General features: G+C 65.6%; 831 protein-coding genes, 12 tRNA genes, 1 other RNA gene, 4 pseudogenes and 2 riboswitches (2 of these 850 cut by a window edge). Of the genes and pseudogenes, 326 read left to right on the forward strand and 522 right to left on the reverse strand.

The window, feature by feature from the left end; all coding sequences use genetic code 11:
- Positions 1-4609 carry the 3' portion of a DUF4082 domain-containing protein gene (locus RW112_RS01140; RefSeq protein ID WP_317780058.1) on the forward strand. The gene continues 161 nt to the left of window position 1, outside the view, so the window shows 4609 of its 4770 coding nt (coding positions 162-4770); its start codon lies off the left edge, out of view; the stop codon is at positions 4607-4609.
- A 61-nt stretch (positions 4610-4670) separates the two neighbouring features.
- Here the strand turns inward: RW112_RS01140 and RW112_RS01145 are convergent, their stop codons facing one another.
- The 8 genes from RW112_RS01145 to coaD form a co-directional block, all read right to left on the reverse strand.
- A complete protein-coding gene (locus RW112_RS01145; RefSeq protein WP_317780059.1) occupies positions 4671-5699 on the reverse strand; it encodes a hypothetical protein in 1029 nt (342 codons plus the stop codon).
- Positions 5696-6985 carry an MFS transporter gene (locus tag RW112_RS01150; protein WP_317780060.1) on the reverse strand — a complete coding sequence of 430 codons (1290 nt, stop codon included), beginning with the start codon at positions 6983-6985 and terminating at the stop codon, positions 5696-5698. Before RW112_RS01150 ends, RW112_RS01145 begins: the two co-directional genes overlap by 4 nt.
- Before the next feature lie 5 nt (positions 6986-6990).
- On the reverse strand, positions 6991-7701 hold the full coding sequence (locus tag RW112_RS01155; RefSeq protein ID WP_317780061.1) for a hypothetical protein: 711 nt from the start codon (positions 7699-7701) through the stop codon (positions 6991-6993).
- A gap of 129 nt (positions 7702-7830) precedes the next feature.
- Positions 7831-8826, reverse strand: coding sequence for a bifunctional DNA-formamidopyrimidine glycosylase/DNA-(apurinic or apyrimidinic site) lyase (mutM, locus tag RW112_RS01160; protein WP_317780062.1), 996 nt, complete (start codon positions 8824-8826; stop codon positions 7831-7833).
- Between the two features lie 7 nt (positions 8827-8833).
- Complete coding sequence (gene rnc, locus RW112_RS01165) at positions 8834-9556, reverse strand: ribonuclease III (RefSeq protein WP_305941383.1); 723 nt, start codon at positions 9554-9556, stop codon at positions 8834-8836.
- A gap of 18 nt (positions 9557-9574) precedes the next feature.
- Positions 9575-9778 carry a 50S ribosomal protein L32 gene (rpmF, locus tag RW112_RS01170; protein WP_009356569.1) on the reverse strand — a complete coding sequence of 68 codons (204 nt, stop codon included), beginning with the start codon at positions 9776-9778 and terminating at the stop codon, positions 9575-9577.
- A gap of 36 nt (positions 9779-9814) precedes the next feature.
- Positions 9815-10339, reverse strand: coding sequence for a DUF177 domain-containing protein (locus tag RW112_RS01175; RefSeq protein ID WP_317780063.1), 525 nt, complete (start codon positions 10337-10339; stop codon positions 9815-9817).
- A gap of 189 nt (positions 10340-10528) precedes the next feature.
- Positions 10529-11014 (reverse strand): pantetheine-phosphate adenylyltransferase, encoded by a 486-nt coding sequence (gene coaD / locus RW112_RS01180; RefSeq protein ID WP_305941385.1) that lies wholly within the window; start codon positions 11012-11014, stop codon positions 10529-10531.
- A gap of 43 nt (positions 11015-11057) precedes the next feature.
- On the opposite strand from coaD, the gene RW112_RS01185 reads away from it, so the two are divergent.
- The 3 genes from RW112_RS01185 to RW112_RS01195 are packed head-to-tail and all read left to right on the forward strand — an operon-like array spanning position 11058 to position 13926.
- Positions 11058-11933, forward strand: coding sequence for an SDR family NAD(P)-dependent oxidoreductase (locus RW112_RS01185; protein ID WP_317780064.1), 876 nt, complete (start codon positions 11058-11060; stop codon positions 11931-11933).
- Positions 11930-13138: an aminotransferase class I/II-fold pyridoxal phosphate-dependent enzyme gene (locus RW112_RS01190; protein ID WP_317780065.1), complete on the forward strand. Its 1209-nt coding sequence runs from the start codon at positions 11930-11932 to the stop codon at positions 13136-13138. The genes RW112_RS01185 and RW112_RS01190 overlap by 4 nt, the downstream gene beginning before the upstream one ends.
- A gap of 2 nt (positions 13139-13140) precedes the next feature.
- Positions 13141-13926 carry a fused MFS/spermidine synthase gene (locus RW112_RS01195; RefSeq protein WP_317780066.1) on the forward strand — a complete coding sequence of 262 codons (786 nt, stop codon included), beginning with the start codon at positions 13141-13143 and terminating at the stop codon, positions 13924-13926.
- On the opposite strand, the gene rsmD is transcribed toward RW112_RS01195, so the two are convergent.
- Genes rsmD through thiL form a run of 4 tightly spaced genes read right to left on the reverse strand, consistent with a single transcriptional unit; the run spans position 13927 to position 18788 of the window.
- The gene (gene rsmD / locus RW112_RS01200; protein WP_317780067.1) at positions 13927-14505 is read right to left on the reverse strand and encodes a 16S rRNA (guanine(966)-N(2))-methyltransferase RsmD; all 579 of its coding nucleotides are present in this window, start codon (positions 14503-14505) and stop codon (positions 13927-13929) included. It lies immediately after the preceding gene.
- Between the two features lie 39 nt (positions 14506-14544).
- Positions 14545-16758, reverse strand: a complete 2214-nt coding sequence (locus RW112_RS01205; RefSeq protein WP_317780068.1) for an ATP-dependent DNA helicase RecG — start codon at positions 16756-16758, stop codon at positions 14545-14547.
- Complete coding sequence (locus RW112_RS01210) at positions 16748-17740, reverse strand: DAK2 domain-containing protein (RefSeq protein WP_317780803.1); 993 nt, start codon at positions 17738-17740, stop codon at positions 16748-16750. Before RW112_RS01210 ends, RW112_RS01205 begins: the two co-directional genes overlap by 11 nt.
- A 22-nt stretch (positions 17741-17762) precedes the next feature.
- Positions 17763-18788 carry a thiamine-phosphate kinase gene (gene thiL, locus RW112_RS01215; RefSeq protein WP_317780069.1) on the reverse strand — a complete coding sequence of 342 codons (1026 nt, stop codon included), beginning with the start codon at positions 18786-18788 and terminating at the stop codon, positions 17763-17765.
- Between the two features lie 51 nt (positions 18789-18839).
- Between thiL and RW112_RS01220 the strand changes: the two genes are divergently transcribed.
- Complete coding sequence (locus tag RW112_RS01220) at positions 18840-19346, forward strand: DUF3515 domain-containing protein (protein WP_317780070.1); 507 nt, start codon at positions 18840-18842, stop codon at positions 19344-19346.
- Between the two features lie 124 nt (positions 19347-19470).
- Here RW112_RS01220 and RW112_RS01225 read toward each other — a convergent pair whose 3' ends face one another.
- The 6 genes from RW112_RS01225 to leuC all read right to left on the reverse strand — a co-directional run bounded on the left by RW112_RS01225 (position 19471) and on the right by leuC (position 26007).
- Positions 19471-20619 carry a D-alanine--D-alanine ligase family protein gene (locus RW112_RS01225; RefSeq protein WP_317780071.1) on the reverse strand — a complete coding sequence of 383 codons (1149 nt, stop codon included), beginning with the start codon at positions 20617-20619 and terminating at the stop codon, positions 19471-19473.
- A 2-nt stretch (positions 20620-20621) separates the two neighbouring features.
- Entirely contained in the window at positions 20622-21674 is a 1053-nt protein-coding gene (locus RW112_RS01230; protein WP_305941394.1) for an NAD(P)H-dependent glycerol-3-phosphate dehydrogenase, read from the reverse strand.
- The gene (locus tag RW112_RS01235; RefSeq protein WP_317780072.1) at positions 21671-22417 is read right to left on the reverse strand and encodes a lysophospholipid acyltransferase family protein; all 747 of its coding nucleotides are present in this window, start codon (positions 22415-22417) and stop codon (positions 21671-21673) included. Before RW112_RS01235 ends, RW112_RS01230 begins: the two co-directional genes overlap by 4 nt.
- A 10-nt stretch (positions 22418-22427) precedes the next feature.
- The gene (murA, locus tag RW112_RS01240) at positions 22428-23753 is read right to left on the reverse strand and encodes a UDP-N-acetylglucosamine 1-carboxyvinyltransferase (RefSeq protein ID WP_028271630.1); all 1326 of its coding nucleotides are present in this window, start codon (positions 23751-23753) and stop codon (positions 22428-22430) included.
- Positions 23754-23940: 187 nt separating this feature from the next.
- Positions 23941-24543: a 3-isopropylmalate dehydratase small subunit gene (leuD, locus tag RW112_RS01245; protein ID WP_317780073.1), complete on the reverse strand. Its 603-nt coding sequence runs from the start codon at positions 24541-24543 to the stop codon at positions 23941-23943.
- Positions 24544-24552: 9 nt separating this feature from the next.
- On the reverse strand, positions 24553-26007 hold the full coding sequence (gene leuC / locus RW112_RS01250; RefSeq protein WP_317780074.1) for a 3-isopropylmalate dehydratase large subunit: 1455 nt from the start codon (positions 26005-26007) through the stop codon (positions 24553-24555).
- 112 nt (positions 26008-26119) lie between these two features.
- Here leuC and RW112_RS01255 point away from each other — a divergent pair, with 112 nt between their 5' ends.
- Entirely contained in the window at positions 26120-26839 is a 720-nt protein-coding gene (locus tag RW112_RS01255; protein WP_011692361.1) for an IclR family transcriptional regulator, read from the forward strand.
- Positions 26840-26917: 78 nt separating this feature from the next.
- Positions 26918-27463 carry a DUF1697 domain-containing protein gene (locus tag RW112_RS01260; protein WP_317780075.1) on the forward strand — a complete coding sequence of 182 codons (546 nt, stop codon included), beginning with the start codon at positions 26918-26920 and terminating at the stop codon, positions 27461-27463.
- On the opposite strand, the gene RW112_RS01265 is transcribed toward RW112_RS01260, so the two are convergent.
- The 4 genes from RW112_RS01265 to RW112_RS01280 all read right to left on the reverse strand — a co-directional run bounded on the left by RW112_RS01265 (position 27460) and on the right by RW112_RS01280 (position 31310).
- Entirely contained in the window at positions 27460-29079 is a 1620-nt protein-coding gene (locus RW112_RS01265; RefSeq protein WP_317780076.1) for a GTPase, read from the reverse strand. The two genes, RW112_RS01260 and RW112_RS01265, sit on opposite strands and share 4 nt — an antisense overlap.
- Positions 29076-30857 carry a dynamin family protein gene (locus tag RW112_RS01270; protein ID WP_317780077.1) on the reverse strand — a complete coding sequence of 594 codons (1782 nt, stop codon included), beginning with the start codon at positions 30855-30857 and terminating at the stop codon, positions 29076-29078. The genes RW112_RS01265 and RW112_RS01270 overlap by 4 nt, the downstream gene beginning before the upstream one ends.
- 177 nt (positions 30858-31034) lie before the next feature.
- Positions 31035-31110, reverse strand: a tRNA-Glu gene (locus RW112_RS01275).
- A 128-nt stretch (positions 31111-31238) separates the two neighbouring features.
- Positions 31239-31310 (reverse strand) — tRNA-Gln (locus RW112_RS01280).
- 345 nt (positions 31311-31655) lie between these two features.
- Here RW112_RS01280 and RW112_RS01285 point away from each other — a divergent pair.
- Entirely contained in the window at positions 31656-33059 is a 1404-nt protein-coding gene (locus tag RW112_RS01285) for a hypothetical protein (protein ID WP_317780078.1), read from the forward strand.
- Between the two features lie 18 nt (positions 33060-33077).
- Here RW112_RS01285 and RW112_RS01290 read toward each other — a convergent pair whose 3' ends face one another.
- From RW112_RS01290 to RW112_RS01370, 17 genes are all read right to left on the reverse strand, one after another.
- Entirely contained in the window at positions 33078-33815 is a 738-nt protein-coding gene (locus RW112_RS01290; RefSeq protein ID WP_317780079.1) for an HAD family hydrolase, read from the reverse strand.
- Positions 33815-35329, reverse strand: coding sequence for a glutamate--tRNA ligase (gltX, locus tag RW112_RS01295; RefSeq protein WP_317780080.1), 1515 nt, complete (start codon positions 35327-35329; stop codon positions 33815-33817). The genes RW112_RS01290 and gltX overlap by 1 nt, the downstream gene beginning before the upstream one ends.
- Before the next feature lie 45 nt (positions 35330-35374).
- Positions 35375-36151: a fumarylacetoacetate hydrolase family protein gene (locus RW112_RS01300; protein WP_317780081.1), complete on the reverse strand. Its 777-nt coding sequence runs from the start codon at positions 36149-36151 to the stop codon at positions 35375-35377.
- 94 nt (positions 36152-36245) lie between these two features.
- The gene (locus tag RW112_RS01305; RefSeq protein WP_317780804.1) at positions 36246-37034 is read right to left on the reverse strand and encodes an MBL fold metallo-hydrolase; all 789 of its coding nucleotides are present in this window, start codon (positions 37032-37034) and stop codon (positions 36246-36248) included.
- Positions 37035-37380: 346 nt separating this feature from the next.
- Complete coding sequence (locus RW112_RS01310) at positions 37381-38493, reverse strand: branched-chain amino acid aminotransferase (protein WP_317780082.1); 1113 nt, start codon at positions 38491-38493, stop codon at positions 37381-37383.
- Between the two features lie 101 nt (positions 38494-38594).
- The gene (locus RW112_RS01315) at positions 38595-39647 is read right to left on the reverse strand and encodes a 3-isopropylmalate dehydrogenase (RefSeq protein ID WP_305941408.1); all 1053 of its coding nucleotides are present in this window, start codon (positions 39645-39647) and stop codon (positions 38595-38597) included.
- A gap of 86 nt (positions 39648-39733) precedes the next feature.
- Positions 39734-40498 carry a class F sortase gene (locus RW112_RS01320; protein ID WP_317780083.1) on the reverse strand — a complete coding sequence of 255 codons (765 nt, stop codon included), beginning with the start codon at positions 40496-40498 and terminating at the stop codon, positions 39734-39736.
- 99 nt (positions 40499-40597) lie between these two features.
- Entirely contained in the window at positions 40598-41374 is a 777-nt protein-coding gene (locus RW112_RS01325) for a hypothetical protein (protein ID WP_317780084.1), read from the reverse strand.
- Between the two features lie 451 nt (positions 41375-41825).
- Positions 41826-43385, reverse strand: a complete 1560-nt coding sequence (gene metG / locus RW112_RS01330; protein ID WP_317780085.1) for a methionine--tRNA ligase — start codon at positions 43383-43385, stop codon at positions 41826-41828.
- A gap of 65 nt (positions 43386-43450) precedes the next feature.
- Positions 43451-44206, reverse strand: a complete 756-nt coding sequence (locus RW112_RS01335; RefSeq protein WP_028271615.1) for an ABC transporter ATP-binding protein — start codon at positions 44204-44206, stop codon at positions 43451-43453.
- Entirely contained in the window at positions 44203-46998 is a 2796-nt protein-coding gene (locus tag RW112_RS01340; RefSeq protein ID WP_317780086.1) for an ABC transporter permease, read from the reverse strand. The genes RW112_RS01335 and RW112_RS01340 overlap by 4 nt, the downstream gene beginning before the upstream one ends.
- 206 nt (positions 46999-47204) lie before the next feature.
- Positions 47205-48794, reverse strand: coding sequence for a phosphoglycerate dehydrogenase (gene serA, locus RW112_RS01345; RefSeq protein WP_305941413.1), 1590 nt, complete (start codon positions 48792-48794; stop codon positions 47205-47207).
- Positions 48795-48947: 153 nt separating this feature from the next.
- On the reverse strand, positions 48948-49973 hold the full coding sequence (gene ilvC, locus RW112_RS01350; RefSeq protein ID WP_411709843.1) for a ketol-acid reductoisomerase: 1026 nt from the start codon (positions 49971-49973) through the stop codon (positions 48948-48950).
- Positions 49974-50040: 67 nt separating this feature from the next.
- Positions 50041-50553 carry an acetolactate synthase small subunit gene (ilvN, locus tag RW112_RS01355; RefSeq protein ID WP_305941415.1) on the reverse strand — a complete coding sequence of 171 codons (513 nt, stop codon included), beginning with the start codon at positions 50551-50553 and terminating at the stop codon, positions 50041-50043.
- A gap of 2 nt (positions 50554-50555) precedes the next feature.
- Positions 50556-52457: an acetolactate synthase large subunit gene (locus RW112_RS01360; RefSeq protein ID WP_317780087.1), complete on the reverse strand. Its 1902-nt coding sequence runs from the start codon at positions 52455-52457 to the stop codon at positions 50556-50558.
- Between the two features lie 383 nt (positions 52458-52840).
- Positions 52841-54562: a dihydroxy-acid dehydratase gene (ilvD, locus tag RW112_RS01365; protein WP_317780088.1), complete on the reverse strand. Its 1722-nt coding sequence runs from the start codon at positions 54560-54562 to the stop codon at positions 52841-52843.
- A gap of 139 nt (positions 54563-54701) precedes the next feature.
- A complete protein-coding gene (locus tag RW112_RS01370; protein WP_317780089.1) occupies positions 54702-55625 on the reverse strand; it encodes a LysR family transcriptional regulator in 924 nt (307 codons plus the stop codon).
- 115 nt (positions 55626-55740) lie between these two features.
- Here RW112_RS01370 and RW112_RS01375 point away from each other — a divergent pair, with 115 nt between their 5' ends.
- From RW112_RS01375 to RW112_RS01385, 3 genes are all read left to right on the forward strand, one after another.
- Positions 55741-56856 carry a hypothetical protein gene (locus tag RW112_RS01375; RefSeq protein ID WP_317780090.1) on the forward strand — a complete coding sequence of 372 codons (1116 nt, stop codon included), beginning with the start codon at positions 55741-55743 and terminating at the stop codon, positions 56854-56856.
- A gap of 28 nt (positions 56857-56884) precedes the next feature.
- Positions 56885-58006 carry a PQQ-dependent sugar dehydrogenase gene (locus tag RW112_RS01380; RefSeq protein WP_411709844.1) on the forward strand — a complete coding sequence of 374 codons (1122 nt, stop codon included), beginning with the start codon at positions 56885-56887 and terminating at the stop codon, positions 58004-58006.
- Between the two features lie 118 nt (positions 58007-58124).
- Positions 58125-58200: transfer RNA gene (locus RW112_RS01385), tRNA-Lys, on the forward strand.
- A 191-nt stretch (positions 58201-58391) separates the two neighbouring features.
- On the opposite strand, the gene RW112_RS01390 is transcribed toward RW112_RS01385, so the two are convergent.
- A complete protein-coding gene (locus tag RW112_RS01390; RefSeq protein ID WP_317780805.1) occupies positions 58392-58874 on the reverse strand; it encodes a MarR family winged helix-turn-helix transcriptional regulator in 483 nt (160 codons plus the stop codon).
- Between the two features lie 96 nt (positions 58875-58970).
- On the opposite strand from RW112_RS01390, the gene bcp reads away from it, so the two are divergent.
- From bcp to RW112_RS01430, 8 genes are all read left to right on the forward strand, one after another.
- Positions 58971-59441 carry a thioredoxin-dependent thiol peroxidase gene (gene bcp, locus RW112_RS01395; RefSeq protein WP_317780092.1) on the forward strand — a complete coding sequence of 157 codons (471 nt, stop codon included), beginning with the start codon at positions 58971-58973 and terminating at the stop codon, positions 59439-59441.
- A 146-nt stretch (positions 59442-59587) separates the two neighbouring features.
- Positions 59588-59672: transfer RNA gene (locus RW112_RS01400), tRNA-Leu, on the forward strand.
- A gap of 246 nt (positions 59673-59918) precedes the next feature.
- Positions 59919-60593, forward strand: coding sequence for a fasciclin domain-containing protein (locus RW112_RS01405; RefSeq protein WP_317780093.1), 675 nt, complete (start codon positions 59919-59921; stop codon positions 60591-60593).
- A gap of 211 nt (positions 60594-60804) precedes the next feature.
- Positions 60805-62475, forward strand: a complete 1671-nt coding sequence (locus RW112_RS01410) for an ABC transporter substrate-binding protein (RefSeq protein ID WP_317780094.1) — start codon at positions 60805-60807, stop codon at positions 62473-62475.
- 79 nt (positions 62476-62554) lie between these two features.
- The gene (locus RW112_RS01415; RefSeq protein WP_317780095.1) at positions 62555-64060 is read left to right on the forward strand and encodes a malate:quinone oxidoreductase; all 1506 of its coding nucleotides are present in this window, start codon (positions 62555-62557) and stop codon (positions 64058-64060) included.
- A 68-nt stretch (positions 64061-64128) separates the two neighbouring features.
- Positions 64129-67362, forward strand: coding sequence for an efflux RND transporter permease subunit (locus RW112_RS01420; protein WP_317780096.1), 3234 nt, complete (start codon positions 64129-64131; stop codon positions 67360-67362).
- Positions 67363-67552: 190 nt separating this feature from the next.
- Positions 67553-68677: an LLM class flavin-dependent oxidoreductase gene (locus RW112_RS01425; RefSeq protein WP_317780097.1), complete on the forward strand. Its 1125-nt coding sequence runs from the start codon at positions 67553-67555 to the stop codon at positions 68675-68677.
- On the forward strand, positions 68677-69138 hold the full coding sequence (locus RW112_RS01430) for a MarR family winged helix-turn-helix transcriptional regulator (RefSeq protein ID WP_305941427.1): 462 nt from the start codon (positions 68677-68679) through the stop codon (positions 69136-69138). Before RW112_RS01425 ends, RW112_RS01430 begins: the two co-directional genes overlap by 1 nt.
- Before the next feature lie 10 nt (positions 69139-69148).
- Here the strand turns inward: RW112_RS01430 and RW112_RS01435 are convergent, their stop codons facing one another.
- Both RW112_RS01435 and RW112_RS01440 read right to left on the reverse strand, forming a co-directional pair.
- Positions 69149-69955, reverse strand: a complete 807-nt coding sequence (locus RW112_RS01435) for a transglutaminase family protein (RefSeq protein ID WP_317780098.1) — start codon at positions 69953-69955, stop codon at positions 69149-69151.
- A gap of 75 nt (positions 69956-70030) precedes the next feature.
- Complete coding sequence (locus RW112_RS01440; RefSeq protein WP_317780099.1) at positions 70031-70855, reverse strand: hypothetical protein; 825 nt, start codon at positions 70853-70855, stop codon at positions 70031-70033.
- A 98-nt stretch (positions 70856-70953) separates the two neighbouring features.
- Between RW112_RS01440 and RW112_RS01445 the strand changes: the two genes are divergently transcribed.
- The 3 genes from RW112_RS01445 (at position 70954) to RW112_RS01455 (ending at position 73088) form a co-directional block, all read left to right on the forward strand.
- A complete protein-coding gene (locus RW112_RS01445; protein ID WP_317780100.1) occupies positions 70954-71616 on the forward strand; it encodes a DUF1684 domain-containing protein in 663 nt (220 codons plus the stop codon).
- A 72-nt stretch (positions 71617-71688) separates the two neighbouring features.
- Complete coding sequence (locus tag RW112_RS01450) at positions 71689-72519, forward strand: fumarylacetoacetate hydrolase family protein (protein ID WP_317780806.1); 831 nt, start codon at positions 71689-71691, stop codon at positions 72517-72519.
- Positions 72520-72554: 35 nt separating this feature from the next.
- A complete protein-coding gene (locus RW112_RS01455; protein ID WP_317780101.1) occupies positions 72555-73088 on the forward strand; it encodes a GtrA family protein in 534 nt (177 codons plus the stop codon).
- Positions 73089-73156: 68 nt separating this feature from the next.
- Here RW112_RS01455 and RW112_RS01460 read toward each other — a convergent pair whose 3' ends face one another.
- From RW112_RS01460 to RW112_RS01485, 6 genes are all read right to left on the reverse strand, one after another.
- Complete coding sequence (locus RW112_RS01460; RefSeq protein ID WP_317780102.1) at positions 73157-74302, reverse strand: cysteine desulfurase family protein; 1146 nt, start codon at positions 74300-74302, stop codon at positions 73157-73159.
- A 7-nt stretch (positions 74303-74309) separates the two neighbouring features.
- Complete coding sequence (nadC, locus tag RW112_RS01465) at positions 74310-75254, reverse strand: carboxylating nicotinate-nucleotide diphosphorylase (protein WP_317780103.1); 945 nt, start codon at positions 75252-75254, stop codon at positions 74310-74312.
- Positions 75251-76990, reverse strand: a complete 1740-nt coding sequence (locus RW112_RS01470; RefSeq protein WP_317780104.1) for an L-aspartate oxidase — start codon at positions 76988-76990, stop codon at positions 75251-75253. The genes nadC and RW112_RS01470 overlap by 4 nt, the downstream gene beginning before the upstream one ends.
- Entirely contained in the window at positions 76987-78300 is a 1314-nt protein-coding gene (gene nadA, locus RW112_RS01475) for a quinolinate synthase NadA (RefSeq protein WP_317780105.1), read from the reverse strand. The genes RW112_RS01470 and nadA overlap by 4 nt, the downstream gene beginning before the upstream one ends.
- Complete coding sequence (locus RW112_RS01480) at positions 78297-79007, reverse strand: NUDIX hydrolase (protein ID WP_317780106.1); 711 nt, start codon at positions 79005-79007, stop codon at positions 78297-78299. The genes nadA and RW112_RS01480 overlap by 4 nt, the downstream gene beginning before the upstream one ends.
- Before the next feature lie 144 nt (positions 79008-79151).
- Positions 79152-79622 (reverse strand): Lrp/AsnC family transcriptional regulator, encoded by a 471-nt coding sequence (locus RW112_RS01485; protein ID WP_317780107.1) that lies wholly within the window; start codon positions 79620-79622, stop codon positions 79152-79154.
- A 171-nt stretch (positions 79623-79793) separates the two neighbouring features.
- Here RW112_RS01485 and RW112_RS01490 point away from each other — a divergent pair, with 171 nt between their 5' ends.
- From RW112_RS01490 to RW112_RS01510, 5 genes are all read left to right on the forward strand, one after another.
- Positions 79794-81179, forward strand: coding sequence for an amino acid permease (locus RW112_RS01490; protein WP_317780108.1), 1386 nt, complete (start codon positions 79794-79796; stop codon positions 81177-81179).
- 223 nt (positions 81180-81402) lie between these two features.
- Positions 81403-82359: a thiamine pyrophosphate-dependent enzyme gene (locus RW112_RS01495; protein ID WP_317780807.1), complete on the forward strand. Its 957-nt coding sequence runs from the start codon at positions 81403-81405 to the stop codon at positions 82357-82359.
- The gene (locus RW112_RS01500) at positions 82352-83404 is read left to right on the forward strand and encodes an alpha-ketoacid dehydrogenase subunit beta (protein WP_317780109.1); all 1053 of its coding nucleotides are present in this window, start codon (positions 82352-82354) and stop codon (positions 83402-83404) included. The genes RW112_RS01495 and RW112_RS01500 overlap by 8 nt, the downstream gene beginning before the upstream one ends.
- Positions 83397-83726, forward strand: coding sequence for a biotin/lipoyl-containing protein (locus tag RW112_RS01505; RefSeq protein ID WP_043482513.1), 330 nt, complete (start codon positions 83397-83399; stop codon positions 83724-83726). The genes RW112_RS01500 and RW112_RS01505 overlap by 8 nt, the downstream gene beginning before the upstream one ends.
- 4 nt (positions 83727-83730) lie before the next feature.
- Positions 83731-84558 (forward strand): alpha/beta fold hydrolase, encoded by an 828-nt coding sequence (locus RW112_RS01510; RefSeq protein ID WP_317780110.1) that lies wholly within the window; start codon positions 83731-83733, stop codon positions 84556-84558.
- Between the two features lie 27 nt (positions 84559-84585).
- Here the strand turns inward: RW112_RS01510 and RW112_RS01515 are convergent, their stop codons facing one another.
- A complete protein-coding gene (locus RW112_RS01515) occupies positions 84586-85302 on the reverse strand; it encodes a TetR/AcrR family transcriptional regulator C-terminal domain-containing protein (protein ID WP_317780111.1) in 717 nt (238 codons plus the stop codon).
- Positions 85303-85482: 180 nt separating this feature from the next.
- Between RW112_RS01515 and RW112_RS01520 the strand changes: the two genes are divergently transcribed.
- A complete protein-coding gene (locus RW112_RS01520; protein WP_317780112.1) occupies positions 85483-86625 on the forward strand; it encodes a glycosyltransferase in 1143 nt (380 codons plus the stop codon).
- A gap of 82 nt (positions 86626-86707) precedes the next feature.
- Positions 86708-88051, forward strand: a complete 1344-nt coding sequence (locus tag RW112_RS01525; protein ID WP_317780113.1) for an MFS transporter — start codon at positions 86708-86710, stop codon at positions 88049-88051.
- A 142-nt stretch (positions 88052-88193) separates the two neighbouring features.
- On the opposite strand, the gene RW112_RS01530 is transcribed toward RW112_RS01525, so the two are convergent.
- The 3 genes from RW112_RS01530 to RW112_RS01540 form a co-directional block, all read right to left on the reverse strand.
- On the reverse strand, positions 88194-89528 hold the full coding sequence (locus RW112_RS01530; protein WP_317780114.1) for an MFS transporter: 1335 nt from the start codon (positions 89526-89528) through the stop codon (positions 88194-88196).
- 186 nt (positions 89529-89714) lie between these two features.
- Positions 89715-91169, reverse strand: coding sequence for a 4-hydroxyphenylacetate 3-monooxygenase, oxygenase component (hpaB, locus tag RW112_RS01535; RefSeq protein WP_317780115.1), 1455 nt, complete (start codon positions 91167-91169; stop codon positions 89715-89717).
- A gap of 55 nt (positions 91170-91224) precedes the next feature.
- Positions 91225-91761, reverse strand: a complete 537-nt coding sequence (locus RW112_RS01540; RefSeq protein ID WP_317780116.1) for a flavin reductase family protein — start codon at positions 91759-91761, stop codon at positions 91225-91227.
- A gap of 165 nt (positions 91762-91926) precedes the next feature.
- On the opposite strand from RW112_RS01540, the gene RW112_RS01545 reads away from it, so the two are divergent.
- Positions 91927-92661 carry an IclR family transcriptional regulator gene (locus RW112_RS01545; protein ID WP_317780117.1) on the forward strand — a complete coding sequence of 245 codons (735 nt, stop codon included), beginning with the start codon at positions 91927-91929 and terminating at the stop codon, positions 92659-92661.
- Between the two features lie 8 nt (positions 92662-92669).
- On the opposite strand, the gene RW112_RS01550 is transcribed toward RW112_RS01545, so the two are convergent.
- The 4 genes from RW112_RS01550 to RW112_RS01565 form a co-directional block, all read right to left on the reverse strand.
- Entirely contained in the window at positions 92670-94046 is a 1377-nt protein-coding gene (locus tag RW112_RS01550) for an MFS transporter (RefSeq protein WP_317780118.1), read from the reverse strand.
- 112 nt (positions 94047-94158) lie between these two features.
- A complete protein-coding gene (locus tag RW112_RS01555; protein ID WP_317780119.1) occupies positions 94159-97245 on the reverse strand; it encodes an SMC family ATPase in 3087 nt (1028 codons plus the stop codon).
- Positions 97242-98414, reverse strand: a complete 1173-nt coding sequence (locus RW112_RS01560; protein WP_317780120.1) for an exonuclease SbcCD subunit D — start codon at positions 98412-98414, stop codon at positions 97242-97244. The genes RW112_RS01555 and RW112_RS01560 overlap by 4 nt, the downstream gene beginning before the upstream one ends.
- A 59-nt stretch (positions 98415-98473) precedes the next feature.
- Positions 98474-99403, reverse strand: coding sequence for an MIP/aquaporin family protein (locus RW112_RS01565; protein WP_317780121.1), 930 nt, complete (start codon positions 99401-99403; stop codon positions 98474-98476).
- Between the two features lie 219 nt (positions 99404-99622).
- On the opposite strand from RW112_RS01565, the gene RW112_RS01570 reads away from it, so the two are divergent.
- On the forward strand, positions 99623-100735 hold the full coding sequence (locus RW112_RS01570; protein ID WP_317780122.1) for an ADP-ribosylglycohydrolase family protein: 1113 nt from the start codon (positions 99623-99625) through the stop codon (positions 100733-100735).
- Here the strand turns inward: RW112_RS01570 and RW112_RS01575 are convergent.
- The gene (locus tag RW112_RS01575) at positions 100722-101306 is read right to left on the reverse strand and encodes a DUF4395 domain-containing protein (RefSeq protein ID WP_317780123.1); all 585 of its coding nucleotides are present in this window, start codon (positions 101304-101306) and stop codon (positions 100722-100724) included. The two genes, RW112_RS01570 and RW112_RS01575, sit on opposite strands and share 14 nt — an antisense overlap.
- 347 nt (positions 101307-101653) lie before the next feature.
- Between RW112_RS01575 and RW112_RS01580 the strand changes: the two are divergent.
- A pseudogene (locus tag RW112_RS01580) lies at positions 101654-102356 on the forward strand (alpha/beta fold hydrolase).
- A 22-nt stretch (positions 102357-102378) separates the two neighbouring features.
- Here RW112_RS01580 and RW112_RS01585 read toward each other — a convergent pair.
- Together RW112_RS01585 and RW112_RS01590 are read right to left on the reverse strand one after the other, a co-directional pair.
- Positions 102379-102741 carry a hypothetical protein gene (locus RW112_RS01585; protein ID WP_317780124.1) on the reverse strand — a complete coding sequence of 121 codons (363 nt, stop codon included), beginning with the start codon at positions 102739-102741 and terminating at the stop codon, positions 102379-102381.
- Between the two features lie 31 nt (positions 102742-102772).
- Entirely contained in the window at positions 102773-103789 is a 1017-nt protein-coding gene (locus RW112_RS01590; protein ID WP_317780125.1) for an exonuclease domain-containing protein, read from the reverse strand.
- A 140-nt stretch (positions 103790-103929) separates the two neighbouring features.
- Between RW112_RS01590 and RW112_RS01595 the strand changes: the two genes are divergently transcribed.
- Entirely contained in the window at positions 103930-104700 is a 771-nt protein-coding gene (locus RW112_RS01595; RefSeq protein ID WP_305941454.1) for a VTT domain-containing protein, read from the forward strand.
- A 56-nt stretch (positions 104701-104756) separates the two neighbouring features.
- Here the strand turns inward: RW112_RS01595 and rdgB are convergent, their stop codons facing one another.
- The 6 genes from rdgB to clpS all read right to left on the reverse strand — a co-directional run bounded on the left by rdgB (position 104757) and on the right by clpS (position 109158).
- Positions 104757-105431 carry an RdgB/HAM1 family non-canonical purine NTP pyrophosphatase gene (gene rdgB / locus RW112_RS01600; RefSeq protein WP_317780126.1) on the reverse strand — a complete coding sequence of 225 codons (675 nt, stop codon included), beginning with the start codon at positions 105429-105431 and terminating at the stop codon, positions 104757-104759.
- Positions 105428-106186, reverse strand: coding sequence for a ribonuclease PH (gene rph / locus RW112_RS01605; RefSeq protein ID WP_104172370.1), 759 nt, complete (start codon positions 106184-106186; stop codon positions 105428-105430). Before rph ends, rdgB begins: the two co-directional genes overlap by 4 nt.
- A 100-nt stretch (positions 106187-106286) precedes the next feature.
- On the reverse strand, positions 106287-107084 hold the full coding sequence (locus RW112_RS01610; protein WP_305941456.1) for an MBL fold metallo-hydrolase: 798 nt from the start codon (positions 107082-107084) through the stop codon (positions 106287-106289).
- Positions 107081-108136: a glutamate racemase gene (murI, locus tag RW112_RS01615; protein WP_317780127.1), complete on the reverse strand. Its 1056-nt coding sequence runs from the start codon at positions 108134-108136 to the stop codon at positions 107081-107083. The genes RW112_RS01610 and murI overlap by 4 nt, the downstream gene beginning before the upstream one ends.
- 94 nt (positions 108137-108230) lie before the next feature.
- Positions 108231-108797, reverse strand: a complete 567-nt coding sequence (locus tag RW112_RS01620) for a DUF2017 domain-containing protein (protein ID WP_317780128.1) — start codon at positions 108795-108797, stop codon at positions 108231-108233.
- Positions 108790-109158 carry an ATP-dependent Clp protease adapter ClpS gene (clpS, locus tag RW112_RS01625; protein WP_028270073.1) on the reverse strand — a complete coding sequence of 123 codons (369 nt, stop codon included), beginning with the start codon at positions 109156-109158 and terminating at the stop codon, positions 108790-108792. The genes RW112_RS01620 and clpS overlap by 8 nt, the downstream gene beginning before the upstream one ends.
- A gap of 37 nt (positions 109159-109195) precedes the next feature.
- Between clpS and RW112_RS01630 the strand changes: the two genes are divergently transcribed.
- On the forward strand, positions 109196-110524 hold the full coding sequence (locus tag RW112_RS01630) for a nicotinate phosphoribosyltransferase (RefSeq protein WP_317780129.1): 1329 nt from the start codon (positions 109196-109198) through the stop codon (positions 110522-110524).
- Positions 110524-111174, forward strand: coding sequence for an isochorismatase family protein (locus RW112_RS01635; protein ID WP_317780130.1), 651 nt, complete (start codon positions 110524-110526; stop codon positions 111172-111174). Before RW112_RS01630 ends, RW112_RS01635 begins: the two co-directional genes overlap by 1 nt.
- A gap of 57 nt (positions 111175-111231) precedes the next feature.
- Here RW112_RS01635 and RW112_RS01640 read toward each other — a convergent pair whose 3' ends face one another.
- From RW112_RS01640 to RW112_RS01675, 8 genes are all read right to left on the reverse strand, one after another.
- Positions 111232-113007 carry a DEAD/DEAH box helicase gene (locus tag RW112_RS01640; RefSeq protein ID WP_317780131.1) on the reverse strand — a complete coding sequence of 592 codons (1776 nt, stop codon included), beginning with the start codon at positions 113005-113007 and terminating at the stop codon, positions 111232-111234.
- 215 nt (positions 113008-113222) lie between these two features.
- Complete coding sequence (locus RW112_RS01645) at positions 113223-113558, reverse strand: DUF3039 domain-containing protein (protein ID WP_305941462.1); 336 nt, start codon at positions 113556-113558, stop codon at positions 113223-113225.
- A 38-nt stretch (positions 113559-113596) separates the two neighbouring features.
- Positions 113597-114379, reverse strand: a complete 783-nt coding sequence (nagB, locus tag RW112_RS01650; protein WP_317780132.1) for a glucosamine-6-phosphate deaminase — start codon at positions 114377-114379, stop codon at positions 113597-113599.
- A 61-nt stretch (positions 114380-114440) separates the two neighbouring features.
- The gene (locus RW112_RS01655; RefSeq protein ID WP_317780133.1) at positions 114441-116012 is read right to left on the reverse strand and encodes a transporter; all 1572 of its coding nucleotides are present in this window, start codon (positions 116010-116012) and stop codon (positions 114441-114443) included.
- A complete protein-coding gene (locus tag RW112_RS01660) occupies positions 115994-116800 on the reverse strand; it encodes an ABC transporter ATP-binding protein (protein WP_317780134.1) in 807 nt (268 codons plus the stop codon). The genes RW112_RS01655 and RW112_RS01660 overlap by 19 nt, the downstream gene beginning before the upstream one ends.
- A 74-nt stretch (positions 116801-116874) precedes the next feature.
- A complete protein-coding gene (locus tag RW112_RS01665; protein ID WP_317780135.1) occupies positions 116875-117975 on the reverse strand; it encodes an NADH:flavin oxidoreductase/NADH oxidase in 1101 nt (366 codons plus the stop codon).
- Positions 117975-119006: a tetratricopeptide repeat protein gene (locus RW112_RS01670; protein ID WP_317780136.1), complete on the reverse strand. Its 1032-nt coding sequence runs from the start codon at positions 119004-119006 to the stop codon at positions 117975-117977. Before RW112_RS01670 ends, RW112_RS01665 begins: the two co-directional genes overlap by 1 nt.
- Before the next feature lie 49 nt (positions 119007-119055).
- Positions 119056-120846 carry a hypothetical protein gene (locus RW112_RS01675; RefSeq protein ID WP_317780137.1) on the reverse strand — a complete coding sequence of 597 codons (1791 nt, stop codon included), beginning with the start codon at positions 120844-120846 and terminating at the stop codon, positions 119056-119058.
- Between the two features lie 235 nt (positions 120847-121081).
- Here RW112_RS01675 and RW112_RS01680 point away from each other — a divergent pair, with 235 nt between their 5' ends.
- Positions 121082-122338, forward strand: a complete 1257-nt coding sequence (locus RW112_RS01680; RefSeq protein ID WP_411709859.1) for an AI-2E family transporter — start codon at positions 121082-121084, stop codon at positions 122336-122338.
- Positions 122339-122386: 48 nt separating this feature from the next.
- Here the strand turns inward: RW112_RS01680 and RW112_RS01685 are convergent, their stop codons facing one another.
- Together RW112_RS01685 and RW112_RS01690 are read right to left on the reverse strand one after the other, a co-directional pair.
- Positions 122387-123187 carry an alpha/beta hydrolase gene (locus tag RW112_RS01685; protein ID WP_317780139.1) on the reverse strand — a complete coding sequence of 267 codons (801 nt, stop codon included), beginning with the start codon at positions 123185-123187 and terminating at the stop codon, positions 122387-122389.
- A 10-nt stretch (positions 123188-123197) separates the two neighbouring features.
- Positions 123198-123542: an ATP/GTP-binding protein gene (locus RW112_RS01690; RefSeq protein ID WP_317780140.1), complete on the reverse strand. Its 345-nt coding sequence runs from the start codon at positions 123540-123542 to the stop codon at positions 123198-123200.
- A 70-nt stretch (positions 123543-123612) separates the two neighbouring features.
- Here RW112_RS01690 and nucS point away from each other — a divergent pair, with 70 nt between their 5' ends.
- Together nucS and RW112_RS01700 are read left to right on the forward strand one after the other, a co-directional pair.
- On the forward strand, positions 123613-124308 hold the full coding sequence (nucS, locus tag RW112_RS01695) for an endonuclease NucS (RefSeq protein ID WP_011692440.1): 696 nt from the start codon (positions 123613-123615) through the stop codon (positions 124306-124308).
- Between the two features lie 294 nt (positions 124309-124602).
- Positions 124603-124806, forward strand: a complete 204-nt coding sequence (locus RW112_RS01700) for a cold-shock protein (protein ID WP_011692441.1) — start codon at positions 124603-124605, stop codon at positions 124804-124806.
- A 178-nt stretch (positions 124807-124984) separates the two neighbouring features.
- Here the strand turns inward: RW112_RS01700 and RW112_RS01705 are convergent, their stop codons facing one another.
- The 14 genes from RW112_RS01705 to RW112_RS01770 form a co-directional block, all read right to left on the reverse strand.
- Complete coding sequence (locus RW112_RS01705) at positions 124985-127495, reverse strand: DUF2156 domain-containing protein (protein WP_317780808.1); 2511 nt, start codon at positions 127493-127495, stop codon at positions 124985-124987.
- A gap of 77 nt (positions 127496-127572) precedes the next feature.
- Positions 127573-128946 carry an alpha/beta hydrolase gene (locus RW112_RS01710; RefSeq protein WP_317780141.1) on the reverse strand — a complete coding sequence of 458 codons (1374 nt, stop codon included), beginning with the start codon at positions 128944-128946 and terminating at the stop codon, positions 127573-127575.
- 5 nt (positions 128947-128951) lie between these two features.
- Positions 128952-129383 carry a DUF2550 domain-containing protein gene (locus RW112_RS01715; protein ID WP_305941474.1) on the reverse strand — a complete coding sequence of 144 codons (432 nt, stop codon included), beginning with the start codon at positions 129381-129383 and terminating at the stop codon, positions 128952-128954.
- 10 nt (positions 129384-129393) lie between these two features.
- Complete coding sequence (locus tag RW112_RS01720; protein ID WP_011692445.1) at positions 129394-129678, reverse strand: F0F1 ATP synthase subunit epsilon; 285 nt, start codon at positions 129676-129678, stop codon at positions 129394-129396.
- A gap of 1 nt (position 129679) precedes the next feature.
- A complete protein-coding gene (gene atpD / locus RW112_RS01725) occupies positions 129680-131134 on the reverse strand; it encodes a F0F1 ATP synthase subunit beta (protein ID WP_305941475.1) in 1455 nt (484 codons plus the stop codon).
- A gap of 82 nt (positions 131135-131216) precedes the next feature.
- Positions 131217-132110: a F0F1 ATP synthase subunit gamma gene (locus RW112_RS01730; RefSeq protein WP_317780143.1), complete on the reverse strand. Its 894-nt coding sequence runs from the start codon at positions 132108-132110 to the stop codon at positions 131217-131219.
- A gap of 76 nt (positions 132111-132186) precedes the next feature.
- Positions 132187-133824, reverse strand: a complete 1638-nt coding sequence (gene atpA / locus RW112_RS01735; RefSeq protein ID WP_305943656.1) for a F0F1 ATP synthase subunit alpha — start codon at positions 133822-133824, stop codon at positions 132187-132189.
- An 82-nt stretch (positions 133825-133906) separates the two neighbouring features.
- Entirely contained in the window at positions 133907-134734 is an 828-nt protein-coding gene (locus tag RW112_RS01740; protein WP_317780144.1) for a F0F1 ATP synthase subunit delta, read from the reverse strand.
- Positions 134734-135282 carry a F0F1 ATP synthase subunit B gene (locus RW112_RS01745; RefSeq protein WP_305941478.1) on the reverse strand — a complete coding sequence of 183 codons (549 nt, stop codon included), beginning with the start codon at positions 135280-135282 and terminating at the stop codon, positions 134734-134736. Before RW112_RS01745 ends, RW112_RS01740 begins: the two co-directional genes overlap by 1 nt.
- A gap of 53 nt (positions 135283-135335) precedes the next feature.
- Positions 135336-135554, reverse strand: coding sequence for an ATP synthase F0 subunit C (gene atpE, locus RW112_RS01750; RefSeq protein WP_011692451.1), 219 nt, complete (start codon positions 135552-135554; stop codon positions 135336-135338).
- An 80-nt stretch (positions 135555-135634) separates the two neighbouring features.
- Complete coding sequence (gene atpB / locus RW112_RS01755) at positions 135635-136435, reverse strand: F0F1 ATP synthase subunit A (protein WP_028270094.1); 801 nt, start codon at positions 136433-136435, stop codon at positions 135635-135637.
- 91 nt (positions 136436-136526) lie between these two features.
- Entirely contained in the window at positions 136527-136826 is a 300-nt protein-coding gene (locus RW112_RS01760) for a hypothetical protein (RefSeq protein WP_317780809.1), read from the reverse strand.
- 16 nt (positions 136827-136842) lie between these two features.
- Positions 136843-137334, reverse strand: coding sequence for a hypothetical protein (locus RW112_RS01765; protein WP_317780145.1), 492 nt, complete (start codon positions 137332-137334; stop codon positions 136843-136845).
- A 107-nt stretch (positions 137335-137441) separates the two neighbouring features.
- Positions 137442-138602 (reverse strand): MraY family glycosyltransferase, encoded by a 1161-nt coding sequence (locus RW112_RS01770; RefSeq protein ID WP_317780146.1) that lies wholly within the window; start codon positions 138600-138602, stop codon positions 137442-137444.
- Positions 138603-138898: 296 nt separating this feature from the next.
- On the opposite strand from RW112_RS01770, the gene RW112_RS01775 reads away from it, so the two are divergent.
- Complete coding sequence (locus RW112_RS01775; protein ID WP_317780147.1) at positions 138899-139795, forward strand: glycosyltransferase; 897 nt, start codon at positions 138899-138901, stop codon at positions 139793-139795.
- A 31-nt stretch (positions 139796-139826) separates the two neighbouring features.
- Here RW112_RS01775 and RW112_RS01780 read toward each other — a convergent pair whose 3' ends face one another.
- From RW112_RS01780 to argS (RW112_RS01825), 10 genes are all read right to left on the reverse strand, one after another.
- The gene (locus tag RW112_RS01780) at positions 139827-140585 is read right to left on the reverse strand and encodes a WecB/TagA/CpsF family glycosyltransferase (protein ID WP_317780148.1); all 759 of its coding nucleotides are present in this window, start codon (positions 140583-140585) and stop codon (positions 139827-139829) included.
- Positions 140582-141265, reverse strand: a complete 684-nt coding sequence (locus RW112_RS01785) for an L-threonylcarbamoyladenylate synthase (RefSeq protein WP_317780149.1) — start codon at positions 141263-141265, stop codon at positions 140582-140584. Before RW112_RS01785 ends, RW112_RS01780 begins: the two co-directional genes overlap by 4 nt.
- 18 nt (positions 141266-141283) lie before the next feature.
- Entirely contained in the window at positions 141284-142171 is an 888-nt protein-coding gene (gene prmC, locus RW112_RS01790; RefSeq protein ID WP_317780150.1) for a peptide chain release factor N(5)-glutamine methyltransferase, read from the reverse strand.
- Between the two features lie 18 nt (positions 142172-142189).
- Positions 142190-143263 (reverse strand): peptide chain release factor 1, encoded by a 1074-nt coding sequence (gene prfA, locus RW112_RS01795; protein ID WP_317780151.1) that lies wholly within the window; start codon positions 143261-143263, stop codon positions 142190-142192.
- Between the two features lie 105 nt (positions 143264-143368).
- The gene (gene rho / locus RW112_RS01800; protein ID WP_317780152.1) at positions 143369-145534 is read right to left on the reverse strand and encodes a transcription termination factor Rho; all 2166 of its coding nucleotides are present in this window, start codon (positions 145532-145534) and stop codon (positions 143369-143371) included.
- A gap of 364 nt (positions 145535-145898) precedes the next feature.
- Entirely contained in the window at positions 145899-146885 is a 987-nt protein-coding gene (gene thrB / locus RW112_RS01805; protein WP_317780153.1) for a homoserine kinase, read from the reverse strand.
- Between the two features lie 2 nt (positions 146886-146887).
- Positions 146888-147994, reverse strand: a complete 1107-nt coding sequence (gene thrC / locus RW112_RS01810; protein WP_317780154.1) for a threonine synthase — start codon at positions 147992-147994, stop codon at positions 146888-146890.
- Positions 147995-149311: a homoserine dehydrogenase gene (locus RW112_RS01815; protein ID WP_317780155.1), complete on the reverse strand. Its 1317-nt coding sequence runs from the start codon at positions 149309-149311 to the stop codon at positions 147995-147997.
- Positions 149312-150814, reverse strand: coding sequence for a diaminopimelate decarboxylase (lysA, locus tag RW112_RS01820; protein WP_317780156.1), 1503 nt, complete (start codon positions 150812-150814; stop codon positions 149312-149314).
- 5 nt (positions 150815-150819) lie between these two features.
- A complete protein-coding gene (gene argS, locus RW112_RS01825) occupies positions 150820-152484 on the reverse strand; it encodes an arginine--tRNA ligase (RefSeq protein ID WP_317780157.1) in 1665 nt (554 codons plus the stop codon).
- Positions 152485-152681: 197 nt separating this feature from the next.
- On the opposite strand from argS (RW112_RS01825), the gene RW112_RS01830 reads away from it, so the two are divergent.
- The 6 genes from RW112_RS01830 (at position 152682) to RW112_RS01855 (ending at position 157313) form a co-directional block, all read left to right on the forward strand.
- Positions 152682-153161 (forward strand): FMN-binding protein, encoded by a 480-nt coding sequence (locus RW112_RS01830; protein WP_317780158.1) that lies wholly within the window; start codon positions 152682-152684, stop codon positions 153159-153161.
- Between the two features lie 71 nt (positions 153162-153232).
- Positions 153233-154105 (forward strand): FAD:protein FMN transferase, encoded by an 873-nt coding sequence (locus RW112_RS01835; protein ID WP_317780159.1) that lies wholly within the window; start codon positions 153233-153235, stop codon positions 154103-154105.
- Between the two features lie 5 nt (positions 154106-154110).
- Positions 154111-155622 (forward strand): oxidoreductase, encoded by a 1512-nt coding sequence (locus tag RW112_RS01840; protein WP_317780810.1) that lies wholly within the window; start codon positions 154111-154113, stop codon positions 155620-155622.
- 86 nt (positions 155623-155708) lie between these two features.
- Positions 155709-155781, forward strand: a tRNA-Arg gene (locus tag RW112_RS01845).
- A 113-nt stretch (positions 155782-155894) separates the two neighbouring features.
- Complete coding sequence (locus RW112_RS01850; protein ID WP_317780160.1) at positions 155895-156938, forward strand: M4 family metallopeptidase; 1044 nt, start codon at positions 155895-155897, stop codon at positions 156936-156938.
- A gap of 63 nt (positions 156939-157001) precedes the next feature.
- Positions 157002-157313: a protealysin inhibitor emfourin gene (locus tag RW112_RS01855; RefSeq protein WP_317780162.1), complete on the forward strand. Its 312-nt coding sequence runs from the start codon at positions 157002-157004 to the stop codon at positions 157311-157313.
- 23 nt (positions 157314-157336) lie between these two features.
- Here RW112_RS01855 and RW112_RS01860 read toward each other — a convergent pair whose 3' ends face one another.
- Complete coding sequence (locus tag RW112_RS01860; RefSeq protein ID WP_317780163.1) at positions 157337-158305, reverse strand: GlxA family transcriptional regulator; 969 nt, start codon at positions 158303-158305, stop codon at positions 157337-157339.
- Positions 158306-158386: 81 nt separating this feature from the next.
- Here RW112_RS01860 and RW112_RS01865 point away from each other — a divergent pair, with 81 nt between their 5' ends.
- Positions 158387-158554: a hypothetical protein gene (locus tag RW112_RS01865; RefSeq protein WP_317780164.1), complete on the forward strand. Its 168-nt coding sequence runs from the start codon at positions 158387-158389 to the stop codon at positions 158552-158554.
- Positions 158555-158610: 56 nt separating this feature from the next.
- Here RW112_RS01865 and catC read toward each other — a convergent pair whose 3' ends face one another.
- From catC to RW112_RS01880, 3 genes are all read right to left on the reverse strand, one after another.
- Positions 158611-158895, reverse strand: a complete 285-nt coding sequence (gene catC, locus RW112_RS01870; RefSeq protein WP_317780165.1) for a muconolactone Delta-isomerase — start codon at positions 158893-158895, stop codon at positions 158611-158613.
- 57 nt (positions 158896-158952) lie between these two features.
- Complete coding sequence (gene catA, locus RW112_RS01875) at positions 158953-159816, reverse strand: catechol 1,2-dioxygenase (protein ID WP_317780811.1); 864 nt, start codon at positions 159814-159816, stop codon at positions 158953-158955.
- Positions 159817-159883: 67 nt separating this feature from the next.
- Entirely contained in the window at positions 159884-160993 is a 1110-nt protein-coding gene (locus tag RW112_RS01880) for a mandelate racemase/muconate lactonizing enzyme family protein (RefSeq protein ID WP_317780166.1), read from the reverse strand.
- Positions 160994-161257: 264 nt separating this feature from the next.
- Here RW112_RS01880 and benA point away from each other — a divergent pair, with 264 nt between their 5' ends.
- From benA to hrpA, 7 genes are all read left to right on the forward strand, one after another.
- Positions 161258-162631 (forward strand): benzoate 1,2-dioxygenase large subunit, encoded by a 1374-nt coding sequence (benA, locus tag RW112_RS01885; protein WP_317780167.1) that lies wholly within the window; start codon positions 161258-161260, stop codon positions 162629-162631.
- A 27-nt stretch (positions 162632-162658) separates the two neighbouring features.
- The gene (gene benB / locus RW112_RS01890; protein WP_317780168.1) at positions 162659-163219 is read left to right on the forward strand and encodes a benzoate 1,2-dioxygenase small subunit; all 561 of its coding nucleotides are present in this window, start codon (positions 162659-162661) and stop codon (positions 163217-163219) included.
- A gap of 31 nt (positions 163220-163250) precedes the next feature.
- Positions 163251-164303, forward strand: coding sequence for a benzoate 1,2-dioxygenase electron transfer component BenC (benC, locus tag RW112_RS01895; RefSeq protein ID WP_317780169.1), 1053 nt, complete (start codon positions 163251-163253; stop codon positions 164301-164303).
- The gene (locus RW112_RS01900; protein WP_317780170.1) at positions 164300-165121 is read left to right on the forward strand and encodes a 1,6-dihydroxycyclohexa-2,4-diene-1-carboxylate dehydrogenase; all 822 of its coding nucleotides are present in this window, start codon (positions 164300-164302) and stop codon (positions 165119-165121) included. The genes benC and RW112_RS01900 overlap by 4 nt, the downstream gene beginning before the upstream one ends.
- A gap of 123 nt (positions 165122-165244) precedes the next feature.
- The gene (locus RW112_RS01905) at positions 165245-166690 is read left to right on the forward strand and encodes an aromatic acid/H+ symport family MFS transporter (protein WP_317780171.1); all 1446 of its coding nucleotides are present in this window, start codon (positions 165245-165247) and stop codon (positions 166688-166690) included.
- Positions 166691-166714: 24 nt separating this feature from the next.
- Complete coding sequence (locus RW112_RS01910; protein ID WP_317780172.1) at positions 166715-169540, forward strand: helix-turn-helix transcriptional regulator; 2826 nt, start codon at positions 166715-166717, stop codon at positions 169538-169540.
- A 49-nt stretch (positions 169541-169589) separates the two neighbouring features.
- Positions 169590-173558 (forward strand): ATP-dependent RNA helicase HrpA, encoded by a 3969-nt coding sequence (gene hrpA / locus RW112_RS01915; protein ID WP_317780173.1) that lies wholly within the window; start codon positions 169590-169592, stop codon positions 173556-173558.
- A gap of 64 nt (positions 173559-173622) precedes the next feature.
- Here hrpA and RW112_RS01920 read toward each other — a convergent pair whose 3' ends face one another.
- The 3 genes from RW112_RS01920 to RW112_RS01930 form a co-directional block, all read right to left on the reverse strand.
- A complete protein-coding gene (locus RW112_RS01920) occupies positions 173623-174051 on the reverse strand; it encodes an HIT family protein (protein WP_305941508.1) in 429 nt (142 codons plus the stop codon).
- Positions 174048-175214: an NAD(P)-dependent alcohol dehydrogenase gene (locus tag RW112_RS01925; protein WP_317780174.1), complete on the reverse strand. Its 1167-nt coding sequence runs from the start codon at positions 175212-175214 to the stop codon at positions 174048-174050. The genes RW112_RS01920 and RW112_RS01925 overlap by 4 nt, the downstream gene beginning before the upstream one ends.
- A gap of 63 nt (positions 175215-175277) precedes the next feature.
- Positions 175278-176114: a sulfurtransferase gene (locus tag RW112_RS01930; protein ID WP_317780175.1), complete on the reverse strand. Its 837-nt coding sequence runs from the start codon at positions 176112-176114 to the stop codon at positions 175278-175280.
- A gap of 110 nt (positions 176115-176224) precedes the next feature.
- Between RW112_RS01930 and RW112_RS01935 the strand changes: the two genes are divergently transcribed.
- A complete protein-coding gene (locus RW112_RS01935; RefSeq protein ID WP_317780176.1) occupies positions 176225-177319 on the forward strand; it encodes a PLP-dependent cysteine synthase family protein in 1095 nt (364 codons plus the stop codon).
- Here RW112_RS01935 and RW112_RS01940 read toward each other — a convergent pair.
- On the reverse strand, positions 177316-177972 hold the full coding sequence (locus RW112_RS01940; RefSeq protein WP_317780177.1) for an MBL fold metallo-hydrolase: 657 nt from the start codon (positions 177970-177972) through the stop codon (positions 177316-177318). The genes RW112_RS01935 and RW112_RS01940 overlap by 4 nt on opposite strands.
- 108 nt (positions 177973-178080) lie before the next feature.
- Here RW112_RS01940 and RW112_RS01945 point away from each other — a divergent pair, with 108 nt between their 5' ends.
- On the forward strand, positions 178081-178545 hold the full coding sequence (locus tag RW112_RS01945; RefSeq protein ID WP_317780812.1) for a Fur family transcriptional regulator: 465 nt from the start codon (positions 178081-178083) through the stop codon (positions 178543-178545).
- Between the two features lie 4 nt (positions 178546-178549).
- Here RW112_RS01945 and RW112_RS01950 read toward each other — a convergent pair whose 3' ends face one another.
- The 6 genes from RW112_RS01950 to RW112_RS01975 all read right to left on the reverse strand — a co-directional run bounded on the left by RW112_RS01950 (position 178550) and on the right by RW112_RS01975 (position 185642).
- On the reverse strand, positions 178550-179431 hold the full coding sequence (locus RW112_RS01950) for a metal ABC transporter permease (protein ID WP_317780178.1): 882 nt from the start codon (positions 179429-179431) through the stop codon (positions 178550-178552).
- Positions 179432-180247, reverse strand: coding sequence for a metal ABC transporter ATP-binding protein (locus RW112_RS01955; protein ID WP_317780179.1), 816 nt, complete (start codon positions 180245-180247; stop codon positions 179432-179434). It abuts the gene before it with no gap.
- A gap of 58 nt (positions 180248-180305) precedes the next feature.
- Positions 180306-181271: a metal ABC transporter solute-binding protein, Zn/Mn family gene (locus RW112_RS01960; RefSeq protein WP_317780180.1), complete on the reverse strand. Its 966-nt coding sequence runs from the start codon at positions 181269-181271 to the stop codon at positions 180306-180308.
- Positions 181272-181383: 112 nt separating this feature from the next.
- Complete coding sequence (locus RW112_RS01965; RefSeq protein WP_317780181.1) at positions 181384-182454, reverse strand: hemolysin family protein; 1071 nt, start codon at positions 182452-182454, stop codon at positions 181384-181386.
- On the reverse strand, positions 182451-183788 hold the full coding sequence (locus RW112_RS01970) for a hemolysin family protein (RefSeq protein ID WP_317780182.1): 1338 nt from the start codon (positions 183786-183788) through the stop codon (positions 182451-182453). The genes RW112_RS01965 and RW112_RS01970 overlap by 4 nt, the downstream gene beginning before the upstream one ends.
- A 372-nt stretch (positions 183789-184160) precedes the next feature.
- Entirely contained in the window at positions 184161-185642 is a 1482-nt protein-coding gene (locus RW112_RS01975; protein ID WP_317780183.1) for a GuaB1 family IMP dehydrogenase-related protein, read from the reverse strand.
- 273 nt (positions 185643-185915) lie between these two features.
- Here RW112_RS01975 and RW112_RS01980 point away from each other — a divergent pair, with 273 nt between their 5' ends.
- The 6 genes from RW112_RS01980 (at position 185916) to RW112_RS20840 (ending at position 193558) form a co-directional block, all read left to right on the forward strand.
- Complete coding sequence (locus RW112_RS01980) at positions 185916-189734, forward strand: multifunctional oxoglutarate decarboxylase/oxoglutarate dehydrogenase thiamine pyrophosphate-binding subunit/dihydrolipoyllysine-residue succinyltransferase subunit (protein ID WP_317780184.1); 3819 nt, start codon at positions 185916-185918, stop codon at positions 189732-189734.
- A 154-nt stretch (positions 189735-189888) separates the two neighbouring features.
- Positions 189889-190488, forward strand: coding sequence for a GDSL-type esterase/lipase family protein (locus RW112_RS01985; RefSeq protein ID WP_317780813.1), 600 nt, complete (start codon positions 189889-189891; stop codon positions 190486-190488).
- A 104-nt stretch (positions 190489-190592) separates the two neighbouring features.
- Entirely contained in the window at positions 190593-191852 is a 1260-nt protein-coding gene (locus tag RW112_RS01990; RefSeq protein ID WP_317780185.1) for a serine hydrolase domain-containing protein, read from the forward strand.
- Positions 191853-191933: 81 nt separating this feature from the next.
- On the forward strand, positions 191934-192761 hold the full coding sequence (locus RW112_RS01995; protein ID WP_317780186.1) for a DUF4097 family beta strand repeat-containing protein: 828 nt from the start codon (positions 191934-191936) through the stop codon (positions 192759-192761).
- Positions 192762-193385 carry a PadR family transcriptional regulator gene (locus RW112_RS02000; protein ID WP_317780187.1) on the forward strand — a complete coding sequence of 208 codons (624 nt, stop codon included), beginning with the start codon at positions 192762-192764 and terminating at the stop codon, positions 193383-193385.
- 98 nt (positions 193386-193483) lie between these two features.
- The gene (locus tag RW112_RS20840; protein ID WP_369299106.1) at positions 193484-193558 is read left to right on the forward strand and encodes a 50S ribosomal protein bL37; all 75 of its coding nucleotides are present in this window, start codon (positions 193484-193486) and stop codon (positions 193556-193558) included.
- A 75-nt stretch (positions 193559-193633) separates the two neighbouring features.
- On the opposite strand, the gene rsrA is transcribed toward RW112_RS20840, so the two are convergent.
- Complete coding sequence (rsrA, locus tag RW112_RS02005) at positions 193634-193894, reverse strand: mycothiol system anti-sigma-R factor (RefSeq protein WP_305941526.1); 261 nt, start codon at positions 193892-193894, stop codon at positions 193634-193636.
- The gene (locus tag RW112_RS02010) at positions 193891-194697 is read right to left on the reverse strand and encodes a sigma-70 family RNA polymerase sigma factor (protein ID WP_317780814.1); all 807 of its coding nucleotides are present in this window, start codon (positions 194695-194697) and stop codon (positions 193891-193893) included. Before RW112_RS02010 ends, rsrA begins: the two co-directional genes overlap by 4 nt.
- A gap of 307 nt (positions 194698-195004) precedes the next feature.
- Here RW112_RS02010 and RW112_RS02015 point away from each other — a divergent pair, with 307 nt between their 5' ends.
- The 11 genes from RW112_RS02015 to RW112_RS02065 all read left to right on the forward strand — a co-directional run bounded on the left by RW112_RS02015 (position 195005) and on the right by RW112_RS02065 (position 203888).
- Positions 195005-195553, forward strand: coding sequence for a DoxX family protein (locus tag RW112_RS02015; protein WP_317780188.1), 549 nt, complete (start codon positions 195005-195007; stop codon positions 195551-195553).
- Between the two features lie 6 nt (positions 195554-195559).
- On the forward strand, positions 195560-196939 hold the full coding sequence (gene aroA, locus RW112_RS02020) for a 3-phosphoshikimate 1-carboxyvinyltransferase (protein ID WP_317780189.1): 1380 nt from the start codon (positions 195560-195562) through the stop codon (positions 196937-196939).
- Entirely contained in the window at positions 196929-198044 is a 1116-nt protein-coding gene (locus RW112_RS02025; protein WP_317780190.1) for a ribosome small subunit-dependent GTPase A, read from the forward strand. Before aroA ends, RW112_RS02025 begins: the two co-directional genes overlap by 11 nt.
- 64 nt (positions 198045-198108) lie before the next feature.
- Positions 198109-198921 (forward strand): histidinol-phosphatase, encoded by an 813-nt coding sequence (hisN, locus tag RW112_RS02030; protein ID WP_305941530.1) that lies wholly within the window; start codon positions 198109-198111, stop codon positions 198919-198921.
- Positions 198922-199091: 170 nt separating this feature from the next.
- A riboswitch (SAM riboswitch) is annotated at positions 199092-199205 on the forward strand.
- A 35-nt stretch (positions 199206-199240) separates the two neighbouring features.
- A complete protein-coding gene (locus tag RW112_RS02035; protein ID WP_317780191.1) occupies positions 199241-200662 on the forward strand; it encodes an aminotransferase class V-fold PLP-dependent enzyme in 1422 nt (473 codons plus the stop codon).
- A 77-nt stretch (positions 200663-200739) separates the two neighbouring features.
- The gene (locus tag RW112_RS02040; protein WP_317780192.1) at positions 200740-201513 is read left to right on the forward strand and encodes a class I SAM-dependent methyltransferase; all 774 of its coding nucleotides are present in this window, start codon (positions 200740-200742) and stop codon (positions 201511-201513) included.
- Between the two features lie 45 nt (positions 201514-201558).
- Complete coding sequence (locus tag RW112_RS02045) at positions 201559-202272, forward strand: metal-dependent transcriptional regulator (protein WP_317780193.1); 714 nt, start codon at positions 201559-201561, stop codon at positions 202270-202272.
- Between the two features lie 15 nt (positions 202273-202287).
- A complete protein-coding gene (locus tag RW112_RS02050; protein ID WP_317780194.1) occupies positions 202288-202722 on the forward strand; it encodes a CrcB family protein in 435 nt (144 codons plus the stop codon).
- Complete coding sequence (locus RW112_RS02055) at positions 202719-203087, forward strand: CrcB family protein (RefSeq protein ID WP_317780195.1); 369 nt, start codon at positions 202719-202721, stop codon at positions 203085-203087. The genes RW112_RS02050 and RW112_RS02055 overlap by 4 nt, the downstream gene beginning before the upstream one ends.
- A gap of 102 nt (positions 203088-203189) precedes the next feature.
- The gene (locus RW112_RS02060; RefSeq protein ID WP_317780196.1) at positions 203190-203561 is read left to right on the forward strand and encodes a hypothetical protein; all 372 of its coding nucleotides are present in this window, start codon (positions 203190-203192) and stop codon (positions 203559-203561) included.
- A gap of 192 nt (positions 203562-203753) precedes the next feature.
- Positions 203754-203888, forward strand: a complete 135-nt coding sequence (locus tag RW112_RS02065; RefSeq protein ID WP_268760395.1) for a hypothetical protein — start codon at positions 203754-203756, stop codon at positions 203886-203888.
- A gap of 116 nt (positions 203889-204004) precedes the next feature.
- Here RW112_RS02065 and ssrA read toward each other — a convergent pair.
- From ssrA to galE (RW112_RS02135), 14 genes are all read right to left on the reverse strand, one after another.
- Positions 204005-204373: a transfer-messenger RNA gene (gene ssrA, locus RW112_RS02070) on the reverse strand.
- A gap of 182 nt (positions 204374-204555) precedes the next feature.
- Positions 204556-205026 carry an SsrA-binding protein SmpB gene (gene smpB / locus RW112_RS02075; protein WP_043482605.1) on the reverse strand — a complete coding sequence of 157 codons (471 nt, stop codon included), beginning with the start codon at positions 205024-205026 and terminating at the stop codon, positions 204556-204558.
- A gap of 134 nt (positions 205027-205160) precedes the next feature.
- The gene (locus RW112_RS02080; protein ID WP_317780197.1) at positions 205161-206549 is read right to left on the reverse strand and encodes a peptidoglycan DD-metalloendopeptidase family protein; all 1389 of its coding nucleotides are present in this window, start codon (positions 206547-206549) and stop codon (positions 205161-205163) included.
- 27 nt (positions 206550-206576) lie between these two features.
- Positions 206577-207491, reverse strand: coding sequence for a permease-like cell division protein FtsX (gene ftsX, locus RW112_RS02085; protein WP_305941538.1), 915 nt, complete (start codon positions 207489-207491; stop codon positions 206577-206579).
- A complete protein-coding gene (gene ftsE, locus RW112_RS02090) occupies positions 207488-208282 on the reverse strand; it encodes a cell division ATP-binding protein FtsE (protein WP_317780198.1) in 795 nt (264 codons plus the stop codon). The genes ftsX and ftsE overlap by 4 nt, the downstream gene beginning before the upstream one ends.
- Positions 208283-208470: 188 nt before the next feature.
- Positions 208471-209586, reverse strand: a complete 1116-nt coding sequence (gene prfB, locus RW112_RS02095; protein ID WP_317780199.1) for a peptide chain release factor 2 — start codon at positions 209584-209586, stop codon at positions 208471-208473.
- A gap of 77 nt (positions 209587-209663) precedes the next feature.
- A complete protein-coding gene (locus tag RW112_RS02100) occupies positions 209664-210077 on the reverse strand; it encodes a pilus assembly protein TadG-related protein (protein ID WP_317780200.1) in 414 nt (137 codons plus the stop codon).
- 44 nt (positions 210078-210121) lie between these two features.
- Positions 210122-210595, reverse strand: coding sequence for a hypothetical protein (locus tag RW112_RS02105; protein ID WP_317780201.1), 474 nt, complete (start codon positions 210593-210595; stop codon positions 210122-210124).
- Positions 210576-211022: a pilus assembly protein gene (locus tag RW112_RS02110; RefSeq protein WP_317780202.1), complete on the reverse strand. Its 447-nt coding sequence runs from the start codon at positions 211020-211022 to the stop codon at positions 210576-210578. The genes RW112_RS02105 and RW112_RS02110 overlap by 20 nt, the downstream gene beginning before the upstream one ends.
- A gap of 3 nt (positions 211023-211025) precedes the next feature.
- Positions 211026-211277: a hypothetical protein gene (locus RW112_RS02115; RefSeq protein WP_317780203.1), complete on the reverse strand. Its 252-nt coding sequence runs from the start codon at positions 211275-211277 to the stop codon at positions 211026-211028.
- A gap of 62 nt (positions 211278-211339) precedes the next feature.
- Entirely contained in the window at positions 211340-212281 is a 942-nt protein-coding gene (locus tag RW112_RS02120) for a type II secretion system F family protein (protein ID WP_317780204.1), read from the reverse strand.
- On the reverse strand, positions 212278-213132 hold the full coding sequence (locus tag RW112_RS02125; protein ID WP_317780205.1) for a type II secretion system F family protein: 855 nt from the start codon (positions 213130-213132) through the stop codon (positions 212278-212280). Before RW112_RS02125 ends, RW112_RS02120 begins: the two co-directional genes overlap by 4 nt.
- Entirely contained in the window at positions 213132-214355 is a 1224-nt protein-coding gene (locus RW112_RS02130) for a CpaF family protein (RefSeq protein ID WP_317780206.1), read from the reverse strand. The genes RW112_RS02125 and RW112_RS02130 overlap by 1 nt, the downstream gene beginning before the upstream one ends.
- A 140-nt stretch (positions 214356-214495) precedes the next feature.
- Positions 214496-215515, reverse strand: a complete 1020-nt coding sequence (gene galE, locus RW112_RS02135; RefSeq protein ID WP_317780207.1) for a UDP-glucose 4-epimerase GalE — start codon at positions 215513-215515, stop codon at positions 214496-214498.
- 148 nt (positions 215516-215663) lie between these two features.
- On the opposite strand from galE (RW112_RS02135), the gene RW112_RS02140 reads away from it, so the two are divergent.
- The 4 genes from RW112_RS02140 (at position 215664) to RW112_RS02155 (ending at position 221817) form a co-directional block, all read left to right on the forward strand.
- Complete coding sequence (locus RW112_RS02140; protein WP_317780208.1) at positions 215664-216815, forward strand: glycosyltransferase family 1 protein; 1152 nt, start codon at positions 215664-215666, stop codon at positions 216813-216815.
- An 87-nt stretch (positions 216816-216902) separates the two neighbouring features.
- On the forward strand, positions 216903-217886 hold the full coding sequence (locus RW112_RS02145; protein WP_317780209.1) for a GDP-mannose 4,6-dehydratase: 984 nt from the start codon (positions 216903-216905) through the stop codon (positions 217884-217886).
- Positions 217883-218893: a GDP-mannose 4,6-dehydratase gene (locus RW112_RS02150; RefSeq protein ID WP_317780210.1), complete on the forward strand. Its 1011-nt coding sequence runs from the start codon at positions 217883-217885 to the stop codon at positions 218891-218893. Before RW112_RS02145 ends, RW112_RS02150 begins: the two co-directional genes overlap by 4 nt.
- A gap of 188 nt (positions 218894-219081) precedes the next feature.
- Complete coding sequence (locus RW112_RS02155) at positions 219082-221817, forward strand: GH25 family lysozyme (RefSeq protein WP_317780211.1); 2736 nt, start codon at positions 219082-219084, stop codon at positions 221815-221817.
- A 46-nt stretch (positions 221818-221863) separates the two neighbouring features.
- Here RW112_RS02155 and RW112_RS02160 read toward each other — a convergent pair whose 3' ends face one another.
- Positions 221864-223150 (reverse strand): hypothetical protein, encoded by a 1287-nt coding sequence (locus tag RW112_RS02160; RefSeq protein ID WP_317780212.1) that lies wholly within the window; start codon positions 223148-223150, stop codon positions 221864-221866.
- A gap of 158 nt (positions 223151-223308) precedes the next feature.
- Here RW112_RS02160 and RW112_RS02165 point away from each other — a divergent pair, with 158 nt between their 5' ends.
- Positions 223309-224196: a glycosyltransferase family 2 protein gene (locus RW112_RS02165; RefSeq protein ID WP_317780213.1), complete on the forward strand. Its 888-nt coding sequence runs from the start codon at positions 223309-223311 to the stop codon at positions 224194-224196.
- Positions 224197-224257: 61 nt separating this feature from the next.
- Positions 224258-225367 (forward strand): NAD-dependent epimerase/dehydratase family protein, encoded by a 1110-nt coding sequence (locus RW112_RS02170; protein ID WP_317780214.1) that lies wholly within the window; start codon positions 224258-224260, stop codon positions 225365-225367.
- 149 nt (positions 225368-225516) lie between these two features.
- On the opposite strand, the gene RW112_RS02175 is transcribed toward RW112_RS02170, so the two are convergent.
- From RW112_RS02175 to rfbB (RW112_RS02195), 5 genes are all read right to left on the reverse strand, one after another.
- Entirely contained in the window at positions 225517-226635 is a 1119-nt protein-coding gene (locus RW112_RS02175) for an acyltransferase (RefSeq protein WP_317780215.1), read from the reverse strand.
- Positions 226636-226763: 128 nt separating this feature from the next.
- The gene (locus RW112_RS02180) at positions 226764-227111 is read right to left on the reverse strand and encodes a DUF2304 domain-containing protein (RefSeq protein WP_214953084.1); all 348 of its coding nucleotides are present in this window, start codon (positions 227109-227111) and stop codon (positions 226764-226766) included.
- Between the two features lie 31 nt (positions 227112-227142).
- Positions 227143-227808, reverse strand: coding sequence for a glycosyltransferase family 2 protein (locus tag RW112_RS02185; protein ID WP_305941557.1), 666 nt, complete (start codon positions 227806-227808; stop codon positions 227143-227145).
- Positions 227809-227928: 120 nt separating this feature from the next.
- Positions 227929-229335, reverse strand: a complete 1407-nt coding sequence (locus RW112_RS02190; RefSeq protein ID WP_317780216.1) for a bifunctional dTDP-4-dehydrorhamnose 3,5-epimerase family protein/NAD(P)-dependent oxidoreductase — start codon at positions 229333-229335, stop codon at positions 227929-227931.
- A 3-nt stretch (positions 229336-229338) separates the two neighbouring features.
- Complete coding sequence (gene rfbB / locus RW112_RS02195; protein WP_317780217.1) at positions 229339-230337, reverse strand: dTDP-glucose 4,6-dehydratase; 999 nt, start codon at positions 230335-230337, stop codon at positions 229339-229341.
- Between the two features lie 98 nt (positions 230338-230435).
- Between rfbB (RW112_RS02195) and rfbA (RW112_RS02200) the strand changes: the two genes are divergently transcribed.
- Together rfbA (RW112_RS02200) and RW112_RS02205 are read left to right on the forward strand one after the other, a co-directional pair.
- Positions 230436-231308, forward strand: a complete 873-nt coding sequence (rfbA, locus tag RW112_RS02200) for a glucose-1-phosphate thymidylyltransferase RfbA (protein ID WP_305941560.1) — start codon at positions 230436-230438, stop codon at positions 231306-231308.
- Positions 231309-231326: 18 nt separating this feature from the next.
- The gene (locus tag RW112_RS02205) at positions 231327-233306 is read left to right on the forward strand and encodes a DUF6541 family protein (RefSeq protein ID WP_317780218.1); all 1980 of its coding nucleotides are present in this window, start codon (positions 231327-231329) and stop codon (positions 233304-233306) included.
- Between the two features lie 14 nt (positions 233307-233320).
- On the opposite strand, the gene RW112_RS02210 is transcribed toward RW112_RS02205, so the two are convergent.
- The gene (locus RW112_RS02210; protein WP_317780219.1) at positions 233321-235438 is read right to left on the reverse strand and encodes an acyltransferase family protein; all 2118 of its coding nucleotides are present in this window, start codon (positions 235436-235438) and stop codon (positions 233321-233323) included.
- Between the two features lie 183 nt (positions 235439-235621).
- Here RW112_RS02210 and RW112_RS02215 point away from each other — a divergent pair, with 183 nt between their 5' ends.
- Positions 235622-236755: a polysaccharide pyruvyl transferase family protein gene (locus tag RW112_RS02215; RefSeq protein ID WP_317780220.1), complete on the forward strand. Its 1134-nt coding sequence runs from the start codon at positions 235622-235624 to the stop codon at positions 236753-236755.
- Between the two features lie 73 nt (positions 236756-236828).
- Here the strand turns inward: RW112_RS02215 and RW112_RS02220 are convergent, their stop codons facing one another.
- From RW112_RS02220 to glf, 5 genes are read right to left on the reverse strand one after another with little or no spacing between them, the layout of a single operon-like run.
- Positions 236829-237731 (reverse strand): glycosyltransferase family 2 protein, encoded by a 903-nt coding sequence (locus RW112_RS02220; RefSeq protein ID WP_305941564.1) that lies wholly within the window; start codon positions 237729-237731, stop codon positions 236829-236831.
- Positions 237728-239353: a glycosyltransferase gene (locus RW112_RS02225; protein ID WP_317780221.1), complete on the reverse strand. Its 1626-nt coding sequence runs from the start codon at positions 239351-239353 to the stop codon at positions 237728-237730. Before RW112_RS02225 ends, RW112_RS02220 begins: the two co-directional genes overlap by 4 nt.
- Positions 239354-239397: 44 nt before the next feature.
- Entirely contained in the window at positions 239398-240129 is a 732-nt protein-coding gene (locus RW112_RS02230) for an ABC transporter ATP-binding protein (RefSeq protein ID WP_305941566.1), read from the reverse strand.
- On the reverse strand, positions 240129-240995 hold the full coding sequence (locus tag RW112_RS02235) for an ABC transporter permease (protein ID WP_305941567.1): 867 nt from the start codon (positions 240993-240995) through the stop codon (positions 240129-240131). The genes RW112_RS02230 and RW112_RS02235 overlap by 1 nt, the downstream gene beginning before the upstream one ends.
- Positions 240992-242179 carry a UDP-galactopyranose mutase gene (gene glf / locus RW112_RS02240; protein WP_317780222.1) on the reverse strand — a complete coding sequence of 396 codons (1188 nt, stop codon included), beginning with the start codon at positions 242177-242179 and terminating at the stop codon, positions 240992-240994. The genes RW112_RS02235 and glf overlap by 4 nt, the downstream gene beginning before the upstream one ends.
- Positions 242180-242377: 198 nt before the next feature.
- Between glf and RW112_RS02245 the strand changes: the two genes are divergently transcribed.
- From RW112_RS02245 to RW112_RS02260, 3 genes are all read left to right on the forward strand, one after another.
- On the forward strand, positions 242378-245968 hold the full coding sequence (locus RW112_RS02245) for an FtsK/SpoIIIE domain-containing protein (protein WP_317780224.1): 3591 nt from the start codon (positions 242378-242380) through the stop codon (positions 245966-245968).
- Between the two features lie 61 nt (positions 245969-246029).
- Positions 246030-246431, forward strand: a complete 402-nt coding sequence (locus RW112_RS02250; protein ID WP_317780225.1) for a hypothetical protein — start codon at positions 246030-246032, stop codon at positions 246429-246431.
- Between the two features lie 702 nt (positions 246432-247133).
- Positions 247134-247382 (forward strand): WhiB family transcriptional regulator, encoded by a 249-nt coding sequence (locus RW112_RS02260; RefSeq protein WP_003804966.1) that lies wholly within the window; start codon positions 247134-247136, stop codon positions 247380-247382.
- Positions 247383-247496: 114 nt separating this feature from the next.
- Here RW112_RS02260 and RW112_RS02265 read toward each other — a convergent pair whose 3' ends face one another.
- Genes RW112_RS02265 through RW112_RS02280 form a run of 4 tightly spaced genes read right to left on the reverse strand, consistent with a single transcriptional unit; the run spans position 247497 to position 255868 of the window.
- On the reverse strand, positions 247497-248966 hold the full coding sequence (locus tag RW112_RS02265) for a sensor histidine kinase (RefSeq protein WP_305941570.1): 1470 nt from the start codon (positions 248964-248966) through the stop codon (positions 247497-247499).
- Between the two features lie 33 nt (positions 248967-248999).
- Positions 249000-253853, reverse strand: coding sequence for an NAD-glutamate dehydrogenase (locus tag RW112_RS02270; RefSeq protein ID WP_317780233.1), 4854 nt, complete (start codon positions 253851-253853; stop codon positions 249000-249002).
- Between the two features lie 57 nt (positions 253854-253910).
- Complete coding sequence (locus RW112_RS02275; protein ID WP_317780235.1) at positions 253911-255227, reverse strand: chromosome partitioning protein; 1317 nt, start codon at positions 255225-255227, stop codon at positions 253911-253913.
- On the reverse strand, positions 255224-255868 hold the full coding sequence (locus RW112_RS02280) for an SAF domain-containing protein (protein WP_317780237.1): 645 nt from the start codon (positions 255866-255868) through the stop codon (positions 255224-255226). Before RW112_RS02280 ends, RW112_RS02275 begins: the two co-directional genes overlap by 4 nt.
- 153 nt (positions 255869-256021) lie before the next feature.
- On the opposite strand from RW112_RS02280, the gene RW112_RS02285 reads away from it, so the two are divergent.
- Positions 256022-256237: a helix-turn-helix domain-containing protein gene (locus RW112_RS02285; RefSeq protein ID WP_317780238.1), complete on the forward strand. Its 216-nt coding sequence runs from the start codon at positions 256022-256024 to the stop codon at positions 256235-256237.
- Positions 256238-256310: 73 nt separating this feature from the next.
- Here RW112_RS02285 and RW112_RS02290 read toward each other — a convergent pair whose 3' ends face one another.
- Positions 256311-256883 (reverse strand): hypothetical protein, encoded by a 573-nt coding sequence (locus tag RW112_RS02290; protein WP_317780239.1) that lies wholly within the window; start codon positions 256881-256883, stop codon positions 256311-256313.
- 174 nt (positions 256884-257057) lie between these two features.
- On the opposite strand from RW112_RS02290, the gene RW112_RS02295 reads away from it, so the two are divergent.
- Both RW112_RS02295 and RW112_RS02300 read left to right on the forward strand, forming a co-directional pair.
- Positions 257058-257822, forward strand: a complete 765-nt coding sequence (locus RW112_RS02295) for a LysM peptidoglycan-binding domain-containing protein (protein WP_317780241.1) — start codon at positions 257058-257060, stop codon at positions 257820-257822.
- 58 nt (positions 257823-257880) lie between these two features.
- Positions 257881-258429 (forward strand): Rv3235 family protein, encoded by a 549-nt coding sequence (locus RW112_RS02300; protein ID WP_317780243.1) that lies wholly within the window; start codon positions 257881-257883, stop codon positions 258427-258429.
- Between the two features lie 149 nt (positions 258430-258578).
- Here the strand turns inward: RW112_RS02300 and secA are convergent, their stop codons facing one another.
- From secA to mtrA, 7 genes are all read right to left on the reverse strand, one after another.
- Complete coding sequence (gene secA, locus RW112_RS02305) at positions 258579-261320, reverse strand: preprotein translocase subunit SecA (protein WP_317780244.1); 2742 nt, start codon at positions 261318-261320, stop codon at positions 258579-258581.
- 70 nt (positions 261321-261390) lie between these two features.
- Entirely contained in the window at positions 261391-262638 is a 1248-nt protein-coding gene (locus tag RW112_RS02310; protein ID WP_317780245.1) for a winged helix-turn-helix domain-containing protein, read from the reverse strand.
- Between the two features lie 49 nt (positions 262639-262687).
- Complete coding sequence (hpf, locus tag RW112_RS02315) at positions 262688-263413, reverse strand: ribosome hibernation-promoting factor, HPF/YfiA family (RefSeq protein WP_305941580.1); 726 nt, start codon at positions 263411-263413, stop codon at positions 262688-262690.
- Positions 263414-263590: 177 nt separating this feature from the next.
- Positions 263591-264508 carry a ComF family protein gene (locus RW112_RS02320; RefSeq protein ID WP_317780816.1) on the reverse strand — a complete coding sequence of 306 codons (918 nt, stop codon included), beginning with the start codon at positions 264506-264508 and terminating at the stop codon, positions 263591-263593.
- 160 nt (positions 264509-264668) lie between these two features.
- Positions 264669-266390 (reverse strand): LpqB family beta-propeller domain-containing protein, encoded by a 1722-nt coding sequence (locus tag RW112_RS02325; protein ID WP_317780246.1) that lies wholly within the window; start codon positions 266388-266390, stop codon positions 264669-264671.
- On the reverse strand, positions 266387-268234 hold the full coding sequence (gene mtrB, locus RW112_RS02330; protein ID WP_317780817.1) for an MtrAB system histidine kinase MtrB: 1848 nt from the start codon (positions 268232-268234) through the stop codon (positions 266387-266389). The genes RW112_RS02325 and mtrB overlap by 4 nt, the downstream gene beginning before the upstream one ends.
- A gap of 97 nt (positions 268235-268331) precedes the next feature.
- Positions 268332-269006, reverse strand: a complete 675-nt coding sequence (mtrA, locus tag RW112_RS02335) for an MtrAB system response regulator MtrA (protein ID WP_043482640.1) — start codon at positions 269004-269006, stop codon at positions 268332-268334.
- Between the two features lie 259 nt (positions 269007-269265).
- Here mtrA and RW112_RS02340 point away from each other — a divergent pair, with 259 nt between their 5' ends.
- The 6 genes from RW112_RS02340 to RW112_RS02365 are packed head-to-tail and all read left to right on the forward strand — an operon-like array spanning position 269266 to position 275636.
- Entirely contained in the window at positions 269266-270639 is a 1374-nt protein-coding gene (locus RW112_RS02340; RefSeq protein ID WP_317780247.1) for a glycerophosphoryl diester phosphodiesterase membrane domain-containing protein, read from the forward strand.
- Positions 270636-271358: a DUF4129 domain-containing protein gene (locus RW112_RS02345; protein ID WP_317780248.1), complete on the forward strand. Its 723-nt coding sequence runs from the start codon at positions 270636-270638 to the stop codon at positions 271356-271358. The genes RW112_RS02340 and RW112_RS02345 overlap by 4 nt, the downstream gene beginning before the upstream one ends.
- Complete coding sequence (locus tag RW112_RS02350) at positions 271355-272572, forward strand: DUF4350 domain-containing protein (RefSeq protein WP_317780249.1); 1218 nt, start codon at positions 271355-271357, stop codon at positions 272570-272572. Before RW112_RS02345 ends, RW112_RS02350 begins: the two co-directional genes overlap by 4 nt.
- A complete protein-coding gene (locus RW112_RS02355) occupies positions 272569-273597 on the forward strand; it encodes a MoxR family ATPase (RefSeq protein ID WP_317780250.1) in 1029 nt (342 codons plus the stop codon). The genes RW112_RS02350 and RW112_RS02355 overlap by 4 nt, the downstream gene beginning before the upstream one ends.
- A 4-nt stretch (positions 273598-273601) precedes the next feature.
- The gene (locus RW112_RS02360) at positions 273602-274894 is read left to right on the forward strand and encodes a DUF58 domain-containing protein (RefSeq protein WP_317780251.1); all 1293 of its coding nucleotides are present in this window, start codon (positions 273602-273604) and stop codon (positions 274892-274894) included.
- 28 nt (positions 274895-274922) lie between these two features.
- Complete coding sequence (locus RW112_RS02365) at positions 274923-275636, forward strand: DUF4166 domain-containing protein (protein WP_317780252.1); 714 nt, start codon at positions 274923-274925, stop codon at positions 275634-275636.
- Here the strand turns inward: RW112_RS02365 and RW112_RS02370 are convergent.
- The 6 genes from RW112_RS02370 to RW112_RS02395 all read right to left on the reverse strand — a co-directional run bounded on the left by RW112_RS02370 (position 275633) and on the right by RW112_RS02395 (position 282785).
- Positions 275633-276658, reverse strand: a complete 1026-nt coding sequence (locus RW112_RS02370) for a hypothetical protein (protein WP_317780253.1) — start codon at positions 276656-276658, stop codon at positions 275633-275635. The genes RW112_RS02365 and RW112_RS02370 overlap by 4 nt on opposite strands.
- Positions 276659-276661: 3 nt before the next feature.
- Complete coding sequence (locus RW112_RS02375) at positions 276662-277105, reverse strand: chorismate mutase (protein WP_317780254.1); 444 nt, start codon at positions 277103-277105, stop codon at positions 276662-276664.
- 107 nt (positions 277106-277212) lie between these two features.
- Positions 277213-278907, reverse strand: a complete 1695-nt coding sequence (locus tag RW112_RS02380) for an ABC transporter ATP-binding protein (RefSeq protein WP_317780255.1) — start codon at positions 278905-278907, stop codon at positions 277213-277215.
- On the reverse strand, positions 278904-279929 hold the full coding sequence (locus tag RW112_RS02385; RefSeq protein WP_317780256.1) for an ABC transporter permease: 1026 nt from the start codon (positions 279927-279929) through the stop codon (positions 278904-278906). The genes RW112_RS02380 and RW112_RS02385 overlap by 4 nt, the downstream gene beginning before the upstream one ends.
- A gap of 1 nt (position 279930) precedes the next feature.
- On the reverse strand, positions 279931-281022 hold the full coding sequence (locus RW112_RS02390) for an ABC transporter permease (RefSeq protein ID WP_317780257.1): 1092 nt from the start codon (positions 281020-281022) through the stop codon (positions 279931-279933).
- Positions 281023-281150: 128 nt separating this feature from the next.
- Positions 281151-282785 carry an ABC transporter substrate-binding protein gene (locus RW112_RS02395; protein ID WP_317780258.1) on the reverse strand — a complete coding sequence of 545 codons (1635 nt, stop codon included), beginning with the start codon at positions 282783-282785 and terminating at the stop codon, positions 281151-281153.
- A gap of 293 nt (positions 282786-283078) precedes the next feature.
- On the opposite strand from RW112_RS02395, the gene RW112_RS02400 reads away from it, so the two are divergent.
- Positions 283079-283906, forward strand: a complete 828-nt coding sequence (locus RW112_RS02400; protein WP_317780259.1) for a caspase domain-containing protein — start codon at positions 283079-283081, stop codon at positions 283904-283906.
- A gap of 20 nt (positions 283907-283926) precedes the next feature.
- Here RW112_RS02400 and RW112_RS02405 read toward each other — a convergent pair whose 3' ends face one another.
- Positions 283927-285567 (reverse strand): hypothetical protein, encoded by a 1641-nt coding sequence (locus RW112_RS02405; protein WP_317780260.1) that lies wholly within the window; start codon positions 285565-285567, stop codon positions 283927-283929.
- Positions 285568-285699: 132 nt separating this feature from the next.
- Entirely contained in the window at positions 285700-286839 is a 1140-nt protein-coding gene (mnmA, locus tag RW112_RS02410; RefSeq protein ID WP_411709846.1) for a tRNA 2-thiouridine(34) synthase MnmA, read from the reverse strand.
- A 235-nt stretch (positions 286840-287074) separates the two neighbouring features.
- Between mnmA and RW112_RS02415 the strand changes: the two genes are divergently transcribed.
- The gene (locus tag RW112_RS02415) at positions 287075-288325 is read left to right on the forward strand and encodes an NAD(P)/FAD-dependent oxidoreductase (protein WP_317780261.1); all 1251 of its coding nucleotides are present in this window, start codon (positions 287075-287077) and stop codon (positions 288323-288325) included.
- On the opposite strand, the gene RW112_RS02420 is transcribed toward RW112_RS02415, so the two are convergent.
- Positions 288304-289533 (reverse strand): cysteine desulfurase family protein, encoded by a 1230-nt coding sequence (locus RW112_RS02420; RefSeq protein ID WP_317780262.1) that lies wholly within the window; start codon positions 289531-289533, stop codon positions 288304-288306. The two genes, RW112_RS02415 and RW112_RS02420, sit on opposite strands and share 22 nt — an antisense overlap.
- A 57-nt stretch (positions 289534-289590) precedes the next feature.
- Between RW112_RS02420 and RW112_RS02425 the strand changes: the two genes are divergently transcribed.
- Complete coding sequence (locus tag RW112_RS02425; protein WP_317780263.1) at positions 289591-290469, forward strand: DMT family transporter; 879 nt, start codon at positions 289591-289593, stop codon at positions 290467-290469.
- Here the strand turns inward: RW112_RS02425 and RW112_RS02430 are convergent.
- Complete coding sequence (locus RW112_RS02430; RefSeq protein WP_317780264.1) at positions 290456-291118, reverse strand: helix-turn-helix transcriptional regulator; 663 nt, start codon at positions 291116-291118, stop codon at positions 290456-290458. The genes RW112_RS02425 and RW112_RS02430 overlap by 14 nt on opposite strands.
- A gap of 88 nt (positions 291119-291206) precedes the next feature.
- Here RW112_RS02430 and RW112_RS02435 point away from each other — a divergent pair, with 88 nt between their 5' ends.
- On the forward strand, positions 291207-291626 hold the full coding sequence (locus tag RW112_RS02435; RefSeq protein ID WP_317780265.1) for a hypothetical protein: 420 nt from the start codon (positions 291207-291209) through the stop codon (positions 291624-291626).
- 4 nt (positions 291627-291630) lie between these two features.
- Here RW112_RS02435 and RW112_RS02440 read toward each other — a convergent pair whose 3' ends face one another.
- Both RW112_RS02440 and RW112_RS02445 read right to left on the reverse strand, forming a co-directional pair.
- The gene (locus tag RW112_RS02440; RefSeq protein WP_317780266.1) at positions 291631-292284 is read right to left on the reverse strand and encodes a hypothetical protein; all 654 of its coding nucleotides are present in this window, start codon (positions 292282-292284) and stop codon (positions 291631-291633) included.
- 167 nt (positions 292285-292451) lie between these two features.
- Positions 292452-293360 (reverse strand): diacylglycerol/lipid kinase family protein, encoded by a 909-nt coding sequence (locus RW112_RS02445; protein ID WP_317780267.1) that lies wholly within the window; start codon positions 293358-293360, stop codon positions 292452-292454.
- A 124-nt stretch (positions 293361-293484) separates the two neighbouring features.
- Between RW112_RS02445 and RW112_RS02450 the strand changes: the two genes are divergently transcribed.
- From RW112_RS02450 to RW112_RS02470, 5 genes are all read left to right on the forward strand, one after another.
- Positions 293485-294432, forward strand: coding sequence for a J domain-containing protein (locus tag RW112_RS02450; protein ID WP_317780268.1), 948 nt, complete (start codon positions 293485-293487; stop codon positions 294430-294432).
- A gap of 25 nt (positions 294433-294457) precedes the next feature.
- Complete coding sequence (locus RW112_RS02455) at positions 294458-294925, forward strand: tRNA (cytidine(34)-2'-O)-methyltransferase (RefSeq protein WP_317780269.1); 468 nt, start codon at positions 294458-294460, stop codon at positions 294923-294925.
- A gap of 216 nt (positions 294926-295141) precedes the next feature.
- A complete protein-coding gene (gene sigK / locus RW112_RS02460) occupies positions 295142-295747 on the forward strand; it encodes an ECF RNA polymerase sigma factor SigK (RefSeq protein WP_305941605.1) in 606 nt (201 codons plus the stop codon).
- Between the two features lies 1 nt (position 295748).
- Positions 295749-296609 (forward strand): anti-sigma factor, encoded by an 861-nt coding sequence (locus RW112_RS02465; RefSeq protein ID WP_317780270.1) that lies wholly within the window; start codon positions 295749-295751, stop codon positions 296607-296609.
- Between the two features lie 45 nt (positions 296610-296654).
- The gene (locus RW112_RS02470; protein ID WP_317780271.1) at positions 296655-297416 is read left to right on the forward strand and encodes a MerR family transcriptional regulator; all 762 of its coding nucleotides are present in this window, start codon (positions 296655-296657) and stop codon (positions 297414-297416) included.
- Positions 297417-297434: 18 nt separating this feature from the next.
- On the opposite strand, the gene RW112_RS02475 is transcribed toward RW112_RS02470, so the two are convergent.
- From RW112_RS02475 to RW112_RS02490, 4 genes are all read right to left on the reverse strand, one after another.
- The gene (locus RW112_RS02475; RefSeq protein WP_317780272.1) at positions 297435-298211 is read right to left on the reverse strand and encodes a PIG-L deacetylase family protein; all 777 of its coding nucleotides are present in this window, start codon (positions 298209-298211) and stop codon (positions 297435-297437) included.
- 4 nt (positions 298212-298215) lie between these two features.
- A complete protein-coding gene (locus RW112_RS02480; protein ID WP_317780273.1) occupies positions 298216-299169 on the reverse strand; it encodes an electron transfer flavoprotein subunit alpha/FixB family protein in 954 nt (317 codons plus the stop codon).
- Positions 299170-299182: 13 nt separating this feature from the next.
- Entirely contained in the window at positions 299183-299983 is an 801-nt protein-coding gene (locus RW112_RS02485; RefSeq protein ID WP_305941610.1) for an electron transfer flavoprotein subunit beta/FixA family protein, read from the reverse strand.
- 262 nt (positions 299984-300245) lie between these two features.
- Positions 300246-301907, reverse strand: coding sequence for a S1C family serine protease (locus RW112_RS02490; RefSeq protein ID WP_317780274.1), 1662 nt, complete (start codon positions 301905-301907; stop codon positions 300246-300248).
- A gap of 299 nt (positions 301908-302206) precedes the next feature.
- On the opposite strand from RW112_RS02490, the gene RW112_RS02495 reads away from it, so the two are divergent.
- Both RW112_RS02495 and RW112_RS02500 read left to right on the forward strand, forming a co-directional pair.
- Positions 302207-304246, forward strand: coding sequence for a TPM domain-containing protein (locus RW112_RS02495; protein ID WP_317780275.1), 2040 nt, complete (start codon positions 302207-302209; stop codon positions 304244-304246).
- 111 nt (positions 304247-304357) lie between these two features.
- Positions 304358-305149, forward strand: coding sequence for a PspA/IM30 family protein (locus RW112_RS02500; RefSeq protein WP_317780276.1), 792 nt, complete (start codon positions 304358-304360; stop codon positions 305147-305149).
- Positions 305150-305238: 89 nt separating this feature from the next.
- Here the strand turns inward: RW112_RS02500 and RW112_RS02505 are convergent, their stop codons facing one another.
- A complete protein-coding gene (locus RW112_RS02505; protein WP_317780277.1) occupies positions 305239-306231 on the reverse strand; it encodes an IS481 family transposase in 993 nt (330 codons plus the stop codon).
- Between the two features lie 149 nt (positions 306232-306380).
- Entirely contained in the window at positions 306381-307622 is a 1242-nt protein-coding gene (locus tag RW112_RS02510; protein WP_317780278.1) for a hypothetical protein, read from the reverse strand.
- Between the two features lie 209 nt (positions 307623-307831).
- Between RW112_RS02510 and RW112_RS02515 the strand changes: the two genes are divergently transcribed.
- The gene (locus RW112_RS02515) at positions 307832-309256 is read left to right on the forward strand and encodes a deoxyribodipyrimidine photo-lyase (protein WP_317780279.1); all 1425 of its coding nucleotides are present in this window, start codon (positions 307832-307834) and stop codon (positions 309254-309256) included.
- A 48-nt stretch (positions 309257-309304) separates the two neighbouring features.
- Here the strand turns inward: RW112_RS02515 and RW112_RS02520 are convergent, their stop codons facing one another.
- The 5 genes from RW112_RS02520 to RW112_RS02540 form a co-directional block, all read right to left on the reverse strand.
- Entirely contained in the window at positions 309305-310243 is a 939-nt protein-coding gene (locus RW112_RS02520; protein ID WP_317780280.1) for a cytochrome b/b6 domain-containing protein, read from the reverse strand.
- 345 nt (positions 310244-310588) lie between these two features.
- Positions 310589-310665: transfer RNA gene (locus tag RW112_RS02525), tRNA-Met, on the reverse strand.
- Between the two features lie 124 nt (positions 310666-310789).
- Positions 310790-310863, reverse strand: a tRNA-Met gene (locus RW112_RS02530).
- 217 nt (positions 310864-311080) lie between these two features.
- A complete protein-coding gene (locus tag RW112_RS02535; RefSeq protein ID WP_317780281.1) occupies positions 311081-314098 on the reverse strand; it encodes a UPF0182 family protein in 3018 nt (1005 codons plus the stop codon).
- Positions 314099-314255: 157 nt separating this feature from the next.
- Positions 314256-315419, reverse strand: a complete 1164-nt coding sequence (locus tag RW112_RS02540) for a PDZ domain-containing protein (RefSeq protein ID WP_317780282.1) — start codon at positions 315417-315419, stop codon at positions 314256-314258.
- Between the two features lie 220 nt (positions 315420-315639).
- Between RW112_RS02540 and RW112_RS02545 the strand changes: the two genes are divergently transcribed.
- Positions 315640-317070, forward strand: coding sequence for a zinc-dependent metalloprotease (locus RW112_RS02545; protein WP_317780283.1), 1431 nt, complete (start codon positions 315640-315642; stop codon positions 317068-317070).
- 20 nt (positions 317071-317090) lie between these two features.
- Here RW112_RS02545 and RW112_RS02550 read toward each other — a convergent pair whose 3' ends face one another.
- The 3 genes from RW112_RS02550 to nudC form a co-directional block, all read right to left on the reverse strand.
- A complete protein-coding gene (locus RW112_RS02550; RefSeq protein ID WP_317780284.1) occupies positions 317091-317726 on the reverse strand; it encodes a M48 family metallopeptidase in 636 nt (211 codons plus the stop codon).
- On the reverse strand, positions 317726-319903 hold the full coding sequence (locus RW112_RS02555; protein WP_411709847.1) for an ATP-dependent DNA helicase UvrD2: 2178 nt from the start codon (positions 319901-319903) through the stop codon (positions 317726-317728). The genes RW112_RS02550 and RW112_RS02555 overlap by 1 nt, the downstream gene beginning before the upstream one ends.
- Before the next feature lie 79 nt (positions 319904-319982).
- A complete protein-coding gene (nudC, locus tag RW112_RS02560; protein ID WP_317780285.1) occupies positions 319983-321059 on the reverse strand; it encodes an NAD(+) diphosphatase in 1077 nt (358 codons plus the stop codon).
- Between the two features lie 211 nt (positions 321060-321270).
- Here nudC and RW112_RS02565 point away from each other — a divergent pair, with 211 nt between their 5' ends.
- Complete coding sequence (locus tag RW112_RS02565; protein WP_317780286.1) at positions 321271-322482, forward strand: macrolide 2'-phosphotransferase; 1212 nt, start codon at positions 321271-321273, stop codon at positions 322480-322482.
- On the opposite strand, the gene RW112_RS02570 is transcribed toward RW112_RS02565, so the two are convergent.
- The 3 genes from RW112_RS02570 to RW112_RS02580 form a co-directional block, all read right to left on the reverse strand.
- Entirely contained in the window at positions 322454-326014 is a 3561-nt protein-coding gene (locus RW112_RS02570) for an ATP-dependent DNA helicase (protein WP_317780287.1), read from the reverse strand. The two genes, RW112_RS02565 and RW112_RS02570, sit on opposite strands and share 29 nt — an antisense overlap.
- Positions 326011-329400 carry an ATP-dependent DNA helicase gene (locus RW112_RS02575; RefSeq protein ID WP_317780820.1) on the reverse strand — a complete coding sequence of 1130 codons (3390 nt, stop codon included), beginning with the start codon at positions 329398-329400 and terminating at the stop codon, positions 326011-326013. The genes RW112_RS02570 and RW112_RS02575 overlap by 4 nt, the downstream gene beginning before the upstream one ends.
- 86 nt (positions 329401-329486) lie before the next feature.
- Positions 329487-329903, reverse strand: coding sequence for an MGMT family protein (locus RW112_RS02580; RefSeq protein WP_317780288.1), 417 nt, complete (start codon positions 329901-329903; stop codon positions 329487-329489).
- Between the two features lie 114 nt (positions 329904-330017).
- Here RW112_RS02580 and RW112_RS02585 point away from each other — a divergent pair, with 114 nt between their 5' ends.
- The 4 genes from RW112_RS02585 to RW112_RS02600 all read left to right on the forward strand — a co-directional run bounded on the left by RW112_RS02585 (position 330018) and on the right by RW112_RS02600 (position 333872).
- Positions 330018-330770: a 3'-5' exonuclease gene (locus RW112_RS02585; protein ID WP_317780289.1), complete on the forward strand. Its 753-nt coding sequence runs from the start codon at positions 330018-330020 to the stop codon at positions 330768-330770.
- Between the two features lie 337 nt (positions 330771-331107).
- Positions 331108-332187, forward strand: coding sequence for a methionine ABC transporter ATP-binding protein (locus RW112_RS02590; protein WP_317780290.1), 1080 nt, complete (start codon positions 331108-331110; stop codon positions 332185-332187).
- Positions 332184-332855 (forward strand): methionine ABC transporter permease, encoded by a 672-nt coding sequence (locus RW112_RS02595; RefSeq protein WP_317780291.1) that lies wholly within the window; start codon positions 332184-332186, stop codon positions 332853-332855. Before RW112_RS02590 ends, RW112_RS02595 begins: the two co-directional genes overlap by 4 nt.
- A gap of 174 nt (positions 332856-333029) precedes the next feature.
- Entirely contained in the window at positions 333030-333872 is an 843-nt protein-coding gene (locus RW112_RS02600; protein WP_317780292.1) for a MetQ/NlpA family ABC transporter substrate-binding protein, read from the forward strand.
- A 108-nt stretch (positions 333873-333980) separates the two neighbouring features.
- Here the strand turns inward: RW112_RS02600 and hemL are convergent, their stop codons facing one another.
- The 10 genes from hemL to hemE form a co-directional block, all read right to left on the reverse strand.
- On the reverse strand, positions 333981-335324 hold the full coding sequence (gene hemL / locus RW112_RS02605; RefSeq protein WP_317780293.1) for a glutamate-1-semialdehyde 2,1-aminomutase: 1344 nt from the start codon (positions 335322-335324) through the stop codon (positions 333981-333983).
- Between the two features lie 12 nt (positions 335325-335336).
- Positions 335337-336431: an LLM class flavin-dependent oxidoreductase gene (locus tag RW112_RS02610; protein ID WP_317780294.1), complete on the reverse strand. Its 1095-nt coding sequence runs from the start codon at positions 336429-336431 to the stop codon at positions 335337-335339.
- Positions 336428-337411, reverse strand: coding sequence for a porphobilinogen synthase (hemB, locus tag RW112_RS02615; protein ID WP_317780295.1), 984 nt, complete (start codon positions 337409-337411; stop codon positions 336428-336430). The genes RW112_RS02610 and hemB overlap by 4 nt, the downstream gene beginning before the upstream one ends.
- Positions 337408-338331: a uroporphyrinogen-III synthase gene (locus tag RW112_RS02620; protein WP_317780296.1), complete on the reverse strand. Its 924-nt coding sequence runs from the start codon at positions 338329-338331 to the stop codon at positions 337408-337410. Before RW112_RS02620 ends, hemB begins: the two co-directional genes overlap by 4 nt.
- A 63-nt stretch (positions 338332-338394) precedes the next feature.
- Positions 338395-339393 carry a hydroxymethylbilane synthase gene (gene hemC, locus RW112_RS02625; RefSeq protein ID WP_317780297.1) on the reverse strand — a complete coding sequence of 333 codons (999 nt, stop codon included), beginning with the start codon at positions 339391-339393 and terminating at the stop codon, positions 338395-338397.
- Entirely contained in the window at positions 339390-340670 is a 1281-nt protein-coding gene (locus RW112_RS02630; RefSeq protein WP_317780298.1) for a ferrochelatase, read from the reverse strand. Before RW112_RS02630 ends, hemC begins: the two co-directional genes overlap by 4 nt.
- Positions 340667-341392, reverse strand: coding sequence for a hydrogen peroxide-dependent heme synthase (hemQ, locus tag RW112_RS02635; protein ID WP_317780299.1), 726 nt, complete (start codon positions 341390-341392; stop codon positions 340667-340669). Before hemQ ends, RW112_RS02630 begins: the two co-directional genes overlap by 4 nt.
- A 146-nt stretch (positions 341393-341538) precedes the next feature.
- Positions 341539-342351: a hypothetical protein gene (locus RW112_RS02640; protein ID WP_317780300.1), complete on the reverse strand. Its 813-nt coding sequence runs from the start codon at positions 342349-342351 to the stop codon at positions 341539-341541.
- A 201-nt stretch (positions 342352-342552) separates the two neighbouring features.
- A complete protein-coding gene (hemG, locus tag RW112_RS02645; protein ID WP_317780301.1) occupies positions 342553-344013 on the reverse strand; it encodes a protoporphyrinogen oxidase in 1461 nt (486 codons plus the stop codon).
- Positions 344014-344017: 4 nt separating this feature from the next.
- Positions 344018-345139: a uroporphyrinogen decarboxylase gene (gene hemE / locus RW112_RS02650; RefSeq protein WP_317780302.1), complete on the reverse strand. Its 1122-nt coding sequence runs from the start codon at positions 345137-345139 to the stop codon at positions 344018-344020.
- A 158-nt stretch (positions 345140-345297) separates the two neighbouring features.
- Here hemE and RW112_RS02655 point away from each other — a divergent pair, with 158 nt between their 5' ends.
- Complete coding sequence (locus RW112_RS02655; RefSeq protein ID WP_317780303.1) at positions 345298-346638, forward strand: glutamyl-tRNA reductase; 1341 nt, start codon at positions 345298-345300, stop codon at positions 346636-346638.
- A 50-nt stretch (positions 346639-346688) separates the two neighbouring features.
- On the opposite strand, the gene moeB is transcribed toward RW112_RS02655, so the two are convergent.
- Positions 346689-347888: a molybdopterin-synthase adenylyltransferase MoeB gene (moeB, locus tag RW112_RS02660; RefSeq protein WP_317780304.1), complete on the reverse strand. Its 1200-nt coding sequence runs from the start codon at positions 347886-347888 to the stop codon at positions 346689-346691.
- 66 nt (positions 347889-347954) lie between these two features.
- Between moeB and RW112_RS02665 the strand changes: the two genes are divergently transcribed.
- From RW112_RS02665 to RW112_RS02675, 3 genes are all read left to right on the forward strand, one after another.
- A complete protein-coding gene (locus RW112_RS02665; RefSeq protein WP_411709848.1) occupies positions 347955-348641 on the forward strand; it encodes a TetR/AcrR family transcriptional regulator in 687 nt (228 codons plus the stop codon).
- Positions 348642-348692: 51 nt separating this feature from the next.
- Positions 348693-348917 (forward strand): DUF3107 domain-containing protein, encoded by a 225-nt coding sequence (locus tag RW112_RS02670; RefSeq protein WP_305941641.1) that lies wholly within the window; start codon positions 348693-348695, stop codon positions 348915-348917.
- A gap of 62 nt (positions 348918-348979) precedes the next feature.
- Positions 348980-349282 (forward strand): hypothetical protein, encoded by a 303-nt coding sequence (locus tag RW112_RS02675; RefSeq protein WP_305941642.1) that lies wholly within the window; start codon positions 348980-348982, stop codon positions 349280-349282.
- A 44-nt stretch (positions 349283-349326) separates the two neighbouring features.
- Here the strand turns inward: RW112_RS02675 and RW112_RS02680 are convergent, their stop codons facing one another.
- The 4 genes from RW112_RS02680 to thiO all read right to left on the reverse strand — a co-directional run bounded on the left by RW112_RS02680 (position 349327) and on the right by thiO (position 352101).
- Positions 349327-349695, reverse strand: coding sequence for a 4a-hydroxytetrahydrobiopterin dehydratase (locus tag RW112_RS02680; RefSeq protein ID WP_317780306.1), 369 nt, complete (start codon positions 349693-349695; stop codon positions 349327-349329).
- 38 nt (positions 349696-349733) lie between these two features.
- Positions 349734-350555 (reverse strand): thiazole synthase, encoded by an 822-nt coding sequence (locus RW112_RS02685; RefSeq protein ID WP_317780307.1) that lies wholly within the window; start codon positions 350553-350555, stop codon positions 349734-349736.
- 5 nt (positions 350556-350560) lie between these two features.
- The gene (thiS, locus tag RW112_RS02690; RefSeq protein ID WP_055796656.1) at positions 350561-350797 is read right to left on the reverse strand and encodes a sulfur carrier protein ThiS; all 237 of its coding nucleotides are present in this window, start codon (positions 350795-350797) and stop codon (positions 350561-350563) included.
- Entirely contained in the window at positions 350794-352101 is a 1308-nt protein-coding gene (gene thiO / locus RW112_RS02695) for a glycine oxidase ThiO (RefSeq protein ID WP_317780308.1), read from the reverse strand. Before thiO ends, thiS begins: the two co-directional genes overlap by 4 nt.
- Positions 352088-352207: riboswitch (TPP riboswitch) on the reverse strand. It overlaps the preceding gene by 14 nt.
- A gap of 26 nt (positions 352208-352233) precedes the next feature.
- On the opposite strand from thiO, the gene thiE reads away from it, so the two are divergent.
- Positions 352234-352908, forward strand: coding sequence for a thiamine phosphate synthase (thiE, locus tag RW112_RS02700; RefSeq protein ID WP_317780309.1), 675 nt, complete (start codon positions 352234-352236; stop codon positions 352906-352908).
- Here thiE and RW112_RS02705 read toward each other — a convergent pair whose 3' ends face one another.
- Positions 352909-353595 carry a ferritin-like fold-containing protein gene (locus RW112_RS02705; protein WP_317780310.1) on the reverse strand — a complete coding sequence of 229 codons (687 nt, stop codon included), beginning with the start codon at positions 353593-353595 and terminating at the stop codon, positions 352909-352911.
- A 41-nt stretch (positions 353596-353636) separates the two neighbouring features.
- Between RW112_RS02705 and RW112_RS02710 the strand changes: the two genes are divergently transcribed.
- The 3 genes from RW112_RS02710 to RW112_RS02720 all read left to right on the forward strand — a co-directional run bounded on the left by RW112_RS02710 (position 353637) and on the right by RW112_RS02720 (position 358035).
- Positions 353637-355109: an RNB domain-containing ribonuclease gene (locus RW112_RS02710; protein WP_317780311.1), complete on the forward strand. Its 1473-nt coding sequence runs from the start codon at positions 353637-353639 to the stop codon at positions 355107-355109.
- Positions 355110-355408: 299 nt separating this feature from the next.
- Positions 355409-357154: a DEAD/DEAH box helicase gene (locus RW112_RS02715; protein ID WP_317780312.1), complete on the forward strand. Its 1746-nt coding sequence runs from the start codon at positions 355409-355411 to the stop codon at positions 357152-357154.
- Positions 357155-357162: 8 nt separating this feature from the next.
- A complete protein-coding gene (locus RW112_RS02720; RefSeq protein ID WP_317780313.1) occupies positions 357163-358035 on the forward strand; it encodes a site-specific DNA-methyltransferase in 873 nt (290 codons plus the stop codon).
- Positions 358036-358100: 65 nt separating this feature from the next.
- On the opposite strand, the gene RW112_RS02725 is transcribed toward RW112_RS02720, so the two are convergent.
- The gene (locus RW112_RS02725; RefSeq protein ID WP_317780314.1) at positions 358101-358949 is read right to left on the reverse strand and encodes a PHP domain-containing protein; all 849 of its coding nucleotides are present in this window, start codon (positions 358947-358949) and stop codon (positions 358101-358103) included.
- 96 nt (positions 358950-359045) lie between these two features.
- Here RW112_RS02725 and RW112_RS02730 point away from each other — a divergent pair, with 96 nt between their 5' ends.
- A complete protein-coding gene (locus RW112_RS02730) occupies positions 359046-360638 on the forward strand; it encodes an aminopeptidase P family protein (protein ID WP_317780315.1) in 1593 nt (530 codons plus the stop codon).
- Positions 360639-360702: 64 nt separating this feature from the next.
- On the opposite strand, the gene RW112_RS02735 is transcribed toward RW112_RS02730, so the two are convergent.
- Positions 360703-361590 carry a general stress protein gene (locus RW112_RS02735; RefSeq protein ID WP_317780316.1) on the reverse strand — a complete coding sequence of 296 codons (888 nt, stop codon included), beginning with the start codon at positions 361588-361590 and terminating at the stop codon, positions 360703-360705.
- 76 nt (positions 361591-361666) lie between these two features.
- On the opposite strand from RW112_RS02735, the gene RW112_RS02740 reads away from it, so the two are divergent.
- The 3 genes from RW112_RS02740 to RW112_RS02750 are packed head-to-tail and all read left to right on the forward strand — an operon-like array spanning position 361667 to position 364786.
- Positions 361667-362950 carry a magnesium transporter MgtE N-terminal domain-containing protein gene (locus tag RW112_RS02740; RefSeq protein ID WP_305941653.1) on the forward strand — a complete coding sequence of 428 codons (1284 nt, stop codon included), beginning with the start codon at positions 361667-361669 and terminating at the stop codon, positions 362948-362950.
- On the forward strand, positions 362931-363647 hold the full coding sequence (locus RW112_RS02745) for a DUF1003 domain-containing protein (protein ID WP_317780317.1): 717 nt from the start codon (positions 362931-362933) through the stop codon (positions 363645-363647). The genes RW112_RS02740 and RW112_RS02745 overlap by 20 nt, the downstream gene beginning before the upstream one ends.
- An 11-nt stretch (positions 363648-363658) precedes the next feature.
- Entirely contained in the window at positions 363659-364786 is a 1128-nt protein-coding gene (locus RW112_RS02750) for an Mrp/NBP35 family ATP-binding protein (protein ID WP_317780318.1), read from the forward strand.
- Positions 364787-364848: 62 nt separating this feature from the next.
- Here RW112_RS02750 and RW112_RS02755 read toward each other — a convergent pair whose 3' ends face one another.
- The 3 genes from RW112_RS02755 to sigE all read right to left on the reverse strand — a co-directional run bounded on the left by RW112_RS02755 (position 364849) and on the right by sigE (position 367022).
- Positions 364849-365250: a Sec-independent protein translocase TatB gene (locus tag RW112_RS02755; RefSeq protein WP_317780319.1), complete on the reverse strand. Its 402-nt coding sequence runs from the start codon at positions 365248-365250 to the stop codon at positions 364849-364851.
- An 81-nt stretch (positions 365251-365331) separates the two neighbouring features.
- A complete protein-coding gene (locus RW112_RS02760) occupies positions 365332-366384 on the reverse strand; it encodes an anti-sigma factor (protein WP_317780320.1) in 1053 nt (350 codons plus the stop codon).
- Positions 366385-366392: 8 nt separating this feature from the next.
- Positions 366393-367022: an RNA polymerase sigma factor SigE gene (sigE, locus tag RW112_RS02765; protein WP_305941658.1), complete on the reverse strand. Its 630-nt coding sequence runs from the start codon at positions 367020-367022 to the stop codon at positions 366393-366395.
- 296 nt (positions 367023-367318) lie between these two features.
- Between sigE and RW112_RS02770 the strand changes: the two genes are divergently transcribed.
- Positions 367319-367951, forward strand: coding sequence for an O-methyltransferase (locus tag RW112_RS02770; protein ID WP_305941659.1), 633 nt, complete (start codon positions 367319-367321; stop codon positions 367949-367951).
- 45 nt (positions 367952-367996) lie between these two features.
- Here RW112_RS02770 and RW112_RS02775 read toward each other — a convergent pair whose 3' ends face one another.
- The 4 genes from RW112_RS02775 to RW112_RS02790 form a co-directional block, all read right to left on the reverse strand.
- Positions 367997-368164 (reverse strand): DUF3117 domain-containing protein, encoded by a 168-nt coding sequence (locus tag RW112_RS02775; protein WP_009357720.1) that lies wholly within the window; start codon positions 368162-368164, stop codon positions 367997-367999.
- Positions 368165-368408: 244 nt separating this feature from the next.
- Positions 368409-369674 (reverse strand): hypothetical protein, encoded by a 1266-nt coding sequence (locus RW112_RS02780; RefSeq protein ID WP_317780321.1) that lies wholly within the window; start codon positions 369672-369674, stop codon positions 368409-368411.
- Positions 369675-369736: 62 nt separating this feature from the next.
- Complete coding sequence (locus RW112_RS02785) at positions 369737-370096, reverse strand: DivIVA domain-containing protein (RefSeq protein ID WP_317780322.1); 360 nt, start codon at positions 370094-370096, stop codon at positions 369737-369739.
- A gap of 23 nt (positions 370097-370119) precedes the next feature.
- Positions 370120-370944, reverse strand: coding sequence for a TIGR00730 family Rossman fold protein (locus tag RW112_RS02790; protein ID WP_317780323.1), 825 nt, complete (start codon positions 370942-370944; stop codon positions 370120-370122).
- Between the two features lie 165 nt (positions 370945-371109).
- Between RW112_RS02790 and RW112_RS02795 the strand changes: the two genes are divergently transcribed.
- The 4 genes from RW112_RS02795 to RW112_RS02810 all read left to right on the forward strand — a co-directional run bounded on the left by RW112_RS02795 (position 371110) and on the right by RW112_RS02810 (position 374401).
- On the forward strand, positions 371110-371865 hold the full coding sequence (locus RW112_RS02795; RefSeq protein WP_305941662.1) for an amino acid ABC transporter ATP-binding protein: 756 nt from the start codon (positions 371110-371112) through the stop codon (positions 371863-371865).
- A gap of 68 nt (positions 371866-371933) precedes the next feature.
- A complete protein-coding gene (locus RW112_RS02800) occupies positions 371934-372818 on the forward strand; it encodes a glutamate ABC transporter substrate-binding protein (protein ID WP_305941663.1) in 885 nt (294 codons plus the stop codon).
- Positions 372819-372914: 96 nt separating this feature from the next.
- Entirely contained in the window at positions 372915-373565 is a 651-nt protein-coding gene (locus RW112_RS02805) for an amino acid ABC transporter permease (protein ID WP_305941664.1), read from the forward strand.
- The gene (locus tag RW112_RS02810) at positions 373562-374401 is read left to right on the forward strand and encodes an ABC transporter permease subunit (RefSeq protein WP_317780324.1); all 840 of its coding nucleotides are present in this window, start codon (positions 373562-373564) and stop codon (positions 374399-374401) included. Before RW112_RS02805 ends, RW112_RS02810 begins: the two co-directional genes overlap by 4 nt.
- A 76-nt stretch (positions 374402-374477) precedes the next feature.
- On the opposite strand, the gene dapE is transcribed toward RW112_RS02810, so the two are convergent.
- Positions 374478-375602, reverse strand: a complete 1125-nt coding sequence (dapE, locus tag RW112_RS02815) for a succinyl-diaminopimelate desuccinylase (protein WP_317780325.1) — start codon at positions 375600-375602, stop codon at positions 374478-374480.
- A 50-nt stretch (positions 375603-375652) separates the two neighbouring features.
- Here dapE and dapD point away from each other — a divergent pair, with 50 nt between their 5' ends.
- The gene (gene dapD / locus RW112_RS02820) at positions 375653-376684 is read left to right on the forward strand and encodes a 2,3,4,5-tetrahydropyridine-2,6-dicarboxylate N-succinyltransferase (RefSeq protein WP_317780326.1); all 1032 of its coding nucleotides are present in this window, start codon (positions 375653-375655) and stop codon (positions 376682-376684) included.
- A gap of 55 nt (positions 376685-376739) precedes the next feature.
- Positions 376740-377591 carry a hypothetical protein gene (locus RW112_RS02825; protein WP_317780327.1) on the forward strand — a complete coding sequence of 284 codons (852 nt, stop codon included), beginning with the start codon at positions 376740-376742 and terminating at the stop codon, positions 377589-377591.
- A gap of 10 nt (positions 377592-377601) precedes the next feature.
- On the opposite strand, the gene RW112_RS02830 is transcribed toward RW112_RS02825, so the two are convergent.
- Both RW112_RS02830 and RW112_RS02835 read right to left on the reverse strand, forming a co-directional pair.
- Positions 377602-378213 carry a hypothetical protein gene (locus RW112_RS02830; RefSeq protein WP_317780328.1) on the reverse strand — a complete coding sequence of 204 codons (612 nt, stop codon included), beginning with the start codon at positions 378211-378213 and terminating at the stop codon, positions 377602-377604.
- Between the two features lie 71 nt (positions 378214-378284).
- A complete protein-coding gene (locus tag RW112_RS02835; protein ID WP_317780329.1) occupies positions 378285-378923 on the reverse strand; it encodes a TetR/AcrR family transcriptional regulator in 639 nt (212 codons plus the stop codon).
- 81 nt (positions 378924-379004) lie between these two features.
- Here RW112_RS02835 and galE (RW112_RS02840) point away from each other — a divergent pair, with 81 nt between their 5' ends.
- Positions 379005-380018 carry a UDP-glucose 4-epimerase GalE gene (gene galE, locus RW112_RS02840; RefSeq protein WP_317780330.1) on the forward strand — a complete coding sequence of 338 codons (1014 nt, stop codon included), beginning with the start codon at positions 379005-379007 and terminating at the stop codon, positions 380016-380018.
- A 177-nt stretch (positions 380019-380195) separates the two neighbouring features.
- On the opposite strand, the gene RW112_RS02845 is transcribed toward galE (RW112_RS02840), so the two are convergent.
- From RW112_RS02845 to fdxA, 3 genes are all read right to left on the reverse strand, one after another.
- Positions 380196-381479: a citrate synthase gene (locus tag RW112_RS02845; protein ID WP_043482784.1), complete on the reverse strand. Its 1284-nt coding sequence runs from the start codon at positions 381477-381479 to the stop codon at positions 380196-380198.
- A gap of 259 nt (positions 381480-381738) precedes the next feature.
- Positions 381739-382887 carry a succinyldiaminopimelate transaminase gene (gene dapC, locus RW112_RS02850; protein ID WP_317780331.1) on the reverse strand — a complete coding sequence of 383 codons (1149 nt, stop codon included), beginning with the start codon at positions 382885-382887 and terminating at the stop codon, positions 381739-381741.
- Between the two features lie 10 nt (positions 382888-382897).
- Positions 382898-383224, reverse strand: a complete 327-nt coding sequence (gene fdxA, locus RW112_RS02855) for a ferredoxin (RefSeq protein ID WP_055796733.1) — start codon at positions 383222-383224, stop codon at positions 382898-382900.
- A 201-nt stretch (positions 383225-383425) separates the two neighbouring features.
- Between fdxA and RW112_RS02860 the strand changes: the two genes are divergently transcribed.
- A complete protein-coding gene (locus tag RW112_RS02860; protein WP_317780332.1) occupies positions 383426-383671 on the forward strand; it encodes a hypothetical protein in 246 nt (81 codons plus the stop codon).
- Between the two features lie 18 nt (positions 383672-383689).
- On the opposite strand, the gene RW112_RS02865 is transcribed toward RW112_RS02860, so the two are convergent.
- On the reverse strand, positions 383690-384052 hold the full coding sequence (locus RW112_RS02865; RefSeq protein ID WP_317780333.1) for a hypothetical protein: 363 nt from the start codon (positions 384050-384052) through the stop codon (positions 383690-383692).
- A gap of 49 nt (positions 384053-384101) precedes the next feature.
- Positions 384102-386030 carry a translational GTPase TypA gene (gene typA / locus RW112_RS02870; protein ID WP_317780334.1) on the reverse strand — a complete coding sequence of 643 codons (1929 nt, stop codon included), beginning with the start codon at positions 386028-386030 and terminating at the stop codon, positions 384102-384104.
- Between the two features lie 272 nt (positions 386031-386302).
- Between typA and RW112_RS02875 the strand changes: the two genes are divergently transcribed.
- Positions 386303-387244, forward strand: coding sequence for an SGNH/GDSL hydrolase family protein (locus RW112_RS02875; RefSeq protein WP_317780335.1), 942 nt, complete (start codon positions 386303-386305; stop codon positions 387242-387244).
- Between the two features lie 81 nt (positions 387245-387325).
- On the opposite strand, the gene RW112_RS02880 is transcribed toward RW112_RS02875, so the two are convergent.
- From RW112_RS02880 to RW112_RS02900, 5 genes are all read right to left on the reverse strand, one after another.
- Positions 387326-389053, reverse strand: coding sequence for an ABC transporter ATP-binding protein (locus RW112_RS02880; RefSeq protein ID WP_317780336.1), 1728 nt, complete (start codon positions 389051-389053; stop codon positions 387326-387328).
- A gap of 11 nt (positions 389054-389064) precedes the next feature.
- Positions 389065-390015: an ABC transporter permease gene (locus tag RW112_RS02885; RefSeq protein WP_317780337.1), complete on the reverse strand. Its 951-nt coding sequence runs from the start codon at positions 390013-390015 to the stop codon at positions 389065-389067.
- On the reverse strand, positions 390005-390934 hold the full coding sequence (locus RW112_RS02890) for an ABC transporter permease (RefSeq protein ID WP_305941679.1): 930 nt from the start codon (positions 390932-390934) through the stop codon (positions 390005-390007). Before RW112_RS02890 ends, RW112_RS02885 begins: the two co-directional genes overlap by 11 nt.
- Positions 390935-391067: 133 nt before the next feature.
- Positions 391068-392753: an ABC transporter substrate-binding protein gene (locus tag RW112_RS02895; RefSeq protein ID WP_317780338.1), complete on the reverse strand. Its 1686-nt coding sequence runs from the start codon at positions 392751-392753 to the stop codon at positions 391068-391070.
- A 239-nt stretch (positions 392754-392992) separates the two neighbouring features.
- Positions 392993-394831, reverse strand: coding sequence for an ABC transporter ATP-binding protein (locus RW112_RS02900; RefSeq protein ID WP_317780339.1), 1839 nt, complete (start codon positions 394829-394831; stop codon positions 392993-392995).
- A gap of 77 nt (positions 394832-394908) precedes the next feature.
- Here RW112_RS02900 and RW112_RS02905 point away from each other — a divergent pair, with 77 nt between their 5' ends.
- Entirely contained in the window at positions 394909-395538 is a 630-nt protein-coding gene (locus tag RW112_RS02905) for a PH domain-containing protein (RefSeq protein ID WP_317780340.1), read from the forward strand.
- Between the two features lie 24 nt (positions 395539-395562).
- Here RW112_RS02905 and RW112_RS02910 read toward each other — a convergent pair whose 3' ends face one another.
- From RW112_RS02910 to ychF, 4 genes are all read right to left on the reverse strand, one after another.
- Complete coding sequence (locus RW112_RS02910) at positions 395563-396663, reverse strand: ABC transporter permease (protein ID WP_317780341.1); 1101 nt, start codon at positions 396661-396663, stop codon at positions 395563-395565.
- Positions 396660-398201 carry an ABC transporter permease gene (locus tag RW112_RS02915; RefSeq protein WP_317780342.1) on the reverse strand — a complete coding sequence of 514 codons (1542 nt, stop codon included), beginning with the start codon at positions 398199-398201 and terminating at the stop codon, positions 396660-396662. The genes RW112_RS02910 and RW112_RS02915 overlap by 4 nt, the downstream gene beginning before the upstream one ends.
- A 178-nt stretch (positions 398202-398379) precedes the next feature.
- The gene (locus RW112_RS02920) at positions 398380-400158 is read right to left on the reverse strand and encodes an ABC transporter family substrate-binding protein (RefSeq protein WP_317780343.1); all 1779 of its coding nucleotides are present in this window, start codon (positions 400156-400158) and stop codon (positions 398380-398382) included.
- A gap of 330 nt (positions 400159-400488) precedes the next feature.
- The gene (ychF, locus tag RW112_RS02925) at positions 400489-401574 is read right to left on the reverse strand and encodes a redox-regulated ATPase YchF (protein ID WP_305941686.1); all 1086 of its coding nucleotides are present in this window, start codon (positions 401572-401574) and stop codon (positions 400489-400491) included.
- 101 nt (positions 401575-401675) lie between these two features.
- Here ychF and RW112_RS02930 point away from each other — a divergent pair, with 101 nt between their 5' ends.
- Positions 401676-402887, forward strand: a complete 1212-nt coding sequence (locus tag RW112_RS02930; RefSeq protein ID WP_317780344.1) for a DNA recombination protein RmuC — start codon at positions 401676-401678, stop codon at positions 402885-402887.
- Positions 402888-402904: 17 nt separating this feature from the next.
- Here RW112_RS02930 and RW112_RS02935 read toward each other — a convergent pair whose 3' ends face one another.
- Positions 402905-403984: a 4-hydroxy-3-methylbut-2-enyl diphosphate reductase gene (locus RW112_RS02935; RefSeq protein ID WP_317780345.1), complete on the reverse strand. Its 1080-nt coding sequence runs from the start codon at positions 403982-403984 to the stop codon at positions 402905-402907.
- Positions 403985-403993: 9 nt separating this feature from the next.
- Positions 403994-404866, reverse strand: coding sequence for a hypothetical protein (locus RW112_RS02940; RefSeq protein WP_317780346.1), 873 nt, complete (start codon positions 404864-404866; stop codon positions 403994-403996).
- A 229-nt stretch (positions 404867-405095) separates the two neighbouring features.
- On the opposite strand from RW112_RS02940, the gene xseA reads away from it, so the two are divergent.
- Together xseA and RW112_RS02950 are read left to right on the forward strand one after the other, a co-directional pair.
- Entirely contained in the window at positions 405096-406370 is a 1275-nt protein-coding gene (xseA, locus tag RW112_RS02945; RefSeq protein ID WP_411709860.1) for an exodeoxyribonuclease VII large subunit, read from the forward strand.
- A gap of 65 nt (positions 406371-406435) precedes the next feature.
- Positions 406436-406666, forward strand: coding sequence for an exodeoxyribonuclease VII small subunit (locus RW112_RS02950; RefSeq protein WP_317780348.1), 231 nt, complete (start codon positions 406436-406438; stop codon positions 406664-406666).
- A 46-nt stretch (positions 406667-406712) separates the two neighbouring features.
- Here the strand turns inward: RW112_RS02950 and RW112_RS02955 are convergent, their stop codons facing one another.
- From RW112_RS02955 to rsgA, 7 genes are all read right to left on the reverse strand, one after another.
- Positions 406713-407567, reverse strand: coding sequence for a polyphosphate kinase 2 family protein (locus RW112_RS02955; RefSeq protein WP_317780349.1), 855 nt, complete (start codon positions 407565-407567; stop codon positions 406713-406715).
- Between the two features lie 105 nt (positions 407568-407672).
- On the reverse strand, positions 407673-408893 hold the full coding sequence (locus RW112_RS02960; protein ID WP_305941693.1) for a pyridoxal phosphate-dependent aminotransferase: 1221 nt from the start codon (positions 408891-408893) through the stop codon (positions 407673-407675).
- Positions 408894-409016: 123 nt separating this feature from the next.
- Positions 409017-409973, reverse strand: coding sequence for an ABC transporter substrate-binding protein (locus RW112_RS02965; protein WP_317780350.1), 957 nt, complete (start codon positions 409971-409973; stop codon positions 409017-409019).
- Entirely contained in the window at positions 409970-410716 is a 747-nt protein-coding gene (locus RW112_RS02970) for an ABC transporter permease (protein WP_317780351.1), read from the reverse strand. Before RW112_RS02970 ends, RW112_RS02965 begins: the two co-directional genes overlap by 4 nt.
- Positions 410713-411423 carry an ABC transporter permease gene (locus RW112_RS02975; protein WP_305941696.1) on the reverse strand — a complete coding sequence of 237 codons (711 nt, stop codon included), beginning with the start codon at positions 411421-411423 and terminating at the stop codon, positions 410713-410715. The genes RW112_RS02970 and RW112_RS02975 overlap by 4 nt, the downstream gene beginning before the upstream one ends.
- The gene (locus RW112_RS02980) at positions 411423-412523 is read right to left on the reverse strand and encodes an ABC transporter ATP-binding protein (RefSeq protein ID WP_317780352.1); all 1101 of its coding nucleotides are present in this window, start codon (positions 412521-412523) and stop codon (positions 411423-411425) included. The genes RW112_RS02975 and RW112_RS02980 overlap by 1 nt, the downstream gene beginning before the upstream one ends.
- A gap of 236 nt (positions 412524-412759) precedes the next feature.
- Positions 412760-413944, reverse strand: a complete 1185-nt coding sequence (rsgA, locus tag RW112_RS02985; RefSeq protein WP_317780353.1) for a ribosome small subunit-dependent GTPase A — start codon at positions 413942-413944, stop codon at positions 412760-412762.
- A gap of 334 nt (positions 413945-414278) precedes the next feature.
- Between rsgA and RW112_RS02990 the strand changes: the two genes are divergently transcribed.
- On the forward strand, positions 414279-415340 hold the full coding sequence (locus RW112_RS02990) for a pirin family protein (RefSeq protein WP_317780354.1): 1062 nt from the start codon (positions 414279-414281) through the stop codon (positions 415338-415340).
- Positions 415341-415373: 33 nt separating this feature from the next.
- Here RW112_RS02990 and RW112_RS02995 read toward each other — a convergent pair whose 3' ends face one another.
- Complete coding sequence (locus tag RW112_RS02995) at positions 415374-416348, reverse strand: N-acetylglucosamine kinase (RefSeq protein WP_411709849.1); 975 nt, start codon at positions 416346-416348, stop codon at positions 415374-415376.
- A gap of 36 nt (positions 416349-416384) precedes the next feature.
- Here RW112_RS02995 and RW112_RS03000 point away from each other — a divergent pair, with 36 nt between their 5' ends.
- Complete coding sequence (locus tag RW112_RS03000) at positions 416385-417434, forward strand: nitronate monooxygenase (protein ID WP_317780355.1); 1050 nt, start codon at positions 416385-416387, stop codon at positions 417432-417434.
- A gap of 34 nt (positions 417435-417468) precedes the next feature.
- On the opposite strand, the gene RW112_RS03005 is transcribed toward RW112_RS03000, so the two are convergent.
- A complete protein-coding gene (locus tag RW112_RS03005; RefSeq protein WP_317780822.1) occupies positions 417469-418452 on the reverse strand; it encodes a LysR family transcriptional regulator in 984 nt (327 codons plus the stop codon).
- A gap of 98 nt (positions 418453-418550) precedes the next feature.
- Here RW112_RS03005 and RW112_RS03010 point away from each other — a divergent pair, with 98 nt between their 5' ends.
- On the forward strand, positions 418551-419873 hold the full coding sequence (locus RW112_RS03010) for an MFS transporter (RefSeq protein WP_317780823.1): 1323 nt from the start codon (positions 418551-418553) through the stop codon (positions 419871-419873).
- Here the strand turns inward: RW112_RS03010 and RW112_RS03015 are convergent.
- Positions 419870-421033: a PLP-dependent aspartate aminotransferase family protein gene (locus RW112_RS03015; RefSeq protein WP_317780356.1), complete on the reverse strand. Its 1164-nt coding sequence runs from the start codon at positions 421031-421033 to the stop codon at positions 419870-419872. The two genes, RW112_RS03010 and RW112_RS03015, sit on opposite strands and share 4 nt — an antisense overlap.
- Positions 421034-421165: 132 nt before the next feature.
- On the opposite strand from RW112_RS03015, the gene RW112_RS03020 reads away from it, so the two are divergent.
- Entirely contained in the window at positions 421166-421669 is a 504-nt protein-coding gene (locus RW112_RS03020) for an Lrp/AsnC family transcriptional regulator (RefSeq protein WP_043483179.1), read from the forward strand.
- Between the two features lie 44 nt (positions 421670-421713).
- Here RW112_RS03020 and RW112_RS03025 read toward each other — a convergent pair whose 3' ends face one another.
- The 3 genes from RW112_RS03025 to RW112_RS03035 all read right to left on the reverse strand — a co-directional run bounded on the left by RW112_RS03025 (position 421714) and on the right by RW112_RS03035 (position 424024).
- A complete protein-coding gene (locus tag RW112_RS03025) occupies positions 421714-421953 on the reverse strand; it encodes a 2-nitropropane dioxygenase (RefSeq protein WP_317780357.1) in 240 nt (79 codons plus the stop codon).
- Entirely contained in the window at positions 421950-422699 is a 750-nt protein-coding gene (locus tag RW112_RS03030; protein WP_317780358.1) for an ArsR/SmtB family transcription factor, read from the reverse strand. Before RW112_RS03030 ends, RW112_RS03025 begins: the two co-directional genes overlap by 4 nt.
- An 83-nt stretch (positions 422700-422782) precedes the next feature.
- Positions 422783-424024 carry an MFS transporter gene (locus RW112_RS03035; protein WP_317780359.1) on the reverse strand — a complete coding sequence of 414 codons (1242 nt, stop codon included), beginning with the start codon at positions 424022-424024 and terminating at the stop codon, positions 422783-422785.
- A 159-nt stretch (positions 424025-424183) separates the two neighbouring features.
- Between RW112_RS03035 and RW112_RS03040 the strand changes: the two genes are divergently transcribed.
- From RW112_RS03040 to RW112_RS03050, 3 genes are read left to right on the forward strand one after another with little or no spacing between them, the layout of a single operon-like run.
- The gene (locus RW112_RS03040) at positions 424184-424705 is read left to right on the forward strand and encodes an Lrp/AsnC family transcriptional regulator (RefSeq protein ID WP_317780360.1); all 522 of its coding nucleotides are present in this window, start codon (positions 424184-424186) and stop codon (positions 424703-424705) included.
- Positions 424706-424711: 6 nt separating this feature from the next.
- A complete protein-coding gene (gene corA, locus RW112_RS03045; protein ID WP_317780361.1) occupies positions 424712-425707 on the forward strand; it encodes a magnesium/cobalt transporter CorA in 996 nt (331 codons plus the stop codon).
- Between the two features lie 11 nt (positions 425708-425718).
- Positions 425719-426240, forward strand: a complete 522-nt coding sequence (locus tag RW112_RS03050) for a hypothetical protein (RefSeq protein ID WP_317780362.1) — start codon at positions 425719-425721, stop codon at positions 426238-426240.
- On the opposite strand, the gene RW112_RS03055 is transcribed toward RW112_RS03050, so the two are convergent.
- On the reverse strand, positions 426237-428921 hold the full coding sequence (locus RW112_RS03055) for a PEP/pyruvate-binding domain-containing protein (protein ID WP_317780363.1): 2685 nt from the start codon (positions 428919-428921) through the stop codon (positions 426237-426239). The two genes, RW112_RS03050 and RW112_RS03055, sit on opposite strands and share 4 nt — an antisense overlap.
- A gap of 153 nt (positions 428922-429074) precedes the next feature.
- On the opposite strand from RW112_RS03055, the gene RW112_RS03060 reads away from it, so the two are divergent.
- Complete coding sequence (locus RW112_RS03060; protein ID WP_317780364.1) at positions 429075-429425, forward strand: hypothetical protein; 351 nt, start codon at positions 429075-429077, stop codon at positions 429423-429425.
- Here RW112_RS03060 and RW112_RS03065 read toward each other — a convergent pair.
- The 6 genes from RW112_RS03065 to galU (RW112_RS03090) all read right to left on the reverse strand — a co-directional run bounded on the left by RW112_RS03065 (position 429406) and on the right by galU (RW112_RS03090) (position 434871).
- Positions 429406-430167, reverse strand: coding sequence for a S1 family peptidase (locus tag RW112_RS03065; RefSeq protein ID WP_317780365.1), 762 nt, complete (start codon positions 430165-430167; stop codon positions 429406-429408). The two genes, RW112_RS03060 and RW112_RS03065, sit on opposite strands and share 20 nt — an antisense overlap.
- 174 nt (positions 430168-430341) lie before the next feature.
- Entirely contained in the window at positions 430342-431934 is a 1593-nt protein-coding gene (locus tag RW112_RS03070) for an ABC-F family ATP-binding cassette domain-containing protein (RefSeq protein ID WP_317780366.1), read from the reverse strand.
- 104 nt (positions 431935-432038) lie between these two features.
- A tRNA-Ala gene (locus RW112_RS03075) sits at positions 432039-432111 on the reverse strand.
- Between the two features lie 125 nt (positions 432112-432236).
- Positions 432237-433001: a hypothetical protein gene (locus RW112_RS03080; RefSeq protein WP_317780367.1), complete on the reverse strand. Its 765-nt coding sequence runs from the start codon at positions 432999-433001 to the stop codon at positions 432237-432239.
- A gap of 340 nt (positions 433002-433341) precedes the next feature.
- A complete protein-coding gene (locus RW112_RS03085; protein WP_317780368.1) occupies positions 433342-433959 on the reverse strand; it encodes a GNAT family protein in 618 nt (205 codons plus the stop codon).
- A gap of 6 nt (positions 433960-433965) precedes the next feature.
- The gene (gene galU / locus RW112_RS03090) at positions 433966-434871 is read right to left on the reverse strand and encodes a UTP--glucose-1-phosphate uridylyltransferase GalU (protein ID WP_317780369.1); all 906 of its coding nucleotides are present in this window, start codon (positions 434869-434871) and stop codon (positions 433966-433968) included.
- Between the two features lie 110 nt (positions 434872-434981).
- On the opposite strand from galU (RW112_RS03090), the gene RW112_RS03095 reads away from it, so the two are divergent.
- The 3 genes from RW112_RS03095 (at position 434982) to RW112_RS03105 (ending at position 436800) form a co-directional block, all read left to right on the forward strand.
- The gene (locus RW112_RS03095; protein WP_317780370.1) at positions 434982-435578 is read left to right on the forward strand and encodes a 5-formyltetrahydrofolate cyclo-ligase; all 597 of its coding nucleotides are present in this window, start codon (positions 434982-434984) and stop codon (positions 435576-435578) included.
- Between the two features lie 137 nt (positions 435579-435715).
- Positions 435716-435961: an FmdB family zinc ribbon protein gene (locus RW112_RS03100; RefSeq protein ID WP_317780371.1), complete on the forward strand. Its 246-nt coding sequence runs from the start codon at positions 435716-435718 to the stop codon at positions 435959-435961.
- Between the two features lie 110 nt (positions 435962-436071).
- On the forward strand, positions 436072-436800 hold the full coding sequence (locus RW112_RS03105) for a Flp pilus assembly protein CpaB (RefSeq protein WP_317780372.1): 729 nt from the start codon (positions 436072-436074) through the stop codon (positions 436798-436800).
- 75 nt (positions 436801-436875) lie between these two features.
- On the opposite strand, the gene RW112_RS03110 is transcribed toward RW112_RS03105, so the two are convergent.
- From RW112_RS03110 to RW112_RS03140, 7 genes are all read right to left on the reverse strand, one after another.
- Positions 436876-440997, reverse strand: a complete 4122-nt coding sequence (locus tag RW112_RS03110; RefSeq protein WP_317780373.1) for an AAA family ATPase — start codon at positions 440995-440997, stop codon at positions 436876-436878.
- A 129-nt stretch (positions 440998-441126) separates the two neighbouring features.
- On the reverse strand, positions 441127-442716 hold the full coding sequence (guaA, locus tag RW112_RS03115; protein ID WP_317780374.1) for a glutamine-hydrolyzing GMP synthase: 1590 nt from the start codon (positions 442714-442716) through the stop codon (positions 441127-441129).
- 110 nt (positions 442717-442826) lie between these two features.
- Positions 442827-443360: a DUF3817 domain-containing protein gene (locus RW112_RS03120; protein ID WP_317780375.1), complete on the reverse strand. Its 534-nt coding sequence runs from the start codon at positions 443358-443360 to the stop codon at positions 442827-442829.
- The gene (locus tag RW112_RS03125; RefSeq protein ID WP_317780376.1) at positions 443357-444214 is read right to left on the reverse strand and encodes an SURF1 family protein; all 858 of its coding nucleotides are present in this window, start codon (positions 444212-444214) and stop codon (positions 443357-443359) included. Before RW112_RS03125 ends, RW112_RS03120 begins: the two co-directional genes overlap by 4 nt.
- Positions 444215-444339: 125 nt before the next feature.
- A complete protein-coding gene (locus RW112_RS03130; protein WP_305941722.1) occupies positions 444340-444828 on the reverse strand; it encodes a PTS sugar transporter subunit IIA in 489 nt (162 codons plus the stop codon).
- A 49-nt stretch (positions 444829-444877) separates the two neighbouring features.
- Positions 444878-446629 carry a glycerol-3-phosphate dehydrogenase/oxidase gene (locus RW112_RS03135; protein ID WP_317780377.1) on the reverse strand — a complete coding sequence of 584 codons (1752 nt, stop codon included), beginning with the start codon at positions 446627-446629 and terminating at the stop codon, positions 444878-444880.
- Between the two features lie 143 nt (positions 446630-446772).
- Positions 446773-447909: a GuaB3 family IMP dehydrogenase-related protein gene (locus tag RW112_RS03140; RefSeq protein ID WP_043482875.1), complete on the reverse strand. Its 1137-nt coding sequence runs from the start codon at positions 447907-447909 to the stop codon at positions 446773-446775.
- 245 nt (positions 447910-448154) lie between these two features.
- On the opposite strand from RW112_RS03140, the gene RW112_RS03145 reads away from it, so the two are divergent.
- From RW112_RS03145 to RW112_RS03160, 4 genes are all read left to right on the forward strand, one after another.
- The gene (locus RW112_RS03145; RefSeq protein ID WP_317780378.1) at positions 448155-450056 is read left to right on the forward strand and encodes a S8 family serine peptidase; all 1902 of its coding nucleotides are present in this window, start codon (positions 448155-448157) and stop codon (positions 450054-450056) included.
- A gap of 221 nt (positions 450057-450277) precedes the next feature.
- A complete protein-coding gene (locus RW112_RS03150) occupies positions 450278-451183 on the forward strand; it encodes a WXG100 family type VII secretion target (RefSeq protein ID WP_317780379.1) in 906 nt (301 codons plus the stop codon).
- Between the two features lie 49 nt (positions 451184-451232).
- Positions 451233-451883: a hypothetical protein gene (locus RW112_RS03155; protein ID WP_317780380.1), complete on the forward strand. Its 651-nt coding sequence runs from the start codon at positions 451233-451235 to the stop codon at positions 451881-451883.
- A complete protein-coding gene (locus RW112_RS03160) occupies positions 451880-452380 on the forward strand; it encodes a hypothetical protein (RefSeq protein ID WP_317780381.1) in 501 nt (166 codons plus the stop codon). The genes RW112_RS03155 and RW112_RS03160 overlap by 4 nt, the downstream gene beginning before the upstream one ends.
- 18 nt (positions 452381-452398) lie before the next feature.
- On the opposite strand, the gene RW112_RS03165 is transcribed toward RW112_RS03160, so the two are convergent.
- The 4 genes from RW112_RS03165 to RW112_RS03180 all read right to left on the reverse strand — a co-directional run bounded on the left by RW112_RS03165 (position 452399) and on the right by RW112_RS03180 (position 460180).
- Positions 452399-454258 carry an ABC transporter ATP-binding protein gene (locus tag RW112_RS03165; protein ID WP_317780382.1) on the reverse strand — a complete coding sequence of 620 codons (1860 nt, stop codon included), beginning with the start codon at positions 454256-454258 and terminating at the stop codon, positions 452399-452401.
- Between the two features lie 74 nt (positions 454259-454332).
- Positions 454333-455844: an IMP dehydrogenase gene (guaB, locus tag RW112_RS03170; RefSeq protein ID WP_305941729.1), complete on the reverse strand. Its 1512-nt coding sequence runs from the start codon at positions 455842-455844 to the stop codon at positions 454333-454335.
- A gap of 209 nt (positions 455845-456053) precedes the next feature.
- Positions 456054-458108, reverse strand: a complete 2055-nt coding sequence (locus RW112_RS03175) for an acyltransferase family protein (protein WP_317780383.1) — start codon at positions 458106-458108, stop codon at positions 456054-456056.
- Positions 458105-460180, reverse strand: a complete 2076-nt coding sequence (locus RW112_RS03180; protein WP_317780384.1) for an acyltransferase family protein — start codon at positions 460178-460180, stop codon at positions 458105-458107. The genes RW112_RS03175 and RW112_RS03180 overlap by 4 nt, the downstream gene beginning before the upstream one ends.
- A gap of 216 nt (positions 460181-460396) precedes the next feature.
- On the opposite strand from RW112_RS03180, the gene RW112_RS03185 reads away from it, so the two are divergent.
- Complete coding sequence (locus RW112_RS03185; protein WP_317780385.1) at positions 460397-461365, forward strand: DUF389 domain-containing protein; 969 nt, start codon at positions 460397-460399, stop codon at positions 461363-461365.
- On the opposite strand, the gene RW112_RS03190 is transcribed toward RW112_RS03185, so the two are convergent.
- The 6 genes from RW112_RS03190 to RW112_RS03215 all read right to left on the reverse strand — a co-directional run bounded on the left by RW112_RS03190 (position 461362) and on the right by RW112_RS03215 (position 467308).
- Complete coding sequence (locus RW112_RS03190) at positions 461362-462453, reverse strand: flavin-containing monooxygenase (protein ID WP_317780386.1); 1092 nt, start codon at positions 462451-462453, stop codon at positions 461362-461364. The two genes, RW112_RS03185 and RW112_RS03190, sit on opposite strands and share 4 nt — an antisense overlap.
- Entirely contained in the window at positions 462450-462797 is a 348-nt protein-coding gene (locus RW112_RS03195) for a hypothetical protein (RefSeq protein ID WP_317780387.1), read from the reverse strand. The genes RW112_RS03190 and RW112_RS03195 overlap by 4 nt, the downstream gene beginning before the upstream one ends.
- 95 nt (positions 462798-462892) lie before the next feature.
- Complete coding sequence (locus tag RW112_RS03200; protein WP_317780388.1) at positions 462893-464533, reverse strand: response regulator transcription factor; 1641 nt, start codon at positions 464531-464533, stop codon at positions 462893-462895.
- Positions 464534-464714: 181 nt separating this feature from the next.
- Positions 464715-466325 carry a chaperonin GroEL gene (gene groL, locus RW112_RS03205; protein ID WP_317780389.1) on the reverse strand — a complete coding sequence of 537 codons (1611 nt, stop codon included), beginning with the start codon at positions 466323-466325 and terminating at the stop codon, positions 464715-464717.
- An 84-nt stretch (positions 466326-466409) separates the two neighbouring features.
- Complete coding sequence (gene groES / locus RW112_RS03210) at positions 466410-466703, reverse strand: co-chaperone GroES (protein WP_003805290.1); 294 nt, start codon at positions 466701-466703, stop codon at positions 466410-466412.
- A 206-nt stretch (positions 466704-466909) separates the two neighbouring features.
- Positions 466910-467308, reverse strand: coding sequence for a hypothetical protein (locus tag RW112_RS03215; protein ID WP_317780391.1), 399 nt, complete (start codon positions 467306-467308; stop codon positions 466910-466912).
- A 68-nt stretch (positions 467309-467376) separates the two neighbouring features.
- Between RW112_RS03215 and RW112_RS03220 the strand changes: the two genes are divergently transcribed.
- Positions 467377-468621 carry a class I SAM-dependent methyltransferase gene (locus RW112_RS03220; RefSeq protein WP_317780392.1) on the forward strand — a complete coding sequence of 415 codons (1245 nt, stop codon included), beginning with the start codon at positions 467377-467379 and terminating at the stop codon, positions 468619-468621.
- 16 nt (positions 468622-468637) lie between these two features.
- Here the strand turns inward: RW112_RS03220 and RW112_RS03225 are convergent, their stop codons facing one another.
- Together RW112_RS03225 and RW112_RS03230 are read right to left on the reverse strand one after the other, a co-directional pair.
- A complete protein-coding gene (locus tag RW112_RS03225) occupies positions 468638-469468 on the reverse strand; it encodes a shikimate 5-dehydrogenase (protein ID WP_317780393.1) in 831 nt (276 codons plus the stop codon).
- Positions 469469-469526: 58 nt separating this feature from the next.
- The gene (locus RW112_RS03230; protein ID WP_411709861.1) at positions 469527-470957 is read right to left on the reverse strand and encodes a glycoside hydrolase family 3 protein; all 1431 of its coding nucleotides are present in this window, start codon (positions 470955-470957) and stop codon (positions 469527-469529) included.
- Between the two features lie 433 nt (positions 470958-471390).
- Here RW112_RS03230 and RW112_RS03235 point away from each other — a divergent pair, with 433 nt between their 5' ends.
- On the forward strand, positions 471391-472542 hold the full coding sequence (locus RW112_RS03235; RefSeq protein ID WP_317780395.1) for a glutamate--cysteine ligase: 1152 nt from the start codon (positions 471391-471393) through the stop codon (positions 472540-472542).
- A gap of 78 nt (positions 472543-472620) precedes the next feature.
- Here RW112_RS03235 and tsaD read toward each other — a convergent pair whose 3' ends face one another.
- The 6 genes from tsaD to RW112_RS03265 are packed head-to-tail and all read right to left on the reverse strand — an operon-like array spanning position 472621 to position 477857.
- Positions 472621-473727: a tRNA (adenosine(37)-N6)-threonylcarbamoyltransferase complex transferase subunit TsaD gene (tsaD, locus tag RW112_RS03240; RefSeq protein ID WP_317780396.1), complete on the reverse strand. Its 1107-nt coding sequence runs from the start codon at positions 473725-473727 to the stop codon at positions 472621-472623.
- A complete protein-coding gene (gene rimI, locus RW112_RS03245) occupies positions 473724-474287 on the reverse strand; it encodes a ribosomal protein S18-alanine N-acetyltransferase (RefSeq protein ID WP_317780397.1) in 564 nt (187 codons plus the stop codon). Before rimI ends, tsaD begins: the two co-directional genes overlap by 4 nt.
- Entirely contained in the window at positions 474284-474955 is a 672-nt protein-coding gene (tsaB, locus tag RW112_RS03250) for a tRNA (adenosine(37)-N6)-threonylcarbamoyltransferase complex dimerization subunit type 1 TsaB (RefSeq protein ID WP_317780398.1), read from the reverse strand. Before tsaB ends, rimI begins: the two co-directional genes overlap by 4 nt.
- Entirely contained in the window at positions 474955-475518 is a 564-nt protein-coding gene (gene tsaE, locus RW112_RS03255) for a tRNA (adenosine(37)-N6)-threonylcarbamoyltransferase complex ATPase subunit type 1 TsaE (RefSeq protein ID WP_317780399.1), read from the reverse strand. Before tsaE ends, tsaB begins: the two co-directional genes overlap by 1 nt.
- Positions 475515-476723 (reverse strand): alanine racemase, encoded by a 1209-nt coding sequence (alr, locus tag RW112_RS03260; RefSeq protein WP_317780400.1) that lies wholly within the window; start codon positions 476721-476723, stop codon positions 475515-475517. Before alr ends, tsaE begins: the two co-directional genes overlap by 4 nt.
- A gap of 42 nt (positions 476724-476765) precedes the next feature.
- A complete protein-coding gene (locus RW112_RS03265; RefSeq protein WP_317780401.1) occupies positions 476766-477857 on the reverse strand; it encodes a PfkB family carbohydrate kinase in 1092 nt (363 codons plus the stop codon).
- Between the two features lie 117 nt (positions 477858-477974).
- Here RW112_RS03265 and RW112_RS03270 point away from each other — a divergent pair, with 117 nt between their 5' ends.
- Entirely contained in the window at positions 477975-479390 is a 1416-nt protein-coding gene (locus tag RW112_RS03270; RefSeq protein ID WP_317780402.1) for a 6-phospho-beta-glucosidase, read from the forward strand.
- A 9-nt stretch (positions 479391-479399) separates the two neighbouring features.
- Here RW112_RS03270 and RW112_RS03275 read toward each other — a convergent pair whose 3' ends face one another.
- A complete protein-coding gene (locus RW112_RS03275; RefSeq protein WP_317780403.1) occupies positions 479400-479936 on the reverse strand; it encodes a GNAT family N-acetyltransferase in 537 nt (178 codons plus the stop codon).
- Positions 479937-480041: 105 nt separating this feature from the next.
- On the opposite strand from RW112_RS03275, the gene mshA reads away from it, so the two are divergent.
- The 3 genes from mshA to RW112_RS03290 all read left to right on the forward strand — a co-directional run bounded on the left by mshA (position 480042) and on the right by RW112_RS03290 (position 484303).
- Positions 480042-481307, forward strand: coding sequence for a D-inositol-3-phosphate glycosyltransferase (mshA, locus tag RW112_RS03280; RefSeq protein WP_317780404.1), 1266 nt, complete (start codon positions 480042-480044; stop codon positions 481305-481307).
- A 64-nt stretch (positions 481308-481371) separates the two neighbouring features.
- Positions 481372-483069, forward strand: coding sequence for a formate--tetrahydrofolate ligase (locus RW112_RS03285; RefSeq protein WP_317780405.1), 1698 nt, complete (start codon positions 481372-481374; stop codon positions 483067-483069).
- A gap of 274 nt (positions 483070-483343) precedes the next feature.
- Positions 483344-484303: a DUF559 domain-containing protein gene (locus tag RW112_RS03290; RefSeq protein WP_317780406.1), complete on the forward strand. Its 960-nt coding sequence runs from the start codon at positions 483344-483346 to the stop codon at positions 484301-484303.
- A 45-nt stretch (positions 484304-484348) separates the two neighbouring features.
- Here the strand turns inward: RW112_RS03290 and RW112_RS03295 are convergent, their stop codons facing one another.
- The gene (locus tag RW112_RS03295; RefSeq protein WP_317780407.1) at positions 484349-484882 is read right to left on the reverse strand and encodes a DUF2306 domain-containing protein; all 534 of its coding nucleotides are present in this window, start codon (positions 484880-484882) and stop codon (positions 484349-484351) included.
- Positions 484883-484983: 101 nt separating this feature from the next.
- Between RW112_RS03295 and RW112_RS03300 the strand changes: the two genes are divergently transcribed.
- The gene (locus tag RW112_RS03300) at positions 484984-485607 is read left to right on the forward strand and encodes a MerR family transcriptional regulator (RefSeq protein WP_317780408.1); all 624 of its coding nucleotides are present in this window, start codon (positions 484984-484986) and stop codon (positions 485605-485607) included.
- A gap of 51 nt (positions 485608-485658) precedes the next feature.
- On the opposite strand, the gene RW112_RS03305 is transcribed toward RW112_RS03300, so the two are convergent.
- The 8 genes from RW112_RS03305 to glmS all read right to left on the reverse strand — a co-directional run bounded on the left by RW112_RS03305 (position 485659) and on the right by glmS (position 498326).
- Complete coding sequence (locus RW112_RS03305; protein ID WP_305941753.1) at positions 485659-486744, reverse strand: inositol-3-phosphate synthase; 1086 nt, start codon at positions 486742-486744, stop codon at positions 485659-485661.
- A 185-nt stretch (positions 486745-486929) separates the two neighbouring features.
- Positions 486930-487967: an L-glyceraldehyde 3-phosphate reductase gene (gene mgrA / locus RW112_RS03310; protein WP_317780409.1), complete on the reverse strand. Its 1038-nt coding sequence runs from the start codon at positions 487965-487967 to the stop codon at positions 486930-486932.
- Between the two features lie 102 nt (positions 487968-488069).
- The gene (treZ, locus tag RW112_RS03315) at positions 488070-489824 is read right to left on the reverse strand and encodes a malto-oligosyltrehalose trehalohydrolase (RefSeq protein WP_317780410.1); all 1755 of its coding nucleotides are present in this window, start codon (positions 489822-489824) and stop codon (positions 488070-488072) included.
- On the reverse strand, positions 489821-492169 hold the full coding sequence (gene treY / locus RW112_RS03320) for a malto-oligosyltrehalose synthase (RefSeq protein ID WP_317780411.1): 2349 nt from the start codon (positions 492167-492169) through the stop codon (positions 489821-489823). The genes treZ and treY overlap by 4 nt, the downstream gene beginning before the upstream one ends.
- The gene (gene glgX, locus RW112_RS03325) at positions 492166-494421 is read right to left on the reverse strand and encodes a glycogen debranching protein GlgX (RefSeq protein WP_317780412.1); all 2256 of its coding nucleotides are present in this window, start codon (positions 494419-494421) and stop codon (positions 492166-492168) included. Before glgX ends, treY begins: the two co-directional genes overlap by 4 nt.
- A 90-nt stretch (positions 494422-494511) precedes the next feature.
- Positions 494512-496026 (reverse strand): NAD(P)H-hydrate dehydratase, encoded by a 1515-nt coding sequence (locus RW112_RS03330; protein WP_317780413.1) that lies wholly within the window; start codon positions 496024-496026, stop codon positions 494512-494514.
- Positions 496027-496080: 54 nt separating this feature from the next.
- Positions 496081-496428: a holo-ACP synthase gene (locus tag RW112_RS03335; protein WP_317780414.1), complete on the reverse strand. Its 348-nt coding sequence runs from the start codon at positions 496426-496428 to the stop codon at positions 496081-496083.
- Between the two features lie 5 nt (positions 496429-496433).
- A complete protein-coding gene (glmS, locus tag RW112_RS03340; RefSeq protein WP_317780415.1) occupies positions 496434-498326 on the reverse strand; it encodes a glutamine--fructose-6-phosphate transaminase (isomerizing) in 1893 nt (630 codons plus the stop codon).
- 125 nt (positions 498327-498451) lie between these two features.
- Here glmS and coaA point away from each other — a divergent pair, with 125 nt between their 5' ends.
- The 3 genes from coaA to mscL all read left to right on the forward strand — a co-directional run bounded on the left by coaA (position 498452) and on the right by mscL (position 500833).
- Complete coding sequence (gene coaA, locus RW112_RS03345) at positions 498452-499426, forward strand: type I pantothenate kinase (RefSeq protein WP_200891038.1); 975 nt, start codon at positions 498452-498454, stop codon at positions 499424-499426.
- A gap of 5 nt (positions 499427-499431) precedes the next feature.
- Positions 499432-500346: a M15 family metallopeptidase gene (locus RW112_RS03350; RefSeq protein ID WP_317780416.1), complete on the forward strand. Its 915-nt coding sequence runs from the start codon at positions 499432-499434 to the stop codon at positions 500344-500346.
- A 91-nt stretch (positions 500347-500437) separates the two neighbouring features.
- Positions 500438-500833, forward strand: coding sequence for a large conductance mechanosensitive channel protein MscL (gene mscL / locus RW112_RS03355; protein ID WP_317780417.1), 396 nt, complete (start codon positions 500438-500440; stop codon positions 500831-500833).
- A gap of 79 nt (positions 500834-500912) precedes the next feature.
- Here mscL and glmM read toward each other — a convergent pair whose 3' ends face one another.
- The 3 genes from glmM to rplM all read right to left on the reverse strand — a co-directional run bounded on the left by glmM (position 500913) and on the right by rplM (position 503426).
- On the reverse strand, positions 500913-502271 hold the full coding sequence (glmM, locus tag RW112_RS03360) for a phosphoglucosamine mutase (RefSeq protein ID WP_317780418.1): 1359 nt from the start codon (positions 502269-502271) through the stop codon (positions 500913-500915).
- A gap of 166 nt (positions 502272-502437) precedes the next feature.
- The gene (gene rpsI / locus RW112_RS03365) at positions 502438-502944 is read right to left on the reverse strand and encodes a 30S ribosomal protein S9 (RefSeq protein ID WP_205652756.1); all 507 of its coding nucleotides are present in this window, start codon (positions 502942-502944) and stop codon (positions 502438-502440) included.
- 38 nt (positions 502945-502982) lie between these two features.
- Positions 502983-503426 carry a 50S ribosomal protein L13 gene (gene rplM, locus RW112_RS03370; RefSeq protein WP_011692756.1) on the reverse strand — a complete coding sequence of 148 codons (444 nt, stop codon included), beginning with the start codon at positions 503424-503426 and terminating at the stop codon, positions 502983-502985.
- A gap of 324 nt (positions 503427-503750) precedes the next feature.
- Here rplM and RW112_RS03375 point away from each other — a divergent pair, with 324 nt between their 5' ends.
- The 18 genes from RW112_RS03375 to RW112_RS03460 all read left to right on the forward strand — a co-directional run bounded on the left by RW112_RS03375 (position 503751) and on the right by RW112_RS03460 (position 519968).
- Entirely contained in the window at positions 503751-504443 is a 693-nt protein-coding gene (locus tag RW112_RS03375) for an A24 family peptidase (RefSeq protein ID WP_317780419.1), read from the forward strand.
- A 225-nt stretch (positions 504444-504668) separates the two neighbouring features.
- Positions 504669-504863 carry a Flp family type IVb pilin gene (locus tag RW112_RS03380; protein ID WP_305941765.1) on the forward strand — a complete coding sequence of 65 codons (195 nt, stop codon included), beginning with the start codon at positions 504669-504671 and terminating at the stop codon, positions 504861-504863.
- Between the two features lie 111 nt (positions 504864-504974).
- The gene (locus tag RW112_RS03385) at positions 504975-505382 is read left to right on the forward strand and encodes a TadE/TadG family type IV pilus assembly protein (protein WP_305941766.1); all 408 of its coding nucleotides are present in this window, start codon (positions 504975-504977) and stop codon (positions 505380-505382) included.
- The gene (locus RW112_RS03390) at positions 505370-506428 is read left to right on the forward strand and encodes a Tad domain-containing protein (RefSeq protein ID WP_317780420.1); all 1059 of its coding nucleotides are present in this window, start codon (positions 505370-505372) and stop codon (positions 506426-506428) included. Before RW112_RS03385 ends, RW112_RS03390 begins: the two co-directional genes overlap by 13 nt.
- 72 nt (positions 506429-506500) lie before the next feature.
- On the forward strand, positions 506501-507271 hold the full coding sequence (locus RW112_RS03395; RefSeq protein WP_317780421.1) for a Flp pilus assembly protein CpaB: 771 nt from the start codon (positions 506501-506503) through the stop codon (positions 507269-507271).
- Positions 507271-508470, forward strand: coding sequence for a CpaE family protein (locus RW112_RS03400; RefSeq protein WP_317780422.1), 1200 nt, complete (start codon positions 507271-507273; stop codon positions 508468-508470). Before RW112_RS03395 ends, RW112_RS03400 begins: the two co-directional genes overlap by 1 nt.
- Positions 508467-509936, forward strand: a complete 1470-nt coding sequence (locus RW112_RS03405) for a CpaF family protein (RefSeq protein ID WP_317780423.1) — start codon at positions 508467-508469, stop codon at positions 509934-509936. Before RW112_RS03400 ends, RW112_RS03405 begins: the two co-directional genes overlap by 4 nt.
- A 2-nt stretch (positions 509937-509938) precedes the next feature.
- Complete coding sequence (locus tag RW112_RS03410; RefSeq protein WP_317780424.1) at positions 509939-510883, forward strand: type II secretion system F family protein; 945 nt, start codon at positions 509939-509941, stop codon at positions 510881-510883.
- Between the two features lie 11 nt (positions 510884-510894).
- Entirely contained in the window at positions 510895-511773 is an 879-nt protein-coding gene (locus tag RW112_RS03415) for a type II secretion system F family protein (protein ID WP_317780425.1), read from the forward strand.
- Between the two features lie 395 nt (positions 511774-512168).
- Positions 512169-512396 (forward strand): Flp family type IVb pilin, encoded by a 228-nt coding sequence (locus RW112_RS03420; protein ID WP_317780426.1) that lies wholly within the window; start codon positions 512169-512171, stop codon positions 512394-512396.
- A 116-nt stretch (positions 512397-512512) separates the two neighbouring features.
- On the forward strand, positions 512513-512902 hold the full coding sequence (locus RW112_RS03425) for a TadE/TadG family type IV pilus assembly protein (protein ID WP_317780427.1): 390 nt from the start codon (positions 512513-512515) through the stop codon (positions 512900-512902).
- Positions 512903-512907: 5 nt separating this feature from the next.
- Positions 512908-513933, forward strand: a complete 1026-nt coding sequence (locus tag RW112_RS03430) for a pilus assembly protein TadG-related protein (RefSeq protein ID WP_317780428.1) — start codon at positions 512908-512910, stop codon at positions 513931-513933.
- Between the two features lie 41 nt (positions 513934-513974).
- Entirely contained in the window at positions 513975-514751 is a 777-nt protein-coding gene (locus RW112_RS03435; protein ID WP_317780429.1) for a Flp pilus assembly protein CpaB, read from the forward strand.
- Positions 514748-515944, forward strand: coding sequence for a CpaE family protein (locus RW112_RS03440; protein WP_317780430.1), 1197 nt, complete (start codon positions 514748-514750; stop codon positions 515942-515944). Before RW112_RS03435 ends, RW112_RS03440 begins: the two co-directional genes overlap by 4 nt.
- Positions 515945-517561, forward strand: coding sequence for a CpaF family protein (locus RW112_RS03445; RefSeq protein WP_317780431.1), 1617 nt, complete (start codon positions 515945-515947; stop codon positions 517559-517561).
- Positions 517562-517571: 10 nt separating this feature from the next.
- The gene (locus tag RW112_RS03450; protein WP_317780432.1) at positions 517572-518504 is read left to right on the forward strand and encodes a type II secretion system F family protein; all 933 of its coding nucleotides are present in this window, start codon (positions 517572-517574) and stop codon (positions 518502-518504) included.
- Positions 518505-518511: 7 nt separating this feature from the next.
- Complete coding sequence (locus RW112_RS03455; RefSeq protein WP_317780433.1) at positions 518512-519396, forward strand: type II secretion system F family protein; 885 nt, start codon at positions 518512-518514, stop codon at positions 519394-519396.
- Positions 519397-519503: 107 nt separating this feature from the next.
- A complete protein-coding gene (locus RW112_RS03460; protein ID WP_317780434.1) occupies positions 519504-519968 on the forward strand; it encodes an Hpt domain-containing protein in 465 nt (154 codons plus the stop codon).
- Positions 519969-519997: 29 nt separating this feature from the next.
- On the opposite strand, the gene RW112_RS03465 is transcribed toward RW112_RS03460, so the two are convergent.
- Positions 519998-520816 (reverse strand): response regulator transcription factor, encoded by an 819-nt coding sequence (locus RW112_RS03465; RefSeq protein ID WP_317780435.1) that lies wholly within the window; start codon positions 520814-520816, stop codon positions 519998-520000.
- A gap of 187 nt (positions 520817-521003) precedes the next feature.
- Here RW112_RS03465 and RW112_RS03470 point away from each other — a divergent pair, with 187 nt between their 5' ends.
- Entirely contained in the window at positions 521004-522689 is a 1686-nt protein-coding gene (locus tag RW112_RS03470) for a HAMP domain-containing sensor histidine kinase (protein WP_317780436.1), read from the forward strand.
- Positions 522690-522698: 9 nt separating this feature from the next.
- On the opposite strand, the gene RW112_RS03475 is transcribed toward RW112_RS03470, so the two are convergent.
- From RW112_RS03475 to RW112_RS03510, 8 genes are all read right to left on the reverse strand, one after another.
- Positions 522699-523589, reverse strand: coding sequence for a tRNA pseudouridine synthase A (locus RW112_RS03475; RefSeq protein WP_317780437.1), 891 nt, complete (start codon positions 523587-523589; stop codon positions 522699-522701).
- A 31-nt stretch (positions 523590-523620) separates the two neighbouring features.
- Positions 523621-524205 (reverse strand): 50S ribosomal protein L17, encoded by a 585-nt coding sequence (gene rplQ / locus RW112_RS03480; RefSeq protein ID WP_305941786.1) that lies wholly within the window; start codon positions 524203-524205, stop codon positions 523621-523623.
- Positions 524206-524282: 77 nt separating this feature from the next.
- A complete protein-coding gene (locus tag RW112_RS03485) occupies positions 524283-525293 on the reverse strand; it encodes a DNA-directed RNA polymerase subunit alpha (protein ID WP_011692778.1) in 1011 nt (336 codons plus the stop codon).
- Positions 525294-525425: 132 nt separating this feature from the next.
- A complete protein-coding gene (gene rpsK / locus RW112_RS03490) occupies positions 525426-525827 on the reverse strand; it encodes a 30S ribosomal protein S11 (protein WP_011692779.1) in 402 nt (133 codons plus the stop codon).
- A 45-nt stretch (positions 525828-525872) separates the two neighbouring features.
- Positions 525873-526250: a 30S ribosomal protein S13 gene (gene rpsM, locus RW112_RS03495; RefSeq protein ID WP_011692780.1), complete on the reverse strand. Its 378-nt coding sequence runs from the start codon at positions 526248-526250 to the stop codon at positions 525873-525875.
- A gap of 182 nt (positions 526251-526432) precedes the next feature.
- Positions 526433-526546, reverse strand: a complete 114-nt coding sequence (gene rpmJ, locus RW112_RS03500) for a 50S ribosomal protein L36 (protein WP_009358722.1) — start codon at positions 526544-526546, stop codon at positions 526433-526435.
- Between the two features lie 69 nt (positions 526547-526615).
- Positions 526616-526837, reverse strand: coding sequence for a translation initiation factor IF-1 (infA, locus tag RW112_RS03505; RefSeq protein WP_009358723.1), 222 nt, complete (start codon positions 526835-526837; stop codon positions 526616-526618).
- A 153-nt stretch (positions 526838-526990) separates the two neighbouring features.
- Complete coding sequence (locus RW112_RS03510; RefSeq protein ID WP_317780439.1) at positions 526991-527986, reverse strand: P1 family peptidase; 996 nt, start codon at positions 527984-527986, stop codon at positions 526991-526993.
- Positions 527987-528244: 258 nt separating this feature from the next.
- Between RW112_RS03510 and RW112_RS03515 the strand changes: the two genes are divergently transcribed.
- The 3 genes from RW112_RS03515 to RW112_RS03525 all read left to right on the forward strand — a co-directional run bounded on the left by RW112_RS03515 (position 528245) and on the right by RW112_RS03525 (position 531497).
- Positions 528245-529195 (forward strand): sugar ABC transporter permease, encoded by a 951-nt coding sequence (locus RW112_RS03515; RefSeq protein ID WP_317780440.1) that lies wholly within the window; start codon positions 528245-528247, stop codon positions 529193-529195.
- Complete coding sequence (locus tag RW112_RS03520; RefSeq protein ID WP_317780441.1) at positions 529192-530046, forward strand: carbohydrate ABC transporter permease; 855 nt, start codon at positions 529192-529194, stop codon at positions 530044-530046. Before RW112_RS03515 ends, RW112_RS03520 begins: the two co-directional genes overlap by 4 nt.
- A gap of 104 nt (positions 530047-530150) precedes the next feature.
- A complete protein-coding gene (locus tag RW112_RS03525) occupies positions 530151-531497 on the forward strand; it encodes an ABC transporter substrate-binding protein (RefSeq protein WP_317780442.1) in 1347 nt (448 codons plus the stop codon).
- Between the two features lie 139 nt (positions 531498-531636).
- On the opposite strand, the gene map is transcribed toward RW112_RS03525, so the two are convergent.
- The 23 genes from map to rpsJ all read right to left on the reverse strand — a co-directional run bounded on the left by map (position 531637) and on the right by rpsJ (position 544689).
- Positions 531637-532464: a type I methionyl aminopeptidase gene (gene map, locus RW112_RS03530; RefSeq protein ID WP_317780443.1), complete on the reverse strand. Its 828-nt coding sequence runs from the start codon at positions 532462-532464 to the stop codon at positions 531637-531639.
- A gap of 233 nt (positions 532465-532697) precedes the next feature.
- Positions 532698-533267 carry an adenylate kinase gene (locus tag RW112_RS03535; RefSeq protein ID WP_305943452.1) on the reverse strand — a complete coding sequence of 190 codons (570 nt, stop codon included), beginning with the start codon at positions 533265-533267 and terminating at the stop codon, positions 532698-532700.
- A gap of 5 nt (positions 533268-533272) precedes the next feature.
- A complete protein-coding gene (secY, locus tag RW112_RS03540) occupies positions 533273-534583 on the reverse strand; it encodes a preprotein translocase subunit SecY (RefSeq protein ID WP_305941797.1) in 1311 nt (436 codons plus the stop codon).
- A gap of 188 nt (positions 534584-534771) precedes the next feature.
- Positions 534772-535266, reverse strand: coding sequence for a 50S ribosomal protein L15 (gene rplO, locus RW112_RS03545; protein WP_051628706.1), 495 nt, complete (start codon positions 535264-535266; stop codon positions 534772-534774).
- Positions 535267-535473, reverse strand: a complete 207-nt coding sequence (gene rpmD, locus RW112_RS03550) for a 50S ribosomal protein L30 (RefSeq protein ID WP_056626615.1) — start codon at positions 535471-535473, stop codon at positions 535267-535269. It abuts the gene before it with no gap.
- Between the two features lie 3 nt (positions 535474-535476).
- Positions 535477-536154, reverse strand: coding sequence for a 30S ribosomal protein S5 (rpsE, locus tag RW112_RS03555; RefSeq protein WP_317780444.1), 678 nt, complete (start codon positions 536152-536154; stop codon positions 535477-535479).
- A 26-nt stretch (positions 536155-536180) separates the two neighbouring features.
- A complete protein-coding gene (gene rplR, locus RW112_RS03560; protein WP_011692796.1) occupies positions 536181-536564 on the reverse strand; it encodes a 50S ribosomal protein L18 in 384 nt (127 codons plus the stop codon).
- Positions 536565-536566: 2 nt separating this feature from the next.
- A complete protein-coding gene (rplF, locus tag RW112_RS03565) occupies positions 536567-537103 on the reverse strand; it encodes a 50S ribosomal protein L6 (protein ID WP_028269576.1) in 537 nt (178 codons plus the stop codon).
- 18 nt (positions 537104-537121) lie between these two features.
- Complete coding sequence (gene rpsH, locus RW112_RS03570; RefSeq protein ID WP_305941799.1) at positions 537122-537520, reverse strand: 30S ribosomal protein S8; 399 nt, start codon at positions 537518-537520, stop codon at positions 537122-537124.
- An 86-nt stretch (positions 537521-537606) separates the two neighbouring features.
- A complete protein-coding gene (rplE, locus tag RW112_RS03575; protein ID WP_011692799.1) occupies positions 537607-538188 on the reverse strand; it encodes a 50S ribosomal protein L5 in 582 nt (193 codons plus the stop codon).
- Positions 538188-538547 carry a 50S ribosomal protein L24 gene (gene rplX / locus RW112_RS03580; protein WP_305941800.1) on the reverse strand — a complete coding sequence of 120 codons (360 nt, stop codon included), beginning with the start codon at positions 538545-538547 and terminating at the stop codon, positions 538188-538190. Before rplX ends, rplE begins: the two co-directional genes overlap by 1 nt.
- Before the next feature lie 3 nt (positions 538548-538550).
- On the reverse strand, positions 538551-538919 hold the full coding sequence (gene rplN, locus RW112_RS03585) for a 50S ribosomal protein L14 (RefSeq protein WP_003803789.1): 369 nt from the start codon (positions 538917-538919) through the stop codon (positions 538551-538553).
- 402 nt (positions 538920-539321) lie between these two features.
- Positions 539322-539630 (reverse strand): 30S ribosomal protein S17, encoded by a 309-nt coding sequence (gene rpsQ, locus RW112_RS03590; RefSeq protein ID WP_011692801.1) that lies wholly within the window; start codon positions 539628-539630, stop codon positions 539322-539324.
- Complete coding sequence (rpmC, locus tag RW112_RS03595) at positions 539627-539956, reverse strand: 50S ribosomal protein L29 (RefSeq protein WP_317780447.1); 330 nt, start codon at positions 539954-539956, stop codon at positions 539627-539629. The genes rpsQ and rpmC overlap by 4 nt, the downstream gene beginning before the upstream one ends.
- A gap of 2 nt (positions 539957-539958) precedes the next feature.
- A complete protein-coding gene (rplP, locus tag RW112_RS03600; protein ID WP_011692803.1) occupies positions 539959-540375 on the reverse strand; it encodes a 50S ribosomal protein L16 in 417 nt (138 codons plus the stop codon).
- Positions 540376-541221, reverse strand: a complete 846-nt coding sequence (rpsC, locus tag RW112_RS03605) for a 30S ribosomal protein S3 (protein WP_305941801.1) — start codon at positions 541219-541221, stop codon at positions 540376-540378.
- A complete protein-coding gene (gene rplV / locus RW112_RS03610; protein WP_003803798.1) occupies positions 541222-541587 on the reverse strand; it encodes a 50S ribosomal protein L22 in 366 nt (121 codons plus the stop codon).
- A 38-nt stretch (positions 541588-541625) separates the two neighbouring features.
- Positions 541626-541907, reverse strand: coding sequence for a 30S ribosomal protein S19 (rpsS, locus tag RW112_RS03615; RefSeq protein ID WP_011692805.1), 282 nt, complete (start codon positions 541905-541907; stop codon positions 541626-541628).
- 12 nt (positions 541908-541919) lie between these two features.
- Entirely contained in the window at positions 541920-542759 is an 840-nt protein-coding gene (rplB, locus tag RW112_RS03620) for a 50S ribosomal protein L2 (protein WP_317780448.1), read from the reverse strand.
- Between the two features lie 29 nt (positions 542760-542788).
- Complete coding sequence (gene rplW / locus RW112_RS03625) at positions 542789-543094, reverse strand: 50S ribosomal protein L23 (protein ID WP_066293292.1); 306 nt, start codon at positions 543092-543094, stop codon at positions 542789-542791.
- Positions 543091-543708: a 50S ribosomal protein L4 gene (gene rplD / locus RW112_RS03630; protein ID WP_011692808.1), complete on the reverse strand. Its 618-nt coding sequence runs from the start codon at positions 543706-543708 to the stop codon at positions 543091-543093. Before rplD ends, rplW begins: the two co-directional genes overlap by 4 nt.
- Before the next feature lie 4 nt (positions 543709-543712).
- Entirely contained in the window at positions 543713-544363 is a 651-nt protein-coding gene (gene rplC, locus RW112_RS03635) for a 50S ribosomal protein L3 (RefSeq protein WP_011692809.1), read from the reverse strand.
- 17 nt (positions 544364-544380) lie between these two features.
- Positions 544381-544689 (reverse strand): 30S ribosomal protein S10, encoded by a 309-nt coding sequence (gene rpsJ, locus RW112_RS03640; protein ID WP_003803825.1) that lies wholly within the window; start codon positions 544687-544689, stop codon positions 544381-544383.
- A 410-nt stretch (positions 544690-545099) separates the two neighbouring features.
- Here rpsJ and RW112_RS03645 point away from each other — a divergent pair, with 410 nt between their 5' ends.
- Positions 545100-546527, forward strand: a complete 1428-nt coding sequence (locus RW112_RS03645; protein WP_317780449.1) for a GH1 family beta-glucosidase — start codon at positions 545100-545102, stop codon at positions 546525-546527.
- 8 nt (positions 546528-546535) lie between these two features.
- Here RW112_RS03645 and RW112_RS03650 read toward each other — a convergent pair whose 3' ends face one another.
- The 9 genes from RW112_RS03650 to RW112_RS03690 form a co-directional block, all read right to left on the reverse strand.
- The gene (locus tag RW112_RS03650) at positions 546536-546661 is read right to left on the reverse strand and encodes a hypothetical protein (RefSeq protein ID WP_305941804.1); all 126 of its coding nucleotides are present in this window, start codon (positions 546659-546661) and stop codon (positions 546536-546538) included.
- A 38-nt stretch (positions 546662-546699) separates the two neighbouring features.
- Positions 546700-550797 carry a hypothetical protein gene (locus tag RW112_RS03655; RefSeq protein ID WP_317780450.1) on the reverse strand — a complete coding sequence of 1366 codons (4098 nt, stop codon included), beginning with the start codon at positions 550795-550797 and terminating at the stop codon, positions 546700-546702.
- A 169-nt stretch (positions 550798-550966) separates the two neighbouring features.
- On the reverse strand, positions 550967-552157 hold the full coding sequence (tuf, locus tag RW112_RS03660; RefSeq protein WP_305941806.1) for an elongation factor Tu: 1191 nt from the start codon (positions 552155-552157) through the stop codon (positions 550967-550969).
- A gap of 262 nt (positions 552158-552419) precedes the next feature.
- Positions 552420-554534, reverse strand: a complete 2115-nt coding sequence (gene fusA / locus RW112_RS03665; RefSeq protein ID WP_305941807.1) for an elongation factor G — start codon at positions 554532-554534, stop codon at positions 552420-552422.
- A gap of 69 nt (positions 554535-554603) precedes the next feature.
- The gene (rpsG, locus tag RW112_RS03670) at positions 554604-555074 is read right to left on the reverse strand and encodes a 30S ribosomal protein S7 (RefSeq protein ID WP_026531948.1); all 471 of its coding nucleotides are present in this window, start codon (positions 555072-555074) and stop codon (positions 554604-554606) included.
- Position 555075: 1 nt separating this feature from the next.
- Positions 555076-555450, reverse strand: a complete 375-nt coding sequence (gene rpsL / locus RW112_RS03675) for a 30S ribosomal protein S12 (RefSeq protein WP_009358312.1) — start codon at positions 555448-555450, stop codon at positions 555076-555078.
- Positions 555451-555867: 417 nt separating this feature from the next.
- The gene (locus RW112_RS03680) at positions 555868-559767 is read right to left on the reverse strand and encodes a DNA-directed RNA polymerase subunit beta' (protein WP_305941808.1); all 3900 of its coding nucleotides are present in this window, start codon (positions 559765-559767) and stop codon (positions 555868-555870) included.
- Between the two features lie 119 nt (positions 559768-559886).
- The gene (gene rpoB / locus RW112_RS03685) at positions 559887-563402 is read right to left on the reverse strand and encodes a DNA-directed RNA polymerase subunit beta (protein ID WP_209743095.1); all 3516 of its coding nucleotides are present in this window, start codon (positions 563400-563402) and stop codon (positions 559887-559889) included.
- Positions 563403-563727: 325 nt separating this feature from the next.
- Positions 563728-564198 carry a hypothetical protein gene (locus RW112_RS03690; protein WP_317780451.1) on the reverse strand — a complete coding sequence of 157 codons (471 nt, stop codon included), beginning with the start codon at positions 564196-564198 and terminating at the stop codon, positions 563728-563730.
- A gap of 206 nt (positions 564199-564404) precedes the next feature.
- Between RW112_RS03690 and RW112_RS03695 the strand changes: the two genes are divergently transcribed.
- Positions 564405-565604, forward strand: a complete 1200-nt coding sequence (locus RW112_RS03695) for an acetyl-CoA C-acetyltransferase (protein WP_317780452.1) — start codon at positions 564405-564407, stop codon at positions 565602-565604.
- A gap of 5 nt (positions 565605-565609) precedes the next feature.
- The gene (locus RW112_RS03700) at positions 565610-566104 is read left to right on the forward strand and encodes a YbaK/EbsC family protein (protein WP_317780453.1); all 495 of its coding nucleotides are present in this window, start codon (positions 565610-565612) and stop codon (positions 566102-566104) included.
- A 166-nt stretch (positions 566105-566270) separates the two neighbouring features.
- On the opposite strand, the gene rplL is transcribed toward RW112_RS03700, so the two are convergent.
- From rplL to RW112_RS03750, 10 genes are all read right to left on the reverse strand, one after another.
- Complete coding sequence (gene rplL, locus RW112_RS03705; protein WP_043483052.1) at positions 566271-566645, reverse strand: 50S ribosomal protein L7/L12; 375 nt, start codon at positions 566643-566645, stop codon at positions 566271-566273.
- A gap of 77 nt (positions 566646-566722) precedes the next feature.
- The gene (gene rplJ, locus RW112_RS03710; RefSeq protein ID WP_305941812.1) at positions 566723-567313 is read right to left on the reverse strand and encodes a 50S ribosomal protein L10; all 591 of its coding nucleotides are present in this window, start codon (positions 567311-567313) and stop codon (positions 566723-566725) included.
- A gap of 295 nt (positions 567314-567608) precedes the next feature.
- On the reverse strand, positions 567609-568724 hold the full coding sequence (locus RW112_RS03715; RefSeq protein ID WP_305941813.1) for a GNAT family N-acetyltransferase: 1116 nt from the start codon (positions 568722-568724) through the stop codon (positions 567609-567611).
- A gap of 8 nt (positions 568725-568732) precedes the next feature.
- The gene (locus RW112_RS03720) at positions 568733-569839 is read right to left on the reverse strand and encodes a GNAT family N-acetyltransferase (RefSeq protein ID WP_317780454.1); all 1107 of its coding nucleotides are present in this window, start codon (positions 569837-569839) and stop codon (positions 568733-568735) included.
- A complete protein-coding gene (locus RW112_RS03725; protein WP_317780455.1) occupies positions 569836-570924 on the reverse strand; it encodes a GNAT family N-acetyltransferase in 1089 nt (362 codons plus the stop codon). Before RW112_RS03725 ends, RW112_RS03720 begins: the two co-directional genes overlap by 4 nt.
- A 121-nt stretch (positions 570925-571045) precedes the next feature.
- Positions 571046-571753: a 50S ribosomal protein L1 gene (gene rplA / locus RW112_RS03730; protein ID WP_011692825.1), complete on the reverse strand. Its 708-nt coding sequence runs from the start codon at positions 571751-571753 to the stop codon at positions 571046-571048.
- Between the two features lie 189 nt (positions 571754-571942).
- Positions 571943-572374 carry a 50S ribosomal protein L11 gene (gene rplK, locus RW112_RS03735; protein ID WP_003803853.1) on the reverse strand — a complete coding sequence of 144 codons (432 nt, stop codon included), beginning with the start codon at positions 572372-572374 and terminating at the stop codon, positions 571943-571945.
- A gap of 131 nt (positions 572375-572505) precedes the next feature.
- Complete coding sequence (gene nusG / locus RW112_RS03740) at positions 572506-573327, reverse strand: transcription termination/antitermination protein NusG (RefSeq protein ID WP_317780456.1); 822 nt, start codon at positions 573325-573327, stop codon at positions 572506-572508.
- A gap of 116 nt (positions 573328-573443) precedes the next feature.
- On the reverse strand, positions 573444-573728 hold the full coding sequence (secE, locus tag RW112_RS03745; RefSeq protein ID WP_317780457.1) for a preprotein translocase subunit SecE: 285 nt from the start codon (positions 573726-573728) through the stop codon (positions 573444-573446).
- 81 nt (positions 573729-573809) lie between these two features.
- Positions 573810-573882 (reverse strand) — tRNA-Trp (locus tag RW112_RS03750).
- Positions 573883-574157: 275 nt separating this feature from the next.
- Between RW112_RS03750 and RW112_RS03755 the strand changes: the two genes are divergently transcribed.
- Positions 574158-575375, forward strand: coding sequence for a pyridoxal phosphate-dependent aminotransferase (locus tag RW112_RS03755; protein ID WP_317780458.1), 1218 nt, complete (start codon positions 574158-574160; stop codon positions 575373-575375).
- Positions 575376-575522: 147 nt separating this feature from the next.
- On the opposite strand, the gene RW112_RS03760 is transcribed toward RW112_RS03755, so the two are convergent.
- Both RW112_RS03760 and RW112_RS03765 read right to left on the reverse strand, forming a co-directional pair.
- A complete protein-coding gene (locus RW112_RS03760; protein WP_317780459.1) occupies positions 575523-576209 on the reverse strand; it encodes a response regulator transcription factor in 687 nt (228 codons plus the stop codon).
- Positions 576206-577642, reverse strand: coding sequence for a PspC domain-containing protein (locus tag RW112_RS03765; RefSeq protein ID WP_317780460.1), 1437 nt, complete (start codon positions 577640-577642; stop codon positions 576206-576208). Before RW112_RS03765 ends, RW112_RS03760 begins: the two co-directional genes overlap by 4 nt.
- 124 nt (positions 577643-577766) lie before the next feature.
- On the opposite strand from RW112_RS03765, the gene RW112_RS03770 reads away from it, so the two are divergent.
- From RW112_RS03770 to RW112_RS03790, 5 genes are all read left to right on the forward strand, one after another.
- Positions 577767-579422 carry a PspC domain-containing protein gene (locus RW112_RS03770; protein ID WP_317780461.1) on the forward strand — a complete coding sequence of 552 codons (1656 nt, stop codon included), beginning with the start codon at positions 577767-577769 and terminating at the stop codon, positions 579420-579422.
- Position 579423: 1 nt separating this feature from the next.
- On the forward strand, positions 579424-579741 hold the full coding sequence (locus tag RW112_RS03775; RefSeq protein ID WP_317780462.1) for a hypothetical protein: 318 nt from the start codon (positions 579424-579426) through the stop codon (positions 579739-579741).
- Between the two features lie 3 nt (positions 579742-579744).
- Entirely contained in the window at positions 579745-580002 is a 258-nt protein-coding gene (locus RW112_RS03780) for a PspC domain-containing protein (RefSeq protein ID WP_209743076.1), read from the forward strand.
- Between the two features lie 174 nt (positions 580003-580176).
- Positions 580177-581202 (forward strand): 6-phosphofructokinase, encoded by a 1026-nt coding sequence (locus RW112_RS03785; protein ID WP_317780463.1) that lies wholly within the window; start codon positions 580177-580179, stop codon positions 581200-581202.
- A 121-nt stretch (positions 581203-581323) separates the two neighbouring features.
- Positions 581324-582079 carry a GNAT family N-acetyltransferase gene (locus tag RW112_RS03790; protein WP_317780464.1) on the forward strand — a complete coding sequence of 252 codons (756 nt, stop codon included), beginning with the start codon at positions 581324-581326 and terminating at the stop codon, positions 582077-582079.
- On the opposite strand, the gene RW112_RS03795 is transcribed toward RW112_RS03790, so the two are convergent.
- From RW112_RS03795 to RW112_RS03825, 7 genes are all read right to left on the reverse strand, one after another.
- On the reverse strand, positions 582041-583558 hold the full coding sequence (locus RW112_RS03795; protein WP_317780465.1) for a DHA2 family efflux MFS transporter permease subunit: 1518 nt from the start codon (positions 583556-583558) through the stop codon (positions 582041-582043). The genes RW112_RS03790 and RW112_RS03795 overlap by 39 nt on opposite strands.
- A 33-nt stretch (positions 583559-583591) precedes the next feature.
- A complete protein-coding gene (locus RW112_RS03800; protein ID WP_317780466.1) occupies positions 583592-584155 on the reverse strand; it encodes a PadR family transcriptional regulator in 564 nt (187 codons plus the stop codon).
- Between the two features lie 137 nt (positions 584156-584292).
- A complete protein-coding gene (locus RW112_RS03805; RefSeq protein ID WP_317780467.1) occupies positions 584293-584709 on the reverse strand; it encodes an ankyrin repeat domain-containing protein in 417 nt (138 codons plus the stop codon).
- Positions 584706-585791, reverse strand: coding sequence for a YgfZ/GcvT domain-containing protein (locus tag RW112_RS03810; protein ID WP_317780468.1), 1086 nt, complete (start codon positions 585789-585791; stop codon positions 584706-584708). Before RW112_RS03810 ends, RW112_RS03805 begins: the two co-directional genes overlap by 4 nt.
- Before the next feature lie 22 nt (positions 585792-585813).
- Positions 585814-586563, reverse strand: a complete 750-nt coding sequence (locus RW112_RS03815) for a flavodoxin family protein (RefSeq protein WP_317780469.1) — start codon at positions 586561-586563, stop codon at positions 585814-585816.
- A gap of 94 nt (positions 586564-586657) precedes the next feature.
- Positions 586658-587272: an FABP family protein gene (locus RW112_RS03820; protein WP_317780470.1), complete on the reverse strand. Its 615-nt coding sequence runs from the start codon at positions 587270-587272 to the stop codon at positions 586658-586660.
- A 169-nt stretch (positions 587273-587441) separates the two neighbouring features.
- Entirely contained in the window at positions 587442-588176 is a 735-nt protein-coding gene (locus tag RW112_RS03825) for a permease (RefSeq protein ID WP_317780471.1), read from the reverse strand.
- A 309-nt stretch (positions 588177-588485) separates the two neighbouring features.
- On the opposite strand from RW112_RS03825, the gene RW112_RS03830 reads away from it, so the two are divergent.
- The 11 genes from RW112_RS03830 to asd all read left to right on the forward strand — a co-directional run bounded on the left by RW112_RS03830 (position 588486) and on the right by asd (position 599337).
- Positions 588486-589184 carry a winged-helix domain-containing protein gene (locus tag RW112_RS03830; protein WP_305941833.1) on the forward strand — a complete coding sequence of 233 codons (699 nt, stop codon included), beginning with the start codon at positions 588486-588488 and terminating at the stop codon, positions 589182-589184.
- Positions 589185-589485: 301 nt separating this feature from the next.
- Positions 589486-590457: a mycothiol synthase gene (mshD, locus tag RW112_RS03835; RefSeq protein ID WP_317780472.1), complete on the forward strand. Its 972-nt coding sequence runs from the start codon at positions 589486-589488 to the stop codon at positions 590455-590457.
- 103 nt (positions 590458-590560) lie between these two features.
- Complete coding sequence (locus RW112_RS03840; RefSeq protein WP_305941835.1) at positions 590561-592810, forward strand: RNA degradosome polyphosphate kinase; 2250 nt, start codon at positions 590561-590563, stop codon at positions 592808-592810.
- 76 nt (positions 592811-592886) lie between these two features.
- The gene (locus RW112_RS03845) at positions 592887-593837 is read left to right on the forward strand and encodes an NUDIX hydrolase (protein ID WP_317780824.1); all 951 of its coding nucleotides are present in this window, start codon (positions 592887-592889) and stop codon (positions 593835-593837) included.
- 96 nt (positions 593838-593933) lie between these two features.
- Positions 593934-595589, forward strand: a complete 1656-nt coding sequence (locus RW112_RS03850; protein WP_317780473.1) for a hypothetical protein — start codon at positions 593934-593936, stop codon at positions 595587-595589.
- On the forward strand, positions 595586-595984 hold the full coding sequence (locus RW112_RS03855) for a GntR family transcriptional regulator (RefSeq protein WP_317780474.1): 399 nt from the start codon (positions 595586-595588) through the stop codon (positions 595982-595984). Before RW112_RS03850 ends, RW112_RS03855 begins: the two co-directional genes overlap by 4 nt.
- A complete protein-coding gene (locus RW112_RS03860) occupies positions 595981-596784 on the forward strand; it encodes a thymidylate synthase (RefSeq protein ID WP_305941838.1) in 804 nt (267 codons plus the stop codon). Before RW112_RS03855 ends, RW112_RS03860 begins: the two co-directional genes overlap by 4 nt.
- Positions 596781-597365 (forward strand): dihydrofolate reductase, encoded by a 585-nt coding sequence (locus RW112_RS03865; RefSeq protein WP_317780475.1) that lies wholly within the window; start codon positions 596781-596783, stop codon positions 597363-597365. The genes RW112_RS03860 and RW112_RS03865 overlap by 4 nt, the downstream gene beginning before the upstream one ends.
- A gap of 4 nt (positions 597366-597369) precedes the next feature.
- Complete coding sequence (locus RW112_RS03870; RefSeq protein WP_028269619.1) at positions 597370-597588, forward strand: NF038396 family protein; 219 nt, start codon at positions 597370-597372, stop codon at positions 597586-597588.
- Positions 597589-597719: 131 nt separating this feature from the next.
- Positions 597720-598133 carry a hypothetical protein gene (locus RW112_RS03875; RefSeq protein WP_411709850.1) on the forward strand — a complete coding sequence of 138 codons (414 nt, stop codon included), beginning with the start codon at positions 597720-597722 and terminating at the stop codon, positions 598131-598133.
- 61 nt (positions 598134-598194) lie between these two features.
- Entirely contained in the window at positions 598195-599337 is a 1143-nt protein-coding gene (asd, locus tag RW112_RS03880) for an aspartate-semialdehyde dehydrogenase (RefSeq protein WP_317780476.1), read from the forward strand.
- Here asd and RW112_RS03885 read toward each other — a convergent pair.
- The gene (locus tag RW112_RS03885) at positions 599334-600485 is read right to left on the reverse strand and encodes a winged helix DNA-binding domain-containing protein (RefSeq protein ID WP_317780477.1); all 1152 of its coding nucleotides are present in this window, start codon (positions 600483-600485) and stop codon (positions 599334-599336) included. The two genes, asd and RW112_RS03885, sit on opposite strands and share 4 nt — an antisense overlap.
- Positions 600486-600588: 103 nt before the next feature.
- Between RW112_RS03885 and RW112_RS03890 the strand changes: the two genes are divergently transcribed.
- Positions 600589-601080 carry a hypothetical protein gene (locus RW112_RS03890; RefSeq protein ID WP_317780478.1) on the forward strand — a complete coding sequence of 164 codons (492 nt, stop codon included), beginning with the start codon at positions 600589-600591 and terminating at the stop codon, positions 601078-601080.
- Positions 601081-601092: 12 nt separating this feature from the next.
- On the opposite strand, the gene RW112_RS03895 is transcribed toward RW112_RS03890, so the two are convergent.
- From RW112_RS03895 to RW112_RS03910, 4 genes are read right to left on the reverse strand one after another with little or no spacing between them, the layout of a single operon-like run.
- Complete coding sequence (locus RW112_RS03895; protein ID WP_317780479.1) at positions 601093-602160, reverse strand: UDP-N-acetylmuramate dehydrogenase; 1068 nt, start codon at positions 602158-602160, stop codon at positions 601093-601095.
- A gap of 37 nt (positions 602161-602197) precedes the next feature.
- Positions 602198-603478, reverse strand: coding sequence for an MFS transporter (locus RW112_RS03900; protein ID WP_317780480.1), 1281 nt, complete (start codon positions 603476-603478; stop codon positions 602198-602200).
- Positions 603479-603505: 27 nt separating this feature from the next.
- Positions 603506-603958, reverse strand: a complete 453-nt coding sequence (locus RW112_RS03905; protein WP_371745911.1) for a MaoC family dehydratase — start codon at positions 603956-603958, stop codon at positions 603506-603508.
- Positions 603959-603960: 2 nt separating this feature from the next.
- On the reverse strand, positions 603961-604440 hold the full coding sequence (locus RW112_RS03910) for a MaoC family dehydratase N-terminal domain-containing protein (protein WP_305941846.1): 480 nt from the start codon (positions 604438-604440) through the stop codon (positions 603961-603963).
- A gap of 207 nt (positions 604441-604647) precedes the next feature.
- Here RW112_RS03910 and RW112_RS03915 point away from each other — a divergent pair, with 207 nt between their 5' ends.
- Positions 604648-605025, forward strand: coding sequence for a metalloregulator ArsR/SmtB family transcription factor (locus RW112_RS03915; RefSeq protein ID WP_317780481.1), 378 nt, complete (start codon positions 604648-604650; stop codon positions 605023-605025).
- Positions 605026-605030: 5 nt separating this feature from the next.
- Positions 605031-606680: a SulP family inorganic anion transporter gene (locus RW112_RS03920; protein WP_317780482.1), complete on the forward strand. Its 1650-nt coding sequence runs from the start codon at positions 605031-605033 to the stop codon at positions 606678-606680.
- Here RW112_RS03920 and RW112_RS03925 read toward each other — a convergent pair.
- From RW112_RS03925 to RW112_RS03935, 3 genes are read right to left on the reverse strand one after another with little or no spacing between them, the layout of a single operon-like run.
- Positions 606670-606894 (reverse strand): DUF3188 domain-containing protein, encoded by a 225-nt coding sequence (locus RW112_RS03925; RefSeq protein ID WP_317780483.1) that lies wholly within the window; start codon positions 606892-606894, stop codon positions 606670-606672. The genes RW112_RS03920 and RW112_RS03925 overlap by 11 nt on opposite strands.
- A gap of 31 nt (positions 606895-606925) precedes the next feature.
- Positions 606926-607900 carry a DUF2797 domain-containing protein gene (locus tag RW112_RS03930; protein WP_317780484.1) on the reverse strand — a complete coding sequence of 325 codons (975 nt, stop codon included), beginning with the start codon at positions 607898-607900 and terminating at the stop codon, positions 606926-606928.
- A 36-nt stretch (positions 607901-607936) separates the two neighbouring features.
- Positions 607937-608806, reverse strand: coding sequence for a CoA ester lyase (locus RW112_RS03935; protein ID WP_317780485.1), 870 nt, complete (start codon positions 608804-608806; stop codon positions 607937-607939).
- A 314-nt stretch (positions 608807-609120) separates the two neighbouring features.
- Between RW112_RS03935 and RW112_RS03940 the strand changes: the two genes are divergently transcribed.
- Genes RW112_RS03940 through RW112_RS03955 form a run of 4 tightly spaced genes read left to right on the forward strand, consistent with a single transcriptional unit; the run spans position 609121 to position 612946 of the window.
- Positions 609121-610146: an ABC transporter substrate-binding protein gene (locus RW112_RS03940; protein ID WP_317780486.1), complete on the forward strand. Its 1026-nt coding sequence runs from the start codon at positions 609121-609123 to the stop codon at positions 610144-610146.
- 55 nt (positions 610147-610201) lie between these two features.
- Positions 610202-611092 (forward strand): ABC transporter ATP-binding protein, encoded by an 891-nt coding sequence (locus RW112_RS03945; RefSeq protein ID WP_317780487.1) that lies wholly within the window; start codon positions 610202-610204, stop codon positions 611090-611092.
- Complete coding sequence (locus RW112_RS03950) at positions 611092-611988, forward strand: ABC transporter permease (RefSeq protein WP_317780488.1); 897 nt, start codon at positions 611092-611094, stop codon at positions 611986-611988. The genes RW112_RS03945 and RW112_RS03950 overlap by 1 nt, the downstream gene beginning before the upstream one ends.
- 37 nt (positions 611989-612025) lie before the next feature.
- The gene (locus tag RW112_RS03955) at positions 612026-612946 is read left to right on the forward strand and encodes a TauD/TfdA family dioxygenase (RefSeq protein ID WP_317780489.1); all 921 of its coding nucleotides are present in this window, start codon (positions 612026-612028) and stop codon (positions 612944-612946) included.
- Positions 612947-613045: 99 nt separating this feature from the next.
- On the opposite strand, the gene RW112_RS03960 is transcribed toward RW112_RS03955, so the two are convergent.
- The 5 genes from RW112_RS03960 to RW112_RS03980 all read right to left on the reverse strand — a co-directional run bounded on the left by RW112_RS03960 (position 613046) and on the right by RW112_RS03980 (position 619046).
- Positions 613046-614011, reverse strand: coding sequence for an aldo/keto reductase family oxidoreductase (locus RW112_RS03960; protein WP_317780826.1), 966 nt, complete (start codon positions 614009-614011; stop codon positions 613046-613048).
- Between the two features lie 56 nt (positions 614012-614067).
- Complete coding sequence (locus tag RW112_RS03965) at positions 614068-615774, reverse strand: alpha-amylase family glycosyl hydrolase (RefSeq protein ID WP_317780490.1); 1707 nt, start codon at positions 615772-615774, stop codon at positions 614068-614070.
- Positions 615775-615868: 94 nt separating this feature from the next.
- Positions 615869-616783, reverse strand: a complete 915-nt coding sequence (locus tag RW112_RS03970) for a carbohydrate ABC transporter permease (protein ID WP_317780491.1) — start codon at positions 616781-616783, stop codon at positions 615869-615871.
- Positions 616783-617730, reverse strand: a complete 948-nt coding sequence (locus RW112_RS03975) for a sugar ABC transporter permease (RefSeq protein WP_317780492.1) — start codon at positions 617728-617730, stop codon at positions 616783-616785. Before RW112_RS03975 ends, RW112_RS03970 begins: the two co-directional genes overlap by 1 nt.
- Before the next feature lie 26 nt (positions 617731-617756).
- The gene (locus RW112_RS03980; RefSeq protein ID WP_317780493.1) at positions 617757-619046 is read right to left on the reverse strand and encodes an ABC transporter substrate-binding protein; all 1290 of its coding nucleotides are present in this window, start codon (positions 619044-619046) and stop codon (positions 617757-617759) included.
- A gap of 267 nt (positions 619047-619313) precedes the next feature.
- On the opposite strand from RW112_RS03980, the gene RW112_RS03985 reads away from it, so the two are divergent.
- A complete protein-coding gene (locus RW112_RS03985) occupies positions 619314-620516 on the forward strand; it encodes an ROK family transcriptional regulator (RefSeq protein WP_317780494.1) in 1203 nt (400 codons plus the stop codon).
- A 91-nt stretch (positions 620517-620607) separates the two neighbouring features.
- Here RW112_RS03985 and RW112_RS03990 read toward each other — a convergent pair whose 3' ends face one another.
- From RW112_RS03990 to RW112_RS04035, 10 genes and pseudogenes are all read right to left on the reverse strand, one after another.
- Positions 620608-621267 carry an SDR family oxidoreductase gene (locus RW112_RS03990; protein ID WP_317780495.1) on the reverse strand — a complete coding sequence of 220 codons (660 nt, stop codon included), beginning with the start codon at positions 621265-621267 and terminating at the stop codon, positions 620608-620610.
- Positions 621268-621276: 9 nt separating this feature from the next.
- Entirely contained in the window at positions 621277-622224 is a 948-nt protein-coding gene (locus RW112_RS03995; RefSeq protein ID WP_317780496.1) for a hypothetical protein, read from the reverse strand.
- Position 622225: 1 nt separating this feature from the next.
- Positions 622226-622735 carry a sigma-70 family RNA polymerase sigma factor gene (locus RW112_RS04000; RefSeq protein WP_317780497.1) on the reverse strand — a complete coding sequence of 170 codons (510 nt, stop codon included), beginning with the start codon at positions 622733-622735 and terminating at the stop codon, positions 622226-622228.
- A 140-nt stretch (positions 622736-622875) separates the two neighbouring features.
- Positions 622876-623661: pseudogene (yidC, locus tag RW112_RS04005) on the reverse strand (membrane protein insertase YidC); the annotation flags it as partial.
- Positions 623662-623807: 146 nt separating this feature from the next.
- Positions 623808-623881: transfer RNA gene (locus RW112_RS04010), tRNA-Met, on the reverse strand.
- 61 nt (positions 623882-623942) lie between these two features.
- Positions 623943-624014: transfer RNA gene (locus RW112_RS04015), tRNA-Thr, on the reverse strand.
- Between the two features lie 269 nt (positions 624015-624283).
- Positions 624284-626473 (reverse strand): DEAD/DEAH box helicase, encoded by a 2190-nt coding sequence (locus tag RW112_RS04020; RefSeq protein WP_317780498.1) that lies wholly within the window; start codon positions 626471-626473, stop codon positions 624284-624286.
- A gap of 402 nt (positions 626474-626875) precedes the next feature.
- Positions 626876-627529, reverse strand: coding sequence for an MOSC domain-containing protein (locus tag RW112_RS04025; protein WP_317780499.1), 654 nt, complete (start codon positions 627527-627529; stop codon positions 626876-626878).
- 52 nt (positions 627530-627581) lie between these two features.
- A complete protein-coding gene (locus tag RW112_RS04030) occupies positions 627582-628256 on the reverse strand; it encodes a response regulator (protein ID WP_317780500.1) in 675 nt (224 codons plus the stop codon).
- The gene (locus tag RW112_RS04035; RefSeq protein ID WP_317780501.1) at positions 628253-629917 is read right to left on the reverse strand and encodes a sensor histidine kinase; all 1665 of its coding nucleotides are present in this window, start codon (positions 629915-629917) and stop codon (positions 628253-628255) included. The genes RW112_RS04030 and RW112_RS04035 overlap by 4 nt, the downstream gene beginning before the upstream one ends.
- Before the next feature lie 187 nt (positions 629918-630104).
- Between RW112_RS04035 and RW112_RS04040 the strand changes: the two genes are divergently transcribed.
- Genes RW112_RS04040 through RW112_RS04055 form a run of 4 tightly spaced genes read left to right on the forward strand, consistent with a single transcriptional unit; the run spans position 630105 to position 634788 of the window.
- On the forward strand, positions 630105-630836 hold the full coding sequence (locus tag RW112_RS04040; protein ID WP_411709851.1) for a Tat pathway signal protein: 732 nt from the start codon (positions 630105-630107) through the stop codon (positions 630834-630836).
- A 2-nt stretch (positions 630837-630838) separates the two neighbouring features.
- A complete protein-coding gene (locus RW112_RS04045; RefSeq protein WP_317780502.1) occupies positions 630839-632059 on the forward strand; it encodes a glutathionylspermidine synthase family protein in 1221 nt (406 codons plus the stop codon).
- On the forward strand, positions 632056-633540 hold the full coding sequence (locus RW112_RS04050) for an APC family permease (protein WP_317780503.1): 1485 nt from the start codon (positions 632056-632058) through the stop codon (positions 633538-633540). The genes RW112_RS04045 and RW112_RS04050 overlap by 4 nt, the downstream gene beginning before the upstream one ends.
- Positions 633541-633588: 48 nt before the next feature.
- A complete protein-coding gene (locus tag RW112_RS04055) occupies positions 633589-634788 on the forward strand; it encodes an acyl-CoA dehydrogenase family protein (protein ID WP_317780504.1) in 1200 nt (399 codons plus the stop codon).
- A 100-nt stretch (positions 634789-634888) separates the two neighbouring features.
- On the opposite strand, the gene RW112_RS04060 is transcribed toward RW112_RS04055, so the two are convergent.
- From RW112_RS04060 to RW112_RS04095, 8 genes are all read right to left on the reverse strand, one after another.
- Positions 634889-635635 (reverse strand): SDR family oxidoreductase, encoded by a 747-nt coding sequence (locus RW112_RS04060; protein ID WP_305941869.1) that lies wholly within the window; start codon positions 635633-635635, stop codon positions 634889-634891.
- Positions 635632-637008, reverse strand: a complete 1377-nt coding sequence (locus RW112_RS04065; protein WP_317780505.1) for a glycosyltransferase 87 family protein — start codon at positions 637006-637008, stop codon at positions 635632-635634. Before RW112_RS04065 ends, RW112_RS04060 begins: the two co-directional genes overlap by 4 nt.
- Before the next feature lie 222 nt (positions 637009-637230).
- The gene (locus RW112_RS04070; RefSeq protein ID WP_317780506.1) at positions 637231-638601 is read right to left on the reverse strand and encodes an MFS transporter; all 1371 of its coding nucleotides are present in this window, start codon (positions 638599-638601) and stop codon (positions 637231-637233) included.
- Positions 638598-639107, reverse strand: coding sequence for a helix-turn-helix domain-containing protein (locus tag RW112_RS04075; RefSeq protein ID WP_317780507.1), 510 nt, complete (start codon positions 639105-639107; stop codon positions 638598-638600). Before RW112_RS04075 ends, RW112_RS04070 begins: the two co-directional genes overlap by 4 nt.
- A 55-nt stretch (positions 639108-639162) precedes the next feature.
- Complete coding sequence (locus tag RW112_RS04080) at positions 639163-640431, reverse strand: glycosyltransferase 87 family protein (RefSeq protein ID WP_317780508.1); 1269 nt, start codon at positions 640429-640431, stop codon at positions 639163-639165.
- 6 nt (positions 640432-640437) lie between these two features.
- The gene (locus tag RW112_RS04085; RefSeq protein WP_317780509.1) at positions 640438-641607 is read right to left on the reverse strand and encodes a cystathionine gamma-synthase; all 1170 of its coding nucleotides are present in this window, start codon (positions 641605-641607) and stop codon (positions 640438-640440) included.
- Positions 641608-641658: 51 nt separating this feature from the next.
- Complete coding sequence (locus tag RW112_RS04090) at positions 641659-643044, reverse strand: cystathionine beta-synthase (RefSeq protein ID WP_317780510.1); 1386 nt, start codon at positions 643042-643044, stop codon at positions 641659-641661.
- A gap of 86 nt (positions 643045-643130) precedes the next feature.
- The gene (locus tag RW112_RS04095; RefSeq protein ID WP_317780511.1) at positions 643131-643562 is read right to left on the reverse strand and encodes a VOC family protein; all 432 of its coding nucleotides are present in this window, start codon (positions 643560-643562) and stop codon (positions 643131-643133) included.
- Positions 643563-643714: 152 nt separating this feature from the next.
- Between RW112_RS04095 and RW112_RS04100 the strand changes: the two genes are divergently transcribed.
- From RW112_RS04100 to RW112_RS04110, 3 genes are all read left to right on the forward strand, one after another.
- Positions 643715-644695: a 3-methyladenine DNA glycosylase gene (locus RW112_RS04100; RefSeq protein WP_317780512.1), complete on the forward strand. Its 981-nt coding sequence runs from the start codon at positions 643715-643717 to the stop codon at positions 644693-644695.
- A gap of 152 nt (positions 644696-644847) precedes the next feature.
- Positions 644848-645840 carry an ABC transporter ATP-binding protein gene (locus tag RW112_RS04105; RefSeq protein ID WP_317780513.1) on the forward strand — a complete coding sequence of 331 codons (993 nt, stop codon included), beginning with the start codon at positions 644848-644850 and terminating at the stop codon, positions 645838-645840.
- Complete coding sequence (locus RW112_RS04110) at positions 645840-646646, forward strand: ABC transporter permease (protein ID WP_317780514.1); 807 nt, start codon at positions 645840-645842, stop codon at positions 646644-646646. Before RW112_RS04105 ends, RW112_RS04110 begins: the two co-directional genes overlap by 1 nt.
- A 78-nt stretch (positions 646647-646724) precedes the next feature.
- On the opposite strand, the gene RW112_RS04115 is transcribed toward RW112_RS04110, so the two are convergent.
- Entirely contained in the window at positions 646725-648401 is a 1677-nt protein-coding gene (locus RW112_RS04115) for an AMP-binding protein (RefSeq protein WP_317780515.1), read from the reverse strand.
- Between the two features lie 102 nt (positions 648402-648503).
- Here RW112_RS04115 and RW112_RS04120 point away from each other — a divergent pair, with 102 nt between their 5' ends.
- A complete protein-coding gene (locus tag RW112_RS04120) occupies positions 648504-648782 on the forward strand; it encodes a putative quinol monooxygenase (protein WP_317780516.1) in 279 nt (92 codons plus the stop codon).
- 114 nt (positions 648783-648896) lie between these two features.
- Here RW112_RS04120 and trxA read toward each other — a convergent pair whose 3' ends face one another.
- Both trxA and RW112_RS04130 read right to left on the reverse strand, forming a co-directional pair.
- On the reverse strand, positions 648897-649310 hold the full coding sequence (gene trxA, locus RW112_RS04125; protein ID WP_305941881.1) for a thioredoxin: 414 nt from the start codon (positions 649308-649310) through the stop codon (positions 648897-648899).
- Between the two features lie 112 nt (positions 649311-649422).
- Entirely contained in the window at positions 649423-649968 is a 546-nt protein-coding gene (locus tag RW112_RS04130) for an acyl-CoA thioesterase (RefSeq protein ID WP_317780518.1), read from the reverse strand.
- Between the two features lie 60 nt (positions 649969-650028).
- Between RW112_RS04130 and RW112_RS04135 the strand changes: the two genes are divergently transcribed.
- Positions 650029-650763, forward strand: coding sequence for a potassium channel family protein (locus RW112_RS04135; protein ID WP_317780519.1), 735 nt, complete (start codon positions 650029-650031; stop codon positions 650761-650763).
- Between the two features lie 583 nt (positions 650764-651346).
- A complete protein-coding gene (locus RW112_RS04140) occupies positions 651347-652294 on the forward strand; it encodes a LysM domain-containing protein (RefSeq protein WP_317780520.1) in 948 nt (315 codons plus the stop codon).
- Between the two features lie 135 nt (positions 652295-652429).
- Here RW112_RS04140 and RW112_RS04145 read toward each other — a convergent pair.
- A tRNA-Tyr gene (locus RW112_RS04145) sits at positions 652430-652511 on the reverse strand.
- A 161-nt stretch (positions 652512-652672) separates the two neighbouring features.
- Positions 652673-652927: a hypothetical protein gene (locus RW112_RS04150; RefSeq protein WP_305941885.1), complete on the reverse strand. Its 255-nt coding sequence runs from the start codon at positions 652925-652927 to the stop codon at positions 652673-652675.
- A gap of 223 nt (positions 652928-653150) precedes the next feature.
- Here RW112_RS04150 and RW112_RS04155 point away from each other — a divergent pair, with 223 nt between their 5' ends.
- Positions 653151-653642, forward strand: a complete 492-nt coding sequence (locus RW112_RS04155) for a YajQ family cyclic di-GMP-binding protein (protein ID WP_003804256.1) — start codon at positions 653151-653153, stop codon at positions 653640-653642.
- 117 nt (positions 653643-653759) lie between these two features.
- Here RW112_RS04155 and htpX read toward each other — a convergent pair whose 3' ends face one another.
- Together htpX and RW112_RS04165 are read right to left on the reverse strand one after the other, a co-directional pair.
- A complete protein-coding gene (gene htpX, locus RW112_RS04160) occupies positions 653760-654629 on the reverse strand; it encodes a zinc metalloprotease HtpX (RefSeq protein ID WP_317780521.1) in 870 nt (289 codons plus the stop codon).
- A 60-nt stretch (positions 654630-654689) separates the two neighbouring features.
- Positions 654690-655961 (reverse strand): MFS transporter, encoded by a 1272-nt coding sequence (locus RW112_RS04165; protein ID WP_317780522.1) that lies wholly within the window; start codon positions 655959-655961, stop codon positions 654690-654692.
- An 88-nt stretch (positions 655962-656049) separates the two neighbouring features.
- On the opposite strand from RW112_RS04165, the gene RW112_RS04170 reads away from it, so the two are divergent.
- The 4 genes from RW112_RS04170 (at position 656050) to RW112_RS04185 (ending at position 659654) form a co-directional block, all read left to right on the forward strand.
- Positions 656050-656823 carry a hypothetical protein gene (locus RW112_RS04170; protein WP_317780523.1) on the forward strand — a complete coding sequence of 258 codons (774 nt, stop codon included), beginning with the start codon at positions 656050-656052 and terminating at the stop codon, positions 656821-656823.
- A 30-nt stretch (positions 656824-656853) separates the two neighbouring features.
- On the forward strand, positions 656854-657321 hold the full coding sequence (locus tag RW112_RS04175) for a Fur family transcriptional regulator (RefSeq protein WP_305941889.1): 468 nt from the start codon (positions 656854-656856) through the stop codon (positions 657319-657321).
- Between the two features lie 26 nt (positions 657322-657347).
- Positions 657348-658847, forward strand: a complete 1500-nt coding sequence (locus tag RW112_RS04180; protein ID WP_317780524.1) for a catalase — start codon at positions 657348-657350, stop codon at positions 658845-658847.
- Positions 658848-659018: 171 nt separating this feature from the next.
- Entirely contained in the window at positions 659019-659654 is a 636-nt protein-coding gene (locus tag RW112_RS04185) for a DUF2461 domain-containing protein (RefSeq protein WP_317780525.1), read from the forward strand.
- A 100-nt stretch (positions 659655-659754) separates the two neighbouring features.
- On the opposite strand, the gene RW112_RS04190 is transcribed toward RW112_RS04185, so the two are convergent.
- The 12 genes from RW112_RS04190 to RW112_RS04245 form a co-directional block, all read right to left on the reverse strand.
- On the reverse strand, positions 659755-660621 hold the full coding sequence (locus tag RW112_RS04190; protein ID WP_317780526.1) for an ABC transporter ATP-binding protein: 867 nt from the start codon (positions 660619-660621) through the stop codon (positions 659755-659757).
- Positions 660611-661384, reverse strand: coding sequence for an ABC transporter permease (locus RW112_RS04195; RefSeq protein WP_317780527.1), 774 nt, complete (start codon positions 661382-661384; stop codon positions 660611-660613). The genes RW112_RS04190 and RW112_RS04195 overlap by 11 nt, the downstream gene beginning before the upstream one ends.
- Positions 661381-662223: an ABC transporter permease gene (locus tag RW112_RS04200; protein ID WP_317780528.1), complete on the reverse strand. Its 843-nt coding sequence runs from the start codon at positions 662221-662223 to the stop codon at positions 661381-661383. The genes RW112_RS04195 and RW112_RS04200 overlap by 4 nt, the downstream gene beginning before the upstream one ends.
- Positions 662220-663206: an ABC transporter substrate-binding protein gene (locus RW112_RS04205; protein WP_317780529.1), complete on the reverse strand. Its 987-nt coding sequence runs from the start codon at positions 663204-663206 to the stop codon at positions 662220-662222. Before RW112_RS04205 ends, RW112_RS04200 begins: the two co-directional genes overlap by 4 nt.
- 193 nt (positions 663207-663399) lie before the next feature.
- Positions 663400-664005: a TetR/AcrR family transcriptional regulator gene (locus RW112_RS04210; RefSeq protein ID WP_305941896.1), complete on the reverse strand. Its 606-nt coding sequence runs from the start codon at positions 664003-664005 to the stop codon at positions 663400-663402.
- Between the two features lie 61 nt (positions 664006-664066).
- Positions 664067-665626 carry an amino acid permease gene (locus RW112_RS04215; RefSeq protein WP_317780530.1) on the reverse strand — a complete coding sequence of 520 codons (1560 nt, stop codon included), beginning with the start codon at positions 665624-665626 and terminating at the stop codon, positions 664067-664069.
- A gap of 194 nt (positions 665627-665820) precedes the next feature.
- Positions 665821-666228 (reverse strand): DUF779 domain-containing protein, encoded by a 408-nt coding sequence (locus RW112_RS04220; protein ID WP_317780531.1) that lies wholly within the window; start codon positions 666226-666228, stop codon positions 665821-665823.
- Positions 666228-667250, reverse strand: a complete 1023-nt coding sequence (gene adhP, locus RW112_RS04225) for an alcohol dehydrogenase AdhP (RefSeq protein ID WP_317780532.1) — start codon at positions 667248-667250, stop codon at positions 666228-666230. Before adhP ends, RW112_RS04220 begins: the two co-directional genes overlap by 1 nt.
- A gap of 91 nt (positions 667251-667341) precedes the next feature.
- Complete coding sequence (locus tag RW112_RS04230) at positions 667342-668865, reverse strand: aldehyde dehydrogenase family protein (RefSeq protein ID WP_317780533.1); 1524 nt, start codon at positions 668863-668865, stop codon at positions 667342-667344.
- Between the two features lie 126 nt (positions 668866-668991).
- Positions 668992-670359 carry a helix-turn-helix domain-containing protein gene (locus RW112_RS04235; RefSeq protein WP_317780534.1) on the reverse strand — a complete coding sequence of 456 codons (1368 nt, stop codon included), beginning with the start codon at positions 670357-670359 and terminating at the stop codon, positions 668992-668994.
- A 110-nt stretch (positions 670360-670469) separates the two neighbouring features.
- Positions 670470-671936, reverse strand: coding sequence for an FAD-dependent oxidoreductase (locus RW112_RS04240; protein WP_317780535.1), 1467 nt, complete (start codon positions 671934-671936; stop codon positions 670470-670472).
- A gap of 67 nt (positions 671937-672003) precedes the next feature.
- Positions 672004-673014: a DNA topoisomerase IB gene (locus tag RW112_RS04245; protein WP_317780536.1), complete on the reverse strand. Its 1011-nt coding sequence runs from the start codon at positions 673012-673014 to the stop codon at positions 672004-672006.
- 130 nt (positions 673015-673144) lie between these two features.
- On the opposite strand from RW112_RS04245, the gene rarD reads away from it, so the two are divergent.
- Positions 673145-674143, forward strand: coding sequence for an EamA family transporter RarD (rarD, locus tag RW112_RS04250; protein WP_411709852.1), 999 nt, complete (start codon positions 673145-673147; stop codon positions 674141-674143).
- Between the two features lie 100 nt (positions 674144-674243).
- On the opposite strand, the gene RW112_RS04255 is transcribed toward rarD, so the two are convergent.
- The 3 genes from RW112_RS04255 to RW112_RS04265 form a co-directional block, all read right to left on the reverse strand.
- Complete coding sequence (locus RW112_RS04255; RefSeq protein ID WP_317780537.1) at positions 674244-675113, reverse strand: universal stress protein; 870 nt, start codon at positions 675111-675113, stop codon at positions 674244-674246.
- 196 nt (positions 675114-675309) lie between these two features.
- Positions 675310-676680 carry a 4-aminobutyrate--2-oxoglutarate transaminase gene (gabT, locus tag RW112_RS04260; RefSeq protein ID WP_317780538.1) on the reverse strand — a complete coding sequence of 457 codons (1371 nt, stop codon included), beginning with the start codon at positions 676678-676680 and terminating at the stop codon, positions 675310-675312.
- A gap of 45 nt (positions 676681-676725) precedes the next feature.
- Entirely contained in the window at positions 676726-678156 is a 1431-nt protein-coding gene (locus tag RW112_RS04265; protein WP_317780539.1) for a gamma-aminobutyraldehyde dehydrogenase, read from the reverse strand.
- Positions 678157-678324: 168 nt separating this feature from the next.
- Between RW112_RS04265 and RW112_RS04270 the strand changes: the two genes are divergently transcribed.
- The 7 genes from RW112_RS04270 (at position 678325) to RW112_RS04300 (ending at position 684677) form a co-directional block, all read left to right on the forward strand.
- Positions 678325-679767, forward strand: a complete 1443-nt coding sequence (locus tag RW112_RS04270) for a PucR family transcriptional regulator (protein WP_317780540.1) — start codon at positions 678325-678327, stop codon at positions 679765-679767.
- Between the two features lie 68 nt (positions 679768-679835).
- Positions 679836-681065 (forward strand): MFS transporter, encoded by a 1230-nt coding sequence (locus RW112_RS04275; protein ID WP_317780541.1) that lies wholly within the window; start codon positions 679836-679838, stop codon positions 681063-681065.
- The gene (locus RW112_RS04280) at positions 681062-681742 is read left to right on the forward strand and encodes a FadR/GntR family transcriptional regulator (RefSeq protein WP_317780542.1); all 681 of its coding nucleotides are present in this window, start codon (positions 681062-681064) and stop codon (positions 681740-681742) included. The genes RW112_RS04275 and RW112_RS04280 overlap by 4 nt, the downstream gene beginning before the upstream one ends.
- A 100-nt stretch (positions 681743-681842) precedes the next feature.
- The gene (locus RW112_RS04285) at positions 681843-682967 is read left to right on the forward strand and encodes an AI-2E family transporter (RefSeq protein WP_317780543.1); all 1125 of its coding nucleotides are present in this window, start codon (positions 681843-681845) and stop codon (positions 682965-682967) included.
- A 92-nt stretch (positions 682968-683059) separates the two neighbouring features.
- Positions 683060-683350, forward strand: a complete 291-nt coding sequence (locus RW112_RS04290; protein ID WP_317780544.1) for a hypothetical protein — start codon at positions 683060-683062, stop codon at positions 683348-683350.
- 2 nt (positions 683351-683352) lie between these two features.
- Complete coding sequence (locus RW112_RS04295) at positions 683353-684180, forward strand: DUF1206 domain-containing protein (protein WP_317780545.1); 828 nt, start codon at positions 683353-683355, stop codon at positions 684178-684180.
- Between the two features lie 44 nt (positions 684181-684224).
- Positions 684225-684677 carry an SRPBCC family protein gene (locus RW112_RS04300; protein WP_317780546.1) on the forward strand — a complete coding sequence of 151 codons (453 nt, stop codon included), beginning with the start codon at positions 684225-684227 and terminating at the stop codon, positions 684675-684677.
- Positions 684678-684793: 116 nt separating this feature from the next.
- Here RW112_RS04300 and RW112_RS04305 read toward each other — a convergent pair whose 3' ends face one another.
- The 5 genes from RW112_RS04305 to RW112_RS04325 form a co-directional block, all read right to left on the reverse strand.
- Complete coding sequence (locus RW112_RS04305) at positions 684794-686257, reverse strand: FAD-dependent oxidoreductase (RefSeq protein WP_317780547.1); 1464 nt, start codon at positions 686255-686257, stop codon at positions 684794-684796.
- A 106-nt stretch (positions 686258-686363) separates the two neighbouring features.
- A complete protein-coding gene (cobA, locus tag RW112_RS04310; RefSeq protein ID WP_317780548.1) occupies positions 686364-687620 on the reverse strand; it encodes a uroporphyrinogen-III C-methyltransferase in 1257 nt (418 codons plus the stop codon).
- Between the two features lie 211 nt (positions 687621-687831).
- Positions 687832-688797, reverse strand: coding sequence for an ABC transporter permease (locus RW112_RS04315; protein ID WP_305941915.1), 966 nt, complete (start codon positions 688795-688797; stop codon positions 687832-687834).
- Complete coding sequence (locus tag RW112_RS04320) at positions 688787-689512, reverse strand: ABC transporter ATP-binding protein (protein WP_305941916.1); 726 nt, start codon at positions 689510-689512, stop codon at positions 688787-688789. Before RW112_RS04320 ends, RW112_RS04315 begins: the two co-directional genes overlap by 11 nt.
- Before the next feature lie 46 nt (positions 689513-689558).
- A complete protein-coding gene (locus RW112_RS04325; protein WP_317780549.1) occupies positions 689559-690722 on the reverse strand; it encodes an ABC transporter substrate-binding protein in 1164 nt (387 codons plus the stop codon).
- Positions 690723-690935: 213 nt separating this feature from the next.
- On the opposite strand from RW112_RS04325, the gene RW112_RS04330 reads away from it, so the two are divergent.
- A complete protein-coding gene (locus tag RW112_RS04330; RefSeq protein ID WP_317780550.1) occupies positions 690936-691262 on the forward strand; it encodes a GYD domain-containing protein in 327 nt (108 codons plus the stop codon).
- A 45-nt stretch (positions 691263-691307) separates the two neighbouring features.
- On the opposite strand, the gene RW112_RS04335 is transcribed toward RW112_RS04330, so the two are convergent.
- From RW112_RS04335 to RW112_RS04365, 7 genes are all read right to left on the reverse strand, one after another.
- A complete protein-coding gene (locus RW112_RS04335; protein WP_317780551.1) occupies positions 691308-692315 on the reverse strand; it encodes a hypothetical protein in 1008 nt (335 codons plus the stop codon).
- A gap of 99 nt (positions 692316-692414) precedes the next feature.
- Entirely contained in the window at positions 692415-693581 is a 1167-nt protein-coding gene (locus RW112_RS04340) for an RtcB family protein (RefSeq protein ID WP_317780552.1), read from the reverse strand.
- A gap of 79 nt (positions 693582-693660) precedes the next feature.
- Entirely contained in the window at positions 693661-695082 is a 1422-nt protein-coding gene (locus RW112_RS04345; RefSeq protein WP_317780553.1) for a sulfate adenylyltransferase subunit 1, read from the reverse strand.
- Entirely contained in the window at positions 695082-696029 is a 948-nt protein-coding gene (gene cysD, locus RW112_RS04350) for a sulfate adenylyltransferase subunit CysD (RefSeq protein ID WP_214953562.1), read from the reverse strand. The genes RW112_RS04345 and cysD overlap by 1 nt, the downstream gene beginning before the upstream one ends.
- Positions 696026-696754: a phosphoadenylyl-sulfate reductase gene (locus RW112_RS04355; RefSeq protein WP_317780554.1), complete on the reverse strand. Its 729-nt coding sequence runs from the start codon at positions 696752-696754 to the stop codon at positions 696026-696028. Before RW112_RS04355 ends, cysD begins: the two co-directional genes overlap by 4 nt.
- Positions 696754-698499, reverse strand: a complete 1746-nt coding sequence (locus RW112_RS04360; RefSeq protein ID WP_317780555.1) for a nitrite/sulfite reductase — start codon at positions 698497-698499, stop codon at positions 696754-696756. The genes RW112_RS04355 and RW112_RS04360 overlap by 1 nt, the downstream gene beginning before the upstream one ends.
- A 54-nt stretch (positions 698500-698553) precedes the next feature.
- Positions 698554-699438 (reverse strand): sirohydrochlorin chelatase, encoded by an 885-nt coding sequence (locus tag RW112_RS04365; protein ID WP_317780556.1) that lies wholly within the window; start codon positions 699436-699438, stop codon positions 698554-698556.
- 60 nt (positions 699439-699498) lie between these two features.
- Between RW112_RS04365 and RW112_RS04370 the strand changes: the two genes are divergently transcribed.
- Positions 699499-700170, forward strand: coding sequence for a trimeric intracellular cation channel family protein (locus RW112_RS04370; RefSeq protein WP_317780557.1), 672 nt, complete (start codon positions 699499-699501; stop codon positions 700168-700170).
- 14 nt (positions 700171-700184) lie between these two features.
- Positions 700185-700610, forward strand: coding sequence for a hypothetical protein (locus tag RW112_RS04375; RefSeq protein ID WP_055802665.1), 426 nt, complete (start codon positions 700185-700187; stop codon positions 700608-700610).
- A gap of 131 nt (positions 700611-700741) precedes the next feature.
- Here RW112_RS04375 and RW112_RS04380 read toward each other — a convergent pair whose 3' ends face one another.
- The 4 genes from RW112_RS04380 to RW112_RS04395 form a co-directional block, all read right to left on the reverse strand.
- A complete protein-coding gene (locus RW112_RS04380) occupies positions 700742-701524 on the reverse strand; it encodes an endonuclease domain-containing protein (RefSeq protein WP_317780558.1) in 783 nt (260 codons plus the stop codon).
- Positions 701525-701971: 447 nt separating this feature from the next.
- Complete coding sequence (locus RW112_RS04385) at positions 701972-703075, reverse strand: polyprenyl synthetase family protein (protein WP_305941930.1); 1104 nt, start codon at positions 703073-703075, stop codon at positions 701972-701974.
- 9 nt (positions 703076-703084) lie between these two features.
- Entirely contained in the window at positions 703085-704419 is a 1335-nt protein-coding gene (locus RW112_RS04390; RefSeq protein ID WP_317780559.1) for a geranylgeranyl reductase family protein, read from the reverse strand.
- A gap of 11 nt (positions 704420-704430) precedes the next feature.
- Positions 704431-705204 carry a demethylmenaquinone methyltransferase gene (locus RW112_RS04395; RefSeq protein ID WP_317780829.1) on the reverse strand — a complete coding sequence of 258 codons (774 nt, stop codon included), beginning with the start codon at positions 705202-705204 and terminating at the stop codon, positions 704431-704433.
- Positions 705205-705290: 86 nt separating this feature from the next.
- Here RW112_RS04395 and RW112_RS04400 point away from each other — a divergent pair, with 86 nt between their 5' ends.
- The 4 genes from RW112_RS04400 (at position 705291) to RW112_RS04415 (ending at position 709420) form a co-directional block, all read left to right on the forward strand.
- Positions 705291-706703, forward strand: a complete 1413-nt coding sequence (locus RW112_RS04400; RefSeq protein WP_317780560.1) for an isochorismate synthase — start codon at positions 705291-705293, stop codon at positions 706701-706703.
- A gap of 203 nt (positions 706704-706906) precedes the next feature.
- On the forward strand, positions 706907-707710 hold the full coding sequence (locus tag RW112_RS04405) for an ABC transporter substrate-binding protein (protein ID WP_317780561.1): 804 nt from the start codon (positions 706907-706909) through the stop codon (positions 707708-707710).
- A gap of 94 nt (positions 707711-707804) precedes the next feature.
- Complete coding sequence (locus RW112_RS04410; protein ID WP_305941934.1) at positions 707805-708596, forward strand: amino acid ABC transporter permease; 792 nt, start codon at positions 707805-707807, stop codon at positions 708594-708596.
- 11 nt (positions 708597-708607) lie between these two features.
- On the forward strand, positions 708608-709420 hold the full coding sequence (locus RW112_RS04415; RefSeq protein WP_317780562.1) for an amino acid ABC transporter ATP-binding protein: 813 nt from the start codon (positions 708608-708610) through the stop codon (positions 709418-709420).
- A gap of 5 nt (positions 709421-709425) precedes the next feature.
- Here the strand turns inward: RW112_RS04415 and RW112_RS04420 are convergent, their stop codons facing one another.
- A complete protein-coding gene (locus RW112_RS04420; protein ID WP_317780563.1) occupies positions 709426-710445 on the reverse strand; it encodes a type IV toxin-antitoxin system AbiEi family antitoxin domain-containing protein in 1020 nt (339 codons plus the stop codon).
- 169 nt (positions 710446-710614) lie between these two features.
- A complete protein-coding gene (gene menD, locus RW112_RS04425) occupies positions 710615-712432 on the reverse strand; it encodes a 2-succinyl-5-enolpyruvyl-6-hydroxy-3-cyclohexene-1-carboxylic-acid synthase (RefSeq protein ID WP_317780564.1) in 1818 nt (605 codons plus the stop codon).
- Positions 712433-712799: 367 nt separating this feature from the next.
- On the opposite strand from menD, the gene RW112_RS04430 reads away from it, so the two are divergent.
- Positions 712800-713912, forward strand: a complete 1113-nt coding sequence (locus tag RW112_RS04430; RefSeq protein ID WP_317780565.1) for a LacI family DNA-binding transcriptional regulator — start codon at positions 712800-712802, stop codon at positions 713910-713912.
- Between the two features lie 27 nt (positions 713913-713939).
- Here RW112_RS04430 and RW112_RS04435 read toward each other — a convergent pair whose 3' ends face one another.
- From RW112_RS04435 to RW112_RS04470, 8 genes are all read right to left on the reverse strand, one after another.
- Positions 713940-715349, reverse strand: a complete 1410-nt coding sequence (locus RW112_RS04435; protein ID WP_317780566.1) for a glycoside hydrolase family 32 protein — start codon at positions 715347-715349, stop codon at positions 713940-713942.
- Positions 715350-715371: 22 nt separating this feature from the next.
- On the reverse strand, positions 715372-716274 hold the full coding sequence (locus tag RW112_RS04440; RefSeq protein WP_317780567.1) for a carbohydrate ABC transporter permease: 903 nt from the start codon (positions 716272-716274) through the stop codon (positions 715372-715374).
- An 8-nt stretch (positions 716275-716282) separates the two neighbouring features.
- Entirely contained in the window at positions 716283-717272 is a 990-nt protein-coding gene (locus RW112_RS04445; RefSeq protein ID WP_317780568.1) for a sugar ABC transporter permease, read from the reverse strand.
- A complete protein-coding gene (locus tag RW112_RS04450; protein ID WP_317780569.1) occupies positions 717269-718690 on the reverse strand; it encodes an extracellular solute-binding protein in 1422 nt (473 codons plus the stop codon). The genes RW112_RS04445 and RW112_RS04450 overlap by 4 nt, the downstream gene beginning before the upstream one ends.
- A gap of 390 nt (positions 718691-719080) precedes the next feature.
- On the reverse strand, positions 719081-720856 hold the full coding sequence (argS, locus tag RW112_RS04455) for an arginine--tRNA ligase (protein WP_317780570.1): 1776 nt from the start codon (positions 720854-720856) through the stop codon (positions 719081-719083).
- A gap of 272 nt (positions 720857-721128) precedes the next feature.
- Positions 721129-723213, reverse strand: coding sequence for a PhoX family phosphatase (locus RW112_RS04460; RefSeq protein ID WP_317780571.1), 2085 nt, complete (start codon positions 723211-723213; stop codon positions 721129-721131).
- A 139-nt stretch (positions 723214-723352) separates the two neighbouring features.
- Entirely contained in the window at positions 723353-724378 is a 1026-nt protein-coding gene (locus RW112_RS04465) for an o-succinylbenzoate synthase (RefSeq protein WP_317780572.1), read from the reverse strand.
- 325 nt (positions 724379-724703) lie between these two features.
- Complete coding sequence (locus RW112_RS04470; protein ID WP_317780573.1) at positions 724704-725348, reverse strand: hypothetical protein; 645 nt, start codon at positions 725346-725348, stop codon at positions 724704-724706.
- Between the two features lie 441 nt (positions 725349-725789).
- Here RW112_RS04470 and RW112_RS04475 point away from each other — a divergent pair, with 441 nt between their 5' ends.
- Positions 725790-726710, forward strand: coding sequence for a phosphatase PAP2 family protein (locus tag RW112_RS04475; protein WP_317780574.1), 921 nt, complete (start codon positions 725790-725792; stop codon positions 726708-726710).
- Between the two features lie 20 nt (positions 726711-726730).
- Here the strand turns inward: RW112_RS04475 and RW112_RS04480 are convergent, their stop codons facing one another.
- Complete coding sequence (locus RW112_RS04480) at positions 726731-727525, reverse strand: hypothetical protein (RefSeq protein ID WP_317780575.1); 795 nt, start codon at positions 727523-727525, stop codon at positions 726731-726733.
- Positions 727526-727858: 333 nt separating this feature from the next.
- On the opposite strand from RW112_RS04480, the gene RW112_RS04485 reads away from it, so the two are divergent.
- Positions 727859-729076 carry an aminotransferase class I/II-fold pyridoxal phosphate-dependent enzyme gene (locus tag RW112_RS04485; protein WP_317780576.1) on the forward strand — a complete coding sequence of 406 codons (1218 nt, stop codon included), beginning with the start codon at positions 727859-727861 and terminating at the stop codon, positions 729074-729076.
- A gap of 125 nt (positions 729077-729201) precedes the next feature.
- Entirely contained in the window at positions 729202-729804 is a 603-nt protein-coding gene (locus RW112_RS04490) for a carboxymuconolactone decarboxylase family protein (protein ID WP_317780577.1), read from the forward strand.
- Positions 729805-730015: 211 nt separating this feature from the next.
- On the opposite strand, the gene RW112_RS04495 is transcribed toward RW112_RS04490, so the two are convergent.
- From RW112_RS04495 to RW112_RS04515, 5 genes are all read right to left on the reverse strand, one after another.
- On the reverse strand, positions 730016-731041 hold the full coding sequence (locus tag RW112_RS04495; protein ID WP_317780578.1) for a LacI family DNA-binding transcriptional regulator: 1026 nt from the start codon (positions 731039-731041) through the stop codon (positions 730016-730018).
- A 1-nt stretch (position 731042) separates the two neighbouring features.
- Positions 731043-732656 (reverse strand): alpha-amylase family glycosyl hydrolase, encoded by a 1614-nt coding sequence (locus RW112_RS04500; protein ID WP_317780579.1) that lies wholly within the window; start codon positions 732654-732656, stop codon positions 731043-731045.
- Between the two features lie 264 nt (positions 732657-732920).
- A complete protein-coding gene (locus RW112_RS04505; protein ID WP_317780580.1) occupies positions 732921-733655 on the reverse strand; it encodes a hypothetical protein in 735 nt (244 codons plus the stop codon).
- Between the two features lie 9 nt (positions 733656-733664).
- Positions 733665-734228, reverse strand: coding sequence for a DUF1579 family protein (locus RW112_RS04510; RefSeq protein ID WP_317780581.1), 564 nt, complete (start codon positions 734226-734228; stop codon positions 733665-733667).
- Between the two features lie 32 nt (positions 734229-734260).
- The gene (locus RW112_RS04515) at positions 734261-735478 is read right to left on the reverse strand and encodes an MFS transporter (protein ID WP_317780582.1); all 1218 of its coding nucleotides are present in this window, start codon (positions 735476-735478) and stop codon (positions 734261-734263) included.
- 101 nt (positions 735479-735579) lie between these two features.
- Here RW112_RS04515 and RW112_RS04520 point away from each other — a divergent pair, with 101 nt between their 5' ends.
- The 5 genes from RW112_RS04520 (at position 735580) to RW112_RS04540 (ending at position 740125) form a co-directional block, all read left to right on the forward strand.
- Positions 735580-735915: a hypothetical protein gene (locus RW112_RS04520; protein ID WP_305941959.1), complete on the forward strand. Its 336-nt coding sequence runs from the start codon at positions 735580-735582 to the stop codon at positions 735913-735915.
- On the forward strand, positions 735912-736667 hold the full coding sequence (locus RW112_RS04525) for a GAF and ANTAR domain-containing protein (protein ID WP_317780583.1): 756 nt from the start codon (positions 735912-735914) through the stop codon (positions 736665-736667). Before RW112_RS04520 ends, RW112_RS04525 begins: the two co-directional genes overlap by 4 nt.
- 16 nt (positions 736668-736683) lie before the next feature.
- On the forward strand, positions 736684-737439 hold the full coding sequence (locus RW112_RS04530; RefSeq protein WP_317780584.1) for an SDR family oxidoreductase: 756 nt from the start codon (positions 736684-736686) through the stop codon (positions 737437-737439).
- 204 nt (positions 737440-737643) lie between these two features.
- Complete coding sequence (locus tag RW112_RS04535; RefSeq protein WP_317780585.1) at positions 737644-739341, forward strand: multicopper oxidase family protein; 1698 nt, start codon at positions 737644-737646, stop codon at positions 739339-739341.
- 1 nt (position 739342) lies between these two features.
- Positions 739343-740125, forward strand: a complete 783-nt coding sequence (locus RW112_RS04540; protein WP_317780586.1) for a hypothetical protein — start codon at positions 739343-739345, stop codon at positions 740123-740125.
- Between the two features lie 243 nt (positions 740126-740368).
- Here the strand turns inward: RW112_RS04540 and RW112_RS04545 are convergent, their stop codons facing one another.
- A complete protein-coding gene (locus tag RW112_RS04545; RefSeq protein WP_317780587.1) occupies positions 740369-745507 on the reverse strand; it encodes a peroxidase family protein in 5139 nt (1712 codons plus the stop codon).
- A 509-nt stretch (positions 745508-746016) separates the two neighbouring features.
- Here RW112_RS04545 and RW112_RS04550 point away from each other — a divergent pair.
- Together RW112_RS04550 and RW112_RS04555 are read left to right on the forward strand one after the other, a co-directional pair.
- Positions 746017-747171, forward strand: a complete 1155-nt coding sequence (locus RW112_RS04550; RefSeq protein WP_317780588.1) for a BTAD domain-containing putative transcriptional regulator — start codon at positions 746017-746019, stop codon at positions 747169-747171.
- Positions 747161-748510 (forward strand): sensor histidine kinase, encoded by a 1350-nt coding sequence (locus tag RW112_RS04555; protein WP_317780589.1) that lies wholly within the window; start codon positions 747161-747163, stop codon positions 748508-748510. Before RW112_RS04550 ends, RW112_RS04555 begins: the two co-directional genes overlap by 11 nt.
- A gap of 106 nt (positions 748511-748616) precedes the next feature.
- On the opposite strand, the gene RW112_RS04560 is transcribed toward RW112_RS04555, so the two are convergent.
- On the reverse strand, positions 748617-750035 hold the full coding sequence (locus tag RW112_RS04560) for a MinD/ParA family protein (protein WP_317780590.1): 1419 nt from the start codon (positions 750033-750035) through the stop codon (positions 748617-748619).
- A 170-nt stretch (positions 750036-750205) separates the two neighbouring features.
- On the opposite strand from RW112_RS04560, the gene RW112_RS04565 reads away from it, so the two are divergent.
- Positions 750206-750940: a GAF and ANTAR domain-containing protein gene (locus RW112_RS04565; protein ID WP_317780591.1), complete on the forward strand. Its 735-nt coding sequence runs from the start codon at positions 750206-750208 to the stop codon at positions 750938-750940.
- Between the two features lie 35 nt (positions 750941-750975).
- On the opposite strand, the gene RW112_RS04570 is transcribed toward RW112_RS04565, so the two are convergent.
- Positions 750976-751677 (reverse strand): metalloregulator ArsR/SmtB family transcription factor, encoded by a 702-nt coding sequence (locus tag RW112_RS04570; RefSeq protein WP_317780592.1) that lies wholly within the window; start codon positions 751675-751677, stop codon positions 750976-750978.
- A gap of 116 nt (positions 751678-751793) precedes the next feature.
- On the opposite strand from RW112_RS04570, the gene RW112_RS04575 reads away from it, so the two are divergent.
- The gene (locus RW112_RS04575) at positions 751794-752567 is read left to right on the forward strand and encodes a methyltransferase domain-containing protein (protein WP_317780593.1); all 774 of its coding nucleotides are present in this window, start codon (positions 751794-751796) and stop codon (positions 752565-752567) included.
- Between the two features lie 41 nt (positions 752568-752608).
- On the opposite strand, the gene RW112_RS04580 is transcribed toward RW112_RS04575, so the two are convergent.
- Positions 752609-753304, reverse strand: a complete 696-nt coding sequence (locus tag RW112_RS04580; protein WP_317780594.1) for a TetR/AcrR family transcriptional regulator C-terminal domain-containing protein — start codon at positions 753302-753304, stop codon at positions 752609-752611.
- Positions 753305-753549: 245 nt separating this feature from the next.
- Here RW112_RS04580 and RW112_RS04585 point away from each other — a divergent pair, with 245 nt between their 5' ends.
- Complete coding sequence (locus RW112_RS04585) at positions 753550-753807, forward strand: hypothetical protein (protein WP_305941967.1); 258 nt, start codon at positions 753550-753552, stop codon at positions 753805-753807.
- Between the two features lie 180 nt (positions 753808-753987).
- On the opposite strand, the gene RW112_RS04590 is transcribed toward RW112_RS04585, so the two are convergent.
- Positions 753988-754221 carry a zinc-ribbon domain-containing protein gene (locus RW112_RS04590; RefSeq protein ID WP_317780595.1) on the reverse strand — a complete coding sequence of 78 codons (234 nt, stop codon included), beginning with the start codon at positions 754219-754221 and terminating at the stop codon, positions 753988-753990.
- A gap of 163 nt (positions 754222-754384) precedes the next feature.
- Here RW112_RS04590 and RW112_RS04595 point away from each other — a divergent pair, with 163 nt between their 5' ends.
- The 3 genes from RW112_RS04595 to RW112_RS04605 all read left to right on the forward strand — a co-directional run bounded on the left by RW112_RS04595 (position 754385) and on the right by RW112_RS04605 (position 757001).
- Positions 754385-754882 carry a MarR family winged helix-turn-helix transcriptional regulator gene (locus tag RW112_RS04595; RefSeq protein ID WP_317780596.1) on the forward strand — a complete coding sequence of 166 codons (498 nt, stop codon included), beginning with the start codon at positions 754385-754387 and terminating at the stop codon, positions 754880-754882.
- A 131-nt stretch (positions 754883-755013) separates the two neighbouring features.
- Entirely contained in the window at positions 755014-755484 is a 471-nt protein-coding gene (locus tag RW112_RS04600) for a hypothetical protein (protein WP_317780597.1), read from the forward strand.
- Positions 755485-755582: 98 nt separating this feature from the next.
- A complete protein-coding gene (locus tag RW112_RS04605; protein ID WP_317780598.1) occupies positions 755583-757001 on the forward strand; it encodes a hypothetical protein in 1419 nt (472 codons plus the stop codon).
- A 115-nt stretch (positions 757002-757116) separates the two neighbouring features.
- Here RW112_RS04605 and RW112_RS04610 read toward each other — a convergent pair whose 3' ends face one another.
- Both RW112_RS04610 and RW112_RS04615 read right to left on the reverse strand, forming a co-directional pair.
- Entirely contained in the window at positions 757117-757254 is a 138-nt protein-coding gene (locus RW112_RS04610) for a hypothetical protein (protein WP_317780599.1), read from the reverse strand.
- Positions 757255-757663: 409 nt separating this feature from the next.
- Positions 757664-757828, reverse strand: coding sequence for a hypothetical protein (locus RW112_RS04615; protein WP_317780600.1), 165 nt, complete (start codon positions 757826-757828; stop codon positions 757664-757666).
- Positions 757829-758214: 386 nt separating this feature from the next.
- Here RW112_RS04615 and RW112_RS04620 point away from each other — a divergent pair, with 386 nt between their 5' ends.
- Positions 758215-758763 carry a hypothetical protein gene (locus RW112_RS04620; protein ID WP_317780601.1) on the forward strand — a complete coding sequence of 183 codons (549 nt, stop codon included), beginning with the start codon at positions 758215-758217 and terminating at the stop codon, positions 758761-758763.
- A 57-nt stretch (positions 758764-758820) separates the two neighbouring features.
- On the opposite strand, the gene RW112_RS04625 is transcribed toward RW112_RS04620, so the two are convergent.
- The 3 genes from RW112_RS04625 to RW112_RS04635 all read right to left on the reverse strand — a co-directional run bounded on the left by RW112_RS04625 (position 758821) and on the right by RW112_RS04635 (position 764941).
- A complete protein-coding gene (locus RW112_RS04625) occupies positions 758821-759390 on the reverse strand; it encodes a DUF6919 domain-containing protein (protein WP_317780602.1) in 570 nt (189 codons plus the stop codon).
- A gap of 128 nt (positions 759391-759518) precedes the next feature.
- Positions 759519-762035: a S8 family serine peptidase gene (locus RW112_RS04630; protein ID WP_317780603.1), complete on the reverse strand. Its 2517-nt coding sequence runs from the start codon at positions 762033-762035 to the stop codon at positions 759519-759521.
- Between the two features lie 179 nt (positions 762036-762214).
- Positions 762215-764941 (reverse strand): S8 family serine peptidase, encoded by a 2727-nt coding sequence (locus tag RW112_RS04635; RefSeq protein WP_317780604.1) that lies wholly within the window; start codon positions 764939-764941, stop codon positions 762215-762217.
- A gap of 780 nt (positions 764942-765721) precedes the next feature.
- Here RW112_RS04635 and RW112_RS04640 point away from each other — a divergent pair.
- Complete coding sequence (locus RW112_RS04640) at positions 765722-766033, forward strand: hypothetical protein (RefSeq protein ID WP_317780605.1); 312 nt, start codon at positions 765722-765724, stop codon at positions 766031-766033.
- Between the two features lie 56 nt (positions 766034-766089).
- Positions 766090-766476, forward strand: coding sequence for a hypothetical protein (locus RW112_RS04645; RefSeq protein ID WP_317780606.1), 387 nt, complete (start codon positions 766090-766092; stop codon positions 766474-766476).
- On the opposite strand, the gene RW112_RS04650 is transcribed toward RW112_RS04645, so the two are convergent.
- Positions 766454-767659, reverse strand: coding sequence for an acyltransferase (locus RW112_RS04650; protein WP_317780607.1), 1206 nt, complete (start codon positions 767657-767659; stop codon positions 766454-766456). The two genes, RW112_RS04645 and RW112_RS04650, sit on opposite strands and share 23 nt — an antisense overlap.
- A gap of 514 nt (positions 767660-768173) precedes the next feature.
- Between RW112_RS04650 and RW112_RS20845 the strand changes: the two are divergent.
- Positions 768174-768353: pseudogene (locus tag RW112_RS20845) on the forward strand (hypothetical protein); the annotation flags it as partial.
- Positions 768354-768464: 111 nt separating this feature from the next.
- Here the strand turns inward: RW112_RS20845 and RW112_RS04655 are convergent.
- The 3 genes and pseudogenes from RW112_RS04655 to rfbA (RW112_RS04665) all read right to left on the reverse strand — a co-directional run bounded on the left by RW112_RS04655 (position 768465) and on the right by rfbA (RW112_RS04665) (position 771926).
- Positions 768465-769280: an MBL fold metallo-hydrolase gene (locus RW112_RS04655; protein WP_317780608.1), complete on the reverse strand. Its 816-nt coding sequence runs from the start codon at positions 769278-769280 to the stop codon at positions 768465-768467.
- Positions 769281-769979: 699 nt separating this feature from the next.
- A pseudogene (locus RW112_RS04660) lies at positions 769980-770918 on the reverse strand (IS481 family transposase).
- A gap of 111 nt (positions 770919-771029) precedes the next feature.
- Entirely contained in the window at positions 771030-771926 is an 897-nt protein-coding gene (gene rfbA, locus RW112_RS04665; protein WP_317780609.1) for a glucose-1-phosphate thymidylyltransferase RfbA, read from the reverse strand.
- Positions 771927-771981: 55 nt separating this feature from the next.
- Between rfbA (RW112_RS04665) and rfbB (RW112_RS04670) the strand changes: the two genes are divergently transcribed.
- Positions 771982-772980, forward strand: a complete 999-nt coding sequence (rfbB, locus tag RW112_RS04670) for a dTDP-glucose 4,6-dehydratase (protein WP_317780610.1) — start codon at positions 771982-771984, stop codon at positions 772978-772980.
- A 131-nt stretch (positions 772981-773111) separates the two neighbouring features.
- On the opposite strand, the gene RW112_RS04675 is transcribed toward rfbB (RW112_RS04670), so the two are convergent.
- The 4 genes from RW112_RS04675 to pdhA form a co-directional block, all read right to left on the reverse strand.
- Positions 773112-773954: a glycosyltransferase gene (locus tag RW112_RS04675; RefSeq protein ID WP_317780611.1), complete on the reverse strand. Its 843-nt coding sequence runs from the start codon at positions 773952-773954 to the stop codon at positions 773112-773114.
- Positions 773955-774787: 833 nt separating this feature from the next.
- Positions 774788-776290, reverse strand: coding sequence for a dihydrolipoamide acetyltransferase family protein (locus tag RW112_RS04680; RefSeq protein ID WP_317780612.1), 1503 nt, complete (start codon positions 776288-776290; stop codon positions 774788-774790).
- Positions 776291-776294: 4 nt separating this feature from the next.
- Positions 776295-777407, reverse strand: coding sequence for an alpha-ketoacid dehydrogenase subunit beta (locus RW112_RS04685; RefSeq protein ID WP_317780613.1), 1113 nt, complete (start codon positions 777405-777407; stop codon positions 776295-776297).
- The gene (gene pdhA / locus RW112_RS04690; protein ID WP_317780614.1) at positions 777404-778627 is read right to left on the reverse strand and encodes a pyruvate dehydrogenase (acetyl-transferring) E1 component subunit alpha; all 1224 of its coding nucleotides are present in this window, start codon (positions 778625-778627) and stop codon (positions 777404-777406) included. The genes RW112_RS04685 and pdhA overlap by 4 nt, the downstream gene beginning before the upstream one ends.
- Positions 778628-778786: 159 nt before the next feature.
- On the opposite strand from pdhA, the gene RW112_RS04695 reads away from it, so the two are divergent.
- From RW112_RS04695 to RW112_RS04765, 15 genes are all read left to right on the forward strand, one after another.
- Positions 778787-779251, forward strand: coding sequence for an Lrp/AsnC family transcriptional regulator (locus RW112_RS04695; RefSeq protein WP_011693023.1), 465 nt, complete (start codon positions 778787-778789; stop codon positions 779249-779251).
- 261 nt (positions 779252-779512) lie between these two features.
- Positions 779513-780997: a polysaccharide biosynthesis tyrosine autokinase gene (locus RW112_RS04700; RefSeq protein ID WP_317780615.1), complete on the forward strand. Its 1485-nt coding sequence runs from the start codon at positions 779513-779515 to the stop codon at positions 780995-780997.
- Positions 780998-781275: 278 nt separating this feature from the next.
- Positions 781276-782433: a glycosyltransferase gene (locus tag RW112_RS04705; protein ID WP_317780616.1), complete on the forward strand. Its 1158-nt coding sequence runs from the start codon at positions 781276-781278 to the stop codon at positions 782431-782433.
- Between the two features lie 7 nt (positions 782434-782440).
- Positions 782441-783598, forward strand: coding sequence for a glycosyltransferase (locus RW112_RS04710; protein ID WP_317780617.1), 1158 nt, complete (start codon positions 782441-782443; stop codon positions 783596-783598).
- Positions 783599-783638: 40 nt separating this feature from the next.
- On the forward strand, positions 783639-784184 hold the full coding sequence (locus tag RW112_RS04715) for an acyltransferase (protein ID WP_317780618.1): 546 nt from the start codon (positions 783639-783641) through the stop codon (positions 784182-784184).
- 417 nt (positions 784185-784601) lie between these two features.
- Complete coding sequence (locus RW112_RS04720; protein ID WP_317780619.1) at positions 784602-785645, forward strand: hypothetical protein; 1044 nt, start codon at positions 784602-784604, stop codon at positions 785643-785645.
- Entirely contained in the window at positions 785642-786916 is a 1275-nt protein-coding gene (locus RW112_RS04725) for an oligosaccharide flippase family protein (RefSeq protein WP_317780620.1), read from the forward strand. Before RW112_RS04720 ends, RW112_RS04725 begins: the two co-directional genes overlap by 4 nt.
- Positions 786913-787731: a glycosyltransferase family 2 protein gene (locus tag RW112_RS04730; protein ID WP_317780621.1), complete on the forward strand. Its 819-nt coding sequence runs from the start codon at positions 786913-786915 to the stop codon at positions 787729-787731. The genes RW112_RS04725 and RW112_RS04730 overlap by 4 nt, the downstream gene beginning before the upstream one ends.
- 403 nt (positions 787732-788134) lie before the next feature.
- The gene (locus tag RW112_RS04735; RefSeq protein WP_317780830.1) at positions 788135-788743 is read left to right on the forward strand and encodes a glycosyltransferase; all 609 of its coding nucleotides are present in this window, start codon (positions 788135-788137) and stop codon (positions 788741-788743) included.
- On the forward strand, positions 788740-789594 hold the full coding sequence (locus RW112_RS04740) for a glycosyltransferase (protein WP_317780622.1): 855 nt from the start codon (positions 788740-788742) through the stop codon (positions 789592-789594). The genes RW112_RS04735 and RW112_RS04740 overlap by 4 nt, the downstream gene beginning before the upstream one ends.
- Before the next feature lie 291 nt (positions 789595-789885).
- Positions 789886-791364 (forward strand): sugar transferase, encoded by a 1479-nt coding sequence (locus tag RW112_RS04745; protein WP_317780623.1) that lies wholly within the window; start codon positions 789886-789888, stop codon positions 791362-791364.
- Positions 791365-791427: 63 nt separating this feature from the next.
- Positions 791428-792741, forward strand: a complete 1314-nt coding sequence (locus RW112_RS04750) for a UDP-glucose/GDP-mannose dehydrogenase family protein (RefSeq protein WP_317780624.1) — start codon at positions 791428-791430, stop codon at positions 792739-792741.
- Between the two features lie 689 nt (positions 792742-793430).
- On the forward strand, positions 793431-794624 hold the full coding sequence (locus tag RW112_RS04755) for a DUF4012 domain-containing protein (protein WP_317780831.1): 1194 nt from the start codon (positions 793431-793433) through the stop codon (positions 794622-794624).
- A 172-nt stretch (positions 794625-794796) separates the two neighbouring features.
- Positions 794797-795396 (forward strand): LPXTG cell wall anchor domain-containing protein, encoded by a 600-nt coding sequence (locus RW112_RS04760; protein WP_317780625.1) that lies wholly within the window; start codon positions 794797-794799, stop codon positions 795394-795396.
- A 326-nt stretch (positions 795397-795722) separates the two neighbouring features.
- Positions 795723-796145, forward strand: coding sequence for a VanZ family protein (locus RW112_RS04765; protein ID WP_317780832.1), 423 nt, complete (start codon positions 795723-795725; stop codon positions 796143-796145).
- A 6-nt stretch (positions 796146-796151) separates the two neighbouring features.
- Here the strand turns inward: RW112_RS04765 and galU (RW112_RS04770) are convergent, their stop codons facing one another.
- Complete coding sequence (gene galU / locus RW112_RS04770; RefSeq protein ID WP_317780626.1) at positions 796152-797045, reverse strand: UTP--glucose-1-phosphate uridylyltransferase GalU; 894 nt, start codon at positions 797043-797045, stop codon at positions 796152-796154.
- Between the two features lie 177 nt (positions 797046-797222).
- Here galU (RW112_RS04770) and RW112_RS04775 point away from each other — a divergent pair, with 177 nt between their 5' ends.
- Complete coding sequence (locus tag RW112_RS04775) at positions 797223-798143, forward strand: hypothetical protein (RefSeq protein ID WP_317780627.1); 921 nt, start codon at positions 797223-797225, stop codon at positions 798141-798143.
- Between the two features lie 44 nt (positions 798144-798187).
- Here the strand turns inward: RW112_RS04775 and RW112_RS04780 are convergent, their stop codons facing one another.
- Genes RW112_RS04780 through paaA form a run of 6 tightly spaced genes read right to left on the reverse strand, consistent with a single transcriptional unit; the run spans position 798188 to position 803106 of the window.
- Positions 798188-798970: an enoyl-CoA hydratase/isomerase family protein gene (locus RW112_RS04780; protein WP_317780628.1), complete on the reverse strand. Its 783-nt coding sequence runs from the start codon at positions 798968-798970 to the stop codon at positions 798188-798190.
- A 41-nt stretch (positions 798971-799011) separates the two neighbouring features.
- Positions 799012-800238 (reverse strand): 1,2-phenylacetyl-CoA epoxidase subunit PaaE, encoded by a 1227-nt coding sequence (gene paaE / locus RW112_RS04785; protein ID WP_317780629.1) that lies wholly within the window; start codon positions 800236-800238, stop codon positions 799012-799014.
- A 15-nt stretch (positions 800239-800253) separates the two neighbouring features.
- Positions 800254-800805 (reverse strand): 1,2-phenylacetyl-CoA epoxidase subunit PaaD, encoded by a 552-nt coding sequence (paaD, locus tag RW112_RS04790; RefSeq protein WP_317780630.1) that lies wholly within the window; start codon positions 800803-800805, stop codon positions 800254-800256.
- Positions 800806-800807: 2 nt separating this feature from the next.
- Positions 800808-801740: a 1,2-phenylacetyl-CoA epoxidase subunit PaaC gene (paaC, locus tag RW112_RS04795; RefSeq protein WP_317780631.1), complete on the reverse strand. Its 933-nt coding sequence runs from the start codon at positions 801738-801740 to the stop codon at positions 800808-800810.
- Complete coding sequence (gene paaB / locus RW112_RS04800; protein WP_317780632.1) at positions 801737-802090, reverse strand: 1,2-phenylacetyl-CoA epoxidase subunit PaaB; 354 nt, start codon at positions 802088-802090, stop codon at positions 801737-801739. The genes paaC and paaB overlap by 4 nt, the downstream gene beginning before the upstream one ends.
- Positions 802087-803106, reverse strand: a complete 1020-nt coding sequence (gene paaA, locus RW112_RS04805; RefSeq protein ID WP_317780633.1) for a 1,2-phenylacetyl-CoA epoxidase subunit PaaA — start codon at positions 803104-803106, stop codon at positions 802087-802089. Before paaA ends, paaB begins: the two co-directional genes overlap by 4 nt.
- A gap of 110 nt (positions 803107-803216) precedes the next feature.
- On the opposite strand from paaA, the gene lepB reads away from it, so the two are divergent.
- Positions 803217-803963 (forward strand): signal peptidase I, encoded by a 747-nt coding sequence (gene lepB / locus RW112_RS04810; RefSeq protein ID WP_317780634.1) that lies wholly within the window; start codon positions 803217-803219, stop codon positions 803961-803963.
- Here the strand turns inward: lepB and RW112_RS04815 are convergent.
- The 5 genes from RW112_RS04815 to RW112_RS04835 form a co-directional block, all read right to left on the reverse strand.
- A complete protein-coding gene (locus RW112_RS04815) occupies positions 803905-804843 on the reverse strand; it encodes a nucleotidyltransferase family protein (protein ID WP_317780635.1) in 939 nt (312 codons plus the stop codon). The genes lepB and RW112_RS04815 overlap by 59 nt on opposite strands.
- Positions 804844-804850: 7 nt before the next feature.
- Positions 804851-806428: a polysaccharide biosynthesis tyrosine autokinase gene (locus RW112_RS04820; protein ID WP_317780636.1), complete on the reverse strand. Its 1578-nt coding sequence runs from the start codon at positions 806426-806428 to the stop codon at positions 804851-804853.
- Positions 806425-807672 carry an ATP-binding protein gene (locus tag RW112_RS04825; RefSeq protein ID WP_317780637.1) on the reverse strand — a complete coding sequence of 416 codons (1248 nt, stop codon included), beginning with the start codon at positions 807670-807672 and terminating at the stop codon, positions 806425-806427. Before RW112_RS04825 ends, RW112_RS04820 begins: the two co-directional genes overlap by 4 nt.
- A gap of 76 nt (positions 807673-807748) precedes the next feature.
- The gene (locus RW112_RS04830; RefSeq protein WP_317780638.1) at positions 807749-808036 is read right to left on the reverse strand and encodes a PqqD family protein; all 288 of its coding nucleotides are present in this window, start codon (positions 808034-808036) and stop codon (positions 807749-807751) included.
- Positions 808037-808043: 7 nt separating this feature from the next.
- Positions 808044-808631, reverse strand: a complete 588-nt coding sequence (locus RW112_RS04835; RefSeq protein WP_317780639.1) for a hypothetical protein — start codon at positions 808629-808631, stop codon at positions 808044-808046.
- A 195-nt stretch (positions 808632-808826) separates the two neighbouring features.
- Between RW112_RS04835 and RW112_RS04840 the strand changes: the two genes are divergently transcribed.
- Positions 808827-810605: an HNH endonuclease signature motif containing protein gene (locus RW112_RS04840; protein ID WP_317780640.1), complete on the forward strand. Its 1779-nt coding sequence runs from the start codon at positions 808827-808829 to the stop codon at positions 810603-810605.
- Here the strand turns inward: RW112_RS04840 and RW112_RS04845 are convergent.
- Positions 810596-810913 (reverse strand): hypothetical protein, encoded by a 318-nt coding sequence (locus RW112_RS04845; RefSeq protein ID WP_317780641.1) that lies wholly within the window; start codon positions 810911-810913, stop codon positions 810596-810598. The genes RW112_RS04840 and RW112_RS04845 overlap by 10 nt on opposite strands.
- Positions 810914-811441: 528 nt before the next feature.
- Between RW112_RS04845 and RW112_RS04850 the strand changes: the two genes are divergently transcribed.
- Together RW112_RS04850 and RW112_RS04855 are read left to right on the forward strand one after the other, a co-directional pair.
- Positions 811442-812110: a low molecular weight phosphatase family protein gene (locus RW112_RS04850; RefSeq protein WP_317780642.1), complete on the forward strand. Its 669-nt coding sequence runs from the start codon at positions 811442-811444 to the stop codon at positions 812108-812110.
- A gap of 52 nt (positions 812111-812162) precedes the next feature.
- Complete coding sequence (locus tag RW112_RS04855) at positions 812163-813302, forward strand: LCP family protein (protein ID WP_317780644.1); 1140 nt, start codon at positions 812163-812165, stop codon at positions 813300-813302.
- Positions 813303-813476: 174 nt separating this feature from the next.
- Here the strand turns inward: RW112_RS04855 and RW112_RS04860 are convergent, their stop codons facing one another.
- Positions 813477-813821 carry a hypothetical protein gene (locus RW112_RS04860; protein WP_317780645.1) on the reverse strand — a complete coding sequence of 115 codons (345 nt, stop codon included), beginning with the start codon at positions 813819-813821 and terminating at the stop codon, positions 813477-813479.
- A 163-nt stretch (positions 813822-813984) separates the two neighbouring features.
- On the opposite strand from RW112_RS04860, the gene RW112_RS04865 reads away from it, so the two are divergent.
- Both RW112_RS04865 and RW112_RS04870 read left to right on the forward strand, forming a co-directional pair.
- On the forward strand, positions 813985-815058 hold the full coding sequence (locus RW112_RS04865) for an arsenic resistance protein (RefSeq protein ID WP_317780646.1): 1074 nt from the start codon (positions 813985-813987) through the stop codon (positions 815056-815058).
- A gap of 343 nt (positions 815059-815401) precedes the next feature.
- Positions 815402-817636: a S9 family peptidase gene (locus tag RW112_RS04870; protein ID WP_317780647.1), complete on the forward strand. Its 2235-nt coding sequence runs from the start codon at positions 815402-815404 to the stop codon at positions 817634-817636.
- Positions 817637-817710: 74 nt separating this feature from the next.
- Here the strand turns inward: RW112_RS04870 and RW112_RS04875 are convergent, their stop codons facing one another.
- The 3 genes from RW112_RS04875 to RW112_RS04885 form a co-directional block, all read right to left on the reverse strand.
- Positions 817711-818895: a metallophosphoesterase family protein gene (locus tag RW112_RS04875; protein ID WP_317780648.1), complete on the reverse strand. Its 1185-nt coding sequence runs from the start codon at positions 818893-818895 to the stop codon at positions 817711-817713.
- Between the two features lie 125 nt (positions 818896-819020).
- The gene (locus tag RW112_RS04880) at positions 819021-819596 is read right to left on the reverse strand and encodes a GNAT family protein (protein WP_317780649.1); all 576 of its coding nucleotides are present in this window, start codon (positions 819594-819596) and stop codon (positions 819021-819023) included.
- A 39-nt stretch (positions 819597-819635) separates the two neighbouring features.
- Positions 819636-820016, reverse strand: coding sequence for a cytoplasmic protein (locus tag RW112_RS04885; protein ID WP_317780650.1), 381 nt, complete (start codon positions 820014-820016; stop codon positions 819636-819638).
- 143 nt (positions 820017-820159) lie between these two features.
- Between RW112_RS04885 and RW112_RS04890 the strand changes: the two genes are divergently transcribed.
- Together RW112_RS04890 and RW112_RS04895 are read left to right on the forward strand one after the other, a co-directional pair.
- A complete protein-coding gene (locus RW112_RS04890; protein ID WP_305942042.1) occupies positions 820160-820366 on the forward strand; it encodes a DUF2945 domain-containing protein in 207 nt (68 codons plus the stop codon).
- Positions 820367-820370: 4 nt separating this feature from the next.
- Positions 820371-821567, forward strand: a complete 1197-nt coding sequence (locus RW112_RS04895; RefSeq protein WP_317780651.1) for an FAD/NAD(P)-binding oxidoreductase — start codon at positions 820371-820373, stop codon at positions 821565-821567.
- Between the two features lie 84 nt (positions 821568-821651).
- Here the strand turns inward: RW112_RS04895 and RW112_RS04900 are convergent, their stop codons facing one another.
- A complete protein-coding gene (locus tag RW112_RS04900) occupies positions 821652-822812 on the reverse strand; it encodes an acetate kinase (protein WP_317780652.1) in 1161 nt (386 codons plus the stop codon).
- A gap of 123 nt (positions 822813-822935) precedes the next feature.
- On the opposite strand from RW112_RS04900, the gene RW112_RS04905 reads away from it, so the two are divergent.
- Positions 822936-823139: a hypothetical protein gene (locus tag RW112_RS04905; RefSeq protein WP_317780653.1), complete on the forward strand. Its 204-nt coding sequence runs from the start codon at positions 822936-822938 to the stop codon at positions 823137-823139.
- Between the two features lie 50 nt (positions 823140-823189).
- Here RW112_RS04905 and pta read toward each other — a convergent pair whose 3' ends face one another.
- Complete coding sequence (gene pta, locus RW112_RS04910) at positions 823190-825301, reverse strand: phosphate acetyltransferase (protein WP_317780654.1); 2112 nt, start codon at positions 825299-825301, stop codon at positions 823190-823192.
- 48 nt (positions 825302-825349) lie between these two features.
- Positions 825350-826258 carry a helix-turn-helix transcriptional regulator gene (locus RW112_RS04915; RefSeq protein WP_317780655.1) on the reverse strand — a complete coding sequence of 303 codons (909 nt, stop codon included), beginning with the start codon at positions 826256-826258 and terminating at the stop codon, positions 825350-825352.
- Positions 826259-826394: 136 nt separating this feature from the next.
- Here RW112_RS04915 and RW112_RS04920 point away from each other — a divergent pair, with 136 nt between their 5' ends.
- A complete protein-coding gene (locus RW112_RS04920) occupies positions 826395-827708 on the forward strand; it encodes a multidrug effflux MFS transporter (protein WP_317780656.1) in 1314 nt (437 codons plus the stop codon).
- On the opposite strand, the gene RW112_RS04925 is transcribed toward RW112_RS04920, so the two are convergent.
- Together RW112_RS04925 and RW112_RS04930 are read right to left on the reverse strand one after the other, a co-directional pair.
- Complete coding sequence (locus RW112_RS04925) at positions 827641-828261, reverse strand: PAS and ANTAR domain-containing protein (RefSeq protein WP_317780657.1); 621 nt, start codon at positions 828259-828261, stop codon at positions 827641-827643. The two genes, RW112_RS04920 and RW112_RS04925, sit on opposite strands and share 68 nt — an antisense overlap.
- A gap of 181 nt (positions 828262-828442) precedes the next feature.
- Positions 828443-828973, reverse strand: a complete 531-nt coding sequence (locus tag RW112_RS04930) for a flavodoxin domain-containing protein (RefSeq protein ID WP_317780658.1) — start codon at positions 828971-828973, stop codon at positions 828443-828445.
- A 222-nt stretch (positions 828974-829195) separates the two neighbouring features.
- Here RW112_RS04930 and RW112_RS04935 point away from each other — a divergent pair, with 222 nt between their 5' ends.
- From RW112_RS04935 to RW112_RS04955, 5 genes are all read left to right on the forward strand, one after another.
- Entirely contained in the window at positions 829196-829714 is a 519-nt protein-coding gene (locus RW112_RS04935) for a hotdog fold thioesterase (protein WP_317780659.1), read from the forward strand.
- Positions 829715-829729: 15 nt separating this feature from the next.
- Entirely contained in the window at positions 829730-831064 is a 1335-nt protein-coding gene (paaK, locus tag RW112_RS04940) for a phenylacetate--CoA ligase PaaK (RefSeq protein ID WP_317780660.1), read from the forward strand.
- A 269-nt stretch (positions 831065-831333) separates the two neighbouring features.
- Positions 831334-832686 (forward strand): MFS transporter, encoded by a 1353-nt coding sequence (locus RW112_RS04945; protein ID WP_317780661.1) that lies wholly within the window; start codon positions 831334-831336, stop codon positions 832684-832686.
- A gap of 362 nt (positions 832687-833048) precedes the next feature.
- Positions 833049-833654: a TetR/AcrR family transcriptional regulator gene (locus tag RW112_RS04950; protein WP_317780662.1), complete on the forward strand. Its 606-nt coding sequence runs from the start codon at positions 833049-833051 to the stop codon at positions 833652-833654.
- Between the two features lie 79 nt (positions 833655-833733).
- Entirely contained in the window at positions 833734-834579 is an 846-nt protein-coding gene (locus tag RW112_RS04955) for a DUF427 domain-containing protein (RefSeq protein ID WP_317780663.1), read from the forward strand.
- A gap of 92 nt (positions 834580-834671) precedes the next feature.
- Here the strand turns inward: RW112_RS04955 and RW112_RS04960 are convergent, their stop codons facing one another.
- Positions 834672-835079 carry a VOC family protein gene (locus tag RW112_RS04960; protein WP_317780664.1) on the reverse strand — a complete coding sequence of 136 codons (408 nt, stop codon included), beginning with the start codon at positions 835077-835079 and terminating at the stop codon, positions 834672-834674.
- 215 nt (positions 835080-835294) lie between these two features.
- On the opposite strand from RW112_RS04960, the gene RW112_RS04965 reads away from it, so the two are divergent.
- Positions 835295-836425, forward strand: a complete 1131-nt coding sequence (locus tag RW112_RS04965; protein WP_317780666.1) for a GTP-binding protein — start codon at positions 835295-835297, stop codon at positions 836423-836425.
- Entirely contained in the window at positions 836422-836544 is a 123-nt protein-coding gene (gene ykgO, locus RW112_RS04970; RefSeq protein WP_011693081.1) for a type B 50S ribosomal protein L36, read from the forward strand. Before RW112_RS04965 ends, ykgO begins: the two co-directional genes overlap by 4 nt.
- Before the next feature lie 30 nt (positions 836545-836574).
- Here the strand turns inward: ykgO and RW112_RS04975 are convergent, their stop codons facing one another.
- The 4 genes from RW112_RS04975 to paaZ all read right to left on the reverse strand — a co-directional run bounded on the left by RW112_RS04975 (position 836575) and on the right by paaZ (position 842074).
- Complete coding sequence (locus RW112_RS04975; protein WP_317780667.1) at positions 836575-837825, reverse strand: hypothetical protein; 1251 nt, start codon at positions 837823-837825, stop codon at positions 836575-836577.
- Positions 837815-838612 (reverse strand): TIGR03943 family putative permease subunit, encoded by a 798-nt coding sequence (locus tag RW112_RS04980; RefSeq protein WP_317780668.1) that lies wholly within the window; start codon positions 838610-838612, stop codon positions 837815-837817. The genes RW112_RS04975 and RW112_RS04980 overlap by 11 nt, the downstream gene beginning before the upstream one ends.
- Complete coding sequence (locus tag RW112_RS04985; RefSeq protein ID WP_317780669.1) at positions 838602-839567, reverse strand: permease; 966 nt, start codon at positions 839565-839567, stop codon at positions 838602-838604. The genes RW112_RS04980 and RW112_RS04985 overlap by 11 nt, the downstream gene beginning before the upstream one ends.
- Positions 839568-839962: 395 nt before the next feature.
- Entirely contained in the window at positions 839963-842074 is a 2112-nt protein-coding gene (gene paaZ / locus RW112_RS04990; protein WP_317780670.1) for a phenylacetic acid degradation bifunctional protein PaaZ, read from the reverse strand.
- A 153-nt stretch (positions 842075-842227) separates the two neighbouring features.
- On the opposite strand from paaZ, the gene RW112_RS04995 reads away from it, so the two are divergent.
- Together RW112_RS04995 and RW112_RS05000 are read left to right on the forward strand one after the other, a co-directional pair.
- Complete coding sequence (locus RW112_RS04995) at positions 842228-842641, forward strand: PaaI family thioesterase (RefSeq protein WP_317780833.1); 414 nt, start codon at positions 842228-842230, stop codon at positions 842639-842641.
- 109 nt (positions 842642-842750) lie between these two features.
- Positions 842751-843461, forward strand: coding sequence for a DUF4397 domain-containing protein (locus tag RW112_RS05000; RefSeq protein ID WP_317780671.1), 711 nt, complete (start codon positions 842751-842753; stop codon positions 843459-843461).
- 134 nt (positions 843462-843595) lie between these two features.
- Here the strand turns inward: RW112_RS05000 and RW112_RS05005 are convergent, their stop codons facing one another.
- Complete coding sequence (locus tag RW112_RS05005) at positions 843596-844180, reverse strand: ferritin (RefSeq protein WP_305942067.1); 585 nt, start codon at positions 844178-844180, stop codon at positions 843596-843598.
- A gap of 207 nt (positions 844181-844387) precedes the next feature.
- Here RW112_RS05005 and RW112_RS05010 point away from each other — a divergent pair, with 207 nt between their 5' ends.
- From RW112_RS05010 to RW112_RS05020, 3 genes are all read left to right on the forward strand, one after another.
- A complete protein-coding gene (locus RW112_RS05010; protein ID WP_317780672.1) occupies positions 844388-844963 on the forward strand; it encodes an RNA polymerase sigma factor in 576 nt (191 codons plus the stop codon).
- Positions 844950-845834, forward strand: coding sequence for an anti-sigma factor domain-containing protein (locus RW112_RS05015; protein ID WP_317780673.1), 885 nt, complete (start codon positions 844950-844952; stop codon positions 845832-845834). The genes RW112_RS05010 and RW112_RS05015 overlap by 14 nt, the downstream gene beginning before the upstream one ends.
- A 145-nt stretch (positions 845835-845979) precedes the next feature.
- Positions 845980-847239: a globin domain-containing protein gene (locus tag RW112_RS05020; RefSeq protein ID WP_317780674.1), complete on the forward strand. Its 1260-nt coding sequence runs from the start codon at positions 845980-845982 to the stop codon at positions 847237-847239.
- A 107-nt stretch (positions 847240-847346) separates the two neighbouring features.
- Here the strand turns inward: RW112_RS05020 and RW112_RS05025 are convergent, their stop codons facing one another.
- Both RW112_RS05025 and RW112_RS05030 read right to left on the reverse strand, forming a co-directional pair.
- On the reverse strand, positions 847347-849839 hold the full coding sequence (locus RW112_RS05025; RefSeq protein ID WP_317780675.1) for a trypsin-like serine protease: 2493 nt from the start codon (positions 849837-849839) through the stop codon (positions 847347-847349).
- A gap of 19 nt (positions 849840-849858) precedes the next feature.
- The gene (locus tag RW112_RS05030; protein WP_317780676.1) at positions 849859-850572 is read right to left on the reverse strand and encodes a tyrosine-protein phosphatase; all 714 of its coding nucleotides are present in this window, start codon (positions 850570-850572) and stop codon (positions 849859-849861) included.
- A 195-nt stretch (positions 850573-850767) separates the two neighbouring features.
- Between RW112_RS05030 and RW112_RS05035 the strand changes: the two genes are divergently transcribed.
- Positions 850768-851664, forward strand: coding sequence for an SGNH/GDSL hydrolase family protein (locus RW112_RS05035; protein WP_317780678.1), 897 nt, complete (start codon positions 850768-850770; stop codon positions 851662-851664).
- A gap of 23 nt (positions 851665-851687) precedes the next feature.
- Here RW112_RS05035 and RW112_RS05040 read toward each other — a convergent pair whose 3' ends face one another.
- Positions 851688-852296, reverse strand: coding sequence for a GNAT family protein (locus RW112_RS05040; RefSeq protein ID WP_317780679.1), 609 nt, complete (start codon positions 852294-852296; stop codon positions 851688-851690).
- 36 nt (positions 852297-852332) lie between these two features.
- Here RW112_RS05040 and RW112_RS05045 point away from each other — a divergent pair, with 36 nt between their 5' ends.
- Complete coding sequence (locus RW112_RS05045) at positions 852333-852773, forward strand: SRPBCC family protein (protein ID WP_317780680.1); 441 nt, start codon at positions 852333-852335, stop codon at positions 852771-852773.
- A gap of 22 nt (positions 852774-852795) precedes the next feature.
- Here the strand turns inward: RW112_RS05045 and RW112_RS05050 are convergent, their stop codons facing one another.
- The 5 genes from RW112_RS05050 to RW112_RS05070 form a co-directional block, all read right to left on the reverse strand.
- Positions 852796-853668 (reverse strand): 3-hydroxyacyl-CoA dehydrogenase family protein, encoded by an 873-nt coding sequence (locus RW112_RS05050; protein WP_317780681.1) that lies wholly within the window; start codon positions 853666-853668, stop codon positions 852796-852798.
- Positions 853669-853670: 2 nt separating this feature from the next.
- Positions 853671-854510, reverse strand: coding sequence for an enoyl-CoA hydratase/isomerase family protein (locus tag RW112_RS05055; RefSeq protein ID WP_411709853.1), 840 nt, complete (start codon positions 854508-854510; stop codon positions 853671-853673).
- Positions 854510-855739, reverse strand: coding sequence for a thiolase family protein (locus tag RW112_RS05060; protein WP_317780683.1), 1230 nt, complete (start codon positions 855737-855739; stop codon positions 854510-854512). Before RW112_RS05060 ends, RW112_RS05055 begins: the two co-directional genes overlap by 1 nt.
- 216 nt (positions 855740-855955) lie before the next feature.
- Positions 855956-856648 (reverse strand): pentapeptide repeat-containing protein, encoded by a 693-nt coding sequence (locus RW112_RS05065; protein WP_317780684.1) that lies wholly within the window; start codon positions 856646-856648, stop codon positions 855956-855958.
- On the reverse strand, positions 856648-857121 hold the full coding sequence (locus RW112_RS05070) for an SRPBCC family protein (protein WP_317780685.1): 474 nt from the start codon (positions 857119-857121) through the stop codon (positions 856648-856650). Before RW112_RS05070 ends, RW112_RS05065 begins: the two co-directional genes overlap by 1 nt.
- Positions 857122-857318: 197 nt before the next feature.
- On the opposite strand from RW112_RS05070, the gene RW112_RS05075 reads away from it, so the two are divergent.
- Positions 857319-857495, forward strand: coding sequence for a CsbD family protein (locus RW112_RS05075; RefSeq protein WP_011693098.1), 177 nt, complete (start codon positions 857319-857321; stop codon positions 857493-857495).
- 124 nt (positions 857496-857619) lie between these two features.
- Positions 857620-858342 carry a dienelactone hydrolase family protein gene (locus RW112_RS05080; protein WP_317780686.1) on the forward strand — a complete coding sequence of 241 codons (723 nt, stop codon included), beginning with the start codon at positions 857620-857622 and terminating at the stop codon, positions 858340-858342.
- 144 nt (positions 858343-858486) lie between these two features.
- On the opposite strand, the gene RW112_RS05085 is transcribed toward RW112_RS05080, so the two are convergent.
- The 8 genes from RW112_RS05085 to RW112_RS05120 all read right to left on the reverse strand — a co-directional run bounded on the left by RW112_RS05085 (position 858487) and on the right by RW112_RS05120 (position 868027).
- Positions 858487-859947, reverse strand: a complete 1461-nt coding sequence (locus tag RW112_RS05085) for an amino acid permease (RefSeq protein WP_317780687.1) — start codon at positions 859945-859947, stop codon at positions 858487-858489.
- A gap of 207 nt (positions 859948-860154) precedes the next feature.
- Entirely contained in the window at positions 860155-860472 is a 318-nt protein-coding gene (locus RW112_RS05090; protein ID WP_317780688.1) for a Rieske (2Fe-2S) protein, read from the reverse strand.
- A complete protein-coding gene (gene nirB / locus RW112_RS05095) occupies positions 860469-862925 on the reverse strand; it encodes a nitrite reductase large subunit NirB (protein WP_317780834.1) in 2457 nt (818 codons plus the stop codon). Before nirB ends, RW112_RS05090 begins: the two co-directional genes overlap by 4 nt.
- 119 nt (positions 862926-863044) lie before the next feature.
- Entirely contained in the window at positions 863045-863392 is a 348-nt protein-coding gene (locus RW112_RS05100; RefSeq protein WP_317780689.1) for a molybdopterin oxidoreductase, read from the reverse strand.
- Positions 863393-863577: 185 nt separating this feature from the next.
- On the reverse strand, positions 863578-865266 hold the full coding sequence (locus RW112_RS05105) for an ABC-F family ATP-binding cassette domain-containing protein (protein ID WP_317780690.1): 1689 nt from the start codon (positions 865264-865266) through the stop codon (positions 863578-863580).
- Positions 865267-865337: 71 nt separating this feature from the next.
- Entirely contained in the window at positions 865338-866213 is an 876-nt protein-coding gene (locus RW112_RS05110; RefSeq protein WP_305942086.1) for a metal ABC transporter permease, read from the reverse strand.
- Between the two features lie 3 nt (positions 866214-866216).
- The gene (locus tag RW112_RS05115; protein ID WP_317780691.1) at positions 866217-867050 is read right to left on the reverse strand and encodes a metal ABC transporter ATP-binding protein; all 834 of its coding nucleotides are present in this window, start codon (positions 867048-867050) and stop codon (positions 866217-866219) included.
- Positions 867047-868027 (reverse strand): metal ABC transporter substrate-binding protein, encoded by a 981-nt coding sequence (locus RW112_RS05120; protein WP_317780692.1) that lies wholly within the window; start codon positions 868025-868027, stop codon positions 867047-867049. The genes RW112_RS05115 and RW112_RS05120 overlap by 4 nt, the downstream gene beginning before the upstream one ends.
- A 70-nt stretch (positions 868028-868097) precedes the next feature.
- Here RW112_RS05120 and RW112_RS05125 point away from each other — a divergent pair, with 70 nt between their 5' ends.
- The 5 genes from RW112_RS05125 (at position 868098) to RW112_RS05145 (ending at position 872553) form a co-directional block, all read left to right on the forward strand.
- Complete coding sequence (locus tag RW112_RS05125; protein WP_317780693.1) at positions 868098-868859, forward strand: lysostaphin resistance A-like protein; 762 nt, start codon at positions 868098-868100, stop codon at positions 868857-868859.
- Between the two features lie 141 nt (positions 868860-869000).
- Positions 869001-869441 (forward strand): VOC family protein, encoded by a 441-nt coding sequence (locus RW112_RS05130; RefSeq protein WP_305942090.1) that lies wholly within the window; start codon positions 869001-869003, stop codon positions 869439-869441.
- Positions 869442-869462: 21 nt separating this feature from the next.
- Complete coding sequence (locus RW112_RS05135) at positions 869463-870416, forward strand: 1,4-dihydroxy-2-naphthoyl-CoA synthase (protein WP_317780694.1); 954 nt, start codon at positions 869463-869465, stop codon at positions 870414-870416.
- 26 nt (positions 870417-870442) lie between these two features.
- The gene (locus RW112_RS05140) at positions 870443-871609 is read left to right on the forward strand and encodes an AMP-binding protein (protein ID WP_317780695.1); all 1167 of its coding nucleotides are present in this window, start codon (positions 870443-870445) and stop codon (positions 871607-871609) included.
- Between the two features lie 62 nt (positions 871610-871671).
- Positions 871672-872553, forward strand: coding sequence for a 1,4-dihydroxy-2-naphthoate polyprenyltransferase (locus RW112_RS05145; RefSeq protein WP_317780696.1), 882 nt, complete (start codon positions 871672-871674; stop codon positions 872551-872553).
- A gap of 17 nt (positions 872554-872570) precedes the next feature.
- Here the strand turns inward: RW112_RS05145 and RW112_RS05150 are convergent, their stop codons facing one another.
- Entirely contained in the window at positions 872571-872900 is a 330-nt protein-coding gene (locus RW112_RS05150; protein ID WP_317780835.1) for a DUF4229 domain-containing protein, read from the reverse strand.
- A gap of 73 nt (positions 872901-872973) precedes the next feature.
- Between RW112_RS05150 and RW112_RS05155 the strand changes: the two genes are divergently transcribed.
- Both RW112_RS05155 and RW112_RS05160 read left to right on the forward strand, forming a co-directional pair.
- On the forward strand, positions 872974-873438 hold the full coding sequence (locus RW112_RS05155; protein ID WP_317780697.1) for a PLDc N-terminal domain-containing protein: 465 nt from the start codon (positions 872974-872976) through the stop codon (positions 873436-873438).
- A 259-nt stretch (positions 873439-873697) separates the two neighbouring features.
- The gene (locus RW112_RS05160; RefSeq protein ID WP_317780698.1) at positions 873698-874636 is read left to right on the forward strand and encodes a hypothetical protein; all 939 of its coding nucleotides are present in this window, start codon (positions 873698-873700) and stop codon (positions 874634-874636) included.
- A gap of 130 nt (positions 874637-874766) precedes the next feature.
- Here RW112_RS05160 and ccsB read toward each other — a convergent pair whose 3' ends face one another.
- The 5 genes from ccsB to RW112_RS05185 form a co-directional block, all read right to left on the reverse strand.
- On the reverse strand, positions 874767-875891 hold the full coding sequence (gene ccsB / locus RW112_RS05165; protein ID WP_317780699.1) for a c-type cytochrome biogenesis protein CcsB: 1125 nt from the start codon (positions 875889-875891) through the stop codon (positions 874767-874769).
- A complete protein-coding gene (locus RW112_RS05170) occupies positions 875891-877681 on the reverse strand; it encodes a cytochrome c biogenesis protein ResB (RefSeq protein ID WP_317780700.1) in 1791 nt (596 codons plus the stop codon). The genes ccsB and RW112_RS05170 overlap by 1 nt, the downstream gene beginning before the upstream one ends.
- Entirely contained in the window at positions 877681-878436 is a 756-nt protein-coding gene (locus tag RW112_RS05175) for a cytochrome c biogenesis CcdA family protein (protein WP_305942098.1), read from the reverse strand. The genes RW112_RS05170 and RW112_RS05175 overlap by 1 nt, the downstream gene beginning before the upstream one ends.
- A gap of 16 nt (positions 878437-878452) precedes the next feature.
- Positions 878453-879028 (reverse strand): TlpA disulfide reductase family protein, encoded by a 576-nt coding sequence (locus RW112_RS05180; protein ID WP_317780836.1) that lies wholly within the window; start codon positions 879026-879028, stop codon positions 878453-878455.
- 77 nt (positions 879029-879105) lie between these two features.
- Positions 879106-879771 carry a histidine phosphatase family protein gene (locus RW112_RS05185; protein WP_317780701.1) on the reverse strand — a complete coding sequence of 222 codons (666 nt, stop codon included), beginning with the start codon at positions 879769-879771 and terminating at the stop codon, positions 879106-879108.
- 220 nt (positions 879772-879991) lie between these two features.
- Here RW112_RS05185 and RW112_RS05190 point away from each other — a divergent pair, with 220 nt between their 5' ends.
- The 3 genes from RW112_RS05190 (at position 879992) to RW112_RS05200 (ending at position 882733) form a co-directional block, all read left to right on the forward strand.
- Positions 879992-880540, forward strand: a complete 549-nt coding sequence (locus RW112_RS05190) for a YceI family protein (RefSeq protein ID WP_317780702.1) — start codon at positions 879992-879994, stop codon at positions 880538-880540.
- A gap of 287 nt (positions 880541-880827) precedes the next feature.
- The gene (locus tag RW112_RS05195; RefSeq protein WP_317780703.1) at positions 880828-881703 is read left to right on the forward strand and encodes a hypothetical protein; all 876 of its coding nucleotides are present in this window, start codon (positions 880828-880830) and stop codon (positions 881701-881703) included.
- Between the two features lie 274 nt (positions 881704-881977).
- Positions 881978-882733: a hypothetical protein gene (locus RW112_RS05200; protein ID WP_317780704.1), complete on the forward strand. Its 756-nt coding sequence runs from the start codon at positions 881978-881980 to the stop codon at positions 882731-882733.
- Between the two features lie 82 nt (positions 882734-882815).
- Here RW112_RS05200 and RW112_RS05205 read toward each other — a convergent pair whose 3' ends face one another.
- Together RW112_RS05205 and RW112_RS05210 are read right to left on the reverse strand one after the other, a co-directional pair.
- The gene (locus RW112_RS05205; protein WP_317780705.1) at positions 882816-883511 is read right to left on the reverse strand and encodes a redox-sensing transcriptional repressor Rex; all 696 of its coding nucleotides are present in this window, start codon (positions 883509-883511) and stop codon (positions 882816-882818) included.
- Positions 883512-883589: 78 nt separating this feature from the next.
- Positions 883590-883844, reverse strand: coding sequence for a glutaredoxin family protein (locus RW112_RS05210; RefSeq protein WP_317780706.1), 255 nt, complete (start codon positions 883842-883844; stop codon positions 883590-883592).
- Positions 883845-883960: 116 nt separating this feature from the next.
- Here RW112_RS05210 and RW112_RS05215 point away from each other — a divergent pair, with 116 nt between their 5' ends.
- A complete protein-coding gene (locus RW112_RS05215) occupies positions 883961-884779 on the forward strand; it encodes an HAD family hydrolase (protein WP_305942105.1) in 819 nt (272 codons plus the stop codon).
- A 198-nt stretch (positions 884780-884977) separates the two neighbouring features.
- Here the strand turns inward: RW112_RS05215 and RW112_RS05220 are convergent, their stop codons facing one another.
- The 8 genes from RW112_RS05220 to RW112_RS05255 form a co-directional block, all read right to left on the reverse strand.
- Positions 884978-885076 carry a 30S ribosomal protein bS22 gene (locus RW112_RS05220; protein ID WP_003792170.1) on the reverse strand — a complete coding sequence of 33 codons (99 nt, stop codon included), beginning with the start codon at positions 885074-885076 and terminating at the stop codon, positions 884978-884980.
- Between the two features lie 196 nt (positions 885077-885272).
- Positions 885273-885485, reverse strand: a complete 213-nt coding sequence (locus RW112_RS05225) for a helix-turn-helix domain-containing protein (RefSeq protein WP_305942106.1) — start codon at positions 885483-885485, stop codon at positions 885273-885275.
- A 168-nt stretch (positions 885486-885653) separates the two neighbouring features.
- Positions 885654-886772 (reverse strand): 3-deoxy-7-phosphoheptulonate synthase, encoded by a 1119-nt coding sequence (locus RW112_RS05230; protein ID WP_317780707.1) that lies wholly within the window; start codon positions 886770-886772, stop codon positions 885654-885656.
- Positions 886773-887121: 349 nt separating this feature from the next.
- Entirely contained in the window at positions 887122-888132 is a 1011-nt protein-coding gene (locus tag RW112_RS05235) for an acetylxylan esterase (protein WP_317780708.1), read from the reverse strand.
- Positions 888133-888180: 48 nt separating this feature from the next.
- Positions 888181-889704 (reverse strand): rhamnulokinase family protein, encoded by a 1524-nt coding sequence (locus RW112_RS05240; RefSeq protein WP_317780709.1) that lies wholly within the window; start codon positions 889702-889704, stop codon positions 888181-888183.
- Positions 889701-891752 carry a bifunctional aldolase/short-chain dehydrogenase gene (locus tag RW112_RS05245; RefSeq protein ID WP_411709854.1) on the reverse strand — a complete coding sequence of 684 codons (2052 nt, stop codon included), beginning with the start codon at positions 891750-891752 and terminating at the stop codon, positions 889701-889703. The genes RW112_RS05240 and RW112_RS05245 overlap by 4 nt, the downstream gene beginning before the upstream one ends.
- Positions 891753-891754: 2 nt before the next feature.
- On the reverse strand, positions 891755-892921 hold the full coding sequence (gene rhaI / locus RW112_RS05250; RefSeq protein ID WP_317780711.1) for an L-rhamnose isomerase: 1167 nt from the start codon (positions 892919-892921) through the stop codon (positions 891755-891757).
- 77 nt (positions 892922-892998) lie between these two features.
- A complete protein-coding gene (locus tag RW112_RS05255) occupies positions 892999-893346 on the reverse strand; it encodes an L-rhamnose mutarotase (RefSeq protein WP_305942112.1) in 348 nt (115 codons plus the stop codon).
- Between the two features lie 228 nt (positions 893347-893574).
- Between RW112_RS05255 and RW112_RS05260 the strand changes: the two genes are divergently transcribed.
- The 3 genes from RW112_RS05260 to RW112_RS05270 all read left to right on the forward strand — a co-directional run bounded on the left by RW112_RS05260 (position 893575) and on the right by RW112_RS05270 (position 896510).
- Positions 893575-894606, forward strand: a complete 1032-nt coding sequence (locus RW112_RS05260) for a LacI family DNA-binding transcriptional regulator (protein WP_317780712.1) — start codon at positions 893575-893577, stop codon at positions 894604-894606.
- A gap of 101 nt (positions 894607-894707) precedes the next feature.
- Positions 894708-895538 carry an oxidoreductase gene (locus tag RW112_RS05265; RefSeq protein WP_317780713.1) on the forward strand — a complete coding sequence of 277 codons (831 nt, stop codon included), beginning with the start codon at positions 894708-894710 and terminating at the stop codon, positions 895536-895538.
- Between the two features lie 3 nt (positions 895539-895541).
- A complete protein-coding gene (locus RW112_RS05270) occupies positions 895542-896510 on the forward strand; it encodes an aldo/keto reductase (RefSeq protein WP_317780715.1) in 969 nt (322 codons plus the stop codon).
- Positions 896511-896549: 39 nt separating this feature from the next.
- On the opposite strand, the gene RW112_RS05275 is transcribed toward RW112_RS05270, so the two are convergent.
- From RW112_RS05275 to RW112_RS05300, 6 genes are all read right to left on the reverse strand, one after another.
- Positions 896550-897221 carry a DUF1961 family protein gene (locus RW112_RS05275; protein WP_317780716.1) on the reverse strand — a complete coding sequence of 224 codons (672 nt, stop codon included), beginning with the start codon at positions 897219-897221 and terminating at the stop codon, positions 896550-896552.
- A gap of 1 nt (position 897222) precedes the next feature.
- Positions 897223-897960, reverse strand: a complete 738-nt coding sequence (locus RW112_RS05280) for a rhamnogalacturonan acetylesterase (RefSeq protein ID WP_317780717.1) — start codon at positions 897958-897960, stop codon at positions 897223-897225.
- A gap of 56 nt (positions 897961-898016) precedes the next feature.
- On the reverse strand, positions 898017-898889 hold the full coding sequence (locus RW112_RS05285) for a carbohydrate ABC transporter permease (RefSeq protein WP_317780718.1): 873 nt from the start codon (positions 898887-898889) through the stop codon (positions 898017-898019).
- On the reverse strand, positions 898889-899863 hold the full coding sequence (locus RW112_RS05290) for an ABC transporter permease (RefSeq protein ID WP_317780719.1): 975 nt from the start codon (positions 899861-899863) through the stop codon (positions 898889-898891). Before RW112_RS05290 ends, RW112_RS05285 begins: the two co-directional genes overlap by 1 nt.
- Complete coding sequence (locus RW112_RS05295; protein ID WP_317780720.1) at positions 899860-901392, reverse strand: extracellular solute-binding protein; 1533 nt, start codon at positions 901390-901392, stop codon at positions 899860-899862. Before RW112_RS05295 ends, RW112_RS05290 begins: the two co-directional genes overlap by 4 nt.
- Positions 901393-901473: 81 nt before the next feature.
- Entirely contained in the window at positions 901474-902199 is a 726-nt protein-coding gene (locus RW112_RS05300; protein WP_317780721.1) for a YesL family protein, read from the reverse strand.
- A gap of 349 nt (positions 902200-902548) precedes the next feature.
- Between RW112_RS05300 and RW112_RS05305 the strand changes: the two genes are divergently transcribed.
- The gene (locus RW112_RS05305) at positions 902549-904681 is read left to right on the forward strand and encodes a DUF6807 family protein (protein WP_317780722.1); all 2133 of its coding nucleotides are present in this window, start codon (positions 902549-902551) and stop codon (positions 904679-904681) included.
- Positions 904678-907986, forward strand: coding sequence for a family 78 glycoside hydrolase catalytic domain (locus RW112_RS05310; RefSeq protein WP_317780723.1), 3309 nt, complete (start codon positions 904678-904680; stop codon positions 907984-907986). Before RW112_RS05305 ends, RW112_RS05310 begins: the two co-directional genes overlap by 4 nt.
- 112 nt (positions 907987-908098) lie before the next feature.
- Here RW112_RS05310 and RW112_RS05315 read toward each other — a convergent pair whose 3' ends face one another.
- The 6 genes from RW112_RS05315 to RW112_RS05340 all read right to left on the reverse strand — a co-directional run bounded on the left by RW112_RS05315 (position 908099) and on the right by RW112_RS05340 (position 914865).
- Entirely contained in the window at positions 908099-909388 is a 1290-nt protein-coding gene (locus tag RW112_RS05315; RefSeq protein WP_317780725.1) for an ABC transporter substrate-binding protein, read from the reverse strand.
- A 188-nt stretch (positions 909389-909576) separates the two neighbouring features.
- Positions 909577-910878, reverse strand: a complete 1302-nt coding sequence (locus tag RW112_RS05320) for an MFS transporter (RefSeq protein WP_411709855.1) — start codon at positions 910876-910878, stop codon at positions 909577-909579.
- 98 nt (positions 910879-910976) lie between these two features.
- Complete coding sequence (locus RW112_RS05325; RefSeq protein WP_317780726.1) at positions 910977-911651, reverse strand: Poxvirus protein I5; 675 nt, start codon at positions 911649-911651, stop codon at positions 910977-910979.
- Positions 911652-911676: 25 nt separating this feature from the next.
- Entirely contained in the window at positions 911677-912606 is a 930-nt protein-coding gene (locus RW112_RS05330) for a carbohydrate ABC transporter permease (protein WP_317780727.1), read from the reverse strand.
- Positions 912603-913550 carry a sugar ABC transporter permease gene (locus tag RW112_RS05335; protein WP_317780728.1) on the reverse strand — a complete coding sequence of 316 codons (948 nt, stop codon included), beginning with the start codon at positions 913548-913550 and terminating at the stop codon, positions 912603-912605. Before RW112_RS05335 ends, RW112_RS05330 begins: the two co-directional genes overlap by 4 nt.
- Positions 913551-913581: 31 nt before the next feature.
- Positions 913582-914865, reverse strand: coding sequence for an ABC transporter substrate-binding protein (locus tag RW112_RS05340; RefSeq protein ID WP_317780729.1), 1284 nt, complete (start codon positions 914863-914865; stop codon positions 913582-913584).
- A gap of 182 nt (positions 914866-915047) precedes the next feature.
- Between RW112_RS05340 and RW112_RS05345 the strand changes: the two genes are divergently transcribed.
- Positions 915048-917063, forward strand: coding sequence for a beta-galactosidase (locus tag RW112_RS05345; protein WP_317780730.1), 2016 nt, complete (start codon positions 915048-915050; stop codon positions 917061-917063).
- A gap of 79 nt (positions 917064-917142) precedes the next feature.
- On the opposite strand, the gene RW112_RS05350 is transcribed toward RW112_RS05345, so the two are convergent.
- The 3 genes from RW112_RS05350 to RW112_RS05360 all read right to left on the reverse strand — a co-directional run bounded on the left by RW112_RS05350 (position 917143) and on the right by RW112_RS05360 (position 920613).
- Entirely contained in the window at positions 917143-918501 is a 1359-nt protein-coding gene (locus RW112_RS05350; protein WP_317780731.1) for an ABC transporter substrate-binding protein, read from the reverse strand.
- A gap of 221 nt (positions 918502-918722) precedes the next feature.
- A complete protein-coding gene (locus RW112_RS05355) occupies positions 918723-919676 on the reverse strand; it encodes a carbohydrate ABC transporter permease (protein ID WP_317780732.1) in 954 nt (317 codons plus the stop codon).
- Positions 919669-920613, reverse strand: coding sequence for a carbohydrate ABC transporter permease (locus RW112_RS05360; protein ID WP_305942130.1), 945 nt, complete (start codon positions 920611-920613; stop codon positions 919669-919671). Before RW112_RS05360 ends, RW112_RS05355 begins: the two co-directional genes overlap by 8 nt.
- A gap of 334 nt (positions 920614-920947) precedes the next feature.
- Between RW112_RS05360 and RW112_RS05365 the strand changes: the two genes are divergently transcribed.
- The gene (locus RW112_RS05365; RefSeq protein WP_317780733.1) at positions 920948-922183 is read left to right on the forward strand and encodes an acetylesterase; all 1236 of its coding nucleotides are present in this window, start codon (positions 920948-920950) and stop codon (positions 922181-922183) included.
- Positions 922180-922746, forward strand: the 5' portion of a protein-coding gene (locus tag RW112_RS05370) for a DUF6807 family protein (RefSeq protein WP_317780734.1). The gene runs 1575 nt beyond the window's last position; only the first 567 of its 2142 coding nucleotides appear in the window; its start codon is at positions 922180-922182; the stop codon falls past the right edge of the window. Before RW112_RS05365 ends, RW112_RS05370 begins: the two co-directional genes overlap by 4 nt.

The following is a 922746-nucleotide window of genomic DNA, read 5'->3' on the forward strand; positions in this document are numbered from 1 at the left end:
CGCTTGTGAAAACTCCAAGCCCGGAAGCCCGCCGTCAGAATGGGACATCACCGGCGCCGGGGACTCGAGCATCCAGGGATATGCCACAGAGATCAGCGTCAATGCCGGCCAGGCCATCAATTTCAAGGTGGACACCAACGCGTCCAGTTACACGATCGCTGTCTACCGGACCGGCTGGTACCAGGGGCTGGGTGCCCGCAAGGTCGCCGACGTCGCGCCAGTCGCCGGACGGCAGTCACAGCCCCAGTGCCTCAATGATGTCGCAACCGGCCTGTACGACTGCGGGACGTGGGCCGTGTCCGCCACGTGGCAGGTCCCGGCCACTGCGGTGTCGGGTGTGTACATCGCCCTCCTGACGCGTCCGGACAACGGGGCCCAGAGCCACATCACTTTCATCGTCCGCTCAGACGGCAGCCGCTCGGATGTGGTTTTCCAGACTTCAGACACGACGTGGCAGGCCTACAACGACTATGGCGGTTCAAATTTCTACTATGGAACCAACGGCAGGGCCTACAAGGTCAGCTACAACCGGCCGGTGGCCACACGCGGCGGACCTTCGGGCCGCGACTTCTACTTCAGCAACGAGTACCCGCTGGTTCGTTTCCTGGAGAAGAACGGCTATGACGTGAGCTACATCAGCGGCCTGGACACCCACCGGAACGGCGCGCAGCTCCTCAACCACAAGGTGTTCCTCTCGGTGGGACACGATGAGTACTGGTCCGGGCCCCAACGGGCCAATGTGGAAGCCGCCCGCGACGCAGGCGTGAACTTGCAGTTCCTGTCCGGTAATGAAATGTACTGGCGCACGCGGATCGAGCCGTCTCCGGTGGACAGCGCTGCGGGGCGAACAATCACGTCCTACAAAGAGACGTGGGCCAACGAAAAAATCGACCCTAGTACCCAATGGACGGGCACATGGCGTGATCCCCGGTACGCCTCCCAGGCCAACGGCGGAGGACTGCCTGAAAACAGTGTGACCGGAACCCTGTACATGTCCAACTACACGGATCTTCCCATCACTGTCAGTGCTGCAGAAGGCAAGTCACGTCTCTGGCGGAACACGCCCCTTGCGTCCCTGGCCACGGGGGCCTCTGCCCAACTGGCACCCCACACCGTGGGCTATGAGTCCAACGAGGACCTTGACAACGGGTTCAGGCCCGCAGGTTTGATCAGGTTGTCGACGACCACCGGCCCGACGCCGGAGTATCTCCAGGATTTCGGGAATACGGTGAAGCCCGGCACTTCCACCCACAACACCACCATGTATCGCGCGCCGGGCGGAGCGCTGGTTTTTTCGGCCGGTACAGTCCAGTGGACATGGGGCCTGGACGAGGTGCACGACGGCGACGGTGCACCTGCGGATCCAAGGATGCAGCAGGCCCAGATCAATCTGCTGGCCGACATGGGCGCCCAGCCAGGGACACGTGATGCTGCGTTGGCCGCGGCAACTCCGAGCAGCGACGCGGCTGGTCCCACCACCACCATCACAGCCCCCGCCGATGGTGCCACCATTGCCCACGGCAGCAGCGTCACCGTCTCCGGTAACGCCAGCGATGCCGGCGGCATCGTGGCCGGCGTCGAGGTCTCCACTGATGGGGGTGCCACATGGCATCCTGCCCAGGGGAAACAGAACTGGACATACACGTACATCCAGAAGGGACTCGGCACAGCCGGCATCTCGGTGCGCGCAGTGGATGACAGCGCCAACATCGGCACCGCCGCGACAAAAACCCTGCAGCTTGCCGGCCCGTACACGGTGTTCGGGCAGCAGGTTCCCGCCACAGCGGATTCCCAGGACGGCGGCGCCTACGAGCTCGGAATGAAGGTCACGCCTAGCGTGGACGGCTTCATCACCGGAGTCCGCTTTTACAAGAGCACAGCCAACACAGGGACCCACACCGGATCCCTGTGGAACGCATCCGGACAGCGCCTTGCCACCGCCACATTCACTTCGGAGACCGCTTCGGGGTGGCAGAAAGTCCAGTTCAACCAGCCGGTGGCAGTCACGGCAGGACAAAAATACACGGTGTCCTACACCGCACCCAAAGGCCACTACGCCACGAAGGAATACCAGTGGTCCAGCTTCGGGTTCACCGAGCCGCCGCTGACGGTTGCGGGAGGATTCGGCAGCGAACCGGCAGGCGTTTATGGCAGTCCTGATGCTTTCCCGCAGAACAGCTTTGGCAACGGCAACTATTTCGTCGATGCTGTGTTCGACACGGTGGACAGCACCCCGCTGACCGCTTCGGGACAGTGGCCTCTGGGCGGATCCTCCAGCGTCCCGCAGGCCACAACCGTCGGAGCCGTCTTTTCCAAGCCGGTGACGGCGTCGAGCGTGCAGTTGACGCTGAAGGCGGCCGACGGCACTGCTGTTGCAGGCACAACCGGTTACGACGCAACCACACGCAAGGTGACGTTCACGCCGGGGACTGCCCTCGCGCTGGCAACCACGTACACCGCGACGCTCAGCGGCACAGCCTCAAGCGGCGGCACCCTGACGGCAGGGGGGACATGGTCGTTCACTACGGTGGTCGCGCCGCCATCTCCGGGAAGCTGCCCGTGCAGCTTCTACGATGATTCGGTCCTCCCCGGAATACAGGAGATCAGGGACGGCGTGCCGCTGACCCTGGGCATCCGTTTCTCCAGCACGGCCGACGGCACCGTCACGGGCATCCGTTTCTATAAGTCAGCCGGCAACGCAGGCACTCATACCGGCACACTGTTCACGGCCGCAGGGCAACAACTGGCAACGGTCACGTTCGCCAATGAGAGCAGCGCGGGCTGGCAGACAGCGTACTTCAACCAGCCCGTGGGGATGTCCGCGAACACTGAATACATCATGGCGTACAAGACTTCGACGGGAGCCTACTCCGCGACGGTAAACGGCTTCGGTCCGGGACTGACCGTGGGCAACCTCCGGGCGAACACCGACGCCGGCGCCTATTCGTACAGCGCTGACTTCCCGAATGTCCGATCCACGGCGAGCTACCTGGTGGATGTCGTGGTCCAATATCCGGAACCTGCCTTTGCGGCGGGCGCCCAAACACCGCTGCCCGGTTCGTCCAGCGTGGCACTGGACGCTGCGGTTACGGCGACGTTCTCCAAGCCGGCCACGGCAGGGAGTGTCCTGTTCAGCCTGGCGGGCCCCGGGGGCACGAACATCCCCGGCACCACGAACTACGACCCGGCGACCGGCAAGGTGACCTTCACGCCGTCGGCACAACTGGCGGCCGCCACGAGCTACACGGCCACGCTGACGGCAACCTCCACAACGAACCAGCCTCTCAGCGCCGGCGGCACCTGGACTTTCACCACCGTGCCCCTCCCCCGGACTGAGGGGGCCTGCCCCTGCACCCTTTACCAGGACACGACGACCCCGTCCGTCCTGCAAATCAACGATGGAGCCCCGCTGGCCCTGGGCGTGCGGTTCGCGAGCTCCACGAGCGGACAGGTCACGGGCATCCGCTTCTACAAATCCGCCGGGAACAGCGGAACCCACACCGGCAGCCTGTTCAGCATCACGGGCCAGCAGCTCGCCACCGTTACGTTCACGGCCGAGTCCACTGCCGGCTGGCAAACGGCAACGTTCAGCCAGCCTGTAGCCATTGCCGCTGACACCGAATACGTGGCAGCCTACAAGTCGCCGACCGGCATCTATTCCGCCACTCCGGGCGGCTTTACCACCGGCTTTACCAGCGGACCGTTGCGGACGGCAGCGGACTCCGGCGGGTTCTCCTACAGCGGCGACTTCCCAGGGTCGTCATCGAGCGCCAGCTATCTTGTGGACCTGGTCTTCCAGACGTCGGGAGCGGTGCCCCCGCCTCCGCCGGAGCCAGTGACCGTGACGGCGCAGTCGCCGGCCGCGAACGCCACTGCGGTGCCGCTCGACGTCCGGCCCAGCCTGACGCTGTCCTCCGCCGTACAGCCTGGAGCCGCGCTCACCCTGGCTGCCGGCGGAACGAACATTGCGGGCGCTTCGGCGCTGTCCGCCGACGGCCGCACCGTAACTTTCACGCCGTCACAACAGCTGCCGGGCAATACGGTGCTCACGGCGAGCGCGGCCAATGTCGTTTCGACGGCCGGCGCAGCGCTTGCCCCGACGTCGTGGCAGTTCACGACCCTCACTCCCGCGCCCCCCGTCCAGTCACTCTTTGCGTCGTTACTGCCGCAGATTGCAGCGTCAACGGACGTCCGGGCGGTGGAGCTCGGCGTGGCGTTCAGGTCTTCCGTTGCCGGGTCCGTCACGGCCATCCGCTTCTATAAAGGCACAGCCAACACGGGCACGCACACAGGGTCGCTTTGGACGGCATCGGGAGTGCGGCTCGCCAAGGTGACGTTTACCAACGAAACGGCCAGCGGCTGGCAGACCGCATCCCTTCCAACTCCCATAGCCCTGACGGTGAACACCAACTACATCGTGTCCTACAACGCCCCGGCGGGACGGTACTCCTACACTCCGAACTTCTTCTCGAAGGCGTGGACCAGCGGCTCGCTGACTGCCAGGGCAAACAACAACGGGCTGTACCGTTTTGGTTCGGGAACGGCAGTTCCCAACCAGTCCAGCAACTCCACGAACTATTTCGTGGACGTTGTCTTCGCCCCCCGCTAGCCTGGACGCCCCGCGCGACCAGGCAACGGGCCGGGCCATTCCGGCCCCGCCCGGCCCGGCGTTAGCGCACCACTGACGGCGACCAGGCGTGCTCGATGTAGATTGTCGCGCGGGCGGCGGGATCCGCCTTGATCTGCCAGATGTCGCTATCGCCCTCGGCGCCTTCACGCGGCAGACCGTAGAGCAGCGTTGCGTCATCCAGCCATTCGATCTGGTCATCAACGCTGCGTGGCTCGGAAAGAACTGTTTCGCTTCCGCTGGCCAGGTCAAGGACAGCGACCTTCCAATGGGCGGCCAGGGGTGTCCCGGTGTTCTTCTTGTATGCGACGCGGGTTCCGTCGGGCGAGAGCGACGGGCACTCGACGCCGTCATGGACGGCCGTCAGCGTCCGGGCGGAAATGCTGCCCTTCACGAGCCAGATCCGTCCCGATGACGCCGCAGTGGCGTAGAACGCGTCAGCATCACCGCGAACGAAAGTGATGCCCCAGATGTTCCGGTCCGCGGCCGTCACCTGCGTTCCGTTGACCATGAGGGCGAAACCTTCCAGGCTGCCTGTTCCGGCGCTGCCGTCGGTCCGGCTGATGGTGGTCTCGGTGGAAAAGCCTGCGGCGCTGTAGGAGTGGCCGGAGACAAACACTGTTGTGCCCACCAGCGAGCCATCAGCGCTCATACGGGTCCGGCTGGGGATCCCGGGCAGTGCCCAGCGACCGGTCGGGTGCCATTCCCGGTCCAGTAGCACTGCCTCGAAGTTGGTCACCAGCCCGCGGTTTGTCTTCAGGCAGACAAGGGTCCGGGCATTGCCATAAACCCTGTCGCAGGGCTCGCCCGCCAGGGACCGCCGGCCCGACGGTGTGTCCAGGGGCACGGTGCCGGCCATGCCGTAACCCTGTCCGGCCGCAGTATTGCGGAACAGGACAAACGCCACGGTGGGAAGGGCGACGCCGGTAGCCACGCTGACGGCGGAGGCGGCCGCGCGGCTGTCCTGGTAGCGCTGGAAGGCAACAGCAGCATAGGCACCGGCACCGGCAAGGACCACCGCGGTGATGACCAGCAGGATAAGCCAGCGCTTCCTGCCGCCCGCGGAACTCAAGCTGCCTGCCTTTCGTGTGTGCCCGCCCGCAGGATCAGAAGGGAGACCGGTACGGCGACGACGAGGCAGCCGCCCACCACCAGCATTGCCGTTGCTGGCCCGAGCGCGAACCACAGAACGCCGAAGCCGGCCGACGCGGCCATGCGGCTCAGCGCAACGACGGTCTGGGCGGCGCCGATCCCGGTGGCAAGTTTCTCCGGCGGACTAAGTTGGCTGGCCAGTGCGGCCAGCACACCGTCAGTTGCGGCATAGAAGGCGCCGAGCAGGACCAGGCAGGCCAGCGTGGGCCCGAATCCGCCGAGCGGTGCGGCCGCCAGGAAGTAGCACAGCAGGAGTGCCGCATGACCGGCCACGAAGACTTTGGCTTTCCCCCACCGGTCCGCCAGTCTTCCCAGCGGGATCGCAAGAATGAGGAAGATGACGTTCGTGCCAACGTAGAGCAGCGGAAACCACTGCACGGCAAAGGAGTCACGCGCCTGTAGAACGAGGTATATGAATCCATCCCCTACGGTGAGCAGTCCAAGAAGCCCCGACGTAATGAGCAGCCGGCCCAGCCCGGGTTCCCGCAGCAGGCTCCAGCGAAAGACGAAGACCGGGCCGGGCCGCCGTTCTGTCGCGGTCCCCTCCGGGTTGCCCGTCTTCAGGTTGGGCACCAGCAGGGCGAGGGCGGCGACACCGATCACCGCAAAGGCAAGGGAGACCACGAAAAGGGTCCCGTACCCGTTGGGGATGAGCATGAGGATGAAAAACGCCAACAGCGGTCCTGTCGCCGCGCCGATGTTGTCCAGCATGCGGTGGACTCCGAAGTGGCGCGCAAGATACTCGGGCTGGGCTGAAACGGTAATAAGGGCGTCCCGCGGTGCCGTGCGGATGCCCTTGCCTATCCGGTCACCGGTAACGATGGCCGTCAGCGCCCAGAAGCCTCCGGCGAAGAGAAAGCCGATCCTGGCGACCATGGAGAGGCCATAACCGGCGAGGGCTATGTGTTTTGGATGCCCGCTGCGGTCCGCCGCCCACCCTGCGGCGATTCGGACAACGGCGCTGGCACCCTGGTTGATTCCATCAAGGATCCCGAAGGCAATGGCGGACAGGCCGAGGAATCCGGTGATGTACAGGGGAAGGACGGCGGACACCGATTCGGACGAGACATCGGTGAACATGCTGACGACGCCGAGCCAGAGGATAACGGGCGACAGGCGGAATGCCGGTCGAGGCACCGCGGGATCGTCCGCTGCCGGCAGTTCATCCTTCTTGCCGCCGTTCCGATCCGAGACCGAAATGTACATGGCCGCTACCCCTCAGCCGTGTGAAGGTTGCCGAGCAACATGAAACGGGTGCTGCCCGTGCCCGTCGTCGAGGTGGTCAGGGTCACTGAATCAGCGCCCCTGACGAAGCGGACCGACCGCTGTCCCTCCGCGGCGGGGGCTTCCTCGGACCAGAAGCTGAGCGGTGCGAGCTGCTGCTGGAAATGACCCATCACCGAGTCCTGGCTGGCCCCCGAGATAGCATCAGCCGTCACCTGGAGGACGCTATCAGCCGCGGATACGGCCGTGGAGACCACAACGGTCCCGTCCGGGAACGGCAAGGAAGCCTCGGGGAAGCCCGCTACGATCTTGCCCTGGGCAGAGGCTGTGGGCGGCAAAGGCCTGCTGACCAGGGCCACCGGCGGGGACTGCTTCGGAAGCCCGGAGGGGGCCGCTGCCACAGGGGGAAGAACTTCCCGTACGCCGGAACCCGGCGCCTTACTTCCCGGTGATTCCCCGGAGCCAGGGACAGTCCCGTCCCCGCCGCCCGCCGCCGTTCCTGGAGTAGCCAGTGTCGCCGCGGGGGGAACTCCCGGCGGTTCGGAACCGCCGGCGCCGGCCGGACCCGGGGCGGCGGTGCTGGATGAAGTACCCGGACTGACGTCCGGCGCCCCTGCCATCTGGTCAAGCACCACAGCGGCACCGCCCAGCACCGCCGCAACACTCACCCCCGCGATGACAAGCTTCTTCGCAATCATGGGCCCCAGCCTCCCGTTCAGGCGTTGAAGACCAACGCGCCTGCTATTCGGCAGCCGAGGCTGCCCTGGGCACAGTCTGGCACCGGGAAAGTCGGTTTCGGTAGAGTGGCGGTACTTGGATTTCCCCGCTCACCACCGGCCGTTGCGGGGACGCGGCTGGCAGACGGGGCAGGTGTACGAGGACCGGTTCATGAACTGTTCGCGCTTCATAAGGCTCACTATCCCTGCAGCAGCGCACCGCTTGCACTCCTGCTTTTCCCGGCCATAGGCGTTGAGGGACCGGTCAAAGTACCCGGAGGCGCCGTTGACGTTGACGTAGAGGGAATCGAAGCTGGTTCCGCCGGCGGCAAGGGCGTCCAGCATGACCTCACGCGCTGCGTCCAGAACCCTGAGCGCTTCGGCGCGGCGGAGCGTGTCGGTAGGCCGTGCGTAGTGCAGGCGTGCCCGCCACAGGGCCTCGTCGGCGTATATGTTGCCGATGCCGGAGACCAGCCCCTGGTCCAGGAGCGCACGTTTGAGCCCCGTGCGCCGGAGCCGGAGCCGGCGGTAGAAAGTGTCAAAGGAAAAATTCGGGTCCAGGGGATCCCGCGCGATGTGGGCGGCCTCTTCGGCGATGACCGGTGAAGGAAGCTCCCCGAGGCCGCCGGGTCCGCCATCGGAAGTCGGCACCAGCGACGTGACGAACAGCCCGCCGAAGATGCGCTGGTCCACGAACCTGAGCTGTTCCGGCATGCCGTCAGCCGGGCTGAGCCGCAGCCGGATCTTCAGGTGCTTTTCGTCCGGAACGCCGGAATCCTGCATCAGGAGCTGGCCGCTCATGCCCAGGTGTGCCATGAGGGCAACCGCCGGCCGCCCGGACCCGCCTGTCCCGGCGCTGACTGTCCCGTCGACGTCACGGCCCGTTCCTTCTGCTGCGGCCTCCTCGAGCGGAAGCCAGAGGAACTTCCCGCGGCGCACCACGTCCAGGACCAGGGCGCCTTCGAGGTTCCCGGCAAAGTCTTCGGCGCCGAGCGCGTGCCGGCGGATGGAGCGCGGATCCAGGACGTCAACGGAGGTGATTGTCCTGCCGCGGACCCAGCTCACCAGGCCGCGGCGGACAACTTCGACTTCCGGCAGTTCAGGCACGGAAGACCTAGAGGCCGGCTTCGGATTCCGCCGGAAGGCTCGCCGTAACGGCAGCCGATAGCTTCCGCCAGGCGTCAGCGGCAGCTTCCTGCTCGGCTTCCTTCTTGGAGCGTCCGGCACCCTGCCCGTAGTCGGTTCCGCCGATGCGGAGCACGGCCACGAAGGTGCGCGCGTGGTCCGGGCCTGAACCCTCCACGGCGTAGTAGATACTGCCCAGCTGGCGGCTGGCCGCCAGCTCCTGGATGCTGGTTTTCCAGTCGGTGCCTGCACCCAGGGCGGCAGCGTCCTGAAGCAGCGGACCGATCAGCCGCATGACGAGCTGACGTGCAGTCTCGATGTCGTTGGACACGTAGGTGGCACCAATGAGCGCCTCCATGGTGTCGGCGAGGATTGATGCCTTGTTTTTACCGTCGGTGAGCTTTTCGCCCTGCCCCAGGTAAATGTAGTCACCAATGCCCAGGCTGCGGCCGATTCCGGCAAGTGCCCTGGTACTCACCACGGCTGAACGCCGCTTCGCGAGGTCACCCTCAGGCAGGGCGGGGTTGTCACGGTACAGGGCATCTGTCACGGAGAAGCCCAGGATGGAATCCCCCAGGAACTCAAGGCGCTCGTTGGTGGGTATGCCGCCGTTTTCGTAGGCATACGAACGATGTGTCAGAGCAAGACGAAGCGTCCCGGCGTCAATTGAGACACCGAGACGCTTCAAAAGCTCTTCAGTTGAAGACGTCATGTTCAGCCAGTGGGCCGATTAGACGTCCGCGACCTTGCGGCCCTTGTACTCAAGGAACAGCGCAGTGCCAGCCGAGTCGGTAACGACCTTTGCCTGGTGCGGCAGGCTGTAGGTGACCTGGCCGTTCTCAACGGTCTTCACCAGGTGGGGGGCAGTTGCCTTCCACTGGGAGCGGCGGGCGCGGGTATTCGAGCGAGACATTTTCCGCTTCGGGACAGCCACGGCTAACTCATTTCTCTCTAGAAAAACACTTACAAATCAATTTTGCCGGTCAGGCTTAGCCAAGTCAGCTAGGGCGGCCCAGCGAGGATCTACGACCTCGTGGTGATGCCCCGGCTCGTCTTCCAGGCGTATTCCGCATTCGGAACAAAGGCCCTGGCAGTCTTCCCGGCACACCGGCTGGAACGGCAGCATGGTTACAACTGCGTCCCGCAACACCGGCTCAAGATCGATTAAATCGTGCTCGATTCGATATTGCTCTTCTTCGTCTTCTCCGGCGGAGAACTGGGAGTCCTCGTAGAAGAAAAGTTCTTGCACATTGACCTCAAGGTCATACGCAAGGGGATCCAGGCATCGCCCGCACTCGCCGGTTACTTCGACGTGGGCGGTTCCTGATACCAGAATTCCTTCGTGTACGGCCTCCAGCCGCAGATCCAGCTCGACATCCGAGCCTTCCTGCACGCCAATGAGTGCCACACCAAGGTCACTTGGTGCGGGTACATGTTCCGTCAGCGTCCGCATGCTCCCCGGACTGCGTCCGAGGTCCTTGACGTCGAACGCCAAGGGCGAACTAGCATCTCGTTTAATGAGAACTCCTGTTGAACATATGACCGACGTACTATCTTAGCCTGATCTTCCGGATGGACTCAAACCGGCTGCAAGGCGCACGGTTCAGCACCGCGGGACAAACAGGGAATGGGCCGCAAAACCGGCAGGGCCGTCGCGTACCGGTCAAGCCTACCCTCTGCCGGGCTAATCCGACGACGACTCGCCCGCCAGCAGGCGTTTCAGTACCGACCGGGGCACATAATCCGACACGTTGCCGCCCAGGGTAAAGACTTCCTTGATAAGCGTTGACGACAGGTGGAGGTAGTGGCCCTCGGTGGGAAGGAAGACCGTTTCCACACCGCTGAGCTGCCGGTTCATGGTTGCCATCGGCAGCTCATAGTCGAAGTCCGACGAGGAGCGCAGGCCCTTCACGATGGCGGATACGCCCCGCTGCCTGCAGTATTCGGCCAGCAGTCCCTCCCCCACCGGCTCCACCACGATTCCGCGCAGCGACGCCAGGGTCTCACGCGCCATGTCTATGCGCTCTTCCAACGTGAAGCGGTATTTCTTGTTGTAGTTGGTGGACACCGCCACAATGACCTCGTCAAACAGCCCGGCAGCCCTGGCGATGACTTCCAGGTGGCCGTTGTGGATGGGGTCGAAGGAGCCTGGGCATACGGCACGTCTCATGTTCCGAACCTACCGCATACGCGGAGCGGGATAACATGACTGGATGCCCGAGTCGAACATTCCCTTCACCGTTGCAGGGGGCGTGGTTCTTGTCACCGGCGCCGCCATGGGCATGGGCCGGCTGCACGCCCTCCGCGCCGCCCGCGACGGCGCCGCAGTGGTGATCCTGTGGGATGTGGACGGCGGCGGACTGGAAGGCGTTGCGCGCGAAGTTACTGCGCTCGGCGCCCGTGCCGTTGCCCGCCGGGTGGATCTAGCGGACCGGGCAGCCATCGCCGAGGCCGCGCGGGAGTGCAGGGCGGAAGGCGCACTCGCGCTCCTTATTAACAATGCAGGAATCGTGCGCGGCGCCCTGTTTTGGGACCACCGGCCAGGACCTGACATCGCATTGACCATGGACGTCAACGCGTTGGCGCCGATGTACGTCACCCTGGCGTTCCTTCCGGACATGATGGCCGACGGCGGGCGTCCCCGCCGCATCCTGAACATCGCCTCTGCGGCCGGCACAGTGTCAAACCCGAGGATGAGTGTTTACGCGGCATCCAAATGGGCCGTGCTGGGCTGGAGCGACTCCCTGCGGATCGAACTGGAGCAGGAGGGCTACCGGCATCTCCGGGTCACAACGTTCTGCCCGGGCTACATTTCCACCGGGATGTTCGCCGGTGCCCGCGGCCCGTTGCTCACTCCCCTCATGACTCCCGATGACGCCGTCCGGCGGGCCTGGCGGGCGATGGCGGCGGGCCGCCCGCTGCTGATCGCTCCGGCGACGGCCAACCTTGGCAAAGTCCTGCGGGGAATCCTCCCGGTGCGGGCATGGGATTTCATCGGCGGACGGGTCTTCCGGATCTACGCGGGCATGGAAAAATTCACCGGTCGGGCTGAAAACCCCGTAACCAAGCGACAGGCAGGCAAACAGTGAGCACAACAGTTCCGGCACCGTGGCAGCGGGCAGCGTCGGGAGCCAACCTGCTGGCACCCAACGGCACCCTGGGCGTCACCATCTTCGAGGAGATGACCACCCTCGCGGCCCGAACCGGCGCCATCAACCTTGGCCAGGGCTTCCCCGACGAGGACGGCCCCGCGGAGATCAAAGCGGCGGCACAGGCCGCAATCGCCGCCGGCGCCAACCAGTACGCCCCGGGCAAGGGCATCCTTCCCCTCAGGGAGGCCATCTCGGCACACCAGCAGCGGTTCTACGGACTGGCGCCGGACCCGGAGACAGAGATCATCGTGACCACCGGCGCCACCGAAGCCATCGCGGCGTCGTTGCTGGCCTTGGTGGAGCACGGTGACGAGGTGCTCACCTTCGAACCGTTCTACGACTCCTACGGCGCCATGATCGGGCTGGCCGGCGGCACGCATGTGACTGCTCCGCTGCTCGCCCCGGATTTCATGCCGGACATGGCTGCCCTGGAGGCGGCCTTCAGCAGCCGCACCAAAGTGGTGCTCATCAACAACCCGCACAACCCCACCGGCGCGGTTTTTCCGCGTGAGGTGCTTCAGCGCGTCGTCGAACTCGCCGCGAAGCACGACGCCGTGATCATCACCGATGAGGTGTACGAGCACCTGACGTTCGGGGAACGGCACATCCCCGTGGCCAGCCTCCCGGGGGCTGCCGGGCGGACCGTCACCATATCCTCCGCAGGCAAGACGTTCTCCTTCACCGGGTGGAAGATCGGCTGGCTCAGCGGGCCGGAACACCTCGTGTCCGCCATCAGGACGGTCAAGCAGTTCCTGAGCTACAGCTCCGGCACGCCGTTCCAGGGCGCCATCGCCGTCGGGCTCGCCCTGCCCGACGACTTCTACACGGGAATCTCCGAAACCCTGCGGCGCAAGCGGGACATCCTCAGCGAGGGGCTCAAGGCCGCCGGCCTGGACGTCTTCACACCGCAGGGAACCTATTTTGTGAATGTGGACACTGCGCCCCTGGGGATCTCCGATTCAGTGGACCTGGCACGGCGGCTTCCGGAGCTGGTGGGAGTCGCCGCCATTCCGGTGCCCGTCTTCTGCCACCCTGAGGGGGCCGAGCGGACCCGCAGCCTGCTCCGCTTCGCCTTCTGCAAGAAGACATCGGTCCTCGAAGAGGCGGCATCGCGGCTCGCGACGCTCCGGGACAGGCTGTGACGGTGCCTGCACGGCCAGCGGCAGGGTCCCGGTTCCTCCGGACCACCGGCCAGCACGCAACGATTGAAGCGGATGCCTTCACCGAGGGGGCGTACGTACTGAGCATCGGCGGGGCTGAGCAGTCCCATGTGAACCTCGCCGAACCGGGCGAAATATTTTACGAGTACCTCCGCCGGATCGGCCATGTGGTGGATCTGGCCGCCCCCGCCGGAGAGCCCGTCAGCGCACTTCATCTTGGCGCCGGAGCCCTAACGCTCGCCCGTTACATCCAGGCGACCCGGCCAGGGTCCGTACAGTACGCCGTCGAGCTCGAGCGCGAACTGCTGGACTTCGTCCTGCAGCAGCTGCCGATGCCCGAAGGAACGGTGCTGCACACGCTGATCGGCGACGCCCGCGACGCTTTGGCGGAACTGCCGGCGGACCTGCGTTTCGACGTCGTGATCCTGGATATCTTCTCCGGGCCGGAGGCGCCGGAGCACATCGCCTGCACCGGGTTCTACGAGGAGGCAGCGGCAAAGCTGACATCGCGCGGAGTCCTGGTGGTCAACGTGGGCGATGAGCCGGGTCTCACACTGGTCAGGAGCCAGGTGGCAGCGCTGCGGCAAGCCATGCACGGCGTTGCCGCGTTCGCGGAGTCCGGCATGTTCGCCGGCCGGTATCCCGGCAACATCATCCTCACCGGCACCCAGGGTCCGTGGCCTGCGGAATGGACCACAGCACTGACCGCCCGTGGCCCGCACCCCGCCACGGTACTGGCGGGCGTGGACCTCGACGCGCTCTCAGGCTAGTCAGCTGCCCCCGCCCACGGGTTCGGCGAACCATAGCTTGGTTTCGCCGTATTTCTTCTCGGCGAACCGTTCCAGCGACGCCGGCCACGACGGCTCCGGGCTGCGGGATGACCGCTCCACGACCACGACCGCGCCCTCGGCCAGATAGGGCGACAGCTCTTCCAGCACCCCGCCCATGGCGGGCTCGTCCAGCGGATACGGCGGGTCCAGGAACGCGAGGTCCCACACGGTGCCCGGCACGGTTCTTTCGAGGAAGGACTCCACCCGTGAACGGTGGACAGACACCACTTTGCGGCCGACTGCCCCGTTCACGAGGTCCGCATTGCGCTGGCAGACCTCACTGGCTTTGCCGTCGAACTCCACGAGGTCAACGGTCTCCGCCCCGCGGCTGGCACTTTCCACGCCCAGCGCACCGGAGCCCGCGTAGAGGTCAAGGACACGGGCGCCCGCCACCACATTGAACGCCTCAAGCCGTGAAAAGAGTGCTTCCTTGACGCGGTCAGTGGTGGGGCGGGTCATGGAACCTGGCACGCTGGCCAGCGGCATGCCGCCGCCTGCACCCGCGATAATGCGAGTCATCGGAGCGCCTTCCTGCCGCTTACAGCCCTGCGCCAACTACTAGCCACGCTCAAGGAATGCCTCCTTTTCGGGGTTCAAATACTCTTCAATTGCTTCCGCGAGCGCGGAGTGCTCCGCCAGGTCCGGATCCCGGGCCACAATCTGCTGGGCATCCTGGCGGGCCTTCGCAATGACGGCTTCATGTTCCAGGACGCGCAACAGCTTCAGCGCTGACCGCCCGCCGGACTGCGAGGCACCGAGGATGTCGCCCTCGCGCCGCAGTTTCAGGTCCTCCTGCGACAGCTCGAAGCCGTCGGTGGTGGCCGCCACGGCGTCGAGCCGGCGCCGGCTGGGGTGGCCGGGTTCCAGGGTGGTCACCAGGAGGCAGGTGCCGGGCAGCCCGCCCCGGCCCACCCGTCCGCGAAGCTGGTGAAGCTGGGATATTCCGAACCTGTCGGCGTCGAGGATGACCATCAGCGTGGCGTTGTGGACATCGACGCCCACCTCGATCACGGTGGTGGACACCAGCAGCTTCGTCTCATTCGCCGTAAACGATGCCATGGTTGCGGACTTCAGGACGGGATCCTGCCTGCCATGCAGCGGTGCCAGGGCAACGCCGGCCAGGGCCGGTTCGTCCTGGAGATGTTCGACGACGGCTGTGACGGACGCCAGCTCCCGGGCCGGTCCGTCGCCTTCCAGGTCCGCGGCTGACGGCTCCGCTTCCCCGGGGCTGAAGTCGCCGTCGTCGTCCTCTCCGATTTTGGGGCACACCACGTAAACCTGGTGGCCGGCATCGATCTCTTCCCGGGACCTGGACCAGATGCGGCCTGCCCAGCCCGGATTTTCGGCGAGTCCCACCACGTGGGTGGAGATCGGGGCCCGGCCGGCGGGGAGTTCGTCCAGCACCGATGTTTCGAGGTCGCCGAACACAGTCATGGCCACCGTCCGCGGAATGGGCGTGGCAGTCATGACCAGCAGGTGCGGCGGTTTGCTGGCCTTCGCCCGGAGTGCGTCGCGCTGCTCCACTCCGAAGCGGTGCTGTTCATCAACAACGATCAGCCCGAGGTCGTAAAAGGACACATTGTCGCTTAGCAGCGCGTGCGTGCCGATCACGATCCCGGCGGTGCCTGACGCCGCGTCCAGCATGGCCTGCCTGCGGGCAGCGGTGGGCATGGAACCGGTGAGCAGCGTGACCTGGACGGCGTCGGGACCTGATCCGCCCAGGAGTCCGTCGCGCGACAGCGGACCGAGCGTCCGGCGGATGGATTCGTAGTGCTGCGCAGCCAGAACCTCCGTGGGAGCCAGCAGGGCGGCCTGTCCGCCGGCGTCAACCACCTGAAGCATGGCGCGCAGGGCAACGATGGTTTTGCCGGACCCCACCTCGCCCTGGAGGAGCCGGTTCATGGGGCTGTCCTGTGAAAGTTCCTCCGCGAGGGTCTTTCCGACGGCGCCCTGCCCGGCGGTGAGGGTAAAGGGCAGCTGGCGGTCGAACGCCGTCAGCAGTCCGCCGGTGACCGGCCGGCGGGCAGTGGCTTCCTCGGCCGCCAGCTGGGCCCGGCGCCGCGCGAGCGCAGACTGCAGGACGAGGGCCTCCTGGTACCTGAAGCGGTCCCGGGCCCGCTGCCAGTCGCCGGGCACCTGCGGGGCGTGGATGAGGCGGTAGGCCTCGGCGGCCGGCAGGAACTTCTCCCGCGCCGAGACCTCGGCCGGCAGGGGGTCGTCCAGTTGTTCGAGGTCAACGGTGTCCAGCAGGGTGGAGATGACTTTCTGGATGGACCAGCTGGTGAGCTTGGCCGTGGCCGGGTAGACCGGGATGGGCATGGCGGCCAGCTGCTCCGGATCCATCCCCGGAATGTCCGGGTCCTCGTCCAGAAGCTGGAAATCAGGATTGGTGAGGCTCAGGCTGCCGGCGTACCGCGTGACCTTGCCTGAGAAAATGGCCCGGCGCCCCGGGAGCAGCTCCGCCTTGGCACGGAATCCGTTGAAAAAGCTGACTTTCAGGGTGCCGGCGTCGTCGGTGATGACGACGTCGGTCAGGGTGCCGCGGCGCGCACGCATGGCCCGGGTGCTGCTGGACACGACACGCGCAATCAGGGTGACGTCCTCATCCAGCGGAACCTCGCTGATGGGCGTCAGCTCACCGCGGTTGAGGTACCGGCGCGGAAAGTAGTTGAGGAGGCCGCCGACGGTGGTGATGCCCAGGTGTTTTTCAATGACGGCCGCGGACCTTTTGCCGATGCGGCGTTCCAGGCCCAGATCCAGCTCAGCGTTCATGTCCGCCGGGGTCCCGGGGCAGGGCAAGCTGGCTGACCGAAATTTCGGTGGGCTCTCCGAGGGAACCGATCAATTCGACGGCCGGTTCAGGTGCCGGGACATGGACGTGCACGCGCCAGCGGTACTTTCCGTCGGCGTCCGTTGCACCACCCACCTGGCTCATGATCACCGAATCGCCCATCTCGTCCAGCCGCTGGCGCAGCGTGGCCGCATCCAGGGGCGAGAGGCTGATGGTGCACATGACCTCCACGCCGTCGTCGTCGGGCATGTCCGTGTGGATGTGGGGATCCTGGACGTCGTAGCCGTGCAGGCCGTCCAGCATCTCGCTTTGAAGTTCTTCGCCGAGCACCGCAGAACGCAGGCAGTCCAGGATGAGGAGCATCCCCACCCCGCCGGCATCAACGACGTGGGCCTCGTGCAGGGCTGCCAGTTGGTCCTCCGTCCGGACCACGGCGTCGAGGGCAGCCTCGACCGCTGCATCCAGGGCAAGCCCCAACACATGGTTGCTGTCGTCGCCGTTCTGGTCTGCGTCCACTCCTGCAGCGGCCCGCGCTGCCGCCTCCATGACCGAGAGCATGGTCCCCGGAACGGGATCGCTCAGGGCGGACCAGGCCCGGATCTGGGCACGGTTGAGGGCTGCCGCCAGCAATGGTGAGCTGAGGCGGGTGTGCCCGGCCAAGGGCTCCGCGGCGGCGCACAGGAACACTGAGAACAACGTTCCCGAGTTGCCGCGGGCCTGCTCCATTGCGGCCTGCCCGGCCAGGGCGAGCACGGCGCCGACGTCCTGCTGGCCGGGCATCCCCCCGGACTGCCGCGCGGAGGCGGCGTCGGATGGACTATTGAGGGCCTGTGCCGCGGCGCGGACCGTCAGGTAGAGGTTGGTGCCGGTATCGCCGTCAGCCACCGGAAAAATGTTGATGGCGTTGAGGCGGTCGCTGTGGTTCCCGAGCGCTGTTTCGGCCTTGCCCAACCACCGCTTCATCGCTTGCGCGTTGGCGGCAATCTTAGTCTGCAAAGTGATCCCATCCCACAGTGTCCGCGGGCCGGCCCGCTATCTTCACGCCCGTGCCTTCCGTTGCTGCAGGGGCTTCTACTGAGCCTATCGCAGCGAAACCCCGGGGCAGCTGAACGTCCGCCGGGAATGTGGCCAGGAGTCCATGGTCTTCCCCGCCGCCGAGCACCCAGTCCATGGGGTCCCCGCCCACTGCGTCGGCGGCCGCGGCCAGCGGCTCTGTGAGTTGCTTCAACGCAGCGGGATCGAGGTCCAGGACGACGCCGCTGGCGGCGGCCAGGCGCCCGCCGTCTCGGACCAGTCCATCCGATATGTCCAGCATCGACGAGGCCCCGGCGGCGAGTGCTGCCGGCCCGGCAGCCAGCGGCGGCAGCGGCCTGCATTGCCTGTCCATGATGGTTCGCAGCTCCGGCGTCAACAGTTCAACGCCGACCTCGGACTCAAGCAGGGCAAGACCTGCTGCGGCGAGCCCCGCCGTCCCGGCCAGGGCAACGGTGTGTCCAGGGCGGGCACCCGAGCGCAGCACGGGCTCCCGGCCGTCCAAGGTGCCCAGAATGGCCACCGTCACGGCCAATTCGCGGCCCCGGCCCAGGTCCCCGCCGGCCACGGAACACCCGGCGGCGCCAAGGTCGCGGATGGCATGCGAGAGTCCGTCCGCGAAATCCTCCACCCAGGAAACCGGCGTGTCCGGCGGCAGGGTCAGGCTCACCACCATGGAGGTGGACCGCGCACCCATGGCGTTGATGTCGCTGAGGTTCTGCGCCGCGGCCTTCCAGCCGACGTCGAATCCTGTGGTCCGGTATCCGTTGCGCCACAGCAGCCGGAAGTCCTGGTCCACCACCTGGGTGTCAATGCTGATCAGCGTCCGGCCGTCCGGGGCTGCCACGATGGCGGCGTCGTCCCCGGGCCCAAGCAGAAGCGCCGCACCCTCCGCGGGTCCGTTGTTCAGGCGGGGGAAAATCCTGGCCAGGAGTTGGGATTCGGAAAGTCCGGCGACGGTGAGGTGAGATTCAGGCACACCACTACGCTACAGTCCGGGACAGACATCCAGCCGGGATAGGCTTAAACAATGCACCAGCTCCGCACTCCGCTTTCCCTCCGTTCGCTTCTCCTGCCGGCAGCGGCGGCGGCGGTAGCGGTGCTGGCCCTCAGCGGATGCGCCCCGGTGGTGGATGTGGCACCGGCCAAGGATGCGGCCAACCCTGCCTGCGCCCCCATGATGGTGGCCCTTCCGGACACCATGGGTGATGCGGGGCTGCGGAAGACCAACAGCCAGGCAACCGCTGCCTGGGGCGATCCGTCCAAGGTGATCCTGCGCTGCGGCGTCAATGTTCCCGGTCCCACCACCGACCGTTGCGTGAGCGTCAACGGCATCGACTGGGTCATCAAGGAAGGCGACCCGGTATGGACGCTGACCACCTTCGGCCGCGAACCGGCCACTGAGATCCTGATGGACCCGGACCAGATCAGTTCCGCCACCGTTCTGGCTGAACTCTCGGCGGCGGCCGGGAAGATCAAGGCCACCAGGAACTGCGTGGGCCAGGAAGAGCTGCAGAACCTGCCCACCGGGCAATAGCCAGTAACACGACGGCGGCGGCTGGCCGCGACGCCGGCCGCTAGCGGTGGCCGCCGGCCGCGACGGCGGCCGCTAGCGGCGGCCGGCCGCGACGGCGGCTAGCGGCGGCGGGCCGCGACGGCGGCTAGCGGAGCCCGGTCTTCCGGTTCAGCGCCAGGTAGATCAGTTCATCGATGAGTTCCGCGTAGCCCAGCCCGGAGGCGGCCCACATCTGCGGGTACATGCTTTTCGGCGTGAAGCCGGGCATGGTGTTGATCTCGTTGATGATCAGTTCGCCGTCCGGAGTGTAGAAGAAGTCCACCCGGCTCAGGCCCTCGGCCCCGACAGCGTCGAACGCGGCGGCGGCCAGCTCCCGGACCCGGGCAATTGCCTCATCGGGGATGTCGGCCGGGCAGCTCAGCGAGGCGGCGTCGTCCTCCACGTACTTTGCATTGAAGTCATAGAACTCGTGCTCCCCCGGCGCCACCGCGATCTCTCCCGGCATGGAGGTCCGCGGCGGCTCCGTGCCGCGGCCTTCGAGCACGGCGCACTCAATTTCGCGGCCGACTATTCCGGCTTCGATCACCAGTTTGAGATCATGCTCGCGGGCGGCTTCAATGGCCGGGTCCAGGCCTTCCAGTGAGTCCACCTTGGAGATGCCCATGGAGGATCCGGCCCGGGCGGGCTTGACGAAGACGGGATACCCCAGCAGGTCAACCCGTTTGCGGACCGATTCAGGGTCCGTGACCCACTGGCGGTCCGTCACTGCGATGTAGGGCCCCACCTGCAGGCCGGCGGCTTCGAAGACGACCTTCATGTAATGCTTGTCCATACCCACGGCGGAGGCCAGGACACCGGCGCCGACGTAGCGGGTGTCCGACAGTTCAAGCAAACCCTGGATGGTGCCGTCCTCCCCGAACGGGCCGTGGAGCAGCGGGAAGACAACGTCCACGGTGCCGAGTTCCTGCGGAACCTCGTTCGGTGAAGCCACGATCAGCTGGTGTTCTCCGCCGATTTCGGCGAGCGTTACCGTACGGTCCGACGGCGCCACCTCAGGAAGCGAGGAGGCCGAAAGTGACCATTGCCGGGTGTCCCCCGACGCCAGCACCCACTGGCCGGTCCTGGCGATACCGATGGGGATCACGTCGTACTTGTCGTAGTCGATCGCGCCGAGGACGCCCGCGGCCGTCACGCAGCTGACGGCATGTTCGCTGGAACGGCCCCCGAACAATACGGCGACGCGGGGTTTGGCGTGGCCGGACCCGGCGACTTTGTTCACTTGTTCTTCCAACACAGTCAGTAATCGCCTTCGGATTTCAGGTCCCGGGCCAGCAGCAGCGGTCCCAGTTCGTCAACGGACAATTTTCCGGCCAGCACCGCGACCACCGCCGCCGTGATAGGCATTTCGACGCCTAGCTTTCCGGCGAGTTCATGCACGGCCTGGCCGGATTTGATACCTTCGGCCGTCTGGGTCATTTCCGCGGTCACCTGTTCCAGGGTCAGCCCCTTGCCGAGCAGGCGTCCGGCGGTGTGGTTCCGGGACAGCGGCGAGGAGCAGGTGGCCACGAGGTCCCCCAGGCCGGCCAGTCCGGCCATAGTCTGCGCTTCCCCGCCGAGGGCCAGGGCGAGCCTGGATGTTTCCGCGAGGCCCCGGGTAATGACAGAAGCCTTCGTGTTGTCGCCCATGCTCTTGCCTTCGCAGATACCCACAGCGAGGGCGATGATGTTCTTCACGATGCCGCCGATTTCCACGCCGACGACGTCAGTGGTGGTGTACGGGCGGAAATACGGTGCAGTGCAGGTGCGGGCGATCCATGCCGACACTTCAGCGTCCGAACAGGCCACCACCGACGCGGTGGGTTCCTCACGGGCAATTTCCATGGCAAGGTTCGGTCCGGACACCACGGCAATCCGGTCCGCTTTGATGCCCAGTTCCTCGCAGATGACTTCGCTCATGCGGGCATCCGAACTAAGTTCCAGGCCCTTCATGAGGGAGACCACAAAGGCGTCCGGCGATATCAGGGGCCGCCACTCCCGCAGCTGCAGCCGCAGGGACTGCGCCGGAACTGCCAGCACCACCAGCTCGGCCCCCGCGAGCACTTCCGCCACGTCAGTGGAAGCCGTGATGCTGTGGGGCAGGTCGATGTCCTTGAGGTACTGCGGGTTCCTGTGGGCGGTGTTGATCTGCTCGACAACCTCACTGCGCCGTCCCCAGAGCCGGATGCTCCGCTGGACACCGGATGCCGTGGCCGCGTCCGCGAGGATCTTGGCAAAGGTGGTGCCCCAGGAGCCGGCGCCGAGGACGGCGACGGACGTCGCTGAGCCCGCTGCGGTCTGTTCAGGGGTCATGTGCCGGGCCGATCGATGTTGCGTCCGTGTGTGCTCTGGTTGTGGGCGGCCGGGTCCCACCGCTCCGCGGGAGGTTGTTCCGAACGCAGGGTGGCCAGCAGCACGGTGATGGCATCCATGATGACGGCGGTGGCAGCCGTCAGCGTGGCCTTGTCCAGCGGCCGGCCTTCAAAAGCACTGAGGTCCACGGGATCGCCCACCAGGACCCTGGAAGTCCTTCGGGGCAAAATATGGAAGCGCTCCGCATAGCGCGGGAAAACATGGTGGGCTCCCCAGTGGGCCATGGGGACAACCGGGATGCCGCTTTCCAGGGCCATCCTGGCAGCGCCCGTGTGCCCCTTCATGGGCCACAGCCCGGGGTCCCGGGTCAGCGTGCCCTCAGGGTAGATGATGATGGCACCGCCTTCGTCCACCACTTCCCTGGCGACGTTCAGCGAACGGTTGGCACCCGCCGTCGAGCGTTCCACCGGAATCTGCTTGGTAGCGCGCAGCACGAAGCCGAGGACCGGAACTTTGAAGAGTCCGCCCTTGGCAAGGAAATGCGGCATCCGCTTCTGGTTGTACAGCATGTGCCCGATGACCAGCGGGTCGATCTCCGTGCAGTGGTTGGGGGCGGCGATGAAGCCGCCCGCCGGAAGCTTTTCCAGACCTTCCCACTTCTTGTTCATGAGCACGTTCATCACGGGCCTGACGATCCCGGCGACGATGACAAAGGTGATGCGGCTCTTGGCCGTTTCCTTCACTGGAACCCCGTTACTTGGCTGAGGTGATGTCGAAATCGGCGCCCAGGCCGGCGAGCTTCTCGGTGAAGCGCTCATAGCCGCGGTTGATGATGTCGATTCCGGTCACCCGGGACGTGCCGGTGGCGGCAAGTGCGGCTATGAGGTGGCTGAAACCGCCCCGGAGGTCCGGAACGTCGATGTCAGTGCCTTTGAGCTGCGTGGGCCCGGAGATGACGGCCGAGTGCAGGAAGTTGCGCTGTCCGAAGCGGCACGGCACGCTGCCGAGGCATTCCCGGTGCACCTGGATGTTGGCGCCCATCCGGATGAGCGCGTCCGTGAAGCCGAAACGGTTCTCGTAGACGGTCTCGTGGACGATGGACACACCCTCGGCCTGGGTCAGGGCCACGACAAGGGGTTGCTGCCAGTCCGTCATGAACCCCGGGTGCACGTCGGTTTCCAGGACGAGCGGGTTCAGTTTGCCGCCGCGGTGGTAGAAACGGATGCCGTCCTCACCGATGTCCATTCCGCCGCCCACTTTGCGGTAGGTGTTCAGGAAGGTCATCATGTCGCGCTGGGAAGCGCCCTCGACGAAGATGTCTCCCCGGGTCACGAGCGCGGCGGATGCCCAGGAGGCGGATTCGTTGCGGTCCGAGAGGGCACGGTGGTTGTAGCCGCCGAGGTCCTTCACGCCTTCAATCCGGATGGTGCGGTCCGTCTGGACGCTGATGATCGCGCCCATCTTCTGCAGCACGGCAATGAGGTCGATGATTTCCGGTTCCGTGGCGGCACCGGAAAGCTCCGTAATGCCTTCGGCGCGTGTGGCGCTGAGGAGTACCTGCTCGGTGGCTCCCACTGACGGGTACGGCAGGGAGATCTTCGCGCCCTGGAGTCCCTTGGGCGCGGAAATGTGGATGCCGCCCGGACGCTTCTCGACGACGGCCCCGAACTGGCGAAGGACGTTCAAGTGGTAGTCGATGGGGCGGTCACCGATCTTGCAGCCGCCCAGGTCGGGAATGAACGCCTCGCCGATGGCGTGGATCAGGGGCCCGCACAGCAGGATGGGAATCCTGGAGTCGCCGGCGTGGGCGTCGATCGCGGTGCTGGATGCGGTCTTGGCGCCCTTCGGATCCAGGGTCAGGTCCCCCGTAACCGGGTCCTTTTCGACGGTGACGCCGTGGAGCTGGAGCAGGCTGGTGACAACCTCGACGTCCTTGATTTCAGGGACGTTGCGCAGCACGGACGGCTCATTGCCCAGCAGGGCGGCCACCATGGCCTTGGGGACAAGGTTCTTGGCCCCGCGAACGGTGACACGTCCAGTCAGCGGGACGCCTCCGCGGATTGTCAAAACACTACTCATATACCGGTTTCCTCACGACTTCTCGCCCCCAAATCCTTACAAAGGCTCCAGCTAAGCATAGGAGCTTGCGTTACCGATCTGAAATACGGCACGCCTGTCGAAGGGGCCGGCACGACCCGGACCGGGCCCACGGCGGGCCAGGAACGGCGCTGCGCGGACCCGGATTGCGGCGGCGGGCGCGTCCTGCCTAGGACAGCCGTGCAGGCAGCGTCTTCGGCTTGAAGGCGGGCCTGGTGGCCTCGTAGGCCGTGATGTCTTCCTCGTGCTGGAGCGTCAGCCCGATGTCGTCCAGGCCTTCCAGGAGGCGCCACCGTGTGTAATCGTCGATCTCGAACGGCGCCACCACGTTGCCGCACGTCACGGTCTTCGAGACGAGGTCCACGGTCACTTCGGTGCCGGGCGCGTTCTCCAGGACCTTCCAGATGAGTTCAATGTCATCCTGGGCCACTTCAGCGGCCAGGAGGCCCTGCTTGCCGGAGTTGCCGCGGAAGATATCGGCGAACCGGGAGGACAGGACGGTCTTGAAGCCGTAATCCTTCAGGGCCCACACAGCGTGCTCCCGGGACGACCCGGTGCCGAAGTCCGGCCCGGCCACGAGGACGGAGCCGGCGTTGAACGGTTCCTGGTTCAGGATGAACGCCGGGTCCTTGCGCCATGCCGCGAACAGTGCGTCTTCGAAGCCTGTGCGGGTGATGCGCTTGAGGTAGACGGCGGGGATGATCTGGTCGGTGTCCACGTTGCTTTGGCGCAGCGGTACGCCGATCCCGGTGTGGGTGCTGAACTTTTCCATGGCGGACTCCTAGGCTGCGTCGATGCGGATGGCGGCGGTTTCGGGAGCCGGATCAAGGTCCGACGGCGAACTGAGCGTCCCGCGGACGGCCGTGGCTGCTGCCACCACCGGCGAGACGAGGTGCGTGCGGCCGCCCTTGCCCTGGCGCCCCTCGAAGTTGCGGTTGGATGTGGAGGCACAGCGTTCGCCCGGCTCCAGCTGGTCCGGGTTCATGCCCAGGCACATGGAGCAGCCGGCAAAACGCCATTCGGCGCCGAAGTCCTTGAAGACCTTGTCCAGGCCCTCGGCTTCCGCTTCGAGCCGGACGCGGGCCGAGCCCGGAACCACGAGCATGCGGATGTTCGGGTCCTTGGTGCGTCCGCGGATGATGTCCGCCGCAGCACGCAGGTCCTCCATCCGCGAGTTGGTGCAGGAGCCCAGGAAGACAGTGTCCACCCGGATGTCCTTCATCGGGGTGCCGGCTTCCAGGCCCATGTACTGCAGCGCCCGTTCCGCCGCGGCCTTGGCGTTTTCATCGCCGAAGTCCTCGGGTGAGGGCACCTTGGCGGACAGGGACACGCCCTGGCCGGGGTTGGTCCCCCAGGTCACGAACGGCTCCAGCGTATCGGCGTCGAGGTCCACCTCGACGTCGAATGTCGCGTCGTCCTCGGAGCGCAGTGTGTTCCAGTATTCGACGGCGGCGTCCCACTCGGCGCCCTGCGGTGCGTGCGGACGTCCGAACATGTAGTCGTAGGTGGTCTGGTCCGGCGCCACCAGGCCGGCGCGGGCCCCGGCCTCAATGGACATGTTGCAGATGGTCATCCGGGCTTCCATGGACAGCGCGCGGATCGCGGAGCCGCGGTACTCAAGGACGTAGCCCTGCCCGCCGCCGGTGCCGATCTTTGCGATGACCGCGAGGATGATGTCCTTCGCCGACACGCCGGGACGCAGCGTCCCCTCGACATTGATCGCCATGGTCTTGAACGGCTTCAGGGACAGCGTCTGGGTGGCCATGACATGCTCCACCTCGGACGTGCCGATTCCCATGGCCAGTGCGCCGAAGGCTCCGTGCGTGGAGGTGTGCGAGTCGCCGCACACCACCGTCATGCCGGGCTGGGTGAGCCCGAGCTGCGGGCCCACCACGTGGACGATTCCCTGCTCTGCGTCGCCCAGGGAATGCAGGCGGACGCCGAATTCCGCACAGTTGTTGCGGAGGGTCTGGATCTGGGTCCGGCTGGTGAGATCGGCGATAGGCTTGTCGATGTCCAGCGTGGGGGTGTTGTGGTCCTCGGTGGCGATGGTGAGGTCCGGGCGGCGCAGCGGGCGGCCTGCCAGGCGGAGACCTTCGAAGGCCTGCGGTGACGTGACTTCGTGCACCAGGTGAAGGTCGATGTAGAGGAGGTCCGGCTGGGCGTTGGCACCTTCGCCGTCGCCTTTGCGCACCACGTGCGCGTCCCAGACCTTCTCGGCCAATGTCTTTGCCATGGCCATCTCCCTTCACTGCTGTTGGCTGTTTACATCCACTGAACCAGCACGCCCGCGTAATACGCCAGCCAAATGATTTGCATCTCAGATATTGAGACGGCAATATCATTACATGGACAATTCTAGTGGCGTCGGCGTCATCGATAAAGCGGCCCATGTGCTTGACGCACTCGAGGCCGGGCCCACCACCCTGGCGCAGCTGGTGGCGGCCACCGGACTGGCGCGGCCGACTGTGCACAGGCTTGCCCTGGCCCTGGTTCACCACCGGCTTGTCAGCCGCGACATCCAGGGCCGCTTCGTGCTGGGCAGCCGCTTGGTGGAGCTCGCCTCCGCCGCCGGCGAGGACAGGCTGATCGCCTCCGCGGGACCGGTCCTGATGCAGCTGCGCGACGCAACCGGGGAGAGCGCCCAGATCTTCCGGCGGCAGGGTGACTGGCGCGTATGCGTTGCGTCGGCCGAACGCCCCATCGGGCTCCGCGACACCATCCCCGTTGGTACGCAGCTTTCCATGAAGGCCGGCTCCGCCGCCCAGGTGCTGCTGGCCTGGGAGGACCACGACCGGCTGCTCGAAGGACTGCAGGCGGCGCGCTTCACGCCCACCGTCCTGGCAGGAGTACGACGCCGGGGCTGGGGCCAGAGCCTCGGCGAACGCGAGCCGGGGGTCGCCTCCGTTTCGGCCCCTGTGCGGGGCCCGTCCGGCCGGGTTATTGCCGCTGTTTCCATTTCAGGTCCGATAGAGCGGCTGACCCGCCAGCCGGGCCGGCTGCATGCCGAAGTCGTCTGCAATGCCGCCCGGGTGCTGACTGAAGCGCTCCGCAAGAACAACGACTAATTCTCCCCGCCGGCCGGGACCCCTCTCCGGCGGCCGTGTTCGGCGGCCTGTACCGGCGGCGGGCACTAGGCTGTGCCCATGAAGAGCTATGCGGTGTTCCTGCGCGGCATCAACGTGGGCGGAATCAACATCAAGATGGCGGACCTCAAGACCGCCTTGGCGGCACACGGCTTTGAAGGCGTAAAGACGCTCCTTGCCAGCGGCAACGTCGTAGTGTCCAGCAGCCTCGGAGCGGCCGCCGTCAAGAAGGACGTCGAAGCATGCCTGCGGGAGGCCTTTGGCTACGACGCCTGGGTGGTGGTGCTGACCGCTGCCAGGGTGGCCGCGTTGATCGAGGCCTGCCCGTACCCGGCCGAGGACAAGACGACCCACACCTACGTCACCCTCAGTTCGGACACTTCAGTGCTGGACGAGCTGTTCGAGGCCGGTTCCCGGCTGGACGGAACGCAGCAGCAGCGGCTGGGTCCGGAGGCCATGGCCTGGCTGGCACCGGCCGGCGGCACGCTTGACAGCCCGTTCAGCAAGCTGTCGGCAAAGGCCCGCTACAAATCCACCACCACCACGCGCAACCTCCGCACCATGATCAAGGTGCGCGACGCCGCGGCATCACTGGAAAACGGCTAGTCGCGGCGGGCGGATTTCAAGGCCGCATTAAAGGACTTCAGCCTGCTGACTTCCACTTCCACCGGCTCAACCACCAGCCGGTCCGCCACTGCAGCCACGGCGGCCCTCAGCTTCTTTCCTGCTGCGGCGGCCCGCAGCCGCGCGGCTGCAGCGGCGAGGAATTTCCCGGCCACGGCCAGCACCATGCCAAGCAACACTCCCCCGGCGATCATCAGGGTGGGTACGGGCCAACCCTCCACCCGGGGCACCTCCGGAACCGGCAGCTGAAGATACCCAAGGCCGGCGAGGACCCCGAGCCAGCCCAGGCCGCCCAGCGCCGTCACGAGTGCCAGCCACTGGATAACGTTGAACACTCCCCACCACCACGACCTCCGTCCGGCAAGCAGCTCGGTCCCGGCGATGGCCTGGTCCAGTGCGTCCGGCAACTGGTCCCGGCCTTCGCGCGCCGCACCGCGGATGGCCGCGCGCCATGGCCCCGGAGCTCCGGCACTTGCTGCATCCGCGAATTCCCGCACGGCGGCGTCCGTCCTGGCGCGTTCCGGAGCCCCCGCCGGCGGCAGCGACGTCCTGTTGACTTCGGATTTTGCGCCCTCGCGGCGCAGGTTCAGCCGCCGCAGCGGGTCCGGACGGAAGCGGACCAGCCAGCGGGTCAGGGGCCATCCGGTGCGCCGGGTGGCTTCATGCCGGTAGGACCGGGACACGGCGTCCACCACCACCGGGACGTTGGCGGCAACCGCAAGTTCGTCCGCCAGCTGGGAGCGGGTGCCTGCCCTGACTCCTGCTGCCTCCCCTGTGCCGGATGCCTCGGCGAGTTCCGCCGAGGCTTTGGAAACATCCGCGGCCAGCCGCTGGGACAGCGCCTGGCGCTGCACCACCACGTGGCGGATGGCCGCCCGGACTCTGTCCACGCCGGCCCCGGTCAAGGCAGAGGCGCCGAGGACCTGGACCTTGCCCAGGCCGTCCCGGGCGAGGATGGCTTTCAGGGATTCCAGCACCGGCGCGACGTCCGGTTCCGGAAGACGGTCGATCTGGTTGAGGACCACGAGCGTGACAGCCCCATGCGTAGCAAGCGGCGCAAGAAAGTCGTTGTGCACCGCCGCGTCGGCATATTTCTGCGGGTCCAGCACCCAGACCAGGACGTCGACCAGCCCGACCATCCGCTGGACAATCTCGCGGTTGGCCGCCTTCGTTGAGTCAAAGTCGGGCAGGTCCAGCAGGATCAATCCGGTGGCATCATCGGCGAATCCCGGCACGGCCGCGGAGCCGTGACGCTTGCTGACCCCAAGCCAGTCCAGCAGCGGTTCACTGCCCTCCGCGCCCCAGACACCCGCCAACGGTTCCGACGTCGTGGGACGGCGGGCCGCCGCCGTCGCGATTTCGGCGCCGCTGACGGCATTGAAAAGCGAGGACTTGCCGCTGCCCGTCGCCCCGAAAAACCCCACCACGGTGTGGTCCGAAGAGAGCGAACGGCGGGAGCTGGCGCGCTCAAGGACCGCGAGCACTTGGTCCAGCGCGTCGTCGGGCAGCACGCCCCCCGCGAGCTCCCGCGCCTCATTGAGGGCTTCCAGTCGGGCGCCAAGCCGCGACGCTTCACGGGTCCCGCTGTGCCGGCTCATGCCGACTCCGCCAGACGCAGAAGCGCTCGGGCGTGACCCGAGAGGGCCTCGGGCGTCACCCGTGCATCGAAGTCAAGTAGGTCAAGGAAACGCTGCTGTTCGGCCTCCAGCAGCTTGTGGCACCGCGTGTTCAGGTCCTCGCGGGCGGTTTGCGCAAGCCGCCGCACCGCGTCCTCGCCGAAGACGGCCTCCAGGAGCCTTTGGCCGACGACGGCGGTACCGCCCGCCACGCCGATCTCCAGTCCGGTGAGCCCGGCAGTCATCGAGAAAACCACAATCATGAGGGCGGCCCCGAGCCCGTTGACCCCGAAGGACAGCCACCGGGCCTGCGTGCGCTTGCCCTGGCCCTCAGTGCGGATGAGCTCCAACAGGGCGCCCTGCCAGGCGCGGATCTCTGCCGCCACCCGGTCCGGGAAACCTGCGCTGGTGCCTGAAAGGTCGTCCGTGCCCAACAGCTGCCGGCCGGCAGGGTCCGAGCGCCAGCGCCGGTCTGTATCCTCAGCCGCGTTGGCGGCTTCGTCCATGATCACCGCCTGCAGCCCCGTTTCAATGGCTGTTTCCACCTTGACCGCCGGAGCCGGCTCCCCGCGGAAAAACGCACCCATCCGGTCCCGCATACGCCCGATGTTCTGCTCCAGGACGCGGAAGAACTCCCCGGTACCTACGAAGTCCTGCCACCGCGCAAGCACTTCGCCGCGCAACAGTGCCCCGTCCCGCGTAGCGTCCAGAATCCGGGCGGCGGCGTCCCGGTAGGCCGCACGGGCATCCCCGGCCAGGACGTCACGCGATTGCTGCTGCTCCAGGGAAGCCTGAGCGAGGGCGGCCACGCGGCCGCCCAAGGCCCGCACAGTGCCGTTCAGTGTCCGTCGGGCAATGTCGGCCCTCCCTGCGGCGTCGGCCGCCAGCTCGCGCACCCAGCGCCCGAGGGGCTCCACAGCCCCGGAGGGCAGCATGCCAAGGCCGTCCAGGGTGACCTCCGGAATAATGAACAGGCGTGCTCCGCCGAGGCCCTCCTGCTGGAGCATCGTCCGGAGGTCCGCGCTGACCTCCGCTTCGGCGGCCGGCGGCACCCGGTCCAGGACCACCGCCACCATGATGTCCCTGGACGCCGCGTCAAGGAGCAGCTTCCACGGCACGGCGTCGGCATAGCGGTTGGCCGTTGTCACGAAGACCCAGAGGTCGGCTGCGGCGAGTAATTGACCCGCGAGCCTCCTGTTGTCATCCGAGACGGAGTCCACGTCAGGAGCGTCCAAAAGAGCGATTCCTTGCGGCACCGCCGGGTGCCCCACAAGCACCAGGGAGGAAATCGACGCGGCGTCCGGTGCGGCTCCGGCCCGGTTTGCAGGCAACGGCGTGTCCACCACCGTGCCCCTGATGCGGCTCAGGTTCGGCAGGACGCGCTGGTCTTCGAACCAGCCGGAGTCCGCCGGGTTGTGAAGCAGGATCGGCTGCCGGGTGGTGGGCCGGATCGCTCCCGCCCTGGTGACCGGGTGGCCCACAAGGGCGTTGACCAGGGTTGATTTTCCGGCACCGGTTGATCCGCCGACCACTGCCAGCAGCGGAGCATCCAGGCTGCGGAAGCGCGGAAGGATGTAGTCGTCAAGCTGCGCAAGCGCATTCCTGACATCGAGGCGGGCCGCGTCCGCGCCGGGCAGTGCGAGCGGAAGAACCGCCGCACCAAGGTCGCGGCGGACAGCTTCGAGCAGTTCCACGGCCGCGGCCGCCCGCACATTCTGCGCGGCAGTGCCCGGGGGTGAACTCTCAGATGGGGACGTCACAGCTTCATCATGCCAGTTCGGCTCGGGTCCGGCTCAGGCATCGCCCCGGGAAATCCCCGCCAGGCGGTCATATCCCCCTCGCGGCTCCAGGGGAAAAGACCATTGGGCGGGGAATTTGCGCGGAAAGTATCCGGGCATATAAAAACGGTCCCGGGCTGTTGCCCGGGACCGTTTCAGTGGTGACCCCAGCGGGATTCGAACCCGCGTTACCGCCGTGAGAGGGCAGCGTACTAGGCCGCTATACGATGGGGCCGCGTACTTTCCAGATGGTATTTCGACCATCAAGCTCAGTGATTGTTTCATACACAGAGCCAGTGTTTCAAATCGGACAAGCCGCCTGAAACTCCCGATCCGCCGCATCGAAATGCGGTTTTCTCAGAGCTGGGATACCAGGACTCGAACCTAGAATGACGGTACCAGAAACCGTAGTGTTGCCAATTACACCATATCCCAAAGTAACTTTCGGGCTGGAGATTCAGGCCTAAACCTTTGCTCCCAGCGCCTCAGCACGAGTAATTACTTTACCCGAGAGTTTTGGCTGGCACAAATCGGGGCCCGCGGCCCCCCTTCGCGCACGGCCGACGGCCTGCGCCAGGCCTCCGCCGCCGTCGACATACGTGAAAACCCTTGCAATCCCGGGCCCAATAAGTTTACGCTCGGTAAGTTACCGTCGAGTAACCACATCCCCCGAACGCCCATGACCGGCAGCTCCACGCTCAAGTCCGGATGTTAGCTGCATCACGGCAGGAGCATCGGGGCCCGCCCGCGTTCACCAGGACCCGTCGAGAGGAACCACCCGTGCCACAGAGTCGTGCCACTGCTCCCCTAAAAGCCCGAACCCGCGGCCAGCAGATCGCCATTGCCGTCCTCGCCCTGCTGTTGATCGCCTTGCTGGGTTTCTACACGCTGGTCACCGGCCGCATCACGGACGGCTCGGCCCGGCTCAAGGACGGAGCTGGACAGGCGTCCGCCGGGGCAGACCAGCTCAAGGACGGCACCGGGAAGCTGTCCACAGGCGCCACCCTGGCAGACGCCGGGGCAGGCAGGCTCTCCGACGGGGCGCGGAAGATACATGCCGGTATCGCCAACAAGCTCGCTCCCGGCGCAGACAAACTGCAGGCCGGCGCGGACAAACTCGCGGCGGGCGCGGCGAAAATTGAGGCGGACGTCGCCAACAAGCTCGCCCCCGGGGTATATGAAGTCGACGAGGGCGCCAGCAAACTGGCTGCCGGTGCGGTGCAGCTCTCCGCGGCACTGACTCCCTCGGAGACCGGCAACGCGGAGAACAACCTGGCCGACGGCGCCGCACAGCTCAGCGGCGGGGCCTCGCGGCTGGAGGCCGGCGCCGGCCAGCTTGCGGCCGGAACAACCCGGCTCAAGGGCTACCGCGGACCCAACGGCAGCCCGGAGTCGGGCACAGGCACTGCAGCGTTGGCGCAAGCCCTGGATCTGCTGCAGGCTGCCGCCGATGACCCCGTCCAGGGGCTCGCGCCGCTCGCGGTCGTCAGGGACAAAATTGCAAAAATTGCGGCGGGGGCCCACAAGCTCGACGACGGCGCAGCCCAGCTCCAGTCCGGTGCCACCCGGCTCCATGCAGGCACCGGGGAACTGCAGGCCGGGGCGGGCAGGCTGACCGCCGGCTTCACCACCCTGGGCGGGAAACTCAACAGCCAGGATCCGGCAAATCCCGGGGTTGTCCTCGGCACCAGGCTGCTTGCCGACGGCACCGCCAAAATCAGGGTCGGGATGGACGGCGTACCCGGGAACCCGGACCGACCGGGCCTGCTGCGGGCCACCGCGGGCATGGCTGAGGGCTCCGCCCGGGTTGCCACCGGAACCGCCGCATTAAACTCCGGCATCAAGGGCGATCCGGCCGATCCCGCGAACCCCGGGCTGCTGAGCGGTTCCGAGGCCCTGGCCGCCGGAGCCTCGGAACTCTCGGCGGGGAACACCAAGCTGGCTTCCGGTTCCGAGGCCTTGGCCGCCGGGGCGGCCAGGCTTGCGGAAGGCAACGCAAAAATTGCTGCCGGAACAGAAACCCTGCACTCCAGTGCATCCGCGGTGTCGCCGTCGAACGTCATTGAACAGCCCGACGCCGGAACCGCGGTCGGTCTGGTCGGAGCACTGAGTCTGGGCTCAGTGGGCGCCTTTGTGGCGCTGCGCCACCGGCGGAAAGCTGCTGTGCCACAGGCGGAAGGTTAATCACACCGCCCGGCGCTGCTACCCCAGCAACTCGGCGAGCGATCCAACCTGGTGACCTGAAAAGGCGGATTCGGTTTCGCCGCTCCGGTTCAGCCACACACCCAGCAGACCCGCCGCCGTCGAACCTTCCGCGTCCAGCAGGCGGTTGTCGCCCACATAGAGTGTCTCCGCGGCGCTGCTGCCGAGGAGGCGGACGCCCTCGAGGTAGATGGCCGGGTCCGGCTTGGGCACGCCCACCGTATCCGTCCCCACCAGCACCGTGATCCGTTGCAGGCCGGCAGTATCCAGCTTCACCCGCTGGTAGTCGTGCACGTTGTTGCTCACCGCACCGTACGGGATTCCGGCGTCGTCAAGGGCGTCGAGGACCGGTGCTACGTCATCGAAGGCACGGACATAGCCGTGTTGCAGGGCCGCGTAGGAAGTAACCCAGGCATGGGATTCCTCCCCCTCTTCCAGTTCCACTCCGAAGTGCCCCAGGGCTGCCCGGCCGCGGAGGAGGCGCTGCTCGTTGAAGGTCAGCTCACCGGCCAGGTAGCGGTCGTAGAAGTGCGTGGTCTCGTGCGTAAAGATCCGCCCGAATTTCTCCCACCCGGCCTGGTCCAGGCCGGGCAGGAGATGTTCACTGACATCACGCAGCGCCGTGGTCATGGCGTATTCGAGGTCAACCAGGGTGTCATCAATATCGAACAGGACACCCCGGACCACGCCGAAGCCCGTGTGCAGGACACGGCCGCCGTCGCCGCGCATGGCCGTCATCAGCCGCGGAAAGCGTGCAGGCGGGCCAGTGAGGATGCCTTGCCCAGGATGACCATGGATTCAAACAGCGGCGGGGAAATCCGGCGTCCGGAAATGGCTGTCCGGACGGGACCGAAGGCCAGTCTCGGCTTGATGCCAAGACCCTCCACAAGTGCCTGCTTCAGGGCGGCCTGGATGTTCTCGGCAGTCCAGTCGGCGACGGCGCCCAGGGCTGCGATCGCGGCGTCAAGCACCTCGGTGAGGTTTTCCGGAAGTCCTTTGCGGGCGTCATCCGCGACGTCGATGGCGTCGTCGTTCTTGAACAGGAAGGAAATCATCTCCGGTGCCTCGCCCAGCAAAGCGATGCGCTCCTGGATCAGCGGTGCCGCCTCAGCGAGGATCTCTTCTTCGCGCGCGGTCACGGTGTCCCCCACCAGGTTGGCTGCGCGGAGGTACGGGACGAGGCGGCCCCTGAAGTCATCCGCTTCCAGCATCCGGATATGGGTGCCGTTGATCGCTTCGGCCTTCTTGATGTCGAAGCGTGCCGGGTTGGCCAGGACGTCGTGGACGTCGAAGTGCTCGATGAGCTGCTCCACCGTGAAAATGTCTTCGTCAGCGGACAGGCTCCAGCCCAGCAGGGAAAGGTAGTTGAGCAGGCCCTCCGGAATAAATCCGCGGTCCCGGAGGAGGAACAGGTTGGACTGCGGATCACGCTTGGACAGCTTCTTGTTGCCCTCCCCCATGACGTAGGGAAGGTGGCCGAACACCGGCATGTAGCTTGCGACGCCGATCTCCATCAGGGCGCGGATCAGCACCACCTGGCGGGGGGTGGAGGAGAGCAGGTCCTCACCGCGCAGGACGTGGGTGATCCCCATGAGGGCGTCGTCCACGGGGTTCACCAGGGTGTACAGCGGCGAGCCGTCCGCGCGGACAATCACGTAGTCCGGGATGCTTCCGGCCTTGAAAGTGATTTCGCCGCGGACCATGTCGGTGAAGGTGACGTCCTCATCGGGCATCCGCACACGGAGCACCGGTTCGCGGCCTTCCGCCTTGAACGCGGCAACCTGCTCGGCACTCAGGTTGCGGTCAAAGTTGTCGTAGCCCAGCTTCGGGTCGCGGCCGGCAGCCCGGTGGCGTGCTTCCACTTCCTCCGGCGATGAGTAGCACTCGTAGGCGTAGCCGGCTTCCAGCAGTTTGGCCACTACGTCCTTGTAGAGGTCGAGGCGCTGTGACTGGCGGTACGGTTCGTGCGGTCCGCCCGTTTCCACGCCTTCTTCCCACGAAATGCCCAGCCACTTCAGGGCCTCAAGCAGCTGCTCGTAGCTCTCTTCCGAGTCCCGGGCCGCGTCCGTGTCCTCAATGCGGAAGACAAACGTGCCCTGGGTGTGCCGGGCGTAGGCCCAGTTGAACAGCGCCGTGCGGATCAGGCCCACGTGCGGGGTGCCGGTGGGTGACGGGCAGAACCGCACCCGGACCGGGGTTTCGGTGGTGGCGGCAGGACTGGAGACGGCGTGGGACACAGAAGGAGTAGTCATAGTGACTCCAACTTTACCGCCTGCCCGGAGGGCCTGACCTCGCTGCTAGCGCCGGACCACCGGGTTGGACAGGCGCCCGATGCCTTCGATCTCGACGTCGAAACGGTCACCGGCCGCCACCACTCCCACACCAGCGGGCGTGCCGGTCATGATCACGTCGCCGGGAAGCAGCGTGAAGGCCTGCGACACCACCGAGACGAGCTCACGGACGCCGCGGATCATCTGGCTCGTGCTGCCGTCCTGGCGAAGTTCACCGTTGAGCCAGCCCTGGATCCGGAGGTCTTCGGTGTCCAGTTCAGTCTCGATCCACGGGCCGAGCGGCGCCGAAGTGTCGAAGCCTTTGGCACGGGCCCACTGAAGGTCGGTCTTCTGGACATCGCGGGCCGTCAGGTCGTTTCCGCAGGTGTAGCCGAAGATGACGTCGTCGACCCGGTCCTCGGGAACATCCTTGCAGATCCGGCCGATCACTACGCACAGCTCGGCCTCGAAGGAGACCTCGTCCGAGAATTCCGGCAGCACGATGGGATCGTTGGGGCCCACCACCGAGGTATTCGGCTTCAGGAACAGCAGCGGGTGCTGCGGCACGTCATTGCCGAGCTCCCTGGCGTGCTCAACGAAGTTGCGTCCGACGCCCACCACTTTGCTGCGCGGAATGATGGGGGCAAGGAGCCGGACGTCCTCGAGCTTGTACTTAACGGTGCTGCGTTCAACGCCGTTGAAGAAGGGGTCGCCCTTGATGACAGTGACTTCCTCACTGCCGGACTCGCCTTCGACAACGCCGTAAAGGGGATCAGAATCAGCTACAAAACGGGCGATACGCATGGTTCCAAGCGTACCGTCTCGGGTGGGTGCCCCGGACTCCCGGCCGGATCTGGCGTCGTGTGCCCGCGCCGGCGGCGCGGCACAGCCTGTGCCGTTATCCCGGCGGTTCCTGGAGCGTGCTGCTGCCCAGGCGCAGGTAATGCAGCTGCGCGGCCACGGACAGTTCCGCCGCGGGCCGGACGGAAGGATCGACGGCGGCATACACGGCGTCGGCCACCTCGGCCACCTCGGCGCCGGGCCCCAGGTTCACGAGGGCGGAGCGGATTTGCCCGAGGCGGTCCTCGCGGTGGTCCCGGTAGGCACGGACGATCGTATCCAGGGCGGGCAGCATCGGTCCGTGGGCCGGGAGGACGGTGGCAGGGCCCAGCCGCTCCAGCCTGTCCAGTGAAGCAAGGTAGTCACCCAGGGTGCCGTCGGGATAGTCAAGGACCGTGGTTCCCATGCCCAGGATCGTGTCGCCGGTGAGGACCGAACCTCGCGGACCGTCCTGCGGGAGATGGAAGCAGACCGAATCCGACGTATGGCCGGGGGTCGCCAGCACCCGGATCTCCGTGCCGGCGGCGTGGATCACTTCACCGTCCACCAGCGGGCTTCCTCCGTGGCAGTGCGCGGGATCCTTCGCCCGCACGGGCGCCCCGGTCATTTCGGCGAAGCGGGCGGCCGCGGCTGTGTGGTCCGCGTGGCGGTGCGTGACCAGGATAAGTTCGACGGCGCCGGCCCGGGCAAGTTCCTGCAGGTGCGGCTCATCCAGCGGTCCCGGATCCACCACAACCGTGCCCGCCGCCCCGGGAGCCGCGATGACATAGGAATTGGTCCCGTGCAGGCTCATCGGCCCGGGGTTGGGGGCCAGCCTGAAGCGGGCCAGTTCTGTGCTGCGTACCATGGCGCGGGGGTCGTCCGGGATCACAGTTCCATCTTCCCACCGAAGCAGCAACCGCACGAGCGGGGCCTCACGCGAGCAGGAGTACCGCAATGACCGCCGGCAGGTCATGTTGTAAAACCCCAGATTGAACGTCCACATGCGGACGGCGTCCATGTCGTCCGGATTGATAAGGAAGAGCCGGTAAAAGCGCTGGTCCCGGAAGAAGAAGGACTCCAGGATTCCCACGAGGATCAGCAGAACTCCGAAGACGACACCCGGAACCTGAAGAAGCCCAGTCACGCACGACGGCGGCCCCACCCGAAGGTGGGGCCGCCGTCGAACTCTGCGGGAGACTGGGCGTTACCGCCTAGACGAGCCGGGTCAGCCAGCCGTGGGTGTCCTCGACGGTTCCGGTCTGGATGCCGAGGAGCTGCTCGCGGATGGCCATGGTGGTCTCCCCCGCCTTCGCATCCTCGGAGCCGATGAACTCGGTGTCGTCCTTGAGCACCCCGATGGGGGTGATCACGGCTGCGGTGCCACAGGCGAACACCTCGGTGATCTCACCGGAGGCGACGCCGTCGCGCCATTCGTCCAGGGTGATCTTGCGCTCGGTGACGGTGCGGCCCATGTCCTTGGCCACCTGCATGACAGACATCCGGGTGACGCCTTCCAGGATGGTTCCCGTCAGGGCGGGCGTCACCAGCGAACCGTCCTTCATCACGAAGAACACGTTCATGCCACCGAGTTCCTCAACGGCGTTGTCATTGAACTGGTCGAGGAAGAGGACCTGCTTGCAGCCGTGGGCCTCGGCCTCCTGCTGGGCGATGAGGGATGCGGCATAGTTGCCGCCGCACTTGGCTGCGCCGGTTCCGCCGCGGCCTGCACGCGCGTACTCCCGGGAGATCCAGATGGACACGGGCTTGAGTTCGCCGCCGAAGTAGTTGCCTGCCGGTGAGGCGATGACGCGGAAGGAGACTTCCCTGGCCGCGCGGACGCCGAGGAACGCCTCGGTGGCGATCATGAACGGGCGGAGGTAGAGCGCTTCGCCGTCCCCTGCCGGAACCCACTCGCGGTCGGCCTGCACGAGTTCGCGGATGGCGCCGAGGAAGTACTCCTCCGGAAGCTCCGGCAGCGCCAGCCTGCGGGCTGACTTGTTGAGGCGGGCGGCGTTGGCTTCCGGGCGGAAGGTCCAGACCGAACCGTCTGCATGGCGGTAGGCCTTGAGTCCCTCAAAGATTTCCTGGCCGTAGTGCAGCACGGCTGCCGACGGGTCAAGCGAGATGGGACCGTATGCCTCAATTCGCGCGTCATGCCAGCCGCCCTTGCCGTTCTCGTCGACGCTGTAGTCGACGATCGCAGTGTGGTCGGTGAAATGGTTGCCGAAACCTGGGTTCGCCAGGATGGCTGCACGCTCTTCAGCAGACTTCGGGGTTACCGAGGGCTGATGGGTGAATTCGACGCCATGGGCAGTCTGAGTCATGGTTCCTCCACGGTCGGCTGCCTGGTGTGTGAACGTGGTTCAGCGTCGGACCACGGCAGCATGTTGGTGATTCGAAACAAGCTTACGCCCGATGCGGACGCCTAAAGGGCGGCGGCGATTGCGTCGCCGACCTCGCTGGTGGCGCGCTCCCGGCCATCGCGGCTTTCGACGTCGGCAATGACTGCCGCCTCGATCTTCTTCGCTGCATCCGCATAGCCGAGGTGGTCCAGGAGCAGGGCAGCGGACAGGATCGCCGCCGTCGGATCAGCCTTCTGCTGGCCGGCGATGTCAGGAGCGGATCCGTGGACCGGCTCGAACATGGACGGCGCGGTGCGTTCCATGTTGATGTTGCCCGAGGCCGCGAGGCCGATGCCGCCCGTGACGGCCGCGGCAAGGTCGGTGATGATGTCACCAAAAAGGTTGTCCGTGACGATGACGTCGAAGCGGGCAGGGTCGGTGACCATGAAGATGGTGGCGGCGTCAATGTGCAGGTAGTCATGCGTGACGTCAGGGAACTCCTGCGCCACGGCTTCCACGGTGCGCTTCCACAGGTGGCCGGCGAACACCAGCACATTGTGCTTGTGGACGAGGGTGACATGCTTGCGCGGGCGTTCGCTGGCCCGGCGGAACGCGTCGCGGACCACACGCTCGACGCCGTGGGCGGTATTCAACGATACTTCCGTGGCGACCTCGTGCTTGGTCCCGGCACGCAGCGTGCCTCCGTTGCCGACGTAAGGACCTTCGGTGCCTTCGCGGACCACAATGAAGTCAATCTCGCCGGGATTGGCAAGCGGGCTGCCCACGCTGCCGAACAGGCGGGACGGGCGCAGATTGACGAAGTGGTCAAGGCTGAAGCGAAGCTTCAGCAGCATCTCACGCTCGATGATGCCGGACGGGATCCGGGTGTCGCCGGGGGCCGCACCGACGGCGCCGAACAGGATGGCGTCCCGGGTGCGGAGATCGCTGAGGACTTCCTCCGGGAGGGTCTCGCCCGTCTCGAGCCAGTGCTGGGCTCCGAGCTTGTAGTGGGTCTGGTCCAGGGTGACGCCTTCGGCAGCCACAACTTTCTCCATCACCTTCAAGGCTTCTGCGATGACCTCGGGGCCGATGCCGTCGCCGGGGATGACTGCCAGATTAATCGTGGATGCGCTCATCTTTTCAGGGTAACGAAGCCATCCACATGATGGTCAAGTTGTCTCATCATCCGAACACCGCCACGGCGTCGGCAGGAACCTGCGAGTTATCGCCCCGATACCGGCGAAGCCACGACGGCAACATTCTTGCCCCACGGATCCTCGGTATAGCAGCTGATGAGCACCAGCCGGTTGGGCACCACCGCCCAGATGGGGCTGTCTTTCAGGGTCGCCTTGGTATAAGTGGTCACCGAGTCCACCCGGTAGGTCATGGCACCGGTTGACGTGGTGACCGTCAGCTCGTCGCCTGCCGCGGCGGCGGAACTCAGGTGGTTGAACGGCGCATCCAGCCCCTCCCAGCTGTGGCCGATGACGTAGCTCGTATTCACGGAGCCGTCCCCCGGCGTTCCGAGGTTCGCAAGCCAGTAACCGTCCATCGTCTCCGGCGGCACGATGCTGTGGCTCGCGGCGTCGACGGACTGCGGTTCCAGGGGATGCACCACAACGTCCATGCCGGCGGCGGGGTACGTAATCCGTTGCGGTGCGGCTGCAGCGGGATACAAAGGAGCAGGCGGCGGCGCGGATGTCCCGCCGTCGGCCAGCGGCACGGGAGGCAGCGTGGCCTGTTCCGTGGCCGGTGCCGGCTCCCGTGCTGCGTCGTCCGGCTCCGGCCGGCTCTCCGACAGGACTACCGCCGCAGGTTCCCCGACAGCAGGTGCCCCCTGGCTGCCGGGGCCGGTTACGCCGTACACCAGCCAGGCTCCCAGTAGCCCGGCGATGCAGACGGCGAGCACCAGAAGGTCCCTCAAGGTCAGGGCGGGGCCGCGGACGACGGCGGAATGCTTGCGCCGGTTCCAGTGGTCACGGACCATGGCGGGGCTCCTCGGGATGCTGGAATGGATTGCCGGAATACCGGGAACCGGCCGGGGCGGGCGTCGTAACCTCACGGCGCCCGCCCCGGCTTGGCTCTCCTAGCCGTCCGCGCCGCGGGTCCGCAGGCCGCTCTTCACGAGCACCCAGCCGCCCACCGCGGTGAAGAGGCCGGTCAGCACGGCCAGCCAGGCGGGAATCCCGTTGCCGGAGCTGCCAACGGCAGTCTGGACGTTATAGCCCGCGTTGTTGGCTGCCGGAACGGTCGCGGCGGCGGCCCCCCGGGGCGTTGCCGCAACCGGCGTTACCGCGGCGCCCGCCGCAGGAACCGCCGCAGGAACCGCAGCCGGAGCCGCCGCGGGAACGGCCGCCGGAGCCGGTGCGGCAGAGCCCGGAGTGAGCGCCGGCGGTACCGCCAGGTCCTCATTGGCCGGAGGTGGAACCACCGGGTCACCAGGAATCACCGGATCAACCGGATCAACAGGAACCACCGGATCAACCGGATCGACCGGGTCCACCGGGTCAACCGGGTCAACCGGGTCAACCGGATCAACCGGATCCACCGGATCCACCGGATCAACCGGGCCGGCTTCGAGGCACCCGCTGGCCAGGAGTGCCAGGTTCGCCGGTGTCAGGTTCTGGCCTCCCGGCAGCGTGTCGCCGGTGTTCTGCGGAACAACGTCGTCGGCGTGCCCGCCGTGTCCCGAAAGCCCGTTGACACTCACTTCTACTGCCGTATAGCTCCCGGATCCGCCCTTGGCGTGGCAGATGATGATGCTGTCTTCGTCGCTGGAAGCAGGTGGTGCGGCGTAGGCCGCGACTGTGGCCCCCATGAGTCCCAGTCCCACCACCCCCAGAGTGGCGATTGTTCGTTTCATGTTCGGTTCCTCCATACCAAATCCGATTCGAACTGACCAGACTGTGCGGAGTAACCGTCTTCGAGACCAGGAAAAGCAAAACCTGTGTGAGACCTCAAACAGCGAAATGAAGGTGACAGTTACTCCCCAGACAGTGTCATCAGTTCGCTTGCCTTTTCAGGCTAGGTTTGCGGCGAAGGTTAAACCCGAGTAACTGGTACGCGTTTACTCATCCGGGCGCAGGTGGCAATTACTTGCTTTACGGACGTCTTCACTCGAACGCATAGGGCGGACTACTTGGAACGGCTTTCCCGGGCCGCCGCACCCCGCCGGCAACTGAGGCGGACACGGCCGTCCCCAGGGCAAAAGGATGCTCCCCCACCCGCCTTGGCAAGTGAGGGAGCATCGGGTGAAATGACCGGGGCTGACCCGGGAATCGTAGGGGCGACCGGCGGCGTTTGGGCCGCGGAGTTTACGCCTCGGCCGGCTCCTCATACTTCGGGAAGATCGGCGCCGGGGCGGGAAGCTCCGTGCCGGGAACCAGCGGCGTGGCGATCGCAGCGAAGCGGCGGGCGTCGCCGTCGGGCTGGCCGAGTGTCCCTAGAAGCGCGGCAGACGCCGTCGGCATGACCGGCTGGACCAGGATGGCCACGATCCGGAGCACCTCGAGGGTCACGTAGAGCACGGTGTTCATGCGCTCGACGTCGGTCTTCCGCAGGACCCACGGCGCCTGCTCGGCGAAGTACGCGTTGGTGTCGCCCAGGACGCCCCAGATCGACTCCAGGGCACGGCTGAATTCCTGCTTCTCGAACGCTGCCCGGGCGGCATCCAGCAACCCGTTGGCCCGGGCCAGCAGGGCTGTGTCCTCCGCCGTGAAGGCGCCGGGGACCGGGACCCTGCCCTCGCAGTTCTTGGCGACCATGGACAGGGAACGCTGTGCCAGGTTGCCGAAATTGTTGGCGAGGTCCGAGTTCATCCGGCCCACGATGGCTTCGTGGCTGTAGCTGCCGTCGGCACCGAAGGGCACCTCACGCAGGAAGAAAAAACGCACCTGGTCCAGGCCGTACTGGGCCACGAAATCCGACGGCGCCACCACATTGCCCAGCGACTTGGACATCTTGACGCCGTTGTTGTTCAGGAAGCCGTGGATCATGATCCGCCTGGGCAGCTCCAGGCCGGCGCTCATCAGGAAAGCCGGCCAGTAGATGGCGTGGAACCGGGAAATGTCCTTGCCGATCACGTGGACATCGGCCGGCCAGAACTTCCTGAACGACTCCGACTCCGTGTCCGGGTAGCCCACGCCCGTGAGGTAGTTGGTCAGCGCATCCACCCACACGTACATCACGTGCTTGTCGTTGCCCGGAACCGGAACGCCCCAGTCGAACGTCGTCCGGCTGATGGAGAGGTCCTCCAGTCCGCGTTTGACGAAGCTGATGACCTCGTTGAACCGGGACTGCGGGGCGCCGAATTCAGGATGTGCCTCGTAGAGCGCCAGCAGCTTGTCCTGGTAGGCCGAGAGCCGGAAGAAGTAGCTCTCCTCAGCCGTCCATGTCAGTTCGGTGTCCGTCTCGCGCGAGTAGCGCAGGCCGTCTTCCTTGACCACGGTCTCGTCTTCGACGTAGTACGCCTCGTCGCGGACCGAGTACCAGCCCTCGTACTTGGACAGGTAGATGTCACCGTTGGCCTCCATCTTCTTCCAGATGGCCTGGGACGCGGCGTAGTGGTCTTCGTCCGTGGTCCGGATGAAGCGGTCGTACGAGATTCCCAGGGCGGAATGGGCAGCCTTGTAGATTTCGGCGTTCCGGTCCACCAGTTCCTTGGGTGTGATCCCTTCCTTCTCGGCCGTCTGCGCGATCTTCATACCGTGCTCATCCGTGCCCGTCAGGAAGAAGACGTCATAACCGTCCAGGCGCTTGAACCGGGCCATCGCGTCGGTGGCGATGTACTCGTACGCGTGGCCGATGTGCGGCACGCCGTTGGGATACGTGATGGCGGTGGTGATGTAGAACGGGGTCTGGGCTGAAGACGACACTCTGGGAAGTTACCTTTTTTCGGAAGCGGTGGCGGGACCGGCAGCGTGGGTTGCTACCCCTAAATCTAGATCAGTTCGGTCAGGGTATCGCTGAGACGGACAAGTTCGTGGTCATGTGACGCCACCAGCACGGCAATTCCGTCGGACGTGGTGTCTTTCAGGATGCTGATGATGCGGTTGGCCGAGGTGCGGTCCAGGCTCGCCGTAGGTTCGTCGACCACCAGCACGCGGGTGCCCAGGATCAGGGCACGCGCGATCGCCACGCGCTGACGCTCGCCGCCGGAGAGCTGGGCCGGGCGGTGGCGCATGCGGCGTCCCAGGCCAACGAGGTCAAGGAGGTCCTTGGCCATGTCCCGGCGCTGGTCAACTTCGCCGTCCGGAACGGCCGGCAGCAGCACGTTCTCGAGCGCGCTCATGCCGTCGATCAGGGCACCGCCCTGGTCGACGTAGCCGATCAGGGCCCGACGGCGGTCGGCGATCTCGTCGTCGCCCATGCTCTCGAGGGACTGGCCCTCCCAGTAGACCCGGCCCGACGTCGGCAGCGTGAGTCCGGCGCCGACGGTCAGGATGCTGGTCTTACCGGAACCGCTTCGGCCGGCGACGCAGTGCATTTCCCCGGCGTGGAGGGTCAGGTCAAAGCCCTCGACGACGTTGACGGCGTCGGCCCCGCCCTTCTGCCCGCCGTAGCGGATCGTGATGTTGCTCAGTTCCAGCGGGGTCCCGTGGTCTGCGGCCTTCAGGATGGTGTTGGCGCGGGTCTGGAGCGAGCCGTCCCCGGCGTCATCCTGGGGAATCCGGTCGAGATTCAGGTCGTTGTTCATTGGACCACTTTCGTTGCAATTGGAATCCAGCAAAGTACAGCCACGAGTCCGGCCAGGGCGGCCCAGAGCGCAGCATAGGGGGCGAGCAGGAGCCCGATGCCGAGGGCGCCGACCACGCCCAGCGGCAAGGCCACCGTGCCCACGAGGGCGTTTTCGAACAGCCGGACCTGGCCCAGCATGTCCGGGTTCCAACCCATCGCTTCGAGCGTGCCGAGGTACTGGCGTTTGGCCTGGAGCTCAAAGCGCCCGGTCACGAGGGTCAATACCAGTCCCACGGCCACGCCGGACAAGGCCAGGATGATGCTGGGCAGTGCCACGCTGGCGGCAGCCAGCCCGCTCAGGGCACTCGCGCCGGCGGCCCGGGGGATGTCGATCAGCAGGGCGATCAGCCCGCCAACGGCCGCTCCAAAGACGCCCACCGCAACTGCCAGCGAGATGGTGTTGAACTTGTTGGTGCTCAGCTGGCGGTTGGCGAACGTGAGCGGGGAGTCGACAGCGATCAGCCGCTCGTCGTGCTGCGGTTCCTGGTCCACCTCGTCGCGGTGCCTCAGCTGCCGCGCCGCGAAGTACGCTGCGGCGGCATAGAGCACCAGTACCGATGCGGAAACGATGACCGTTGCGAGGTTCCAGCTGACGAGGCTCAGGATGGTTCCTGCAACCGCCAGGAGGGCGGCACCCACGCCAAATTCGGCAAGAACCCAGCTCCGGATCCTGTTCTGGGTCCAGCCCATGGCACGGAGGGTGCCGGCTTCGCGGCGGCGCTGGCGGATGTAGCTGACGGTGGAGGCGCCGGTGAGCAGGGCTGCGCCGCACAGGGTGAGGAACAGCAGCGTGATGTTGGTTCCGGTCAGGGAACCGGACACGGCGTCGGCGGCGTCCTGGCGGACCCAGGACTGGGTGACGGTGCCAAGCGCGGATTCCTTGCCGGCCCCGTCCTTGGAGTAGCCCGGCACGAAGATGTTGGCGTCTTCACGCGCCGAGCCGGCAACGACGGTTGCTTCCAGGCCCATGTCACGGATTTCGTCCGCGAGCTGCTCGACCTCGGGCTGGGACTGCTTCCAGCTGCCCGGCGCCTTGGCCCGGACGCGGACGGCGTCGATGACCGAAGCGTTCTCTTCGTAACCGCGGGCGGCGGCGAGGCCGTAGTAGTCGGTGATCGCGCCGGCGGACTGGCTGACCAGGCCGGTGGCGCTCAACGACGGCTTGAGTTCGGTGTCCTCCACCTTGTTGCCCTGGGCATCCTCGGTCAGGGTCATCGGTGCGGGGTCGTAGCCGCCCAGGGGCAGCCGGTTGATGTCCCCCGCGGCTTCCTGGACCTTGTCGGCGTCGAACGTGCCGTAGACCATGGCCAGCGGCGCGGCGACCTTGGTACCGGTCTCCAGGCTTTCGCGGTAGGACCGCTCGTCGACGGGCTCGCGCTGGGTCTGGTCCACGGGCGCGTTGTTGGCACCCTTCTCCGGAAGCCGGTTGACGGTCACCCACTCCCCCGGCGTGGCGGTCTTGTCCACGGCGCCGTTGCCGGCGGTGGAGCCGTCCGTGTACTTGGGGGCCGACGCGAAGTCGGTGCTCCAGGTTGCCGGGTTGTACAGGCCCTGGCTGAAGTTTCCGGTGTTTCCCAGAAGCTGGGAGTAGTCCTGCGAGCCGGGCCACGAGAGCGCAAACGGTGACTTGGAAACGAACGGCAGGTAGTCCTTGTCCAGCGAGCGGGTCACCGTGCCGACGTCCTTGACCACGTTTCCGGAGTCGTCAATCTCCTCGATCTTCACCGAGTACTTGAGGTCCAGGGAGGTGCCGGAGCGGACGATCAGCGGGATGGCTTGGGAGTCCGCAGTCAGCTGGCCGGTCCGCTTCGCCTGCTGGTACTGCGTCATCAGGGGCGCCCAGTACTTGAGTTTGACGCCGAGGAAGTCCGGACCCTCCTCGAGCTCCTCCATGCTGATGCCGGTAGTGAAGAGGCTCTCGAAATGACGGCCGATGGCCCCGGCGTTCCGGGCGTCCGCCGGCGGCGCCTTTTCGAGGGGCGCCAGGAAGTCGCCTGCCGTGCCCAGCAGCGCGCGCTCGGACACGGGGTCGACGGCGACGACGGACTCAGTCACCTGCGGCGCCAGCGGAAGCGACACGGACAGGTTGAAGAGGTTGTGCTCGGAGCCTCCGGCCGGAGCCGGGAACTTGATGCCGGTTTCCCCTTCGGCGCCTGCGATGCGGATGCTCTTGCCGCCGGCCGTCTGCTCTTCGATGAGCCTGGCCTTGCCGAGGGATCCTTCGGCCATGGACTTGAACAGGGTCTGTTCGGACTGGCCGTCCGAACTGACGGCACTGGCCGTCATCCGGTACTTCTTCGCCTCGTCGGACAAGACCGATTCCGCCGCCGGCCACTTGCTGGGGTCCGTTCCGCCCGGCTCCCCGGCGGTCGCCGTGCCCACAAGGCCGGCGTTGAATCCGAGGTAATCCATGGCGTCGAGCCGGGGGGACTCGAGGTTCTGCGAGACGCGTGACACCAGGCTGATCGGAGCGGCCACCGAGGTGCCCGAGAGCTTCCTGATGCCGTCCAGCTGGTCGAAACTGATGCCACCCTGGCCGTTGGCGATTTCCGGCTGCATCAGCACTCCGCCGGAGCCTGCTTTGGCCTGGACCAGGATGTCATAGAGTCCGCGGGAATTCTGGTCAACTGTACGGTTGAGCGCAGCCTGTGACTGGCCCTGGACGAGGACGGACAAACACATGGCGACGATCAAAATGGCCGCGGTCAGCAAAAGCACTCTGCTTCTGATGAACCTCTGGACGGCGTTCATTGGGCTCCCTGAAAGCTGTATTGCGTGAGCGCACACCTCAGTCACTCCAAATGGATGTGAAGGCGTCCCCTGCCGGGTGTGCAAAAAATAATGGCCGGTCTGCGGGCCGGATCCGAAAATCGGACCCAGCCATTGTACGCAGACCGGCCAATCATACGTGGCAGAAGTTAACCTCTGTCACGAGATGTTCACCGAATAGGCGGAAGTCAGTCTTCGAGGTCGACTTCCCTGACCATCTCGGCACCGATGCCGGCCTTGATTGCGTCAAGGACCTGCTGCGGAACCGAACTGTCAATGGTGAGGAGGGCCAGGACCTGGCCGCCCTCGGCCTGGCGCGCAACCTGCATGCCGGCGATGTTGATGTTGTTCATGCCCAGGATGTGCCCGATGGTGCCGATCACGCCGGGGCGGTCCGCGTAGGCCACCACCACGAGGTGCTCGCTGATGGGAATTTCCACCTCGTAGCCGTTGACGCCCACGAGCTTCTGGATCTGCTTGGGGCCCGTCAGCGTTCCGGCCACGGAGATCTGGCTGCCGTCGCTCAGGGCGCCGCGCAGGGTCAGGAGGTTCCGGTAGGACTCGGTGTCCGGCGTGGTGATGAGGCGGACGTTGATGCCGCGCTGCTCGGCAATCACCGGGGCGTTGACGTAGGAAACCTGTTCGGTCACGACGTCGGCGAAGATGCCCTTGAGGGCGGCCAGTTCCAGCACCTTGACGTCCAGGGAGGAGATCTCGCCGGCAACTTCGACGTCGAACTGCGTCAGCGAGGCGTGGGTCAGCGCGGTAAAGATGCGGCCCAGCTTCTCGATCAGCGGGATGCCCGGGCGGACGTCCGGAGCGATGACGCCGCCGGCAACGTTGACTGCGTCGGGTACCAGTTCGCCGGCCAGGGCAAGCCGTACGGACTTGGCCACAGAGACGCCGGCCTTTTCCTGGGCTTCATCGGTGGAGGCACCAAGGTGCGGGGTGACCACCACGTTGTCCATCTCGAAGAACGGCAGGTCGGTGCTGGGTTCCTTGACGAAGACGTCAACGCCGGCACCGGCGATTTCGCCGTCCTTCAGGGCAGCGTGCAAGGCTTCCTCGTCAACGAGGCCGCCGCGAGCAACGTTGATGACGTAGGCGGTCTTCTTCATCTTCTTGAACGCCTCGGCGCCCAGCATGCCGACCGTTTCGGGCGTCTTGGGCATGTGGATGGTGATGAAGTCCGACTGCGCCAGCAGCTCGTCCAGGGTCACCAGCTGCACACCCAGCTGGGCGGCGCGGGCGGAAGTGATGTAGGGGTCGTAGGCGAGGATCTTGGTGTCGAAGCCCTTCAGGCGGGCTGCCACCAGGGCGCCGATCCGGCCGAGGCCGATGATGCCGATCTTCTTCTCGTAAAGTTCAATGCCCGTGTACTTGGAGCGCTTCCATTCGCCGTCCTTGAGCGCGGCGCTGGCCTGCGGGATGTGACGGGCCAGGCTGAGGATGTGGCCCACCGTCAGCTCAGCGGCGGAGACAATGTTCGACGTCGGTGCGTTGACCACCATGACACCGGCCTGGGTTGCAGCTTTGATGTCGACGTTGTCCAGGCCGACGCCGGCGCGGGCAATGACCTTGAGGTTCTTGGCCGCGGCGATGGCTTCGGCGTCCACCTGCGTGGCAGAGCGGACCAGGATGGCGTCAACATCCGCGATGGCAGAGAGCAGCTGGGAACGGTCGGCGCCATCGGTCTGGCGGATTTCAAAGTCCGGGCCGAGGGCCTCGACTGTGGCGGGGGAAAGTTCTTCGGCGAGCAGTACTACGGGTTTTGACACGGCTGATCCTCTGCGTTGCAGTCCGGGGGATAAATCAAGTCTAGGCTGACGGAAAGGCCGGGCTCACATTGTTAAGTGTGAACCCGGCCTCACCGTTGGCTTCTGTACGGCGCCTGGCAGGCGCCCGGCCGTTGGCCTTGGCTGCAGGCAGCCTTAGCGGGCGGCAGAACCTTCGACGTAGTCCTCGTCCTGCTGCTGCCAGGAGAACAGGGAGCGCAGCTCGCGGCCCACGGCCTCGATCGGGTGCTGCTCAGCCTTGGCACGCAGGGCCTTGAACTCAGCGCCGCCGTTGTCCTGGTCCTCGATGAACCGCTTGGCAAAGGCGCCGGACTGGATGTCGGCGAGGACAGCCTTCATGTTGTCCTTCACCTCGGGGGTGATGACGCGCGGACCGGAGACGTAGTCGCCGTACTCGGCGGTGTCGGAAACGCTCCAGCGCTGCTTGGCGATCCCGCCTTCCCACATGAGGTCAACGATGAGCTTGAGCTCGTGAAGTACCTCGAAGTAGGCGATCTGCGGCTGGTATCCGGCCTCGATCAGGGTCTCGAAGCCGTACTGGACCAGCTGGGAGACGCCGCCGCAGAGAACGGCCTGCTCGCCGAAGAGGTCCGTTTCGGTTTCCTCGGTGAAGGTGGTCTTGATGACACCGGCGCGGGTACCGCCGATGGCCTTGGCGTAGGACTTGGCGAGGTCCCAGGCAGCGCCGGTGGCGTCCTGCTCGACCGCAATGATGTCCGGGATGCCACGGCCGGCTTCGAATTCGCGGCGCACGGTGTGGCCGGGAGCCTTCGGAGCGATGAGGATGACGTCAACGCCCTCCGGTGCCTCGATGTAGCCGAAGCGGATGTTGAAGCCGTGCGCAAAGGCCAGGGCCTTGCCCGGGGTCAGCTTGTCCTTGATGGAGTCGTTGTAGATCGAGCGCTGGTGCTGGTCCGGCGCCAGGATCATGATGACGTCGGCCCATTCGGCGGCGTCGGCGACGTTCTTGACCGTGAAGCCGGCATCCTGTGCCTTGGCGATCGAGGACGAGCCCTCCTTGAGGGCGATGGTAACTTCGACGCCGGAGTCGCGCAGGTTCAGGGCGTGGGCGTGGCCCTGCGAGCCGTAGCCGACGATGGCTACCTTCCGGCCCTGGATGATGGACAGGTCTGCGTCGTCGTCGTAGAACATTTCAGTCACTTGCGTAACTCCTTTTGAGTGGTTTCTCTGGTGTAAATAATTCGTGGTGCTGCGTTACGCTGTGCCTTTAAGCGCTGCGCAGGGCCCTGTCACTCATGGAGCGGGATCCCCGTCCAACGGCCAGGGTGCCGGACTGCACAATTTCGCGGATGCCGAAGGGCTCGAGCACTGACAGCAGTGCGGCGAGCTTTTCGGGGTGGCCGGTTGCTTCAATGACCACCGAGTCTGTGGAGACGTCAACCACTGAAGCGCGGAACAGGTCTGCAGCCTGGGTCACCTGCAGGCGTGTTGCGGCATCCGCACGTACCTTGACCAGGATGTGGTCTCGCTGTACGGAAGATTCTGAGGTCAGTTCAACAATCTTGATCACGTTGACAAGTTTGTTCAACTGCTTGGTGACCTGTTCAATCAGGTCACCGTCGGCGTCGACGACGACGGTCATCCGGGACATGCCCGGAACTTCCGTCGGGCCGACGGCCAGGGAGTTGATGTTGAAGGCCCGGCGCGCGAAGAGGCTTGCGACGCGGGTCAGCACACCGGGTTTGTCTTCGACCAGAACGGACAGTGTGTGGCGGGTCATGTTCAGTCCTCCTCTTCCCATTCCGGGGTCATGTTGCGGGCAACCTGTATCTGGTCGTTGCTGACTCCGGCGGGCACCATCGGCCACACCATGGAGTCGGGGCTCACGACGAAGTCGATGACCACGGGGCGGTCATTGATCTCCAGGGCCTTCTGGATAGTGGCGTCGATGTCCTCGGCGCGCTCACACCGGAAGGACGCGCAGCCATAGGCCTCGCCCAGCTTCACGAAGTCCGGGATGCGGACCGTTTCGTGCCCGGTGTTCAGGTCGGTGTTCGAGTAGCGGCCCTCGTAGAAGAGGGTCTGCCACTGGCGCACCATGCCCAGCGAGGAGTTGTTGATGACCGCAACCTTGATGGGGATCTTGTTGATGGCGCAGGTGGCCAGTTCCTGGTTGGTCATCTGGAAGCAGCCGTCGCCGTCGATGGCCCAGACCACGCGATCGGGTGCGCCAACCTTGGCTCCCATGGCCGCGGGAACCGCATAGCCCATGGTGCCTGCTCCGCCGGAGTTCAGCCAGGCGTGGGGCCGCTCGTACTTGATGAACTGGGCAGCCCACATCTGGTGCTGGCCAACGCCTGCGACGTAGATGCCTTCGGGACCGGTCAGGGCACCGATGCGCTCGATGACGCGCTGAGGTGCAGTCAAGCCGTCCTCCGGCTCAGTCCAGCCCAGCGGGTAGGTTTCCTTCAGGTTGTTCAGGAACGCCCACCAGTTTTCCAGGTCCGGCTTGCCCGAGGCAGCGAACTGCGTCTTCACGGCGTCGGTGAGTTCCGGAATGATCTCCTTGACGGAACCCACGATCGGAACGTCCGCCGTGCGGTTCTTGGAGATCTCGGCCGGATCGATGTCCGCGTGGATCACTTTGGCGTTCGGTGCGAACGTCTTCAGGACTCCGGTCACCCGGTCGTCAAAACGGGCACCCAGGGTAATGAGCAGGTCCGACTGCTGCAGCGCGGTCACGGCTGAGACCGTGCCGTGCATGCCGGGCATGCCGACGTGCTGCGGGTGCGAGTCCGGGAAGACGCCTCGGGCCATCAGGGTGGTGACGACGGGGGCGCCGGTGATTTCAGCGAGTTCCCGCAGCTCCGCGGAAGCATGCGCCTTGACCACGCCGCCGCCGACGTAAAGCACGGGCTTGCTGGCTGCGGCAATCAGCTTCGCTGCTTCGCGAACCTGCTTGTTGTGGCCGCGGGTGACGGGACGGTAGCCCGGCAGGTCGATTTTGGGTGGCCACGAGAAAGTCATCTGGCCCTGCTGGGCATCCTTGGCAACATCCACCAGCACCGGACCGGGCCGGCCCGTGGACGCAAGGTAGAACGCTTCGGCCATGACATGCGGGATGTCATTGGGGTCCGTCACCAGGAAGGAGTGCTTCGTGATCGGCATGGTGATGCCCACGATGTCAGCTTCCTGGAAAGCGTCCGTTCCGATGACTCCGCTGGACACCTGGCCGGTGATGGCCACGAGCGGCACGGAATCCATATGCGCATCCATGATGGCGGTAACGAGGTTGGTGGCGCCGGGGCCCGAGGTGGCTATACACACGCCCACCCGCCCGGTAACCATGGCGTAGCCTTGCGCGGCGTGGCCGGCTCCCTGTTCGTGACGGACCAGCACGTGATTCATGCGGGAGGCCATCAAGGGGTCATAGGTGGGCAGGATCGCGCCACCGGGCAAACCAAAAATATCGTCCACGCCGAGTTCTTCGAGCGAGCGGACAATAGCTTGTGAACCGGTCATCACCGTCGGGGGTACGACGTTGTTCGGTCCGAGTACAGGAGAGACAGCAGCAGCGTGCTCGACGCCGGCATCGGCCGTGCGGTCGGCGCGTTCCGGAGCCTTGGGGGCTCCAGCGGACTTTGTAGCCATCAGCGAGGGGCTGATCGGCGATCCTTTGCTCATCGGACTCTTCCTTTGTGGATCTTTATTAGCGGGTACTTCTCATGACGGGTTCAATATGTGCAACAAATAAAAAAACCCCTCAGCCGTGAGGCTCTTCGAGGGGTTCGCGCGTGACGGTTCGTTACCAGTCGGGCTATTGAGCCACGCGCTTGGTAAGGACGACGACTGCCTCTGCAGCGGCGCAGCTAGTAACGAATGCGATCATGCGTTCAGTTTTCCCTCTATGTGAGATGCGTGTCAACGACGACGATACGCATCTCACCATGTGGACTCCATTGTCCACCTATTGGCAGCCCTCCCCAACTGACTCGCAAATGACGCACCCAAAAGGTTCTTTCGCGACGTTAGCTGCCAGTCAGTTGGGTGAGGCCACCCATGGCGGGCTACCCGCAGTATGCGCCCGTGGAGGCGCTGTGCACCAGCTTGGCGTACTTGGCCAGGACACCCTTGGTGAACTTGGCCGGGAGGGGCTCCCAGCCGATCTTGCGGGATTCCAGCTCGGCCTCGTCGACCAGGAGGTCGAACGTGCGGGCGGCGATATCGACCCGGATCTTGTCGCCGTCCTTGACGAACGCGATGGGGCCGCCGTCGACTGCTTCAGGGGCAACGTGGCCGATGCACAGGCCCGTGGTCCCGCCGGAGAAGCGGCCGTCCGTCAGGAGCAGGACGTCCTTGCCGAGGCCCGCGCCCTTGATGGCACCGGTGATGGCGAGCATCTCACGCATGCCCGGGCCGCCCTTGGGGCCTTCGTAACGGATGACCACGACGTCGCCGGCCTTGATCTTGCCGTTGTCCAGAGCATCCAGGGCGCCCTGTTCGCGCTCGAAGACGCGGGCGGTGCCCTCGAAGACGTCGGCGTCGAAGCCTGCGCTCTTGACGACGGCGCCTTCCGGCGCCATGGAGCCGTGCAGGATGGTGATGCCGCCGGTCTTGTGGATCGGGTTGTCCAGCGCACGAAGGATCTTGCCGTCGAGGTCCGGCGGGTTGATGGACTCGAGGTTCTCGGCAAGGGTCTTGCCGGTGACGGTGAGGCAGTCGCCGTGCAGCAGTCCGGCGTCGAGCAGCGCCTTCATGATGACCGGCACGCCGCCGATCTTGTCGACGTCGGTCATCACGTAGCGGCCGAAGGGCTTCAGGTCACCCAGGTGCGGGATCTTGTCGCCGATGCGGTTGAAGTCGTCCAGCGTCAGTTCGACTTCGGCTTCGCGGGCGATGGCGAGCAGGTGCAGGACGGCGTTGGTGGAGCCGCCGAATGCCATGGTCACGGCAATGGCGTTTTCGAACGCCTTCTTGGTCATGATGTCCCGGGCAGTGATGCCGAGGCGGAGCAGGTTGACCACTGCTTCGCCCGACTTACGGGCGAACTCATCACGACGGCGGTCTGCCGAGGGCGGGGCGGCAGAGCCCGGCAGGGACATGCCCAGGGCCTCGCCGATGCAGGCCATGGTGTTGGCCGTGTACATGCCGCCGCAGGCGCCTTCACCCGGGCAGATGGCCTTTTCGATGCGCTCCAGGTCTCCGAGGCTCATCTTGCCGGCGGCGCAGGCGCCCACGGCTTCGAAAGCGTCGATGAGGGTGACTTCCTTTTCGGAGCCGTCCTCAAGCTTGACCCAGCCCGGCATGATGGAACCGGCGTAGAGGAACACGCTGGCGAGGTCCAGGCGGGCAGCTGCCATCAGCATTCCCGGCAGCGACTTGTCACAGCCGGCCAGGAGCACGGAGCCGTCAATGCGTTCGGCCTGCATCACGGTTTCCACGGAGTCGGCGATGACTTCGCGGGACACCAGGGAGAAGTGCATGCCCTCGTGCCCCATGGAGATGCCGTCCGAGACGGAGATGGTCCCGAACTGCATAGGGAAGCCGCCGCCGGCGTGGACGCCTTCCTTGGCGCCCTGGGCCAGGCGGTTCAGGGAAAGGTTGCAGGGAGTGATTTCGTTCCAGGAGCTCGCAACGCCGATCTGGGGCTTCGCGAAGTCGTCATCTCCCATACCGACTGCGCGGAACATACCGCGCGCGGGGGCAGCATGGATCCCGTCAGTGACGACCCGGCTGCGGGGCTTGATGTCGAACTTGTTCTCGGTTGCTGTTTGGGTGTCCTCACTCATGGGTCAAAGTCTATGACTCCGATCGGGACGCCAACGACCCGCAGGGGCCCGTTAAGCCAAAATCCGGGAATATTTCGATCAAATAGTGGACTCTCGTCTCACATAATGAGATGAGCCACTCAAGCCCGGTCAAACTGTGTCAGTCGTCACGCACGCCGGCGGCGTCGATCGAGGCGGCTTCGGCCTCGAGCATGGACAGAACCTGCGCAATGGTGGTCCGGGCGGCCACGTCCGGCCGGGCGAGCGCCACGATGCTGCGGCGTGCTGTGACGCCGAGCAGCGGACGCAGGACGAAGCCGCGCTCCTGGTTTCTCAGCGACGTGTACCTCGGCAGCAGGCTCAGCCCGTGGCCGGCGCTGACGAGCGCCTCCAGGACCCGCAGGTCGGGAAAGAGCTGCGCACGCACCGCCGGAGAGCCGGCCTGGACCTCGATCTGGCGCAGCACCGTATCAAACGGAAAGCCGTCGGGGACGCCCATCCACGGAAAGCCCACCACATCACTGGCTGTCAACGAAGGCTTGGCCGCCAGGACGTGGCCGGCCGGTATGGCCACGTCCAGCGGCTCATTCAGCAGCGGAACCACCACCAGCCCCTGCCGGGCAAAAACATCCGCGCCATCGACGCTGTGGGCCAGCACGATGTCGTAGTCGGCGGCCAGGGCGGTGAATCCCGCCACGCCGGGGTCCTCGAAGCAGGCTTCGAACCGGAGTCCCTCCACCGCCTTGACGCGGTGCAGGAGGCCAGGAAGGAACATTTCCGCTGCGCTCGGAAAGAATGCCGCCTTGACATGCGTCTGCCAGCCCTGCCGGTAGGTGTCGATGGTGGCTTCAGCGCGCGCCATGGCAGTGGACACGTCCGCCGCGGCAGCTGCCATGGCGCGGCCCGCCTCGGTGAGGCGCACTCCCCTGCCGGATTTTTCAACCAGGACAACGCCCAGTTCGTCCTGGAGGGTCTTCAGTTGCTGGGAGACGGCCGACGGCGTCACCTCCATTGCCTCGGCGGTGGCACCCACCGTGCCCCGGTCCGAGAGTTCACGGAGTATCCGGAGCCGTTTTAGATCCATGAGGTGAGGCTACCGGACGGCACGCAGACTGCCTCCCTGAACCTTTACAGCCGTAATCACACCGACGTAACGTCAAGCAACGGCAACCTTGCCTTGTGGACAGAAGGGCTCTGCTATGGACTGGATTATCTGGGTCATTGTCATCGTGGTCATCGTTGGAGTGGTGTGGTGGCTCCTGAACCGCAACAGTTCAGGAACTGCTGCGGGCACATCAACGGCCTCCGACTCCGGCGCGCCCGCTCCACGGGTAGAGGAAACCGGCACCTCCCGCCTTGGATCCACCGGTAACGCCGCCCCCGCCGCAGGCGGAGCAGCGGCGTCGGCAGACGCAGCCGCAACAACCGGAATGCCGGCCGCCGCAGGATTCGGTTCCGCCGGGACGGCCAGGGCCGCCGGCGGAGACGTGGACGACTGGGACGAAGACACGGCGGCTGAAAGAGATGTGCCCACAGCAGGCACCGCCCGCTCCACAGATACCCACCGGGTGGGAGATACCGGCGGCACAGCCGAACCTGAACGCACGGCAGTGGCCGAAAAGGCAGAGTGGGAAGCACAGTGGTCCGAGGCGGGGAGCACCCCGCACGCGGCGGAAGCACAAGCTACGCACGCTCCGGCCGAGGGACACGCGGCCGAGGAGCCGGCGGCGGAGGCGCCGGGCAAGGGCCCGATGGCAGGGGAAACTCCCGCTGCCGAAGCCGGAGCGCAGGCCCCCGTCCACCACCCTGAGTACACGGAACCGCACGCACCCACCCTGCCCGGCGCTGAATCCGCCGCGGCGGAGGATGTGCAGGAGCCCGCAACAGAGGCGGCCCAGCGCCCCGCCACCGCAACGGCGCCGGACACAGCAACCTCCGCCACGCCCGCAGCCGCAGCAACCACTCAGGCCAGCGGGAGCAGCGGCGTCGTGAGCGGCGGCGGAGCACTTTCCGAGGGGGATGCCGAAACCATGCAGGCTGCCGCCTCCTCGGCTGCCACGGAAGCGGCCGCAAGCCACACCGCAGAGCCCGCCGGTCACCTCGCCGCCGAGCAGCCGTACGGTGAAGGATCCGCAGCACCCGGCCCGGACGGCCGGGGGCCGGAAGGCTACACCGTCAAGGGCGATGCGCAGTCGATGACCTACCACGACGAAACCAGCCCCGCCTATGAGGAAACGACAGCGGATGTCTGGTTCGAGTCGGAGGCCCACGCTGAGGCAGCCGGTTTCCGGGCTCCGCGACGGAGCCGGCGGTAGGCACGCAGGCGGGGATGCCGGCGTCGACATGAGGCGGGAAGGGGCAGGACGCAGACCCACGGCTGCTCTCTCCCTTATGCCTGCTGCCGCCCTGGCGTCGGCGCTGGCGCTGTCCGCTTGTACCGGAGGCGGCAGCGGGACACCCACAGGCAATGCGGGCTCAGTCACCGGCGGCGACCGGGCGGCCCGGGAACCACAGGTACTTCAGACCGTCGAAGGACTGCGGCTGCCATGGTCAACCGCGTTCCTGCCGGACGGCACGGCCGTGATCTCCGAACGTGACAGCGGAGAACTCAAATCCGTCAAGGACGGTACCACCACTGTTCTGGGCAGCATCCCCGGGGTTGTGCCCGGCGGAGAAGGCGGCCTCCTGGGGCTGGCCGTCTCTCCGAACTTCGACTCCGACAAGTCCCTGTTCGCCTACTTCACGGCCCAGGCGGACAACAGGATTGCCCGGTTCACACTGACGGAGCCGGAAACCGGGGGTGCGTTGAGACTCGGCCGGCCGGAGACCATCTTCTCCGGCATCCCGAAGGCCTCAACCCACAACGGCGGGCGTATCCGTTTCGGACCGGACGGGCACCTTTACGTTGGAACCGGCGATTCACAACGCCGCGACCAGCCACAGGATCCGACGGCGCTGGGCGGGAAGATCCTCAGGATCACCGCCGAGGGCAAACCCGCCCCGGATAACCCGTTCGGCGACAACCCCGTCTACAGCCTCGGCCACCGGAATGTTCAGGGCCTCGACTGGGATGACGCGGGCAGGCTCTGGTCCAGCGAATTCGGGCCGACCGTGGATGACGAGCTGAACCTGATCCAGCCGGGTGGAAACTACGGCTGGCCGGAGGTTACGGGCGCACCGGGCAGGCAGGGCTTCATTGACGCCAAGGTGGTCTGGCCGTCCACCGCTGAATCATCCCCCAGCGGCCTCGAGATCGTGGGGACCACGGCATATCTCGGAGCGCTCCGGGGCCAGCGGCTGTGGGCCGTTCCGCTTGATGGTGAAAATGCCGGGAATCCTGTGAGCCATTTCACAGCCAGGTACGGGCGCATCCGGGACGTTTCCCTGGCCCCGGACGGCACTTTATGGATGCTCACCAACAACCAAAACCCTGATTCTGCGCTGATTTTGGGGCTTCCGGGCTAACCAGGCAGTCCAGTTAGGCTTCGATTTCACACTGCGCCAAAACTCGTGTAGAGTTTCATGTCGTTGCGGAGATGAACGAGGGAAACAAAAGCCCCCGGGAAGAACCAAAACACCAACTGCACCTCTAGCTCAACTGGCAGAGCAATTGACTCTTAATCAATGGGTTCCGGGTTCGAGTCCCGGGGGGTGCACCACAGAAACCCCGTCTTCACTGGCCACAGGCCATGAAGGCGGGGTTTCTTTTTGCCCCGGGCCAGCGCCAAACCACGGCTGTCTTGAGGTTTTCAAATTCACTCCCGGCGTCCGAAAGCAGCCTCGAGTTCAGCAAAAACCCGGGCTCAGCCTTAACAGGGCAGGGTGGGAGGCGGCGCCCTTCAGTTGACGCTTAGTTGACGCTGTTGGCGTCAACTGCGAGGCCGGACTCGGCACTGGCCACGATGGCCTTGGTCTCCGGAGACGAGAAGCGGCTCGCCAGGACGGTGACGACGGCCTGGAGTTCCTGGCGAAGGACGTCCGGATCGATTGAAGCAGCGGCCAGCACAGTGCGTTCCATGTCCGCTGCGGCGGCCACGGCCTCAACTCCGCGCTCGGTAAGGGACACCACATGGCTTCGACGGTCAGAGGTGCTGCGTTCGCGGCGGATGTGTCCGTGAACCTCGAGCCGGCTCAGGGTTTTCCCCATGGTCTGGGCCTGTACACGGACCAACTGGGCAAGCTGTGCCTGGGTCATGGGTCCGTTGACGGAAAGGACTTCCATGGCTATCACCCCCGCGTGGGTCAGCCCGATGGCTCCCAGCTTCTCGTTCCAGGAGTGTTCCACGAGACGTGCCGCGGTGGACAAAAGGCGCCCAGTGGGCCAGCGATCCATATCAGGCATACAACTTAGTATAGCCAGCGTGGGATTCGTCCCCGGTTCCCGCGCTTACTAAGCTTGCATGTCCAGAACATTCCTAAGGAGAAAATCTTGGCTGAACGACTCATTCCCGGCACTCCGGCACCGGACTTTACGCTGAAGGATTCCGCAGGGAACGACGTCAGCCTGAAGGACTATCGCGGACGAAACACCATTGTGTATTTCTACCCGGCCGCCTCCACACCGGGGTGCACCAAGGAAGCCTGCGACTTCCGCGACACGCTCGCGTCCCTTCAGCGGGATGGCTACGACGTCATTGGCGTCTCCCCTGATCCTGTCGGAAAGCTCGTGAAATTCGCGGAACAGGAAGCGCTGACTTTCCCGCTGCTGTCCGATGAAGACCACGCCGTGGCTGAGGCCTATGGCGCCTGGGGTGAGAAAAAGAACTACGGGCGGACCTACGAAGGCCTCATCCGGTCCACGATCGTGGTGGATCCGGACGGCAATGTCACCGTGGCGCAGTACAACGTGCGGGCCACCGGACACGTGGCGAAGCTCCGCCGGGACCTCGGGCTGGCCTAGGGCGTTTTCGCCGGGACCGAGTGAGCAGGGCCCGGCCTTCCGCCGCGCGGAAGGTGCCGCCCGGCAGGTACACTGGACCCTGGCACCGCCGTCGGACGTTTCCTGCTTTCGCAGGATCAGCAGGAAGCCACGTACGACGGCGCCGCGCGCGAGTGGTGAAATTGGCAGACACGCAGGATTTAGGTTCCTGTGCCTTCGGGCGTGGGGGTTCAAGTCCCCCCTTGCGCACCATTGCATAAACCTCGGAATCCCGGGCCTCACGGTCCGGGATTCCGGCGTTTAACGTCGCTGCCCCGGCGCCAGAAAGCTCCGCGAAAAAAGATTCTCCCGGTTCACCCATCCATTGCTGCCGAACTGCCGAATACCCATTGAGACACCAACCAAGGGTCGGTGCCCCACAGTCGTAATTCAGCCGGCGCAGTGTTCGCAAAAGTCGTTCGCCGCAGGCAATGATCGACACTAACAAGGAGAATCGAAATGCAGTCATTCAAGCGCACGACTTTCACCGTTGCAGGTGTTGCAGCTGCAGCACTGCTGAGCCTGACGGCATGCGGCGGCTCATCCACGACCGCGACCAGCTCCTCGGCGCCGGCTTCCACGCCGTCCGCTTCGAGCATGGCGCCGTCACCGTCGGCCAGCTCCTCGGCGGCCATGGATCCGGCCGCCAACCTGGTTGGCCCGGGCTGTGCAGGTTACGCCGAGCAGGTACCCGACGGCGCCGGTTCGGTAGCCGGCATGGCCCTCGACCCCGTCGCGGTGGCCGCCTCCAACAACCCGCTGCTGAAGACCCTGACGGCTGCGGTGTCCGGCCAGCTCAACCCGAAGGTTGACCTGGTGGACACCCTGAACGGCAGCGAATTCACGGTCTTCGCACCGGTGGATGATGCGTTCGCCAAGATCGACGCCGCCACCATCGAAACGCTCAAGACCGACGACGCCCTGCTGAGCAAGATCCTGACCTACCACGTGGTTCCGGGCCAGATCACCCCCGACAACATTGTGGGCACCCACAAGACCGTCCAGGGCGGCTCGGTCACCGTGACCGGCACGAAGGATGCGCTGAAGGCCGATGACGCCAGCGTCATTTGCGGCGGCGTCCAGACGGCCAACGCCACGGTCTACCTGGTGGACTCCGTCCTGATGCCGAAATAGTCATCCGTGAACGCTCCTGATACGGCTCCAGCCTGACTCCCTGGACCGACCTGGAGAAAAGGAGGCCCGCACCGTCCGGTGCGGGCCTCCTTTTTGCTCCTGCTCCGAACGTCCGCTACTTCACCTTCGGCGGACGTTCAGGATCGGTCAATTAGACTGGGGACCGGCCCGCTGTCCGCGGGCCTCCCTGCCGTCCAGAGGTGATCATCGAGTGCCCAGCAGTAAATCGCGCCGCATTGCAGCCAGTATCGGTGCAGGGGTCCTGTCGCTGCTTCTGGCCTCATGCACAGGCACGCCGGCTCCGGCGCCGGCGTCTTCTGCGGCAACTGCCAGCACGCCTGCCACCCCGACGGCGACGTTCACGTTCGGCACCGCGGCCCAGCCGCTGGGCCTCGATCCCGCCCTGGCCTCCGACACGGAGTCCTACCGGATCACCCGGCAGATCCTTGAAGGCCTCGTCGGAGTGGACCAGACCACCGGACTGCCCACTCCCCTGCTCGCCACCGAGTGGGCCGAGTCGAACGAGGGCCGCGCCTACACCTTCAAGCTCCGTGAGGGCGTCACCTTCCAGGACGGCTCGACCTTCGATGCCGCAGCTGTCTGCACCAACTTCAACCGATGGTTCAATTTCCCGGAGAGCCTCCGGAAGCAGGCCCCCGGCACATCGTTCAAGAGTGTCTTCAAAGCACACGCCGACCAGGCATCCCTGTCCATCTACAAGGGCTGCACGGCCCTCTCCGCGGGGAATGTCCGGATCGACCTCACGCAGCCGTTCACCGGATTCCTCCAGGCGCTGACGCTCCCGGCCTTCGCCATGTCCTCCCCGACGGCCATGGCCGCGCAGGAAGCGGACAGCCTCAGCCAGGCCCGTGACGGCCAGCCCGTGTCTGCCTACGCCCTGCACCCCGTCGGCACGGGCCCCTACCGCTTCGCCGCGTGGGAAGACTCCAGCGTCAAGCTGGTCAGCAACGAGGACTACTGGGGTGACAAGGGCCAGATCGGCACCATCAACTTCGTCACCTACGATCATCCGCAGTCCAGGCTCCAGGCCCTCCTCGACGGAAAGATCGACGGTTACGACGCCGTCACCGTGGGCAACTTTGATCAGCTCGTCAAACGCGGACAGCAAATCATCCAGCGCGACCCGTTCTCAGTGATGTATCTCGGCATGAACCAGGAAGTGCCCATCCTGCAGAACATCAAGGTGCGCCAGGCGGTCGAGCTGGCCGTGGACAAGGACACGCTGATCCGGCGGTTCTTCATCGACAACACCGCCCAGGCAACCCAGTTCGTCCCGCCCAAGCTCAGCGGGTTCAACAACAACGCCCCGTCCCTGGGCCACGATCCGGCCAAAGCCAAAGCGCTGCTGGAGGAGGCAGGGTACAAGGGCGAGGAACTCAAGTTCTACTACCCCCTCAACGTCACCAGGCCGTACCTCCCCACGCCTGAAAAGGTGTACGCGGAGCTCAGTAAGCAACTGACCGCCGTCGGCCTTAACATCAAGCCGGTTCCGGTGGACTGGTCGGACGGGTACCTGCAGAAAGTGCAGTCTCCCGGGGACCATGCCCTGCACCTGCTGGGCTGGAACGGTTCCTACTCCGATCCGGACAACTTCGTGGGCCCCCTCTTTGGCGAGAAGACCGGCGAATTCGGCTACCAGGATCCGCAGGTCTTTTCGAAGATCGCGCGGGCACGGGGCCTGCCGGAGGGCGAAGAACGGACCGAGCAGTACCGCACCATCAATGCCCAGATTGCCGCATCCGTACCTGCCGTGCCCATCGCCTATCCCATCTCCGCCCTCGCGCTCTCCGACCGGGTGCTGAAGTACCCGGCGTCACCGGTATTAAACGAGGTTTTCACAAAAGTGGAGCTAAAACCTTGACGGACTGCCCCAATTTCAGTTAGTAGGGTGCTCGGGGATATTCTGTGACAGCCAGAGCCGCTGCTATCGGAGACTGATTGTGACTTTCATATCCAAGACCCAACATGCCGACGTCGTCCTGATTGGCGGCGGCATCATGAGCGCCACGCTGGGTGCGTTCATCAAGCAGCTCGAACCGAACTGGACCATCTCGCTGTTCGAACGGCTCGACGAAGCCGGCCTGGAAAGCTCAGGCCCGTGGAACAACGCAGGAACCGGCCACGCCGCCCTGTGCGAACTTAATTACTCTCCCGCAGCCAAAGACGGCTCGGTTGATCCTGCCAAGGCACTGCACATCAACGAGCAGTTCCAGCTGTCCCGCCAGTTCTGGTCCCACCTGGTCAGCAATTCCCTCATCGGCTCCCCCAAGGGCTTCATCAACACGGTCCCGCACATGAGTTTCGTGATCGGGGATGCCAACGCGGACTTCCTGAAGACCCGGTATGAGGCTCTGAAGCCGAACACCCTCTTCCGCTCCATGGAGTACTCCGAAGACCACGCCCAGATCGCCAAGTGGGCGCCGCTGATCGTCAAAGGCCGCGATCCCAAGCAAAGGATTGCCGCCACCCGCGCGGCCGAGGGAACCGACGTCGACTTCGGCGCCCTGACCCGCGAGCTGACCGGTTACCTCGGCAACAACGGTGTGGAGATCAACTACGGCCACGACGTCAACGGCATCCGCCGCGCCCCGGGCGGCGGATGGGACCTCACGCTCAAGCACAAGAAGTCCGGAGAACACGGCAGCATCCGCGCGAAGTTCGTGTTCGTCGGCGCCGGCGGCGGTGCGCTGCATCTGCTGCAGGCCTCCGGAATTCCGGAGAGCAAGGGCTATGGAGGGTTCCCGGTCTCCGGGCAGTTCTTCCGCTGCACCGACGAGGCCCTCGCCGCCCGGCACAGCGCCAAGGTCTACGGCCAGGCCTCCGTGGGCGCTCCGCCCATGTCAGTTCCGCACCTCGACACCCGTTACGTCGACGGCAAGCGTTCGCTGCTGTTCGGCCCGTACGCCGGATTCTCCACGAATTTCCTGAAGAACGGCTCGTACCTGGACCTGCCGCTGTCGATCCGGCCAAGCAACATCATCCCGATGCTGGCCGTCGCGAAGGACAACATGGACCTGACCGCTTACCTGGTCAAGGAAGTGGCCAAGCGCCACGGCGACAAGGTGGAGGCCCTGCGCGAGTACTACCCCGAAGCAAAAGACGGTGATTGGGAACTCATTACGGCCGGCCAGCGTGTTCAGATCATCAAGAAGGATCCGAAGAAGGGCGGTGTGCTCCAGTTCGGCACCGAGGTGATCGCCGCCCGCGACGGTTCCATCGGTGCACTGCTCGGCGCTTCCCCCGGCGCTTCCACCGCAGTTCCCATCATGATCGAGCTCCTGCAGAAGTCCTTCCCCAAGGACTTCAAGGGCTGGCAGTCCAAGCTCAAGGAAATGATGCCCGGCTATGGCGTCAAGCTCAACGACAACCCGGAGCTGGCCGCCCGGCTGGAAGCGGAAACTGCCAGGACGCTCCAACTGGAAGCAGTGGACGCACCCTCCAGCTGACGCCCTGATCGGGTTACGGCAGGTCCACCCCCCACCACAAGACCGTCAACCCATCAGGAGACAATGAGATGTACCGGCTGGCAAAGCTTTCGCTGGCAAACAGGGCCCTGATCGCGCTGATCACTGTCTTCGCGTCGGTGTTCGGCGTGATCACCATGTCCTCCCTGAAGCAGGAACTCATTCCCTCCATTGAGTTTCCGCAAATCACGGTCATCTCGGCCATGCCCGGGGCGTCGCCGGAGGTCGTGGACAAGCAGGTGAGCGGGCCCCTCGAGACTGCACTGAACGGCGTCGAGGGGCTCGAGTCGACGTCGTCCACCTCCCGCACGGGCGTTTCGCAGATCACCATGGTGTTCACGTACGGTTCCAACCTGGACCGGGCACGGAACCAGATCGACCGCGCCATTTCCAACGCCAAGCGGACACTGCCCGACGACGTCCAGCCGCAGGCCATCGCCGGCAGCATCAGCGATTTCCCCATCGTGTTCCTGGCGGTCTCCTCCGACAAGCCGCTCAGCGAGCTGAACGCCGACCTGCAGCGGCTCAGTGTTCCCCGCCTGCAGAAACTCGACGGCGTGAGGGGCGCCGACGTCACCGGCGGCGCCACCCAGCACATCCAGATCCTTCCCCGCCCCGAGGCCATGGCAGCCAAGGGTGCCACCATCCAGTCCATCAGCAACGCGTTGAAAAACAACGGTGCGCTGGTTCCGGCCGGCACCATCGAGGAGCAGGGCAAAACGCTCTCACTGCAGATCGGCAGCCCGGTGGATTCCCTGGACGCCGTCAAGGCCCTGCCTCTCGGCGGCGCCAAGGACGCCGCAACCATCGGCAGCGTGGCCGATGTCAGCATCAAGGACGACGCGCGGACGTCCATCACCCGGACGAATGGCAAGGAAACGCTTGCCCTCTCCGTGACGAAGAAGCCCGAAGGCGACACCGTGGCCATCTCGCATGCGGTGAAGGATTCCATCGGCCAGCTTGAGGCGGAGCTTGGATCCAATGCGAAGTTCACTCCGGTGTTTGACCAGGCCCCGTTTATCGAGAAGTCCATCAAGGACCTCACCACGGAGGGCCTGCTGGGCCTGGGGTTTGCCGTGGCCGTGATCCTGGTGTTCCTGATGTCCGTGCGGTCCACGCTGGTAACCGCCGTCTCCATCCCGCTGTCCCTGCTCATTACCTTCATCGGGCTCTCCGCCACGGGGTACTCGCTGAACATCCTGACCCTTGGAGCACTCACCATCGCGATCGGACGCGTGGTGGACGACTCGATTGTGGTCATCGAGAACATTAAGCGCCACCTCAGCTACGGCGAGACCAAGCTCTCGGCCATCCTCACGTCCATCCGTGAGGTGGCCGGCGCCATCACGGCGTCCACCCTGACAACCGTCGCTGTGTTCCTTCCGATCGCCTTTGTCGGGGAGCTGGCCGGTGAGCTGTTCAGGCCGTTCGCCCTGACGGTGACCATCGCCCTGCTTTCGTCGCTGCTGGTGTCCCTCACCATCGTTCCCGTCCTTGCCTACTGGTTCCTGAAGACACCGGCCGGCAGCGCGGGTGCCGCGCTTTCGGCAGAGGCCGCCCGGGAAGCCGCCGCCAGGGCCCATGAGAAGGAGCAACGGAGCCTGCTCCAGCGCGGCTACCTGCCCATCCTCAACAAAACACAGAAACATCCGGTGGTGACGCTCATCGCCGCAGTCCTGGTGCTGGGCGGGACGGCGGCGATGACACCATTGCTCGCCACCGACCTCCTGGGCCGCTCCGGCGAGAACAGCATGACGGTCCGCCAGGTCCTGCCGGCCGGAACCAGCCTCGCGGACACCAGCGCGGCAGCAGTGAAAGTCGAGGAAGTCCTGAGGGACATCGACGGCATCAAGGACGTCCAGGTCACATCGGGGAACGCGCAGACGGGGTTCACTGCCCTGACCTCCAGCGGCGCCTCCAACTCCTCGTTCACCGTGGTCACCGAGGAGAAGGCCAACCAGGCACGGCTCCAGGAAACCGTCCGCGGCGAACTGGCCAAAATCAGTGACGCCGGCAAGATCTCCGTAGGCTCCCAGCAGGGCGGCTTCGGCACCACGTCCACCGTGGACATCACCTTGAAGGCGGCCAACTCCGCAGACCTCAGGGCCGCGAGCGATGCCATGGTCAAGGCCATGGAGGGCGTACCCGGCAGCACCGAAGTTGCCACCAACCTGGCAGCAAGCCAGCCCGTGGTGCAGGTCAAGGTGGACCGCGCCAAGGCCGTCGCCGCCGGCCTGAACGAAGAGCAGGTGGCCGGCGTCCTGGCGTCCACCATCAGCCCGGTGCCGGCAGGAACGGTGCGGATCGACACCAATGACTTCCCGGTCCAGATCGGCGAGGGCACCCGCTTCACCAGCGTCAGCGCCGTGCGGAACATCCCGCTGCCGACGTCGAGCGGTGCCGTGACGCTCGGCAGCATCGCCTCCGTGGAGCAGGTGGACATCCCGGTTTCCATCACCGCCAGCAACGGGCAGCGGACCGCGCGCGTCTCGGTGACGCCGTCGGGCGCCAACCTGGGCGCCGTGAGCACCGAGGTGCAGAACCGGCTCAAGGCCGTTGACCTCCCGGCCGGCGTCACGGCGGAGATCGGCGGCGCCACCACGCAGCAAACCGAGTCGTTCCAGCAACTGGGCCTGGCCCTGCTGGCCGCCATCGCCATTGTGTACGTGATCATGGTGGCGGCATTCAAGTCCCTCATCCAGCCGCTCATCCTGCTGGTCTCCGTTCCGTTCGCCGCCACGGGGGCCATCGCTTTGCTCCTGGTAACCCGGGTGCCGCTAGGCCTGCCGTCGCTGATCGGCATGCTGATGCTGGTGGGCATCGTGGTGACCAACGCCATCGTCCTGATCGACCTCATCAACCAGTACCGGACGCCGCGGGCCGGCATCCCCGGGGTGAACCCGGCCGGAATGAACGTGGCCGATGCCATCACCCACGGTGCGCGCCAGCGTCTCCGCCCGATCCTGATGACCGCCCTGGCCACCGTGTTCGCGCTGACGCCCATGGCCCTGGGCCTGACCGGCGGCGGCGGATTCATCTCCCAGCCGCTGGCCATCGTGGTGATCGGCGGCCTGATCTCCTCGACGGCGCTGACGCTGGTCCTGGTGCCGGTCCTCTACCGGCTGGTGGAAGGGCGCCGGGAGAAGAAAGCCCTGCTCCGCGCGATGCACGAACGTCCCGACTTCGGTCCGCCGGAGGACGTCGACGCAGAGTTCCGTGACTGGACAACGGGCATCGTGCCCAAGGTGTCCGGCCGGCGGGCTGCGGCCGGCGAGCCTGAATAGCACGAGGACCTGGACACCTGCAGTGCCCGTGCCACCCGGTGGCACGGGCACTGTTGTCTTAACCCGCTGCTTGACCGGACGGGAATATCCTGGCGTGCCGAACGTTACATCCCCTGATAGATGCAAATGCATGTAAATCGGCTATAGTGGAACAAGACCCGGAGAAGTTCGGACAACGGAAAGGCACATCATGCAAATCGGCGTATTCAGTGTCAGTGATATCACGACTGACCCCACCACCGGCCGGACCCCCACGGAGCACGAGCGCATCAAAGCCTCCGTGGCCATCGCCAGGAAGGTCGAAGAGATCGGCATGGACGTCTACGCCATCGGCGAGCACCACAACCGTCCCTTCTTCTCTTCCTCCCCCACCACCACACTGGCCTATATCGCGGCGCAGACGGAACGCATCATCCTGTCCACCGCCACCACGCTGATCACCACCAACGACCCCGTAAAGATCGCTGAAGACTTCGCGATGCTCCAGCACCTGGCGGACGGCCGTGTGGACCTGGTGATGGGCCGCGGCAACACGGCGCCGGTCTACCCCTGGTTCGGCAAGAACATCCAGGACGGCATCGAGCTGGCAATCGAGAACTATAGCCTGCTGCGCCGGCTCTGGGACGAAGACACCGTGAACTGGTCCGGCAAGCACCGCACGCCGCTGCAGAACTTCACCTCCACCCCGCGTCCGCTCGACGGCGTGGCCCCCTTCGTCTGGCACGGCTCCATCCGTTCCCCGCAGATTGCCGAAGTGGCCGCGTACTACGGCGACGGCTTCTTTGCGAACAACATCTTCTGGCCCAAGGAGCACTACCAGCAGCTGATCGGCCTCTACCGCGAACGCTACGAGCACTACGGCCACGGCAAGGCCGACCAGGCGATCGTGGGCCTCGGCGGACAGTTCTTCATGCGCAAGAATTCCCAGGACGCCGTCAAGGAGTTCCGTCCCTACTTCGACAACGCGCCCGTCTACGGCCACGGCCCGTCGCTGGAGGACTTCACCTCGCAGACGCCGCTGACGGTCGGCAGCCCGCAGGAGGTCATCGAGAAGACGCTTACCTTCCGCGAGTACTTCGGCGACTACCAGCGCCAGCTGTTCCTGATCGACCACGCCGGCCTGCCGCTGAAGACCGTGCTGGAACAGCTCGACCTGTTCGGCGAGGAGGTCCTGCCGGTGCTCCGGAAGGAATACGCCGAGAAGACGCCCGCCCATATCCCGGAACCCCCGACGCACGCCGGACGGGTGGCAACCCGGTTGGCCGCCCAGGCCCAGGAGGACTCACTGAGCAAGCCGACAGCGCAGGACGCCTGATGGCCGCGCAGCCCGGCGAGTCACCCGTGCGGCTCGCCGCCGAAACCTGGGAATCGCTGTTCCGCGCACAAGTCGCAGTGATGCGCAGGCTCCAGTCCGGCCCTGCGTTCAAGGCACTTGCCGTCAACGAATACGACGTCCTGTTCACGCTCTCGCGCTGCCCGTCCGGGTGGCTGCGCCTGAACGAATTGAACGACAACGTCCTCCTCAGCCAGTCCAGCCTCAGCAGGCTTGTGGAACGGCTGGAGAAGCGGGGCCTGGTGGAGCGCATGCCAGCGCCCCAGGACGGACGCGGGGTCCTCCTGAAGCTGACCGACGCCGGGCGTGAGCTGCAGAAGCAGATCGGGCGGGAGCACGTACGCGACATCTCCGCCCTGATCACCCCGGCCCTCACCGCCAGCGAACAGCGCGAGCTCCTGCGGCTTACCGAGAAGCTCCGCGGGTCCGTGTCCGGGCGCTAGCGTCCCGGCGTCAGGCCAGCACGACGAGTTTCGCCGGGTCCTCCTCGGGCAGCTGCCCGTCCACCACCGCAGTGACGCGAAGCTCCCGCAGGGACAGGCTTCCACCCACCGTGGACAGGAAGGCCGTGTCCGAGGAGTCCCGGCCCGCGGTGATCCTCAGCATGCTCTCCCGCGGGGCAAGCCCGGTGGGATCGATGACGTGCCAGGCTCCGTTGATATACGCCTCGGCCACGGCGTGGAAATCCATCGGGCTGAGGCCGGGCGCATAGACCGCCACGAGCCTGGCCGGAATGTCCTTTGCGCGCAGCAGGGAAATGGCCAGGTGTGCAAAGTCCCGGCACACGCCGCGGCGGTGGAGGAGGGTCTCCACGGCGCCGTCCGTCCCGCGGGAAGAGCCGCTGACATAACGGAGTTCGCTGAAGACCCAGTTGCGGACGGCGTGCAGGAGCTCTTCGCCCTGGAGGCCGCCGAATTCGGCATAGGCCGTGGGCAGCAGGCGGTCGGACTCCGCGTACCGGCTGGGCCGGACGTACCGGATGAGTTCCATGCGGTTGGGCTCTTCCGGAACCGCCAGCCCGGAAACTGTGGCCGTGTAGTCCACGGTCACTTCGGTGGGCTCCGCGAACTCCATGTAGTGGAACCGGCCGCCGTGGTGGTCGTACAGCTCCGTCACCGGCACCGGGTCCGCCCCGGAAGTCACCGACAGCGTTTCCGCCAGTGACGAATAACCCTCATTCCTGGCGACGGCAACAGCCAGTGCGACTTTGGTTTCAGCTGCGGTCTTGAAGACGAGGCGGGCGGCCACGCTGCGTTCCATGTATCTCCGGGGTGTGGGGTGGTTGCAGAACAGTCCACGGTGCCGGCCGGTTGGGTTTACGGGCCGGGTGCGGGACTAACTTTTGATCTCCAGAGACATTAGCATCCGCTGGACGTTCGCGAATTCGGACCCTTCGTTGACATACTTTGCCGCCTGGTCCAGGGTGTCGAAAGCCTTGGCAGGAGCCACTTTCTCATCCGGGGCAAAGGCCTTGAGCGCAGCCAGGTCGCCGAAGGAGACATCGCCCTTGCCTTCGGGGCCGCGGACGATGTTCTGCAGGGCGCAGGCCCTGCCGTCGCTTCCGCCCACAACGTTGGTGATGCCGTAGGAGCCGAAGTACTTGTAGCCCTGGATCACGCGGAATACCACGTGCGGGGTGATCAGGCCGTCGCCCTCACGGTGCGGCAGATCGACGGGAACGCTGCTGACCACCACGTAGGGCTTACGGGCAGCCTCTGCACAGGCCGCAGCCGAGGGCGAAGGCAGGCCGGTTTGCAGCGTCGCGACGTAAGCACCCTTGGCATCCTTCACTTCAACCTTGAGGGCGCCCGGAAGCGTCCCCTGGTCCGGGCTGACAGACTGGGCGATCCAATCCCGGGGCAGCTCAAAGCTGACGTTCTTAGTTGAGTCCGAATAGACCTTCCACGCCGCTGCCGTGGACCCGGCTGACGGGGATTCAGTTCCCGTTCCAGCGGGCCGGGTTCCGCTGGCGGAGGATCCGGGGGTCGCCTCTGGTGCCGAGGTCAGCTGCGCGCCCGCCGTCGAACTGTCCGAGGGGCTGCTGCCCGCCGTCCAGGCGGGCTCGCCCTTGCCGTCGCCGCTGCAACCTGACAACGCTGCCACCGCCACGATGAACGCCGCGCCCAGCCGTGCCCTGCGGGCCATTGCCTTCCCTGTCATGAGGCAAGCGTAGCCGCGCCGCCGCTGCGGCCGCCGCGTTGCGGCCGGAGTGTTGGCATGCGGGGTTTCCCCTCCGTAAAGGGGGCTACGCTGGGGACATGGCGGAACAGCACTTTGACATGGAGCAGGACAGCGTCGCGGACATCTCGGCCCTGGACATTGCCGACTGGCGGATCCGGACCTTCGCCATGTACCAAAACGTACGGAGGATTGCCTTGGACAGCCCCGCGGAGGCGCACTCGTACTGGCGCCAGGAACGCGACCGGATGTTCGGCACCCACCCGGCGTCCGCGCTCACCCCGGCCGCCAAAGCCACGTTCAGTGGCCTCCGCACGGCCGACTACGACCCCATCTACCGTTTCCACGTTCCCCTGACGAAAGAGGGCGCCGGCCGGGAAATGAATGTCGAGACCGGAACCGACGGCGTTGTCAGGTTCGTTCGCCTGGGCACTTTCGACCTGCCCGAGATGGGGCAGCTTGCCGTCTGGAAGCTGCACGGGTACGGCGGCGGCATCTTCGTGCCGTTCCGGGATGCGACGGCGGGACAGCCGGGCGGCAGCTACGGCGCCGGACGGTACCTGCTGGACACGATCAAAGGTGCCTTCCACGGTGTGCTCGGATCGGGGCCCGACGCCGAGTTCATCCTCGACTTCAACTTCGCCTACAACCCCTCCTGCGCCTACAACGAAGCGTGGGCCTGCCCGCTGGCGGGTCCGTCCAACCGGCTTGCAGTGGAAATCCCGGCGGGCGAACTGTACTGACGCGCCCGCGCCGGCAGCCGGCAGCCGGGAGCCGGGAGCCGGGAGCCGGGAGCCGGGACGTAGGATGTCATGATGACACCATCGCACCCCCGCCGGATCGCCCGGGTCCGTCCGCACTCCCCTGCTTCGAAGCAGGAACAGTTCTTCGTAGCCAATGACGCCCGGGACTTCGGCAGCGACGCGGGAAGGCTCTGGACAGTCATCGATACCCCGTTCCCAGGCTCCTGGGCAAATGCCTGCAGTGCACCCCGGAGCGGCTGGCAGCCCGGCTCGGTGGTCGGCGAAGACGCTTTTGCTTTCCTCGCGCCCAGCGTCCCGGCCAATGTCCTGGGCATGGCGCACAACACCGGCCAGGCCGGCCGGGACCTTCCTCCCCAGGCGTTCCACAAGGCAGCCACCAGCGTGGTGGGACCGGGGGACGCCATCGAACTCCCGCCGGGAGTGGGCCAGGTGGACCCGGAAGCGGAACTGACTATCGTCGTCGGACGCCGGTCCCGCGGACTGACGCCGGAGAACGCCCGGGAGGCCATCCTCGGCTTCACCATCGGCAACGACGTCACGGCCCGGGAACTCCAGAAATTGGATGACCTGTGGATCAGCGCCAAGAGCCAGGACACCTTCACTCCCGCCGGACCGTGGATCGTGACCGGCCTGGACAGTGCCGCACTGTCCATCGGCATCGTGCACAACGGCACCGGGCTCCGGGCGGCCAGCTCCGCGGACCTCGGCTGGGGCGTGGACGAAATCCTGGTTTACCTCACGTCCTTCATGACGCTGCACCCCGGCGACCTGGTCCTGACGGGGTTCCCCGCCGAAAGCGCACAGCTGCACCCCGGAGACACCGTCACCTGCCGGGTTGAGGGAATAGGGGAACTGACGAACCCCGTCCGGGAGCCCGCCTGACGGGTTCGGGCGGCACAGTGTGGCAGGCTGGAACGATGGAATCACCTGCTGCGCCCGCCATCCTGCTGCCGCAACAGTCCGAGCCGCAGTCCGGGCCCCGACAGTCCGGGCCCCGAAACGCCGAACGGCGCCCGCCGGCCACAAAGCACCACCGAGGCATCCTTCGCTTCCCCGCCATCCGGCAGCTCCTGCGGTTCACCGGCGTGGGCATCGTGTGCACGCTGACCTCGCTGGCCCTCTACGCACTGCTCCGGCCCTGGCTGGGGTCCCAGCTGGCCAACGCCGCAGCACTCATCATGACGTCGGTAATGAACACGGCCCTGAACCGGCGGCTCACGTTCAAGATCGCCGGACCCGCGAAGGCCGGCAGGGACCACCTGAGCGGACTGGTGGTCATTGTGATCGCGCTGGTGATCACCGGCGGCAGCCTGGGGGTGCTGCACTGGGTCAATCCCGACGCCACCATGTCCGATGAACTGTGGACCACCACACTCTCCGGCTTCCTGGCCACAGCCGTGCGCTTTGCGCTGCTGCGGCACTGGATCTTCCGCCGCGCGCGGCACCGCTGACCCCTGGCTGCTGATCGCGACGGCGGGACTCCAACGGTCGACGCCGGACGGCCCGCGCCGGAATGCGGTTAGCGGATGCCGAGCGCCAGCACGCTTCCCACGGCGTTCCGAACGGCTGCTGCCGCCTCGTGCAGTTCCGCCGCGGTCACCGATGCATCAAAGCTGAACCTGACCGCGGTCTGGGCGACGTCGGCGGGAATGCCCATCGCCAGCAGCACCGGCGAGGCGGCATCCGATCCGGCTGCGCAGGCGGAGCCGCTGGAGCACACCACGCCTTGCCGCTCCAGCTCCAGCAGCACCGATTCCCCGCTGGTTCCCGGGAAGCAGAACGAAGCCACCGAGGGCAGTCGCTCCGCAGGGTGTCCCGTCAGCTGCGCGCCGGGCACTCCGGCCAGCACCTCGCGGATGAAGTCGTCCCGGAGCGCAGCGACGTGCTCCTGGCCGGGGCGGACCAGCGCCAGTGCCGTGGCCAGTGCCACGGCGCCTGCAACATTCTCTGTTCCTGAGCGGCGTCCGCGTTCCTGCCCGCCGCCATGAAGCAGCGGTTCAATGCGGGTGCGGCTCCGCACGTACAGCGCCCCGTTGCCTTTCGGAGCGCCGAGTTTGTGGCCTGAGATGCTCATTGCGTCCACGCCAAGGATCTTCGTGTCCATCGGCAGCCAGCCCGCGGCCTGGACTGCGTCTGTATGGAACGGGATGCCACGTTCACGGCTGAGGGCGGCGAGCTCCCTGATTGGCTGGACCGTTCCCACCTCATTGTTCGCGTACATCACGCTGACCAGTGCGGTTTCCGGGCGGAGGGCAGCCGCGAGTGCCGCGGTGGTGACCTGTCCGAAGCCGTCCACCGGGACGACGTCCACGGCAAAGCCGTGGAACCGTTCGAGGTACCGGGCCGATTCCTCCACGGCGGGGTGTTCGACGGCGCTGATCACCACGCGGTTGAGGGCAGGGTCCGCGGCCTGCCGGGCCAGGGCGATGCCTTTCACAGCGAGGTTGTCAGCTTCCGTGCCGCCGGAGGTGAAGGTGATCTCCGCGGGTCGGCAGTTCAGCGCCCCGGCGGTGGCGGTCCTGGCGCCTGCGAGCGCCGTGGCCGCGGACTCCCCCAGCGAGTGGTGGCTCGACGGGTTTCCGAAGTCGCCGGTGAGGTACGGCCACATGGCCTCCAGCACTTCGCGGCGGACCGGCGTGGTGGCCGCTGCATCCAGGAAGATCATGGCCGGTTCAGCCCACCGTCGGTTCAATGTCCGTCGGATCAATGTCCAGCAGTTCAATGTCAAGGCCCAGGTCGAGGGCGATGACGCTGTGGGTGAGGCCGCCGATGGAAATGACGTCCACGCCGGTGGCGGCGATCGCTGCCACCGTTTCAAGGTTGACGTTGCCGCTGGCTTCCACCCGGGCGCGCCCGTCCACCAGGGCCACGCCTGCGGCCAGGTCCTCGAGCGTGAAGTTGTCCAGCATGATGGTGTCCACTCCGGCGGCGAGTACCGCTTCCACCTGGTCCATCCGGTCCACTTCAACTTCGAAGTGCGTGGTGTGGCCGAGCTGCGCTTTGGCCGCCCTGAGCACCGCGGTGAGTTTCGCCGGGTCTCCGCCCGTGATCACCGCGAGGTGGTTGTCCTTGGCGAGCACGGCGTCGGACAGGCTGAAACGGTGGTTGGCGCCGCCGCCGCAGCGGACCGCGTAGCGCTCCAGCACGCGCAGGCCGGGTGTCGTTTTGCGGGTGTCGGTGATACGGGCTTTGGTTGCCTGGACGAGGTCCACGAATTCGGCAGTCCTGGTGGCGATCGCGCTCATCCGCTGGACCAGGTTCAGTGCCACGCGCTCCGCCAGCAGGACTGCCCGGGCGTTGCCGGTCACTCTGGCCAGCGGCGTACCCGGGCCGAACCTCTGACCGTCTGCCACCAGCAGTTCGACGACGGCGTCCGGGTCCGTGAGCTTCATGGCGGCGGCAAACACGGCTCCCCCGCTGAGGACGCCGGGAACGCGGGCGTTGAGCACCGCCGTCGCCCGCGCGTCCGCCGGGATGAGGACCTGGGAGGTGATGTCGCCGTAGGGGGCGTCCTCGGCGAGCGCAGCGCGCAGCACCCCCAGTACGGCGGCGCCGGGAAGGCTGCCGATAAGTTCGACGGCGGCCACGGCCGGCTTTTCCTGGGCGGTGGTGGTCATGAGGAAATCCTTTGCATCGAATGGGTTGGGGCTGGCGCCGGGTCCGTGTCGGCCCGGTAGTGGGCGCCCACGGATACGGTCCGCTTCCGGGCGGCCGCCACGAGCAGCCGCGCTGCCAGCAACAGATTGCGGTCCTCGTGTTCCCTGGGATCACTGGCTTCAGCGGAGCCGATGGAATCCGCCCAGAGCGCCAACTGGAGTGCCGCAGCATCCAAGTCCGGCCCCGTGCGCAGAACACCGGCAGCACTCGTCATCAACCGCCCCAGAGCCTCGCGGGAGAACACCCCGGCATCAGGCACAGTCATCACAACACCTTCGGGCGTCTCCGCTGAGGCTGCTTCCCCGGCGAAGTCGCGCGACAGGGCTGCGGAAGCGTGCGTCAAGGGGAGGCCGCCCGCGGCCGACACAGCACGCGGAGCAGTGCTGTCGTGCGACACCCAGCCCGGCCCGGGTGAAAGGAAGGCCTCAACGGCGCGCCGCCCGAAGACCAACCCTTCGAGCAGTGAATTGCTGGCCAGCCTGTTGGCACCCTGGGCGCCGGTGCAGGCCACCTCGCCGGCTGCGTAGAGTCCCGGCACGGAGGTCCGTCCGGCCAGGTCCGTAACCACTCCGCCCATCCAGTAGTGGGCCGCCGGGGACACCGGAAGCGGTTCGGCGGTCCAGTCGTAGCCTGCCGCCTTCGTGGCGGCATCGATGGTGGGAAAGCGGCGTGCCAGGAAGCCGGAGCCATTGGCCGCTTCAATCCCCCGGGCGTCCAGGTACACCGGGGTGTCTGCCGGTGCGCCCGTCCGGGCCAGGTGTAGCGCGATGCTGCGGGAGACGACGTCGCGCGGTGCCAGTTCGGCGTCCGGATGGTAGTCCGGCATGAAGCGGCGGCCGTCGGCATCCAGCAGCAGTGCGCCTTCGCCGCGGACGGCTTCGGAGACCAGCAGGGGCGGCGGACCGCCTGCCGTTTCGGGCATGGCCATGGTGGTGGGGTGGAACTGGAAGAACTCGAGGTCGCCCACCGCGGCACCTGCGCGCCAGGCGAGCGCCAGGCCGTCCGCAGTGGCAACCGAGGGATTGCTGGTGCGGGCGAAGATCCTGCCCGCCCCGCCGGTGGCGAGCAGCACGCCGTCGGCAGGCATGCTCCTGGGTTCACCGTTCTGCAGGTACTCCACACCGGTCACCCGGCCATGCGCCGTCGTCAGTTCCGTGACAAACGCGCCGGTTTCAAGGCGCAGTTGGCCGGACACCGCCCGTTCCAGGACGGCGGCAATCAGTCCGCGGGCAATCCGGGCGCCGGTGGCGTCCCCGCCGGCATGCAGGATGCGCGGCGCGGAGTGGGCCGCTTCCAGCCCCAGCGCGGTGTCCCCCCGGGCATTCGCGTCGAAGGTGACTCCGAAGCGCCGCAGCCCGGCGATGTCCTCTGCTGCTTCCGTGCAGAGGACCCGGACGGCGTCGGTGTTGTTCAGTCCCGCGCCGGCTGCCAGTGTGTCGGCAATATGGGCCTCCACGGAGTCGCCGGGGGCGGCCTCGCCGGGTTCCAGCACGGCGGATACGCCGCCCTGTGCATAGAAGGTGTTGCTGTGTTCCAGCTGCCCTTTGCTCAGCAGCACAACCTCAGCCGCCCCGCCCCTTTCGGCGTCTGCCGCCTGGAGCGCTGCGTAGAGTCCGGCGATGCCGCTGCCCACTACCACGAGGCGGCGGAGCGGCTGGCGGCCAGTGCCGCCGGATGCCGTACCGGGCCTGGTCACGGCCGTGCCGCCAGCATCCGCTCCAGGGCCACCCGTGCCGGTGCAGCGACGTCGTGGTCCACGGTGATGCGGTTCAGGGTTTCGCCGTTGACCAGCGCCTCCAGCACCCATGCGAGGTAGCCCGGGTGGATGCGGTACATGGTGGAGCACGGGCAGATCACCGGGTCCAGGCAGAAGATGGTGTGCTGCGGGTACTCCGCCGCCAACCGGTTGACCATGTTGATCTCAGTGCCGATGGCAAACGTGGTGGGCTCGGTGGCAGCGGCGATGGCCTTCTTGATGAAGTCGGTGGACCCGGCGGAGTCTGCGGCGTCCACGACTTCCATGGGGCACTCGGGGTGGACGATCACATTGACGCCGGGGAAGTCGGCGCGGGCCTTTTCGATCTGCCCCACGTTGAAGCGTTTGTGCACCGAGCAGAAGCCGTGCCAGAGGATGACGCGGGAATCGAGCAGGGTCTGTTCGTCGTTGCCGCCGAGGTCCTTGCGCGGGTTCCACATGGGCATCTGTTCCATTGGCACACCCATGGCCTTGGCGGTGTTGCGGCCCAGGTGCTGGTCCGGGAAGAACAGGACGCGCTGGCCCCGCTGGAAGGCCCACTCGAGGACCGTGGCGGCGTTGGAGGACGTGCAGACAATTCCGCCGTGCTCCCCGCAGAAGCCCTTGAGCGCGGCAGAGGAGTTCATGTAGGTGACGGGGATGACCGGAACCCGGCCGTCGGCGTCGGGCTCGGTGCCGTAGAGCTCTTCCAGCTGCTCCCAGCATTCGGTCACGGAGTCGATGTCGGCCATGTCCGCCATCGAGCACCCGGCGGCGAGGTTCGGCAGGATGACCGCCTGGTCCGGCTTAGAGAGGATGTCCGCGGTTTCCGCCATGAAGTGCACGCCGCAGAAGATGATGGCTTCGGCGTCCGGTTTGGTCAGTGCGGCATTGGCCAGCTGGAAGGAGTCGCCCACAAAATCGGCGTACTCAATCACCTCGTCCCGCTGGTAGAAATGCCCGAGGATGACGGCCTTGTCCCCGAGGGCGGCTTTGGCCGCCCGGATGCGGACGTCCAGTTCGGCGTCGCTCGCCTTCTTGTATTCCTCCGGCAGCTGCCCCTGGCGCGGGGTGGCCGCGGGGGCGACGTCCGAGCTGGAAGCACCCGGGCCGTAAGCAGGCACACCGGCAAGGGCCTCGGCGAGGTCGTAGTCCCAGGGCCCGCGTGCCAGCGCCGGGCTGCAGGTCGAAGCGCCTGCTGCGATGGCTGTGGCACTGCTGGCGGCCTGTTCGCGAGTGATCAACTGGATTGCCGTGTTGACGCTGCTCATGGTGTGCTCCTGTTATCTGGGTCAAGGCCGGGGCGGCCGGTAAAGCGGTAGAGGCGGGGAGGGCGGTGTTTTCCGCCCTGCAGGTATTCGCCGGTTTCTTCGATTTCCGGCGTGGACTTGAGCTGGCGGCGGAAGTTCGCCGGATCCAGCTCCCGGTCAAGGACGGCTTCGTAGACCTCCCGGACCTGGGCCAGAGTGAAGTACTCCCCCAGCAGGTGGTAGGCCACCGAACCGTAGGCCAGCTTGTTCCGCAGGCGCCCGAGGGCGTAGTCCACGATGGCGTTGTGGTCGAAGGCCAGGTCTCCCAGGCGGTCGGCCCGGAACCACTTGACGTTTTCGGACTCGTCGGCGAGCGCGGCTTCCGTGGGCTGGACCAGCGCCCAATACACGATGGACACCACGCGCTGCGTCGGGGAGCGGTGCAGGCCGCCGAAGGCGTACAGCTGCTCCAGGTAGTTTGGCGCCAGCCCGGTGGTTTCCCGGAGGTTCCGCGACGCCGCGTCCTGCAGGGATTCAGCGTGGGTCAGCGGCCCTCCGGGCAGCGCCCACAGGTCCTTGAAGGGCTCGCGGATCCGTCGCACCAGCGGTAGCCAGAGCGTTGGGCGCCCGGATTTCTCGCTGGGGCGGAGGGCGAAGATCACCGTGGAGATGGCGAGCGACGGCGGTGCGGACTGCCGCTCGGCAACGTTGAAAGAGCTCGTGTACACGGCGGTTCACCCCGCTTTCCTTGCGCCGATGCGGCGCCCCTGGGCTTCAGCCTGTGGTCCCGTTCGCGGCACCTCGGCTAGTTATAGTCATGATGACTAGAACTAATGGTACGACTGCCGGACGCCTGGGCAAAATGCGGCAGGTCACATTGCGGCGGCGGCCTCGAGCAACGGCAGCGTGCGCCCCTGGAAGTGGGTGTTGAGGACGATCACCGACGAGGACCTCAGCACGGTCTTCGTGGCGATCATGGCGTCCAGGACCCGCTGCAGGTCCGGGTTGGACCGTGCCGCGATCCGCGCCATGAGGTCTGAACTTCCGGAAACTGTGTGAATCTCGATCAGTTCAGGGATGCGGGCCAGCGCCTCCACCACTGCGTCGTGGCCCAGGTCCTGGTTGATGGTAAGCGAGCAGAACGCCACCACCGGGTACCCGAAGCGGGAGGGGTCCGGCTGCGGAACCCATGAACCGATCACCCCGCCGGCCGTCATCCGGTCGAGCCGTGACTGCACCGTGGCACGGGCGATCTTCAGGACCCGCGAGGCTTCGAGTACAGAGGCCCTGGGTGAATCGGTAAAGAATCGGACAATTTTGGCGTCCATTGCGTCCACATTCATCGAATTCCCCTCAGATCCTGCACCTGGCTTACAAATCGCCACATAAAACGGAAATTCATCCGCAAACTGCCACCATGATCTCACGGAAGCTGCGCGGAAGGGCCGGTTCGGGACGGTAAATTCAATATGTCCCAAAAGGACCAACCACCGACCACAAGAAGGTTCGCAAGCATGACGATGAAGTCCACCGCAGAGCGCCCATCCACTTCGCTCGGCCACAGCATGAAACCCCGCCAGCTCACCATGATGGGGCTGGGAAGCGCCATCGGGGCCGGACTCTTCCTCGGCTCGGGAGCGGGCGTCCAGGCCGCCGGACCGGCCGTGCTGATCTCCTACCTCGTGGCCGGCACCCTCATCATCCTGGTGATGTGGGCCCTGGGCGAGATGGCCGCCGCCAATCCGAACAGCGGCGCGTTCTCCGTCTACGCGGAAAAGGCCATGGGCCGGACTGCCGGCGCAACAGTGGGGTGGCTGTGGTGGCTGCAGCTGGTGGTGGTCATCGCCGCTGAAGCCCTCGGCGCGGCAGGCCTTCTGTTCACGGTCTGGCCGGTAGTGCCCGTCTGGGTCATGGCACTGGTGTTCATGGCCCTCTTCACCGCCATCAACCTGGCCGGCGTCAACAACTTCGGCGAATTCGAGTTCTGGTTCGCCATCCTCAAGGTGGCAGCAATCCTGATGTTCCTGGGCATCGGCACAGCCCTGCTCCTTGGCCTGCTGCCTGACGTACCAAGCCCGGGCCTGAGCAACATCACCAACAGCTTCGCCCCGGCAGGCCTCGGCGGAATTGCCACCGCACTCTTCGTGGTGATCTTCGCCTTTGGCGGCACCGAGATCGTCAGCGTTGCCGCCGCCGAGACCGAGAACCCCCGCCACAGCGTGGGCCAGGCGATTCGCACGGTGCTGTGGCGGATCCTGGTGTTCTACATCGGCTCCGTCTTTGTCATTGCCGCCGTTCTCCCGGCGACCTCCGAATCCCTGGCCTCGCCGTTCGCCGGCGTCCTTGACGCCGCCCGGATCCCGGGAGCGGGCACCGCCATCACCCTGGTGGCCGTCGTCGCGCTGCTGTCCGCCCTCAACGCAAACCTGTACGGCGCCTCCCGCATGATTTACTCCCTGGCCGGACGCGGCGAAGCACCGGGCTTTCTGTCAAAGCTGAACAAAGCCAGGGTGCCCATGGTTGCCGTAGGAGTGTCAGTTGCCTTCGGCTTCCTGGCCGCCGTCCTGGAGCTCCTGTTCCCTGAACAGATCCTGCCGGCGCTCTTCCAGCTGGTGGGCTCAACCTGCCTCATGGTCTGGGGCTCCGCCCTGGTCTCCCAGTTGATCCTGCGCCGCAGGGCGGACCGCGAAGGCACCGAGCTTCCGCTGCGGATGAAGGGCTTCCCGGGCCTGACAATCTTCGGGCTGGTCCTCCTGGCACTGATCTTCGCCGTGGGCTTCAGCAGCCCCGAGAGTAGCCGCCAGCTGGTGAGCACCATTGTCCTGGTCGCCGCCATTGCCGCGGCCTGCCGGATCGGCGCCAAGGTGTCAGCGTCACGGCAGGATAGAGCGGCAAAGTAGGCACCAAGCCGAACAAATTGCTAAGCACCACGGCTCCACACGTGGCAGCTTCCTACAATCTGGCCGGTGAAAAGTGAGCTGATTGCCTAGGCTTGTGCGGGTGACTAGGGTCACAATCATGGACATCTCGCCTTTACCGTTCAGCGGCACCGACGCCGGGCAACTGTCGGGACCACTTCCCGAACCCCTGTCCGCCGAGCAGCTCCGCGAACTGTATTCGCTGATGGTGGCCGTCCGGCATCTGGACACCTCAGCCATCGCCTGGCAGCGGCAGGGGCTCATCCCCGGCTACGCCCCCGAACTCGGCCAGGAGGCCGCCCAGGTGGGAAGCGGCTACGCCGTGGACACGGCACGCGACTTCGTCTTCCCCACCTACCGCGAAATGGGCGTGGCCCGGGCCCTCGGAGTGGACATGGTGGCGTACATGTCCACCCACAAGGCCACGTGGCATGGCGGGCTCTACAACCCGCTGGAGTCCCGTCTGGCTCCGATCCAGGCCGTGGTTGGCGGGTCTGTGCTCCATGCGGTGGGCTGGGCGCACGGGCAGACGCTGGACCAGAAGGACGGCGTGGCCATGACGTACTTCGGCGACGGCGCGTCGTCCCAGGGCGATATCCATGAGGCCATGAACTTCGCAGCCGTCATGAAGGCTCCCGTCGTCTTTTTCGTACAGAACAACGGCTGGGCCATCTCGGTCCCCACGGAGCGCCAGGTGGCCGGCGGATCCGTGGCGGCCCGCGCCGCCGGCTACGGGATCCCGGCCCTGCGGATCGACGGGAACGACGTCGTGGCCGTGGTCGAGGCGACCCGGCGCGCGTTCGCGCACGCCCGCGCCGGCCACGGCCCGGCACTCATCGAGGCCATGACCTACCGCCGCGGCCCGCACTCCACCTCCGACGATCCGGGACGGTACCGCTCGCTCAACGACGAGCGCAACGACGCCGGGGAAGACCCGCTTGAGCGGTTCCGGAAGCGGCTGCTCGCCGACGGGGTCGCCGACGAGGCCTTCTTTGCCGAAGCCCTGGCAGCCGCCAAGGCCGAAGAAGAACTCCTCCGCGCCGGTGTCCGGGAACTCGGGTACCGGCCCGGCCACGAAATGTTCGACCTGGTCTTCCAGGAAACCACCCCTGCGCTGCAGGCCCAGGCCGCCAACTGGCGCGAGGAGTCCGAACATGTCTAATGCAACCCTTGAGAGCGGGGCCGCCATGGCCGACGGAACTCCACGCCACGGCGTTGAACAGCTTTCCATGCAGCAGGCACTCAACCGTGCCCTGGATGAGGTGCTGGCTGAAAACCCGAAAACGCTGGTCTTCGGTGAGGACTGCGGACGGCTGGGCGGCGTGTTCCGCGTTACGGACGGCCTCCAGGCGAAGCACGGCAGCGGCCGGGTGTTTGACACCCCCCTGGCCGAATCAGGAATCCTGGGTATGTCCGTGGGCCTGGCGATGGCCGGCTTCCACCCCATCCCCGAGGTCCAGTTCGACGGCTTCGCCTACCCGGCGATCAACCAGATCGTCTGCCAGATCGCACGGATGAACTACCGCAGCCGCGGCACCCTGCCGATGCCCATCACACTGCGGGTTCCCAGCTTCGGCGGCATCCGAGCCCCCGAACACCACGGCGAAAGCCTGGAGGCGCTCTTTGCGCACGTTCCGGGACTCAAGGTGGTCTCGCCGTCGAACCCGCACGAGGCCTACCACCTGCTCAAGTACGCAGCCACGCGGCCGGACCCGGTGATCTTCATGGAGCCGAAGTCGCGGTACTGGCAAAAGGGCGAGGTGGACCTCGCCAATGCCGAGGCCGACGGCGGCTCCCCCACCGGCGCGAAGGTCATGCGTGAAGGCCGCCACCTGACCCTCGTCGCGTGGGGGGCGATGGTGGCGCGCTGCCTGCAGGTGGCAGAGCTCGCCGCCGAGGACGGAATCGACGTCGAGGTCCTGGACCTTCGCTGGCTCAAGCCGATCGACGAAGCCGCCCTGGCGGCGTCCGTGCGGAAGACGCGGCGCGCCGTCGTCGTCCATGAGGCGCCGCTGACCTCCGGCCTCGGCGCCGAGGTGGCCCAACTGATTACCCGGGCCTGCTTCGACACGCTCAAGGCACCCGTGGAGCGCGTCACCGGCTTCGACGTCCCCTATCCATCCGGGGACCTTGAAGACGAATACATCCCGAACGTGGACCGGATCCTCTTTGGCATCCAGCGAGTATTGGAGTACCGCCGTGGCTGAAATTTCCTTCCCGCTTCCCGACCTCGGCGAGGGCCTCATCGAGGCGACCGTGCTGGAATGGCTGGTTTCACCCGGTGACCAGGTGGAACGGAACCAGCCCCTCGTTGAGGTTGAAACCACTAAATCCGCTGTTGAACTGCCCAGTCCGCAGGCAGGTAAAGTGGTGCGTATCCACGGCGGGCCCGGTGACAAGATCAATGTCGGCGAGCCCTTGATTGTGTTTGAGGTGCCGGACAACACTGCCGGCATCGTGGGCACGGTCCCGAAGGAAGAGGCACCGAAGCGCCGGGTCCGCCTGAGCGCCGTACTTGATGAGGACTGACACCATGAGCGGCAGGCACACCGGCGAGCAGCACCACCACACCGTGGAGGGCACCGACCCCCAGCTTTACGTGGAGGTGCACGAGCCGGAGTCGGACGCCGGCCTACGGCCCGTCCTGCTGCTGCACGGATTTTCCTCGTCCACCAAACTCAACTGGCAGGACACCGGCTGGCTCGCCGCCCTGCTGGAGGCCGGCCGCCGCGTCATCACCGTGGACCTGCCCGGCCACGGCCGCAGCGGAGCCCCGGAAGACATGGACTCGTACAGCCCCAGCAGGATCCGCGCGGACCTCCTGCAAGTGGCGTTCGACGCCGGCGTCCGTCCTCTGCGGGACGGCGACCCTGCCAGCGGGCTCGACGTGATCGGCTACTCCCTCGGGTCCCGGCTCGCCTGGGAATTCGGTGCCACCCAGCCTGAACTGGTTCACCGGCTGGTGCTCGGCGGCCCCAACGTCGCGGACCCGCTGGCGGCCTTTGACCTGGTGGCGGCGCAGCGCTACCTGGCTGACGGCACGCCCATCGCGGACGAATCCACAGCCGGCCTGTTGAAGATGGCGCAGGGGTTGCCCAGCAACAATGTCTTCGCGCTGTTGTCGCTCGTGGAAGCGATCAAGGGAGAACCCTTCGATCCGGCGGAAGCCATCCCCCACATGCCCATGCTGCTTGTGGCCGGAGAGAAGGACGACCGCGCCGCAACCATGCCCGAGCTCGCCGAACTGGGCGCAAAATCAGGGGCGCTCGTGGAGCAGCTGCTGATTCCCGGCCGGAACCACAGCAATGTGATCACCAGCAGGGCGTTCAAGCAGGCGGCAACGGAGTTCCTGAGCGTCTAGGAGTTCCTGACCCTCCCGGGGACGCAGTCACGCAGGTGGCCGGACCGCGGGGATCGGAAGGCCCGCGCCTGCCAGATAGTTGGTGATGACCCTGGTAAACACTTCTTCCGGCCTCTCGGGGTCGTGCTGTCCGGTGAGTGCGCCGGCCAGCAGCGGGTATTTCCCTGACTGGACCACTTCAAAGAGGTAGTCCAGGCGCACATTCGCCCCGCCGGGACCCGTCCCGTAGTTGGCGGCTGATGCAAGCTCATTCTGCACGAATGCGGAAGTGATGGCCGTCAGCATGGCCACGGTCTGCAGCTTGGTGGGCCCGGGCATGTCCACCGTCCTCAGCGCGGACAAAGCATGCTCCAGATATCCGAGACCGTTGGGGCCCAATGAGGGTCGCGTCAGCAGCAGCGGAGCCAGCCACGGGTGCCGGTGCATGATGTCCCGGCCCTGCCGTGCCAGGTTCAGCAACTGGACCGCTGGTGGCGCACCCGAGGAGTCGAGGTCGTATTCGCCACCGACCGTGTCAACAATAAGCTCGATGAGCTCGTCGTGGGATTTCAGATACCGGTACAGGGACGCTGCCCCGGCCCCGACGCCGGCGGCCACGCGCCGGATGGACACCGCCGCCAAGCCGTCCCGGTCGGCGATATCGATCGCCGCCGCCGCAATCCCCGTGCGCGAGTGTTCAGGTTTCGGTCCCACGCCCGAACGCTCCGGCCGCCGCCACAAGTCAATGGGGTCATGGGTGGGCATGCCTGTACCGCCTTTCGTTCGACCGCTTGGGATAGTTCCGCGCCCATTTCACTATATACTCGATTGCGAACGGTGATCGCAATCAATCGGAGTGAGGATGGCATGCGAGTACTCATGGTTACGCCGGGGACTCGAGGCGATGTCGCCCCGATGTCCGGGCTCGGCAGCAGACTTCGAACCTTGGGGTTTGACGTCGCAATCGCGGCGAATGCCGCCCATGCCCCGCTGGTCACCGCTGCGGGGTGTGAGCACCGCGAGTTGCCCGGCGACATGAGCCACCTTGTCAACCCCGCCGCGCCCGGGAAGAAGGCCACGGGCGCGGATCTGCGCAGGTACATGCGCGAACTCGGTGACTACATGGACCTGGCCGCGACGGGTACGCTCGCCGCGGCCGAGGCTGGCACCGACGTGATCCTGGCCAATGCGATCGCCCCGTATGCCTACGACGTTGCCGAGGCCCTCGGCGTCCCGGCGATCGGCGCCCATCTGCAGCCGACCGAACCCAGCACCGCCTACCCGCCTGTGCTTCTTGGGACCGGCCGCAGCCTGGGGCCGGCCGGAAACAAGCTGCTCGGTTCACTGATATCCGCGGCAAAGGCACCCTACGACGCCCCGAGCGCCCGAATCCGCCAGGTGCTCGGCCTGCCCAAAAAGGCCCGGTCTGCGTCCGAACGCACCCGAAGGAAAACCAACCGCCCCATTCTCCACGGCATGAGCCCCGCCGTATTTCCGCGCCCGGCGGACTGGCGATCCGGACTCAGCATGACCGGCTACTGGTGGCCGGAAGCCGAGCCGGGCTGGCAGCCTCCTGCGGAGCTGGTCGACTTCATCGCCGACGGACCGCCCCCGGTCTTCATCGGCTTTGGTAGCAGCGCGGCACTGGACGCGGATTTCCTGCTCTCGGCCGCGCGCCGCGCGGGGGTGCGCGCGGTGCTCCAAGGCGTAGATGGTGTCTCGGGGACCAATGCCATCAGTATCGGCGCCGTTCCGCACGAGTGGCTGTTCCCGCAGATGGCAGCGGTGGTACACCACGCCGGAGCGGGGACCGCCGCCGCGGGGCTCCGCGCCGGTGTGCCGACGGTCAGCGTCCCGATCTATACGGACCAACCGTTCTGGGCCGCGCGGATCACGGCCCTCGGCGCGGGCCCGCATCCGGTCCCGTACAAGGAACTCACCACCGAACGGCTGGCCGAGGCCATCACGCAGGCCACCACGGCGCCGGCCTACACCGCGCGTGCACGCCAACTCGCGGCAGCCCTCGCATCCGAAGACGGAACCGCGCCTGTCGTTGCAGCGCTCCGATCCGCTTCAAAGCCGATCTAGCGTTTCCAACGGAAGTGGCGCACCGCCGGGGACCCGAATCGCCGTCGATATCCTGTAAGCCAAACAATTGATGGGGGAATAGGTGGGAGTCACTTCCGACAGCCCGGTTGCTTCGGCACCGAAGCTTCGTCGATATCCGCCATTTGTACGGTTCTGGCTGGCCTCCACGGTGTCCGATTTTGGCACCTATATAACTTCCGTGGCCCTGTCCGTCCTGATTCTGGTGACGATGAACGGAACAGCACTTGACCAGGGCCTGGTCAATGCCGCGCGGTGGGCACCGTACCTGCTTTTCGGTCTTGTGGCGGGAGTGTGGATTGACCGGCTTCCCCGCCGGACAGTCCTTATCGGCGGGGACCTTGGCCGCGGCCTGATACTGGCTGGCGTGGCCTTGGCGTCGGCAGCTGGCGTACTTTCCGTTCCGGCCCTGGTGATCCTGATATTTGCCTTTGGAACACTCGCGCTGACAAGTGACGCCGCGCATCAGAGCCTCCTCCCGCAGCTGGTCCCCAGAACCTTACTGACCAAGGCCAACGCTCGGCTGCAGCAAAGCGATACCGTGGCACAAACCACTGGAGGTGCAGTAGCCGGCGGTCTGGTCACACTGGTGACAGCTCCTTTTGCTTTGTTACTGGATGCCGCCTCGTATTTCCTCTCAGCAGCGGTCCTCCATACTCTGGAGCGGCCATCCCAGGCTCCAGTTCACAGCGGACAGCGGCTTCACCGGAAGGTCGCGGAGGGTCTTCGCTGGGTCTACAGGCATCCTTACCTGACGCCCCTGGCGTGCAGCACCCACATCTGGTTTGTCGGCTCATCCATCCTCGGGACCGTCCTACCGGCTGTGATTCTGAACGATCTTGGTATGGGTGCCGTCGGTCTCGGCCTGGTCATGGGGTGTGCCGGGATCGGGGCTGTCATCGGCACGACAGTTTCCACCCGACTGGGCCACCGGTGGGGTACGGGCCGGACAATGGTTATGGCACGTATAGCCCAGCCGGTCGCGATTGCGTTGGTGGCCCTCGCGCCGGTCGTCGCTGGTGGGCCACGCACCGGAGAATCGTATGCCTCTCCGCTGCAATGGACCGGGGACATATGGGTCGCTATCGCGTTAGTGGGCACAGGGCAGTTGTTCTTCGGCGCGGCCATGGGCGTTGAAGGCCCGCTGGAAATGGGGTACTGCCAAGCGGTCACCCCGGACGGCCTCATCGCCCGGATGAGTGCCACGATGCGTTCAGTGAACCGCGGAATGATCGTCATCGGCGCCCCGCTGGGCGGGCTTTTAGCCACAACGGCGGGGGCCGGCACCGCGCTCTGGGCTTCCTTCGCAGTTCTACTGTTGGCCTCCATTGTGCTCCTTTGTTCCAAGTTCAGAAGCGCGCGGATCGAGGATCAACAACTAACCGACGACGAAGCACTCACGCGCTGAAACGGCGGCCGGGCGAACGGCGCTGAGAGTCCGACAGAACGACGGCGGTGGAAAAGCGTCCAGGCACCAGAAAGGCGGGCACGGACCGAAGTGGTCCGCGCCCGCCGTCGAGCCTGTCAGGAAAGCTGCAGCCAGCCCGCCATTAGTGGTGGCTGCTGACGCCCAGCGGGCGGCCCTTGGTCTCCTTGGCCAGGACAACGCCCACAGCCGAGATGACGCACAGTGCCATGATGTAGATGCCGATGGAGCCGGTCCACTTGGTGCTCTGCAGCAGCGCCTCGGCGATGGTGGCCGCGAACGCACCACCCAGGATGGCACCGAATGCGTAGCCGATGGAAATGCCCGAGTAGCGGACGTTGGCGGGGAACATCTCGGCGTACATGGCGGACATCGGGCCGTAGGACAGTCCGAGGCCGATGGTGAGTACGAAGAGGGCCAGGCCGTAGAGCATGATGTTCTTGGTGTCGATCAGGGCGAACATCGGGATCATCCAGGCGAAGACGATGCCGTAGCCGATGAGGAACGTCTTGACCCGGCCGATCTTGTCGGAGAGCCAGCCTCCCACCAGCGTGAAAATCAGCCATCCGAAGGAAGCAAGTGTCGTGGCCAGCAGGATCTGCGCGACCGGCATCTTCAGCGACTTGGTGGCGTAGGAGATGAAGAACGCGATCAGGAGGTAGCCCGCAGCGTTGTTGCCGATGAAGATCATGGTGGAGTACAGCACGGACTTCTTGTGGAACTTGATCAGCTGGCCGAGGGGTGCCTTGGCCTTCTCTTTGCGCTCGATCATTTCCTGGAACACCGGGCTCTCAGCCACGGCGCGGCGGATCAGGTAACCCACCACAATCAGCAGGATGGAAAGCAGGAACGGTACGCGCCAGCCCCACGCAGCAAAGTCTTCCTTGGACATGCCGGTGTTGAGGAAGTACAGCAGGCCCGTGGCCAGGATCATGCCGACGGGAACGCCGATCTGCGGGTAGGCGCCGAACAGGCCCCGCTTGCTCTTGGGAGCGTGCTCCACGGCCATCAGGGCTGCGCCGCCCCATTCGCCGCCGGCGGAGAAGCCCTGGATGATGCGGAGCGTGATCAGGAGGATCGGAGCCCAGACGCCGATGTCCTTGTAGGTCGGCAGCATGCCGATCAGGGCAGTGGCCGCGCCCATCATGACGAGGGTGAAGACCAGCATGGCCTTGCGGCCCAGGCGGTCGCCCAGGTGGCCGGCGATGATGGCACCCAGCGGACGGAACAGGAAGCTGATGCCAATCAGCGCGAAGGACAGGATCTGCGCCAGGCCGGGGTTGGAATCGTTCAGCGGGGCAAGGAACAGCGGGGACAGCAGCGTTGCGGTCAGCTGGGCGAAGATGAAGAAGTCGTACCACTCGATGGTGGTGCCGACCAGCGTCCCTGCGAGGACTTTGCGTTCCTCATGCTTGCTGCTGGGACCCGCCTCTGAATCGACGTGTGAAGTTGCGGTCATTGGAACTCCGTGGCTGTGGGCAGTACCGGGAAAAGCTACTGCCGAATGTGGATTGACGTTGAACGAATTACCGATCGAACGGTCAGTTGGTATGAGGATACTCGAATGTGTGACAAAGCGCACTAAATCTTTGGATCGCGTTCCGTTGCCTCGTGGGCGGCGGCCGGACCCGGGCCGGCGGGACGGTCAGTCCATCCGGTTCAGGAATTCGCGCACCCTCGCCCGGACCGGTTCGCGGTCATAGCTGTTGACGAGGGCACCGGCCATCCGGACGGGATCACCGAAGAAGAAGTATTCATAGAGGGACTGCCTGCCCGAGAACCCCGAAATGGAGGCATCAAAGGCCAGCTTGAAGAGGCGCACGCGCTCCGGGCCGGTCAGGGTTTTTCCCTGCAGGTACATGTCAATGTCCGTCCTGGCCCCGCTGTTGACGTCAGCCTCCCCCGGGAGCGCCATCAATCCGGAGGCGGAGAACTTCCGGATGATCTGCGGGAAGCGCTGGGCAATCTTGGGGTACCAGTTCCTGGCGGCATTCAGCGTGGTCCACTTGGGCAGCATCACACCCGCCTCGTTGAGGCCGGCGTCAGCTTCCGAGGCGCGGACCAGCGCCTTGCCGATCTCGACGTCGATAATCAGCTCCGCAATATCCTCCTGGATGTGCTGGAAACCGTCGATCCCGATGGACTCCGCCAGTTCGGAGGCCAGGCCCAGGAAGAACTCGCTCTTGGCGATGGTCCGGGTGACCACCTGGTGCGTCATGAGGGCCCCCGCGCCCGTGTCCGCGTAGAAGCTGTTGCAGAGTTCCGGGTGGCCGAGCATGAAAATCCGCTCGCTCGGCACGAACACGTTGTCGAAGATGGCCACCGCATCCATCTCCTCGTAGCGCGACGCCAGGGGTTCGTCATGGGTACTGCCGCCGTTGTACAGCGACGTGCGGCAGAGGTATCTCAGGCCCGGAGCATCATTGGGGATGGCAAACGCATACGAATACGGAGCGTCATCAGGGGTGCCACGCAGCACGGTGGAAGGGAACACCAGGAGTTCATCGGCAATGGGGGCGATGGTGGCCAGCATGCGGGCACCGCTGATCACGATGCCGTCCGGCCGCTCCTCGACGATGTGCGCCGACAGCTGTCCGCCCATTTGTTCAGAGCCTGACACGGAGCGGTTGACCTGCGGCGGAATGAGCGTGTGCGTGGCCAGGACGTCATTCTCCCGGGCCCACTCGTAGTAGTTGCGGACGTTATCGGCGAACCTGGGATCGGCCTGCGAGAACCATTTTTCGGCGGTACTGAGCGCGGTCAGGGAGGAGTTCATGTAGTCACCCGAGCGGCCCAGGAAGCCGTTGGAGGATTCGGCCCACGTGGAGATTGCCCGGCGCCGGCGCTGCAGGTCCTCGATGGTCCTCGGAACCAGGAAGGACGCGTTGACCAGGTCTCCGGTGGACGGCGAGGTGTACGTCAGCGCATCCTGGTACGCAGGGTCGTGCTGCATGTCGAAGAGCTTCGCGTAGGACCTGGCCACATTGCGGAACGCAGGGTGCTCCGCAATTTTTTGGCTGACCACTTCCCCGTCGATCACCACGTGCGGCGTCATGCCGTTGAGCTTGTCCAGGTACTGCTGTCCGGTTCGGATTCCCATTTTTGTTTCTCCAGTCATCGTTGAGCTGCAGTGGGTTTGCTCGGCTGCGGGCGGGCTACAGGAGGTCCTCCATGCCCAGCAAGCTCTCCGGAATGGTGGTGTAGGCGCCGTTGGCAAACGCCAGGGCGTCGCCGCTGCGGTAGTCGAAGTCCACCACCTCCCCGAGATACAGGGTGTGGTCCCCGCCGTCGTATTCGGCCCAGGGCGTGCACGCGAAGTACGCCAGGACGCCGGAGAGGCGCGGCGCCGTTGCACCTTCCACCCACCGGGGTTCCGGCCCTGGACGGCCGGCGAAATGCGTTGCCAGGTGCCGCTGTTCCGCCCCGAGGATGTTCACCGCGAATGGCCGGCCGGAGAGCTCATCGTGCGCCCTGGCGGTCCGGGCGATGCTGACCAGGACCAGCGGCGGCTCCATGGACACGGACGTGAAGGAATTAACGGTGATGCCGTGGCGCCTGGCGGCTCCGTCGAACGTCACGATGGCGACGCCGGTGGCAAACCTGCCGAGGCTCCCGCGGAAGTGGCGGGCCCTCGGCGCCGACGTCCGGCCGGTCACTGCGGGAGCTGCTCCCGAGCGGGGCTTGGCAATCATCGTTGATCCCTTGGATTGGCTTCTCTAGTCGACCGGAGGAGGATGCTCTATGGTGAAATTCTATAATTGAACATATAGTTCTCATATGGAACGCTAGCCGAAAGTGGGGTGCAACACAAGACCCCGCAGGCGGAGCGCCACTGATCCCGGCCTAGGATGGACAGCATGACTCAGACCGCCGGCGCCGGCGCACCGGCCGCCACCGCCCAGGCTTCCCCGTCTCAGACGCTCTCGCGCGGAATCCGTGCGCTGGAAATCCTGGCGGAAGCCGAGCATCCGCTCACCATCGCGGAACTTGCGGACGCCATGGGCGTCCACCGTTCCGTGGCATATCGGATACTCCGCACCCTGGAGGATCACTCGCTGCTGGTCCGGGACGACTCCGGCAGGGTCCAGCCCGGTCCCGGCCTGGCCGTTCTGGCACGCGGGGTTTCACGTAATCTGCAGTCGGCGGCCCTCCCGGAACTTACGCAGCTTGCCAACTCCCTGAACATGACGGCCTTCGTCGCCGTGTGGGACCACCAGGACTGCATCACCCTGGTGAGCGTGGAGCCCAGGCACTCAGCGGCGACTGTGGTCCAGCACCCCGGCTCACGGCATCCGATCAGCGCCGGAGCGCCGGGCATCGCCATCCAGTCTGCGCTCACGGAACAGGAATGGAACGCGCTAACTCCGGACATCCCTTACCGGGCCGTGGCGGCAGAGGCCAGGAAACGCGGTTACGCGGCGAGCCACGACGAAGTCATTGCAGGGGTTTCATCGCTGGCGGCCCCCATCAACGTGCCGGGCGGCCGGCCGGCCTCGATCGCCGTCGTCTATATCCGCTCAACGCAGGACCCGGCGGAAGTGGCGGCGGCCCTGACCTCAAGTGCCGCCCGCATCGAGAAGCAGCTGCTGTAAGGCGCCGGTCAGCGGCTGCCGGCGTCGGTACGCTTGCGGCGCGTTGCGCCGTTCCGCAGCACGACGGCGGCGGCCGCCCCCAGCACGAACAGCGCCGCTGCCGAGCAGACCGGCACCATAAAAGCCGCGGAATACCCATGGTGCTGCGCCAACTGCCCGGCGACGGAGGAACCCAGGGCGGTGCCGGCGACGATGCCGCTGGCGAGGGCCGTCATGACGGTTCCCAGGCGCCCGGCAGGGGCAATTGCCCCGCCGATGGCGAACACGGTGACCATCAGCGGGCCCACCGGCAGTCCCAGGACCAGCAGGACCAGCACCATGGGGAGCGCTGACGCCGGCAGCAACAAGAGCACCGCCAGGCCGGCCATCAGCACAGCGCTCACCATCCAGCGTGCCCATAGGGCAAAGCTCCGCGGCCAGTAGGCGACGCTCAGTGCGGCCGCGGCGGAGCTCAGTCCCATCACGGCGTACAGCAACCCGGCAATTTCCGCGGTGGCGAAGCTGGCTGAGAAGGAGCTCAGGCCGGTCTGGGTGGAACCAAAGAATGTTCCCATGCACACCATGGCCAGGAAGGGCAGCGCCACGGCAGCCATGCCGGTGCCCCCTGCACCCCTCGGGGAGCCCATCGGGCCGGCGTCAGCGACGGCGCGCCGGCGCACCCTCAAAGGTACGGCCAGGTGGGTGCGGTGCACGGCGAACGCTGGAACCAGGGTGAGCGTCAGGGCCGCGGCGAGGGCCAGCGGGAGCCAGGGCGTGATCAGGCTTGCCAGGATGCCCACCAGCGCAGGGCCGAGCACGAAGGTCAGCTCATCCGCGGTGCTTTCGTAGGACAGTGCCGCGTCCAGATCGCGTGCAGTTCCCGCTTTCCCGGCCCCGGAAGTCAACGCCATCCAGCGGACACGGGCCAGCGGGCCCACCTGGGGGCAGCTCGCGCCGGCCACGAACGCCGCGGCGAACACGGGCACAGCGGCGGCAAGGTCCTGGGCTGCAGGAACGAGATACGCCGTGAGGATCAGGGCCACCACGGCGGCGGTGTTGAAGATGGCGGCGAACAGCAGCACCGGTCGCTGGCCGAGCCGGTCCGCCCACGCGCCGAGGACCGGTGCTCCCAGCGCCGTGCCGATGCCCACGGCCCCCGCTGCTGCTCCGCCGACGGCGTACGAACCGGTCACGGCCGTGACGAGAGTCAGGGCGCCCACGGTCAGCATGGCCAGCGGAAGCCGGGCGAAGAGCCCCAGCGGAATAAAGCCTTTGCCGGCCAGGAGGGGCAGCCTGGCGTAGCGGCCGCCTGTGCCTGATGGATGGACGGGATTGGCAGTGTGTGCGGCTGTGGTTGCGGCAGCGGAGGGTGCGGCGGATGCCTGCGAAGAGGTTGAGGTGCTCATAATTCCGGGTTCACTCAAAGGTGCGCATCGTCCCTCCTCCCGATGCGCGCGACCCGGTAACTGTTCAATTGTAGCCGAGGCTCCGTGCGTTGGGCCGGGCCCAGTCCGGGAATCAGGCCGGGACGTCGTCCGAAATGTGGAGGGTGGAGCCGTTCCGCCCCTTGACCACCTGAAGCTGGGTGCTGATGCGCTGCTTCATTTCCTGCACATGGCTCACCAGGCCCACCACGCGGCCGCCGTCCCGAAGCCCTTCCAGGGCATCCATCACCTGTTCAAGTGCCTGCTCGTCGAGGCTGCCGAAGCCCTCGTCCACGAAGAGCGTCTCGATGTCGACTCCGCCGGACTCCTGCTGCACCACGTCCGCGAGGCCCAGCGCCAGGGCCAGCGAGGCCATGAATGATTCGCCGCCGGACAGCGTGGCCGTATCCCTGCGGTGGCCCGTCCACTGGTCCACAACTTCCAGGCCGAGGCCGGACTTGGCTCCGCGCGCGGCTTTGGCATCCGTGTGCTGCAGGGTGTAGCGGCCATCGCTCATGCCGACGAGCCGTTCCGAGGCAGCGATGGCCACCTGCTCAAGCCTGGCCGCGAGCACGTAGCTGTTCAGGCTCATGCGGTAGGTGTTGTCGCCGGCGCCCCGGGCGGCGTCAGCCACCGCGGTGAGCAGCGCCGCGCGTTCCCGGGGGGCCTGGCCCGAAGCCGCGAGCCGGGCGTACTCCCCCGCGATCCGGCGGACCGTCAGTACCGACTTCTCCGCGAGTCCCGCCGCGACAACGGCCTGCCTGGCGAGCCGTTCGGCGGCGGCATCCTCGGCCCGGAGCTGGTCGAGGACAGCGGCCTGCACCGGGCCGTCCGCTTCAAGCTCGCGGGCGGCCCGGGCGAGTTCCTCGCTGGCAAAGAGCTCACCCACACGGGCGGCTTCATCCTGGCCGGCCCGGATCGCGGCTTCGAGAATGGCTGCATCCGGGTCCGGAAGAAGGACGGACCGCGCCGCCGCAGCAGATTCGAACCCGGACGCCGGAAGCGCCTGGTCCAGCTGCTGGCGGGCGTCTTTGCTCCGCAGTTCGGCCTGTTCGAGGGTGGTCCGGGCGGCGTCCGTCCGTTCCAGGAGCGCCGTGGATTTCTTGAGGGAGGTGAGCCGGTGGCCAAGCGTGGAGTAGCCCGCCCGGAGTTTGCGCAGCGCACCCTCCAAGGCAGCCGCCTGTTCCTGGACCTCCGCGAGCGTGGACTCCGTCTTCGCAATGCTGGAGTCGGTGGCTGCCTGCGTGGACTCGGCGGCTGTGATGTGTTCGTCCAGTTCCGACTGGCGCGCACGGCTGAGAGCGAGGTCCGCGGCAGCCCGGAGTGCCTTGTCCGCTCGTTCCTTCGCCCGGGCGGCGTCCGCGCGGGCTTCCTCCGGCGGGGTGTCGCCGCCCTGAGCCGCCAAAACGGCAATATGCTGCCGGGCTTCGGCTAGTTCCTTCTCCAGCGCCGCAAGGACCGCCTCTGCTGCCTCACAGTCTTCCTGGGCGGCCCGCTCCGCTTCAACGACGGCCAGTGCGGCAGTGGCCGCCGGTGCCGGAGAGGGGTGCCCGGGGCTGCCGCACACGGGGCAGGGCTCGTCCGGCCGGAGCTGGGAAGCGAGCTCAGCAGCGGCGTTGGCGAGCCGTTCCTCCCTCAGGTCCAGCCACCGCTGGCGATGGTTCTGGTGGTGGCCCCTGGCCACCAAGTGCCGTTCGGCAACGCCCGAGCTGACCCGCGCCGCTGTGGCGTAGCGGCCGACGACGGCGACCAGTTCCTCCGCCGCTGCGGCCTCTTTGGTCCGCAGCCGGGCTTCGGCGGCGAGTTCTTCGAGGGGCTTCACGCCCGCAAGCAGTCCGGCCGCCTCCGCGCGCAGTGCATCAAGGGCGGCTGCACCGGCCCGCTTCGTCTCATTCAGCTGATCGAGCGTTTGCCCAAGGTCGGTGCGGCGGGCCACCAGCCCGGCGAGTCCGGCCTCGTCCGGCAGCCGTTCCTCGAGTACCGCGCGGAGGGACCGCAGGCGGCTCAGCTCGCTGCGCAGGACTCCTGCGTCGAAAGATGGCTCGCCCGTGCTGCCGCTGCCTTGACGGCCGCCGGCCGCCCCGTTGCTGGCAGACAGGGCGGCAAGCTCGGGGTCCAGAAGTACCGCCGCGTGAAGTTCACTGGCTGCCGCGGCCATGGCACGGGCGGCCCGTCCTTCGGCGTCCTCCGCTTTGTCGACGGCCTGCAGCTGGCCGCCGAGTACTTCGGCCTTGCGGTGCAGGCCAAGCTGCCGGGCCTTGTCCCGGAGTGCGGGCGCCGCAGCCTCGGCAGCTGATCGCCGCAGTTCCGCCGCGGCGAGCTTCGCCTGCCGGGCCGCACGCGCCGCGGCTGCCTCGAGTCGGTGTGCCGCCTCATCCCGCCCTGCTGCCGCCTGGTCTGCCTCGTCCTGCAACATCCCGGCCCTCGCCGCTGCGGTCTCCTGCAGCCGGTTCAGGAGGTCGTCGGGGTCATCGGGCAGTGGCGGGGCGTCCGGCACGTCCTGTTCCGGAGGTATCGCCTCGGACCGCGCCTGCGCCAGCAGAAGGTCCAGCTGGTTGTTGAGGCCGGCCACCTCCGTACGGGCATCCGCGGCCCGCCGGGCGAGTTCCTGTTCAACGGCCTCGAACCGCTGCGTGCCAAAGAGGCTTTGAAGCAGTTCCAGCCGATCGGCGGGCTTGGAGCGGAGGAAAGCAGCGAAGTCGCCCTGGGGCAGCATGACGACCCGCGTGAACTGGTCGCGGTCCATGCCCAGCACTGAACTGATTTCCGCTCCGGCTTCATCGTTCCGCCCGGACTTTTCGATCCATTGCCCGTTAACGCGTTCCCGCAGGAGGGTATTGGCCTTCTGCTCGGTGAAACCGTTCCTGCCCCTGGCGCTGGGTCTGTTCCATGCCGGGATCCGGGAGACTTCGAAGTGCCGCCCCTTGGCGGAAAACTCGCAGGTCACGCGGGGTTCAGCGGCGGCCTCGGCGTGGTCGCTGCGGAGGCGCTTGCCGTCCTGGCGTGCGCCGGGCACTGAGCCGTAGAGGGCGAAGCAGATGGCATCCAGCACGCTCGTCTTACCGGCGCCGGTGGCGCCGTTGAGCAGGAACAGCCCATGGGCGCTGAGCCGGTCAAAGTCGATGTGTTCAGTGCCGGCGAAGGGGCCGAACGCGGAAATTTCGAGCCGGTGGATCCTCATTGTGACATCTCTTCCAGGCGCACGGCTTCGAGGGCGTCCCGTAAGACAACCGCTTCGGCATCGTCAGTGGTGCGGCCGCGAACGTGCTCCAGGAAACCGCAGCAGATGGACAGGTCGTCCTCGGCCTCGGCGAGCCTGCTGCTGTAGCTGGTCCCGACATCAGGGGCGGCGCCTTCCGGTTCGAAGCCCAGCACCAGCGTGTCCGGAAAGCGTGCACGCAGTTTGTCCATGGCCTGGGCTGGGCGCTGGCGGTCCGTCAGGGTGATCTGGCAATAGGCGGCCTCAGCCCAGGCGAATTCTTCGGCTGCAAGGAGGTGATCCAGCGTGCCCCGCAGCACGGCCAGGGCCCGCGGAGCCTTCCAGTGGATTTCCCTGACCTCAGTGATGCCCGTGGTGTCCGCTTCGACCAGCCAGCCGCCTTTCCGGTGTTTGGCTTCGGAGAAGGAATAAGCCAGGGGCGATCCGGAGTAGCGGACGGCTGGTGACAGCGCCTGCCTGCCGTGCAGGTGGCCCAGCGCGGTGTAGCTGAAGCCGTCAAAGAGGTCCAGCGGGACGGCGCCGACACCACCGATGCTCAGGTCCCGTTCACTGTCCGAGCTGATCCCGCCGCTCGCGAAAGTATGCGCGAGCACCACGGAATGCACCGCCCTGTCCTTGGCCCGGGCGCCGACATCGGCACGGATCCTGTCCGTGGCCGCGCGTGTCACTTCGAAGTGGCTGGCAGGTTCAACGCCCAGCTGCTCCGCGACGAGCCGGGGCTCAAGCCACGGAATGCCGTAGATGGCCAGCACCGGGCCGTCCGCCGTCGCGTCCAGCGGAAGCAGCACCGGCACGTCCAGTTCGGCGAGCCGCGTGCGCAGGTGCACTCCCCCGCGTTCGAGCAGCCTTGAGGCGAAGCCGAGTCGGATGGCGGAGTCGTGGTTTCCGCTGGTGAGGACCACCTGCGCTCCCGCGTCCGTCAGGCGGACCAGGGCATCGTCCAGCAGCCGGACCACGTCAACGCCGGGGAGGGCGCGATCGTAGACATCGCCGGCAATCAGGACGACGTCCACCTTCTCCGCACGGACGAATTCGACCAGCTGGTCAATGAAGTCCTGCTGGGCATCCAGCATGCCGACGCCGTGGAACGACCTGCCCAGGTGCCAATCGGAAGTGTGCAATAACCGCATGTTCTTAAGTTATCCGCGGGTACCGACAGTTTTGCGGGACAGACACGGCAGGGCCCGCACTAGCGTCCGTGCTTGCCGTCAAAGAAGTCGCGGGCATCGTCGTCAGGGGAGCTGGCAGTGCCTGCCGCTGCGTCGCCGTAAACGTCGTCGTCGGAATTCCCGTCGTCGAGATCGTCGTCGGACTCGAGTTCAGCGCCGGCGCCGTGCGCCCGGGCCGGCACCGCCGCCGGAGTTTCGGCGAACCCGCGGAACACCAGGCCGGCGATGGCGGCACCTACGAGCGGAGCGACCCAGAAGAGCCAGAGCTGTTCAAGTGACCAGGAGTTGCTGAAGATGGCCGACGCCGTGGCGCGGGCCGGGTTGAAGGGCGTGTTGCCCACTGCCTGGCCCAGCTGGAGCAGGACGGCGAGCGTAAGTCCCACGGCGAAGGGCGCGGCGGCTTTGTTGGTGTTGCGGGAAGCCGTGGTGCCCAGGAAGACGGCCACCAGGATGGCAGCGCCAAGTACTTCCACGAGGAGGACGCCGGCCATGGGCGCCTGGATGATGGAATGCTCGCCAAAGCCGGCTGTCACGGTGTCAAAGGCGGCCCGGGTGTCTTCGATCTTGGGAACAGTCCGCAGGATTCCGAACAGTGCCAGGGTCCCTGCGATGGCGCCGACCAGCTGCGCCCCAAGGTATGCCGCAGCTTCCGCCAGCCTGATGCGGCCGGCGATGGCGTTGCCCAGGGTCACTGCCGGATTAAAGTGGCCGCCGGAAACGTAGGCGAAGGCGAGCATGGCGGCGGTGACGGCAAGTCCGGCTGCCAGCGAGGCGGACAGAGGGTTTGACTGGGGAATGGTGAACAGCGGGACGCCGAGCCCGGCGATCACGAGGAACAGGGTTCCGAAGGCCTCCGCTGACAAACGTGCCACGAGCCCAGGTGTGAAAGCCTCCGGAGCGGCGTGCATATCGGGACTTGTGGTCTGGCGTGCAGGCACAGGGGAGGTCATGTTCTGGAAATCCTTTGCTTTGTTGCCCGGCCGGCGAGTCCGGCGCGTGCGGGCGTCGGTGCGCCCGGCAATGTTCTGTCCGACGTATTCTGCCAACTGAGTCTGGACGCTTGCTGGATTCGAGCTTAGCGGGCGGCACGCCCTGGCAGCGACCGGGTTACCTGCCCGGGGACTCCGCCTGTCCGGTCCGGCCACAAGGATCGGGGTAAATTTACAGTCATGAGCACCAATTCTTCCCCCAGTACGACGCCGACGCCCCAGTCCCGGATCCATGGCTGCCTGCTGGGCGGCGCCCTGGGCGATTCCCTCGGCTACGCCGTGGAGTTCGATGATATTTCCACCATCCGTGGCCGTTTCGGCCCCGCCGGTCTGCTGGATTTTTCAGCGCTCGACGGCGGCAGTCATTTTTCGGACGACACCCAGATGACGCTGTACACGGTGGACGGCCTCGTTGAGGCATTGGAATGGGCGAACGAGGGTACTGCTGCCGACGCAAACGCCTGCGTGTGGCTCGCCTACCTGCGGTGGCTTGCAACGCAGGGGGTGCCGGTACCGCCGTCGGCTCCTGCTCCGCAACCACGCTGGATAGACGGCCAGGCAGCCCTCAAGCACCGCCGCGCACCCGGAAATGCCTGCCTCAGTGGCCTGGCCACCGGCGAGATGGGCACCGTGTACCGCCCGGTCAACCCCGAGTCGAAGGGATGCGGGACCGTGATGCGTTCGGCGCCGTTCGGGCTCGTTCCGCATATTCCTGCCGAAGCCGTGTACAAGCTGAGCTCGGATGCGGCTTCACTGACCCACGGCCACCGTTCGGCGCGGCAGAGTGCCGGGACGTTCAGCCTGCTGATCCACGCCCTCATGGGCGGGCAAAGCCTCCATGAAGCGGCCGAATACGCGCTCGACCATGCACGGGGACAGGCCGACGCCGAGCCGGCGCTCATTGAGCGGCTGGAGCGGGCTGTGCAGCTGGCGTCAGTTTCCGGGCCGGAGGCGGCCACCGGCCGTCTTCTCAGTCCCGAGGACCTGGTGCGGGAGCTTGGAGAGGGCTGGGTTGCCGAGGAAGCACTCGCCGTCGCCCTGTACGCGGTACTCGCCACAGCTGCCCCGCGGGACACGGCAGCGGAGGCTGCCGGCGTTGCGCACTTCCGGATGGCCATTGCCCTGGCCGTGAACCACAGCGGAGACAGCGATTCCACCGGTTCGATCGCCGGGAACATCCTGGGTGCGTACTACGGGGAGGAGGGCCTGCCGGCGGAATGGCTGGAGTCTCTGGAAGCCCCTGAGGTCATCCGGGAAATAGCCGGTCAGCTGGTGGCGGTTACGATCGCCTGAGGGTGATGTTGTTGCAGGCTTCGCAGATGTCCTCGGGAATGACTCCGCGGCGCTGAAGGAAACCGAAGATCACGCACCCCAGGCAGAACCCGGCGAAGGCCTCGAGCGAGGCGGCCAGGACCAGCACGGCCAGGAGGGTCCAGGCCGCGGGAGCGAGTCCTGCCGCGAACAGCAGCGCCGCGGCCGTCGAGATGGCCGCTCCGATACCCTGCGCGAAGCGCTTGGGCGGGCCCGGGACCAGCTTGACCCGGCCCAGGCGCGGCGCCAGGACCTTGACGGAGAGCTGGGCCAGTGGTGAAATCCTGGGGCCGAACAGCACGCGGAGCCAGAAGCCGGCGGCAATGAGGGCAAGTCCCCAGCCCCAGCCCGTCAGCAGCGTGACGGCGGCAAGCACCACCACCAGGCCCGCCGTGATCCGGGCGGCATACTCGTTGACCGGATTGGGGAATTCGAACAGCTTGCGCCAGTCGACGCCGGCCTGCCTGCCGCCCGCCGCCGGTTCAGCACCTGCTGCCGGAGTGGTGTCAACCGTGGTGACAGGGGCGGAGCCGGTGACCTGGAGTTTTCCCATGGTGTAAGGCTAGGAGTCCGCCGGCAGCACGGGAAGGATTGTTGCGCCGTATGACCGCGGGCCCGGGAGCGGATCACAGAACTGAGAAGGCACCGCGTCGCTGAGTAGCGCAGGGAAAGGCCGTGCAGGCTACCGTCGTTCCTCCGCGACTTCCTTGAGTTTGGCGAGGGCAACCGGCAAGGCCTCATCAAACATGGCAGCAAAGTCGTCCGCGCTGCCGAGGACAACTTCTACGGTTGTTACCCCTGCGTTTTCGCTGCACTGCCGGCCGCCCGGCCCGGGACAGGCTTGCCGCCGTGGCGTCGGGAAGGGCCTTCGTTGTCGGCCCCGCGGAGTAGGGTACCTCCATGGACATCATCCTGGTTCCCGGATTCTGGTTGGACGCCTCGTCATGGTCCGACGTCACGCCGCCGCTGGTGGCCGCAGGCCATCGCGCTGTTCCGCTCACGCTGCCCGGCCTTGAAGCCCGGGACGCACCGCGGGCCGGCATTGGCCTGCGTGACCACATCAACGCCGTCGTCGCGGCAGTCGATGGCACCGATCAGCCGGTGGTCCTCGTGGGGCATTCGGGCGGCGGCGCCATTATCCACGGGGCCGTTGATGCGCGGCCGGACCGCGTTGCCGCGCGCCATCTATGTGGACAGCGGCCCGTTGGGCGAGGGCGGCGTCATCAACGATGAACTTCCGGCGGACGGCGACGACGTGCCGCTTCCGCCCTGGGAGGGATTTGAAGACGCCGATCTGACCGACCTGGATGACGGCTTGCGCGCCATGTTCAGGGCGCGCGCCGTCCCTGAGCCAAAGGGCGTGGCTTACGACGCCCAGCACCTTCACGATGAGCGCCGCTACGGCGTTCCCGCCACTGTGATCGCCTGCGAGTTCCCCTCGGCAGTGCTGAAGGAATGGATCGACGCCGGGCACCCTTATGTGGCGGAGCTCGCACGCATCCGCGACGTGGAATATGTTGACCTGCCCACGGGACACTGGCCCCAGTTCACGAGGCCGGCCGACCTTGGCGCGGCGATCCTCGCCGCCGTCGACCGTCAGTGAACGCCGGCCGTCAAGAGGCGTGCTACGCGAGCGGCGTGAGGACGGCGATCTGGTACCCGCCGGCCGTTTCGGCGAGCTGGTAGCAAAAACGCTCCCGTGGTTCGCCGCCGGCATAGCTCCAGGTGACATCTGCCCAGACGAACCCCGGTGCTTCAGCCATGATGTCGACTCTCTTCTCCACTGAGTCAATACCCTCATATTGTCCCCACGACGAGGCAAAGAACGCCTCGGTCTGGCTGGCGTCAGTGACGGGGACGGACTGCCCGGGGAACAGAATGAGGGAGGGAACGGCAAACATTCCTGCGATTGCCTTCGCGTCCCGCGCCAGCAGCGCGGCGGCGTAGCGGTCGAAAAAACGGTCAACGTTGTCCGTGGCTTCTGTCATGCCTGAATTATAGGAGGCCCGGAACCGGCACTTAGACCAGGGACGCGGTTGCGGGCACCTGCCCGCCCACCATCTGCAGGAATTCGACTTCGGACAGCACCTCGATACGCTGGCCGCGCTCGTGCAGTTCGAGGACCCGCCGGGCTTTGCCCGTCAGGCGGCCGGAGCGCAGGTCGGAGGCCACAAAGCCGTCGCCGACCACCAGCACCGTGGTCCGGCCGGTCACCCTGCTTTCGGGCTGTGCGCCAAACTCCGCGGACAGGACCTTGGCTTCGGGCCGGGGCATGGCGAGCTCCCCCGTGAACACGACGGTCTGGCCGAACAGCGGATGGCCGGGCTCGGCGCCCGACTTCGGCGCGGGGTTGGGTCCCTCCTCGGGCCAGCCGGGTTTGAACGTCCGCGCCGCCGCGCCCGCTGCGCCGCCGGCCGCCCCCAGGGCAGTGAGTGTGGCCTTGGACAGTCCGTCGCGGGCGGGATCAAACGCCTGTTGGTGCGGCAGCGAAAGTCCCAGGGACAAGTAGAGCTCTGCGACGCTGGCGGCGCCGTTCCGCTTCGCGATGTCGATCAGGATTCCCGCGCACGCCCTTGCGTCCTCGGCCGCGTCGTGGTGGTTGACCAGCGGGACGCCGGCTTCCTCGGCGGCGTAAGGCAGCGAGTTGGAGACCAGCGAGTAGCACCGGCGGGACAGCATCACCGTGCACACATAGTCGTAGGCCGGACCCGGCAGTCCGGACACTTCCAGTCCGGACCGGATCACCCCCAAATCGAACGCCGCGTTGTGGGCGGCCAGGACGTCCCCGCCGATGAACGCTCCGATCTCGGGGAAGAGTTCGCCGAAGCGCGGGAGTCCGGCCACATCCTCGGGCCTGATGCCGTGGATCCGCACGTTGTGGTAATCGAACCGGTCGTGGTTTTCGGGGGGGCGCATCAGCCAGGAGGCTTCCTCCACCACCACCCCGCCGCGGACCTTGCTCAGGCCAACGGCGCACGGCGAACCGCGGAAGCCGTTGGCTGTCTCGAAGTCGATCGCCGTAAAATCCAAACCCACGGGTCAAACTTTACCGCCGGCCGGGTCGGGGCCCGGCACCATACGTCCGCCTGTCGCTGGTGTCGATGGTCACGCAAGCGCGCTGCGGGACAGGTCCGCCGCCGGGGGTCCAGTAACCTTGAGGGGTGAACCTACATGCGATGAGTGACTTTGCCGTGTCCACCCTCGGGGGTGCGGGACCGGTGCAGCCGCACCTGGCCTCGTTCCTCCCCGACTGGCTCAACCCCCAGATCTTCCTGGCCGACCCGGCTCTTGCGCCCTGGGTCGTGCTGCTGGTCTGCGGCATCATCTTCGCCGAGACGGGCCTGCTGGTCGGATTCTTCCTCCCCGGCGACTCCATGTTGTTCACCGCCGGCCTGCTGGTGGCCACGGACACCATCAAGTTCAACATCTGGCTGTTTTCCGCCCTGATCATCGTTGCGGCCATCGTCGGCAACCAGACCGGTTACTTCATCGGTTCCAAAGCCGGTCCGGCCATCTTCAACAAGCCGGACTCGAAGTTGTTCAAGCGTGAAAACGTCGAAAGCGCGCACGCCTTCTTCGAAAAGCACGGCGGCAAGGCGCTGATCCTGGCCCGCTTCGTTCCCATCATCCGCACCTTCGTGCCGGTCATCGTGGGCGTCGCGCAAATGAGCAAGCGCAAGTTCTTCCTCTTTAACGTCATTGGCGCCGTGCTTTGGGGCGGCGGCGTCACGCTGCTCGGGTACCTGCTGGGCGACCGCGTGCCGTGGGTCCGCGACAACCTGGACGTGATCTTCATCATCATCGTGCTGGTCTCGGTGATCCCCATTGGCATCGAAGTCCTGCGGGGGCTGTCTGCTAAGCGCCAGGCCGCACACTTCGGTACGGACGTGGTGGACGAGTTCATCGAAGAGCACGAACCGGAAGAAGAACGCAAGACCAACATGTAGCCGAAAAACTGAGGGCGCCCCGCTGTGCGGGGCGCCCTCAGTGTTTAACCCGGCCGCTATGACCCGGGGTGCGGGCGGCGTTGCGCCAGTGCCTCGACAATGGACGGCAGCAGCGCCCTGAATGCCTGGCCGCGGTGGCTGATGGCGTTCTTCTCCTCCGGGGTCAACTCGGCGCAGCTTCGGTCCAGGCCGCTGGGCTGGAGTACGGGATCGTAGCCGAATCCTCCCTCGCCCCGGGGTTCGCGGAGCAGCGATCCCTCGAGCTGGCCGTACTCCACCACTTCGCGCCCGCCATCCGCTGCAGCGGCCGGCACGGCGAGTGCCGCGGCACAGACGAAGGCGGCGCCGCGGTATTCGTCGGGAACATCCGACAGCTGGTCCAGCAGGAGCCGCAGGTTGGCGGCATCGTCACCGTGGCGGCCGCTCCACCGGGCCGAAAAGATGCCGGGTGCCCCGCCGAGGACATCCACCGAGAGGCCCGAATCATCCGCAATCGCCACCAGCCCGGTAGCTTCTGCCACGGCGCGTGCCTTCAGCAGGGAGTTCTCCGCGAACGTCACGCCGGTCTCGGCCACGTCCGGCGCCCCGACGGCACCGGCGTCCACCACCTGGGTGTCGACGTCGAGCCCTGGAACCTGTCCCCGCAGCAGCTCCCGCAGTTCGCGGAGCTTGCCTTTATTGTGCGTCGCGAGGACCAGCACCGGCACAGCCGCGTTAAAGCTCTCCGTCACGGGGCCTCCGCCAGCGTTTCGCGCTGGATGGCTGCAAGCTGCTCGGTGCCCAGCAGGGCAAGGTCCAGCAGCTGGTTCAATTCGTCGCGGTCGAACGGAGCGCCCTCGGCAGTGCCCTGGACCTCAACGAACTTGCCCGATCCGGTGACAACAACGTTCATGTCGGTCTCGGCGCGGACGTCCTCGACATACGGGAGGTCCAGCATGGGGATGCCGTCGATGATGCCGACAGACACGGCTGCGATCGTATCAATGAGGGGCTGCGCGTTCTTGGAGATCATCTTGTTCTCGCGGGCAAAGCGGATGGCCTCGGCGAGCGCCACGTAGGCGCCGGTGATGGCGGCGGTGCGGGTGCCGCCGTCGGCCTGCAGTACATCGCAGTCCAGCACAATGGTGTTCTCGCCGAGCGCCTTGGTGTCGATGATGGAGCGGAGCGAGCGGCCGATCAGCCGGGAAATTTCGTGGGTTCGTCCGCCGATTTTGCCTTTGACGGACTCCCGGTCGGAGCGGGTGTTCGTTGCGCGGGGAAGCATGGCGTATTCGGCCGTGACCCAGCCACGGCCCTCCCCCTTGAGCCAGCGCGGCACCCCTTCGGTCAGGGAGGCAGTGCACAGCACCCGGGTGTTGCCGAACTCGATCAGGGCCGAACCTTCGGCCTGCTTGGACCAGCCGCGGGTGATGCTGATCGGGCGGAGCTGATCCGGGGTACGGCCGTCGGCACGGATCACAGGGGTGGCAATTGCTTCAGAAGTCATGCCTTTAGCTTATCGACCCGCGCCCGCGTGCCCGGACAGGGCTCAGACTGAGCAATGCCAGACCGTGTAGGGCTGGACCGTCCAGGGCTGGACAGTACAGCTAGACCGTGTAGTGGACGCCGGCCACGGCAACCGCGACGTCGCCGCTGAACACGGGCTTGGCTTCGGCCATCACCTTGGTCTGCGAGGTCCACACCGGAATGTGGGTGAGCAGCAGCCGGCGGGCACCGGCTGCCGCGGCGGCTTCGCCTGCGCGTTTGCCGGTCAGGTGCACGTCCTTGATGGCGTCGTCGCGGCCTTCTTCGAAGGCGGCCTCGCACAGGAACAGGTCGGCGTCCTTGGCCGCCTCCTCCAGCCCGGCGCAGGAGTCCGTGTCCCCCGAGTACGTGAGAACGCGGGTGACAGGCAGGCCGTTGGCGGACGGTTCCGTGACCTCGACGCGGAGGGCGTACGCCTCCTCCACGGGGTGGTTCACCGCAAACGGGGTCACGGTGTACGGCCCCACGGTGACGGACTGCCGTTCAGTCCAGTTGGTGAAGTCGAATTCCTCGTGCATGCCGGGGTCCAGCTCCAGCCCGTAGGCGGTGGCCATCCGGTCCGCCGTGGCGGCAGGGCCCCACACCGGAATCCGGTCACGCCCCCAGCCGCCCGGCTTCCAGCGCACGGCCACGTGGAGGCCGCACAGGTCCATGCAATGGTCCGGGTGCAGGTGCGTGAGGAAGATCGCGTCGATGTCCTCGAGGTCCGTGTACCGCTGGATCGCGCCGAGGGCCCCGCTGCCGAGGTCCATCACGATCTTCCACGTCCGCTCGCCGTCGTGGGCTGTCAGCAGGTAGCACGACGCCGGGGAGCCCGGCCCCGGAAAGGAACCGGTGCAGCCCACAATGGTCAGTTTCACAGGCGTGAACCTCCGGCTGCGGATCCGCCGACGAAGTTGGAAATCCGCGGCCGGGCGGCTCCGGCCTGCGCGGCGGCGATCATCTCCGGCGTGATTTTTGCCAGGCTGCCCGTGGGGTACTGGGCGGCGACGTGGTCCACGTGCCGCACGCTGAGCACCTCGGGACCCAGGAAGCGCCTGGCCAGGGTTTCGAACTGGCTTGCTTCTCCGGTGGCGATGAAGTGGTGCTCGGGCGGCGCCTCGACCGTCCGCTGCAGATCGTGCGATACGAGCGCCCGGTAAACGTCCTTGGCCGTTTCCTCAGCGCTGGAGACGAGGGTGACGTCCTCGCCCATGACGTAGGAGATCACGCCGGTGAGCAGGGGGTAGTGCGTGCAGCCGAGGACAACCGTATCCACGCCGGCGGTGCGCAGCGGCTCGAGGTACTCCCGGGCAACGGCCAGCAGTTCCGGACCCGTGGTGATGCCGGCCTCCACGTAGCTGACGAACGCCGGGCAGGCCACGGAGGTGATGTGCAGGTCCGGGGCGGCGGCGAACGTGTCCTCGTAGGCGCGGGAGCCCACGGTTGCCGAAGTCCCGATGACGCCCACCCGGCCGCTCCGGGTGGCGGCGACGGCCCGCCGGACGGCCGGCTGGATCACTTCGATGACGGGAATCCCGTAGCGCGCCGTGTACCGTTCACGGGCATCGCGCAGGACGGCGGCCGAGGCGGAGTTGCACGCGATGGTCAGCAGCTTGACGCCGGAATCGACCAGCTCATCCATCACCCCGAGGGCGTTGGCGCGGACCTCGGCGATGGGCAGCGGACCGTAGGGGCCGTTGGCCGTATCGCCCACGTACAGGATCGATTCGTTGGGCAGCTGGTCGATGATGGACCGTGCCACGGTCAGTCCGCCGACGCCGGAGTCGAAGATGCCGATGGGACGAGAGCCCACGGGGCTGCTGTCCGTGCTGATCGCTGGGGAATCCGCCACAGCGCCCGCTGCCGGTTCCATGCTCGATGCTGAAGTCATGATTATTCGAGGATAGGGCTTCCCTGTTGGTGCGGCCATCACATTGTGTCGTCCGACTCATGTCGGATGGGTCACACTTCCGCGGCAGGCCGCCGGCGCCGTGAGTCGCCCGGGCCGGCGGGCCCCGGTTCGGTCAGGCGCTCGGTTCCATGGACTGCAGCATGGCCTGCACCAGCGATTCCTGCAGCCACGTGGTGAAGTTGTACACCAGCGCCAGGTAGCTCTCCACGTCCTCCGCCTGGGACCAGTCCTGCATGGCGTGGACGTGTTCGGCGTCGGCGTCGTCCCGGATGTCGAGCCGTTCGGCCAGGACAAGCCGGACGTCGTTGAGCGCCTGGGACCAGTGCCTCGCGTCGGCGGGCGAAAGAACCAGCTCGTTCGTGTCCAGCCCCAGTGCCGCGGCCCGCAGGGCGCCGATCTTGTTCTCCCGCAGGGAGCGTTCGGTGAGCTGCCGGAACTCCAGCGAGGCGGCGTCGTCGTCCTTCGCCACGTTGGGCAACAGCCGCCGGAGCGCCCGGTCCGACGGTTCCCGGACATTCATGTCCAGTCCGATCAGGGCGGTCAGCGGATCCTCGCTGGCGCTTTCCGTCGGCTGGAGCATGGAGATGACGTCATCGATCAGGCTGCGCAGCAGTTCCCGTTCCGCAGGTTCCAGGTAGCCGGTGATGCCCTTGAGCCCGTATTTGAATGCCTTAGCCACGTTTGCCCTTGCCCTTGCCGGATCCGCCGTCTTTGCCGCCGCCGGTGGCCTTTTCCACCGTGGCCCACAGGCCGAAGCCGTGCATGGCGACTGCGTGCTGCTCCACCTGCTCCTTGCTGCCGTGCGCCACGATGGAGCGCCCCTTCTTGTGGACCTCCATCATGAGCTTGTTGGCCTTGGGCTCCGAGTAGCCGAAGTAGCTCTGGAAGACGTAGCTCACATAGCTCATCAGGTTGACGGGATCGTTCCAGATCACCAGGTTCCAGGGAATGTCCGGAGCCGTCAGGGCGTCGGTGGACGTCACTGTTCCGGTCTGGGTGCTCTCCTGGGTGTCAGGGCCGAGCGCAACGCTTAAGGTCATCTGTCCATTCTAGGGCGATGCGCACTAGAGTGAATTCGTGAGTACCTCTGCTGGCTGGGACCATCCCCGCACGTCCTTGTACACCGACCATTACGAGCTGACCATGCTCCAGGCCGCGCTGCACTCCGGTGCCGCGCACCGGAAGTCGGTGTTTGAGGCGTTCGCCCGTCGGCTCCCCGACGGCCGCCGCTACGGGATCGTGGCCGGTACGGGCAGGCTGCTCGAGGGTATCGCGGACTTCCGGTTCGGCGGACCCGAGCTGGACTTCCTGCGCAGCTCCGGAGTGGTTAACGCCGAAACCCTGGACTACCTGGCGGGGTTCCGCTTCACCGGCGACATCTGGGGTTACGCGGAGGGCGAAGCATACTTCCCGCACTCCCCCATCCTGATTGTGGAATCCACGTTCGCGGAGGCCTGCATTCTGGAGACGTACATCCTGTCGGTGCTCAACCACGACAGTGCCATCGCCTCGGCGGCGTCCCGGATGATCACTGCCGCAGGCAACCGGCCCTGCATCGAAATGGGCTCCCGGCGGACCCAGGAGGAATCCGCGGCGGCGGCCGCGCGCGCAGCCGTCATTGCCGGCTTCGACAGCACCTCCAACCTGGAAGCCGGGCGGCGCTACGGTATCAAGACGGTGGGCACCGCTGCGCATTCCTTCACGCTCCTGCACGACACCGAACGGGAAGCCTTTGAGGCGCAGATCGCCTCGCTCGGCACCGGTACCTCGCTGCTGGTGGACACGTACGACGTCGAAGCGGCCGTCCGCACGGCCGTTGACCTTGCGGGCCCCAAGCTGGGGGCGGTCAGGCTGGACTCCGGGGACCTCGTGGCACAGGCCCAGTGGGTCCGGCAGTTGCTGGACGACCTCGGCAATGAGAACACCAAGATCGTGGTCACCTCGGACCTGGATGAATACGCCATCGCCGCCCTGCAGTCGGCACCGGTTGACTCGTACGGGGTGGGCACATCGCTGGTCACCGGTTCAGGGGCCCCCACCGCGAGCATGGTCTACAAACTCGTCACCCGCACGGACGATTCCGGGGAGTTCGTGTCCGTGGCCAAAGCCGCCAAAAACAAGACGAGCAAGGGCGGGCGGAAGTATGCGTTGCGCAAGCTCAATGAGCGGGGAGTCGCCACCCAGGAGATCGTCGGTGTGGGCCACCGCCCCGAAGACGACGGCAACGACCGCCAGTTGCTGCAGCAGTTCATCAAGAACGGCGAACTGCTCCCCGGCTGGACCGGGACCGAGGGCGTCTTCCGCGCCCGCCAGCGGCACATGGATTCGATGGCTGAACTGCCCGCCGTCGTCAACCGGCTGCAACGCGGCGAGCCGGCCATCCCGACTGTCTACGAGGAGAACTGATGTCACGCGCCCTGATCATTGTTGATGTGCAGAACGATTTCTGCGAGGGCGGGTCCCTGGCCGTCAAGGGCGGGGCCGAAGTGGCTGCCGCCATCAGCGAGTACGTGGACGCCCACCACGGGCAGTTCGACCACATCGTGGCCACGCAGGACTGGCACATCGAGCCCGGACCCCATTTCTCCGAAAACCCCGACTTTGTTGACAGCTGGCCTCCGCACTGCGTTGCCGGCACCCCCGGCGCCGAGCTGCATCCGGACCTCGATACTGAGTACATCCAGGCGTACTTCCGGAAGGGCCAGTTCACTGCCGCCTATTCCGGCTTCGAGGGCATCCTGGCGCCCGAGGACGAGGTGCCCACCGGCGATCGGAAACCCGGCGCCCTTCAGTTGCCGGAGGACGCGGAGGCCTTGACCGCCGGTTCATTCGCCGACGAGGACGCGATCGGCCTGGACGACTGGCTGCAGAGCCACGATGTGGAGGACGTAGTGATCATGGGCCTTGCCACCGATTACTGCGTGATGGCCACAGCCCTGGACGCCGTCCAGGCCGGCTATTCCGTGACCGTCGTCAAGAACCTGACGGCCGGGATCGCCCCCGATCTGGAGGACGCTTACGCCGAAATGGAGCTCGGCGGCGTGGACCTCGCCTGAGCCGGCCCCGTTGTGAGCGGGCCGGAGCCGTGAGCCGGCCCCGCCGGGCAGCCGCTCCTACTTACGGCCGATGAACCAGTCCTGAAGCTTCCGGAGCCTGGCCTGCAGCTGCTCCTCGTTGGCCTGCGCCACCGGGGGCCCGCCGCACACGGTGCGGAGCTTCGTGTGCACCACCCCGTGCGGCGTTCCGGTCCGCGCGGACCAGGCAGCCACATTCTTGGCCAGTTCGTTGCGCAGCTCCATCAGCATCCGGTGGTCCGGCACGGCCGGTGCCGGGGCACTCTCCGGAGCCCTCAGCTTTTTGCGGCTCTGCTGTTCGTGCTGGCGCTGGCGGAGCAGGGTTCCCACCTGCTCGGCATCCAGGAGGCCCGGGATGCCCAGGAAGTCCAGCTCATCATCGGAGCCGATGTCGCCGCCCGTGCCGAACTCGCCGCCGTCGAACAGGACGCGGTCGAATGACGCCTGCGAGTCAAGGGCCTCAAACTTGCCCTTGGTGAGGCTGTCCGAGGCCTTCTCCTCGCGGTTGGCCTCATCCATGAGCGAGTCCTCCGGATTGAACAGGCCGTCACCGTCCTCTTTCTCCGGCCGGTCCAGGGCATGGTCCCGCTCAGCCTCCATCGAGTTCGCCAGCGCGGTCAGCTGGGGAACGGACGGCAGGAACACCGACGCCGTTTCGCCCCGCTTCCGCGCACGCACGAAGCGGCCCACGGCCTGGGCGAAGAACAGCGGCGTCGATGTGGACGTGGCGTAGACCCCGACCGAAAGCCGCGGGACGTCAACGCCTTCGGACACCATGCGGACAGCCACCATCCAGCGTCTCTCGCTGGCGGTGAATTCCTCGATCTTGCTGGATGCCTTGGCGTCATCGGAAAGGATCACCGTGGGAGATTCGCCGGTGATTTTCTTCAGCTGGCCAGCATAGGCGCGGGCGTCCTCGTGATCGGTGGCGATGACCAGGCCGCCGGCGTCGGGCACGGTGCGGCGGACTTCGCTCAGGCGCTTGTCCGCCCCGGCCAGGACGGCCGGGATCCACTCACCGGCCGGGTTGAGCGCTGTCCGCCAGGCGTGCGCGATGATGTCCTTGGTGACGGCCGATTCACCCAGGGAAGCCGCCATCTCCTCTCCGCCGCTGGTGCGCCAGCGCATCTGTCCCGAGTACGCCATGAACATCACGGGGCGGACCACATGGTCACGGAGGGCGTTGCCGTAGCCGTAGGTGTAGTCGGCTTTGGACCGGCGGATACCGTCCCGGTCCTCGGCATACTCCACGAAGGGAATGGGGGACGTGTCAGAGCGGAACGGCGTTCCCGTGAGCGATAGCCGCCGCGCGGCCGGGTCGAAGGCCTCGCGCAGCCCGTCACCCCAGGACAGGGCTTCGCCGCCGTGGTGGATCTCGTCGAGGATCACCAGGGTCCGGGCCGCTTCAGTCTTCGCACGGTGCAGCATGGGTTTGCTGGCAACCTGGGCATAGGTCACGGCGACGCCGATGAAGCCGCGGCCGTGCTGCCCGTCCGAGTTCTTGAAGTTGGGGTCGATCGCGATGCCCACGCGCGCCGCAGCATCGGCCCACTGGCGCTTGAGGTGATCCGTGGGCGCCACGATGGTCACGCGGTTCACGGTGCCGGCTTCGATCAGCATCGAAGCCACCCGCAGGGCGAAGGTGGTCTTGCCTGCCCCGGGCGTCGCCACCGCGAGGAAGTCCCTGGGACCGGTAGCAAAATAGCGGTCGAGCGCTTCCTGCTGCCACGCGCGGAGCTTCGGCGCGGTTCCCCACGCTGCCCGTTCGGGGTACGCCGGCGGCAGCGTTGGCCCGCCAAAGAGTGTCTCCGTCACGCAGAGCCCTCAATTCCCCGCATTGCGGCAGCCGTGAGCGAAAGACACATAAACATAAACACCAATCTGTTCCGGAGGAGCCGCATCGCTCCGGTCATTAAAATCTTCGTGGTCACGGAACGCGCGCAGCAGAGATCAGCGCCCCGTTGTTGTAATGCCCCGCCCTGTCCGGACGGGCCGGCCGCCCCGTTAATCAGGCGGCCGGTGAAACGGCCCTATTTGGCGGAGTCGCCGTCGGAACCCTTGCCGCCGTCCTTGCCGGGGCGCAGGCCTTCGTAGACCTCTTTGCACTGCGGGCAGACCGGGAACTTCTGCGGATCGCGGCCGGGGGTCCACACCTTGCCGCACAATGCGATGACCGGCTCGCCCGTCATAGCAGATTCCATGATCTTCTCTTTGCGCACGTAGTGGGAGAACCGTTCCCGGTCACCGGGCTCCACTTCCTGGCGCAGTTCCTCGCGCTCGATAGTGGCAGTGGACGTTCCTGCTCCGGAAAGCTCACGCATCGGGTCGTTTTCGAGGGGGTCCGTCATGCTAGTCATGGCATCCATCTTAGCCGTTGTGCCGGACAAAAAACCGGAACACCAAACTACAGGCCCTGCCACGCAGGCTTGTTGTCATAGGTGTGGCGGTAGTAGTCGGCCAGCCGCAGCGAGGAGGCGGCGGCCTCGTCCACCAGTACCGTGACATGGGGGTGCAGCTGCAGGACAGAGGCCGGGCAGATGGCGGCAACAGGCCCCTCGACGAGGTCCCGGACAACCTGCGCTTTCTGGGCGCCGGTGGCAAGCAGGATCACATGGTTGGCGTCCAGGATGGTGCCGAGCCCCTGCGTCACCACATGGTGGGGAACATCATGGATGCCGTTGAAGAACCGGGCGTTGTCCCGGCGTGTCTGCTCGATGAGGCTCTTGATCCGCGTCCGCGACGCGAGCGACGAGCCGGGCTCGTTGAATGCGATGTGGCCGTCCGTGCCGACTCCCAGCAGTTGGAGGTCAACTCCGCCGGCGGCCTTGATGGCGTCCTCGTAGGCCCGGCAGGCCGCGGGGATGTCCGCCGCCGAGCCGTCGGGACTGTACACGTTCCCGGGTGCAATATCCACGCGGTCCGTGAACTCCCGGCGGATGACCTCGCGGTAGCACTGGGGATGTCCCGGCTCCAGTCCGACATATTCGTCCAGGGTGAACCCGCGGACCCGGCTGAAGTCGAGGCGGCCCTCCTCCTGCCGACGGGCCAGTTCGCCGTAGACCGGCAGCGGCGAGGATCCTGTGGCAAGGCCGAGAACCGCATCGGGTTTTCGGCGCAGCAGGGCCTCGACGGCGTCTGCCGCCAGGGACCCGATCTGTTTGCTCCCCGGAAGAATTACCACTTCCATGGCCTACCGCCTTTCCGCGTATGTCGTCCCATCATGTCCCGGATCATGCCCTTGGCCAGGCCTAGCGGTTGACCGAGAGTTGTGCCAGCAATTCGGGGCCGCGCGCGTCAAGCCATTTCCCGCCGAGACGGACCCCTGTCACGAACAAGGCAAGGCCCAGGACCGGGCCCAGCACCAGGTTGATCCATCCGGCCGCCACGTTGCCCGTGATGGACTGCGTGAGGACCAGGGCCGCCTCCGGCAGCACCAGGACCAGCAGCACGCCCATCCCGCCGAACTGGACCGCCATGGTCTGGGCCACGTTGCCCGGCGGCTTCTTGAACGGGCTGTCGCCCGGGAGCGGCACCGCCACGGTATACCGTGCCGAAATGACTGATGCCAGGCCCAGTCCGGTGAACAGGATGCCGAGCGACAGCCCGAGCAGCGCCGGCAGCCACTCCCACTCCCCCGTGAAGAAAAACGGGCCGACGCTGAAGACCAGCACGACCGGAAGGGCGAACGCCAGGCACGCCAGTGCCCGCCCCAGCCTGTCATGCACGCCGCGCACGCCGCTGGCGAGGTGGAGGGCGAAGGCGGTGTTGTCGTAGGACACATCCGCGGAAATGGACCAGGCCAGCAGGAAGGCGGCTAGCGGGCCGATGATCGACAGTGCGCCGTAGTCGCCGGTCTGGCTCGCCTGGAAGAACATCAGGACGGGCAGCAACGGAATGACAACGAGGGACCCTGAGTACCGGGGATCCCTGATCCAGTACGTGAGGGCACGGGCGGTAATGGCGCCTGTAGGCGTGGCCGGCAGCACCGCGAAGAGGCCCATCCGGCCGCCGCGTTTCCTGCCGCCCCCTGCGTAGGGCGGCGTGACCAGCGCGCGCTGCAGGAGGACCTTCCAGCACCAGGCGAGGCCCGCCAGGGTGGCCAGCGCGATCACGAGCTTCACCGCCGCGGGACCGTAGTGGCCCGCCGCGGTATCTCCGCCCAGCGACCAGGCGGCACCGGCCGGGGTCCACGCCAGCACCCCGGCAAGGTCGGCCAGGAAGCCGGCGGAGCCCGCCGCCCCCTGGACCACGAACGCCACGATCGGCCCCATCAGCATGAGCGGCACCATGAAGGCGAGCGCACTGACGTCCTTGAACCTCCGGGAGGATGCCAGGCCGGCAGTCGCCGTCGTCACCACCTTGGAAAGGACGATGCACGTCAGAACACCCAGGACGGCTCCCGCTGCGGCAGCCCCGACGGCCGGCGCTCCCCTGCTCCAGGTGCCCACCGTTGCCAGCGCCACGAGGAGGGTGGCGATGCCGGGAATGCCGATCAAGCCGCCGAGGGCGAGGCCGGTCAGCAGCTGGGGCATCGGTACCGCTGCCGTGGTGAAGCGGGCCGGATCCAGGGTCATGTCAGCCGAGGACGCGATCACGGGGACCACGCCCCAGCCCAGCAGGGCCGCCGAACCGCCCAGTACCACCACGGTGTGGGCGAATTCCAGGTCTGCAGTCCGGAGCAGCACCAGCGCCGTGCCGAAGAAGCCGGCTATCCCGACGGCGTATAGTCCGCCGATGATCAGCCCCAGCAGCTGCCAGGGGCTGCGCCGGAGGCTGTTGCGCAGGAGCGTCAGCTTGAGCCTCAGAAGGTGCGCAACCATTCCAGGCCTTCCGTCTGGCTCCGGCCGCCCACCAGTTGGACAAAGCGGTCCTCCAGTGACGCGCCGGCCCGGACTTCCGCCACCGTACCGGCTGCCAGGACCCTGCCTGCCGCCACCACGGCCACGTGGTCGCACATCCGCTGTACGAGGTCCATGACGTGGCTGGAAACAATCACTGTTCCGCCGGATTCAACGTAGCGGTCCAGGATGTCGCGGATGTTGGCCGCGGAGACCGGGTCCACCGACTCGAACGGTTCATCCAGCACCAGCAGCCTGGGTGCATGGATGAGGGCGGAGGCCAGGGCGATCTTCTTGGTCATGCCTGCTGAGTAATCCACCACCAGGGTTCCGGCGTCGGCGCTGAGATCAAGCGCGGCCAGGAGTTCCGCCACCCTGGTGGACACCACATCCTTGTCCATCCCCCGCAGCAGGCCCGCATAGCTCACCAGCTGCTCCCCCGTCAGGCGGTCGAACAGCCGCACGCCGTCGGTAAGGATGCCCATGAGCTTCTTGGCTTCGAGCGGCCGTCCCCAGACGTCGGTGCCGTGCACCAGGGCAGTGCCGAAGTCCGGCCGGAGCAGGCCCGTGGCCATGGAGAGCGTGGTGGTCTTCCCGGCGCCGTTGGGACCCACTATCCCGTAGAAGGACCCGGCCGGAACGTCCAGGCTGATGCCGTCCACAGCGATCTTCCCGCCGAAACGCTTGGCGAGGCCGCGGATGGACAGCGCCGGAACCGTGTGGTCCCGGGGGCCGGCGGACGGATGTAGACCGGGTTGCGGTTCAGTCATGGTGCCAGCGTAGTCTTTTCCCCGTGCGGGGAGGGTCCTCCGAAAGAGTTACTTTCCTGCCGGAAGGGTTACTCCTAGAAAGAGTGGCGGGGAACGGCCCGTTCGTATTGCGGGGCCCACGGAAGCTCGTGGCCGAGTTCGAAGGCGGCGCGCAGCCACCAGTGCGGGTCCCGGAGGGCGGCGCGGGCAATGAAAACCCCGTCAGCCTGGCCGGTAGCAACGGCGTGTTCTGCCTGCCCGGCAGCGGTCAGGAGCCCCACGGTGCCGGTCCGGACTCCTGCCTCGCGCCGGATCCTGGCCGCGAAACCTGTCTGGTAGCCGGGACCGGCCGGGATCTGCTGATGTGCGACGGCCCCGCCGCTGGACACGTCCACCAGGTCCACCCCGTGTTCGGCTGCAGCGCCGGCCAGCCGGACCGACGCGGCGGCGTCGATCCCGCCTTCGGCCCAGTCCGACGCGGAGATCCGCAGCAGCAGCGGCATCGAATCCGGGATGACGTTCCGCACGGCGTCCACCACGGCCAATGTCAGCCGGTTCCGGCCGGACTCGTCGCCGCCCCAGGCATCGGTGCGGTCGTTGATGAGCGGGCTCTGGAACTGGTGCAGGAGGTAGCCGTGCGCGCCATGGATCTCAATCGTGTCGAACCCCGCGTCAACGGCCCGCACAGCGGCCGCAGCGAAGTCGGCTATGACGCCGTCGATCTCCGCCGCTGTCATGGCAGCGGGGGCGGCATAGCCGTCAAACGCCCCGGTGCCGGGCCCCACGGTCTGCCAGCCGCCGTCGGACGCCGGGACCGAGCCGCGTTCCCCGGAAAAGGGCCAGTACGTCGAGGCCTTCCGGCCGGCGTGCGCCAGCTGGGTGCCGATCTTGGCGTCAGCGGCGCCGTAACGGTGCACGAACGCCGTAATCCGCTCCCACGCCGCGGCCTGCTGGTCGTTGTAGAGGCCGGCGTCGCGCGGGCTGATGCGGCCCGCCGCGTTCACCGCCGCCGCTTCGGTGAGGATCAGTGCCGCTCCCCCGGCGGCGAAGGAACCCAGGTGCATGAGGTGCCAGTCGTGCGGCACGCCTTCGCCGGTCTCCGGGCCGCAGCTGTACTGGCACATGGGCGAAACCCAACCGCGGTGGCGGAGCGTGAGGGAGCGCAGCTCCAGCGGCGAAAAGAGCGCCGAGTGCATTAAAACAGCACCCGTGCCAGCCCCTGCCGCGCCTTGGCGACGCGTTCATCGGACGGGCCCACGACTTCGAAGAGTTCGAGCAGGCGTACCCGGGCGGTCTCGCGCTCCGGGCCGAAGTTCCGGCCGATGAAGCTGACGATCCGGCCCAGGGCGTCCTCGATGTGGCCGCCCGCGATGTCCAGGTCCGCCACGCCCAGCTGGGCGTCAAGGTTGTCCGGCTGTTCGGCCGCGAGCTGGCGCAGCGCATCGCCGTCCGGACCGGTCAGGGACTGCAGGCGATCCATCAGCTCCACCTGGGCGAGTCCGGCCTTGGCTTCGGCATCCGCCGGCATTTCCAGCAGGGCCTGACGGTAGGCCGCGGCAGCGGCGGCGAAGTCGCCGGCTTCAATGGCGTCGTAGGCGGCCTGGTGCAGTGGCGGCAGCGGGGCCGGTTCGGGCTCGGCAGCGGTTGCGCCGGCGCCCAGGCTGCCGGTGACGCCGTTCGCAGCAGCCACCTTGAGCAGTTCATCGAGCAGGTTGCGCACCTGCTGTTCGTCGGCTCCACCCTGGAACAGTGGCACCGGCTGTCCCTTCACCACTGCTACTGCGGTGGGGACGGCCTGGACCTGGAAAGCCTGGGCAAGCTGCGGGAAGGCGTCGATGTCCGCGGCCCCCAGGACAAGGCGTCCGCCATAGCTGTTGATAATGCCTTCAAGGACGTTGAGCAGCTCGCCGGAGGCCGGCGAGTAGCTTGCCCACAGCCCGAAGACGACCGGAACCTGTGCGGACAGTTCAACGAGCTGCTGGAAGTTCGCCTCGGTAACGTCCACGCGAAGGGGCTGTCCGCCGGTATCCGGCGACGCTCCCTGGGCGTGCCCTGCCGCCGCAGCGGCGCCGGGCTGGCCCGGAGCAGGCTGTCCGGGACCCGCGGCGGGTGACTGGCCGGCGGGCGGCGCGGGGCGCTGCTTGAGGCTGGAAAGGTCGACGGCGCCGCGCAGGTTGAGCTGGCTGGCAGCGGCTGGAGGGACTGGTCGGGAGGCTGGCGAACTCATAGCCTCCACTTTAGCCACTCCGGCCGCTGCCGGTCATACCCGGTGCGGGCTACTTGAAGCTGGCTCCGACCAGCCCGCGGGTGGCGGCCACGAGCTTCATCGGGTCCTTGGATCCGGTCGGCGGAATGTACACCGCCATGGACTCGGCGAAGTTGAGCACCATGCCGGAGCTCGTTTCCTTGCCGCCGGCCAGCACCGCAGCGTCGTCTCCGATGGCCAGCTTGTCGCCTTCGGCCTTGGGCGTTCCGTCGAAGGCGAAGTTCAGGCGGCCGAGGACCAGGGCGCCGCCGTCGGCGGTGCGGAACACCACGGTCTCTTCGGGAACAACTTTATGCGTGAAGCTGAAGTTACCGTTGACGCCGGTCTTGGCCACGTCCGCCTGGTACGCCAGGGTGTCCGCGATGTACGGCGAGGACTGGCCCTCCACCAGCTTGTCCTTGAACGTCGAGTCAGACTTGGTCAGGCGGTCCCCCAGCCCGGCAAGGGCTTCGGCACCGCTGTAGAGCAGGCCCGACTTGTCGTCGGCGGCCAGGGTCTCCGTGCCGGTGCGTCCGATGGCCGGGAACGTGGTGCCCGGCTGCAGCGGGGTGGTTTCAACGAGCTTGTAGTTCTCGCGCGGGGACTTCTGTACGAGGGTCAGGAGCTGGGGCACAACATTGCCTTCACCCTGGGTGACGGCCAGCACCGAGCGGGGCCACGCGCGCTTGCTGGTCACGACCGTGGTCAGCAGCTTGGTGGCGCGGACAGGCATGCGCGCCTCGTAGGCGCCCACCTGAGAGCGGATCTTGTAGTTCTGTGTGCGGACCTCGAGCTCGGTGCGGTCCACGCGTGACTTGAGCTTCGCAGCGTCCTTGGCGGCGTCGCCCGCGTCCACCGTGCTCGAGACCTGTTCCAGGATGCGGCGGAACTGGGCATCGAGGAGCACCGGCGAATCCGCGGCGGTGTCTGCCGCGGCAGTTTCGCTGGTGGACGGAGACGGGGCCGGCGTCGTGGTTGCCTGGGCTGCCACGCCGGTTCCTGCCACGATGGTGGCGGCAAGCGCAACCATCGCCACGCCGGCCCGGCCGGGGGCGAAGGCGGCGTTTGAATTGGCGGTGCCGGGCTGCTTTTCAACAGGCGCAGGGCCAGCGGGTGCCGGCTTGTCGGCCGGACGTGCTGCGCGGGCACGGCGGACAAGCTTGTCCTTCATGGATTCGCCGGATTCGTCCCCGCTGTCTCCGGCAGGCTTGCCGCCCTTCGGCTTGAACACCAGCAGGGCCAGACCGGCCAGCACCAGGAGGCCGCCAAGGACCATCAACGGCACGGCCCACGGAGTGGATGTGTCATTGGGGAACGTCATGGAGATGGACGACGGCGCCGGCTTGGTTCCGTCGGAAGCCAGCAGCAGAGACCACTCGCCGTCTGCCGGGGCACTCCAGGTGTAGTTCAGTTCACCGCTGGCGTTCTCGGTGGTGACCCACAGATCGGACCCTGCGGGCGACGGGGCGGCTGCTTCGCCGTCCGTATGCGTCAGCTGAAGCTCTTTGTTGTCTTCGGAAACTCCGGAGACCGTGTTGTGGCCCGTCTTGCCCACCCAGGCATCCACGTCGTCGGGACGGCCTGCCGCCAGCATGAAGCTGCCTTCGCCCTTGACGTTGATCTTGACCGTACCCCCGTGAAGGGTCCGCAATTTCTGGTCGATAACGGTCAGTGGTGCGGCCGTGCCGTCGGACGGTGCCGAGGCGGTTACGGTCTCGGCCGGAGCCCAGATGGTCTTCTGTCCTACGCCGGCCAGCAGTGTCAGGAGGCCGAGCAGCACTAGTGCAACTGCAGTCTTGAAACGCAAAGGGATACCTATCATCAGCGGGGGTTTACCTTCAATAGTAACCGTTTTGTTACCAATGAGTCAGATCGGGGCTTGGTTCACAGCCTAGGGCAACTGGCGGGGCCCACGGGAAAACAGGGCGCTGACAGGCCTGCTGATAGTGTTTGCGATGATCATCACACGGCCCCGCAGCAGCGGCGCCACGGACGGTAAAGGGCCCCAAAACGCAGTGACTGAACACACGGATTCGTCCACCCCGGAACAGGAAACAATGCCTGGATCCGGCGCCCGGGAAAGCGCGACGGCGGGTGCGCAGCACCCGCGCAAACCGTTCCTGCCCGGCCTGGCCGCTGCGGTGGTGCGCAGGCTGCAGACACCCCTTCCCGGCGCGCAGCCCAGGCTCCGTTTCGAAATGCCGCCGGAGTCCGCCGAGGATTCCACCACGCCTGTCACGGAGACCAGCACGCGCTTCGGACATCCCGGCCCCCGCATGTCATCCCAGCATCCCCTATATATGGGCTTTATGGGCACCGTGGGCGTCGGCCTGGCTTTGCTCGTCTACTGGATCGGGTCCAACACCACGCAGCTCCTGCTTTGGATTGTGACTGCGCTCTTCATCGCCCTGGGCCTGGACCCGGTGGTGCGCTGGCTGGAGGGACGCAAACTGCCGCGTCCCATCGGCATCCTGGTGTCAGTGACAGTCCTGGTCTCCGCCGTCGCCGGCTTCTTTGCCACCTTGATCCCCACGATCGTCCAGCAGGTGACCCAGATTGTTGAGGAGGCGCCCCGGTGGATCACGGACTTCATCAACTCGGAGTTCTTCCGCAGCGTGGACGACCAGTTCGGCGTCCGGGAGCGCATTACGCAGGAGCTGGAAAAATTCGTTAACGATCCGGACGCCATGGGCGGCATCTTCGGCGGGGTGGTCGGCTTCGGTTCCACGGTGGCCAACGGCCTTTTCGGAACCCTCATTGTCCTTGTGCTCAGCCTGTACTTCCTTGCGGCCCTTCCCGCCATGAAAAAGTGGGGCTACAGGTTGGCTCCGCGCTCCCGGCGGCAGCGGGTGGAAGCACTGTCGGAAGAGATCACCGGCTCCGTCGGCAACTATGTCATCGGCCAGGCCTGCGTGGCGCTGCTGAATGCGACCTTCGCGTTCATCGTGATGTCAATCGCCGGCGTCCCCTTTGCCGTCCTGCTGGCGTTCGTGGTGGCCCTGCTGGCGTTCATCCCGCTGGTCGGCGGAATGATCGCAGGCGTCCTCGTGACGCTGATCTCCCTGACCGCCGGCTGGCAGACCGCCGTTGTCTACGCCATCTGCTACTTCGCCTACCTGCAGTTCGAGGCCTATTTCATCTCGCCCCGCATCATGCAGAAGGCGGTGGCTGTGCCCGGCGCCGTGGCGGTGATCTCCGTGATCGCCGGCGGCAGCCTCCTGGGCGTACTCGGCGCCCTCATCGCGATTCCCACCGCTGCGGCGGTCATGCTGCTGGTCAAGGAAATCTTCATCGTCCGCCAGGACAAGCACTAGCTGGCAACCGCCGCGGTCTCCGGCACAACACCCGCCGGGCCGGTGCGCCTAAGGGGCGGCCGACGCTACCGGCCCGTTCCATTCCTGCGGCAGGCCCCCGGGGCCCGCGCCACGTTCCGTGACTTCGTCAACGATTTCGTTCAGTACGCGGGCGGCATATTTCTCGCCCACCCAAAGGTGCTTGGCGCCGTCGACCCCCACAACCTCAGCCTGCGGCACCAGGCTGAAGCGCTCCGCGGCGGCCGCCGGCTGGAGGTAGTCATCGTGTTCGGGAACCAGTACTTTCAGGGGCTTGCCCGCGGCTGCCCACGCCTTGAGGTGTTCATCCGTTGCACGGTGCAGCGGCGGCGACAGCAGGACGGCGCCTTCCACCTGTGAGGCCACCGGCTCCGCCGCCCCGTACATCAGTGCCAGTTCCGTGCCAAACGACCAGCCCACCAGCCAGCGGTTGGGCAGGTTCCGGGACGACGCAAATCGGACGGCAGCTTCAACGTCGAGCCGTTCGCCGACGCCCTCTTCGAAGCGGCCTCCGCTCGTGCCGCGGGGGGAACTGGTCCCCCTGGTGTTGAACCTGAGGACGGCCACGCCGGCCAGGGCGGGCAACCGGTACGAGGCCTTGCGGTACACGTGCGAGTCCATGAAGCCGCCGTGCGTGGGCAGCGGATGAAGCGTAATTAGCGTGGCAACAACGTCGCCCGATTCCGGCAGGGCGAGCTCGCCGACGAGGACGTGGCCGTCCTCCGTCTGCAACTCCACATTCTCCCGGCGCGCCGGAAGGACTGTCGACGCCCGGATGGCAGTTGTTTCGGAAGGCTGGCTGAATACGAACGACGCCGGGTCAAAAGTCATGACTAACAGCTTAGCGATAGCGGTACGTGCGTGAGGTCCAGCAGTTGGAGTGCCAGTGCCGCCGCTCCGACAGTCCCGCGGCCGCACCGAACAGGTGGTCCTCAGACCAGACCACCAGGTGTTCGACGCCGGGCAGGACCGCCGTCGAACAGCCCGGGCAGATGTAGGACTTTTCGGCCCGCTTGGCCGTCATGGTGCGCACCATCCACTCGCCGTCGGGGGCGCTCTCCCGCCGTGAGATCCCCGACCTCGCCCGCTCCAGGTCCAGTTCCGGCACGGGGCCGGCGGCGTGCTTGCGGCTGGCCTGTCCCAGTTTTCCGGAGGCGGCACGGCGGGGGCGGTTGGAACGGGGCATGCCTCCATTCTGCCCCAGCCCGGGGCCCCGCGCTGTTCCTGCCGACGGCCCAGGCGGTAGTGTTTACCGGGTGCGTTTAGTGATAGCCCGTTGTTCTGTTGATTATGTTGGCCGGCTCAAGGCCCATCTCCCCCTTGCCACCCGGCTCCTGCTGGTGAAGGCGGACGGGTCCGTCCTGGTGCACTCCGACGGCGGCTCGTACAAGCCGCTGAACTGGATGAGTCCCCCGGCGAGCCTGAGGGTCTCCACCCCCGACGAAGTGGACCTGGAGCTCGGCGTCACCGAGCAGTGGACTGTCCAGTCCGCCAAGACCGACGACCGGCTCATCATCAATATCCACGAGCAGCTGCATGATACGTCCCATGAACTCGGCCAGGACCCCGGACTCATCAAGGACGGGGTGGAAGCTGACCTGCAGCGGCTGCTGGCCGATCAGATCGAACGGCTCGGCACGGGATTTTCACTGATCCGGCGCGAGTACTTCACCGCCATCGGCCCGGTGGACATCCTGGCCAGGGATGCGGACGGTGCCACGGTCGCCATCGAGCTCAAACGACGCGGTGATATTGACGGCGTCGAACAGCTGACCCGATATCTGGAACTGCTGAACCGGGACCCGCTGCTGGCGCCGGTCCGCGGCATCTTCGCCGCCCAGCAGATCAAGCCGCAGGCAAAGGTCCTGGCCAACGACCGGGGCATCGACTGCGTCACCCTGGACTACGACGCCATGCGCGGCGTTGACGACAGCGAGTCGCGCCTCTTCTAATGGGCCGCCGGGCATTTGCCGGGCTGATGTCATAACGAAGCGGTTCACATGGGCTTTACGCAAAATTTATCGAATTCCCCCTTTTACCCGTTGACCAGACGGAACCCACATGAAATTCTTATCTAAGTCTTTGTGTAGGTGTTTTTCATGCTCGCAAGACATGTTGCGAGCGCGAAGCTTCGTCAGCTAGTGTCCGGTTCCACCGGGCGGCAAGCCAGGATTCTTCTCGCGGAGTGACCAAGTGCGGCACGAAGTGTGCCGGACTTAAGCAAGTTCCACAATGAGGAGATATACATGGCACAGGGAACCGTCAAGTGGTTCAACGCTGAAAAGGGCTTCGGCTTCATTACCCCGGATGACTCCGACGGTGATGTCTTCGTTCACTACTCGGAGATCCAGACCGGTGGGTTCAAGACCCTCGACGAGAACCAGCGCGTTCAGTTCGAGATCGGCCAGGGCGCCAAGGGCCCCCAGGCCACCGGTGTAACTCTGGTCTAGTCCCTCGTCGGCGCGCCGCCCACGGGCGGCATCCTGCGAATCAATGATCCTCGGCATTCGTGCCGGGGATCATTTTTTTGCGTGATATCCATTCACGCGCCAACGCATTGTTCCCTGTCATAAATGTTTTAGGAAACTGAAAACAACGTGCAGATAATGCACCGCCCGCGTTACGTAATTAGCGGACCAGGGTCCTGAGCAGCCGGGCGCTCTGGCGGACGGAAAGTCCGGGAAGGTAGGCACGGCTCAGGGCCCGGCCTATGGCAGGCAGTTGCAGGGGGTCCTGGTAATAGAGGTACAGCGTGCGGTAATCAGGTTTGAACCGTGATTTGAAAGTGGCCAGGGACTGGAACCCGTATACCGGCTCCAGTGCCCGCCCCACCACATCAAGGATCGCCGTGAGGGTCTCAGGCTCCTGACCTGTCCCCTGCTCCCCCGGCGCGTCGGACGTGGCCGCTTCTGCGGGCTCTTTAGCCAACGGCGAACCAGACAGCGAAATGACTTCCACCGAATTTCTCAACTCCAGCACGGCTGATGCGATCAGGAACTCCATGACCCCGGGGAATCCGTCGTCACGCCGTCGCATGAAATCAAGGGTCCAACTGACTACGCGGCCTTCCTCAAAGACGGGCAGCCAGCTGGTGACGCCGTGCGCCAGGCCATCGGCGTCTACCGCGACGCAGCACAGTACGTCGTCGTCCATCAGTTCATCCATGCCGCCGAGTGTAAAACCCATTTCCGGAACGCTTTTCTGCGCTGCCCATTCCTCGGAGACCTCAAGGAGCTGGGCACGCAACGCCGCCGGGAACCCGCTGTACCGTCCCCAGAGGGCTTCGACCCCGGTCTTGCGCGCGCGGTTCAAAGCGGTGCGGACGTTCTGCCATTCCTTGCCTTTGAATTCGAGCTCCCTGATGGCCAGTCGGGTCTCCTGGGCCACGGCTACCCTGCTGAAGCCGCGGGTGCGGAGCAAAGGCCACAGCCCGTCGGTGCAGGAATAGAAGCAGGGCACCAGCGCGTGCTCAGCGCAGTACCGGATGAATCCGCTGGCGGCTTCCTCCCGCAGTGCGGGGTCACCGAACGGGCCGCCCAGTGTCAGGGCCACGCTGCCATGCTGCTGGTAGGCAATACCGGCGTCTGCGGCAGGAGTGAACCAGTACTTGTTCGGTTCCCACAGCGTCATCCAGGACAGCGAATCTCCGCCCCGGCGCACCAGCCGTCGGGCCACGTCCCTCGCCTCGGCGCCTGCGCCGGCACCGTGGTGATGCCCCAGCAGCACCACCCACACACCCGCCAGGGCGACGGCCCAGAAGAGGATCCCGGAGTAGGCGAACAGGAACGACTCCAGCGTTTGCCGGTCCCTGAAGACCCGGGAATACAGGCTGGGGATGGGCACCGGGAGGTATTGGCGGGCCAGTTCGGACACGAGCCCGGACAGCCCGCCGTCGCGCTCCATTCCGCCCGCCCCCAGCCAGGCAATGGTGTAGGTCCCGGCAAGTGCAGCCCAGGTTCCGGCAAGGACCCGGGTCAGGGTGCGCCGCGCTCCTGCCGGTGCCTCCACGCGGAACTGCCGCCGGTTGATCCACAGCAGGACGACGAGCAGCAGGGGAACTGCCACAAGCGGGAGCACGTGGACAAATCCCGAACCCATAACAGCGGTGTGGGGCCGCGGCGGATAGTGCGGAATCCGGGCAAACAGCGTGAGGTAGACGGCTGACAGCGCCGTGACTGCCAGCTGGACTCCGATGGTGATCCGCCAGGCAAGCCGGCGTCCGCGCCTCAGCCCGTCGGCGCAGATCAGCAGGAGGAGCACGGGCACCACAGCCTGGGCAAGGCCCAGCGGACCGGCGAATCCCGAACGTCCGAGTTCCAGGCAGTTCACGTCAACGGTGCCGCCGCAGTTCTGCTCCAGCTGGCTGAGGGTTGGCAGCGGGTTCAGCACCACGTCCCGCAGCAGCGCCAGCGGACCCGTGGGGCTCCGGACAGCGGCCGTCAGGATGGGCCCGACAGCGAAGATCCCCACGATCAGGGCCAGGAGGTTCCTCGTCTCGCGACCGGTGGAGCGGTGCCGGTGGAGGGTCCCGTGGTCGCTCTGGATCCACCACCCGGCGGCAAGCCCGGCCACGGCGCCCAGGAACCCGACCACCGTCTCCGGATGTCCCACGTACAGGACGAGGAGCAGCGACGCCGACATGATTCCCGTGCGAAGGCGCCGCTGCCACAGGGCGGGCACGAGTCCGCTTGCCCCCAGCACGGCGGCCAGGACGGCGGCATACGGCCCGATAAGCCCGGCGTCCACCATCAGGCCCATCCAGCCGTCCCCGGCGTAACGGGCGAGCTGGGTGAACAGCAGGAACAGCGAGACGGCCGCGAACTGGCCGCCGAAGAAGAACGCAGCCGTCCGCAGCGTGCCCAGCCTGCGCTCGGCAAGTCCCAGCAACAGCAGGATCATGAGGGCGGCGGTGAGGTACGCAGCGGGATTCGTGGCGAAGAAGAGCGATGTGAACATGGACCACCAGCGCCCGTCCTTCAGCGCGGCCACATGTACTGATGCGACGTCCAGGAGGGCTTCCGGCGGCCCGGACAGGAAACTGTTGGTGGCCGCGCCCGTGCCAAGGAACAGGCCAAGGACAACGAGGGTAAACGGCACCGCCGTGAAATGTTCCCGCAGGCGGCGCAGGGCCCGCACCATCACGTCAGCCCAGGTGACGCTGCCGTCGGCCCCGGACGCGTCCCTGCCTATGTCGCGGAGGGCCTCCCGCTGGTTGGTCACGGCTGTATTCCCCAACGCTCGGCCACAAAGTCCAGCGCTGCGGGGAGGCCCCGGGAAGCGGCCTCCCAGGAGTGTCCGGTGTTGGCTACCGGCTGCGCCTGCACGGAAAAGCCTGCCTGGCGCGCCGCGGCGGACAGTTCGTCCATGTAGGCGAGGAACTCCGGGTCCCTCGAACCGGCACCGAAGTATACGGAGTGCCCCTCGAACCGCGTATCCCGCATGATGGCCAAAGGGGTCTGTCGGTCAAAAGCTTCCACGTCGCCGCCGAACGCTGCGTCAATCGTCTTCTGCCGTTCCTTTGCCAGCGCCGGCTCCCGCTCGCTCGAGAAGGCCAGGACCGACGTGTAGACGTCAGGATGGCGGGTACCCATCTGCAGGGCGCAGGTGGCCCCGAAGGAGAATCCCCCCGCTGCCCATTGCCGGTGGTCCGGGTCAACGTCAAGTGTCTGCTCGATCCAACGCGGCACATCCACGGCAAGGAATGTATCGGCCTTGGCAAGGCGGCTGTCCATGCAGAGCGTATTGGCGGACGCCGTGCCGTTCGGATCCACCACCACGACAACCGGAGCGACGCCGTCGTGGTCCTGGGCGAAACGGTCCATCCGGCTGCGCAGGGCACCCCCGGTGAGCCAGTCAGAGGGACTGCCCGGCTGACCGGAAAAGAGGACAAGGACCGGCAGCGCGGGGCGGGGTGTGGCCTGGTAGGCGGGAGGCAGGTAGATATACGCATCACGGCTGCTGAAACCCGAGGCGGTGCCCGGGATGACCGCCTTCCTCAGTACACCGGCCGGGGGCAACCCCTCCGGCGCGCGCCAGGAGGTGAGGGCGGCGGGGGCGCCGGCTGCAGGCTGGCGCTGCAGTCCGGCTTCGAGGGGTTGGATCCGGGCCACGGCCGTGCCCATGACGTCGCTGACCGTATGGTTGAGGCCGAAGTAGGCGTTGATCTGGACTGCGGCGAGCAGGAAGACTCCCAGCATCGCAGCCGTTGCGGCGGTCCTCCCCCGCCACGCGGACCGTCCCGCCGGACGAGAGCCAGCAGGAGGAGTACCCGCCGGCGAAGTACCAGCCGGAGAAGAAGGCTGCCGGAGTTTCCACAGCCGCAGCAGATACAGGAAGAGAGCGAAGACCACTGCCACAAACCACGCAAGCACTTCGCGCGGGAGACTCTCGGGCAGGGCGGAAAAGGCGTATATCAGCAGCCAGTGCACAGCGGCCACAACGCCTGCGGCGAGCAGCAGTGCCCCGGCAGCAGTCACGAGCCAGCGGCGTCCGCGGGCCCACAGCAGCCAGCCGAAGCCAACAGCACCGGCGGCCCAGGCAAACCACAGCACGGGTCCATCCGTGAGATGGACATCAGCGAGGAAGTCCACCGGCGTTAGCGCCAGGTGCCGACACCGATGACCGGCCCGGCTTCCAGCCACGACGACAGTCCGGTGTAGGCATCGAACTTCATGGCGAGCAGGACTTCCTGGCCCTCGTAGTGAAGTTCCACAATGACGGAGTCAGGCTGCACTTTCACGAGTTCCGCTTCGGTGGGCTGGCGGCGCCCCACCAGCTCCAGCGAACTGCGCCGGAACGTGTATTTGGGGCGGACACTGAGCGAGAGCAGCTTGAACCACTCAAGGTCGTTGTCCTGATAACGACAAACCCCCATCTGCCAGCCTTTTCCGGCCGTGCAAATGGAGGCGTCCACTGTGCCCAGGGCACGCCGCAGGTTAAAGCGGCGTACCCCGGACAGGCACAGTGCAAAAATCAGCAACGCAAAGACAGTTGCCAATGCGATGAACGGAAAACCGGGATCGTTCATCAAGGTAGTGCTAGCGGATCCCCGCGGTAGCCGCTTCACCCATTTGGGCGTTGTCAGCAACAATGACCACCCTGTTGTTGTCGACGGAGAAGAATCCGCCGTCGACAACTACAGCAATGCGCTCACCGGAAACCGGCTCAATGGCCAACTCACCTTCGGCCAGAATCGCCAGCAGGGGCGAGTGGCCGGGCAGGATTCCGATTTCACCATCGCTGGTGCGGGCCTTGACCATCTTGGCCGCTCCGGACCACACGAAGTGATCCGCTGCGACAATCTCAACCTCAAGCTCAGCCATATTACTTGGTCTGTTCCTGGATCTTGGCCCACTGGCGCTCAACGTCATCCAGGCCGCCGACGTTGAAGAACGCCTGCTCTGCCACGTGGTCAAGCTCGCCGTCGCAGATGGCGGTGAAGCCTTCAACCGTGTCCTTGATGGAAACGGTGGAGCCTTCGACGCCGGTGAACTGCTTGGCGGTGTAGGTGTTCTGGGAGAGGAACTGCTGGATGCGGCGTGCACGCGACACGACGATCTTGTCCTCTTCAGACAGTTCGTCAACGCCGAGGATGGCGATGATGTCCTGGAGTTCCTTGTTCTTCTGCAGGATCTGCTTCACACGGACAGCCGTGTTGTAGTGGTCCTTGCCGATGTACTGGGGGTCCAGGATTCGGGAAGTCGACGTCAGCGGATCCACAGCCGGGTACAGGCCACGCGAAGCGATTTCACGGGAAAGTTCCGTGGTCGCGTCGAGGTGGGCGAAGGTGGTGGCCGGTGCCGGGTCGGTGTAGTCATCTGCGGGAACGTAGATGGCCTGCATCGAGGTGATCGAGTGTCCCTTGGTGGACGTGATGCGCTCCTGGAGGAGACCCATCTCGTCAGCCAGGTTCGGCTGGTAACCCACGGCGGACGGCATGCGGCCGAGAAGGGTGGAAACCTCGGAACCTGCCTGCGTGAAGCGGAAGATGTTGTCGATGAAGAGCAGCACGTCCTGGTTCTGCACATCGCGGAAGTACTCCGCCATGGTCAGTGCGGAGAGTGCCACGCGCAGACGCGTTCCCGGCGGCTCATCCATCTGGCCGAAGACAAGGGCGGTGTCCTTGAGGACGCCTGCCTCTTCCATTTCAACCCAGAGGTCGTTACCTTCACGGGTACGCTCGCCAACGCCGGCGAACACCGAGGTGCCGCCGAAGTTGCGGGCAACACGGGTGATCATTTCCTGGATCAGCACGGTCTTGCCCACACCGGCGCCGCCGAACAGGCCGATCTTTCCACCCTTGATGTACGGGGTGAGGAGGTCGATCACCTTGATGCCGGTTTCCAGCATCTCGGTGGAGCCTTCGAGGGTCGCGAAGGCCGGGGCCTTGCGGTGGATGGCCCAGTGGTCCGAAGCCTGGATCTCGGACTCGTCAACGTCAAGCGGCTTGCCGAGGACGTTGAAGATGTGGCCCTTGACGCCGTCGCCGACGGGTACGGTGATGGGCGAGCCGGTGTCCACGACGCTGGTACCGCGGACGAGTCCGTCGGTGGCCTGCAGGGAGATGGCGCGGATGAGGTTGTCGCCCAGGTGCAGGGCTACCTCGAACGTGATGGTCTTGGTCTCACCGTTGAGAGTAATCTCCGTGGTGAGTGCGTTGTAAATCGAGGGGATTGCGTCAGCCGGGAATTCGACGTCGACAACCGGGCCAATAACACGTGCAATACGGCCGGTAGCACCGGACGTTGCGGCTACGTGTTCGGTAGCGGTGGCAGTCATCTCTCTCACTTCACTCAGTAGATGGCGTGGGGGTTAAGTTTATCTTTTGGTGCAGGTACAGCTGGATCCGTAACCGTGGTGGCTAGGACGCGTTCAAGGCGTCGGCACCGGCCACGATTTCGGAAAGCTCCTGCGTAATTTCAGCCTGGCGGGCAGTGTTGCGCAGACGCGTGTACTTCTTGATGAGGTCCGTGGCGTTGTCGCCGGCAGACTTCATCGCCCGCTGGCGGGCCGCGAGCTCGGAAGCTGCTGCCTGCAACATCGCGGCGAAGATACGTGATTCGATGTAGCGCGGCAGCAGAGCGTCGAGAACCTGCTCCGTTTCCGGCTCGAATTCGTAGAGCGGCAGGAGGTCCGACTCGGACGCGGCCTGCTCTTCGACAACCTCGAGGGGAAGCAGGCGGATGACCGTCGGTTCCTGCGTCACCATGGACTTGAAGCGGGTGTAGACGACGTGGATTTCGTCCACGCCATCCTCTTCGTACGCAGTGGCGAAATCTTCCAGCAGCGCTGCGCCGATTTCCTGCGCAGTCGCAAACTCCGGTGAATCCGTGTTGCCGGTCCATACCCGTGTGTAGGGACGGTTGCGGAAGTCGAAGTACGCCTGGGCCTTGCGGCCGACAACGTACGTCTTGACTTCCTTGCCTTCCTCACGGAGCAGCTCGGTGAGGCCTTCCGCCTGCTTGAGCACACTTGCCGAGTAGGAACCTGCGAGGCCACGGTCCGAGGTGATGACCAGGACGGCGGCACGGCGGATCTGCTCGGGCTCGGTGACCAGCGGGTGGTCGATTTCACTCTGGCTTGCGACAGCAGAAACGGCACGCGTGATCGCGTTTGCGTAAGGCAGTGAAGCCGCTACGCGTGCGCGGGCCTTGCCGATGCGCGAGGTAGCGATCAGTTCCATCGCCTTGAAGATCTTGCGCATCGACGTCGTCGAGCTGATCTTCTGGCGGTAGACCCGAATCTGGGCTCCCATACTTATCCTTTCCTAAGATCCCGGTGGCCGGGACTGCCGGAACCCGTATGGGTCCCGGCAGTCCCTGCCAGCGAAACTAGCGCTTCTGCTTGACGATTTTTTCCTGGTCGACCTGCGCCTCGTCGATGGGGGCGTATTCCTCGTGCCCCGCACCAACCAGGAGGTTGTCGCCCTCGCCGAAGAAGCCCTTCTTGAAGGCCACGATCGAGGTCTTCAGTGCTTCTGCGGTGTCATCGTCCATGACGTTGGTCTGAGCCAGCGTCGTCAGGATGGAGGACTTGTGCTTCAGGTGCTCCAGGAACTCGGTCTCGAAGCGGTTGATGTCCTCAACCGGAACGTCGTCCAGGTAGCCGTTGGTACCGGCCCAGATGGAGACGACCTGGTTCTCGACCGGGAACGGCGAGTACTGGCCCTGCTTGAGCAGTTCCATCAGGCGTGCACCACGGGTCAGCTGCTGGCGCGATGCGGCGTCGAGATCCGACGCGAACATTGCGAAGGCCTGCATGTCGCGGTACTGGGCCAGTTCCAGCTTCAAGGTACCGGAGACCTTCTTCATGGACTTGACCTGCGCTGCGCCACCCACGCGGGAAACGGAGACGCCCACGTCGACGGCGGGACGCTGGTTGGCGTTGAAGAGGTCCGACTGCAGGAAGATCTGGCCATCGGTGATGGAGATCACGTTGGTCGGGATGTATGCGGAGACGTCGTTTGCCTTGGTCTCGATGAGCGGCAGACCGGTCATCGAGCCTGCGCCCAGCTCGTCGGAGAGCTTGGCACAACGCTCCAGGAGGCGGGAGTGCAAGTAGAAGACGTCGCCCGGGTAGGCTTCGCGTCCCGGCGGGCGGCGGAGCAGCAGCGACACTGCACGGTAGGCCTCAGCCTGCTTGGACAGGTCATCAAACACAATGAGGACGTGCTTGCCGCCGTACATCCAGTGCTGGCCGATAGCCGAACCGGCGTAGGGGGCCAGGTACTTGAAGCCTGCGGGGTCGGACGCGGGGGAAGCCACGATGGTGGTGTATTCCAGTGCGCCGTTGTCCTCGAGGGTCTGGCGGACAGCCGCGATGGTGGACGCCTTCTGGCCGATGGCCACGTAGATGCAGCGCACCTGCTTGGTGACGTCCCCGGAAGCCCAGTTGGCCTTCTGGTTGATGATGGTGTCGATGGCAATTGCCGACTTGCCGGTCTGGCGGTCGCCGATGATCAGCTGACGCTGGCCGCGGCCGATCGGGATCATGGCGTCGATAGCCTTCAGACCGGTCTGCATCGGCTCGTGAACCGACTTGCGCTGGGTCACGCCGGGCGCCTGGAGTTCCAGGGCACGGGTGGTTTCAGCCTTGATTTCGCCGAGGTCGTCGATCGGCTGGCCCAGCGGGTCAACCACGCGGCCGAGGAAGGCATCGCCAACCGGCACGGACAGAACCTGTCCCGTGCGGTGGACTTCCTGGCCTTCTTCGATCCCGGTGAAGTCACCGAGGATAATGACACCGATTTCGCGGACGTCAAGGTTCTGGGCCAGGCCCAGCGTGCCGTCTTCGAAACGAAGCAACTCGTTCGCCATGACCGAGGGAAGGCCCTCAACACGGGCGATGCCGTCACCTGCGGTGGTCACACGGCCGACCTCTACGCGCTCTGCGTTTCCGGGTTCGTAGGACGCCGCGAACTCGTTCAACGCAATACGGACGTCGTCGGCGTTGATGGTCAATTCGGCCATCTGCAGTCCCTGCTCTCCTGTTTTCGTGATCATCGTTGTCACGATGACCGGGGTTTCTATCAGTTAAGTTGTGCTTGTCCGGTTAGCCGGCAAGCTGACGCTGGAGCTGGCCCAGGCGGTTCAGTACAGAAGCGTCAAGCACTTCATCACCAACCTGGATCCGGATGCCACCGATCAGTGCCGGGTCAACGTTCATGTTGATCTTGAGCTCGCGCCCGTACAGGGCGTTCAGCCCTGCCTGCAGTCGGCTGGTCTGTGTCTCCGTCAGCGGACGGGTGACGCTGACCGTTGCGATCCAGCGCTGCTGGCGCTTGGCTGCAAGTTCTGCGAAACGACGCACAAGGTTGGTCGCCTTGAGGCCACGGGGCTGCGAAACTGCCTGTCCGATGAGGACTTTCGCTTCCTCGCTTGCATGGGGAACGAGCTTTTCGGCGAGGGCAATCTTGGCAGCCGGGTTCGCCTGCGGCTCGGACAGAGCACGCTGTACCTCGTGGCTGGAACCAACGGCATGGTTGAAGGCGAACAGATCGTTCTCCAGCGTTTCCAGTCCGGTGATTCCTGAGGCAGAGACGGCCGACTTGTTCTCAGCAACGGCAATTACCACCGAAGCGGCAAGAGTCTCGAGTGCATCGCCGATATCCCGAGCTGACGCCCAGCGTGAACCGGCCAGTCCGCTCGCGATGTCCGCAGCATCAGTGGAGACTTTTCCACCGAAGAGCTGCTTGACCAGTGCCGACTTTTCGTCACCGCTGCGGGACGGGTCAGTCAGGGCACGGCGCAAGCCAGCCGAGCTGTCCACCGTTTCCAGGATTCCGAAGAGTTCCTTTGCCAACTGCAGCGAAGCGAAGGGAAGCTTGGCTTCCAATGCCACCAGCGCCGCGGTCAGCGATTCGCTCGATACACCTGCCATTACTTAGCTACACCTGCGTTCTGGTTCTCCAGATCTGCCAGGAAACGGTCAACCACGCGGGCTGCACGTGCATCGTCGCTGAGTGACTCGCCAACGATGCGGCTTGCCAGCGTGGTTGCCAGCGTGCCGACCTCGGAGCGAAGCGACACAACGGCCGCCTGGCGCTCGGATTCGATCTGGGCGTGCGCGTGTGCGGTGATGCGGGCAGACTCTGCAGCTGCCTTTTCCTTCAGGTCCGCCAGGATCTGGGCGCCTTCGGCACGGGCTTCCTCGCGGATGCGGTTGGCTTCTGCACGGGCGTCGGTGAGCTGCTGCTTGTACTCTTCGAGTGCAGCAGAAGCCTCTGCCTGGGCCTTTTCAGCCTTGGCGATGCCACCTTCAATAGCCTCGGCACGCTCTGCGAACGTCTTCTCGAACATCGGGACAACGAACTTGACCACGATGTAAAAGAGGACAGCAAAGCCGGCCAGGACTACGCCCATTTCCCAGGGATTGGGAACGAGCGGATTAGTGCCTTCGGTGGCGGCTGAGATGATCGTCTGATTCATGTTTCACCCGTCCTTATCTACTCGGTTTCTGGATGTTCGCTAAGTTCTAACGCTTAGGAGAGAACGAAAGCGAAGACCAGGCCGAGGATGGCGAGTGCTTCAGTCAGCGCAAGGCCGAGGAATGCGATCGGCTGCAGGACGCGCTGGGCTTCCGGCTGACGTGCCACACCATTGATGTAAGCCGCGAACACGAGACCCACACCGATACCACCGCCGATAGCGGAGAGGCCGTAGCCGATGAGGTTGAGGGAGCCGTTGATGGAGCCTTCCATTTTTCTTCCTTTCAAGATGCCACCCGTGTGGCAGGTTGTTTGGGTTGCTTCATCCCCGCGAAGGGGAAGTTTGTGGGTGCCTAGTGGCTGTCCGCGTGCAGTGCGCCTTCAATGTAGATGGCAGTCAGCAGCGTGAAAACGTAAGCCTGCAGCGCCATGATCAGCGCTTCCAGCATGTACATGGCGATGGCGCCGACGAGCACCAGTACAGAGGTGCCCTTGAGGAGGATGTTCTCCTGCATGACCAGGTACTCGATGCCGGATCCGGCAATCATCACGATCAGGTGTCCGGCCAGCATGGTGGCGAACAGACGGAGGCTGTGTGTGACCGGGCGGACCAGGAAGTTGGAGATGATCTCGATCGGAATAACGATCGGAAGGATGTAGACCGGCACGCCCGAGGGAACGGTGGCCAGCTTGAAGTACTTGAGGCCGTTCTTCTTGACGCCGATGCCGATCCAGGTCAGGTAGACAATGGCTGCGAGCACATAGGCGCCGCCGACGTGCGAGAAGCTCGGAAGCTGGATGAGCGGGATGGCGCCGTAGATGTTGTTCACCAGGATGAAGAAGAAGAGGCTGAACAACAGCGGGACGTACTTGATGAAGTCCTTGCCGCCAATGATGTCCTTGGCGATGCTGTTGCGGACGAAGCCGTAAGCGGCTTCACCTGCAAACTGCAGTTTGCCGGGAACAAGCTGCTGCTTCCGCGCAGCTAGCAGAAAGAATGTAGCGATAATGACGACCGACAGGATTACCAGCAGCATCTGCTTGGAGAATCCGTCTGCCGCACCCCACGGCAGGATTGCCGGCAGGTGCATTTCTTCAATTCCAGGAGGGTTGAACTCTCCTGAATCTTGGGCCGGGAGCGCAAGCGCGATCAACGCGTTTCCTCTCTGCAGTGTCCATCATTGGGCGTTGGTGAGGGTCCGGCGATCTTCATGTCCGCCCTTCCCCTTGTGAAATTGTTAGGCATTACTGTTCCTCGTCCTTGGACGGGCCGCTGGCTGCAGTGTCTTCACCAGTTGACGTTCTGTTACTGGTGAGGCCGTGCATATGAGAAAGATAGAACCCTCCCGCAGCTCCAAGCAGAGCGCCTGCGAGCACAATCCAGCGGGTTCCCCACAGATAATCCAGACCCCACCCTATCAAACTCCAGACGATGATTCCGCCAATTATGTAGCTGAAGACGGCGATGCCGGCGTTGTATCCGCCGTCCCCGCCGTCGGAAGATACACCCGCGGAACCGGAGGTGGATTTGGGGATTTCCCGCATGTTTTTTCGCTTCGAATTACGGCTGCTCATCATTGCCGTCTTTCACGGGTTTGGGTTCGTCATAAATATGGAGGCGGGCTTTGCTGAACCCGTAGATCTCCGCTGCCTGCCAAAACACGACGGCGGTAACGGCGCCGATCAGGAACCAGCGGCCGTGGAGCCAGGCAGGTGCGCCGAGCACAAAGAGCACCACGGCAAATCCCACGACTTTGACGAAGTAGGTGACTACGAAGACGCCAATGGCACCCGAGGGATTGTTCCGGCCTACAAAATGGCCGACCAGGAGGCTGATCCCGAAGAAAGCCATCACCAGGACGCCGCCAAAAGTGCTGGACAGCACTCCCCCGCCGCCGTTGAGTATGGCGGCAGGTATCGCGGCGAGCGCAAGTCCGGCCAGGGCCGCACCTGCGCTGAGCTTCAAAAGACCCAGCCACAGTGACTTTGTGGGGCCGGAGACACCAACTGGTCCGTTACCGGAACTGTGTCCGGGATCGGCGTTGGAGGTCATCAGATCCCAATCGTCGTGTGCTGCGGGCTGGCAAGGGAGGGCGCGGCGAATAGCTGCACTGGAATTCTACATGAGATAGAAATTATTCGGAAAAGGGTGTCCACGGGTCACTCCTGACCCGCTGCTTCGGCCTCGGCTTCGGCTTCCGCTTCGGAGCGCGGGCCGGCCCCGGGCGCCTTGTCGCGAAGGTATGGCCATGCGGTGACCACGGCCATGATGGCGGCGGCCAGTACGTCCGCAGCCAGCACCATCTGCCACGGGAAAACTGCGAAGGCGAGTCCCCCGAAGGCCAGGACGCAGGTCCAGGCGTACATCAGGAGGACGGAGGCCCGGTGGGAGTAACCGATGTCCATGAGTTTGTGGTGCAGGTGTCCACGGTCCGCAGACCACGGCGAGCGGCCCAGCGCTGTGCGCCTGACGACGGCGAGGCAAAGGTCCAGCAGCGGCAGGAACAGCACCGCGAAGGGCAGCAGGATAGGGATGATCGTGGGAATACCGTTGGCGCGGTCGTAGAGGCCGGAGGTGATCTGGCCGGTTGAGACGATGCCCGCGGAGGCAAGGAGCAGGCCGATCAGCATCGCGCCGGAATCGCCCATGAAGATCTTCGAGGGAAACCAGTTATGCGGCAGGAATCCCACGCAGCTGCCCACCACGACCGCGGTCAGGAGCGTCGCGAGGTCCGACTTGTCCAGCACGTCTGAGTTCCGGTGCACCCAGTACGCCGTCAGGAAGAACGCTGCCCCGCCGATGATGGCTACACCGGCGGCAAGGCCGTCCAGCCCGTCGATGAAGTTGAAGGCGTTCATGGTGGTCACGATCAGCCCCGCTGTGAGGACAATGCTGACGATCTCGTTCTCGAGAATGACCGGTTCGGGCACGAACGGAACGATGGCCATCCTGACACCCCAGATGGCCACCACCATGGCTGCGGCGCTCTGGCCGATCAGCTTCACCCACCACCGCAGGTCCAGCAGGTCGTCGGCGAGGCCCACTATGACGATCAGCGTGGCACCGGCGAGCACTCCCCAGGGGGAGGCGTTGCCGCGGAAGATGTCCTTGACGAAGAATGACTGGCTGGCAACACACAGTGCCACGAGGAACCCTGCATAAATACCCAGGCCACCCAGCCTGGAGACCTTGTGGGAATGGGTATCGCGGCTGCGGATCGGCGAGAAAAGCTCCAGCCTGTTCCCGATCAGCCGTGCGCCCCACGTGGCGGCGAAAGAGACGCCCGCTGCCGTCAGCATCATCAGCAGATACATGATCATCGGGAAACCACCGTCCCCGCGCCGTCAGCGGAACCAATCCCCGGCATCGTGTATCCCTGCGGCCCGGTCAGTGCCGGGAGGCAGGGATAGCCAGGGCGGGATTGCTGTGGAACTGACTTTCGATAAATGAAACTTCTCCGTCGCCGTGCGCGCGGCAGGCAGTGCGTAGTGCCTGACAGGGCTGTATTACAGTGGACTCTAGTCAAGATACTAATGCCAACGGCTGGCTGGCTTCGCGTCACACGGCCCATAGCCGGCGGGAAATCCACCGGCGGCCGTGTCGAAAGGAACCAGCAATGTCCCCCTCGGTTGCAGTTGCCGCCGTGACGTTTGACCGTCCCCGTGAGCTCGCCGTTCTGCTGGATGCCATCAACCGGCAGACCTCTCCGGTCAGCTCCATTTGCCTGGTAGACAGCGGCACCGCGCCCGCCAAAGAGGTGGCGGACCGGCACTCCAACGTGGACTACGTCCGGTCAGAAGCGAACCTCGGCGGAGCCGGCGGCTTCTCCCTGGCCATCCTCAAGGCGGTGGCCAGCGGCGCTGACTGGATCTGGATGATGGACGACGACGCCGAACCCGGCGACCCGGAGTGCCTCGCCACGCTGCTCCGCGAGGCCGAGGCACGCGGCATGGATGCCGTGGTCCCCCTCGTTGCCGCGCCGGGCCACCCGGACCGGCTGTCCTTTTTCTTCCGCCTCGACGGCAAGGTCACCCACGACCGCGCCGAAGTGGAGAAGCTGGGGTTCCTGCCGGACGACGGCCACTTCTTCAACGGGGCGCTGATCCGTTCGGACGTCTTCTTCAAGGTGGGCCTGCCGGACATGCGGCTGTTCATCCGCGGCGACGAGGTGGATTTCACCATCAGGCTGCGCAAGGCGGGTATCCGCTTCGGCACGGTGACCACCACCGCCATCACGCATCCCCACGCCTTCGCCGAGACCCAGCACGTGTTCGGTGCGCGGTGGCACGTGATTGTGCCTGAAACGGCGTTCAAGCGCTATTACTACTACCGGAACCGCGGGTACCTGATCCGCCGCCACTTCCGGGTGAAGTCCTTCGTCGCCGACGTGGGCGGTTACCTGGGCTACTTCCTGCGCCGCGGCGACTTCCGGGGCCTGGCTGATTGGTTCCGGGCGTTTTCCACCGGGCTCCGCGGCAAGGGCTTCGCTCCCCTGAAGGACCAGAAGTTCTAGCCGACGGATGTGTCAGCCGGGCGGGCGGATCCTAGCGCTCTGAGCTGAGGCGGCGCCGGACCAAGAGTGCCAGGAGCACCCACGGCTCGCCGAAGACGCGGTAGGCAACCCTGCGCGGATGCAGCATCAGCCGCCAGGCCCATTCCAGTCCCAGCCGGCCCAGCCACCGGGGAGCGAGCTTCTGGATTCCGGCAATCTGTTCGATCGCACCGCCCACCGCGCAATACACGGCCGGCGGGAGTTCGCCAAGCCTGCGGCGGAGAACCATCTCCTGGAGCGGCATGCCCAGTCCGAGGAGCACCAGCTGGGGACGCAGTTCGCGGAGCCAGGCGACGGCCTCGCGCTCGAGGGTGTCGTTCCAGCCTTCGCCGGGCATCCCGGCCACCGTGGCATTCGGCATGATCAGGGCGAGGCGGGCCACAGCCTTGGCATTGGCTTCCGCTCCCGCGCCGATCACGGCAATTCGCTCCAGTCCTTCGACATGGCCGAGGGCAGGGATCCAGTCCGTGGAGCCCAGGCGGTAGTCCATGACGGGCCCGTCCGCATCGCCCGACCTTCCCCAGAGCCAAAGGACCGGTGCGCCGTCGAGCAGCACTACATCGCTGTTGTCGTAGAGGGCCTGGAATTCCGGATCCGAGTGGAAGAGGGTCACGCTGTGCAGGTTGTGGCCCACCACGGTGCGGGTTCCGCCTTCGGCGACAAAACGGTTGAGGGTGGCCGTCATCCCGGAAACAGTCAGGGGCGTCGCGTCGACGCCGAGGACAGGGACGTGCTGCCGTGTGAGGATCATTCGGCGGCCGCATTGCCGTCGATGTCCAGGAGCTCAGGAACAACCTCGCGGAGCCGTTCCAGGGTGATGGCACCCTGACGGACCACACGGAGGGGCAGGGCGGTGGCGTCAACGATGGTGGACGGAAGGGCAACAGAATCCGCGTCACCTTCCGGGCGCAGTCCCCCTTCGAGGTAGACCTCGACGGATTCGGCGAGCTGGTCCATGGCCTCGGCAGCGGTGCGGGCCGCCGGCCGGCCGGTGCGGTTCGCGGAGGACACCGCCAGCGGTCCGGTCAGCGTCAACAGGTCCTGGGCGACGTCGTCGGCCGGCATCCGCAGCGCGACGGTGCCCCTGGTCTCGCCGAGGTCCCAGTCCAGCGACGGCTGCGCGTGGAAAATCATGGTGAGGCCGCCCGGCCAGAACGCCTCGGCCAGCTTGCGTGCCTCCGCCGGGACGTCCGTTGCCAGCCCGTCCAGCGCATTGAGCCGGGGAATGAGGACGGGCGGCGGCATCTTGCGGCTGCGGCCCTTGGACGCGAGCAGCATGGTCACAGCCTGCGGGGAGAATGCGTCGGCGCCGATTCCATACACCGTATCGGTGGGGAACACCACGCATTTGTGTTGGCGGATGGCCCGCTGGGCGTTCTCCAGCCCTTCGGCCCGCTGGTCGGCTGCCGTGCAGTCGTAGGTTGTGGTCACTGGCCTATTCTTTCATCACTAGTGGTCCGTCGGTTCTTTGAGGACTGCGCTGGTGGCGCGCTCCCTGCCGTTGAGGTCCAGGTGCGTGGTCACGCCGGACCAGCGGCCGGTTTTCTTCAGCATCGCGGCAATCCACGCGGCCTGCACTTCGGCGTGTTCCATCACGAAGTAGCCGCCGGGAACCAGCAGCCGGGCGGCAGACGCCGCCGCCGCCGTCGGAAGTTCCATTCCGTCCGCTCCCCCGCCGTATAGCGCTTCGGGCGGATCGTGCAGGGCCACCTCGGGTTCGTTGGGAATTGCTTCTGCGGGGATGTAGGGCGGGTTGGAGACGACGACGTCGAACGTTCCGTTGTGTTCCGGCAGGGCGTCCCGCAAGTCCCCGCGGAGCAGTCTCACGCCCAGGGGCGCCAGGTTCCGCGCCGCCCAGGCGTGGGCAAACTCGCTGAACTCGACGGCGTACACTTCCGCGCCGGGAACCTCCAGGGCAATGGACCCTGCTATGGCACCGGAACCGGTGCCCAGGTCCACCACCTTCGGATGCCCGCTGCCGTTTTGCCTGCCGCGGGCCTTGAGCCAGTCGATGACCAGCTGCACCACGGACTCGGTCTCCGGCCGCGGAATGAAGACCCCCGGACCTACGGCAAGCTGCAGGTATCGGAAATGGGCCACGCCGGTGATGTGCTGCAGGGGCACCCGCCGGGCACGCTCGGCAACCAGCTCGGCGTAGCCGTCCGGCGCAGGGGCATCCCCCAGCAGCATGGCCCGCAGCCTTCCCAGACCGACGCCCAGAAGGTGGTCCGCCAGCAGCTCCGCATCCACGCGCGGACTGGGAACGCCGGCGTCGGCCAGGAGTGCCGTGGCTTTGCGGACGGCCTCAGCCAGGCTCAGTCCTGTTCCAAGTGTCATCAAGCGACCAGCCGGGGACTATTCGCCGATGGCGTCCAGGCGGGCCTGTTCGTCCATCTCGATGGCCGACTGGATCACGGGCTCCAGGTCGCCGTTCATGACCTGGTCCAGGTTGTAGGCCTTGTAGCCCGTGCGGTGGTCCGCGATGCGGTTTTCCGGGTAGTTGTACGTGCGGATGCGCTCGGAGCGGTCCATCGTGCGGATCTGCGACTTGCGCTGGGCCGAGTTTTCAGCGTCGATCTGCTCCTGCTGGTGCGCGAGGATGCGTGCCCGGAGCACGCGCATGCCGGCCTCGCGGTTCTGCAGCTGGGACTTTTCGTTTTGCATGGCCACCACGATTCCGGTGGGGAGGTGGGTAATACGGACGGCGGAGTCGGTGGTATTGACGGACTGGCCGCCAGGACCCGAGGAGCGGTAGACGTCGATCTTGAGGTCGTTCTGGTTGATCTCGAGTTCTTCGGGTTCGTCCACCTCGGGAAGCACCAGCACGCCGGCGGCCGAGGTGTGGATGCGGCCCTGGGACTCCGTCACGGGGACGCGCTGCACGCGGTGCACTCCGCCTTCGAACTTCAGCCGCGCGTAAACGCCTTCGGCCGGATCGTTGGAGTTGCCCTTGACGGCCATCTGGACGTCCTTGTAGCCGCCGAGGTCCGATTCGGTGGCTGAAATGAGTTCGGTCTTCCAGCCGCGCGACTCGGCGTACCGGCTGTACATGCGCAGCAGGTCCGCGGCAAACAGTGCAGCTTCGTCGCCGCCTTCGCCGCCCTTGACCTCAAGGATCACGTTGCGGGCATCGTCCGGGTCCCGCGGAATGAGCAGCCGGCGCAACTTGGCGGACGCAGCCTCCAGCGAAGCCTCCAACTCGGGCACCTCGGCAGCAAACTCGGGGTCCTCGTCCGCCATTTCCTTGGCAGCCGCCAGGTCATCGCGAAGGCCCTCCCACTTGTGGTAGGCCTCCACAATCCCGTTCAACTGGGCAGAACGCCGCCCCAGCTTCCGGGCGAGCTTCTGGTCAGCATAAACAGCAGGATCCCCCAGCTGCGCCTGGATAGCATCGTGCTCATCCAACAGGCCCTGTACGGACTCAAACATTTCAAACCTCTTTCGACTTTTACAAGTCTAGTTTCAGGAGACTTAACGACGAACCGCCCAAAGTGTGCCGGCCACAGGCCGGCACACTTTGAGCGGTGAACGTAGCTATTTGTCGTTATCCGACTTCGCACCAAGCGTCGTCTTCTGGACCTGCATGAGGAACTCGACGTTGCTCTGCGTCTCCCGGATCTTGTTGGTCAGCAGCTCAAGGCTCTGCTGCGTTTCGAGCCCGGAGAGGACGCGGCGCAGCTTCCACATGATCTTGACTTCCTCGGGGGAAAGCAGGTTCTCTTCGCGGCGCGTGCCGGACGCATTGACGTCCACTGCCGGGAAGATGCGCTTGTCCGCGAGCTGGCGGGACAGGCGCAGTTCCATGTTGCCGGTGCCCTTGAACTCTTCGAAGATGACTTCGTCCATCTTGGAGCCGGTCTCGACGAGCGCGGTGGCCAGGATGGTGAGCGAGCCGCCGTTTTCGATGTTGCGGGCTGCACCGAAGAAGCGCTTCGGCGGGTACAGCGCCGCGGAGTCGACGCCACCGGACAGGATGCGGCCCGAGGCCGGTGCTGCCAGGTTGTATGCACGGCCCAGGCGGGTCATGGAGTCGAGGAGCACCACGACGTCCATGCCCATTTCCACGAGGCGCTTGGCGCGTTCGATGGAGAGTTCGGCCACGGTGGTGTGGTCGTCGGCGGGACGGTCGAAGGTGGAGGCAATGACCTCACCCTTGACGGTGCGCTGCATGTCCGTGACTTCTTCAGGACGTTCGTCAACCAGCACCATCATGAGGTGGACCTCAGGATTGTTGGTGGTGATGGCGTTGGCGATGGACTGCAGGATGAGCGTCTTGCCGGCCTTCGGCGGGGAGACGATCAGGCCTCGCTGGCCCTTGCCGATCGGGGCAACCAGGTCGATGACGCGGGGGCCGATCTTCTTGGGGTCCGTCTCGAGGCGCAGGCGCTCGGAGGGGTACAGCGGGACGAGCTTCGCAAATTCGACGCGGTCCTTGAGTTCCTCGGGGGTCTTGCCGTTGACCGAGGTGACGCGGACCAGGGCGTTGAACTTCTGGCGGGCGGACTGCTGGCTGCGGTCTTCGCCTTCACGCGGTGCACGGATGGCGCCGACTACGGCGTCGCCCTTGCGCAGGTTGTACTTCTTGACCTGGGCGAGGGAAACGTAGACGTCATTCGGGCCCGGGAGGTAGCCCGAGGTGCGGATGAACGCGTAGTTCTCCAGGACGTCAAGGATGCCGGCAACCGGCAGCAGGACGTCGTCCTCGGTGACTTCGACGTCGTCGACGTCCGGTCCCTGTGCGCGTCCACGACGGCGGTCGTTCCGGTCGCGGAAGCGGTCGTTGCGCGAGTTGTCGCGCGTGTCCTGGCCGCCGGAGCGGTCGTTACGGTCATTGCGGTCCCGGCGGTTGCGGCGGTTGCGGCGGCTTCCGCCGTCTGCATCATCGCTGTCGCGGGTGTCGCGGGTGTCTCCGCCGTCGCGGCCGCCACGGGTGCGGGTCGACTGGCGTTCGTTGCGCTGGCCGGCGTCGGCCGCTTCGCCGCCCTGGTCCGTGCCGCGCTGTTCGCCACCACGCTGTTCAGCACCGCGCTGTTCAGCGCCGCGCTGTTCTGCGCCGCGCTGTTCAGCGCTGCGCTGTTCTGCAGGTGCCTCGGCCGGGGCCTCGCCCTGCGCGGCCGGAGCCGTTGCCTGGGCTGCCGCTTCGCCGCGGCGGCGGTTACGGGTTCGGGGCTGGCGGCGCTCTGCAGCTTCGGGTGCAGCACCTTCGGATACAACAGCCTGGCCGGCTTCGGGAGCCGGCTGGGCTGCGGGAGCCTCAACGGGGGCAGTTTCCGGGGCGGGAGCCTCGGTGGCGGGAGCGGTGACAACGCCGTCGCTGACTGCGCGGCGGCTGCGACCGCGACGGGCACGGGTGCCTTCCTGTGCAGGAGCCTCGGCGGAGACCGGTGCTTCCGCCGCCGGCCCTGCCGCAGGCGCACCTGCAGCGGGAACGGATGCCCGTGCCGAGATGTTCTCGCCGGCCTTCTCGGCACCCTTGGCCGGAGCCTTGGTGGCCGAAGTGCCCGCACGATGGGCGGAGATGGCAGTCACCAGATCGCCCTTACGCATGCGGGATCCGCCGGAGATACCCAGCTGGCTGGCGAGGGCCTGCAGCTGGGCGAGCTTAAGGCCTGCAAGGCCGCTGCTCTTGGCGGGTGCTGCCGACGACTCGGCAGCAGAAGATATGTCCACAGCTGGAGACAGCTCAGTGGTTTCGGTCACGAAGGATCCTTCCCCCTCGACGGCGTCCAGACTGGGAGCTGGACGCGATGATTTGATCTGGGCTGCAGTTCAGATCTGCAGCCGGATTTCGGCCTTGCCGGATGGAATTCGGCCAGCAGGGCCGGATACTGATACGCCTCGAACATTCCAACAAGAGACCGGAATGGCGGACTGACGGTTCAGGGGTGCAGAGCGATTCTGCAAATTCCTGCGACAGACCAAGCAGGCGGCACCGGAGACTGTTGCGCAGTTGAAGTCAAAGCAGCAAACGAACAGACAGGCACCATGGCCAACATCGGGTTCTTTTGATTGCGGTTCAGGTTCTTTTGACGAACTGCCTGCTTTTGACTAACTGCCTGCGGGATTACCGCCGGTGCACTCCCACTTTAGCACCTTCAACGTCCACCGCGAGCTTCATCACGCGCCATCCCACCTCCGGCGTGTTGGCCCGGGTATAGGCCTCGATGAAGTTCACCACGGAGGCGGCCTGCTCTTCCCCGTTGGCGAGCACCAGGACGGTGGGGCCGGCCCCGGAAACAACGGCCGCGTGTCCGGCGTAGCGCAGTGCACGGATCAGGTCCGCGCTCGGGCGCATGGCCTCTGCGCGGTAGCTCTGGTGCAGGTAGTCTTCCGTCCCGGCCAGGAGGAATTCCGGCTTGCTGGTGAGTGCGTGGATCAGCAGTGCCGCGCGGCCCGAGTTCATGGCGGCCGCATGGTGTCCCACCGACGCCGGCAGGAGCGCACGGGCGGCCTCGGTGGACAGCTCGTAGTCAGGTACGGCGACGACGGGAATGACGGAACCAGCCACCGTGGCGCACGTGCTGCTGTACTGGTCACTGTCCTGCCATGAGAGCGCCAGCCCGCCGAATATGGCCGGTGCGACGTTGTCCGGGTGGCCCTCCATTTCGCTGGTGAGCTGCAGGATCCAGTCCTTGCCCCGCCGGGAGGACTCCGGAACGAGCGCATTGGCCGCGGTGACCGCAGCCACCACGGCTGACGCCGATGAACCGAGGCCGCGGCCGTGGGGGTTGACGTTGTCCGCCGTGATCCTGAGGCCCTCGTGCCGGAAGCCCAGCCGGTGCAGGGCCTCGGTGATGGCCTTGACCACCAGGTGGCTGGCATCGCGCGGAAGCGTCTCCGCGCCTTCGCCGCTGAGTTCGAACTCCAGTTCCCCACTGCCCAGGGTTTCCACGGTCAGGGTGTCGTGGAGCGAGAGGGCCAGTCCCAGGCTGTCATAGCCCGGGCCGAGGTTGGCGCTGGTAGCGGGCACGCGGACGGTAACCAACTGCCCGGCCGCGACCGCCGGTGCGCCTTCGGCCGACTCGGCCGGGACGGTGAGGGTGGTTTCCAAGGCTATTTTTCTTCCAGTCCCAGCTCGGCGGCCACAGTGACAACATCGTTGGACACCTTGACGGGCTGGACATCGCTGCCGTCCTCGGTGCGCAGCGCCCACTGCGGATCCTTGAGGCCGTGGCCGGTGACAGTGATGACGATGATCTTGCCGGCCGGAACCTCACCTGCAGCGTGCTTCTTGATGAGTCCGGCAACGCCTGCGGCCGAACCAGGCTCGACGAAGACGCCTTCCTTGGCGGACAGCCAGCGGTGCGCTGCCAGGATTTCGTCGTCGGTCACGGAGTCGATGAAACCGCCGGACTCGTCACGGGCGGCGATGGCACCGTCCCAGGACGCCGGGTTCCCGATCCGGATCGCCGTGGCAATGGTGTCCGGCTCGGTGATGGGATGGCCCGCCACGAACGGTGCGGCGCCGGCGGCCTGGAAGCCCCACATCTGCGGGGTCCTGGTGGACACGGCGGGGAGGGTCCCTGCGGTATCGGATTCGAAAGGCGCGGAATATTCCTTGTAGCCCTTCCAGTACGCGGTGATATTGCCGGCGTTGCCCACGGGGAGGACGTGGATGTCCGGAGCGTCACCGAGGGCATCCACCACCTCGAAGGCTCCGGTCTTCTGGCCCTGGATCCGGGCCGGGTTGACGGAGTTCACCAGGAACACCGGGTAGGACTCCCCCAGCTTGCGGGCGATATCCAGGCAGTTGTCGAAGTTCCCGTCCACCTGCAGGAGGGTGGCGCCGTGGGCAATCGCCTGGCTGAGCTTGCCCATGGAGATCTTGCCCTCAGGGACAAGCACGGCGCATTTGAGGCCCGCTGCCGTAGCATAGGCGGCCGCGGAGGCGGAGGTGTTGCCGGTGGAGGCGCACACCACGGCCTCGGCCCCGGAGGCCACTGCGGCGGTCATGGCCATGGTCATGCCGCGGTCCTTGAACGAGCCCGTGGGGTTCATGCCTTCCACCTTGAGGTACACGGTGGAGCCGGTCAGCTCGGAGAGCTTCTGCGCGTGGACAAGCGGCGTCCCGCCCTCACCGAGGGTAATGACCTTGGTGCTTTCCGTTACGGGCAAACGATCAGCGTATTCGCGGATGACACCGCGCCATTGGTGAGCCACTTAGACTCCTTCTACCCGCAGTACGGATGTAACGGAATTGATGACGTCGAGGCCCTTCACGGCCTGGACGGTTGCTGCCAGTGCAGCTTCGGTTGCGCGGTGGGTGACGATCCGCAGTTCAGCCGATTCCACATTGGAGTCGGCATCGCGGTGGATGGTCTGGCGCATGATCTCGATGGAGACGCCGTGCTCCGCGAACAGTTGGGCGATTCTTGCCAGCACGCCCGGCTGGTCGGCGACGTCCAGCCCGATGTAGTAGCTCGTGTTGACAGCATCGATGGGCAGCGCCGGGACCTGGCCGATGGTGGTCTCGGTCTGGGCAGGTCCGCCCAGGACAATCCGGCGGGCGGCGGAGACAAGGTCGCCCAGGACGGCCGACGCCGTCGGTGTGCCGCCTGCGCCCTGTCCGTAGAACATCAGCTCGCCGGCGTTCTCGGCTTCGATGAAGACGGCGTTGAAGGCGCCGTGGACGGCGGCCAGCGGGTGTTCGCGCGGCAGCAACGTGGGATGCACGCGGACGGAGACGCCCTCGCTTCCGTCTGCGGCGGTCAGTTTCTCAGCAATGGCCAGCAGCTTGATGACGAATCCTGCATCCTTGGCCGCTGCGATGTCCGCCGCGCTGACTCCGGTGATGCCTTCGCAGTGGACGTTCTCGAGGTCGAAGCGGGTGTGGAAAGAGAGCGAGGCCAGAATGGCTGCCTTGGCGGCGGCGTCGAGGCCTCCGACGTCGGCGGTGGGATCGGCCTCGGCGTAGCCAAGGCGCTGCGCCTCCGCCAGGGCGTCCTCGAACTGCGCGCCCGTGGTGTCCATCTGGTCAAGGATGAAGTTGGTGGTGCCGTTCACGATGCCCAGTACGCGGGTGATGTGGTCGCCGGAGAGGCTGTCGCGGATGGGGCGCAGGATGGGGATGGCGCCGGCCACGGCCGCTTCGTAGGACAGCTGGACGCCGGCCTTGTCTGCCGCTTCATAGAGCGTGGGGCCGTCCTGGGCCAGGAGGGCCTTGTTCCCGGTGACCACGCACGCACCGTTCTCGATGGCGGAGAGGATCAGGGTGCGGGCAGGTTCAATGCCGCCCATGAGTTCAATGACGAGGTCGGCGTCCTTGACGAGGGTGTCCGCGTCAGTAGTGAACAGTTCGCGTGGCAGCTCAACATCGCGCGGAGCATCGATGGTGCGCACGGCGATGCCGGCAAGCTCCAGGCGGGCTCCGGTGCGGGCGGCCAGCGCGTCGGCGTCATCAATCAGAATCCGCGCCACCTGGGCCCCAACGTTGCCACAGCCCAGCAGGGCTACCTTCAGGGTTCGCAATTCAGTCATTCAGACTCCCATGTCGCGGTTCAGCAGATCTTGTTCGGTTTCCCCGCGGACAATCAGCCGGGCTGATCCGTCGCGCACAGCGACAACGCCCGGCCGGGCCAGATAGTTGTAGTTGCTGGAGAGGGCCCAGCAGTAGGCGCCGGTCCCCGGTACAGCGAGCAGATCACCGGCTGCCACGTCCTCGGGCAGATATACATCTCTAACAACTATGTCGCCGCTCTCGCAATGTTTGCCCACTACGCGGGACAGCTGCGGCGCAGCGTCGGAGGTCCGCGACGCCACAACCGCCGAATAATCCGCGTCATAGAGCACCGGGCGGGCGTTGTCGCTCATGCCGCCGTCCACCGACACATAGCGGCGCGGGTACGTAACGTTTTCAGCGGCTGATTCGCCGGCTTCACCGGTTTCCCCGCCAGCTGCCGCGGGCGCGTCAACGCGGACGGTCTTGAGCGTTCCCACTTCGTAAAGCGTGAAGGTTGTGCTCCCCACGATGGCGCGTCCCGGCTCGATCGAGATCCGGGGAGACTTGATGCCCAGTTCGGCGCACGTGGAACGCACGACGGCGGCCATCGCCTGCGCGATTTCGGCCGGAGGGCGCGGGGTGTCCACAGGCGTGTAGGCGATGCCGTATCCGCCGCCGAGGTCCAGTTCGGGCAGGACGATGGAGTACTTCTCCTGCATTGCCGCGAGGAAGTGCAGCAGTTTCACGGCCGCCAGCGCGAAGCCGTCGGGTTCGAAGATCTGCGATCCGATATGGCAGTGCAGGCCCAGGAGCTCGATGCCGTGATAGCTCGTGGCGGCGGCCACGGCCTCCTCCGCAGCAGACAGGCCGGCCTGATCCGTTGAATCCCCGGCCATCGACAGGCCGAACTTCTGGTCCTCATGGGCCGTCGCAATGAACTCGTGCGTGTGCGCATGCACTCCGGGGGTGAGCCGCAGCATCACCCTGGCCGTTTCACCGCGGGCCGAGGCGATCTTGGCGACGCGCTCCAGCTCCGCGAGGCTGTCCACCACGATCCTGCCCAGCTGCATGTCCAGGGCGCGGTGGATTTCGGCGTCGGATTTGTTGTTGCCGTGCAGGGCGACGTCGGCGCCCGGAATCCCTGCCCGGTCTGCGACGGCGAGTTCCCCGCCGGACGCAGTGTCGAGCCGCAGCCCTTCTTCCTCCACCCACCGGACGACAGCGGTGCACAGGAACGACTTCCCGGCGTAGTACACGTCCACTCCCCCGCAGATGTCGGCGAAGGCGTCGTTGAAGGCGTCGCTGAAGGCACGGGCCCGTGCCCGGAAGTCGTTCTCGCTCATGACGAACAAAGGCGTGCCGAACTGCCGCTTGAGCTCACTGACAGGAATGCCGTCGATGGCGAGTTCACCGGCGTTGTTCCGGGCAACACCGGCGGCCCACATGGGCTCGTGGAGCGCATTCAGGTCTGCCGGAACGGCAAGCCATCCCGGAGCCAGCGGGGATGCGTTGTTCAAGGGATTCCCGGTCTGTCCTGACATGGGGGTCACATCCGTTCCGGCGCCGAAACGCCAAGCAGGTCCAGTCCGTTGGCCAGCACCTGGCTGGTGGCGTCGTTGAGCCAGAGCCGCGTGCGGTTGACGTCGGTGACGGGCTCGTCGCCCTGCGGCGCCATGCGGCAGGCGTCGTACCAGCGGTGGTAGGCACCGGCGATGAGTTCCAGGTGGCGGGCCACCCGGTGCGGCTCACGCAACTCGGCGGCCTTGGCCACGATGGAGGGGTAGCTGCCAAGGTAGGACAGCAGTTCGTTCTCGGTGGCGTGGTCCAGGAGGGATGCGTCGAAGACGTCCTTCCCGTCTACAGTGCGGTCGACGCCGGCCGCCACGGCGTTGCGGGCAGCGCCGCGGGAGCGGGCATGCGCGTACTGGACGTAGAACACCGGGTTCTCGTTGCTGTGCTTCTTCAGCAGCTCGGGGTCCAGGGTGAGCGGTGAGTCGGCCGGGAAGCGTGCCAGCGAGTAGCGGACGGCGTCCTTGCCCAGCCACGAGATGAGGTCTTTGAGCTCGATGATGTTGCCCGCGCGCTTGGACAGCTTGGCGCCGTTCACGGACACCAGCTGGCCGATCAGCACCTCGATGTTGGTCTCGGGGTCGTCGCCGGCGGCAGCGGAGATCGCCTTCAGCCGGTTGATGTAGCCGTGGTGGTCGGCGCCCAGCAGGTAGATCTTCTGGTCGTAGCCACGGTCCTTCTTGGAGAGGTAGTACGCGGCGTCCGCGGCGAAGTACGTCGGTTCGCCGTTCGCGCGGATCATCACGCGGTCCTTGTCGTCCCCGAAGTCCGTGGTGCGCAGCCAGACGGCGCCGCCGTCGTCGAACACGTGGCCCTGCTCTCGAAGGCGCGCAACGGCACTTTCGATGGCGCCGGCGTCGTGCAGTTCCTGCTCCGAGAAGTAGACGTCGAACGCAACGCCGAAGTCTGCGAGGGTGTCCTTGATGTCCTTCAGCTGCGCCTTGTACGCCGCGCCGCAGATCACCGGCAGCGCCGCGACGTCGGTCAGCTCCCGGATGTCCGGGTGTTCGGTCAGGACGTGGCGGCCCAGGTCGGAAATGTACTCGCCGGGGTAGCCGCCCTCCGGCACGCCGCGGCCGTGCAGGCGGGACAGCACGGAGTGGGCGAAGACGTTCATCTGGGATCCGGCGTCGTTGATGTAGTACTCGGCGGTGACCTTGGCACCGGAGGCACGGAGGACCCGGGCGATGGAGTCACCAAGTGCGGCCCACCGTGTGTGGCCGATGTGCAGCGGCCCGGTGGGGTTGGCGGAGACGAACTCCATGTTGACCACGTGGCCTGCGAGCGCCGAGTTGGTGCCGTACTCCCTGCCCGCTTCGACGATGGCCTTGGCGAGGGCGCCCGCGGCAGCGGCGTCGACCGTGATGTTCAGGAAGCCGGGGCCTGCGATGTCCACGGCCGAAACGCCGTCGATGCCCTTGAGCCGCGCGCTGAGGATGGTGGCGAATTCCCGGGGGTTGACGCCGGCCTGCTTGGACAGCTGGAGGGCGATGTTCGTGGCCCAGTCGCCGTGGTCCCGGTTCTTGGGCCGCTCCACGCGTACCTCGTCCGGCACGGCTGATGCGGAAAGACCGATTTCACCGGCGGCGACAGCGTCTTTCAGGCAGGCGGATATGGCGAGGGAGAGTTCTTCGGGAGTCACGCATCTAGCCTACCGGTGGCCCGCTAAGCCACGGAATCGAGGAAGGACAGTGACGCCGGGAAAGCACACGTAACCCGGGAACACCACAGAATTGGACGGGTTTGGTCACAGGTTGAACCATTACGCTGATTCCAGCGTTGTCCTTCCTGTATCCGCCCGCACGCGTACAAACGCCAACTACACGAAACGAGTCCAGCATGAGCTTCCCGGTACGCAAGAGCGTCTTCGTTGGCATCGCCGGCATCTCCCTGGTCGGAACCGTCGCCGGCTGCGCGCCGTCCGCCCAGTCCAGCCCTGCCCAGTCCACTACGGCCCAGTCAACGACGGGTTCAGGCAGCAGCGCTCCGGCGGACGGCACGGCCGGCTCGTCGTCGGCCGTGCCGGGCTACCAGGACGGCACCTACAGTGCCGATGGAAACTATGTTTCGCCCAACGGCACGGAAACGGTAGGCGTTGAGCTGACCCTGTCCGGCGGAACCGTGTCCGACGTGAACATCACCCAGCACCCGTCCAACCCCAACACCAGGAAGTTCCAGGGCGAGTTCGCCGGCGGGATTGCGGCGCAGATTGTGGGCAAGAAGCTGGACGAACTGTCCGTGTCCAAGGTCGCAGGGTCCTCGCTCACCAGCGGCGGCTTCAACCAGGCCGTGGAAAAGATCAAGTCAGAGGCCCGGTAAGCCCGTTCGCCCCGTCAGGGTCACCCCGTCAAAGTCGCCCCGTCAAAGTCACCGCGTCAGAGGGAGATCACGTGCCGCACCCGGGCTGGGCAGCGTTCAGTTTCGACGGAATCGGAACCAGCTGGGAAGTTTCAACGCCCGGCCCCCTGGAGGGCGGGCAGCGCCGCCGGCTGCTGGCGGTGGTAGAGGAGTACGACGCCGCGTGGTCACGCTTCAGGACTGACTCGACCGTGGCGCGGGCGGCCAGGCAGCCGGGCCGCTTCGTCATGCCGGGCGGTGCCGGCGCGCTGGGCCGCCTGTACCGAAGCCTGTACCGGCTGACGGACGGCGCCATGACTCCGCTGGTGGGCGGCAGCCTGGAACAGCTGGGCTACGACCCGGCCTATTCGCTCCGGCCGCGCGGCATCCCGCTGCCGGCCCCGCGGTGGGACGACGTGCTGGACTGGCAGGACACCGTGTTGACCACTACTGCCCCCGTGGTGCTGGACGTCGGAGCAGCCGGCAAGGGGCAACTGGCAGACCTGCTCGCAGCGGAACTCCGCGCGCAGGGCGCCGGCGAGCACTTCATCGACGCCAGCGGCGACCTCCTCAACTCCGGCCCCGCGCCCGTGATTGTGGCCCTGGAACATCCCTACGATCCCGGCCGGGCCATCGGCACCATCAGCCTGGGCACGGGCGCACTGTGCGCGTCCGCTGCCAACCGCCGGGCATGGGGCGACGGGCTCCACCATGTCCTGGACGGCACCACGGGGAAACCGGTCAGCACGGTGGTTGCCACATGGGCGCTGGCGGAGAATGCCATGACAGCCGATGCCCTCGCCACGGCGCTGTTCTTCGTACCCGGCAAGGCACTTCAGCAGGATTTTGAGTTTTCCTGGCTTACGGTCTTCTCGGACGGAAGTGCCGCCTACTCAGCAGGTTTCGAAGGAGTGCTGTTCGAATGAGTTCCATGATTCAGCGGATGGACACGACCTTGAACCGCTTCACTATGTACCGCCTGGTGTTGTGGGTGCTTGCGGCACTGGCCGCGTACAGCCTGTTGCTCAACGTCCTGGGCTGGCTGACGTTCGGCATCCCCGAAATGCTCACCCACCTGGCGCTCTGCCTGGGACTCACGTATGCATCGAACCGCGGGCTGGCTGCCCTGTTCCGCGTCAGGCCGCATTCGGAATCTTCCCTGATCACCGGCCTGCTGTTGTACTTCCTGTTTTGGCCCAGTTTCAAAGCACTGGACGTGGCCGGGGTCGCGCTCGCCTGCGTACTGGCATCGGCCTCTAAGTACGCCTTGGCCTGGCGTGGACGGCACATCTTCAACCCCGCAGCCGCAGGTGCCTTCGTGGCGGGCCTGACCGGGCTGAACATCGCCACGTGGTGGGCGGCCACTCCCCCGATGCTCTTCCTCATCGTGCCCGGCATCCTGCTGGTGCTGTACCGCACCCGCAAGCTGTTGATGGGCGCCGTGTTCACGGCGGTCTCCGTGTCCATAGTGGCCACCGAACTCCTCCGGGCCGGAATGTCCGCAGGCCAGGCGCTGTGGCAGCCGCTCGCGCAGCGTCCTGTGCTGTTCTTCGTGGGATTCATGCTGACCGAACCGCTGACCCTGCCGCCCCGGCGCTGGCAGCAGCTGGCGCTCGCCGCCGTCGTCGGCGTGGTGTTTGCCGTGCCCTACAACCTGGGTTTCGTGGCGAACTCGCCCGAACTGGCGCTGCTCGCGGGGAACCTGCTCGCCTTCCTGGCCGGGCAGCGCGGCGGCGTCCGCCTGAACTTCCAGGAATCGCGGCCCCTGACGCCGACGACGACGGAATTCCGGTTCCGGCCCGAACGCGCGGTCCGGTTCGCGCCGGGACAGTACATGGAACTGCATCTTCCTCATGCCAGGTCGGACGGCAAGGGCCGGCGCCGGGTCTTCAGCCTGACCAGCGCCCCGGGCGCACGGGACGTGACCATCGGAGTGGGGACAGCCGAGCCCGTGTCCGCCGCCAAACGCGCCCTGCTCGCACTGCGGCCCGGGGACTCCGTGACGGCCACCGCGGTGGGCGGCGACTTCGTCCTGCCCCGCGGCCAGGCGGGGCCCGTCCTGCTGATTGCTGCGGGCATCGGCATCACCCCCTACCTCGCCCAGCTGGCCGCAGGTGCGGCAAAAACCCGCGACGTCGTCCTCCTTTACCTGGCGAAATCGGCGACGGAACTCGCTTACGCGGACGCACTGGAGCAGTCCGGTGCGCGGGTCATTGCCAGGCTCTCGGACGGCTCCGCGCCACCGTCGTTCATGGAAGACGCCGGCGCTGTTTCCCCGCCGCCGGAGCGGCTCGACGGCGCGGCGCTCAAGCAACTTGTTCCGGACATCGCCGCCCGGGACGTTTTCGTCTCCGGTTCGCCCGCCAGCGTCCGCGCCCTGCGGGCAGCCGCCCGCACTGCCGGTGCCCGGCGCATCCGCACCGACTCGTTTGCGGGATACTGACAGCTGTTTTGACCCGATTTTCCTTTGGAGGCCACCTTCCTGCTAAGCTCTAGGACGTCCCGCCGGCAACGGCAGGAACCCTGACTGCCCTCGTAGCTCAGGGGATAGAGCGTCTGCCTCCGGAGCAGAAGGTCGTAGGTTCGAATCCTATCGAGGGCACAGACAAACCCCGCCAGCCCTGCTGGCGGGGTTTCCTGCTTAAGGCGTGTCCCCTCGCAATGTCGGCGCCCCCTCGTAGGCTGATTCCATCGCCGACGAGTAAAGGGGACATCATGTACTGCTCCATCATCCCGCCCTACCTGCTGCGGCGCCTTGCGGCACAGCATGAACCCCGCATGTACGCGGTGGCCCGGGCGGCGAAGGAAGCCCTGCTCCATGTCAGATCCATCCAGGCGACCCGGGCGCTGCCGCTGCCGCACGTCCCCTCCGGACTCCGGCAGCTCAAGCCCGGTCCGCCGAACCGCACGGTGTATGACGCCAAGACCTCCGAGTCCCTGCCCGGGCAGGTGGTCCGCAAGGAGGGCGAACCCGTCACGGGCGATTCGTCCGCTGACGAGGCCTACGACGGCCTGGGCCACACCCACCGCCTGTACGCCGAGGCCTTCGGCCGGAACTCGATCGACGGCCAGGGACTCCCCCTTGATGCGACCGTGCACTTCGGCAAGCTCTATGACAACGCCTTCTGGGACGGACGCCAGATGGTGTTCGGCGACGGCGACGGCGAAATCTTCCAGCGCTTCACCCGGTCCCTCAGCGTCATCGGCCACGAACTGGCCCACGGCGTGACGCAGCACTCGGCCGGACTCGTCTACCGGAACCAGGCCGGAGCCATCAACGAATCCTTGTCGGACGTGTTCGGCGCGCTGGTGGAACAGTACGTTGCGCAGCAGCCGGCATCGGAGGCCAGCTGGCTGATCGGTGAAAACCTGTTCACCGACAAGGTGCAAGGCGCAGCCCTCAGGTCATTGAAGGCCCCCGGCACCGCCTACGACGACGACATGTTGGGGAAGGATCCCCAGCCGGACTCCATGGATTCCTATGTCAGGACCAGCGCGGACAACGGCGGGGTGCACATCAATTCCGGCATCCCCAACCGCGCGTTCTACCTGGTGGCGTCGGCACTCGGCGGCAACGCCTGGGAAACTCCGGGCCGGATCTGGTACGACACACTCACCGGCGGGTCCCTGCCTGCCAACGCCACGTTCACCAAGTTCGCCAAGGCCACGGCTGCATCGGCTTCGGAACTGTTCGGTGCCGGCTCTCCGGAGCATGACGCCATCCGGAAGGCGTGGGAAACTGTGAAGGTAAAGCTGTAACTGGATCGCCGCCGGAGCGGTCAGCCGGCGGCCAGGCAGTACCGGAAGCACAGGAACCAGGCCATGAAGATCACCGTCCAGCGCAACGGCGGGATTGCTGCGCTCAAACGGGTCTGGAGCGTCCAGGCCACCACGCCCACGGACATGAGCCGCTGGGAGCCGCTCGTAGAGGCCTGCCCCTGGGATGCCGTCCCGCGCTCCGCGGCAGGCGGGCAGCCGGACAGGTTCACGTATTCCATCAAGGCCGGCCAGCGCCGCGCCACCCTTCCGGAGCAGGCCGTCACCGGACCGTGGCGGGTCCTGGTCGACAACACCCGGGCAGCGGCCGAAGCCGCACGGAACGAAGCGGCACGGAACAGCGGGCGCCGGGACTAGACCACGGGTAGCGGGCGCCGGGGCTAGACCGCGGGTTCGAGGTGGCCGCGGAACGCGCGCCGGTAGGATTGCGGGCTCGTGGCCAGGACTTTGCCGAAATGGTGCCGGAGCAGCACGGAATGGCCGAACCCCGCTTCGCGGGCAATCTCGTCGATGTTGAGCTCCGTTGATTCCAGGAGTTCCTGCGCCCGCAGCACGCGCTGGGAGTTCAGCCAGGCGGCCGGGGTGGCCCCCGTTTCGGAACGGAAGCGGCGCGCGAACGTCCGCGGCGACATGTGCACCCGCGCCGCAAGCTCGTTGACGGTGTGCTCATGTTCCAGGTTCCGGACCATCCATTGCAGCAGTTCCTCCATGGGCTGTGAGCCGCAGGCCGGAATGGGCCGGTCGATGAACTGGGCCTGCCCGCCGTCGCGATGGGGCGGGACCACCATGTCCCGGGCAATGCTCGCGGCGACGTTAGCGCCGAGTTCCACCCTCACCAGGTGAAGGCAGGCATCGATACCGGCCGCGGTGCCGGCGCTGCTGATGATCCGGCCGTCCTGGACATACAGGACGTTCTCGTCCACGAGCGCCGCCGGGTACCGGCTGGCCAATTCCGGGGAGTAATGCCAGTGCGTGGTGCAGCGCCGGCCGTCGAGCAGGCCGGCACGCGCGAGGGCGAAGGCTCCCGAACAGATGGACATCACCCAGGCTCCGCGGGCATGGGCGTCGCGCAGGGCGTCCAGTACTTCCTCCGGGACATCCTGGTCATGGCCGTAGGGAGCCATGATCACAAGGTCCGCTTCCGCGGCCGCTTCCAGCCCCAGCTCGACGTGCAGGGACAGCCCGGTCTTGAGCCGGACATCACCCGGTTCGGGCGTGCAGACGCGGAAATCGAAAGCCGGCACACCTGTCCCCCGCTCCGACCTGTCGATGCCGAACACCTCGAATGCGGTTCCGAACTCGAAGATGGAGAAGCCGGGAACAACGATCACAGCCACTGATTTGAGCATGTATCCATTGTGGCGGAAATTATAGCTTTTTGGGCATTTCTGCCACTGTTTTGTTTTCCGGTGCGGGAGAAACATGGAGGCATGGAAACCATCGGAGTTGTACTCATCGTCCTGTTGCTCGTCATCCTGTCGGCCACGATCGCCGCGCTCCTCAAGGACGGACGGGGCCATACGCCTCCCGAACGTTCGGAGCGCGAATGGTCCGCGCTGGACCTGCCAAGCATCAGCTACACCTTGCGGAACTACTGAACAAACAGCCAAGGACCCGGCCCACGAATGAGCCGGGTCCTTTCGACAATGGCCCCCTAGCCGAGGGCTATGTCGGAGGGATGCGCAGCCAACGGCGTGATCTCCATCGTCATATACGGGAACAGCGGCAGCCCCCAAAGAATGTCATGCAGCCGCTCGTTGCCGGAGACGTCGAAGATACTGATGTTGGCGTATTCGCCCACGCAGCGCCAGATGCTCTGCCACTCACCCTTGCGCTGCAGTTCCTGCGAATACGCCTTTTCCATGGCGAGTAGCTCGGCCCTGGGCTGCGGGTCCATGTCCTGCGGGATGCTGACGTCCATACGCACTGCAAAAAGCACGGGTTCGCCTTTCTGGTTGGGGGCCCGGTTGTCGCCTGACAACCGGGCCGCTGGCGGTCAGGCGCGTTCGGCGTCCAACACAAAGTCGTAGGTGACCTCATTGCCGCCGGCGCCGGCACGCGCGGCCGGGCTCAGCACCAGCTCCGGCTTGACGGCCGAGGCGATGTCGTCGGAGAGGTGCTGGTCGCCTTCGAAATATAGCTGGGCGGTGAGCAGCTGGTAGCCGGGGGCGGACACCTTGAGGTGAAGGTGCGCCGGGCGCCAGGCGTGCCAGCCGGCGGCCGCAATGAGCTTGCCGCAGGCGCCGTCGGTGGGGATCTGGTACGGGGCGGGCTGCACGGTGTTCAGCGCAAAGTTGCCCGAGGCGTCGGCCACTACGGTGCCGCGAAGGTTCCACTCGGGCAGGCCCGGTGCGTACTGGGAGTAGAAGCCGTTGTCGTCCGCGTGCCAGATCTCCACATGGGCCCCGCCAAGGGGCGTGCCGTCGACTGCCCGCACCTGTCCCTGGAACAGCAGCGGCGTACCGCCCTCGTCCTCGCGCATCGGCAGGGTGGCCGGCGTCTGAAGCTCCGGCGAGCCCGGGACGTAGTACGGCCCCTCGATGGTTCCCTTGTTGCCTTCCCGGTCCTCCGTGGACACTTCTTCAACCACGTGTTCCACCCAGACGTCCAGGAACAGCGGCCATTCGCCGTCCTCGCCCACACTGATCAGCCAGGCCTTCAGCGCATTGAACTCGTCGTAGCTCACCTTGTGCTTGCGGATGGTTTCGTAGACAGCGCCCAGGACCTCGTTGGCCAGCAGGGACACGCGTTCCTTGGGAACCTCCAGTGCCGCCGTCTTGCCGCTGTCGCGGAAACGTTCCGTGGCAAGGCTGCCGGACTCGGCGGCCCTGGCGTCGAATTCGCTTAGCTCGGTTGTCATCATTGACTCACTTTCTTTCATCCGGCGCCGGCTTCGGTGCACGCGCCGTGGTGTGGGTTGGTTGGGTTCAGTTGCCGTCGTCGAGGCGGTATTTGGCCAGCTTCCCGGCGTCGATTTCGATGCCGATGCCCGGCGTTTGCCGGGCGAACAGCTTGCCGTCGACGATCTCCAGGGGCTCGGCCAGGAGGTCATCACTCATGTCCAGGAAGTTGGACAACTCGCCGGCGCGCTGCGTGGTGGACTTGTAGGCGGCCCCGAAGGTGACGGTGCAGAGCGTGCCGAGCTGGCCGTCGATCTGGTTGCCCATGACCACTTCCGCACCGAGGCCGTCGCACTGGAACAGCACCCGCTGGGAGTGGGAAAAGCCGGTGCGAGCGGTCTTGATGCTGACCGCGTTCGCGGCTCCGCCCAGCAGCGCACGGGTGACCTCGCCCGGCGTCGTCGCGCTTTCGTCCGCCACGAACGGAACGGTGCACTGTTCCACCAGCCATTTGCGTCCCAGCACGTCATCGGCGGGGCACAGCTCCTCAGCCAGGGTGAGATCGATGTCGGCCATGGCATTGAGGGCCCGCAGGGACTCCGACGGCGTCCAGCCCCGGTTGCCGTCGATGTACAGCTCGATGTCCGCGCCGAGTTCCTCACGCAGGGCCCGGCACACGTCGACGTCGAGCTTGAACGGCTTCCGGCCCACCTTGACCTTGAAGGTGGTGATCCCGTACGTGTCGCGCATACGCTCGGCCTCGGCCACCATCTTGGCGGGCTCGGCGAAACCGAGCATATGGCTGACCCGCATGCTGTCAGAAAATCCGCCGAGGAGGGCGGTGACGGGCTGGCCCAGGGTTTTTCCGATGACATCCCAGAGCGCCATGTCCAGTGCCGACTTGGCGGTCGGGTTGCCCACGGTCCGGTCCAGGATGGCGTGGATGGCTTCACGGTCCATGACGGACATCCCCGTTATCCGCGGCGCGAACAGCGTGCGGATTGCGGCAACGATGGATTCCTGCGTCTCCCCGTAGGTGAACGGCCGGGCCGGCGCCTCGGCCACTCCCACGATTCCGTCATCACTGGATACCCGGACCAGGACATGCAGCGCGGTATGCACCTCTCCGCTGGCGAAGCGCAGGGGCTTCGTATACGGGATGGCGAAGGGAATCGCCTCGATGGCAGTGATTTTCACGGGTGCCTTCCGGTCCGGGTGGTTGTTGCTTCAACAGCGTATGGCCGATTTCCCTCGTCAACAAATACTCAATTCCGCCGAATTCAGAGCTAGAAAGTCTCAATTAGGCCCTAGGCGAGCCTAGGCAAATACCTAGTGTGACGCGCACCACCCGCTGGCAGAGTGGGGGGCACTCACCATCGACCGACCGATCATTCGGCGGTCCGCCCGGGCAGTGCTGCCCGGCGATCCGGGCAACGCGGCCCGAAACTGATAGGAGCCAACATGACAGAGACCCTGGCGGGCATCCGAGCCCACCTCGACCAGGCCTTGGTGGAAGACCACGAAAACGGCGTGTACCGGGCCAATCGCAGTATCTTCACCGACGAAGACCTGTTTGAGCTCGAAATGAAGCACATCTTCGAAGGCAACTGGGTGTACCTGGCGCACGACAGCCAGATCCCCAACATCGGCGACTACTTCACCACCTACATCGGCCGCCAGCCGATCATCATCTCCCGTGACAAGCAGGGCGGACTCAACGCCCTCATCAACGCGTGCAGCCACCGCGGCGCCATGCTCTGCCGGCGCAAGACGGACAACCGCACCACGTTCACGTGCCCGTTCCACGGCTGGACCTTCAACAACACCGGCAAACTGCTCAAGGTCAAGGACCCCCGCGAAGCCGGGTACCCGGAGCAGTTCAACAAGGAAGGTTCGCACGACCTCACCAAGGTTGCCAGGTTCGAAAGCTACCGGGGCTTCCTGTTCGGCAGCATCAACCCGGACGTGAAACCGCTGGAAGAGCACCTCGGCGAATCGACAAAAATCATCGACATGATCGTGGACCAGTCCCCGGATGGCCTGGAAGTCCTCCGCGGCGCCTCCAGCTACACCTACGACGGCAACTGGAAGCTGCAGGCCGAAAACGGCGCCGACGGCTACCACGTGTCGGCGACGCACTGGAACTACGCCGCCACCACTGCCCGGCGCACCACCGGCGAGTCCGCCAACGAAACCAAGAACATGGACGCCGGCGGCTGGGCCAAGCAGAAGGGCGGCTACTACTCCTTCGATCACGGCCACCTGCTGCTCTGGACAGAATGGCTTGACCCGAGCAACCGGCCACTGTTCGACCGCCGCGCCGAGCTCGTGGAGAAGTACGGCGAGGCCAAGGCGGACTGGATGATCAACATCTCCCGCAACCTCTGCCTCTACCCGAATGTGTACCTGATGGACCAGTTCGGCTCGCAGATCCGGCACTTCCGTCCCATATCCGTGGACAAGACCGAAGTGACCATCTACTGCATCGCACCCAAGGGCGAAAGCGACGAAGCGCGGGCCAACCGCATCCGTCAGTACGAGGACTTCTTCAACGCCTCGGGCATGGCCACCCCGGATGACCTTGAGGAATTCCGCTCCTGCCAGAAGACCTACCTCGCCACCGCAGCACCGTGGAACGACCTCAGCCGCGGCGTGACCCACCAGATCACAGGACCCGACGCCAACGCGGACAGCATCGGGCTCAAGCCGATTTCCAGCGGAGCCCGGACCGAGGACGAAGGCCTCTACCCCATCCAGCACGGCTACTGGGTGGACACCATGCGCAGGGCTGCAGCGGTCGAAGAAGCAACAGCAGAAGCATCGGCCCGGAACTAGGCCCGCACGGAGCACGAGGAGAACACCATGACACAAACCTTTGACATCGACGCGCCGGCCGCAGGCACCGCCGCGGCAATCACCGACGCAGCCGCGGGCCCGGCCGGCCTTGAGGACATCCGCGCCTTCCTTTACCGCGAAGCGCGGTTCCTGGATGACCGCGAGTTCGACAGGTGGCTGGACTGCTACCACCCCGAGGCGGAATTCTGGATGCCGGCCTGGGCTGACGACGACCAGCTGACCAGCGACCCCCAGCGCGAGATTTCGCTGATCTACTACCCCAACCGGGGCGGACTGGAGGACCGGGTCTTCCGCATCAAGACGGACCGGTCCAGCGCCACGAGCCTGCCCGAACCCCGGACAGGCCACAACATCGCAAACGTCGAGGTCCTCGGATGGCGCGGAAACGAAGTGGATGTCCGCTTCAACTGGCACACCCTCTACTACCGGTACCAGAACATCGATCCCTACTTCGGTACGTCGTTCTACACCATCGACTACGCCGGCACGCAGCCCGTCATCACCAAGAAGAAGGTCGTCCTCAAGAACGACTACATCCACCACGTCGTGGATATCTACCACATCTAGCCTCCACCCCACGACTGGAATCGAGTCCCCCATGAGTTATCAAATTGCCCTCAGTTTCGAGGACGGCGTGACCCGTTTCGTCACGGCTAACCCGAACGAAACCGTGGCTGACGCTGCATACAAGTCCCGCATCAACATCCCCTTTGACTGCCGGGACGGCGCCTGCGGAACGTGCAAGGCCTTCTGCGAATCCGGAAAGTACGACGGCGGCGACTACATCGACGAGGCCCTCACCGAGGATGAAGCCGAGAAGGGCTTCTGCCTTCCGTGCCAGATGGTTCCGGAAAGCGACCTGGTCCTTCAGGTGGCCGGTACGTCCGAGATGGCCAAGGTCGGCGCCACGACGTTTGAGGCAACGGTCAAGGAACTGACCTGGTTTGCGGATAACACCGCCGCCCTCACGCTCACCGTGGAGAACCGGGGGGAACTGAAGTTCCTCCCGGGCCAGTACATGAACTTCGCGGTGCCCGGTACCGCGGCCACCCGCTCCTATTCCTTCAGCAGCGGCCCCTCCGCCGAGGACCTCCGGTTCCTCATCCGCACGGCTCCCGACGGCGCCATGACCACCTATCTCAAGGAGCGCGCCGCCGTCGGGGACACCATCCCCCTCACGGGTCCCATGGGCAGCTTCTTCCTGCGGGACATCAGGCGGCCGGTGCTCATGCTGGCCGGCGGCACCGGAATCGCGCCCCTGCTGTCCATGCTTGAGAAGATCGCCACCGGCCTGGAGGAGCCACCGGCCCATCCCGTCCACCTGGCCTACGGCGTCACCTTCGACAAGGACCTCGTGGAACTGGACAAGCTCCGGCAGTACTCCGCGGCCATCGAAAATTTCACCTTCGACTTCTGCGTGGCTGACCCGGACAGCACCGCCGGCAACAAGGGCTACGTGACCCAGTACATCACCGCAGCGCAACTGAACGACGGCGACGTCGACGTCTACCTGTGCGGCCCGCCCGCCATGGTGGACGCCGTCCGCAAATACTGGGACGCCCAGGGCATCACGCCCGCCAACTTCTATTACGAGCGCTTTGCCGTGGGCAGCACCGCCGCCGCCCCCGCACTCTCGGGAGCTGTCGCTTGAACCCGGGCAGCCCCGAACACGGCGCCGCCCGGGCCATCAGCCCGGGCCGGTTTGCCGGCAAAGTGGTGGTGGTGACAGGGGCCGCCCAGGGCATCGGGCGGGCTGTCGCCGCGCGCGTCGCCGCCGAAGGAGCAGAGGCTGTCCTGGTGGACCGGTCAGAACTGGTCCATGAAGCCGCCGGACAGATCGCGGAGAACGGCGGTTCCACGTCCGCCGTCACCGCTGACCTGGAAACCTACGCAGGCGCCGCGGCCGCCATCGGTGGGGCACTGGCACGGCACGGGCGCATCGACGTCCTGATCAACAACGTGGGCGGAACCATCTGGGCCAAGCCGTTCGAACACTACGAGCCGGAGCAGATCAGCCTGGAGATCCAGCGCTCGCTGTTCCCCACGCTGTGGACCTGCCGGGCCGTCCTGCCGCACATGATCAGCCAACAGGGCGGCGTGATCGTCAACGTCGCCTCGGTGGCCACACGCGGCGTCAACCGCGTGCCGTACGCCGCGGCCAAGGGCGGTGTGAAGGCCATCACGGCCGCGCTGGCGCTCGAAGCCGCGCCACACGGAATCCGCGTGGTGGCAACCGCTCCGGGCGGCACCGAAGCACCGCCCCGCAGGGTGGCCCGCGGACCCCAGCCCGAGAGCGAGGCGGAGAAGGCATGGTACCGCCAGATCGTGGACCAGACCATCGACTCTTCACTGATGAAGCGGTACGGAACCCTGGACGAGCAGGCCGGCCCCATCGTGTTCCTCGCCTCGGACGAAGCCTCGTACATCACCGGCAGCGTCCTGGCCGTCGCCGGCGGCGACCTGGGCTGACCCGTACCCGGGCCGGCGCCGCCAGCGGCGGCGCCGGCCCCGCGACTCCCCACGTTCTCTGCAGCATCCCCGGCTACACCCCCGCCCGGCCGCAATGACGCGGCCCAAGCACTGGAGCCCCCTATGAACGTTCTGTCCGCATCCACGGATGCAACCCGCAAGAAAACCGTCCGCTGGGTCATAGCCATCGCCGCGGCCGCACTGCTTTTCGATGGCTATGACCTCGTGGTCTACGGCACCGTGGTCTCGTCACTGCTGCGGGACCCCACCCAGCTTGGCGCGCTGGACGCTGCCCAGGCCGGCGCGCTCGGCAGCTACGCGCTGATGGGCGTGATGGTGGGCGCCCTCACCGCCGGCGCCGTGGGTGATTTCCTGGGCCGCCGCAAGATGATGCTCATCAACATCGTCTGGTTCTCGCTGGGCATGGCCTTCACGGCCATGGCCACCAGCGTCCCGGCCTTCGGCATCCTCCGCTTCCTCACCGGGATCGGAGTCGGTGCCCTCGTGGCGACGGCGGGCGCCGTCGTCGCCGAATTCGCGCCGGCCGGAAAGCGCAACTTCTACAACGCGATCGTCTACTCCGGAGTCCCCGCCGGCGGGCTGATGGCGTCGTTGCTGGCCATCGTGCTGAACGGCGTGACTGACTGGCGGGGCCTGTTCATGATCGGCGCCCTCCCCTTGGTGATCCTGTTCCCGCTGGCGTGCCTCAAGCTGCCGGAATCCCCCCGCTGGCTCCTGGCCCGTGGACGCACCGAGGATGCCCACCGGTTGTCGGTAAAGACCGGCATACCGTTGCAGGACAAGGCAACCGAAGGCCCGGCATCGGATGCCGCGGCATCGTCCGGCACCGTGGCACCGCCCCCTGCCGTCGGCAAGGGCGGACGCGAGCTTGCCGGATTCGCCGCCCTCGCTACGGGCAACTACCGCACGCCCACCATTTTGCTCGGACTCATGAGTTTCTGCGGACTGCTCCTGACGTACGGCCTGAACACCTGGCTCCCCGAGATCATGGGGCAGCACGGCTACGGAAAGACGTACTCGCTCACCTTCCTCCTCGCGCTCAATGCCGGCGCGGTCATCGGCGGGCTCGTCGCTTCCCGGTCGGCTGACCGGTTCGGACCCCGCGCCGTTGTTGCCACCACGTTCGTCATCGCCGCCGCCGCTTTGGTCCTCCTGACCTTCGATTTCCCGTTGCCTGTCCTGCTGGTTGCCGTCGCCTTCGCCGGTGTGGGAAGCCTGGGCACGCAGGTGCTTGTGTACGGATTCGTCTCCAACTACTACCCCACTCCGGCGCGGGTTGCGGGCGTCGCATGGTGCGCAGGCTTCGGCCGGCTCGGCGGCATTTTCGGCCCGCTCGTGGGCGGCTTCCTGATCAGCGCCCGTGCACCCAGCCATGTGGCATTCATCGTCTTTGCCGCGGTGGCACTGGCTGGCGGCCTCGTCACCGTCTTCGTCCGCCGGCACCGGAACTCCGCTGCCGGGGTTGACGCTGCAGTGGTTGACGCTGCAGAAGTTGACGCTGCAATGACTGGCGCCGGCCCCCAGGGTTCGGGCCACCGGAGTGCGTGACGCCGTCGGATAATGTTAGGAACCATGCCTGACAACGACGCCGGACAGTTCCCGAGCGGGCGGACACGGCAGGGCCGGCACATGCTGGCCCTGCTGGATTCCGCCCGCTCCGGCGTGCCCACCCATGCTGTTGTCACCGGGGCCAGGGGCATGGGCAAGACAGCCCTGGTCCGGGCTTTCCTCGGGCATCCGGACGCTGCCCTGGAAAGCGCCGTTGTCCTCACGGCCGCCGGTGCCCTCTGGGAAAAACAGCGGGACTTCGGCGTGATCCAGCAGCTTCTCGCGCCGCACCCCGGCCTTGGCCAGGCCCCGGGCGGGACATCAGGCCCTGCGGACCCCGCCAACCGCCCCAGTGATGGTGTCCGGCACCACGGCGACATGCTCCTTGCCGCCTTCACCGCACTGGCAGCCAACGGCCGCCCGCTGATTGTCTGGCTGGACGACGCCCAACTGGCAGACGTTCCATCCCTCAAAGCACTGCTGTACGCGCTCCGCAGGGTGGGCCCGCTGCCGCTGCTGACCATTCTGTGCCTCGATCCGGAGGCGGACCCCGCAGAACCGGGTTCCGGGCTCACGGATCAGACCGGACTCACCGCGCTGCCCCGGGCAACCACCATCAAACTGGAGCCGCTGACGGCGGACGACATCACGGCAATGGGGCACGGCGGTACCGGCCCGGGACTCCCGGCGTCGGCGGCGCGCATGCTCGTGGAGCACACCGGGGGCAGCCCGGCGCTTATCCGCCCTTTGCTGGAGCAGTTTCCCGTTTCCGTCTGGTCCGCCGGCCCGGAAAGCCTGCCGGCATCCGCCGAGTGTGTTGCCTCCGTAGCGGCAACACTGCGCCGCCTGCCCTCGGACGCGGCTGCCCTGGCGGAGGCTGCAGCCGTCCTCGGTATACGGTCCCGGCTGGCTGATGCAGCGGAACTGGCCGGCGTTCCGGACGCCGTTGCCGCACTGGACCCGGCCCACGCCGCCGGCCTCCTCCGCGTCAGCATGACAGGCGCCGAAACGTGGCTGACCTTCCCGCTGCCTGTACTCCGCGCTGCCGTGTACGAGCAGCTCGGCCCGGCCCGCCGCACGTCGCTGCACTCGGCTGCCGCCGGCATCCTGGCCACGCCGGTCCAGCAGCTCAAGCACCGCGCCGCCGCCGCCCTGCTGCCCGATCCCGCCCTGGCGGCCGAACTGCAGGCCACGGCCGAAGGCTTTGCCGCCACCGGCGCCTGGCACCGGGCAGCCGACGCCTACGCCCAGGCGGCCCGGCTGAGCCCGCGGCCCGCGGAACGCGAAACACTCATGATCAGAGCCGTGGATGCCATGGTCGGAGCAGGGGCACTCCCCCGCGCTGCCGCAGCCCTGGACGCCCTGGAGTCGTTCGCCCCCGGCCCCCGCAGCGACGCGGTCAGGGGCTACCTGGCAATCCTCCGCGGCCGCCCCGCCCAGGCGGAAGCCCTCCTGCAGAAGGCCTGGACCGCCGTCGACCCCGCGTCCGGTGCGGACACGGCCGGCGGCATATGCCAGCGGCAGGTCCTGCACGCCCTGGCCCGTTTCCACGGGAAGGACCTCGTGATGTGGGCGGAGCGCGCCCGGCGGCATTCGTCCCCCGGAAGCCCGCCGGCAGTGGAGGCACAGGCCATTGAAGGACTAGGGCTCGGCGCCATGGGCCGTTATGCCGACGCCGACCGGAGCTACCAGGACGCGGACAGGTTCCCCGAGGCAGGTGCGCAACGCCAGCGGATCGACATGGGCAAAGGCTGGCTGCATCTCGCCCTGGACCGCGTCGAAGAGGCCCGGGCCGAGCTCGCGGGCGCGGTTCCCACTGAGTTCGCCCACGGGTCGCAGCGCATTTCGTTGTGGGCGCAAGGCTGGCTGGCGCGGGCGGACTTCGCACTGGGAGCCTGGGATGACGCGCTGCAGACCGTGGAGAACGCCGTCGCCCTGCAGGAGGAGTCCGGCATCGAGCTGCTGCGGCCGCTGCTGCACTGGAGCGGAGCCCAGATCCAGGCACTGCGCGGCAACTGGGACGCCGCGGAGCACCATCTGGAACGTGGTTCCGCCGGGGGCGACAGCTACGCCACCATGCTGTTGCCAGCCTGCCTTGCCCAGGCCCAGGTGGCTGAAACGAAGGCCGATTACGACGGCGTCATCCGCGCGCTGCTGCCGGTGCTGCGGATGCAGCGCGCCAACGGCATTGACGAACCGGGGTTCTGGCCGTGGCAGGACCACTACGCCAACGCCCTGGTGATGGTGGGCCGGGTGGCCGAGGCCGATGCTTTCCTCGTTCCGCACGAAGACCTGGCCCGCAGCCGGGGACACCGTTCCACACTGGCACGGCTCGCTTATGTCCGGGGCAGGATCCAGGCCGCCACCGGTGACCTGGAGGCCGCCCGCAGCACCTTCCAGGGCGGGCTCGCCCGGCTCGAGGGCCTGCCTTTGCCGTACGCGCGCGCCCGGGTCAAGTTCGCCTACGGCCAGTCGTTCCGCCGGGCAGGCAAGCGCAGGGAAGCAGCGGCCGTGCTCGCCGAAGCCCGTGAACTGTTCACCCTGCTGGGCGCCCAGGCGTATGTCGACCGCTGTTCCCGTGAGATGCGGGCCAGCGGAGTAAGTCCCGGGGGCGGCGGCCGGCTGGACGGGGGTCCGGCGCCGGGCACCGGGGACCTCACCGAGCAGGAGAAGGCCGTTGCCGCACTCGTGGCCTCCGGCCTGAGCAACAAGGAGGCCGCCGCGGAGCTCTATGTCTCGGTAAAAACCGTGCAGTACCACCTGACCCGGATCTACACCAAGCTTCGCATCACCTCACGCTCGGGGCTCGCGGCCGCGTACCTGGGCAGGCTGCCGGAGAACCTCACGTAGCGGCCGGGAACGCAGCGGACGGGCCCGCCGCAGTAGACTGTCTCCAGCCATGACTTTTCATATTTCCTACCCCGCCGAGCTGCCGGTCTCCGAGCGCCGCGAGGACCTGATGGCCGCCATCGCGGCCAACCAGGTGACCATCATTGCCGGCGAGACCGGCTCCGGCAAAACCACCCAGATTCCCAAAATGTGCCTCGAACTGGGCCTGGGCGACAACGGACTGATCGGCCACACCCAGCCGCGCCGGCTTGCTGCCCGCACCGTGGCCGAGCGCATCGCGGAGGAGCTCGGCGTCGAAATCGGCCAGGAAGTGGGCTTCCAGGTCCGCTTCACCGGCGAGGTCAGCCGGTCCACCAAGGTCAAGCTGATGACCGACGGCATCCTGCTGGCGGAGATCCAGCGCGACAAGCTGCTGCGCAAATACAACGCCATCATCATTGACGAAGCGCACGAGCGCAGCCTCAACATCGACTTCATCCTGGGCTACCTCAAGCGGATCCTGCCGCAGCGCCCGGACCTGAAGATCATCATCACCTCCGCCACCATCGATCCCGAACGGTTCGCCAAGCACTTCGGCACCGAGGACGAGCCGTCCCCTATCATCGAGGTGTCCGGCCGGACGTTCCCGGTGGAAATCCGGTACCGGCCGCTGTCCCAGCCGGCGGGCGGGGCCGCCGGCGACGATGATGATGCGGGGCCGGCGTCCGACGACGAGCTCGAAGAGGACCGCGACCCGCTCGACGCCGTCTGCGACGCCGTCGACGAACTGGCCCTCGAGGCGCCCGGCGACATCCTCATCTTCTTCTCCGGCGAGCGCGAAATCCGCGACGCCGCCGAAGCCCTCAACGCCCGCATCCAGTCGAACCGGCGGCTGGCCGGCACGGAGGTCCTTCCCCTCTTCGCCCGGCTGAGCCTGCAGGAACAGCACAAGGTGTTCCACCCCGGCAGCAAGCGGCGGATCGTGCTGGCAACGAACGTCGCCGAGACGTCGTTGACGGTGCCCGGCATCAAGTATGTCGTGGACACCGGCACGGCCCGCATCTCGCGGTACTCGCACCGGACCAAAGTGCAGCGGCTGCCGATCGAACGTGTGTCCCAGGCCTCGGCCAACCAGCGTTCCGGCCGCTGCGGCCGCGTGTCCGACGGCATCGCCATCCGGCTGTACTCGGAAGAGGACTACGAATCCCGGCCGCAGTTCACGGATCCCGAGATCCTGCGCACCAACCTCGCGGCCGTCATCCTTCAGATGACCGCCATGGGGGTGGCCCGCGGGCCCAAGGACGTGGAAAACTTCCCGTTTGTGGAGCCACCGGATTCACGCGCAATCAACGACGGCGTCACGCTCCTGCGCGAACTCGGCGCCCTGAGTGCCGCCCGGCCGCAAGGACAGGGCGACGGCGGCAGGAACGGCGGCGGACTGACCGCCGTCGGGCAGAAGCTGGCCCAGCTGCCAGTGGACCCCCGGCTCGGCCGGATGATTGTGGAGGCGGGCAAACGCGGCTGCGTCCGCGAGGTCATGATCCTCGCAGCAGCGCTGACCATCCAGGATCCGCGCGAGCGCCCTACCGACAAGCAGCAGCTCGCCGCGGAAAAGCACGCCCGCTTCCGGGACGAGAATTCGGACTTCACCGGCTTCCTGAACCTGTGGAACTACCTTCAGGAAAAGCAGCAGGAACTCTCCTCCACGCAGTTCCGGCGCCTGTGCCGGACCGAGTTCATCAACTACCTCCGGGTGCGGGAATGGCAGGACCTCTTCGCCCAGCTCCGCCAGCTCGCCCGGCCGCTGGGGATCAGCCTCGACAACAAGCGCCTCGCCGATCCGGTAGGCAACCACGACGGCATCCACATCAGCCTGCTCTCCGGCCTGCTCAGCCACATCGGCATCCTCGACGAACGCAAGCGCGAATACGCCGGCGCCCGCGGCAGCCGCTTCGCGATCTTCCCGGGCTCGGCGCTGTTCAAGAAGTCCCCCACCTTCGTGATGGCCGCGGAACTGGTGGAAACGAGCCGGCTGTGGGCCCGTGTGGCCGCGAAGTTCGACCCCCTCTGGGCCGAGCAGGTGGCCCCGGACCTGGTCAAGCGAAGCTACAGCGAACCGCACTGGTCCAAGAAGATGGGCTCGGTGATGGCCCATGAGAAGGTCACCCTGTACGGCGTGCCCATCATTCCCAGCCGCCGGATCAACTACGGCAAGGTGGAGCCGGAGCTGTGCCGCGAACTGTTCATCCGGCACGCGCTCGTCGAGGGTGACTGGCAGACCCACCACAAGTTCTTCCACCGCAACCGCGCACTGCTCCACGAGGTTGAGGAGCTCGAGGCCCGGATGCGGCGCCGGGACATCCTGGTGGACGACGAGACGCTCTTCGAGTTCTACGACGCCCGGATCGGCCGGGACGTGGTGTCCGAGCGGCACTTCGACAAGTGGTGGAAGGACGCGCGCCAGCAGGATCCTGCGCTGCTCGACTTCGACCAGTCCCTGCTGATCAGCGAGGACGCCGATGCCCTGGATGATTCGGCCTACCCGAAAACCTGGCTGCACAAGGGCTTCGAACTGCCGCTGAGCTATGAGTTCCATCCGGTTGCGCCCGGCTCGCCGCCGAATCCGTCCGACGGCGTCACCGCCGAGGTCCCGGTGCTCTTCCTTAACCAGCTCGACGACGCCGCCTTCCGCTGGCTCATTCCGGGCCAGCGCGTGGAGCTGGTGACTGCCCTGATCAAGTCGCTGCCCAAGCAGATCCGGAAGAACTTCGTCCCGGCCCCGGACGTTGCACGGCAGGCCGTTGCAGCCCTCGAGGCGGACTTCGATCCCGCGACCGACGATCTCGAACCCTCGCTGGAACTGGTCCTGCGCCGGATCCGCGGGCAGGTCATTCCGCCGGGATCCTGGAACTGGGATGCGGTGCCTCCGCACCTCCGGGTGAGTTTCCGCGTGGTTGATTCCAAGGGCAAGACCCTGGATGAGGGCAAGGACCTGGCTGCACTGCAGGAACGGCTTGCCCCGGCCACCCGGCGGGCCATCGCCGAGTCGCTGGGCGCCACCCCGGGCACGACGGCCCCCAAGGGCCCGAAGGGCGGGCAGCCCGCCACTTTGCCCGGGAAGACCGGCGGTGTCAGCCCCTCGCAGGACGGTGCTGCTGCACCCGGGTTCGCGGAGAAGACCGGCCTGACGGACTGGACCTTCGGGACCCTGCAGCGCCAGGTCCAGGGCATGGTGAAAGGACATACCGTCACCGGTTACCCCGCCCTGGTCGATGAAGGCACCTCCGTAGCCCTCCGGCTGTTCCAGACGAGCTCAGAACAGGAGCAGGCCATGCGCGGCGGCGTCATCCGCCTCCTCGCACTGAAGGTCCCCGCGCCGGACCGCTACGTCCTGGAACACCTGAACAACACCGAGAAGCTCACGTTCAGCCAAAACCCGCACGGCTCGGTGTCGGCCCTGGTCGCCGACTGCGCGCTGGCCGCGATCGACAAGCTCACGCCGGCCGAACTGCCGTGGGACGAGGCGTCCTTCAAAGCCCTGTACGAGCAAGTCCGGGCCGACCTGATCGACACGGTGTTCACGGTCACCGCCGTCGTGGAGCGGATCCTGGCCAGCACGCGCCGGATCGAAAAGCAGCTCAAGGGCACCACCAGCCTTGCCCTGATCAGCGCCCTCAACGATGTGAAGAGCCAGCTCGAACAACTCGTCTTCCCGGGCTTTGTGGCACGCACGGGCTACGCCCAGCTCAGCCAGTTGCCCCGCTACCTGGCCGCGATCGAGAAACGGCTGGAGAAGCTTCCCGGCAACGTCCAGCGGGACGCCCTGCACATGGCCGCGGTACAGGCCCTGGAAGACGACTACGACGATGCCGTCTCGGCGCTGCTGCCCGGGCGCCGTGCGGGAGCTGAGTTAACGCAGGTGCGCTGGATGATCGAAGAACTGCGGGTGAGCTTCTTCGCCGTCGAGCTCGGAACAGCCTATTCGGTCTCAGAGAAGCGGATCCGCGCGGTCCTGAACAAAGCCCTCGCCCCGGCGTAGCGTCCCGAAGGGAACCACACCGGTCCACGCCGGCCCGGGGCCGGAACCTCAGGCGGCGGGAACCTCAGGCGGCCGGAACGTGGTCGCCGTGCCCGGCCTGGCGGAGCCCTTCGCGGAGTTTTTCGGCGTTGGCGTCCAGCCGTGCGGGATCCGGGTTGTGGTCCACCGAACCGAAGTCGTAGTCAGCCATGGAAGTGGATGGCCACACGTGAACGTGGAGGTGGTTGACCTCGTAGCCCGCCACGATGAGCCCGGCCCGTGCGGCATCAAACACGTCCACCTGGACCGCACCGATCTTCTGCGCCACCTCCATCACCCGGGCGAGCAGCGCGGGCGGGGCGTCGGTCCAGCGGTCAACTTCTTCAGTGGGAACCACCAGCGCGTGGCCGTCGGCAAGCGGGCCCATGGTCAGGAACGCCACCACGTCCTCGTCGCGCCAGACGAACCGTCCGGGGATCTCGCCGTTGATGATCTTGGTGAAAACGGTGCTCATGCGTCTGCCTTTTCCGATGGGGTCCCGAGGGTACTGGTGTCCAGGACAAAACGATACTTGACGTCCCCCGCCACCATGCGGTCATACGCCTCGTTCAGCTGCCCGGCGTCCACCATCTCGATGTCGGAGACCACACCGTGTTCGGCGCAGAAGTCCAGCATTTCCTGGGTTTCGGCGATTCCGCCGATCAGGGATCCGGCATAGGCGATCCGGCGCCGGATCAGTGCCCCCGGATTGACCGGCGGCATGCCGCCTGAGGGCAGTCCCAGCTGGAAGAGCGCCCCGTCCCGGCGGAGGGTCCGGAAGTACGGGTTCAGGTCGTGCGGGGCCGCCACGGTGTCGATGATGACGTCGATACTCCGGCTGGCAGCTGCCATGGCCGCATCGTCGCGCGAGAGGATGACGCCGTCGGCGCCAAGCCCGTGCGCTGCGGCAACCTTGGATTCCGAGGTGGTGAACACCTTCACCTCGGCCCCCATGGCTTTGGCGAGCTTCACGGCCATGTGGCCCAGTCCGCCCAGGCCCACCACCCCCACAACGTCCCCGGCTTCGACGCCGAAGTGCCGCAGCGGTGAGTACGTGGTGATGCCGGCGCAGAGGAGCGGCGCGGCGGCCGCCGGATCAAGGTTTTCCGGAACCCGCAGCACGTAGCGGCGGTCCACTACCACGGACGTGGCGTAGCCGCCCTGGGTGACGGCGTCACCGTTGCGGGCGTCCACGGCTCCGTACGTGCCGGTCATGCCGCTTTCGCAGTATTGCTCCAGGCCGTCCAGGCAACTGTCGCACTCGCGGCAGGAATCCACGATGCAGCCCACGCCCACGAGGTCACCCGGCGCAAAGTCGTCGACGGCGGCACCGACGCGGCTGACGCGGCCCACGATTTCATGGCCGGGCACCAGCGGATATTTCGGTGCGCCCCACTCGCCGCGCGTTGCGTGCACGTCCGAATGGCAGAGGCCGCAGAACTCAATGGCGATCTCGACGTCGTCGTCCTTGGGGGCACGGCGGGCGACGGTCAGCGGAACCAGGCCGCTGTCTGCGGCTGTGGCCCCGTAGGCTGCGGCGAGCCGCGGCGCAGTCGAGGGTGCAGGCTGCGCTGTGCCTTGCGGCGTGCCGGGGAGCGGCTTGGCGAGGGGCGGCGGTACGGGGCGTCCGGGAGTCATGCTCCGACGCTACCCCCGCCGGCATCCGGTGATCCAATCGGCGCTGTTCCCGTCGGAGCAGGGCTACGGGGCCGCTCCCGTGGCCACTTCGTTGGCGGGGTCATTGGACCATTGCGAAAAGGAGCCGGGATACAGCGCGGCCGGAAAACCGGCGATTTCCAGGGCGGCGATTTCGTGCGCCGCCGTGACGCCGGAGCCGCAGTAGACAGCCGTGGGCACGTCCGGCCGCACGCCGAGGGCGATGAAACGGTCCCGCAGTTCCGCCGGGGGCAGGAACCGCCCGTCGCTTCCGATGTTCCCGGCCGTGGGTGCACTGACAGCGCCCGGGATGTGTCCCGCCCGCGGATCCACCGGCTCGATCTCGCCGCGGTAGCGTTCCCCCGCCCGGGCGTCCAGCAGGACCCCGCGCTCCGCCCACTGCCCGGCCTGGGCTGCGTCAATGACGGGCATCCCGCCGTCCGTCAGCGTCACGTCACCCAGCGATGCCTGCTCAAGGCCGCCTTCCATGGCGTATCCCGCCGCCCGCCAGGCTGACAGGCCGCCGTCGAGCAGGAAGACGTTGGAAAAACCGGCGTTGCGCAGCATCCACCACAGCCTTGCGGCGGCGGTGCCGCCGGTGTCGTCATAGGCAACCACGACGTCGTTGTCCCGGATTCCCCAGCAGCGCGCCGATTCCTGGAACTGCGGCAGCGGCGGCAAGGGGTGCCTGCCCGCGCCCGGATCCGCGGGGCCGGCCAGGCTCGTGGGCAGGTCCACGTAGACAGCGCCGGGTATATGGGCCTCAAGGTAGTGCTCGCGGCCGTGGGGATCGCCCAGCGCCCAGCGCACATCCAACAGAACGGTGCGCTTGCCGGAGGTCATCCGGTGGTTCAGCGCGGACACGTCCATCAGGGGGTTCATCAAATCTCCTTTGGTTCGGATGACGGGCCGGCAGCCCGCGCCTGAATGCGGACGGACAGCAGGTTCCCACTGTAGCGGTGGCGGCTTCCTGTCCCGGGTAGGCTGAATCGGTGAACAGAGTGGGTAAGCGTGCGGGCAGCCAGGACCGCGCCTGGGCAGATGAAGCCGTCCGAAGGATCAACGCCGAAAACAACAGGTCCGCGGACACGCACCTTTATTCGGTCCCCCTCCCGGAGCACTGGGGCGTCCAGCTGTACCTGAAGGACGAATCCACGCACCGCTCCGGCAGCCTGAAACACCGGCTCGCCCGCTCGCTGTTCCTGTTCGGCCTTGTCAACGGCTGGATACGGGAAGACACCACCATCGTGGAGGCGTCCAGCGGCAGCACGGCCGTCTCCGAGGCCTACTTTGCCCAGCTCCTCGGCCTGCCGTTCATCGCCGTGATGACCCGCACTACGAGCCCGGAGAAGATCGCCCTGATCGAACAGTTCGGCGGGTCCTGCCTCCTGGTGGAACACGCTTCCGAGGTGTACTCCGCCGCAGAGGAGGTCGCGCGGACCACGCGCGGTCATTACATGGACCAGTTCACCTACGCCGAGCGGGCCACGGACTGGCGCGGCAACAACAACATCGCCGAGTCCATCTTCCAGCAGCTGGCCCTTGAAGAGCACCCGGTCCCCCGGTGGATTGTGGTGGGCGCCGGCACCGGCGGCACCAGCGCCACCATCGGCAGGTACCTGCGCTACCACCGCCATGACACTCAGCTCGCCGTCGTGGATCCGGAGAACTCCGCTTTCTACCCGGGGTGGAGGGACGACGTGGCCGGCTTCAGCACCGGGATGCCGTCACGCATCGAAGGCATCGGGCGGCCGCGGATGGAGCCCAGCTTTATCCCCGCCGTGATCGACCACATGATCCAGGTACCCGATGCGGCTTCTGTGGCCGCCATGCGGCATTTGTGGAACCTGGCCGGGTTGCACGCCGGCCCGTCCACCGGAACCAACCTCTGGGGTGTGTGGCAGCTGATCGCCGGGATGGTGGCGGAGGGCCGGCGGGGCAGCGTCGTTTCGCTGATGTGCGACGCCGGGGACCGGTATGCCGGCAGCTACTACGACGAGCAGTGGCTGGAGGCCCGCGGCCTGGACCCGAAGCCACATGAGGCAGCCATCCGGGATTTCTTCGAGACCGGAACCTGGCCGGCCTAGAGTTCCACCGAATCTCCGCTGGAGAGGTGCGCGTATTCGGTGCCGTACTTGGCTCCCAGCCGCTTCACGTGGCCCTCGATGAGGCCAAGTCCAGTTTCGTTGAGCAGGGCGTCGTGGATAGGGAACGCCCTGGGGGCGCGGACACCAATGACGAAGTCCACCACCTCCCCCACTTTGTTCCAGGGCGCGTGTACCGGGACCAGGAGGGTCCGGACCCCGATGCCGTCGGGAATCACGAACGAGTCACCGGGGTGGTACACGTTGGAGTCGACCAGGTACCCGATGTTGGCCACCACGGGAATCTGCGGGTGGATCAGCGCGTGCTGCCCGCCGAAGGCCTGGACCTCGAACCCGGCGGCCGTGAACGCCGAGCCCGGCTCGACGTCGCGGATCCGGGAATCGGCAAACGGCGCCTCGGACCGCAGTGTTGCCGCCACCCCGGCCGGGGCAAAAACCAGGAGCGATTCGTTGCCGCGCAACGCTGACACCACCGCCGGTACATCGATGTGGTCGCCGTGCTCGTGGGTGACCAGCACGGCCCTGGCGGAGTCGAGGGCCTGGCCCGTTTCGGAGAACGTGCCGGGATCTATCACCAGCGCCTGGCCGTCTTTCTCGAGCCGGACACAGGCGTGGGTGTATTTGGTCAGCTTCATGATGCCAGCCTAGGTGCGGCCGCGCGGCAGTGTCCACGAACCCGCTTCCCAACTCCCGGCTGGTAATCTTGGACATTGCCCACACCCCTTAGGGAAGCGAGACAATCCATGGCCCACGGCGCCAAAGCCGACGGCACCAAGCTCTCCACACCGGCTTCCGCCGGCGGCAGGGAGCAGCGTGTCACCAAGCAGCGACTGGCGGTGAGCGCCGCCCTGGACGACCTGGACGACTTCGTCAGCACGCAGGAGCTTTACCGGATGTTGCAGAACCAGGGCACCTCCGTGTCGCTGGCCACGGCCTACCGGATCCTGCAGTCGCTCGCCGACGACGGGCTGGTGGATGTCCTGCGCAACGGCGAGGGCGAGGCCGTCTACCGGAGGTGCGCCGTCACCGGCCACCACCACCACCTGCTGTGCCGGAACTGCGGCAAGGCCGTGGAAGTGGAAGCTCCCGCCGTCGAGACCTGGGCTGCGCGGACTGCCGCGGAACACGGCTACACAGAAGTGGCGCATACCGTGGAGATCTACGGCCTGTGCCCGGACTGCACCGCACGCAAGGCCGCCGCAGGCTGACGGGCTATGAAGCTGCTGCCGGGAGGACTCGCCCGTTGAGGCCCCGCCCGGCGCGTATCCCGCCGACGATCCGGCACACAACGTAAATCAGGAATGACAGGGTGGTCACATAGGGGCTGATCGGAATCCGTCCGCCCAGGGCAAGCATGATGCCGCCCACTGTCGCGGTGACAGCGAAGGCGACGCTAAGGATCACCACAAGCCGCGGCGAGGAAGTCACGCGGAGCGCCGCGGCGGCCGGCGTGATCAGCAGCGCGAGCACCAGGAGGGCCCCCACCACCTGGATGGACAGCGCCACACTGACGCCCAGCAACACCATGAAAGCGATGCCCAGCGTCCGCACGGGCACGCCCCGCGCTTCCGCCACTTCCGGGTCCACGCTCGCAAAAGTGAGCGGCCGCCAGATGGCCGCCAAAGCGATCATCACCACCACCGCAGCCGTGGCCAGCACCTGCAGCTGGACTGTGTCGACGGACACGATCTGTCCCGTCAGCAGGCCGAACTTGTTGGAGGCCCTACCTTCGTAAAGGGACAGGAAAAGGATGCCGAGGCCGAGCCCGAAAGGCATGATCACGCCGATGATGGAATTCTTGTCCCGGGCACGGACGCCCATGACGCCCAGGAGAAGCGCCGCGAGCACCGAACCGATCAGGGAGCCGAACACGATGTCGGCTCCGATCAGCAGCGCAAAAGCAGCCCCGGCGAAGGAAAGCTCGGAGATGCCGTGGACCGCGAAAGCGAGGTCCCGTTTCATCACGAAGGTGCCCATGAGCCCGCCGAGCAGGCCGAGCACTGCCCCTGCCCAGATGGAGTTCTGGACGAGCGCCAGCAGTTCGCCGTAGTTGTCGAAATTGAAGATGGAACCCAGGATGCTGTCCAAATCCACTTAGCCCACCTCCCCCGCCACTGAATGCGCGTCCTCGTGGTGGTGGGTGGCGCCCTCCGGCAGCCCCACCACGATCAACCGGCCGTTGGCGCGGATCACTTCGACCCGGCTGCCGTAGAGCCCCGACAGTACTTCCGTGGTCATCACGTCGGCGGGCCTGCCCACCCGGAACCGTCCGCCCGCAAGGTAGAGGACGCGGTCCACATAGTCGATGATCGGATTTATTTCGTGCGTGACGAAGACAACGGCGCTGTCCCGGGTGCGGCATTGCTCGTTGATCAATGCACTGACGGCCTGCTGGTGCTGGAGGTCCAGGGAAAGCAGCGGTTCGTCGCACAGCAGGACCTGCGGATCGGCGGCCAGCGACTGGGCCACCCTCAGCCGCTGCTGTTCGCCGCCGGAGAGCTGTCCCACCGGGACGTTGGCGTAGTCGGAGGCTCCCACGAGATCGAGCAGCTCATCGATCCTCCGGTTGGCCTTGGCACCGCCCAGCCGGAGCCCCCAGCGGTGGCCGTCGACGCCCAGCCCCACGAGGTCGCGGGCACGCAGGGGCGTCTCCGGCGCGAAGGATTTCTGCTGCGGAATGTAGCCGATGAGGCTGCTGCCGCGTTCCACAGGGCGGCCGCCGAGCGTAGCCGTCCCGGAGTGGAGTTCCTGCAGGCCCAGAAGGACTTTCAGGAGCGTGGTCTTGCCGCTGCCATTCGGGCCGAGGACCGCAAAGAACTCGCCGGGATTGATATCGAGGTCCAGGTCCTCCCACAGTGTCCGTTGGCCGAACTTCAGGGTGGCTCCACGGAGGCTCACTACCGGTTTCAACGTTCTTTATCCTCGATTCATTCGGGGCGGATCGCCCCCACCATCTTAGGACTGCCGGTTAGTTTCCCAGGGCCTGCTTGATGCTGTCCACGTTGCCGCTCATCCACTCTACGTAGGTTTTTCCTTCAGGGAGGGTTTCACTGAAGTCCAGCACGGGAACGCCCGAAGCTTCGGCTGCTTTCCGGAGGGCCTGCGTCTGCGGACTTTCCGTCTGCGTGTTGTACGCCAGGAACTTGATGTCCTTCGAACCGGCCAGTTCCGTGGCTTCCTTGAGGACCGCCGGCGGCACATCGGCGTCTTCCTCGACGGCGGCCGTGTAGTCCGCGGGAGTCTTGTTGACCAGCCCGGCGGCCTCGAGCAGGTACAGCGGCACCGGTTCGGTGACGGCGACGGGTGCCTGGGCGGCCGTCGCGGCCAGCCCGGCAACCTGGCTGTTCAGCCCGGCAATCTCCTCTTTGAACGAGTCGGCGTTGGCCTGGAAGGCTGTTGCGGACGACGGCTCCAGCGCGGTGAGCCTGGCTTCGACGGCATCCGCCAGTTTGGTCATGGCGTCCAGGTTGTACCAGACGTGCTCGTTGAGGCCTCCGTGGTCGGAGTGGTCGTCGGGCTCGGTGGCCTCGGCTGTGGATGCGGCGGCCGGTTCCTCTTCGGGCGCGAGCCCGGACACTTCGACGGCGCTGATGATGTTGTCGTGCTCCACGTTGCTGTCCTCGGCCAGCTTGTGGAGGAAGTCGTCGTAGCCGCCGCCGTTTTCGACAACCAGCCGGGCCTTGGATACCGCGAGTTTGTCCTGGGTGGTGGCCTCATAGGAATGCGGGTCCTGGCTGGCCTTGGTAATGAGCGCCTTAACGTTCACTTTGTCGCCGCCGATTTCCCGGACGATGTCACCGTAGACGTTCGTGGAGGTGACCACCTCGATGGTGCCGGTTTCGGCCTGCTGGCCGCCCGCCGTCGTACTGCAGGCTGACAGCAGCAGGCTCAGGCCGGCAAGGGCGGTGGCGGAAAAGACGGCGGAACGGCGCACGGAAGGACCTCGGATCTGGATATCGGGACGTGCCTGATGAGAATCAGGAGCATTAGCAACACAACGAGTGTAGCCCTAAATAGGAATGATTCCTATTTAGGGCTACAGCGTCCTACTCGCCGTCCGGCTGGCCGAGCCTGCGGATGCCCTTCGCCTGGGTGGCGTCGCGGATTTCGCCGACGAGCTGCTCGATGACGTCTTCCAGGAACAGCACGCCCCTGGTGTTGCCGTCGGGCCCGATGACGCGCGCCAGGTGTGAACCGGTGCGCTGCATCACGGACATGGCCTTTTCGATCTCGTCATCCATGGAAAGGTTTGCCAGCGACCTGATCCGGCTCTCGGCAATCGGGTGTTCGTACCCTGCTTCCGGGATGGACAGCACGTCCTTGATGTGGAGGTAGCCGGAGAGCATGCCGTCCTCGTCCATCATCGGGAACCGGGAGAACCCGGTCCGGCTGACAGCCTTTTCGAACTCGACCGGCGTGGTGGGCGTCTTCATCATGACCAGTTTGTCGAGCGGCACCATGATGTTGGACGCCGTGTACTCGGAGAATTCCAGCGCACCGGTGATCAGGCCGGCGTCGTCATCCACCAGACCGTGCCGGGTGGATTCCTGCACGATCGACTGGACCTCCTCCAGTGTGAACGAGGAGTTGACTTCGTCCTTTGGCTCGATCCGGAGCAGGCGCAGGATGTGGTTCGCGGACCAGTTGAGGGCTACGATCACCGGGTTCACGAGCCGCGCAATGAACATCAGCGGCGGAGCCAGCAGCAGGGCTGCCTTGTCCGCAACGGACACCGAGATGTTCTTGGGCACCATCTCCCCGAACGTCACGTGCAGGAAGGTCACCACCAAAAGGGCCACGGTAAAGGCCACCACATCGGCCAGTTCCATCGGCATGCCGACAGCCTCCAGCGGTACGGCCATCAGGTGGTGGATGGCCGGTTCGGCCACCTGCAGGATCAGCAGGGAGCAGACCGTGATGCCCAACTGGGCGCACGCAAGCATGAGGGACACGTTTTCCATGGCCCGCAGCGTGGTTTGCGCCCGCATGGAGCCTGCCTCCGCCAGCGGCTCGATCTGGCTCCGCCGGGCGGACATCACGGCGAATTCCGCCGCCACGAAGAAGGCATTGCCGATTAGCAGGATGACCAGCCAGAAGATTCCCACCCAGTCGCTCATGCCGCACCCCCCTGGCCGGCAACTTGCTCTTGTCCCCGGACCGGAGACGGCTTGAAGCAGATCCGGTCGATCCGGCGTCCGTCCATGCGGGTGACGCTCAGCGTGCCCCCGCCGACGTCCACCTTGTCTCCCACGGCGGCGATCCGACCGAGCTGGCTCATGACGTAGCCGCCGACTGTCTCGTAGGCAGACTCATCGGGCACCGTGAGTCCGGGAATCTGCTCGGACAGCTCATCCGGGCGCAGGAGGCCGGGGAAGTACCAGTCGCCGGACGCGCTCTGGAGCAGTCCGGGCCGCACTTTGTCGTGTTCATCGGCGACTTCCCCGACGATTTCCTCCACGAGGTCCTCCAGGGTGGCAATTCCCGCCGTGCCGCCATATTCATCCAGCACAACGGCCAGCTGCATGTTTCCTTCGCGCAGTTCGGCCAGCAAGGCATCAAGGTGGATGGTTTCGGGAACCCTGAGGACGTCCGTCATGATCGCGCCCGCCTCGAGGTTGGGGCGCCGGTCCGACGGGACGGCGATCGCCTTCTTGACGTGGACCAAACCGCGGATGTCGTCGGCGGACTCGCCGACCACCGGGAAGCGTGAATATCCGGTCCGCCGGGCGGCGTCGACAATGTCCGAGACCGGCTGCTCGGCGCTGATGGTCTCCAGCCGGATCCTGGGGGTCATCACGTCGGCGGCCGTCCGGCCGGAGAACTTGAGCGTGCGGGCGATGAAGTTGGCCGTTCCGGGGTCCAGTGTTCCCATGGCGGCGGAGCGCCGGACCAGGGATGCCAGTTCGGCCGGTGTCCGCGCACCCGAGATCTCCTCCTTGGCTTCGAGTCCGAAGACGTTCAGCACCTTGTTGGAGAAGCCGTTCAGCACAATGATGGCCGGCTTGAAGATGGCCGTGAACACCAGTTGGGGACGGGCCACGGCCTTGCCGATCGGCAAGGACAGCGCAATGGCCATGTTCTTGGGAACCAGCTCGCCGATCAGCATGGACAGCAGGGTGGCGATGGTCATCGCCATCACCAGGGAAACCGAAGCCGCTGCCGCTTCCGGAACTCCGGCCGCTGTCAGCGGCCCTTCCAGCAGCTTTCCTACGGACGGCTCCATGACGTAACCGGTCAGCAGGGTGGTCAGGGTGATGCCGAGCTGGCAGCTCGACAGCTGGGTGGACAGCGATTTGAGGCACTTGAGCAGGGGGACGGCCGCGGCGTCGCCGCTGTCGACGGCCCGCTGGACCGTGGCCTGGTCGAGGGCGACGAGGGAGAATTCAACGGCGACGAAGAAGCCCGTGCCGAGGATGAGCAGGATGCCTGCTCCAAGGAGTAACCATTCCATCAGCGGCCGGCCTCCGGCCGTCCGGGGAAGGGGATCCCTGGCCCTCGGTCAGAAGGCACTGCCGAAGCGTGTGCCCGTAAGTCCGGGAGAGGGAAAGGGGTGTTGGCGGGAAAACCGCCCGGCGGAGGATGGTCGGCCGGTGCCGACCCTTTTTCCTGGAAGGCTGCGGCGTGTACTGCTGCAGAATGATGGGCGCGTGAACGGGGTTTGCCGGCTCTGCGGGTGGACTGCGGGGAGCTGGTGTTCATGCTCCGCTGACAGCCCCCAGGCCGGCACCTAGATTTACTGTCCATAAGAATTTCAGTCTACAGGAGCAGGTGTAGCGTCCAGCAGCGGCACGGAGCCGCCGACCAGCTCCCCTGCCAGCGTTCGCTACCAGCTCTGCGGCACGGGCCGGCCCTCCTCATAACCGGCAGCTGACTGGATTCCCGCCACGGCACGCTCACGGAATCCGGCCAGGTCCGCGGCGCCGGCGTAGCTCATGGAACTCCGGAGACCCGCCGTGATCATGTCCACCAGATCCTCGACGCCCGGGCGCGCGGGGTCCAGGTACATCCGCGAGGTGGAGATGCCTTCTTCGAAGAGTGCCTTGCGGTCCTTTTCAAAAGCGCCTTCGCGCTGGTTCCGGTTCTGCACGGCCCTGGCTGAGGCCATGCCGAAGCTCTCCTTATATAAGCGGCCGTTGGCGTCCGGCTGCAGGTCCCCCGGGCTTTCGTGCGTCCCTGCGAACCAGGAGCCGATCATGACCTGGCTGGCACCTGCCGCCAGCGCCAGGGCCACATCCCGCGGATACCGCACACCGCCGTCGGCCCAGATCCGCCCACCCGCGGCGCGCGCCGCGGCGGCGCACTCCAGCACGGCGGAGAGCTGGGGACGGCCCACGGCGGTCATCATGCGAGTGGTGCACATGGCCCCCGGACCGACGCCCACCTTGACGATGTTCGCCCCTGCCTGGATCAGTTCCCGGGTGGCATCCGCCGTCACAACGTTGCCGGCCACGAGGGGAACCGCGGGATCCAGGCCCCGGACCGCCGCCAGGGCGTCGAACATCTTCTGCTGGTGCCCGTGGGCGGTATCGATCACAAGGACATCGACGCCGGCGGCCAGCAGTTCAGCTGCCCGGCCCGCCACGTCGCCGTTAATTCCGACGGCGGCCGCTACCTTGAGCTTTCCCGCCGCATCGAGCAGGGGCCGGTAGATGGTTGAACGAAGCGCGCCTTTGCGGGTCAGGACCCCCGCCAGGGAACCGCCGACCTGCACGGGCGCGAAATCCGTGCCTGCGGCGTCCATGGCCTCGAAGGCGTTCCGCAGGGAAGCATGGCGGGCGCCGGAGCCTGTGCCAGCCCCGGCTTCGGTCCCGGCGCCGAACGCTGACGCATCCAGCACCAGGGTCTGCCGCATGACCGAGGCGAGCGACGCAAAACGGTCCTGCCCCTCACAGTCCGCCGCGCGGACAACTCCGACTACCTTGCCGGCGTCATCCACCACGGCAACCGCCCCGTGCGGCCGTTTGCCCATCAGGTGAAGGGCATCAATGACGGTTTCCGAGGCCAGCAGGCTCACCGGAGTCTCAAGAACGGTATGGCGCGACTTGATCCAGGCGGTGACTTCCCGGAGCACGTCGAGCGGAACGTCCTGCGGCAGGACGGCCAGCCCTCCGCGACGGGCCATGGTCTCGGCCATGCGCTTGCCGGTCACGGCCGTCATGTTGGCCACCACCAGCGGGATGGACGCCCCGGTGCCGTCGTCGGCGGAGAGATCGACATCCAGCCGCGACGTAACATCCGATCGCGAGGGCACCAGGAAGGCGTCCGAGTAGGTCAGGTCAGTGGACGGTTCACTCAAAAAACGCACGGCTGCTCCTCGTCGAAAATAGGGTCCCCAGTGCGAGTCTAGGCGAGAGCGCGGCCCCAAGCGGGACAGCGCCGAGGGCCGTTCCGGGGCCTGATTCGTACAAGTGTTTCGCCGCTACATGATTTGGGTCACCCTTATTGGCAGTTAACAGAGAATCCTCACTAGACTGGCAAAGGTCTGAGTTCACAGGACGCAGAGACTGGTTCGATTGTTGTGCTGAGGCACCGAAGGCGACCAGAGGGAAATCAAACTCATGGAAGAGGCGTATTTCAAGTGCCAGAGCAGCCTAGCCACCGTCTACCAGAGGAATTTGGCGGAAACGAGTGGCTCGTTGACGAACTGTACGAGCGTTACCAGCAGGACAAGAACACGGTAGATGCCAAGTGGTGGCCCCTGTTCGAATCCTTCGACGCCGGTGACAGCTCGTCTTCCAACGGGACCTCGGGTGCAGCGGCGCCCGCTGACCCCGCAACCCGCGAACTTCCAGTTGTAGCTCCCGCACCGGCACCGTCGCAGGCAGCACCTGCCAAACCCGCAGCGGCCGCTCCTGCCCAGCCCGCTCCCGCCCAGCCGCAGGCAGCGCCGGCTGCAGCTCCGGCGAAGAAAGCACCCGCCACCATCGCCCGGGACGGCTCGAAAAAGCCCGAATCCGCAGGTGCCCCGCCCATCCCCGCCCAGCTGCCCAAGAACGTCAAGGCACCCACGGCTCCGGAAGAGGACGTCGTCTCCGTCCTCCGCGGACCGGCCAAGGCCATCGCCTCCAACATGGTCACCAGCCTGGAAGTTCCCACTGCCACCAGTGTCCGTGCCATCCCGGCCAAGCTGCTGATCGACAACCGGGTGGTCATCAACTCCAACCTGGCCCGCGCCCGCGGCGGCAAGGTTTCCTTCACGCACCTCATCGGCTATGCCGTCATCCGCGCCCTGTCCCAGTTCCCCTCCATGAACGTCTACTACGACGAAGTGGACGGCAAGCCGGTTGCGGTCCAGCCTGCCCACGTGAACTTCGGCATCGCCATCGACATGCCCAAGCCGGACGGCACGCGCCTGCTGATGGTCCCGAACATCAAGAAAGCGGAGACCCTCAACTTCTCCGAGTTCTGGCACACCTACGAGGACCTGATCAAGCGCGCCCGCAACGGCAAGCTGACCGCAGATGACCACTCCGGCACCACGGTATCCCTCACCAACCCGGGCGGCATCGGCACCGTGCACTCCGTGCCCCGCCTTTCCAAGGGCCAGGCTGCCATCATCGGCGTCGGCGCACTGGACTACCCGGCCGAGTTCCAGGGTGCCAGCGAGAAGATCATCGCGCACAACGCCATCAGCAAGGTCCTTACGCTGACTTCCACGTATGACCACCGCGTCATCCAGGGTGCCGGCAGCGGCGAGTTCCTGAAGCTCGTGCACCAGCTCCTGCTGGGTGCGCAGAACTTCTACGACGAGATCTTCGAATCCCTGCGCATCCCGTACGAGCCCGTGCGCTGGAGCCCGGACCTGCAGGTTGACCCGGCCGACCAGATCAACAAGGTTGCCCGGATCCAGCAGCTGATCCACTCCTACCGCGTGCGCGGCCACCTCATGGCGGACACCGATCCGCTGGAATACGTCCAGCGCAAGCACCCGGACCTGGATGTCCTCACCTACGGCCTGACCCTGTGGGACCTCGACCGCGAGTGGCCCACGGGCGGCTTCGGCGGCAAGCCCATGCTGGCGTTCCGCGACATCCTGGGCGTTCTCCGCGACGCCTACTGCCGCACCACCGGCATCGAGTACATGCACATCCAGGACCCGGCCGAGCGCAAGTGGTTCCAGGACCAGCTGGAGCACCCCTACTCCAAGCCGAGCCGCGAAGAGCAGCTGCGCATCGTGTCCAAGCTCAACGCTGCGGAAGCCTTCGAAACCTTCCTGCAGACCAAGTTCGTGGGCCAGAAGCGCTTCTCCCTGGAGGGCGGCGAGTCGCTGATCCCGCTGCTGGACGCCATCATCTCCGACGCTGCCGACGACAACCTCGACGAAGTCGCGATCGGCATGGCCCACCGCGGCCGCCTGAACGTGCTCACCAACATCGCCGGCAAGACCTACGCACAGGTCTTCCGCGAATTCGAAGGCACCCAGGACCCGCGTTCCGTGCAGGGCTCCGGCGACGTCAAGTACCACCTCGGCACCGAGGGCACCTTCACGTCGGACAACGGCAAGGAAACCAAGGTCTACCTCGCCGCCAACCCCTCGCACCTGGAGGCCGTGGACTCCGTCCTCGAAGGCATCGTCCGCGCCAAGCAGGACCGCCTGGACCAGGGCGAAGCCTTCCCCGTGCTCCCCATCATGGTCCACGGTGACGCCGCGTTCGCAGGCCAGGGCGTGGTGGCGGAAACGCTCAACCTCTCCCAGCTTCGCGGCTACCGCACCGGCGGCACCATCCATGTGGTGGTCAACAACCAGGTGGGCTTCACCACCGCTCCTTCCTCGTCACGCTCCTCCACCTACTCCACGGACGTCGCCAAGATGATCCAGGCTCCGGTGTTCCACGTGAACGGCGACGACCCGGAGGCCGTGGTCCGCATCGGCCAGCTTGCCTACGAGTTCCGCCAGCGTTTCCACAAGGACGTTGTCATCGACATGGTCTGCTACCGGCGCCGCGGTCACAACGAGGGCGACGACCCCTCGATGACCCAGCCGCTGATGTACAACCTGATCGAAGCCAAGCGCTCGGTCCGCAAGCTGTACACCGAATCGCTGATCGGCCGCGGCGACATCACCGAGGAAGAAGCAGAGCAGCTGCTCCGTGACTACCAGGAACGGCTGGAACGCGTTTTCGCCGAGACCCACGCAGCGCAGACCTCGCCGATCCCGATCATCACCGCGGATTCGGCAGCCGTGTCCGACATCGAACGGCCCAGCGCCCAGCAGTCGGACTCCGGCATCAACGCCCCCGCGTCCACCGCCATTTCCGCCGACACGCTGGCACGCATCGGCAAGGCCCACATCGAGATCCCCGAGGGCTTCACGGTCCACGCCAAGCTCAAGCAGTTGCTGGAGAAGCGTGAACAGATGTCCCGCGAGGGCGGCATCGACTGGGGCTTCGGCGAGATCGCCGCCTTTGGCTCACTCATTATGGAAGGCGTTCCGGTCCGGCTCGCCGGCCAGGACTCGCGCCGCGGCACCTTCGTGCAGCGCCACGCCGTGTTCCACGACCGCGCCAACGGCAACGAGTGGCTGCCCCTGGGCAACCTGTCCGACGACCAGGCCAAACTGTGGATCTACGACTCCCTGCTGTCCGAATACGCGGCCATGGGCTTCGAATACGGCTACTCCGTGGAGCGCCCTGACGCCCTTGTGCTGTGGGAAGCGCAGTTCGGCGACTTCGTCAACGGCGCGCAGACCATCATCGATGAGTTCATCTCCTCGGCGGAGCAGAAGTGGGGCCAGCGCTCATCGCTGGTGCTCATGCTGCCCCACGGCTACGAGGGCCAGGGCCCGGACCACTCGTCCGCTCGGATCGAGCGCTTCCTGCAGCTCTGCGCCGAGGACAACATGATCGTGGCCAACCCCACGACGTCGGCGTCCCACTTCCACCTGCTGCGCCGCCAGGCGTACAGCCGGCCGCGGAAGCCGCTCATCATCTTCACGCCCAAGCAGTTGCTCCGCCTCAAGGCTGCAGCTTCTTCCGTGGAAGACTTCACCACCGGCGCTTTCCGCCCCGTCATCGGCGAGCACGAACAGCTGCAGGCGGATGCCGTGGAGCGCGTGCTGCTGGTGTCCGGCCGCCTGTACTACGATCTCCTGTCCACGCGGCAGAAGACCGGCGACAAGACCACCGCGATCGTCCGCGTCGAGCAGCTCTACCCGCTGCCTGCCGCGGAAATCGCCGCGGAGCTTGCCAAGTACCCCAACGCCGAAGTGGTGTGGGCGCAGGACGAACCGGCGAACCAGGGACCGTGGCCTTTCATGGGCCTGAACCTGCCCGAGGCACTCGACCGCCGGGTGAAGCTGGTCTCCCGTCCGGCTTCGGCATCCACGGCCGCAGGTTCAATGAAGCGGCACGCTGCGGAGCAGGACACCCTCCTCAAGCAGGCGTTTGCACGGAAGTAGCTTGAACACTGCCCGGCCGGAGCTCGACATTCACGACTCCGGCCGGGCAGTGTTGCTTAATGGAAAGGGCACCGAAGCCAGCCGCCGGAGTTGGCCGGAAGCCCGGTTCCATGGAACGCTGAATTTTGTTGCACATTGAGGTTAAGAGGTAGTGGTGGAAGACAGGAAGCTGCGGATTGCGGCTGTTGGAGATGAGCTGCTGGCCGGCCTGGGTGATCCCCGGGCGCTGGGCTGGCTGGGCCGGGTACTGGCCCGCACTCCGCAGGACGGCATGACCGTTGAGTGTTACCCCCTCCCCTGTCCGCAGGAAGGCACCGAGGGCCTGGCCGCCCGCTGGCTTGACGAAGCCGGCCGCCGCTTCGGCAACAACCACGAAAACCGGCTGGTCATCGGGCTGAGCGGGCGTGACGTTGAGTTCGGACTGTCCACGGCCCGCAGCCGCCTGAACCTTGCCAACATCCTGGACTCCGCCTCCCAGAACAAGATCGAGGTCTTTGTGGTGGGTCCGCCGCCGTCACTGGATCCCTCGCAGAACCGCAGGCTGGGTGAGCTGAACACGGCCTTCGCCGATGTCACCACGCGGCGCAAGCACCTGTACGTGGATACCTTCTCCCCCCTGCTCAACCACGAACAATGGCGCCAGGACCTGGCCGCCAACGGCGGAACCCCGGGACAGGCCGGTTACGGGCTGATGGCCTGGCTGGTGCTGCACCGCGGCTGGTTCCAGTGGCTCGGCATCGCCGCCCCGGAGTGATCGCGGAACACCGGGCGGCATTGCCTGCACAGGGTGCTTGACACCTCAGTGCCGCCCGTGACCCAATGGGGCCCATAACGCCGTCGACATAAGGCTGTGGGTCCATGAAAGTTCCCGGAATCCCCAAGGGCTCCCCTGCCCCGGCAGCGCTGGCCGTAGCGCTGGTGCTTGCCCTGGCCGGCTGCAGTGCGGGCCCGGCTCCTGCCCCGTCATCCTCCTCCCCTTCCTCCGCAGCTTCCTCCCCGCCCGCTTCGTCCAACGAGGCCCTGCATCCCTTCGACCAGGCGGCGCTGGAGGAGACGTTCCGGGAAACGGCACAGGATGTGCGCGTCCCCGGCGCAGCGATGCTCCTGCGGACCCCCGGCGGGGACCTCACCTACACGTACGGCGTGCGAAGCTTCGGCGGAACCGATCCCGTCACGCCGGCGGACCACGTCCGGATCGGCTCCATCACCAAGACCTGGACCACCACTGTCATCCTGCAGCTGGTCCAGGAGGGGAAGATCCAGCTCGACGACCCGGTGGCGGACTACCGTCCGGATGTGCCCAACGGCGCAAACATCACCATCGAACAGTTGCTCACGATGCGCAGCGGGCTCTACAACTACACCGAGGACCCGAACGTAAACCAGGTCCTCGACGCGGATCCCGGCAAGGCGTGGACCACTGATGAACTGCTGGCCGCGGCCTTCCGCCATCCGCCGTATTTCGCCCCCGGCGAGGGCTTCCACTATTCCAACACCAACACGGTGTTGCTCGGCCTGATCGCGGAGGCCCTGGACGGCAAGCCGCTCACCGCGGCATTCAGGGACAGGCTGTTCACCCCGCTCGGACTGACCGGGTCCGTGTTTCCGGAGCAGGCGTCCAATGCAATTCCCGAACCGCATCCGCAGGGGTACATGTACGGGACCAACGTGCTGACGCTCGACGACCCGGCCCTCCCCGAGGACATGCAAAAGGCTGCCGCCGACGGAACGCTCCTGCCCGTTGACCAGACAGCCATGAACCCCTCGTGGGCCTGGGCAGCCGGGTCCGGAATTTCGACCGCGGAAGACCTGGCAACCTGGGCGGAGGCACTCGGCACGGGGAAGGTCCTGGGGCCCGGCCTGCAGAAAGTACGCCTGGACAGCCCGCGGCCGGTAAAGGCCGACGACCCGGGAGGCGCCCTCTATGGGCTGGGAATCGCTAAATTCGGGAAGCTTTACGGGCACACCGGTGAGCTTCCCGGCTTCAACAGCTTCGCAGGCCATGACCCCGCCAACCAGGTCACACTGGTCGTCTGGACCAACCTGGCCCCGACGCCGGACGGCCGGGACCCTGCCACGACGATTGCCCGGACACTCATCGGAAAGATCTACCGCTAGCCGCCGTCGCCTATTGCATTCGCTCCAAACGCGATATATCGTCAAATCATATTCACGATATATCGCAACTTGGAGGGCGCAGTGGACGAGAACACCTGGACCGTTACCGGTCCGCAGACCATCGACGTGGACGGCGTCAGGTCACTTAAGCTCGGAATCATCCGGGGACGGTTCGACGTCGTCACCCACGACGAGGATGTCACGCGGATCGAAGTGTCCGAAATCCACGGCGACCCGCTGACCATCACCAACGTCAACGGCCGGCTCGAAGTGCGCCACCAGCTGCACGGCGCGCAGGGCTGGTTCAAGAACCTCATGGAGACGGTCAACAACAGCAGCACCAACTCCGTCGTCATCAGCATTGCACTGCCGGCCGGAGTGGAAGTTGAGGCAGGTACCGTCAGCGGTGACGGCCTCGTCTCCGGGATCACGGGGCACACAAAGCTGAACACCGTCTCCGGTTCCGTCATGGCAGACCGCACCAGCGGGGAACTCCACGTCAACACCGTGTCCGGCGACGTCATCGCCCGGAACCACGACGGCGTCCTGACCGCCAAGAGCGTGTCCGGCGAGGTCACGGCCTCAGGCCGGTTCAGTAACATCCGAGCCAACACGGTCAGCGGCGACATGAGCTTCGACCTGCACGGGTTTACCCACGACTTCGGGGCAAACTCCGTGTCGGGGGACCTCACCCTCAGGCTCCCCCATGACGTCGGCGTGGACATTGTCGCCAAATCCGCCAGCGGCGCTGTGGTCATCGATGACCAGAAATACATCGTCCCGGGCGGTAAGGTACAGACTATCGCCGGGCCGGACGAGCAACTCATGCTCGTCCGAACGAACTCCGTCTCCGGCAAGACCTACATCATCCACAGCCAGCCGCCTGCGGACGCCGAAACGGAGGCCTAGATGCCTCCGGTCTTCGCCCACGGCGCACTTCGCCTCTATCTGCTCTCGCTCCTGGAATCCGGCCCCAAACACGGCTATGAGCTCATCAAAGCACTCAGCGAACGGTTCGGCGGGACCTACTCCCCCAGTGCGGGCACCATCTACCCTCGGCTCGGCAAGCTCGAGGAGGAAGGGCTCGTGGCGACGGAAACCCAGGGACGCCGCACCAACTACCGCATTACCCCGGCCGGGCTGGTGGAGCTCAACCGGCGCCGGGACGAACTGGCGGGGGTCGAGAATGACATTTCCGCCTCCGTCCGCCGGCTGGCCGACAACCTGCGCGAGGATATCCGTGTCAACATGCGTGGCCTCCGGGCCGACCTTGCCGCCACGGCGGAAGCCGCCAGGGCGTCTGCCCGTTCTGCCGGTTTTCCGGAGCGGGGCATGCGGCACACTCCGGAAGGCGACCGCACCCTGAAAGAGGCGGAGATGCTGGTCCAGGCGTTCAGGGATGACCTCCGGGTGGAACTCCGGCTCCGGGCAAGCGCTGCGCCTATCAGCGGGGTCACGCTCGAGACGATCCGGACGGTCCTGGACCAGGCCCGGATTTCCATCCGCAACTCCCTGAACGCAGATGGTCATTGAACTGCGTCAGTCACTGAGGGGCCCGGTTCGCGGGCCGTCGCGTGATGTGGGAGACTTGAGGGCAGCTCTTTTGAGTACCAAGATTAAGGAGGCCAGCTATGAGCAAGCGTGCACGTAAACGTCGTGACCGTAAGCGTGGCGGCGCGAACCACGGGAAGCGCCCCAACACCTAAGCTACGGTTTGGAACATGAGCTTAAAGCGAAGGGCCCCGGAAACCACATGGTTTCCGGGGCCCTTTGCTGTGGAACTAGGCCTCGACGGGGCGGATCGAGTGGATCCGGTCCAGGATGGCGCTCTTCAGGTTCTCCGGGGCGGCTTCCGTGCAGGAGCGCTTGACCACCTTGCGGATGACGCACTCGAGATCGTACTCCTCAAGACACTCCGGGCAACCGTCCAGGTGATCCTTGATCTCGGCGATGTCGCTGTGGGTCAACGCACCGTCCAGGTATTCATAAATACGTTGCATCCGGGCGTCGTCGCAATCGCCCAGTCCCTGGCAGTCGCTCATTTCCTGTTCTCCTGTTTTGTGCTTTCGGCCGCTGCGCCGGGATCGGCCGCGGCTTTGAAACCCCGCTCTGCGGCGTAGTCCGCGAGCATGTCGCGCAGCATTTTGCGGCCGCGGTGGAGCCTGGACATCACAGTGCCGATGGGGGTGTTCATGATGTCTGAGATTTCCTTGTAGGCGAACCCCTCCACATCGGCGAAGTACACAGCCAGGCGGAATTCCTCCGGAATCGCCTGGAGTGCCCGCTTCACGTCGGAATCGGGAAGGTGGTCCAATGCTTCCGCTTCGGCAGAGCGCAGCCCGGACGAGGTATGCGATTCCGCCCGCGCCAGCTGCCAGTCCTCAATGGTGTCCGAGTTCGACTGCAACGGCTCGCGCTGCCTCTTGCGGTAAAGATTGATGTACGTGTTGGTGAGGATCCGGTAAAGCCATGCCTTGAGGTTGGTCCCGGGCTTGTACTGATGGAACGCGGAGAACGCCTTGGTGTAGGCCTCCTGCACCAGGTCCTCAGCGTCAGCGGGATTCCGTGCCATCCTCATGGCAGCGGAATACAGCTGGTCAACATACTGCATGGCGTCGCGTTCAAACCGCTGCCTGCGCTGCTCCGGCGTCTCGGACACGACGTCGACTTCCGCCTCCGCGGCATCCGCCGGAGGCTCAGTGGTGGTCTTGGCGTCGTTTCCGGCAGCCTCATATATGGCCGCAACGGCCGGATCAATGGTGCTCATTGCCTTCAAGTCTACTGTGACGCGTCCGGCGGGCGCCGGACGGTCTCCGCCCTCGCCGTCGCGTCCGGAGAACTCCATCGGTGCAAGGAGTTCCACTCTGTCTCTAACCAATGCCAAAGCTCCATCTCCGCTCTATGTCCCAACGCCCGTCGTTACTTGGACGTCCTTGCAGGTGCCGGCTCCGGGGGCGCCCGTTCTGACGCTTCCGGATGCCCCGCCCGCCGGGCATCCGCAAGTGCCTCGGGCCGCAGCCAAGCGCGGCCCCTGACTCATTGGGACCTGCTTTTCACAACCATGGCCAGCGGGCAAATATTCCGCAAAAGTGCAAGACTAGAACCGGTTCCCCCGCAGAAGTTCCGCGGCTCGTCCACCCAGGAGGAAATTCATGTCGTTTGTCCGTATTCTCGCCCGGCCCATGCTGGCCTCCAGTTTCGTTCTCGCCGGCCTGGACAAGCTCAAGAACGCGGATGACACTGCGACGCAGCTGTCCCCCGTACTGCGCCGGGCTGCGGATTCCCTCCCGTTCGAAACGAACGAAAAAGTGCTGGCACGCGTCATTGGCGGCACCCAGGTGGGCGCCGGCGTGCTTTTTGCCCTCGGCAAGTCGGCGAGGCTCGCCGCCACCGTGCTCGCGGTGATTTCGGCGCTGAACGCCTTTGTCGAGTGGCGCAGCGCGGACATCACGTCCAAGGAAGGCCGGGACGCGCGGCGCAACCAGCTGCTGAAGAACGTCACCCTCACCGGCGGCGTGTTGCTCGCTTCCGTAGACACCGCGGGCAAGCCGAGCCTGGCCTGGCGGGCAGAGCACCTGGCAGCCGATGCCCGCAAGGGTGCCAGCCACTTGGCTGCAGACGCCCGGAAGACCACCACGAAGAAGCTCAAGAAGGCCGACAAGGCTGTCCGCAAAGCCGTGGACCACGCAGTGAAAGCATAGGCACGAATGACAGGCACCGCCCCCACCGCCCCTGTACCGCCTGCACCGGCTGCGGCCGGTTCCTGCTGGCCGGCGCCGTTCGCCGACGCCCCGGTCGACGCGACGGTCACCGTCCCGGGCTCCAAGTCCCTCACCAACAGGTATCTGGTCCTGGCAGCCTTGGCAGACGGCCCGTCCCGGCTCCGCGCACCCCTGCACTCGCGCGACTCCGCCCTGATGATCCAGGCTCTCCGCCAGCTGGGAGCGGGCATCCGGGAAGTCCCGGGAGACGGCTCGTTCGGGCCGGACCTTGAGGTCACGCCCCTGCGTCCGGACGCTGCGCCGGGTGATGTCGCTATTGACTGCGGACTGGCCGGAACCGTGATGCGCTTTGTCCCGCCGGTGGCCGCCCTTCGCAGCGGCGCCACAGTGTTCGACGGAGATCCGCACGCCCGCAAGCGGCCGATGGGCACCATCATCGAGGCGCTGGCTGCGCTCGGCGTCGACGTCCGTTCCGCCGAAGGTACCAGGCCGTCGTCGCTCCCCTTCGCCGTCGATGGCACGGGTGAGGTCCGGGGCGGCCATCTCGTAATTGATGCGAGTGCCTCGTCGCAGTTCGTGTCGGCGCTGCTCCTTGTGGGTGCGCGTTTCACTGAGGGCCTGCACCTGGAGCATGTGGGCAAGCCTGTCCCCAGCCTCGACCACATCAACATGACCGTGGCTGTGCTCCGCGAGGTTGGCGTGTCCGTGGACGATTCCGTCCCGAACCATTGGGTTGTGGCGCCGGGCCCCATCCGGCCCTTCGACCGGCGCATTGAACAGGACCTGTCCAATGCCGGCCCCTTCCTGGCCGCGGCGCTGGCAACCGGCGGCACCGTCCGCATTCCCAACTGGCCCGCACCCACCACGCAGGTGGGCGACCTGTGGCGCAGCATCCTGGCTGCGATGGGCGCCACGGTAACGCTGGACAACGGCACCCTGACCGTCACGGGCGGACCGGAAATCAAAGGTGCGGACTTTGCGGACACCAGTGAACTGGCACCGACCGTTGCCGCGCTGTGCGCACTGGCCACCGGCCCGTCGCGGCTGACCGGCATAGCCCACCTCCGCGGCCATGAGACGGACCGGCTGGCTGCACTCGTCACCGAAATCAACCGCCTGGGCGGGGACGCCGAGGAAACCGCCGACGGCCTGGTGATCCGGCCCGCGAAGCTCCACGGCGGCGTCGTCCACAGCTACGCAGACCACAGGATGGCCACTGCCGGGGCCATCCTGGGCCTCGCCGTGCCAGGTGTCGAAGTAGAAGACATCGGCACCACATCCAAGACAATGCCGGATTTCCCGCAGCTGTGGGAAACCATGCTTGCGCAGCGGAGCCGCCAGGGGGAACAGGCCAGTGGGGCGTAGCACCGGTACCTGGGACGAATCCGATATCCGGGTCCGACCCAACAAGAAAGGTACGCGTCCCCGGACCAAGGACCGGCCCAGCCATGACGACGCCGTGACCGGCCGGATCATCACGGTGGACCGCGGGCGCTACACGGCGGTGGTGGGCGAGGACAGCGGCAATGAACGCACGGTGATCGCCGCGCGTGCGCGTGAACTCCGCCGCTCGCCTGTCGTCGCCGGGGACTTCGTGTCCCTGGTGGGGGATGTTTCCGGAGCACCGGACACCCTTGCCCGGCTCGTCAGGATCCAGGACCGCCGCACGCTGCTGCGGCGCAGCGCCGATGACACCGATCCTATTGAGCGGGCCGTCGTCGCCAATGCGGACCAGCTTGTGGTGGTGGTTGCCGCCGCCAATCCGGAACCACGCACGGGTTTCATCGACCGCGCGCTGGTGGCCGCTTACGACGCCGGGATCGAGCCGCTGCTGCTGGTCACCAAGGCCGACGTCAAGGATCCCACTGAACTCCTGTCCAACTACCGGCACCTGGATTTTCCGGTCATCATCAGCCGCACGGCCGATGCCGCAGCTTCAGGAATCGATGCCCGCTCCGACGACGGGCTATCGGCCCGCCTCGACAGCGACGCCGTGTCGCAACTGCGGGCCCACCTCAACGGCAAGGTCACGGTCATGCTGGGTCATTCGGGCGTCGGGAAATCCACCATGGTCAATGCCCTGACCGGTGCTGAACGGGCAACCGGAGGGGTCAACGCCGTCACCGGGCGGGGGCGGCACACGTCGTCGTCGGCGCTTGCCCTCCGGATCAGCGACGCGCCCGCCGGAAGCTGGATTATCGACACACCGGGCATCCGGTCCTTCGGCCTGGCCCACGTGGATCCGGACCGGATCCTGCGTTCCTTCCCCGACCTCGAACCCGGCACGGACGCTTGCGAACGCGGCTGCAAGCATGATTCCTCCGCCATCAACTGCGGGGTGGACGCCTGGGTGGCAGAAGGAAAAGCTGGCCCGTCAGGGGCTGCGCGGCTGGCATCACTGCGCCGCCTGCTCGGCACCGATCCCCGGATGGAAGCGCAGGAAGCCAAGGAACTCGGCATCGTTTCCTAGCGGGCGAAGGGGCCAAGGACCCGACCTCCCGGCCGGCCGGCCCCGGAGACGGTAGTTTGGAACCATGACCCAACCCGCTTCGAGCTACAACGATGACCTGCGGCTCGCCCATGTCCTGGCCGACTCCGTCGACTCCCAGACCATGAGCCGTTTCAAGGCGCTGGACCTTCAGATTGAAACCAAACCGGACCTGACCCCCGTAACGGATGCCGACAAGGCAGCCGAGGAGTCCATCCGCGGCCAGCTCTCCCGCTCCCGCCCCCGGGATGCCGTCCTCGGCGAAGAGTTCGGCAGCTCAGGCCACGGTTCCCGCCGCTGGATCATCGACCCGATCGACGGCACCAAGAACTTCGTCCGCGGCGTGCCCGTGTGGGCCACCCTGATCGCCCTCGTGGACGAGGGCGAGCCGGTGGTCGGCCTGGTCAGCGCACCGGCGCTGGGCAAGCGCTGGTGGGCCGCGAAAGGCGCCGGCGCCTACATGGGAAGGTCCCTGGCTGCTGCCACGCGGCTGAAGGTGTCCAACGTGTCCAAGCTGTCCGACGCCTCCCTCTCCTATTCAAGCCTGGGCGGGTGGAAGGAGCGCGGCAACCTGGACGAATTCCTGGGCCTCACGGAGGAAGTCTGGCGGACCCGCGCCTACGGGGACTTCTGGTCCTACTGCATGGTCGCCGAGGGATCGGTGGACATCGCCTGTGAGCCGGAGCTGAACCTCTACGACATGGCCGCGCTGGTGCCGATCGTCACCGAGGCCGGCGGCCGCTTCACTTCCCTCGAGGGCGTGGACGGCCCCTTCGGCGGCAACGCCCTGGCCACCAACTCCATCCTCCACTCCGAAGTCCTCAAGCGGCTGAACCCGGACCTCGACGACCTCCTCTGATCCGCGGCCGGATCACCTATATTCCGAATAAACGACGGCGGGCGCCCCTCCCAGGGGACGCCCGCCGTCGTATATTCGACCGGAAGCCCGTTCTTCCGGCGGGCGTAACAAAGTGCTTAATAATCGCCGCCGCTTTCCCGCGGCGCCGTGAATGTCCTAATCTCGAAACAGGTCACGAGTGCCAGCGCGAAACCCCGGTTTGCTGGCCGGCAACCCTCCATTCGCGGTGGGGTGCCCCGGGTGACGACCAGGCCGGTCCGGAACGGACCCGGCAAGCGCGGATCCCCGGAGTGAGGGGTCCCTTTACAGTGAGGTCCCCATGACTACTGCCACGTTCCCCGCAACCCCCGGAACCACCACCGCCGCAGGGCTCTTGGACGAACGGTTCACCGTTGCCCGGCGCCCCCTCTCCGCAGTCACCGGAGCGGAAATCCAGGCGCCGCTGATCCAGGGCGGCCACGTCCGCTACGCGAACCTGGACTACGGCGCGTCCGCACCGGCATTGTCCGTGGTCTCCGCCTACCTCAATGAGATCCTGCCGTATTACGCCAGCGTGCACCGCGGAGCGGGCTACGCCTCGCAGATCAGCACGTCCGTGTACGAGAATGCACGGAACATCGTCCGCGGGTTCGTGGGCGGCAGGGCGGACGATTCGGTGATCTTCACCCGGAACACCACGGACTCCCTGAACCTGCTGGCGGGCTGCCTCCCGGTGGCGGACGGCCGCCACACCGGCGAGGTGCTGTACCTCGACATCGAACACCACGCCAACCTGCTCCCCTGGCAGGGCGTCCCGCACCGCAGCGTAGTGGCTTCTTCCACCCTGAAGGCCACGCTGGAGAGCCTCCGCTCCGAACTCAGCCAGGGCGACATCAGCCTGCTGGCGGTGACGGGTGCTTCCAACGTCACCGGCGAAATCCTCCCTATCCGCGAGCTGGCCGCCCTGGCCCACGAACACGGAGCAAGGATCGTTGTGGATGCAGCACAGCTGGCACCGCACCGCCGTATCGACATCGCAGCGGACGACGTCGATTACCTCGCCTTCTCGGGCCATAAGCTGTACGCGCCATTCGGCAGCGGCGTCCTGGTCGGCCGGCCGGACTGGCTCGACGCCGGGACCCCGCACCTGGCAGGAGGGGGCGCCGTCCGTGAGGCACGGCTGGACTCCGTCAGCTGGGCAACGGGACCGGCGCGGCATGAGGGCGGCTCGCCCAACGTGCTCGGAGCGGCCACGCTGGCGCGGGCCACGCAGGTCATCGGCGCCCTGGATCCGGAGCTGTGGCACGCGCATGAGAACGCCATCCGGTCCTTCCTCGTGGAGGGGCTGGGCAAGATCGACGGCGTCACCGTGCACCAGATCTTCAGCGACACGGACCAGGCCACTGACACGATCGGCGTGGTCAACTTCTCCGTGGCCGGCTACGACGCGGGCCTCGTGGCGGCCTACCTGTCCGCTGAACACGGCGTGGGCCTGCGGGACGGCCGCTTTTGCGCCCATCCGCTGCTCAAGCGGCTGGGCCTGCCGTCGGGCTCGCTGCGGGCGAGCTTCGGCGTGGGCTCCCGGTTGGAGGATGCGCAGCGCCTGCTTGCCGGCATCGAGGAACTCCGCCGGACCGGACTGGGCTGGGACTACGTGGTGGACGCGGGCCGCTGGGTGCCGGCCAACGACACCCGCAGCTACCCGGACTGGGCGCCCAACACTCCCGGCACCGCCGGCGCCGCCCCCTGCACCGACGACTAGGAACAGAAGTCCGGCGCCACCCGCGGTGCGGTAAATTCGAGGGGTAAGAATTCCAGCCTGCCCGAAGGAGACTGCACGTGGCACGGGGAGGCCCCAAACTGCACCACCAGCGCCGGTACGAGCTCGGCCAAAGCTTCCAGGACGGCGGTGAGCACTACGACCGCGTCCGGCCCGGTTATCCCGCCGACTCCGCGGACTGGCTCATCGGCAGCGTCCGCAGGGCAGGCGGCGCGTCCGACGCCGCCGACATCGGGGCCGGCACCGGAAAGTTCACGGCGTTGCTGGTCCAGCGCGGCCTGTCGGTCGCCGCCGTGGATCCCTCGGAGGACATGCTCACCCAGCTGCGGCTGGTCCTTCCGGGCGTTCCCGCGTCGGTGGGCACCGCGGAGGCCACCGGCCTCGCGGACGAAGCATTCGACGTCGTCAGCGTCGCCCAGGCCTGGCACTGGTGCGATCCGCTCCCGGCCAGCACCGAGCTTGCCCGCATTCTTCGCCCCGGCGGCGTGCTGGGCCTCCTGTGGAACCAGCTGGATACGTCCGTTCCGTGGGTGCACAGGCTTTCCCGGATCATGCACGCCGGCGATGTGCACAAGCCGGACTTCCGCCCCGTCGTCGGACCGGAGTTCAAAGAACTGGAGAGCCACCTGACACGGTGGGAAGACCCGGTGACCACCGAAGACATCATCGAGCTGGCCAAATCCCGCAGCTACTACCTCGCCGCCGGAGAGGGCACCCGGGCCAAGGTCCTCGCCAATCTGCAGTGGTACCTCCATGAACACCTGTCGCACTCCCCCTCCGACGTCCTGGGGCTGCCGTACCTGACCCAGACCTGGCGGGCGTTCAAAGCATGAGCGCCAAAGCATGAGCGCCAGGGCCAAGGCGGTAGGCTTGGAGTCGTGAAGACCAGCGCGCCCTCCTCCTCCATCGAGGACTACGTCAAGGTCATCTACTCCTTTACGGAGTGGCAGGACAAACCCATCACTTCCTCGCAGCTGGCACAACGGCTCGGCGTCGCCAACTCCTCCGTTTCGGAAATGGTCCGCAAACTCAAGGACCAGGGCCTGGTCGACCACAAGCCCTACAGCGCCATCACACTGACGGCCGACGGAATCCGGCTCGCGCTTTCCATGGTGCGGCGGCACCGCCTCATTGAGACCTACCTGGTCCAGGAGCTCGGTTACAGTTGGGACGAGGTCCACGACGAAGCCGAACTCCTGGAACACGCCGTGTCGGATACCTTCATCGAACGGATGGCGGGCAAGCTCGGCAATCCGCTGCGCGACCCGCACGGCGATCCGATCCCGGCGGCCGACGGCACCGTCCACATGCCGGACGCCCACCGCATGAGCGAACTCGACGAGGGCCACACAGGCCGGATCACCAGGATCAGCGACGACAATCCCGAGCTCCTGCGCTACCTCTCGGCCCAGGAAATCGACCTTGACGCCGACATCGAAGTGCTCGGCCGGAAACCGTTCGGCGGTGCCCTCGTGGTCCGCATCGGCACCGCAGGCACGCACCGCGAATTCGATCTCGCCGATGAGGTTTCGTCAGCCCTGTGGGTGCACAGCGAGTCGGGCCATGCCGGTTGCCGGCTGGCAGACGCCTAGAACGGCGCCGCCTGAATGAGTGCTTCCGGCGTGAAGGCCAGCAAGGGTACCGGATGGCGGGCATGGACGGCGGTGGCCGTCGGAGCACTCCTAGGGACGGAGCTCCGCTATGGCCTCGGCCTGATCTTCCCGGAAGCCGCGGGGGCAATTCCCTGGACCACACTGGCCATCAATGTCTGCGGAAGCTTCGCCCTGGCTGCCCTCACCACAGTGTGGATCGCGCGCCCCAGGACGGCATTCTGGTTGAGGGCCGGCATTGGCCCGGGGCTGCTGGGCTCCTTCACCACTTTCTCGGCGGTGGTCTTTTCCATTGACCAGCACGCACGCTCCGGGCAGCACCTGATATGGCTGGTGTATCTCGGGCTCTCGCTGGTCCTGGGGCTCGCTGCCGCAGCCGCGGGCTGGAAAACCGGCAAGTCCCTGAGCGACCGGATCGGCGGAGCCTCATGACAGCGCTGCTGGTCGGGGTTTTCGGCGTAGCCGGAGGGTTGCTGAGGTTCTCCATCGACACGTGGTTCGCCCATCGCACGGGGAACCGCAGGCACTGGCCCTGGGCAACCCTGCTGGTAAATGTCCTCGGCTCGCTGATCATCGGCCTGTCCCTGGGGGTCACCGGCCGGTTGGGACTCGGCGGGGAATGGCAGGCGGCAATCGCCACCGGACTGGCTGGCGGCCTGACGACGTTCAGTTCCTGGACCACGGCGACGATCCGGCTCGTCAGCGAGGTCCGGTACCTGGCAGCAGCGCTGAACGTGATCGTGAACCTGGTCGCCGGGCTGTCGGCGGCCGCCCTGGGAATCGCCGTCGCCGGGTGACGGCATGAGGCGGACGGGCAGCGGGCTGACAGCGACGGCAGCGGGCGCCGGCGTCCCGCCGTCGTGAATCCGAAGCGTCCCGGCGTCCCGTATCGTTAAACGATGGTTACGCGACGTGAAGCAGCTCAGATCCTTGATATTCCGCTGGAAATGGCACACCGTCACGGTATCCCGGCCCGGCTGTCGGACGCCGAGCTTTCCGAACTCCTGGACAATCCCCCGGCCTGGCTCGTCCAGTCCAAGGCCAACCGCACCGGCAAACGGCCCGTCTGGGTCCAGCTGACCTGTGCGGTCTGCGGGTTCTCCGAGGCCGCCCGGCCCAAGAAATGGTGGCCGCCATTTACCTATGTCTGCTGCGTTCACCATGCACCGGCAGACCTCCCGCCGGTGTTGCCGGGTCTCGTCCGCAGCGAGTACGAGGGAATCGGGAGCCGTTTCGTCGGAATCGTTGACGTTGAGGTGCCGGGTTCCTGACGCCCGCCGCCGGGCACCCGGCACCGGGCACCCGGCACCCGGCACCCGGCACCCGGCACCCGGCCAGGGTCCGCACTGCACGTTAATGACTCAATGCCCGGGGCCGGCGATGGGCCGGTTTCATTCAGGACAAAACAGGCGTACCTTACAAGCACGGGGCCTATTCAGGGCCCCGACGTGAGGGAGGGCGATATGCCTGACAAATCGCCGCACCGGCAGGTCACCAAGAAGTCGGACAAGTCCATCAAGCAAAAGAGGGCCGAAAAGAAGTCCAAGCATGAGCTGGACACCCACGTGGACCCCGTCGCGCACATCAAGAAGCGCTGAACCGCGGGCCCACGGACGGCCGCTGGAGAATGCCAGAACGGTGCTGAAAACAAAAGGCCGGAAGCTTTCGCTTCCGGCCTTTTGCACGGGGTGGGACCGCGTTGCCGCCGTCCCGATGGTGGAGATGGGGGGAATTGAACCCCCGTCCGATGTCGTGTTGTCAGGGCTTCTCCGGGCGCAGTTTGCGTCGGATTTTCTCGGCCCCAGCTATCCTGCAAACAGGTAGCTGATCCGGGCCCAGCCATCTAAGAGTCCCGTTCACCCCGATGACGAAGGTAAACAGCAGTGGCTATCTTAATGACGCCAGTATCCGGGACGATAGCAATCCCGGGCTGACGGACTGTCTTACTGCTTAGGCAGCGAGAGCGAAGTCAGTGCGCGTTTGTTTGGCACTTATTGTTTTGCAGACAGCGTTTACGAGATAATTCTGCATCCTCGGCCCGCTTCACCTGTCGCGACTAACATCGTCGAAACCGATCATCCCCGTATTTTGTTACCAAACCGGTCAGGTCCGTGCAGATTCCTTGCGGTTTCCGCACCGTTCCTTCCCGGACTACCAATCATAACGCACCGCTGCCCGGAATCATTCCCGGCATGCCGGAGGCGGATTCAGCGCTGGCTTAGCGGCTGGGTCAGCCGGGGGTCAGCGTCGCGTCCAGCGGCTGGTTCAGCCGCGGTTTCTCTCCCGCATGACGCGCAGCGCTTCGCGCTTGTCCTGCTGTTCGCGGAGCGTCTGCCGCTTGTCGTATTCCTTCTTACCGCGCGCGACGCCGATCTCCACTTTCGCCTTTCCGTCCAGGAAGTACAGCTGGAGCGGAACGATAGTGAAGCCCGATTCGCGGACCTTGTGTGAAATCTTGGTCAGCTCCTCGCGGTGCAGCAGCAGTTTGCGCCGCCGACGGGCGGAGTGGTTCGTCCAGCTCCCCTGGTTGTATTCGGGAATGTGGATCCCCTCCATCCACAGCTCGTCGTTGTAGAAGGTGCAGAACCCGTCAACCATGGAGGCGTGGCCCTCACGCAGGGACTTTACTTCGGTCCCCATCAGGGCGATGCCCGCCTCATAGGTGTCCAGGACATGGTAGTCATGCCGGGCCTTCCGGTTGGTGGCCACTACCTTACGGCCACTTTCTTTCGGCACGGTGGAACTCCTCAGCTCTTGGTCTGGATGGTTGCCCCGCCGTAGTGGTCGGAGCTATTTAATTCTACGGCAGCACACGGGCTGCCCTGGGTGCGGGTCAGCGCCCCGCGCTCACTGCCGCGCGGGTTGCAGCGTCAGAGCAGGATCATCGGGTCGACAGCCTGGCCGTTGAGCCAGGTCTCGAAGTGCGAATGGCAGCCCGTTGAGTTACCGGTTGTCCCTGAATAAGCGATGAGTTGGCCCTGGCTGACCTGCTGGCCCATGGACACCACCACGCTGCTGTTGTGGTAGTAGATGGTCGTCAACGAGTTGCCTTGGACAACGCCATGCGAAATCTTCACGTTGTTGCCGCCGCCGTCGTTGCCCCATCCGGCTGAAACCACGGTACCTGCCGCCGGAGCATAGACGGGCGTGCCGCAGCCGGCGCCGAAGTCGATCCCCGTGTGCATGTAGCCGCCGGAACCGTAGAAGTCGACGGTTCCGGGCGGCGTCGCGCGCCAGCCGAAGCCCGAGGTGATGGCGACGTCGGATGAGAACGGGTGCCGCAGCCCAAAGGCCGAGGGCGGTCCCACCTGCGGAACGTAGGGCTTGGCTGCCTGCCCGGCCGCCCTTGCCGCAGCGGCGGCGGCCTCAGCGATGCGGCGCTGCTCAGCTTCCCACGCTTCGCGCAGCTTCCTGTCACGTTCGACGATCTCAGCGGCTACAGCGTTCTGCGCGGCCTGGACCTTGGATAGCTGGCTCTGGATGCCGGGCTTCGCGGCCTGCAGCTCGTTGTTGATCCGGGTGGTGTCCGCGATGAGCTTATCCACCTGTTCCTTCTTGGCTGCAGCTTCATCGCGGGCTGCCTTCTCCCTGGCCAGCGCGGCATCGGCCTTGGCCTTGAGGTCCTGGATCTCCGCCTCAACAGCCTGCAGGCGTGCCTGCGAATTGACGTTGGTGGCGTTCTGCTGCGACAGCTTGTCCATTGCGGAGTTCTGGCTGCGCATGGCCTGGTCCGCGAGGTCCATCGTGTCTGTCAGGCTGCCGCCGCTTTTGGATCCAAAGAACAGTGTGAGGTTTGAGGGCACGCCGCCTGACTTGTATGCCTGGGTGGCGATCTGGCCGATGAGTTTCTTGGTGTCGGCGATCTTCTGTTTGTCGGTTTCAAGCTGCTGCGTGATCTTGGCTTTGTTCTGCTGTGCCAGATCCACGCGGGCGGCCAGTGCTTCGACTTCCTTCACAGCACTCGCCACTTTGCCCTGCGCCTCCAGCAAGGCCTGCTGGGCGGCCGGAAGCTGTCCCTGGTAAATCACAAGGTCGCCTGCGGCCTTGGCGATCTTGGCATCAACGAACTCAAGGGACTGCTGTACGCGCGCCGCCTCGGCCTCGAGAGCTGCCTGCTTGTCTTCGAGTTCGTCGGCGAAGGCCACCGGGGTGGAAGCGCCCAGGCTCGCGGCAAGGACCAGTGCCAGGGCGGCGCTGATGATGCGGCTGCCCCGTCCCGGGGTCCGGAGCCGGCGGGCCTTGCGGTGCGTTTCTGTCATGGTCAATCCTTCGTTGGTGTCCACAGCCTAGACCCGCAAATATCTACGTAAGGTCAAGAGAGACGAAATTCCAGCCAAAGTCGCGCCCAGCCCCAGGAGTGCCGGAGCGAGAATGAGGGTCTGCGCGGGGGAGATGAACGCGGTGTCAGGATACTGCTTGGACATGTATTCGCCGAGGAAAAAATGCGCCACTGCCCAGAGCGTGCCCGAAGCCAGCGCCGCGCCGATCACCGCAGCGATCACGCCTTCGAGGATGAACGGCAACTGGATGACGGTCTTGGAGGCACCGACCAGCCGCATGATGCCGGTCTCCCGGCGCCTGCTGAAGGCGGACAGCCGGATGGTGGTGGCAATGAGCAGGATGGCGCAGACAATCATGACACCAGCAATGATGACAGCGACCAGGGAGGCAGCGTTCATGACTGAGAAAAGCCGCTCCAGGACCTGCCGCTGGTCGATCACCGTCTCGACGCCGGGCTGTGACGAGAACGTCTCGCTAATGATCTGGTACTTCTCGGGGTCCTTCATGTTGATCCGGAAGGATGCCGGGAGCTGGTCCGGAGTCACCGAGTCAACGATTGGCGAGTTGGAGAACTGCTCCTTGAAGTGGTTGTAAGCCTCTTCCTTGGACTCAAACTGGAAGTCGTTGATGTACTGGGCCACGGCAGGCGACTCCAGCAGCGTGCGCAGGTTCTCCTGCTGCTCCGGCGTGGCCGTTCCTGTGGCGCAGCCGGCCGCCGTCGAGCCGTCACCGCAGAGGAAGATGGCCACCTGGACTTTGTCGTACCAGTAGCCCTTCATCTGGTTGATCTGAAGCTGCAGCATGCCGGCGGCACCGACGAAGGTCAGCGACACGAAGGTCACCAGGATGACCGACACCACCATGGACAGGTTGCGCCTGAGGCCGCTGCCAATTTCGCTGAGGATGAAGGCGAGTCTCACAGTGCCTCCCCCGCCCTGGAAGGCGAGCCGTCTCCGAGGCCGGATTCAGCCCTGTCCGGGCGTCCGCTGGCGTCCTTCAGCCGCCGCGACTGCCCCACCACCGGAATCATCGAGGTGTACAGGGCGCGGGCCTCATCGCGGATGACAACGCCGTTCCTGAGTTCCACCACGCGTTTGCGCATCTCGTTGACGATGTCGTCGTCGTGCGTTGCCATGACCACCGTGGTGCCGTTCTGGTTGATCTTGTCCAGCACGCCCATAATTCCCATCGACGTGGTGGGATCAAGGTTTCCGGTAGGTTCGTCAGCCAGCAGGATTCCCGGACGGTTAACCACGGCGCGTGCGATCGCTACACGCTGCTGTTCACCGCCGGAGAGCTCGTGCGGCATGCGGTGTTCCTTGCCTTCAAGGCCCACGGTCTTAAGGACTTCGGGGACGGTGTCCCGGATGATACTGCGGCTCTTGCCGATCACCTGCATGGCGAAGGCCACATTGGCAAAGACGTTCTTCTGCGGAAGGAGGCGGAAGTCCTGGAAGACGACGCCGATTCCCCTGCGCAGGCGGGGAACACGCCAGCTTGATATGTTTGCCACGTTCTGGCCGGCGACATAAACGGCGCCGGAGGTGGCCCGGTCCTCCTTGAGGACCAGCCTGAGGAAGGTGGATTTGCCGGAACCGGAAGCGCCCACAAGGAACGCAAACTCACCACGGTCGATTTCAAGGTTGACAGAGTCCAGCGCAGGCCGGGCTTTCTGGTCATAGACCTTGGTGACATTCTCGAAACGGATCATTGCCCTAAGTACCCTGCAGGACACGGCTGATGGAGCCCAGTACTGCAGCCGGTGCACGGGCTTTCTTTTGGGGGAAGTAGAGCTCCGGCCCCTCGACTATACGCACGGCCACCTGCAGAAAAGCTGGAGTTCCGGGGCGTGTCGCGGGATTTCAGCCACCGAATGGACGTCCCGGGCAGCCTGCGGGCCTAGTCGGCGGCGTTGCGGTTGTCGGTTCGCCAGCGGATGCCGGCATCGATGAAATCGTCGATTTCGCCGTCGAATACGGCCGAAGTGTTGCCGACTTCGTGCTCGGTCCGGAGGTCTTTGACCATTTGGTACGGATTGAGGACGTAGGAGCGCATCTGGTCGCCCCACGACGCCTTGACGTCCCCGGCGAAGGCCTTCTTTTCCGCGTCTTCCTGTTCCTTCTTGAGGAGCAGGAGCCTGGACTGGAGGACCCGCAGGGCAGCGGCGCGGTTCTGGAGCTGGGATTTTTCGTTCTGCATGGACACCACGGTCCCGGTGGGAATGTGCGTCAGTCGTACGGCCGAGTCGGTGGTGTTGACTGACTGCCCGCCCGGGCCGGAGGACCGGAAGACGTCCACACGGATTTCGTTGTCCGGGATGTCGATGGAGTCCGTCTGCTCGATCAGCGGAATGACTTCGACGGCCGCGAAGGACGTCTGGCGGCGGCCCTGGTTGTCGAAGGGGCTGATCCGGACCAGCCGGTGTGTGCCGGCTTCGACGCTCAGGGTGCCGTAGGCATAGGGCGCGTTGACTTCGAAGGTGGCGGATTTGAGCCCGGCTTCCTCGGCGTAGGACGTGTCCATGATGGTGGTCGGGTAGCCATGGCGTTCCGCCCAGCGAAGGTACATCCGGAGCAGCATTTCGGCGAAGTCCGCCGCGTCAACCCCTCCCGCGCCCGCACGGATGGTGACAACAGCCTCACGCTCGTCGAACTCGCCGGACAGCAGCGTCACTACTTCAAGGTCCTTCAGCGACTTGCGGATGGACTCAAGCTCCGCGGCAGCCTCGCCCATGGAGTCCGCGTCCTCCTCGTCCTGGCCGAGTTCCACCAAGACCTCAAGGTCGTCGATCCGCGAGACCAGCTTGTTCAGGCGCTCGAGTTCGCTCTGCCGGTGGGAGAGCCGGGAAGTGATCTTCTGCGCGGCCGCGGGATCGTCCCAGAGGTTGGGCTCCCCCGCCCGCTCGCTCAGTTCTGCGATGTCTTCCTTCAGCTCCTCAACATTCGACACGTTTTCGATGGAGGAGTAGGTGGCGCGCAAAGCGCGGATTTCTGCGGAAAAATCTATTTGAGCCATGGTTGTTAAAGCCTACGCTATCCTTCCTAGCCGTCCCGCACCGGTTCCGGACCGCTACGCCCACCTAGCGGTCAGGGCTACCGGACAAGCCTGGAACGCGCTGTGGACGCCGCCTCAATCCTGATCCCGTCCGGGATGAGGAAGTTGACGATCGGCGGATGCACTTCCGCACTCAGTACGACGACGGCGGTGGAACCGTCGGGACTCCCGGTCTCCGGTGCGACGGCTAGCCCGTCGAACAGGTCATAGGCGCCGTTCCTGCTCAAGTAGTCTGCGGCTACGCTGCGGACCCGGCCGCCGCTGAGGACCGCGGATGGGCTTCCGCCGCCGGTCTCCACCTGGCCCAGCGTATAGCTGTCCGCCGCTGCCACGGATGCGCCGTCCGCAGCGGACAGCAGCTTCTTGTGTTCAAGGTAGAGCGAGGACGCCGCCATGACTGCGGTGGTGACCAGGAGCGCCAGGAGAACGTAGCCGATAATCAGGACCATCATCTGCCCCTCTTCCCCGCTCTGTTGAGCGCCGGAATGTTGAGCCATTATCGGAATCGCCCCACAATCTGCGTGGCCGAGGCATCCAATTGGCTAACAGTGAGCCGGAACGAATCACTGAAAGGCACAAAGGGCAGCGGGACCGAGAGGTGGACAGTGACGGTGACAGCCGACCCCGGGGAAAGGCAGTCCGCGGTCTGGCAGCTTGCCTCCATGCGTGCGTTTTCCGCCGGATGCCCGTAGTCCGCGAGGGCGAGCATGACTGCCTGTTCGGCCGCAGCGCGGCCGCTTTCTGCATCGGGCTGGGCGACGTACACCTTGGCGGCCTGGTCGGCCGCTCCGACGACGGCGAAGGCGCCACCCTGGATCTGCCCCACAGTGATGATGAAGTACACGAGGGGAACCATCAGGAGTAGCGCCAGGAACGTGAACTCGACGACGGCGCTCCCCCGCTCCCCCGAAGCGGCTTCCCGGAACCGGCGGGACAGGATGATGCGAAGCCTAGGGCTGGATGGCTGCATGGCCCTTCACCTCCAAGGCCTCGCGTGGACCGATCAGGCCAATCACCGGCAGCGGCGCCCTGACCGTCACTTCGAGGACACGGATGCCTTGGAAGGTCACTTCCGAAGTGGTCACGTCCTTGGCGAAGTCCCCGTTGAGCGCCATTCCGATCAGTTCGCCCGTGCGGCCCCTCGCATCGGCCGCGTTCCGATCGGCGAGTGTGCCGTACCTGGCACCCGACGCTGCAGCATCGATCAGCGTGTTGCGGACGTGCAGGACGAGCGTCAGCTGAACGATCGCCAGGAAGAACATCGTCAGTAGTCCTCCCACCAGAACGAAGTCCACAACGGCGGAGCCGCGTTCCCGCTGGGACGTATCATGGCGCCCGGCCGGTTGCCCGGTTGTCCGGCAAACCGAGTCGTCGGCCGCCCGGAGCCCTGCGGGCATGTGCTAGTTTCCGACCTTGTCCATGGCCTGGTTGAACAGCCCCTCCAAGGCCGGTCCGGCAAGCGCCAGCAGGGCGGCCACAAGCACGGCTGACATGAGGGTGATCATCACCCAGCCCGGGACATCCCCTCGTTCGGGATGGTCGGCACTGCCGGACTGCCTGCCGCCGCGTTTGCCGAGGGCTGCCGATGATGTCCGGAGCAGCAGGGCGATGGCGTGGATCAGGGCCAGGGCACGGATTCCGAAGTGGGTCATTGGGCTTCCATTCTGTGGTTCGGGCTGGAGTGTCCCGGCAGTCCGGGTGGTCTGGAATTCAGTCATAGTCCAAGGCTGATAGCGGCGAGGCCCGGGAACACTGCAAAGATGACAGTCAACGGAAGGACGCCGAACACCAACGGCACCATCATGGCGATCTCTTTCTTTCCGGCCGATTCCATCAACTCTCGTTTGGCGGTATCGCGGACATCCTGCGCCTGCGCCCTGAGGACGTCCGCGAGTGGTGTTCCCCGTTCCACGGCCACGATGATGCCGTCAACAAATCGCACCAACGGGCCCAGGTCCGTCCGCGAGGAAAATCGCTGCAACGCGTCGATAAGGGGCTTTCCGGCACGGGTTTCACCCAGCACCAGCTCGAACTCCCCGGCCAGTTCGCCTCGCGAACTGCGGCAGACCCGGTCGAGTGCTCCGGTGGCACTTTCGCCCGCACTCACGGCGAGCGCCATCAGCTCGGCGAGGCTCGGGAACTCGGCCATCATGCGTTTTTCCCGCTTCTTGATCTGGGCGCCCAGCCAGTAGTCCCTGAAGAGGAATCCGCCAAGGGCACTACCCAGAATTGCGACGACGGCGAGGAACGGATTGAATTGTCCCCTTGCCGCTCCGATCATTACCAGGCCCGTGGCGATGACGAATCCCAGAACTGCCCACAGCAGCTGCTCGGCCCTGAAGTCGACAACGGACTTCCGGATACCGGCCTGGGCCAGCCGTCGGCTCAGCGCAGTCGACCCCGTGTTGAAACGCGTAAGGAATGCCAGTCCATCCTTAAGGAACGGACGCAGTATGCGCTCCAGCGGCCCGAACGGAGTGAGGTTCTCTGTGGAAGCCAGCAGCAGCTTGGACTCCAGGTTCTGCGACTTCAGCTGCGGTTCAATGCGTTCCGTAAAGCTCATTGGCCGCATGAACGGCAGCCGTACAACCAGTAACCAGAGTCCCGCGCCGAGGAGGAGTCCGCAGACCACTGCGCTGGCGCCAGACGAAGTCACCTGAGCACCCGTTCGTCCTCGGGAAGTGCCCCGATCCGCAGCATGACGGAGTAGCAGATGGCCGAAACCACCAGCCCGCCAAGAAGCACGGCCGCACCCATCGCGGTGTTGTATGCGGCAACCGCTTCGGGCCGGGTTGCCAGCAGCACCATGACAATCCACGGCGCAGCCACGGCAAGCCTGGCCGCATTCACCGTCCACGACTGCCGGGCTTCAAGCTCGCTCCTGGTCCGCGCGCTTTCCCGCAAGAATTCGCCCAGGGTTCCCAACAAGCGGCCCAAGTCGGAGCCACCCACCTCGCGGGTAAGCCTGAGGGCTTCGACAATCCGGTCCGCGACAGGATCTGCGAGCCGCTCCTTAAGCCTGTTGAGGGCTGGATCGAACTGGCCGCCGGCGCGGTAATCGGCGCCAAAATCGCGAAATACGTGCCGCAGCTCCTCAGGGCCTTTTTCGCCCAGCTGGATCAGCGCTTCGGGAAGCGACAGTCCGGCCCTGATGGCGGAACGAAGGTGATCAACGACGTCGGGCCACAACTGACGCAGCGTTGCGGTGCGTTTGCGTGCCCGCCACCTGACGACAGCTATCGGCAGCCAGCCTCCAAACAGTCCGAAGCAGGCCGAGATGGGCCAGGACCGGGTCACGGCAAAGAAGACGATACTAACGAACGCCGCCACACCAAGGCAGGTGGATACTAGGCCGGTTCCGGAGACGTTTTCAATCCCGGCCGCCCGCAACAGGTCCTGGAGCCGGCTGGACCGCGGTGGCCGCGTGGCGGACGGGGGCTGCTCCCACGCCGACCACCAGATGAGGAACAAGCCTGCACCAAGGACAACCCCCAGCAAGGGTGCCATCAGCGGACCTCCAGCAGGGCGGCAACATCAAATCCGGCAGCGGCAAATTTCTCGACGGCGGGCATGGAGTTGGCCTTGGGTTGCAGATGGCCGTCCGCTAGCGCGAAAACCATGGACGATTCGATGATGCCGTTCTCGACGCGCCTGCCGAGGGAGAGGATTTCCGTCACCTGCCGGCGGCCGCTGGCCTGCCGGCTGCAGTGGACCACCAGGTCGATGCACGAGGCGACCGTCGGCACCACGAACGCACTTGAGATGTTGTCACCCGCCAGGAGCGGAAGGGTGCACAGCTTGGTGACCGCATCGTGCGCCGAGTTCGCATGAACCGTACACATGCCCGGGAGGCCCGAGTTGAGCGCAATAAGCATGTCCAGGCTTTCCGCTTCACGGACCTCGCCCACCACAAGGCGGTCCGGCCGCATCCTGAGGGCTTCCTTGACAAGCCTCCGCAGCGGTATCTCACCTTCGCCCTCCAGGTTCGGCTGCCTGCACTGCAGTCCCACAACGTCGCGTAAAGGGAACTGCAGTTCAAAGATTTCCTCCACAGTGATGACGCGCTCGCGGGCGCCAATACTGGCTGCCAGGCAATTCAGCATCGTGGTCTTGCCGGCCTGCGTCGCTCCCGAAACCAGAATATTGAGTCCGCTGGCCACTGCGGCGCCCAGGAACCGGGCTGCCTGCGGTGTAAGCGTCCCGAGTTCCACCAGGTGTTCGAGCCGGCTTGCCTTGACCACAAACTTTCGGATGTTAACCGCCCAGTGGCGCCGCGTGACGTCAGGAATAACCACGTGGAGCCGAGACCCGTCCGGGAGTGCTGCGTCTACGAACGGCGAAGACATATCCAGGCGACGGCCCGAACTTTTCAGCATGCGTTCCACGAGGTCCCGAACCTGCTGATCCGTGAGGCTCAGGGACGTGAGTTCAGATTCGCCGTTCCGTGCCACATAAATTTCGTTGGGTGCGTTGAGCCAGATTTCCTCGATGGTTTGGTCGTCCAGCAAGGGCTGCAGCGCACCGAATCCGGCCACGGCGTCGTAAACGTGGCGGCGGGCGGACTCCAGCGGGCCGATCGGCGGAAGCGGGCCCATCAGCGCGCGTTCGTCGTAATCGCTGACCGCCGCCTCCACCAGGCGCCTGACCTCGCCGGCCTGCCGCAGCGGGTCCAGGCCGCGGCGCCGGATCAGCTCGCGGACCTCGTCCTCCACGATTCGAACAGCATCCATGAGTTCCCCAATACGACTGCCGCCCCCGGCTGAGGCAGTACAACTGGGTTAAAGCTAAGGGAGCATACACATGTCGGCCAAGTCACACGGACAAAACTGTGGATAACCCCGAAACGGGGCCCTGAAAACGTGGCCCTACATCACACTGGTTCTTCGTAGCCTGAAGGGTTGCTGCTTTGCCAGCGCCAGTGGTCTTCGCACATCGTGGCCAGGTTCCGCCGCGCTGACCAGCCCAGATCCGCCAGTGCCGCGGAAGGGTCGGAGTAGCTGACGGCGGCGTCCCCGGGCCTCCGGGGTGCGAACTCGTAGGGTACGGGCACTCCGGCCGCCTGGCTGAAGGCTTCGATGACTTCAAGTACGGACGAACCGCGGCCGGTTCCAAGGTTCCAGCGGTAGACGCCCGCCTTTTCCTGCAGGTAGCCCAGCGCGGCAAGGTGGCCGGCCGCGAGGTCCATCACGTGGATGTAGTCACGGACGCCGGTGCCATCAGCCGTCGGATAGTCATCGCCGAAGACCATGACCTTGTCGCGTCGCCCCACCGCAACCTGGGCCACGAAGGGCAGCAAGTTGTTGGGTATGCCGCGCGGGTCCTCTCCGATCAGACCCGATTCATGGGCACCGACGGGATTGAAGTAGCGGAGAAGGGCTATGCTCCAGCTTCGGTCTGCTGCACCGAGGTCCGAGAGAATGTCCTCGATCTGCTCCTTGGTCCGGCCATAGGGATTGGTGGCGTCCAGCGGCGCCTTCTCGATCAGGGGTACTTCCTCGGACGCCCCGTAGACCGTGGCCGAGGAGCTGAAGACGAGCCGCCGGACACCGGCTCGCTCCATGCTGTGCAGGAGATTGAGCGTGCCCACCACGTTGTTCTTGTAGTACCAGAGTGGTTTAGCGACCGATTCCCCAACGGCCTTGAGGCCGGCGAAGTGGATCACGGCGTCGAAGGCGACCTCCTCGAAGAGGCGGTCCACCGAGGCGGCGTCGAGCAGATCAACCTCGCGGAAATCAACTTTTTTTCCGCTCAGCTTCTCCACCCTGCGGAGTGACTCGGGGTTGGAGTTCATCAGATTGTCGAGGACGACTACCTCGTGCCCTGCTTCGAGCAAACAAAGCGTCGTGTGGGATCCGATGTATCCGGCGCCGCCGGTGACCAATACCTTCATGGCCTCTAGTCTAGGGCGGGGCCGAAGGTAGGTCACAGCCGGACCGCCGCCTGACGTCACGCGGCGCCCACCAGGGATCAGTCAGAACCGGCGGCAGGGTCAGCACAGCAGAAGTCCCTGCTCCGGCTCGAACGTTAGTATGTTCAGCATGACGACCCCCGAGCCCGGCACTTCGCCTGCCCACCAAACCGGCCACTCAGCCCCTTTAAACGTGGGCGTTTCCATGCTCACCCTTGTCCCGGGCGGAATGGGGGGCAGCGAAACCTACGCACGGGAATTGGTCCGCCAACTCAGTGCTTCGCCGGCAGTTAACCCCACCTGCTATGTCAACGAATCCGGGCGCGGCTTCAGCGAAGGGGCGGATGAAGTGGTGATTCCCGGGCTGGCAGGCGGCGGCTCAACCGTTGCCCGTTTGGCCACCTTGGCCAAGGGCCTGGCAATGAGGGGCTCGATCCTCCGCAGGATGCGCCCGATGGACGTCTTCCACGTCCCGTTCACGGTTCCGCTGCCGAAGCCGCCGAAGGGCACTCCGTTTGTCCAGACACTGCTGGACGTTCAGCATCTCGACCTCCCTGAACTGTTCGGCACCGCTGACAAGATCTACCGCAAGGTCTTTTACGAAAAAGCCGCTCGCGACGCGGACGCGATCGTGACCATCAGCGACTTTGCCAAGCAGAGCATCGTCAACCATCTAGGCATCGCACCGGACAAGATCTTCACGGCCCATCTGGGCGTCAATGCCGAGGAGTTCACACCCAATGTGGGACCTCGCGAGAGCTTCATCATGTATCCGGCCAGGGGGTGGAAGCACAAGAACCACGCAAAACTGTTCGAAGCCATGAGGTTGCTTGAAGCTACTAACCCGGAGCTGCGCCTCATCCTCACGGGAGGGGCCCTCGACGACCTGACCGACGTTCCCGCCAACGTGGAAGTCCGCGGCCTGGTCCCGCTCGCCGAGCTCAGGGAACTGTACCGCAGCGCCGTATGCATGGTCTTTCCCAGCCTCTACGAGGGATTCGGGCTTCCGCCCTTGGAGGCAATGGCTTCGGGCTGCCCCGTGGCAAGTTCCACCGCTGGTTCGCTTCCTGAAATTGTGGGAGCTGCAGCCGAATTGTTCGATCCGCAGGACCCCGCCGCGATCGCTGCGGCCATCCGGAACGCCATCGCCAGGACCGACGAACTCCAGCGGCTCGGCCTGGAACAAGTCCGCAAGTTCACGTGGGAACATTGCGCCGCAGTGCACGTGGAGGCGTACCGCTATGCGCTGAATCAGCGCGCCACAGCGGCGAGTACCGTTTGAGAGGCGCCATACGCCGCCTCTGAGCCAAGGCTCCCTCCCATATATAGTTGCAGTAGCCCCGCAAACAATCTGTAAGGACCTCTTCCCATGCCCCGTGCGCTAATCACCGGAATCACTGGCCAGGACGGCCTGTATCTCGCAGAGCTCCTTCTCTCGAAGGGGTACGAGGTGTTCGGCCTCATCCGGGGACAGAACAACCCCAAGCACGACCTGGTCCGCCAGACCGTCCCGGGCGTCAAATTGCTCACCGGCGACCTCACGGATGTCTCTTCGCTTGTCCGGGTGCTCGGCGTTGCCCAGCCGGACGAGGTCTACAACCTTGGCGCAATTTCCTTCGTGGCCTACTCCTGGGAGAACGCCTCGCTGACCTCTGACGTCACCGGCAAGGGCGTCTTGAACATGCTCGAGGCGACCCGCCTGTATGCCGGGGACGACATCTCCAAGGTGCGCTTCTACCAGGCGTCCTCGTCCGAGATGTTCGGCAAAGTTCAGCAGGTACCCCAGACCGAGGAGACCCTCCTGTGGCCCCGTTCCCCCTACGGCGTGGCCAAGGTCTTCGGTCACTACATGACGATCAATTACCGCGAGTCCTACGGGATGCACGCATCCAGCGGAATTCTCTTCAACCACGAGTCGCCGCGCCGCGGGCCTGAATTTGTCACCCGCAAGGTTTCCATGGCGGTCGCACGGATCAAGCTCGGGCTCCAGGACGAAATTGTCCTTGGCAACCTGGACGCCAAGCGCGACTGGGGCTTCGCAGGGGACTACGTCGAGGCCATGTGGCTGATGTTGCAGCAGCCCGAAGCTGACGACTACGTCATCTCCACCGGCGAGACACACTCCATTGAAGAACTTCTTCAGGCTGCCTTTGACGCTGCGGGGCTGGATAACTGGAAGCAGTACGTCCGGCAGGACCCCAAGTTCATGCGTCCCGCCGAAGTCGATCTGCTGATCGGTGACGCGTCCAAGGCCCATGACAAGCTCGGCTGGAAGCCCAAGGTCTCCTTCAACGAACTCGTCAAGATGATGGTTGAGAACGATATCGCCGAGCAGTCTGCCCTGATGCGGTGAACCCGCTCAGCGAGGCGGGACCTGTTCCCGTCGGCACCGCATTCCTTACGGGGGTAACGGGCCAGGACGGGTCCTACCTGGCCGAATCCCTGCTCTCCCGCGGCTGGGAAGTCCATGGCCTCGTGCGCCATGAACTGCTTCCGGGAGCGCATGGCGAGGGGGAAACCTCCGTGGAAGGGGTGGAGTACCACGTCGGCGATCTTTCCCGCCCTGACGAGGTGGGCTCGATTCTGGAATCGATCAAACCCGATCTGGTCTTCAACCTCGGCGGTATCAGTTCGGTGTACCAGTCGTGGCAGCACCCCTACGACACGGCGCTCATCTCCGGCGCCTCCGTCGTTGCCATGCTGGAAACCACCTGGCAGTTGCAGCAGGCCACGGGCAAGGAGATCCGTTTCCTCCAGGCTTCCAGCGCTGAGCTGTTCGGCGAGGCAGAGTCTGCGCCGCAGAGCGAGTCCACCCCGATCCGGCCAATTTCTCCGTACGGCGCCGCGAAAGCTCTGGCTCATCACGCCGTCGGTGTCTACAGGGGTCGGGGGATGTTTGCTTCCTCCGCGATTCTCTATAACCACGAGTCCGTCCGGCGGCCGGCCAAGTTCGTCACCCGCAAGATCACGTCCGGAGCGGCTGCCATCGCCGCGGGCAAGCTCGACAAGCTTTCACTGGGAAACCTGAACGCCATCAGGGACTGGGGCTGGGCACCTGACTTCGTAGACGCCATGGACAGGATCATCCACGCAGCGGAGCCGGACGATTTTGTGGTCGCCACCGGCGTCTCGCACTCCGTCCAGGACTTCGTGGAGGCCGCCTTCAAGGCTGCCGGCATCGATGACTGGCGCGCGGTGGTGGACGTTGACGAATCCTTGGCACGGCCCACCGACGCCGCCGAGATGAGGGGTGACATCGCCAAGATTTCATCCAAGCTGGGCTGGCGGCCGTCGGTGGATTTCGATGCCCTCGTGACTGCCATGGTGCGGCACGACCAGGCACTCCTCGCCGACGAATAGCCTGACCTCGAGTTCACACTGGTAACAGTAAGCACTCTGGTTACACCTGTAACATTGGTGCTACATTAGCCGGGTCATGAAGATGATCTGGTACGGCTGAGATGTCGCCACCGTCCGAAATGACAAACCAAAAGGTTTCTAATTTTGCGATGTGTGGGGGATCTGCGCGTTGCCGGCCGGAGCAGAACATGAGTCTTAGCAAAATCACCAGCGCACGAACAGGCGCATCCACTTCCTTCGGCGGCCGGTTGCTGGCGGCGGCCGTTCTGACCTCAGCCCTGGTTTGCAGTTCTTTCGCGCCTGCGCTGCCTGCTGCAGCGGACGAGCAGGTCCCGCCGGCACCAGTGGCCACACCGGTTCAGACGGCTGACCCGACACCGGTCAATGACTCCCCGGCGGCCCCGACGCCGGCCGCTACATCAGCAAGCCCGGCCGCTGCAACCCCCAGCCAGACCGCTCCGACTTCAACGCCGGCAACAGCACCAGCCGCAGAACCCTCTCCGACCACCAGCGAGACCGTTCCGCCGGGATCAACCATCGACGCGGAGATGCTGGCCAAGCTCAAGGCCGCCCAGGGAGCCCATGGCGCCCACATGGGCCAAGGCCTGGAGCAGAAGCTGGGCATCAGGGCAACAACCGAATCAAGCGGGACTTCAACTGAGGCCACCTACATGCCGCCCGGCATCCAGGGACTCGACGTCAGCAGCCATCAGGGAAACGTGAACTGGCAGGAACAGCGCAACATGGGTGCGCTGTTCGCCTACGCCAAGGCGTCCGAAGCCCTCAGCTATCTCAACCCATACTTTGCCAGTCAGTACAACGGCTCCCGTAGCGTCGGAATGATCCGGGGTGCTTACCACTTCGCGATCCCGAATGTCTCCTCCGGCGCCGCGCAGGCAAATTACTTTGCAGCCAACGGCGGTGCTTGGAGCGGCGATGGAACCACCCTGCCTCCCCTGCTGGATATTGAATACAACCCGTACCCCGAACTCGGCAACACCTGCTACAACATGTCCCAGAGCCAGATGGTTTCCTGGATTGCAGACTTCTCCAACACCCTGTACACCCGGACGGGCCGCTATCCCGCGATCTACACCACCACCGACTGGTGGACCCAATGCACGGGGAACAGCCCGGCGTTCAAGAACCAGCCGCTCCACATCGCGTCATACCGCACCGTCTCACCGGGCGTGCTGCCGGCCGGTTGGACCAAATACGATATCTGGCAGTACAGCAGCCTGGGCCCGTTCGCCGGCGATTCAAACGTCTTCAGCGGCAGCTATGCCGAACTCCAGGCACTCGCAACCGGCTTCGATCCTGTCCTTAACAAGTACAACTCAATGGGCGGCGCTTCCAGCCGGCTGGGAGTCCAGACGCTCCCGCTGTACTGCGGCCTGCCGGCCGGCGGGTGCTACCGGCAGTACGCCGGCGGCCAGATCATCTGGCATCCGAACACCGGAGCGAAGGCCGTCTATTTCAGCTCCATCGGCGGCACGTGGCGCGGCTGGGGCGGTGTCGACGGTCGCCTCGGTTACCCGAAGACGGACGAAACCTGTTCGGCCACGGCCTGTTCCCAGGCTTTCGTTGGCGGCGAAGTGTACTGGTCGACGTCAACGAACGCCGCAGCGGTCTTCAACGGCGGAATCGGCGCACGCTGGCGTGCCATGGGGGGCCCGTCCGGAACCCTGGGCTACCCCACTGCCTCCGAGACCTGTTCCACTTCCGCCTGCAGCCAGACATTCCAGGGCGGAAAGATCCTGTGGACAGCGTCCACAGGATCCTGGGCCCTGACATCCGGAGACATTGCGACGGCCTGGGAGGCCCTGGGCGGCGAAACCAGCCGGCTCGGCTACCCCACCAACAACAAAACGTGCACCGACACCTCATGCGTCCAGAGCTTCCAGGGCGGAACCATGGTCTGGACCGGCGCCACGGGCGCGGTTCCGGTCTGGCGCACATCCATTGGAAGCAAGTGGCAGGCCGACGGCGGACTCGCCGGCCTGGTCGGCGCGCCCCGGTCGGCCGAAAGCTGTGAGGGCTCGGTTTGCCGCCAGCTTTTCGTCAAAGGCCAGATATTCTGGACGCCCGAGTCCGGAACGCGGACCATCGTCGACGGTGAAATCGCCAGGAAGTGGACTGCACTCCAAGCCGAGAAGGGTCGCTTCGGCAGTCCTGTCAGCGACACCAACTTCTGCGACGGAAAAGAATGCTTCCAGGACTTCGAGGCTGGACGGATCCTCAAGGACCCCGCCGCTTCCGCCCCTGCATTCGGAGTGCTCCGTGGTACGGGTATCGGGTCCTTGTGGGCAGCCATGGGCAGCGAGAACGCCCGCCTGAGCTACCCTGCCACCGATGAAACCTGCGCCGGAAGCACCTGCAAGCAGTCGTTCCGCGGCGGCACTATCTACTGGACACCCGCCACTGGACAGTGGGCGGTTTACAACGGCAGCATCGGCGGCCTCTGGCGGACCCTCGGAGCCGAGAACGCACGGCTGGGCTACCCGGTGAGCAACGAGACCTGCCTGGTTAGCTCCTGCCGCCAGAGTTTCGCCGGCGGAGACATTCTCTGGTCCGCCACCACTGGTACTGCCGCGGTGTACTCCGGTGGCATCGGATCATTGTGGCGCTCGCTTGGGTCCGAATCGGGCCGGCTCGGTTTCCCCACGACGACGGAAACGTGCGCAGCAACCTCGTGCACCCAGTTGTTCGCCGGCGGCGAGATCCTCTGGGCATCGGGGGTGGGCATGGGCGCTGTCTACCACAGCGGCATCGGCGGCGTCTGGCGGGCCAACGGAGCCCAGGAAGGCTTCTTCGGATTCCCCACCAGCACTGAAACCTGCACCGCGGATGTCTGCGTGCAGTACTTCAAGGGCGGCTCAATCAAGTGGAGTGCAACGGCGGGCTACGCCATTACCCGTTACTGAGTTCGCGACCTCCCCCGCTGCCACAGGAGTAGGACCCGGCCGGCTCCTACGCCTGTGGCACAGCAGCGCGGCGTGACAACGCCACGGTGTGGATGCACACGCCCAGCAGCGGGCCCGTCAGCAGGGACAGGACGGCACGGAGGTCGGCGTCCAGGGGCAGCAGCAGGACCAGCAGGGTCAGGGCCCCTGCGCTCACCCAGCCGACAGAAGACACCCTGTGGCGGTTGAGTGCTACGCACATACCGCCAGTGAGTGTCAGAAGTGCCAGCACAGAGGCGGCGGCAGTCAATCCGGCGAGGACCCACGCCGCGACGTGGTACTCCGGGCCGAACAGCAGGACCATAAGCCAGGGTCCCAGGAAGTACGCCGCCAGGGCACCCACCAGGGCCACGCCGGCAATGGCGAGGGCGACCGGCCGCAACGCCCCAAGCCCCCGGTCCCTGTGACGGACGAAATGGGCGATGGCGACGCTCTGGAATGTTCCGAGCGGAACCATCAGCGGCGCCCTGGTCAGGAGGATCGCAAGAAGCAGCGGAGCCGACGCGAGGTAGACGTCCGCGGGAGTCGTAATCCTGTAAAGGATCGGGAAGCCGACAACGAGCGATGCGCTGGCAGCAGTCGATATGCTGGCGTGGCCCACTTTCCGCGCAAAGTCCCTGACGGGGACGGCCAGCGGCATGCTGAACGCTGACCGGAGCTGAGGGCTGAAGACCGCCATCAGCGCCCAGGCGAGGGCCCCTGCCGCCGCCGCGGCCGACAGCCCGGCAGTGGATCCCGCCAGCAGACCGACAGCGAGCACGAGGACCAGACGGAAAATGGACTCGGCGGCGACCAGTGCCGAGAAATTTCCCCAGAGCTGCCGGCCGCTGAGGACGCCTGCCAGTGCGGCATGGACCGAGAAAGCCACGCAGGCACCGGCGAGGACAAGAACCAGCACCGCCCAGTGCGGCCCGAGCACCGCGCGACCCCACAGCAGCGACGTCACCGCCAGGACAATTGCGACGCCGCCGGCGATTCCGAAGACCACCGCGAACAAAGGAACGGTCCGGCGCCGCTCAGTGCCGCCGCGGGGATGGGCGGCGGAGCCGGTCCCCGAGGCGGTTACGTACCGGATGATCTCTGTTTGCAGGCCGCCGAGAATACCGAACATCAGAAAGAGTGCGGACCAAAAGGCCAGGAACTCGGCGTTGTCGGCCTTGCTCAGGACCCGTGGCACAAACCAGATGACCAGGTACCCGGCAGCCGCAGAGGCGATTGACGCCAACCCGACGGAAGCTGCCTGGCGCGCAGCAATGGTCGACTTCTGCGGTGCCTTTCCTTCGGTGTGCGTCATCCGTTGAAGGCCGGGGCTGCAGGGGTCAATTGCCGGATAACGTGGGAGGTCATGGCAACATATTAGTGTCGGACACGGACAGGCACTCAATTGAAGCCGCCGCCCCGGCACCCGTGAACGAGCTCAGATGAGCTACGACAACCCGTGGAAGTTGGAAAATGCCGCTCGATATTTTTGTACCGTACTGGGGCGATCCTGCGCTGCTGAAGGAAACCGTTGCGAGCGTCTTTGCACAGACCAACGGAGACTGGGTACTTACCGTCATCGACGATTGCTACCCCGACCCCTCCGTCAAGGAATACTTCGCGACCATTGAGGATGAACGGGTCTCCTACCAGCGGAACGAATCCAACAAGGGCATTACCGAGAACTACCGCACCTGCGTTTCCCAGGCCACCCAGGACCTCATGGTGATCCTGGGCTGCGATGATGTACTGCTGCCCAACTACGTTGACGTCGTGCTGCAGGCCCACCGCGATTTCCCGGACGCCTCCGTGATTCAGCCCGGAGTCCAGGTCATCGATGAAACCGGGCGGGTTGTCCGGTCGCTCGCGGATTCCGTTAAGCGGAAGTTCGTGGGACCGAAAACCGACGCCACGACCGTCCTGGCCGGGGAATCCCTCGCGGTCAGCCTCTTGGGCGGCAACTGGCTGTACTGGCCTTCCCTCGCTTTCCGGACCGACGCAATCCGCAAGGTCAGCTTCCGCGACGGCCTGCCCATCGTGCAGGATCTGGCACTGGTCATGGACATTGTGCTGCAGGGCGGATCGCTGGTTCACGTTCCGACGCTGGCGTTCTCCTACCGCCGGCACTCCGCAAGTGCCTCGGCCGCGACGTTGACCGATGGAACCCGTTTCGCCGGCGACCGGGAGTACGCGCAAATTGCCGAGGACCTCTGCCGGGCCAAGGGCTGGAAGAAAGCCGCGGTGGCAGCCCGCGTCCGCTGGACCTCGCGCCTGCACGCCGTCACGCTCATGCCCGGTGCCCTGCTCTCCCGCAATCCGAAAGCCGTCAAGGCCACCTTCAGGCACGCCTTCGGTCACTGAACCCCGCCAGTCCTATGAGAAACTGGACCTTGCAGATGTCCGCCCCAGAAAGGCCCCACTAGTGACCTCCTCAACGTCATCAACAACGTCCCCTGCCAAACGAGGTACTGTCCTCGTAACGGGAGGCGCCGGGTTCATCGGATGCGCCATCTCCCCGGCCCTGGTTGCGGCGTTCGACCGAGTGGTAGCCGTGGACAGCCTGCACCCGCAGATCCACGCCACCCAGTCACGGCCGGAGGAACTCGATCCCGCTGTCGAGCTCATCGTTCGCGATATTACTGAGGCACAGACCTGGGACGACGTACTCCCGGACGTCGCGCCCGACGTCGTCATTCACCTTGCCGCCGAGACCGGAACCGGACAGTCGCTGGAGGAATCCACGCGCCACGCCATGGCCAACGTCGTGGGCACTACGCAGCTGCTGGACGGCCTGAACCGGAGCGGCAAGCTGCCGCACCGCATCGTCCTCACCAGCAGCCGGGCTGTCTATGGCGAAGGTGCCTGGAAGTCGGATGCGGACGGCACCCTCTTCTATCCCGGCCAGCGGTCGAATGAGATCCTGTCACGCGCACAGTGGGACTTCCCCGCCGCCCAGCCCGTTGCCATGTCCGCTGCGGTCGTGGCTCCCGCTCCGGTCAGCGTCTACGGCTCCACGAAGCTCGCGCAGGAGAACATCCTCGAGTCCTGGGCCAAGTCCTACGGGGTCGAAGCCGCCGTACTGCGCCTGCAGAACGTCTACGGCCCCGGCCAGTCCCTCATCAACCCCTACACGGGCATCATGTCCCTCTTCTGCCGGATGGCCAAAGCCGGGAAGTCCATCCCCCTGTACGAGGACGGCGAGGTACGCCGCGATTTCGTACTGATCGACGACGTCGCAGCCGCTGTTGTCGCAGCTGCTGTTGCTGAGGAGGCACATGATGGTGCCCTCGACATCGGCTCGGGAGAATTCCAGACCATCCGGACAGCCGCGGAAATCATCAGCCGCCATTACGGTGCCACGGAGCCGCACGTCACGGGCCAGTTCCGCCAGGGTGACGTCCGGCATGCATGGGCCGATGTGGAGCCTGCCAAGGCCGCGCTGCCGTGGGAACCCCGCTACGACCTGGAAGCCGGCATTGCGCGGCTTGCCGAATGGATCGACGGCCGTTTGCCGGCAGAAGCCAAGCTCTAGGCGTACTGCCCGCTAACGATTGACCGGCAGTAAACGAGGGCCTTCGGTCTGTTGGGTGACGACACTCACCCAACCAGACCGAAGGCCCTCACTTTTTGTTTTGTCTTTGCACGCGTTACCTCAGTACCGCGGTCACGGCACTGACCCTGCTAGCGCCGTCCGGCGGCGGTGATCCGGGCTTCAGCCGGCGTTTCAGCAGGCACAGAAACAGATTCCTTCGCCGCATCGGCGGGCGCCGCTGCGGGAACTGCAGACGGCGACGAAGCCTTCCGCCGCCGCCGGACCGCGCGCATAACGGGCCTCTCCACCAGCAGCCAGCTGAGCGTAGCAAGGACCAGGGTGCCTGCGGCGGACGCCAGGATGTAAACTGCCATGCCCCGGTTATGGACACCGTAGAGCGCCAGGAGCTGCTGCACGGGCCAGGCGTAAATGTAGAACCCGTAGGAGACATCGTGGACACGGATCAGCTTCGGCGAGGGCAGCACTGATGATACCCACAGCAAGCCATAGGCAATGAACGGCCCGGCAAGCTGGCCTCCCCACACTGGAACAGCGAAAATGCAAAGAGCAGCGGCCGCAAGGGATCCGATGCCGGCGGCCCAGTGGAGCCCTATCCACTTGGACACCGACTGAACCAGGGCTCCGCCGAGGAAGAACGGAAGCAACTTAGCCAGCAGCGAGAAGTCGGTGTCCTGCAGCAGGGGCATGATGGACGGCAGGTTAGCGTAAACTGCGACGCTTGCCCCGAAGGCCAGCGCGAGCGGCGCCGGTGAGCGGCGGACCCAGGCCAGCCCTCCGATTGCCGCGATGATCAAATAGCACAGGAACTCGTAGTAGAGGCTCCAGAGAGACCCGTTCCACGAGCCGGCAAAGGGAACGGTCGCCGGGGTGAAGGCCACATCGTAGTTCTTCATCTCCAGGAACAGATTGGAAAAGACGAACCGGAGCGGCGTGGTTTCCGTGGTCCAGTAACCGGTCAACGTGCCGTTCTGGCGGAAAAATCCGAGCGGAGCGAACACCAGGACCGTGACGGCGAGGCACGCCAGGAATGCGGGATAAATCCTGGCGACGCGGTGTACAAGGTACTCGCCGAGGCCGTTGGTAAAGCGGCTGCCGGTGATGAGGTAACCGCTGAGGGCAAAGAAGCCCGCTACGGCCCAGCCGCCCAGGTTTTCACCGCGAAAATGGGGCCCCTCCCCTGCTCCGGCCAAGTAAAAGCTGTGGGCAAAGAGCACCAAGGCAGCCAGGCCCAGCCGGATCATGTTCATGCTGTTGTTGCGCGGGTCCAGCGCCCTGCCCCACCGCGGCCCGGAAACCGGCTGCCCGGCCCGGCCAGTGGCACCGGAAGCGGCGGAAGGCTTTCGCGTGTCTGGCGATGTAGCGGAGGTCTCCTCCACTAGCTCAGCTGCCCTGGTTTCTCGGCTTCATCAATTGCGATGCGCCGCGAGAGCTTGGTGAGCGCGTTCTCTGCGTGGCGGAAGCGCTGGTAGGTCGTTGCCATGAAGACGAACAGGGACACTACTGCTCCGTAGAGCACCAGGTCGGTTCCTCGTCCGATGCCAAGGAACCCTGCAACCCGGGTAAGGGCCTCGGGAAAGAACACCGAGAGCGCCGCCACGACTGCGAAGATCATCAGCAGGATGCGGCGTACCGCCAGGTGCCGGGCGTTGGAACCGCCGCGCATCAGGGCGAGCGACACCACCATGACGGCAGCGACGAGGACAATTTGGACAATGATTAGCAATCCGACACCTTGGCTCGTTGAAAAACAGGGGCTATTTGAAGAACAGTTCGGCCACGATGTTGACCGAGTTCAGCAGGGACTGTCCCTTGGACTTGGAATAGTCCGTGTAGATGATTTCCACGGGGTGCTCCGCATACTTCGGCTTGAGCCTCGCCAGCTGGTTCACCAACTCGGAAGCGTGGGCCATCCGGTTCTGGGTGAGGTGGATGTTGGAGGCAACGCGGGGGTTGAAGGCGCGCAGCCCGTTGTGCGCATCCGTCAGGTTCATCCCCGTGGCAAGCCTGGACTGAATGGCAGCCGTTTTGAGAACGAGCCGCTTCGCGGGTGACAGCTTTGTGCGGTCGTCCAGGAAGCGGGAACCGAGGATGATTTCGGCCTCCCCCGATTTAACCCGTTCCACCATGGCCTTCGCGTCGTCAACCCGGTGCTGGCCGTCGGCGTCGAACGTTACGATGCATTCCAGTTCCGGATCCTGCAGGGCAAACTCGATGCCGGTCTGCAGGGCTGCACCCTGGCCCAGGTTGATGGGGTGCTGGACAACGACCGCGCCGGCTGCCCGAGCCTTCTCCTGCGATCCGTCCGTGCTGCCGTCATCAACGCAAACGACGTAGGGGAACTGCTTCCGCAGACCCTCGATGACCGAACCTACGACAGTAGCCTCGTTGTACATGGGGATGACGATCCAGGTGCGACTCACCAGTCAATTGTTGCATATGGCGTGCCTCAGGCTTGGCACCGGCGCCGGGGTCCGGCGCCGGCGCGACCGCCCGGAACACGACAATTCCGGCCCGGTCCCGGCCGCGCCGGCCGCGCCCGGCTAGCTCAAGTACTCTTTCAGCCTGCTCTGTGCGCTGGCAGGCTCAAAGCCTGTTGACCGTATTTTGGCCAGGTCCAGGACGCTGTTCAGGGGGCGGGGTGCGGCAAGCTTGCCTTTGAAGTATTCTTCGGTGCTGACGCCGGTGACGGCGGTCCGCGGCTTTCCGGAGAGCTCGTACACGTCCGCGGCGATGTCGGCCCAGGACTGAGGTTCGCCGTCGTTGCTCAGGTTGTACGTGCCGTAGGCGGCGCCGGACTCCAGGAGGTGACGGATCCCGGCCGCGATGTCTTCGGTGAAGCTGAGCCGGCCGATCTGGTCGTTGACCACGGACGGTTCGATGCCGCGGCCGGCGAGGGACGCCATGGTGCGGACGAAGTTGTTGCCTTCACCGATGACCCAGCTGGTCCGCACGATGTAGTGGCGGGGAACCACACTGACAACGGCGTCGCCGGCTGCCTTGGTCTGGCCGTACACACCCAGCGGGGTGAACGGTTCGGTCTCGTCGTGGCTCTCGTGGACGCCGTCAAATACGTAGTCCGAGGACACGTGCACCAGGGTGAGGTCATGTTCGACGGCGGTACGGGCCAGCCGTGAGACGGCGGCGACGTTCACGGCCCAGGCCGCTGCCCGGCCTTCCGCGGTTTCCGCCGTGTCGACGGCGGTGTAGGCCGCGGCGTTGACGATCGTTGAGTAGTTTTTCCAGTTGCGCTCCGTGAAGGCGCTTTCGCTGCCGAGGTCGAAGCCGGCGCGGCCGGCGAACTCAACGGTTGCGTCGCCGTCGTACAGTTCCCGCAGTGCCTTGCCCAGCTGGCCGTCGGCGCCGACCACGAGGACTTTCTTCGCCGGCATGGGCACGACGTCCGCGAGGCGGGGGTGGGCCTTGTCCTTGTCGGAGAGCTCGGCCTCGTCCAGCGGGACGGGCCAGGAGATGGCCGCGGTTTCGTCGGCGAGATTCAGGAAGGTGTACTGGCCCTGGGCGTCCGCGGACCAGTGGTCGTTGACGAGGTAGGTGTAGGCCGTGTTGTCTTCCAGGGTCTGGAAGGCGTTGCCCACACCGCGGGGAATGAAGATTGCCTGGCTGGGGTCCAGTTCCGCGGTGAACACGGCGCCGAAGGACGGGCCCTCGCGCAGGTCCACCCAGGCGCCGAAGATCCGGCCGGTCGCCACCGAGATGAACTTGTCCCACGGCTCGGCGTGGATGCCGCGGGTGGTGCCTGCTTTTTCGTTGAACGAGATGTTGTTCTGCACCGGGCGGAAGTCCGGCAGCCCGAGGGCCACCATTTTCTCCCGCTGCCAGTTTTCCTTGAACCAGCCACGGTTGTCACCGTGGACCGGCAGGTCATAAAGGACGACGCCGGGAATCGGGGTTTCGTGCGCGGTCAGCTTCTTGGAGAACTCGATTGACATCGTCTACTGGCCCTGTTCCTTGTATTTGGCTTCGGTCCGGGCTTTTTGCGGGCGCCACCAGTTTTCGTTGTCGCGGTACCAGGCGATGGTGTCTTCGATGCCGGCGTCGAAGTTGGAGAATTTCGGTTCCCAGCCGAGCTCGGTGCGGAGCTTGGCGGAGTCGATGGCGTAGCGCAGGTCGTGGCCGGGCCGGTCCACGACGTGGTCGTACGCGTCCCGGGGCTGGCCCATGTGCTCGAGGATCAGCTCGACGACGTCCTTGTTGTTCTTCTCGCCGTCGGCGCCGATCAGGTAGGTCTCGCCGATGATGCCCTTGTCGATGATTGCCAGCACGGCCGAGGAGTGGTCGTTGGCGTGGATCCAGTCGCGGACGTTCTCGCCCTTGCCGTAGAGCTTGGGACGGATCCCGTCGATCACATTGGTGATCTGGCGCGGGATGAACTTCTCCACGTGCTGGTACGGGCCGTAATTGTTGGAGCAGTTGCTGATGGTGGCCTGCAGCCCGAAGGACCGCACCCAGGCCCGGACCAGCAGGTCGGAACCGGCCTTGGTGGAGGAGTACGGGCTGGAGGGGTTGTACGGGGTGGACTCGCTGAACCGTTCCGGGTCATCGAGTTCCAGGTCGCCGTAAACCTCGTCGGTGGAGATGTGGTGGAAACGCTTGTTGTGCGTCCGGGCGGCTTCGATCAGCGTGTAGGTGCCGATGATGTTCGTGTCCAGGAACGGGCGCGGGTCATGCAGGGAGTTATCGTTATGCGATTCGGCGGCGTAGTGCACCACAACGTCCGCGTCGGCCACGAGCGTGTCCACCAGGGCGGCGTCGCAGATATCACCCTGTACGAAGCGGAAGCGGTCCTCCGGGAGCCCCCTCAGGGATTCCAGGTTCCCTGCATACGTCAGCTTGTCCAGGACAGTGACGTGATCCTCGGTGTTCTCCAGAACGTAGTGGACAAAATTCGAACCGATGAAGCCGGCACCGCCGGTGACAAGGAGTTTCTGCATTCAGCCAGCTTAGCGCGGCACGCACCGCGACTTTCAGCGCCGGGCCTCCAGGTCTTACTGGTTTGCTGGCCGTGACAATGCACGCAATGATAGAGCCCATGCGTGGAATCATCTTGGCTGGCGGCACAGGCTCGCGGCTGCACCCGATCACTCTTGGCTCGAGCAAGCAACTTGTGCCTGTCTACGACAAGCCCATGATTTACTACCCGCTGTCCACCCTAATCCTGGCCGGCATCCGGGACATCCTGATTATCACCACGCCCCACGACGCCGATCAGTTCCAGCGCCTGCTCGGCAACGGCTGGCAATTCGGCGTCAATATTACGTACAAGCAGCAGCCGAGCCCGGACGGCCTCGCGCAGGCATTTGTCCTCGGGGAAGAACACATCGGCAACGAACCGGTGGCACTGGTGCTTGGCGACAACATCTTCTACGGCCAAGGCATGGGCACCCAGCTCCGCCGCTTCAAGGACATCCAGGGCGGTGCAGTGTTCGGCTACTGGGTCTCGGACCCGACCGCCTACGGCGTCGTGGAGTTCGACGCCGACGGCCAGGCGATCTCCCTGGAAGAGAAACCGGAAAAGCCGCGCAGCCACTACGCCGTTCCCGGACTGTACTTCTATGACAACGACGTCATCGACATAGCGAAGAACCTCAAGCCCTCCCCCCGCGGCGAACTCGAGATCACGGACGTCAACCGTACCTATCTGGAGCGCGGTCAGCTGAAGGTTGAAATCCTTCCCCGCGGCACGGCGTGGCTTGACACCGGCACGTTCGACTCCCTCAACGATGCGTCGAACTTCATCCGCACGGTGGAGCACCGTCAGGGCCTGAAAATTGGCGCACCGGAAGAGATCGCTTGGCGGCTTGGATTCCTCAGCGACGAGGAACTGCGCGAACGCGCCGAGCCCCTGGTCAAGAGCGGCTACGGATCTTACCTGCTGGAGCTCCTCCGCAGCGCAAACAACTAAGAACAGGTATATCCCTACATGTCCTGGTGGAACACCCTGCCCGCATTTGCCGTCGCTCTCCTCATCACTTTCGGCCCAGGCGGGGTGCTCGCCTACTTCATGGGTGCCCGGAGGCTTCCCCTGCTCTGCCTCGCGCCCCTGCTCACCATCGGCATCGTCGGCGTGGCCGGCATCGCAGCCGGCGCTGTTGGCCTCCGCTGGAACCTCACGCCGTTGCTGCTGACGACGGCGGGTGCCTCCGCGGCAGCGTGGGCACTTCGGCGGTTTGTATTGAAAGCGGAGTCTTCCGCCCGGCAGCCGGCACCTTTCCTCGCCTGGGCGGGAGCCGCCACAGGCATGGCCCTCGGCGGAGTCCTGACCGCACGGAGGCTCACGGAGGTCATCGGCAGCCCGGAAAACTTCGCGCAGCGCTTCGACAACGTGTTTCACCTCAATGCCATCCGCTACATCATCGAGACCGGCAACGCGTCCTCCCTGACGTTGGGCGGCATGGCCGGAGGTGAAGGCGGAGGCGCGATCTACCCCTCCGCCTGGCACTCCGTCGCAGCCCTGATAGCCCAGCTTTCCGCCTCGGACGTGGTTGTTGCTGAAAACGTCTTCAACATCACCATCGGCGCGGTGATCTGGCCGGCCGCGCTGATCCTGCTGGTGCACCAGATCGTCGGCCCCCGGCCCGTTGCACTGGCCCTCACAGGTGTCTTCGCCGCGGGCTTCACGGCATTCCCGATCTCGATCATGGACTTCGGCCCCCTGTACCCGAACATCCTGTCCTACGCGCTGCTGCCGGCGGCCCTGGCAGTCGTCATTGGTCTGTGCCGGCTTGGGTTCGATAGCCATGGAGACCGGACGATGTTGTGGATGGCCCTCACCGTGGCCGTCCCGGCGCTTGCCCTGTCACAGACTAACGGCCTCCTGTCCCTGGTGGCATTCTCGCTTCCCCTGGGCCTGTGGGTCGCGGGCCGCGAGTTGCTGAGCCTCCGCGGCCGCTCGTTCCGTCCCTTGCAGCCGCTGGTCATCATCGGTGCGGCCCTCGCCGGGTTGTTGGTGTTTGCACTGGTGTGGCGTCTATTGCGCCCCCTCGTGGAATACGACGGATGGGCGCCGTTCACGGGCCTGACCGGCGCGGTGGGCGAAGTCATCTTGAACGCACCCATTGGCCGGCCCGTCGCGTGGGCACTCTCCATCCTCGCCCTCCTCGGCCTTCAACAGGTCCTTCGGAAAACCAGCGACCTCTGGATTCTCCTGTGCTGGCTGGTGCCAGTGGTCCTCTACGTCACCACCGCCTCCACGCCAAAGGGCTTCTGGCGGATGCTGCTCACAGGCGGCTGGTACCAGGACAGCTACCGCCTTGCAGCCCTCCTGCCCATCTTCACCGTGGTCCTCGCGGCCATTGGCAGCTTGTTCCTCTGGGACCTGCTCAAAACCCCGGTGACCAAGGCCGCCGCCCGGGCCGGAGGGGCGTTGAGCCGCAAGTTCCCGGCAGGGGCCCCCGCCGGGTTGGCGGCAGTCTTTATTCTGGCTGCAGTGGTCACAACGCAGAGCGGAACCATGCGCGGAATCACGGAGGAGGCGTCACGGGCATACGTTTTGGACGGCTCGTCGCCGATCGTCAACTCCGACGAGCTGGCCGTGATCAACCGTCTGCCGCAGACTGTTCCCGACGACGCAACCATTGCAGTGAACCCTTGGAATGGAGGTTCGCTGGCCTATGCACTCACGGGCCGCAAAGTGAGCACGTACCATATGTTCTCCACCGACGACCCCGAACTTGCGGCCATCAACCAGGACATCGGCGAGGCTCTCCCGGGTTCCACCGTGTGCTCGATTGCCAAAGCACGGAACGTCGACTACATCCTCGACTTCGGATCCACCTACCTGGCCAACGCAGCGGCGGCCCAGGGCTTCACGGGCGTCGTGGATGTCAAGGCTTCACCGTCGGTGAAGGTTGTTGACAGCCAGGGGGACGCCAGGCTGCTGGAAGTCGTCTCCTGCGGCTAAGCCGCTGAAGACACCTAGAGCCGCGCTTCGATCATCGGCCCCAGAAGCCGGCTGAATTCGACATTCAGGTGGTTGACGTCGAAATACACCACAACTCCCCCAACAACGCTGTAACACCGGCTCTTGTCGCAAAAATAATCAGTCAGGTCAACGAGCTTCAACCGAGGATCCTTGTTGGCGTGGGCCGCATAGACCATGGGGTCCAGAGGAGCAGCCTCGGACCGGTCAACGGCGCACCGGGCGGGGTCTTCCACGTTGAGGAGGGCACAGTCCGGAGTGCGGACATCGACGTTGTAGGGCGGATCTGCCAGGACCACCACAGTGCTGCCAGCTGAGGTCCAAGCCTTCCAGTACTTGCCGAAACCCTCGGCGTACTGTTCGTTTTGGGACCGCCCCGAGCCGTCCTCGACTCGCTCCCTGCGTGCAAAGGCGGACGTGAAGACGTAGGCGGGCTTGTCGGCAGCCACGGCCTCAGAAACCGCTTGTCCCCACGACCTGCAATTATTGACGCTGGCCTGGTCCGCCACTGAGGCATAGAAACCCGCATACGTCACCGCAGCCGGCGGGCATCCGCCCAGGAAGCTGATTTTCAGCATCCACTTTTTCCGTTTGGCCAGGTCGAACAGGGGCGCCTGCCACTGTTGGGCGTGGGAGTCACCCACAAGCCAGACAGTCGGGGCGTCCGGTGCCCCGCCGCTGAAGTCGCAGAACCGTGTGGTCTTCTTGTCCCCTGCCATCAGGATGTCCAGGTTGTCTGTGCATTCGGAGGCCGTCTTGTGGTAAGCGTTAGCATCGCTCATGGTCGGCACAAAAGCCGGCCCGAACCTGTCACCGCACTTGGCGGCGTGGTCCATGGCACGCGGACCGTAGCAGACGGACGTCTTCTGGTTGAGCATGATTTGTTCTGCTTCTGCCACGCGCGCTTGCTGTCCCAGATACACCCCGCCCGTGCCGGCAGCTATCACGGCCATTCCCAGCACCATGGCCACAACGGTCTTCATGGCCGGCCGGGACGTCGGCCGGAACTGCAGCCCCTTGTCCTCAACCCATATTTTGGTAACCCACGCCAGGGGAACTGCCGCCGCCAACAGGATGAGCTTGTCGGAGGTACGGAGTTCCGCGTCGATCAGGAACGGACCGACGACTATCAGGGGCCAGTGCCAGAGGTAGAGCGAGTAGGAGATATTTCCAAGAAACTGCACTGGCCGCAGCGAAGTCAGCCGGCTGTGCCACATGGCGTGGCCCGGCGTTCCGCCGGCAATGACCATGGCGGTAGCTATGACGGGCAGCAGCGCGGCAGTGCCCGGGAACGGTGTGGAAGCGTCAAAGAGCACGGCACTGGCAATCAGGCCGCCGAACCCCAGGAGTGCGAGTACATTTGCGACGACGGCGGGGAATTTGAGCCTGTTGACCATCAGGGCCAGCCCGGCACCAACGCCGAATTCCCAGAGCCGTACATGCGTGTAAAAGTAGGCCTCGTGGTGACCTGCGCCGGCAAGGAAGGCGGAGAAGGCGAACGATCCGGCGGCTGCCACGGCGATACCCGCAGCAACGACAACCCGGGGACGGACCCCTAAGCGCGCGGCGAGCGTTACCAGGCCTACCATCAGCAGGGGCCAGAGCAGGTAGAACTGTTCTTCCACGGACAGCGACCAGTAATGCTGCGCCACAGTGGCGGATGCGGTTGATGCGGAATAGTCAACGGCGTTGGCCGCCAGCACCCAGTTCTCCGCATAGAGCGCACTGGCCAGGACCTGCTGGGCGGTGTCCGTCCATCTGGAGTACGGAAGGATCATCACGGCCGCAAAGAGGGACACGCCGAGTACTGTGAACGCCGCCGGCAGCAGCCGCCGGATGCGCCTGGAGTAGAACGCCGCCAGGCGCAGCTTTCCTGTCGCAAAGATTTCCTTCGACAGGTGGGACGTAATGAGGAAACCGGAAATGACGAAGAACACGTCAACGCCCACATAGCCGCCGGTGAGCTTATTGGGCCAGAGATGGCTCAAGACCACCAGCCCCACAGCAATGGCGCGGAGGGCCTGGATATCGGCGCGAAATCCGGTTTTCGTTCCGGATGCAGGCCCGGGTCGGCGTTCGCGCTGCCGGAACTCCGCCCCTTGCCCCAACGGCATCGTTCGACTAGTCGACAAACCCACCCAACTCCTCAGACTTTCGCATTTGTGGGTCGCGTAGAGCCGGGCCCATGGTAGCTTATGCCATGGTCAGCTACCGGCCCAAGTTGGCGGCCGCCAGGATGCCTTATTACAAGCTGCATCAATTGGGTTGGCGCCAAAGGAAAGTGTTAACCTTGGCCGATGACTGAGAACCTCTATCTCGTTGCCTCCGGTGGAAATCCGAACTATGGCGATGAGCTGATCGTTGCTGCGTGGCTGCGGTTCCTGGCCCGCATCCGGCCTGACGCCGCCGTCTGGCTGGACTGCCCGCAGCCGGGTACGGCAAGCGCCCTTTTTGCCGGAATCCATCCCGGGTTCCGCGCCACGAATACGCTCTGGCGGGCCTGCGCCGAGGCTCCGGATCAGTCTGCCCAGGGCGTCTGGGAGCATGTGGCCAATATTGTTGCCAATGGCGGCACCCCCATGTACGACGTCGGCCTGATGGTGTTGGGCCAGGCCGACTCAATCCACCTTCTGGGCGGCGGCTATGTCAATGGTGTCTGGCCGGACCACGTGGGACTCGTCGCGGGCATGGCGGCCGCGCGCAAGCTGAACGGCTGCCGGCTGTTGGGGTCCGGGCTCGGCCTGATGCCGCTGCCTGAGAACGCCGAACTATTGGCGAAAACCTTCGCGGACTTCTCGGCGGTCAGTGTCCGTGACGACGCCAGCGCGGAATTCCTCGGCCTCGAAACGGGCCTGGATGATGTCTTCCTGGGCCTGCTCCATGAGCTGCGCCGGAGTGCGGAATCCGAGCGTGTCCAGTCCAGAGCCAAGGATGTGATGTTGTGCATCCAGAGCGACATGACCGATGAACCGACGTTCTCCCGGCTCAGGGACAAGCTGCGGGTGGTTGTCGAAAACTCCCTGGCAAAAGGACTCTCGGTGGGCTACGTGGAGGCGATCCCGGGATCGGACCGTCGAATGTTCGATGCCCTTGAAGGACTCATTCCGGAGGAGAACTTCACCCCGTTCACACAGGTGTGGGGTGAAGGCTTGCCGGTCCGCCGGGGACAGCAGTGGTACACCTCCAGGTTCCATCCGCACATGGTTGCGGCCGCCGCGGGCGCCAAGGGCGTCGCCATCGGCATCCTTGATGACTACTACGACATCAAGCACCGCTCGCTGCTGGAACTCGGCTCGGGTTGGACCTACGCCGCCGCAGGCAGCGACGCGGAATTCCCGGAAGCAACCGGCTCGGCCGGCTTTGAAGCTGCTGCGACCCGGTTGGCGGGCAGCAAGAGGACCGAAGCGCTGGCTTTGTATCCGGTCCGCTAGGTCCGGTCCGCTAGGCCGGTAAATCGACAAAAGGGGGCCCGCCCGGGCCCCCTTTTGTTATGCCGTTGACGCCTCAGCGGACGCTTCGGGCCATTTTCGGCTTGGGATCAAACTTCAGACCGGCCAGGATCTGTTTTGCCACCCGAAGCTGCAAACGCCGCCCCACGCCGCCCTTGACCATCCAGGCATACGTTGTGGCCACAAACTGCACCCACGCAAGTTTGTCGTCGTGGTGCCAGCGGTATGACGATTCGTTCCGCGCTCCGTAGAGGAATTTCCAGGCGTTGCCGGGATTCAGATCCCCGAAGTTCACGCCGCGGTTTGTAGGCATATCGTGGGTTACCACGCTGTCGAGGATCTGGACGCCGGGTCCGTCAGCGCTGATCCGGAGCGTGTACTCCATGTCGTCGAACCAGATGAAGTATTCAACCAGCGGCAGGCCATATTTCGCGATGGAACGGCGCGGAATGAGAACCGAAACGAATGAACAGTTGGTGATCAGTACCGCACGCTGGCCTTTGGCGATCAGGCGCCCCCAGTCCCACGTGGCGCCGGCGTTGTTCATCTCGCAAATCGAGCCGTCTGTGTAGCGGACGAGGGAGCAGCTGTAAGGTACGTTGCGTCCGAGTTCCTGTTCAGCATCTGCGTGGCCTGCAAGAAGCTTCTCCAAGGCGTTTTCCTCGGTGTAGCAGTCGTCGTCCATGATCCATACCCAGTCGGCGCCGCGCTCGTAAGCGCGCTCCATGCCGGCAGCAAAACCCCCTGCACCGCCCGTGTTGGAATCCAGGCGGACAACCTCCACCCGCGGATCGTCTTCGTAAACTGCCAGGAGTTGTGGCGTGGAGTCCGTGCTGGCGTTGTCGATGACAATCAGCCGGTCAACGGACCGGGACTGGGCGAGGATCGAGTCGAGAACCCTCCCGAGCTTGTCAACACGGTTGTAGGTGACAACTACGGCTGCGACCTGGTCGGTCATGCTTTCCATCCTTCGTAAAGTTCTGTGGTCCATTCCCGTGCTTCCGGGAGTTCCTTCAGGGCGGCGATCTTTTGCCTTTGCTCTTCAACGATCAGTTCGCGCAGCTCCTCCGATGCCATGATCTCCTTGGTGCGCTCAACAGCTTCCTTGATAAAGGCCAGGGGCTGTCTGGGAACGAGCAGCTTGTCGGACACGAGCGACGCCTGCGATCCAACGTCGGTGGACAGGACCGCGACGTCCCGGGCTGTCGCCTCAAAGGTCGTCAGGGTGAGTCCCTCATTGTCCGAAGAAATCACCAGCAGGTCCGACTCAGCCAGGGTGTCATCCACGGAACGCGGCGGCTGACGCAGCTCAAGGCAGTCCGACAGGCCATACTTCGAAACGAGCCTCGACGTCTCTTCAGCCAGGGCACCTGATCCATGCAGGATGAACTTCACCTCCTGGTCCGTGGAGCGCCGAAGCTGGGCGGCGTAGCGGAGGAAGAGGTACGGGCGCTTCTGCTGGCTGAGGCGCCCGACGAAGGACACCGTAAAGGGACGTCCAGGGGCTTTTTCAACCTGTTCCGCAGTCCCTGCCTCGCTCAGGCCGTACAGCGGAGCGAGGGCCACCCGTTCCTTCGGTACATCCCGCTGCAGGACCATGTAGTCCCTCAGCTGTGGCGAGATGACATGGTGCATGTCGATGGCATTGGACAGTTTGACGGCCACTTCGACGAAGCCGCCGGTCCTCCATTCAATGACGTGGAGCGAGTCGGCTGTCCGGATCCTTGGATCCATGGCTTTGAACCACGCAAGGCGGTGGTAAAGCCAGCCGTTGTGGTGGACATGGATGCCGTGAACAGAGAACTTCGTCAGCAATGCCAGCAGGAGTTCCGATTCCTCCTCGTCCGAAATGGGGAGCGTCAGCGGCAGGACCAAGGCGCCGTCCAGTTCGGGGCGCACGATCCACGGGTGGGCTGACTCGCGGTCGGTCAGCACGATGGGCAGGAAGCCGGCCTCACGTGCGAGGGCGATGGTTTCGATGGCCCATCGTTCTGCCCCGCCCATCTCCAGCCAGTGCAACCCGAAGATAATGGCAGGCTCGCCGTGCTCGGACGGGCTGCGCGGCGGTGCAGTGGATTCGATCGGGGCCATCCGCGGAGGCCGGCGGTTCGGAGTGACGCGCTTTTCGTAGTAGTCGGTCAGTCCCTGGCGCAGGGCGTCGAAGGCGATCGGCGCTCCAAATCGGGCCCGGCGAAGGATTTTAGCTTTGCGGCCGGGACGGTCATAGTAGGTCGCTCCCCCTTCTGCTCGCTCTCCGCCCAGATCGAGCACGAGGGGAACGAGGGCCGGGTCTGCGGATGCTGTTGCCGGAACCGTGCTCCTGACTCCCACGGTGCACACCACTGTCCGGTTCGGCTCCCACTCGTGGCGGTGGCAGGCATAGCCTGTCAGGCGCGGAAACTCGCCGTCCGGGGCACGGAGGACGATGACCTTGAATTCACGGCCAGGCTGGATCAGTGAGTGGTAGTTCAACCCGCCAACAAGCAGGCCGAGTTCCCGATCGGAAAGTCGACCCTCTCCGCCTGCCAGACCTGAACCGCCGTCGTCTACAACTTCGAAGAGCTTACGGGCCCTACTCATCTAAACTCCCTACTGCAATCGTGTTCATATGCGTCAGCTCCGTCTCAGCCTTCCCGGAGAAGGCGTACTGCTTCCCCGATAGGCCCGTCCGCGACTTTCTTGCCCTGCCGCAGCACGACTCCCCTGTCGCAAACCTTGCTCACCATGTCGAGGTCGTGGCTGACAACTACCAGCGTGCAACCCGACTCCCGGAGTTCCTGGATGCGCGCCAGACACTTCTTCTGGAATGGTTCGTCGCCGACCGAGAGGATCTCATCGATCAGGAAAACATCGGGATTCGTGTGAACGGCGACTGAAAACGCAAGGCGCAGGAACATCCCGGAGGAGTAGAACTTCACCTCTGTGTCGATGAATTTTCCGATTTCGGAAAATTCAACGATCTCGTCAAAGCGCGCTTCTGTTTCCTTCTCCGTCATTCCCAGAAGGACCCCGTTGAGGAACACATTTTCGCGGCCCGTGAGGTCCGGGTGGAATCCTGCGCCGACTTCAATAAGACCAGCAACCTTGCCGCGTGTCCTGACACTGCCTGTATCGGTGCTCATGACGCCGGAAATGAGCTTGAGCAGGGTCGATTTTCCCGAACCGTTGAACCCCAGCAGCGCCACCGATTCCCCGACGCCGACCGTTACGTCCACACCATCCAGTGCCATGAACGTCGAGGAGAGGTCCCCCCTGCGTCCTTTGAAAAGCCAGACCACGGTCTCCTTAAGGGACCGCGTGTGCCGGAGGTTAAAACGTTTGGATACCTTTTCTACAATGATTGCTTCTGCAGCCATCACAACTCCTGCGCGAATCTGCCCTCAAGGCGACGGAATACGGTCTGGCCAATGGCGAGCAGCACCAACGAAATCAACAGACCGACCGGCAACCACAGCGAGATGAGGTTGTCCGGCATCCTGGCGCCTTCAGCGGCCGTCCGCACCGCAGTTGTCGGCGCCCAGAACGCGAAGTGGAACAATTCGACGGCGATCGTCATCGGGTTCAGCTGGTAGAAGAAGTAGAACGTCTCCCCCAGCGTGTCCCGGACCAGGTACCAGGCATAGAGGACGGGCGAGAGCCACGTGGCCATCATGAGCATTAGGTCAACGATGTTTTCGGAGTCCCGGAACATCACATTGGCGGCTGCAAACAGCAGCCCCAGGCCGAGCGACAGCATGGCGACAATGCCGAAAGCACCTACGGCACCCAGAAGCTGCACGATGCTCGGGGTCCACCCAAAGAAGAAGCACGCCACCAGCAGGATCAGGAATTGGGGCAGGAAGTGGACCATCGCCACCCAGACCGACGCCACCGGAAAAAGCTCGCGCGGCAGGAAGATCTTCTTGACCAGGGCCCCGTTCGCCACAATGGAGCGCGTTGCGTTGCTGAATGCCTCCGAAAAAAAGTTCACCAGGATGATGCCCGAGAACATGTAGATGACGAAGTTGGGCTGCTTGTTCAGGCCCAGGAAGACTCCGAGGGCGAAATAGAACACGATGAACTGCACGCCCGGCTTGACGTAGCTCCAGAGCAGGCCCAGCACCGAGCTGCGGTAGCGGACCTTGAGTTCCTTCCGCACGATAAGCCGGAGCAGTTCACGGCGCCGGAACACGTCAAGGAGGCCGCCGCCCTTGTCGGGAGCAGCCAGCAACTCAGCGCTCATGCGTCTACTCCTCCGCTTTCAAGCGTTGTTCCACTCTCGAAGTGCGGACGGATTTGGTTGTCAAACATGGTCAGGGCCGAGCCGATTGCCATGTGCATATCGAGGTACTTGTACGTTCCCAGCCTGCCGCCGAACAGCACATCCTTCTCGGCCGCCGCGAGGTCGCGGTACTTGAGCAGTCGTTCGCGGTCGGCTGCGGTGTTGATCGGGTAGTACGGTTCGTCACCCTTCTCAGCGGCCCGGGAGAACTCACGCATGATCACGGTCTTTTCGGTCTGGTAGTCGCGTTCCGGGTGGAAGTGGCGCGGCTCGATAATGCGCGTGAAGGGGACATCGTCGTCGTTGTAGTTCACTACAGACGTACCCTGGAAGTCGCCGACGTCGAGGACTTCCTCTTCGAAGTCGATGGTCCGCCAGGACAAATCGCCTTCCGAGAAATCAAAGTACCGGTCAACAGGTCCGGTGTAGATCACCGGGATGTTGCCGACAACCTTGTTCTTGCTGTATTCGTGTGACTCATCGAAGAAGTCTGTGTTGAGCCGGACCTCAATGTTCGGGTGCTCCGCCATCTTTTCAATCCACGCAGTGTAGCCGTCGGTCGGAAGGCCCTCGTACGTGTCGTTGAAGTAGCGGTTGTCGTAGTTGTAGCGCACCGGGAGGCGGGAGATGATCCCCGCGGGCAGGTCCTTAGGATCCGTCTGCCACTGCTTGCCGGTGTAGTGCTTGATGAACGCCTCGTACAGCGGCCGGCCGATCAGCTGGATGCCCTTGTCGTTCAGGTTCTGCGGATCGGTGCCCGCGAGCTCGCCGGCCTGCTCCTTGATGAGGGCCTGCGCCTCCCCCGGAGTCAGGTTGGAGCGGAAGAACTGGTTGATCGTGGCCAGGTTGATCGGCAGCGAGTACACCTCGCCCTTGTGGACCCCATAGACCTTGTGCACGTAGTTGGTGAAGGTGGTGAAACGGTTGACGTACTCCCACACGCGTTCGTTAGACGTGTGGAACAAGTGGGCCCCGTAGCGGTGCACCTCGATGCCGGTCTGCTCTTCCTTTTCGCTGTAGGCATTCCCGCCGATATGGTGGCGGCGGTCGAGAACAACGACCTTCAAGCCCAGCTCAGTGGCGGCCTGTTCTGCGATTGTCAGGCCGAAAAAGCCCGACCCTACGATGACGAGGTCAGCGGTCACAAAATCTCCTGATTCGAATGCGGGCAGCCCAATGTTGTGCATTGGCTGCTGCTCTAGCCTACCCGAGCCAGCACCGCCACCTGTGAATCCCCGCTACGGGCCGGGCTTTTCCACATAGACCTTTTCGGGCGGTGCCCCCGCAGGGTGGCCGCCGGTAGCTTGGGCAGAAACCGCCTCCGCCCCGAGGGAAAGCACCCGATGAAGCTTCACTGCACGCTGGTCCGTGGACCCCATGCCGGCAGCCCCGGTCCGCCGCTCGAACTGACGGTTGAGGCGCCGCAGGGATGCGCGGGGCCCGAACTGCAGCACGCTTTGGAGCGCCAGTTCGGCGCGGGAGAACTGTCCGTTTCCGGCCATCCGCTGTCCTGCCTGGTACTCGGCGTATCGCCGCTCGTTACCGGGGCTGTCATCGTCGACGGCGCCGGCAGACGGACTTCGCGAATCAGTGCGGACAACTCCGCGTCGCTGCTGGTTGCCGTGCACAGCGGGCCCGCTGCAGGGACAGTGTTGCCGCTGCGACGCGGTACGTACCGGATCGGCCGAAGCGGCACGGATATCGCGCTGCCGGATCCCGCCCTGTCTCGTGAACACGCCCGGCTGGATGTAACTGACACAGCTGTCACCATCGCCGACCTGGACAGCGTCAACGGATCGTTCGTGGACGGGAAGCGGATGGCGCAGGGTGAGGTCTCAACGGACTCGGTCATCAGTTGCGGGAGTTCGACGCTGTCCGTCGTGTTCGGCCCGCTGCCCGCAGGAGGGCCCACGGAGTGGGATGCTGCCGGGGCCAGTGTGACGGAGCCTCTGACGATTCCGCACAGGCCGGAAGGCGGAAACAGAGGCCTACTCCTGCTCACCGCGGTACTGCCGCTGCTCATTGGCGTGGGCCTGGCTGTCGTTACTGGTATGTGGATGTTCCTTGCCTTCACGGGGGTCTCTGCCGTCTCCATGCTGGTTCCCCTGATTGCCGGCCGCCGCCAGCGGCGCCGGCTCAAGTCACTTGTGGCTGCCGCCGTCCACGAAGACAAGGAACGACGACGACGGTCCGCACCGTCGGCGGCCGAACTCGCGCTGAGAGGCCAAACACCACCTGCCGGCAGGTCAGCCGGACCAGCTGCGCCCGACGAAATCGCGCTGCGGCTTGGGCTGGCGGAACAAGTGGCCAACATTCGCCTGGATCCGGTCGACCCTGATTTCGAGGCGCCGGCTGCCGGACTCATGCCGTTCATCCTGCAGCTGTCAGGCATTGCGTTTGTCCGTGGCCCGCAGCAGGACGTCGCTGGCCTGGTCCGGTTCGTGATCATGCAGCTCACCAGTTACCGGTCTGCCGCACGGACCCGGATCCTCGTGCACGGGCCACCTTCCACCCTGCCGCTGTCCGCCCGGTACCTTACGCCGGTTGTCCTTGCGTCCAATGCACAAACGACATTGGCACTTCTGGAGCGTGGAATCGACCGGACCCAGGAACGGGGCGTGCTCATCCTGACAGGCAGCGTTGACGGCCCGAGGGAAGCTCCAGACCTGTCTGACATCGCGGTCGGTCGCGGCTGGCAGGTCCTGGACTGCACCCTCGATGGTCCCGCGGAGTCCGGCGAGGTCATCGAGCTGGGTGGAGCCATCGCGCGGTGGTGCAATGCGGACTCCGCGAAGGACTTCTTCCCCGACCTCGTTCCGGTGGGGGTCTTCGACCGGTATTGCCGGAGCATGGCGCTGCAGCGTGAGTGCAGCCCCCAGGCTGAACGTGTCGTGCCGCAGAACTGCTCGCTGGCCGAGGTCCTTCCCTGGTCCGCCGCAGATGTATCGGCCCGCTGGCTTGCCGGAGACGTGCAGCCCGGGCTCTCCGTCCCTATCGGGATGGCAGCCCAGGGCCCCCGCACGCTTGACCTTGAGTCGGACGGCCCGCATCTGTTGGTGGCCGGAACCACCGGTTCCGGAAAATCCGAACTCCTCCGGAGCCTGGCGGCCGGCCTGGCCCTCAGCTACCCCCCGAACAGGATCAACTTCCTCTTCTTTGACTTTAAGGGCGGTTCGGGCCTTGGACCGCTGACCGGGCTTCCCCACTGTGTGGGTATGTTCACGGACCTGACCAGGAATGAACTGGACCGCGCCCTGAGCTCCCTGCGCGCCGAAATCCGGTTCAGGGAGGAAGTTCTTTCGGCTGCGCACGCGTCGGATCTGGAAGGCTACAGGGCCGCGGGCTCCCCGGCCGGTCCGCTGGCCCACCTGGTCCTTGTCATCGACGAGTTCAGGATGCTCGTCGAAGACGCCCCCGAGGCCCTGAAGGAGCTGATGCGGATTGCGGCCATCGGCCGGTCACTGGGCATACACCTGGTCATGGCCACGCAGCGCCCCCAGGGGGCCCTCACGGCTGACATCCGTGCAAACGTCACGAGCAGTATTGCGCTGCGCGTCCAGTCAGAGATGGAATCGGTCGACATCATCAATTCCCGGGTCGCCGCCGGCATCGGGGTGGGCAGTCCCGGCCGCGCCTACCTTGCCCGCGGGACGGAGGACCCGGTCGAGTTCCAGACTGCGTCCCTGGCTGGCGCCAGTGCCGCGGGGAACACTTCCGCGGTCCGGGTCCGCCTCGCTGCGGAGGCTTCCGGCACGTCCGCGCCGGACGACGACCGGCAAGACGCGGGAAGGCCCACTTCGCCGGCCGAGGCGGCTGCTCCCCTTGTTGAATCGCTGGTGAAGCTCTGGGACGGCATGGGAGGCGTTGCGCCCCGCCGCCCCGTAGCCCCGCCGTTGCCCGCGCGGGTCGCCCTTCCCAGTACCGCAGCCACCGCCGGATCCACGCCCGACGCCTGGTCCGTAGAGCTAGGGCTGATCGACGAGCCGGACCGGCAGCGGGTGTCCCTGCTGACGTGGCTGCCCTCCAGCCATGGCCACCTGGCATTCGTCGGCACGACAGGGAGCGGAGTGGACGACGCCTTGGACCTGGCAGTGCAGCAACTGCTCGGACATGACGTGGAATCCCACGTATACCTCCTCGACGCGGGAAACTCATTAAGCGCCGCCGGGTCCCAGCCGCGGGTGGGCGCGGCCGCCGGGCTACATGAACTCCGGCGGGCTGTTCGGATCCTGGAACGCATTGCCCTCGAAATGTCCCGGCGGCTCAACCGGCCGGCGAAGGGAATCTCGCCGCCAATTGTTCTGGTGCTTGGCGGCTGGGGCTCATGGGTCTCGTCGCTCCGGGCGGGGCCGCTGGCCTGGGCCGAAGACCTGGTCCAGGACATCGTCCGCGACGGCGCCAGGGCGGGCGTGACGGTGCTCATTGCCGGGGACCGCGAGGTTGTCACAGCCCGCTACTTCGCGTCCGTCCCCAACCGGGCATACTTTCCAACGGGCTCCACCGACGAAGGCCGCCTTGCGTGGCCGCGGTTGCCGGACGTCACACGGCTCCGCGGACGGGCGGTAGTCTTCGGCCCGCTGACCGGCAGCCCGGGCTCGGTGGCCCAGTTTTATGATCCACCCCCGCCAGGATGGGCAGACGCAGCACTGGTCAAGGAACCCGCTGTGAGGCCATTCAGAATCGAAGCCCTGCCCACGCGCATAGGTGCATCCGAGGTCCTGGCACGTATCGAGCGCCACCCCGCGTCATCCGCAGGCAAGGCGGCTGCCCTCCGGGGCGCAAACAAGAATCGCAAGATCGTCGTCGGTATCGGCGGTGACGAACTCATCCCGGCAGCTGTACGTCTTCAGCCTGCAACCATTTTGCCGGTTCTGGGGGGGTCCCGCGTCCGGCAAGAGTTCCCTGCTGGCAACCATTCCACTCCTGAACCCTGAAGTTTCCGGTTGGCTCTTTCCCGGCCCGGAAGATGACGTAGCCAGTTTTTGGGCGGAGGTGATGGCGAGCGCTGACGCAGGCCGGCTCGATAAGGACTCGATACTGCTCGTTGATGATGCGGACATGCTGTCACCGGAAGCCGGCCGGCATCTCGCAGCCCTGCATGGAATGGGGTTGACGGGAATACTGACGGCGGGGTTCAGCCCGTCACTCGGCCAGCGCGTACCGCTGGCCGCTCAGGCCCGCGGCCAGGGAAACGGAATCCTCATCGCGCCGCGGACCATGCTGGACGGGGATTTCTTCGGCGTTCGCTTTGAGGTGGAACCCAACCCTCCGGCCGGGAGAGCCGTGATCATTGCCGAGGGCCGGGGAACAGCCGTTCAGCTGGCCGCGCCCGGGCTACCGCTAACAGCACCGGTCACAGCGCCGGGGGCGCCCCGCCGGCACGCGAAGCAAATCTGATCACGCCCTTGTTAAACAGCAGGACCAAGGCCACTACGGCCGGAACCAGCATGGCGAATCCGGCAGCAATGTAACCCCCGGTGAGTGTCGGAAACCCGATCGTCAGGACAAACAACTGGGCCACAAGGGCCCCCGCCCGTGGCCAGCGGAATCCCCGGAACAGAAAATAGGCAACGGCATACAGCCAGGCTGCAAAGGAAAGCAGGAGCGCCAAGGTGAAAACAGCACCCCAAAATGACAGGACGGGTGCCCCCGTGACCAGTTGGATGGCATACCAGGCCGCAACCACAAGCAGGGCGGTTGCTTCAGCGCCCACAATAAGCGACAGGACTGTGACAGCTGGCGGTCGGGTGGCCCGGACTTCCGGGGAAAGAGGACCCGGAGATGTTCCTGAACCGTCAGTGGAGCCGGGTACGCGGGGCTCGTGGCTGGAGTCGGAGTGGTCCTCTGGGGGTCTTGACACACTGGCACCATACCGGACATAGTCGACACCGGGGAGGGCGACGGCGACCTATGTGACGTATCGCTCACGCTTAAGAGGCACTTCTTGGACGATTACCCCTTGTTTACACAGCGTTAACATGACACGCTTAATTCAGATGACCAAGGGGACCCGGCAGGGTCCCTTTCTTATGTAGCCTCTAGTGAATATTTTCACAAGAGGTCTTTAGCGAGTTCCCAGGAATGGAGTGACTGATCAGCATGGATTGGCGTAACCGCGCAGCGTGCCTCGACAAGGACCCGGAGCTGTTCTTCCCGGTAGGAAACACCGGGCCTGCTCTCCTGCAGATCGAGGAGGCCAAGAGCGTATGCCGCCGCTGCCCGGTGGTGGACACGTGCCTTCAGTGGGCCCTCGAATCGGGACAGGACGCCGGCGTCTGGGGCGGAATGAGCGAAGACGAACGCCGGGCGCTTAAGCGCCGCGCCGCGCGCGCCCGCCGGGCTTCCTAACGAAGAACCCCGGCCACAGGGCCAACAGAAGGCGGCCGCGGACTTCACAGGCGGCGGCCGCCTTCTCTGTTAAGCTGCCTTCTCTTCAAGCTGCCTGGCCTTCAGTGGCTGGCGTCACCGTTTTTGCAGGTTCAAGACGATCTGCACCGCAGTGCCGCCGCCCTCGCGGGGCTTCCACTGAATGCTCCCGCCGAGTTCGCTGGTGACCAGGGTCCTGACGATCTGCAGTCCCAAGCCTTCCACATGGGGCGTGTCCGGAAGCCCGACGCCGTCATCGGCAACTGTCACGGTCAGGAACTCGTCGCCGTCGTCGCCCTCCGACCGGTCGGCCAGAAGCCAGACAGTACCGGTTCGCCCTTCCAGTCCGTGTTCGACGGCGTTAGTCACCAGTTCGTTGATGACCAAGGCGAGCGGGGTGGCAAAGTCGCTGGGCAGCTCACCGAACAGGCCGGACCTGGCAGTCTTGACCTGCTGCGACGGCGAGGCGACCTCGGCGGAGAGCCGGAACTGACGGCCGATCAGCTCATCGAAGTCGACGCTTTGCGTCAAACCCTGGGACAGTGTCTCGTGGACGAGGGCTATCGTTGCAACTCGTCGCATGGCCTGCTCGAGGCCTTGTTTGGCCTCATCACTGACCATGCGGCGTGACTGCATGCGCAACAACGCTGCAACAGTCTGCAAATTGTTCTTCACCCGGTGGTGGATCTCCCGGATAGTGGCGTCCTTCGTCACAAGTTCCATTTCCCGGCGCCGGAGCTCGGAGACATCACGGCAAAGCACCAGCGCCCCGAACCTCTGCTGCTCATCGCGCAACGGGATGGCCCGAAGTGACAGGCTGACTCCGCGGGATTCAATTTCGCTGCGCCACGGCATACGTCCCGTCACCACCAGGGGCAGCGTTTCATCCACCATGCGGCGGTCCCGCAACAATCCCGCCGTGACTTCGGCCAGCGACCTGCCCTCGAGGGATTCACCGTCACCCAGGCGCCGGAATGCCGAGACGCCGTTCGGACTGGCGTACTGCACAATCCCGTCTGCATCAAGCCGGATCAGACCATCGCCCACGCGGGGAGCCCCACGGCGGGACCCGGTGGGCGAGGCGAAATCGGGCCACAGTCCAAGGGTTCCCATCCGCAGCAAGTCGTAGGCGCACTGCCTGTACGTCAGTTCCAGCCTGGACGGCATCCGTGAACTCGACAGGTCCATGTGCGTGGTCACGACGGCCAGCGTCCGGCCGTTCCGCACCATGGGGACAGCTTCAACCCGAAGGGCCATGTCGCTGCTCCAGTTGGTTTCGCTGGAGCGCTCAATGGTGCGGCTGCTCCAGGCCTTGTCCACGAGCGGTTGCAGGTCCGACCTGATCCCCTCCCCCACGAAATCGGCATGGAACACCGTATGCGTGGTGGAGGGGCGGACGTGGGCCAGGGCCACGTAGCCGAACTCAGGATGCGGGAACCACAGGGCCAGGTCCGCGAAGGCGAGGTCGGCGACCATCTGCCAGTCGCCCACCAGGAGGTGCAGCCACTCGGCATCCCCCGGCCCGAAATCAGCGTGTTCCCTGATGGGGTCCGTAAAGATTGCCACTACACCTCCAGATTCGGCGCTTGGAACGGATCCCTAGCGCCGGACGATTGACCTCAAGAGCCTCAATGCTACCGACAGTGATGCCATATCGTCCGCTTCAAGCGAGTTGACCTCTTCAAACATGCTTCGGGCACGGTCCAACTGTTCGGCGTTCAGGCCTTCCCAGTTCACAACGCGTTCCTCCGCAGGGGCTCCCGGCGACGTCGACTCCAGGACCGACGTCGTAATGTCCGAAATCGTGGAGTAGAGGTCATCCCGCAACGCAGCGCGGGCCAGCGCCTGCCAGCGGTCCCGCCTTGGCAGCTTGGTGATCCGCTCCAGCAGGGAGTCCACGTGGAAGCGGTCGAACACCGTGTAGTAGACATGCGCGATGCTTTCCACGGGCTCCGGGTTGGTGTGGGCGATCTTGGCAATATCCAACAGCACGAAGCTCTCGAAAAGTTCCGCCCAGCGATGGGCGAGATCCTCCGGAAGATCCCAGCTGCGGGCCTTTTCCAGCCACTCGGACACGCGGACACGATCGTCTCCGCGCAAGTAATCGAGAAGGCGTGCGCGCATCGGATCCATCAGCGGTTTGAACTCGTCCACGATCTCCGAGATCGGCCGGGAGGCGCCACCCTGGCTGAGAACCCACCGGACGGCCCGGTCCAGCAGCCGCCGAATGTCCAGGTGCACCGTGCTCCAGTGCTCCGTGGGGAAGGACGCCGGCAGTTCATTGAGCTCGCCGACCATAATGTCCAGCTCGTAAACTTCGCGGAGGGCCACGAACGCCTTGGCAACGGCGGCTTCATTAGCCGATGTCTCTTCAATGGTGCGGAACGCAAACGTGATGCCGCCCAGGTTGATCATGTCGTTGGCCACGACAGTGGCGATGATCTCGCGCCGCAGCGGATGGGTGTCGAGCTCGGCGTCGAACCTTTCCCGGAGTTGCTCGGGGAAGTAGGAACGAAGGGTCTGCCTGAACCACGGGTCGTCGGCGAGATCGCTCTCCCGCAGTGAAGTTGCGAGTTCGATCTTTGCGTAAGCCGCCAGCACTGACAGCTCCGGCGAGGTCAGGCCCTGGCCCTGGGCCAGGCGCTCCCTGAGCGTCTCAGTGGTGGGCAGGGCTTCAAGGTCGCGCTTGAGGTCGGCTGATTTCTCCAGCCAGTCCATCAGCCGTTCGTAGCTGGGGCTCCACTCCGCCACACGGATGCGGTCATTGAGCAGCAGGATGTTCTGGTCAATGTTGTCCTCCAGTACCAGCCGCCCCACTTCGTCCGTCATGGATGCGAGGAAGTCAGCCCGCTCTGTGGCGTCGATCTTGCCCGCCGCGACCATGCGGTCCACAAAGATCTTGATGTTGACCTCATGGTCCGAGCAGTCAACGCCGGCGGAGTTGTCGATGGCGTCGGTATTCAGGATGACTCCCTGCAGTGCGGCTTCAATACGTCCGCGCTGGGTCATGCCCAGGTTTCCGCCTTCTCCGACCACCTTGACGCGAAGGTCCCGGCCGTCGACGCGGATGGCGTCGTTGGCTTTGTCCCCCACCTCAGCATGCGTTTCCGTGCTTGCCTTGACGTATGTGCCGATGCCGCCGTTGTACAGCAGGTCCGCGGGCGCAAGGAGAATGGCACGAAGGAGCTCCGGCGGGCTGAGTTCGGTGGTGCCGTCCGGCAGGCCAAGAGCCGCCCGCACTTGCCCGGAGACGGGAATGGATTTTGCCTGCCGGCCAAAGACACCGCCGCCTTCGCTGATGAGGCCCTTGTCGTAGTCGTCCCAGGAGGACCGGGGCAGCTCGAAGAGCCTCTGTCGCTCCGCAAAGGATGCGGCCTCATCAGGATTCGGATCCAGGAAGATGTGGCGGTGGTCAAACGCCGCCAGCAGCCGGATGTGTTTGGAAAGCAGCATTCCGTTGCCAAAGACGTCCCCGGACATGTCGCCCACGCCCACCACGGTGAACGGTTCCGACTGGGTGTCCAGGTCAAGTTCGCTGAAGTGGCGCTTGACCGATTCCCACGCACCGCGGGCGGTGATCCCCATGGCCTTGTGGTCGTAGCCCACCGAGCCGCCGGACGCGAAGGCATCCCCCAGCCAGAAGCCGTATTCCGCCGAGAGTCCGTTCGCGATGTCCGAAAACGTTGCGGTTCCCTTGTCTGCGGCGACAACAAGGTAATTGTCGTTGTCGTCATAGCGGACGACGTCGGACGGCGGAACGACTGCTTCTCCGTCGGGGGTAGTGATCAGGTTGTCCGTCAGGTCCAGCAGGCCGCGGATGAATGTCTTGTAGCTTTCCACGCCTTCCGCCATCCAGGCTGTCCGGTCCGCCGCCGGGTCGGGGAGCTGCTTGGCGAAGAATCCGCCTTTGGCGCCGGTGGGCACAATAACGGCATTCTTGACGGTCTGCGCCTTAACAAGGCCAAGGATCTCGGTGCGGAAGTCCTCCCGCCGGTCCGACCAGCGAAGCCCGCCACGGGCCACCTTGCCGAAACGCAGGTGCACGCCCTCGACCCGGGGCGAGTACACCCAGATCTCAAACATAGGCCGGGGGTAGGCCAGCCCGTCGATCGCGGCCGGGTTCAGTTTGAAGCTCAGGTACGGCTTCTGCTGGTAGAAGTTCGTCCGGAGTGTGGCCTCGATGAGGTTGGCAAAAGTACGGAGCACGCGGTCGGCGTCGAGGGTGGCTACCTGTTCAATGGCAGCTGCCAGCTCTGCGCGGACGGTTGCCTGGCGCTCGGTACGGACGTCGTCCTCAAGTGCGGGGTCAAAGCGCGCCGCGAACAGCGCGCCCAGCGAACGGGTCACCTCGGGATTGGCCAGCAACGTGTCGGCAATGAATCCAAATGAATTCGTGTTGCCCATCTGGCGCATGTACTTCGCGTAGGCGCGGAGGACCACAATCTGGCGCCAGTGCATGCCCTCGCGCAGGACCAGACGGTCAAAGCTGTCCGACTCGACGTCACCGGAAACGGCGGCGCCGAAGGCGTCCGCCAACAGCTGGCCTGTGGCGAGGGGGGCCACGCCGGGCGGGTACTTCAGTCCCAGGTCGTACAGAAAGAAGTCCCGTTTGTCCGCCGTCTCGATTTCAAAAGGCCGCTCATCGAGCACTTCAAGGCCAAGGTTATGGAAGTACGGCAGGATCTGGCTGAGGCTCTTCGGCTCGAGCATGTAAAGCTTGACCCGGGCATCCTCTTCAAGCGTGGCTCCAGCCCCCTCGGGAAGGTACACGTGGACCCCGGGCCTCTCGTGCGTGCCCTTTTCAGCCAGTTCAGCAGACGATCCGTACTTCTCGAACCGTTCGATGTCCGCAAGTGCGTCCTCGACCTCGTAGTCCACGCGGTAGCTGACCGGGAAGGCTTCGGCCCAGGCCGAGGCAAGTCCCTTGTTGTCACCGCCGGCACCGCTGTCCCGCAGCACTTCCGTGATGCCTTCGCTCCACGAACGCGCAGCCCGGACAAGCCTCTTCTCCAGCTCTTCGACGTTGACGTCGCTGACGTCTGCATCCTTGGGCAGCCGGATCCGGAAGAACAGCCTTGCCAGCGCCGATTCGGTCATCCTGGCTTCGTAGTCAATGGAGACGGCGTGGAAGGTCTCGCGGAGTTCCTGCTCGATGCGAAGGCGCACGTTCGTTGTGTACCGGTCGCGGGGAAGGTACACCAGGGCGGACATGAACCGGCCGTAGATATCAGGCCTCAGGAACAGCCGGGTGCGCCGCCGTTCCTGCAGCCGCTGGATTCCTGTGGCTGTCGCAGCGAGGTCGGAAACCTCGATCTGGAACAGCTCATCCCGGGGGTAGGTCTCAAGGATGCCCAGCAGGTCCTTGCCCGAATGGGAGTGCGGCGGGAACCCGGCGCTGCGCAGTACGGCCTCCACCTTCTCGCGGACAACAGGGATGTTCCTGACGGAGCCTGCGTAGGCACTGGTGGCGAAGAGCCCGATGAACCGCTGCTCACCGTTGACGTTTCCGGCAGCGTCGAAGCTCTTCACCCCGATGTAATCGAGGTATGCCGGGCGGTGCACGGTGGAGCGGGAATTAGCTTTGGTGATGACCAATGCGCGCTTCTCGCGCGCCTTCTTGCGACCCGCAACGGTGAGGTGCTGGACGTGGTGTCCTTCGGCGCCGCTGCGGAGCAGGCCGAGGCCGCTTTCCTCCCGCAGTTCCAGGACGTCCTCGCCTGATTCGTTTACGAGGTCATATTCCCGGTAGCCGAGGAAGGTGAAGTTGCCGTCGTCGAGCCATCGAAGAAGCTCCTGGGCCTGTCGCAGTTCCTCGATCTGTGAGGGGTTGGCCACGTTATCGAGGTCCTGTGCGATCTGCAGCGCCTTGTTGCGCATCTTCGGCCAGTCTTCTACGGCCGCCCGGACGTCCCCCAGGACACGTTCAATACCTTCAATCAGCCGTCCATGCGATTCCTCGCTGGCAGGGCCGATTTCGACCGCGATCCACGATTCCATATGGGAGGCGTTGTCGCCTTGGGCAATCAGGTGTGACAGGCTCGGCATCGCCGCAGTGTCGCCGCTGGAAATGCCGATACTGGAGGGCACCCTGTCCACTTTTGTCAGCTGCGCGCTCTCCCGGTTACGGGTGACAACAAACAGCGGGTGGAGGACAAGGTGGATGGCAGAATTCTGCCGCACGAGCTCGGCATTGACGGAGTCCACCAGGAACGGCATGTCGTCCGTGACGATATACACAACGCTGCAGTCCGCTTCGTCAACGATCCTGATGTTGGCCGTGCCGGGGACGCGGACAGCGGCAACTTCGCGGTGGGTTTCGGCGCGGGCGGCCAGGAGGTCCGGTGAATAGGCCCGGAAATCTTCCTCCGGAAGGTGCTCGTAGTAGTCTCCGAAGTACCCTTCACGGGCTCCGAGCAAAACGGACTGATCCTCCACGCTGGACCCAGACGACATCGACAAACGCCTCCATCACAAGTTCATAGCTGCCTCTTTGCAGCCCTTATGGTGAGCCTAGCCCTTTAGGTGACGCTTCGCTGTGGAAGAAAACATAGAGGATCGGCGCTTTTGCTGGACAGGTGCACAAACCAATTTGGCAATGGCCAGGCGCAACCCTGACTCGGGGGCGGTTTCCAGCAAGAGGCTCCCGGACAACAGCGCCGCGTCGCTTGCTGCAGCATCAGAGGGGAGGAAGGCGGCAATACCCTCCGCTGGCCCGTACCTTTCCCACGCATCCCGGAGCTGGCGTTCCGGAAAGCGTCCTGCGGCCGAAGCACGGACCTTGTTCAGGATCACCCGCGGTGACGCCTGGGGAACCGCTGCCTCAAGCTCGGAAAGACCCCGGACGAGCCGGGGCACGCCGATGGAGTCGGCCGAACCCACGGCATAAACAGTGTCCGCGACTTCCAGGCTCCGGAGGGTGGCGGCGTTCCTTCGTGGCGCCATGGTGTCAAAGCTGAGCTCTTCGTCTGCCTCCAGGCAGAATCCGGTGTCCACAACGACGTAGTCCGCCACCTCACGGGCCTTCTCAAAGACCACCCCAAGGGCGGACGCACGCAACTCGGTCCACCTGTCCGCGCGCGTGATCCCGGTAAGCACCCGGAGCGTTCCCGATTTTAGAGCGACGGGCGTGGCAACCTTCAGCAACGCCCCGGCGTCGAGTTGTCCGAGATCGGCCAGCCGGCAGGCCTGGGCCAGGCCTGCGGATTCGTCCAACAGCCCCAGTAATCCCGCTACGCTTGCTCCGTAGCTGTCAGCGTCGACCAGGAGCACTGAGTTGCCCGCGGCGGCCAGTTCACCGGCCATGTTGGCTGCCACCATCGTCCGGCCGGGAGAGCCCGCGGGACCCCATACGCTGATGATCTGTCCGGTACCGGCCGGCTCCGCCCGGACGTCATCCTCTTCATGTTCGCCCGGCAGGGTCCGGATGGCTGCACCCGTGTCAGCAAAGCCGCTGCCCCCTGCCTGAGGCGATCCGGGACGGGCCCACTGGGCAACCGCGCCCGAGATCCTGCCCGCGAGTGCTGCCGAGTCCACGCCGGCCGGGGCAACCGTCACGCCGATCGCCGTCAGCCTCGCCGTTTCGGTTGGGCTATCCGTCAACGCAACGATCACGACGCCCACGGCGGTGAGTCGATCGACCAGCGAAGCAGTCAGCTCGTCGCTCCCTTCCGCGACGACGGCTGCCCGGGCAAGACCGCTCTGGCAGGCGGCCAGCAGCTCAGTCAGTTCGGAACACCTCCTCACCACCGTGACCGGTCCATGAAGACGTTCCAGGCCGCCCACCAGGTCCTCCCGGGATTGCCCCACTGTGACCACCGGAATGCTCATGGTGTTCCGCCTCCCGGGTTCCAGACCACGGAGATCTTGGCCTTGTTCGCCTGGGCACCCAGCAGTCTGGGCATCTGCTCGTCCGTGACAAGCACCATGACCACTGTGGACCGCGAAGATCCGAGTGTGGTCGAACCTGGGGTAACTTCCGCGATCTCGGCTCCCGGAAGCAGCAGCGTCGGTTCACTGAACCCGTTGCGGGAATCCGGCAGCGCCACCCAGGCATCCACCCGCGAACCGGCGGCTGCCTGCTCCGGCAGGGCCTCGTCGATAGTGATGGCCACCGGTTTGCGGTCCAGGGAGTCGGGCTTGCCAAGGCTGTCCCTTGGCACCAGCTGGTCCGGGCCAATTCTCTGGACTGCAACCATGCCTTCGGGAAGTCCGGCCTCAGCGGTGACGTAGTGCGGTTCGACGTCGCCGAGCCTGACTTTCACCCGGTTAACGTTCTCCGCGGTGAGTTTCTCCCCTACGGCAATCGGCCCTTTGGCCGCGAACACCTCGGTAGTCCGGTCGGCGGCACCGACCAGCGTCACAACGCCGGCAACGGACGCCAGGACCAGCAGGAATCCGAGCAAAAGCCGCGGATCCTTCCAGGACGGCTTCTTCAGCCTGCTTGCCGTCGTCGTCACTGCTGCACTCACGTACCGCTCCCCCTTCGGTGCCGACGGAACTGGTTTATGCGCCGGGCTCCCTCATTCTTACGGCAAAACGGCCGGACCGAAAGTCACAGCATCAAACAACACCAAACTGTGGATAACCCCGCCATTCGACGACAATGGTGGCAAAATGGAGGCATGCCCCGATTCCTCACCCTCGCAGACGTAGCCGAACAACTGCAGATCAACTCCCCGGCGGCGTATGCGCTCGTGCGAAGCGGCGAACTGAAGGCCATCCAGGTGGGCGGACGCGGACAATGGCGTGTTGAAGAAAAGATGCTGGAACAGTACATCGAAGAGCGCTACGCCGAGGCAGACCGCATGATCCAGGAAGCAAAGTCCAAGTCGGTCTGAGGCAGTCTCCCCATGTAAGTCTGCTTGGTTGGCGACAACCGGGCCGGGGACGGCGCGTGCGCCCCGAATGCTGTCAGAACTCCGAGCCGCGGACGGACCGTAGAGCACCGAGCGAGGAAAAGGGCACGGACGCGACCTGGCTGACATTGGCGGCGCGACGGGCTTCTCCCGGCCGGGTCAGGGCCAGATCGAAGTAGTCCCGGCCCACCCGGTCGATGACGCCGTTCAGTCCTACCACTCCTTGTGTGGCGCCTCCGAGGGTTACCGCCACATCAGCCCTGTCACGCGCCAAGCCGCGAAGTGCGCTGGCCAGCCCCAGTTTCCGCCTCACTGATGACGGTTCCGCCATAGCGAACCGCCCCAGGCCGTTGTATCGGGACACGGCTGCAAACGGAATCAGCACCTGGTGACGATGGTCGTTGAGCACCAGGCTCTCTGCTCCCACATGGCCCAGCGTCCCCTCAAACACGGTTCCCGATCCCAGGTGGACAGCCACTATGAGGCCCACGGATGCGCGCAGCCTGTCCGCCAGATCCACACCCGCGACGTCCGCCCGCGACCGCTCGGCGATTTCCGACTCAAGCTCCAGCCGGTCCACCGAGGCCATCTGCGCCTCCATGTCTTCAAACAATGCATCCCAACGCATGCCGCAAATCTAGGCCCGCGCCCCGCCGGGGTCAATTCGCGCACCGTCGCCGGGGGATAAAAAACAAATTACTGGACAAAATTCAGAATGTGGGGTCAAACTTGCTTTAGGTGTATCAAACGGCATCAAACTGCATCAAAAGGTCGAAAGACCAAAGATCAGAAGGACGCGATCATGGACGTTTCACGCGGCAGGTTGCTCGGCTCGGACGCAACACTGGCAGTGGCAATTCTTCTTCTCGGCACTTTCCTGGCGGCAACGGGGGCGTCGCAAGTGGAGCGCTGGCAACGGTCATCTGCGCGGGCGCAGTCGTTGGACGTCGAAGACCTCCTCGGCTTTGTCGCCAACACGACAGGACTCGTCATTGTGGCCTGGTGGATTTTGTCGATGCTGATCGCGCTGGCGTCCGCCGCCCTTGAGCGGGCGGGCAACAGACGGGCGGCGGAGATCACCGGAAAGTTCAGCCCGGTTTTCATGCGCCGGCTCGCCCTGGCCGCAGTCGGACTGCAGCTCCTTGGCGCACCGCTTGCCCATGCCGCTCCGGAGACTACGGACCCGCGATGGGGTCCGACATCTGCCCCGGCCGTTGCAGCGGAGTGGGCACCTACGGATCAGGCGGTTCCGAGGGTCACGCCGGGCCCCGGCGGCATCGATCCGGGGTGGAAACCGAATGCCCCCGTCGTGAGCCCGGGTCCGTTGGCCGCACAACCCGCGAGGTCGGCCCGCCAGCAGCCCATTGACGAAACCGGGACCGTCACCGTGATGGCCGGGGACTCGCTCTGGAGCATTGCGGCAAGGCAACTGGGCGGCTCCTCCGCCTCTGACCTGGACATCGCAATGGCGTGGCCGCGCTGGTATGAGGCCAACCGGGCTGTCATAGGAGACAACCCTGATCTCCTCCTGCCGGGACAAGTCCTCAAACCGCCTTCCACGACCTGAACCCGCAGCCTGCAACCCGCAATTTTCAGAAAATCCGATCTCAATCAGAGGAAACGTCATGAGCGCATTGCATCTGGTCCCCACATCAGCGGCAGCGGGACGCCCCGCCCCCGGTCCTTCACCGGTCCGCAGGCTGGCGGCGGTCCCGGACGGGGCTACTTCTTCCCCGGAACCGCGTCAGACTGACGCGACGCCGGCGTCACGGCCCGCCGCCCTTCGTGAAGCCCCTGAAGCCCGGGGCATCCTTCAGATGGCGGGCGAAAACAGGGAAGTCTGCGCGATAACGCGAGGGACCGTGCAGGCCGCCGTCGAAGTCCTGGCCGGAACGCGTCCTATCCAGCAACTCTCACGCCGCCTTGACCAACACTGCCTGGCCTCGCTGCAGCACCGCGCCGCATTGACCCGCCGGCTTGCGGCAGGGTCCTCGCCAACAGCAGGACGCCTGCACAGAAATCCTGCCGTCCGGTCTGTCCGCGCCTGCGAAGTCGCCGAGGGAATCTATGAGGCAAGCGCCGTCGTGGTGGATGAGCTGAGGGTCCGGGCAGTCGCCGTCAGGCTGGAACGCAGCAACCAGGTGTGGCGGATCACAGCGCTGGAGATCGGCTGACTGGTGCCACAAAGGGCGCCCTATCGCCACACGGCCGTGCACCAGGAGTGGTTCAGGGATGTGCAGAGCAGATACGGGTGAGGACCGGAACCTTGGTTCCGGTCCTCACCCGCCTTCACGGTGCTGCCGCCCCGGCAGCCATCAATTTCCTAGCGCTTTTTCTTCTTCGGAGCCGGCTTCCGGGCTCCGTCCTGGGCCGCCGCCTTCGCCGGATTGCCGGAACGTCCCGACGACCTGGCCTCAACGCGCGTCTGGCTGGCGCCGTCTTCGCCCGGTGCCGTGTACTGCAGCTGGGCAGGCTTCTCCGGAGCTTCCAGCCCGGCCGCCCGGATCTGCGGCTCGTGGTGCTCCGTGTGTTCCCCGGCGCCGTCGGCAACCACAACGTCCTCCGCGGGGGTCACTTCGACCTCAAGGTTGAACAGGAAGCCCACACTTTCTTCGCGGATCGCCTCCATCATGGCCTGGAACATGATGAATCCCTCCCGCTGATACTCCACGAGCGGATCACGCTGTGCCATGGCCCGCAGGCCGATACCTTCCTTCAGATAGTCCATCTCGTAGAGATGTTCCTGCCATTTCCGGCCGATCACGGACAGCACAACGCGCCGTTCCAGTTCGCGCATGCTTTCGGAGCCGATGGCCTCTTCCCTGGCCTGGTAGACCAGGCGGGCGTCGGAAAGAATCTCTTCCTTCAGGAAGTCCACTGTGATCCGGGATTTCCCGCCGGCCTCGTCGATGACGTCGTGGGATGTGACGCTGACCGGGTAAAGCGTCTTCAGGTTCGTCCAGAGCTGGTTGAAGTCCCAGTCGTCCCCGGTGCCTTCGGCCGTCGCTTCGTCAATGAGGGCCGTGATGGTGTCCTCCAGGAAGAACTGAACCTTCTCGTGGAGGTCGTCGCCCTCGAGGATGCGGCGGCGGTCCCCATAGATGGCTTCGCGCTGGCGGTTGAGGACGTCATCGTACTTGAGGACGTTCTTGCGCTGTTCCGCGTTGCGGCCTTCGACCTGGCCCTGGGCCGAGGCAATGGCCCTGGATACCAGCTTGGATTCCAGCGCGACGTCGTCCGGGACGGAACTGTTCATGAGCCGTTCGGCTGCGCCCGAGTTGAACAGACGCATCAGGTCATCGGTCAAGGACAGGTAGAACCGGGACTCGCCGGGATCACCCTGGCGTCCGGAACGTCCCCGGAGCTGGTTGTCGATGCGGCGGGACTCGTGGCGTTCGGTGCCCAGAACGTACAGGCCGCCCAGGTTCAGGACTTCTTCGTGCTCATCCTTGACAGCCTGCTTGGCCGCTTCGAAGGCCGCAGGCCACGCGGCCTCGTACTCTTCCGAGTTCTCTTCCGGATCCAGTCCCTTGGCCGCCAGCTCGGCTACAGCGGTGAATTCAGCGTTTCCGCCCAGCATGATGTCCGTGCCGCGACCGGCCATGTTTGTGGCTACGGTCACGGCGCCCTTACGGCCCGCCTGCGCGACGATCGCGGCTTCCCGGGCGTGGTTCTTCGCGTTCAGGACCTCGTGCCGGATGCCTTCCTTGGCCAGTAGCCGGGAGAGGTATTCGCTCTTTTCCACGCTGGTGGTTCCCACCAGGACCGGCTGGCCCTTTTCATGCCGCTCAGCAATGTCCTTGACGACGGCGTCGAACTTGACGGACTCGTTCTTGTAGACGAGGTCCGACTGGTCGATTCGCTGCATGTCCCGGTTGGTGGGAATGGCCACCACTCCGAGCTTGTAGGTGCCCATGAACTCTGCGGCTTCGGTCTCCGCAGTACCCGTCATGCCGGAAAGCTTGTCGTACATACGGAAGTAGTTCTGCAGCGTTACCGTGGCGAGGGTCTGGTTCTCCGCCTTGATCTCGACGCCTTCCTTGGCCTCGATCGCCTGGTGCATGCCCTCGTTGTAGCGCCGACCCGCCAGGATGCGGCCCGTGTGCTCATCAACGATCAGCACTTCGCCGTCGAGGATGACGTAGTCCTTGTCCCGCTTGAAGAGTTCCTTGGCCTTGATGGCGTTGTTAAGGAAGCCGATCAGCGGAGTGTTGGCCGACTCGTAGAGGTTGTGGATGCCGAGGTAGTCCTCAACCTTCTCGATGCCTGCCTCGAGCACACCCACGGTGCGCTTCTTCTCGTCAACCTCGTAGTCTGTCTCGGGCTTGAGCCGCAGGACCACTTTGGCGAACTCGCTGTACCAGCGGTTCGTGTCGCCCTGGGCCGGACCGGAAATGATGAGCGGGGTGCGGGCCTCGTCAATGAGGATGGAGTCAACTTCGTCGACGATTGCGAAATGGTGGCCGCGCTGGACGAGTTCCGACTTGTCCCACGCCATGTTGTCGCGCAGGTAGTCGAAGCCGAATTCGTTGTTGGTGCCGTAGGTGATGTCTGCCGCGTACTGTTCGCGGCGGACAGCGGGGTCCTGGTTGGAGAGGATGCAACCGCTGGTCAGGCCGAGGAAGCGGTAGACGCGGCCCATAAGGTCCGACTGGTATTCGGCGAGGTAGTCGTTCACGGTGATGACGTGGACGCCGTTGCCGGCGAGGGCGTTGAGGTAGGCCGGAGCAGTGGCCACGAGCGTCTTGCCTTCACCGGTCTTCATTTCGGCGATGTTGCCGAGGTGCAGGGCGGCACCGCCCATCAGCTGGACGTCAAAGTGACGCATTCCCAGAGTTCGTGAGGACGCTTCACGGACGGCGGCGAAGGCCTCCGGCAGGAGGTCATCCAACTTTTCGCCGTCATTGTGGCGTGCGCGGAGCCGGTCGGTCTCTTCCCGGAGTTCGGCGTCGGTGAAGGTCTGGAAGGAGCTTTCCAGGGCGTTGATGGAATCGGCATAGTTCCTCAGTTGCCTCAGGGTTTTTTTGTCACCCGTACGGAGAAGTTTTTCGATAAGTGATGCCACGTGAAGTTGCTCCCAGTCTCAAGCTGCCGAATTCTGGCGTGTTCAGTCTACGGGAGACATGCACGGCAAGTTACGCCTGTTCCCTGAGAGCTGATAGTCGCGTTCCATAGGCTGCAACCGCCTCCTCAAGGGACGGCGCCAGGTCCCCTGCGGGCGAAACGACCACCGCGTCGAGCCCCAGCCATTCGGCCATGAGGTGCAGTTCCGCCGCGAGTTCGACGGCGGTGTCCGCGGGGGCGTCCGGCTCGGCGTGCGCAGCCCTCGCCAGCAGCAGCCCTGCCGCCCTGTCAGCTTTGAGGTCCACGCGCGCCACGATGCCATCCCGCAGGAGGAAGGGTAGGACGTAATAACCGAAACGCCGTTTGGCCTCCGGGGTATAGATCTCAATCCTGTAGTGGAAGCCGAAGAGCTCTTCCAGCCGCCGGCGCTCGAAGACAAGCGAGTCAAAGGGGCTCAGCAGCGCCCGTCCGGTTGCCTTCCGGGGAAGCCGTGACTCGACGTGACGGTAGACCGGCCTGTTCCAGCCCCGGACCAAGACGTGTTCAAGGGTTCCGAGTTCAACCAGGTTCTCCACCGCGATGGCGGCCGCCCGCAGGGGCGTGCGGAAGTAGTCCGCAAAGCAGCGCACGGTGCCAATGCCGTGGGCCCTGGCCGCGGCGTCGATGAGCCGGTCCATCGCCGCTGCGGGATCAGCATCTGCCCCTCCCCCGCCGTCGAACGCTGAATAGACCTTAGCGGTGAGCGTATAGCGGCGCTCGAACTGTTCCGTCCGGGAGGAAGCCGAGACGAGCCCGTCTTCGAAGAGATGCTCCAGGACGCGTTTTACCGCGTTCCAGTTCCAGCCCCAGTTGTCCGTGCGGCGGTCCTCGACGTGCCCGATCCGTGCGGTGAGCTCGGCCGCGGTGAGGGGTCTTCCCTTCGCGAGCTCGTCGAGGATCTTGGCGGCCACGCCGGTCCGCAGCTCAGGGTCCATGCCTGCTGCGCCGACCCACTTCCGGTTCTGCCACACCAGCAGGTCCGGAAAGTGGTCCGGCCGGATAAAGCTGGCTTCGTGTGCCCAGTACTCAGTCATCCTGCGCGGATGCGTGGAGGCCATCCGATGCAAGATGGCGCGGTCGTAGTTTCCCAGCCGGGAAAAGAACGGCAGGTAGTGGCTGCGGGCGAGCACGTTGACTGAATCGATCTGCACCAGGTGGAGCCGGTCAAAGGTCCGGCCCACCGCCCGTGCAGTCACGGGTCCGGCGGGCCGTCCTTTGTCCAATCCCTGGGCTGCCAAAGCGATCCGCCGTGCCTGCTCGAGGCTCAGCGATGCGCTCATGTCAGTCCTTCCTTTGGCTGGTCAACACCAGCTTAAGTGAACGCGCAGCTCAGGCGCGCGCAGGCTCATCCTCCGAGCGGTAGGCGAGGATCTTCTCTTCCACGGCCGCTTCACCCGGTTCACACGTCTGGTCCAGGCTGATGACACCGTAGGTCCATCCGTCGCGACGGTAAACAACCGACGGCGCCTTGGTTTCCTTGTCCACAAACAAGTAGAAGTCGTGACCCACGAGCTCCATATTGTCGACGGCGTCGTCGAGCGTGAGCGATGCCGCCGGGAACACCTTGCGGCGGATCAGGACCGGCGAATCCCCTGCGGGGATGTCGTTGTCGACGTCGTACGGCGACCTTTCAACCGGGGCGGGCTGGGGCTCCTGGTGATTGCTTGCCTCCACGTACAGAGGCTCGGTCGCGCTTGCCGGCTCAAGGCTGGCTGTCGCCTCGCGGACGGCCTTGGGTGTATGCCGCCCGTGGTGGACCTTCTTCCGGTCCTTGGCCCGGCGCAGGCGCTCAAGAAGCTTGTTGTAAGCGAGATCGAACGCGGCGAACTTGTCGGCGGCGCTGGCCTCAGCACGGATGACGGGGCCGCGGCCCAAGACAGTCAGCTCAACCGTGAGCAAGTCTGCGGTCTGGCGGGCCTTGGTCTCCTTGGAGACCTTCGCGTCCACCCTTTGGACCTTGTCTCCCAGCGATGCGATCTTTGAGATCTTCTCGTCGGCGTATTCGCGGAAGCGGTCCGAAACCGTCAAATTCCGTCCGCTGATCATGAACTCCATGGTGCCCTCCAAATGACTTCGGTGACACGACGGCGGCACTTCCCGGGGCCGATCTGACTGACAGTCGAGCCCCTTTCCGAGCCGCTATCGACAGGTACAACTGATCTTGGTACCCACAACCGACGTTAGTTCATCGCTACCCGTTATTCACCTTTTCTTCGTTTATTTTTTTCCAAGTCAGCCGCCCTTCGCCGGGCTGGCGCCGGGAACAGCCGGCGGATCAGCGACGTCGGGCGGGCGTGTCGCCGCAAGAACGACGGCACCCACCACCACGCCTCCCGCCTGGTGCACTGCCCGCGCCGCTTCCGCCAGCGTGGCACCGGTGGTAAGGACGTCATCCACCAGGATGCACCTGCGCCCCCTGATGTCCGGTGCAAGGAGCATTGGCCTTGCCCGCATGGAGCCACGGACACGCCTGACGCGGGCGCCGCGTCCCAGGCCTTTCTGCCCTCCGGCCACGGCACGCGCCGGAACCAGCGTCTGGAGGCGTTCAGGCAACCCGGCGGCGGCCCAGGCTCCCTGCGTAAGGATGCCTTCCTTGCGGAGTACGCTGGCGGTGCACCCCGCCCCAAGGGTCCCGCTTCTGGCCAGGTTCCGGAGCATGAGATGCACGGGGCTGAAACCACGCCTCCTGAACGCGCTGTTGGTTGTGGGAACGGGTACCAGGCAGAATCCCGACATCGTCCCGGCGGCCCCTTTAATTGCCCGTCCCAGCGCTTTGGCCAACACAGATTCGAGCTGGCCCTGGCCGTGTTTCTTGAAGGAGAGCACGGCTTGAGCGAGCTCCTCGCGGTAAACCCCCGCCGCCACGACAGGCAGGATCACCGAACCGTTCACGTCCATCAGGGCAGGTGCCTGCCCTTCAGCCCGGAACGGAGTTCTTGTGAGCACACGCACCGCCCGCTCACAGTGGCCGCACAGGGAGAAGTCTTCGGTCCCGCAACAGACGCATTCCACCGGGGCGGCGAGCGCCAGTAGCTCGCGGCCGGCGTCCGCTGCACCATCCGCGGCCCGCATCCACCACTGTGCAAAGTCGCTGCGGTGCTTCGCCGGCGTGGGGGCGGCCGGTTCAAGATCCGGATCGGAGCTTCTCATCACATCATCAAGGCTGCCTCTCCGGATACCCCCGGCAGCAGCCCCCCATCCGCCTATGTGGACAGTTCCGCCTATGTGGACGGGCGCCACTGCGTACGTGCCCGCTGATGTGGACGCACGGAGCGTCGGATGCAGCCATGGTGGTGGGCGTGGCGCGACGTCAGCCGGGGAAAGACGGATCCACAGGCCCTTGCAGCTGGGGCGACCAGCCGTTTCCGAGTCGTTGGAATATACCGTCAGCAGACTGTCCGAAAATTTCTTCCGGCCCGTTGCCTGCACTGATCGCCGTAAGCCCTGGCCAAGGTGCCAGCTGCTGGGTCTGCGTTGATGCCAGGGAGAGCAGTTCCGGTGTGACGTTGTCAGTGGCCGACGCCTTCATAACCACCACGGTGGTGTCGCTGACCCAGACGCCCTGGTCCGGCTGCCGGTCCGTCAGCAAGGTCGTCGGCGCTGTCAGGTCCCGGGGCGTGCCGTCGGCATTGCGCACGATGCCCGTTACCTGCACGCGGGTCTTCCCGTTCTGCTCCGAAATCACCAAGGCACGCACCCCTTCACGCGATATGCGGAACTCCTTGACTGTGCGTCCGGCAAGCCAGGCAGGGGCCAGCGTGACTGTAGGCACGGCGGCTCCTTCCGTAACACCCGTGGGCCGGTAGGCAAGTACTTCCGTGGCACCGTTGGCTCCGGGGCCGGCCGTCCAGACCCAATCCTGCTGGCCGAACGACGGATGAGTCAGGGTGGACCGTGTGGTCAGCGCACGCGCGGGCTGGCCGGGCACGATCGAGTACAACGTGGTCCGGCTGCCGTTGAGGAACGCCACCGACTGTGAAACCGGCGATTCGGCAGGGGAAACAGGACCGAGGGCCCCCACCGGCTGGATATCCGGCAACGGCGAAATACGGTTGTTCTCGTACCTGACCAGCTGGCCGTCGTTCACGGCAATCTGCCGGGCCGGGACATTCTTGTCCCGGACCGGAGGCAGCACGGACCCGTTGTCCTCGACACGCACGAGGTCCTGGTTTGCCCGCAATTCCACGTTGACGACATCCGGCTGGCCACGGAAGGTGAGGGCCAACTGGGTCTGCATCCTCAGCCTGTCCTCGTTGGAGGCTTCCACGAGTTCTTTGGCCGAAAGGTCCACCTGGGCTGCGCCTGAGACGACGGGAACGGACTCCCGCGTCAGCTTCATCCCGGATGGGAAGGCGCTGACCACGGCGCCCTTGAGGTACGGGGCAGGGCCGCTCAGCAAAGCGCTGGTCATCGCCTTGACCGTCTTCTTCTTGTTGAACCATCTGACGTCGGGCACAGCGTAGGTGTAGCCGGGATCGTAGAAATAGATGGGGTAGGCGCCGTAAATCACCTTGAACGTCTGCTCGGGGATGGCGATGCCGTCAGGAACCGCCGAAATTCGCCATTCCCCGTCCACCTGCGTGAGAGTGACGGGAATGTTCTCCTTGGTGCCTTCGGGGAACTGCGTGGCGATCCCGTCCGCGTCGACCGAGTAGGCGACATCCAGTTCGTAGTTGTAGACGTTCTCGACTCCGGTACGGACCACCCTCGTTGAGCGGAAAACCAGGGTGCGCTGGTCCGGTTTCCAGGCTACTGAGGCCGCCTGTGTCAGGTATTCCCGCGCCACGGCATAGTCGTCTTCGTAGCCACTGCCGGCGAGGTAGAAGTCTTCGATGACGGAATCAGGTCCGGCGCCTTCACGCGGCGCCACCGGAAAGAACACTGGGGCGTTGTTTGGCTTGCCCGCGCTCTCATCAGTGCTTTTACCGACGGGTCCGGAGCGCGGAATCTGGGCGCACGAGGTCAGCAACAGGAGCAAGGCTGTCATCAGCGCCGCGACCAGGGCGCGCAAGCGGCGTGATCCGACGATCATTTCGCTTCTTCCCGGCCCGCAGCGGGCTTCGGCCCCGGCGCGGCAGAGTCGGGCGCGGCCGGCCCCGGCACAGCCGGCCCCGCGAAGGCACTGATCCCTCCGCCTTCGGGCGGAGCAACACTGTCAAGAAGCAGCATGGTGCCCTGCCCCGCTCCGCCAGGCAATTCGACGTCGGCAGGTTCCAGCAGGAGCGGCGACTTGGAGATGGCCTCGCCCTGCCTCAGCGGAAGCGTCAGCCTGAAGTTGGATCCCGTTCCCTTGTTGCCCCAGGCCTGGAGCCATCCATTGTGGAGTTTGGTGTCTTCCGCGGCGATGGACAAGCCCAGCCCGCTACCCCCTGTGGTCCGTGCCCGGGCGGGGTCTGCCCGCCAGAAACGGTCGAAAACCCTCGCGGCTTCGGCCTGCGTCATTCCGATGCCGTGGTCACGGACGGCGACGGCGACGGCGGTTTCGTTGGCAGCTACGGAAATGTTGACCGGTTTCCCTTCACTGTGTTCGAGCGCGTTCAGCACAAGGTTGCGGAGGATCCGCTCGATGCGCCGGTCGTCCATCTCCACGACGACGCTCTCTTCCTGCGAATTGATGGTGACTTCCGAGCCGTACTCCGCCGCGACGGGCTGAGCGTCCTCGACGACATTCGTGAGGAGTTGCAGGATATCGGTGGGTTCGGCGTCGAGTACGGCCACGCCTGCGTCGAAGCGGGAAATTTCCAGGAGATCAGCCAGCAGTGACTGGAACCGCTCCACCTGGTTGTAGAGCAGCTCGGCGGAGCGCTTGTTGATGGGGTCGAAATCATGCCGTGCGTCGTACAGTACTTCCGCCGCCATCCGCACCGTGGTGAGGGGCGTGCGCAGTTCATGGGACACATCAGAGACGAAACGCTGCTGCATCTGGGACAGCGTTGCCAGCTGGGTGATCTGTTCCTGCAGGCTGGCGGCCATGTGGTTGAATGATGCGCCCAACCGTGCCACCTCGTCTTCGCCCTTGACCACCATGCGTTCCTGGAGCTGCCCGGCCGCCAGTTTCTCCGACACTACTGCCGCATGGCTGACCGGGCTGACCACGTTCCGGGTCACGTACCACGCGATGGCACCGATGATGAGAACCAGGACAGCCCCGCCGGCCAGCAGGACGTTCTGGATTTCATCCAGGGTTTTCTGCGCGGTATTCAGGTCGTAGATAAGGTACAGCTCGTACACGGTGCCGTTGAACGTGACCTTGTTGCCCACGGCAATACCCGGCCGGTCCTCCGTGCCCACCGGGAATTCGGTGGATGCCCAGAACTGGTCTTTCCCCGACTCCTGTACGGCTTTCCGCAACTCCGGCGGGATCACGCTGATGGTGAGCTGGTCCGAGGCCCGCGACTCCACCCAGCGGTTGCGGGGCTTCGTCTGCTCCGGCATCGCTTCGAACACATACCGCCGCTGGATGACGTTTCCCCGCCCCTCAACGGCGTTGAGGGTGTCATAGACCAGCGTAATGACGCTGGATTGATCGGTGACCTGGGCCCCGTCGAACGTGTCCTGGACCTGTTTTACGTGGTAGAGCGTCTCCGACTCCGCCTGGGTCAGCCGTTCCTGGAACAGGTTGTTGGCGATCTGGTTCGACAGGTAGGCACCGACAACGGCGAATGAACCGATAGAGAGCAAGAGAGTGGTGAGGACCGTGCGGAACTGGAGGGACCGGCGCCAGCGCCGGTGCAACGCACGCAGCAGGAACCGGACCCCGGGCAGGAGCCGGATCAGGCCGGTCCGGACGAGCCGAAGGACCCGCAATCCTACGATCCGGGCGCGGCGGAACCAGATACGGGTTCGGAACGGCAGTTCCGAGAACACCCCGGCCATGGCGTCAGTATGTTCCGGAGCGCCGTGGACGTGGCCATGCTCCGTTTTTTGGGGCCGGGCAACATCCGGCTCATGGCCGGCTTCGCCGCTGGACGGTTCAGGAACCTGCTTTGTAGCCGACACCACGGACCGTCAAAACTACTTCGGGGGCTTCGGGGTCGCGCTCGATCTTCGACCTCAGCCGCTGGACGTGGACGTTCACGAGTCGCGTATCCGCGGCGTGGCGGTATCCCCAGACCTGTTCCAGCAGGAGTTCCCTGGTGAAGACCTGCCACGGTTTGCGGGCCAGGGCTACGAGCAGGTCGAACTCGAGCGGCGTCAACGAAATGCGTTCGTCGTTCCGGCTCACCAAATGGCCGGCCACGTCGATGGTGATGTCGGCAATTCGCAGTGTTTCAGGCGCCTTCTGGTCACCGGGCCGGAGCCGGGCCCTGACACGTGCCACCAGTTCGGCGGGCTTGAAGGGTTTGGGAACGTAGTCGTCAGCACCCGACTCCAGGCCGCGGACCACGTCCGAGGTGTCCGACTTCGCGGTGAGCATGACGATGGGTGAATCCGACTCGGCGCGGATCTGCCTGCATACTTCGATGCCATCCGCACCGGGGAGCATCAGGTCCAGAAGCACAAGATCCGGCTTGGAGGAACGGAAGACTTCCAGCGCCTGCCCGCCGTCTGCGCAAAAGACCGGCTCGAAACCGTCATTGCGCAAGACAATCCCGATCATCTCGGCCAGCGCCTCGTCATCGTCCACTACCAGAATGCGTGCCTTCATAGTTATATATTCGCCTATTGAATGGGCTTTGTCCCGTTGACGGCCGACACGGCATGGCGCGGCCACCTGCAGTTAGGGGGGCTGGTTCGGGAAGCGGACCGGCGCCACAGCGGGAAGAATCAGCCGGAAGCTATGAGGCCTGCCGGCAAAACTATAGGCTGGGAGCGGCCGGACAGTGCACGACACTGCCGGTCCTGAGATACCCGGCGGGAGTTCACGCCGGGCGTCTCGCGGACAGCGTCTTGTGGGGAGGAACAGGTTGTCAGAGCAGGATCCGAACGCGCAGCCCTGGGAGGGTAAGCCGCAGCCGGTGCAGCCACGCCCCTGGGATGCGCCTGCGCAGTGGAACTCACCCCCGCAGTGGAACGCATCACCCGGCTATGGCGGACAGCCTCCGTGGGGGTCCCCCTACTCCGGGCAGCAGCCGGGTCTCCATCAGCCGCAGTACGTAGCCCCGCCAAAGCCAGGCATTGTTCCCCTGCGACCCCTCTCGTTCGGCGAAATCCTTGACGGTTCGTTTCAGACCATCAGGCGCAACGCCGCCGCGATGCTGGGTGCGGCGCTTCTGGCTCAGACCTTGGCGACGGTCGTCGGTGAGGTCCTAGTGGCAGAGACCGAGTCGCGCGGCGACTCGATCGGGGCGTGGGTGTCAGGCATGGCTCCGCCTGAAATGGTCGGCCTTGGTATCGGCCTCCTTATCGGGGCCGCCCTGTTGGGACTCGTGTCCTTCTTTATCTCCATTGTGCTGCAGGGCGTGATGGCCGTTCCCGTGGCACGGTCGGTCCTTAACTGGCGCACCGGGTTCAAGAAGATGTGGACGCTGTCACGGTCGAGCATCGGATCGTTGCTCGCGCTCGGCGGGCTCCAGATACTCGCCTTCATAACCTTCGGCGTCGTTCTGGTGGGCGCGACTGTGCTTCTGGTGGATTCCATGCGCGGATCGTCGGCACTGATCCTTGTCCCCCTGTTCCTCGGCGGCATGCTGGCCGTCGTGTGGCTCTCCATCCGATTCCTCCTGACGCCGGCGGCGATTGTCGTCGAGGAGCGTGACGTCCTCGATGGCCTGCGCAGATCCTGGCATCTCACCCGGCGCAACTGGTGGCGGATCTTCGGCATCGTGCTGGTTACGTCCCTCCTCATCGGTATCATCGGCCAGATCGTCCTGATCCCCCTCGGCCTGGCGTCCGGGGGGCTCTCCTCAGTCATCGCGCCGCACGGCGACGACGACGGACAGCGTGCCCTCGATGCCGGCCTCGGGATCGCTTCGATCATCGTCACCGCACTCATCGGGGCAGTCGGATACGCCTTCCAAACGTCCGTGATGGGCCTCTTGTATATGGACCTCCGCATGCGCAAGGAGGGCCTGGACCTCGCCCTCCAGCGGCAGCTCGAATCAGGAAACGACGCCGACGGCGTCCCCGGGCGCGGTGTGGCACCGGAGTTGAACTCCGCGGGATATCCGGCCTCCGGAAGCTGGCACCATCTCCATGAAGGCCAGCAGCCCTACGGTCCGCCAGCCCCTTACGGCCCGCCCGGCTATCGTCCCCCACCGCCCTACGGCCCGCCGCCCCATTCCGGCCAGCCCCCTTACGGGCCGCCGCCAGGCTATCGGCCACCGCCGGGCGCAGGATGAGCCGGCGTTCCCTGTTCGATGCGGCCTCCCTGCCGGGAACAGTGCTTGATGAGGTAGGCCGCGCGCAGACCGAGGCTCCGGTGGACCCCGACAGGCAGGAAGCCCGCCAGTGGGCCGTCGAAGAGCTCGCCAAGCCCGTCTACCAGAATGCGCAGCCCGACTGGCTGACCGATCTGTGGCGGCAGTTCACTGAATGGCTTCGATCCCTGGGCAGTGGCGACCCCGCCATGGACAGCGGTGTGGCCCTACCCGTCATCGGCGTGACAATCGTTGTCCTTATTGCTGCGGCGATCCTCCTCGCGCGCCCCCGGCTGAACGCCCGGCGCCGGCGCGCGGCCGTGGACGACGTCGACGTCGATCCATCCATCACCCCGGGCGAGTACCGTCGGCTGGCGGCAGCGGCGGCAGCGCGTGCCGAGTGGCGCACCGCCGTCGTCGAACAGTTCCGCGCCATCGTCCGGTCCGCGGAGGACCGCACGGTGATCGACCCGCTGCCCGGCCGGACGGCGGACGAGGTGGCCGGACAGCTGGCGGGCGCCTTTGGCAGCCACGCGGCTGAGCTCCGGCGGGCGGCGGGTGTCTTCGACGCCGTGAGGTATGGCAGCGCCGGGGCCTCCGCCGCTGACCACGCGCAAATGCAGGCCCTGGACCGCCTCCTCGAAGCAGCAAAGCCCGACTTCGGCAGGCCGGCAGCGGACCGACTGGCGCTGCCGCAATGACCGCCCTGCTCGAGTCCGAGAACCCGCCCGCACCGGCCGGGTCCCCCGCCGCGGCCGGAGGTGCGGGGCGCGCCCTGACGGAGTGGATCCGACGGCACCGGACGTGGACCGTGCTCATTCTGGTGTTCTCCCTGGGAGTAGGGCTGACAATCCTGGCCCAGCTCTCGCCCCGGGGGGACAACGATCCCCTCTCCACGCGCAACGCCGCTCCCGAGGGCGCCAGGGCCGCTGCCGAAATACTGAGAAACCACGGTGTGGATGTCAGCCAGACGGACACCCTGGCCGCCACACTATCCGCGCTGGACCGTGCCGAACCTCGCGGGAGGGGTGCCACACTGCTGCTTTACGATCGGAACGGCTACCTGGACCGTGAGCAGCTGCAGGCGTTGCAGCGGGCCACGGACAGACTTGTGGTGGTAACGCCCCGGTTGAACACGCTCAGCGCCCTCGACGCCGGCATCGCCCCGGCGGGCGTTGTACCGCAAGGAGTCTCGACCCTGGAACCCGGCTGCGTGCTGGACGATCCTGCTGCCGCCGGGGCTGTCACGGCGGAGTCTGCGTATCTCTACGAGGCCGACCGTATCTGCTACCAACCCGTCGAAGGGCTGGGCGGCATCTATGCGAGCAGCGACGAGGGCCGCCTGGTGGTGCTGGGAAGCGCGCAGATGATCAGCAACCGCCTGCTGGACGAACATGGGAATGCGGCGCTGGCGCTCAGGACGCTGGGCGCCTCGGACAATCTGGTCTGGTACCTCCCCGGAATCGCCGACGTCACGGTTGAGGACCGGCCGAAGACCCTGGACGAACTGGCTCCGCCGTGGGTGGCGTTCCTCGGCCCCTGGCTTGCCCTGGTTGCGGTGCTGGCGATGTTCTGGCGGGGACGGCGGCTGGGACCCCTGGTCTTCGAACCGCTTCCGGTTGTAGTCAAGGCCGTGGAGACCGCCGAGGGCCGCGCCCGCCTGTACCATGACGCGCACGCCGTGGACCGCGCCGCCGATAACCTCAGGGCGGGAACCCTGGTCCGGCTCGCACGGTTCCTCCGGCTGGGACCGGACGCTGAGTCCACGGCAATTGTCCACGGCGCCGCACGGCACCTTGGCCGCACTCCTGAGGAGATGGCCCAGGTGCTGGAGGCCCGTCCCCGAACGGAGAGCGGGCTGGTCCGTTGGGCCCAGCAGCTGGAATCACTAGAGAAAGAGGTAACCGCCCGATGAGTGAGCAGACCAACGGATTCACGCAGGGCGGCCCCGGGGGTCCCGCCCTGGCGACGGCGGAGGCCACACCCGGCACCGATCCCGTCCGCCAGGCCCTGCTCGATGTACGGCATGAGGTCGCCAAGGCGGTCGTGGGCCAGGACTCAACGGTCACCGGGCTGCTGATCGCGTTGCTGTGCCGCGGGCATGTCCTGCTGGAAGGGGTTCCCGGCGTGGCCAAGACCCTCCTGGTCCGCACGTTGTCCGCCGCCCTCAGCCTGGACACCAAGCGCGTGCAGTTCACTCCGGACCTGATGCCCGGGGACATTACCGGCTCGCTGGTTTTCGATTCCCGTACCTCAGAGTTCAGCTTCCGCGAGGGCCCTGTCTTCACCAATATCCTGCTCGCGGACGAGATCAACAGGACACCGCCAAAGACGCAGGCATCGCTGTTGGAGGCCATGGAGGAACGCCAGGTTTCGGCGGACGGCGTCTCACGGCAGCTTCCCGTGCCGTTTATCGTCGCAGCCACGCAGAACCCGGTGGAGTACGAGGGGACCTATCCGCTGCCTGAGGCCCAGCTGGACCGTTTCCTCCTGAAGCTCGCGATGCCGTTGCCGGGACGCGCCGACGAAATCGAAGTCATCCGCAGGCATGCGGCGGGCTTTGACTCGCGGAACCTGGCCGCCGCCGGCGTCCGCGCCGTCGCGGGAGCGGCCGAACTGGAGCAAGCGCGGCAGGCAGTGGCTGCCGTGGAGGTGGCGCCGGAGGTGGCCGCCTACATCGTTGACATCGCGAGGGCCACCCGGGCGGCACCGTCCTTCCAGCTTGGCGTCTCCCCGCGCGGCGCAACTGCCCTGCTGAGCGCCGCCCGCGCATGGGCCTGGCTGTCCGGCCGGCAGTTCGTCACACCGGATGACGTGAAAGCCCTGGCGCTCCCCTGCCTGCGCCACCGCGTTGCCCTGCAGCCGGAAGCGCAGATGGACGGCGTGAACGTTGACGGCGTCCTTGCCAGCATCCTGGCCACTGTTCCCGTGCCGCGCTGACGACATGGCCATTTCCGGACGGTTCGTACTTCTGGCGCTGGCGGGGCTGGTGCCTGTAATGCTGTATCCCGGCTGGGGCACGGTGTTGCTGGTTTGCGCGGTGCTGTGCGCTTTGCTGCTGCTGGATCTCGCCCTGGCAGCCTCGCTCCGGAGGATCACGTTAGACCGCGCGCTCCCCGGCAATGTCACGCTGACGGGCAGCTGCGAATCCGTCCTGACCATCGGGAACACTGGTTCGCGCTCCCTCCGGGCCCTGGTGCGGGACGCCTGGCAGCCGTCCGCCGGTGCGCAGAATCCACGCCAGCGCATCAACGTGCCGGCCGGTGAACGGCGGCGCATGAAGGTGACGCTGCGCCCTTCCCGGCGCGGCGACCTCAAGGCACCGCATGTGACCCTGCGCGCCTTGGGCCCGCTGCAGCTCGCCGCGCGGCAGCGGACGCTCCCCTGTCCCGGCGCGGCGCGGGTGCTCCCGCCGTTCCACTCCCGCCGCCATCTTCCGTCCAAGCTGCGCAGGCTGCGCGAGCTCGATGGAAAGGCGGCGGTCCAGATCAGGGGTGCCGGCACCGAGTTCGATTCCCTCCGCGACTACGTCCGCGGGGATGACGTGCGTTCCATTGACTGGCGCGCCAGCGCACGGCGGTCCGCCGTCGTCGTCCGCACCTGGCGTCCCGAACGGGACCGGCGCGTGGTGATCATGCTGGACACCTCGCGGACTGCCGCGGCGAGGATCGACGACGAACCCCGCCTCGACACCGGGATCGAGGCGGCCCTCCTGCTGGCGGTCCTCGCGGAACGCGGCGGTGACCGCGTGGATTTTTTCGCCTTTGACCGGCGCACCCGGGGACGGGCCGGATCCGCGTCAAAAGGCAACCTGCTCGGTCAGCTTGTGCAGGCCATGGCGCCGCTGGAACCGGAGCTCATTGAGCTGGACTGGAGCCAGGTTCCGGGCCAGATCCGGAAGATTTCCGCGCACCGCTCGCTGGTGGTGCTGCTGACCCCGCTGGACAGCGGCGCGCCGGAAGAGGGACTGCTGCCGATGGCAGCGCAATTGGCGCAGCAGCACGTTGTGGTGGTTGCCTCAGTGCGGGACCCGATGCTCGGTACGATGCAGATGGAACGCGCGACGGCGGCGGAGGTGTTCCGCGCGTCGGCCGCCGAACGCGCACTGCTGGAACGAGAGGCAGTGGCCATCCAGCTGCGCCAGATGGGCGTTGAAGTGGTGGACGCCGAGCCCCATCAGCTGCCGCCGGCACTGGCCGACGCGTATATCCGCCTGAAAGCGGCGGGAAAATTATGACCGATGTGTCGAAAACCGGGAGGCTACCGTGAACACGCCCATCTATGAACGTGCCCTGGGCGGCGACTTTGCCCGCCTGCAGCCTCAACTCCAGGAGTACTTTTCGCTCGCTCCCGGTTCAGGCCAATACGGCGTTGGCGACGGGGTGTTCGACGTCGTAGGGTGCCGGCAGCAGTGGCTGCGTCCGCTGTTGCGGCTTACCACCGGGGAGGAGGCGTTCTTCCCGGAATACGGTGAGGGCGTTCCGTTCCGGATCGAAAACCACGCGCACCTCGATCCGTTCGGACGATCGAGCCTCACCGCCAGGCGCGAAATCCACTTTCCCGGCCGCACACGGCTGTTCCATGACACCACCAGCTTTGACGAGTCCCGCAGCACCCCGGGGCTGGTGGACTACGTCGGCCGCTACCGGCGCCTGGTCACGGACCTCAACCTCAGCGTGACCGCCGAAGGCAGGCTGCGCGGCGTCTCCGAAGCATCCCGGCTGTTCCTGGGTCCCCTGCGTATCCCCCTGCCGGCGGCCCTGGACGCCAAGGCCTACGCGGAGCAGTGGTGGGAACCGTCCGCCGGAACGCAGGGCAAGCACCGGATCCAGGTCAAGGTGATCCAGCCCCAGCTGGGACTCGTGCTGGTTTATGCCGGGAGCTTCGACTACAGGCTCCGCTCCTACCCCGGCGGCGCAACGGGGCCGGGCCATCTCCCCGGCTACGCCCGGCCGGACCGGTGGGAGAGCCGCCTCTAGCCGAGCGCCAGCTGGTTGAGCCCGTCCGCCACCTGGGTGAGGCGGGTCAGCACGGCAGTCGCAGACGACGGCGTATGCCCGGCCAGGCCCTCGGACGGCATCACCCGGATCGAGCCGAGCGAGGAAGCCGGAAGACCCAGCTGGCGCCAGGGCCGCCACACGTTCTCCACGGCCTCCTGGACGCGCGGCAGGGCGGCGCCGGGGCTGCCAACCTGCACGACACCGGCCCACAGGCTCTTTCCAGCCTCTACCGCACCGGCGAGCTGTTCCCACTGGCGGGAGGTGAGCGCCTTCAGCGGGACGGCAATCCCGTCGGCTCCTGAGGAGAGGATGCGTTCGAACGGCGCCTCGATCTCGGCCACCGCGATGACCGTTTCCGCGGCGCCGGCGTTCCTGATCGCGTCGATGACCAGCCGCCACGCCTCCGTCACTTCCTGACCGGGAACGGCGCGCAGGGTGCGGTAGCCGCTGGACGTGGGGATGGTGCCGGCGAGGACAGCAGCAATATCCGGTTCATCGATTTGGACCACCAGCCGGGCACCGGGAACGGCAGTGGCGACCCGGGCCAGAAAGTCCCCGACGCCGGCTGCCAGCGATTCGGCGATATCCCGCCGGGCGCCGTAGTCGAGCAAGGCCCGTTCACCGCTGTGCAGGTGCAGTCCTGCGGCCAGGCTGAGCGGTCCACGCAGCTGAACCTTGAAATCACGTGCAGGACTTTCTTCCGTACCGGCGACGTCGGCAAGGACGTTGATGTCCGTGGACAGTGCCGACTTGGCCCGCATGACGTCCTTGCCGGGACGATCAACGATCCGCCATCCGTGGGGCTGGACATCGACGGGCAGGTCCACCAGGAGTGACGCCGTCCTGCCGAGGGCATCGGAGCCGACACCGCGTTCCGGCAGCTCCACCAGGAACGGCAGGTGGGGGCTGCCTAGTTCGCCGCGCACTATCCGGGTGGCTTCCACCGGGTCCTCACCGGGCCAGGGCCCGAGGGCGGTGGCAGTTACCTGCGACTCCGGCATGGCCTAGGCGTCGACGGCGGTGGACGGTGCGGGCGTGGAACGCAGCGGCTGGCCGGTAGCCGTTCCGTTGTTCTCCGCGGCCTGGTGATCCTCGGCAATGGCTTCGTGGTGCCGGATGACCTCGCCAATGATGAAATTCAGGAACTTCTCCGCAAACGCCGGATCGAGGTGGGCTTCCTCGGCGAGGCGGCGCAGGCGGGCGATCTGGGCGGTCTCGCGGCCCGGGTCCCCTGCGGGCAGCCGGTGCGCGGCTTTGAGGAAACCGACCTTCTGCGTGGCCTTGAACCGTTCGGCCAGCAGGAAGACCAGCGTGGCGTCGATGTTGTCAATGCTGGACCGGATGGACAGCAGTTCCGCCATGACCGATGGGTCCACCTGTCCGGCCAATGAGCTGGCTGAGGGGTCGTAGGATTCGGCGTCCGGAAAATCTTGGTTCTGCTCGGTCATGGTTCCAGTCTATGGGCACCCTGCCGATTCCCTGTGGCGTGTTAAGCGGCCGACGAAAATGCCCGCTGCCCGGAAGGGGCAGCGGGCATCTTCACGACCGGAAGGGGCTAGCCGGCGAGCAGCGAACGGTTCGCTTCCCGGCGCTTGGCCTGTTCCTCCGGGTCAGGCACGGGCAGCGACGCGATAAGCCTGCGCGTGTAGTCGTGCTGCGGCGTACCCATCACCTGGGTGCCCAGCCCCTGTTCCACGAGCTTGCCCTTGTAAAGCACCCCGACCCAATGGGACAGGATGTCCACGACGGCGAGGTCGTGGCTGATGAACAGCGCGGCGAACCCGAACTCCTGCTGGATGTCCTTGAACAGCTCCAGCACCACGGCCTGGACCGAAACGTCCAGAGCCGACGTCGGTTCGTCGGCGATCAGCAGCTTCGGGTTCAGGATCAGGGCCCGGGCCAATGACGCACGCTGGCGCTGTCCGCCGGACAGTTCGTGCGGGAACCGGTCAGCGTACGACGCCGGCAGCTGCACCGACTCGAGGAGCTCACCGACGCGCTTCCGCGCCTGGGCGGGCGTGGGATTGCTGTGGATGATGAGCGGTTCGGCAACGCAGTCGCCGATGGTCAGCTGCGGGTTGAAGGACGCTGCGGGATCCTGGAACACGAACCCGATCTCCTTGCGGAGGGGCTTGAACGTCCGCTCCTTGAGGTTCAGCATCTCGTAGTCCAGCACCTTCAGGCTGCCGCCGGTGGTGCGGTTGAGGCCGGCGATGGCGCGTCCGATGGTGGTCTTGCCGGACCCCGATTCACCGACGAGGCCGAACACCTCGCCTTCTGACAGCGTGAAGCTCACGCCGTCCACGGCCTTGAAGCCGGGGCTGCCGAGCCTTCCGGGGTATTCGATGGTCAGTCCCTTGGCTTCCACCAGGACCTTTCGGTCCTGATGGGCCCGCGTCGTCATTCCCCGGGACGCAGAATTCCTGCCCAGGTGGGGAACGGCGGCCAGGAGTTTCCGCGTGTAGTCCTGCTTCGGCTCGGCGAACAGGACCTTGGCCGTGGCCTCCTCGACGACGTCGCCCTGGTACATCACCACTACCCGGTCGGCCAGATCCGCCACCACGCCCATGTTGTGCGTGATCAGCACGATCGAGGTGCCGTACTTGTCCCTCAGGTCCCTCAGGAGCTGGAGGATCTCCGCCTGGACCGTGACATCCAGGGCTGTTGTGGGTTCGTCGGCAACGATCAGGCCAGGGTTGAGTGCCAGCGCGGCGGCAATGACGACACGCTGCTTCTGGCCCCCGGAAAACTGGTGGGGATAGTAATCCACCCGTTTTTCGGCGTCCGGGATCCCCACTTTCCGGAGGGCTTCGACGGCGCGCGACTTGGCTTCCTTGGCGGATACCCGGCCGCCTTTGCCGTCGGCGTGGGCACGGATGCCTTCGGCGATCTGCCACCCGACGGTGAAGACGGGGTTCAGTGCGGTGGACGGCTCCTGGAAAACCATGGCGACGTCCCTGCCGCGGATCTGCCGGAGCTTGGCCGGGCTGACGCTGATCACGTTGTTGCCGTTAATCAGGACCGCACCGGAGCTGATGGCCGTCTCCGGAAGCAGTCCCAGGATGGTCTTGGCGGTCACGGTCTTGCCCGAACCGGATTCGCCGACAATTGCCACGACTTCGCCCGGATTGACCTCAAGGCTGACGTCCTTGACGGCGTACACGTCACCGGCATCGGTGGCGAACGTGACCTTAAGGTGGTCGATATCCAGGACCGGCCCTGTGCTGCGCTTGTCGATGTTGATGGTCATGAACTGCTCACTTCTGCTCGGAGCGCCGCCTGCGCGCCTGCGGTGGAATCCGGACCGCCCTTGCCGGACGCTGCCTTCTTGCGTCCGCGCAACCGCGGGTCGTTGAGGTCGTTGATGCTCTCGCCGACGAGCGTTAGTCCCAGGACGGTCAGCACCATTGCCAGGCCCGGGAACACGCCGGTCCACCAGATGCCGGAGGTGGTGTCAGCCAGGGCCTTGTTGAGGTCAAAGCCCCACTCTGCCGCCGACGTCGGCTCAATGCCGAAGCCCAGGAAACCCAGGCCGGCGAGGGTAAGGATTGCTTCGGAGGCGTTGAGCGTGAAGATCAGCGGCAGGGTGCGGGTGGCGTTCTTGAAGATGTGCCGGCTCATGATCCGGACATTCGACGCTCCCACCACCTTCGCGGACTCCACGAAAGGCTCGGCCTTGAGACGGATGGTTTCGGCCCGGATCACCCGGAAGTACTGCGGGATGAACACCACGGTGATGGAAATTGCCGCCGCCACGATGCCGCCCCACAGGCTGGACCTGCCGCCGCTGATGACGATGGCCATCACAATGGCCACCAGGAGGGACGGGAAGGCGTAGACGGCGTCGGCGATCACCACGAGGATCCGGTCCAGCCAGCCGCCGATGTAGCCGCTGACCAGGCCCAGGACCACGCCGATGAAGATGGACATCACCACGGCAACAACAATCACCATGACGGCGGTCTGGGCACCCCAGACAACCCGGGAAAAGACGTCATAGCCGCCCACGGTGGTGCCCCAGAGATGCTTTCCGCCCGGCGCCTGCTGGGCAGGGAACCCGCCGTCGGCGTCGGAAATCTGCGAGAAGCCGTAGGGGGCGATGAGCGGCGCGAAAATGGCGGTGAGCAGGAAGACGGCAGTCAGGACAAGACCGGTGACGAGCATTCCGCGCTGCAATCCGACGCTCTTGTTGAAATGTGAGACCACGGGCAGGCGGCCGAACCACGAGGCCCGCGGGTCCTTGTAGGCAGTTGCCAGGGAATCGGTGCTCATGTCAGTACCTCACGCGGGGGTCGATCAGCGCGGCGACGATGTCCACGATGAAGTTGGTCACGGCCACGATCACTGCGAGGAGGACCACGATGCCCTGGACAGCCACGAAGTCACGGGCCGTCAGGTAGGTGGCCAGCTGGAAGCCCAGGCCTTTCCATTCAAAGGTTGTCTCGGTCAGCACGGCGCCGCCGAGCAGGACGGCGATCTGCAGTCCCATCACGGTGATGATGGGAATGAGAGCCGGTTTGTAGGCATGCTTGGTCACCAGGCGGAATTCGCTGACTCCGCGTGAACGGCCGGCTTCCACGTAGTCCTTGCCGAGCGTGCCGATGACGTTGGTACGGACCAGCCGCAGGAAGATGCCCGCCGTCAGCAGCCCGAGCGCGAGGGCCGGCAGCACCGCATGGGCCGTGACGTCGGCCAGTGCAGCCATATTGCCGCTGCGGAGGGCGTCCAGCCAGTAAATGCCGGTGGGTGCCTGCAGCGCTGTGAGCTCCAGTTCGCTGGATGTTTTGGCCCGCCCGGCTACGGGGAGCCATCCCAGCCACACCGCGAAGGTCAGCTTGAACAGCAGTCCGGAGAAGAAGACCGGCGTGGCGTAGCAAAGGATCGCAAAGATACGCAGGACGGCGTCGGGCGCCTTGTCGCGGCGGTGCGCGGCAATCATGCCGAGCGGGATGCCCACCACGAGGGCAACCAGCAGCGCATTGATGGTCAGTTCGAGAGTGGCCGAACCATAGGTGGTCAGCATCTCCGTCACCTGCCGGTTGTCCGACAAGGTGGTGCCGAAATTGCCGGTCATCAGTTGCCCGAGGTACTCGAAGTACTGCACGAGGATCGGCCGGTCATAGCCGGCCGCAGTGATCCGCTCAGCCAGTTGTTCGGGCGGGAGCCGCCCGCCCAGCGCGGCAGTAATGGGATCACCGGTGATCCGCATCAGGAAGAACACCATCGTGACCAGGATCAGGATGGTTGGAAAAATCAGGAGGAACCTGATCAGGATGTATTGGCCCAGTCCCCCGCCGGACGACTTCTTCTTTGACGGCAATAGCCCGTCGGCGTCGGTTGGCGGCGCCTCAATCAGTGTTGTCATTGGTACCTAAATGTGTGCTTCCGGCGGCCTCGTGAGCCCCGGAATCTGTTGCCCTGACTCAGCACGAAAGGCGGGACGCCGTGGCGCCCCGCCTCCTCGGCTCGTCAGGACCGGATGGGGAACTCGACCTACTTGGAAATTACGCCAAGACGGGTCTTGAAGGATGCATCGAGGGTCTTTTCGACACCCTTGACATCCTTGCCGGCGACCATGAGCTGGGCGCCCTGCAGCAGCGGCAGCGTGGAGAGATCCTTGGCGACCGCCGTCTGGGCGTCACCCAGGACCTTCTCGCGCTCTGCCTTGTCAACAGTGGTGAGCTGCTTGGTGATCAGGTCCGTCACGGCCGCGTTCTCGTAGTGGTTCTTGAGGAAGTTGCCCGGAACGAAGAACGGCGTCAGGTAGTTGTCAGCATCCGAGTAATCCGGGAACCAGCCCAGCTGGTACACGGGGTAGACGTCCTTGGTGCGGTCCTTGGAATACGTGACCCATTCGGTGGACTGCAGGTCCACCTTGAACAGGCCGGACTTCTCCAGCTGCTCCTTGATCATGGCGTACTCGTCGCCGGAGGACTTGCCGTAGTGGTCCGGGTTGTACTGCAGCTTGATGTTGACCGGAGCCGTGACGCCTGCATCGGCGAAGGCCTTCTTGGCCTTGTCGAGGCTGGGCTTGCCGCTGCCGTCGCCATACATTTCCTTCAGGGGCTGGATCGCCCCGGCGAAGCCGTCAGGGACCACGGAGTACGCCGGCAGGTAGGTGCCCTTGTAAACCTGGGTTGCGATGGCGTCCCGGTCCACGATGTTCGCCATGGCCTGGCGAACGGCGAGTGCCTTGGCGGGATCCGCGTCGGCGGCCTTGGCACCAAACGGCATCGTGTCGAAGTTGAACACGATGTAGCGCAGCTCGCCGCCGGGACCCTTGTGGACCGTGACCTTGGAGTCCTTCTCAAGGTCGGCGGCGTCCGTTGCCGTGAGGCTGCGGCCGGCGACGTCGATGTTCCCCTGCTGGACGTCCAGCTTGAGGTTGTTCGAGTCAGCGTAGTACTTGATGCTCGCGCCGTCGTTGGCGGGCTTTCCCAGCAGGCCCTTGTAGTCCGGGTTGGCCTTCAGGCTGACGAGCTCGTTCTTCTTGTAGCTCTCAATGGTGTAAGGGCCGGCGAACGGCTTGCCCTTGACGATTTCGTCGTCGCTCATCAGCTTGTCCGCCGGGAAGACCTCTTCATCGATGATCGGTCCGGCGTTGGCGGCCAGCACACCGGGGAAGACCTGGTCGTTGCCGGCCTTGAGCTTGAAGACGACCGTGGAGTCGTCCTTGGCCGTGACCGAGTCGAGGTTTCCGAGGAGGGAGGCCGGACCGTTGTCGTCCGCGATGCTGACAACGCGGTCGATGGAGAACTTCACGTCCGAGGACGTGAGGGCGTGGCCGTTGGCAAATTTAAGGTCCGACTTGAGCTTGACCGTGTATTCCGTGGGGCTGGTGAATTCGGCGGATTCCGCGATGTCGGGAGAAGCATCAGCCGTGCCGGGCTTGGCGTTGAGCAGGAAGGGGTAGATCTGGTTCATCACCATAAAGGAACCGGCGTCGTACGAGCCCGCGGGATCGAGGGTAACGACCTTGTCGGTGGTGCCGTAGGTGATGGTTCCGCCTCCGGCGCCGCCGGTGGAAGTTCCGCCGCCGCCGGACGGGCCCGTGCAGGCTGTCAGTGCAAACGCGGAAACACCCGCGAGCGCGATAGCGCTGTGCAGGGCCTTTTTGTTCATTGCCATCTGTGGACTTTCTGTTCGATGAGTACACGCGCGCCGCCGCGCAACTGGATGAGTTGGACTCGGTGGGCGGACGGTGTCCTGATCACCCGATTCAATCAGACCGAAGCGCGCTGAATCGTTACAACCTGTGAGTTGAGACACAAAATTTACCTGATTGGGGGGAAACTATCGTTTTCTTCCGTTTACCGGGCGGATCGGGGTCCTAAGGAATGATTGACCGTGCAGTGGTCATTGCCATTGAAGAGCCTCCCTGCCGGGAATAGAGTTGCCCTACCTGGCCGAAGGAACACATCATGAGCAAAGCCGCCCTCTGTGTGGGGATCAACGAATTTGAACATCTGCCGAAGTCCAGCTGGCTTCAGGGCTGTGTCAATGACGCCCGCGACCTCGCCGGACTGCTGCAGTCCGGGTATGGCTTCGCCGAGGCGGACATCTCCCTGTTGCTCGACTCGCAGGCGACCAAGAACCAGGTCATGGCGGAACTTGATTCGATGCTGGGCCGCGCCGCCGCCGGCGAACTCCAGCACATCGTCTTTACGTTCTCCAGCCATGGAACGCAGATTCCGGACAGCAGCGACGACGAGGCGGACCGGCTGGATGAGGCCTTCGCCTGCTACGACATCAACAACACGGGCGACTCGTGGGATCCTGCCACCGTCATTTCGGACGACGAATTATTCGCCCTCTTTGCGCGGCTTCCTGACGGCGTGCTGATGGACGTTGTCCTGGATACCTGCCACAGCGGTACCGGGCTGAAATCGCTGGACCTGCTGCCCGGGCGAAGGCCCCGGTTCCTGCCGGCACCCACGGCGCGGGGCGTTGCAGACACCGAGTTCAAGGACACCAGGGCCCTGCGGGACCTGGTCAAGGCCGGCCGGGGCGTCAAACCGGTCCTCCTGGCTGCCTGCCGCGCCGACCAGACCGCCGCCGACGCCTTCCTGGAGGGCCGCTACAACGGGGCCTTCACGTACAACTTCATCCGGGCCATCAGGGGCGACGGCGCGCTGGGCAGGGCGGAGATCCTGAAGCTGGTCAGCAAGGGCCTGCGAGCCGGCGGCTTTGACCAGGTGGCGCAACTGGAGGGCTCGACGGCCGCGCGGAAAGCTCGCTGGGGAAGCTGACACCGGGCGCTGACGGAGGCTCACTCCCGGCGTTCGTCCTCCGGGTGGAAGGTTGCCGCCGGCATTCTGATCCCGGCTTCCCGTTTTATGGTCTCGAGTTTCTCCTGCTGCCACTCGGCGTCCATGACCGGTTTGAGTGCGGCGAAACACAGCCGGCCGCCTTCGTCAAACCGCAGCAGGCCTCCGCCACGGACTGTGTAGTAGTCGGTGTCGACGCGGAGGCCGAGCTTGTTCCTTGCTTCCGATTTGGACAGGGTGACTGACTGTACGTACGAGGCCCCGATCTCGGAGACGACGAACCCGTCCGGCCCCACGCGCGTACTGGGGCGCACCCGGCTCACAACAATGCTCGTGTTCTGGTCGATGCCGGACGCCTCGATCAGCCGCGGATTCTCCCAAATGAACCGGTTGACCTCCTCAGGGTCGGCGGCCAGGGCTGACAGCCGGACCGGATAGCGCAGGTCGCGGAGGTGCTTGAGCCCGTCCAGGAGTTCATCGGGTTCCGTCGACAGGTCAATGTCCCAGAAAGCGTCGCGGACGGCCTGCCTGAATCCCATCATGTCCGTCGGCACCAGCACCGCGTCAGCGGCGAGGATTCCACGCAGCAGGTCTTCCCACCCCGGGTCCACCGGCGGCATGTAGGCAAGCCCCCGCATCACCATCCCCAGCATCTGATGCCCGAGGTGCGCCCCGGCTTCGGCCACCTGGTACCGGCTGGACCGGCCGCCAGGCCTTTCCAGCCGCTGCAACCAGAGTTTGACGACGGCGTCCAGCACCGCCTTCACGGCAATCTCGCCCCGCCGGTGGGGTTCGGGATTCAGCCGCCACTCGAAGGGTACATCCATGGCCAGCGGCCGCCGGGCGGCGCCGCGGGAGAACAGTCCGTCTGCCAGCCCGAACAGCCCGGACGCCAGGACTTCCTGTTCCATGTTCCGGGCGGCCACGATTCCCCGCTTGCCGTCCGCGCCCGGGACAGCCACTGACAACTGTTGCTCCACCCGCTCGGGCGACGAAAAAACGCTCAGCATTGCCACGAGGTCCGCGATGCATTCGTGCAGGGCATAGCCGTCGAGCAAAGCATCGCTGTCCGTCCACAGCCGCCGGTAGCCGTCCAGGACTGCGTGCGTCACCTCATGGGCCACGAGGTCGTGATAGAGCGCCAGCGGCACGGAACGCTGGGAGCGGCCGTCGGTTTTGTGGCCAAAGCGGATGAGTCCGCGCTCGCGGTCGTAGCCGGTGGAGGTGTAGGGGATCTTGTCATACACACTAATGACCAGCCGGTGGCCCGAGGCCCAGCCCATCCGGCGTCCGAGGGTGACTTCAAAGGCCTGGAGCGTGGCCGTCGCCACAGCATAGACATGCTGCGCCAGGAAGCGGCTGTCGGCCAGCAACTCATCGAGCCCGGATGGCGCGGCCTGGTCGTCAATGCACCATTCGTTGCGGTCTACGGCCAAGGAAATAGGCCGGGGTCCGTCAGCCCCGGGAGCCCGGACCCGCAGCGAGAGGCGCGCCCCCACCGGGCCGTTGGCGAGTCTCTCCACGGGAACCCGGATACTGGTGGTCAGCGGCTTGCCCGACTTACGGGTAAAGGGGCCCTCGGCAAGCGCCGTAAGCGCGACCATTTCGAGGCCATGCCCGATGCCAAGCGCTGGTGAGACCATAACGGGCCCGCTTTCCTCAACTGTGCAGCCTCCCGGGTGAGGGGGTCTGCATCAAGTCTGGTTCCCAGGCCTCAATTATTGCGGTCGCAGGCGTCATTGACTACGGCTGGCCGTAGCGACTTGCGTCCCGGGCTAGAGTGCTGCGCGCTGCAGCGAGCGCGCTGCGTCGATGGTCGCCTGGCCCAGGACCCGGCTTCCCTGGTACAGCACCACGGTCTGTCCGGGGGCCACCCCGCGCAGCGGAGTGGTCAGTGTCACCACAAGGTTCGTCCGCTCCGCGCCGTCGTCGTCCGTCAGAAGTTCCGTATGGGCCGTCGCGGGAACGGGATCGCCATGGGCGCGGACCTGCGCGTGGCAGTCAAACTCCTCGCCGGTGGCAATTTCCGCGATGGGCAGGCCGGCCCAGGAGACCTTGATGCCGCGGATCTCATCGATGGCCAGCAGCGCTTCAGGGCCCACCACCACCTTGTTTTCCTTGGGCCGGATTTCCAGGACGAACCGCGGCTTGCCATCGGCGGCGGGAGTGCCCAGCTTGAGGCCACGGCGCTGGCCCACCGTGAACGCGTTGGCGCCGGGGTGCTCGCCCACCTTGGACCCGGTTTCGTCCACGATGTCGCCGGTGGTCATGTCAATCTTTTCCGCCAGCCACCCGGCGGTATCGCCGTCCGGAATGAAGCAGATGTCGTGGCTGTCCGGCTTGTTGGCCACGGAGAGCCCGCGGCGTTCGGCCTCCGCGCGCACTTCAGCCTTCGAGGGAGTGTCCGCCAGCGGGAACATGGAGTGTTTGAGCTGTTCGTGGGTGAGCACTCCGAGCACATAGCTCTGGTCCTTGGCCCAGTCGGCCGCCCGGTGGAGTTCCGGGTTTCCTTCCGCGTCCGTGATCACCTTGGCGTAGTGGCCGGTGCAGACGGCATCGAACCCCAGCGCGATGGCCTTTTCCAGCAGGGCCGCAAACTTGATGCGTTCGTTGCAGCGCATGCAGGGGTTCGGGGTGCGTCCGGCGGCGTACTCGTCGATAAAGTCCTGGACCACGTCTTCCTTGAACCGCTCGGAAAAGTCCCACACGTAGTAAGGGATGCCCAGTACGTCGCAGGCCCGCCAGGCGTCGCGGGAGTCCTCGATGGTGCAGCACCCGCGGCTGCCGGTACGGAGGGTTCCGGGCATCCTCGACAACGCCAGGTGGACACCGACGACGTCGTGTCCCGCCTCGACGGCGCGGGCGGCGGCTACGGCGGAATCGACTCCGCCGCTCATGGCTGCAAGAACTCGCATGCTGGCTTTCTTTAGGGGAAGGTTTGATGGTGCGGCCGCAGCCCGTCCCGGCCCGGCGCATGGCACGCCGGCTGGACACACTGCATGCCCGTCTATTCTACCGCGCTGGCAAAGAGTGCCCGGAAATCACCCCTGCGCCCCTTGACTGTCCGCCGGCCGCCTTCTATCGTCAAGATTACTATTTTTAGAATGGACGCGGCCTCACCGCCAGACCCTTCAGGAATCGAGCGGAACCATGCCCGTGGAACGCAATATCGAAGACATCGTCATCGCTGGCGCCGGTCTGGCCGGGGCCACCGCTGCCCGGACGCTGCGCAGCGAAGGCTTTTCCGGCCGGATCACCCTCATCGGTTCCGAGCTGCACCACCCGTACCTTCGCCCGCCGCTGTCGAAGGACTACCTGCTGGGCACAGCGGGCGAAGACGCCGTACCGGTTGCGCCTGAGGCGTGGTACACCGAGAACGACGTCGACCTCCGCCTCGGTACGCACGTCGCCGCCATCGACCCCGCCGCGCACACGGTGCGTCTCAGCAGCGGCGGTTCGCTGGAGTACGGCGCGCTCCTGCTGGCTACGGGTGCCGTCCCCCGGCGCATGCAACTGCCAGGGAGCGGGCTGGACGGTGTCACCACGTTCCGGACCCTGGACGACAGCCGCCGCCTCCGGGAGCAGATCTCGCCCGGCGGAAAGAACGTGGTGATGATCGGCTCCGGCTGGATCGGGATGGAACTCGCGGCTGCGGCCACCACTTATGGCAACCATGTGACCCTGCTCGGACTTGAGGACATTCCGCTGGCAGCCGCCATCGGACCGGAACTGGGCGCTTTCTTCCGCTCAATCCACGAAGCCAACGGGGTCAGGTTCCGGCTTGGCACCACGGCGTCCGAACTCCGGGGCGACGCCGGCCGTGTCACCGCGGTGGTCACCGGTTCGGGCGATGTGCTGCCGGCCGACATCGTGGTGATCGCCGTGGGCGTGCTGCCGGAGACTGCGCTTGCGGAGGCTGCGGGCCTGGCCCTGGACAACGGCATACTGGCGGATGCCTCCTTGCGGACCAGTGCGCCGGACATCTTCGCCGCCGGAGACGTGGCCAACACGCTGCACCCGTTCACCGGGCAGCACCACCGCAGCGAGCATTGGTCCAATGCACTCAACGGAGGAAAAATCGCCGCCAAATCGATGCTCGGCCAGGATGCGCAGCTGGACACGATTCCGTATTTCTACACGGACCAGTACGACGTCCGCATGGAGTATTCGGGTTTCCCCACGCTGGCGGCGGGCGCGGAACCGGTCATCAGGGGCTCGCTGGCCAGCAGGGAATTCATTGCATTCTGGCAGCACGAAGGCCGGGTGGTGGCAGGCATGAACGTCAACGTTCCCCGCACCCAGAAAGCCATCAAGGCCCTGGTCTCCAGCCGCGCTCCGGTCAGCGCCGCCCGCCTGGCTGATCCCGCCGTCGCGCTGGATCAGCTCCTGGCAGAGGCCTGACGCGCCACCGTGGCTGCGGTCTGGATGGACGATTCATGTCCGGCCATCCCTGCCTGGCGCGCACGTCGGTAGGCGCCCGGCAGCGCTGCCAGCAGGGCATCGACATCGGCGTCGGTGGAAGCATGCCCCAGGGAAAAGCGCTGCGCACCCCGTGCGGCCTCCTCGTCGAGCCCCATGGCCAGCAGCACGTGCGAGGGACGCGGCACGCCGGCGGTGCAGGCCGAACCGGTGGACGATTCGACGCCGGCGAGGTCCAGCAGGAACAGCAGCGAGTCACCTTCGCAGCCAGGGAACGTGAAGTGCGCATTGCCGGGCAGGCGCCCGTCCCCCGGCGCGCCACGCAGGACAGCTTCGGGGACGGCATCCAGTACGCCGGCGATCAGCCGGTCCCGCAGCCCCGCGATGCGGGCCGCTTCCCCGGGGAGGTTCCTGGCCACGGCTTCCGCCGCGGCGGCGAAGGCGGCAATCGACGCCGTGTCCAGCGTCCCTGAACGGACGTCGCGCTCCTGGCCCCCGCCATGCTGCACCGGCGTCAGCTTGACGGAGCGGCCGAGCAGCAGGGCGCCGACGCCCACCGGCCCGCCGATCTTGTGTCCGGAGATGGACATGGCATCCAGACCGCTGGTCCGGAAGTCGACGGGCACGGACCCGAAGGCCTGGACGGCGTCGGAATGAACAGGAACGCCCGCGGCGTGGGCCGCTTCAACCACAGCCTGCACCGGCTGGATGGTGCCGACCTCGTTATTGGCCCACATGACCGAGACGAGGGCGATGGACTCCGGATTCCGGGAGAGTTCCGACTTCAGCACGTCGAGGTCCACCACACCCTCGGAATCCACGGGGAGCCAAGAAACCTCCGCCTGCTCGTGACGTTCCAGCCACTCAACCGTGTCCAGGACGGCATGGTGTTCGACGGCGGAGCACAGGATCCGCGTGCGTCCCGGATTTTCGGCACGGCGGGACCAGTACAGGCCCTTGACAGCCAGGTTGTCAGCCTCCGTGCCGCCCGAGGTGAAGATGACCTCCGACGGATGGGCCCCGGCTGCGGCGGCAATGGCCTCCCGGGCATCCTCCACCGCACGGCGGGCGCGGCGCCCGGAGCCGTGCAGCGACGACGGGTTTCCGGTCCTGGCGAGCTCGCGCGTGAGTGCCGCCAGGGCCTCGGCGGCGATGGGCGTGGTGGCGGCATGATCGAGGTAGACGGACACAAGCCAATTCTAGCCGCGGACACCCGGCACGCTCCGGCGCCCGTGTAGATTCGAGCGGTGAAAGCCTCGATTTACCTGGTGCTGGCCACCCTGTTCTGGTCCGGGAACCTTGCGGTGGGGCAGGCAGCCGTGAACACCCTGACGCCGTTGGAACTCACCTTCTGGAGGTGGGCACTGGCGGCACTTCCGCTGGTGGCACTGGCCCACTTCGTGGAACGTCCCGACTGGCGCGCCGTCCTGGGCCGCTGGCGGGTCCTGCTGCTCCTGAGCGTTCTGGGCATGGCCTGCTACACCCTGCTGCTCTACACGGCCCTCCAGCACACCTCGGCACTTAACGCCTCACTGATTACTGCCGCCAACCCCGCCCTCATCGTGGTGATGGCCATTTTCATCCTCGGCGAAAAGCCCGGCATCTCCGGCTGGCTGGGCATTGTCCTGGGCCTCGCGGGAGTCCTCCTGGTCCTGACCCGTGGCGAACTGCACCGGGTCTTCAGCATTACCTTCAATGTCGGCGAGCTCCTGATGCTCGGGGCCATCGCCGTGTGGGGCTTCTACACCATCATTTCGCGCCGGCTGGGGCTGCCTGCCATTGCGTCCACGGCCGTCCAGGTGGTGATGGCCACCGTCCTGCTGGCTCCGGCTGCCATCGCCGCGGGAGTCCAATTCCCCGCGACAGCCGCCGAAGGATGGTCGATCGCCTACATAGCCGCGTTCCCGTCGCTGGGGGCATACCTGTGCTGGAACCTCGCACTCAAGACAACGCCACCGGCAACCGCCGGCAATTTCCTGAACCTGATCGTCGTCTTCACGGCGGCCATCACGGTGATGATGGGTATTCCGGTCACCCTCCCCCAGGCCATCGGCGGCCTGCTTGTCATAGCCGGCGTCCTGCTGGCCGGACGGCCCAGCAGATCGCCGGAGTTCAGGCCGGCGTAACCCTCGCACAGCACTGGCCGGGTGCGTCGTTGCCCACGATGCGGCTTTCCGCAACACCACAGCCGGCCGCAGCGCCGCTCAGGAAAGCTCCGTTCATGGCGCAGACTATGTCCGCATGTCCGTCCGCGAGCCGGTGGAACGGGCAGTTGCCCAGGGCAAAGCCTCCGTCGCCGTCAGGCAGCGGCAGGTAGCCCTCCGCCGCGAGGAACTCCTCGAGGCCTGGGCTGCCCTCAGCCATCGCCAGGCCCTTTGCATGAGAAGTTGCCAGCAGTGCATCCCGCACCGGCTCTCCCACTGCAGTGGAATGTTCGATGGCTGCCACCATCAATTCACCGGCCAGATCGTAATTGCGGTCAGGCACGGAGGCTCCCACTTCCGGCTGGGCCGCCCGGTACGTTTTTGCGGGCCGGCCGGAACCGGGCCCGGCCTTGCCGCCCAGTTTGCGGAACTCCGCGGTGAGCACCCCGTCCTGCACCATTCTGTCCAGATGGAACGACGCAGTGCTTCGCGGGATTCCGAGCGCTGCGGCCGCATCGTCCCGCCCCACCGGGCGCGGGGATGACGTGACGAACCCGAAGAGCTTTCGGCGGTTTTCATCGCCGAGCGATGCCACGGCCGCAAGCCGGCGGTCCCACGGAAGTCTGCGCATGGAACACCCTAACTCTAAAAACAAGATTCATTGCTTAATTGTGTGCGGCTTTCTAAAATTAGGATACCTACTTTTAGAAGGAGTCGTCATGAAATCGTCCTCGGCCTTGAGCTCCCCGGGCCGCACGCTGGCCTCCGAACCGGGCAGGCAGGCTTTCCTGTTGCTACGCACGGTTTTCACGGTCGCCCCCATCCTGTTCGGCTTGGACAAGTTCACCAATCTGCTCGCCGACTGGACCGTGTATTTGGCCCCTGTGGCCACGGCGGTGATTCCACTCCCGGCCCAGACCATCATGTACGGCGTGGGGATCGTGGAGATTCTCGCCGGCATCGCGGTTGCAGTCCGGCCGCGCTTCGGATCGATGCTGGTGGCCGTGTGGCTGCTGGGAATCATCGTCAACCTGCTGCTCCTGGGCAGCTTTTTCGACGTCGCGCTTCGCGACTTTGGCCTGCTCGTGGGCGCGCTGGCCCTCAACCGGCTGTCACCCCGGATTCACCGCGGGCAATAGCAGCTCAGTTGCCAGGCGGAACAACAAGCAGGCGTTCCGCAACGTCCGTCCGGGCCGCTGCGAGCGCGGCCGCGTCCGGGCACGCGAGGGAAACGTAGACGGAGGAACCCGCCTTGCCAAAGAGGCGTGCCAGCACTGCAGTGGACTTCCCGCCCGGCGCTGCTCCGCTCTCGTAGACCAGAACCTCTGTCCGGGGTCCCGGCTTGTCCGGCTCGCCACCCCAGCGCAAGGTGTCGGTTTTCAGGTAGCCGGGGAGGATGGCGGGGTCCAGGTATTTGAACAACTCAACGGTGGAGGCCTTGTCATCGCCAGTGACGACCAGTGTCCCCTGGTTCACGCTGACCCGGGCGGAGGCCACGCATCCGTCGGCTTTGAGGTAACGGTTCTCCCCCGCCACGTTCTCCTTGACTGGCTGCCAGCCCGGGGCATCGCGGAGGCCGTCGGACAGGCCGACGGCGACTCCCGGGGCCAAGGAGTCTCCGGCCGCAAAGGGAAGGTCCCGGGCTGCCACCGCTGCCGCATCGTGACCGGGCGTAATGGTGGGAGTCGCGAGCGCGGACGTGGTCTGGATGTCGCGCGGGGCGGCGGGGTCGGGGACGCCCACGCTGCAGCCGGCCCCGCCGGCAAGCACCACGGCCAAGATCAGTGGCCGGGCCATCCGCCGGACGGCCCCCGACACAGATCGGGCCCCCGATACAAATCCTGCACCGCCCGCAGCGGGTCCCCTGCCTGTCGACTGCACATTGCCCCCAAGAATACCTTCTGCCGGCGGCACTGCTCCGGCCGGTCCTCCGCAAGAGTTTAGACGCTTCGGCGGTCGCGCCGTCAGGGCACCGCCAGAACCCTGATCGCGCCAGGCACCACCTCCACAGTCAGCGGCAGCGGGCCTATCCTCTCGCCGTCGGCATAGGCAACAACGCTCACGGCAGAGAGCTCAACCCGGCGCACCTGCCTGATGTGCACTGCCTGGTGCCCGGTATGGCGGCCGGAAAAAACCTTCGGGAAGACGGCGAGGAACCGCGCGCGGGTGAGGGGCCCGACGATGAACAGATCCAGGAATCCGTCGTCGAGCAGGGCGTCGGGGGTGACCTTCATGCCACCCCCAATGGACTGGCCGTTCGCCACGGAGATGAGCATGGCCCCCTGATGCCAGGTCTCGCCGTCGGCCGTCACGGTGTAGTCGATGGGCTTGAAAGTGGCCAGTTCACGGAGCATGGCCAGGTTGTACCTGCTCTTTCCGCGGGGCCAGCGCCAGGCGTTGGCCCGTTCATTGACGGCGGCATCAAAACCGGCGGAAACTACTCCGGCAAACCAGCGGGTGGTGCCGTTACCCGTGACCCGTCCCGCGTCAATGAGGCGCCCGCCGGTCTTCAATGCCTCTTGGATCCGTTCACAGGCAGCAACCGCATCGTTCAACGGAAGCCCGAGCGCACGGGCCATGTCGTTCCCCGTGCCGCTGGGAACGATCCCCAGCGGCACCGCTCCGTAGGGGGCACCTGGTCCGGCGAGCGCATTGATGCCCAGATGGACCATGCCGTCACCGCCCACCACAACCAAAGCATCGCAGCCTGCGGCCAGCGCCTCACGCACTGCGGTTTCAAGCCGGTCATAGCTGGCCTTCCTCAGCACCACGACAAGCGCCCCGGCGGCGCGGAAAAAGGCCACCACCGTATCGCCCATGTGCCGGGTACCGCCGAACGAAGCCCGGGGGTTGATGGCAACAGCGATGATCATGCGCTGAATTATGCCAGTGGCAGGGAACCGGAGCCGCAGGCGCGGACGTTGAGCCTGTACACGGTTAAACTGGGCGGACCGGACTGCCTGAGTGGACTGGAACCGACAAGATAAGGATCAGTGCTTGACCCAGGGCAGCAGCTCCCATTACCAGGTCCTTCGCCTTCCCGTCACGGCGACAGACAAAGAAATCAAAGTGGCTTACCGCAAGGCCGCGAGGCGGGCGCATCCCGACCACGGCGGGGACGCCGCCGTCTTCCGGCAGGTGACCCTGGCCTACGAGACACTGATAGATCCGAAGCGTCGGGCTGCCTACGACCGCTCCTACGCCCACGGCGCCACAGGCACGGCAACGGCCGAAGGCGCCCACTTCGACGCACCCGCCGCAGGCAGCCGCGCGTCCGCAACCGTCCATCGGCCCAACACCCCGCGCAACACCGCAGGGGACCCGCCGGTTTATGTGCCGCCATTCGAGCCCCCGGAGTCCGGCGCCGTCCCGCTGATTCCGGAAGTGCTCGCCGGCAGGCAGGTCCACGGCATGCCGCGGAAGCGGGGCATCTTCGGAGCCGAAGCCCGGATCCAGCGGGAGATGCGGACCGTCCAGCTGATCACCAGGCAGATCCTGCCCGCCATTCCCGCGGCCAGGTTGATCAACGGGCTGCAGTCCCCCGCAGACAACAGCCACATCGACCACGCGGTATTGTCCGGCTACCGGCTGGCGCTCATCGGCTCCATGCTTTTGCCGAAGGGCGCCTACGCCTGGAACGGCAGCACCCTGACGCACGGCGGCCGTGCCATTGCACCGCCGCAGCTGGCTCATATAGTCCGGCGCATGCAGGACATCTTCCCGGAACTCAACGTGACCGGCTGGACCGTCATTCACAGTCCCGACGGCAACCTGCATGAACCTGTCATTGACCACCACCGGCGTTCACAGCGCGGCCATGAAACCGTTCAGGTGGTCAACGGGGCGGGGCTGGTCCGCGGGCTCAAGGAGTTCCTGAGCTCGGGCCCCGCCCCGAATACTGTCAACGTCCCCGCGCTCGCCAGGCTGCTGCGAGGAATGCACTAGGTCCCGGGGTGGCTAGGATGGAACGGTGTTCCGCATCCTCTTCCATACCCCTGAAATCCCCGGCAATACGGGCAATGCGATCCGGCTGGCTGCCATCACCGGCGCCGAACTGCACCTGGTGGAGCCGCTGGGCTTTGATTTTTCCGACGCCAAGCTTCGCCGCGCCGGGCTGGACTACCACGACCTCGCCGTCGTGACGGTGCATAAAACCATTGAGGCCGCCTGGGAAGCCTTGCAGCCCGAGCACGTTTACGCGTTCACGTCCGACGGCGAGGCCTCCTATACGGACATCAGTTACGTCCCCGGCGATGTCCTCCTTTTCGGTCCGGAGTCCGTCGGCCTTCCGGAAGCGCTCAAGCACGACCCGCATGTGACATCCCGGGTACGGCTGCCGATGCTGCCGTCCCTGCGGTCCCTGAACCTTGCGAATGCGGCGTCTATTGCCGTTTTTGAAGCCTGGCGCCAGAACGGCTTCGCCGGCGCAAGGCTCTAGGGGGCACCCATCCCTCCGGACATCCGCTCCGAATCACCTGTGAAGGCCAACCCGGGCCAATGACAGGATCGCGAGGAGCGGCAGGTGACTACATTGCAGGCCCGCAGGTCCCCGGTCCGGAAAAGTGATGCCCACGGGGACATTCCGGGCGCTTCTGCTGCCGCGGGACGCGCTGCTGCTAAAAGTACGGCCCGAGTCGACTTATGCTTGGGAGTGATGGAAACTCCCAACGCCCCGAACCCGGAGGCCACTGCTTCTCCTGGCACTTCAGCCGACGTAAACCGGCGGCTCGGTGACCTGCTGGCGCGCATCGCCAACGGAGACCAGGGGGCCTTCGCGGAGTTCTACGAACTGACGTCCCGGCGCGTCTTCGGCATGGCCCGCCGCGTCCTGATCGATCCCGAACTCAGCGAGGACACCACGCAGGAAGTCTTCCTCCAGGTCTGGCAGAACGCTGCAAAGTTCAACGCCGAGGCCGGCAGTCCCCTGGCGTGGCTGATGACCATTTCCCATCGCCGGGCAGTGGACAAGGTCCGGTCCTCCCAGTCGTCCACCGACAGGGAGGCCAAGTACGGGGCCAGCAGCCAGGAAATCGACCACGACTCCGTCTCGGACGAGGTGGGGAGCAGGCTGGAAGCCGAGGCTGTCGTCAGATGCCTGGACACCCTTACCGAGACGCAGCAGCAATCTGTCCGGCTGGCGTACTACGGCGGCCTGACGTACCGCGAAGTCGCCGAGAAGCTGAACGCCGCCGTGCCCACTATCAAGTCCCGCATCCGCGACGGACTGATCCGCTTGAAGACCTGTCTGGGGGTGAGTTGAGATGACCGACATGAACCAGCCGAACAGCAGCAGTTCCTTCGGGACGTTTGCCCACGATATCGCTGCGGACCTGGCCGCCGGCCGAGCCGTGGAGCTGGCGGAAGTGTACGCCCTCGACGCCGTGAGCTCAGCCGAGCGGACTGCCATAGAAGATTACATCCTGTCCGCGCCCCAGCCGGAACGCGATGCTTTCGATGAGCGCGTCCGGCAGGCACGCGAAACGCTCGCCGTTACCTTTACCGCGGAGGAAGAACCGCCCGCCGGGCTCTTCGACCGCATTGTTGCCCAGCTTCCGGCGCAGCCGGGCACGCTGCCCCTTGCCGCTCCCCCGGTCCACGGACATGCCTCGGAGCCGGGCGGAGCTGCCGGCACCGACGACCTGGCCGCAGCCCGCCTGCGCCGTGAAGAACGACGCCGGGCCCCCGGGTTCCGCAACTGGCTGGTGGGCGTGGCCGCCGCCGCAGTCATCGCCCTGGGCGGAGTTGGAGTGGGCGCTTATGTGGCCAACCAGAACGATCCGCTTAATCAGGTGATGCAGGCCCAGGATGTCAGGCAGGCGACTGTCGACGTCAGCGGCGGTGGCACGGCCACCGTCTCCATTTCGTCGTCCAAGGACGCAGTCGTCGTCAAGATGAACGGCGTCCCGGCTCCCCCTGCCGGCAAGGTGTATCAGATGTGGCTTATACCCAAGGACGGCTCTGCTCCGGTTTCGCAGGGACTCATGGATGCCGAAGCGCTGTCCAAACCGGCAGTGGTAAAGGGCATTCATTCGGCGGCATCGCTGGGTATCACCGTTGAGCCGGTGGGCGGTTCCGCTTCACCCACGCTGCCAACAGTTGCGGCCGCCCCTCTCGGAGCCTAGCCGCCCCGTTGACTTTGACGCTGCGTCAACTTCTACGATGAAGGCATGAAGCAGGAGCCGCCCCGCAGCTGGTCCATTGCCGAAGTGTCCCGGGAGAGCAACGTCTCCTCCCGGACCCTTCGGCACTACCACCAGAAGGGCCTGCTCGCTCCTGCCTACACGGGGCACAACGGCTACCGGTACTACGGCCAGGCGGAACTGCTCAAACTCCAGCGGATCCTGCTGCTGCGGGAACTGGGCCTCGGGCTCGAGGCCATCGCCGAGGTACTGGCCGGGCAAACCAGCCAGCTGGAGGCCCTCGGCGAGCACCGCAGGTGGCTGCTGGCTGAACGCGACCGCCTCGACCGGATGGCCGCCACCGTGGACGCCACCATGACAGCGCTCAAAAAAGGAGACACCATGTCCGCCGAGGACATCTTCAAGGATTTCGATAACAACCCGTACGAGCAGGAAGCCCGGCAACGGTGGGGCAACCAGGCAGTTGACGAAAGCAAGGAACGCCACGCGGCCATGACGGACGCCGCAAAAAGGGCGTTCATGCAGGAAGCCCAGGACATTAACCAGGAACTGGCCCGCTGCCTCGACGCCGGCCTCAGGACTGATTCGCCGGAGGTACAGGACGCCGTCGACCGGCATTACAAGTGGGTGTGTGCCAGCTGGACTCCTGACGCAGGCAGCTACGTCGGCCTCGGCCGGATGTACGTGGAGGACGCGCGCTTCACAGCCTTCTACGACAAGAACCGCGCAGGCCTGGCCCGCTTCCTGTTCGAAGGGATCCAGGCTTACGCGGCGTCGCGGCTCACCTGAGCCGGGGCAGCGTGGCCCCTAGAAACCGGCAATCGTCGCTGGACCGTTCACCGCAACCACGTGGAAGGCCTCGGCACTGTGCCCCTGGGGCAACCCGGCCCGTTCGCCCGTGGTGAGCATAAGGCCCCGGACTGTCCGGTCCATGGCCTCAAGGTCCGGATGCTGGCTGGTATGCACGTGGATAGCCTCGAGTTTGGTGTCCACATAGCGGGTGACATCCACAAAGTGGTTTTCCCGTTCCTCGGGGCCGGCAAACAGCCACAACCACGGGAGCTTGTACGCCGCCAGGCCCGCCTCGGCCAGGTCCGGGTATGCGAAAGGGTTCTCCAGCGCCGGATATACCGCCCGGGTCACGGCTTCCCCCACGGCCAGGTGGTCCGGGTGGCTCTTCTGGAGACGCGTCCAGTTGCGTTCCGGATGCATGGAAAGAACGACGTCGGGGCGGATCTCCCGGATCAGCTTCACCACCCCCCGCATAACCTCGTGGGTGGGTTCCAGATAGCCGTCACGTTCGTGCAGGTAGTGGATGTCCGTGACGCCCACCATCGCAGCGGCCCGGCGTTGTTCTTCCGCCCTCATGGCCACAATCTCCGCACGCTGTGCCGGATCGAAGCCGCCGGCATCGCCGTCGGTCATGATGCAGTAGCTGACCTGGACCCCTGCCTCGGTCCAGGCGGCGATGGTGCCGGCGGCTCCGAAGTCGATGTCGTCCGGATGGGCGGTAAAACAAAGGACCCGCTCAACCCGGTGATGGTCCGGGTTGAACGGGCTTTGCGCCGTAGCGTTGCTGCTCAATTCATCAGCCCTTGCGCTTTTTGATCTCTTCGGTCGCCTGCGGGAGGACCTCGAAGAGGTCCCCGATGATCCCGAAATCGGCGATTTCGAAGACCGGCGATTCGGCATCCTTGTTGACGGCAACAATGACCTTGGCGGTCTGCATGCCGGCCTTCTGCTGGATGGCTCCGGAAATGCCGGCGGAAATGTACAGCTGCGGGGAAACCGTCTTGCCTGTTTGCCCGACCTGCGCATCGTGGCCAATCCAACCGGCGTCCGTGGCTGCACGCGACGCACCGACAGCGGCACCGAGGGCGTCTGCGAGTTCCTCGACCGGGCCGAAGTCGCCGTCGACGCCGCGGCCGCCGGCCACCACGATCCTGGCCTCGGTGAGGTCCGGACGGCCGCTGGCAGGCTTATCCGTGCGGCCCGTGATGCGGGATGCGCCGGCTGTGGCCGATGCCGGAACGTCAACCGTGAGGATTTCCGGGTTCACTGCCGCCGCTGCGGGTTCCGGGGTGACACTGTTCGGCTTGACCGTCAGCACGGACACCGCCGTGGTGGCCTTGGCCGTGGTGGTGTAGGACCCTGCCAGCACGGATTTGTGGGCGGTGCCGTCTGCTTCCACGCCGACGACGTCCGTGATCACGCCCGCGCCGAGCTTGATGCCCAGGCGGGCCGCGATCTCCTTGCCGTCGAACGAGTTCTCCAGGAGCACGGTGGCGGCACCCGATGCGGCAACGGCCCCGGCAAGGAAAGCGGCCTTGGGACCGACCAGGTACGCGTCCAGGTCGTCGGACGAGGCCCGGAAGATGGCCGTGGCTCCGTTGGCGCCGAGGACGCCGGCGGCGTCGTCGGTCAAGGGGCCGTTGACGGCCACAACCGTTTCACCCAGCGAGCGGGCGATCGTCAGCAGCTCCAGGCTGCTCTTCTTGAGCGCAGCGCCGGGGTTGTCAATGAATACAAGTACTTTTGCCATGTCGGGGATCCTCTTAGAGCAGCTTCTGGGCGGCCAGGAAGTCCACCAGCTTGATGCCGGCGTCGCCTTCGTCGGTAATGATGGTGCCGGCGGTGCGCGGCGGACGGGCCGCTGCCGTCTGGACTTCAGTCCAGGAACCGGCTTTGCCCACCTGCGCAGGGTCTACGCCGATCTCCGCGAGGCTAAGGGTGGTGATGGTCTTTCGTTTGGCCGCGATGATTCCCTTGAAGTTGGGGAACCGGGGCTCGTTGATCTGGTCCGTCACGGACACGACGGCGGGCAGCGCCGCCTCCACCGTGTCGTAGTGGGTGTCGCTGTCACGGCGGGCGATGACGCGGCCGCCGTCGACCTCAAGTTCGGAGGCGAACGTGACCTGCGGGAGGCCGAGCCGCTCTGCGAGCTGCGCGGGAACCAGAGAGGTCTCGCCGTCGGTGGACGCCATGCCGGTCAGGACCAGGTCCACGGGGCTGTCCGCTCCGAGGTGGCGAACGGCTGCCGCCAGCGCCAGGGAGGTGGCGGCGGCGTCGGATCCGGCCAGGGCGTCGTCCCGAAGGTGGACGCCCTCGGTGGCGCCGATCTGCAGGGACTTCTTGATGGCATTGACGGCGCCGGCGGGACCCATGCTCAGGGCGATGACCTGGTTGCCGGCTTTCGCTCCGCCGCGGGCCTCGATCAGCTGCAGCGCAGCCTCCAGGGCGTATTCGTCCAGCTCGGACAGGATGCTATCGGCGCGGTCCGTGGTGTTGTCCTCGCCGCTGAGGTGACGGTCCAATTGCGCGTCTGGTACGTGCTTGACCAGAACGATGATCTTCAATGTCTCTTCCACTTTCTGTACAGCAGCCTTCCATGCTTGTGGATAGCCAGCCGGGTGAGGTTATGGCCGCGGATCTCGCCCGGGGTGCGGGTAGATCCAAGCTAACCATATAGCGGGGTGCCTGCGCCGTCCCGTTAACGCCTGTGTCAGGCCGTGCGGTCGGGCGGGACGCGGCGCCGCGGTTAACGCAGCGGAGGCGGGCCCACAGTCCGGTGGTCCCGCCTCCGCTGCCTGAGGTGCCGATGGAACCGGCGGCAGCCCGTTACTGTTCGGCCGCGGCGCCGAGCGTCACGTCCACCTGCTGCTCCTGGCCGCTGCGAAGAATGGTGACCTTCACGGAGGCACCCGCCGGCTGTTCCCGGACCGCTGCGGTCAGCTGGTTGGGATCACTGATGGCGAGGTCGTTGAACTTGGTGACGACGTCACCCACTTTGATGCCGGCCTTGGCAGCGGCCGACCCGGACTCCACGGTGGCCACTTCGGCACCTACCGAGAAGGACGAGTTCGACGACGTGGATGACTTGGCCTTGACGCTAACGCCGAACTGGCCGTGCGTAGCCTTGCCGGTATCGATGATTTCCTGTGCCACCCGCTTGGCGTGGTTGATGGGAACGCTGAAGCCCACGCCGATGTTGCCGCTGGTGCTGGAGCTCGAATCGCCGCCGGCGGAGGCGATGGCCACGTTCACGCCGATGATCTCGCCCTTGCTGTTGACCAGGGCGCCACCGGAGTTGCCGGGGTTGATGGCGGCATCGGTCTGGATCACGTTAATGGCGATGGAGCCCTGGTTCGACGTGCTCTGGCTCTGGCCGCCGTCCGGCGGTGCAAACTGGAAGCCGCCCTCGTCGTCGCTCTGGGAATCATCCGCACCTTCCTTCGGCGCCGCCGAAGAAGCAACGCTGATGGTCCGGTTCAGGGTGGAGACAATACCGTCGGTGACGGTGCCCGTCAGGCCCAGGGGCGATCCGATGGCAATGGCGGTGTCGCCCACGTTGAGTTTGCTGGAGTCGCCGAGCGTTGCCGGCGTCAGCCCGGAAGCGTTGTCCACCTTGATGACGGCCAGGTCGCTCAGCGGGTCGGTGCCGACGATTTTGGCGGTGAGCACCCTGCCGTCGCTGGTCCGTACTTCGATGACGGCGTTGGCCGTCTTACCGTCGAGGGTCACCACGTGGGTGTTTGTCAGGATGTGGCCGTCGTCGTCCAGGATGATTCCAGAGCCGGTGCCGCCGTCGCTTCCGCTGGTCGCCTTGATGGTCACAACACTCGGCGAGGCTTTCACCGACGCTGCGGTGATGACGTTGACGTCGTCTTTGTTGTTGACGATGACGGTGCTCGGCTGGCTGCCGGTGCTGCTGACGGATGAGGTGGAGCCGTCGTTGAGGAAGGCGTCACTGGCGGCCACAACGCCCCCGCCGACCAGGCCGGCGGCGAGGATGCTGGCCACGAGGGTACCCACACCGAAGGCTGCTTTCCGCTTCGGCGTGCTTGCAGGGTCGGAAGCGTACATGCTTCCCGGGTGCGGGCCGCCCTGACCTGCATAGGGAGCGGCCCCCTGGTAGCCGCCGTGGGGCTGGGCCGTGTAGGACTGCGCCGCAGTGGACTGGGGTGCGCCGGCTCCGGAGTAGCTGCTGTCCCCCGGGTGGGTGCCGGCCTGGCCGTCCGGACCTGCCTGCTGGCCGTAGAAAGGCTGGTGCTGGGGGTAAACGGGTCGGGGGGCATACTCTTCGCCGGCCCGCTGCTGTTCGGCTCCGGAGGGCCCCTGCGCGTCGCCGGAGGGGGCCTGGTCGAGCCGGATGGTCGGGTTGTCCTGAACCGTCGGGTCCTGATGGGCTGAGTCTCCGGGGGGCTGCGCCTGCCAGCCTTCGCGGGGCTTTTCAGGACCCCTGTTCTCAGGCGATCCACCCTGTGCTGGGTTCTCAGTCATTAGACTTCCTTTCATCCTTGTCTGCCTTTAACTATGGACCCTCAGACTGAAGCTAAAGCGGACGTTGGCTGGGAGGTTCCTGAACGCCGTCGGAATCGGTTTTTGGGGCGCCCCGTCCGTGCGGGAAGCGCTTTTCGCTGGTGGCATATTCCCCGTTGTGGACGGGCAAATTGGTGCACCATAGAATCAAATGGAATTGCCACAGCGACCTGCGGCTTTACACATGCGTGGGGGCGCTGCTGCATTCTGTGACGACTGGCTCGGCCCGAATCAGTCGCAGAAGTGCTGAAGGGTTGCACATGCGGTCTAAGTTCAAACGTCTCCTCGCCGTGATCGGCCTTGCCGGGTTGCTGGCGGTTCCCGCCACCTCAGCCTGGGCCGAAGACCCGGTGACCATTCCGTCCGGCACGAACATCGTTGACAACGCCGACGTGCTGGGAGGTCGAAAGGCCGAAGTTCAGGAAGCAATCCAGAAGCTCCTGAAGGACCACAAATACAACCTGTACGTGGTCACTGTGGACTCGTTCACCAACCCTGACACTCCTGCGGCCTGGGCCGAGAAAGTGGCTACGAATAAGGGTATGGGCAGGGCCGACGCCGTCCTGGCGATAGCAGAAGAGGGCAAATTCAGCTTTGTACTGAACTCCGCCAGCCCCATCAAGTCCAAGCAGTCCAACATCAGCCAGAACGCTGTTACGGCAAACCTGGCCGGCGGCAAGAAGGACTACGCCCAGGCAGCCATCGACACTGCGGCGGCCATCGGAGAGGCCGCAGGCGGCGGCAGCGGCACCGTCCCGTCGGGTGACGGCGCCGGCGCTGCTGTTCTGGTCGGCACGGGCGTCGTCGTAGCCGGTGGTGCGGGCGCGTACCTTTACTTCCGCAACAAGCGCAAGAAGGCGGCTATCGCCTCGAGTGCGAGCTACGGCCCTCAGGGCGCAGAACTGGACCCGCTTGCTTCCCTGAGCGTGGACGAGCTGCGCAAGAAGAGCGGTTCACTGCTCATTGAAGCCGATAACGCCATCAACTCGAGCGAGCAGGAACTCGGCTTCGCCCAGGCCCAGTACGGCGACGCCGCCGTCGGAAACTTCACGAAGGCGCTGCAGGAGGCCAAGGGCCACATGTCCGAGTCGTTCAAACTGCAGCAGCAGCTGGACGACCATATCCCCGACACTGAGGAACAGCAGCGGAGCTGGCTGGGCGAGATCATCCGGCGCTCGGAAGCTGCCATGGCGTCCCTCCAGGAACAAAAGGCCGACTTCGATTCACTCCGGGAACTGGAAAAGAACGCACCCAAGGCCCTCGCCGCGGTAAATGCGGGCGCCCAGGACGCCGACGCGCGGATCGCCACTGCGGAACAGACCCTTGCGTCGCTCCGGGCCAAGTACGCGGACAGCGCCCTGGTCCAGGTCTCGGACAACATTGGGCAGGCCAAGGAGCGGCTCGCCTTCGTACAGAATGCCACCGCAACGGCCCAGGACAAGCTCGCATCCGGCGACGGAAGCCTGGCCGCTGTCGCCGTCCGCGCCGCAGAAGAAAGCCTGCACCAGACCAAGGTGTTGCTCGACGCCATCACCAAGGTGTCCGGAAGCCTGGACGAAGCACGCAACAGCCTTGAGGCTGCAGTTGTTGACACGTCCCAGGACCTGGCACAGGCCAAGGCGATGATCCAGTCCGGGGCACATCCGGAGCTTGCCGGCCCGGTGGCCAAAGTGGAGGCTGCCCTGGCACAGGTCAAGACGGAGATCCAGGGCGGAAAGATCGATCCAATTGCCACGCTGGAGCGGGTGGAGACAGCCCATCAGGCGCTGGACCAGTCCCTGACCGGCATCCGGGACCAGCAGGAGCAGGCCCGCCGGGCGCAGGCGTCACTGCAGCAGACCATCATGTCGGCCCAGGCGCAGATCAGCGCCACCTCGGACTACATCACGGCACGCCGTGGCGGAGTGGGGACTGAAGCGCGTACCCGCTTGGCCGAAGCCCAGCGGAACCTGGATTATGCCTTGTCCATCTCCCGCAATGATCCGGTCACTGCATTGACCTACGCCCAGCAGGCGCACGCCCTGGCAGCCCAGGCCGCGCAGCTCGCCCAGGGTGACGTTGACAGCTTCGGTTACGCCAACCAGGGCTACGGCCGCGGCGGCATGTTCGGCGGCGGCGGGGGCGGCGGCCTCGGCGGCGCCATCCTGGGCGGCATCCTCATCAACTCCATCCTCAACGGCGGAAGCGGCGGCGGCTGGGGCGGCGGCCACAGTGACGGCGGCGGCTGGGGTGGCGGAGATTTCGGCGGCGGGGACTTTGGCGGCGGCGATTTCGGCGGCGGAGACTCCGGCAGCTTCTAGCCGAACCACAGACTAGGCGGCGGCCGGCCCAGCTGGCCGCCGGGTAGAAGCGGTACATCAACTGTTCACTGAATTCAGTGGCAACCACTGAGCAGGATGAAAGGCAACACCATGGTTAAGCAGTCCATTTTCGGCCGTATGGCGCAGCTGGCAAAGGCGAACATTAATTCCCTGCTGGACCAGGCCGAAGACCCGCAGAAGATGCTGGACCAGATGGTCCGGGATTACACCAACAACATTGCCGAAGCTGAATCTGCAGTGGCGCAGACCATCGGCAACCTCCGGATGCTCCAGGACGACTACAACGAGGACATCAAGAACGCCCAGGACTGGGGCAACAAGGCCCTCGCAGCCTCCCGCAAGGCCGACGAATACCGCAGCAGCGGCGACACTGTGGATGCCCAGAAGTTCGACAACCTGGCCAAGGTGGCCATCCAGCGCCAGATGGCGGCCGAGAACGAAGCCAAGGCAGCCGAGCCGAGCATCGCCTCGCAGACCGAGGTTGTGGACAAGCTCAAGACCGGCCTGGACCAGATGAAGGGCAAGCTGAACGAGCTGACCAGCAAGCGCAACGAACTGGTGGCCCGGTCCAAGACGGCCGCGGCGCAGTCCCAGGTCCACGATGCCCTCAAGAGCATCGACTTCATGGACCCCACCAGCGAGGTGGGCCGTTTCGAAGAGAAGATCCGCCGCGAAGAGGCCAAGGTCCGCGGCCAGCAGGAGCTCGCTGCTTCCAGCCTGGACGCGCAGTTCAACCAGCTCGAAGACCTCGGCGAGCAGACCGAGATCGAGGCACGGCTCGCAGCACTGAAGTCCGGCGGCGCGAAGCCGGCACTGGGCGCCTCGACGAACTCGTCCACTGCCGGCTCCACTGTCGAAGAAGCAGATTTCGACAAGCTCTAGGCAGCGCTCCGGTTTCCGGACCGGGCGACAGAATGGCCGGGGTCCCTTCAGGGGACCCCGGCCTTTTCGTTTCTTGGACTATCGCGGGTCTAGGTGTACTGCCCAGGCAGGTTGGTTAATCGGCTGACGGGCGGGTGGCCTCCGATTGCGGTGTGGGGCCTGTGGTGATTGTAGTGGTGCAGCCATGCCGGGAGGGCGTTTCTTCGGGCTGATTCTGTGGCGTAGAAGCGTTTGAATGCCCATCCGTCGGCGAGGGTGCGGTGGAACCGTTCGATCTTGCCGTTTGTTTGCGGGCGGTAGGGGCGGGTTTTCTTTGCCTTGATGTTCAGCTCCCTGCAGGTGTCCCTCCAGAGGTGGGATTTGTAGGCTGATCCGTTGTCGGAGAGGACCCGCTCGACGGTGACGTCGCGGTCAGCGAACCAGGACACGGCCCGTTTCAGCACTCCCACGGCGGTGGCAGCTGTTTCGTCGCCGTGGATTTCGGCGTAGGCCACCCGTGAGTGGTCGTCGATGACCGTGTGCACGTAGGCGGTGCCGATCAGCGGGTTGTGGTGGCTGCTTCGCGGCTTTGCCGGGGTCGTGGCGCGGTTCTGTTTGCCTTGCTGCCGGCCAACGTAGCGCCAGCCGCCACCGTCCGGGATGTTGCCGAGCTTCTTCACATCGACGTGGATCATCGCCCCCGGCTTGTCGTGCTCGTAGCGGCGGATGACTTCCCCGGTGCGTTTGTCGACGTGGTGCAGACGGTTCAGTCGGCAGCGGACCAGGACCGCGTGCACGGTCGAGGCCGGCATGGCCAGCTTCGCGCCGATCGCGACCGGCCCCAGCCGTTGCTTCCAGCGCAGGTGTACGACCTTGCGCACGAGCTGCTGTGGGGTCCGGTTCGCCACCCGGTGCGGGCGCGAGGACCTGTCCCTCATGCCTGCCTGGCCCATCGCAGCGTAGCGTTCAGCCCAGCGCTTGGCCGTGGGCCAGGAGCAATTGAACTGTTCGGCGGCCCGGGAAACCGGCCATCCCTGGTCAATGACCAGACGCGCGACCCGTAAACGTTGGCGTGGAGTCAAAGCGGCATTAGCGTGGGACATTGAGGACCTCCTGGTCGCCTCAGCGGTTGTCTAAGCAACTCCACTGTGCAACCGGAGGTCCTCACCCATGAGTCAACGACTCCAGCGCGTCATCACATTCACCCAACCAACGTCCCTGGGCAGTACATCTAGGACTATCGCTGGCCCGGCTAGCTCAAGCTCACCGCCGGCTCCCCCGCTGACGTCAGCCCGGACCCTGCCGTGCAACTCCCGGAACGAACATCGCCGTCGTTATAGACCTGGCGCAGGCAGTTACGGAGGGCCAACTGGCCCCAGTAGTTGGGGTGCAGCGACTCCTGGATGTAGTAATCGCTGAAGACCGTGCTGGCAGTCCGGACCTCGTTGATCCACTCACTGATGTCCGCGGCGCCGGCGCTCCGCCAGTCCGCCAGTGCGCTGTTGTTCAGCTTCTGTGTAGTGTCCGCGCATAGTTCATGGCCGCTGAACAGTGAGGCTACATTGAGCGTGTGAACACCGGCCACCCCGGAAGCAGCGATTCCGGCTGAAATAGTGGAGTTGATCGCGGGAACGGCGGTGCCGGCAGCCCAGTCCAGGTCCGCGTTCCAGAATCCGCAGCCGTAAGTGCTCTGCCTGCTGAATCCGGCTTCGGAGTAGGAAATATCCGAACTCCGCGGCAGGGGCGAGACATAGTTCTGCACCACCAGGCTGTACTCCCCGGGCGCGTACCCGGCACCGCCCATGGCCTTGGCCACGTTTGCGAGGGAAGCACCTATCCGGGAGGCCACCGCTGCGCGGTTGGAGGCCGAGAAGTTCGTGGCCACCGTGGCGGAGTCCTTGCAGTAACTCGGCGCCCACGACGGACTGGTCATGAATTTCGAGACGCACGTGGCGATGATGCTGGCAAAGCCCAGGTCGTTGCCGCCGACCGAGACCACCACCATGCTGACCCGGTGGGTTGATGCGAAGTTCTGCAGCGCCAGCGCCTGGCCCGTGTTGCCGGCCGCGTCCTTGTAGAAGTCCAGCCCCGGTTTGAACTCACCGGACGAGTTCCAGGACGTGCCCGTCTTGGCGCCGGAACATGCCAGGTTGAGTGCTTGCGCCTGCCCGATCCTGATTTCCGCCGAGGAGGAACGGTGGCAGCCCGCCGTGCTTTCGGATTGCCCGGCGTCAAGATAGGCGGCGTCGCCCAGTGCATCGGTCTGGGCGGGGTCGCTCGAGTTGCCCGCCCAGCGCCCCGCTTCCCCTGAAATGTACGAATCGCCCACGCTGACCACCCACTCGTCGCCGCCGATGGGCCCGGCGTGGGCGGTCGGGGCAATCAATGCGGAAACCGAGACGGCTGTGGCGAGTCCGGCCAGGAGCGCCCGGGTGACCGGCACGCTGCGGCGTTCTGTTCGAGGCCGTTGGGTCGATGGAAGGAATAGCTTCATTGGTCATCCTTTTTCCTGCGCGCGGCAACATCGCGGCGGGCAGGTGGACGGCATCCGGCCGCCTCCAGCCGTGTGCCGTTGTCAATAGGAAAGGCCTGATCCGAACGGAACCGCCGCTGCGGAAGAGTGGGCGCAACGGACGGATGGAGCGAGTCTACGGCTAAGTTACCGACCGGTAAATAGCAGAGGCTGCCGTGTACCGTGGAACCATGCCTTCCACCATTGTCTGGCTCCGTGATGACCTCCGTCTGGATGACAATCCGGCCCTTGCCGACGCCGCAACCCTGGGCCACCCCGTGACCGTCGTTTACATCCTGGACGAGGAGTCGCCAGGAGTGCGCGGCTTGGGCGGCGCGGCCAAGTGGTGGCTGCACCATTCGCTGGCGTCCCTGGCCGCCGCGTTGGAGTCCGCAGGCTCCCGGCTGGTCCTTCGGCGGGGAAGCGCGGCCGGAATCATCCAGGAACTCGCGGCCGAAACAGAGGCCACGCACCTGAGGTGGAACCGCAGGTACGGCGGCCCCGAACGTCACATCGACGCCGGCATCAAGGCCTGGGCCGGGGACCATGACCTTGACGCCGCAAGTTTCCAGGCGAGCCTCATGTTCGAGCCCTGGACCGTGCGGACCGGAGCAGGCGGACCGTACAAGGTGTTCACCCCCTTCTGGCGCGCCTGCCTGGAGAGCGGTGAGCCGCGGATGCCCTCGGATGCACCCCGCAAGCTGCCCTCCCCTGCCAAGGGCGCCCACGGCGCGGTGCCACACAGCGATGAACTGGACAGCTGGGAGCTGCTCCCCCGCACACCGGACTGGAGCGCCGGGCTTGCGGAAGAGTGGACGCCCGGCGAGGCCGGCGCCCACAGCCGCCTGCAGGACTTCCTGGACGGCCCTGTCGAGGACTACGGAACCGGCCGCGACCGGCCGGGGGTCGAGGGCACCAGCCGTCTCTCCCCCCACCTTCGCTTCGGCGAAATCAGTCCCTTCCGTGTCTGGCACGCGCTCCGGGAGCGCTTCCCGCGGAAGGCCCCAGCCGACGTCGGGATCTTCCGTTCAGAACTGGGCTGGCGCGAGTTTTGCTGGCAGCTGCTGTATGAGAACCCTGAGCTGGCCACCCGGAACTACCGCCCGGACTTCGACCGCTTCGAGTGGCAAACGCCGTCGAACGCTGAGCTGGAAGCATGGCAGCAGGGCCGGACGGGATATCCGCTGGTGGACGCCGGAATGCGTCAGCTGTGGCAGACAGGCTGGATGCACAACCGCGTCCGCATGGCGGCAGCGTCATTCCTGGTCAAGAACCTGCTCGCTGACTGGAGGTTGGGCGAGGCCTGGTTCTGGGACACCCTGGTGGACGCCGATTCAGCCAGCAATCCGGCAAACTGGCAGTGGGTGGCCGGATCCGGAGCGGACGCTTCCCCCTATTTCCGGATCTTCAACCCTGTGACGCAAAGCAAAAAGTTCGACGCCGCGGGCCGCTACCTGCGGCAGTACATCCCGGAAATCGCCGGCATGGATGACAAGAGCATTCACGAACCATGGAAAGCGCCGCAAGACGCTGGCGGATACCCGGAACCGGTGGTGGGCCTGCCGGAGTCGCGTGAGCGGGCCCTGGAGACCTACCAGAAGCTCAAGGACAGCTGAACCGGGGCCCCGCGGGTCAGCGGCCGGACCAGCGGCCGCTGACCGCGGTCAGCGGCTGCTGACCTTGCCCATCAAAGAGGCAAGGGGACTGAGGAAGACGGGCCGTGCGAGGAACCACGCGGCGACCATCACGGCAACGGACGCAGCGAAAATGCCGAACCCAACCCAGCTGACTTCGTCGCTGCCGCCGTACATATGGTTCAGGTTGCGGAGCGCGCCGGTGGCCAGGACCAGGAACACGTGGACCACGATGAAGGCAACGAAGTAGATCATCACCGGGAAGTGCACGGCGCGGGCGGCCTCGATCGGGTAGGCCTTGTTCAGGGCCTTGGCGTTCTTGGGCCACGCCGAGGACATCCGCAGACCCGTGATGAACGCCAGCGGCGCTGCGATGAAGACGGTGATGAAGTACGTCAGCAACTGGAGGGCGTTGTAGTTCACCCAGCCGTTCTCCGTGGGCCAGTTCAGTGAGGCGTACTGCAGCGCAGCCGAGAGCGCGTTGGGGAAGACATCCCAGCTGGTGGGTACGATCCGCGCCCACTGGCCGGTGGCAAAAATCAGGACAGCAAATACGATGCCATTGAGTATCCAGAGTGCGTCCAGCACCAGGTGGAACCACAGTGCCAGGCTGATCTTGGTCGGAGCATTCCGGGTGCGGATCAGGCCCTTGTTGTTCCGGGTCCAGTAGGCGGCCGGACGGGTCTGCGTGCGCACCTGCCAGCCGGAACGGATGATCAGCAGCAGGAAGAAGCCATTGAGGAAGTGCTGCCAGGCCAGCCACGCCGGGAAACCCACCGGAGTACCCTCAGGCAGCTCGGAGTGACCCGGGTAGGCCGCCAGGAAGTCCTTGACGCCGGCAAGCCCGGTTGCCCATTTAGCGGCCAGCACCACGAGAACCAGGGCAACCAGCACGGCGGGCACTGCCCAGTACAGTCTGGCCCACTTGCCCTTTGCGCTTCCAGGCTTCTTCTTGGTTGGTAGTGACATCGAACAGCATTCCTCTCGAGAATGATCGACTAGTGACGTGGGCGGATCCACCACCCCCGGCCGGGCCGCACCGGCAGGAGCGCCGGCTTGGTTAACTGCGCCTTAATAGCTTGGATCATGAACAGCGGAAGAGCGAACCCGTCCGGGGCCGTGGTCATCCCCCGCAATATACGATCCGGTTCCGGGAGGCGACGGACTGCCAGTCCGGCGATCGTCGTTGAACGCCACCTGGCCCTGCGGTACGCTGCCCCCGCGAATGAGAATACTAGGAAATGCTAGTAGTTAGGGACCTTCGGACAAAAAAGAGGCCCTGACCGGGGTGTTCCCGGTTAGGGCCTCTCTTGGTGGTTGCGGGGACAGGATTTGAACCTGTGACCTCTGGGTTATGAGCCCAGCGAGCTACCGAACTGCTCCACCCCGCGTCGCTTGATCAACAATACCCTACTTTTGCGACGGCCCCGACCACCGTCCGACACCGCTCCCCAAGCACCAGGACAAAGCAAAAGGCCCGGAATCCCTCTCGGGAATTCCGGGCCTTTCCTTCAGTTGCGGGGACAGGATTTGAACCTGTGACCTCTGGGTTATGAGCCCAGCGAGCTACCGAACTGCTCCACCCCGCGTCGCAAGAACAACATTACCCGCCGGTGAACTTCAGACCAAATTGAGGGGACGTGATCTGCGTCTCCGCAGTCAAGAGTGCCGTTCCGGAGCGGCAATCCTGTCCCGAAACCGGCTCTTCCCGCGGGAGACGGCAAAGGCCGGCTTCCCCGCCCTTGCGGAAGGGAAAACCGGCCTGTTCCGGCCGGGCAGGCTGCTGTGGGCAGCCTGCCCGCCTGACTAGCTACTCGGTGACGGCGACGGCGTGGCTGCAGCCGACGGGTCAGCCGTGGGTGCCGGGGTGGCCGCCGGGGTCGGCGATGCACTTTCGGTGGCGAGCTTCGCTTCGGCGTCGATCGCCTTCTGCAGTGCAGCGGACAGCTTCTTCTGCTGCTCGCCGTAGGCGGCGAAATCGCCCTTCGCGAGGGCCTCCTGGCCGGCCCGGATGGCCGCGTTTGCTTCCTCCAGCGCCGCCCTCAGTTCCGCCTTGGCGTCGGTGGTACCCGTGGGCGGCGGGGTGCTGCCCCCAGTGGGCGGAGGGGTCTGCCCGTTGTTGTCCGAGTCCCCTGCCGAAGCACCCGAGTCACCGCCGAACAGCTGGTTCAACGCCTGGTCCAGCGTTGGCGCAAAGCCGATCTTGTCACCGAACGCCACCAGGACACGCTGCAGCGTGGGGTAGGATGTTTCGCCCGTGGACCGCAGGTAGACAGGCTGCACGTACAGGAGACCCCCGCCCACGGGGAGGGTCAGGAGGTTGCCGTTGAGGACGTCGGAGGCGCCTTGGCGCAGCAGGTTCAGCGCCTGGGACACCGTGGGGTCCGAGTTGAACTTGTTCTGGGCCTGGCCCGGACCGGGAACCTGCGCTTCCGGCGGAATCTGCAGGAGCCTGAGCTGGCCGTAGCTTTCTGCCTTCACGCCCTTTTGGTTGCCGGCGTCGGAATCCGCGGCGAGGAATCCGTAGAGCACGTTACGGGCGGTGCCGTTGACCACCTGCGGGATGAACGATGAGGTGAGCTGGAACGCGGGCTTATCCTGGTCCGGCATCTGCAGCGACATGTAGAACGGCGGCTGCTTGACGGGCTCGCTGACCGTGGGATCGTTCGGTACGGACCAGGCGTCGTTGTTCGTGTAGAAGTTGTCGGCCTGGGTGACGTGGTAACGGCCCAGCAGCTCGCGCTGGACCTTGAACAGGTCCTCGGGATAGCGGACGTGGCTCATGAGCGCGCCGGACATCTCCGAGTATGGCTTCAGGGAGCTGGGGAAGACTTTCTGCCAGGCTTTCAGCACCGGATCCTGGTCGTCCCAGGCATACAGCGTTACCGAGCCGTCGTAGGCGTCAACCGTTGCCTTGACGGAGTTCCGAATGTAGTTCACCGAGCTGTTGGGCAGGGCAACGGTGCGTCCCGCGGTCGTCTGTGAGTCGGCGGTGGCCGACGACAGCTGCTCCTGCTGGGAGTACGGGTAGTACTGGCTCGTGGTGTAGCCGTCCACGATCCATTTCACCCGTCCGTCCACCACCGCAGGGTAGGCGTTTCCGTCAACCGTGAGGTACGGTGCGACTTTTTCGACGCGGTCGCGGGGGTTGCGGTCGTAAAGAATCTGCGACTCTGCATTCACGCCGTCGGACAGCAGGAGGTCGGACGACTGGAACTTGATCGAGTAGAGAACCTTGTTGAAGAAGCTGCCGACGTTCGGCCCGCCGTTGCCGGTGAAGGTGTACTGGGTTTCGCCGTCGCCTTCCTTGCCGGCGGGACGGTCCTGTTCACGGTTCGGTGCGCCGTCCGGCGCGCCGACAATCGAGTACTCGGGAGAGTTCTCGCCGAAGTAGATCCGTGGCTGGTAGCTCGTATCGTTGCCGAGGACACCGGTGGACGGAATGCCGGACTGCAGGAACTCAGGCTTGCCGTCCGCGGTGAACTTGTTGCCCTTCGCAGCCACGACGCCGTAGCCGTGGGTGTAGACCACGTGCCGGTTCAGCCAGGACTGCTGGTTGGCGCTGAGGCCGTCCGGGTTCAGCTCACGGACAGCTATCACGGTGTCCTGGACTTTGCCGTCAACCTCGTAGCGGTCAACGTTGAGCGCGCTGGGGAACTGATAGTAGGGCCGGTACTGCTCAAGCTGGGAGAAGGCGTCCGAAATCAGGTTCGGGTCCAGGAGCCGGATATTGGCAGTTGTCTGCGCATCCGGGGCCAGGGCGCCGGTGGTGGCGGTGGTGGTGGCGTTGTACCGCTCCTCCTGGATCTTATCCAGGCCGTAGGCAGCGCGGGTCATGCTGATATTCCGTTCGATGAACGGCTTCTCGAGGGTCTGTTCGGACGGGCGCACCTGGAACTGCTGGATGACCCACGGGTAGACACCGCCGGCAAGGATGGACGTAATGACCAGCATGGCGGTGCCGATGACCGGCAGGCGCCATTTGCCGATCACCGCAGCGACGATGAACAGGATTGCCACCAGCGCGGCGGCAACAGCCAGGATCGACTTGGTGGGGATGACGGCGTTGACATCCGTATAGAGGGCGCCGGACCAGCGTCCGTTGCTGTTCTGCACCGCGGAGTAGCGGTCCAGCCAGAAGTTCACGCCCAGCAGCAGCAGGAATGCCGCGCCCGTCACGGCAAGGTGGATCTGGGCGGCACGGCTGGTGAAGATGCCGCGTTCCATGATCCGGATGCTGCCGTAAAGATAGTGGGTCAGGATTCCGGCGATGCCGGCAACCACCACCACGCTGATGAGGAAGCCCGTGACAAAACCGAGGAACGGGAGGGTCATCAGGTAGAAGCTGATGTCCAGGTTGAACTGCGGATCGTTCTGCCCGAACGATTCCTGGTTCAGGAAGAGCAGCACTTTCTGCCACTGGCTGGCGGCCGCGCTTCCGGCGAACAGTCCGAAGAGTATGGGCAGGCCGATCATCACCACCCGGCGGACGGGCTCCAGCTGCGCCTGGTAGCGGTTCAGGTTGTCCCTGATCTCCGAATCCGGGGCATAGACGGGACGGGCATGGTAGGCGATGCGGATGGCATAGAACATCGCCGCGAACATGAGCGCGAAGGCGATCAGGAAGATGACAATCCGGGCGAGGTTCTCCGTGAGGAAGACTTCAAAGAACCCAAGCTGCTGGTACCAGAGGACATCGGTCCAAACGTTGGCGAAGAAGATGAATCCGACCACAACCAGTGCAACGACGATCAACGTCGGCGTCAAGGCACCTCGCCTTGGCTGGGGTCTTCCGGGCGGAGTGGAGCTGGCGGGACGGGACAAACTCGGTACCTCATAGCTGGTTGTCAGTTACTGGTCTTGTCATGAATCAAGTGCGCGTGGTGATGTGATGCTGCGACTGCCGTGTCACCCCGAACGGGGGCTCGACGTCAGTCACTATTGCCACGAGTGGAGGTGGTGCTTAGTTCCTGCAATTAGTCTAGTTGCTGGTGCACGCCGGAAGGCCGGATGTGTCGCCCCCTGAGGCGACCACTTCGACGGCGTCCCGCGCCTCAGCCAGGCTTTCGACCTTGACTACCTGTAGTCCGTCCGGGATGTGCCCCACCACTTCCGCGCAGTTGGCAGCCGGCGCCAGGAACACCTCAGCACCGTCGCCCCGGGCTCCGTACATCTTCTGTCCGATGCCGCCGATGGATCCCACCACGCCGTCGGGCGTAATGGTGCCGGTCCCGGCAATGTGTTTGCCGCCCGTAAGGTCCCCCGGGGTGACGGTGTCGATGATGCCGAGCGCAAACATCATGCCCGCGCTGGGGCCGCCCACCTTCTCGAGGGAAATCTTGACGTCAAACGGAAACGTGAAGTCGTACTGCAGCAGCACGCCGAGGATAAACTTGCCGGCCGCGTTCTCGGTGGGGGTGATGGTCTCAGTGACTGCGGCGCCGTCACGCGTCACGACGACGACGGCGGGCTTTCCCTGCCCTGCGGCAAGTTCCTCCTGCACCACGCGGAGCGACGTCACGGGCTTGCCGTTCAAAGTGGCGAACACGTCGCCGGCCTCGAGCTTGCCGGCGGAAGCCGACTGATCGGCGAGGTCCGCCACCCGGAGCTTCTGTTCAAAGGGGATGGCGAGTTCCTTGAGCGCGGATGCCGTCGCGTTCTCCTGGGAGGTGGTCATCGCCACCGCGCTCTCCTGCTGGGACTCTTCCTTCGTAACCCCCGTGGGAAAGATCAGCTCTTCCGGATAGACGGCTTTGGACTTGTCCAGCCAGGCCGAGAAAGCTTCGAAAACGCTGACCGGACCGTTGGGACCGCCGTCAACATAGACAGTGGTGAGGTCCAGGTTTCCCTTGGCCGGAAAGGTCTCGCGGCCCGTCACGCTGATAACGGGTTTCCCGTTGTCGCTTGCCAGGGTGTTGAACGTGGGTCCGGGCGATTCCACCACGTACGGCACGGGAAGGCTGGCGGCGGTTATTCCCAGCGCGAGCGCCATCAATCCGGACGCCACCATCGCGGGGTAGCGGTTATCCCGCGTTTTGGCCCGGCGGGACGTCGGGCGTCGTGAAAGCCTGCCACGGGTGGTTCCGCCGCCGCTTCCGGATTCCGCGGGATCCCCTGGAACGTGGTCACCCTGAATGATTGTCAATGAAGGACCTCTTCTGTACCTGCGCCCGCGGACGAGGCAGTGTGGCCGAACCCGATCGTGCTGACGGCAGCCTGCAAATATTCCGATTACTAACACTACGCGGTGAGCAGGCGTGGACGCTCTTTGCCTACAGCGAACGGGGCCGGATTCGGCAGACAGCCGCCAACGCACCGGGGTACCGTGAAGGTGATCAACAGTCACACCGACGATCGGCGGGATCATGACCTCCAACCCACTCAATCCGTCCAATGGCGACGACGACACCCCCAAGGATCCGCTTGCGGAAATGCTTCAAAACCTCATGGGCGGCAAGGGCATGGGTGACATAGACCCCGCTGAACTGGCCAAGGCGGCAGGGCTTCCTGACGACCCGAACCTCCTGGCCCAGATGTTCTCGCAGGTGCAGGCCATGATGAGCGCGACCTCCGAAGGGCCCGTCAACTGGCAGCTTGCCCATGACAACGCGCGGCGGGTGGCTGCAAGTGGCTCCGACCCCTCTGTCACGGCGCAGCAGTCGCGTGAAATAGACGAGGCCCTGCGCTTGGCCGAGCTGTGGCTGGACCAGGTCACGGAGCTCCCCGCAACCGGCCTGATCGGACGGGCGTGGTCCCGCGCCGAATGGGTCGAGGAAACGCTCGGCACCTGGAAGCGGCTCACCGAACCGGTGGCGAACAGCATTGCCAATGCACTGTCCACCGCCATGACGGAGCAGATGCCCGAGGAAATGAAGTCCATGATGGGCGGCGCCTCCTCCATGCTGCAGAACATGGGCGGTGCCATTTTCGGCATGCAGCTGGGCCAGGCAATCGGTGCCCTGTCGGCGGAAGTGGTCAGTTCAACGGACATCGGTGTCCCGCTGGCCGACCTCGAGATGGCCCTCCTCCCGGCCAACGTGGCCAAGTTCGGCGAAGGCCTGAGCCTGCCCGAAAACGACATCCGGCTCTTCCTGGCTGTGCGCGAAGCGGCCCACGCCCGCCTCTTTGTGCAGGTACCCTGGCTCCGCGGCCACCTCCTCGGTGCCATCGAGGCCTATGCCCGGGGCATCCACATCGACACCTCCAAAATCGAGGAACTGGCACGGGAAATCGATCCGAGCAATCCCGAAGGCATCCAGGAAGCACTGTCCCAGGGCGTTTTCATGCCGCAGCGGACTCCTGCCCAGGAACAGGCACTGGAAAAGCTCGAAACAGCGCTCGCCCTGGTTGAAGGCTGGGTGGACGAGCTGACGGCAGCAGCCACGGAAAAGTTCCTGCCCTCGGCGTCCGCGCTGCGCGAGACTGTCCGGCGGCGCCGTGCCACCGGCGGCCCGGCCGAACATGCCTTCTCATCCCTGGTGGGTCTGGAACTTCGTCCCCGCCGCCTCCGCGAAGCTGCCGCTTTGTGGGCATCCCTCAAGGAAGAACGCGGCACTTCCGGCCGTGACGCCATCTGGCAACACCCCGATCTCCTGCCCACCGGCGAGGACCTGGATGATCCGCAGGGATTCAGCGCCCGGCGCAAGCTCGCCGAAGCGAGCGACACTGAGGTGGATGACGCCCTGCAGAAACTGTTGAGCGGCGGATTCGATGACCCGGCCAACGACGAAAAAGACTCCGGGAAAGACGAGGACGGATCGGGCAAGGACGACGACGGCGGGGCACCGAAGGCCTGACCCTCCGGTTTTGCGGTCAGCTAGAAGAGCACTGACGGGACTTCGGTTCCGTCGGTGCTCTCGCCGTCTCCGTCGGCGTCCGGTGCCAGTCCGCGGGACGTGGCGAAAGCGACACCTTCGAGGAACGCCTTGGCCCGCTGCGTCTCGGGGTACGCCTCCAGAAGGCGCCAGAACGCGGCGTTGTGCCCGGCGACGAGCAGATGGGCCAGCTCGTGCAGCAGCACGTAGTCGATGACCCATTGCGGCATGCTCCGCAGCTTGTCGGAGAGCCTGATGGTTCCATCGGCGGGAGTAGCCGATCCCCAGCGGGAATTTTGGTTGCTGACCCAGCGCACTGACGACGGCACGGAGCGCCCGCCAAGGTACTTAGCCGACAGTTCGGCTGCGTGCGCCGCCAGGGCGGCATCCGTGGCCGGCTGGCGCCGTCCCTCACCCCGCGACCGCCGCGTTCCCTGCAGCCGGAGCTTCTCGAGCATCCGGTGGACCCATTCGCTTTCCTGGGCCTTGGTGAAGTGCGCCGGAATGGCCACCACCGCAGTGCCGTTCTCCCAGAACGCGGCCACCGTCCGGCGTCGGCGCGCGGAGCGCCGGACCACCACCGGGGCGCCATCGGGAGTGGTCAGCGGAATCGCCCGCGGCGGGGCGCCGCCGGCCATCAGGCGCTGCCGCTTTCCGTGAGGACCTCAAGCACTGCTTCACCGTATTTCTCCAGCTTGGAGGGGCCAACTCCGGCCAGTCGGGCCAGTTCCTCCAGCGAAGCGGGCCGTGCCTCAGCGATCGCCGTCAGCGTCGCGTCGGTAAACACCACAAATGCCGGGACTTCGGCGGCAAGGGCAACATCCTTCCGCCACTGGCGCAGTGCGTCGAAAGTCTGCTCTTCGTAGCTCGGCGGGCACTGGCTGCAGCGGCCCACCTTGCGTTCAGCGCCGGTGGACAGCATACTTCCACAGACCCTGCACATCGCCGGGGCTGCTGCCTTCCGCCGCGGCGCGGGGCCTTTGCCGCGCGCCGTCGAGCTGGCCACTGAATCCGGCCGAAGGCCGTCAAGGAAGCGTGAAGGCTTGCGGTTGGCCCTGCCCCCCGGGGTCCGGGCGAGGGACCAGGACAGCGACAGGTGCTCGCGCGCCCGGGTGATACCCACATAGAGCAGGCGGCGTTCCTCGTCCACGTCTTCCGGTGAATCGGCGAAGGAGATCGGCATGAGGCCTTCGCAGAGTCCCACCAGGAAGACTGCGTCCCACTCGAGGCCCTTGGCCGCGTGCAGCGACGCCAGGGTTACACCTTGGACAGTGGGGGCATGCTGGGCCAGTGAACGCTCCTGCAGTTCATTGACAAAGTCCGCGAGGGTGAATTGTGGACCCCGGCTCACTACCAGCTCATCGGCAAGCGCAACGAGCGCGGCCAGCGATTCCCAGCGTTCCCGAAGGGCTCCGCCGTTGTGCGGGGCGGACTCCGTGTAGCCGAGGGACGCCACGATGTCCCGGACCAGCTGGCCGAGGGGTTCGGGCTCCGAGGTTTCCGCGGCGGCCCGGGTGGCCGCCCTGAGCTGGAGGATAGCGTCCCGGACTTCCTTGCGGGCGAAGAACCGCTCTCCTCCGCGCAGCTGATAGCCGATGCCGGCTGAAGCCAATGCCTGTTCGTAAGCCTCAGACTGCCCGTTGGTCCGGAACAGCACGGCGATCTCGCTGGCCGGTGTGCCGGCGTCGAGCAGTTCGCGGATCTTGATTGCCACGGTGGCGGCCTCGGCTTCATCGTCCGCGCACTCGGTGAACTGCGGCGGCGGCCCGGGCGGCCGCTGTGCCACCAGTTTCAGCGGCGCCGCCCAGGCGGCGTCCGCTACGGGGCCTCCGCTGCGGCGGCCTGCGAGGAGGTCGTTGGCCAGCTTGACCACCTGCGGAGTGGAACGGTAATCCCGGATCAGCTTCACGACGTTGGCGCCGGGGTACATGGCCTTGAAACCGAGCAGGTGCCTGGGTGAAGCACCGGTGAACGAATAAATGGTCTGGCTGGCATCGCCCACAACGCAGAGTTCGTCGCGTCCCCCCAGCCAGAGTTCCAGCAGCCGCTGCTGCAACGGTGAAACGTCCTGGTATTCGTCCACCACGAAGTGCCGGTACTGTTCGCGGACGGTGGCTGCCACTTTCGGATCCTCCTGCAGGATCCCGACAGTGATCAGGAGGACGTCCTCGAAGTCGATGACGTTGCGGTCGGTCTTGACGTCCTCGTAGGCCTGGAACACGCGGGCGACAGCGGTGAGATCAAAGCCGCCGGGATTGCCCCGGCCTTGCGCATTCTCAAGGTAGTTTGCCGGCGTCAGCATGGACACCTTGGCCCACTCGATCTCCGAGGCCAGATCCCTGATGGACGCACGGTCCGTGCTGAGCCTCAGGCGGCGGGCAGCTTCGGCGATCATCTGTGCCTTGTGGTCGAGCAGGTTCGGGAGCGCACCTCCGACGGCCTGCGGCCAGAAGAACTGCAACTGCCGGAGGGCAGCGGCGTGAAAGGTGCGGGCCTGGACGTTGCCGACGCCGAGATCGCGGAGCCGGCTTCGCATCTCCGCCGCGGCGCGCGCGGTGAAGGTCACTGCCAGCAGCCGCTGCGGGCTGTAGACGCCCGAGTGCACGCCGTAGGCAATCCGGTGGGTGATGGCGCGAGTTTTGCCCGTGCCTGCGCCCGCGAGCACGCACAGCGGTCCGTTCAGCGTGCTCGCGACTTCCCGCTGCTCGTCGTCCAGTCCGCCGAGAATGCGGTCTTCCAGGGACCGGTTGTCCAGTGGGGCCCCGGGGGATGCGGTGTCGCCGGAGGCGCTTCGTTCAAAATTGTCAGTTGTCACTTGCTGCTCAGTCAGTTGGTGCTCGGTCACTTGTGATGGGTGGCCCGGTGGTGCCGGGTGGAGGTTCGCTGCACGGAAGTCAGGCGTCGGCGGGACGGTCCTGGATGACGCCGCCGTACCAGTGCTCAATGAGTGACCGGGCGATGGACAGCCGGCTGGAGATCACGATCTCCCCGCTCAGCACGGCGGCCTGGAGTTCTGACCGGCTGAACCAGCGCGCCCGGGTGACCTCCACGCCGTCGGGCGTTGCCTCGGTGTCCGGCGTCCGGGCCGTGAACCCCAGCATCAGGGATGCCGGGAAAGGCCAGGACTGGGAACCCAGGTACTGGGCGGCGGTTATCCTAACGCCCACCTCCTCCTGGATCTCGCGGACTACGGCCTGCTCCAGGGATTCACCCGGCTCCACGAACCCGGCCAGGGTGGAAAAGTTCTTCGCGTCGAGCGGTCCGCCGCCACCGAGGAGGAGCCTGTCATCCGGGCCGACCACCGTCACGATGATGGCGGGGTCGGTCCGGGGGTAGTGCTCGGAGTTGTCTGCGGGACACCGGCGGACCCAGCCTCCTGCCTCCACAACGGTCGCGGCACCGCACCGCGGGCAATGAACGTGCGTGGCATGCCAGTTCGCTATTGCACTGGCCTCGATGAAGAGGGCAGTGTCGGTGGCATTCAAGAGGGCAGCCACGTCCCGGAACCCCGTCCACACTGCATCCGACGGGATTCCCGCGATGCCGCGTTCGAACTGTTCCGCCCGGACCTCGAACGGTTCCGCCAGGACAAAAAGAACGATTTCCGTGCCCTCGTCCAGCTGCGAACCGGCCATGGCAGCGCCAAGATAGATGGTCATTTCCGGCGGCGACCCTGCCTCGGCAAGGCTCTCCGCAAGTCGGGCGGCGTCAGTCAGCAGGAGGCTCCCGCCGCGGACCAACGCCTGCCGGTGCGAGAGGACCATGGCCAGCGCCCGTCCCGAGCTGACGACAGAGTCAACCATGCCCGGCTTCATCCTGGCGCCGGATCCCCTGTCAATGAGGGCGGGCCTGACGGGAAGGACCGTGTCCATCAGGTGGTTCGCCGGCAGCCTCTGCAACGTTGCTGTGCTGCCTTGGGACACATTTGCAGGTGCCTGATTTTTGGATGCCGGGGACTCCGCAAGACTCATGTACCCACCGTACTGACTCCGGCAGACAATTGACATTTGCTCCGGCGGCGGCCGTCTCGCCAAAAGCCCGGCGGCAGGCCTGTCGGCAAGCCTTCCGGTCAGTCCGGCGTGGGCATGATCACGGCCCGGATCAGCGAGGGAAATCGTTCCGATCTCGAGACTCGCCGTAGTACATCGCCATCTTGGGCGCCAGTCAATCTACCGTGGATGGGTGAGAAGAAAACCGATCGAACTGGCAGCTGTAGCAACTGCGGCAGTCCCCGGACTGACGCCGACCGCCGTGAGTTCCGCCCCGGACGATCCGGCGGACTTCGATTCGGCACTCCTCCTGGACTCCGAGGGGAAGCAGTGGCGGGTACGATCACCTCGCCACGCGGAGGCCAGCGCCCGCCTGGAAACTGAGTTCATGGTCCTCCGCGCATTCGCCCCGGGAATCAGGGCCGAGCTGCCCTTCCTGATGCCAACGGTGGCAGGCACCGTGCGCCAGGGGGCCCTGAGCACTTTCGTGTACTCGCACCTGGCGGGCACCACGCGCAGCGTCGAAGAGCTGACCGCCGGTCCGGAAGGACTCGCGAGGGAAGTCGGAGCGGCGCTGGCCGCGATCCACGACCTGCCCCGGGCTTTGGTCAGCAACGCCGACCTCCCCAGCTATACACCCAACGAGTTCCGGCAGCGCAGGCTCAACGAACTCGACCAGGCCGCAACCACCGGGAAGATCCCTCCCGTGCTGCTGCGCCGCTGGGAACACGCGTTGGAGGATGTCTCGCTGTGGCGCTTCAATCCCTGCGTTGTGCACGGGGACCTGCACGAGGACAACATCCTGATTGACGGGGAACGTGTGACCGCCGTGACCGGATGGACTGATTTGCGCATCGGCGATCCCGCCGACGACATGGCGTGGCTGGTGGCCTCCAACGAACAGGGCTTCGTGGACGCCGTCCTGCGCCATTACACGTCGAGCCGGCGTGACGCCCCGGACGCCCACCTGCTCCGCCGTGCGGCGCTCTCTGCCGAGTTTGCGCTGGCCCAGTACCTGGTCAAGGGCCTGGCCGCCGGCGACCAGACCATGATCGGTGAAGCTGAAGAAATGCTTGCCTCGCTGGCCGACGACATCGCCGAGCACGGCGGCCAGCCCATCAGCGTGGAACCCTTGCCGCAGGCCGTCCCGGCCGTGCACGTGGAACCTGTGCCGCAGGTCGAACCGGCCAGCGCCGCCGCCATGCCTTCCGTGCACGTGACCCCGATCCCGGTCGAAAAGTCCGACGCCGGGGCCGCCACTCCGGAAGGAAACGCTCCGGCAGCCGGAGGCAGTGCAGCGGACCCCGCTACCGGCTTTGGCGGGGCCGCCACTCCCCCTGCCCCGCCGGCAGCGGATGACACCTCCACCGCCGCCCTCAAGATTGTGGACGCAAAGTCCCGCTGACCGGGCCGGCAGCCTTGGCCAGTGCGGTGGTTCCCCCGAGGGCAGCTGTCACGATATCTTCCAGTTGCTCCGCCGTGCCGAGGTCGTGGGGCCGGACCACCTGGTTTTCCCCCACGTAGTAGAAGGCCGCCCGGACACTGTCCAGCGGGACTCCCTTGAGTCTGGCCCAGGCGAGACGGTAGACGGCCAGCTGGACAGCTTTGACCTTCAGTTGCCCGCCGGCGGGACGGCGGCCCGTCTTCCAGTCCACGAGGTCCCAGCCGCCGTCGGCATCCCGGAACACGGCATCGATCCGGCCACGAACCACAACATCGCCGATGCGTGTCTCAACGGGAACCTCGACATGGGCGGGGGCACGGTGCGCCCACTCTGAGTTCCGGAATGTTTCCACCATGGAGTCCAGCCCGTAAGCCTCGTCTATATGGTTGTCCGAACCGGGTGCCTCGTCCAGCTCCAGCATGCCCGCCTTGCCGAAGTATTCCTCCACCCAGGCGTGGAAAGCCGTGCCCTTGCGGGCCGACATGCCTGGCTCCCTGGGAACCGGCCGCCGCAGCCGTGCAAGCACGGATCCGGGGTCGTCACCCAGGTCCACGAAAGTTGACGCCGAGATGTGGCCGGGCAAGTGGACATCCTGCACCGTTGCCCTGCGGAACCGGCGCTCCAGCAGCAGGCCCGCCTCCTGCGCCCAGCTGGCGGCGACGCCCCGGAGCGGACGCGAGCCCTCCGCGGCAGCAGGAACCAGCGCCGCGTCCCCGGTTGCGCCGCCGGCCATGGCTTCGCGGACCCGTCCGGCGGCCGTTTCCATTGCGGCGCGTCGCCCGGGTACCAGCCTGAGCCTGGCTCCGGTGCGCGGATCGGCGGGTCCTTCCAGCGGATCATACGGCCACAGAGCCAGTTCCAGGTCCTGGGTCAAGGGACTTTCGGCAGGCAGGGATGACTCCTCCACCGACGCGGGATGTACGACGGCGGCAGGCTCCTCCGCACGTCCCCTCGCCACCGCAGGCTCATCGGACCGCTTCACGGCCGGCTCAGGTCCGCCGGCCTCCGTCCCGATTCCAGCAAGGTGCGCCAGTTCCGACAGGAACGGCGACATCTCCGCCATGCCGGCCCGGGAACCGACCCAGGCGGCACTCGAAACCCACAGCACGAATTTCGCCCGGGTATAGGCGACGTAGGCCAGCCTGCGTTCTTCTGCTTCACCGTGCGCCTGGACCTCCGCCTTGAAATCCTTTTCGGCATCCAGCCAGCCCTTTTGGTCCGGCTGGTCCGTGTCCCATTGGGGCAGGTCGCCACGGTCTCCCCGCAACGGCCAGGGCAGGGCTGCACTGCCGCTGCTCCAGCGGGAATCCCGGCTGCTGGGAAACGCGCCGGCGTTCAGGCCGGGAACGAACACAACGTCCCACTCCAGGCCCTTGGACGCGTGCACGGTCAAAAGCTGCACGGCTTCATGGTTGACGTCCGGCGCGGCGACGTCCAGGCCGCCCTCCTCCGTGGCTGCGGCTTCCAGCCACGCCAGGAAAGCCAGCACGTCGACGCGCTGCGAGGTATGGAGGAACCCTGCCGCCGCATCGTGGAATGCGTCCAGGTTCCTCCGGGCCTGGTGAATGCTGATGCCCGGACGGGCCGCTACCTCGATATCCAGGAGCATGGCCCGTTCCACTTCGCCCAGCAACGTGGTGAGGTCATCGCCCATGAATCCCCGGAGCTGACGGAGTTCGGCCGAGAAGGCGTGCAGCCGGTCGAGGGCTTCAGTGCTGAGGGACCTGCCGTGGGACGACGTCCAGCCTTCCCGCGGCAGCCAGTCCAGCGCTTCCACCAGGCTGGACGAATCGGTGATGTCGCTCTCGATAACGGCGGCCCCGGCGTCGTCACTTTCATCCGCGTCCCGTCCCGGGTGCTCCCGGCGGCGGGCGAGGAATGACGACCAGTCCCGGAAGGCCATCAGATCTGCCGGACCTATGCGCCAGCGTGCTCCCGCCAGGAGCCGCATGAGTGAGTCCGACCGGCCCGGATCTGCAAGGACGCGCAAGGTTGCGACCAGATCCACGATCTCCGGCGTGTCCAGGAGTCCGCCGAGGCCCACGATCTCGTAGGGGATTCCGCGAACTTCGAACTCACGCCGGATACACTCCATCTGTGCGCGCCGGCGGCACAGGACCGCCATGGCCGGAGGTACCCGCTCTGTTCCGGCACTGTCTTCAAAGTCTGTGACGCGGTACCGCAAAACGTCCCCCGCTATTGCCCGGGCCTCGTCTTCATCCGTGGCAAAGCGTCCGATGACAACCTTCCCCTGGGCCGCCGCGGGACTGGGCTGCAGCGGCGGGACCTCCACGGAGTCCGCGGATTCCCGTTCCCCCGCGGGGCCGCTCTTCGAGGCAGCTGCACTGAGCGGAGCCGAAATGACGTTGGCCGCGGAAAGGATGTTCCGCCCGTTGCGCCACGCGGTTGTCAGGTAGGAAGTGGGTGCCACCGCGAACGAATCACGGACCATGACCGGGAATTCCCGGACAAAATGGAAGAGCTGGCCGGCGGACGCGCCGCGGAAGCCGTAGATCGATTGGTTGGGATCGCCCACGGCCGTCACCGCGTGGCCGCCGCCGAAGAGCCGGGAAAAGAGCACGAGCTGGGCATGCGACGTGTCCTGGAATTCATCGAGCAGCACCACTTTGAACCGTTGGCGCTCCACTTCGGCGGCGAGCGGAATCTCGCTGGCGACCCGCGCAGCCAGCGCTACGAGGTCGCCGAAATCAAGGGCGCCGCGGACCCGCTTCGCTTCGGAGTACCTGCCCACCATCTCGGCAACGCTTGCCCGAGTGCGGAGCATGGCACCAAGTTCTCCCGCGGCCTGGGTCGGATTCTTTTTGGCGCCGGCCACATAGGGCAGTGCTTCAAATTCGGCGACGCGGTGCATCAGCCATTCCTGCACTTCGTCGGGATCACGCAGGTGTTCAGCGCACTCGCCTGCGAGCTGGATGACGGCCTTCACAAGGGTGGATTTGGCAGCACGGAAGTGCTCGTATTCGCCGTCGAACGCCTCGACGACTTCGCTGGCCAGCTGCCATGCCTGCGCTCCGCCCAGGAGCACAACGTCACGTTCGACGCCGAGCCGGAGACCGTAGTCGGACACGATGCCGCTGGCGTAGGAGTGGTAGGTGGACACCTTGGGTTCCAGGGCGTCCTCGCTGAGCAGGCCCGCGGGAAAAATCCGATGCCCGCTGTCTTCCGCCGCGATCCGTTGCAGGGCAGCCAGCTTGGCCCTGATACGGCTGGCCAGCTCGCCTGCTGCCTTGCGCGTGAACGTTACACCGAGGACTTCCTCGGGCCTCACCCAGCCGTTGGCAACGAGCCACACGACGCGGTCCGCCATCGTGGCGGTCTTGCCCGATCCTGCACCGGCAATCACTAGCCGCGGCGTGAGCGGCGAGGAAATAATGGCGGATTGCTCCGCGGTGGGGCTGTTGCGTTCGCCCAGCATGGCGGTCAGCTCCTCCGGGGAGAACCGGGGTGCCGGGACGTCGAGCGGCGTCGTCATTCAGTAACCTGCTTTCCGCGCGGACAAAGGGGACAGACCTCGGGCAGGCGGCAGCCGTGGCCGCCGTGTCCCGATTTCGCCGGATCGTGGCGCGCCTCGAAAACGCTGCCGGACATCAGCCGTGCGGCCTCGTTCACCATGTCGAGCGCCCAGTTGCCATCGGAGCCGTCCAGCGGCGCCTGGACCTGGATGCCCGGGCTCTTGTTGCTTGTGCCGAGCTGTGCCAGTACTGCCCCGCCCGGCTGAACGTCCCCGGGCTCAACGTCACCGGGCTGAACGTCGCCGGCAGTTACGGCGGGTTCTGTGAACCCTCCGGCGAGGACCGCAGCCTGGTAGGCACCCAGCTGCGGGTGGCGGGCAAGATCGGCCTTCGACGGCTGGCGTTTGCCGGTTTTGAGGTCCACGACCACCAGCCGCCCGTCGGAATCGATCTCCAGCCGGTCCACCTGGCCGCGGAGGACGGCGGACCTGACCTCCGGCTCCGGTTCAGACACCGGAATACCCGGGGGCTGCGGTACGTCCATGATGTCCGGCAGCCTCACTTCGAAGTCCTGTTCGACGCCGACAAGGCTCCTGCCTTCACTGCGCATGACCAGGATGTACTGCGCGAGCTTCCGGACCATGCCTTCGGCACGCTGGAAATCAAGTTTGCCTTCCCAGTTGTCCTTCATGCCGAGCGCCGGCCATCGCCGGACCAGTTCCGCCACGTACTCCCCGCCCGACGCATCAGGCATGTCCTGCGCGATGGCGTGGACCAGCGTTCCCAGGCTCCTGGCAAAGTCGGTGGCGGCTTCTCCGCCCGCTGCCTGGATGAACCAGTCGAGCGGTGACTTGTGGACCGTCTCCACCTTGGACGGAGAAACGAATACTGTTCCGCCAACCGGGACAATCCGTTCACCGGAAGACAACGGCGCGAGACCCCACCAGGAGTCGGGACCGGCCCCCGGGACAGGCGGTTCTGCAACGGCCAGCCGGGCCAGGACCCTGGCGGCTTCGACAGATTCCGCGGCGGACCTGCCGTCCAGTTGCGCATGCTGCCGGAGTTCCGCCACGAGGGCCCGGAGGGTCATTGGCCGTTCCACCGGAGTGAACGTCCGCCGATCCTGCCCGGGACGCAGCGGTGCCACGTAGTCGAGGAAGGAGGAAGGCTGTTCGTCCTCTGATGAAACGGCAGTGCAGATCAACACGTCGCGGGCTCTGGACACCGCTGTGGAGAAGCTGCGGAGTTCGTCGTACCGGATTTCCCGCAACCTGCTGAGTGGCCCCAGCTGCAGGGCATGTTCAACCCCGTGCTCGACGGCGTCGGCGAAGAGTGTGCTGCCGAGGAGCTCCCCGCGGAGCCGGGTGTTGGGCCACACGCCTTCCTGCAGGCCGGCAATAATGACGACGGGCCATTCACGGCCGGCGGCACTCGCCGGGGTCATGAGTTCCACGGCGTCCTCCAGCTGTGCCCGGGCTGCCAGCGTGTCCATGGGGAGCTCCTGGCTGAGCAGGTATTCCAGGAACTGGTCAGGTCCTGACCCCGGCAGCTGGTCCACATAGCGCTCGGCGGTGTGGAACAGGGCCATCATGGCGTCCAGGTCGCGGTCTGCCCGGGCTCCCGCCGCCCCGCCGGCCAAGGCGGCGTCAGTCCAGCGCGCGGAAAGCCCCGTGGAGTTCCAGAGAGCCCACAGCACTGTCTCCGCGTTGGCCCCCGGTTCACGCGCTGCCACGCGCCCGGCCTCAATCATGCGGGCGACCCGGCGGGCCGAGCGGCCTTCGATGCCCGAGGTGGCCAAAGCTCCCGGTTCAAGCAGCGACTCGACGAGCAGCGCATCACTGGTGCGGCCTCCTCCGCCGAGGATTTCTTCGCGGCGCAGGGACTGGCGAAGCCGCCGCAACTCGATGGAGGTCGCTCCGCCGATCCGGGACGTCAGCAGCGCGACTGCCGACTCCGGGGTCAGTACGGCGGGATCCAGCGCCACGGCATAGGCATCAAGCAGGGGCCGCACCGCGACTTCGTCCCGGACCGCGGATTCGGCCACCGGAACGCGCACGGGAATACCGTGGCCGGCCAGGTGGCGCTGCAGCTGGTTGAGCTGGCCGCCGTTCCGCACGATCACTGCGATATCGCCGAGCTCGCGTCCGTGGTTCAGGTGTGCATCCAGGATGCGCTGCGCCACATAGCGCAGCTCCTGGACCGGCGACGGAAGGACATGGCCCTCAACCGCGCCGCGGTCGTGGCTACGGGAGGGAGTCGGACAGTCCGTCGGATCGCCGGTAGCCGGCGCGGCACTCTCCAGCCGTCGGGCCGACTGGCCGCCTGCCCGTTGCGAGATACGCCCCGCCACCGAAAGCCAAGCGTCGGCGACAGCGGCGGTGTGGCGGTGTGTCACCCGAAGCGGGCGTTCCAAAATCTTGTGCCTGGCTGCAGGATCCCGGGGACCGTCCCCGGCCGCTCCCTCAGGAGCCAGCAGGTGCGGCAGCTCGGCCGTGAGGTCAGGCCTGGCGCCGCGGAAACCCTGGACCACGGTGTCCGGGGACAACGTCACGTAGGCGTCCTTGCCTGCCGCGATGTCCGCCAGCAGTTCGAACACCGCCGGGTTGGCTTCCTGGATATCGTCCACAAGGATCAGCTGGAGCCGCTCCCGCTCAGCCGCCAGGAAATCGGGGGCATCCTGGAAGATCTGACGGGCCGCTGTGATGATTCCCGCGGGGTCGAAAGCCTCCGGCATCCGCAGGTCCAGGACGTCGCGATACTCGGCGTACAGTGCGGCGGCGGCGATCCAGTCCGGACGGTTGCACTGTCCGGCCAGGACCACCAGGTCATCGGGCGTCCGGCCGGATTCGATAATCCGGTCAAAGAGCTGGCGCACTTCGTGGCGGAACCCGCGGGTTTCCAGGGCGGCGTCCAGGTCATCCGGCCAGGGCAGCTCGAGGCCCGGCAGGGCATGGCCTTCAAGGAGCTCCTTAATGATCAGGTCCTGCTCAGGCCCGGACAGCAGCCGCGGCGGCCGCGCCAGCGGGAGGATGCCTTCCGCTTTGGCGCGCCGGATCAGATCGAAGGCATACGAGGCCCAGGTGCGCGCCGGCGTCGTGCTGAGGCTTCTGTTGAGCCGGGCCGTGAAGCGGTCCCTTAAGGAGTCGGCGGCGAGCCGGCTGGGCGCCAGCACCAGCATTCTCTCTGGATCCACGCCGTCGCGCTCGGCCCTGCGAACTGCCGCTTCGATGAGGACAGTGGATTTTCCCGTTCCCGGTGCTCCCGGAACCAGGACGGGGCCCGACCCGTGCGGTACATCCACTGCCGCCTGCTGGTCCGGTGACAGCACCGGAATAACGCTGAGGACCTGACGGGGAGGGAGGAGCCTGAGCCCGGAGGCCGTGCCGGCGGGTTTGGCTACCGTCAGCTGCCCGGACCGGGTCCGCTGGTCCGACGTGATCCGGTTCGACGTGCGCTGGTCCGATTGGGCCTCGGGGGTGTCGCTGGTAAGTGTCACACAGTCATTTCATCATCGGGGGCGGACATTTTATGGAGCCGCCGCTCCAGCCGCTCGGCAATCAGGTCTATGAGGTCAAAGTCACCGTCTGCGGGGGCCCACCGCGCCTGCGTCAGGTCGACGCGCCAACGTCCCTCGCCGGTCCGGAGGAAGTCCAGGTAGCGGCCCAGAAGTGGAGTCCCTTCCTGGAGGTAGAAAGCCAGGGCTTCGGCTTCCAGGCCCTGGGGTGCTTCGCCGTTTGCCCTCAGGACCCGCCACCAGGGAACAGAGCTGCCGTGATGGCTCATGACAGATCCCACCTGCCGCGCACCACCGGAACCGAGCATCTCGGCAACGTCCCCGTAGGCTACGGCTGCACCGGGAGGGACGAGCCGGACCAGGGACAGCACCGCCTCTACATACTCCGTGCGCATGCATCCAGCGTAGCGGTTTCCGGGCTGCCCGAATTTGTCGGCCCGGGCTGCCGTCCGGGCGGCACGCCCGCTGCCTGGCACAAAACCGTCAGTGGCAGCAGGTAGTTTTGAGGCATGAGCACCAGGAACACCGGCACCACCAGTACCAGCACCAGTACCAGCACGTGGGACACCCGGCCACGGGCCGCCTTCGACCTGGAGACCACCGGCCGCAATTCGCGGGCCGCCCGGATCGTTACTGCGTCGGTCACAGTGGTGGATGCCGATGGAAGTGTCATCAAGGAACATGAGTGGCTCGCGGATCCTGGCGTCGAGATCCCCGCCGAAGCCAGCGAAGTCCACGGTGTGACCACGGAACGTGCCCGCCAGGAGGGCCGTCCGGCGGCGGAGGTAACGCGAGAACTCGCGTCCGTGTTGCAGGGATTGTTCGACGACGGTGTCCCCGTAATTGCGTTCAACGCCAGCTATGACTTCACGGTGCTGGCTGCCGAGTCAGCCCGCTACGGCATTCCGCAGCTGCACCGCTTCCCCGTTTTGGACCCCTACGTCATGAACAAGCAGGTGGACCGGTACCGCAAGGGCAAGCGCACCCTGACCGCACTGTGCGAGGAATACGACATCAACCTCGACAACGCCCACACCTCCGCGGCGGATGCCCTCGCAACGCTCCGGATGCTGGACGCCATGGCCGGCAAGTTCCCCAAGCTTCGAATGGCTGCCGGCCAGCTCCATCAGCTCCAGGTCGGCTGGGCCGCCAGCCAGGCCGCGGACTTCCAGACCTATCTCCGCAAGACCAAGCCCGCCGCCGTGATCGAAGGCGAATGGCCCGTCCTCCCGCCTGAAGACGCCAGCAGGGGCGACTTCTAGCCCGCCCGGCCTTAGGCACAGTGCCAGGGCCGGGGCCGGGGCACGGGCACGGGCACGGGCCCAGGGTTCGGCAGCCGGTCACGACCCGGCTCTTGGGACGAGGATCACAGGGACCGGCACGTCCGGGAGCGGTCAGCCTGGCCGGGTGCAATTTGGCAGGCGGCAGCAAGGTTGCACGAGCAACGTGACTAGGCCTCTGTTGCCTAACTGCATGCAGGAAATAGCGGGCAGCGCCGAACATTATGCGGAAGTGACTCGCCGATGGGTCCGCTGACATAATTAAGTTCAAAAGCGTGCTTGTGCTATGCCCTGCCCGAGGCCAACCTCCTGAGGATAAATGATCACAGTTACCGACCTTCGAAAGGTCTACCGCCAGGGGAAAAAGGAAGTGGTGGCCCTCGACGGCGTCACACTTTCCGTTCCCAAAGGTTCCATCCACGGGATCATTGGCCATTCAGGCGCCGGAAAATCGACCCTGGTGCGGTGCCTCACGCTTCTGGATCGTCCCACGTCCGGGGCTGTCAGCATTGACGGCACGGAACTGAGCGCCGTCAAAGAGTCCGAAATACGTGCGGCCCGGCGACGTATCGGCATGGTCTTCCAGCACGCCAACCTTATGGACTCGCGCACCGCGGCAGGCAATGTGGCGCACCCCCTGGAGCTCGTCAAGACGCCGAAGGACACGATCCGGACCAAGGTCGCGGAGCTGTTGTCCCTCGTGGGCCTCGAAGGCTTCGAAAACGCTTACCCTTCCCAGCTCTCCGGTGGCCAGCGCCAGCGTGTAGGCATCGCCCGGGCCCTCGCCGCGGACCCCGACGTCCTGCTGTGCGACGAGCCCACGTCAGCCCTGGACCCTGCGACCACGGACGAAATCCTGGACCTGATCCAGGACCTCACCAGGCGGTTGCAGCTCACCGTGCTCATCATCACGCACGAAATGAACGTCGTGAAGCGGGTCTGTGATTCGGTGTCGCTCCTGTCGAAGGGCCGCATCGTCGAACACGGCGCCCTCAAGGACGTGGCCGGTGACCTCGAGAGCAAACTGGCCAAGGCGCTGCTGCCGCTGCCAGCGTCCGAACCCCTGAAGGGCGCACTCCAAGGCGGACCGGTCCTCGAAATCCTGTTCGCCGGGGACAACGCCAAGGAACCGGTACTCACCGGTGTTGCCCGGCACTTCGACATCGACCTGAACGTCCTGGCCGGCAGCGTCGAAACACTGGGCGGCCAGCAGTTCGGGCACCTCCGCGTGCAGCTTGCAGAGAATGCTGATTACGACGCCGTCCTCGGCTACCTCCACCAGCGCGGAATAGGCGCAAAGCTGGCCGCGAGCAACGCGGCATCCGATGACGCCCTGGAATTTGGTGCCGCGGAACCGGATGCTGCTGAATTGAACGACGCGACGGGAAGGAACTCATGAACGACATCTTCAGCAACCCCGTCCTTGCCAAGGCACTGCCCGAAGCAATCGTTGAAACCCTGCAGATGGTCGGAATTTCGGCCTTCTTTACGGTGCTGGTGGGCCTGCCCCTGGGCGTTTTCCTGCACGTCACGGCGCCGGGCGGCCTGCGTCCGATGCCGGTCACGAACCGGATCATGAGCGACGTCATCGTCAACATCACCCGGTCCATCCCGTTCGCCATCCTGATGGTGGCGCTCATCCCCCTGGCGCGGCTGCTGACCGGCACGAGCCTTGGCCCTGTTGCGGCCTCGGTTTCGCTGTCCATCGGCACCATTCCCTTCTTTGCCCGCCTCGTGGAGACGTGCCTCCGGGACGTCCACCATGGCAAGATCGACGCCGCCCAGGTCATGGGTTCCACCAATATGCAGGTCATCAACAAGGTGATGCTGCGCGAATCGCTCCCGGCCCTCGTAGCCGCCACAACCACCACCGTGGTCACGCTGGTGGGATACTCGGCCATGGCCGGCCTGGTGGGCGGCGGAGGACTCGGAAAGCTGGCATACAACTACGGCTTCCAGCGGTTCGACGTCACGGTCATGATCGTCACCATCGTCCTGATCATCGTCCTCGTGCAGGTCATCCAGCTCGTCGGCGAGCAGATCGCCCGCAGCCTCGACCACCGCTAAGCCCGGGGCCCACAGCTACCCCCGGACCTCTGCTACACCGCCACTGACCAGCCGTCGTCCAACGGGCACGGCAATCTTCACCGCAGCAGGTAGCCGCCCGCTGCATCTGTGCCGGAGCGGCGCCGGGCGCAAGCCCGCCGTCGAACTCCATGCAATTCGAAAGGAACGCACCCGATGCGTAAATCACTCTCCCTCCTGGCCACCGGTATTGTCACCGCGCTGGCCCTGACGGCCTGCGGCGGTTCCTCCAGCCCCAGCGCCGAAACCACCGCCCTTGACCCCGCAAAGCCCGCCACGCTGACCGTCGGCGCAAGCCCGGTCCCGCAGGCCAAGATCCTGGAATTCCTCAACGAGGACCTCGCGCCCAAGGCCGGCCTGAAGCTGGACATCAAGGAGATCGAGGACTACCAGACTCCTAACACCGCCCTGAGCGATGGCTCGCTGGACGCCAACTACTACCAGCACCTTCCCTGGTACGAAGACCAGGTCAAGACCAAGGGCTACAAGTTCGGCCACGGCGAAGGTGTCCACATTGAGCCGTACGCCGCGTTCTCCGAGAAGGTCAAGGACATCCAGGAGATCCAGGACGGCGCCAAGGTTGCCATCACCAACGACCCCTCCAACCAGGTCCGGGCCCTCAAGGTCCTCCAGGTTGCCGGCCTCGTGAAGGACATCAAGGATGATTCCTCGGTGCTGACCCTCACCGACGAGCAGAACCCCAAGAAGCTGAAGTTCTCCGAGAACCAGCCCGAACTCCTGATCAACGACCTCAAGGACCCGTCTGTGGACCTGGCCCTGATCAATGGCAACTTCATCCTGAAGGCCGGCCTGAGCACCAAGGACGCCCTCGCAGTGGAGTCCGTGGAGAACAACCCCTACGCCAACTTCCTGGCCTGGCGCGAAGACTCCAAGGATGACGTCCGGATCAAGAAGCTGGACGAGCTCCTGCACTCCCCCGAGGTCAAGGCCTTCATCGAAAAGGAATGGCCCAACGGTGACGTGACGGTGGCCTTCTAGGCATTCCGCTACTCAGCCTTAGCACAAAAAATCCCCGTCTCCCGGACAATTCCCCTTCGCATTCAGCGGGGATTCGTCCGGGAGGCGGGGATTTCTGCTGTGACTCGGTTACAGCCCGGCGGGCACCGCCGCCGACGCCGCGGCCCGTGCGGCGGCCGGGAGCGCCTCGAAGATCCGGTTCATGGCGGCGTCGTCGTGCGCCGCGGACAGGAACCAGGCTTCGAAGACGGACGGCGGCAGGTAAACCCCGGAGTCCAGCATGGAGTGGAAGAACGGCGCGTAGCGGAACACGTCCTGGCCCTGGGCGTCGTCGTAGTTGTGGACGCCGCGGGCCGATGTGCCGAAGGCCACGGAGAAGAGGTTGCCGGCGCGCTGGATGGAGTGGTCCACGCCGGCGGCGTCCAGTGCCGAGGACAGTGCCGAGGAGAGCTCCAGCGAGCGTGCGTCGATGAACGAGTAGACCTCGGGGGTGGCGTGGGTCAGGGTGGCGACGCCGGCAGCCATGGCCACCGGGTTTCCGGACAGCGTCCCGGCCTGGTACACGGGTCCGAGCGGCGCCAGGTAGTCCATGATGTCCGCCCGGCCGCCGAGCGCCGCCGTCGGCATGCCGCCGCCGATCACCTTTCCGAAGGTCAGCAGGTCCGGGCTCCACGGCTCGGCAGCGTCCGCCGCTCCGCCGGTGAGGCCCCAGTAACCGGAGTAACCGGTACGGAACCCGGTGAGGACTTCGTCCACGATAAGCAGGGCGCCGTGTTCGCGGGTGATACGGGAAAGTCCGGCGTTGAATCCCTCGCCCGGCATGACCACGCCCATGTTTGCCGGAGCCGCCTCCGTGATGACGGCGGCGATGTTGCTGCCGTGCGCGGCGAAGGCGGCCTCCACGGCGGCAAGGTCGTTGTACGGCAGCACCAGGGTCTCCGCAGCGGTGGCGGCAGTTACGCCGGCGGAGCCGGGAAGCGCCAGGGTGGCCACGCCGGATCCGGCGGCGGCCAGGAGCCCGTCGAGGTGGCCGTGGTAGCAGCCGGCGAACTTGATGACCAGGTCGCGGCCGGTGAAGCCGCGGGCCAGGCGGATGGCGGTCATGGTGGCCTCGGTGCCGGTGGACACCATCCGGACGCGTTCTGCGGCGGGAACGCGTTCCTTGACGATGGCTGCCAGGTTGGCTTCGTCCGGTGTGGAGGCACCGAAGGAGAGCCCGCGGTCCACGGCTGCGTGGACTGCTTCGAGCACCGCGGGGTGGGCGTGGCCCAGCAGGGCAGGGCCCCAGGAGCACACCAGGTCCACGTACTCGGCACCGTCGGCGTCCGTCAGGTACGCGCCCTTGGCGGACACCATGAACCTCGGGGTGCCGCCTACCGAACCGAAAGCCCGGACGGGAGAGTTGACGCCGCCCGGCATGAGCTGGCGTGCACGGTCGAAGAGTTCCTCATTACGGGGAGAGCTGGAAGTCATGTTCCTATTCTTTCAGTTTTCGGGTGCGTGCCCGGACAGGAGCTCGGCCACCCGGGGTGCCACGACGGTGCCCAGCAGTTCGATGGACCTCATCATGGCAGTGTGTGGCAGGGAGCCGCTGCTGTACTTGAGGTCGAAGCGGTCCACGCCCAGGTTGCCCTTGAGCAGGGCGATTTTTTGCGCGACCGTTTCCGGCGACCCCACGTAGAGCGCGCCTTCGGGGGTGCACATGGCGTCGAATTCGCGCCGGCTTCCGGGGCCCCAGCCGCGTTCGGCTCCGATCCTGTTGCGCAGGCCCAGCCAGTGCGGGAAAAACTCCTCCCGGGCTTCCTCATCCGTCTCGCCGACATGCCCGGGCGAGTGCGTGGCCACCTGCTGCATCGGATGCCCGTACTTGGCCATGGCCTCGCGGTACAGGTTGGCCAGCGGAGCGAACGACCGGGGCTCCCCGCCGATGATCGCGAAAATGACGGGGTAGCCGTATTCCGCGCAGCGCAGCACGGACTCGGGGGTTCCGCCCACACCGATCCAGGTGGGCAGCAGGTGGTGCTCCAGCGGCGGGTAGACGCTCAGCCCGTTGAGGGGCGGGCGGGTGCGCCCTTCCCAGTGGACGGGCTTCTGGGCCCGGACCTTGTCGAAGAGCTCCAGCTTTTCCTCGAACAGGACCTCGTAGTCGGCGAGGTCCAGGCCGAACAGCGGGAACGATTCGATGAAGGACCCGCGGCCCAGCATGACTTCGGCGCGTCCGCTGGAGATGGCATCCACCGTGGAGAAACGCTGGAAGACGCGGATGGGGTCATCGGAGCTCAGGACGGTCACGGCGGAACCCAGCCGGATGTGCTTGGTCCGCGCTGCGGCGGCGGCCAGGAACACCTCGGGGGCCGATACTGCGTAGTCCTGCCGGTGGTGCTCGCCCACGCCAAAGGCGTGGAGTCCGACGTCGTCCGCCAGCTCCGCCTGTTCCAGCAGCTGGCGCAGGACCTGCGCATGCGGCACCGGGTGCCCGTCGGGATATACCCCGACGTCGCCGAAGGTGTTCAGCCCGAGCAGGACCTTTCCGGGTCCGACGGGGGCAGTGGCGCTCTCCGCGAGGGCTGCATTGCTCATCGGGTTTCCTTCAGCCAGCCGGCGAGCTCGGATGCCCAGTACGTCAGGACCATGTTGGCCCCGGCGCGCTTGATGCCGAGGACGGATTCGGTGATGGCCGCGCGCCGGTCGATCCAGCCGTTGGCGGCGGCCGCCTCGATCATGGAGTACTCCCCCGAGATCTGGTACGCGGCCACGGGCACGGAGCTCATGGACGCGACGTCGGCGAGGATGTCCAGGTAGCTCATGGCGGGTTTGACCATCACCAGGTCGGCGCCTTCGGCCAGGTCAAGCTCCACCTCGAGGATGGCTTCGCGGCGGTTGGCGGCGTCCATCTGGTACGTGCGCCGGTCCCCCTTGAGCTGCGAATCCACGGCTTCCCGGAACGGGCCGTAGAACGCAGAGGCGTACTTGGCGGCATAGGCCACCACGGCAGTATTGACATGCCCGGCATCCTCCAGCGCCTGCCGGATCACGCCTATCTGGCCGTCCATCATTCCCGACGGGCCAAGCATGTGCGCCCCGGCGTCGGCCTGCGCCACCGCCATCGCCGCGTAGATTTCCAGGGTGGCGTCGTTGTCCACGTACCCGTCGGCGTCGAGGACGCCGCAGTGGCCGTGGTCGGTGAATTCGTCCAGGCACACGTCGCTCATGACCACCAGGTCATCGCCCACCTCCGCCCGGACGTCCCGGATGGCCTTGTTGAGCACACCGTCGGGATCCAGCGACGCGGTGCCCCGGGCATCACGCTCGGCCGGGATGCCAAAGAGCATGATCCCGCCGACGCCCAGCTCCACTGCCTGGGCCGCGGCCTTTTTGAGGGAATCGGTGGTGTGCTGCACCACTCCGGGCATGGAGGCGATGGGGTTCGGTTCCGTCAGGCCCTCGCGGATGAACGCGGGAAGGATCAGCTCGGGCGCCGCCAGCCGGTTTTCTGCCGTCATCCGGCGCATGGCCGGGGTGGTGCGGAGCCGGCGGGGGCGGTGGGTCGGGAAGCTCATGGTCTGTCCTTCTCGTGGGTCTCGGGGGCGGGCGGGGATGGGGTTGAATGTTCCGGCGCAAGAGCCCGGATGACAGCGGACACCAGGCCGGATGCCGTGGGTTCCTCTGCGACGGCGGCCACGGTCAGCCCGAGCAATTCGGCCTCTGCCGCAGTGGAGCGGCCGATCGCCACGAAGCGGCAGTCCCCCAGTGGCGACAGTCCGGCATGGATGCGGCGGGCGGCGCTGGGTGAAGCGGCGACGACGGCGTGCAGCCGTCCTGCGGCAAGCTCGGCTTTCGCTTCGGCGGGGCTGAGCACGGCCGTTCCCGGCCCGTTGGCGGACGGCGGTCCCGAGGGCGGGTCGGCGTCACCGCCCGGTGCCACGCTGCGTGCCGGTGCGAAGCTGCGTGCCGGGTCAGCCGGATAGTCCACGGTGTGGTAGGCGGTGACCGCCTGGACACTGGCACCGAGCGCTTCAAGCCCGTCAGCCAGCCTGCTGTCGGCGATGTCGGCCTGTGGAAGGAAGACGCTGCCCTGGCCGCGCGGCCAGATGTCGAGGAGGCCGACGCCGGACTGGAGCCGGGACGGTGCCAGGTCAACGGCGATTCCCCGCGATTCCAGTTCATGCTGTGTGGCGGGCCCGATGGTGGCCACCTGGAGGGAGCCGGGCAGCCACCGGCTCAGCGTCGTGCCCCGTTCCCGGGCGAGTTCCTCGAGGGCCTGGACAGTGGTGGCGCTGCTGATGACCAGCCAGCTGTAGGCACCCGCGCCCAGGGCGTCGAAGGCGACTTCAAGCGAATGCAGGTCCCGGGCGCGCTCAAAGTCGATCAGCGGAAGCAACAACGGTTCGGCACCGGTTTCCCGCAGGGCGGCGAGGAGCGGCGCGGCCCGGTCAGGGCTGCGCGTGACCAGGATGCGGGCGCCCTCAAGCACTCGCATCCCGGGCTGGTCGCCACCCCGGCGGGCACTGCGCCGTCCCATCATCTGCCCGGCTCCGCCGGTTCAGGAAGCGGCAAGGTCCGCGATGTCGGCTGCTCCGGCCGCCAGCAGCACCTCGGCCAGTTCGATGCCAAGGAGCGTGGCGCCCACTTCGGTGAGTCCGTCCGTTGCCCGCTTGTCGCGGACAGAGGCTTTCCCGTCGACGGCGCAGACCGCGGCTTCCAGGTAGAGCATGCTTCCCTTGCGGTAGGCGTAGGCGCCGACGGGGGCCGCGCAGCCCGCCTCCAGCCGGGCCAGGAGCGCCCGCTCGGCCGTCACCGCAAGCCGGGTGTCCATGTCATCCAGTGCTGCCAGCGCCTGGGCCAGCGGCGCCTGTGAGCCCTCGGTGGAACCGGCTTTCCGGGGTGCGTCGGCGGTACGGCATTCGATGGCCAGTGAGCCCTGCCCGGCGGCGGGCAGCATCACGTCGGTTTCGAGGTATTCGCTGACGGTGTCCAGGCGGTTGATGCGCCCGAGGCCGGCGGCCGCAAGGACCACGGCGTCGAGGTCGCAGGATTTCCCTTCCACCACCGCGTCGGTCGCATTGCCCGGCAAACCGGGGACGCGGCCCAGGCGGGTGTCCACGTTGCCGCGGATATCCACAACGTCCAGGTCGGGCCGGGCTGCTCGGAGCTGCGCTGCACGGCGCGGGGAGCCGGTTCCCACCCGGGCGCCCTGCGGGAGGTCGGCCAGCTTGAAACCGTCGCGCGCGCAGAGCACGTCGCGCACGTCGACTCGTTTTGGCGTTGCCGCCAGGGACAGGCCGGGAGCGGCTCCCGTGGGCAGGTCCTTGAGCGAATGCACGGCTACGTCGCACTGGTCCCGCAGGAGGGCGTCGCGCAGGGCCGCCACGAACACTCCCGTGCCGCCCATCTGCGAGAGGGAACCGGTCAGGACGTCCCCCTCGGTCCGGATGTGGACCAGTTCCACGGGGAAGCCGCCGATGGCAGCCAGTTGGTCGGCTGTTTGTTGGGTCTGGGTCAGCGCCAGCTTGCTGGCGCGCGTCCCGATGCGGACTGTCACAGGGATCCCTGTCCCTCCGCCTGCGATGCCGGTGCAGCGGCCGGATCCGAAGGGTAGGGGTCATGACCCGTGCCCACGGTGGTGTCCGCCCCTGCAATGGTGGGCTTCTCACCGCGGAAGTTGGCGCAGCAGCCCGGGCGGCAGACGTCGTACCAGGGGCCCAGGTCGGTCAGGTGGGGCCGGTCGGCGATGTTGTTCGCCGCGGTGCGCTCACAGATCAGGTCCACGATGCCGCCCACGAACTTCCGGTGGGTGCCGGGGGTGGGAACCCGGGTGGCCAGGACGCCGAGGTTGCGGCAGGTCTCCAGGGCCTCGGTGTCAAGGTCCCAGACAACTTCCATATGGTCGCTGACGAAGCCCAGGGGCACAATCACGATGCCCTTGACACCCTGGCCGGCGAGTTCTTCGATGGCGTCGTTGATGTCCGGCTCCAGCCACGGAACGTGCGGAGCGCCGGAGCGGGACTGGTAGACGAGGGACCAGGGGGCGCTGTCGCCGGTCTCCGCCTCGACCCGGCGGATGACCTCGGACCCGGATGCCAGATGCTGGGCCACATAGGCCGAGTCTTCAGCGAACTGGCGCGGTTCCGCGTCGGACCGGCCCGCGGCTTCGGCGTCCCGCGTGGGGATGGAGTGTGTGGCGAACAGGATGTGGACGGGGGCGTCCGGGGTGCCCGCTGCAGCCAGCTGGGCGCGGATGTCCGCCAGACCGGCCGCGGTGCCTTCCACAAAAGGCTCCACGAAACCCGGGTGGTCAAAGTACTGACGCACTTTGTCCACTTCCAGCTTCCCGTCCAGGCCTGTCTCGGTCAGTGCCATGCCGATGTCTTCGCGGTACTGGCGGCAGCTGGAGTAGCAGGAGTAGGCGCTCGTGGTGACCATCAGGACCTTGCGGTGGCCGGCGTCGTACACGTCCTGCAGAGTCTGGGGGATGTACGGATCCCAGTTGCGGTTGCCCCAGAACACGGGGAGGTCAATGCCGCGGGCGGCGAGTTCGGCTTCGATGCCGGCCTTGAGCGCGCGGTTCTGCTGGTTGATCGGGCTGATGCCGCCGTTGGCGCGGTAGTGGTGCGAGACCTCTTCGAGCCGTTCGTCCGGGATTCCGCGCCCCCGGGTCACGTTGCGGAGGAACGGGATGACGTCATCCTGGCCTTCGGGGCCGCCGAAGGAGGCGAGGAGGACGGCGTCGTACTCCTTGGGCGCCATCCGGCCTGATTCCGTGACCGGGTTGACGGCGGTCACGGCTGCGGATGCTTCCTGGGATTCAAGCGGGCTCATGCGAGGACCTCGGCGATCTCGCCGGCAGTGACCCGCCGGCCGGTGTAGAAGGGGATTTCTTCACGGACGTGGTGCCGGGCTTCGGTGGCCCGCAGGTGGCGCATCAGGTCCACGAGGTCCACGAGGTCGGGTGCCTCCAGGCCGAGGATCCATTCCCAGTCGCCCAGGGCGAAGGATGACACGGTGTTGGAGATGACCTGCGGGAAGTCGCGGCCCAGCAGTCCGTGATCGCGCAGCATGGCCCCGCGCTCCGCATCGGGAAGCAGGTACCACTCGTAGGAGCGGACGAAGGGGTAGACACAGAGCCATTCAGCGGGCTCGACGCCGCGGGAGAACGCCGGGGTGTGGTTCTTGGCGAACTCGGCCTCGCGGTGCACGCCCATGGCGGACCAGGCGATCTCCGTGCCGGCGAAGAGCTGGCTGCGGCGGATGTCGCGGACGGCCTGCTGCAGGGCCTCGGGCTTGGGCCCGTGGAGCCACACCATGATGTCCGCGTCTGCACGCATCCCCGAAACGTCGTAGCTTCCCCGGTGGACCACGTCGGCATCAGCCAGGCGGGCCAGCAGCGCTTCGAAGTCCGCTGCAGCATCGGCGCTGCGCAGGACGTGGGCGGAGCGCTTGAACACCGTCCAGAGAGTGAAGAACTGCTCTGTTTCTTCGGCTGCTGGTTTTTCGGCTACTGATTCGGTTTTAGTGACAGATTCGGCAGAAGTGTGGCTCATAGCTACCAGTCTGCCCCTTCGATGCCGCCTAAGTCGAAACACGCCACTTCTACAACGTGTAGAAGTGCTTAATTTCACAGCTTTGCGCCGAATCCGGCCGGACCACCAGCGGAAAACCGGCAGCCGGCGGCCGGTCCGAAATGCCCCTAGACCCGCCGCATTCGCACGTAGGCAACCCCTGCAGCGCAGGCCAGTGCTACCAGGCCGGCACCCCACCAGACCTGGGGCGGCACGTCTCCCATGGGCGAGACGCTCACGGCAGACCTCATGACCGGCGAGCCCGAGACACCATAGCCGGAGCCGGACAGCGGCTCGACGCCATATGACGTGAGGATGGCCATGTTGGCAGGCCCGAACCTGTTCGTAGTGGTCCATGCCGAGGCCGGTGCGGCAGCAGCTGGCCCGGCGGCCGGGCGGCCGGACACTCGCGATGCTCCGCCCGCTGCAGGCGCTTCCGCGGCCGCGCCGCGCAGGATCACTCCGCTTCGGGGCGCGGCCGGAGCGGCCGTTCCCGGGAGGACTGCCGGTGGCGCCGCGGGAGTGCCGGCGGAAGCCCCGCCAGCGGCGGGGGCAGGAGTGCCAGGCACCTGGGCGGCACCGGTGGACGGAGCGGCAGCTCCGCCGGCGGGTGTCGGCGCCGGGGTGCCCGATGGCGCGCTGCTTTCGGAGGGAGACGGTGACGGCGACGACGGGACAGGCGACGGCGTCTCCGGGTCAGGCGACGGCGAAGGCGAAGTCCACGCCGGGTCGGTCGTCGGAGACGGTGACGGCGTGGGCTGGGTCCGCTGTCCGGGCGGCGTCTGCTTGCCGGCGCCCGGTGCAGGCGGGCCGGAAGGATGCGGCTTGGGCCCGAGGACCACGGAAGCCCAAACCTCCAGCGAGGGAACACCAGCGTCTATGGACGCCGTGGCAGCGGAACCAGCGCTGTCCGTGGTGTCCGGAGCCGGAACGAGTGACACAGCGTTGGATGCAGGGACACCTGCTGAAAGGACTAGTACCGCTCCGAGCGCCGCTGCTGCGGTGCCGCGCCGAAGACCCCCATGGAAACCAGTCAGCGTTCGAGTTTCTTCGGACTTCTGAATGACCATAGTCATCGACCCTAGCCAGAAACACGTGCCATTAGAAACTTGCAAAGTCGCCCTGTACGCGGTACTCGCGGGCTAGTGGAGTACGTCCGCGAGTTGCCTCTTGGTATCGGCCACGACGGCGGCGAGGCCGTTGCCGGCCAGCCACCCGCCCACCATCACCAGGCCGCCCTGGGCGGCGCAGACGTGCCGAACCTCCGCCACGCGCTGGCGGTGGCCAACAGCGGCGAATGGCAGCACACCGCCCCAGCCCACGACGTCCCAGTCGATCACGTCATCAGCCGTGACAGGCACTGTCAGCAGTGCCGACGCATCCCGTAAGGCCGCTTCAAAGAGCACCGTGTCCGCCCGGGCGCCCTCTCCCGCGCGCAGGCCGGCGACGGACCCGCGCGCCTGCTGCGCCCCCTCTTCTCCCCTGCCGTACGAGAGCCGGACGACATGCGTGCCCGGGCCCGCCGCTGCCGCGAGCCAGTCCCATTTCGCGGTGGCGTGCGTCAGCGCCTTTGCCTGGATGCCAGGCGTCTGCGGAGCCACCAGAATGCCCGTTCCGCGCGGCCGGCGGTCAAGTTCGGGAAGGTCAACAACAAGTGTCACAAGCTTTACATCAGGACCGGCGCCGGGCCGGTGTCCGGCCAGATCCGGCACTGCGTCCTGGAGCAGTCCGACGGCGGAGGGGCCGTCAAGCGCCACCACCAGCAGGCCGGCGTCGTACTTCTGTGCCCCTGCCGAAACCCGCCAGCCGTCAGCTGTCCTTTCCACAGCCGCCGCCGGGGTGCCGGCCAGGAGGGTGGCGCCGCGCTGCCGCAGTTCGGCCACGAGGGCGGTGATCAGCGTGTGCAGGCCGCCTTCGAAGCCGGCGACGGCGGATCCCGCTTTGGGGCCCTGCGCGGCGGTCCCCCGGCGCTGGGCGGCGACGGCGGCGGCCAGGGAGCCGTGGGCCCGAATGCCGGCCCGGAGTCCGGGTGCCACCATATCGACGTCGAGCAGCGCGGGGTCGGCTGAGTGCACGCCGCCCACCACGGGCTCCACCAGGCGTTCCAGCACACGGCGGCCCATCCGCTGCCGCACGAGGGCCGAGACGCTGGTGATGGCTGAGCGGGTTCCCAGGGAAGCTGGCAGGAACCTGTCCAGGGAAGCGCGGAGCGAGCCTGCCAGCCCAAGGGTCCTGCGCACTTCGGGGTCCCACGGGTTGGCCGGGATGCCCAGGACGCCTGTTTTGGGCAGTTCCCGCGCACCCTCGGGGAGCTGGACCCAGGCGCCGCCCGGATGCGGCGCAACGATTGTTGCCGTGATGCCAAGCTCTGCCGCCAGGTCCGCAACGGCGCGTGAGCGGGTAGCGAAGGACTCCGCCCCGCTGTCCAGTGTCAGGCCGCCCACTACATGGCTACCCACACAGCCGCCCCAGGCCTCGCTGGCTTCAAGGACGGTGACCTGCCGGCCCGCTTTAACAAGCTCCAGTGCCGAGAGCAGGCCGGAGATGCCCCCGCCCACCACCACCGCCGAACCAACGGTCCCTTCCGGCGCGGCCGCGCTCACCTTCTTACTCCGGTGAGATCGAGTGGATGAGTTCGACGACGCGCGTCAGCACGTCCGGGTCGGTCTCCGGCGGCACGCCGTGGCCCAGGTTCAGGACGTGGCCGGGCGCGGCAGAACCTGCCCTGATGACCTCCCGGACGTGGGCTTCCAGGACGGCCCACGGAGCGGAGAGCAGCGCGGGGTCGATGTTGCCCTGCAACGGCACGGTGCCGCCCAGCCGGCGGTTGGCTTCATCCAGGGGAAGCCGGTAGTCGACGCCCACCACGTCCACTCCGACGTCGCGCATTGCCACCAGCAGCTCAGACGTTCCGGTGCCGAAATGGATCAGCGGAGCGCCCAAATGGCGGACATGATCAAGGGCCCGGGCAGATGCCGGGGCTACAAAGCGCTCGTAGTCGGCCAGCCCCAGGGAACCCGCCCAGGAATCGAACAGCTGGCCCGCGGAGGCGCCGGCTTCCAGCTGGGCTCGGAGGAACATCCCCGAGGCGTCCGCTGCCCAGTTGGCCAGTGCATTCCAGGTCTCGGGATCGGCATGCATCATGGTGCGCGGGCCGAGGTGGTCGCGGGAGGGCTTGCCTTCAACCATGTACGCGGCCAGGGTGAACGGTGCACCGGCGAAACCGATCAGCGGCGTCTTGCCCAGCTGGGCAACGGTGAGGCGGACAGCCTCCCGGATCGGCTCCAGCGCTTCCCAGGTCAGCTGCGGGAGCGCTGCGACGTCTTCGGCGGTGCGTACCGGCTTGTCCAGGACCGGGCCGACGCCGGGGACGATATCCACGCCCACGCCCGCGAGTTTCAACGGGATCACGATGTCCGAGAAGAAGATGGCGGCGTCGACGTCGTGCCTGCGCACGGGCTGCAGCGTGATCTCGGAGGCCAGCTCGGGACGGAGGCAGGAATCCAGCATGGCCACGCCTTCGCGCACCTTCAGGTATTCCGGCAGGGAGCGGCCGGCCTGGCGCATGAACCAGACGGGCCGGCGGGACGGCTTGCCGCCGCGGTAGGCCGTGATGAGCGGCGAATCAGCCGTGCGGCCGTCCATCAGCGGGTGTCCTGCATCCAGGGTGGCCTCGGAGAACGGGACGTTGGATACTGTGCCGTTGGACGTTGCAGCGCTTGAAGTCATGACTCCGATTGTCCCTAAATTCGCCCCCAAAAGATAACGACAGCCTGTCATCCGGGGCCCGCGGCGGCCGTCCGTGGCAGGAATCACAAGGCAGCGTGCGCTTTGCCACTGCGCATTGTTGTTCTACCCCGCGACGAAAAAGCTATGATTGTGGTGCTGTGGTTCTTTTTTCATTGGTGGCTACACACGCCGACATCGACCTCGAGACCGTTGCTCAACTGAGCACCGGCGCTTCCGAGCTAGCTACATCCGCACTCTCCGGGTCGCCGGCAGTGACGGGTGCGGTAGTGCTTGCCACCTGCAACCGCTTTGAAATCTACGGTGAAGCGCCGCATCCGGATGACGTGGAAGCGGCGCGGGCCGCCCTGGTTGCCCAGATCAGCGAACGCACCGGGCTCAACGAGCAGCTGGTCTCCCGGTCCTTCAATACGCGCACCGGCGGCGAAGTCAGCCAGCACCTTTTCGCCGTCAGCTCCGGCCTTGATTCGGCTGTGGTGGGTGAACGCGAAATCGCCGGCCAGGTGCGTCGCGCGCTCATCAACGCCCAGCACGAAGGCACTGCCAGCTCGGGCCTCATCCGTCTTTTCCAGGCCGCGTCCAAGACCGCCAAGGACGTCGGCGCCCAGACGGCCCTCGGATCACGCGGGCTGTCCATCGTCTCGGTTGCGCTCGATCTCGCCACCGACCTTTCCGAAAGTGCCGACTGGTCCACCAAGAAGGCAGTGGTCTTCGGCACCGGGGCCTACGCAGGCGCCACCATGTCGCTGCTCCGTGAACGCGGCTGCACGGACATCTCAGTCTTTTCCTCCTCCGGCCGCGCCGAAGGCTTCGTGGCGACACGCGGCGGCACCGCCCTCGACGCTGATTCGCTCCCTGCCGCTGTGGCAGCGGCGGATGTGATGATCGGGTGCAGCGGCTCCGACACGCGGGTGGAAGCGGAGGAACTCGCCCGCGTGCGCGCGGGATCGCCCCAGACGCTGATCGCCATCGACCTGGCGCTCACCCATGATTTCGATCCCGCCGTTGGTGAGCTCGACGGCGTGGAGCTGCTGACCCTTGAGTCCGTGCGGCTCGCCGCTCCCCAGGAGCAGGCCGAATCCCTGGCACAGGCCAGCGGCATCGTCACCGGCGCGGCCGCAGCTTTTGAGCAGGAGCGCGAGGCCAGGTCCGTTGATACCGCCATCGTCGCACTGCGCCGCCACACCATGAACGTCCTCGACGCCGAAATGGAGAAGGTCCGGGCACGCCACGGCTGCACGGCTGCCGCCGAGGAAGTGGAGTTCGCCCTGCGGCGGATGGTCAAGCAGCTGTTGCACGTCCCCACGGTCCGGGCACGTGAGCTTGCCTCGAACGGTCAGCAGGAGCAGTACATTGCGGCGCTCGATGCGCTCTACGGCATCACAGTTGAGCAGCCCGCGGCCGCACCGGCCGCCGAATGTCCCGTGGACCACAGCCAGGCCGGCACGGCGTCCACCGACGCCCGGCGCGAAACAGCCTGACCGCAGTACCGCCGGACGTCAGTACCGCCGGATCGCAGTACCGCCGAACCTCAGTACACCGGCTTGGCCGGTTCCACCTCCCGCACCCAGGCGAGGATGCCGCCGTCGAGGTGGCTGACCCGCTGGTAGCCGGCCCTGTGCGCCGCGGCCAGGACTGCCGCCGAACGGGTGCCTGCCTTGCAGTGGAACACGATGTCCTTGTCCTGGGGCAGCTCGGCCCAGGCCTCCCCCGCCAGGATCCTGCCCTGCGGGATGAGGACGGACCCGTCAATGCTGACGATGTCGTGCTCGCCCGGCTCGCGGACGTCCACGAGTTCAAAGTCCTTCAGGCCGGCTTTGCGCGAAGCGAGCATGGTGGCCAGCTGCGTGGCCGTCACCGTGTTCTCCTTGGCGGTGGCGGCCTCAGGTTCAATTCCGCAAAACGCCTCGTAGTCGGTGAGTTCCGTGATGCGCTCCGCCGCCGGGTCCCGGGCCACCTTGATCTCGCGCCAGCTGCCGCCGAGGGCGTCGAACAGCGCCACCCGCCCCAGCAGGGAACGCCCGACGCCGGTAATCAGCTTCACTGCCTCGGTCACCATCAGCGAGCCCACCGCGGCGCACAGCATCCCGAACACGCCGCCTTCGCCGCAGGAAGGCACTGAACCGGCCGGCGGCGCCTCCGGGTAGAGGTCCCGGTAGGTGGGGCCGTGCTTCTCCCAGAACACGCTGACCTGGCCGTCGAAGCGGAAGATGGAACCCCAGACGTAAGGCTTGCCGAGGATGGCGGCGGCGTCGTTGACCAGGTAGCGCGTGGCGAAATTGTCCGCCCCGTCCAGGATGAGGTCGTAGTCGGCAAACAGCTCCAGCGCGTTGGAGGCATCGAGCCTGACGTTGTGGAGGCGGACATCCACCAGGGGGTTCAGCGCGGCAATGGCGTCACGGGCTGACTCGATCTTGGGCCGGCCCACGTCCGCCACTCCGTGGATGACCTGGCGCTGCAGGTTGCTCAGGTCCACGGCGTCGTCGTCAATGATTCCCAAGGTTCCCACCCCTGCGGCGGCAAGGTAGAGGAGTGCCGGCGAGCCCAGGCCGCCGGCTCCGATCACAAGCACCCTGGCGTTCTTGAGCCGGCGTTGGCCCAGCGTGCCGATTTCGGGAATGATGAGGTGGCGGGAGTACCGCTCCACCTCTTCGGCCGTCAGAGCATCCGCCGGTTCCACGAGCGGATCCAGGGTTGCAGGGACAGCGGTTGCGGTGAACGTGGAAGCCATACTTCAATGTATGCCCGAAGATGCCGCCAGGTCATATTACCCGCGCGTAAAGTGTAGGTAACTGCAATGGAAAGAAGGCCAACAGTGGTTCATCAGGCACCGGTTGATCGGACACCGGCCGGGAAGGCAACCGCGGGACAGGCGCGGGCCGGCGGTGCGCGTTCGGCGCGGCTCCCGCGTGACGAACGGCGCGCGCAGCTGCTGGCCGCCGCCCAGGAAGTCTTCGTAGCCAACGGCTACCATGGCGCCGCCATGGACGAGATCGCCGAAACGGCCCACGTCAGCAAACCGGTGCTGTACCAGCACTTCCCTTCCAAACGCGAGCTCTACCTCGCCCTGCTGGACAGCCATCTCAGCGCGCTGACCGATCTCATGATGGGCGCTTTGAACTCCACCGACGACAACGACGAACGTGTCCAGGCCGTCATGCGTGCCTATTACCGCTTTATCGCCAGCGACGACCAGGCGCACCGCCTGGTGTTTGAATCGGACCTGATCAACGACAGCGACGTCAGTTCCAGGCTGGAAACCTTCAACAAGGCTTTCGCCGATGCCATTGCCCGCGTCATCGCCGAGGACACCAAGCTCCCCATGCTGGAGGCCCAGCTGCTGGGGCGCGGACTGGCCGGAATGGCGCAGGTCAGCGCGCGTTACTGGCTCGAAACGGACGGGAACCTGGACCTCGATGTGGCCAGTGACCTGATCTATCGTTTAGCTTGGCGCGGAATCTCGCGCTTCCCCAAGGAAACCTAGACTACAAATAGAGAACACCTTTAGAACTTTGATTGGCTGGGAGGCCTCGCTGTGGAAGTAAAGATCGGCATTCAGAACATCGGCCGCGAAATTGTGCTGGAATCGGCTCAGGATGCTGACGCTGTGGCAAAGCTCGTCGAGGAATCCATTGCCAAGGGCGCTGAACTTCGCTTGGCTGACGACAAGGGCCGCGTGGTCATCATTCCCGCGAACGTGCTGGGCTACGTTGAAATCGGGGCCGAGGAAGCCCGCCGCGTCGGTTTCGGCCAGCTTTAGGCCGTTCCAGCCCTGTCCACCCGCCCTGACCCGCACCCACTCTGCAGCAAGGAGTTCGCCGAATGCTTTCCCTGGTAATCGTGGCCCTGGTCACCGTGGCCGCAGGCTTTGTTGTCTGGGCCAACGACCGGCGGCACGCGAAGTACGGCATCGCCATGCCGGCGGGCGTTTCCCTGACCGTGGGGATGCTGAGCTGGGTCATCTTCATGGCCGCAGGGCTTGGGTACCAGCCCGGCCTGACGTGGATCCCGTGGGTGCTTCCCATGGTCCTGGGCACCGGGGCGGCACTCGCCGCCTCGGTGTACCTGGGCCGCAAGCGCGCCCTGCAGGACACGAAGCAGCTGACGGCCGCACTGCGGCTCTGACACGCAGTGCCGGATCCGCTCCGGCCGCCAGTCCGGGTTGTCCGCTAGTCCGGGTTGCCGGTGTCGCCCGCGATCTCTGCTGACCGGTAGCGGCCAGGCTCCGCAGTCGCCGAGACAGCAGCAGCTGCCCGGCTGGCGGCCGCCGCAGCGGCGACGTCACGCTGCGTCACTTCGGTACCGGCGTCGTGCGAGGTGTAGCGGATGAAGACGCGGTTATAGCGCCAGTCCAGGTCCGGGTGGTGGTTCTGTTCCTCAGCCATCTGCCCGACTGCGGCGATCAGCTGGAGCGCTGCAGCCGCCGTCGGCGTCTTGTAGACGGTCACCAGGCCGCCCAGCCGGTATCGCCAGTCGGGAAGGTCCGCCAGTGCGGCGTCGACCTGGGGTCGGGTAAGAACGTCTTCCTTGCCGGTCACCGCTGGCTCCCTTTGCTCGTTGCTGCCGGAATTTCCTGCTACAGGAACTCCGCCCGGCCCTCCATGGCAGACGACGCAAGGGCGTGCTCGCGGCGTGGAATCCGGCCGGCCGATTTCGCCAGCCTACCGGCGATAACGGCGTGTTTGAAGGCCTCCCCCATCATCGCCGGGTTTTGCGCCCGGGTCACTGCCGTTGCGAGCAACACCGCGTCGCAGCCCAGCTCCATGGCCAGGGCAGCGTCGGACGCCGTGCCGATGCCGGCATCCAGCACCACGGGAACGGATGCCCGGGAAACGATGAGTTCGATGTTGTGCGGGTTCAGGATGCCCAGTCCCGTGCCGATGGGCGCCCCGAGGGGCATCACGGCGGTGGCGCCAAGGTTCTCCAGCCGCAGCGCCAGCACGGGGTCGTCATTCGTGTAGGCGAACACCTTGAATCCGCGGTTCACCAGCTGCTCGGTGGCGTCCACCAGCTCCACGGCGTCCGGGAGGAGGGTGTGTTCATCGGCTATCACCTCGAGCTTCACCCAGTCCGTCTCCAGCGCCTCCCGGGCCAGTTCCGCCGTCATGACCGCGTCCCTTGCCGTGAAGCAGCCGGCGGTGTTGGGGAGGACCCGGATGTTGTGGTCCACCAGGAGCTGGAACAGCGAGCCTGTTTCGGCCGGCGAGTAGCGGCGCATGGCCACGGTGGTCAGCTCCGTGCCCGAGGCGAGCAGCGCCGCGCCCAGCCCGTCCAGGCTGGGGGCACCGCCGGTGCCCATGATCAGCCGCGATCCCAGCGGGACGCCGTCCACGATGAACGGGTCCGCGGCCGCCTGCTGCGGGGTCCCTGCCACTCCGGCAACCGTAGTTCCTGCCATAATGCTCAACCTCCCTGTACCGCGGTAACAAGTTCGACGTCGTCGCCCTCGGCGAGCGCCGTCACAAACCACTGGCTGCGGGGCACCACCTCGGAATTCCGCGCCACCGCCACACCCAGCTTCCGGCCGTCGGCCGCCTGCCCGTTGGGGGCAAGGTTCCTGCCGGTGACCTGGCTGATGAGGGTGGTGACGGACGCGCCGTCGTCCACCGCGTGGACCGTGCCGTTCAGTGTGATGTTCATGCTGTTTCCTTGATCGGGGCGGGGGCGGGAAGTTTCGCGGGGGTGGCCGGAGGGCCGGAAAACCGGTGGGGCCGGAACGGCGCCCACCGCGGATCGGCCGTGCCGTCCAGCAGCTGCCTGCAGATGGAAGCTGCCGCGGGAGTGAGCAGGACGCCATGGCGGAAGAATCCGGTGGCAATGATCAGCCCCGGTACGTCACCGCCGGTTCCGGCGTCCGCGACGCGCCCCAGCAGCGGCGCGTTGTCCGGTGTTCCCGGCCGGGCCCGCGCTGTGGCTTCCAGGAGTTCCAGTTCGGCGACCGCGGGTACCAGCACCTGCGCGTCACGAAGCAACTGGTAGACGCCGCCCGCTGAAACAGCTGAGCCGGGCAGCCCTTCGGGCCCGGGCGGCCCTGCCTGGTCCTTGCCGGCTCCCGAGAGTGCGTCTTCGCGCTGGGTGGCCCCGATCACCACCGTGCCGTCCTGCCGGGGCACGATGTAGACGGGGACTCCGTGGACCATGCCGCGGACGGTGGATGTCAGCAGCGGCTGCAGGTAGGCGGGGACACGCAGGCGCAGGATGTCGCCGTACACCGGGCGGAGCGGCAGTTGGAGGCCGGCCGGCAGTCCGCCGAGTGACGCTGCATCCAGCCCGTTGGCGATGATTGTCTCCCCGGCATGCACGGCGCCTCCCCCGGCCAGGCCGACACCGGTGACCCGCCCGTCCTCCCAGAGCAGGCCGGCGGCCCGCTCACGCACGGCGCAGCCCAGCAGGGAGTCCGCAATCAGGGCCAGGAGCCTGCGGGGATCCACCTGGTGGTCGGCCGGGATGTCGAAGGCGCAGGAGATGCCGGGGCTCAGCAACGGCTCGCGGGCACGTGCTTCCCTGACTGTCAGTGGTTCCACTGTGAGGCCGCTGGACCGCTGGGCGCCGCGCAGGTCGGCGAGCGCCCGCCGGTCGGCGGCGTCGGCACCCACGGCGAGGGTCGACGTCGTGAGGTAACCGGTGTCCGGGCCGGCGCCGGCCGGGGCACCGCGTTGCAGTCCGGCGGCGAAGGCGGGCCAAAGCTCCGAGGAGTGGAGCATGAGCTCCAGGAGCTCTTCCTCCTGGTAGTGCAGTTCGCTGACCGGAGCCAGCATGCCGGCCGCGGCCCAGCTCGCGCCCGTACCGGGGGCGTCGTCGATGATCACCACGGACCTGCCCGACTGCCGGGCTTCCCAGGCGATGCCGTGGCCGATGATTCCGCCTCCGATTACGGCGACATCGGCGCTGATGTCCAGGCGCGCGGCGGGGTAGCCTGCTGGAGATTGCGGGGTCACTCTCATCCTTCCCTACGCCGGTACTAACCGGATCAGGTCAAGCGGTCGGCTCTGACGCCCTCTCAGCCCTGCAGCTTTGTGACAGCTGCAGCGGGCTCCCGCGGTACTCCATCAGTTTAGGGGAACTAGGCTGGTGCCATGACCGAGCAAGCCCTCCTCACTGACGCCCGCCTGTACCTCTGCACCGACGCCCGCACCGACCGTGGCGATTTCGGAGACTTCGTTGACGCCGCCTATGCCGGAGGCGTTGACATCATCCAGCTCCGGGACAAGAACCTGGAAGCGGCCGAAGAGCTCGAACTGCTCGACGTGCTGGAAGCCGCGGCCCGCCGCCACGGCCGCCTCTGGTCGGTCAACGACCGCGCGGACATTGCCTCGCTCTCCGGCGCACCCGTGCTCCATGTCGGCCAGAAAGACCTCCCCCTGGCGTCGGCACGCAAGTTCCTCGGCAATGAAGCCGTCATCGGCCTCTCAACGCACAGTCCGGAACAGATCGATGCCGCCATCGCCGCATCACGCGGCCCCGGCGGCCTGGACTACTTCTGCGTCGGGCCGGTGTGGGCCACTCCCACCAAGCCGGGGAGGGCCGCTGTCGGCCTCGACCTGGTCCGCTACGCCGCGGCGGCCGCTGGCGAGGCCGGCACGACGCAGCTGCCGTGGTTCGCCATCGGCGGCATCGACCTGGGCAACGTTGAGCAGGTGGTGGCTGCGGGCGCACAGCGGATCGTGGTGGTCCGCGCCATCACCGAGGCCGATGATCCTGCCGCAGCTGCGCGGTCGCTCCTGGCCGCCCTCGACGCCGGATCCTCCTGACTATCCGGCCAGGCCGAGCTCCGTCATCCGCCGGGAATGGTTCCCTGCCAGCCCGGCGATCAGCCCGCTGACCAGCTCGTTCGCCGCGGCAGTGTCCCCGCCGCCATCCCCGCCGCCGATCAGGCGTCCCAGGAACGCATGCTCATGGCTGACCCGCTGCGCCTGCGTCAGTGCTTCGCCGAGCAGCCGCCTGGCCCATAGCGCAAGCCTGGAGGCGAGCCTGGGATCATCTGCCAAGGCGCCCCTGAGCAGTTCGCGGAGCACCTGTGTCGTCTCATCGGAGGCCTGGACCTCCTCGATGAGTTCCCGTGTGCCCGCGTCGACGTAGCGGGAGATGGCCCGGTAGAAGTCAGCGGAAACCGTATCGATGACATAAGCCTTCATCAGTGATTCGAACCAGTCACCCGGGCGCGTCCGTGAATGGAAGAAGTCCACGGCTGCCTGGAACGGCAGCATGGCGTCCTCAGCGTCGATCCCCATGTCCGCGAGGCGGGAGCTCACCAGCTCGTAGTGCTGGAACTCCACCACGGCAATCCTGCCGAGCACGGCACGGTCGTGGAGGGTGGGCGAATACCGTGCGTCGGCGGCGAACCGTTCGAAGGCCGACAGCTCGCCGTAGGCCATCATTCCGAACAGGTCTGCGATGAAGCGGTTGTAGTGAGCGGTGTCAGCCGGGGATGAGCTCATCGTCCAAGACTAATGGCGCAAATCGAGCTAATCTGACTTTCGTGTCACATCATCGCCTGACTCCCAGTGTCCACGAACAGACCAACCGGCTGGCCGAGGCCCTGAACGCGCTCCGTACGGAGCTGGAGCTGCCCGGGCCGTTCCCCGACGACGTCCTCGAGGATGCGCTGGCGGCCATTGCAGAGCACAAGATGCCGGACCTTGACCTCACTCCAGTGGAGTTTGTGACCATAGATCCTGCGTCCTCCACGGACCTGGACCAGGCCCTCTACATCGAGAGGTCAGGGGACGGATATAAGGTCTTCTACGCCATCGCCGATGTTCCGTCCTTCGTTGCACCGGGCGGGGCGCTCGACGCCGAGACACGTCGCCGGGGACAGACGATCTATGCTCCGGACGGGCGGATTCCGCTTCACCCGGAAGTCATCAGCGAGCGTGCCGGCAGCCTGCTGGCCGGCCAGCTGTGCTCCGCCTTCGTGTGGGAGTTTGACCTGGATACGGCAGCCCGGGTGGATTCGGTGCTGGTGCGCCGCGCCAAAATCAGGAGCCGGGCGAAACTCAACTACAAGGGCGTCCAGGCCGAGCTCGATTCCGGCAATGCTGTTCCTGTCCTGCAGCTGCTCAAAGAGGTGGGGCTGAAACGCGTCGAACTGGAGCGGCTGCGCGGCGGCGCAAGCCTGAACATGCCGGAACAGGAAATCGAACAGACACCCGACGGCGGTTTCCGCATCGTGGCGGCCCCCTCCCTCCCGGTGGAGGACTGGAACGCCCAGATCTCCCTCATGACCGGCATGGCTGCCGCGGACCTGATGCTCGACGGCAAAGTGGGCATCCTGCGTACCATGCCTGCCCCCGACGAACGGTCCCTCCTGCACTTCCGGCGGCAGACCAACGCCCTCGGCAAGCCCTGGGACGGCGAGGCGAGCTACGGGGAGTATTTGCGTTCCCTTGATCCCACCGATCCCCGGCAGCTGGCCATCCTGCACTCCGCCGGCATGCTGTTCCGGGGCGCCGGTTACACCCCCTTTGACGGCACGGTACCGGAGGCCGCCATCCAATCGGCCATCGGGGCTGCGTATGCGCACACCACGGCGCCGCTGCGGCGCCTGATTGACCGCTTTGTCCTGGTGATCTGCGAGGCGCTCAGCAACGGCACCGCGGTTCCCGACTGGGCCCGCGAGGCACTTCCTTCGCTGCCGGAAATCATGGCGGCCTCAGATCAGCTGGCCGCCAGGATGGAGCGGCTGGCCCTGGACACGGTGGAGGCGGCCCTCCTCGTCAACCACATCGGCCAGGAGTTCGACGCCGTGGTCATCTCCGGATCGAAGCCGGGCAAGTCGAACGGGAACGGCGGCAACGGAAACGGGAACGGACCGTCCGGCATTATCCAGATCGCAGACCCGGCAGTGACAGCCAGGTGCCCCGGCGAGCTCGAATCCGGCACGACGGTCCGGGTCAGGCTGGTCTCCTCGGACATCCGCACACGGGAGATCCAGCTGCAGCTCGTGGGGTGACTGCGGGATGGTTTCGGGCTGCGTCCGGGGCGTCAGTCGGAGGTTGTTGCGGTCAACAGCTAGACTGAGGGGGTAGTAATGGATGCCCGGTCGTTGATTTCCATGATTTTTGAATTCAACAAGCCCGCCCCTACGCGATCTTGAGATACACCCGCTGGTCCCCAGTGCCAGCATTTAGATAGCCCGCGATCGGCTTCCACTGGATTTGCTTGCGCGCCAGAGCGTGCTCCGGAACGGCCTTGCGGCCGGCCCCGTTGAGCAAGCAGCGCCAATGCCCAAATGAATAAGGAAACTCCCCTGTGAGTGAATTGCATACGCACCAACTTTTGACCGACGACACCGGCACGGAATCGATCGAGCCGGAAGAGACCATCATCTCGGACGAAAAACCGCACGAGATCGAGGAGAAATCCTTCGCCGACTACAACGTCCGCGCCGACATCGTCGAGTCCCTGGCCGACGCCGGAATCACCCACCCCTTCCCCATCCAGGCCATGACGCTGCCAGTGGCCCTCGCCGGCCACGACATCATCGGCCAGGCAAAGACGGGCACCGGCAAGACCCTCGGCTTCGGCATCCCGGCGCTGCAGCGCGTTGTGGGCCGGGACGACCCCGGCTTCGACAAGCTGGCCGTCCCCGGCGCCCCGCAGGCCCTCGTGATCGTGCCCACCCGCGAACTTGCAGTCCAGGTTGCCAAGGACCTGGAAAACGCTGCTAAGAAGCGCAACGCCCGCATCGCCACCATCTACGGCGGCCGCGCCTATGAGCCCCAGGTGGAAGCCCTGCAGAAGGGCGTCGAAGTGGTTGTCGGTACGCCCGGCCGCCTGATCGACCTTTACAAGCAGAAGCACCTGAGCCTGAAGAACGTCAAGATCGTCATCCTCGACGAGGCCGACGAGATGCTGGACCTCGGCTTCCTGCCCGACGTTGAGACGCTCATCGCCGGCACCCCGGCGGTCCGCCAGACCCTGCTGTTCTCGGCGACCATGCCCGGTCCGGTCATCGCCATGGCCCGCCGCTACATGACCCAGCCCACCCACATCCGCGCCGCTGATCCGGACGACGAGGGGCTCACCAAGCGCGACATCCGCCAGCTGATCTACCGCGCCCACAGCATGGACAAGGTCGAGGTAGTCGCCCGCATCCTGCAGGCCCGCGGCCGCGGCCGCACCATCATCTTCACCAAGACCAAGCGCACCGCCGCCAAGGTTGCTGAGGAACTGGTGGACCGCGGATTCGCCGCCGCCGCCATTCACGGCGACCTCGGCCAGGGTGCCCGCGAGCAGGCGCTGCGCGCCTTCCGCAACAACAAGGTTGACGTCCTGGTGGCCACCGACGTCGCCGCGCGCGGCATCGACGTTGACGACGTGACCCACGTGATCAACTACCAGTGCGTCGAGGACGAAAAAATCTACCTGCACCGCGTTGGCCGCACCGGCCGCGCCGGCAACAAGGGCACCGCCGTAACGTTCGTCGATTGGGACGACATGCCGCGCTGGGGCCTGATCAACAAGGCGCTGGGCCTGAGCTACCCGGAACCCGTGGAAACCTACTCCTCATCGCCGCACCTGTATGAAGAGCTGGACATCCCGGAAGGCACCAAGGGCCGCCTGCCCCGCGACAAGCGTGTGCTGGCCGGCGTCGACGCCGAGGTCCTGGAGGACCTGGGCGAGACCGGAAAGAAGACCGGGCGCGGCAGCGCAAGGGACAGCGCCGGCGGCACCGGACGCGACAGCGCCCGCGGCACCGGACGCGACAGTGCCCGCGGCAGCGCAAGGGACAGCGGACGCGACACCCGCCGTAGCGGCAGCGATGCCGGCGGACGCGCAGGTGACCGCCGCCGCCGTACGTCGGACAACGGCGCCGCGGCAGCCCCGGCAGCAGAGGCCGCCCCCGTGGCGGCTCCGGCCGCGTCGGCGCCGGCCGAGGTGGACCGCGCCACGCGGGCACGGCGCCGCACGCGCACCCGCCGCCGCAACGGCGAAGTGGTGGGCGGCGGGAACGCAGCGCAGGACGGCGCACACCACGGCAACGCCGAGGCCTAAAGCCGTCGATGACTGACACCGTCTGGGCGCCGGACGGCAGCAACCTGGTGGTACACGCGGATAACGCCGAATACCTCCCCACGCTGCCGGACGGCGCCTTCACACTCATCTACGTGGACCCGCCGTTCAACACGGGCCGCGCCCAGAGCCGACAGCAGACCACCATGGTCCGCAACGCGGAAGGCGGCGGCGACCGCGTGGGTTTCAAGGGCCGCTCCTACGACACGATCAAAGGCGCCCTGCACAAATACGACGACGCCTTCAGCGACTACTGGTCCTTCCTGGAACCCAGGCTCGTGGAGGCGTGGCGGCTGCTGGCTGATGACGGCACCCTGTACCTGCATCTGGACTACCGGGAAGTGCACTACGCCAAGGTGATGCTGGACGCCATCTTCGGCCGCGAGTGCTTCCTGAACGAAATCATCTGGGCGTACGATTACGGCGCCCGCGCCAAGTTCCGCTGGCCCACCAAGCACGACAACATCCTGGTGTACGTCAAGAACCCGGCCACGTATCACTTTGACAGCGCTGAAGTGGACCGCGAACCCTACATGGCGCCCGGACTGGTGACGCCCGAAAAGCGGGAGCTCGGCAAGCTGCCCACCGACGTCTGGTGGCACACCATCGTCTCGCCCACCGGCAAGGAGAAAACCGGCTACCCCACGCAGAAGCCGGAGGGCCTGATCCGCCGGGTCGTTGCGGCCTCAAGCCGCCCGGGTGACTGGTGCCTGGACTTCTTCGCCGGCTCCGGCACCCTGGGAGCCGTGGCCGCCAAACTCGGCCGGAAATTCGTCTGCGTGGACCAGAACCAGCCGGCCATCGACGTCATGGCCGCGAGGCTGGGTGCCCACGCGACGCTGACCTCGTTCCCGCCCAACTGACTCGCATTTAACGTCGTCATTCGCGGTTTTGAGAGCGTTAACTGCCAGTTAGTTGGGCCTGCACTTCACGGACGGACGACGGCGGTGCCCGTGGCCTGCTCTTCAATCGCGGCCAGGACCTCTGGTGCGGTGAGGTTCTCGCCCAGCAGGTTCGGCTTGCCCGTGCCGTGGTAGTCGGAGGAACCGGTGACCAGCAGTCCGTGATCTTCGGCGAGGCCCCGGAGGAATTCCCGGCCGTCCTCCGGATTATCCCGGTGATTGACCTCCAGGCCGGCCAGGCCGGCGTCGATCATCTCCAGGTAGGTGCGTCGGCCCACCACGCGTCCGCGGGCGGACGCCACCGGGTGGGCGAACACCGGGACACCGCCCGCCGCACGGACCAGGGCCACCGCAACGGCCGGATCCGGGGCGTAGTGCTGCACGTAGTACCGGGAATGTGACGTCAGGATCGACGCGAACGCCTCAGTCCGGTCCGCGACCACCCCGGCCGCCACGAGGGCGTCGGCGATGTGCGGCCGGCCCAGCGTTGCCCCCGGCGCCACATGGTGGATGACGTCGTCCCAGCTCAGCGGATAGTCCTCCGCCAGGAGGGTGACCATGCGTTCGGCCCGGGTGAGGCGGGCATCCTTGGACCTGGTGATTTCCTCCAGCAGGCCGGGATGCGCCGGATCATGGAGATAGCTGAGCAGATGCACGCTGATGCCCTGATCGGTCCGGCAGGAAATTTCCATGCCGGGCACGAGGGCGATCCCGTTGCTCCGGGCGGCCCGGGATGCTTCGGCCCAGCCGTCGGTGGAATCGTGGTCGGTCAGCGCCACCACATCCAGGCCTGCGGCTGCAGCGGCTGCCATCACCGCGGCAGGCGCCTCCGTGCCGTCGGAAACATTCGAGTGGGCATGCAGATCAATCCTCACCTGCCCAGCCTAGTAGATGGCCGGTGCGGTGGCGCGTGCGGTGTGCGGTGCAGTGTTCGGTGGCCGGGGCCACGCCGCTGGTGAGACTATTGGACGGTGAACGATGCAGACAACACCTACAACGGTGAAACTACAGCAACCCAGCCCCTCGAAGAGCGCGTCAACAACCGCTCGCAGCGGCCCAGTTCCGACGCCTTCAAGGCCTTTATGGCCAGCAACTGGGCGCCCTCGGCACAAGAGCTCCCCGATCGGGACGCCGTGGCCGACCACGCTGCCGCCCGCCGTCGTGCCATTTCCGGCCTGTTCAAAGGCGAACGGCTGGTGGTCCCGGCCGGGCCGTTGAAGGTCCGCTCCAATGACTGCGACTACCGCTTCCGCCCGCACTCCGGCTTCGCGCACCTGACCGGGCTGGGCCTGGACCACGAGCCCGACGCCGTGCTCATCCTGGAACCCGTCGAAGAAGGAAAGGGCGACGACGGCGGGAACCACCGCGCCACGCTGTACTTCCGGCCCCTCGCCGGCCGGGACACCGAACAGTTCTACGCCGACTCCCGCTCCGGCGAATTCTGGATCGGTGCCCGCCCCACGCTCGCCGAATTCGAGCGGAGGCTGGGCCTGGCCACGGCCCACATCGACCAGCTTGAACTCGCCATCACAAAGAATGTCGGTGCCCCCGAAATCGGCGGCATCTCCATCCGGCTGGTGCGTAAGGTGGATGAAAACATCGACGCCCTGGTGGACACGGCCCGCTACAACACGGCCAAGGACCCCGACAACCTGGACCTGGGCGTGCTGGATGCCCTCGATGAGAAGCTCACGGAAGCACTCTCCGAGCTCCGCCTGCTGAAGGACCCGTGGGAAGTCGACCAGATGAAAATCGCCGTGGCTGCCACGGTGGAGGGGTTCACCGAGGTGGTCAAGGCACTCCCCCGCGCCCTGACGCACCAGCGCGGAGAGCGCGTGGTCGAAGGTGCCTTCTTCGCCCGTGCCCGGGAAGAGGGCAACGAACTCGGCTATGACACCATCGCGGCCTCCGGCAACAACGCCACCGTGCTGCACTGGACCCGGAACACGGGCAGGGTGAACGCCGGTGAACTGCTGCTGCTGGACGCCGGCGTTGAGGCTGATTCCCTGTACACCGCGGACGTCACCCGCACCCTGCCCGCCAACGGCACGTTCACGGAGGTCCAGCGGAAGGTCTACGACGCCGTCCTGGACGCCGCGGACGCCGGCTTCGCCGCAGCGCAGCCGGGTACCAAGTTCCGCGACATCCACACGGCCGCCACCACCGTCCTGGCCGAACGGCTGGCGGAGTGGGGCCTGCTGCCCGTCTCCGTCGAGGAAGCCATCAGCCCGGAGGGCCAGCAGCACCGCCGGTGGATGCCACACGGCACCAGCCACCACCTGGGCCTCGACGTGCACGACTGCGCCCAGGCCAAGCGCGAGCTCTACCTGGACGGCGTCCTCACCCCGGGCATGGTGTTTACGGTCGAACCCGGCCTCTACTTCAAGAACGAGGACCTCGCGATTCCGGCGGAGTACCGCGGCATCGGCGTCAGGATCGAGGACGACATCCTCATGACTGCCGACGGCCCGGTCAACCTCAGCGCCGCCCTCCCCCGGAAGGCGGACGACGTCGAGTCGTGGATGGCGGGCATCTACCAGGAAATCGACAACACGCAGCCGTAAGCGGGTAAAGCAAAGGCCTCCGTCCGGATGATCCGGACGGAGGCCTTTGCTGTTCCCGGGCTAGCTAGCGCTGGGTGTCGCCCTCGGCGGGCTCGTGCTTGGGACCGTCCTCCTGCTTGGGCTGGTCGGTCACGCGGACGCCGTACTGTGGCCGGCCGTCGGGGAGGTCCGGGTAGTGCACGGCGGGCGTTGGCGCGGCCCGGTGCTGGGCGTGCTCCTCGGAAGGCGCCTGGGGTCCGTGAGCCTCCGGGCCGGCGGCAGCATGCGCGCCGGTGGCAGGCTGGTTCCCTGCCTCAGGCGACCTTTGGCCGTAGGGGTCGTTCCAGCCGGCGGGCCGCTGCGGTCCGGTTCCCTGTTGGGGAGCGTGCTGTTGCCCGGACTGCTGGTAGGGCTGGTGCTGATAGCCGCCCTGGCCGTACGTTGCGGCGCCCGCTGTCGCGTCAGACGTGGTCATGGGCAGCTGCTGGAGCATACGCCGGGCCTCATGGGATGCCTCGAAGGCCACTACGACGTCGTAGTTGGTGGCTACCACCTGGCTCGTTGAGGTGAAGTCGCGCTTCCCGCGCTGCATGGCATACGTGACGATGCCGAACAGCATGAAGAAGGCCGCACCCATGAGCACCGAGGTCACAATCGAGAAGTAGCCGCCGGTCGGGGAGAAGAAGGACAGCATGACGCCGACAAACAGGCCGAACCACATTCCGCTCAGTGCGCCGGACAAGGCGACGCGGGGGTAGCTCAGCCTTCCGGTGACCCGTTCCACCATCTTCAGGTCGTTGCCCACGATGGACACCAGCTGGACCGGGAACTGCTGGTCGGCCAGGTAGTCCACCGCCTTCTGGGCATCCAGGTAGGAGCTGTAGGAACCGACGGTGTCCCCGGCCGGAACCGTGCGGAATTCATCCGGCCCGTTCGGGCCACCGGCCTTGGGAGCACCAAAAATGTTTGACATACCTCCATTCTTGCCCATCCGGCTGGGTGCACGCTGAAATTCAGCTAAAAGAGAGCAGACTCGGTAGCCTGTACAGGTGAGCACAAATCTTTCGCGGGTGTTTGTTGCGCGCCTTCTCGGACTGGATGTCTTCGACCCCCTGGGCGACCGGCTCGGCAGGCTGCGCGATGTTGTCGTGCTCTCCCGCGGCACCAGGGGCGCACCCCACGTGGTGGGCATCGTGGTGGAAGTTCCCGGCAAGAAGCGGGTCTTTGTCCCGATGACGCGGATTACCTCGATCGACCAGACCCAGATCATCTGCACCGGGCTGGTGAACCTGCGCCGCTTCGAACAGCGCGGCGCGGAAACCCTGGTGGTGGCCGAAATGTTCGACCGCCGGGTGACTCTGGCGGACGGCAGCGGCGACGCCACCATCGAGGACATCGCCATGGACCGGCATCGTTCCGGCGACTGGTTCGTCAGCAAGCTGTTCGTGCGCCGCGGCCACTCCCTCTCGCCACTGAGCCGGCTCCGCCGCAACGAAACCATGATCATCGACTGGGCCGACGCCCAGCAGGGCGCCCGCACGGAGCCCCAGGCCGCCACCCAGTTCGTGGCAACGCATGAGGACCTGAAGCCGGCCGACTTCGCCGAAGCGCTTCAGGAAATGAGCGACAAGCGCCGCTTCGAGGTGGCAAGTGAGCTGCAGGATGAACGGCTCGCGGACGTCCTGCAGGAGATGCCGGAGGGCGACCAGGTGGAAATCCTCTCCGCCCTCGACGTCAACCGCGCAGCCGACGTCCTTGAGGAGATGGATCCGGACGACGCCGCCGACCTCCTCGCCGAACTTCCCTCGGCCCAGGCGGAGGAGCTCCTCCAGCTGATGGAACCCGAAGGGGCCGAGGACGTCCGCCGCCTCCTGGAATATGACGAAGACACTGCCGGCGGCCTGATGACGCCTGTTCCCGTCATCCTCCCGCCGGAGGCCACGGTGGCAGAGGCCCTGGCCCACGTTCGGCGCGAAGAGCTCTCGCCGGCGCTGGCGTCGTCGATCTTCATCGCGCGTCCGCCGCTGGAAACGCCCACCGGACGGTTCCTTGGCGTGGTCCACATCCAGCAGCTCCTTCGCTACCCTCCGCCGGAGCCGCTCGGAAACCTCGTGGACAAGAACCTCGAACCCGTGTCTGACCAGGCGCACATCAGTGAGGTGGCCCGTACGCTGGCCACCTACAACCTGAACTCGCTCCCCGTCGTCAACAGCGACGGCCGGCTTGTGGGGGCGGTGACTGTTGACGATGTGCTGGACCATCTGCTGCCGGATGACTGGCGCGCCCACGATGATGACGCCCCGATAAGGAAACTTGGAGGCCGCATTGGCTGATCTCAGCTCACCGAGGAACTCCGGAAACCGTCCGGGAGCCAAGATCACGGCCGGCCTGGACACACCCCTGAGCGGCCGCCAGCGGATCCTGCCCAAGTTCTCCCCCAACCCGGACGCTTTCGGCCACGCCACGGAAGGCTTCGCCCGCTTCATGGGCACGCCGCAGTTCCTGGTCTACATGACGGTGTTCGTCGTGGTCTGGCTCGCCTGGAACACGTGGGCGCCGCTGGACTGGCAGTTCGATTCACGCGCACTCGGATTCACCTTGCTGACGCTGATGCTGTCCCTGCAGGCCTCCTACGCTGCGCCGCTGCTGCTGCTCGCCCAGAACCGGCAGGACGACCGTGACCGCGTATCGCTGCAGCAGGACCGCCAGCGCGCAGAACGGAATCTCTCCGACACCGAGTACCTCACCCGGGAACTGGCGTCGCTGCGCATCGCACTGCGGGAAGTTGCCACCCGTGACTACGTCCGCGCCGAACTTCGCAGCCTCCTGGAGGACATGCTGGAGGCGCAGGAAGAACTCCGAACCCATGATTCGACCGGCGAGGGCACGCACGAGTCCCCCAAGGAAAAAGTCAAAGAGCGGTTGAAGGAACGGCGCGACAAGCAGCGCAACCCCCGGACCCAGCAGATCCCCAAGCTCAAGCCCGAACACCGCGATTTCCCTGCGCACCTCAACACCCCCGAAAGCTGAGCACTGACCGCATGAGCACCCCCCTGGACCAGGCAGTGGACGCTGCGCTGGCCACTGTTATCGACCCCGAACTGCGCCGGCCCATCACCGACCTCGGCATGGTGGAATCGGTGGATATTGCCGACGACGGCCGGGTCCGGCTCGTGGTGCTGCTGACCATCGCGGGGTGCCCGTTGCGTGGCACCATCACTGCTGATTCCGAGGCCGCGCTGTCTGCGGTCCCGGGAGTGACCGCCGTCGACGTCGAACTCAAGGTCATGACGCAGGAGCAGCGGGACGCCCTCAAGGAGAAGCTCCGCGGGCCCGGCGGCCAGCGCGGCATCCCGTTCAACCAGCCCGGTTCGCTCACGAAGGTGTTTGCCGTGGCCAGCGGCAAGGGCGGAGTGGGCAAGTCCTCCGTGACGGTGAACCTTGCCTGTGCCATGGCGGCCCAGGGCCTGCGCGTCGGCATCATTGACGCCGACGTGTACGGGTTCTCAGTACCGGCCCTGATGGGCATCGGCCAGGCCCCCACCCGCGTGGACGACATGATCCTGCCGCCCGTCGCATACGGCGTGAAGGTCATTTCCATCGGCATGTTCGTCAAGGGCAACCAGCCGGTGGCATGGCGCGGGCCGATGCTCCACCGGGCCCTTGAGCAGTTCCTCACCGACGTCTACTTCGGCGACCTGGACGCCCTGTTCCTTGACCTGCCTCCGGGCACCGGGGACATCGCCATCTCCGTGGCGCAACTGCTTCCGAAGGCCGAGATCCTGGTGGTAACCACCCCGCAGGCCGCTGCCGCCGACGTCGCGGAACGGGCCGGCGCCATCGCCACCCAGACGGGTCAGTCCGTGGCCGGGGTCGTGGAAAACATGTCGTTCCTTGAAATGCCCGACGGCGGCAGGATGGAACTCTTCGGCAGCGGCGGCGGCGCTGTCCTCGCCGAAAGGCTCACCGCAACAGTAGGGGCCGACGTGCCGCTCCTGGGACAGATACCCCTGGACATCCTGCTGCGCGAGGGCGGCGACACCGGCGAACCGATCGTGCTCGGCCGCCCCGATACCCCGGCGGCCAAGGCGCTCACGGGGATTGCCGGCAAGCTCGCCGCCAGGCCGCGGGGCCTGACGGGCATGAAGCTGGGCCTCCAGCCGCGGTGACTAAGCCCGGTGACCAAGCCGGTGATTGTGCCAGAGTGATTGTGCCGGGCGAAATCCCTGGCTTAGGTGGCCTCGGAGTCGAAGGGTGCCTGCACGCCCTCAGCCAGCCGTTCGATGACGCGCGGCGGACGTTCCTCCGCGTAGGATGCGGCGGAGGCCGAGGCGACCGCCGCGACCGCAGCGGGCGCCCCGGCGCTGACGGGCTTGATGTCGTCGTCGAGCAGGGCTTCCTTGATGATCCGCCGCGGATCGTACTGGCGCGGGTCGTATTTCTTCCAGTCGACATCGTCGATGTCGATGCCGACTTCGTCCTTGATCTGCTCCCGGGCGCCGGAGGCCATCCGGCGGACTTCCTTGACCAGGTTCGCCAGTTTCTGTGTGTATTCGGGCAGCCGGCTGGGGCCGATCACCAGGACGCCGATGATCAGCAGAAGAAGAAACTCCGGGCCATTGATTCCAAACACCCTAGGAAGATTACCCTCTCCGGCGCTGTGGTGACGATTCCACCAGGGAGCGCCCTGAACCGGCCGTGCCGGACGGACGGGTCATGGCGTGAAAAGCTCCACGATGCGCCCCAGGCCGCGCTGCAGCCGCGCCGTCAGCTGTTCCGGCCCGGCTGCCGCACTGCCGCCCGCTGCGGGGGATTCGACGCCGGACAGCGGCGTGCCGGAGCCCGCACGAACCAGTTCCGCCACACCGTCGTCCGCAGAATCCGCGGGCAGGTCCGAAACGTACGTTAACGTCACGCCGGGGGCCGTGTAGATGGCCCGCCACGGCGCGGACGTATTGACCCACAGCGCTCCGGCCCCGCCTGCGGGAGCGCCGGGACCGCCCGGGGCTTGCACGAACCCGTCATCGGCAGCGGGGCGGCCGGTCAGGATATTCGTGGGCGATGACGACCGAACGGCCAGTGGCGCAGCGCCCGCAGCGACGGGCTGGGAATGTTGTTCCAGGACGGTGGCGAAATGTTTACCGTCAGTGAGCCTGAGCTCCAGGACCGGCTGCCCCGCAACAGCTTCACGGCGCGCCCAGAGCACGTGGAACCCCATGTCCCGAAGCTCAGGGCATGACCACCCCCGTGCGCGAAGACCTTCGAGGTCCGCGGCCGTCAGCATGGCGGTGGCTCCCAGGGACGGGTCGGCAGCCGACGCCTGCAGCCCGAAGGCGGCTTCCTGCTGCTGCGCAGACCGGGGCGAGGAGGCCTCTGCGACGGGCATGGGGTCGCCGGCAACGAAGTAGGCGGCTGCGGACACCATTCCCGCCGCTGCCACGGCTCCGCCTGCCACAAGGCCCAGGGCCCGCATCGCCGGGGACCCGGTAGAGGTGTTCCGGGGTGCGGCGTTTGCGGCGGACGTCCCGCCGGTCTCCATCGCGAGCTGCTGGGTCCGGGCCAGCAGCCTGGCCGTGAAGTCGTCGCTGGCAGCCGGGATCGACGCACGGCGCATCCGCTCAAGGTACTGGCGCTCACGCCACTGGCGCGAGGTGCACTCGGGGCAGGATTCCGTGTGCTTCGTGCTGCGGCCGCGCTTGCTGCGCGGCAGGAGTCCGCGCGTACAGTTGCCTCCCAGGCCACGCAGCAGTTTTCTCAGCTGACCCATGGAGCCGATCAGAGGATGCCGGCGATGCGTGGCATCTTAAGCCGCGGCTTGAGGGACTGCCTGGTGCGCGGGTCGCGGTGCGCCAGCTTTTCCCGGAGCATGGTGCGTCCGCGGTGGATGCGGGACCGCACCGTTCCGAGCTTGACGCCGAGTGCCTCGGCCACTTCATCGTAGGACAGGCCTTCAAGGTCACAGAGGACGACGGCGGCACGGAAGTCCGGCGGCAGTTCCTCCAGGGCGGCCTGCACGTCAAGGTCCAGGTTGTTGAATTCGAAGCTCTGTTCAGGGCCGGGTTCGCGGCCGGGCAGCCGTGATTCGGCGTCTTCGGCGAGGGCATCGAAGCGGATGCGGCTCTTTCGCCGAGCCTGGTCCAGGAAGAGGTTGGTGGTGATCCGGTGCAGCCAGCCATCGAGGGTGCCCGGCTTGAAGTTCTCCAGGGACCGGAACACGCGGACGAACACCTCCTGGGTGAGGTCCTCGGCGTCGTACTTGTTACCGGTCAGACGGTAGGCAAGGCGATATACCTTGGCGGAGTGGTTCGTGACCACTTCCTCCCAGGTAGGCCGAACCCACTCGGCGTCCGGCCGGGCCACTGAATCTTCAATTGCCGGGACAGGTGCCACAACTGATGCTGACATCGTCCACTCCCCTCGTGGATGGTACTAACGCCTGGATGGTGCTGACACCAGTGCTTCGGCGCCGATCACCTCCTGGATGAGCGGATAATCATCATTTCAAAGTTGGCTGGGAATTTCCTGACTATCCCGGCCCTTCTGCCTTGGGCGGAAAGCAACGCCGCCGCCCGGCCCGGAGGTGGTTCGCGTCACATCCGGAGGGCAGCCACAGCCTGCCGCACCGTCACCTCCGGGCCCGGCCCCGCCGGACACAGTACGCTGTTAGGAACACTCCCCTGCCGCCCAGAAAGCGAACCCTCATGAGCGCCGATAAGTCCACGAGCTGGTCCTATGCAGAAGATCTGCCTGCCGAGGACGAAGTACTCCTGCATGCTCGGGAGCGTTCCTTTGAGCTGGGCGTGACTCCGGTGGGACCCGGCGTGGGAGCAGTGCTGACGGTACTGGCGGCAGCTTCGAAAGCGCAGACAGCGGTGGAAATCGGAACCGGAGCGGGCGTGTCCGGCGTCTGCCTGCTCCGCGGCCTCGGCCCCCAGGCGGTGCTGACCACCATCGACGTGGACGTGGAACACCTCAGGGCTGCACGGGAGGCCTTCCAGGAGGCCGGCAGCCCTGCCAACCGCACCCGCACCATTTCCGGCCGCGCCGGCGACGTCCTGCCGCGACTGACCGACAGCGCCTACGACCTGGTGTTCGTTGACGCGGACAAGCCGGGCATCCCGGGGTATGTCGAGCAGGCCATCCGGCTGCTGAAGCGCGGCGGACTGCTGATCATCAATGACGCCCTGGATAAGGACCGGGTAGCCAACCCGGCGGCCCGGGATTCCACCACAGTGGTTCTTCGGCAGGTGGGCAAGGCAATCCGCGACGACGAACGCCTGGCCTCGGCCATGCTGCCCACCGGTGACGGGCTGTTGGTGGCGGTCAAGAAATAAGGAAGGGCCCGCAGCCACTTGGCTGCGGGCCCCGCCCGAGCAAATCTATTCGGTCACGCCGACGAGGCATTCCTTGAGGTTTGCCGCCTCTGCCGCGTTAAGTTCGACCACAAGCCGCCCCCCGCCTTCGAGCGGCACACGCATAATCAAGCTGCGGCCCTCTTTGGTTACTTCCATAGGGCCGTCGCCGGTGCGTGGTTTCATAGCCGCCATGAGGAAAATCCCCTCCAATAGTCCCAGGACCTACCAGCCCGGGCGGGCTGTGGCCGCGTCGTCAATCAAGCCGCTATGGCGGCCTAGCTGCGACCGCCATGGCTGAACAGTGTCAAACGCAATGCGAGTGCGATTTGTTCATGCTTAACACCTATTATCCTGTAATTACCCGGCTGTAGCTAATTGATGGATTTTCTTCATCACTTGGAAAATTGTGGCCGCCGTCATAGCGTCCCCGCCTCCCTTACGGCGGATAGTCTCCCCCGCCAGGCAGCTGGGCCCAGGCCCACAGCCACACGATCCAGACAATCTGGAGCAGCAGGAACATGATGACTACGGTGCCGCGGTAAGCCTTCGATCGCGACACCAGCGCTGCACCCAGGGCCAGCGGAAACAGCGGCAACAGCATGCGGAACGTGCTCGTCTGGGGGTGCAGGAAGACGAGCAGATAGCCCATGTAGCAGACGCACCAGAGCCTCAGCTCGGCCCCCAGCGCCACCACTGGAGGGGACGTCATAACCAGTCCGAAGACGGCAACGAACACAAACGGAGCCAGCACACCCAGCACGGGCCCAAAAAGCTGGATCCCGGTGTCGAACCAAGGCTTGAAGGGCACCAGGTCGTGGCCGCGCCAGACGGTTTCCGTCTTGGTGTAGGCCGCCGGGTCCCCCGTCACTGCCCAGGCGATGGCCGGCCACATCAGGGCACTCAGCCCGCTGACTCCGGCAAGGGCCGCCAACGCCAGTAGTTCCCGACCGCTGTGGGGCACGTGCTCCCGGCTACCCGAAACGTCGGGAAGGCCGGCATCCGGAAGCCCGGCGTCGGGAAGGCCGCCGCCGGGACGGCTGCGCTGCCACAGCCGGTAGGTCAGCAGCCCGCCGGCCATGGCGGCGAACGGAACACCCGTTGGCCTGGAAAGGCACATCAGGACAACTACCGGCATGGCCCACATATATCGCCGCTGCATCACCAACAGCAGTGCTGAGGCCAACAGCAGGAGGTTCAGTGATTCCGCATAGGGCACCTGGAGAACGGCGGCCACGGGGAACGTGGCGAAGAAGGCGACTGCCCACATCGCCGTGCGGTGCGTTGCTTTGTACCGGAAGAGGCGGTACACCACCAGGGCGGCACCCAGCCCTGACGCCATGGCGATGAACGTGAGCGCCAGCGCCGGGTCCAAGCCTGTCATGGCCGATACTGCCCGCCCCAGCAGCGGAAAGAGCGCATAAAAGGCCCAGGCGTTCTCCTGCACGTTCCCGCTTTCGTCCACGGGAAGCTGGCTCGGGTAGCCGTTCTGGAGCACTTCGCCGTACCAGCGCGCATCCCAGATGTTGATGAAGTTCCAGTAGTCGGGCTTGGCGGGAAACCAGGGGTTGACCCCCTGGTGCAGGGCGGCGGCCATGAAGATGCAGGCGCTGACGACCCGCGCAGCGGCGTAGACGGATGCCACCTGCACCCACCACGGCCACCTGCCGGCGTGCGCGGCGACGGACGCGATTCCTTTCCGCACCCGGCCGTCCAGGCCCCGGGTTCCTTTCGGCACCACGCGGCCGGCGGAAGTGCCCGGCCGGCTCAAGGCACGGTCTCCCCCGGCTGGGCCGATGCATTCAGTTCCGCCCGCAGCCGATCGATTTCGCGATCCTTGGCGGCAAGCTGGTCACGGAGTTCGTCCAGTACCTGGTCGACCTGGTCCATGCGGTAACCCCGCAGCCCCAGTGCGAACCGGATCCGGTCGACGTCGGCCGGCGAGGCTTCGGCCGGAAGGAGCACCGGAGGAAGCGACGCCACAGGCCCGTCGAAGCCGTCAAGGAGAGCCGATTCCCCGGACCGCCGGCGCCGGAATATGCCGGACGCGGCATCAGCTCCGAGGAAGAGCACGGTGCCAATCAGGGCGATGGCGAGGAATATCAGGAAGAAACTCACAGGATCCATCGTGCCAGACGCCGGCGCGGCAGTTATTCCGGCCGCTGGTTGCCGTTTGGTCCGCTGGTGCCATAGCCCGGGGCGCCCCCCGGGGGCCGGATGGCACCGTGGATGACGAGGTCCACCGCGTGTGCAGGCTCGTCGACGACCTGGATGAGGTCAAGGTCCTTCTCCGAGATCATGCCGTCTTCCACCAGCGTGCCCCTGATCCAGTCGATCATGGGTCCCCAGAACGCCGTGCCGAGGAGGACGATGGGGAACGAGGTGACTTTCCGGGTTTGCACCAGGACCATTGCCTCGAACAGCTCGTCGAGTGTGCCCAGTCCCCCGGGAAGCACAATGAAGCCCTGGGCGTACTTCACGAACATGGTTTTCCGTGCGAAGAAATAGCGGAAGTTGATCCCGAGGTCCACCCACTGGTTGAGGCCCTGCTCAAACGGAAGCTCAATGCCGAGCCCCACGGAGACACCGTTTCCTTGAACTGCGCCTTTGTTGGCCGCTTCCATGGAGCCGGGCCCGCCGCCGGTGATGACAGCCACCCCGGCTTCGGCCAGCTTGCGGCCAACCTCAACGCCCAGCTCGTAGTAGACGGAGCCGGGCTTGGTGCGGGCGGACCCGAACACGCTGACAGCCGGCCCGAGGTCCGCGAGTGCGCCGAAGCCTTCCACGAACTCACTTTGGATTCTGAGCACCCGCCACGGATCCGTGTGGACGAACTGGCCCGGCCCCTTGGTGTCCAGCAGGTGCTGGTCCGACATCTCCACTGCTGCCTGTTTGCGCCGCAGCTCCAGCGGACCCTTGTGACGGGTGGCAATGGGAGGTACTGGAGTTGGAGAAGGCTGCGGATCGGTACTCATCCACCAAGGCTAGCGCGCTTCGACAAGCGCGACCGTCCGGCGCGTCCCATCCTGTTGCAGCGGGCGCCCGGGGGCCCTGACCTGCAGGTATCTCTTGAATCACGATCTGCAGGAAGTTGGAGTGATTGCCGTCATATCCCGCTAATGTTCGCTAGATTCTCTCTTATGACTACTCAAGTGCCCGGCGAAGCTCTCGTCTCCCTGAAAGCCGTGAATAAGCACTACGGCCAGCTGCACGTACTCAAGGACATCAACCTGAACGTCCGTAAGGGCGAAGTTGTTGTGGTCATCGGACCGTCCGGGTCCGGTAAGTCCACACTCTGCCGGGCCATCAACCGCCTCGAAACCATCGACGACGGCAAGATCGCCATCGACGGCAAGGAACTGCCGGAGGAAGGCAAGGAACTCGCCAAGCTGCGCGCCGACGTCGGAATGGTGTTCCAGTCCTTCAATCTCTTTGCCCACAAGACGATCCTGGAAAACGTCACCCTGGGTCCGATCAAGGTCAAGGGCGTTGCCAAGGCGCAGGCCGACAAGGACGCCATGGCGCTGTTGGAGCGTGTGGGCGTCGGCCACCAGGCACCCAAGCTCCCGGCGCAGCTCTCCGGCGGCCAGCAGCAGCGCGTGGCGATTGCCCGTGCCCTGGCGATGAAGCCGAAGGTCATGCTGTTTGACGAGCCCACCTCGGCCCTTGACCCGGAAATGATCAATGAGGTCCTCGACGTCATGATCCAGCTGGCCAAGGAAGGCATGACCATGATCGTGGTCACCCACGAGATGGGCTTCGCCCGCAAGGCCGCCGACCGCGTGGTGTTCATGGCCGACGGCCAGATCGTCGAAGACGCAACACCGGAAGAGTTCTTCACGAACCCGAAGAGCAACCGCGCCAAGGACTTCCTCTCCAAGCTCCTCACCCACTGATTCCACGAGACCGCACCTACGCAGTTCGCACCCAGGCCACCACAGTGGCCGCCAATGAAAGGTATGTCATGAAGGCATTTTTGACCCGACGGAAGTCCTTTGTGGTTGCAGCATCAGCAGCCCTCGCCCTGACTCTGAGCGCCTGCGGCGGCAGCACCGGTACCACCAGCGACCCCACGGTTGCCGAGAAGCCCACCTTCGCGGCCGGCAGCACCATGGAGAAGCTCGCTTCCGCCGGAACGATCAAGATCGGCACCAAGTTCGACCAGCCCCTCTTCGGCCAGGTGGGCCTTGACGGCAAGCCCATCGGCTTTGACGTCGAGATGGGCAAGCTGATTGCCGCCAAGCTGGGCATCGCGGCGGACAAGATCGAATGGTCGGAGACAGTCTCCGCGAACCGCGAACCGTTTATCGAACAGGGCAAGGTGGACCTGGTCATCGCCACCTACACCATCAACGACAAGCGCAAGCAGGTCGTCAGCTTTGCCGGGCCGTACTACGAGGCCGGCCAGGCCCTCATGGTGAACAAGGACAACGACACCATCAAGAAGCCCGAGGACGTCAAGGGCAAGAAGGTCTGCTCCGTGACGGGTTCCACCCCCGCCGGCACCATCGTGGAGAAGTACGGAGCAGTACTCGTTCCCGCGGCCACCTACTCGGCCTGCCTCGAACCGCTGCGCAACAAGCAGGTGGAAGCCATCACCACCGACAACGTGATCCTGGCCGGCTTCGTGGACAAGGAGCCTGACGCCTTCAAGCTGGCCTCGGACGAGACCTTCACCAAGGAGCCCTACGGCATCGGCCTGAAGAAGGATGACACCGTCTTCCGCAACTGGATCAACGACCAGCTGGAAGAGTTCAGCAAGGACGGGTCTTACAAGAAGGCCTGGGAAGCAACCGCGGGCTCCGTCATCAAGACGGCGCCGGAACTTCCGGCCATCAACCGTTACTAAGTAACGCAGGGCGGTTGCCGGAGTCCGTTTGCCAAGGCTCCGGCAGCCGCCGCTCCCATCTTCGCTCCCGTCCGCGACACACAGCCAAAGGATGTTATGGACGTCATCATCGATAACCTGCCACTTTACTGGGAAGGCTTTCTCCGAACCCTGTTCCTGTCAGCCGTATCCGGAGTCATCGCCCTCCTGCTGGGAACGGTGCTGGCCGCCGCCCGGGTTTCACCCGTTGCCGCCCTCCGCGGCTTCAGCATGACCTACGTGGAGATTCTGCGGAACACCCCCCTGACCATTGCCTTCTTCTTCGCCGCGATCGTCCTGCCGAGGCTCGGGGTGAAATTTGAGCAGTTTGAAGTGGCGGCCATCATTGCCCTGAGTGCCTATACAGCAGCCTTCATCGCTGAAGCAGTGCGCTCCGGTGTCAACAGCGTTCCCGTCGGCCAGGCCGAGGCCGCGCGCAGCATCGGCATGAAGTTCGGCCAGGTGCTGTCCCTGATCATTCTGCCGCAAGCGTTGCGGACGGTGATCCCGCCGTTGATCAATATCCTGATCGCCCTGGTCAAGAACTCATCCGTCGCCGGCGCCTTCTTCGTCCTGGAGCTGTTCGGTTACGGCCGCCAGCTCGCCAACTCCAACGGCGACCAGGTGATGGCCGTTCTCATCGGGGTGGCTTTCTTCTACCTGCTGATCACTGTTCCGTTGGGCATCCTGGCGAGCACCGTCGAACGAAAGGTGGCGATCGTCCGATGAGCTCGGTTCTGTACGACGTCCCAGGGCCAAAAGCCCGCCGGGTTTCACTTATTGGCTCCGTAGTCGGCTCCCTGTTGATCCTTGGCCTGCTGGCATGGATCATCAGCACACTGGCCCAGCAGGGCATCTTCGAGGGACGCCGCTGGGCGATCTTCACGCGGGCGGACGTCTGGACGCTGCTCGGCAACGGCATCGGCGCAACCCTGAGCGCTGCGGCCGTGGCTGCCGTCATCGCGTTCCCGCTGGGACTGCTGCTGTGCCTGCTGCGGATATCCGACCTTGCCGCCATCCGGGTCCCCACCCGGATCGTGCTGGAATTCCTGCGCGGCATGCCCGTGGTCCTGATGATGTTCTTCGTCTTGCTCGTCTTCGGAACCAACCAGTTCATCGCCGTGGTGGCCGGCCTTGTCCTGTACAACGCGGCGGTCTTCGCGGAGATCATCCGTGCCGGTATCCAGTCCCTGCCGAAGGGCCAGCGCGAAGCAGGCCTGACCATCGGCCTGACCAGTTTCCAGTCCCGCATGGTCATTGAACTGCCCCAGGCCGTCCGGCGCATGATGCCGTCACTCGTGGCCCAGCTCGTGGTGCTGCTGAAGGACACATCCCTGGGCTACATCGTGGCCTACGGTGAACTGCTCCGCGCCGTGCAGGTTATGGCCGACTTCCTGGGAACCCAGTTCCTGTTCCCGATCTTCTTCGTGGCCGCAGCGATCTACATCGCGATCAACATCTGCGTTTCGCGCATCGCAGTCTGGATCGAACGGCGCGGTTCCAAGAAGGCTGCCGGGGGCGTGGCCAAGGCTGAGCCTGAACCGATTGAAGCCGAAGTGAAGTAGCACGCAGGAAGTGAAGCACCAGGAAGGCCCGGATCACTGATCCGGGCCTTCCTGCCTGAGCGGGGACTTAGCCGGGCTAGTTTCCCAGCCACGTCCGCAGCGCACGGAGGCACTCACGGATCGCATCGGCGTCGACGTGTTCGTTGTCTTTATGCGCCAGCAGCGGGTCGCCGGGCCCGAAGTTCACCGCCGGAATTCCCAGTTCGCTGAAACGCGCGACGTCGGTCCAGCCGTACTTCGGCTTGGGCTCGGCACCGACGGCGGCCACGAAGGATGCGGCCGCCGGATGGTTCAGCCCCGGCCGCGCGCCGGCCGCGCTGTCCGTCTTGACGACGTCGAACCCGTCGAGGAGTTCGCGGACGTGGGCTTCGGCCTGGTCCGGAGTCTTGTCCGGAGCGAAGCGGTAGTTGATTTCCACCACGCAGCGGTCAGGAATGACGTTTCCCGCAGTGCCACCGTTGATTTTCACCGCGTTGAGGCTTTCCCGGTAGTCCAGGCCGTCCACGTTGATGGTGGCCGGTTCGTAGGAGGCCAGCCTGGCGAGGATGGGGGCGGCGGCATGAATGGCGTTGCTTCCCATCCAGGCCCGGGCGGAGTGTGCTGCCTCACCGATGGTGGTTGCCTCGAACCGCATGGTGCCGTTGCACCCGCCTTCCACGGTTCCGTGCGTTGGCTCGAGCAGGATGGCGAAGTCACCCTCGAGAAGCCCACCGTGATTGCGCACCAGCCGACCGAGGCCGCTCTTCACCGCTTCGACTTCCTCGTGGTCGTAGAACACGAAGGTGACGTCCTTGCCCGGTTCCTTCCCGCCGTCGAACATGCCGGCGGCCAGTGCAAGCTGCACCGCGACGCCGCCTTTCATGTCCGTCGCGCCGCGGCCGTACAGGAGTCCTTCGCCGGGCGCGCCTGAGGGCCAGAACGAAGGGACCGTGCCAAGGGCGCCGTCGGTGGTCGGGAGCGGCACCGTATCCAGGTGCCCGGCCAGGATGACCCGCTCAGCGCGGCCCAGGGCAGTGCGGGCGATGATCGAATCGCCGTCCCTGACGACCTCAAGCTGCGGAATCTTCCGAAGGGCATGTTCGACGGCGTCGGCCAGTTCCTCCTCGTTGGCCGAGACACTGTTGATGTCGATGAGCGCAGCAGTGAGGAGGGCGACGTCCTGGCGGAGGTCGAGGCGGGCGGAGGCGGTTTGAGCAGTCACACGGACAGTCTAGTTCGAGACCTGCTCCCGCCTCTCGATAGACTGGGACCATGACTGAAACCGCTGCTGCTTCCGCCGTGCCCGCCGATGATTCCGCATCCGCCGATGCCCGCTCCGCCTATGGTTACGGCGTGGCCACCATTTCCACCCGCAACGGCGAGGCCACCGTGCTGGACGTCTGGTTCCCCGCACCGTCCCTGGGAACCGCAGCGGACAGCCTCCGGAACGTGGAGAGCGCGGATCCCGTGCTGGCCGAGATCGCCGCAGCCGGCAGCGACGCCGACCGCGGCACCGAGCAGCAGGTCGTTTTCGTCCAGGTGCACCTTGACGAGGCCCCTGCCGACACCGCGGACGCCTACCTCCGCCTGCACCTGCTTTCGCACCGGCTGGTGCAGCCCAACACCATCAACCTGGATGGCATCTTCGGCAAGCTCCCCAATGTCGTGTGGACGAACTTCGGCCCTGCTGCCGTTGAAGGCTTCGAACTGACCCGGGCGAAGCTGCGCAGGCGCGGTCCCGTGACTGTTTACGGAGTGGACAAGTTCCCGCGCATGGTGGACTACGTGGTGCCGGCGGGCGTCCGGATCGCCGACGCCGGCCGCGTCCGGCTTGGCGCCCACCTTGCCGAGGGCACCACGGTGATGCACGAGGGGTTCGTGAACTTCAACGCAGGCACCCTGGGCACCTCCATGGTGGAAGGCCGCATCTCGGCCGGGGTTGTCACCGGCGACGGAACGGACGTCGGCGGCGGCGCCTCCATCATGGGTACGTTGTCCGGCGGCGGCAAGGAGAAGATCTCCCTCGGTGCGCGTGTGCTGCTGGGCGCCAACTCCGGCGTCGGGATCAGCATCGGCGACGACTCGGTGGTTGAGGCCGGCCTGTACGTCACGGCAGGAACCCGCGTCCGCGTCATCGGTCCGAAGGATGCCGACGGCGTGGACACCACCCGGGTGGTCAAGGCCGTTGAACTCTCAGGTGTGCCCAACCTGCTGTTCCGCCGCAATTCCACGAACGGCGCCGTGGAGGTACTCCCCCGCAAGGGCCAGACCGTGGAACTCAATGAGGCCCTCCACGCTAACTGATTCCGCCCGCCCGCAGACGTCAACCGGCCCGATCAGGGCCTCAGGGAGCAACCTCGTGTCACGGAGACGTGGCCTGCGCCGCCTGCTAGTGCTGGGGCTGGTCCTGGCCCTGATTGCCGGCGGCGTCTACACGGCCGTTGCCTTTATCCAGCGTTCGGAAACGCTCATTGCCGAAAAGTGCACTGCCGCCGTCGGATCCCGGGAAGCCGACCTGGCCACCGACCAGGCGGCAAATGCGGCGCTCATCACCGCCGTCGCCGTGCGCCGCGGCCTGCCCCCGCGGGCCGCGAGCATCGCCCTGGCGACCGCCATGCAGGAATCCAAGCTGCGAAACATCGAGCACGGAGACCAGGCCGGGCCGGATTCCCGCGGCCTGTTCCAGCAGCGTCCCTCCCAGGGCTGGGGCACCGAGGAACAGGTGATGGACCCGTATTACGCCAGCGGGGCGTTCTTCGACGCCCTGGTGAAGATTCCGGACTATGAGTCGCTGGAAATCACGGCTGCGGCGCAGCAGGTCCAGCGTTCTGCCTACCCGCAGGCCTACGCGCAGCATGAGGACATGGGCCGGGCATTTGCCTCCGCCCTGTCCGGGCAGTCATCCGGGGCACTGGACTGCACCCTCAAGTCGCCCGAGGGCCCTGGCGACGTCCAGGCTGTCCTTGGCGAACTGACCGCCGCCTTCGGGAACGTCCCGGCGACAACAGACGGCACCACGCTTGTGCTGGAGGCGAACGGGACCCAGGCCTGGGCCGTGGCACAGTGGGCCGTGGCGAACGCCAAATCCCTGTCCGTGACGAACGTCGGTGTGGAAGGACGCAGCTGGGACCGGGCGGCCAGGAACGGCTGGCAACCCTCGGAGGGTCAGTCCGGCCTGGTCACGGTCACGGTCGCTGCCGGGACCTCCTGACGGCAAGGACTCAGACGAGAAGTTCCACGACCGGCTGGACGTAGCTTCGGAACACCTCGGGCTGGGTCAACAGTTCCTTGCTCATGATGATCTTGTCCGGCTCGAGGTACCATGCCCGGGGTTCCGTCAGCGGAAGTTCGATGATGGTCAGGGTGAAGTCCCGTGAACCGCGGCCCACTTCCAGCAGCCGGTCTTCCACCATGTCGCCCAGGAGTTGCGGGGCGCCGCTCGCCTCCCGTTCGGCCTCGAGTGCGGCGTATTCGGAGCGGCGCTCACGGGCCCAGGTCAGGGCCGACCCGAAATGCGCCTGCAGGACGCGCTGGAGGGCGGGAGAGTTCCCGAAGGCCTCAAAATCGGGGGGCTTCACATCGGGCGTCATTTGGGGATGCGCCTTGAGCAGTTGCTCCCACCAGGCTTCCCATTCAGTCTTAAGGGCACTGATTCCGCCGACTTCGGACGTGAGGTTGGTGTGGTCCACCGGTCGGATCTTGGGAGCCATATGGCACAAAGCCGGACGCCCCGCGCTGTTGAGGCCTGCAGCGTCCCGGACGTAGAGTGCAATGAGCATGGGACCCGAGGTGTCCATGGTGATCCGCCAGCCAGGACCGCCTGTTTGGTGCATCCGAATGGCCTCCCTTGGCTTGTTTACTGTCCCAGTGTATTCCTCTTGACTACTGACGTTAATGGCTTGCTTTAGTGGCTCAGCGCAGACTGGCCCAGGCTCAGCAGGTGCGACGACAGGACGTCCCGGCACATGTCAGCCGTCATCCACTCAGGCTGCAGCAGGGCATGCATGGTCAGTCCGTCCAACGTAGCGAGCAGCCGCTCCGCTTCGGTCACCAGGCCCTGATGGCCATCGTCGGCCCCTGCTTCCCCGGGCGGGCTGAGTTCCATGATCAGCCAGCCCACGAGGGCGGCCACGGACCGGTGGCTGCGGTCAGCCTCGGCGGCAAGGAACGGCCTGATCCGGGCTGCGTTCTTGAACGCCATCCAGACGCACGCGTCCACGGCCCGCTCCTCGTCCAGCGGGAGGAACTGGCCCAGCAGGGTTAACACACCGTCCCGGTGCTCAGCTGTCCCGGGAGCCAGTTGGGTGAGGCGGTCCCGCGCCGCGTCCAGCCTGCCGGTGATCCTATCCACCACCACACCGAAGGAATGGGCCAGCAGCTCGTCGCTGCTGGAGAAGTAGTGGCGGACGGATCCCACGGCAAGTCCGGCCTCGTCAGCCACTTCACGCAGGGAGGCCCGTTCCAGTCCGTCCGTTGCAATGATCCTGAAAACGGCTTCGACAACTTCCTGGCGCCGGACTGCGGCATCAACGATTTTGGGCACTCCTACTATTTAGCACAGTTGTGCCGCCAAGGTGTGGGCAACACGGGCGGAAGCGCGGCCAACTGGGATAGCGTTGAGCTCATGAGAATTCTGGTTACGGGCGGCACCGGCTACATCGGGTCCCACACTGTTCTGTCCCTGCAGGAAGCCGGCCATGAGGTGGTGGTCATCGACAACCTGGTCAATTCCAGCGAAGAGTCGCTGCGCCGCGTCGCCGAGCTGAGCGGCCAGGAAGCTGTGTTCCACAACGTGGACCTCGTGGACGAACAAGCTGTCGAGGCCGTCTTTGCGCAGGACCGGATCGACGCTGTGATCCATTTCGCGGGCCTCAAGGCCGTGGGCGAATCCGTCCGTGAGCCGCTGAAGTACTACTACAACAACCTGGTAGGCACCCTGAACCTGATCCGTGTGATGGACCGGCATGACGTCCGTTCGCTGGTCTTCAGCTCCTCGGCCACCGTGTACGGCGAGCACAACCCGATCCCCTACGTGGAAAAGATGGAGATCGGCGCCAACAACCCGTACGGCCGGACCAAGGAACAGATCGAGGACATCCTCTCAGACCTTGGCGCCGCGGACAGCCGATGGCACATCGCGCTCCTGCGCTATTTCAACCCGGTGGGTGCACACCCGTCCGGCCAGATTGGCGAGGACCCGCAGGGCATCCCCAACAACCTGGTTCCGTTCATCGCCCAGGTCGCAGTGGGCCGACGTGAAAAACTGATGGTCTTCGGCGGCGACTACGACACTCCGGACGGCACCTGCCTCCGTGACTACATCCACGTGGTGGACCTAGCTGAAGGGCACGTCGCCGCCCTCAACCACGTGGCAGGCCGCACGGGCGTGTTCCGGTGGAACCTCGGTTCCGGCAAGGGATCGTCGGTGCTGGAGGTGCTGCGTTCCTTCGAAAAGGCCGTAGGCCACGAGCTCCCCTACGAGATTACGGGCCGCCGCGCCGGCGATCTCCCCGCGTTTTGGGCCGACGCCACGTCCGCGCTGGCTGACCTCGGCTGGTCCACGACGAAGACCGTGGACCAGATGTGCGAGGACCACTGGCGCTGGCAGAAGAACAACCCGCTGGGCTACAACTCCTGACATCGGTTGCTCCGTAGGTGTCGTTTTCACGGCCCAAAACGACCGTGGGCCCACGCCGGCGAGGGCCCCGGACCGAGCTTGCGAGGGCAGGGAGCCGGTGGGGAGCAATCGATGTAAGTACGACGCCGGCTGCGCACCTTGGGTGCGCAGCCGGCGTCGTAGTTTAATTCGTCAGCCTTAGCTGGCCGGGTAGTTCCGCTCCGGCTCTCCTGTGTAGAGCTGGCGCGGACGGCCGATCTTGGTGCTGGGGTCGTTGATCATTTCGCGCCACTGGGCAATCCAGCCCGGCAGGCGGCCGATCGCGAAGAGCACCGTGAACATCTTCTCCGGGAAGCCCATGGCCTTGTAGATCAGGCCCGTGTAGAAGTCCACGTTCGGGTAGAGCTTGCGCTGGATGAAGTAGTCGTCACCCAGGGCCTTCTCTTCGAGGCGCATGGCGATGTCCAGCAGTTCGTCGTTGCCGCCGAGTTTGCCGAGCACTTCGTGTGCCGTGTCCTTGACGATCCTGGCCCGCGGATCGTAGTTCTTGTAGACGCGGTGCCCGAAGCCCATGAGGCGGACGCCGTCTTCTTTGTTCTTGACCTTCTCCATGTAGTCCTCGGGCTTGATGCCCTCGGTCTGGATCTGGCGCAGCATCTTGAGCACGGCTTCGTTGGCGCCGCCGTGGGCGGGGCCGAACAGCGCGTTGATACCTGCGGACACCGAGGCGAAGAGGTTGGCGTTGGACGAGCCGACCAGTCGTACGGTGGACGTGGAACAGTTCTGCTCGTGGTCCGCGTGCAGGATCAGCAGAAGGTCCAGGGCCTTGACCATCACCGGGTCCAGCTCGTACTGCTCGGCCGGGAGTCCGAAGCTGAGGCGGAGGAAGTTCTCCACCAGGTTCATGGAGTTGTCCGGGTAGAGCATGGGCTGACCAATGCTCTTCTTCAGGGCGTAGGCCGCGATGACCGGCATCTTGGCCAGGAGCCGGTACGTGGAGACTTCCACGTGCTCTGCGTTGAAGGGGTCCAGGGAGTCCTGGTAGAAAGTGGAGAGCGCGGACACGGCCGAGGACAGCACGGGCATCGGGTGGGCGTCGCGCGGGAAGCCGCCGAAGAAGCCCTTGAGCTCTTCGTGCAGCAGCGTGTGGCGGCGGATCCTCTGGTCGAAGGCGTCCAGCTCGGTGGGAGTCGGCAGGTTGCCGTAGATCAGCAGGTAGGAAACTTCCAGGAAGCTGGAGTGCTGTGCCAGCTGCTCAATCGGGTACCCGCGGTACCGCAGGATGCCGGCATCGCCGTCGATGTACGTGATGGCCGAAGTGGTGGCCGCGGTGTTCATGAAACCGGGGTCAAAGGCGACGGCGCCTGTCTGCTTCAGCAGTTTGGAAACGTCATAGCCTTCGTTTCCTTCTACAACCTTGATACGGGGGAGTTCGAGCTCGCCGCCCGCGTGGCGCAGGGTTGCGCTGGTGGTCTCAGTCATGGAGTCTCCTCATGAGGCGTCAGGGCCTCTCTGTAGAAAGCTTGATCCAACCTCCGGTGAAGCCGGCCGAGGAGCCTGCAGGGCAGGGATTCCAACGGCCGGGCTGCCTTCTTGTAGAAAGCCACCATTGATAGTCAGTTAAAAAGTACCGCTCCAAGGCAAGGTGACACTAATCCGGTAGTGTCGAAATGCCCCGAAAACGCCCCCGTTGTGTTGCGTGTCACACCATTGTTACGGACCTGTTGCCGCCCGTTGCCCGCTACGCGCCAGCGGTCAGCCGCGCCACTCCCGCGTCAATCCGCTCATCCGCGGCGGTAAGTGCCACCCGGATAAACCCGTTTCCGGCATCACCGTAGAACACGCCGGGGCCCACCACGATACCGAGCCCGGCCAGCCTGCCCACGGTGTCCCACGTGGCTTCACCGGCACTGCACCACAGGTAGAGTCCCGCCTGGGACTCGTGGATTGACAGCCCGAACGATTCGAGCGCCGGCACTATCCGTTCCCGCCGCCCGCGGTAAAGGTCCTTCTGCGCCTGCACGTGGGCGTCGTCACCGAGCGCCACGCGCATGGCTTCCTGGACCGGGTAGGGAACGATCATGCCGGCATGCTTGCGGCTGTTGACCAGGTTGGCCATGATGACCGGGTCGCCTGCAACAAACGCTGCGCGGTACCCCGCAAGGTTCGATTGCTTGCTGAGGGAGTACACCGCCAGCAGGCCGTCATGGGATCCCCCGGCGACGCGCGGGTCCAGGATGCTGGTCACCGGGCGGCCGCCGCGCTGGACGTCCCACTCCCCCCAGCCGAGCTCCGCGTAGCATTCGTCGGAAGCCACGACGGCGCCAAGCCCGCGGGCCTGGTCCACTATCCGCTTCAATGATTCGGCATCGCGGACGCTGCCGGTGGGGTTGGCCGGCGAATTGACCCAGACGAGCCGGACCCGCCGCCGAGTCTCGTCATCGAGTTCGTCAAGATCGTCGGCGGCGATATGTTCCGCGCCTGCGAACGTCGCCCCGATGTCGTAGGTCGGGTAGGCAACGGTAGGACGGACGACGACGTCACCGGGCTTGAGGCCCAGGAGGAACGGCAGCCACGCCACCAGTTCCTTGGAACCGACAGTGGGCATCACGTCCCTGGGATCCAGTCCGGGAACGCCGCGGCGGCGCGCGAACCAATCGGCAATGGCTTCGCGGAGCGCCGGCGTACCGTGCACCGTGGGGTACCCGGGGGCGTCGGCGGCCCGCTGGAGCGCCTCCTGGATCAGGACGGGCGTGTGGTCCACCGGGGTGCCGATGGAAAGGTTGACCGGCCCGCCGGGGTGCTTGGCGGCCGTGGCAAGATACGGGGCCATGGCCTCCCACGGGTAATCGGGCAGGCTAAGGCCGAAGCTGCGTACCGCGGATGTCACGCCAGGTGCCTCAGTGGTCCTGGTTCTGCGGCGGCAGGGCAGCAATCATCGGGTGGTCGGTGTGGGTATTGCCCACCTTGGCGGCGCCGCCGGGCGACCCCAGGTCGTCGAAGAATTCGACGTTCGCCTTGTAGTAGTCAGCCCACTCGTCAGGGGTGTCATCCTCGTAGTAGATGGCCTCGACGGGGCAGACGGGTTCGCAGGCACCGCAGTCGACGCATTCATCCGGGTGGATGTAGAGGGACCGCTCGCCCTCATAGATGCAGTCGACGGGGCATTCCTCAATACATGCCTTGTCCTTGACATCTACACACGGCTGCGCGATTACGTACGTCACGTCCCTTGCCTCTCCACGTTGGTTCCGGCACTCGGCCGGTGATCTTCCCGGCCTGAGCGCCGGACTGCTGACTTCTGAGCCTATTATCTATCAGTCTGTTCCCGCGAACCTAGCAACGCGTCATAGAAGCCCGGCGTCACAGAAGCCCGGCGTCATACACGCCCGCGGTACTGAGAGGAAGGGGCGTCCTAGGATGAAGTGGTGACGTCACAGGCCCCCGATTCCCGCCAGTTCCTCGAAAAGACCCCGCTGGGCACCCGGGTGGTGGTGCGCTACCGCATCCCGGAGGGCCTGACGGACGCGCTGGGCGACCTGGTGGGGATCACCGCGGCCGAGTGTACCGTCCGCACCCGGCGGGCCGACGTCGTCATTCCCCTGGCCATGGTGGTGGCAGCGAAACCGGTACCACCGCCTCCCCCGCGGCGCGCGCCGCGAGCGGCGGGCTAAGCCTGCCGTCCGGCGGCCTCAGGCGCGCCGGGGCGGTTCCCGGTAGCGCCGGCACCACACGAGCATCAGCACGGTCACCGCGGCGATACCGTAGATCCAGAGGTAGCCTGGAACGTCCGCGGCGATAAGCCGTTTGCCGGGCTCCAGGTTCGACCACAGACCTGCCAGGACGTAGCACAGCACGCCGCAGGCCGCCGGCGGGATCACCGACCGGAAAGCCGCCCCGAGGAGCAGCTGGACCGAGCCCAGAAGGACCAGCGCCGCCAGCGCACCCCAGGGAAGAACGACGCCGGACACCATCCACTGCTGGCGGTGCAGGGCCGTGCCTGCCGCCGCAACAAAAAGAGCTGCCGGCACGGCGGCGGCGATGCCGCCTGCCATACCGGCAGCTCTACTGTTCACGAAGGTGATAACCGGAACGTGCCGGGGATCAGACCTTGGCGCGGGCGCGGTTGGCCTTGGCGCGCTCGTTGGTGTCCAGGATCACCTTTCGGATGCGGATGGACTCCGGGGTAACCTCAACGCACTCGTCCTCGCGGGCGAATTCGAGGGACTCTTCGAGGGTCAGGTCGCGCGGCGGCGTCAGGTTCTCGAAGGTGTCGGAAGAGGCTGCACGCATGTTGGTGAGCTTCTTTTCCTTGGTGATGTTGACGTCCATGTCGTCGGCGCGGGAGTTCTCGCCCACGATCATGCCTTCGTACACCTCGGAGGTCGGCTTCACAAAGAAGGAGCCGCGTTCCTGCAGGTTGATCATGGCGAACGGCGTCACAACACCGGCGCGGTCGGCGATCATCGAACCGTTGGTGCGGTATTCGATCGGGCCGGCCCAGGGCTCGTAGCCCTCGGAGATGGAGGCTGCGATGCCGGCGCCGCGGGTGTCCGTGAGGAACTTGGTGCGGAAACCGATCAGGCCACGGGCGGGAACGATGAACTCCATGCGGCACCAGCCGGTGCCGTGGTTGGCCATGTTGGTCATGCGGCCCTTGCGGGCTGCCATGAGCTGGGTGACGGCGCCGAGGTACTCTTCAGGCACGTCGATGGTCATGTGCTCCATCGGCTCGTGGATCTTGCCGTCGATGGTCTTGGTGACCACCTGCGGCTTGCCGACGGTCAGCTCGAAGCCTTCGCGGCGCATCTGCTCAACGAGGATGGCCAGGGCCAGCTCGCCACGGCCCTGTACTTCCCAGGCGTCGGGACGCTCGGTGGGGAGGACCTTGATGGAGACGTTACCGATCAGTTCCTTGTCCAGGCGGTCCTTCACCTGGCGGGCCGTGACCTTGGCGCCCTTGACCTTGCCGGCCAGCGGCGAGGTGTTGATACCGATGGTCATGGAGATCGCGGGATCGTCCACGGTGATCAGCGGCAGCGGCTGCGGGTTCTCGGCGTCTGTCAGGGTCTCACCGATGGTGATTTCCTCGATGCCGGCGACGGCCACGATCTCACCGGGGCCGGCGGACTCGGCCGGGACGCGGTCAAGGGCCTTGGTGGCCAGCAGCTCGGTGATTTTGACGTTCTTCAGTTCGCCGTTGGCGCGGGCCCATGCAACGGTCTGGCCCTTGCGGAGCGTGCCGTTGTAGATGCGCAGCAGCGCCAGGCGGCCCAGGAACGGGGAGGCGTCGAGGTTGGTCACGTGCGCCTGCAGGACGCCGTTGGGATCGTACGTCGGTGCCGGGATGTGCTCGATGATGGTCTTGAAGAGCGGTTCGAGGTCCTCGTTCTCCGGGGCCGTGCCGTCGGCAGGCTGTTCGAGGGAGGCGCGGCCAACCTTGGCTGCTGCGTAGACAACCGGAACTTCGAGGATCTTGTCCAGGTCCAGGTCGGGAACTTCGTCCGCGAGGTCGGAGGCCAGGCCAAGGAGCAGGTCCATGGACTCGTGGACAACTTCTTCGATCCGCGCGTCGGGGCGGTCGGTCTTGTTGACCAGCAGGATCACCGGCAGGTGCGCGGCGAGGGCCTTGCGGAGCACGAAACGGGTCTGGGGCAGGGGTCCCTCTGAAGCGTCGACGAGCAGCACAACGCCGTCAACCATGGACAGTCCGCGCTCCACCTCGCCGCCGAAGTCAGCGTGGCCCGGAGTGTCGATCACGTTGATGGTGATGGTCTCGCCCTGTGAGGACGGTCCGTTGTAGGCCACGGTGGTGTTCTTGGCCAGGATGGTGATGCCCTTTTCCCGCTCAAGGTCACCGGAGTCCATCACACGGTCTTCGAGGTGGTTGTGCTCGGCAAAGGAGTTGGTCTGCTTGAGCATGGCGTCGACCAGCGTGGTCTTGCCGTGGTCAACGTGGGCCACAATCGCGACGTTGCGCAGGTCACTGCGCGATGCAGTGGCTACCGCAGTGTTGGTGGTGGTTTCAGACATGCGTTATTGCTCGATTCAGTGGTGAAGTCAGCTGTGGTATCGCGACATTTCCAACCGGAACGCACGACGAGAAGACCCTTTGGCACAGGGCACCTGCTACCAGTCTAAGCGCTAGGTCATTTATTGGCCTAAAAACCCGAAACGGGCCCCTCCGCGCCCCCGTTACAGGATCGTCACCGGGATGGGATGAATAGTGCCTAAAGTTACTGGATATTCCTTGTGCTATGCCCCATCATTACGGGGTAACAGCAAGCACAGCCCGGAGACCATAGATGCGAATCGCCTCAGCTCTGACTCGCTTCGTCGCACCTGTGATCGCCACCGGCGTTCTAATGGCCGGCTGCGGGCAGGCCCCCCAGACACCAGATGCCGCCCCGGCGTCGTCGGTTCCCGCAGCATCCTCAGCATCGCAGCCGCCGGAACCGCCGGCCGCCAACGCCGCGCCCCGGAAGTCCGCGGCCGCCCCTGTTGCCGCCGAACCAGGCGCGCCGGTGGCCGCCGGCGCGGCACCCAAGGCACAGCTCGCGCCGGAGCCTGATCCGGCAACGATGGTTCCCGGGTCGACCTACCTTAACCCGGCGAACGGCCGCAATGAAGTCATCGTGGCGGACATCAGGCGGACAGCCGTCCTGATCGGGGACTCGCAGTCCGAGCCGGAAGCCGGCTGGCCACGCCAGGGGCTCGCCGCCATGGGCTACAACGTCTTCTTCTGCGGACGCGGCGGCACGGGCTTCGTTGCGGCGAACGGCAAGACCGGAAACTACATCGACGCGCTGCAGCGCGGCGACTGGAAACTCCCCTACGGTGCACCCGGACTCGTGGTCATCCAGGGCGGCGGAAACGATGCCGCCCGCGGAGCCACTGACGCCCAGATCGCGGCCAATGCCGAGCGCCTGATCTCGACACTCAAGCAGCGATACCCCGGATCCAAGTTCGCCATGATCGGCACCCTGGCCCGCGGCATCAACTACGGCGGCGGGCGCCGGTCGCAGGTCGATGCACTTCTCGGTACCGTGGCAGCCAAGCACGGCATTCCTTTCGTCAGTGTCGGAGACTGGCTGACGAAATACAACCTGGCCAAGGAACTTGCCGACGGCGTACACATGAACGACGTCGGCCACAAGGCGCTGGGCATGATCCTCGCCACCAGGCTGATGGAACTGGGACTCCAGGCTCCCGCCCGGCCGGCCACGTCCGTGCTGCCCGTGGGTTGACCGCCGATAAAAGGAGCCGGTCCCCGCCCCTGACGGGCGGAGGCCGGCTCCTTTTCTGCCTACCTATTCAAGGCAACGTGCTCAGGCAACTTCGGGCGGCAGCATCAGCCGGGCACCCGGGATGGCATTGAGCAGCGCCTTGGTGTACTCCCGCTGCGGCGCGTCGAAGACGTCGTCCGTTGAACCGGTTTCCACCAGCTTGCCCTTTTCCATCACACAAACGTGGTCCGCGATCTGACGGACCACGGCAAGGTCGTGGGTGATGAACAGGTACGTCAGTCCCAGCCTGGACTGAAGCTCGGCGAGGAGGTTCAGCACCTGCGCCTGGACCAGTACATCAAGTGCGGAGACCGCTTCGTCGCAGATGATCACTTCAGGGTCAAGCGCCAGTGCACGGGCGATGGCGACGCGCTGGCGCTGGCCGCCGGACAGCTCGTTGGGGTACCGCTGCATGGTGGACTGCGGCAGCGCCACCTGGTCCAGGAGCTCGCGGACCTTCTTCTCGCGGCTGGCCTTGTCACCGATCTTGTGCGTCCGCAGCGGTTCCTCGATGGTCCGGAAGATGTTGTACATCGGATCAAGCGAGCCGTAGGGGTCCTGGAAGATCGGCTGCACCCGGCGGCGGAAGGCAAAAATTTCCTTGTTGTTCAGCGTGGAGGTATCCACGCCGTCGAACACGATCTTGCCTGACGTCGGCTGCAGGAGGTTCAGCACCATCTGCGCCACGGTGGACTTGCCGGAACCCGACTCCCCCACGATCGCCGTCGTGGTTCCGCGTTTGACGCTGAACGAAACGTCGTCGACGGCGGTGAAGTCCGTGGACTTTCCGAAACCGGACCGCAGTTTGAACACCTTGCGGAGGTTCTGGATCTGCAGCACGTCTTCGGTCATGGTCGGCTCCACCACGATGTCCGCGCCGGAAGCCGTGCCCGGAGCAAGCAGCTCATCCGACTCGACGCCGAGCTCCTTGGCCACCTGGATGCGCCGTGAAGCCAGCGACGGCGCCGAGGCCACCAGGCGCTGAGTGTACGGGTGCTGCGGGTTCTGCAGCAGTTCCAGCGACGGACCCGCTTCCACCACGTTGCCCCGGTACATGACCACCACTTTGTCCGCACGTTCTGCGGCCAGGCCCAGGTCGTGCGTGATGAGGAGTACCGAGGTGCCCAGTTCCGAGGTCATCTGTTCAAGGTGATCGAGGATCTGGCGCTGCACCGTCACATCGAGGGCGGACGTGGGCTCGTCCGCGATGAGCAGCCGGGGCTGGCAGGAGAGGCCGATCGCGATCAGCGCCCGCTGGCGCATGCCGCCGGAGAACTCGTGCGGATACTGCTTCGCGCGCCGTTCCGCGTCGGGAAGACCTGCCTGGGCAAGCACCTTCGCAACGTCGGCCGGGCCGCTGGGCCGTCCGTTGGCACGCAGCGTTTCCTTGACCTGGTAGCCGATCTTCCATACCGGGTTGAGGTTGGACATCGGGTCCTGCGGGACCATGCCGATGGTGTTGCCGCGCAGCTCGATCATGCGCTTTTCAGGGGCCTGCGAAATGTCCTCGCCGTCCAGCAGGATCTGCCCGCCCGAGACCCGGCCGTTGCCGGGCAACAGGCCGATCGCGGCCAGCGCCGTCGTCGACTTTCCGGAGCCCGACTCCCCCACGATGGCGACGGTTTCGCCCGGCATGATGGTCAGGTGGGCGTTCCGGACGGCATGGACTTCGCCCGAGCCGGTCTGGAAGGAAATGGCGAGGTCGCGGATTTCCAGGAGCGGCTTTTCCGCCCGGCCGGTCTCGCTGATAATGACGTCGGAAGTTGTCATGGTTGCCTCGTTCATCGTTGGCGGCTCTTCGGGTCAAGGGCGTCGCGCAGGGCATCGCCGAGCATAATGAAGCTCAGGACGGTGACGGACAGCGCCATGGCCGGGTACAGCAGGATGGCCGGGTTGGTGCGGACGGACGACTTGGCGGCGGCGATGTCGTTACCCCAGGACATGATGCTCCCGGGCAGTCCGATGCCGATGAAGGACAGCGTCGCTTCCGCGACAATGAAGACGCCGAGCTCCATCGTGGCCAGGACGATGATCGGCGCGAGTGCGTTGGGCAGCACGTGCCGGATCAGTGAGCCGAGCCGCGAAACGCCCAGCGAACGCGCAGCGGTCACGAAGTCGGCATTGCGCACTTCGATCACCGCTCCGCGCGTAATGCGCGCCATCTGCGGCCAGCCCAGCACCACCAAAACCATGACCACGGTCCAGACGCCCCGGTTTTCACGCATGAACGGCAGCTGGGAAACCACCAGCGCGCCGAGGATGAGGGGCAGGGCGAAGAAGATGTCGCCGAGGCGGGCAATGACCGCGTCAATCCAGCCGCCGTAGAACCCAGCGAGGGCACCGAGCGTGACACCGATAATGAGGACGAACAGCACCGAGAAGACGCCGACCATCAGCGATGCCTGGGTCCCGTGGATGATCCGGGAATAGACGTCGCAGCCCTGGAAGGTGAAGCCAAGCGGATGCCCTGCCGCCGGGGCGCCGTCCGAATTCGCGAGCTGGCAGTTGTCATTCGGAGCCACCTGCGTGAACAGGCCCGGGAAGAGCGCCACAATGATGATCAGTGCGATCATCACGGCGGAAATAATGAACAGCGGACGACGGCGGAGCTTGCGCCAGGCATCTGCCCAGAGGCTCAGCGGTGCCTGGTCCGTTTTGAGCGAGTCCGTTGCGAGCAGAGGGGTCTCCTCCACGGGGGCAACGAAGTGCTCGATTTCGCGATTAGTTTTCATAGCGGATCCTTGGATCAAGCCAGGCGTACAGCAAATCGACCAGCAGGTTGGCAACGACGAAGACGAGCACCAGCACGCTGACAATCGCAACGACGGTGGGGCCTTCGCTGCGGATGACAGCCTGGAACAGCTTCTGGCCAACGCCGGGGACGTTGAAGATACTTTCCGTGACAATGGCCCCGCCCATCAGGCCGCCGAGGCTGGCGCCCAGGTAGGTGATGACCGGAATCATGGAGTTGCGCAGGATGTGGGTGACCACAACGCGGGGTCGTGACAGGCCCTTCGCGGTGGCGGTGCGCACATAGTCGGCGTTCATGTTTTCGATGACCGATGCGCGGGTGAGCCGGAGGACGTAGGCGAAGGAAACCAGTCCCAGCACGGTGGCCGGCAGGATCAGGTTGCCCCAGTCTGCGTTTGCGCCGACCGTGGGTTTGGCCCAGCCCAGCTGCACGCCGATCAGCAGCTGCAGGACGAAGCCGAGCACAAAGGTGGGAATTGCGATGACCACCAGGGATGCGACGAGCACCGTCGCATCAAAGATTTTTCCTTTGCGGAGTCCGGCAATGAGGCCGAAGGTCACACCGAAGACGGCCTGGATGACCAGGGCTTCAACGGCGAGCATGACGGTCACGGGGAAGATCCGGCCCAGGGATGCCGCAATGGGCTGGCCAGTGAAGTCGACGCCGAGGTTGAAGGTGAACAGGTTCTTGAGGAAGAGCCCGTACTGCACCCAGAACGGCTGGTCGAGGTTGTACTGCTGGCGGAGCTGAGCAATGACGGCTTCGCTGGGGGGACGGTCGCCGAACAGCGCCCGGATCGGGTCGCCGGGAAGGGCGAAGACCATGAAGTAGACGAGCAGCGTCGTTCCGATGAACACCGGAATGATCTGCAGCAGGCGCCGGAGGATGTACTGGATCACAGCAACTCCTCCTGGGCGTTGGTGGGGCTAAGGGGGATCATGTAGGACAGCTTTCGTGCCGGTTCCAAGGCTATGGGGGCCCGGCTTTGTGGCCGAACCCCCATGAGCTTTTGACGTGGATTTGTTCCGAAGACTACTTGGCGGTGATGGCCCAGTACTGCAGAACACCGTTCCAGCCAGCGTCAACGTTGCTGACGTTCTGGCTCCAGACGGCCTGGCGTGCGGAGTACCACAGCGGCAGGTTCGGGAGTTCCTCGAAGAGGATTTCCTGGGCCTCGGTGAACTTCTTGTTGGCGTCGTCCGTGGACTTGGCGCCGAGGCCTTCGGTGAGGAGCTTGTCGAACTCGGGGTTCGTGTAGCCCTCGTAGTTGGCGCTGGCGTCGGTCTTCAGGAGCGGGCCGAGGAAGTTGTACAGCGACGGGTAGTCTGCCTGCCAGCCGGCGCGGGTCAGGCCGGGAAGGCCCTTGGCGGTACGCAGCTTCAGGATTTCAGCGAACTTGGCGAACGGCTGGCCTTCGGCCTTGATTCCCAGGTTGTTCTTGAAGTTGTTGGCAACGGCGTCGATCCATTCCTTGTTGCCGCCGTCGGTGTTGTAGGCAAGCTGCAGGGTCTTGTCGGCCGGCCATGGGCTGATGGCGTCGGCCTGCGTCCACAGTTCCTTCGCCTTGGCGGCGTCGAACTTCAGGACCTCGGAGCCGGCAACATTCTCGTTGTAGCCGTCAACAGCCGGGGAGGTGAAGTCCTTGGCCGGGATGCGGGTGCCGGAGAAGATGACCTTGGTGATCTCTTCGCGGTTGATTGCCATGGACAGCGCCTGGCGGCGGAGCTTGCCTGCTTCGCCCTGGAACTCAGGGAGGTAACCCGGGATGTTCAGGGTGGAGTTGCCCGCATAGGGCTTGTTGAGGTGGTTCTCAGGGAAGTCCGTGGTGTAGGTCTTCAGGGCGTCCGTCGGCAGGACGTCGGTAACGTCGAGGTTGTTGCCCTGGATGTCCGTGTAGGCCGGAGCCGGGTCGGTGTAGAACTTGAAGGTCACGCCGCCGTTCCTGGCAGCACGCGCACCCTGGTAATCAGCGTTCTTGACCAGCTCGATCTGGCTGTCGTGCTGCCAGGCGCCTTCCTTGGCCATCTTGTACGGGCCGTTGCCAACCGGGTTCTCGCCGAACTTCTTCGGGTCCTTGATGGCATCTGCCGGCAGCGGCATGAAGGCGGAGTAGCCGAGGCGCAGCGGCCAGTCAGCTTCCGGCTGGGTCAGCTTGACCGTAATGGTGGAATCGTCCTTCAGGGCAAGGCCGGAGAGGGTTTCCGCGGTGGGGGCCGGGACGTCGGTGTCCTTGCCGTCCGCGCCCTTCTCCGTCTTGGTGGCGCTGACTGCGTCGTAGCCTTCGATGGATTCGAAGAAGCTGCTGTTGCTCTGGGCATTGGTGCTCAGGGCGGCAAAGTTCCAGGCGTCAACAAAGCTCTTGGCGGTGACTTCCTCGCCGTTGGTGAACTTGCTGCCGGACTTGACCTTGATGGTGTAGTTCTGGCCGTCCGGGGACTCGATGGACTCGGCCAGCGCGTTGACTGACTTGCCGCTGGGGTCGTAGCTCCGCAGGCCCTCGAACAGAAGCTCGACGACGCGGCCGCCGTAGACTTCGCCGGTATCGGCGGGCATCAGGGGCTTCTGCGGTTCATTGCTGTACGCGGTGATGACTTTGTTGGGGTCGCCGGCAGCCTGGCTGGCACCGTCAGTGGAGCCGCCTCCGGCGCCGCATCCGGTCAGGGCAAGGGCCGCGATGGCCACCATGCCCAGTGCTTTGGAAGTGCGCGAAAAACGCATTCCGCCTCCTATGAGTTGTGGGAGTTGAGTAGGGAAAGTCTTGTGCTTCCCCGCAGGCCGGGCACAGAGGTGTCCTGTGACGTGGCGTACATAAGTGAGTAGCCTAACCGCAAAATGTCCAGATATTGGAACTCTGTTGCCAAACTGTAACTCGGTCACAATTTGACCACTACCGTCAACACTGGAGTATTTCAAGTCACAGGTTACTCAGTGGTAGCCTACACCTGATGTGACGGACGCTACTCCACTCCACTCGCCAGCAACTGTGCCCGCAACTCCCTCCGCTCACGCTGTTTTTCGGGGTCCGGAAGGGGCACCGCGGCAAGAAGGCGCTGGGTGTAGGGTTCCTGCGGATTGCGCAGGATCTGGTCCCGGGTGCCCTGCTCAACGATCCTGCCCCGCTGCATCACGCAGATGTGGTCGGCCAGCACATCGACCACTGCCAGGTCATGGGTCACGAAGAGGCAGGCGAACCCGAGTTCTTTCTGGAGGTTCTGGAACAGTTCAAGCACTTTAGCCTGGACCGACACGTCAAGTGCCGACGTCGGTTCGTCGGCCACCATGAGCTTGGGTTTGAGCGACAGCGCCCGCGCGATGCCGACGCGCTGCTTCTGCCCGCCGGACAACTCATGCGGGTAACGGTTCCGGTAGCTCCGGGGCAGCTCAACCTGGTCCAGGAGGGCCTCGATCCGCTTCTGCAGGGCGCTTCCCTTGGCCTCCCCGGCGAGGAACATGGGTTCGCCGATGCTCTCGCCGATCGGAAGGCGCGGATTCAGCGACGACGACGGGTCCTGGAACACCATGCCGATGTGCCGGCGGACCTGGTGCAGCTGTTTGCCGTTTCTCCTGGCGCCGGAGATGTCCTGGCCAACTACCCGCATCGTGCCGCCGGCGACAGGAAGCAGGCCCACGGCCGCACGGCCAATGGTGGTCTTACCCGAGCCGGATTCGCCGACCAGCCCAACCACCTGGCCCGGATAGATCACGAGGTTTGCCCCCTCAACGGCCCTGAAGGCAGGCACACGGCCCTGTTTGGGATACTCAATGGCTACATCGGTAAGTTCAAGTACGGGTTCGCCCCGGGGCTGTTCCGCAGCCGCCGCAGCAGCAAGCGCCGCAGCGTTTTCCCGCTCGCGGCGGATCAGTTCCTCCGGATCCACCGATTCCAGTTCAGCGTGGGTGGCAGCGGCCAGGGCGGCGGTGACGTCCACTTCCTGCCCTTCCTCCGCACTGCCCTGGCCGAGGTGCGGCACCGCCGCCAGCAGTGCCTGCGTGTATTCGTGCCGGGGGTTGCGGAAGACCTGCTCCGCCGTTCCTGTTTCCACGATCAGTCCCTGCCGCATGACGGCGATCCGGTCTGCAAGGTCCGCCACCACACCCATGTCATGGGTGATAAGCACAATGGCGCTGTCCAGCTTGTTCCGCAGGTTGCGCATGAGGTCCAGGATCTCGGCCTGGACCGTCACGTCCAGGGCCGTGGTGGGCTCGTCGGCAATCAGCAGTTTGGGGTCGCAGGACAGCGACTGCGCAATCATCGCCCTTTGACGCTGGCCGCCGGACAACTGGTGCGGATAGGACTTGAATGCTTTCTCGGGGTCCGGGAGTTCCACGAGTTCCAGCATCCGCAGGGCGCGTTCCTTGGCCTGCTCCGGCGAGACTTCGTTATGCAGCCGCACCGTCTCCACGATCTGCGCCCCGACCGTGTACACAGGATTCAGAGCCGTCATGGGTTCCTGGAAGATCACGGCCACGTCCTTGCCGCGCACCTCCCGGATGTTGGCCGGACTGGCTCCGAGGAGCTCTTTTCCGGAAAGGCGGACGCTGCCGGACACCCGGCTGTTGCTGGGCAGGAGGCCCAGCAGCGCCATGGAACTGGCGCTCTTGCCGGAGCCGGACTCCCCCACGATGGCCAAGACTTCGCCTGCCCTGACTTCGTAATTCAGGCCGATGGCGGCTGGCACCCACTTCTTGTCCACGCCGAAGTCGACGCTGAGGTCGCGGACCTCCAGGACAACTGCTCCCTTGGCCGGATCCTGTGCCGGGGCACTGGCCTGGTTCGGGGTGATGTTGTCAGTCATGACGGGTTCCCTTCCGCCCGGGCCGCGGCTGCACGGGAGATTAGTGCTGCGGCCTGGAATCCTGAATTATTAGGGGCATGAGCAGTGTGCCGCACGCCGGAAATGTTGAAGTCTTCAAAGCCAGCACGAACAAGTGGTTCGCCTGGCTTTCCTGGCTCGTCGCAGCCCTGGGCCTCGTGGTCACTGCGGCGGCCGGCGGGCCGGCCGCCCTTCTGGGTGCGGGCCCGCTGCTGCTGATCGGCTTTCTCGGCTGGCTGCTGTTCTGGATGCCTTCCGTGGTGGTCCACGACGGCGGCATCACGTTGGAGAATCCGTTCCGGTCCGTTGATGTGCCGTGGGCGGCCCTGGTTAATGTTGACACCCGGTACGCCCTGACCCTCGTTACTCCGGCCAGGAACTATGTCTCCTGGGCCGCACCGGCGCCGGGAATCTGGGGCGGCCGGAACGCCCGCCCTGAGGACCTCAAGGGACTTCCGTCCGCAACATATGGACCAGGGAAGTCCGTTCGCCCGGGTGACCTGAAGACCACCGACTCCGGCCAGGCGGCCCGGCTCGTTCGCGGGCGCTGGGAGGCATTGGTCGAAGCGGGTGCCGTGGACGCCGGCAACGCTGAAACAACGGCTGTCAGGGTGACGTTCCGGTGGACGGCACTGGCCGCCACCGCCGTCCTCCTGGCGGCCAGCTACTGGGGTGTCGCAGTTCCCTAGGGCCGATGCCTGATAAGAGCGCATTCAGTCGCCTGCGGGCTCGTCGGCTGCGGCGGCCGGAGTCCTGCGCGGTTCACCGGACTGCCGGGTCTCCTTGGCCTTCTTGGCGTTGAACTTCTTCTGCCTCGGGTCGAATGCATCCCGCAATCCGTCGCCGATGAAGTTGATGCTGAGGCAGATCAGGACAATGAAGAGGCCCGGGAACCAGAACAACCAGGGCCGCGTGGCGAATGCTTCCTGGTTTTGTGAAATGAGCAGGCCCAGGGAAGTGTCCGGGGATTTCACGCCGACGCCCAGGTAGCTCAGGGCCGTCTCCAGGAGGATCGCGGCGGACATGGTCAGGGTCACGTTAACGATCAGCACGCCGATGGCGTTGGGCAGGATGTGCTTGAAAATGATCCGTGAGTTGCTTGCGCCCGAGATGCGTGCCGCATCAACGAACTCCCGCTCACGCAGGGTGAGGAACTCTCCACGCATCAGCCGGGCGAGGCCGACCCAACTGACGAGGCCCAGGAAGATGCCGAGGATCAAAATGCCGTTGCTGGCCGCGAAGCCGGAAAACCAGCCTCCCTGGTCCCGGCGGTTGACACTCTGGGCCACGACGGCGGCGAGCAGCAGTACGGGGATGATGATGATGACGTCGGTGATCCGCATCAGGATGGCTTCCACCCAGCCGCGGAAGTATCCGGAAAGTCCGCCCACCACGGTGCCCAGCAGGCCGGCGATGGTGCCGATCAGGAGCATGATGGTGATGGATTGCTGGGCTCCGCGCATGGTCATGGCGAAAAGGTCGCGCCCGATCCGGTCCTGCCCGAACGGGTGCTCGCCCCAGGCCGGCGGCAACAGCGATGCGGTTGGAACGCCGTCGTTGACAAGCGGCGAGACGTCCAGGTGGTCGTATTTCCACCAGCCCGGGATCCCGGCCCAGCCCACGGAGGTGAAGGCCATGAGGAAGATGACGGCGAAAATGAACAGGCCGGCGATGGCTCCGCTGTGTCCGAGGAACCGCTTACGGACAATTTGCCCCTGGCTCAGTCCTTTCGCTTCGGGCTGGAGGGGTGCGCCCGGGGGCCGGGGGTGCGAGTGTTCGGCGAGGAATTCTTCCTGCTGGGTGGGCTGGCTCATGCCTTAATCCTTACGCGGGGATCGAGTGCGGAATACGCAAGGTCTGCTATCAGGTTGAACACCATCGCGGTGACCGCCACGCAGACGAAGACGCCCATGACGGGATTCGGGTCAGTGTGCATGATTCCGTCCAGGAACAGGAACCCCATGCCGCGCACGGAGAACACGGTTTCCGTGATGACGGCCCCGCCGATGAGCGCCCCGATATCAAACGCCACGATCGTTGCAATCGGAATCAGCGCGTTGCGGAATGCATGGCCCATCACCACGGACCGTTCGGAAAGACCCTTGGCCCGGGCTGTCCTGATGTAATCCATGTTCATGATTTCCAGCATGGAGGACCTGGTGAACCGCGTGTAGCTTGCCAGTGAAACAAGGATGAGGGCCATGGTGGGCAGAATCAGGTGCGTAAAGGTGTCCAGGGTCAGGATCCAGAAATCGCCCTGGATATTGGGGGTGCCTGCCCCGATGGTGGCGATGGGCCTGCCGCGCACCCTGCTGTTGCTGAAGTAGCTGGGCCAGGCCTGCATGAAGCGGTCCATCAGGATAAGTCCGCCCACCAGGAAGGCGGTAATTCCGGCAGCCCGCATGGACTGGCCACGGTCGTAGCCTCCCATCAGGTAGCCCGTTCCTACGCCCACGCCGATTGTCGCGACGGCCAGGAGCACGATCATGAGCGCTGTCGCCTGGTTCAGGAGCGGCTGGACGGCGAAGTACGCAACCAGTCCGATCCCCACCACGATGAGCGATGCCTGTAGCGCCTTCCTGTTCTTCAGCCCGGCCACCAAGAGCGTCACAGCGAAGGCAAGGCCGACACCGGCAATCGCAATGACCACCGGGCCAAGGCCGGGATTCCGGAACCACTGGACAATGGAGAAGTAGATGAGGATGAGGCTGACCGCGAGGAACACTATGCCGCCAGACACGAGCCGGCGGCGCGCCGCGCCGCCCACGGCTACGGCAACGATCAGGCCGGCGACGGCGCCGATGCCAAGAGCCACCGGCAGCGGAATTTCGGGATTGCGGAGGAAATCGTTGAATCCGATGGCTCCGTACTCCTTCAGCAGCACCGCGACCCAGAAGATGGGCAGGGAGAAGAACAGGAACGCCATGAAGGTCACGCCATAGTCCAACGCACTGTACTGCCGCAGTGCCGTGATGATGCCGAGGGCAATGCCGATAAGAATGGCCAGTATCGTGGCCCCGGTGACGAGTGTGAGTGTCTGCACCAGCGCGAAGCCCAGGGCTTCGGTAATCGGCTGGCCGGCGATGTTCTTGCCCAGGTCGCAGGTACCGCCGAAGGGAACCAGGCACCTGGCTGCTCCGCCAAGCCACTTGAAGTACCGGAGCGGTGCCGGGGTATCCAGGTCAAGGAGCTGGCTGCGTGAATCCATGAGCTGTTGTTTGTTCGGGGCGCTGCTGGCGCGGAACTCCTCCAGTGGATCCCCTGACGACGCTGTCAGGAGGTACACGAGGAATGATGCCCCGAGAAGTATGAGTGCGGCCGTAATCAGCCGCCGGACGATGTACGTCACCATGGTGGGAAGCCTCTATATCCGGGCCGGGATCTCACCGGGCCCATCGCAGAATCAGTCCGGCTTCCCGCATGAGGTGGGCGGAAGCCGGCAGAATGCCGGTGGTGCCGGAGAAGGCGCCGGGACGTTGGTGCATGTGTCCCGGCGCCTTCTCCTGCTGTTCACTCGCTGAGCGGGGGCTTTACTTCTCAGCCCACTCCCAGAAGTTCCACCAGACACCGGTCTGGTTCGGCATGAACTTCACGCCCGTGATGCGGTCGCTGTAGGCGTCCACTCCTACGGACTGGAAGAGCGGAAGGCCGTAAGCGGACTCCCAGATCTTCTTGTCGATCTGCGTAATCAGCTCGTCCTGCTTGCTGCGGTCGGTGGTGACGATCAGCTCATCCATCAGCTTGTCGGCTTCCGGATCGCTGAACAGGTTGAAGTTGGAACCGTTGCCGCTGCGGAAGATCTGCGGCACGCCGGATACACCGACGCCCGGGTTGATCCAGCCGAAGATGGTGGCATCGTAGCTGCCGTCGCCCAGGGCCTTGCCCCAGTCGGAGGCACCCAGTCCGCCGTCAACGATCTTGAAGCCGGCCTTGGTGGCAGATTCGCGGATCAGGGAGAAGGCGTCAACGCGGTTGGGGTTGTCCTTGTTGTACATGATCCGGACCTCGGGAGTCTTGCCGGCAAGGAGTGCCTTGGCGCCGTCAATGTCCACGTCCTGGTATGCCGAAGAACCGTTGTTCTTTGCGGATTCCTCATAGGCTGCCTGGGCCGGCACGAAGAGCTGCGAGTCGAGCGGCTTGGCTTCCGGATCGAGCTTCTTCACGATCTTGTCGACGATGTCCTTGCGCGGGACCGTCTTCATGAATGCTTCGCGGACGCTCTTCTCGGCGAACGGGCCCGAGTAGTTCAGGTCGATGTGGTCGTAGGAGAGCTGGTTGCCCTGTTCCACAGTGACGCCCTGGCTCTCAAGCGCCTTCAGCTGCTCGATGGTGTCTGCCGAGGCCTGCGGAGCGATGATGTCAGCTTCGCCGTTCTTCAGTGCCTGGACCTGCGCCGGAGCGGAACCGATGTAGCGGACCGTGATCTCGTCCAGGCTCGCTTCCGGGCCCCAGTTGTAGTCCTTGTTGCGGACCATGGTCAGCGACTGGTCCTGGGTGATGCTCTTGACGATGTAGGGGCCGTTGGACAGGAAAAGGCTGGGATCGGAAGGCAGGGTCTTCGTGTCGAAGCCGGTGTTCCAAAGGTCAGCCATGGCCTTCAGCTTCTCGTCGGCGGGCTTCGGCGCCTTGGCATCGCCCTTCGGCTTTTCCTTCAGGTAGTCCACCAATGCCTTGGCGTCAGTGAGACCGGCACCCTTGGCAAGGACATGCGCCGCAATGTCGATGCCCGGACCGCCGAGGACGGTTTCCCAGTCAGCGAACGGCTTTGAGTACTTGATGGTCATGGAGCGGTTGTCGTCACCGAGCTCGGGGAAATCAGTGAGTTTGAGTCCGGTGGGGTCGCCGGCGTAGGAGAAGTACTGCGTACCCGTCTTCGCCTCCGAGTCGACGTCATCGTAGTACCCCGAGAATGCTGCCCACTGCAGCAGGAGGTCAGCCGCCGTCACCGGAGTGCCGTCGGACCATTTCACGCCCTCATTGATGGTGTACTTCACCGTCAGCGGGTCATCGGAAGTCTTTTCCATCTTGCCGAACTTCTCGTTGCGCACAACGTTCAGCTGGTTGTCGATGTAGTAGAAACCCGAGTGGGTGGCATAGCTGATCTTCGAGTTGATGTCCGTGTTGCCATCGGCAGTATTCGGGTTGAACGTGTTGAACGCGTTCACCTCGACCACCGTGGCTGAACCACCCTGTTTGCCGGCAGTAGCGCTTGACGGGGTTGTCCCGCCGCTGTTGCCGGCGCAGGCGCTGAGAGCTAGCGCGGCTGCAGCCGCGACGCCTACCGCTTTGGAAATACGACCTAAGCGCATTCCGCCTCCTATGTTTCTGTGGTGTTGAAAAGACCGCCGCTGTAGGCGCCGGCCAGACCGCCCATTCCCCCAGTGAGAATGTGGCTCGTCTCACATGAGCAGTAGCCTAGACCCGAAAAGAATGCCCATGGGACCAAAGTTGCCCATGGGTAAAGGTTGTTACCGAGCTGCAACAAAGTACCTCCGGAACCGTTTTCATCAGGGGTGAAGGACGAGGCGCAAAAGCAGTCCGGAACCTGTCCTATGACGAACGAAAGCCCCGATTCCGAGGAATCGGGGCTTTCACAGTTTGGCTTTCACAGTTTGCTTAGTCGCTGGCTGTGGCCGGTGCTAGACGTTGAAGCGGAACTCCACGACGTCGCCGTCGGCCATGACATATTCCTTGCCTTCGATCCTGACCTTGCCCCGGGCCTTTGCCTCAGCCATGGAACCGGCCTCGATGAGGTCGTCGAAAGAAACAACTTCGGCCTTGATGAAACCGCGCTGGAAATCCGAGTGGATGACGCCGGCGGCCTGCGGGGCGGTGTCCCCCTGGTGGATGGTCCAGGCACGGGTTTCCTTGGGACCGGCGGTGAGGTAGGTCTGCAGTCCCAGCGTGTGGAAGCCGACGCGCGCCAGCTGGTCGAGGCCCGACTCGTCCTGGCCGTTCATCTCCAGCATCTCGCGGGCTTCTTCCTCGTCCAGTTCCACGAGGTCGGATTCCAGCTTGGCGTCCAGGAAGACGGCGTCCGCCGGAGCAACCATGGCGCGCAGTTCTTCCTGCTTCTCGGGGTTGCCCAGAATTCCTTCGTCCGAGTTGAAGACGTAGATGAAGGGCTTGGCCGTCAGCAGGCCGAGCTCCTTGAGGTGCTCCATCTCGAGCTTGTCGCTCTTGATCGAGGAGAAGATGGTGTCGCCGCGTTCGAGCACGGTCTGCGCCGCCTTGATGGCTGCGAGTTCTGCGGCGTCGCGCTTCTTGATCTTGACTTCTTTTTCGATCCGCGGAATGGCGTTTTCGATCGTCTGAAGGTCAGCCAGGATCAGTTCGGTGTTGATGGTCTCCATGTCGGAGCGGGGATCCACCTTGCCGTCAACGTGGATGACGTCCGGGTCATCGAACACGCGGACAACCTGCGCGATGGCCTCGGCTTCACGGATGTTTGCGAGGAACTTGTTGCCCAGGCCTTCGCCCTCCGATGCGCCCTTGACGATCCCGGCGATGTCGACGAACGACACCGGAGCAGGCAGCAGGCGCTGCGATCCGAAGACGGCGGCCAGTTTGGCAAGCCGCGGGTCCGGGAGGTTGACCACGCCGACGTTCGGCTCAATCGTGGCGAACGGATAGTTCGCCGCGAGCACCTGGTTGCGGGTCAGTGCGTTGAAAAGGGTTGATTTGCCGACGTTGGGCAGTCCGACGATGCCAATAGTAAGAGCCACGAGCACTAATTCTACCGGTAATCGGGCCCGCGCCTTATCTGCCGCCTGGTGTGCAGTGCGTCTGCGCAAAAAATGTCAGAGGCCCGTGCCACAGTGAACCCATGGACGCTTTTGCACTGATACTTGCCCTGTTAATGCTGATTCTCGGCGCCGTGATCGGCGCCGCCTGCAGTTATGTGGTCCTCCGACGGCGGAGCGTGGCCCTGGAGCAGGATTTCGACGGCGTCTCGGCCCGCCTTTCGGAGGTCAGCGCCCAGTTCGCGGCGGCCGACGCCGAGCGACGCCTTCTGGCGGTCCAGAACCGGGAGCTGGGCGAGTCACGCAACCAGGACGGCAGCGTTCTCCGGGCCCTTGCTCCTGTGGCGGAGAAGCTCACCGCAGTGCAGCAGCAGGTGTCCCTGCTCGAACGCGACCGCCTGGAACAATACGGACAGCTGGCACAGCAACTGCAGGAGGCCCGCCTCTCCGACGAGCAGCTTCTCCGCTCCACCCATGCACTGGAGTCCGCCCTGCGGTCCAACAGCGCCCGCGGCCAGTGGGGCGAAGTCCAGCTGCGGCGGGTTGTGGAGGCCGCCGGCATGCTCCGCCACGTAGATTTCCACGAGCAGCACCACAGCGCCGGTGCAGGCGCCGCCGTACGGCCGGACCTCGTGGTGCAACTTCCGGGGCAGAAGCAACTGGTGGTCGATGCAAAGGTGCCCCTGGCGTCCTACCTTGAGGCCCAGGATCTGGGGACTCCGGCGGGACGCCAGCAGCACGGGCACTCGCTCAACGGCCAGAATGCGTTGCTGGCAGCACATGCCAAGGCCCTCAAGGCCCACGTGGACGCCCTGAGCAACAAGAAGTACTGGGACATTCCCGGCAATTCGCCGGAACTCGTGATCTGCTTCCTGCCGGCAGAGTCCATCCTGGCGGCCGCGCTGGCGGCGGACCCCGGCCTCCTGGACTACGCGCTGACCAAGAACGTCGTGCTGGCGTCCCCTGGCACCCTGCTGGCCGTTTTAAAGTCCGTGGCATTCACCTGGCGCCAGGACGTGCTGACAGACAGTGCCCGGGAGTTGTTCGAGCTGGCGCGGCAACTCTACGAGCGCATGGGAACGCTCGGCGAAAACGTGACCAAGCTGGGGTCGTCTCTTAAGACGTCCGTGGACCGTTACAACTCGATGGTGGGGACACTGGAAGCACGTGTCCTTCCCACGGCACGAAAGCTCAACGCGCTTGAAGCGGAGGGACTGGTGACGCCGCCTGCGATCGACGTGACGCCCCGGTCGGTGGCTGCGCCGGAACTCCAGTCCGAGGAGTCAGCCGCGTAACCCGCAGCCGGCGGCAGTCAGACCCGCGCCCCGCGCCCGCCCAGGGCGCGGGTCACATCGCCGGATTTCTTCAGCGTTGCGCGAAGCTCCTTGGGAAGCGAAAAGAGCAGGTCTTCCTCGGCCGTGACCACTTCTTCCACGGCGCCGTAGCCGTAGTCGGCGAGGAGCCTAAGCACATCCTTCACTAGCACCTCCGGAACGGACGCACCGGACGTCACGCCGACTGTGGCGACGCCCTCGAACCAGGTCTCGTCCACTTCGTTGGCGAAGTCGACGCGGTACGAGGCCTTGGCCCCGTATTCCAAGGCAACCTCCACGAGACGGACGGAGTTGGAGGAGTTGGCGGAGCCCACCACAATAACCAGGTCGGCCTGCGGGGAGATCTTCTTGATGGCCACCTGGCGGTTGGTGGTGGCATAGCAGATGTCGTCGCTGGGCGGATCCTGCAGCGTCGGAAAGCGTTCCTTCAGCAGCCGGACCGTTTCCATCGTTTCATCCACGCTCAGTGTGGTCTGCGAAAGCCAGATGACCTTTTCCGGATCCCGGACCGTCACCTTGTCCACTTCGTGCGGGCCGTTGATGATCTGGATGTGCTCCGGTGCCTCCCCGGCAGTTCCTTCAACTTCCTCGTGGCCGTCATGGCCGATCAGGAGGATGTCGAAGTCGTCCTTCGCGAAACGGACAGCTTCCCGGTGCACCTTGGTCACCAGCGGGCACGTCGCATCAATGGTGCGCAGCCCGCGGTCCTCTGCGGACTGCACCACGGCCGGCGATACCCCGTGGGCCGAGAAGATCACCAGGGCGCCTTCGGGGACCTCATCGGTCTCATCTACGAAGATGGCGCCCTTTTCCTCGAGCGAGCTCACGACGTGGACGTTGTGGACGATCTGCTTACGCACGTAGACAGGCGGACCGTAGTGTTCCAGTGCCTTCTCCACCGCGATGACGGCCCGGTCCACTCCGGCGCAGTAGCCGCGGGGAGCCGCGAGCAGCACCTTTTTGGGACCTGACACCGGGGCCGCAGCCAGCACGTCCTCAGGCGAACGGCGCCTGCGTGGAATTGAAGGCATGGGGATGGAGACAGCTGAGGAGGTCATTGTTCAATGCTACCGGGAACGCAGGTCGCCGCTTGTGCGGCCCGCAACGGCGCCGGCAACAACGCGGAGAATGACGCCCGCCACGATGAGGACTGCACCGGCAACAAGGGTTGCCACGATCCACTGTCCGAACCGCTCGGACGATGCCGCCACGAATTCGCTCTTGAAGATGTCGGCCACCTCGTTGCCGCTGGCCGTCCCGCCCACCGCGAGGCCCGCCGCGTCGGAGCCGAGTTTCCAGACTGCCGCCAGCACCAGCGCTCCGAGCCCCGTGCCCACGAGCACAGTCCAGCGCCGACGTGCGGCAATGAGGGCCAGCAGAAGGGCGATCGCCGAGCCGGCCGCCAGGGCATACCCCATGGGGGCATAGGCCGAAACCTGGTCCACGAGCTGGCGCTGGCTCGGTTGCCCGATGTCGATGAGCGTCTGGTCCGGTGCGTCCAGCGGAACGTTGGTTGCCTCGGAGATCTGCCGGGTCAGCAGCCCCACCAAAGGCGCCACATCCAGCGTGAGGGACGTCGATGGTTCAGTCTCCGGGGTTGCGGCCCCGGGCGCCGGGAAATTGAGCCGGTGGCTCTTCCTCAGCGTTTCCTCCCACGCCGCCGGATATCCGGGGAGCGTGATCAGTGAGCTGGCGGCAGAGTCAAGGATCGGCTGGACAAGTTCCGCGAACGGTTCAGGAATCCCCGCTGCCGGATCAATGCTGCCGACCGCTGCCGAAGCCAGTCGTTCCTGGAAGACGGTGTCTTTGCCCAGCGGGGCGGCGAGGGAAACAAAGCCGTCCTCCTGCACAATGTTCCGGTCCACCCAGATAGCCGGAACGGAGACTGCGGCCAGCAGCAGTCCAAGGATGACGGCGGCAGCTGAGACAAAAGTGCGCAAGGGATTCCTCGGTTGTGGTTGGCGGTACTGCCATCCTAGGGGTGCCGGCCGGGAAGCAAAAAATGTCAGCCGGCAGTGGTAGAGCTATGGATAGAGTTGATTCGGTTTGGTGCCATTCCGCTTTGGTGTCACGCCGTTTTGCACTGCCACGCCGTTTTGCACTGCCACCCGCAAAGGATTCCCATGCCCCAGGCTCCCTTCCCGTCACGGTCCCGCCGTGGCTGACAACATGCCCGCGGCCACTACGGTTCCTGCTACGGCCTCCGAAACGAGTCCGGACAACCCCTGGCCCCTGCAGCTGCTGTCCCAGAAACTCAAGGCCCACATCGACCGGACGCCCTCGGCCTGGGTGGAGGGCCAGGTCATTGAGCTGAACCGCCGCGGCGGCAATGCTTTTATGACACTCCGGGATGTGGACGCCGAGATTTCCCTGCCCGCCTCCATCTGGTCGAAGGTGCTGGATCGCCAGGAGGTTCCTTTGGAACGGGGCTCCCGGGTCGTGGCGCTCCTGAAAGCCGAATTCTGGCTCAAGACCGGACGCCTGAACATGTCGGTCAAGGACATCCGGCCGGTGGGACTCGGCGACCTGCTGGCGCGGATTGAGCGGCTCCGCCACGCGCTTTCCGCGGAAGGACTCTTTGCGGATTCCCGGAAGAAGCGCCTCCCGCTCCTCCCCCACCGCATCGGGCTAATCACCGGCCGCGATTCCGATGCGAAGAAGGACGTGCTGCGCAATGCCGCACTCCGGTGGCCCGCCGTCGAATTCGAGGTCCGGGAAGTCGCGGTGCAGGGAGCCACTGCCGTCTCCCAGATCATGGGTGCCCTGCGGGAACTCGATGCTGACCCGCACGTTGACGTCATTGTGATTGCCCGCGGCGGCGGTGCCCTTGAGGACCTTCTCCCCTTCAGTAATGAGGAGCTGATCAGGGCGGTGTCCAACGCGTCCACCCCGGTGGTCAGCGCCATAGGACACGAAGCGGACCGCCCCATCCTCGACGACGTTGCGGACCTTCGGGCCTCCACGCCCACGGACGCCGCCAAGCGGATCGTTCCCGACGTGACGGAGGAGCTTGCGAGGGTACGCCAGGCACGGGACCAGCTGCGGCGCGGAGTGAACCGGCTCGTAGATCGGGAATCCGACCGGCTGGCCTCCCTGCACTCGCGGCCCGTACTGGCCGCGCCTGAGTTCATGGTCAGTGCCCGCGCCGAAGACGTGGCACGGCTCAGCAGCCGCTCCCGTGCAGCCATCGGCGCGGCCGTCCTGAGGGGCGCCGACCAGATCCTCCACCTGCGTAACCAGGTGCGCTCGCTCTCCCCGCAACAGACGCTGGACCGTGGCTACTCCGTGGTCCAGGTCGCCGCCGCGGGCAAGGAAGCAGACGCTCATGGGGAAGTCGTCCGGCACCCTGCGCAGGCTCCTGAGGGCTCGGATCTTTTCGTCCGGGTTGCGGGCGGCAGCTTCAACGCCCGGTCCACGGGCGGCCACCGGATGACCGGCAGCTGAACAGGTCCTGCGCCGGAGGCAAACCGGCGACGTCCATCCATTTACCATCAGCAGGGAGCAACACATTGGCAGCAGAACAGATTCCGAATGCGGACATCGAAGCACTCAGCTACGAGGAGGCCCGGGAGCAGCTCGTCGCCGTCGTCGGCAAGCTGGAAGCCGGCGGCGCCAGCCTGGAGGACTCACTCGCGCTGTGGGAGCGGGGCGAGGCCCTGGCCAGGCGCTGTGAGGACTGGCTGGAGGGCGCCCGCAAACGGCTGGCCGCCGCCCGGAGCCAGGCAGGGCCGGAGTCTTAGCCCCCAGGGCTACACCTAGCCGGCCCTGAGGTGAAACCGGAACCCGTCAGGACCGTTCCACCATGCTGCGCTCAAGGGCGACGTCGAAATCTGCGACGGGCCATTCAAGATGGAGATCTTCCATGGCCTGGAGCAGCAGCTGCTGCACGGCGATCCGCGCGTACCACTTCTTGTTCGCGGGGACCACATGCCAGGGCGCCACGTCGGTATGCGTGTTGTCGATCGCCGCCTGGTATGCGGCCATGTAGTCGTCCCAGAAGGCGCGCTCCTTCAGGTCGCCGGTGCTGTATTTCCAGTGCTTCGAGGGATCGTCCAGCCGGGCCAGCAGTCGGGCTTTCTGTTCGTCCCGGCTGATGTTCAACATCACCTTGACGATCCGGGTGCCGGAGTCCGCCAGTCTGGCTTCAAATTCGTTGATCGCAATGTAGCGTCGCTGTATCTCTTCCGGCGAGGCCCAGCCGTAGACCCGGTGGATAAGAACATCCTCATAGTGCGAACGGTCGAAGACACCCACCATTCCGGCGGCGGGGACTTCCTTCTCGATCCGCCACAGGAAGTCGTAGGATTTCTCCTCGTCGGTGGGCGCTTTGAACGCCTTGAGCTGCACGCCCTGCGGGTCCATGGCTCCCACCACGTGGGCCACGATGCCGCCCTTTCCGGCCGTGTCCATGGCTTGGAGGATCAGCAGTACGCGCTTTCTGCCGCCAAATTTGGCCTCGGCGAACAGCTGTTCCTGGAGCGTGGCAAGTTTGCCGTCGAGTTCGGCCAGGAGTGCCTGCCCGTCGGATTTTCCGCCGGGATATCCGGGGGTGGAATCAGGGTCCACGTCGGCAAGCTTGAATCCATCACCCGCCGCCAGGGTCCCGGAGGGGTGTTCGTCGAATGTTTCAATGCTTGCCATGGGAAGCCTTCCGCCGAGGTGCCACCAGTCCGGATGGCCGCGTCCCCGCGCCCGCATCCGGCTGCCGCCGCCCGGGATCCACCGGGCGGCGTTGCTGACATCAGGCTAGTTCCCCTGGTACCGGCTCAGGAAGTCCCCCATGCGGCCGATTGCCTCTTCGATGTCCTTCACGTTGGGCAGGGTGACCATCCGGAAGTGGTCCGGCCGCACCCAGTTGAAGGCGCGTCCGTGCGAGACCAGGATCTTCTGCTCGCGGAGCAGGTCCAGGACGAATTTTTCGTCGTCGCGGATATGGAAGTAGTCGGGGTCCAGTTTCGGGAACAAGTACAGTGCTCCCCTGGCCTGCTGCGTGCTGACGCCGGGGATGGCGTTGAGCAGGTCGTACGCTTTGTTCCGCTGTTCCAGCAGGCGCCCGCCGGGCAGGATCAGGTCGTTGATGCTCTGGTATCCGCCCAATGCGGTCTGGATCGCATGCTGGGCGGGAACGTTGGCGCACAGACGCATGTTGGCCAGCAGGCTGATGCCTTCAAGGTAGTCGGCGGCGTCCTTCTTCGGCCCGGAAATTGCCATCCAGCCCGCCCGGTACCCGCACACCCGGTAGGCCTTGGACAGCCCGCTGAAGGTCAGGCACAGGACGTCGTCGCCAGTCAGGCCGGCCAAGTTCACGTGGACGGCGTCCTCGTACAGGATCTTTTCGTAGATTTCATCCGCGAAAAGCACCAGCCCGTGCTTCTCGGCAAGAGCCACGATCTTCTTGAGGGTCTCCTCGGGATACACCGCACCGGTGGGATTGTTCGGGTTAATCACCACGATTCCCTTGGTCCGCGGAGTGATCTTCGATTCAAGGTCCTCCAGGTCCGGCTGCCAGCCGGATTCCTCGTCACAGAGGTAGTGCACGGGCCGCCCGCTGGCGAGTGCCACGGAGGCAGTCCACAGCGGGTAGTCCGGCGTGGGGATGAGAACCTCATCCCCGTCGTCGAGGAGCGCCATGAGCGACATGGTGATGAGCTCGCTGACGCCGTTGCCGAGGTAGATGTCGTCGACATGGATGTTCTGGATGCCGCGGGTCTGGTAGTACTGCGAAACAGCGGTGCGGGCGGAGAATATGCCGCGGGAATCGCTGTATCCCTGGGCGTGCGGCAGGTGGCGGATCATGTCCACCAGGATGGCGTCCGGCGCTTCAAACCCGAACGGGGCCGGGTTTCCGATGTTCAGTTTGAGGATGCGGTGACCCTCTGCCTCCATCTGCTGGGCGGCCTGAAGAATCGGTCCACGGATGTCGTAGAGGACATTATGAAGCTTGGTGGACTGCTTGAATTCTGCCATCCATCAAATATGCCATATGGAGGATGTACTTCTGCTGAGACGTGACTCACAGCAGGAACGACGACGGCGCCTGCCGGACCTCCAAAAGTCCGGCAGGCGCCGTCGTGGTGGTGTTGGCTGCTGTTATTTCACCAGGCCCTTGTCCTTGAGCCAGGCGGCGGCCGCATCCTTCGGGTTCTGCTTCTGGCTGCCGCTGACGGCACGGTTGAGGTCAATCAGGTCTTCCGTGGTCAGGATCCTGGAAACCGAGTTGAGAGCTTCCTTCGCCTTGTCCGTCATCTTGGCCTTGTTGTACAGCGGAAGGACCTGCTGCGCGATGAAGTTGTTCTTGGGGTCTTCCAGGACCACCAGGTCATTGTCGGCGATGGCCGGCGTCGTGGTGTAAATGTCCGCGACCTGGACCTGGTCCTCCAGCAGCGCCTTGACCGTGATGGGACCGCCGCCGTCGCTGAACGGTTCCAGCTTCTTGGGCTCGCAGCCGTAGTTCTTCTTCAGCCCCGGCAGGCCGTAGGCGCGCTCGGCGAACGTGGCCGGAGCTCCCACCACCAGCTCGCTGCAGACCTTGGCGAGGTCTTCGATCGACTTGAGCTGGTACTTCTCCGCCGTCGCCTTGGTGACCACCATGGCGTCCTTGTCTTCAGCCTTGGAGGCCTCCAGCACAGCCAGTCCCTCGGGCAGCTTGGCCGGCAGCGCCTTGTAGATGTCCTCGGCCGAAACCTCGGCGGCTTCCTTGTCCACGTGCAGCAGGAGGTTGCCGCTATAGTCCGGAATGACGTCCACGGAGCCGTCCTGCACAGCCTTGAAGTACACTTCGCGGGACCCGATGTTGGGCTTGGTGCTCGCGGTGACTCCGGCTGCATTCAGTGCACCGGCATAGACCTCGGCGATGATCTGGCTTTCGGGGAAATCGGCAGAGCCGATGACCAGCGCAGAGCCTGATCCCGAACCGCCGGTCGCGGGCGCGCTTCCCAGCGGGTCCGACCCGCCGCCGCAGGCGGACAGCGCCAGGGCCAGTCCGACGCCGGCGGCCAGGCCGCCGAAGGCGCGACGGCCCAGGATACTAGGGTGGGTTTCCTTCATGATGTACCTCCTTGAACAACAGGCTCCGCGGACACGGGGCCTGTGAGATTGGCCGGTGCCTGCTGGCTCCGGCGGGGCATGGCAGGGGCTCCCCGCGACAGGAACAGCCTCTGGAAAACAGCGAGCACAAGATCGACGGCAATTGCCAGCGCTGCGATCAGCAGCGAGCCGCCCAGCATCTGCGGAAAATCGGACAGCACCAGGCCGTCGAAGAGGTACCGGCCCAGGCCGCCAAGGTTGATGTACGCCACCACCGAGACGGTGGCGATCACCTGGAGCACGCCGGTCCTGAATCCGCCGAACATCACCGTAAGGGCATTGGGAAATTCGGCCCGGAACAGCACCTGCAGTTCGGTCATGCCCATGGCACGGGCCGCATCCACGACGTTCCGGTCCACGCTGGCAATCCCGGCGTACGTGCCTGCGAGCAGCGGAGGAACGGTGAGAATCACCAGGGCCCAGATGGGAGGCATCAGTCCGATACCGGCTAGGAGGACGAAGAGCGTCAACAGGCCAAGGGTGGGCAATGCCCGGAGCGCGCCCGCCAGGGCAACCACCGCCACCCGGCCGCGGCCGGTGTGGCCGACGTAAAGGCCGACGGGGACGGCTATGGCCGTAGCGATCAGCATCACCAGGCCCGTGTACTGGAGGTGCTCGGCCAGCCGTGCGGGAATGCCCGTGCTTCCGGTCCAGTGCAGCGGGTCGCCCAGCCAGGCGAACGTATCCGTAAAGACGTTGCTCATGCGGAGGCACCCCCGGTCCTGACATCGGACAACCGCTCCGCCGCCGAAGGGAGATCGGTTTTGTCCGTTCGGGCCGCCGCCCTGGTCCAGGGGGTCAGAAGCCGTTCCAGGAGTACCAGGACCGCGTCCATCAGCAGCGCAAGGACCAGAATGGCAATTATCCCGACCATTACTTCAGTAATGAAGCCCCGTTGCAGCCCGGAGGTGAAGAGCATCCCGAGGTTCCCGATGCCCAGCAGAGCCGCCACGCTCACCAAGGAGATGTTGCTGACGGACACCACCCGTAGTCCGGCGAACAGCACGGGAAGGGACAGCGGGAGGTCGATCTGGAGGAAACGTGCAGCGGGCTTGAAGCCCATGGCGACGGCGGCCTGGCGGAGGTCTTCATCCACGGAGTCGAAGGCGTCGAGCGCGGCCCGCACCAGGAGGGCCACCGCGTAGATGGTGAGAGCAACGATGACGTTGACCGGGTCCAGCACCCTGGTTCCCAGGATTGAGGGGAGGATGATGAACAGGGCGAGGGACGGAATCGTATACAGCAGTGACGTCGCCGTAACCACCACGGAACGCAGGGTCCTGTTCTGCCGCGCGAACTGGGCCAGCGGAATCGAAAGCAGCAGGCCGAATACCATCGGCAGGATGGCCAGCACCAGGTGCTGGCCGGCCAGTTCGAACACCCGTCCGCTGTTGGCCAGAAACCATTCCATCAGAGGGCGCCCTGCCGGACCAGCCGGGCCGATTCAATGACGGCAAGCACCTCATCCGCCCGGAGGACACCGGCGAACCTGCCGTCGGCGTCAACGGCCACGCCCAGGCCCGACGGCGAGGACAGTGCCGCGTCGAGGGCACGCCGGAGCGTCTCGCCTTTCCGGAACAGCGAGCCGCCGGGGATGAGCGCGGACCCCGCACCAGGGCTGGACCAGCCCAGTGGACGGGAGTCCGCGTCCACCACGAGCAGCCAGTCGCCGCCCCCCGGAGCCGCCGTTCCGGATACGAGGTCGCTGTGGCTGATCGTTGGCACGTCATGCAGGGTGACGGCGTCGGACGGGCTGAACGCAAGGTGGCGGAACCCCCGGTCCTTGCCCACGAAGGAAGCCACGAAGTCGTTGGCCGGCGCCCGGAGGATCTCCTCGGGCGTGGCGTACTGCGCCAGCTTGCCTCCCGTGGCAAACACGGCAACTTTGTCTCCAAGTACAGTGGCTTCGTCGATGTCGTGGGTGACGAAAACGATGGTCTTGGCCAGGTCCCGCTGCAGGCGGAGGAGCTCCTGCTGCAGTTCGTCACGCACCACGGGATCCACGGCGCTGAACGGTTCGTCCATCAGGAGCACGGGCGGATCGGCGGCGAGCGCCCGCGCCACTCCGACCCGCTGCTGCTGGCCGCCGGATAACTGGGACGGGTAGCGCTTTCCGAGAACTGAAGCCAGTCCGACGACGTCCAGCAGTTCCTCGGCGCGCTTGCGCGCCTCCGTTTTGGAGACGCCGTTCAGCCGCGGAACAGTGGCGATGTTGTCCACGACGGAGCGGTGGGGCATGAGTCCGGAGGACTGCATCACGTAGCCCATTGACCGCCTCAGCTGCGCAGCCGGCACCGAGGTGACGTCCTTCCCGTCCACGGTGATGGTGCCCGACGTGGGCTCCACCATGCGGTTGATCATCCGCAGGGAGGTGGTCTTCCCACAGCCGGACGGACCCACAAATACCGTAATGGAGCCCTTGTCGATGGACATGGTGAGGTTGTCCACGGCCGGCTGCCCGCTTTGGTACTGCTTGGTGACGCTCTGGAATTCGATCATGGCTTCAGCCATTTCCGGGCTTACCTAACTGTTGGCGGCAACATCGGACGGTCAAGCCGGAAGATCATAAGCTTCCTGATTTTCGGCTGTAAAGCAGGGTACACACAGCGTAACCAGCGGCATCGACAAAGTCAGCGGTACCGCGGCTACCGTAAGCATTCGGTGACCTTCGCCTGTTGGATGGGTGGCGACGCCGGACTGCGTTATGTGCCGCACCCCGGCATCACCTCCTTCTCACCCGCGGCGGTTCACTTTCGCTTCCGCTTGCCCCGTTTCCCGTCGCCGCCGGTGCGGTCGCCGGCATCCTCCTGCCCGTAGCGTTCGGCCGCACGCTGGCTCTTGCCGGCCACCACAACCTTCTGGTGCCATTCCCGCTGGTAGGCCCGTCGGGCTGCTACATCGTGCCGGCGGTTGAGCGCCGCGAGCTCACGCTGGAGCTTCAGGTAGCTCTCCCACCGGCGCTCCTCGAGGGCCCCGTCAGCGAGCGCCGCCTGGACGGCGCAGCCGGGTTCGCGATCGTGCGCGCAGTCAGCGAAGCGGCACCGGCTGAACAGCCCCTCAAGATCGCCGAACATCTCGCCCATCCCGTCGTCCGCGTCGAAGAGCCCGAATCCGCGGACGCCGGGGGTGTCCATCAGAACAGCTCCGCCGGGCAGCGGGACAAGCTCCCGTGCGGTGGTGGTGTGCCTGCCTTTGCCGTCGCCGGAGCGGACGGGACCGGTGTCCTGGGCGTGATGCCCGGCAAGGGCGTTGATCAGCGTGGACTTCCCGGCACCGGAGGGTCCAAGCAGGACGAGGGTCCCGCCGTCGGGCACGTGTCCGAGCAGTTCGTCGAGGCCATCGCCGTGCTCCGCCGATGTGGTGACCACAGCGACGCCGGCGGCTTGGAGGATGACCTTCCCGACGACGTCGTCCGCGATGTCGGCAAGGTCCGCCTTGGTGATGATCACCAGCGGGGTGGCCCCCGAATCCCACGCCGCCACCAGCGTCCGCTCCAGCCGGTTGTGGGTGAGCGGCCGGTCCACGGGGACCACGACGCCCACCACGTCGACATTTGCGCCCAGCACTTGGGCTTCCGAGGACGCTTCGAAGGCCCGCTTGCGGCTGAGCGCCGACTGACGGGGCAACACCGCAATGACGGCGGGCTCGCCTGCTGCGTTGACGCCGAGCCACACCCAGTCACCGGTGGCGGGGATGTCGCCGTGGACCGGGTAGGGCAGGTGACGGAGCTCCGCGGCCCCGGCGATCAGGACCCTGTTGCGGTCGACGCGGACCACCCGCCCGGGGCTCTCTCCGCCGGGGACGGGGTGGGCGGTGAACAGTGCAGCCGTCCGTGCTGTGAAGCCGTAGTGCACGGGTCCGGCCACGGCCGGAGCTGACTGGTTGGTTACTGAATTTTCTGCGGCCAGAACGTGGCCTGAAGTTGTTTTCAATGGAGAACCTCTGGTGAGGCCCCGTTGGCACGGACTCCGTTTTAGTTCAGCGCTAAGCAGCTGCCGGGAGTCAGGACGTGCGTTTAGCCGGGGCAGGATTAATGACGTTGCTGGCGCTCGTGGCGCGCAGGAATATTGCAGTCATCGTCTCCACCTCCCCCGTTTCTGCGGTCATGACTTTCGAAGTCGGACCGTCCTCTTCGCCGGCACTTTCGCCGGCGGCTTTTCAAGGGTAAGCCTACGGGTGCCGGGTTGGCTAGGGGTTGGGGTCCGGAGTTAGGAGTTCGGAGTCGGGCGCTGCCCGTAATCCGTTCTTCGGCCTAGAGTTGGGTCTGTGACGAACCTTGAAGTGAGCCCCAAAGAAGAACTGTGCCCGCCGGGACAGCCCGGAGGCTACACGGGAAACGGCCCGTGCCTGCAGTTGTGGCCGGCACGGGAAGTTCCGCTCGGAGGCGTCCGCGCCATGAACGTCTTCCGGACCCTTCCGCAACGGGGCCTCCCCACCGTTGGTGCTTGGTGCTTCCTGGACAGTTTCGGCCCGGACCGGGTCGCCATGTCCGTCCTGCCGCACCCGCACACCGGCCTGCAGACAGTGACGTGGCCGCTCGCGGGCAACATCAGGCACCGCGACAGCGTGGGCAGCGACGTCATCGTGCGTCCGGGCGAGCTCAACATCATGACGGCGGGCCATGGCGTCTCCCACTCCGAGTTCGCCGTGCTGCCGCAGCAGCCGGTTCCCGGCACGGAGGGCGGGGCCGGAACGTCCGACGCCGGAACGGAGCTGCCGCTGCAGCGCGGCCTGCAGTTGTGGGTCGCCCTTCCGGACGGCGAGCGCCACCGGGCCCCGGCGTTCGAGCAGCACCGCGACCTCCCGGAAGCGGGCGGAGACGGTTTCACGGCAACAGTGATGGTGGGGAGCTTCGCCGGAGTGGCATCTCCGGCCACCATGTATTCGCCGATTGTCGGTGCGGACATCAGCTGCGCCGGAACCGTCGCCCTGCCGCTCAACCCCGAGTTTGAGCATGCGGTGCTGGTGCTCGACGGCGGCATCACCCTCGACGGTCAGGACGTCCCGCCGGGCCCGCTGGGCTACCTCGGCACGGGCCGCCGCCGCCTGGAGCTCGAGGCGCTGCCGGACACGCGATTCATCCTGCTGGGCGGGGAACCGTTCCAGGAGGAGCTGCTGATGTGGTGGAATTTCGTGGGCAGGACCCACGATGAAGTGGCGCAGGCCCGCCAGGACTGGGAGGCCCAGGCGGACCTTCAGGACCCGGCCGCAGACGCCTCACGGTTCGGGCTGGTCCGCGGACACGGGCCGGAGGCCGGAACCGAAGCCGGGCGCATTCCTGCTCCTCCCCTGCCGGGTGTCCGGCTCCGCCCCCGCACGCGTTCCTGACGGACCCGCTGGGGGCCTTGGGAAGTCCGGCAGCTATCCCTGCTCGGCCACCAGTTGCAGGACGCCGAAGACGGGATCCTGTTCCAGGACACGAACATCCGTCACGCCTTCGGCGGCCAGGCTGCGCTTGAAGGAATCCTGCAGCCGCACAACATTCATGCCGAGGCCGCTGCCCAGGATCACCGGCCCTTGGATTCCCAGTTTCCTGAGGGCCTGCGCGGCCAGGCCGGCGAGGTCCCTGCCGGCCTGCTCAACAAGCGCCTGGCTGGGGGTGTGGCCTGAGTCGGCCGCCTCCACCACCAGGCGGGCCTGCTGGGCCCAGTAGCGGCGTCCCGTCTCCGGGGAGTGGAAAAGCGCTATCAGCTTGTTGGGATCATCGATGTTGCAGGACCGCAGGAGTGCCGTGGTGAGGTCGTCGGGTTCCAGGCCCTGGTTCATGCGGCGAAGGCTGTGTCGGACAGCTTCACGGCCGAGCCAGTAGCCGCTGCCCTCGTCACCGAGCAGGTAACCCCAGCCGCCGGCCCGGGCCTCCTCGCCGCCGGCATTCTTGCCCCACGCTGCGGAGCCGGTCCCCGCAATGACCGCTACTCCGGTGCTTGCGCCGCCGGCCGCCAGCAGCAACCGGGAATCGTGGACCACCGTGATTTTTGCGCCGGGAACATGGGGGGCGATCAGCGCTGCGAGCGCAGCTGCGTCGTCGTCTGTGTCGATGCCTCCGGCACCGGCGTACACCTGGGCGATCTCCCCACCGCCGATCTTCGCAAAGAGCTCGGCCAGATGGAGTGCCGCCTCTTCCCGGCTGACATTCTGTACATTGGAGCTTCCGACGCTTTCATCAGCCACCACCTGTCCGTGTTCGAAGCGGACGCCGCGCGTTTTGGTGCCGCCGATATCCAGGCCGATTACCGCGCCGGACGGCGAAGCCGGCGGTGCGGCAGGCCGGGCGGCGGGGACACGGCCGGTGGAAGGAACAGAATCCGTTGCCGGCAGGTTGTCAGAATTAGTCACGAGAACAGACTACTGATTCGCTACAGGGAGCAGGGAATGACAGGCGCCATCTTCGGGACACGGATCATTGCGGCACCGATGGCCGGGGGCACGTCGACACCCCGGTTCGTGCAGGCTGTGCACCAGGCCGGAGGATTGGGTTTCCTCGCCGCCGGCTACAAGACCGTGGAATCCATGCAAACCGACATGCGCGAAGTCCGCGCGGCAGGTGCCCGCTTCGGCATGAACCTCTTTGTCCCCGACCGCTCACAGCTGAATCCGCCGGCCCTCTTCAGGCAGCAGCTCGAAGGTTACCGGCGGAGCCTCGAAGCGGACGCCCGCCAGTACGGGGTGGCTCTTCCCGGGCTCCGGCTTGACGACGATGACGAGTGGCAGGGCAAGATCGACGCCCTGCTGGCGGATCCGGTGGAGTTTGTCAGCTTCACTTTCGGGCTCCCGGGGCAGGCCGAAGTTAACGCGATCAAGCGCGCCGGCTCCACCGTGGTTGCCACTGTCACCGGCACGGCGGAAGCCGTGCTGGCGGCAGACCGGGGCGCAGACGTCCTCGTTGTCCAGCACGGCAGCGCGGGCGGCCACAGTGCAGCATTCCTGCCTGCGGGAAGCACCTCGGACTCCCCCGGCCCCGCGACGACCGCGGAGCTGCTCGCCGCTGTGCGCGCCGTCGTCGGACTTCCCCTGGTCGCGGCCGGCGGGATCATGGATTCGGCCGGCGTGGCCGCAGTATTGGCTGCGGGCGGAACGGCGGCGCAGCTGGGCACGGCATTTCTGCGCAGCGACGAAAGCGGCGCGCGCCAGCTCCACAAGGACGCACTCGCCGGCCAAGGCTTCACGGAGACCCGAATGACGCGGGCCTTCACCGGCAGGCAGGCGCGGGCACTGGTTAATTCCTTCGTCAGGGACCATGAAGATGCACCGGAAGGCTACCCGGCCATTCACCACCTCACCGCTCCGATCCGTGCGGCGGCGGCCGCGGCGGGCGATCCGGAGAAGCTGAATCTTTGGGCAGGAACGGGCTGGCGGCAGGCAGCCGCCGGCACTGTCGCCGCTATCATGGACGGCCTGCTCGCGGAGGCGGCTCCGTCCTGATCGTGCGCGGCGGCAGGCCCCGGTCCTCGCCGGGTCAGCCTCCGGACCGTGCCCGGATGAGTCCCGCAAGCAGTGCCGGCCCCTCGGCCAGGACCATTTCCCTGAACAACCCGACCTGGTCCGGCTCGGAGTCATGGCCGCTGCGGCGTTCACGCCATGCCAGTCCGATTTCACGGAACGCGAGTCCCGAGTCCAGCGGCACCTCCACCCAGCCAAGGTTCCCCGTATCCGGAGTTACCGTCCGGCCGGGAGCCTGGCCGCCGGACGGCAGGATGCTGACGCCAAGCCCGGCGGACACGAGCCCCCGGACCGTGTGGGAGTCCTGGCTTTCGAAGGCGATGCGCGGGCGGAAACCCGCCTCGCGGAACAGGGCATCCGTCAGAGAGCGCATGCCGTAGCCGTGCCCCATCGCCACGAAGGGATCCTGCCTGATGTCCCCAAGCCGCGCGCTCTTCCGGCCGGCCAGTGGATGTTCATGGTGCACCACCAGCCGCAGCGGTTCCCGGTACAACGCAGCTGAGCCGATGCTGCGACCCGCGGTGGCGACGGGCGCCGTCAGGGCGAGGTCGGCCGTCCCGGCCGCGAGTTCCGCGAGGCAGCCGTCCCGCGCACCCTGGCTGAGGTCGAAGGCCGTCTGCGGGTGGCGGCGGTGGAACGCGTTGATCAGCAGCGGCAGCGTCGCCTCGCCAAAAGTGTGCTGGAACGCCACGGCGATCCTGCCCCGCACCACCTCGGATTCGTGCCTCACCAGGTCCAGCCCGGTCCGGAATTCGTTGAGGGCCGCGTCAATGTAAGGCAGCAGTGCTTTGGCCGCGGGCGTCAGCCGGACTCCCCGGCCCTCGCGGATGAGCAGTTCGGTGCCCACCACGGCGCTGGCGCGGGCGAGTGCCCGGCTGACGGTGGACTGGGGAATGCCCAGCAGTTCTGCTGTTTCGGTTACGTGCTGGGTACGCCCCAGTTCCGACAGGACGGGAAGCAACGGCAGCAGCTGCGCGAGCTGCTTGTGCTCAATGTCCATCATCGCCTCTCCTGCAACTGATCCGCCAGCAGCATCTGTTTCATGTAAATCATGCATTGGAAGCATGCGATCCGTCGATCTACGCTGGCTTAATGCACATGCTGCCAACGCAGAACACTCCACAACCTGAAGCGTGGGCGGGACATCCGAAGGGTTCGCCGGCCTACGGACGGCTACTGGCGGGGCTTGCGTTCGCCGGAGTAGCAACCTTCGCGCAGCTCTATTCCACCCAGGCCGTGCTTCCGATCATGGCCTCGGACCTGCAGATCTCGGCGGCCGAAGCGGCGCTCACGATCTCCCTGGCCACGGTTGGGCTCGCCGTTACCGTCATCCCCTGGTCCTTCCTGGCAGACCGGATCGGCCGGGTCCGGGCCATGACCCTGGGCATCACGGCCGCGACCGTACTGGGCCTGCTGGTTCCCCTTGCCGCCACTTTTCCCCTCCTCCTGGGCCTCAGGCTGCTCGAAGGCATGGCGCTGGGCGGAATACCGGCGATCGCCATCGCCTACCTGAACGAGGAAGTCCACAAGGTGCACGCCGCCATGGCCGCGGGGAGTTACGTCGCAGGAACCACGCTGGGCGGGCTGGCAGGGCGGCTGGTTGCCGGTCCCGTGGGCGAACTGTGGGGCTGGCGGGCGGCAGCGTTGGCCGTATCAGCCCTGGCCGCCGCCGCCGCCGTCCTGTTCCTGGTCCTGGTGCCCAAGGCCCGCGGCTTCACGCCCGCACGTGCCAGTGGATTCCGCGGGGCGGCCAGGACGCTGGGGGGCCACCTGCGCAATCCCCGCCTCCTTGCCCTCTATGTGCAGGCGTTCCTGCTCATGGGCGGCTTTGTTGCCGTGTATAACTACCTTGGATTCCGGCTGTCCGGGGACCCGTTCGGGCTGCCGGCCACCGTGATCAGCCTCATCTTCGTGGCGTACCTGTCCGGGACAGTGACGTCGCGGCTGGCCGGTTCCCTCACGCTGAGGTTCGGACGGCGGACCATCCTACTGGCCGGGATTGCACTGATGGCCGCGGGCCTGGCCCTGACATTGACGCAATTGCTGTTGCTGATCCTGGCAGGACTCCTGGTTTTCACCGGAGGGTTCTTCGCGGCTCACAGCATCGGGGCAGGCTGGACCGGCGGAATCGCCGCCACGGGCAGGGCCCAGGCCGCGTCGCTGTACAATCTGGCCTACTACCTCGGCTCCAGCGCGATCGGGTGGGCCGGCGGCCTGGTGTTCCAGTCCCACGGCTGGACGGCCCTGGCCCTGACGGTCATCGGCCTGGCATGTACGACGGCGGTGATCACCGCCGTCGTACATCCTGCGTCAGGCGCTGGTCAGTCAAACACACGTCAGCGAAACACACGTCAGCGAGGCGCCGGCCAAACGCCCACAGGGCAAGGGCGCACAGCACAAGACGGGCAGGCCAGCTGCTAGCGCGTTCCCTCGATGGCCTGTTCAAGGTCCGCCAGAATATCCGCGGCGTCCTCCAGTCCCACGGACAACCGAAGCAGCCTGGCATGGGGCTTTGCCTCCGCGGCAACGGGCCGGTGCGTCAGGCCCGCGGGATGCTGGATGAGGGTGTCGACACCGCCCAGGGATACGGCGTGAGTGATCATCCGGACTGCTGCCGGGATCCTTTCTGCATGCCCGGCACTGGCCAGCTCAAACGCCAGCAGGGAGCCCGGACCTGACATCTGCGTGCCCACCAGTCCCAACGGATCGCATTCGGGAAGCCCCGGGTAATGGACCGCCTTCACGAGTCCGTGCCCGGCCAGGGCCGCGGCAACCTTGTGGGCTGTGGCCTGCTGCGCCCGGACGCGCACGGGAAGCGTGGCCAGGCCGCGGTGGAGCAGATAGGCGGGCCAGGGAGTCAGGATGCCGCCGGTCACGGCCCGGACCTGGCGGAGCCGGCTGGTCCACTCCGGCGAAGCCGCCACCACTCCGCCCATGGCATCCCCGTGGCCGCCGAGGAACTTGGTGGCACTGTGCAGCACCAGCGTGGCACCGTGAACCAGAGGTTGCTGGAGCACGGGGCTCGCGAAGGTGTTGTCCACCAGGAGCGGGACGCCGTCAGCGTCCCGCGCAAGCTGCGCGATGTCCACGAGTTCCAGGCTGGGATTGGCGGGCGTCTCCACGATCACCAGTCCCGTGTCCGGACGCAGGGCCGCCCGGACCCCGGCTGCGGTGGTAAACGACACCTCGGTACCCAGGACGCCCGAGGCGAGGACGTGGTCGCTCCCGCCGTACAGCGGCCGCACCGCCACCACGTGCCTTTTGCCCGCCGCCACTGTCGCGAGCAGGACGGCCGAGAGCGCAGCCATCCCCGTGGCGAAGGCCACCGCCTCCGGCGCGCCTTCCAGGAGGGCCACACCCTCCTCGAAGCGGGCAACGGTCGGGTTCCAGAGGCGCTGGTAGACGGTGCTCTGGCCCTCCAGGTGCATTCCGCCGGTGGCCATCTGCTCGTACGCCCGGCCACCGTCCTGCACGGATGGAAGGGGCGCCGTGGTTGAAAGGTCGATCGGCAGGGCGTGCACGCCTTGTTCGGTCAGGCCGCTGCGGCCTGCATGGACAGCCAGTGAATCGGGAGAAAGCACGGGACTCCTTTGAATTATTCGCCATTGAATCCGGTAAGTATCTGGCAATAATTCGGAGTTTTACAGGTCGGATGAATGGAACTGTCGAAAAGTGGAGTTTATGATGAACTCATAACACCTTGAGGAGGCCCCGTGAGTAGCGGTGCGAAGAATATTCGGCTTGGCGCGGGAACTGAGCCGCTTGACGCCATCGACGAGAGGCTGCTGGCAGCCCTCGTGGACGACGCCCGGATCTCGAACAAGCAGCTGGCCGAGCTGGTGGGCATTGCCCCGTCCACTGCGCTCATGCGCACCCGGGCTCTATCCGAGCGCGGCATCATCCAAGGCTTCGAAGCAAAACTGAGCCTGTCCGCCATCGGGCGCTCCGTCCAGGCGCTCATCGCCGTCCGGCTCCGCGCCCACGACCGCGAACAGATCGACCGGTTCACATCCCGGGTACCGCGGCTCCCGGCCGTGCTGTCCACTTTCCACACGTCCGGTTCGGTGGACTACCTGCTGCACATTGCTGTCGCAACCACTGAAGACCTGCGGGACTGGGTCCTGGACAACCTGGCGACTGATCCCGTGGTAGGCCACACCGAGACCACACTGGTCTTCGAACACATCCAGGGCAACCACGGGCCGCTCCCCGACTGAACGTGCGCGGGTTCCGGCCAGGTTCCGCGGTTCCTGCCGGACCCCTAGTGCCAGATGTAGAGTCCGGAATGCGCGGCGCCCATGACGTCGCTCCGCAGCACGTCCAACTGCTCCCGGCGGAGGGCCGCAGCGCGTTCCTGCTGTGCCCAGTCGGAGAGGACGACCCGCCGGCGTTCGGCCCAACGGACCAGTGCGGCGCCGAGCCTGGCCGCAGCCGACTCGACGAAGGTGAGCCGGCGGTAAGGGCTGCAGGCAGCCGAACCGGTGGCGAAGACTGTGCTCATGGCGCTGTCCTTTCAGGACGTTCTTTGGGTGTGCGTTCCGCGTTGTGCGTTCCGCGGTTGTGCGTTCCGCGTTCCGCGGTGCGGCCCCGACCGCCTGCCGCAGCCGGAACGCCGAGGATGGGGAAGGCATTGAGGTGAACCTGGACCGGGCGGGCGCCTTCCTGCTCGCCTTCGTTCCTGATGTCCTCCAGCAGGCGATGGCCGTAGGCTTCCAGCGCACTGGTGTACCTCGCCAACTGGTCCGCCGTAAGCCGCGCATTGGCAGTGCTGATGAGCGACGCATGCAGCCATTCGGCATCGAGGCTTTCACTGCCGTGCGCCATGAAGTCCGCCAGCACGGCCTGCCTGCTGTGTTCAAACTCCCGCGTGACCAGCCGCGAGGCCTCCTCCGTGGCCGGGGAAGTTGCCAGCTCGGGCGACGTAATCTGGATGGCCCCGCGGGGACGCTCCCACCATCGCTCCCGCGCCGTGCCCTTGCCTTCCACTTCCCTGACAAAGTCGTGCTTCGCCAGCTGGCGGAGGTGGTAGCTCGTGGATCCGCTGGACTCGTTAAGCAGCTCGCCGAGACTGCAGGCCGTCTGCGCCCCGTAGCGAGAGAGCATCTCAAGGATCTGCACCCGCAGCGGGTGCGCGAGCGCCTTGAGCGAGGCCGTATCTACGCGGCGAACCGGAAAAGGTGCATCGGTGGCGCTATCCGGGAACTGGGCCGCTCCTGCCGCTGATGCCGTCTCTGCTGAACTATCCATGCCTCAAAACTACGCTTGCAAAGAAACCTTTGCAAGCGTTTCTTTGCAACCATTTCTTTGCAACGCTTCGTTGGCATTGTTGGTCAGGCGGGTTTGCGGACCGCGGCTGTCAGCGTGACGCCCGCCAGTGCGAACGCCATGACTGCGCAGAGCACCACGAATCCGGCGACCGCCGCCTGCAGGCCGTACGCCGCCGTCGCAATTCCCAGGCCGATCACCGGAAGGGCGCTGCCGAGGTAGGTGATCACGTAGACGGTGCTGATGATCTGTGCATGACGCGACGCCTCCACTTTTGCGGCCACATCGTTGAACACGGTGCGGAAGGACACCCCCTGGCCCACGCCGGCGGCCAGGCTCGCGGCAATGAGCAGCCACGGGCTGGACCAGGCGGCGGCAGCGGCAATCAAAAGTACCGACACGGCCAGCACCGATAGTCCGGCCGGCACCACAAACCTTCCGCGGACGGCCAGCAACTGGCTGAGGGCGGATGCGCCGAGCGTCAGACCGGCCAGGACGCCGATGAGCGGGCGGGAGTCGGCGTCGACGATCCGGGCAAAGTAGCCGGGAGCCAGCGAGAGGCAGAAGCCGAAGACGGTGAAGCTCAGGAACCCCACGGCGGAGGCCAGCCAGAACGCGCCCCGGGCTTCGCGCGAAACGGACGGCCTGCGGGGCCTGAGCACCTTCAGCGGCTGCGGGCCCGCAACAGCGTTAATGGCCGGCCGCGCCTTGAGCAGGTAGAGCGGAACCAGCATGGCGATGAGGACGAACGAGTGGAGATAGTACGGCGTGGACGTTGGCCCCGGCAGCAGGGACAGGATTCCGCCGATGGCAGGGCCGGCAGCCACTCCCCCGGCCGATGCCAGCAGGGTGAAGCGGGAAGCCCAGTCGGGGCGGGCCGGCAACAATTCGCGCAGCGCCGCGGAACTGGCGCCGGTGGCCAGCGCCACGGCGACGCCCTGGAGGGCCCGGCCCGCGGACAGCATCGCCAGGCTGTCCGCGTTGGCAAAGACCATGCCCCCGGCCAGTCCGACGACCACCGCGAGGAGCAGCGCAGCCCGGCGGCCGATGTGGTCAGACCAGTGGCCGGCCAGCATGAGCGTGGACACCAGCGTCAGGACATAGGCGGAGAACGCCACCGTGATGCCGAACGGCCCGATGCCAAGATTCGCCTGGATCAGCGGATACAGCGGGGTTGCGAGGTTCGCGCCCACCAGCAGCGTGAAGATCACCACGCCGGCCATCGCCAGCCGCGCCGTGGTGGAAGCGTCCCATGCCCAGCCGCCGGCGGTGGCCGGACGCATGCGGAGTTCGCTGAAGACAGTCATGTGCGTGCCTTTGCCTGCCGTGCCGGTCCCGCCTGTTCCTTGTGGAAACAGCCGCGGGCCCGGCGAAAGAATTGATATCTCGATGATGGGCCAAAGTTGAGCCAGGGGGAGAAATTCCATGACAAAATTGAGCAAAATAGTCAATGATTCTTCCCGTACATGAACCGGAGTGACGATTTGAACAGCCTGGACAGCACAGACCTGAAGATCCTCCTGGAACTGATCCGGGATCCGCGGGTCCAGATCGGCGAACTCAGCGATTCCCTGGGCATTGCGCGCAACACCGCACAGTCCCGCCTCCGCCGGATGCTCCGCTCCGGCCTGCTGCACGACGGCGGGCGGGAAATCGACCTCGAGGCGGTGGGGTACGACGTCGTCGCTTTTGTGACGATCGAAGTCACCCACCGGGAACTCGACGGCGTGGTGGGCGCCTTGCGCCTGATCCCGCAGGTCCTGGAGGTCCACGAAATTTCCGGCCGCGGCGACGTCTGGTGCCGCGTGGTGGCGACCGACACCCACAACCTGCAGACGGCGCTGCGCTCGATCCTCAGGATCAAAGGTGTGATCCGAACGGAAACTGTCCTTGCCCTCCACACCCACATTCCGTACCGGACCGAGCCGCTCATCAGCCGGCTTGCCCACAGCGGGGCGGAGGCGGCAACGCGCAAGTCACTGGGATAATGGCACGTGACCATCATCGACAACGCCGTGTACGTAAACGGCCACCGGACCGCCGAGCCACACAACCTTGAGCAGACGTTCGAGACCCTGGCAGACCATGGCGGCATGGCCTGGATTGGGCTGTACCGGCCCACAGAGTCCGAAATGTCTGCGGTCGCTGAGGAGTTCGGACTCCACCTGCTCGCTGTCGAGGATGCCATTTCGGCCCATCAGCGTCCCAAGCTGGAACGCTATGACGACGTCCTCTTCACCGTGCTCCGCCCTGCGCGGTACCTCGACGAGACGGAAACGGTCGAGTTCGGCGAACTGCACGTCTTCACGGGCAAGAACTTCGTGATCACCGTCCGGCACGCGGAGACAGCCGGCGTGGCCCAGGTGCGGCAGCGGCTGGAGGGCCGTCCAGAGCTCCTGTGCCACGGCCCGGAAGCCGTGCTCTACGCCCTGATGGACCAGGTGGTGGATGACTATGTTCCCGTGGTTGCCGGCCTGGAGAACGACATTGACGAGATCGAGGACCAGCTGTTCAGCGGGGATTCCGCGGTCTCCCGCCGCATTTACGAACTGGCCCGCGAAGTGATCCAGTTCCAGCGGGCCATCCATCCGCTGCCGGCAATGATGCAGCTGCTCCGGCGCGGGTTCGACAAATACGAGGTGAATCCGGACCTGCAGCACCACCTGCGCGACGTCGAGGACCACGTGGAGCGGCTGATTTCCCGCGCCGACACCTTCCGCGACATCCTCCAGAATGCGCTCACCCTGGACGGCACGCTGACCGCCAACCGGCAGAACGAGGCCAGCGCCAAGCAGAACGAACAGGTCAAGAAGATCTCGTCCTGGGCGGCAATCTTCTTCGCGCCGTCCTTCGTGGCCGGGGTCTACGGCATGAACTTCGACCACATGCCTGAGCTGCACTGGACGCTCGGGTATCCCCTGTCGATCGCCATCATGGCCGCGACGGCGGCGCTGATGTACATGATTTTCAAACGGAAGGGCTGGCTCTAGGAGCCGCAGTCATGACCGGACCATCAACTGGCGGCGAACGCCCTGGCTCCGACCGCCCATCTGCTGGCGCCCCGCACCCTACTTCCCGGCCGGGCCGGATCCTCATTCCCGGGACAGCCCGCCAGCTGGGCACGTTCGGTTTATTCGTCCCGGCACCCGGCCAGCGGCGGACCATGGAGGTGGCCGGCCATCCGCTGGAGGTGAAAAGCGCCGAAGGGGATCTCTTGTGGATCAGCTTCCGGGCACTTGCGGGCTGCCCGGCTGCTGCCGCGGACTTCGCCTCCCTGGCCGCCCGGTTCGGGGAATGGGTGGTGGACGGCGTCCCTGATCCGGCCGCGGCCGGGGCTCCCGCGTGGAATTCGCCGCAGTGGAAACAGCTCCTGGCGGTGGTGGACGTCTTGTTTGCTGCCGATGCGACCGTGTTCCTCATCGGTAAGGCGCTTCCGGACTTCGGCGCCGACAGCCCCTTGTCCTTGCTGCTCCGCGTGGAGTCGGACGAAGAACTCCCGGCCGGGAATTCGTCCGGCAGTTAGTCCCGAACCGACTTGACGATGGTCACGGTGCCGGCGCCGCCGTCGACCTCTATCTGCTGCCCGCTCGCGATCCTGCGGGTCGCCACCCCCGTACCCAGCACCGCCGGGATGCCGTATTCCCTGGCCACAATGGAGCCGTGGCTCAGCGGACCGCCAACATCCGTCACCACGGCCGAGGCCATGGCGAACAGCGGGGTCCAGGCCGGAGTGGTGATGCGGGCCACCAGCACTTCCCCCGGCTGCATCCGGGAGAAGTCCTCGGGTCCGGCCAGCACGCGGGCCGGAGCGGTGACCCGCCCCTGGCTGGCGGCCACACCCTTGATGGTGTTCCCCTGCTGGTCCTGCGACCCTTCCGGCATCATCCCGGCGAGTGAGCGCTGCAGCCACCGGATCTCCGGCAGCATTTGCGGGGCGGTGGCATTGCGCTGCCCCCGCCAGCGCAGCTTCCGCTCGTTGATTGCCCCGGCCAGGACCGGCTGCCCGGCCCCCGTAATCGCGGCCGGACTGCCCGCTGCGGCCAGGCCGAATTCGACGGCGCTGCTGACTTCGTGGTGACGGAGCCAGAACACGTCCCCGGGGCTGGTGATGAGTCCGGCAGCGGCCAGCCGCCGTCCCAGTTCGTGCAGCATGCGCCGCATCAGCGGCCAGCCAAGTCCGACGTCGGCGAGCGCGTCTTCGCGGATCGGCGCCGGGCCCTGCGCCCACCGCAGCAAACGCGCGAAGGCCGCCCTGCGGACCGGGTGCAGCCGCGCCAGTATTCCGGCGGTGCTTTCCTCGCGGCGTGCTGCCGCCAGTTCCTGCCGCCGGTGCGGGTCGTTGCCCTGTCCGCGCAGGTAGAACTTCAGCGTGTCAATCAGCGGGGCGGGGTCGTCTGCGGGTACGGGGTTGATGAAGTCCAAGTTGTAGACCGTATGCCCGAAGCGGTCCAAATGGAGCTGGAACCGGTGCTCCCACTCCCGCCACAAGCCGGGATCCATTCCGGCCGGCGCCGTCCCCGACAGCTGGGCGTCGGCGAGGGATCCGGTGGGCATCCCCAGGATGGCCGTTGCGAGCCCCGGGACCCCGCGCGACCACCCGGCAAGGTCGAAGAGGGCTTTTTCTGCCCGGATGGGTTCGCTGTCATAGCCCAGCAGGAATGTCTCGGCCGGCGGATCGCCGTCCTGCCGGACCAACCTGTCGTAGAACTTCTGGAAAGCGAGTTCGCTTGACGTAGCGACCGGGATGATGGACTGGACTGCTGTGTAGTACACCGTGCCCGCATCAAGAAGGGCTGAGATCCCTTCCAGCAACTCCTCCCCGGTCAGGTCCGCGACGGGCTTCTCCGACCAGGATTCCACCACGGCCACGTAGCGCGGATGCGAATAGTCGCGCCAGCCTTGGATTCCCATGTGGGCTTCGCCCCGGATAAGGGCGCGTACAGCGGCCGGCGTCTTGCCCACCAGCCGCCACAAAGCAGTGGTCCGGTAGTAGTAGTAGGCGTAACCGTTGACGGCCGGCAGGCCCAGGTCGCCTTTGCGGAGGCTGCTTTTGCCGAATGCCTCATCCAACAGGGCATTCAGCGAGCGCGAGACCGAACCGTCGATGAGGTCGGCAAACAACGGCGAGAGCGGATCGGGTAGCTGTTCCACGATGCTCGCCCGGAAGTAGAGCCCCTTCGGGTAAGGCACGCTCCAGTCGCGCGGCGTTTCCCCCGCGGGCTCGGGCAGGGCGGTGATGGGTCGTGATTGAAGAATGAAGAATTCGCCATCAGCTCGCGCCCACTCGATGTCCTGCGGGGAGCCGAAATGCCGCGAGATACGTGCTCCGTAGGTGGCCAGGGCTGCTGCCGCGGCGTCGTCCAGTACGGGTTGGTGCCGGCGGGCTGCAAACACGGGCTCCTCGCGCGTGCCACGGTCGGCGTACGTGGTCATGACCGCCTTGTCCGCCGTCCGCCGGGACGCCACCTTCCCCGTTCCGGCCTCGACGACGATGTCGTCCGTGGAGACGGCGCCGCTGACGACGGATTCACCCAGCCCCCAGGCTGCACCGATCACGATCTGGTCGCGGCGTCCGGTGGCTGGATTGGCAGTGAACATCACGCCCGCGGCGTCGGCGGCCACCATTTGCTGGACCACCACTGCCAGCCGGACCTCGTCCGGCCGGATGCCTTCCCGGGCCCGGTACGCCATGGCGCGGGACGTCCAGAGGGAAGCCCAGCAGTTGACCACGGCCTCCATCAGGGCATCGGCGCCGTGCACGTTGAGGTAGGTGTCCTGCTGGCCCGCGAAACTGGCCGAAGCAAGGTCTTCGGCAGTGGCGGAGGAACGTACGGCCACCGTGGCTTCCGCTGCTCCTTCACTGCCTGTGCCCGTTCCTGTGCCTGTGGCCAGGGCGCGATAGGCGTCACGGAGTTCAGCGGCAATGGCTTCCGGCATGACGCCGCCTGCAAAGAGTCCGCGGATCCGTGCTGAGGCTTCCTCGTAGTCCCGGGTGACGGCGGATGAGGGCAAGGCGGCGTAGTCCTGGATGGGTCCGGCCAGCTGGTTGTCCCGGACGAACAGCTCATATGCTGCCGTGTTGAGCAGGAAGCCGGGAGGGACGGGCAGTCCCGCCCGAACCAGTTCGCCGAGCCCGGCGCCCTTGCCGCCCGCCGTCGGGACGTCGTCCCGGCCGACCTCGCTGAAATCATTGATGTAGACCATGACCGCGGTGCCTCCTGTCCAGCCGGGCGTGCCGGCAGCCCCTCATCCACAACATACTGGCACGCGCCGGGGTACCAGGCCATGGGCCGGCCTATCCGTGGTACCGCCACAAGGCCCTACCGCTTCGTTACCGCTGTCCATAGGGTAGGTCCCATGGCTGATGCATTTTCCTCCCTCGTGGAGGCGTTCAGGAATGTGGGTGTGGCGAGGGCGTACGGGGAGCCGGTGCAGATCGGCGGCGAGGAACTGGTTCCTGTCGCGTTGGTGTCCTTCGGGTTCGGCGGCGGCGGTGACTCCGGCACCGCGGGCACAAGCGGGGCTGCGGAAGGCGGCGGAGGTGGCGGCTTCGTGCTCCCGCTCGGCGCCTACACGAAGAACGGGGAGGGCCGGGTGGTATTCCGGGCCAATACGCTGACCGTTCTGCTGGGCCTGGTCCCGGTGGTGTGCGCTGCAGGAATGTCCCTTCGAGGAGTGGTGAAGGCCGTTAGCGCAACCCGGCGGTAGCCCTGATCCAGTCCAGTTCGTAAGGAACCGAGGCCGATAAATTCAGGTAGGCAGGGGCGGGCGGCAACTCGATGGCATTCGTTACCCCCACCAGCTTCTGTTCGCCGTTGTCCGACCAGATGACAGGGCCGCCGCTATCGCCGCGGTTGGCTGACGTATGCGGCGAATACGTGCAGAACTGCCATGGTCCCGCGATGTCCGGGCACGCCTCCGCGGGGACAGCCAGCAGCCGGGTTTCAACGAGCCGGCGCGCGGCATCGCAGGGCGCTGCTGCATCGAAGAGGTTCCCGGTGCAGCCGTAACCGGCCACTGTGACTTCGGCTCCGAGCGGCGCCGGCGTGGACGCAAGTCCGATGGGGGGCTCGGAAACGGCCGACTGCAGGAAGAGCAGGGCAATATCGTCCTTGATCAACGCAGGGTCGTAGTGCGGCATGGGCACGGCAGTGGCCACTGCGATGGTGTATTCCGAGCGCTTCTGACCGAAGTGGAAGGTCACGTCGATGGCGGAAGGGCTGCGTCCGTTGTTGCTGATGCAGTGCGCCGCCGTGACTACGGTGTCTTCGGTGATCAGGGACCCGGTGCAGGATGCGGTCCCTTCCGGGTAGGCCAGCTGCACCCTGACGGCCCACGCGTAATCGTCCGGGTCAGCCCTGCTCCCGTTGAAGACCGCCTTCGCGGGGGTGGCCGTTGCCATCGTGAGGGCCGCGGCGACCAGGGCCGACAGCAGGTTTATTGTGCGCATGAGGTTGCTCCTCATCGTTGCCTGAAGATATTTCGCGGATGTGGTGTAGGAACCGTGGAACCCGGGTTCCCGGAGATCACACATCTGCCCCCAGTCGCAGCACCATAACTCTGCGCCTGCCCGCCAGCGGCCGTCAAGGCACTACGGAGGCGGACGGGCATCTCGCGGTCAGCCTCAGGCGGCGCGCACCTCGACCTCGCCGGGCAGGGCCGCATCGGCGCCGAACACCAGATACCGGGTGGCGATCTTCTCACTGAAGAACCTGTCGTGGCTGACCACCACCACGGCCCCCGGAAAGTGCATGAGCGCCCGTTCCATGACCTGGGTGCTGGACAGGTCCAGGTGGTTGGTGGGTTCGTCCAGCAACAGGACGGACGCACCGGACAGCAGGCACTGCGCCATCGCGACGCGGGCTTTCTGGCCACCGGAGAGGTTCCCGATTTTCTGCTTGAGATCCGCTTCGGAGAACTGGAACATCGCCAGGAACCGGTTGACTGACTTTTTGGTCGCACTGAAAGCCAGGCTGTCCGGCAGGGCGTTGACTGCGTGCGAAACGGTGTCGGCGTCGTCGAGCTCTTCGAGCATCCGGTTGTAGGAAACAAAGCCGGGTCCCTTGGCCCAGGCGACCACGCCGGCGTCTGCCTCCTCTTCGCCGGTCAGCACCTTCAGGAGGGTCGACTTACCGCTGCCGTTGGAGCCAAGGACGACCATCCGGTTGCCGCGCCTGATCTCGAAGCCAAGGTCTTTGAAAAGTGCCTTGTCCCCGTACGATTTCCCCAGCCCTTCCACCCGGCAGAGGACGTCCTTGACGTGCAGTCCGCCATAGATCTCGGTGACGATCTGGTCCACCGGCCGGGGCGTGCGGGATTTCTTGATCTTTGCCAGCTGGTTTCCGAGCCCGCGGCTGGCGGCTTTGGCAGCCTCGCGACGGTCGGCGATGCCCTCAGCCTCAAATGCCAGGAGTTCGGATTCGTGCACAAACTGCTGCTCGAGGGATTTGAGCCGGAACTGCTTCTGCACGATGTATTCACCGAAGTTGCCCGGGTATTCGTGCAGGTGGAAATTCTCCACTTCGATGATTCTGGTGACGACGGCGTCAAGGAACTTCCGGTCGTGCGAAACGATGACCGCGGCACCCTTGAAGTCGCGGAACCAGCTTTCCAGCCACTCGACGCCGGCTACGTCCAGGAAGTTGGTGGGCTCATCGAGAAGCAGCACGTCGGGGTCCTCCAGGAGGATTTTTGCCAGCGCAGCCCGGTTGCGCCAGCCACCGGACAGCTCGTCGATGGCGCACACCCGGTGGGCGCCGCTGAAGCCCAGCGTCGTCAGGACTTTGTCAATCCTGCGGGGATAGTCCCAGCCGTCGAGGCGGTCCATGTCCTCGAACAGTCCGGACTGGCGTTCGATCAGCCGGTCAAGTTCTTCTCCCGCAGGGTCACCGGCGATGGCCGTGTCAATGGATGCCAGTTCGGCCTCGACGGCTTTGATTTCCGAGAACAGCCCGTCAAGGACTTCGGTAATGGTTGACTCCCCGTTCAGTTCGGAAAACTGCGAGAAGTAGCCGATCCTGGTTCCGGGCTCCACCGTCACGGTTCCGGACTCCGGCGTTATCCGGTCAAGGATCAGCTGGAGCATCGTGGTCTTGCCGGAACCGTTCTTGCCGATGAGCCCTACCCGGTCGCCCGCTTCCAAGCGGAAGTATGCCTCGCGCAGTATCCGGGTGTTGTCGAATCGCACGCTGACGTCTTGCAGCCGGACAAGGCTCATTGCTGCTGTCCTCTCGAGGGGTGGTTCATGGGTGCGTTATGCCGGACCGGCAAAGAGAAAGCTCCCTGATCCGGCGCTGGCGCCGGATCAGGGAGCTTGTTCAGTGGAGCTAAGGGGATTCGAACCCCTGACCTCTTCGATGCGAACGAAGCGCTCTACCAACTGAGCTATAGCCCCGGGCCGCCGCCGTTCCCTCCGAGTAACTTCGGGAACAGGCAAACCGGTGTCCCTAGGCTACAAACTATCGGCCCGCTTCGCCAGCCGGCCTTCGAATGTCTCACTACAGGGCTGCTTTTCCCGAGTCAGGCGCGGCGGCGCTGCAGGACATCGTCCAGGTTGCTCAAGGCGCTCTGGGCCTTGGTCAGGGTCTTGGGGGCGCCCCCGGAGGCAGCCGGCGCCGCCGTCGGACCCTGTTTGAGTGACGGCTTGCCTACGGCTTTCGGCGCCTCGGGCAGGTCCAGGGGTTCCGGGGCCGCCCGTTCCGCTTTGGCAGCTTCCACGTACGTCGGTTTGGGAACGTCTACCGGTTCCCAACTGGATTCCGCGCTGACCGCCGATCCCGGTGCGTTGGCGGTGCGGAGCGCAGTGTCCCCGGAGGCCTTCGCCTCGGCGAGGGCCGCTTCACGCAGTTCCTGGGCCGTCAGCGGCTTGACCTTCGGTTTGTTGCCCGCCTCTGCGTCAAAAAGCGGGCTCTCCGGGGCATCCACCGCCGGTTCCCTGCTGGGCCGGGGGACGGCAACGCGCATCTGCCGCTGCGGGGCAGTCATGGCTGCGCGGAATGCCGCATTCATCCTGGCGCGCCGGTCGCGCACCGCCAGCCGCCGCAGTAGAGCCACGGCTGCTACAGCCGTCAGGAAGGCGCCAACAGGCAGCCAGGACGATCCCAGTCCAAAAATACGGAGGACGCCCGCCACAACGCCTGTTAGCAGGGAAACCAAGCCCACCAGGGCGATCGCGCATCGTCCGTACCGGATCTTCAGTGCGCCCGGACGCGCCTTGGCCGGCTTCGGGCCGGCGGCGGGTGTCAGGGATGCCTGCGCGGATCCGGTGGCCTGCTTGGTTTCCATTGGTTTCTCCTGCTGGGCGGTCATTTTCATGACGTTTCCGGCTTGGGGGGTTTGTTCGGAAAAGTTGATGTCGGACGTCAGCTCGGCTGCGTGTTGAAGCTGATGCCGGCGGTTCCTGAGTACATAGGGGGCCACCCACACAATCCAGAGCGCGACAGCGACAACAAGGATCACTGAGCTGCTAAGGGGGAAGTCCACATTCAAAACCGTATGAGCAATTGGCCGGCAGCTCTTGCATTAGCTCCGGTGTGTCGCAGGGCAGGTGGCAAATCAATGGACTTATGACGGGAAACACAACGCGGTAGAGTCCGGACGGCCTCGCTGGACAGCAACCGCCGGCTCAGGCCGGGCGGCTCCTCAGCCATCTGGCCAGCAGTCCCTCCGGAACTTCTTCGGACGTCAGGGCGAAGGAGCGGTGGTCCGCCCATTCGCCGTTGATGTGCAGGAACCGCGGCCGGTAGCCCTCGTCCCGGAACCCCAGCTTCTCCACGACCCGGAGGCTGGGCCCGTTTTCAGGCCGGATGTTGATTTCCATCCGGTGCAGCCCAAGGCTGCCGAAGCAGTAGTCGGTGGCCATGGCCACAGCCGTGGGCGCAATCCCCCGCCCGGCACAGGACTTGTCCACCCAGTAGCCAAGCGTCGCCATCATCGCCGATCCCCAGACGATGGACGACACCGTCAACTGGCCCACAATCGCAGGATCGCGCCGGGCAGGTGTGCGTTCTGCGATCACAAAAGGCAGTGCGGTGGCCTGCGCAGCCTGCGCGTTGAGGGACCTGACCATCTGTCGGTAGTCCGGCAGCGCCCCTCCGGGAGCAGGATTGGAGGCTTCCCAGGGAGCGAGCCATTCGGCGTTGCGGGAGCGGACCGCCATCCATTCCTTGCGGTCGCGGTACCGGATGGGGCGCAGCACAATGTCGCCGCATTCCAGCGTCACCGGCCAGATGCTGCCCCGCACGGGACGTTACTTGGCCAGGGAGGCAGTGAATTCCGGCAGCCACTCGCGCAGGCCGGGGCCGAGGTCGTCGCTGTCGCAGGCCAGCTGCACGCAAGCCTTGAGGTAGCTGAGCTTATCGCCGGTGTCGTAGCGGCGGCCGCGGAACACAACACCGTAAACGCCGTATCCTTCGCCCTCCCCTGCAGCAAGTTCCTGGAGGGCATCGGTGAGCTGGATTTCCCCGCCCCTGCCCGGTTCGGTGTGTTCGAGGACATCGAAGACCGCCGGGTGGAGGACGTAGCGGCCGATCACGGCCAGGTTGGACGGCGCTTCGGCGGCCTCGGGCTTTTCCACAAGCTTCCGGATCCGCACGAACCCGTTCATGTCGGTGTCGTCGATGTCGGCGCAGCCGTAGGCGCTGATCTGGGAGGGCTCCACTTCAATCAGTGCTACCACGGAGCCGCCGGTCTGGGCCTGGACTTCGATCATCTTGCTGAGCAGTTCGTCGCGTGCGTCGATGAGGTCATCGCCAAGCAGCACTGCGAAGGGTTCATGGCCGACGTGCTGCCTCGCACGCAACACGGCATGGCCGAGGCCCATCGGGTCACCCTGGCGCACGTAGTGGATGTCGCCGAGGTTGCTTGCGGCCTGGATGGCTTCGAGCTTGGTGGTGTCGCCCTTGGCCTCAAGGGTGGACTCCAGCGAAGGGACCCGGTCGAAGTGGTCTTCGAGGGCGCGCTTGTTCCGGCCGGTGATCATCAGGATGTCCGTGAGGCCAACGTTGACCGCTTCCTCGACTACATACTGGATCGCGGGCTTGTCCACGACCGGCAGCATTTCCTTGGGCATGGCCTTGGTGGCCGGAAGGAACCTGGTGCCGAGGCCGGCAGCAGGAATGACAGCCTTGCGGATGGAAGTATTGGTGGTAGTCACTGGACTAATCTAGCGTCAGGGGCCAAACATTGGGTAATTGCACTGACGCGCCAGGCTGGCCTGCACGGGGCCTTGGTGCAGGACCTCCCGACATGGAAGGACGGGCACTCATGCCGTCGAAGGAAGAGATCCGCTCGGCCCACAGGCTCCGGCGTGCCGCGTTGTCACCCGCCGGGCTGGAGGCGGCCGGTGCCGGCATCGCCCGCCACGGACTGCAGTGGGCCACCATGGTTGCCGCGGGCGAGCGGAGCACTTTTGCCGTGTACCTGGGGGTGGGTTCCGAGCCGCCCACGCTGCCGCTCATTGCCGCATTGCACAGCACCGGGCACCGCGTGCTTCTGCCGGTCTGCGGACCTTCCCGCACCCTCTCGTGGGTCTACTGGACCCCAGCCACCCGGTTCGCCCGCAGCAGCTACGCACCCATCGATGAACCCGTCGGGGAACAGCACGGCACCGAGGCCATGCAGGAAGCGGCCGGGATCTTCGCTCCTGCCACCGCAGTGGACCTGTCCGGTAACCGGATCGGCCAGGGCGGCGGCTACTACGACAAATTCCTCGCCGGACTGGAAGCGGACGGACTGCCTGTGCCTGCAGCTGCGGTGGTGTTCGACCACGAAGTCCTGCCGGCCGGAAGCATCCCGGCAGAGTCCTTCGACCATAAGATCCCGGTAGCGGTCACGCCATCACACCTCACGAAGCTAATGTGAAGCGCGCCGTCTGCGGATGATAGAATTGGCACTCAGGCCCTGCGACTGCTAAAGGACGGAACCTGTCGAGACCAAAATCGGCAGGATTTGCCCCGGCAGCACGGGACCTGCTCGTTTGTCCCAGAGGAGGATTTCCAGTGCCCACGTATGCATACGCCTGCAAGGACTGCAGCCACGCCTTTGAGATCGTGCAGTCGTTCACCGACAGCTCCCTCACCTCCTGCCCTGAGTGCGAGGGTACCCTGCGCAAGAAGTTCAACAGCGTCGGCGTCGTCTTCAAGGGTTCCGGCTTCTACCGGACCGACTCGCGGGAATCCAAGGGCAGCAGCGTCTCACCTGCCCCGGCGTCCGCTCCGGCACCTGCCGCCGCAGCAGCCAGCTGAGAGCACACCCCACCGTCGCTGCCACAGGGCGGTCATTCGCCTAGAGCGGTTGTCCACATAGGACGACGGCGGGCTGTCCGCACCCCGTGCGGCCTCCGTAGCCTGACGACATGCCCTCCAGCCTCCGCACCCACGGACTTTCGTCGCCCCGGCAGAGCTTTCGGTCCCGAAGCCCTGGCCGTTCCGGACCGCCCGCCCCCCGGCGCCTCGCTTCGTGGCTCACCCGCAACCGCCGGCTCCTTGTTGCGCTCCTTCTGTGCGCTGCCGCCGGCATCACCGTCCAGCAACTGACACCCGCGCCGGCCCACACGGTCACTGCCCTCGCCTCGGCGCGGGATCTTCCCGCGGGAGCCGCGCTGTCCGGGGCTGACGTATTGCCGGTCAGCGTGCCGCCCGGGATGATGCCCGCCGGAGCCTTCACCGACGCCGCCGCCCTTGAAGGCAAGCAGCTGGCAGCCCCTCTCCGGAAGGGCCAGCTGCTTTCGGATACACAGCTGCTGGGACCCGGCCTGCTGGCGGGCACCCCTCCCGGCTCGGCGGCTGTGCCGTTGAGGATGGCTGATCCGTCGTCGATCCAGCTGGTGGCTCCCGGCCAGCTCGTCAACATCGTCATGACCAACGGCACCGACTACGGCAAGGCGGCTGAATCAGAAGTGCTGGCAGCTTCCGTACCCGTCCTCTGGACATCAGGACAGGGCGGACAAACCGGGCAGTGGCTTGGCACAGGCGAAACCGAGGGCCTCATAGTGGTCGCCGCCGATCCCGACCAGGCGCGCCGCCTCGCCGGCTCCTCGACCCAGGGCAAACTCTTCTTCGTACTCGTTGGAGCACAGGGCTAGCCGCAGCGGGCTGGCTGCAGCGGGCCGGCTGCACCGACCCGGACCATCCGGCCCCCTCGCCTGGCGGGGGCGGGCTCAGCCCCAGTGCGGTGGTTTCTGCTCCTGAAGCCAGGCATCGTGGTCATAGTCCGAGCCGTGATCGCCCCAGCGCTTCGGGTCATCCTCGGAAGCCTTGTTCGGCAGCACGCCCGCCGGAACGCCCGCCCCTGCTGCCTGGCGGGGCCCGTCGGCCGCCGCATCGTCCGTCCTGCCGTGAGAGGCGCTCTGGCTGTCCGCTGTTCTGCTGTTGGTGTCCATGCTTTTTTCCTTGATATCTTCCGCTTCGGCAGAGCTGGCCGCGCGTCCCTCGTCCGTCCCGCCCGGCTCGGCGTTGTTCAACGTCAGGTTGTCTACATCATCCTCGAAGAACGCTTGCGAGGTTGAGGAGAAACCTGCGGCAACCGGCTTCTCCAAGCCCAGGTAACCGCCGATCCGGTCGGCGCAGGCGGAGGGATCGGTGAACACCTCGATTGTCCACAACGGCATGTAACGCCAGCCCAGCCGTTCCAACAACTGCGGCCGGAGCCGGCTCCGTTCCCGGACGCTCATTCGCCGGTACTGCTCAGTGCCGTCGGACTCAATGGCTACAGGCCGCGGAATCTCGGCGTCATCCTGGCCGATGGAATTCACCGGATCCGCAGCCGCGGCAACGTCGATCACGCCGTCGTACTGGTGCCAGACCCTGGCACCGCGGGCACGCAGCCTATCCCCCAGGTCGGCCACCAGGGGGTCGGCCCCGAGTGCCTGCTCGCTCGCTGCCGCGCGGGAGGCCGGAGTCCCCAGGTCGGTGTTACCGGCGATTTCGCGGTTGAGCAGTTCATAGAAGTCGGCTGCCCCGTGGCTGAGACGGCTGACGTCCAGATCCTCCGGTTTGAAGCAGGTAAGCACGTGCAGGGAACGCCTGGCCCGGGTCATGGCCAGGGCGAATTTTGCCCGGCCGCCCTCGGCCGACAAGGGACCGAAGTTGTGGAGCGCACGGCCGTGCGGCGTGCGGCCGTAGCCCGGGGAGAAGATCACGTGGTCGCGGACCAGCCCCTGGGCCCGTTCCAGGTCCACCACCCGGAAGGATTCGGGCCCGGCACTGAAGAAACTTGCCAGCAGCGGGTAGTTGGGCAGCTGCAGCCGGATGGCCTCGCCAATCCTGGCGGCGTGGCGGAGGCTGGCGGTGACCACTGCCAGGGAGGTCCGTGGGCGCAGTCTGGCATGTTCAAAGACCAGGTCCACCACGCGGTTGACCTCGGCGACGGCGGATTCCACGCCCTCCTGGTCGGCGCTCGGCAGGCCAGTGCCGTCCGGCAGGTATTCCACAAGCAAGGCGCGGTCCAGCCCGGTGGCCGTCTGTCCCTCGGGGAGCCTGTGGAGGCGGCCGTCGTAGAAACTCTTGCTCAGCTGCAGCACAAGGTCTTCGTCAACGGCCCGGTACGCTGACGTCAGCCGCCGGACGGGCAGCACGCGGGACAGCGCTGTGTAGGCACTCTCGACCCCCTGGTGGGCGGTTTCGCCGGCAGCAAGCCGCTCGACGCCCACGGTGAAAGTGCGGGGGCTGGCAATCTTGTCGTCGCCGAAGGCAATCACCTGCTTGGCCCGGGCGATGGCCGGAAGGACCGTCTGGAGGGAGGTCGCTTCGGCGTCGAGGATGACCACGGCATCGAACTTCTGCTCCGCCGGGAGCAGTCCGGTCATCAGGTAGGGGCTCACAGACCACACGGGCACCAGCATGGGAACCAACGCCGGTGCCTGTGCCGTGAGGGCAGCCAGGGTGACCCGTCCGTCCTTAAGGAGGCTCCGGAGCAGGTCCGCCTGCCGGGGGTTCTCGGCGATGCCGGCGCGCCAGCGCTCGGAGAGTGTCCAACGCAGCCTGGCGGCACCGCTGGCGATGTGAGCGTTGTCGGCCAGGCGGTAATCGGCTTCCAGCTGCCGCAGCGCGTCGCCGTCGGACATGGCCAGATAGTCATCGCCGCTGATCATTGCTTCAAGGGCCGACTGCCACCAGGCAAGTTCCAGCTCGGAGGCGACCGCTTCTGCGGGCACCTCACGCTCCGCCAGGTCGGTGAGGAGTTCCCCGAGTCCGTGCTCACGCATGTTCTCGATGAGCAGCGTCCGCTCAGGGAGCGTCTTGAGCGTCCGGGTATCGGCCACCAGCCGCTCCAGGCGTTCCATCAGTTCTTCGTACGGCGTGTGCTGGAGGTCTCCGCCTGCCGCCGTGTGCTTAACTGCCGCACCCAGTTGGGCCAGTTCGCGCTCCAGGCTGCGGTACATCACGTTCAGTTCGCCCAGGCCTGACGGCACTGCGGGATGGCGCTGCGTGGTGGCGTAGTCCGCCCAGAGGGCCCGCTGCTCCTGGACCAGCACCAGGGAGCTGTGGAGGTCGGCGATGTGCACGCCGGGACGGACGTATTCCTTGGCGACGCGGCGGAGCCGGGAACGCTGCATGGACGGCATCTCGATGTTACGTTCGCGGCGCCACGGCGAGGTGGCGGTGGCCGAGATGAGGTCGTGGACGGGCCGGTCGAAGATGTCCGGGGTGAACTTATCCAGGCTCTCCCGGACCGCCATCAGCAATTCGAGCTGGGCACCCCATTCGGAGAAGCTCGACCCGAGGCGGATCTGCGCGTGCTCGGCCACCTCGTTCATGCGGTTCCGGAGCACGGGCAGGTTCTTCTCAACCGAGCGCGCAACTTCCTGCGCCTCCTCGGTTTCCTTGCGGGTCAATAGCCGCGCCCCGTGCCAGGGGCTGGCCGTGGACGCCCGGCTGAAACTGCCCAGCTCGGCGGCACGATGAAGCCTGCCGGCCAGTTCCTCCCGGTCCCTGATATTGTCCAGGACGCTTCGCTTTAGCCGCACCGTGGTGGCCGGCGCCGGCTGGATGGACGTCAGCTCAGCCAGCGACTGCATGGCCTGGTAAGGCGAGCAACCCCAGCGCTGGCGGACATTGTGGAGGGAGGCCACGTGGTCCATGAGGGCATGACGGTGCTCTGCGAGCGTGGCGTGTAGGTTGTCGAGCTGGGGCTGAAGCGACTTTTCATTGCGGACAATGGCCCGCACCAGCTGTCCTTTGAGCTGCAGGGGTGTCGCAGTGCCGGTCAGGGCAAACAGGATGGACTCCAGGCCCAGCGTCTCAAGCTGGGCCCCGATCTCGCTGAGGCTGGCGCGCCGGTCGCCTACCACCAGGACAGTCTTTCCTTCGTCCACCAGCGCGCCGATGGTGTTGATGGCCGTCTGGGTCTGGCCAGTTCCGGGCGGGCTGCTGACCAGAAGGGAGTCCCCGGCACGAACGGCATCCACGACATACTGCTGGTCGGCGTCGGCGTCGAGGAGCAGCAGCTCCGAGGCCGGGTCCCGCTGGTCAATGTCCTGGAAGCGGCCCTCCGCTAATTCAGCCACCTCCACGGCCTCGCCGGCGCCCGACCGGGCCAGGGCTGCGACAAGGGCGTTGTTCTGGTTGATCCACGGGTCATCGAGGTTCCCGGAAAGGTCGGCGAACGTTGAGACGAGCAGGTTGTGCTCCACCTCGGCGCCGTGGATGGGCTTGATGAGCGTCCCCAGCCGGTCCAGGACGGGCTGTGGATCAAACCGGGCCGTGCTGTATGCCATCCGGGTGACGGCGTTGACGTCGAAGACAATGCCGTGGATGCTTTTCAGGTGCCGGATAAGCGCCGGATTGATCTGGGCCTGCTCCGTCAGCTGGAGTTCGTAGTCGTCCTCGCCCGGACGGACAGTCAGGGAGATGGCGGTGAGCATCACGGGTGCAGACACCCGCTGGGGCTTTCCGCCAACAGCCGACGTCCAGGACACAGTACCGGCCGAAAAGTAGCCGGCATCGATGCCGCGGTCGTTGCTGAGCTCGAAAATCTTGGAGCGGAGGTTCCGTGAAGCCCTGGCGGCCACCACGTACTGTGCGTGATCGCGGATCAGGGTGGACAGGCGGGTGCGCCTTCCCGCCATGAGCTGGGCCAATCCCGACGGATGCGCATGGGTAAGGTCGATTGAGCCTTCCGGAGTCTTGGTGAAACGAAGCATCGTGTCTGCTCCGGTGACCGGCTTAAGCCCCGACAGCCACTTCCTGAGCTCCTCGGAGCCCTCTGGGAGGCCTTGACCAACTGACACTACTGCCTTCTTTTCTGCGCTTGCACGTGACGCCCTGGACCATACCGGCATACTTTCGAGCGTAGCCCGAATCAGGGCCCAGTGAGAGACCGCAACACTGGGGGCGGCCAAAATAGGGCCGGATTTGGCGGAATATAAACAAGTGGCCGGCCTCATCGCTGAGGCCGGCCACTCAAAGTGCTATTCCCACTCGATGGTTCCCGGCGGCTTGCTGGTCACGTCGAGCACCACCCGGTTGACGCCGTCGACCTCGTTGGTGATGCGGTTGGAGATCTTTGCCAGCAGGTCGTACGGAAGCCGTGACCAGTCAGCGGTCATGGCGTCCTCGGACGAAACGGGACGAAGGACGATCGGGTGCCCGTAGGTGCGGCCGTCTCCTTGGACGCCGACGCTGCGGACATCCGCCAGCAGCACCACAGGCATCTGCCACACTTCGTTGTCCAGGCCGGCCGCTGTCAGTTCGGCACGGGCGATGGCGTCGGCCTTGCGGAGCAGGTCCAGTCGTTCCTTGGTGACTTCGCCGACGATGCGGATACCGAGGCCCGGGCCGGGGAAGGGCTGGCGGCCCACGATTTCCTGCGGCAGTCCCAGTTGGGCGCCGACAGCGCGGACCTCATCCTTGAACAGCGCACGAAGCGGCTCAACGAGTTCGAACTGCAGGTCTTCCGGCAGGCCGCCCACGTTGTGGTGGCTCTTGATGTTGGCCGCTCCTTCGCCGCCGCCGGATTCGACGACGTCCGGGTACAGCGTTCCCTGCACCAGGAACTTGATCTTTTCACCGTGGGCTGCGGCCTCGGCGATGATGGCCAGTTCGGCCTCCTCGAACGCCCGGATGAACTCGCGGCCGATGATCTTGCGCTTCGTCTCAGGATCGCTGACTCCGGCGAGTGCCGCCTGGAACCGCTCCTGCTCGTTGGCAACGTAGAGCTTGACGCCGGTGGCTGCCACAAAGTCCCGCTCAACCTGCTCGGCTTCGCCTTCACGCAGCAGGCCGTGGTCCACGAACACACAGGTCAGCTGATCGCCCACCGCGCGCTGGACCAGGGCAGCCGCTACGGCCGAGTCAACGCCGCCGGACAGGCCGCAGATGACCCTGGCGTCGCCGATCTGCTTGCGGATGCGGTCCACCTGCTCCTCGAGGATGTTGCCAGTGGTCCAGTTCGGTTCCAGTTTCGCGCCCTTGAACAGGAAGTTCTCGAGCACCTGCTGGCCGTAGGCCGAGTGCTTGACCTCAGGGTGCCACTGCACGCCGTAGAGGCACTTCTCCTCATTGGCGAATGCCGCCACGGGAGCGCCGGCGGTGGTGGCCAGCACTTCAAAGCCTTCCGGGGCTTCCTGGACGGAATCGCCGTGGCTCATCCAAGTGTTCTGGTGGTGCGGCAGGCCGTCCAGGATGGACCGGGCCTCCCCCACTGTGGTGGCTTCCGTCGCACCGTATTCGCGCAGGCCTGTCTGGGCTACCGTGCCGCCAAGGGCGTCGGCCATCGCCTGGAATCCGTAGCAGATGCCGAAAACGGGGATCCCGGCTTCGAAGAGGTCTGCACCTACCTTCGGTGCGCCGTCGGCATACACACTGGAAGGGCCACCCGAAAGGATGATGGCGGCGGGGTTCTTAGCCAGTAGCTGCTCGGTGCTGTAGGTATGCGGAACCACTTCCGAATACACATTTGCTTCCCGGACGCGGCGGGCAATCAGCTGCGCGTACTGGGCACCGTAGTCAACAACCAGCACCGGCTTCTGGGAAGTCTGGGATGCAGTGGGAGTAGTCACCGTCCTAGACTACTTGGGCGCTTGCCGCGTCGCACCTTGAGGCGGCCGCCGGCGGCCTTAATCGGCCCCGGTCGTTAGGGATCTCACACTGCGGGCCGGCGCCGACGGGGTCAGTAGCGCTTTGATGCCTGCGGATTTGCTGCGAGTTCGGCCTCGACCTCTGCGTGGAACTTCTTCTCGACAAAGAAAGACAGGAACGGAACCACACCGCCCAGGGCCAGGACGATCAGCTTCGCGAACGGCCACCGCATCAGCGACCACAGGCGGAAGTTGGACATCAGGTACACGACGTACATCCAGCCGTGCACAATCAGTACCGCCACCGAGAGGTTCACTCCCCCCAGCACGCCCTGCGGCTCGGCGTCGGCGAACCCGAAACCGAACGGCTGGCCGGTCACGGCGTTGGTTCCGCCTGCGAACAGGTACTGGCCGAACGCGTAGCGGGCAACCAGTTCGGCACACAGCAGCAGGAGCATCCCGCCCGTGAGGTATGCGAGGACTTTGTAAAACTTCAGGGCGGAGCGGATCTGGGCTTCGGTGCCGCCGAACCTGCGCTTCTTGCCCGGTTTTCCGGTGCCTGGACCGGGACGCGATGCGCTGGTCTGCGAGGGCTGTGGCTGGATGGCCGGCTTGGGGTCGATCATGGCTGTACCTTTTGTTCGGAAGGGCTGGATTGCTCGGGAGGGCCGGAATTGTCGTGATGCTGGCCGTGGTCGTCGTCCTCGTCGTCCTCGAGGTCGCGACGGTAGTCGTCCTTCACCATGCGCCACCAGATGAACAGCGCGAATCCGGCGAACACAATCCACTCCACGGAGTAGAAGAGGTTTAGCCAGTTCACCTGCTGGGCCGGGGGCTGCGGGCCGATGCGCAGGGGCTTTAGCTCGCTGCCGGCCGCCGCGGCGCTGACGTCGGCGCCTCCGGCCATCTCGGACGTGGCCGCGACGAACCCCGGATAGCTGCTTACTTCCCAGACGTTGATCAGTTCAGCCACGGACACCGCAGTCGCGAATCCGCTTTCGGGGGCGGTGTTGGGCAGCGGCGCCTCGGACGGCAGGAGCCGTCCGGTCAGTTCAATAACGCCCGACGGCGGCGCGCCGGCTTCCGCGGTGTCTGCCACCCATCCGCGGGCCACCGGGATCCATGTCCGGGGTGATGCGCCAACGCCGCTGAGGACGGGGGCGTCCTGGACCGCAAACGCCGAGACAACCCAATATCCAGTGGCGCCGTCGTTGAGGCGGCCCGGAACCAGCACCTGCTTGTCTGGATCGTACGAGCCTTTGGCGGTGACCATCTGGTCCGCTACGGAGCCGTGGAAGAAATCACCCGGCTGGAGCACCGAGATGAGCGGCTTGCTCTCCTCGGTGCCGGACGAAACAGGCGCCTCCGGCTGGGTTGACCTGCCGAATTGCCACTGGCTCAGCAGCACAAAAACCCCTGAAATGACGATCGCGAACACCAGGCCTGCGATCCAGCGGGGTTTGAGGGCAGTTTTCAACACACGTTAACCGTACTTCGTCCTCGTGTAGAACAACGAAACGGGGGTAGCGCGAGCGAACACTTGAGGCCCCTCGCCACGGGGCCTCAAGTGTACGTTCGCGCAGTTTGAGCTGCCAGCCCCGATGTCTAGTGGTCGAAGAACACCAGGCTGGAGTTGATGAGCTCTGCGATCACTTCGGGATCGTAGGCACGGCGCAGGGATTCCCGGAACGACTCCTTCGACAGGGAGCGGGCCAGGGTGGCGAGCACCTCAAGGTGGTCCGAAAAAGAGCTGGCCGGCGTGGCGATGAGCAGGATGACCGTGGCCGGCCCGTCGGCCGCGCCGAAGTCCAGGGCCTTTCCGTACTTGGTGATGCCCACAGCGATGGAGGTCCGCGACACGAACTCGCTGCGGGCGTGCGGAAGCCCCACTCCCCCGGGCAGGCCGGTGGCCAGCTGGTGTTCCCGGGCGTTGACGTGCTTCAGGAAGCCGTCGAGGTCCGAGACGCGGCCGGCCGCATGGAGCCGTTGCGCGAGCTGGGTCGCTGCGTCAACCTTGTCCTTGGCATCAAGCTCAAGAATCACCATTTCCGGCGTGGTGAGTTCGGCATCGTACCGGTCCAGTGGTTCCGCCAAGAGTTGTCCCTTCAGTGAGGCAGGAGGCGCGCGTCAGGCATCTGCCTTGTCAGCGCAACGGGACGATGTCCTCGACGCCCAGGCGCGCGGCGTCGGCAGATTCATCGTCAGGCTGCTCCTGGCTCAGCCGTTCGGCTTCCACCCGGGCAAGGTAATGCTTGATTTCGCTTTCGCGCTGCGCATCGCTCCAGCCAAGAATTTCCCCCATCAGCTTAGCGACTACGGGGACGGCGGACACACCCCGGTCCCAGGACTCGATGGAAATACGGGTTCTGCGCGTCAAAACGTCGTGTACATGACGCGCCCCTTCGTGGGTGGCCGCGTAGACCGCTTCGGCCTGGAGGTAGTCGTCGGCTCCCGGCAACGGTTCGGCCAGGGCCGGGTTCTCCTTGATGAGGGCCAGGACCTCCGCGGCCATCGATCCGTACCGGTTGAGCAGGTGCTCAATCCGGGCCACATGCACGCCGGTTTCCTCTGCCGTGCGGTTCCGGCGGTTCCACGCCGCTTTGAAGCCGCTGGCGCCCAGCAGGGGGATGGTGTCGGTGCAGCTGGGCGGAACGCGTTCGTCCATGCTCCGCGTTGCTTCGTCGACGGCGTCCTTGGCCATGACACGGTAGGTGGTCCACTTGCCGCCGGCCACCACCACGAGCCCCGGCACCGGATGGGCCACCACGTGTTCGCGGGAAAGCTTTGCCGTTGAGTCGTTCTCGCCGGCCAGGAGCGGACGCAGCCCGGCGTAGACGCCTTCGACGTCCTCCCTGGTCAGGGGCCGCTTCATCACCTTGTTGACGTGCTCGAGGATGTAGTCGATGTCCTTGCTGGACGCAGCCGGGTGGGCCTTGTCCAGATGCCAATCCGTGTCCGTGGTGCCAATGATCCAGTGCCGGCCCCACGGAATGACGAACAGCACCGATTTTTCGGTCCGCAGGATCAGCCCGACAGTCGACTGGAACCGGTCGCGCGGGACCACCAGGTGGATGCCCTTGGAGGCGCGCACCTTCAACTGCCCGCGGTCCGTCACCATGGCCTGGGTTTCATCGGTCCAGACGCCGGTTGCGTTGATGACCTGCTTGGCCCGGATGCTGAAGGTGGAACCGTCCTCACGGTTGACCACCTTGGCGCCAACCACCCGCTCGCCTTCGCGCAGGAAATCGACCACAGCCGTTTGGTTGACTGCATGGGCACCGTAGTAGGCGGCGGTGCGGACCAGGTTGGCCACGTACTTGGCGTCGTCAACCTGGCCGTCGTAATAGCGGATGGAGCCGACGAAGGCGTCGTCCTTCAGGCTTGGCGCAGCCCGCAATGTGCCGCGGCGGGACAGGTGTTTATGGAACGGGACGCCCCTCTGGTGGCCGCTGGAAATGGACATGACGTCGTACAGGGCAATACCCGCCCCCACGTAAGGCCTTTCGAAGAAGGGCTTGGTCAGCGGGTAGAGGAAAGGTACGGGCCGGGCAAGGTGGGGGGCGATTTCGGACAACAGCAGGCCGCGTTCGTGAAGTGCTTCCTTCACCAGCCCGAAATCGAGCATTTCGAGGTAGCGCAGGCCGCCGTGGATGAGCTTGGAGGACCGTGACGACGTGCCTGCCGCCCAGTCGCTGGCCTCCACGATGCCCACGCTCAGGCCCCGGGTCACTGCGTCCAGCGCGGCGCCGGTGCCCACGATGCCGCCGCCGACGATGAGGATGTCGAGTTCCTTGCCCGGCTCCATCGTTGCCTTGAGCGCCGCCAGCGACGCTTCCCTGGCGGCGGGGCCAAGTGCCCCCTGGGAAAAGGACGAACCACCGGAAGAACTGTTCATTTCACGCCTCCATCCGCATCAAACCTCGTAGTTCACCAGACTACTTCCTAGGCATGCGGATGGGCAGGGCTCATTTGGGGCCGGTCCCGGGGCCCCGGGACCGGCCCGGTCGTGGAGGTGGCGGGTTATTTTTGGGTGGCGTTTCAGTTTCCGGAGTAGGGGGACACGACGACGTCGACCCGCTGGAATTCCTTCAGGTCCGAATAGCCTGTGGTTGCCATGGAGCGGCGGAGGGCGCCGATCAGGTTGGACGTGCCGTTGGTGTGGTGGCCGGGACCGAAAAGGACCTCCTCGAGCGGGCCCACAGTGCCGACGTTGACCCTGTCGCCGCGCGGGAGTTCCAGGTGGTGGGCCTCCTGGCCCCAGTGCCAGCCCTTGCCCGGCGCTTCTTCGGCGCGCGCCAGCGCGCTCCCGAGCATCACGGCGTCAGCGCCCATGGCAATGGCCTTGACGATGTCGCCGGAGGAACCCATGCCGCCGTCGGCAATCACATGAACGTAGCGGCCGCCGGACTCATCCATGTAGTCGCGGCGGGCCGCGGCGACGTCGGAAATGGCGGAAGCCATGGGCGAGTGGATGCCCAGGGCGCGGCGGGTGGTTGTGGTGGCGCCACCGCCGAAGCCCACCAGCACGCCGGCGGCGCCGGTGCGCATGAGGTGGAGGGCGGGGGTGTATCCGGCCGCGCCGCCCACAATGACCGGGACATCGAGCTCATAGATGAACTGCTTGAGGTTCAGCGGCTCATGGTCCTTGGAGACGTGCTCGGCCGAAACCGTGGTCCCCCGGATCACGAAGATGTCCACGCCGGCCGCGACGACAGTCTTGTAGTGCTCCTGCGTGCGCTGCGGGGTGAGCGAGCCGGCCACCGTCACGCCGGCGGCCCGGATCTCGGCCAGGCGGGAGGTAATCAGTTCCGGCTGGATCGGCGCCTGGTACAGCTCCTGCATCCGCCGGGTGACGGCCGGGCTGTTGGTCTCGTCCTCCAGCGCCCCGATCTGGTCAAGCACCGACTGGGGGTCCTCGTACCGGGTCCAGAGACCCTCAAGGTCCAGCACGCCCAGGCCGCCGAGGCGCCCCAGGGCAATGGCTGTCTCGGGCGACATCGCCGAGTCCATGGGCGCCGCGATCACCGGCATGTCGAACTTGTAGGCATCTATCTGCCACGAGACCGAAACGTCCTTGGGATCACGCGTACGACGGTTGGGGACGATCGCGATGTCATCCAGGGAGTAGGCACGACGCCCACGCTTGCCACGGCCAATCTCAATCTCATAAGTCACGTGACCACTTTACTTGACCACGCGGGATAGGGCGGGCGACGCCTCCGCGGGCATCCCGGAAACTGATAGTCCACCCTTTATTGACATGTTTTGTCAACCGTTTACAAGTTATGAAAATACCTTTACGTTTACTCTCGGTTACCACCTGATCCACCACGTGACCATCCATCACTCCCCATCCGGGCCACCCGTGTGCCCCGTTCCGAGAAAGAAGAAACCCTTTGGGAAGAGCAGGAAGTGCATCAATGAGGCGCCACCGCATCGTGGCCCTGTCCCTCGCCGCAGCAGTCGGCACACTGGCCTTCACCAGTTCCCCGGTCTTCGCCACCACTGAAGGCGGGGACGCTGCAGCCGGTCCGGCCGCGGCCCAAACCGCCACGGTCCAGGACGTCGCCTCCGGCGAGGCCTATACGAAATTCATTGTGGATTACAAGGAGACGGCGGCAAACGCCACCCCGAACGGACGCGCCAATGCGTGGGGCAAGGCGGCCGGCTCCCAAGGAGTGACCGTGAAGGAAGTACGCACCCTGGCTACCGGCGGAACGCTGATCGAGGCGGACAAGGCACTGTCCGGGCAGGCTGCCCGGGATTTCATGGCGGACATTGCGGCAACCGGGGCGGTGGAGTCCGTTGAGCCTGACGCCCGGATGACCGTTGCGCTCACGCCGAACGACCCCCGCTACGGGGAGCAGTGGGATTTCACCGCCACGAACGGAATGCGGATCCCCGGCGCTTGGGACGTCGCCACCGGGACGGGCGTGACAGTGGCTGTTATCGACACCGGGATCACGGCCCACGCCGACCTCGACGCGAATGTGCTCCCGGGCTATGACTTCGTCTCCGACGCCACCGCGGCGCGCGACGGCAACGGCCGCGACGCCAACGCACAGGACCAGGGCGACTGGTACGCCGCCGGAGAGTGCGGGCAAACGACGGCCGGCAACAGTTCCTGGCACGGCACGCACGTCGCCGGCACCGTGGCAGCCGTAACCGGCAACGCCACGGGTGTTGCCGGCGTCGCCCCCAACGCCAAGGTGGTGCCCGTCCGGGTCCTGGCCAAGTGCGGCGGATCACTGTCCGACATTGCCGATGCGATCATCTGGTCGGCCGGCGGAACGGTCACGGGCATCCCGGCCAACGCCAACCCCGCGAAGGTCATCAACATGAGCCTGGGCGGATCCGGCGCCTGCGGCAGCACGTACCAGGCTGCCATCGATTCCGCGGTGTCCCGCGGAGCCACCGTCGTGGTCGCAGCCGGCAACAGCAACCAGGACGCTTCCGGATTCCGGCCCGCGAACTGCAACAGTGTTGTGAGCGTGGCTGCCAGCAACCCGAGCGGCAGCCTTTCCTACTATTCCAACTACGGCGCCACGGTCGACCTGACCGCGCCGGGCGGCGACGTCAGGGTGACCGGCGGCGGCATCCTTTCCACCATCAACACGGGCACCACCACGCCGTCCGCTGCCGGTTACGCCAACTACCAGGGCACCTCCATGGCTGCTCCCCACGTGGCCGGGCTCGCCGCGCTGATGAAATCCAAGACGTCCTCACTCACCCCGGCACAGGTCGAGTCCACGCTCAAGCAGGGAACCCGGACCATGCCGGGCGGCTGCACCATCGGCTGCGGCGCAGGACTCTCGGACGCCACCAAGACCATGGGCCTGCTCGGCGGGACCACTCCCCCGCCGTCGGGCAACCTGTTGCTGAACCCGGGCTTCGAAGAGGGCGCGGTCTCGTGGACCTCCGACCATGCCGACACTTTTGAGACCGGAGCCAATGCCCGGACGGGCACGCGGTTCGCCGGGCTCAACGGCTGGGGCCAGGCAACGTCGTACAAGCTCGACCAGGCGTTTACTGTCCCCTCCACCGTGTCTGCCGCGCAGCTGTCCTTCTACTTGAAGGTGCAGTCGGACGAAACCACCTCCAGCACCGCCTACGACACCCTCAAAGTCCAGGTCATCAGCGGCGGAACCACCGCCACGCTGGCCACGTACTCCAACCTCAACGAGTCAACCGGCTACGTCCAGAAGCAGCTGGACCTTTCCGCCTACAAGGGCAAGAGCGTGACCCTACGCTTCCTGGGCGTTGAAGATTCATCGCTGTCGACGTATTTCTTCCTTGATGACACGTCGGTGACCACCTCCTAGCCCCACGAGGGAACAAGCGTTGAGGGAACCGCCGGCTGCGCAACTTTGCGCCGCCGGCGGTTCCTGCGTGAAGTACCCCGGCCTTCAGTCTGGTACTGCAGTCAGACCCCGACAACCAACCCCGGGGACAAGTCCCCATCGCGTGGCGTCGGATCATGGAATAGTTTGAACTGACACACCGCACGCGGGTATCACCGGCAGGGACAATTTGGGGAGAAACTATGGCGCCAGGCTTTTACGGTGCTGACATCGAACAGCTTCGGGCACTGTCAAAATCCCTGGGGCAATCAGGGACCCGGCTGAAGAACGTGGAATCCAGCGTCAATTCCCTCGTTCAGTCTGCTGCGTGGAAGGGCTCAGACGGGGACAAGTTCCGCAGTGAATGGACTTCCACCCTGCGACCCATGCTGAACCGGTCCTCGGAGTCCCTCAACAGCCAGTCGAAGGTCCTGCTCGCCCACGCCAGCCAGCAGGAACGAGCCAGCGAAGGCGGAGGCGATACTTCCTCCACTGCGCCGGCGTCCCCTGCTCCGGGTGCCCCGGCACCGGCATCCCAGTCGACGCCGGCTGCGGTACGGAATTGGGGCGATGCCTTTACGGACCCGAACTACGAACACGCGCCTTCGGGACTTGAATGGCTGCTGGAGAAGTGGGGGGCTGACGACGGCAGCGGGGCGTCGAAGATCACGAGCGCACTTCAGTTCGTGGCCGACAAGTTCAACTGGAACATCGACCTGGCGAAAGTCGAAGCCGGCACCAGCAAGTTTTTCGACTCCATGAAGGTGGTAGGCAAGGGCCTTGTGGTGCTGGGCATGGGTCTCGGCGTCCTGGACATCATGTCGGGCTACGAGAACCGTGATCCGTTCCGCGTGGCCGATGGCGCCGTAGGAGGAGGCCTTGCCCTGGCCGCCGGCATAGCCGCTGCAACCGGCGTAGGCCTGCCCGTCGCGGCCGCCATTGGCGGCGCCGGACTACTGTGGGGTCTTGCTTCCATGGCGTCCGGCGATGTTCCGGTCACCAAGAGGATCTGGGACTTCGGTTCGGGGGTAGTGGGCGGGGTCAAGGACCTTGCCAACGGTGCCAAGGACGCCCTGGGGTGGGCGGGCGGTAAGCTCGGATTCGGTTAGCAGAGCGGCGCCCTGAGAAAGATGCGGCACCAGCGGATAAAAGGACTTCATGACTGAGCAGAAACTGCCCGACGCGGCGTACCGCGTCACGAGCCACGAAATTTTGGCGTTGCTCGCGTTCGAGCCGGGACCCGGCACGCGACTGACCCGCCGGGCGCTGGGGCTGGCGGACCTGCCGGACGACCACGACCTGGTCCGGGCCGGTGTCGGCACCCTGAATGTCAGGGATACCGCCTCGGTTGATGGTGAGAAGGTCAGCCTTCACGGCCCCGCCCGCCACCTCGCCCGGGTCTTCAGCTCCGCAACGCTGTGGTTCGACATCACCAGGGTTGGACCGGACTCGGTGGCACCGGCTTACATAGCAGACTCCCCGGTTGGCCGGGTGGCACTCTTCCTGCGTCCCCTGAGTGAGTACGTCTGCCTGCCCATGAATGAAGGTGCGGCCATCATGGACATGGTGGAGGCCACAGTCAACGACGCCGTCGCGGAAGCCGCGGCGCCGTCCGGCGGGATCGTAACGTCCCGCCGCTACGACGGCGGGGCTGAGCCCGTCATCGCAAACATTAAGGTGCTCGAGAACGGTGTCCTCCAACTGGCCGCAGCGCCGCACGACGACAGCGGCCAGCTGACGGTGAGGGATCTTGCGGCCGGGGAACAGCCCGGGGCGGCAGTCCGTGCGCTCCTGTCGGTGCCGGCATGACGGGCACGGCCACGGATCCCCGTGCGACGGCCTTCGGTTTCGCCCAGCGCCGGTCCTGGGTTTTCTCTGCCTGGTGGTATCCCGGAGTGCTGGCGATCTCGGGAGCAGTGCACGCGGGACTCGCACTGGTCCTCGGGCAAAGCCCGGAACTAGGACTCTTCATGGCAGTCCTCGGCGCAGTCTTCGCGTCCCTGGGTTGGGTCTTCACAGTGTGGCCGCGGTTTACGCGCAAGGCTCCAAAGCCTGCTTCGGACATCCCCCGGGTGGAGCAGGGAATCCGGATCACGCCTGGCATGATACGGACCTTCCTGATCGCCAGCGCATTGGGCATAGCCGCCCTTGTGCTGTTCACGCCCAAGGGCGGCTGGCCGGAAACGCTACCCATCCTGGGAATGCTCATAACGCTGCCACTGGGGGTGGCCGCAGGCCTGGCATATACCCGCTGGCTCATGACGAACAGTGCCGAACTGTATGCCCGGTGGCTCGAACGCCGCTGAGGACGCCCGGGGCACCGGTCAGACGCCCTCGGCTTCGTCCACGGCCAGCTGGGATTCGAACATCCTGAAGTAGCGGCCCCGGAGCGCCACCAGCTCCTTATGGGTTCCCTGTTCCACAATGCTGCCGTCCTCGAGCATGTAGACAACGTCCGCCTTCTCGATCGTCGCGAGCCGGTGGCTGATGGCGATGATGGTGCTGCTGCGGTCGGCGAAGAGACGGGTGAAAATGCGGTGTTCGGCGAGGGCGTCGATCGCCGACGTCGGCTCGTCCATCACCATAAAGGTGGCGTTCCGGTAGAAGTTCCGGGCCATCGCCAGGCGCTGCCACTGGCCTCCGCTCAGTCCGCTGCCCTTGCGTCCGCGGGGATCCTCCATCCAGTTGCTGACGTGGTTGTCCAGGCCGTTGGGCAGCTTGTTGATGAACTCGAGGGCCTCGGCGTCGGACGCCGCCCGCCGGATCCGCTCATCGTCCCGCGGCGAATCGACATCGCCGAACAGAATGTTCTCCGCTGCCGTGGCGAACTCATACTTGAGGAATTCCTGGCTCAACACCGCCAGGTGGCGGTGCCAGGACTTGACGTCGACGGCGGCGAGGTCGACGCCGTCGAGCATCACCTGACCCGAATCCGGGTGGTACAGCCCCGCCAGGATGCGGATGAGGGTGGACTTGCCGGCGCCGTTCTCTCCCACGATGGCGATGTGCTGGCCCTCGCGGATGGTCATGCTGATGCCGCGGATCACTTCGATGTCGCTGCCGGTGTACGTGAAGCGGATGTTTCGCAGCTCTACGGTTTTGGGGGCCTGCAGCAGCGGCGGGGCGTGCTCGGAATGCACCGGCATCGCCATAAAGAGTTCGTAGTCCTTGAGGTTGGCCAGGTCCTCGTCGATGGAACTGAGTGAAGAGACGAGGTTGTTGGCGGTGGACAGTGCCCTGCTTACGATCTGCTGGACGTACAGGAACTGGCCCACCGGCTGGGCACGGGCGATGATCTGGCCCACCACCCAGATCAGCGACACAACCTCGGCACCGTACTGCAGTGCGTCCGCCGCCAGCTGCTTGGGAATGTAGCGTTTCTGGAAATCCAGCCGCCGTTTCTCGTCAGCGTCCCGGAGTCGGGAGCGGAGACCCATGAGGTAGCCGACGATCCCGTACAGGCGCATCTCGGCAATGTGCTGGGGGCGCAGCAGGTTGGTCTCAATCATCCGGCGCTGGCGGCGCGAATCCACCTGGGTGTTCCAGTGGGCGATCTGCTCGCGGGAAAGCTTGAACTGCAGGTAGACGCTGGGGACGATGGCCACCAGGACGATCACGGCGATCCACCAGCTCACCAGCAGGAGGGCTCCGACCGCCAGGATCACCGAGACCAGCTGCGTGAAGATCGCGGCAATCCGGTCCAGGACCCGGGCGTAGGAATCGGAGAACCGCTTGGCGCGGTCGTACAGATCCACCGTTTCCTTGTCGTCGTAGCGCCAGAACTCGAGTGCAAGGAACCGCTCGTACATGAGGTCCCCCACAATCGCTCCCACCCGGAAGCTCATGAGCTGCTGGATGTAGCGGTCCACGCTGCTGAAGGCACCCCAGAACAGACCCAGCGCGGCCGTGATGATGACGTAGACGATCGCCTGCTGGCCGGCGGCCGCGTCGCCGGAATACGCGGCGGCCAGGGCGGTGGTGGTCAGGGCGGCAAAGTAGGTGGTGACCAGGGGCAGCAGCGCCGAGATCAGCGAGCCAACCACCTTCATCACGACGGCGGCAGGCGAGGCCCGGAAGCTGACCCGCAGCACCTGCGCGACGGCCCGGGCGTAGGGCCTCAGTGCCAGCCGCCGCTGTGGTTCCCTTTTCGGGTTCAGTTCGGCGGGGTGGCGTGGTTGGGACATGGCTCCAGCCTAATCCCGCGCGCCGACACAAACGGGCCGCGGGGAGAGTTCCCCGCGGCCCGCGTGAACCGGGATTAGCGGGAACCGTAGTTCGGCGCTTCCACCGTCATCTGGATGTCGTGCGGGTGCGACTCCTTGAGTCCTGCCGGGGTGATGCGGACGAACTTGCCGCGCGCCTTCAGCTCGGCCACCGTGGGGGCGCCGGTGTAGAACATGGTCTGACGGAGGCCGCCCACCAGCTGGTAGGCAACGGAGGCCAGCGGACCGCGGTAGGCCACCCGGCCCTCGATGCCCTCAGGAATCAGTTTGTCGTCACCGGAGACGTCGGCCTGGAAGTAGCGGTCCTTGGAGTAGGACGTGTTCTTGCCGCGGGTCTGCATGGCTCCGAGGGAACCCATGCCGCGGTAGCTCTTGAACTGCTTGCCGTTCACGAAAATGAGCTCGCCCGGTGACTCGTCGCAACCGGCCAGCAGGGAACCGAGCATCACGGTGTCGGCGCCGGCAACCAGCGCCTTGCCGATGTCGCCCGAGTACTGCAGGCCGCCGTCGGCAATCAGCGGAACGCCGGCCGGGATGGCCGCTTTCGCGGACTCGTAGATGGCGGTAATCTGCGGGACACCCACACCGGCAACAACGCGTGTGGTGCAGATGGAGCCCGGACCCACGCCTACCTTGATGCCGTCGGCGCCGGCGTCGATCAGGGCCTGTGCGCCTTCGCGGGTAGCGGCCTGGCCGCCGATGATGTCGACATGGGCGGCTGCGGGATCGGACTTCAGGCGGCGGATCATGTCCAGCACACCCTGGGAGTGGCCGTTGGCGGTGTCCACGAAGAGGGCGTCCACGCCGGCGTCCACGAGGGTCATGGCCCGTTCCCAGCCGTCACCGAAGAAGCCGATGGCTGCGCCGACGCGCAGGCGGCCCTCGTCGTCCTTGGTGGCCAGCGGGTACTGCTCGGCCTTCGTGAAGTCCTTGGTGGTAATGAGGCCCTTGAGCCGGCCCTGGTCGTCAACCAGCGGGAGCTTTTCGATCTTGTTGGTGGCGAGCTTGTGCGAGGCTTCCTCGCGGCTGATGCCGACGTGCCCGGTGACGAGGGGCATCTTGGTCATGACGTCGCTGACGAGGCGGATGGGGAAATCCGCTTCCGGCACGAAGCGGGTGTCGCGGTTGGTGACAATGCCCAGCAGCCGCATGCCCTCATCCACTACCGGCAGTCCGGAGACGCGGTACTGCGAGCAGATTTCGTCCAGTTCGGCGAGCGTTGCTTCCGGACCGATGGTGAGCGGGTTGGTGATCATCCCGGATTCGCTGCGCTTCACCCGGTCCACCTGGTCCGCCTGGTCCTGGACCGACAGGTTGCGGTGGACCACGCCGAGGCCGCCCTGCCGGGCCATGGCGATGGCCATCCGGGACTCCGTGACGGTGTCCATCGCGGCGGACAGCAACGGGGTCTGGACGGAGATGCGCTTGGAAATGCGCGAGGACGTATCTGCCTCTGACGGGATGACGTTGGTGTGCCCCGGCAGGAGCAGGACGTCGTCGTAGGTCAGGCCGATAAAGCCGAACGGGTTGTGTTCGGGCTGGGTCATGAGTGCGCCTCTTACCTTAATTCCGGGGTTCACGGGTAGGGGTTGCAGCTGATGACCAGCCCGTCATTACGGGACTGGCCTGTGCAGATGGTGGTGCCTTGGTGCCGAAGTATTGAATAAATTCTAGAACCTCGGCGGCGATCCCCATATTCCGCGGCGGTAATGTGAGGAACCGCACGCGCCGCCTCAGGCCCGCCTGACATCCGGCATCAGGTCCAGCCGGTGGCGGCCAGCAACCGCTGCTCGAACATGGGAATCATGCTCTGCACGTACGTCTTGGTCAGGTGGTTGTCATCCTTGTAGACGTAGACGTTGCCAACCACTGCAGGACATATTCCGCCCGCGCAGATGAAGTCGCTCAGGTCCATCAGGTGGAGGCCTTCCACGCCCCGGTATTGCTCCAGGGGCGAAGACTCCGCGAGCGATTCGCCGAGGGGCGGGTTGCAGTCGGTCGCGTCAGCGCCCTTCTTTTGCACGCACTCCGGCATGTTGAAGGCAAACCGCGGGTTGTCCCGGACCCCCACCACGTCCATTCCGGCGTCGGTGAACGGCTTGATGCCTTCCAGGTAGCCGGGAACTTCCGTTTCGAACGGGGCATCCCTGTGCGTCAGGGATGCAACGGTGAACACGGCATCCGGCCTGTGCTCCAGGACGTAGGCGGCGCTTGCCTTGTTGAAGGCATTGCATTCGGCGTCACGCTCGGCCGACTCGGCACCAAAGCGGCAGTTGCCTTTGAGGAGGGTGACCACTTCCCAGCCGTGTTCCTTGGCGATCGGCCCCAGCGCTGCCATGTACTGCTGCGCGTGCGAATCGCCCAGCACCACGATCCGTTTGGTAACAACCTCGGGCTTGCTGTTCTGCAGGCAGCCCGAGAGCAGCGGATCACTCGGCACATTCGCGTCGGTGCACAGTCCGTCGATGTCCGCCCACTCATTCTTCATGGCGGCCGGCGCCGGAATGATCTTCGCTTCCGGCGTCGGTTTTCCCACGTTTTCGGGGGTGAGGGCAGCGGCACCCGGAGTCAGTTCCCTGGGCTGCGCCGCAGCGGCGGCTTCCTCGGCAGTCAGTTTGGTCTGCCAGAGGGACACCGGCCCTGCGAGCAGGGCCCCGCAGGCCACAATCACGACGGCGTTCCGCCAGATCCGCCGTTGCGGCCAGTGCCATTCCCGCAGGGGCTTTTCCACGAACCGTGTGGTGAGCACGGCCATCACCACGGAGGCCGCCACGATGGCGAGGCCCTGGAAAAGGTTGGGCGAGACCACACCGGTGCCGGCGAGGGCGAGGACCAGGAGCGGCCAGTGCCACAGGTACAGCGCATAGGAGTTGTCTCCAAGCGACACGAGGGGCTTCCAACTCAGGAGACGGTCGGCGCCAAAGCGGCTGCCGGACTGGCCGGCCACAATGATTGCCGCGGCGGCCACCGTCGGCCACAGCGCCACGAAACCCGGAAAGGACCGGTCCACTGTCAGCAGCAGGCCACAGGACACCATGGCCGCCACGCCTGCCCATCCCAGGATGACGCGAAGCAGCCGGCCCGGCCTCAGGTACGGAAGAGCCAGCGCCAGCAGGGAGCCCAGCGCGAATTCCCACAGCCTGGTCCGGGTGTCGAAGTAGGCGTAGGCCTGGTTAGTGGCCGTTTGCTCGATGGAATAGGCCAGCGAAGCCGCGAAAATCATTCCGAAAGCGAGGGCCAGCAGCAGCCGGTAGCTGATCGCGGGACGCCGCAGTAACCGGTGCAGCACCGCCGCACCGGCAAACACCAGCGGCCACAGGATAAAGACCTGTCCCTGGATGGACAGCGACCAGAAATGCTGCAACGGGCTGGCCCCCGAGTGGTCCTGGGCGTAGTAGTCCACGGCCGAGTCCGCGAGCAGCCAGTTCTGCCGGTAGAGCAGTGAGGCCCATGCCTGGTCCAGGACGTCCGGCCAGCGGCTCTGGGGAAGGATGGCCCAGGTGCCCGCAAGGACACCCAGGATAACGACGACGGCGGCCGGCAGCAGCCGCTTGAAGAGGTGCAGCCAGTGGCTGACCAGCCTGAGCGGGCTCCCGCTTTCCACCTTGCGTACAAAGGAGAGCGTGAGCAGGAACGCGGAAATCAGAAGGAAGATATCCACTCCGCCGGACACCCTGCCAAGCCACACGTGGTAGGTGACCACCATGAGGACTGCCAGCGCCCTGAGGCCCTGGACCTCGGGCCGGTACCCCTTCCTGTCCGCCTTGTTGGTTCTTTGCCTTGCGGCTTCGCTCAGTACTTCCGCCGTCATTGATCCTTCCAGCCCGTGGCCGCCATCAGCCTCTCCCCGAAAACGGAGGACATGCTGGCGACATAGGTACGGGTGAGGTGGTTGTTATCCAGGTAGACAAAGGTATTTCCGACAACCCCCGGGCAGTAGGTGCCGTCACAGATCAGGTCCGTCATGTCCACAAAGGCCAGGCCGGGGACTTTTCCGTCCAAGGCGGCAAGAGGGCTCTCGGCCGCCAGGAGGTTGGCCTGGGCGGGCCGGCAGTCCGGGCTGTCCTCGCCTTTTGTGACCACGCAGTCCGCCATGTTGAAGTCGAAGCGGGGATTGTCCCGGATGGCTACAACGTCAATTCCCTGGTCCGTCCATGCCCTGGCGCTCTCTTCAAGTCCCGGGGTGAGGACTTCCGCGGGGGACGACGGAGCCGCCGCGGTCCCGACGACCATGATGGCGTCCGGCGGGTTCCGGGTAATCTGCTCCGCCACGGCGTCGTTATAGCTCTTGCAGTCCGGGTTTGTTTCTTCCAGCTCGGGTGTTGCGGGTTGAACCTGGCAGCCGCCCTTGAGCATCGCGTACACCGTCCAGCCTTGTTCCTCGCCGAACTTTCCAATGGCTGCAAGCCACTGCTGCGCATGCGAATCACCCAGGACCAGTACGGATCTGACCGGATCCTCGGATGGTCCGCTCTGGCTGCACGTATCCCTGATGGCGTCGTCTTCGGGCTCCAAACCACCGGTGCAAGGGCCGGACAGGGTAGCCCAATCAGCAGGCAACTGCTCCGCTGCCGGAAGTATCGCCGCGTCACCGTCACTCCGGTCAACAAATCCCGGAAGAAGGGCCTGCGCACCGGGGTTGTTCCGTTCGGCGGCGGCCTGCGCCGCGGTTGTGGCGAGGTGCTGCTGCACCTGGATGCCCGTCAAGGGGACAACCACGGCGAGCAGGCATGCGGCCACTGCAATGAATGAACGACGCCGGTTGGCTTCCGGCCACTGCCACTCCCGCCACGGTTTTTCGATGAACTTGGTGGTCAGGAATGCCAGGCCCATCGCGACAACAATGATGACGGTTCCGGAGATGGGCCCCGCATGGTCCCGGCCCGTGGCTGCCAGTGCGATGACCAGGACGGGCCAGTGCCACAGGTACAAGGCGTACGAGTTGTCACCGAGGCGAACCAGCGGGCCGGTGCTCAGGATCCGGTCGACGCCGAACCGGCTGCCGGTTTGTCCTGCTGCGATGATACTGGCGGCGGCGAGGGTGGGCCAGAGCGCTGCGACGCCCGGGAAAGCAGCCTGGACGTTGAGCAGGATCCCGCAGCTGAGCATGGCCACAATGCCCAGCCAGCCAAGGACAATGCGACCGGCCCTCGGAATCCGCAATCCGGGGAGGACCAGTGCCACCAGCGTGCCGAGCGCGAATTCCCACAGCCTGGCGCCGGTATCGAAATAGGCCTGGGCCTGGTTGGTGATCGTGAAAATGATGGAGTAGACCAACGAAACCAGGAAGACACCGGCGAAGACGTAGCACAGCAGGATCCGGTAATGCAGCCGGTATTTCTTCGCCAGGAACGCAGCGCCGGCAAAGATCAGGGGCCACAGAATGAAAACCTGGCCCTGAATCGACAGGGACCAGAAGTGCTGGAACGGACTGGCCAGGCTGTGGTCCGTCGCGTAGTAATCCACTGCACGGGACTGCAGCAACGCGTTTTCATAGTAAAACAGGGAGGCCCAGGCCTGATCCACGATGTCCAGCCAGCGGGTGCGTGGCAGCAGCAGGTAGCTCGCCGCCAGGGTTGCGGCGATCACTGTTACTGCCGCCGGCAGGAGCCGCCGGAACAGGTGCAGCCAGTGTTTGATGAGGGCCATCGGCCTGTTCTGCTCATAGCGGCCCACGAACTGCAGGGTCATGAGAAACGCGGAGATCAACAGGAAAACGTCCACGCCGCCGGACACGCGTCCAAACCAGACGTGGTAGCTGACCACCATCAGCACGGCCAGTGACCGGAGGCCCTGGATTTCAGGCCTGTACTTGGATTTTCGGGTCGGTGCAACGCCTGCGCCACTGCGGCGCGGCGAGGCCAGGGCTCTCGCTACAGACATAGAAAAACCCCTCAAGCGGATAACCAAAGCATCCATGTTACCGATTCGTAACTTTTATCGCCAATCGCGGGCGCAGGCGGGTAGAACCCCCGGCTTCCATTAAGGCACTGCAAGCTGGGAGTTTCCAGAGGAGGGTCCCGTGCCGGGGCCGGCCGGGAAACTAGGCTGGTACCGACGCCGGCTCGCGAAACCGGCTAAACCGGAGGAGTTGCCACAGTGATCGTTCAGGTGCGCATTTGCATCCCCGCCGAGCTCTCCGACCTGGTGGTGGAAAGCTGCACACAGCAAACCGGCGCGGCGGAAGTGGCCGTGCACAAAGGCGCGTCCGTCCAACCGCCCGGCGATGTTGTGGTGGTCCATGTGGCCCGGGAATCGGTTGAGGAACTGTTGGAGAAGATGCATGCCCTGAAGGTTCAGGATCTGGGCTCCATCGCCATCTCCATGCCCGAACTGATGTTGTCCCGGCGTGCCGACAGGGCTGAAGCCGCAGCGCCCGGCGACGGCGCGGACGCCATGATCTGGGATGAGGTGACGCGCCAGACAGGCGAGGATTCGCGGCTCACCTGGAGTTACCTGGCGTTCCTGGTCCTGGCCACCCAGCTGGCCGCGATCGGGATCGTCACGGACTCCACTATCGCCATCGTCGGGGCCATGGCTGTCGGACCCGAGTTCGGGCCGCTCGCAGCCCTGGCTGTCGCGCTGGCCCAGCGCAAATGGAAACTGGGACGCAGTGCCGCATTGGCACTGGGGGTCGGCTTTCCCGTAGCCATGCTCCTGGCGGCGCTGACGGCCTGGCTGTCAGTACCGCTGGGGCTCTTTCCTGCCAACACCCTCGACACCGGGTCCGCCGTCGAGTTCATCTACCACCCCGGCCCGTACTCGCTGATCGTTGCCGTGCTGGCCGGTACTGCCGGCATGCTCTCCGTCATCAGCCGTCGCTCTGCCGCGCTGATCGGTGTCTTCATTTCCGTGACCACGGTTCCCGCCGCAGGGTACGTGGCCGTTGCCCTCGTTCTGGGCGAATACCAGAAGGCGGCGGGGTCCGCCCTGCAGCTGCTGCTGAACCTCGTGGGCATCGTGGTGGCAGCCCTAGCCGTGCTTATCTTCTACCGGGTCATCACCAAGCGGCTCCCGGAGAACATGGCCCGGCGGCTGCGGCGCCAGGCGTTGCGCGCCCGGGGCTAGCCCGCGGCCGGGAGCCTGCCGGCCAGGTACTTGGCGTCCCGGCATGCGCCCAACAGGGTGGCCGACACCGCTGCGTACATGAATTCCTCTCCCAGGAAGAACAGTCCAGGCATATCTGTGGCGACGCCGCGGTGTTGCCTGGGCCGCCCGTCGTCGCCGAACACCCGGGGTTCGACCCAGTCAAAGGACTCGCGGTATCCGGTGCACCAGATCACGTTGGACACATCGCTGAGGGGACTGCCCGCCACAACGGGCCGCCCATCCTGCACGCCGGTCACCCGCGGGACAAACTCGACGCCGGCAGCAGCCAGGTCCTTGATCTTGGTCCTGATCAGGGGGTCCGCGTGCGCCAGCTTGTGTGCTGCAGCCTTGCGCCCCACCGGTGTGCCGAGGGTGAGCACGTGGAGCCCCAGGAACCGCACCACGGGGAAGACGAAACGGGCCGCGGTCCTGCCGTGCCGCACCGGCAGCTCGCCGCCCGGCTTCCCTGCCACCACTGTGGGATGCGTCCGGCTGACTTCAAGGGCGATTTCCGCGCCCGAGTTTCCCAGTCCCACGACCAGGACGCGGCCTTCCCGAAGCTGGCCCGGATTCCGGTATTCGCTGGAGTGAAGCTGGACAATGGACGGGTCAAGGCCCGGCGCGAAGTCCGGCATCCTGGGCGCCTGCGTGCAGCCGGTCGCTACAACCACGTTGCCGGCTTCCCACCGGCGGCCGTCCGAGACTGCAACGTACCCCTCCTCCTCCCGCCAGAGCTTCTCGACCCTGACACCGGTGCGGACCGGAAGGGCAAAAGCGGTCGCGTAGGCCTCAAGGTAATCTGCCAGCTCATCCTTGCCGGGAAAGGACAAACCGTCTCCGGGAAATGGCATACCGGGGAGGCCGTCAAACTTTGCCGGCGTGAACAGCCTCAGGGTGTCCCAGCGCTGCCGCCAGGCGTCACCGATCCTCGGATTCGCGTCCAGGATCAGGAACCTGCGGCCCTGGCGCTTGAGGTAGTGGCCCATGGCCAAGCCGGACTGCCCACCTCCGATGACCAGCGTGTCGAGCACGTCGACCGCCCCGCCGTTGCCGTCGATGTTGTTCATTGCGGTGCCTCCTGTTCAACCACTGCGGATACCTTCCATGAACTGTCCCCGACAATCCCCGGCCGCCCTGCCTCCGGATCCCGCTGGCCGTTCCTGTACCGCAGCCACCACACGAGCATCAGCGCGGACGCCAGCACGTACACCGCGTGGAGCAACCAGATCGGCCCCGCCGGCAGGTGGAAGACGTACACGGAATGGACAACGTTGGCCACATTGCTCAGGACCAGGTTGCTCAGGCTGTAGGACTCCAGGTCCTTGGTGCGCGCCGCCTTGAGAAGCATGGGCAGCATGCCAAGGGCAAACAGCACGGTGGAGAAGGTGCCGGCCAGGAGGGGAATGTTCATAGTTCGACACTAGGTCGGCGTCCCTGCCGGCCGCGTCGGCAGAATTATGCATCTTGCCCCGGGGCCGGGGTGGGTATTTGTATGCAGCCTGCGGCTTACCCTGTGAGCCCGTGGTCGTAGGCGTACCTGGTGGCAGCAACCCTGGACTGCAGCCCCAGCTTGAGGAAGATGTTGCTGATGTGCCGCGCAACGGTCTTTTCACTTAGGTAGAGCTCACCGGCAATCACGCGGTTGGCTTTGCCGGCCGCCACGAGCCGGAGCACTTCGAGTTCACGCGGCGTGAGTGGTTCGGGCGGCGCGTCATGCGCGTGCGTGTACTGGAGCGAGGCTGCCCAGGCAGCTGCCGGGGCAGCGCCGAGGGCAAGGAATTCCGCGTGTGCCGCCTCGAAGTCCATCCCCGCCGAGTCGTCGTCGCCGGATGCGCGGCAGGCCTGGCCCACCAGGGTGCGGCAGCGCGCGGCTTCGAACGGAACGCCCAGTTCCCGCCAGAGAGTCCAACCCCGCCGCAGGACCGCCTGAGCTTGAACGGGCTTTCCTTCGGCAAGCAGGACGGCGCCGCCGGCCTGGCAGGAGGCAGCCTGCAGCATGGGCATACCGCAGTCCTGCGCGACGGCGGCAAGCTCGTCGGCGGACCGCCGGGCAGCGTCGGTGTCCCCCGCGGCCAGCTCAATTTCCACGAGCGCCGGCAGCAGGTGGCGGCGGGTGCCGAGGTCGGCGGCGTCGGCAGCCCTGCGGATGAGGGCCTGGGCGGAGGGGATATCGCTGCGGGCCAGCTTCAGCAGGGCGAGCCCCGGCTGGGGTTCATAGCCGCTGCGCCCGGCTTGCCGGTAGCATTCCTCTGCCGCAGCGAACTGACCCCTCAGCCGTTCCACCTCACCCTGCTGGTAAAAGCCGCCGTAGACGGCCTGGTAGTCCCCCGCCTCAGACAGCTGCTGTGCCTTCTTCGCAGCGCTGACGGCGTCATCCCAGGCCCCGTGCAGGCGGTACAGTTCGGCACGGTGGGCCTGGCACTGGCCGCTGTAGAGGACCATGTCCGGCCGTCCCCCACACCACCGGTCCAGTGCCGCCGTCCATTCCAGGGCCCGGCGCAGGTCGAACGCAAGATGGCAGCTGCCGATAACGGCACAGTAGATGATTCCCGAGGGGACCGGCGAAAGTTCCCCCGCGGTCACGGCAACCATCACCTCGTCCAGGAGGCCAAGGCCGGCGCCGATGTCGCCGAGCATCAAGCTGGCCTGGCCGGTACCCAGCAAAGAGAGCGAGATCAGGTCGCGGTCCTGGAACCTTTCGCCGACGGCCAGGGCATCCGCGAAGACCCGGCGGGCTCCTTCAGCATTGCCCCCGAACAGCATGCCCAGTGCCGTGGGGAGAAGCACCAGGCCCTCCACTGCGCAGGGTTCGGCCAGCTCGGCCGCGAGCCGTCCGGCACGGGCAAACCAGCCCGTGCCGCGGGCCATCTGGCCAGCGTTCATCAGGTGTATGCCGATCCACCCGGCGCACCGTGCCGCGCCGGGCACATCGCCGACGACGAGGTATTCCTCATGGGCGCGGGTGAGGGTGTCAATTCCCGAGGCAAACTTGCCGGTCAGGATTTCCACGGTGGCCAGGCGCTCGAGGTCGGGCGCAGGAAGCCCGCCGCGCTGGTCGGCGTCCAGCAAGTCCTCGAAGGCCTCGGTCCAGCGATGCCCTTCGAAGGCGGAACGGCCCCGGTCAAGGCCGGCTTCAGACGATGCCATGATGCCTCCCCGCACCTTTTAAGCGCCACGGTACGCCGGGGTGCCGGGGTGCACAAGCGTCCGCAGAAAGGCCGGGAAAGGAGTGTCAAGAGGTTGACGGGCACCAAAAAAGGCCGGCCCGGCGAGGGCGGTTCCTGGGAACCTCCCGCGCCGGGCCGGCCTTTACAGCACTTCCTGGAAGCTAGTGCTGGTGACCTGCGTGCTCGTCCTCTTCGGCCGGCTTTTCGACAACGAGGGTCTCGGTGGTGAGAACCAGCGCTGCGATGGAAGCGGCGTTACGGAGGGCTGCGCGCGTCACCTTGACGGGGTCGATGACGCCTGCAGCGATGAGGTCTTCGTACTCGCCGGTCTTGGCGTTGAAGCCGTGGTGGACGGCGGATTCCGCAACCTTGGCAGCTACGACGTAGCCGTCAAAGCCGGCGTTCTGGGCGATCCACCGTACAGGCTGGACCAGTGCGCGGCGGACGATGCCCACAGCGGCAGCTGCATCGCCTTCAAGGGCGGTGACTGCGGGGTCCTCATCCAGCGCCTTGAGGGCGTGGATCAGGGCGGAACCGCCACCGGCAACGATGCCTTCTTCGAGGGCGGCGCGGGTGGAGGACACAGCGTCCTCGATGCGGTGCTTCTTTTCCTTCAGCTCGACCTCGGTGGCTGCGCCAACCTTGATCACGCCGATGCCGCCGGCCAGCTTGGCCAGGCGCTCCTGGAGCTTTTCCTTGTCCCAGTCGGAATCGGTGCGGGTCAGCTCGGCGCGGAGCTGGGCAACACGTGCCGCGACGTCCTCGGCCGATCCGGCACCGTCAACGATGGTGGTGTTGTCCTTGGTGACCGTGATGCGGCGTGCCGTACCGAGCACCTCGAGGCCAACGGAATCCAGGCTCAGGCCGAGTTCCGGGGAAACAACCTGCGCGCCGGTAAGCGTTGCAATGTCCTGCAGCATGGCCTTGCGGCGGTCGCCGAAGCCGGGAGCCTTGACGGCAACGACGTTCAGGGTGCCGCGGATGCGGTTGACGATCAGCGTGGACAGGGCCTCGCCCTCGACGTCCTCGGCGATGATGAACAGCGGCTTGGAGCTCTGCAGCGCCTTCTCCAGCAGCGGCAGGAAGTCCTGCACCGAGGAGATCTTGCCCTGGTTGATCAGGATGAGCGCGTCTTCGAGGACTGCTTCCTGGCGTTCAGCGTCGGTGACGAAGTACGGGGAGAGGTAACCCTTGTCGAACTGCATGCCCTCGGTAAGGACCAGTTCGGTCTGCGTGGTGGAGGACTCCTCGATGGTGATCACACCATCCTTGCCGACCTTGCCGAAAGCCTCGGCCAGGAGCTCGCCGATCTCATCGCTCTGGGCGGAGATGGCTGCCACGTTCGCAACCTGGGTGCCCTCGACGGGACGCGCGTTCTCGAGCAGGCGGGCTGCGACGGCCTCAACCGAGACCTCGATGCCGCGCTTGATCTGGCCCGGGGCGGCGCCGGCGGCAACGTTGCGCAGGCCTTCCTTGACCAGTGCCTGGGCGAGGACGGTGGCGGTGGTGGTGCCGTCGCCGGCAACGTCGTTGGTCTTGGTGGCGACTTCCTTGGCCAGCTGCGCGCCAAGGTTTTCGAACGGGTCATCCAGTTCGACTTCGCGGGCGATGGTCACGCCGTCGTTCGTAATGGTGGGAGCGCCCCACTTCTTGTCCAGCACGACGTTGCGGCCGCGGGGGCCAAGCGTCACCTTGACAGTGTTGGCGAGCTTATCGATGCCGGCTTCAAGCGACCGGCGGGCAGCGTCGTTAAACGCAAGCTGCTTTGCCATGGTTTTGTCCTTTCGAGACAGAAACCCCGCGCCGCTGACCTGTCGGAAATGAATCAGACTGATCGGCGGCGCGGGGTCAAAGAGTTACTTTACGACGATCGCCAGAACGTCGCGGGCGGACAGCACGAGGTACTCGGTGCCGCCGGTCTTGACTTCGGTTCCGCCGTACTTGGAGTAGATAACAACGTCGCCAACGGCAACGTCGACCGGAACGCGGTTGCCGTCTTCGAAGCGGCCGGGGCCTACTGCAACGACTTCGCCTTCCTGCGGCTTCTCCTGTGCGGAGTCCGGGATGACCAGGCCGGAAGCCGTGGTCTGCTCGGCTTCGAGCGGGCGAACAACAATACGATCCTCAAGAGGCTTAATAGAGACCGACACTCGGACCTCTCCTTTTCGTCAGCAAATTCATGGACTGGAAAACTGTTGCGCCTGAGCGTGCAAACCGTCGTCGCGGTGCCGGCAGCAGCGTGGCTGGCAGTTCTTCATGTGTTAGCACCCTCCTAGGGAGAGTGCTAATGATGACTCTATGTAAATCGTTAGCACTCGGTCAAGGCGAGTGCCAGAATTTCGTCCCGGGTGAACGGTTAGCGTCCTGCCAGGTCCTCAAAGTCGACGTCGTCCCCGCCGTCCGTGTCGTCGTCGTTCGTCACGTTGCGGTTCTTGTAGAGCACCACGGCGGCGGCGAGTGCCGTAACAACCGAGGCGATCAGGAACACGAGGGCGCCCGTGCGGACTGCGGTGTACGACTCGCGGATCTGCCGCGCCTCCTCGGTGTCGTCCTGGATGTTCTGGCCACCCACCGAGTAGACAGTCGCGTTGAAGGAGTCCAGGAAGAAGATGATCACCAGGAGTGCCAGGCAGACGACGGCAATGGCGGCTCCGGTGATCAGCGCGGGGCGGGCGTACCTGGCAAGGCCCGTGTGCTGGTGGTGGTCATTGCTCTGATCATCGACCGGTGGCTGCGGCCCTGCGCTGTCTTCCATGTCTCCAACCCTATCGGCACCGCGGGCGCCGGGCTGCTCGATGCGTCGCCTCGATTAGGCTTGATGACATGGCTGACGCACCGCAGGACCTGATCGCCCCCCTCCTGACCAGCGAAGGCTGGGAGCTGCTGGCGTCGTTGGGTCCGTACCGGGAAGATGAAGCGTTCAAGCTCAATGAGTCCCTGCGCAAAGCCGGCCACTCCCCCGCACTGGTGTCTGCCGCCCTTACCCAGTCCCGGCTGCGGACCAAGGCTGAGGCCAAGTTCGGCGAATTCGCCAGGCAGATGATCTTCACTCCGGCCGGGTTGGAGCAGGCCACGCGCCTCAACGTCGCAGCCCGGCACGCAGAACGCTTCGCCGCTGCGGGCATCGAACACGTGGCTGACCTCGGCTGCGGGCTGGGCGCCGATTCGATGGCCCTGGCCTCCATGGACATCAGGGTGACCGCCGTGGAGATGGACGAAACCACCGCCGCCTGCGCCACCATGAACCTGATTCCGTTCCCGCACGCCAGCGTGCTCCACTCGGATGCCACCTCAGTCCCGCTCGACGGCGTGGGCGGCGTCTGGCTCGATCCGGCCCGCCGCACCACCTCGACGTCAGGCACGCGGCGGATCTGGGACCCGGAGGAATTCTCCCCGCCGCTGTCCTTCGTGGAATCCCTCGCCCACTCCGGACTGGCAGTCGGCGTGAAAATGGGGCCCGGCATCCCGCACGAGTCCGTGCCGGCCGGTTGCGAGGCGCAATGGGTTTCGGTCGGCGGCGACGTCACCGAGGTGACGCTGTGGTTCAACGCGGTCAGCCGGCCAGGCATCCGGCGGGCTGCCCTGCTACTGGGCCCGCAGGGCGCTGCGGAAATCACCAGCACGGAAGAGTTCGACGCCGGACCGGTAGCCCCGGTGGGCCCCGTGGAAGGGTACTTGTACGAGCCGGACGGAGCAGTCATCCGGGCCGGGCTCGTGGCGGATGTCGCGTTGCGGCTGGGCGGCCACCTCGTGGACGAGCACATCGCCTACATCTGCGCACCGGAGCTCGTGGACACCCCGTTCGCCAGGGCCTACAAAGTCCTGGAGGTCATGCCTTTCAACGTCAAGGCGCTCAAGGCATGGGTGAAGCAGAACAACATCGGCGTGCTGGACATCAAGAAACGGGGCACGTCGGTCACTCCGGAGGAGCTGCGCAGGCAGTTGCTCTCCGGCAGCAGGAACGCAGGCAAGGGGTCCAAGGGCAAAAAGACGGCCACCCTGGTCCTCACCAGGATCGGCGAGGACCGGGTGGCCATCTCGGTTGAACCGGTCCAGGACCGGGTTTAGGCCACGTTCCCCGCGGCTACTGCGCCCGCATGAAGTCCTCGGCCGCCCGGACCTGCTCGTCCGTGGGCCGGACGCCCGTGTACAGCACAAACTGCTCCAGTGCTTGGATTGTGGCTACTTCCGCGCCGGTAATAACCGTCTTTCCGGCAGCCCGGGCTGCCTTGACGAGGGGCGTTTCAGCCGGCAGCGCAACGACGTCGAACACCACCTTCGCGGCATCCACCGCCTCCGGCGGGAAGGACAGCGAGTCGGCGTCGGGACCGCCCGCCATGCCGACGGGCGTCACGTTGATGATCATGTCCGCCGTGCCGCCCGCCTCCGCAGCCGGCAGTTCGGCACTCCACTTGAACCCGTAGAGATCGGCGAGCGCCTTCCCGGACGCCTCATTGCGGGCGATGATCGTGACGTCGGAGAATCCTGCGTCGCGGAGGGCAGCCGCGGTGGCCTTGGCCATGCCGCCGGATCCCTTGAGCAGCACCGAATAGCCGGCAGGGACGGCATTGCGCTGCAGCAGCTGCTCGATCGCGGTGTAGTCGGTGTTGTAGGCCGTGAGGCGGCCGCCGTCGTTCACGATCGTGTTGACCGAATCGATGGCCTTGGCCGAGGGGTCCATGGCGTCAACCAGCGCAATGACGTCTTCCTTGTACGGCATGGACACCGCGCAGCCCCGGATACCCAGGCCCCTGACGCCCGCGATGGCTTGGGCGAGGTCCGTCGGCGCGAAGGCCTTGTAGATCCAGTTCAGTCCCAGCTGCTCGTACAGGTGGTTGTGGAAGCGGGTCCCGTTGTTGCTCGGCCGGGCCGAGAGGGAAATGCACAGGGTCATGTCTTTATTCAGAATTGGCACGGGTCCATTAAACGCCTCCGCAGTCCGGACAGCACTGTTACGCCACGCGGCAGCGGCGTCAGCAGCCGCTTCCGGGCGCATGGGGGCCGACGGCGGCGGGCAGTTTTCCGGAAGCCGGCGCCTTGCCGGCCAGGACTGCGGCCAGGGCGTTGAAAGCCTCCTGGCTGCGCCCGTACAGGGCCACTTTGGCCGGGGCCGCTGAGCCGGCCAGCGGCCACGGCGCATCGAGGGCCACGACGACGTCCCCTTTCGCGGGCGGCCCTTCGAAGCCGATCAGCGTCACGAGCGGACCGGCGCCGATCGCAATGCCGGCCGCACGGGCGGCCTTGGCAAAGCGCGCCCGGTCCTGTTCGCTGCCGCCGGCAACCCGGACGCTGCCGGGCACTATCGGTCCGTGGCACGGTCCCGCCAGGACGGTGACTGCCGCCGCCGAAACACGCTGGGAGAGCGCGGATCCGCTTCCCGGCGCGGCTCCCTGCGGTGCAGGGGTCCGTGCGTGCCACAGAATCATGGTCACCACCCGCTGCGCCGCCTCATCGAGGCGTGACGCCGGCACAGCGCCGGACTTTACGGCGTCCACCACCGCCGCGTGCGCCCCCGCCACATCCTCTGGCATGAGGAGCAGGTCCGCCCCCGCGGCCAGCGCCTTCGGTGCCGCGGAGCCCCCGGGGAACTTCTTCTGCACCGCTCCCATGTTGAGGGCATCGGTCACGGCCACACCCTTGAATCCCATCCCGCGGAGGGCGTCGTAACTTGGTTTGGACAGCGACGCCGGGACGCCGGGCTCCAGGGCTGGCACGGAAATGTGGCCCGTCATAACCATGGGCAGCCCCGCATCGATGGCGGCCTGAAAAGGCTTCCAGTCCTTCGCCCGGAGTTCCGCCACCGTCGCTTTCTGAACCGGCAGGTTCTCATGCGAATCGACGGACACGGAGCCATGCCCCGGGAAGTGCTTGACGGACGGAAGGAGCCCGGCGGCCAGCATTCCCTGCGCAAAGCCGACGCCCAGGCGTGAGGCCTCGTCCGGGTTGCCGGACATGGCCCTGGCACCGATGGTGGGGTCCTGCGGGCCGGCCGTTACATCCGTGGCCGGCGCGAAGTCAGCGGTGAATCCGAGGCCTGCCAGCTCCGAGGCGAGCGCCTTGCCGCCGTCGGTTGCAAGCCCTACGCTGCCGGCGGCGCCGTAGCTCATAGGGGCCGGCCATTCCGTCAGGGGCGCGCGCAGCCTCGCCACCACGCCGCCTTCCTGGTCCACGCCGATGACTGCGGGCCAGGTGCGTCCGTCCGCCCGGGCAGCCTTCTGCAGGAGGCCTATGCCCGCTGCCATCGCGGCGGTGTCTACTGTTCCGTCGGAGGACAGCGGCACATTGTCACCCATAACGATTGATCCGCCCAGGTGCAGCCGCTCGATAACGGCCGCCTGCGCAGCGAAGTCGGTTCCCGTGAAAAACGGCATCAGCACCTGGCCGGCCTTCTGCTCAGTGCTCATTTTCGCGACAGCGGCGCGGGCCGCGTCTTCGTCCCGCTGCCGCGGTCCCCAGCCAAGCTCACGTTCGCCGGGTGCGGGAGCGGGAGGTGCAGCCACCGCGGGGCTGCTTGTACCGCCAGGCCCGGGACGGGCGGCGCTGCCCGACGGCGACGGTGTTGCCGAAGCAGTTTCAGCCGGCGTTCCGGAGGCGGACGGGGATGGCACGCCCGTGCAGGCGGCGGAAGCAAGCATTGCCGCCGTCACCGCGAGGGTTGCCGCTGCTTTGGGAAATGCTTTGCGCGACGTTTTGTGGTGCGTTTTATTGTGGGCACTGTCACTGCGTCCTTGAAACCAAGCCATCAACTCGATGCTACCCCTGCACTAGACTTGAACCACCCGTTGCCCGCCCCGCAGGCGGCTTCGGCAACGGACGCGGAAACAGTGAAGGGACCACATGAAGATTGATTTCGCTTCATCCAGGCAATCAACTCTTGGTGTGGAATGGGAGCTTGCGCTCGTCAATGCCGAGACCGGTGAGCTGGCCTCGGTGGCCAGCGAGGTGCTCCGCGGCGTGGCTGCCCGGCACCCGGAGCTGAACGAGGATGACGAACATCCCCACATCAAGCAGGAACTGCTGCTGAACACGGTGGAACTCGTCACCGGCATCTGCGAAACCGTGGCCCAGGCCAAGGCCGACCTCAGCAGTTCACTCGCTGCCGTGCGCGAAGTCACCGATCCCATGGGCGTTGAAGTCTTCTGCGCCGGGAGCCACCCTTTCAGCCCTCCCCAGTTGCAGCCGGTCACGGACAAGGCCCGCTACGCCAAGCTCATTGACCGCACCCAGTGGTGGGGCCGCCAGATGGTGATCTACGGAGTCCACGTCCATGTGGGCCTGGACAGCCGCGACAAGGTCCTGCCGGTACTGGACGGCCTGGTGAATTACTTTCCGCACTTCCAGGCGCTGTCAGCGTCGAGTCCTTTCTGGGGTGGCGAGGACACCGGCTACGCGTCACACCGCGCCCTGATGTTCCAGCAACTGCCCACGGCCGGCCTGCCGTTCCAGTTCTCCACGTGGGCAGAGTACGAGTCCTATGTGCAGGACATGTTCACCACCGGCGTGATCGACACCATCTCGGAGATCCGCTGGGACATCCGCCCGGTGCCCAACCTCGGCACCATTGAGATGCGCATTTGCGACGGCCTGGCCACCCTGGAGGAAGTCGGCGCAATCGCGGCCCTGACCCAGTGCCTGGTGGATGAATTCTCCACCACGTTGGATAACGGCGGCACCATTCCCACCATGCCGCCCTGGCATGTGCAGGAGAACAAATGGCGCGCTGCCCGCTACGGCCTCGATGCCATCATCATTCTCGACGCGCAGGGCAACGAGCAGCTGGTCACTGAGCACCTGCTCGAAACCCTGAACCGGCTCGAACCCGTGGCCGCGAAGCTCGGCTGCCCGGACGAGCTTGCCGACGTCGAAAAGATCATCAGCCGCGGCGCCGGCTACCAGCGGCAGCGCCGGGTCGCGGCCGAGCACGGCGGAGATCTCCGGGCCGTTGTGCTGGACCTCGTGAAGCAGATGCGGAACGGCCCCACCGCCTGAGCCACTCCGAGCTGCCCTATCAGCTTTGGTCCCCAAACCTCCCTGGTAGGAACCAGGACTGATAGCGCAACGACGGGTTTAGGCGGGAAGGGATACCGCCGTGACAGGCATGGACGAATCCGGCGCGAAGCTGATGCCGCTGGGTTCGATGCCGGCCATGACCAGCTGGGCCCCGAGGGCGGCCACCATGGCCCCGTTGTCGGTGCACAGCTCAAGCGGCGGGACAGTCAGCCGGATCCCGGCGGCGCTGCACCGCTGTTCGGTGAGCTGGCGCAGCCGGGAGTTCGCGGCAACCCCGCCGCCCAGCAGGAGTTCGGTGATGCCGTTTTCCCGGCAGGCAAGCACTGCCTTGGCGGTGATCACGTCCACCACGGCTTCCTGGAACGCAGCCGCGATATCAGCCACCGGCACGTCCTCGCCGCGGGCCTCGAACTGCTCCACGCAACGGGCCACTGCGGTCTTCAGCCCGCTGAAGGACCAGTCGTACCGGTGCGGTCCGGGTTCGTCCGCAGTCCCCATGTACTTGGGCTGCGTCAGACCGCGCGGGAACCGGATGGCTTTCGCGTTGCCCGTCCTGGCGAGCCTGTCGATGGCCGGTCCGCCCGGGTAGCCGAGCCCCAGGAGCCGTGCCACCTTGTCGTAGGCTTCCCCGGCGGCGTCGTCAATGGTGGAGCCCAGCAGTTCGACGTCGTCGGTAATGTTCCTGATCCGGAGGATTTCGGTGTGGCCGCCGGAGACCAGCAGCGCGCCCAGGTGATCCGGCAGCGTATTCCCGGGAAGGGTGTCCCCCGGCGGTGTGTTCCCCGCCTGCAGCAGGCCGACACCGACGTGGGCCACCAGGTGGTTGATGGCATACAACGGTTTGCCCGTGGCCACGGCGAGCGCCTTGGCAGCGCACACGCCCACCATCAGTGCCCCGGCCAGGCCCGGACCGGACGTGACGGCAATGGCATCCACGTCGTCGAGCGTGACCCCGGCTTCCGCGAGCGCTTCCTGAAGGGTGGGAACGAAGGCGTCCAGGTGCGCACGGGAAGCGATCTCGGGGATGACCCCGCCGAAGCGGACATGCTCCTCCATGGACGACGACACCGTGTTGGTCAGCAGGACCGTGCCCCGCACGATTCCCACGCCGGTCTCATCGCAGGAGGACTCGATGCCGAGGACCAGGGGCTGTGATCGGTTCATGGGGTGTCTGCCTCCGTTGCCGGCATAGTGTCTGTGGTCGCGCCGGTGCCTGCCGGCCCGTCGATCAGCGCGGAGTCCTGCAGCTGGAGCCGCATGATCAGCGCGTCAACGCCGTCCCGGTAATACCTTGGCCGGATGTGGATCTGCTCGAAGCCGAAGCGCCGGTACAGCTCCTGGGCCCGGGGGTTGTCCGCCCTGACCTCCAGAAGCACGTCTGCCGCGCGTCGCCGCCGGCTTTCGGCAATGAGCTCGGTCAGCAGGGCCGAACCGATGCCTTTTCCTTCCCACTCGGGTACGACGGCGATGGTCTGCACATCCGCAATGGGCTCGATGCACATCAGTCCGGCGTAGCCCACAATCTCGCCGCCGGCCTCGGCCACCAGGTAATGGCGCGTCTCAGCCTGCGCCAGTTCGTCATGGAACATCCGGAGCGGCCACGCGTCAACAGGGAAAAGTCTGCATTCGAGGGCGTGCACTGCAGGGATGTCCATCCCGTCCATGCTGCGCAGCGTCACCCCGGCCGGTGCGGCGCCGGCCTCTCCGGTCACTGTCCCGTTCATAGCGCACGCTTCCGGGGCCCTGGGACCTGGGCGTCGGACTCGCGCAGGTACAGCGGGGTGGAATCCAGCAGCTTCTCCCCCGCGGCCAGCCTGGCCAGGGCAAACTGGCCCAGGTAGAGGGCATCGGGCTGCTCGAGGCTGAAGTCGGGATCGGCGCGGAGGACGTCCTCGTAGATGCCCGCGCCGGCGCCGAAGGCGGGGAGGTCGGGCAAATCGGCTGCGAACCCCACGTGCGGTCCGTCAACGAGCAGGGGCAACTGGCCGTCGGCGAGTGAGTAGCGGGCCCAGTACACCTCTTTGCGCCGGGCGTCCGTTGCCACGAGGAATTCCGGCACGGCGGCGGTCGATTCGGCCACTTCCAGGGCCATGGCGTCCAGGCTCATCAGGCCGTACAGGGGTTTGCCCCAGACGAAGGACAGGGTCCGCGCGGTGGCGATCCCGGAGCGCAGTCCGGTAAACGGTCCCGGGCCCACACCGGTCACAATCGCGTCAATGTCCGCGCCTGTCACGCCGGCGTCGGCAAGCATGTCATCTATGCCCGGGGCCAGCACTTCCGCGTGGCTGCGGGTGTCCTCCGTGGAGAAACTGGCCAGCACGCCTTCCGGTGCGTCGTCCGAAACCAGCGCCGCACTGGCCACGGCTGACGTGTCGATGGCAAGGATAAGCATCAGGAGTTCCCTTTCACGGCGTCAGGCAGCAGGGGCTGCTCAGCCCAGCGCGGGCCGAAGCCGCGGATCAGAACGGTGCGGGGCTCGTCGTCGTCGTCCGTATCGAAGTCCAGTACGCCGCCGGCGGCGTCGGATGAGGGCACCAGCGGCCGGTGCAGTTCGACGTCGAGCAGGCTGTCGCTGAGATGTTCCACCCTGCCGCGGCCCCACTCCACCACGGTGACGGTGCTGTCCAGAGTGTTTTCAAGGTCGATGTCGTCGATTTCCGCCGGGCTTTCAAGCCGGTAGGCATCCACGTGCACCAGGTCGGGGCCGCCGGGGCGCGGCCCGTCGGGAAGGTTGGGGTGGATGCGGACCAGGACGAACGTGGGCGAGATGATGCCGGACCGCACCCCCAGGCCCTCGCCAAGGCCCTGGGTAAAGGTGGTCTTGCCGGCGCCGAGTTCGCCCGTCAGGATGACCAGGTCGCCCGCCTCCAGAACGGCACCGAGGGCAGCCCCGAGGGCATGGGTCTCCTCAGCGCTTTGCACTGTCAGGGGCAGCTCCCACTGCGGTTCGCTCATGGTGCTCCCCCCTGACCGTCCAGGCGGTTTCCGTCAGCGGGGACCTCGTTGATGTACCGCCGCGGGACCCGCGGGCTGATCCGCGTCACGATCTCGTAATTGATGGTGCCCGCCGCGCGTGCCCAGTCGTCCGCCGTCGGCCCGCCGTCGGCGCCATCGCCGAACAGGACCGCTTCGGCCCCCAGCACACTGGTTCCGCCGGACGCCACGCCGCGGGGTCCGAGGTCGATCACCATCTGGTCCATGGCAATCCTGCCCACCACCGGGTAATTCCGGCCCTCAACCCGGACGGGGCCGCCTGTGGCCACCCGGGGCACGCCGTCGGCATATCCGAGCGGGATCAGTCCCAGGGTGCTGGCGCCGGCAGTGTGGTAGTTGAGGCCGTAGGAAACCCCCTGGCCGGCGGGGACGTCCTTGCAGTGTGACACCTTGGTGCGGACTGTCATGGCGGGGCGGAGTCCGAGCTCGGCCGGGGACTGGCCGTCGAAGGGCGAGAGACCGTAGATGCCGAGGCCCACCCGGACCAGGTCGAAGTGTGTGTCGGGGCGGGAAAGCGTGGCCGGCGTGTTGGCCAGGTGCCGCACTTCGGGGTCCACCCCGGCGTCTTCGGCAATGGCCAGAACCTCACGGAAGGCCTGAAGCTGCTGGTCCGTTTCCGGACGGTGCGGTTCGTCCGCCACGGCAAGGTGGGAGAAAATGCCCACCACACGGAGCAGGCCTTCGTCCTGGTATTCCATCGCTTCGCCCACCAGGCTGTCCCATGCCTCAAGCGTTGCGCCGTTGCGGCCCAGGCCGGTGTCCACTTTCAGGTGGATGCGCGCGGGACGCTCCTGCTCACGGGCCGCCAGGACAATCTTCTCCAGTTCCCAGCCGGAGCAGCCAATGTCTATTCCGGCGGCGACGGCGGCACCGAAGTTGCTGTCCGGTGTGTGCAGCCAGGCAAGCAGCGGTGCCTCAATGCCGGCTGCACGCAGGGCCAGTGCTTCGGAAATGTGCGCCACACCGAGCCAGCGCGCGCCGGCATCCAGCGCTGCCCGGGCCACGGGAACGGCACCATGCCCGTAGGCGTCCGCCTTCACCACCGCCATGACCTGTGCCGGGGATGCGACGGCGGCCAGGTGGCGGACATTGTGCCGGATGGCATCGAGGTCGATCACTGCTGAACGTTCGCTGGCTGAACGTTCGGTTGCTGCTGGGTAAGTCACCCTAGTGATTCTAGTGGTGGCATGGCGGGTGGCTTAATCCGGCTAGGCGTCGGAGAGGTGGGCGATGGTGGCAGTGGCCCGGCGCAGTGCCTGCGGGGGAACGTCGCGCACGATTTCCTCCAGGAAGCTGAAGCGCCGCAGCCACTGGCTGCTCTGCCGTTCCGGCCGCGCGTTGGCCCGCTTCCACCAGTCGGCGATGTCGCCCCAGCCCGGCGCTGCCAGGGAACCGCCCACTTCTTGGACAGCCAGGGACGCGCACAGGTTGGCGAACCGCAGCCGGTCCGCCAGCGGCCAGCGCGCCAGGCTGCCCACGATGAAGGCCGCGCCGAAGCAGTCCCCTGCCCCGGTGGGATCGAAGGCGGCGACCGGCAGGGACGGCACCCACTCCTCTTCGCCTGTTTCGGAGTCCACGGCCATGGCGCCCTGCGGACCCAGGGTGACCACGGCCACCGGCACCCGGTCGGCGAGCGCATACAGTGCGGCCCAGGGCGTGTCGCGTCCGGTGAAGGCCATGGCCTCGCGCTGGTTGGGCATGAAGGCGTGGAAATACTGCAGGTTGTCCAGCCGGGTGGACGACCATTTGCCGGTGGCGTCCCAGCCGACGTCGCCGAAAAGCTTGACCCCCGCGCCGTGGGCGGCAACGGCCCAGGGCGCGAGTTCCTCGTCCAGGTCGGCGACGGCGGCGAGCGCGGCAGGCGGGGTTCCGATCAGTTCCGAGGAGCTGACCGGCGCGGGGTGGCCGTGGGTCACCATGGAGCGGTCGTGCTGCACGCTGAGCGAGACCGTCACGGGTGAGTGCCAGCCGGGGATGCGCTTGGAGAGGGACAGGTCCACGTGTTCCTGGGCGGCCAGGATCTTCCAGTTGTAGTCGCCGTAGCCGTCGTCGCCGAAGGCGGCCGCCAGCCCCGTGCGCAGGCCCAGCCGTGCGGCGGCGATGGCCTGGTTGGCTACACCGCCGGGGCAGCTGCCCATGCCCTCGCTCCAGATCTCGGTGCCGGGTTCCGGCGCGTGGGGCAGGCCGGTGAAGATGATGTCCTGGAAAACCGTCCCGGTCAGGAGCAGATCGAAGCTCCCGTCCGCGGGGGTGCGGACGGCGGCGAGCGGGTCGAACCGGCGCTCTGGTATCGCGTCCATGTTCGGCAGACTACGCCCTCGCGGCACGTGTGCAAAGTGCCCCGCCGAGGGCCGCCGTGACGGTTTTTCGGGGCTCCGCAACCGGGGGCCTGCCGCGCGCCGAATAGACTGCGTGGTATGCGGCTCATGATTGCCGGTGGCGGCGGGTTCCGTGTCCCGCTGGTGTACCGGGCGCTTACCTCCGGCCGGTTCGCGGGGCTGGTGCGCGAGCTTGTCCTGTTCGACGTCGATCCCCTGCGGCTCGCCGCGATGGAAGCTGTCCTGTCATCCATGGCTCCGTCCGGCGGCGCATCCGGCTTGGGCGGCGCATCCGGTTTGGGCGGCGCATCCGGTCCCGCCGTCAGCACCACCACCTCGCTGGCCGCAGGCCTTGACGGCACCGACATGGTGTTCGCCGCCATCCGCCCGGGAGGAACAGCGGGCCGGACCGCCGACGAACGGGTGGCCATCGCGCTGGGGCTACTGGGCCAGGAAACCACCGGCGCCGGCGGCATCTCCTACGCCCTGCGGTCCATCCCGGGGATGCTGGAGCTGGCCCGCGAAATGAAACAGCGCTGCCCGGATGCCTGGCTGGTGAACTTCACCAACCCGGCCGGAATGGTCACCGAGGCGCTGGTACCTGTGCTGGGGCCCAAGGTGATCGGCATCTGCGATTCAGCCGGCGGCCTGGTCCACCGGGCGGCCCGTGCAGCCGGCGCGCCGTTGCCGGAGGGAAGGCTCGACGGCGTGGGCTACTACGGCCTCAACCATTTGGGCTGGCTGTACCGCCTGGAATCCGGCGGAAACGACCTGCTGCCCGGACTGCTCGCCGACGCAGGGGCGCTGTCCGGCTTCGAGGAGGGCAGGCTGTTCCCGCAGCCGTTCCTCCAGTCCCTGGGCTGCCTGCCCAACGAGTACCTCTATTACTACTACGACACGGAGCGCGCAGTCGGTGCCATCCGTGCCATGCGCCAGACCCGCGGTGAATCAATCCACGAGCAGCAGGCCGGGCTGTACCCCGCGCTGGCCGCGGCCGGGTCCGGCGCCTACGAATTGTGGGACGCGGCCCGCCGTTCGCGCGAAGAGGGCTACCTGGCCGAGGCCCGGGCCAGCGGGGAACAGCGGAACGAGGACGACCTTGCCGGCGGCGGCTACGAACGCGTCGCGCTCGGGGTGATGCGGGCCCTGTCCGGCGGGGCCGCCGGGGCGGCAGGCGGCGCCGTCGAGCTCATCCTGAACACCCCCAATGCCGGTGCGGTTCCCGGTTTGCCGGCGGACGCCGTCGTCGAGGTTCCCTGCGTGGTGACGCCCGACGGCGCGGTGCCGCTCCCCCAGGACCGTCCGGGCCCTGCTCAACTGGCCCTCATGCAGCGGGTCAAGGAGGTGGAGCGTCTGACGGTGTCCGCCGCTGTGAATGGACGCCGCGACGACGCCGTCCGGGCGTTCGCGCTCCACCCGCTCATTGATTCCGCGGAGCTGGCGGCCGAACTGCTGGCCGGGTACGAGGCAGCCTTCCCTGCACTCCGGCAGCTGTGGCGCGGAAGGGCCGGATGACGGCGGCGCCTACAGGCGGCGGTACATGACCTTCAGGCCCACGTAGCCCAGTGTCGGGTGGTTGAACGCCTCCGGGATAGTGGCCAGGACCTCGAACCCCATGGCCTGCCAGGCCGCGACTGCGCGGACGTTGCTCTCCACCACCGCGTTGAACTGCATGGCGCGGAAACCGGCCGCTTTCGCCGCATCCAGCGAGTAGGCGCAAAGTGCCTTGGCCAGCCCTTTGCCGGCGTGGTCCGGGTGGACCATGTAGCCTGCATTGGCCACGTGGTTGCCTCCCCCGCCCTGGTTGGCGTGCAGTTCGCCTGTCCCCACAACTTCCTTGCCCTGGACGGCCACGAATGCCTGGCCGGGGGCGTCCTTGAACCAGCGTGCCCTTGCCTCTTCCTCCGTGGTCGCGCGGTCCCAGGTGAAGGCGTCCCCTGCCCGGATCACCGGTTCCAGGATGGCCCACATGCCTGGCCAGTCGGCGGCGGTAGCGGGACGGATGTCGAAGCCTGCTGCGTTCCTGCCTGAATCTGCGGTTGCGTCTGCGGTTGCGCTCACAGCCGCCACGTTAGCAGGACGGCGGCAGGCCGTGCGCAGTGAAGGCCGGGGCACTTCAGGAGTAGTGTTTTACCGGATGCAGTTCCGCCAGCCGAAAGGAGAGCCGTGACTCTGATCCGCCGTGTCGCGTTCCTTTCCCTGCACACTTCGCCCATGGAACAGCCCGGTTCCGGTGACGCCGGCGGCATGAACGTCTACGTGCGGGCGCTGGCCTCCGCCCTGGCCGCCAGCGGCGTGGAGGTGGAGATCTTCACGCGGTCCACGTCGTCCGGACAGCCCGCCGTCGAACATCCGGATCCCGGCGTGTGCGTCCACAACGTCATTTCCGGACCGCCGCGGAAGCTGCCCAAGGAGGAGCTTCCGGAGCTGCTGCACAGCATGGTGGAGGAAATCGAGCGCATCCGGCAGCGCCAGCCGCACGGCCGGTACGACCTCATCCATTCGCATTACTGGGTTTCCGGTGTGGCCGGGCTGGAGCTGTCCCGGCTCTGGGGTGTGCCGCTGGTCCACACGATGCACACCATGGCCAAGGTCAAGAACCTCCTCCTGCACTCCGGCGAGAAGCCTGAACCACGGCGGCGCGAGGACGGGGAGCACCGGATCGTGGACGGCGCCACACGGCTGGTCGCCAACACCCCGGCCGAAGCCGCCGAACTCGTGTCGCACTACAACGCCGACTTCGACCACATTGACGTCGCTCCCCCGGGGGTGGACCTGTCGGTGTTTACGCCTGCCTTCCGGACGCGCTCCCGCGCGCAGCTCGGAGTTCCCGCCACCAAATTCCACCTGCTCTTCGCGGGCCGGATCCAGCGTCTCAAGGGCCCGCAAATCCTCCTCAAGGCAGCGGCCCTGCTGCGCTCCCGCCGGCCGGACATCGACCTGCAGGTCACCATTCTGGGAGCCCTCAGCGGGGCTAAGGACTTCGACTTGAAGTCGCTGATCCACGCCGCGGGGATGGACGACGTCGTCACGCATCATCCGCCCGTAAACGCACCTGAGCTGGCCGCCTGGTTCCGCTCGGCCGACGTCGTGGTGGTGCCGTCGTACAGCGAGTCCTTCGGTCTCGTGGCGCTGGAGGCCCAGGCCTGCGGGACGCCGGTGGTGGCTACCCGGGTGGGCGGGCTGTCCCGGGCCATTTTCGAGGGACGGACCGGGCTGCTGGTGGACGGGCACAAGGCCGCGGACTGGGCCGACGTGCTGGAGGCCCTGTACGACGACCCCGCCACCCGCGAGGACATGGGGCGCGCGGCGGCCCTGCACGCCCAGGGGTTCGGCTGGCAGCGGACTGCCGCCATCACGCTGGAGAGCTACCACGCCGCCGTCGACCAATACAGTGACAGTCACAGAATTCCGGTGGGCCACACGCCTTGACCGGGCCGTGCCGGGCGGGGACCCCCGAACGGCTTACCCTGAAGCCACGAACTGAAGGACAACGATGTCTGACAACAACGTCATGAGTGACCTGGAAATCGCCCAGCGCGCCACGATGCGGCCCATCGAGGAAATCGCCGCATCCGCCGGTATCAGCGCCGACGCCCTGGAACTCTACGGCCGGTACAAGGCAAAGATCGATCCGGCGAAGCTCGTGGTTTCCACAGGGCCGGCTGGCCGGCAGCCGGGCAAGGTGGTGCTCGTCTCGGCCATGTCCCCCACTCCCGCAGGCGAGGGCAAGTCCACCACCACCGTGGGCCTGGCGGATTCGCTGGCCCGTGCGGGTCAGAAGGTGATGATCGCGCTGCGCGAGCCGTCCCTGGGACCCGTGCTGGGCATGAAGGGCGGAGCCACGGGCGGAGGCTACTCCCAGGTGCTCCCCATGGAGGAAATCAACCTGCACTTCACCGGCGACTTCCACGCCATCACGTCCGCGAACAACGCCTTGATGGCCTTGGTGGACAACCATATTTTCCAGGGCAACGAACTGAACATCGATCCCCGCCGGATGACCTTCAAACGCGTCCTGGACATGAACGACCGCGCGCTCCGCGAGGTGGTAATCGGCCTCGGCGGACCGGCGCAGGGCGTTCCGCGGCAGGACGGCTTCGACATCACTGTGGCCTCGGAGATCATGGCGGTGTTCTGCCTGGCCACGGACATTGCCGACCTCCGTGCCCGGCTGGGGCGCATCACGTTCGGTTACACGTACGACCGTGAGCCCGTCACGGTGGCGGACCTGGGCGTCCAGGGCGCGTTGACCATGCTGCTCAGGGATGCGATCAAGCCCAACCTCGTCCAGACCATCGCCGGCACCCCCGCCCTGGTGCACGGCGGGCCGTTCGCCAACATCGCGCACGGCTGCAACTCGCTGATCGCCACCCAGACCGCGCGCAGGCTTGCGGACATCGTGGTCACTGAAGCCGGATTCGGTGCCGACCTTGGGGCCGAAAAGTTCATGGACATCAAGGCGAGGGTGGCGGACGTGGCGCCCTCCGCCGTCGTGCTGGTGGCGACCGTACGGGCCCTGAAGATGCACGGAGGGGTGGCCAAGGACCGGTTGAAGGAGCCCAATGTGGAGGCGCTGGCCACCGGTACGGCCAACCTCAGGCGGCATATCCGCAATGTGGAGAAGTTCGGGATCACCCCGGTGGTTGCCGTCAACAAGTTCGCCACGGACACCAGGGAGGAGCTGGACTGGCTGCTGGAGTGGTGCGCCGGCGAGGGAGTGCAGGCTGCCGTGGCCGACGTCTGGGGGCGGGGCGGCGGCGGGGACGGCGGCGATGACCTGGCGGCGAAGGTGCTCGCAGCGCTTGATGCCCCGCACAGTTTCCGCTACCTGTATCCGCTGGAACTGTCCGTGGAGGACAAGATCCGCACCATCGTGCAGGAAATGTACGGGGCGGACGGCGTGGACTTCTCCGTGCCCGCCCTCAAACGCCTGGCCGAGATCGAAAAGAACGGCTGGACCGGCATGCCGGTGTGCATGGCCAAGACGCAGTACTCCTTCAGCGACGACGCCACCCGCCTCGGTGCACCGAAGGGCTTCACGGTCCATGTGCGGGATCTGATTCCCAAGACCGGGGCAGGCTTCATCGTGGCGCTGACGGGCGCGGTGATGACCATGCCGGGCCTGCCAAAGGTCCCGGCGGCCCTGCGGATGGACGTGGACGACACCGGCAAGCCCCTCGGCCTCTTCTAGATCCTCTCTCACTCCCTGCCGGTCCTCCCCGGACGCTCTCTCACTTCCAGCCCCCTTTTCCCGAACGCTATCTCACGTCCGGCCGGTCCTTCCCGGACCCTCTCTCACTTCCAGCCCCCTTTTCCCGAACGCTATCTCACGTCCGGCCGGTCCTTCCCGGACCCTCTCTCACTTCCGGCCCCCTTTTCCCGAACGCTATCTCACGTCCGGCCGCCAAGAATCTGCCTGTGGATAACTTCTGCGGCGTTGTCCGGTTTCGGGTCACAATGCCAGCATGCAAAAGCGCACCGATCTACCTGCTCACCTGGCGGCGGCTCCATTCACCTTCGATGAGGCTCGGGCTTCCGGCGTATCCGCAAGCAGGCTGAAGCGAAAGGATGTGGTCCATATTGGTCGCGAACTGTACCGCCCGTCGGGCTGGAACTTCGAACTGGAAGCGGCCGCACGGGCCTTGTCAGCCGCTTCGCCGGGAGCATGGATCTCGCACGTCACTGCAGCGCGGCTTCAATGCCAACTCCTGCCACCCTGGCTGGCTGGCTCGACGGAGTTGCACTTGAGCAAGCCCCGGTCCCTGCCCTCGGTGCGCCGCACCGGCATTCTCGGCCACACGGTTCTTGCCCTCGAAGACGAGATCGAATCGATCGACGGCATCAGCATCAGTACCCGATCCCGGACTTGGCTGGATCTTGCGCGGCGGCTGTCGGTGAGCGACCTCGTGTGCATGGGTGACCAGCTGATTCGCATTCCTCGCGTCGCCTTTGAGGACCGGACTCAGCCTTATGACACCTTGGACGGGCTCCGCACCCTGGTCAGCCGCCACCCAAACCTGCAGGGTGTGGTGCGTGCCCGGGAAGCGCTGGAGCTGATGCGGGTCGGGGCAGACTCAGCGCCCGAGTCGCTACTCCGCCTGGCCATGGCCGATGCCTGCCTCCCTGAGCCGGATCTCCAAATGGCGTTGCGACCAAGTGACGCCGCGTCGCCGACTGCCGATCTTGGTTATCGTCATCGGCGCCTCGCCATCCAGTACGACGGCGAACATCACCTTCTTGATGCCCAGGCCCTGAGCGACAAACGGCGTGATAAGGCCTTTGAATCGGCCGGCTGGACTGTATTGATCCTCGACAAGGACGATCTTGCTCACGGGTGCCAGCCGGCAGTCAACAAGATCAAACGGATATTGCGGCGTGCATGGCTGGATCATCCCCAGGCAACAGGCTTTGCCGACGCCGGGTGAGAGAGCGTCCCGGGAAAGGCGGCAGGAAGTGAGAGAGCGTCCCGATTAAACCCGCAGGAAGTGAGAGAGCGTCCGGTCCCCCGAACGGTGCACTGCGCCTGCGCCCGCGCCTGCGCCCGCGCCCGTGCGCCCGCCGCGCTTGAGCGAAACGAACACCACCACAACGCTCAGCGCCACCAGTCCGGCCACGTAGGCCGCGGTGCCCGGGTCCTCCGCGAGGAGCTGCGGGATGGCCCGTCCGGGGACGGCCACGGCAAATACGAATGCGACGGCAATGCCGATGTAGCTGCCGATCATGTTGCCGAGATGCGAGGGGATGTTGCCGCGGATGGCGCTGACCAGCCCAAGGGTGACCGTCACCATGGTGAAGGCGGATAGCCCGTGCAGCCAGGTGAAATGCCCGGCCGTTACAATCCAGAAACTGCTGATGCAGACGTAGTACATGGCCGCGACCCAAAGGTAGCCCATGGTGCGGTGGATGCGGTCGCGGCGCCGGCGAAGGATTTGGAAAGGGCCTATCGCGAGGACGAACAGCGCCGCGATCACGTGGCTGACAAGCAGTACATTCCAGTGGTCCATGGGATTAGGATAGAGCCACTATCCAATGCGTGTACATCAGGATAGCTGGCGCCGGATCCACTATCCAATGGTTTCGGACTGTTGCGGGAAAGAGGGCAGGCATGCAGCTCAAGGATCTGAGCGGGCACACGGGAGTCTCGGCCGCCAGCATCAAGTACTACCTGCGCGAGGGCCTGCTGCCGGCCGGCGAGACAGTCCACGCAACCCGCGCGCAGTATTCCGCCCGGCACGTCGAGCGCCTCGGATTGATCCAGGCGCTCCGCCGGATAGTCGGACTGAACATCGAACAAATCCGCGGCATCCTGAAAATGGCCGACGACGGCGCCCCGCGCCTTGATCTGTTGGCCGCGGTCCAGCGTGTGGTGCTGCATCTTGACAGCCATGCCCAAGCAGGAGTCGATGCCGGCACGCCGCCGGCTGACGCCGTCGTACGCCTGAGAAACTGGCCGGACTATCCCAGCGACGCCCGGAACGCTTTGAACGCCCATCTGGAACTGATGGAAAGCCTCAACATCCCGGTGTCCGGTGAAGTGATGGACACGTACAGCAAGGCGATGGACGACGTCGCCCGGGTCGACATCGCAGCCACGACGGCCCCCGAAAGCGTCGACCAGCTGATCCTCACCGCCGCCGTAGGCATGCACATGCACAGTCAACTGCTCCTGAAACTCCTCGCCCTGGGGCAGGCCAGCCACGCCATCCGCCGCTACGAACAGGGCGCTTAACGCGCGATGCTCCCCCACCAAAAGTGAGAGAGCGTCGCGGGAGGAAGGGGCTTAGCGCTCCAGGTCTCCACGGATGAAGGCCTCAACCTTTTCACGGGCGAGGTCGTCGTTGAACTGCTCCGGAGGGGACTTCATGAAGTAGCTGGAAGCCGAGAGCAGCGGGCCGCCGATGCCACGATCCAGGCCGATCTTGGCGGCACGGATGGCATCGATGATCACGCCGGCGGAGTTGGGTGAATCCCACACTTCGAGCTTGTACTCCAGGGAAACCGGGGCGTCGCCGAAGTTGCGGCCTTCGAGTCGGACGAAGGCCCATTTGCGGTCGTCGAGCCACTGGACGTAGTCGGACGGGCCGATGTGGACGTCCTTGGCGGCCAGTTCGGCTTCGACGTTGGAGGTGACGGCCTGGGTCTTGGAGATCTTCTTCGACTCGAGGCGGTCGCGCTCCAGCATGTTCTTGAAGTCCATGTTGCCGCCGACGTTGAGCTGGTACGTGCGGTCCAGCGTGACGCCGCGGTCTTCGAACAGCTTGGCCATGACGCGGTGCGTGATGGTGGCACCGATCTGGCTCTTGATGTCGTCGCCCACGATCGGAACACCGGCGGCGGTGAACTTGTCCGCCCACTCCTTGGTCCCGGCGATGAACACCGGCAGGGCGTTGACGAACGCCACACCGGCGTCGATTGCGGCCTGGGCGTAGAACTCGGCGGCTTCCTGCGAACCGACCGGCAGGTAGCAGACCATGACGTCAACCTTGGCGTCCTTGAGGGCCTGCACGACGTCGACCGGCTCCGCCGGGGACTGCTCGATGGTCTCGAGGTAGTACTTGCCGAGGCCGTCCAGGGTGTGGCCGCGCTGCACGGTCACGCCGGTGGGGGGAACGTCGGCGATCTTGATGGTGTTGTTTTCGCTGGCCAGGATGGCGTCGGCCAGGTCCACGCCGACCTTTTTGCCGTCAACATCGAAGGCTGCAACGAATTCAACATCGTTGACGTGGTACTTGCCGAACTCCACGTGCATCAGACCGGGAATCGTGGCCTGGGGGTCGGCATCCCGGTAGTAGTGGACACCCTGGACCAGGGACGCGGCGCAGTTACCCACACCGACGATGGCAACACGAATCGGATTTGAAGACACGGAACTCCTTTGAGAACAAACTTCAGTGCCCCGCGCGGCTGCACTCTGATGTGCGACGGCGGCTGCTGGGCACGGCGCCATGGGGCGCACTTGCATTCTAGCCAACGCCGCCGGGGCCGGCGTTGTTCCCGGCCCCGGCTTTGTGTCCCGGACAGTTCTGTTACGGACGCTTTGTTACGCGCCGGCTACTTCTGCGCCCACAGGTTGATGTCGGATTCGACGGCGAACTCATCGATCGCCGTCAGCTCCTCGCGGGAGAACGCCAGGTTGCTGATGGCGGACAGGGTGTCCTCCAGCTGCTTGACGCTGGACGCGCCCACCAGCGCGGACGTCACGGGCGACCCCTTGGGCTGGTCGCGGAGGATCCAGGCGATGGCCATCTGGGCCAGCGACTGTCCGCGGCCGGCGGCAATCTTGTTGAGTCCGCGGACCCGGTCCAGCTTGTCCTCGGTGAGCGCCGATTCGGACAGGAACCGTTCCTTGGCCGCCCGCGAATCGGCCGGGATGCCGTTCAGGTAGCGGTCCGTCAGCATGCCCTGTGCCAGCGGGGAGAAGGCGATGGATCCCGCGCCCACCTGGTCCAGAGCCTCGTAGAGGTTGGGGGTGCCGTTCTCGGTCCAGCGGTTCAGCATGGAGTAGCTGGGCTGGTGGATGAGCAGCGGAGTGCCAAGGTCCTTGAGGATCCGTGCGGCCTCGATGGTCTGCTCGGGGGTGTAGGAGGAGATGCCCGCGTAGAGGGCCTTGCCGGAGCGCACGGCGTAGTCCAGCGCACCCATGGTTTCCTCCATGGGCGTTTCCGGATCGGGGCGGTGGCTGTAGAAGATGTCCACGTAGTCCAGGCCCATGCGCTGCAGCGACTGGTCAAGGCTGGAAATCAGGTACTTGCGGGAACCCCACTCGCCGTACGGTCCGGGCCACATGAAGTAGCCGGCTTTGGTGGAGATGACCAGCTCGTCGCGGTACGGCTTGAAGTCGTCCTGGAGGTGGCGGCCGAAGTTGGTCTCCGCGGACCCGTCCGGCGGGCCATAGTTGTTGGCCAGGTCGAAGTGGTTGACGCCGAGGTCGAAGGCGCGGCGGAGGATGGCGCGCTGCTCATCGAAACGCTTGTCGTCGCCGAAGTTGTGCCACAGGCCAAGGGAGATGGCCGGAAGTTTGAGCCCGCTGCGTCCGACGCGGCGGTAGGGCATGGATTCATAGCGGTTGTCCGCTGCCGAATAAGTCATACGTGCAATCCTGCCAGCTGTGACGCAGGCTACAACCATATTGGCCGTTGTTACGCCGCGGGCTGACTAAACGGCCCGCGGCGCAGCAACAGCCACCAGAAGCTAGGCCTTCAGAATGGCCGCACTCCAGGGCGCCAGCACCAAGGACCCGCCATCCGGCCCGGTTGCCTCATCGGTGGCGAGCAGTACCGAGCCCGCAACGTCCCCGAGCCTGACCGGCTGTTCGGAGAAGTTCAAGGCCACGTGGACGTCTCCGCGCCGGAACCGCAGCCAGCCATCGGCTTCGCTGTAGTCCACTTCCGTATCCGTGAACCCCAGGCCTGCGAGTTCCGGGGTGGAACGGCGCAGCGCCGTCAGCGCACGGTAAAGCTCCAGGAGGCGCGCGTGGTCGCCCTGCCCGGCCTCGGCCCAGTTCAGTTTCGACCGGTTGAAGGTTTCGGGGTCCTGGGGATCGGGCACGACGGCGGGATCCCACCCCATTCGCTCGAACTCCTTGATGCGGCCTTCCGCCGTCGCCTTGCCGAGCTCCGGTTCCGGGTGGGACGTGAAGAACTGCCACGGCGTGGTGGCGCCGTATTCCTCCCCCATGAAGAGCATGGGGGTGAACGGGGACGTCAGCGTGAGGACGGCGGCCAGGGCAAGCTGGCCGTAGGACAGCGACTGGGAGAGCCTGTCCCCGGTGGCACGGTTGCCGATCTGGTCGTGGTTCTGGCTGCAGACCACCAGGGCGGCCGGGTGCACCAGTTCGGCGTTGATGGGCCGTCCGTGGTGCCGGCCGCGGAAGCTGGAGTAGCTGCCGTCGTGGAAGAAGCCGTCGCGCAGCACCTTGGCCAGGGCGCCCAGCGAGTCGAAATCGCTGTAGTACCCTGCGGTCTCGCCGCTGATGTTCACGTGCACGGCGTGGTGGAAGTCGTCGCTCCACTGCCCCTCCAGCCCGTACCCGTTGGCGTCGCGGGGATACAGCAGGCGGGGGTTGTTGAGGTCGGACTCCGCGATCATGGTGATCGGCCGGCCGGTTTCCGCCGCAACGGCGTCGCCCAGGGCCCCGAATTCCTCGAGGAGATGGACCGCCCGCTCGTCCTTGAAGGCGTGCACGGCGTCGATCCGCAGCCCGTCCACGCGGTAGTCGCGAAGCCACATGGCAGCGTTGTCCAGGATGTAGCGGCGGACCTCGTCGGACCCTGCCGAATCCAGGTTCACCGAATCGCCCCACGTGTTTCCCTCCCCTGACTTCAGGTAGGGCCCGAACTTCGGCAGATAGTTTCCGCTGGGACCGAGGTGGTTGTAGACCACGTCCTGGATGACGCCCAGGCCCGCCTGGTGCGCGGCGTCCACGAAGCGCTGGTACGCGGCGGGGCCGCCGTAGCCTTCATGGACGGCGTACCAGAGGACGCCGTCGTAGCCCCAGTTGTGGGTCCCGTTGAAGCCGTTGACGGGCAGGAGTTCCACAAAATCGACGCCGAGGTCCTTGAGGTACCCCAGCTTCCCGGCGGCAGCCTCCAGGGTGCCCTCAGGAGTGAACGTGCCGATATGCAGTTCGTAGATGACGGCGCCCTGCAGTTCCCGGCCCGGCCAGTCCCCGTCCGCCCATTCATGGGCGGACGGATCAAAGGTCCGCGACAGGGAGTGGACGCCCTCGGGCTGGCGGCGGGAACGGGGGTCCGGCAACGGGGTGGTGTCCGTCCCCGGCAGGTAACCGTAGAAGACTTCGCCTTCGGCCGGGGCGTCCGGGGCCGTCCACCAGCCCCCGCCGCGCTGGCTCATGGGGTATTCGGCTCCGTCGGCCAGCAAGGTGATGGCCGTGACGTCGGGGGCCCAGACGTCGAAGCGTCCGCTTCCGTTCACGGAAGGAGTCATCCGTCATTCTCCGATCCAGTGGTAGGTACCAGCAGTGCAACGGGGTAGTTAGCCAGGAGGTCCGCAACAGCGACGGGCCCGGGCCCGAAGCTTTTGCCCGTGAATTCGTCCGTCATGGCTGCCGGCAGTTCCACCGAGGTGTCCTGCCAGCCGCCGGACTGTTCCAGCCCCCGGGGCAGCCTGGTTGCCAGCGTCACGGCCCCGGCGGACGCACCGGCACCCCGGCTGAACGCAACCAGGTGCGCCGCCGCAGCACCGGTGGCCGTGATTGCCGTATAGCCCGTGAAGAGCTCGGTCCGGTCGCGCCGGAGCCGGAGCGCGCGGGAGGTCACCAGCAGTTTGGCCGCCTCGTCCCGGTACGACGCCGGACGCTCGCCGGCGTCGAGGGCGTCCAGTGCCCGCTGCCGCGCGGCAAAGTCGACGGTCCGGCGGTTGTCCGGATCGGTGAGGGAACGGTCCCAGAACTCGGTGCCCTGGTACACGTCCGGGACGCCCGGCATGGTCAGCTGCACGAGTTTCGCTGACAGCGCGTTGGCAGCGCCGTACGGTTCCAGGAGCGCCACAAAGGACTCCAGTTCCGCACGGACCTCCGGGTTGTCGAACGCGGCGTCGACGGCGGCAGCCAGCTTCTGCTCGAACGCCTCGTTCGGGTCCAGCCAGTCGGTCGAATTACCGGCTTCGCGGGCCGCCTTGGTGGCGTACTGCTGCAGGCGTTCCCGGGAGGCCGGCCATGCGCCGGCAATGGCCTGCCACAGCAGGCTGGCCAGCGGTCCGTCCGGAAGCGGCGCCAGTTCCTGGAGTCTGGCCAGGACACGGTCCCATTCCGCCACGAACTCGGAGATCACGGAAATCCGGGCACGGGTGTCCTCGCTGCGCTTGGTGTCGTGCGTGCTGAGCGTGGTCATGGAAAGGGGCAGGTGGGCTTCCCGCCGCATCATCCGCCGGTGGAACTCCGCCGGGTCCAGTGCGAACTCGGTGGGATCGGCGCCCACCTCCGTCAGGGTTCCCAGCCGGGTGTAGCGGAAGAACGCGGTGTCCTCAACGCCCTTGGCCATCACCATGCCGGAGGTCTGCTGGAACCGCTGTGCCAGCGGTGAGTCGGCGTCCAGCAGCAGCGGCTGGAGCAGGTCCACGGCCTGCGCAAGGTCCGGGCGCCGCCGGGCGGCGAGGCTGCAGGCTTCCTTGAGGACTTCCTCGCCGTACGGGAGGTACGTCCGGTACACGGGGAAGGCTGCGATGACCTCGGAGATCGCATCCGCTGCGAGTTCGGCATCCAATCCCGTCGCGGCGGGAACCGTTCCGGCGGGAAGAAGCCGTGCCAGCCGGAGGATCTCCGAATGCAGGATGCCGTCGGTGATCCGGCGTTTGGTGAGCCGGATCATTTCCTCGTAATCCGCGGGCTCCCCGCCGCGCAGCCTGCCGTCCAGCTGGTCGAGGGCCTGTTGCGCTGAGGCGTCCACGAAGAGCCGGTCCACGTCAGCCAGTGCGTCGTAGCCTGTAGTCCCTTCACATTCGAAGGACGCCGGAAGCTCCTCCCCCGGTTCCAGGATTTTCTCGATAAGCAGGTACCTGCCGCCCGTGGCTTCGCGAAGGCGCCGCAGGTAGCCCTCCGGGTCGGCCAGGCCGTCAGGGTGGTCAATCCGGAGGCCGTCCGCCAGCCCCTCGCGGAACCAGCGGACCACCTCCTCATGGGCTTCGTCGAATACCCGGGGAACTTCCACCCGGACGCCCGCCAGCGTATTCACGGCGAAGAACCGGCGGTAGTTGAGGTCGTTGTCCGCGCGGCGCCAGCCCACCAGTTCATAGTTCTGGCGGGCGTGGACGTCACGGGGGTCGTCCCCGTCGGCGAAACTGCCGTCCGCAAGCGGGAACCGGTGGTCGTAGTACCGCAGCTCGCCATCGCGGATTTCCAGCTTGTCCAGGTCGTCGTCGCTCCCCAGCACCGGGAGCCGGATGCGTCCGCCGCCGAAGTCCCAGTCGACGTCGAACGCCTCGGCGTAACGGGACTGTTTGCCCTCCTTGAGCAGCGACCACCACCAGGGGTTCTGGTACGGCGAGGCCACGCCCACGTGGTTGGGCACAATGTCCACGAGCACGCCCATGCCGGCATCCCGGGCTGCCCGGGACACGGCGGCGAGGCCTTCCGGACCGCCGCGGTCGGGATCCACCGCGGACGGGTCGGTGACGTCGTACCCGTGGTCCGAACCCTTTTCCGCGGTCAGGACCGGGGACAGGTAGATCCAGTCCACGCCCAGCGACTTCAGGTAAGGGACCTTGGCGGCAGCGTCCTGGAGTGTGAAGGACGGACGGATCTGGAGCCGGTAGGTGGAGATGGGCGTCCTCATGAATCCGCCTTGCCCTTGGCCTTGACCTTCCTTATTTGGGCAGGTTCCGCGATGGCCGGGGTGGTCAGCGACTCGGTCTCGCTGGTGCTGGTCTGGGACAGGGCCGCCAACGACGCCGCCACCGAGTGGTCCGGTTCGGTCTCCGGAACGCTGTGGGCGCGGAGCACCACCAAAGATTTGGCAGCCACGGGCATGGCATCTCCGGCTTCAACCGGTTCGGTATCGGCGTTCTGGCCCGCCGTGTCGATGATGATGTCCCAGGCGGGAGCGTATTCGTCGGACGGCAGCGTGAACTTCACTTCGTCGTCGTGCGCGTTGAAATAGAGCACGAAGTTGACGTCGGTGATCCGGCGGCCGCGCTCGTCGCGGCCGCGGATTCCGTCGCCGTTGAGGAACATGCCCACCGAGCGGCCGAAGCCGCTGTCCCAGTCCTCGGGCTTCATGGTGGAGCCGTCAACGTCCAGCCACTCGATGTCCGGAAGCCGCTCGCCTTCGCCGCGGAGCACAGGCCTGCCGTCGAAGAAGCGGCTGCGGCGGAAGGTGGGGTGCTTGTGCCTCAGCGCGTTCACGGCCGCGGTGAATTCCACCAGCGGCTGGTCCACGTTGTCCCAGTTGATCCAGGTCAGTTCCGAATCCTGGCAGTAGCCGTTGTTGTTGCCCTGCTGCGTGCGGCCCATTTCGTCGCCATGGAGGATCATGGGCACGCCCTGCGAGAGGAGCAGCGAGGCGATGAAGTTGCGCTGCTGCCGGGCGCGCAGGGCCAGGACCTTGGGATCGTCCGTGGGGCCCTCGGCACCGCAGTTCCACGAGCGGTTGTGCGATTCGCCGTCGTTGTTGCCTTCGCCGTTGGCGTCGTTGTGCTTCTCGTTGTAGGACACCAGGTCCGACAACGTGAAGCCGTCATGGGCGGTGACGAAGTTGATCGACGCGACCGGGCGCCGGCCGGAGTGCTCGTAGAGGTCGGCGGAGCCGGTAATCCTCGAGGCGAATTCGCCGAGGGTTGCCGGTTCTCCGCGCCAGAAGTCGCGGACGGTGTCGCGGTACTTGCCGTTCCATTCCGTCCACTGCGGCGGGAAGTTGCCCACCTGGTAGCCGCCGGGGCCGACGTCCCACGGCTCGGCGATCAGCTTGACCTGGGACACTACCGGGTCCTGCTGGATAAGTTCGAAGAAGGTGGACAGCTTGTCCACATCGTAGAATTCGCGGGCCAGGGTGGAGGCGAGGTCGAACCGGAAGCCGTCAACGTGCATCTCCGTGACCCAGTAACGCAGCGAATCCATCAGGAGCTGCAGGGAATGGGGGTGCCTGACGTTGAGCGAGTTGCCGGTGCCCGTGTAGTCCATGTAGTGCTTCTCGTCGCCGTCCATGAGCCGGTAGTAGGCGGCGTTGTCGATGCCCTTGAAGGACAGGGTGGGACCCAGGTGGTTGCCCTCGGCCGTGTGGTTGTACACGACGTCGAGGATCACCTCGATGCCCGCCTGGTGCAGCGAACGGACCATGGCCTTGAAGTCCTGAACCTGCTGGCCGGTGTCGCCGGTGGAGCTGTAGCTGTTGTGCGGGGCGAAGAAGCCGATGGTGTTGTAGCCCCAGTAGTTGTTCAGGCCCTTGTCTTCCAGTATGCCGTCGTTGACGAACTGGTGCACCGGCATGAGCTCGATGGCCGTGACGCCCAGCTTCTGGAGGTGGGAGATGACCGAGGGGTGGGCCACGCCGGCGTAGGTGCCGCGCTGGTCCTCGGGGACCTCGGGGTGCAGCTTGGTGAGGCCCTTGACGTGGGCCTCGTAGATCACGGACTTGTGGTACGGAACCCTGGGCAGGTGGTCACCGTCCCAGTCGAAGAACGGGTTGATCACCACGCCCATCATCATGTGCGGTGCGGAATCTGCATCGTTGCGCGAATCGGGATCGCCCATGTTGTAGGAGAACAGCGCAGGATCCCAGTCGATCTGGCCGTGCACCGCCTTCGCGTAGGGGTCCAGCAGCAGTTTGTTCGGGTTGAAGCGGTTCCCGGAGGCGGGATCGTACGGCCCGTGGACCCGGTACCCGTATTTCTGGCCGGGCTGGATGTGGGGAAGGTAGCAGTGCCAGACGTAGCCGTCTACCTCGAGGAGTTCGATCCGGGTCTCAGCACCCTTGTCGTCGAAGAGGCACAGCTCCACCTTTTCAGCCCTTTCGCTGAACAGCGCAAAGTTCGTGCCAGTGCCGTTAAAGGTGGCTCCCAGCGGGTAAGCCGATCCGGGCCAGACTTCCATGTGTACTCCTCGTGCGTAACGAATAAATCTCTAGACAGACTACTAGTAAGCAGGTTTACTATCGGTGTTCCTGCGCCCTGCGCCAAATCATTACAAAGTCCGCATCACCTCGGGAAGGCACGCCGCGATGGCACCGGCGGTCACCGGCCCGCCATTCGAGGCAAGGGTTCCGGCGAGGCCGTGCAGGCTTGCCGCCATGGCGCCGATGGCCGCCCAGCGCTGGTCCGCGGAGATCCCGCAGGCTTCAAACTTTTCCTCGTCGTCCGAATGCTGGGCCAGCAGGGAACCAAGTACTCCAGACAGCACATCACCGCTTCCGGCCGTGGCCATCCACGGCGTGGCTTCGGCCTGGCTGAAGACGGGGCCCGACGGCGCGGCCACCAGGGTGGTGGCGCCCTTCAGCAGCACGGTGGCACTGGTCCTTTCGGCGGCCCGGCGCACAGCGTCAAGTGTTGCCCCGTCCACGCCCTGCCGCCCGAGGTCGATCCCGTAGCGCTGCAGGAGGCGGGCCAGCTCACCGCCATGCGGCGTCAGCACCACGTGGCGCGCCAGGACGTCAGGGAGGGCCGGCAGCGCTCCGGCGTCGGCGGCCACCGGCAGTCCGGTCTCCACCGCGTCTCGCACGCGCTGCAGCTGCTGGTCGTCGCCGTCAGCGATCCCCGATCCAACCAGCCAGGCCTGGACATGCGCGTCGGCAACGTTGTCCGGGCCGCAGACCACCTCAGGGCAGGCCTGCCGGACCAGCCGGGTTGCCTCCGGCGGGCCCAGGTACCTGACCATTCCGGCGCCAGCCGCGAGGGCGCCCCGGCAGGCGAGGACCGCGGCACCCGGGTACTGTTCCGAGCCAGCCACGACGCCCAGGACTCCCCTGGTGTACTTGTGGGAGCGGCGCGCCGGCGGGGGCAGCAGCCGGGCAAGGTCGGCGGATTCGAGGCGCCGCAATGCAGGCGGCGGCAGTTCGCCTTCGATCCCGATGGGGATGACCAGCACGCGTCCGGCATGGTCGGCGCCGGGATCGGCGAGCAGGCCGGCCTTGACCCCTCCGAAAGTCACGGTGGCGTCTGCCGAAAGCACCGGGTCAAAGGCTTCGCCGGTGTCCGCGTTCACGCCGCTGGGAATGTCGCAGGCCACCACAAATCCGTGCGGTCCGCTGTTCAGCGTCCCGATCAGGGACGCCGTGGCGCCGCGGAGGCCTCCTTGGGCGCCGGTCCCCAGCACCGCATCAATCACGACGTCGGCGCCGGCGGCGGCCGCTGCCAGCCCGCCTGCGTTGTGGTCGGTGAGCGTCAGTGCGCGGCCGCCGGCGCGTTCGAAAGCGGCCAGACCCTCGGGGTGGGCGTCACCGGCGGTGAGCACCGCCGTCGTACGCATTCCGCGGGCAGCCAGGAAAGCAGCGGCGAAGAGCCCGTCTCCCCCGTTGTTGCCCTTGCCTGCCAGCACCGCAACGCTCGCGCCGTAGGGGCGGATCCCGCGCGAGGCAAGCTCACGGATCACGGCGTTGGCCATGCCGTAGGCCGCGCGCTGCATGAGAACAGCGCCCGCACCGGCACTAATGAGGGGCCTTTCGGCCTCCCGTATTTGGGTTCCGGTGTAGGCGCTGATCATGTTCAGTCCAATCGGTGCTGGGTCCGCGGCAGGGCTGTCAGGTGGAAGTCCGCGTCAGCCTTCCGCGAGGACGGTCGCCGTGGCGATTCCGCCGTCGTGGCTCATCGAGAGGTGCCAGCGTTTGACGCCCTTGGCGTCGGCGACGGCCAGCACGGTGCCCTTGACCTGGACGGTGGGACCGTTCTGGTCCAGGCCGATCCAGCAGTCCTGCCAGTTCATGCCCGCGGGTGCGCCCAGGACCTTGGCCACGGCTTCCTTGGCCGCGAAACGCGCGGCCAAGGAGCGGGTGTTCAGTTCGCGCTCGGCCGGGACGAACAGCCGGTCCCGGAGCCCGGGGGTCCGTTCCAGCTGCCGGCCGAACCGTTCAATGTCTACGACGTCTACGCCAATGCCAACAATCATGCGGCTTATTCTACGGTCACGCTCTTGGCAAGGTTGCGTGGCTGGTCCACGTCGTATCCCTTGGCCGTGGCAAGTTCGAGGGCGAAGATCTGCAGCGGAACGGCAGCCAGCAGGGGCGCCAGCAGCGTGGGCGTCTCGGGGATGTAGAAGACGTGCTCGGCGTACGCCTTGACTGCTTCGTCGCCTTCCTCGGCGATGACGATGGTCTTCGCACCGCGGGCCCGGACCTCCTGGATGTTGGAGACCACCTTGGCGTGCAGCGAGTTCCGGCCGCGCGGGGACGGGACCACCACGAATACAGGCTGGCCCTCCTCGATCAGCGCGATCGGTCCGTGCTTCAGCTCGCCGGCGGCAAAGCCTTCAGCGTGGATGTACGCCAGTTCTTTGAGCTTGAGCGCGCCTTCCATGGCCACCGGGAACCCGACGTGACGGCCCAGGAACAGTACCGACTTGGCGCCGGACATGGACCGGGCCAGCTCCTTGATCTCGTCCGCGTGGTCCAGGACCTGCTGGATCTTCGCCGGGACCTTGCCGAGGTCGGCCAGGATGTCCTTGATCTCGCCCTGGAACTTGTTGCCGCGCAGCTGTGCCAAATAGAGGCCCAGCAGGTAGGCCGCAGTGATCTGTGCCAGGAAGGCCTTGGTGGACGCGACTGCGATCTCCGGCCCGGCGTGGGTGTAGAGCACGGCGTCGGATTCGCGCGGAATGGTGGAGCCGTTGGTGTTGCAGATGGAGAGGGTCTTGGCGCCCTGTTCCTTGGCGTAGCGGACGGCCATCAGGGTGTCCATGGTCTCGCCGGACTGCGAGATGGACACAATCAGCGTGTTCTCGTCCACGATCGGATCGCGGTAGCGGAACTCATGGGAGAGCTCCACCTCGGTGGCAATGCGGCACCAGTGCTCGATCGCGTACTTGGCCACCTGGCCGGAGTAGGCGGAGGTGCCGCAGGCGAGCACGATGATCTTGTTGATCTTCTTCAGGTGCTCCGGGTCGATGCGCATTTCATCGAGTGTCAGCTTGCCGTCAAGGTCCGAGCGGCCCAGCAGGGTGTTGGCCACGGCGTCGGGCTGGTCGTGGATTTCCTTCTCCATGAAGGACGGGTAGCCGCCCTTCTCGGCCGAGGCCGGATCCCAGTCAACGTGGTACTCCTTGCCCTGCGCCGGGGCGCCGAAGAAGTCGGTGATCTCCACGGTGTCCGCGGTGATGGTCACGATCTGGTCCTGGCCCAGCTCCACGGCCCGGCGGGTGTAGTCGATGAAACCGGAGACGTCCGAGCCGAGGAAGTTCTCCCCCTCGCCCAGGCCCACCACGAGCGGGGAGTTGCGCCGGGCGGCGACGACGACGTCGGGCTGGTCCGCGTGCACGGCCAGCAGGGTGAAGGCGCCTTCGAGGCGCTGGCATGCAAGCTGCATGGCCCGGGTCAGGCCGCCGTTGGAAACGTCACCGTTCAGCTTGTTCCGGAAGATGTCACCCAGCAGCGCGGCGGCCACCTCGGTGTCCGTCTCGGACGCGAACGTGGCGCCGCCCTCAAGCAGCTCCAGCTTCAGCTCGGCGAAGTTTTCGATGATGCCGTTGTGGATCAGGGCCAGCTTCCCGCCATCGGACAGGTGCGGGTGCGCGTTCTGGTCCGTGGGCCCGCCGTGCGTGGCCCAGCGGGTGTGCCCGATCCCGGTGACTGCGTCCGGCAGCGGCGACTTTTCCAGTTCAGCGAGCAGGTTGCTCAGCTTTCCGGACTTCTTACGGGACGAAATGGTTCCGTCCGCCACCACAGCGACGCCCGCCGAGTCATATCCCCGGTACTCCAGGCGGCGGAGTCCCTCAAGGACAACGTCCAACGCGCCGTGGCCAACATTTACCCGGCCTGACGAATGGCCTACGTATCCTACGATTCCACACATAGAGCCAAGCTTATATGGAGTGGGGGTCCGCCGAGGTCTCGTGCGGCGCCTGCGACGGGGTGCCCGGGCGCGATTACGGCAGTTGCGACGCCCTTCATTTCGCTCTCAGCGTCGCGGCAGGCAGAATCTCTAACGTGACTTTGCAACGCAATGAAGCGAATGGAGAGGGTGTCTCCCCGTTCGTGGAGCTGGACAGGCAGACCTGGTCCCGGCTCGCAGCCCAGATGGAACAGCCTCTGAACGAAGAGGACGTGGTCCGTCTCAGAGGGCTCGGTGATCCGCTGGACATGAAGGAAGTCCGCGAAGTCTATCTGCCGCTCTCCCGGCTGCTTCACCTCTATGTGGAGGCCGCGGGCCAACTGCACTCTGCCACCACCACCTTCCTCGGCGAACAAACGCAGCGCACGCCCTTTGTGATCGGTGTGGCCGGTTCGGTGGCCGTGGGCAAGTCCACCATCGCCCGCGTGCTCCGCGAAATGCTCCGCCGCTGGCCAGGCACACCCAACGTGGAGCTCATCACCACTGACGGGTTCCTCTATCCCCTGGCCGAGCTCAAGCGGCGGCACCTCCTGGAACGCAAGGGTTTCCCGGAATCGTACGACCGCCGTGCACTGCTCCGCTTCGTCAGTGAGATCAAGGGCGGCGCCGAAGAGGTCCGGGCTCCCTGGTACTCGCACGTCACGTACGACATCGTGCCCGGCAAGGAAGTGGTGGTCCGCCGGCCGGATGTGCTGATCGTGGAGGGCCTGAACGTCCTGGCGCCGGCCCGACCGCGCCACGACGGCAAGCAGGGCCTGGCGCTGAGCGACTTCTTCGACTTTTCCATCTACGTGGACGCGAAGACCTCCTACATCGAGGAGTGGTATGTGGACCGGTTCCGCAAGCTCCGCACCACGGCGTTCGCCCAACCCGAATCGTACTTCCACCGCTACGCCACACTGTCCGACGAGGAAGCCGAAAGCACCGCCCGCGACATCTGGAAGCGGATCAACGAGCCGAACCTGGAGGAAAATGTCCTTCCGACGCGTGGCCGGGCGCAGCTGGTGCTGACCAAGGAAGCGGACCATTCCATCCGCCGCATGCTGCTGCGGAAGGTCTAGCACACGTGTGCCACAACTGCGCTGTCATCGGGGAAGCGGTGCGGGCTGCGGCCACCACGCCCAGCAGGCGGTCCGTCGCCAGGCTGCTGGCCGTCGGCGCCGGGCTGACCGCCCTGTCAGCGTGCACGCCCGACGCCGGAACCCGGCCAACGCCGTCGTCCTCGACGACTTCCTCACCCGCTGCTTCACCCACTGCGGCGACGTCGCCGGCAAGTGCGGAGACGTCCGCGTCGACCTCACCTGCGGCCGAGACGGCATCGGCGCCTACGCCTACGGCCGCGGCGACCCCCACGTCCCCCGCTGCCGGACTCGCCCGGCAGCATTCGCTGACGGATCCGGCCAGCCCGTGGCTGGTGGTCAACAAGCATCGTCCGCTCTCCCCCGCCGACTACGTCCCGGCGGACTTGGTCCAGCCGAACGTCCCGCTCGCGGTTTCGGGCGAGGCCGCCCAACTGAACAGCACGACGGCGGCTGCCGCGGAGCAGATGTTCGCTGCGGCCGCACGGGACGGCGTAGCAATGACCCTGGCCAGCGGCTACCGCTCCTACGGGACGCAGACGGCAACATACAACAGCTATGTTGCCTCCCGCGGGCAGGCCGAGGCGGACACTGCCTCGGCCCGGCCGGGCTACTCGGAGCACCAGAGCGGTTGGGCCTTTGACATCGGCGACGGCGGCGGGGCGTGCGGTTTCCAGCCATGCTTCGCCGACCAGCCCGCCGCGGTGTGGGCAAAGGCCAACGCGCACCGCTTCGGCTTCGTGGTCCGGTATCCGTGGATGTTCCACCCGATCACGGGCTACTACTACGAGTCCTGGCACCTGCGGTACGTCGGAGTGGAGGCCGCGACGGACATGGCCAATCGCGGCATCGCCACGCTGGAGGAGTACTTCGGACTGGAAGCGGCACCGGGTTATCTGTAGGGCCTAAGGCTTGTGGGTGGTCCCCGACACACCCCCGCGATATTACCTGGCGGTCACACCGTGTTTACAGCGCAGGTCTAGGCTGGGTCCCATGTTGACCGGATTCAAGAATTTCATCATGAAGGGCAACGTCGTAGACCTTGCCGTCGCAGTGGTCATGGGTGCCGCCTTCGGCGCTGTCGTGACCTCAATCGTCGAGGGCTTGCTGACTCCCCTGATCGGCCGCCTGTTCAGTGCCAAGGGCATTGAAGAAATGCAGTGGGAGGGGTTCATGTACGGCTCCGTCATCTCCTCCATCATTTCGTTCCTGCTGGTGGCAGCCGCCATCTACTTCGTGGTCATCATGCCGATGAACCACATGATCGAACGCCGCAACCGCCGGCTCGGTATTGATACCGGGGTCAAGGAAGAGGCCGCCGAAGACCCGCAGATCGCACTCCTCACCGAAATCCGCGACTCACTCCGGAGCGGCAGCTCCAGGCCGTAAATCCTTACGACAGCGGTCCGCCCCCAGCTGGAGGCGGACCGCTTTCTTCTTGTCTGGATCGCTACGGCGGGGACTGAGCCTAGGCGGCCGGTGCCACGGCCAGGCGTTCTTCCACAACGGCCGCAAGGTGCTTGCAGATGCGCTCGGCGGTGGGCATGTCGGCAGCCTCCACCATCACGCGCACCAAGGCTTCGGTTCCGGACGGGCGCAGGAGCACGCGGCCGGTCTCGCCGAGTTCCGCAGAGGCTTCAGCCACGGCGGCCAGGACACCCTCGTCGGTGCCGGCCCGGGCCTTGTCCACGTTCTTAACGTTGATCATCAGCTGAGGAAGCTTTGTCATCACTGTGGCCAGGTCCTTCAGCGGCCGGCCCGTGAGGGCCACCTGCGCAGCCAGCTGCAGGCCGGTCAGGAGGCCGTCGCCCGTGGTGGCGTGATCAGCGAAAATCACGTGACCGGACTGTTCGCCGCCAAGGTTGTACCCGCCGTCGCGCATTTCCTCCAGAACGTAGCGGTCCCCCACGGCGGTCTCCCGGATGGTGATGCCGGCGTTGCGGAGGGCGATCTTCAGACCGAGGTTGCTCATGACGGTGGCCACCAGGACGTTGTCCTTGAGCTTGCCCGATTCCTTCAGCGCCAAGGCGAGGATGGCCATGATCTGGTCACCGTCCACCTCGTTGCCTTCATGGTCGATGGCCAGGCACCGGTCGGCGTCACCGTCGTGGGCGATGCCCAGGTCGGCACCGTGTTCCACCACGGCACGCTGCAGGGCGCCAAGGTGGGTCGAGCCCACGCCGTCGTTGATGTTCAGGCCGTCGGGTTCAGCACCGATGACCACGATCTCGGCGCCGGCGTCGTTGAAGAGCTGCGGTGAACAGCCGCTGGCAGCACCGTGGGCGCAGTCCAGGACAACCTTCAGCCCGTCGAGCCGGTGCGGCAGCGTCCCGAGCAGGTGGACAATGTAGCGGTCCTCCGCGTCGGAGAAGGTCTGGATGCGGCCTACATCGCTCCCTGTGGGCCTGACCGGTTCCTTGCCCATCTGGGCCTCGATGGCGTCTTCCACCTCGTCAGGCAGCTTCTGGCCGCCCCTGGCGAAGAATTTGATGCCGTTGTCCGGCGCCGGGTTGTGGGACGCGGAGATCATGACACCGAAGTCGGCGTTGAGGTCGGCCACCAGGTAGGCGGCGGCCGGAGTGGGCAGAACCCCGGCGTCGTAGACGTCGATGCCTGAGCTGGACAGTCCCGCCGAGACGGCTGCCGAAATGAACTCGCCGCTGGCACGCGGATCGCGGGCCACGACGGCACGTGGCCGGCTGCCGTTCGTGCTGCGTTCGTGGCCGAGTACGACGGCGGCCGCTTGCGCCAGCTGCATCGCCAGCTCTGCTGTGAGCAGGCCGTTAGCCAGGCCCCGGACACCATCTGTTCCAAATAATCTAGACATCGGGTCAAGTTTAGACGATGGACCTGCCGAGGCCGTCTTTGGCTCGCACCGCTGCACGGAACAGTGGCACTAACACCAAGGGCCGGGCGCCACGGGCCGACTATCTTTTTCTTAACGGCGAAAGCCCGCCCCGCCGAGTGGCGAGACGGGCTTTCGGGAAGCGGATTTAGCGCTTGGAGTACTGCTGAGCCTTGCGGGCCTTCTTGAGACCAGCCTTCTTACGCTCGATGACGCGTGCGTCACGGGTAAGGTAGCCCGCCTTCTTCAGGGTGGCGCGGTTGTTCTCGACGTCGATCTCGTTCAGTGAACGGGCGATGCCGAGACGCAGTGCACCGGCCTGGCCGGAAGGGCCACCGCCGTGGATGCGGGCGATGACGTCGTAGGCGCCGTCAAGATCGAGGATCTTGAAGGGTTCGTTGACGTCCTGCTGGTGCAGCTTGTTCGGGAAGTAGTTCGCCAGCTCGCGGCCGTTGATGGTCCACTTGCCGGAGCCGGGCACAACGCGAACGCGTGCAACAGCTTCCTTGCGGCGGCCAACAGCTGCGCCGGCAACGGTCAGTGCCGGGCGCTCCTTCTTCGGCGCAGCAGCTTCAGCAGCTCCACTTTCCGAGGTGTAGCTGGTCAGGGTTTCCTCTGCCTCAACGGCTTCGGTGGTCTCTTCGTTCTGAGCCACGGTTCTCCTTGTATAGATAAGTTGTTTGGTGGCCAGGACTACTGGGCGACCTGGGAAATTTCGAAAGTCTTGGGCTGCTGGGCGGCGTGCGGGTGCTCTGCACCGCGGTAAACCTTCAGCTTGCCCAGCTGCTGTGCAGCGAGGGAGTTCTTCGGGAGCATGCCCTTGATGGCCTTCTCCACGGCGCGGACCGGGTTGGATTCCAGCAGCTCCGCGTAGTTGACGGAGGTCAGGCCGCCCGGGTAGCCGGAGTGGCGGTAAGCGCGCTTCTGCTCGAGCTTGGCGCCGGTGAGGGCAACCTTCTCGGCGTTGATGATGATGACGAAATCGCCCATGTCCATGTGGGGAGCGAAGGTGGCCTTGTGCTTGCCGCGCAGCAGGATTGCGGTCTGGCTGGCGAGACGACCAAGGACAACGTCGGTGGCGTCAATGACGTGCCACTGGCGGTTGATATCGCCGGGCTTCGGGGTGTACGTACGCACGGTGTTTGCCTCGTTCTTGTTCTGGCGTTCTTGTTTAGGTGTCACGTAAGCGTGTGCACCTACTATCTATGCGCTACCGGAACAGAGGTGAGGGCTCTATGAATCCAGTGGTCCAGACGTCTCGAATGTGCCCGAGGAGTAGTTATCCTGCAACCGGATTCTCAGCGGGCACGCATCATCGAGAAAGGACACGCACAACGACTATCAAGAATAGCGGGTACTGAGGCCGCTGGTCAAAATAGGCTCTTGGTAGCCTGCCTGCGCCGGTCCCTGCCCGGGGCCCGCAGCGAGAATCACGAACAAACTTCGAGCTGAGGTGCCCCTTTGACCGAATTGCCCCCGGTTGCCCCGCTGGTGATTGCCTGCGCGGTCCTGGGCCTCGCCGCGGCCCCCCTCGCCCTGCAGGTCGCGCGGAAATTGCTGCCCGCCATTGAGCTGGGGCATGTCCGCTGGCACGGTGTGGCCGGCGCCGTTGGCACCGCGCTGCTTTGCGGGGCGATGGCCTGGCGATTCGGGTGGTCGTGGGCGCTTCCCGCCTTTCTATTCCTCTGCGCAGCTGGCCTTCTACTCTCCCGGGTCGACCTCCAGCACAAGCTGCTGCCCAACAGGATGGTCGTTCCCACGCTCGGAATCGGGCTTTTGCTGCTGCTTTTGGATGCCGCCATGAACCAGCGGTGGGGAAATCTGCTCGTAGCAGCCATCGGATGCGCCGTAACTTTCGTGATTTACCTGATTTTGGCCCTCATTTCTCCCCGCGGAATGGGGATGGGCGACGTCAAGCTCTCAGCACCACTTGGTTTGTACTTGGGCTACCTCTCTATTGGCCACTTGATACTGGGTATAGCCCTTGGTTTTATTGTGGGCGCAGTGACCAGTGTGATCCTTGTTACAAGCGGATTGGCGGGGCGGAAGACCTCAGTCCCCTTCGGTCCGTCCATGTTCCTGGGCTGCCTACTGGCTGTGCTCTGGGGCAACGAGATCGGCCGGGTTCTCCTGCCCTCCGTGTTTCCCCGGTAGCCGTTTCCGAGTACACCAAGTAGTCGCGTACTTGGGTAGCAGGAATAAAGGGCTGTAACACCAAGTAGACAGCCGATTCTGGTGTGAAAAAGACGAGTACATCCACTCATTGTGTGGCTATTTGTGACTCCTGTATTCCTTAGTGCATCGAAGTTCCAGCAACACCTTCTTGGGGGGAGCGGGGAATTCGAAGCCAATTCAGCACTCACAAAAAGGAACACGAAAATGAACTCTGCACTGGTCTCCATGGTTGCTTTTATCGCCGGCGTCAAGACCCGCCTCACCCGGGAAGAGAAGGGCGCCACGATGGTTGAGTACGGCCTGATGGTCGCACTCATCGCCGTCGTCGTCATCGCCGCCCTCCTCATCCTGGGCCCGGCCATCGCCAACCTCTTCACGGGTGTCGCAGGCAACCTGTAGCCCGCAACCCTCGGTATTGCCTCTGTTCCGGTGGCGGCAGTCGCCGCCACCGGAACAGTTGCATTTCCGGGCAATCCGCCAATGGAAAACGAAGTGTCTGGGGAGACCGTCGTGAAATCAAAAAAGAAAGAACGCGGGGCCGTGGCAGTGGAAATGGCAATTGTCCTTCCCGTGCTGCTGTTGCTGGTCATCGGCATTATGGAATTCGGGCGGGCCCTGAACGTTCAGGTGTCGCTCACCCAGGCAGCGCGCGAAGGTGCCCGCCATGCCGCCATCCATTACGACGACGGCTCTCTCGACGTCGCCGGGACTGCCGCCGCCGCCGCGCCATCTCTGGCGGGCCTGGGCATGGGGGTCACAAGCAACGCCGGGAGCTGCTCGGAGGGGTCCGACGTCACAGTCACCACCAGCCTGACCCTTCCATCATTGTCCGGCTTCCTTGATGCCGGCTTCTTTGGCCAGCCGGTCATATTTCCCTTGAACATGACGGGAGTAGGGGTGATGAGATGCGGTGGCTGACAGCGCGTCGCAGTAGCAAAGGCCGGCATGTCGCTAGGACCCGTGGTTCTGACAACGAGCGCGGAGCGGCAACCATCTTTGTGGCCCTCCTGCTGGTGGTCCTGATGGGCTTCGCAGCCATCGCCGTCGACGTGGGGGCCATGTACGCGGAAAAGGCGCAGCTTCAGAACGGCGCCGACTCGTCCGCCCTGGCCATCGCCGGGGATTGCGCCAACGGCTCTTGCGGGGATGTGAACGCAACCGGCCAGCTCCTGGCCAACTCCAACAGCAATGACAGCTCCAGTGGCGTCTCCTCCATCACCTTCCCGAGCGCCACGACGGTTCGCGTTCAAACCAACACCCGCGATGCCGGCTCGGGAGCAAATGCGTTCTCGCTCTTCTTCGCCAGGGTCATGGGGTTTGAAACCACCGACATCCGGGCAGTGGCCGAGGCCACCTGGGGCGCACCGAATGAAGCTACGACGCTGCCCTGGACCATCAGCCAGTGTGTCTTCGAGCAGTACCTTTCGCCGAGCCAGCTGGCGGAACTGAACTCCACCCAAACCTTCACCGGCGATCCGATCCCGACCCACATCCTCCTCCGCTACGACGAGAACACCCCGGATTACCCGGGCTGCGTCCCGCAAAACGGTTATGCCGAGGGCGGCTTCGGCTGGCTGGACCGGGACACCGGATGCTCGGCGGACATCAACATCGCCGAAGCGGAGATCGGTAACGACCCCGGCAATGACTTCCCGAGCGAATGCACGGCGATACTTGCCGGACTCATGGAAGAGCCCGTACTCATCCCGATCTTCAGCACCGCGACCGGCAACGGCCAGCACGCTACGTACGGTCTGGTCGGATTCATCGCATTCCAAGTCACCGGATACAAGTTTGGCGGCGGTCCGTCACTCACAAACCTGGACCCCGCAGCACCCTCGTGCACCGGCAACTGCCGTGGCATCCAGGGCTATTTCACCCGCTACGTCTCCCTGGCCGAGGGTCTGGCATCGAGCGGTGGAAACCCCAACTACGGAGCGTCGTCAGTCTGGCTTTCCGAATAGCCGCTGAGTCCTCCGTACGCGAAACCGTCGCATCAAAAAGTCGCACTAAGAAATCGACAAGGAGCTAGTCAAGTGAAATCACGCCTACTGGGAGGCATCGCAGCACTGCTGTTGGCAATCACCGGAACCGTACTACTGGTTGTATACGTCCAGGGAGCCGACAACAGGGCAGCGCAAGGTCTCGAACCCGTCAATGTCCTGGTTGTCAAAGAGTCAATTCCCGCCGGAACCAAGGCTGAAGACCTCAACAACAAGGTCCAGCTCGAAGCAATACCGCAGGCCGCCGTCCCGGACGGTGCCATCGAAAGCCTGAGCGATTACAAGGGAAAGATCACCTCTGTGGGCCTCGAGCCCGGTGAGCAGCTCCTCAAGGCCAGGCTCGTGGACCCCCGCGATCTCCTGCCCGGCACCGTACCGGTGCCTGACGGCCTGGAAGAAGTCACCTTCCTCCTCGCACCCGAACGGATCCTTGGCGGCCGGCTCGAAGCTGGCGACAAGGTGACCGTCTACACCTCCTTCAAGTCCGAGGAAGAGATGCCGGCCGGCGCAAATGTTCCGGCCGAGGTCAAAGGGTGGAAACAGTCCACCGGCCTTCTCTTCCACGACGTCCTGGTGACCGCGGTTCAGAAAGCTGCGCCGGAGACGGAAAAGAACTCCGGTGGCACCACGGAGAAGGGCATCGAAATGCCTAACGGATCCGCCTTTATCACGGTGGCCAGGAGCGACGCCGATGCTGCCAAGCTGGTCTACGGCGCCGAATTCGGCACCATCTGGCTCGCCAAGCAGACCGATACGTCCACCAAGAGCGATCCGCCGGTCACCACCTTTGGAGGGCTGTACTAATGAGCCGGTTTGTGGCCATCACGGCAGTCCGGGACTTTGAGGGGCGCATCCGGCAGGCGATCACAGGGGCGCTGCACGGTGAGCTGCAAACGCTCACGCCGGACGTTCTCTCCGGCGGACCGGACGACGTCTTCTCGCAACTCAACGGAGCCCCGCCGGAGGTTCTGATCCTCGGCCCCGGCGTCGCCCCCGAGGATGCGCTGAAGCTCGCAACCGTCTTCGATCTCCAGTACCCCGAGGTGAGCCTGCTCCTGGTCGCCGAGCCCACGCCGGACCTGGTACTCCGGGCCATGCATTCAGGAATCCGTGACGTCGTCACCCCGGAAATCGTGGTCAACGACCTGCGGGTGCTCCTTGAACGGGCCTGCCTCGCCTCAGCCAGCCGCCGGCGCGGCATGGCCCCGGCGGCGGAATCGGGCCAGCAACGCGGACGGGTGATAGCAGTCATGTCACCCAAGGGCGGCGTCGGCAAAACCACGGTAGCCACCAACCTGGCCATCGGCCTTGGCCAGGTGGCGCCCATGGGGGTGGTGATTGTCGACCTCGACCTGCAGTTCGGGGACGTTGCATCAGGATTGTTGCTGGAACCCGAACACTCCATCACGGAGGCCGTGCACGGCGCCGCTTCCCAGGACTCCATGGTCTTGAAAGCGTTCCTCACGGTTCACCCGGCAGGCATCTACGCCCTCTGCGCTCCCCGGACACCTGCGGAGTCCGACTACATCACTGCCGATCATGTCAGCCGGCTCATCAACCAGCTGGCAAGCGAGTTCAAGTACGTGGTGGTCGACACCGCGCCAGGACTCGGCGAGCACGTGCTGGCGACGCTGGAACTGGCAACTGACGGTGTGTGGGTTTGCGGGATGGACGTTCCCAGCGTCCGGGGCCTGCGCAAGTGCTTCAGCGTGCTGAAGGACCTGCAGCTGCTTCCGCAGGGCCGGCACACCGTGCTCAACTTCGCCGACCGGAAGAGCGGCCTCTCGGTGCAGGACGTCGAGGCGACCATCGGCGTCCCGATCGATACCGTGATTCCGCGGTCACGCACCCTTCCGTTTACCACCAATCGAGGCGTCCCGGTGTTGCAGAGCTCCACCAGGGACGCCGCGTCGAAGGGCCTCAAAAAGCTGGTGGACCGCTTCGATCCTGCCTGGGTGTCCTCCTCCCACAACAAACTGCACCGAAGGGTGGTTGTGTCATGAAACTTTCAGATCGCCTGGCCCGCTCACAGAGTGACGGGACTAATAACGAATCCGGCCAGCCCGCGCAGGACACACCGGGAGCAGTACCTGCATCCGCCGAACAGCAGCCGCCCGCTCCGGCCAGCAGGCCGCTTGCCTCAGCGTTGAATCTGGGCGGCGCCCCGGTGGTCCAGGCCGTCGATGCGCTGGCGGGCTTGAAGCAACGGGCGGCACTCGCCCTGTTTGAACGAATGGGTAACCGCTCGGCCGACGCTTCGTCATCGGAAGAAGACCTTCGGTCCGCCGCCGTCGAAGAACTCTCCGCGGTGATCGACCAGGAGCAGGTCCCGCTGTCCCCGGAAGAACGGCGGCGGCTTATCCGGGAGATTGCCGACGAGGTCATGGGCTATGGCCCCCTCCAACGGCTCCTTGAAGATCCTTCGGTCACTGAAATCATGGTCAACCGTTATGACCAGATCTACATCGAAAGGCACGGACACCTGACCCTGACGGGTTATCAGTTCAGTTCCGATGACCACTTGCGGAAAGTCATCGAGCGGATTGTGTCACGGGTGGGCCGGCGCATCGATGAATCTTCGCCCCTGGTCGACGCCCGGCTGGAAGACGGCTCGCGTGTGAACGCGATCATTCCTCCCCTGGCGGTGAACGGGCCCTCGCTGACCATCCGCAAATTCAGCCACGTGCCTTTGACGGTCCAGAACCTGATTGACTGGGGCTCCGTGACTCCCGAGATGGCGGAGCTGCTCAGTGCCTGCGTCCGGGCGCGGCTGAACATCATTGTCTCCGGCGGTACCGGTACCGGTAAAACCACGCTCCTGAACGTTCTCTCGTCGTTCATCCCGGAGGATGACCGCATTGTGACCATCGAGGACGCGGTTGAACTCCAGCTGCAGCAGGACCATGTGGTGAGGCTGGAAAGCCGGCCACCGAACATTGAGGGCAAGGGTGCCGTGAGCATCCGCGAGCTGGTTCGAAATTCCCTCCGCATGCGGCCGGACCGGATCATCGTTGGCGAAGTACGTGGCGGCGAGTCCTTGGACATGCTGCAGGCCATGAACACCGGGCACGACGGTTCGCTGTCCACTGTGCACGCTAATTCGCCGCGTGACGCCGTCGCCCGTTTGGAAACCCTCGTGCTGATGGCCGGCATGGATCTTCCGCTCCGGGCCATCCGGGAACAGGTCTCGTCCGCTGTGGACCTCATCGTCCAGGTGACCAGGCTCCGCGATGGAAGCCGCCGGGTCACGCACGTAACTGAAGTGCAGGGCATGGAGGGAGACATCGTCACACTCCAGGACGCATTCCTCTTTGATTACTCCGCAGGCATGGACGCCCAGGGCCGCTTCTTGGGGCGGCCTGTCTCAACAGGGATACGGCCGCGGTTCCTGGACCGCTTTTCCGACCTCGGTATCTCCGTCTCGCCGGCCATCTTCGGCGCTGCGCCCGTCGCGGCGGGAAGGCGGTAACCGTGGAATCGCCAGCACTCTTCATCGCGGCCCTCGCACTTTGCTTCGGGGCCCTGCTCGTCTTGTTCCTGGTTGTCCTGAAGCCCCGCTACGGCTCGATTCCGGCCAATAGAAGGCGCCCGGATGCCTCATACCAGGGCCAGTCAGCCATGAGCCGGGTCTCAAACACCGCAGTAAACGCCATGGGCGGCGTCATCGGCGATTCCGGCGGCCCGTATAACGCAGCCGTGCTTTACAACGCCGGCGTGAAAATGGCCCCCGCCGATTTCACGGTGATGGTCCTCGTGGCTTCGTTCCTGGCCGGCACCATCGTCACACTGCTGACGAACCTGCTCCTCGGAATCCTGTTCGCCATCGCCACGCCGTTCCTGGCACGGCTCGTCCTGTCCGTGCTCAGGGACAAACGTCGGGGGCGGTTCGAGTCCCAGCTCACAGACACCATCCAGATGCTGATCGGCGGCCTTCGGGTCGGCCACAGTGTCATGAGGTCGATCGAAGCGGCGGCTCAGGAGGCTGACGCCCCGACGTCGGAGGAGCTGTCCCGCGTAGTCACCGAAACGCGGGTCGGCAAGGACGCCCGGCAAGCTCTGGACGAAGTTGCCGAACGCATGGACAGCGAAGACTTCCGCTGGATTGGCCAGGCGATCCAGATCAACCGGGAGGTCGGCGGCGATCTTGCCGAGGTCCTGGAGGAAGTCGCCGGCACCATCCGTGAGCGCAGCGAGATCAAGGGCCAGGTGCGCTCCCTCAGCGCAGAAGGCAAGATGTCCGCCTGGATCCTGATGGCCATGCCGGTGGGAGTGGCCCTGATCATCGGGATCATGAACCCCGGTTACATGAACGTCTTCTTCACCCATCCCATCGGCATCATTTTGTTCATTGCCAGCATTCTGATGTTCGTCATCGGCGGCTTCTGGATGAGCCGCACCGTCAAGATTAAGTTCTAGGGAGGAATGCCATGACTCCGATAGCCTGGCTGATCATTGCAGCGGTTGTGCTGCCCTTGGCCTACTTCACCTGGGTTCTGGTTACGCTGGACCGGCGCGGTGCACTGGCCGTCCAAACGAATCTGGGACAAGGCTTTACCCAGAGCTCCACTTCCGCGATCCAGAGGACCCCGATCTTCCTGGGGATCTCCAAGCGGCTCACCCCCGGCAGCTATGAGGCGAAACTGGACCGGTGGCTTGCCCTGGCAGGACGTCCGGAATCCATGCCGCTGGAAAAGCTCATCATCTCGAAGCCGCTCCTCGCCCTGGGCGGCGCCCTGTTCGGCCTGCTTCTCATCAGCAAGGCCCCGACGCCTCCGATTTTCGGTTTGGCCCTCTTCATCACGGTGTTGTTCTACTTTGTCCCTGACCTCCTGGTCTACAACAAAGGCATCAAGCGCCAGCAGGCCATCGAGCTCGAGCTTCCGAATACCCTCGACCAAATGTTGATTTCGGTTGAGGCCGGCCTCGGCTTCGAGTCGGCAATGGCCAGGGCGGGGGAATACGGTGGCGGCCCGCTGGCCCAGGAGCTGATGCGGACACTGCAGGACATCCAGGTGGGCCGCCCTCGCCAGGAAGCCTACGCCGCACTGGCGGCCCGTTCTTCCGTCCAGGACCTGCGGAGTTTCGTGCGGGCGGTGGTCCAGGCCGATAAGTACGGCATCGGCATCGCGAAGGTGCTTCGTACCCAGGCCAAGCAAGCCAGGGTCAAGCGCCGGCAACGGGCCGAAGAAAAAGCCATGAAGCTGCCGGTGAAAGTTTTGTTCCCGCTCCTGCTGTTCATCTTTCCCGTGCTCTTCATCGTTCTCCTCGGCCCCGCAGCCATCAGCATCGTCGAGGCTTTGAGCTAACCAACCCGCCGGTTCTTCCGGCCCAAGACCCGGATCTCCCCGGTACCCAGAACCGTGGAGATCCGTTGCCACCCGGCGCCGAGGAGCGGGATCTCACGCCGGGCGAAGGCCCTGAGCGCGTGTGAGTGCTCGTTCAGGGCCTTCCTGGGGAAACCGAAACACCCACTCACGGAGTACATGAACTCCCTCAGCCCGCCAGGCTGAGGGAGTTCTTTTGCGTGCGCCGATTTCGCAACACGGGAGCAGGCTCAGCGCAGGATTAGCGCAGCGGACGCGCAAGACGGGCAGGCTTGGCGCAGGATGCTCGAAGATCCGGCAAATAGCAGGACAGTGCTTGCTACTTTTTTGGCAGAGCTGGTGCAGGACCAGCCACCCAAACTCGCTCAGGAGTCCCCATGCTTTCTCTCTACACCAACCTCGCATCCCGCCTCCGCCGTGAAGAGACCGGCGCCACCGCCGTCGAATACGGCATCATGGTTGCCCTCATCGCCGTCGTGATCATCGTCGCCGTCACGCTTCTAGGCGGAACCCTAACGGACATGTTCACCCAGGTTTCGTGCTCCGTCAGCAGCGGCACCTACACCGCGGGCGCTGATGCCGGCCTGGGCACCTGCACCCCCTAGTCCCCACCCTCCCGACGCGCCCCGGGCACGTCCACCAACGAAGTGGCGGCGGCACCCAAGCCGCCGCCACTTTCGCTGTCACCACCCTCCCATTGGCCTGAACGAAAGGCACCACCATGTCCAGGGCATCCGAGCGCGGAGCCGTAGCGGTCGAATTTGCGATCCTGGCACCTGTCCTCGTCATGCTGCTCCTGGGCATCGTGGAGTTTGGCCGGGCCTATAACGCCCAGGCCTCACTCTCCGCCGCAGCACGCGAAGGCGTGCGCGTGATGGCCATCTCCAACAACATGTCTGCTGCCAACACCGCGGCGAAGAGCACGGCAGTGTCCCTTAAGCCCGGGCTGGCGGACACGAACATCGCCTTCAAGAATCTCGATACCGGCACCACCAGCTGCGCACCGGGCAACCGCATGACCGTCACCATCAGCTACAACCTCTCCACCATGACCGGCATCGCCGGACCGTTTCCGATGACCGGCAAGGGGGCCATGCTGTGCGGCGGCTGACACATTTGCATCAGTCTCAAAACAGCAAGCACGACGGCGAACGCGGCGCCGCGAGCGTTCTGGTCGCCATCCTGCTGGTGGTGCTCCTGGGCTTCGGGGCCATCGCGGTGGACGTCGGAATGCTCTACGCCGAACGGACCCAGCTCCGCAACGGAGCCGACGCAGCCGCCCTCGCCATAGCCCAAAAATGCGCCAAGAGCGCCATTGATCCCGACTGCTCCGCCACATCAACCCTGGCAGCAGCCCTCACCAACGGCAACGCCAACGACCGCCTCAGCAACATCAAATCCACCGCGCTGGACAAGGCCGCGCGCACCGTGACAGTCACCGCGGCTTCGCAGGAAGCCGGCAAATCTCCCAACGAAGTCTCCCTCTTCTTCGCCCGGGTACTGGGCATGGACTCGGCCGAGGTCAATGCGCCGTCGACAGTCGTCTGGGGCAGTCCCGAAAAGGGGACCACTCCCTTTCCCATCACCGTGTCCGTCTGCCAGGTTCGCGACAGCACGAATATCATGCAGCTGCTCCAGCTACATGGAAAGAACGCCAACGTCGACTGTAATTACGGCCCGTCGGGTGCATTTGTACAAGGCGGATTCGGCGGTCTCAAACAGGATGCCAACCAGTGCGGCGCCCTGATCGACATCGCAATAAGCACCGCAGGCGGCGACACCGGCAACAATGCGCCTCCACATTGCGAGGCCACGCTGAACGGCTGGGCGGCGGACTTGACCGCCGGCAAGGACGTCATCGTTTTGCTGCCGATCTTCAATTCCGTTGTCGGAACCGGAACCAACGCTATCTACGGGCTGACAACGTTTGCCGCCTTCAAGGTTGCCGGGTGGAAGGTTGGCAGTTCGGGGCTTCCCTACACTTTCCGCAACCGGACCCCGGACGTCCCGGCCGACCTTGAATGCAGGGAGCCCTGCCGCGGAATTATCGGAACTTTCGTCAAATATGTTTCCCTGGCCAACGGCTACACGCTAGGCCCGGTCAACCCGGACGGCGCGACCGTCGTTGCGCTCAGAAATTAGCTCATGCATCCCCACGATTCACCTAGCAACAGGAGCAGTCAGTGAAGTCACGCTTGTTGGCAGGAGTAGCAGCAGTGCTGCTGGCCATTGTCGGGGCGGTACTCGTTGTCACGTACGCCCAGGGCGCCGACCAACGTGCCGTCAAGGACCTTGAGCCGGTGGGAGTGCTTGTGGTGACCAAGGCCGTCCCTGCCGGCGCCACTGTGGACACCGTTAAGGCCTCCGTGGCCCTGGAGCAGGTGCCCGGCACCGCCGTCGCAAAATCCGCCCTGGACACGCTTGACGAGTCCGCCGGAAAAGTGGCAGCGGCGGACCTCGTCCCGGGCGAGCAGCTCCTGGCGGAAAAGCTGGTGGCCCCGGAAGACCTCCAGACGTCCGGATCGGTGAAGGTCCCGGCAGGCCTCCAGGAAGTCTCTTTCCAGCTGGAGCCGCAGCGGGTGGTCGGCGGGCGCCTTACGCCCGGGGACCACGTGGGCATCTTCATCACCATGAAATCCGGCGGCATCGAGTCGAAGGCCGACAAGGAGACCACCCAGCTCTCCATCCACAAGGTCCTGGTCACCGCCGTCCAGCGGGCGCCCGAAGGAGCCACCAACCCCGCCCCATCCGCGAGCGCCGGGACGGAACCTAATCCCCGGGACGTCAACCTCCCCACCGGATCCCTGATGATCACTGTGGCGGTCAACGACGTCAACGCGGGGAAGATCGTCTTCGCTTCGGAAATGACCGACTTCGCCTCCATCTGGCTGACCCGGGAACCGCTCGACGCCGAGGACAACGGACCGCGCATCATGATCCGACCGGATGTCTACAAATGAGCCGCTTCGTCCTCATCACGCCCGATGTCGACTTCGACGGCCGCCTGCGGCAAGCCGTAGCCGGCGGCCTCCAGGGCGGCGTGCAGACCTTCTTCACCAGCCTGCTCCCCGCCGACCCCAATGACCTGTTTGCAGCCCTCAACCAGGAACAGCCCGAAGTACTCATCCTGGGACCGGACGTCCCCGTGGAAGAAGCCCTCCGGTTCGCCACGGTGATGAATGTCCGGTTCCCCGAGCTCAGCGTCATCCTCGCCACCGATCCGGACCCGGATTTCATCCTGCAGGCCATGCGTGCCGGCATCCGGGACATCCTCTCTCCCGGCTCCGATGCGGCGCAGATGCGGGTGCTCCTTGAGCGGGCCAACCAGTCCTTCGCCAACCGGTACCGTGTGCAGGCAGCCGCGCCGATGGCCGAGACCAACAAGGGCCTGGTCATCGGCGTCTTCTCCCCCAAGGGGGGCGTGGGCAAGACCACCATCGCCACGAACATCGCCATCGGCCTGGGCAAGATCGCCCCCATGAGCGTGGTGATCGTGGACCTGGACCTGCAGTTCGGCGACGTCGCCTCCGGGCTCTACCTCGATCCCCAGCACACCGTCACGGACGCGGTCTCCCCCGCCGCGAGCCAGGACTCCCTGGTCCTCAAGGCCTTCCTGACGGTGCACCCCGGCGGCATCTACGCCGTCTGCGCTCCGCCAACCCCCGTCGATGCGGACGAAATCACCCCGGAACAGGTCAGCCGGCTGCTGGAACAGCTGTCCGAGCAGTTCCAGTATGTTGTGGTGGACACCGCTCCGGGACTTCCGGAAATAGGGCTGGCCGCCATGGAGCAGTGCACGGACGTGGTGTGGGTCAGCGGCATGGACATCCCCAGCGTCCGCGGCCTGCGTTCGGGCCTGGACGTGCTGCGCCAGCTGGACATCCTTCCGGAGACCCGGCACGTGGTGCTGAACATGGCCGATTCCAAGCTGGGGCTGACCGTCCAGGACCTCGAGTCGACCATCGGCGCACCCGTGGACGTCAGCATTCCACGTTCCCGCGCCGTGGCCCTGTCCACAAACCGCGGCGTCCCCGTCCTGCAGGAATCGGCAAAGGACCCCGCCACCAAGGGCTTGAACCAGCTGGTCGAACGGTTTAACCCCGCCTGGCGGGCCACATCGCAACGCAAACTGCACCGAAGGGTAGTGGTCTAGGTGAAACTTTCAGAACGCATCAGTGCCGCCCAGGCGAAGTCGCAGGCGCCCTCGCAGTCGCGCACACCTGCCGCCGCATCGCAGCCGTCGGCCCACCGCGCCTCCACCGCAACCCTCGAGCTGGACCGGCCCGGGCCGGCTGCCCCGCAGCCGGAACCGTGGGCTCCGGTGAGGACGGACAAACGGACGACGACGGCGGCACCGGCTGCCGCCGTCGTCGTACCTTCATCGGGACCAGACCACGCGGACGAGGCGAAGCCCAAAGTCCAGCAGCCCGTGGACGCCTTCGCCGCTTTGAAGGAGAGGGCAGCCACGGCGCTGTTCGAGCGCTTGGGGGCCCGCTTCAACGACTCTGCAATCACAGAACTGGAGCTCCGCACCTCTGCCCGGGACGAGCTCACCCGCATCATCGACGCCGAGCAGGTGCCGCTCTCCTCGGAGGAGCGCACGCGCCTGGTGCAGGACGTTGCCGACGACGTCCTGGGCTACGGCCCCCTGCAGCGGCTGCTGGACGACCCTGCCGTCACTGAAATCATGGTCAACCGGATGGACCAGATCTACGTGGAGCGCAAAGGCCACCTCACGCTTGCCGATTCACGCTTCAGCTCGGAAGAACACCTGAGGAAGGTGATCGAGCGCATCGTGTCCAAGGTGGGCCGCCGCATTGACGAGTCCTCCCCCCTGGTGGACGCACGGCTGGAGGACGGGTCCCGTGTAAATGCGGTGATCCCCCCGCTTGCTGTCGGTGGATCGTCGCTGACCATCCGAAAGTTCAGCAAGGTTCCGCTCACTGTCCGCAACCTCATCGATTTCGGCACCCTGACGCCGGAAATGGCCGAGCTCCTGAACGCCTGCGTCAAGGCAAAGCTCAACATCATCGTCTCGGGCGGAACCGGAACCGGGAAGACCACTTTGTTGAATGTCCTCTCGTCGTTCCTGCCGTCGGACGAACGGATCGTCACCATCGAGGATGCCGTGGAACTCCAGATCCAGCAGGAACACGTGGTGCGGCTGGAGAGCCGTCCGCCCAACACGGAAGGCAAGGGCGAGGTGACCATCCGTGAACTGCTGCGCAACTCGCTGCGTATGCGCCCGGACCGCATCGTGGTGGGCGAGGTCCGCGGCGGCGAGTCGCTGGACATGCTCCAGGCCATGAACACGGGCCACGACGGGTCCTTGTCCACCGTTCACTCCAACTCCCCGCGCGACGCCGTGGCCCGCCTGGAAACGCTGGTGCTCATGGCAGGGATGGACCTGCCGCTGCGTGCCATCCGGGAACAGATCGCCTCGGCAGTGAACCTGATCGTCCAGATTTCACGGTTGCGTGACGGCAGCCGCCGCATCACGCACGTGACCGAGGTGCAGGGCATGGAGGGCGACATCGTCACACTCCAGGACGCCTTCGTTTTCGACTACTCGGCCGGGGTGGACGCCCAGGGCCGCTTCCTCGGACGGCCCGTGGCCACGGGCATCCGTCCGCGCTTCATCGACCGCTTCGAGGACCTAGGAATCCACGTCTCCCCCGCGGTCTTCGCCACCGCTGCCGGCCCCGGCGCCCATTCCGGCGCCCCCGGCCACGCCGGAGTGACCGGGCCGGCCGGCCCCGGAATGGCTTAGGAACGCCGCCATGCTGATGACCATCGGAGCCATGCTCCTCTTCCTCGCACCCCTGCTGCTGGGAGTAGCCTTGCTGATCCCCGGCGCACCGGAGATCGCCCTGAGCCGGCGCCGGCCCTACGATACCGACCCGCCCTCCCGGCTGACCCGCCTGGCGAACATCACCGTCGGTGCACTGGACCGTTTCCTGGCGTCCCGGAACGTCCGCCTCTACAACCGGGAGGCCCTGGAAAATTCGGGGGTCCGGCTCAGCCAGGCCGAGTTCATTGTCCTGGTTATTGCCGGCGCCATCGTGGGCGCACTCGTGGGCCTGGTGATCGGCGTGCCCGCCGTCTCCGTCCTCCTGGTTCTCCTGGCGCCCTTCGCGGGGCATCTGGTGCTCGGCTTCCTGGCCGGGAAGCGGCGCGCCAAGTTCGACCAGCAGCTCGGTGACACCCTCCAGCTCCTTGCCGGCGGCCTTCGGGCCGGCCACAGTATCCTCCGGGCCATCGACGCCGCGGCTGCGGAGTCCCAAAGCCCCACCTCGGAAGAGATGCGGCGCGTCATCACGGAGACCAGCCTGGGCCGTGACTTGCTCGCCTCCCTGACTGACACCTCTGAGCGCATGAAGAACGAGGACTTCGTCTGGATCGCGCAGGCCATCCAGATCAACCGCGAAGTGGGCGGCAACCTTGCGGAGGTCCTGGACCAGGTCAATGAAACGATCCGTGAACGGTCCGAAATCAAGGGGCATATCAAGGCACTCGCGGCCGAGGGCAAGTTCTCCGCCTACATCCTGATTGCCATGCCCATCGGCATCGTGCTGATGCTCATGGCCGTAAATCCCGGCTACATGGATGCCATGTTCACGCATCCGCTGGGCTGGGCCATGATCGCGGCGTCGGTGGTCTTCATGACCATTGGCAGCCTGTGGATGCGCAAAATCATCGATCTGAAGTTCTGAGGCCCTGATGAATCCCATGGTGATGGCCTCGCTCCTCCTCGTGTGCGTCCCCGTTGGCTACCTGGCCTGGTCGGTCCTGTCCGTGGACCGTAAGGCCCGGGCCACCACAGTGGCTCTCCTGGCCCGCGGCCGGAGGGCGGCCGAAGTTCCCGAAAAGACGACGGGCCGATTCCTCGACCGGATCGGCTACGGCCTGACTCCCGCAGCCTATGTCCGCAAACTGGACCGATTGCTCTCCCTCGCCGGCCGGCCCGCGGCCTGGCCGCTGGGGCGCATCCTCGCGGCAAAGCCCGTGCTGGGCCTGATGGGCGCTTCCCTGTTCATCCTCATCAGCATGAGCAGTCCGAAACCAATGATCAAACTTGCCGGGCTGTTCCTGCTCTTCCTCGGTTACTTCATCCCGGACCTGCTCCTCTACAGCAAGGGCACGGAGCGCCAGAAGGCCGTGCAGCTGGAACTGGCCAACACCCTGGACCAGATGCTGATCTCCGTGGAAGCCGGGCTGGGCTTCGAAGGTGCCATGGCCCGTGCAGGAGAAAACGGCAAGGGCCCGCTGGCCGAGGAAATCATCCGCACGCTGCAGGATATGCAGGTGGGGCGCAGCCGCAGGGAGTCCTACCTCGCCCTCGCGGAGCGGACCAACATTCCGGAACTGCGCAGTTTCGTCCAGGCGATTGTCCAAGCCGACACCTATGGCATTGCCATCAGCCGGGTCCTCCGCATCCAGGCCAAGGTCATGCGGGTGAAGCGCCGGCAGCGCGCCGAGGAAAAAGCGATGAAGCTGCCGGTCATGATCCTGTTCCCGCTGTTGTTCTTCATCTTCCCCGTCCTGTTCATCGCAATTCTCGGCCCCGCCGTCATCAACACGGTTGTCACATTCAGCGGCCAATAGCATGCCACAGGGCATCGACCATCCCCTGTTACCCCAAGAGACTCAAGGTTTCCACAAGATCTACCGAAGTCCAGCGAATTGACAGATTCAGGAAGTAGCGTTGTCATATGGCCATTTCAGGCAGCTGCACCGAAGACGAGGGCGCGGACCACGTCCCCGCCCTGTCTGCGGCTGCCCCGGGCGCGGACGCCGGCTCGGCCTTTGAGGACATCCCGCTCGTGGACCTCCTGGTGCTGCAGGACCTTGAAAGTCAACTGGCCCAGCCGGCCGTCGCCAGGAAGTTCGCCTTGGACTACATCGAGATCTGGGAACAGCGGTACCTCAACCTGACCACTGCGATCTTCGGCCAAGACCGTGCCACCGCCCTCGATGCCGCGATCAGCCTCAAGATCGGCTCCGCCATGGTGGGCGGCCTTCGCCTGGCCCGCCTGGCTGAGGATATCGAGAACATGATCCGCTCGGGCTGCTGGGACAAGGGACAGTCGATGCTGGAGCGCGTCTCAGACCTTGGCCGCGAGACAGTTGCCCGGCTCCGCGAAAGCTACCTCCCGCCAGGATACTCAGCCGAGTAGCCTGGCGGGATGCTTGTCAGCCAGACTGCCTAGACTTTGCCGGCCCCGAGCCGGTACCCGACACCCCTCACTGTCTGTAGCAGCTGCGGTGAGTGGGTATCTTCGTGGAGTTTCTTGCGGAGATTCCCGATGTGGACTTCCACGGCACGCTCATCAGCCTCGCTGATGTACGTGTCGTCCTGGTAGTAGTCCCCGCGCACCACCTTCACCAGAGCTGCCCGTGTGCACACGGCGCCGCCGGCCCGGAGGAGTTCTTCCAGCAGGACAAACTCGCTGCGGGTCAGGTCCAGTTCCCTGCCGGCCAGGGCGGCGGTCCTGGTCCGAGGGCTGAGCCTCAGGTCCCGGTGCTCCAGGACATCGCCGTGTCCGGCCCCGGGCACGGATCCCTGCCCGACGCCTGGTCCAGCTCCCTGCACGGCCCCGGTCCGGGCGGGCACTGCCGGACTGACCGGCACCGGGTGCCGTTGCTCGCCGCCGTGCCGTGGCCGCCGCATCATCGCCGCCACCCTCGCACGGAGTTCCAGCGGACGGAACGGTTTGGTGATGTAATCGTCCGCACCCGAATGCAGGGCGGTCAGCAGGTCCGGCTCCTCGGTGCGGCCGGTCAGCATCACCACGTAGGCGTCACTGAACTGACGGATGCGCCGCAGCACCTCGTAACCGTCGATGTCCGGCAGACCAACGTCCAACGTGACAACATTCGCGTGCTGATGCCGGACTAATTCAACGCCTTCGCGGCCGTCCGAGGCTGTATGCACCTCAAACCCCGCCTGAAGGAAGACCGATTCCAACAAGTTGCGTACATCCTTGTCGTCTTCGACAACCACAGCTATTCCCAGATCGCTCATGGCCAACCCCATAAATCCCCAGACCCCATGCAAGCACCTGCCCATCGCAAATGCTTGTTACACCCCCCGAGGGACTACGCTACAAGAAATCTTGCTTATTGGCGGCTCTTTTTTCCGTGGCAGAACACTGACTGTCAATTAGCATGACTTTGAAGTTAACTTTGTCCTCCGGGAAAGGTTCACCTGCGTGGCTGAAACATCCCTGGCTCCCAGTGCCGAGCGTTTCTTTCGCGCGCTCGGCCCGCGCGCCCAGGTGGTGCTGTGTCAGCTGCCGCTTTCCTTTGTAGTGCTGGCGCTGGCCGTTGCAGCCTATTTTGCATGGCCCGGCGTATACCAGAACGGAGCTTTCCTGGCGGCGTTGGGAATGCACGCCCTCCTTTTACTGGCGTGCTTCCTGTTGCCTTGGGAAAAGCTCGGCCCGTATTATCCGCTCTTCATTCCCATGCTTGATTTCATCGCCATCTGGCTGACCCGGATCGGCGTGCCGCCCAGCGTGCAGGGCCTTGGCGTCCTGGCGATATTCCCGGTGATCTGGGTGTCCGCATCCTCCTTGCCAGCGCGGAGCAGCCTTTTCCTCAGCTTCTGCGGACCCCTGTTGATTTCCCTGCCCGCGCTGTTCTCGAAGCTCCCGGGAATCGCCGCCGCGGATGTCGCTTCCGCACTGCTCCTGCCGCTGCTAATGCTCACGGTATCTTTCGCCATCAGATTCGCCAGCGTGAATATCAGGCTGCAGCACCGCGTCCTGGAGGCAAAAGACCGTGAAATGCGGGCGCTCTTTGCGGAGAGCAAAGAACGCGAAAAGTTGCTGGATACAATCCTCGAAACAGTGGACGTCGGCATTGTCGCCGTGAATGCCCAAGGGGACCGTCTCCTGACAAATGTCCGCCAGTCCGAATTGGAAGCTGCTGCGTCCCCGGCAGGGTTATCCGGTGAAGTGGCGGACCCTTCGACGGAAGGGCAGCTCAATATCCTCAGCCAGGACGGAAAATCACCGTTGCCTCCTGATAGGCGCCCCGTTTACCGGGCCGTCCGCGGCGAATCCTTTGCAGATTACCTGGTCTGGTTCGGCGCGGGAGCGCAGCGCCGGGCCATCTCTACGGCAGCGAGATCCATCAGGAACGACGACGGCGGGTTCAATGGCGCCGTGGTTGTCTTCAATGATGTCACCGGCCTGGTGGAGGCGCTGGCAGCCAAGGATGACTTCCTGTCCAACGTGACCCATGAACTGCGCACTCCCCTGAATTCCGTGATAGGAAACCTCGATCTGGTGCTCGACGGCGACCACGGGCTCCCGCCTTTGGCCACACAGCGGCTGGAAGTGGCGCACCGCAACACCGAGCGGCTCGTCACTCTTGTGTCGGACCTTTTGCTGTCGGCGTCAGCGGCGCTTCCGGTGCATCCGCGGAGGACGGATTTGTCCGGGCTGGTGGATTTCTGCGTGGGATCGGCAAGGGAGCATGCCTCTGCTGCAAGGGTCCAGGTTGTGGCCGACGTGCCAGTGCCATTGTGGGCGCAGGTGGACCCGCTCCGGCTTGGACAAGTGCTGGACAACCTTCTGTCCAACGCAATCAAATACTCCCCCGGCGGCGGGACTGTCCGGGTCACGGCCCGCACGGAACCCGGGCAGGTGTACCTGCGCGTGGATGACACGGGAATGGGAATGGCTCCGGCCGACGCGGCGCAGGTTTTTACGCGGTTTTTCCGCAGCAGCGAGGTCGTGGAGTCCGGCATCCCCGGCATCGGCCTGGGCCTGTCCATCACCAAGGCCATTGTCGAACTCCACGGCGGCTCCATCACCTGTGCCAGCCGGCCGGGCGACGGCAGCAGCTTCACTGTGGTCATCCCCGCCGACGAACCCTCGCCGGCGCTGTAGCCGCCGATGCTACTTGCGTAGCGCCCTGGTCAGCTCCGCCCGGGCCAGCAGTTCGCCGTCCGAGGGATAGGCCACTTCCTCGAGCACCAGGGGGTGCGGCGCGGACAGCACGGATTTCGCGTCACGCTTCCGCTCGAGCAGGCGCTCGTAGAGCCACCCCGGCTTTTCCGCCCCGGAACCGACATACAGGGCCGACCCCACGAGCGCGCGCACCATGTTGTGGCAGAACGCGTCAGCCTGCACGGTGGCCACGATGACGCCGTCGCTCCCCCGCGCAAACTCGAACCGCTGCAGCTCCCGGATGGTGGTGGACCCTTCCCTTGGCTTGCAATAGGAGCGGAAGTTCTGCAGCCCCAGAAGTTTGGACGCACCCTCGTTCAACAGCGCGACATCGAGTTGTTCCTTGTGCCAGAGCGTGGAATACCGGCCCAACGGGTCCCACAGCGCCGGACCGTCCGCAATGCGGTAGCTGTACCGGCGCCACAGTGCGGAGAACCGTGCGTCGAACCCCGCAGGTGCCACGGAGACGCTGTGCACCTCAATGGCACCGGTGAGGTCGCCGAGTCCGCGGCTGAGTGCCCCGCGCAGCCGCCGCAGGAGTGCGACGGCGGGATCCAGTTCAGCGCCGCGGTTCAGTCCCTGCCACTCTTCTGCGCTCAGGTCCAGGTGGACCACCTGGCCGCGGGCGTGCACCCCGGCGTCGGTGCGGCCGGCAACTGTCACGCGCACCTTGCGCCTGATCAGGAGCGCCAGGGCATCCTCCAGGACGCCCTGGACGGTCAGCATGCGGGGCTGGACAGCCCACCCGCTGAAGGGTCCGCCGTCGTACGCCAAATCCATCCGGATACGCAAAAACCCGCCGCCCCCCAAAACGGGGGCAGCGGGTTCTTGGTGGTTCATAGACTTAAGTCTATGCGAAGGTTTCAGCGAATTACTTCGCGTCCTTTTCCTCAGCGGCCGGCTTCTCAGCAGCTTCCTCAGCGGCCGGAGCCTCTTCGGTTGCAGCAGCTTCAGTCTCAGCGGCTTCGGCTTCCGGAGCAGCTTCGGTCTCGGCAGCCTCTTCTTCTGCAACGGGTGCAGCAGCAGCGGCTTCCTTCTTGTCGGCGTCGCGCTTGGCAGCGGAAGTAGCCTCGGCTACAACGGCCTGCTTGGCGGAAACCGGCTCAAGGACGAGCTCGATGACAGCCATGGGAGCGTTGTCGCCCTTGCGGTTGCCGATCTTGGTGATTCGGGTGTAGCCGCCATCGCGGTTCTCGACTGCCTGTGCAATGTCGGTGAACAGCTCGTGGACGACGCCCTTGTTGCTGATCAGGCCGAGTACACGGCGGCGGGAAGCGAGGTCGCCACGCTTGGCGAAGGTCACCAGGCGCTCTGCGTACGGCTTCAGGCGCTTGGCCTTGGTCACCGTGGTGGTGATCCGCTTGTGCTCGAACAGTGCTGCTGCCAGGTTCGCGAGCATAAGACGCTCGTGAGCCGGGCCGCCTCCGAGGCGCGGACCCTTAGTGGGGGTAGGCATAATTGTTTCTCCTCATATGGAAGCCGGTGGGCTGCGCACAACATGGTGCATCCAGCCAGCCGGCCAAGATCTGCTTGTTAGAGCTCGTCGTCGCTGAACGCGGCGTCGTCCTCTTCGATGGCTGCGGCGCGTGCTGCCAGGTCGAAACCGGGAGGGGAGTCCTTGAGGGACAGACCCAGTTCAACCAGCTTGGCCTTGACCTCGTCGATGGACTTCGCACCGAAGTTGCGGATGTCCATCAGGTCGGCCTCGGAGCGGGCAACGAGTTCACCCACGGTGTGGATGCCCTCACGCTTGAGGCAGTTGTAGGAACGGACGGTGAGGTCCAGATCCTCGATCGGCAGGGCCATGTCAGCTGCCAGGGCAGCGTCAGTCGGCGACGGGCCAATCTCGATACCTTCAGCTGCGGTGTTCAGCTCGCGGGCCAGACCGAACAGTTCCACCAGGGTGGTGCCTGCGGAAGCAACGGCATCGCGCGGGGCGATGGCCTGCTTGGTCTCGACGTCGACAATCAGCTTGTCGAAGTCAGTGCGCTGCTCAACACGGGTGGCTTCCACGCGGAAAGTAACCTTCAGCACCGGCGAGTAGATCGAGTCGACCGGGATGCGGCCGATCTCGGAATCGCCGGACTTGTTCTGAGCTGCCGAAACGTAGCCGCGGCCGCGCTCGATGGTCAGTTCGAGTTCGAACTTGCCCTTCGAGTTCAGCGTGGCAATGTGCAGATCCGGGTTGTGGAATTCGACGCCGGCCGGCGGAGCAATGTCCGCGGCGGTGACGACTCCCGGGCCCTGCTTGCGCAGGTAGGCAACAACCGGCTCGTCGTGCTCGGAGGAGACCGACAGGTTCTTGATGTTCAGGATGATCTCGGTGACATCTTCCTTGACACCCGGAACCGTGGTGAACTCGTGCAGCACGCCATCGATCCGGATGCTGGTTACAGCAGCGCCCGGGATGGAGGAGAGCAGGGTACGGCGGAGGGAGTTTCCGAGAGTGTATCCAAAGCCCGGCTCCAGCGGTTCAATGATGAAACGGGAGCGGTTTTCGGAGACGACCTCTTCAGAGAGGGTGGGGCGCTGTGCAATGAGCACTTAGGTTTCCTTTCGGCGAGCATCCGCTATATGACGCAACACAGGTGGTGGAAATTCGGTCTGAAGACTTAACGCGGCTGGGCCTGCCCGGACCCGCGAAGGTCCGGGCAAGCTCCAGCTGCTGGAAACGTCTTAGACGCGGCGGCGCTTCGGCGGGCGGCAGCCGTTGTGCGCGGCGGGGGTGACGTCCTGGATGGAGCCAACCTCCAGGCCGGCGGCCTGCAGCGAGCGGATTGCGGTTTCGCGGCCGGAACCCGGTCCCTTGACGAACACGTCAACCTTCTTCAGGCCGTGCTCCTGGGCGCGCTTTGCAGCAGCTTCGGCAGCCATCTGGGCAGCGAACGGGGTGGACTTACGTGAGCCCTTGAAGCCAACCTCACCGGCGGAAGCCCAGGAGATGACAGCACCGTTCGGATCCGTGATGGAAACGATGGTGTTGTTAAAAGTGCTCTTGATGTGCGCCTGGCCCAGCGCGATATTCTTCTTGTCCTTCTTACGCGGCTTGCGAACCGCGCCACGAGTCTTCGGGGGCATTATTTCTCCTACAGAAAGTTATGGGGGGAAAGTCAGCAGCTATTTCTAGCGGCCGGCTTTCTTCTTGCCGGCGACGGTGCGCTTCGGACCCTTGCGGGTACGGGCGTTGGTCTTCGTACGCTGTCCGCGTACGGGCAGGCCCTTGCGGTGACGCAGGCCTTCGTAGCTGCCGATTTCAACCTTGCGGCGGATATCAGCGGCCACTTCGCGGCGAAGGTCACCCTCAACCTTGTAGTTGCCTTCAATGTAGTCACGCAGCTCAACCAACTGTGCGTCCGTCAGGTCCTTGACCCGAACGTCAGCGCTGATGCCGGTAGCAGCCAGGGTTTCGTGTGCACGGGTCTTGCCCACGCCGTAGATGTAAGTAAGCGCAATTTCCAGCCGCTTTTCGCGGGGAATGTCTACGCCAGCGAGACGAGCCATAGTGGCGGTACTCCTTGTATAAACCGGAGGTCGTAGGCAGTACACCCGCACTTTCAGTGCGGCCCCAGCCTCCGACCGGGGGTTAGCTGTCCGGGCTCTTTCGAGCTAATGTCCCAGTTCAGCTTGTGCTGCCTTTATTTACTTGCGTGGGTTAGCAACCCAGGGTTTCCCGTGAAGGGAAATTAGCCCTGGCGCTGCTTGTGGCGCGGGTTCTCGCAGATCACCATGACCCGGCCATTACGGCGGATCACTTTGCACTTTTCGCAGATCTGCTTGACGCTCGGCTTGACCTTCATGGCGTTCCTTTGCGTGTTGCAGTTGGTCGACTGGACCGGCCTTCGGCTAATGCTCTGGCCACCCAGTGTTTACTTGTAGCGGTAGACGATACGACCACGTGTGAGGTCGTACGGGCTCAGCTCCACCACTACCCGGTCCTCAGGGAGAATCCTGATGTAGTGCTGGCGCATTTTTCCAGAGATGTGCGCCAGAACGATGTGCTTATTGGTGAGCTCAACGCGAAACATCGCATTGGGCAGCGCCTCAGTCACAACGCCCTCGATCTCAATGACCCCGTCCTTCTTGGCCATACCCTCCGCTAACTGTTGTTGCCGCAGCCTCCCGGTTGGCACCGGACATGACTGCGAACGTTTTTGATTGATTGGCTGCTGCCTTGCGACCGCAAAAGGGCGCAAACAGGGCAGACAACCAACAGACAACACTACGCCATCTCGGCAGGAATGTTAAATCGGACCATGGTAGCGCACTACCGGGCCGTACGCAGCAAATACCCCTGCCGGGGTTGAGATGCCCTTCGCCTGCGAGACACCGTCCAGGATGGCTTCGGTCACGACGTCGGCCGCTGCGCTCTGCAGGGCAATGAGGCTGAACAGCCGGGGGGCGTCGGGGCTGCTGTGAAGTTCGACGGCGCCGGTCGCCAGCGCGAACACGGTGTCGCCATCCGCCAGGGTATGGGACGGATTCAGCGCCCGGGCCAGTCCCGCATGGCAGGCAGAGGCGGTCCGCTTACACTCCACCTTGGTCAGCACGGCATTGGTCGCGACGACGACCAACGTGGTGTTGAGGGGTGGGCCAGCTTTCTCTCCCGGACGCGCGGAGGTTTCGGGAATTCCATCACGAACACCCACCGGCAACCCCACGGCATTGACCACTGCCAGCGCCCCTATGACTACGCCGTTCTCCAGGGTGGCGGACGCCGTGCCCACGCCGCCCTTGTAGGTCCCCCGGCCGAGAACCGCACCGGTGCCGGCGCCCACGCTGCCGCGTTCGACGTCGTGCCCTTCCTTTTGGGCGGCAGCGGCGGCAGTTGCGGCGTAACCCATCTCCTCGTCGGGGCGGGCGGAAAAGTCACCGCCGCGGCCGAGGTCAAAGATGGCGGCAGCCGGGACGATCGGCACGAGTCCTCCGGGCACGGCGAGTCCCCGGCCGTTCTCCTCGCACCAGCGCTGGGCACCGCGCGCTGCGACGAGTCCGTAGGCACTGCCGCCGGTGAGCACCACAGCATCCACCTGCTGGGAGAGGGTGGCGGGGTCCAGGGCATCGGTTTCGAAGGTGGCCGGACCGCCGCCGCGGACGTCAACGGAACCCACGGTTCCGGGCGGTGGCAGCACCACCGTCACCCCGGTGAGCCAGCCGCCGTCGGACGCCTGTTCTGATCGAGACCCGTTTTTCTGGATGTGGCCTACCCGGATCCCGGTGACGTCGGTAATCGCTCCCATGGCTCCATTGTGCGCCCCTGCGATAACTGAGTGTCCACTCCCGGGCATTCGGCGACCCGCGGGAGCGCCTCCGTCCCGCAAAACAAACGTTATGCAATACTGCCTGCAACACAGCGTTAACGGGCAAGGAAGCCTTGAATAACAAACCTCTGACGAGGCCTTGTGCGGGATTCTGCCCACCAACCATGTGGTGAAGTGAAGCTAAATCCCCACGCCCACAGGCCTGTATTGAGCAGGCCCGGATCCGTTAGAGACCGAATGACACGACAACTGACTGACAGGCCGCCCGCCGTCGCGGACGCCGGTCCGGCTCTGCGCAACCGGCCGAAATGGTCCGGCAGGACCCGGCGGGACTTCTTCGTCTTCCTTGCCCTCGCGCTGCCCAACCTGGTGCTGATCGCGGTTTTCACCTACCTCCCGCTCATCAACAACGTCTATTACTCCACGCTGGACTGGACCCTGGGGTCGGCGTCGGCCACCGTGGTGGGGCTGGACAACTACGTCACGTTCTTCACCAGTGCCGATGCCGCGAAGGTGCTCGGCACCACGGCGGTCTTCACGCTGGTGACGGTGGGCGGCTCCATGGTGCTGGGCCTGCTGATCGCACTCGCGTTGAACTCCAAGGTCCGCGGGACCACCTTTGCGCGATCCGCCGTTTTTGCGCCCTATGTCCTCAGCGGCGTGGGCGTGGGACTCGTGTGGCTCTTCATCTTCGATCCCGGCTATGGAGTCCTGGCCTGGGTCCTCCGCGGACTGGGCCAGCAAAGCCCCCAATGGATCAACGATCCGCAGCTCTCGCTGGTCATGGTGATCATCGTGTACGTCTGGAAGAACCTCGGTTACTGCGCTGTGGTGTACCTTGCGGGGCTGCAGTCGCTCCCGCAGGACGTCATGGAGGCCGCTTCCCTTGATGGTGCCAACGGCTTCCGGCGCTTCCTGAGCATGTCCGTGCCGTTGCTCTCCCCCACCACGTTCTTCCTGCTGATCACCACCATGCTCAGTTCGCTGCAGGCATTCGACCTGATCAGGATCATGACACCCCTGGGCAATGGCACCAGCACGCTGATCTACGAGGCCTACCTCCAGGCATTCGGTGCCTTCAACCGGGCCGGCTACTCTGCGTCCATCTCCGTGGTGCTCTTCGCCATCCTGCTGATCATCACCGTGCTGCAGCTGCGGTTCGTCGAACGGAAGGTGCACTACTCGTGAGCACGAACCGGCCGCTCTCCCGCGCCAACATCGTCCAGACCATTGCCGGCGGCTACGTCCCGCTGATCCTGGCAACCCTGGTGGTGTTCCTGCCCCTGCTCTGGATGATCCTGAGTTCGTTCAAGCAGCCCGGCGAGATCATCACCATGGACCTAAAGCTTCTTCCGGAAACACTGAACCTGGAGAACTACAACATCGCCATGACCACGGTGCCGTTCGCGCAGTTCTTCCTGAACAGCACCATCGTCACGCTGGTGGGCGCCACCATCAAGGTGCTGCTGGCAATCCTCACCGCCTACGCCCTGGTGTTCGTACGGTTCCCCTACAAGAACGCCATCTTCGTGCTGATCCTCGTGGCCCTGATGGTTCCTCCGCAGGTATCCATCCTGCCCAATTACATCCTCATCGCCGGGATGGGCGGAAAGAACACCCTCTGGGGCATCATCCTCCCCGGCCTGGGAACCGCCTTCGGCACCTTCCTGCTTCGCCAGCACTTCATGACGCTGCCGGCCTCCATCCTGGAGTCCGCGGAGATCGACGGCGCCGGCCACTGGCGCCGTCTCTGGCGGATCGTGGTCCCGGTCTCGGTCCCCTCAATCGCCACCGTGGCACTGGTCACCGTGGTCAGCGAGTGGAACGACTACATCTGGCCGCTCATCATCACGGACCGGCCTGAAACCATGACCCTCCCCGTGGGACTCACGCTGCTGCAGAACTCCGAGGGCAACGGTTCCGGCTGGGGCATCCTCATGGCCGGCGCCGTTCTGGTGATCGTGCCCATCCTGGTGGTTTTCGCAGCCCTCCAGCGCTACATCGTGGCCGGCCTCACCCAAGGCAGCGTCACCGGCTAGGGCCGGCAATTGCCTGCCGGGCGGCTAAACGCTTCCTCCGCACCACCCGTCATCCCACCCGTACAACGAGTCAGCATGAGCAATCACCTTTGAGAGGATCCACAATGGGTATGAATTTCGACCGCAGGCATTTCCTGGGGCTGGCCGGCGCAGGAGCCGGCGCTGCCGCGCTGTCAGCATGCGGCGGCCCGTCCACAGGCGGAACAACGCCTGCGAGCGAGGCTGCCGAAATCGACTTCAGCGGCGTCAAGCCGGCCGCCTCCATCGACTTCTGGACGAACCATCCGGGCAAGTCCCAGGACGTGGAAAAGTCCATCATCGCGAAGTTCCATGCCAAGTTCCCGGACATCAAGGTAAACCTGGTGACCGCGGGCGCCAACTACGAGGAAATCGCCCAGAAGTTCCAGACCTCGCAGGCGGCCAAGGAGGCGCTGCCGGGTGTTGTTGTCCTCTCCGACGTGTGGTGGTTCCGCTACTTCTCCAACGGCAACATCATCCCGCTGGACGGCCTCGTCAAGGAGCTGGACATCAAGGTGGATGATTTCCAGAAGTCCCTCGTGGCCGACTACCAATACGACGACAAGCAGTGGGCCCTCCCCTACGGACGGTCCACGCCGCTGTTCTACTACAACAAGGACCACTTCAAGGCTGCCGGGCTGCCAGACAGGGCTCCGAAGACGTGGCAGGAGTTCGCCGAGTGGGCACCGAAGCTGAAGGCAAGCTCAGGCGCCCAGTACGCGTACATCTACCCCGCCCTGGCCGGCTACGCGGGCTGGACCCTGCAGAACAACCTCTGGGGCTGGGGCGGCAGCTGGTCCAATGAGTGGACCATCAACTGCGACTCGGCGGAATCGGTGGAGGCGCTGCAGTGGGCCCAGGATTCCATCTACAAGGACGGCTGGGCGGGTGTTTCCTCCAAGGAGGCCGCTGACGACTTCGCCGCGGGCATCACCTCGTCCACCATCTCGTCCACCGGGTCCCTGCTGGGTGTGCTCAAGTCCGCCAAGTTCAACGTGGGAGTCGGCTTCCTGCCGGGCGGCCCGAAGGTGGACAGCGGCGTGTGCCCCACGGGCGGCGCCGGCCTGGGCATCCCCAGCGGCGTGAGCAAGGAAGTGCAGCTGGCCGCCGGGACGTTCCTGAAGTTCATGACGGAGCCGGAGAACACGGCGGAGTTCTCGGCGGCCACCGGATACATGCCCACGCGCGTTTCGGCCGACATGACCGCGGTCCTGGCCAAGACACCGCAGATCAAGACCGCCATGGACCAGCTGGCAGCCACCCGGGTCCAGGACAACGCCCGGGTGTTCCTGCCCGGCGCGGACCAGGAAATGGCCAAGGCCGCAGCGAAGATCCTCACCCAGCAGGGCGACGTGAAGGCCACCATGACCGCGCTGAAGTCCACGCTGGAGGGCATCTACACGAAGGACGTCAAGCCCAAGCTCAAGAGCTGACGCGCGGTCTCGACGCGCAAAAGGTCCCGCGATACGCAAAACGTCCCGCGATACGCAAAATCCCTGGCGCACCCGGAATTCCGGGTGCGCCAGGGATTTTCCGCGTCGCAGGGGAATGTGCGCGTCGCCGGCGCGAAACCTACGGGATCGGGACGGGGACGACGCCCAGCGGCGCAAGCCGCTCCGCACCGCCGTCGGGCGCTGACAGGACCCAGATGCCCTTTTCATGGACGGCCACCGAGTGTTCCCACTGGCAGGAGCGCTTGCCGTCGGTGGTCACCACGGTCCAGTCGTCGTCGAGTACGGCCGTCTCGATGCTGCCGCGGACCAGCATGGGCTCAATGGCAAGGCACAGTCCGGGCCGGATTTTGGGGCCGCGGTGGCTGGTCCGGTAGTTGAGCACGTCCGGCGCCATGTGCATTTCGGAGCCGATGCCGTGGCCCACATAGTCTTCCAGGATGCCCAGCGGCTTTCCCGGAACGGAGGAGACGTAGTCGTCCACTGCGCAGCCGATGTCCCCGACGAACTTCCCCGTGGCCAGGGCAGCGATGCCACGCCACATGGCTTCCTCGGTGACCTCGGACAACCGGACGTCCTCCGGATCGGGGTTTCCCACAATCACGGTGCGGGCCGAGTCGGAGTGCCAGCCGTCCACGATCGCGCCGCCGTCGATAGAGATGATGTCGCCGTCGTTCAGCACGCGGCTGCCCGGGATGCCGTGGACCACTTCCTCGTTGACGGAGGTGCAGATGGTGGCCGGGAACCCGTGGTAGCCGAGGAAGTTGGACTTGGCGCCTGCCTCGTCCAGGACTGCGCGGAATACTGTGTCCAGCTGCGCCGTGGTGGCACCCGGGACGGCTGCCGCCACCGCAGCGTCCAGCGCGCGGCTCAGGACCAGGCCTGCCTCATGCATGGTGCGCATTTGGGCGTTGGTCTTGTATTCGATCCGGGGCTGTCCGAATGCCATGTATACCTCAGTGCTTCGTCTCGCTGGCGGGATGCGTTCATCCCAGGTCTCTGATCCATTGTCCCGCACCGGCGAAGCAGCTCGGGACAGGGTCCACCCCCAGCTTGTCCCCACGGCCAGAATCTCCCTGACACAAGGAAAGGGCGTGTCCCGTACACGATGGTACGGGACACGCCCTTGACGGCACCTGAGCGGTCCGGGTTTTCAGTCCCGGGCTTCCGGTTAGTCCGGAATCAGGCTGCCTGTGCTGCCTTGATGGCCTGCATGACGCGGTCGGTGACCTCGTCGATGCCGCCGATGCCGTCAACCTGGGTCAGGATGCCGCGCTCGGCATACTTGGCCACAACGGCTTCGGTCTGCTCGTGGTACAGGTCCAGCCGGTGGCGGATGACGGCTTCGTTGTCGTCGCTCCGGCCGGTTTCCTTGGCACGGCCCAGGAGGCGCGTCACCAGTTCCTCGTCATCGGCGGTCAGCTGCAGGACCACGTCCAGCTTCTGGTCACCGTTGGCCAGGATCTCGTCGAGGTAGTCCACCTGCGCGGTGGTGCGCGGGTAGCCGTCCAGGAGGAAGCCGCTCTCGACGTCGTCCTCGCTCAGGCGGTCGCGCACCATCTTGTTGGTAACGCTGTCCGGCACGAAATCGCCGGCGTCCATGTACTTCTTGGCCTCGACGCCCAGCGGCGTCTCACCCTTAACGTTGGCGCGGAAGATATCGCCGGTGGAGATCGCAACGACGCCGAGGCGCTCGGAGATCCGATCCGCCTGCGTTCCCTTGCCCGAACCCGGAGGTCCGATAATCAGCATTCTCGTCATCGCAAAAGCCCTTCGTAGTGACGTTGTTGTAGCTGCGCGTCAATCTGCTTGACCGTTTCCAGGCCCACACCCACCATGATCAGGATCGACGTTCCACCGAACGGGAAGTTCTGGTTGGCATTGATCAGGACCAGGGCGACGAGCGGGATCAATGCCACGAAGCCCAGGTAGAGGGCGCCGGGCAGGGTGATCCTGGAAAGGACGTACTGCAGATAGTCCGCCGTCGGCTTGCCGGCCCGGATACCCGGGATGAAGCCGCCGTACTTCTTCATGTTGTCGGAAACCTCTTCAGGATTGAAAGTGATTGCGACATAGAAGTAGGTAAAGAAAACAATCATGGCGAAATAAAGCGCCATGTAGATGGGGTGGTCACCGCGGGTGAGGTTGTTGTTGATCCACTCAACCCACGGCGCCATCTGCTCGCCCTGCTTCGGCTGGTTGAACTGCGAAATCAGGCCCGGCAGGTACAGCATCGAGGAAGCAAAGATGACGGGCACGACACCGGCCATGTTCACCTTGATGGGGATGTACGTGCTGGTGCCGCCCACGGTGCGGCGGCCGATCATGCGCTTGGCGTACTGCACCGGAATGCGGCGCTGCGACTGCTCCACGAAGACCACGAGTGCCACGGTGAGCAGGCCGATGGCCAGCACCATGAAGAACGTGCCCGGGCCCTGCGAGGTCCAGATGGCGCCCAGGGACGTCGGGAAGCTGGCCGCGATCGAGGTGAAGATGAGCAGCGACATACCGTTGCCCACGCCCTTTTCAGTCACCAGCTCGCCCATCCACATGATGAGGCCGGTGCCGGCCGTCAAAGTGATGATGATGAGGATGGTGGTGATGACGCTCGCGTCCGGGATGATGTCCAGCTGGCAGTTGGGCAGCAGCTGGCCGGAACGGGCCAGCGACACCAGAGTCGTGGCGTTCAGCAGACCCAGGGCAATGGTCAGGTAACGCGTGTACTGCGTTAGCTTGGACTGCCCTGATGCGCCCTCTTCATAAAGCTGCTGGAAGCGGGGAATGACCACCCTGAGCAGCTGGACGATGATGCTCGCCGTGATGTACGGCATGATGCCCAGGGCAAAAATGGACACCTGAAGCAACGCACCGCCGCTGAACAGATTGACGAGCTGGTAGATCCCGCCCGAGGTCTGACCGCTCTGCAAGCATTGCTGGACATTCTGGTAGTTCACACCAGGCGAGGGGATGAAGGCACCCAAGCGGAAGATTGTGATGATTCCCAGCGTGAACAACAACTTGCGTCGCAGATCAGGCGTGCGAAAGGCCCGGCCAAATGCGCTAAGCAAGCGTCCTCCTGATGTGTTAATAAAGTCGTGTGAGATAGGTCAATAAAACCCAACAACCGAGTCTACCGGGTTGATGCGCCCTGCGAACAATCGGTGAGGTTCCAAATGAGAAAAAACTCCCGGTACGCAGGGCCTGAGCCCCGTGTACCGGGAGTTTCCACAACGGGCTTCCGCTCCGCTGCCCCTATTTAGAGGGCAGTGGTGCTTCCGCCTGCTGCTGCAATCTTTTCTGCGGCGCTGGCCGAGAATGCGTGGGCGGTGACGTCAACCTTGACGGTGATGTCGCCGGTGCCAAGCACCTTGACGGGCTGGTTCTTGCGAACGGCGCCCTTTTCGACCAGGTTCTCCACGGTGACTGCGCCACCTTCCGGGAACAGCTCGTTGAGCTTGTCCAGGTTAACAACCTGGAACTCAACCCGGAACGGGTTCTTGAAGCCGCGCAGCTTCGGCAGGCGCATGTGCAGCGGCAGCTGGCCGCCGGCAAAGCCAGCCTTGATCTGGTAACGGGCCTTCGTACCCTTGGTACCGCGACCAGCGGTCTTACCCTTGGAACCTTCACCACGACCAACACGGGTCTTGGCGGTCTTGGCACCCGGGGCGGGACGCAGGTGGTGAACCTTCAGTGCGTTCTGCTTCTCAGCAGCGGCGCCCTGTGCCTTCTCGGCGGTGTTCTTCTCTGCCATTTACTTCGCCTCCTCTACCTTTACCAGGTGCGGAACCGTGTTGAGCATACCCACGGTCACGGCGTCGGCGGTGCGGACAACGGTGTGTCCGATCCGCTTCAGGCCGAGGGACCGCAGCGTGTCGCGCTGGTTCTGCTTGCCGCCAATGGCGGACTTGATCTGAGTGATCTCCAACTGTGCGTCGGAGGGAATCAGGTTCTTAGCCATGACTCAGACACCTGCCTTCTGGTTCAGGAGAGCCTTCACCAGTGCCGGCGGAGCGATCTCGTCGAGCGGGAGGCCGCGGCGTGCTGCCACTGCTGCCGGCTCTTCGAGGCGCTTCAGGGCATCAACGGTCGCGTGAACGATGTTGATGGCGTTTGAGGAACCGAGCGACTTGGAGAGGATGTCGTGGATGCCCACGCACTCCAGTACTGCACGGACCGGACCACCGGCGATTACACCGGTACCGGCGGAAGCCGGACGCAGCATAACGACGCCTGCGGCGGCCTCACCCTGAACACGGTGCGGGATGGTGCTGCCAACGCGGGGAACGCGGAAGAAGGACTTCTTGGCCTCTTCAACGCCCTTCGCGATTGCGGCAGGAACTTCCTTAGCCTTGCCGTAGCCAACGCCGACCATACCGTTGCCGTCGCCGACAACGACGAGGGCGGTGAAGCTGAAGCGACGACCACCCTTGACGACCTTGGAAACGCGGTTGATGGTTACAACGCGCTCTACGAACTGGCTCTTTTCGGCTTCGCGGCCACCGTCGCGGCCACCACGGCCACCACGGTCGCCACGGCCCTGGCCGCGGTCGCCACGCTCGCCACGACGAGCGCCACGGCGGTCGTCAGTGGTAGCAGGCGCAGCGGTCTCAGTTGCCGGAGCAGCTACAGCTTCAGTCACCTGAATGTCCTTTTCGTTATTTTCGGTCACAGTGACAGCCCACCTTCACGTGCGCCGTCAGCGACGGCGGCGATCCGGCCGTGGTACTTGTTACCACCGCGGTCGAAGACAACAGCTTCGATACCGGCAGCCTTGGCACGCTCGGCGACCAGTTCGCCAACGCGCTTGGCCTTGGCGGTCTTGTCACCGTCGAATGCACGAAGGTCGGCTTCCAGTGTGGACGCGCTCGCTACGGTCAGGCCCTTGGTGTCATCGACAACCTGGACGAATACGTGGCGTGCGGAGCGGTTGACGACCAGGCGAGGGCGTACAGCCGTTCCGGAGATGCGCTTGCGGATACGAAGCTGGCGGCGGCTGCGTGAAGCAGACTTGCTCTTGTTCGTACGCTTCTTGTTAATTGCGATGGCCATGGTTACTTACCAGCCTTTCCGACCTTGCGGCGGATGACTTCGCCGGCGTAGCGGATGCCCTTGCCCTTATAGGGGTCCGGCTTCCGCAGCTTGCGAATGTTGGCAGCAACCTCGCCGACCTGCTGCTTGGAGATACCTGAAACAGAGAGCTTGGTCGGGGTCTCTACTGCAAAGGTGATGCCGTTCGGTGCCGAGACGTTGACCGGGTGGCTGTAGCCCAGAGCGAACTCCAGGTCAGAACCCTTGGCCTGGACGCGGTAACCGGTACCGACAATCTCAAGCTTCTTCTCGTAGCCTGCGGTGACACCCTGGATCATGTTGGCGATCAGGGTGCGGGTCAGGCCGTGCAGCGAACGTGATGCGCGCTCGTCGTTCGGGCGGGCGACAGTCAGGGTGCCATCTTCCAGGGTGACCTCGATCGGGCTGGCCACAGTGTGGCTCAGCTCGCCTTTGGAACCCTTGACGCTGACGACAGAGCCGTCAACCTTGACCTCAACGCCGGCAGGAACGGTGATGGGGAGACGTCCAATACGTGACATTATTCTCTTCCTTTCCCGTTACCAGACGTAAGCGAGGACTTCGCCGCCCACGCCCTTCTTGCCGGCCTGCTTGTCAGTCAGGAGGCCGGAAGAGGTGGACAGGATTGCGACACCCAGGCCACCGAGCACGTGCGGCAGGTTGGTGGACTTCGCGTAAACACGCAGTCCCGGCTTGGAAATACGACGAACGCCAGCGATTGAACGCTCGCGGTTCGGACCGAACTTGAGCTCGATGGTCAGCTTCTTGCCGACCTCAGCGTCTTCTTCTTTCCAGGAGGCGATGTAACCTTCGGCCTTCAGGATGTCGGCGACGCGTGCCTTGAGCTTGCTGTACGGCATAGTCACGGTGTCGTGGTATGCCGAGTTTGCGTTGCGCAGACGCGTAAGCATGTCTGCGACGGGATCTGTCATGGTCATGTTGGGCTCTTGCCCTTCCTCATAACGGTTTCCGCCCTGCCATCCCCCAAGGGAAGCGGCAAGGCCGGACCTTCTATGTAGCTAGATTAAGCTTCGGTCTTGAACGGGAAACCAAGCGCCTTGAGCAGCGCGCGGCCTTCGTCGTCGGTCTTGGCAGTGGTCACGACGGTGATGTCCATACCGCGAACGCGGTCGATGGAATCCTGGTCGATCTCGTGGAACATAACCTGCTCGGTCAGACCGAAGGTGTAGTTGCCGTTGCCATCGAACTGCTTGCCACTGAGGCCCCGGAAGTCACGGATACGCGGCAGTGCCAGCGTGACCAGACGGTCCAGGAATTCCCACATGCGGTCTCCACGCAGAGTTGCGTGTGCACCGATGGGCATGCCTTCGCGCAGCTTGAACTGTGCGATCGACTTGCGGGCCTTGGTTACCTGCGGCTTCTGACCGGTGATCAGGGTCAGATCGCGGACAGCGCCGTCGATCAGCTTGGAGTCCTTGGCGGCATCTCCAACACCCATGTTCACTACGACCTTGACCAGACGGGGAACCTGGTTGACGTTTTCGTACTTGAATTCCTCAATGAGCGTGCTCTTGATGGAATCCGCGTACTTGGTCTTCAGACGAGGAACGATCTTGCTTGCCGGAGTCTCGAGAGTCTCAGTCATTAGATGTCCTTCCCGGAGCTCTTGGCCACGCGTACGCGCACTTCACGCTTCTTGCCGTTACGCTCAACGGTCTCGGTACGGAAACCGACGCGAGTGGGCTTCTTGGTGGAGGGGTCAACCAGGGCCACGTTGGAGATGTGGATGGAAGCCTCTACGACCTCGATGCCACCGGTCTTGGTGCCGCGCTGCGACTGACCGACCTTGGTGTGCTTGGTTACGCGGTTAATGCCTTCAACCAACACGCGGTTGGAATCCGGGAACACGCGCAGAACCTTGCCCTGCTTGCCACGGTCGCCGCCGCGCTCAGCCTTGGCGCCAGTGATGACCTGAACGAGGTCACCCTTTTTGATCTTAGCCATGGACTAGAGCACCTCCGGAGCCAGAGAAACGATCTTCATGAACTTCTTGTCACGCAGTTCACGACCAACCGGTCCGAAGATACGGGTACCGCGGGGGTCACCGTCGTTCTTCAGGATCACAGCTGCGTTCTCGTCAAACTTGATGTAGGAACCATCCGCACGGCGGCGTTCCTTCTTGGTACGGACGATGACAGCCTTGACGACATCGCCCTTCTTTACGTTGCCGCCCGGAATTGCGTCCTTGACGGTAGCGACGATGACGTCGCCAATGCCTGCGTAGCGACGGCCAGATCCACCGAGAACGCGAATGGTAAGGATTTCCTTAGCACCCGTGTTGTCGGCGACCTTGAGTCGCGACTCCTGCTGAATCACTATTTACTCCTTGCGTCGCGCTGGTTCTCAGACCGAAAATCTTCCTACGGAATGAGCCTTGCGGAACGGTTGATCGGGGTGTCTCTTGACCTGCCTGGATTTTGCCAGACCAGGCCTAAACTCCCGTGCCAAAAACATTTGCTTCCCAAGCGATTCCGACGGATCGGGGCGCAAGGGGGCACTATGCCGTGGCACGATTGTTTACGAGGTTGATGACAGCGCACGAACGGCGCCATACAAACTCAAAATCTTAGCACGTTTTGGGCCAATCCCCCATATCACAGGTAGGTGGTCGGCAGCCTACTCCCCCCGCGTCCCGTTTCCTTGCTTAACGGAGAAACCCCCGCTCCCGGAACGGGAACAGGGGTTTCTCGCGCAAACCTGGCAGCAAAGCTGCAGGTGTTACTTGGCCTTCTCGAGGATCTCCACCAGGCGCCACCGCTTGGTAGCGGAGAGCGGGCGGGTCTCGGCGAGGAGAACGAGGTCGCCGATGCCGGCGGTGTTCTCTTCGTCGTGAGCCTTGATCTTCGTGTTGCGGCGGATGACCTTGCCGTAAAGGGCGTGCTTCACGCGGTCTTCGACCTGGACAACGATGGTCTTTTCCATCTTGTCCGAGACGACGTAGCCGCGCTTCGTCTTACGGTAACCGCGCTCGTCAGCCTTGGCTGCGCCGGAAACAGTTTCCGTCACGTTCTCGTCCTTTTCACTCACTTGGCATCCTCCTCGGTCTCAACCGTTTCAGCCTTTTCGGCCTTCTTGGTTGCAGCCTTCTTGGATTTCTTTTCTTCCTTGGCTTCCACAACCGGTGCGGCAACCTCGGCACGAATGCCCAGCTCGCGCTCACGGAGAACGGTGTAGATGCGTGCGATGTCCTTCTTTACCGCGCGCAGACGACCGTGGCTCTCCAGCTGACCGGTGGCGGACTGGAAACGCAGGTTGAACAGCTCTTCCTTGGACTTGCGGAGTTCTTCAACGAGACGCTCGTTGTCGAAACCGTCCAGCTGCGCGGGTGCGAGATCCTTCGACCCTACTGCCATTTCTACTCACCACCTTCGCGACGCACAATGCGTGCCTTCAACGGCAGCTTGTGGATTGCCAGGCGCAGTGCCTCGCGAGCTACCTCTTCACTGACACCGGAGAGTTCGAAGAGAACCCGGCCCGGCTTGACGTTTGAGACCCACCATTCCGGAGAACCCTTACCGGAACCCATACGGGTTTCAGCAGGCTTCTTCGTCAGCGGACGGTCCGGGTAGATGTTGATCCAGACCTTGCCGCCACGCTTAATGTGGCGGGTCATCGCGATACGGGCAGATTCGATCTGACGGTTGGTGACGTATGCCGGGCTCAGAGCCTGGATACCCCACTCACCGAAGGAGACCTTGGTGCCGCCCGTAGCAGCGCCGGAACGACCCGGGTGGTGCTGCTTGCGGTGCTTGACTCGACGTGGGATAAGCATTTAAGCCTGTCCTCCTTCTACTGCCTGTGCCGGTGCGGCAGAAGCTGCTTCAGCTGCCGGAGCTTCGGCAGCAGGTGCTGCCTCCGCTGCCGGACGGTCGGTACGACGACGGCGGTCACCACGGTCAGCGCCACCCGGGCGGCCCGGACGATCGCTGGCACCACGGCCGCGGGACGGAGCAGCAGCTGCCTGCTGAGCCAGTTCCTTGGAGGTGACGTCACCCTTGTAGATCCAGACCTTCACGCCGATGCGGCCGAAGGTGGTCTTGGCTTCGTAGAAGCCGTAGTCGATGTTCGCACGGAGGGTGTGCAGGGGCACACGGCCTTCGCGGTAGAACTCCGAGCGGGACATTTCAGCGCCGCCCAGTCGACCGGAGCAAGCGATACGGATGCCCTTGGCACCAGCGCGCTGTGCGGACTGCATGGCCTTCTTCATTGCACGGCGGAATGCCACGCGGGAAGTCAGCTGCTCCGCAACGCCCTGGGCAACAAGCTGCGCTTCCATCTCGGGGTTCTTGACCTCGAGGATGTTCAGCTGAACCTGCTTGCCGGTGAGCTTCTCGAGCTCGCCGCGGATGCGGTCTGCTTCAGCACCGCGGCGGCCGATAACGATGCCCGGACGTGCCGTGTGGATATCCACGCGGACACGGTCGCGGGTGCGCTCGATTTCAACCTTGGCGATACCGGCGCGCTCCATGCCCGTGGACATGAGCTGGCGGATACGGATGTCTTCGCGAACGAAGTCCTTGTACCGCTGACCGGACTTGGTGCTGTCAGCAAACCAGTGCGATACGTGATCGGTGGTGATGCCGAGTCGGAACCCGTGCGGGTTAACTTTCTGTCCCACTTAGCGAGCCTCCTCTTTCTCCGGGGTAGCGACTACCACGGTGATGTGGCTCGTGCGCTTCTTGATCTGAAATGCACGACCCTGGGCACGCGGCTGGAACCGCTTCATGGTCGGGCCTTCATCAACAAACGCTTCGCTGATGATGAGGTCACCTTCGTCAAACGCCACGCCGTCGCGGTCCGCGAGGACCCGGGCGTTGGAGATTGCCGACTGAACTACCTTGAATACCGGCTCAGAAGCTGCCTGGGGGGCAAACTTCAGAATTGCCAGAGCCTCGTTCGCTTGCTTACCACGAACAAGGTTGACGACGCGCCGGGCCTTCATAGGCGTTACGCGGATGTGACGCGCAATTGCCTTGGCTTCCATTGCTTTCCTTCTCTCGTCTTTGACGTAAGTGCAGGCGCCTAGCGGCGCTTGCCCTTACGGTCGTCCTTGACATGGCCGCGGAATGTCCGCGTGGGAGCGAATTCGCCGAGCTTGTGCCCGACCATCGACTCGGTGACAAACACCGGGATGTGCTTGCGTCCGTCGTGAACGGCGATCGTGTGCCCGAGCATGTCGGGGATGATCATCGAACGGCGGGACCAGGTCTTGATGACGTTCTTGGTGCCCTTTTCGTTTTCCCTGTCCACCTTCACAAAGAGGTGCTGGTCAACGAAAGGACCTTTTTTCAGGCTGCGTGGCATGTGTCCAGGCTCCTATCGCTTGTTCTTGCCAGTACGACGGCGACGAACAATAAGCTTGTCGCTCTCTTTGTTGGGACGGCGGGTGCGGCCTTCGCGCTTACCGTTCGGGTTGACGGGGTTACGTCCACCGGACGTCTTACCTTCGCCACCACCATGGGGGTGGTCAACCGGGTTCATCGCGACACCACGGACGGTCGGGCGGACGCCCTTCCAGCGCATGCGGCCGGCCTTACCCCAGTTGATGTTCGACTGCTCGGCGTTGCCGACCTCGCCGATCGTTGCGCGGCAGCGCACGTCGACGTTGCGGATTTCGCCGGAAGGCAGACGCAGCTGGGCGAAGCGGCCTTCCTTTGCAACGAGCTGGATCGATGCGCCGGCGGAGCGGCCCATCTTGGCGCCGCCACCCGGACGCAGTTCAACTGCGTGGATTACGGTACCCACCGGGATGTTGAGCAGCGGCAGGTTGTTGCCCGGCTTGATGTCAGCGCTGGCACCTGCTTCCACAACGTCACCCTGGGACAGCTTGTTCGGCGCGATGATGTAACGCTTGGTGCCATCAACGTAGTGCAGGAGGGCGATGCGAGCCGTGCGGTTCGGATCGTACTCAATTTCGGCAACGCGGGCGTTGACGCCGTCTTTGTCGTGGCGACGGAAGTCGATCAGACGGTACTGGCGCTTGTGGCCACCACCCTTGTGACGGGTCGTGATCTTACCGGTGTTGTTACGGCCACCCTTTTTCGGGAGGGGACGTACCAACGACTTTTCCGGCGTCGACCGCGTGATTTCAGTGAAGTCCGCTACGCTCGAGCCGCGACGGCCCGGGGTAGTCGGCTTATATTTACGGATTCCCATAATTCATTTCCTCGTTAAAGTGGTCTCCGCTACGCGAGCGGACCGCCGAAGATGTCGATCGTGCCTTCTTTGAGGGTCACAATCGCACGCTTGGTGTTCTTGCGGGTTCCCCAGCCGAATTTGGTGCGCTTGCGCTTACCGGCACGGTTGATGGTGTTGATCGAGTCGACCTTGACGGAGAAAATCTTCTCCACGGCCAGCTTGATCTCGGTCTTGTTCGAGCGGGGGTCCACCAGGAAGGTGTACTTTCCCTCATCGATCAGGCCGTAGCTCTTTTCCGATACGACGGGTGCAAGCACGACGTCGCGCGGGTCCTTGATGGTGGCTGCACTCACTTGGCATCCTCCTCGTTCTTTGCCTTGGCGGCAACGAATGCCTCGTAGGCAGCCTTGGTGAAGACTACGTCGTCAGAGACGAGCACGTCGTAGGTGTTCAGCTGGTCTGCGTACAGAACGTGAACATCTGCGAGGTTGCGCACGGACAGTGCAGCAACGTCGTTGGCGCGCTCGATGACAACGAGCAGGTTCTTGCGCTCGGACACGCCGCGCAGCGTTGCCAGTGCTTCCTTGGCGGACGGCTTGGTGCCGGCTACCAGTTCAGCAACAACGTGGATGCGGCCGTTACGGGCGCGGTCAGACAATGCGCCGCGCAGTGCAGCAGCAATCATCTTCTTGGGGGTCCGCTGGCTGTAGTCACGCGGGGTCGGGCCGTGGACAACGCCACCACCGGTCATGTGAGGAGCACGGATTGAACCCTGACGGGCGCGGCCGGTGCCCTTCTGCTTGAACGGCTTGCGGCCTGCACCGGAAACTTCAGCGCGGGTCTTGGTCTTGTGGGTACCCTGGCGAGCAGCAGCGAGCTGGGCAACGACGACCTGGTGCAGCAGCGGCACGTTGGTCTGTACGTCGAAGATCTCTGCAGGCAGGTCAACCTTGACAGTGCTAGTCATTGAACTAGGCTCCCTTCACGGCGGTGCGTACGAGTACGACCTGGCCGCGGGCACCGGGAACGGCGCCCTTGATGAGGAGCAGCGACTTCTCGACGTCAACTGCGTGAACCGTGAGGTTCAGCGTGGTGTGACGAACGGCGCCCATGCGGCCGGCCATTTTCATGCCCTTGAAGACGCGGCTCGGGGTGGATGCGCCACCGATTGAACCGGGCTTACGGTGGTTCTTGTGTGCACCGTGGGAAGCACCTACGCCGTGGAAGCCGTGACGCTTCATAACACCGGCGAAGCCCTTACCCTTGGTGGTGCCAACGACGTCGATCTTCTGTCCGGCTTCGAAGACCTCAACAGAGAGCTCCTGGCCCAGTTCGTACTCAGCAGCATCTGCGGTACGGAGTTCGACGACGTGGCGGCGAGGCGTGACGCCTGCCTTTTCAAAGTGACCAGCCAGCGGCTTGGTGACCTTGCGGGGATCGATCTGGCCGTAGCCGATCTGAACGGCGACGTAGCCATCAACGTCTGCATTGCGCAGCTGGGTGATGACGTTTGAGTCAGCCTGGACAACAGTGACGGGGATGAGCTTGTTGTTCTCGTCCCAGACCTGGGTCATGCCGAGCTTCGTGCCCAGCAGGCCCTTTACGTTACGGGTTGCGGTCATAGTCTCTCAGCACCTCCCTACAGCTTGATTTCGATGTTCACGTCGGCCGGCAGGTCGAGACGCATAAGCGAGTCAACAGCCTTCGGCGTGGGGTCGATGATGTCGATCAGACGCTTGTGCGTGCGCATTTCAAAGTGCTCGCGGCTGTCCTTGTACTTGTGCGGAGAGCGGATAACGCAGTACACGTTCTTCTCCGTCGGAAGCGGCACGGGGCCAACTACCGTTGCGCCTGCGCGCGTGACCGTCTCAACGATCTTCCGGGCTGAAACGTCAATGACCTCGTGGTCGTATGACTTCAGCCGGATGCGGATTTTTTGTCCCGCCATGTCGCCTGACTCTCTTTCAGTCTGTGCTTCCCCTGATTGGGGCTGCCCTGTTCACTTACGTGTTGTATGGCTGCCGAAGCATTTGAAGTCGTAACTACCACCCGCCGCACAAGCTGAATCCGGAAGAATCCGGGTTCCTCAACCTGCCGGCGCAACCGACCCCCGCGGTCGGGCGTGTCGCGCTGTTCGCGCGTACTCGTCCGCAGTTCCATGGGGAGTGGGTTATGTTTGGTCTCCTACTTGGACCCTGACACCCGGCATTATCCGGATCGGGACGCGAAGGAGCGCTTGAACAACTCATCTAGTATGCCGGATTTTGCGCACAGAAGCGAATCAGGCCAGCGACGGCCGCCATCGTCCCCCGATGACTGGTCATTGCCTTCAGCAACCGTCAATTGGATGATAGGGGCATGACTGTGCAAAACTCTGCGGCGCTGCAGAGCCTGGCCGAACGCCTGGATCCGGAATTCGTCCTGGGCGTGGCGGCGGCCGCGTTCCAGATCGAGGGATCCCTCAAGGCTGACGGGCGCGGCCCTTCGGGCTGGGACGCCTTCGCCGAGAAACCCGGCAGCATCATGGACGGCCACTCCCCGGCCGTCGCCTGCGACCACTACAACCGGTCCGGCGAGGACGTGGCCCTCATGCGCGAGCTGGGCGTGGACTCTTACCGGTTCTCCATTTCCTGGCCCCGCATCCAGCCGGAAGGCCGCGGCTCGTTCAACAGCCAGGGCCTGGACTTCTACGACCGGCTGATCGACCAGTTGCTCGACGCCGGCATCTCACCGATGGCCACGCTGTACCACTGGGACACTCCCCTGCCGCTCGAACACGGCGGCGGCTGGATGAACCGGTCCACCGCGGAACGGTTCGCCGAATACAGCGCGGCAGCCGGCGAGCGGTTCGGGGACCGCGTGGCGCAGTGGGTCACCCTGAACGAACCGGTTTCGGTAACGCTCAACGGCTACGCCCTGGGGGTCCATGCCCCTGGCCACGATCTTCTTTTCAACGCCCTGCCGTCAATTCACCATCAGCTGCTTGGGCACGGCCTCGCGGTCCAGGCCCTGCGGGGCGCAGGCGTCACCGGGGCCGTCGGCGTCACTAACCTCCACTCCCCTGTCCGGCCGGCAACCGGCAAGCGTGGCGACAGGATGGTGGCGAGGATTTTCGACATTTTGATGAACCGCGTCTACGCGGACCCCGTTCTGCTGGGCCGGTACCCGAAGCTGCCGCTGGCGGTCCGTCCGTGGTTCCGCTCGATGGGCAGGATTTCCGACGCCGACCTCCGGACCATCCACCAGCCCCTGGACTTCTACGGGCTCAATTACTACTACCCCGTGAAAGTGGCCCTCGGCCGTGGCCCGGTCAGCATACCGGCGAACAATTCTGCCGCGCTGGCCCGGTTGCCGTTCCACGAAGTGGGCTACCCGGAGTACGCGACCACCGGCTTCGGCTGGCCTGTGGCCCCTGAGCACCTCGGCATCCTCCTTCGCGAAATGAAGGACCGCTACGGCGAGGCCCTGCCCCCGCTGTACATCACTGAGAGCGGGGCGAGCTTCCCGGAGCCGGAGCACGTGTCCGGTCCGATTGTTGACACGAACAGAATCGACTATCTGGCCAGCCACCTGGGCCATGCGCTTGCCGCCACGGCCCCTGGCGGTCTCGCCGAGGACGTGAAGTTGCTGGGCTACTACGTGTGGACGCTCTTGGACAATTTCGAGTGGGCCGCGGGGTATTCGCAGCGGTTCGGACTGATCCACGTTGACTTCGACACGCTGGAGCGCACTCCCAAGGAGTCCTTCTACTGGTTCCAGGCACTCAGCAAGGCGCGGAAGGCCTAGGCGCGGACCTACTGCCGCTTGTTTGCCCTGTTGATGCGCTTGGCCCGGTCGATTTCCTGGCGGAAGTGCTTCTTGGCCCACAAAACGCCAGCGACCACCGCAGCGGCAACCAGTAGGAAAATTAACCATTCCATGATGCTGTCCTTTCGTTGTCAGCAACCTTACCAAGGGTTCATAGCGAAGGATCCTGCCGCCCTTCCGGGGCCGGCTGCCGCTCCGGCAGCCGTGCTTCGCCAGGCCGCACCTCCGGCTTGGAGCGCGCCAGTTTCCAGAGGGCGAAAGCGATGAGACCCACGGCTATCAGCGCCAGCAGCGCGAACGTGTAGGACCGAAGCGCCCACATCAGGCACAGGGCCACGCCGCCCGCCCCCCACCAGACAAACATCCGTTCCGCAAGGAGCAGCCCGGACAGCAGCAGGGCGGCGTGCAGGGCCAGGACCCAGAGCTGCTGGCCGCCGGATCCGCCAAAGAGGATCCCCAAGCCGCTCAACCCAAGCAGAGCGGCGCCCGAACCCAAAAGCGCGCGGCCCGCCGTCGTGGATCCGGCAGCGTAGCGCAGGGCAGCCAGCCCGGACGCCAGGAGCACGTACCACTGAACCGCCCAGAACGGGTCCGGAAGGTTCCCGCCCGTGACCAGCACTGCGCGCTGCACGGCTACCGTCACCGCGAAGGCACCGGTTTCCGCAGCCACCCTCCGCATCCGGACAGGAACTTCCCGCACGACAATCGTCACAGTCGCTGCCACCAGCAGGGCACCTGTCAGGGAAGTCACGTCCCGCACCACGCCGGCCAGGGCAGCCGCCGCCACCCCAAGCGCACCGGCGCAGAGCAGGGTCTGCCGCCTCACCCTGTCCTGGGCATTCCGTGCGAACGAGGCCCCATAGAGAAGCAGCCCGGCCACGCCGCAGCCGGCCAGCCACGGCAGGTAGGCACCCCACGCGCCCGGGACGCCGCGGAACAGGGTGGCCGCAAGGAGCGTGCTTCCCCCCACGACGAGTGCTGCGGCCGGCGGATAGAGCAGCGGCAGGCGTTCCACGTGCGATGCTGCAAACCCGGTGACCGCCAGTACCAGGAGTGCGGCGCTCGTGATCCAGTCGGCGGCCTCGCCGGCGAAAAGCATGGCGGTGGCGGCCGGAACGGCGGCCCCGGACAGCCAGAACCACCGGTCAACGGTGACCACCGGCGGGCCGTGGTGGCGCCGTCGTCGGCCGATTCCGGCGGCATTGAAGGCGAGGGACGCAGCCAGGAGGGTCAGGGGAACGCCATCCCTGCTGAGAAGTGGCACTTCGAGGAAGGTGCCGCCGCCGAACTGCAGCGCCGGTCCGGCTGCGACGACTCCGAATACTCCCCCGTAGACGCAAAAATAGAGCGCGCCCCGTGCCGCGAACAGCCGGTGGGCAGCAATTGCACCAAGAAGCAGCAACAGCAATTCGACCAGGACAACGCCCCGGCCTCCCTCGGGAGCGCGGACAGCGGACACCCCGCCGCCCTGAATCACATAGAGCACCGGCAGTACCGCCTGCGCCGCAAGGGTCAGCCACACGGCAGCGTCCTGGAAGGGAATCTGCTCCAGCCGGTGGCGCATGAACCACCGGATGACGTGCTGGACGGCCAGCACGCCGGCGAAAGTCAGCGACACTGCCGTTGGGGAAGCAGTAGCGTCATAGCTGAAGACCAGCGCCAGCGCCGCCGTCAAAACGCGGGCAGAGGCGAAATACGCTCCCTTCGCGTGCCGCGGCTGCGCCGAAACAACCATGACAGCGCAGAAGACGGCGAAGATTGCGAGCAGGAGTTCGACGTCGGAGAGGCGCCCGCCGCTGAATACGAGCAGGACTGCCAGCATGGATGGCGCAAAATATGCAGCTGCGGCAAGGTCCCGAAAGACGTACCCGGATGCCGCGGCACTGAGCGCCATCACTGTGACGGCTACCGTTCGTTGCCAGTCCTCCTCCTCACCCGAACCTGCCGGCAGGATCACCGCCAGCGCCAGGATGGCGGTCTGCAGCGCTAAGACCAGGGCGACGTCGGCGACCACGGCGTCGGGGGCGCGGTGGCGCACCTCAGCGGCCAGCGGAAAGACGAGCTGCGCCCCCAGGACCACGATGAGCAGTGTTGCAAGCGAAACTTCTTCGCCGGCGACCACCCAAGGCCCGGACGCTTCCTGGAGCCGCGCATAGGACGACACCCCGAGCACGGTGGCCGCGCCGCGTGCCATCCACCAGTAGGTCCATCGCCGGCTGGCGGCCACGCACCGGAAACCCAGCGTTCCCAAATAAAGAACCACCAGCGTCAGCATGCCGTTGGCCAGATCCTCCGACACCCCGGCGTAGGCAATCAAGACGGCTGCCGCCGCGACTGACAGCGGCAGCACCTCAACCATCGTTGGTCGCCAGGACCCCTCAGCGGGTTTCGGAAACAGGAACACGCCCACGGCCAGTGCAGCCATGAGCTGGCCGGCCAGGGCTGTGGCCGCAAACAGGCTCCCTGCCGAGGAGTCCGTGACGGTCAGGGCGGGCAGGCACGCCGTACCCGCGGCGCTGAACCCGGCCAGGGTCAGGATGGGCATCAGCGTCACCGCACCGGACCGCTCCGCCACCGCCGACACCAGCTGCTGGACTACCAGGGCAAGCCACAGGGAGAAGATCACCGCCGTCAGCGCCTCCGGCCTGCCCTCCATCATCGCGGCAGTCAGGGCCGGGACGGCAAGGGTGCCGGAAACCCGCGACGCAAGGACATGGTAAGGGCGCACTTGGGGACCAGCTGTCACAGCCCTCACCACCCAGAAAACTGTTGCGCCTGCCAGCATGGTGACGACCGGCCAAGGACCCAGTTGCACCCCCGCGACGATGCCCGTTGCCAGCGCAGCCGGAGGTGCCCATTCAGCGGCACCGTGGACCTTCACGGCAATGAACATCCCCGACGCCAAGCCGGCACAGACAGCCCACAACAGCAGTTCATCGCCGGTGCCGGAAGCGGGCAGGAGCAAACAGAAAACCAGCATCAGCTGCGCGCCGAAGCAGAGAATGGAGTCCGTTATCCAGTGCTGTTTTCCGCTCCGCGCCGGAGACCACCGCCGCAGGATCGGCGCCGCAGCGGCAACGGCTGCAGACTGTACGGCCAGCAGCGACCCGGCAACAAGAAGCGCCCAGGTGGCTTGTCCGGTCAGTTGCCAGGCACAAGCGGATGCCGCGAGCGTTAGTGTGAGCCGCGCACCGTAGGTCTTCAGGAGGCGTGCGCCCGCGGCCGGCACCGCGGCCGACAACGCAAAGTATGTTCCGCAGAGGGCCATGATCAGGGCAAACTCACCTCGGCCCAGGCCCAACGGAACGGCCGCCGCCGCCAGGGCTATCGCCGGGACCACGAAAGGGTCCAGAAGCATGATGGGCCGCAAGAACAATGGGGGCATCCAACGCGGCTTCACCAGCCTGGCCGCTGTCGCCGCGGCCGCGAGCCCGATCATGGCCGCGAAGTACCAAACGAGTGGAGCCCCCAGCACCGACACCCCGGACCATGCCGTTGAGACTACGAAAGTCAGGGAAAGGTAGACCAGCACCCGGCTTTCGAGGCGAACGGCGGCCACCACATATGCCACCGTTCCAACGACGGATGTCAGGAGCCAGGCCAGGCCTGCATCCTGCACGGCAAAGCCGTACATGGCGAGCCCGGTGACTGGAACCAGTGCGAGGCCGGTCCCGGCGAACGCAGTGGCAGCGGGCCGAAGCCGCGGAGCTTTGACGTGAAGGACGAGCCCTGCGCCATAGAAGAGGACCGTGATGAGGCAAACGCCGGCGAATCGCTGCACGGCCGGCAGGCTGGTCCCCACGAAGAGGGCCCCTGCTGCCACCAGCAACAGGCTCGCCACGTAAAGGGTGACGTTGATGTTCTGCCGTTCACGCTTCTCTTTGCGCGCCTGCACTTCGGCGGGAGATTCGGCGGTTCGGTACGTCGGTGCTGCCGGTGCGGCCGGTGCGGTTGGAGCGCTGTCCGCCGGGTCCGCTCCCGCGGGGACGGGACCCGCCGTCCCTGCCGCAGCATGGTCGAACCTTTCGGACGCAGGGGCTCCCGCCGGCGGCGCGTGGAAACCAGTGTTGCGGAGCGGCGGAGCCGCTGCCGCAATTGCAGCATCGTTCCATCCCTGGACGTGTCCGGCCAAGAACCCGGTTCGGTAGGCCTCGCCATTGGCCGCCCGCAGCTGGCGGTTGGCACTCCGGGATGCGAACAGCATTACGACAGCAACAATGGCCAGGATCGTCATGAGGGCAGACCACATGGAGGTATTCCTTTCGGTGTGAACGCCGCCCATCAAGAACAATCAATTAATCCAGCGACTGGAATAACCGTAGCAAAAAACAGCCCCGCTGCGTAGACACGCAGCGGGGCTGTTGATAAGTCTCAGCAGGCCGTCAGACGGCGTACTGATCCCTGATCAAAAAGTAGGACTACTTGATGATCTTGGTAACGCGTCCCGAACCAACGGTGCGGCCGCCTTCGCGGATTGCGAAGCCGAGGCCCTCTTCCATAGCGATGGGCTGGATGAGCGCAACGGTCATCTCAGTGTTGTCGCCAGGCATAACCATTTCCGTGCCTTCCGGCAGGGTGATAACGCCGGTTACGTCCGTGGTACGGAAGTAGAACTGCGGGCGGTAGTTGGAGTAGAACGGGTTGTGACGTCCGCCTTCGTCCTTGGAGAGGATGTAGACGTTAGCCTCGAAGTCGGTGTGCGGGGTGATGGAACCCGGCTTGACGACAACCTGGCCACGCTCTACGTCATCACGCTTCAGACCGCGGAGCAGGAGGCCACAGTTCTCGCCGGCCCATGCTTCGTCGAGCTGCTTGTGGAACATCTCGATACCGGTAACCGTGGTCTTCTGGACCGGACGGATGCCGACGATCTCGACCTCAGAGTTGATCGCGAGGGTTCCACGCTCGGCGCGGCCCGTAACAACGGTGCCACGGCCGGTGATCGTGAAGACATCTTCGATCGGCATCAGGAACGGCTTGTCGCGGTCACGTACGGGGTCCGGAACAGAGTTGTCCACGGCCTCCATGAGTTCCTCAACGGACTTGACCCACTCGGGGTCGCCTTCCAGTGCCTTCAGGCCCGAAACGCGAACGACCGGTGCTTCGTCGCCGTCGAAGCCCTGCGAGCTCAGGAGCTCACGAACTTCCATTTCGACGAGGTCGAGGAGTTCTTCGTCGTCGACCATGTCAGCCTTGTTCAGGGCGACCAGCAGGTAGGGAACACCAACCTGGCGGGCGAGCAGGACGTGCTCGCGGGTCTGAGCCATCGGGCCGTCAGTGGCGGCAACCACGAGGATTGCACCGTCCATCTGAGCAGCGCCGGTGATCATGTTCTTGATGTAGTCAGCGTGACCCGGAGCGTCTACGTGTGCGTAGTGGCGCTTCTCGGTCTGGTACTCAACGTGGGAGATGTTGATGGTAATGCCGCGCTGACGCTCTTCGGGAGCAGAGTCAATCGACGCGAAGTCACGCTTCTCGTTGAGAGTCGGGTACTTGTCGTACAGCACCTTGGAAATGGCGGCCGTCAACGTCGTCTTACCGTGGTCAACGTGACCAATGGTACCGATGTTAACGTGCGGCTTAGTCCGCTCGAACTTTGCCTTTGCCACAGGTTCCTCCTAGAACGTTTTCAAATGACTTACCCTTCGGCTGCGCTTGTCGCGGCCGAAACTCCAGTAAGTCTACTTGGGGGGCTTTGGATTGGTGAAATTGCAGATTCAGGAACTAATACTAGTCCCTCGAGCCTGTTCGTGCAGATGGCCGGAATCCGGTTTGACCGGACTGTGTCCGGCCGGGAACCGGCCACCTGCACCGGGCTAGTTTCCGATAGTGGAAACGCACCCGAGTTTGTCGCTTTGAAAGTCCGGTGGACTACTCGCCGCGGGTCTTCTGGATGATCTCGTCGGCGACAGCCTTCGGGACCTCGGCGTAGCTGTTGAACGTCATGGAGTACACAGCGCGGCCCTGGGTCTTCGAACGCAGGTCGCCGATGTAGCCGAACATGCCGGACAGCGGAACGTGCGCGCGGATAACCTTGACGCCCTGGGCATCTTCCATGGACTGCATCTGGCCACGGCGGGAGTTGAGGTCACCGATAACTTCACCCATGTATTCCTCAGGGGTGCGGACCTCAACATCCATCAGCGGTTCAAGCAGAACAGGGTTCGCCTTGCGTGCAGCTTCCTTGAAAGCCATACGGCCGGCGATCTTGAACGCCATTTCCGAGGAGTCAACATCGTGGTACGCGCCGTCAATCAGCGTGGCCTTGATGCCGACAACCGGGTAGCCGGCCAGGACGCCGTCGTTCAGCGCATCCTGGATACCAGCGTCGACCGAGGGGATGTACTCGCGGGGAACGCGGCCACCAGTGACCTTGTTCTCGAACTCGTACATCTCGCCTTCGGACGTGTCCAGCGGCTCGATCGCGATCTGGATCTTTGCGAACTGGCCCGAACCACCGGTCTGCTTCTTGTGCGTGTAGTCGTGACGCTCTACAGCACGCTTGATGGTTTCGCGGTAAGCAACCTGCGGCTTGCCAACGTTTGCCTCGACCTTGAATTCGCGGCGCATGCGGTCCACCAGGATGTCCAGGTGAAGCTCGCCCATGCCGGCGATGATGGTCTGACCGGTGTCTTCGTTGAGGGAGACCTGGAAGGTCGGGTCCTCAGCGGAGAGCTTCTGGATGGCCGTGGAGAGCTTCTCCTGGTCACCCTTGGTGTTCGGTTCGATGGCAACCGAGATCACGGGCTCCGGGAAGCTCATGGACTCGAGGACGATCTGGTTGGCGGAGTCGCACAGGGTGTCACCCGTGGTGGTGTCCTTCAGACCGATGGCTGCGTAGATGTGGCCGGCGGTAGCGCCCTCAACGGGCATTTCCTTGTTGGCGTGCATCTGGAACAGCTTGCCGATGCGCTCCTTCTTGCCCTTGGTGGAGTTGACCACCTGTGCGCCTGCTTCCACGTGACCGGAGTACACGCGGATGAAGGTGAGCTGGCCGAAGAACGGGTGCGCAGCAATCTTGAACGCAAGCGCCGAAAACGGCTCTTCCGAGGAAGGCTTGCGTGTCAGTTCCTTCTCTTCGTCGCGAGGATCGTGACCGATCATCGGGGGGACGTCCAGCGGGTTCGGCAGGTAGTCGACAACAGCATCGAGCATCGGCTGAACGCCACGGTTCTTGAACGCGGAACCACAGAAGACCGGGTAGAGCTCGGAGTTGATCGTCATCTTGCGGATGCCGGCCTTGAGTTCATCGATGGTGATTTCTTCACCTTCGAGGTACTTCTCCATGAGTTCCTCGGAGGCCTCTGCAACAGTCTCAACGAGCGTTGCGCGGTACTCTTCGGCCTTTTCCTTGAGGTCTTCCGGGATCTCGCGGATCTCGTACTTGGCGCCCATGGTGACGTCACCCTTGGAGTCGCCGGGCCAGACCAGGGCACGCATGTAGAGCAGGTCGACGACGCCGATGAAGTCGTTCTCGGCACCGATCGGCAGCTGCATTACGAGCGGCTTGGCACCGAGGCGGCTGATGATGGTGTCTACGGTGAAGTAGAAGTCAGCGCCCAGCTTGTCCATCTTGTTGACGAAGCAGATACGCGGGACGTTGTACTTGTCAGCCTGGCGCCAAACAGTCTCGGACTGCGGCTCCACGCCTTCCTTGCCATCGAACACGGCAACGGCACCGTCGAGGACACGCAGGGAGCGCTCAACCTCAACCGTGAAGTCCACGTGGCCGGGGGTGTCGATGATGTTGATCTGGTTGTTTTCCCAGAAGCAGGTCACGGCGGCAGACGTGATGGTGATGCCGCGTTCCTTTTCCTGTTCCATCCAGTCGGTGGTCGAAGCGCCGTCGTGCGTTTCGCCGATCTTGTGGTTCACACCTGTGTAGAACAGAATGCGCTCGGTGGTGGTGGTCTTGCCGGCATCAATGTGGGCCATGATGCCGATATTGCGGACCTTACTAAGGTCGGTAAGCACGTCCTGTGCCACGGTGTCTCCCTTTCGGATGGACTACACGTTCGCCGCCGGCTCGTCTGAGCCGGCGGCGTCCGGGAAGTATTACCAGCGGTAGTGTGCGAAGGCCTTGTTGGACTCGGCCATCTTGTGGGTGTCTTCGCGACGCTTCACAGCGGCACCGAGACCGTTCGAGGCATCCAGGATTTCGTTCTGGAGGCGTTCGGTCATCGTCTTTTCGCGGCGGGCCTTGGAGTAGCCGACCAGCCAACGCAGCGCGAGGGCGGTGGACCGGCCCGGCTTGACCTCAACCGGAACCTGGTAGGTTGCGCCACCGACGCGGCGTGAGCGGACCTCGAGGGAAGGCTTGACGTTGTCCATGGCCTTCTTGAGAGCTGCTACGGGGTCGCCGCCGGACTTGGCGCGGGCGCCTTCGAGGGCACCATAAACGATGCGCTCAGCGGTGGACTTCTTGCCGTCTACCAGCACCTTGTTGATCAGCTGGGTGACCAGCGGGGAGCCGTAAACGGGATCTAGTACTAGCGGCCGCTTGGGGGCCGGACCCTTGCGAGGCATATTACTTCTTCTCCATCTTTGCGCCGTAGCGGCTGCGGGCCTGCTTACGGTTCTTCACACCCTGGGTATCGAGGGCGCCACGGACGATCTTGTAGCGGACACCCGGAAGGTCCTTCACACGACCACCACGGACGAGCACAATGGAGTGCTCCTGGAGGTTGTGGCCTACACCGGGGATGTAAGCAGTAACTTCAACGCCACCGTTAAGGCGCACACGTGCAACCTTACGCAGAGCCGAGTTCGGCTTCTTCGGGGTGGTGGTGTAGACGCGGGTGCAAACACCGCGGCGCATCGGGCTGCCCTTAAGCGCGGGAGCCTTGGTCTTTGAGACCTTAGGCGTGCGGCCCTTTCGGACCAACTGGTTAATCGTAGGCACTCTCGTGTTCTCCGTTTTATCCGGAGCGGCCGCTGACAGCCGCTCTCCTTTTGCTTTGCCCCGCCGCCCGAGCTTTGAAGAATCTCCAGAGCAGCTGAGGCGAAGCCTTAATAGTCGGATCGCACACCGGGACCTGGACTTGCGTCGCAATCAGTCCCTAGGCATGCAAAAATGTGGCATACGTTGCACAAGAACCCTGCAAACCGGAAACGTCGCTCTGGCTTAGCTTTTCAGCTGAGCCGGCGCACTCATCCACTGCCACAATAACAATTGGTACCCAGTCTAACATGGACGGGAACGAAGCCTTAATCGGCGCGGAATCCGACCCGCAGAGTGCCTCTCCGGCAACGGAAAGGCCCCGCCCCCGCTCCGCTGGTGACAGCAGAGTGGTGACGGGGCCCGACGCCGAACTAGCGGTTAGCGGAAGTCGCTGCCGAGGTCGTAGTCATCCAGCGGGATGGCGTGGAACTCAGGAGCTCCGTCGCCGCCCAGGGTGTCGTAGGAGAAATCGCTGAATGCGCTGGGACCTGTGAACAGGTTTGCCTTCGCTTCTTCAGTCGGCTCCACCGTGACCTCCGTGTAGCGCGGGAGACCCGTGCCGGCGGGGATGAGCTTACCGATGATGACGTTTTCCTTGAGGCCGAGCAGCGGATCGCTCTTGCCTTCCATGGCCGCCTGCGTCAGGACGCGGGTGGTCTCCTGGAAGGAAGCTGCGGACAGCCAGGACTCGGTGGCCAGGGACGCCTTGGTGATACCCATGAGCTCAGGACGTCCGGAAGCCGGAGTCTTGCCCTCGGACACAACGCGGCGGTTGGCGTCTTCGAAGCGGCTGCGTTCCGCCAGCTCACCGGGGAGCAGGTCGGACTCGCCGGACTCGATGACCGTGACACGGCGCAGCATCTGGCGAACGATAACCTCGACGTGCTTGTCGTGGATGCCGATGCCCTGGCTGCGGTACACGCCCTGGACTTCGTCCACCAGGAACTTCTGTGCAGCACGGGGACCCATGATGCGCAGAACCTGCTTGGGGTCAACCGGTCCGTTGATGAGCTTCTGGCCCACCGTGACGTGCTGGCCGTCTTCAATCAGGAGGCGTGAGCGGCGCAGGACCGGGTAGGCGATCTCTTCGCTGCCGTCATCCGGAGTGATGACCAGGCGCATCTGGCGCTCGGACTCTTCGATGGTGATGCGGCCGGCTGCTTCAGCAATCGGTGCGACACCCTTCGGAGTACGTGCTTCGAACAGTTCCTGGATACGGGGCAGACCCTGGGTGATGTCGTCGCCGCCGCTGGCGGAAACAGCACCACCGGTGTGGAACGTACGCATGGTCAGCTGGGTACCCGGCTCACCAATGGACTGCGCGGCGATGATGCCCACTGCCTCACCGATGTCCACGGTCTTGCCGGTGGCCAGCGAACGGCCGTAGCACAGGGCGCAGGTGCCGACGCTGGACTCACAGGTGAGTACGGAGCGGACCTTGACCTCGGTGATGCCGGCTGCGAACAGTTCAGCGATGACGACGTCGCCGCAGTCGGTGCCGCCGGCAGCCAGGACCTTGCCCTTGGAGTCAACGACATCCACGGCCAGGGTACGGGCGTACGCGCTGTTCTCGACGTTCTCGTCCAGGACCAGCTCGCCGTTGGCGTCAGCCACGGCAATCGGAGTGACGAGGCCGCGTTCGGTGCCGCAGTCCTCTTCACGGACGATGACGTCCTGCGAGACGTCCACCAGACGACGGGTCAGGTAACCCGAGTTGGCGGTACGCAGTGCGGTGTCAGCCAGACCCTTACGGGCACCGTGCGTGGCGATGAAGTATTCCAGCACCGACAGGCCCTCGCGGTAGGAGGACTTGATCGGACGCGGGATGATTTCACCCTTAGGGTTGGCCACCAGGCCACGGATACCCGCGATCTGGCGGACCTGCATCCAGTTACCACGTGCACCGGAGGACACCATGCGGTTGATGGTGTTCATCGGCGACAGGCTGTCGCGCATGACCTGTGCGATCTCGTTGGTTGCCTTGTTCCAGATCTCGATCAGTTCCTGGCGACGCTCGTCGTCGTCGATCAGGCCCTTGTCGTACTGGCCCTGGATCTTGGCAGCGCGCTCTTCGTAACCGGCAAGGATGACCGGCTTTTCAACCGGAACCTCGATGTCGGAGATGGCGACGGTGACGCCCGAGCGGGTGGCCCAGTAGAAACCGGCATCCTTCAGGTTGTCCAGCGTTGCCGCGGTGACGACCTTCGGGTAGCGCTCGGCGAGGTCGTTGACGATGCGGGACAGTTCGCCCTTGTCGGCAACAGCCTCAACCCAGGGGTAGTCCTCAGGCAGGGTCTGGTTGAAGATGACCTGACCCAGGGAGGTCTGGACGAGCGCGGGCTGACCCGGCTCCCAGCCTTCCGGAGCTTCCCAGCCGGCGTAAGGGACAAAGCCCTCGAGCCGGATCTTGACCTGGGAGTTCAGGTGCAGCTCGTGCAGGTCGAACGCCATGATGGCTTCCGAAACGGAGGAGAAGATGCGGCCTTCGCCAGCTGAACCGACACGCTTGGTGGTCAGGTGGTAGAGGCCGATGATCATATCCTGCGAAGGAAGGGTCACCGGGCGGCCGTCGGACGGCTTCAGGATGTTGTTCGAGGACAGCATCAGGATGCGTGCTTCAGCCTGGGCCTCGGGGCTCAGCGGCAGGTGGACTGCCATCTGGTCGCCGTCGAAGTCAGCGTTGAAGGCGCCACAAACCAGCGGGTGCAGCTGGATTGCCTTACCTTCAACAAGCTGCGGCTCGAAGGCCTGGATGCCGAGGCGGTGCAGGGTAGGTGCACGGTTCAGCAGCACAGGGTGCTCGGTGATGATCTCTTCGAGAACGTCCCAGACCTGCGGACGGTAGCGCTCGACCATGCGCTTTGCCGACTTGATGTTCTGGGCGTGGTTGAGGTCAACCAGGCGCTTCATCACGAACGGCTTGAAGAGCTCCAGCGCCATCTGCTTGGGCAGGCCGCACTGGTGCAGCTTCAGCTGCGGGCCGACAACGATGACCGAACGGCCGGAGTAGTCAACGCGCTTGCCGAGGAGGTTCTGGCGGAAGCGGCCCTGCTTGCCCTTTAGCATGTCGCTCAGGGACTTCAGCGGACGGTTGCCCGGTCCGGTGACCGGACGGCCACGGCGGCCGTTGTCGAAGAGGCTGTCAACAGCTTCCTGAAGCATGCGCTTCTCGTTGTTGACGATGATCTCCGGAGCACCGAGGTCAAGCAGGCGCTTGAGGCGGTTGTTGCGGTTGATCACACGGCGGTAGAGGTCGTTGAGGTCGGAGGTCGCGAAGCGGCCACCGTCCAGCTGGACCATCGGGCGCAGTTCCGGCGGGATCACCGGGACGGCGTCCAGCACCATGCCGAGCGGGCTGTTGTTGGTGGTCAGGAACGCGTTGACCACCTTCAGGCGCTTCAGGGCGCGGGTCTTGCGCTGGCCCTTGCCGTTGGCAATTATGTCGCGCAGGAGGTCCGATTCGGCCTGCATGTCGAAGTTCTCAAGACGCTTCTTGATGGCTTCGGCACCCATGGAGCCTTCGAAGTACATGCCGTAACGGTCACGCAGTTCGCGGTAGAGGCCTTCGTCGCCTTCGAGGTCTGCGACCTTCAGGTTCTTGAAGCGGTCCCAGACCTGCTCGAGGCGCTCGATGTCGGCGTCGGCACGCTTGCGCACGTTGGCCATCTGACGGTCAGCGGAGTCGCGGGCCTTCTTCTTGTCGGCAGCCTTGGCGCCTTCGCCTTCGAGACGGGCAAGCTCGTTCTCGAGGTCGCGGGCGATCGTGGCGATGTCCGAGTCGCGGTTGTCGACGAGCTGCTTCTTCTCGATGTCGTGCTCAACCTGCAGGTTGGGCAGTTCGTCGTGGCGGCTTTCGGTGTCGACGCTCGTGATCATGTAGGCAGCGAAGTAGATGACCTTTTCGAGGTCCTTCGGTGCCAGGTCAAGGAGGTAGCCCAGGCGGGACGGAACACCCTTGAAGTACCAGATGTGCGTTACGGGCGCGGCCAGTTCGATGTGGCCCATGCGCTCACGGCGGACCTTGGCGCGAGTGACTTCAACGCCACACCGCTCACAGATGATGCCCTTGAAGCGCACGCGCTTGTACTTGCCGCAGTAGCATTCCCAGTCGCGGGAAGGGCCGAAGATCTTCTCGCAGAAGAGGCCGTCCTTCTCGGGCTTGAGCGTGCGGTAGTTGATGGTTTCCGGCTTCTTAACCTCGCCGTAAGACCAGCCACGGATGTCTTCCGCGGTGGCGAGGCCGATCTGCATGAGGCCGAAGGAGGATTCGCTGGACATATGGTCCCTGTTCTCTCTTGTTCTCTAAATTCTGAAGTCTTGGTTACGGGAAGAGGGAGGTGGTTCACCGGGAAAAGTCAGCGCGGCGGGGCCGCCTGCTTTTCCCGGTAAACCCCCTCTTAGACCTCTTCTACGGAACTGGGCTCTGCACGAGACAGATCGATGCCCAGTTCTTCCGCAGCCGTGAAGACTGCGTCATCAGAGTCACGCATTTCAATTGTGGTTCCGTCCGTGGAAAGCACTTCCACGTTCAGGCACAGCGACTGCATTTCCTTGATCAAGACCTTGAAGGACTCAGGAACGCCCGGCTCCGGGATGTTCTCGCCCTTGACGATTGCTTCGTAGACCTTCACGCGACCGTGGATATCATCCGACTTGATCGTGAGGAGCTCCTGGAGCGTGTAGGCGGCGCCGTAAGCTTCGAGCGCCCACACTTCCATTTCACCGAAGCGCTGGCCACCGAACTGTGCCTTACCACCCAGCGGCTGCTGCGTGATCATGGAGTACGGGCCGGTGGAGCGTGCGTGGATCTTGTCGTCCACCAGGTGGTGGAGCTTCAGGATGTACATGTAGCCGACCGAGATCGGATCCGGGAACGGCTCGCCGGAGCGGCCGTCAAACAGGCGGGTCTTGCCCGAGGAGTTGATCAGGCGGTCACCGTCGCGGGTCACGTTGGTGGAGTCGAGCAGGCCCGTGATTTCCTCTTCACGCGCACCGTCGAAGACCGGCGTTGCAACAGTGGTCTGGCCACTCTCGCGCGGCAGGTTCGGCAGCTGCTTGACCCACTCGGGCTCGCCTTCGATCTTCCAACCGGTCTTGGCAACCCAGCCAAGGTGCGTTTCCAGCACCTGGCCGACGTTCATACGGCCCGGGACACCCAGCGGGTTCAGGACGATATCAACGGGGGTGCCGTCGGCAAGGAAGGGCATGTCCTCGATCGGGAGGATCTTGGAGATAACACCCTTGTTGCCGTGACGGCCGGCGAGCTTGTCGCCGTCGGTGATCTTGCGCTTGGCGGCCACGTAAACGCGGACCAGCTGGTTGACGCCCGGGGGCAGCTCGTCGTCGTTGTCGCGGTCGAAGACGCGGACGCCGATGACGGTGCCGGACTCGCCGTGCGGAACCTTCAGGGACGTGTCGCGCACTTCGCGGGACTTCTCACCGAAGATGGCACGCAGGAGGCGCTCTTCCGGGGTCAGTTCGGTTTCACCCTTCGGGGTGACCTTTCCGACCAGGATGTCGCCGGCTTCAACCTCGGCACCGATGTGGATGATGCCGCGCTCGTCCAGGCCTGCCAGCACTTCCTCGGACACATTGGGGATGTCACGGGTGATTTCCTCGGCACCAAGCTTGGTGTCGCGGGCATCGATCTCGTGCTCCTCGATGTGGATGGAGGAAAGAACGTCCTCGGCAACAATGCGCTGCGAGAGGATGATGGCGTCCTCGAAGTTGTGGCCTTCCCAGGACATGAATGCCACGAGCAGGTTCTTACCGAGGGCGAGTTCACCCTGGTCCGTTGCCGGGCCGTCAGCGATGATGCCGCCGACCTCCAGGCGCTGGCCTTCGCTGACCAGGACACGGTGGTTGTAGCAGTTGCCCTGGTTGGAGCGTGCGAACTTGTTGATGCGGTAGTTGGTTTCCGTGCCGTCGTCGTTGAGCATGATGACGAGTTCAGCGGACACCTCGGTGACCACACCGGCCTTCTTCGCGATGACAACGTCACCGGCGTCGACTGCTGCGGCGCGCTCCATGCCGGTACCGACGAACGGCGCCTCGGAACGGACCAGCGGCACGGCCTGGCGCTGCATGTTGGCACCCATGAGTGCGCGGTTAGCATCGTCGTGCTCGAGGAACGGGATCAGGGCCGTAGCCACGGACACCATCTGGCGCGGGGAAACGTCCATGAACTCGACGTCGGCGGCGGGAACCAGCACGGGCTCGCCTCCACCACCACGGGCGCGGACCAGGACGGTCTCTTCGGCGAACTTCTTGTTCTCGTCCAGCGGAGCGTTGGCCTGTGCAATCAGGACCTCTGCTTCGTCGTCGGCCGTCAGGTACTGGACCTCGTCGGAAACGACGCCTTCTGACACGAGGCGGTAAGGCGTCTCGATGAAACCGAACGGGTTGATGCGGCCGTAGGAAGCCAGCGAACCGATCAGGCCAATGTTCGGGCCTTCAGGAGTTTCGATGGGGCACATACGTCCGTAGTGGGACGGGTGGACGTCTCGGACTTCCATGCCTGCACGGTCACGGGACAGACCACCCGGGCCAAGCGCGGACAGACGGCGCTTGTGGGTCAGACCCGACAGCGGGTTGTTCTGGTCCATGAACTGGGACAGCTGGGAGGTTCCGAAGAACTCCTTGATGGCTGCCACCACCGGGCGGATGTTGATCAGCGTCTGCGGCGTGATGGCCTCGACGTCCTGCGTGGTCATACGCTCGCGGACGACGCGCTCCATGCGGGACAGGCCGGTGCGGACCTGGTTCTCGATGAGCTCGCCGACGGCGCGGATGCGGCGGTTGCCGAAGTGGTCGATGTCATCGATCTCGACGCGCAGCTCGTGGTCCTGGCCGTCGCGCTTGCCCGTGAGGGTCTTCTCGCCGGCGTGCAGTGCAACCAGGAACTTGATCATCGCAACGATGTCTTCAACGTGCAGGACCGAAGCTTCCTTGTCACCAAGGGAGCGGTCGATGCCAAGCTTGCGGTTGATCTTGTAACGGCCGACCTTGGCCAGATCGTAGCGCTTGGAGTTGAAGTACAGGTTGTCCAGCAGGGACTGGGCAGCCTCGACGGTGGGCGGCTCGCCCGGTCGCAGCTTCCGGTAGATGTCCAGCAACGCGTCTTCGCGGGTTTCGGTGGCGTCCTTCTCCAGCGTTGCGCGCATGGAGTCGTACTGGCCGAACTCTTCGAGGATCTGGCCTTCGGTCCAGCCGAGGGCCTTCAGCAGCACCGTAACGGACTGCTTGCGCTTGCGGTCAAGGCGGACGCCGACCTGGTCGCGCTTGTCGATCTCGAGCTCGAACCAGGCACCGCGGGAGGGGATGATCTTCGCAGTGAAGATGTCCTTGTCGCTGGTCTTGTCAGCGGTGCGCTCGAAGTAGGCGCCCGGGGAACGGACAAGCTGCGAAACAACGACACGCTCGGTGCCGTTGACGACGAAGGTGCCCTTCTCGGTCATCAGCGGGAAGTCACCCATGAACACGGTCTGCTGCTTGATTTCGCCCGTGTTGTTGTTCATGAATTCGGCTTTAACGTACAGCGGAGCCGAGTACGTGGCGTCCCGGTCCTTGCACTCGGCCATGGTGTATTTGGGGTCAGCGAACTCCGGATCGGAGAAGCTCAGGGACATGGTGCCCTGGAAATCCTCGATCGGGGAGATCTCTTCGAAGATGTCGGACAGACCGGAGCTAGTGGCGACACTGAGGTCGCCTTCTTCGACGGCCTTCGCAACGCGTGCCTGCCAGCGTTCGTTTCCGACCAGCCAGTCGAAGCTGTCCGTTTGCAGGGCAAGCAGATTCGGAACGTCAAGGGGTTCGTGAATCTTTGCGAATGAGAGCCGGCGAGTGGCACCATCGGTGCTGTCGGCATTGATAGCGGTAGCGTTGTTTACATTAGAGGTGCTCGAGGCGACCAAGAGGGATCCTTCCACAGACCTTCAGGCGTTTTCAGATCTCCCCCGTTGAAAGCCCTGCAGAATGACTCCGCAGCGCTACCAGTCCGGTTCCGCTATATGACCCGGGGCCCAGGCTGATCTATGATGTTGCACGTCTCGGACGGCACGTCGATAGATCAGCTGCTAGGCAAAGCCCACCGCTATATGAAGGCTGAAGGTAAACAGGGAAGACGCAAATATCTACGATACGGCAAAACGGCGTACGTGTCTACCCCACTTCACCGGTTATTGCAAGCACTGTTGCCGGGGGCACCTAATTGGCCCGCGCCACGCCGGCCGGGGGCCCTTACAGCGTGAGCGTAACGCCCGCTGCCGTGCAGGCACCCGCGTTCGCGAAGACTGCGTCACGGACGGCATCCTTGGATGCCTGGGCCGGCTGGCCACCGGTATCGGCAACGGATGAATGATCGATGGCGAGTGCGCCCAGGCTGGTAAACAGCCCCTTGAGGTTCCCGGAGTAGTTGTCTTTGGCATCGCGCGCCGCCCGGTAAACGTCCTCATGGGCTTCGGGATCGTTCGCGGCAGCCCGGTACTGAACGTACAGCGAATTGAACAGCTCGCAGGCCGCCTTGGCACCGCCGGACTGGGGCGCAGCCGTGGCTACGGAAGACCGCGACGGCGTTGCCTGGGACGACGCGGGCGACGACGATGCAGGAGCCGCTGGTGACGTGGTGCCGTCCGGCGCCGGAGTGGAAACGCTGCAGGCGGTGAGCCCGGCCAAACTTGCCACAGCCGCCATCGCGAGGATTTTCTTCAAAGTGCTGCTCCCTGTTTCTTGCTGCCGTTGTGCGTTGTCGCCGCCGTCCACCCTACGCAGACGTTTCGCGTCCCGCACGTCGGCCGGATGGGCAGCAGTCCCCATGTACCGGCGGAATGGACCCTGCCCCAGGTGCGTTTGCATGGATAGGTGATTCGGCTCACGATAGCCTTGGCCTACATCGTCACAGATCGGAAGAGATAACCATGAGCAACTCCCCAGACAACAACGATGTTGTCATCCTTGCTGCGGCGCGCACGCCGCAGGGCCGCCTCAACGGCCAGTTGGCCGGCTTCACGGCAGTGGAACTCGGGGCGCATGCCATCAAGGCGGCCCTCGCTGCCAGCGGCGTTGCCGCGGACAAGGTGGATGCGGTCATCATGGGCCAAGTGCTGCAGGCAGGTGCCGGCCAGAACCCGGCGCGGCAAAGCGCCATCGGCGCCGGCATCGGCTGGAACGTCCCCACTGTCACTATCAACAAAGTGTGCCTTTCCGGCCTCACAGCCGTGATCGACGCCGCCCGCATGATCCGCAGCGGTGATGCCGCCGTCGTCGTCGCCGGTGGTCAGGAATCCATGTCCCGGGCGCCGCACATCCTGCCGGGTTCCCGTCAGGGCTGGACGTACGGGACTGTCCAGGCGCTGGACGTGGCCGCCCATGACGGACTCACCGATGCCTTCGACGGGCAGTCCATGGGCCTTTCCACGGAAAGCAAGAACCTGGTCCTGGGCATCGACCGGACCTCGCAGGACAACGTGGCAGCCCAGTCGCACCAGCGTGCCGCCCTTGCCGCAAAAAACGGAGTTTTCGACGACGAGATCGCCCCGATTAGCATCAAGCAGCGGAAGGGCGATCCGGTGGTGGTCTCCACCGACGAAGGGGTGCGGCCGAACACGTCAGTCGAATCGCTGGCCGGCCTGCGGGCCGCCTTCGTCAGCGACGGCACCATCACAGCGGGCAACTCCTCTCCCCTGTCCGACGGCGCCTCCGCCCTGGTACTGACAACCCGGAAGTTCGCTGAGGACAACGGCCTGGACTACCTCGCAGTGGTGGGCAAGCCGGGGCAGGTTGCCGGCCCGGACAATTCGCTGCACTCCCAGCCGTCCAACGCCATCAAGAACGCACTGGACCGTGCGGGCTGGACCACCGGGGACCTGGACTTCATTGAAATCAACGAGGCCTTCGGTTCGGTTGCGGTCCAATCGCTCAAGGACCTCAAGTACCCGCTGGAGAAGTGCAACATCCACGGCGGCGCCATCGCCCTGGGACATCCGATCGGAGCATCCGGTGCGCGGCTGGCCGGGCATGCCGCCCACGAGCTCAAGCGCCGGGGCTCCGGAAAGGCTGCGGTTTCCCTGTGCGGCGGCGGCGGGCAGGGCGAAGCCCTCCTCCTGTACCGGGACTGACGGCTGTGGCCGGCAACGCAGACCCGGCGGGCGACGTCGGCAGGGAGCGCTTCCTTGCCGACGCCGCCGCGCGCGGGCTCGACGTCGAAATAGTGGAGCGCCTCGCTGCGAAAAGCCTCGAGGAGGCTGCGCGGATCCTGAGCATCAAGCCGTCGGACATTGTGAAGTCCCTGGTGGTCAAGCACAAGGACGGCAGTTTCCTGTTCGCCCTGGTGCCCGGCGACCGGCAGATATCCTGGCCGAAGCTCCGCAGCCTGCTGGGGGTCAACAAGCTCTCGTTGCCGCCGGCGGACGTCGCACTGGAGGCCACCGGCTACGAGCGCGGCACCATCACCCCGCTGGGTAGCACCACGCCGTGGCCGGTCTATGCGGACGTGGCTATCACCGGGCGACGGATCTCCATGGGGGCCGGGCAGCACGGTTACAGCGCCTTTGTGGACGCCGATGCCCTGACCACGGCGTTGGACGCCGTCGTCGCCGACATCTCGGATCCCAACTAGGTGGCCGCGAGACCCAACTGACTGGCAGTTAACGTCGCGAAACACGCTTTTCACGACGTTAACTGCCAGTCAGTTGGGTTTGAATGCAGGAAACCCCGCCCACCGGAGTGGACGGGGTTTCCCGGAGCAGGATGGAAAGCTGGAAGCTTTCCGGAGCTCGAAAGTGTTACTTGAGGGTAACGGTGGCGCCGGCAGCCTCGAGCTGCTCCTTTGCCTTTTCGGCAGCTTCCTTGGTTGCACCTTCGAGGACAGCCTTGGGAGCGCTGTCAACCAGGTCCTTGGCTTCCTTGAGGCCCAGGGAAGTGATGGCGCGAACTTCCTTGATCACTGCGATCTTCTTGTCGCCAGCAGCTTCGAGGACGACGTCGAAGTCGGTCTTCTCTTCAGCTTCTTCAGCAGCACCGGCAGCGGGGCCAGCAACAGCAACAGCAGCTGCGGTAACTTCGAAGGTCTCTTCGAAGAGCTTGACGAACTCGGAGAGCTCGATGATGGTCAGTTCCTTGAAAGCTTCAATGAGCTCTTCGTTGGTGAGCTTCGCCATGGTGTGGCGTCCTTCCTATAGGTGGTGCTTGGCGGCCTGGGCCGTTGCCTTCACACCGAGTCTGGTTTGAAAGAGAGTTAGTTCTCTTCGGTGGCTGCGGCTTCGGCCGGAGCTTCGGTCTCTGCTGCTTCTGCGGCCGGGGCTTCTTCAGCGGCGGGCGCTTCGGCAGCTGCCGGTGCACCGTTCTCTTCTTCAAGCTTGAGGCGCAGGGCGTCGATGATGCGTGCAGCAGCGGCAGCAGGAGCCTTGAGGACACCTGCAACCTTGGCGAGCTGCAGCTCGCGGGACTCGAGTGCTGCCAGGGCAGCAACTTCGCTGGCGTTCAGTGCCTTGCCCTCGAAGTAACCGGTCTTGATAACCAGCTGCTTGTTGGTCTTGGCAAAATCCGTCAGGCTCTTGGCAGCTGCAACTGCGTCACCCTTGATGAACGCGATTGCAGTGGGGCCGGCGAGCTGACCGTCGAATGCTTCGACACCAGCTTCCTTGGCTGCAATGGCGGTCAGGGTGTTCTTGACGACCGCGAACTTGGTGTCCTGGCCGAGAGAAACACGCAGCTGCTTGAGCTGTGCAACGGTGAGCCCACGGTATTCGGTCAGGACAGCGGCGTTCGATTCCTTGAAATCGGTAGTGATCTCAGCTACTGCTGAAACCTTGTTTGGCGTTGCCATAACCCTCCTTCCGGGGATAGTGCCGGTGTTCCGGGTCCCCGCTCAGGTGAGCTAAAACTAAAAACGCCCCGGGCAGATGCACGGGGCTTGGCTCGACACGGTCCATGACTGTGGAGCTTTACTTCGTTCACCTGCGCTGGCCGCCCTATGTTCAGGGTCCTTCGTCCGGAAACCCACTGGTCCTCCCGCGCACAACTGCAGAATTGAGCGATGCCCAGAAGAGTGGATTCCCAACAACCGACGGTCTTTGGTAGTTCAAGCTTACGGGCAACGCCGCCAGTACTCCAAATCGGCCCTATTCGCTGCTGCTCGGACCGAAGTCCGGAAGGTCCTTTTGCCAGATCCCGGTGACACCCGCCGTCGTGAACCCCAACTGCTGGTTCACCTTGAGCAGGTACCTGTTTTCCGGTGCGTTCCAGGTGTAGATGACCCGGGCGTCAGGGAACTGCTCGGAAAGGCGTTCCATGTTGGCCACCTTGATCAGCAGTCCCAGCTTGTTGCCCCGGTGCTCCTGCATCACCACGGTGTCGTCCTGGAACACCACGTCCTGCCGTTGCGACAGCACGCTGATGGTGGTCAGCCCCACCAGCATCCCGCTGGCGATGTGCTCGACGGCGGTGACCACCGTTCGCCTGCCCTGCGCGATGGTGGCCTCTTCAGCTTTCCTGATCATGGCGCCGTCGAACACCATTTCTTCTTCCGTCCGTGAGGACGGTTCGGTGTCCTCCCCGGCCTGGTTTTCCAGCATGGCGACGGCGTCGAGCCACCGGTCCGGGCATCTGTCCGTCCAGTGATGCAGGCGGTAGCGTCCCGCATTGGCCTGTTCGGCTTCGTCCGCCAGCTCCGCCACCAGTTTTGTGTCCAGCGGCAGCAGGCACGAGCTGAACTGCTCGATGTGCTGGAGGGTGTAGCCGGTCTTGCGGGCGAACTCCACTTCGCGGCTTCCCATCGGGACAAAGCCCAGGCCAGAGCCGGGAACCAGCTGCTCGTCGACCTCGCTGTTCAGCGAGACACCTGGATGGTTGGTGTCGATCAGGATCATGGTCCGGCCCTCGCCCCGGGCGAACTGTTCCGCCGCTTCCAGCAACTGGCGCCCCACACCCTGATGCTGGAACTCCGGAAGGATGTCCAGCGTGAACTCCGCCAGGTCCAGGTCGTCTGCCAGCGGCAGGGCGATGTCCGCAGTTCCCACGATGTCGCCGTCGACCCTGGCCACCAGAATCACCTGGCGTTCGTAGGGATCGGCAAGTTCCAGGAACTTTTCCAGGGGCGTGTAGGCGAGGTCGTCCGTTCCCCACGTTTGCATCCGCACCTTCCGGCTCACTTCGACGGCGGCACGGAAGTCGGCGCTGTCCGGGCCGTCGAGGGAATCGGGAATCCAGAGTTGTTCGATCCGTACGTCTGCTGCCATAGAGGGCATCATTCCAGTCGTTTCTGCCACTCGCCTTCAAAACCGGAGGGTTTGAATCCAAGCGAAATATTTATCGCCAGCATATGCCGGTTTTCGCTGGCATTCCACGTAATGACCGACTCCGCCGCTGGGCATTCGTCCCCGGCGCGCCGGATATTTGCGATCTTTGCCAGCATGCCCAGCCGGCGGCCGCGGTGCGGTCCCGCCACCAGCGTGTCTTCCTGGATCAGCACCTGCGGCCGCTCCGGACGGCAGCTGAGCACTGTAAAGGCTGCCAGGTCCCCCGTCCCGGAGTGCTGCACCGCTGCCACCAGCGCCTCCACCCCGCTGCGCTCCCAGCCCTGTTCCTCGGCACGGACCCTCGCCGCATCCCATTCCTCTTCCTCAGACTCCAGGCCCGCGGTCGGTACGTCGGCGGTCATTCTCCCCCTCAGGGCCGCATAGGCATCCACCAGGGCCTCCGGACAGCGGCCCCGCCAGCCCAGCACCCGGTAGCCGCCGGCGTGCGCCACAGCGTCGGCCTCCAGCGAGTCCAGCACGTCCGGTTCCACGGGCAGCAGCAACCGGCTGGACCGTTCCACCTGCTCCAGTTCATAACCGGAGGCCAGGGCGAAGCGGGTCGAGGCAAGGTTCAGCGGGACTCCGCCGCTGCCGGATTTCGCCGGCAGCTCTTCCTGGCCGGCTTGCAGCCAGGCTTTCCCTTGCCCAGCGACCGGCTCCTCGCAGTAGCCTTCGAACACTCTTCGTCCGCGCGACCTGGCCGCATCCTCGGCAACCTCCAGCAACCGCCGGCCAATGCCCTGCCGCCGGTAGGGGGCGGCCACAAGCACGTCGATCCACGCCGCCGCGGTGTTCTCCTGCAGCGGCAGCAGCACCGAGGCAGTGCCGGCCGGAACGCCGTCGAGGGTCGCGAGGAACTGCAGGCGTTCCTCGTACTCGGTGCCGCGCCAGTACTCCTGGTCTTCCCGAAGGGTGGAGGCCCGGTCCAGGTTTCCCCACTTCGCCATGTGGAGTCCGTCGCGAAGGGCACGGCAGGCCCGCAGGTCTGCGGCACGTGCCGTTCCCTCGTCACCGGGTTGGGGACGGGCGACGGCCGTGATTGACAGGCCGCTCATAGCGTCTTCTGCCATTCGCCGTCGTATCCCGCGGACTTGAACCCCAGCGCCACGTTGATGGACAGCATGTGATCGTTTTCCGCGGCGTTGAACGTGACGATGCGCTCCACGTCGGGGTAGCCGGTCAGGAGCCGGCGGATGTTGAGGAGCTTGACCAGCATGCCGAGACGGTGTCCGCGGTAGTGGCTGGCCACCAAGGTATCGTCCTGGTTCGCCAGCCAGGGTTTCCCTTCTGCGACCTGAAGGACGGAGTACGCTGCCAGCTCCCCTGTTCCCCGGTGCCCGGCACACGCCACCAGCGAGTCGAGGCCGGCCTGCTTCCACGTCTTCTCCACGTGCCGCACCCGGGCCACGTCCCACGATTCCGCGTCATAGCTGAGGGCGCCGACGGGGGTGTCCGTCATGCGCGACATCAGGACAGCCAGTTGTTCGGCCAGCTCCTCCGGGCAACGGTCCCTCCAGTGCAGTAGTTCATACTGCTCCCCTGCCTTCTCCACAGCTTCCGCTTCGAGGGCATCGAGCGTGTCTGCGGACGGTGGCAACGGCAGGGCACTGAAGCGCTCCACCTGTTCCAGCCTGTAGTTGGCACGGAGCGCGAAGCGGACCCCGTCGGCTTCCGCCGGCACACCGCCGGTTCCCGTTGCGGGCTTCAGCAAACCGGGCCCGTCGGCGTCGAAGTCGGCCGGGTGCTCCGTGAAAGTCTGCAGGGTGGTGCAGCCGCGAGACGCCGCCACCTGCTCAGCGTGAGCCAACAGCGCCCGGCCGATGCCGTGTCCACGGAACTTCCTCAGGACAATCACATGGAGGAGTGCGGTCCGGACGTTCTCCCGGACCCCAAAGCGCATCCAGGACCTACCCACCATGCGGCCGTCCACCCGCACGAAGAAGAGCCGTACCTGGGTGTAGGGAGTGTCGCGCCAATACTGAAGCCGGGCCTCCAGCGGCAACAACCGGTCCGCGTTGCCCCACGTTTCCAGCACCAGGGCATCGCTGAGCTCACCGAACTCCCGGAATTCACCCGCGTCCGGCGAGTGGATCGTTGCAGGCAGGATCAGGGGTTCGATGACGTACGGCGCTGCATTCACGGGGACAGCCTAACGGTCGGGAAGTTGGCCGCGCACGCCAAACCCCGGCAACAACGATCCGCACAAGCAGAAAGACCGCCCCGCGGCTGCGGGACGGTCTTTCAAGCGGAACTGATGAGGATTAGACCTCGGTCAGGACCTTGGTGACGTTGGGGTCAACCGAGATGCCCGGGCCGAACGTGGTGGCCACGGTAGCCTTCTGGATGTAGCGGCCCTTGGAAGCGGACGGCTTCAGGCGAAGGACCTCTTCCAGTGCTGCGGCGTAGTTTTCGGCCAGCTTGATGGCGTCGAACGAAACCTTGCCGATGATGAAGTGCAGGTTCGAGTGCTTGTCGACGCGGAAGTCGATCTTGCCGCCCTTGATGTCGTTGACAGCCTTGGTGACATCCGGGGTAACCGTACCGGTCTTCGGGTTCGGCATCAGGTTACGCGGACCCAGGACCTTACCGAGGCGGCCAACCTTGCCCATGAGGTCAGGGGTGGCGACGGCGGCATCGAAGTCGGTCCAGCCGGCTGCGATCTTTTCGATCAGGTCATCGGAACCAACGAAGTCGGCGCCGGCAGCGATTGCTGCTTCTGCCTTGTCGCCCGTTGCGAAGACCAGGACGCGGGCAACCTTACCGGTGCCGTGCGGCAGGTTGACGGTGCCGCGCACCATCTGGTCGGCCTTACGCGGGTCGACACCCAGGCGGAAAGCGACCTCAACGGTGGCGTCGAACTTGGACGGGTTGGTGTCCTTGGCCAACGTCACTGCCTCGAACGGCGCGTAGAACTTCTCCGCGTCGATCTTGGCGGCGGCTGCCTCATATGCTTTGCTGCGCTTTGCCATGCTGCTTATTCTCCTTGTGCAGTTGTGGTCTGCGGACCGCGCTGGGCCCTGCCACAGTTGGATGTTCCGGCCGGTTTATCCGGACCGAATGTCCAACATTTCAATGTTTTGGTGGTGCCGGTTGCCCGGCGGTGCTGGTCGACGTCGTGACCGGTTATCCCGAACCCGGCGTGTCAGCGGTGGAGGCAATTAGCCTTCGACGGTGATACCCATGGAGCGGGCGGTGCCGGCGATGATCTTCGCTGCGCCTTCGAGGCTCGTGGCGTTGAGGTCTTCCATCTTGGTGGAGGCGATCTCGTTGACCTGAGCCTGGGTCAGCTTGGCAACCTTGACGGTGTGCGGGGTAGCCGAACCCTTGGCGACGCCTGCAGCCTTTTTGATGAGCTCTGCAGCCGGCGGGGTCTTGGTGATGAACGTGAACGAGCGGTCTTCGTAGACCGTGATTTCAACAGGAATAACGTTGCCGCGCTGGGCTTCCGTCGCAGCGTTGTACGCCTTGCAGAATTCCATGATGTTGACACCGTGCTGGCCAAGCGCAGGACCGATCGGCGGGGCCGGATTAGCGGCACCTGCCTGGATCTGCAGCTTGATGAGGCCGGTGACCTTCTTCTTGGGAGCCAATGTAGGTCCTTCTCTCAATTACGTCCTGGGACACAGGAGCGTGCCTCAGGTTGGTGGCCGCCATGGCGAGGCGGCCGGCCGCTTCGTGGCTGCTAAGCGGGCAGCCCCGGAGCGAATTCTGTGGGGTGTTGCTAGATCTTGGTGACCTGGTTGAATGCCAGGGTGACCGGGGTCTCGCGTTCGAAGATGGAGACCAGCACCACAAGGGTCTGGGAATCGATCTTGATCTCGGAGATCGTGGCGGGGAGGGTCTCGAACGGACCTTCCTTGACGATGACGGACTCGCCGACTTCGAAGTCGACGTCCACGGGAGCGGCGGCGTGCTTGACCGGCTTGCCCTTTTCGGCCTGCTCTTCTTCGAAGACCGGGGCGAGCATGGAGAAGACCTCATCCAGGCGCAGCGGCACGGGGTTGTGGGCGTTGCCCACGAAGCCGGTAACGCCGGGGGTGTGGCGCACGGCGCCCCAGGAGGCGTCCGTCAGGTCCATGCGGACCAGCACGTAGCCGGGAATGCGGACGCGGTTGATGACCTTGCGCTGAGCGTTCTTGATCTCAACGACCTCTTCCATCGGGACCTGGATTTCGAAGATGTAATCTTCCATGTCCAAGGTCTGGATGCGGGTTTCAAGGTTGGCCTTGACGCGGTTTTCGTAACCTGCGTAGGAGTGGATGACGTACCAGTCACCCTCCTGGCGGCGCAGCTTCGCTTTGAATTCCTCAGCCGGATCGACCTCGGCCTTGGCGGCTGCAGCGGCCAGGGCGTCAGCCTGATCTTCATCGGCGTCGGCGTCTGCTTCGGAATCTTCCTCGTCCGATTCAGCGTCGGCCTCAGAGGAATCGTCGATGGAATCGGGCGCAGCAGACTCAACCTCGGACTCTTCCCCGGCTACCGCCGCGGCGTCCTGGTTTTCATCCAGCTCAGTCTCAGTTACCTCGAGCTCCTGCTCAGACACTTGGTCTCCTGCTTCCTCATTGCTAAACATGCCTATTTAAATGGCTCAATTCCGCACACCCCGTGAATGCTTCCGGATTACCCGGAGCATTCCACGCAGTCTGCGGACGGATCGCCTTAGCGGTCCGTGGGGCCTGTGCCGCCGAAGACCCAGCTCACTCCGGTCCCGAACGCCAAGTCCAGGACGGTAACGATGAGCATCATGATGATCACGAACACCAGCACCACGAGCGTGTAGTTGATCAGTTCCTTGCGGGTGGGTGCGACGACCTTCTTCAGTTCGCCGATGACCTGGCGGACGAAGAGTGCGATGCGAGCGAAGAAGCCGGACTTGGCGGCGTTCTTGGCGGGGCGGCCCTTGGAGCTGCTTGCAGCCGTTTCGGTCACCTGGTCCTCACTCATCCTCGCAAATGTCGGATACCCGGCTCTGAACTGAACCATGGTTGCTGCGCTGGCTCCGGCTAACCGCCGGAACCGCTTGCGCAGGGCAGACAGGACTCGAACCTGCAACCTGCGGTTTTGGAGACCGCTGCGCTACCAATTGCGCCACTACCCTATGGATCGAAAACCAATCACGCCACACTTCCCCCAGACTTCACGGGGCGCAGGCCATCATCGTGTTTTCAACACCGGAGAACTAGTCTACGCAAGAACTGCGCTTACGTCGAACCAGCCTCATTTCGGTCCTTCTTTGCGTCTGCCAGGACATGCCAACCGGTACACAGTCACATTCCTGGCCGTCACGCTGAACGATCCGCTGAACAGCATAGAGTAGATCTCGTCGAATCCCACATCCAGCCATCGAGCTGCAAGCAAAGAATGGACGCCGCCATGCCTGCCGCCCGCGTTTCCCAACGCATTTCCGCTATCGCCGAATCCGCCACCCTGGCCGTTGATGCCAAGGCCAAGGCACTCAAGGCAGCCGGCCGGCCGGTCATCGGCTTCGGCGCCGGGGAACCCGACTTCCCGACGCCCGGATACATCGTCCAGGCAGCCATTGAGGCCGCCAGCCAGCCGAAATACCACCGGTACTCCCCCGCCGGCGGGCTGCCGGAGCTCAAGCAGGCCATTGCGGACAAGACGCTCCGGGATTCCGGCTACAAAGCCGAGGCGTCGCAGGTCCTGGTCACCAACGGCGGCAAGCAGGCCGTGTACAACACCTTCGCCACGCTGGTGGATCCGGGCGACGAGGTCATTGTTCCCACGCCGTTCTGGACCACCTACCCGGAAGCCATCCGGCTGGCCGGCGGTGTGCCGGTGGAGGTCTTCGCCGGCCCGGAGCAGGATTACCTCGTCACCGTGGAGCAGTTGGAAGCGGCCCTGACTGAGCGCACCAAGATCCTGTTGTTCGTCTCGCCCTCCAACCCCACCGGTTCCGTGTACTCGCCGCAGCAGGTCCGCGAAATCGGATTGTGGGCCGCCTCCAAGGGCCTGTGGGTGGTCACCGACGAGATCTACGAACACCTCACCTACGACGGCGTTCCCTTCACGTCCATCGCCACGGCGGTTCCCGAACTCGGCGACAAGGTGGTTATCCTCAACGGCGTTGCCAAGACCTACGCCATGACCGGCTGGCGGGTGGGCTGGATGATCGGGCCGGCGGACGTCATCAAGGCGGCCACCAACCTGCAGTCCCACGCCACCTCCAATGTCTCCAACATCCCGCAGGTCGCGGCCCTCGCGGCCGTCTCCGGGCCGCTCACCGCGGTGGACGAGATGAAAGTGGCCTTCGACCGCCGCCGCAAGGCAATTGTCGCCGGCCTGAATGCCATCGACGGGGTGGAATGCCCGACGCCGAAGGGAGCCTTCTACGTCTACGCGGACGTCCGCGGCCTGCTGGGCAAGGAATTCGAGACGGCGAACGGAACCGTCCGCCCGCAGACTTCCGCAGAGCTCGCGGCGCTCATCCTTGATGAGGTTGAAGTTGCGGTGGTTCCCGGCGAGGCCTTCGGCCCCTCGGGCTACCTGCGGCTGTCCTACGCCCTGGGCGACGACGACCTCGCCACCGGCGTGGCGCGGCTCCAGGGCTTCCTCGGCAAGGCCAAGTAGGCACCCTCTCTCACTTTCCGCAGGAAAAACCACGGACGCTCTCTCACTTCCTTCAGGAAAGTGAGAGAGCGTCCGTGCTTAAGCGGCTGGAGGTGAGAGAGCGTCCGCCCTTAAGGGGCTGGAGGTGAGAGAGCGTCCGGGGGCGGGTTAGAGGAGGCGTCGCTCGGCCGCCCATTTGGTCAGTTCATGGCGGCTGGAGAGCTGGAGTTTGCGCAGCACGGCGGAGACGTGGGTTTCCACGGTCTTGATCGAGATGAAGAGTTCCTTGGCCACTTCCTTGTAGCTGTAGCCCCGCGCAATGAGCCGCATGACTTCCAGTTCTCGGGCGGAGAGCCGGTCCAGCTCGTCATCGGCGATATCGGCAGGCGCCGTGCCAAACGCATCCAGCACGAACCCGGCCAGCCGCGGCGAAAAGACGGCGTCACCGCCGGCCACACGGAGGACGGCGTCGGTGATTTCCGTGCCGGAGATGCTTTTGGTCACATATCCCCGGGCGCCGGCGCGGATCACCGAAACCACGTCTTCGGCGGCATCCGAGACGCTCAGGGCGAGAAACCGGGTGCCGCCCAGCAGGGCAGCCGAACCGGCGATCACCTCGCGTCCGCCGCCGCCCAGGCCGCCCGGCAGGTGCACGTCCAGCAACACCACTTCGGGCCGGGCCTGTGCGATCACGGCGATGGCCTGTTCGACGGTTCCGGCCTCCCCCACCACGGTGACGCGGGCATCCAGGTCTGCCTTGAGCCCCGACCGGAAAATGGCGTGGTCGTCCACGATGACGACGCGGACCGCCGGGGCGCCTCCTGCCCGGGCACTCCCTGCTTCGACGTTGTTCACGACTTTCCCTCTCCGTTGTCTGCTGCGTCGGACGGCAGCCTGAGCCGCACTTCCGTGCCATCCGCGCTGCTGCTGATGACGGCGGTCCCGCCGTGGCGGTTCATCCGCCCCACGATCGATTCCCGGACGCCCATGCGGTCGGCCGGAACGGACTCCGGGTCAAAACCGGGACCGCGGTCCTTCACATAAACTTCCGCATCGCCGTCGGCCACCTCAAGGTACACCGACACGGCACCGCCGCCGTGGCGGGACGCGTTGACCATGGCCTCCCGGCTGGCCTGCACCAGGGCCTCATGCCGGGCGGTCATGGCGGTATCCCCCACGCTGACCACATCCACGGCGTTGCCGAGGGAGTCCTCAACCTCCGCGGCCGCTGCCTTGATGCGCTCCGAGAGCTGGCCCGCTTCCTTGCCGGGGTCGCGGTACAGCCAGCCCCGCAGCTCCCGTTCCTGCGCGCGTGCCAGCCGCACGACGTCGTTCTCATTACCTGCCCGCCGCTGGATCAGCGCGAGCGTCTGTAGCACGGAGTCGTGCAGGTGGGCGGCGATCTCCGCCCGTTCCGTGGCCCGGACACGGCCCGCGCGCTCCGCTTCAAGGTCCCGCCAGAACTTAAGGCCCCACGGCAGCAGCACGAGTGCCACGCCGCCGAGGACGGCCACGGAGGCCAGGAGCGCCAGCCAGGTCTGCTCCCACGACCCGGAGCCGGACACCATCACCAGCACGCCGGCCACCACCAGGGCAAGCCCGGCCGCGAGCCTGGCCCAGCCGCCGGCCTGGTCGGCCTTGGTCTTGTCGAGGAGGCCGGCCCGGCGGGTTTCGTCCAGCTGAATCCACGCAATGGCCGCCCCGCCAAGGATGGCGGCGGCCGGGATCAGCGTCCCCAGCGGAACGTCAACGCCCAGCATGCGTGCGATCAGGATGGCACCCGCCAGCAGCAGGCCCGCCCCGAGCAGGATTTCCTTGCCGTACGGCATGGTCCGCGCGCGGAACCACGGCGTGTTGGCGGCGGTGCCCCCGACAAGCCCACCCGTAATACCCGGCGTGGCCGCGGGAAGCGGGACCCGGACGGAAGGCTCGGGTAGTGCAGCTTCGCCGGGGAAGGCAACTCCTGCGGGCACCGGCCCGGACCGGAAGTCCGCCGGGACGTCCAGCGGCCCCGGTGACAGCAAAGGCCCCGGGGCACTGACGGCAGGAGCTATGGGAGACGCCGGGCGCCGCGCGTTCCGCTTCGCGTTCTCGTCCGCAGTCGGCACCATGATCCAGAGCCACGCATAGAAGGCCAACCCTGCTCCGCCGGCGAGCGCGGCCACCACCATGCCGATCCGGACCATCCGCACCGGCCATCCCAGATGGGCGGCCAGGCCCGCGCAGACGCCTGCGATGACGCGGTCGCTGCTGCGGACCAGCGGGGGTCGGGTGAGGGCCGTTGTCATGTGTCAATCCAAACATGGATCAGGGTTCCGTACCCCTGATTTCACAAGGAACCGGGGGTCACTCAGGGGCAGCTCAGGGTGTTCCCCAATAGAGCGCGGCCGGTGCGGACGGCAGGATCGAAGTATGAACTCGCACAATGCATACCCAGACGAAGATCCGCTGCCGTCAGGCCGTTCCGGTTCCGATTCCGGTTCCGCCACGCCAGCTGACCGCAGTTCCGACGACGGCGCCGCCCCGGGCCAGGAGGGTTCCGATGCCCGTATGGGCCCAGGCACCGATCCGGGCACCGGCGCAGGTAACGCCTCAGGTACCGGCGAAGGCACCGGCTCCCCGGAGGGCAGCTTCCCCGGCGGCCCGCCACCGCTCTATCCGAACGCCCAGATCCCCGGCGCCCAGGGTCCCAATCCCCACCCCGGTGGCCCGTCGGATGGCCGCTACGCCTACCCGCAGTCCCGGCCCCAGAACTTCTTCACCTGGGTCCGGAGCCACGGAGTCCAGCGCGGGTCGGACCGCTGGATCGGCGGCGTCGCCAGCGGCATTGCACACAGGCTTGGCGTCGACCCGTTGATCGTGCGCGGCGTCTTCATTGTCCTTTCCATCTTCGCCGGCATCGGAGTGTTGCTTTACGGCATCGCCTGGGCACTGCTGCCGGAGCCCGACGGCCGCATCCACGTTCAGGAAGCCGGAGCCGGACGCTGGTCCACCGGCATGACGGGAGCACTCATCACCACGGTGATCGGCTTCCCCAGCCTGGGCAACGGCTTCTGGGGCTGGGAGCGGAACGGATTCGGCGGCTTCTTCTGGACGGTCTTCTGGATCGCCGGCGCCGTCTACCTCATCTACTACCTCTCACAACGCGATAAGGCCGCCAACGGAGCACCTGTCATGAACAACAGCACCGAAGCCGGCACCGCTGCCGGTGCAACCGCGTTTGCCGCCACGCCGCCGGCCGGCACGTCATCGGCAGGCATCTCCTCGCCCGTGTCCGGCGCGCCCTATGAACCCGGAGTGTTCACCGGCGGGGCATACTCAGGCGGGGCATATTCAGGCACCCAGTACGACGGCGGTGTCCCCGGTTCGGGCGGTTACGGCCCCACTCCCCCGTACGGCGGAGGATACGGCGGTCCGCCCGCTTCCGCCCCGAAGGCGCCCAACGTTGGCCCCGGCGCCCCCGCCGTCGCAGTCACGGCCGGCCTTGCACTGCTGGTGGGCGGCGGCATCAAGGCCCTCGAAGCGCTCAACGTGACCAACCTCGGTGACGCCACCAACGCGGTGGTGTGGGCCAGCGGTGCGGCCGTCCTGGGCCTGGGCATCCTGGTGGCAGGACTCCGGGGCCGGACGTCCGGGGTCCTTGGCTTCCTTGCGGTGGTTGCCCTCGTCATCGGCGGGATCTTCAACGTGGTGCCCAACGGTGACCGCTTCCGGTTCCAGGACGCCAACTGGAACCCGGCCAGCATCGAACAGGCGAGCCAAGGCTTTAGCATCACCGGAGGCAGCGGAACTGCCGATCTGACGCGGCTTAACATCACGCCGCCGCTGGGCGCCGACGTCGCGATTCCCATGGACGTTACGGCCAGCAACCTGACCGTCATCATTCCGGACACGGTCCCCGTGGAAATCCGGGCGGACATGACGCTGGGCAACCTCAACGAGGGCTCGCAGAACCACGGCGGCATGACCTCGCAGCAGAGCAACTACAACACCGACAAGCCGGGGGCCGCGCTCATCCTCGAAATCGACGGGACCATGAGCAACATCACCATCCAGGAAGGAAACTGACATGAGCAGCAGCTATGAACCTGCTCCGGACACCGTTCCGCAGGCAACAAACGAGGCAACGGCGTCATCGGCGGAACGGGCACGCACCACTGGAGCCCGGCACGGCGGCCCCTCTCCGGCCCGGGTGGGCACCGTGGTCTGGGGCCTCATCGTCCTGGCACTCGCGGCGTTGATCATCATCGGCCAGCTCGGCATCGTGGTGCTGAACGGAACCTATGTTCTTATCGGCCTGATGATCGGTGCCGGCGCCGCCCTGGTGGTCGGCGGGCTCCTCTCGGCCCGCGGACGTGACAAAGAATCCACAACAGGGAAGTCTTGAGGCATGGATAAGTTCTTCAGCATCGTCAGGGGCCTTGGCCTGAAACGCGGACCGCAGCGTTGGCTGGGAGGCGTGTGCGGAGGCATCGCCGCCAAGCTGAACGTGGACGTCGCCTTCGTCCGGATCGCGTTCCTGCTCCTCAGCCTGCTGCCGGGTCCGGCCTTCGTGTTCTACGTGGCAGCGTGGCTCATCCTCCCGGACCAGCGAAACGCGATCATCCTCCAGTCCTTCCTGGACAAGCGGTCGATCAACGGATCCTGACCCCAGGACCCGGCTCAGGGCCCCTGCTCTCCGGAGCAGGGGCCTTTCCGTTTGCCGTGGCGTCGGAGCCTTTGTAACCAGTTTGTGTCGTAACCCACACTCACCACTAGAATCTAGGTGAGCTCAGCGTGGCGCTCTGCCAGTACACCCCCTCACCAGGATTTGAGCCGAGACATGAAAATTGGAATTCTCACCAGCGGTGGCGACTGCCCCGGACTGAACGCTGTCATCCGCGGCGCCGTCCTCAAGGGAATCGCCATCCACGGCCACGAATTCGTAGGATTCCTCGACGGCTGGCGCGGCGTCGTCGAAGGCGACGTGATCGACATTCCCCGCCACATGGTCCGCGGCATCGCGAAGCAGGGCGGCACCATCCTCGGCACGTCCCGCACCAACCCTTTCGAAAACGGCGGCGGCCCCGAGGTTATCAAGGGCCACATGGACCGGCTCGGCATCGATGCGATCATCGCCATCGGCGGCGAAGGCACGCTGGCCGCGGCCAAACGACTGACCGACGCGGGCCTGAAGATCGTCGGCGTTCCCAAGACCGTGGACAACGACCTTGACGCCACCGACTACACCTTCGGCTTCGACACTGCTGTCCAGATCGCCACCGAGGCCATCGACCGCCTCCGCACCACCGGTGAATCACACCACCGCTGCATGATCGCCGAGGTCATGGGCCGCCACGTGGGCTGGATCGCACTGCACGCGGGCATGGCCTCCGGCGCCCACGCGATCCTCATTCCGGAGCAGAAGGCCTCCATGGACCAGATCACCGAATGGGTGGAGGAGGCTCACGCACGCGGCCGCGCACCCCTTGTGGTGGTGGCCGAGGGCTTCGTTCCCGAGGGCCAGGAAACCCCGCACTCCGAGCGCGGGCTGGACACGTTCGGACGCCCGCGCCTGGGCGGCATCGCCGAGATGCTGGCTCCCGAACTCGAAGCACGGACCGGCATCGAGACCCGCGCCACCGTTCTTGGCCACATCCAGCGCGGTGGCGTCCCGTCCGCGTTCGACCGCGTCCTGGCCACGCGGCTGGGCATGGCCGCCATCGACTCCGTGGTGGATAAGCGCTGGGGCACCATGGTGTCCCTCCACGGCACGGACATTGTGCACGTGGGCTTCGACGCCGCCCTGGGCAACCTCAAGCGCGTCCCGCAGCACCGCTACGACGAAGCAGCCGTTCTCTTCGGCTAGGCCGTACAGCGCGAACGGACAGTTGTGGCCCTCGTTTTTAGGGCCCCAACTGTCCGTTCGCGCTTAAGGGTCGGGCCGCAACTGTCCGTTCGCGCTTCGATCCGGTGGGTAGGGTTGAGGCATGACTCTCGACCCCGGTTCCGCAGACATCATCCAGCTGGCCTGGGCCCGCTATTTAGGCCTGGATGACGGAGCCTTTGCCGCGGCGCGGAAGCTCGACGCCGATGCCGTTCTGGAGGCCGGCCCGCTTTCGGCCGGGGCCCGGATCACACGGGCGGACGAGTCCCGGAAATCAGTGGACTTTGTGCGCTTGTTTGGCACGTCGGCACTCGTGGGACCCCAATGGGCCCTCGACGCCGCCGAGCGCATTCCGGATGAGGAACTCGCCCAGCACGTGACCCTCCTGACCCTCACGAGGCAGCACGGCGGCCACGGCCAGGGAGCTGCCGCGCTCTTCTTCGCCGACGACCTCCCGCTCCGCCAGCCGGCCGAGGAGCTGACCGTCTCGCACGGCAACCCCGAGGCCATAGAACTCGAAGGCCTCTGCCCTCCGGACGACGTCAACGAGGTGGGGCTGTCCGACCTCGAACACCGCTTCACCATCCTGCGCGAGGACAATGGCCGCAAGGTTCCGGTGGCCTGCGGCGCCTACACCGAGTGGGAAGGCATCCTGGCGCACATGGGGGTCCTCGTGGATCCCGACTGGCGGCGCCGGGGACTGGGCTCCCTGGCCGCGTCCATTGCCGCCCACGAGGCACTCGCAGCCGGTCTCACCCTGCAGTGGCGCGCGGATGTCAGCAACAAGGGAGCCCTGGCAATCGCCCGCAGCATCGGCTTCTCAGCCGGCGGCATCCAGACCAGCGTGCTGCTGGGCTGACGGAGCGCCGGAGCCGCCCCAGCCCTGAACCGGCTTGGGCTTTGCGAAGAACAGCGCCACGGCAGCGCCGAGCACAATGACAGCCGCCGGAAGCATGATGGACTGGCTCATCGCCGTCGAGAATCCTTCGTGCAGGGCCTCCGGAAGCTGGCCGCCGAAACTCATGGGCGCCGCTTCGCCGGCACCGCCCGGCACCGCCGGAAGCTCCTCCGCCAGCCGCGCCTGCATGAGGACGGCAATGGCCGCGCTGCCCAGCACGGCGCCGATCTGGCGGGTGGTGTTGTAGACCCCGGCCCCTGCGCCCGCCTGGCGCGGCGGCAGGTTTCGGGTGGCCGTGGAACTCAGCGGCGCCCAGATGCCCGCGTTGGCGAAGCCGAGCACGGCGCTGGGCAGCAGGAAGAGCCAGATCGGTGTATCCGGGTGCATTAGCGCCGAGTTCCAGAACAGCGCCACGGACATGAGCGCCAGGCCGCCGGCCGTGATGTACTTCGGGTTCACTCGGTCGATGAGCCTGCCCACCAGCGGCGCAAGGCCGCCTGAGATGAGCGCCATCGGGATCATCATCAGGGCGGACTGGGTGGGTGTCAGGCCGCGGACCATCTGGTAATAGAAAATGAGCGGCAGGCCGAACGCCGTCACCGTGAAGCCCACCGCGGTGATTCCCAGGTTGGCCAGCGAAAAGTTGCGGTCCCCGAACAAGGACAGCGGCAGCAGCGGCTCGCCCTTATTGAACCGCTGCCAGACGACGAACCCGGCCAGCACCACAAGGCCCGCGATGATCAGGCTCCACACCGTGACGGGGCCCGAGATGGTGCCCCAGTTGTACGTCTCGCCTTCCTGGATGCCGAAGACAAGCAGGAAGAGTCCGACGGCGCTGAGCAGGACGCCGGGGATGTCGAACTTGTGCGGATGCGTGGTGAGCGAGGGCACGAAGCGCAGCGCCAGGATGAAGCCGGCGATTCCCACGGGCACGTTGATGAAGAAGATCCATTCCCAGCCGAGGCCGTCCACCAGGACGCCGCCGAGGATCGGCCCCACGAGGGTGGCGACGCCGGCGGTGGCACCCCAGATGCCCATGGCCGCGCCGCGCCGGTCCGGCGGGAAGATCCGCGTGATTACCGCCATGGTCTGGGGTGTCATGATCGCGGCGCCGAAGCCCTGGACCACGCGGGCCAGGATGAGGGTCTGGACGTCGCCGGACAGCCCGCACCACAGCGACGCGAGGGTGAACACCACGAGGCCGGTCAGGTAGAGCTTCTTGGGTCCGAACCTGTCCCCCAGCCTGCCGGTGATCAGCAGCGGCACGGCGTAGGCCAGCAGGTACGCACTGGTCACCCAAATGACGGAGTTGATGTCCGCGTTCAGGCCTTCCATGATCCGCGGGTTCGCCACCGAGACGATGGTGGTGTCGATCAGGATCATAAAGAACCCGATCACCAGCGACCAGAGGGCCGGCCACGGCCTAGCTACGTTTTCCATGTGGGTCCTTCCGGGTGGTTGTGGCGTGGTCCGCTACCACGGGAGTTCCCCGGAGCGGAGCTGGTCCTGCAGGCTGCGTATCCAGCCCATTTCGGACCTCAGCATGGTCTGTTGGTACTCGAGGTCGATCCAGTACTTGCGTGCCACGCCCTTGTCCAGGACGATCGCCTCGCCTTTTTGCAGGAACTCCAGTTGGTCCTGCAGCAGCGCCAGCCGGCGGTCCAGAAGATCAAGGACGACGCCGGCAGGCAGGTTGTAGGCCTCGGCTACGGCCAGCGGGAACAGCGGGTATTCGTTGACCGGTTCGGCGAGCATGTCCTGCAGGCGTTCCGTAAGGGCATCACGGCCGGCGGGGGTGATGCGGTACGTGGTCCGTTCCGGCCGGTTGCCCTCCCGGTCCGTCCCGGTCGTCTCCACGAACCCGCGTTCCGCCAGCCGGCCGACCGCGTGATAAAGCGTTCCGGGGCGGACTTTGACCAGCCGGTCTTCGTGCCTGGCCATCAGGAGCTGGTACATCTCGTACGGATGCATCGGCTCCTCGACCAGCAGTGACAGCGCAGATATGCCGAGCGGCGTCAGCGGGGCGGATGGGGGCATCGTGCCGTTTGCCCCCTGTCAGACCGTGCGTTAGCGATTATTCCGCTCCAACTATTCCACATGGAATATTTGGGTGCAAGAAAGCCCGCGGTCCGTTGACCGCGGGCTTTCAGGCTGCGGCTCCGAGGCCCGGGCGGTCAGCCCAGCAGGGCCTGGATGTCGGTCCGGGCAAACATGTCGGCCGCCGCGCGTGCTGACGGGGTTCCGGCGTCAGGGTCCGCGCCCGCCGCCAGGAGCGCCGCCGCCACGTCCGCATAGCCCTTGAAGGCAGCTCCGGCGAGCGGCGTCTGGCCACGGTCGTTCACGGCATTGGCGTCGGCGCCGTGTTGCAGGAGCAGCTCCACCGCCGGGGCGTGGCCGTGGTAGGCGGCCAGCATCAGCAGGGAGTCACCCGCCGCATTCGTCATGTTGGCCGGGGCGCCGGCTTCGAGGTAGCTGCCCAGCAGGGCCGCATCGCCCTGCCGTGCCGCGTCAAACAGGGCATGCGCCAGGGCAAGGGTTTCGTCGTCGGGCCCTGCCGTGCTCGGGTTCTCGGACGTGGGGTTGTCAGTCATCGGTGCGTTCCCTTCAGGAATCCGGTCTGGCGGCCCACCACTTGGCCGGCGTCAGGAGCCACGATGACTTCCTGCGCGGCCGGGTATGGTTCATCGCCGTCTACGACCGTCAGTATTTCATCCGGTGAGACCGAACGCTTGATGACTGCCAGCGCGATGGGACCCATTTCGTAGTGCTGCACCACGGAGGTCACCGTTCCCACCTTGCGTTCCCCGAGGCGCACTTCACTGCCGGCCGCTGGGAGGGTGTGCTGGGATCCGTCCAGCTGGAGGAAGACCAGTCGCCGCGGCGGATGGCCCAGGTTGTGCACCCGGGCGATCGTCTCCTGGCCCTTGTAGCACCCTTTCGCGAGGTGTACCGCGGTGCGCAGGAGGTCCAGCTCATGCGGGATGGTCTTGTCGTCGGTTTCAGCGCCAAGACGGGGGCGCCAAGCGGCGATGCGCAGCGCTTCCGATGCCCAGACACCGGCCAGCGGCCGGTCACCCACAGTCGCCTCAAGCTCCGCGGCCGGCACCAGGTATTCGAACCATGGCCGCTCCATGCCCGGGTGGGATTCCTCCCCGACAACCGAGTAGGCGTAGCCGCCGGCGCCCACGTGCGGCCAGGGATCCACCCACACCAGCAGGTGCGACCATTCCTCAACACGCCGGGTGGTTCCAATGACCGCCCAGTCGTCGGATACATCCGCAATCTCCACCCGCAGCATGAACTTCATCCGGTTCAGCCACTCCGCCAACGGCGCCGCTTCGGCGGCCTCCACCACCAGCCAGGTGGTCCCGCCGTCGTCAATCACCCGCGCATCGAACTCGATGCGGCCCTGGACGCTAAGCAGCAGTAGTTCGCTGGACTCCCCCGGTGCAAGGTTGGTGACCTGCTGGGAAGACAGGGTGTTGAGCCAGCTCAGGCGGTCCGGCCCCGAGACGGTGACCACCCCGCGGTGGGAAAGGTCGACGACGGCGGTTCCGGCCGCCAGCGCACGCTGCTCACGCAGCGGCTCGCCGTAGTGCGACGCGACACCGGAATCCGCGCCGCCGGCCTCGACTGCGCCTGGGCGCGACAACAGGGGGCTCTTGATAGTCATATGTAGTAGAAGTCCTAACGGGCTAGCGGTATTCCGGATTCTCGAAGTCGAACCTGGTGCCGGCTTTCCATTCCTCCGGCAGGTTGCCGTAGGCGGGAATCCCGCCGGCATCCTTCAGCGTCCTCGCCAGGTGCAGGAGGTTCCACGTCATGAAGGTGGCGTTGCGGTTGGTGAAGTCGCTCTCGGGTCCCCCGGAGCCTTCATCCAGGTAGCTCGGTCCGGGCCCGACCGGGCCGATCCAGCCGGCGTCGGCCTGGGGAGGGATGGTGAACCCGATGTGCTGGAGGCTGTACAGGACGTTCATTGAGCAATGCTTGATGCCGTCTTCATTGCCGGTAATGAGGCATCCGCCCACTTTGGGATAGAAAGCCCACTGGCCTTTGTCGTTCAGCTCCCCCGAATGCGCATACAGGCGTTCGATCAGTTTCTTGGTCTGGGAGGAATTGTCACCCAGCCAGATGGGACCGGCCACCACCACGATGTCCGCTTCCTTGACGGCAGGGTAGAGCTCCGGCCATTCGTCGGTGGCCCAGCCGTGTTCGCGCATGTCCGGGTACACGCCGCTGGCGATGTCGTGGTCAACAGTCCGGATGACGCGGGTGGTAACGCCCTGCTTCTCCATGATGAGGCGGCTGACCTCGATCAGGCCCTCCGTGTTGGAGGTCTCCGGCGATTTCTTGAGGGTGCCGTTGAAGAACACGGCTTTCAAGTCGGCGTAGTTTGCTCTATTTTGCTGATCCGGCGTACCCGGGCCCGGCTGCTGGCTGTTCACGGTCTTGCTCCCTGCACTCGTTGCGGACAACAAAAATCAGTGAGACCTGGCGGCCGGGCTGCGTCGAGCGGCCGGATGCCTGCGGTACCTTGACCTAGGATTCCTTGCTGAGGATGGCCGAAGCGTGGGCTTCCAGGCCGCCGCCCGGTGCGGAGCCTTTCCCGGCGGCCACATCCCAGCGCCAGAGCAGCTTTCCGTCTACCAGGCCGAAAATCCGCGTGGCGGCGGTGTACTCCTTGGAGTGGCTGCCGCGCATCACCATATCGGTGCTCAGCTGGATCTGGGGACCCTTGATCTGCCCGTAGTACAGCTCGGAGATTCCGCCGGGGTGTGAGATGGACACGGAGATGTCGAAGCCGCCGTCACTGTTGCGAAGCGCCTCGACTTCGTCGGCGCTCTTCAGCACGGGAACGATGTCGGCCGGGATCAGGCCCGGACCGCCGTCTTCCTCCCGCTGCTTCCGCTCCAGGGCCCAGAAACCGGTCTCGACCGTCAGCGGCCTCAACCTGGTGCCTTCGTCGTCGGTCAGCCAGCTCTCGGCGCGGTATTGGAGGTACGGCAGTCCGTTGTGCGTGAAGGATACGTGTTGAGCGAAATGCTCGGAATCCTCCTCGCCGGCGCCCAGCCGTCCGCTGCCTTCCCACTCACCAATGAGCCAGGACAGCGGGACGAGCTCGGGCGTGAGGTCTGTAGGTATTTCGATCGGCACAGTAACTACCTCCGCAGACAACTAGCTCTGGACTGGTATTACTTCTGGCCTTTGAAGAGGCGGTACACCACAAAACCAGCGAACCATGCCATGGAAACGCTGGCAATGCCGAGGAGGACAAGGAAGAAAATCTCAAATGCAAGTACGGACATGATGCCATCCTAACGCGTTAGTAGATGAGTAGTTTGTCTATGAAGTAGGCGAGCGAACCCACCGCGGCCACGGGTGCCAGGCCCATTCCGAGGGCGGCTGGAAAGTTAAGCCGGTCCCCGCGGAGTATAACCAGCCGGCGCAGGCTGACGAGAACTGCGCCCACCACAACGCCTACTACGGCGGCGGGTATTACGGCGATATTGGAGAAAATTAAGCCTGCCAGCGGAGCAGTCAGGCCCGCCAGCACGATGCCCAGCGGGGCCACGATGCGGTCCGGCCAGCGGATGAGCCCGGCCAGCAAGGCAAACGCGGCACTGATGCCGGCCACGAGCACCATCTCCCTGACGCCATTGAACCGTGAAGCCGCAATCCATCCCGCCCCGAGACAGGACAGCAGCACCCCGGCGCTCGACCCCAGCGTCGACTCCAGCCGCTGAGCCTGGCCCGTGCCGCGCATCAGCTGCATCAGGAAGACAGCCATCACGCCTGCCGCAATGAACGCCGGAGTCCAGTCCAGGAAGCCCGGCGCCGGGACATAGGTGGCAGCCACGGCCGATCCCGCGCCCGGGAGGCCGATGATTGCTGCGAGGGTCTTCTTGGCGGGAATGTCCAGGAAGTGGGGCCAGCCGACTCCGACGGCCAAAGCCACGAGGACGGCTACGCCGAGCAGCATCTCCGGTGAGGTGTAAGCCCCGCCGACAAAAACAGCAAGCCCGGCCAGGCCGATGGTTCCGATGGTCCACGGCTTCACTGTTACCCGCGCTCACTCTCTGCTGACGTCTTCTTCGCTGCGTACGCGTCCGGTACTGGCCCCGGGGTCCTGACGGTCCAATCCTGCCTTATGTGACCTGCTTATGTCGCAAAACGAAAACTGAAACCGGCCGGATCAGTGTCTGTTAAGGGGCGATTGGGTATACTCAAAGCTCAGCTACGCTTCCTTCGGAGGATGCGGGTTCGGCCGGATTTCCGGCTGGCCGCTACCGACGCGGGCAGCCAGTACCGGCCGGTGAAAGCCCGGTTCAGACGCCCAATGATGCGCGGACAGCCCCTTGGAGGAACAATGTCGCACATCCTGCTACTGACGAACAGCACCGGGTCATCGGTGGACATTCTGCCTGCCTTGGAACTACTGAACCACCGCGTGCACATCCTCCCTGCCGAGCCCACCGCCCTGCTGGAAACGGACCCCTGCGATGTTGTCCTGCTGGACGCGCGCAAGGACCTGGTGGGAGCGCGGTCCCTCACGCAGTTGCTCAAGGCCACGGGGCTGAGCGCGCCCTTGATGCTGATCCTCACCGAAGGCGGCATGGCCGCCGTCTCCTCGGCCTGGGCCGTGGATGACATCCTGCTGGACTCCGCGGGTCCGGCTGAAGTCGAAGCCCGGATCCGGCTGTCGGTGGCCCGCGCCGTCCCGGAGCAGGAGGATACGCCCACCGAAATCCGCGCCGCCGGCGTCGTCATTGACGAAGCAAGCTACACGGCGAGGGTCAACGGCGCTCCCCTTAACCTGACGTTCAAGGAATTCGAACTCCTGAAGTACCTGGCGCAGCACCCCGGCCGGGTGTTCACCCGCCAGCAACTGCTCACCGAGGTGTGGGGCTATGACTACTACGGCGGCACCCGCACAGTGGACGTCCATGTCAGGCGGCTGCGCGCCAAGCTCGGGGCCGACCACGAAAACCTGATCAGCACGGTCCGCAACGTCGGCTATCGCCTGACCCTGGTCCGGCAGCCCGAAGAGGAACTGACGGAGGCTTAGCCTCCTGCAGCGTTGCGAGCGGTTGGCGCCGCCGTTCGGGCGATCGCCCTCGCAGAAGCTCCCGCAAGATCACGGAAACGAAGAAGCCCCGGACCACTGGTCCGGGGCTTTTTGTCTGGCTTCTCTGCCTGCAGTGGAGGACATACGGGTCGAACGTATCGAGGCCACCCCAGTGGTGGATCCCCCTCACAATCCCGCCTCAGGAGGCCGGATCAGGTATCGACTATACGTGCCGGATCCCGCCGCATCAAATCGGCGCCAATCACTCCCCCATCCAGACGGGCCGTATAGCCTGTACTCCATGAGTCCTGCGCATCCCGAGAACTGGCCCGTGCTCGTCATCAAAGGCGGAGTGGACGATGAACTGCTCAGGGATTTCACCTCCCTCGCCGCGGCGGCCGAAGAATCGGACGGAAACCCGCCCCTGTCCGAACAGACTTTTGTGACGCTTCGCGCGGGCGGGTCCGGCAACCACTCACTCCTGGCCCTGGCGCTCTACGCCCCGGATGAGGATTCGGATCCTGCCACCGCCCAGGACCTGGCCGGGTTCGCGGTGGTGGTTGAGGAACCTGACGGCACCGGCGTGCTGGAGGTGGCAGTGCACCCGAGCTACCGGAACCAGGGGGTGGCAGACAGGCTGGTGGCCACGCTGAAGGCGTCGCGGGGCTTCGACGGGCTCACGGCCTGGTCCCACGGGAACCACGAGGCGGCAGCCGACCTCGCGGCCAAGTACGGCTACGCCCCCGTCCGGGAACTGTGGAAGATGCGGCTCACCACCTCCGCATCTGACCTTCCCGACGCCGGACTCCCGGAAAACGTGGCCCTGCGCGCCTTTGTTCCGGGCCGGGATGAAGAGGCCTGGCTGGCAGCGAACAAGGCCGCCTTCAGCCACCACCCCGAACAGGGCAACATGACCAGGCAGGACCTGGACGCCCGGATGGCCGAAGACTGGTTCGACCCGGCCGGCTTCCTGCTGGCCGTGGACCCGGCCGGGCGGATCCTCGGCTTCCACTGGACCAAGGTGCACCCGCGCCACGGCAGCCATCCGGCGATCGGAGAGGTCTACGTGGTGGGGGTGACGCCGGAGGCACAAGGCATGGGCCTGGGCAAGGCGCTGACGGTGGCCGGCATCAAATACCTGCAGGACAAGGGCCTTCACGCGGTGATGCTCTACACCGATGCGGACAACGCGCCGGCCGTTTCCCTGTACCGCGGACTCGGCTTTACGCGGTGGGATGCAGACGTCATGTACGGGCCCAAAAACGGCGGTTAATCCAATCGGCTGACGCATGCACCGTGGTTCAGGAAATCTGCGTAACCCCCGAAACGATTGCTTGTAAGGTTGAAGGTAAACCGCGCCAGCAAAAGGAGTGACCATGCAACCGGAACCTGCCGGAATCGCCACGTCTGAGGCCAAGGTGCTCCCGGTGCGCGCCCGCTTCGGGTCCTCCGAGGTACCGGCCTCCCGCGCCACGCAGGACCGGATCGACATTCCCGAGTTCGCGCCCAACCTTGAGCCCGAGGGCGACATCAGCCCGGACCGCTTCCTGGACCGTGAACTGAGCTGGCTGGCCTTCAACGCCCGTGTGCTGGAGCTTGCCGAGGACCCCGACCTCCACCTCCTGGAGCGCGTCAGCTTCCTCTCCATCTTTGCCTCCAACCTGGACGAGTTCTTCATGGTCCGCGTCGCCGGGCTGAAGCGACGGATCGCCACCGGGCTGGCCGTCCCGTCGCCGGCGGGCCTCAGCCCCATGCAGGTCCTGGACCAGATCGGCGAAGCGGCGCACCGGCTCGCGCAGCGCCACGCGCGGATCTACGCCGAACAAATCCGGCCGGCGCTTGCCTACGAGCACATCCACCTCATGCACTGGGATGAGCTGGATGACCAGGCCAAGGACCAGCTCAGCGCGATGTTCGCGGAGAAGGTCTTCCCGATCCTGACACCGCTGGCGGTGGACCCCGCCCACCCGTTCCCGTACATTTCGGGGCTGTCCCTGAACCTGGCCGTTGTAGTCCGCAATCCGGTGAGCGACAAGGAACTCTTCGCCCGGGTCAAGGTTCCGGACCAGCTTCCCCGCCTCATTTCCATCGACGGCCCGCGCGCAGGCTCGGTGCCCGGCCGGGTGGCCCGCTTCATCGCCCTGGAAGAAGTCATTGCCGTCCACCTGGACCAGCTGTTCGCCGGCATGGAGGTCCTGGAGCACCACACATTCCGCGTCACCCGCAACGAGGACGTTGAGGTGGAAGAGGATGACGCCGAGAACCTGCTGCAGGCGCTCGAAAAGGAACTGCTGCGCCGCCGGTTCGGCCCGCCCGTCCGGCTCGAGGTCACCAACGACATCAACCCGAACATCCGCGCCCTCCTGATCCGCGAACTGGGGGTGGAGGAATCCGAGGTTTACTCCGTTCCGGCGCCGCTTGACCTGCGAGGCCTGTCCGTTATTGCCGGGATTGACCGCGCGGACCTGCACTACCCGAAGCATGTGCCGCACACGTCGCGTTACCTGAACGAGTCGGAAACATCCAAGGCGGCAAACGTGTTCGCCGCCATGCGCCGGCGGGACATCCTCCTGCACCACCCCTACGATTCCTTCTCCACGTCCGTCCAGGCCTTCCTGGAGCAGGCCGCGGCGGACCCGAAGGTGCAGGCCATCAAGCAGACGCTGTACCGCACGTCGGGCGACTCCCCCATCGTCGATGCCCTCATTGACGCCGCCGAGGCCGGCAAGCAGGTGCTGGCGCTGGTGGAAATCAAGGCCCGCTTCGACGAACAGGCGAACATCTCCTGGGCGCGGAAACTGGAACAGGCCGGCGTGCACGTGGTGTACGGCATCGTGGGCCTGAAGACCCACTGCAAGCTGTCCCTCGTGGTTCGCCAGGAAGTGGACGGCCTGCGTCGCTACTGCCACATCGGCACCGGCAACTACCACCCGCGCACGGCCCGCTACTACGAGGACCTCGGGCTGCTGACAGCCAACGAGCAGGTGGGTGAGGACCTTTCGAAGCTCTTCAACCAGCTCTCCGGCTACGCTCCGAAGTCCACGTTCAAACGGCTCCTGGTGGCGCCCCGTTCAGTGCGTTCAGGACTCATTGACCGCATTGAAAAGGAAATCCGCAACGCCAAGGCGGGCATTTCAGCCAGGGTGCAGATCAAGGTCAACTCCATGGTGGACGAGGCGATCATCGATTCGCTCTACCGTGCGTCGCAGGCAGGCGTGAACGTTGACGTGATCGTCCGCGGCATCTGCTCGCTGCGCCCCGGCATCCCCGGACTCAGTGAAAACATCACGGTGCGTTCGGTGCTGGGACGGTTCCTGGAGCACTCGCGCGTCTTTGCCTTCGCCAACGGCGGGGAGCCGGTGGTCTACATCGGTTCCGCGGACATGATGCACCGCAACCTCGACCGGCGGGTGGAGGCGCTGGTGCAGCTCACCAGCGGCGATGACACGTCCTACGTGCTGGACATGCTCCGCCGCTACATGGACCCGGAAACGTCCAGCTGGCACCTGGACAGCCAGGGCGAATGGACCCGGCACCACATCGGCGACGACGGCAGGCTCCTGGAGGATGTCCAGTCCTGGCTGCTCGCGTCCCGTTCGCGCCAGCGCCCGACCGTAAGGCGGTAAGACCCTGGCCCCGAAGAGTGACGCGAAAACCGATGCGAAGATCGACGTCAACAACGACTCGGCGAACGATTGGCTTATCGCGGACCAGACAGACCATCCCGGGGAGCCGATCGCCGTTACCGCGGCAGGCGCCCTGCCTTGGCGCGCCAGCAAGGACAAGCTTGAAGTCCTGCTGATCCACCGTCCCAGGTACGATGACTGGTCCTGGCCCAAGGGAAAGATCGATCCCGGAGAGACCATACCGGAGTGCGCCGTCCGTGAGATCGAAGAGGAAATCGGGCTCACGGCCACGCTGGGCATTCCCCTTCCGCCCATCCACTACCACGTGTCCGCCGGATTGAAGGTGGTCCACTACTGGGCCGTGGGTGTGAACGGCGCCGTGCTGCGTCCGGACGGAAAGGAAGTGGACAGCGTGATGTGGTGTTCACCGGAAAAGGCCGCCGCCCTGCTGAGCAATCCCGGTGATATTGCACCGCTCGAGCACCTTGTGGCGGCCCACGAGCGCAGGGAACTGGATACCTGGCCGCTGTTGGTGGTCCGGCACGCAAAAGCCAAGCCCCGCTCGTCCTGGACCAAGGCTGAAGGGGACCGTCCCCTCGCGGCCACCGGACAGCGGCAGGCGCAGGCCGTCCGCAGGCTGCTCCACGTGTGGAAACCGCTCCGCGTGCACTCGAGTCCGTGGCAACGCTGCGTGGCCACCATTGCCCCTTACGCCAAGTCTGCGGACGCCAAGGTGAAATTGCATGATGCCCTGACGGAGCACCGCCATGCACGGAGCCCGAAGAAGACGGCCGCCGTCGTGGAGTCACTCTTCGACAAGCAGCGTGCCATTGCCCTGTGCACGCACCGTCCCGCGTTGCCCACGGTGATCAAGCAGCTCGGTGAGCACATGAACGGCCGGCTGCGCGCCCTCCTGCCGTCAGCCGACCCCTACCTTGCCCCCGGGGAAATCATCGTGTGCCACGTGGCCCGCGGCAGCAACCACAAGATTGTGGCCGTGGAACAGTTCAGGCCCTTCGACGACTAAGGGTTGCCCCCGGTAGACCCGGCCTTGCGCCCGCCGGCTTGACGGCCGTTTTTTTGTATCAAATACTTAGTACATTGATGCAAATCTGGGGGGATTATGCCGGTCCAATTCGAACTGCCGCCGATGCTGCTGCTGGGGCCGCTGGTCGCCGCCGTCGTTCTTTACATCATCCTCAGGTGGGTGGTGTGGGAGCCCCGGATGGGCGCCTCACCTGAATCTGTTTCCCAGCACGCGCTCTGGGTGGGGGTCATTGGCTGGATGGCCAGTTCTCTGCAGGGCGCCATGAACATCGGCATCATTCCGGCGGGCCGGGCTGCCAGCCCCGCCATAGGCCCCTTGCTGGTCACTCCGGACACCATCATCCCGGTACTGGCCTGGCCCGTCCTCGGAACTCTCGGGGTGCACGCGATAGGCCAGCTCAGCTATCCGAGGCCCAAGAGGCTCCGCCGGAAGGCAAGCCTCCATGTCCGGAAAATCCGCGATTTCCTTCCGCGTCCGCTGGCCTGGACAACGCTGGGCATCTTCACGGGCGCAGGCGCATACATCGCATGGACCGCCACGCTCCCGGCGTACGAAGCGATGCCCTACGGGACCGAGCTGGAGGACCCCCAGGGCTTCCGCACAGTGGGAGGTGACGGCCGCATCCCGGGTATCGAACTGGCCGCCTGGCTGGGAACTGCACTTGTTGTCCTGGCTGCGGGAACGTGGCTGGTGCTGCTGCTGGCCACCCGCCGCCGGCAACTCGAGCAGCTAACGGACCACGACAATGCGCTCCTGCGGACCATCGCCATGAACCGGCTCCTGCGGACCGTTGCCACGGTGGCGTCCGGCCTTGCCGTCATCGCCGGAAACTATGTGGCGCGGCCGGACCCGGCCGCGGGCAGTACGTCATGGACGAACTTCGCGGGCTTTGCCGGCATGGCCGTACTGCTGGCGATGCTGATCTGGGCGCCGCCGAAACTGACAGAAACTGAAGCGGCCGCTGCGGCCCTGCGGAAGGCCAAGCCCGGACATTTCGGCGCCGTCGGCCACCCGGCAGGCAAGCTGGTGGTGTCGATCGGTGCAGCCGCGGGCGTTGCTGCCGCATTGCCGGTGCTCGCGGGAGTGTTCCTGGTCCCGGCCATCGTCGCTGCCGGACCGTCCGGTCCCGCGGTCTTCGTGGCAGTAGTGGCCGGGCCGGTGCTCCTGGTCCTTGCCGGCGGTGAGCTGCTGCTTGGGCGCAATTACGGAAGCCCCACTGAACCACGCACCTGGCCGCGGCAGCCGGTGGGTCCGGCGCTGCTCACCACGCTCATCCTCGCCTTGCTCATGTTCGTGGCATCCCTCGTGGTCGCGTCGGCCGGGAACTCCCTCCTCGGCAGGGACACCGGCTGGACCGCGCCGGCACTATTCGGCTTGGCGGGCGTGGTCCTCGCGGTGCCGGCCTTCCTCGCGACGCGCCTGCGGCACGGCATCCCTGACGCTCCCGCCGGCCTGGACGCCGCTCTGCGCGCCATCACCGTCTACAGGATTGTCCGGACATTGTCGGCCATGTTCATGGCACAGGCAGCCATGTCACTGCTGGTGAACAGCCACGCGTGGGCGGCCGTCTTCGGGGTTCCTTTCATGCCGTCCGTTCCGTGGTTTCCCGCGACGCCTGCCGGCACTGTCCTGGCCTTCGCGGCGATCGCCACAGCCCTGGTGCCGGTCCGCGCCCTTGCCGGGTCCGGTTACCGTCCGGTTCCGCTCGCCCGCAAGGACCGCGTCACATGAGCACCGGCATCGCTGTGGACCTGCGTTCGGCAGTGCCGCCCTACGAGCAGATCCGCCTGCAGGTCACGTCACTGATCGCCATGGGGTCCCTCGCTCCCGGCACCCGTTTGCCCACCGTCCGCAGCCTGGCGGCGGACCTCGGCATCGCGGCGGGAACTGTGGCGCGGGCCTACAAGGAACTCGAACAGGCCGGCCTGACCGAAACGCGGCGGCGGAACGGCACCATCGTCCTCAGGATGCCCGACGACGGCCTTCCGCCGGGCGGCGTCGTCACCGCGGACGTCATCGCCGCCGTCGACCGTTATATCGCGGAAGGCCGCGGAGCGGGCCTGGATGACGGCACGCTCCAAGGTATTCTGCGTGTGCGACTCGGCCTCAGTAGACTGGGACAGTGAGCATTCCAACGCCCTATGAAGACCTCCTGCGTGACGTCCTTGCCAACGGCACGCACAAATCTGACCGAACCGGCACGGGCACCCTGAGTGTGTTCGGACGGCAGATGCGCTTTGACCTCAGCCAAAGCTTTCCGCTGATCACCACCAAGCGGGTCCATTTCAAGTCCGTGGCCGTTGAACTGCTGTGGTTCCTGCGCGGCGAAACCAACGTGAAGTGGATGCAGGACCAGGGCGTCACCATCTGGAACGAATGGGCCGATGCCGACGGCGAACTCGGCCCCGTCTACGGTGTCCAGTGGCGCAGCTGGCCGACGCCCGACGGCGGCCACATCGACCAGATTGCCGAGCTGGTGCAGAACCTCAAGTCAAACCCGGACTCGCGCCGGCACATCGTCTCCGCCTGGAACGTTGCCGAGCTGCAGGACATGGCCCTTCCGCCGTGCCACGCGTTCTTCCAGTTCTACGTTGCGGACGGCAAACTGTCCTGCCAGCTGTACCAGCGCTCGGCCGACACCTTCCTGGGCGTCCCGTTCAACATTGCCTCTTACGCGCTGCTGACCTGCATGCTGGCCCAGCAGGTGGGGCTGGAGCCTGGGGAGTTCGTCTGGACCGGCGGCGACGTGCACATCTACGACAACCACATGGACCAGGTGCTCAAGCAGCTCAAGCGCGAGCCGTACGCGTATCCGCAGCTGAAAATCCTCCGCAAGCCGGACTCCATTTTTGACTACACGCTGGACGACTTCGAAGTGGTCGGCTACCAGCACCACCCTACGATTAAGGCGCCGATCGCAGTATGAGCACCGACAACGCCATGGATCCCCTGGCCTTCACTGAAAAAATCGCGGACGGAACCACCGGGGTGGGGCTCGTCTGGGCCCAGACCACCGCCGGTGTGATCGGCAAGGACGGCGATATGCCGTGGCACCTGCCCGAAGACATGAAGCACTTCACCCGGCTGACCACCGGGCATCCGGTGATCATGGGCCGCAAGACCTGGCTCTCGTTCCCGGACAAATACCGTCCGCTGCCGGGGCGCACCAACATTGTGGTGACGCGGCAGGAAGGCTGGGGTGAGACGGCAGAGGCCGAAGGCGCCCTTGCGGTGAAGTCGCTCGACGACGCGCTCCTGGAATCCCAGTTCGCGGAGGGCCACGAAACGGTGTGGGTGCTGGGCGGCGGGGAAATCTTTGCCCAGACCCTGGACATCGCCGATGTCGCGGTAGTCACCTTCATCGATTCCGAGACCGACGGCGACACCTACGCGCCGGAGCTCGGTTACGAGTGGAAGCTGGCCGCCAGCGAGCCGGCAACGGGCTGGCTGACGTCCGCCACCGGTACGCGGTACCGGTTCACCATGTGGCGCCGGACGGAGGCCTAGGACCATGCTGAAGAAACCCGAAACCCTCTTTGTCCTCGGCTACATGCTGCTCCCGCTGCTGGCCCTTCTCTCCGCCATCGTGGGGCTGACCATGATTCTCGGCGGCAACAAGATCGCCGGCGCCATCGTGCTGGTGGTGGTCACGCAGGCGTTCGCGTTCGGCGCCTTCTATGCGTTGCGCCTCCGCAAGGCGGCGGTTCTCGAACAGCACGACGCCGAGTAGCAGCTCGGGCGGCACGCGTGGCCTTTGCGATGGGCAGAGCACCCCATCGCGGGCGCTGGCGCCCCGCGACTATTGTTGGGCGGGCAGCGTGACGAAACCTGCTGCTTGGACACTTAACGGGGGGACTAACCGTGATGTTTGACCGTGAGCGCGAGCGGCGCAACGACGCAGTATATGCCGAGCATAAGGAAGCCCTCGCCCGCGGCGAGAGGCGCGTGCTCCGCAGGACCGACACCGGCGAACTGCACAGCTATCCCGGAGATGAAATCGGCTTCTCGCCCGGCCGCGGCCAGGCTCAGGTCCGGACGTGGTGGGGCATGGGAATTGTGTCTGCCTTCTTGGGACTCGTTTTCCTCGGCTCTTCAGCATTGCTTCTTGCCTCGTTTGGGCAGCGTGGAGGCCCCGAGTGGGGTGCGTTGTTCCCTATCGTGCTGGGCGGTTTCGGCGCCTGGTACACCTTTGGAATGGCCCGGGACGAATACCGGGCCGCCAAGCTCCGCAAGGAACGCGGTGCCCCCAAGCCCGGCGGCGGGTATGTTTCCTAGCCCGCACGCACCGTGACGTAACCGACTGCGCCGTGCCGGTTCCGAAGTCTAAACTGGTCGAATGACTACTGCAGCTACCCCCTCCGTCGGCCTGGTCGGATGGCGCGGCATGGTCGGCTCCGTCCTGATGCAGCGCATGCAGGATGAAGGCGACTTCGCCAACATCAACCCGGTGTTCTTCTCCACCTCCAACGCCGGAGGTGCCGCTCCGACCCTCGCTGGTTCCGCCGCCGGCGCGGCCGGCAAGCTCGAGGACGCGTTCGACGTAGACACGCTGGCCAAGCTGCCGATTATCGTCACCGCCCAAGGCGGCGACTACACCAAGCAGGTCCACGGCGAGCTGCGCAGCCGCGGCTGGGACGGCCTCTGGATCGACGCCGCCTCCACCCTGCGCATGAACGACGACTCGATCATCGTGCTGGACCCCATCAACCGAGACGTCATCGACAAGGGCCTGGCCAACGGCACCAAGGACTTCATCGGCGGCAACTGCACCGTGTCCTGCATGCTGATGGGCCTCGGCGGCCTGTTCAAGAACGGCCTCGTCGAGTGGGGCACCTCCATGACCTACCAGGCTGCCTCCGGCGGCGGCGCCCGCCACATGCGCGAACTCCTCAGCCAGTTCGGCACGCTCAACGCCGAGGTCAGCTCGGAACTGGACGACCCGGCGTCGGCCATCCTGGAAATCGACCGCAAGGTCCTGGCGCACCAGCGCACCGACATCGACGCGACCCAGTTCGGCGTCCCGCTGGCCGGCTCGCTGATCCCCTGGATTGACGCGGACCTCGGCAACGGCCAGTCCAAGGAAGAGTGGAAGGCGGGCGTCGAGACCAACAAGATCCTCGGCACCGCGGACGAGAACCGGATCATCATGGACGGCCTGTGCATCCGGATCGGCGCCATGCGTTCGCACTCCCAGGCCCTCACCCTCAAGCTCCGCGAAGACCTTTCCGTTGCCGAGATCGAGAAGCTGCTCGCCGAGGACAACGAGTGGGCCAAGGTCATTCCGAACACCAAGGAAGACTCCATGGCTGGCCTCACGCCGGTGGCCGCCTCCGGTACCCTGGACATCCCCGTGGGACGTATCCGCAAGATGGAGATGGGCCCGGAATACATCAGCGCCTTCACCGTGGGCGACCAGCTCCTGTGGGGCGCTGCCGAGCCGCTGCGCCGCATGCTCAACATCGCCACCGGCACGCTCTAGCCGAGGAACGCCACGTACCTCGCGGCCTGCAGCTCAAAGGATTTTTGGGCTGCAGGCCGCAGTCCGTTAACGGTGTCAAACGGTTCAGGCACGACGGCGGCCGCCCGGCCGGTGCCTTTCCGCGCCCACGTGCCGATCACCTCTCCCCCGGAAACGATGGTCTTCTTGAACATCCCGTTGCCGCCCGGGACCACTTTTTGGGCGTGCTCGGGCGGAAGCACCAGTGACCGGTCCGTGTATCCCAGCAGGAACTCATCGAACCCCGGCAGGATCAGCAGGGAGCGCTGGCCTGGGACGCCGTCGTCGAGCAGCGCCGCGGTGGCCGGCGCCATCCAGTAACTGGTTCCTTCGAACTCCAGCTCGACGAGCTGGTCCTTCACCGTGGCCAGCGCACTGCGGACTTCCGTCACCGGGGTATTGGACCACCAGGCGAAGTCACGTTCCGTGGCCGGGCCGTGACTGAGCATGTACCGCAGCACCAGCTCGGCGATGCCCTCGGCGCGGTCCAGTTCCCGGGACTTGGGGATCCACTCGTCGAAGGCCTTGAGGAGCTGCTGGTTTCCCGTGAGCGGTCCCTGCACGAGCCAGGCCCGCTGACACAGGACCCCCAGCAGGTGGATGCCGCGCTGGCCCGCTGTGGACTGCCCCACGGCTTCGAAGGCCTCGAAGAGCTGTTGGCGGGAGGCTGCTCCGCCGCCGGACACAAGTTCCAGAGCCGTATCGCGGGCAACGTCCACGTCGCGGGCATCGATCCCCAGCTCCCGGTGCCGGCCGCCCATTCCCCGGATCAGGCGGTCCGCCGTGATGGCCAGGATCCAGCGCAGGTCCTCCGGAGCGAGCAGGTGCAGCGTTCCGCGCATGGGCCAGGACCGGACCACGAGCCCTTCATCCAGCGCGGACCGGACGGTGTCAACGCCCGCACCGCGGACCCTGAGTCCGACAGCCCAGAGCGCGGCCTGCAGGTCCTGGGCCTGCATGGCCGTCATCCATCGCACGGCGCCCGGCACGGAGTCGAAGTCCGGTGCCAACAGCCCCTGCGCGGCGAGCCGCAACCGTCCGATGACGTGCCGGGTGACCCTTGTCCTGGCCGTGGTTCCTGCCCTTCTCGTGACCGTGGTTCCTGCGTTGGTTCCGGCGCCTGATCCCATACGCCTATCGTAGGTCCAGCCTCCGACAACCCGGCTCCACGGTCCCGGGAAGTACACCGCAGGCTCCCAGCCGGTTTCCAGCCGGGGTCCCTACTCTGGATGGATGACCATCGGAGAGCTCTGGCCGCAGCTGCGGCCCCTGTGCCGGGCCCTTGCCCTGCTGGGATGGGCGTCCAGTGCGGCCGGAATGGCTGCGGGCCTCTCCATCGCGATTGCGGGCGGGACAAGCCTCTCGCCCACTGTGCAGGCCCTGCAGCTGGTTTCGGCGGGCAGCATGGCTGTGGCAGTCATCAGTTTCGTCGCCGCTTCCCTGCTGCAGCCCCAACACCGCGGCTGGCGGTCGGCCGAACAGGAGCGACGCGACGAAGCCCAGGAAGCCGGCAGTGAGCTGCCGCCCACCATCAGGAGCTTCCTGCTGGCTGCCTTTGCCCTGCTGGCCGGCGCCGTGGTGTTCGCCTGCGCGGGACTGGTCCTCCGCAACGGCCCCAGCGCACAGTCGGTGGCCTTCTGCCAGGTCTTCCTGCTGGGCGCCGCAGCGTCCGGGTTCACGTTCATGCTGTTCAGCAAGGTGGCCCCGCGGCAGCGCCGGAGCTGAACGCCGAAGCTTCTAGAGCTCCACGCCGATCAGGAGCGGCTCGGGGTGCAGTTCAATGCCAAAACGTTCGACGACGCCGCGCCTCACCTCGCGCGCCACGGCGACCATGTCCGCCGCACTTGCGGCACCCCTGTTGGTGATGGCCAGGGTGTGCTTCGTGGACAGTGAGGCCCGGCCGCCGGAAACACTCCCGGCTTCCAGCCCGTACCCCTTCCCGAAGCCGGCACGGTCAATGAGCCAGGCGGCGGACAGCTTCACCTGGCCGTCCGAACCGGCCGGATACCGGGGGGCGTCTGCGGGGAGCGAGTCGGCCGCGTCCGCGGGGACAACCGGGTTTGTGAAGAAGGATCCCGTGGAATACGTGTCGCGGTCCTCCGGATCCAGGACCATGCCTTTGGAGGCCCGGAGCCGCAGCACCTCCCGGCGCACATCGTTGGAGTACGCCCTCTTCCCGGGCTCAACCCCGAGGGACTTCGCCAGTTCGGCATAACGGATGGGGGCACTCATCCGGCCCAGCGGCAACTGGAACTCCACCGTGAGCACCACAAAGCGCGGGGACCCCTGGACGGTGGTCTGCTTCAGGACCGAATCCCGGTACCCGAACTTCAGTTCCGAATTCGTGAAGGTGCGGACGGCATTCCGTTCTCGGTCCCAAGTCCGGACAGCGGCTATGGTCTGGGAGACGTCCGAGCCGTAGGCACCCACATTCTGCACCGGGGTGGCTCCCGTGGACCCGGGGATCCCGGAAAGTGCCTCCACTCCGGACCATGCATGCCGCACGGCGTGCTCCACCAGGGCATCCCAGTTATGACCTGCCTGGACCACCACAGAAACGCCGCCGCAGGAATCCTCGGCGTTGACGGTGAACCCCTCAGAGGCGATCCGGAGCACCGTGCCGGGGTACCCGTCGTCGGAAATCAGCAGGTTGGACCCGCCCGCGATGATCAGCAGCTGCTCACCGGCGGCATCCGCGGAGCGGACGGCGTCGATGATTTCCGACTCCGAGCGTGCCTCGATGTAGTTGCCGGCGGGACCGCCGACGGCGGCAGTGGTCAGGTCGGAAAGCAAAGTCTGGGTCACCCGTCCAGCCTATCGGTCATTCGGACGGGACTGGGATTCAAGGGAGCTTCCGGGCCACAGGGGAAAGCAGGAAGCTGACCACGAGCATCACCATCACGGCGAGCAGGGAGTGGAGGATGCCCACGTGTTCGGCCAGGAGTCCAAGGAGCGGCGGTCCGCACAGAAACGCGCCGTAGCCGATGGTGGACACCACGGACACGCGGGCGGCGGCCTTGGCCGGATCATCGGCGGCCGCGGACATGCCGACGGGGAAACCGAGGGAAGCGCCAAGGCCCCAGACGGCCAGCGCCACGAACGCCAGCCACGGCACCGGAGCGAAAACGAACAACCCCAGTCCGGCGACGGCCAGCGCGGCGCACCAGCGCATCACGGGAACCCTGCCAAAACGGTCCAGCACCAGCGTTCCGGCGAAGCGGCCGATGGTCATGAAGGTCACGAAAAGCCCGTAGCCTGCAGCTCCGGCGGCGTCGGACTGACCGTGGCCGTCCGCCAGCGCAAGGGCCACCCAGTCGCCCGCCGCGCCTTCGGCAAGGGCCAGCCCGAGGACCAGGACGCCGAGCAGGAGCGTGCGCTTGTCCCGCCAGGCCTGGGCGATCAGGCGTTTGTTGTCCAGTGGCTGTTCGCGGACCGCGTCCGTCTGCCGGACGATGGGAATGGGCCCGGTGGACGGATCCTCGAATGTGTCTGTCCCGGACGCCTTGAACGGGCGTTCGCCCGGCACCGGCGTGATGTCTGCCCGGAACCAGGAAGCAGCCGTTGCCACCGATCCGGCCACCAGGAGGCCGCCGGCCGCCAGGTGCCAGAACACGGGGAGTCCGGCTCCGGCCGCCCAGGCGCCCAGCCCTGCTCCGGCTACGGTTCCGAGGCTGAAGGAGCCGTGCAGCCGGGGCATGATGTGCCGCCGGACGGCGCGTTCCACGGCGGCACCTTCGACATTCGAGGCGGTGTTCCAGCTGGCGGTTCCCAGTCCGATGATGGCCAGGCCGGCGGCAACGGCCACCGGGCTGGCGAGCACGGACGTGCCGAAGCCGGCAAGCACCAATCCAATGCCCACCATGATGCTGCCAATCCGGATGGTCCGTTTGGAGCCCAGGCGGAGGACGATCAGGCCCGAGGCGGACACCGAAAGGAACGAACCGGCCGTCATGCACAGCAGGAGCAGTCCGATGGTTCCCGGTGTCAGGTCCAGGCCGTCCCTGATGGCGGGGAGCCGCGACACCCAGGTGGAGAACGCCAGGCCGCTTGCCCCGTAGGCCACCACGACGGCGTTGCGCCAGTGCGTTACTTCGGCAGCCGGCGTGAAGACGTTCCTGGTCACAGCAGTGCCCCTCTCACGCGACCTTGGTCACGCAAGCCTGACGACTGCCTGGGCCTTCATCAGGACCTTCTGGCCCGCGGAGACCACGGTGAGGTCCACGCGGGCGGTGCCGGCGTCGGCGTCGAGCGCGCCAATGGCGCCGGTGACCTCAATGACGGCCCCGGGCTCCTCCGTCCCCGTGGTATCGGTGACCAGCACCGGTTTCGTGAAGCGGGTCTGGAAGTCCACGACGGCGGCAGGGTCTCCTGCCCAGTCGGTCACCAGCTGGACCGCGGCGCCCATGGTGAACATGCCGTGGGCGATGACGCCGGGCAGGCCTACTCCGGTGGCGAACGCCTCGTTCCAGTGGATCGGGTTGAAGTCCCCGGAGGCGCCGGCGTACTTCACGAGGTCCTGGCGGGTGACGGTGATGCTGCGGGTGCCCACGTCCTGTCCGACGCTGAGTTCGGACAATGCGGGGCTGATGGATGCTGTGCTCATGGTTACTGTCCCTCTCCGCGGACCAGGATGGACGAGGTGGTGGTGGAGACGGCCTCGCGGGAAGCACCCGGGCCGCCTGCATCGTTGCCGGTGAGGGCGAAGATCTCGGATCGGGTGGTGATCATGGCGCCGCCGCCCATGGCCCTGACGCCGTCCACATGCAGCTCTGCCACCAGCCGGTCGCCGGCGAAAATGGGCCGGTGGTGGACAAAGCGCTGGTCCGCGTGGACAACGCGGGAGAAGTCAATGCCCGACTCCGGATCCTCGATCAGCTGGGCATCGGCACGCTGGGCGATGATGATGGCGAAGGTCGGCGGGGCCACGAGGTCGCTGTGGCCGAGGGCGCGGGCTGCTTCCACGTCGAAGTGCGCTGCGTGGGTGGCCTTAACCGCCCTGGCGAACTCGCGGATCTTCTCGCGGCCAACGTCGTACACCTCTGCGGCAGGGTAGCTACGGCCCTGCAGATCCGGATTGATAGTCATGGCCTCAAGCCTATCGTTCCCCCGCCGTCAACCCAGCGGCCGGTTACGAGGAGAGCGGCTGCCCGCCCGGCGGCCTGTTACGCGGGAGGGCTCTGGCGGGTTCCGCGCACCAGCGGTATGATGAATTCATCATTCCATCAATTCATCAATTCATGCGGGAGTCCCATCACCGGACCCCTGCGTGAACCAGGCGACAGCAGGTCCCCCATGCTTTCCACGGCACAGGCCCCTTTGTACGAAATCAAGGCCAACCTCTTCAAGGCCCTGGCCCACCCGGCCCGCATCAGGATCCTCGAACTGCTTGCAGCCGCGCCGGACACAACGGCCCCGGTCAGCTTCCTCCTGGCCGAGACGGGGCTGGAGGCCTCGCACCTCTCCCAGCATCTGGCGACGCTGCGCCGGCACAAGGTGGTGACCTCGGTGCGGTCCGCGAACGCCGTGACATACCGCCTGGCCCACCCCAAAATCGCAGAACTCCTGGCCATTGCCCGAACATTCCTGCTGGACACCCTGGCGGACTCCAACGAGCAGCTCCGTCTGGCGCAGGAACTGCCGGGCGCACATCTCACCGGCCCGTCCTTGTGAACGGGATGCGGACCCTGCGGGCGTTCCTGCCGTCCCGCCGCGACTACGACGGGCTGCGGTCCTCCTGGAAAACGGACCTGACAGCGGGCATCACGGTGGGGATCGTCGCACTCCCCCTGGCACTGGCGTTCGGGGTCAGCTCCGGTGTGGGCGCTGAAGCGGGCCTGATCACCGCAGTGGTTGCCGGCCTGGTGGCTGCCGTCATGGGCGGCTCCAACGTCCAGGTGTCCGGCCCGACCGGCGCGATGGTGGTGGTCCTCGCCCCCGTGGTGGCCAGCCACGGTGCGGGAAGCATTCCGATTGTTTCGCTGCTGGCGGGGCTCATGGTCTGCGCGCTCGGCATCAGCGGACTGGGCCGCGCCGTGGCATTCATCCCCTGGCCGGTGGTGGAAGGCTTCACCCTTGGCATTGCCGCCATCATCTTCCTCCAGCAAGTGCCGCTGGCCACGGGAACAGCCGGCATCCCGGGCCACAACACCCTCATTGCGGCGGTCGAGGCCGCCTCCGGGGCCGCTTTTCCCACCGTCGTCCAGACCCTCGCCGTGGTGGCGGCCGTCGCAGCCATCATGTTCCTGGCGCCCAAGGTCCACAAGTCACTGCCCGCCAGCCTGACCGCCGTGCTACTGGTTACCGTGGCCGCTGAACTGCTCCGCCTGGACATACCCCGAATCGGGGCGCTGCCACATTCCCTGCCGGCCCCTGGCCTGCCGTCGGTCGATCCCGCGGCGTTTGGGGAGCTCCTGCTGCCCGCAGTGTCCATCGCGGCGCTGGCGGCCATTGAGTCGCTCCTCTCGGCCCGCGTTGCGGCCGGAATGGTGGGGCCGGACGGCAGGCCCGGCGGCCGTTACAGTCCGGACCGGGAACTGAGCGGGCAGGGGCTGGCATCCATCGCAGCCGGCCTGTTCGGCGGCATGCCCGCAACAGGCGCCATTGCCCGTTCCGCGGTCAACGTCCGCTCCGGCGCGAAGACCCGGCTGGCCGCCGTGGTCCACGCCCTGGTGCTGTTGGCCATCATCTACCTCGCCGCAGGGATGGTGGGGCGCATTCCGCTGGCCGTGCTGGGCGGAGTCCTGATGGTCACGGCGACGCGGATGGTCTCCACCCGGACGGTCAACGCCATTCTCCGGTCCACCCGGGCGGACGCGGCGGTCTTCATCCTCACCGCCTTGATCACCGTGGCCTTCGACCTGATCGTCGCCATCCAGATCGGCCTGGCTGCCGCGGCACTGCTGACCCTTCGGAAGTTTGCCTCGCTGAGCGGTGTCCGCCGGGAGCCCATTACGGGCGCAGCGGCCGACGGTGATTCGCACATCGCAATCTTCCGGCTCGACGGCGCCATGTTCTTCGGGGCGGCGGAACGAATCTTGCAGGAGATCAGCGAGGTGAAGGACATCCAGGTGGCCATCATCCGCTTGTCGCAGGTGCGGATGCTGGACGCCACGGGCGCCCATGCCCTGGTGGAAGTCATCTCAGCCCTGGAACTGCGGGGAATCACCGTACTGCTGAAGGGTGTCCGGCCGGAGCACCTGGAGCTGGTGACGAACGTGGGTGTGATCCGTTCCCTCCGGCACCACAAGCACCTCTTCACTTCGCTCCCGGCAGCCGTGGAGCACGCCCGCAGCCATGTCCTGCGGAACGCCGCCGTTAGCGCTTGAGGTTCTTCCGGATCTGCTGGCCCCGCACCACGATCCCGACAACGTGCAGGACGAGGCCGACGCCGATCACCGGAAGTGAAGCCACCGCCAGGCCCTGGTTTCCCGAGGTGTTGCCCACCAGGTTCAGGACAATGCCCGCGGCGATCAGGCCCATGGCGCTGAAGACGAGCACCTTGTAGGCGGTGGATGCGGTTGCCCAGAATTCGTTCAGCACCGTGCCATTCTACGGGTCGGATGCGCGGAGGTTAGAACAAAGATTCCTGCACGGCCGGGACCTCAGAGGTGTGGTGGTCTCCGAGTTCCACGGTCCGGGCCTTCAGCTGCCCGAGGTTCACCACGAACTCCAACTCCGAGCCATCCAGGGCTGCCACCGCGATGCTGCCGCTCACCGCGGCAATCCGGAATCCGTGTCCGCCGGCTCCCAAATCATGCGGGTAGGTATGCCTCGCCCTGGGCCTGCATGCCCCGTCCGCAAGCCCGGGTCGGAGCCACCGTTCGTCCACCACGTCGAAGCCCTCGACGCCGGCACGCGCCAGCAATGCCCGGGCCTCACCGGCCAGCCGCCGGTTCAGTTCATCAAGTTCGACGCCGGGCACCGGGGCAACCAGCGCGGCGGCCTTGGCTGCCGAACGGACCTGCTGCGGCAGCCCTGCGTCGCGCGTCAGCATGTCTTCCAGGATCCGGACCACCCTGCCGTCGTCGGCGCGGGCCACATACCGGGCCACCACGGCACCCTGTTCTGCCAGCCGGTTCCATTTCCGCAGGTTCGAGGCCGTGCCGACCTTGCTGGCGCCGCCGGCGAACGTTGCCACATACAGCCAGTGCTGCTGCATCAGGTAGGCGCGAAGCCCCTGCGGAACACCTCCGCCGCGGTGGAAGTCATGGATGAGCCGGAAGTCGTCCATCACGAAGCAGCGCTCGCACTGGCTTCCCCTGACGGCCGGTGCCTGGGCCCGGCAAAGAACGTGGTCCCGGTCGGCCGGACCGTGCACCTTATGGTGCCCCAGGCAGGCCTTGCCGACGGCGGCGACGCTGAAGCCCAGGCGGCTGCCGGCGTCGAGCGCCAGTTCCCTGAAACGCCCGGAAGGGTCCTGCAGGCGCATCACCGGTGTGCCGCCGTCGCGGTCTGCAGGCCCTGCGCCGGACGGCCGGCCCGCCGGGGAGCCGGGCGGCGCACCATCCCAAAAGACCCCGTGGACCAGATAGCGGGTATCGGTCACGGGGTCTCCTTGGGCTGGCGGGATTGCTGCCGGGCGCTACAGCGCGGGCTGCACCCCAAAGGCTACCGCGAGCTTCATGATCTTTTCGGCGCGGCCCAGGCGCGGCAGGTCGGAACCGTCGCGGATCACGCGGCCGCTGGCTTCAAAGTCGGCCATGAAGTCCGTGGCCCAGGCGACGTCGGACGGCGTCGGGCTGATGACTTCATTGATGACGGGAGTCTGGTCGATGGCCAGGCACAGCTTGCCCGTCATGCCCATCATCACGGTGATGCCGGTCTGCTCACGCAGGATCGGGTGGCTCGTGCCCACGGTGGGTCCGTCGATGGGGCCCGGCAGGTTACCCACGCGGCTGGCCACTACGAGCTTGGCGCGGGGGTAGGCCATGGCCTCCTGCGTGTTTGCCATGCCGGTATCGCGGCGGAAGTCGCCGGACCCGAAGGCCAGGCGGAACGCGCCCTGGGCCTTGGCGATATTGTTCGCTTCCTCGATGCCGACGGCGGACTCCACCAGCGCAATCACGGGGGTCTGGCCGTCCATGCGGTGGAAGCTCTCCGTGACCTGGTCCGCTGACTCGGTCTTCGCCAGCATGACGCCCAGCAGACCCGGCGTGCCGCGGAGCCCGGCAAGGTCGCTCGCCCAGAACGGGCTGGTGGCGTCGTTGATGCGGACCCAGGCTTTGCCACCGGCGGTCAGCCAGTTGATCACGTGTTCGCGGGCCGTGTCCTTCTGCGAGGGATCCACGGCATCTTCGATGTCCAGGATGATCGAATCCGCGCGCGAGACGGCCGAGACGTCAAAAAGCTCAGGCTTCATTGCGTTCACCAAAAGCCACGAACGGGCAATTTCGGCGGGGATGTTTCGTTCGGGCCGTACGGTGTCGACGGCGGCGGAGGTAGAGGTGGTCATACTCCTACCGTATCCGCCCGGCACGCCCTAACGCTAAGTAACAGCGGTTCGCCCTGGAACAATACCGCGAACAATACGACCAAAATCCGGCACCGCAGGCGCGTCAAACTCCTTCACGCGCCGTTACCGGGCGAAACCGGGCGTCTTGTGACCCGGAGTTTCCTCCTGTTTCCGCTCATTTCCGCGGGTTTCCCGGCGTGACAGCAGCGCTTTTCCTTGCCCGGAAGGTGCGCTTACATCGTTCCAGCGGCAGGCAAACGGCCATCGCCGCTTCAATCCAAGACTTCCCCCGATGCTTCACAAAGGAACCCCGAATGAAACGACACCTGACCATCATGAGTGCCGCGGCCGCCGTCGTCATCGCGATGACGGTGTCGGGCTGCGGGGGCAGCGCAGAAGCCGGTGCCGGCGGTGCTGCCGCCGGCGCCACCGAGGTGAAGGAGCTCCGCTACCAGGGCTGGGCCAACACCGTGACGCTCCCGGAGCTGGCCCAGGACCTCGGCTACCTCGGCGACGTCAAGCTGAACTGGGTGGGCAACACCATCAGCGGCCCGCAGGACATCCAGTCGGCAGCCACCGGTCAGACAGACTTCGGCGGCGCGTTCGCCGGCGCGGTGGTCAAGCTGGTGGAAGCCGGCGCCCCCGTGAAGGCCGTCATCAACTACTACGGCGAAGACGAGAAGACCTTCAACGGCTTCTACGTCAAGGAGGACAGCGCCATCCGCACCGCCAGGGACTTCATCGGCAAGAAGATCGCGGTGAACACCCTCGGGGCGCACGCGGACGCCGTCATCAACACCTACCTGCAGAAGAACGGCCTGAGCGCCGAGGAAATCAAGCAGGTCCAGCTGGTGGTGGTCCCGCCCAACGACACCGAGGAGGCCATCCGCCGGGGCCAGGTGGACGCGGGTTCGCTGGGCGGAGTCCTGCAGGATAAAGCCGTCGCCAACGGCGGCCTGCGCTCAGTGTTCAGCGACGCCGAACTCTTCGGAACGTTCGCCGGCGGGCCCTACGTGCTGCGCACCGACTTCATCGCGAAAAACCCCAACACCACCCGGACGTTCACCACCGGGGTAGCGAAGGCCATCGAGTGGGAGCGGACCACACCGCGCGTAGAGGTGATCGCCCGCTTCACCAAGATCCTGCAGGAGCGCGGCCGCAACGAGAACCCGGCGGCCCTCCAGTACTGGAAGAGCGTGGGCGTTCCCGCCAAGGGCGAGATCAAGGATGAGGACTTCACCCGCTGGGGCAAATGGCTAAGGGACACCGGCATCGTCAAGGGCGAACTGGACCCGAAGAAGCTGTACACCAACGAGTTCAACGGGCTGGTGACCGGATGACCGCCGCCGCCAGCACCAGCATCTGCATCACTGCCAGCAACACGGAAGGAGAATCATGACCCCGAAAATCAGCCTCCGGAACGTCACGAAGGAATTCGCGGTGCGCCAGGGCAAAGCGACCACGAAGCAAGCCGGCCCGTCCGTGCTGACCGCCCTGGATGATCTCAGCCTGGACGTCGCCGCCGGCGAGTTCCTCACGCTGGTGGGTCCCAGCGGTTCGGGCAAGACCACGCTGCTGGACCTGCTGGCCGGCCTCTCCCGGCCCACCTCGGGAACAGTGCTGGTGGACGGCGTGGAAGTGACCGGACCAGGTCCGGACCGCGCCGTGGTCTTCCAGCAGTACGCGCTCTTCCCCTGGCGCACTGCCTCGGCCAACGTCTCCATCGGCCTGGAGAACTCCGGCCTTTCCCGGAAGGAGCGGGCCGCGAAGGCCAGCGAGTTCCTGGACCTGGTGGGGCTGGCGGGCTTCGAGGACCGTTACCCGCATGAACTTTCCGGCGGTATGAAGCAGCGCGTGGCCATCGCCAGGAGCCTCGCCTATGAGCCGGACATCCTGCTGATGGACGAACCGTTCGCCGCCCTGGACGCGCAGACCCGCGAGCAGCTCCAGGACGAACTGCTGCGGATCTGGAAGGCCACGGGCAAGACCATCGTCTTCATCACCCATGGCATCGACGAGGCTGTATACCTGGGCCAGCGCGTGGCCGTCCTCAGTGCCCGGCCCGGCCGGCTCAAGGAGTTCGTGGACATCAACATTCCGGACCGGGACGGCGGGGACGATGTGCGCTCCCACCCGGCATTCGTGGAGCACCGGCACCAGGTCTGGTCCCTCCTGCACGACGAGGTCCGCCTCGCGCAGGACTCCGGACACCGCAAGATCCTCCCCGACGGGACCGCCCCGGACGAACGGCCCGTCGAACAACCCCAGGAAAGGAGTGCTGCCTGATGAGCGCTGTGCTGACCCGACCGCCCGAGACGGCTGCCGCCGTCGAACGTTCACTGCAGGCGGGACCCGGTCCGGACAACGGACAACGCCCGACGCCGGCAGCCCGGTTCGGCGGCGCCGCCCGCCTCGCCGGACGGGCCGGGTGGAAATCCCTCGCCGTGCTGCTGTTCCTCGCGTTGTGGGAACTGGGCCCGACATACCTGGCAAGCCCCGCCACCCGGGTGTTCCTGCCGCCGCTGCACGAAGTCCTGGCGGCCGGGGCAAAGCTGCTGGAGGCCGGGCAGCTGCAGAACCACCTGCAGGCGAGCCTCACCCGCTCGGTGTCCGGGTTCAGCATCGCGGTGGTATCCGCCGTCGTGCTGGGGCTGCTGATCGCCTGGTACGGCTGGCTGAGCTCCTTCCTGAACCCGCTGCTGGAACTGTTCCGCAACACGGCGACCTTGGCCCTGCTGCCGGTGTTCACGCTGCTGCTGGGCATCGGCGAAGAATCGAAGATCACCATCGTGGCGTACGCGGCGTTCTTCCCGGTCCTCCTGAACACCATCGCCGGTGTCCGGACCGTGGACCCGCTGCTCATCCGGGCCGCGCGGTCGCTGGGGCTGAACAGCTTCCGGCTCTTTCAGAAGGTCATCCTGCCCTCGGCGGTGCCCACCATCTTCACGGGCATCCGGATGGCCGGCACGTCCTCGATCCTGGTGCTGATCGCCGCCGAAATGGTGGGGGCCAAGGCCGGGCTGGGCTACCTGATCGTGAATTCCCAGATGAGCTTCCTCATCCCGGACATGTACGCGGGCATCCTCACGGTCTCCATCCTGGGTCTGGCCGTCAACGGCCTCCTCGTGGCACTGGAGCGGCACTTCTCCCGCTGGCGCACCGCCGTCGGCTCCGGAAACTGACCTATCACACGCATCATCAACCAGTTAGGAAAAAGCAATGACCACCATCACCGAAACCAAGCTCGAATTCGCCAAGCTCGGCTCCCGGATCGGGGCTGAAATCCGCGGACTGGACCTGAGCGGGGACCTTTCCCCCGGCACTGTGGCCCGGATCCGCGAAGCTTTGAACGAACACAAGGCCCTGGTGTTCCGCGAGGCGAACATCCGCACGGACGAGGAGCAGGTGAAGTTCGCCAGCCACTTCGGACCGCTGACGAAGGCGCACCCCACCGTGGCCTCCGTGGAGGGCGAAGAAAACGTCCTGCCCGTAGACAGCGAGAACGGTTCGGCCAACAACTGGCACACGGACGTCACGTTCGTGGTGAACCCGCCGCAGGCATCCACGCTTCGCAGCATCGATCTTCCGGCGTACGGCGGCGAAACGCTGATCGCGTCCTCGGCCGGCGCCTATGCCGACCTGCCCGCGGAGCTGCGGAACTTCGCGGACACCCTCTGGGCCATCCACACCAACGACTACGACTACTCGGTGCCGAAGAACCTGGCGCACCAGAACGCCGAGGAACGCCGCAAGGAGTTCACCCGGCTGAAGTTCGAGACGGCCCACCCGGTGGTCCGGGTCCACCCCCTGACCGGCGAGCGCGGATTGTTTATTGGGGGCTTCGCGCAGCGGCTGCGGATCGTGGGGCTGTCCAACACCGAGTCCAGGGACATCATCCGGCTGCTGCAGGCGTACGTCACGCGCCCGGAGAATGTGGTGCGGGTGAACTGGGAGCCGAACCAGGTGGTGCTGTTCGACAACCGCATCACCCAGCACTACGCCCCGGACAACTACGACGGCCAGCCCCGCAAGCTCAACCGTGTGACCATTGCCGGCGACATTCCGGTGGGTGTGGACGGCAAGCCGAGCCAGGCGCTGAAGGGTGACTCGTCCACCTATTCGGTGGTCGCCCCGCTGTAGAGTCCCAACCCAACTAGGTCGCAGTTAATGTCGTTATGAGCGCTCATAACGACATCTACTGCGACCTAGTTGGGTTAAGCGGACACCTCGGGGCGGGGTTTAGGGGATGTTGCTCCCCCGGGCCGTGACCCACAGCCGGTACCACTCGGCGCGGGTCATGGCGGCGGCAACATGGGCCGCTCCGGCACAGGCCCGGATGCGGTCCGGGTTGGCTGATCCGATCACCGGGGCGATCCCGGCCGGGTGCCGCATCAGCCACCCCAGGAGGATGGCCTCACGGGTGGTCCCCTTTGCCACCGCCATCCCGGCGACGAGCTCCGCCGTGGCAGCCTCGGCCGGCGTCGGGCTTTCCGGCGGGGCGCCGGTGTAATGTCCGCGGGCCAGCGCCCCGTACGCCTGAAGGGTGATCCCCTGCCGGGTGCAGAACTCCACGGTGCCGTGCGGGAAGCTGTAATCCAGCCCCTCCGCATGGTTCACCAGCACGGTGCTTTCCAGCCAGGCGCGTTTCAGCAGGCTCATCTCCAGCTGGTTGGCCACCACCGGAGTTTCCAGGCGGTCCTGCAGCGCTTCGATCTGCGGGGCGGACATGTTGGACACACCCACCTGCCGCACTTTGCCTTCCCGCATCAACTGTCCGACGGCGGACGCCACCTCGGCGGGGTCCCCCAGCGGGTCGGGGCGGTGCAGCAGGAGGACATCGACATACTCGGTCTTTAACCGCTTCAGGCTGCCGTTGACCCGCTCGAGGATCCCGTCGCGGCTCAGGTCGTAGTGCGTCTCCAGTCCCTGTTCGTTGAGCCGGATCCCGCACTTGGTCTGCAGCCGGATCCGTTCCCGCAGCCCCGGCGTAAGGGCCAGGACCTCACCAAAGACGGCCTCGGACTTGCCCCCGCGGTAAATGTCGGCATGGTCGAACAGCGTGATGCCGGAATCGAGTGCAGCGTCGATCGCCGCAGCCGCCTGTTCCACATGCCGAGGTTCGTACGGCTCAGCGGACCAGCTGCCGCCCAGCCCCATGCAGCCGTAGATCAGCTCCTGGCCGTGCCTGAGGGCACTGCCGGGCAGGCCGGACGCGAGGGTCTCCCCCTGCGCCCGGCCGGCCTGTCCACTCACGGGAGTGCTCACCGCAGCCAGACGGTGGTGTTTCCGGGCAGCAGCTTCCCGTCCAGCGGCGCGCTGCTGAGCAGCACCTCGCCGGCCGGAAGCTCCACCGGCTCGTCACCGAAGTTGGTGACGGACTGCCAGCCCCCGTGGCGGCTGAACTGCAGCACCTTGGGGTTTCCGGTTTCCACCCACTCGAGCTCCTCGGCGGTCTGCAGCTCGCGGCGCAGCTTCAGGGCCTTGCGGTACAGCTCCAGCGTGGAACCTTCCACGCCGTCCTGGGCGTCCACTGCGTAGCGGGCGAACCATACCGGCTGGGGCAGGTGGGCGTCCCCGGCGCCGAAGCCGAACGACGAGCCTTCCGCAGCCCAGGGCAGCGGCACGCGGCAGCCGTCACGGCCGATCTCCACGCCCTTGTTGCGGAAGAAGGACGGGTCCTGGCGCTCCGAGTCCGGGATCTCCGCGACCTCCTGCAGGCCAAGCTCCTCACCCTGGTACAGGTAGGCCGAACCCGGGAGGGCAAGCATCAGCAGGCTGGCCGCACGGGCACGGCGCAGGCCCAGCTCGACGTCCAGTTCCTCGGCCGGGGCGCCGGCCAGCAGCCAGCCCTTGCCGTCCTGGCCCTTGGCGTGGACGCCGCCGCCCTTCGGCAGGCCGTAGCGGGTGGCGTGCCGGACGACGTCGTGGTTGGAGAAGACCCAGGTGGAGGAGGCTCCGGTGGCCGTGGCTTCGGCGAGGTTCCGGGTGATGATCTCGTGGAACTCGTCGGCGTCGAAATCGGCCTGCAGGAGGTCGAAGTTGAAGGCCTGGCCCAGGCCCTGCGGGCTGGCGTAGCGGGCGCGGCGGGTGGCGTGCACCCACGCTTCGGCAACGGCGGTGCGCGGCGGGTTGTACTCGTTGAACACCTCGCGCCATTCGGCGTAGATCTCGTGGACCTCGTCGCGGTCCCAGAAGGGGTGCGAGCCGTCGGCGAAGCCGTCGGTGCCGGTGTTGGCTTCGCTGAGTTCCACCTTCGACAGCAGCGGCTCGGTGAGGTCCTTGGTAAGGGCGTGCGCGACGTCCACGCGGAAGCCGTCCACGCCGCGGTCGGACCAGAAGCGCAGGGTCTTCAGGAAGTCGTCGCGGATCTCGCGGTTGGACCAGTTCAGGTCAGGCTGCTCCTTGGCGAAGATGTGCATGTACCACTGGCCGGGAGTGCCGTCCGGTTCGGTGATGCGCTCCCAGGCGGGACCTCCGAAGACGGAGTCCCAGTCCGACGGCGGCAGCTCGCCGTTCTCGCCCAGGCCGTCACGGAAGATGTAGCGCTCGCGGGCAGCGGAACCGCGCGGGGAGGCCAGGGCTTCCTTGAACCATTCGTGGCGGTCGGAGGAGTGGTTGGGGACGATGTCCGCGATGAGCTTGATGCCGGCTTCGTGCAGCGCGGCGGACATTTCGGCGAAGTCCTCCAGGGTGCCCAGCTTGGGGTCCACGTTGCGGTAATCGTCGACGTCGTACCCGCCGTCCGCGAGCGCGGACGGGTAGAACGGGCTGAGCCAGACGGCGTCGATCCCCAGTTCTTTCAGGTACGGAACTTTGGCCGTGATGCCCTTGATGTCGCCCAGGCCGTCACCGTTCGAATCCGAGAAGCTGCGCGGATAGATCTGGTACACGGAGGCCTGGCGCCACCAGTTGGGATCGGCTGCGAGGTTTGAATCGGACAGGGTTGCCAATGTGGCGGTGGTGGACAAAAGAGATTCCTTTTCTGGTGTCGATTGTTCTTTTTGGTAATGGGAAAAATGGATGGGTGCCCGGGATGGGGCCCTACTTGACTGCGTCCTACTCCTACTTCACTGCGCCCCGCATGACTCCGGACAGTACCCAACGTTGCGCCAGGATGTAAACCACCAGGGTGGGCGCCATGGCCATCAGGTAGGACGCGAAGGCCAGGCTGTAGTTGGTGTTGAATTCGCCCTGGAAGAGCATCTGGACGACGGGCAGCGTCTGGAGCGAGGGGTCGGCAATCATCATCTGCGGCAGCAGGAAGTCGTTCCACGAGCCGAGGAAGGCGAAGATGCCGACGGTGGCGTTCATGGGGGCAAGCAGCGGGAAGATGATCTTGCGGAAAACCTGCCACGTGGTGGCGCCGTCCATGCGCGCGGATTCCTCGAGCTCCACCGGGATGGAGCGGACGAAGGCGATGTACAGCAGGGTGTTGAAGGAGATCCCGCCGAGGACGTGCAGGAACACAACGCCGGCGGGGTTGTCCAGGCCGAGCAGTGCCGTCTGCTTGATCAGGGGCAGGATGATCACCGGGAACGGGATGAACATCGCCGAGAGCAGGTACACGAACGAGCCCCGGAAGAACCTGTGGTTCCAGTTCCGCGCAATGGCATAGGCCACGAGCGAACTGCAGGCCAGGGAGCCGATGACGCTCAGCACCGTAACGAACGCCGTGGACATGAAGGCCCGCGGGAAGTTGGTGGCCACGTAGGCGGCGGCGAAGTTCTCCCAGTTCATCGGGTTCGGCCAGGCGAGGCCGGTTCCGGTGCCGATCTGGTCCGGGGACTTGAGCGCCATCGCCACGGTGAAGTAGAGCGGCAGCAGGACGGTCAACGAGGCGGCCAGCATCAGCGCGGTGAGCCACCAGTTGATCTTGAAGCCCTCGCGGTTGGATCGGCGCTTTTTCGCACCGGGGGTGTTGCGGCCGGAAACAGCGGAAGCAGAAGCCTTCGCGGCGGGAAGTGTGGATGCAGTCATTAGAGTGAAACCCCCCGGCGCTGGATGAGGCGCAGCTGGATGACGGAGATCAGCAAGGTGATCAGGAAGTAGATGACGGCGTTTGCCATCTGGTAGGAATAGTCGCCGCCGGTGAAGCCGGAGAAGATGCGCATGGCCACGGACTGGGTTGCCATGCCGGGACCGCCGCCGGTGAGGCCCACGATGATCTCGTAGGTTCCCAGGAATCCTTTGAAGCCGAGGATGACGTTGATTACGAGGTATCCCATGATCAGCGGCAGCGTCAGGCTGAGGAACTGGCGGAAGCTGCCGGCGCCGTCGAGGTCCGCGGCTTCGTAGACCTCGGAAGGCACGCTTTGGAGGCCTGCCAGGTAGATGATGGTGGCGCCCGGCGCTGCCTGCCACACCGTGACGATCACGATGGCCAGCCAGGCAAGGTTCTCGTTGGCGAGGATGCTCGCAGCCAGCGGGGTGACGCCGAACCGTTCAGCCAGCACCGGAAGCGTGTTGGAGAACAGGTAGTTGAACACGAAGGAGACGATCAGGGCGGAGAGCACCATGGGGATGAAGAACACGGTGCGGATGCCGGTGCGCCATTTGATCTTCGCGTTCAGGCCCAGGGCGATGGCGAGGGCCACCACGTTTACCACCACCGTGGTGGTCAGTGCGAACACAAACGTGAAGACGTACGACTGCAGGACAGCCGGGTCCTTGAAGATGTTGACGTAGTTCATCAGGCCGATGAACTTCCAGTCACCATAGCCTGCGTAGTTCGTCAGGCTGAAGAAGACGCCCACGAGTGCCGGCAGGGTGATGAAGAAGGCGAAGAGTGCCAGGACGGGCACCACCATCCAGTAGTACGTGGGGTCTATCCTGCCCTTGGACCGGGACGTGCCCGCCGGGCTGGGAGTGGGGTTCTTGCGTCCTGCGGGAGGGGCTGCCTGGGCCACCCGGGATGTTGTAGTCATTGAGGCTCCTGGATTCGGGTGGGGGTTCAGACCGCGGTACGCTCGGCGACTCGGCGCCATTCGTCATCGAGGGCGGCGAGGAACTGCTCGCCGTTCTTGCTGTACACGAAGGACTGGATGTAGTTGTTCACGGGCACCGACGGCGGGAAGTAGGTCACGGCGCCCTGGAAGTAGCGCGCCTCCTCCACTGCCGCGTTGAGTCCGCTGATCTGCGGATTGCTGACCGCGGGCGCGTCCTTGAGCGGCGAGAACGCAGCGTTCTTTTCGTTGTATGTGTTCACCACGGACGGCTCCAGCAGGTAGTTCACGAACCGCTGTGCCGCAGCCATGTTGGGCGTGCTGCGGGTGATCGAAAGCGCCATGTCCACGTTCACGCGGGCCTTGGTCTCTGCGGGGTTGTTCGTCACCGGAAGGGGGAAGGTTCCCAGCCTGATGTCCTTGTTGGCGGCGACAAGCTGCGAGAGGGCCCACGGACCCTGCAGGTACATGGCCGCCTGGCCCTTGGCGAATGCCGCGTTGCCGTCCGCGTAGTTCTTGCTGGCCGCTCCGTTTTGCGAGTAGGAGGCGAGCTGGAGCATCTTGGGGAGGGCCGGGCCGAAGTTGCTGCCAAACGACTCGGCGGAGTCCTTGGTGATGCGGGCCCCCTTGGCGTTGAGCCTGGCGAAGAATTCCGCAACATCCAGCGCGCCGCCGGACGCGTAGTCGAACATGCCCTGGGCGAGGGTCCAGGGGTCTTTGTACGTTCCATAGATGGGGGTAATCCCGGCCGCCTTGAACTTTTCGCAGGCAGCAACGAACTCGTCCCAGGTGGTGGGTACGGAGACGCCCCGGGCTTCGAAGATGTCGCGGTTGTAGATCACGCCCGCTGCCGCCAGCGAGAACGGCAAGGCGTTGATTTCGTTGCCGTTGTACTGGCCCCAGGAGTTGATGAGTTCCTGCATCTTGGGGTCGATGGTGCCGGCCACGGGCATAGCGGAGAGGTCTGCGAAGATGCCCTTCTTGACGAAGTCGGCGGTGGCCTGCGCGAAGCCGCGGGTCACCACGTCCGGCGGATCATTGCGGACGAGGCCGGGAACAAAGTTGCCCTCGTTGAAGTCCTGGACCACGCGGATGTCCGGGTTGAGCGCCTCGAAGTCCTTGATGACCTGGTTGAAGTAGTCCACCACCTCGGGCTTGTTCTGCATGAAACGGAGGGTGGTGGTTCCGTTCTGCGTGGAAGGCGTGGCGCCGCAGCCGGTCAGGGGAACCATGAAGGCGGCCCCGGCGAGGCCTGCGGCACGGAGCAGGGAACGGCGGCTGGGCAGCGATGCGGGCACGGCGGATCCGAACAGAGGTGCGTTCACAGGGCGGTGGCCGGGGTGCGGGGATGGCGGCGCGCTGACGGCGGTGCAGGCGGGCAGTGCTTCAGGATGCGGTTCACAGTTGCTCCTTTGCAAAAGGCTGGGTGGGGGGCTGGGAGAAGAGCTGGCGGTCGGCGGCCGCCCGGCCCGCCTGCTCTGCGTTGTCTACGTTCAACGTTTATTTGGAATCTAAATTTAGTTCCTCCAGTATTATGTGGTGCAAAGCACAGAGAGGTCAACACCATGTCGGAAATTACGGCGGCCACGCCCCAGCTGTTGCGGCGCGTGAGCGCCGGAGCCGTGCTGGAGTTCATGCGCGCCTCGCAGGCGGTGACGGTCACGGAAGTCATGGAAGCCACCGGGCTCACCCGGGCCACGGCGATTTCCGTCTGCGAGGACCTGATGCAGCGAGGCTGGATCAGGGAGCTGGAAAACCAGCGGGCCTTTGGCGGCTACCAGAAGGGCAGGCCCGCGCGCCGGTTCGAGCTCAACGAGCGCGCCGGCTATGTCCTGGGCATGGACGTGGGAATCTCCAAGGCCACGGTGGTGGTGTCAGACCTCCGCGGCAAGGCACTGGGCCGGTCTAGCCAGCCTTTCGCCGGCGCCGAAATTACGGCAGCAGAACGAGTGGCCGTCGTTGACCGGACCGCCCTGATGGCCCTGCACAGCGTGGGGGCCTCCCCTGACTCGGTGCTGGCCGTCTGCGCCGGTATTGCGGCCCCGGTGGACCGCAACGGCGAAGTGCTGGTGACCCAGCACTTCTGGGGATTGTTCGACGTCGGCCTGAAGGCTGCGCTACGGGACCTGCGGGGGTGGACGGTGCTGCTGGAAAACGACGCCAACCTCGCCGCACTGGGCGAGCGTTGGCGCGGAGCGGCGGCCGGTGTGGACGACGTCGTGGTTATCCTCGCCAGTGAGCGCCTCGGTTCGGGCGTGATCGACGGCGGGCGGCTGCTACACGGGCGCGGCGGCGGCGCCGGTGAGCTTGCGTTCCTGGACATGCTGGAAGGTGTGGGAGACACGTTCGGCATCGCGAACCTGGCCCGGACCTGGGCTGCCGACGCCCTCGCCGGGAAGGCAAAAACCTCGCTCCGGGAGCACGCCGGCGACGGTGTCGAGGCCGAGCACGTATTTGCCGCTGCAGCCGCCGGAGATGCCGTGGCGCTCAAGATCCTGGACCGGCTGGCCGAGAGGATGGCAAGGGTGATCGGAGCCGTGGCCACCATCATCAACCCGGAACTGGTGGTCATTGGAGGTGCGGTGGCAAACTCGGCGGGAGTGCTGCTGGGGCCGATCGCCGAACGGCTGCCCGGGTTCACCGCTACTCCCCCGACCGTGGCGGCCTCACCGCTGGGCGACTCGATCGTGACCGTGGGCGCCGTGCGGTGCGCCCTGGACTATGTGGAGAAGAACACCCTCGACCTGGAGCTCGCCTTCCCGGCCTGAGCGGCTCCTGGAGCGCGAACGGACATTTGAGGCCCTGGAATCCAGGGGCCCCAAGTGTCCGTTCGCGCTGAGCCCGCTCCCGTTGTGATGCTTATTGGGCCGGCTGCAACGCCGCGGCGACGGGCAGGGTGCCGTCCCGGAACTCGATGGTGCGTCCGGCGGTTTCCGGCAGCCCCAGGACCGCGGCCGTCACGAGTGCCACGTTGGCCCGCGAGGTGGCGGTCCCGGCGGAGGTGTCTGCAGGGTTGACGTCGATGAGCCCGTTGCCCGGGCCGTCCGTCAGGGTTCCGGGGCCCAGGATGGTCCAGGCCAGGTCCGTGCCGCGCAGGTACTGGTCAGCGGCGGCCTTCGCCTCCGCGTAGGCGTGGAAGCTGTTGTCCGCCGGAACGCCGTGGTCCGGTCCTGCGCCGAAATAGGACACCATGACATACCGCCCGACGCCGGACTCCGCCGCCGCGTCCATGGAACGGATGGCGGCGTCCCGGTCCACGGCATAGGTCCGTTCGGGGTTCCCGCCGCCGGCACCGGCGGACCACACCACGGCGTCCTGGCCGCTGAGGGCGGCGGCGAGTTCCGCCGTCGTCGTATTCTCCACGTCCAGGACCGACGGCGTGGCGCCCGTGGCAGCGACGTCCTCCGTATGGTCCGGGTTGCGGAAGAAGGACGTGACGTCCTCACCGTCCGCCGCGAGGATTCTGGCCAGTTCCAAAGCCACTTTGCCGTGGCCGCCGATGATTGCGATGCGCGTCATTGACCCAGCTTACGAGTACTTCAGGCTGAGCAGGAGCGCTTTCAGCTGCGCGTACCGTTCGCTCGCCATCCAGGCTTTCGCATCATCGGCAGTGGCGAAGACGGGCTGCTTTTCGTAATCGAACACCACGTAAGCGGCCATGATCCCGTTGGGGAGGGACATTTGGTTGGAACCGGATGTGGTCTGCGTAAGTTGGAACTCGCGCGCCAGGCGGACGTCCATAAAGTAAATCGGGTTGGAACTGTTTGCCGCGCCGGTCGGCTCGGACATCCCCGGGTATGCGACGGGAAGGACCTCGTCCGAGGCGAAGCCGAACTCGGCCGGGTTCCCGGATACATCCGTAATGCCGGGCACGGTGGCATGGTCGAAAACGGTCCGCCTGACGCTGCCGGCAGCGCCGTCGCCATAACCTCCGCTGAGGATTCGGGCCATTTCCGCCCCGGAACCGTCAAGCACCACCGCGAACAACGAGCCGGTCTTGTCCTCCTCGCTGATGTAGGGGCCCTGTTCCGTCCGCACGCTCCAGCCTTCCGGGTAGTCGAAGGAGAGGTGACCGTCGGGGAAGATGAAGGTTTCCAGCACAGGCGCGGCGCTGGTTTGCGACGGCGCCGCCGCAGCCGCGGTAGTCGGAGCCGTCGTAGTCGTCGCCGTCGGGGACGGCGTCGGCATTTCCGATGCCGTGACGGTGGCGGCCGGTCCCGGCGCGGACGACATCGGACCGAGGTTCGTGGCAGCCAGGACACCAGCGGTGACGGCCGCCGCGGCCAGCGTGACCGCCCCGGCGATACGGGCGCGGCGCAGCCGTCGCTCCTCGAGCGTGGTCCCACCGGCCGGGAGCCTGTCGCTGAACACGGCCGGATCGGCAAGCATCCGGCGAAGGGCAGCTTCGCCGTCTGGTGTGGACGGATCGTTGCGCACGGGATCCGTCGCGGAAATCATGGTCTTGATCGGATCCATTTCAGGCACCCATCCTCTGTGTGATCGCTTCTGCGCCCGCAGGCATGTGTTTCCGGAACGCTGCCCGCGCCCGGTGTAGCCGGACCTTGGCGGCGGACTCGCTGCACTGCAGCACGCCGGCGATTTCCGCCGTGCCCAAACCGTCCCAGTAGGCCAGCTGGAGAATGTCCCGGTCTTTTTCGCGCAGGCCGGCCAGGGCGTCATGCACGGCCAGGTTTTCGGAGCCGGCCCCGAAACGGAGGACTGCCGCGGCTCGCAGCTTTTCCTGGAGCGCCCGTTGGCGGTCACGGCTCCGGTACGCATTTCCGATCATGTTCCGTGCGACGGTGACCAGCCAGGCGGTATCCGTCCTGGGTTGATCGCCCCACTTCTGCCACACCACCCGGAAAACGTCCGCAGCGATTTCCTCGGCCACTTCCGGGGATTCGACCCTTCGCCGCACGAACCTGAAAATCGCCGGATAGCTGTCTTTGTGCAAGGCAATAAATGCCAGTTCACGCTCGGAAAGCACGGTATCCCCCTGATGTGTAGCTCTGAGCCGCCTTCTATCTGTATTGTTTCCGGCCCGCAGCCACCAGTTACACGGGCCGCAGGAAATTTTGCTTCCTCTCCGGATGGCCGGTGTCAGGACTCCCGGCCTCGACCGCCTGCCCGGTCGGTAACGATGAATTGCTGGGCCAGGGTCCAGAGGTTGGAAACGGTCCAGTAGATCAGGACGCCGATCGGGAAAATGATGCCGCCCGCGCCGAAGACGACGGGCAGGATGTAGAGGATCACCTTCTGTTGGACCATGGCCGGCCCCGCGGCGGCCTCCTCGGGCGTGCTGCTGGCAAAGATCAGCTTCTGCGTGAGGAACTGCGCCGCCGTCATGGCCAGGATCATCACGATGGCCAGCACGGCGACTGCACCAGCATCGCCCGCGCCGCCGTGGAGCAGGGACGCTGACAGGGTGGCACCGAAAATGCTGGACTGATCGAACTGCACCACTTTTTCATGGCTCAAGGCGCCGATGCCCTCGTTTTGGCGGGCCGCCCCGGATATGCCCGAGAGCACCTGGAACAGGGCGAGGAAGAAGGGCGTCTGGATCAGCAGGGGAAGGCAGGCCGAGAAGGGGTTGGTGCCGTGTTTCTTGTACAGGGCCATCTGTTCCTGCGCCATGGCCTGGCGGGACAACGGATCGGCCTTGCCCTTGTACTTGTCCTGGAGCTTCCTGAGGTCCGGCTGCAGGAGCCGCATCCGCCGCTGGGCGTTGACCTGCTTCAGGAACACGGGGATCAGTGCGGCCCTGATAACGAGCACCAGTCCGATGATGGACAGCGTCCAGGTCCAGCCCGACGCCTCCGGCAGCCCGATGGCGGTCAGGCCCCCGTGGAAGCCCACCATGATGACGGAAACCAGCCACCGGAAAGGCACCATGATTGATTCGACGACGTCCACTGAGTTCCCCATCCGCCAGTTGCTGCAAAGCTACTGGCAAACGTGGCGGTTGTCACTGGCAGCGGACAGCGGCGACGGTTCTCCCGGCCACAAACGCGGACACAGGAAAGCCCCCGGAATCTCAAGGATTCCGGGGGCTTGTCCTGTAGCGGTGGGGAGGCTCGATCTCCCGACCTCACGATTATGAGTCGTGCGCTCTAACCAACTGAGCTACACCGCCACGAATGAGAAAAACCTGTGTCAAGCCGGTCAAAACCGCCTTGACACAGGCCCTCATCCAGAGCCCCCCACCGGAATCGATCCGGTGACCTCGTTCTTACCAAGAACGCGCTCTACCACTGAGCTAGGGGGGCAACGAGTAAATACTCTACCGGAAGATTCCGCTCCCAACAAATCGGGACCGGGACGGGCTCCGGAAGCGGTGAAACGCGCCGCAAAGCCCGGAAATCCGGGGTCAAATGTACTGCCGAAGAGCCGTGCAGGGCCCGTTGCGGCAACCTCGCCTGCCCGGTGTGACGAAGCGTACACGGGCGGCGGAGAGGCAACCGGCTTGGTCGGACCTTAAATGAAAACGGGCCGGCTCGAAAGCCGGCCCGTTCTCAGTGCCTGGTGCTGCTAGGGCTTACCACTTGCCCTTGCGGTTGAAGTCACGCTGTCCGCCGTCGTTGCCGTGGCGGGGCTTGCGTGAGCCGTCACCGTGGCCGCCGAAGCGGGAGTCGCTGGCCTGGCCGCGGGTGGGGCCGCTGTCGGCACCGAAGGAACGCTCGGAACGCTCGCTGTACGACCGTCCGCCGCGGTCAGCGGAGGAACGCTCGCCGTCGTTCTTGCGGAATTCCTTCTTGAACCCGCCGTTGCCCTTGAAGTTGCCGCCACGGTCGCCGCCGCCGGAGTAGCCGCCGCGGTCGCCGCCACGGCTGCCCTGGTAGCTGCCGCGGTCGCCGGACGGCTTGCGGCCGTTGTCCAGCTCGAGGTGGATCAGCTCGCCGCCGATCCGGGTGCGGGACAGGGCACGCAGCTGCTCGGGGCTCAGGTCCGCCGGGAGCTCCACGAGGGAGTGGTCCGAGCGGATGTCGATCCCGCCGATCTGGGCCGAGGAAATGCCGCCTTCGTTGGCGATGGCGCCGACGATGGAACCCGGCATGACGCGCTGGCGGCGTCCGACGGCGATCCGGTAGGTGGCGTTGCCTTCGGTCAGCGTGCGGGTCGGTCCACGGGAGCCGAAGCCGTCCTTGGAGCGCTCGCGCTTCTGGAACTCGGGAGCTGCCGGCAGTTCCTTGACCAGCAGCGGCTGTCCGCCCTGCGCCATGACGGCCAGTGCAGCAGCGATCTCCGAGGCGGGCACATTGTGCTCTTCCTCGTAGGAGGAGATGAGGTCGCGGAACGCGGCAACGTCCTCGGACTCGAGGGTCTCCGTGATGCGCTCGGCGAACTTGCCCAGGCGCAGCGTGTTGACGGTCTCGGCCGTGGGCAGGTGCATCTGCTCCACCGGCTGGCGGGTGGCCTTCTCGATGGAACGCAGTAGGTACTTCTCCCGCGGCGTCATGAACAGGATGGCGTCGCCGGAACGGCCTGCACGGCCGGTGCGGCCGATGCGGTGGACGTAGGACTCGGTGTCGTGCGGGATGTCGTAGTTGACCACGTGGCTGATGCGCTCCACGTCAAGGCCGCGGGCCGCGACGTCGGTGGCCACCAGGATGTCGATGCGGCCTTCCTTGAGGGCGTCGACAGTGCGCTCGCGCTGCTGCTGCGGGATGTCGCCGTTGATGGCGGCAGCCTGGAAGCCGCGCGCCTTCAGCTTGTCGGCCAGGTCCTCGGTAGCCATCTTGGTGCGCACGAAGGCGATGACGCCGTCGAACTCTTCAACCTCGAGGATGCGGGTCAGGGCGTCGAGCTTGTGCGGGCCCATGACCTGCAGGTACCGCTGGCGGGTGTTGGCGCCGGTGGTGGTCTTGGACTTGACGGAGATCTCGGCCGGGTTGTTCAGGTACTGCTTGGACATGCGGCGGATCTGGCTGGGCATGGTGGCCGAGAACAGCGCGACCTGGCGGTCTGAAGGCGTCTGCTGGAAGATCTGCTCCACGTCTTCGGCGAAGCCCATGCGGAGCATTTCGTCGGCCTCGTCCAGCACCAGGTACTGGAGTTCGGACAGGTCCAGGGAACCCTTGGAGATGTGGTCGATGACACGGCCGGGGGTACCGACGACAACCTGGGCGCCGCGGCGCAGGCCGGCGAGCTGGGGGCCGTAGGCGGAGCCGCCGTACACCGGGAGGACGGTGAAGTCGTCGATGTGCTTGGCGTAGGAGGTGAAGGCCTCGGCAACCTGGAGCGCCAGCTCACGGGTCGGGGCAAGGACCAGTGCCTGCGTCTTGCGGGACGGGCCGTTGAGGTCGTGGAGCTCGGCCAGGCGGGACAGCGCCGGTACTGCGAATGCTGCAGTCTTACCGGTGCCGGTCTGGGCCAGGCCCACAACGTCGCGGCCTTCGAGCAGCAGCGGGATGGTTGCTGCCTGGATCGGGGACGGCTTCTCGTATCCGACATCCTGCAGTGCGGCGAGAACGCGGCCATCGATGCCGAGGTCGGCGAATCGGATGCCTTCTTCTTCGTCCTCGGCATTGGGGGCCTCGGCCTTGGGGGCCTCAGCTTTGGGGGCTTCTGCGGCGGGACGCTCCTCAGCGGCAGGCGCTTCGACGGGTGCGGGCGCTTCGGTGAAGAGGGGGGCGGAGCCGGCTTCGGGAGCAGCGGTCTCGGGGGTTTCGACGGCGGTTTCGGCAGTTGCTGCGTCGGTGGTGGCGTCGTTGTGATTTTCGGGCATAGGGAAGTTTTCCTCATCCATAGGGGGCCAGGCGGCACAACCCGAGGTGAGCGGAGCCGCAGTGCATGTGCCGTTTGGATGCCGGGCAAACATTGACCGGCCGGTCACGTAGAAGTCCGGCGCTTTCGCAATCCCGTGGCAGGACTTCCCGCTGCATCTCTTGGCTGCTATCCCAGCAGTCTGTACAGCGTTTTCTTTAGCCGGCTCTCCCTATGAAAATGCCCGCATCGCTTGTGCGGGCCCCAACACTTGCCAGTCCTGCCTCAAAAATTGGGCAGGAATAAGGGATTTCCGGAGTGGGGGATATTTCAAGTGTAAAGCATGCTTCCGCCTTGCACTAACCCGCGGGCCGCCAAGCACCGGTGACGTTGCACACACGGCGTTGCAGACGGCCCGGCACGCCTAGGCGCCCAGTCGCCGCTGGAGCTTCTCGAATTCCTCGTGGTACTCCGGCTGCAGGCGGATCTCGCCGTCCGCGTCGGCGTCACGCAGTGCTTCCATGATCTCGATGGTGGGCTCGCTGAACCAGTCGCCGATGGTCACTCCGTGGGTGGGGACGAACAGCCGGTGGATGTGGTCGCCCGCGCGGATGCTGCCTACCTTGATGACCCGGAGGTAGGTGCCCACCCGGCCGGCCGCCGTGAATCTCTTGACCCACTGGGCCTCATCCATGCGGCGCTGGAACGTGGCGCAGGGGACGCGGGGAGAGGTGACTTCGACTTCGACGTCCAGGCCGATCCTCCACCGTTCGCCGATTACCGCGGTGGTTGTCCCGACGCCGGCAACCCGCAGGTTCTCCCCGAAAATCCCGGGCGGCAGTTCCCGCTGCAGCTCGCCCACCCAGTAGTCGGCGTCGTCCTGCGAATAGGCGTACAGCGCCTGGTCCACGCCGCCGTGGTGGATGCGGCTCGCCTGGATATCCCCGTGGAGGCCCAGCTTATGCACCTTGACCGGGCCGTCCACGGCACGTTTGTCGATGGCAGTGACGCCCACGCTCCCTTCATCGCTCAGGAGCTGGTGTACCCGGCAAACGGCAAGCACAGATGCGGTGTCCATGGCACCAGTGTAGGCGGGCATCGCCGGCGGCGGGCGTCAGCGGGAGCGGGCGTCAGGGATCGAACCGGTACCCCATGCCGGCCTCCGTGTGAAGGTGGCGCGGTTTGGCCGGGTCCTGTTCGAGTTTGCGGCGCAACTGGGCCACGTAGACGCGAAGGTACTGGGTCTCCTTGGCGTAGGCCTGGCCCCAGACCTGGGTGAGGAGCTGCTGCTGGCTGACCAGCTTCCCCGCGTTGCGCACCAGCAACTCCAGGATGTTCCACTCCGTCGGGGTGAGCCGGATTTCGTGCCCGTCCCGGACCACCTTGCGGGCTGCCAGGTCCACCACGAAGTCCGCGGTTTCCACCGTGGGAGCCTCGCGCTGCGCCGGCGAGCGCCGGGAGGCTGCGCGCAGCCGCGCCAGGAGCTCGTCGAGGCCGAACGGTTTGGTCACGTAGTCGTCCGCTCCGGCGTCGAGCGCGTCCACTTTGTCTTCCGAGGCGTGGCGGGCGGAAAGCACAATGACGGGCACGGAGCTCCAGCCGCGGATCCCCCGGATCACGTCCACCCCGTCCATGTCCGGCAGCCCCAGGTCCAGCACCACGATGTCCACAGGATGCTGGGCAGCCATTTTCAGGCCGTCCGCTCCGAATCCCGCCGTGATGGCCTGGTAGCCGTGGGCGCGCAGGTTGATCTGCATGGCCCTGGCCAGCTGGGCCTCGTCTTCGATGATCAAAACCAGGGTCACGGCAGCGGCCCCTCCCACAGCGGAAGGGTGACCACCATGGTCAGCCCGCCGCCCGGCGTCGGCTCCGCTGCAAGGGTTCCTCCCATGGCTTCGGAAAAGCCTTTGGCGACGGCAAGGCCCAGCCCGATCCCCACGGTGCGGCCGCCGCCCGTGCGCTGGGAATCGTTGAGCCGCTGGAACGGCTGGAACATGTCCAGCACGGCTGCCGGGGCCACCCCTGAGCCCTGGTCCACCACTCGGAATTCACTGGCCGGCCGGCCGCCCAGGGCAATCCCCTCCCCCGCACGCGCCGTCAGTACGACGTCGGCATCCGGCGCGTATTTCAGCGCGTTTTCCACCAGGTTGGCCACCACGCGTTCCAGCATTCCGGCGTCGGCCTCCACCCGGGGCAGGTTGGGCGGCAGTTCCACGCGGATCCGGGCCGCGGGCAGGCCCCTGAGTGCATCGGGCAGCACGTCCGTCCAGCCCAGTCCGCCCAGGAGCGGGTTGACTGAGTCCGCCGTTATCCGGGACATGTCCAGCAGGTTGCCGATCAGGTGGTCCAGCCTGTCCGCCGAATCCTCGATCGTGGCGAGCAGTTCGCGTTCGTCCTCCGGGGAAAACCGGACGTCCTCCTGGCGGAGGCTGCTGACGGCCAGTTTGATCCCGGCCAGGGGCGTGCGGAGGTCGTGGCTGACAGCCCTCAGGATGGACGTGCGCATCTTGTTGCCCTCGGACAGGCGCTGGTTGTCCTCCATGCTGGCCACCAGCTGCCGGCGCTCCAGGATGGCCACCAAAAACGCTCCGAAGGCGGCCAGCATCCGCTGGTGCTGGCCGGAGAAGGGCTGGCCGGCCGGCGGCCCGCCGTTGATCAGCAGTGTGTAGCGGGAATCGACGACGACGGCATGCCGGGCGGCCGCATGGGTCACCGGCGGACTGGTCCCGGCGCTGGCAAGGACTGTCCATTGGGTTTGGCTGCCCGGAATCCGGCCCGGACCTCTTCCGGGCGCGGATCCCGGGCCACGGGGATCCCCCGCCGGACTTCCTGCCACCAGGGTTACGGCGTCCACTCCCAGCCTGCTGCGGACCTTTTCGAGGAACGTCTCCACGCTGCCGTCCGAACTGAGGATCCGCAGGGATAGTTCACTCAGCGCCGTGGCTTCGGCCCCGGACCTGGCAGCTTCCTGTGCCCGGCGGGTCGCCAGGCCAACGGCAAGGGCAACGCTGCAGGCGACAGCCAGGAACACCACCAGCGTGAACAACGTGGACGGATCGGCAATGGACAGCGTGCCCACGGGATCGGCGGAAAAGTAGTTGAGGAGCGTGGTGCCCAGGACAGCGGCCACCACCGCCGGCCAGAGGCCCCCGATGGCAGCCACGGCCACCGCGACGGCGAGGTGCAGCAGCATGATGATGCTGAAGTTCCGGTAGCCCGCCAGCGTCACCAGGATTTCCACGGCAGGGGGCAGGACCACGGCAAGGACCATGCCCAGGACGAAGCGGCTCCGGCCGATCCCCTGGAGCTCCAGGCGTCCTGTCCCGGTGCGCGCCGTCCCGGAACCAGGGCGGCCGGTACGCGGGTCGCCGGAACGGGGGTTGCCGGAACGCGGGTTGCTGGACCGTCCGGCGCCGGACCTCCTTGCGCCGGAACGCCCTGAACGGGCGGATTCAACTGCTGCCATGGCTCCATCTTGGCATGGGCAGTTCTCCCCCGTTTTTCGTTAACAGCGCCTCCCTTCAGGCACTAGGCTGACTTCAGGATTTACCCAGCTGCGCCTTTGAACCAGGGCGGACCTGCCACCCGCGTTGCCGTGCGCCTTGCCGCGTGCGTGGCCGGTCAGATTGAACATGGACAACCGAGGGGGACCCATGGACCCGCAGGACCCGAACAAGGATCCAAAGAAGGACCCGAAGAACGCCCGTTCCGGGCACCAGGGCACGGACGGCCAGCCGGCAGAAGCGGCTGGCCCCGGCTCCTCGGAACCGGGCTGGATGACCGCGCCCCAGGACTTCACGCCGCAGCCGCACGATCCCGCCACCGGCCAGCTGCCGCCGTGGCAGGTCCCCAAACCGGAGCTCCGCCCGGAGCTGCTCAACGACTCCGTAGCAGGCAGCAGAGGCCCCGCAGCAGGCAGCCGGCCGCCCGGAGCCGGGAAGCCCGGCCCCGTCATCGACCCCTTTGAACGTGAACGCGAGCGGGAAACAGCGGCACGCAAGAAGCGCTCGCAACGCCGTACCGTCGTCGTCGGCCTGGGTGTTACCGCCCTGCTCGCAGGCACCATCACCGCCATCGTGGCCAGCAACGAGGCGGAAGCCGATTACGCGCAAGTGTGCTTCAACGATGAAACCGGCGAGCGCGTGGAAGACACCCAGTGCGACAACAGCAGCAGCGCCGGCCGGAGCTCCGCTATCTATGCCTGGTACTTCTACTCCCGCGGCTCCAGCGTACCGGCCGTGGGGCAGAACCGCTCGCAGTACCCCAGCTTCACCAAGACCGTCCCGCAGGGGGCGAAAACGTCCAAGGGGTACAGCACCAAGGGCGGCACCGTCAGCAGGGGCGGCTTCGGCAGCAGCTCCAAGGGCGGAAGCACGGGAGGCTAGGCGTGAAGAGACTGAGCGCAACCCCGAGGCCCGGCTGGAAGCAGAAGATCGAGGAACAGGGGCTGGTCTTTTCCACCACCACCATGGCGGACGGCAAGAAGATCGAGTACTGGAACGAGTCCGCCTACTACGAATTCACCATGGACGAGGTGGAAACCCTCGAAAAGACCGCCGAAGACATGCACCTGATGTGCCTGGAGGCGGCCAAGTACCTGGCCACCGGGGCGATGGGCAACATCGGAATCGGGCCGCAGGCCCTCGAACTGGCCGCGGAATCACTGCAGGCCGGGGACCTGGACATCTACGGCCGCTTCGACTTCGTGTACGACGGCCGCGGCGGTCCGGCGAAAATGCTGGAGTACAACGCGGACACGCCCACCGGGCTGATTGAGGCTGCCGTGGCGCAGTGGTTCTGGCTGCAGGACGTGTTTCCGGAGAAGGACCAGTGGAACGGCATCCACGAGGCGCTGATCCGGCAATGGAAAAAGCTCCAGTACCGGACCGGCATGAGCACCCTCCATGTAGCGCACTCGGAAGCCGAACAGTCCGGGGAGGACTGGATGACGGCGGCCTACATGCGCGACGTCGCCGGCCAGGGCGGCTGGACCACCATCGGCATCAACATGTCCGACATCGGCTGGGACCCCAACCTGAACCGCTTCGTGGACCTGGACAACTTCATGATCAGCACCATCTTCAAGCTGTATCCGTGGGAACTGATGATGAAGGAGCCTTTCGGCCAGCGCCTCCTGCAGCGCGCGCACAATCCGCGCTGGGTGGAGCCGGCCTGGAAGATGCTCCTGTCCAACAAGGCGCTCCTGGCCGCGCTGTGGCACCTGTATCCGGACCACCCGAACCTCCTCCCGGCATACCTCAACGAGCCCGGTCCGCTGAAGGAATGGGTGGCAAAGCCGCTGCACGGCCGCGAGGGAGACAACATCAAAATCCACGCCGCCGGCATCAACATGGAACAGCCGGGCGGCTACGGGCGCGAGGGCTGGTGCTACCAGCAGTTCCACTCCCTGCCCGATTTCGACGGAAACCACCCCGTCCTTGGCCTGTGGGTGGTGGATGGCGAGTCCGTGGGCTGCGGCATCCGCGAATCCGACGGCCCCATCACCGATTACTTCTGCCGGTTCGTCCCCAACACAATTGACGCCCCGGCACCCCTGTCAGTCCAGGCCGCTTCGGCCTCCTCCAGCAAAGCAGGTATCGCACTATGAGCACAGGGACGACGACGGCGGCAGTTCCGTCCAAGGGGCTGCGGGCCGGCATCCTGGACCTGGGCGACTCGGTGATGCTGGGGCTGGCTTCCACCGCCCCCGTCTATTCACTCGCCGCCACGCTGGGCCTGATCGTGGCAGTCAACGGCAACTACACGCCCCTGATCCTGCTCCTCGGCTTTGTGCCGGTGCTGTTCATCGCCTACGCCTTCCGGGAACTGAACAGTGCCATGCCGGACTGCGGCACCACCTTCATCTGGGCCCGCCGGGCGTTCGGCCCCTGGGCTGGCTGGCTGGGCGGCTGGGGCGTTGCCCTCGCCGGCATCGTGGTGCTCGCCAACCTGGCCCAGGTGGCCGGACAATACCTGTGGCTGCTCATCGGCGACGGTTCGCTGGCGGAGAACGACCTCCTGGTGACGGCCACCGGCGTCGTGTTCATCATCTTCATGACGCTGGTGAACTACCGCGGCATCCGGCTGGGCGAGCACGTCCAGCGGGTCCTTACCTACGTGCAGTATGTCTCGCTGGGCATATTCGCGCTGGCGATTGTGTTCAGGATCGCGGGCGGCGCGCCGGAGGGCCAAGCCTTCGATTTCGAGTGGTTCAACCCGGCGGGCGCCTTTGCCGATCCGGGAGCCGTAGTCCACGGGGCCCTCCTGGCCCTCTTCATCTACTGGGGCTGGGACACTTGCCTGGCCGTGAACGAGGAGACCGAGAATCCCGCCACCACGCCCGGCCGTGGCGCCGTCATCTCCGCGTTCGTACTGGTGGCGATTTACGTTTCCGTGGCGCTGCTGGTGATGATGTATGCCACCGTGGGCACGGACGGCATCGGACTGGGAAACGCCGAAAACCAGGACGACGTCTTCCTGGCCATGAAGGACGTGGTGCTCGGCCCGTGGGGCTGGCTGATCGTGGTGGCCGTGCTGGCGTCGGTGCTGTCCTCCACCCAGACCACCATCCTGCCCACCGCCCGCGGCACGCTGTCCATGGGCGTCCACGGGGCCCTGCCGGCCAAGTTCGGCGAGGTGCACCCGCGCAACCAGACGCCGGGGTTCTCCACGCAGGTCATGGGTGCGGCCGCCGTCGTGTACTACGTGGCCATGAGCTTCCTCAGCCAGAACCTGCTCTCCGACTCCATCAGCGCCATCAGCCTGTTCATTGCCTTCTACTACGCGCTGACCGGCTTCGCCTGCTTCTGGTTCTTCCGCGGCACGCTGCGGCAGTCCGCCCGCAACCTGTGGTTCAGGGGCATCCTGCCGCTGCTTGGTGCGCTGATGCTGACGGCCGCGTTCTTCATCTCCGCTGTGCAGATGTGGGATCCGGCGTACGGCGATACGGAGATCTTCGGCATGGGCGGTGCCTTCGTCAGCGGCGTGGTGCTGCTGGCGCTGGGCGTGGTCCTGGCCGTGGTGTGCCGCTTCGCCCCCGGCACCCGGGACTACTTCCTGGCAAAACGTCCGGTGCCCAGCAAGCTGTAGCGGCCGCTGGAACACCCCCGCGCACGGCGGAACCCGTAGGATGCTCCAATGAGCAACGCCGCTGACCTGACCTCCGTTCCGGACCCCTCGGACGTCTTGGCGCTGGACGCCCTCCTGACCCCGGAGGAGCTGGCGCTCCGGGAACGGATCCGCGATTTCACGGACCAACGGATCAAGCCGGACATTGCCCGCTGGTACGACGACGCGACTTTTCCGCTGGATCTTGCTCCCGAACTCGGCGAACTGGGCGTCCTTGGCATGCATCTGGAGGGCTACCGCTGCCCGGGGCGCTCCGCCGTCGAATACGGCCTGGCCGCGATGGAACTGGAGGCCGGCGACTCCGGGATCCGCACCTTCGTTTCGGTGCAGGGTTCCCTGGCCATGACCGCCATCCACAAGTGGGGGTCCGAGGAGCAGAAGCAGGAATGGCTTCCCCGGATGGCCGCCGGTGAGGTGATCGGCTGCTTCGCGCTGACCGAACCCACAGCTGGATCGGACCCTTCCTCGATGACCACCGTGGCCCGCCGCGACGGTTCAGGGGATGAGGCCGGCTGGGTGCTTGACGGTGCCAAGCGCTGGATCGGGCTGGCTTCCGTCGCAGGCGTGATGGTGGTGTGGGCGATGACCGACGACGGCGTCCGCGGCTTTCTGGTGCCCGCCGGAACCCCCGGAGTCACCGCCACTCCGATCGGCCGGAAGCTTTCGATGCGCGCTTCGATCCAGTGCGATGTGGTGTTCGACGGCGTACGGCTGGGACCCGAGGCCCTGCTGCCGGGTGCCCGCGGCCTGCGCGGCCCCTTCACCTGCCTCAACGAGGCCCGGTACGGGATTGCCTGGGGCGCCATGGGTGCAGCCCGCGATTCCTACGAAGCCGCGCTGAAGTACTCGCAGGACAGGCTCCAGTTCGGCAAACCGCTGGCAGGCTACCAGCTCACCCAGGAGAAGCTGGTGAACATGCTCCTGGAGATCCAGAAGGGCACCATGCTGGCGCTCCACCTGGGCCGGCTCAAGGACGCCGGCACGCTGCGGCCGGAGCAGATCTCCCTGGGCAAGCTGAACAACGTGCGCGAGGCCCTGGCGATTGCCCGCGAGGCCCGCTCCATCCTGGGCGGCAACGGGATCACGCTGGACTATTCGCCGCTGCGGCACGCCGCCAACCTCGAGTCGGTGCGGACCTACGAAGGCACGGACGAGGTCCACACGCTGATCCTGGGCCAGCACATCACCGGCATCGGCGCCTTCCGCTAACCCCGCCCGACTAGGTAGCAGCAGGTGTCGTTTTGACGGCTCATAACGACACCTGCTGCTACCTAGTTGGGATCCTTGGCCGCCCGGCGGGTGGGTGAACCTAGGCCGAGAAGCCGCCGTCGGCTTTGATCAGCTGCCCGGACACCCAGCGGCCCTCCGGCGACAGCAGGAAGGCCACGGTTCCCGCCACATCCGCAGGGGTCCCCAGCCGCCCGCCAGGCTGACGCCGCGTGAGGTCCTCGCGCAGCTGCTGGTCCATCCAGCCGGTGTCCACCGGGCCGGGATTCAGCACGTTCGCCGTGATCCCGAGCGGGCCCAGCTCCCGTGCCGCGGCAATCACTGTCCGGTCCAGGGCACCCTTGGACGCGCCGTACGGAAGGTTGAACGCCGTGTGGTCACTGGTCAGCGCCACGATGGCGCCGCCGTCGTGTGCTGCCTGCCGGGCGAACGCAGCGATCAGCTGCCAGCTGGCCCGCGTGTTGACGGCGAAGTGCCGTTCCCAGCTGGCCAGGGTGGTGTCCAGGATGCCGGAGTCCACGGACTCGGCGTGGCTGAGGACCAGCCCCTGCAGCGGTCCGGCCTGCTCCGCGGCCGCGGCCATCAGCCGCTCCACGGCCAGCGGATCCTCCAGGTCAGCCGGCAGGGCAACGACCCGCGCGCCGGTTGCCTCCAGCTCCGCTGCGAGGCGTTCGACGTCGTCGGGCTGGACTCCCCAGGGCATCCGGGAGTCGTATTCCTGCCAGTAGGTCAGCACCAGGTCCCAGCCGTCGGCGGCGAGGCGGCGGGAAATGCCCGCACCGATTCCGGCGAGGCGGCCGACGCCGGTCACCAGGGCTGTCCGGCTCATGCGGGCACCTCAGCCAGCGAGCCCCGCCGGAGCACCACGAGCCAGCAAGCCAGGATTGCCACGGCGCAGAACACGCCGGCGCTGGAGGCCATAAGCCACGGCTCGGGTGCCTGGAAGCCAAGGTTCTCCGCTCCCAGGGCCTCCCCGATGCTCTTGGGCGAAAAGAAGAACACGATGATCGAGGCACCCAGCACTCCGCCCATCAGCCAGCGGGTGGCCAGGTGGCGGTGCGGCGTCTCGCGCATGGTCCAGGCGAACGCGGGGAGGACGGCCGCCATCCACACCCAGTGGTGTGACCAGGACACGGGGCTGATGAGCAGCATGGTGAGGGCAGTTGCCGAAATGGCCACCACCCTGGCGCCCTGGTCGCTGGCGGCCTTGATCACCATGGCGCCCATGCCCGTCACCAACAGGCTCAGCAGGAGCCACGGGACGGTGACGCCGGCTTCGGGAACACCGAAATGCAGCAGCGCGCCCTTGATGGACAGGTTGTCCACGTAGCCTGCCCCGCCGATCCGTGAGGTGTCCGGGAGGATCTCCAGCCAGAACCGGAACGATTCCGCCGGGCGGACCAACCATCCCAGGAGCACGGTAGCGGCGAACCCGCCGGCCATGTTGAAGAGCCCGCGCCAGTCCTTGCGGACCAGGAAGTACAGACCGAAGACCAGCGGCGTCAGTTTGATGCCGGCAGCCATGCCCACCAGGAAGCCGCGGCCCGGGAAACCCTGGTTCCAGCGCTGGTTCCGGGCCAGGAGGTCGGCCGCCATGAGCCCCATCAGCAGAATATTGATCTGGCCGAACGCCAGGGTCTCGCGCCACGGGCCCAGGTTGATGACGGCCAGCAGCAGGATGACGGCGCCCCACCGGTTCCGGGTTGCCTTGAAGCCGGAAACGGCCGTGGACCCGGGGGCTCCGAAGGTGCTGCGCCAGTCCTGCTTGGCACTCCAGTAGCGCACTCCGCGCACGGCGACCCACACGGCCACGGCAGCACCGGCGGCGTTGAACAGCAACAGGGCGGATTCCTCCGGCAGCCTGGCCAGCAGGCCGAAGAGCAGCGCGGAGAACGGCGGGTACGTGAACGGCAGCTCCGGCCCGCCGGCCCAGCCCACGGTCCGGCTGTAAAGGTTCGACGGCGCCTGGCCGGCTTCGTTCAGGATCTTGCCGCCGTGCCAGTAGACACTGAAATCGAGGCCCTGCTCGCCCCAGACGTCAAGCCGTGCGGACATGAACAGCGCAGCCGCCAGCACGGCCAGCAACGTCACGAGCTCCCCGGCGATGCCCCAGGCCAGCCTGCTGCGGTACCAGGCTCCGGCGGGCGTGGCGGCGTTGTTCGCCTTCTCGGTCCCAGGCTTTTTTGCGGCAAGCAGTGCCATCCCGTGTCCCCAAACGTTGTTCCTGCAAAGGGCGCCACTGTAGGCGCGTTGCGCGCAAATCGCGATGATGTGCCGGCTGACCCGCGCCGGATCCGGCGCTTGTCCTCACATCCTACTGAAACCGCGGCCCGCTCCCCCGCTACGCCCCGGCGTGGCACGGCAAGCCGCCCGGTAATGCTACGCCCGGCTACGCCCGCGTATGCCCCGGCGTGGCACCTGCCCTCAGTGCTCGGCGGCCCTGGCCTCCACCAGGACGGGTTCCCGCACTCCGGCGTCCTTGCGGATGGTGGCGCTGATGACGGCGGCAATGGTGCACATGGCGGCAGCGCCGAACCAGGCGTAGGTGTACTGTCCGGTGGCGTCGCGGATGGCACCGGCGCCCAGTGCCGCGGCGGCTGCGCCGAGCTGGTGGGCGGCGAACACCCAGCCGAACACCACGCTGCCGTCGGCGCCGAACACCTGCCGGCAAATGGCGGCAGTGGGTGGGACCGTGGCCACCCAGTCCAGCCCGTAAATCACCACGAACACGATCATGCTGGGCTGGACCGTGGCGCTGAGCAGCAGCGGCAGCACCAGCAGTCCGATGCCGCGGAACTGGTAGTAGACCGCCAGCAGGATGCGCGGGTTGAAGCGGTCCGTCAGCCAGCCGGACGCGATGGTACCCACAATGTCAAAGATTCCGACGACGGCGAGCAGGCCCGCCGCCGTCGTTTCCGCCATGCCATGGTCGTGCGCGGACGGGATGAAGTGGGTGCCGATGAGCCCGTTGGTGGTGGCCCCGCAGATGGCGAAGCCGGCCACCAGCGCCCAGAAGGTCCGGACCCTGCTGGCGCGTTTGAGCACCTGGAGTGCCCGCACGGCAGCGTTGCCGCTCGGGACAGCCGTAGCCCCGTTCGGTGTGGCGGTCCCACCGGAACCCGGCGCGGCGGCCGGCTCCGGTGCGGTGTCGGCGCCGTAGGGCAGTACTCCTGCGTCGGCGGGTGAGTTCTTGAGGAATTTGAGCACCAGCGGCACCACGGCCAGTGCACCGGCGGCAATGAGCAGGGAGGCCTGACGCCACCCGGGATCCTGGGCCAGCATGGCAATGAAGGGCAGGAACACCAGCTGTCCCGCGGCGCTTCCGGCCGTCAGGATGCCGATCACCAGGCCGCGGCTCTTGGTGAACCAGGTGTTGGCGATGGTGGCCGCGAACACCAGCGCCATGGATCCGGTTCCCAGCCCGATCAGCAGCCCCCAGGTCAGCAGGATCTGCCACGACTGGTTCACCAGGACGGTCAGGGCGCTGCCGGCGCCGATCAGGACCAGGGCCACCGACGTCACGGCGCGGATGCCGAACCTCTCCATCAGCGCTGCGGCAAAGGGCGCGGTGAGGCCGAACAGCACCAGGTTGATGCTGACGGCGGCGGACAGCACGGTGGTGGACCAGCCGAACTCGCTCTGCAGCGGCACCATCAGGACGCCGGGGGCGGCCCGGAAACCGGCAGCGCCCACCAGGGCCAGGAATGCGACGGCGGCAACGATCCACGCGGGATGGAGCCGACGGAGCGGCTTCTTGTTGGGCGCGGACGGAAGGGTGGCCTCGGAGGCGCTCATGCCGCGGGTCCGTTCTGTGAGGTGGAGGTGGCCAGCCGGACGGGCTCCGCTGTGCGGGTGAGGCTGTGCCAGCTGGTGTTGTCCGCTGTGAGCCGCTCACCGCAGGCCGTGCAGGTGTCCGCCGAGGAGGTACGTTCCCCGCATGTTGTGTGGATGACAAACATGTGCGCCGTTTCGGACGGTGCCGGCAGGTGCTTTTCGGCCCAGATCACGACGGCGTTGAGCACCGGCAGCGCATCCTCGCCTTTCCCGGTGAGCACATACTCCTGGCGGGTGCGGCCGCCGTCGTCGTACGGTTTTCGCTCCAGGAGCCCGGCGTCCACCAGGCCGGCCAGGCGTTTGGTGAGCACTGAATCGGCCACCATCAGCCGCTGCTTCATGGCGTCGAAACGGCCGTTGCCGAAGAAGACTTCGCGGAGCACCAGCATGCTCCAGGGATCGCCCAGGATGTCCAGGCCGCGGGCCATGGCGCAGGTGCGTTGGGACCAGTCAGAGCGGAGTGCCATGCAGGCAACCGTAGCTGACTATCTTCAAGAAAGCTAGCTCGCCCGGGTAAAGAAGTCAGCGGAGCGCGGCCCTGGACGGACGGTAGGCCAGGGCCCAGTACGCCAGCATGGCGATGCCGCACACCACGCCCAGGCTGGACACAGTGAGCTGCCACTGCGTCTGCGGGTCCTTGCCCCATTCCTGGGCGCCCGCCATCACGGCCAGGTACTTGGGCGTCAGGTAGAACGCCACCACGGAGGCAGCCACGATGACCCACCCGGCGAGCCGCATCCGCCCGTCCTTCGAGGGGACGCGGTGCAGCGCGAACGCCATGGACGGAAGCGCCACGGCCATCCACACCCAGTGGTGGGACCAGGAGACCGGGCTGATGAGGAGCATGAGCACGGCGGTGGCGGACACGGCCACGAAGTTCTCGTCGGCGTCCACTGCCCATTTGATGACCAGCGCCGCCACGCCCACCAGCGCCAGGGACAGGACCAGCCACACGGCGCTGGTGAGTCCGGAGTCCGGCAGGCCGAGGTGGAGCAGCAGGCCCTTGACGGACAGGTTGTCCACGTAGCCGGGCCCGCCGATCCGTCCGGTGTCCGGCAGGATTTTGGTCCAGAACGTCAGCGAGGCATGCGGGAGCACGGCCCAGGAGAGGGCAATGGAACCAAAGAAGCCGGCAGCCATCCAGCCGAGCGCCTTGAAGTCGCGGCGAACCAGGAAGTACAGCCCGAACGCGAGCGGCGTCAGCTTGATCCCTGCCGCCAGGCCGATCAGCAGTCCGGCCGGCCAGCGCAGCTCACCGGCCCGCGACTTCCCGTATAGCGCGAAGTCCGCGAGGATCAGGCCCATCAGGATGATGTTGATCTGGCCGAAGTCGAACGTGTCGCGCCACGGGCCCAGCAGCAGGATCGCCGCCGCTCCCGCGAGCGCCACGACCCGGAACCGCCAGTCGGCGAACGCATCCTTCCAGCGGCGGAGCCCGAAATAGTGCCGCGCCAGCCACGCCGACACGACGGCGGCGCCAGCCAGCGCCGTCGTGATGAAGATGAGGCTGCTCGCGCCGATGCTGAGCGTGGCCAGCAGAGCAAAAAGCAGCGCGGCGAACGGCGGGTAGGTGAACGGAAGGCCGTCGCGCGGCGCATACAGCTCGTTGACCCCGGTCTCGCCGGTCTGCAACACCCGGCTGCCGCCGTAGTAGTAGACCTCAAAGTCGTTCATCAGCGGAATGTACGCGGAGTACAGAACCACAAGGGCGAGGACGACGGCGGCAGCGCCGGCCGCCGTCGCGAGCCAGCCGCGGGTGGTGGCCGATGCGGCCCGTAGCGAGGTGGTCACCGGCTGCTAGCTGCCCGTCCCGATGAAGGTGAAGGCGTGCTCCAGGTCCGCGATGAGGTCCTCGACGTCCTCGATGCCGCAGGACAGCCGGATCAGGTTGACCGGAACAGCGAGTTCGGTTCCCTTGACGGAGGCGTGCGTCATTTCCGAGGGGTAGTTCATGAGCGACTCGATGCCGCCCAGGGACTCGGCCAGGGTGAACACGGACGTGTTTTCCGCGACCGTGCGGGCAGCGGCTTCGCCGCCCTTGAACTGCACGGACACCATGCCGCCGAACTTCTTCATCTGCTTCCTGGCCAGTTCGTGGCCGGGGTGCGAGGGCAGGCCCGGGTACAGCACGGCTTCCACCTCGGGCCGCTGCAGCAGCCATTCGGCCACCGCCTGGCCGTTGTCGCTGTGCCGGTCCATCCGAACGCCGAGGGTCTTGAGCCCGCGGGTGGTGAGGAAGGCATCCATCGGGCCGGACACGGCGCCGACGGCGAACTGGACGAAGCCGATCTTCTCCGCAAGCCCGGCGTCGTTGACCACGATCGCGCCGCCCACGACGTCGGAGTGGCCGCCGATGTACTTGGTGGTGGAGTGCACCACGATGTCCGCTCCGAGTGCCAGCGGGGTCTGCAGGTAGGGCGAGGCGAAGGTGTTGTCCACCACCAGGAGGGCGCCGGCGTCGTGCGCCAGTTTGGCGAGCGCCTCAATGTCGGTGATCTTCATCATCGGGTTGGACGGCGTCTCCACCCACACGAGGCGGGTCTTGTTGGCCCCGATGGCAGCCGCGACGGCGTCGAGGTCGGCCATGTCCACGGGGGTGTTCCCGATCCCCCAGTCTCCCAGCACGCGGCTGATCAGGCGGTAGGTTCCGCCGTAGGCGTCGTTGCCCAGCACGATGTGGTCCCCGGGGCGGGTGAGTGCCCGGATGAGGGAATCCTCCGCGGCCAGTCCCGAGCTGAAGGAGTACGCGTGCGAGCCGCCTTCGAGCGCCGCAAGCTGTTCCTGCAGGGCGTCGCGGGTGGGGTTGCCGCCGCGGCCATACTCGTAGCCGTCACGGAGCCCGCCGATGCCGTCCTGGGCATAGGTGGAGCTGAAGTGCAGCGGGGGTACAACGGCGCCGGTGCGGGGCTCGAAGGCCTGGCCGGCGTGGACTGCGCGGGTGTTGAACCCTTGGTTTTCGTGGGACATGGAGTTCCTTTCGGCTGCTGAGCGTGCCTGCTGATCGTGCCTGGAGCAGGATTAGTGGCTGAGGTAGGCGAGGAGGTCGTGGCGGGTTAGGATGCCCACCGGGGCGCCGACGAACGTCACCATCACGGTGTCCACGTCGGAGAGCAGTTCGCGGGCCGCGGAAATGGTTTCCAGCGAGCCGATCACGGGCAGCCTGGGCCCCATGTGCTCGGAGATTTTGTCCGTCAGTTTTGCCTCGCCGCGGAACAGCTTGGAGGTGAGGCTCCGTTCGTCCACGGCGCCCAGCACCTCGCCCATGACCACCGGCGGTTCCTGGGACAGGACCGGGATGTGGGAGACGCCGTACTCGTTCATGATGTTGATGACATCACGGACGGTTTCGTTCGGGTGGATGTGCACCAGCTCCGGGAGTTCACCGGTCTTCGACTTGAGCACCTCGCCCACCGAGTCCTCTTCGCCTCCGGACAGGAACCCGTAGGACCGCATCCACTGGTCGTTGAAGATCTTGGCCAGGTAGCCGCGGCCCGAATCGGGGAGGATCACAACCACCACGGCGTCCTCGGGCAGGTCCTTGGCTACCCGCAGGGCGGCCACCACGGCCATGCCGGAGGATCCGCCCACCAGCAGGCCCTCTTCGCGGGCCAGCCTGCGGGTCATCTCGAAGGACTCGGCATCGCTGACGGCAATCACGTCGTCCGGAACGGCTCTGTCGTAGTTGGCCGGCCACATGTCCTCGCCGACGCCCTCCACGAAATACGGCCGGCCGGTGCCGCCGGAGTACACGGAGCCTGCGGGGTCGGCACCGATGATCCGCACGCGTCCGCCGTCGGCTTCTGGCCGGTTGGCGGAAACTTCCTTGAGGTAGCGCCCGGTTCCGGTGATGGTGCCGCCCGTGCCGGCTCCGATCACGCAGTGCGTGATCCGGCCGTCGGTGTCGCGCCAGATTTCGGGTCCGGTGGTTTCGTAATGGCTGCCGGGGGCTGCGGGGTTGGAGAACTGGTCCGGCTTGTAGGCGCCGGGGATTTCGGTGACCAGGCGGTCCGACACGCTGTAGTAGCTCTGCGGGCTGTCCGGGGCGACGGCGGTGGGCGTCACCACCACTTCGGCGCCGTACGCCTGCAGGACGGCGCGCTTGTCCTCGCCCACCTTGTCCGGCACGACGAAGACGCAGCGGTAGCCCTTCTGCTGGGCAACCAGGGCCAGTCCGACACCGGTGTTGCCCGACGTGGGTTCAACAATGGTTCCGCCGGGCAGCAGCTTGCCGTCCCGCTCGGCCTCCTCGATCATCTTCGCCGCGATCCGGTCCTTGATGGACCCGCCCGGGTTCAGGTATTCCACCTTGGCCAGGACGGTGGCTTTGATGCCGTCGGTGACGTGGTTGAGCTTGACGAGGGGCGTATTGCCGATGAGGTCCAGGACGGACGGGGCGTACTTCATAGGTACAAAGTTACCGTCTCGGACCTGTTCCCCCTGCCTCGGCGGCGGGCCGCGCCCGCGCCCCGGGCCGGAGCGTCCTCCGGCGGCTACGCTCCGATGTCGTTCGCAGCGGCTTCCGGGCTGGCGGCGGGGCTGGAGCCGGGTTCGGCGTTCTGCCACAGGCCCACGATGTTGCCCTCGCTGTCCTTGAAATAGGCGTTCCATCCCATGCCCGGAACCTCCATCTTGGCCCGGAAGACCGCGCCGCCCAGGGCGGCGATCTTCTCAAGCGCCGCGTCGATGTCCTCGACGTCAACCGTGACAACGGGGGCGGTCAGGTCACCGCGCTTGAACAGCCCGCCATTGATCGTCCCGGGAACAGTGGGCCTGCCCTCCTGGTCCATCGGCGTCGTCATCGCCAGGCTGTATTCCATCTCGGGCAGGACCTGAAATTCCCACCCGAAAGCGGATGTATAGAAGTCCCGTGCGCGGCTTTCGTCGTCCGCGGGGATCTCGAAGTGCACCACTCCTCCGGCCACTGTTCTCACCTTGGTCCTACCGTCTGGCCTCATGGGCCGGCGCGGGCGGTCCGCGCCACATCTGGAGTCTAGGCCCGGCTGTCCGTGACGGGCAGGGCCGTTCGGCCTTGCTGGTTTCCTCGCCTGTCAGCCCTGCGTGGGACGATAGTCCCATGACCATCGCAGACGTCCCCGCCGGCCTGGCCGCCGCGGCGGACTCCTCTTTGCGGTGGCATCCCGGCGGCCCGTTCAACCTCCTGCAGAGCCTCGGCACGCTCATGCGAGGGAACGGGGATCCTGCGTTCTCGCCGGGGCCGGATGGGCTCTGGATGGCCTTCACGACGCCGGCCGGCCCGGTGACCCTGCGTGTCACCGTTTCCGGGGACCCCCGCGAACCGGCGGTTGATGTCCAGGCCTGGGGGCCGGGGTCGGACCAGGCCGTGGCCGCCGCGCCGCGGCTGCTGGGCAGCGGGGACGACTGGTCCGCTTTCGACCACCCTGGGTTCCACGCCACGCTTCCCCGGATGGTGGTGGAGGCGCGACGCCGGAACCCTGCGTTGCGGCTGCCGGCCACCGGCCGCATGGTCGATTCCCTGGTGCCCACCATTCTTGAGCAGAAGGTCACGGTCATCGAAGCCCGGCGGGGCTACCGCTACCTGGTGTACCGCTTTGGCGACGCCGCGCCCGCAGCCGGCACGGCCGCACCGGCCGGGCTCCGCCTCCAGCCCACACCGGAGCAGTGGCTGCGCATCCCGTCGTGGGAATGGCACAAGGCAGGCGTTGGCCCGCAGCGGTCGGCGACGGTCATGCGGGCGCTGCGTTCCGCCGTCGCCCTTGAACGGCTGGCGGCGGTGCCGGCGGCGGAGGCGGCAGCCACAATGCAGACCATTCCCGGTATCGGCGTGTGGACCACGGCGGAAGTGGTGCAGCGGACCCACGGCTGCCCGGACTCCATCGCGGTGGGCGACTACCATCTCGCGGCCTACGTCGGTGCCGCGCTGACCGGCCGGAGGACGGACGACGCAGGGATGCTGAGGCTGCTGGCGCCGTGGCAAGGGCACCGGCAGCGGGTGGTGCGGATGATCGGCCTCAGCGGGTTCCGGAAACCCACGTTCGGCCCCCGCATGACCATCCAGGACCACCGCCGCCACTAGCCACCGGCACTAACCACGGACCGCGAACTATGGAGCGCGAACGGACACGTGCGGCCCCGCCCCTGTGGCCGCAACTGTGGACGCCCCCGCCCGCCGGGTATAGCGTGGCGGCATGGCGTCCCGCAGCCAGGACCGCCGGCAGCCAGAACGCAATGACCCGCAGCCTGGAGCGCACCGTGATCCACACCCGGAAACTCACCAAGAACTTCACGGTCAAGAAGGAAACCATCGAGGCCGTCAAGGGCGTCGACATCGACGTCGCCCCCGGCGAACTCGTGGCGTTCCTCGGCCCCAACGGCGCGGGCAAGTCCACCACCCTGCGGATGCTGACCACGCTGCTCCGGCCCACCTCAGGAACTGCAACGGTGGCCGGTGTGGACGTGTCGGCAGACCCGGCCGGGGTGCGGGCACGGATCGGGTACATCGGGCAGGGAAACGGGGGCGGCCACAGTTTCCGGGTGATTGACGAACTGGTCATGCAGGGACGGTTCTACGGGATGAACACTGCCGATGCCGCCGCCCGGGCGCAGGAGCTGCTGACGTCCCTGGACCTGGCCGACCTCGCCAAACGCACGGTCATCAAACTCTCCGGCGGGCAGCGGCGCCGGATGGACGTGGCCCTGGGCCTCATGCACTCACCGCAGCTGCTGTTCCTGGACGAACCGTCCACCGGCATGGACCCGCAGAACAGGGCCAACCTGTGGGAACACATCATGCGGATGCGGGCCGAGCACGGGACCACCATCGTCCTCACCACGCACTACATGGACGAAGCCGACTCCATGTCCGAGCGGGTGATCGTCATCGACCACGGCCGGATCATTGCCGACGATACCGCGGCCCGCCTCAAGGCCAACCTTGCCGGTGACCTGCTGGCCGTGGACGTGGCGGCCGATGCAGCGGCCGGCGTCCGCGGGCTGCTGGGGCGGGCGGCCGCCGGCGGTGACGTGCAGGAGAACACGCACGACGGCGTGGTCAGCTTCCGTCTCCGGCTTATCGAAGGGGCCCGGCTGGCGCCCGGCTTGCTGAAGGAAATGCACGACGCCGGCGCTCCCGCCCAGTCCCTGGAGCTGAAGCCGCCCACGCTGGACGACGTGTTCCTGGAGCTCACCGGCCGCAACCTCAGGGAAGGGGCGAACCGCTGATGACTGTGCAGGGCACCCCCGGCTTCGTGAAGAAAGCCGGCCTCGGCCAGGTCCTCCATGACACAAGGTACGTGTTCTGGCGGGAGATGCTGCTGCCACTGCGCGACCCCTTTTCGCTGGTCTTTTCGCTGCTCCAGCCGCTCGTCTTCCTGGGCCTGTTCGGGCCGCTGCTCGGCTCCGCCGTGGGGGCGCCGGCGTTCGGCGGGCAATCCACCCTGCAATGGTTCCTGCCCGGCGTGGTGGTGATGATCGCGTTGTTCGGGACGTCCATGACCGGTTCCAACCTGCAGTATGAGCTCATGACGGGTTCCTACGAACGGATCCTGGCCACGCCGCTGTCCCGCTCGTCCCTGATGATCGGGCGGGCATTGAAGGAATGGGCGCCGCTGGTGGTGCAGGGGTTGCTGATCGCCCTGGTCTGCATCCCGTTCGGCTTCGTCTTCTATCCGCTGCACGTGCTGTTCGGCCTGGTCATCCTGGGCATCTTCGGCATCGGCCTCGGCGCGCTGTCCTACTCGCTGGCCCTGGTCTCGCAGAACAAGGAGTGGATCTTCTGGGGTGTGCAGCAGACGCTGCTGTTCCCGCTCATGATCCTCTCCGGCATCATGCTGCCGATCGAAGCGGGGCCCGGCTGGATGAAGACTGCCAGCTTGTTCAACCCGCTGACTTATCTCGTCAATGCGGAGCGGGAGCTGTTCGCGGGGAACATTGGTGCGGACACGCTCCTGGGGCTCATCGCGGCGGCGGTGACTGCCGCCGTCGGGCTCGTGGTGGGGGTCCGGGCCATCAACCGGAACATCAGCTAGCGGGAGGGGCCTTAACTGTCCGTTCGCGCTTCTCCCAGCGCAGGCTGAGCGCGAACGGACACTTGCGGCCCTCGAAGATCACAGCCCCAGCCGGGCCACGGCCTCCTGCCGCATCTCCACCTTCCGGATTTTCCCGGAGACCGTCATGGGGAAGCTGTCGCGGACTTCGACGTAGCGCGGGATCTTATAGTGGGCCAGCCTGCCCCGGCAGAAGTCCGCGACGCCGGCCGCGTCCACCGGTTCCGCTCCGGGTTTGAGGATGATGCAGGCCATGAGTTCCTCGCCGTACCTGGCATCGGGGACGCCGATGACCTGGACGTCCTGGATCGAGGGATGGGTGTAGAGGAACTCCTCGATCTCGCGGGGGTAGATGTTCTCGCCGCCGCGGATCACCATGTCCTTGATCCGGCCCTCGATCACCACGTAACCGTCGTCGTCCATGCGGGCGAGGTCGCCGGTGTGCATCCAGCCATCCGAGTCGATGGCCTCGGCGGTTTTGTCCGGCTGGTTCCAGTACCCCTTCATGACGGCGTAGCCCCGGGTGCACAGCTCGCCGATCTCCCCGCGCTCCAGCACGCTGCCCGTCACCGGGTCCACCACCTGGCTCTCCAGCTGCGGCATGGTCCGCCCCACGGTTTCCGTACGCTGCAGCATGGTGTCGCCGGCCCGGGTCATGGTGGACACCGGGGAGGTCTCCGTCATGCCGTAGCAGATGGCCACGTCCTTCATGTTCATCTCGGAGATGACCCGGTTCATCACCTCGATCGGACATGGGGATCCGGCCATGACGCCGGTGCGCAGCGTGGACAGGTCATAGGAGGCGAAGTCCGGCAGCGCGAGTTCGGCGATGAACATGGTGGGCACGCCGTAGAGGGAGGTTCCGCCGAAGTCGTGGACGGCTTCCAGCGCAGCGGCCGGGGTGAAGGTCCGTCCCGGAATGATGGTTGCCGCGCCGTGGCTCAGGGCATTCACGTTGCCGATCACCATCCCGAAGCAGTGATAGAACGGCACCGGAATCACCACCCGGTCATGCTCCGTGTAGCCCAGCAGCTCGCCGATGGAATACCCGTTGTTCAGGATGTTGCGGTGCGTGAGGGTGGCGCCCTTGGGGAACCCGGTAGTGCCCGACGTGTACTGCAGGTTGATGGGATCGTCCGGGGCCAGCCCCGCGAGGCGGGCCTTCAGGGCGGAATGCCCGACGTCGTCTGCGCGCTTGAGCAGCTCGGCGTACGTCATTTCCGCCTCAGCTTCAGGATCGCCCGCCTGCAGCTGGGGTTGTCCGCCGTCGGGCAGGAACACCAGCTCCTTCAGGTCAGGGCATTCGGCCAAGGCCTGCCGGGCCATGCCGGTGTAGTCGCTGCTCCGGTCCGACGGCGCCACCACGAGCATGCGCATGCCGTTCTGCTTCACCACGAACTCCAGTTCATGGCTGCGGTAGGCCGGGTTCACATTAACCAGGACCGCCCCGATTTTGGCCGTGGCGTACTGCAGGATGGTCCACTCCGCGCAGTTGGGGCTCCAGATCCCGATCCGCTCCCCCGTGGCGACGCCCCGGGCGAGCAGCGCTCGGGCCAGCCTGTCGACGTCGTCGTTCAGTTTTGTGTAGCTCCAGCGGCGGGCATCGGCGCCAGGCACGGGGGCCGCCTCGATCAGCGCGTCGTGGAACGGGAACCTGTCCACCATCCGTTCGAAGTTCTGGCCGATGGTTTCTTCGAGCAGCGGGACGTCAGTGTCCCCGGCTGTATAAGCGCGCATGCTGGCACGCTACCAACAGAGTTCCGGCAAGAGAAGCGTAAAACTAGGAAGCCCTACAAAATATTCGGGGAGGTCCGCGGGCGGCCCGGTATTGTGAAACGCATGAGTGCACCCATTGACCTGAAGGCAACGTTCATCCCCAACGACGGCGAATTCTTCCGCGTGAAGCTCGCCCTCGAAATCGCGATCGACGAGGTGGTCAACGAACCCGGCTGCATCCGGTACGAGCTGACGGAGGCCACCGAGGAGAAGCTGGTGCTGACTGAGCGGTGGGCTTCCGAGGCGGACCTGGACAAGCATTCCAAGGGCACCGCCGTCCAGGACCTCAACGAATCGCTGAGCGCCCTGCTGGCTGAACCCGTCCAGCTCGAACGGCTGTAGTTCCCGCCGCTTTTCCGAACAAAACGCGGGGCCACCCCGCCCGTACGAACCTGGGTTCGTGGGCGGAAGTGGGCCCGCGTTTACAGTTTTAAGGCTGCGAATCCGTGTAGAGGCTCAGGCCTCCGGGATCTGCGTACCGTCCTGCTTGCCGGCGCCGGCGGCTGCCTCGGCTTGCGAGCGGGCCACGTGCGCGTGGACTTCCTCCATGTCCAGTGCCTTGACGGCGTCAACCACCTGTTCCAGCTGCTGTGCGTTCAGCGCGCCGGGCTGCGAGAAGACCAGCACCTTTTCGCGGAAGGCCATCAGCGTGGGGATGGACGTGATGCCTGCTTCGGCCGCCAGCTGCTGTTCGGCTTCGGTGTCCACCTTGGTGAAGACGACGTCCGGGTGCTTCTCTGAAACTGCGGAATACGTGGGTCCAAACTGCTTGCAGGGACCACACCATTCGGCCCAGAAATCAACGAGGACGATGTCGTTGTTCTCGACGGTTGATGCGAACTGTTCACCTGTAATGTCTACGGTAGCCATGGGTCAACGGTACGCGAGCCGCCCGGCGATGTCCCGTGCGTTTCGCTCTTGGCACACCTTTTGCAGCCGGTGTTCAGTGCCAGCATCCGGCTGCTCACTGCCTGCATCCGGCTCAGTGCCACAAGTGGGGTGCGGGGCGGCGGGCGCCGGGCAGCGCGTTGGTTTCCCGCCATTCGTGGATCCAGTCCGGCAGTTCGAGTCCTGCCGGCGGCTCGCCGAACTCCCGGAAAATCTCCTCCTGGCTCACCGGCTTCCCCTTGCAGACCAGGCGGGTGGCGATGTGCGCGCGGGCATAGATTTCCCCGTCCACCACCATGCGCTGTTCGAAGTAGATGGCCTTGGTGTCCAGCCCGATGATCCGGGACTCGATGGTGTACTGCTGCCACAGCTGGAGCGACTTCCGGAACGCGATGGTCTCCCCTGCGGCTACCGGCGACCAACCCCGCCGGCGCATCTTTTTCCAGGTCCCGCTCCGCGCCATGAGGTCAAACCGGCCCAGGTCCATCAGGGAGAAGTACATCCCGTTGTTGACGTGCAAGGCTATGTCGATGTCAGTGGGCAGCACCCGCAGCGGCAGCGAGGATGTGTCCCAGATACCCAGGGGCGGTCTGCGGGAGGACGTGAACAGGAGAAGGAGCGTTCGCAAAAGCAGGTGCATGCCCCCATGTTACCCGCCAGTAACATCAGGTCCAAGACCCTCCGCCCTTAGGATTTCCCCATGACGCAGGAACGCTACAGGGACATCGCCGAGTGGCCGCTGATGGGGACAGCGCTCATTTTCCTCACGGCATACGCCTGGCAGGTGATCGGCCGCATCGAGGGGCCGCAGGCCGAGTTCCTGGAGGGGGTCATGTGGATCACCTGGGCCGTCTTCGTGGTCGATTATGCCGCCAACCTGTGGCTCGCGGAGAACCGGAGGCGCTGGTTCATCCTCAACCTGCACGAGCTGCTGATCGTTGCCCTTCCCTTCTTCCGCCCGCTCCGGCTGCTCAGGCTGGTCACCCTGCTTTCCGTGCTGCACCGGACCGTGGGTGAAACACTTCGCGGCCGTGTGGTCACCTACGTGGCCGGCTCCGCTGTCCTGCTGGTCTTCGTGGGCGCACTCGCCGTCCTCGACGTCGAACAGAACGCCCCCGATGCCAAGATCCTCACTTTCGGCGACTCCGCGTGGTGGGCCATCACCACCATCACCACAGTGGGCTACGGCGACCTCTTCCCCGTCACCCCGATTGGCCGAATGGTTGCCGCGGCCCTCATGATGAGCGGCATCGCGGTGCTGGGCGTGGTGACGGCCTCCATCGCGTCCTGGCTGGTGCAGCGCGTCGAGGAAAACACCGAAGCAGCTGTCGAATCGGCTGAAGTTCCGGTGCGCGCCGACGTCCGCGAATTGCTGGTGGAGGTAGCCGCCCTGCGGCAGGAATTAGCGGAACTTCGCCGCGACCGCGAGCCGTAATATCCCGTCAACCAGTTAGATTCACAAAAGGCGGCCCTCCCGGTCTTTGTATCCGGGAAGGCCGCTTTTTTTCATGGAATTAATCCATTCCGCCGAATTACCCGGAATTAGCCCCTTATTGCGGCAATTCCCCCTGGTTTTCAGCGGCCGCACTGATTAACCAGCACGTACCGGCCGGCAATGCGTAACGCTTCTCTGCGGCCCTACTCGCCCCGGACCAAGTAGCCCGCCGTCTACGTTCGAGTGTCTGCGCAGGTGTACACAGAAGACCTTAGGTATCCCCCGCGAGTGCGCGGGTGCCACCCGCAAAGATTCGAGTAATTCCCACTCGTGCGGCGCTTACCTCCCCATTCATAGACTCGATATTCCTAGGGCAGGCAGTATTCCGGAATTTCACGCGGCCACCCGGTGGCCGTGGGTCTAATCATCCGCGCTTCCGCAATTACTCATTATTTCGGCAGCTCAATTCATGCGTCTCCGCGCCACGTGCTGCACATCCGTGCGGCCCGCTGCCGGCGCACCACCGCCCTGGGGCCCGCTGTCCAGTTGATCCCCAAGGCATTGACTCCCGGGGGGGGAACCGATGGATCAGAACCAGCTTGAACTTGAGGACAGAACAGCTGTCCCCACTTCGCCAGAAGGCCGCGGAGCCACACCAGCCCGCAGCACCAAACCGAGGCTCAGGGCATTTTTAGCCGCTGGAGCCGTAGTTACGGCAGTCGCCGTGGCCGCCGTCGGCTATTCCGCCACGGCGCAGACAGCCCTGGTCAGCGACACCCGGGCGGTAACGGCAGCGGCGCCTGAATCCAGCCGGGCCGCGGACACTCCGGCCCCAAATCCTGCGACGGCCGGTGCCGCAGCGCCGGAAGCCGCCGTTGCCGCCGTCCCGGAGCCTGCTGCACCGGCCGCGGAACCGGCACCTGCACCGGCCCCGGCCCCGGCCCCTGCTCCGGAGCCTGCACCCGCACCTGAGGCGTCCAACCTGTACACCGTGGTGGCCGGGGACACCGTCGGGGCCATCGCTGCCCGCTTCGGCGTGGACATGAACGCCATGCTGGCGGCTAACGGCCTGGGCGTGTACTCGCCGATCGTGCCGGGACAGGTCCTGAAGCTGACGGGACCCGCCGTCGCCGCTCCGGCTCCGGCACCCGCCCCTGCAGCGGCACCTGCGGCCCCCGCACCAGCCCCGGCCCCGGCCCCGGCTGTCCGCACCATCTACGTGGCGGGTGCCGGCGGCCAGGCCATGGTGGACGCCTGCATCGGGCCGATCCACTTCACGCCCACCGACGCCTATGCCACGTTCATCACCGAGCACGACTTCTGCGGCGGGTGGGCACGGTTCTCCGGGATCGGCGTCGGCGAAACAGTCAGCATCCCGGGCTACGGGACGTTCACGGTCAGCGGGCGGGGACAGGTGCCGAACCCCGGCACCACCAACAACGTCTCCGCGATTTTCGGGGGCTTTCCCCGGGTCATCCTGCAGACCTGCATCCCGGGCACCAGCCAGATGCTGGTGATCGGCCTCAACTGATATCTCCCGGGCTTGTCCGCGGCTCCGAAACTTCAAGGCCCGGGAGGACGGACAAGCCAAGGCCGGACAGAGGCAAATGTGCCCGGAAACAGAAAAGTCTCCGGAACCTGATGGTTCCGGAGACTTTTCCTTGGGTGGCAGATGAGGGATTCGAACCCCCGTAGGCGTTGCCAGCTGATTTACAGTCAGCCCCCTTTGGCCGCTCGGGTAATCTGCCGAACTTCAAAAGAAGATCACTCGCGATTTCCGTGTTCAGAACTCCTGTTTCCAGTCCGTTCCGCTTCCAGCAACCGCGGGCAAGACAACTTTACAGAACTTCTGCCGAAGAATCGAATCGAGGCCCGGAGGCACCCAAAAACCCCGGAAATCCGCGGAAAATCAGGCTTCACCAAGAATGCGGCCAGCCAGTTTGGCCTCGAACTTCGCTGCCTGCTCCTCGGTGATCTGGTTCAGCTGGACCGCGCGCATCAGATCCGAGTGCACACCATCCATGCGCGAAGAAGCGTCCGCCACGGGGCTCAGGATGATCGAGGTGGCCACCGCAGCGGCGGCTACGGATGTGGCGGCGGTGGCCAGGGTGGCGGCAGCCGCGGCCGTGGAACGGGTGACGTAGCGGACGGCTTTCTGGTGCATGTGCTTTCCTTCCGGGGCAACTCTTCCAACACCTCCAACTCTGCAGTGCCGGACTTCGTTCCCGCCGTGCGCCGGCTATGAGGAAACTGTGAATCGACCGGAATCTTCCCGGCATGAACGCTGCCCGAACCCGGGCCTTCACTTGGACGCCATCCGTACTAGGCTGGAATGCAGACAACACCGCCCTTCAAGGGGTATCCAGGCGATTAGCAGGAGGACAGTTATGGCAGGCGAATCCACATTCGACGTCGTCAGCAAGGTAGACAAGCAGGAAGTGGCCAACGCGCTGAACCAGGCGCAGAAGGAACTTGCCCAGCGCTACGACTTCAAGGGCGTTGGCGCCGAGGTTGATTTCAGCGGCGAAAAGATCCTGATGAAGGCCAACTCGGAAGAGCGTGTGCTCGCCGTCCTGGACGTCCTGCAGTCGAAGCTCATCCGCCGCGGGATCTCACTGAAGTCGCTGGACACCGGTGAACCCTACGCATCCGGCAAGGAGTACCGGCTGGAGGCCTCCATCAAGGAGGGCATCGCGCAGGACCTCGCCAAGAAGATCAACAAGCTGATCCGCGATGAGGCGCCGAAGTCCGTCAAGTCCCAGATCCAGGGCGACGAACTCCGCGTGACCTCCAAGTCCCGCGACGACCTCCAGGCCACCATGGCCCTCCTCAAGGACTTCGACGAGGCGGACCTGCAGTTCGTCAACTTCCGCAGCTAGCCAGCCCATAGAAGACGCAGAAACGGGCTGAGGACACCTGAATCCGGGTGTCCTCAGCCCGTTTCTGCGTCCTCAGCCCGGTTGCGCGTCGCCGGAAGGAACGTACGACGGCGGCGCTCAGCTGATCGGGCCCCTCGCCATCAGTTCCAGCCGGGTAATGCGGTCCTGCATCGGCGGGTGCGTAGCGAACATCCGGCTCATGCCGCCGCCGCGGAACGGGTTGGCGATCATCAGGTGCGAGGCGTTGACCAGCTTCTGGTCCGGCGGGAGCGGCACCATCTGCACGCCCTGGTGGATCTTGCGCAGGGCTGAGGCGAGCGCCAGCGGATCGCCGGTGAGCGCGGAACCGTCCTCGTCGGCGTCGTACTCCCTGGTCCGGGAGATGGCCGACTGGATGACCATCGCCGCGAGCGGAGCAAGCAGGGCCATGGCGAGCATCGCGAGCGGGTTTGCATTGCGCCGGTCCCCGCCGCCGAAGAACAGCAGCATCTGCCCCACCGAGGTGATCACACCGGCGACTGCCGCAGCCACGGACGACGTCAGGATGTCCCGGCTATAGACGTGCATCAGTTCATGGCCCAAGACGCCGCGAAGCTCCCGGACGCTCAGGAGCCGCAGGATGCCTTCCGTGCAGCAGACGGCGGCGTTCCGGGGGTTCCTGCCGGTGGCGAAGGCGTTGGGCGCCGGCGTGGGCGAGACATAGATCCGCGGCATGGGCTGGCTGGCCTTGGCCGAGAGCTCCCTGACAATCTGGTAGAGCTGGGGTGCTTGTTCCTCCGTGACGGGGTAGGCCTGCATGGACCGGAGCGCGAGTTTGTCACTGTTCCAGTACCCGTACGCCGTGGTGCCCACGCCCACCAGCGCCATGATCCAGATGGGGGTGGTGCTCCGCATGCTGCTGCCGATCACGGCTCCCAGCCCCAGCAGCACGGCCCACAGCACCCCGAACAGCGCCGCGGTCTTCAGCCCGTTGTGGTGATTATGCACTGTTCCTCCTCATGAAAGTACTGCCCGCACGACGTACTGCCCGCGAAAGGTACGCCGCCGCTAGGGAACGGGATTCCGTGCGTCGTACTTCAGGAACCCCGACTGCCGGCGTGCCACCGCCCAGGCCACGGCGATGCACAACAGGCCGCCCAGCAACAACACCCAACCTTCACTCAAAAGTTTAGTGCCGCCGCCCGCCAGCATGTCCCCGATCCGCGGGCCGCCGGCAACCACCACCACAAAGACGCCCTGGAGCCGGCCGCGCAGGTGATCCGGCGTGGCCGCCTGGAGGATGGTGGTGCGGAAGACGGCGCTCACGGAATCCGAAATGCCCGCAAGGGCGCAGCACAGCGCGGCGGGCAGCAGCCACCACGTCACACCGTCGGCCCCGGAGCGTCCGGCCAGCACCACCACCAGCCCGAATCCGGCAATGGACGCACCCCAGCCCATGACGGACCACACCACGGCGGCCCCCTGCCTGCGGATGCCGCCCAGGGGCCCGGAGAAGAGCCCGGCCAGGAACGCCCCCACGGCCGTCGATGCCAGGAGCACGCCCACAGTGGCCTCGCCGCCGCCGATCATCACCGCACCGATGGCCGGCATCAGGGCGCGGGGCTGCGCGAAAATCATGGCCACGAGGTCGATCACGAACGTCATGCGGAGATTGGGCCGCGTGCCGAGGAAGCGGAACCCCTCCAGCACGGAGCGCAGCCCGGCGCGGTGCACCACCTTCCCCGGCCGCATCGGCGGAAGCTTCAGCAGGGCCCAGAAGGCAAACGCGAAGCTCGCGACGTCGAGGGTGTAGGTCCAGCCGAAGCCCACCCACGCCACCAGCACGCCGGCCAGGAGCGGTCCGGCGGTCATGGCCAGGCCGAAGCTGATCATGCTCAGCGCGTTGGCCGCCGGCAGGAGTTCCTTGCGGACCAGCATCGGGATGATGGCGCTGCGGGCGGGCTGATTGATGGCCTGCGCCCCGCTCTGCACGGCAACCAGCAAGTACAGCAACCACACGTTCCCCACGCCCAGCCAAGCCTGCGCGGCCAGCCCCGCCGTGCTCAGCCACAGCACGGTGGTGGCCAGGAGGGCCACCCTGCGGCGGTCGTGGGCATCGGCGATGGAGCCGCCCAGCAGGCCTCCCAGCACCAGCGGAACCAGCGCGAAGATACTCAACAGCCCTACGTAGAGGCTGTCCTCCGTCAGCCGGTAGACCTCCAGGCTCACCGCGACCAGCGTGAGCTGGCTCCCCAGGTTGGAGACGGCCGATCCCAGCCAGAGCCGGCGGAAGGCAGGGCTCTCGCGCAGCGGAGTGATGTCAGCCAGAAGTTTTCCCACCGGGCAACTCTAGCCGCGGCCGCGACGGGAAGTTTCCGGAGCTTGATAGTCTCGGGCGGGGATGTACCACGGCGGAAGGAGAGTACGGATGCAGTTGTCCAGGCGGCTGCTCTACGGCTCGGAACTGTGGGAGGTCACCCGGCCGCGCACTCCGCTGACCTCCGGCCACCTGATGATCCGGCTCAGCGATCCGGCAACGGCCCTCGACATCCGTTCCGCCACCGACTGGCTGCGCTGCCACAACGCTGCCCGCAGGGCATTGGCCGACGTCCTCGGGGCGGACACGTGCACCCTGCTGTTCGCCCATCGCTGGCATGCGCTGGGCGCTTCGATCGGCGAGCCGGCTGCGGAGTCCTCCACCCCCACATTCCACCTGTTCGGCCGCTGGGCCGGCGAACCTGTCACCCCGGCCGAGCAGCTCGCCCTGCCTGCCCAGCGCCGAAAGCCGGCGCCGGAGCGGGACCTGGACAAGTACGACGCCGGGCTGCGCACCGCGTTGCTGAAGGCGGCAGGCCCTCCCGCGGGCTGGACGGCAGCCGGCCAGGACGCAGCGGTGCCGCTGCCCGCCATCCGCACCTGGACGCCGTCGGCCCCTGCCGGCTCGGACCACACGGTCCTCGCCCCGGAGCGCACCATCGGCGCCGTGGAGGACGTGGCCCCGGGTGAACTGCTGGCGCTGGCTGCGGCTTTGGAAGCCCTGGCACTGCGACAGGCCGTCACGGGACTGAGCTGCATCGTCCCGGATGCCGCCGTCACAGGCGGCCGGCTGGAACTGCATGCGCTGGGCCGCTCAGCCGGCGAGTCCGTCAACCCGTTCAACATGTTGCTGCGTTCACCGGAAGTTAGCCCGGCCTTATTGTGATTTAGTCATAATAAGTGCTTGAATGGGGCTATGACAGTTCACGAGGCCGGCCAGGATGCATGGGCTGCTGCCCTGCGCGCCCACGGCCGCCGGGTGACCAAACAGCGGCTGGCGGTACTCACCGCCGTCGAACGCCACCCGCACTCGCCGGCCGAAAGCATCCTTGCCGCCGCACGCGAGGAACTGCCGGAGATGACCGCGCAGTCCGTCTATGTGGTCCTCGGCGACCTCACCGACCTGCACATGCTGCGCCGGTTTGAACCGCCGCATTCCCCCGCGCTGTATGAGACGCGGGTGGGCGACAACCACCACCACGCCATCTGCATCAGCTGCGGACGCGTGGAAGACGTGGACTGCGCCGTCGGCCATGCCCCCTGCCTCACCCCGCACTGGGACGAACACTCCAAGCCGATGACCATCCAGATCGCTGACGTCATGTACCAGGGCATCTGCCAGGACTGCCAGCGCACCCAAAAGCTACCCGCCGAACGAAACTAAGCAAGAAACCCAACCAAAGGAGAAAGATGACTCTGAACATCTCCGCGCCCGCTGTGTCCACCACACAGTCCGGTGCTCCCGTCACTTCCGACGCACACTCGAAGGCTGTCGGCGCTGACGGCGCCATCATCCTGACCGACCACTACCTGATCGAAAAGCTCGCCCAGTTCAACCGCGAGCGCGTTCCGGAGCGCGTTGTCCACGCCAAGGGCGGCGGAGCGTTCGGCAAGTTCACCACCACCGAGGACGTTTCCAAGTACACCAAGGCTGCCTTCCTGCAGCCGGGCGTGGACACCGAAATGCTGATCCGCTTCTCCTCCGTGGCCGGCGAGAACGGCTCCCCCGACACCTGGCGCGACCCCCGCGGCTTCGCCGTCAAGTTCTACACCTCCGAGGGCAACTACGACCTCGTGGGCAACAACACCCCGGTGTTCTTCATCCGCGACGGCATCAAGTTCCCGGACTTCATCCACTCGCAGAAGCGCCTCCCGGGCACCCACCTGCGCGACGCCGACATGCAGTGGGACTTCTGGACCCTGTCCCCCGAATCCGCACACCAGGTCACCTGGCTGATGGGTGACCGCGGCCTGCCGGCTTCCTGGCGTGAAATGCAGGGCTACGGCTCGCACACCTACCAGTGGATCAACGCCGAGGGCGAGCGCTTCTGGGTCAAGTACCACTTCAAGTCCAACCAGGGCGTCAAGACCATCACGGGCGACGAGGCCGAGGCACTGGCCGGTTCGGACGCGGACTTCTACATCCGCGACCTGCAGGAAAACATCGCCGCGGGCAACTTCCCGTCCTGGGACCTGCACGTCCAGGTCATGCCTTACGAGGATGCCAAGACCTACCGCTTCAACCCGTTCGACCTCACCAAGGTGTGGCCGCACGCTGACTACCCGCTGATCAAGGTGGGCACGATGGAGCTGAACCGGAACCCGGAGAACTACTTCGCGCAGATCGAGCAGGCCACCTTTGCGCCGTCGAACTTCGTACCGGGCATCGCCGCGTCCCCGGACAAGATGCTGCAGGCCCGCATCTTCTCCTACGCTGACGCACACCGCTACCGTGTGGGCACCAACCACGCCCAGATCCCGGTGAACCAGCCGAAGAATCAGGTCAACAACTACAGCCAGGACGGCGCCGGGCGTTACCACTTCAACGCCCCCTCCGTTCCGGTCTACGCCCCGAACTCGGTGGGCGGGCCCGCTGCTGTTGAGCCTGCTGTCGCAGGCGGCGGCTGGGAGAACGACGGCGAGCTGACGCTCTCCGCGCACTCCCTGCACGCTGAGGACGGCGACTTCGGCCAGGCCGGCACTCTGTACCGCGAAGTGTTCGACGACGGCGCCAAGGCCCGCCTGCTGGACACCATCACCGGTGCTGTCGGCGGCGTGAAGAACGCTGACATCAAGGAACGCGCCATCCAGTACTGGACCAACGTTGACGCCGATCTCGGCGCCAAGCTGCGCGCCAACCTCGGCGCAGCCCAGACCGAGTCCGACGCCGAGGCAGCCAACAAGCTGTAGCCTCCTCGGCGGCTCCCCCGGGCGCCGCTGATCGCGATTCACCTGAACACCCCGCTTCACCCGAACACCCCGCTGCGGACCATCCGCGGCGGGGTGTTCTGCGTTGGGGGTGTTTCCACATAGCCGGTGCCGCTTCTGGTTGCCGCGGCGCGGGGTCCCTAGGATCACACCATGACTACTTTCCACGGCATCCCCGCGGGGGCCTTCGCGTTCTATGCGGAACTTGAGGACAACAACAACCGGGAGTGGTGGCTGGAGCACAAGGACAGCTACGCCAGCCTGGTCCGGGATCCACTCACGGCGCTGCTGGCAGAGCTGGAACCGCGGTTCGGGCCGGGGAAGATCTTCCGGCCCAACCGGGACATCAGGTTCTCGCAGGACAAATCGCCCTACAAGACGGCCCAGGGCGCCTTCGCCTCGGCGCAGGAGGGCGTGGGGTACTACCTCCAGGTCAGCGCAGACGGGCTGCTGGTAGGCGGCGGGTACCACTCGCACTCCCCTGCCCAGCTGGCCCGCTTCCGGAACTCGGTGGATGCGTCCGGGACAGGTGAATCCCTCCGACAGATCGTCGACAACGTGGCCGCTGCCGGTTTTGCCGTGGAAGGCGAGAAACTCAAAACCGTGCCGCGCGGCTACAGCCGGGACCACCCCCGGGCGGAGCTGCTCAAGCACAAATCGCTGTCAGCCGGCATCGAGCTGGGCCAGCCGGACTGGCTGGAATCGCCTGCCGCCGCGCAGGAGATCGCCGCGCTCTGGGAAAAGCTCCGCCCGCTGGTGGACTGGGTGGGCCGGCACGCATCACCGTGACAGCCCGGCCGTGCTACTTGGGCCCGGCTGCGCCGTGCGCCGGGTTACCCGGCTGCGTCGTGCGCACAGCGCAGCGCGCACAGCGCAGTTCGCTGTGCGATCAGACAGTTGCCGTGCCCGGCGTGGAGGTCCCCGCAGCGGCAGGCCGGTGGCCCTTCTTCGCGAGCTGGATCTGCTCGTAGACGTGGTGCCTGAGTTCTGTGAAGCGCGGCAGTGAACGGGTTTCCAGCTGGTCGCGGTTTTCCGGGAGGTCGATCACGATGTCCTCCTGGATGACGGTCGGGGAGCTGGAGAGGATGATGACCCGCTCGCCAAGGTAGACGGATTCGTCGATGTCGTGTGTCACGAAGAGCACCGTCACGCCGAACTTCTTCCAGACCACGCGGATCAGGTCCTCCAGGTCCGCGCGGGTCTGGGCGTCCACAGCCGCGAACGGTTCGTCCATCAGCAGGACCTCCGGCTGGTAGGCGATCGCACGGGCGATCGCCACACGCTGCTGCATGCCCCCGGAGAGCTGCCAAGGGTAGGACCGCGGAACGTGGGACAGGCCAACGGCCTCGAGCGCCTCGTCGACGATCCGGTCACGCTCCGCCTTTGGCATGCCCTGGTTCTTCAGCGGAAGCTCCACGTTGTCGCGGACCCTCATCCAGGGGAAGAGCGAGCGGCCGTATTCCTGGAACACCACCGCCATCTTCTTGGGCGGACCGGAGACGCGCTTGCCGTCCAGCAGGACTTCACCCTCGGTCGGGGCCATCAGCCCTGAGATGCATTTCAGGAGGGTGGTCTTCCCGGACCCGGACGGGCCCACCAGGCAGGCCAACTCGCCCGCGCGCAGATCGAACGTCAGGTTCCGGACCGCTTCGACGTCGCCGCCGTCGGTCTGGTAAACCTTCTTCAGGCCGCGGACGGAGAGCATCGGTTCCCGGGCGCCTTGATCCCGGGAACCGTGAGTTGGGTCAGGCTGCATTTTCTACCTCTTTCTGGCCGTGGTACCAGCGCAGGATGTTCCGCTCGGCCCACTGGAAGATGAATGACATGCCCACGCCCAGCAGGCCGAGAACCACAATGCCGGACCACATTTCCGGGATGGCGAAAGACCGCTGGAACTGGACGATGGTGAAGCCCAGTCCTGAGGAAGAGGCAAACATTTCGGAGATGACCATCAGGATCAGGCCAAGGGACAGCGACTGACGCACGCCGGCCAGGATCTGCGGGCTGGCGGACGGCAGCACCAGGTAACGGACGCGGGCCCAGCCGGTGATGCCGTAAGTGTGGGTGGAGTCGGACAGTACCGGGTCGACGGCCCGGACGCCCTCGATGGTGTTCAGCAGCACCGGCCAGACGCAGCCGGAGATGATGACAACCACCTTCATGGAGTCGGTGATGCCCATAAGTAGCATCAGCACGGGAACCAGGACGGGCGGCGGGACGGCCCGGAAGAATTCCAGCGTGGGCTCCAGCAGCGCCCGCAGCCATGTGATCGATCCGATAAGGACGCCGCCGACGACGCCGATGATGATTGCCGCCACCACACCCACCAGGAGCCGTCCAACGCTCGGCAGGACGTCGGTGAAGAAACGCTCACCGAACCAGACCTCCCCGAACGTTTCAACCAGGCTGGCAGGCGTGGGGACGAAGAAGTTAGGCTTCCCCAGTGTGGAGGCCCACCAGATCAGGACCAGGAGGACCGGCAGGCCCAGGATGTAGCCGAGTGTCTTCAGGACTTTCATACGATCACCTCGGAACGGACGGAGGCGTGCCAGGACAGCGTCTTCTTCTCGATAAAGCGCATCAGCATATTGATCGCCACGCCGATCAGGCCGGTGGCGAGCACCAGGGCATACATGCCGGAGATGGCGCCGCCCGACTGCGCGAGGGCGATTTCACGGCCCAGGCCCGGCGAGCCGATCACCAGTTCCGCCGTGATGGCCAGGACCAGCGCCACCGTGGCAGCGAGCCGGACGCCGGTCATCAGGTAGGGCAAGGCGGTGGGGAACACCACGTAGCGGATCCGGGCCATCCGTCCCAGGCCGTAGGTCTTCGCCGTGTTGTTGGCGACCATGTCCACGTCGGCCACTCCGTAGAGGACCTGGATCAAAACCTGCCAGAAGGCAGCATAGGTAATCAGCATCAGGGAGGATTCGATCTTCACCCCGAAGAGCAGCACCGCGAGGGGGATCAGTGCCACGGACGGGATGGGACGCAGGAATTCAACCGTGGAGTTGGTGGCCTGACGCAGGAAGTTGCTGGAGCCGATGATGAACCCGGCCAGCACGGCCAGGGAGACGGCGATGATCAGGCCCAGGAACCATGCCTTCATGGTTTCGCCCACCGAAACCCAGAAGGCGGTAAGTCCGAAGTCCACAACCAGGGCTGCAATGACCTCGCTCGCGGGCGGCAGGTAGCGGGCATCGATCAGGCCGATCCGGGGAATGAGCTCCCAGGTGATCAGGAATCCGAGGATCCCCGCGAAGCCGAGCAGTTGCTTCGTCGGCATCGTGCGCACCTGCCGGCGGGGCCGCTCCACACCGGGAGCGGCACCACCGGAGGTTTGGGTCGTTGAACTCACGGGAGGAGGTCGTCTGCGCTCGGGGCCTTGCCCAGCGTTCCGAACTTGGCTGCCGCATCGCCGAGGGTCTTGAACGCGTCCTCATTGAATTCAACGCGGTACCGGGGCAGGATCATTTTGGCTCGGGTGGCCTCGTCGATCTTGGTGTAGGTGCCCACGATCTCGCGGACTTCCTCCGGATGCTCCTGCGCGTATTCGAGGGACTTGTTCATCGCGCGGGTGAACTTCTGCGTCAGCTCAGCCTTGCCCGAGATGGTGTCCGCCTTGGTGAAGTAGCCGGCAATGTCCAGTTCCGGACTCATCTCGACGAAGTTCGAGGAGACGATCGTGCCGCCTTCAGCCACAGCTTTGGACAGGAACGGCTCCAGGATCCACGCCGCATCCACCTGCTTGTTGGCCAGGGCCGCCGGGGCGTCCGGGAAGGCAACTTCCACGAACTTCACGCTATTGGGGTCTCCGCCGTCTTTTTCGATGACCGACTTGATGGTGGTGTCGCCGATATTGGAGAGGTTGTTCACCGAGACTGTCTTGCCGGCAAGGTCTTTGGCGGACTGGATGCTGGACCCGGCCGGGGCCACAACACCTCCGATGTCCTTGCCCTTTTCGCCGGTGGTGGAGGCACCGTTGGCCACGAACTTCAGGTCGAGGCCCTTGTCCTTGGCGACCATCACCGAGATCAGGTTGGAAAAGGCGAAGTCGAAGCTGCCGCTGACGACGCCGGGAACGATCGCCGCGCCGCCCGTGGCAGTCTGGATGTCGAGCTGGAGGCCTTCTTCCTTGAAGAAGCCCTGCTTGTCGCCGAGGTAGATGGGTGCGCAGTCGACGATGGGAATGACGCCGACGCTGACCTTGGTCAGGTCCGATCCTCCACCGGCGGTTCCCGTTGCAGTTCCGCCGCCCGTGGAACTGGGCGAGCCACTGCCGCAGGCCGACAGGCCCAGAACGGAGGCGGCTGCCAGCGCGGCAATAAAACGACGTTTCATGTTCACTCCTTTGTGCCCATTGACTTGGCAGTGATGAGCCCCAAGCCGCAAATGTTCGCTGTTCGAACACCTGTTCAAACAATCCGATCTAAGCATGATGCGAGGTCAACCGCACCTACTTAAGGGTCATTGTTACAGCTCTGAGACGACGGAGTAAGGGCCGCCGGTCCTGTGCCGGCGCCAGGCCAGGAGGTCAGACGTGCTGGCCTTCGGTGGCCAGGCGGTGCTCCAGGTTCGAGAAGAACACGGCCACCATCAGCTCGAACGCCTTGGTCGCTTCCTCGGGCTGGTTCATCACCACAAAGTCGAACTGCAGGCCGTAGAAGGTGGAGGTGAACAGCCGCGCGTCGGTGTCGGCGAATTCCGGACGGATCCCCTGCACCACCAGCCAGTCACGGGCTTTTTCGTGGAGCATGCGGAAGTGGTCCTGGGCGGTTCCGCGGGGCGAGGACGCCACCACGTCCTGCGCGGTGGCCTCGAACTCAAGCCTGGCCAGGTGGCGGTTCCGCTGGGCCATGGTCCACTGCCAGGACTCCATCAGGTAGGATCGCCAGGCCTCCCTGTCGATGTCCCGGACGTCCGTGGTGCGCATGCTGTCCAGCCGGGATTCGATGGATCCGATGATCTCGTTGACCAGCTGCTCGCGGTTGCCGAAGTGATAGACCAGCACGTAGGAGCTGATGCCCAGGCCGTCCGCCAGGCTCCGGAACGTGAGCTCAGCGAGCGTTTTATCCATCAGGTAGTCCTGAATGGCGGACAACAACTCCACCTTGCGTTCCGGTTTAACAGCTTTGGCCATGACTCCATCTTATGGAGTCATGGCCAAAGCGGATTCCGGCAGTAAACCGACGGACGGGAGGTCAGCCGCGCGTGAGCGCGTCCTCGTCGTCGTCCTGGCTGGCCTTAGTGGTGGCCTGCGGTGCGCCGTTGACGGCGGCCTTTGCTTCCGCGAATTTTTCATTCAGCCGGGAGTGGCGCTGACCGTAGGCGAAGTAGATCGCCACACCGATGACCAGCCAGATGGCGAAGAAGATCCACGTCTCCACCGCGAGGTTCGTCATCAGGTAGAGGCACAGGAGGGCGGACACTACCGGAAGCACCTTGCCGAACGGTACGCGGAAGGCCGGCTTCAGGTCCGGGCGCTTCTTCCGCAGGACCAGGATGCCCAGGCTCACCATCACGAAGGCAGACAGCGTGCCGATATTGATCATTTCCTCCAGAAGGTCCACATTGGTCAGTCCGGCCACGAGGGCAACTGCCGCACCGCAGATGATCTGGAGGCGGACCGGCGTCGCACGGATGGTGCTGGTCTTGGACAGCGAGCGCGGCAGCAGGCCGTCGCGGCTCATGGCCAGGACAACGCGGGACAGGCCCATCAGCAGCACCATGATCACCGTGGTGAGGCCCACCAGGGAACCGAAGGCGATGATCTTGGCGGCGTCGGTGTTGCCCACGGCTTCGAAGGCGGTGGTGAGCGTGGGGCTCTCGGCCTCCGCCAGCTGCGTGTAGGACACCATGCCGGTCAGGGCGAGCGACACCAGGATGTACAGGACCGTGACGATGGCCAGGCCGCCGAAGATGCCGCGCGGCAGGGTCTTCTGCGGGTTCTTGACTTCCTCGGCCGAGGTGGCCACCACGTCGAATCCGATGAAGGCGAAGAAGACCAGCGCCGCGCCGGCGAAGATTCCCAGGGTGCCGTACTGCGCCGGGGCGGCTCCGGTCAGGAAGCCGAAGAAGGACTGCTTGAGGACGTCGGCGGTGCCGGCGCTGCCTGTGGGTTCGGAGGCCGGAACGAACGGCGAGTAGTTTTCGAACTTCACGTAGGTGAAGCCCACCACGATCACGAACAGCACGACGCCGATCTTGATCAGGGTGAAGATGTTGCCGACGCGGGCGGACAGCTTTGTCCCCAGCACCAGCAGCACGGTGAAGACGGCTACGATCAGGAACGCGCCCCAGTAGAGGTCAACGCCGCCGAGCGAAAGGGCGGGCGGAATGTCCACGCCCATGAGCGCGAAGACCTTGCTGAGGTAGATGCCCCAGTACTTGGCGATCACCGCCGCGGCGGTGAAGAGCTCCAGGATGAGGTTCCAGCCAATGATCCAGGCCAGCAGCTCGCCCATGGTGGCGTACGTGAAGACGTAGGCGGAACCGGCCACCGGAATGGCCGTGGCAAACTCTGCGTAGCACATGATGGCCAGCGCGCAGGTGACGGCGGCAATCGCGAAGGACACCGTGACGGCAGGACCGGCGAAGTTCGCTGCGGCTTTGGCGCCGACGGAGAAGATCCCGGCTCCGACAGCAACGGCGACGCCCATGATCATGAGGTCCCAGGTGCTCAGGGAACGCTTCAGCTTGCGTCCGGGTTCATCGGCGTCGGCGATCGACTGCTCGATGGATTTCGTCCGGAAAAGGTTCATAGGAAAGTCCACAATCTCGATAGCTTGCTGGAAACAGACTTATCAAGAGTAGTGTCCATCCAGTGGACGGTCACATTTATCCCAGAATGTGAGACGGCGTTAAGCGCGAGCGAACACTTGGGGCCCCTCACAGGAGGGGCCCCAAGTGTTCGCTCGCGCTGTTGCCGCAGGGCGTTCAGGTTGCCGCAAGGTGTTCAGGCGGGCCAGTCCATCAGAGTCGACCTGATGAGGAACCGCTTGCCTTCCGGCGCCTCGACCGAGAATCCACTCCCCCGGCCCTGGACCACGTCCACAGTCAGGTGCGTGTGGCTCCAGTAGTTGAACTGCTCTCTGGACATCCAGAACTCGAGGGGTTTCGGCTCCACCCCGTCGGCGATGTCGAACAGCCCCAGGAGGACGTCCGCTTCCGCGGTGATGAAGTCTCCCGCCGGGTAACACATGGGCGAGGACCCGTCACAGCAGCCGCCTGACTGGTGGAACATCAGGGGCCCGTGCTGGCCCCACAGTTGCCTGAGCAGTTCCACGGCACCGCCCGTGAGCGCCACCCGGGAAAAGTCTTCCCCGGGCAGCGTCACGGCGGCTTCAAGCCTGGTGTCGGGCATCAGAACGTCAGCACCACACGGCCGTCGATCTTGGCGTGCTTCATTTCGTCAAGCACCGCGTTGACCTCGGACAGCTCCCGGGTGGACACCGTGGGGTGGATCTTGCCCTGGGCGTAGAAATCCAGGGCTTCCTCAAGGTCCTGCCGGGTTCCCACGATCGAGCCGCGGACCGTCAGGCCCTTGAGCACAATCTCGAAGATCGGTGCCGGGAAGTCACCCGGCGGCAGGCCGTTGAAGACAATCGTGCCGCCGCGGCGGGCCATGCCGATCGCCTGCCCGAAGGCTGACGGGTGCACAGCTGTGACAAGGACTCCATGGCAACCTCCGGTTTCGCGCTGGATGACTTCCGCCGGGTCCTCGTGGAGGGCGTTGACGGTTAGCTCCGCGCCGTGTTTCTTGGCCAGGGCGAGTTTGTCGTCAGCGATGTCCACCGCGGCAACCCGCAGGCCCATGGCGACGGCGTACTGGACGGCGATGTGGCCCAGGCCGCCGATGCCGGAAATAGTGACCCACTGGCCCGGCTTGGCCTCTGTCATCTTCAGGCCCTTGTAGACGGTGACGCCGGCGCAGAGCACGGGGGCCACTTCCACGGGGTCCGAACCCGCCGGAATCCTGGCTGCGAACCGGCTGTCCACCAGCATGTACTGCCCGAACGAGCCGTCAACGCTGTAGCCCGCATTCTTCTGCGCTTCACAGAGGGTTTCCCAGCCGGTGCGGCAGTACTGGCAGTCACCGCAGGCGGACCAGAGCCAGGCGTTGCCCACGAGGTCTCCGACAGCGAGGTCCGTGACGCCTTCGCCGAGGGCAACCACTTCGCCCACGCCTTCGTGGCCGGGAACGAACGGGGGTGACGGCTTGACCGGCCAGTCCCCTTCCGCTGCGTGCAGGTCAGTGTGGCAGACGCCGGTGGTGATGACCTTGACCAGCGCCTCACCGCGTCCCGGGGTGGGAATGGGGAGGGTCTGGATCTGGAGATCCTTACCGAATTCAGTTACTACGGCTGCTTGCATTGTCGTCGTCATTGGCGAAATCCTTGCGTCGTTAAGCATGGTTTGGAGGTGGAACGGGCGGAGCGGACCGGTGCCGATCAGCCCCGCCCGGGCGTGGCGCGGCTTAGAAGAAGCCGAGCTTGTTTTCGTTGTAGCTGACCAGGAGATTCTTGGTCTGCTGGTAGTGGTCCAACATCATGGAGTGGTTCTCACGTCCGATGCCTGAGGACTTGTAGCCGCCGAACGCGGCACCGGCCGGGTAGGCGTGGTAGTTGTTGACCCAGACGCGGCCGGCCTGGATCTCGCGGCCGGCGCGGTAGGCCACGTTGCCGTTGCGGGACCAGACTCCGGCACCGAGCCCGTAGAGGGTGTCGTTGGCGATTCCCATGGCGTCGTTGTAATCACTGAAGCGGGTCACGGACACCACCGGGCCGAAGATCTCCTCCTGGAAGATGCGCATCTTGTTGTGGCCCTCGAAGACCGTGGGCTGCACGTAGAAGCCGCCGGCCAGATCGCCGGGCAATTCAGCGCGGCCGCCGCCGGTGAGCTCCTTCGCGCCCTCCTGCTTTCCGATGTCGATGTAGGAGAGGATCTTCTCCAGCTGGTCGTTGGAGGCCTGGGCGCCAACCTGGGTCTCGGTGTCGAGCGGGTTGCCCTGGATCATCTTCTCCACCCGGGCCACGGCGTCGGCCATGAAGGAGTCGTAGATATCTTCCTGGACCAGGGCGCGGGACGGGCAGGTGCAGACTTCGCCCTGGTTGAAGGCGAACAGAGCGAAGCCTTCCTGTGCCTTGTCATAGAACGCGTCGTCGGACTCGGCAACGTCGTTGAAGAAGATGTTCGGGCTCTTGCCGCCCAGTTCCAGGGTGACCGGGATCAGGTTCTGGCTGGCGTACTGGCTGATGAGGCGGCCGGTGGTGGTTTCACCGGTGAAGGCGATTTTGCGGATGCGGGGGCTGGATGCGAGCGGCTTTCCGGCTTCGACGCCGAAGCCGTTGACCACGTTGATGACGCCGGCGGGAAGGATGTCGCCGATGAGCTCCATCAGGACCAGGATGGACGACGGCGTCTGCTCGGCCGGCTTGAGGACCACGGCGTTACCGGCGGCCAGGGCCGGGGCCAGCTTCCAGACGGCCATGAGGATCGGGAAGTTCCACGGAATGATCTGGCCCACGACACCCAGCGGCTCGTGGTAGTGGTAGGCCGTGGTGTCGTCGTCGAGCTGTGACAGGCGGCCTTCCTGGGCGCGGACGGCGGAGGCGAAGTAGCGGAAGTGGTCGGCGGCCAGCGGGATGTCCGCGTTGAGCGTCTCGCGGATCGGCTTGCCGTTGTCCCACGATTCGGCGACGGCCAGCATTTCAAGGTTCTCGTCGATCCGGTCCGCGATCCTGTTCAGGATGGCCGCACGCTCGGCAACGGAGGTCTTGCCCCAGGAGGGTGCGATCTTGTGGGCGGCGTCCAGGGCCAGCTCGATGTCCTCGGCCGTGCCGCGGGCCACCTCGCAGAATGCCTTGCCGGTGACCGGGGTGATGTTCTCGAAGTACTGGCCCTTGACGGGGGCCACCCATTCGCCGCCGATCCAGTTCTCGTAGCGGTCCTTGAACGTGACCTTCGAACCTTCGGTACCGGGCTGTGCGTAGACAGTCATTGCTAGCTCCTTTGCTGTGCAAGATATTCAGCGGCCTGTGCTGGCGGCCGCCGTTGCATTCAGCGTAGGAGCGGAGAGGTTGCAGTCAGGTTGCAACCATGGTGATGCAGCTCACGTTGCGGGAGGTCAGGCGCTGAGTTCGGTTTCCAGCCGTTCAAGATCGGCGACGACGGCGGCCCGCTTGGGCGAGCGCGGCGGCAGGAGCTTCAGCGCGGCAAGGCGGACGCCGACGTCGTTCTTTGCTTCCGGCAGTTCCGCGTACTTCAGCAGCGCATCCGCGCTGCCGTCGGTGAGCACCGCTTCGCGCAGCAGCGAGGAGACGCGGTCCCTGAGTTCAACGATGCCCGGCGCCTCCGAGCGGGGCAGGACGGCGCCGCGGTAGATCTCGAGCGCGATGCGGTGCGCGCCGCGCTGCAGGCAGTTGAGCACCTGGCTGGAATCCGGCATCAGGTCCACGGGCAGCCGGTACGGTCGCGAGCCGGGGACAGCCTCCGGGCTGAGCTGCTGCAGGACCTTGCGCAGGCGGACCATCTCCGGGCGCAGGGTCATGGACGTGCCTTCGCCCGGGTACAGCAGGGTGCAGAGCTCCTCGGCGCTGAGACCGTCCGGATGGACGCTGAGGAGTGCCAGGATTTCGCTGTGCCGGGCCGAGAGCGCCACGGTGCGGCCTTCGATGCTGAGCAGTGCCTGGTCCCGGCCGAGGAGCTGGAGGCTGTTGCGGTAGAGGCTGCCGGTGCCCGCAGCGGAGGCCGTCCGCCCCGCGGAAGCCGCGGTCCGCCGTCGTGCCGGTGCCGCCTGGCGGGCCGCCGCCAGCTGGAGCCGCTCCACGCGCAACTGGGCCTGGGCCGCCGCGACGGTGGCTTCCACGAGGGAGAGGGTGTGCGGTGCAACGGCGGATTCGGTGCCGGTGATGTCCACCACCCCCAGCAGGGCGCCGGAGTCGGGGTCGTGGAACGGCACGGCCGTGCAGCTCCACGGATGAACGGAGCGCTTGTAGTGCTCGGCGCCGGAAATCTGGATGCTGCGGCCCAGGGCGAGGGCAGTGCCCGGAGCGCTGGTGCCGACGCTGGCCTCGGACCAGTCGGCGCCGGCCACGAACATCATGCCTTCGGCCCGGCGCTGCGTCACGGCGTCGCCCTCCACCCACAGGAGGCGGCCCACCTCATCGCCCACGGCAACCAGCAGGCCGCTGTCGTGGCTGGGCAGCACCAGGAGTTTGTGGATGACCGGCATGATGGTGGCCAGCGGATGCTGCCGGCGGTATTCGTCCAGTTCTTCCCGGTCCAGGGCAAGGGGCGCTTCGGGATTGTCCGGGTTCGCCCGGAACTGGACTGAGCGCTGCCAGGATTCCTCCACCAGGCTGCGCAGTCCGGGCAGGTGCATGCTGCCGGCGTGGCCGGTCGCTCCGAGCAGCTCGTGGCCCGCCAGGGCGTGCCGCTGGAGCAGCGCCGCGGCGTCCGGGCCCGGAGCTGCCGGCTGATTTGTTTTCGTCATCGAACTCCCTTGCCGGCACAACGGTGTGCCAGGCGTGACGGCATGCCGTGCTGGATTGGTCTGCCCAGTGTATTGCCATCCAGCCGGCCGCCATAGGGTTAGCCCTCGGGTCAGCCCCCGGCGCCGCGGGAAATGCGGATCATTTCCTCGCGCGGCACCACCTTCACGCGTTCACGTACGACGCCGGTGTCCGCCTCCGCTTCGGTCCACGCCTTCCCGAGGGCTGCTTCGTGCGCGTCCAGCCGGTTCCAGCCTTCCCAGGTGGTGTACTCCACGCCGCGCTCCTCGAGCAGGGCGATGATGGCGTGCGGATCCGGATTCTGCGCCGGCGGGAGCGTCAGCCGGTCCTCCAGCAGGCAGCCGATGGTCTCCAGGGCGTCACCCTTGGTATGCCCGATCAGGCCCACCGGGCCGCGCTTGATCCAGCCCGTGGCGTAGATCCCCGGCACAGGGTTGCCGTCGGCGTCCAGCACCCGGCCGCCTTCGTTGGGAATCACACCGGCCCGGGCGTCGTATTCCAGTTCATCCAGCGGGGAGCCGTGGTAACCGATGGCCCGGTACACCGCCTGGACCGGGTAGTCGAGGTACTCCCCCGTCCCCTTGACGTTGCCCGTGCCGTCCAGCTGCATGCGCTCAAACTTGATCCCCGCCACCTTGCCGGCGGCAGCGGTGGTGCCCCCACTGTTGCCGGCGGCGTCGTAAATCTCCACGGGGCTGTGCAGGAAGTGCAGGTGCAGCCGGCGGGAGGAGGGCACCTCGGCTTCGGCGTGCTCCTCCACCAGCCAGTTGGTCATGGTGTTCACCATGGTCTTGGTCTGGTTGTTGGTACGGATGGCTTCCTCGGAGGCTTCGTCGAACTCGAAGTCCTCCGGGTAGAGCACAATGTCAACGTCCTTGGCGTGGCTGAGCTCGCGCAGTTCCAGCGGGGTGAACTTCACCTGGGCCGGGCCGCGGCGGCCGAAGACGTGCACGTCCGTGACCGGAGAGTTCTTCAGCGCCCGGTAGACGTTGTCCGGGATTTCCGTGGACAGGAGCTCGTCGGCGTGCTTGACCAGCATGCGGGCCACGTCCAGGGCCACGTTGCCGTTGCCGATCACCGCGATCTCCTTGGCGTCCAGCGGCCACTCGCGCGGAACATCCGGGTGGCCGTCGTACCAGGACACAAAGTCGGCGCCGCCGAACGATCCTTCGAGTTCGACGCCGGGAATGTTCAGGTCCGCGTCCTTGATGGCGCCCGTGGAGAAGATCACGGCGTCGTAGAAGGCGCGGAAATCGTGCAGCTTCAGGTCCCGGCCGTACGTCACGTTGCCCAGGAACCGGATGTCGCCGCGGTCCAGGACCTTGTGCAGGGCGTTGACGATGCCCTTGATGCGGGGGTGGTCCGGGGCCACGCCGTAGCGGATCAGTCCGTAGGGGGCGGGGTAGGCCTCGAAGAGGTCGATGCTGACTTCGACGTCGCCGTCCTTGACCTCATTGGATTTGGTCAGGATGTCCGCGGCGTAGACGCCGGCCGGTCCGGCGCCGACGATCGCGACGCGGAGGGGACGTTTGGGGGTGGTTGCGGCCGAGTTGGACACCGGGAGCCCTTCCAGAACTGAGAGACTGCGCCAAATCACTTAGCGCACAAACCCCTATTCTAGGCGGTCAACTCGCCTTCCCTGCGGATCTGCCAATGGATACGACGTCTCCCTCGCGGTACAGCAGGGCCCGGAGTTCGGCTTCGGCCGAGCCGGTCCGGTGGGGGTCGATGGTCTCCCCCGCGGAGTAGTGATCCAGCAGCCGCGGGTCAACGTAGCTCTTCCGGGCGATCGACGGCGTGTTCCCCAGCACGGCCGCAGCGTCCTGCATCGCCAGGCTGATGGCCCGCTTCCTCGCAGCCACGGTGGCCTGCGGGCCGGTCCGGGCCAGGCTGACCGCCGCGGCCACGGTGCCCCGGAGCGTCCGGAAGTCCTTGGCGGTGAAGTCCGCGCCGGTGCGTTCCTTCACGTACTCGTTGATCTCCGCGCTGCCCACCGGATGCCAGCTGCGACCGTTCTTGTAAGCCAGCAGCCTAGCGTTGCCCCCGCGGCGCTTGAGCGAGCGCACCAGGGCGGCGAGGTCGGCGTCGTCGATCTCCGAATCCCACGTTTTACCGCTCTTGGCGGGAAAACTGAGCCGGAGGCTCTCCTTCTTCACTTTCACATGCGCGCAGAGCAGGGTGGCCAGGCCGTGGCTGCCGTTCTCGTTGGTGTACCGCTCGGATCCGACCCGCAGCGAGCCGCTGTCCAGCATCCTGAAGGCACCCGCCAGCACGCGTTCGCGGGAGAAGCCGTCGCTGCGGAGGTCCATCGTGACCCGCCTGCGCGCGCTCGGCAGCGATTCAGCGAGCTGCAGGGCACGGTCGAACTTGAGCCGGTCCTTCTTTTCCCGCCAGGCCGGGTGGTAGATGTACTGCCGGCGGCCCACGGCGTCGAGCCCGGTGGCCTGGATGTGCCCGTTGTCGTAGGGCGCGATCCACACATCGGTCCAGGCCGGCGGAATGCCGATGCTTTCCAGCCGTTCCCGGACGGGGCCCGGCGGCAGTGTGGAACCGTCAAGGTCGCGGTAGGTGAAGCCGGTGCCCGCGGCAAGGCGCCGGTAGCCCCTGCCCGAGGCATTGCTGTGGCGGAGCCTCATCGAGGGGCTTTCCGGAGAAGCGCGTTCATAGTGGTAAGCATACTGAGTACTGCAAGGCCTGCGCAGACCGTTTCCGGGAGCCGGTGCGTGCTGGCGGAATACCGCCCGCGGAGGTGGTGTTATTGATCGTGTGCCTACAACCGACGGAACCGCCACTTCACCTGCCCTGACCGCCCCCGGCATCGCCCTTAAGGCAGTGGACAAGGACACGACGGCGGGCGTCGTCTTCGGGATCGGTGCTTACGGGCTCTGGGGGCTGCTGCCCCTGTACTTCTTCGTCCTGCAGCCCGCCAGTGCGGTGGAAATTGTGGCCAACCGGGTGGTGTGGTCGCTGGTGTTCTGTACCCTCCTGATCACGGTGACCCGGTCCTGGCGCGTACTGGCGGCCGCTTTCCGGGACCGGACCGTGCTCGGCACACTGTCCATCGCCGCGGCGCTGATCGCGGTGAACTGGCTGACCTACACTTACGGCGTGACCACCGGCCAGGCCGTGGAAGCGTCCCTGGGTTACTTCATCAACCCGCTCGTCTCCGTGCTGCTGGGCGTGTTCGTGCTGAAGGAAACGCTGCGTCCGCTCCAGTGGGCCGCCGTGGGCATCGGCTTTGTTGCCGTGGTGGTCCTGACGATTTCCTACGGCAAACTCCCGTGGATCGCGCTGACGCTGGCCTTCAGCTTCGGCCTCTACGGTTTCGTCAAGAAGCGGATCGGCCCGAAGGCGGACGCGGTCACCAGCCTGACCATGGAAACCGTGGTGCTCACTCCGTTGGCGGCCGCCACCATGATCTTCCTGGCCGTGAGCGGTGCGGCGACGCTTGGCACTCACGGTTCGGGGCACTTCTGGCTGCTGGTCTCCTCCGGCGTGATCACCGCAGTGCCGCTGCTGTTCTTCGGAGCCTCCGCCCGCCGGCTGCCCATGACCACGATCGGGCTGCTGCAGTACTTCGCCCCCGTGCTGCAGTTCATCGTGGCGCTCGTGGTGTTCCAGGAAGCCATGACCCCGGACCGCTGGATCGGCTTCGGGGTGGTCTGGCTGGCGCTGCTGGTGCTGACGGTGGACATGCTGGCGGCGACGCGCAGGAATTCCGTGGCCCGGAAGCGTGCCCTGCGGGAAGCGCGAACGGGCAGATAATGCCCTGTTTTTCGCTTTTGGGGGCCTTATCTGCCCGTTCGCGCTCTGCATGGGGGCCGCAAATGTCCGTTCGCGCTGACCTGGGTCGAAGAGGGGCGCGTTAGGGCGCCATGGCCGTGTCCACCCGCTCGTACTCGCGCGGGATGACCACCATGGGCACCGGCAGCGCGCGGAGCACCTTGTTGGCCGTGCTGCCGATGAAGAGCTTGTTGCGCTCGGCAAGGCGCGAGGATCCCACGATCAGGATCTCGGCGTCGTCCCATTCAAGGTCATCGATGCATTCCTCGATGGTGCGTCCGTGGGCCACCTCCACGGTGACCTTGTGCCCTTCAGGAAGGCGCCGCGAGGCTTCGGTGAGCACGGTGTTCGCGTGGATGTGCGCCGCGTTCACCACCTCCCCCGGGTCCCCTTCGGCGTCGAGCTCCACCAGGGAGACCATCCGCAGGGGCACGCTGCGGCGCCCTGCCGCCCCGATGGCGACGTCGATCGCGGCCTCCGCGCCGGCGCGCTGGCCGACCGCGAGGGTCAGCCGGGAAATGGGTTCGGTCCGGCGGTAGCCGCGCGGAGCCAGTGCGACAGGGACGGGCGAGGCGTGCAGGAGGGCGTTGGCCACAGTGCCCACGGTGTGCCGTTTGAACAGCCCGCTGCTGGCGGCACCCACCACGATGAGCCCGGCCTGGTAGTCGACGGCGGCCTCGATCAGTCCCGCGGCGAACGACTCGGCGTGGCGCGCATGGAATTCGACGGGCACGTCCTCCGGGACCAGGCCCAGGCCTTCGCGCTGCGCGTCCTGGACGGCCTTCTCGCGGGCGAGGTCATGGCCGCCCGCAACTTCGTGCGCAACATGCAGCCCCTTGTCCACCACATAGACGAGGTCCAGCTGTGCGCCCTGGGCGCGGGCCAGGGCGGACGCCAGGGCAACTGCATCGGCGCCGCGCTCGTTCGGTGTGTAGCCAACTACGTATCGCATGGGTGAACCCCTTTGTGGGTCTGGGGCAGAATCCAGCCTCGCTCGGGGTTCCCGGGCGACGTCGGCCGGTCTGCGTTCCTGCAGTGGTACTGCTGACTCTAGTCCACGGACGCACAAATCAGAGGTGACATTGGGCCCGAAAACACGGAGAGCCGCGGACGATCGGTCCGCGGCTCTCCGGCTGGAATGACTGAGGCTAGGCGTGCGCCTTGATGGCGGCTGCCAGCACCTCGAGGCCGTCGAGCAGCAGCTCATCGCCGATGACCAGCGGCGGCAGCAGCCGGATCACATTGCCGTACGTGCCGCAGGTGAGGATGATGACGCCTTCCTTGAGGCAGGCGGCGGCAACGGCCTTGGTCAGCTCCGGGTTCGGTTCCTTGGAGCCGGCCTGCACCAGTTCGATGGCCAGCATGGCGCCGCGGCCGCGGATGTCACCGATGACGGACTTCCCCGAAGCGGAAAGCTCACCCTGGAGCTCGCGGAGTCGGCCGGTGGCCAGGTCCTCGATGTGCTTGGCGCGGGCGTTGAGGTCGTATTCCTCCATGGAGCCGATGGAGGCGAGGGCAGCGGCGCAGGCAACCGGGTTGCCGCCGTAGGTGCCGCCCAGGCCGCCCGGGTGGACGGCGTCGAGCAGGTCGGCGCGTCCGGTGATCGCGGACAGCGGCATGCCGCCCGCGATGCCCTTGGCCATGGTGATGATGTCCGGGACAACACCTTCGTGGTTCACGGCGAACCACTCGCCCGTGCGGCAGAAGCCGGACTGGACCTCGTCGGCGATGAAGACGATGCCCTTTTCCTTGGCCCAGGCGGCCAGTGCCGGCAGGAAGCCCTCGGCCGGGACGATGAAGCCGCCCTCGCCCTGGATCGGTTCGATGATGATCGCGGCCACGGATTCGCCGCCGATCTGCTTTTCGATCATGGTGATGGCGCGCTTGGCGGCCTCGGCACCGGTGATCGAGGGGTTTTCCTCGCGGAACGGGTAGCTCATGGGCATGCGGTAGACCTCGGGCGCGAACGGGCCGAAGTTGGTCTTGTACGGCATGGCCTTGGCGGTCAGCGCCATGGTCAGGTTGGTGCGGCCGTGGTAGGCGTGGTCAAAGGCAACGACGGCGTCGCGGCCGGTGGCCAGGCGCGCCACCTTGACGGCGTTTTCCACGGCTTCGGCGCCTGAGTTGAACAGCACCGTGCGCTTTTCGTGGTCTCCCGGGGTGAGGCGGTTCAGCTGCTCGGCGACGGCAACGTAGCCCTCGTACGGGGTGACCATGAAGCAGGTGTGGGTGAAGTGCTCCACGGCTTCCTTCACGGCCCCGACGACGGCGGGATCGGACGCGCCGACGCTGGTCACGGCGATGCCTGACCCGAGGTCGATGAAGGAGTTGCCGTCCACGTCGTGGATGATGCCGCCGTCGGCGTCGGAAACAAACACGGGGACGCTGGAGGCGACGCCGGCGGCCACGACGGCCTTGCGGCGCTCAGTTAGGGCAACGGACTTGGGGCCCGGGAAGTCTGCCTGGACGCGGCGCTTCTGCTCGAGACGGTAGGTGATGTCATGGGCGGTTGCAGTCATGGGAATGCCTTTCTGGAAAGTCGTGGGGAGAGTTGTGCGTCGGAGTTATGCGTCGAGCGCGCTCATCACGTGCTTGATGCGCGTGTAGTCCTCGACGCCGTACATGGACAGGTCCTTGCCGTAGCCGGACTGCTTGAATCCGCCGTGCGGCATTTCGGCCGTCAGCAGGATGTGCGTGTTGATCCACACCGCACCAAAGTCCAGGTCGCGACTGACGCGCATGGCGGTGCCGTGGTCGGTGGTCCAGACGCTGGAGGCCAGGGCGTAGTCGACGTCGTTCGCCAGCTCCACGGCCTCGGCCTCGGTGCTGAATTTCTGCACGGTGATGACCGGCCCGAAGGTTTCCTTCTGCACGATGTCATCCGTCTGCTTGGCGCCGGTGATGATGGTGGGTTCGAAGAAGAAGCCCTTGTCCCCCGCGCGGTGGCCGCCGGTGACAATCCTGCAGTTCTCCGGCAGGTGCTCCACCACGGACGTCACGGCGTTGAAGTGGTTCACGTTGTTGAGCGGGCCGAAGTAGTTGTCTTCGTCGTTCTGCGAACCGGTGTGCAGCGTCCTGGTGTGTTCCACCATGGCCGCCACGACGTCGTCGTGGACCGAGTCCTCAACCAGCACGCGCGTGATGGCCGTGCAGTCCTGGCCGGCGTTGAAGAAGGCGAACTCGGCAATGGCTGCGGCGCTCTTCTTGATGTCCGCATCCTTGAACACAATGGCCGGGGCCTTGCCGCCGAGCTCCAGGTGCGCGCGCTTGAGGCCCTTGGCCGCACCCGAGGCCACCGCAATGCCGGCTCGTACGGATCCGGTGATGGAGACGAGGCCCGGGACCTTGTGCTCCACCATCATGGCGCCGGTTTCGCCGGTGCCGAGGACCACGTTCAGGACGCCGGCCGGGAAGATCTCCCCGGCGAGGCGGGCGAGGACCAGGGTGGATTCGGGGGTGGTGTCCGAGGGCTTGAGGACCACGGTGTTGCCGGCCGCGAGCGCGGGGCCGATCTTCCAGATGGCCATCAGGAACGGGTAGTTCCAGGGGGCCACCTGGGCCACGACGCCGATGGGTTCGCGGCGCACGTAGGAGGTGTGGCCTTCGAAGTACTCGCCGGCGGACTTGCCTTCGAGGATGCGGGCGGCGCCGGCGAAGAAGCGGAGCTGGTCGGCGCCGGCGGCCACTTCCTCGGACGCGATCAGCGAGCGGACCTGGCCGGTGTTGCGGTGCTGGGCTTCCACGAGCTCGTCGCTGTTGGCTTCCACGGCATCGGCAAGTTTAAGGAGCATGAGCTGGCGCTGGCCCGGGGTGACGTGCTTCCAGGTTTTGAACGCGTCGCTGGCAGCCTTCATGGCGGCGTCGACGTCGGCCTGCACCGAGACGGGCGACTTGGCCACCACTTCACCGTTGGTGGGGTTCACGATGTCCAGCAGGCCGGTGCCTGCGGGCGTGACGAACTCGCCGTTGATGAAGTTCTGCAAGGTTTGGACCACGGTGTACAACCTCTTTCATGCTGGTTTCTGCAGCCGGTTTCTGCAACCGGCCCAGTATTGCGACTGCTCACGAGCCTATGCCAGCCCGTCCACGCAAGAAATAGCCACCTGCACACCATCCCCGGAATCCTTTAGTGCGGTTGACCAGCTCGCCGTTATCCTGAATCCATGGCAATTTCCCTCGCCGCCCTGCTGGGCGTCCAGTCGCTCAAGCTCGTCAAATCCGGCCTGGCCGAGACGACGTGGCACCAGGACATCCAGTGGGTTGCCGTCACCGAGCAGGAGGACCCGCAGCGCTTCCTGAACGGCGGCGAGCTGGTGCTCACCACGGGCATGCGGCTGAAGGCCGCCCCGGACCAGCGCCGTTTTGTGCGGCAGGTGCAGCGGGCCGGGGCGGTGGGGATCGGCTTCGGGGTCGGCCTGACGCACGACGCCGTTCCGCCGGCACTGGTTGCCGAGGCCAACCGCTGGGGCCTTCCCGTGGTGGAGGTCCCCTACGAGACGCCGTTCATTGCGATCACCAAGCTGGTGGCGGACGCCCAGTCAGCGGACCACTACGCCAAGCTGGAAAGGCTCATCGCGGGCCACCAGATCCTGGCCCGCGCCCTGCTGACCGGCGGCGGCCTCGCGGAACTGCTCAAGAACCTCGGCTCCATGCTGCGCACGGACATTGTGCTCACCCAGTTCACGGCGCAGCTGTACAACAGCGTGCCCGGCAACCCGGCGCCCACGGCGGACACCTGGGCGTCCTATCCCATCCCCACCGGCCGCCGCGACGCCTGCACCCTCTGGGTCCGGCAGCCCTTCGAGGATTCCGGCATCGTGGGCTACGCCCAGAACCTGATCAGCGTTGAACTGAACAACATGGTCAAACAGCGGCAGGCCCAGCGCGCCCTGTCCGGCCAGGTCCTGGAGGACGTGATCCACGGAACCCTGGAATCCAGCGAGGCGTCCCGGCGGCTCGCCGGCATCGGCGTCAACAGCACCCGGAAAAGTGTGGTCCTCCTTGCCGAGTCCGCGGCGCACCCCAAGCAGCTGGTGAGCTCCTCGGTGCCGCGGCCGCTGGAGCACGGGGTGACCGCCGTGGTCGGGAAGGACCTGATCATCGTGGTCCACGACGACGGCAGCGGCGCCAGCGCGCTGGCCAAAAGCCTCAGCGACCACCTGGCGGAGGCCGGCATCCACGCGACGATCGGCATCGGCGGCGCGTACACCAAACCCAACGGGCTGCGCTGGAGCTACTTCGAGGCCCGCGATGCGGCGAGCCATGGCCTGCCCGTCAACGAGCCGGAGCGGCTCAGCCTGACGTCGCTCCTCCTGGCCAGCGAGGACGTGCCGCTGGCGGACATGGCAAATGAGTCGCTCAACCCGCTGCGCAACTTCGATGCCCTGCACGGAGCCGAACTGATGGCCACGCTGGAGAGCTATCTGAACAACAACGGCTCGGTGGCCGCCGTCGCCGAGGCGCTGACGCTGCACCGCAACACCGTGCGTTACCGGCTGGCACAGATCACCGAGCTGACCGGCTACGACCCCGCCCAGACCCAGGACCGGGTGCAGCTCTGGCTGGCGCTGGCCGTGCAGCGGCTCTCGCAACGGCAGCAGGGCTAGGGACACGGCCCGGGAGAGGTTCCCCACATCTTTACAAACATCAAACGTCTAACGTCTAATGTTTAAGTATGGCAACCACGACGACGGCACCACCCGGAACTGACACCCCGCCCGCTGCGCCGGCCGGCGCTGCCCGGCCGCGCGCCGTCGTCGTCCTCGGCGTCATTGCCCTGGTGCTGATCGGACTGAACCTGCGGGCCGGCATTACCGGAGCCGCAGCACTCCTCCACGACCTCCAGGAAGTCCTGGGCTACGGCGCCTTCGTTGCCGCCGTCATACCCTCCATTCCCACACTCTGTTTCGCCGTGGCCGGCGCGGCAACGTCCTGGCTGACCCGCCGGGTGGGCGTGGAGAAGGCCATCCTGTTGGCCCTGGGAATGCTGGCAGCCGGCCTGCTGGTGCGCGGCATCCCGTCCACCGGCATGCTGCTCGCCGGAACGGTGGTGGGCATGTCCGGACTCGCCGTCTGCAACGTGGCCATGCCCTCGTTCATCCGCGAGCACTATGCGGACCGCACGTCGCTCATGACAGCGCTGTACACGGTCACCATGACCACCGGCGCCACGGTCACGGCCGTGCTGGTGGTCCCGGTCGCGCAGGCGCTGGGTTCGGCCTCGGCAGGAGTGGGCTCCATTGGCCTGCTCTCAGTAGCCGCTTTCCTGGGCTTCCTCCCGGTGGCCCTCCATGCCCACCGGAATGCCACCCCCGGCCGGGGCGCCCGCATTTCCCCGTGGCCCCTCCTGCGGACCCGCAAGGGGGCCCTGCTCACCGCCATCTTCACCCTCCAGGCGCTCCTGGCCTACGCCGTGCTCAGCTGGTTCCCGTACATGCTCACCACCACGGGACTCACCCCCACCGACAGCGGCCTGATGTTCGGGCTGATGCAGCTCGTCTCCGTGCCGGCCGGCATGGTGCTGATGGCCATCGGTTCCCGGCCGCGGATGCTGCGCCCGGCCTTCTACCTGGCCAGCGTCACCATGCTCGCGGGCATCGTTTCGCTGATGCTTCTGCCCACCGCACTGGCCGCCGTTCCGGCTGTCCTGCTGGGGTTCGGCCTGGGCATTTTCCCGCTGGTCATGGTGATGATCAGCCGCAGCGGACGGACGACGGCGGAAACCACCGCCATGTCCACGCTGGCGCAGTCGGTGGGCTACCTGCTCGCCACGACCGGACCGTTCGGCATGGGGCTGCTGCACAGCGCCACAGGCGGGTGGACGGTACCGTTGATTCTGCTGCTGGCCATCGCCCTGGCACAGATCGTGGTGGCGCACCTACTCACGGCAAGGACCAAGCCATGACCCTCACCGCTTCTCACCGGCCGGTACTGGCGGACGAAATCACGGACAAGCTCCGGGAAATGATCCACTCCGGCGAATGGCAGCTGCAGCAGAAGATCCCCGCCGAGCCTGAACTGATGGCCCGGCTCGGCGTCTCCCGGGGCACCCTGCGCGAGGCCATCAAGGCGCTGGCGCACGGCGGAATGCTGGAGGTACGACGCGGCGACGGCACCTACGTCCGGGCCACCAGCGAAATCTCCGGCGCGGCGCAGCGGATGTACAAGGACCACAAGCAGGAACACATCCTTGAAGTCCGGGTGGGCCTGGACACCCAGGCAGCCCGACTGGCCGCCCGCCACGCACAGCCGGAGCACATCGCCGCCATGAGGGACCTGCTCAGTGAGCGCCACGACGCCTGGCATGCTGAGGACTACGCAGCCTGGGCGCGCGCCGACTGGGATTTCCACGTCCTGGTGGCGCAGGCTTCCGGCAATCCGCTGCTGCATGAGCTGTACGTCAGCTTCGGCGGCGTCTTCCACGCCGACCTGCTGCGGCAGCAGCGCCGCAGCGGCTTCAACGGGCTCCCCGATGAAGGGCACGGCACACTGGTCGATGCCATCGAAGCCCACGATGAAGCCGCCGCCGTTGGCAGCGTCAACCGGAACCTGAACTCGTGCGCGGAGTGGCTCGGACTGTAGCCGGGGCAACGTCAGTAGGCTTAGCTTCCGGGAGTTCCCGGCCTTTGCCGCGGCCGGACCGGGTTTCCCGCTTCTGCAAGCCGACGAATTGGAGTACCCCTTGGCCAGATCAGTCGAAGTCACCGTCGAAGGCAAACGCCGCGACCTCTGGGCGGACGGCCTGGGCAGGGTCGGCATCCGCTCGGCCCAGATCCTCCTGGTCCTCACCGTGGTGGTGGTGTCCGTCTACGCCCTCCTCCAGATCCGACTCCTCGTCATCCCAGTACTCATCGCGCTGATCCTCGCCGCGGCCATTGGGCCGTTCGTGAACTTCCTGCGGCGGCGCGGGATGCACGGCGGCGTGGCAACAGGCCTGTCGTTCGTGGCCCTGCTCGTGGTGCTGGCCGCAGTAACCACGGTCATCGTGATGTCCGTGCGCAGCCAGTGGAGCGAGCTGGTGACCCAGGCGTCCTCCGGCCTGGATGAGCTGGAGTCATTCCTGTTGAACGGCCCCTTCCCGCTGGACCGGGAGCAGCTTGATCAGGCCAGGACCGGCATCATCGAGTTCGCCACCAGCAGCCAGGTCCGCTCCGGAGCCATCACGGGCCTCTCCGTGGTGACCGAGTTCCTGGCCGGCACGGGCCTGATGGTGGTCATCCTGTTCTTCTTCCTGAAGGACGGCGCCAAGATCTGGAACTTCTTCCTCCGGCCCTTCACCGGCGAACGCGAAGCCAGGCTGCGCCGGGCCGGCGCGCGGACCATCCAGGTCCTGGGCGACTACGTCCGCGGCACGGCCATCGTGGCCCTCGTGGATACGGTTGCCATCGGTGCCGCCCTGCTGATCCTGCAGGTTCCGCTGGCCATCCCGCTGGCCATCATCGTCTTCCTCGGCGCCTTCATCCCGCTGGTAGGGGCCACCGTAGCGGGAATCCTTGCCGCCCTGGTGGCGCTCGTGGCCAACGGTCCCGTCGTGGCGCTGATTGTGGTGGCCGTGGTGATCGCCGTGAACCAGCTGGAGGGCGACCTCCTCCAGCCCATCGTCATGGGCAAGTCCCTCCAGCTGCACGCACTGGTCATCCTGATGGCACTCACCGCGGGAACCATCCTGGCCGGCATCATCGGGGCGGTCCTCTCTGTTCCCATGGCTGCCGTGATCTGGGCCGTCATCCAGGTCTGGACGGCGGAAAAACCGGAGCTCGAACCCATGAACCCGGATCTTCCCCCGGCGGACAGCAGCCGCACCTAGCCGCGGCCGCGGCCGCAAACCAGCGGCCGCAAACTTTACTAAGCACCCTTATCAATATCTTGGTAAGGTGAGGGATGCGTAAAATCAACGATATGAACGGATCCGGAACCCTTTTCGGTTGGGCATTCGGTGACCTCTCACGGTCCGGGGACGACGCGTACCTGGACGAACTGCGCCGCGACGCCCTTGCCAACGCGACCCAGGACGCCACGTCACGGGGCTTCGGCGTTGAGGACGGCACCGAAACCTACACGGTCATCAACCCGGGCGACACCCTGGCGGATGTGCACACAGCGCCGGACCAGCTCATCGTCCGCTGCACCGTGAAACTCACCGGCCCTGGGGCAGACAAGGTCCACGCCGAAGGCCCCATGAACGGCTAGCAATGGCGGACGAAGAGACAGCCCTTGGCGAAGCCGCCGATGCGGCCGAGGCGGTGTCGAACACCAAGGCGCTGGACGTCGTCGCGCGTTCCGGTTTTGCCGTGATGGCCCTGCTTCACATCGTGATCGGGGCCATCGCCATCGCCCTCGCCCTGGGCCAGCCCGGGCAGGCCGAACCAACGGGGGCCATCGAACAGCTCGCCGCGAATCCGTGGGGTCCCGCCGTGATGTGGGCCGGGCTGACCGGCTGCGCGGGGCTGGCGCTGTGGCAGCTGAGCGAGGCCACCCTCCGCGCCCGCCACCTTCCGGCAGGCGAGCGGCTCGGCAAGCTCGTCTCGTCCGGATTCCTTGCCGTGGCCTACGGCAGCGTGGGGCTCACTTTCCTGGGCTTCGCGGTGGGCATGCGCGGCGACTCGGGCGATTCGACGAGGGACTTCAGCACCGCCGTCGTCCGGAGCCCGTTCGGTGTTCCGGCGCTGATCGCGCTGGGACTGACCGTCATCGGCGTCGGGATCTACTTCATCGTCAAGGGAGTCAGGAAGCAGTTCAAGGTTGAACTGCATCATTTCGAAGGCACCCGGCGCGGACGCATGATCAGTGCGTTGGGCGTCGCCGGCCATGTGGCCAAGGGCATCGCCCTGATCCTCGCGGGCCTGTTGTTCGTGGTGGCGGCCGCCACGAACCGGCCCGGGGAATCCACCGGCCTGGACGGAAGCCTCAAAGCGCTCCGCGATCATCCGGCCGGGCCTTTCCTGCTGGTGGCCATCGCGGCCGGCCTCATCAGTTACGGGATGTTCGCGCTGGTCCGGTCCAAATTCGGCCGGATGTAGGCTGCGCAACCAGCAGGTCCAATCCCCGCAGTTCCAAGTAGAAAGTGAGTACTGAGATGGCCACCGTTTCGAAGACCTTCCTCACACCGCCGGCCGACGTCTGGAACGTCATCGCCGACGGCTGGCTCTACTCCGGGTGGGTTGTGGGTGCGTCCCGTATCAGGGATGTGGACGCGTTGTGGCCTGCAGTCGACGGCGTTCTCCACCACTCGGTGGGCGCATGGCCTCTGCTGATCAACGACAAAACCGTGGTCACGGCGTCGGATCCGGGGAAGTCCATCGAACTGGTTGCCCGGGGCTGGCCCCTGGGTGAAGCGAAGGTGGTGATCACGCTGGAGCCCGTGGAAACCGGGTGCCGGGTGTCCATCGCCGAGGATGCCATCAAAGGCCCGGGGAGCCTGATCCCCAAGTTCATCCGGGACCCGCTCATTTCGGTGCGGAACACCGAAACACTGAACCGTCTTGAACTGATGGCCGCGGGCGGCGCGGGCAACTAGGGGCGGGCAACTAAGCCACAGCCAGCTAGCCCGAAGCGCGAACGGGCAGTTAAGCACCCGTCAAACCAACGGTTTGCGGTCCTCAACTGCCCGTTCGCGCTAAAGGACGTCAGGAACTAGACCTGCGCGGCCACTCCGTCGCGGGAGATGGACACCATGTCCTCGCGCGGCACAACCTTGACCCGCTCGCGGGCAACCTCGACGCCGTGCGATCCGGTCTCGGTGGCCTTTTCGCCGAGCGCGCGCTCGTGCGCATCCAGGGCCAGCCAGCCTTCCCAGCTGGTGTACTGCACCCCACGGTTTTCCAGGAGTTCGACGACGGCATCCGGTGCCGGTGAGGCGGCCAGCGGCAGGTTCGCGCGGTCTTCCAGCAGGTAGGTCACGGTTTCGAGGGCGTCACCCTTGGTGTGGCCGATCAGGCCCACCGGGCCGCGCTTGATCCAGCCCGTGGCGTAGATGCCCGGAACGTGGCTGCCGGAAGCGTCCAGCACGCGGCCGCCGTCGTTCGGTACAACACCCTTCTTGTGGTCGAACTCGACCTCCGGCAGGGCTGAACCGAAGTAGCCGATCGCACGGTAGACGGCCTGGACCGGGTAGTCCACGAACTCGCCGGTGCCGCGGGCGTTGCCCGTGCCGTCCAGCTCGGTGCGCTCGAACTTCATGCCGGCAACGCGGCCGGGGGTCTCGGCGTCGTCGTAGATTTCCACCGGGCTGTGCAGGAAGTGCAGGTGCAGGCGGCGGGAGGCCGTGAGCTCGGAAAGGTCCTCGGGCTGCTCGGCGATCCAGTTGGTGAGCGTGCCAACCATGGTCTTGGTCTGGTTGTTGCTCTGGACCTGGCGGTCGGATTCCTCGTCGAACTCGAAGTCCTCCGGGTACAGGATGATGTCCACGTCCTTGGAGTGGGCCAGCTCGCGCAGTTCCAGCGGGGTGAACTTCACCTGGGCGGGGCCGCGGCGGCCGAAGACGTGGACGTCAGTGACGGGTGAGGACTTCAGGCCGGCGTAGACGTTGTCCGGGATTTCGGAGACCAGGAGGTCGTCGGCGTGCTTGGAGAGCATGCGGGCCACGTCCAGGGCCACGTTGCCGTTGCCGATGACAGCGATTTCCTTGGCGTCCAGCGGCCATTCGCGGGACACGTCGGGGTGGCCGTCGTACCAGGACACGAAGTCGGCGCCGCCGTAGGAGCCCTCGAGTTCGATGCCCGGGATGTTCAGGTCCGCGTCCTTGATGGCGCCGGTGGCGAAGATGACGGCGTCGTAGTGGGTGCGGAGGTCCTCGATGGAGAGGTCCGTGCCGTAGTCCACGTTGCCGAAGAACCGGATGTCGCCGCGGTCCAGGACCTTGTGCAGCGCGTTGACGATGCCCTTGATGCGCGGGTGGTCCGGGGCCACACCGTAGCGGATCAGGCCGTAGGGCGCCGGGTAGCGGTCGAAGAGGTCGATGCTCACGGTCAGCTCGCCGCTCTTGACGGCTTCACTCTTGGTGAGGATGTCGGCGGCGTACACGCCGGCGGGGCCGGAACCCACGACGGCGACCCGGAGCGGGCGGGCGGCAGAACCTACGGTGGTGCTAGTTGACACGGCTGTGTTCCTTTTTCTGTCACTGGCCCAACTAGGTAGCAGCAGATGTCGTTATGACGGCTCAAAACGACACTTACTGCTACTTAGTTGGGTGGGGGCTACGGGGCTACTTGGTCAGTACACGGGGCTGGTTCGGGGTGGTGGTGCTGTAGTCGGCGGTCTTGAAGTGCGACGGCGCGAACGGGCTGACGCGGACAACGTCGCCGATCACGATCACCGCGGGATTCGCGACGCCGGTGGCCTCGGCCTGGTCAGCAATGGAACCGACAGTGCCGATGGTCACGCGCTGGTTGGGCAAATAGCCGTTCTCAACGATGCCAACTGGAGTGTCCTGAGGCAAACCGGCACCCATCAGCGCGGCGGCTGATTCGCGGAGCTGGCCCACTCCCATCAACAGCACGATGGTGTGGTCTGCCCGGGCCGGGACCTCGGAGAGTTCCTCGTGGCCGGTGACCACGCTGAAGCCCTTTGCCAGGCCGCGGTGCGTCACGGGGATGCCGGCCGCCGCGGGCACGGAAATCGCGGAGGTCACTCCGGACACCACTTCAACCTCGACGCCGTGCTGGCGGCAGTATTCGGCTTCCTCCCCGCCGCGGCCCAGGACATAGGGGTCGCCGCCTTTGAGGCGGACCACCCGGTGGCCCTTGAGTGCCTCGTCCACGAGGATCCGGTTGATCTCCGCCTGCGGCACGGGGTGGTGGCCGGGTGTCTTGCCCACTTCGATGACGCGGACGTCCGGGGCGAGTTCGTTGAGCAGTTCGCGGGGGCCCAGGCGGTCTGCCACCACGACGTCGGCCTGGCCCAGGAGCCGACGGCCGCGGACGGTGATGAGGCCGGTGTCGCCGGGCCCGCCGCCCACGAGGGCCACGCTTCCCCGGTGGGCGCGCTGGCGGCGGAGCGGAAGGTCACCGGTTTCCAGGGCGGTGGCGACGGCGTCGCGCAGGGCCATGGCACGGCGCGGGTCTCCCCCGGCGTTCACGGCGATCTGCACGTCTTCCACTACGGCGACGGCGGGGGTCCAGGCGGCGGAGGCTTCATGGTCGGAGGCGTTGACGCACCAGACGCGCTGCGCCTCGGCGTCGGCCGAAACCCGGGCATCCACAGCGGCATCGCCGGTGGCGGTCTGCACGAACCAGACGCCGTCGACGTCGGACGAACGGTAGGGGCGCTGCTCCCAGGTGAGGAGGCCTGCGTCGGCCAGTTCCTCAAGGCCTGCCGAAGCGGCGGGGGCAACCACGGTTACCCGGGCACCGGCGTCGAGCAGCCCTTTGGCGCGGCGCGTGGCCACCGGCCCGCCGCCCACCACCAGTACGGGGCGGCCCAGCAGGCGCAGTGCCGTGGGGTAAATGTCCTGTATTGCCATGGATCAACGGTAGGGCTGCGTCATATACCGGAACAACGGCGCGGAAACACCAGTTCACGTAAGGTAACGCTGCGTCACATTGCTTGTGGGCCGGCTGAGGGGCTCTGGCCGCCGCCGCAGCCCAAACAGACAGAAAGAGCAGAGCCCGACGGCGGGACTCGCCGTCGGGCTCTGCTCTTTGGTCTTGTGCGGGCTGCCTGAGCCCCGGGCCCTAGCGGGTGCTGCCGGCGAGGAGGCCGCGGCGCCGGAGGAGGCGCTTTTCAATCGGTGCGAAGACCAGCAGCTCGATCAGGATGCCCACGGCCAGGATCAGCAGGATCGCTGCCATTACGATGGTCATGTCGGAGAGGTCGCGGCCCTGGTCCAGCATCGAGCCGAGGCCGAAGCCGATGGTGCCGCCCACTGCGATGATTTCCGCGGCCATGAGGGAGCGCCAGGAGAACGCCCACCCCTGCTTCAGGCCGCTGAGGTAGCCGGGCAGAGCCGCGGGAAGGATGATCTGAAGGGCCATCTGCAGCCGGTTGGCGCCGAGCACGGTGCCGACGCTGCGGTACTGCGGCGGGATCTGGTCCACACCGGAGATCAAGCCGTTGATGATGGACGGGATGGCACCCATGAACACCACGAAGTACACCGTGGCGTCGGTGAGGCCGAACCAGATGATGGCGGCGGGAACCCAGGCCACGGACGGCAGCACCTGCAGCCCGGAAATGAGCGGGCCGAACGCGCGCCGCAGCGGGGCAACCTGTGCCAGCAGCAGGCCGATGGGGGTGGCGATGGCCACGCTGATCAGGAAGCCCACCAGCCCGCGCTGCAGCGAGGTCCAGACGGCTTCCTGCAGGGATCCGTCGGCCCACAGCGTGCCGAACTGGCCCAGCACGTCCAGCGGGCCGGGCACCAGGTCCCGCCGCTTGAAGCCGAGCGAAACGTAGAACTGCCATACAAGGATCAGCACCGCCAGCGCGGCCACCGGGAGCAGGACCCTGCTCCAGTCGATGCGGGCTGCACGGGCCGCGTCCGACTGCAGGGAATCAAGCCCGGATTCGAGCTCACGCAGGTCCTCGTTGCCGGTGGAGGACCGGGTCAGGGCCGCGTGGACCTTGCGGGTTTCGGGCTCCGCACCGGATGCCGGGCCGTTGGTGGGGGCCTCGGCCAGGGGTGTCGGGTTACTTGGCATGGCGGCGGATCTCCTCTCGCAGCCGGGCGGTGATGACCCCGGTCAGCTGTCCGGCAAGACCGGCGTCGGTTCGGTGTTCCTCGGTGACGTTCCATTCCTGGACCACGCGGCCGGGGCGGGAGGACAGCAGCAGCACGCGCTGGCCCAGCCGGACGGCTTCGCGGACGTTGTGCGTCACGAAAACGATGGTGCGGCCGGTTTCCTTCCAGATCCGTTCCAGCTCGTCGTGGAGGAGGTCGCGGGTGATGGCGTCGAGGGCGGCGAACGGCTCGTCCATGAGCAGCAGTTGGCGGTCCTGGGCCAGCGACCGGGCCAGGGAAACGCGCTGGCGCATGCCGCCGGAGAGCTCGTGCGGGCGCTTGTCGCCAGCTCCGCCCAGGTGCACCAGGTCAAGGAGTTCGTTGGCTTTGGTGCGCCGCTCGCCCTTGCCCACGCCGCGCAGTTTCAGGGCGAGCTCGATGTTCTCCCGGGCGGTCAGCCACGGGAAGAGGGCGGCGTCCTGGAACATGAACGCTGCCCCGTCGCTGGGGACCTCAAGGGCGCCCGACGTCGGCAGTTCCAGTCCCGCCATGATGTTCAGCAGGGTGGACTTGCCGCAGCCGGAGGCACCGAGGAGGGCGACAAACTCGCCTTGGGCGATGCTGGCGTTGACGTCGTCCAGCACCGGGGCGCCGTTGCCGAAGCGTTTGCCCAGGTTTTCCAGTACGACTGGCATGGTCCTGTCCTTACGTTGTTGGGGCTGGGGTGGTGCTTGGTGGTGTCTAGTCGTTACCGAGGCCTGCGGCGCTGACTTTGCTGCCGCCGGTTTCGGCGGTGACGCTGTTCAGCGCGGTGAGGTCGAAGATGCCGTTGATGTCGGCCTGCTTGGTGGTGCCGGCGTCCACGCCGTCCTGCAGCAGCTTCTTGTAGGTTCCGGCGAGCGGATCCACGGTGAACACGATGTTGTCGAGGGACCTGTCGATGACGTCGGCCGGGAGCTCTGCGCTTCCGAACTCCTTCAGCGCCGTGTTCAGCACGCTGGCCTTTTCCGCGGCAGGTGTTTCGTTGAGCCAGGTGACGGATTCGGCGTGGCCCTTCAGGAGCGCCTTGACGGTCTCCGGGTGCGCGGCGGCGAACTTCTTGTTCACAATCAGGATGGTGGTGGGGAACTCGCCCGGCTTGCCCGTCAGCGACCCGTCCCACAGGTCCTTCTCATCCACCAGAACCTGGGCGCCGGCCTGCAACACCAGCCGGGAAGCCCACGGCTCCGGCAGCCACGCGCCGTCGAGCTTGCCGTCCTGGAACAGCTTCAGCGTCTGCGCGTTCTCGGTCGGGTTGATGGCGACGTCGCCGCTGCCGTCCGTGTTGGTCTTATAGCCCTGCGCGGCGAGCCACGCCCGCAGCGCCACATCCTGGGTACCGCCCAGCTGCGGCGTGGACAACGTCTTGCCCTTCAAGTCCGCAGCCGTGCCGATCCCGGGCTTGACCACCAGCTGCGCACCGCCGGCCGCGGCACCGGCAATAATGCTGACGGACTCGCCCTGGCTCTTCACGAACGAGTTGATCGCCGGATTCGGGCCGATATACGTCGCATCAATGGCCCCGGCGTTCAGCGCCTCGATCGCAGCGGGCCCGGCGTTGAACACCTGCGTTCTCAGCTTCGTCTCCCCCAGGCTCTTCGCAATAAAGCCTTCCTTCACCCCTACCAGGGCCGGGGCGTGCGTGACGTTGCCGAAATAGCCCAGCCTCAACTCCGCAGCGGGGGTCGGGGCGGGAACAGCTGCCTGGGCCGGAGTATTACGGGAAAGGGTAGACGCCACCACGGCACCGGCGGCGATGAGCAGCACCAGGCCGAGGGCAACCAGAACCTCGACGGCGCGCCTGCGCTTCGGTTTGTTGCTCTCTCCTGCCACGATGCGGATCATTCCGGGCTGGGGACTTGTCATTGTTTCACCATAGGGAGTGACATAAACCCGTTCAATGAAGCGGAAACGGGGGGTCACGCGGGTTCATCTAGCGTCACATTCGCGCAACACGGGGCAAGGCCATTCCCGCCGCGCCCGGCTAGCCGGCAGGCATTGCCTGCCCGCCAGCGCCCTGCCATTCTTGCTGGATCGGCACCACCGGCACCGCCGCTGAAAAGGAAAGGGACGAGACAAATGCCGCTCTATCTGTCGAAATTCAGCTACACCCCCGAGACCTGGGCGAAACTGATCAGCAACCCCGAGGACCGCAGGAAGGCCGCCCAGGCTTACATCGAATCGGTGGGCGGGAAGCTCCACGGGTTCTGGTATGCCTTCGGCTCCCACGATGGCTTCAACCTGTGGGAAGCCCCGGACAATGTGTCCATGGCCGCCGTCGCCCTGGCGATCAGCGGCGGCGGCGCGCTGAGCTCCTTTGAAACGACGGTGCTCCTGACCGTTGACGAAACAATGGAGGCCCTGCGGCAGGCCGAGCAGATCAAGTACCGGCCTCCCGGCGCCTGAGGGCACGTGCCCAACGCCCCCCAACGGACCGCGGACCTCACGGGCTCAGTCCTGCATGCGCTCCAGCCGGTACGTCAGCTTCGCCTCGCGTTTGGGGTCGTCCCCCAGGGATTTGGTGCGGGCAATGTAGTCCACGCCCCAGGTCTTCAGCAGGAAGTCGTCGGCGATCCGGACGTGGCCGGCGGGGAATTTGTAGTCCATCCTCTTGGCCACGCCGGACCAGTCGGCGGCGCCGAACAGCTCCTCGGCGTCGGCCACGGTGCGCACGCCGTTGGCGGCCAGCAGGTTCCCCAGCCAGTCATACTGCCGGGCCTGGCTTCGCGGGTGTTCGGACAGCAGCCGGGCGAGCATGTCCTGGAGGATATCCCCGGTCAGTTCGGTGGCGGGGCTGTCGGCGAAGTCTGCCGTGCTCTCGGCCTGCCGGCGTTTGACGATGTCGTTGATGGCCGAGAACTGGGCGTCCGCGAGTTCAATGAGCGTGGAGGCCATGGTGAAAGCCCGGTCCACTTCCGCATTCACCTCGCTGAGTCCCTTGTAGCGGATGTCATGTTCGAAGGCAGCCCAGGCGTGCTGCAGGACCGTCCGGATCTGGACCTCGAAGCGCTCTCCGACAAACGTCTGGCAGCCTACCGGCACGTTCTCGGCAGGGACCTCCAGGATCAGGTGCCTGCCGGCGTAGCCGATCTGGCCGTTCCTCCGCTGGGAGCTGGTTTTGTCGTCGTCTTCCCGGCAGTTGAACTGTCCCTTCAGCGCCGTGGCGACGTCGGCAATGTCCGGTTCCAGGAACATAATCACCCGGACGCCGATGAGGTCGTCCAGCTGTTCGAGGCCACGTTCATACTTGAACCTGCCGTCGGCGGTGAGCCGGTCCAGTTTTCCCTTAACTGAGGCGGGGTCCTTGACCCTGGCCTGGACGGTGTGATGGTTGAGGCCGTCGTCCCGGAGCCGGCCGCGGATGGCGTTCCCGATCGCGTCCGAAGCCTCGTTCAGCCGGGGCAGCAGCACGCCGTACTGCTGCAGGGCGTTGGCAACAACTGACTCATGATCTTCCAACCCTGTTCCCCCTCGGATTCCCGCGGCCCACGTACCCTGCAGAGTATCCAAGGCCGCCGGATTCAGCTACTGTCCGGTGGCGTCGGCCGCGGCGAAAGGTCAATCGCCTTTGACGTTGATCAGCTGCCGCAGGCTGTGTCGGATCGTCACCAGGTCCTCCGCATCGCGCATCACGACGTCAATGGGCTTGTACGCCGCGGGAATCTCATCAATGAAGGCCTCGCTGGCACGGAATTCAATCCCCTGCATCGCCTTTTTCAGCTCGTCCAGTGAGAAGGCCTTGCGTGCTGCCGTCCGCGAGTACTCACGGCCCGCGCCGTGCGGTGAGGAATTTAGTGACGCCGGATTGCCCCGCCCTTCCACCACGTACGACGCCGTCCCCATGGATCCGGGAATGAGCCCGGGATCGCCGCGCTCGGCCCTGATAGCCCCCTTCCGGGACACCCAGACTGATTTGCCGTAGTGCCTTTCCTGCCGGGTGAAGTTGTGATGGCAGTTGATCCGCTCAAGTTCCCGCACGGGGCCGCCCACCCAGTTGCCGAACTGGGTGATCACCCGGTCCATCATTTCCTCGCGGTTGAGCAGGGCGAAGTGCTGGGCCCAGTGCAGTTCCTCGATGTACCGGTCGAACTGGGAGGTGCCCTCCTCAAGGTAGGCGAGGTCAGGGTCGGGCAGGTGGATCTGCTTCTTTGCCACCGCGTGCCGGGCGATGCCGATGTGGTGCTGCGCAATCTTGTTGCCGACGCCGCGGGAGCCGGAGTGCAGGAACAACCAGACTGCCTGCGTCTCGTCCACGCAGACCTCGATGAAGTGGTTGCCCGATCCCAGCGAGCCTAGCTGAAGCTCCCACTTTTCGACGTACTGTCCGGGGTTGAAGCCGGCCTTGGCTGCCAGCTTCTTCAGCTCGGCGATGCGCGGCTCGGCCGTGGCCTTGACTGTCCGGTTGTTGTGTCCGGCGGACAGCGGGATGACCCGTTCAATGGCCTCCCGCAGCCGTTTCCGGTCCTTCGGCAGGTCATTCAGCGAGTACTGGGTCCGGACGGCGATCATGCCGCAGCCGATGTCCACCCCCACCGCCGCAGGTATCACAGCTCCCAGGGTGGGGATGACAGAGCCCACCGTGGCGCCCTTTCCCAGGTGGGCATCCGGCATCAGCGCCAGGTGCGGGTAGATGAACGGAAGCTTGGCGGTGGCCAGCGCCTGCTCGCGGGTTTTGTCGTCCAGGATCGAGGCCCAGTTGAGGAGTTTGCTGTTGATGGTTTCCATGTTTCGCCTCCCACTCCTGATGATGGTGGGCAGGGCGTACGGCGGCAAGGGCCCGGAAACCGCGAAGTCCTCAGTGAAATTAGATCGAGTAGCGCTCGTCCTCGTGGTCGCCCGGGTGGTCGTTGACCAGGCCGGCGGCCAGGGTGTTGCCGTCCAGCGGATCGATCACCAGGAACGCACCGGTGCGGCGGTGGTGCAGGTAGTTCTCCAGCGGCAGCGGGGCGGCGAGCCGGAGCTGCGCGTGGCCGATGTCGTTCAGTTCCAGGCTGGATGCGCCCTCCAGCTTGAACGTGGCGAGGTCCAGCTTGCCGCTGACGCTGCGGACCAGCGCCTGCACGGTGCGGGTGCCGTGCTTGACGAGCACCTTGGCGCCCTCGCGGAGCGGCTTCGGGGACAGCCAGCACAGCGCGGCGTAGAGGTCGGCGGAGGCTTCCCGCACAGTGCCTGCGGCGGCAATCGTGTCACCGCGGGCGACGTCGAACTCGTCTGCGAGGCGCAGCGCGACGGACTGCGGGGCGACGGCTTCGGTGAGCTCGGCGCCCGCGAAGTCGATACCTGTCACCGTGGTGGTGCGCGGGGCCTGGCCGGGGGTCAGCACGCTGACCTTGTCCCCCACGTTCACCGAACCTTCGGTGATCTGCCCGGCATACGCGCGGTAGTCACGGTACTTCTCGACGTCGAGTCCGCCGGCCACCGCGTCGGGCGCCAGCGCGCCCTGCGGCCGGACCACCAGCTGCACCGGGAAGCGGAAGCTCTCCAGGTGGCTTTCCAGTTCGTCCGCGGCGGGCAGCGTCTCGAGCACCTCGAGCAGGGCCGGGCCTGTGTACCACGGGGTGCGCTCCGAGCGCTCCACCACGTTGTCGCCGTCGAGCGCGGACACCGGAACCACCAGGAGGTCGGTGATCCCATCGGATCCTAGGCCGAGCTCGCGGCCCACCTTCTGGACGTCGGCTTCGATCTCGCGGAACACGCTCTCGCTGAAATCCACCAGGTCGATCTTGTTCACGGCCACAATCACGTGGGCAACGCGCAGCAGCTGCAGCACGGAAAGGTGCCGGCGGGTCTGCTCCAGGACACCCTTGCGGGCGTCAATGAGTACGACGACGGCGTCCGCAGTGGACGCGCCCGTCACCGTGTTCTTGGTGTACTGCACGTGACCGGGGCAGTCGGCCAGGATAAAGCTGCGGCGGTCCGTGGCGAAGTAGCGGTAGGCCACGTCGATGGTGATGCCCTGCTCGCGCTCGGCACGCAGGCCGTCGGTCAGGAGTGCCAGGTCGATCCCGCCGGCAGCCCCGCCGAAGCCGCGGTCCGCCGAGGTGCGGGCGACAGCGTCGAGCTGGTCGGCGAGGATTGCCTTGGAATCGTGCAGGAGGCGGCCCACCAAAGTGGACTTCCCGTCGTCGACCGATCCGGCGGTGGCGAAGCGGAACAGCGAGGCTGAGGCGAGGGGAGCCTCGTCAAGAAGGGCAGCCGCGCGGGCTGTATCGATTTCGGTGCTCATTAGAAATAGCCATCCTTCTTGCGGTCTTCCATGGCGGCCTCGGAGATGCGGTCATCCGCACGGGTGGCGCCACGTTCGGTGATGGTGGAGGCGGCAACTTCAATGACGACGTCGCGCACCGTGGCGGCGGCCGACTCAACGGCGCCGGTGCAGGACATGTCGCCGACGGTCCGGTAGCGGACGGTCTTGGTGATGACTTCCTCATCCGGGCGGGGCTGGGAGACCTCGCCCACTGCACGCCACATGCCGTCGCGGGCAAAGACCTCGCGGTCGTGGGCGTAGTACAGGCCGGGCAGTTCGATGTTTTCGCGCTCGATGTAGCGCCACACGTCCAGCTCGGTCCAGTTGCTGATGGGGAACGCGCGGACGTGCTGGCCCACGGTGTGGCGGCCGTTGTAGAGGTTCCACAGTTCGGGGCGCTGGTTGCGCGGGTCCCACTGGCCAAATTCGTCGCGGAGGCTCAGGATGCGCTCCTTGGCGCGGGCCTTGTCCTCGTCGCGGCGGCCGCCGCCGAAGACGGCGTCGAACTTGTTGCGCTGGATGGCGTCCAGCAGCGGAACGGTCTGCAGCGGGTTGCGGGTGCCGTCGGCACGCTCGGCAAGCTCGCCGGAATCGATGAACTCCTGCACGGAGCCGACGACGAGCTTGAGTCCCAGGCGCTCCACGGTGCGGTCGCGGAAGTCGATGACCTCGGGGAAGTTGTGGCCGGTATCCACGTGCAGAACGGGAAACGGAACCTTGCCCGGCCAGAATGCCTTGGTGGCCAGGTGCAGCATCACCACGGAGTCCTTGCCGCCGGAGAACAGCAGCGCAGGCTTCTCAAACTCGGCAACAACCTCGCGGATGATGTGGATTGCCTCGGACTCGAGGGTGTCCAGGCTGGAAAGGCGCGTGGAAACGGCAGCGTCAGTCACCTGGGTGGGCTCCTCAGTTAGGAAAGTGCTCATACGTGTAGTCCGCATTCTGTCTTGTCGGTTCCTGCCCAGCGGCCGGCGCGGGGATCATCGCCGGGCGCTACCTTGCGGGTGCAGGGCTGGCAGCCAATGGACGGGTAGCCCTGTGAAAGCAGCGGGTTGACGGGAAGGAGGTTGTCGTCGGAGTACTGCACCAGCTGGTCGAAGCTCCAGGCCGCCACCGGGTTGACCTTGACCAGGCCGTTTGTTTCGTCCCAGGTGATCAGCGGGGTGTTGGTGCGGGTGGGGGCTTCGTCGCGGCGCACGCCGGTGAACCACAGTTCGTAGCCGGCCAGGGTGCGGCGCAGCGGGGCCACCTTGCGGAGCGCGCAGCACTGGGCAGCGTCCCGGGCGAAGAGGTCCTTGCCGAGCAGGCGGTCCTGCTGCTCCACGGTGTTCTCCGGAAGCACGTCCACCACGTTGACGCGGAGGTTGGCGGCCACCTCGTCGCGCGTGGCGTAGGTTTCCGGGAAGTGGTAGCCGGTCTCCAGGAACAGGACGTCGACGCCGGGAAGCTGGTCAGCGACCAGCGCCGGCAGGACGGCGTCCGCCATGGAGCAGGCCACGGCCACGGCGGGCAGGTCGAAGTTCCGGGCCACCCACGCGATCACGTCGCGGGCCGGGGCATCCCAGCCGAGCTCGGCGGCGCCGGCCTCGGCCAGGGCCTTGAGCTCGTCGTGGGAGCGCTTGGCGGGTGCGGGTGCGAGATGTTTTGCCATTACTGGAGTGCCTCCTCATCTGCTGCGTGGGCCCACTCGGCGAAGGTCTGGCCTTCGGTGTGCTCGGCCACGAACTTCCGGACGACGCGCTCGACGTAGTCGGGCAGGTCCTCGACGTAGACCTTCAGGCCGCGGACGGTGCGTCCGAGGCCGGCCTCGTCACGGGTGTTGGAAGCCAGCCCGCCGCCCAGGTGGACCTGGAAGCCGGGGCTGGGGTCGCCGTCGGGCGTTGGCAGCATCATGCCCTTGAGTCCGATGTCCGCGGTCTGGATGCGGGCGCAGGAGTTGGGGCAGCCGTTGATGTGCAGGGACAGGGCGTGGGGCAGCTGGCCGCTCTCGGCGAGGTCCGCGAGGCGGCGTTCCAGCTCGGCCACGGCGGTTGCGGCGGTGACCTTGGTTTCCACGATGGCCAGCTTGCAGTACTCGATGCCGGTGCAGGCGATGGTGCCGCGGCGGAACACGGAGGGACGGGCGGAGAGGCCCAGTGCATCCAGTTCGGCAACCAGCGGCTCAACCTCGTCCTTGGGCACGTCCAGGACAACCAGCTTCTGGTGCGGGGTGGTGCGCAGGCGGTACGAGCCGCGGGCCTCGAGCGTGTCCGCGAGCTTCACCAGCTGCGCGCCGGAGAGCCGGCCGGCAATCGGGGTGGCGCCGATGAAGAACTTGCCGTCCTTCTGTTCGTGCACGCCCACGTGGTCGCCCGGCGTGGACGGCTTCGGGGCGGCGGGGCCGTCAGCGAGCTTGTAGCCGAGGTATTCGTCTTCAAGGATCTGGCGGAACTTCTCCGGACCCCAGTCGGCCATCAGGAACTTCAGGCGCGCCTTGGTGCGCATGCGGCGGTAGCCGTAGTCGCGGAAGATGCTGGTGACGCCGAGCCACACGTCGGCTGCCTGCTCGGGCGTAACAAAAGCACCGAGGCGCTTGCCGAGCATGGGGTTGGTGGACAGTGCGCCGCCAGCCCAGAGGTCGTAGCCGATGCCGAGTTCCGGGTGCTTGACGCCCACCAGGGCGAAGTCGTTGATCTCGTGCACCACGTCCTGGCTGGGGTGGCCGGTGATGGCGGTCTTGTATTTGCGCGGCAGGTTGGACAGCAGCGGGTTGCCGATGAAGCGCTCCCCCAGCTCGGCGATCAGCGGGGTGGGGTCGATGATCTCGTCCTTGGCGATGCCGGCCACGGGCGAGCCCAGAATGACGCGGGGGACGTCGCCGCAGGCTTCGGTGGTGGACAGGCCGACGCCTTCGAGCCGGGTCCAGATCTCGGGGATGTCCTCCACCCGGATCCAGTGCAGCTGGATGTTCTGGCGGTCGGTGAGGTCGGCGGAATCCCGGGCGAAATCAACGGAGATCTGGCCGATGACGCGCAGCTGCTCGGTGGTGAGCGCGCCGCCGTCGATCCTCACGCGGAGCATGAAGTACTTGTCCTCGAGCTCGTGCGGCTCCAGCGTGGCGGTCTTGCCGCCGTCGATCCCGGGCTTGCGCTGCGTGTAGAGGCCCCACCAGCGGAAGCGGCCGTGCAGGTCCTGGCCCGGAATGGAGTCGAAGCCGTCCTTGGAGTAGATGGATTCGATACGCTCGCGGACGTTGAGGCCGTCGTCCTCCTGCTTCCAGGTTTCGTTGGCGTTGAGGGGAGTTGTCCCGTCCACTTTCCACTGGCCGTGCGGCTTCGCTGCCGGACGGTTGGCGCGTGCAGGTCGCTTGGCGGCAGCGGAGTCCGCGGACGCTCCGGCTAGAGCTGTATCAGTCATGCATCGACTGTAGGTCCCACCCGAAAGCCGTCACAAAGGGTCGGAAACGCTAAGTCACCTAGGGAAATATTTCGTCATGAACCGCCGGAGAGCCTTGAAGAAGCCCTTGGGCTGTGCATGGTTCGGGGGCGTGGCGGGGGCTTCAGTGGTGGGTGCCGCGGGGGCTGCCGCTGGCGTGGAAGCCCCCGCGGCCACGGCGGCCGCAGGCGTGGAAGCCGCCGCGGCCACGGCGGCCGCAGGCGTAGCGGCCACGGCGGCGTCATAGCGGTCCAGGGCGATCTTGGCCATGATCCGGGACGGCAGCAGCGGCTCCGTCACAATGTCCGCTTCGGCTTTGGCCAGCTGGTCATGGAAGAACCCGTGGGCCAGCAGGTACGACGCGATGATTACCCGTCCCTTCCCCTCGCCGCCGGGGAATTCGTCGCGGAGGGAGGCGACGGCGTCGGGTACGGACGGTTTGGCGGCCGCGCCGTAGGCGGGAACTACCCTGTTGCCCCGCAGCGCCCGGAGGTGTTCGGCGAGTTCTTCAACACTGACCGAGGCCTTGGGGTTGGTGGATCCGGCGGCAGCCAGCACCACGGCGTCGTGCTCGGTGGCCCCGGCCTCGCGCAGCCGCTGGTCCAGGATCTCCGCCAGCCGCGGGTCCGGTCCGAGCGGCTCCGACGCAACAGAACCTTCCCTGCCGCGCGCCGCCTTCGCGATGTCCACCTTGGTGTGGAAGCCCACGCTCAGCAGCAGCGGAACGATGACGGCGTGCTCCCCTTCCGGCAGCCCGGCCATGACGTCCACCAGATCCGGGTCCTGGACATCCACGTAGGCCTCACGGACATCCAGCCCGGGGCGCAGGGCGCTGATGTCGGCACGGAGGCCGTTGACCTCGGCGGCGCCCAGCGGGCTGGACGTTCCGTGGGCACAGGCGATCATGATGGGGCTATTCATAGGGGCTAGCGTAACGTTGGAGCCGCCCCATCCGCCCCTTCACCTTGACCGGGACGCCCATTGACCATCACATTCGACGCCGTTCAGGTATGGCTGGATCTGGCCGGTGTTTTCTTTTTCGCGGTGTCCGGATCCCTGCTGGCGGCGCGGAAACAGTTCGACATCCTCGGTTCCCTGCTGCTCGCCTCGCTGGTGTCCCTGGGCGGCGGCGTCATCCGCGACATCATCCTCAACGACGGCCCTCCCGCGGCGTTCACCAACCCGGCCTACCTGGCTCCCCCGTTACTGGCCACGGTGCTGGTCTACTTCCTGTTTTCCAGCGTCCAGCGCTACACGTCGCTGCTGATGCTGTTCGACGCCGGCGGGTTGGCGCTGTTCTGCATCACCGGCACGCTCAAGGCGCTCACTGCCGGGATGAACCCGGTGGCGGCGGTCCTGCTCGGGGTTACGACGGCGGTGGGCGGCGGCCTGCTGCGCGACATCACTGCCAATGAGGTGCCCCAGCTCTTCGACCCGAAGGACCTCTACGCCCTCCCCGCATTTACCGGGGCAGCCCTGACCACCGCGCTGTGGGTTTCGGGGTCGTTCAACGCGGTCACCGCGGGGGCCGTTGCCGCCGTCGTTTTCGCGTTCCGCGTGACGGCATGGCGGCGTTCCTGGCGCGTTCCGCTGGCTGTCCGGGGGTGGCACCGGCTGGGGTTGGGGGCGGCCGAAAACGGTGGCCGGGATTAGCTAGGATAAGAACCATGACTGACATGTTCCTCGAGAAGTTCCGCGCGCTTGTTCCGAAGTATCTCGAAGACGAATGGCAGGAAGAGGACGGGCTGTCCCCCGAGGAACTCGACGAGGCCCTGTCCGAGCACCAGTTCCAGGTTCCGCTGGTCCTCCGGGAGTTCTACCAGGCAGTGGGCGGCTGCGAGGACCTCATGGAGGCGTACCACTACTTCTGGGACCCCGAGGAACTCGAAGTTGATGACGAAGGTTTCCTGATGTTCCTGGAGGACGAGGAAGAACAGTTCACCTGGGGTTTCCGCGTGGGCGATCTCGGCGTCCCGGATCCCATTGTGTACCGCCGCAACAACGCCCGCGGCCAGTGGAAGAGCGAAGAAGGCACCTTCTCCGAGTTCGTGTTCGACATGTTCGAGTGGGCGTTCGAGGGCGAAGAGGACTAGGATCCCTGCCGCCTTGCTGAGGCCGCCGCCGCCGTCGTGACCCTGTTTCAACCCCGCCGCCCGGCGCCACGCCGCAAACCCGGCGTGTCCCGCGGTCTGTCGCCGCAAACAAGGTCACGACGGCGTGGCGCTCACCAGGGCGCGAACCCGCCGTTGGCGTGAAGACGCAGTACGGCGCGGATCTCCGCCACCATGGCTTGGGGATGGTGCACCACGTCGTCGTAGTAGTAGCGGAGGGTCAGCCGGCCTCCCAGAATGCTGGCCCTGCTCCGGCGGTGGTCCTTCTTGATCTGCCGAGGTTCAAAATGGGACGCTCCGTCGAGTTCCACCACCAGCCAATCGTCCACAAGGCAGTCGACTTCGCCGACCCCGGGCAGTTCAACATGCATGCGAACACTGAGGCCCGCACGGACAAAATGCGTATGCGCCAATATTTCCAGCAGTGAGTCCGCCCTGGGAATCAGGAGATCCAGCACGGCGCGCGCCCTGCCGTTCCGCTTCCCTGGCAGCTTTTTCCGCAGGTATTCAGCCGTGATGTCACCGCGCTGGGCGGCGCATTGCACCATCACTAACGCGTCCAACTCGGGCAGGCACCTCAGGGCATGCAGCAGCACGTCAGCAAGCCCGGCCACTGGCAGCGACGGATGCTTGGGATGGGTGCAGGTTGAATGGTCCACCACACCCGCTTTAGGCACCCCGTTTCCGCAGCTCAAGTGCAATGCCGGTGCCGGGCGCAGCGCCCAAAGGTTGTAGTAGGCGGCGGCCGAGATACACGTGAGCCGGCCGTTGAACCGAAAGGCGGCCAGGACGCCGTCGTCCGCGGTTGCTGTCGCGTAGACGCCCCTGAACGGGCGGAACAGCAGGCCGCCTGCCACTGCGGCCTCAAGCTCCGCCCGCTGGAAGCCGGCGGCCACCAGCTGACTTCGTTTGGCCGCACCACCCCGAGGCCGCAGAAAAGTGAAGAGGTCCATCGAGCCATGATGGGTCCGGCAATCAGGCTGCAACATCCCGTGGCGAGACTATGTGGACAACCCGTAGCCGCCGTGCCGACCCTGTTTCGACGCTGGGAGCACGCGACTCGCCGTGGCTGCCCCTATTTCGCAGGCACAGTAGGCAAAACAGGGTCGGTGGGGTGGCCACAGCCCCCAACGAACTGTGACACGCCGATTAACACACCGGCTCGCATTTGTGACAAACCTGTCATAGACTGTTTCACGGATCCACTAAATGCCTCCGGTGGATCTGATGCGAACGGAGAAATGGCCCCGGTTCGACGCAGCGTATGACTCGTATTGCTGCAGAGAACCGGGGCCATACCGTTTTTAAGGCCTCAGAGTTGCGGCCTCCCGGCCTTGAGCAAACTAGCTCGCGCGGTCCACCACGGCCAGTGCGAAGCTGGTGAGGGAATCCTTGACCACGCCTTCCGGCAGCGGCGCCAGGGCGGCGATGGCTTCATCGGCCCAGGCACGCGCCACGACCCACGATTCCGCGGTGACCCGGTGGTCGCGCAGGCCCGCCACGGCGGCGGCGAGTGCCTCGTCCGAGGAGAGGTCGCCGTCGATCAGTTTCAAGAGTTCGACGGCGGACTGGTCACCTTCGGCGGCGGCGTTGCGCAGGAGCAGCACCGGCAGGGTGGGCACGCCTTCGCGCAGGTCCGTGCCCGGGGACTTGCCGGACTTGACCTTGATTCCGGTGACATCGATGACGTCGTCGGCCAGCTGGAAGGCCACGCCGATCTTCTCGCCGTACTCCACCAGGAGCGGCTCGTAGGCTTCGTCGGCACCGGAGAAGATCGCGCCGAGCTGGCCGGAGGCAGCCACCAGGGAACCGGTCTTGTCTGCGATGACGGACAGGTAGTGCTCCACGGGGTCCTCGTCGGGGCGGGGTCCCACGGTCTCGTGCAGCTGGCCCAGGCACAGCCGTTCGAAGGTGCGGGCCTGGATCCCGAGCGCGCGTGAGCCAAGCTCGGACACCAGGATGGAGGCGCGGGCGAAAATCAGGTCGCCGGTGAGGACGGCCACGGAGTTGCCCCAGACCTCGTGGGCCGTGGGGGCGCCGCGGCGGAAGGGGGCCGAGTCCATCACGTCGTCATGGTAGAGCGTGGCCAGGTGGGTGAGTTCAACCACCACGGCGGCCTGCACCACGGCCGGCCGCGAGGCGTCACCGAGGTGGGCGCAGAGCAGGGCCAGCAGCGGACGGATCCGCTTGCCGCCGGCTTCCACCAGGTGACGCGACGTTGCGTCGGCCAGCGGATCGGAGTTGGCAATGGCCTCGCGGAGCTTCTTTTCCACGCGGGCAAGGTTGGTGGTGATGGCCGGGCCCAGCTCCGGGTCGGCCGCGATGGCTGCGAAACCGGCCGGCAGCTGGAGTCCTGTGGCGATCGCGGTGGTGTTGGGCTCGGGCTCCCTGGTGTCCGGCAGGCCGTGTCCGGCGTGGGTCCAGCTGTGCTTGGCAGAGTTCGTCACGGGTTAACCCTAACTTTTTGTTGCGGAAACCGCGGAGGTGTAGCTGGACGGGGACAGGGAGGTGTTGGACGTGGCAGGCACCAGGGCCTCCAGCAGCCTGATCACCCTGTCCTCGAATCCCTTGGCTGATTCATCCGTGACGTTGGCCATCAGCCGGACGACGAACTTCATGAGTGCGGGCAGCGGCATCCCGGTGCGCAAAGCGAGCTTCATCACGGACGGCTTGCCGATCACCGAGGCGAACGCGCGGCCCAGGGTGAAGTGGCTCCCCCACTGGCCCCGCACATAGTCCGCGTACCCCTTGAAGTGGAGGTCGGCGTCGTCGTGCGTCCACTTGGCGTAGCGGCTCTGCCAGGTATTGGCGTCAATGACATATTCGGCCGCAAAGCGGGCGGATTCCATGGCGTAGGAGATGCCCTCGCCGTTGAACGGGGAAACCATGCCGCCGGCGTCGCCCAGGAGCAGCAGGCCCGGGTAGTAGTGCGGGGTGCGGTTGAAGCCCATGGGCAGGGCGGCGCCGCGGATTTCGCCCACCTGGTTCTCGGGCGTGAAGCCCCATTCGGCGGGCATGCCGGCGGTCCACTCGCGCAGGACCTGCTTGTAGTCGAGCTTGCCGAATTCCCTCGAGGAGTTCAGGATGCCCAGGCCCACGTTGGAGGTGCCGTCGCCCACGCCGAACACCCACCCGTACCCGGGGAGCAGTTCGCCGTCGCGGCCGGGAAGTTCCAGCCAGCCTTCCATCCAGTCGTCGTCGTGGCGGGGGCTGGTGAAGTAGGTGCGGACGGCGACGCCGAGCGGGCGGTCGTCACGCTTCTCGATGCCGAGGGATACGGCGGTCCGGGAGGAGTTTCCGTCTGCGGCGAGTACGACGTCGGCGTGGAAGTCGCGCGTCTCCCCCGTTTTGCGTCCGGACTCGTCAAGCAGTGCGGCGCGCGCGCCGACGACCCGCCCGTCCGCTGTGCGCAGGGCTTCGGTGACGCTGTGCCCTTCGAGAATGGCGGCGCCGGCGGCTTCGGCATGCCGGGCCAGTTCCTCGTCGAAGCCCAGGCGGGTGCGGATCAGGCCGTAGGTGGGGAAGTCGGACACTTCGGGCCAGGGCAACTCGATGGTGCGGCCGCCGGCTATCAGGCGGAGGCCCTTGTTGCGCCGCCAGCCTGCGTCCTCGGAATGGGGCAGTCCGAGCTTCTGGATCTCGCGGACGGCACGCGGAGTGAGGCCGTCACCGCAGACCTTTTCGCGCGGGAACCTGGTTTTTTCCAGCACCGTGACCTGGATGCCGGCCTTGGCGAGGTAGTAGGCGGCAGTGGACCCTGCGGGGCCGGCGCCGACGATCAGTACGTTCACGGCAGCTTCGGCTAGCCCGCGGGCCGGATGATGTTGCGGCGGAGCTTCGCTACGGGGCCGGTGTGGTTGGCGATGGCCGCGGCGCTGCCGGACACGGGCTTGTAGGCGCGGTGGACGGCCACAATGCCGCCGCTGAGGTTGCGGTAGGTGACCTTTTCCCAGCCGGATTCCTGCAGCCAGCCGGCCAGGTGGTCCTGGTCCGGCCAGGCGCGGATCGACTCGGCCAGGTAGACGTAGGCGTCCGGGTTGGACGAGACCTTCACGGCGATGGCCGGCAGCGCGCGCATGAGGTATTCGGTATACATGGTGCGCCAGAGCGGAACCACGGGCTGGGAGAACTCGGCGATCACCAGCTTTCCGCCGGGCTTGGTGACGCGCAGCATTTCGGCCAGGGCCTTTTTGGGCTCGTTGACGTTTCGCAGGCCGAAGGAGATGGTGGTGGCGTCGAAGCTGTTGTCCGCGAACGGAAGGCGGGTGGCGTCACCGGCAATGAAGTCGATGTCCGGGCGGCGGCGTTTGCCCACTTTGAGCATTCCCAGGGAGAAGTCGCAGGCGATGACGTCGATCCCCGCGTCGGCATACGGCTCGCTGGAGGTGCCGGTTCCGGCGGCGAGGTCCAGCACCCGCTGGCCGGCCTTCACATCCATCGCATCAACGACTACCCGGCGCCAGCGGCGCGTCTGTCCCATGGACAGGACATCGTTCACGACGTCGTATTTGGGGGCGACGTCGTCAAACATCGTGGCTACTTCGTCCGGACGCTTATCCAAGGATGCTCGGTTCACCATGACATTGTCTCAAATGTTGGGCGGACCCACGAACCACGGCGCGACACGGCGCCTGCCACCCTCGGGAGTACTGTTGTCTCATCATGACGAGTACGTTCCCCGCCGGCATTATCAAGACCCTCACAGTCCCCCTGGATGGAAGATCATTCCCCGGGGGGCTGCCGTCGTTTCTGGTCCGGGACGACGTCCTCTGCTGGACCCGCCGCGAAGCCGGCCTGGTGGGCTTCGGCGAGATCGCCCGCTTCACCGCCACCGGCCCCGACCGCTTCCTCGAGGCCGACATCTGGTGGCGGCACCTGGTCCTCGAGGCTGATGTCACCGACACCGTGGACTGCCCCGGCACCGGACCGGTGGCCTTCGGCTCCTTCGCCTTCTCCAAGGTTTCCACGCACCGTTCGCGGCTGATCGTGCCCGAGATCGTGGTGGGTGTCCGGGACGGCCGCGCCTGGCTCACCCAGTTAACGTTCGACGACGGCGAACTCACCGAAGCGGGCGCCCTCGCCGCCCTGGAGCGCTGGCTGGACGCAGACCCGCTGGAGGCGGACCCATTGGACACTGTGGGCGACGGCTCCGAAACCCCGGCTGCCGCCGTCGGGCTACCCCGGAGCAGCCGTGCCGGCGGCCATGCCGCAAACCCGGCTGCCGACGTCGTGCCCAAACTCGAGACCGGTTCCCTGAGCGAGCACGACTGGATGGCTGCCGTGGCGGCCGGCGTCGCGGAAATCCGTACCGGCAAGCTGGAGAAGCTGGTACTGGCGCGGGACATCGTGGCCACCATTCCGGAGGGCGTGAATGCAGCCGAAATCCTCCGCCAACTGGCCAGCCGATACCGCGAATGCTGGACCTACGGCGTGGACGGCTTGGTGGGCTCAACCCCCGAAATGCTGATCCAGGTGGAGGGGCGCACGGCCCAGGCGCGCGTGCTGGCCGGAACCCTGGACCGGCGCGATGCCGAAGGGATGGACGGCTCGCCGCTGGAATTCGCCGAGCGCGTGCTGGCCGGGTCCGAGAAGCAGCGGCACGAGCACGAGATCGCGATCCAGTCCCTGACCACGCAGCTGGCGCCGTTCTCCGAGGCCATGAACGCGCACAGCGAACCATTCATCCTGGAACTGCCGAATGTGTGGCACCTGGCGTCGGACGTAAAAGCGGAGCTGACCGAGGTGGAGGGCCACGTCCCCACGTGCCTCGCCCTGATCAACGCGCTGCACCCCACGGCGGCGGTCTGCGGAACCCCCACCACCGTGGCCGGCGCGCTGATCCGCAAGCTGGAGCACATGGACCGCGGGCCGTATGCGGGACCCGTGGGCTGGCTGGATGCTGCGGGGAACGGTGAGTGGGGAATCGCGCTGCGCGGCGCCGTCGTCGAGGCACCGGACACGGTGCGGCTTTACGCGGGCTGCGGCATCGTGGAGGGGTCCCATCCCGAGGCGGAGCTCGCGGAGACCTGGGCCAAGTTCCGGCCGATGCTCGAATCGCTGGGGCTTGGCACCTAGAGTCGCAGGTGTGCCACCGCGTCCGGTCGCGGTGCCACCGCGTCCGGGATCGCAGACAATGCTCCGGTGCGGGGGCTTGCGCTAGCCTCGATATTAGTTATCCAATAGTGAAACTAAGTTTTCTGTGATGCACATCTCTTATTCGGCGATACACTATAAGCCGTTTTAGTCACGCATACCCCTGCAACAAAAGGTAAGAAACTATGCAGCCCATGTCCTCCGCCACGGCAAAGCTGGCCGCCAAGGCAGCCGCAATCCTCGCCGTCGGCGCCCTTTCCCTCACGGCCTGCGGCGGCAGCTCCACCCCCGCTGCTACCACCGCAGGCGGCGTCCAGCTCATCAACGCCGGCAAGCTGACCGTTTGCTCCGACGTTCCCTACGAGCCGTTCGAATTCCAGAAGGACGGCAAGATCGTCGGCTTCGACATGGACATCGCCGCCGAGGTTGCCAAGGACCTGAAGGCCGAACTCAGCGTTGTGGACAGCTCCTTCGAAGCCATCGAGACCGGCACCGCGCTCACGGGCTGCGACGTCTCCATCTCCTCGGTCTCCATCACGGACACCCGCAAGGCCGTCATGGACTTCTCCGACCCGTACATGGACGACGACCTGACCCTGGTGGCCAGCGAAGCGTCCGGCATCAAGGACATCGACAGCGCCAAGGGCAAGAAGGTGGGCGTCCAGCAGGCCACCACCGGCGCCAAGTACGCGCAGGAAAAGGGCATCGACGCACAGCAGTTCGAGGACTCGGGCCTCCTGGTGCAGGCTCTCCAGGCCGGCACCATCGACGCCGCACTGGGCAACCAGTCCGTCCTGGCCTACGCCATCAAGGACGACCCCAAGTACAAGCGCGTGGAGAACTACGCCACGGGCGAGAAGCTGGGCATCTCCATCAAAAAGGGCAACACCGCCATGGCTGACCAGGTCAACGCCACGCTCAAGCGCCTGACCGATGACGGCTCCCTGAAGAAGTACGAGACCACTTGGTTCGGCGAAGCCGCCAAGTAGCACCCCGGCCTGAGACCGACATAGTTGAGGCCCCGTACCGCTGGACGAGAGTCCGTACGGGGCCTCAACTGCGCAAAACGAATGTGAGAACACCATGGCAATGACCGCACGTCAACGAGCCAAAGTCAGCCTCTACGTCCAGGCCGGAATCTTCGTTGTGGCTGTGGCCGCTCTGATTCTGGCCACGGACTGGAAAACCATCGGCACCAGCGTCTTCAACTTCGCCAAGATCGGCCCGATGTTCCCGGACATCTTCCTTGTGGGCCTGAAGAATACCCTGATCTACACGGCCCTGGGCTTCATCGTGGGCCTGTCCGGCGGCCTGCTCCTGGCCCTCATGAAGCTCTCCAGCTTCCCGCTCTACCGCTGGATCGCCACCGGCTACATCGAGTTCTTCCGCGGCATTCCCGCCCTTCTGGTGTTCATCGCCTTCGGCTACGGTGTTCCGCTGGCCTTCGGCGTGCAGTGGAACGTGACCGTCGTGGTGATGATTTCGCTGGGCATGGTGGCCGCGGCCTACATCGCAGAAACGCTCCGCGCCGGCCTGCAGGCGGTGCCCAAGGGGCAGCTCGAAGCCGCCCGGTCGCTTGGCATGCCGCAGTGGCGGGCCATGGTGTCCATCGTGATCCCGCAGGCCTTCCGGATTGTGCTGCCGCCGCTGACCAACGAGGTCATCCTCCTGACCAAGGACTCCTCGCTGATCTACGTGCTGGGCCTGACCGCCTCGCAGTACGAGCTCACCAAGTTCGGCCGCGACGGCATCTCCAGCCTGGGCGCAGGGCTCACCCCGCTCCTCGTGGCGGGTGCCTTCTACCTGGTGATCACCATCCCGCTGAGCCTTTTGGCCCGGAAGTTCGAAAGCCGCTCCGCGCGGACGAAGCGATAGGCAGGACAGTCATGAACGACGTCGTACACAACTCCCGCGGTGCCGCCGGCGCCAGCGGATCCGTGCAGGCCGCCGGAGTTTCCCTCAAGGACCTCCGCAAATCCTACGGCTCCAACGAAGTCCTCAAAGGCATCAGCCTGGAGGTTGCTCCCGGCGAGGTTGTCTGCCTGATCGGCCCGTCCGGCTCCGGCAAGTCCACCCTGCTGCGCTGCGTGAACCTCCTGGAGCAGCCCAACGAGGGCACCATCCACGTAGGCGGCTTCGAGGCCACCGACCCGGACGTGGACATCGACAGGATGCGCCGCAAGGTGGGCATGGTGTTCCAGCAGTTCAACCTGTTCCCGCACCTGAACGCCCTGCAGAACTGCACCATCGCGCAGACCAAGGTGCTCAAGCGCGGGCAGGCGGAGGCGGACAAGGTGGCGCACGCCAACCTGGAACGCGTGGGCCTGGGCCACCTCTCCGACCGCTTCCCGGACCAGCTCTCCGGCGGCCAGCAGCAGCGCGTGGCCATTGCCCGGGCGTTGAGCATGGACCCTGAGCTCATGCTGTTCGACGAGCCCACTTCGGCCCTGGACCCGGAAACCGTGGGCGATGTCCTGTCCGTCATGCGGAACCTGGCCAAGGAGGGCATGACCATGCTGGTGGTGACCCACGAGATGGGCTTCGCCCGCGAAGTGGCCGACCGCGTGGTGTTCATGGACGGCGGCGTGGTGGTGGAGGAGGGCGTTGCCGAGCAGGTCATCAGCGCCCCCACCCAGTCCCGCACCAAGGAATTCCTGAAGCGCGTGCTGGACCCGACGCACATCGACATCTCGGAGTAGGTTTCTCACTCACGACGCGCAGACGGTCCGGCGACGCTCACATCCGAGTGTCCCCGGACCGTTTCTGCGTCCCGCCTCGGATAGCGCGTCCGACGGCGGGGCACCCCGGCCGCCGCCAGCTTCCGTTCCAGCTCGCCTGCCTTCCACAGATCCGCCCACACCCACCGAACGACGTTGCGCCCGGTTGCCCGAATGCAGTCCTCGCGCATCTTCTCCTCCACAACCACTTGACCGGGCGTCCTGCCTCGGAGGAATTCATCCCGCTGGTACTTGGCGACGCCGTCGAACTCCCCCACGGCACGGATGTCATCCCAGTAGAAGTCGGAATACCCCACCAGGCGCGTTGAGTTTCGGATCTCATACTGCAGGGCGGGAGCGGCAAACCCGGCCACTTGAATCAGCCCCCTGCTGTAGGACTCGCCGGCCGAACCGGATTTCGGGTCGGCAAACTCAATGGCCGCCCTGACCCGCCTCTCCGCGGCCGCAGAGTAGCGCCCTGGCAAGGCATCCAGGAGCCCCGACTTGGTGAGCGCCGGGAGTCCCCGATGCATGTCGGCCTTCAGGACGTGGTCCAGCGGAACAATCGATTCGGCGAACGGCACAAAGGCGGCGAGGTCCAGCACCGTGGTCACGCGGGACGTGACGAGGAGGCCGTCGAGCTCCTGGGCATCTATTGTGGCGGGGTCTGCCACATGCCGGCGGATTCCGGCACGCGACCGGCCGCCGCCCCGGAAGGTGGTCAGCGCGTGCACCGGCTGGCCTCGCAAAATAGTGGGAATCCCCCATACGGAAGCCCCTGAATGATGCGAGAAGACCGTGGGAGCCTCGCAGGTTTCGGCGCCAGCCTCGATCCTGAGCATGTACTGCTGCCACGTTTCGAGGCTCTTCCATTGCTCGGCGTCAACGTACACTCCGTGGCGGATCCGTATAAGGCGGCCCGCTTTGGCAGCCGCCGAGAGCGGACGGGGGCTGCGGCCGAGGAGTGATAGGTCCTTGGCCAGTACCAATTTCGGAAGCGCGGTCATGTCCCGAAGTTCTCACGGCCTGGGCCGACGATGTAAGGCCGGGCTGGGGCTATGTGCACAACGCCTTAGGACACGGTGGCGGCGGGCGGACGCGCATACGGTCCGGGGACAAGGGTATCCGGGCGTCCCCGCACCGTTTGCGCGTCGCCAGGCAGGCAGCGTGTCGCAGCTACCCCAGCGCGCCCCGCGCTGCTTCCCCTACCGCTGCCTTGATGCGCGCGTGCAGCTCCCTGAGGCCCTGCCGGTCCGTGCGGACTTCAATGATGCTGCGTCCCTGCCGCGGTGCGTCGAGCGCATCGGCGAGTGCCGCCGTCGTACTTACCGGGCAATGTTCGACGCCGTACGCTGCGGCGAGTGCCGCGATGTCCACCGTGTGGGGGGTGCCGAAGAGCCGTTCGACGGCGTTCCCGTAGGTTCCGGACTCCTGCACGGCGCCGTGTTCCAGGAGGTTGAAGATGGCGCCGCCGGCGTCGTTGAGGACCACGATGCGCAGCAGCGGATCGTTCTCGGCGAAGCCCAGGAGGAGGCCGCCGGCGTCGTGCAGGAAGGTGACGTCGCCAACCAGCAGGGTGGTTTCCTGCCGGCCGCCCCACGCGATGCCCGTCGCGGTGGAGATGGTGCCGTCGATCCCGGCGAGGCCGCGGTTGGCGAAGACGGTGGCGTGCGGTTCGGGGGCGGGCTGGCCGGCGAGGTCCACGTCGCGGATGCCGTTGGAGGACCCCAGCATCAGCTGCCCGCGCGTGTGCTGCCATACCAGTGCGCCCACGGCCGGACCCGTCAGTGCCGGTTCGCCGGACAACACGCGGTCGAGCGCATGCTGGGCGGCGGCACCGGCCAGCAGCCAGGCGTCCAGCCACGCCGAGGAGCCGCGGCCGGAGAAGTCGGCGAGGTCGCTGAGGTTGTCCAGGGGGAGCTCGGTCCGGCGGCCCGGCTCGTACCAGGCCACGGGGACCGGCTGGTACAGGGCCGAGGGCACGTCGGCGCGGCCCAGCAGCTGCGCCACGGGACGGGACAGGGTTGGCCGGCCGAACAGGACGACTCGCTCGATCGGCTGGGCGGAATCCGGGCCGAAGTGCTCCAGCAGCAGCCGATACGGGCCTATGGCGTTGGGGCCGAAGCGCGAGTTCGACGACGGCTCGGCCAGCAGCGGCAGGCCGTGGGCGCGGGCGAACGCCTCGGCGACGGGCCCGGCGTCGTGCCCTGCCAGCACCACCGTGCGGCGCTCCTCCAGCGTGCCCGGCGCTGGCGGGAGGGTGAGCGGCTCCGGGCCGCGGCCGATCTGCCAGGTCCTCCGCCCTGCTGCCTCCGGGAGGTGGTCGCCGGACGCCGGGACCAGCGGATCACGGAAGGCCAGGTTCAGCTGCACGGGCCCGGGCGGGGTGTCCTCGAACACCCCCGTGGCGGCGCTCAGGGCGGTTTCCACTGCGCGTTGCGGGTCCGTTCCGGCGGGAACGTCGACGGCGAACCGGACGTGCTCGCCGAAGAGGTCCAGCTGGACGGTGGTCTGGTTGGCGCCGGTCCCCCGCAGCTCGTCGGGCCGGTCCGCGGAGAGCACCACCAGCGGAACAGCGGCATGGTTGGCCTCCATCACGGCCGGCATCAGGTTCCCGACGGCGGTGCCGGACGTGGTGAGCACGGCAACCGGCGCTCCCGTGGACAGGGCCAGGCCAAGGGCCGTGAACCCGGCCGAGCGCTCGTCGATCCGGACCAGGAGCTCCACCCGGCCGGCGGCGTCGGCCTCCGCGAGGGCATAGGCCATGGGGGCCGAACGGGAACCCGGCGAGACCACGACATACCGGACGCCGCCGTCGAGCAGGGTTTTGACGGCGACCCTGGCGGCCTCGATCGCGGTGGGGATGCCTGCTGCCGATTCGGTGGCGGTGCCTGCGGGCTCGCCCGGCGCGCCGGTGGGCTCGCCTTCGGAGAGGGGGGCATCCTCTGCGGCGGCGTAGGAGTTGAGCGGGTCCGGCGGGTTCTCAGAAGTCACCAATCCAGTCTCCCATCAACCCCCGACGCTCTCTCACCTCCTGCCGCCCCAACCCCCGACGCTCTCTCACCTCCTGCCGCCCCAACCCCCGACGCTCTCTCACCTCCTGCCGCCCCAACCCCCGACGCTCTCTCACCTCCTGCCGCCCCAACCCCCGACGCTCTCTCACTTCCTGCCGCCCCAACCCCCGACGCTCTCTCACTTTCTTCGACGAAGTGAGAGAGCGTGCGGCAAAACCCCGAAACAAGTGAGAGAGCGTCGCAGGAAAAGCGATGGGAAGTGAGAGAGGATCGCACGCCGCACACCAGCTCACACGAGTTAGGTAAACTGCAGCAAAGCAGTGATTTCACTTCCGGAGGATCAGCCCATGAACCGCAAGGCCACCGCACTCGACGTCGCCAAGCTGGCGGGGGTCTCGCGCAGCGCTGTGTCGCTCGTGCTCAACGGGCGCGGCGACGGCAACGTGGCCCTCGAAAGCCAGCAGCGCATCCGGGACGCCGCTGCCGCGCTCAACTACTCACCCAACAAGATCGCCCTGAGCCTGCGCAATCAGCAGTCGCGGGTCATCGGCATCGTGTCGGACCAGGTGGTCACCAGCCCGTTCGACGGCAACATCATCGCCGGGGCGGACGCCGTGGCACGGTCGCACGGCTTTGTGACCATCGTGATGGACACGGAGCTTGACGAGTCCCGGGACGAAAGCGCCGTGGAAACCCTGCTGGACCGCCAGGTGGACGGTCTGATGTACGTCACCGTGGGCCTGCGTCCCCTGCACGTGCCGCCGAATATGGCGCGAGTCCCGTCGATCCTGGCCAACTGCTTTGACGACCGGCCCGAAGCCGGCCTCCCGGCAGTCATCCCGGACGAGGTCCGCGGCGGGCGGGAAGCCGCCGCGCACGTCATGTCCCTGGGACACCGGGACATCGCGTTCCTCGCCGGCGATTCCCTCACCCCCGCGGCGCCCCGCCGGATCGACGGCTACCGCGAGGCCTTCGGCAGCGCCGGCATCCCCGTGAACGAGGACCGGGTCATCCAGGTGGGCTGGGACACCGACGCCGGATTCCACGGCGCCATGAAACTCCTCGATGGCGTGGACCCTTCCAGCCGCCCCACCGCGATCCTGTGTGCCAACGACCGTCTGGCCATCGGCGTCGTTCTCGCCTGCTACCGGCTGGGCCTCAGCATCCCGCAGGATGTGTCGGTCATGGGTTACGACGACGAGTTCCGCATCGCCAAAACCATGGTGCCCGCACTCAGCACCATGGCCCTGCCGCTCCGGGAGATGGGCGCGGAGGCCATGACGGCGCTGCTCGCCGAGGTGGGGTCCGCCCCGAACGGAAAGAACGACGACGGCGGCACAGCTCCCGGCGCCGCCGCCGGTGCCGCCACCGATACTGGCCCTGGTACCGGCGGCGTGACGATGGTGCCCTGCCGCCTGGTGGTCCGGGATTCCACTGGACCTGTCCCGGCCGGGCGCTAAGCCCCGGCCGGGCGCTAAGTCCCGGCCCTAAGAGGGCTGGCTCAGCTCCCAGGCCTCCGCCGTCGCACCGGCCGGAAGGTGCAGCTGCCATTCTTCCCCGGCCGACGGGTAGGCGCGCAGGGTCGTAGCCACGGAACCGGCCCGGTACACCTCCACCAGCGAGGCATCGACGAAGACCCGCAGCTCCTCCCCCGGATCGACGGTTCCGCTGAACACTGTCTGCCGCGTGCCGCCGCCCACCAGCAGGAGTTCGACGGCGGTGTCCCCGCCGCCCGCAGCTGCGGCACCGGTCACCACGGCTTCGGCAAAGGGCGGCAGCACAACGGTCCCTTCGGCAGCGCTGGCCAGCATCGCTCCGCGGTAGGCCTCGATTTCAGGGGCGGGGCTGACGGCAAGGGCGCCGTCCACCACGGAGAGCTCGCGCGGGAAGGTCAGGACGCCTGCCCAGCCGGCTGCGTCGATGTCGTCCTGGCTGCGGCCGCGGCGTCCGTCGCGGCCCGGGCCTTCATTGGCCCAGCCCCACAGCAGGGCACGGTCCTCCAGCGCTACCACCTGCGGAGCGTAGAAGTCGCGGCCCAGGTCCGACTTTCCGCCGCCGCGGGGCGTGAACACGGGCAGCCCGGTCTCCGGGTCCTCGGTCAGGGAACCGACCAGGTGGCCCACGCCGTTGGCGTGTTCGTGCGCATCGCCGGAGAGCCAGAGCGAGAACATCATGAGCCAGGTTCCGGAGTCGCCGGCAGGCCCGGCACTACCGGCATTGTCCGGCACCCGGACCAGCTGCGGGCATTCCCAGATCTCGGCCGGCGTGGATCCGGCAGCCACGGGGTTCTCCGAGGTCAGCCAGATGCCCTGGTACTTCCAGTCGGACATGTCCTCCACCGTGTACAGCAGCAACGCGGCGTGCCCGCTGGCCAGGCCGGCACCCTGCATGGCGTACCGCTTGCCGTTGAACCGGAAGATGAACGGATCGCGCACCGCGGTGACCTGCCCGTCGGCGGGCATGGTGGCCGCCACGTGGCCGGTCTGCTCCCAGTGGACCAGGTCCGAAGAGCCGCGGGCGATGACCACCTGTGAGTGGCCCCCGTCGCCGCGGACGCCCGAGTACGCAGCGGTGGGAACACCGCCGTCGTCCGTCACCACACCGGTCCAGCACCCGTACTCATCCGGACCGCCGGGCTGGGGGCGCAGCGCCACCGGGTGCTCCTCCCAGCGCACCAGGTCGGCGGAGCTCACGTGGCCCCAGGCGATCCGGTGGTGCCGGGCGGAGTCCGGGTTGTACTGGAAGAACACGTGGTAGCGGCCGTTGATGTAGCTGATGCCGTTGGGGTCGTTGATCCAGCCCTGCGCGGGTCGTGGGTGGAACCGCGGGAAGGCGGGGTCGGGGTGGGAGGCGGCGACGTCGTCGAAGTGGACGGCGGCGAGGTCCGGGGAGGGCATGGCGGGCCTTTCGGTGAGTGGATTATTTGCCGGTGCCGGCAGTGAGGCCGTCCTGCAGTGCGCGCTGGCCGAACATAAAGACCACCAGCGCGGGGATCATGGACAGGACCACGCCCGCGAGCACCACGGAGATGCTGCCGGTTCCCAGGTTGCCCTGGAGCGAGACGAGGCCCAGCGGGAGCGTGAAGTTCTGCTCGGAGATGGTCAGGATGAGCGGGCGGAAGAATTCGTTCCAGTGGAAGTTGAACGCGAGGATCCCCACGATCGCCAAGCCGGGCATCGCCAGCGGTGCATACACGGAACGGAATGTACGCCACGGGCTGGCGCCGTCGATCGCGGCGGCCTCGGCCAGCTCGGCCGGAAGCCCCATGAAGTACTGGCGCATCAGGAAGGTGCCGAACGCCGTCGGGATGGCCGGAAGAATCAGCGCCAGCAGAGTGTCCGAAAGTCCCATGCCGCGGATCAGCATAAAGACAGGCACGATGGTGACCTGCACCGGCACCATCATCGTGGCCAGCACAATCGAGAAGAGTGCGCCGCGGCCGCGGAACTTCAGGTGTGCGAACGCGTATCCGGCCAGCGCCGCCGAGACCATCTGGCCCACCGCGATCAGGCCGGTCACCAGGGCGCTGTTCAGGACCAGCAGGAAGATATTCAGTTGCTGGAATACTTCGCCGTAGGAGGTGAAGTCGGGATTCCAGGGGATGAACGACGGCGGCAGCTTGAAGGATTCCGACGGTGACCGCAGCGACGTGGAAAGGGTCCAGAGCACCGGGCCCAGCGTCAGGGCGGCCGCGATCAGCAGGAGGAGGACCCGGACGGCGAAGGTCCAGTTGAACCGGCGCCGGTTGGGTGACGTTTCCGGGAGGCCTTCGGACAGCCGGGGTGAATGTCCGGCCAGGCCGTGGTCTGTTGTGGTTGTCATGGCTGGCCTTACTGGTAGAAGACGAATCGTTTGCTGAGCCGGAATTGCGCGGCCGTGATGGCCATGATGATCAGGGTGAGCAGCACGCCGATGGCCGACGCCTGGCCGAACTCCAGCCGCTGGAACGCCGATTCGAAGATCACCATGACAGCGGTGCGGGTGGAGTCGCCGGGGCCGCCGCGGGTCAGCACATACGGCTGGTCGAACACCTGCAGGGCGCTGATGATGGCCATGACCGAGGCCACCAGCGTGGTGGGGCTGAGCAGGGGCAGCGTCACGTGCAGGTGCTTGCGCCAGCCGGTGGCGCCGTCGATCGATGCCGCTTCGTAGGTCTCCACGGGAATGGAAGCCAGGCCGCCGATGAACAGCAGGAACGAGAAGCCGAAGTTCTGCCACACGTACACAAGGATTACGACGGCGGCGGATCCGCCGGGCGTTGTCAGCCACGGCACCGCGGGGATGCCCACGAGGGACAGGAACCAGTTGACCACGCCGAACTGTTCGTTGAAGAGGTACCGCATGAAGATGGACACCGAGGCCGCGGACAGGATCAGCGGGAAGAAGAAGGCCGAACGGAAGAACACGCGCAGCCAGGCAGGCATCTTTTCCTGCACCATGATGGCCAGCGCCAGGGCGAGCCCCAACTGGAAGGCCACGGCCACCACCACGAACACGATGGTGTTCAGGAAGGAGACCCGGACGGTGGGATCCTGGACCACTTCGGCGAAGTTGTCGAAGCCCACGAAGGTGGGCGCCGAGATGATGTCCCAGCGGAAGAAGGCAAGGACCACGGACGCCACGATCGGGATCAGGGTGAACAGGCCCATGCCCAGGATGGTGGGGGCCAGAAAGATCCAGGCGAGCCAGCGCTGGCTGTGCCTGGCGGAAACAGCTGTGGCGGACCCGGCGGATCGGCCGGCACCCGGAGTGGCGGGTGCCTTTGCGGCCGGCCGGGCGGTCCGCTTCGGCCGCTCCCGGTGCGGACTGGTGGTGCTCATGACTGCCTCCTCAGGGCCAGTTCAAGGTCGCGCTGCATGGACGAGAGCGCCTGCTTCAGCTGGCGTTCGTCGCCGCTGACGGCGAGCGATACGTTCTTCATCAGGGCCGTTTCGACGGCGGCCTGCTGCGGTGGCGCCGGAATGGGGCCAGTGGTGGGGAACCGGTCCAGGGTGTCGTAAAAGACCTTCCAGTGGGCGGGTCCCTTGCCGGCGTAAAGCTGCTCGTTGACCATGGAGCGGCGGGCCGGCGTCGTAATCGGGTTGGGGAAGATCAGTTCCATGGCCTCGCGGCTGGAGCTGAACTTGATCCATTCCCAGGCGGCATCCTTGTCCTTGGCGGTCTTCATGATCGCGTAGCCGGCGGTGCCGAACTGGTGGCGCTGGGTCTTCCACCGCGGGAAGAACTGGACGTCGAAGTCGTTCGCGCCCATCCCCGCCTCGTGGAGGCCCTGCACCCAGTAGCCGCCGGCCGGCGTGGTTCCGATGCGGTTGGAAGCGAACAGTCCCACCAGGGAGCTGCCGCCGCCTTCCTCCGGGCGGACGCCGAGCCCGTCCTTGACCAGCCCGCGAAGGTAGTCGAAGGATTCGAACACGCGGTCGTCATTCGCGTTGGGCTCCAGCCACTGGTACCCGCCGGAGCGGAGGCTGCGGGAGGGATCATTGGCGTAGAAGCCGTCCCAGAGCCACTCCCCGCCCGTGGACCGGGTTTCCTTCAGGAAGCTGGTGTCGTTGGCGTAGAGCCAGGGCACCACGCCGCCGAAGAGCCGGTTGGTCCAGTAGTACGGCGTGAAGTCCGAGGTCCGGGCCTTCCGCATGGCGGCGAGGCTGTTGCGGAAGTCCACGTGGGTCCAGTCGTCCGCCGGGCGCTCCAGTCCGGCCTGCGCGAACGCGGTGGTGTTGTAGTACATGTTGGCGGCGTTCCAGTCCATGGGGAGCTGGTACAGGCTGCCCTTGTACATGAAGGCCTCGACGAGGCTGGGGTGCACGTCATCGAAGAACTCCCTCATGTCCGCGGCGTCGCGGCGAACGTACTCGTCAAGCGGGTGGGCGAGCTTTTCCGCGAAGAGTTGGGCGCCTTCGGTGGCCACGTAGACCACATCCGGCGGGGTGCCCGCTGCCACCATGGTGAGGATCTTGGTGAAGAAATCTTTCCAGTCGACGGCCTGGATGGCCTGGACCTTGACCTTGATCTCCGGGTGGAGGCGGGTGAAGGCGTCGATGGCGCGCTGGCGGGCGGCGGCGTCCGCGGCGGTGCCCATGATGGCGATGCTGAGGCTGTTGTCCCCGCGGCCCGGAATGTCCGTTCCGGAGAGCCGCGGCCACGACGCCACGGTTGCTCCGACGATTCCCGCGCCGAGGGCACCAAGGGCGGTACGGCGGGTGATTTCCCGCAGGTGCCCGTTTGTGGCTCCGGTCATGTCATTTTCCTTCCTAACACGTGTTAGGAACTGTAGATGAACGACCTAACACGTGTCAAGCATCACATCGCGCCGCCCCCAAATGCGACGCCCTCTCACTTCCTGCCGCCCATTTCCGGACGCCCTCTCACTCTCTGCCGCCCATTTCCGGACGTTCTCTCACTTCCTGCGCAGAAACGACAAACGCTCTCTCACCTCTTGCGGGCTGACCGTCAGGAAGTGAGAGAGCGTTGGGGGTAGAACCGTCGGAAAGTGAGAGAGCGTTGGGGGTAGAACCGTCGGAAAGTGAGAGAGCGTTGGGGGTAGAACCGTCGGAAAGTGAGAGAGCGTTCGGGGTAGAACCGTCGGAAAGTGAGAGAGCGTTCGGGGCCAGAGCGCAGGCCGAGGCGGCTACATGTTCTCCGGCGTCTCGATGCCCAGCAGGTCCAGGCCTTCGGAGAGCCTGTGGAGGACGAGTGCGCACAGCGCGAGCCGCGACTCGCGGACCGAATCGTCCGCTTTCAGCACCGGGCACTGGTCATAGAACGTCGTGAACAGCTGCGAGAGCTCGAACAGATACGCACACAGCCGGTGCGGCTCCAGCAGTTCCCCCACCCTGCGAAGGGTGGCGCCGTACTCCAGCAGGTGGAGCGCCAGGGCGCGCTCGGCAGGTTCGACGACGGCGATCCTCGCCACCGCCGTCGGCTCCCCCGCTGCAGCCAGCGCCACCGCCGTTGGGTCCGCCGCCGTCGGCACGGCCCCGCCGTCCCCGGCTTTGCGCAGGATGGAGCGGATCCGCGCGGCGGCGTACTGCACATACGGGCCGGTGTTGCCGCTGAGGGCCAGCATCCGATCGAAGTCGAATACATACTCGGTGTCGTGGCCCGTGGAGAGGTCGGCGTACTTCACGGCGCCGATGCCCACCTGCCGGGCGGTCACCGCGCGCTCCTCTTCCGAGAGCTCCGGGCGGCTCGCGTCCACCACGGCGCGGGCGCGGTCCACGGCCTCGTCCAGCAGCGCCATGAGCTTCACCGGAGTGCCCGAGCGCGACTTCAGGATCTTCCCGTCCTCGCCCAGCACGTTGCCGATCTGCACATGGGTCGCCTCCACCGCATCCGGCAGCCACCCGGCCTCGCGCGCGGATTCAAACACCATCCGCAGGTGGACGTTCTGCGGGGCGCCCACCACGTACAGGATCCGGTCGGCATGGAGTTCCCGGACCCGGTACCGGATGGTGGCAAGGTCGGTGGTGGCGTACCCGTAGCCGCCGTCGGATTTTCGGATGATCAGCGGCAGCGGCTCACCGTCCCGGCCCGTGAACCCTGCGGGGAACGTGCAGAGCGCACCCTCGCTAATCCGGGCCAGACCGCGCTCTTCCAGTTCCTGGCACAGCTGTGCTAAATGGGGATCGTAGGAACTCTCGCCGGCGATGTGCTCGTCCTCGAGGCTGACCCCCAACTTGGCGTAGATCGCGTTGAAGTAGCCCTTCGAGTGGTCCACGAGCCGCTGCCACACCTCCAGCGTCTCCTCGTGCGCCGACTGCAGCGACACCACGCGGAGGCGGGCGCGTGTCGCGAAACTCTCCGGCCCGGAATCAGACGCGTCGAACTTTGCCCGGGCCGCCTGGTAGAACGCGCTGGGATCCTCCACCAGCAGCGCGGCCTCAGGCGAATCCTCGCCGACCTCCAGCCAGTGCTCAATGAGCATGCCGAACGGCGTGCCCCAGTCCCCGATGTGGTTCTGCCGGATCACCGTGTGCCCCAGCGCCTCGAGGACACGCACCAGGCTGTCCCCCACCACGGTGGTGCGGAGGTGCCCAACGTGCATTTCCTTCGCGACGTTTGGGGAGGAATAGTCGACGACGACGCGACGGGCTTGCGTTTCCGGCCCGCCTTGCGGCTGAGAAGCCTGGACGTTGAGGAGTTCCTCGATCCAGGTGCCGTCGAACGTGAGGTTGATGAAACCGGGTCCGGAGATTTCGACGCCGGTGCAGAGTCCGTCGAGTTCCAGCGCCTCCACGATCCTGGCGGCGGCGTCGCGGGGCGGCAGGCCGACCTTTTTGGCGAGAGCCATGGCGGCGTTGATCTGGATGTCTGCGAACTGGGACGGCCGGACCACCGGATCGGTGTCACGGAACTCTTCGCCGAACGCTTGGGCAATGGCTGCCTGGACTCTGGGGACAACCATCTCGGCCGGATTATTCACAAACTCAAAATTATCAGTCCCGGCCCCTTCCGACGCTCTCTCACTTCCTGCACTTAAATCCGGGCCGCTCTCTCACCTCCTGCCGCCCAAAAAGAAACGCTCTCTCACCTCCCGGCCATGCGGCCGGAAAAGTGAGAGAGCGTCCCGAAAAAACCCACCAAAAGTGAGAGAGCGTTCCGAAAAGACCCACCAAAAGTGAGAGAGCGTCCCGGAAAAACCCACCAAAAGTGAGAGAGGGTCGGAACTAGCTGGAGCTAGGCGTCCGTGCGGAAGACCTGGACCACGGACGGGCGCGGGGCGCGCGCCTGGCCGCGTGCCGGCGTCGTGCCTGCCGGAACGTAGTCCGGGAAGAACGAGTTGGGCGCGTCGAACGTGCCGTCCTCACCCGGGTGCTGCACGGAGACGAAGACGGTGCGCTCGTCGTCGTGGATGATCGGTCCGCAGGTCTCGCCGTCGCGCGGCACGGCCAGGAACTGCTCCACCTTGCCGCGCTCGGCGCCGTCGAGGGTCACCTTGAACAGGCCGTCCGCGCGGCCGATGCCGGAGGGGGCGCCGTCGGTGGAGATCCAGAGGTTGCCCACGGAGTCGAACGCGAGGTTGTCCGGGCAGGAAATCGGGGAGACCTGGTCCACCGGGAAGCCGGAGAAGTAGGTGACGTCGCCCTGGGCCGGATCGCCGCAGACCATGAGCAGGTTCCAGGTGAACTTGGTGGAGGTCTGGTCCCCGGTTTCGGTGATTTCCACGATGTGGCCGTCGCGGTTGGCGTTGCGCGGGTTGATCTCGGTGGCGCCTTCCTTGCCCACCTTGCCGCGGTCCGAGTTGTTGGTGCAGGCCACGTAGACCTTGCCGGTGTGCAGGCTGGGCTGCACGTCCTCGCAGCGGTCCATCTTGGTGGGGCCAACCTTGTCCGCGGCGACGCGGGTGTACACGAGGACCTGTTCCACGGACATGCCGTCAACCTTCGAAACGCCGTTCTCAACCAGAGGCAGCCATTCGCCGGTGCCGTCGAACGCGCCGTCGGCCGGGACAGCGCCGGTGCCGGTGATCTCAGCCGCCGGCGAGTTGCCGGTGAACTTGGCCACGTAGAGGTTGCCGGCGGAGAGCAGCGTCATGTTGTGCTTGCGGTCCCCCTCGCGGTACTTGTCCTTGGAGACGAACTTGTACAGGTAGTCGAAGCGCTCGTCGTCGCCGGAGTAGGCCACCACATGGCCGGACTCGGCCACGATCACGTTGGCGCCCTCGTGCTTGAAGCGGCCCAGGGAGGAGTGCTTCTTCGGCGTGGAGGTGGGGTCGAACGGGTCAACTTCCACGATCCAGCCGAAGCGGTTGGCCTCGTTCTCGTAACCGAGGGTGTTGGTGTTGAAGCGGGGATCGTCGAGTTCCCACTGGCGGGCCGTCGGCTTGTTGGTCAGGCCGTAGCGCTTGTCGTACTCGGAGGTGCCCGGGGCGACGAAGTAGCCGTTGAAGTTCTCTTCGCCGGAGAGGATGGTGCCCCAGGGGGTGGTTCCGCCGGCGCAGTTGCCCAGGGTGCCCTTGATCCAGCGGCCCGCGTTGTCGTCCTTGGTCTTGACCAGCGAGGAGCCCGCGGCGGGACCGGTGAGTTCGTAGACCGTGCTGTTCAGGTAGCGGCGGTTGAGGCCGGCGCCCTTGACGTAGCTCCACGGCTTGTTCTTGTTCGTCCGCTCCAGCTCCACCACGGTGAGGCCGTGCGCGGCCTGGCCCACGGCGCGCACGTCGGCTGCCGGCATGGTGGCCGGGAACATGATCGCGTCGTTGGTGTACTCGTGGTTCGCGAACAGGACGGCGCGGCGGCCCTTGCTGCCGGGGATCTCCAGGATGTCGGAGTAGTCGTTGTTGTAACCGAACTGCTGCTCCTGGGCCTTGGCCGTCTGCTTGTTGATGTCGAAGTCCGGCGCCGTGTTGAAAATGGGGTCGCCCCAGCGGATGACCGGCTGCCAGGTGAACCCTGCGGGCACGGTCATTTTGTCCACGTCCGCGGCGATGGACGGGATCGCGGTGAACTGCAGCTTGGACTTGCCGAAGCCGTCCTTCGCTGCGGCGGCGAGGCCGGTTCCGCCGTCGGCCACTGCAGTTCCGGAAGACGTCACGGCACTGCCGAGTACGACGGCGAGCGCGCCGGCGGCGCCGAAGCCGAGGGCGGCGCGGCGGGACATGGTGGCAGAGGCGATGTCGCGGAAGTAGCTGTTGGAGCTTGTGTTGCAGACTTCGCCCGAGCAGGCGTTGTCGCACTTCAGCGCACAGGTGACGGGGCTGCGCTTGCCTTTGGAGTGGCCAAGCATGGGGAGCAGGGCAAACTTGCGTCCGGTCGTTTCAGACATGGGGGCCTTCCAGGGAATTCGATGCGGTCCCGCCCACCCTGCCAGCCGATACCAACCGGTAGCTGTCTGTCAGGTAAAGATCCGGTGAACAGCCGATCGACTGCTCCGTACGCGCTGTTTTCGGGCCTCAATAGGGCAGTTACGGAGCAGTCGATGGAGCGAGCCTGGCGTGGACGCGGCGGAGGCGGTCCAGCCACCAGTCCCGGCGGTCCGGAGCAGCGGCGTAGCGTTCCAGCAGCCCCGCGTCGGCGGCGGCGGCGCGGACCCGGATGGCGCCGTCGTCGGCTACGAGCGGATCCAGCGTGATGTCCGATTCAAACAGCGACACCGTTCCCAGCCCGCACGCATACGGCAGTTCCGGCAGGGAAGCCGCCAGTGCCAGTCCGGCGCGGATGCCCACCGAGGTGTCCAGCGCGGAGCTCACGACGGCGGGCAGCCCGGCCTGCGCCACGATGTCCAGGGCGCGCCGCACTCCCCCGAGCGGCGCCACCTTCACCACGATCAGGTCCGCCGCACCGGCCCGCGCCACCTTCAGGGGATCGGATTCCTTGCGCACGCTCTCGTCCGCGGCGATCAGCACCGGGGTGCCGGCTTCCCGCAGCCGGCGGCGCACTTCGGCCAGGCCGGCGATGTCCGGCACCGGCTGCTCGGCGTATTCAAGCCCGACGGCGGACAGCCGGGTCAGTGCCTCGACGGCCGCGGGCACGTCCCAGCCTCCGTTGGCGTCCACCCGGAGGGCGGCGTCCGGGAGGGCGCTGCGGACGGCGGCAACCCGGGCGGCGTCGTCGTCGAGTGTCTGGCCGCGTTCGGCCACTTTGACCTTGACGGCGTCCACCCGGCCGAAGCGTGCCAGGACCTCCGGGACACGGTCCGCGGCGACAGCGGGAACGGTGGCGTTGACCGGAATCACCGTACGGACGGGAGACGGAAACCCCTGCCAGCCGGACTCGACGGCGGAGGCGAGCCAGCGGGAGGCTTCGGCGTCGTCGTATTCGGGGAAGGGGCAGAATTCACCCCAGCCGAGCGGGCCGTCCAGCAAGAGGACCTCGCGCCGGGTGATGCCCCGGAACTTCACGCGCATGGGCAGGCTCACCACGTGCGCGTCCGCCAGCAACTGCTCCACGGAGGGAAGAAGAATGGGCGGGCGTGGTGCGTCGGCGGGCATGTTTTCACTCTACCGGCCACATCTGACACGGGAGTTTCGCGCAGTTCCCTGGTAGGGCCGACGGCGACTGGGGGCGAGCTTCACGTTTATGAGACTCGTCGCCGCCGGCCCAGCTCAAGGAGCCCCGGGCGCGCTTTTCCTGCAATGATCCGCAGGAAAAGCTGCGGGGCGGCCGGTCCGCAACCCGGCCGTTAGTAAAATCCTAGGGACCGCGCACCGGCGCCGCGTGAGTACCTGCTACTCGTTTTTGGCCCCGGAGCGTACTCAAGGAAGCGGCCACCACGCGCCGCAAACAGCGCATGATGGCCAGCTGGTTTCCGCCGGGCTACCGGTGCCCGTGGTCGTCATCCTTGGCGCGGTCGAGCATCTTGCAGATGTCCTTCGCGTGCCGGATGCTGTTGTGCGTGATCTCGCCGGAGACTACTTCCTTCTGGTCGGCGGCGGCGTAGACAACGTTGCCTGCCAGCCGTCCCTCCGTGAAGTAGAACGCCTTGGGCAGGCCCTCATCCTCGAAGGCCTTCTCCTCAGCCGCGCTCATGGCGAAGACCAGGCTGGGACCCCGTGCGGAAAGGTGGGCGCTCAGGCCGTCCTCGGCAAGCCGCATGGTGAACGGGCCGGAGACGTCCAGTTCGTCAATGGTGGCGTCGTCCGAGACGCGGGTCAGGTCAACCGTGGCGTCGCCCCGGAACTTGATCACCAGGGTTCCGTTGTCCTTCTTCTCGCCCTTGTACTTCACTTCCCGTTCGTCGCCCGCTTCCACCTTGATGGTGGTGCCGCAGGCCTCAAACTCGTACGGCTCGTAGTATTCGTCGGGAACGGAGACGTACTTCCCGTCCGTGTCCTCAGGGGGCCACGGCCCTGCGGCCCCTCCCCCGCCGTCGTTCCCGGCAAACGCGGGGGCCGAAACCCCGGTGAGCAATGCCACCGCCAAGGTGGCAGGCAGGCACAAAATCCTCATTGTTCGGTTCATGGCAGCACTCCTGAAATGTGGCAGGAGGGCACGCATTCGGACCTGTCCTGCCGATGTACAAACATCAAAATGCCCGCAGGGGGCGACGAGACCAGTTGTGATGCGGTGATATTGCGGCCGCTGTGTTCAGGCCGACAATACGATCAAGCTAGCGCCGCCGCTGCCGCAGTGTCAACGGTATTTTGCGGATGCCAATGCCCTGCGTGTCACCGTCCAGCGGCATTGGCATCCGCTACGGTCGCCGGCTTAGTGCTGGGTCGGCAGGCGGCCGCTAAGCACAGCTTAGAAAAAACGGCCGACGCCGGGCGCGAGTATTTGCTACCTGTTTTGGCACCGGATTCCCGCCAGTGTCGTCCCCCGGTACGGTGCCCTCCCGCCTGGCCTGCCGCCGGCTCCGCATGCCGGTTCAACAGACTGCTCCCAGCATTCTGTGGGACGCTGATGGTGATGAGTTCTCACCTTAAAGATTCCCGACGACGGCGGCCCGCCGGGCAGGTGCGTGGCGCAGCGGCGCTGGCTGCGTTGTGCTTCCTCGCGACCCTGGCCTGCGTGGCCGGCCTGGCCGCCACCTACTACTTCTTCGTGCGGACCACCACCGGGCAGTACATTGACGAATCGGCCCTGGTGGAAGCCGTGGCCATCCACGGCCCGGCCGGCAAGGCCGCCACCCGTTTCCTGGACTGGCTGCCCACCATCTCGCTGGTGGTGGCCGCCGTCGTCGTCCTCTTTGTCACGGTGATCCGGAAGCGCTGGCGGGCCGCAGGCATTGCCGTGGCCGCGTGCGTCGGCGCGAACATCGCCACGCAGGTCCTCAAGGCGCTGCTGCCGGAGCGGCCGTTCCGGGGCGTGGAAACCCTGGAGCTGAACTCGCTGCCCTCCGGCCACACCACGCTGGCTGCGTCCGCCGCGGCCGCAGTGTTCCTGATGGCCTCGCCGCGGTGGCGGCCGTTCGCGGGTTTCGCGGGCGGCAGCTTCGCCATCGTGTCCGGGATTTCCACCGTGGTGAACCAGTGGCACCGCCCGGCCGACGTGATCGCGGCGTTCCTGCTGGTGGGCGCCTTCGTCATCCCGGCCGGCTGGCTGATCATCCGCACCGGGAACACCTGGAACGTGTGGGACGGCTTCGGCGGGCACTGGGCGTCGTCGCGCTGGTGGCTGCGGCTGCCCGGACTGATCTGCCTGGTGTTCGCGGTGGCCGCCGCGTTCCTGCTCACCCGGTACGTGCCCGGCCAGGGCGGCAGCACCACGAGCTACTTCTGGGGCGGCATCTCACTGATTGTGGTGGCCGGGTATCTGGCAACAGTGGGAACCACCGCCTTGTTCGCGTTTGCCGCACGACGGCGGGCGGCCGGCCGCCGCTGACGGCGCACCGGCCGCCGGCTCTACTTCAGGAACGCGGCGTTGAAGGAGTTCAGATCCACCGGGACGCCGTTGAGGCTGTGCTCGAACTTCTGCTGGACGCCGATCCGCATGGTTCCGGGCGTGTTCCAGCCGCCGTACTGCACCGGGGCGGGGGCGAGGTAGTCGGCGGACCAGCTTGAGTAGTTCAGGTTGCTGGTGTTGGTGTCCCAGAGCGGGACGTCTGAGAAGGCGGTGCTGTTGTCCATCAGGTCCGGCCACATGCCGCTGCCGCTGTAGATGACCGGCCGCACACCCATGCTGCGGACGCCGTCCACCATGGCCCGGGTCACCGGCGGGCTGCCCGGCTCAACGTCCAGGGCGAAGAACTGCAGCTGCGCGGCGTAGGGGCCTGCGGCGTTGATGCCGCCCTGCCAGCAGGATGCGTCCCGCGTGTACACGGCGATCTTCAGGCCGGCGTCGAGCGCCATCTTGAGCTGGTCCTGCGTCCGGTACCAGGGATCACAAGTACCCCATGCGGTGGAGTGCATCACGTAAAGCCGGATCCCGGCGTCGTACGCTTTTTTGAACCAGGCGGGATCGGTGATCGCGGCGGTGGTGTCCACCACCTTGACCGAGGAACTGGTGGCGGGCGGGCGGACCTTCGCGGGCTGCATCTTCGCCTCCTGGACTGTCGTGGCCTGGAGCGCCGGCTGTACTTCCGCTGCCGGCTTGGCTGCGGGTGGTGCTGCGGCGGGCGGTGCTGCGGCGGGCGCAGTGCCGAGGCCCAGCAGGAGGGGCAGTGCGGCCAGGGCGGCAACAAGGTTGATCTGAAGCAAACGATACTCCTGGGTCTGGCCGGCCCCTTGGGATCGGGGCGGCATGGCGCAGCAAAAAGCCGCGTTCGGGCGATATGCGCAGTTGATCGAGCCCAGTTCCCGGTCAACCGATGGGACCTCACACAAGTAGTGCAGGACTCCGTCCCCTACCTTACGGGTGTTGCAGCAGGTAGCGAAAAACACGAAAACGAGTGTTGACCTTCCGCTTCACTAGCCATGGCAAGCCGATTCCCATTTACATTGCAGCGGTCCAGGGCCAGAATAAATCGCACCACAGCCTCCACTGGCTCAGCAGCGAGCTGACTTCCATGCTGCTTCAAAGGGGTTGCTTTCATGGCCGGCATCTACGAGTCCAAGCTCTCCAGCCGGGTGGATTTCCCGGCGCGGGCCAGGGCGGTTGCTTCCATTCCCTCGTTGTTGAGGGTGCAGGGATTCCTGAGCGCGCATGCCCGCCGCCAGCACGATCCCGGCATCTGCGACTTCACGCTCGGCAACCCGCATCAAATGCCGCAGGAGGCCTATGTTGCGGCGCTCCGGGAGCAGCTGGAACCCCGGAATGAAAGCTGGTTCGCGTACAAGACGAACGGGGCCGAAGCGCAGGTTGCCGCGGCCCAGTCACTGCGGCGCCTCTTGGAGATGCCGTTCGAGCCGGAGGACATCCTGCTCACCACCGGCGGTTTCACGGCGATCGCCATGGCGATGAAGGCCGTGGCCGATCCGGGCGACGAGGTGATTTACAGCCTGCCGCCGTGGTTCCTGTACGAGCCGATCATCACCGAAGCAGGGCTGGTCCCGGTCAAAGTGCGCATCAACCCCGAGTCGTTCGATCTGGATCTGATGGCCATTGCCTCCGCCATCACGCCGCGGACCAGGGTGGTGATCGTCAACAGCCCCAACAACCCCACGGGCCGGATCTACCCCGAGACACTGCTGGTGAAGCTGGCCGCGATGCTGGAACTCGCCTCGGAACGGAACGGCCGCCGGATCTACCTTCTGTCCGATGAGGCCTACAACCGGATTGTGTACGACGGCGCCCGCTTCCACAGCCCGGCCGAATACTATCCGTACACGCTGCTGGCCTACTCCTACGGCAAAACCCACCTGGCCCCCGGGCAGCGTGTGGGCTACCTGGCGTTGCCGCCCACCATGCCGGACCGCGATGCCCTGCGGGAAATCGGCAGCGCGCTGCAGGTTGCCATGGGCTGGATCTACCCCAACGCCCTGCTCCAGTACGCCTTGCCCGCGCTGGAAACATTCACCATCGACGTCGGGCAGCTGCAGCGCAAGCGGGACCGGCTGTACGACGAGCTGACCGGGATGGGCTACAGGTTGCACCGGCCGGAGGGCTCGTTCTACCTCTTCGTGCACTCGCCCGCGGCCGACGACGAAGCGTTCACCGAGTCCCTGGCCACCCGCAATGTGTACGTGCTGCCAGGCGTCCTGTTCGAGACCCCGGGGTTCTTCCGGATCTCGCTGACCGCCAACGAGGAAATGGTGGAGCGCAGCCTTCCCGCGTTCGCCGAGGCGATCCGACTCGCGGGGGTTGGTTGAACACGCCGGGTAATGTGTTGACTCGCCGCGGGCCGCGGAGGAATATCGCATTTGTCCGCACCGGCGCTGTCAGGGCTCCCGCCGCCGTGCAGCGCGGGTGGTCCCAGCCGGAAGAAGGATCCCCCATGTCCATATTCGCCACCACTCCCGAAGGCCAGGCGTTCGGCCTGAAGGCGAAGATTTACGACGACGACCTCCGGTCCCGCGGTTATGTCGCCAAGTTCACCAAGGAGCTGGCGGTGAACCCGGAGGCGTACGCGGCGTTCCAATCGCTCATCAGCGCCATCACCCAGAACATGGATCTGCGCCGCTACGAGTTGGTCACCCTTGCGGCCGCCCAGGCGCTTGGCTCCGCCCACTGCAGGCTGGCCCACGGCGTGAAGGCCCTCCGCGCCATCGAGGAGGAAGAACTGGTCCTCATCGCCCGGGACTATCACAACGCGGGACTGTCACCGGCGGAGGTGGCCATGATGGAGTACGCCGAAAAGGTCAGCACCGACGCCGTGGCAATGACGGACGCGGACACCCTGGACCTGCGGGACCACGGCTTCACCGACCGGGAAATCCTGGACATCACGCTCGCCGCAGGAGCCAGGAATTACCTGAGCCGCGTGCTGCATGCCATCGCCGCAGAAGTCGACGTCCCCACCAAACTCTCCCCGCAGCTCCGCAGCGCGCTGCTGGCGCCCCTATCCCAGTACGGCGCCACGGCGAAGCCCCGCCACTGAGACGCCTGACCGCCCGGCCAAACCCTCTCTCACTCCCTGCGCCGAAAGACCAAACCATCTCTCACTTCTTTAGGAGAAGTGAGAGATGGTTTGAGGAAAACACGCAGTGAGTGAGAGAGCGTCACCGTACCGGGCTATGCCGGGCCGCCGACGTCGCCCGCTACGAACGGGCAATGCCGGGGCGGCGGCGGCCCGGCGGCGTCGTCGAGCCCTAGCCGCGGTGGCGCCTAGTGGTGGTGCGCTCGGCCAGCACGGTGGGCAGGAGGTGGTTGGCGGGACTGCCGGCCTCGTCGGGCTTCTGCAGCCGTTCCAGAAGCAGGGTGGCTGCGAAAGCTGCTTCGTCCGCGACAGGTTGGCCGATGGTGGTCAGGCCAAGGACCCAGCTCATCGGATGATCATCGATGCCGATCAGGGAGATGTCCTCCGGGCAGGAGAGCCCGTGTTCCTTGAGTGCCATAAGCGCGCCGAAGGCTACTTCGTCGCAGCCGGCGAAGACGGCGGTGGGAAGGTTCCCCCGGTGCCGGATCAGTTCGGACATGGCCTGCCGTCCGCCTTCGACGGTGTAGCCGGCTTCGACCACCCAATCCGGGTGCGGCACGGCGTCATGTTCGGCGAGGGCCAGCTCGAAGCCTTGCCTGCGCTCGTCCGTGGCCCGGGTCTTGCCGTTGCCGGTCTGAGTGCCGGCCAAAAAGGCGATATCCCAGTGTCCCAATGCCAGTAGCTTGTTGGTCGCTTCTTGGGCAGCGGCCACGTTGTCGATACCCACGTTGTCCCAAGGGACGTCGTGCATGCCGACGCTCGCCACCTCCAGCCCGCTGGCGGAAAGCGCGGCGGTCTGGTGCGGGGTGAGGTCGACGTCGATCATCAACAGGCCGTCCACCTTCTGGGCAAGGTCCGCCGGGTCATCAAAAATCCGGGACTGGACTTCCTCCTGACCGCGCAGACTGACGAGCATCGGGTCCAGTCCGCCGTCGGCAATAATCTCCTCCGCTGCCTCCGCGGCCTGGGAGAAGTACCAGGTTGTGGCCGTGGGAACCACGATCGCCACAGCGCCGGTCCTGCCTCCCCTCAGCCTTGAAGCCGCGGCCGAGGGCCGGTAGCCGAGCTTCTCCGCTGCGTCCTCCACCTTGGCCTGTGCCACCGGAGAAACTTTAGGCAGTCCCCTGAGCGCCCTGGACACCGTACAGATGGACAGCCCCGAAAGGGTCGCGACGTCCTTGATCGTCGCTCGCTTCACCTCAGCCAACTTCAAAGATGCCGCAGCCGAAGCCCCCGGCGCGGACCCCGCCGTCGTCGACCGTCACGCCGGTGCCATAAAGGTGCCGGGCGGTCGAACCCCCGGGCAGATCCACTGCCGCCCGGGTGGCGCGCCGCAGCGGGTTGACCACAACCAGGTGTGTCCCGTTCTTGAGGTAAACGAGCGGATAACCGACCGAAAGAAGTTGCGTGGACGTCCTGGTTCCCAGCGCCGGTGTTGATTTGCGGAGCCGGACCAGGCCCCGGACAAAGTGCAGGAGCGACTCTGGATCGTCCATCTGCGCCGCCACAGTGGGCCGTTCGGCGTCGGGATCCTGCGGGAGGTACAGCTCCCCGGCCGGTGCGGTGGAGAACCCGGCGTTGGGAAGGGACGCATCCCATTGCATCGGCGTCCGGCACCCTGCGCGGTTGTATTTCGGAGTCCAGATGCTGCCTTCCTTTTCGGGGGCATCCTCCAGGTAGCGCATGCCGATCTCGTCGCCGAAGTAGATCGACGGAATGGACCCCCAGGTCAGCAGAAAGGTGAAGGCCGCCGGAAGTTGTTCCCGCGTCCGGTTTCCGCAGACCAGCCGGGAAAAGTCGTGGTCTGCCGAGGGCAACACCACCAGGCGGTCTGCCCCGTTGGTATCAAGGTGGTGATTCCACAGGCCGAGGAACGTCTCCAAAGCCCGGGTGCCCTCGTCGACGTCAGCGTCCGCATCGAAATAGCAGGGCTCAACGCTCTCCTGCCACGGCAGGATGCCCGCGCCGCCGTTGTTGAAGAGGGCGCTGTGCTCGTCGTGGATGACCAGCGAGAAGTCCGCATCGAAGGTGCCGCGCACGCCGGCGTCCACCGTCCGGAGCTCATCGCTCTCCGGGAGCAAGACGGCATCCGGGTAGGAGCCGCGCATCCACTCCCCCAGCTCCCGCCACAGGGCAGTGGTCTCCACGAGGCCGGGGTCGTCCTTCACCAGCGAGAATGCCATGTCCACGCGGAAACCGGCCACGCCCAGGCCCAGCCAGTAGTCAATGATCTCCCGCAGCGCGGCGCGGTTCTGCACGGGTCCGGATGCGTCCGGCAGTTGCCGCCACGGTTCTTCCGGAGAGAGCCGTGCGTAGCCGAAATTCAGTGCCGGCTGTTCCGGGAAGAAGTTTTTCAGGTACCAGCCCGGGCGGCTTCCCGGCGAGGCGACAAAGGCGTCAGCGGCGCGGTCGGACCAGATGTAGCGGTGGTCGGACTCGTCGTTCATGCAGGCGCGGAACCACGGGTGGTCCACGGACGTGTGGCCTGCCACCAGGTCAAGCAGGACCCGGATTCCGCGCGCTTTCGCTTCCCGGATGAGGGCGGCCATCTCCTCGTTGGTTCCGTACCGAGGGGCGATGGTGAGGTAGTCCGACACGTCGTAGCCCGCATCCCGGAAAGGCGAAGCGAAGCAGGGGTTGAACCAGATGACGTCCACCCCGAGCCACTCCAGATAGTCCAGGTGCTGCCGAACGCCCGCCAGATCGCCGATGCCGTCCCCGTTGGAGTCAGCGAACGACTGCGGATAGATCTCGTAAATGACTCCATCCGCCAACCACTGGGGGCAGCCAATGCCCTGCACCTGCTCGTCCATCCGTGTCCACGCTCCTGACTGGTTCACCGCGTCTTGTCCAACGCAAATATAAACGTTTAACCCCGCTGGTGTAAACGATTACAGCACGAGTGACACCCGCCAAGAACGCCGCGAGCAGTGAGAGAGCGTTCGAGAAAACCCGACGGGAAGTGAGAGAGCGTCCCAAAGAACCCGGCGGGAAGTGAGAGAGCGTCCCAAAAAACCCGGCAGGAAGTGAGAGAGCGTCAGGGGCAGGAAGGGGCAGGAAGGGGCAGGGGTGAGGATTCAGTCGTGGGTGACCGGGAGTACGTGGTGCGCGGCGGGGTCGAACGCGTCGAACCTGGACGAGCCCATCATGAAGATCCCGCGCTGGGGAATCCAGAAGTCGCCCAGCCGGGTCTGCACCGGGAGTGATCCCAGGGTGCCCAGGTCCTCGCCCCGCAGCGTGGCGGTGCTGCCCGAGATGAACCACATCCGCTTCGGATTGGCCCGGAAGCCCTGCCCGTTGGGAACCCGGCCGGTCAGCCCGATCCGTCCGGCCTGCAGCGTCGGCCCGGCCACCGCGCCCATGATCCGCAGGAACGCCGCACTCCCCCACAGCTTCGCCGGCAGCGCGGAGGCGAGCGCGGACATCGCTTTGGTGACCGGAGTGGCGGCGAGGCTGACCTCCCAGTGAAGGCCGACGTCGTCCGCTATGTCCACCGTGAAACGGTGGTCATCAAGCCAGGCGATGTCGATCCGGTGGACGGACGCGGACTCCAATGCGCTGCTGAAGTAGCGCGGGCAGGACACCTCCGCGGACACATCGGTGTACATGGTCCACGAACCTGACGGGCGCCGCATCCAGACGGCGGTATAGCCCGGCCCCAGGGACGTGACGGGAAACCGGCGCAGCGCCAGCAAGTAGCCTGAGCTGAACGGCTGGCCCATGACGCCGTAGCCGGTGAACCTTTCGTCCTCCCCGGCCGGGAGCGTGGATTCGCGTTCCGCGGCGGAGATGAGTGCCCTGATCGACTCCATGGCGCGCTCCTAGGCCTGCCGGCGGTACGTGGCTTCGACCACCTGGTACGGGTCGTACCCCGGAACCAGGTTGTGCATGGTGATGCGTCCGCCGTTGCCGTCGCCGGGCTCGATGTGGATCTGCCACCCCCAGTCGGGGCCCTCCGGGGCGGGATACGTGCAGGCCAGCCGGACCACGCGGTCGTCGTCGACTGCCCCGGTGAGGGTCAGCCACTGCGGCGACGCGTGGAAGGAGTCCACCCACACCGCCGTCACGCCGGTTCCGGCGCCGGTTCCGGAAGAAGCGTCCGACGGCGGCGCCTCGCCCTCCGCTGCCGGCCCACCCTCCCCCGGGCCACCCTCCCCCGGGCCGGACCCCGGGCCGGACCCCGGGCCGGACCCCAGAAGCAGCAGGCCGTTCTGCGGCTGGCCCTCATGCGCCCAGGTGTACTCGATGGTCACGTAGTCCTTGGCCGTCACCGCCACCACCGCGGCCGACACGGATTCCTGGTACTCGTCCGTGGGCATGAACCGCATCCGGTTGTGGCCCTGCCAGCTTCCGGTGAACGGCGAGAGGCTCTCAACAATTGTCATACGGGCAGTCTGTCCCGGATCCGCCTGCTCCGCTAGTAGTTCCGGCGGTGCTTGAGCCGTGGAATGGTGATGGCAAAAACGACGGCGGCGGCGAACCCCAGCACGCCGGTGGCCCACACGCCTGCCCCCAGAGAGACGGCGGCCGTGACGCCGGAGAGCAGCACCGGCCCGCCGGTTGAGCCGGCGTCGGCCATGAACCGCCAGAGGCCCAGGAATTGTCCGCGCCCGCGGTCCGGGGAGAAGTCGGCCCCGAGGGTCATGACCAGCCCGGAACTGATGCCGTTGCCGAAGCCGATCAGCAGGGCTGCGAGCAGCAGTCCCGTGAAGCTGCCGGTGAGCGGGATGAGCAGCAGGGCGGTGCCCATGATGAGGGTCGACGGAATGGCCACCCACTGGCGGCCCTTGCGGTCCATGAGTTTGCCGGCCGGATAGAACACCAGCATGTCGATCGCTCCGGAGAGGCCGTAGACCAGCGAGGCCTGGGTGGCATCCATGCCCAGATGGTCGGCCCACAGCGGGATGACCACCTGTCGGGAGGACCGGAGGGCACTCAGCAGCAGGATGCCCAGGCCCAGGCTCAGGAACACACCGGCATGGGAGACGGCCACGGTGCGGAGCGTGGGCTGCGGGCCGGGGTTGCTGCTGCTTCCGTCACCGTCCGCCTGCAGGTCCGGGATGGTGACGGACAGCAGCGCGGCTGCCACCATGGCCACCACGCCCACCCAGTACGCACCGCCGATGCCGAAGAACTGCATGACCGCCGCCCCCACGAACGGGCCAATGAACACGCCGATCCGGTTGGTTCCACCCAGCGTGGAGAGCGCACGTGCCCTGAACTGCACGGGGACGGCTTCCGTCAGGTACTTCTGGCGGGCCAGGCCGAACACGCTGGCAGCCATTCCGACGACGGTCATCGCCACGGCGAGCAGCCACAGTCCGTCGGGGATCAGGGAGGACAGGCCGGCGGCCGCGAGCGCCAGTGCCCCGGCAGCAGCGGCGCCCACGATGGACCAGCGTTCACCAAACTTCAGGGTCACCAGGGAGGCCGGCAGGTTGAAGAACCAGGAGCCCAGGCCGATCAGGGTCACGATCAGGGCGGCCACGGCAACGGACGCACCCAGGTCCCGGGCGGAGAGCGCCACCACCGGAAGAACCGCCCCCTGGCCGATGCTGAAGAGCAGCGTGGGCCCGAACGCCGCCACTGCAATGCTGCGAAGGCTGAAGTTCTGCGGGTCGTCTGGGGAAGTCATCAGATTTATCCTATGGCCCGGTCACAAAAGGCCCTGCGGGGACTAGCGTTTGCTGTGTGGGGTACTTACACGCGTGCCCGAAATAAGAGGAGGCTCGTCCCATGGGTGAAGTGTGGATTCGCACGGCCAACAACAGCCTGGTCCGCGCAAGCATGGTCACCGAGATCGCGTCCACCCGGGGGTCCCTTCATGAGGACCAGGGCTACGCGCTCAAGGTCATCCTGGACGGCAGGGCCCATGTACTGATTGACGACGGCGATCTTCCGGGCTCGCTGAGCGAACGGCTCGAGTATGCCCGGAACCTTGAGGACGCCCTGCTGCTTGCCCTGGACGAGGCCGGACAGTTGGAGGCGTCCGCGATTGTGGAGCACGATCCGGCGCGGGACCGGTGGCAGGTGGTTGCCGGTGCGGACCTGGGCGCCGCCGTGCACACATGAGCTCCAAGGCTGCCGGAACGCGGGAAACTGCCGACCAGCCACAGGCTGGGCACACGGCGGCGGTCAGTGCAGGACTGGCGGGCCGGCTCAGCGATCTTGCCCGGGAGATGCAGCACGAACAGGACACCGAAGCGATCCTGACCGTCATTGTCCATGCCGCCCTGGAACTGATCCCGCATGCCGCCGAGGCCTCCATCAGCCTGGTGACCGGCCGCCGCACGGTCCAGTCCCGGGCTGCGTCCGGCGAGCTGCCCCGGACGGTGGACGCGCTGCAGAGTGAAAAAGGCCAAGGTCCCTGCCTCGACGCGGCCTATGACGCCCGCGTGGTGCGGGTTCCTGACATGGGCAAAGAGGAACGATGGCCGGATTTCGCGCAGGCGGCCTACGATGCGGGCGCCCGCAGCATGCTCTCCATCCAGCTTTTCGTGGAGGGGGACAAACTGGGTGCCCTGAACCTTATTGGCGGAGACGCGAACGTCTTCGACGAGGAATCGGAGCAGATCGCGCTCCTGGTGGCCGCCCACGCCGCCATCGCCTTCTCAGACGCCCAGGAAATCGCGCAACTCACGCAGGCCCTGGACACCAGGGACCTGATCGGCCAGGCCAAAGGGATCCTGATGGAAAGATTCAAGATCACCTCACAACAGGCCTTCCTGGTCCTGACCAAGGCGAGCTCCGATTCGAACATCAAGCTCAGGGACGTCGCCCAGCACCTGGCCAGCAGCGGGGAAATCCCGACGCGCCGGAGATGAGCCAAGGAGGCACGCCATGAACATCGCCGTTGCCGGCGGAACCGGAACCGTCGGCCGCCATGTGGTCAGCATTGCCAGGAGCCGGGGCCATCAGGTGGTGAGCCTGAGCCGCGCGGACGGCGTGGACCTGGTCAGCGGCCGCGGCCTCGATGAGGCACTCCGGGGTGTGGACACGGTGATTGACGTTTCCGGCCCCCGGGCGGTGTCCACCAAGAAGGCCGTGGACTTCTTCACGAACAGCACCCAGAACCTGCTTGCTGCGGAGAAGAAGGCCGGCGTGCGGCACCACGTTGCACTTTCCATTGTGGGCATCGACAACGCGACGTCGGGGCTGTACGCGGGGAAGCTGGTGCAGGAGGATGCGGTCCGCCACGGCGACGTGCCCTGGACGCTCCTGAGGTCCACGCAGTTCCACGAGTTCGTGCCGATGACCGTGAGCGTCGCTTCGCTGGGCCCGCTGGTGCTCGTTCCGCAGATGCGCACCCAGCCGGTGGCGGCCCGGGAGGTTGCGGAGGCGCTGGTGGACGCGGCAGAAGCCGGGCCGCGGGGGCGCGTGGCAGACCTCGGCGGCCCCCGGGCGGAAGAGCTGGCCGCCCTGGTCCGCGCCTACCTGCAGAAGACCGGCCGGCGGAAGCGGGCCGTGAAACTCTTCGTCCCGGGGTCCATGGGAAAAGCCATGCGCAACGGTGACCTGATCCCCAAGCCGGGTGCCGCCGTCGGACGCCAGACGTTCCAGGAGTGGCTGGCGACGCAACCTTCCTCCCCCGAGTAGGCCTCCCCCGTGGCCGCCGGCGCGGCCCCCTCCAGCCTTTTTACAAGTTGCGCGGTGCATCATCTGAGCAGGATTGAGCAAGCCATGACCTGACGCTGAAAGGGAGGAAAAGGCTGACAGGCCTCAGGACGGCTTGATCTCCGGCATTGGGTGCCCGCGCGGTGATCCGCGACGGCATGCATCACTCACCACTGAGGAGAGGTCATGACAACTCGCAGGGAAGTTCTGAAGCTTGGCGGAGCGCTAGGGGCGTTCAGCCTCGTGGGGATGAAGGAGGCCCCGCTCACCGTTCCTCCTCCCATCACGCCGCCCATCACGACAAGCCCGCTGGCACCGCAAAACATGCCGGTTCCGTACACCGCTGCCTTCCGGCGGCCGCCCGTGCTGGAACCGTTCGAAACCGGATTCGACGACGGCGACCGCAGCCGCCCGTACGCCAAGTACGCGCTGACGCAGAAGCTCGGCCAGGCGCAGATCCTGCCCGGGCTCACCACCACGCTCGCGGGGTACAACGGGATTTTCCCCGGCCCCACCATCCGGGCCGTTCAGGGGACCCGGACCGAGGTGCGGATCCGCAATGACTTCCCGGAGCTGGGGCTGCTGCATCCCCTGGCCTTCCAAACCGTCACCCATCTCCATGGTTCGGCGTCGCTGCCGCAGTACGACGGGTACGCCAATGACACCACCCCGCCCGGATACGTCAAGAACTACCACTACCCCAACTGGCAGACCGGGCGGACGCTCTGGTATCACGACCACAAGCACCACGTGACCGCCCAGAACGTGTACTCAGGACTGGCCGGCTTCTACCCCCTGTCCGATGAGTTCGAGCGTGACCAGCTGCCGCAGGGTGAGTTCGATGTGCCGCTCATGATCTCGGATGCCCTGTTCAATGCCGACGGCTCGTTCGGCTACAACGACAACGACCACGATGGCCTGTGGGGCGACATCATCATGGTCAACGGCGTGCCGTGGCCCACCATGAAGGTGAAGCCGCGCATCTACCGTTTCCGGGTCCTGGTGGCCTCCATTACCCGTTCCTACCGTCCCGCGCTCTCCACGGGAGAGCCGGTGTACATCGTCGGCACGGACGCCGGCATGGTGCCGAAGGTCCAGGCGGTCCAGTCTTGGAGGCAGGGAACTGCCGAGCGCTACGAGATCCTCATCGACTTCCGGAGGTACAAGGCGGGGCAGAAGATCCAGCTGAAGAACCTGAGCAACAAGAACAACGAGGATTTTGCCAACACGGACAAAATCATGCAGTTCGAGGTTGTGCGCAACTCCGGCTCGGGAAAAGGCACCATCTCCTCGATTCCCAAGACGCTCGACGACGGCGGTTCGCCGAATGCGGCCCGCGGCGGGATCCCCACCATGAGCCTGACGCCGGACATGGTGGTGGCCAAGCGGGAGCTGCGGGTGGAACGGGATAACGGCGAATGGGTGATCAGCGGCGTCACCTGGGCGGACGTGGAGAACTCAGGGTTTACGAAACTGCTGGGCAACCCGCAGCCCTTCGACGTGGAGGAATGGACCATCACCAACGGATCCGGCGGCTGGTTCCATCCGGTCCACATCCATCTGGTTGATGCCAAGATCATCGGCCGCAATACCAACGGCGGGCAGCCGTTCGCCTGGGAGACGGGCCCCAAGGACGTCTTCTATGCCGGGGAGAACGAGTCCATCACCCTGCTCACCCAGTTCGACACGGGAGCCCACACGGGCGGCCGCTACATGGTGCACTGCCACAACCTGGTGCACGAGGACCACGACATGATGGTGCAGTTCTCGGTGGGCGACCTCAACAACAACGACCCGATCACCTCGGACCCGTCCGTTCCGGACACCCTGCCCGCGAACGCCTTCATCCCGAAATACCAGCCGGGCTACCCGGCGGGCACCTGAGATGAAAGCGGCTGCCGTTGCCGTCTCGGCGGTGCTGGCCTCGTCCCTGCTGGCCGGCTGCACCGCCGGAGCGCCGCCCGGACCCAGTCCGTCCTCGCCGCCCGCTGTGTCCCGGACCGGAACGCTTTCCGACCGGGGCAACGACCGGCCGCCGGTGAGCTATGACGGGCTTATGGTCCGCCGCCGCGTTGTGGTGGCCGTCCACCCCTCCCAGGACGCGGATCTGGACAAACTGCGCGCAGCGCTTTCCTCAGCCGCGGGCACTCTTGGCCTGGCAGTGTCCCCGATATCGCCCGACGTCCTGGGTGCCACGGTGCTCGAGCATACGGTGCCGGAGCTGATTGTCGCCCTGCCAGGCGATGCCACCATTGATGATGGCGGCAAACTGGTTGACCTTGCGTTCGGCCCTGACCAGGCGTTTCCGGGACTGGAGCACGTCCATGTGGCCCGGGTCCTGGTGCACGATCTCCGGTTCACCGTCAGCTCGTCCGCTGCCAGTGCCCTTCGCGAGGCCGTTGACTTTGAGGGCATCCTCTCCGACGCACTGGGCAACTATGACACCCGCGCCGGCGACGGTGAGCTCGAATTCAGCTACACCGGACCGCTGCTGAGCGACAAGACGGTGGAAGCTGTCCGGGCCGGCATCGCACGGGCCGCCGGGAACTCGGCCGACGACGTCACGGTGGCTCCGCGGTCAGGGTCAGGAACCGGCGTGGACATGGCCAAGGAGCCGGCGGAAGCCGGCAGTACAGCCGGGTCAGAGGACCCCGCACACGGCCACTGATCCGCACGGAACCGCTAGTCCCAAACTGGCGACGGCGGTACATGACGACGACGGGCCGGGCCGGCTGAGACTCCACTCAGCCGGCCCGGCCCTCCTTTATGCCTGAGCTTTGTGCTTAGGCCGTTCCGGGACGTTAGCGCACAGCGAAGGGGGTCCGGGACGGTCCGGGCACAGCGAAGGGGGTGGCCCCGGGGCCACCCCCTTCACTTGCCGGCTGCAGGTGCTAGCCGCGCTGTGCCCTGGCTATCGCGCCACCACGCTGTTCGAACGGGCGGACTCCGGGCTGGTGCCTGCCGCGTTGATGGCCACTACCACGAAGCGGTAGTTGCTGGTGGTGAGGGTCATCTCCAGGGTCCTCGCCGTCGCCGGCAGGATGGCGGACTCCGTCCGTGAGACCACGGTGGCGTTGGCTGCGGCTGAGCTCATCCGCAAGGCCGTCACCTTGTAGCCCGTGATCGGGGACCCGCCGGTGGCGGCTGGCGGCGTCCAGTTGGCGATGGCCGTCACCGCTCCCCGGTTGGCCCCTTGCCTGGCGGTTCCGATCACCGGAGCGCCTGGCGCGGTTGGCGTGTTGATCGCATTGGACGGTGCGGAACCCGCGCCGGCTCCGGCGGCATTGACCGCCCGGACCACGAACGTGTACTGGGTACCGTTTGCCAGCCCGGTGACCACCTGGCTGGTGGCAGCGTCGGCGAAGGACACGGTGGCGACCACTGTGGTTCCCGTACGGACTTCAATCTGGGACCCCGTGATCGGGGACCCTCCGTCGTTGGCCGGCGCCGTCCAGGTCACGGTTGCCGAGGCGGCACCCGCACTGGCTGTAACTCCGGTCGGGGCATCGGGCACGGTGGGCGCCGGGGTGACCGCATTGGATTCCGCGGACAGTGCCCCTGCGCCGAACTCGTTCACCGCGCGCACCTGGAGGGTGTACGAGGTGCCGTTGGTGAGTCCGGTGACGGTGGCGCTGGTGGCCGTGGCAGCGATGCCGGTAACTGTTTGGACCGCCGAGCCGCCGGTGTTCACGACGACCTCGAAGCCCGTGATCGCCGAGGATCCGTTGGGAGCCGGGGCCGTGAACGTCACTGTTGCCGAGGCGTTTGCTGCCGTCGCCGTGCCGATGGCCGGCGCGTCAGGAACCGCCAGCGTGACCACCTGATCGGAGAACTGCAGCCGCTCGATGTTCCGCAGCGTGTCGATCCCGTCGCTGGCCCGCTGGCCGGCCACGTCGGCGCCGGTCTGGGTGACCGTCACCCTGGCCAGCTCGGTGTCCGTTGCGGGGGTGGCAACCACCGTGTAGTTGGACAGCGGTCCGGAGAACACTGCCGTGTCGGTGCCGCCGGTGCCCGCCAGGATCTCGCGGACTGCCACGATGTTGCCCGGGTTCACGGTTCCCGCGAACACGGCTTCCTGGAGGCTGGGACCGGTGAGGTTGCCGGCGCCGTCCCGCAGGTACTGCGTGGTCATTCCGGCCGCGCTGCCCACCTCGGTGGCCGGATCGTTCGCGTCCGTGCGGACGCTGAGCCTAACGCTCAGGTACTTGTCGCCGTCGATGATGTCATCGGCGCCACGTCCCTCGATCAGGTCGCTTCCGCCGCCGCCGAGGAGGATGTTGCCATCGCCCCAGACGTTGCTGCCGGGGACCAGCAGCGGGCAGTTCCGGGATGCCGAAATGCCGATGACGGTGTCCGCCGGTGTGCTGAGCGCCGGTACCAGCGCGTCAAGGCCGGCGATGCGGTCCAGGCCTGCCTGGTCCAGGACGTCGCAGCCGATGAATCCGGCAGCGCCGACTGCGCTGGGAACCACGTCGTCGCCCCGAAGGATGTCGTCGAGGTTCGCTCCCGAGAGTGCTTCCACCTCGTTGAACTTGTCCCGGACGCCCACCTGCAGGATGTCCAGCGGCGGGATAGGGAGGTTCAGGTCGGCATCCTGCGCCTGGGGATCCTGGAGCCCGATCTCCCAGTCGTATCCCGAGGCTCCGGCGACCTTCTCAATGCCGGGTCCGCCGAGGCCGATGTCGTCGCCGCCTTCCATGTCGTAGTCGTCGTCGCCGCCCTGGCCGATGAGGATGTCGTGGCCCGGCTTCTGCGAATCGTCAAGGAAGAACAGGTTGCCGCTGTCCCCCTGCATGAGGTCCGGCTGATCGCCGCCCTCTGCCCAGTCGTCACCGCTGTCGCCGAACAGGGCGTCTTCTCCCTGGCCGGCGATGATGAAGTCGTCACCGGCACCCGCGAAGGTCTCGTTGATGTTGGCTCCGCCGTTGGAGAAGTCCTTGCCGTCGCCGCCCATGATGATGTCCAGGCCGGGGCCCGCGTCGATGGCGTCGTTTCCGGGACCGCCCTTGGGCACGTCGTCACCGTTGAGGTCGGTGATGATGTCATCACCTTCGCCGCCGAGTGCGACGTCGGCGCCGTCACCGCCCTGGATGATGTCGTTGCCCAGGCCGCCCCAGAAGGTGTCGTTGTCGTTGCCGCCGTAGATCCTGTCCACGCCGGCGGTGCCGTTGTAGACGCTCTGGCCGTTGATGCCGGAGGGATCCACGGTGTTGACGGCGCGGTACTTGATGGTGCCGTCGGGCATCCGGATCAGGAGCGCGGCCTCATTGCATTCCGACGCCGCGTCATCGGCCACCGTGTTGCCGGAGGACGTGAAGCCCTCAGGGGTGCCCGCCAGGTTCTTCAGTTCGAACTTGCAGTCCGCCGTGGCGAACGAGTCGGCCTTCAGGGTGTGCACGTTGGTGTTGCGCATCATCATTTCGGCGAAGGAGTTGCCTTCCAGCTGCGCCCTCAGGTTCATGCCCGGGGTGCGCGCCAGGTAGTACAGGCGGTCGCCGTTCTGGAGGTCGGTCAGCTGGTTCTCGAACACGTAGTTGAACGTGCTGCCCAGCAGCCCGCCGAACATGTTGGTCCGTTCCGCTAGGCCGCCGACCCAGAGGTCCACGGTGTCGAGCCCGGTGACCGACGTGGTGCCGTCGTTCGCCCAGGCATCGATGCTGTTCATGAACGCCGCGGCATCACTCGGGCCGACTTCGCCGGCCAGGATGTCAGGGCTGACGATCTTGCGGGCCGCCGTGCGGCGTGATTCGAGCGACGCCGCCTGGTCGTCGCCCGTTCCCAGCGTGGCGTCAGGTCCGGCATCGGTGAGGATGGTCGGGTGCTGCCCGTAGGCTGCCACGAAGTTGATCAGCGACTCAGGGTGCTTGAGGTTCTCGCCGAAATCGATCCAGTTGGTGTAAGGCTGCAGCTGTCCGTCGTTGGTGGAGGCGTGCAGTTCCCGCCGGAGGTTGTTCAACGACGGGACGCCCTCTGAACGGGCCCGGGTCATGTTGACCGTGGCAAGGTCCAGCGGCAGGCCCAGCAGGTTGTTCCGGAGCGTGTCCGTGACGAACTCATCGAGCTCATTGCCTACCTGGTCCGACATGCCCATGATGATGCTGCCGGCCGCTTCTTCAGAGGTCAGCGAGCCTGCGGGTCCGCCGTTGGTGTAGGCCGGCGGGTTGAGGAAGCCGTCCAGCAGCGAAATGTCGTTCTCGCTGCCGCGGATGTCATCGGAGGTGCCGAACACCCCGTCCGTGCCGGGCTGGTCCTCGTTGCGGCGGGAGATGGTTTCCGTCAGCATCGAGTGGCCGAACCGGTACACGGCATGGGCGAATTCCGCCTTGATGGCCGGGTTGAGCTCGGTCTGGGTGAAGGCGAAGGGCTGGAAGGGGTTGATCGCGGGCTGGACCTTGCGCGCGAATTCCTCGAAGACCAGGTGCTGGTACTCCATTTCGGTGATGAACCGTGCCGCCTGGAAGAGGCGCTCACCGTTCCAGCCTTCCGCACCGAGGGCCAGCTGCCATTCCGCGAGTGCGGCAACACCGCTCGCCGACGTGTCGCCGGTCAGCACATTCTTGATGTCGCCTACCAGGCGGTCGTGCTCGGAGTGGAAAATCTGGTGGATGGCGGTGAGGCCGATGTTCTCATTGACGCGTCCGTCGCCGGCGATGAAGTGCGCGTTGAGCATTTCATCGTCGTACGTACCGGCCGGCTGGTTGGCGAAGTCCGCGGAAGCGACGTTATCGCCGTCGGGGGTCGGGGCCACCGGCGCGGTGTCCGGGTTGCGGTCGGAGTCCACCGGGGTGGGGTCCGCGTTGTGCGCGATGTCCGTCAGGAACGGCGTGTCGAAGTGCAGTGCGTTGGCCGGAACCGGTACCGGGGAGGCAATGTTGCCTTCCACCAGGCCGGTTTCCGTCACGTACTGGGGCAGTCCGTTGGGCCCGGGCACGAACTTGCCGTAGGCGTCCACGGCCATCATGGGGACGTTGGTGACGTCGGTGTCCTCCAGCCGGAGGCCCAGGAGTGCAGCAGCCTGCGCCTTGGTGGTGGCCCAGGTGGCCATGCCGCCGGCGGTGGGACCTGCCGGGCCGCCAAGCAGTTTGCCCGTGGACACCGGCTTGCCGTCGCTGCTGTTGACGTACTCGCGGAGGAAGACCTGGTGGGAGGGGTGGGAGGTGTAGGTCTGGCTCTGGTCAACCCAGGGCGAGTCCGTGTTCTTGGCGTCCTGGATGTCGTCCCCGGTGCCCAGGATGCCGTCCGCGCCGGGCTGGTTCTGCCCGCGGGTCAGGACCATGAAGCGCAGGTTCGGATCCAGGTCGTCACCGTTGCCCAGGATATGGTCCGGGCCCGCGATGAGCGGATCGTCGGACTTCAGCGGCACGAACACCGTGCCTCCGCCCTTGACGGTCTGGTCCACGCCATGGTCGAAGAACTGGCCGAACAACGTGAACATCGAGTTGTAGGGCGGTGAGAGCCCCACGTCGGTGGTCACATTCGGCATGAACAACGTCTCGTGGGAGGGCACGCAGCCCTCCGGAATGCCGGCGGCGTCCGGCGTGGGATCACTGGTGCAGGGCACAACGCCTTCGTTGCCTTGGGTCCTGACGGGGTTTCCGGCCGCGGCCACGGCTGCCGGGTTGGTGGAGGTCTGGTCAACCACGAGGTTGCTGATCACCCGGGGCTGGGAATCGAAAACGTTGCCGGACTTCTGCTCATAGCTGGTCGGAGCCGGCGCGCCTCCAAGGGATCCGGACTCCGCCGGGCGGAACGTCGCGGACGTCAGCCGGGGGAATACCTGGTCGGCGGCGCCGAACGTTTCCTGGCCGGGGACAAGGTTGTTACAGGTGCCGTCCACTGTGCGCAGCCCCAGGGAGACGAGGGGGCTCGGGAGCTGGTCCGGGCCGGTGCCGAGCAGCGCCCCGCAGGGACCCGTCTCGGACGTTGTGTTCGCTACGTGCGCTTCAGCGATTTTGATCTGTTTCAGGATGAACGCGAGGTCCGCCGGGCTCACGGTGAAGCCCTGGCCAACCGGTGCCGTGACGGCGTGGGCTGCAACGGGCAGTCCCATACCCACCGGCATGACAAGGGCCGCGGCGGCCGCGACCAGCCGTACCCGCGCCGGCTTCGTTCGTGCTGAACCGTCTCGCGCCGGGGGCGGGGCAGCATGCCTGCCGCGCCTGGCGTCGAAACTGCGGTCTGCAATGCTTGGGGGCGCGGACGCCTTATCGTCGGCCGGGCCCAGGGGCATCCAATTGAAGGGTCTCATGACATGCCTGCCGTTAGGAGGGATGGAATGAGGTCATGGTGAACCGGCCACCTCGTAAAAACCTTGTTGATGCTGCCCGGAGGGACAGCAATGAGAGTGTCTGCGGGCTGCGGAGGAAGTGACACCCCTCCCGTAATCACATTCGACGGAGTAAATCCCAGTAGGGGCTACTCGTGTCCCCGGCCCATAAAATCGCGACGATGGACAAAAGCCTCGATCACCGGATAGCAGGTTGCTCAATGTCCTCACTAGATTTGGCAGAACCGGACCAAACGTTGCCGTCCGTCCTTACCGGACCGGGTCCTGGCCGGTTGGATGCGAGAATTATCGGCCCGCTCCGGATACGGCGCGGGGATGCCGTCCTCGGCTACGGAGAGCTGGGCGGCCCGAAACCGCGGCAGATTCTGGAGCTCCTGCTACTCAACCTCGGCGCTCCGGTTTCCAAGGACCGCCTCATCCACATCCTGTGGTCGGGGCAGGCGCCGGCGGAGGCGCTCCCCACCCTGGAGAGTTACGTCAGTGTGCTGCGGCGCCATCTGCAGCCCGGCATGGGCAAGGACGGCCCCCTGCGGACTGTCACCGGCGGCTACATGCTGGACAGGTCGCTGGTGGATCTGGACCTGGACCGCTTCGATGCCCTGGTGCGCAGGGCCGAATCCGCAGCGCCGCAGCGCGCCATTGAGCTGCTCCAGGAGGCTCTTGGCCTGGCTTCGGCTCCCCTGTTGGGCGATGAGCTGGTGCCTTCGTGGGCGGAAGACGAGCGGACCCGCCACGCGGCCCGCGTCTTCCACGCCCGTCTTCTGGCCGCGGAGTCGGCCCTGGCACTGGGGAAAGCCCAGCTGGCCGCAACCTGGGCCAGGGAAGCGGTGGCGGATGATCCCCTGAGCGAGCAGGCGTGGACGGCCCTGGTCCTCGGGCTCGAGAAGAACGGCCGGCCCGCGGAGGCATTGCGTGCCTTCGACCAGTGCAGGCGGACCATGGACCAGGAGATGGGCTGCGCTCCGGGTCCTGTCCTGCGGTCCATCTACGCCAGGCTCCTGGAGGCCACGGCCGACGCCACCGTGCCCGACGCCGGGGGTGCCCCGACCTCCCGAAGAATCCGCATCATGACCATCAACCGGCATCGGACGTTCACCGAGCTCCTTGCCGGCGCGCTGGACCGGGAACCGGACATGCTCAGCGTGGGGGCCGCGGACTCGGCGCAAGCGGGTGTTGGCCTGGTCCGCGAGGTGGCACCCGACGTCGTCATTCTCGACTACCGCCTGCGTGATGACGACGGCATAGCAGCGGCGCTGCGGATTCCTGCTGCCGCGCCCGGCGTCCGCATTGTCATGCTGGCCGGGGCGCCGACGCCCGAGGACCACCGGCGGGCCGCCGCCGCCGGAATCTGCGCATACCTGCCCAAGGACGGCTCACTATCCACGCTGCTGGACGCGCTCAGGCAGAACACCGCACATGTCCGGTGACACCGATATCCGCGTCGGCGGACCGCCCGCGGCCGGCCACCGGTCGACAGAGCATTCCGAGGTCCGCACCGCCGTCGTGAAATTCCTCCTGATGGGCGGCCTTGCCCTGGTGCTGGTGGCACTCCCCATCACGTTCTGGATCCGCGCCGCTGCGGAAAGCCATGCGCTGAATGAATCCATCGTGGTCACCCAGCGGCTGGCGGACCATTCAGCCGCTCCCCTCATCACCGCGGGGCTGCTGGCCGGCGACCCCTCCGCGATCTCGGACCTGGACCGGATGTTCAGGCCGTGGCTGGACAAGGAGGGCGTGCTGCGGGTCAAGATCTGGAACCCCGACGGCAAGGTGCTCTACTCGGATCAGAAATCCCTGATCGGCCAGGTGTTCGGGTTGCCGGGCCCTGAGCTGAAGCTGCTGGCCGACGGTGACGCGAGGGCCACCCTGGGCCGTCAGCAGGACCAGGAGAACCAGTTCGAGTCAGCGGCCGGCGAACTGGTTGAGGTGTATGTCCGCTTCGCGGGCCCCGACGGGTCGCCGCTGATCCTGGAGGCCTATTACGACGACGAACCGCTTCGCAAAGCACAGGAAGAAGTCCTTTACGGAGTGATCCCGCCGTTCCTCCTCTCCCTGTTCGTCCTCCAGCTGGCGCAACTGCCAACAGCGGTCCGGCTGGCCCGGAAGATCCAGGCGAACAGGACCACCAGCCACCGCCTCCTCAAACATGCCGCGGAGGCGTCTGACCTGGAACGCAAGAGAATCGCCCGGGACCTCCACGATGACGTGATCCAGGACTTGTCCGGCCTTGCCTACGCCCTCGAATCGGAAGGGCTGCACGGCGGGGGGAGAACACCGGTGCTTACCGGGGCGCGGGAGATCCTGCAGCGCAATGTCAGAAAACTGCGGACCATGACCACCGAGCTGTATCCTCCCGATCTTGACGAGTATGGATTGGCGGCGGCGCTGGCCAGGCTCGCCGGGCCCGTCCAGGACCACGGGATCTCGCTCGAGCTGGATGTCCCGGCAGAAATCGAGCTGGACCGCGACCAGGCGGCCATGCTTTACCGGGTGGCCCGGGAATCCCTGGCCAATGTTGTCAAGCACTCCCACGCAACGACGGTGCGGGTCAGCATGACCAGCGGCCCCCGGGGGGCGGAGATTTCGGTCGCCGACGACGGGATCGGCTTTGACGAAGCCCAGAGCTCTCCGGAAGGACACAGCGGCCTGCGGATACTCCGGGACACCTTCAGGGCAACGGGCGGAACGTTCGAGGTCCGGACGGCGCCGGGTGCCGGGACCACCGTCAGGGCGCGGCTGGACCGCCCGGCGGCTGCCCGCCTGTAGCCCGCAGCCCCCCGGCCCCAACTAGGTAGCAGTTGATGTCGTTTTGAGCGCCCATAACGACATCTGCTGCTACCTAGTTGGGGAACCCGGGCGGAAGAGGAAGCGCCTACACGTACCCGTCCACAATCGCGGCCGCGATCTCCTTGTAGGCGCGCCGGGTTTCGGGCTTGAGCACGTCCAGGGTGACCAGGTCACCGTCGGCCACTCCGCGGTCGTGCGGGACGGCGATCAGCTGGCGGCAGATGCCGGAAAGGTGGTCCTCGATGGCGTCCTTGTCCACGCGGGAGGAGACCTCGTCCTTGTCCGTGATCACCACGATCGCGTTGCGGGCCAGGTCCTCGTAGCCGTGGCTGGCGAGCCACTGCAGGGTGCTGCGGGCGCGCTTGGCGCCGCTTACCGCGTAGCCGGCGGCGATCACCAGGTTGTCCGCGGACTGCAGGATGCCGCTCATGGCATTGTGCGTGACGCCGGTGCCGCAGTCGGTCAGTGCCACGGAGTAGTAGCCGGAGATGAGCTTGCGGATCCGGAGGTATTCCTCGGCCGTGAGCGAGTCGGACACTTCCGGGTCCTGCTCCCCCGCGATCAGGTGCAGCCGGCCGGCGTGGTGCATGTAGCGGGCCAGCGCGGTGAGGGAATCGACGGATTCGATGTTCTTGAGCAGGTCCGTGATGGTGCGCGGGCTGGACTGCTGGTAGATGCCTTCGCCCAGGGCGCGCTCCACGAGGTCGCCCGAGTCCGGGTTGGCGTCGATGGCGCACGGGGCGTCGCCGCGGTATTCGGCGAGGGTCAGGCCCACACCCACGGTGGTGGAGGTCTTGCCGATGCCGCCCTTGAGGCTGAGCACAGCGGTGTTGTAGCTGCCCTGCAGCTGGCGCGAGATCCGCCGGCCCAGTTCGTCCTCTTCACGCTGGCGCGGACCGGGGCCCAGGTTGATGGTTCCGCCGGTCATGGCGTAGAGGGCGCCGCGGAACCCGCCGCGGGGCCGCGGCTTCTGTTCGCGGACAAAGGAGCCGGGCCCGGTGATGAAGTCGGAGACGGGCGCGTCCGCTGCCGCCAGTTTGGCGGCCTGGCGGGTTGTAGCGTTCGACGGCGGCGCGCTGGGTTCCGCGGGCACCGTGGCCCTGCGGGAGGTGGCCGGCTGAGCCGCGGGCCGGGCGGGAGTCGACGCCGGAACCGGTGACGGAACCGTCGCCTCCCCACCCGAAGCGGCAGCAGCCGGTGAAGCGGCAGCCGCGGCCGGAGCGGCGGGATTCGCTGAAGAACCAGGAACCCCGGAAACGCCAGGAGCCCCCGCACCTGTGTCCGTTTCCGCCTGCGCGTCGGCGACGGCAGCCGCTTCGGCCCAGGAACTCCGCCGGGTGGGGGCGGTGCGGCTGTTGTTGGGTGTGGCAGCGGCGGGCATGGTTCCTGTCCGGGCATCCGGAGATGCACCTGCCGGGCGACGGAGGTCGCGGCGGCGGCGCGTCTGGGGCTGCCCTGCATTGTGTGCAGTGGCGCGTGCGTTCTTATCGGCCGGTTCGGGCATGTTCGTCCCCCCAGGACTTTCGGCAAAGCGTGCAACGGCTCTTTACGGCTTCGGTCAAACAGCAATTCTAGGCGCAATAGGCCAAAAGTCCCCCATATTCGGCTTGGGCAAAGGGCAGACGAGAGGCAGGGCACAGTTGCCGCGGCCGCGTGCACGCTTACCATTGAGGCATGGCCAACTCTCCCGAACACGAGCGCGTCCTGGAACTTCAGGACCTCATTGTCGGCACGCAGAATGTTGCCGAGTTCCTGCAGCGCCTGTCCGTCATGGCGGCGGGGGCGCTGACGCGGGAAACATCCGGCACGGTCGAATGCGGTGTCACCCTGAAGCGGCGGCGCCGCACCTTCACCGTGGCCGGGAGCAGTCCTAAGGCGGTCCTCCTCGACGAGATCGAACAGCGCATCGGGGACGGTCCGTGCATCGAGGCACTGAGGGTCAAGGAGCCGGTGCTGCTGGGCAACGTGGACACGGATCCGCGCTGGCCGGACTACCAGAAAGCTCTGGCCGATGAGGGGTGCCGGGCCACCCTGGGCGTGCCGCTGGAGCTCGGTGAGGACGCGGCCGCTGCCCTGAACTTTTTCGCGTTCGAATCAGGCGTCTTCACACCCGCCGTCATCCAGGAGGCAGTGGAGTTTGCGGACCTGGCCGCCGGTGCTGTGCGGCTGGCTGTGCGGCTGGGTAGCGCACAGTCGCTGGCTGACGATCTTGCCGCCGCCATGCAGAGCCGGACGTCCATCGATCTGGCGTGCGGTGTGATCATGGGCCAGAACCGCTGCAGCCAGGCCGAGGCAATGGCCATCCTCACCAAGGTGTCCAGCAACCGCAACCAGAAGCTGCGCGTAGTGGCCGAGGAACTGCTCGCCAACCTGGCCGGCGGGGACGTCCGGACGCACTTCGAACCGTAAGGCTTGCGCCCTAAAGACAGAGCACGACGGCGGCGCTACCGCCCCGCGGACAACTGGGACTCACCCGCCTCGACGGGCAGCCCCGCTGCCGCCCATTCCGGATACCCCTCCTCCAAACGCGCCGCCGGAAATCCCTCTTCCTTCAGCGCCCGTACGGCGTCGTCGGCGAACACGCAGTACTCGCTGCGGCAGTACGCCACGATGGTCCGGTCGCCGGGGAGGTCCTTCAGCCGCGCGGCGAGGCTGTTCAGGGGCACCGACACCGCGCCGGCCACATGTCCCGCCTGGAATTCCGGCTCGGGGCGCACGTCAAGGACCACAACATCGCCTGCGAGCATCCGTTCCCTCAGCTCCGCCCGGGTGAGCGTCTCAAGGGCGGAGCGGTTCCCCAGGTACGCGGCGGCAACCGTATCGAGCTCGGCAACATGCTCGGCAGCGACGTCCCTGACTGCCGCCCACAGCCTGGCAACCGACGGACCGCTGAGCCGGTAGTAGATCCGCGTGCCCTCACGCCGGGTGCGCACCACGCCGGACCGGAGGAGCTGCTGGAGATGCTGGGACGTATTCGCCATGCTTTGGCCTATGTCGGCCGCGATGTCGTCAACGGAGCGCTCACCCTGCGCCAGCACGTCCACAATTTCGGCGCGCCTGCCGCTCCCCAGCACCTTTGCCACAGAAGCGAAGGCATCGAATAATGCCGTCTTGGCGGCCCTCTGGCCCATCTCCAAACCGTCCATTCCAGTAATCAAGCAAGTACTTGACAAGATACCCCGGCGAGGAGTCTTATTCAATTACCTACTTGAATATCGCATCGGGGCGTCCACCCCGGACAATGCGGAACGGGATGGATGCCATGGACACAACAGCTGCGGCCGTTGACCGCGATGAACTCGAATCCAAGGTCAGGGAGCTGTACCGGCTTGTGGCACAACACCCGGCCGGAAAATACCACTTCAGGATGGGCCGGGGCCTGGCAGAGCAGCTCGGCTACCCGGCTCCCCTGCTCGATCTGATCCCCGCGGGCGCCGTGGAGTCGTTCGCCGGCGTCGGATACTTCTTCGACCTCGCCAACCTGGCCGCAGGAGAAAGCGTCCTTGATCTGGGATCCGGCTCCGGCATGGACGTTTTCGCCGCTGCCCTCGCGGTGGGCCGGGACGGGAACGTGGTGGGCGTGGACATGACTCCGGAACAGCTGGGCAAGGCCGAGGGCCTCAGGGCGGACGCGGACTTTCCCCACGTCACTTTTGTTGAGGGCCGCATCGACGATCTGCCGTTTGCCGATGCCAGCTTTGACTGCGTCATCTCCAACGGCGTCATCAACCTGTCGCCGGACAAGGGCGCGGTCTTCCGGGAGGCGGCACGGGTGCTGCGCCCCGGCGGCCGCCTGGCCATCGCCGATATCGTCACCGAGAAACCGCTGAGTCCGAAGATCGTGTGCAATACCGACCTCTGGGCTGCGTGCATCGGAGGCGCAGCACAGACAGCGACCTACCAGGAGATGATGACCGGCAGCGGGTTCGCGATCGAAGCGGCGAGGACCAACATCTACGAATTCCTCTCGGACAGCGCCCGCTCCGCTTCGGAGAAGTACGGCGTCACGAGCGTCTCGTTCCTGGCGCACCGCTAGGCCCGAGGCGGGCCAGGCGGTCAGGAGGCACGACGGCGGCGCTACCGCCCGGATTGTCCCCCGCTACCGCCCCGTCGCTCGGCCAGCCCGGAAAGCAGGATGCTGATTCCCTCATCCAGCTCCGCCGCGCCGTCGTACTCAGACAGCACGGGAGCGAGCTCGCGCAGATGCGGGAAGTCCCGGGCCGGCAGCCGGTGCAGGCCCAGCCGGAGCAGCGCCACGTTTTCTTCCGGGTCCACAATGAACTCCTGGAGCTCGTTCAGGATGTGGCCGTAGAGGAAGCCGTAGTAGGCGCGGTACACGTGCAGGGCGTCGTTGGGCGCAAAGCCTGCCTCAATCAGCAGCCCCAGGATCTGCTCCAGCGGGCGCAGCGTCCCCAGCGGCCGGAGGCCCAGCGGAGTGGACAGCGGACGCGTCACCAGCAGCGGCACAACGTTGGGATGCCGGAGGGCCAGGAGCCTGAGGTCGTGGGCGATCCTGCGCAGCTGCGCCTGCCAGTCCGGGTCCTTCGGGAAGATGGCCAGTTCGTTGAGGACCAGTTCAGTAATCCCGTCCAGCAGGTCAGCGCGGTTGGCCGCATACCGGTAAAGGCCCATCGGGTCCCGGTCCAGCGCCTGGCCCAGGCGGCGCATGCTCAGGGCCTCGAGCCCTTCGGCGTCCACCAGGCCGAGGGCGGTCTGGAGGACCATCTCCCGGCTGAGCCGTTTCCGGGAATCCGTGTCCTGCGGGGCTGGCATGTCGGTGGTTCCTTACGTCGGGGCAGGTGAGCATCTAGCTGTTCACTCTTGCTTAACCTGTAGTCTACGCCTAGAGTCTACGGTGTAGATACATTCGGTTGCGACTATTTTTAGCCCTCCGGATGTGACTCATCACTGCTGCTAATCCAGGGCGTGGAACGCCTCAGGCCTTGTGCAGGTATCTGAGGTTCAGCTGCTGTAGCCGAATGGCGGCACTTGATGCACGGTACCGAAAAGAGCCAACCATGGGCGTTTCAAAGATTGACCGTTTCCTCAGCGAAGCCACCACTCCGGACCAGGACGGCGACGCATCGCTCAGGAAAGACCAGCTCTACGGGCTGTACACCAGCTGGTGCATGCTCAACCAATTCGTCCCGGCAACCGCCGGAGAGTTCTGGTCTGAGATGAAGACCCGCAGGATCAGGTCTGCGGACAGCCGTCTGCGCATGACCGGGGCCGCTGCCGCAGACTACATCCTGGCCACCCGCCCGGCCCTGGTTTAGCAGACCTCAGGTCCTGTAGAAGTACGACGACGAGAGGCCGGTTCGCGGTCAGCCTTGGGGGCTGACCTTGGACCGGTCTTTTTCGCGCCCCGGGGCAGCCCCCGCCCCGGGCAAGCGGCCCCGCCCGGCAAGCCCAGCCCGTTCCGGGCCTGGGCCGGCCCGCCCGCCGCCAAATCCCATCTACCGACGGGCCAGTGCCTTCATCCCCCTTTTCGACAGCGACGAGCGCTGCCCGCAGTTGGAGCAGGTGATGCGGTAGCTGCGGGACATGGTGAAGACCGGGATGAAGAAGAGCGTGAATTTGGACGCCCGTTCTTCGAGGTGCTGCTCCACGTACTGGCCGCAGTAGCGGCACGACGAATACCGGCCGGGCAATGCGCGCACAACGGTCTTGAGGCCGAAGAGTAGAAGCATCTCTGCCTTTCTGGGGTTCTCAGCCCACGGGTGGCGAAACACCCGGATGATGCGGGTGCTTACACACCTAATAGTAATCATGCTTACTATTAGGTGGAGGCTTTACCCGCAAACCCATTACCGTGCCCCAGCCGCGGTTTCCCGGAAGGCAGGCAACAAGCACATGGCTTTGGCCCAGCAGAACAGACCGGCAGGATGGTCCACCCACCGCCTTTTGTCGACGGCGGCGCGGTTGGATGAGCGCAGGATCAACCGAAGGCTGGTTGGCCTGGGGCTCACCAAGTCGTCCTTCGACGCGCTGGACTGCGTGGAGGAGCTCGGCCCGGCAACGCAGAACCTCCTGGCCGATGAGCTGGGCATTACGGCCCAGAGCCTCGGCAAGATCCTGGACCGCCTCAGGGATCTCGGCCTCCTGACCAAGGAGCGCGGCGCGGGCGACGGACGCAGCAGGAGTGTCCGGCTGACGCCCCGCGGGCGGTCCGTGCTGCGGACGGCCGAGGAACTGGTCCGCGGACTCCCCCGTCCCGAGCTGGAGGCCGAAGTGGGCCTGCGCCAACACCTGGAACAGCACATTGCCCATCTCACGGAGACCCAGCAGGCCCAGGCGCAGCAGGCCGAGGCGCACCAAACCCGGCTCCGCCAAGCCCAGTCCGGGTCATAAAGCCGCAACCTTGGGTCAATCTTGAGCTTTCCTTGGCAGCCACTTGATTCTGGCGCACAAGACTCTTCCTATCGGAGCCGGACAGGCCCCGAAGGTCTGCGGATACGCCGCACAGTTCAAGGGGACGTCAGATGAGCAAAGTAGCTGGACGCAAGAAGCGCATCATCATCACCACTGCCGCCCTGGTGGCCATCGGCGGCGGCGCGGCCTTCGCTTACTGGAGCGCCACGGGCACCGGCACCGGCGAGGCCTCCACGGGTGAGACAGTGGCGTTCACGGTCCTCAGCACCCCCGCCACCGGCGACGCCCTGAGCCCGGGCGGCCCCGTCCAGACCGCTGCCTTCACGGTCACGAACGGGAACACCGGTACGCAGAACCTGGCCAGCGTCACCGCCGAGGTGGCCAACGCGGACGGTACGGAATGGACTGCCGGAAACTGCTCCGCGGCCGACTTCCTCGTCGGCTCCCCCGCCATCACCACCGGCCAGCTCGCCGCGGGTGCCGTAGCCAACGGCACGGTCACCATCCAGATGGTCAACCGGAACGCCAACCAGGACGACTGCCAGGGCGTGACAGTCCCGCTGTACTTCGAAGCAAAGTGAAGGGGCACCGCCCTGGCGCTCCTCCTCAAGACCGCCACGCTCATCCCCCAATGGTGAGCGTGGCCCCCACTCCCTGAGCCAATGTCGAGAAGGTGCAGATGTCCGGCAGGCGCAACACCAGCTCCCCCGAAAGCCCCCGCGGCTTTCGGCGGGGGCTGGTGCTGTTTCGGCGCCTGTCCGGCCGCGGCTTCAGTGCCGGCATCGCCATGGTGGCGGTGGCCCTGTTCGGCGCCACGGCAGCATCCGCCTACTGGCCGGGCTCAGGGACGGGAAGTACGACGGCGGCAGCCGCCACCCTGGCACCGCCCACCGGCGTGACGGTTCCGGCGAACAGCACGCCGAACGTTGCCGTCAGCTGGACCGCCTCAGCCGGTCTCACCGCGCCGGCGGGCTATTACGTCACGCGCATCACCGGAACCACGGCAACGGCCGCCTGCGGCAGCGGTCCGGCCGTGCTCGTCACCGGTACCGGCTGCACGGACTCCTCCGTTCCGGAAGGCACCCACGCGTACGTGGTCACGGCCGTGCACCGCTCGTGGACCGCAACCAGCGCACCCAGCGGAAACGTCCTGGTGTGGAGCATGCAGAGCGCCGCGTTCACGGCGCAGCCGGTGAATGTTGTGGCGGGGCAGGCCCTTCCCGCCGTCAAGGTGGCGGTCCGCACCGTTGACATGCTGCCGGTGGCCTCCGCCAGGGTGACCCTGTCACTGGGCTCAAACCCCGCCGGCGGCACACTTTCCGGGACCGTCACCGCGGACACCGACATGTGGGGCGTGGCCACGTTCAGCGGCCTGTCCCTCACCAGGGCCGGCATCGGGTACACGCTCGTGGCTTCGAGCCCCGGCGTTGCCGGCGCAGCGAGCAATACCTTCACCGTCTCGGCAGCCGCCGCCACGCAGTTGGTGGTCACGGGTCCTGCCTCGGGCACGGCGTCCTCGACTGCAAGCGTGGGGCCCTTCACCGTCCAGCGCCAGGACGCCTACGGGAATCCGGTTGCAGTGGGCAGCACCGAGGTAACCCTTGCCTCGAACTCCACTGGCACCAAGATCTTCGCCGCAGCCGCAGGCGGCCCAGGCATCACGAAGGTGACCATTCCGGCAGGGTCCGCGTCGGCGTCGTTCTTCTATGGCGATACGAAGGCCGGATCACCAAACGTAACCGCGGCGGCCACAGGCCTGGGGCAGGCCACCGCGCAGGTGGGCGTCACGGCGGCAGCTGCCGCCAAGCTGGTCTTCGGGCAGCAGCCCACCAACACGGCGAAGGGGCAACGGATTACGCCAGTGACCGTCCGGGTGGAGGACCAGTTCGGAAACCTGCAGACCGCAAGCACGGCCCCGGTGACCATGGACAAGACCGCCAAGCAGGGAAACCTGGGCGGAACGCTGGTTCAGGGTGCCGCGGGAGGTGTGGCCACGTTCAGCGACCTGACCATCAACCCGGCCGGACCGCACACGCTGATCGCCACGAGCCCGGGGCTGGGATCGGTCATCAGCGTGGAGTTCACGTCGGGCGGTTAGCCCCGGAACAACGCCGCAGCCACCACGCCGGCGGTGAGCACCAGGAGCACGCCGAGCAGCACGTAGCCGCGCCACTTGGGGCCGGAGCGGTGGGGATTAATATCTACGTAGGGCATTACCGGCGGACCTTCACGGGTACGGGCTTCGCTGCTGCACCGCGCTTCAGGCGGAGCACCAGGTACAAAGCGGTGAACGGAATGAACAGGGTTCCCATCAATGCGCACAGCGCAAAGGCGTAGTCGGTCAGGGCCACGGAATTACCTCCAGGATGCGTCGCTGCACTCGAGGCTGGCACACTCAGAGATATCTCTTCGCGCGGCCGGCAACGAACGGTGGGATCCCCCATGTCGGATCGGTGCCCACTTTACGCAGGCTGCGCCGGATTTGTCCAACGCAGTATAGACGCGCGACAAATCCTGTCAAACGGATGCCGGTTTTATGCCCTGCGAGTCCTGACTCAGCGCCCCAGCGCCAGGACCACCACGACGGCGGTGGCAACGGCCAGCGCGGCCAAGCCCAGTTGGGCCAGCACGCGAAGACGCCTACCCCGCAGTTCCCGTCGAGAATCCCGGGCAGTCAGTCCCCTATTATATTTCCCCATAAGCGCGATGCTACCGGCAGAATGTTTCGGGCAGGCCACGTCAGGGGTTTATGACGCCCGTTTAGTGCTGCCATCCCTGGGCGTCCCGCACTGGCGGCGGGAATACTGTGCGCGTTTCCGGGGGCATGTTTTGCTGGTCCAGCCAGGATCGGGCGGGGTACGGATCATCAGCGACGATGTTCCTCGCCACAAAGCGGCGGAACGCTTCCTTAATGGCTCTCATCATGCACTTACGCTAGGGGCCGGAAACTCTTCTAGACAGAGTGGTCTGTACTCGTCTTTTTCGGGTTTAACCACTCGGTTAACGCGAAATGCAGTACTTGTTTTTACCGGATTCACAAAAGAGCGTTAGCCGGCATTCCAGGAACGGATTAATTCCGAATTCCGACGGCGCTGACACGTTTTCCGTGCATCTAGCGCTTATTTCGCGCGGAGGAGCATACTTTTAACGCCGCCCCAATCGATGGATGTTTTCCAACCGGACGGCCCATTTCACCGGCAGTGCCCATCGGGCCGGCCGGCATCCTGGCGAAAGGCGGGGCATCCCGTTTCCGCGCTTCGCGTCCCTTACCGAACAAAGAAAATCTCGGGTCTCAGAGGGTTGGAAGAAAAATGAGGAATCGCACCACAACAGGACTGATGTCCATGGTCGCCGCAGCCGTACTGGCAGTGGGGCTGCCACCCGGCACCGCCGTCGCCCATGATGATGGCCACGGGCGCGGCGGCGACTCGGACAAGAGTGACGACTGGCGCAAGAGTTCCGAGCAGCGCAAGCTGGTACGGACCTTGCGGAGCGTCACTGCCGATTACCACCGGCTCCAGAACGCGATTGATGACGGCTACGAGAAAGCCAGCGAATGCGTCGAGAAGGCGGACGGCAGCGGGGCCATGGGCTTCCACTACCTGAAGAAGGACCTGCTGGACGACAAGACCCAGGCCCGCAAGCCCGAGGTCCTCGTCTACATGCCCAACGATCACGGGCGCATGAAGCTGGTGGCGGTGGAGTTCCTGTCCACGGCAGCGGACGCCCCGGAAATCGCCGGACTCGAGTTCGAGAAAGGTCCGTTCCCGGATTCCTGGGCCCTGCACGCCTGGGTGTGGAAGGACAACCCGGACGGGATGTTCGCGGCATACAACCCCGACCACAGCTGTCCCAAGTAGACGGGCGCAGGCAGCGGGATCAGCCGGATCACCGGTACCGGATCACCGCGGAGGGCCTCAGCCCTTCGCGGTGATCAGTGCCTTCTGCAGCAGGGGAACCAGTTTGCTGTTCCTGCCCCAGACGGGGTCGAAGATCTGCAGCTCCCAGCACTCGGACAGTGCCTTGGCCAGGATGTCGTTGGTCCAGTCCGTGTAGGTCTCGTGGGCGTAGGAGGGCCCGCCTGAGCCGCCCAGCCAGGTGAACTCCCTGGCGCCTTCCAGCGTCACGCAGATCTGTCCGTTGCCCGATTCGCCCGGAGGGAACACCAGCACCACCAGGTCCGTTTCCACCAGCACCGAGGAGATGACGGCCGCGGACTGCTCGGTGCAGCGGCCGGTCACGAAGGCCCGCTGGCCGTGCCCGCCGGACACGTCCTTCCCGGGCTGCGAATCATCGGTGAGGAAGCCCAGCCGGTTGATGGCCGCCAGGGCCTGGCTCAGGGGGCCGTTCTCGCCGGCGTACTGCGGCGTGGCATAGCCGGGCACGTAACTGAGGGAGCCCTCCAGCCAGCGGGCGGTCAGTTCACAAGCGCCTTCGAGCGTGGTGCAGTTGCGCCACGCGTCCTCGTCGGGGACACCTTCAAACATGCAGAGTCTCCTTTTGATCCCCCATTGGTAACTAGCAGAATGTATCACTGCTCACACTGATTATGCTTTGTCACTTCCGTAACAAGCCGGTGGGCAGGGCTTGGACTGCCGGCATCACGATGCCGTCGTCAGGACCTGGTGGCGTAGCGGTACATGAACGCGGCCATCTGGTCACGCAGGATGGACACCGACGGCCGGAAGGTCTGGGTGCCGTCCCCTTCGCTCCAGCCCCTGGAGATGCCGGTCTTCCACACCCAGGAAATCTCCCGGTAGAACGGGTGGCCCGGGGTGACGTCCGCAAAGGGCGGCTGCGCCAGCGGCACGAAGTCGGGCGATCCCGCGTGCCGGTACAGGAAGGCCGCCATCTGGTCGCGGAGAACGGCTTCGGCGGGCCGGAACGTCCTGCCGCCGTCGGCCTCGGTCCATCCGCGGCTGATGCCGGCCGCGGAGAGCCAGGCGATCTCCTTGTAGAAGGCGTGCTGTGTGGAGACGTCGGTGAACGGTGATTCGGCCGGCGGCACGAAGTCCGGGCTGCCCGCCAGCCGGTAGAGGAACGCGGCCATCTGGTCGCGGTTGACGGGCTGGGCCGGGCGGTAGGTCCGGGTGCCGTCCGCCTCGGCCCAGCCCCTGCTGATTCCGGCGGCGGCCATCCAGTTGATCTCGCTGAAGAAGACGGTCTCCGGCCCCACGTCGGCGAACACCGGCCCCGGCACCACGGAGATGCCGGCGGATTCGGCGGTGGCGGTTCCGTAGCCGGACGCGGTGCCGGTGACCCTCACGGTGATGGTGGTTTCGAGGTCGGCATCGGTCAGCCGGTAGCCGGCCGAGGTGGCCCCGGCGATCGCGGTTCCGAAACGGTACCACTGGTAGGCCAGCGAGTCCGGGGCCGGTGTCCAGGTGCCGGGGACCGCGGTGAGGGTGCTGCCCACCGCGGGTGCCCCGGAGATGGTGGGCACCGCAGGTTCCAGGGCGCCCTTGAAGGCCAGGGTCCACTGGGCCGTGGCGCCGGCGGCGAGGACGTAGCCGGGTTTCGCCCGGGCCGTCACCGTGACGGTGCCGGAGCCCGGATAGGTGCCGGCTTTGACCACGGCGCCGCCCACCAGGTAGTCCACGCCTTCGGACACCGGCACCGTGTAGCTGTCGTTTGCCGTGCCGTCCCGGTCCGTGAACAGAACGGCCGACGGCGTGACCACCGTGGAGGTCGAAACGCCCAGTGCTTTGCCCGCATCCAGCAGGCCGGCGCCGCATCCGCCCGGGCATGTTCCGGGCAGTGCCCGCGCGGTGTCCTTGAGCCGCTGTTCCACGGTGGCCGGGGACGCGGTCCGGCCGGAGGCGGACATCACCAGCGCAGCGGCGCCGGCCACGTGCGGGGCCGCCATGGAGGTTCCCTGCGAGTAGACGTAGTTTTCGCTGGCGGGTCCGTAGGTGCCGCTGTTGAGGGTGGAGGCAATCCCGTCCTGTGCGGTCTGGGAAAAGTCGCCGCCGGGGGCGGTGAGGTCCACGGCGTCGCCGTAGTTGGAGTACGGCGCCCGGTTGCCGCTGCGGGTGCTGGCGGCAACGGTGATCACGTTGCGGCAGTTCGCGGGGCTGGAGTCGGCCGCCGGCCGGTTCGCGTTGCCGGCGGCCACCACCACGGCCGCCCCTGCTTTATAGGCGTAGTCGATGGCGTTCTGGTACGTGGCGGAGCAGGGGGTGATGCCACCCAGGCTCAGGTTGATCACCTTGGCGCGGTTGGTGTTGGCGGGCGCCCCGGCCACATTTCCGCCGGCGGCCCAGATGATGGAGTCGGCAATGTCCGTGGTGTAGCCTCCGCAGGCGCCCAGGGCGCGGACGGGCAGGATCTTGGCTTCGGGGGCGACGCCGGCCACTCCCCTGCCGTTGTTCGCGACGGCGGCCACGGTGCCGGCCACGTGGGTGCCGTGCCAGGACGACGGGTCGCCTGTGGTTCCGGCGCCGCAGAGGCCGTCGGACGTCCAGTCGCCCTCGTCCCGCGGGTTGGCGTCCCGCCCGTCGGAGTCACGCGCGGCGGACGCCTTGGAGATCATGTCGTATCCCGGCAGCACGTTGGCGTTGAGGTCGCTGTGGCTGGTGATGCCGGTATCCACGACGGCGACGACGGTGCCGGCACCTTTGCTGACCGGCCAGGCGGCGGGCAGGCGGATGCCTCCCGGTTCCTCCCATATGTCCCACTGCAGGGGGTAGAACGGATCGTCGGGGTCCGCCATCGGGAACATCCGGGTGTCGGGCTCGGCGAAGTCCACGCCAGGGTCGGCCCGCAGGGTTTCCAGTGCCTTTTCGGCTTCGGCAGGGGTCAGGTTGCGGTCTGCCCGCACCACGCGGGCGCCGCCGGCCGTGCCGCGGACGTCCTGCACGCTCATGCCGAGGTCCTTGGCCAGCCGGCCGTACGATGCGTTCCGCTGGGCCGGACCGGCCGTGTCCTTGAACCCCACGATGAGCTGGTCCGTGGGCAGGTCCGGCGCGGTGCGCGGGGCCGCCTGCGGCGCGACGGGAAGCGGCCGCCCGTCGTCGGCCGCGGCGGGCGCCGCTAAAGGCGACATGCCCGCGATGGCGATCACGGCGGCAAGGGCCAGTCGCGAGGACGCGTGCGTCCTCAGCGCAGCCAGATTTCTCAGCGCCTCAAACATTTCGGATCCTATGGTTGGTGCTTTGCCCCCACAGGGCGCGGGACCGGAGAGAGTGTCCGCGTCGGTATCAATTCTAGCAACGCGTCACTCCCTGCTCATAGGACTACTTGGTCATCATCCGTAAAGAAGCGGGGGGCGCCGCTCCCCCGCTTCCTTACGAACGAAGCAAAGGCCGGAGGCTAGCGCTGCATCGCGTAGCGGTACATGAACGCGGCCATCTGGTCCCTGAGGATGGATGCGCCCGGCCGGAACGTCCGCGTGCCGTTCGATTCCGCCCAGCCGTTGCTGATGCCCTTCCAGGCCAGCCACGAAATTTCCTTGTAGAAGCCGTGGTCGGTGGAAATGTCCGCAAACTTGGACTGCGCTTCCGGCACGTAGTCGGGCGACCCTGCGTGGCGGTAGATGAAGGCCGCCATCTGGTCGCGGTTCACCGTGGCCCCCGGCCGGAACGTCCGCGTGCCGTTCGCTTCCTTCCAGCCCGTGCTGATGCCCTTCCAGGCCAGCCAGGAGATCTCCCGGTAGAAGCCGTGGTTGGTGGGAATGTCCCCGAAAGGGGACACCGCAGGCGGAACAAAGTCCGGGTTGCCGGCCAGCCGGTACAGGAACGCGGCCATCTGGTCGCGGTTCACCGGCTCAGCGGAACGGAAGGTCCGCGTGCCGTCCGCCTCGGCCCAGCCCTGGGTGATCCCGGCGGTGGCCAGCCAGTTGATCTCCGGGGCGAACGCGGTGCCGTCCGTGATGTCGCGGAAGACGGCGGTGCTGAAGGTGTGGCTCCAGGTGGCCGCGTTTCCTGCCACCAGGGTAAAGCCGGCCAGGGCCCGCGCATCCACGCGGACGAACCCGGCGCCCGTATAGGTTCCCGCCGCCACCACCTTTCCGGCCACCAGGTATTCCACGCCCGTGGCGGAGGGCACCGTGTAGGTGTCGTTGGGGGTGCCCAGGTTGTCGGTGAACTGGACGGCGGCCGGGACGGCCCCGGTGGCTACGGCCGCGGTCTGGGCGCTGGTGCGCTCGGCCGGAAGGTAGGCGTCCTTGGTGCCCGTCACGCGGACGGAGAGGGCCTTGCCCTTGTCCTCCGCCGTTGCCGTGTATGTGGCGGCCGTGGCGCCCGGGATTGCCGTGCCGTCCAGGTGCCACTGGTAGGACAGCGCCACAGGCGCCGGCTGCCACACGCCCGGGTTCGCGGTCAGGACGCCGCCGGTGATGGCTTGCCCGGAGATGACGGGGTCATAGGGTGCCGTCACCGGGACGGGCACCACCGGCGCGGTGGGTGCGGAGGTGAGGGTCACGGTGTTACCGAAGAACCGGCTGCCGGTCACCGTGACGGTCAGCGTGGCCCCGACGTCGGCCGCCTGGACCTGGTAACCCACTGCCTGCGCTCCCGGAATGGCGGTGCCGTTGCGGTTCCACTGATAGGCGTGGGTGACGTCGCTCGGCGTCCAGGTGCCGGCCGCGGCGAAGAGGTAATTCCCGACGGCGGCCTGGCCGCCGATTGTGGGCGTGCTTCCCGTTATTTCGGCGTCAGTTTCGAAGTCGAGCGCCGCGGCTGCGTTGAGGACGCCGCTGCCGCACGTTTTGGTGACGCAGGCCCAGGCGTACTTTGTGGCGGTGGTCTTGAGCCTGGTTTCCACGTTGACGGGGGTGGCAAGGTCGCCCAGCCGGGCCATCAGGAGGGCGGCGAGCCCGGCCGCGTGCGGGGCGGCCATGGAGGTGCCTTCGGAGACGGCGTAGGCTTCGGTGCCGGGCGTCTGGGTGCCCGTGTTGAAGGGCACCACTATTCCGTCATAGGAGGATGCCGCCAGGTCCCCGCCAGGTGCGGCGATGTCCACGGCGGGCCCGTAGTTGGAGTACGGCGCCAGGAGGCCGCTGCGGGCAACGGCGGCCACGGAGATCACGTTCTGGCAGTTGGAGGGGCTGGAGGAGGAGGCCGGCATGTCCTCGTTGCCGGCGGCGGCCACCACGGCGGCTCCGCGGGCAACGGCGAAGTTGACGGCGGCCTGGAAGGTGGGCGAACAGGGCAGGGTGGCGCCCAGGCTGAGGTTGATCACGCGGGCGGGGGTGGGATTTACGGGCAGTCCCGTGATGCTTCCGCCGGCGGCCCAGACGACGCCGTCGGTGATGTCTGACGAGTAGCCGCCGCACGGGCCCAGGGCGCGGACCGGCAGGATCTTCGCCTGGGGTGCCACGCCGGTGGTGCCGGTGCCGTTGTTGGAAACGGCGGCGATGATGCCGGCCACCTGGGTGCCGTGCCAGGAGGAAGGGGTGGCCGGCCAGCCGGTCCCGCACATGCCGGCAGAGGTCCAGTCGCCCGGGTCTCGCGGGCTGGGATCGCGGCCGTTGGCGTCCCGGGAGTAGGTGGGATCGGACATCATGTCGTAGCCGGGGAGCACGTTGGCGGCCAGGTCCGAGTGGGTGGTGATGCCGGTGTCGATCACGGCCACCACCGCGCCGGCGCCCTTGGTGGCGTCCCACGCATCGCCGATGTTCATCGCGCCGGAGCCGGTGTGGAGGGCCCACTGCTGCGGGTAGTAGGGGTCGTTGGGGGTGGCTGCCGCGTACATGCGGACGTCCGGTTCGGCGTATTCGACGGCGGGATCCGCCCTGAGTGCCGCCAGCGCCTTGTCGGTTTCGCCGGCATCGAGCGGGCGCTCAGAGCGCAGGACGCGGGCGCCGGTGGCCGTGGCTCGGACGTCGCTCACGGCAACGCCCAGGCTGCGGGCCAGCCTGCCGTAGGACTCCGTGCGCAGGGCGGGGCCGGCAGCGGCCGGGTCCTTGAATTTCACAATGAACTGGTCCGTGGTCGCGGGGCCGGCCGGCCTACCCGCGGCCGGGGCGGCGGGAGGCAACGGCGCATCGTCGGCCACAGCCGGGAGCGGCAGGGCCGAGCCGCACAGCAGTGCTACCACTCCAGGTATCAGAAGACGGGACGATAAACGGGTGCGCAGAAGGTGCAGCATCGCAAAATCCTTGGGGCCAGGCGTCGACCCCCCAGGAGCCGGACCGCGGGAAATAGAGACCGCGGTATCCGCGTCAAGCATGAGTGTAACAACGACTTTAGTAATTGGTAGAGCCTGGAGGTAACAACATCCGAACGGCGTCTGTGCTACTTCGCTAAAGGTTCGGGGACATATATTGGGTACCGAGAATCTCAAAGCACCAGAATTGCTGGCTTGACCCGATCTATGCGCCGCGCCTCTAATTTGTCGATGTCCAGTTTATTCACGGCGACTTATATCACGGCGACGATAAGCTGCTGTCGCTAACTACACACCTGCCAGTCAGCAACGCGACAAATGCCACTTATGGCCCTGCCGCTCAGGCCGCATCCGAACTCTGGCTTCTACTTTTGCGCAGCCTGATCTTCTGAGTTTTATCATGCTCGCCGACTCCCGCACGGCATACAACTGGACCGTGACCGTAGCCGTAGCCGCAGGTGGTGAAACGTCCATCTACATGGCGGACTGTGGGCATGTTTCGTGGGCTATGGTCCTGCGCCGCAAGCGTATGAAGTGGCTCAATAACGGCGGAGCCGGCAGCGACATCGTTGCTCAGATGCTCGTAGCCTCGAATCCGGAGTGGCTGATCGGCTTCGGACACATCAACAGCGTCTCAGCCAACGTCAGTGCTCCATCAATCATTTCTGACCTCACGGCTTCGACAAGGCCGCCGCTAAAGGCGTCCGCGTTGTGGGAACCGACTGGGTGGACTCACCCCAAGAGCACGGCACAGCGGGCAGTGGCCTACGAAAACCGGTAGGCACCCGGCGCGGGTTCTACCTTGCCGACTACCACGCGGTCTTTGTAGACTCGACATCCGGCAACCCCTTTGCCGCCTACTCCTCGGACGGACTGCATCAGGATGGCGTGGCGTCCGCGTCCCTCGCGGACCAACTCGTCAAGGCGCCGGACCCGCTTGTTCCCCTGCAGGACCGCCTCATAGCGTCCAACGATGGCAAGACAAACCTGCTCCCCAAAGTCATGGTTGGCGGAACGACTTAGGCGACTACCTTGGGGCAGAACAGCACCCCATCGCACTGCGTGGCGTCCGAGGTCCCGTGCAAGTCGTTGTTACGGGCGTCATCGACCACTCGCTACGCAACCGGTTCGCGCCAAGAACCGCTGATTCATGGGTGGCTGGCGATGTTGTGTTCGCCGAATGCGAGTTCGAGACGGACGCCGCAGGATGGGCGGCGACAGTGTTCAACCTCAACCTGGCACTGTGCAATGTCCCGGAAGGTTCGGTGACCCGCTCCGCTGACGTGATCCACATCGGTTCCCCAGCATCAACGTTTCGTCCTGCAACTGGCATCTTCCGGATCCCGCCGCTGACCATTGTGGCAGACAAGACGCACCTGGAACTGAACGTGGTGCTCAAGGGATCCGGCACCTACCGGATTGATCGGGCCGCTATCAAGCGCGTTATGCTTTCCGCCGCCCGGTAACGGGCATAGCGAGTTCCACGTCTTGCGCGGCAGTAACGCTGCGACGTACCGAGAGCCGGCGGTGAACGTTCTTGGCGAGGAGATGACTGGGTCGTTCGACCATACGGAAGAACAACGATGCCACCACAAGGGAGACAACTATGCTTGCTGGGACTGCTGCAAGCAACATGTCAGAACCCAGCAAGTACGCCATCGCAATGACTACGGGTTCGTGGACCAGGTAGAGACTGAAGGAGATGGTCCCAAGCCACTGAACCGGCTTCCAGCATAGAAATTGTTTTGCAGGCGTCCAGTGCCAGGCGAGGAATACGACTAGGGTGGCGCCGACCAGAACGAGTCCCTTAGAAGCGTCCAGGGCGACTTCACTCACGGGTGTCAACATCAAAATCCAGGGGAACGACATAAGCAGCGTGGCAGCAAAAATGACCATGGCCCATACGTAATTCGCACGGCGGCGCACCGTTATTCGAGAAGCCAAAACTTCCAACCGCTTCCATTCGACAGCCATGACGACGCCGACCATGAACATCGGCAGGTAATGCAGAATCTTCAAGCCGATAGCCGCGCCGATGCATGTCATGCAAATGAGCGAGACAGCCTTCAGCAGGTTCAGCTTTGGAAGCTTCAGTGCTAACCAAACGTAGAGGGGCAGGAGCAGCGAAAACAGCACCTCCCATTCCAAGGACCAGAGAGGACTGGCTACCTGTCCAGCGCCCCGTAGTAACGTCAGGTCCTGAAAGATTGCTTTCCAGCTCAGTTCAATGTGGTGTGCTAGCCACTCGTTGTTCATATCCCCATTTCTGGGGACGGCAAACATTGTTGCGATAGCCAGTGCAACGGCCCCCCAAATGGGAAGGTACAGCCGGATGAGCCGTTGTGGGTAGTACGCCTTCCAATCGAACTGTTGCGCCCTGAGGACTGGGAGTGCGAGCACTAATCCGGACAGTACAAAGAATATGTACACAGGTCCGATGCCGTCCCAGAGGAGATGGAGCGGGGTGTGAACCATCAGCCATTCCCACGAGCCGGGACTGTCAACTCCGCTGGGAAGGTAGTACGGAGCCGCTAGTACCGGGATTAGGAGCAGCGCATGATGAACAAGAACAATAAGTGCCGCAACACCACGTAGTCCATCGAGCGATTCAATGCGGCGCGGCATGGAGACGTTTCCCCCAGAAGTCATGCCCGAATTATCGCATGCCCGTCGACTTGACTGAAAAACTCCCTCTTACCCCACGAACTGGGGATGAGCTATCCCGCAACCCAAGCTACTCTCTTCCCACGGACAATGGCAGGGACGGTTGGGCGAGCCGTGGTGACTGCCTGAAGAACGGTGGATCGAGGGTTGGCCTGACACGCCTGGCGGCGCCTAGCAGGGAGGACTGATCATGAGCGGAGCCATGGACCCCTTGCGACTGATGCGGATCAGCAAGAGTTGGCGCAGCAGCGCCTGGTCCGGGCCAGGGCGCCAGGCATCGACCTAGTCGGCCATGACGGGTTGGTGAACCGGCCCGCGAAGAACGTCACCGAACCAAGACCGTGCTGACCGAGGTCGGGCCCCGAGGAGATCGATGTGCCGCGGGCCAGTGGCTCGACACTCGATCCGGAGATCGTGAAGCAGCGGCAGCGTCGGCTGACTGGTGTTGAGGAAGATCGTGTTGTCGCTGACCGCAAAAGGGCTCACAACCGGGTAGATCTTGGCCGAGGTATTCGGCGCCAAGGTCTCCAAAGACACCATCTCGCGCATCTCCGAGGAGGTCATCGGACAAATGACCACAGGGCAGAACCGGCCCCGGGTCTACTCGGGGGCGTTCATCGACGCGAACTTTTCGGCAAGATCCTTGACGGGCAGGTCACCACCCGCCCGATCTAACGTCCCAAGCGGCGTAAGTGACAACGGTGAACGCGACATTCTTGGGTTGTGGGCCGGGGACGGGTGGAAGCCCGCCCTGAGCGAGCGATGGCGCGATTCTGGGTGGACGCGACTCTCAATGGTGCGTCCGCGTCTCCTGCAGGCGCTTGATGAACCAGCGGGACTGCTCCGGTCCATACGGCAACACCGGGATGGCCTTGGTGGCGTCGCTGGGGGTGTCGCGGATGGACTGAACGGCCTGGCGGACGGCCGTTGACATGGTGTTCGCCATGGTCTTCACGAACTGGTCGCTGCAGGGTTCGCCGTGGCCCGGGATCAGGAATTCGTAGCGGTGCCGCAGGGCGGAGATGTGCCGCAAGGCATCTGCCCATTCCTCAGGAAAGGCATCTTCGAAGGACGGGTGGGCACCCTGTTCCACGAGGTCGCCGGCATAGAGCGTGGTGGCGGTACCTACGAGCAGGTCGCCGTCAGTGTGCCCTCGGCCCAGGTAGAAAAGGGTGACGGTCTGGGCGCCGAGGTCCACCAGTACAGGCTGGTCCTTCACGATTGCGTTGGGAACCACCAGTTCGGCGTCGGCACCTTCGCCAGCCGCCATTTCGGGCTCCAAAGCGACGACCATACGACGCTGCCGGTCCCCGTTCTCCTCTATCTCACGTGCGCAGTTTTCGTGGGCATAGAACTCGGTGACGCCTTCGTCCGCGAAGACGGCGTTGCCGAAGAAGTGGTCGTAGTGGGCGTGGGTGTTCACCACCACTAGGGGGAGCTGGGTCTTTTCGCGGACGGTCGCCAGGATCTCCCGGCCTTGCCGGGGTCCTCCGCCGGTGTCGATCACCATGGCGCGTTCGGCGCCGATTATGAGTCCGGTGTTGAGCTTCGAACCTTCGGTGATCAGCACGTAGTTGCCCTGGCCGACCTCCATCCATCGCGACATTCTGTTCTCCGTATTCATGCGTTCCGGCGATCTTAGGCCTCGATTCTACCCACGCCTTGCTGGTGGAAGCCTGATGAACAGGCCGCGGCGCCGGACCAAACCGGCGGTCATCGCCATGTCCGGCGCGGGCGCGTAACCCGTGCCGGACTTCAGTTGCCGTCGAGGAGAAGCGGGGGCCCGCATTGAATCCGGAACGTCCCTGGAGCGGATGGTGTTTTTCGGTGACGCCGTCTTTGCCATCGCTGGCATTCTACTCGCTGGACTTCGTCGGACCTTCGAGCACGACGGCTGGAAAGTGCCGACCGCGCTCGCTCCCATTGCGTACATCGCTTGATCCTTGGCTCGCGGTCATGGGCGCGCGGCAATGTTGCGGTGACCCAACCGCACGCCTCTTGTTTCACGGTGGTAACCAATGAGAAACCCACACCTAGTTATGATCTGGCTATGGCCACTAAACAGCACAAAACTTTCTGCGCCCCATGCGGCGCAACGACAAACCACGTCACGTCATATGGATCCCACGACGGGGGCAGTGACACTTCAGTCATCAGCGTCAGGTGCGCGGAGCACTCGGATCTGCATTCCTAGCGGGGAACCTGCGACGCGGACGCATATGTCGGACGGGCCAACTGATGGCACGCCGGAAGTCCGAGCATCCCTCGTAGTGGAAAACCGCCGCGGCCTAGCTGTACCTGGCCATCAGGTTGGTGACACTCGGGTGGTTGGAGTGTCCTTGATGGCGGTGTGGATGCGTTCAGTGTTGGAGTAGTTCAGCCATGGGTCAAGTGCCGCGGCTCGGTCTGTGTTGCTGGTAAACGGCTTGGCGTTGGCTCATTCGGCTGCCAGAGTCCGGTTGAAGCGCTCGATCTTGCCGTTGGTCCACGGGCAGAGAGGTTTTATGAACCGCTGTTCGGCGCCGAGTTTCGCCGCGGCGGCTTTGAAAGCTGCGGAGTTCCGGTAGGCGAACGCGTTGTCGGTGATGATGCGTTCCATCTTCCCGATGCCTCGGGCTTTGAAGAACCCGGCAGCTCTGAGGAGGAAAGCCGCCGCGGTCGTGCCTTTTTCGTCCGGGTGGATTTGGGCGTAGGCGAAGCGGGTGTAGTCATCGATGGCAGCATGGATGTAGTCGAATCCGATGCCACGCCCGCGGACCTTCTCCGAGCGGCCATGGGCGCGCCAGCCCCCGCCCTCAGGGATCCTTCCGAGTTTCTTGACGTCCACATGGATCAGCTCTCCCGGGCGCTGGCGTTCGTAACGGATCGCCGTTGACCGCGTGGCCCGGATGAGGGCCCCGGTGACGGGTCGCAGGCAGCCAGGGACGGGAGGCCAGGTCGGGCGATAATCCGCGAGATGGTTCGTTCCGGGACGCCGGTGGCACGGCTCAACCGGGCCGGCCCGCATCTGAACTCCGTCCTCTTGCTCGGTGCTAGTCCTGGACGGGGACCTGTGAGGGCGGCTGGATCGGTCGAGAAGGCCGGACTCCGCCTCTGCACGGAAGCGCTTCACCCAGCGGTGGGCGCATTGCCGGGAAACGTCTAGTTCCTTCGCGACGTGGGCAACCGGGCGATGGTCACCGATTACTCGTTCAACGAGAAGGAATCTCCCATGAATGGTCAGACGGGCATTAGCGTGGGACATGAGGACCTCCGTGGCCGTGAAGATATCAGATACCTCCACTAAGTCCCGGCGGGCCTCCACACTTCAAGGCTTATGTCACTAACGTCCTGGCCGAGTACACCTAGCGCTGACCTATTTCAGCGCAGCAACTCTTGCAGTGTGTCGGGCCGACTCCACAAGCTCTAACAAATACGCTCCATAGCCGCTCTTAAGTAGCGGTTCAGCGCGCGCGCGAAGCTCTTCATCGGAGAGGAACCCAACTCGCCATGCTATTTCTTCGGGCGATCCGACTTTCAGCCCTTGGCGGCTTTCAACAGTTCGTATGAAGTTTGAGGCATCATTGAGGTCGTTAAACGTCCCGGTGTCGAGCCAAGCCGTCCCCCGCGGCAATACTTCTACATGGAGCTTTCCTCGTTCAAGGTAAGTCCTGTTTACGTCGGTAATTTCGAGTTCGCCGCGTGCTGAAGGCTGAAGATTCCGTGCGATCTCCACCACATCGTTGTCGTAAAAGTAAAGGCCCGGCACAGCGAAGTGACTCTTCGGATGTTTTGGTTTTTCTTCCAGGGAGATCGCCTGGCCGTCGGCGTCGAACTCCACCACACCGTACGCCTGTGGATTCTGAACCCAGTATCCGAAAACAGCTCCACCATCAATATCGGCGAACCGACGAAGCTGAGTTCCCATGCCCTGCCCATAGAAGATGTTGTCACCCAGAATTAGAGCCACGGAATCAGCGCCAATATGGTCAGCGCCAAGTGTAAAGGCTTGAGCCAGTCCATCCGGAGACGGTTGCTGCACATAGCTGAGACTCACGCCAAATTGGGACCCGTCGCCTAAAAGCCGCCGGAACTGATCCACGTCGTGGGGTGTCGTCACAATCAAAATATCTCTTATGCCCGCAAGAATTAGTGTGGACAAAGGGTAATAAATCATCGGTTTGTCGTAGACCGGAACAAGTTGCTTACTGATGCCAAGGGTAATCGGGTGCAGTCGCGAACCAGTTCCCCCAGCTAAGATGATTCCTCGCATGTCTCAGATCATTTCGTGTTCTTAACACTTCTGCAAACCCGTAGAGTAATGCGTCATGGGGAAACTACTTGTCACCGGCGGTGCCGGCTTCATCGGTTCGAATTTTGTCCACTACGTTCTGGAGAACACCGAGGATCACGTCACTGTCCTGGACAAGCTGACGTACGCAGGGAACCTGGAATCCCTGAGGGGGCTCCCCGAGGACCGCTTCCGCTTCGTACAGGGTGATATCTGCGACGCCGCCCTGGTGGACACGCTCGTGGCCGACGCGGACGTTGTGGTGCACTACGCCGCCGAATCGCATAACGATAACTCCCTGCATGACCCGCGCCCGTTCCTGGACACGAACATCATCGGCACCTACACGCTGATCGAAGCCGCCCGGACGCACAACAAGCGTTTCCACCACATCTCCACCGACGAGGTTTACGGCGACCTGGAACTCGATGACCCGGAACGGTTCAGCGAGTCCACCCCGTACAACCCCTCCAGCCCGTACTCCTCCACCAAGGCCGGTTCCGACCTGCTGGTCCGGGCCTGGGTGCGGTCCTTCGGGCTGCAGGCCACCATCAGCAACTGCTCCAACAATTACGGCCCGTACCAGCACGTGGAGAAGTTCATCCCGCGCCAGATCACCAATGTGATCGACGGGATCCGTCCCAAGCTCTACGGCAAGGGCGAGAACGTCCGCGACTGGATCCACGCCAACGACCACTCCTCGGCCGTGCTGGCAATCATCGACAAGGGCATCATCGGCGAGACCTACCTGATCGGCGCCGACGGCGAGAAGAACAACAAGGACGTCGTCGAGCTGATCCTCGAGCACATGGGCCAGCCCCGGGACGCGTACGACCACGTCGTGGACCGGCCCGGCCACGACCTGCGCTACGCCATCGACTCCGCCAAGCTCCGCACCGAGCTCGGCTGGGAACCGAAATTCTCCAACTTCGACGCCGGCATCGAGGACACCATCGCCTGGTACCGCGACAACGAAAACTGGTGGCGCCCGCAAAAAGCCCGGACCGAAGCCAAATACAAGGAACAGGGCCAGTAGACGATGTCAATCCAGTTCTCCAACGTGGGTCTGACGCCTTTTCTAGGCTATTGAGATGCCGACGCCCAACACTTAGGGATAAGGCTGCCTCGGAGCTCGCTCAGGCAACACTAGCCGACGTCGCCATCCCGCTATGAAGCTCTGCCAACCAACCGATTCGCCGCGACGCGGAAGACCCACGCAATTCTGTGGGGTTTGCGGAAGACGTGGACTGTCAATTGAACCACAGTTTTGAGCTGACTAATTCGAAGTCGAATTTTCGAAATTTTGGCGGGTTGTATTTCAATGTCAAAATACTCCCCTACGATTCCCGGAGCTGCGCGAATTCCCCGCAAGGCATTACCGATATTCAAACCGTGCACCATCTGCAACCACATTGGATGGGCAACAACCTGGCGAATTGGCCCAAACTCGGATATTTTGTCGTGTCGCCCTACATAGACAGCCTTCAGAGGCTTGTCCGTACGTCTTTCAATGAGCGAGATGAAGGGGCCCGACGGGTCGGACCGGTAGTAAACTTCTCCGCCATCAGACATCTGGAGTCCCGCTTGAAAGTTGATGAACTGATGGTCCTCTCTGCCAAATTGCGCTTGCACCGCCTCGATGAAATCTCGAGCCAGCGCATCATCGTTGTCGACTCGGGTGGTGATTACCCAAGGCGCACTCGTACGCTCCTCGACCGCCGCAGCTGCCTTTTCCGGGGTAAGTGGACCATCAATCCATATAGGCTCAAAAACGCCGGCACCAAGACGATCCACTTCCTTTTGGAACCATTCAGCCCGTTCGGCATCAAAGTAGATGAGCCATCGAAATTTCTTGTTTGTCTGGCTCAGGACCGAGGCGCGGCATAAACTCTCGAAGTATCTGATGCGGTGGCGTAGCCACTCTTCGCTGGCACGCTCTTCAAGACGCGTATTGAACCGTGTCAGCAAAAAATGGTCAAAGTCTGAAGGGCTAGGCTGGACGATCCCCATAAATATTCCTGTCTTCTATGTCGGACTTGCTCGCGCTTCCGGCAATCCCAGCGATTTCACGACCATGATTGAAACGACATTATCTGAACTTTCGACAGATCAGCCACCGTGCACGGCCCGTGAATGAGTATAGATCAGGTCAATACTGGCCTCGGACGCCCACAAACCGAACAGTTCCTCTCTGGTATTCTCGTCCCCGTTGCCGTTGGACTCGCAAACAGGGCTCGCATGGCTCGACTTGCAGGAGATAGCAAACCACATTCGAGCTTGGCACCAGCGAAGCCCCGCATCCACAGAAGCTACGAACTGCTGTCACACCCGCCGCCCAGCCGCACGACGAACGCACGGCTCGGGCGGTGTCCTCAGCCGATTTCCAGCGTTCACCGTCCCACAAACGGGCTCAGATTTGCTCCTACATTTAGTGAGGCATCGCGCCATCCTTGTTGCAAACGTTCACAGACGGCCGAAAATTCAGTCGACAACAAATGGTAGGGAGGCGGCTCTTCGATACAGCGGGGAAGTGTTATTTCGTCGGTGGTTATGGGCGAAAATCGAGGCACATCAGTTGCCGTCTAAGGCACTAATCTGAACTGGGCCCAGCCCACACATGATCGGCCCATCGCCTCGCGGAGCCAGAGTATCTCAGCACCGCGTTGGGTACTTCGCAAACGGCGAAACGTTCGGGGCAGTCCGGGAAAGTCGGCTCTAGTTGCCTCTGTCCACAGCCTTGCTGAACGTACAGGAATCTGTGCGGTCCTGGGCTGCCTCAAAGTCTGCAGTCCACCGCGAATAGCCATCGCCATCGTGAGCCGGGCTCAGCGGCGTGCCCGCATCTAGATGTCCGACAACACCCACGTCGGGTTCTCGATGGCATCGGCCACGTATCGTAGGAAGCCGCCCGCAGTGCCGCCATCGCACACCCGGTGGTCGAAAGTCAGTGTCAGCTCGGTGACCTTGCGGACGGCAAGCTGCCCCTCAACTACCCACGGCTTGTCGATGATCCGGCCAACGCCGAGAATCCCCACTTCAGGGTGATTGATGATGGCGGCTGAGCCGTCCACTCCGAAGACCCCGTAGTTGTTCAGTGTGAAGGTTCCGCTACCCAGCTCGGTTGGTGTCGCTTTGCCGTCCCGTACAACTGCTGTGAGCCGGCGGATTTCCGTATCAAGTTCACGGGCACTCATCTTGTCCGCGTTGCGCACTGAGGGCACCATCAGGCCGCGGTCTGTCTGCGCGGCGAAGCCCAGGTTGACGCCGTCGAACGCGACGATGTCCTGGCTCTCCCCGCCCGCGGCGTCCTCCGTGGTGACGATTCTGGTGTTCAGCTCCGGATACTTCTTCAATCCTGCCGTCACAAACCTCGCAATGAAAGCCAACAAGCCGGGGGTATTGTGCGGGTCCACCTTCTTTAAGGCGGCGCGCATTTCTACTAGAGCCGTGGCATCCACGTCGACCCATACGGTGGCTTCCGGGATCTCAGAGCGGCTGCGGGTCATGTTTGCCGCCACAGCCTTCCGTACTCCCCTGACCGGCGTGCGGCCACTGATACCGAGACCCGTGCGCGGGTCGGTTTCCCAGCCGCTCTCAACAGGCTGGACCGTGGAACGCGATTCAGCTGCCGGGAGACCAGTCTCAACAGACTGTGCGGCCGGCGCAGGCGCAATGGCCGCTTCCACGTCTTTCCGCATGATCAGCCCACTGGTTCCCGAACCCTGTAGTCCGCTCAAGTCAACACCGTGGTCACGGGCCATCCTGCGGACCAGCGGCGAAATCACGGCACCGAGTTTGCCTGGCACGCGGGTGCGCAGGAGCAGGAGGTCGTCGGCGGTCTTTTCCGCGTCGCTGACCTTGGTTGCAACAGAGCCTGTCCCGGCGGTTTCGGCCGCCGCCGACTTCCGGGCACGGGTGCGACGGGCGACGCCGTGACCGCCCGGTGTTCCGTAGCCGATCAGAACGTTGCCGGAGCCTGCCTTTTCTTCCTCACGGTAGGTTTCGGCCGCGGCGGTTTCGACAAGCGTGGTTTCGGCCGGCTCAAGCGCCGTCGTTTCGACAGGTTCAACGACCGCCGGCTTTGGTTCAGCAGCTGCACCGCCAACGGGCGTGACGGAGATCAGCGGCTTGCCGACGTCGAGGGTCTGGCCGGGTTCCCCGTGCAGCACTGCGACGGTGCCGGCATACGGCGACGGGACCTCCACCATGGACTTGGCGGTTTCCACCTCGGCGATGGGCTGGTCCACCCGGATTTCATCACCCACGGCCACAAGCCAGTTCACCAGTTCGGCTTCGGTGAGGCCTTCGCCCAGGTCCGGCAGCAGGAATACTTTCGTTTCGCTCATCTGATCAGTCTTCCCACTGGAGGTCGTCAACGGCGTCGAGGATGCGGTCCACGCCGGGCAGGTAGTAGTGCTCAAGCTTTGGCGCCGGGTACGGCACGTCGAAGCCGGTGACGCGGCGGATCGGTGCAGCCAGGTAGTGGAAGCAACGTTCCTGGACCCTTGCCACAATTTCCGAGGACACCGACGCGAAGCCGTGGGCCTCGGCGATGACCACTGCACGGCCGGTCTTGCGGACCGACGCGCAGACGGTTTCGTCGTCGAACGGCACGATGGAGCGGACGTCGATGACTTCCAGAGAGCGGCCCTCTTCGGCCGCAGCGGCCGCGGCGGCCAGCGCTGTCGGCACGGACGGACCGTAGGCAATCAGCGTGACATCGGTACCGGGACGTGCGACGGCGGCGCGACCTTCGGAGGTGGTCCCGCGTTCGGTGTTGGCGGCGTGCTCGGCCCGGAGCTCTTCCAGGTCCACCAGGTCCTTGGACCAGTAGAGCTTCTTGGGCTCCATGAACATCACCGGGTCGTCGGAGTCGATGGCTTCGCGGAGCATGCGGTAGCCGTCAGCCACGGTGGCCGGCGTGAACACCTTCAGGCCGGCGGTGTGCGCGTAGTAGGACTCGGAGGAGTCGCAGTGGTGCTCCACTCCCCCGATGCCGCCGGCATAGGGGACGCGGATGACGATGGGCAGCTTAACGGCGCCCTTGGTCCGGTTGTGCATCTTGGCCACGTGGCTGACGATCTGTTCGAACGCCGGGTAGGCGAAGGCATCGAACTGCATCTCGATCACCGGGCGCATGCCGTTCATGGCCATCCCCACGGCCATGCCGACGATGCCGGATTCGGCCAGCGGGGTGTCGAAGCAGCGGGATTCGCCAAAGGTCTTGGTGAGGCCGTCGGTGATCCGGAAGACGCCGCCGAGCATGCCGACGTCTTCGCCGAACACCAGAACGGAGGAGTCAGCGTGCATGGCGTCCGCCATCGCGGTGTTCAGCGCTTTGGCCATGGTGATGGTCTGCGGACCGGTTGCTTCAGAGGTGGCGGCTGCCTTGGCTGCAGCGCGTGCGGTGGCTGCGCTGACGTTGCCGTTGACCTCGGAGGAGGTGGTGACAGTGGGGCTCATTTTGCGGCCTCGTCCCGGGAGATTTCGTCGGCGAGCATGGCGGACTGTTCCTTCAGCTGCGGGGTGGGTGCGGAGAACACGTACCGGAAGAGGTCCTGAGGGTCGATAGGGACATCTTCGCCCAGGCCTTCGCGGAGCTGGGTGGCAACCACTTCCGCCTTTTCGGCGATCCGGGCGGCGCCGTCGTCGTCCAGCAGTCCGCGGTCCGTCAGGTAGGTCTGCATCCGCTTCAGCGGATCCTTCGCCACCCACTGGGCCACTTCACTGTCCTGGCGGTAGCGGGTGGCGTCGTCGGCGTTGGTGTGGGCCTGCATACGGTAAGTGTGGGCCTCCACCAGGAGGGGGCCCGAGCCTTCACGCGCCAGCTTCACTGCCCGGCCCAGTACGGCGAGAAGGGCGACGACGTCGTTGCCGTCCACGCGTTCGCCGGCCATGCCGTAGCCCACGGCCTTGTGCGCCAGGGACGGCGCGACGGACTGGTGGGCCAGCGGAACCGAGATGGCGTACTGGTTGTTCTGCACGAAGAAGACGACGGGCAAGTGGAACACGGCCGCAAAGTTCAGGGCCTCGTGGAAGTCTCCTTCACTGGTGGCGCCGTCACCGCACATGGCCAGGACCACGGTGTCCTCGCCGCGGAGCTTCGCGGCATGGGCCACGCCGACGGCGTGGAGCAGCTGTGTGGTGAGCGGGGTGCACTGGATGCCCACCTTGTGCTTGGTCGGGTCGTAGCCGCTGTGCCAGTCGCCACGGAAGAGGGTCATGGTCTGGACGGGATCCACGCCGCGGGCCATCACGGCAACGGAGTCGCGGTAAGTGGGGAAGATCCAGTCGCCTTCGGCAAGGCAGAGGGCGGCCGCCACCTGGCAGGCCTCCTGACCGTGGCTGGAGGGGTAGACGGCCATGCGGCCCTGGCGGACCAGGGCTGAGTTTTGGTCATTGACGCGGCGGCCGACGACGAGCTGTTCGTAGGCGGCCAGCAGTTCGGCATCGCCCGGCAGCGCGTATTCGTGGCCGGGCTGCGCACCCTGTTCCGTGTGAGGGTTCAGGGTGCCGTCCTGGTCCACCATCTGAATCTGGTGGCGGGCCGGCAGCATGTAGTCCTCAACCGTGATGCCGAATTTGCGCACAGCCTCGGCTGCGGCACCTTCGGTCACGGGATTCCCTGCCGGCTGTTCCGGCGAGTCCTGCCCGACGGCGGTGTGGTCCGCGGAGATCGTCATTGGTCCGTCCTTCTGTAGCCACTATTCGCTTCCAGTATCGTCCTGAACGAACTTTCGTATCCAGTCCCGGGCAGAACCGTGGAGAAGTTTGGAATTCTGGCCTAATCTGAAAGACGAATCGTTAGTGTGAGCTGGGTTACCGGCAGGAGTTGTGGACAAATGGCAGAAACTGAAGCGGACCAGGTACCGGTGCCGCTGGACGACGTGGACCGGAACATCATCGCGGAGCTGACCCGGGACGGGAGGATGTCCGTGACGCAGGTGGCGGAAAACGTCCATATCTCACGGGCGCACGCCTATACCCGGATCGCCCGGCTGACCGGTGAGGGCGTGCTGACCAAGTTCACAGCACTTGTTGACCCTATTAAGGCGGGGCTCAAATCCTCCGCGTACGTCACGCTCAAAGTAAGGCAGCATTCCTGGCGCGAGCTGCGTGAACTGCTGCGGGCCATTCCGGAGGTTCACCACATCGCCCTAGTGGGCGGCGACTTCGACGTCATTCTGCTGGTCCGTGCCGTGGACAACGTGGATCTGCGACGGGTGATCTTCGACCAGTTGCAGTCCATGCCCGGGGTGCTGGATACGCAGACGTTTCTGGTGTTTGAGGACGTTGATACGAGGTAATCGCGTGTTCCCGATCTAGCAACAGCGAGACTCGTCGGAAACGGCCCACGAAAAACCAGACGTGGACGTGCGGCTCCGAAGCACAGCGGAGTCTTGGCTCCATCATTCGTTGCGCACCAAATGTTCACCTAGACGAGCGTATTACGTGCGAAATCTCGGCGAAACGGTTGACAGGTAGAATTACAGAGACCGCATGAATATTGCCGTTCTGGTGGCGTGCCTCTCGGCTGCCTCCAGCGACCAACACAGGGGGACCCGGGTTTGGACCTACACGACTATCTGCGCATTTTTCGTCGCAATTGGGTTCTAGTAGTCGCACTAACTTTGGCTGGAATCCTCGGGGGGGGTGCGGCATCTGTGCTGGTCAAACCGACATACACTGCTCAGACGCAGCTTTTTGTGGCGATTCAGAGTTCAGGCTCCGTAACCGAGCTGCAGCAAGGCAACAATTTCAGTCAAGCCCGTGTCCAATCTTATGTAAAGACTGTCTCAACCCCGGTGGTTCTTCAGCCGGCAATCGACAGCCTTGGACTCGAAGTCTCAGCCGAGCAACTTGCCTCGCGGGTTACAGCCAGCACGGACTTAAACACCGTGTTGATCAATATATCGGTCGAAGACTCTTCTCCCGCTCAGGCTGCTGCCACGGCCCAGGCCATTGCGAATAGCCTCATATCTGCCGTGGACGGCCTTGAGAAGCCCAAAACCGGCGGGACGTCACCGGTGAACCTTTCCATAATCACTCCGGCCACAGCTCCGACGTCTCCGTCAGCACCGAACACAAGACTCAACTTGATCCTCGGGCTTGTCGTCGGTCTTGCTGCGGGAATTGGCATGGCCATACTGCGGTCGACTATGGACAATCGGATTCGCGGAGAAGCTGACGTTCGCCGCATTAGCAATGCTCCAGTCCTCGGCGGGATCGCGTTCGACCCCGATTCGGTCAAGAAACCACTTCTGACGCAAACCCCTCAGCAGAGCCCTAGGGCAGAATCGTTCCGCCAACTTCGAACTAACCTTCAGTTCGCCAACGTCACCGGCAGGGCAAGGTCTGTTCTACTGACATCTTCGCTCCCTGGCGAGGGCAAGAGCACCACGGCTACCAATCTTGCCATAGCCCTGGCTCAGGCTGGGCAAACAGTCTGCTTGGTTGATGCGGACCTCCGACGACCAATGGTAAGCGAGTATCTGGGTCTGGATCGATCAATTGGGCTGACTACGGCTTTGGTTGGATCCGCTGACGTTAATGACTTACTGCAACCGTGGGGCGACGACAGCCTCTATGTGCTGGCGTCGGGTCAAATTCCGCCCAATCCCAGTGAACTGCTCGGATCGGCGGAAATGCAGCGTCTAATCGAGCGACTCGAAGACACATTTGACACTGTTGTAATTGATGCACCGCCCCTGTTGCCGGTAACGGATGCGGCCGTCCTCTCCCAGCACGTTGGCGGTGTTGTAGTGATAGTCGGATCACAAAGAATTAAGCAACAGGATCTGGAGAAGTCGCTCGGCTCGCTCGACTTGGTGGGGGCGAAGCTGTTAGGCATCGTCCTCAACCGACTGCCGATAAAAGGTCCTGACGCGTATGCATACAGTTACTACAACAGCGAGCAATCCACCCAGGCGCCGCGCTCCCGCCGACAAATGGACTCCGCACAAGTTGTCATTCCTCACAACAACGATGCCGACGCGGGCCAGTTTCAGGGACGAGACCAACATGTTTTCCCAAGGCAGAGGCTTGAGCAGTAACTGACACAGGAATTTCAGGCAGTCCCGCTTAACTTTTTTCGGTTCAGAGAATAAGACCCGCTGGCGCCTTCATCTTTTTTATTTCGGCACAATATCTCGTCACTTGAATGAACGACCAGGCCCAGATCCGGCTGGAAACAGTTCCGGTCGCCCTCATTCTGGGACCAGCTAGACGTCACGTAACACGGGGGAAGATACATATTGAAAAGTTTTACAGCACCCAGAAATATGACAGATAATTCGCCTGCCCGGTTCAACCGCGAATCTAGGTACAAGGTATGACCGGCCTGATCGTTCACGAATGGATATCTCAGCACGGAGGATCCGAGAATGTTCTTGACGTGATGGCCCGCGCACTCCCGAATGATGATATCTATTGCTTGTGGAATGAGGCAACCGATAGATTTCCGGGTAGGAATGTGCGTGAAACCTGGATGGCCAGGTCTCCCTTACGACGAAGCAAGGCCGCTGCGCTGGCATTGATGCCGAGCACATGGCGCACCGTTGACATATCCAAGTACGAATCAGTTCTGGTTAGCTCCCACGCATTTGCGCACCATGTTGGATCGAGGAAATTAAGGGCGACAATTCCGATTCATGTTTATGTTCATACTCCTGCCCGTTATATTTGGGCCGCCGATCTGGACAAACGCGGCAATCATCCCTTGGTTCGCGCAGTGGCACCATTATTTCAGCATTTGGACAAAAAAATTGCATCCGAGGGCCCCCTATTCGCAGCTAACAGTCAATTTGTGCAACGTCGAATCGAGAATACGTGGGCGCAGCCATCTCAGGTTATATACCCACCAGTTCGAATTGAGAAACTGCGTTCTGTAGAGGACTGGACCGACCGACTCTCGGACTCGGAGTCCGCCATTCTGGATGAGTTGCCGAACGAGTTCATCCTGGGGGCTTCGAGATTCGTGGCATATAAGAACCTTGACCGGGTCATCGAAGTGGGCTCAGCCTGCCAAGTCCCAGTCGTGTTGGCCGGTGGCGGGCCTGAAGAGTCATACTTACGAGCGAAGGCCTCCGAAGCGGCGGTACCCGTGCACTTTGTTCACAGCCCGTCCGACGAACTGCTTTATGCTCTGTATCAAAAAGCCATGCTTTTCGTTTTTCCACCAATTGAAGATTTCGGAATAATGCCCGTCGAAGCAATGGCACTCGGCACACCTGTGCTGGTCAATCCAATTGGCGGCGCTGTAGAAAGCGTTCGTCTTCTAGGGGGCGGGGCGACGTTGCCCCCTCATAATAACTCGAATGAAGTGCAGGCGGCCGTCCAGTTGGCTTTGTCTAAAAACATGGAACGGGCAAGTCGTGAGGCCTCTTCCCTCTCTGAAGCGGCGTTCATCTCTAGGATTCTGAGCTGGCGGACAGGAAGATGCGACGAAATGAACTCTTTCTCATACGGAGGAAACAATGAACAGTCCTAGGATCCTTGTGCTTGGAACAGCCGACTGGAATCAGCCCATCGCTACCAATCAGCACTACATGACGGGGGAACTGTCCAAGTCCTTCGATATCCTATTCATCGAGTCTCTAGGACTTCGCCGCCCCGAGCTGTCGATTCGTGATTTCCGTCGAGCCTGGACCAGACTCACCGGAAACACGAACAATCCGGCCCCCTCACAACGAGATATACCATCAAACGTCCAAGTCGTCGCCCCTTTAGTAGTCCCCCTTCATAGTGACCCGCTATTTCACATCAACCGAAAACTTTTGCTAAGGAAAGAAGTTTTGGAGTGGACAAGATGCGACACTCAAAGAGTATTCTGGACCTATTCACCGGTTACTTATGGCCTCGAAGAACTCGCCGATGTCGCTGTTTACCACTGCGTTGATCTCTTGGGGAAATTTCCCGGGATCGATAACGAGTTAGTAGATCGGCATGAACGACGGCTTGCTGCGGCTGGGGTGCAGGCAGCCGCAAGCAGTGAGGTTGTCCTAGAGCACCTGGTCCAGCAAGGTTTTCGCGACCCGATCTATTGGCCTAACGTTGCAGATGCCGAAACCATTATCGGCGCTACGTCAGCGCTGCAGCCTTCAAGGTCTCCGTCGGCTGTATTCGCGGGTAACCTCACCTCGAAGAAGATCGATTTCCAGTTACTTCGTGATTTGATGGCTGCCGGAGTGGACCTGCACCTTGCTGGGCCCGTCGCCCAAGGCGGTGGGGATGCCGACGCTCTGCTCCAAGAACTGGTCTCCATGGGAGCTGAGTATCACGGCATGTTGAATCTTCAGTCATTGTCGGAGCTCATGGCCGGCAGCACGGTAGGCCTCATTCCCTATGAACTTAACTCATACACGCGAGGCGTGAGCCCACTAAAGGTCTACGAGTACTTAGCGGCGGGGCTCCGAGTCGTTTCCACTCCCGTACCGAGTGTCATTCCCAGGGACGGACATGTGGACGTAGCCCAATCAAGGGCGCATTTCGTCGAAGCGGTTCGAGACGGGCTTGCTCTCACCACTGACGATATCCGGAGCGAGAGGGTCCGCCTCGCTCGCGAAAATAGTTGGTCAGGAAGAGGAAACGAAGCACGCGAGCTGGTGTCGACCCTACTTGCTAACGGTGCTGCCACTTCTGACGCCCGTGGCTGAATACCCCTCCCCTTCGTCTTCGACTCTGAAAGTTATAGCAATGAGAGAAAAACTAAGTCACATTAAATATTGGGGACTTTTGTGGTTGGCAACTTTATTGGGGAACGTTCCAAGTCATGCGCTTCGCAATGCTTTCTATAGGCGCGGCCTCGGCATTCGCCTACCTCAGAGTTCAATTATTTACTGGCGCGCACGCTTCTTTGGACTCAAGGGCATCAGCATAGGGGAAAGCTCAATCGTTGGTGACCATGCATTCCTAGACGGTCGAAACGGAATACATATTGGGTCTAACGTCAACATAGCCTCGGAAGTTCGGATTTGGACAGCGGAGCATGACGTTTTCGCAGATGACTTTGGACAAATCGGGGGCCCAGTCGTCATCAATGATTATGCCTTTATCGGAAGCCGGGTGACTATACTTCCGGGAGTTACAATCGGTGAGGGCGCCGTAATTGGAGCTGGCGCCGTAGTCACCAAGGACATAGCCGCATGGACTATAGCCTTCGGAATACCCGCAAAATCTGTAAAAGCACGACCCCGCGTGCAGTACACGCTCCAGACGACGAAAAAAGCCCTATTTCAGTGAAGATTTTTGGGTTGCCGGTCGAAGTAGGTTATATCCGCCTTCCATCGAAACTGGTGAAACATGCTGCCGTTTAGTCCCACACGCCCACGACTAGCATCCATAGCTGATAAGTCCGGATTCTTGGTCGCTCTTGCGGTGATGCTCGTCGTAACCCTGGCTGTGTACCAAGGCTCTGTACTCGCATTGGCCGCTGTCGCATGTGCTGCTCTGTTCGCTCTACTCATGCCTACGACCGCAACTATAGTTTCCATTTCTTGGATCCTTCTTGTGAGACCAAATGCAAAGCTACTTCAAAGTACGATCGCTGGGTTCACGGTAACTGAAGTAGATTTGCTGGTTCTCCTGGCACTCGCTGCTTCCAGCCGCATTCCAAGAAAGGCCGAAAGCCCCCAGCGTCCATCCCGTCTCGCTGACTGGATGCCACTGCTTGCATGGCCAATCTGGTTGTTGCTTCGCACGTTCATCCCTCAGGCCGGTAATCTTACGTTTGGCTCTCCACTCATTGATTTGAGGATCCTTTCCGCCTATGTCCTGTTGATTCCCATTTGGATGATTGCCTCCCGGCGCGGTAGCACCACCCTCATCAGATTGATCTGCTATTCGGCCTACGCTGCCTGCTTGATTGCAGTCGTCGCTTGGAGCATGGCGCGGCTAAGCCTTCTTGGCCCAGGAAGCTATCCCCTAGTCAATATTGCGGCTGGAGCTGCTCAAGACGTACGCCCTGGTGGGGAGATCCTCATGCCAGTACTAGCCGTTCTCTTGGTGTTCAATAGAGCTCCTTTATTCCTGAGGAGTCGATGGCTATCATTTGCACTATTGTTAGGCGAGATACTCGTCAGTCAGACTCTTAGTATCGTCATAGCCTCAGTTGCTGGAATATTGTTGGTTCTGCTTTCGAACTGGCATTACATTTCACTCGCGAAAAGAGTAATTATCATTGCTCTCCTTCTCGGTAGTGGATTTGTTGCTCTCAGTGGGGGCGGTTCGCAGAACGGTAACGCCGATGTTGGGTCAAGGTTCAACTTGACTGAGAGAATTGGACAGAACTCGGCTCAGTATCGCGTAGCTGAAGCGGAAACTATGGCAATTATTTATGAAGATGAACCGCTAGTTTTAGCAGTCGGAACCGGCCCTGGTTCGTTTGTATCGTTTACCGACGGACTGGTTCACGAAGTCAAGGACCTTACTCACAATGTCTACAACAATCTCATTCTCAAGACTGGAATAGTCGGGTTGGTCTTGTTCACAGGAGGATTTGTGTTCACTTTCTGTCGTAATTGGGCACAACCAAACATTCTCACACGAGTGCTTTTTGGATCTTTGGGGGCGATCGGCGTCTTGAGCATGACCGTACCTTTTGTCTCGACAGTGTCTGGACTAACCGCGCTCCTGTGTCTAGGTGGCCTGGCCGTTAGTCAAACCGTCAACGCTCGTCCTGCTCGCGCTGGAGCGTTGAATTGACAACAGGATTGCTCCAGCAGCTAAAACGTCCTACAGCGGTCCTTGTGTTGTCTAACTTTTCAAGTCTCGGGCTTGGTCTCATATCCGCAGCACTTCAGGCCAGGCTTTTGGGCCCCGTAGGCCGCGGAGAATTGGCCACCGCGATCGTCCCGGCAGGAATGGCCGCTATGCTCCTCTGCATCGGCCTTCCCGACTATTTTGCACGCGAGGCTGCTAAGGGCCGCGATCTTAGACGGCTCTCGCTCACAGCAGGAGTCCTTGGTCTGTCCGTGGGGGTCGTCACTGTGCTTCCATATCTGTGGGTTGCCCAAATCTTGGCACCAATTGGGACGGCAGCATGGTATCTGCTCCTCGCATACGCGTGTTTAACGCCCATCACCACCTTTGGATATTGCCTCATGTCAATCGCAGTCGGTGCCGGCTGGTGGAAGACAGTGTCTACGGCAAAGCTTCTCCCGCAGGCAATCGCCGTTGTCGGACTGGCTTTACTGTCTGTTCCTGGAGCTTCCCCGGGGGCAGTGGGGGCCCTTCTTATCGCATCGACGGTGGTCGGACTGTTATTCCCACTAACACGCAGGGCATCATGGCCCTTTGCGAGGTTGACGAAGACAGGTTTCACCGCGGCGCTAACATTCGGATTCAAGGGCTGGCCCTCTGGGGCGATCGCCCTATTGAATCAGCGAATTGACCTCCTCCTTCTCACCGCAATGACAACAAAAGAGCAATTGGGCTACTACGCAGTCGCGACCACCCTAGCTGCCGTACTGACAGCCGTTTCTAATTCAGTGGCCATGCCGACGCGGAACCGTGTTGCGCGCGGCGAGGTGAATGTCGTTCCGCAGACCATGGCAGCAACGATGGCCATCACAGCGTTGATGGCCGGACTTGTAATCTTCGCACTGCCGATACTAGTTAACGTCGTCTTAGGCTCCAGCTTCTTACCGGCCATGCCTGTGATGGTGGTTCTTCTTGCTGCCCAAATCCCTTTGGCCGGGATTGTAGTCATGACGCAGTCGCTCGTAGGTGCAGGCAGACCTGGCTTGCCTTTCTTCGGGGAAGTCACGGCGCTCGCCACGACTGCAACAATTGTCATATTTATGGTTCCACAATTTGGCACTCTTTCGGCGGCGTGGGCAAACTTAGCGGGAAACATAGTCAGTTTTAGCGCCCTGCTATTCCTCTCCAGAAAACATGTATGCAGACAATCGTTGTGGCGATATATTTTCATCTCGCCGAAACGGATAGTTTTGATATTGAAAGGATCCGCATGACTCAGTTATCTCGTAGCGGAATTGACGTCGTCGTAGTTACATATAACTCAGCGACCTACCTCCCCCGCTTAGCGTCAAGCCTCCGAAGTATTGACGAGATTAGGTCGGTCACAATTGTTGACAACGACTCAAAGGATGACTCGGCGGATATCGCCGAACGACAGGATTGGGGTTGCAGTCTGTCTGTTCTGCGAAGCGATTCGAACCCAGGGTTCGGGAAATCAATGAATCTTGGGGCGTCCCACCAAAGCAATCCACACGATCTCATCCTTATCCTCAATCCCGACGTATACCTGACGGAGCAGGTCCTCAAGGGGTTGAGCAGAAATCTAGTGGAAGATCCGACGCTGGGAACTGTAGGACCCGTGCTAACAACTCCCGACGGCAAAGCGGTTTCATCCGCCCGCGACTTCCCTACACCGAAGAGCATAGCGATGCGGTATTTCGTCGATGCCAAGCACAATGCAAGGCTCACTGACGTAGATTGGATTTGCGGTGCCTCCATGCTTTGGAGGCGAGAAGCCTTTGAACAACTGAACGGTTTTGCGGAGGAATTTTTTCTATACTTCGAGGATGTCGATATCTGTCGCAGGGCGTCGAGCGCCGGGTGGGGAGTTGCGGTCAACGGGTCGTTGACCGCAGTCCACGACCAAGGCCACGGACGAAAGACGTCACGGTTCCTCCGACGTCAGAGCCGAATCAGTCGGCGCCGGTATGCCCAGAAATGGTTCGGTCACCGCGGAGTCCTGGCCGCTCTCGTAGCGGATGCAACCGACTGGGCGGCCGACATCTATCACGCGAGACAGGGAAAATAGGATGAGAATTTTGATGGACGGTCGCGTTCTGGCGGCCAAACCATCCGGAGTCCGCGACATTGCGGCCGGCATGGCAGACGGATTTCGACAGCTAAGCCAAGAAGGCGTAGTCGACTTCCTAGTGGCAGGCCACCAAGATCCCTGCGATCTCCCCGTTTCTCGGCGCCTGTTCATGCATGGGGGCCTCCCCTTGGCTGCTGCGCGTGCCGGCGCAAACCGTATCTTAATCCCCCGCCAGACTAGACCAATCGTGAGTGTGGTTCCCGCCGTTCCCTTGTTCCATGACATCGGATTTTTTCGATCGCCAGCGATTTATCCCGGGCGATCGAGCATTGGTGCCACAACTCGACTGGCTGCTCAGTCGCGTCACGCGTTGGCAGTCTCTAAATTCACAGCTGACGAAATGGCTGTGGCCGGAATATCTAATCGGGTAGAGGCTCTGCCGATCCAGGCAATTCACACCCTCAACTGGTCTCCCCGAGACGAAGCAAGGTACCTACTGTGCATAGCCGTTCAGGAACCTCACAAGAATCTCGTACGCTTGGTTGAAGCATGGAGTCGTGCAGACACCCAAGACTTTATGTTAGTTATTTGCGGTAGACCCGGAGAGGAAACTAAATCATTACTGGATGCCGTGTCTTCATCCATGAAGGCGGATTCAATAAAAGTCACGTCTGGCCTTAGCGACGATGAATACCTCGATCTTTTGAATGGTTGCTGGGGCTACATTCAACCATCCCTTTATGAAGGACTGTGCATACCCGCGCTCGATGTGGCTGCAGCCGGAGTGCCGTCGGCCGTGAGCACAAGCGGCAATCTCGGAAATATATATTTGAATACCCCCAAACACCAGGTCTTCGACGCCCTGTCCGTGCCTGAAATGGCCTGCTCCATCGAATCGCTTCTCCACGATGCTGATTTCCGCAGGCAGGCTTCGCAGTGGAACCTTACGAACGTAAAAGTCACCGATTGGAGAGAAGTGGCTTCGGTGGCACTGGCGGGGATGCAATGAACGACACCCTGATAGTTACGGTGACATATAACTCGGCTCACCTGATTTCGTCGTTCCTCCGAAACCTCCTTAACGGACGTGAGGCGGCATCTGGCCGGGTGGTAGTAGTTGACTCGGGGTCATCGGATGCAGAAAGGACTCGGAGGTCAGTTGACGAACTCGGCTCAGTTTTTGTGAGCCTTCCCAACAACGTGGGATACGGATCTGCTTCAAATGTCGGATCACAGTATTCTGACTCCGAATGGATTGCGATGGTAAATCCCGATGTCCGAGTGACCCTTGGAGACATTGAGAATCTAGTTGCAGACGCGCAACAGTATGGCTTTCAATGCATCGGCCCCAATGTGGTTGATGAAGAGGGGGTTCTTCAACAGTCATGGCACGGAATGGCTGCGCCTCCGTGGCGCAGACGCTCATCGTCGGCCGAACGACAGGGTGAGGCATTCCGGGCTGATTCCGTCAGTGGATGCTGCATGGTGATCCAAAGAAACTGGTTTGAGAAACTCGGAGGATTCGACGAATCGTTCTTCATGTTCTGCGAAGAAATCGACCTACACAAGAGGCTCAGTGAGGCCGGCGGGAAGATCGGGGTCAGCAATCGTGTACGCGTGACGACGCCCGGCGGCGCTAGTTCTTTGGGAACAACCAAACGATGGAGCAATGTCGAGCGGTCCATAGCACACGTTCAGTTCACCACAAAACACTACTCCAAGCTCGAAGGAACGATCGACGCTCTGTGGCGATTAGGGCTTATCGTGACGAAAGACGTTTATCGTCCGCGAACTGCAAGCCTCAAGCAGTTCACAGAAGGAATCTGGAATCGTGTGCTCCGACTAGATACACGCAGATAATGGATTTCTTGACGGTCGCTTTGGTGACAACCAGCTTCTTGTTCTTCCTCAAGCTGTTGCAGACCGAGACAACCTACGCGTGCGTTATGACTTCAATTCACGGATCTCAACGGATGGCAATATCATGTGGACCTTGGACGAGGCTCGTTCAGAGTAAGTCATTTGGTTCTGGCTCATCCCAGGAATCCCGTACCATCAGAAAGAAACGATGCTGATGCCTGCAAATCGGTGTTTGAGAGTTGTACCCATTGTGATGAACGTCATGGCCATAGCCGTCGGTCATCAGGCCGGATGCTGAGTATTGTGCACACGGGGGTAAAGGAAGAAACGCTTCACGGTCACAATACGTGGAAGCGGAGGTATCGTACCCGGCTTCGGTTTATAGATGCTGGCGTCATTATATGGGCTGTCGCGGGGGCGTTCGGCGTTCGATTCGGTTTCTCTGATATCAACCCTGGTACGTCGCGGGAGGTCGACTACCTCGTTCTGTCTGTGGCATTGGCCCTTGCCTGGTGGACGATGCTGGAATTTTGGGGATCAAGGGAAGCCAGGGTCCTTGGATCTGGTTCTGAGGAGTACAAGAGGGTTATCGCCAGCTCGGCATGGCTGTTTGGTTTTGTAGCCGTATTTTCATACGCTCTGCGAATCGACACGGCTCGCGGATTCGTAGGTCTAGCCTTTCCGGCAGGTGCCATGGGTCTTCTTGCTGCCCGTTGGCTGGTTAGGCAGCACCTGAGCCTTGAGCGGAAACACGGCAAGAGTAGCTCTCGAGTCCTGATTATTGGTGGTCCGTTTTCTGCAGCCCATCTTGTTCAATCGCTGAGAAGCGCACCTGAGGCAGGGTATTTGCCGGTGGCTGCACACCTTCCTGGAGCAATGACTGACACCGGACGAGTGCCCGGGTCGTCAGTCCCAGTAACTGGAGTCGAAACCGACTTCCAATCCATTCTTTCCGTCATTCTAGACACAAACGTAGATGCAGTAGCGATATCTGCGGGCGTAAACATGCATCCACAGGATCTTCGACGGCTTGGTTGGGAATTGGCCGCAAGAGACATCGGCATGATCTTGGCCCCAGCACTCACTGATGTAGCGGGACCACGAATCCACACCCAGCCGGTGGCAGGACTGCCGCTGATCCATGTTTCAACGCCCAAATTAACGGGCGGCAAGAAAGTGGCCAAGCGCGCCTTTGACATCACGATAGCGGGGCTGCTGGTCGCCTTACTCGCACCGGTGTTCATCACCCTAGCTGTCCTTATTCGATTCACTGACTCCGGCCCCGTCTTCTATCGGCAAGAAAGAATTGGCCTACGTGGGACAACTTTCCATATGCTGAAATTCCGTTCAATGAAAGTCGATGCGGATTCGCAACTCCGGGCACTTCTGGAGGCGCAAGGGTCTACAGACAAACCTCTTTTCAAAATTGAGAACGATCCGCGCATCACGCCGTTGGGTAGAGTCCTGCGTAAATATTCGCTAGACGAACTGCCCCAACTGCTCAATGTCTTGGGCGGGAGTATGAGCCTCGTGGGGCCGAGACCCCAGCGCGAGGGCGAAGTTGCACTTTATGACGACGCAGCTCACAGACGGCTGTATGTAAGCCCAGGTATGAGTGGGCTGTGGCAGGTCAGCGGACGCTCCAACCTCAGCTGGGAGGAAAGCATCCGGCTCGATCTCTACTACGTGGAGAACTGGTCGCTCATGGGTGATGTGGTAATACTCTTCAAGACTTTCAAAGCGGTATTTGCAAGCACCGGCGCGGTCTGATCCTGATCACCGTTCACTATCTGCGGCCTATCGCCGCTAGCTCTCTATGGGGAAGGCAACTCAATGCGCATATCAGTAATCGGCTGTGGATATCTCGGAGCCGTCCATGCCGCCTGCATGGCCAAACTTGGACATGACGTTGTAGGAATCGATGTTGACGAGCAAAAGATTGCTGCTCTCTCTGCGGCGAAAGCTCCTTTCTATGAACCCGGGCTCGAAGAACTCCTCGAAGAAGTACAATCGACCGGTCGTCTGTCCTTCACGACGGATATGGCCTCCGCGGCAGGAAGTAATGTCCACTTTATCTGCGTGGGGACACCGCAGAAGAAGGGCGAGAACGGCGCTGACTTAACTTACGTTGACGCGGCAACCGTTGGGTTGCTGCCGCACATAGCTCCAGGGGACATAGTCGTAGGAAAATCGACAGTTCCTGTAGGCACGGCGGCCCGGCTATCCGACCTAGTCCTAGCCCAAGAACCGGGTGCCCATCTCGTTTGGAACCCCGAGTTTCTAAGGGAGGGCCATGCGGTAGCGGACACTCTACATCCTGATCGCTTCGTCTATGGCGTTGCCAATGGCTCTGAGGAGCACCAGGCTGTCAGCGTCCTCGATGACGTGTACTCCGTTCCGCTGTCATCCGGAACGCCAAGGTTAGTCACCGACCACCCGACCGCAGAGTTGGTCAAAACTGCGGCAAACTCATTTCTGGCCACCAAGATCTCCTTTATCAACGCGATGGCTGAACTCTGTGAAGCCGCCGGCGCCGACGTGACTCGCCTTGCGGATGCTATTGGCATGGACGACCGTATTGGCAGGAAATTCCTTAATGCGGGTATCGGGTTCGGCGGAGGTTGCTTGCCGAAGGATATTCGGGCCTTCATGGCGCGGGCCGGCGAACTGGGTGCTGACCAAGCGCTGACCTTCCTCCGCGAAGTTGACTCAATCAACATGCGACGGCGTACACGCGTGGTGGAACTGACAAGAGAGCTGTGCGACGGCACACTTTTAGGCAAGCGCGTCACAGTACTTGGCGCTGCGTTCAAGCCGGAAAGCGATGACGTTAGAGACTCCCCCGCGCTCAGTATTGCGGCTCAGCTCCAGCTCCAGGGGGCAGTAGTCACAGTGACAGATCCCAAGGCGCTGCCAAACGCCGCAAAAAGATTCCCGGAGCTGCACTACGACTCAGACACGAACGCTTCGGTCGAAAAAGCCGACGTCCTCCTCCTTCTTACTGAGTGGAAGGAGTACCAGAACCTCGACCCATTCGAAGTCGGCGGACGTGTTTCGTCTCTTCGCATCCTCGATGGCCGCAACACATTGAATCCTGAAAAGTGGCGTTCCGCTGGTTGGACGTATCGCGGGTTGGGACGCCCCTGACGATGGATCACGTGGACGACGAGCAAAACCATGCCGTCAGGAGGAGCCCAAGTCGGCCCAATGACCAGGCCAGAACCAGGCGGCGCCGTCTGCTTCTAATCTCGGCTGCCGTTCTTGCATCGGTTGGACTGCTGCTACTGGCCGCTGGTGCATGGTTGGGTTCCAGAGCGAATATTGTCAAGAACGAACTTGAAGCAGCGGCTCAGCTAATACCTGTTCTTAAGGCGGATATGGCTGACAATAAGCCCGAACAGGCCTCCACGACAGTTGAACGGCTCCGCTCGCATACTCAAGCGGCACGCGAAGCCGTCGGAGACCCGATCTGGACCATAGCGTCAGTATCACCCGGTCTGGGCCCCAACTTCAGCGCAGTGGCTGAGGTTGCTCGTTCAGCCGATGACGTCGCTGCCCTTGGTGTAGCCCCGCTGGTAGGTGCATTCGAGTCCCTCAACTGGGACAGCCTAATGCCGAGTAGCTCAGGGACGGATTTGGGCGGCCTCCAAGACGCCTCTCCTAGTGTTGTGTCCGCGGCTCATGCCGTTCGCGTATCCGCGGATCGCCTGGACCGGATCGATGCAGGCAGTTTATGGCCCCAGGTCGCCGAACCACTGGCCCGCGCTCGCCAGCAACTCGAAGCGGTTACCGGAGCACTGGACGCTTCGGCCGATGCCTCAAGAGTTGCCCCCGCTATGTTGGGCGCCCAAGGCCCTCGAAACTATTTGCTCATGATTCAGAACAGCGCGGAAGTCCGCGCCTCCGGCGGCATTCCGGGTGCCCTTGCCGTTCTTACGCTCGACCAAGGGAAACTCTCACTGGGCGCACAAAGCAGCGCCGGCGACGTTGGAGTCATGCGACCGACAGTTTCTGTTGACGCCGAACAGCAGCAGATCTATTCGGGACGCCTCGGTAAATACATGCAGGACGTCAACCTCACCCCAGATTTCCCCACTTCGGCTTCCACTGCCCAAGCCATGTGGGAGAGAAAAACTGGCCAGCGCGTTGATGGCGTGATCTCAGTCGACCCGGTGGCACTCGGCTACCTACTGGACGCAACAGGCCCGGTCAAAGTTAAAAGCCCGGAACTCCTCGCGATAGCTGGTGGGGGTTTACCCACTGAACTGAACGGGAAAAATGTTGTGCCAACGTTGCTTTCGGATGTTTATCAGAACATTCAACAGCCGAGGCTCCAAGATGCTTACTTTGCCGGAGTCGCCCAAGAAATCTTCAAAGAACTCTCGAGCGGTAAGGCAGACGCAAGAGGTTTGGTTGAGGGGATCACCCGCGGAACTTCTGAGGGACGAGTACTCCTGTGGTCCGGCTTGGCCAGTGAGCAGGTCATCATGACGAAGTATCCCCTCAGCGGCTCAATCGCCGGCCCTAGCGTCTCTCCCGCCCAGTTCGGCGTCTACTTCAACGACGGCACAGGCGCGAAGATGGACTACTACGTGAAGCGGACAGTGCAGCTCGTTGAGGAATGCACCGGAGACGAATACGGGCAGATCAAAGTCCGCGTCACAAGCACCAATACCGCACCGGCAGACGCTGCGACTTCCTTGCCAGAATATGTGACCGGAGGCGGAATTTTTGGAATCGCGCCCGGCACCGTCCAGACAAACGTGATCGCATATGGTCCCGTCCAAGCTTACATCGAGACAGTCTTGGTTGACGGAGAGAAAACGGACTTCGCTGCAAATAGGCACAGCAACCGGCCCGTTGGATCCGTGACTGTGACGCTGGCACCCGGCGAAAGCAGCACCGTGGAACTTACTTTCGGAAAGATTGTTCAGCACGCAGAACCTAACTTAGTTGTCACACCGACTGTCCAGCCTGTCAAAGACGTGGTCTTGACCACGCAACCGGCCGAGTGCGTTCCGGGGAGGTAGACATCGCGTTAACAGTATGTAAAGCGACTTGATTCACTTTGGTAACACCCGTCACGGGATGTTACCGTTGACTCGGGCACAGCAAATGAGATTTCAACCTACGGTCACTCGACGGTCTCGGAAATCTCCACCAATCACGTGACACATCGTATTTACGGTCTCAGGGGGACTCATGAAGAAAACACTTGCAGCAATTGCACTCGCAGGTTCCATCACACTTATTGGCGCAGCTCCTTCAATGGCTGCCAACTACCCGCCGCTCCCGCCTCAGGCAGCCGTTTCCGATGGCACCGTGGGCCCCGGCGAGCAGTTCGTCTTCCGCGGCCAGGGCTTCCTCGCCGGCGAAGGACTCACCATCTCCGTGAACCCGGGCAGCTCACCTGCAGCTACCGGTGCAAGCGTCGCCAACGGCAGCCGCACCGTCTCCGGCAAAATCACCCTGCCGCTGGCACCGCAGACCTTCGCAGCCACGGCTGACGCTAACGGTGCTTTCGCTGTGCCGCTGACCATCAGCGAAGCAGGCACCTACTCGCTGACCGCAACCGGAGCCTCCGGCCGCACCGTTGGTCCTGTCACGGTTGTAGTTGTGGCTCCGGCTGGCCTGGCAAACACCGGCGGTGCTCCGCTGGCAAACACCGGCGCTGCCCTCGCCAACACCGGCGCCGACGCCAGCCTGGTTCTGTGGTCCCTCGTGGGCGCAGGCGCACTGGCTGCGGGCGCAACCTCGGTAGTTGTAGTTCGCCGCCGCGCCAAGGCTGAGGCCGCAGCGTAAGGCTAAGCCAACAAACACCAAAGAGGGTGGGTGGTTCTCCGGGAAACCGGAGAACCACCCACCCTCTGCTTTTAACGGGAATCCGCAGGGCAGGCTTCTGACCTTTGTGGTATTCATAAGAGTTATGGGGAGACATTGGCGCATACCACGCAGGCAGTTCAGCTTCGCTGTACCTCTTCCCCCTCCGCAGGCACTCCCCTACTTGTTGCTAGGCCTGCTAGCCATCGCGGCGCTGGGAGTGGCAGCCCTGGCACTTCTCCGGACGTCCTGAGGCCTTCTTGAAGCGCTGGGATCGGCCGCCTCTTTGGAGGACAGTCCTTGTGGCCATGCTGGTGCCGCTGGCGCTGGTGGCCTTCTGGCCCAGCCCGGTCGACAAACCCGTCCAAGGCGAACTCGCGGGGTTCCTCCTAGTCATCCGTCATTTGGGTGTCCCCGGCTGGGTGAACTATTACCTCATTGAGGCTACGGCCAACGTCATCCTCTTCATACCTCTGGGAACAGTGGCTTCATTAGCCTTTCCAGCTAAGCAACTTTGGCATGTTGGCACCGGCGGACTCCTGGTCTCGTGCTGCATGGAGCTCGGGCAGCAACTTTTTCTTTACGAACGTTTCGCGAGCCCATTGGATCTTGTCACAAATACCGTTGGCTGTGTCATAGGCGCAATCGGTGCCCGGGCCGGTGTTCGGGAGCTTAAGCGCCGACAGGCTCAACGCCAAGTGACGTTGAGCCTGTCGAAAAACAGTTTGTGAACTGACCTACTCGTTCACGAATTCCTTCATCCACGCCTTCAGGTCTTCGCCGAAGTCCACACGCTCGGAAGCAATAGAAATGACGGCCTTGATGTAGCTGAGCTTGTCTCCGGTGTCGTAGCGCCGGCCACGGAAAACCACACCGTAAACCCCGCCGCCTTCGCCCTCGGTGGTGGCCAGGGTCTGCAGGGCGTCCGTCAGCTGGATCTCTCCGCCGCGGCCCGGCTCGGTCTCCTCGAGAACGTCGAAAACGGCAGAGTGCAGCACATAGCGGCCAATGACGGCCAGATTGGACGGCGCCTCGTCCACGGACGGCTTCTCCACCAGGCTGTTTACCTGGAAGTAGTCCTCCCCGTCCACGGGCGTGATGTCCGCGCAGCCATAGGCGCTGATTTGGGACGGATCCACCTCGATCAGGGCGATCACGGAACCGCCGGTCTTGGCCTGCACATCGATCATGGTGCTGAGCAGCTCGTCCCGTGCGTCGATGAGGTCGTCGCCCAACAGGACTGCGAACGGTTCGTCCCCCACGTGCTGGCGGGCGCACAGCACCGCGTGGCCCAGGCCCTTCGGGTCACCCTGGCGCAGGTAGTGCAGCGGCGCCAGGCTGGACGCGTGCTGGACGGCCTCCAGGCGCTCCAAGTCGCCCTTGAGCTCCAAGGTGCGCTCCAGGGCCGGTGCGCGGTCGAAGTGGTCCTCCAGAGCGCGCTTGGAGCGGCCGGTGATCATCAGGAGATCATCCAGGCCCGCCTTGACGGCTTCTTCCACTACGTACTGGATCGCGGGCTGGTCTACTACCGGCAGCATTTCCTTCGGCATTGCCTTGGTGGCGGGCAGGAAGCGGGTTCCCAAACCGGCAGCAGGAATGACGGCCTTTTTTACTGTTTTCCCCAAAGTCATAGCTGAACCATATAAATCCCTGGCGTAATCCCGCAATCGGTGGCCAACATTAAGCGCCCGCGCGAGTAGCACTTTTACAATTCCTCCCAGCGTAACGATGGGTACCCCTCCCCATCGCGGGCCATTCGCGTCCACGACATACTTCTGGTGCAGCTTTCACGAATATTGGGGGACATTTTGAATAACGAACAGCAGCCCGGCCAGCAGAACCAGCCCGGCTACCAGGACCAGCCGGCCTACGGGCAGCCGCCCTATCCCCCGCGCGCGGACCAGTACAACTTCGGCCAGCCGCCCTACGGCGATCCCGGGCAGGGCCAGTACAGCCAGCCTCCCTACGCCGAACCCGGGCAGTTCGGCCAGAAGCCGCCCAAGCGCGGCTTCCCCGTCTGGGGATGGGTTGCCAGCGGCGTCGGTGCCGTGGCCGTCCTGGCCGTGGCCGGCGTGATGGTTCTGGGCGGCCTCGCGTCAGGCAAAGAGCGCGAAGCGGTTCCGGCACCCACGGAGACCTCCGGCAGTTCAGACTCCGCCGAAGCGAGCACCGAGGAAGCCACCACCGACGACTCATCGGCCGCAGCCACCGTGGATGAAGACCTGTATATCTTCCAGGACGCCGACTTCACGTCCCCGCCCCTCTGGTCCGTGCAGATGCCTGCCGGCTGGACGGTGTCGCAAACAAAGGACGGCACCACCCAGTACCGCAGCAGCGAGAACCCCTGCCTCTTCACCACGCACCAGGCCATCCTGCCGGCCAGCGGTGCCATCAGCGACGAAGAGGCAACAAAGGCCTCCATGGAGGGAGAAATCGAGGGCATCAAGAAAGCCGTCGGCTCACCCGTCACGGTAGTGACCGACGCTGACTCGCTCTACGCCAAGCTCCGGAACGCGGACGGCCACGTGATCGAACTGCAGGAAGCCGAACTCCGGTTCAAGAACAAGAGCGACGTGGACTTGGTGGTCCGGCTGGCGGTGCGCGCCGTGGCGTCCTCAAACGGCCTCATGGAGCTCGACCTCGCCTGCCCCGCCAACATGCCCACGGAATCCGACCTCTGGATGGAACTGACGGACAGCGTCACCATGGTGGACGATCCGGCAGTTTAGTTCCGCAGGGCTCGATCAACGGAGCTGAATCAGCGGCCCTTGAACTACGCCCCCTTGAAGACTGGCGTCCGCTTCTCCTGGAACGCCTTGAAGCCCTCCGAGTAGTCCTCGGACTTGCAGAGCCGGGCTTGCTCCGCGTTCTCCTCTTCCATGGCCTCCCAGAGGCCCAGGCGCTGGTCGCGGATGTGGGCCACCAGGTCCTTGCTGGCGTTGAACGCACCCGTGGCACCCGTGGCAACCTTCGCCACGATGCCGCGGGTGTTTTCCAGCAGCTCGTCCTTGGGCATGGCCCGGCTGAACATGCCCTGCGCCACCGCTTCGGAGCCGCTCATCAGCTCCGCCGTGTAGATCAGGTCCAGGGTCCGGTGCATGCCCAGCCGCTCGGTGAAGTACCAGTGCCCGCCGGAATCCAGCGTGGCACCCAGCTTGGCGAACGGCGAGCCGAACTTGGCGTCCTCCGCCACATAGACCACGTCCGTGGCCAGCAGCAGGCCCAGCCCCACGCCCAGGCAGGCGCCCTGCGCCGCCGCGAACGTGGGCGCAGGAAAGTCCGTCATCTTCTTCAGCAGCGGCTGCAGCAGCCCGCCCAGGTAGCCCTGGACGTCGTCCGTCTCCGGCGTCACGCCGGCAATGTCCCGGCCCGCGCAGAAGGCGCGTCCCTCTCCCCTGAGCAGCAGCGCCCGCACCTCGCCGCGCGAGGCGGCGGCAGCGGCGTCGTCGTACGCTTGGGTTAAATCCTTCAGCGCCTGCTCGTCCAGTGAGTTCAGCTTCTGCGGGGCATCAAGGACAACCTCGGCGATGCCGTTGGCGATGGAGAGGGAGATCATGGGGCTCCTGTTCGTGGCCGTGACAGCCGGGGTTGGAAAGCTTAGACGTCGAAGTCGACCGTGACGTCCGGGGTGGTGGGGTGGGACTGGCAGGTGAGCACGTAGCCCTTGTCCAGTTCATCCTGCTCCAGGGCGTAGTTCTCGTCCATAGTCACCTTGCCCGTGACCACCTTGGCGCGGCAGGTGCCGCACACTCCCCCGGCACACGCGAACGGCACGTCGGGGCGCACGCGCAGGGCGGCGTTGAGGATGGATTCACGCGCATGGGTGGGGCTTTCCACCTTGCCCTCGAGGCCGTCCAGCTTGAACGTGATCTTGTAGGTCTCCTTGGATTCGTCCGCGATCACCGGCCGGCCGATGTTGCCCTCGGGGCGGTCCGGCTTGCCGGACGTGAACAGCTCGAAGCGCACATGCTCGGGCTCCACGCCACGGGCGGCCAGGGTGTCCCGGCACAGTTGCACCAGCTCGAACGGCCCGCAGAGGAACCACTCGTCCACATCGTCCGCGTGGATGGCGGTGCCCAGCAGCGCCTGGAGCTTCTCGGCGTCGATCCTTCCGCTCAGCAGCGGCGCGATGCGCTGCTCGCGGGACAGCACGTGGTGCAGGGCCAGGCGCGACGGGTACTTGTCCTTCAGGTCCGCCAGCTCCTCCAGGAACATCACGTCCATGGCGGCCTTGTTGGCGTAGATCAGGTCGAAGCGGGTCTCCGGGTTGGCCGCCAGCAGCGTGCGCGCAATGGCGATCACCGGGGTGATGCCGGACCCCGCGGCGATGGCCACGAAGCTGCCGGGCTCCCCCGCCAGGTCTTCCGGGTGGTTCATGGAGTTCATGACGTTCTGCTCAACGGTTTTGCCATCCCGGCCGTGCTTGGAGATGAACGCGCCCATGGGGCTCATCACGTCCAGCTGGTCGCCGGCCTTCAGCTCGGCGTTGGCCCACGTGGAGAACAGCCCGCCCAGGTCCTTCTTGATGGCCACCCGGATCTCGCTGCTGCCGTCCGCGAAGCTGCGCGGCTCGGCGCAGATGGAGTAGCTGCGGCGCACCTCGTGCGGCTCGCCGTTCTCATCCGGCATGGTGGTGCGCAGGGCCACGTACTGGCCCGGCAGGTAGTCGTACTGGCCCGCCAGCTCCGCGGGAACGGCGAACGTCACCTCGATCGCGTCATCGGTGAGCCGGCGGACTTCCGCCACAGTCAGCGTGTGGAAGGACGCACGACGGCGGCCGGTGGCCGTGGCCTGTTCGGCGGCGGTCTGGCGGACAACAGTCATGGGAGCACCTGTTCCTTACAAAACTTTGAAGTAGTCGAACGGTTCCTTGCAGTCCTGGCAGACGTACAGCGCCTTGCAGGAGGTGGAACCGAAGCGGGTGAGTTCCTTGGTGTTCAACGATGAACACTGCGGGCATTTGACGGCCATGCTCAGGCGGACGGGCCCGGCATGCCGTGCGGCATCGGAGCGGCCCGTGGGCGGCGCGATGCCGTATTCCTGGAGCTTGGCCTTGCCGGACTCCGTCATCCAGTCCGTGGTCCACGCGGGGCTGAGCACCAGCTCCACGTGCACGTTGGGGTAGCCCTCCTTGGCGAACACCGCGTTGAGGTCATCGCGGATGGCGTCCATGGCCGGGCAGCCCGAGTACGTGGGCGTGATGGTGACCTGCACGGCAGGCACCATGCCGCCGTCGTCGAACAATTTCACGTCCCGCAGGATGCCCAGATCAGCAATGGTGAGCACCGGGATCTCGGGATCGCACACCGTGGCGGCCAGGTCCCAGGCCTTCTGCTCGGGAGTTTTCGCTTCCTTGCGGTCGCTCTCAGCGGTGGGGTGGCTGACGTACATGGCTACCAGCTCGCTCCGGGGTGCTGGCGGGCCAGCACCTGCATTTCGGCCAGCATGTAGCCCAGGTGCTCGGAGTGCTTGCCGCGGCGTCCGCCGCCGAGGGCGGCCGGAACCTGCGGAACCTCGAGTTCCGCTTCGGCCAGGACCTCGCCGGTGAGCCGGTCAAAGTCGGCGCGCAGGCTGGAAGGTTCGACGGCGGCACCCGCCCCCGCGAGGCGGGCGGTGAGTTCGTCGTCGGCAAACAGTTCGTCCACATAGGGCCAGATGACCTTGAAGCCGTGGATCATCTTTGCGCGGGACTCGTCCGTGCCGAGGGCCAGGCGCAGCACCCACTGGGCGCTGTGGTCCCGGTGGTAGTCCACTTCCTTCACGGCCTTGGCGGCGATGCCGGCCAGGGTGGCGTCCGTGGACTGCGTGAGCCGGCGGTAGAGCTCGAACTGGTAGTAGCTCACCACGAACTGCCGCGCGATGGTGACGGCGAAGTCCCCGTTGGGCTGCTCGAAGAGTTCGATGGAGCGGAACTCGTCCTCGGAACGGAAGTAGGCGAGCTCGTCCTCGCTCTTCCCGTTCAGGCCGCCGGCGTAGCTGAGGAAGGAACGGGCGTGGCCCAGCTGGTCCAGGGCGATGTTGCCCAGGGCGATGTCCTCCTCCAGCTCGGGGGCGCGGGAAATCCAGTGGCCAAGGCGCTGGGCGAGGATCAGGGCGTCATCGCCCAGGCGCAGCGCGAACTCGGCCACGTCCTCGGTGGGCTTGGCGGTGCCGCGGCTGACGGCGAGCGCGATGTCCTCCGGGCGGAGGGCGTTGCCCGGCGTGATGCGGGTGGCGCTGGCAGTGGCGTCCCCGCTGGTGCCGGCGGTGGCGACGCCAACGGAGATGTCCCCGTGGCCGGTTGTTTCTTCTGCGGTGGCCGTTGTTGTCTCGGGTGAGGTGCTCACAGGTGCTTCACGCCCTCGCTCTTGGTGTAGTACGTCGCGTGGCGGTAGTCCTTGCCCTGGGGCGATTCGAAGAAGGCGCCCTTGGCATCCGGATCGCTGGAGGCAATGGCGTCCGCGGGGACAACCCAGATGGACACGCCCTCGTTGCGGCGGGTGTACAGGTCACGGGCGTTGCGCAGCGCCATCGCTGCGTCCGGCGCGTGCAAGGACCCGGCGTGCACGTGGGACAGGCCGCGGCTGGAGCGGACAAAGACTTCCCAGATGGGCCAGACGTTGCCTTTCACGTCAGGGGCCACGGAGACAGGGGTCCCCGGCCGAGCTTGCGAGGTTGGGGTGTCCTGGGGATTCATGCTGCGGATTCCTTTTCTGCTTGCTTCTTGGCCTGCTTTGCTGCGTAAGCCGCTGCGGCTTCGCGCACCCAGGTGCCGTTTTCGTGTGCTTCGCGGCGCCGTTCCAGGCGCTGGGCGTTGCAGGGGCCGCGGCCCTTCAGGACCTCGTGGAACTCGTCCCAGTCCAGCGGGCCGTGCTCCCATTTCTTGGTTTCTTCGTTGAAACGGATGTCCTTGTCCGGGAGGGTGAGGTCCAGGACCTTGACCTGCTCCATCATCATGCCGACGAAGCGGTTGCGGAGCTCGTCATTGCTGAAGCGCTTGATGTTCCAGGCCATGGACTGCTTGGAGTTGGGTGAATCGTCATCCGGCGGGCCGAACATCATCAGGGCCGGGGCGTACCAGCGGTTCACGGCCTCCTGGGCCATCTGCTTCTGCTCGGGGGTGCCGTGCGAGAGTTCCAGCAGGATCTCGAAGCCCTGGCGCTGGTGGAAGGACTCTTCCTTGCACACGCGGACCATGGCCCGGCCGTAGGGGCCGAAGGATGCGCGGCACAGCGGGACCTGGTTGGCGATCGCGGCGCCGTCCACCATCCAGCCGATGGCGCCCATGTCCGCCCAGGTGCGTGCCGGGTAGTTGAAGATGGAGGAGTACTTGGCCTTGCCGTCCATCAGGTCCTGCATCATCTGGTCGCGCGGCTGGCCCAGCGTCTCGGCTGCCGAGTACAGGTACAGGCCGTGGCCGGCCTCGTCCTGGACCTTGGCCATGAGGATGGCCTTGCGCTTCAGGCTGGGGGCGCGGGAAATCCAGTTGGCTTCCGGCTGCATGCCGATGATTTCCGAGTGCGCGTGCTGCGAGATCTGCCGGATGAGGGTCTTGCGGTAGGCGGCCGGCATCCAGTCGCGGGGCTCGATGCGCGAGTCCTCCGCCATGACGCGGTCAAAGTACGCCTGACCTTCTGCCTCGTGCCGGGCTGCCTCTTGAAGCTGTTCAGGTGTCAGCTCAGCGGGCACTGACTGCAGGGTCTGCGATGCCATGGTTGCTCCTATGCATATCCGATAAATAATTACCGACCGTTCGTTCAGGATATGCGGAAGCCGCGAGATGCGTCAAGCACATGGCTTGTTTCGTGGGGTAGCTTGGGGGCGTGAACGCAGCCGCCCGCAGGAAGCTCCCCCTCTGGGCTGTGCTTGCCCTCAACATGCTGGTTGCCCTGCTGGCCATCGCCCTGGTGCAGGCCTTCCTGGTGAAGGTGTACCGGGTTCCGTCCGGCTCCATGGAGCAGACGCTGCAGGGCACGCGGGCCGGCGGCGACCGCATCCTGGTCAACCGGCTCGCTTACGCGGGCAGTTCGCCCCAGCCGGGGGACGTGGTGGTGTTCACCCGCCCTGCCTCCTGGCAGGGTGAAACAGCAGCGCCCGACGGCGGCGGGCTGGGTTCCGCGGCACGCGCCTTCGGCGACCTCACGGGGATCGGCGTCTCCAACGAGCAGTTCCTAGTGAAGCGGGTCATCGCCGTGGGCGGCCAGACCGTGGGCTGCTGCGGCAGCGACGGCAGGCTCACCGTGGACGGGCAGCCGCTGGACGAGCCTTACATCTTCAATGACTTCCCGTTCCAGGCCTCGGCGCTGGACTGCAATACTGTGCCGAGCTCCGCGCGCTGCTTCCCGGAATTCACGGTCCCCGACGGCCAGTTGGTGATGCTGGGCGACCACCGCTCCGATTCGGCGGACTCGGTGGCGGACTGCCGGACGCAGGCCGGCCCGCCGTCGTCGGACAGTGGCTTGCCTCAAGTCCCGGCGGCGGCGTGCGTCCGGACGGTGGGGACCGCCGACGTTATCGGTGAAGTTGCCCTGCGGATCTGGCCGCTGGACCACGCCGGCGGAGTGGGCTGAGGTCCCTTACTGTCCGCGGGAGGGCGCGCAGGAAGCGGGTCCAACGGGCTTTGTGTTGGCCGAGCCTGCCCGTAAAGGTCATATCGGCGTAGAGGTTGCGCGCGAGGTGCACTTCGGGAGCTGGGAACACGGCACGGAACAGCATTTTCGGCTTGTCCCGCAGCGGGGCCTGGGCAATCGCGATAATCCGGGCACTGCCAGGTTCCTTGGCCAGCAGGCGGTTGCGCCATTCCGTGGATGGTTCGGGCCACTCCACCGGCTGGGAAACCAGCTCTTCGAGGAAGGGGCGCATGGCTGCCAGCGAGCGGGCGGCCGTGGAGATGTCCAGGATTTCCGCCGCGCGCGATTCCCGCTCCGTGAGGTCCGCCAGGAACCCAAGTTCCTGCTGTGAGGCCGGCAGGTGGTGCGAACGAAGCGCATGCAGGGCAAGGATGAGGATTCCCAGCGCCTTTGACGGGACCCGCACCTCCTGCCCTGCAAGTTCGAGGACCTCCGTGTGCGCCCACATCACGTCGAAGGAGTCGCCGGGGGCAGCTTCCATGCCCGGAAACCGGTAGTGGACGTCAATGCAGCAGGGCCATTCGGGGTGATCCACCGTGGTGGAATGCCGGGGAAAGCTGCGCTCGTCCGGGTCCACCGGCCGTTCCCGCCAGCCCCGCTCCCGCAGGCCATCGAGCATGGCCGCAAGGTCCGCCGGCGGCACAAAGACGTCCACGTCCACGGACATCTTGGGCAGGCGCAGGCCCTGGATCACGCTGGCCGGACCCTTGATGAAGAACGCCCGGATGCCCAGGCTGTCCGCCACCCGCTGCACCAGGGCATGGCCCAGGAGCACGGCTTCGGGAATGCTCAGCTGCGTTTCATCGGCCGGGTTCTGCACGGCGGACCTAGCCGCGCGCCCGGCGGCCGGCCGCCGCCGGTTCCCGGGGGCCGTCGTCGTACATGCCGTCGTCGTACACGGGCGTGTCCAGGGGTTCCGGGAGTACCGCTTCCGGCGCGGAGGTGGGCGCGGAGGTGTATGTCCCGTAGTAGGAGTAGGCGTCCGTGCCCTTGGTGGGGACGTAGTTGAGGACTGCGCCCAGGATGCGGCCCTTCACCTTGTCCAGGTTGCCCAGGGACTGGCCCAGCTGCTCCTGGGTGGTCTTGCCCGTCCGGATCACCAGGATGGCGCCGTCCGCCGCGCGGGACAGGACAGCGGCGTCCGTGACCGGGAGCAGCGGCGGGGCGTCGATCAGCACGGTGGCATTCTCGGCCAGGGCGTTGAGCATGTTCCTCATGGCCTTGGACCCCAGCAGCTCGCTGGGGTTCGGCGGAATGCGGCCGGAGCCGAGAACGGAGAGGTTCGGCAGGGCACCCCAGGGCTGGAGCACGTCCTCGAGCTCGGCGGTGCCGGTGAGCACATCGGTGACCCCGACGCCCGGGACCAGGTTGAAAACGTCCACCAGCGTGGGCCGGCGGAGGTCGCCGTCGACCACTACAACATTCTCGCCGGCGGCCGCCATGGTGACCGCCAGGTTCGCGGTGACAGTGGACTTGCCCTCAGCCTGCAGGGAGCTGGTGACCACGATGATCCGCGGCGGCTGGTCCACGTCCAGGAAGCTGAGGTTGGTGCGCAGTTCGCGGAGGGCCTCGGCCATGGCCCCGCCGGCGTCGTGGAGTTGCGCTCCGGATCCGGCGCCGGCGTCCAGGATGGTGCTCTTTTCGTCCAGGCGGTGGTCCACCGGAAGGGTGCCGATCACCGGGACCTCGAAGAGCCGCTCGATCTCGGCGGCGTTGCGGATGCGCCGGTCCAGGTGGCGGCGGACCAGCGCGTACGCCACGCCAAGAGCCAGGCCAATCAGCGCACCGAGCGCAAGGGTGAGCTTGACGTTCGGGGAAACCGGGCTGGTGGGGAGGACTGCCTTGCCCAGCGGGAGGATCCTGACGGCGGAGGCCGTCGCCACTGGTGCGGTGGCAGCGTCCGGGGAGGTGCCGGCGTCGGGCGTTGCTGTTTCGATCGCTTCCACCTGGGCGGCAAGGCCGTTGACCCAGGCGTCCGCCACACGCTGGGCGGTTGCCGGATCAGGCGACTGGGCCGTCACCCGGATCTCGGCGGTATCCAGCGGAACCTTCACGCTGATGGTGCCGAGCAGGGCATCCGCGGTAGTCTGCAGGCCGAGGTTCGCGATGACCCGGTCCGCCACCAGGCGGGACTTGGCCACGGACTCGTAGTTCTTGACCTTCGCCTTGGCCAGGCTGTCCCCGGCCAGGGAGAGGCTCACGTTGTCCGAGCCCGGCGTGACCACAATGCCGCTGGAGTCCGACGAGTAGATCTTCGGTTGCAGGACCGTCCAGCCGAACGCCGTCAACGTGGCCAGCAGGGTGAAGGCGACGATGGCCTTCCAGTACACCCGGACCACCCGAAGGTAGTCGGCCAGGTCCAGCCCGGCGGGCGCTTCCCCTGTTGGGGCGATGGTGACGCTCATATGGTTCCTTCCAAAACTGACTTTGCGATGAGCTGCCCGGCCGCTGCGGCGACGGCGGCCCGGTAGTCTTCCGGCCGGCCGTGCACTTCGGCGATTTCTTCGGCCAACTGGTCCAGCGGGATGGCAGTCACGGTAGCCTCCCAGATGGCCGGTCCGATCCCGCTCAGCCGCACGATCTCGGCCTCCAGCATCACCAGCAGGTCGCCGTCGACGGCCACCGCATCCTCGGGCGGGACCCGGCGGATCCAGTTCCTGGGGATGACTTCCGGTTCTTGGTCGGCTACCACTGCTTCTACGGCCGGGTGCGCCACCAGGGCCTCCCACACCGGCTTCGAGCGGCGCTGCTTCCGGAAGAGCGGTTCCAGGGCCTGGGGCAGGTCCGCGGCCTCCGAGTAGGTCATCTGCCAGACGCCGCCCACGCGGTCGATCAGCCGGCAGAGCGACTGCAGCGGCTGGTCGATCTCGGCCTGCGAGGACGAGTCGGGGATGAGGGCCAGCAGGGCGTCCGCCAACGGGAGCTGGCGGAGGGTTGGTGCCTGGTGTTCCTCTGCCCTGTCCAGCAGCACGATGGACTGGATGTATGGCTTGGGCGGTGCGGGCAGGAGTCCGAGTTCGTCGGGCCCCACCTGGCGTTTGGGTTTGCCGGGCCCCTGCTTCACGGACAGCGGTTTGGGGTAAGACACGATTGAGCCGTCCGGCGCGATGGCCACGGTTTCATCGGACACATACCCGTACGTTCCGGCCAGCAGCGAGGCCGCCGTGGTTTTCCCGGTGCCGGACTTGGCCACCAGTGCCACCACGGCTCCGGTCTGGGGGTCCGCGACGCCGCACGCGTGGAGCATCATGAACTCACCGGCGTTTCCCAGGATGGCCGCTACCGTGATCCGGGAGGTGAGGTCCTCAGCCAGCTCCTCAAAGGAGGCGGCCTGCATGGCGAACGTCCCGCCGTCGTACATTTGGGAAAGGTACGCGACGGAGGCAGTGAACGGCAGGGACTCCGTGGGCTCCTTGGGGAGCGGCGGGACCAAGGGTGCGCCGGCGTCGGCACAGCGCGCCCAGGCCGAGCGCATGGACTGCTGCTGTTCGGGAGTGACGGCGCGGCCCCAGCGGATGGCGAAGTTGGCGCCCAGGACGTCGAGGCTGAGCAGTTCCCCGCCGCCCGGGCGGTCCTCGAAGAGCCACTCGTTGGGGAAGTCCCACGCGAGCTGCGGATTGCCGCCGTGCTCTTTGTCCTCGCCGCTCATGACTCCCCTTTCAGTCCCTGGTCTGGCTATTGCTGGCTACTGATTCGCGCCGGATGGTTCGCGCCGGCGCCGCGGCCTAACTGGCCTGCAGTTCAATCAGCCGTCGTTCAATCAGCCGCCGAGCTTCAAGGCTGGCGAGGAAGGCCTCCACCTGGTGTGCCAGCTGGTTGCTGTTGTCCTCGAAGGTGGCCTCCAGTTCGGCGATGACGGCCGACTGGTCGCGGCGGCCGTCGATCAGTTCCCAAATGGCCGCCGCGGTGCCGTCCAGGACCACCGGCTGGGTGGCGTCGAGGTGGAGCAAGGCCACGCGGTTTGCCGACTCGGTGCGGACTTCTGCGACGAGGGTGCTGTGGCGGTAGATCATCGTTGCCTCAGACGATTTCGAGCGCTGCAGTAATCGGAGGGATGGCCGGGCCGTTAGTTGAAGAGAAAGTCACGACCATGGTGAATTTCCGTGCCGGGACGTTCCTGTTACCGGTGTAGTAAAAGCTCAGCGGGAAGGTAACGGTACCTTGGCTCGGCAAGCCTCCGGAGTAAGCATATGAAGCCGTAAAAACCTTCGCGGCGGACATAGAAGGCGCGGTCACTGTCCCGTTGGGAAACGTCTGGACGCCCACGCCCGGATCAGCGCCTCCAGCGACATCAGGCGTGATGGTGATGCCAATGGATACCGGGCCGTTGAAGCTTGCCCCGGAGTTGACCACTTGGAACGAAACGGGCCCGTTGCCGCTTCGGTTCATGTTCGCCAAGGTTTCCTTGGTCAGTTGAACGTACGTAATTCCTGTACCGAGGGTCGCCGCTGATGTTGCGGTGGTCGTCCCACCTGACGCCGACGCTGCCGGAGCCGCGATGGCTGCCGCGATAACCGGCATGGACCAGGCTGCTCCCTTGACGATCCTGCGACGGCTGAGGCCGCCCTCTTCGCTGCTCGTGACCTCTGCGTTCAGAACCTCAGACAATTGCGCCCCCACATAGTTTTTGGCCGGGGCCAGCCCTCATGGACCGGCCGTGTGCATTCACCGCTCTTCGCCGGCTGCCCCCACTTTTCCCAACCTCGCCAAAGGTTCACGCAACCGTTTTGCAAGATTTGCTCAAGGTTTCCTGTGTAATGCAGCAGTCCGAAAAATGTCACACCCCGGTGGAAGAGTTATGCCATGGAAGCCGTTGGAGAACTCGCCCCGAACCAGGCCAGGCGCCTGGGGCAGTTTTCCAATGCGCCGTTTGCCCCGGTGGCCTCGAAACGCAACCTCTCCGCCGTTCTTCCCGCCGCCGACAGACACCAGCCAGCTGTTGCCTCCGACGGCGGTGCTTTCGCTGATTTGGCCGGGTGTCTTGAGCTAGTGACGGCATTGGGTTCGACGGCGGCGGCCGAGTCGTCAGGGTTCGACTTCCGCCAGGCTGCTGACTTCGCCGCCGGGGTGGAGGAGATCTCCCGGAAACTCGAATACCTGCAGATCGTCGCGGCCGGGACTGTGGACCGGACCCGGCGCCAGGCATCTGCTGCTGCCGTTCGTCCGGGATCCGGCGCGGCGGTCACCTGGACCACCGGATGGGGTGAAGCAGCGGCTGTCCATGGGCCCATCGGCTGGGCAACCAGCCAGGCCGCTAGCGAAGACGGCATGGAAGCTGCAACTGTCTGTGGCAGCAGCTGCCGCGCAGGTGGTGCCGCCGCCGTCGGCTCAGGGATCGGCGCTGTGAAAGGCCCAGCAGGCACCGAACCCGATCCGGCTGACGACGGGTGCCGGAACTCCGCCGACTTCCTCCGTGCCCGGCTTCGGATCGGCACCGCCGAAGCACGCCGCCGGCTCGCCCTCGCGGATTCTGTGCTCCCGAGGACCGGGATCACCGGGCACACCGAGCCGCCGGAACGGCCCGAACTCGCCGCCGCCGTGGCCGCAGGGACTGTCGCGTCCCGCGCCGCGACCATCATCACCCTGGCCCTGGACCGGATCCGCCACCATGCCCCCGAAGACACCGCGGCCAGGATGGAACACATGCTGACCAGCACCGCGGCCGAGAGCGATGCCGATCTGCTGTCAAGGGTCGCCCGGCACTGGGTCGACGGGCTCGACCAGGACGGCTCCGAACCGTCCGAGGAAGAACTCCGCCGCCGCCAGGGCGTCTTCCTCCGCCAGCCCCGCCGCGGACTCCAGCACTTTGAAGTCTTCGCCACCTCGGACCAGTTCGAGCCCCTCCTGACCGCGATGAACACCGCCACCAACCCCCGCACCCGCCCTGGCACTGGCACTAGCACTAGCACTGGCGACACGGACACCACTGCAGCCGATGCCCTGGACCTGCGCACCCGGCCGCAGCGGCTCCTCGACGGCCTCGTCGGGGCCTCCAAAGCAGGCCTCAGCACCGCAGCCCTGCCCGCTGCCGGCGGGCTGCGGCCACAAGTCATGGTCACCATCGACTACCGCGACCTGTTGGACAGGCTCGGACAAGATAGCAACACTGCCCGGGACACCGGGACGTCAGCCATCCCCGGCACGGGCTTGTTTACCTTCACCGGACCCGTCACCGCCGCCACCGTCCGGAAGATTGCCTGCGACGCCGACATCATCCCCGTCCTGCTCGGCAGTCAGGGCCGCGTCCTGGACATCGGCCGGACCACCCGGATCTTCCCGCCCCACATCCGCAAAGCCATCACCGCCCGTGACCAGGGCTGCGCCTTCCCGGGCTGCAGCATCCCGGCCCCCTGGTGCGAAGCCCACCACATCACCTACTGGTCACACGGCGGAGCCACCAGCGCAGGTAACGGCACCCTGCTCTGCAGCCATCACCACCACCTGATCCACAAGGAACAATGGCAGATCCGCGTCCAAACCGGGATCCCGTGGTTCATCCCGCCACCCCACATCGACCCACGCCAAAAACCGCAAAGGAACCACTACTTCAGATCCCACGAGCTCGGGTTCCTTCAGAGTTGAATCAGGGCCTTGGAAGCCAGAACTGTCGGCGCCTGCTTGCCATGCTCGTGGAATGTAACCTCGGTGCTCACCGTGAAGTCGCGGTGGTCGCTGCTCCTGCCACGGTAGCTGTGGCCGCCGAAGTCGAAGTCCAACTGCGTTGACCCCGCCGCGACAGGAAAGGCGAAGGCAGCGGTGAACGTATCACCTGTTCGCTTCAATGTCGGCAAAACGCGTACCGTTCCCACCTCAACATGGGAGAACGACACCGACACGTCATCCGCGGTCGGGGTGACCGGAGTGGCCGGCGTGACCGGACTGATTGTCATGTGGACGCTGACGGAAGCCGTGACGGCTCCGAGGCCCGCCAGGCTGAGCCTGACGGGAACTTTGACCGCAGGGCGAAGATGCGCGGTCCCATGAAGATGCGACGTCGAAGGAAGGGACCGGATACTCGAATGAAGGAAAGCCGACGCTTCCGACGTGGCGGAAGCCGGCGTGGCGGAAGCCGACGAGGCGGAAGCCGGCGTGGTGCGGTAGGCAAGCTCTGACATCTTCATCCCCCGTAGCATTCGGTTGGGCCACCCCAAGGGACCGCCCAGCTGCTGTGACCGTGATCTTCAACGCCTGATACCACTGTGCCCATGGCACCTCTGGGTTCACTCAACCGTTTTGCAGGATTGCCTCAAGGTTTCCTGTGCACGTCGCCCAGCCGTCGACCCGCCCGCCGGTCCACGGTTGGCGCTCGCCAGGAAGGCGCTCAAGGCGTCCCTCCCGGCCCCTTAGGTCCCTGCGTGTTAAGTTGAATGTCAGGGATCGCACCGATCTGACAAGCAACTCCGGAAAGAGCCCTCACCGTGGAATCGCCTAAGCCCGTACGGATCCTCACCGTCTGCACGGGAAACATCTGCCGCTCCCCCGTGGCCGAACGCCTCCTGCAGGCCGGCCTGGACCAGGTCCTGCCCGGCGGCTTCGAAGTGCGGAGCGCCGGCACCCGCGCCATGGTGGGTTATCCCATCCAGCCGCTCTCGGCCGACATCGTGAACATGTACGGCGGCACGGACAAGGGCTTCGCCGCGCGGCAGCTGACCCCCAAAATCCTCCGCGACACTGACATCGTGCTCACCATGACGTCCAAGCACCGCGGCGAAGTACTCCAACTGGACGCCTCCCTGCTCAAGCGCACCTTCACCATCCGGGAATTCGCGCGGATGCTGGAAGCCCTGGAAGAACGCGACGCCGGCGCTTCCGCCGCTGGTGATCCGGCCGGCGCTGGCTCCGGCCCCGCCGCTGAACCGGCATCCGGCGCGTCGAACGGCAAAGCGCCCGACGCCGGCACCCTGTGGCGCGGCCTGCCCGCCCGCCTCGCCGCCGTCCGGCACCTCGCCCTCGCCGCTGACAGCGCCGACAACGAAGTGGTGGACCCCTACAAACGCTCCCCCGAGGTGTACCGGCAGATGGAAGACGAACTGGCGCCCGCCATCCTCACCATCCTCCGTTACGCCCGGCTCAACACGCCCACATAAACAGGACTTTCGGCGTCGTTCTTTTCCGCATCAGCGGTGGTAGCGTCCGGTTATGGACAACCAGTCTGATCCGGAAGGAGCGGCTGAAAGCAAGCCGCCGCAGGGAAACTTCGCTTGGCTTCCCGCCTGGCTGCGCCGGCAGCCCACCTGGCTCAAGGCGGCCCTGGCCATGGTCCTGGTGATCGCCCTGGGCAGCACCGTATACGCCTTCTCCCAGATGGGACGCGGCGGATCGCCTGCCCCCACCGCCAGCGGGGTGTCGACGGCGGAAGGTGCCACCGCCACCCCGTCACCCACCGAAACGGCCACCGCGCCCGCACCGGCACCGCCCGCGCCACCCGCTCCCGAGCCGCCGCCGACAGCTTTGAACATCCTGCTGATAGGGAGCGACAGCCGCGGTGACTTCCGGGCCGAAGAGGCCCAGGCCGCGGCCGGAACGCCAGCCGACCAGCGCGCGGACGTGCTGATGCTGATCCACATCCCCGCCGACCGGCAGAAGGTCTACGGCATTTCCATCATGCGCGACACGTGGGCCACCATCCCCGGCTACGGCCAGGCAAAGATCAACGCCGGGCTGGAACTGGGCGGCACCCCGCTGATGGTCAGGACCGTGGAGACGCTGTTCAACACCCGGATCGACCATGCCGTGGTGGTGGACTTCAAGGGGCTCTGGGACGCCACCAACGCCCTGGGCGGCGTGGACGTCAACGTCACCGTGCCCTTCACCTCCACGCACGACACCCGCCGCTACTTCCCCGCCGGCATCAACCGGCTCGACGGCGGCGCCGCCCTGGAGTTCGTCCGCGAGCGCTACGCGTTTGCCGACGGCGACTTCCAGCGGATCCGCAACCAGCAGACGTTCCTCAAGGCGTTCATCGGCAAGTTCATGAGCGAGGGCACGCTCAGCAACCCTTCCACGGTGATGCTGCTGGTCAACACCCTCCGGCCCTATGTGCTGGTGGACCCGGGCCTCACCCCGGAGACGCTGGTGCGGCTCGCGTACAGCCTGCGCGAGGTGGGGCCCGAGGACGCCGTGATGTTCCGGCTTCCCGACGGCGGCTTCGGCTTCAGCACCGACGGCCAAGCGATCGTGTACCAGAATCCCGGTGCGGTGGGCGCCATCTCCGCAGCACTCGCCAACGGCACCCTGGCCGACTACGTGGCGGCCAACGGATTCCAGGGCGGGAACTGAGGGGTCGAGGCAACCGGTCCGGGCACACTCCAGCTCCCATCTGCAGGCGATTCGGGCCTACACAGGTGGTTGGTGGAATTTCGGGACTGGGTTTCGGTCGGGCGGCTGGCGCCGCTGAACGGCCGCTCAGGCGTGGCCGCTCAGGTACGGCCGCTTACGCTTAGGCGGTGAGGCTTAGGCGGCGAGGCTCAGGGCACGGCTCTTCCGGCGTGGAGCCGCAGCCGGAGCCAAGTCCGCCGGAGCCAGAACGCTGATGTTGCATTCCGACTGCAGCGGGTCGATGGACGCCGGGAGGTGGTGGGATTCCGAACATGCCTGCAGCTGCTCCATTGCAGCCGGCTCAACACGTGCGTGGCTTACGTCCACCACCAGGTGGAGTCCTTCCTTCAGATGATTTGCCCTCTTCACAACCACATACAGGGCCTGGAGGCTTTTTGCCGTCACATGGCCTTGCGCTGCTACTTCCGCTTCTCCGCAATCGAGGTCGAGCCGTACTAAAACCTTGAGTTTGTCGTTCAAGTGTTTCCCCTATTCACTGCATGGCCGCGACGCTGCGACCTCCATCAGACTAGGGAGCAAATGTGACGCACGCAACACTCTGCGTCACATGCGGCATGAGTAGCGTTATGAACGGCGCGTACCGTTGAACCCGGCTCCGCCTTGGGGTAAGGGTTCGCCTACGATGGAGCCGGTGAAGATTAGGGCGTTTGTGGCGTGGATGGAACGCCGCCAGATCGGCCTGTATCTTGCCTCGATAGTTGCCGGCGGTGCCCTGGGTTTCCTGGCGCCCGGCTCGTCCGGCGCCTTGGAGTTGGCCATCAATCCGGTGCTGGGGCTGCTGCTCTACGCCACGTTCTTGGGGATCCCGTTCGCGTCGCTTAGGCGGGCTGCGCGCGACGTCCGGTTCATGGCCACCCTCCTGGTGCTCAACTTCGCCGTGGTGCCGCTCGTCGTGTTTGGACTGAGCCGGTTCGTGGCCGGGGACCAGGCGCTCCTGGTGGGCGTACTGCTGGTGCTCCTGACGCCGTGCATTGACTACGTCATCGTATTCAGCGGCCTGGCGGGCGGGGCAAGCGACCGGCTGCTCGCCGCGGCGCCGATGCTGATGCTCGCCCAGATGCTCCTGCTGCCTCTGTATCTCCTAGCGTTCGTGGGACCTGGCCTGGTCTCCGCGATCGACCCCGCACCCTTCGTCCAGGCCCTCGTGTGGCTCATCATCGTCCCGCTGGCGCTGGCTGCGCTGACGCAGTGGTGGGCCGGGCGGGAAGGTGCCCCTCCCGCCGTCGGACGTCCCGCCGTCGGACGTTCGGGTGACGGCACCGCCGTCCAACGTCCGGGTGCCCCTCCCGCCGTCGGACGCAAGGTCATGGGCGCCATGCAGGCGCTGATGGTTCCGCTCATGATGGCGACGCTGGCGGTGGTGGTGGGGTCGCAGATCGAGGGAGTGCGCTCGGAGCTGGGGTCGCTGCTGGCCGTGGTGCCGCTCTACGCCGCATTCCTGCTGGTGATGGTTCCGCTGGGCCTGCTCGCGGCCAGGACTGCGCGCCTGGACGCGCGGGCCACCCTGGCCGTGGTGTTCAGCGGAGCGACCCGCAATTCGCTGGTGGTGCTTCCGCTGGCCCTGGCGCTTCCGGAGCCGCTGGCCCTCGCCGCGCTGGTGGTGGTCACCCAGACCCTGGTGGAACTCGTCGGGATGGTGGCGTTTGTGCGGTTCCTGCCGCGGCTCGTGCCAGCCGATTCGCGGCTCCGGCACTGAGGCGTGGACTGGGGCAATTCACGTGAGCTAAGGGCCGGCGGCGCCTGGGGAAGCCTCGGTCTCAGAAGGCTTGTCACCGCCGGCCCAGCTCAACGTGATCCGGAACGATGTCCGGGCCAAGTGATCGGTCTGGCGGATTCTCCCAGGGGGACCGGGTGCTCCTCCGACCGACTTCCTCAAGATTATGGAGCGCCGCCACTGCGTGCTTGAGTGGCCGCTACTTGTCTTTAAGTTGCTGAAGTGACGCAATGTGCAGGACGCTACGCAGGGAGCAAGCGAACCACTCTATCCCCCGGTAGCGAACGCGGGTGCCAGCGGCGGAATAGCTTTATATATTGAGTCAATGACCCAGACTCCAGTGCAGCACCCTGCCGACCACACCCCTGCGGCCGCCGCCCCCGTAGCCCGGAAAGTCCCCACCGAACGGACCCACCACGGCGACACCTTCGTGGACAACTACGAATGGCTGCGGGCCAAGGATTCCGCGGACGTGGTGGAGCACCTCAAGGCCGAGAACGCCTACCAGGAAGCGGTCACCGCCCACCAGGAACCGCTCCGCGAAGCCATCTTCCATGAAATCAAGGCGCGCACGCAGGAGACGGACCTGTCCGTCCCGAACCGCAAGGACGGCTGGTGGTACTACACCCGCTCGGTGGAGGGCAAGGAATACGGCATCCAGTGCCGAGTCAAGGCGCAGAACACCGGGGATCCGGTGGCCGACTGGACGCCCCCGGCGGTGGAGGCCGGCGTCGAACTTCCCGGCGAAGAAGTCCTTCTGGACTGCAACGTGGAAGCCGAAGGCAAGCCGTTCTTCGCCGTGGGCGGCACTGCCGTGACCGTGGACGGCAACCTCTACGCCTACGCCGTGGACAACGCCGGCGACGAACGCTTCACGCTGCGCTTCAAGGACCTGCGCACCGGGGAGATGCTGCCGGACGTCATCGAGAACATCTTCTACGGCGTCTCCTTCTCCCCCGACGGTACGCGCCTGTTCTACACCGTGGTGGACGACGCCTGGCGCCCCTACCAGGTGAAGTCCCACGTGCTGGGCACGCCCGTCACCGACGATGAGGTGGTTTACCAGGAGGACGACGTCGCCATGTGGCTGGGCTTCGACCTCTCCTCCGACCGGCGCCACCTCGTGCTGAGCATCGGCTGCTCGGAGTACAGCGAGACGCGGCTGCTCCGCTTTGACGATTACGACGCCGGGCTCCGCACCGTGATTTCCCGCGACGAACGGGTGCTTTATGAGGCGGAGCCGTTCCTTTTGGCTGGTCCGGACGGACAAAATACTGAGAAAATCCTGGTGACGCACAACCGCAACGCCATCAACTCCATGGTGTCGCTGGTGGACGCGGCCGAGCTCACCAAGCCGCTGGCCGAGCAGGAGTGGACCACCGTCGTCGGGCATTCCGACCAGGTGCGCGTCAACGGCGCGGGCGTCACGTCCACGCACGTCATTGTGTCCGTCCGCAAGGACACGATCGAGCGCGTCCAGGTGCTGGCGCTGGACGGGCTGGGGACACCCGCGCAGGGTGATCCGGTGGAGCCGGCGTTCGACGAGGAGCTGTACACCGCCGGGGTAGCGGGTTCCGACTACGAGGCCCCGGTGATCCGGATGGGCTACACGTCCTACTTCACGCCGTCGCGCGTGTACGACTTTGTGCTGCCGACTCCTGCTTCGCCGGCCGGTGAGCTGCTGCTCCGGAAGGAAAGCCCCGTGCTGGGCGGCTACTCCCCGTCCGACTATGTGGCCACCCGTGAATGGGCGACGGCGGCCGACGGCACCCGCATTCCCCTGTCGGTGCTGCGGCACGCCTCGGTAGCCCGCGATTCCTCCGCGGCCGGGCTCGTGTACGGATACGGCTCCTACGAGCTGAGCATGGACCCGGGCTTCGGCATCCCGCGGCTCTCTCTGCTGGACCGCGGGATTGTGTTCGTCATTGCCCATATCCGCGGCGGCGGCGAGCTGGGCCGGCACTGGTACGAGGACGGCAAGAAGCTCGCCAAGAAGAACACCTTCACGGACTTCATCGCGGCCACGGACTGGCTGGCTTCCTCCGGGTGGGTCTCGCCGTCGCGGATCGCTGCGATGGGCGGTTCCGCGGGCGGCCTGCTGATGGGCGCCGTGGCCAACCTCGCCCCGGAGAAGTACGCCGCCATTGTGGCCGCCGTGCCGTTCGTGGACGCGCTGACCACCATCCTGGATCCGGAGCTGCCGCTTTCCGCGCTCGAGTGGGAGGAATGGGGCAACCCGATCACGGACCCCGAGGTGTACGCGTACATGAAGTCCTACACGCCGTACGAGAACGTTGGCGCCCTGCCGTACCCGAAGATCGCGGCCGTGACCTCGTTCAACGACACCCGCGTGCTGTATGTGGAGCCGGCCAAGTGGGTGCAGGCCCTGCGTGCGGTTTCCACCGGCGAGGAGCCGATTGTGATGAAGATCGAGATGGACGGCGGCCACGGCGGAGCGTCCGGCCGGTACGTCCAGTGGCGCGAACGGGCCTGGGACTACGCCTTCGTGGCAGACTCCGTGGGGGCTGTGGAGCTGCTGCCGGGGGCCGGGGTTAAGTAGGTTTCCCCTGCGTCGATTGCTCCGTAACTGCCGTTCTGAGCCCTCAAAACGGCAGTTACGGAGCAACGGACGGGTCAGGCCTGGGCCGGATCCAGCGGCTTGGGAACGATGGGCTGGTCGTTGGCTGTGAGGTCGATGCCCAGATCCTTGGCGAACACGAGCCGCGTGTCCTTGTAGATTCCCGGGTGGCTCTCGTCCAGCTCGAAGACGCGGGCCCCGCGCAGGCGGTTCCGCTCAGCGCCGTCCAGGCCGTAGGCGCCGAACCCTGTTCCGGGGGCGTAGCCCAGCTGGACACCGTAGTAGTTGCCCACGTAGGTGTTGACGTGGTCGTGCCCCACGAAGTACCCGAGCATATCGCCGCGCTCCAGGAAGGCGTTGAACAGGCCGGAGTTGATGGGGCCGGGGCACTCGTCCTCGTTCCGCTCCCCGACAATGTTGTGCTTCGTGAGCGCCCGGGCGTGATCTGCCTCTGTCCGCGAGTCGAGGCTGGCGAACCACATGTTGCGGTGCTCGTGGAGCGCGATATGGCCCCACATGAGGGACGGGACCTTCTTGCCGTACTTCTGCTCGGTGGCGATGGACTGGTTCCGGTACCAGGTCACCTGGTCCATGCGTACCCAGTCCCAGTCCGGGTAGCCCGCGAAGTCCTGGCCGTTGATGGTGTCCGGGGCGTAGCGGCCGGTGTCGATGAGCCACAGCCCGAAGGCCGGAGCCTTGGTGCGGGAGGACTGCACGAGGAGCTGCGAGTTGGACGTGCCGGTCAGTCCGGGCACGGAGTCTGCGTTCACGTTGTACTGGTAGCTCTGCAGGAACTGAAGCATCTTGGCTTCGGTCATGCCCGTCTTCTGCGCGGAGTCTTCGTCGTGGTTGCCGAAGGTCACCGCCCACGGGATCTGCCGGCTTTCCATGGGCTGGACTACGTGGTTGAGCGCCTGCTTGACCTCGAGTTCGGACTCCATTCCGCCGTTGACCACATCGCCGTTGATCACCACGAAGTCCGGCTTTTCCGCCTCAAGGGTCTTGTCCATAAGTTCGATGGTGCGGCGGTCCGTCTGCTCGTCGTCCTGGGTGTCGTTGAACTGGACAATCTTGAACTTGCCGTCCGGGCGGAAGGCGAGGGTCGGCTTGGGAGCCTTGGCGCCGGGCGCTGCCTGGCTCCCCGTTGCTGCGGCCACGGTGATGCCGAGCGCCCCCAGCGTTCCGGCAGCAGCCAGCGCCGCCCGCCTGCTGAGCTTGGCCTGGTGGATGGTGGTGTTCATTGAGACCTCTCCGGTGATGCACTGATGCGGCCTCAGTACCGGGCCGCGGATATGCCCAGACAGTAGGAGAGGGAAGCGTCCCGGCTTCAAACAAGTGGTGAACGCACAGTGCCGGCCGGTGGAGGTCATGAGGCGCGCGGACGGTCCCGGCGCCGTGCCGCCCACTCAGTACTGAGCATGGCGTAGACAACTTCCGTGGCCCATTCGCCCTTGTACCGCCATTTGTCCACGTGCCTGCCCTCCAGGCGCATGCCCAGCCGCTCGCAGATGGCGGCCGACGCCGTGTTCAGTGCGTCCAGCTTGGCGTCGATCCGGTGGAAGCTCAGGCCCTCGAAGCCGAGCTTGAGCATCGCCTCCGCAGCCTCGGTGGCGTAGCCGTGGCCCCGCGCACCGGGAGCCAGGCTCCACCCCACCTCCGCCTGGCCGAAACCAGGCAACCACTTGAGCACCACTTCGCCGATGAGCCCGGGCGAGTCGGCCGCCTCAATGGCAAGCGCCACCCAGTCGCCTTCCTTCTCGAAAACGAAGTTCGCGTAGTTGCCCACCCGCTCCATGCATTGCGTGTAGCTCTTGGCCGGACCGGGCAGGAACCGGGCTGTCGCAGGCAGCGAGTGGTAGGCGTGGAAGGCATCGAGGTCGCCGGCTTCGAAGCGGCGCAGGATCAGGCGGCCAGTGCGGATGGGCAGTCGGATGTCCGGCATGGTTCGAGCGTACCCGTGAGCCAGAGGTTGAGCCCGCCGCTACGATTCGCTTGGCCCCAGGGGCTCAGCCGGTTCCGCCGCTGCCGGCTCACCCTCAGCAGACTCGCCGTCGGAACGCTGCCCGCGCTCTTTGAGCTCAACGAAGAACGTATGGGTGTCGGTTTCTCCGATGTTTTCACCGGAGTGGTGCTGTGCCGGCAACCACCGCGCAGCTCCCGCGGGCAGTTCCACTTCCACGGACGCGCCGTTTGAGGAAATGCGACGCCGGAAGGCACTGAGCGTAATCATCACGCTGTCGGGGTGGTTGTGCTCAGTGGTCCGATGCCCTGGTGTATCCACGTACTCGAGAACCCGGACCCGGTCGTTTTCAAAAGCCACCCGGTAACTCTCCGGGTTCGTCTCTACAGGATCGTTCGCCATGGACGGACTGTACGCCTGTGCTGGCGCCACCTGCCAGAGGCCCCCGGCGCACGCCCACAGAACCAAGCCCGTGACCCGGGAAACTAACCATGCTTACTATTGTGTGCAGCCCGTTTCCAGCAGGTTCAACCGAAGGAGCAGACATGTCGCTACGCAAGGGAACATCCGTGGAATGGAACACGCCCCAGGGACCAACCCACGGCAAGATCGTGGAGAAGAAGACCAGCGACTTCGAGCTGGACGGCAACAAGCACCGGGCCAGCGAGGAGGAGCCCCAGTACGTGGTGGAGTCCGCCAAGACCGGTGCCCGCGCCGCCCACAAGGCGTCCGCCCTGACTGAGAAGGACTAGGGGCATGCCGGCCCAGCAGCACCACGACGTCCTGGTCATTGGCGGCGGAAACGCCGGAATCTCCCTGGCGGCCCGCCTGCACCGCTACGGCGTTACCGACATTGCCGTGGTTGAGCCGAAGGACCACCACCTCTACCAGCCCCTGTTTTCGCACATCGCCGGCGGCCGCGCCACGGCGTCCGAGGCGATCCGGCCGCAGTCCACGGTCACGCCGTCGGGGGTGAAATGGATCCGGGACGGCGCCGCCGGCATCGATGCCGCCGCCAACAACGTGACGCTCGCCTCCGGCGACACCGTGACGTACGGACAGCTGGTGGTGTGCCCCGGCCTGCAGCTGGACTGGGACAAGGTGCCCGGCTTGGCCGACGCCGTCCACTCACCGCACGGCGCCTCCCACTACGAGTTCGAGCTGGCGCCGAAAGCCTGGACCCTGCTGAGCACCCTGAAGTCCGGCACCGCGGTGTTCACCATGCCGGCCGGGCCCATCAAATGCGGAGGTGCCGCACAAAAGCCGATGTATCTGGCGTGCGACTACTGGAAAGAACAGGGCGTCCTCGACGACATCCGCGTCGTGATGGTGCAGCCCTACCCCACCGTCTTCGGCGTCCCGGGCGTGGACGAGGAACTGGACCGGAAGGTGGCCGAATACGGCATCGAGCTGCGGCTCAACAGCGAACTGGTCTCAGTGGACGCCGGGGGCCAAAAAGCGAGCATCAGGAACAACGGCGCCACCGAGGAACTCAGTTACGACGTCCTGAACGCGGTCCCGCCGCAGTCAGCCCCAGACTGGCTCAAGCGCACCGATCTGCCGGCGCCCGGGGATGGCGGCGGTTTCGTGGAGGTGGACCCGGAGACGCTCCGTCACGTCCGCTATCCGAACGTCTGGTCCCTGGGCGACGCCGCCGGCACCACCAACTCCAAATGCGGCGGCGCCCTGCGCAAGCAGACCAAGGTGCTGGCCAAGAACCTCGTGGCCGCGCGCAAGGGAGAACCGCTGAAGGAGAAGTACAACGGCTACGCGGTGTGCCCGTTCACCGTGTCGCGGTCAACAGTGGTCTTCGCCGAGTTCGACGACCAGTACCGGCCGATGCCCACCATCCCGAAGGTCCCCACGTGGAAGGAAAGCCGGGCTTCGTGGGTGGTGGACCGCGACATCTTCCCGCAGGTGTACTGGAACCTCATCCTGAAGGGCCGCGCCTGACTAGTGAGAGAGCGTCTCGGAAATTGCGACGAAAAGTGAGAGAGCGTCCCAGGAAACGCGACGAAAAGTGAGAGAGCGTCCCGGTTAGGAAGCGGAATGTACGACGGCGGCGGTCGCCTCCGCGATGGCGCGCTCCTCGTCCGTGGGAACCACCAGGACGGGAATGAGCGAGGCAGCGGTGGAAATCACCCGCGGTTCCTTGGACCGCTGGCTGTTCAGCCCGGCGTCGAGCTCTATGCCCAGTGCGCCCAGCTTGTCCGCCACCAGCGTGCGGAACTGGTGCGAGTTCTCGCCGATGCCGGCAGTGAACACCAGCGCCTTCGCCCCGCCCACGGCCACGTGGTACCCGCCGATGTACTTGGCCAGCCGGTAGGACGCGACGGCGAGCGCCGTGGTTGCGCGGGCGTCGCCGGCTTCGGAGGCCTCCACCACGGAGCGCATGTCGTTGTTTCCCGCGAGCCCCTTGAGCCCGGATTCGCGGTTGAGCAGGGAGTCGATGTCCTCGGTGGACCAGCCGGCGCGGCCCAGGAACACCAGGATGGACGGGTCCAGGTCGCCCGAGCGCGTGCCCATCACCAGGCCCTCCAGCGGGGTGAAGCCCATGGAGGTGTCCACTGACTGTCCGCCGCGGATGGCCGTGACGGAGGCGCCGTTCCCCAGGTGGGCGATCACGCCGTCGAACTCGTCCACCGGGAGATCCAGCAGCGCCGCAGCCTGGTGCGAAACGTACTCGTGCGAGGTGCCGTGGAAGCCGTAGCGGCGGATTCCGTGGTTGGTGTACAGCGAGTCCGGCACGGCGTAGCGCCAGGCGTGCTCGGGGAGCGTGCGGTGGAAAGCGGTGTCGAACACGGCAACCTGCGGCATGTCCGGCCACTTCTTGGCGATGGCGCGGATGCCCAGCACGTTGGCGGGATTGTGCAGCGGGGCCAGCGGGTTGAGCCGTTCGATGGCACGGGTGATCTCGTTGTCGATCAGCACGGGCTCGCCGAAGCGTTCGCCCCCGTGCACCACCCGGTGGCCCACGGCATCCAGGGTCCGCTCCCCCAGCACCTCGTGGATGGCGGCGTCCACCTGCTCCAGGGCTTCCGCGTGGTCCCGCGGGCCCTCGATCTCGCCGTCACCTTCACCGCCGTTGCCCATGCCGATCTTTTCGATCAGCCCCTCGGTCAGGACGCTGTGGGATGCCACGTCCCGCACCTGGAACTTTAGCGAGGACGAACCGGAGTTGATGACGAGGACGAGCACTGGGCCTCCTAAGCCTTGGCTGCTGCGGTGGTCGGTGGAAGTTCGATCGTAGCGTCATTGCATCGGGCGCGGCGGGCGCTTAGAGTCGGCGGACCAATTGGACTACGTACGGAGGGCTTTTCCATGAGTGACAAGAAGGACCCCACGGGCGTCGAAGGCGCCAACCCGGCCCTGGACGACACGGGCAACGTCAAGGCCGCCGAAGTGGGCGAGTCCCCCGAGCCGCCCGAGAACGTGGAGGACCTGGACCTCACGCCGGCGGGCCTGGCGGACGAGCCGGCCAAGCAGGAAGACGAGGCCAGCCCGGCAGAGCCGGAAAATAGCTAGAGCCGGAAAACAGCTAGAGCCGGCGAGCAGCTGGCCGGCGCCGCCCCCGCCTACGCATGCGCAGCGGCGGCCGCCGGCTCGGCTGCCGGCTCCACGGACTGCGCCTGCACGGCCGTGATGGCCACCGTGTTCACGATGTCCTCCACCGTGCAGCCGCGGGAGAGGTCGTTCACCGGCTTGCGGAGCCCCTGCAGGACAGGCCCGACGGCGACCGCCCCCGAGGACTGCTGCACCGCCTTGTACGTGTTGTTGCCGGTGTTCAGGTCCGGGAAGATGAACACGGTGGCCTGCCCGGCGACGGACGAACCCGGCATCTTGGACTGCGCGATCGCGGCATCCACGGCGGCGTCGTACTGGATGGGGCCTTCGACGGCGAGGTCCGGGCGGCGCGCCTTCACCACTTCAGTGGCCTGCCGGACTTTGTCCACCGCCTCGCCGGTGCCGGACCCGCCGGTGGAGTAGGACAGCATGGCCACCCGCGGATCCACGCCGAACTGCGTGGCTGTCTCCGCCGAGGCCAGCGCAATGTCCGCCAGCTGCTCGGCGTTCGGGTCCGGGTTGACCGCGCAGTCGCCGTACACCAGCACCCGGTCCGGCATCAGCATCAGGAACACCGAGGAGACGATCTTCACGCCGTCGCGGGTCTTCACGAACTCCAGTGCCGGGCGGATGGTGTGGGCGGTGGTGTGCGCGGCGCCTGAGACCATGCCGTCCACTACGCCCAGCTGCACCATCATAGTGCCGAAGTAGCTTCCGTCCAGCATGACCTCCAGCGCCCGGGCCAGGTCCACGCCCTTGTGCGCGCGCAGCTCCGCGTACTTCTCGGCGAACTGCTGGCGCAGCTCGGAGGTGGCGGGGTCCACGATGGTCATGCCGGAGAGGTCGATGCCCTGCGTGGACGCCAGCTCCCGGACCTCCGATTCGTTGCCCAGGATGGTGAGGTCGCAGACGTCCCGCCGGTGCAGGATTTCCGCGGCGCGCAGGATCCGCACGTCGTTGCCCTCGGGCAGCACGATGTGCCGGCGCTGCAGCCTGGCCCGCTCGATGAGGTCGTGCAGGAACCGCAGCGGCGTCATGCGTTCCAGCCGCGGCAGGTGCAGGCGCTCCACCAGCTCGGCCTCGTCCACGCGCCTGGCCCACAGCCCCACGGCCGAGGCCACCTTGCGGCGGTGCCCGGACCAGATTTCGCTGCGGACCTCGGACACCTGCTTGGCGGTGGTGTAGGTATCGTCCGGGCCCGCGAACACGGGGAACGGCGCCTGCGCCAGCAGCGAATAGATGTTGGCGTCCGGGGCCAGGCCGCCGGTGAGGATGATCGCTGACGGCACCGGGAACTCAGCCGAGAACGACGACGCCAGGCACGCGACCATCACGTCCGCACGGTCACCGGGGACGATCACCAGCGCGCCGTCGTCGAGCACGTGCAGGAAGTTGGCCACGCTCATGGCCGCGACCTTGATGGAGCGGACGTCGCGTTCCATGTCCTGCCGGCCGGCCACCTGGCGGATCCCCAGGGCGGCGGCCACCTCGCCGGTGGTTGGCCGGGCGATGTCCTCCAGTTCGGGGAAGACGTACACGGGACGGCCGGACGCGCCGGGTTTCACCGCCGCCACGATCCCGTCCACGTCCTCCGGGTCGGCACGGTTCACCATGATGGCCAGCAGGCTGCAGCGTTCCGCCGCCAGCTCCTTGCGTGCAACCTCGACGGCGTCGGCCGCCTCCGCGACGGTGCGCCCCTTCGCGCCCACCACGGCCACCACGGACGCGGCCAGGTTGTTTGCGAGGCGGGCGTTGAGGTCAAATTCGACGGCGGCATCCTGGCCCGTGAGGTCGGTGCCCTCCACGATCACCACGTCGCAGTGGCGGGACATCTCGGCGAAAATCTCCACGCAGCGGGCGTCGATCTCCGCCCGGTTACCTTCGGCCAGCAGGGAACGGACCTCTGTTGCCGTGAGGCCGCCGCGGCAGCGCTGGTCATCGAGGTCGAACCGGGATTTCATCAGCGCCACCATGGGGTCCGACGCGGCGTCCGGGCCGTGGACCACGGGTTTGAAGAAGCCGATGCGGTCCGCGTGCCGGTGCAGCGTGTCCGCAAGCCCCAGCGCTATGAGCGACTTACCGGATCCCGGTGTGGTCGCGCTGACATAAATCCCCTTGGCCATGGTCCGCCCTTAGGTTGTGACGTGGTGGTGCTCCGTCCCTCCATACTTTCACTTGTTGGCGGGCTTTCTCCATGAGGCTTGCGGTTCCGCAACGGCAAGCTCCCGGATCCGTTCCGTGGCGGCCCAGCTGGCCAGCAGGCGGAGCCGTTCGTCCGACGGCGATCCGGGGACGGCGGGATAGACGGTGAGCCTGAAGCCGGGATCCTCGGCGAGGTCCATGGCTTCGTAGGTGAGTTCGAGTTCCCCCACCGCAGGGTGGTGGAAGACCTTGGTTCCGGCGTAGTGGCGGCGGACGTTGTGCGCGGCCCAGCGGGTCCGGAATTCCTCACTGCGCATGGACAGTTCCCCCACGAGGTCCGCGAGGCCTTTGTCGAACGGGTTCTGGCCGCTGTAGGTGCGCAGCAGTGCCACGTTGGTGCTGGCCGCCCGTTCCCAGTCGGGGTAGAAGTCCCGGGCCTTGGGGTCAAGGAAGATGAACCGGGAGTGATTGGCCGGCCGGGCGGGACCGCGGTACATCTCTGAGTACAGGGCAAAGCCGAGCTGGTTGGCCGCCACGATGTCCATGTGCTGGTTGCCGATGAACGCCGGCGCCGCCGTGATGGCGTCCAGCATGAACTGCAGGGCGGGGCGGACGGTCCCGCTCTGCAGCGGACGCTGCCGGGCCCTGCCGGAGGGGCTGGCCGCACGCGCCAGGTTGTAGAGGTGGTCCCGTTCCGCCTCGTCCAGCCTCAGGGCGCCGGCGATGGCGTCGAGCACACTTTCGGAGGTGCCGGAGAGGTTCCCGCGCTCAAGCTTCGTGTAGTAATCCACGCTGACCCCCGCGAGCATGGCCACCTCTTCGCGGCGCAAGCCGGGGACCCGGCGTCGTCCGCCGTAAAGCTTCAGGCCGGCCATTTCCGGGGTGATCTTGGCGCGCCTTGAGGCGAGGAACTCCCGCACGGCCATTCTGTTATCCACTCGTTCACGCTACACCGGGGCAGGGCGTCCCAGGGAGGTACTGCCAGACCCCGGATAGGCAGAGCCGTGGCTGGGAACGCGACGGCCCGGTTGAATGGGAATCAGTCCCCCCATCCCCACTGGAACGGAGCCCAGCATGACCGCCACCGGCGCCCCTGAGCATGCACCAGCACCCGCAGCTGAACCTGCACCGCAACAGGCCGTCGGCCGGCCGCTGGCAATCGTGCTCGGCCTGCTGACGATCTTCGGTCCGATCTCCATGGACCTCTACCTTCCCGTCCTGCCGGCCCTCACCGCAGAGCTTGGAAGCACGACGTCGGTGGCGCAGCTGACCATCACGGCGTGCCTGCTCGGGCTGGCCATCGGGCAGGTGGTTGCCGGTCCGCTCTCGGACCGCTTCGGCCGCCGGAAACCGCTGCTGATCGGGGTGATCGCCTACACGGTCACGTCGGTGCTGTGCGCGCTCAGCCCCACCATCGAAACGCTCATCCTCGCCAGGTTCGTCCAGGGCCTCGCCGGCGCTGTGGGCATCGTGATCGCGCAGGCGGCGGGCCGGGACGTCTACTCGGGCGGAAAACTGATCCGCTACTACGGGCGCCTCACCGTGCTCGGCGGGCTGGCAGCCATCATCGGCCCCGTGATCGGCGGACAGCTCGCAACATTCACGGACTGGCGCGGGGTCTTCCTGTTCCTGGCCGCCGTGGGCGTGGCCATCCTCGTGGCGTCCCTGCTGGTCTTCCGGGAGACGTTGCCGAAAGAGCACCGCATCACCGGCGGACTCTCCCACACGCTCAACGACTTCCGCCGGCTCCTGGCCGACCGGCGGTTCGTCGGAGCCGTCCTGATCACCGGTTTCACGTACTCGGCGATCTTCGCCTACCTGAGCGGGGCAACCTACATCCTCCAGGGCATGTACGGGCTCTCCCCGCAGGAGTACTCGCTGGCGTTCGGGCTGAACTCCCTGGGCTTTGTGATTTTCGGGTTCATCTCCGGCCGCCTGGCCGAGCACTGGTCCGAACGCGGAACGCTCGCCGCGGGCCTGGCCATGGCGCTCGCCGGTGCCCTGGGCCTGCTCGCGACGGCGCTCCTGCAGCTGCCGCTGATTGCCATCATCCTGTCCCTGTTCACCATGGTCAGCGGGGTGGCCGTGACCAGCCCGCCGGCCACATCGCTGGCACTCAAGGACTATCCCGACATCGCCGGCACGGCCTCCTCGCTCCTGGGCCTGGCCCGGTTCGCCTTCGGCGGCCTGGCCGCCCCCTTGGTGGGCATCGGCGGGGCCAATGATCCGGTGCCCTTCGGCATCGTCGCGGCCGCCGCGGCGGCAGCGGCGGCGCTCTGCCTCGGACTGGTGGGCCGGCGTCGAACGGCCAGCAGTGCGGTCAGCAATCCGGGCGGGGGCGTTGACGGACCTGCCGGTGCTGGCGGGGCTGGACCTGACGGGCGTTGACCAGGTCCTGGATGAAGCGCCCCAGGCCGGTGGTGTCGGCAGGGTTGTCGGCCAGGGCCACGAGACCGCACGCGAGGCTGGCGAGCTTGACGTTCCTGTTGTTGCTGTAGGCCGCCAGCAGGTTGAAGGCGTCGTCCGATCCGATGCCCAGCCGCCCCATCAGGATCCCGGCGGCTTTCGCGATGGTGCTCCGCGTTCCCATCGCACCCCGGACGGCTTCACGGGCGGCCAGCTCAGTCTCCCGCTGGATCGTCGAGGTAAGGTCCAGCATGACGCCGGAAATCGAGGACACGTTCCCTGCCGCGTCCAGTACGGCCTCCCCGGCCGTCAGCACTTTGCGTTCGTGCAGCCGGGCATCCACCAGGCGATGGTAGATGGCGACGTGCCCGCCGTGGGCGTACACCTCGCGGCTGATCTCCTGGATTCGGGCCAGGTCCTCAGGGTGCTTGTGCGCCAGCGTCAGCTCCAGGGTGGGCACAACTTCCCCGCGGCTGTAGCCGTGGATTGCGTAGAGCCCGTCCGACCACTGCATCGCGCCTGATTTGGTATCCAAAACAAACGTTCCAGCCGGCAATACCGACGCTCCCAAAGCACTGGAATACGTCTCCGCCCGCCCCAAAATTTCGCTCATTGGGCCCCTCTGTCACGGGTCGGCTTCCCCCGACTCTGATGGTACGCCGATGACCGGGGATTCCGCACGCGGCAGGTTCCGGCCTGCCGGAGAATAGCCGCCGTCAGGACTTCAGCGCGGCCGCGATCTCGGCAGTCCACGCGTCCACCGCGTCCCAGTCCCGGAAATCACCGGCTGGCAGCGCATCCTTGGCGGCCGGCACGAGCTTCATCAGCTTTTCGGCCACCCCGACGGGCGGCGCCGCCGGATCCCGGGCACCGAAGAACACTTGTTCCCCGCGGGCGTGCACTAGCCCCGAGAGCTTCTCGAATTCCTTGGGCCGGGTGGTCTCAAGGACATCGTGGCCCTCTGCATCCACACGGTCCGTGCCCAGCGGTCCGCTGCTGAACAGCCACACCGGCCGCTCCGACAACAGCGCCTGGTGGGTCTTGACGAAGGCAGTGACATCCTTCATGACATGGGCCATGTACGTCGCTCCGCCGATCACGAAGGCATCGTAAGGAGCGGCGTCGAAGTACTCGCTGACGGAGCGTGCCTCGGCCGCCAGGCCGGCATCCTTGAGGCCGGAAGCAATGCGCTCGGCGATCCCGGCCGTTGCACCGTGCCGGCTCGCATAACCCACCAGTACCTTCATCGGAGTCTCCTCTTGGGGTTGATTTGGTGTTGCTGCCACTTGCACCGCAGTTCGGTGATGCGCAGTTCCATGATGGCGGGAGGTGCCCGTCGGCAGGTAGGGGCTTCCGGCCGGGGCACCGCACCCGTCACAGCACCGGATTCAGCACCGCCTCTTGACAGCATGCCCCAAAATGGGATTACCTAATGAACATTCGGTAAATAAAGCTGGAGGCAATGACGCATGGCTGAAGCAACACTTTCCGGGGCCACCCACCCCATCCTTGAAAACGACTATGCCTCCGAATGGATGGGCATCGAGGTTGTTGCGCTGGACGACGGACACGCCACCATCCGCATGGCACTCCGGCAGGAAATGCTCAATGGGTTCGGCATGGCGCACGGCGGAATGATCTTCGCCTTCGGCGACACAGCCTTCGCGCTGGCCTGCAACCAGGCCACCCCCAGCCCTGCAGACGAAGGCAACATCACCGTGGCGTCCGGCGTCGATATCAACTTCCTCAAGCCGGCCTTCCGCGGCCAGGTTCTTACCGCCGTCGCCAACCGCCGCGCCATGACCGGCCGCAGCGGCCTCTTCGACGTCCAGATCTTCGCCGCCGATCCCGCCGCAGGCACTCCCGCTGCGGCACCCGCCGGCCCGGTCCCCGCAGCCACGGTTCCGGGCCAACTCCCCACCGACATGCCCCCGGGCGAGCTCATCGCCGAGTTCCGCGGCCGCAGCCGCACCATCTCCAAGAAATAGAAACAGGGACCCCAGATGACCCTCCACGCCACTGAACCAGCAGCAGCCACCGACGCCGTGCTGGACCGCGAAGAAACCATATCCCGCGACGAGCTGGAGGCACTGCAGCTGAGCCGCCTCCAGCACACGGTTGCCTACGCCTATGACCGCGTGCCGCTCTACAAGCGCAAGTTCGACGAAGCCGGCGTCCACCCCACGGACCTCCGCGAACTCGCGGACCTGGGCAAGTTCCCCTTCACCACCAAGGAGGACCTCCGGCTGGAGTACCCCTTCGGCATGTTCGCCGTGCCGCAGCACGAGGTGGCACGCATCCACGCCAGCTCCGGCACCACCGGCCGCGCCACTGTGGTGGGCTACACCAAGAAGGACCTCGCCGACTGGGCCAAGCTCGTGGCACGATCCCTCCGTGCCTCCGGCGTCCGCCCCGGCATGAAGGTCCACAACGCCTACGGCTACGGCCTGTTCACCGGCGGCATGGGCGCCCACGCCGGCGCCGAGGCCCTGGGTTGCACGGTCATCCCCATCTCCGGCGGCCAGACCGAACGCCAGATCACCCTCATCCAGGACTTCAAGCCCGACGCCATCCTGGCCACCCCCACCTACCTGCTGACCATCGCCGACGCGATGATGAAGCAGGGGATCGACCCGGCCTCCACCTCCCTCAAGTACGCCGTGCTGGGCGCCGAGCCGTGGACCGAGGAAATGCGCCACGAGCTGGAAACCACCATGAACATCAAGGCCTGCGACATCTACGGCCTGTCCGAGGTCATGGGTCCCGGCGTGGCCGGCGAAGCCGTGGAAACCCAGGACGGCAGCCACATCTGGGAGGACCACTTCCGCCCGGAGATCATCGACGCGTTCGACCCCACGAAGGTCCTGGGCGACGGCGAACACGGCGAGCTGGTGTTCACCTCGCTCACCAAGGAAGCGCTGCCCATCATCCGCTACCGCACCAAGGACCTCACCCGCCTGCTCCCCGGCACCGCACGCCCCGCGCACCGCCGCATGGGCCGCATCACCGGCCGCAGCGACGACATGATCATCCTGCGCGGCGTGAACCTGTTCCCCTCGCAGATCGAGGAGATCGCCCTCCGCATCCCCGAGCTCAGCCCGCACTTCCAGCTGGAACTCACCCGGCCCGAAGGCCAGCGGATGGACCAGCTCACGGTGAAGATCGAACGCCGGGAATCCGTCACTGTTGAAGGTGTCGCTTCGGCAGCAAAGGTCCTGCAGCAGCAGATCAAGATCCATGTCGGGTCCTCCTGCACCGTCAACGTCGTCGAGCCGGGCTCGCTGGAGCGTTCAAACGGCAAGCTCCGCAGGATCTACGACATGCGCCCCAAGGGGTAGCGCGAACGGACAGTTGCGGCCCCGCGCGGCAACGGCCAGAAGGGCCCGGGTTTCCTCCCGGGCCCTTTTTGGCGTGCCCGCCGGCTTCCCCCGACCGTCCTCCGATTTCCCCAGCGACCGCCCGCCGGTTTCCCCAGCCGGCCATCAGCCCTCGCATTTGCCCCTTGTTGCCACAATTTAGGCAATCGGTTGCCAAATATCGCCAGAGCCCCTAGTCTGGGAACCGCGCCCACGCAGTGGTGGTCGCTTTCTCATGAACAGGATCAGCAATGACGCATACTCCCTCGACTACGGGAACCAAGCCACACGGCGCGCTCCACCCGGCCGCCGTCAACAAAACCGAGCTTCGCCGCGCCGGCTGGGCAGGGTTCATCGGAACCGTCCTGGAAAACTACGACATGGTTGTCTACGGCGTGGGCACGGCCATCATCTTCAACACCCTGTTCTTCCCCAACGTCTCCCCCGCGGTCGGCTTCATCGCCAGCTTCGGCGCCTACGCCGTCGGCTTCGTGGCCCGGCCCATGGGCGGACTGTTCTTCTCCCGCTACGGCGACAAGATCGGCCGGAAGTTCGTACTCGTGGCCACGCTGGCCCTGATGGGCACTGCCACTTTTGCCATGGGCCTGCTGCCCACTTACGAATCCGTGGGCATTCTGGCCCCGATCCTCCTGACCGTGCTGCGGTTCATCCAGGGCTTCGGCGCCGGCGCGGAAATGGCCAGCGCCGTGGTGCTGCTCGCCGAATTCGCCCCCAAGGGCAGGCGCGGCGCCATGACCTCGCTGGTGTGGGCAGGTGCCGCCGTCGGCTCCGTCTTCGGGTCCGGCGCCTGGATCCTGGTGCAGCTGCTGCCGCGCGAAGACCTCGAGTCCTGGGGCTGGCGCCTGGTGTTCCTTTCCAGCGCCCTTGTCACCGTGGCCGCGTACCTGATCCGCCGCAACATGAAGGAATCGCCCGTCTTCGCCGAGCTCAAGAAGGAGCACGTCGAGGCAGCCTCACCGGTGGCGGAAGTGCTCAAGAAGGGCCGCCGCCCGCTGCGCCAGGTGTTCCTCATCAACATGGGCACGCACGCGCACTCCTACATCTACCAGGCCTTCCTTGGCACGTTCCTGATCTCCGTGGTCAACATCGACAAGGCACTCATCCCGCAGATGCTGGCCATGGGCGGCCTCTTCGCCATTCCCGCCGCACTGGTGGCCGGCCGCGCCACCGACCGCTGGGGCCGCAAGCCCGTGAACGTGTTCATCCTTGCCTTCCTCTTCCTGTTCTCCTTCCCGGCGTTCTGGCTCAGCAGCACGGGCAACGTCTGGCTGATTGCGCTCGTCTACGCCGTGGGCTTCACCTTTGCCGTGGAGGGCGGCATCGCGGCGCAGTCGGCCATGTACGCCGAGCTGTTCGGTTCCAAGTTCCGGTACGCCGGCGTGGCCATTGCCCGCGAGTTCTCGGCGATCTTCGGCGGCGGCATCGCGCCCATCATCTGCTCGGCGCTGCTCGCCTGGGCCACCGGCTCGTACTGGCCCATCGCCACCTACATGATGGTCATCGTGGGCATCTCGCTGGTCCAGGCCATCAAGGCACCAGAGACCAGGGACCGCGACCTCACGCTGGAAGAGAACGCCAGCTAAGGCGTCTGGCAACGACTGTCCGGCAAGGACGGTTCGGTAACGCCCGACGTCGGAAGGTCACCGACGTAGGGATGGTCCCCGGCTGCTGCGGCCGGGGACCATCCTTTTACGGGAGGCATACAGTGCACTGCTGCCAATGCGCGACAGCGCTGTGACGTGCCGATGGCTAACCGCCAGCCGGGCAGCCCAACGTGCCTGATCCCGTCCCGGTCTCTGAAGTTGTTTCAGCAGTTGGACCGGCCCCCGAACCGGTGGTTCCTACTACTAGCTGTTCTAGCACCGGGGCCACAGGCAGGCAAGGATTTTCAGGGATATGACCCGGTTGCATCAATTGACCGAACGTTCATGAGAAAATAGCCGGTATGTCCACCACTGATGCACCTACCAAGCGCGGCCGCCCCGGATACGACCAGCAGTCGGTGCTGCAGATCGCCGTCGAGGTTTTCAACCGCCACGGCTACGACGCCACGTCCATGGGCATCCTTGCCGAAAACCTGGGCATTTCCAAGTCGGCCATCTACCACCACGTGCCCTCCAAGGGCGACCTCCTCAAGCTTGCCCTGGAAGAGGCGCTGGGCGGACTGGAAGCCATCCTCGAGCAGCCGCAGGCCCAGACCGGAACGGCCGAGGCCCGGCTGGAGTTTGTGCTCCGCAAAACCATCTCCGTGCTGGTGGAACGGCTCCCCTTCGTTACCCTGCTGCTGCGCCTACGCGGCAACACGGAGATTGAGCGCGACGCCATGGAACGCCGGCGCACCTTCGACCACAAGGTGGCGGCCCTGATATCCGCCGCCCGTGATGAGGGCTCCCTGCGCGAGGACATCGATCCCCGCACGGTCACCCGCCTCCTCTTCGGCACCATCAACTCCATCGTCGAGTGGTACAAGCCGGGCGGCTCACTCTCCCCGGAGAAGCTGGCCGACGACGTCATCACAATGGCTTTCAAGGGACTCAACGCAGCACGCTAATCGCGTTCTCCCCCGACGCGGCCGGACGGCCGCCGTGGGGGTCATTGACGGCGTGAAAAGCTGCGCCCACCCTGTAGTCATGGCCACGAAGTTATCCGACGTCCTGTTCGGGATATTTCCTGATTTGCGCTACCAGCCCACCCCCAAAAGGGTGCGGGCCATGCTCGGCGGGAACGCCGTCGTCGACACCCTGTACGCGCTCCTGGTGTGGGAACCCAGACGCGTTACACCGGTCTATGCCGTCCCCGAAGTGGACCTTCAGGCGGAACTGGAGCCGCCGGGACAGCAGCCTGGCCACATCCCCGAATACGGGTTCAAACTCATGCTGGACTCCCCGCCGTCGCTCGATCCGCGCACCGGCTTCGGCCGGCATACAGCCGACGGTGAGGAGTTCGACGTCGTGACCTCCGACGCGAGGCTGCCCCGCGCGGCCTTCCGGCCGGCTGACCCCGACCTCGCCGGACATGTGGTGCTGGACTTCAACGCCTTCGACTGGCTAGAAGACGACGAGGAAATCATCGGGCACCCCCGCGACCCGTTCCACCGCGTGGACATCCGTGCGTCGTCACTCACCGTGGAGGTAAGGGTCGACGACGTCACCCTGGCCACCACGAACGGCGCGCAGCTGCTGTACGAAACCATGCTGCCGGTGCGCTACTACCTCCCGCCGCTGGACGTGCGGCTGGACCTCATGGACGCCGGCGACAAGAAGACGGTGTGCCCGTACAAGGGGACGGCGAGCTACCTGACCTACCCGCCCGCCGAGAACGGGCGCAACATCGCGTGGATGTACGACCAGCGTTTCCGTGACGCCGCCCAGATCCACGGGCTGGTGTGCTTCTTCAACGAACGCGTGGACATCACCGTGGACGGGGTCAGGCAGGAACGGCCGGTCACGCCGTGGTCAACACCAGCGTCGCACTGACGGGGTGTTGCTGCCGCGGTGTTGCTGACGCGGGTGAGCCCGGCTGGGTTGTGGCAAAGATAAGGCGTCCCGCTGAGCCGGGACGCCAGTCTTTACAGCTGGTAATCAGCTACCGTGCTGATGTTCTCGTGCACGCAGAGAATGTTGTGCTCGGAGTCCATGAACCAGGCGCACTTCTCGGAATCGGTTGTACAAATGTGGTTCTCGGTCTTGAGATCGGGGAGATCGTAATCCTGGAACGTGACGCCCTTGGCTTCCATCTCCCGGACGGTGCGTTCGATCTCGCTGACTTCGAAACTCAAGGCGGTGTGCTCTGAATGCTTACCGTCCTTGACTGGCATCAGCTGCAGCATGGGGCCGCCTTCTGAGCCGAACAACTCGCTTCCGTCATCTGCCACGCCACGGTGCGGGAGTCCAAGGGTGTCCGCATAGAAATGCCGGGCACGCTCTGCATCATCGACTGGCAGGACTGTTGTGGCTTTATTGAGTACTAGGGTCATTTCGCCACCTCCTACGTTGAAAATTTTACGCCCGAGCGGTGCAGAAAGATCTGGCCGGACGCTCTCCCACTTCCCGCCGCCTCCCCCCGGACGCCCTCTCACTTCCTGCCGCCTCCCCCCGGACGCTCTCCCACTTCCCGCCGCCTCCCCCCGGACGCTCTCTCACTTCCCGCATCAAGTTGTAAATGAGAATGATTCTCATGTAGTCTCAGGGCATGAATGTGACAGTCGTAAGTTCCCTGGACGCTTTCTGTCGGCAGCAGGCGTGCGCGGCGCTGGCCGCGGATTCGCCGGGCGCCCTGGTCGTTTTCCATGACCTGCTCGAAGACGGGCTGGTGATCCGGCGTGTCTTCCGGGAGGGCCGGCGCCTCGAGCGTGAAGAGTCGACGCTTGAACACGGCTGCCTCAGCTGTACGGTTCGTCTGGATGTTGTGCCCACAGTGGGCAGGCTGCTGGAACAGGGTTCGCACATCATTCTGGGCCTGCCGCCCGCTGTGGCCTCAGTGGCGGCCGTGCACGCACTGCTGAAGGGTCTCGGGGCCTCCATCACGATTGATTCGGCAGTGCTTGCCTGCGCTCCGGGGGCGGTGGAGGACCAGATCTGGGACCACCACACCCTGTTCGAGTCCGGCTTCACTCCTGTTCCGGACGACGACCGGACACCGGGGGAATTCCTCATCGGGGAACTCGCATTCAGCGACACGGTCCTGCTGGCCGATCCCGCCCTGGTGCCTGTCGATCCGGCGATCCGGGACCGCGGGGTCCAGCTCGTTAAAGAGCTGGCCCCGCATGCGAAGGTCACCGCTGACGACGGCGGCATCCGGCCGGGACGGCACAACCTGGCGGAGGCGACGGCCCGGACCGCCCCCGGCTCGGTTCGGATCCCGGCAGAGTCCTGCCCACCTTTCAGTACGGTTGTGCAGCGGATACGGCGGCCCCTTCATCCGGAGCGCTTCCGGCATGCCCTGGCGGCCCTGGCGGAGGGATGCTGCTGGCTGCGCGGACGGCTCTGGGTGGCGTCTGCGCCCGGGTGCCGGATCGCCATCCAGGGCGTCGGGCCGCGTGTGTGGCTGGAAAACACCGGACCCTGGCAGGCCGACGGCGCATCCCGCCCGTTCATGTCAGCCGAAGCCGGTCCCGACCCCGTGCTGGACTGGCATCCCGAATTCGGTGATCGCGGCACCGTCCTGGCCGTCACGGGCGACGACGTCGACGCCGCAGAAATCGCCGCGCTGCTTACGGCCTGCGAATTGTCCGACGCGGAGATGGCTTCCGCCGCAGCCTCATTTCCTGATCCATTTTCCCTGAACCAACCATCCGAAACAGCACAAAGGAGCACATCATGAAAGTACGGAACTCACTGCGCGCCCTGAAGAAGATTCCAGGCGCCCAGATTGTCCGCCGTCGGGGCCGCACGTTCGTCATCAATAAGAAGAACCCCCGGATGAAGGCCCGCCAGGGCTGACCAGGGGCTCAGCCGCAAGCGCCGGGATCTCTATCCGCACCAACTGGGGAGGAACCCCGGGAAGCTCCGGACATGTCGGCCGGTATCCAGCTCGATGATCTCGGTCCGCATGGGCGAATAGGCGGCCGCGACAGGGTAGCGGTCGTAGGCACCGTCAGGGGCTGTTGCTTCCACGGCAAGGAATTTTCCGTCCGGAGAGGGGCAGTAGTTTTGGATGCGCGACCATGCAGGCTCCGGCTCGAAGAGGTTCGAAGAGCCTGTCGCGTCCGTGACCGTCAGTATGGACGTCACCTTGCCTGCGGCGAAATTGCTAATGCTTTGGACGTAGCGGCCGCTTCCGTTGAGGAGGACGGTGGTGCCCGGCCATGAATTGTCGTTCCGGACGACCGCCTTCAGGTCGAGGGGGCGTACGGTCCCCTTCGTCAGATCGATGCCCGAGTTCTTCCCGATCTTGTCCGTGGGGTCGGAACCTGGGTCGACCACGTGGACTTCCCTGGTTCCGGGAATGAACCCGCGGAATTCGGTGTGCAGGCCCAGCGGCGCGGGTTTTCCGGCGTTGAGGGCATCGACGAGGAACATGGCCGAGGAATCGTTCCGCACCACCAGTGAGGAGGTGCCGGGAACGAAGTCCCAGTTGAGGACGGACACCGCCTTTCCATCGGGGCCGCGGATCTCCCGCGGGGGCGTGGAGGGATCCTCGATGTCGTATACGAACAAGGTCTTGTGGTGCTGCTGTGACGGCGAGGCGCTGGAGAAGGCGAACCCGATGAGGCCCTTGGACGCCGCGCGCAGGAGTTCGACCTGTCCAGGTCCCGGAAGCGGAACCTGGGCCTCCGGCCCGCCGGAGAGGGGGACGATGTCAAGGGAAGTGGTGTTGTCCTCATTGATCGTGACGGCGGCCAGGGCGTTGGGCAGCGCCGCGTATTCCTGAATCCGGTTGGCAGTGAGGATGACGGACCCGTCGCCTGAATCGATGATGTTGGTTCCCCGTATGGTGTCCGGCTTCTTCTTTCCGGCGCCGTCATAGCTGATGTCGCGCTGGAGCGTGTACAGCTCGAAGCCGGCCGTCCCGGACGTCCCTTGCAGCGCCGACACAGCGTTCGGCCGGGGTTCCGAGACGAAGTTCGCGGCCGTGAGGGCCAGGCACAGTGCCACCAGAAGGGCGATCGTGCCGCGGAGCCGCACGGCGAAGGAGAGCAAGCCGCGGCGTGGGGCCCTTGCCGGGATGCGCGGGGCCGGGCGGGGACGTGTGCTCTGGGCAGCGGATCGCTTAGTAGACATAGGGGGAATCCGGTTCCGGGACCGCGGTAATGGAATCTGGAACCATCACCAGGGTTTCACCGCTGATCTGGCTGGGGTTGGTTTCGAAGCCGCCGGATACCGTTACCCAGCTGTCGGTTTCGAACCGGTCCTGCCAGCCCGGCGAGTAAACGGGCAGGCCGATCGGCCGGGCATCCACTGCGCAGCAGGTCAGCACGAAACGGGCCGTGAAGAAGACGTTTTCCGGGTCACTCTTGTCCGGTGTCACGAATCCGGTGACGGTCGCCGTCTTGCCGGCCAGAAATTCCTGCCCGGCCCCCTGACGCAGCAGCGAGACCCAGTCCTTCATGGTGAACGTGGTGTAGTCAGCGCCCACGAGCTCGATAGCCTCGTCCCTCGAAAGCGTCGACGCCGCACCGTTGAGGTCGCGCTGGTTGACCGTGGCGGTGCTGAGCGTGGCCGGCGGCAGGACCAGGAGTCCGGCGACGGCGGCAGCCACGATCAGCGTGCTTCCTGCAGCTCCGAGGCGTCTCCGGCGCCGTTTGCCGGCGTCGTCGTGCCCGGAACCGCCCGCATGATCGTGGCCGTGTCCGTGCGGGTCTTGGGGAACCAGGGCCCGGGGAACCAGTGCGAATGCGGCCAGTGCCAGCACCGCCGCGATCACGGCCATGATCATGGTGAACACGAAGTACCGCGGGTGGATGTACAGCGCGAGCTGCCCTGTGTAACCCAGCCACAGGGTGGCCACGACGCCGATGAGGCTCAGGATCACGCCAAGCCAGCGGTCCAGGAGCCGCCTATAGAGCATAATTGACCGCCAATCCCAGTGCGGCGGAGCACAGTGCCACCACCACGGTGAGCTGCAGGAGGGTCTTTGCGGTGAAAGTGGTGCGGAGGAGGGCCAGCATTTTCACATCAATCATCGGCCCGAACACCAGGAACGCCACGATGGAGCCCGGCATGAACGTTGCCCCGAAAGACAGGATGAAGAACGCGTCCACGTTGGAGCACACTGCCACGACGAAGGCCAGGACCATCAAGGCGGCAACGGACCAGACCGGGCTGCTTCCCACCGAGACCAGGACGTCCCGCGGGACCCCTACCTGGATCAGCCCCGCGATCCCTGCGCCGATGAACAGGGCGGGCATCATGGCGCCCGTCTCCCGCACGAACAGCTGGACGCTGCGTCCAACCTTTCCCCCGGCCTGTCCGGCGTGGTCCTCCAAGGAACACTCCTCCTGGAACCGCGGCGTCAACAGCGCCTCGGGGCGGGGATGGCGGCTATAGATCCATCCGATCAGGTTGGCAATGAGGAAACCGCCGGCGATGCGGGAAACGAGGATGCCGTTGTCCCAGCCAAATGCCTGCTGGGTGGTGATGATGGTGACCGGATTCAGGATCGGCGCAGCAAACAGGAACGTCATGGACTCGGACACGGTCAGCCCCCGGACGATCAGCCCGCGGGCCAGCGGGACATTTCCGCATTCGCACACCGGAAGCAGCATTCCCAGCAGGGACAGGACGGGCCGCCTGAGCGCCGGACTCTTCGGGAGCCGTCGGACCAGGAAACCCTCCGGCAACCAGACCTGCACTCCGATCGAGAGCACGATGCCAAGGAAAACGAACGGGAGGGATTCGATCACCACGCTGATCGACAGGGAAACAAAGTCACGCGCAGCATCCGCCAGCCAGGTTACCTGGCCCGTCGCCGGAGACAGGATGCGGAGGGCCAGCAGTACACCAATCACCGCTAAGCCGACCATCAGCCCTACGGCAGGGCGGCGCGCTCTTCCGGGCGTCGGATGAGTGTGGGCGTCGTGGGGCGCCTGGACGCGTTTTGTTGTCGCTGGCACCGGCACGGGCACTCCCCCACTAAATCGGCATCCGCCTGACCCCCGGCACCGGTGGGACGTAGGAAGGAACGCCCGGCCCGGTGCAATGCCCCAAGTCTAGGCAGCGCACCCCGGAGGCTCATGAGTGGCCTCTACTTGAGTTTCACCAGTGACCACTCGTATCAAGGGGCATCATACGTATCAGAGATAGCCCACGAAACGCCGACGCTCTCTCACTTCCTGCCGGAAAAACGCCGACGCTCTCTCACCGGGTGTGAGAGCGTCGGCGGAAAACCCGCAGGAAGTGAGAGAGCGTCCGGGGAGGGCTACTTTTCGACGAGGGTGAGGACGTCGTAGGTGGCCACGATTTCGTCGTTCTGGTTGGTGAGGACGGCGTCCCAGGCCACCTCGCCGTATTCGTCGGTTTCGCGCGGGGTGATCTTCTTGGCGGTCAGGGTCACGCGGATGGAATCGCCTGCGGCCACCGGGGTGATGAAGCGCAGGTTCTCCAGGCCGTAGTTCGCCAGCACGGGACCCGGAGCCGGCTCCACGAACAGCCCGGCGCCCCAGGCCAGCAGCAGGTAGCCGTGCGCCACAATGCCCGGGAAGAACGGATTGGCCTCCGCAGCCTCCTGGTTGGTGTGGGCATAGAACGTGTCGCCGGTGGAGTTGGCGAACTTGGTGATCTCCTCCAGGCTGACTTCGCGCAGCCCGGAGCGGACCGCGTCACCGATGCGCAGGGTGCTCAGGTGCTTGCGGAACGGGTGCTGCCCCTCGGTGTCAAGGGTGAAGTTCCGGTCGGCGCCCGTGTGCCACACACCCGTGACGGCGGTGAGCATGTTGGGCGACCCTTGGATGGCGGTGCGCTGCATGTGGTGCATGACCGAGCGGATGCCGCCCAGCTCTTCGCCGCCTCCGGCACGTCCCGGCCCGCCGTGGACCAGGTGCGGGACGGGCGAGCCATGGCCTGTCGACGAACGGGCGTCCTCGCGGTTGAGCATCAGGACGCGGCCATGGTGCGCCGCGATCCCGGTGACCAGTTCGCGGGCAACCTCGGGGTCGTTGGTGCACACCGAAGCCACCAGCGAGCCGCCACCGCGGGCGGCGAGGCGCACGGCGTCGGCCAGGTCGGTGTAGCCGATCACCGAGGACACAGGACCGAAGGCCTCCAGCGAGTGGACTTCCTCGGCTTCGGCGTCTGCCCAGCTGAGGAGCACCGGCGACATAAAGGCACCGCCTTCGACGACGGAAACTCCCCCGTCGGCCTTGGTCACCTTGGGCGAATCGAGCGTGCCGTACGCAAGCTCGCCGCCGGCGTCGAGCATTGACTGCACAGCGGCGCGGACGTCGGCCAGCTGCTCCAGGGAAGCCAACGCACCCATGGTGACGCCTTCGGCGCGGGGATCACCCAGCACCACGCGTTCCTCGATGCGGGCACCCACGGCGGCAACGACGTCGGACACCAGCTCCCGGGGCACGATGGTGCGGCGGATGGACGTGCACTTCTGGCCGGCCTTGACGGTCATTTCGGTGACCACGGATTTGATGAAGGCGTCGAACTCCGGAGTGCCCTTGACAGCGTCCGGGCCCAGGATGGCGGCGTTGAGCGAGTCCGTTTCGGACGTGAAGCGGATGCCGCCCTCCACCACGTTCGGGTGGTTCTTCAACGAGTTGGCCGTGGAGGCGGACCCGGTGAACGACACTAGGTCGCGGTAGTCGAGGTGGTCCAGGATGGTGCGGGCCGATCCGGAGATGAGCTGCAGGGAACCCTTGGGCAGGATGTTGGACTCGATCATGGCCTTGACCACGGCCGCCGCCACGTAACCGGTGGGGGTGGCCGGCTTGACGATGGTGGGAACACCGGCGATGAACGCCGGCGCAAATTTCTCCAGCATGCCCCAGACCGGGAAGTTGAAGGCGTTGATCTGCACTGCGACGCCTGGGATGCGGGTGTAGATGTGCTCGCCGGCGAAGGATCCGTCCCGGGACAGCACCTCCATGGGTCCGTCCACCACAACCTGCGAGTTGGGCAGCTCGCGGCGGCCCTTGGAACCGAAGGTGAAGAGCACGCCGATGCCGCCGTCGATGTCCACCATGGAGTCGATCTTGGTGGCGCCGGTCTGCGCGGACAGCTCGTAGAAGTGCTCGCGGCGGGCGTTGAGGTACTGGGCAAGTTCCTTGAGCTTGAGGGCGCGCTGGTGGAAGGTCAGCGTGCCGAGTTCCTTCTGGCCGGTGGTGCGGCCGTAATCCACGACGTCGGCAAGGTCCAGTCCCTCGGTGCTCACCCTGGCGAGGAGCTCGCCGGTGCTGGCGTCCAGGACGGGGACGGCGGAAGCCGCCGCTCCGGCGTCGGGCGTCCACCAGGCGTCCCGGACGAAACTGGGAACGGTCTCCACAGTGTCCAGCGAGGATTTCGGAGCAGTTGCAGTGGTGGTCATCGTTGACGGGTCCTTCCAGCGCGGGGCAAGATCATCACGGTCAGTGCATTACTGACCGTCCGTTCGGTAATATGTCTACAGTACATGAATGTGCCGCGCTGCACACTAGCCTTGCTGCACAGTAGGAAGACCGACAACGAAAGCGAAGTGGCCATGCAGCCCGAAACCGGCAGCGCCGAACTGTGGAAGATCACGCTCGGCGAACTCGACGAGAAGATGGGCGTGAAGATCGTCGAGGAATCCGTGGAGCGTGTTGTCGCCACCATGCCGGTGGAAGGCAACCGGCAGTCCTTCGGGCTGCTTCACGGCGGGGCCTCACTCGCTGTGGGCGAGGCCGTGGGCTCCTGGGCCGCCGTGATCCACGCCAGCACCATGGGCAAGACCGCCGTGGGCGTGGATGTGTCCGCCACCCACCACAAATCGGCACGCGACGGCCAGATCACCATCACGGCCACGCCCATCCACCTGGGCGGAACGCTGACCACGCACGAGGTCCTGCTCACCAACGAGGCCGGCCAGCGCCTGTGCACGCTCCGGATCACCAACCTGTTGATGGACCGGAAATGATGGACAAAAAAACTTCATGACTTTGCATCCAAAGAGGGCATCCCGCAGGTAGTAAAGGCGTAAGCACAAACACAGCCCGTCCCCCGGGCGTCCCTCTGAGGAGTTTGAAATGCGCAAAACAACCTACGCCGCCGGAGCACTGTCGCTCGCGGCCGCACTGACCTTCGCAGCGCCCGCCCAGGCCGGTGGCTGGCACCACCACGACGACGACCCCGCCAAGCTCAGTGTCCTGCACGGTGTCCCCGGCCTGACGGTGGACGTGTGGGTGGACGGCAACCTCACCCTGGATGACTTCACGCCCGGAACCCTGGCCGGCCCGCTGGAGCTCGCCGCCGGCGACTACGACATCGCCATCACCGCCGCGGACGCCACCAGCGCCGACAACCCGGTGATCGGGCCGGTGACCGTTGAGCTCGACAGCGGCGGAGACTACACCGCCGTGGCCCACCTCGACGCCGAGGGCGCCGCCACGGCCACACTCTTCGCCAACGACACGAAGGCTCCGCGCAACGACAAGAAGGGCAAGCTGACGGTAAGGCACGTAGCCGCGGCGCCCGCCGTCGACGTCCTGGCCGGCGGATCCGCCGTGATCGAGGGACTCAGCAACCCGGACGAGGCAACCCTGAAGCTCAAGGCCGGAACCATCTCGGCGTCCGTTGCCGCCGCCGGGACCACCGACCCCGTGATCGGGCCGGCCGACATCACGGTCGAGGGCGGCAAGAACACGATCGTGTACGCCTGGGGCAGCCTGGCTGACGGCAACCTGGCCGTGGCAGTCCAGGTTGTTGACTCCGAGGACCGGCGGCACGGCCGCCGCTGACCCACGCCATCACTCATAACCAACACCGGCGGGGCCGCCTGGCGCGGCCCCGCCGCTGTGCCTGTCACCGCTGGTGTGATCTACAGCGCTGGTGCGGCTGGCACAGCGCAAACGCGACCCCCCGCCGTCGTGATTTACAGCGCTCCGCCCGCAGCTTCCGGCGTCCCGGAGTCGCCGCCGCCGCCGTGCCCGCCGCCGTGACCGTGGTGGCCGCCGTGCCCGCCGCCGCCCCCGGCGTCTCCCACCCGTTCGCGGGCAAGGAACATCTCGACGTCGAACAGGTTGTCCGCCCGGCGTGCAACGTTCAGGAGTGTGGACATGGATGCGACCTCTTCCACCTGTTCCTTGAGGAACCAGAGCATGAACTGTTCCCCAAGGGGATCGTTTTCCGCCCGGGCCGCGGCGAAGAGTTCCTTGATGCGGTCCGTGACTTCAATTTCCTGCGCCAGGGCCAGGACCAGGGGTTCCTCCGCCGAGGTGAAGTCGTTCCGGACCGGGTCGATGCCGGGAATCGAAATCCTGATGCCCCGGTCCAGGATGTACCGGACCATCATCATCGCGTGGTTCCGCTCCTCCAGCGACTGCCGGTAGAAGTGCTTGGCCAGCCGGGGCAGGTCCTGCCCGTCGAACCAGGCCGCAATGGCTATGTACTGCTGGGACGCTGCGAACTCATTGCCGACCTGTTTGATGAGCAGGTCGTTGAAAGTTGTGGTGCTCATGGGGCTCTCCTCGAGTCGGGGGTCAAGGCTGAGGACCTGCGGCACGGAGGCTCTGCGTGGCCCGGGGTTGCCGGAGGGCCTTCACTGAGCTTGCTCCGGCGTGGAGGAGCTGGTCAAGACCCCGCTGGTCCGCGTCTATGGCGGACCGGCGTCGGGGACGGCATAATGTGGTTCCACAGGTCTCACTGCCGCTCGAAGGAGCCATCGATGACCCCTGCCGGCCCGCACGATTGGGACGCTGCTCTCGATCATGCGTTCGCGTCCGGCCAGGAAGCGGCCCTCGCCGAGGCCTACCGGCGGCTGAGCCCGCTGGTGTTCACGCTGGCGCTGAGGTCGCTGGGGGAACGGGCAGCGGCCGACGACGTCACCCAGGAAGTTTTTATCCGCGCCTGGAAGTCACGCAACAGCTACCGGCCGGAAGCCGCCCGCCTGCCGGCCTGGCTGGTGGGGATCACCCGCAACGCCATTTCCGATGCGCTCTCCGCCCGGATGCGCCGGCAGGAGCTGGAACACGCCGCCGGGCAGTTCGTGGGTGATGAACGCGTCGCCGGACCGCCGGCGGCTGACGTGGAAGCCGTGGCGGACCGCATAACCTTGGAGGAAGAGCTGGACCGGTTGGGCGATCCACAGAAGGCGATCATGAAGCTGGCGTTCTACGAGGACCTCACGCACGACCAGATCTCCTCGCGCCTGCAACTGCCCCTCGGCACCGTCAAGAGCCACATCCGCCGCAGCCTCTCCCGGATGCGGACCCGCCTGGAGGTGGGCCATGAAGCATCTTGACGATGAGCAGCTGAGCCTGCTGGCCCTTGGCGAACCCGCCGTGAGCCCGGCCGAGGCCGATCACCTGGCGTTCTGCAGTGAGTGCTCCGGAACCCTCGCCGCCCTGGAGCGCACCGTCCGCGCCGCCACCGTGGATCCGGCCGAAGTGGAACTGGCCACGCCCGGACCGCACAACTGGGCCGCCATCCACCAGGCATTGGGGCTCTCCCCGGAGCAGGCTCAGGACCCGCTGAGCCGGGACCCCTCTCCGGAGAGTCCGACGGCGGGACGTACGACGGCGGGACGCCCGGCGGCGGCGCCGGTCACCTCAGCGCCGCCCACCTCAGCGCCGCCCACCTCAGCACCGGTCACCGCGCCGACGCCACTTAGGCCGCGCGCCGCAGGTGCGAGGGCAGGTTCCGGTGCCCGGCGCTGGGTGGCGATGGCGGCGGCCGCCGGGATCGTCGTGGGCGCGGCCGCCGTGTGGGCCGGCTACAGCGTCCTCGGGCGGGGCCCGGAAGCCGTGCCTTCGCCCACGCCGACGGCTCCCCGGCCCGTGGTCATTGCCCAGGCACCGCTGCAGCCCCTGGCGTCGTATACGGCAAACGGGAAGGCGCTGGTGGAGGAGCTTCCCGACGGGACGCGCCAGCTGGTGGTCCAGCTCCCGGACAGCCGAATCAACGGCTTCCGTGAGGTCTGGGTCATCTCGCCGGACCTCTCCAAGCTCGTCAGCCTCGGCGTGCTGGACGGCGAGCCCGGGGTCTTTGCCATCCCTGAAGGACTGGACCTGGCCGAGTACCCCATTGTGGACGTGTCCAACGAGCCGTTCGACGGCAACCCCGCACACTCGTCGGACAGTATTGCGCGCGGCGAGCTGGCTACGGAAAACTGATCCGAAGCTTGCCCCGGTACACCGGTTTTCGACTGCCGTGAAGTGCCAACCGGCCCGGAAGTGGACGGGCCCGGACTGCTAGGTTTGCTGTGCCGAGCGACGAACCACCGCCTGCATTCACCGGCAAGACCGGAAGGGACCAACCATGCTCTCAGACACCTCTGCTCCAGTCATCAAGGCAACGCTGCCTGTAGTTGGCGAGCACATCGAGGAGATCGCCAAACGGTTCTACAAACACATGTTCGAGGCGCGGCCGGACCTCCTGGACGGCCTCTTCAACCGGGGCAACCAGGCGGACGGGAGGCAGCAGCAGGCGTTGGCAGGGTCCATCGCGGCGTTTGCCGGGTTCCTCGTGGACAAGCCTGACCAGTTGCCGGACCATCTGCTCTCCCGCGTGGCCCACAAGCACGTGTCGCTGGGCCTGGCCCCGGATCAGTACCAGATTGTGCATGACCATCTGATGTGGTCCATCGTGGACGTGCTCGGCGATGCCGTCACTCCCGAGGTGGCCGCCGCCTGGGACGAGGTCTACTGGCTCATGGCCAACATGCTCATCAACAAGGAACGCGGACTCTACAACGCCGTGCACCTTTCGCCCGAGACGATCTGGCGGACGTGGCGGGTGGTCCGGCGGATCCAGGAAACCGACGACGTGCTCACGTTCATTGTGGAACGCACCGATGAGCGCGACGTCAAACCGTCCCTTCCCGGGCAGTACGTCACCATCAAGATGCTGATGCACGACGGCGTGCACCAGCCCCGGCAGTACAGCCTCACCAAGGCCGACGACGGCCACCACCGGCAGTTCGCGGTGAAGCGCGTCCAAGGACTCCCCACGCCCGACGGCGAGATGTCCAACCTGCTCCACAACGAGATCCACGAAGGCGACGAGGTGGTGCTTTCGGCACCCTTCGGCGACGTGGTCCTGGAATACACGGACAGGCCGGTTGTCCTGGCCAGCGCGGGCATCGGCATCACGCCAATGGCCGGCATGCTGTCCCATCTGGTGAAGGCCGGTTCCCAGCGCCAGGTCATGCTCCTCCACGCGGATGACACCCCGGAGTCGTTCCCGCTCCGGGCCCAGGTCACCGAGGACCTCGCGCAGCTGGCAGACGGGTCGCTGAACACGTGGTTCCTCGAACCGGATGGCTCACCCGCCGCTTCGGGTGCAGCCGGGACGGGTGCAGCCGGGACGGGGTCAGCCTGGACGGACAGCGCACCGGCGTTCAAGGGCTTCATGGACGTCAACGCGGTGGATCTGCCGGACGACGCCGAGTACTACCTCTGCGGTCCGCTGCCCTTCCTGAAGTCGGTCCGGAGCGCGCTGGTGGCACGGGGCGTACCGGCCAAGGACATCCAGTACGAAGTGTTCGGCCCGGACCTCTGGCTGGCCGACTTCCAATAGCCCGGAGTTTTTGTCCACTTATCGCGAGGTAAGGCCGCTATTGGTCGCGATAAGTGGACAAAAAACTCGCACCCGGCGGGCGGCGGGCGGCGGTCGGCGGGCGGCGGTCAGCGGCGGGAGCGCCGCCTTGCCAGGAGCAGCGCGGCGCCGCCGAGCAGCAGGACACCGGCCCCGACGCCCGCGGCGGTGAGCAGGCCGTCGGCGCCGGTGGCCGGCAGCTGGCCCGAGACAGCTGCCGGGATGACGGCGGCCGGAACAATCACCGGAGCCGGATCCACCACGAAGGTCAGGTTCACCGGTGCCGATGCGGCGCCGTCGACCGCCTGGCTGACCGCCACCGTATGGTTTCCGGCCGGGAGCCCGGCCGGCAGCGGCATGCTCCAGGTGCCGTCCGCCGCGGCGAGCACTCTTGCGGCGCCGTCCACCGTGACCGTCACCGCCGCGCCCTTCAGGGCAGTGCCGGCGAGCTGCTGCGGTACCGCGTCGTGGGCGAAATGCTGGCCGTTGTGGATGTTGGTCACCGCGGGCGACGGCGGCACTACCGTGAAGGTCCGGCTCGCCGCCGGGCTGTCAGCGATGCCTGCTGCGGCCTGTACTGCCCTGACCGTCAAGGAGCCGAACCTCGCGGGCCCGGTTACGGGCACTGCCCAGGTGCCGTCGAGCCCCACCACGGCCTGGCCGGTGGCATCGCCGGAGAGTTCCACCGTGGCGCCGGGTGTTCCGGTCCCTTCGACGCGTTCGAGTGCCGTCAGGACGCCACCCTCCCTCGGGGCGGAAATGACAGGTGCGGGCAGCTCGGACGGCAGCACAGTGACGTCGAAAGAGCTGGCACCGGAGCGGCTGAAACCGTTGACCGTTTCGGCGGTGAACCGCAACCGGCCGGCCGGCGAGGGGGCAGTGAACTGCCACCGTCCGGAGGAGTCCACCGGCACGTCCGCGGACGGCTGCCCGGGCACCGTGATGCGGACCTTCGACCCCGCGGCGACAGCGGAGGCCGGAGCCGCGGCGACCTGCCCGGTGATGGTCTGGCCGACCGCAACTCCGCCGCCTTCGCTGGCCGGTCCCGTCAGTGCGGGTTTGTTGAGGAACAGCTCAAGCTGGATGCCCGGTAGCCGGGTCATGGCGTCCTCCAGGGTGGTGGCCACGGCAAAGTTCGCCGCCGAACCGGGGGCATCTCCCGCGGAGTGCGTGCCAACGGCGAAGTTTCCGCTGATCCAAGGTCCGCCGGAGTCGCCGCCGCTGGACTGGACGGAGTTGGAGAGGAAGCCGCGGAAAGCCCGAAGGTCGGAGGGGTCGGCGGTGATGCCGCCCACCACATAGATGCCTACTTCATCCACCGTGCCGCAGGACCAGCCGGCGGTGCGGCCGGACCGGCAGACGGCCTGCCCCGGCGACGGCGACGCCGTTCCGATGATCTTCACGGCCGTGGATCCGGGATCCGAGGGCGCATCCCAGCGGGTGGCGGCGGGCTGGACCTCGAGTCCTGACCGGATGCCCTCAATAACGGCGATGTCCGTCCCGATGTTCCCCGGATACTCTTCATCGCCGGTGATCCAGGAGTTGCCCGGGCCGCCGAACTGGCTGAACCCGAGGGTGCCCAGCAGTTTGTTCGCCGGCGATTCCGGCCGCTCCACGTTTGCCGTGGTGACCGTGCCGTCTTCGGTGCAGTGGCCCGCCGTGAGGACCAGTGGTTCGCCTTCCGGGCTGTAGGCGCCATAACCGGCGGAGCACACAATGCCGTTGTTGAGGACGTAGCCCTGCCCGCCGAAGAAGTCTTCCTCCGGGGCAAGCGGTTCGCCCTGCTCGAGACGGACGTTCGAGTAGCGCGCCACGAACTCGGACGGCGACGGCGGCGAAGCTGCGGGGGTGCCGCTGGCCGGGGTCTCCGGGGTGCCGCCGGCTTCCGGCTGGTTGGTGCCGCCGGTGCGGATCACAAAGCTGCCGTTGGCATACGCCACCGCCTGCAGGCCGTCGGCCCCGACTTCGCTGACGTAGTCGTTGAAAAGCTGGTCCGAGCTGGCGGCGACGCGGTCCGCCGCCACCGGTGCGGCCGGATCGGCGGGATCGTCCGGATCGGCGGGCGCGGCTTTGGAAGAAGGCGAAGTAGGCGAAGGCGATGCGGACGGTGCGGGACCTGCGGACAGGGCGCCGGCAGCTACCAGGACAAAGTCGCCGGGGCCGGCGGCATTGAGCTCAGCCACCCTGGCCGCAAGCTCCGGCCCGCCGCCTTCGACCACGATCCGGCCGTCTGCCAGGCTGATCCCCACATAGCCGGGCAAGGCACGCAAGGAGGCAACGGCGTCGGCCGCGCGTTTGCCCTGGTCACCGGCGGCGTTGAACTCGTCCAGCGTCATGCCCAGGTCGCGGAGGATGGCCTCCGTCAGCCCGGCGTCGCTGACGGCAGGCGCGGCGGGTGCGGATGCGGAAGAATCAGGTGCGGCGGGCGCGGACGGTGCCGAATCGCCAGCGACAGGGGCTGCCGGAGAACCGGACTCTGCGACGGCGGGAACCGCGAGGAACGTGGCCCCGAACGCCATGGCGGCGGTGGCGGCGAGTCCCAGGGCGCGGTGGAACGGATTCCGGCCGGAATGATGCGTCAAGGTGTCCCCCATGTTGTGTTCACGTCGTCATGCTGGTTGCCAGCCGGGTCCGGATGGCAGCCAATTCGGCCGCGGTGATGCCGTGCCGCAAAAGATAGTTCCGGGTGTCGAGTGTCCGGACGAACGCCAGGGTTCCGCCGCCGCGTTTCTCCAGCAGGGGCACCAAGGCTTCTTCCTCCAGGTAGCGCTCGTGTTTGTGCGGCGGGCCGGCTGTCCGGTGGCGCTCGTTGATGCCGCGCATGGCCGCCTGGTAGCCGGTCACGATCTCGGAATCGCCCGCTCCGGTGAGGTCCTGGAGCATGGCCGCCACCATTCCGCTGCGGTCGCGTCCGGCGGAGCAATGGATCACCACGCCGGCGGGCGCAGCGGCAACGGCCTTGAAGACGGCCACGAGCTTGTCCGGAAACAGCCGGGCGTTGGCGGCATAGCAGGCGGGATCGTTCAGGTACGGGGAACACAGTTCCTTGAACTCGGGGTGGTCCGGGTCTTCGGTGGGAGCCTGCACGACGTCGAACGCCGCCAGTACCTCCGCGCCCACCTCGGGATCGGTGTCCCTCAGTCCGTGTTCCGAAGGGTTCCGGAGGTCTATCACGGTGCGGACGCCGTCGTCGTACGCCTGTTTCCAGCCCGCCTCGGTGACCCATTCCCGGCGCCCCATCCGGAACACGCTGCCGGAAATGCGCCAGGCATTCACCGCTCCGTCCCAGTTCACGGGCTGTCCAGGCTGTTCCATCCAGACAGCTAATCACAGACCCCCGACATCCGGCACGGGTAGCTGCCGGAAAATAGGGTGGTGCGCGGCAAATAATCGGGTATTCCGGCCCGTGTCCGGCGGCCGGTTGCTGGCTGTACCGTTGGGCGTACTTGCGGCCTTGCCGCGGCCCGCGGCCTGCAGCCCGGTGCACAGTTCAGAACAAAGGGGAAACTGATGAGTGACCGGATATTACGACGGCGGTGCGCAGCATTCGCTGCCACCCTGGCAACGCTGACGCTGGCAGTGGGAACCGCGGCGGGTCCTGCGGGAGCCGCACCTGAGGGCGGACTTGATTACGTGGCCATCGGTGACTCCTACACTGCTGGGACCGGCGCCGGGGAAGCGGACCAACCGGATGAACCGACGTGTTGGCAGAGCACCCCGGGGTACGTCGGCGACGTCGACAAAACAGGCCGAGTGTCCCTGGTAGACAATGCCGCCTGCCATGGGGCACTCCTTTTGTCGGGCGACGACCCGCTCCAACAAAAAATCAGCGTTGAGGCCCAGCTCGCCGGGCTCGTGGCGGAGGACCATCTCGGCGCCTCCACCCAGCTGGTCACCATCACCGCCGGAGCCAATGACGCCGGAGTGAGCCCCGTACTGTTTGCCTGCGCAACCAATGGCGTGGAGGTGTGCGCCAACGCGGTCGCGGCGTCGGAGGGCTCGCTTGGACAGGTGGGCGCCGGGCTGGCGAGCGCCTACGCGACAATCCACGCGTTGGCTCCGAACGCGAAGATCGCGGTCCTGGGGTATCCCAGGCTGTTCGAACCGGCCGACGGGAATCCCTACTTTTCCGCGGACGAGCAGGTCCTGATCAACCGGGCCACCGACAGTCTCAACACCGCAATCGCCGGTGCCGTCGCCAGTGCCAAGGCCGGCGGGGCGGACGCCCAGTTCGTCGATGTGACCACCAGGTTTGCCGGGCACGCCGTGAACTCCGACGATCCCTGGATCGCCTACGACAGCGGCAACCCCCTGGCTGACACCAACTTCCACCCGAATCCCACCGGGCACCGGGCTTATGCCACGGCGGTTATGACCGAGGTCCAGCCGGCCAAATTGGCGCGGTAGAGGTCCTGTCAGTTCAGGCTCGCCTAGCGCCGCTTGGCGAGCCTGAACTCCAGGCCTGCGCGGACCATGGGCCACTCGTGCTCCAGGATCGAGAACACCACGGTGTCCCGTAGCTGCCCGTCCGCGGTCCGGGTGTGGCTGCGCAGCACGCCGTCCTGCTTGGCTCCCAGCCGCGCAATCGCCTCCCGTGACTGGTGGTTGAGCCAGTGCGTCCGGAACTCGACAGCCGGGCACCCCAGCGTTTCAAAGGCATGCCGCAGGAGCAGCAGCTTCGAGTCCGCGTTCGTTCCGGTGCCGTGCGAAGACGCAGCATTCCACGTGGAACCGATCTCCACGCGGGGAGTGGCGGCGTCGATGTTCATATAGGTGGTCATCCCGATCACCCTGCCGGGGCCGCCGGTGGCGGGGTCCAGGAGGCGCGCGGTGAACGGCAGCATGGAGCCGGTTTCCTGGAGCCGGAGTCGCCGGTCGATCTCCGCGGCCATGCCTTCCGGGGTGGGCACGCTGGTGTACCAGAGCTTCCAGAGCTCGCCGTCGCCGGCGGCGTCCACCAGTCCGCCGTGGTGCGCGCGGCTCAACGGCTCGAGCACAACGTGTTGGCCGGTCAGCGTGATGGGTTCGATGGAAGTCACCGGACCATCCTAGGGGGCAGAGGCTAGGCTGTTGGGATGATCACAGTTGCGGGAACCGTCAGCTCTCCCCTCGGGGCAGAGGAAGCCTTCACCTACCTGTCAGCCTTCGAGCACACCGCGGAATGGGATCCGGGCACGCCCGTGGTGAAGAAGCTCTCCGAGGGGCCGGTTGCCGTGGGCCACCGGTACCACGCCGAAGCGGAATTCCGGGGCAAGCGGCAGACCCTCATCTACGAAGTGGTGGAGCTGACCCGCAACCACATCAAGCTCCGCGGCGAAAACAAGACGGTGATCTCCGAGGACTCCATCGACGTCTCGCCGGACGGGACCGGCTGCACCGTGAAGTACACGGCGGAGTTCCAGCTCAAGGGCGCCCTCAAACTCATTGAACCGTTCATGAAGCCGGCCTTTATGTCACTCCGGGATCCCGCGATGAACGGCCTGAAGTCCGCCCTCGACGCCCGGGCCGGGAGCTAGGCGGGAACACCGCCGTCGAGCCTTAGGCCGGCCAGTCGAAGAAGCCCTTTCCGGTCTTGCGGCCCAGCTCGCCGCGGGCCACCTTGTCGCGCAGGATCTGCGGCGGCGCGAAGCGCTCCCCCAGGGTCGACTGCAGGTACTCGGCAATGCCCAGCCGGACGTCCAGGCCCACGATGTCCGTGGTGCGCAGCGGACCGGTGGGGTGCTTGTAACCCAGCACCATGGCGTTGTCGATGTCCTCGGCGGACGCGACGCCTTCCTCCACCATGCGCATCGCTTCCAGGGCGATGGCCACACCCAGGCGTGACGAGGCAAAACCGGGGGCGTCATTGACGACGACGGCGGTCTTGCCGAGTGCCTCCACCCACCTTTTCGCTGCGGCGGCAAGGTCCGGGGACGTCTGTTCGCCGAGCACCACCTCGATGAGCGTTGACGCCGGAACCGGGTTGAAGAAGTGCAGGCCCAGGAAGTTTCCCGGCCGCTTCAGTTCACGGGCCAGGCCGTTGACGGACAGCGAGGACGTGTTGGAGGCCAGGTAGGCGTCGTCGGAGAGGCGCTCCTCGATTCCGCGGAGGGAGGCGACCTTCAGGTCCCAGTCCTCGGGAACGGCCTCGACCACCAGCTGGCGGTCCTTGAAGTCGTCATAGTCCACCGTCACGGAGAGCCGCGAGACCATTTCGTCCAGGTTGCCGTCCGTGGCGCCGCGCTCGATGCTCTTGGCAGCGGCGGACTCCACGCGTTCCCGGGCTGCTTCGGCCGAGGCCTCGTCCCGCTCTACCACCAGGACGTTGGCGCCGTTGATCAGGAAGGCATGGGCGATGCCGGCCCCCATCCGGCCGCCGCCGAGGACACCGACTGTTGCGGGAAGGTCCGCCGGAAGTACGGAGTTGCTCATGGTTACTTCGTCCCGTCTGACTGGTCTGATTTTTTAGTTGCTTTTTTGTCCAGGAAAGCCTGCATCCGGTCGAACTTCGCCTGGGACTCGAACAGGATGCCCTGCGCCAGCTGGTCGATCAGCGGGTGCGCCTCGGCCGGTGCGTGGAACACGGACTTGGTGATCCGCACGGCCAGCGGGTCCTGCCGGGCAATGCGGTCCGCGAGGCTGTGCGCGCCATCCATCAGCACGGGCGCCTCGTGGATTTCGGTGATGAGGTTGACGGCCAGGGCCTGCTCGGCACGCAGCACCAGGCCGGCCAGCAGGATCTGCTTGGCCACCGGTTCGCCCACCAGCTCCTTCAGCCGCCAGCTGGCGCCGGCCGCGGCGAGGATACCCAGTCCGGTTTCGGGGTTGCCGATGCGGACGCTGGGCGTGCCGATTCGGAAGTCCGCGGCGTAGGCGAGCTCCGCGCCGCCGCCGAGGCAGTAGCCGTCCAGTGCGGCAATGACGGGCATGGGCAGCTTGGCGATCCGGACGAAGATCGTGGAGTTGATGCCCTGCAGTGCATCGTCCCGGCGCCGTTCGCGCAGCTGGGCGATGTCCGCACCCGAGGCGAAGACGCCGTCCACGCCCGCAATGATCAGTACCTTCGGGTTCTGCTCCAGCGCGGCGCACACGGCGTGGAGTTCATCCACCATCTGCTGGTCGATGGCGTTCCGGACCTCCGGGCGGTTGAGGAGCACCACCACGCGGTCGTCACGCTCCTCGACCAGGAGGGTTGTGAAGTCCCGGGTGCTCAGGTCCGTGGTGCTCAGGTCCTGGGTGCTCACGTGTCCGTTCGCGCTGTCCGGGGCCGCCATTACACGCGCTCCAGCAGCATCGCGGTGCCCTGGCCCACGCCGATGCACATGGTGGCGAGGCCCATCCTGGCGTCCTCGCGTTCCATGCGACCCAGCAAGGTGATCGCGATCCGTGAGCCGCTGGAACCGAGCGGATGCCCCAGGCTGATGGCGCCGCCGTCGCGGTTGACGATGTCCGGGTCCAGGCCCAGCCGGCGCATGCTGGCCAGCGACTGGGTGGCAAACGCCTCGTTAAGTTCGACGGCGCCAAGGTCACCGACGCTGTAGCCGCTCCGGCCCAGCACCTTCTGGGTGGCGGGCACGGGGCCGATGCCCATGATCTCCGGTTCGCAGCCGGCGGAGGCGCCGTCGATGATGCGGGCCCGCGGGGTGAGGCCGAGCTTCTGGATGGCCGCCTCGGACGCGACGATGATGGCGGAGGCGCCGTCGTTCAGCGTGGAGGAGTTGCCGGCGGTGACGATCGATCCGCCCTTGACCACGGGGCGGAGTCCGGAGAGAACGTCCATGGTGGTGCCGGCGCGGGGGCCTTCGTCGGTGTCCACCACGGCTTCGCCCTTGCGGGTCTTGACCGTCACGGGGACGATTTCGTCCTTGAACCGGCCGGCGGCGATGGCCGCGAGCGAGCGTTCGTGGGAGCGTACGGCGAAGGCGTCGGCGTCTTCGCGGGAGATTCCGTCCACGCGGCCCACTTCCTCAGCCGTTTCCGGCATGGAGTAGGTCATTTTGCCGTCCCGGGACAGCTCGCCCTTCTGGAACAGCGGGTTGGCGAAGCGCCAGCCGATGGAGGTGTCAAAGATGGCACCGGGCTTGGCGAAGGCGGTCTGCGGCTTCTCCTGCACCCAGGGTGCCCGGCTCATCGATTCCACGCCGCCGGCGATCACGATGTCCGCAGCACCGGACTTGATCATCTGGCTGGCCATGATGATGGCGCTCAGGCCGGAGGCGCACAGCCGGTTGACCGTGATGCCCGGGATGTGGAGGGGCAGCCCGGCGAGCAGGGTGGCCATGCGGGCCACGTTGCGGTTTTCCTCGCCTGCGCCGTTCGCGTTGCCGAGGATCACTTCGTCGATGGAATCGGGGTCAAGGCCTGCGCGGGAAACGGCTTCGCGGACCACGAGGGCGGCAAGGTCGTCCGGGCGAACGGCCGAGAGCGCGCCTCCGTAGCGGCCCACGGGTGTCCGGGCACCGCCCACCAAAAATGCCTGCGGTCCTGCTACTGCTGAGGCCATGGAAACACCCTTCACGCGATTAACGGCAATGTCATCTGCGGCGCCAAACAGCGTTTGAATCACAAGCGCTAATTTACCGACCGTTCGTTCTATAAAGATTACACGGCGGCCGCAAGGGGTCAACCGGGCCTTCTCCCTTCCCGGCTGGAGTTTTTGTCCACTTATCGCGAGATGAGGCCCTTTTTGGTCGCGATAAGTGGACAAAAACTCCGAAAGTTACAGCACCACGACGCCGAGATGGGCCGCCAGCAACGGCGCCAGGAGGCTCAGCTGGTAGTCGTCGATCACCACGCCGGACATGCTTTCAAGTCCGCTGATGGTCCGGAAGTCGGTGGTCCTCAGGTCGAAGTCTTTGAGTTTGGCGCCGGCAAGATCCAGGGTGCCGATGGTGCAGTTCTTCAGCGCAACCCGGGTGCCCGTCACCGAGCCGAGGTCCAGCTCGTTGATGATGCAGTCGCTGATCTGTACATCCGTCAGCCTGGAGCCGCGCAGGTTCACGTAGTCCAGCTTGCCGCCGTCGATCCGCACCGAGGTCCAGCCGCTCTCATACAGCTCCGCCGAACCCCACCTGGGATTATTGATCTCCACATCGCGAAGCGTGGCCCGCGCAGCCTCGAACACCGGGGCGTAGGCCTCGGCCAGGATGCAGTCCCGGAACGTCGCACCGCGGAGCTGGGTTTCGTTGAACGAGACCCCGTCGAATTCACACTCGGCGAAGTCCGTGCCGCCCAGCTCCAAACCGTCGGCATCAGCGCGGCGGAACCTCACGCCGTCGTATCTTTCACCGCGCCTGAAATCCGGGGAGGCCTCGTCGCGGAGTTCCTCGAGCCGGACCGGCGAAAGCCTGGGGGCTGTCACCTTGGGAGCCTTCCCCGCGGCCGTTCGCCCCGCGGCCTGCCTGCCGGTCATCAGAGGGACTCGGCCTTCGCCGCAATGTCGGCAAGGTCCTTGGCCAGCGCCTTTTTGGTGATGCTCATACCGAGCCGCCCGAACAGCGCCATCATGACCTTGCTCAGGAGGGTGGGTTTGACCATCTCGGCACCGAAGGTCAGCGCGAGGTCCGTCCCGCCGTCGCGCTCGGCAAGGACAAACCGCGTGGTGTAGTCCGCGCCGCTTTGCAGCGCCTTGACCGTCGTGCTGCCGGCCCGGGATGCCGACGGCGGCTCGGCCTGCGACACCCACATTTCCACGGTTTCGGCCCGTCCCATCATGGTGCGGGTTTCCTTCCAGCGCGTGCCTTCGCCGTATCCGCCCTCGCTCAGCATCTGGATGGAGTCGACGCCGGAGAGGGTGGCGGCCGAGCCCGGGATGTCCGAGATCACGGCCCAGACCTTGTCCGGGCTGGCATTGATGTGGCGCGTGAGGGTGGTCTTGTGATCCATGCCCCGAGCCTATCGGGCGGCGCCGACAACCGCGCCTGAATGCGCCCCCGCTACCGCAGCGGGTCCGCCGAAGTCAGCCGAACCGGCTGAAACCAATCACCCAAAGTGGCACATCCGCTGCCAGATTTAGTAAGCATGCTTTGTGTTATGGTGAAACTGCTTAGTTTTTTTACCGGCAACGAAAGGTGGAACACACCATGGGTATCGGCGACAAAATTCAGAACGAAGCAGAGCACCTCGGCGGCAAGGCCAAGGAAGCGGCCGGCAACGCCACGGACAATGACCGTCTGCGCGCGGAGGGTCAGAAGGACCAGGTTGTTGCTGACGCCAAGAAAGTTGGCGAAAACGTGAAGGACGAGTTCAAAAGAGACTAAAGCGCCTCGGGCGGCGGCCACGGCCGTTGCCGGGGAAAGGTGGCGGGCATTCCTTATGGGGGGTGCCCGCCTTTTTTTGTGAGATTCTCGGGGAGACAGCATCCGACGACGGAAAGTCCGCGCCATGACAATCATTGATCTCAGCGGACCCGGCACGTCAGCGGGCTCCCCAAACCTCCGCGGCTACCTCGCGGAACCCGAAGCAACGGGGCCGTTTCCCGCCGTCCTGATGATCCACGAGGCGTTCGGCCTCAACGACATTGCGCGGCGCCAGGCGGACCGGCTGGCAGTGGCCGGCTACCTGACACTGGCCGTGGACCTCTTCAGCGACGGCGGACCGCGCCGCTGCCTGGTCTCCACCATGCGGTCGCTCCTTTCCGGCTCAGGCAAGGCCTTCACGGACCTGGCCACCGCGCACGCCTGGCTGGAGCAGTCGGGTCGCACCAACGGCAAAGTCGGGGTGATCGGATTCTGCATGGGCGGCGGCTTTGCCCTGCTCGTGGCCAGGGACGGCTTCGACGCGGCAGCCGTCAACTACGGCAGGCTGCCCAAAAACCCGGAAGCGGCCCTGCTCGGCGCGTGTCCCGTGGTGGGCAACTTCGGCAAGGCGGACCGCCCCCTGCCCGGAGCCGCGGCCAGGTTGGAAACCGCGCTGGACACGCTGGGCATCGAGCACGACATCAAGGAATTCGACGGCGCCGGCCACGCATTCATGAACGACGCCGAGGAGGGGCCCCGTGCGCTCTGCCCGCTCTTCCGCGTGATGGGAATCAAGCCGGATCCGGACGCGGCGGCGGAAGCCTGGCAGCGGATCGAGGACCATTTCGCCAAGCACCTAAGGGATTAGCGGAGGAGCGCGAACGGACACTTGAGGCCCCCGCCACGAGGGGTCCGCAAGTGTCCGTTCGCGCTCCCCTAAGGGAAGCACGACGACGGCGGGCCGCCCCCGAAAGGGTGACCCGCCGTCGTCGTACTGCTTAGGTGAAACGCACTAGCTGAAGAGTTCGTTCTTCGGTTCGTTGTTCCTGACCTTCTGCCAGCCGAGCCACAGCACGAGGGCGAAGAACGGGATGGTGGCGAGCGTCCAGAGGCCAAGGTGGAAGACTTCGCCGGTCTTGCTGGTCATGGTGTCGAAGCCGATCAGCACCGTGATGGCCAGCAGGGCAATGAGGCCGGCCCAGCTGCTCCAGGTTCCGCCGGGCGCGGGCAGGGAGGAGACCTTGCCCTTCTTCTTGCGCAGCGCGATCTGGCTGGCGAAGATGGCGCCCCAGGTGAAGATCACGCCAATGGATGCTGAGTTGAGCGCGAGGTCGAAGGCGTGCGAGCCGCCGAGCCAGATGTTGAGCAGGATGCCCACCAGGTAGACGGCACCGATGGCCAGGATGGCGGCGTACGGCACGTGGCTCTTGGACATCCTGGTCAGCCACTCCGGAGCGTGTCCGTTGTTGGCCATGGTGCGGAAGATCCGGCCGATCGAGTACAGGCCCGAGTTGCAGGAGGACAGCGCGGCGGTGATGACGATCATGTTCATGACGTCGCCCATCCAGCCCAGGCCCATCTGGCCGAACACGGTGACGAACGGCGAGGTGCCGGCAACATACTGGTCCGAGGGCAGCAGCATGGCCAGGAGGGTCACGGACCCGACATAGAACACCACGATGCGGAAGACGACGGCGCGGATGGCCTTGGGCACTTCCTTGGCCGGGTCCTGCATTTCGCCGGCCGTGATGCCCACGAGCTCAATGCCGTTGTAGGCGAAGATCACGGCGTTCAGGACGAGGATCATCACCAGCGCGCCCTTGGGGAACATCCCGCCTTCGGCTGCGAAGAGGTTGCTGACCGAAGCGTTGCCGTCGCCCACCTGGGCGTTGGTGACCACCATGAAGGTGCCCACGGCCAGGAAGATCACGATGGCGCCGACCTTGAGGCAGGAGGCCCAGAATTCGAATTCGCCGAACGCCTTGACGCTCAGGAGGTTGACGCCCACGAGCAGCAGCAGCGCTGCGATGGCGGACAGTTCAACGGGCACGTTGGGGAAGAAGAACTGGAAGTAGAGTCCGATCGCGATGAGTTCGGCGATGCCGGTCATGGCCCAGTTGATGAAATACATCCATCCGGACAGGTACGCGCCCTTCTTGCCGAACATCTCGCCGGCATAGCTCACGAAGGAGCCGGAGGTCTGGCGGTACATGATGAGTTCACCCAGGGCGCGCATCAGCAGGTAGGCGATGACGCCGGCGATGGCGTAGGAGAAGATCAGCGCGGGGCCCGTGGAGGCAAGGCGTCCGCCGGCACCCATGAAGAGGCCGACGCCGATGGCGCCGCCCATGGCGATCATGGTGACCTGGCGGCCGCTGAGGGACTTCTTGTAGCCCTCGGCGCTGAGGGTGGAGTCGACGACGGCGGATTGCGCCGGCGGGCTCACGAGTTCTGTGGGGGTACTTTGTGGCACAACTGTTCCTTGTGGGTCGGGGGATGGCCGGCTCAGGAACGCGGAGTTTTTGTCCAGATAATTCGGGTTTATCCCCCGTTTGGGGCAATTATCTGGACAAAAACTCGCAAGGCGTCGAAGTTCGCGCGGCCTCCCCAGTTTACAAGGCCCGCAGAACCGTCAGTGACGCAGACAACAGGTGGAAGGAGTTATGCCGAACAAATTCATCTATCGGGCCGACATTCGCAGAATAATATTCTGATGATTGTCGATCTGGACGTCATAGCTGGTCAGAGGTTCGGCGCCGGTGGTGGAGCAGCCGGTGTCCAGCCTGAAGGCGTTCTGGTGCAGCGGGCACAGGACCAGGTCCTGGTCGATGGTGCCGTCCGCGATCGGGCCGCCCTTATGCGGGCACACGGCGGACAGCGCCCGCAGGCTGCCGTCGCGGAGCCGGAAGACCGCCACCTGTTCGCCGTCGACGCCGAACGCCCGCCCCTCCCCGAACGGGACCTGGTCCACGGGGCCGAGGTTGTATCCCGCGTTCATCGGACCGGCACCTGGGGCAGCACCGTGAGCGGCAGGGACGTGCGGAACTGCCCCGGCGTGAGCGGATCGTCACGTTCGGTCCACGGGTCCACGTAGCTGTCCACGGAGGCCTGCATTGCCGCGTCCAGCCCGGCCGCGAGGCCTCCGGCATCGTCCACCACCACGGCGCGGATATGGTCGATGCCCACCCGGGGCACGAAGGAGTAGGTGCGCTCCAGCCAGTTGGCGTTTTCCCGGTAGTACTGCATGAACCGGCCGGTCAGCACCTTCACCTCCTCGGGGTCATCAACGGTGGCCAGCAGGTCGCCCTTACGGATGTGGGCGCCGGCCGCTCCCCCGACGTAGATTTCCCAGCGGCCGCCTTCCACTGCCACCACGCCCACGTCCTTGACCAGCGACTCGGCGCAGTTCCGCGGACAGCCCGAGACGGCCAGCTTCAGCTTGGCCGGCGCCTCGATCCCCTGGAACCGCGACTCGATCTCGATCCCCAGCTTGGTGGAGTCGCCGGTGCCGTACCGGCAAAAGTCCTTGCCCACGCAGGTTTTCACGGTGCGGAAGCTCTTCCCGTACGCGTAGCCGGAGGGCATGTCCAGGTCCGCCCACACCTGCGGCAGGTCCTCCTTGGGAACACCCAGCAGGTCGATGCGCTGCCCTCCCGTCAGCTTGATCAGCGGAATATTGTGCTTTTCGGCGACGTCGGCAATCCGGCGCAGCTGCTGGACCGACGTCACGCCGCCCTTCATCTGCGGAACCACGGAGAAGGTGCCGTCCCGCTGGATGTTGGCGTGGACGCGGTCGTTGATGAACCGGGCGTCCCGCTCGTCGATGTACTGGTCCGCGAGCATCATCTTCATCAGGGACGCGAGGCCCATCTTGGATTTGGCATCCTCCGCGCTGCCGGGCGCCAGCGCGGCGAACACGGCGGACACGGAGCGGAGGCCCTGCTTGCGGATGGCGGCCATCAACGAGGGCTTGTCCAGCGGGATGCCCGGGACGTAGTAGCTGGCTGCCGGGTCCTCCTCCACCGAACCGTCCGCGGCCCATTCCACCACCTGCTTCACCAGCAGCTTGCAGGAACCGCAGCCCTTGCCTGCACGGGTGGCGTCCATGGCTCCGGCCACGGTGTTGCACCCGCCCTTGACCACGTCCACCAGGGATTTCTTGCTGACGCCGTTGCAGTTGCAGACCTGCGCGTCATCGCTGAGCTCGGCCACACCCTGCTCTTCGGCGGGGCCGCCAAGGTCGAACATGAGCGAGATCCGCTCCTCCGGCAGCGGGAGCCCCTTGTCGAAGGCCTGGGTCAGGTAGGCCACCTTGCGGCTGTCACCGAGGAGGGTGGCGCCCACCATTTTGTTGTCGCGGATGACGATGGACTTGAACACGCCGCGGCTGGGTTCGGAGAACACGATATGTTCGTCCGTCTCGCGCTCCGGGCCCGTCAGGCCCATGGATGCGACTTCGACGCCGGCAACCTTGAGTTTGGTGGCGGTCCGGGAACCCAGGTATGCCGCGGTGGTGTCCGCGCCGGTGACGTGGTCGGCGAGCACCACGGCCTGTTCCCAGAGCGGTGCCACCAGACCATAGACCTCGCCGCGGTGCTGGACGCATTCGCCCACGGCATAGATGCTGTCCTCGTCCACCACGCGCAGCTGGTCATCCACCACAATGGCCCGCTCCACGTGCAGGCCGCTCAGCACGGCGAGGTCCACGTTGGGGCGGATTCCTGCGGCCACTACCACCATGTCGCAGCCGATGTCAGGCCGGTCCCGCAGCCGGACCCCGGCGACCCTGTCCGTTCCCAGGACGGCGGTGGTGCGGCTGCCGGTGTGCACCCGGATGCCGAGGCCCTCGACGCTCCGGCGCAGGATGGCTCCGCCGTCTGGCCCCATCTGGGCGTTCATGAGGTGCGCGCCGGAGTGGACCACGTCGACGTCGACGCCATGGTTTTGGAGACCGCGCGCCGCTTCCAGCCCCAGCAGGCCGCCGCCGATCACCACGGCCCGGTGGTGATTTTCGTACTGCGCGTGCTCCACCATGTTGCGGGTGTCGTCGATGGTGCGGAACGTGAAGACGCCGGGTTTGATCGAGCCGCTGGGGGTGTAGAGGCCGTCCATCGGAGGCATGAACGACTGGCTGCCGGTGGCGATAATCAGGACGTCGTACGGGACCACGTGGCCGTTGTTGGCGAAGACGTATTTGGTGAAGCGGTCGATCCGTTCCACCCGGACGCCGGCGTGCAGGGTGATGTTGTTGTCCTGGTACCAGTGCAGGGAGTTCAGGAAGATGTCCGCGTCGCTTTCCTCGCCGGAAAGGACGTGGCTGAGCATGATCCGGTTGTAATTGCCGTAGGGCTCGTCGCCGAACATCGTGATGGTGAACTGCTCGGCGCCGCCGCGGGCCAGGATCTCCTCCACGGCACGGGCACCGGCCATGCCGTTGCCAATCACCACCATCCGACGGCGGGCGTCCGGCTTTCCCGGCGGCCGCCTGCCCTTCGCGAGGGGGACCGGGTTCCGCTGCCACTGTCCTGCAGTCTGCGTCTTGCGCTTGTTTTCGTCGGCGACGGTGGTCATCAGTGTTCCACCATGCCCAGGTCGATGACCACGTAGCCCGTGACGCCGTCGGCCGCCAGGAGGAACACCTCAATCACCGAGCCGCCTTCGATGTCCTCCACCACGCGGAGCGGCACGTGGACGTCGCTCTTGGCGCCGATGGGGAAATACCGCATGGGCACGCCGTCGCGCATCAGGACCGCGGTGATCAGCTCGGAACTGGAGTTGCCGCCCCGGAAGTAGAGGGTCTGGTTGATGATTCCGTCCGGAACGAAGTGCGCGAGCTCCCGGTGGATGGGAACGGGCTTTTCAAGTCCGGCTCCCTCGAAGGGGAAGACGCCCTGCAGGAATAGGTTCTTGGTGATCACGGGAGGGATCCTTTCGGCCGGCTGGGTAGAGGCCCGGCGGCGGTGCGCGCGGGTGCTACTTGAGCGTGGGAATCACTGACTCCCTTCCATCCTGCTCCGCAGATGTTTCCGCCCGGCGCGCAGGGAGTAACGATCCCTTAACGCAAACCTCACCGTTTTCCGGGCCCGTTTTCCGGCCCCCGAAGCTACTGCAGCGCGCCGTCCCGCATGGTGTACCGAAGCCAGCTACCGGCCGGGCTTCCGGCGTCGCCCTCACGCACGGCACATTTATCGAACCACTCCCCTAGCGCGCGGTCGTGGCTCACCATGATCAGCGTCCCGCCGAATTCCGAGAGGGCCGCTTCCAGCTGTTCCACCAGCACGGGTGCCAGGTGGTTGGTGGGTTCGTCCACGAGCATCGTCCCGAAGCCGCCCAGCAGGAGCCGGGCGAGGGCCAGCCTGCGCTGCTGTCCGGCGGAAAGGCTGCCCACGGGCACATGGAATTCGGTGGTGCGGAAAAGGCCCAGCCGCAGCAGGGCCTCCGCGTGCTCGTCGATGTTCCCGCCCAGCCCGGTCACGAAAGCGGGCAGGAGCCGCTGCCCCGGACGGATAGGCGGTTCGAGTTCCTGCTGCAAATAGCCGATCCGGCCGCGCCGCGCCACCGTCCCCGCGTCCGGTTCCAGCGTGCCGGCAAGGACGGACAGAAGGGTGGATTTACCCGCGCCGTTGGGGCCCGTGATCAGGATCTTCCGGCCGGCCTCCACCCGGAAGTCCGTCCGTTCCAGCCGCCCGTGAACCACCACACCGCATGCCTCCAGGGCCGGTCCAGCGGCCGCACCGGACGCGCCGGCCGCACCGGAATCCGCGCCCCCACCAGCCTGCGGCTGCAGGTCCACCGCCAGTTTCAACGGAACCGGCGGACGGTCCACGGGGTTGGCTTCGAGCCGGCGCAGCCGCTCCTGGGCGTTGCGGACCTTGCTGCTGGCAGCCTGCTGCCAGGTGCCGGCCTTGAAGTCGAAGCCCATCTTGTCGCCGTCGCGCCTCCGGGCGTAGCCCATCTTCCCGGCCACGGTATCCGCCTGCAGGCGTTCGGCCGCCATCGCGTCCAGCCAGCTGCGGTACTGCTGCACCCAGCGTTCACGCTCGGCCGCCTTCTCCCGCAGATACCCCTCGTAGCCGTTGCCGTAGCGGTTGACGGCGCACCGTTCGGCGTCCACTTCGATGACGGAAACGGCCACTTTGCGCAGCAGCGCCCGGTCATGGGAAACCACGACGACGGTTCCCCGATGGGCGGCCAGCCGCGCCTCGAGCCAGGCCGTTCCGCTGGCGTCCAGGTGGTTGGTGGGCTCGTCCAGCAGGAGGATGTCCGCCGGATCAGCCAGCACGCAGGCCAGCGCCACCCGGTGCTGTTCCCCGCCCGAGAGCGACCCCAGCGTCCGTCGCCGGTCCAGCCCGCCCAGGCCCAGGCGGTCCAGCGCTGCCTCCACGCGCGATTCCGCGGCGTAGCCTTCCCGCAGCTGGTACAGGGTCTGCAGGTTGCCGTAGCGCTCCAGCTGCTCCTCGTCCGCGTCTGCCAGGCCTGCTTCCAAGGAGTCCAGCTCGGCCTCGAGTCCGCGGAGCGACGCCAGGGCGTCGTCGATCGCGTTGCCCACCGTGAACGATGCCGGCAGGCCCGTGGTCTGCGCCAGGTAGCCGACGCGCCCGTGGCACGCGGCAGTGCCTTCGTTGGGGTTCTCGAGCCCGGCGAGGATCCGGAGCAAGGTTGATTTTCCGGCCCCGTTTTCGCCGACGACGGCCACATGTTCACCGGCACTGATGGCGAGCTCAACCGCAGTGAAGAGCCGGCGGTCGCCGTAGCCATGGGTGACGCCGGTCAGGGAAAGGTGTTCAGTCACGGTGAGTCCATCCGTCCACCCTGCCCGGCCGGACCCCCGGCGTCAAGCGCCGCCGTCGTACGCCGTTTCCCTCAGACGGCGAGGGCCGCTGCCTTCCTGCGCCGCGCCTTCGCCAGCCGCGTACCGATTAGCCCCTGGCGGGGGCTGAACAGATAGACGACGGCGAAAATGGCACCCTGGGTGAGCACCACCATGGCACCGGAGGCGGTGTCCAGGTAGTAGCTGAGGTAGATGCCGGCGATCGAGCAGGCCGCCGAAATGACCGGGGCGATCACCAGCATGCGGGAGAACCGGTCCGTCAGCAGGTACGCCGTTGCTCCGGGAATGATCAGCATGGCCACCACCAGCACCACGCCGACGGTCTGCAGCGCCACCACGGAGGTCAGCGCCAGCAGTCCCAGCAGCAGCGCTCCCAGCCGCTTCGGGGACAGGCCGATGGCGTGGGCGTGCGTGGGGTCGAAGGCGTACAGGGTGAGGTCACGGCGCTTGAGGATCAGGATGGCGAACGCCACCACTCCCAGCACCAGCACCTGGATCATGTCCGAATCGCTGACGCCCAGCAGGTTGCCGAAAATAATGTGGTTGAGGTCGGTCTGGCTGGGCGTGACGGAGATCAGCACCAGGCCCAGGGCGAACAGCGAGGTGAACACAATGCCGATCGCCGCGTCCTCCTTGACCCGGCTGGTGTTCCGGACCACCCCGATCAGGGTGACGGCGATCAGCGCGAACACCAGCGCGCCCAGGGCAAACGGTGCGCCCACGATGTAGGCCAGCACGACGCCCGGCAGCACGGCGTGGGAGACGGCGTCGCCCATGAGCGACCAGCCGATCAGCACCAGCCAGCAGCTCAGCACGGCGCAAACAATGGCGGCAAGCGCTGTGGTGATGATGGCGCGCACCATGAAGTCGTAGCTCAACGGTTCCAGCAGGATGTCAATGAGGTCCATGGCCTAGCTCCTGCCCTGGTGCCGGGACAGGTCCCTGTCAGGAAGGTCCCGGTCCGGAAGGTCAGGGGCCGGAAGCTCACCTGCCGGACGGTCGGGGTCCGGCAGGTCACGGTTGAGGACGTCCAGCCCGAAGGCCATGGCCAGGTATTCGGGCTGCAGGACAACCTCCGGCGGGCCGTGCATGAGGACCTTGCGCATCAGGAGCACCGCTTCGTCGCACAGCTGCGGCAGGGCGTGGAGGTCGTGCGTGGAGATGAGGATGGTGCAGCCGTCCGAGGCGAGCTCCCGCAGCAGCCGCGTGATGGTGGCTTCGGAGCGCTTGTCCACCCCAGCGAACGGCTCGTCCAGGAGCATCATGGTGGCGCCCTGGGCGATGCCCCGGGCCACGAACGCCCGCTTCTTCTGGCCGCCGGAAAGCTGGCCGATCTGCCGGTTCGCGAACTCGGAGAGTTCCACCCGGTCCAGTGCGAGGTCGACGGCGGCACGGTCTTCCTTGGAGGGGCGGCGGGTGAAACCCTGGTGCCCGTAGCGGCCCATCATCACCACGTCGCGGACGGACAGCGGGAACTGCCAGTCCACTTCCTCGCTTTGCGGGACGTAACCGATTCCGCCTTCCCGGCGTGCCTTGGCAGGCGAGGCCCCGTTGATGAGGACGCGGCCGGCGTCGGGCTTGATCATTCCCATGATCACCTTGAACAGCGTGGATTTGCCGGAACCGTTCATGCCGATCAGGCCGCAGATCCGGGCCGTGTCCAGGGTCAGCGACGCGGCGTCCAGCGCCAGGACCTCGCCGTAGTGGACGGTGACGTTTTCAACGAGGATGGCCGGGGTGCTCATGATGCCGCCCCCGCCGAGGCGCCAGCCAGGGCTTCGGTGATGATTTTGGAGTCGTGCCGGATGAGGTCCAGGTAGGTGGGCACGGGGCCGTCCGACTCGGACAGGGAATCCACGTAGAGCACGCCGCCGAATTCCGCGCCCGTGGCTCCCACCACCTGGCGCATGGGGGCATCGGACACCGTGGACTCGCAGAAGACGGCCGGGACCTTGTTGGCCTTGACGAACTCGATGGCCCGGGCGATCTGTTGCGGCGTGGCCTGCTGCTCGGCATTGACGGCCCAGATGTAGACCTCCCGGAGGCCGGCGTCGCGCGCCAGGTAGGAGAAGGCACCTTCGCAGGTCACCAGGGCACGCTGCGCTTCCGGAACGGTGGCGAGCTTCTGCACCATCTCGTCCTTCACGGCCTGCAGTTTGGCTTTGTAGGCCGCCCCGTTGGCCTCGAAGGCGGAGGCGTTGTCCGGATCGAGCTTTGAGAACGCCTTCACCATGTTGTCCACGTAGATCTGCACGTTGACCGGCGACATCCATGCGTGCGGGTTCGGCTTGCCCTGGTAGGAGTCCTCGCTGATGGACATCACCTCAACGCCTTCGCTCACCACGGCGTGCGGAACATCCAGGCCCTCGACGAACTGCGCGAACCAGGCTTCCAGGTTCAGCCCGTTGTCCAGGATCAGGTCCGCCTTGGACGCCTTGCGGATGTCCCCGGGGGTGGGCTCGTAGCCGTGGATTTCGGCACCGGCCTTGGTGATGGACTCGACCTGCAGCTTGTCGCCGGCCACGTTCTGCGCGACGTCGGCCAGGACGGTGAAGGTGGTCAGCACCACGGGCTTTTCGTCGCCGGGCCCCTGGCCGGGCGCATTGCCGCCGCACGCGGTGAGGGACAGGCAGAGGACAGCGGCGGCGACGGCGGCTCCGGCAGAGCGAAAGACCCCGGTTCGGCGGACTACTTTGGCGCACCGAAAGAAAAATTTAGGCATACCGAACATTCTACTCGGCGGCGTGACCCCGCTGCAACGCCGCCCTCCCGCCCCAAGCTAGGCTGGGGACATGGGAACAGCTGTCCGCAATTCCCCGGCGCCACAGCCGGAGCTCTACCGATTTTCTGCGCTCGACTACACCACCGTGGGGCTTTACGTGGCCGTCGCGGCACTCTTTGCGGTGGCAGGTCCGCTGCTGCAACGGTTGCTGCTGCAGCTGTCCCCGGACCCCACCGTTGCCGTGTACTCGGTCAACCTGCTGTTCTACGGCGGCGTGGGCATCCTGGCCGTCACCGCCGCCCGCCGCGTGGCCGCCCGCGACTTGCGGGTGCTGGCCACCAGGCCATGGTTCACGCTGATCATGATTCCGGTTGCTGTGGTGGCCATGCTGATCCTGACGGCAATCCTGGTGGCCATCACCGGAGCCGTGCAGAACTCCGCCAACCAGGCCAACGTGCAGGCACTCGTCCAGCAGGTGTCGCCGTGGCTGATCGTGCCCCTCCTGGTCATCGTGGGCCCGTTTGTCGAGGAGTACATCTTCCGGCACCTGCTGATCGGCAAGCTGAGCCGGCGGGTCAACATCTGGGTGTGCTGCGTGCTGTCCACCGTGCTGTTCGCGGCGCTGCACATTGTGGGCCAGGAAACCCTGACCCTGCCCGTGCTGATGCCCTACCTGGCCATGGGCGCCACCCTGGTGTTCGTGTATGTGTGGACCGGCAAGAACCTGATGTTCTCCTACTTCGTCCACGCCGCGAAGAACCTGCTGGCCGTGGTGTTCATCTACGCCATTCCGCCCGAACTGATGGACCAGCTGCAGCAGGTCCAGCCCTAACCCAGGGTTTCAAGCGTCGAGGTGGCAGATCACGGCAGTTACGGGCGGAAACACTGCCGTGAAATGCCACCTCGCGGGCATTCTCAGCCCCGGGCCCGCGGCCCCCTACCGCCGCGCACGCCGCCGTCGTACTTTTGGGTCATGGGACTCAACATTCAGATCGTCATCGACTGCAAGAACCCGCACGAACTCGCCGACTGGTGGGCGGAAACCCTGGACTGGGCCGTGGAGCCGCAGGACGAAGGATTCATCCGGTCCATGATCGACCAGGGGTACGCCACCGAAGCCGAAACCAAGACCCACCACGGCAAGCTCGTCTGGGCCACCGGCGCAGCAATCCGGCCGGCGGAGGAGATCGATGCGAAGGCGCCGGAGCGGCGGCTGCTGTTCCAGACCGCGCCCGAGGGTAAGACCGTCAAGAACCGGGTGCACTGGGACGTACGGATTGGCGACCGGGACAAGGATCAGGTGCGCAAAGAGCTCGAAGCACGGGGCGCAACGTTCCTGTGGACGGCCAACCAGGGCCCCCACGAATGGCACACCATGGCGGACCCGGAGGGCAACGAGTTCTGCATCAGCTGAGGCGATTACTAGACTCGGACTGTGAGCAACGTATTCCCAGCCAAGGTATCCGACGTCTTTGACCCCTCCCGGTGGCGCACCGTGGCCGGCTTCGACGACTTCCAGGACATGACGTACCACCGGCAGGTGGAGCGGGATGCGGACGGCGCCGTGCTGCGGGACCTGCCCACGGTCCGCATCGCCTTCAACCGCCCGGAGGTCCGCAACGCCTTCCGCCCCGGCACCGTGGACGAGCTCTACCGGGCCATGGACCACGCCCGGATGACCCCCAACGTCGCCACCGTGCTGCTGACCGGCAACGGGCCCTCACCCAAGGACGGCGGGCACTCATTCTGCTCGGGCGGGGACCAGCGGATCCGGGGACGCGACGGGTACCGCTATGCAGACGGCGAGACCAAGGAGACCATCGACCCGGCCCGCGCCGGCCGGCTGCACATCCTGGAAGTCCAGCGGCTCATGCGCACCATGCCCAAGGTGGTCATCGCCGTCGTGAACGGCTGGGCCGCCGGCGGCGGGCACTCGCTGCACGTGGTCTCGGACCTCACCATCGCCTCCCGCCAGTACGGCAAGTTCAAGCAGACGGACGCCACCGTGGGAAGTTTCGACGCCGGATACGGCTCCGCGCTGCTGGCCCGCCAGATCGGCCAGAAGGCCGCCCGCGAGATCTTCTTCCTGGCCCGCGAATACTCGGCCGAGGACATGGTCCGCATGGGTGCCGTGAACGAGGCCGTGGACCACGAACGGCTCGAGGAGGTGGCCCTGGAATACGCGGCGGACATCGCCCGGCAGTCGCCCCAGGCCATCCGCATGCTCAAGTTCGCCTTCAACCTGGCCGACGACGGCCTGGCCGGGCAGCAGGTCTTCGCCGGCGAAGCCACCCGGCTGGCGTACATGACGGACGAGGCCGTGGAGGGCAAGGAAGCCTTCCTCGAGAAGCGCGACCCCGACTGGTCCCAGTTCCCGTACTACTTCTAAGCCCGCCCTACCCGAAGGCAGCACCTGTGACCTCCCAGCCCTCCGCGACTTCCCAGCCCCCGAACATCGAGCCTGCCCTGAAGGCACTGGCGGACGCCCTCCACGGTGAGGGTCCCGCCGTCGAACTTTCCGCCGGCCCCGACGGGAACGTTGTGGTCTCCGCCGTGGAAACGCCGGGCTTCGAGGATGCTGCCGTGGTGGTGCGCACGTCCGGTTCCACGGGTGCGCCGAAGGCGACGGTCCTTACGGTGGACGCCCTGGCGGCGTCCTCCGTGGCCACTGCGTTCGCGCTCAAGGGCGAGGGCCAGTGGCTGCTCGCCCTCCCCCTGCAGTACGTGGCCGGGGTGCAGGTCCTGGTGCGCTCCTTGTTCGCCGGCACCCGGCCGTGGGCCATGGACCTGTCCGGAGGCTTCACGCCGGAGGCTTTCACCGCGGCCGCCCTGGAGCTCACGGACAAGATCCGCTTCACGTCGCTGGTGCCCACCCAGCTGCAGCGGCTGCTGGACTCGCCGTCGGCCGAGACGCTTGCCGTGCTCCGCCGGTTCAACGGAATCCTGCTCGGCGGCGGCCCCGCCTCCCCCGATCTGCTGGCCGCGGCCCGCGACGCCGGCGTCCGCGTCATCACCACCTACGGCTCGGCCGAGACCTGCGGCGGCTGCGTGTACGACGGCTTCCCGCTCGAGGACGTGCTGGCCCGGGTCGACGGGGACGGCAGGATCCTGCTGGGCGGACCCACCCTGGCCGCCGGCTACCTCGACGAGCCCGGACTCACTGCCGACGCCTTCTTCGAAGAGGACGGCGTGCGCTGGTACCGCACCAGCGACCTCGGCTCCATCGACGCCACCGGGAAGCTCACCGTCCTGGGCCGGGCCGACGACGTCATCATCACCGGAGGCGTGAAGGTTTCAGCCACGCACGTGCAGGCCGAGCTGGAAAAGCTCGACGGCGTGCTGGCGGCTTTTGTGGCCGGCGTCCCGTCAGCGGAATGGGGCCAGGCCGTGGCAGCCTACGTTGCCGTGGCGGACAGCTCCCCTGCCGGCCTCGAAGGCTTCACCGCGCGCCGGCACGATGCTTTGGGTGCCCTGGCGCCGAAAACCGTCCTCGCGGCCGGCGACCTGATGATGCTTCCCAACGGCAAACCCGACCGGCTGGGCATGACTGTTCGGCTGGACGCCCTGCATCAGGGAAAATAGAGAAGCTCTTCGCAAGCTCGCACCAAGCTGACCCGCACAACGAACCAATCGGAGTACTGACCGTGGCTACAGCCGCACAATGGATCCAAGGCGCCCGACCGCGCACCCTGCCGGCTGCCATCGCACCGGTCCTGATCGGCACTGCCGCAGCCTTCGAGTTGGACGCTTTCAAGCCGCTCAACGCCGTCCTTGCCGCCATGGTGGCCTTGCTGCTGCAGGTCGGCGTGAACTATGCCAACGACTACTCGGACGGCATCAGGGGCACGGACGAGGACCGCGTGGGACCGCTTCGGCTGGTGGGCTCAGGTGCCGCCAAACCGGAGATGGTCAAGCGGGCCGCGTTCGGCGCCTTCGGGCTGGCCATGCTGTTCGGCCTGGTCCTGGTGGTCATCACCCAGGCGTGGTGGCTGGTGTTGGTGGGCCTGGGCTGCGTCCTGGCCGCCTGGGGATACACCGGCGGGAAGAACCCCTACGGCTACATGGGCCTGGGCGACGTCTTCGTGTTTGTGTTCTTCGGCCTCGTGGCCACCCTCGGCACCACCTACACCCAGGCCGGGCAGATCAGCCTGCCTGCCGTCATCGGCGCGATCGGGACCGGGCTGATCGCCTGCGCCCTCCTGATGGCAAACAACGTCCGCGACATCCCCACCGACATCCAGGCCGGCAAGAAGACATTGGCCGTGCGGCTGGGCGACAAGCACGCCCGTGAAAGCTACGTCCTGATGCTCGCCGTCGCCATCCTGCTGGTCATCATCCTGGCACCGGCCCGCCCGTGGATGCTGATCGTGCTGCTGCTGATTCCCGCCAGCCTGATGCCGTCATGGCTGATGATCAACGGACGCAAGCGCAAGAGCCTCATCCCCGTCCTCAAGCAGACGGGCCTGATCAACCTGGGCTACAGCGTGCTGTTCTCCCTGGGGCTTGTGCTGAGCCACGGGCTGTAAAGCACGGGCTGTAAGGGTCAGGATTCCTTGCGGGGAGCGTCGGTGCGGGGAGCGTCGGTGCGGGGGACCTCTGAGCGGACGGTGATGTCCGGGTTGGCGTCCACCAGGCTGTCCTCGGCGTCGGCGTCTTCAACCTCGCCGGCAGTCCGGATGGGCTTGGCCCGGCCGGAGAACCGCTCATGCAGGGTGGCTGTGGCGGCGTCGCGCTGCTTCTGGAAGAACAGGTAGCTGATGGCGAACGCGATCAGGCCGGCGCAGACCGCGGAGAGCAGCATTCCGATTTGAAGGAAGCTGAACAGTGCGAACAGCGGCACAAAAAGTGCCAGGCGGATCAGGGTGTATTTCATAAAGGCCACAGTCCAAGTTTAGCCGTCCGCCGCCCGCACCCCCGCCAAAGCTTCCTGACGGTAGACTGGTGGTATGCCCCGAGTATTGGTCGCCGTCGCCGTTCTAGCCATATACGTCTATGGCATCGTGGACGTGATCCGCACTGATAGGAACCTCACCAGGGGCATCTCCAAGACTGCCTGGATGGTAGTGGTTATTGTGCTGCCGGTGGTGGGTGCGGCGCTGTGGTTCATCATCGGACGGCCGCGCAAAGACCGCACCGCCCCGCAGGCCTACACCCGTACCACGGCACCGGATGACGACCCCGATTTCCTGCGCAACCTGGAACTCCGCCGCCGTAACCAGGCCGAAGCGGACCGCCTCAGGAAGCTCAAGGAGGACCTGCAGGCCAAGGAACGCAAGGCCAACGGCGGCGCCTCCGGCACGAACGGCGCCGAGGGTAAGGGAAAGTCGAACGGCAGCCACCGGGGTGACAAGCACACCGAGGAATCGCACCACCCCGAGACCGACTCCCACGGCACGGACGAGGTCAAGTAGGCTCGCTCGGCAGCCGGCCTTCAACGCTTGAACCGGACCACGGCTCAGGAGCCTTCGGGTTGCCCGCCAACCGCGCCCATTTGCCGGTTTTGGCCGCTATAGCCCGTCCATAGCGGCGAAAAGTGTCAACCGGCCGCGTCCCGGAGGGGGCATGCGGTAGCACCCGCACCAAACGTCCCCGGCCCTCACTTGTCCTCCACATCGACGTCCATCTGTGGATAACCCCTTTGCCCTGATTGCGCCGGGCCACAATGCTCGTATGCGCCCTCCCTCCGAGCTTCCCGATGACCTTCGCCGCGGGCCCTTCACACTGGAGCAGGCCCGGTCTGCAGGCCTCACCCCGCGCCGCCTGCGGGCACGCGACCTGGTGCGGCCCTGTACCGGAGCGAGGGTTTCAGCGGCGGCCGAGGCAACCCTGCTGCTCCGCGCCGCTGCCGTCGGCGCAGTGACGGGAGCTGTTGTCAGCCATCTCTCGGCAGCCCGGCTCTGGGGATTTCCCCTGCCTCTGGTTTGGCAAAACAACGAGGTGGTCCATCTGACCTGCCCGGCCGGCCGGCGCGCCCTGCGACGCAAGGGTGTGGCGGGGCACCAACTGGACCTGGAGCCTGCAGAAATCACTCCGGGCCGGCACGTGCAATGCACCTCCCCGCTGCGGACCTGGTTCGACCTTGCCGGAATACTTGGCCTCGATGACTTGGTGATCGCCGGCGATTTCCTGCTGCGACGCCGGAACCCCCTGTCCACGCTGGCCGAACTGGACAGCTTCCTGGCCGCCAAGGCGGGCAGGCCGGGTTACCGCAAGGCCATGCGGGCCCGGGCCCTGATGCGGGCACATACCGATTCCCCGAAGGAGACTGAGGTCAGGCTGCTGTTGCGCCGGTACGGCCTTCCCGAGCCTGCCATCAACCTGCCGATGTTCGACGGGACCGGCCGCTGGATCCAGGATCCCGACATGTCCTATGAGCGCGAGATGGTGGCGATCCAGTACGACGGCGGCCATCACGCATCGGCCGCCCAACGCCGCAGCGACATCTTCCGCGACGAGGACGCCAAGGAAGCGGGCTGGCGGGTAGTAGTGCTGACCCAGCTGGACCTCGACCCGCTGGTGCCCGGCATGGAGCCCCGCGCCGTTACCCGCGTCCGCAAAGCGCTCGTGGAGCGTGGCTGGGCACCGGAACCAGCCCGCCGTCGTCGTTGAACTGGCGCTTCACCTCGGCCCTTTGACACTTTTGGCCGCTCAGCGCGTGGCTTAGCGGCCAAAAGTGGCAAATCGTGTGTGCAAGAACGCGGCGCAGGAACGCGGCGGCCGGGCCAGCGGGACTCCGGCCCTATAGCCCCGAGTAGGAGTGCAGGCCGTTGAAGAACTGGTTCACGATGGTGAAGTTGAAGATCACGCAGAGGTAGCCCACAATCGACAGCCAGGCGGCCCGGGTGCCGGTCCAGCCTCGGGTGGCTCGGGCGTGCAGGTAGCCCGCGTAAACCACCCAGATCACGAAGGTCCAGACTTCCTTGGTGTCCCAGCCCCAGAAGCGGCCCCAGGCCTTCTCCGCCCAGATGGCGCCGAACATCAGGGTGAACGTCCAGCCCACAAATGCGATGGCGTTGATGCGGTAGGAGAGGTTTTCCAGGCTGAGGGCGGACGGCACCAGGCGCATGAAGCCCAGCTTGTCCGCGCCGCCTGCCGCGATGGCCTTCTGCCGGTGCGACTGAACCAGCTGCAGGGCGGACATCGCGAACGTCAGCGTGAACAGTGCGGAGGACAGCACCGCGATGGACACGTGGATGATCAGCCAGTAGCTCTGCAGTGCCGGCACCAGGTGTCCCACGGGCGTCCAGTAGGCCACGGATGCCGCCACCAGCATGATGATGGCCAGGCCGATCACGAACGTCCCCAGGAACCGGAGGTCGCGGCGGATCAGCACCAGCAGGAAGACCGCCACGGCCACGAACGCGCCTGTGGTGAGGAACTCGTACATGTTGCCCCACGGCACCCGGCCTGCACCGAGGGCACGGGTGACCACCCCGGCGCCGTGGATCACGGCGCCCAGCACCGTCAGCGCAACCGCAACGCGGGCGGGAACGCGGCGTTCAGCGGCGTAGCGCATGCCGGCGTCGGCCGTCTGCCCCGCGCCTGCAACGGCACCGGTGGACGCACGGCCAGTGGACGACGACGGCCGCTCGGCACGGCCGGCCGGCCCGCTGACGTCCGAGTCAGTACGGTCGACATCAGCACGGTCGACGGCACCGCCGGTGCCGACACCGGCTCCCACCGGAACCTTGGCTGTTGCAGTTGCCTCCGCCGCGGCCGCAGCCTTAAGGTCCACGGCCCGGAGCGCCTTGCTGCTCTTGGCCAGGTCCCAGGCGAAGGCGATAAAGGCAACCGTGTACGTGCCGGCAGCCAGCAGCATAAAGAGCTCGCTGTACTGGCCCATTGTTTCGTTGATGGGGAGCATTACTGGTCCTTCTTCGACTCGGATGAGCCTGCTGTTGACTGGATGAAGTCGTCTGTGCGCGATTCTGTGGAGTTCGCCGGGACGTTCTCCGACGGGCCATTATCCACCTGCCCGCTGGTAGCTTTCTGGGAGTCGTCGTCCTGGGAGTCCAGGCCCCATTCCTCCGTCAGGAGTCCGCGGATCGTCTCCGCTTCCGCCGCCAGTCGGTGGTCTTCGCCGCGGGCCAGGAGTCCGTATTCCACCATGGTGCGGCCGTCGGGGTGGGTGCCCGTCCGGACCCAGACCCGGCGGCGGTTCACGTAGAGGGACGTCACCAGTCCGGCCACAGCGAGCAGGGCGAAGATCAGGGCGTAGAGCTGGCCCGGGTTGTGGTGGATGTCCACGCCGATGTAGCGCTTCACGCCGTCGAAGCTGATGGAGCCCTTGCCGTCCGGGAGCGTGTAGGTGCTGCCGGGAGCCAGGGTGATGCCGCCGGCGTCGAGGTTCCGGGCGTTGAGCGGCGTGAGCTTCTTGACGTCGAGCTCGAAGACGTTCTGCGGGGACCCTGCGTCCAGGCCGAGGTCGCCGAAGTACGAGTTCAGGGTGAGCTGCGGGTTGATCAGCTCCGGGTCCCCGCTGAAGGAGACGCCTTCCTCGGTGACGAACGCGGTGGGCAGGAAGAAGCCTGCGAAGCCGAGCTGGTCCGGCTTGGCGTCGGGAACCTTGATCACCACGGAGGAGTAGTAGTTGTCCCCCTGCAGCTTGGCCACCACGGGCCCCTGCATGGCGACGTTGCCCGCGCCGTCGCGGATGGTCACCACGGGGGCGTAGCCGTTGCCGGTGAGGTAAATGCTGGTGCCGCCCAGGCTGACGGGATCGTTGACCTTCAGGACCTGCTGCTCCGCGGGTGCGTCCGGCGTTTCCCGCGTTGTCACGTCGGCTTTGAAGTCGATGGGCTGGCCGAACTTGCCCTGCGATTCGCGGTCGAACGTGATCTGGAACTTGTCCAGCTGGATGGAGTAGGGCTGCAGCTGGCTGCTCTGGAAGTTGGTGCCCGGGGTGAACTGGTCGTAGCCCACCAGGGTGTTCACGAACGTGTCGCCCTCCACCAGGATCCGCTGCCCGCTGTACCCGAACAGGCCGCCGGCAGCCACGGAGACCAGCACGCCGATCAGCGACGTGTGGAACACCAGGTTTCCCACTTCCTTCAGGAAGCCGCGCTCGGCACCCAAAGAGGGCCGCGCGCCGTCGTCGTCCCTGACATCAACGCGGTAACCGCGTTTCTTCAGCTTCGCGGCGGCGTCCGCAATGGCGCGCGACGCCGGGATCCCGGCGTCCGCGGGAATCACCAGCGTCCCGTACTCAGGCAGGCGGGAGAGCCTGGCCGGGGTGCGCGGGGGCTGGGAGCGCATGGCCTTGTAGTGAGCGATCGCGCGGGGAACCACGCAGCCGATCAGCGAGATGAACAGCAGGATGTAGATGGCGGAGAACCACGCGGAGGAGTACACGTCGTAGAGCTGGAGGGAGTCCAGGATCTTGCCGTAGTCCGGGTTGTCCGCGATGTACTGCGTGACGATCGACGGGTTCGCGGGGCGCTGCGGGAACAGCGATCCGGGCACGGCGGCAACAGCCAGCAGGAGCAGCAGGAACAGCGCGGTGCGCATGCTGGTCAGCTGGGTCCAGGCCCAGCGCAGCATGCCTTTGAGGCCCAGCGCCGGCAGGGCAGCTTCCGCCTTGGCCTTGGCCACGGGAGTCGCCGCGTTCTTGTCCGCGGGTGCTGGCTTGTTCTTGTCGTTCACTCGCTCGCTCATCAGATCGGCAATTTCACATCGGTTTGGAACCAGTACTGCAGCCCGGATACCCAGGCGCCCCATACTCCGCTGGCCATCAGGAGGCCCAGGACCACCAGGATTCCGCCACCGATCCGCTGGATGGCGAGGCGGTGCTTGCGGAAGAAGGACATCACGCCTACGCCGCGGCGGACGGCCAGTGCAATCAGCAGGAACGGGATGCCCAGCCCCAGGCTGTAGACAAAGGCCAGGAACGCGCCCTTGGCTGCCGACGACCCTCCGGACATGCTCAACAGTTGGACGGCGGAGTAGGTAGGGCCGATGCACGGCGCCCACCCCAGTCCGAAGGTGATGCCCAGCAACGGTGCACCCCACAGCCCGGCCGGCGGTTTGGCGTGGATCTTGGCGTCCCGCTGCAGCCAGCCGAATCCGCCCATGAACACCACGCCCATGATGATCACCAGGATGCCCAGCACCTGGGTGATCCACGCGTTCTGGCCGCCGCTGATCATGGATCCCAGCTGGCCGAAAGCGCCGCCCAGCAGGACGAAGATCACCGAGAAGCCAAGGACGAACAGGCCGATTCCGGCAAGCATCCGGCCGCGCTTCTGCTTTTCCAGGTCCACGCCGGTCAGTCCGGTGACATAGCCCAGGTATCCGGGCACCAGCGGCAGGACGCACGGCGAGAGGAAGGACACGAGTCCGGCGAGCAGCGCCACGGGGATGGCGAGCAGCAGGGAACCGCTCAGGATGGCTTCGGCGAAGGGGCTGTTCACGGTGGGGGCGCCGCCGTTACTCTGCCACAGCGGCGGCTATGAGGGCTTTGAGCGTGCCCTTTTGGATTTCACCCAGGACACGGGAGGCAACCCGGCCCTGCTTGTCCAGCACTAGCGTGGTGGGCACAGCACCCGGGGGAACCAGCCCGGAGACGGCCAGGAGTACGCCGCCGTCCTTGTCATGGAAGCTGGGGTAGGTCAGGTTGAAGGTCTTGTCGAACGCCTCGGCGGCGGCCTTTTCATCGCGGAGGTTCACGCCGTAGAACTGCACGCCCTGCTCCTTGAACTCCTGGTGGAGGGCTTCGAGGGATGGTGCTTCGACGCGGCACGGTGCGCAGGCAGCGAACCAGAAGTTGAGCACGGTGACTTTTCCGACGAAGTCAGCGGGCTCCACGGTGGTGCCGTTGAACAGGGTGCCCTTGATGCCGACGGCGGATTTGCGGTCTGCGGCGGCAAACTCGGTCACCGAGCCGTCGCCGGCCACGTAGTTCTTGTTGTCTCCGGCCTTGGCCTGCTTGGCCAGTGCGTCCTCCTGGGCACACGCGGAAAGCCCCAGGGTAAGGGCGGCCAGGCCGAGGCCGCCCGCGGCCAAAACGCTGCGGCGCGACGCCGCGTTCGTCGTTTCATGGCGTGCGCCAGCTGCCTTGGTGAACTTGAATCCGGCCACGCTCAGGCCCCCGGAGTGTTCGAGGCGCCGGGCAGAAGCGCGGCAGCAGGCTCGCTGTACTCAACGCGCAGGAGGGTGCCGTCGTCGTCGAACACCAGCGATGTGATGGACGTGAGCGTGCATTCGCGCTTGCGCGGATCATGCCAAAGGGGCCTGCCCTCGGCGCTCAGGCGCGTGGACCAGATGGGGAGCTGGTGGCTGACCAGGATGGCCTCGGCGCCCTCCCCGCCCAGCTCAATGGCACGACGGCGCGCGTCGTGCACCGCAGCGATGACGCGTGCGGCCTGGTTCTTGTACGGCTCGCCCCAGGACGGCACGAAGGGGTTGCGCAGGTACAGCCAGTGTTTTGGCTTGCGGAGCTCGGCCTTGTTGACCTTGAGGCCTTCGAAGTGGTTCTCAGCTTCGATAATGCGCGCCTCGGTGTGGATCTCGAGGTTCAACGCTTCCGATATGGGGTGGGCTGTTTCCTGCGCGCGGGTGAGGGGTGACGCGACCAGGTGCACGATGTTGGCCCCGCCGGCTGCGCGGTCACTGAAGTGCACTGCGAGGGTCTTGGCCATCTGCTGCCCGAGATCGGAGAGGTGGAATTCCGGCAGCCGTCCGTACAGGACGCCGTCCGGATTGTGGACCTCGCCATGGCGAAGAAGATGAACAGTGGCTTGGGGCATGTTTACCAGTTTCTCAAAGATGTCGGACGATCTGAAATCTTCTACAGGAAGTAGAACTCAGAAGTTTTGAAAAATGTTCCCCGGAGTTGGAATAAAAGATGCAAATGCATGTTTATACTGGGTGAAGCAGTTAGTTGAGACTTCAACCAAGGAAGTTTCGGCTGGCGATCAGATGTCCTTCGCAAGAGACCTTCCACCACAGAACACAAGGAGCACCACCATGGCACTGCCCGCTAACATCACCACCGGCACCTGGACCCTCGACAACTCGCACAGCGAAATCGGCTTCACTGTCCGCCACGCCGGCATCAGCAAGGTCCGCGGCAAATTCACTGACGCCACAGCAACGCTGGCCCTCTCCGAGAACGTTGCCGACTCCAAGGTGAATGCCACCATCCAGACTGCCAGCTTCGACTCCGGCGACGTCAACCGCGACGGCCACGTCCGCGGCGAAGATTTCTTCGACGTCGAGAAGTTCCCGGAGATCTCCTTTGTCTCCAACGCGATCGTTCCCAAGGGCGACGCCTACGAGCTCCAGGGCGACCTGACCATCAAGGGTGTTACCCGCCCGGTGGCCCTCGAAACCGAGCTCCACGGTGTGGCTGTGGATCCCTTCGGCAACACCCGCGCCGGCCTCACCGCTGAAACCACCATCAGCCGCAAGGACTTCGGCCTGACCTGGAACGCCGTCCTCGAAGCCGGCGGCGTGCTGGTCAGCGACAAGGTTGGCATCAACCTCGAGCTCGCCTTCATCGCACCCGCCGCGTAATTCCCTGCCTTTAGTTACCGGCAGTAGCAGTACCGGGAGTACTGCACCACCACAGCGCCCCGCTCCGTCCCCGCGACGGAGCGGGGCGATGTGTTTAATCCGGATGGTTCGGCACCGGTTCCTCGTGCAACGAAGCCGCCGGACCCGACCGGTCAGAATACCTCTTCGGAATGATCCACCGGGCGGCCGGAGCGCGGTACGGTGGAACCAAACCATGCTGGGGGCAGGGAACCGTTTACTGATCCCGGTACCTGATTAGTCAGTAGTCGACCCGCAAAGGACCAACTATGAGCACCCCGCCAGCCAACCCGGCCAGCCCGAACGAACCTGAAAACGGCAAGCCCGGCCCCGACGCTCCGCAGCAGGGAGAGAACACCCCCCAGTACGGGCAGCAGTCCCCCGCGGCTCCGCAATACGGACAGAACGCGCCGCAATACGGCCAGCAGCAGCACGGGCAGCAGCCCCCTGCCGCGCCGCAATACGGCCAGAACGCGCCGCAATACGGCCAGCAGCAGCACGGGCAGCAGCCCCCTGCCGCGCCGCAATACGGACAGAACGCACCCCAGTACGGGCAGCCGCAGTACGGGCAGCAGCCTCCGGCTCCCCAGTACGGGCAGCAGCCCTACGGGCAGGCGCCGCAGCAGTACGGACAGTCCCCCTACGCCCAGTACCCGTCCGAGCAGCCGCAGGGTGTCGCAGCCGGCGGGGTTCCAAAAATGGTCAACAACGCGTTCTGGATGATCGTTGCAGCGGGCGTCCTGTGGCTGGTCTCCCTTTTGATCGCCATTCCCGCGCTCGATGATCCGGCCATGCGCAGTACGTTCGAGGAGCAGATGCGGACAAGCGGCGCGGACGTCGACTTCGAGTCGATCAAGGGCCTGATCATCGGCATGATGGTGGTGGTCGGCCTCATCGGTGCCGGCCTGTACGCATTGGTGGCGTTCAACGTGCGCAAGGGCAAGAACTGGGCCCGCATCCTGGGCACCGTCCTGGCCGCCCTGTCGATCTTCAGCCTGTTCCCGCTCAGCCTCGGAACCCTCTCGGGCCTGCTGGGCATCGCGGCGATCGTGATGCTGTACCTCCCGGCGTCCGCACCTTACTTCCAGAAGCAGCAGCCTTTCGGGGGCCCTTACTCCCAGCCGGGCAACCCCTACGGCCGCTAGTCCCGCCCTGTAGACAAAAGCACCAAACCGAGGCAACTCAGTTCCACACCCGGAGGGCGTGGACTTTGGATGGACCAGGCGAATTCAGTCGCCGGCCGCCGGAGTCCGCGCCCTTTGCGTTTGCCCGGCAATCTCTTGAGCCGAAATTGAGCTTCAAACTATGCCCAGAACGCCCCTGCGCGCGGTACCGTGTTAGCAAAATCACACTGGGGGCAGGATGATGTGGCTGATCCCGGTTGAGATTACTGAGCAATCGAGTTGCAAAGGATCAACAATGAGCACTCCGTCCATCCCGCCGTCGCCCTCCAACGATTCCGCATCCGGCGGTCAATACGGCCAGCAGCCGCCGCAGTACGCGCAGCCGCCGCAGTACGCGCAGCCGCCCCAATACAGCCAGGGGCCCCAATACGGCCAAGCACCCCAATCCGGGCAGCCGCAGTATGCACAGCAGCAGCAGTTTGCGCAGCCGCAGTTTGCACAGCCTCAGCCGTTTGCGCAGCCGCAGCAGTTCGGGCAACAGCAGTACCTCGCTTACCCCTCCGAACTGCCGCAGCAGGGGAACTCGGGCCGTGCCACGCCCCCGCTGGTGAACGCCTCCTTCTGGCTGTTAGTCCTCGCCTGCCTCTTCTGGGTGGGTTCGATCTTCTTCTCCATGGGCTCCCTCGATGACCCCGCCCTGCGCAGGCAGATGGAAGCGCGGCTGGCAACCAGCGGCGCAGAGGTGGATTTCGAGGCACTCAAGGGCATCATCGTGGGAATGGTGGCGCTGATTGCCGCTGTCGGCGTCCTGCTTTATGCGCTCGTGGCCTTCAAAATCAGGAAGGGCCGGAACTGGGCCCGCATTCTCGGCACTATCTTGGCCGCCTTTTCCCTGCTGGGAATTTTCGAGAACGGTCCTGGAACGCCGTCCATCCTCGCCGGAGTTGCCGCCATGGTGCTGCTGTACCTCCCCGGGTCAGCGCCGTATTTCCGGAAGTACCACCCGTTCGCTAGCCCCTACGGTCAGCCCGGTAACCCCTACGGCCGCTAACAACTGAGCGGCCACACAGCGGCCGCCACCAACCAACCGAGCGGCCGCACGCGTGACGCGCGGCAGCACGGGACCGGCTGGCTTACTCGCCGTCCTCCGGGATCTGGATCCGCTGGGCGTGGTAGGCCAGGATCTGCAGCTCGGTGGCCATGTCCACCTTTCGCAGGTTGACGCCCGCCGGCACCTGCAGCATCACCGGGGCGAAACTGAGGATGCTCCGCACACCGGCGGCGATGACGCGGTCGCACACACCCTGGGCCACGGCGGCAGGCAGTGCCAGCACCACCATGTTGGCGCCGGTCCGCTGGAGCACCGGTTCCAGGTCCGCGACGTCGCTGACGCGCAGCCAGCCAACCTCATTGCCCACCACCATCTGGTCGGCGTCGAAAATGGCCACGACGTCGAAACCCCGCGATTCAAATCCGCCGTACCGCGCCAAGGCCTTGCCGAGGTTGCCGGCGCCCACGATAGCCACTTTCCAGTCCTTGGTGAGCCCGAGCGCGGCTGAGATATGGCGGCTCAAGTACTGCACTTCGTAGCCGACGCCGCGGGTACCGTATGACCCGACGTGGGAGAGGTCCTTGCGGAGGGTGGACGAACTCACGCCGGAGGCTTCTGCCAGGGACTCAGAGGAGACGCGTTCAACGCCTTCCGCGAGCATTGTGGTGAGGGCACGCAAATAGATGGTCAGCCGGGCCACGGCCGCGGGCGGAATCTGCTTGGCCGCAGTTCCGCTCTCCCCGTGAACGGCCTCGGGGGATGAATCCAGCGAAGTCACTATCTGCTCCATTGCGTCGCGTTGTGAGTCCACTCTAGAGCCCCGTCCGTAATGCCAACAAAGCAGGAGTGGCCGCGCCTACTTGGCCGCGGCCTGGCGAAGGATCCGTTCCAGGCGGGTTTCGTCGATCTTCCAGAAGTCGCGCTGGACCCCGTCCACCAGGACCACGGGAATCTCTTCGGCGTACCGCTCGCGGAGCTCCGGCAGGTTGTCCACCAATTGTTCCGTCCATTCGAGTCCCAGTGCGGCCGTGACCCGTCCGACGGCGTCGCGCGCCGCCTCGCAGAGGTGGCAGTCAGTTTTGGTGATGAGGACGACGTCGGGATGTGCCATGCATCAACCGTAGCCCGGGCTGCCGCCCCGCCGCGACGGCGGGATAGTCGCGGCCGCGACGGCACCATGCCGCGGTCGCGACAGCGCAGGCATTGCCCATTGACTAGACTCGAGTCATGCCCGAGGAGAAGTACGTCGCCGTGATCCGGCAGCCGGCCGGTGCGTTGCAGCACGGCGAGGCCGCCTTCTTCGACGTCGACAACACCCTCATGAAGGGCGCCAGCCTGTTTCATGTGGCCCGGAAAATGCACCAGCGCGGCGCCTTCACGCTGCCGCAGGCGGCCGGGATGGCGTGGAAGCAGTTCAAGTTCGTCCTCCGCGGCGAGAACATGGACGACGTCCACGCGGTCCGCGATTCGGCCCTGACGCTGGCGGCCGGCATCACCGTGGAAGACATCAAAGCCCTCGGCGAAGAAGTCTTCGATGAGATGATCGAGTCCAGGATCTGGCCGGGCGCCAAGGCATTGGCCCAGCAGCACCTCCGGGTGGGCCGCATGGTGTGGCTGGTGACGGCGACCCCCATCGAGGTGGCCACGGTGATTTCCACCCGGCTGGGCCTGAGCGGCGCACTGGGAACCGTGGGCGAAATCAAGGACGGCGCGTACACCGGCCGGCTGGTGGGTGACATCCTGCATGGCCAGGCCAAGGCGGTGGCTGTCCAGGGCATCGCGGACGCCGAGGACCTGGACCTCAAGCGCTGCTGGGCCTACAGCGATTCCCACAATGACATTCCGCTGCTGAGCATGGTGGGCCATCCCGTGGCCATCAACCCTGATGCCCGCCTCCGCCGCCATGCGCGCGAAAACAACTGGCCGGTCTACGACTTCCGCTCCGGACGACGTGCCGCCACGCTTGGGCTGAAGGCCGCCACGGTTGGCGGGGCTGTCTACGGACTCTGGAGGGGCTTCACCCGCTTCCGCGGCCCCACGGTCTAGCCCCCCCCCGCAGTGGGACACGCAAACGGTGTGCGGACACGGATATGGCCCAGGGACGCCTGGATATCCGCGTCCCCACGCCCGCTCCGCGTCCCGCCGCCAGATGCGCGTCCGAAGCGCGCTGCTGCCGGGAACCAAGCCCAAAGAAAAATGCCCGCTGCCAAAGGCAACGGGCATCTCACGCTGTAGGAAGTATCTCTACTTCTTGTTACGGCGCTGGTGGCGGGTCTTACGAAGCAACTTGCGGTGCTTCTTCTTGGCCATACGCTTGCGACGCTTCTTAATAACTGAACCCACGAAAGTTCCTTACAAACTAGATGGAGTACCTGTCTGATGGAAGAGGTCCGTGGACTAGGCAACAGACTAAACAACAAACAGATTCTTACAATAACGAAAAACGTTCCCTAACAGGGTACCGCTTATCCGGCGGACTCACTGACCGACCGCCTGGCAGCGCACGTTGGGGGCGGCCATACAGCGGGTTCGAGGGAGCTTACGCGGTGTCCGACTGGCCTTCCACAACAGCACCCTTGACGTACTGTTCGACGGCGGATTCCGGCACCCGGAAGGACCGGCCGAAACGGACGGCAGGCATCTCTCCGGAGTGAACAAGGCGATACACGGTCATTTTGGAAACGCGCATGCGCTCGGCCACTTCGGCCACAGTCAGGAACTGAGCGTTCGAGAAGTTCGACTCTGCGGACATTTCCCTTATTCCTTTGTTGACAGCTGATAAAGGCAACCCCATTGAAACCCCATTGCGGTGTGCCGATGCTGAGCCATCAACCTACCCTGTGCTAGTTACTCTAGTGGCTGATGGTGCCATAGTGAAAGTCATTCGGCGTAACCAGTTTTCCGTGAACCCTCAGCGAATTCAGCCCGCCAGAGCGCTCCGGCGCTTGCGGGCGGATGCTGCCAGCTGGCCCAGCACGGAAGCCGTCACGTCCCACTCCATGCAGGCGTCCGTTACGCTCTGGCCGTAGACCAGCTCGTCAGTGCCGGCGGCGTGCTCGGCCACGTCCAGGTTCTGCGCCCCGCCCACCAGGAAGCTCTCCAGCATGACGCCGGCGATCGCCGAAGCCGCCGCTCCGCCGTCTTCCAGCTGGGCGCCGATTTCCAGGGCAACCTCGGCCTGGCGGTGGTGGCTCTTGCCGCTGTTGGCGTGGCTGGCGTCCACGATGAGCCTGGGGTTGAGCTGCTTGGCGGCCAGTTTTGCCGATGCTGCCTCGACGTCCGCCGCGGAGTAGTTGGGGCCCTTGCGGCCGCCGCGGAGGATCACGTGCGTGTCCGGGTTGCCTGCCGTGGCCACGAGCGCTGCCCGGCCGTCACCGTCGATCCCGAGGAACGCCTGGGAGGCCGCGGCGGCGCTGCAGGCATCCACGGCGACCTGGAGGTCGCCGTCGGTCCCGTTCTTGAATCCGATGGGCATGGACAGCCCGGACGCCAGCTGGCGGTGGATCTGGCTTTCGGTGGTGCGGGCACCGATGGCTCCCCAGGAGACGAGGTCAGCCATGTACTGGGGGCTGATGGGCTCCAGGAACTCCGTGGCCGTGGGAAGGCCCAGCGAGGTGACCTGCTTCAGGAACTGGCGTGCCGCCCGCAGCCCGGTGGCGATGTCGTGGCTGCCGTCCAGCCGGGGATCGTTGATGAGGCCCTTCCAGCCCACCGTGGTGCGGGGCTTCTCGAAGTAGGTCCGCATGACCACCAGGAGGTCTTCCCGGTGCTTCTCCGCCTGGCTGACCAGCCTGCGGGCGTATTCCAGGCCGGCCTTGGGGTCGTGGATCGAGCAGGGTCCCACGATGACCAGCAGGCGGTCGTCCACGCCGTCCATGATGGCCCGGACTTCGTCCCGGCCCCGTTCGACGACGTCCGCCACCCGGGAGTCAAGCGGCAGTTCCGCAATCATGTCCTGGGGCGACGGCAGCGGCCGGAATTCACTGACGCGCAGGTTGGACGTGGAATGCTGTGTTTCGGTGGCTGCTGCGGTGCTCATGGTGCGGGTCCTGTTCCGGAAGAGGTGCGGAGCGGGCCCAGATCAGAACCCGCCGGAGAAATGGCGAAGGGCAGAGAATGATCTCTGCCCTGTTGGCTCTGAAGGTAAGTTGGATGCGTGTCAGTTAGACGCGGGCCCCTCCAGAGCCAACGAAAAATACGCATACCAACGGTTAGTCATAGCCAAGACCATAACCGCGGGGACGCCGGGTCCGCAAATTCACGCTCATTTCGCGACCTCATATTGCGGGGCCTAAGCGCGCGACCATCCCCCAACTGACTGTCAGTTAACGCTCCGAAATCGCGATTTCGGAGCGTTAAGTGCGAGTCAGTTGGGAGAGCGTGCCGAATCAGCCGAGCAGCTTGCGCAGATACTGCAGCTGCCGGTTCCACTGGTGTTCTTGTCCGCCCTCATGGTTGTTGAAGCGGTACACCTCGATGTCCTTGGCCGGCGCATCGTTTCCAGCGCCCGTTCCGTATGCGTTGTAGCTGGCGAAAACGGTGGACGGCGGGCAGATGTCGTCCGCCTGTGCGACCGAGAACAGCGCCGGCGCGGTTGCCGCCCGGCCCAGGTTGACGCCGTCGAAATAGTTAAGCACCGCAAGGACGGCCTCATAGCGGTCCCGGTGACGGGCCAGGAATGCGGCGATCTCCGGATAGGGCCCGCGCGGCGTGATGTCGATGGCCCGGGGGAAGTCCTGCAGGAACGGAACATCCGGCAGCGCGGCGATCACGCCGTCGAGCCTTCCGGCCGCGAGCCCGGCCACGGCAACGGTGATGCCGCCGCCCTGGCTGACACCGGCCACCACCACCCGGGAGGGGTCGACGGCGGGATGGGCCTGCGCGGCTTCCACCGCGCGGAAGGCGTCCACATAGACCCGGCGGTAGTAGTAGTCCTCGCGGCTTCCGGCGCCGCGGGTCATCAGTCCCGCATGCGCCACACCGCCCGCGGACGGGTGCGGGTCCGCGGTGTCCCCCAGCAGACCGCCGTAACCCTGGCCCCGGGTGTCCATGATGAAGTGCGCGTACCCGGCCTGCGCCCACTTGGTGTCCTGATTGGACAGCCCGCGCCCGCCCGAATATCCCGCGTACTGCACGACGACGGGAAGCGGCTCGTCCGGCGAACGGTCCGCCGGCAGGTGCAGCCAGCCCTTCACCGGGGAACCGCCGAAGCCCGCGAACGTGACGTCGAAGGTGTCGATCACCGTGAGGTAGTTGTCCACGGGTTCGAACACCGCCTCCAGCGGGTACTCGCGGGCTTCGCTGATGGTGCGGTCCCAGAAGGCGTCAAGGTCCGCCGGGGCGGTGGCGCCGGACGTGTAGTTTCGGAGCTGCTCAAGCGGTAGGTCGAAGAGGGGCATCGGGTTCCGGTTCTCTAATTGCTGGGCTGTAGTTCGGACTGCGGCGACTCAGACCAGCGCCGCCTGATAACTTTCCAACGGCTGCGAGCCACGCACCAGTGCCCGCAGTTCGGCGAGGCCGCCGGTGACCACGCCCGCCGCCCGGGCCTGGACCAGCACGTTGCCGAGTGCAGTGGCTTCCACGGGTCCGGCGATGACGCGTTTGCCTGTGGCGTCGGCGGTGAGCTGGCACAGCAACCGGTTCTGCGAGCCTCCCCCGACGATGTGCACCACGTCCACTGGCACGTCTGCGAGGCGTTCGGCGTCGGCGATGGTCCGGGCGTAACCGGCGGCGAGGCTGTCCAGGATGCAGCGGGTGATCGCCGCGGGGTTGTCGGGGAGGACGGCGCCGGTGTTGCGGGCGGCCGCGCGGATCCGGTCCGGCATGTTGTCCGGGGCGATGAAGTACGGATCATCGGCGTTGACCTGCGGCCCGCCGAACGGCAGGGCAGCGGCCGCGGCAAGCAGTTCGTCCAGTGTCGCCGTATATCCCTGCTGGGCCCAGGTGCGCTGGCATTCGCTGAGCAGCCAGAGCCCGCCGACGTTGCGGAGGTACCGGATGGTGCCGTCCACGCCGCGCTCGTTGGTGAAGTTCGCCTGCCGGCCCGCCTCGGTGAGCACGGGGTGGCTCAGCTCGACACCGACAAGGGACCAGGTCCCGGAAGAGATGTAGGCGAAGTTCCCGGCCCCGGAGCCGGCTGCACCGGCGGGGACAGCGGCGACGGCGGAGGCGGTGTCATGTGAGCCGACAGCCACCACCGTGGTGCCGGCCGGCAGGCCCACGCGGGACGCGATCTCCGGCAGGAGCGTGCCCACCCTTTCGCCGGGCTGGATCAGCGGCGGAAACAGGTTCCTGGGGAGGTCCAGGGCTGCCAGGAATTCGGTGGCCCACTCCCCTGCGACAGCGTCGAACAGCCCGGTGGTGGAGGCGTTGGTGGCCTCGGTGCGGCGGACACCGGTGAGCAGGAACGCGATCAGGTCCGGGATGAGCAGGGCCTGCAGCCCCTCCAGGTCCGGTTCGCTGGCGAGCTGGTAGATCGTGTTGAACTGCAGGAACTGCAACCCGGTGGTGGCGTAGAGCCGGGCCGGGTCCAGTTTTTGGTGCACGGGCGCGACGGCGGCCCGGCTGCGGTCATCGCGGTAGCTGAACGGCTGGGCCGTGAGTTCCCCCGTGGCGTTCACCAGGCCGTAGTCCACCGCCCAGGTGTCGATCCCGATGCTACTGATCGTTTCGCCGCGCTCCGCGGCGGTGCGGGCCGCGGCAGCGAGGCCGGTGAGCACCTCGGCGAAGAGGGCGTCGAAGTCCCAGCGCAGGCCGCCGTCGGACGCCACCACACCGTTCGGGAAGCGGTGGACAGTCTCCAGCGTGGCACTTTCCGAGCCGGCGCCGCCGGAGACCCGTCCCAGGATGACCCGTCCGGAGGAGGCGCCGATGTCGACGGCGGCGAAGACCCGCCCGCTGGGATGAGCGGCGGACACCGCCCCGGCCGCCGTGGCCGGGACAGTGTCCTGGGTTGGTGGCACGGTGCTCATCGGAGGAAGGCTGCGGCCACACCGGCGTCCACGGGGATATGGAGGCCGGTGGTGTGGGACAGTTCGGCGCTGGTGAGCACGGCGGCGGCGTTGGCCACGTGCTCGGGCAGGACTTCGCGCTTGAGCAGGGTGCGCTGGGCGTAGTACTTGCCCAGTTCCTGCTCGTCCACGCCGTAGACCGCGGCGCGCTTGGCGCCCCAGCCGCCGGCGAAGATCCCGGAGCCGCGGACCACGCCGTCGGGGTTGATGCCGTTGACGCGGATGCCGTATTCGCCCAGTTCGGCCGCGAGGAGCCTCACTTGGTGGGCCTGGTCTGCCTTGGTCGCGGAGTAGGCGATGTTGTTCGGGCCGGCGAACACGGAGTTCTTGGAGGAGATGTAGATGATGTCCCCGCCCATGTCCTGGCCGATCATGACCTTCGCCGCGGCCTTGGCCACCAGGAAGGAGCCCTTGGCCATGACGTTGTGCTGGAGGTCCCAGTCCTTTTCGGTGGTTTCCAGCAGCGGCTTGGAGATGGACAGCCCGGCGTTGTTGACCACCAGATCCAGGCCGCCGAATGCCAGCACGGCTTCCTGGATGGCGGCGGCGATCTGTGCTTCGTCGGTCACGTCGGCCTGGACGCCGACGGCCACGTCCGGTCCTCCGAGCTCGGCAGCGACAGCCCGGGCGTTCTCCAGGTTCAGGTCGGCAATCACCACGCAGGAACCTTCAGCGGCGAGGCGGGTGGCGATGGCCTTGCCGATGCCGGACGCGGCCCCGGTCACCAGCGCGATGCGGGTGGCGTGCGATTTCGGCTTGGGCAGGCGGGCCAGCTTGGCTTCCTCCAGGGACCAGTACTCGATCCGGAACTTCTCGGATTCCTCGATCGGGGCGTAGGTGGAGATGGCCTCGGCGCCGCGCATCACGTTGATGGCGTTGAGGTAGAACTCGCCGGCAACGCGGGCGGTCTGCTTGTTCGCACCGAAGGAGAACATGCCCACCCCGGGGACCAGCACAATGGCCGGGTCAGCGCCGCGCAGTGCCGGGCTGTCCTGAGAAGCGTGGCGGTCGTAGTAGGCCCGGTAGTCCTCGCGGTAGTCCGCGTGGAGTTCCTGCAGCCGGGCGGTCGAGTCCTCGATCGAGGCATCGGCGGGCAGGTCCAGGATCAGCGGCTTGACCTTGGTGCGCAGGAAGTGGTCCGGGCAGGACGTGCCCAGGGCGCCGAGCCTCGGGTGCTCGGCGGCTTCCAGGAAGTCAAGCACGACGGCGTCATCACTGAAGTGCCCCAGCTGCGGTTTGTCCGTGGACGCCAGCCCGCGGATCACCGGCGCCAGCGCGGCGGCCTTCGCGCGGCGTTCGGCCTCCGGCAGTGCGCCGAAGCCGGGCATCTTCGGGCCGAAGGGCTGCGGGCGGCCGTTTTCCGCGATGAACTTTTCGGCCTGGTCGATGATCCACAGCGAATTGGCCTCGGCCTCTTCGGACGTGGCACCCCAGGCGGTGATGCCGTGGCCGCCCAGGATGGTGCCGACGGCCTGCGGGTTGGCGTCCTTGATCGCGGCGATGTCCAGGCCCAGCTGGAATCCGGGGCGGCGCCACGGCACCCAGACCACCTTGTCGCCGAAGATCTTGGTGGTCAGTGCCTCCCCGTCCGCCGCCGTGGCGATCGCGATGCCGGAGTCCGGGTGCAGGTGGTCCACGTGCGGGGCGTCCACGAGCCCGTGCATGGCGGTGTCGATCGACGGTGCAGCGCCGCCCTTGCCGTGCAGGCAGTAGTCAAAAGCGGCCACCATTTCGTCTTCGCGGTCCACCCCGGGGTAGACGTTCTTCAGGGCGTTCAGCCGGTCCAGGCGCAGCACGGCGAGGTTCTCCGCCTTCAGGGTGCCGAGGTCCCCGCCGGAGCCCTTCACCCAGAGCAGCTGGACGTCCTCGCCCGTGACGGGGTCCTTCCCGGCGCCCTTCGCGGAGGTGTTGCCGCCGGCGAAGTTGGTGTTCCGCTTATCCGCGCCCAGGCGGTTGGAACGGGAAATCAGGTCTTCAACAGTCTTGTTCGTGGTGTTTTGCATAGTCATGCTCAGGCGCCCCATCCGGCTTGCTGGCCGCCGACGCGGTCCTCGTTGATCTGTTTCTGGTAGCCGCTGGCCTTGAAGGCGGCCATCGGGTCCGCGGGCAGGCCGCGGGATTCACGCCACTGCGCCAGGGCCGGGCGGACGTCCGTGTAGAACGCGTCGTTGAACACCGCGTTCGCAGCCAGGACATCCCCGGCACGCTGGGCTTCGCCCAGGGCCGCGGTGTCCACCAGCAGGGCGCGGGCGGTCATTTCCTGGACGTTGAGCACCGAGCGGATCTGGCCCGGGATCTTCTCCTCCAGGTTGTGGCACTGGTCCAGCATGAGCGCCACGCCGGACTCCTTGCCGAACCCGCCGCCGCGGATCACCTCGTACATGATGCGGAACAGCTGGAACGGATCCGCGGCACCGACGATCAGGTCGTCATCCGCGTAGAAGCGCGAGTTGAAGTCAAAGGAACCCAGCTTGCCCAGGCGCAGCAGCTGCATCACGATGAACTCGATGTTCGTGCCCGGAGCGTGATGCCCGGTGTCCAGGCAAACGAATGCCTTCTCCCCCAGCGCCAGCGTCTGTGCGTAGGACGTGCCCCAGTCCGGGACGTCGGTGTGATAAAAAGCGGGCTCGAAGAATTTGTACTCCAGCACCAGCCGCTGCTCCCCGCCCAGGCCGGCGTAGATCTCCTGCAGGGACTCCGCCAGCCGGTCCTGGCGGCCGCGCATGTCGTCCTGACCCGGGTAGTTGGTACCGTCCGCCAGCCAGATTTTCAGGTCACGGGAGCCCGTGGCGTGCATGATCCCGATGCATTCGAGGTGGTGGTCGATCGCCCGGCGGCGGACGGACTCGTTCGAGGACGTCAGGGAACCGAACTTGTACTCGTCATCCTGGAACGTGTTCGAGTTGATGGTGCCCAGCCCCACGCCGAGGCCCGCCGCGTACTCGCGCAGGGCTGCGTAGTCATCCACCTTGTCCCACGGAATGTGCAGCGCAACGGTGGGCGCCAGGCCCGTGAGCTCGTGCACTTTCGCGGCGTCCGCAATCTTCTCCTGCACCGTCCGCGGGGTGCCCGGCGTACCGAACACCTTGAAGCGTGTGCCTGAATTTCCATAGGCCCACGAGGGGACCTCGATGGCAAGCTCTCCGAGCCTGCCCAGCGCCGTTGCTACGTCATTCATGATGGTTCTTTCCGATGTCTTGTGGTGCTGCGGTTTGGGTGGTGGTGCTGCGGCCCCGCTGCTGGAGCCCGGGTGGATCAGCTCGTCGTGGACTCCGCCGCCGCGAGCTGATCGTCAAGATTGAAGACTTCTTCGAGGACCAGGAACCCTTCGTCGGGGGCCTGGTCCGTGTTAGCGAACAGTGTGGCCATTTCGGCCTGCCAACGTGCATTGACTTCGGTGAGCGCCATCCGCGCCCGGACGGCGTCGAAATCGTCGCATTCCAGGTAGCCCACCAGCAGCCCGTCAGGGCCGAGGAAGAGCGAGTAGTTGTGCCAGCCCGCATCCTTCAGGGCCCGGAGCATGTCCGGCCAGACGGCGGCGTGCCGGCGCCTGTACTCATCGATCAGTCCGGGTTGGACCGAGGAGCGAAAACACACCCTCATCTGCGACTCTCCTGAATTCCAAATCTTTGAATCGTTTCATTGTTACGATTCAAAGTACTCTTGAAGTCGAGTAGGTGTCAAGCAATTGTCAGTGGATGAAAAGGGTTCATCCGGCCGCATGCCGTTTCGCTGGCCGGGGAACGCGGGCCGGGCACGGACAATTGGGCCGGGGGGGGGTTGATCCAGGCGGTTGCACCCGCCGCCCCGCACGAGAGAGCTTGGAGAAACATGTCACGGTCAGCCAGCATCAAAGATGTTGCGAACCATGCCCGCGTGGCGGTGGGAACGGTGTCCAATGTCCTGAACTACCCGGACCGGGTGTCGCAGCGGACCAAGGACCGGGTTCTGCAGGCCATCGACGAGCTCGGCTTCATACGCAATGACGCCGCCCGCCAGCTCCGTGCCGGCCACAGCCGCACCATCGGCCTGATAGTCCTCGACGTCGGCAACCCCTTCTTCACGTCCGTGGTCCGCGCCGCCGAGGATGCTGCCGCCCTCCAGGGAAGCGCCGTCCTGCTCGGGGACAGCGGGCACGACGCGGGACGCGAGTCAAACTACATCGACCTCTTCCAGGAGCAGCGGGTCCAGGGCCTGCTGATTTCGCCGGTGGGCGACGTCACCGAACGGCTCGACCAGCTCCGCGAACGCGGCGTGCCCACCGTCCTGGTGGACCGTCTCGCCGATGAGGCGAAGTACAGTTCAGTTTCCGTCGACGACGACGCCGGCGGTTACCTTGCGGCGCGGCACCTGCTGGACATCGGCCGCCGTCGGCTGGCTTTCGTGGGAGGCCCGACGTCGATACGCCAGGTGGCTGACCGCCTCCAGGGGGCGCAGCGCGCCGTCGCCGAAGTTCCGGACGCGTCGCTGGAGGTGCTGGATTCCGCAGGGCAAACGGTCCTGGCGGGCCGCGGCGCGGGCGACCAGCTGGCCCGCCGAAGCGCCGGGGAACTTCCGGACGGCGTGTTTTGCGCCAACGACCTGCTGGCGCTCGGCGTGATGCAGTCCCTCACCATGCTTCGCACGCTGCGGATCCCGGAGGACATCGCCCTGATCGGCTACGACGACATCGATTTCGCCGTGTCCGCCGTGGTGCCGCTGTCCTCGATCCGGCAGCCTACGGAAGCACTCGGACGGACCGCCATCGAGCTGCTGGCCGAGGAACTGGAATCCGACAAGCCCAAGCACCGGGCCGTGATCTTCACGCCGGAACTTGTGGTGCGCCAAAGCACTGCCGGCCCCGAGGCCGCCACCGCTGCCTGACGCGGGAGGGAGGCACTGGGAGTACGTGTATCAGCAGGCCCTTCCGCGCCGGGACCGGCGCCTGTTGGATGGACGGAAGTCACCACGAAAGGAACGCCCCCATGGCTACATGGCTCATCACAGGATGCTCCACCGGACTCGGCCGTGCCCTCGCCCAGGCGGTGCTCGCCAGCGGCCACAACGCCGCCGTCACCGCCCGGAACGCCGCCACGCTTGAGGACATCGCGGCTGCCTACCCCGACACGGCGCTTGCCCTCCCCCTCGACGTCACCGACCGCGATCAGATCAGCGCGGCGGTGCAGCAGGCCCGGACGCGCTTCGGAGGCGTCGACGTCCTCGTCAACAATGCCGGCTACGGCTACCGCGCCGCGGTGGAGGAAGCGGACGACGCCGACATCCGGCAGTTGTTCGACACGAACGTTTTCGGCGCCGTCGACATGATCAAGGCAGTCCTCCCGGACATGCGTGCCAAGCGGTCCGGGTCAATCCTGAACATCTCCTCCATCGGAGCGCGCATCTCGCCTGCCGGATCGGGCTACTACTCGGCAACCAAGGCGGCCCTGGAGGGCCTGTCCGGATCCCTCCACAAGGAACTGCAGCCGCTCGGCATCAACGTCACCGTCATTGAACCGGGTGCCTTCCGCACGGACTTCGCCGGCCGCTCACTCACCCAGTCGGCGACGCCCATCGATGACTACGCGGAGACGGCCGGGAAACGGCGCAAGGAGAACGACACCGTCCACGGCACCCAGCCGGGGGACCCTGCCAAGGCGGCGGAGGCCATCCTGGCCGTCACCGAAAGCCCGAACCCGCCGTCGCTGATGGTGCTCGGCAAAGACGCGTTCAACGCCTTTGCCGCCGTCGCCGAAGCGGAGCGCACGGAACTGGACACGTGGCGGGACCTCAGCCTCAGCACCGGGATCGAGGGCTGAGCGATGGAGTACACCCGACTGGGCCAGTCCGGCCTGAAAGTCAGCCGCATCGCGCTGGGCTGCATGAGTTTCGGCGACACGTCCCAGGGATTCAATGAATGGGCACTGGGCGACGCGGAAGCGGAGCCGGTCTTCCGCCAGGCCGTGGAACTGGGCATCACGTTCTGGGACACCGCCAATGTCTACGGTTTCGGCAGCTCCGAGGAAATCGTCGGGCGCGCCATCAGGAAGTACACCCGCCGGGAGGACGTGGTGCTCGCCACCAAGGTGCACTTCAAGATGCACGACGGTCCGGGCGGATCCGGTCTGTCGCGCAAAGCCATCATGGAACAGGTGGATGCGTCGTTGTCCCGCCTCGGAACGGACTACGTGGACCTCTACCAGATCCACCGCTTCGACCCCGAGGTGCCGATCGAGGAAACGATGGAGGCCCTCCATGACGTGGTGAAGGCCGGCAAGGCACGGTACATCGGAGCGTCGTCGATGTGGGCGTGGCGGTTCGCCAAGATGCAGCACACCGCCGGCCTGCACGGCTGGACCAGGTTTGTCTCGATGCAAAACCAGTACAGCCTCATGCAGCGGGAGGAGGAACGCGAGATGTTCCCGCTCCTGGCGGACCAGGGCGTGGGCAGCATCCCCTGGAGCCCGCTCGCCAAGGGGCGGCTCACCCGGCCCTGGGGCGAACACACCAAGCGCGCGGACACGGATCCGATGCAGCGCCGGTTCTTCAGCGATGACGACCAGCCCATCGTCGATGCCGTGCAGCGCGTCGCCCAGGAACAGGGCGTGCCCATGGCCCAGGTGGCGCTGGCATGGGTGCTGCGCAACCCCTCCGTGGCCGCCCCCATCGTGGGAGCGACCAAGAGCCGCCACCTCAGCGATGCCGCCGCCGCCCTCGACATCCGGCTCACCGATGAACAGGTGAGCCGGCTGGAAGGGGCGTACACCCCGCGGATGCCTACCGGGTATTGACCGGGCACCGGACGGCAACGCCGGTTTTCGCGGCGGGGGCTAGATTTTCTCGACCGTGAGGTTCCGGTAGGCGGCCCGGAGCGGTGCCATCTGCCGGAACCCGAGGTAGCCCCCGCCAAGGACCTTGTCCGAGGAGTCCCGCCACTCAAACAGCGGCAGTCCGTTGATGGAGAACCGCACGCGCGGCCCGTCCTTCACGAGTTCCAAACGGTAGAAATCCGTGGCGTCTTCCGCGGGCGGCAGCGGGTCCGCGCCCTGGGCCACCAGCTCGAAACCGGCGCTCTTCCGCAGGTTGCAGGTACGAAAGGCCCGCTCGGAGGCGTACTTGTGCCGGAAGTAGGAAACGTGAAGGGCGTTGATGTCGCCCGAATGGTACTGCGGGTAGTAGCCGGTGCGCCGCGCGAGGTCCGCCGAAAACAGGTCCTGTCCGCCCTGGCCCGTTGCCGAAAAGAACAGCATGGCCAGCCCCGGCTCCGCAAGGGGCAGGAACTCCCAGGTGATCCGGATGCCGTCCGGGAACTCCACCGGGCACCAGAAGGTCCAGTGGGCGTGGTCGCCGAATTCCCCGTCGTCCAGGGAGCCGGAGAGTTCGAGCGCGCCGCCGTGGGCGCCAAGGCTGAGCGGCCCTTCCGCCACCCAGCCTGACACATCCGCCGGTCCGGCCAGGGGGTTGCTGTACAGCGTGTCCGTGCCGGCCGGTGGCGTCCCCAACCTAGCCCCGCCCCGCCGTCGTGAGCCCCGCCGTCGTACGTCCCGCCGTCTTGCTTCCACGGGAGCCCGGCAGGGCATCCGGTCCGAAGCCGGGCAGCCCGAGCTGCCTGGCTACTTCCCCGGCGACCAGGGACGCTCCACGCCGGGAGAAATGCGTGTTGTCCGTCAGTCCGGCAGGCCAGTGCGCATGCTCGCCGGGGCCGAAATGGCAGAACAGCGACGCCGATTCCTCAACTCCCAGCTGCAAGTACAGGGACCGGGTCCAGGCGTTGAGGTCCACGACGGCGACGTGCAGTTCGAGTGCGATTTCGCGGACCACTTCGGGATAGTCCTCAAGGCTCTCCTCCAGGCCGGCCTGGACGCCGGCGCCCGGGCCGGCCAGGAAGTGCCGACGCTCCACCGGCGTGCAGAGCACCGGCACCGCGCCGTGTTCCCGGACCTCCGCCACCATGCGGCGGAGGTTGGCCGCGTACCCCGTCCTGGCGGCGAGGTGGGGGCGCTTCTGGTCGTTGTGGCCGAACTGGATGAGCACCAGGTCGGCCGCCCCGGCGGTTTCCAGGAGCTGCCCCCAGAGCCCTTCTTCGCGGAAGGATTCGGTGCTGGCCCCGCCTTTGGCGAAGTTGTGCACGGCGGCCCAGGCGTAGACATGCCGGGGCAGCCGGGCGCCCCAGCCGCTCATGGGGTACTCGTGGGTGGGACAGGTGGCCACCGTGGAATCTCCGGCGAGCAGGATTTTCATGCTGTGCTTTCTGTTGGAGTGGATGCGTGTGCCGTCAGGGCCGTGCGGATGCCGGCTCAGCCCTTGACGGAGCCGATCAGCATGCCCTTGGCGAAGTGCTTCTGCAGGAACGGATAGAAGATCAGGATGGGCAGTGTGGCCACCACAATCACGGCGAATTTGATGCCCTGTTCGGGCGGGATGTAGTTCGGATCCACGTTGCCCGTGCCGAGGAGGTCGCTGGACGCGGTGACCTGGCGCAGGTACATCTGCAGGGTCCACTTGGAGTTGTCGCTCAGGTACAGCAGTGGCGACATGAAGTCGTTCCAGATGCCCACGGCGTAGAACAGCGCGAATGTGGCCAGCACCGGTTTGGACAGCGGCAGCAGGATCCGCCAGAGGATCCCGATTTCCGTGGCGCCGTCCATCTTGGCCGACTCTTCCAGCTCGGCGGGGAGCTCCTGGAAGAAGTTTTTGATGATGATCAGGCTGAACGGGTTGATCGCAGCAGGCAGGATCAGCGCCCAGTAGCTGTTGAGCAGGCCAAGGTCCTTGATCAGCAGGAACGTGGGGATCATGCCGCCGGAGAACACCATGGCAAAAACCACCAGGGACAGGATCAGCTGACGGCCGCGCAGGTTCCGCTTGGCCAGCGGGTAGGCCATGGTGACTGTCAGGACCAGCTGGACCACGGTGCCCACGGCCGTGACCAGCACCGTGGTGACCAGCGCCCGGATGAACGCCGGGGTGGAGAAGATGTACTCGTAGGAGTCCAGGCTGAACTGCTCCGGCCAGACGAAGAAGGCCCGGCGGGTGATCTCCGCTTCGGTGGCAAAGGAGCCGGCGAACACGTAGACGAAGGGCAGCAGGGTCAGGACGCCGATCAGCACCAGGAAGACGTAGTTGGCGGCGTCGAAGATCCGTCCGCCGGTGGTGTTGTGAATCTTCATTAGAACAGTCCGCTCTGGTTGAATCGCTTGGCCAGCCAGTTGGTGCCGAAGATCAGCACAATGCCCACCAAGGATTTGAAGAGTCCGACGGCGGTGCTGTAGCTGTAGGCGCCCTGGGTGATGCCCACGAAGTACACGTAGGTATCAAAGACGTCGGCCACGCTCCGGTTGAGGGCGTTGGTCATGAGGTAGATCTGTTCGAAGCCGGTGTTCAGCATCTGGCCGATCGCCAGGATGAGCATCACGATGATGGTGGAGCGGATGCCCGGCAGCGTGATGTGCCAGACCCGGCGGAACCGGCCGGCGCCGTCGATGATGGCGGCCTCGTACTGGTCCTGGTCAACGGTGGCCAGGGCAGCCAGGAAGATGATGGTTCCCCAGCCGGTGTTCTTCCAGATTTCCTGGAGCACAATGAGCGGCCGGAACCAGTTCGGATCGGACAGGAAGTCGATGTTGGTGCCCAGCACGGAGTTGAGGAACAGGAACAGCGGCCCGAAGTCCAGGGCGAACAGCAGGAAGCTCAGCGACGCCACGATGGTCCAGGACAGGAAGTGCGGGATGTAGACGAGCGTCTGGACCGTGCGCTTGAGGACGGACAGGCGGACTTCGTTAAGCAGCAGCGCCAGGACGATGGTCAGCGGGAACGCGATCCCCAGGTTCAGGAACGCCAGGATCAGGGTGTTGCCCAGCAGCCGCGGAAAGTCAGGGTTGGAGAAGAAGTCCTGGAAATGCTGGAACCCCACCCACGGGCTGGCGTTGACGCCCAGGAACGGAACGTAGTCCTTGAAGGCAATGCTGACCCCGTACATCGGGGCGTACCGGAAGACTGCAAAGTAGATGACGCCCGGCAGCAGGAGGAGATAGAGCCACTTGTAGTGAGCGAAGTGGACCGCGAAGCGGCGTCGCCGCCCCGGGGCAGGCGCGGGTGGCGGCGCCTGCTCCGGGGCTTTGACGTCAAGGGCGGACGTTGTCACTTGCTGTCCTGCCACAGCTTGTTGATCTCTTCCTGGACCTTGTCGCCGCCGCTGCTCTTCCACAGCTTGATGGCATCCTTCAGGCCCTGCTCATCGATCTGCCCGGCCAGGTACTTGATCCGGGCGTCAGCCACGATGTTGTCCAGCTGGGCCCCCTTGGCCACGTAGGTGGGTGAGACGAACGCCGCGGCAGGGTTGTAGACGGCGCTCTTCAGGTCCTCGGCCATAACCTCAACCCGCTTGTCGAAGACTTCCTGCTCGTAGTCGGAGGCCTGCTTGACCGGGTAGAAGTTGTTGCCGGTGACGTTGGTGCCCAGCTGGGCGTAGCTCTTGATATCCGTGGAGACGGCCTTGCCCTCGGCCGTTTCCGGCTTGATGGTGGCTGCCTTGCCGTCCTCGACAGTGAAGTTAACGCCTTCGATGCCGTTGTTGAGCAGTGTGGCCACTTCCTTGCCGTTCATGGTGTTTAGGAATTCCAGGACGTTCTTCAGCTCAGCCTCGGTGCGGACGCTGGTCTTGGGCACGGCCAGGAAGCCGGAGTAGCCGTCGGTGGGGTGTGCATGCAGTTCGCCGTCCGGTCCCTTGAGGTTGCCGACGAACCCCACCTTGTTCTGGAAATCGTTCGGGTTGGCCTGCTTGAACAGGTTGATCAGCACGCTGACGCGGGAGTCGACGTCGACAATGATGCCGCCCTTGCCGTTGAAGAACGGCTCATTCCATTTAGTGCCGTCGAAGGTGGCAAAGTCCGGGTTGATGAGCTTCTCGTCCACCATCTTCTTGACGAACCGGTTGGCTTCAAGGAACTCTTCGGTGTCGAAGCTCGGGATCAGCTTGCCGTCTTTTTCGGTCCACCGGTTGCCGGCCCCGTACCACTCCTCGATGATGTCGTACGGGCTGTTGGAGCCGAGCGCGCCCCACTTGGGAATGGTGATGCCCCAGGTGTCGTTCTGGCCGTTGCCGTCCGGGTCCTGCTCGGTGAAGGCCTTGGCCACCTTGTACAGGTCTTCGGTGGTTTCAGGTGCCGCCAGTCCGAGCTTGTCCAGCCAGTCCTGGCGGAACATCACGGCCGCCCGGATGGGATTACGGGCACGGAAGACGCCGTAGACCTTGCCGTTGACGCTGGCATTGTTCTGCACGTCCGGGAACGTGGTCTTCAGGTTCGGGTAATCGCCCAGCTTGTCGGTGAGGTCCCAGAAAGCGCCGGCCTCTGCGTTCTTGACGAAGCCGGGCGACTTGCTCTGCACCACCATGACCTGGGGGATCTCGGAGGAGGCCAGGGTGATGTTCATCTTGTCCTCGTAGGAGGCATTCGGTGTCCACGTGATGCTCACGTCCTTGCCGGTGAGCTCCTCGAGCTTCTGCTGCACGGCGCCGTCGGCCGCCGGTGGCTGCGCTTCAAGGAACGGCGCCATGATGCTGATCTTCGACGAATCCGCTGCCGGCGCTTCACCTCCGCTGCATGCAGTGAGGGTCAGGGCGGCGGCGGTCACGACGGCGGCCGCCAGGCTGAGGTTTCTAGGGATCATCATGTTTCCGTTTCCACTTCTTCGGGGTTTGTTTCGGGATTTGGTTCGGGTGTTCGGGAGTTGTCTTCGGGGCGTCAGTACCGGTCAGCTGGCGCTTTGATACGTTTCATTCAGAGGGCCGTGTGCGCGGTCGGCCGAGCCCGCGTCGGAGCGTGCGTCGGAGCGAGCGCGTGCATCCGTGTCCACTGCAGGGCCGGTCACGGATTCGTCATTGGCAGTGAAAAACCGGTCGCACAGCCAGCCGGTGGCGTAGAGCCAGGCTCCGATGCTGAAGAAAGGGATCAGCCCCGGTAGCGACTGGCTGGCGAAGTAGGCGGCGGCCGTCACGAAGAGCAGGATTGCCGTGCCGGCAAGGTGCCGTAGGGCGAACCGCGAGGACATCAGGAGGTACTGCGCCAGAGGGAGTTCATAGCGGGCAAACAGGGGAAACAGGTGGCACGCAACGGCCACCAGGAAGATGGCGCCCGCAAAGGTGCCGGCCGCCAGCAGTTGCGACGGGAGGTCGGCGGAGCGGGAGAAGTAGTTCCAATTCAGGGCAAGGGCCGCTCCGGCCAGCAGGACCGGGAGCGCCAGGCCGTTGCCGCGGCCGAAGTTGCGGCCGTATTCCCTCGCGAAGGACCTGGGCAGCGGAGCAGCCTCACCCCGGACCCGGCGGCGCACCAGGACCTGCGCCGCCGCCGTGGCAGGCCCCACCCCGAACACGCCCAGTCCGGCCAGTGAGAACACGATCCACAGCAGGTTCAGGCAGGCAATCCACAGCAGGGTGTCGAAAAATGAGTACGCCTTGGCGCTAAAACTTCCAGTCAGCACAGCCAGCCCCCTTCGGATCTCCATCGTTGCAGAAACGAGGGCCATAGTGGTCCACGTCACGTCAGTAAGCGGTTTCTGGAAAATCTAGACGCATTTGCATTACCGGTCAAGGCAGAATTTGAATCGTTACATAACTCGACAGCTAGCGGTACACTGGCCACAGCAGTAATGTGGAAAGCGCTTACCAGCTGCCGTCCAGGCCTTCCCCGGCGCCGGGGGCAGTGCGTGCAACGGGCCCTGCCCGGCGAAGTTCCGCAGAGATATTCCCACAACGACACCGACGTCAACCCCATCCCGGGGAGAGAAGAATTCCGGGACAGCACCGTCCCGGGGACAGAAGAGGAGAGCCATGGGCACCCTGTCCGCGCCCGTCCCGGAAGAACGCCCCATCCCCGCTGCAGAGCGCAAAAGCGCCTCAGCCCCTGCCCCAGCCCCTGCCGCAGCCAGGGTGGCGCTCGTTGGCGTCCATGGTTTCGGCACCCACCACCTCCGCAACCTCGAACGGCTCCAGGCCAGCGGGGACGTGACGCTCGTAGCCGTGGCCGATCCGAATCCCCCGGCCGCCGGCGCGCTTCCCCCCGAAACGGCAGTCTTCAGCACGCTCGACGAACTCCTTGCGGCAACGCCGGAGCTCGACCTCGTCATTGTGGCCACACCCATCCAGACGCACGCACCCCTGGCACTCGCCGCCCTACCCCACGCCGACCTGTATCTCGAGAAGCCCCCGGTCGCCTCCCTGGCGGACTTCAACCGCCTCCAGGACGCCGCGGCGGCGGCGGGGCGGACTGTCCAGATAGGTTTCCAGAGCCTGGGCTCGCATGCCCTCCAAGCCATCGGGGAACTGCTCGCGGCCGGCGAAATCGGCTCCCTCCTGGGAGTCACAGCCACCGGGCGCTGGGTACGCGACCGCGCGTACTACAAGCGGTCCCGCTGGGCGGGCAAGCGAAACCTGGACGGCGTTGACGTGGTGGACGGAGTGGCCACGAATCCGCTGGCCCACGCGATCGCCACTGCCTTGCGAATCGCCGGGGCACGGACCGTGGATGATCTCTCGTCGGTGGAAACGGACCTTTACCGCGCCAACGACATCGAATCCGACGACACCTCCGTTATCCGCGTCCGCACCGCCTCCGGCCTTCCCATCACATGCGCGCTGACCCTTTGCGCCACTGAATCCGTGGAACCCTATGTCACGCTTCAGGGAAGCGAAGGCACCGCGGTGTTCCACTACACCGAGGACCGCCTCAGCGTCAGCACAGCCGCGGGCGAACGCCACGAGGTCTTCGGCCGGGACGACCTCACGGAGAACCTCCTAGACCATCTGCGGCACCGCCGCTCGCCTGACCACCCCGGCAGCGCTCCCCTGATCAGTTCCCTCGCGGACAGCGGCGCCTTCATGCGCGTGCTGGAAGCCATCCGCACCGCCGAACCTCCGGCGCTCGTCGATGCTCGGCATGTCCATTGGGTGGGCAACGGCGACTCCGCGCACGCCGTGATCACCGGCGTCGAAGATGCCCTGGAACGCGCGACGGCGGCGCACGCCACCTTCAGCGAACTCGGCCTGCCTTGGGCGCGGCCGGCGGACGGCCACGCGGATGCCTTGTCGCTTTCCGGGCACGACGGCGGTACGGAACCTGGCGCGCGGAGCGGCACCCGGGCGCCCGCTTCCGTGGCCCTCGCCACCGTCTGCGACGGGTCCGCCGTCGCGGCGCGGCTCTCCCCCCGCCCCTACCTGCACCCCGTGCGGACCCTCGGCGGTGTCACCGTGACGGACCACCTGCCGGCGGACCACCCGTGGCATCTGGGCGCCGGCATCGCCCTGCAGGATGTCAACGGCACGAATTTCTGGGGCGGCAAAATCTACAGCCGCGGCTCCGGACGGTACGAGGAACGCCCGGACCACGGCAGGATCGTGCAGCTCGCCGCCGCTTTGGAGCCAGCGTCGCCGGGCAGCGAAGCCCTGCACCAGGACCTGGTCTGGCAGGCAACGGACGGCAGCGAAGTCCTCCGCGAGCGCCGCATCACCCGCAGCAGCCGGGTGGACCGGCGCACGTGGCGCCTGGACCTTGCCACGGAACTGACCGCCGTCGTCGACGCCTCGCTGGGCGGGCCCGGTTCCAACGGGGCCGCCGGAAGCGGCTACGGCGGATTCTTCTGGCGGTTTCCCGCCTGCACGGGGGCCGAGGTTTTCACCGCAGACCAGCGGGGTGAGGCCGGGGTCCACGGCTCCCTGTCGCCGTGGCTGGCATGGACGGCGGACTTCGCGGCGGGCGCGGCCAGCCTCCTGTTCGCCGCCCCTGCCGAGGCACTCGACCCCTGGTTCGTCAGGTTGTCCGGCTACCCCGGCGTGGGCTCGGCACTGGCCTGGGACCGGCCGGTGATCCTCGCCGCAGGGGAATCGGTCCGGCGTTCCTTCTCTGTCTGGATCGCGGACGGCATTCTCACCCCGGCTGAAGCTGCGGCATTGGCCGGAAGCAAGTGACCGGCCAGCTTGCCGCCGTCGCACTTCTCACGGACGGGCTGGAAGCCTGCCTGACGGCCTCAAAGCGCCCGCACTTTGGCTGGGAACTGGAGGCCGGGGCGGGCAGCGACCCCGCCTCCTCCCATCAGAGCGCCTACCAGCTCCGCCTGAGCGATGCGGGCGGAGCGCAGCTCTGGGATTCGGGCATCGTCGTCTCCCGCCAGCAGCACTATGTGGTTTATGGCGGCCCGGAGCTCGCGCCCGACGCCGACTACCGCTGGACCGTCCGCGTACACGACGCCGCCGGCGTACCCGGGCACTGGTCCGCGCCGCAGGAGTTCAGCACGGGACTCGATGCGCCGGACTGGGACGCGGAATGGATCCGCAGGCAACCCGGCGGCAGGGCTCCGCTGGAAATCTTTGACGGCGCATTGCGGGTCGCCGGTTCGCCTTACCTCCCCGTCCCCTGCCCGCCCGTCCGCAGGGTCCGGCTGGAAGTGCGCCTTCGGCCGGTCATGGGCTGGGCCGGCGTCCTGCTCCGCACCACCGGTCCCGGCACCGGCCTGCTGGTGGAGCTGGATTCTGCCGGCAGCGTGGTCCTCCGGCGTGCCGCCCGGTGGGAGATCCCCTCCCCTGCCGTGCCCGCCACCGAAATCTTGGCGAGCGCCCGGCTGGACCGCCATGCGAAGGCTAGCCAGGAACGGCTGCCCGGCAAGGACCTGGTCCCCGGATGCTGGCAGGACCTTGCAGTCACGGATGACGGCCGCAGCATTGCGGTGACGCTCGACGGCGTGGGGCTCTTCAGCGTGGACGAACCCGCTCCCGCCGGGTTCCACGGAAGCCTGGCCCTCCACCAGGGCCCGCGCAGCCAGGCCGAGTACGCCTCCTTCCTCGCCATGGACGCCGCTCCGGCAGTCATGGCCGGTGGCAGCCGCAGCACGGCCGGCACTGCGCTCCTGGAACATCGCTTTGACGCCGGAGCCGGCCGCGCCCGCGAATGCCTCGGCGAGTGGACCCGCGCCACCACGCACCGCCAGCCGGATGAATGGACCCTGGCCCGCACCGAGGTGGCCCTCACCGGCAAGGTGGTGCGCGCCAGGCTGTTTGCCGCGGCCAGCCACCAGGCAGAGTTCCGCATCGACGGCGCAACCTGCCTGGAGACCTCCTCCTTCGGTTACCCCGGCGAAGGCTATTACGACGCCTCCGACGTCACCGCCCTGCTGCAGGCGGAACCCGGACAGAACGGCCGACGTCGCGCGGTCCTCTCGGCCCGGGTGCACTGGTACGGGCCGGGCCAGGGCAGGGCTGCCGGTGTTCCAGGGCTCCTGGCCCAGCTTCACGTCGACTACGACGACGGCCGCCGCGAGGTCTTCGGCTCGGGGCCGGGCTGGCAGGTGGCCGAGGGCCCCTACCGGCAGTCCGGTTACCGGAATGACGAAGGCGATCCGGTGGAGCACCTGGATGCGACCGCCCCCGGCGCTCCTCAAGCCCCCGGGTCCGCCACCTGGGAACAGGCGACGACGCTCGGCAGGCACCCGATCGCGGACTTCCCGGCCATACGTCCCCGGCGCACCTTCCTGGCCAGGACACCCTCCACCGCCGCCCGGCTTCTCACAGCCAGGGACGGAACGGTGGTTGCCGACTTCGGGCGCGTACTGCCCGCCCGGCCGGTGGTGGACTTCGCCGCCGGAGAGGCCGGCCGCACGGTCATGATCCGCGCCGGCTACGCGCTGGCCCCGGACGGCCGGATAGACCGCGGCAAGTCCGCCAGCCAGAACACGGACATGTCCTTCCCCTATACCCAGGCCGACGGTCCGCAGCGCTACGAAGCCGCCGTCCACCTGGGGTTCCGGTACCTCGAAGTACCCGGAATCCCGGCGGACGAAATCACCGCGGCGGGCGCCGTCGTCGTACATTCCCGGCATTCCTGCGAAGGTTCCTTCAGCAGTTCCGATCCGGTGCTGGACGCCGTGTTCACGCTGCTTCGCGATTCCGCCCTATACGGCGCGCAGGAGCAGTTTGTGGACACTCCCACCCGCGAAAAAGGCCAGTTCCTGGGCGACGCGGTGAACATTTCGTACGCCACCATGGCGCTGTTCGGCGAGCGCAACCTGACGGCCCAGGCCCTGCGCGAGTTTGCTGCGTCGGCCGAGAGGTACTGGTCCGACGGCGACGACCACGGCCGCTACAACGCGGTTTATCCCAACGGCGACGGCAAGCGCGACATCCCGGATTTCTCCCTGATGATGCCCGAATGGGTGGAGGACTACCACCGGAACAGCGGCGACACCGCCCTGGTGGAAGAGCTGCTGCCGGCGCTGCGTGCCACCGCCGGTTACGTGTTGCGGTACATCGCGGTTGACGGCCCGACGGCGGGACTCGTCACTTGCCTCGGCGGCGGGTCCGGCCCGTACCTGAACGGGATTGTGGACTGGCCGGCGCCCGGGCGGTTCGGCTACGACATGGAGTGTGCCGCGAAAACCACGGTCAATGCCCAGGCCGTGTCTGTCCTGGACGCGGTGGCCGGGCTGTGCGGGCTGACGGGGCGGACGCGGGAAGCTGCCGGGTACCGCTCACAGTCGGCTGACCTTGCTGCCGCGATTAACGCCCGCCTGCGCGTGGATGGCGTGATGGTGGACGGGCTGAAGCCGGACGGATCCCCCAGTGGCCACGCGTCCCAGCACGCCACGTCGTTCCCGTTGTCGCTTGGCATCACCCCGGCGGAGTGGGTCCAGCGCGACGGCCGGCGCCTGGCCGCGATGGGGATGCGCCAGGGACCCATGACGGTGCACCGGCTGGTCCGCGCCCTGCTCGCAGCGGGGCTGGTGGACGACGTGCTGGACCTGCTGACCGACCCCGGGCAGCCCGGCTGGGCGCGGCTGCTGGCATCCGGGGCCAGCTTCACCTGGGAAGCGTGGGAGTTGGACGAGGACACGGACTACAGCCAGTCGCACGCCTGGTCCGCTTCGGTAATCCGGGAAATCCTTGCCCACCTGCTCGGCATCAGGGTTACGGCAGGGGGTGCGGAGGTTTCCGTCGAACCGCCGGCCTGCCGGCTGGAGCACGCCCGCGGAAGTGTCCCGCTCCAGCGCGGCACGGTATCCGCCAGCTGGCGCCGCGGCGCCGCCGGGATGGAACTGAGCTGCACGGTCCCCGCCGGAGTCCGCGCCTCGGTTGTCCTCCCGGCGGGCAGCTACGGGGTGGGAGGCTACGCGGTGGACGGCCCGACGCCGGGTGCAGCCGTCGTCGAACCCTCCACCGGAGGCGGCGCCGGCGCCGTCACGTTCCGGATCCACCCGGGAACCTGGCACTTCCGCCCGGAATAGCCGGCCGCTGCCTCAACCCGCGCCAAACCCGGCCTCTACCCGGGGAGTTTTTGTCCAGATAACGCGACTTCAGGAGCGTTTTGCTCGCGTTATCTGGACAAAAACTCGGGTCTTAGCTAAGCCCGCTCTTGATCTCCTCGATCGATTTCTTCGCGGCTTCCTCCGGACTGATCCGGCCGAAGTGCACCTCGGTGGTGAAACGCGTGAGGACCTCCGAGGCCGGGCTTGACCCTGCCGGCGGAACAACCGGGGCGTCGCCCACTTCGTCCGCAATGTCATTGATGAAGAAGGCCGTGGCGGCGTCTGCGGGACTCAGCTTCGACGTAATGGCATCGCGTACCTCGGAATTACCGGGAATGCCGCGGTCAGCCAGCGCAATTTCGCCGGCTTCGACGCTGTTCGCCAGGAAGTCGATGAACTGCTGGGCTTCCTTCGGGTGCTTGGTGCGCGAGCTCGCGGACCAGAGCTGGGACGCCTTGTAGTACTGCTGCGCCGATTTGGCGTTTCCCTCGGTGCTTGGCGGGCGCTTGATCTCCAGTGGCTGGCCGGACGCTTTGGTCAGGGCGCCCAGCTGGTTGGACCACAGCCAGCCCATGGCGAACCTGTTTGTGGCCAGCCCCGTCTGATCCAGCGCGGCGCTTGCCTCCTCGGTCATGACGGATGCCGGCGGCACGGATTTTGCATCCCGGAGCCCCGCCTGGAACTCGAAGTAGGACGCGGCATCAGCCTCATCGAAGCCCAGCTTCCCGTCCGGAGTGAAGAGGGACTTTCCGTGCTGCCGCAGCCACAGATTGAAGGAGGCGTCTCCCGTGATAGGCCCGGAGCCGTAGGTCCCGGCTTTGCCGCTCGCTGTGATGTCCGCGGCCGTCTTCCGGTACTCCTCCCAAGTCCAGGACTCGTCGTCCGGCAGGGCAACGCCACTGGCCGAAACCAGCGACGGGTTGGCCAGCACCACCAGCGCGTTCATGCCGGCCGTCACGGCAAACTGCCCGTCCGGCGTCTTGCCGGCGTCGGCCGCAGCCTTGTCGAACTTGGACAGGTCCACGTCCTTCAGGTCAAGGAGCGCCCCGCGCTCGGCGTATTCGCCCAAGTACTGGAGGTCCATCTGGATAACATCGGGGGCCTGCTGTGAAGCTACCTGGGTGGCGAGCTTGTCCCAGTACCCGGACCACTCCCCGTATTCGCCTTCGATCTTGATGTTGGGGTTCTTGGCTTCGAACGCGTCGATCAGCTTCTGGGTCATCTTGTGCCGGACGTCCGAGCCCCACCAGGTGAACCGTAGCGTCACCGGCCCGCCGGCATCGGACTGCGCACCACCCCCGCAGCCGGAAAGAGTCAGCGCGAGCGCGGCTGCCACAGCCGCAATCTTGGGAGTCCGGGATTTCAGGGCGCGAAAAATCATTCGATGTCCTTTGTGACGGCTGGTGGGAGTGATCGAGAAAGCGCTTTCTCATCCACCTTAAATGTGCGCCGCATCACAGTCAAGGGTCCGGGAAACGCTCCGAGTGACAACCCGCGCCGCCCGTTTGCCACTTTTGGTCGCTCTGCGCGGCCCGAAACGGCCAAAAGTGGCAAACTGTCGCGGATACTTCACGAAGCCGCGGGCCGTCGTCGGGCGTTCAGCCACAGCAGCAGTCCGATTACGGCGGCGGACACCATGCCGAGCGCCCCGGTCACGACCAGGCCGGCTCGGACGCCGAACTCTTCCGTGAGCCACCCGGCCAGCAGTCCGCCGAGGGCGTGCCCGCCCAGCAGCAGCGGCAGGTAGAGCGCCAGGACGCGGCCCCGGACGTCCGCACCCGCTTCCAGCTGCACGGTGGTGGCCGCACCGGTCAGGAAGAGCAGCGTCATCACGCCCACCAGCACCAGCATCGCCACGAACAGCTCCTGCGTGGGCATGAGGGCAGCCACCAGCTGGGTCAGCCCGAACAGCCCGGCACTCACTACGATCCCGCGTCGGCCCAGGGTGCGCAGGCGCGCCGCCAGCAGCGCGCCGATGAGGGCACCGGCGGCACTGAAGGTGTTGAACATGCCGAAGCCGGCGGCACCGCTGTGCCAGATGTCTTCGGCGAAAGCCGCAAGCACCACGGGTCCGTTCATGCCGAAGGCTCCCAGGAGTCCCGCCAGCAGCATCACCAGCAGGAGGGAGGGCCGGCAGCGGACGTAGCGGAAGCCGGCGAGGATCTGCCCGCGGCCGCGCAGGGGCGGTTCGCTGGGGTGGAGCTGGGACGTCCGGATGGCGGTGATGAGGCCCAGCACCGCGAGGCACACCAGCGCGTTCGCGGCGAACGCGGCAGCCGAACCGGCGTTGGCAATCACCAGGCCGCCAAGCGCCGGGCCGGCCATGGCGCCGAGCTGGCCGATTGCGTTGTTCAGCCCGATGGCGGGGCGCAGCGCGGCGTCCCCCACCACCTCGTTGACGAACACCTGGCGGGCCGGGCCGTCCACGGCGGACGTGATGCCGAGGGCAACGCAGCATGCATACACGGTCCAGACGGTGATCCCGCCGCCGGCATCCAGGACGGCGAGGGTCAGTGCCAGCAGGGCGGTGATGGACTGGCAGATCAGCAGGATGCGGCGCTTGGGATAAACGTCCACCAGGATGCCGCTCAGCGGCCCCACCACCAGCATGGGCAGGAACTGCAGCGCCACCGCGACGCCCACGGCTGCCGGGCTGCCGGTGAGCTGCAGGACCAGCCAGTCCTGGGCGAGGCGCTGCATCCACACACCGGTACTGCCGGCGAGCTGGATAGCGACGAAAAGGCGGTAGTTGCGCTGCGCCAGCGGGTGGTACCAGCGCAGCGGCCGTTCGGCGGCTGGCCCAACGGCTGGTTCAGGGGCCTGGCCGGTGGCTCGGAGGGACTCAGCGGACTGCGGGCGGTCGAAAGACACGTCTGGGCTCAACTCGGTAGTAATGGGGACCTGCGGGGACGGTAACAACGGCGCTATGGAATAGCTCGTGGAATAGCGGAGCAAACCCGGCTGCGGGGCTACGCGCGGGTTGACCGCATCTTCACCGCGGCCGAGGCGAGGATCAGGGTGCCGGGAACCACCACGAAGAGCGCGGCCAGCATCCACACGAACACCACGGCGGCAAACAGTGCTGCGGCCAGCAGGAGCGAACCCGTCCAGTCGCGGAGCGAGAGCGCCTTGGCGGCATCAAGGGCTGCGGGCCAGGCGGTCTTTGAGGCACCGGTCTTTGAGGCACCGGCGGTTGCGGCGCCAACATTTGTGGCATCGCCCGCGCTGCCCGCATCGTCCGACCACGCCGCGGCGGTGCGCAGGAGCAGGACGGCACCTGCCGCTACCAGGATGAGCGTGGCAGGCAGGACCACAGCCTGGCCGGGCAGCTGCCCCGCCATCGCCAGCAGCAGGTTCAGGACAATCACGACGGCGGCTGCCGCCGTCGTGATTCCCAGCTTCCAGCTGCCCGGCAGCGCCGAGCGGAACGTGGTCCAGAGGGCACGCAGGGAGTCGTCCCGGCCGGACAGGTGCCGCTCGAGGTGCGCGATTCCGGCGGCGTATGCGGCAGGAATGGTGACCAGCGGAAGGGACAGCACCAGCACCAGCACGCCGGCAAGGAGGGTCTCAGAGAACAAGGCGAAGCGGTTGACCGGGATCGGTTCGCTGCGGCCTGCGGGCGTGGTGCTGTCCATCGTGCTCATTTCCTGGCTGTGCTTTCCATCGCCGTCAGCCCTTCAGGCCCTGGGTGGAGACGCCTTCAACAATGTAGCGCTGGAATACCAGGAAGAACACAAGAACCGGCAGCAGGGCCAGGACGGACATGGCGATCATGGCGCCGTAGTCCGAGCTCTGGGTCTGGTCCACGAAGAGGCGCAGGGCCAGCGGCAGCGGGTACTTCTCCGGCGTGTTCAGGTAGAGCAGCGGGCCCAGGAAGTCGTTCCAGCTCCAGATGAAGGAGAAGATCGACGTCGAGATGAGCGCCGGCTTCATCAGCGGAAGCATGATGGAGGTGAAGATCCGGACGTGGCCGGCGCCGTCGATGCGGGCCGCCTCATCCAGTTCGGCCGGCAGGTTGCGCATGAACTGGACCATCAGGAAGACGAAGAACGCATCCGCCGCCAGGAACTTGCCGATGAGCAGCGGGATGTAGGTATCCACCAGGCCCAGCTGCTGGAACACGATGTACTGCGGAATGATCACCACGTGGAACGGCAGGAGCAGGGTGGCGATCATCATGCCGAAGAACACGCTGCGGCCCGGGAACTTGATCCGCGCGAACGCATAAGCCGAGACGCTGGCCGACAGGACGGTTCCTACCACGGCGCCGATGGCCAGGACCAGGGAATTGGTGAAGAACTGGAGCGTGGACACGCCGCCGATTCCCTCCATGGCGGTGACGAAGTTGTCGAAGCTGAAGTTGTTCGACCACAGCGACGTGTTGGCGCCGCCGATTTCGGCATTCGGCTTGAAGGATGACGCGAGCATCCACAGGGCCGGGTAGAGGACCACCGCCGTGAGGGCCAGTGCCACGGCGTGGAAGATGATGCTCTTGGCGCGCTTGGCACCCGCTGACTCGGACTTCGGGTTGTAGTCCGGAGCCGGCGCGGCAATGCCGCTGCCTGTTTTTGGCTGTGTGGGAGTTGCCATAGTTGTCATTTTGCATCACCGCTGTAGTGGACCCAGGACTTGGACGTGCGGAAGAAGATCAGCGTGATGATTCCGACGACGATCACCAGGAGCCAGGCCATCGCCGAGGCGTAGCCCATCCGGAAGTCGCTGAAACCGCGCAGGTACAGGTAGAGGGTGTAGAAGAGGGTGGAGCCTGCCGGGCCGCCTTCGCCGTTGGAGATGATGTAGGCCGAGGCGAAGATCTGGAACGCGTGGATGGTTTCCATCAGCAGGTTGAAGAAGATCACCGGCGACAGCATGGGCCAGGTGATATTGAAGAACTTGCGGACCGGGCCCGCGCCGTCCATCGAGGCGGCTTCGTAGAGGTCGGCCGGGATCTGCTTCAGGCCGGCCAGGAAGATCACCATCGGGGCGCCGAACTGCCAGACGGTCAGCAGGATGAACATCGGCATGGTCATGGACGGGTTGCCCACCCAGCCGCCGAGGTTGATGCCGAAGAAGGACAGGCCCTGGTCCACGGGGCCCGCATCCCCGAACATCGCCTTCCACACAATCGCAATGGACACGGACGCGCCGATCAGGGACGGGGCGTAGAACGCTGAACGGTAGAAGCCCTGGCCCTTGCGCTTGCTGTTCAGCAGCATGGCGACTGCCAGTGCGGCGGCGAGCTTGAGCGGGGTGCCGAAGACCACGTAGCCCACGGTCACGCCCACGGACTGCAGGAACCGCTCGTCCTGGAACAAGGTGGTGTAGTTGTCCAGCCCGATCCATTTGGGCGGGTCGAACAGGTTGTAGTTGGTGAAGGACAGGTAGAGCGAGGAGATCATGGGACCCACGGTGAGGGCGATGAATCCCAGCAGCCAGGGCAGCAGGAAGGTGTAGCCGGCGCGGGCGTCGGCCCCGCGCTGCTTGGATTTGCGCAGCGCGGGGGCGGACGAGGAACGCCTGCTGAGGGTTGGGCTTTGAGTCATGTGAATTTTCCGTCAGTTGCGAACGACTGGATCAGGCGTTCTGCTTGATGAGGTCTTCGGCTTCCTTGAACCAGGCGTCAGCCGCGGAGTCGACGGTCAGCTTGCCGTAGTTGAGGTCGGCGGCGATGCGCTTGAATGAGGCTTCCAGCGTGCCGAAGCCGACGATGGGCGGCTCGGGGGCGTCCTTGAGGTACTTCTCGATCGACTTCTCGTACTCAACCACCAGCTTGTCGGTGCCTTCGAAGGTGGTGCCGTCACGCTGGGTCTTCGACGCCGGAACGCCGCGGGAGGTCTTAAAGATCTGGCCCACTTCGGGGTCGTTGACCATGAAGTCGATGAACCGGGCGGCGGCGTCCTTGTACTTGGTCTTGGCGCTGGCAACCATCAGCATGGAGGGCTTGAGGAAGAGGCCCAGGTTGTCCTTGTCATCGGAGGGAACCGGAACGAGTTTGAGTTCCTTGGCACCGCTGTCCCCGAGGTACGCGGCCATGAAGTTGTCCCAGGTGGCTTCCGTTGCCGTGACGTTGGAGCCGAACGGGGACTTGGGCGCCAGCTGGGTGACTCTTTCCTCCGAGACAAGGGCGGGAGTGCCGCGCAGGTCGGCGGTGACGTTCCACCACTTCTTGAGGTCTTCCTTGGTGAACCCGAGCTTGCCGTCCTCGGTGAAGGCTTCGATGTTGTTCTGGCGCAGCCAGATGTTGAACATCCACCAGATGGAGGTGTAGTCCGTGCCACCGAACAGGGCGCCGTTGCCCTTGGCGCCGACCTCTGCCAGGAACGCGTTGTATTCGTCGTAGGTCCAGGTGCCGTCCGGCTCGGCAATGCCCAGGGACGCGAGCTTGGCCGGATCGTAGTACACGGCGAAGGCGTTGGTGCTGGTGGGGATGCCGTAGGTCTTGCCGCGGATCTGGCCGGAGGGGAGGAGTGACTTCTCGAAAGCGTCGGTGTTGATCTTCACCGTGCCCAGGTCCAGGAGCTGGTTCCGCTGGCCGTAGTCCCGCAGGTAGGAAAGGTCCCACTGCATGACGTCGGGCAGGCCGCCGCCGGCCGCCTCGGTGGCGCGCTTCTGCCAGTAGCCGGCGAAGTCGGTGAAGTTGCCGTTGACCTTGATGTCCGGGTTCTTTGACTGGAACAGGTCGATGGCCTGGCGGGTGCGCTTAGCGCGATCGTCGTTGCCCCACCAGGTGTAGTTGATGGTGACCGGATTCTCCGCCGAACCTGTCTGGGCGGGAGCGGGGGATCCACAAGCCGCCAGCGCGGCGGCAGACGCGGTGCCCAGGGCCACGGTGGTGAGGAAATTCCTTCTGCTGATCATAAGAGCCTCCTTGCTCAGTTGTGTAAGCGCGATTCCTAGTATTCTCTACAACGTGAGTAGTGATCCGGCTTACACGCGCTTTCTGAAACGATACAATATCCCCATTCCCAGATTTGGGCAAGCGTTTTCCAAAGATCTGTTTTCACGCCGGGAACGCTTACCGGAACCGACAAAGGAGTCTCATGTCACCGCAGGAACAATCCGCTCCGCCAGCTGTTTGGAAGAGCCTCGACGGCATCGCCTACGGAGGCGACTACAACCCGGAGCAGTGGCCGGTGAGCACGCGGCTGGAGGACCTGGAGCTGATGAAGGAAGCGGGCGTCACTTTCCTCAGCGTCGGCATTTTCTCGTGGGGGCTGCTCGAGCCGACGGAGGGCACCTACGACTTTGGCTGGCTGGACGAGGTCCTGGATAACCTGGCGACGTCTGGTATCAAAGTAGCCCTCGCCACCGCTACAGCAGCTCCCCCGGCCTGGCTTGTCCGCAAACACCCGGAAATCCTCCCGGTCACGGCTGACGGAACCGTGCTGGGGCCGGGCTCGCGTCGGCACTACTCGCCGTCGTCGGCCGTTTACCGGCGGTACGCCACGGGCATCACCAGGGCGCTGGCAGAACGATACAAGGACCACCCGGCGCTGGCTCTGTGGCATGTGGACAACGAACTCGGCTGCCACGTATCGGAGTTTTACGGGGACGAGGACGCGGCCGCCTTCCGCGCCTGGCTGGAACGGCGCTACGGGAACATTGAGGCGCTGAACGCGTCGTGGGGCACGGCCTTCTGGTCCCAGCATTACGCCTCATTCGAGGAGATCCTGCCGCCCGGCGCCGCACCGTCCACCCTGAATCCGGGGCAGCAGCTCGACTTCCAGCGCTTCAGTTCCTGGTCCCTGATGGACTACTACCGCACCCTGCTCGAAGTGCTGCGGGACGTGACGCCGGGCGTGCCGGCCACCACCAACCTCATGGTGTCCAGCGCCACCAAGTCCATGGACTATTTCGACTGGGCCAAGGACCTGGACGTGATCGCCAACGACCACTACCTCGTGGCCGCCGATCCCGAGCGGCAGATCGAACTCGCGTTCAGCGCGGACCTTACGCGGGGTGTTGCGGGCGGCCACCCGTGGATCCTGATGGAACATTCGACGTCGGCCGTCAACTGGCAGCCCCGCAACCAGCCCAAGATGCCCGGCGAAATGCTCCGCAATTCCCTGGCGCATGTGGCCCGCGGCGCGGACGCCGTGATGTTTTTCCAGTGGCGGCAGAGCTTCGCCGGCTCGGAGAAATTCCACTCCGCCATGGTTCCGCATGGCGGGCGGGAAACCCGGATCTTCCGGGAGGTGGTGGGGCTTGGCGCGGCACTGCAGAAGCTGGCGCCGGTCAAGGGCTCCCGCGTCGAATCCCGGGTGGCGGTCGTGTTCGATTACGAGGCCTGGTGGGCGAGCGAAATCGACTCCAAGCCCAGCGTTGACGTGAGATACCTGGACCTGCTGCGCGACTTCCACCGTTCACTATTCCTGCGCGGGGTGTCGGCTGACTTCGTGCACCCCTCCGCGTCCCTGGCGGGCTACGCACTGGTGCTGGTATGCACCCTGTACAACGTCACCGACGCCGCCGCCGCGAACATCGCTTCCGCTGCCCGGGAAGGCGCAACCATCCTGGTCAGCTACTTCAGCGGGATTGTCGATGAGCAGGACCACGTCCGGCTCGGCGGCTATCCGGGCGCGTTCCGTGACCTGCTGGGCGTCAGCGTGGAGGAATTTTATCCGCTGCTGGCCGGGTCCACCGCCAAGCTCAGCGATGGCGGTGTGGGACGCGTGTGGAGCGAGCATGTGCACGCGGCCGGCGCGGAGGTGGTTTCGGCATTCACCGAATACCCCCTTGAAGGCGCTCCTGCCCTGACGCGGCGCTCCGTGGGAGCCGGGGCGGCCTGGTACCTGGCCACCTTCCCCGACCGGGACGGCATCGAGGCGCTGGTCGATCGGCTGCTGGACGAGTCGGGAGTTGCCGCAGTGGCCGGGGCGGACCAGGGAGTCGAGTTGACGCGGCGGCGCAACGCGGATGGCACAAGCTTCGTGTTCGCCATCAACCACTCCCGCACCGACGCAACCGTCCGGGTGGCAGGGACTGAGCTGCTGTCCGGCGAACGGTTCACCGGGATGGTTCCTGCCGGTGCCGTGGCGGTGGTCGCGGAGGACTGACCTGGCACCAAGGAGCACCATGCAGAAGTGCCCCCACCCGATTCACAAGGATCGGATGGGGGCACGTTCAGCAGGACTGCTAGCTGATGGCCGACTTCATTTCGTCGACTGCCTTCTTGCCGGCCTCCTCGGTGGACAGCCGGTCGAAGAGGACCTCGGAGGTGTACCGCTTGACGATCTCCTGGATGGCGCCGGCGCCCTTCGGCGGAGGCGCCGGGGCTTCACCGAGCTCGTCCTTGATCTGGTCGATAAATTTGACCACCTTGATATCGGCGGGCGTCAGCTTGGGCTCGATGGCCGCCCGGACCTCGGAGTTGGGGTAGACGCCGCGGTCGGCCAGGAGTGCCTCGCCGGCCTTGGTGTTGTTGGCCAGGAAGTCGATGAACTTGGCGGTTTCCTCAGGATGCTTGGTGCGGGAAGAGGCGGACCAGAACTGGGAGGCCTTGTACCAAAGGTTCGCATCAGCGGACGTGCCGGTCTTGGACGGGAACCGCAGAATCTGCAGCTCTCCTGCGGCAGCCTTCTCGAGCGCCGGCAGCTGGTTGGACCACCAGAATGCGAGCCCGTTCTTGCCTGTCGCCAGGCCGCTCTGGTCCAGCGGTGCCGCCTCGGCCTCGACCACCTCGGAGGCTGACGGGACGGCCTTCTTCTCGCTCAGCTGCTTCAGGAACGCCCACCACTCGGCGATGTCGCCCGGCTCGAAGCCGAGTTTCCCGTCGCTGGTGTACAGCGACTTGCCGTTCTGCCGGAGCCACACGCCGAGCGACGCTTCGTCCGTGCCGTAGGCCGCCGCACCGTAGGTACCCTTCGGCGACTTCGCGGTGACCTCGGCGGAAATGCGCTCGAAGTCTTCCCATGTCCAGGTGCTGTCATCCGGAAGCTCCACTCCCGCAGCCTTGAAAACGGCCGGGTTGGCCAGGATGGTCGCTGCATTGATGCCTGCGGCTATGCCCGTCAGGCCGTCCTCGTTCTTGCCGGCGTTGAGGGCGGCTTCGTCAAACTTGGACGTGTCGATGTCGTACTTGGAGAGGTCCAGCAGGGCACCGCGGCTCGAGTACTCCGTGATATATTTTTCGTCCATCTGGATGATGTCCGGGGCATCATTGGCCGCGACCTGGGTGGCCAGCTTGTCCCAGTAGCCGCTCCAGTCGCCGAACTCCGGCTTGATCTTGATGTTCGGGTTCTCGGCTTCGAAGGCAGCAATCGCGGCCTGCGTCAGCTGCGCCCGCTTGTCCCCTCCCCACCAGGAGAAACGGAGTTCAACTTTGCCGTCGGCACTCTGCGGGGCGGCTCCCCCGCCGCAGGCGCTGAGGGCCAGCACGACGGCGGCAGCTGCGGCGACCGCGCCGGTTCGGCGCAGCCTCCGTCCGGCCCGGGCGGACGTTGCCTCTGCTGCGCCACGACTGGCGGCTGAGGCAGGGCGGGAAAATAGCGGCACTGGATTCTCCGATCTTCTTTGATCTTGAAAGCTGATGGGTTCGACACTGGATGGTCTGGAAAGTCGCTCAGAAAACGCTTTCTCGTGACTAAGAATACAAGCGAGGTACTTGTAATACAAGATGTTCGGCGGGCCAATTTCAAGTGCACGCCCCATGAGTCGGGGTGGACGGGCAACGAACACCCATCCACCCCGGCGGGAACTGCAAGGACCAGCAGGATCTACTTGATGCCGGTCGTCGCGATCCCCTTGATGAGGAAGCGCTGGCCGAAAAGGAACACCAGGAACACCGGCAGCAGGGACACGATGGACATGGCGAAGAGCGAGCCCCAGCTGGTGGCCGACTGCGAGTCCACAAACGCCCGCAGGGCAACCGGCACGGTGAACATCTCCGGATCCGTCAGGTAGATCAGGGCGCCGAAGAAGTCGTTCCAGGTCCAGATGAACGTGAAGATGGTGGTGGTGGCGAGGGCGGGCACCATCAGCGGCAGGATGACGCGCAGGAAGATGCGCGGGTGGCCGGCGCCGTCGATCCTCGCCGCTTCATCCAGTTCCTTGGGGATGCCCCGGATGAACTGCACCATCAGGAACACGAAGAACGCGTCCGTAGCAAGGAGCTTGGGCACAATCAGCGGCCAGAAGGTGTTCACCCAGCCGATCTGCGAGAAGAGGATGTACTGCGGCACGATGATCACGTGGAACGGCAGCATGATGGTCAGGAGCATCACGCCGAAGAACAGCTTCTTACCGCTGAACTGCAGCCGGGCGAAGGCGTAGGCGGCCATGGAGCAGGAGATCAGGTTGCCCAGGATGGAACCGATCACCACCACTGCCGAATTGAGCATGTAGTGCCCGAAGGGGTGGGTCAGCGCGGACCAGCCGTCGGTGTAGTTGCCCATTTCCAGGCTGTTGAGCCAGAGGCCGGGTTCGCGGAAGATCAGCTCGTTGGGGCGGAGTGATGACACCACCATCCACAGCAGCGGGTAGATCATGATGCCGCCGGTGATGATCAGGACGGCATGCTTGGACAGGGCCTTGATGCGCGCGCTGCGGCTGAAGGCCAGCGATCCGCGGGATTCGCGTTTCCGGCTGCCGCCCTGGGGGCCTTTGCCCCTGGTTTTGCCTCCGGAGGACGGCAGTTTCTCCGGAGCCTGCAAGGTCTGTAGTTCAGTCATCGTAGAACACCCAATACTTTGAAGCGATGAAGTTGATGGCCGTGAAAGCGCCGATGATCACCAGGAGGAACCAGGCCATCGCGGAGGCGTACCCCATGTCGAACTGGCCGAATCCCTTCTGGTAGAGGTAAAGCGTGAAGAACATGGTGGAGTCGGACGGCCCGCCGTTGCCTCCCGAGACGATGAACGCCTGGGTGAAGGACTGGAAGGACCCGATGATCTGCAGGACGAGGTTGAAGAAGATGATCGGGCTCAGCATCGGCAGGGTGATGCGCCAGAATTTCTGCAGCGTGGTGGCTCCGTCAACCTCGGCCGCCTCGTAGTACATATTGGGAATCTGGCGCAGCCCGGCCAGGAAGATGATCATGGGGCTACCGAAAGTCCACACGTGGAGCAGGATGATGGATCCCAGCGACGTGGACGGATCCGAGATCCAGCCGGGTCCGGTGATGCCGAACATGGCCAGCACCTGGTTCACCAGGCCGGAGGTTCCGAAGATCTGCTTCCAGAGGATGGCCACGGCCACCGAGCCGCCGAGCAGGGACGGCAGGTAGAAGATGGACCGGTAGAACGGCAGGCCGCGAAGACCCTTGTCCAGCACCAGGGCAATCAGCAGCGCAACCGCAAGCTGCAGCGGGACGCCGACCAGCACATACGTGAAGGTCACGCGGAGTGAGTTGTGGAGCCGTGCGTCCTCCAGCATGCGGGTGAAATTGTCCAGCCCCACCCATTCCGGCGGCTGCAGCAGGTTGTAGTCCGTAAAGGACAGGTAGAGGGACATGATCATGGGGCCGATGGTGATGGCCACAAGACCAATCAGCCATGGCAGCAGGAAGATGTAGGCCGCCTTGTTGTCGCGGCGGTTCGCGCGTTTCTCCTCGGCTGTCGCCGGCCCTTTGCGCCGGCTGATGGAGGACAATTCGCTGATGGCGCTCATTGCCTCCCCCTCGGCTGACGGACGCCTGCCGGCGTCCCGGGGTAATGCTGTGCGGCCATGTGGTCTCCTTTGGTCATCGTGGCCTTCCACGGCGTGCTGGTGTGAAGTGCATTCGCCGTCACGGGCCCGCGCCGATCAGTTCCGGCACCACCCGCCTGACTGGCTTCCGGAGGGACCGGGCCAACAGCGGCTTTGTACCAAAGTAAACGCTTTCTTGACCGCTGTACAGCCTTTTGCTAATTTTTGAGAAAGCGTTTTCTGACTTCGGTACCTTCCGGGTCAGAGCATCTGCGAGAGGCAGGACAATGATGTTTGCACCCGGCAGGCCGCGCCGATGAATCCCGGCACCCCTGACATTACCGGCACGCAGGACACAGCCGGCATCCCGGACTCCCTTGGCACCCTGGACTCTCCAGGCGCCGGTCCGGAGCGGCGGCCCAGCACCATCGGCGGCTACGAGGACTGGCCTTCCTACGTGGGCACCCGCCGGCGGCACATTGCGGAAACTTCCGCCGGGCAGGAACTGGCAGATGCCCTGGGTGTTCCGGCCGCCCCGGCAGACCCCGCCGCGGTGCGGGATTCCGTGGTGCTGGAGTCGGAGGAAACGCACGACGGCGTCACTACGTCGCGGGTCAGCTGGCAGTTGGGCTTCGGGCCCCGCACCGGCGCCTGGTTTGTGCGGCCGGCCGGGCGGACCGGACCATTGCCGGGAGTGCTGGCGCTGCATTGCCACGCAGGCATCAAGTCCGGCGGCGCGGACCGACTGGTGGACCCGCGTGCCGCGGACCTCCAGCAGCGGCTCTATGGCGGCCGCCCGTTTGCCATCTGGCTGGCAGCGCAGGGCTTCGCCGTCCTGGCCCACGACACGTTCTCCTGGGGCAGCCGCCGCTTCGATCTCGGCACGCCGCCGTGGCGGACAGCCGCCGTCGTCGAGGGCCGCAAGGCACTGTGGCGGGAGGCCGGCGTCGTGCCTTCCGCAGCGGAACTGTATGACGCCGCTGCGGCGGCGCACGAGGACACCGTGGCGAAGGCGTCCGGCCTGCTGGGAACGAGCTTCGCCGGAATGGTGGCGCACGACGACCTCGCGGCCCTCAAGGTGCTTGCCGGCCTCCCGGGCGTGGACGCCGGGCGGCTGGGGAGCATCGGATTCTCCGGCGGAGGCGGGCGGTCCGTGATGCTGGCCGCGCTCAGCCCGCTCATCCGCAGTTTTGTGGTCACGTGCATGATGACCACGTACCGGTCGCTGGTCCCGGCCTACCTGGATGCGCATTCCTGGCTCCTGCAGACGCCGGGCCTGTCACGGCTGGGCGACTTTCCCGAACTGGCAGCACGTTCCACGGCGGACCGCTTCCTGGTGCAGTACGCGCTGGCCGACGAGCTGTTCCCCGAGGACGGGATGCGCGACGCCGACGCCATCCTGGGGGCCAGTGGCACCGGCCGCTATACCGGCAGTTTCTGGCCGGGCGGGCACGCCTTCACCACGGACATGCAGGACGAGGCCGCCGCCTTCCTGCAGCAGCATCTTTCCCCCGCTCCCCTTGCCTCCGCCCGCCAGAACGGACAGTCATGACACCCGAAAACTTCAGCGCCGGCACAACGAACAGTGCCGCATCGACTGACAGCGCCGCATCGACCGACAGCGCCGGCACCAACGACCATGCCCCGGCGGCGGAGGACCGCGCCGTCCCGCGGGTGGCCCTCGTCGGCGCGCACGGCTACGGGGCCCGCCACCTGGACAACCTTGCCCGCCTCGCCGGACTGGACCGTGTGGAACTTGTGTCGGTGGCGGACCCCCGCCCGCCGGCCGAGGGGACGCTTCCTCACGGCGTGGCCACGTTCACCTCGCTGGAGGAGCTCCTCGCCGCAGGGCCTGCGCCGGACGTCGTCGTCCTGGCCACCCCCATCCAGACGCACGCGCCGCTGGCCCTGGCGGCCATCGCGGCCGGGGCGGACGTCTACGTGGAGAAGCCGCCCATGGCGTCGCTGGCCCAGTTCACCGACGTGCTGACTGCCGCGGAGGAGTCGGGCAGGCTGGTCCAGGTGGGTTTCCAAAGCCTCGGCTCCCATGCCCTGCCGGCGCTGGACCGGCTCGTTGAGTCCGGTGAAATCGGCGAAGTCCGCGGCGTGGGCGCC

Source organism: Arthrobacter sp. B10-11 (assembly GCF_033142195.1).
Taxonomy (GTDB): Bacteria; Actinomycetota; Actinomycetes; order Actinomycetales; family Micrococcaceae; genus Arthrobacter; species Arthrobacter oryzae_C.

Bases quoted from the DNA above. Each gene is read 5' to 3' on its own strand.
- rpmD (WP_056626615.1), bottom strand. From the start codon at position 535,473: ATGGCTAAGAACCTGATTCCCTCCGACGCACAGTTGGAGATCACTCAG.
- RW112_RS04855 (WP_317780644.1), top strand. From the start codon at position 812,163: ATGGACAACCAGTCTGATCCGGAAGGAGCGGCTGAAAGCAAGCCGCCG.
- RW112_RS02865 (WP_317780333.1), bottom strand. From the start codon at position 384,052: ATGGCAGGCGGCATCGCCGCCGCCGTGCCGGCAGCTCTTTTTGTTGCG.
- RW112_RS04270 (WP_317780540.1), top strand. From the start codon at position 678,325: ATGGCAATTTCCCTCGCCGCCCTGCTGGGCGTCCAGTCGCTCAAGCTC.
- RW112_RS01455 (WP_317780101.1), top strand. From the start codon at position 72,555: ATGGAATCACCTGCTGCGCCCGCCATCCTGCTGCCGCAACAGTCCGAG.
- RW112_RS03765 (WP_317780460.1), bottom strand. From the start codon at position 577,642: ATGACAACGGCCCTCACCCGACCCCCGCTGGTCCGCAGCAGCGACCGC.
- RW112_RS04965 (WP_317780666.1), top strand. From the start codon at position 835,295: ATGAATGTGACAGTCGTAAGTTCCCTGGACGCTTTCTGTCGGCAGCAG.
- RW112_RS01370 (WP_317780089.1), bottom strand. From the start codon at position 55,625: ATGGATCTAAAACGGCTCCGGATACTCCGTGAACTCTCGGACCGGGGC.
- RW112_RS02580 (WP_317780288.1), bottom strand. From the start codon at position 329,903: ATGCGCACGGAGTATGTAGAGGCGGTGCTGTCCCTGGTCCGGCTCGTC.
- RW112_RS01510 (WP_317780110.1), top strand. From the start codon at position 83,731: ATGAGCGGCAGGCACACCGGCGAGCAGCACCACCACACCGTGGAGGGC.
- RW112_RS04695 (WP_011693023.1), top strand. From the start codon at position 778,787: ATGGCAGAAACTGAAGCGGACCAGGTACCGGTGCCGCTGGACGACGTG.
- RW112_RS02630 (WP_317780298.1), bottom strand. From the start codon at position 340,670: ATGAGCCCGCTTGAATCCCAGGAAGCATCCGCAGCCGTGACCGCCGTC.
- paaK (WP_317780660.1), top strand. From the start codon at position 829,730: ATGACCCTCCACGCCACTGAACCAGCAGCAGCCACCGACGCCGTGCTG.
- gabT (WP_317780538.1), bottom strand. From the start codon at position 676,680: ATGACTGCAACCGCCCATGACATCACCTACCGTCTCGAGCAGAAGCGC.
- paaB (WP_317780632.1), bottom strand. From the start codon at position 802,090: ATGAATCCCCAGGACACCCCAACCTCGCAAGCTCGGCCGGGGACCCCT.
- RW112_RS04175 (WP_305941889.1), top strand. From the start codon at position 656,854: ATGACAGTTCACGAGGCCGGCCAGGATGCATGGGCTGCTGCCCTGCGC.
- RW112_RS04585 (WP_305941967.1), top strand. From the start codon at position 753,550: ATGGGCGTTTCAAAGATTGACCGTTTCCTCAGCGAAGCCACCACTCCG.
- RW112_RS02445 (WP_317780267.1), bottom strand. From the start codon at position 293,360: ATGATCATCGCTGTTGCCATCAACCCCCGGGCTTCGTTCGGCGGTACC.
- RW112_RS01230 (WP_305941394.1), bottom strand. From the start codon at position 21,674: ATGACCCCTGAACAGACCGCAGCGGGCTCAGCGACGTCCGTCGCCGTC.
- RW112_RS03915 (WP_317780481.1), top strand. From the start codon at position 604,648: ATGCTTTCCACGGCACAGGCCCCTTTGTACGAAATCAAGGCCAACCTC.
- RW112_RS02685 (WP_317780307.1), bottom strand. From the start codon at position 350,555: ATGGCAGGAACTACGGTTGCCGGAGTGGCAGGGACCCCGCAGCAGGCG.
- RW112_RS03230 (WP_411709861.1), bottom strand. From the start codon at position 470,957: ATGAGCACTGAGCAGAAGGCCGGCCAGGTGCTGATGCCGTTTTTCACG.
- asd (WP_317780476.1), top strand. From the start codon at position 598,195: ATGACTACTGCAGCTACCCCCTCCGTCGGCCTGGTCGGATGGCGCGGC.
- RW112_RS01325 (WP_317780084.1), bottom strand. From the start codon at position 41,374: ATGAAACGAACAATCGCCACTCTGGGGGTGGTGGGACTGGGACTCATG.
- RW112_RS02010 (WP_317780814.1), bottom strand. From the start codon at position 194,697: ATGGAGTTCTCCGGACGCGACGGCGAGGGCGGAGACCGTCCGGCGCCC.
- RW112_RS05150 (WP_317780835.1), bottom strand. From the start codon at position 872,900: ATGAAATACACCCTGATCCGCCTGGCACTTTTTGTGCCGCTGTTCGCA.
- RW112_RS03785 (WP_317780463.1), top strand. From the start codon at position 580,177: ATGAAAATTGGAATTCTCACCAGCGGTGGCGACTGCCCCGGACTGAAC.
- RW112_RS04905 (WP_317780653.1), top strand. From the start codon at position 822,936: ATGAGTGACAAGAAGGACCCCACGGGCGTCGAAGGCGCCAACCCGGCC.
- RW112_RS05195 (WP_317780703.1), top strand. From the start codon at position 880,828: ATGAGCACCCCGCCAGCCAACCCGGCCAGCCCGAACGAACCTGAAAAC.
- RW112_RS04345 (WP_317780553.1), bottom strand. From the start codon at position 695,082: ATGAGCACCGAAATCGATACAGCCCGCGCGGCTGCCCTTCTTGACGAG.
- RW112_RS01435 (WP_317780098.1), bottom strand. From the start codon at position 69,955: ATGGAACGCAGCGTGGCCGCCCGCCTCGTCTTCAAGACCGCAGCTGAA.
- RW112_RS05125 (WP_317780693.1), top strand. From the start codon at position 868,098: ATGGGAACAGCTGTCCGCAATTCCCCGGCGCCACAGCCGGAGCTCTAC.
- atpE (WP_011692451.1), bottom strand. From the start codon at position 135,554: ATGGAAGGCTCCATCAACGGCTCCCTCAACCTCATCGGCTACGGCCTC.
- hemE (WP_317780302.1), bottom strand. From the start codon at position 345,139: ATGACTTCAAGCGCTGCAACGTCCAACGGCACAGTATCCAACGTCCCG.
- RW112_RS01690 (WP_317780140.1), bottom strand. From the start codon at position 123,542: ATGCCCCGTTCCAACCGCCCCCGCCGTGCCGCCTCCGGAAAACTGGGA.
- RW112_RS02920 (WP_317780343.1), bottom strand. From the start codon at position 400,158: ATGCGCTTAGGTCGTATTTCCAAAGCGGTAGGCGTCGCGGCTGCAGCC.
- RW112_RS04740 (WP_317780622.1), top strand. From the start codon at position 788,740: ATGAACGACACCCTGATAGTTACGGTGACATATAACTCGGCTCACCTG.
- RW112_RS01570 (WP_317780122.1), top strand. From the start codon at position 99,623: ATGAGCACCAATTCTTCCCCCAGTACGACGCCGACGCCCCAGTCCCGG.
- RW112_RS03945 (WP_317780487.1), top strand. From the start codon at position 610,202: ATGACCCCGAAAATCAGCCTCCGGAACGTCACGAAGGAATTCGCGGTG.
- RW112_RS04085 (WP_317780509.1), bottom strand. From the start codon at position 641,607: ATGTCCCACGAAAACCAAGGGTTCAACACCCGCGCAGTCCACGCCGGC.
- RW112_RS03400 (WP_317780422.1), top strand. From the start codon at position 507,271: ATGAGCCGGTTTGTGGCCATCACGGCAGTCCGGGACTTTGAGGGGCGC.
- RW112_RS03770 (WP_317780461.1), top strand. From the start codon at position 577,767: ATGAACTCGCACAATGCATACCCAGACGAAGATCCGCTGCCGTCAGGC.
- RW112_RS04130 (WP_317780518.1), bottom strand. From the start codon at position 649,968: ATGCACCTGCTTTTGCGAACGCTCCTTCTCCTGTTCACGTCCTCCCGC.
- RW112_RS02720 (WP_317780313.1), top strand. From the start codon at position 357,163: ATGACTGACACCGTCTGGGCGCCGGACGGCAGCAACCTGGTGGTACAC.
- RW112_RS03270 (WP_317780402.1), top strand. From the start codon at position 477,975: ATGCGGCTCATGATTGCCGGTGGCGGCGGGTTCCGTGTCCCGCTGGTG.
- RW112_RS04525 (WP_317780583.1), top strand. From the start codon at position 735,912: ATGAGCTCCAAGGCTGCCGGAACGCGGGAAACTGCCGACCAGCCACAG.
- RW112_RS05000 (WP_317780671.1), top strand. From the start codon at position 842,751: ATGCGCAAAACAACCTACGCCGCCGGAGCACTGTCGCTCGCGGCCGCA.
- cysD (WP_214953562.1), bottom strand. From the start codon at position 696,029: ATGAGCACTTTCCTAACTGAGGAGCCCACCCAGGTGACTGACGCTGCC.
- RW112_RS02510 (WP_317780278.1), bottom strand. From the start codon at position 307,622: ATGAAGCTATTCCTTCCATCGACCCAACGGCCTCGAACAGAACGCCGC.
- RW112_RS03865 (WP_317780475.1), top strand. From the start codon at position 596,781: ATGAGCACCGACAACGCCATGGATCCCCTGGCCTTCACTGAAAAAATC.
- RW112_RS02515 (WP_317780279.1), top strand. From the start codon at position 307,832: ATGCCTTCCACCATTGTCTGGCTCCGTGATGACCTCCGTCTGGATGAC.
- RW112_RS03035 (WP_317780359.1), bottom strand. From the start codon at position 424,024: ATGACTGTCTTCAGCGAACTCCGCATGCGTCCGGCCACCGCCGGCGGC.
- RW112_RS04075 (WP_317780507.1), bottom strand. From the start codon at position 639,107: ATGGCACTCCGCTCTGACTGGTCCCAACGCACCTGCGCCATGGCCCGC.
- RW112_RS02665 (WP_411709848.1), top strand. From the start codon at position 347,955: ATGGAAAGAAGGCCAACAGTGGTTCATCAGGCACCGGTTGATCGGACA.
- RW112_RS05070 (WP_317780685.1), bottom strand. From the start codon at position 857,121: ATGGATCACAAGACCACCCTCACGCGCCACATCAATGCCAGCCCGGAC.
- RW112_RS03890 (WP_317780478.1), top strand. From the start codon at position 600,589: ATGACCATCGGAGAGCTCTGGCCGCAGCTGCGGCCCCTGTGCCGGGCC.
- RW112_RS04020 (WP_317780498.1), bottom strand. From the start codon at position 626,473: ATGCCCGAAAATCACAACGACGCCACCACCGACGCAGCAACTGCCGAA.
- RW112_RS02385 (WP_317780256.1), bottom strand. From the start codon at position 279,929: ATGAGCACCGATTCCCTGGCAACTGCCTACAAGGACCCGCGGGCCTCG.
- RW112_RS03060 (WP_317780364.1), top strand. From the start codon at position 429,075: ATGGCTGATGCATTTTCCTCCCTCGTGGAGGCGTTCAGGAATGTGGGT.
- RW112_RS04290 (WP_317780544.1), top strand. From the start codon at position 683,060: ATGAACGGATCCGGAACCCTTTTCGGTTGGGCATTCGGTGACCTCTCA.
- ilvN (WP_305941415.1), bottom strand. From the start codon at position 50,553: ATGACCCGCCACACACTGTCCGTTCTGGTCGAAGACAAACCCGGTGTG.
- RW112_RS02310 (WP_317780245.1), bottom strand. From the start codon at position 262,638: ATGAGCGCATCGCTGAGCCTCGAGCAGGCACGGCGGATCGCTTTGGCA.
- RW112_RS01635 (WP_317780130.1), top strand. From the start codon at position 110,524: ATGTCACGCGCCCTGATCATTGTTGATGTGCAGAACGATTTCTGCGAG.
- rplQ (WP_305941786.1), bottom strand. From the start codon at position 524,205: ATGCCTACCCCCACTAAGGGTCCGCGCCTCGGAGGCGGCCCGGCTCAC.
- RW112_RS01760 (WP_317780809.1), bottom strand. From the start codon at position 136,826: ATGCGGGAAATCCCCAAATCCACCTCCGGTTCCGCGGGTGTATCTTCC.
- RW112_RS01715 (WP_305941474.1), bottom strand. From the start codon at position 129,383: ATGAACGATCCCGGTTTTCCGTTCATCGCATTGGCAACTGTCTTTGCG.
- RW112_RS01150 (WP_317780060.1), bottom strand. From the start codon at position 6,985: ATGTACATTTCGGTCTCGGATCGGAACGGCGGCAAGAAGGATGAACTG.
- RW112_RS05315 (WP_317780725.1), bottom strand. From the start codon at position 909,388: ATGATTTTTCGCGCCCTGAAATCCCGGACTCCCAAGATTGCGGCTGTG.
- RW112_RS04320 (WP_305941916.1), bottom strand. From the start codon at position 689,512: ATGCCAGTCGTACTGGAAAACCTGGGCAAACGCTTCGGCAACGGCGCC.
- prfB (WP_317780199.1), bottom strand. From the start codon at position 209,586: ATGGCTCAAATAGATTTTTCCGCAGAAATCCGCGCTTTGCGCGCCACC.
- RW112_RS04735 (WP_317780830.1), top strand. From the start codon at position 788,135: ATGGCTGTGGCCGGAATATCTAATCGGGTAGAGGCTCTGCCGATCCAG.
- RW112_RS01565 (WP_317780121.1), bottom strand. From the start codon at position 99,403: ATGACCTCCCCTGTGCCTGCACGCCAGACCACAAGTCCCGATATGCAC.
- RW112_RS05245 (WP_411709854.1), bottom strand. From the start codon at position 891,752: ATGACTATGCAAAACACCACGAACAAGACTGTTGAAGACCTGATTTCC.
- RW112_RS04885 (WP_317780650.1), bottom strand. From the start codon at position 820,016: ATGGCGAACGATCCTGTAGAGACGAACCCGGAGAGTTACCGGGTGGCT.
- RW112_RS03265 (WP_317780401.1), bottom strand. From the start codon at position 477,857: ATGGACGCGATACCAGAGCGCCGGTTCGACCCGCTCGCCGCCGTCCGC.
- RW112_RS04845 (WP_317780641.1), bottom strand. From the start codon at position 810,913: ATGACAATCAGTCCGGTCACGCCGGCCACTCCGGTCACCCCGACCGCG.
- RW112_RS01585 (WP_317780124.1), bottom strand. From the start codon at position 102,741: ATGACAGAAGCCACGGACAACGTTGACCGTTTTTTCGACCGCTACGCC.
- rplB (WP_317780448.1), bottom strand. From the start codon at position 542,759: ATGGGAATCCGTAAATATAAGCCGACTACCCCGGGCCGTCGCGGCTCG.
- RW112_RS05190 (WP_317780702.1), top strand. From the start codon at position 879,992: ATGGCACTGCCCGCTAACATCACCACCGGCACCTGGACCCTCGACAAC.
- RW112_RS03180 (WP_317780384.1), bottom strand. From the start codon at position 460,180: ATGTCTGTAGCGAGAGCCCTGGCCTCGCCGCGCCGCAGTGGCGCAGGC.
- aroA (WP_317780189.1), top strand. From the start codon at position 195,560: ATGACAGGCACCGCCCCCACCGCCCCTGTACCGCCTGCACCGGCTGCG.
- RW112_RS01440 (WP_317780099.1), bottom strand. From the start codon at position 70,855: ATGACAGGGAAGGCAATGGCCCGCAGGGCACGGCTGGGCGCGGCGTTC.
- RW112_RS05110 (WP_305942086.1), bottom strand. From the start codon at position 866,213: ATGGACCTCATTGACATCCTGCTGGAACCGTTGAGCTACGACTTCATG.
- RW112_RS05325 (WP_317780726.1), bottom strand. From the start codon at position 911,651: ATGAGCACGATGGACAGCACCACGCCCGCAGGCCGCAGCGAACCGATC.
- RW112_RS01920 (WP_305941508.1), bottom strand. From the start codon at position 174,051: ATGAGCACCGTTTTCACCAAGATCATCAACGGCGAGATCCCCGGACGG.
- RW112_RS01265 (WP_317780076.1), bottom strand. From the start codon at position 29,079: ATGAGCCGGCACAGCGGGACCCGTGAAGCGTCGCGGCTTGGCGCCCGA.
- RW112_RS02705 (WP_317780310.1), bottom strand. From the start codon at position 353,595: ATGAGCTCATCCCCGGCTGACACCGCTCACTACAACCGCTTCATCGCA.
- leuD (WP_317780073.1), bottom strand. From the start codon at position 24,543: ATGGAAAAGTTCAGCACCCACACCGGGATCGGCGTACCGCTGCGCCAA.
- RW112_RS01865 (WP_317780164.1), top strand. From the start codon at position 158,387: ATGGAAACCATCGGAGTTGTACTCATCGTCCTGTTGCTCGTCATCCTG.
- RW112_RS04730 (WP_317780621.1), top strand. From the start codon at position 786,913: ATGACTCAGTTATCTCGTAGCGGAATTGACGTCGTCGTAGTTACATAT.
- RW112_RS01335 (WP_028271615.1), bottom strand. From the start codon at position 44,206: ATGAACAACGACCTGAATCTCGACCGGATTCCCCAGGATGACGCCGGG.
- RW112_RS02395 (WP_317780258.1), bottom strand. From the start codon at position 282,785: ATGGCAATGAACAAAAAGGCCCTGCACAGCGCTATCGCGCTCGCGGGT.
- rpsH (WP_305941799.1), bottom strand. From the start codon at position 537,520: ATGACCATGACAGATCCCGTCGCAGACATGCTTACGCGTCTGCGCAAC.
- RW112_RS05270 (WP_317780715.1), top strand. From the start codon at position 895,542: ATGGAGTACACCCGACTGGGCCAGTCCGGCCTGAAAGTCAGCCGCATC.
- RW112_RS04625 (WP_317780602.1), bottom strand. From the start codon at position 759,390: ATGTTTGAAGGTGTCCCCGACGAGGACGCGTGGCGCAACTGCACCACG.
- lysA (WP_317780156.1), bottom strand. From the start codon at position 150,814: ATGTCAGGACAGACCGGGAATCCCTTGAACAACGCATCCCCGCTGGCT.
- RW112_RS01720 (WP_011692445.1), bottom strand. From the start codon at position 129,678: ATGGCTGAGCTTGAGGTTGAGATTGTCGCAGCGGATCACTTCGTGTGG.
- RW112_RS02505 (WP_317780277.1), bottom strand. From the start codon at position 306,231: ATGTCCCACGCTAATGCCGCTTTGACTCCACGCCAACGTTTACGGGTC.
- hisN (WP_305941530.1), top strand. From the start codon at position 198,109: ATGACCCAACCCGCTTCGAGCTACAACGATGACCTGCGGCTCGCCCAT.
- RW112_RS01815 (WP_317780155.1), bottom strand. From the start codon at position 149,311: ATGACTGAATTGCGAACCCTGAAGGTAGCCCTGCTGGGCTGTGGCAAC.
- rfbA (WP_317780609.1), bottom strand. From the start codon at position 771,926: ATGCGAGGAATCATCTTAGCTGGGGGAACTGGTTCGCGACTGCACCCG.
- RW112_RS03525 (WP_317780442.1), top strand. From the start codon at position 530,151: ATGGGTATGAATTTCGACCGCAGGCATTTCCTGGGGCTGGCCGGCGCA.
- atpA (WP_305943656.1), bottom strand. From the start codon at position 133,824: ATGGCCGAATTGACCATCAACGCCGACGACGTCCGTATTGCGTTGAAC.
- RW112_RS02145 (WP_317780209.1), top strand. From the start codon at position 216,903: ATGCCCCGTGCGCTAATCACCGGAATCACTGGCCAGGACGGCCTGTAT.
- RW112_RS03290 (WP_317780406.1), top strand. From the start codon at position 483,344: ATGCAAAAGCGCACCGATCTACCTGCTCACCTGGCGGCGGCTCCATTC.
- nagB (WP_317780132.1), bottom strand. From the start codon at position 114,379: ATGGAAGTGGTAATTCTTCCGGGGAGCAAACAGATCGGGTCCCTGGCG.
- rhaI (WP_317780711.1), bottom strand. From the start codon at position 892,921: ATGAATGACGTAGCAACGGCGCTGGGCAGGCTCGGAGAGCTTGCCATC.
- RW112_RS04405 (WP_317780561.1), top strand. From the start codon at position 706,907: ATGCAGCCCATGTCCTCCGCCACGGCAAAGCTGGCCGCCAAGGCAGCC.
- RW112_RS03295 (WP_317780407.1), bottom strand. From the start codon at position 484,882: ATGGACCACTGGAATGTACTGCTTGTCAGCCACGTGATCGCGGCGCTG.
- RW112_RS03405 (WP_317780423.1), top strand. From the start codon at position 508,467: ATGAAACTTTCAGATCGCCTGGCCCGCTCACAGAGTGACGGGACTAAT.
- RW112_RS04330 (WP_317780550.1), top strand. From the start codon at position 690,936: ATGCCGCTCTATCTGTCGAAATTCAGCTACACCCCCGAGACCTGGGCG.
- RW112_RS05035 (WP_317780678.1), top strand. From the start codon at position 850,768: ATGAGTGACCGGATATTACGACGGCGGTGCGCAGCATTCGCTGCCACC.
- dapD (WP_317780326.1), top strand. From the start codon at position 375,653: ATGACTGAAACCGCTGCTGCTTCCGCCGTGCCCGCCGATGATTCCGCA.
- RW112_RS04715 (WP_317780618.1), top strand. From the start codon at position 783,639: ATGAGAGAAAAACTAAGTCACATTAAATATTGGGGACTTTTGTGGTTG.
- RW112_RS03935 (WP_317780485.1), bottom strand. From the start codon at position 608,806: ATGACCACCTCTACCTCCGCCGCCGTCGACACCGTACGGCCCGAACGA.
- RW112_RS05260 (WP_317780712.1), top strand. From the start codon at position 893,575: ATGTCACGGTCAGCCAGCATCAAAGATGTTGCGAACCATGCCCGCGTG.
- RW112_RS04875 (WP_317780648.1), bottom strand. From the start codon at position 818,895: ATGAACACCACCATCCACCAGGCCAAGCTCAGCAGGCGGGCGGCGCTG.
- RW112_RS02930 (WP_317780344.1), top strand. From the start codon at position 401,676: ATGGACGCTTTTGCACTGATACTTGCCCTGTTAATGCTGATTCTCGGC.
- RW112_RS04825 (WP_317780637.1), bottom strand. From the start codon at position 807,672: ATGAGCGGCGAGGACAAAGAGCACGGCGGCAATCCGCAGCTCGCGTGG.
- RW112_RS03755 (WP_317780458.1), top strand. From the start codon at position 574,158: ATGCCTGCCGCCCGCGTTTCCCAACGCATTTCCGCTATCGCCGAATCC.
- xseA (WP_411709860.1), top strand. From the start codon at position 405,096: ATGCCCGCGGCCACTACGGTTCCTGCTACGGCCTCCGAAACGAGTCCG.
- RW112_RS02065 (WP_268760395.1), top strand. From the start codon at position 203,754: ATGCCTGACAAATCGCCGCACCGGCAGGTCACCAAGAAGTCGGACAAG.
- rpmC (WP_317780447.1), bottom strand. From the start codon at position 539,956: ATGGCAGTAGGGTCGAAGGATCTCGCACCCGCGCAGCTGGACGGTTTC.
- RW112_RS04235 (WP_317780534.1), bottom strand. From the start codon at position 670,359: ATGACGAAAACAAATCAGCCGGCAGCTCCGGGCCCGGACGCCGCGGCG.
- rplE (WP_011692799.1), bottom strand. From the start codon at position 538,188: ATGACTGAGACTCTCGAGACTCCGGCAAGCAAGATCGTTCCTCGTCTG.
- RW112_RS04255 (WP_317780537.1), bottom strand. From the start codon at position 675,113: ATGCGATACGTAGTTGGCTACACACCGAACGAGCGCGGCGCCGATGCA.
- RW112_RS02800 (WP_305941663.1), top strand. From the start codon at position 371,934: ATGAAGGCATTTTTGACCCGACGGAAGTCCTTTGTGGTTGCAGCATCA.
- RW112_RS02895 (WP_317780338.1), bottom strand. From the start codon at position 392,753: ATGCGTTTTTCGCGCACTTCCAAAGCACTGGGCATGGTGGCCATCGCG.
- RW112_RS01930 (WP_317780175.1), bottom strand. From the start codon at position 176,114: ATGAACCCCCTGATGGACGTGTCCGCGCTGAACCACCGGATGACCTCC.
- rplX (WP_305941800.1), bottom strand. From the start codon at position 538,547: ATGGCTAAGATCAAAAAGGGTGACCTCGTTCAGGTCATCACTGGCGCC.
- RW112_RS04025 (WP_317780499.1), bottom strand. From the start codon at position 627,529: ATGGACACCGCATCTGTGCTTGCCGTTTGCCGGGTACACCAGCTCCTG.
- RW112_RS05185 (WP_317780701.1), bottom strand. From the start codon at position 879,771: ATGCCCCAAGCCACTGTTCATCTTCTTCGCCATGGCGAGGTCCACAAT.
- RW112_RS01315 (WP_305941408.1), bottom strand. From the start codon at position 39,647: ATGAGCGCATCCACGATTAATCTGGCAGTCATCCCCGGCGACGGCATC.
- RW112_RS01515 (WP_317780111.1), bottom strand. From the start codon at position 85,302: ATGCCCACCCATGACCCCATTGACTTGTGGCGGCGGCCGGAGCGTTCG.
- RW112_RS01855 (WP_317780162.1), top strand. From the start codon at position 157,002: ATGAAGATCACCGTCCAGCGCAACGGCGGGATTGCTGCGCTCAAACGG.
- rplP (WP_011692803.1), bottom strand. From the start codon at position 540,375: ATGCTTATCCCACGTCGAGTCAAGCACCGCAAGCAGCACCACCCGGGT.
- galE (WP_317780330.1), top strand. From the start codon at position 379,005: ATGAGAATTCTGGTTACGGGCGGCACCGGCTACATCGGGTCCCACACT.
- RW112_RS03855 (WP_317780474.1), top strand. From the start codon at position 595,586: ATGAGCACCGGCATCGCTGTGGACCTGCGTTCGGCAGTGCCGCCCTAC.
- RW112_RS03155 (WP_317780380.1), top strand. From the start codon at position 451,233: ATGACTGAGCAGAAACTGCCCGACGCGGCGTACCGCGTCACGAGCCAC.
- RW112_RS02140 (WP_317780208.1), top strand. From the start codon at position 215,664: ATGACGACCCCCGAGCCCGGCACTTCGCCTGCCCACCAAACCGGCCAC.
- RW112_RS03110 (WP_317780373.1), bottom strand. From the start codon at position 440,997: ATGCCGGTATGGTCCAGGGCGTCACGTGCAAGCGCAGAAAAGAAGGCA.
- RW112_RS04630 (WP_317780603.1), bottom strand. From the start codon at position 762,035: ATGTTTGAGGCGCTGAGAAATCTGGCTGCGCTGAGGACGCACGCGTCC.
- rsmD (WP_317780067.1), bottom strand. From the start codon at position 14,505: ATGACTCGCATTATCGCGGGTGCAGGCGGCGGCATGCCGCTGGCCAGC.
- tsaB (WP_317780398.1), bottom strand. From the start codon at position 474,955: ATGCTTATCCTTGCCATCGACACGTCAGCCGTGGCCAGTGCGGCGCTG.
- RW112_RS02060 (WP_317780196.1), top strand. From the start codon at position 203,190: ATGGTTACGCGACGTGAAGCAGCTCAGATCCTTGATATTCCGCTGGAA.
- rplD (WP_011692808.1), bottom strand. From the start codon at position 543,708: ATGACTAGCACTGTCAAGGTTGACCTGCCTGCAGAGATCTTCGACGTA.
- RW112_RS02735 (WP_317780316.1), bottom strand. From the start codon at position 361,590: ATGTCAAACATTTTTGGTGCTCCCAAGGCCGGTGGCCCGAACGGGCCG.
- RW112_RS01965 (WP_317780181.1), bottom strand. From the start codon at position 182,454: ATGAGCGACTGGGTGGGAATCTTCTGGCTGGTCATCCTGCTAATCGGC.
- RW112_RS01530 (WP_317780114.1), bottom strand. From the start codon at position 89,528: ATGACCGCAACTTCACACGTCGATTCAGAGGCGGGTCCCAGCAGCAAG.
- RW112_RS05060 (WP_317780683.1), bottom strand. From the start codon at position 855,739: ATGGCCTCAGCAGTAGCAGGACCGCAGGCATTTTTGGTGGGCGGTGCC.
- RW112_RS05210 (WP_317780706.1), bottom strand. From the start codon at position 883,844: ATGGCACATCCCGACGTCGTCCTCATCACCAAAACTGACTGCCACCTC.
- RW112_RS01685 (WP_317780139.1), bottom strand. From the start codon at position 123,187: ATGACTTTTGACCCGGCGTCGTTCGTATTCAGCCAGCCTTCCGAAACA.
- RW112_RS03440 (WP_317780430.1), top strand. From the start codon at position 514,748: ATGAGCCGCTTCGTCCTCATCACGCCCGATGTCGACTTCGACGGCCGC.
- RW112_RS03390 (WP_317780420.1), top strand. From the start codon at position 505,370: ATGCGGTGGCTGACAGCGCGTCGCAGTAGCAAAGGCCGGCATGTCGCT.
- RW112_RS03830 (WP_305941833.1), top strand. From the start codon at position 588,486: ATGTCGCACATCCTGCTACTGACGAACAGCACCGGGTCATCGGTGGAC.
- benB (WP_317780168.1), top strand. From the start codon at position 162,659: ATGACACAAACCTTTGACATCGACGCGCCGGCCGCAGGCACCGCCGCG.
- RW112_RS04365 (WP_317780556.1), bottom strand. From the start codon at position 699,438: ATGAATAGCCCCATCATGATCGCCTGTGCCCACGGAACGTCCAGCCCG.
- RW112_RS02220 (WP_305941564.1), bottom strand. From the start codon at position 237,731: ATGACCGACCAGGTCGCAGCCGTAGTTGTCACCTACAACCGTGTTGAC.
- moeB (WP_317780304.1), bottom strand. From the start codon at position 347,888: ATGGCTTCCACGTTCACCGCAACCGCTGTCCCTGCAACCCTGGATCCG.
- RW112_RS03720 (WP_317780454.1), bottom strand. From the start codon at position 569,839: ATGAGCGGCCTGTCAATCACGGCCGTCGCCCGTCCCCAACCCGGTGAC.
- RW112_RS01220 (WP_317780070.1), top strand. From the start codon at position 18,840: ATGCACCAGCTCCGCACTCCGCTTTCCCTCCGTTCGCTTCTCCTGCCG.
- map (WP_317780443.1), bottom strand. From the start codon at position 532,464: ATGGCATTCGGACAGCCCCGGATCGAATACAAGACCAACGCCCAAATG.
- RW112_RS02545 (WP_317780283.1), top strand. From the start codon at position 315,640: ATGACCTCCAACCCACTCAATCCGTCCAATGGCGACGACGACACCCCC.
- RW112_RS02595 (WP_317780291.1), top strand. From the start codon at position 332,184: ATGAACGACATCTTCAGCAACCCCGTCCTTGCCAAGGCACTGCCCGAA.
- RW112_RS04760 (WP_317780625.1), top strand. From the start codon at position 794,797: ATGAAGAAAACACTTGCAGCAATTGCACTCGCAGGTTCCATCACACTT.
- treY (WP_317780411.1), bottom strand. From the start codon at position 492,169: ATGAGGACGCCCATCTCCACCTACCGGCTCCAGATCCGTCCGTCCTTC.
- RW112_RS02250 (WP_317780225.1), top strand. From the start codon at position 246,030: ATGGCGAGCGCTGACGCAGGCCGGCTCGATAAGGACTCGATACTGCTC.
- RW112_RS04605 (WP_317780598.1), top strand. From the start codon at position 755,583: ATGTCCGGCAGGCGCAACACCAGCTCCCCCGAAAGCCCCCGCGGCTTT.
- RW112_RS03450 (WP_317780432.1), top strand. From the start codon at position 517,572: ATGCTGATGACCATCGGAGCCATGCTCCTCTTCCTCGCACCCCTGCTG.
- RW112_RS02905 (WP_317780340.1), top strand. From the start codon at position 394,909: ATGAGCAGTGTGCCGCACGCCGGAAATGTTGAAGTCTTCAAAGCCAGC.
- RW112_RS02610 (WP_317780294.1), bottom strand. From the start codon at position 336,431: ATGAGCAATGCAGCCCTCGCGGAGAGCGCCACTGCCCCCGTCGGACCC.
- RW112_RS05045 (WP_317780680.1), top strand. From the start codon at position 852,333: ATGATCACAGTTGCGGGAACCGTCAGCTCTCCCCTCGGGGCAGAGGAA.
- RW112_RS02390 (WP_317780257.1), bottom strand. From the start codon at position 281,022: ATGACAACACTGATTGAGGCGCCGCCAACCGACGCCGACGGGCTATTG.
- RW112_RS02805 (WP_305941664.1), top strand. From the start codon at position 372,915: ATGGACGTCATCATCGATAACCTGCCACTTTACTGGGAAGGCTTTCTC.
- RW112_RS01645 (WP_305941462.1), bottom strand. From the start codon at position 113,558: ATGGATGCCATGACTAGCATGACGGACCCCCTCGAAAACGACCCGATG.
- RW112_RS03795 (WP_317780465.1), bottom strand. From the start codon at position 583,558: ATGGAAAACGTAGCTAGGCCGTGGCCGGCCCTCTGGTCGCTGGTGATC.
- RW112_RS04445 (WP_317780568.1), bottom strand. From the start codon at position 717,272: ATGAGCACCACCAGTCCGCACCGGGAGCGGCCGAAGCGGACCGCCCGG.
- RW112_RS02810 (WP_317780324.1), top strand. From the start codon at position 373,562: ATGAGCTCGGTTCTGTACGACGTCCCAGGGCCAAAAGCCCGCCGGGTT.
- RW112_RS03810 (WP_317780468.1), bottom strand. From the start codon at position 585,791: ATGACTATCAAGAGCCCCCTGTTGTCGCGCCCAGGCGCAGTCGAGGCC.
- RW112_RS03005 (WP_317780822.1), bottom strand. From the start codon at position 418,452: ATGGACATTGAGCACAAGCAGCTCGCGCAGCTGCTGCCGTTGCTTCCC.
- RW112_RS01905 (WP_317780171.1), top strand. From the start codon at position 165,245: ATGAACGTTCTGTCCGCATCCACGGATGCAACCCGCAAGAAAACCGTC.
- RW112_RS01390 (WP_317780805.1), bottom strand. From the start codon at position 58,874: ATGGATCGCTGGCCCACTGGGCGCCTTTTGTCCACCGCGGCACGTCTC.
- hpaB (WP_317780115.1), bottom strand. From the start codon at position 91,169: ATGGGAATCCGAACCGGACAGCAGTACCTGGACAAGCTCAACGGCATG.
- RW112_RS05020 (WP_317780674.1), top strand. From the start codon at position 845,980: ATGCTCTCAGACACCTCTGCTCCAGTCATCAAGGCAACGCTGCCTGTA.
- RW112_RS04565 (WP_317780591.1), top strand. From the start codon at position 750,206: ATGGCCAACTCTCCCGAACACGAGCGCGTCCTGGAACTTCAGGACCTC.
- RW112_RS04190 (WP_317780526.1), bottom strand. From the start codon at position 660,621: ATGCAGCCTGACCCAACTCACGGTTCCCGGGATCAAGGCGCCCGGGAA.
- RW112_RS04065 (WP_317780505.1), bottom strand. From the start codon at position 637,008: ATGGCACTGCTTGCCGCAAAAAAGCCTGGGACCGAGAAGGCGAACAAC.
- rimI (WP_317780397.1), bottom strand. From the start codon at position 474,287: ATGAACGGGACAGTGACCGGAGAGGCCGGCGCCGCACCGGCCGGGGTG.
- RW112_RS03780 (WP_209743076.1), top strand. From the start codon at position 579,745: ATGGATAAGTTCTTCAGCATCGTCAGGGGCCTTGGCCTGAAACGCGGA.
- RW112_RS04870 (WP_317780647.1), top strand. From the start codon at position 815,402: ATGACCCAGACTCCAGTGCAGCACCCTGCCGACCACACCCCTGCGGCC.
- RW112_RS04450 (WP_317780569.1), bottom strand. From the start codon at position 718,690: ATGACCGGAGCCACAAACGGGCACCTGCGGGAAATCACCCGCCGTACC.
- RW112_RS01940 (WP_317780177.1), bottom strand. From the start codon at position 177,972: ATGAAGCTGACCAAATACACCCACGCCTGTGTCCGGCTCGAGAAAGAC.
- sigK (WP_305941605.1), top strand. From the start codon at position 295,142: ATGGAAACTCCCAACGCCCCGAACCCGGAGGCCACTGCTTCTCCTGGC.
- RW112_RS04375 (WP_055802665.1), top strand. From the start codon at position 700,185: ATGACTGACATGTTCCTCGAGAAGTTCCGCGCGCTTGTTCCGAAGTAT.
- RW112_RS02035 (WP_317780191.1), top strand. From the start codon at position 199,241: ATGACTACTGCCACGTTCCCCGCAACCCCCGGAACCACCACCGCCGCA.
- RW112_RS02770 (WP_305941659.1), top strand. From the start codon at position 367,319: ATGAGCGCCGATAAGTCCACGAGCTGGTCCTATGCAGAAGATCTGCCT.
- RW112_RS03515 (WP_317780440.1), top strand. From the start codon at position 528,245: ATGACACGACAACTGACTGACAGGCCGCCCGCCGTCGCGGACGCCGGT.
- pta (WP_317780654.1), bottom strand. From the start codon at position 825,301: ATGGCCAAGGGGATTTATGTCAGCGCGACCACACCGGGATCCGGTAAG.
- RW112_RS04355 (WP_317780554.1), bottom strand. From the start codon at position 696,754: ATGGCAAAACATCTCGCACCCGCACCCGCCAAGCGCTCCCACGACGAG.
- RW112_RS02480 (WP_317780273.1), bottom strand. From the start codon at position 299,169: ATGGCAAAAGTACTTGTATTCATTGACAACCCCGGCGCTGCGCTCAAG.
- RW112_RS02620 (WP_317780296.1), bottom strand. From the start codon at position 338,331: ATGCGAGTGCTTGAGGGCGCCCGCATCCTGGTCACGCGCAGCCCTGAC.
- RW112_RS03775 (WP_317780462.1), top strand. From the start codon at position 579,424: ATGAGCAGCAGCTATGAACCTGCTCCGGACACCGTTCCGCAGGCAACA.
- RW112_RS04185 (WP_317780525.1), top strand. From the start codon at position 659,019: ATGACTACTTTCCACGGCATCCCCGCGGGGGCCTTCGCGTTCTATGCG.
- RW112_RS02915 (WP_317780342.1), bottom strand. From the start codon at position 398,201: ATGGTGACGTACATCGTCCGGCGGCTGATTACGGCCGCACTCATACTT.
- RW112_RS01595 (WP_305941454.1), top strand. From the start codon at position 103,930: ATGAGTGACTTTGCCGTGTCCACCCTCGGGGGTGCGGGACCGGTGCAG.
- RW112_RS04880 (WP_317780649.1), bottom strand. From the start codon at position 819,596: ATGCCGGACATCCGACTGCCCATCCGCACTGGCCGCCTGATCCTGCGC.
- RW112_RS05075 (WP_011693098.1), top strand. From the start codon at position 857,319: ATGGGTATCGGCGACAAAATTCAGAACGAAGCAGAGCACCTCGGCGGC.
- RW112_RS02440 (WP_317780266.1), bottom strand. From the start codon at position 292,284: ATGGCCCGGCCACTGATCTTGGCCGTGGTGCTTGCCGGCGGGGCCGGC.
- RW112_RS04150 (WP_305941885.1), bottom strand. From the start codon at position 652,927: ATGCACCAGAAAGCCGTCCGCTACGTCACCCGTTCCACGGCCGCGGCT.
- rpmJ (WP_009358722.1), bottom strand. From the start codon at position 526,546: ATGAAGGTCAAGCCGAGCGTCAAGCAGATCTGCGAAAAGTGCAAAGTG.
- RW112_RS03920 (WP_317780482.1), top strand. From the start codon at position 605,031: ATGCGGACCCTGCGGGCGTTCCTGCCGTCCCGCCGCGACTACGACGGG.
- RW112_RS04410 (WP_305941934.1), top strand. From the start codon at position 707,805: ATGGCAATGACCGCACGTCAACGAGCCAAAGTCAGCCTCTACGTCCAG.
- RW112_RS03975 (WP_317780492.1), bottom strand. From the start codon at position 617,730: ATGACTACAACATCCCGGGTGGCCCAGGCAGCCCCTCCCGCAGGACGC.
- RW112_RS05235 (WP_317780708.1), bottom strand. From the start codon at position 888,132: ATGCCCCTCTTCGACCTACCGCTTGAGCAGCTCCGAAACTACACGTCC.
- RW112_RS03465 (WP_317780435.1), bottom strand. From the start codon at position 520,816: ATGAGCGATCTGGGAATAGCTGTGGTTGTCGAAGACGACAAGGATGTA.
- RW112_RS01210 (WP_317780803.1), bottom strand. From the start codon at position 17,740: ATGAAGCGGTGGTTGGGCAAGGCCGAAACAGCGCTCGGGAACCACAGC.
- RW112_RS04325 (WP_317780549.1), bottom strand. From the start codon at position 690,722: ATGACAAGTCCCCAGCCCGGAATGATCCGCATCGTGGCAGGAGAGAGC.
- RW112_RS02245 (WP_317780224.1), top strand. From the start codon at position 242,378: ATGAAGCTTCACTGCACGCTGGTCCGTGGACCCCATGCCGGCAGCCCC.
- RW112_RS04090 (WP_317780510.1), bottom strand. From the start codon at position 643,044: ATGAAGTACGCCCCGTCCGTCCTGGACCTCATCGGCAATACGCCCCTC.
- RW112_RS04420 (WP_317780563.1), bottom strand. From the start codon at position 710,445: ATGACCGCGCTTCCGAAATTGGTACTGGCCAAGGACCTATCACTCCTC.
- RW112_RS05080 (WP_317780686.1), top strand. From the start codon at position 857,620: ATGACAATCATTGATCTCAGCGGACCCGGCACGTCAGCGGGCTCCCCA.
- RW112_RS01575 (WP_317780123.1), bottom strand. From the start codon at position 101,306: ATGGGAAAACTCCAGGTCACCGGCTCCGCCCCTGTCACCACGGTTGAC.
- pdhA (WP_317780614.1), bottom strand. From the start codon at position 778,627: ATGACGATCTCCGCGGACCACACCGCCGTCGGGCAGGACTCGCCGGAA.
- RW112_RS01990 (WP_317780185.1), top strand. From the start codon at position 190,593: ATGAAAGTTCCCGGAATCCCCAAGGGCTCCCCTGCCCCGGCAGCGCTG.
- RW112_RS02165 (WP_317780213.1), top strand. From the start codon at position 223,309: ATGCCGCTCGATATTTTTGTACCGTACTGGGGCGATCCTGCGCTGCTG.
- RW112_RS02795 (WP_305941662.1), top strand. From the start codon at position 371,110: ATGACTACTCAAGTGCCCGGCGAAGCTCTCGTCTCCCTGAAAGCCGTG.
- RW112_RS02230 (WP_305941566.1), bottom strand. From the start codon at position 240,129: ATGGCTGCAGAAGCAATCATTGTAGAAAAGGTATCCAAACGTTTTAAC.
- RW112_RS05340 (WP_317780729.1), bottom strand. From the start codon at position 914,865: ATGATCAGCAGAAGGAATTTCCTCACCACCGTGGCCCTGGGCACCGCG.
- RW112_RS04280 (WP_317780542.1), top strand. From the start codon at position 681,062: ATGACCCTCACCGCTTCTCACCGGCCGGTACTGGCGGACGAAATCACG.
- rpsS (WP_011692805.1), bottom strand. From the start codon at position 541,907: ATGCCACGCAGCCTGAAAAAAGGTCCTTTCGTTGACCAGCACCTCTTT.
- rpsG (WP_026531948.1), bottom strand. From the start codon at position 555,074: ATGCCTCGCAAGGGTCCGGCCCCCAAGCGGCCGCTAGTACTAGATCCC.
- RW112_RS04110 (WP_317780514.1), top strand. From the start codon at position 645,840: ATGACTGTGCAGGGCACCCCCGGCTTCGTGAAGAAAGCCGGCCTCGGC.
- RW112_RS03905 (WP_371745911.1), bottom strand. From the start codon at position 603,958: ATGAGCACAGCATCCATCAGCCCCGCATTGTCCGAACTCAGCGTCGGA.
- RW112_RS03145 (WP_317780378.1), top strand. From the start codon at position 448,155: ATGAGGCGCCACCGCATCGTGGCCCTGTCCCTCGCCGCAGCAGTCGGC.
- RW112_RS04055 (WP_317780504.1), top strand. From the start codon at position 633,589: ATGAGCAACGCCGCTGACCTGACCTCCGTTCCGGACCCCTCGGACGTC.
- RW112_RS02400 (WP_317780259.1), top strand. From the start codon at position 283,079: ATGAGCAAAGCCGCCCTCTGTGTGGGGATCAACGAATTTGAACATCTG.
- RW112_RS01320 (WP_317780083.1), bottom strand. From the start codon at position 40,498: ATGGTCCGTGACCACTGGAACCGGCGCAAGCATTCCGCCGTCGTCCGC.
- RW112_RS01305 (WP_317780804.1), bottom strand. From the start codon at position 37,034: ATGGTACGCAGCACAGAACTGGCCCGCTTCAGGCTGGCCCCCAACCCC.
- RW112_RS03300 (WP_317780408.1), top strand. From the start codon at position 484,984: ATGCAGCTCAAGGATCTGAGCGGGCACACGGGAGTCTCGGCCGCCAGC.
- RW112_RS05065 (WP_317780684.1), bottom strand. From the start codon at position 856,648: ATGACCGGCAGGCAGGCCGCGGGGCGAACGGCCGCGGGGAAGGCTCCC.
- RW112_RS02675 (WP_305941642.1), top strand. From the start codon at position 348,980: ATGCTTTCCCTGGTAATCGTGGCCCTGGTCACCGTGGCCGCAGGCTTT.
- RW112_RS03150 (WP_317780379.1), top strand. From the start codon at position 450,278: ATGGCGCCAGGCTTTTACGGTGCTGACATCGAACAGCTTCGGGCACTG.
- murA (WP_028271630.1), bottom strand. From the start codon at position 23,753: ATGAGTAGTGTTTTGACAATCCGCGGAGGCGTCCCGCTGACTGGACGT.
- paaA (WP_317780633.1), bottom strand. From the start codon at position 803,106: ATGGCATCGCAGACCCTGCAGTCAGTGCCCGCTGAGCTGACACCTGAA.
- RW112_RS02260 (WP_003804966.1), top strand. From the start codon at position 247,134: ATGGATTGGCGTAACCGCGCAGCGTGCCTCGACAAGGACCCGGAGCTG.
- rplA (WP_011692825.1), bottom strand. From the start codon at position 571,753: ATGGCAAAGCGCAGCAAAGCATATGAGGCAGCCGCCGCCAAGATCGAC.
- RW112_RS02900 (WP_317780339.1), bottom strand. From the start codon at position 394,831: ATGACTGACAACATCACCCCGAACCAGGCCAGTGCCCCGGCACAGGAT.
- rplL (WP_043483052.1), bottom strand. From the start codon at position 566,645: ATGGCGAAGCTCACCAACGAAGAGCTCATTGAAGCTTTCAAGGAACTG.
- RW112_RS02970 (WP_317780351.1), bottom strand. From the start codon at position 410,716: ATGAGCAACGTCTTTACGGATACGTTCGCCTGGCTGGGCGACCCGCTG.
- RW112_RS02380 (WP_317780255.1), bottom strand. From the start codon at position 278,907: ATGACCATCAACATCGACAAGCGCAGCACAGGGCCGGTCCTGGATATC.
- RW112_RS01780 (WP_317780148.1), bottom strand. From the start codon at position 140,585: ATGATCCTCACACGGCAGCACGTCCCTGTCCTCGGCGTCGACGCGACG.
- RW112_RS04060 (WP_305941869.1), bottom strand. From the start codon at position 635,635: ATGAGCCGGACAGCCCTGGTGACCGGCGTCGGCCGCCTCGCCGGAATC.
- RW112_RS04680 (WP_317780612.1), bottom strand. From the start codon at position 776,290: ATGAGCGAAACGAAAGTATTCCTGCTGCCGGACCTGGGCGAAGGCCTC.
- RW112_RS03425 (WP_317780427.1), top strand. From the start codon at position 512,513: ATGTCCAGGGCATCCGAGCGCGGAGCCGTAGCGGTCGAATTTGCGATC.
- RW112_RS04615 (WP_317780600.1), bottom strand. From the start codon at position 757,828: ATGATGAGAGCCATTAAGGAAGCGTTCCGCCGCTTTGTGGCGAGGAAC.
- RW112_RS01910 (WP_317780172.1), top strand. From the start codon at position 166,715: ATGCCTGACAACGACGCCGGACAGTTCCCGAGCGGGCGGACACGGCAG.
- RW112_RS01765 (WP_317780145.1), bottom strand. From the start codon at position 137,334: ATGACCTCCAACGCCGATCCCGGACACAGTTCCGGTAACGGACCAGTT.
- RW112_RS03105 (WP_317780372.1), top strand. From the start codon at position 436,072: ATGCCCTCCAGCCTCCGCACCCACGGACTTTCGTCGCCCCGGCAGAGC.
- RW112_RS05230 (WP_317780707.1), bottom strand. From the start codon at position 886,772: ATGAGCACCGCAGCAGCCACCGAAACACAGCATTCCACGTCCAACCTG.
- RW112_RS03475 (WP_317780437.1), bottom strand. From the start codon at position 523,589: ATGAACCACCAAGAACCCGCTGCCCCCGTTTTGGGGGGCGGCGGGTTT.
- RW112_RS04440 (WP_317780567.1), bottom strand. From the start codon at position 716,274: ATGACAACCACAACAGACCACGGCCTGGCCGGACATTCACCCCGGCTG.
- RW112_RS05115 (WP_317780691.1), bottom strand. From the start codon at position 867,050: ATGAGCACCCCGGCCATCCTCGTTGAAAACGTCACCGTCCACTACGGC.
- RW112_RS02585 (WP_317780289.1), top strand. From the start codon at position 330,018: ATGAGCACCAGGAACACCGGCACCACCAGTACCAGCACCAGTACCAGC.
- guaB (WP_305941729.1), bottom strand. From the start codon at position 455,844: ATGACCCAGCCCGAACACAACCCGTTCGGCTTTATCGGCCTGACCTAC.
- RW112_RS04205 (WP_317780529.1), bottom strand. From the start codon at position 663,206: ATGAAACGTCGTTTTATTGCCGCGCTGGCAGCCGCCTCCGTTCTGGGC.
- RW112_RS01360 (WP_317780087.1), bottom strand. From the start codon at position 52,457: ATGAGCAAAGGATCGCCGATCAGCCCCTCGCTGATGGCTACAAAGTCC.
- hemL (WP_317780293.1), bottom strand. From the start codon at position 335,324: ATGACTTCCAGCTCTCCCCGTAATGAGGAACTCTTCGACCGTGCACGC.
- RW112_RS01945 (WP_317780812.1), top strand. From the start codon at position 178,081: ATGGCCCACGGCGCCAAAGCCGACGGCACCAAGCTCTCCACACCGGCT.
- RW112_RS02960 (WP_305941693.1), bottom strand. From the start codon at position 408,893: ATGGCAGAATTCAAGCAGTCCACCAAGCTTCATAATGTCCTCTACGAC.
- RW112_RS04195 (WP_317780527.1), bottom strand. From the start codon at position 661,384: ATGAAAGTCCTGAAGACACTCGGCTACATCCTGGGCCTGCCGGTCCTC.
- coaD (WP_305941385.1), bottom strand. From the start codon at position 11,014: ATGAGACGTGCCGTATGCCCAGGCTCCTTCGACCCCATCCACAACGGC.
- RW112_RS04960 (WP_317780664.1), bottom strand. From the start codon at position 835,079: ATGACCCTAGTACTCAATAAAGCCACAACAGTCCTGCCAGTCGATGAT.
- RW112_RS02430 (WP_317780264.1), bottom strand. From the start codon at position 291,118: ATGCGCAGACTTCCGTGGGACCGCCGGCTTGCGGCCGTGGCATCGCTC.
- RW112_RS03165 (WP_317780382.1), bottom strand. From the start codon at position 454,258: ATGTCCCAACCACGCCACCCCGCCGAACTGAACCCGAAAAGGGAACCA.
- benA (WP_317780167.1), top strand. From the start codon at position 161,258: ATGACAGAGACCCTGGCGGGCATCCGAGCCCACCTCGACCAGGCCTTG.
- RW112_RS04135 (WP_317780519.1), top strand. From the start codon at position 650,029: ATGACGCAGGAACGCTACAGGGACATCGCCGAGTGGCCGCTGATGGGG.
- RW112_RS01500 (WP_317780109.1), top strand. From the start codon at position 82,352: ATGTCTAATGCAACCCTTGAGAGCGGGGCCGCCATGGCCGACGGAACT.
- RW112_RS02355 (WP_317780250.1), top strand. From the start codon at position 272,569: ATGAGTGAGCAGACCAACGGATTCACGCAGGGCGGCCCCGGGGGTCCC.
- treZ (WP_317780410.1), bottom strand. From the start codon at position 489,824: ATGACTCCTTCCGTGAACGGAAGCGGACGCTTCGACGTCTGGGCCCCC.
- RW112_RS03970 (WP_317780491.1), bottom strand. From the start codon at position 616,783: ATGACTGCATCCACACTTCCCGCCGCGAAGGCTTCTGCTTCCGCTGTT.
- RW112_RS02050 (WP_317780194.1), top strand. From the start codon at position 202,288: ATGAGTGCTTCCGGCGTGAAGGCCAGCAAGGGTACCGGATGGCGGGCA.
- RW112_RS05120 (WP_317780692.1), bottom strand. From the start codon at position 868,027: ATGCCTAAATTTTTCTTTCGGTGCGCCAAAGTAGTCCGCCGAACCGGG.
- RW112_RS04980 (WP_317780668.1), bottom strand. From the start codon at position 838,612: ATGCTCTATAGGCGGCTCCTGGACCGCTGGCTTGGCGTGATCCTGAGC.
- RW112_RS03095 (WP_317780370.1), top strand. From the start codon at position 434,982: ATGCCGTCGAAGGAAGAGATCCGCTCGGCCCACAGGCTCCGGCGTGCC.
- RW112_RS02980 (WP_317780352.1), bottom strand. From the start codon at position 412,523: ATGGCTGAAGCCATGATCGAATTCCAGAGCGTCACCAAGCAGTACCAA.
- RW112_RS01495 (WP_317780807.1), top strand. From the start codon at position 81,403: ATGGTGGCCGTCCGGCATCTGGACACCTCAGCCATCGCCTGGCAGCGG.
- RW112_RS04050 (WP_317780503.1), top strand. From the start codon at position 632,056: ATGAGCACAGGGACGACGACGGCGGCAGTTCCGTCCAAGGGGCTGCGG.
- RW112_RS04650 (WP_317780607.1), bottom strand. From the start codon at position 767,659: ATGACTTCTGGGGGAAACGTCTCCATGCCGCGCCGCATTGAATCGCTC.
- RW112_RS04400 (WP_317780560.1), top strand. From the start codon at position 705,291: ATGACGAGTACGTTCCCCGCCGGCATTATCAAGACCCTCACAGTCCCC.
- mgrA (WP_317780409.1), bottom strand. From the start codon at position 487,967: ATGACTTATTCGGCAGCGGACAACCGCTATGAATCCATGCCCTACCGC.
- RW112_RS02935 (WP_317780345.1), bottom strand. From the start codon at position 403,984: ATGACCTCCTCAGCTGTCTCCATCCCCATGCCTTCAATTCCACGCAGG.
- RW112_RS03415 (WP_317780425.1), top strand. From the start codon at position 510,895: ATGACTCCGATAGCCTGGCTGATCATTGCAGCGGTTGTGCTGCCCTTG.
- RW112_RS04575 (WP_317780593.1), top strand. From the start codon at position 751,794: ATGGACACAACAGCTGCGGCCGTTGACCGCGATGAACTCGAATCCAAG.
- RW112_RS02435 (WP_317780265.1), top strand. From the start codon at position 291,207: ATGAAATCGTCCTCGGCCTTGAGCTCCCCGGGCCGCACGCTGGCCTCC.
- RW112_RS04935 (WP_317780659.1), top strand. From the start codon at position 829,196: ATGGCTGAAGCAACACTTTCCGGGGCCACCCACCCCATCCTTGAAAAC.
- RW112_RS01430 (WP_305941427.1), top strand. From the start codon at position 68,677: ATGGCCGCGCAGCCCGGCGAGTCACCCGTGCGGCTCGCCGCCGAAACC.
- RW112_RS04520 (WP_305941959.1), top strand. From the start codon at position 735,580: ATGGGTGAAGTGTGGATTCGCACGGCCAACAACAGCCTGGTCCGCGCA.
- RW112_RS04215 (WP_317780530.1), bottom strand. From the start codon at position 665,626: ATGAACCTTTTCCGGACGAAATCCATCGAGCAGTCGATCGCCGACGCC.
- RW112_RS01705 (WP_317780808.1), bottom strand. From the start codon at position 127,495: ATGGTGCGGGCCCTGCGCCGCCTGCGGGAACATTTCACGGCGGTGCCG.
- RW112_RS02590 (WP_317780290.1), top strand. From the start codon at position 331,108: ATGATCACAGTTACCGACCTTCGAAAGGTCTACCGCCAGGGGAAAAAG.
- RW112_RS05005 (WP_305942067.1), bottom strand. From the start codon at position 844,180: ATGAGCACCACAACTTTCAACGACCTGCTCATCAAACAGGTCGGCAAT.
- rpsK (WP_011692779.1), bottom strand. From the start codon at position 525,827: ATGCCCCCGAAGACTCGTGGCGCGGTTCGCAAGCCGCGTAAGAAGGAC.
- RW112_RS03380 (WP_305941765.1), top strand. From the start codon at position 504,669: ATGAACTCTGCACTGGTCTCCATGGTTGCTTTTATCGCCGGCGTCAAG.
- RW112_RS05305 (WP_317780722.1), top strand. From the start codon at position 902,549: ATGGGCACCCTGTCCGCGCCCGTCCCGGAAGAACGCCCCATCCCCGCT.
- secE (WP_317780457.1), bottom strand. From the start codon at position 573,728: ATGAGTGAGGACCAGGTGACCGAAACGGCTGCAAGCAGCTCCAAGGGC.
- rplF (WP_028269576.1), bottom strand. From the start codon at position 537,103: ATGTCACGTATTGGACGTCTCCCCATCACCGTTCCTGCCGGCGTTGAG.
- RW112_RS02285 (WP_317780238.1), top strand. From the start codon at position 256,022: ATGCCCCGATTCCTCACCCTCGCAGACGTAGCCGAACAACTGCAGATC.
- RW112_RS01540 (WP_317780116.1), bottom strand. From the start codon at position 91,761: ATGATTGCCAAGCCCCGCTCGGGAGCAGCTCCCGCAGTGACCGGCCGG.
- rplV (WP_003803798.1), bottom strand. From the start codon at position 541,587: ATGGAAGCCAAGGCAATTGCGCGTCACATCCGCGTAACGCCTATGAAG.
- RW112_RS03840 (WP_305941835.1), top strand. From the start codon at position 590,561: ATGCAACCGGAACCTGCCGGAATCGCCACGTCTGAGGCCAAGGTGCTC.
- RW112_RS04780 (WP_317780628.1), bottom strand. From the start codon at position 798,970: ATGATCTCCCTCTCCATCGCCAACGGCATCGCCGAGGTTGTCCTTGAT.
- RW112_RS01775 (WP_317780147.1), top strand. From the start codon at position 138,899: ATGTCCCCCTCGGTTGCAGTTGCCGCCGTGACGTTTGACCGTCCCCGT.
- RW112_RS04865 (WP_317780646.1), top strand. From the start codon at position 813,985: ATGGAGCCGGTGAAGATTAGGGCGTTTGTGGCGTGGATGGAACGCCGC.
- thiS (WP_055796656.1), bottom strand. From the start codon at position 350,797: ATGAACATCACACTGAACGGCACGGTCCACGCGGTGGACGACGGCGCG.
- RW112_RS05015 (WP_317780673.1), top strand. From the start codon at position 844,950: ATGAAGCATCTTGACGATGAGCAGCTGAGCCTGCTGGCCCTTGGCGAA.
- RW112_RS05010 (WP_317780672.1), top strand. From the start codon at position 844,388: ATGACCCCTGCCGGCCCGCACGATTGGGACGCTGCTCTCGATCATGCG.
- rnc (WP_305941383.1), bottom strand. From the start codon at position 9,556: ATGACGTCTTCAACTGAAGAGCTTTTGAAGCGTCTCGGTGTCTCAATT.
- RW112_RS02550 (WP_317780284.1), bottom strand. From the start codon at position 317,726: ATGGCCGGCGGCGCCCCGCCGCGGGCGATTCCGCTGACCACTCCCGAT.
- RW112_RS02015 (WP_317780188.1), top strand. From the start codon at position 195,005: ATGTCGTTTGTCCGTATTCTCGCCCGGCCCATGCTGGCCTCCAGTTTC.
- RW112_RS04490 (WP_317780577.1), top strand. From the start codon at position 729,202: ATGTCCATATTCGCCACCACTCCCGAAGGCCAGGCGTTCGGCCTGAAG.
- RW112_RS01770 (WP_317780146.1), bottom strand. From the start codon at position 138,602: ATGATCATGTATCTGCTGATGATGCTGACGGCAGCGGGCGTCTCTTTC.
- RW112_RS04460 (WP_317780571.1), bottom strand. From the start codon at position 723,213: ATGTCTGAAACGACCGGACGCAAGTTTGCCCTGCTCCCCATGCTTGGC.
- RW112_RS02785 (WP_317780322.1), bottom strand. From the start codon at position 370,096: ATGGATCCTGTGAGTTTCTTCCTGATATTCCTCGCCATCGCCCTGATT.
- RW112_RS04745 (WP_317780623.1), top strand. From the start codon at position 789,886: ATGCTGAGTATTGTGCACACGGGGGTAAAGGAAGAAACGCTTCACGGT.
- mnmA (WP_411709846.1), bottom strand. From the start codon at position 286,839: ATGCGAGTTCTTGCAGCCATGAGCGGCGGAGTCGATTCCGCCGTAGCC.
- RW112_RS03025 (WP_317780357.1), bottom strand. From the start codon at position 421,953: ATGAGCACAGTCTTCGCCACCGGTTCGGCTGCCTGCAGCCCTTACCGC.
- RW112_RS05295 (WP_317780720.1), bottom strand. From the start codon at position 901,392: ATGATGATCCCTAGAAACCTCAGCCTGGCGGCCGCCGTCGTGACCGCC.
- RW112_RS03000 (WP_317780355.1), top strand. From the start codon at position 416,385: ATGACAGGCGCCATCTTCGGGACACGGATCATTGCGGCACCGATGGCC.
- RW112_RS05050 (WP_317780681.1), bottom strand. From the start codon at position 853,668: ATGAGCAACTCCGTACTTCCGGCGGACCTTCCCGCAACAGTCGGTGTC.
- RW112_RS01830 (WP_317780158.1), top strand. From the start codon at position 152,682: ATGAGCTTCCCGGTACGCAAGAGCGTCTTCGTTGGCATCGCCGGCATC.
- RW112_RS03885 (WP_317780477.1), bottom strand. From the start codon at position 600,485: ATGGGATCAGGCGCCGGAACCAACGCAGGAACCACGGTCACGAGAAGG.
- galU (WP_317780626.1), bottom strand. From the start codon at position 797,045: ATGACTTTGGGGAAAACAGTAAAAAAGGCCGTCATTCCTGCTGCCGGT.
- gltX (WP_317780080.1), bottom strand. From the start codon at position 35,329: ATGACTACTCCTTCTGTGTCCCACGCCGTCTCCAGTCCTGCCGCCACC.
- RW112_RS03030 (WP_317780358.1), bottom strand. From the start codon at position 422,699: ATGGATAGTTCAGCAGAGACGGCATCAGCGGCAGGAGCGGCCCAGTTC.
- RW112_RS03420 (WP_317780426.1), top strand. From the start codon at position 512,169: ATGCTTTCTCTCTACACCAACCTCGCATCCCGCCTCCGCCGTGAAGAG.
- glmM (WP_317780418.1), bottom strand. From the start codon at position 502,271: ATGTCTAGATTATTTGGAACAGATGGTGTCCGGGGCCTGGCTAACGGC.
- RW112_RS04675 (WP_317780611.1), bottom strand. From the start codon at position 773,954: ATGGGGATCGTCCAGCCTAGCCCTTCAGACTTTGACCATTTTTTGCTG.
- RW112_RS05170 (WP_317780700.1), bottom strand. From the start codon at position 877,681: ATGAGCGAGCGAGTGAACGACAAGAACAAGCCAGCACCCGCGGACAAG.
- RW112_RS03510 (WP_317780439.1), bottom strand. From the start codon at position 527,986: ATGGGAGCGATTACCGACGTCACCGGGATCCGGGTAGGCCACATCCAG.
- RW112_RS02495 (WP_317780275.1), top strand. From the start codon at position 302,207: ATGCGGTCTAAGTTCAAACGTCTCCTCGCCGTGATCGGCCTTGCCGGG.
- RW112_RS02490 (WP_317780274.1), bottom strand. From the start codon at position 301,907: ATGACTGAGAACCCAGCACAGGGTGGATCGCCTGAGAACAGGGGTCCT.
- RW112_RS01660 (WP_317780134.1), bottom strand. From the start codon at position 116,800: ATGACTGAACCGCAACCCGGTCTACATCCGTCCGCCGGCCCCCGGGAC.
- thiO (WP_317780308.1), bottom strand. From the start codon at position 352,101: ATGAGAGTGACCCCGCAATCTCCAGCAGGCTACCCCGCCGCGCGCCTG.
- RW112_RS04120 (WP_317780516.1), top strand. From the start codon at position 648,504: ATGAGTGCACCCATTGACCTGAAGGCAACGTTCATCCCCAACGACGGC.
- RW112_RS04275 (WP_317780541.1), top strand. From the start codon at position 679,836: ATGGCAACCACGACGACGGCACCACCCGGAACTGACACCCCGCCCGCT.
- RW112_RS04600 (WP_317780597.1), top strand. From the start codon at position 755,014: ATGAGCAAAGTAGCTGGACGCAAGAAGCGCATCATCATCACCACTGCC.
- RW112_RS05160 (WP_317780698.1), top strand. From the start codon at position 873,698: ATGCGCCCTCCCTCCGAGCTTCCCGATGACCTTCGCCGCGGGCCCTTC.
- RW112_RS03335 (WP_317780414.1), bottom strand. From the start codon at position 496,428: ATGATTGTTGGCATTGGCGTAGACGTCGTAGACATTGAACGGTTCGGC.
- RW112_RS01860 (WP_317780163.1), bottom strand. From the start codon at position 158,305: ATGCTCAAATCAGTGGCTGTGATCGTTGTTCCCGGCTTCTCCATCTTC.
- tsaD (WP_317780396.1), bottom strand. From the start codon at position 473,727: ATGAACCGATCACAGCCCCTGGTCCTCGGCATCGAGTCCTCCTGCGAT.
- RW112_RS02225 (WP_317780221.1), bottom strand. From the start codon at position 239,353: ATGAGTAGGGCCCGTAAGCTCTTCGAAGTTGTAGACGACGGCGGTTCA.
- RW112_RS03455 (WP_317780433.1), top strand. From the start codon at position 518,512: ATGAATCCCATGGTGATGGCCTCGCTCCTCCTCGTGTGCGTCCCCGTT.
- paaD (WP_317780630.1), bottom strand. From the start codon at position 800,805: ATGTACGTCAGCCACCCCACCGCTGAGAGCGACCGCAAGGAAGCGAAA.
- RW112_RS05130 (WP_305942090.1), top strand. From the start codon at position 869,001: ATGGGACTCAACATTCAGATCGTCATCGACTGCAAGAACCCGCACGAA.
- RW112_RS04765 (WP_317780832.1), top strand. From the start codon at position 795,723: ATGCTGGTGCCGCTGGCGCTGGTGGCCTTCTGGCCCAGCCCGGTCGAC.
- RW112_RS04560 (WP_317780590.1), bottom strand. From the start codon at position 750,035: ATGCCCGAACCGGCCGATAAGAACGCACGCGCCACTGCACACAATGCA.
- RW112_RS02055 (WP_317780195.1), top strand. From the start codon at position 202,719: ATGACAGCGCTGCTGGTCGGGGTTTTCGGCGTAGCCGGAGGGTTGCTG.
- RW112_RS02350 (WP_317780249.1), top strand. From the start codon at position 271,355: ATGACCGCCCTGCTCGAGTCCGAGAACCCGCCCGCACCGGCCGGGTCC.
- RW112_RS02105 (WP_317780201.1), bottom strand. From the start codon at position 210,595: ATGCAGCCATCCAGCCCTAGGCTTCGCATCATCCTGTCCCGCCGGTTC.
- RW112_RS01450 (WP_317780806.1), top strand. From the start codon at position 71,689: ATGACACCATCGCACCCCCGCCGGATCGCCCGGGTCCGTCCGCACTCC.
- RW112_RS02965 (WP_317780350.1), bottom strand. From the start codon at position 409,973: ATGAAGGAAACCCACCCTAGTATCCTGGGCCGTCGCGCCTTCGGCGGC.
- RW112_RS01375 (WP_317780090.1), top strand. From the start codon at position 55,741: ATGGACTGGATTATCTGGGTCATTGTCATCGTGGTCATCGTTGGAGTG.
- RW112_RS01675 (WP_317780137.1), bottom strand. From the start codon at position 120,846: ATGATAGGTATCCCTTTGCGTTTCAAGACTGCAGTTGCACTAGTGCTG.
- RW112_RS02270 (WP_317780233.1), bottom strand. From the start codon at position 253,853: ATGTCGTCTGGGTCCAGCGTGGAGGATCAGTCCGTTTTGCTCGGAGCC.
- prmC (WP_317780150.1), bottom strand. From the start codon at position 142,171: ATGACACTTGGAACAGGACTGAGCCTGGCTGAGGCCGTCCGCAAAGCC.
- RW112_RS02125 (WP_317780205.1), bottom strand. From the start codon at position 213,132: ATGGCACCCTTGCTGGGGGTTGTCCTTGGTGCAGGCTTGTTCCTCATC.
- RW112_RS05360 (WP_305942130.1), bottom strand. From the start codon at position 920,613: ATGAGCGCCATCAGCGAATTGTCCTCCATCAGCCGGCGCAAAGGGCCG.
- RW112_RS02370 (WP_317780253.1), bottom strand. From the start codon at position 276,658: ATGCCGGAGTCGCAGGTAACTGCCACCGCCCTCGGGCCCTGGCCCGGT.
- RW112_RS01670 (WP_317780136.1), bottom strand. From the start codon at position 119,006: ATGAGTTCGCCAGCCTCCCGACCAGTCCCTCCAGCCGCTGCCAGCCAG.
- RW112_RS05055 (WP_411709853.1), bottom strand. From the start codon at position 854,510: ATGGCGGCCCCGGACAGCGCGAACGGACACGTGAGCACCCAGGACCTG.
- rsrA (WP_305941526.1), bottom strand. From the start codon at position 193,894: ATGAGCGACTGCCAGGGACTGGGCGATTGCGACGACGCCCGGATGCAA.
- RW112_RS02190 (WP_317780216.1), bottom strand. From the start codon at position 229,335: ATGTCAATCGAGTTCTCCAAGAAGCTGACCGCGCACGAAACCCCGATT.
- RW112_RS02130 (WP_317780206.1), bottom strand. From the start codon at position 214,355: ATGGATGCTGTTCGAATCGTGGAGGACGAGGTCCGCGAGCTGATCCGG.
- rplO (WP_051628706.1), bottom strand. From the start codon at position 535,266: ATGGCAGAGAAGAACACCGCCGAGAAGGCACAGGGCGCCGCTGCTGAG.
- RW112_RS01550 (WP_317780118.1), bottom strand. From the start codon at position 94,046: ATGAGCACCTCAACCTCTTCGCAGGCATCCGCCGCACCCTCCGCTGCC.
- tsaE (WP_317780399.1), bottom strand. From the start codon at position 475,518: ATGAGCGAACCGCAGTGGGAGCTGCCCCTGACAGTGCAAAGCGCTGAG.
- RW112_RS02880 (WP_317780336.1), bottom strand. From the start codon at position 389,053: ATGACAACTTCCGACGTCATTATCAGCGAGACCGGCCGGGCGGAAAAG.
- RW112_RS03680 (WP_305941808.1), bottom strand. From the start codon at position 559,767: ATGTCCAGCGAATCCTCCTTCGGCCTCATGCAGATCGGCCTCGCCACC.
- RW112_RS03870 (WP_028269619.1), top strand. From the start codon at position 597,370: ATGCTGAAGAAACCCGAAACCCTCTTTGTCCTCGGCTACATGCTGCTC.
- RW112_RS02155 (WP_317780211.1), top strand. From the start codon at position 219,082: ATGAGTCTTAGCAAAATCACCAGCGCACGAACAGGCGCATCCACTTCC.
- RW112_RS02955 (WP_317780349.1), bottom strand. From the start codon at position 407,567: ATGGCAAGCATTGAAACATTCGACGAACACCCCTCCGGGACCCTGGCG.
- RW112_RS04180 (WP_317780524.1), top strand. From the start codon at position 657,348: ATGACTCTGAACATCTCCGCGCCCGCTGTGTCCACCACACAGTCCGGT.
- RW112_RS04295 (WP_317780545.1), top strand. From the start codon at position 683,353: ATGGCGGACGAAGAGACAGCCCTTGGCGAAGCCGCCGATGCGGCCGAG.
- RW112_RS01680 (WP_411709859.1), top strand. From the start codon at position 121,082: ATGCCTGGATCCGGCGCCCGGGAAAGCGCGACGGCGGGTGCGCAGCAC.
- RW112_RS03065 (WP_317780365.1), bottom strand. From the start codon at position 430,167: ATGCGCACAATAAACCTGCTGTCGGCCCTGGTCGCCGCGGCCCTCACG.
- RW112_RS04720 (WP_317780619.1), top strand. From the start codon at position 784,602: ATGCCACTGCTTGCATGGCCAATCTGGTTGTTGCTTCGCACGTTCATC.
- RW112_RS04230 (WP_317780533.1), bottom strand. From the start codon at position 668,865: ATGACTGTCTACGCACAGCCCGGTACCGAAGGTTCGAAGGTCACGTTC.
- clpS (WP_028270073.1), bottom strand. From the start codon at position 109,158: ATGACCTTAAGCGTTGCGCTCGGCCCTGACACCCAGGAGAGCACCCAG.
- RW112_RS03535 (WP_305943452.1), bottom strand. From the start codon at position 533,267: ATGCTGATTATCGGACCTCCGGGTTCGGGCAAGGGAACGCAGGCGGAT.
- RW112_RS04590 (WP_317780595.1), bottom strand. From the start codon at position 754,221: ATGCTTCTACTCTTCGGCCTCAAGACCGTTGTGCGCGCATTGCCCGGC.
- RW112_RS03160 (WP_317780381.1), top strand. From the start codon at position 451,880: ATGACGGGCACGGCCACGGATCCCCGTGCGACGGCCTTCGGTTTCGCC.
- RW112_RS04430 (WP_317780565.1), top strand. From the start codon at position 712,800: ATGAACCGCAAGGCCACCGCACTCGACGTCGCCAAGCTGGCGGGGGTC.
- RW112_RS02205 (WP_317780218.1), top strand. From the start codon at position 231,327: ATGTCCTGGTGGAACACCCTGCCCGCATTTGCCGTCGCTCTCCTCATC.
- RW112_RS02470 (WP_317780271.1), top strand. From the start codon at position 296,655: ATGAAGCAGGAGCCGCCCCGCAGCTGGTCCATTGCCGAAGTGTCCCGG.
- RW112_RS03800 (WP_317780466.1), bottom strand. From the start codon at position 584,155: ATGCCCCCATCCGCCCCGCTGACGCCGCTCGGCATATCTGCGCTGTCA.
- RW112_RS04140 (WP_317780520.1), top strand. From the start codon at position 651,347: ATGGATCAGAACCAGCTTGAACTTGAGGACAGAACAGCTGTCCCCACT.
- RW112_RS04985 (WP_317780669.1), bottom strand. From the start codon at position 839,567: ATGGTCGGCTTAGCGGTGATTGGTGTACTGCTGGCCCTCCGCATCCTG.
- RW112_RS04945 (WP_317780661.1), top strand. From the start codon at position 831,334: ATGACGCATACTCCCTCGACTACGGGAACCAAGCCACACGGCGCGCTC.
- RW112_RS03645 (WP_317780449.1), top strand. From the start codon at position 545,100: ATGACTGTGCAAAACTCTGCGGCGCTGCAGAGCCTGGCCGAACGCCTG.
- RW112_RS05265 (WP_317780713.1), top strand. From the start codon at position 894,708: ATGGCTACATGGCTCATCACAGGATGCTCCACCGGACTCGGCCGTGCC.
- atpD (WP_305941475.1), bottom strand. From the start codon at position 131,134: ATGACTGCCACCGCTACCGAACACGTAGCCGCAACGTCCGGTGCTACC.
- RW112_RS04435 (WP_317780566.1), bottom strand. From the start codon at position 715,349: ATGCCCTCCCCGGACCTCGCCGCCGTCCACTTCGACGACGTCGCCGCC.
- RW112_RS01850 (WP_317780160.1), top strand. From the start codon at position 155,895: ATGTACTGCTCCATCATCCCGCCCTACCTGCTGCGGCGCCTTGCGGCA.
- RW112_RS04245 (WP_317780536.1), bottom strand. From the start codon at position 673,014: ATGAGGCTCCGCCACAGCAATGCCTCGGGCAGGGGCTACCGGCGCCTT.
- RW112_RS04950 (WP_317780662.1), top strand. From the start codon at position 833,049: ATGTCCACCACTGATGCACCTACCAAGCGCGGCCGCCCCGGATACGAC.
- RW112_RS05215 (WP_305942105.1), top strand. From the start codon at position 883,961: ATGCCCGAGGAGAAGTACGTCGCCGTGATCCGGCAGCCGGCCGGTGCG.
- paaZ (WP_317780670.1), bottom strand. From the start codon at position 842,074: ATGACCACCACTGCAACTGCTCCGAAATCCTCGCTGGACACTGTGGAG.
- RW112_RS04555 (WP_317780589.1), top strand. From the start codon at position 747,161: ATGTCCGGTGACACCGATATCCGCGTCGGCGGACCGCCCGCGGCCGGC.
- RW112_RS02885 (WP_317780337.1), bottom strand. From the start codon at position 390,015: ATGAAAACTAATCGCGAAATCGAGCACTTCGTTGCCCCCGTGGAGGAG.
- RW112_RS05345 (WP_317780730.1), top strand. From the start codon at position 915,048: ATGTCACCGCAGGAACAATCCGCTCCGCCAGCTGTTTGGAAGAGCCTC.
- RW112_RS04360 (WP_317780555.1), bottom strand. From the start codon at position 698,499: ATGACTGATACAGCTCTAGCCGGAGCGTCCGCGGACTCCGCTGCCGCC.
- RW112_RS02325 (WP_317780246.1), bottom strand. From the start codon at position 266,390: ATGATCGTCGGATCACGCCGCTTGCGCGCCCTGGTCGCGGCGCTGATG.
- RW112_RS04820 (WP_317780636.1), bottom strand. From the start codon at position 806,428: ATGAGCGTCACCATCGCCCCAACAGGGGAAGCGCCCGCCGGGCTGGAC.
- hrpA (WP_317780173.1), top strand. From the start codon at position 169,590: ATGACTTTTCATATTTCCTACCCCGCCGAGCTGCCGGTCTCCGAGCGC.
- rplC (WP_011692809.1), bottom strand. From the start codon at position 544,363: ATGACCGCAACCCGTAACGTAAAGGGCCTGCTGGGCACGAAGCTCGGC.
- rpsM (WP_011692780.1), bottom strand. From the start codon at position 526,250: ATGGCTCGTCTCGCTGGCGTAGACATTCCCCGCGAAAAGCGGCTGGAA.
- RW112_RS02830 (WP_317780328.1), bottom strand. From the start codon at position 378,213: ATGCACCAAACAGGCGGTCCTGGCTGGCGGATCACCATGGACACCTCG.
- RW112_RS01730 (WP_317780143.1), bottom strand. From the start codon at position 132,110: ATGGGAGCCCAGATTCGGGTCTACCGCCAGAAGATCAGCTCGACGACG.
- ccsB (WP_317780699.1), bottom strand. From the start codon at position 875,891: ATGCTCCCCATCAACGAAACAATGGGCCAGTACAGCGAGCTCTTTATG.
- RW112_RS04755 (WP_317780831.1), top strand. From the start codon at position 793,431: ATGTTGGGCGCCCAAGGCCCTCGAAACTATTTGCTCATGATTCAGAAC.
- RW112_RS03070 (WP_317780366.1), bottom strand. From the start codon at position 431,934: ATGAGCCTTGTCCGGCTGCAAGACGTCAGCGTGCGATTCGACAACACC.
- RW112_RS02875 (WP_317780335.1), top strand. From the start codon at position 386,303: ATGCGAATCGCCTCAGCTCTGACTCGCTTCGTCGCACCTGTGATCGCC.
- RW112_RS02115 (WP_317780203.1), bottom strand. From the start codon at position 211,277: ATGACCCACTTCGGAATCCGTGCCCTGGCCCTGATCCACGCCATCGCC.
- RW112_RS02775 (WP_009357720.1), bottom strand. From the start codon at position 368,164: ATGGCGGCTATGAAACCACGCACCGGCGACGGCCCTATGGAAGTAACC.
- RW112_RS02405 (WP_317780260.1), bottom strand. From the start codon at position 285,567: ATGGTCTCACCAGCGCTTGGCATCGGGCATGGCCTCGAAATGGTCGCG.
- RW112_RS03995 (WP_317780496.1), bottom strand. From the start codon at position 622,224: ATGGATCCGATCAAGACCATGATTTCCGCGACGGATCCCGTGCGCAAC.
- RW112_RS04115 (WP_317780515.1), bottom strand. From the start codon at position 648,401: ATGCGCGCTTATACAGCCGGGGACACTGACGTCCCGCTGCTCGAAGAA.
- RW112_RS04890 (WP_305942042.1), top strand. From the start codon at position 820,160: ATGTCGCTACGCAAGGGAACATCCGTGGAATGGAACACGCCCCAGGGA.
- RW112_RS04530 (WP_317780584.1), top strand. From the start codon at position 736,684: ATGAACATCGCCGTTGCCGGCGGAACCGGAACCGTCGGCCGCCATGTG.
- catA (WP_317780811.1), bottom strand. From the start codon at position 159,816: ATGACAACCGAGCTAAGCGAATTCGACGCCAGGGCCGCCGAGTCCGGC.
- RW112_RS03010 (WP_317780823.1), top strand. From the start codon at position 418,551: ATGCTGCCAACGCAGAACACTCCACAACCTGAAGCGTGGGCGGGACAT.
- RW112_RS01560 (WP_317780120.1), bottom strand. From the start codon at position 98,414: ATGCGGTTATTGCACACTTCCGATTGGCACCTGGGCAGGTCGTTCCAC.
- RW112_RS02210 (WP_317780219.1), bottom strand. From the start codon at position 235,438: ATGCCGTTGGGGCAAGGGGCGGAGTTCCGGCAGCGCGAACGCCGACCC.
- nadA (WP_317780105.1), bottom strand. From the start codon at position 78,300: ATGAGCAGCGTCAACACGGCAATCCAGTTGATCACTCGCGAACAGGCC.
- rpsJ (WP_003803825.1), bottom strand. From the start codon at position 544,689: ATGGCGGGACAAAAAATCCGCATCCGGCTGAAGTCATACGACCACGAG.
- RW112_RS02520 (WP_317780280.1), bottom strand. From the start codon at position 310,243: ATGTCACTACCAACCAAGAAGAAGCCTGGAAGCGCAAAGGGCAAGTGG.
- RW112_RS03285 (WP_317780405.1), top strand. From the start codon at position 481,372: ATGTCTGACAACAACGTCATGAGTGACCTGGAAATCGCCCAGCGCGCC.
- RW112_RS02975 (WP_305941696.1), bottom strand. From the start codon at position 411,423: ATGGAATGGTTTCTGGCCAACAGCGGACGGGTGTTCGAACTGGCCGGC.
- RW112_RS03120 (WP_317780375.1), bottom strand. From the start codon at position 443,360: ATGATCGACCCCAAGCCGGCCATCCAGCCACAGCCCTCGCAGACCAGC.
- RW112_RS03790 (WP_317780464.1), top strand. From the start codon at position 581,324: ATGACTCTCGACCCCGGTTCCGCAGACATCATCCAGCTGGCCTGGGCC.
- RW112_RS04570 (WP_317780592.1), bottom strand. From the start codon at position 751,677: ATGGACGGTTTGGAGATGGGCCAGAGGGCCGCCAAGACGGCATTATTC.
- RW112_RS05200 (WP_317780704.1), top strand. From the start codon at position 881,978: ATGAGCACTCCGTCCATCCCGCCGTCGCCCTCCAACGATTCCGCATCC.
- RW112_RS01155 (WP_317780061.1), bottom strand. From the start codon at position 7,701: ATGATTGCGAAGAAGCTTGTCATCGCGGGGGTGAGTGTTGCGGCGGTG.
- RW112_RS04470 (WP_317780573.1), bottom strand. From the start codon at position 725,348: ATGAACCGAACAATGAGGATTTTGTGCCTGCCTGCCACCTTGGCGGTG.
- galE (WP_317780207.1), bottom strand. From the start codon at position 215,515: ATGAAGGTATTGGTCACCGGCGGCGCCGGATACATCGGATCCCACACG.
- RW112_RS04210 (WP_305941896.1), bottom strand. From the start codon at position 664,005: ATGGCCAAAGCTGTTAAACCGGAACGCAAGGTGGAGTTGTTGTCCGCC.
- rph (WP_104172370.1), bottom strand. From the start codon at position 106,186: ATGACTTCTGAAGCAATTGCCACCCCTGTGATCCGTGCCGACGGCCGT.
- RW112_RS01290 (WP_317780079.1), bottom strand. From the start codon at position 33,815: ATGACGGCCATGCGCGGCGACGGCGGCCGTGTCCTGCACACGGGCTTC.
- RW112_RS02100 (WP_317780200.1), bottom strand. From the start codon at position 210,077: ATGATGGTCCTGATTATCGGCTACGTTCTCCTGGCGCTCCTGGTCACC.
- RW112_RS03650 (WP_305941804.1), bottom strand. From the start codon at position 546,661: ATGGAATGGTTAATTTTCCTACTGGTTGCCGCTGCGGTGGTCGCTGGC.
- RW112_RS04170 (WP_317780523.1), top strand. From the start codon at position 656,050: ATGCAGTTGTCCAGGCGGCTGCTCTACGGCTCGGAACTGTGGGAGGTC.
- RW112_RS03850 (WP_317780473.1), top strand. From the start codon at position 593,934: ATGCCGGTCCAATTCGAACTGCCGCCGATGCTGCTGCTGGGGCCGCTG.
- RW112_RS01310 (WP_317780082.1), bottom strand. From the start codon at position 38,493: ATGACTCAGACTGCCCATGGCGTCGAATTCACCCATCAGCCCTCGGTA.
- RW112_RS03805 (WP_317780467.1), bottom strand. From the start codon at position 584,709: ATGACTGACAACCCCACGTCCGAGAACCCGAGCACGGCAGGGCCCGAC.
- RW112_RS04475 (WP_317780574.1), top strand. From the start codon at position 725,790: ATGGTGATGAGTTCTCACCTTAAAGATTCCCGACGACGGCGGCCCGCC.
- RW112_RS04655 (WP_317780608.1), bottom strand. From the start codon at position 769,280: ATGTCGCGATGGATGGAGGTCGGCCAGGGCAACTACGTGCTGATCACC.
- RW112_RS05225 (WP_305942106.1), bottom strand. From the start codon at position 885,485: ATGTCCGCAGAGTCGAACTTCTCGAACGCTCAGTTCCTGACTGTGGCC.
- hpf (WP_305941580.1), bottom strand. From the start codon at position 263,413: ATGGAGTTCATGATCAGCGGACGGAATTTGACGGTTTCGGACCGCTTC.
- RW112_RS01925 (WP_317780174.1), bottom strand. From the start codon at position 175,214: ATGACTCCCGGACGCCCCGTACCGCCGCCCCTCGCCAAGCCGCTCCCC.
- RW112_RS04070 (WP_317780506.1), bottom strand. From the start codon at position 638,601: ATGAGCGCCTCCGAGGCCACCCTTCCGTCCGCGCCCAACAAGAAGCCG.
- RW112_RS02760 (WP_317780320.1), bottom strand. From the start codon at position 366,384: ATGGGTCAGCTGAGAAAACTGCTGCGTGGCCTGGGAGGCAACTGTACG.
- RW112_RS04515 (WP_317780582.1), bottom strand. From the start codon at position 735,478: ATGACTTCCCCAGACGACCCGCAGAACTTCAGCCTTCGCAGCATTGCA.
- RW112_RS04840 (WP_317780640.1), top strand. From the start codon at position 808,827: ATGGAAGCCGTTGGAGAACTCGCCCCGAACCAGGCCAGGCGCCTGGGG.
- rfbB (WP_317780610.1), top strand. From the start codon at position 771,982: ATGGGGAAACTACTTGTCACCGGCGGTGCCGGCTTCATCGGTTCGAAT.
- RW112_RS04220 (WP_317780531.1), bottom strand. From the start codon at position 666,228: ATGCCCGACACCAGGCTTGAAGCCGCCGTGACGCTGCCCGGGGAAGAC.
- ilvD (WP_317780088.1), bottom strand. From the start codon at position 54,562: ATGAGTGAGGACACCCAAACAGCAACCGAGAACAAGTTCGACATCAAG.
- RW112_RS02110 (WP_317780202.1), bottom strand. From the start codon at position 211,022: ATGCCCGCAGGGCTCCGGGCGGCCGACGACTCGGTTTGCCGGACAACC.
- RW112_RS05280 (WP_317780717.1), bottom strand. From the start codon at position 897,960: ATGAAAATCCTGCTCGCCGGAGATTCCACGGTGGCCACCTGTCCCACC.
- mshD (WP_317780472.1), top strand. From the start codon at position 589,486: ATGAGTCCTGCGCATCCCGAGAACTGGCCCGTGCTCGTCATCAAAGGC.
- RW112_RS01840 (WP_317780810.1), top strand. From the start codon at position 154,111: ATGATTCAGCGGATGGACACGACCTTGAACCGCTTCACTATGTACCGC.
- nadC (WP_317780103.1), bottom strand. From the start codon at position 75,254: ATGACCACCACCGCCCAGGAAAAGCCGGCCGTGGCCGCCGTCGAACTT.
- RW112_RS05365 (WP_317780733.1), top strand. From the start codon at position 920,948: ATGAATCCCGGCACCCCTGACATTACCGGCACGCAGGACACAGCCGGC.
- RW112_RS03055 (WP_317780363.1), bottom strand. From the start codon at position 428,921: ATGGTCTACATCAATGATTTCAGCGAGGTCGGCCGGGACGACGTCCCG.
- RW112_RS03175 (WP_317780383.1), bottom strand. From the start codon at position 458,108: ATGACGGCGGAAGTACTGAGCGAAGCCGCAAGGCAAAGAACCAACAAG.
- RW112_RS03235 (WP_317780395.1), top strand. From the start codon at position 471,391: ATGAAGATTGATTTCGCTTCATCCAGGCAATCAACTCTTGGTGTGGAA.
- groL (WP_317780389.1), bottom strand. From the start codon at position 466,325: ATGGCAAAGCAGCTTGCGTTTAACGACGCTGCCCGCCGGTCGCTTGAA.
- RW112_RS02790 (WP_317780323.1), bottom strand. From the start codon at position 370,944: ATGAGTACCGATCCGCAGCCTTCTCCAACTCCAGTACCTCCCATTGCC.
- RW112_RS01545 (WP_317780117.1), top strand. From the start codon at position 91,927: ATGACTCAGACCGCCGGCGCCGGCGCACCGGCCGCCACCGCCCAGGCT.
- RW112_RS03950 (WP_317780488.1), top strand. From the start codon at position 611,092: ATGAGCGCTGTGCTGACCCGACCGCCCGAGACGGCTGCCGCCGTCGAA.
- RW112_RS02275 (WP_317780235.1), bottom strand. From the start codon at position 255,227: ATGAGCATTCCGGTGGTCACAGTGGGGCAATCCCGGGAGGACCTGGTG.
- RW112_RS05330 (WP_317780727.1), bottom strand. From the start codon at position 912,606: ATGACAACTATGGCAACTCCCACACAGCCAAAAACAGGCAGCGGCATT.
- rplJ (WP_305941812.1), bottom strand. From the start codon at position 567,313: ATGGCAACGCCAAACAAGGTTTCAGCAGTAGCTGAGATCACTACCGAT.
- RW112_RS02500 (WP_317780276.1), top strand. From the start codon at position 304,358: ATGGTTAAGCAGTCCATTTTCGGCCGTATGGCGCAGCTGGCAAAGGCG.
- RW112_RS03955 (WP_317780489.1), top strand. From the start codon at position 612,026: ATGACCACCATCACCGAAACCAAGCTCGAATTCGCCAAGCTCGGCTCC.
- typA (WP_317780334.1), bottom strand. From the start codon at position 386,030: ATGTCTGAAACCACCACCAACACTGCGGTAGCCACTGCATCGCGCAGT.
- argS (WP_317780570.1), bottom strand. From the start codon at position 720,856: ATGGTTGTCCCCAGAGTCCAGGCAGCCATTGCCCAAGCGTTCGGCGAA.
- RW112_RS01700 (WP_011692441.1), top strand. From the start codon at position 124,603: ATGGCACAGGGAACCGTCAAGTGGTTCAACGCTGAAAAGGGCTTCGGC.
- RW112_RS02375 (WP_317780254.1), bottom strand. From the start codon at position 277,105: ATGACCGAGCAGAACCAAGATTTTCCGGACGCCGAATCCTACGACCCC.
- RW112_RS05090 (WP_317780688.1), bottom strand. From the start codon at position 860,472: ATGAACGCGGGATACAACCTCGGCCCCGTGGACCAGGTCCCGTTCGGG.
- RW112_RS02600 (WP_317780292.1), top strand. From the start codon at position 333,030: ATGCGTAAATCACTCTCCCTCCTGGCCACCGGTATTGTCACCGCGCTG.
- RW112_RS02910 (WP_317780341.1), bottom strand. From the start codon at position 396,663: ATGAGCCAGCCCACCCAGCAGGAAGAATTCCTCGCCGAACACTCGCAC.
- rfbB (WP_317780217.1), bottom strand. From the start codon at position 230,337: ATGCAGAAACTCCTTGTCACCGGCGGTGCCGGCTTCATCGGTTCGAAT.
- RW112_RS04620 (WP_317780601.1), top strand. From the start codon at position 758,215: ATGAGGAATCGCACCACAACAGGACTGATGTCCATGGTCGCCGCAGCC.
- RW112_RS01970 (WP_317780182.1), bottom strand. From the start codon at position 183,788: ATGGAATGGTTACTCCTTGGAGCAGGCATCCTGCTCATCCTCGGCACG.
- RW112_RS03215 (WP_317780391.1), bottom strand. From the start codon at position 467,308: ATGGAAGACAGCGCAGGGCCGCAGCCACCGGTCGATGATCAGAGCAAT.
- RW112_RS03985 (WP_317780494.1), top strand. From the start codon at position 619,314: ATGTCGGAAATTACGGCGGCCACGCCCCAGCTGTTGCGGCGCGTGAGC.
- RW112_RS03135 (WP_317780377.1), bottom strand. From the start codon at position 446,629: ATGAACAGTTCTTCCGGTGGTTCGTCCTTTTCCCAGGGGGCACTTGGC.
- RW112_RS04685 (WP_317780613.1), bottom strand. From the start codon at position 777,407: ATGAGCCCCACTGTCACCACCTCCTCCGAGGTCAACGGCAACGTCAGC.
- adhP (WP_317780532.1), bottom strand. From the start codon at position 667,250: ATGACGACGACAATGCAAGCAGCCGTAGTAACTGAATTCGGTAAGGAT.
- RW112_RS04750 (WP_317780624.1), top strand. From the start codon at position 791,428: ATGCGCATATCAGTAATCGGCTGTGGATATCTCGGAGCCGTCCATGCC.
- RW112_RS02235 (WP_305941567.1), bottom strand. From the start codon at position 240,995: ATGAGCGCTGAGTTGCTGGCTGCTCCCGACAAGGGCGGCGGCCTCCTT.
- RW112_RS01380 (WP_411709844.1), top strand. From the start codon at position 56,885: ATGAGGCGGGAAGGGGCAGGACGCAGACCCACGGCTGCTCTCTCCCTT.
- ykgO (WP_011693081.1), top strand. From the start codon at position 836,422: ATGAAAGTACGGAACTCACTGCGCGCCCTGAAGAAGATTCCAGGCGCC.
- RW112_RS03715 (WP_305941813.1), bottom strand. From the start codon at position 568,724: ATGGCAGCAGACGTACGGATCGAACAACTCTGGATTCCCGATTCCCTC.
- RW112_RS01340 (WP_317780086.1), bottom strand. From the start codon at position 46,998: ATGAACGCCGTCCAGAGGTTCATCAGAAGCAGAGTGCTTTTGCTGACC.
- RW112_RS02175 (WP_317780215.1), bottom strand. From the start codon at position 226,635: ATGAACATGATCCGGCTGGGCCTGGCTGCCTTGGTGCTCTTTGCCCAC.
- RW112_RS03200 (WP_317780388.1), bottom strand. From the start codon at position 464,533: ATGGCATCGTCTGAAGCCGGCCTTGACCGGGGCCGTTCCGCCTTCGAA.
- RW112_RS04510 (WP_317780581.1), bottom strand. From the start codon at position 734,228: ATGACAATTGTTGAGAGCCTCTCGCCGTTCACCGGAAGCTGGCAGGGC.
- RW112_RS02300 (WP_317780243.1), top strand. From the start codon at position 257,881: ATGAGCGCATTGCATCTGGTCCCCACATCAGCGGCAGCGGGACGCCCC.
- RW112_RS02080 (WP_317780197.1), bottom strand. From the start codon at position 206,549: ATGACAGAAACGCACCGCAAGGCCCGCCGGCTCCGGACCCCGGGACGG.
- RW112_RS02295 (WP_317780241.1), top strand. From the start codon at position 257,058: ATGGACGTTTCACGCGGCAGGTTGCTCGGCTCGGACGCAACACTGGCA.
- RW112_RS01205 (WP_317780068.1), bottom strand. From the start codon at position 16,758: ATGAACGCTGAGCTGGATCTGGGCCTGGAACGCCGCATCGGCAAAAGG.
- RW112_RS05285 (WP_317780718.1), bottom strand. From the start codon at position 898,889: ATGAAGATTCACAACACCACCGGCGGACGGATCTTCGACGCCGCCAAC.
- RW112_RS03695 (WP_317780452.1), top strand. From the start codon at position 564,405: ATGAGCAACTCCCCAGACAACAACGATGTTGTCATCCTTGCTGCGGCG.
- infA (WP_009358723.1), bottom strand. From the start codon at position 526,837: ATGGCCAAGAAGGACGGGGTCATTGAGATCGAGGGCGTTGTGACTGAG.
- RW112_RS04465 (WP_317780572.1), bottom strand. From the start codon at position 724,378: ATGCCCGCCGACGCACCACGCCCGCCCATTCTTCTTCCCTCCGTGGAG.
- RW112_RS03655 (WP_317780450.1), bottom strand. From the start codon at position 550,797: ATGTGGTCTGCCCTCATGACGATCCTGGCCATTGTTGCTGTCGTAATG.
- RW112_RS04105 (WP_317780513.1), top strand. From the start codon at position 644,848: ATGACCCGCAGCCTGGAGCGCACCGTGATCCACACCCGGAAACTCACC.
- RW112_RS04955 (WP_317780663.1), top strand. From the start codon at position 833,734: ATGGCCACGAAGTTATCCGACGTCCTGTTCGGGATATTTCCTGATTTG.
- RW112_RS02570 (WP_317780287.1), bottom strand. From the start codon at position 326,014: ATGACGACGCCGCTCGACGTCCCGGCACCCCGGTTCTCCCCGGAGGAG.
- RW112_RS03330 (WP_317780413.1), bottom strand. From the start codon at position 496,026: ATGATCAGCGCCTACACCGGAACCCAAATACGGGAGGCCGAAAGGCCC.
- RW112_RS03040 (WP_317780360.1), top strand. From the start codon at position 424,184: ATGAACCGGAGTGACGATTTGAACAGCCTGGACAGCACAGACCTGAAG.
- cobA (WP_317780548.1), bottom strand. From the start codon at position 687,620: ATGGCAATACAGGACATTTACCCCACGGCACTGCGCCTGCTGGGCCGC.
- RW112_RS01425 (WP_317780097.1), top strand. From the start codon at position 67,553: ATGCAAATCGGCGTATTCAGTGTCAGTGATATCACGACTGACCCCACC.
- RW112_RS04975 (WP_317780667.1), bottom strand. From the start codon at position 837,825: ATGTCTACTAAGCGATCCGCTGCCCAGAGCACACGTCCCCGCCCGGCC.
- RW112_RS05355 (WP_317780732.1), bottom strand. From the start codon at position 919,676: ATGACTGAACTACAGACCTTGCAGGCTCCGGAGAAACTGCCGTCCTCC.
- RW112_RS02750 (WP_317780318.1), top strand. From the start codon at position 363,659: ATGAGCACCCCCCTGGACCAGGCAGTGGACGCTGCGCTGGCCACTGTT.
- RW112_RS01665 (WP_317780135.1), bottom strand. From the start codon at position 117,975: ATGCACTCGGCGCTCTTTTCGCCGCTGGAGCTGCGCTCCCTCACGCTC.
- RW112_RS03910 (WP_305941846.1), bottom strand. From the start codon at position 604,440: ATGACTATCAATCCGGATCTGCAGGGCCGTAGCTACCCTGCCGCAGAG.
- murI (WP_317780127.1), bottom strand. From the start codon at position 108,136: ATGGCCGCACCAACAGGGAAGCCCTATCCTCGAATAATCATGACTTCA.
- RW112_RS03190 (WP_317780386.1), bottom strand. From the start codon at position 462,453: ATGAACAACATCGACGGCAACGGCGGGGCGGTCGACGTGCTCGACACG.
- RW112_RS04100 (WP_317780512.1), top strand. From the start codon at position 643,715: ATGACCATCGCAGACGTCCCCGCCGGCCTGGCCGCCGCGGCGGACTCC.
- RW112_RS04535 (WP_317780585.1), top strand. From the start codon at position 737,644: ATGACAACTCGCAGGGAAGTTCTGAAGCTTGGCGGAGCGCTAGGGGCG.
- RW112_RS04340 (WP_317780552.1), bottom strand. From the start codon at position 693,581: ATGGAAACCATCAACAGCAAACTCCTCAACTGGGCCTCGATCCTGGAC.
- RW112_RS02415 (WP_317780261.1), top strand. From the start codon at position 287,075: ATGCCCGTGGAACGCAATATCGAAGACATCGTCATCGCTGGCGCCGGT.
- RW112_RS05240 (WP_317780709.1), bottom strand. From the start codon at position 889,704: ATGAGCACCGTGCCACCAACCCAGGACACTGTCCCGGCCACGGCGGCC.
- RW112_RS01490 (WP_317780108.1), top strand. From the start codon at position 79,794: ATGACGATGAAGTCCACCGCAGAGCGCCCATCCACTTCGCTCGGCCAC.
- RW112_RS04315 (WP_305941915.1), bottom strand. From the start codon at position 688,797: ATGCCAAGTAACCCGACACCCCTGGCCGAGGCCCCCACCAACGGCCCG.
- RW112_RS01745 (WP_305941478.1), bottom strand. From the start codon at position 135,282: ATGAATCAGACGATCATCTCAGCCGCCACCGAAGGCACTAATCCGCTC.
- paaE (WP_317780629.1), bottom strand. From the start codon at position 800,238: ATGACTGTTGTCCGCCAGACCGCCGCCGAACAGGCCACGGCCACCGGC.
- trxA (WP_305941881.1), bottom strand. From the start codon at position 649,310: ATGGCTACCGTAGACATTACAGGTGAACAGTTCGCATCAACCGTCGAG.
- RW112_RS02360 (WP_317780251.1), top strand. From the start codon at position 273,602: ATGGCCATTTCCGGACGGTTCGTACTTCTGGCGCTGGCGGGGCTGGTG.
- RW112_RS04930 (WP_317780658.1), bottom strand. From the start codon at position 828,973: ATGAAGGTACTGGTGGGTTATGCGAGCCGGCACGGTGCAACGGCCGGG.
- RW112_RS03050 (WP_317780362.1), top strand. From the start codon at position 425,719: ATGACCGGACCATCAACTGGCGGCGAACGCCCTGGCTCCGACCGCCCA.
- RW112_RS04545 (WP_317780587.1), bottom strand. From the start codon at position 745,507: ATGGGACTGCCCGTTGCAGCCCACGCCGTCACGGCACCGGTTGGCCAG.
- RW112_RS02345 (WP_317780248.1), top strand. From the start codon at position 270,636: ATGAGCCGGCGTTCCCTGTTCGATGCGGCCTCCCTGCCGGGAACAGTG.
- RW112_RS01485 (WP_317780107.1), bottom strand. From the start codon at position 79,622: ATGAATGTGGACGCAATGGACGCCAAAATTGTCCGATTCTTTACCGAT.
- RW112_RS05030 (WP_317780676.1), bottom strand. From the start codon at position 850,572: ATGGAACAGCCTGGACAGCCCGTGAACTGGGACGGAGCGGTGAATGCC.
- RW112_RS03220 (WP_317780392.1), top strand. From the start codon at position 467,377: ATGGCTGACGCACCGCAGGACCTGATCGCCCCCCTCCTGACCAGCGAA.
- RW112_RS01655 (WP_317780133.1), bottom strand. From the start codon at position 116,012: ATGGTTGCGCACCTTCTGAGGCTCAAGCTGACGCTCCTGCGCAACAGC.
- mtrB (WP_317780817.1), bottom strand. From the start codon at position 268,234: ATGGCCGGGGTGTTCTCGGAACTGCCGTTCCGAACCCGTATCTGGTTC.
- thiE (WP_317780309.1), top strand. From the start codon at position 352,234: ATGACCGAGCAAGCCCTCCTCACTGACGCCCGCCTGTACCTCTGCACC.
- RW112_RS01555 (WP_317780119.1), bottom strand. From the start codon at position 97,245: ATGAGGATCCACCGGCTCGAAATTTCCGCGTTCGGCCCCTTCGCCGGC.
- glmS (WP_317780415.1), bottom strand. From the start codon at position 498,326: ATGTGTGGAATCGTAGGATACGTAGGCCATTCGTCAGGCCGGGTAAAT.
- RW112_RS02845 (WP_043482784.1), bottom strand. From the start codon at position 381,479: ATGACTGAGACCACCAGCGCAACCCTGCGCCACGCGGGCGGCGAGCTC.
- RW112_RS02465 (WP_317780270.1), top strand. From the start codon at position 295,749: ATGACCGACATGAACCAGCCGAACAGCAGCAGTTCCTTCGGGACGTTT.
- RW112_RS04540 (WP_317780586.1), top strand. From the start codon at position 739,343: ATGAAAGCGGCTGCCGTTGCCGTCTCGGCGGTGCTGGCCTCGTCCCTG.
- RW112_RS04580 (WP_317780594.1), bottom strand. From the start codon at position 753,304: ATGCCAGCCCCGCAGGACACGGATTCCCGGAAACGGCTCAGCCGGGAG.
- RW112_RS02160 (WP_317780212.1), bottom strand. From the start codon at position 223,150: ATGACGCACACCGAAGGAAAGGCACCGCAGAAGTCGACCATTGCTGCG.
- glgX (WP_317780412.1), bottom strand. From the start codon at position 494,421: ATGGAAGTCTGGCCCGGATCGGCTTACCCGCTGGGAGCCACCTTTAAC.
- RW112_RS01740 (WP_317780144.1), bottom strand. From the start codon at position 134,734: ATGGCAGGTGTATCGAGCGAATCGCTGACCGCGGCGCTGGTGGCATTG.
- rplR (WP_011692796.1), bottom strand. From the start codon at position 536,564: ATGGCCATCGCAATTAACAAGAAGCGTACGAACAAGAGCAAGTCTGCT.
- RW112_RS01300 (WP_317780081.1), bottom strand. From the start codon at position 36,151: ATGCGTATCGCCCGTTTTGTAGCTGATTCTGATCCCCTTTACGGCGTT.
- ftsE (WP_317780198.1), bottom strand. From the start codon at position 208,282: ATGATCCGTTTCGAGAATGTCACCAAGGTCTATGACCAGAAAGCCCGG.
- RW112_RS05255 (WP_305942112.1), bottom strand. From the start codon at position 893,346: ATGAGGGTGTGTTTTCGCTCCTCGGTCCAACCCGGACTGATCGATGAG.
- RW112_RS01260 (WP_317780075.1), top strand. From the start codon at position 26,918: ATGAAGAGCTATGCGGTGTTCCTGCGCGGCATCAACGTGGGCGGAATC.
- RW112_RS04155 (WP_003804256.1), top strand. From the start codon at position 653,151: ATGGCAGGCGAATCCACATTCGACGTCGTCAGCAAGGTAGACAAGCAG.
- RW112_RS02000 (WP_317780187.1), top strand. From the start codon at position 192,762: ATGCCTCCGGTCTTCGCCCACGGCGCACTTCGCCTCTATCTGCTCTCG.
- RW112_RS02290 (WP_317780239.1), bottom strand. From the start codon at position 256,883: ATGCGTTGGGATGCATTGTTTGAAGACATGGAGGCGCAGATGGCCTCG.
- RW112_RS02215 (WP_317780220.1), top strand. From the start codon at position 235,622: ATGACTGAGAACCTCTATCTCGTTGCCTCCGGTGGAAATCCGAACTAT.
- nirB (WP_317780834.1), bottom strand. From the start codon at position 862,925: ATGGTGGTGATTGGCAACGGCATGGCCGGTGCCCGTGCCGTGGAGGAG.
- RW112_RS04415 (WP_317780562.1), top strand. From the start codon at position 708,608: ATGAACGACGTCGTACACAACTCCCGCGGTGCCGCCGGCGCCAGCGGA.
- RW112_RS01460 (WP_317780102.1), bottom strand. From the start codon at position 74,302: ATGATCTTCCTGGATGCAGCGGCCACCACGCCGGTCCGCCGCGAAGTG.
- mtrA (WP_043482640.1), bottom strand. From the start codon at position 269,006: ATGAAGGCACGCATTCTGGTAGTGGACGATGACGAGGCGCTGGCCGAG.
- RW112_RS04920 (WP_317780656.1), top strand. From the start codon at position 826,395: ATGACCGCCACCGGCGCCCCTGAGCATGCACCAGCACCCGCAGCTGAA.
- RW112_RS03990 (WP_317780495.1), bottom strand. From the start codon at position 621,267: ATGACGCGCATCGCAATCATCGGCGGCCACGGCAAAGTGGCTTTGGAA.
- RW112_RS01255 (WP_011692361.1), top strand. From the start codon at position 26,120: ATGGACAATTCTAGTGGCGTCGGCGTCATCGATAAAGCGGCCCATGTG.
- RW112_RS04485 (WP_317780576.1), top strand. From the start codon at position 727,859: ATGGCCGGCATCTACGAGTCCAAGCTCTCCAGCCGGGTGGATTTCCCG.
- RW112_RS05335 (WP_317780728.1), bottom strand. From the start codon at position 913,550: ATGACTCAAAGCCCAACCCTCAGCAGGCGTTCCTCGTCCGCCCCCGCG.
- RW112_RS04595 (WP_317780596.1), top strand. From the start codon at position 754,385: ATGGCTTTGGCCCAGCAGAACAGACCGGCAGGATGGTCCACCCACCGC.
- RW112_RS04995 (WP_317780833.1), top strand. From the start codon at position 842,228: ATGCAGCCCGAAACCGGCAGCGCCGAACTGTGGAAGATCACGCTCGGC.
- mscL (WP_317780417.1), top strand. From the start codon at position 500,438: ATGTTGACCGGATTCAAGAATTTCATCATGAAGGGCAACGTCGTAGAC.
- hemQ (WP_317780299.1), bottom strand. From the start codon at position 341,392: ATGAGCCACACTTCTGCCGAATCTGTCACTAAAACCGAATCAGTAGCC.
- RW112_RS04830 (WP_317780638.1), bottom strand. From the start codon at position 808,036: ATGATCTACCGCCACAGCACCCTCGTCGCAGAAGTCCGCACCGAGTCG.
- sigE (WP_305941658.1), bottom strand. From the start codon at position 367,022: ATGTCAGCATCAGTTGTGGCACCTGTCCCGGCAATTGAAGATTCAGTG.
- RW112_RS05155 (WP_317780697.1), top strand. From the start codon at position 872,974: ATGCCCCGAGTATTGGTCGCCGTCGCCGTTCTAGCCATATACGTCTAT.
- RW112_RS01405 (WP_317780093.1), top strand. From the start codon at position 59,919: ATGCAGTCATTCAAGCGCACGACTTTCACCGTTGCAGGTGTTGCAGCT.
- RW112_RS04505 (WP_317780580.1), bottom strand. From the start codon at position 733,655: ATGGAGTCGATCAGGGCACTCATCTCCGCCGCGGAACGCGAATCCACG.
- RW112_RS04040 (WP_411709851.1), top strand. From the start codon at position 630,105: ATGGACCCGCAGGACCCGAACAAGGATCCAAAGAAGGACCCGAAGAAC.
- RW112_RS04500 (WP_317780579.1), bottom strand. From the start codon at position 732,656: ATGGACGAGCAGGTGCAGGGCATTGGCTGCCCCCAGTGGTTGGCGGAT.
- leuC (WP_317780074.1), bottom strand. From the start codon at position 26,007: ATGGCAAAGACATTGGCCGAGAAGGTCTGGGACGCGCACGTGGTGCGC.
- RW112_RS03460 (WP_317780434.1), top strand. From the start codon at position 519,504: ATGGCCATTTCAGGCAGCTGCACCGAAGACGAGGGCGCGGACCACGTC.
- RW112_RS01185 (WP_317780064.1), top strand. From the start codon at position 11,058: ATGCCCGAGTCGAACATTCCCTTCACCGTTGCAGGGGGCGTGGTTCTT.
- RW112_RS01445 (WP_317780100.1), top strand. From the start codon at position 70,954: ATGGCGGAACAGCACTTTGACATGGAGCAGGACAGCGTCGCGGACATC.
- RW112_RS04035 (WP_317780501.1), bottom strand. From the start codon at position 629,917: ATGGCAGCAGTTGAATCCGCCCGTTCAGGGCGTTCCGGCGCAAGGAGG.
- RW112_RS02320 (WP_317780816.1), bottom strand. From the start codon at position 264,508: ATGAGAAGCTCCGATCCGGATCTTGAACCGGCCGCCCCCACGCCGGCG.
- RW112_RS03940 (WP_317780486.1), top strand. From the start codon at position 609,121: ATGAAACGACACCTGACCATCATGAGTGCCGCGGCCGCCGTCGTCATC.
- RW112_RS03080 (WP_317780367.1), bottom strand. From the start codon at position 433,001: ATGGAAACCAAGCAGGCCACCGGATCCGCGCAGGCATCCCTGACACCC.
- RW112_RS04705 (WP_317780616.1), top strand. From the start codon at position 781,276: ATGACCGGCCTGATCGTTCACGAATGGATATCTCAGCACGGAGGATCC.
- hemB (WP_317780295.1), bottom strand. From the start codon at position 337,411: ATGAGCTTCCCGACCCACCGCCCCCGCCGGCTCCGCACCACCCCGGCC.
- nudC (WP_317780285.1), bottom strand. From the start codon at position 321,059: ATGAGTCTTGCGGAGTCCCCGGCATCCAAAAATCAGGCACCTGCAAAT.
- RW112_RS03195 (WP_317780387.1), bottom strand. From the start codon at position 462,797: ATGAACATTCCCCTCCTGGCCGGCACCTTCTCCACCGTGCTGTTTGCC.
- RW112_RS01420 (WP_317780096.1), top strand. From the start codon at position 64,129: ATGTACCGGCTGGCAAAGCTTTCGCTGGCAAACAGGGCCCTGATCGCG.
- RW112_RS04895 (WP_317780651.1), top strand. From the start codon at position 820,371: ATGCCGGCCCAGCAGCACCACGACGTCCTGGTCATTGGCGGCGGAAAC.
- rfbA (WP_305941560.1), top strand. From the start codon at position 230,436: ATGCGTGGAATCATCTTGGCTGGCGGCACAGGCTCGCGGCTGCACCCG.
- prfA (WP_317780151.1), bottom strand. From the start codon at position 143,263: ATGTTTGAGTCCGTACAGGGCCTGTTGGATGAGCACGATGCTATCCAG.
- benC (WP_317780169.1), top strand. From the start codon at position 163,251: ATGAGTTATCAAATTGCCCTCAGTTTCGAGGACGGCGTGACCCGTTTC.